The organism is Pseudomonas sp. LBUM1655, from assembly GCF_059716085.1.
In genome coordinates, this window is record NZ_CP166801.1 from 2,910,938 (window position 1) to 3,833,683 (window position 922,746).

Here is a 922,746-nt window from a genome sequence, read left to right on the forward strand (position 1 = left end):
ACCCGCAAGGACATGAGCTTCCTCGGTGGTTTCATCACCGCCGGTTTCTTCGTCCTGCTGGGTGCAACGCTGGCGAGCTTCTTCTTCCAGGTCAGCGGTCTGCAACTGGCGATCAGCGCAGGTTTCGTGCTGTTCTCGTCCGTCTGCATCCTGTTCCAGACCAGCGCCATCATCCACGGCGGTGAGCGTAACTACATCATGGCGACCATCAGCCTGTATGTATCGATCTACAACCTGTTCATCAGCTTGTTGCAGATCTTCGGCATCATGAGCCGCGACGACTGATTACAGTCGATGAAATAACAAAAAACCCGCCTAGGCGGGTTTTTTGTTGTCTGCAGAAAAGGCTATCAATTGATGACGATACTGCCATCGGCCTGTTGCTTGTAGATTGTATAAGGCAACAGCAACGTGTCGAGCACCCCTGAAAATGCAGCATCTACCAGTACGCCGGGTGTCGCGTTGTTGTAATTGAACGCATCGACATCATCCGGACGCTCTGCGTGGAGCAAACAGAAGTCATAGGTCACGCCGCTGTAGATTCGCGGAACAGCGCCGCAGTGGGATTTTTTCTCTTTCAGATAGGCCGCGGCGTCCCGATCGCTGCGAACGACTGTCTGCACAGTCCCGCAACCAACGAGCATCAACGCCGCCAGAATTACTGCCTGAATCTTCATACCGCGAATCCTTCGCTGGAAAAACGTCAATCTAAGCCGAATTTGCAGAAAAAGCACCTAAGCCATCGGCGGCAAGCGGCGTTTGACCGGGGTCTTCTTGACTATTGCTGTATTGGTTTCGGCCAAGGTATTGAGGCGGTCGAGCAGGGTGTCCAGTTGTTCCATCGAGCGCACGTGCAGACGGGCGATAAAGCAGTCCTCGCCAGTGACCTTGTCGCACTCGGTGAACTCGGGAATCGACTGAATCTGACGCTCGACTTCCTGCAGTTGCCCCGGTAGCGGCCGTACCCGGACGATCGCCTGCAATTGATAGCCGAAGCACTTGGGATCGATCTCGACGGTGTAGCCCTTGAGCACGCCGCGCTCCTCCAGCCTGCGCAAACGCTCGGCCACGCTGGGCGATGACAGCCCGCTGATCTGCGCCAGCGCCTTGAGCGAACGCCGCGAATCCTCCATCAATGCGCTGATGAGGATCTGGTCGATATCGTCGGTCATGAACAAACTCCCGCATTAGGCGATTGGTGAGAACTACCCCCGATAAAAAAGGCAGAAAGTGAGTTTAGCCTGCTTTATGCACTGGAGTGGCCCTGTGGCGGCTTGGCATACTTTTGCCACTAACACGGGAGAATAATGATGGACAACACACTGCGTCGCGGCTCGTTTGAAATGACCGCTGCCATGCTCATATCCGGGACGATCGGCTGGTTCGTGCTGGTGTCCGGGCAACCGGTGCTGGATGTGGTGTTCTGGCGCTGCGTGTTCGGTGCCGGCACCTTGTTATTGATCTGCGCAGCATTCGGCTTTCTGCGCCCGGGCATTCTGACCCGCACGACATTTTTGCTGGCCGTGCTTAGCGGCGTGGCGATTGTCGGTAACTGGGTGCTGTTGTTCGCCTCGTACTCTCGGGCCTCGATTGCCATTGGTACAGCCGTATACAACGTTCAGCCATTCATGCTGGTCGGATTGGCGGCGCTGTTTCTCGGCGAGAAGATCACTGTGCAGAAGCTATTCTGGCTGGCGATTTCTTTCATGGGGATGCTGGCGATCGTCAGCGCTCATGGCCAGCAAGGTGAGGGCGGAAACGACTATCTGGTGGGAATTGCGCTGGCATTGGGCGCGGCGTTTCTCTATGCGATTGCGGCGTTGATCATCAAGCGTCTGACCGGCACGCCACCGCACTTGATCGCGCTGATTCAGGTCTGCACCGGTGTGCTGTTGCTCGCACCGTTCGCACACTTTTCTGCAATGCCGCAGGCACCGAGTGCGTGGGCCAGTCTGATTACGTTGGGCATTGTTCATACCGGCCTGATGTACGTGCTGCTTTACGGCGCGATCCAGAAGCTGCCGACGGCATTGACTGGCGCACTGTCCTTCATCTACCCGATTGCCGCGATTTTCGTCGACTGGTTTGCCTTCGGTCATCGCCTGGAAATCCTGCAATGGGTCGGCGTGGCAGCGATTCTGCTGGCGGCGGCCGGCATGCAACAGGGCTGGGGCTTCAAGGCGCGGCGGCTGGCCGCGCAGTGATTCTCAGATGTTCCAGCGCGGTGCGGTTTTCGCCAGGCGCCGGCGCATCTCGCCGATGTTCGCGGCGAGTTGCCGGGTCAACAAACGATAGCCATCCAGCGCGCTGTAGACCGGTGCGTCAAGGCTGGTCTCCTGCAACTCCACTGGCCGATCCAATCGCTGTGCCGCGCCGGATTTCAGGGCGCGGGCCATGCCGATCAACTGCACGCGAATGACCCGATGTTCAGCTTTTAGCGCCGATTGCAGATGAGCCATGGCCTCTGGGTCGTTGGCGTCGGGGCGGGTGTTGCCGAGGATCTCCAGGGTGCTGATGCACATGCGCAGGTTGCGCTGGATGGCATCGAGTTCGGTCATGGAGATTTTCACTTCCTTGGACACCGATGGCATCAGCGAACGCAATTGCACCATCACTGCGCCCAAACGGCTCATCAATTTAAGGTGCTCGTCAGCGCTGACCGGTTGGCCGCTGATGATCCGTCCGTACACCGTGGCGCAGTCGCGCAAGGCATCGGCCAGGTTGTAGCGCCACGAGTACACCGCGTACAACGGCAGGGCGAAGGAAAAAGCCAATGCCAGCGCGATACCGATCAGGATGTCGACCCCACGCCACAAGCCATCGGTGATCGGGTTGTCGCCGTGCCCGGCAACAATGAATACGGTGATCGCCGAGAGCAGCGCGGTATAGCCGCCCTTGCCGATCGCGTGATACGAGAAAAAGCCGCAGACCACGGCCATGGCGAAGTAGGTCAGCCACGGCATGCCGAGCCAGGCCTGCTGCGCCACCAGCAATAATCCGACGCCGGCACCGATCAAGGTGCCGGTAGCGCGTTCGGCGGCTTTTTTGCCGATGTTGCCGTGGTGCTGCAAACCGCCGATTACCACCAGCATGGTCACCGACGCCCATTCACCGTGGGGTAGATTGATGCCGGTGGTCAGCAAAATCGTCGCCAGCAACCCCAATGCCACCCGCACCGCATGGATCAGTCGGGCGTGGCGGTAGCGCCGGTATGGGTCCAGCAGCGGACGCAGGATTCGGCGCAACAACGGAGGCAATCTGTGGGTGCTGAACGTACTCAGTGCAAGGCCCTCGTCAGAAGATGTAGTCGGTGGTCAGGAAGCTCGAATCGCGTCCGCGAATGATCTCGCTGATCAGATCCTTGTTGCTGTCCTGGAACTTGGTCGCCACCAGCGTGCGGATCGAAAACACCCGCAACGCATCGTGTACCGACAGCGTGCCTTCGGCGGAGTTCTTGCGACCGTTGAACGGGTACGTGTCCGGGCCGCGCTGGCACTGGGCGTTGAGATTGATCCGGCCGACCTGGTTGGCGAAGGTGTCGACCAGTCGGCCGACCGCCACCGGGTTGGTACCGAAGATGCTCAACTGTTGGCCGAAGTCCGATTCCAGCACGTAATCGATCACGGTATCGAGGTGACGGTACGGCACGATCGGCACCACCGGGCCAAACTGCTCTTCCTGATAGACGCGCATCTGCGGATTCACCGGGTACAGCACCGCCGGATAGAAGAACGACTCGCGGGATTCACCGCCATTCGGGTTGACCACCTCGGCGCCCTTGCTGCGCGCGTCCGCCACCAGACCGTGCAGATAATCGACCTTGCCCGATTCCGGCAGTGGCGTCAGCGATACACCGCTGTCCCACGGCATGCCCGGTTTGAGCGTGGCCAGTTTGGCGTTGAATTTTTCGATGAAGCTGTCAACGATATCTTCATGGACGAAGAGGATCTTCAGCGCGGTGCAGCGCTGACCGTTGAACGACAGCGAACCGGTGACGGCTTCGCTGACGGCGTTGTCCAGATCGACTTCCGGCAGGACGATGCCGGGGTTCTTCGCGTCCAGACCCAGCGCGGCACGCAAGCGGTGCGGTTTTGGGTGCAGCTTCTTCAAGTCGCTGGCGGCCTTGTTGGTGCCGATGAACGCGAAAATGTCGATCTTGCCGCTGGCCATCAGCGCGCTGACGGTTTCACGTCCGCTGCCGTAGATGACGTTGATGACGCCGGTCGGGAAGCTGTCACGGAACGCTTCGAGCAACGGGCGGATCAGCAGCACGCCGAGCTTGGCCGGTTTGAACACCACGGTGTTGCCCATGATCAGCGCCGGGATCAGCGTGGTGAAGGTTTCGTTCAGCGGATAGTTGTAAGGCCCCATGCACAGCGCAACGCCGAGCGGTACGCGGCGGATTTGGCCGAGCGTGTCCTGCTCCAACTCGAAACGGCTGGAGCGGCGGTCGAGTTCCTTGAGGGCGTTGATGGTGTCGACGATGTAATCGCAGGTGCGGTCGAATTCTTTTTCCGAGTCTTTTAAGTTTTTGCCGATTTCCCACATCAGCAGCTTCACCACAGCGTCGCGTTGCTGACGCATGCGGCCAAGGAAGGCTTCGACGTGCTGGATGCGCTCGGCCACGCGCATGGTCGGCCACAGACCCTGGCCACGGTCATAGGCGCGGACGGCGGCGTCGAGGGCGGTGAGGGCGGTGTCGGCATCGAGCAGCGGCGTGCTGCCGAGAATCACTTGTTCGTCGCCATTTTCACCGTGCAGATAAACCGGGCTGCGTACAGTGGCGAGCGGGCCGTCCCAGCGGCGCAACTGGCCGTCGACGAGGTATTCGCGTTGCTCGACCTGAGCGCCTGGGCGGTATTTTTCCGGGATGTCGCTGACAGAAGGGAACAGGTTGCCAAGGATGTTTGCTGTGGTCATGTCGCTACCCCGTGTTGGATGTCCGCGTGCAATCAAAAAAGTCTTTACAGGTTATACGCCTGAATGCGCCGAAATTTAAACCCGCGAATGTCACCCGAATGTCACGCAAAGGCGCAGAGCAGAGCTTCAAGGGACGCTCCGCGTTCCAAGCGGACGCAGAGCGTCCGGGGCCGCATTCCCACGCAGAGCGTGGGAACGATCATTGGAGAGAAGGCTGGCCCCGTTTGCCCCCCTCACTGTCCCGCAATGCCCTCAACCCGCTGCGTTCGCTGCCTTAAGGTGTGATCACAACAATAAGCCGCACCCCACGCGAGGATCGTTATGCGGGCACTCCGATTCACTTTACTGCTGGCTCTGGTCGCTGCGATGGCGGGCTGTGGCGACGAAGCAAAACCGTCAGTGACATCCAGCAGCGCCACACCCTCCGACTCGGCACTGGCACAGATCTACACCAACAGTTGCCAGCTCTGTCACGCCAATCCGGCGGCCAACGCACCGCTCACTGGCGATCGCAAAGCCTGGGCGCCGCGCATCCAGCAGGGTGTCGACACGCTGCTCGACCACACCATCAACGGCTACAACGGCATGCCGCCGATGGGCCAGTGCGTCGAGTGCTCGCAAGAGCAGTTCCTGCAATTGATCGGCTTCATGGCCGACCAGCCTCTCCCTCAATAAGGTGCGCGCATGACGATGGATCTGACACGGCGTCAGTTATTGCAACGGGCAAGTATCGTCGGCGCGTTCAGCGCGCTGGCGAGCAACCCGGCCTTGGGTCAATTGATGCGCGCGCCACGGCTGATTCCCTGGCGCAACTGGTCGGGCGCGCAGAGTTGCCTGCCGGCAGCACGGTTGGCGCCGAAAAATCTGGATGAGCTGACGACGGTGATTCGTCAGGCCCAAGGCAAAATTCGTCCGGTCGGTTCGGCACATTCCTTCAGCGCCTTGGTGCCCACCGACGGCACATTGTTGTCGCTGAGCTACTTCAACGGTTTGCTCGACCACGACCCGAAAACCCTGCAAGCCGAATTCGCCGCCGGCACGCCGATGTCGCGCATGGGCGTGCCGCTCAAAGACGTCGGCCAGGCCCTGCAAAACATGGCGGATATCGACTACCAGACCCTCGCCGGAGCAATCGCGACGTCGACCCACGGCACCGGCAAAAACTTCCAGTCCTACTCGGCCCATGTCTGCGGCCTGCAAATGGTCACTGCCAATGGTGAGGTGCTCGACTGCGACAGTCAGCGCCACCCTGAGGTGTTCAACGCCGCTCGCGTCTCACTTGGTGCACTCGGCGTGGCAACGAAAATCCGCCTGCAAAACCGCCCGGCCTATCGCCTGCGTGAAACCCAATGGATCGCCAAGACCGAAGAATTGCTCGAAGACCTCGATAAGAACACTCGGGAAAACCAGCACTGGGAAATGCTCGTCGTCACCCATTCCGACTACGCCTTGTCCATCGCCCTCAACGAAACCACTGACCCGGCGACGCCGCCGATCAGCCCTGAAGAGGAGGGCGGCAACGAGTTCGTTAACCTGATCGAGAAGATCGACAAGTACGGCAGCGACTTTCCCGACCTGCGCCGGACGATGCTCAACAGCCTGCGGCATCTGGCGAGTTTCGATGACCGGGTGGGCGACTCGTTCGACATCTACGCCAACGTGCGCACGGTGCGGTTCAACGAGATGGAATACTCCGTGCCCACCGAACACGGCCCGGCCTGCCTGCGCGAAATCCTCAAGTTGATTCAGGACAAGGACCTGCGCACCTGGTTTCCCATCGAGTACCGCTACGTCAGGGCTGACGACATTCCGTTGAGCATGTTCGAGGGGCGCGACAGTTGTTCGATCTCGGTGCATCAGCACTATCAGATGGACCATCACAACCTATTCGCTGCCATCGAGCCGATCTTCTGGAAGTACAACGGCCGGCCACACTGGGGCAAATTGCACACGCTCAATGCGCGAACGTTGCAGCCGCTGTATCCACGCTGGCGCGAGTTTGTCGAGGTGCGCCAGGCGCTTGATCCGAGCGGCAAGTTTTTGAATGCGCATCTTTCGTCGATTCTGGGGGTGAGCTGATGGCGGTCAATCGACGTAATTTTCTGCTTGGCACGCTGGGTGTCGGCGCTTTACTGGTGGGCGTTGGTGCCTGGCTGAGACCGGGGGATCGCGGCGGGCCTTACAGCGAATACTTCCAGGCACTGAACCGTGAACTGAAGGAAAAAGGCCCGATGCGCCCGGTGCTGCTGATCGATCTGGATCGCCTCGATCACAACATTGATGAGGTGATGCAGTCGGTGAGACGCGGTGGCAAGCAACTGAGATTGGTGGAAAAGTCGCTGCCGTCGCCGGGGTTGCTCAGTTACATCGCCCAAAAAGCAGGAACGCAGAACTTGATGTCATTTCATCAGCCGTTTCTCAACCACGATGCTGTGAAGTTTCCGCAATCCGACATCTTGCTCGGCAAGCCGCTGCCGGTGCGCTCGGCTGAACTGTTCTACCAAACCCACAAAGGCCCGTTTGATCCGGCGAAGCAACTGCAATGGCTGCTCGACAGCCCTGAACGTTTGCAGCAATACCTCGCACTGGCGAAGGGGTTGGGCTCTCGGATGCGCATCAACATCGAACTCGATGTGGGCCTGCATCGTGGCGGCGTGAGTGACGTTGAAGCGCTAGGGCAGATGCTCACACTGATCAGCGCCAACCCGCAGCATCTGGAGTTTGCCGGGTTCATGGGCTACGACCCTTTCGTGGGCATGGGCGTGCCGGGGATGCTCGGTTCGCCTGAAGAGTTGTTCGCCAAGGTCATGGTGATCTATCAGCGCTGCGTCGATTTCACCCGCCAGCAATTTGCGCAGTTGTGGCACGACGGCTTGTGCCTGAACACCGCCGGCAGCCCGAGCTATCGCATCCATGAAAACGAAAAGCTGAGCACGGAAGTGTCGGTGGGCACAGCGATGCTCAAGCCGACGCATTACGACTTGCCATCGCTGGTCGATCATGTACCCGCCACCTTCATCGCCACGCCCGTTTTGAAAAGCACGGGCGCGGTGAACATCCCGGCGCTGGATGACAAGTCGAAGCTGTTTTCGTGGTGGGATACGAACCAGCGCCAGACCTTTTTCGTGTATGGCGGTAACTGGATGGCCGAGTTCGAATCGCCGCCGGGACTGCAAAGCAACAGTGTCTACGGGCGCAGTTCCAATCAGGAGATGGTCAATGGCTCGAATGCCGTGGGTCTGACCGTGGAAGATCAAGTCTTCCTGCGCCCGACCCAGACCGAAGCGGTGCTGCTGCAATTCGGTGATTTGTTGGCTGTGCGCGGCGGCAGGGTCGTTGATATCTGGCCTGTGTATTCCTGAGCTAAATGGCTAAGCACTTTTTCCTGCTTATGAACAATTTTTTGTGTTGTCTACTGTCAGTTTTGACAGTAGACAACTTGTTAAATCAGGATTATCAATAGCGGCGTTAGCTGACCTTTTAAGTTTTTAGTGAGCTATTTTATTCAACTTTCATTCTTTCGAGTGAGAGATACATTCTTTCAGAAGGGGCAAAAAAATGGTTGAGGAAATCGCAACAAAGACAGAGGGTACTTTCGATGTGGAATTGGAAGAATTTGGAAAAATTCATCCTCTCACCCTTGGTTTCAAGGAGGTCGGCGAAGGCTTTCAAGTCTCAGTTTATGACAATCCTAATGGGAACATGCCGACAAAAAAATTCTTTGATTTAGTGTTTCCCGATAAATTGTCCGCAGAATATGACGTCGGTGATCTAGAAGTTGCGACGTACAAGCAGTTCGCAGAAGATCACAGCTATGAATATGTTGCCTATAAGGGGACGGTCTCGGTCTCGTATCAGGACTCACCTCGGCAAACCAAAGGTACTATTAAAATTTGGATGGAGTTGGTTGGCAGTCCCGTTCCTTCCGGCCCTGCAAAGGTAGAAGTTAATGGATCTTTTGATCTGAAGAACCCTTAACTGGGGGCGAAGGAAACCAATTTAACAATTGTATATTCGGACGAGGTTTCTTTTTGTCTGTTGGCGCCATGCGGGTCGGCGATCGGAGTTTCCCCATGGCACCAACTCAGAAAGTCTTTAGCCCCTACACACAACATCCTTAGTCCTCTATCAAAACGCTCCCCTAATGAAGCTTTTATGACAAAAGTTCGGTAGCACATCGCCAGTCCGGTCATGCCTATGTAACGCGCTTGAGGGGCCCAACAGGGCGCTTTTCACAAGCCGAGGCGGGACGCCGGGAGTGAGGCAGTGGGGACTATGGAACGCTACTCGAAAGTGGGCATGCAGGAACTCGATCAACGTCTGTCGAAGATCGTCGAAGCCGCGCGCAAGAAGCCGGTTTCGGTGTATCGCTACGGCGCGCCGTGGGTCTGGATCGTCTCGCAGGATGACTGGCAGGGCGCCTTGAAAGAGGTCTCCAGCTACATTCCGCCAGGTCATTCGCTGGTCTTGCTACGCCCGCAGATCGACGATTTGCTCGACGCCCATCGCGACCTTCTGCACGACCTCAATGCCGAGCCCGGCCGGCTGATCCCCGCGCAAACGGTCATGCACATTCTGCTCCTGCAACTGCTGTATTCGGTGCCCAGCGAGCAGCAGCTCTATGAACAGCTCAGCTACAACCTGCTGTTCCGCTGGTTCGTCGGCCTCGGCCTGCAACAGAAAGTCTGGAGCTTCAACGCCCTCAGTCGCGACATCGCCACGCTGCTCAACAACCCGCGTGCGGTGCAACTCATTCAGAAAATCATCGGCGAAGTGTTCTGCGGTGCCTTGCTGCAAATGCCCGAGTTCTCGTTGAACTTCGCGCTATTGCACACATGGCTCGGTAAACACGCCTGCGCTTCGACAGCCAGCAACTGAAGCAACACACAAGGCGCGCAACAGCGCCAACAGGTCATCGCGAATTCAGGGGGTAGTGTGGAACAGATTTTTACGTCACGGCTGGCGCTGTGGGGCTGGCTGCTGGTGACGGCGGGCGTGCAGCCGGCGCTGGCCGAAGAGGCCGCCGAAACCACCGCCGCGCAGCGTCTGGTCGACGTCAACGAATACTTCGTGCGTGGTAACACCGTGCTCGATGCTCGGGCGATCGAAGAGGCGGTATACCCGTTTCTCGGCCCGCAAAAAGCCCTGAGCGATATCGAAGGCGCGCGCGACGCGTTGCAGAAGACCTATCAGGAGCGCGGCTATCAATCGGTGTTCGTCGAGTTGCCGGAGCAAGCGGTGGCGGACGGTATCGTCTATCTGCAAGTCAGCGAAACCAAGGTCGGCCGCGTGCGCGTGGTGGGCGCCAAGCACTATTCGCCACTGGACATCCGCGACGAAGTCCCGGCGCTCAAGGAGGGCGAGGTCCCGGACTTCGCCAAGGTTCAGGGTGAACTGGCGCAACTCAACAAAACCCCGGGCCGCCAGGTCATGCCACTGGTTCGCGAAGGTCAGCGCCCCGGCACCATGGACGTCGATTTGCAGGTCGAAGACCAGAACCCCTGGACGGCCAGCGTCGGCCTCAACAACGACTACAGCGCCGACACCGAAAAACTGCGGGCCGTCACCAGCCTCGGCTACAACAACCTCTGGCAACTCGGCCACAGCATCTCGCTGACCTACTTCACTGCGCCGCAGGACACCGACAACGCCAAGGTCTGGTCCGGCTCGTATACCGCGCCGCTGACTGATCGCTGGAGCGTGCAGTTCTCCGGTTATCAGTCCGACAGCAACGTCGCCACCATCGGCGGCAGCAACGTGCTGGGCAAGGGCCATTCCTATGGGGTCTCGGCGATCTACACATTGCCGTCCAGCGGCAGTTGGTCGAATTCGCTGTCAGCGGGCATCGACTTCAAGGACTTCGACGAACGCCTGACCCTGTCCGGCGAAAGCGACAAGGTGCCGCTGCAATACGCGCCGTTCACCTTCGCCTACAACGGCTATCGCTACACCGAAAAGAGCCAGCTCGGCCTCGGCCTGAGCCTGGTCGCGGCCACCCGCAGCCTCTTCGGTTATGGCAGCTCCGACGAAGACTTCGACTACAAACGCTACCGCGCCAACCCGAGTTTCGCCGTGCTCAAGGGCGACACCAGTTTCACCTGGACCTTCGCCAACGACTGGCAGAGCGCGAGCAAAGCGGCGTTCCAGTTGGCTTCGGGGCCGCTGGTTTCCAACGAGCAATTCTCCGCCGGCGGCGCGACCTCGGTGCGCGGCTATCTGGCCGCCGAACGCACGGCTGATGACGGTTACCTGCTGAGCCAGGAACTGCGCACGCCGTCGCTCGCCAAGTACACCGGCACCTGGATGCAGGATTGGCGCTTCTACGCCTTCGCCGAAGGCGCGCAACTGTACCTGCGCGACGAACTGCCGGATCAGGACGCCAATTTCGCCCTGGCCAGCGTCGGCCTCGGCACCCGCGCCAGCCTGAGCAAATGGCTGTCCGGCAGCCTCGACTGGGGCTATCCGCTACTCGAAGGGCCGAACACCTCGAAACAGGAATCGCGCCTGCACTTCAACCTTCAAGCCACTTTCTAAAGGAGCACGTACATGCAGCGCCTCTTCCTTTCGTTGTTGATCTGCCTGGGCTTCGTGCTCCCGGCCACGGCTCAGGCCTGGTGGCAGGACGACTGGCACTACCGCAAACAGATCACCGTCGACACCACGCCGCAGGGCGCGGCGATCAATCAGGCATTGGGCCGCACTGCGCTGCTGGTGCGCCTGCACACCGGCAATTTCACCTTCGATGGCGTTAAAGAAGACGGTTCGGATCTGCGCTTTGTCGGCGCCGATGACAAGACCGTGCTCAATCACCAGATCGAAAGCTTCGATGCGCTGATGGGCATGGCGCTGATCTGGGTTGATGTGCCGAATGTCGAGGGCGGTCAGCGTCAGGACATCTGGATGTATTACGGCAACCAAAAAGCCCCGGCCACCGGCAACGGTCAACTGACCTTCGACCCGAATTACACCGCGCTGTATCACTTCGACGGCGCCACCGGCACGCCGGCCAAAGACACCACCGCGTATGGCAACACCGCGCAAAGCGCGACCGGCGCGGCGATTGACGGCGTAGTGGGGCGTGCCTTGCAGTTCAGCGGTCAGCCATTGCTACTGCCGGCCAGCCCCTCGTTGCAACACAACGCCGGCAGCGCATTCACCTTCAGTGCCTGGCTGCGTCTGGATCAGGCCAGTGGCGAACAACTGATTCTGGCCCGCCGTGAAGGTGCCAACAGTCTGTTGGTCGGTGTGAATCAGGGCGTGCCGTTCGTGGAAATCGATGGTCAACGCGCCATCGCCACGCAGCCGCTGAATCCGGGTCAATGGCAACACGTCGCGCTGACCGCCGAAGGCTCGAAAGTCACGCTGTACATCAATGGTCGCGAAGGTACGACACTGGCGGTAGCGATGCCGGCGTTCAACTCGGTCATGGCCATCGGCGCGGACCTTTCCGCGAGCGCCTTGCAGCCATTCGTGGGCGCTGTCGACGAACTGCGCCTGTCGAAAGTCGCGCGTGCTGCGCCGCTGATTCTGGCCGACGCCACCTCGCAAGGCGCCGAGTCGAAACTGGTGGCCTACGGCGTTGATGAAGAACAGTCCGGTTACGGTTTCGGCAGCCTCGGTTTCCTGCTCAACGCGGTGCCAGTCGACGCTTGGGTGATCATCGCGGTGCTGGTGCTGATGATGTTCCAGTCGTGGATCATCATGCTGCGCAAGAACCGCACCCTCGGCCGCGTCAGCAAGGCCAACGAAGCCTTCCGCGAGCAGTTCGCCAAGGTCGGTACACGCCTGGAAATGTTTGCCGATGACGCGCAACTCGCTCAGCGTTTGCAGCATTCATCGCTGTGGCGCCTGTATCTGGTGGCGGTGAAAGAAATCCGCACCCGCCGCGAGCAGGGTGCCGACACCTCCTCGGTTTCAGCGGCGACCATCGAAGCGATCCGTTGCTCGATGGACGGCGTGCGCACCCGGGAAAACCAGGCCCTCAGCTCGAAGCTTTCGACCCTGTCCAACGCCATCGCCGGCGGTCCTTACATCGGTCTGCTCGGCACCGTGCTGGGGATCATGGTGGTGTTCCTCGGCACGGCGATGGCCGGCGACGTCAACATCAATGCGATCGCTCCCGGCATGGCCGCCGCGCTGCTCGCCACTGCCATGGGCCTGTTCGTCGCGATCCCGGCGCTGTTTGGCTACAACCGCCTGATCACGCGTAATAAGGAAGTCAGCGCCGACATGCGCGTGTTCGTCGACGAGTTCATCACCCGTCTGGCGGAGATGCACGGCGAGAGCCAGTTCAGTGAGGCATCGCACTCGCGCGGCCATCACGCCAACCATTCCGTACCGGCCTGAGGAGCACTGACATGGCGTCCGTAAATGCCTCCCACGACGATGACGAAGATGCAGCGGTGGACAGCATCAACATCACCCCGCTGGTCGACGTGCTGATGGTGGTGCTGGTGATGTTCATCCTCACCGCCACCGCGCAGGTTTCCGGCATCCAGATCAATCTGCCCAAAGCCAGTGCATCGGTGTCGCTGTCGGAAGCCAAGACCAAGGCGATTTCGGTCAACGACGGCGGCCAGGTGTTCCTCGATGCCTACCCGGTGACGCTGGCCGAGTTGGAAGAGCGCCTGCGCATCGAGAAAGCACAGAGCCCGGACTTCCCGGTGATCGTGCGCGGTGACGCGACGGTGCAGTACCAGAAAGTCATCGAAGTGCTGGATCTGCTGCGCCGGCTCGAACTGTCCCAGGTCGGTCTTGTGACCGGCAAACCGAGTCAGGGCTGAGTCATGACCGCACAACTCCCGATCGAGCCGCTGCCGGTGAAAAAGTCGCCGATGCGCTTTGTGAAGTGGGGCGCCGGGCTATTGGTTGGCGCGCTCGCCGCATGGTTCCTGTGGCAGTGGGCCAACGACATGAGTGGCATCCGCCGCGAAGCGCCGAAGGTGCCGACGATCATTCCGTTGCCGCCACCGCCACCGCCGCCACCCGAGAAACCGCCGGAGCCGGAAACCCCGGTGGAAGAAAAAATCGTCGAACCGGAACCAACGCCCGAGCCGCAGGAGGTCAAGCCTGAAGAAGAGGCGCCGCCATCGCCAGCGGACGATCTGGCCAACCCGATGCAAATGGACGGCGATGCACAGTCGGGCAACGACGCCTTCAACATCGGTGCGGGCAAGGGCGGCGGCATGGCCGGCGCTGGAGGCGGGCGCGTGGGTAACGGCACTTACAGCCAGTTCCTCGCGTTCACCTTCCAGAAGCTGCTGCGCGAGAACCCGGAGCTGCGCAACCTCGCCTTCACCTTGCAGGCCGATGTGTGGCTGAGCAGCGTTGGCGAGATCACCCGGGTCGAGCTGATCAAGTCCAGCGGCAATCCCGAGATTGATACCCAGGTTTTGGCGGCGCTGCGCAATGCGCCGCACTTAAGCGAACGGCCACCGGCCTCCATGACTTTGCCTGTGCGCTTGTCCCTGCAAGGGCGGCGTCCGGGTTAACCGAATTCTTAAAGTTTTGCCAAAAGGAGTTGTGTGCAGATGATTTCCAACGTGAATCGATTGTCCCTGGCGGTCGGCATGGTCATCGCGACCCTGGTCGGTCAGGCCGTGGCAGCGCCTGCGCCCTCGGAGAACGCCACGATCAATCTGATCCGCTTGCTGGTCGAGCAGGGCATTTTGAAACAGGACAAGGCCGACGCGCTGATTGCTCAAGCGCAGAACGAAGCGGCGCAGGCCAAACAGGCTGCGGCAACCACGGCAGTGGCGGCAGGCCCTGTTGCCGCTCCGGGCGATGTGCGCGTGCAATACGTACCGGCAGCGGTGCGCGACCAGATCCGCGATCAGGTCAAAGCCGAGGTCATGGCCACCGCCAAGCAGGAAAACTGGGCAGCGCCCAACACCTTCCCGGACTGGGCGTCGCGCATCAGCTTTGACGGCGACATTCGCCTGCGTAACGAGTCGCGCTATTACTCGGACAGCAACAGCAACGAAATCGTCGACTTTGCCAAACTCAACAACAACGGCCCGTACGACGTAAACCCCAACAGCAGCACCAGCCTGCCGCCGCTGCTCAACACCCGTGAAGACCGCACCAACCAGTTCCGCATTCGTGCTCGGCTGGGCATGAAAGCGGTGATCTCGCCGGAATGGACCGCCGGCATTCGCATCGGCACCGGCTCCGACAACAACCCGGTATCGACCACGCAGAGCCTGGGCGGCGGTTTCGCCAAGAAAGACATCTGGCTCGATCAGGGTTACCTGAACTGGAAGCCGACGGACGAGTTGACCCTGACCGGTGGCCGCTTTGCCAACCCGTTCATGTCCACCGACATGCTCTATTCCCATGACCTCAACTTCGACGGTGTGGCGGCGATTTTCGATCACAAGCTCAACCGTGATTGGGGCGTGTTCGGCACCGTCGGCGCGTTTCCGGTGGATTACACCAACGACACCACCAGCAGCAATGGCTTCGACAAGGAAGAGAGCGACAACAAATGGCTATACGGCGCGCAGATCGGCGCCAAATGGGCGATCAACAGCAACAACCGCTTGAAGGGCGCACTGGCTTATTACCGGTTCGACGACATCGAAGGCCAGCGCTCAGGCCCCTGCGAGCCGTGGGCCGGCGCGCCGGGCTGCGACAGCGATGGCAGCCGCGCGGCGTTCATGCAGAAGGGCAACAGCGTGTTCCTGCTACGGGACATCACGCCGAACCCGCTTAACCCGACCACCACGCCGCAACCGCAATTCGTCGGTCTGGCGTCGGAGTTCAACCTGCTCGACTTGAACATGGTCTGGGATGCCGATCTGCCGCAAGACTTCAAACTGCGCAGCCAAGGCAACTACATCCACAACCTCAGCTACGACGAAGGCGACATGCGCAAGCGGTCCGCCGGGCAGATCGTCAACAACCTCGACAGCAATGGCGACATCGAAAGCGGCGCCAATGCATGGATGGTGCAGTTCACCCTCGGCAACGCGTTGGACCTGAAGAAGCAGGGCGACTGGAATATGTTCGCCGGCTACAAGTACATCCAGCCGGATGCCTTGCCGGACGGCTTTAACGACTCGTCGTTCCACCTCGGCGGCACCAATGCCAAGGGCTATTTCATCGGTGGCAATTACGGCTTGGCGAAGAACGTCTACGCCACCGGTCGCTGGATGAGCACCGAGGCGGTGTACGGCGCGCCTTTCGACATCGACGTCTTGCAGCTTGAGATCAACACGCGCTTCTAAGGCGCCGGGAGAACGATCATGCACGCACGAGTTTTACTGTTGGGGCTGAGTTTTTTCATCGCGCACGGGGCGAGCGCCGAAGGCATGGAAGAGCGCTTGCGCACCCAGTTGCGCAGCACTACCCAGCAGTTACAGGCCCTGCAAAGTCAGCAGGCCCAGGCCAGCGCCGCGCAACTGGCGGCGCAGAACGAGGCCAAAGCCGCCCAGGCGCAAATCAAGCAATTGAGCGCCGAACTGGCCAAGGCCAAAGGCGTCGCCGAGCAACTCGCCGGGCAGCAGCAGAGCCTGCACAGCCAGGCTCAGGCGCAAGTGGCGGCCAGTAACGAGCAAACCGGCAAGTTCAAAAAGGCCTATGACGAGCTGTTGGTCATGGCCCGTGCCAAAGAGGCAGAACGGTCTAAGCTTCAAGCGCAATTGGCTGAACGTGACACACAAGTGCAGCAATGTTCAGTCAAGAATCAGCAGATGTACGGCGTCGCCAAACAGATCCTCACTGCCTACGAAAACATCGACGTGGCCGAGGTGATGAAGATCCGCCAGCCCTTCGCGGGCAGCGCCCGGGTCAAGTTCGATGAACTGGCCCAGGGGTTGGGTGACGACCTCTACAAGACTCAATTCGACGCGCCGCAAGCCGCGCTCTTGCACTGATTAAAAAGCCTGATTTAAAAGACTGATAAACAAGGAAGAAGTAATGACTCAATTGATCAGCCATGTTTCTCCACAATCCCTGACCGACGTTCTGCAAGCCGCCGGTTATCGCGTCAACCAGACCGAACAGAACGGCATCTTCCAGTTGCTCAGCGCCAGCCAGGGCATCGGCTACGCCGTGCGCTTCGGCAACCCGGCGGCGGAGCAGGGTAGCTATGTCGATTTCACTTTCAGCTGTGCGCTGCGAGTGCAGGGTGAGTTGCCAGTCGGTGTGGCCGAGCAGTGGAACGCGACTCGACGTTTTGCCCGGTTGTCGTTGCAGGGCGAGTTTCTGGTGATGGAAATGGACGTGGTGCTGGCCGCCGGCGTCAGCAACGATCACCTGCGCGGCAATCTGGAATTGTGGGATCGCCTGTTGCAGGAGTTCATCGTTTACCTGCGTGACTTCAGTCAGACCGCTCAAGCCTCGGCTGCAAAAGTGGCCGTCGCCGAGCAAGAGGAAGTCGCCCTGTGAAAAAGCCTGCCATGGTGATCGGCGCTGGAGCAGTGGCGCTGTTGGTGGTGGCCGTGGCGCTGGTGGTGCGACCGGGCAGTGACCCGGTCGCCGCCCAGCAATCGTCGCCGGTGGCGGCGGTTGCTACGGGGCCGGCGGTGGCGCGGTTGGGCAATCAGCAGGTGTCACCGCAGGAATTGCAGACATTGCTGGCCACTGTCCCGCCAGAAACCCGTGAACAACTGCGCGGTAATCGTGAAACGCTGGAGCGCTGGATTCGTGCGCGTCTGGCCGAGAAAGCGGTGCTGGAACAGGCCGATGCGCAGGGGTGGGCACAGCGTCCGGACGTCGCGCGACAGACCCGTGCGGCGACTGAGCAGATTGTTTTTCGCGATTATTTGCGTTCGGTCAGCGAAGTGCCGGCGGATTACCCGAGTACGGCCGATTTGCAGAAAGCCTATGACGCGGGCAAGGCGAACTGGCAGACCCCGGCTTTGTATCGGGTCAGCCAGATTTTCCTTGGGGTGAATGAACCGCAGAATTTTGAAGCAGTACGCAAACTGGCGGCGGAACTGAGCAAAAAGGCTCAGGCGACACCGGGGGATTTTGCGGCGCTGGCGACCCAGTATTCGCAGGATCGCGTGACGGCTGAACGTGGCGGCGATACCGGTCTGCAACCCTTGCAGCAACTGGTACCGGAAGTGCGCGGCACGGTGGCGCGACTGAAGGTTGGTGCGATTTCCGATCCGGTGCAAAGCGCGGCCGGGTTTCATGTGATCAAACTCACCGAGCAGCAACCGGCGCGTACCGCGACCCTCGATGAACTGCGTGATCAACTGACCCAGGCTTTACGAGCCCAGCGTCAGGAGCAGATTGCCCAGGCGTATCTGGACGGGATGCTCAATACCGCGACGTTGAGTATTGATGGGGCTGAACTGAACAAAATTCTCGAGGAAAAACAATAGTCCTGATTCACCGCAGATGCCCTGTGGGAGCGAGCCTGCTCGCGAAAGCGTCGGTCAATCCAATATCGTTGGTACCTGACGCACCGTATTCGCGAGCAGGCTCGCTCCCACATTTAAACCGAGGCGTTTCCAGTACAAAGATCGACAGGGAGTCATCGATGTCATTCACCGAACCCGCAGGACGACAGGGCAGCGCCGAATTTCGCTGGGCGCAGGACGAAAGTGAACCCTGGCTCGGGCAAGCCGCGATGATCGACACCGAAATCGCGCAATACTTTCTGGTCAGCGCCCGCTGCGGCTGCTTTATGCAAGCGGCGCGCAGCCTTAACGTGCGATCGACCCTGCTGCGCAAACAACTGGCGCAGCTGGAGCAAGAACTTCAACATTCCCTGTTCAGCTTTCATGGCAGCGCCTTGAGCCTGACCCGCGAAGGCCTGCAACTTCAGGCAAAACTGGTTGCTCTGGCCAATGAGCGCAAACTGCCAGTGGTCGAGCAACCGCTGATTCGCCTGGCGGTCGCCGAATCGATCCTGCACGACATCCTCGGCCGCGACCTGATTGCGCTGCTGCGGCGTAACGCCAGCGTGCGTCTGGAAATCATCGCCCTCGACAGCGAACTGTCGCTGCGCGCCGTCAGCGCCGATGTCGTCCTGTGGCTGGCCCACGGCGAAACCCCGCATCCCGGCCCGACCTTCGCCACCAGCGAACCACAGCGACTCGCGAGCCTGGACTACCTGCCACACATCGCCAAACGCTACTCTCGCGTTACCGCGCGCCCCGACAGCCCCGACGACCTCGCCGATTTCATGCTGGTGCAATGGCAGCACGATCAGCAGATCGACAGTTTTCGACCATGGAATAACCTTGTCGAACAACGTCTGGCCGGCGTGGTGCAAATGCAGTCTTATGAGCTGATGCTGGAGATGATCCGGTGCAGTGCCTGCATTGGTTTGCTGCCGATGTACATGAGCCGCTATGACCGTGGACTGGTGGCGCTGCCAGGGTTGTTCGAGGAGCCGATGCGATTGCAGGCGTGGCTGGCGGTGAATGCCGATTCGCAACACATCGCCGAAGTACAAACCCTGCTCGACCTCATTCACCACACCTTCGACGAACGCCAGGAATGGTTCCACCCAGGTTGATCGTTACCACTCAGAGCGCGGGAACGATCAAAGATCAAAAGATCGCAGCCTTTGGCAGCTCCAGTTTGAATGTGTCGGGTCGTGCGGTTTAGAGTGGTCGGCCACACATCGATCCAGGACGGATCTGCCATGCCCGACCACAACCCCGCCATTCATATCGAACGCTTCAACGAATCCCACGTCGAGGCCGTTACTGCGCTGTACAACGATCAAGCCGTGGCCCGCCAGGTGTTGCAGATGCCGTTTCAGTCCGTCGAGGTCTGGCGGCAACGGGTGATGGCGGATAACGAGCGGGCGGTGAAACTGGTGGCGCTGCATCAGGGCGAGGTGATCGGCCATTTGGGCCTGGAACATTATTCGCGGATTCGCCGCAGCCACGCCGGCAGCATCGGCATGGGCGTGGCGGTGGCCTGGCAGGGCAAAGGCGTGGGTTCAAAATTGCTGGCGGCGGCGCTGGACGTTGCCGACAACTGGATGAACCTGCACCGCGTCGAACTCACGGTATACGCCGACAACGAAGCGGCCATCGGCCTCTATCGCAAGTTCGGCTTCGAAAACGAAGGCCTGTTCCGTGACTACGCGGTGCGCGACGGGCAATGGGTGGACACTCTGAGCATGGCCCGCCTGCGCCGCTCGCCTAAAGCCTGACTCAGTCGCCCAGCGCAAACGCCACCGCCGACTGCGCATGCAGTTCGGTGGTGTCGAGCAGGGGCAGGGCGCTGTGTTCGGGTTTCACCAGCATGCCGATTTCCGTGCAGCCGAGAATGATCGCCTGGGCGCCACGCGCGGTCAGTGATTCGATCACCTGCTGATAAATCTTGCGCGAAGCCTCACTGATCACCCCGACGCACAGTTCTTCGTAGATGATCCGATGCACGTCTTTGCGCTCGGCCTCGTTCGGCACCAACACCGTCAGGCCTTGGGCAATCAGGCGTTGCTTGAGGAAGTCCTGCTCCATGGTGAAGGCCGTGCCGAGTAGCCCGACGGTACCGGCGTCAATCGCCAAAGCCGCGTGCGCTGCCGGTTCGGCAATGTGCAGGAACGGAATGCTGATCGCCGCCTGAATCTGCTCCGCTACCTTATGCATCGTGTTGGTACACAGCACCACGCACTCCGCGCCGCCGGCCTCAAGCCTGCGCGCCGCATCCACCAGAATCGCCGCCGCATCGTCCCAGCGCCCGGCGTGCTGGGCTTGTTCGACGGGGCCGAAATCTACGCTGTACATCAACACTTGTGCCGAGCGCAGTGGACCGAGACGGTCACGCACCTGTTGATTGATGAGTCGATAGTATTCGGCGCTGGACTCCCAGCTCATGCCGCCGATCAGGCCGATGGTGCGCATTGAAATTCCTCAGGCAATGGCCTGGATCGACCCAGGCCTGCTCCGAGTTTCCGTTGGTTCAATGACGGATACCAGCGTCAAATGAACTGTATCGCTCATCTATCACACAGGTGTCATGGTGCCTTTTCCGGCAATGGGATGACGTGATTGCATCCGGCTTCCAGCGTTTTGGCATACCCCACATCCGGGCGCCACGGCTCCAGATTCCATTGTGGCTTGTCACGAGCTATAGCCAAATGGCAAATCAACTGGTGACGCATGCCATGCGTGTTTTGCCAGTAGCGACTATTGGAGTAGTCGCGTGTGAGTTCATCCCATATGTAAGCTGTGCTCGGCTCCAGTGTCCTCCTCGCACATGGCGTGGGAGTGATAGAAAGCGACCACTCGTAGTCCCGGTAGAACCAGTGCGCGCCTTCGATGTATTTATTACAGCGCTCTGTGACGACGATGAAGCTGTCTCCGGGCTCCGTAACTTGCGCAGGGGCGGCAGAAATGCTGAGTGTTGTCAGACTGGCGCCTGCCAGTAAACACGAGATGAGCTTCGAGGGCGCGTTGAGCACGTTCATTGGTTGATTCCCTGATCTGCTGCAAAGCAGGTGAATGCGGCCTTACCGGTTAAGACGGTGGGAAGCGCCACACGAATGACCGGTACGACAAATTTTCGGGTTGGTGGAGTTGTAAAAATCCCTTTGGTTGTATTGCGCATCTGCGAGCGCTTTAGGGTCGTTTATTGCTGGCAGTTAAAAGAACGCAAGTATTGGTAAAACGTTTGGTTTGCCGGCGGCTCAGGTTTTAACGAGTAAGTCGTTCCATTGGCTGAGTCCTGTTGTGCCTAGCAGTGATTTGGCGCGTAACGACTGATAAAAGGCCGGGCGGGCCCGCATATTGCGCTCGTCCCTCACGTCAAATTCGCACTGGCGCCTGTTTTGGTCGTCAGGTGCCGAACTCCAGGCGCTCTTGTATTGCTTGCCCGTGGTGATACCAGCGTCTTGGCAATGTCCGCTATTCGGGTAAGACGGGTGGGCCACACACACAGCGGTTGCGCTGCGATACCACCCGTAGGAGTCCATGGGGCAGGAACACAGCACCTTCAGTTGATCGGTATTGGCAGACCTTTCCAGTACGGGATAAAGAATGTAGACATTGGCATTGGTTTTATTTAAGGCGAACTTGTCAAAGTTGGTATCAGCTCGCAAGTAGGAGAAGTTGACCCCGCCATTTTTTATTGAGGTAGGGCTGGAGGCCCAAACTTTATAAGTGTTGTTCGAATCTTTGTTCGTGACCCTTGTCATTACACCTGAGCACAGAAACGCAGATGACGAATTCACTGTGTTGCAATTTGGAAGCTGGCGACCGTACAGCGTAGTGAGATAAGCAACTGTGGCCGCGCCATCCAATCTCTGGCTCTGAACACTGTTCCCGCTGATGACATCAGGCGTTTGCGATACAGGCTGTGCGCAACCAACCAAAAGAGCGAAAAACAGTAGTCCGATTATTCTGTTCATCATTTCTCTTCGTCCGGTTTTAACGCACTTGAAAGAAGGAATCCACTTTGTTTGTCAAACTTTACTCGTTAGCAATTACGCAAAGGTGCCGCGCACTTCGGCGTTACGCTGAATGCGCTTATGGCGTAATCGTCTGATCTGCACGGAGATATTCGAACTTCGCTGTGCCTGGAGTGCTGGCCGAGGGGACAAGACGAATGATCGGCACGATGATTTTCGGGGTGGTCGAGTTGTAGAAATCCCGCTGATTGTATTGAGCATCGGCCAGGGCCTGCCCACCTTGCGTGTAGAAGAAGGCGATGATTGGAAACTTGTTCGCCGGGAACGATTGCGCACAAGACTTCCCTGGATCGGTGCTGAGGGGGTCGCACCAGGTCTTGATTGTGACCTCGTTGTGCTCATTGACTCCACTCATGTTCACCAGGCTTCTGGCGCGGATGGACTGATAAAAGGCCGGGCCGGCCAGCGCATTGCGACCGTCACTCACGTCGAACCCGCACTGCCGCTGGTTGGGGTTGCCGCCCGGTATCTTCCACACGGCGAGCCACTGTTCTGCGGTCGTTACCCCTGCGTCCTGGCACAGTTTGCTTTGAGCCGGATAGCTTGGGTGCGGACCGCACGGCTTGTCTGCCTGACGTGTGTGGGACCACGCGTCGTAAGGGTAAGCGCACAGATAGTGCATTTTGAATTTGTCGACGGGCGCTTCTAGGACGGGGTAGAGGATGTAACCGTTTGCACGCTCATAGGCGAAGCGACCGAAGTCCGCATCCGCCCGCAAGTATGAAAATGCCACACCTCCCTGTCTCACCGAAAACGGGCTGGGTTCCCAGACTTTATAACTGGTGCTCTTCACAGTGACCCGTATCGTCACGCCGGAACAGAGAAACGCAGGTTGCGAATTTACTTTGTTGCAGTTGGGGAATTTGCGCCCGTATAGCGTTTGCAGATAAGCGGCGATGGCGAAGCCATCCACTGCTTGCGTACTGCTGACGTTAATCACATCCGGTGGTTGTAGGCTGGTTTGTGAACAGCCGACCAACAGGATGATTAACATTGCAGCTATTAGGTGGCGCATAACGCTGTCCTTATTGTCATCAGTAAACTGAATCCGTTAATGGGGGACTGTTGTGCTGTGTTCCGACCTGCTCAGAGGGGCACGCGTAAGTACCAGGAAAAGATGATCGGCTCGTCTGTACCGGTTTTTCTGAGGGTGAAGTTGAACAGCCCCAGCTTCCCTTTGTTCGGTATGATCCAGCTCGTCGGGACAGGAACGTTGGTATAAGACGCCTGGGTGATGTCGAACTCTTCACTGTCGTAGCGATCCGTTCCAACGGTCAAAGAGATCCGGGCTTTGTAAGCCGCTTCGAGGGCAGGGTAGTAAATTCTCAGGTTGTCCTTGGCAGTGTTCAGCGTCGGCTCGGGTAGATGGTGTTTTTGTCCAGTAACGGTCAGGTCCAGATCTCGTGATGGGATGTTGTTATCGGTACCAGGTAACCGCACGGTATAAGACACCTCTGCGCCGCTGCCGAGGGTGTCCACCACTTCCTGGCGCGGCACTCGAAACTGTAAGGTCTGGCCGGCACTTGCCACGGTCTGAATCTCGCTGCCATAAGTGTTGTTACGGCCCAACCAGTACACCTTAACGCTCTGCCCTTTATCGGAACCTGTGTAGTTCACCTCGACAGTGGCGTGCTGCGCGGAATAAAAGTCGCGAACAAAATTCAATACCGTGCCGTTGGCGTCCTTGGCTTCCAGGACTTTGGGCTGGAGCAGATCCAGCTCGATTTTGCGGATGTGTACGTCAACAAGCGTGGTCCTCGACCAGATTGCCTGCGGACCCGAGCTATTACCGAGCTGGTCGACCACCCTGAAACGCAGGGCGAATTTCGGGTTGTCTTGCCAGAAGTTGGCGGTGGTGAGCGTCAATACCACACGGCGGGCGGTCACTTGGGCCGCGGTCACCTTATGCGATATGTTTCGACCGTCACAATCGAGCGTGATGACGTCGTGTTCTCGCATGTAAACATAACTCAGAGTGACCTCCACTCCGCGTGCTGCCCGGTCGGCATTGATGCCATCGGTAATCACGTCGGCCGGAAGGGCCATGAGCAGATTCGGGTTGTCGCCGGCGCCGGTGATCTCGCCGGCCGGTCGCGGCGTGTGGTAAAGCACAACCAGTGGATCAGAGGTTTCCTCGTTCCCGCTGATCCGCTCTACCCGTAAGCGAAGCTGATTGATGCCTTCATTCAAAAGATCCGCCGGCAAATTCATATCGAATCGCTTGTTCTCTTCACCCGGCTGAATTGTTTTATGGGCTACCGAGGTATCGGACTGGTTGAGCAACACATCGCCGAAGTCAAAAGCGGACTGATTGGTCCAGGGGTCGACGACCAGTTGGATGTTTCCATTCGAGATCAAAGAAAGTGGCAAGCCACAGTGCGGTTTCTCCGGGTGCTCCACTGACGTAACGCAGCCGGGAATAATGACCGGGTAGATTTTCAGCGGTTTTTCATCGTCGATCTGCTGTGACATCGCGAATGCTCCAATTTGCATCATTAATGGATAGAGGGATTTAAAACCTATGGGGGGCGGGTGCCTACTGTCAGATCTGACAGGTAAATGCGGCTAGTACATACCGTCCGTCGCATTAATACGTGGTAGATGACTACGAAACCGGCGATTGGCGTACGCGCAGACTTCGATCTGCCACTATCGAACTTCGCAGGCTCCCCCGAGGAACGCAGCAATGAACGACGTACAACAATTGGGCGAAATGCTTCGTCATTACGCCGAAAGCGAAGCGCACAAGAAGCAACTGTTCGAGACGCAATCTGCTGCATGGGCTACGCGAATTACCGAGCTGTTCGGCAATATCGAGCAATGGCTCGAGCCAGTGCAGACACCGCATCTGCTGGAGGTCAGCCGTGAGGCGTACGTGGCGTTCGGGCCGAGCACGCCGGTCGAAACCTCTACCTTCAAGACAGAGAAGCTAACGATCGTGATTGCTGGCAAACCGGTGGAGTTCGTGCCTGATGTGATGGGCAGCGCGGGGCAGATTTCCCTGGCGGTGATGGGATTGACGGCGGCGCGTTACGGCAGCATTTCGCTGGCAGGGTTGCCGGGGGGAGAGTGGCAGTGGCGCAAAACCAACGGTTTGAAGGACCCGGACACGTTTGTGTTCGATGCAGACTTTCTGGCACTTCAGTTGCAAGGTCTGATCCCCCGCGATCGCTCCTGAGCGCATCTCCCCTATATGGCTGCCGCAGGCTGCGACCTTTGATTATGTTGTTGAAGACACGATCAAAAAATGGCACCTGCGGCCTGAGTTATTTGACTTGGTCCGCCGCGCTGTAAATGAACTGTGCGTCGGTAGACAGGCTGGTTGGCAGGACGATCTTTATGATCGGAACCACCTTTCCACCCGTTGAGTCGAAGAAATCCTTTTGGTCGAATTGAGCGCCCGCCAGGCCATCTTGAAGATAAAAGAATGCCTCGATGGGCAGTTCTTTCGGGATGTTCTGGGGCCATGTAGCCAAAACCAGCTCGGTGTAATCATGCTGGCCGGCAAAGAAGCCGCCCAATTGGTGCGCACGGATGGTCTGGTAAAAAGAATCCGCGCCTAGATTATTCATGGAGTCGCGAACATCGAAGCTGCAAATATTCCAAATGTTTGCCCGGCGATTTTCTATCCAGCCCTCGGCAGTGGTGATTCCGATGGTCTGGCAGCGGCGGCTGCGGTCAGGTGAATAGGGATGTGCGCCACATCCGGGTGCATCTCTCAACTGTGTAGCGCCGTCGAGCGGGTAGGAACAGAGTATTTCAATCTGGCGTGTACCGACGGGCCGCGACAGCACAGGGAAAAAAATGTAGCCATTCTTCTGGGCAAACACGAGGCCGGTGAATTTGGCGTCCTTGCTCAAATACGAAAAAGACACGCCGCCGCTTTTCTGGGAATGAGGGCTGGGGTTCCAGGCCTTGTAATCAGGCGACGGAACGGTTGAGCGTAAAACGATGCCGCGGCAAAGGAACGCCGGCATCGAAGCTGAACCACAATGGATTCTGACATCGTTATAGCGTGCGGTCAGGTTGGCTGCGACTTGCGCACCGGTTTGCGTAGCACTTGAAGTCGTACTGGTGACGCCATACTCGTGATCAGGGGGTGATGACGTTATGTATTCGCCACTTCTGCAACCCGCGAAAGAAAGCATCAGTACCAGCAGCCATACGTAGGTCTTGTTCAATGCCTGTCTCCTAATCTGCCATGGAGGCACATCGCGTCTTGCACCCGATACATCGCACCCTTCGGAAGGGATTCAACCCATAAAAATGAGTGTTGACTAGCTGTCAGAGTTGACAGGTTACGGAGAGTTGGGGAAGGGGCTATTTTAATGGGTTGGTCACAATACAAGACTGGCGCAGATCACGATCTTTTCACTTTGGTTTGAGCAAGATCAAAGATCGCAACTGCGCTTCATTCGGCAGCACCTCGTATCTACAGGGAAAAGGGCTCACATATCCAGGTTGACCCAACCCGGCTTCGGCACCTCCGGCGCGACCGCTTTCACCGCCTTGCCCGTAGCCAACTCAACCCGCCGCGCCACCTCCGGATCATCGGCAAACGGCACCATACTTGCGTCGTCGAGGCTTTCTGCGGTTTGATGCCGCAAGCAGTACTCCACCGCCAGCCACAAAAAAACCACCCCCAACACATTCAAGAAAACATCGAACATGACCGGCTCCCTGCCTCAGGCGATCTGCGCTTCGCTGTGCGCCAGTGCAACATCCGCCACCCGCACCGTACGCCAAACGTTGTAAGCCATCAGTAACATGCCGCTGAGGAAGAACACCCCACCGGCAAAGCGCACGATGAATCCCGGATGACTGGCTTGCAGCGCCTCGACAAACGAATACGTCAGCGTGCCGTCCTCGTTGATCGCCCGCCACATCAGGCCTTGGGTAATGCCGTTGACCCACATCGAAGCGATGTACAGGACGGTGCCAATGGTCGCCAGCCAGAAGTGCAGGTTGATCAGCGGCGTGCTGTACATCTGCTCGCGGCCGAAGACTTTCGGCACCATGTGATAAGTCGCGCCGAACGTGATCATCGCCACCCAGCCCAATGCGCCTGCGTGAACGTGGCCGATGGTCCAGTCGGTGTAGTGGGACAGGGCGTTGACCGTTTTGATCGCCATCATCGGCCCTTCGAACGTCGACATGCCGTAGAAGGCCAGCGACAGCACCAGGAAGCGCAAAATCGGATCGGTGCGCAATTTATGCCAGGCACCCGACAGCGTCATCATGCCGTTGATCATCCCGCCCCAGCTCGGCGCCAGCAGGATCAGTGACATCGCCATGCCCAGCGACTGCGCCCAGTCGGGCAGTGCGGTGTAGTGCAAATGGTGCGGGCCGGCCCAGATGTACAGGGTGATCAGCGCCCAGAAATGCACGATCGACAACCGATACGAATACACCGGCCGGTTGACCTGCTTTGGTACGAAGTAATACATCATTCCGAGGAAACCGGTGGTCAGGAAGAAGCCCACCGCGTTGTGCCCGTACCACCACTGCACCATGGCGTCGGTGGCGCCGGAATACACCGGATACGACTTGAACCAGTCCACCGGAATCGACAGGTGATTGACCACATGCAGCATGGCGATCACCAGAATGAACGCGCCGAAGAACCAGTTGCCGACGTAGATGTGTTTGGTCTTGCGCTGCACCACCGTGGTGAAAAACACCACGGCGTAAGCGACCCAGACCACGGCCATCCACACCGCGCCGGAGAATTCGATCTCGGCATATTCCTTGGTGGTGGTGTAGCCCATCGGCAGGGTGATCAGCATGATCACAATCACCGATTGCCAACCCCAGAAAGTGAACGCGGCGAGCTTGTCCGAATACAGCCGCACCTGGCAGGTGCGCTGCACCGCGTAGTAGCTGGCGGCAAATTGCGCGCTGCCGGCGAAACCGAAAATCACCAGGCTGGTGTGCAGCGGCCGCAAACGGCCGAAGGTGGTCCACGGCAGGTCCAGATTCATCTCTGGCCAAACCAGTTGCGAGGCGATCCATACCCCCATCGCCATCCCCACGACACCCCAGAAAACCGTCGCGATAACGAATTGACGGACGACCTTGTAGTTATAAGCCTGTCCGATTGTTGCTGTGCTCATGGTCAGTTCATCCACGGTTGCAAAGTCTTGCCAGGCCACCCGGTCTGGCACGAGCTGCACTGTAGGAATACCGCTGGAAACAAAACAGGCTCAGGAATCTTTCATTTGTGCGGATCAGATTGAAGTACTGCCTGCGGCGTTCTGCCGCGTCCTGATATGGTTTTTATACATTCAGGTGAATCTGTAACGTCCTGCGCCGTACCTTCATAGTGCCTCTACGAAAACTGTAGGAGTGAGCCTGCTCGCGATCGCGGTGTGCAAGACACACCGCGATCGCGAGCAGGCTCACTCCTACAGGAATTGCGCACAATCCTGATGAGGTAGCCGCTGCATGTATCAATACGACGATTACGACCGCGCACTGGTGTTCGAGCGCGTCGCGCAATTCCGCGATCAGGTCGAGCGCTTCATGGCGGGAGAGTTGAGTGAAGAGGAGTTCCTGCCGCTGCGTCTGCAAAACGGTCTGTACATGCAAAAGCACGCCTATATGCTGCGGGTGGCCATTCCCTACGGCACGCTGAGCGCCGAACAGATGCGCACGCTGGCGAGCATCGCCAGCGACTACGACCGCGGCTACGGCCACTTCACCACGCGGCAAAACATGCAGTTCAACTGGATTGAGCTGAGCGAGGTGCCGGACATCCTCGAACGCCTGGCCCAGGTCAACATGCATGCGATCCAGACCTCCGGCAACTGCGTACGCAACATCACCACTGAAGCGTTTGCCGGGGTCGCGGCGGACGAAATGATCGACCCGCGCCCGCTGGCAGAGATCCTGCGGCAATGGTCGACGATCAACCCTGAATTCCTGTTTCTGCCACGCAAATTCAAGATCGCCATCTGCTCGGCCAAGCAGGATCGGGCGGCGATCATGATGCACGACATCGGCCTCTATCTTTACCCCGGCCGCGATGGGCAAATGCTCCTGCGGGTGATCGTAGGGGGTGGCTTGGGGCGCACGCCGATCCTCGGTTTACAGATTCGCGAAGGTTTGCCGTGGCAGCACTTGTTGTCCTACGTCGAGTCGGTGTTGCGGGTCTACAACCGCCATGGCCGACGCGACAACAAGTACAAGGCGCGGATCAAGATTCTGGTCAAGGCGTTGGGCATCGAGGCGTTCGCCAAGGAAGTCGAAGAGGAATGGCAACACCTGAAGGACGGCCCGGCGCAGTTGACCGACGCAGAGTATCAACGCGTTGCCAGCGCTTTTGTGCCGCCGACCTATCGCACGCTGGCGGATACCGATCTGGACTTCGGCACGCACCTGGCCGAGAGCCCGGCGTTCGCCCGTTGGGTGGCGCGTAACGTGCAGCCGCATAAGGTGCAGGGTTACACCAGCGTCGTGCTGTCGACCAAACCGGGCCTGGCCGCGCCGCCGGGAGACGTCACCGGCTTGCAGATGCTTGCGGTCGCTGACTGGTCGGAGCGTTTCGGTTTCGGCGAGATTCGCATCGCCCATGAGCAGAACATCGTCCTGCCCGATGTGCCGAAAGCCGATCTGTATGCGCTGTGGCAGTTGGCGTGTGAGCTGAATCTGGGGACGGCCAACGTCGGCTTGTTGACCGACATCATTGCCTGCCCTGGTGGGGATTTCTGCGCATTGGCCAATGCCAAGTCGATCCCGATCGCCCAGGCGATTCAGGCGCGCTTCGACAATCTCGATTACCTGCATGATCTGGGTGACATCAGCCTGAACATCTCCGGCTGCATGAACGCTTGCGGTCATCACCACATCGGCAATATCGGCATCCTCGGCGTCGACAAGAACGGCAGCGAGTGGTACCAGATCACCCTCGGTGGCGCGCAGGGCAAGCACAGTGCGCTGGGTAAAGTCATCGGCCCGTCCTTCAGCGCCGCCGAAGTGCCGCAGGTGATCGAGCGGATCATCGGTACCTTCGTGCGCTATCGCGAGAGCGAGGAATTGTTTGTCGATACGTTGACACGTATCGGCCTGGAGCCGTTCAAGGAGCGGGTCTATCCGAAGGTGCTGGAGGTATCGGCATGAACAATCTGTTGCGACTTGAGCAGGGCGTGGCGCGGATTGAAAGGGATGATCCGTGGATGCTGGTGCGTGAGCCGTCGACGCCAAGGCCCGCAGGGTTGTTGATTCTGCCGCTCGCTCATTGGCTGGAATCGCCGTCCACCCACGCGGTGTGGCTGGGGCCGGACGATGAGGTGGAAAGCCTGATTCCGTGGCTGGCATCGCTGCCGCTGATCGCGCTGGACTTCCCGAGTTTTCGCGACGGCCGTGCCTACAGTCAGGCGTACCTGCTGCGTAGCCGTTTCGGTTGGGCAGGGGAGTTGCGCGCGATTGGCGATGTGTTGCGTGATCAACTCAGCCATATGCGCCAATGCGGCTTCGACAGTTTTGCCGTGCGCGAAGACAAGTCGGCCGAAGATGCGCTCAAAGGACTGGCGGGGATGAGCGTGCTGTATGGGCGCTCGGTGATCGAGCCAAGGCCGTTATTCCGCCGCCGCTAACCCTTTGCAGGTGCAGGGGAAACCCTTAGAGCGCCGACGAATCGGGGATTTTTCCTTGGGTCGATGCTGGCCTTTTGGTAGAGTCGCCGTCGCCAGCGGGTTTTCGGCTGGCCGATGGAACCGAAGAAGGGAGTCTGATCAGTGAGTCCGGGCAAGAAAATCCTGGGCCTCACCGCGTTGCTTTTGATGCTGACGCTGTGGGCCAGTTACTTTTATGTATTCAAGGAAAACCGCGACGGCCAACTTGGCGGGGCCGGCCAAAGCACTGCGTGGTGCGGCACTCCGCCGACCAACGAAGCGGCGTTGCTGGGCAAGGATCAACTGACCTTGCGCGTCACCAACAACCTGCGCGGAGAGTTCATGCTCAGCGGTTCTCTGGTGGTGTCCGAGCGCACCTTCAACCGTTATGACCTGAGCCGCAACGAATTGCGCCTGCGTCTGGAACCGTTGCAGTGGTCCTACGGCGTCACGCCAATCTTCCTCGAGCAGGTCAAGGTTCAGCCACTGAGCCGCAATCTCTCGGCCACCAACAAAAGTGCCTACGCCGAACTTGAGCCTCGCCCGATCGGCGTTCAGGGCCAAGTCGCCGAGTTTCCGTTCGACACTTACCGCTATGGCTACAAACCGGTGCTCTACTACCTCAAGGGCAGCGAGCGCATCGACCTGCGCTTCAAGAACATCACCACGCTGATGGAGATGTCCAACACCTTCACACCGATCCAGAAGTACAACCGCGTCGATTACATCAACGAGAAAACCTCGATGATCCGCGACGAAGACTACAAGGCCTACGGCCCGCACGAATGCGCGTTCAGCGTCGAGCGCAAGGGGTCGTTCAAGGTCGTCGTGTTGTTGACGCTGCTGGTGCTGTGCCTGCCGTTGATGCTGGTGTTCTATCGCGAAGAGCCGGGGATCGACTTCCTTGCCACTTTGATGGGCGTTGCGCTGGTCCGGGTGCTGTTGATCGGGCCGGTGGAGGACTTCCGGCTGTACAACATCGACTTCCTGTTTGGTGCGGCGATTTTGTTGGTTGGGACGGTGTCGTTGTACAAGGCAATGCGCGCCAATACCCGGCGCGAGATAAAGCTTCGTAGTGGCGAGACGTCTTCCTGGTAAACCACTTACCCTACAAGAGCTGCCGTCGGCTGCGATCTTTTGATCTTGGTCTTTGCAATCAAAAGATCGCAGCCTGCGGCAGCTCCTGCACGGGGCACCGCAGGTAGCGCAGCAGGGATTATTTCAACGCCGGATCGCCCATGTTCATCTTCTTCCAGCCCTGCAAAAGCACCTGCGCCTTCGGCCGTTGTGATGCGCCGCCCAGCCTTGGGTGAAGATTATGTTTTGCCATCGCAAATGCTCAGGTTTTAGCTATACCTGTAACTCCCCCCTACGCAATAAATCCAGGCCTTCTGACAGGAGTTACAGCATGAAGCCAGCAGTAATGATGGGCACACTGTGCATTGCCACTCTCGCACTGGTGGGTTGTTCCAGCAAAACCGTTGCTCCCGATGAGTATTCCGGGTTTCTCAAGGACTACAGCCAACTCAAGGAGGCCAAGTCACCCTCCGGTGCTGAGGTAATGCGTTGGATCGACCCCAAAGCCGACATTAATAAATTCACCAGCGTCTATATCGAACCGACCCAGCTCTATCCACAGCCGCAACCGACCACAAAGATTCCACAGCAGACTCTCAACGGCATCACCAGCTACTACGATCAGGCACTCAAACGTGAAATCGGCAGGTCTTTGCCATTGGCCAACGGGCCAGGCCCTGGTGTGATGGTGGTGCGTGCGGCGATCACCGCCGTCAGCAGCAAGACCGAAGGCCTCAAACCCTATGAAGTGATCCCTGTTGCGCTGCTGGCTGCGGCTGTCAGCACAGCCAGCGGCATTCGTGATCAGGAAACCACCTTGGCCACCGAGGCGGTGTTTCTTGATGGCGGCAACAACAAAGTGGTTGCTCAGGTAGTACGCAAAGGCACCGGCAAGCCGCTGGCAAACGAATCGCAGGTGATGAAGGCTGATGACGTGAAAAACGTGATCGATGGCTGGGCGTCGGATCTGAACCAGTCTTATCTCAAGCTCAAGTCCAAATAAGCCAATGCTGCAGGCGTTGCCTCAGGCGTGATCTGAGGCAATGCCTAAGGGCTTGGGATCCGAGACTCAAGCACCGACGCCACAACTGACAAACGTCATCGCCGGCAAAAGTGCCGCCGCCAATAGCCATGCATGCATTCTCATTTTCTTCGCCATGACGTCACGATTCTCTGGTGTGCATTGTCGATGCCGGCACGCCTGTGCCGCTGATAAGAAATCCTGTTTTTACCAAAGCCTTCAGGACACCTTCGATTGAAGCTAGCAGCTAATCGGGGCTTGGCCAGCGCAGGGCGGGTGGGGCTGTAGATATTTACACCCTGTCAGGTTTGACAGTTGTCGGGGTGAGGGGATGGGGGTTTGATGGTTGGGTGCTGCGCAAAATTATCGGCTTGCGCGTAAATGGGAGAAGGGAGGCAATCATGGCAACTGGAACAGTGAAGTGGTTTAACGAAACGAAGGGGTTTGGCTTTATTCAGCCCGACGATGGCAGTTCAGATGTGTTCGTTCATTTTTCCGCACTTGAGCGGTCAGAGTTGAAAACTCTTAATGAAGGTCAAAAAATTTCATATGACATGACAAAAGATAAACGTTCGGGCGCATTATCCGCCGATAACATCAAGGCAGTTTAAACATTCAAATGCAGGAGCTGCCGCAGGCTGCGATTCTTTGTCTTCGAAAGCAAAATAAAAAGATCGCAGCCTCGTTCCACTCGACAGCGCCTACAGTTAAGCGCGTTTCAGCTGCGCTCAGGGCTTCTTGGCCTGCTCGCGAACGCGTTCCTCCTGCTCCCGCAGTTCAGGGGTGAGTTCGGCGCCGAAATCCTCGGCGGTGAATATCTGGCGAATCTCGATATCAGAGTCGGTGCCCGGCATGGGATTGGGGCAACGCTTGACCCATTCGATGGCTTCTTCTTTCGACTTCACGTCCCAGATCCAGTAACCGGCCACCAGCTCTTTGGTTTCGATGAAGGGGCCGTCGATTACCGTGCGTTTATCACCCGAGAATTGCACGCGGGCGCCTTTGCTGCTCGGGTGCAGGCCGTCTGCCGCGACCAGGATGCCGGCCCTGGCCAGTTCTTCGTTGAAATTGCCCATGGCGGTAAGCAGTTCTTCGCTGGGCATGATGCCGGCCTCGGAATCGGCGCTGGCTTTTACGAGGATCATGAATCGCATAGTGGTAACTCCGTGGAGTGTGGGGGATTCACTGCTTAGTCGAATGGGCACATCACGAATCGACAGGGACTCTAAATAAATGATGCAGACCCGAAGTCCGCGAAGATCCCGCAGGACTTGCAGTTGTATGCAGTTTTGCGTTTCGGCACATGACAATTTCGGTCAAAGCATAGGTTGTCGAACAATTTCGTGGTTAACTTCGGCCCTTGCGTGATTTTCTAAAACAACGTTCAGAAGGACTCAAGTCATGGCTCAAGTCACCCTTAAAGGCAATCCGGTTCAAGTCAACGGCCAGTTGCCACAAGCCGGTTCCAAGGCGCCAGCCTTTTCTCTGGTTGCCGGCAATCTGTCCGACGTCACCCTGAAAGACTTTGCCGGCAAGCGCAAAGTGCTGAACATCTTCCCAAGCGTCGACACCCCGACCTGCGCGACCTCCGTGCGTAAGTTCAACGCTCAGGCCAACGACATCAGCAACACCGTGGTGCTGTGCATTTCGGCTGACCTGCCGTTCGCTCAGGCGCGTTTCTGCGGCGCCGAAGGTCTGGACAACGTACAGAACCTGTCGACCCTGCGCGGTGCCGAGTTCATCGAGAACTACGGCGTGGCCATTGCTGACGGCCCGCTGAAAGGCCTGACCGCCCGTGCCGTGGTGGTGCTGGACGAAAACGACAATGTCCTGCACAGCGAATTGGTCAAGGAAATCGCTGAAGAGCCTGATTACGAAGCGGCACTTGCCGTCTTGAAGTAAGTGTTCTGAAACAAGCGCTTTACAGTTGTTAACGGCCTGGCCCTGTCCAGGCCGTTTTCATTTGTGTATCAGTGTTTTGCCTCACACACCTTGAAACGTAAGTTGAAGGTAAATAGCCGGTAAAGCTGCTTTGCTTAATCCCCATCAGTGCTTATCGTTCAGCCTCCCGTAAAAGAAGCCCACGCGCCCAATGGTTAATCACTCCATGCAATCGTCCCCACGCAACTCCCGTCGCTGGCTGATCAGCCTGCTTGTCTTGTTGGTTATCGCCGTTCTGTGCTGGAAGTTCTGGCCTGCCGGTTCAGCCCAGAAAGAGGGCGCCGACAAGGCAGCGGCCGGGCATGCCGGGCGTTCGGGGATGATGCGACCGGGCTTCGGTGGCGGCACCGGGCCGATTCCGGTGCGGGTGGCGCCGGCCGTCACGGGGGACTTCCCGCTGTATTACAAGGCGCTGGGCACCGTGACCGCACTCAACACCATCAACGTGCGCAGCCGGGTGGGTGGTGAGCTGGTCAAGATCAATTTCGAAGAGGGGCAGATGGTCAAGGCTGGCGACTTGCTGGCAGAGATCGATCCGCGCCCGTACCAGAACGCCTTGCTTCAAGCTGAAGGCACCTTGTTGCAGAATCAGGCGCAACTGAAAAACGCACAGGTCGATGTCGAGCGTTATCGCGGGTTGTACAAGGAAGACAGCATCGCCAAACAGACTCTGGACACCGCCGAAGCGCTGGTCGGCCAGTATCTGGGCACGGTCAAGACCAATCAGGCGGCGGTCAACGACGCCAAGCTCAATCTCGAATTCACCAGGATCCGCGCGCCGATTGCCGGTCGCGTCGGTCTGCGTCAGGTCGACGTGGGCAACCTTGTAACGGCCAATGACACCACGTTCATCGCGGTGATCACCCAGACCCAGCCGATCAGCGTTGCATTTACCCTGCCGGAAAACAGCCTCGAAACCGTGCTCGCCCGCTATCGCAGCGGCGCCAAACTGCCGGCCGAAGCCTGGGATCGTGGCGACAGCAAACTGCAAGCGACCGGTGTGCTGCAAAGTCTCGACAACCAGATCGATGTGGCCACCGGCACATTGAAATTCAAGGCGCGTTACGAAAACCGCGATCAGTCGCTGTTCCCCAATCAGTTCGTCAACGTACACCTGCTGGCCGACACCCTCAAAGGCGTGGTGCTGGCACCGTCCGCCGCCATTCAGTTCGGCACCAACGGCACTTTTGTCTACGCGCTTGAAGGCGACAAGAAAGTCACCATCCGCCCGTTGAAGATCGGCGCCAGTGACGGCGAGAACACTGTAATCACCGAGGGCTTGGCCGCCGGCGATCGCGTGGTGCTGGAAGGCACCGACCGCCTCAAGGAAGGCAGCGAAGTGGAAGTGGTCAACGACAGCAACCAGGTGCCAACCACGCCGACCGAACACCTGCAAGGCAAGTCCGCCGCCACCCCGACTGACGCCGCTGTCACCGACAAGGCCAAGAAGGGCGCATGAACATTTCGCGGCTGTTCATCCTCCGTCCGGTAGCCACCACCCTGAGCATGCTGGCCATTATCCTGGCCGGCCTGATCGCTTATCGCTTATTGCCAGTGTCGGCGTTGCCTCAGGTTGATTACCCGACCATCCGCGTCATGACCCTGTATCCCGGTGCCAGCCCGGACGTGATGACCAGCGCCGTGACCGCGCCGCTTGAGCGCCAGTTCGGGCAGATGCCGGGCCTGACGCAAATGGCCTCGACCAGTTCCGGCGGTGCTTCGGTACTGACCCTGCGGTTCAGCCTCGACATCAACATGGACGTCGCCGAGCAACAGGTGCAAGCCGCGATCAACGCCGCGACCAATCTGTTGCCGACCGATTTGCCGGCGCCGCCGGTGTACAACAAGGTCAACCCGGCGGACACCCCGGTGCTGACCTTGGCCATCACTTCGAAAACCATGCTCCTGCCCAAGCTCAATGATCTGGTCGATACGCGCATGGCGCAGAAAATCGCCCAGATCAGTGGCGTCGGCATGGTCAGCATTGCCGGCGGCCAGCGTCAGGCGGTGCGGATCAAGGTCAACCCGGAGGCCCTGGCCGCCAACAGCCTGAACCTGTCGGATGTGCGCACGCTGATCAGCGCCTCCAACGTCAACCAGCCGAAGGGTAACTTCGACGGCCCGACGCGGGTGTCGATGCTCGACGCCAACGATCAGCTGACGTCGCCCAAGGACTACGCCAACCTGATCCTCGCCTACAAGAATGGCGCACCGCTGCGGCTCAAGGATGTCGCGGAGATCGTCGACGGTGCCGAGAACGAACGCCTCGCCGCGTGGGCCAACCAGAATCAGGCGGTTTTGCTCAACATTCAGCGTCAACCTGGCGCCAACGTGATTGAAGTGGTCGACCGGATCAAGGCCTTGCTGCCGAGCATCACCGACAACCTGCCGGCCGGTCTTGATGTCACCGTGCTGACCGACCGCACCCAGACCATTCGTGCCTCGGTCACCGACGTGCAGCACGAGTTGCTGATCGCCATCGCGCTAGTAGTGATGGTGACGTTCCTGTTCCTGCGCCGTTTCAGCGCGACGATCATTCCTTCCGTGGCGGTGCCGCTGTCGCTGATCGGCACCTTCGGCGTGATGTACCTCGCCGGGTTCTCGGTCAACAACCTGACCCTGATGGCGTTGACCATCGCCACCGGTTTTGTGGTCGACGATGCCATCGTGATGCTGGAAAACATCTCGCGCTTCATCGAGGAGGGCGACAGTCCGATGCAAGCGGCGCTCAAGGGCGCCAGACAGATCGGCTTCACCCTGATTTCCCTGACCCTGTCGCTGATTGCGGTGCTGATCCCGCTGCTGTTCATGGCCGATGTGGTCGGGCGCCTGTTCCGCGAATTCGCCATTACGCTGGCAGTGGCGATCCTGATTTCCCTCGTGGTGTCGCTGACCCTGACGCCAATGATGTGCGCGCGTCTGCTCAAGCGCGAACCCGAAGAGCACGAACAGGGCCGTTTCTACCGGGCCAGCGGCGCGTGCATCGACTGGATGATTGCCAAATATGGTCGCGGTTTGCAGTGGGTGCTCAAGCATCAGCCGCTGACCCTGCTGGTGGCCATTGGCACACTGGCGCTGACCGTGTTCCTTTATATGGTTGTGCCAAAAGGCTTCTTCCCGGTGCAGGACACTGGGGTGATTCAGGGCATTTCCGAAGCGCCGCAGTCGATTTCCTTCGCCGCCATGGGCGAGCGTCAGCAGGCGTTGGCCAAGGTCATTCTTGAAGACCCGGCAGTGCAAAGCCTGTCGTCCTACATCGGTGTCGATGGTGACAACGCCACGCTTAACAGCGGCCGTCTGCTGATCAATCTCAAGCCCCATGGCGAGCGTGATCTCAGCGCCACCGAGGTGATCGCGAGACTGCAACCGCAACTGGACAAACTGGTCGGCATTCGTCTGTACATGCAACCGGTGCAGGACCTGACCATCGAAGACCGCGTCAGCCGTACTCAATACCAGTTCAGCATGTCGTCGCCGGATTCAGAACTGCTCAGCCAGTGGAGCGGGCGGTTGGTCGAAGCGCTGGCACAGCGCCCGGAACTGACCGACGTCGCCAGTGATTTGCAGGACAAGGGCTTGCAGGTGTATCTGGTGATCGACCGCGATGCGGCCTCGCGCCTCGGCGTTTCGGTGGCGAACATCACCGATGCGTTGTACGACGCCTTCGGTCAGCGGCAGATTTCAACCATCTACACCCAGGCCAGCCAGTACCGCGTGGTGCTGCAGGCGCAGGCGGGGGAAAGAATCGGCCCGCAGGCGCTGGATCAGATTCACGTCAAGACCACTGACGGCGCGCAGGTGCGCCTGTCGAGTCTGGCCCGTGTCGAGGAGCGTCAGGCGCAACTGGCGATCACTCATATCGGTCAGTTCCCGGCGGTGATGATGTCGTTCAACCTCGCACCGGGCGTGGCGCTGGGGCATGCGGTGGACGTCATCGAACAAGTGCAGAAAGACATCGGCATGCCGGTCGGCGTGCAGACCCAGTTCCAGGGCGCGGCCGAAGCTTTTCAAGCGTCGCTGTCGAGCACCTTGCTGCTGATTCTGGCGGCGGTGGTGACCATGTACATCGTGCTCGGCGTGCTTTACGAGAGCTACATCCACCCGATCACCATTCTCTCGACTCTGCCATCGGCGGCGGTTGGCGCGTTGCTGGCATTGCTGCTCAGCGGCAATGACCTGGGCATGATCGCGATCATCGGCATCATTCTCTTGATCGGTATCGTCAAGAAAAACGCGATCATGATGATCGACTTCGCCCTCGACGCTGAACGCAACCAGGGCATGGAGCCGGAGGAGGCGATCTATCAAGCGGCCCTGCTGCGTTTCCGGCCGATCCTGATGACCACGTTGGCCGCGCTGTTCGGCGCGGTGCCATTGATGCTGGCCACCGGTTCCGGGGCTGAGTTGCGTCAGCCGCTGGGCCTGGTGATGGTTGGCGGGTTGTTGATGAGTCAGGTGTTGACACTGTTCACCACGCCGGTGATTTACCTGTACTTCGACCGTTTGGGCCGTCGCTTTGGCAAAACCAATGCCGACACCGAAGAGGTGGTGGTATGACGCAGCGCAAAACCTGTAGGCGTGAGCCTGCTCGCGATGAGGCCGGCACCTGCAACATCCATGCGAACACATACACCGCTATCGCGAGCAGGCTCACTCCTCCAGGGGAGTGGTGTGAATTCGGAGATTGCGGTCAATGAACCTCTCCGGTCCTTTCATCAAGCGCCCGGTTGCCACCATGCTCCTGAGCCTGGCGATCATGCTGCTGGGCGGTGTCAGCTTCGGTCTGCTGCCGGTTTCGCCGTTGCCGCAGATGGACTTCCCGGTGATCGTCGTGCAGGCGAGCCTGCCCGGCGCCAGCCCGGAGGTCATGGCCTCCACGGTGGCCACGCCGCTGGAGCGTTCGTTCGGTGCCATTGCCGGCGTCAACACCATGAGCAGCCGCTCCAGTCAGGGTTCAACCCGGGTCATTCTGCAATTCGACCTCGACCGTGACATCAACGGCGCGGCGCGGGAAGTGCAGGCGGCGATCAACGCTTCGCGCAACCTGCTGCCGAGCGGGATGCGCAGCATGCCGACCTACAAGAAGGTCAACCCGTCGCAGGCGCCAATCATGGTGCTGTCGTTGACTTCGGATGTGCTGGAAAAAGGTCAGCTCTACGACTTGGCGTCGACCATCCTGTCGCAGAGTCTGTCGCAGGTGCAGGGTGTCGGTGAGGTGCAGATCGGCGGCAGTTCGTTGCCGGCCGTGCGTATCGAACTCGAACCGCAGGCTCTGAACCAGTACGGCGTGGCGCTCGATGATGTGCGCAAGACCATCGCCGATGCCAACGTGCGCCGGCCCAAGGGCTCGGTCGAGGACGGCCAGCGCTTGTGGCAGATCCAGGCCAACGACCAGTTGGAGAAAGCCAAGGATTATGAATCGCTGATCATCCATTACGCCGACGGTGCCGCGTTGCGCCTGAAGGACGTGGCCAAGGTCAGCGACGGCGTCGAAGACCGCTACAACAGCGGTTTCTTCAACGACGACGCGGCGGTGCTGCTGGTGATCAACCGCCAGGCCGGGGCCAACATTATCGAGACGGTCAACGAGATCAAGGCGCAACTGCCCGCGCTGCAAGCGGTGCTGCCGGCCAGCGTGAAGCTGAATCTGGCGATGGACCGTTCGCCGGTGATCAAGGCAACGTTGCACGAAGCCGAGATGACCCTGTTGATCGCCGTGGCACTGGTAATTCTGGTGGTGTTCCTGTTTCTCGGTAACTTCCGCGCCTCGCTGATTCCGACATTGGCGGTGCCGGTGTCGCTGGTCGGTACCTTCGCGGTGATGTACCTCTATGGCTTCTCACTGAACAACCTGTCACTGATGGCGCTGATTCTCGCCACCGGTCTGGTGGTGGACGACGCCATCGTGGTACTGGAGAACATTTCGCGGCACATCGACGAAGGCGTCAAACCGATGCAGGCCGCGTATCTGGGGGCCAAGGAAGTCGGGTTTACCTTGTTATCGATGAACGTCTCGCTGGTCGCGGTGTTCCTGTCGATTCTGTTTATGGGCGGGATTGTCGAGAGTTTGTTCCGCGAATTCTCCATCACGCTGGCTGCGGCCATTGTGGTCTCGCTGGTGGTTTCGCTGACGCTGACGCCGATGCTCTGCGCCCGCTGGCTCAAGCCGCATACGCCGGGGCAGGAAAACCGTCTGCAACGCTGGAGTCGCAAGACCAACGACTGGATGGTGGCCAAGTACGCCACCAGCCTCGACTGGGTGCTGCGTCACCGCCGCCTGACGTTGCTCAGCCTGTTCATCACCGTTGGCGTCAACGTCGCGCTCTATGTGGTGGTGCCGAAGACTTTCATGCCGCAGCAGGATACCGGCCAGTTGATCGGTTTCGTGCGCGGTGACGACGGCCTGTCGTTCAGCGTGATGCAGCCGAAAATGGAAACCTTCCGCCGCGCCGTGCTCAAGGACGAGGCGGTGGAAAGCGTCGCCGGGTTCATCGGCGGTACCAACGGCACCAACAACGCCTTCATGCTGGTACGGCTGAAGCCGATCAAGGACCGCCAGTTGTCGGCACAGAAAGTCATCGAGCGCCTGCGCAAGGAAATGCCTAAGGTGGCCGGCGCACAATTGATGCTGATGGCCGACCAGGATCTGCAGTTTGGCGGTGGTCGCGAGCAGACCACTTCGCAGTACAGCTACATTCTGCAAAGCGGTGATCTTGGCGAGTTGCGTGAGTGGTACCCGAAAGTGGTCGCCGCGTTGCGGGCGTTGCCAGAGTTGACGGCCATTGATGCCCGTGAAGGCAAAGGCGCGCAGCAGGTGACTTTGATTGTCGACCGCGATCAGGCCAAGCGCCTGGGGGTGGACATGAGCATGGTGACTGCGGTGCTGAACAACGCTTACAGCCAGCGGCAGATTTCGACGATCTACGACAGTCTGAACCAGTACCAAGTGGTGATGGAGGTCAATCCGAAATACGCCCAGGATCCGATTACCCTCAAGCAAGTCCAAGTGATCACCGCCGACGGCGCACGGATTCCGCTATCGACCATCGCTCACTATGAGAGCAGCCTGGAGGACGATCGCGTCAGCCACGAAGGCCAGTTCGCCTCGGAAGATATTTCTTTCGACATGGCTGAAGGCGTGACGGTAGAGCAGGGCAGTGCCGCCATCGAGCGGGCGATTGCCAAGCTCGGCTTGCCGGAAGACGTGATCGCGAAAATGGCCGGTACTGCCGATGCGTTCGCCGCGACCCAGAAGAGCCAGCCGTTCATGATCCTCGGCGCGCTGTTGGCGGTGTATCTGGTGTTGGGCGTGCTGTATGAAAGTTACATTCACCCCCTGACGATTCTGTCGACGCTGCCGTCGGCCGGTGTCGGCGCATTGCTGTCGATCTATGCATTGGGCGGCGAATTCAGCCTGATCTCGTTGCTCGGGCTGTTCCTGCTGATCGGCGTGGTGAAGAAAAACGCGATCCTGATGATCGACCTCGCACTGCAACTGGAACGGCATCAGGGCATGTCGCCGCTGGAATCGATCCGCAGTGCCTGCCTGCAACGTCTGCGCCCCATTCTGATGACCACATTGGCGGCCATCCTCGGTGCCTTGCCGTTGCTGCTCAGCCGGGCGGAAGGCGCGGAAATGCGCCAGCCATTGGGCCTGACCATCATCGGCGGACTGGTTTTCAGCCAGGTGCTGACGCTTTACACCACCCCGGTGGTCTACCTCTATCTCGACAAGCTTCGCCATCGTTTCAACAAATGGCGTGGCGTGCGTACTGACGCTGCTCTGGAAACTCCGCTATGACTGACCGTTCGCTTTTCAATCTGGCCACTGTTCGCGGCTTGCGTCTGTTGAGCCTGTCGCTGTGCGTGGCAATGCTCAGTGCCTGCGCCGTCGGCCCGGACTACCAGCGCCCGCAGACGGCTGAAATTCCTCAATACAAGGAAGCTGAAGGCTGGCGTCAAGCCAACCCGAGCGATTCGCTGGCGCGTGGCGCGTGGTGGGAGTTGTATGGCGATCAGCAACTCAACGGGCTGATCGAAAAACTCAACAGCTCCAACCAGACCGTCGCCCAGTCGGAAGCCCAGTTTCGACAGGCGCAGGCCCTCGTCCGCAGTGCGCGCGGGGCGTTCTACCCAAGCGTCGACCTGAGCGTGGGCAAAACCCGCTCCAGCCAAGGTACCGGCAGCAGCAGTTCGAGTTTGAGCAGTTCTTCCAGCGGCATTCGCGACACCTACAGCGCGGAGTTGGGCGTGAGTTGGGAAGCCGATGTCTGGGGCAAGTTGCGTCGCGGTCTTGAGGCCGATCAGGCCAGCGCGCAGGCGAGTTTCGCCGATCTGGCCGCGATGCGTTTGAGTCAGCAATCGGAGCTGGTGCAGAACTACCTGCAACTGCGGGTGATCGATCAGCAGAAGCGTCTGCTCGAAGCGACGGTTGCGGCGTATGAGCGCTCGCTGAAAATGACCCAGAACCAATACCGCGCGGGTGTTTCCGGGCGTGACGCGGTGGCGCAGGCGCAGACGCAACTGAAAAGCACCCAGGCTGATCTGGTCGATCTGATCTGGCAGCGCGCGCAATTCGAGAATGCCATTGCCGTGCTGACCGGTCAGGCGCCAGCGGACTTCAATCTCGCCGAAACCCAGACCATCCCGAACCTGCCGCAGGTGCCGTTGAGCCTGCCGTCGCAGTTGCTGGAGCGCCGTCCGGACATCGCCTCGGCCGAGCGCTCGGTGATCGCCGCCAACGCCAATATCGGCGTGGCCAAAGCGGCGTACTACCCTGATCTGTCCCTGAGCCTGAGCGGCGGTTACAGCAGCAGTACCTCACAAAACCTGATCAGTTTGCCTAACCGCTTCTGGTCCGTCGGACCAAAACTGGCCTTGCCGCTGTTCGACGGCGGTATCCGTTCGGCGGAAGTTGACCGCACTGAAGCGGTGTACGACCAGACGGTCGCCAAGTACCGGCAGACCGTGCTCGACGGTTTCCGCGAAGTGGAAAACTATCTGGTGCAACTCAAGGTGTATGAGGACGAAGCGGCGGTACGCCAGGAAGCCCTCGATGCTGCCCGCGACTCACTGCGCCTGACGGAAAACCAGTACAAGGCCGGGCTGATTGCCTACATCGACGTGGTCGTGGTGCAAGCCACTGCGTTGAGTAATGAGCGCAGTGTGTTGACTATTCTGCAGAACCGTTTGATTGCCAGTGTGCAATTGATTGCCGCGCTGGGCGGCGGTTGGGATGGCCAGCTCGACGTGAGTGACAACCGCTAAGGCAACGCGAGCGCAAAAACTGTGGGAGCGAGTTGTCGTCAGCTCTGTCGCTGGATCGTTCCGGTTCAGAGCATTGTCGGGCCATCAAACAAGCGTTTCATCGGACTGATGGCAATTTGATTACTTAGTCAGTGCGTTCTGCTGTGCAATCAGTACAATCGCCGCATTTGCCCGACCGAGAATGGACGCGATCCGGTTTGGGTAGTCGTGAGAATCCGCATGCTCATCGGTAGTTATTCCTCCACCCTGGTTTTCATTTCGTTGTGTGTAGCGATCCTCGCGTCCTACACCGCCCTCGACCTTACCGGACGCATTGCAACAGCCAAGGGCCGTGCCGTGCATTTCTGGACAGCCGGGGGCGCGTTCGCCATGGGTGTGGGTGTCTGGTCGATGCACTTCATCGGCATGCTCGCCTTCAAGTTGCCGATCTCTCTGGGCTACGACATCACGCTCACCGCGCTGTCGCTGTTGATCGCGGTACTGTCCTGCGGTTTTGCCTTGTGGCTGGTCAGTCAGCCGAAATTGCCGATTTTGCAGTTGGCTTTTGGCTCGCTGATCATGGGCGCCGGTATCAGTGCCATGCATTACACCGGCATGGCGGCGATGCGCATGACGCCCGGGATCGATTACGACCCGACGCTGTTTGGCGCCTCGTTACTGATTGCCATCGGTGCCTCGGCTGCGGCGTTGTGGATTGCTTTTCGCCTGCGCCAGCATTCGCCCTATGTACGCCTGATTCGCGCCGGGGCTGCGGTGATCATGGGCATCGCCATTGTCGGCATGCATTACACCGGCATGGCCGCTGCGCAATTTCCTGACGGCAGTTTCTGCGGCGCTGCGCTCAATGGTCTGAAGGGCAATGGTCTGGACAGCCTGGTGCTGATCACCACGCTAGCGGTGCTGACGATTGCCTTGTTGACCTCAATCCTCGATGCACGGCTTGAAGCGCGCACCGCCGATCTGGCGCACTCGTTGACGGTGGCCAACCGCGAACTCACGCAACTGGCGCTGCACGACACCCTGACCGGTTTGCCAAACCGCATGCTGCTCGACGACCGGATCAATCAGGCAATCAAGAAAGTCCAAGAGCAGGGCGGCTGTTTTGCCTTGATGTTCATTGATCTGGATGGCTTCAAACCAGTCAATGATGCTTTTGGCCATCACATGGGCGATCAACTGCTGCGCGAAGTCGGTGTGCGCTTGCGCGAAGATTTGCGCAGCCTCGACACGCTGGCACGCATCGGCGGCGATGAGTTTGTGTTGCTGGTGCGCCTGGCCGAGCCCGATGATGCATTGGGATTGGCTGCACGCCAGGTCAGCCTGATCGCGCAGCCGTTCCGCGTGGCCGAACATGACTTGCAGATATCCGCCAGCGTCGGCATTGCCCTGTATCCGGGCAATGGCCAGAACGCCCCGGAACTACTGATGAACGCCGACGCGGCGATGTATCACGCCAAGGGTGGCGGCAAGAACGGTTACAGCTTCTTCGATGCGTCGATGAACACCAACGCACGCAAACAGCTGCAACTGTTGCAGGACTTGCGTGCGGCACTGGAGCACAGCCAGTTCAGCCTGCATTACCAACCCAAGTTCGACGCCGCCAGCGGTCATCCGGTGGGCGCCGAAGCGTTGTTGCGCTGGCAACATCCGGTCCACGGCATGCTGATGCCGGACAAGTTTATCGATATGGCGGAGAAAACCGGCCTGATCATTCCAATCGGCGAGTGGGTGCTCAACGAAGCCTGCCGGCAGATGCGCGAGTGGTACGTGCTCGGCTACACCGACTGGCGTATCGCGGTGAACCTCTCGGCGTTGCAGTTCTGCCATGCCGGATTGGTCCGAAGTGTTGCCAAAGCCTTGGCTACGCACCATTTACCTGCGAATAGCCTGACCCTGGAAATCACCGAAACCACGGCAATGAGCGATGCCGATGCAAGCATGACGGTGTTGCAGGAGTTATCGGACATGGGTGTCGACCTGTCCATTGATGACTTCGGTACCGGTTATTCGAGCCTCATGTACCTCAAGCGTTTGCCGGCCAATGAGCTGAAGATCGACCGTGGGTTTGTGCGGGATCTGGAGCATGACAGTGACGATGCGGCCATCGTGTCGGCGATTGTTGCGTTGGGGCAGGCGCTGGGGCTGCGGATTGTGGCTGAAGGCGTGGAAACGGGTTCGCAGCAGGATTTCCTGACGCAATTGGGCTGTGATTCGCTGCAAGGGTATCTGCTGGGGTATCCGAAGCCGGCAGACAAGTTCATGCAGGACATTGTCAGTGCACAGCGCCTGCCGACAGTCTGATAAACCGCGCCATCAAGCTCGCTCCCACATTTGAAATGCAATCCCCTGTGGGAGCGAGCTTGCTCGCGAAAGCGTCGGCCCAGCCAAAAACAGACCTCATGCAAAACCCGCCAATGGCGGTTATTCTTCCCCCCGACTGTTACGTGTGCATTCAGGGGAAAGGCCAGCATGGATAAAGTCATTGTGATCACCGGTGGCGGGCGCGGGATTGGCGCCGCTACGGCGCTGTTGGCCGCCGAGCAGGGCTATCGCATCTGCATCAACTACCAGTCAGACGAACAGGCCGCGCAAAGTGTGCTGGAGCAAGTCCGCGCGTTGGGCGCACAGGCCATCGCAGTACGCGCCGACGTCAGCATCGAAGACGAAGTGATCGCACTGTTTCAGCGGGTCGACACCGAGTTAGGGCGAGTCACCGCATTGGTGAACAACGCCGGCACTGTCGGGCAAAAGTCGCGAGTCGATGAGATGTCCGAATTCCGCATCTTGAAAATCATGAAAACCAATGTCCTGGCGCCTATCCTGTGCGCCAAGCACGCGATCCTGCGCATGTCGCCCAAGCATGGCGGGCAGGGCGGCAGTATCGTCAACGTGTCGTCGGTGGCATCGCGCCTGGGTTCGCCGAACGAGTATGTCGATTACGCCGCCTCCAAAGGCGCGCTCGACACGTTCACCATCGGTTTGTCCAAGGAAGTGGCGGGCGAGGGGATTCGCGTGAATGCGGTGCGTCCGGGTTACATCTACACCGATTTCCACGCCCTGAGTGGCGATCCTGATCGGGTCAGCAAGCTTGAGTCGGCGATTCCGATGGCACGTGGCGGCCGGCCGGATGAAGTGGCGGAGGCGATTATATGGTTGTTGTCGGACAAGGCTTCCTATGCCACCGGGACGTTTGTTGATCTGGGTGGTGGGCGGTAAAAGAAGCAAGATCAAAAGATCGCAGCCTGCGGCAGCTCCTACACAGGATTAGGCGTTTCCCTGTAGGAGCTGCCGAAGGCTGCGATCTTTCTGCTGTCAGAACGACCGCACAATCCGCCCCAACGTCTCCATCGCCTTTTCCGAATCCTCGGTCCACGGGCTGCCGTAGTTCAAGCGAATACAGTTGCGGAACCGCTGAGTCGGCGAAAAGATCGGCCCTGGCGCAATGCTGATGCCCTGCGCCAGCGCCATCTGAAACAGCTTCAACGAATCCATCTGCGGTGGCAGTTCCAGCCACAAGAAGTAGCCGCCCGCCGGTTGGCTGACCCGCGTCTGCGCCGGGAAATAACGGGCAATCGCCGCGAGCATCGCACTTTGCTGTTCTTCCAGCGCATAACGCAATTTGCGCAGATGCCGATCGTAGCCGCCGTGTTGCAGGTAGTCGGCAATCGCCGCTTGCGCCGGCATCGAGGCGCACAGCGAGGTCATCAGTTTCAGTCGTTCGATTTTCTGCGCGTAACGCCCGGCGGCGACCCAGCCGATGCGATAGCCGGGGGCCAGACTTTTGGCGAATGAGCCGCAATGCATCACCAACCCCTCGGTGTCGAAGGCCTTGGCCGGTTTCGGCGCTTGCTGGCCGTAATAGAGTTCGGCGTAGACATCGTCTTCAATCAGCGGCACCTGATGGCGGCGCAGCAGTTCGACCAGTTCCTGCTTCTTGGCCTCGGGCATGGTCGCGCCCATCGGGTTCTGAAAACTGGTCATGCACCAGCAGGCCTTGATCGGGTGGCGCTCGAGTGTCTGGGCGAGTACGCCGAGGTCGATGCCATCGCGCGGATGCACGGGGATTTCCACCGCTTTGAGTTTCAGCCGTTCCAGCACTTGCAGGCTGGCGTAGAACGCCGGGGCTTCGATGGCGACCAGATCGCCCGGTTCGGTTACGGCTTGCAGGCACAGGTTCAGCGCTTCGAGGGCGCCATTGGTGATCAGCAGTTCTTCCATCGGCAGCATCAGCCCGCCGACCATATAGCGCAGGGCGATCTGCCGGCGCAGTTGCGGGTTGCCCGGCGACATGTCGGTGACCACCATGCGCGGGTCCATCTCCCGAGCGGCGCTGGCCAGCGAGCGAGACAGGCGTTGCAGCGGGAACAGGGTCGGGCTGGGGAACGCCGAACCGAACGGTACGGTGCTGGGATCCTTGATCGATTCCAGGACCGAGAACACCAGTTCGCTGACGTCAACCTCAGTCGAATCGTTTACGTGGCTACTGATCACCGGCTCCGAGAACGGGCTCGGCGCGTGGGTGTTGACGAAGTAGCCAGAGCGCGGGCGCGCTCGGATCAGGCCGCGGCGTTCCAGCAAGTAATAAGCCTGGAACACCGTGGACGGGCTGACGCCGTAAGTCTGGCTGGCGTAGCGCACCGAGGGCACGCGCTGGCCGGGGCCAAGGACGCCGGAGCGGATCAGTTCAGCGATGTCGTCGGCGAATTTTTCGTAGCGTTTCATCGAGGAGCCTTGGTGCTTGTTGATTGTGTGGGGTGTCAGGGAACTGCCCCTCACCCTAGCCCTCTCCCAAAGGGAGAGGGGACTGACCGTGGTGTTCTTTCGCTATACATCGACCTGAGATATCGAGTCGAACTCGGTTTTGAAAGCAACCGAGATCTGCTCCCTTTCCCCCTCTCCCTCGGGAGAGGGCTGGGGTGAGGGGAAACGATTCTAACGGCTCAGCGATTCATCGGCGCCACAAACCTGCTCTTCGCCACGCTGTAAACCTCAGGCTCATCGCTGTCGGCAATCTTGAAGCTCAAGGTCTGCGAGCTGCTGCTCGGCCGATCTGTGGTCATCGCCACCGACACCGGCACATCGACAATCTCACCCGGTGCCAGGCTCAGTTCGGTCTTGCCTTGCAACTGGAAGCCGTCGCCGTCCACCAGAGTCAGGTTGTAGTTCTGGCGCTGCTGGGTCTTGTTGATGACTTTCAGCGAATAGATGTTTTCGATCTGGCCCTGACCGTTTTCACGGAACAGCCCGCGATCCTTGGTCACGTCCAGCGACACCATGGGACGTTCGATCAGGGCCAGGGCCAGCGCGCCGATCATTACCAGCAACACCGCAACGTAACCAATCAGCCGTGGCCGCAGCAGATGAGTCTTGCCACCCTGCAATTCGCGCTCGGAACTGTAGCGGATCAAACCGCGTGGGTAGTTCATCTTGTCCATGATCGAATCACAGGCGTCGATGCACGCCGCGCAACCAATGCACTCCATCTGCAAACCGTCGCGGATGTCGATGCCGGTCGGGCACACCTGCACGCACAACTGGCAGTCGATGCAATCGCCCAGCCCGGCCTCAACCGGTTTCAGATCACGCTTGCGCGGGCCACGGTTTTCGCCGCGGGCCACGTCGTAGGCAATCGTCAGGGTGTCCTTGTCGAACATCACGCTCTGGAACCGCGCATATGGACACATGTGCATGCACACCGCTTCACGCAGCCAACCGGCATTGATGTAGGTGGCGGCGGTGAAGAAAAGCACCCAGAACAGGCTGACCCCGCCGATTTGCAGAGTCAGCAGTTCTTCGGCCAGTGGCCGGATCGGGGTGAAGTAGCCGACGAAGGTCAAACCGGTGAGCACGCTGATCGCCAGCCATAGCGTGTGTTTGGCGGCGCGGCGCGCGAGTTTGTTCAGGCTCCAGGGCGCCGCTTGCAGTTTGATTCGCTGGTTGCGCTCGCCTTCGGTGATCTTCTCGCACCACATAAAAATCCACGTCCACGAACTCTGCGGGCAGGTGTACCCGCACCAGACGCGCCCGGCGAACACGGTGATGGCGAACAGGCCGAACGCGGCAATGATCAACAAGGCCGAGAGCAGGATGAAATCCTGTGGCCAAAAGGTCGCACCGAAGATGTGGAATTTGCTTTCCGACAGATCCCACAACACGGCCTGACGACCGCCCCAGTTCAACCACACCGTGCCGAAGAACAGCAAAAACAGAAACCCCGCGCCGCTGATGCGCAGGCTACGAAACAGGCCGGTGAAGCTGCGGGTGTGGATCTGATTGTCGCTGGATTTGGCCGTCGCCTTCATTGGGCGTGCGGGCACCTTCTTTATATGAGGAGCTATCGTTGGCGTTGCTTCTACGGTTCGGACGGGGATTTGTTCGCTCATGGTCGTTCGCTCATCAGCCTCCATCAGGCCGATGCACTATGAGCGCCGATCTGTTTGCATAACAGGCTCAGCTATTTGAATAAAAAGCGGATCAGATGGTATCGGGCTCAGACCCTGCGACAACTTGAAGCAGCCCGCAGACACGGGCGCAAACGCCTATCCCAGACGTTTGCGTGGGGTGCTGATCAGGGTCAATCAAATCATCGAACCACTCTTGTCGGCCTTCAAGTGTTTACGTCCATCCTTGGCGCCTGCGAGGGTCAAGGCGTCGGCTTCTTCTTCGGTGATGTAAATGCGCTTGCCTTCGATTTCCACGGCCGACATTGATTGTTTACTGTCGGTGATCACTGTCACGTCCTCACACAAGCGGATCTGCTCGCCGTTTTCAACGGTGAAAAAGCAGGTCTGGTTTTCAATTCGAACGGTCATGGTGGCTGTCCTTTTTTCAGGGGTGTCTGAAACGTTAGGGCGCACGCTTCGCCGATCGTTCTGCGCAACTGATTAATGGTCGCCGCTGTCCATCTTCTATAAGCCTCTTGGAAGGACTGCAGGATGAACGCGTGGTGGCATGAAGTGTGGGTAACCCTGCAAGCGGAATTTGCCGACATCGGCGATGCCTCGCAACTGACGCGGATTACCGTGCGCCTGTTGATGGCGGCGGTGCTGGGCGGGATTCTCGGGTTTGAGCGCGAACACAAGGGCAAGGCAGCCGGAGTGCGCACCCATATGCTGGTGGCACTGGGGGCGGCGCTGTTTGTGCTGGTGCCGCAGACTTCGGGAGCCGAGTCGGACGCGATGAGTCGGGTGTTGCAGGGGGTGATTGCCGGGGTTGGTTTCCTTTGCGCCGGCACCATTCTGAAAAACCAGGAAGGCGATCAAGGCCACGTCAAAGGCCTGACCACTGCCGCCGGGCTGTGGATGACCGCCGCAATCGGGGTGGCTGCCGGGTTGGGCAGGGAGGCGACGGCGTTGCTCAGTACGATACTGGCGTTGGGGATTTTCAACTTGATGCCTCGGGTGGTGAGCTTGTTCGAAAAGGACGAACAGAAAAACGATCACCTCTAGCTGGCCAAAGTCCCCTGTAGGAGCTGCCGAAGGCTGCGATCCTTTGACTTTGATTGTTAAAAACAAGATCAAAAGATCGCAGCCTTCGGCAGCTCCTACAGGAGTATTGCGTGGTTAGACGATGACTGGTGGCATGGTCGTCGGTGGCTCTTCCTTCGGTGGCGGCGTGGTGCCGGGCGGTTCCTGCTCGGGAATCGGTTGAGGTTCGGTCTCGGGAATCGTCGGGTTGTCGATGTTCGGATCAGGGGTTTCAGCCGGGATCGGGATGTTCATCAAATAGACCTCCGTGTGGCACATGGCGTGAGAAGTGCTTAAGTGAGTTGACCACCTCTCGGCGAATTCGATCCGCTTTTTCACCCAGGCAAATTTCGCTGAACTTTTCCCGGCGCCGGCTGCTCGGAACCTAAGTGAGTTCATTGCGGGGCAGGCGCTTCGTTGCGAAAACTGATCCGCTACAAGAGCGTCCTTTGGGCGTTAAGGAGAGATGCTCAATGACTGCTGAAAAACCCTCAGAGCTGAGCTACAACCCCCACATGCCGCTGTCTCAGGCATTGTTGTTACCACGCATTGTCATCGAAAACACCATGCCGACCCTCGATGGCGGCCAGTTCGCCGTGAAGTCGATTGCCGGACGCGACGTGGTCGTCACCAGCAAGGTATTTGCCGACGGCCACGACAAACTGGCGGTACGCATTCGCTGGCGTGAGGAGGGTGAAGACACCTGGCAAAGCGAGGTCATGGCCGATCAGGGCAATAACGGCTGGAAAGGTCAGTTCCGCCCTGAGCATCAGGGGCGTTTTCTTTACTGCATCGAAGCGTGGATCGATCATTTCGCCAGTTTCCAGTACGAACTGGAGAAGAAACACACCGCCGCCGTGCCCGTCTCGCTGGAACTGCAAGAAGGCCGAACCATGGTGCAACAGGCCGCCGAGCGCAGCGAAGGTCAGCTCAGCGAACAACTCGCCGCCCTGCATCACGAACTGTCCGGCCTGCTCGAAACCGAGCAGGTGGCGCTGTTTCTGCACTCGCGCAGTGCGCAATTGATGGCCCAGGCCGATCACCGCGCTTATCTGAGCGTGAGCCCCGAGTTCCCCATGGACGTCGAACGTGAGCTGGCTGAATTCGCCAGCTGGTACGAACTGTTTCCGCGCTCGATCACCGACGATCCCAACCGTCACGGCACCTTTAACGACGTGCATTCGCGGTTGCCAATGATTCAGGACATGGGTTTCGACGTGTTGTACTTCACGCCGATCCACCCGATCGGCCGCGCCCACCGCAAGGGTCGCAATAATTCCCTCACCGCAGGTCCCGATGATCCGGGCAGTCCTTATGCCATCGGTAGCGAGGAGGGCGGCCACGAGGCGATTCACTCGCAACTCGGTACTCGCGAAGACTTCCGCCGTTTGGTGGCTGCCGCCGCCGACCATGGTTTGGAAATCGCCCTCGATTTCGCCATCCAGTGTTCTCAGGATCATCCGTGGCTCAAGCAGCATCCCGGCTGGTTCAACTGGCGCCCCGACGGCACGATCAAATACGCCGAGAACCCGCCGAAGAAATATCAGGACATCGTCAATGTCGATTTCTATGCGCCGGACGCGATCCCGAGCCTGTGGGTCGAGCTGCGTGACATTGTTGTCGGCTGGGTCGAAGAGGGCGTGAAGATTTTTCGCGTCGATAATCCGCACACCAAGCCGCTGCCGTTCTGGCAATGGCTGATTGCCGATGTGCGGGCGCTGCATCCGGAAGTGATCTTCCTCGCCGAAGCGTTCACCACGCCGGCGATGATGGCGCGTCTCGGCAAGGTCGGTTACACGCAGAGCTACACCTATTTCACCTGGCGCAATACCAAATCGGAACTGGCCGCGTATTTCACCGAACTCAACGAGTCGCCGTGGCGTGAATGCTACCGACCGAATTTCTTCGTCAATACGCCGGACATCAACCCGGCGTTCCTGCATGAGTCCGGGCGCGCGGGTTTTCTCATTCGCGCGGCGCTGGCGACCATGGGGTCGGGCCTGTGGGGCATGTATTCCGGTTATGAACTGTGCGAAGCGGCGCCGGTGCCGGGCAAGGAGGAATACCTCGATTCGGAGAAATACGAGATTCGCGTCCGCGATTTCACCGCGCCCGGCAACATCATTGCCGAGATCGCCCAACTCAACCGCATCCGTCGACAGAACCCTGCGTTGCACACGCATCTGGGCCTGACGATCTACAACGCCTGGAACGACAATATTCTGTATTTCGGCAAGCGCAGCGCGGATGGCAGCAACTTCATTCTGGTGGCGGTGAACCTTGATCCGCATAACGTGCAGGAAGCGAATTTCGAACTGCCGTTGTGGGAAATGGGCCTGCCCGATGACGCGACTACTCACGGTGAGGATTTGATGAGCGGGCATCGCTGGGACTGGCACGGCAAGTATCAGTTCATGCGTATTGATCCGGGTCATCAACCGTTCGGGATCTGGCGGATCACCGCCGCCTGAAGCTGACTATCAAAATCTGTGGTTAGAAATGAATTCACTGTGGCGAGGGGATTTATCGAAACGTCGCACCGCCCCGCTGGGCTGCGAAGCGGCCCCGCTGTTTCCCATTTAAACCGAGTTGCGCGATTTTACGACTGCTGCGCAGCCGATCGGGGATAAATCCCCTCACTACAAGAACCCTCTCATCACAGGGTATTCATGTGGTCTTAGCGAATTGAACAGGAGTTTCACATGGCGAAGAAACCCAAGGCAGCCACCTTTATCAAAGACCCGCTCTGGTACAAGGACGCGGTGATCTATCAGGTTCACGTCAAATCGTTTTTCGATTCAAACAACGATGGGATCGGCGACTTTCCCGGCCTGATCGCCAAACTGGACTACATTGCCGAACTCGGCGTCAACACCATCTGGCTTCTGCCGTTCTACCCGTCGCCACGTCGCGATGACGGCTACGACATCGCCGAATACCGTGGCGTCCACAGCGATTACGGGACCATGGCCGACGCCAAGCGCTTTATCGCCGAGGCGCATAAACGTGGGTTGAGGGTCATCACCGAGCTGGTCATCAATCACACCTCCGATCAGCACCCGTGGTTCCAGCGTGCGCGCAAAGCCAAGCCCGGCTCAGCGGCGCGGGACTTTTATGTGTGGTCGGATGACGATCAGAAATACGATGGCACGCGGATCATTTTCCTCGACACGGAAAAGTCCAACTGGACCTGGGACCCGGTCGCCGGCCAGTACTTCTGGCACCGTTTCTATTCGCACCAGCCAGACCTGAACTTCGACAATCCGCAAGTGATGAAAGCCGTGCTGTCGGTGATGCGTTACTGGCTGGACATGGGCATCGACGGCCTGCGCCTCGATGCGATTCCGTACCTGATCGAACGCGACGGCACCAATAACGAAAACCTCCCGGAAACCCACGACGTCCTCAAGCAGATTCGCGCCGAAATCGACGCCAATTACCCCGATCGCATGCTGCTGGCCGAGGCCAACCAATGGCCGGAAGACACTCAGTTGTACTTCGGCGACACCGATGCCGCAGGCCTGAATGGCGACGAATGCCACATGGCGTTTCACTTCCCGCTGATGCCGCGCATGTACATGGCGCTGGCCCAGGAAGATCGTTTCCCGATCACTGATATTCTGCGGCAGACCCCGGAAATCCCCGCCAACTGCCAATGGGCGATTTTCCTGCGCAACCACGATGAACTGACGCTGGAGATGGTCACCGACAAGGAGCGCGACTACCTGTGGAATTACTACGCCGCTGACCGCCGCGCGCGCATCAACCTCGGCATTCGTCGGCGTCTGGCGCCATTGATGGAGCGCGATCGCCGTCGCGTCGAGCTGCTCAACAGCCTGCTGCTGTCGATGCCGGGTACGCCGACCCTGTATTACGGCGATGAAATCGGCATGGGCGACAACATCTACCTCGGCGACCGCGATGGCGTGCGTACACCGATGCAATGGTCGATCGACCGCAACGGTGGTTTCTCCCGCGCCGATCCGGCGAGTCTGGTGCTGCCGCCGATCATGGACCCGCAATACGGTTATCTGTCGGTCAATGTCGAAACCCAGGCCGGCGACCCGCATTCGTTGCTCAACTGGACGCGGCGCATGCTCGCCGTGCGCAAGCAATCCAAAGCCTTTGGCCGAGGCACGCTGAAAATGCTCTCGCCAAGCAACCGACGGATTTTGGCTTATACCCGTGAATTCACCGACGCCGACGGCAAGCACGAAATCATTCTCTGCGTGGCCAACGTGTCGCGCAGCGCGCAAGCAGCGGAGCTGGACCTGTCGGCGTATGTCGGCATGGTGCCGGTGGAGATGCTCGGCGGTAATGCGTTCCCGCCGATTGGCCAGTTGAATTTCCTTCTGACGCTGGCGCCTTACGGCTTCTATTGGTTCGCACTGGCGACGGAAAACCAGATGCCGAGTTGGCACGTCGAGCCGGCGCAGAGCCTGCCGGACTTCACCACGCTGGTGCTGAAAAAACGCATGGAAGAACTGCTCGAAACGCCGTCCCGCGCGACGCTGGAGCAGGGCATTCTGCCGAGCTGGCTGCAAAACCGGCGCTGGTTCGCCGGCAAGGACGCGGCTATCGACAAGGTCAATCTGGCCTATGGCGTGCGTTTCGGCGATGCGGAGCATCCGGTGCTGCTCAGCGAAATCGAAGTCACCAGCGGTGGCCAGACCAGCCGTTATCAACTGCCGTTTGGCTTTATTGCCGAAGATCAGGTCGGCGCGGCGCTGCCGCAACAATTGGCGCTGGCCCGTGTCCGCCGCGTGCGTCAGGTCGGGTTGATCACTGATGCATTCAGCCTTGAGGCGTTTATCCGCGCTGTCCTGCAGGGCATGCAAAACAACACCGTACTGGAATCGTCCGAAGGCGAAATCCGTTTCGAACCGACGCCGCATCTGGACAAACTCAACCTGGGTGGCGAGTCCGAAGTGCGATATCTGTCGGCTGAGCAATCGAACAGTTCGGTGGTGATCGGCAACAGCCTGGTACTTAAGCTGATCCGCAAAGTCGCTTCTGGCGTACACCCGGAACTGGAGATGAGCGCTTACCTGACCGCTGCCGGATTTGCCAATATCTCACCGCTGCTCGGTTCGGTGATTCGCCGCGACGGCAAGGGCGAGGACAACCTGCTGATGATCGCCCAAGGCTATCTGAGCAATCAGGGCGACGCGTGGGAATGGACGCAGAACAACCTCGAACGGGCGTTGCGCGACGAACTGGCCGATGCCATGTCCGAGCAGGACCAGCACTACAACGCGCTGGGCGAATTGAAGGACTTTGCCGGGATGCTCGGCCAGCGTCTGGGGGAAATGCACCAGGTATTAGCGGCGCCGACCGATGACCCCGACTTTGCCCCGCAAACCAGTACGGCCAAAGATATGCAGGCCACTGGCAAGGATGTCGCCGGGCAGGTCGAGCATGCGTTGACGCTGCTCAAGCAGCATCAGGGCGAGCTTAGTGCGGCGGATCAGAAACTGGTCAAGCGACTGGTCGACGAGAAAAAAACCATCCTGGCCCATGTGCAGGATCTGGCGAAAAAAGCCGTCGGCGGTTTGCGTATTCGCGTGCATGGTGACCTGCACCTGGGGCAGGTGTTGGTGATCAAGGGTGATGCCTATCTGATCGATTTCGAGGGTGAACCGGCGCGGCCATTGAGCGAACGGCGTGGCAAGCACAGCCCGTACAAGGATGTCAGCGGCGTGCTGCGATCCTTCGATTACGCGGCGGCAATGACCATCAACGTACACAACGTCGATCACAGTCCTGAGTCCGAAGCGTCCCGTCATCGTGTGGCCGAGCGATATTTGCGTGAGGCCCGAGAGGCATTTGTTCAGGCATATCGCCGGGCGGCAGCTAGTCTTGATCATGCCTGGCAAGATCCTGACGGTGCCGACGCCGCGCTGGCGTTGTTCGGTCTGGAGAAGGCGGCCTATGAAGTGGCCTATGAAGCCGAAAATCGCCCGACGTGGCTGCCCGTGCCGTTGCACGGTTTGTATGGGTTATTGACGGGGCTTAAACCCTTTTCCGATCTTGGTGGAGAGTAGTCATGAGTTTCTCGAACAAGGAACAGGGTCAGGTCAAAGAAGCATTGCTACCGTCAGCCAGCGATATTGACGCGCTGGTACGTGCGGAACATCCAGACCCGTTTTCCATTCTTGGCCCGCACGGCGATGGCGCCGGCGGGCAGTTTATCCGCGCCTATTTACCGGGTGCGCTAAGCGTTGTGGTGCTGGACAAGGCGTCCGGCGAAGAGCGCGGCCCGTTGGAGCAAAGTGAAACGCCGGGATTGTTTGTCGGTCACTTCGATCAGGCGCGGCCGTATCTGCTGCGCACCCGTTGGGCCGGCGGCGAGCAGGTGGCGGAAGATCCCTACAGCTTTGGCCAGTTGCTCGGTGAAATGGATTTGTATCTGTTCGCCGAAGGCAATCACCGCGACCTCAGCGCCTGCCTCGGCGCACAACTGACAACTGTCGATGGCGTTGATGGCGTGCGCTTCGCCGTGTGGGCGCCGAATGCGCGGCGAGTGTCGGTGGTCGGTGATTTCAACGTCTGGGACGGGCGCCGGCATCCGATGCGTCTGCGCCACCCATCCGGGGTCTGGGAGCTGTTCATCCCGCGACTGCAAGCGGGGGAGTTTTACAAATACGAAATCCTGAGTGCCCAAGGGATTCTGCCGCTCAAGGCCGACCCGATGGCGCTGGCCACCAGCCTGCCGCCGGACACGGCGTCGAAAGTCGCCGCGCCGCTGCAAGTCGACTGGCAGGATCAGGACTGGATGAACGGCCGCCGCGAACGGCAGAAACATTCCGCGCCGCTGTCGATCTACGAACTGCATGCCGGTTCATGGCAGTGCGAACTGGATGATCTGGGCGAAGTCGCGCGTCAGTACACCTGGCCGGAACTGGCCGAACGCTTGATTCCATATGTGAAAGAACTGGGCTTCACCCACATCGAATTGATGCCGATCATGGAGCACCCGTTCGGTGGCTCATGGGGCTATCAATTGCTCTCGCAATTCGCCCCGAGCGCGCGTTATGGCACGCCGGAGCAGTTCGGGGATTTCGTCAACGCCTGCCACCGGGCCGATATCGGCGTGATTCTCGACTGGGTGCCGGCGCATTTCCCGACCGATACCCATGGACTGGCGCAATTCGACGGCACGGCGCTGTACGAGTACGGCAATCCGCTGGAAGGCTTTCACCAGGATTGGGACACGCTGATCTACAACCTTGGCCGCACCGAAGTGCATGGCTACATGCTGGCGTCGGCGTTGCACTGGTTGAAGCATTTCCACATCGACGGCCTGCGGGTCGACGCGGTGGCCTCTATGCTCTATCGCGACTATTCGCGCAAGGCTGGCGAATGGGTACCTAATCGCCACGGCGGGCGGGAGAATCTGGAGGCCATCGACTTTTTGCGTCATTTGAATGACGTGGTTGAGCTGGAAGCGCCGGGCGCGCTGGTCATCGCCGAGGAATCCACGGCGTGGCCGGGCGTCAGTCAGAGCACGCAGCAGGGCGGACTGGGCTTTGCCTACAAATGGAACATGGGCTGGATGCACGATTCGCTGCACTACATTCAGCAGGATCCGGTGTACCGCGCCCATCACCACAACGAATTGAGTTTTGGTCTGGTCTACGCCTGGTCCGAGCGTTTCATTCTGCCGATTTCCCACGATGAAGTGGTGCATGGCAAACACTCGCTGATCGACAAGATGCCCGGTGATCGCTGGCAGAAGTTCGCCAACCTGAGGGCCTATCTGAGTTTCATGTGGACCCATCCGGGCAAGAAACTGCTGTTCATGGGTTGCGAGTTCGGCCAGTGGCGCGAGTGGAATCACGATCAGCAACTCGATTGGTATCTGCTGCAGTATTCCGAGCACAAAGGTGTGCAGAAACTGGTAGGCGACCTCAATCGCCTGTACCGCGAATTGCCCGCGCTGCACGATCAGGACGACGCACCGCAGGGTTTCCAGTGGTTGATCGGTGACGACGCGATCAATAGCGTTTATGCCTGGCTGCGCTGGAGCAAGGACGGCGAACCGGTGCTGGTGGTGGCCAACTTCACGCCGGTGCCGCGCCAGTCGTATCGGGTTGGTGTGCCGTTTGGCGGGCGCTGGACTGAATTGCTCAACAGCGATGCTGATACCTACGCCGGCTCCAACTATGGCAATGGTGGCGGGGCGTTTACCGAAGAGGTGCCGAGCCATGGTCAGGAGTTGTCGCTGGAGTTGAATCTGCCGCCGTTGGCTGTGTTGATCCTCAGGCCTGGGGGGTGACTTGAAAAAGATCGCAGCCTGCGGCAGCTCCTACATTGGAATGCATTTCCCTGTAGGAGCTGCCGCAGGCTGCGATCTTTTGATCTTTTGATCTTTTCCTACCACCTCATCCGCACGCCCATACTGCCAATCAAGCCATTCAAATCATTGTCATCGACATCACTGCTGTAATCGGCGCTGACATACAGACTCACGGCCGGCGTCACCCGCGCCACCAGACCCAAGCCCAACTCGACGGTCGAGGACTTGCGGCTGCTGCTGATCTTGTCGACCTGATCCAGTGTCACCGTGTTGCCGGTATACACCGTGTGCCAGAGGTTAGTGCGCACGTAGGGTTCGACCGGCAAGCCATTCAAGTCATAACTGCCTTTCAAACGCGCACCGACGCGCCCGCTCCAGGAGGTCACATCCGTGGAAGAGGCATTGCCAGAGCCCGCGTAAGGGGTGTCGAGGGTGATGCGCTGATTGATCAGTTGCGCTTGAGGTTCCACCACCCAGTTTTCGCTCAAACCGATCGGGTAGCCGCCTTCGACCGAGAAAGTCATGGCGCTGCCTTCGGTGGCTTGCCGTGCTCCTTGTTCGTTGCGGCTAAAACCGCTGACCCGGCCACCACTGGCTGACAAGTCGACGTGCCAGCCCTGCGCGCCCGTCAGGCTGTAATACGCACCCAGGCTTTGGCCCTGGAGGTTAAGCGTATCGGTGGTCGGGTCGCTGAGGGCGCGGCTGGTGATCAGCCCGTTGCCATTGGCTTGAATCTGGTTCTGACCGCCGATGAGTCCTATGGTCTGGGTAGGCCCATTGCCGCTTCGCAGGGTAAGGACGGCGGGACCTTTGAAATGACCGCTGCCAGGCGTTGCGAAGCTTGAGGACAGCACGTCGGTTTGCGCCTGTCGGGCACTGCGCCCGTAAAGCTGCTCCCAGGCGCCCGGGGCGAGATCTTCTGTGATGAGGGTGGCCCCTCGCAGGTCCGGGCGCGGGTTGATGCGTTGCGGACCGGGCGTGATCACTGTCGCGGGCAGGGTCATGACCGGTACGTTCTCTCGATACCACGGGGTAGTTTCATCCGCCGCAGGGCCGGCCTGCGCCTCCATGGATGAACACAGCAAGAGAGAACTCGACACTGTGCAGAAGCTTATTTTGATCTCGTGTGTGTGGAATGAAGTTTTCATGGAGGTCTACCTTGCAAGCGCATGTGGCATCTCGATATGGCGTCTCTCCTACCCCGAACGAGGGGCGACCGAATGGAGCGGGGCGAACCGTGGCCGCTCGATTTCGCGAGTGTCCTGAGGGTCGCCCCGGAAGTAAATCTCGGGGTAGTAAGGTAGAGATAAGAAGAGCTGTGCCCGTGCGTCAAGAAATTGAACGATGAGCGGTAGTGGTAAATCGGGATTCGCAAGCGTTTGTTTTTCTGTACATAACTAAGTGTTTGTTTGTATGGAAAAACGCCATGAAAGCCCCGCGCCAGAGGTGTTTTATTACCGACGGAAGGTCTACCAGCTAATCCGGATTCCCAGGTTCCCCGTCACACCGCGCAGGTCATTGCTGTCAATATTGCGGCTGTAATCGGTGCTGGCGTAAACGCTGACGGCGCGGTCAAGGGTGACTACCACACCCAGTCCGAGATCCGCCGTTGAGGACTTCTGTTCAGTGCTGGTCACATCGCTGTCGCCAAAGGTTACCGAGTCGGTGCCGGAAAACGTGTGCCACAGATTAGCCCGCAGGTAGGGTTCTACCGGTAAGCCGCTGACTTCATATCGACCCTTGATCCGCGCGCCGAGCCGGCCGGTCCACGCACCGTCGGAGTCGAACGACACACGCGAAATGCCGTCGTCCTGACTGTCGAGGGATATTTTCTGGTGAATGACCTGTGCTTGCGGTTCGACCACCCAGGTATCGTTGATTGGCAACGGGTAGCCAGTCTCTGCCGACACGGTCAGCGCATGCCCGCGATTGTCCAGTTTTACGCCTCGATCAGAATGGTTGTCGCCATCGAAGCGTGTGCCCATGACCACGGTATCGATGTACCAGCCATAGGGATCGGTCAACGTCCAGTACAGGCCGTAGCTGTCGCCTTCAAATTTGATTTTGCCGGCGCTGTTGCCCTCGAAACCTTCATTGAAACCATCGACGTCTCCTTGCAAACGGCTATGGCCGACGAAGAAACCGATGCGTTGGGTCTGGCCGCCGGAGGTCTGCGAGCCGTACAGGTCGGTGCCGACTTGAAAGCCATTGAGCGACCCATCCAGACGCGGGGTGACGGTGCCGGCCCAGGTCTGTTCGAGGTTCTTGCCATAGACCCGGCCCCAACCTGCACCGAACGCGCCGGTTTCGTTGAGCAAGCGCTGGTCTCCCTGACGATCATGGAAAGTACCCAGCGCGTTGAGGGTCAGTTGCGCGGCGGCGGGTGGCAGCACCGACCAGGTCGGAACTTCCGGGCGGTACAGAGGAATCGGCGCGGCACCCGCCACGGCGGCGGGCAAAACCGGCAACGGCGGACTGCCAGCCGGAGCCACGGCCGCGATCGGCGTGGCAACCACAGGCACCAGAATCGGCGGCAAGCTCGGATCAGGGTTAGGCACACTCACCACTTGTGGCGCGACAATGGCCGAGCGCAAGTACCAGCTGTTTTCCGTACCGGCAGTCACGCCGCCCTTGAACAGGTAGTAGTCGTAGGCCCCGGCGGAAACCGGGCCGTTCAGGGTAAAGGCGTTATCGGCGCTGACCGTGCTGCCTTGCGCCTGCACCAGTTGAATACCGTTGACCTGAGTCAGCGCGCCCAACCCGCCAAGATTGGTGACGCTGATCACTGTCCCGCCACTCAGGCTGCCGTTATTGACCACCAGTTTGTCGCTGGGCGAGTCGTCGCCTGCGACCACACTTTGCAATAACAACTGACCACTGTTGCCGACGTAGTTGCCTTGTACGGTGAGCGTGTCGTCGGTGCGGCTGTTGCCGCGAGTCAGGTCAATGACACCTGCGTTGTTGAACGTCACCGCTTGCCCGGCCACGGCGGGAGACACAGAGCCTTGCGTGGACAGCACGACGCTGCTGGCATCGACATTCAGCACGCCGCTGCCCGTTCCGGCATCACCCAGCACAAGGTTGCTTGAGCCAAGATCCAGTTGCGAGCCGTTGCTCAGGTTGACGGTTTCCCAATTGCTGAAGCGCGCGGGCAGGGCGGTGCGGGTGTTGTCGAAGGTCAGCACATCGTTGCCGACGCCGCCATCAACGTTGGGCGTGAGCGCGAGAATGCTGTCATCGAGATTACGCAGGGTGGCGCTGTCATTGCCGACGTCCATCAGGATCGCCGAGCGGATGATGCCGCTTCCGTCCCATAGCAAGCGGTCATCACCGGCGCTGGCGCGGATCTCGCCGACGATTTCCCCACCGGTCACGGTAATGCTGTCGTTGCCACCGCTGACACTGACGTTGCCGCCAATCCGGCCACCCGAAACGATGATGGTATCGGTGCCGAATCCGGTGACCAGATTGCCGATGATCTGCCCGCCGGACAGGTCGAAAATATTGTTGTCGAGCTTCATGTCGACCCGGCCGATGGTGCCGCCGGTCATGCGCGCGACATCGCCGTCCTCGAAGGCTGCAACGATGGTGCCGCCGGTCATCAGGAACGTGTCGCGACCGTCACCCTGAGCAAGAAATCCCAGTGAGCCGCCCGTCATGACGAAGTCATCGATGCCCTCGCCTTGGTTGACGGCGCCAGTGATGACGCCAGAGTTGATTTCGACCCGGTCAGTGCCCGCACCAAAGGTCACGCTGCCGTTGATCTGGCCGCTGCCATTGGCGGGGAGGGTCAGGCTGTTGTTACCGGAGAGGTCGGTCAACGGGCCGCTACTGCCACTGTCACAAGTGTAGGCATCGTTCCCTGCGCCGGGCGTCAACACACACGCCGACCAGGCCGGTGGACTGGCGAGCAGCACCAGGGAGCCGGATAAAATAAAGGTGTGCGGCAAAACTCTCAGAGATCTGATAGATCGCATCACGGCAATTCCCTGATTTAGCCATTGGGGAATTCATCCTTGAATGGGTGCTTGATCTATAAGCCTCTGAAGCTAATGAACTACGTGAGATCTGTACCCTAACGTTTTGAAAGTGCCAATCCTTCAGCTTTTTAAGGTGTAGTTGTTTTTTCGCGATGATCAAAGACTTCTGACAGACGGTCTTAGTGCAAGCAGTGTCAAAGATGCACCTCAACCGCCAGCGGCAGGTGATCCGACAGGTGCGTCCACGGCTTGTTGCCGAGAATCTGCGGGTCATGACTGCTGGCGTTGCGCAGGTAGATTCGGTCCAGACGCAACAATGGAAACCGTGCCGGATACGTTTTGGCCGGACGCCCGTGATGACGTTCGAAGGCTTCGTGCAAATAGTCGCGACGGGCGAGGGCAGCGTTGCCCTGAAGCTGCCAGTCATTGAAATCGCCGGCAATAATCACTGGGGCATCGTCGGGCAGTGACTCAAGCAACTGACAAAGCAGTTGCAACTGCAATTGGCGATGGCTTTCCAGCAGACTCAAATGCACGCAGATCGCATGGACTTCGGCATGTCCCGGCACGTCCAGCACGCAGTGCAACAAGCCACGGCGCTCGGGGCCGGTGATCGACACGTCGAGATTGCGGTATTCGCGAATCGGGTATTTCGACAGTAATGCATTGCCGTGGTGGCCATCGGGATACACCGCGTTGCGCCCGTAGGCGAAATCGCTCCACATGCTGTCGGCGAGAAATTCATATTGTGAAGTTTGCGGCCATTCGTTGTAGCGGTTCGAATGCCGCTCGTGCTCACCCACCACTTCCTGCAAAAACACCAGATCGGCCGAGGTACTGCGCACCGCCTCGCGCAGCTCCGGGAGAATGAAGCGCCGGTTGAGCGCGGTGAAGCCCTTGTGGGTATTAACCGTCAGCACGCGCAGGCGATGGATGACGGGTGCGTCGACGGCGTGACGCTTGGGATCGCTGGACACGGTTACTCCTCTGAATCCTGAGTGCGTATTCATGCGACTGACGGGTGGGGGTGGCGGTTCCTTCTGAATCAACACAGCCAACGAGTGTAGGAGCTGTCGAGTGAAACGAGGCTGCGATCATTTGATCTTGTTGTTCAGGATCAAAAGATCGCGCCCTTCGGCAGCTCCTACATCAGACGCGCAATCGAATCTGCCGCCCCAGCACATCCATCACATCACAGCCATCGCGCAGCAACATCGCCGCCGCGTGGGCCAATTGCTGCACATCGGCACCCTTGGCTGACGAGATATCCAGGCTGGCCAGGCTTTCCATCATCTGCGTCACCGCCAGAAAACGACTGGCCGCACTGGTGTGCAACACATCCAGCGGCGCTTGGGTGGAAACGAGCAGGACGGGAATGCTGTCTTCGTTGTGGGTCATCGAGATGTGCGAATTCATGCTTCACCTCCGGCGCGTGCAGCGTGCAAACCATCAATCGACGCCTGCACTAACGCACGTGCGCTGCCGAGCATCTGCTGACAGGCCCAGTTCAACGAACCGCTGTGTTCCGGGCGGGTGGCGGTAGGGGCTTGATGGGCGAGGGCTTCGGCGCAGCTGAGGTAGACGGCGGCGTGTTCGAGGGCGTCGAGTAAAGGGATGCCGGGTTGTACGGCGAAGAGGTGGTGGGCGACGTGGTCGCAGCGGGCGAAGGGGGTGGAGATTGTGGTTGGATCGGTCATGGGCGCAGCCTCTTGGAAGTCAGAGAACTGCCACTTCATCGCCGTCAAACGAATAGGTGGCAACTGTGTGCAGGTTGACGGACCGGTCCAAGACACCCGGCGCACCCGAAGATGCCCCGCACACAGTCACCATTGAACAGTGCGTCGGGCACACAAGTGCACGCGCACATTGGAGAGCAATGTGCGTCTTGGACATTCCGAGCCGTCAAACCCGATCACGAATGAGTCGTGACGGAGGCGAGGATAGGGAGTGAGGGCAAACCCGTCAACCGTCACAAATCGTCCGAAATTGCCTCAGTCCCTTGTGGGAGCGAGCTTGCTCGCGAAGGCGTCGTGTCAGTCACCATCATCAGTGGCTGACACACCGCTTTCGCGAGCAGGTGCACATCCAGGGGCTGGAGGCTGTTTCTACCGCTCACGTACCCAGATGTTATCAATCCAGAAGTCGTTACCACCGCCATTGCTCACAAAGTTGAAGACGCCGAAACTCACAACCTTGGTGGAGGGTGCCGTATAGAGACCTGTACCGGTTATCCAGACGCCAACCCGATTTCCTACATTGATCTGTCCTCCAATAAATACGGAGTCAATGGTCAAACAAAGAATTGCCGGATTGTTGGTATCTGTAATAGTCGCAGCTGAATAACCGAAGTCGTAAACCTTTCCCGCTACGACCGAGAGGGGGATTGCTATGACAATGCCTCTATGATCGCCTCCGTAATTGGTGTTTGCGCGAACCAAACCGTTCTCATTGTAAAGGTTGTCTAGATATGCATATCTACCTTGGGGAATCCAACCCTGAAGAGTGCGATCATTGAAATCCCAAGTGATCGATAGCTTTGCTCTCACATTGACGATTCGCTGGTTAGATATCATCTCCGAGCCATACAACGCCTTGGCGATAAAGCTGTGGGCGCCCACATTCAACCCCGTGATCAGTTTAGTCCAGACGCCAGTGACGCGGTCGGCCGTGGCTTCGGCCTTGGGTGTGTCGCCGTCGAGGATTTTCACATCCTGGTCCTTGGCGGCAGTGCCCGTCAGGATCACTGCCGTTTCGACAGTGATGCCGTCCGGTTGAATCTCGTCTCCACTCGGCGAGCCGGTGATCATTGTGATCTCAGGCTTCACATCCTCAACGGCCTTGACGGTATAAATGCGTTTCTTGAAGATTAGCGCCAGACCAACGTCCTGACTTCCGCCAAGTCCGGCTTTGAACTCCAGTGTCAGTTCGCTACCGTCTTTCAGATTCTGCAAGGTGGCGAGGGGGATCAAGCGCTCCCAATAGCCTTGGCTGATCCAGGTAGTGTTGGTTTGCGAGCCCGGTGGTTGCCAAAACGTTTCGTCGTAGTTGTTGCCATCCTTTTTGGTGCCTGTCAGGCGCAGCCAGACGTACTGGGCCAGCGCAATCAGTGGCCAACGGTTCACTCGCACGGTTGCGGCAGTGGTCAGCTTGCTTACGTCGAACTCGGGGCCGGCACCATTGTTGGCCGCCTGGGTGATTAACGGTATGCCCATGGCGGGGTTTTCATCGGCAATCGGCAGCACACTCAGATCCAGCGGATCCGATGGTGTGCTATTGCCGGTCACGATGTAGGTCACCGTCACCGTTTTACCAAGGTTGAACGCCACGACTGCGTTGTCCAGAGGGATGTTCAGATCCCCTTGCGTGCTCACATTGATGGGGCCGACGGTCTGGCTGCCCGAACCGGCGGTGCCGCTCCAGGTCACGGTGACCTGCGTGCCGATCATGTTGGGGTAGGCTGGAATCACGGCCGTCAGGGCGTCCTTGGCAGCGAGCGGCTCGAGGCTTGTATCGTTGGGGGCTTGCTTGATTTTTGGCTTCAACAATTTAATCGGGGCCGCACCCGTCACCGTGGCCTTCGCAGGTTTTGAGTTACCCACCAGATCACCGTTGGGGCGGCGCAGTTCGTAGGTCACCGTCACGCTACTGCCAGCGAAGACCTTGTCGTTGGCCATTTCAAGGAACAAGGTTTTCTTGGAACCGAAAGGATCCGCTTCAACTTTGCCGGGGACAGTCACTACCACGTCGGCGGGTTGGCCTGTATTTTTCGCGGTGTAGGTGGCAAGGACATCGTCACCGGCCACAAAACGGCTGTCCGCCGTTATCACAACCATCAGCAACGGATTACCGGCGAGCTTTTCCAGATCGATGATGCTCGCATCATCACCCGGAAAATCTTCCAGCCGTTCCAGCAGAATCGGCATGGGCAGCAGGACACCGTCCAGATCCTCATCCACGGTCTGCGCCGGCGACCACGGTGCATCGGTGTCCGGGCCGTTACCGAGCTGGTCGATGACGGTGTAGGAAAAATTCAGTTTGTGATCCAGCCGTTTCGCCTTGTCCAGGTAAGCGCGATCCACGGTGAAGCAGATGGTGATCGGCACTTCGGAGCCATGATCCGGTGGTTGCGGCGCCTGATTCGGATTGACATCGGCCGTCATCAGTTCGCCGTTGCATTTGAGGCTGATGCGGTCGTAAGCCCGGCAGTAGGGGTACGCCACACACACCTCTGCGCTGACGAAGTCCGGGGCGACGCCGTTCTTGATGGCGTCGGGCAGCAGCAATTTGAGTTCGGAGTGACCACCGGGATCGGTCAAGCGATCTTTGAGGCCAGGACGGATGCGGTTGTACAGCAATGTCAGCGCCGGCGTCGAAGTCCCCTGGTTATGACTGCCGCGGGTGATGGTGTAAACGAGTTCGTTGACACGATCTGTCAGCAGCAGGCCTATGGGCAGATACAACGTTTGAATGTTGTTCTCTCCGCCATCCGGGATGGTTTTTGTGGCCTCGGTGCTGGCGCCGTTCAGCACGAGTCGGATGACATCGCCGGCATCAACCGTACCCGACGCCGGCGGATCGACTGCGATTGTCAGGCCCATGGGTTTGAGGTCATAGACATGTTTGGGCACACCATAAATGGCGCCGACTACCGGGGTAGTGGCTTCAGGTACTCGGGGTGGGCGGAGCACAAGAATGGTGTTGTCTGGTGGGGTTGAGGTGGTCATGGGCGAAGCTCCTGCGCAGAGGGAACGGGCAGGAGCTATCAGAGCGCTAAACGATGAATTAGACACCTGTCAGATCTGACAGGTGGCGACGAGTGGTCGTCAGTGCGAAGTAAATGTGGGTTGTTCCTGATAGGTCTGTAACTGCGTAAATCCTGCGGGTTTTACGTGATGGCGGCGTGGAGCCGAGTGGGCAGAGGTAGTGATCGAGGGCGCGGCTGGCGACTTCGTGCAGTTTTTTCGAATCGAAGGATTCGTAAGGGGAGGTGATCTGCTCAAGCGATTGCTGCGAACTGAGCTAAACGAAAAGCCGCGCTCCCATTTTAATAGGCGTGCGGCTTTCATGGTTGGGACTGGTAAATAAATGCGTCCCCTTTTCTTCCTTCTTTACATGTCATTTTATATTGCGGTTCTAAAGCGTAAATTCGAAGTGATCGATCCAGAAAGCGTCGTCTGTCCCTAGATTGTCAATTTCAATTCTTTGTATTCCTTCAGCTGTAAATGTGTATTTTTTTGCGTCTCGTGGTGGTGAAATAGTTAGTGTGTCAAGGAGATTTCCATTGTTATCATAACTTCTGGCTGCACAATTACGATCAACGCCTGCGCACCAGAAAGAAACCTGTGGATAGGGCCTTTTTAGATCAAATCTAATAGTTGAATTTTCGTTCCCTATACTAATCGTCCTGCGATCAAATAAACCAGGAAGCGGGAGCGCTTGACTTGCATCTAGGATATGACAGTTTCCATAAATTTTTGTAATTGTCATTGTTTGCGTAGTTATTGAAGTGACTGCCTGTAGTTCCAGTTCTTCAAAGTCTTCTACTAGCGGGATATTTCCTCTGATTTGGTAGGTATTTGTCGGGAACGCGGTAGGCGCTTCTGGATCGGAAAAATTTGCTTTGAATGTAATAAGTATCTGTGTCCCGTTCATCAGCGTTTCAAGCCATTTTTTTGGGGCTGTTATCTCGAGTCCTGAGTCCGAAGGATTTAAATCCCCATTAAAAATTATCGTTTCCTTTGGTTGCCCTTGATAATTGATTCCGCTGCACGTCAACCAGATCAGTTGTTTTGGTGTTTGCCCGATCCACTGTGGCACGGTCAGCTTATCGGTATCTTTGAGTTTCGATACATCAAGCTCTTGCCCCGTTTCTCCTGCAATCACCGGTTTGGGGAAACGCGAATCGCCATCCGCAATCTTCAGCACGCTCACCATGACCGAGTCCGATTGCCCCGCCGGAGTGCCATTGCTATTCAAGTTCCAGCGCAGTTCTATCACCTTGCCATGCCGCGCCGCCAGAAACGCCGTGCTCAACACCGTGTTCACTCGCTTGTTGCTGTTGAACGCCACCAACGGAAACGGCTCCGAACCCGCCGACGGATCGACTTCGACCAGCTGCGCCTTGTCCCCTGGCAATGCGCTCAGGTACTCGATGCGCATCGTTACCCCGTTCGGATACGTCAGCACGTCAATCGGACTGACTGCCGGTGCCACCAGAAACGGCGGCTGCAGATCGATCGGTGTTGTGCCTGTCACCGTGGCCTTCGCGGGTTTTGAGTTACCCACCAGATCACCGTTGGGGCGGCGCAGTTCGTAGGTCACCGTCACGCTACTGCCAGCGAAGACCTTGTCGTTGGCCATTTCAAGGAACAAGGTTTTCTTGGAACCGAAAGGATCCGCTTCAACTTTGCCGGGGACAGTCACTACCACGTCGGCGGGTTGGCCTGTATTTTTCGCGGTGTAGGTGGCAAGGACATCGTCTCCGGCCACAAAACGGTTGTCCGTCGTTATCACAACCATCAGTAACGGATTACCGGCGAGTTTTTCCAGATCGATGATGCTCGCATCATCCCCGGGATAGTCCTCTTTGCGTTCCAGCAGAATCGGCATCGGCAGCAGGACACCATCCAGATCCTCATCCACGGTCTGCGCCGGCGACCACGGTGCATCGGTGTCCGGGCCGTTACCGAGCTGGTCGATGACGGTGTAGGAAAAATTCAGTTTGTGATCCAGCCGTTTCGCCTTGTCCAGGTAAGCGCGATCCACGGTGAAGCAGATGGTGATCGGCACTTCGGAGCCATGATCCGGTGGTTGCGGCGCCTGATTCGGATTGACATCGGCCGTCATCAGTTCGCCGTTGCATTTGAGGCTGATGCGGTCGTAAGCCCGGCAGTAGGGGTACGCCACACACACCTCTGCGCTGACGAAGTCCGGGGCGACGCCGTTCTTGATGGCGTCGGGCAGCAGCAATTTGAGTTCGGAGTGACCACCGGGATCGGTCAAGCGATCTTTGAGGCCGGGACGGATGCGGTTGTACAGCAATGTCAGCGCCGGCGTCGAAGTCCCCTTGTTCAGACTGCCGCGGGTGATGGTGTAAACGAGTTCATTGACAAGGTCTGTCAGCAGCAGGCCTATGGGCAGATACAACGTTTGAATGTTGTTCTCTCCGCCATCCGGGATGGTTTTTGTGGCCTCGGTGCTGGCGCCGTTTAGCACGAGTCGGATGACATCGCCGGCATCAACCGTACCCGACGCCGGCGGATCGACTGCGATTGTCAGGCCCATGGGTTTGAGGTCATAGACATGTTTGGGCACACCATAAATGGCGCCGACTACCGGGGTAGTGGCTTCAATTACTCGGGGTGGGCGGAGCACAAGAATGGTGTTGTCTGGTGGGGTTGAGGTGGTCATGGGCGAAGCTCCTGCGCAGAGGGAACGGGCAGGAGCTATCAGAGCGCTAAACGATGAATTAGACACCTGTCAGATCTGACAGGTGGCGACGAGTGGTCATCAGTGCGAAGTAAATGTGGGTTGTCTCTGATAGATCTCAAACAGCTGAAACCAAATAAACCGCCGTCCCGATTCTCCGTTTTTAGTTTGATCGTTCCCACGCTCCGCGTGGGAATGCAGCCCGGGACGCTCAGCGTCCCCTCCAAAGCCGAACGCGGAGCGTCCGTTCAGGCATTCCCACGCAGAGCGTGGGAACGATCTTCAGGCCTGGGGGCAGCGGGCTAGTTCGGCAACTCCAGATTATCCAGCACCCGATTCACTGCCAGCTCCCCGAGCATGATCAGTTGCGCAATGCCCAGCAGCGTCCTGCGTTGCGAGGCGGGTATGAGATGGGCAAGATCGCGCGACTGCAAGGGTGCAACCGTGGTCCGTCCCCGTCCAGCCTTATCTACTAGCGCATAAATTCGAAGTGATCGATCACGAAGCCGTCGCCTGTTTCCAGGTTGTCAATTTCGACTCTTCGTATTTCCTTGTTTGTGAATGTGTATTTTTTTGCGTTCCTGGGAGGCGAAATTATTAATGTTTGAAGGGGCTTTCCATTTTTATCATAACTTCTGGCTTCACTGGTTTTGTCCATGAGAGCGCACCAAAAAGAAACCTGGGAGTACGTTCTTCCCAGATCGAATCTAATAATTGATTTGTTGTTCCCGGTAGATATCATCCTGCCGGCAAATACGTTAGGGAGTGCTGGCTCGGAACTTATTATCTCTACGATGCTGCAATTTCCAGCGATGTTTGTAATTGTCATTGTTTGGGTGGTCACTGAAGTCAGCGACTGTTTCTCAAGCGCATCAAAATTTTCAAAAAGTGGAATGTCATCTTTGACTTGGTAGGTGCGTTTCGGAAAGGTTGTTGGCGCTTCAGAGTCAGAAAGATTTGATTTGAACTCAATCAGCAACGCTGTTCCATGATTAAGGGTGTCAAGCCACTCTTTGGGGACTGTTGCTTCGAACCCTGAATCATAGGGGTTTGGCTCTCCAGTAAAAATGTCCGTTTCCGTTGGTTGACCCTGATAATTAATACCGCTGCATTTCAACCAGACCCGTTGTTTTGGCTGTTGCCCAATCCAGGGCGCTACGGTCAGCTTGTCGGTTTCCTTGAGTTCGGACACATCAAGTTCTACTCCTGTTTTTCCGGCAATCAGAGGTTGGGGCAAACGCTTATCTCCATCCTCAATCTTCTTCACCTCAAACTCTGACACCGGCGATTTTTCAGCCTGCCCGCCATTGCGATTCAAATTCCACCGCAGCGCAATCTCCTTCCCATGCCGAGCTGCTAAAAAAGCCGGAGGCAGGACAACGTTGATGCGCTTGTTTTCGTTGAAGTTCACCAGCGGAAACTGCGGCGAACCCTCCCGTGGATTGACTTCAACCAACCGGCCCCGGTCGCCGCCCAGTGCGCTGAGGTATTCAATCCGTACTGTCACCCCGTTTGGGTAAGCCAGTGGATCAATCGGGTTCACCGCCGGACTTACCAGCGTCGGCGGCAACAAGACAATAGTTCCTCCGCCAGTGACATCAGCGGTGGCGGTTTTGGAGGTAGCGAACACACCTCCATTTCTGGTCTGCTCATATTTCGCCCGCACCACACTGCCCGCGATGACCTTGGCATTGGGCACCAGCAGTTTGTAGGTGAACGGAATCCGCCCGACGTCCGCCTCCACCGTGTGCAACACCTCCCCATCGCCGGGGCCTTTCGCTGTGTAGCTCACGCGGATTTTGTCGTTGACTTGCCACTGTGGCGCGAAGGTGTACACCAGCACGGTCAAGTCTTTGCTACCGAGTTTTGCAAGGTCGATGGTCGTCGGGTCATCGTTGGGATCGTCCGGATCTTCGGCCAGATCGGGCGCGGCCAGGCGGGTTTCCTTGAGATGCACATCGACCTCCACCGCGCCCGAGTAGGGCGAGTCGGTGTCCGGCCCGTTGCCGAGCTGATCGGTGACGGTGTAGGAAAACACGAATCGTGGGCTGTCACCGGCGCTTACGAACACGGCCTCGTCGACCATGACGCAAATCGTAGTTGGCTCGGCCGAAGGAATGGTCGGCGCTTCGGCAGCGGTGACGGTGCGAGAAACATCCTTGCCGTTGCAGTTCAGCCGGATCACGTCATGAGCGCGGCAGTAGGGATAGGAAAAACACACCTGCACACCCAGTTTCGCCCGGTCGGCATCGATGCCGTCTTCAAGCACATCCTGCGGCAGGATCAGTTCCAGTTCGGAGTGGGCACCATCACCGGGGGTGCGATCCTCGATGCCGGGACGGATGCTGTTGTACAGCAATGTCAGCGCCGGCGTCGAAGTCCCCTTGTTTTGACTGCCGCGGGTGATGGTGTAAACGAGTTCATTGACACGGTCTGTCAGCAGCAGGCCTATGGGCAGATACAACGTTTGAATGTTGTTCTCTCCGCCATCCGGGATGGTTTTTGTGGCCTCGGTGCTGGCGCCGTTCAGTACGAGTCGGATGACATCGCCGGCATCAACCGTACCCGACGCCGGCGGATCGACTTCGATTGTCAGGCCCATGGGTCTGAGGTCATAGACATGTTTGGGCACACCATAGTCGGCGCCGATCACCTCGGCTGTGGCTTCAGGAGCCTTAGGTGGGTAGAGGGCGAGGACGGTATTATCCGGTGGAGGGGAGGTGGTCATGGATACAGCTCCTGCGCAGAGAGAAAGGGCAGGAGCTATCAGAGCGCTATTTGGGGATTTGCGCACCTGTCAGATCTGACAGGTGGCGACGAGTGGTCATTGATGTGAACGCACAGGCTTTGCTCAGACGAAAACAATTTCGTAAGGCAAACGCATCCGCTCCAGAATCACCGGTGGCAGCATCGGGGCGATGCCGATTGCCGGTTCGCCCTTGAGCTGGCTGGCGTAGGCGTGGGTGGCGTGGCTCTTGCGCGCGACGGTCCAGGTGTCGAGGCGCAGTTTGCGTGCACGCTCCCAGGGGATCAGTTTTTGATCGCGCTCAGGCCAGTGCCACGCCCAGACCGGCACATCGTGGAAGGTCGCCCCGGCCAGTTCGGCGGCTTCGGCGGCAGCGCAACCAACGGCCTCATGATCGTCATTGCCATCGCCGCGCCAAGTGCTGAACACCACGTCACCTGGCCGCAAGTAGCGGCCGATGAACTCGGTCAGTTGAACATGCTGGTCGCTCAAGGCGTTGTCGGTGAAACCGCCGCGCACCCATTTCAGGCTGTGCATCGGCAAGCCGAGGCGCCGCAGGGCTTCGACGCTTTCCTGCGGGCGAAATACGCTCAGGCGTTTTTCCGACCATTGCCGCGAGCCGGGGTGGCTGGCACTGCCGTCGGTGATCGAGAGCAATTGCAGCGGATGACCGAGACTTGAGAGTAATTGCAGCAGGCCGCCGCAGGTCACCACTTCATCCCCGGGATGCGGGGCGATCACCACGGCGCGGGCGCCGGGCGGCACCAGACTGCGGGTGTTGATCACGGGAATATTGTCGAGTTGCGCGGCGCTGTTCCAGATTTGCGCCGACGGGCTGTTTTCGATGAGCGATAACGGTTTCATGGGTACGACGTCCTTGTGTTGTCTCGCCCTCAATCGTGCCCACAGCCAGAAACATCTGCGGTGGCCGACCCGTGAAGGCTGGTTGATTGCCGTGCGGTGCTCCGAACCCTGGATTGCCGCGCAGCAGAGTATTGCTCATGAAGCGTGGTTCGTCGCGTCACAGATCAATCTGATCCGCTTTTTTTTGTGTCATCTGTGCCAGATTTCGCAAGTAGTCGCCAAATCCGCCACGCGCGCGGCTGTCGAAACGGGCGCTGGTGTGAACTTGCGGGCGATGGCTCCAGGCGATGTTCGCGCCGGCCAGTTCCAGCGCCCGCACCAGTTGCACATCTTCGTCGCGAGCCAGCGGTTTAAAGCCTCCAGCCCAACGATAGGCATCGGCGCTGACGCCCAGATTGGCGCCGTGGATATGCCGGTGGCCCTCGCAGGCTCGATAGTGCCGGTGATAGCGAATTTGTGCCGCTTGATCGAACGATTCATGCCAGCGCTCGACAGTGACCGTACCGCATACCGCGTCCGCCCCCAACCCGAGCTGCGCCACCAGCCAGTCATCGGCGACGCGACTGTCGGCGTCGGAGCAGGAGATCCAGCGCGCCCCGCGCTCAAGCAACAGCTGTGCGCCAGCGGCTCGGGCTTGGCCGACATTGCGTGCATCAATATGCAGGCTCTGCACCGGATAGCCGCTGACGATCTGCGCCGAGCGATCAGTGCAACTGTCGAGCACCACCAGCACTTCAACCCGTTCGCCAGCGAGCAAACCGTGCCGGCTGGCCCTTAGCGCGGCGTTCAGGCATTCGTCGAGCAGATCTTCCTCGTTGTGCGCCGGGATCAAAATGCCAATCATCGCAAGCCCTCCAACGATGCCACCGAGCGCGGTTCGCGACTCCATACTTCAAGAATAAAGTCGGCCTCCTGATGCAGCACCAGGCGCGGCAAGTGCAATTGTTCGTGGATCAAGTCGTGAACCTGCCGTGCATTTAGCGGGCAGCCGTCGATGGGTGGTCGCCAGTGGCAGGCCAGCAGTTGGCCGTCGGCGGTCAGGGAATCACTGATCCGGCGGATCACTTCTGTCAGATCTTTACTGTCGAGGTAGTAGCCGATCTCGCTAAATACAATCAGGTCGAATTTTTCCTCCGGCCAGTCGCCGGGCAAACGACTTTGGCGTACTTCGGTGTGATCAAACAGGCTCAATCGCGTGGTCGCCAGACTCACCGCAGCGCTCGCGGTGTCACAGCACAGGAGCCGATCACAGCGACCGGCCAGTTCGGCACTCAACTCGCCATTGGCGCAGCCCGGCTCGAAAATCGACCGGTAATGCGGACGCGGCAAAGCGGCGAGGGTAATTGCGCGTTTGCGTTGCTCATACCAGCGCTGGCGGAACGCCCACGGATCATCGTTGCCGGCGAACAGGCCTTCGAAGTAACGATCCTCGACGCTCATAGAAACACCACTTCAAACGGTTGCAGCAGGCGATCGAGCACGTACGGCGCCAGCACCGGGGCGAGTCCGGCGGCCGCGTCGCCTTCCAGCTGGCTGGCGAAGGCGTTTACTGCGTGGCGTTTGCGCGCCACTTGCTCAGGCGACAGCAGAATTTTGCGTGCTCGTTGCCACGGTACCAACGCGTCTTCAGGCGTTGCCCAGTGCCATGTCCACACGGGTAGCTCATGGCAGGTTGCGCCGACTCTGCGCGCCGCTTCGGCACTGGCGCGACCGACGGCTTCATGGTCGCAATGGCCGTCCTCGCGCCAAGTGGTAAAAATGACATCATCGGGGCGAAGATGCCGCTCGATGAAGTCGCTCAGCTCAGCTTCTTGCGCCGCTACTTGCGTGTCAGTGAAACCGCCACGCAGCCATTTCACTCGATGCATGGGCAGGCCGAGGCGCCGTAGCGCTTCGGCGGATTCCTGCGGACGGATCACGCTCAGGCGCTCCACTGACCAGCGTTCGGAGCCGGGGTGGCTGGCACAGCCGTCGGTGACCGAGATCAATTGCAGCGGGCGGCCGGCAGCGGCGAGCAATTGCAGCAATCCGCCGCAACCGAGCACTTCATCGTCCGGGTGTGGCGCGATGATTACTGCTCTTGCGCCCGGCGGAACCAGACTTTGAATATCAAGGCTGTCCAATTGCGCCAGTTGCCGCGAACCCTGCCATTGGTGCAGGGACGTGCCTTGGCCGACGATCGGATTATCTTTCTTGACCGCATTCATAGCGTCCATGTCTCTTCGGGTTGAGCGGCAACCAGTTGGCCGAGGCCGGCGAGGTCGCGTTCGGCGTGGCTTTGACGCAGAAACACCGGCAGATCGGCGATCAGTCGGGCGAAATGCCGATCCTTGCAATAGGGCCCGGCCCCCAAGGCACGTCCGACCTCACGGATGACTTGCTCGGCGGATTGTTCCACCACGGCGCGGGCGCGTCGGGCCAGCAGTTCGGCGCTGTCCTCGGGATTTGCGTCGATGTGCAAGGCGCTGAAGCGCAGCACATCGGCGGCCGCCTGCAACGCGCTGTCGACCGCGCCAAGATGGGCGAGGGCATGCGGCTCGTATCGATGAGAACATTGCTTGCGCAGGTATTCACCGATTTGCCGCGCAGCGCCATACCAGCACGCTGCGATGCCGATCCCGCCTTGCCAGAAGCCTGGACGTTGCAGGTAATCACCGGGGTTGCCGATGGCCTGCGCTTCGGCGCCGTCGAACAGCACTTCGACGCTGCCGGTGGCGCCCATGCCCACCGCTTGCCAGCCTTGATCGGTAACGGTCACGCCCGGTTGATCCAGTGCGACGGCGACCAATTGTTGCTGATCATCGGCATCCCACGCGGTGAGCAGCGCATGGCTCAGCACGGCAGCGCCGGAACACCAGGCTTTTCGTCCATTGAGCGTGACCATATGCCCGGCGGGACGCACTTGCACCCGCGCTTGCGGCGGTTCGGCCGCCCACATGCCCCACGTGCTGCCGGGCGTTGGCGAACCACCCAATTGCTCGATGATTGCCAGCGCGTCGGTATGGCCTTCATAGAGTTTGCATAACCCCAGATCATGCCCGCCGACATTCGCCAGATGCCGAAAACGCTCCAGCGTGTGACCGCTGCCCGGCAGCGGTAAACGATCCAGTCCGGCTTCAACCATGGCCCGCAAGCATCCACCGAGGGCTAACGTGTCGGCATAGTCCGGTGGGCGGCGGGCCAGATAGTTCTGCAAGTCCATATCAGTCTTCTTCTTCACGTTGCAGTTCAAACAGCAGCAGCGAACGCCCGGTGACCGAGTACTCGTGACCGAAGTCGAAGCGCTCCTGGCCTCGGATCGCCGGCTGATTGGTGTCGACCATGCAGGTCCAGAAACTGCCTTCCGGGACTTCCGGCAAGGTGAAGTTGACGATGTCGTGGTGGGCGTTGACCACCAGCAGCAGGGTCGCGTCGGCACCCTTGCGCAGAATCCCGGTTTCCTGCGCGCGGCCGTCGAGCAACATGCCCAGGCAACGGTTGTGCGCGTCATGCCAATGCTCGGTGGTCATCTCGGTGCCGTCCGGGGCGAGCCAGGTCACGTCCTTGACGCCGATATCCTCGTTGTACTCGCCGACCAGAAAGCGCCCACGACGCAGGATCGGATAAGCCAGACGCAGCTTGATCAGGCGTTTGACGAATTTGAGCAGGGCCTTGCCGTCCTCGCTCAGATCCCAGTTGACCCAGCCGATCTCGCTGTCCTGGCAGTAGGCATTGTTGTTGCCATCCTGCGTGCGGGCGAATTCGTCGCCGGCGACAATCATCGGCGTGCCTTGGGCCAACAGCAGCGTGGCGAAGAAGTTGCGCATCTGCCGATGGCGCAGGGCGTTGATTTCGGGATCGTCGGTCGGACCTTCAACGCCATGGTTCCAGGACAGGTTGTTATTGCTGCCGTCCTGATTGTTCTCGTCGTTGGCTTCGTTGTGCTTGTCGTTGTACGACACCAGATCGTTGAGGGTGAAGCCGTCGTGGGCAGTGATGAAGTTCACCGATGAATACGGCCGCCGGCCGCGCTGGTTGAACATCTCGCCGGACGCGGTCATGCGGCTGGCAAAGTCGGCGACCTGGGCGTCGTCACCCTTCCAGAACGCGCGCACGGTGTCGCGGAATTTGTCGTTCCACTCGACCCAGCCCGGCGGGAAGTTGCCGACCTGATAGCCTCCGGGGCCGCAATCCCACGGTTCGGCGATCATTTTCACCTGACGCAAAACCGGGTCCTGACGGCAGGCAACGAGGAAGCTGTGCCGCTCATCGAAACCGTCGTGATAGCGGCCGAGGATAGTCGCCAGGTCGAAGCGGAAGCCGTCGACATGCATTTCGCTGGCCCAGTAACGCAACGAGTCAGTGACCATTTGCAGTACGCACGGGTGACTCAGATCCAACGTGTTGCCGGTGCCGGAATCGTTGATGTAGAAGCGCTTGTCGTCCGGCATCAGCCGGTAGTACGAGGCGTTGTCGATGCCGCGCATCGACAGGGTCGGGCCTTGCTCGTTGCCCTCGGCAGTGTGGTTGTAGACCACGTCGAGGATCACTTCGAGATTGGCTTCGTGCAGGTGCGCGACCATCTCCTTGAACTCGGCGATCTTGCCGCTGGCCAGGTAGCGCGGGTCCGGGGCGAAAAACGCAATGCTGTTGTAGCCCCAGTAGTTGGTCATGCCCTTGTGCAGCAGGTGCTGGTCGTTGACGAAAGCGTGGATCGGCAGCAACTCGACCGATGAAACCCCGACGCTGCGAATGTGCTTGAGCACATCGTCATTCATCAAACCGGCGAAGGTGCCGCGCACGTTTTCCGGCACAGAGGGGTGGCGCATGCTGATGCCGCGCACATGAGTCTCATAGATGATGGTTTTGTCCCACGGCACGCTGACGCGCTGGTCGTTGCCCCAGGTATGCGCCGGGTCGATGACTTTGCATTTGGGCACGAAGGGAGCGCTGTCGCGTTCATCGAAACTGAGGTCGGCGTCGGGGTGGCCGATGGTGTAGCCGAACAAGGCTTCGGACCACTTGAGTTGGCCGACCAGTTGTTTGGCGTAGGGGTCGATAAGCAATTTGTTGTGGTTGAAGCGGTGGCCGTTGGCCGGGTCATACGGGCCGTAGACGCGGTAGCCATAGATCAGCCCCGGATGGGCGTCGGGCAAGTAGCCGTGGTAGATCTCATCGGTGTATTCGGGCAGTTCGATTCGTTCGAGCTCGACTTCACCGGCATCGTCGAAGATGCACAGTTCGACCTTGGTGGCGTTGGCGGAAAACAGGGCAAAGTTCACCCCCAAGCCATCCCAGGTCGCACCGAGCGGGAAGGGCAGCCCCTCACGAATTCTCGAGGGCTCGGCGTGCTGTGCGGGCTCGGCTTTTTTTGGACGGGTCATGATTGCTCCTGCAAAAATCGGGGTAGTTCGGTTGATACCTGACCAGTGGGGGGAAGCTTTTGTGGTGAGGGGATTTATCCCAGATCGGCTGCGCAGCAGTCGCAAAATCATTGAATGCGGGGTGTCAGATGTTCCGCATTGGTTGTTCTGGGGCCGCTTCGCGACCCATCGGGGATAAATCCCCTCACCACATAAGTTTTCACCAGCATGGCGGTAGTGTGTTTTTTCAGGGCGAGTTGGCCCTCTGTGGCGAGCAAGCCCGCCACACAGTCATTCAGTTCAATAATCGGGGGGGGCGTCAGTTCGCCGGGGGCTTGCGTGGCACCTTGGGCTTTTTCTCGACGGCTTTTTCGCCCGGTGGCACGACTTTGGCGGCGCTCGCAGGCTTGGCTTTGGCCGGGGCTTTGGGCTTGGCGGCTGGCGCCTTCACCTCGGCGGTTTTGCCTGCTGTTTTGCTGCCGGCAGCCTTCGGTGATTTCTTCGGTGCCAGTGCTTCGGCCTCGGCCAGTTTGCGCGCCATCTCCCAATGGCGTTCTTCGTGGCCCTCGGGCTTACCTTCGGATTCCCAGATCTGATAGGCGAATTCGCGGATGCGTTTATCGTCGGTGCTCATCGCAATGCTCCTGAACTGAACTCATGCTTACGTTAAGTGTTGGATAAAGAGATTGACCGGGACATCCCCCAGCGCGTCGCTGACATTCAGCTCCCTGCTTTTTGTGACTGCTGTGGTTGCAAAAAGTCCCTTCAGATTTTTGTCAGAGGCGGCGAACGGTAAAACCACCCGCGTATCGCCCCAGCGCAGCGCATCGATTTGCGGGACGGCACTGTTTTCCAGCAATGTCGCGCAGCGAATCGGCACGATCACGATGGCTTGCTGACCTTCATGCTCGCGAGCAAACGCGAGCACGTTATGCGCCTGGCTGCCCAGCACCTCCAGCGGCTGGTACGTGCCACGCCGGAACAGCTCGGCGTGTTCAGCGCGCAGGTTCAGCACTTGGGCGATCAAGGCTTGCTTGATGTGACCGTCACGCCAGTTCGACAGCAGCTCCGTGGTCGGCGCCTGCGCCGCCAAAGCCTGCTCGCGAGCGGGGTAGTCCACCGGCCGGCGGTTGTCCGGATCGACCAGGCTGAAGTCCCAGAACTCGTTGCCTTGATACAAATCCGGCACCCCCGGCACCGTCATGCGCAGCAAGGTTTGCGCCAAGCCGTTGAGCGCGCCGGCTGCGGCAATGCTGTTGACCGTTTTGCTCAACGCCGCGCGCAGCAGTCCACCTTCTTCACCGGTGAGGAGTTTTTCGGTGAATGCCTGCGCGGCGTTTTCATAGGCTTCGTTCGGCGCGCTCCAACTGCTTTGCAGCTTGGCTTCACGCAGGGCTTTCTGTTGCCATTGCCAGATGCGTTTGGCGTAGTCGGCAAAACCTGCCTGATCGCCGTCATGCAAATCCAGCGGCCAACTGCCGAGCAGCGCCTGATAGAGAATCAGCTCATCACCGGTCGACGGCATTTGCTCGTCAACGCGCACAGGGCGGGCGAGGGCGCGCCACAGTTCGATCTGTTCGGCGTACCAGTGGCTGCGCTCGCTGAGTACCGCGAGGCGCGCGCGGGTGTCTTCGCCGCGTTTGTGGTCGTGGGTGGCAGTGGCCAGCAGGTTGTCGGGGAATTGAGCCAGGCGCTGCAGATTGATCTCGTGGAAATCGCTGACCGGCGCGCTGAACTGCTCGGTGTTGTAGCCGACGTCATTGCGCGACAGCAGCACGGCCGAACGATACAGCGCGGTGTCTTCCACGGCTTTGGCGGCCGCCGGCGAAGTCAATTGCTGGAAGCGTACGCAGGCATGTTTGAGGATTTTGCGCGAGCGTCCGCGTGGCTTTTGTCGCCATGGGGTGCCGCCGAGCCACGCTGCAACGCAATCGAGCACTGGCCAGTCGCCTTCGCCGAGAGTCTGCCGCGCACCGTCCATGGCCTGCTGGAAAAACACGTCATCCTGCGCCGAGCGACCCATCGCGCTGATGTAGGTGCGATACACCGGGAAATGCACGATCAACGCCTGTAGTACGCGGCGAATTGCGCCGAGGGTCAGGTCGCGGGTCATCAGGTCATCGCGGGCCACTTGCAGCAGCGCTTGGGCAACGCTTTCGCAATCGCTGGCCAGCGAGCCATTGAGGATCTGCTGACGCGCCAGCTGAGCTTCTTCGATAAACGCTGCGGGGCGTTCGGTGCGGCGCTGCCACAAGTCACCGAGTACGAATTCGCCGTCCGGATCGTGTTGCAGCAACGACAGCTGATTCATGAACTCGTAACCGGTGGTGCCGTCCACCGCCCAGTCGCGGCGCGGGGTTTCGCCAGCGCCGAGGATTTTCTCAATGTAGATCGGTAGATGCCGTCCCGGCGCCAACAGGTCAACACGCCGACGCAGTTTGCGGCAGTAACCGCGCGGATCGGCGAGGCCGTCGATATGGTCGATGCGCAAACCGTCGACCAACCCTTCGGCGATCAACTGAAAGATTTTGCCGTGGGTCGCTTCGAACACCGCCGGACGTTCGACGCGCAAACCACCCAACTCATTGATGTCGAAGAAACGCCGCCAGTTGATGTCGTCAGCCGCCGTGCGCCAACTGGCGAGGCGATAGCTCTGGCGCTCCAGCAACTGATGGAGCTTGTGGAAGCCTTCCTCAGTAGTTGAGTCGTAATGCTCCAGATTGCGCTGGATGGCTTCAAGGATCTGCGGATCTCTGGCCAGTTGCCGCAGTTCTTCCTTGAGCGGGCCGGCCAGTGAATGGGCGTTGGTCTGATAGCTGAGGGCACTGAAATGATCGGCGAGCGATTTCAGCGCATCTTCGGGTTTGAGCAATTCGCCGTAATCGTTCGGGCAGATCGGGAAGCGGTGATCGTAATGCTCGACGTGGAAGCTGCCGTTCTGCGCATTGAAATGCAGTCTAAGCGTGCCTTCCTGCAACGCGACACCGTAATCGCTGCCGAGAAACGGCAGCAGCAACTGGCCTTCCATCAACGGGTCCGGCGAGTGCCACTGAATGTCGAAGAACTCACCGTAGGGGCTCAGGCGTCCCCATTCCAGCAGATCCAACCACCATGGATTGTCACTGCCGCCAACCGCCATGTGGTTGGAGACGATGTCGAGGATCAGGCCCATGTTGTGTTCGCGCAGGGCGCTGACCAGGTTCCGTAGCGCGGGTTCGCCGCCGAGTTCCGGGTTGACCTGAGTCGGATCAACCACGTCGTAGCCGTGCATCGAACCTGCCCGCGCCGCGAGCAGTGGTGAGGCGTAGATGTGGCTGATGCCCAGACGGGCGAAATACGGAACCAGTGGCACCGCTTGTTCAAGGGTGAAGCCTTTGTGAAATTGCAGGCGCAGGGTGGCGCGCAATGGCTGGATGAGCGCCTGATTCATTGGTCACGCTCGGCTGCCTGAAGGCGTGCGCACGCCAATAGTTCAAGACGCCGCGCTGCATCCGCACCGTCGAGCAAAGCTTCGCTGGCGCCGGGCAGGCGCCGCGACCAGTTCGGATGCGTATCGATCGTGCCTGGCAGATTGGCTTGTTCGTCGATGCCCAGCGCGTCTTCCAGCGGTAGCAACACCAGCGGCGCGCGAGTATGTCCGAGGAAACGCACGCTGGCGTCCACCACCTGATCGGCCTCGTGGGATTCTTCGCGAAAGTTCTGCGGGTCTTGGCTCAACGCTCCGCGCAGGCCTTCACGCTCCCGTTGACGATGCCGGCGCCATTCGATTTCGCCGTTGGCATCGACAAAACCCAGTCGCGAATTCCAGTCGATGTCGCGGCCATGCCACCAGCCGTTTAGCGTCGGCAGATCGTGAGTGCTGGTGGTCGCCAATGCGTTATCCGGCCAGTCGAGAATCGGTTTGAAACGGGTGTTGTCCTGTTCGAACAACAGCACGCGCATGCCGAGCATGGAGCGGGCGATGAGTTTTTCCTGGAGACCGTCGGGCACGGTGCCGAGGTCTTCGCCGAGCACAATCGCTTGATGACGATGGGATTCAAGCGTCAGCAAGCGCAACAGATCGTCCACCGGGTAATAGAGGTAGGCACCGTCGGCCGGTGCCGCGCCGTTGGGAATCACCCACAGGCGTTGCAGGCCCATGACATGGTCGATGCGCAAACCGCCCGCGTGGGCGAAGTTCGCGCGCAGCATTTCGATGAAGGCACGAAAGCCGTTGCGGATCAGGCCTTCGGGGGAAAACGCGGAAATCCCCCAGCCCTGACCGGAGCGATTAAGGATGTCCGGCGGCGCACCAACGGTGAGCGAGGCGAGCAGTTCGTCCTGAAAGCTCCACGCCTGGCTGCCAGCGCCATCGGCACCCACGGCAAGGTCGGCGATCAGGCCGATGCCCATGCCGGCGCTGCGCGCGGCGGTTTGCGCACGCTCCAGGCATCGGTGGATCAGCCATTGGCAGAACGCAAAGTAACCGATGCGCTCGGCATATTCTTCGGCAAACGCTTCGAGGGCGGCGCCGCGCGGGTCGTGCCAATGTTCTGGCCATTCGCGCCAGTCGAGGCTTTCGCCCCGTGCGGCGCGCATTTCCTGGATGGCTTCGAAGCGGCAGTGGTTTTCCAGTGCCTCGCCACCGGCATGACGAAAACTGGCGAAGTCCGGGTGCAACGGGTGATCGCCCGCAGTGAATCCGTCGTACAGGGCTTGCAGCAGTTTGAGCTTGGCCTCGGCAGCGGCGGGCCAGTCGATCAGTTTCAGGTCTTCCAGTTTCGCAAACTGCTCGGCCAGACCAGCGCTGTCGATCGCATCGCGCAAAGCCCGTTCACCGAGAATTGCGCCGGGTGCGGCATACAGGGAATTGAGAAACAAACGGCTGGATGGCGAATATGGACTGTAGCGCCCGGTGTCGGCGCTGAACATCGCGTGCAGCGGGCTGATCGCCAGTGCGTCGGCACCGCGTTCACCGGCCACCCGCGCCAGTTCTTCCAGTGCCTGGGTGTCGCCGAAGCCACCATCGCCGGGGCGACGCAGGCCATATAGCTGCACGCTGAGACCCCAGGCGCGCGGGATCGGATTGTCGACCGCGTCGCCGACGCTGAAGCAGCGCTCAGGCGCCACGGCAAGTGTGAAGTATTGATCGTCAATGTGAACCTGTTGATAGCCGACCGGGATCAGGCCGGGCAGTACCGACTCGGAATCGAGTTTCAGGTTCATACGCGAACCGTCTTCAAGGTGGATCTCACACGGGGTTTCAGGTTTGAAATAACGCGCCAGATCAACCCCGACGCCGACATCACTGGTCAGCAGCGGCGGCAGGTGACGGTCTTGCTGGACCTGTTGCAGTTCAAGCAGGCTGGCGTCGATTTCCTGGGAGGTGCTGGCAGGGTGGCCAAGGCCGATCAAGACATTGCGCAACACCGCCGGGGCGACTTTTTGCGGGCGGCCGTTGGCGTCGATCCAGTCGACGGCAAGGCCGGCTCTGCTTGCAAGTATTTCCAGTTGCGCATCGCTCATAGGCGCTCTCCATCCAAAGGTTGCAAAGGGGTTGCGGCCGTGAGGCTGACAAGCGCGCAATACGGGGGCAGCAGGCCCTCATCCGACAGTTCGACGGCAGGTGGCTTTTGAAAAAGCCACACTGCGCCGGTCCGTGGAGGGTTGACCACCGCCGTATCACTGAGGTTCAGGTCGATTCGCAGCTCACTGCCATCGCCAAGGCGCCAACGTGCGCTGACGGCGCCATGGCCGAGCATTTGCGCTCCCAGCGCCTGAGTACCAGACAGGTGGGGGATGATGTGTTTATGGCGCAATTGCAGGAGTTGCCGGTACAGCGCGAGGGTTTGCTGTTGCAGTGGCGTGCCGTTACCAATCAGCCGTGGCTGTGAGGCATGGAAAGTTTGTTCGGCGTTAGGATCGGGAATCTGCTCGCGTTTGTGCGGATCGTTGAAGGCACCGAACGCAGCGAATTCATTGCGCCGGCCTTCGCGTACCAACTCCGCCAGTTCGCCGTGATGGCTGGTGAAGAACTGGAACGGCTGCTCGGCGGCAAACTCGTCGCCCATGAACATCATCGGGATCATCGGTGACAGCAGCAACAGCACGGTTGCTGCCTGCACCGCGCGGGGATCGGCCAGTTGATGCAGGCGCTCGCCAAAGGCGCGGTTGCCAATCTGATCGTGGTTCTGCAGGAACAGGACAAACGCGGTCGAAGGCAGGTGTTCACTCGGTTCGCCCCGGGGTTCGCCATGGCGGGTGATGTGGCCCTGAAACACGAAGCCCTGACTCAGGCAACGCACCAATTGTTCGGTGGGTTGCAGGGCATAGTCGGCGTAATAGGCATCGGTTTCGCCGGTCAGCAACACATGTAAAGCGTTATGGCCGTCGTCGTTCCACTGCGCGTCGTAATCATTCTCCAGCAGGCTCGATTGATTGAGCTCGTTTTCCACGGTCAGCCAGACATGACGGGTCGGGTCGATCTGCTGGCGGATGCGCTGGGCCATGTCACTGAGAAAGTCCGGATCTTCGATGGCGTGCACCGCGTCCAGGCGCAGGCCGTCGAAGCGGTATTCGAGCAGCCACATCAATGCGTTTTCGATGAAAAACTCGCGCACCTCGGTACGTCGAAAATCGATCGCCACGCCCCACGGGGTATGTTTGTCCTCGCGAAAGAAGCCTTTGGCGTAACGGTGCAGGTAATTGCCATCGGGGCCGAAGTGGTTGTAGACCACATCGAGAATCACCGCCAGACCGTGGCCGTGAGCGCTGTCGATCAGGTGCTTGAGTTGTTCCGGTGTGCCGTAGGACGCTTGCGGCGCGTACGGGAGGACGCCGTCGTAACCCCAGTTTCGATCACCCGGGAACTGCGCCAGCGGCATCAGTTCGATGGCGGTGACACCCAGCTCAACCAAGCGTTGCAAGTGCTGTTCGACCTCGGCAAATCCGCCAAGCGCACCGACGTGCAGCTCGTAGATCACCGCTTCGCTCCACGGCCGACCGCGCCATTCGGTGTGTCGCCACTGATAGGCCAGCGGATCGACTACCACGCTGCGGCGGTCGAGGTCGCCGTCCTGTGCTCTGGAGGCTGGGTCGGGCACCTCAAGTTCGCCATCGATGTTGTAGCGGTAACGCGTGCCCGCCGGGCAACGGGTCTTGATCACAAACCAACCATCGGCCTGCGGTAGCATCGGCAGTGACTGTCCGTCCTCCAACTCCACGCTGACGTAAAACGCATCCGGCGCCCACAGCGCAAATTGTGTGTGTTCGGCGTCCTGCATGATCGCGCCGTGGGGCCAGTTCTCTTGGGTCCGTAACGGCATCGTGGAAAACTCCCTGATTATTTGTGGTGTGCTTTACCCAGCGCCTTGGCGACCAGTTGTTCATAGAGTTCAGCGTAGGGTTCGACCGCTTTACACCAGTTGAATGGCGCGGCCATGGCCCGGCAACGCATGGCGTTGAGCAGTTCGGGAAAGGCAAAGACCTTGAAGGCGCGGCTCAGGGCTTCGCGGTAGCTGTCGGCGGTGGACTCGTCGAACAGGAACCCGGTGACGCCGTTTTCGATGGTGTCGGCCAACCCCCCGGTGTTGCGTGCTACCGGCAACGAACCGAAGCGCTGGGCGTACATCTGGCTCAAGCCGCATGGCTCGTAACGCGAAGGCATCAGCAAGAAATCGCTGCCGGCAAACATCCGGCGGGCGTCGGTTTCGTTGAAACCGATGCGTACGCCGACCTGGCCGGGAAAACGCAGCGCCAATTCGCGCATGGCTTGCTCTTCTTCCGGCTCGCCACGACCGATAATCGCGATCTGGCCGCCGTTCTGTACGATGTACTCGGAGACTGCCTCGGTCAGGTCCAGGCCTTTCTGATAGACCAGGCGCGAGACCACGGCGAACAACGGGCCTTCGGAGTCTTTCAGCCCGAACAGGTCACGAACGTGAGCGGCGTTGACTGCTTTGCCTACCCAATCGCCAATGGCGAAGGGCGCGAATAGATGTGGGTCAGTGGCCGCGTCCCAGCTCTCATCAATCCCGTTGGGGATACCGCTGAGCAAACCCTGCTGGGTCTTGGCGGCGAGAAAGCCGTCGAGGCCGCAGCCGAAATCCGGGGTAGTGATTTCCTGTGCGTAGGTGGCGCTGACTGTGGTGATGTGGCTCGAATAGGCCATCCCCGCCTTAAGGAACGACATCTTGCCGTAGAACTCCATGCCTTCCTGTTGCAGGGCATGGTTCGGAATGCCGAGCTCGGGGCAGGAGCCGAGGCTGGTGACGCCTTGATAGGCCAGGTTGTGAATGGTGAACAGTGTTGGCGTGCGCTGCCCGCGCCAGTGCATATAGGCAGGGGCCAGACCGGCCGGCCAGTCATGGGCGTGCACCAGATCCGGGCACCAGTGAATCTGGGCCAGATTGGCGGCGATATCGGCAGCAGCCAGACCCAGGCGAGCAAAGCGAATGTGGTTGTCTGGCCAGTCGCGACCGTTGTTGGCGCCGTAGGGCGAACCTTCGCGCTCGTAGAGCTCAGGGCAGATCAGCACGTAGATCACCAGCCCGTCCGGCATGTCCATGCGTCCGATCTTGCACGGTGGCAGCGCGGCGTGGCCGCCGAGTTCGCCGATGATATGGATCGGGTTTTCGCTGTGCATCACCTGCGGATAACCGGGGATCAACACCCGCACGTCGTGCAGATGGGCCATGGCGCGGGGCAGGGCGGCGGAAACGTCACCCAGGCCGCCGGTCTTCACCAGATCTGCGATTTCCGAGGTCACGAACAATACTTTTTTCTTGTTGGGATTCTGACTCGCGACCGGAGTCAGCGTCTTGGTGCCGGGGACGCTGATCGATCGGCTGCCGGGAACGCTGACGGTACTCGATTCGCCTACTGACTGCTGAGCACGCTCTCCCTGAATATCCAATGCCGCACTGATCATATGAATCTCCCGTCTCGTTGATCTGATTCTTGTCTTGAACAAGCGATGTCCATGGCCAAGTCCTGTGGCCGGGCGCAAACGCGCCTCGCATCGGTGAGCAAACGCTACCCAACACGCGCTAGCAGAATGGGTGGTGAGGCCATTGCAAGGAATGAACCAGTCGCGTTCCCCCTGCCTTTCAGATGACCCGCCGTCTTCAGCAAAAGTTTCGATTATTTTGCTGTGGTGTGACCGGCCGGTTTCGCCCCGCGAAAATGAGTCTAGGCCAGATCCTAGAGCGGGCGAGGGGGAATGGGTAAATTGTTCGACAATCGGTTGGCGAGGCACGGAAACCGTGGTGTGAGGGGGGAAACGCACCGACGAAGTGCAGGTTTTTTTGGGGAGATGGGTCAAAACGGTGACTGGACGGTCACGATTTTGTGCTGGTGGGGAGAGAGGGCGCACTGTTGTGGTGCGGGCAGTTATTGATTTGGATGACTGCATGGCTCCTGTAGGAGCTGTCGGGTGAAACGAGGCTGCGATCTTTTGATCCTGCTTTGCAAAGATCAAGATTAAAAGATTGCAGCCTTCGGCAGTTCCTACAGGGTTTCAGTTCAATAAACGAACCGGGTTGCCCGCCGACCAGCCTTGTATATCCTCGATCATCTGCGAAAAGAACTGCGCATAGTTCTGCCGACTGACATACCCCACGTGCGGTGTCGCCAGCACATTGTCCAGCGTGCGGAAAGGGTGCAGCGCGGGCAGTGGCTCCTGATCGAATACATCCAGCGTTGCCCCGGCAATACGCTGTTTCTGCAAAACCTTGATCAGCGCCGCTTCATCGACGATAGGCCCGCGAGCCGTGTTCACCAACAGTGCAGTCGGTTTCATCCAGCCCAGCGCCTGCGCATCGACCAGCCCGCGACTGCGTTCGCTGAGTACCAGATGCACCGACAGCACATCGGCCTGTTCGAACAGTTCCTGCTTGCTGACATGGGTCACGCCGGCCTGTGCCGCACGTTCTGCCGTGAGGTTTTCGCTCCAGGCAATCACCCGCATGCCGAACACCTGCCCAAACTGCGCCACTCGCTGACCGATACTGCCCAGGCCGAGAATACCCAGCGTCTTGCCGTGCAGATCGCCGCCCAGGCTTTGCTGCCATTGACCGGCGCGCAGCGAATTGGCTTCGTTCACCAGATTGCGCGTGGCCGCCATGATCAGCGCCCAGGTCAGTTCGGGCGCGGCGTGTTTGTAGCTGTCGGTGCCGCAGACCTTGATACCCAATTTTGCCGCTGCCTGCATGTCCAGCGCGGCGTTGCGCATACCACCGGTCACCAGCAACTTGAGATTGGGCAAGCGCTTGAGCAGGTCTTCATCGAACCGCGTGCGTTCGCGCATCACGCAGATCACCTGGTACTTGCCCAGCCGTTCGGCGAGCGTGGCGTTGTCCGCCGGGTAATCATGTTCGAATGTCACTTCACCGATGCTGTCGAGGACCGACCAGTCGACCACGTCGCGGGCCACGTCCTGCCAGTCATCGATTACCGCAATCTGCACCGCCATCAGCGCTACCTCATCAACGAACGGGATTGGTCTTATCCAGCCAGCCGAGCAGTGCCTTGTGGAACTGCTCGGGTTCTTCCATCTGCGGAGCGTGGCCCATGCCGGGGAACTCCACCAGTGTCGACTGCGGGATCAATTTGGCCACTTGTTTGCCGAGCACGTCGTAGTGACCGATTTGCGCTTTCACCTCTGGCGGTGCCAGATCCTTGCCGATGGCGGTGGTGTCGGAGGTGCCGATGAGCAGCAGGGTCGGCATCTTCAAGTCCTTGAACTCGTAGTACACCGGCTGGGTGAAAATCATGTCGTAGATCAGAGCCGAGTTCCAGGCCACCTGGGTTTTGCCCGGGCCTTTGCTCAGGCCTGCGAGCATGTCGACCCAACGGTCGAATTCCGGTTTCCAGCGACCATCGTAGTAAGTGGTGCGCTCGTAGTCGCGGATGCCTTGGGCAGTGACTTTGAGTTCGCGCTGATACCACTGATCCACCGTGCGATACGGCACGCCGAGGGCTTTCCAGTCTTCCAGACCGATCGGGTTGACCAGTGCCAGTTGATCGACCTGATCAGGGAACAACAGCGCATAACGGGTGGCGAGCATACCGCCGGTGGAATGGCCGAGCAGGGTGGCTTTCTGGATGCCCAGCGCTTTGAGCAACTGCTGAGTGTTGGTCGCCAGTTGCTGGAAGCTGTACTGATAATTGTCCGGTTTGCTGGAGGTACAGAAACCGATCTGATCCGGTGCGACCACACGGTAACCCGCTTCGCTCAGGGCCTTGATCGAACTGTCCCAGGTCGCCGCGCAAAAGTTCTTGCCGTGCATCAGCACGACGGTGCGGCCGTTGGCCTTGCCGTGGGCGGCGACGTCCATGTATCCCATCTGCAGGGATTTACCCTGTGACTGAAAGGCGAAATGTTTAAGCGTGTAAGGGTATTCAAAGCCCTGCAACTCCGGGCCGTATGCCGGGCCTTCGGCCGGGGTGGCTGCAGCATGGGCAAACAGGGGCAGGGCAGCGGTAAGGAACAAGCCCGGCAGCCAACGGGAAATCGCGACAGACATAAGTTCAAACTCCGTATGAAATCGGCGGATGCTGGAATGGCCGGATTAGGGCGACGTTAAACACAGGCAATCTCCGGGCCTGAATGTTCAACCGAGCCAGCCCAGCGTCAGCATGGCCAGTACGGCATAACGTGCGCCTTTGGCGAGGGTGACGATCAGCAGGAAACGCCCGAGCGGCTCGCGCATCACGCCCGCAATCAGGGTCAGTGGATCGCCAATGATCGGCAGCCAACTGAGCAACAGCGACCAATGCCCGTAACGCTCATAGTGCTTGCGAGCCGTGGCCATGTGCGTGGCGCTGACCGGAAACCAGCGTCGATCCTGAAAACGCTCCAGCTCCCGGCCCAGCCACCAGTTGACCAGCGAGCCGAGCACATTGCCAAGCGTCGCCACCGCCAGTAGACCCCAGAGCCAGTAACGGTCGCTGACGATCAACCCGACCAGCAAGGCCTCCGACTGCAGCGGCAACAGCGTCGCCGCGCCGAATGCCGCAAAGAACAAGCCGATGTAAGCAGCGCCCATCAATGGGCCGGGTAGTCCGCCACCACCACGTCAGCGCCGTCCTTTTTCAGGCCGATCACTTGATAGGCATCGCTCATGCCGTCCATTTCCATGCCGGGTGAGCCCATCGGCATGCCGGGTGCGGCAACGCCGAGCAAATCGTCACGCTTGCTCAACGCCAATACCTGTTCGGCCGGCACATGCCCTTCAACGAATTTGCCGTTGATGATGCCGGTGTGGCAGGAGGCAAGGCGCGGCGGCACGCCATGTTTTTGCTTGAAGCTGCTCATGTCGCTTTCGACGTGGTCTTCGACTTTGAAACCGTTGGCTTCCAGGTGGCTGATCCATTTTTTGCAGCAGCCGCAGTTCGCGTCGCGATGCACTTCAATGGGGATCAGGTCGGCGGCTTGCGCCAGGGAGGAGATGAACAGGGCGCTCAGGGCGACCAGACGCAGGTGGGTTCGCATGATGGGCTCTCGACTTGGATGGCAGCCAAAAAGAACGCAGTTTGACCGAATTATCCTGTCCCGCATCAACGCAATGTTACAAGTTGATACAGCGCAGGCTGGCAGGATGATCGTAGATCAACCCTGACAGCCTGCTGAGCGAGAGATTACAAATTTGTCAGAGGCTCAACTTACCTTGAACCGCCCCATGATCGCACTCACGCGACTATTGGCTTCCAGCAGCTGACGGGTGTTGAGTTCGCTGGCCTGGCCGCTTTGCACCAGTTCATCGACCATGTGCCGGATCTGCACCATGCTGCGGTTGATCTCTTCGGTCACTGCACTCTGTTGCTCGGCGGCGGTGGCGATTTGTGTGCTCAGGCTGTTGATGTGGCTGACGGAGCCGGCCATTTCATCCAGCCCGGAGTTGACTCGTGCCGTGGCGTCGGCGGCCGATTGGCAACTGGCTTGGGTGTTTTCCATGGCGCTGACCGACGAACTCACCCCTTGGGTCAGGCGAGTCAACATCTCGTTGATTTCCGATGTGCTGGCCTGGGTGCGGGCGGCAAGGGCACGCACTTCGTCAGCCACTACGGCAAAGCCACGACCCTGCTCGCCGGCACGGGCCGCTTCGATGGCGGCGTTGAGGGCCAGCAGGTTGGTCTGCCCGGCAATTGCGCCGATCACCCCGAGGATCTCGGTGATGCGCTGGGCGTCCTGTTGCATGTTTTCAACTTTGTGGGTGGCGCTGGCCACTTCGTCGATCAACGCCACCACGCTGTTGGTTGCTTCGCCCACCACCACCCGCGAACGGTCGGCGTTTTCGTTGGCGCGCTGGGTGAACGCGGCGGTTTCAGCGGCGTTCTGCGCCACGCTCTCGGCGGTCGAACTCATTTCGGTGATAGCGGTAACGGTCTGATCGGTTTCCGAGGCATGCCGTAACAGGATCTGGCTGGTGTGCGCCGAAGTGCGCTGCAGGTTGTCCAGACTCGACGCCATGGCGCCGGTGGCCTGGGTGACCTCGCCGATCATGTTTTGCAGGTAAGTGATAAAGGTGTTGACCGAATGGCCGATGGCGCCGAGTTCGTCTTCGGCGCGGATGGTGATGCGTCGGGTCAGGTCGGCATCGCCGCTGGAGAGCAGGTCGATGTTGGCTTTCAAGGCTTTCATGCGCTGCACCAACTGGCGAATCGCATAGAGTTGCAACAGCACCAGCAGGATCACCATCGGGATCTGCAACAGGCTCAGCGTGCTGAGCACGTCGTCGCGCTGGGCGGTGAGCATTTTCGTCGGCAGGGCAGTGGCGAGGAACCACGGCGTGCCTTCGATCGGGCGCATGAAGAAGGTGCTGGCTTCACCGTTGTTGTCGAACTCGACACGTTGCGCCTGATCGCGGTTTTGCAGGCCGGTTTTGACTTGACTGGCGAAGGTGGAGCTGGCGGCCAGTTCGCTGATGTTCTTCAGCACGATCGGGCCACTGATGCGCGAACTGTTGCTGATGATCTTGCCGTCGGCCTCGACGATCAGCATTTCGGCGTTGAGGTCTTTTTCCTTGCGAGCCACCAGGTCATTGAAGAAGCCCAGTGTCACGTCGATGGTCGACACGCCCCAGGCGTTGCCGTTCTTCTGAATGGCCATGGCGCAGTTGGTGCGCGGCTCGGCGCTGGCGTCGTCCTTGTAGGCCGCGGCCCAGGCGCACTGACCGCGTGGCGTAGCCATGCCGCCCTTGTACCAGCTCTGGTCGTAATAGTTGGGGGCCGCGTCACTGTTCCAGAACGTGTTGACCGCCAGTTTGCCCGAGGCATCGCGGTGCCAGAAGGTGCTGAACTTGTTGCGCCCGGTTTCACGTTGGCCCGGTAGAGGCCAGATGCCGCCGCCGAACACCTTCAGCTCGCCGTACTGATCCACCAGACCTGGCAACACCGAGTCGATGGCCGCGCTGTCGAGCAGTGGGATGGTCTGGGTGATGCTGCGCTGTTGCGCCTGAACCTTGTTCAGTTCGCCCTGAATCTGTTCGGCGACTTCGGCGATGCGGTTGAGCACTACCTGTTCTTCGGTATGACGCAGCTTGGGAGCGACCAGTTGGCTGATGCCAACCACGGTCAGTACGGACAACAACAGAATGAACAGAACCAGAAACAGCGTGTAGCGAGCCTGAATGGTGCGGAATGCGGGCATGGAGACCGGTCCTTGAGCTGCGTTTCTTATTAGGGGGCGTGGGGTAAACAGTGGGGGTATGCCTAACGTATCGTCGCTATGTCGAGAAGCTTTAGGTACAGGCGTACTAAAAAGACGCGACCCGATGGCCGGGAGGTATCCGGTTTGATACATACAAACTAACCAGGCGGTTCGTTAGTGCAAAAAGCCTAATGAAAATTGTCTGGAAGAGAACTTGCGGGCCAGCATTTACGGGCGTTTGTCGATTTGTATCGAGAATGTACAAGAATTGTAAACGGATGCATGAAAAGAGTTGGTGCCATTAGTTGGCCGGTAGATACTTCTGCGCATTCAAGTCGATCAAAAGGACATTTTCATGCTCGTCTTCCAAGGAGCTTACCCATGACTATCGGCTACACCGGGGCCTGGCAAAGCAAGGCAGGTCTGTTGGTACAGGACACCGGTACTCGCGGAAAACCGGTAACGCAAAGCGCCAAGGTCAAGCAAATGCTGAACCTGGTGGGCAATGATCCCAACGCGCTCAACATCGCTGAAATGGACAGACAAAAGCTGCACAAGAACGTCAAGGGCTTCGATCCGGAAAACGTCTCGGCCAAAAGTCTGGGCAATCTGAGTGCTTTTCTGCGCGGACGTGGATTGATATCCGAGATCACCGCCATGACGCTGCTTAATGCTGGCGACAAGTTTGATCGGTTCGGCGTGCCGAAAGACCCCGACGCCAAGTTCAACGCGCTGGAATATTTCGCCACGCAGTTGGATACCATCCAGACCAACAACATCAAGGGCGACAAGTACGCCAATGGCCTGATCCCTGAATACAAAAAGGCCATCTATGTGTTGCAGAACCTCAAGACCTACGGCATGGGTAATGGCCGCAGCGTAGCAACACCGAACGATAAGGGTATCAGCGCCAAGGCCTGAGTTTTGAAAACGGCCCGGTCGCCAGGAGCGGGCCGTTTTTTCAATGCCAGATGTCTGCGGTTTGCAGTTGCATCTGATCGTGCAGACGTTGCATGTTCGGGCAGTGCAGCGCCAGCGCACGCGGGTGCATACCCCGATGGAAAAGCGCAAGCCATCCCCCTTCATTTCCGTCAACGGGTGCCAGCCCGGTAAACACAAATCCAATGGCCGCCAGTCTGTCCAGGTCGCGGGCAAAGTGCTGCGACAGCCCGAGCCGGATAGAAATCAACCAGTGCTGCGGCAGTCGCCGTATCTGTTTTAGCAGGACAGGGTCCAATTCCTTGATTCGCATGTCATGCCGATTGGCGTGTTGTTCAAGTTGAATCGCCGGGCCACGCCATTGAATCATTTGCTCCTGTGTACCGAATACCCGACACAGATGCTGCATGAAGGCCCGGCAACTGGCCGGCCAGGCCTGCCTGGGCAAAGGGCGTTGATAGCCGTCGATGACGCGACAGCCCAGGACAATCGATTCAGGCGCCGGGCTACCGAACGGTGAGGGCACGTAATCCGGCAACAGTCCGGTGTTGTGGAAGCCGAGGGTGGTTGCCATGCGTTGCGTGTACGGATGATGGGTCACCTGTTTGATTGACACGTCGTGACAGCCAAGCGCTTGTGCGTGCGCCAACAGTTGCTGACCCAGGCGCGTGGCGATGTTTTGCCCGCGGGTATCAGGATGTACGGCGCTCAATGCCAGTTCGGCGGTGTACGAGTTCGTGTCGCGAAACAACGTGGCGTGGCCGCGAATCTGTTGCCCGACCACGGCGACAAGCGAGTGCCAGCGCTTGTCGGCGTGGTTCTGGCTGATCAGATGCGGCAGGTACACATGGGGCTGCACGTAATGGTCGCCATAGACCTGCCGGAAAAGTTGGCTGACGGCCGTCGCATCGGTTTCGCGATAGTTACGCAGGATCAACTGTTCCATCGGCCAACTCCTTGTCGTTGTGTTCGTAGCGGCGCAGATCCAGCACGCGCAGGCATTTGCCCGAGCGAGGATGGCGTGGCAGATCTTCAAGCGTGCAACAGCGCACTTGCAGATCCATAAGTTGGTCTGCCTGCAGTTGCGTGAACAACGGGTACAACTCGATAAGCCCGGCCTCCAGCCCCAGGTTGACCTCGGCCATGGTGGTGGATTGGGCGGTTGCCACCCATTTCAGGCTCAATACGTCCTTGTGCGCGACCTGTTCTATGACCAGTTGCCAGTCGTCACTGGCGGCGGTGCGTCGGACCAGTTCGGCGAGTTCATCAGGGATCAGCGACAAAATACCCACCCGTACCCGTTGGCTGTTCGCGCTGCGGCCCTTGAGTGCGAATTTGCGCTGCGCAGTGCCTGCGGGCTCGCGCCAGCAGGCACGGTCGCCAACCGGGTAACGAATCAACGGCATCAGGCGCCGGTTGAAGTTGGTGATCACCAACAAGCCAGCGCGATCGCACGCCTCGATCACCTCACCGGACTGTTCGTCGATGATCTCCAGTAGGGCGTGACCGTCATGCATGCGATGCTCGCCGTCGGCACAGTCGCGATGGTTAGCGCCGATGAAGCCGGCATCGACGCTGGCGTAACCGATAGAGCTGATGCGCGCATTGGGAAACGCCCGGTTGAGGAGGTGGCGCTGTGAAGCAAACAGACTTTCTCCACCATAGAGCAGGGTATCAACGCCGGACAGTGTCTGCCCCCGATGCTTGAGCCAGCTCGCAAAAGTCAGCAAGTGGGCGGGCAAGCCTGCCAGCACATTGATCCGATTCTGCATGATCGCTTCGGCCAGAACGGCCGAATCGACGTCGCCAGTGAATGGAAACTCGGTGATATTTTCAGCGACATTTGCAAGGGAGTCGTGGATGAACAGGAAACTGGCGTAGAGATCACCTGCAAAGAACAGGTTGGCCACTCGGTCACCGGATTTGAATTGCCATTTCAGGCTGCTACCGAACTCACGCACCAACCGGCGCCATTCATCACGGGTATACACCGAAAGTTTGCCGGCACTGTTTGAACCGCCGGTTTTAAATACCAGTGCCTGTTCTACCGATCCTGTCAGAACCGGCCAATGACTGAGGATCTGACTGTCGCTCCAATATTCAACCGGATCAATCAGGGGTAGTTGTGTGAGCGATGTAATTGTGTCGGAAATATCAGCGAAGTGTTTCCCATAGTAGTGCGAGTGATGACGAGCAAACGTTATCAACTCGTTTACGGAATCAGTTGTTTTCACAGCGTTCTCTTTTTCAATAAAGGGCTAATCGAATTCGTGGTTTTTATTGACGTCGCGAATCAATCAATAACGGTGTTTTGCCGCTGTGTTTGTTTCGCGTGAAGTTTTGCGTGGCGCAGACCTCAACTTCCAGAACCAACAGAGCGGTTTCAATAACGGTCGCCAGCGTCGGGTAATTTGCTAACCGGGCCCGGACTTCCTGTGCGTTGAGCTCGCTACGCAGTTGCATGCGCTCGAGGCCGTCGGGCGCATGATCGAGCAGCAGTTGAAACGGCACTTGCAGGTGCGACGCCAATTCGCTCAATGAAATGAAGTCGGTGCCGATGCGGATCAGCTTGCCGTGGCGTTGCAGCAGTTCGAAGCGCGGTGAGGTCAGTCCACAGGCGCAGGGGCCGGACAACCAGCGTCCGCTGTCACCGACGTCGTACCGCTGAACGTGCTGCCCTTCCCGTGCGATGGAGGTGAACAGCAGTCGGCCGATTTCATCGTCAGCCACGGGGCGATCATCGTCGAACGCGACGATTTCCAGATGCTGGGTGTCGGTCATCAGATGGAACACGCCATCGCCTGTCGCTTGGCAGGCGTGACCGAGGGGGCCGGCGTCGACGCTGCCGTAGATCGCCGAGCGGATGCTGGACACGCCGCAACTGCGCAGCAGTGTCCGGCTCTGTTCGCTCAGGTGCTCGCCGCCGAGATACACCTTGTCGATCCCGCCATAGGCTTGCAGTCGTTGCCGTTCGTTGAGGAACAGGCGGTGCAGAGTACTTGGCATACCCATCAGTACGGTCACGCGCTGATCGACGATCAGTTGGGCGATTTCACGGTAATCATCGTCGGTCGGGGCACCCATGGGCAGGTGCGTGATGTCGAGCAGTTCGAGCACTTTGGCAAAGCTCAGAAAGCCACCGTACAGCCCGCCACAGAAGAACAGATTCATTACCCGGTCCCGCGATGGGTCGAGGCCTGCGGCGAACAAACCGTCGGCGGTTGCGCGCATCTGTCGCTGGAAATCGCGATGGCTGTAACCCGACAACGCCGGTGTACCGCTGCTGCCTCCCGAACGGAAATACAACTGGGCTTGTGCGTTGATCGGCTGGGCGATGAACGCTTCTTTGTTCATGATCGGCCGGCCGGGAAGCAACGCGGGCGTTGGCGTGCGGTCGAGGGTGACATGGTTTGCCAGCACTGCGGCAGGCAAGCTGACAGACACGCGCCGGCTGAGCCGTTGCAACGCATAGACGCCATCGTGCGGTTCACCGTCATAGCCATCGTGGATGCCGTCGATTGGCGCGATACGTGTCACACCGGCAGAAATCAACGTCCGGGCCAGTTCGCCGATGTGCGAGTCGGCGCACAGCAGGGCACAGCTTTGCAGGACATTGCGCCATGGCAGCAGAGAGGCAGTGATCAGCGCTCGGGGCACGGGATGCAGCAGCACACTGCGAAACAATGGCGAAGGACCGAGTTGGCGCTCATGTGCCCAGATCACCCGCCAGCCTGGTGCGCTCCAGACATGGCCGGTTTGATCGGCAAAACTTTGCGCCAGCCGGGACATTTGCATGTGCGTGGTGATTTGCGACGCCTCTTGAGGCGTGGGCAGCAGTGCCGGCCATTGCCCGCTGCGCCGTTCGAAAGCCGCGGCCAGGCGTTCACCGATGTCGCGCAGCACTGCCGGGTCGTCGCTGTCCACCAACAACCATTGCGGGCTTGAGCAGGCCTGCTGATCCAGCCGACAGACTTCATCCGCCACAGCGTCCAGGGCCTGCGGCGTGGCGGCATCGGCTGTCAGGTAGACGAAGCTGATGCGGTGTCCCCAATCGATCCAGCGGCAGCCCGCTGGAATCTGTTGACGAATCGCTTGCAGGGCCGATTCACCGCCCCAGGCCGCGACACCGTTGGCGCGTTGGCACAATCGGCCAATCTGCGCAGTGCCGACCGGCAATACGGCAACGTAACCGGCGAGTTGTCCGCTCGGGTCGCATTGCTTCAAAGCGTCGAGCAGTCGGGCGGTCAGATGCTGATCGCTGCTGCTGGGGCGCAACCAATTGACGTTGCCCGCCAGCAAGCTTTCCAGTACCGCGCAGAATGCCAGCAGCGGCGCGTTACCCGGGGTGATGTGCACCACCAACCCGAGCGGACTCCAGCATTCGAAGCGCGCTTGCCGATAATCGATCCGGCGCAAAGAGTCGGGCTGCGTGCCGAGTTCGCGTTGCAGTTTGACCTGCAATTTTTCCGCGGCGCAGAAGTCGATCAGGCCTTGCCGTTGTTCGGTATCGAGTGCGAACGCGTCGGGGGTGTCGCGCAATTGCTCGGCAAAGCGTGTGGCGGCCGTCACCACGGTGCTGCTTTCAAGCGGCGTACTCAGGTGCTGCGCAAGATCCTGTTGCAGGCATTCAAGTGCGTCTTCGAAGTTGTATGTGTCGTGCAGATGCCCATTTATCAAATACATCTCAGTGTCCCCCCAGCAATTCGGCTGCCGCCATCGCGCAGCTTCTGCCCGCCGTTGTACCGGCGCGGCCATGCAGTTCGAACCAGTCGTTGGCCAGTCCACAGCCGCAACTCGCGCCGGGGTGTAACGTGGCCAGGTCACTCATCACGACGGCATGCGCAGGGCTGGACGAGATGTAGGGTGAGACAAAACTCAGCAAACCTTTTTGACCGTAGGGCAGTAGGGATAAATCTGCCGGATTGCGAACAAATACCTTCGAATAGACCGGGACATGGAAATGGTGCCGAGTACATTCGATGTAAGGCACGGCGTGCTCGACGGCGCCGTAGCCATCGCGACAACGGGACGTTTCAATGCCCAATTGCCGGTGGATGCGGGCATAGAGCTGCTGTCTGGGGATCTCGTCGGCGGCCTGGGTTTTCCAGCCACCACCGAAGAAGGCCAGCGAGTCTGCGGGCAATTGAATATTGCCCACGCCGGTGTCCTGCATGCGTTGCAGGGTTTGCCAGAGAAAGGCCGGAAAGCCGAGGATGCGCACCGGCAGACCTTCTTCGGCGAACGACTGCAAGGCCTGGATGACGCCGAACACGTCGAATTGATGGCCGTTACCATTGTTGCGCAGGGCGTAGACCACGCGATGGGGAGGGGCGAAACGACACAGAAACTGATCGGTGAACGAGGTCCCCAAGGTGATGCGACCTTGCGGCTCATAACTGAGCAGCAGGTAGTTGCACGGCGTGTCCGGGGTGTCCCAGCCGTAGTGACGGAAAATCTGCGCGACCATGAATTGGGCGGCGGCCAGGCTGCGCTCGTCATAGCGCATGCGACTTTTCTGGCCGCTGGTGCCGGAGGACGTCAATTCCAGAGCGTCTTCACCAACGCTGCTGAGCAGCAGTTTTTGTTTGAAGTAGTTGGCAAATATCGGCGGCAGGCGTGACCAGTCATCGAGACTCTCCAGATCGTGCGCGTCGAGTCCATTCGCATTCAACCAATGTTCGTAGCCGGGTGTGTGCTGGCAGTGAAACCGGCTGATTTCGGTCATGGCCTGGTTGAACAGGTCAGGCGGCACCGAATCCGCGCAATAGGGGTGTGTCAACGCGCAGAGCGCGTTACTTGAGGGTAAGTGGATCATCAATATTCCTTTATCGAATTGGACCGGAGGCGGTTTTTGCGCCATGCAAGAAGCCGTGCAGCAAGGGCAGGCACAACAGGCCGCTGAGCGCGGCACACAGGGCGAATAATTCAAGGCGAGTGCCACCGCCGATGGCGGCAATGATTGAGCCGCCGATGCCCATCACGGCAATCGAGATCATGCCGATCATGGCCGAGACCAGACCTTTGCTGTCGTCCGTGCTGAACAACGCCAGGCGATACAGCGCGGCATTGCTGATGCCCAGTCCCACGGCGTATAGCGCCAGACCGGCCACCACTGGCGCCAGGCCAGCGCCGAGCAACGCGCAGCCCATCAGCGCCAGCAGGCCCAGGCAGAGCGGCCAAAGCGCCAGTCGAATCAAGCGGGGTAGCGTGTGAGTGACCAGCAAGCGGTCGAGGATCAGATTCCCGGCAATCACGGCTGAGAAGATCGGGATTTGCCACAGGCCGTATTGTAAGGATGTCAGGCCCGACACCTGGATCAGCAGCAACGGCGACAGCCCGATCCACGCGATCAGCGGCAAGCTCATCAGGCCCAGCGCGAGGCTTGCGCCAAGGAACCTGCGGTTGCCGAGCAGGGCAAGGTAGCGCTGTCGCGTCTGAGCAACGGAGAAAGCGCGCGACGCTGGTTGGCACCCATCCCGGCGCACAACGCCTACGGTCTCCGGCATCCAGGCGTACAGCCCCACCCAGACGGCACCCGCTATCAAGCCCAGACCCAGAAACAATTCGCGCCAGGTCAACCATTCCAGCAGCAGGCTGCCGAGTAACGGGCCAAGTAACGGTGACAGCAGCGCGACATTGCCGAGCAGAGCCATCAGGCGCACGGCATCCGCCTCGCAGAATACTTCTTGGAGCGCCGGATAACTGACCGCCACGACAAAACCCAGGCCCATGCCTTGTACAAGACGCAGCAGATTGAACGTTTGAATGCTGTTGGTGATGAATGCCGCTGTACAGGAGGCGGCGAACAGCGCGCAGCCGCAAAGCAATACCGGCCGTCGACCCCATTGGTCCGACAGCGGTCCGATCAGCCATTGCAGGCAGACTCCTCCCAACAGATAAAGATTGAACGCGTAGGGAACATGATGGGCATCCGCTTGTAATTCTGCGGTGACGTTCAACATGGCCGGCATAATCAAGTCGCTGGCCATATAGGTCAGTAGTTCAAAAACGGTAAGCGCCAGACAAAAGCCGATCAATTGTCTGGGGCCGATTTTTATTAATGTTCTGTGCATGGACATCCCTGTTTAAAGTCTCGAAAGAGTTGCCAGAGACTAGGTGCAGATGTTCGCGTCGCCTAACGCTTTGCTGAGACATTAAATGTCCAATGCTTTCAGGTTGTTTAATGGATCCAATATTTCCGTAGTGCCGGAAGTTGCCGGCGGTTGGCAAGTTCCGAGGCAAAAAAATGCCCGCGAAATGGCGGGCATTGTTTTCAAGTTGATCGGGGTTGTGGCGTTCCTGCCCGGTACATTTTTGACCGGGCGGGCGGGGTGAGTTGTGCTGTTCTAGCGGTGTTGATAATAGCCAGGGCCTCCCTGGTAAAAACGATGATGATCGCCATGCCCACCGCCGTGGGGGAAGATGATGCAACCACTCAGGGTCAGCAGGGCGAGAACGGGAATCAGCCAGGTGATTCGACGCAGCATTTGAAAGTTCCTCATGGTAATGCCGTCATGAAGCCAAAACTCTTCATCGGCTGTAACATGAGACCCCGATTGCTGCGGCGCATCCCCGTAAAACGGTAAGTGCATGGCATGCAAGCGGATACAAACCGGATACATTCCAAAGTTTCAGGAAACCGCAATGACCCAGAAGCAACGCTTGATTTATTCGATTCTGATCGCCGTGTCTGTGCTGGCGATCATGCTCGGCCTGTCCTGGCTGCAAAACGCCGGGAAGATCGATGAAAAGACGTTCCAGTACATCGCCATTGGTGTGGCAGTGGTCGTGGTGATTATCAACGGCGTGATGCGCCGCAAGGTCAAACCCTGACGGCGATCGCCAAGCGCTTCAATCGTTGTTGAGGACGGCAGCAGCCTGTGGATGCAGGCTGTAGCTCTTGTCCGCATTGAAGGTGACCACCCCCTCGGCGCACAAACGTTTGAGCACTTCGCGCACACTGAGGAAGGACAGCGGAATATCCAGGTCCAGCAACTGGCTGTGGACGCCGCGCACGCCCAGACGACGGTCGCTTTGCGCCGCAACCAGCAGGGCATCGATGACTTTCAGACGAATCAGGCTGGTGCGCAGCCCGAAACTTTTCAGCAGCAGGCGGATGCGTTCGTTGCCGTGACGCTCGACGCGTTGCCCGAAATCGCTCGCGTGGGGGCTCATGGAAGCTCCTTTTGGGGCCTGGCTACCGTCCGTTGGTAGTTGCGAGTTGTACATGCGATTACTCCTTTTCAGAGCCTGATCGGGAAAGGTTTTTGTGAACTCTCTAAACAAGACGTATCAGCTCGACAAATCATGAAAGAAAAAATGTAGAAAATTTGTCGGAAATTCGTCTTTTGCTTGTAATCACTGCCTTAACGCCCTGCGGCGGGCTAAATTTTTTTTCTTCGGCTTCGTTTCTCAGGACAGGCTCATTGCGCGTGGACGCGTGGGTGTTTCCAGAGTGGGTCCGCTGCCCGGCATGTTTTTCGCGCGGCAACGCCAGATCCGCTCTTCGGTATTTCGATCAGGAGCGAGCGTGATTATTTCCAGGCAATTAACCGGAGTGACCCTAGCCGGTATGTTTTTCGGGCTGAGCCTGTCCGCTCAGGCGTTCAGCCCGGCCGTCGATACCAGTGCACAGATCCGCCGTACCGGTTTTGGTGTGCCGCATATCCGCGCTCAAGATGAACGCGGTCTTGGTTTCGGCATCGGTTATGCCTATGCGCAGGACAACCTGTGTCTGTTGGCCAACGAGATCGTCACGGTCAACGGCCAGCGTTCACGCTATTTCGGCCCGGATCAATTCACCGTCGAGCAGCGCGAAAACCGCGTCAGCGATGTGTTCTTCACCTGGCTAAACACCCCTGAGGCGGTCAAAACGTTCTGGCAGGCACAGCCTGCCCAGGTGCGTGATCTGGTCGAGGGTTATGCCGCCGGCTACAACCACTACCTTGCCGAACGCCGACCGCAAGGCTTGCCGCAACAATGTCAGGGCGAGTGGGTGCGCGACATCGCGCCTGAAGATCTGGTGAAGCTGACCCGTCGCCTGTTGGTCGAAGGCGGTGTCGGCCAGTTTGCCGAAGCGCTGGCGGGTGCCACACCGCCACAGGCGACGGCGCAGGTTGAACACGATGCACACGCCTACCAGATGGCGGACGCCCGCCAGCAGCGCTTTGCCCTCGATCGTGGCAGCAACGCCGTGGCGGTGGGCAGTGAGCGTTCGTTCAACGGTCGCGGGATGCTGTTGGCCAACCCGCATTTTCCGTGGGTCGGCGGTATGCGCTTCTATCAAATGCACCTGACCATTCCCGGCAAACTGGATGTCATGGGGGCTGCCTTGCCGGGCCTGCCGATGATCAACATCGGATTCAACCAGCACCTGGCCTGGACCCACACGGTCGATTCCTCCAAGCACTTCACGTTGTATCGCCTGCAACTCGACCCAAAAGACCCGACGCGATATCTGCTCGATGGCCAATCACTGCCGATGAGCAAGCAGACGGTGACTGTGCAGGTCAAACAGGCCGACGGGCAGGTGGTACCGGTCACGCGCGACATCTACAGCTCGAAATTCGGGCCGATTGTGCAATGGCCGGGCAAACTCGACTGGGACAATCAGTTCGCCTATAGCCTGCGTGATGCCAACCTCGATAACGATCGCGTGCTGAAGCAGTGGTATGCAATGAATCAGGCCGCCACGCTCCAGGATTTGCAGGATTCGGTGCACAAGATTCAAGGCATTCCATGGGTCAATACGCTCGCCGTGGATGACAAGGGTCAGACGCTGTACATGAACCTGTCGGTGGTGCCGAACGTCAGTAATGAAAAACTGGCCAAGTGCAGTGACCCGCGCGCCGGTACGCGGATGATCGTGCTGGACGGCTCCCACAGTGGCTGTGCCTGGGACATCGACCCGCAAGCCGCGCAGAAGGGTATTTATGCTTCCAGCCAATTGCCGCAATTGCTGCGCAAGGACTTCGTCCAGCACTCCAACGATTCCGCGTGGCTGGCCAACCCGGCGCAACCGCTCACCGGCTTCTCGCCACTGATCAGTCAGGAAGGGCAGCCTTTGGGTCTGCGTTCCCGGTTTGCCCTGGATCGCCTGGCTGGCCTGAGCAAGAAAGGTTCGGTGGCGGTGAAGGATCTGCAGCAGATGGTGATGGACGATCAGGTTTATCTGGCGAGCCAGGTCGTGCCGGATCTGCTGAAGTTCTGCGCAGCGGATCTCGGCGCCGACGCGCAAGCACTGAAGCCGGTCTGTGCCAGCCTGAAGGCGTGGGACGGGCGGGCCAATCTGGATTCGGGTCTGGGTCTAGTGCATTTCCGGAATATCATGCAAACGTTGCAAGAGTCAGCGGATATCTGGCGCATTGCCTTCGATCCACAAGATGCGCAACACACACCGCGCGGTCTGGCTGTCGAGCAGCCAGCGGTGGCCAGGCAATTGCGCGCAGCAATGCTGGCGTCGGCCGAACTGGCAGGCAAGATGGGCCTCACGCCGCAAACCCGTTGGGGGCATATCCAGGTGGTCAGCAGCGGCGGGCAGCAGACGCCGATTCATGGCGGGCCGGGCACTTTGGGGATCTACAACGCGATCCAGAGCGTGCCACGCGAGGACGGCAAACTTGAGGTGGTCAGCGGCACCAGTTACCTGCAAGTGGTGACGTTCGATGACAAAGGGCCGCACGCACAAGGGTTGCTGGCGTTCTCATTGTCCAGCGATCCGGCATCGAAGTATTCGCGCGATCAGACCGAGGCATTTTCGAAGAAACAGTGGAGTGTGCTGCCGTTTACCGAACAGCAGATCAAGGCAGATCCGCAGTATCAAGTACAGACCATTCGTGAGGCGGCGGACAAGGCGGGGAAAGTCGCCGCGCAGTAAACACGGCATGACCTGAGACACAATTGAAGGCCGTATCCCGAAAGGGGCGCGGCCTTCAGTTTTTTGGCGGTTGTTGCGGCATCGGATTGATCACCGGGTTGCCTTCCTTGTTGCGTGTCAGGTAGACGGGCAAGACTTTTGGCAGGGAGTTGGCCAGGTTGTTCAGCTCTTTGATGTTGTAGATGCCGCCCACCCGAATCAAACCGGTACTGTTGTCAGCCAGCATCAACGGCTTGTCCAGATAACGGTTGATCAGCGGCAGGGCATCATTGAGCGCCAGATTGTCCAGCACCAGTTTGCCATTGCGCCAGGCCAGCGCAGTGTCGTTGGCGTAGGTCTGGCTGATCTGCGGTATGTAGTCGCCGTGTCTGTAACGCGCCTGCATGGCTGGCCCCAGACTCAACCCATCGCCCGGCAAAGCGGTATTACTCTTCACCAGCACCGAACCTTCGATCAGGTTCACCCGCACTTGATCCTCATACATCCAGACGTTGAACCGCGTGCCGGTGACGCGGATCTTGCCTTCACCCGCACGGACGACAAACGGGTGCGCCATGTCGTGACTGACGTTAAAGAACGCTTCACCCTTTTTCAGCGTGACCCGGCGTTCGTCCTTGTAGTTGCTGAAGGTCAGATCAGTGTTCAGGTTGAGTTCGAGTTGGCTGCCGTCGTTCAAGGTGACCTGGCGCACATTGTCGGTGGCCGAGAAGTGCTGATAGCTGTTGGGCAGCCAGCCGAGGTTCCAGCCTGTATAAGCGGCCAGCGGCAATGCCAGCGCGCAGACACCTGCGGCGATCGCGTATTGGCGCCACGCGCGCGAAGGCTGGCGAATCGGCACAGCGAGCGTTGGTTCCGGCCGAGGCAAGTGCTCGGCAACGTCCCAGATTTCCAGCATGGCTTCATACTCGAACGCATGCAGGGGATGCGCATCGTGCCATTGTTCGAATGCGCGACGCTCTTCGTCCGTGCAGTCGACGGCATGCAGACGCATGCACCAGTGCGCGGCGGCATCGGTGATCGCATCGTATTCGGCTTCCGAGAGAGTGTCTTGGGTCATTGACTCGTCCTGATTTCGCGCATTCTAACCTTGCCGGGAAGTCACCGAGAACAACCGTCATGGCATTTGCCCATCAAAGTGGAACTTATTTTTCGCTCAGGCGCCCAAAAAACAGGACGCCAATGACCACTATCCACAAATGGAGTGAAAAAATGATCAAGAAGACTTTCGCCGCCCTGATTGCTACAGCCACTTTGCTGACTGCGGGTGCAGCGCTGGCGGACAAGCCGGGGGCTGGCTGGATTACCATCGAAAAAGCCATCGAAACAGCCAAGACCAAGGCCGGTTACGTGGAGATTTACAAGATCGAGGCGGATAACGATGGCTACTGGGAGGGCGAAGGACGTAAAGCGGACGGCGTCGTCTATGAGTTCCGTATCGACGGTGCGTCGGGCAATGTGTTGCGTGACCAGAAAGACTGAGTTGCGTACTTGACTGAATGCGCAGGCTTAACCGCCTGCGCATTTTTTTGCGTGTTTCAGGGCTGTGGCACCGGATCCAGTTGCCGGCCCATCTCACAGATCAGCCGGGCGATGGAATCTGCGTTGCGCAGAATCACATCGATGCGCACATCCGCTGAGTTCTGATCAAGAAACGCATTGCGTGCTTCGTTCATGGTTGGGCTGGATGTCAGGGTAAGTATCGATTTGCTGAGGTCCTCAGCCCCCGGGATCTTGTCCAGACTGACGTACGAGCCTTTCTTTTTACTCCAGCGCGCAAACAGTTCGTCGCGGGGCGTCGCAAGTGACAGTGCCTGGGCCTGGAACGTTTCCAGTTCGTGTTTCATGGCCAATCCGTACAACGTGAAGGTCGTTATCAGGTCGTGAAAAGGGCGACGCGACTCCAACGTGGCGAAATCTTCGGCCTTGGAATATTGATGAGCGAACTCGTGGATCAATATCGCAGCTTGAGCATGGCCATCAATGTCGAAAGGTTGCCCCAGTATCGATTTATACGAATCCAGTTGTTGGTTGAAAAAGTTTTCGGTGAAATGAACCATTTTGCGGTCGTCGTTGCTCAGCACGAACGCAATGATCGATGAAAAGAATGTATTGGAGCCGACAACGAAGCGATCGGTGTTCATCAGGTCATCGTCGGGATCCACTAACGCCTGGCAAATGGGCACAATCGCTTGGTTGAGTTTGCGCAACAACCCGGTATCAACTTGCGTGACGCCAAAAAACACCCTGAGGAATCCGTCCAGGCGGGTACCGGGAACATTAGCTTTCAACTGGGCCAGGTTATGAAGGCAATTGAATGCATAAAAGCGCGCAAGATCGACAGCGTGCTGAATGACTTGCGCCTTCTGTGGATGATCGCGCCGTATCTGCGCCATGCCAATCGCTTCGATGTTCAACATTGTCCTGCGATCCATCTCCACGGCATAACGCTTGTGCAGTTTGGAGATCGCTTTGCCGTAGTGCACTGCATGACGATCGGGCGCCAGCAAGAGACGCGACCCCGTCAGCCTTAATGACGGACCGGGCTGTTGATCGTTGACGATCTGCCAGACTGCGCCCGGTTGTTCGACACGATGGACCTTGCCGGCAATGGCGGTGTAGGTGTGTTTGCTGGTCGGATCCTCGTAAGTGCCGTTCTTCGTGTCCCGTTTGAGATCCTCGAGTGCTACAGCCGATGTTTCAAATGGCTGTAACTCGGTGCGCAGGGGTGAGGTTGTCTGGATCTGCGACCATGTGGGAGCGACCACTTCGGGCGGGTTCGTCGTCGTGTCTGCGACGTCGCTGCTAACTTCGGGTCTGATTGGGGGGGTACTCGGTATTTCGGCTGTCGTTTGCGCAGGCGTTTCGCTGCTGGCCTGCGTTGCCGCAGAGTCTTCGATCGCCAGGCGCCCCAGAGTGATCATTTGCAGGCCACCGGCGATAAACGATTTCAGGGCTTGCGTCCAGTGATGATCCTGCAGATTTTCCGCCGAGTCCTTGAAGTCTTTGTAAGACTGCCAAAGAAACGTTACGTACGAGAGTTTGCCCGGCAGCAGGCCCGAAATCAGGCTGGCGCCATGGCTGAACAGTTTTTTCGCCGCGTCCCAATCGGCTTGGGCGGTGCTTTTGGACTGGCAACTCAACAGTTGCGGCAGTAGCTTGAGATTGTCGCTAAAGAACCTGTGTAAAAGATTGCCGGTGATGGTGTTGCCCGACAGCGTCATCTCGCTGACTTGGCCGGCGCTTGATTGCAACAGCCCCCGAAACACCGATTGCTGTGTCTGCGGCAGGCGGCGAATCACCAGATCCTGAAAAGTGCCCGGTGTGTTCACTGCCGCGATCAGGCTTGCCTCGTCGGCGAATTCACGCAGCAGTTGTTCCGCATAAGGCACATAGACGACCCGCGGCCCGGTATGGCCGCTGCCCGGTCCAATGACGTACACGCCCAACGCATCCACGGCTGCTGCGCCTGCGGTTTTGACCAATGACAACGGATACACAAGCGCATGGGCACCTTCAACGGTGGTGCGCGCTATGCCATCCGGTATGTCCAACACCTGGCAGAGGTAGTGGAAGGCGCTGCCGGAGAGTTGTTGTTGCAGTTTCAATCCATGGGCATGTTGCAGCAGTTGCCAGGGGATCTGGCGAATGAAACGCTGTTTGCGCTCTTTGGCCTCAGGGTGGCCATCGGTGAGTGCGTCCGTTATCGATTTGGCGAAGGTTGTGGGGATGTCCAGCGACAGCAACAATTGCCTGACCGTCGCTTGGTCCAGACCGTCCGGGAGCTGTTTGAGGGTTTTCGAGGCGACTGTGAAACCGGTGCCTTGGGCAATGTTGATATGATTCAGCGCAAACTCGGTGAGGGGGCGGGCAGGCCCGGCCAAAGCCAGATTGGGCGTGATTTCGATGTCTTGCGGTTCCAGTTTGCTGTCTTTGAATCGAGTGTCGAGCAGTGACTTCAACGTTCGATTGACGTAGTCGTCCAGCGAAGGCATGCCGCTGAGGTAGTCCTTGTGGTCGACCACGCTGTGACGCCATTGCTCAAGCAGTTCGAGGTGTATTTGCTGCTCGCCAATGGGTGCCATGCCTAACCAGGCAGGAAGCGCCTGCTGTTGATTGATGGCCTTCGCCAGGTGAATGGTGCGCAGCAGATTGGTATCGATGGCCGTATTGGTCAGAGTGGCCAGCGCTGAAGTCAGTCCGCTTCGGCCTTTGAAGCGCTGACGAAGCTCGTCACACCGTGCAATGAAGTGCTCGATGCCTGATTGCACGAGGTTGTGCAGCACATTGTCTTCGATCAACCGCAAGGCACCCAAGGTGTATTGCTGATGGAATCGGCGTTCTTGTGGAAGCAGATTTTCCAACAGTGACAGGCGCCCCGCGCTGTCCTTGAGCCTTTGATTCAGCGCCAGTCGCGCTACTGCGATGCTGTTAAAAGCTTCCAGTCCAAGCGCGGGCGTCCACACAATCACTCTTCCTGAGTGCAAGTCGTCGAGGCCACCACGTTCGGTCAGCAACACACAGTGGGCTAGCGTCGATGAATCCTGACCGCCGGGAGTGTCCAGTGTGATCGACCAGGCATCGGGCCGAAAACCGTTGAGTGAACGCCGATTGTCGCGGCTGGGCTGATCGGAGTGGAACACGGTATCGACGATCATCTGTTCGGCGGCTTTCAGTGAACCACTGAGCACGCGCAAGGCCGCTTCACCCGTCACCCCGACAAAGAGTGAATGAGCCAGTCGTGATTTCATGTTTTCCAGGTAGCTGCGTTGTGCTTCGACGCGGGTCACGGGCTGGACTTTGAATGAACTGGTGAGCAAGGGCTCGATTTCTTCGCAGGTTCTCGCGACCGCTGCGGCTTTCTGCACCCGCACTTCGGACGGTTGTTGAACACCCGCCAGCACTGGCCGTGTGGTCCAGCGCTCACCGGCATCGAGCTCCAGCAGGCGTTCATGAATCATGGCGCGAATATCCAGAGCCTTGTCGAACATGGCATGGATATCTACGGCTCCGTCGCTGTGACGGAACACTTGCAAGGCATATTCGATGCTCTGTCTCTGTTTGGTGATGATCGCCTCAAACAGCACTTTGAAAATCTCGCCGCCAACGCTTTCTCCGGTCACCTGCGGCCGGTCGAAGCCGATAAAGCGTTTGCGCTCTTCAAGGTCCAGCAACCCATACAGTTCGTCCTCGTGGCCGGGTGCGCGGAACTTACTCAACACGGTTCTTTTCAGGTCGTTGTAATCGGCTAGCACCTGCAGCCCCATGGTCGGGGTGTAAAGACAAACGTCGGTATGGCTGATCATCAACGAGCCTGCCAGTTCGACAAAGTTGGGTTCGTACTCCCACAGGCGCACGGTTTCGATGGTCGGGCGACGGGTTGGCAAGGCCGCGGGGCGAATCATCTGATGCAGGATGGCGAACTGGCTGGCATCGATGACGCCGGCTTCGCGTTTGAGCATCAGCTCGGCGCGTGCCTGATCTTCAAGGGCCTCACCGAAGAATTCACGTCGCGAGGCGCCCGCCCTGGCGGGGTCCTCCCAAAAGCGCTCCATTTCGCCAAACAGCAATATCTTGAGTTTGCCCGATGCCTGTTGCAGAGCGTTTTCCCATATCGCCTGATCGCCTGCGAACGGTGAATGCCTGGGGTTGGAAAACTCATGCAGCTGGTCAGTCGGCCAACGTTGATGCCGATAAAGCGTCAGCACCGCATCGCTCAGACTCGTTGAGTCGTGCCAGTGTCTGGCCGCCGCCGGGACACTGTCTTTGATGGGCGCGTCGGTGTAGAAATTGACCCGGGTTTGGGCCTGTTTGATGTGGGGGAAATCGGCCTTCAACAGATCCTCAAGGATCGCCTCCACCAGTGACGTCAGCGAAGGCAATTGCTTCAACTCGGCCAGCATGGCCTCGGCGTTCAATTGCTGGCACGCGAGAATGGCGGCCTGCTGATGCTCGAACACATCGCCGTCGATGGTTTCGTACGTCAGCGTGAGGCTCCCTTGCTCGACAACCTGTCTGCGCTCGGCCAGCGAGAGAAAGGCCAATGTCTGATCCTGCTCATCAGCGTCCTGCAAGCGCTTCTCAAGTAACGTTTCAAGCGTCGCAAGGCTGTCGTATTTCTTGATGCCGTCGTAAGGGGTGTACAGGATCGCGCCCTTGTCGTCGGGGGTCTCGGTGAGTATGAAACTGCCGGCCAGGGTGATGGCGGTCGCCGGGCCTGCTGCGATACGAATTTTTTGCGCGACCATGGACGGCGATTGCTTGTTGCGCAGCGCCTGTGTGGCCAGTTTTACATGGGCCAGCCAATCGAAATCCTTGCCGTTGAGGTTGTGGGTTTGACCCAACGCTTTCCACTGGCCGGGAAAATTCAGGGTTTCGGGGAAAAGCAACGGGGCGGCGGGATCGGACATCTTCGACTCTCGGTAATGGCGCGCTCGGCGCGAGTAAGGAGGGCCAAGACTAGGAGGAGAGGTCGACGCCGAGGTGGTAGATAGTTATCGCTTGGCAAGTGTTGCAGGCATTGCTGCCGTCGAAGGGTTGACAGGGGGCGGGGGCGGCGTGGTTAATCGCTGGGCAAGTTGTTCGTACGCTGTTGTTCCCTCCAATAATCATTCTGGAGCTTCAGATGTCTGCGCCACACAATTCTGTGTCTTCTGCTGTCTCGTCCTCGTTAACCCTCGAAGCGCTGACGCAAATGCTTGAAACGATTTTTCTGCGCCATGGCACGTCCACCGAAGTCGCCCAGGTGCTGGCCGCCAACTGCGCCGGAGCCGAACGCGATGGCGCCCACAGCCATGGCGTATTCCGGATTCCTGGCTACGTCTCGACCCTTAACAGCGGCTGGGTCAACGGGCACGCCGTGCCTCAGGTTGAAGATGTTGCCAGCGGGTTTGTGCGTGTCGATGCCGGCAATGGTTTTGCCCAGCCTGCGTTGGCAGCTGCGCGGCCTTTGCTGGTGGAAAAGGCGCGTAGCGCCGGGATCGCCGTGTTGGCGATTCGCAACTCGCATCACTTTGCCGCGCTGTGGCCGGATGTCGAGCCTTTCGCCGATGAAGGACTGGTGGCGCTCAGTGTCGTCAACAGCATGAGCTGCGTAGTGCCACACGGCGCCGATCGCCCCTTGTTCGGGACCAATCCGATTGCCTTTGCCGCGCCACGGGCCGGTGCCGCGCCGATTGTCTTTGATCTGGCGACCAGTGCCATCGCCCATGGCGACGTGCAGATTGCTGCGCGCAAAGGCGAAAGACTGGCGCCCGGGATGGGCGTTGACAGCCTTGGTCAGCCGACCCAGGACCCCAAGGCAATTCTTGAAGGCGGGGCGTTGTTGCCGTTTGGCGGCCACAAGGGCTCGGCGCTGTCGATGATGGTTGAGCTGTTGGCGGCGGCGTTGACCGGCGGCAATTTTTCTTTTGAATTCGATTGGTCAAACCATCCCGGTGCGAAAACACCGTGGACCGGGCAGTTGCTGATCGTGATCGACCCGAGCAAGGCGGCCGGGCAGGGTTTTGCCGAGCGCAGTGAGGAACTGGTGCGGCAGATGCACGGGGTTGGGCTTAAACGATTGCCGGGTGATCGTCGGCATTTGCAGCGGGCGAAGTCGCAGGTCGAGGGTGTCGTGCTGGATGAACAGACACTGGTGCAGTTGCGGGAACTGGCCGGTTATTGAGTTTTCGGCAGGCATGAAAAAGGCGAGCCAACAGGCTCGCCTTTTTTATTACGCTGAGGCTCAGCGACGGCCAAGCAACAAGCCGACCACCAGACCGAAACCGGCGGAGATCGCCACGGTCTGCCAAGGATGACCGCCGATGTAGCTTTCGGTGGCCTCGACAGCGGGTTTGGTACGGTCGCGCACGCTGGAGACCGAATCCAGCGCCTGTTGCAGCTTCAGGGCGATTTGCCCGCGCAGGCTCTCCGCTTCTTCGCCGACCAGTGATGCGCTGCTCTTGAGCAGTTTGTCCGACTCTTCGATCAGAGCCTGAAGTTCGCTGAAGGCTTGATCCTTGATTTGCTCTTCGGCGGCTTGCACGGCGGATTTCCGGGCCATTGGGTGACTCCTTGCAGTTGAATGGACAGTGATCAATGGAGTGTGGCGCTTTGTAAAAAGTTGCACTGAATTTAGGTCAGGAATAAAAACCTGCACGGGAGATTTCCGTCGAGCGTGTAAGATGTCGCCATTTTACGCAGCAGGATAATTCCCCATGAGTTTCAATCTGGCCGACAAATCCCTCGCAGAGCGCGCCGCGCTGGAAGACGAGAAATCCCGTCTGTTCGAACTCTGGCAGAACAATCTGGGCAAAGCCAAAGGTGAAGCCGCGCGCTTGTTCGGCGAACGCGCCAAGCGCAAGGGCAAATGGGCCGAGTGGGTGCGCGCGGAACTGGACGGCATGTCGCCGCCGGAGTTTGCCAACATGGTGCGCAGTGAAATCAATCGTTTGATGGCGGCGAGCAAGTAACGTCGTTTTAGCCCTGAGTGAAGCACGCGACAATCGCCTCGCGAACCTTCACCACCACCGGATCGATCTGCGTGCTGGTGCGCCAGCCCAGTTCGATCGGGTAGCGCGGCAAGGCCAGCGGGCAGGGCAGCAGCGTCAGCCCGTTGAGCGCGGCGATGCTCTCGGCGGCATGCGTCGGAATCGTCGCCACGGCCTGGCTGCCCTTTAGCAAATAGGGCAACGCAGCAAAATGCGTGGTCGAGGCGCACACCCGGCGACTCAAGCCCAACGCCGCCAGCCCTTCATCGGTGATCCCGATAAAACCACCCGACGACACCAGCAGGTGATCGCGGGCGACGAACTCCTCCAGATCGATCTGCTGCTGACCGGGCGCAAGGCTCGCCGGGTCCACCAGGCACGCATAGCCCCCTTCACCCAACACCTGACGGCTGAGCAAGCGTTCGGCAAACCCGCCGGCGGTGATTGCCAGGTCGATGCTGCGCTCCATCAGTGCGCGAGCGACGATCTGGCTGTGGGTCTGGCGGAAGATCAGCCGCAGTTTCGGTGCGCTGCGGGCGAGTTCCTCGATCAACCGTCGGCCGTAGGCAATTTCGAAGTCGTCCGATAGCCCTACGGTGACCGAACGACCGTCGTAGTGATTGGCCGCCGGATCAATCATCGCCAGGCTCTGCCGGCATTTGTTCAGTGCATCGCTGACCACCGGTTTCAACTGATTGGCCTTGAGCGTCGGCGCCAGTCCGCGTCCGGTGCGCACGAACAATTGATCGCCATAGACATCCCGCAAACGCCGCAGCGCCGCACTGACCGCCGATTGCGTCACGCCAAGGCGCAGTGCGGCGCGGCTGGCGCTGGATTCTTCATGTAACGCTTCGAAGACTTTCAGCAGGTTGAGGTCGACTTCGGCGATATTCATATGGCTCATATCATTCAGCAGTGATCGGGTCTTTATTCATGATCGCTGTGCGCTGGAGAATCAGCAACACTTGATACTGACGGAGTCATTGTGATGCCAAAATCAATTGTTGCAGCGCTGCAGATCGGTGCCTTGCCCGGTGGCAAGGGCGAAACCCTGGAGCAGATTCTGGGCTGGGAAGCGGCGATCATCGAGTCCGGCGCGGCATTGGTGGTGATGCCGGAAGCGTTGCTCGGCGGTTATCCGAAAGGTGAGGGATTCGGCACGCAACTGGGTTATCGACTGCCGGAAGGGCGCGAAGCATTTGCGCGTTATTTTGCCAATGCCATTGATGTGCCGGGTGCGGAAACCGAAGCGCTGGCCGGTTTGTCGGCCCGCACCGGGGCCAATCTGGTGATCGGCGTGATCGAGCGTGCTGGCAGCACCCTGTATTGCACGGCGTTGTACTTCGATCCGCAGGGCGGTCTGGTCGCCAAACACCGCAAACTGATGCCCACCGGCACGGAGCGGTTGATCTGGGGCAAGGGCGACGGTTCGACGTTGCCGGTGCTCGACACGCAGGTCGGTAAGCTTGGCGCGGTGGTGTGCTGGGAAAACATGATGCCGTTGCTGCGCACGGCGATGTACGCCAAGGGCGTTGAAGTCTGGTGCGCGCCGACCGTGGATGAGCGCGAGATGTGGCAGGTCAGCATGCGCCATATCGCCCATGAGGGACGCTGTTTTGTGGTCAGTGCTTGTCAGGTGCAGGCATCGCCGGATGAACTGGGGGTGGCGATTGCCAATTGGCCAGCGGATCGACCGCTGATTGCCGGGGGCAGCGTGATTGTCGGGCCAATGGGCGATGTGCTGGCGGGGCCGTTGCGCGGGGAGGCGGGGTTGCTCACGGCTGCAATCGATACCGACGAACTGATCCGCGCTCGCTACGATTACGACGTGGTCGGCCACTATGCGCGGCCGGATGTCTTCGAATTGTCTGTGGACGAACGCGCCAAGCCGGGTGTGCGTTTCAACACATAATTCCTGTCACTTGAAACCCTGTAGGAGCTGCCGAAGGCTGCGATCTTTTGATCTTTTTTTTTACAATCAAGGTCAAAAGATCGCAGCCTTCGGCAGCTCCTTGTATCTCGACTATCGCTCCGTCAGGAGCGATAGTTCTCGACTGATCATCGAGGGAGGGACTTGGAAGCCGTGCAGCTCCTTAGGCTTTTTGCCTGTGATGTAGATCGTGCTCCAGCCCTCCACACTCACTCGTATAGTTCGAACGGTATCTTGGGCCCGTCTCTGGCGAGAGCCCGCATTCGCAAGGTTGGACAGAGTGCAGTGATGATCGAAAACGGATTAATGGAGAAACGGTCATGTCCAATTTCGTCGGCGTCGATGTCGCTAAAAATACCTTTGATATTGCCACTCACCTGCCAAACGGCAAGCACAAAACCAAGGCCAAACTGGCTAACGACTCAAAAGGTTTCAAAGAGTTTGACGCCTGGCTGAACAAGCAGGTCGAGCCTACAGCTCTGATCGTGATGGAAGCCACCAGCGTTTATCACCTGGAACTTGCCGAGTTCGTCTACAACAAGGGTTACCGGGTCTGCGTCGTCAATCCGGCTACGACCCACGCTTACGCTGACAGCGAGCTGCGCCGGATCAAAACCGACAAAAGCGACGCCAAATTGATCGCTGACTTTGCTCGGGAAAAGGCTGAAAAGCTTCAGCTTTGGGCTCCAGAGCCGCTGAAATATCGTCAGCTAAAGGCGATGGTACGTCGCTTGGATGACCTTCAGGAAATGGAGCAAATGGAGCTCAATCGCCTGGATGTGTCCGACGAAAAGGTCAAAGACTCGATCAACTCTGTGCTGCGTCACATCGAGAAAGAGATCGTTGAAACTCACAAAGCAATCAAAAAACACATCGACGATGATCCAGACATGCGCCAAATGCGCGACTTGATCGTGACCATCGACGGTATCGGCCAGAAAACCCTTGAGCGGCTGCTGGCCGAGTTGGGCGACCTGCGTAAATATGACGACCCTCGCAAGCTGGTCGCTGCCGCCGGGTTGAACCCAAAGCTGCAGGACTCGGGAAAGTTCAAAGGCAGAACAGTGATTTCGAGAATCGGATCGGCTCGCGTTCGGGCGGGTCTATACATGCCTGGGTTGGTTGCACTGAAGCACAACAAGGCAATCATCGCCATGAAGGACCGCTTGAAGGCCAACGGCAAGGCCCCCAAGCAAATCATCTGTGCAGCGATGCGCAAACTCCTACATTTTGTCTACGCCGTTCTTAAATCGGGCCAGCCATTTGACCCGAAAATTGCCCTTGCCCGATGAGGGGCAAGACGGTATCTACAGGGGCGGGGTTCAGTGTTGAGTGCTCAGCCATTCCTCACGAGTGATTTCCCAGATTTCCCGAGGAAGTCGGCCGCTGACAAAGTTGTCTTCATCGGTACGTATCAAGCGCATCCCCGCACGCTCGGAGAGTCTGCGCGAGCCAATATTCGGTGCCGCTTTCGGCACACGCATCAGCGGGCGGTCGAGGGTTTTGAACCAGTAGTCAGTCACCGCCACACAGGCTTCGGTCATCAGGCCCTGGCCTTGCCACGCCGGCGCGAGCCAGAATCCACGGTTGTTGTCCTGTTGATCCATCAGGCTGATATTGCCGATCAACTGCTGCGGCGAGGCCTTCAGGCGAATCGACCAATGCCACTCCTTGCCAGCCACCATCGCTGGCAGCGCCATGTCACGCAAATAGGTGAGGGCGCCATCGTCCGGGTAGGGCCAAGGGACAGCGGCGTTGAGGTATCTCACCACTTCCCAGTGCGCAAACTGTTGCTGTACGGCCTCGGCATCTGCCAATTGCAAAGGGCGCAGGATCAGCCGTTCGGTATACAGCGTGGGTGTGTCTTCCATAAACCTGCGGCCTCCATGAGTGTCTTTGATAGACGTGCGAAGCTAACGCATTTTTACCAGGTCGCGGCGCTGGCCTTGGGCAGGCTGAGCTTGCCGCTGTCGGTAAAGCGCATGGTGCCGAACAGCCCGCCGGCGAGTTTGCCGCGCAGCACGTAGGGCAGGTTGTCGAGGGTCTGCGTCTGGCTCAGGCCGAGGGTCTGGCGTAGCACGGAGAATGCGGAAACGCTGACCGGAACGCTGACGATGGCTTCAGAGAAACGCCCGATGGTGCCGCTCTGATCACTCACGCCCGAGGCCAGCGAGTGGCCGTTGACTTCCAGATCCAGGGCGATGCCGTTGTAGTCGATGGCGGTTTCGTTGGGGTTCTGCACGCGCAGCTTGATGGCGAAACGCACTTCAAGATCCTGGCTGGTCAATGGCTCAATGCCGACCACATTGATATTCACCGGATCGCGATTGGGGAACAGCGTACAGGCACTGAGGGACAACAGCAGTAGCGACAGGATGACGGCGTGCAGACGGCGCATAAACAGTCTCTCAACAAAAAAGGGCTGAACCGTTACCGGCGCAGCCCTTTTTCGCAGGCGTCGCTTTTAACGGTTCAACTGTGCGACAGCCGCTGGCGAGGCAGGTTCACCTTTGGCCGGGACATCCGGGTTTTCCATGACCTGAAGAATAGAGGCTTCCGGGTCGAAGTCGTCTTCTTCCAGTTCGATGAATTCTTCCGGCAGGAAGATGTTCAGCACGATAGCGCACAACGCCCCGACGGTGATTGGCGATTCGAAGATGTTACGCAGCGCTTGTGGCAGCTCGCGCAGGACTTCCGGCACGGCGGCAATGCCCAGGCCCATACCCAGGGAAATCGCCACGATCAGCATGTTGCGTCGATGCAGGCCAGCCTCGGCGAGGATCTTGATCCCGGCCACGGCGACGGTGCCGAACATCACCAGTTCCGCGCCGCCGAGTACCGGTTTCGGCATCAGTTGCAGCACCGCACCGATCATCGGGAACAGCCCCAACACCACCAGCAGACCAGCGATAAAGAAAGCGACGTAGCGGCTGGCCACGCCGGTCAACTGAATCACGCCGTTGTTCTGCGCAAAAGTCACCATCGGCATGCTGTTGAATACGGCGGCCATCGCCGAGTTGAGACCGTCGGCGAGCAGCCCGGACTTGATCCGGCGGATGTACAACGGACCTTTGACCGGTTGCCGGGAAATCATCGAGTTGGCGGTCAGATCACCGGCAGCTTCCAGCGGCGACACAAGGAAGATCACCGCCACCGGCACGAACGCCACCCAATCGAAATTGAAGCCGTACTTGAACGGCAACGGCACGCTGATCAGAGGCACTTCAGGCAGGCTGGCAAAATCCACGGTGCCCATCAGCCACGCGACCACGTAGCCGAGGGTCAGGCCGATCACAATCGCGCCCAACCGCAGGAACGGCACGTCGACGCGGTTCAACACCACGATGGTGCCGAGCACCAGCGCTGCCAGAAAAACATGGCTGGCCGCGCCCAGATCGGCCGCACCGAAACCGCCGGCAATGTCGGTCATCGCCACTTTGATCAGCGACAGGCCCATCAACGTAATGATCGTGCCCGTGACCACCGGGGTGATCAGCATGCGCAGCTTGCCGATGAACTGGCTCAGCACCACTTCAATGAATGCAGCGAAAAAGCACACGCCAAAAATTGTCGAGAGGATTTCATCGGTGCCGCCACCGCGAGCCTTGACCATGAAACCGGCGCTGAGAATCACGCTGATAAAGGAGAAACTCGTGCCTTGCAGGCACAACAACCCCGAGCCGACCGGGCCGAACCGCTTGGCCTGCACGAAGGTGCCGAGTCCGGAAACGAACAGCGCCATGCTGATCAGGTAAGGGATTTCACTTTGCAGGCCGAGGGCGCCGCCCATGATCAGGGTCGGGGTGATGATGCCGACGAAGCTCGCCAACACGTGTTGCAGCGCGGCAAACACGGTAGCAGTGAGGTGCGGACGGTCGTTGAGGCCGTAGATCAGATCGTTATTGCGTGGGGCTTTTTCAGAGGCGGTCATGGTGATTTGCGTGCCGTGAGGCGGGGCCGGGTCAGAAAATGGAGGCGCAGAATGCCGGAAGAGGGCGGCGAGGGCAACGCAATAAAACTGCCTGAAAGGTCAGGTTTTATTGGTCGAGGAAGGTTTATCCCTCTGTAGGCGCTGCCGAAGGCTCGGGCCGCGTTCGGACGATCTTTTAATCTTCAAGCAAACGCAGCAAGCAAATCCTCTTCAAAGGCAATCTGCGCATCCCCGGGTAACTGCGCACGGTGCCGAGCCAGATGAAACGCCACGTCAAAACTCAACTCGCCTTCGCGCACGGGTCGCAACAAGCCCTTTTCCTGCCAGCCACGCGCATAGTGATCGGGCAGATAACCGACATGCTTGCCCGACAAAATAAACGCCAGCGTGCCCTCGACCTGCTCCGAACGCGCCGAGCAGTGTTTTCCCTGAAACGGCTCATCAAACCGCAAAAACCGATACGGATGATCGACCCGGTCACAGGCCTCGATCGCGGCATCACTGGGCGCAATGTCCGTGAACAACGGATGACCCGGCGCGCAATACAAGTGCTGTGTCTCGCTGAACAACTGGCGGTAGTCGAACGCGCTTTGCACCTGCGAGAAATAGCCGATCGCCAGATCCAGCCGCTGTTGCAATAGCAAACGCTCCATTTCGCCGGGCATGGCGCTGATCAACTCGATGCGCACCGATTCATCCCGTTCCCGGAAGCGGCGGATGGCTTCGGCCACCCGTTGCAATACCGATTGGTCGACCGCTTCGGAAATACCCAGGCGCACTTCACCGATCAAACGCCCGGCGACGCCGTTGGATTGATGGCGGAAGGTTTCAATCGATTCGAACAGGGTGCGAACAGCGATCAGCAATTGCTCGCCCTTGGGCGTAACACTGAAACCGCCCTTGCCACGGCTGCACAGGCGATAGCCGAGGCGAGTTTCCAGTTTGGCCATTTGTTGGCTGATGCTCGACTGGCTCAAGCCCAGTTCGCCTTGCGCTGCACTGAACCCGCCGCACTCGACCACCCGGACGAACAGGCGCAACAGCTGCAGGTCGACATCGTGAAGCTGCCCGAGCATCACATTACTCCGCAATAAAGTCAGGTTAATAAACTTGGAATTTCGCCAATGTATCCGAGCGCGCATCCTGTCACCACTTCCTCCGGTCAGGTGTTCGTCATGGCTCCCGTGTTCAAGCTGTGTTTCCCCGCGCTGTTGCTGTCCGTGGTCATCAATGCTCAGGCCGAGGACAAAACCCTCAATCTCTATAGTTGGGCCGACTACGTGCCGCCGCAGACCTTGCAGCGCTTCGAGCAGGAAACCGGCATCCACGTGCGCTACGACACGTTCGATAGCTCTGAGGTGCTGGAAACCAAGTTGCTCACCGGCGGTAGCGGTTACGACGTGGTCGTGCCGTCCTCCAGCGTATTGGCCCGTGGGCTGGCGGCCGGAGCACTAAAAGAGATTCCTCACGATGGACTCAAGGGCTACGCCAACCTTGACCCGGATCTGCTAAAGAAACTCGCCGCCGTCGATCCTGGCAATCGCTACGGCGTGCCTTATACCTGGGGCACGCTCGGTCTGGGCATCAACGTCGAGGCGGTGAAACAACGTCTGCCAGAGGTGCCGTTGAACAGCCTCGACTTACTGTTCAAGCCTGAATATGCGAGCAAGCTCAAGGACTGCGGCATCGCGATGCTCGATTCGCCGCAGGAAGTCATCGGGCTGGCGCTGCACTATCTCGGTAAAGATCCCTACAGCACCGACAAGCAGGATCTTGCCGCCGCCGAGGCGTTGTTACAGAAACTTCAACCATCGGTGCTCTATGTTGCGACCGGGCGCCAGATCAACGATTTGGCCAGCGGCAACGTGTGTCTGGCGCTGACGTACAACGGTGACGCGAGTATGGCGGCCGATCAGGCGCGCAAGGCCAACAAACCGTACGAAGTCGCCTACCGCATTCCAAGGGAAGGCACGCTGATCTGGCAGGACAACCTGGCGATCCCCAAAGACGCACCGCATCCCGAGGCGGCGCGGGCGTTCATCGAGTTCATGCTGCGCCCCGATTCGGTGGCCGAACTGACCAACACAATGTTTTTTGCCAACGCCAATCAGGCCGCGACACCGCTGGTGGATGCGGCGGTGCGCAACGATCCGGATATCTACCCACCGACCGAAGTGCGCGAACGGCTCTACGCCGACCGCAGCATGAACCTCAAGGACATGCGTCAGCGCACGCGTCTGTGGACCACTTTCCGTAACCATCAATAACTCATCAATAACAACAGGAGCACACCGATGGATCAGCCCATGCTCAATGACCAGGCCCTGACCCGTGACAGCCTGTTCGGCACTGCCGCCGAAAGCACCTACGCCGGGATCACCAGTTTCATGCGCCGCCGCTATAGCCGCGACTTGCGCGGTGTCGACGTGGCGGTCAGCGGCGTGCCGTTCGACACCGCCACCAGCAACCGTCCGGGCGCGCGCTTCGGGCCACGGGGGATTCGCGCGGCGTCTACTGGCATTGCCTGGGAACGCCACTGGCCGTGGGCATTTGATCCGTTCGATCATCTGGCAGTGATCGATTACGGCGATTGCGATTTCGATTACGGCTCGCCGCACACCATCCCGGAAAGCATTGAGGCCCACGCTGAACATATTCTCAGTGCCGGCAGCGCCATGCTCACGTTCGGTGGCGACCACTTCATCAGCTATCCACTGCTCAAGGCCCACGCACGCAAGCACGGCACGCTGTCGCTGATCCACTTCGATGCGCACAGCGATACCTGGCCGGACGAGGAGGGTAAACGGGTCGATCACGGCACCATGTTCTGGCATGCCGCACGGGAAGGTTTGGTAGACCCGGCGCGTTCGGTGCAGATCGGTTTGCGCACCACCAACGATGATCATCAGGGCTTTCAGGTACTCGACGCCCGACAGGTGCATCGGCAAGGCTGCGAGGCGATTGTCGAGGCGATCCGGGCGCGGGTGGGCGACAACCCGGTGTACCTGACATTCGATATCGACTGCCTTGACCCGGCTTTTGCCCCGGGTACCGGAACGCCGGTGTGCGGCGGATTGAGCACCGTGCAAGCGCTGGAAATTCTCGGCGGCCTGCGCGGCATTAATCTGGTGGGCATGGACGTAGTGGAAGTTGCGCCGGCCTACGATCACGCGGAAGTCACCTCGCTTGCGGCGGCGACATTGGCCATGGAAATGCTCTGCCTCTACGCCGCCAGGCACAAAGTCGATCTCTGAAGCCCACAAAAACCTGTGTAGGAGCTGCCGAACGCTCGGGCAGTTCCTACAGGGGATGTTTGGGCCGCAGGGCATCGTGGCATACTGCCGCGCATGACTTTCGACTCCCCGCTAAGCGCCTGGCAGCACGCCATCGAACACAAGGGTTTCATCCAGGATGAGGCTCAGGAGCATGCCGTCTGGGCGCTGCAAAAATGCCACGAAGCCTTGCACACCGGCGCTCGTTCGATCACCGGGGTGTATTTGTGGGGGCCGGTCGGACGCGGCAAGACCTGGCTGATGGATCAGTTCTATCAGAGCCTGCGGGTGCCGGCGCGGCGTCAGCATTTCCATCACTTCATGGGCTGGGTGCACCAACGTTCATTCCAGTTGACCGGGATTGCCGATCCCTTGCGCGCATTGGCCAAAGAGCTGGCGGCAGAGGTGCGGGTACTCTGCTTCGACGAACTGTTCGTCAACGACATCGGCGATGCGATCATTCTCGGGCGATTGTTTCAGGTGATGTTCGACGAAGGCGTGGTGGTGGTCTGTACGTCCAACCTGCCACCGGATGATTTGTACGCCGACGGCTTCAATCGCGACCGTTTCGTCCCGGCGATCGCCGCGATCAAGGCGCATATGCATGTGGTTGCGGTAAATGGCGCCGAGGATCATCGTTTGCATCCGGGGGCGATCCAGCAGCGCTACTTTGTTGCCGCTCCCGAGGGCGTCAGTGCATTAGATGAAGTCTTTAAAGCGCTGACGTCCGGGCAATCGTCCAGCGCCGAGCCGGTGCCGGTTGGCCATCGCGTGTTGAACGTGGTGCAGGCCAGTGAAACCGTGCTGTGGTGCCGTTACGCTGATCTGTGCGAGCAACCGTTCGCCGCGATGGATTTCATCGCACTGTGCGACACCTATCGGGCTATTCTTTTGAGCGACGTGCCGAACCTCAGCGCACAGAAGCGCGAAGGGCGCATCGCTCGCGGCACCGAAGACGGCGCCCGGCGGGTGATGGCGGGTGATCGTGAATTGCCGCAGTTGTCGGTTCACGACGATGGCGTCCGGCGGTTCATCGCGCTGGTCGACGAGTGCTACGACCGCAAGGTACCGCTGTACATCGAGGCACACGTGGCCATGGACGCGCTGTACACCGAGGGCTATCTGGAATTCCCGTTCCGGCGGACCCTCAGCCGTTTGCAAGAGATGCAGTTGCAGCGCTTTGCCGAAGCTTGAGTGAAGAGGGCGCATACATGACTCAGCCGTTATCCCATCATCTGCTGACCATGGCTTACCAGAATGCCTGGGCCAATCACCGCTTGACCAAGGCATGGACGCAACTCGACGACGCAGCACTGACAGCGCCACGGGTGAGTTTCTTTCCCGGCATCCGCCTGACCCTCAATCACATCCTGACGTGCGACTGGTTCTACGTGGATGCGCTGGAGCGCGAGTTGCGCGGTGATGAGCCACACCCGGACTGTTATGTGTTTTTCAACGCTGACGAGCCGTTTACCGACGCTGCTCGATTGCGCGAAGAACAGGCCCATGTAGACCGGCGGTTGATCGCTTATTGCGAGCAACTGCGCGATGCCGATCTTGGACGTATCGTGACCATCGCCCGCGATACCCCGCAGCACGACAGTCGTCTGCGCATGCTTTCGCATCTGTTCGAGCACCAGATCCATCACCGGGGCCAGGTCCACGCGATGCTCAGTGATACATCGGTGGAGCCTCCGCAACTGGACGAGTTTTTCTGCGTAGGCGAGGCCGGATTACGAGCCGTGGATTTCGCTGAACTGGGCTGGACCGAGGAGCTGGTCTGGGGGCATTGATCTTTTGATTTTGCTTTTCGCATCATGCTCGCGCTAAGGTCGGAGAGCCTTTCAGCAAGCACTTTGCGCGTTGGGGCTTTTGTGTGTTTGGGGATGGAAATGGATTCCGCAGAAATTCTTGTGCTTCAAGCCAGTTACACCAATCCACTGCACGCCGAGGCCATCGGCGTGGTGCTCAATCACTATGCAGAAGACCCCATGGGCGGCGGTCACCCGATCGACCCTGAATTGCTGCGCCGGTTGCCTGAAGAACTGGCGCGGCGAGCACATGCATTCAGCGTGCTGGCGTTTGTCGGCGGCGAGCCGGCCGGGCTGGTGAACTGCTTCGAGGGCTTTTCCACCTTCGCCTGCAAGCCGTTGGTCAACGTCCACGATGTGGCGGTGATGAGCAAGTTTCGCGGTTTGGGGCTGAGTCAGAAAATGCTGCGCAAGGTCGAGGAAATCGCCCGGCAGCGCGGCTGCTGCAAGATCACTCTTGAAGTCTTGGAAGGCAATGCAATTGCGCAAAACGCCTACAGCAAGTTCGGCTTTGCGCCTGGCATGTTCGACCCGAATCACGGGCGCATGCTGTTCTGGATCAAGGATCTGCAGGCATAAAAAAGGCGCCCGAAAAGGGCGCCCAACTGTCATCTCCCCATCCTGCGCACAGTCGTGGGAGGTCCATCGGTTGCTCGATAAAAACTCAGTCGCGATAGGACTCGGTCACTTGCGCCGTCTGATCGGCTGGAACCCGGATTTCTTTCGCTTTGGCGTCGCTCGATTGCTCGCTTTGCGCGTGGTGTACCGGGAAGTTGTCGTAGTAATAGCGCATGCGTTCTGCGCCACCTTCGGCGAAGGCGCTGGCGGAACCAAGGGCGAGTAGCCCGGCAAGGATTGCAGTGGTGATTTTCATGGTGCCTCCTACTGAACAAGTGGGAGCCGTTCGTCCATGAAGCAGACTTCGGGAGGAAGTTTGTGCGGCGGGAATTAACTCGGGGTTAACACCTGTTGGAGGAGGGTTATCCCCCAACAGGTTCAGTCTTGCAGCGCTGTCAGAGCTTCCAGTCCAGACTCAACGTCACGGTTCGCGGATCGCCCCAGTACACGCCGTTGTAGAAACCGACGTTCTCGTAATACTTCTTGTCGAACAGGTTGTCGACGTTCAGCGAGGCCGAGAGGTTTTTGTCGATGGCATAGCGCGACATCAACTTGACCACGGTGTACGCGCCCTGGTTGATCCGGGTGCTTTCAGTGATGAACTTACCGGCTGCATCGCGACCGACGGGGCGTTTCGCATCGCCATAGATGCTGCTTTGCCAGTTCACCGCACCGCCCACGGTCAATGCCTGCCAGTTGCCCGGCAAACGATAAGCCGTGGAAATGCGCAACAGGTTCAGCGGCGCTTTTTCATTGGTGCGCTGTTTATCGCCGTTTACCGAATGGGTGTAGGTGTAACCGGCAGTCATGTTCCAGCCGTCGAGGATTTCGCCGGAGACCTCGGCTTCGAAGCCGTTGACCTTGTTGCCCTTGCCGCCGGATTTGTAGAACTCTTCGCCAGTGGCCGGATCCGGCGGGACGGAATTGTCGCGCTCGGCAACGTTCTCCTGCTTGCTCCAGAACAGCGCCGTTGCAACGTTCAGCCGCTCTTGCAGCAAGCTGCCCTTGAGCCCCACTTCGTAATTGCTGCCAACCACCGGTTCCAGGTATTTGCGGCTGCTGTCGCGGTTGTTCTGCGGTTTGAAAATATCGGTGTAGCTGACGTAAGCGGTGTATTGCGGGGTCAAGTCGTAGAGCAGGCCGGCATAGGGGGTCCAGATGTCGTTCTGCTGCTGATGAGTCGTGTCAACGCGGGTCAGTTGCCGATTATCGTCATAGTAGTAATCGGCATTTTTGCCTTCCCAACTGCCGTAACGACTGCCGATCACGGCATGCAAATCGTCAGTCAGGCTCAGGCGCGTGGCAACGTAGCCGTCCTTTTGCCGGGTGCTGCCTCTTGAACCGGTCAAATCGCTGACGGTGTCGGGAAATTTTCCGATGTTGCCCATGTACTTCCAGTCGCGGATCTTGCCGTAATCGGCGGGAAGATTGCCGGTGAAGGTTTTCGGGGCATAGGAGCGGTGTTCGGCTTCGCCATAACCGAGCATCAATTCGTGCTCGCGGCCGAGCAGCGAATAAGGACCAGAGACGTTGAAGTCATAGACGCTCATTTTCTGCGTGCCGATCATGTGCGAGGTGTAGGCGACCATGCCGCTGCGGTCAGCCTCGGGATAACCGGCGCCGCCGTAGTAGATCTTGCCGTCGACATCGCTGGTGCGGTGGGTGTAGGCCGCTTTCACACGCCAGCCTCCCGCCAGTTCCTGATCCAGTGTGGCGAACGCGGTTTTGTCCTTGAGTGGCCAAGAGCTCCAGGACGTCGCCATGTTGGTCGACCGGCCCAGTTTTGCCTTGCTGCCGTCGGCATTCCAATAGGGCACGGTACCCCATGACGACCCTTGCACCTGTTTATCCTGATAGTCATAACCCACCGCCAGCACGGTGGAATCAGTCAAGTCTGCTTCAAGAATCCCGTAGCCGACCTCGCGTTGCAGCGCGTACTTGTCGCGGATCGACTGGCTGTCGCGATAAGCCATTACCGTGCGCCCACGCAGGCGGCCATCGAAGGCCAGCGGGCCGCCAACATCCACGTAGCTGTAGTAATTGTCGTAACTGCCGCCGCTGACCCCGGCCAGCGCCTGCCATTGCGCCGTCGGACGCTTGCGCACCATGTTGATGGTCGCCGAAGGATCGCCTGCGCCGGTGGTCAGGCCGGTTGCACCGCGAACCACTTCGATGCGGTCGTAAATGATGGTGTCGGCATCGGTCTTCATGCGATCGAAGGTGTTGAGCATTCCGTCGATCTGGAAGTTGGTGATCGAATAGCCGCGCGACGAATAGTTGACCCGATCCGAGTCAAGGTGCTGCACCACCACGCCAGTGGTCTGACCCATGGCCTCGGACAATGTACCGAGCTTGAAATCATCCATTTGCTGGCGGGTGACCACGGACACCGATTGCGGGGTTTCCTTGATCGACAGGTTCATCCGCGTCGCGGTGCTCATGGCACCGGTGGTGTAGGCGTCGGTGTTTTCGGTGTTGCTGCCAAGGCCTTGGGCGGTGACGCTGGTCGATGCCAGTTCCAACGCCGTGGCGGCAGGCTCCGACTGTTTTTCCGCTTCGGATTCCGCCAGCAGATCGGGGCTCAGTGCGGCGCCGCAGAGGCCGAGAGTGAGGGTCATGGAACGGGTAATGGGCGCGAACATCGCAGCCGACTCCTTGTCTTCGAGGGAAAAATTCCGTTTGTTCAAAGACGAAGCGCAGTTGTGCGATTTAGTATCAAACGAGAAATATTGTTATTTGAAAATGTTGCAGGCATGAAAAAGGGGCCGGTTTCGGCCCCTTCGCGGTATTACTTTTGCGCGACATCCGCGGGTGCGGGTGAGGCGGGTTTCGGCTTCATCAGGCTGAAATCAATCAGCGCTCGCTGGTCAGCTTGATACGGGTCGCCGATCAGCAGTGGACGAACCTTGAAGCTGTCGCTCACCAGGCTCTTGCTGCGGTCCAGTTCATCGAAACTCAAACCGGCCATGTCGGCCCAAGTGTGGATCAGGTGCGAGCTGCTGTACGGTCGCTGCAGGTCGGAAGCGAAGTTCCAGTCATGGTTTTCCTTCCATTTCGGCGAGGCCCAGGCCATGAACGGAATGGTATACATCGGCGCCGTCGGTTTGTTTTCGTTACGGCCAAGGGTTTTGTGGCCGACCGAGTCGAACACGTCTTCGCCGTGGTCAGAAAGATACAGCAGGAAACCGTTCGGATCGGATTTGGCGTAATCCTTGATCAGGCTCGACACGACAAAGTCGTTGTACAGCACGGCGTTGTCGTAGCTGTTGTAGGTCGGCACCTGGTCGTCACGCACGCCGGCCGGTACCCCGTTGCGGTCCTTGAACTTGTCGAAGGTCGGCGGATAACGGTACTGATAGCTCATGTGGGTGCCGAGCAGATGCACGACGATCAGCTTGCGCGGCGCCGCATCCGTCAGGGCCTTGTTGAACGGCTCGATCACGTCGCCATCGTACTGGGCGGCGTTCTGATTACGGTTGTTGTTCAGGTATACCTGCTCGTCAGCCTGCTCGGAGAAGGTCGTGAGCATGGTGTTGCGCTTGGTCATGGTCTGCTGGTTGGTGATCCAGAAGGTCTTGTACCCCGCCTGTTTCATCATGCTGACCAGCGAAGGCGTGGACAGGTACAGATCCGGATTTTCTTCGTCGGCGAACGTCAGTACTTGCTGCAACGCCTCGATGGTGTAAGGACGCGGGGTGACGACGTTGTCGAATACCGCCAGTTGATCCTTGAGTTTGTCCAGTTCCGGTGTGGTGTCGCGCTGGTAGCCGTACAGGCTCATGCGCTGACGATTGGTCGACTCACCAATCACCAGCACCAGGGTCGATGGCTGATCGGCCGAGACAGTCTTGAGGTTTTTCAGTGGCGGGATCTTGCTCGCACTGTGCAGCATGCCCTGCATGTCAGCCAGTGTGTCGAGATAGCGGTGATACGCCACGGCCATTTGCCATGGCACGGCGGGCTCGATGCGGGTTTCGAACTTCTCGAAACCCTGAGCGAAGTTGCCCATGCGCAGGGTTTGCTTGACCAGCGGATAGCCGACCACCGCGATCACGATGGCGGCGGCAGCGACCATGGCGCGGCCACGGGGCATGTACACCGGGCGCAGGCGAGTCCACAGGAAATAGGCAAACGCGGTATGAGCGAGGAACGCCGGAACCATCCACCAGGCGAAGTACTGGGTCATGTACTCGCCGGCTTCGGACACGTTCGATTCGAACATGATGAAGATGACGCTCTGGGAAAACTCCTGCTGATAGATAAAGAAGTAGCCCAGGCTGGCCATCGAACAGGCCCACAGCACCAGACCGATTATGCCGGCAAGCAGTTTTGTGCGCTTGGGGAAGAGCAGCATCGGAGCCAGCCAGATCGCGCTCATCACGAACGCCTGACGGAACCCGGTGAAACCGGAGGTGCCGGTGATCTGAATCAGCAGTTGGGTAATACCCGAGAAGTACCAGAAGAACACAAACAGCCAGATAAAACCGGCCCAGTCGAAACCTGTCGCAGTCGTTTTGCTGCGTTTGAACAATGCCATTCGGCGCTCCAGCTCAATCGTAACTACCACCGCCGGGACATCCGTGAAGCCGACGAACGGAGGCCGTACGCGAGGGTACGGCCAGAATAGGGGCGGAGTATCACGAAGGGAATGTGAAAGTTTTGTTAATTACTGCCGAAGCGGCCAGAGGTGCAACATGACGGGAACAGCGTTTGCCGTTCCCGGATCAGGCGGGGAGATCAGGCGTGCGGGTGGCGCTGAACAACCGGAAGCGGTTTGGGCTGAACGCCCTGGGTCAACGCGCGCAACTGCGCCAGTTCCTGCTTCAATTGGTCGCGTTCGTCCTTCAACTGGCGCAATTCATCACGACGAATAGTGACGTACAGGGTTTGTGGCGGCATTGCTGTGTGTACTGTGCCCATTGCTCACCTCGCAAATGGCGTGTCTCAACTGTAAATAGCCCCCGTTCTGGGGTGCTGACTTACTATCGGCACCAATTTTGGTTTCTTTTGCCTCTCAAGGGAACTTTTTTATTTTTCATGGTCGGTGTGTCTTCGGCACGATTCAGCGCGTTATCAGTCTGAATCGGGCACAATGCCCGGAAACTTCATCCCGACGCTCTGGACTAACCTCCATTAGTCGCGTTGGGCTATAACCTTTGACACACATTTATTTGTAGTAAGGAGCATCAGCACATGCAACTCGGGATTATTGGACTGGGCCGCATGGGCGGTAACATTGCGCGGCGCCTGATGCTCAACGGTCACACCACCGTTGTTTACGACCGCAATACCGCTTTCATCGATAACCTGGTCGCCGAGGGCTCTACTGGCGTTGCCGATTTGCCAGCACTGGTTGCCGGCCTGGACAAGCCGCGCGCGGTTTGGGTCATGCTGCCGGCCGGCGCACCGACCGAAGACACCATCGAAACCCTGAGCAACCTGCTTGAAGCCGGCGACACCATCATCGACGGCGGCAACACCAACTATAAGGATGACATTCGCCGAGCCAAGACCCTGGCCGAGAAGGGCTTGCACTACATCGACGTCGGCACCTCCGGTGGCGTCTGGGGCCTGGAACGCGGCTACTGCATGATGATCGGTGGTGACGCCGAAACCGTGCAGCGTCTCGACCCGCTGTTCGCCGCTCTGGCCCCGGGTATGGGCGACATTCCGCGCACCAAGGATCGCAAGTCCGATGACCACCGTGCCGAGCACGGCTACATCCACGCCGGTCCCGCCGGTGCCGGGCACTTCGTGAAGATGATCCACAACGGCATCGAGTACGGCATGATGGCGGCCTTCGCCGAGGGCTTCGATATTCTCAAGACCAAATCGAGCGAGCGCCTGCCGGAAGATCAGCGTTTCGACCTCAACGTGGCGGACATTGCCGAAGTCTGGCGTCGTGGCAGCGTAGTTTCCTCGTGGTTGCTCGACCTGACTGCAGACGCGCTGGCCAGCGACCCGAAACTCGACGGTTTCTCGGGTTCGGTGGCTGACAGCGGCGAAGGTCAATGGACCATCGAAGCGGCCATGGAGCAAGCGGTGCCGGTGCCGGTGTTGTCGAACTCGCTGTTCTCGCGTTATCGCTCGCGTGGCCAGGGCACCTTTGGCGACAAGATTCTTTCGGCCCAGCGCTTCGGCTTCGGCGGCCATGTGGAGACACCGAAGAAATGACCCATACGATCCGCAGAAAATCCAAGGCAGAACCCGCACCACCGACCACGCTGTTTCTGTTCGGTGCCCACGGCGACCTGGTCAAGCGCCTGCTGATGCCGGCGCTGTACAACCTCAGTCGCGACGGCTTGCTTGACGATGGTCTGCGGATCGTCGGCGTTGACCACAACGCCATTACCGATGAAGCCTTCGCGCAAAAGCTTGAAGACTTTATCCGTACCGAAGTGGCGGCGAAGGTCGGCAAGGGCGATCAGATGCTTGATCCGGCCTTGTGGGCCAAGCTCGCCAAAGGTATCAGCTACGTCCAGGGCGACTTCCTCGACGACAGCACTTATTCAGCCCTGGCGGCGAAAATCGCCGACAGCGGCACCGGCAATGCGGTCTTTTACCTGGCTACTGCTCCGCGTTTTTTCAGCGAAGTGGTGCGTCGTCTCGGCGCCGCCAAACTGCTGGAAGAGACCCCTGATGCGTTCAGAAGGGTGGTGATCGAGAAGCCGTTCGGCTCCGATCTGCAAACCGCCGAAGCGCTGAACGCCTGCCTGCTCAAGGTGATGTCCGAGAAGCAGATCTATCGGATCGACCATTACCTGGGCAAGGAAACCGTGCAGAACATTCTGGTCAGCCGGTTCTCCAACAGCCTGTTCGAAGCCTTCTGGAACAACCATTACATCGACCACGTACAAATCACCGCCGCCGAAACCGTCGGCGTAGAAACCCGTGGCAGTTTTTACGAGCACACGGGCGCACTGCGTGACATGGTGCCTAATCACCTGTTCCAGTTGCTGGCCATGGTCGCCATGGAACCGCCGGCGGCGTTCGGCGCCGATGCCGTGCGTGGCGAGAAGGCCAAAGTAGTCGGCGCGATTCGCCCATGGACTGTTGAAGAGGCGCGCGCCAACTCAGTACGCGGCCAGTACAGCGCTGGTGAAGTCGGCGGTAAAGCGCTGCCCGGTTACCGCGAAGAGGCCAACGTCTCGCCCGACAGCAGCACTGAAACCTACGTCGCATTAAAAGTGATGATCGATAACTGGCGCTGGGTCGGCGTGCCGTTCTACCTGCGTACCGGCAAACGCATGAGCGTGCGTGATACCGAGATTGTCATCTGCTTCAAACCAGCGCCCTATGCGCAGTTCCGCGATACCGAAGTCGACGAGTTGCAGCCCACCTACCTGCGCATCCAGATTCAGCCCAACGAAGGCATGTGGTTCGACCTGCTGGCCAAGCGGCCAGGGCCGGCGCTGAACATGGCCAACATCGAGCTGGGATTTGCCTACAAGGATTTCTTCGAGATGCAACCGTCGACCGGCTATGAAACGCTGATCTACGACTGCCTGACCGGCGATCAGACGTTGTTTCAGCGCGCCGACAACATCGAGAACGGCTGGCGTGCGGTGCAACCGTTCCTCGATGCGTGGCAGCAGGATGCCAGCATTCAAACGTATGCTGCCGGTGAAGACGGCCCGCAGGCTGCCGAAGATCTACTGACTCGCGATGGTCGCGTCTGGCACGGCCTCGGATGAGTAATCCGATCCGTTTTCTCCTGAGCGACATGGACGGCACGTTGTTGCTGCCCGATCACACACTGAGCCAGCGCACTATCGACGCTGTTCGTTCGTTGCGCGAGGCCGGCGTGCTGTTCAGCCTCGCCACCGGGCGCCCGCCGAAAGCGATGTTGCAGCAGATTGAAGCCTTGGGCGTGGACCTGCCAACTGCGGCATTCAATGGCGGCACCATCGTCAATCCGGACGGCAGTTTGCTGGTTGCGCATTACCTGCCGGCGACGACCGCACTGATTGCTCTGGCGACGTTCGCTGACCAGCCAGACGTCGAAGTGTGGGTGTTCAGTGGCGGCGACTGGTTGGTCAAAGACCCGCATGGGCCGATGGTGTCGCGTGAGCAGCACGGTCTCGGCTATCCGCCAGTCGTGGTTGAGAGCTTTGAACCGTACCTGGAGCGCATCGACAAGATTGTCGCGACCAGCAACAACACTGAGTTTCTGATCGAACTGGAAGCGCGCCTGTTACCGAAGGTCAACGGCATGGCGCAGGTCTCGCGTTCACAGCCGGTGTATCTCGACGTCACGGCGCTGGAGGCCAACAAGGGCACGGCGCTGGCAACCATTGCCGCGCATCTCGGCATCCCGTTGGAACAGACGGCGGCGATTGGCGATGGTGGCAACGACCCGGCGATGTTCCATTGTGCGGGACTGTCGATTGCCATGGGGCAGGCGGAAGAGGCGGTGCGGCGTCAGGCGGATATTGTCACCGGCTCAAACACCGAAGACGGCGTGGCTCAGGCGATCGAGAAATACATCCTGCCGCGCTGACCCAACCGGAAAACCCAATGTGGGAGCGAGCCTGCTCGGGAAAGCGGTGTGTCATTCAACGAATCCGTTGTCTGTCACTCCCTCTTCGCGAGCAGGCTCGCTCCCACTGGTTTATTTGGTGTTGATCAGAGCCAGTAGCTAACGGCGTACCAGCCGAGCAGGCCCATCACGATCGTGTACGGCAACGCCATCCACACCATCCGCCCATAAGACAACCGCACCAAAGGCGCAATGGCCGAGGTCAGCAGGAACAGGAACGCCGCCTGACCCTTCGGTGTGGCCACGCTCGGCAGGTTGGTACCGGTGTTGATCGCAATTGCCAGCGTCTCGAAGTGCTCGCGGCTCATGTGCCCGGCCAGGAACGCCTGTTTCACTTCGGTGATGTAGATGGTCGCGACAAACACGTTGTCGCTGATCGCCGACAGCAGACCATTGGCGATAAACAGCATACCCGGTTGTTGATCGACCGGCAGTGCCAGCACCCACTCGATCAGCGGTGCAAACAGCTGTTGATCATGAATCACCGCCACCACGGCAAAGAACACTACCAGCAACGCGGTGAACGGCATGGCGTCCTTGAATGCGCTACCTAGACGGTGCTCGTCAGTGATACCGGTAAACGCGGTGATCAACACGATTACCATCAAACCGATCAAGCCAACTTCAGCAACGTGAAAGGCCAGACAACCGATCAGAATCAACGCCGCGGCGCCTTGCACCAGCAGCGCCGCGCGCTGACGCGAGGTGCGCTCGGCATTATCTTCGGCCGCGTAATTGGCCAACACGGCGCGAACGTTGTCCGGCAGCAGCGTGCCGTAACCGAACCAGCGCAGTTTCTCCAGCAATACGCAAGTCACCAGACCGGCTGCCAATACCGGCAAGGATACCGGCGCGACTTTCAGGAAAAACTCTGCGAAGTGCCAACTCATTTCATGGCCGATCAGCAGGTTCTGCGGCTCACCAACCAAGGTGCATACACCACCGAGCGCGGTACCGACCGCGCCATGCATCAGCAGGCTGCGCAGGAAGGCGCGAAACTGTTCCAGATCCTCGTGGTGCAAGGTCGGCAGATGTTGGTCATCGCTGAACCCGCTGTCCTGGCGCGGATCGTTGCCAGACGCCACGCGGTGGTAGACCGAATAAAAACCCACGGCGGCGCTGATGATCACGGCGGTGACCGTCAATGCATCGAGAAATGCCGACAGAAATGCCGAGAGAAAGCAGAACATCAGCGCCAGCGCCGCTTTCGAACGCACGCCCAACAACAGCCGCGAGAACAAAAACAGCAGCAGATCCTTCATAAAATAGATCCCAGCGACCATGAACATCAGCAGCAGGATCACGGGGAAGTTGTGTACCAGCTCATCGTAAAGCGCCTGCGGCGTGGTCATCTTCAACAGCAGGGCTTCGATCAGCAGCAGTCCGCCGGGCATCAGCGGATAGCACTTGAGGGCCATGGCCAGAGTGAAGATGAACTCGATCACCAACAGCCAACCCGCCGCGACCGGACCTGCGGTGAACAGCACGAGCGCATTGAGGATCAGGAAGCCAACGATGGTCGCCTTGTACCAGCGTGGCGAATGCCCGAGAAAGTTTTGCGCGAACGCCTGGGCCATTGAACCGGACATCGGTTGCTCCTTGTTTTAAGAAGCGCGCAAGTTGCCGGATGTGTCGAGGAAGATCAAGCTCTCAGGGATTCAGATACCGCACAACCATTGCCCGGTAGTTGCCATCCAGCGAATAGCCGCCAACCACAATTGCGCCGTCCGTTTGCACGGCTAGCGAGTTTGCGGTGTCGAGACTGCGTCCCAGCCGTGTGCGCAGCCATCCGCAGTCTTGGCCGAAGTTCGGGTCCAGGCTGCCATTTGCGCAGTAGCGGGCAACGATGAAATCAGCTTCCACCCCACCAATCGTTGCACCTACGGCGATCATGCGACCGTCGGCCATGCGTTGGGCGGCGCTCCACTGGCAGCCGCTGGGACCGATTTCCAGGAGTTGCGGCTGGCCGTTGTTGCGATGCAAGTCCGGGCGGCCATTGGGATGCAGACTGAACGCCAGGCAGCGGATCGGATCGCGGCTGCTGCCGAAGCAGTGCAGCGTGTTCGTGGACTCAAGAACCTGACTGACCTGGGCACTTTGACCGTTGGCAGTGAACGCCATGAAGCCGTCCACCGCAAAACGTTCGTCAAGACGCCCATCGGGCAGGTAACGGGCCAACAAGCCTTGCTGAGGAAAATCGATTGATCCTGCTACCACGATTCGCCCATCTTCCTGAAGCAGCAGGCTATTGAGCCAGGTATTGAGCAGCAAATGACGGATCATCACGAAGCCACGGCCGTTGAAGGTTTCATCCAGGCTACCGTCGGGTTTGAGGCGAATCAACATCCCGGCATGGTCGGCCAGTTCGAAGTGATGGTTGGCAATCAACAGAATGTGGCCATCGTCCTGTACCGCAAAGTCGCAGGCTTCGGCACCGGGCACGCCGGGCGGTAGCCAGGTGTCGCGGGTGCCCATCGACAAATCGCCCGGCAGGCGAACCACCTGCCGACCATTGTCACCAAAGATTTGCTCCGGATTACCTTGCGCATCGAACAGGGCGAGGGCGGGCAGGGTGCGATGGCTGTTTTCATAATGCAGGCCGGCCAACAGGATTCGCCCATCGGGCAATGCTTGCACTTTGCTGGCCGTGGCGTCGAACCCATGCGCAAAGGTGTCGATCACGCTGCCTTGCTCGCCGAAGGACAAATCTGCGGAGCCATCCGCGAGCAGCCGCGCAAGGCCGAAACGGCTGCCTGCGGCCACCCCGACTTTGGCCGCCACCAGAATCCTGCCCTGCGCATCGAGCGCAACATCCTGAGTCAGGCTGGACAAACTACCCGCGAAATACACTTGAGCGACGCCGTTGACGGCAAACGTTTTGTCGAGTTGACCGGCATCGTTCGATAACGATGGCAGCGCAAAAGCGTTCAGAGTGGACATGCACGCGTCTCCTTGCGAGTTGACCAATACCGGGAACCGGCGGTAACTGCATGAGCGGAACATTCAACCTCTGAACAAGAGGAAGTACAACTGTTAGAACTAACAGGTGGAGGGTCACACTGTGCCAGAACAGTGTCTTTTTGAACCAATAGCGAGCCTGCCAAGCAATTATGCTGGGACCCGTTACGGAAAGTTGTACAGAAGTGCGGATGAAAAAAATAGAAAGAGCAACTAACAAGAGGAGGGCGGATGACTTGAACGTCATCCGCATCACCCGGCTATTAGTGTGGCATCGACCAGGATTGCAGCGTGTAACCTTCATCGCTCAGTTCGGCGCGGGCTTGCTGCAGAAGTTGCTCAAGCTGTGCAGGATCGGAGTAGGCGCTGCTTGGAATCTGTTTACGACCGATATGGGAATTGGTGCGATCAATCACGGTCAGGCTCAGTTCGCCATTGCCGTCTTGAGGCGCCCAGGCCACGCACTGGAAAGGTTTGAACGCGTGGTTGGCAATCAAAAGAGCTTCGTTGATACGGAGCGGGGCGGTCATGGGGTCTTCTCTCTGTCGTGCCCAATCAAATGATGTGCCGTCGGTTGGGCTTACCGTGCGGCTGGTTACTTGTACTGATGCACGCAACCGGGGAGCAGGTCACACCTGAAACAAAGAAATTTCAACTTTCTTTCATTTACCGGCTTGTCCGGGAGTTTTTGAAAGCCTGGTGAAAGCTCTGTAAGAGGAAGTAAGTCGATAGCTAACTAACAACCGAGCCACTTATAACGAGTTTGCCTGCACACCTATAAGCAATTGATACAAGGCGCTGTCAAAATCTTGCTAATGTTACAGCCAGGTCTGCCAAATGACTGTTTTTACAATCATTTCCTATAATTTGGCGCCAAGGAACAGTCATGAGTGAAGCGCCTGCGTTACGACGTTTATTGGTGGTCGATCCGTGTGACGACTGTCATCGACTATTGCCCGGTTTGCGCGCGGTGGGATGGGATGTCGACAGTTGTACGCTGGAAAACGCTGCCGACCGCACCTGTGACGTCGGCCTTCTGCGTTTGCAGCCGTTTCACCTGGAACGTCCCGAAGCCGTCAAGGAACTGATCAGCCGCAGCGGCACTGAATGGATCGCTGTGCTCAATCAGGAAGTCCTGCGTTTGCAGAATGTTGGTGACTTCGTCTGCGAATGGTTTTTCGATTTTCACACCTTGCCGTTCGACGTCTCGCGGGTGCAAGTTACCCTCGGTCGCGCCTTCGGCATGGCGCGCCTGCGTGGCCAGGGCACGATCCATGTGGATCAGCCCGAGCATGAACTGTTGGGCGACAGCAAACCGATCCGCGAGCTGCGTAAATTGCTGAGCAAACTGGCGCCCACCGAGTCGCCGGTGTTGATCCGCGGCGAAAGCGGCACCGGTAAAGAACTGGTCGCGCGCACGCTGCATCGGCAGTCTCAGCGCCACAGCAAGCCGTTTGTGGCGATCAACTGCGGCGCTATTCCCGAGCATCTGATTCAGTCCGAGCTGTTCGGCCACGAAAAAGGTGCATTTACCGGCGCTCATCAGCGCAAGGTCGGGCGCATAGAAGCGGCCAACGGAGGCACCCTCTTTCTCGATGAAATCGGTGATCTGCCGCTGGAGCTGCAAGCCAACCTGCTGCGTTTTCTTCAGGAAAAACACATCGAGCGGGTCGGTGGCAGTCAACCGATCCCTGTCGATGTCCGCGTTCTGGCGGCGACCCACGTCGACCTCGAAGCGGCGATCGAGAAGAAGCGTTTTCGCGAAGACCTTTATTACCGGCTCAACGTTCTGCAAGTGGTCACGGCGCCGTTGCGAGAGCGCCATGGTGATCTGTCGATGCTGGCCAACCACTTTTCCCACTTTTATAGCCACGAAACCGGGCGTCGACCGCGCAGTTTCAGTGAAGATGCGCTGATTGCGATGGGCAAACATGACTGGCCGGGCAATGTGCGTGAACTGGCCAACCGCGTGCGTCGCGGCTTGGTCCTGGCTGAAGGGCGGCAGATCGAAGCACGTGATCTGGGGCTGATCAGCCAGCACTCGATCGCCACGCCCATGGGCACGCTTGAGGACTACAAGACCCGCGCCGAACGCCAGGCGCTTTGCGATGTGTTGAACCGGCACAGTGACAACCTCAGCGTTGCGGCAAAAGTGCTCGGCGTTTCCCGGCCGACGTTTTACCGTTTGCTGCACAAGCATCAGATTCGTTAAAACCGAAGATCAAAAGATCGCAGCCTGCGGCAGCTCCTACATAGGTAAACCCTGTAGGAGCTGCCGCAGGCTGCGATCTTTGCTTTTGCTTTAGAAGTAGTACGGGAATTTCAGGCTGAAGGAAAAGTCCGGGGCATCGTCCGTCAAGCCGATGGACAGGTTGGGCACGATGGTCAGGTTGTCGGTGGCCGCAATGGTCATGCCGACGTTGAAGTAACCGGCGTTGGCGTCACTGGACACCACCGATTGCCAATCGCCGCCATCCTGTTTCAGCTTGCTCTTGCGCTGTATCAGGTCAGACATCGAGAACGACATACTCATCTTTTCATTCAGCGCAAAAGCAATACCTGCGCCGATCTGGAAGCTGTCGCCGATCTTCACCTTGCCCGGGTTTTTCTGGTTGACGGTGGAACTGATGTCGTCGAACGACTCCTCCAGGTTATGGGTGTAGGACAGGCTGCCGAACAGCACGGCCGGGTCGAACGTCTTGACCAGCGAGATGCCGGGGGTGACCGACCAGACACCATTGCCGGTGGGCAGGGTGTCAGGCACAAACAGGTTCGAGTTGGCATCGGTCTGGCGCAGCTTGATGCCGAACGGGTCCTTGCCGGTGGGGGCCTTGACGCGCAAGGTCACCACGGCGTCCGGGGTATTGACCGACTCGTCGAGGAACTTGTAGGCGATGCCGAAGTTCACGTCACCGATGGTTGGATCGCGGTCGACGTCCTGTTCGGTGGTGACGTTGGAAGCGCCGCCATTGCCGCCGCCGGATTGATAAGTCGAACTGCGGTAGACCACCGGCACGTTCAAGTCGAATTGCCAGCGGTTATCGAAGTTGTAGCGGCCGGTGAGATCGAGCGTCCAGGTGTCCGCCTTGATTCGGTCCAGGTTGATATTGCCGAGGAAGATCGAATCCAGCGCCAGGAACCCGTTGAGGATCAACTGGCGGGTGTCGTAGCGCGAATAAGTGATGCCGGTTTCAACGCTGAATTTGCCGCCACCAAAGAAGCCACTGGCCTCGTCATACAGGTTGGAGACACTTTGCGCCGGTTGCGAATCATCGGCCAGCGACTGCCCGTAGGAAGCGCCACTGCCCCCGGCAGCGCCCCCCGAAGCGGCTGCAGCCCCGGTACCGGTGGCCACTTTCGGATTGCCTTTCATGTCGGACGGTGACTTGGCCAGACGTTTGGGTGGTGGAGCGGCGGGTTGATCTTCGACCTGGCGGACTCGCTGCTCGAGTACCGCCAAGGCTTTTTGTTGTACTTCGTATCGTTGCTTAAGCTCCAGAAGTTCCTGTTTCAGAGCTTCTAAATCGGCGTCAGGTGCAGCTTGCAGCATCGTCGCCGGTAGAAGAGCGCTCAAACATACAGCAGCGCGCAGTGATACTGATCGATACATGAATAAGCCGTCCCTTTAAGCCCAATGATCGAGACTCAGCGTAGTTCAATATCCGATATTGCGTAGTGCCCTGAGCTGAGTCAGGTTGCAGTCCAGTGCTCCGGCGCTCATACCGTTATTGTTCAGTACAACGTTGAGTTGGGTCATGTTATTCACCACGTTGGCACTGCCGAGCAAGCGAGTGTTCTGCAGCAAGCCACCCTGTGCGACTTGTTGCAGTGAGGTGCCCTGATTGCCGGAGGCCTGAATGGCCATTTGAACGCCACTGCCGGTGGCCGAAACCGCCACGCTGCCGGCGGCGTTGCTGCCTCCGATGGTTTGTCCGGCCATCAAGGCTTGACCCTGAGCGGGCATTAGCGCCGGTGCCTGTTTGGCTTCGGAGACATTGATCGCGACGTTGTTATAAGCCGTGTTGCTGTCGCCGGCGGCGCGCACGCTTTGTGTCACGCCCTGGCTACTGTTGAGGCCGGCGCCACCGGTAATCGTGCCGGTACCCGCTGCGAGGGCATTGCCGTTGCCATGTTCCTTGATCGTCTGGACATAGAATTCTGGTTTTACGGTTGCTGCCTGAAGTTGCATCGACGTCGATGCGCCGATCAAATCACCACTGGCGTTGCGCCAAGTACTGCTCATGACAATGCCGAAGCTGATGATCCGCCCCGGCATGACATAACGACCGCGTAGCTCGGCGAGCTCCTGGTCCTTTATTTCTATAGGTTTGAATCCTGCATTGGCATAGCCTGACGCACTCGCTGCCAGGCAGGCGGCGGCCAGCCAGTATGAGGTTTTCATTTGCTGCTCCCGGGACATCCAGTCCCAATCTTTATAATCGGCGATTAAAAGAAGTCGCTCTGTATGAACCCGAAATCCATCAATTCAGCATCTTTGACCGGGTTGAAGCCATCCAGCTTGTTCTTGGCCGTCAGCGGTGTCGGCGGGCTGCGCAAGGCATTGGCCTTGTCGTATCCGGGACCGACGATGGCAAAGACAATGCCGTTCCAACCTTTGACAAAGTCACCATGGCTGTAGCGTTTGTGCCCTAGAACCGGGTCTCCGATGTAAACCCAATCCTTGTCCGCACGCTGCAACACCACGAAATGCTTGTAGCCGCGAATGTCCATCAGTACCACCACCGGAATCGTGATTGCGTCTAGCTTCTCCGATGGAATCTTGTAGCCCCTGGCGCGCATGCCGATGCTTTCTATGTAGCGCTTCATGTCGAGCATGGAGAAACCCTGAGTACGAACAAGGTCCTGGTCAGCGTGGACCAGCATGCCTTTGATGATGTGCTCCTCATCGACGTCGAGCCAATAAGCCTGGCGTAACACCGTGGCCAGTGCGGCGGCACCGCAGCTGAAATCGGTTTTCTGTTCGACAATGTCGGCAAACTTGCGCTCACGAATGCTTTGCACGTCCTTGTAGACCAACACGCCACCCGGCAGGGCGGCCACTGGCATCTGGGCGGCCTGAGTCAGGCCGGACAGGCAAAGTAAAGCGAGAAGGGCAGTCTTACGCATGATCGATACGCCTTTGCGGACTGAGGAAAAGCCCCGTTTCCGGGGCTTTCGTTTCGATCGCGATTACATGCAGGCTTTGCAACCTGCGGCGATGGACAGCGAGTTGCTTTGTTGGTTGCCCACACCCGCCGAGACGTTGGCTCCACCGTTGCCGGAGAAGTTGTTCATCGAGTTGGTCATGTTGGCGTTGTTGGTTACAGGGGTTTTCCAGCCATCTTTGGTCAGCACTTGTTGGGTGGTTACGCCAGCGAGGCCAAAAGTACCCACGGCTTCGAACTTGGCTTTCTGATCATCGTTGCCGCCGTGGCCGCCGCCACGATTGCCATAACCGCCGTGATCATCGTCTTCGATGGTTGCAGTACCTTTGGCTTTAAACACGCCAGCGGCCGCGTAGGTGCCGGTGAGGGTGTCTGTTTTGTAGGTCCGCACGCCTTTGTTGTCTACGACCAGACCAGTGGAAGACTGGTTGGCCGCAGCAGCGGCGCTGGCTACACGGCCGCCAGATACGGCGATTGCCAGGTTGTTTTTCTGCTGGTTGAAGTTGCCGGCAGTCACGTTGATCCCGATGTTGCCGGAACCGTTATTGCCAGCGTTGTTGAGTGTTGCGGTATTGGTGGTCGACGAGTTTTTAACATAGTTGTTGTTGTTGACTTGAGTTGCACTCGAGACAGCAACAGCAGTACCAAAGATGAAACTTTCGTCGGCGGTAGCCAATGCTGCGGCGTTGTCTTGCTGGTTGCCGTCGCCGGCTGCCACGTTAGCGCCCATGTTGCCGTTGGAACCGTTGAGCGAGTCACTGGCGTTAGCGTTGTTTTTGGTGCCTTGGTTTTTCACCACGTTGCCGTCGCTGTTTTGCTCGTCGAGCACAGCGGCGCCAGCACCGGCGGTGATTTGCAGAAGTTGTTCCAGGGTAGGGCCTTTTGGACCATGCCCATTACCATGATCGTCATCACGACCGCCTGCCTGTGCTGCGATTGCCATCACTGCTGCAAGTGCGAAAACCAGTGGTTTGAGAGCCATTGTAGGTTTCATGGTGTTTCTCCGTGCTTATTAGTTGGTTAAGTGTTGGTACTTTCTAATTGGCACTGCTTTTTATTTGGGTCAGTCTGCGACCCGGATGCTCAGGGTGTTAGCCATACGGTTCCCCACCCCGGCACTCTGGTTCACCTGGATTACCCCTCGGCTGCCGGTGAAGGCCTGATCACTTGTCGTGACCTGGCGACTGCCGATTGAGGTACCAGTTGCTCCTGAGCTCGGTAAAAACGCCACGTTCTGTTGCGAAAGGGCGCTGTCATCAACGCTCTGCGGGGCAGCACTGATGCTGACGCGCGTCACGTTGGCCATCTGGTTGTTGGCCCCGGCGCCCTGGTTCACGCCCAGAATCCCGTTGCCGTTACTGAAAGAGTTGCCGCCAATGGTTGCGCTGGCATTCATCGAGGGATTGGCCGGAGTATCGATCCGCTGCCTGACGTTGGTGGTGGCACTGGCCGAGGTGCCGATGGCGATGGCCTTGGTGTTGGTCTGTTGCATTTGGTCGCCGGCGGCCTGGTTGACGTTGTAATTGCCGCGGTACTGGATGCCGGTGTCCTGAATGTTCGCGTTGTTCACTGAGCCGGGGTCGGCCATTGCGTGGGAGCAGCCGAGAAGGGCGAGCAGCACAAGGGTGCGATTCATCTTATTGGCCTCCAGCCATGCGGGTCAGCGGAGCAAGGCCGGAGCTCATTGCGCGATTGACGGTGTTGGAGATCGAACCGCCAGCGCCGCCGCCGTGACCGCCGTTCATGCCGGGCATGCCGTTGGGGTTGGTGAGTGTGTTCATGCCCGGCATGTTTGCCGTAGGCGTGGTGATGTTGCCGCGAATCGAAGAGCCGCTGGCGACACTGGCAAAGTCACCGTCATTGAGCTCGGTGCTGCTCGTCGCTTGATTGATGCGGGCCGAAGGGTTGGCGTTGACGGTCGTTGGGTAGGGGTCTTTGCCGCCGCTGCGACCAATAGGGATAGGCTGTACATCGCGGTTGAGGACGATAACGCCGTTGCCTTCGGCCTGAACGTTGAAACTGAGGATTGTGCTGGCTGCTGATCCGATCAGCAGGAGGCAGGTCAAGCTTTTATTGAAGTTCCCCACGGCGGCAATTCCTTCTTCAGTGGGCTGGCCCTAGTCAGCGTTGGGAAGGAAAGAGCGAAAGCTGTGCCGCTTTTTGATTGTTGCGCAATATCAATGAGTTAAGGCGAAGACGGGCATGCCTGATGCGCAAGCTGTTTCATCGTTGAAACACGTACAGGATTGCCGACCGGTCTATTGGCTGAGCAATGCTCTGGAACACGGGTTTGCGGCGGGGTGTTTCAACGGCGTAACAACCGGTGTGACAAAGCGATGAATGCCGTTGAAACGGGCACTTTGCACTCGCGCGAGTGTTTCAGGAATGGACACTTTTGCCCCAAAGCAGGGGTAAACAGTGGGGAAGTTGGCCCGAATGCCCTTACTCGTCCAGCAAAGTCGCCACAGCGGCAAAGGCTTGCGTCTGGCGCTCGGACCAGTCGCCCTGAATGATCTGGAACGGCTGTCGATGTTGCTCAAGCCAGTCGCGAGTGGCTCGATAGAACCCAAGGCGCTCATCCAGATCCGGCTGGCAGCGCTGGCCGTCATCGGTCCAGTCGATCTGTTCCGGAGACAGCAAAAGATGCAGATCGTAATGTCGCGCCAGCAATTGCGGTTCAAGCCACGTCGGGCAGTCGCCAAACAGGGTCTGGCTCCAGAGGATGTTGCTCAGCAGGTGGGTGTCGAGAATCAGCAGCGACGGCTTTTGCGCTCGCGCCTGATCTTCCCATTGCAGTTGGCCGCTGGCGATCTCGGGAATGTCCGCCAGACAGGTGTCACGGGGATTCTGCTCGATGAACCAGCGTACATACTCGTCCACCCGCAGTCCGCCGAACCGTTGCTGAAGGCCTGCCGCCAGCCAGCTCTTGCCAGTGGATTCGGGGCCGGTCAAAACCACGACCTTCAAGTACGCAACGCCGGATCGGCGCGCCATTCGCGCCAGCCCTGAATCGCAATCAGCGTAAACAGTGCATACAGGGCGGCGGTCAGGTAAAGCCCCTTGTAGAGGAACAAGCCGACAAAAATCACATCAAGCACAAACCACAGTGCCCAGCATTGCAGGCGTTTTTGTGCCATCCATAACTGCGCGACCAGGCTGAAACCGGTGAGCGCGGCGTCCAGCCACGGTTGCGCGGCGTCAGTCCAGTGGGCCATGGCCGCCCCGAGCAGGACACTGCCGACAGCGCCAACACTCAGGCCAAGCAACACCGAACGAGTATCCAGACGCGTGACCTCCCGCCCGTCATGCATCGTCCCCGCACGCGTCCACTGCCACCAGCCGTAGAGTTGCAACGCGGCGTAGATTACTTGCAGCAACATGTCCGAATACAGCTTCACTTCAAAGAAGATCCAGCTATAGAGCAACACCATGACCAGGCCGATCGGCCAGCACCACGGATTCTGTTTGACCGTCAGCCACACGGCGATCACACCGAGAGCGGCGGCAAACAGTTCAAGCCCGGACATGGGGGTTCCTTGGGGGAGTTGAAGACGGGGGCGGATTGTACCGAGAAAACCTGTGGGAGTGAGCCTGCTGAAAATTTAGCTCGCTCCCACAGGTTATGTGTTACACGCGGAACTGGCGCAGGAGGTTGTTTAACTGTTCGCTCAATTGTCCGAGTCGCACGCTGGCGACACTCGACTGCTCCGCCGCCAGCGCCGTGCTGTGAGACAAACCGGCCGCTTGCGTGACGTTCTGATTGATGTCCTCGACCACATGCGCCTGTTGCAGTGTGGCACTGGCAATTGATGCATTCAGGCCATTGAGGTTGCGCAGTGCCTGGCCGATGGCATTCAGGCTTGCACCCGCCAGCCCGGCCTGTTCAATGGTTAATTGCGAAGCTTTGCTGCTCTCGCCGATCACCTTGACTGCCGCCTCGGAGTGGTTTTGCAGGCGCTCGATCATCGATTGGATTTCCGCCGTCGACTTCTGCGTACGCTGTGCCAGCAAGCGCACTTCATCCGCGACCACGGCAAACCCTCGGCCCTGTTCGCCAGCCCGTGCCGCTTCAATGGCCGCGTTGAGCGCCAGCAGATTGGTCTGCTCGGCAATCGAGCGAATCACTTCCAGCACACTGCCGATCTGGGTGCTTTCGGCGGCGAGGGTACGAATCACTTCCACCGCCTGATCAATGGTGCCGGATAGCTTGTCGATCTGTTGCAGGCTGCCGTCGATGTTGATCTGGCCCTGTTGCGCCTGCGCTTCGGCGTCACGCATTTCAGCGGCCGCATGTTCGGCGTTTTTCGCCACATCCTGCACGCCGTAGGTCACTTCGTTGATTGCGGTGGCCACCAGTTCCATCTGTTGCGATTGCTGCTGGCTGCGTTGCTGAGCCTGGGAAGCATCATTGCCCAGTTCGCTGGACGACTGGCCCAGCGCACTGGCCGACACCTGCAACTCACCAATCACTCCGCGCAATTTGGCGGTGAAGGCGTTGAAGTGATGTGCGAGTTCCGTGACTTCATCCTTGCCGTGGGTATCGAGGCTGCGGGTGAGGTCGCTTTCGCCGCTGGCGATGTTGGCCATGGCGTTCACGGTTTCCTGCAACGGGCGCACGATGCTGCGCGCGATCATGATGACCAGCAATGCCATGATCAGGGCAATCACCAGGCCGATCACCGTCGCCTTGATCATTTGGCCCTGAAATTCGGCCTGCACATCATCGACATAAACGCCGGAACCGAGCACCCAGCCCCAAGGCTCGAACAGTTTCACGTAGGAGGTTTTAGCCACCGGCTCACTGGCGCCCGGTTTCGGCCACCGGTAATCGACCATGCCGGCGCCTTTGCTCTTGGCGATGGCGACCATTTCGTTAAACACGGCAAAGCCATCCGGATCGCGGATCGCCGAGAGATTCTGGCCTTCAAGCTTGGGATTGGTCGGGTGCATGACCATGACGGGCGTGAGGTCGTTGATCCAGAAATAGTCGCTCTGGTCGTAACGCAGGCCCCGAATGGCGGTGAGTGCCTGTTTCTGCGCGGCTTCCTTGGTCAGGGTGCCAGCTGTTTCCAGATCGTGGTAGTACGTCAATAAACCACTGGCGGTCTGCACCACGTGCTGGGTTTTCTGGGCCTTGGCTTGATACAGGTCGTCGTGAATCTGCTTGAGCATCAACACGCCCAAGGTCAGCAACATGACCACCGCCACAATCAAGATGAGCCACAAGCGTCGGCTGATCGACACACTGCGCAAGCTGTTCATAACGCTGTCACTCCGGATTCTTTTTCTTGTAATAAACGACCGCCAGCATCCAACCACGATTCCGTGGGCGGGCATACGCGACCCAAGTCGTATAACGCGGCAGCGCTATTAAGGCTTGTCTGTTAGGATTTCGGCCCCGCGCGTGAAAACCTGAATCCAAGTTGCTATTTCACGGAATTTTGACTGTTTCGTGTGGATCCTGTGTGCGCGGAATCGGTACAGCAACAACCAGCTACGCTGATCGCAGTGAACGAAAGAAAAATACTATCGGGGCATGCCGGCGTGCATCGCTCTTTGGGGGATTGATGGATCTTTGGATGGCCTTGCAGGCACTGATACTAGGCGTTGTAGAAGGGCTGACGGAGTTTTTGCCCATTTCCAGTACCGGACACCAGATCATCGTTGCCGACTTGCTCGACTTCGGCGGCGAACGAGCCATGGCGTTCAACATCATCATCCAGCTCGGCGCGATCCTCGCGGTGGTCTGGGAGTTTCGTCGCAAGATTCTCGATGTGGTGGTTGGCTTGCCGACGCAACCCAGCGCGCGGCGTTTCACCGCCAACCTGCTGATCGCTTTTCTGCCCGCCGTGGTGCTGGGCGTGATCTTTGCCGATCTGATCCACGAGTACCTGTTCAACCCGATCACCGTCGCTGCTGCGCTGGTGGTGGGCGGCATCATCATGTTGTGGGCTGAGCAGCGTCAGCATGAGGTGCACGCGGAAACGGTCGATGAGATTCGCTGGATGGACGCGCTGAAAATCGGTTTCGCCCAGTGCCTGGCGATGATTCCCGGCACGTCGCGTTCCGGCTCGACGATCATTGGCGGCCTGTTGTTCGGCCTGTCGCGCAAAACAGCCACCGAGTTTTCGTTCTTCCTCGCGATGCCGACCATGGTCGGTGCTGCGGTTTACTCGGGCTACAAGTACCGCGATCTGTTTGTGCCGGCGGACTTCCCGGTGTTTGCCATCGGGTTCGTCACCGCGTTCATCTTCGCCATGATCGCCGTGCGTGGGTTGCTCAAGTTCATCGGCAGCCACAGCTATGCGGCATTTGCCTGGTACCGGATCGTGTTCGGCCTGGTCATTCTGGCGACGTGGCAGTTTGGCTGGGTGGACTGGTCGGCGGCCAAGCCATGAATGATTCCCGCGCACGCCGCCCTGAAGGTCGCCCGTCCGGTGGCAGTATTCAAAACCTCAAGCTGAAGCTGCTGGTGCTGCTGATTGTCTGCGCGCTGCCGGTGTTCGGATCGCTGTCGATGTGGTTGCGCGGGATCTCGCTGGTCCCGCTGGCGGCGTATGGCGTCGTCAGCGTGCTGGCGTTCTTTATGTATTGGGCCGACAAACGCAAGGCTCGCACCGATGCGTGGCGCACGCCGGAAAACATCCTCCACGCAGTGGAACTGGCCGGAGGGTGGCCGGGCGCACTGGTCGCCCAGCAAGTGTTCCGGCACAAGACGCGCAAGGTGTCGTTTCAGGTGCTGTTCTGGGTGATCGTCTTGTTGCACCAGGTGTTCTGGATTGATCAGCTGTTTCTCGGTTCGAACCTGTTATCGCTGTACTAATAAAGATGCCCCCGTGTAGGAGCTGCCGAAGGCTGCGATCTTTTGACCTGATTGTAAAAAACCAGATCAAAAGATCGCAGCCTTCGGCAGCTCCTACAGGGATCGGGTTTACAGCAATAATCCGATCTGTGTCTTTTTGGGCAACTTGCCTACTACCAACTGATGCGAGCGTTGCAGCAACCCCTGCAACTCCTCGGCGCCCAGCGGGTAGGGCGGGTGCATGATGATCCACTGCGCCCGCGCCAGGTACGGCGCCGGGTGAATGCCCGGGCGATCGCAATGGCCGAGAAACAGATCCTTGTCGACCTTGAACGCCAGCGAATCTCCGCGCAGCCCCTGCAAGGCAAACATCTTGTTGCCGGCAATCGAAAACACGCGCACGCCACCCCACTTGTAGTCTTCGCGCGCACCGGGTAATCCCAGGCAAAACGCGGCAACGTCCGCCTCGCTCATTTTTGCCTTTTTCATAACAACCGCTCCCCACAGGCATTGAACGATTCGACCAGATGATCGATCCACGCGCGCACCGCCGGCATCACCCCGCGACGATGCGGATAGACCGCTTGCAACCAGCCACCGGGCAGCGACCACTCGGGTAGCAATTGCACGAGTGTGCCGTTTTGCAGTTCCTCCTCGCAGTACATCATCGGCAGCAATGTGAAGCCCTGGCCGGCCAGCACACAGGCCTTGCGCACAATAAAGTCATCGATGCCCAGCCGAGCTTCCATGTTCAACTCGAAACTCTTGCCCTGTTGATCGAACAACCGCACGTGAACCATGCGATCGGCCTCCAGAGCGCCAAGCACCGGCAGACTCCTCAGATCCTGCGGATGGCTGATCGACGCCCCCTGAGTAAACGCCGGGCTGGCCACCACCACCATTTGTGCCTGACGCAGACGCCGGGTCACCAGCAACGGATCTTCATCGCCGTGTTCACGCACGCGCAGGGCGACATCAAAGCCTTCAGCGACCAGATCGACCCGGCGGTTGACCAACACCACTTCCAGTTGCACCTGGGGGAACTTGCCGAGGAATTCGCTGATGACCCACGGCAACATTTCCCGGGCCAGACCCGTTGGGCAGGACACACGCAAGCGTCCTCGTGGCTCACTCGACATGCTTGCCACTGCCTCGTCAGCCATTTCCGCTTCCAGCAACATCGCCTGACAGTGGCGCAAATAGCGCTCACCGACAGCGGTGAGATTCAACTGCCGGGTGGTACGTTGCAGCAAGCGGGCGCCGAGGCGTTCTTCTAGTTCAGCGATGCGGCGCGACAATCGCGACTTGGGAATGCCCAGCAATCGCCCGGCGGCCGCAAAGCCGCCGGCCTCGACGACTTTGGCGAAATAGTAGAGATCGTTGAGGTCTTGCATCGTAGAGAATCCGACTGTTCTATCAGTGGGACAAACTATCGCATTGTCGGCGGCTAATCATCCATTGGTTTCTTCCGTAGGATTGTCTCCATTCCGTCGCCACCGGCGATTCATTCCAGGGGATTCCACATGAAACTGCTGCATATCGATTCGAGCATTCTGGGCGACAACTCGGCTTCCCGTCAGTTGAGCAGCCAAGTCGTCAAAGCCTGGCAAGTCGCTGAGCCAAGCGTCGTGGTGACCTACCGTGACCTCGCCGCTGACGCCATCAGCCACTTCTCGTCGACCACCCTGGTGGCCGCCGGCACCACCGCTGAACTGCGCGACGCCGCCCAACAGCACGAGGCCGAACTGAGCGCTTCGACGTTGGCCGAATTCATCGCTGCCGACGCGGTAGTCATCGCTGCACCGATGTACAACTTCACCGTGCCGACCCAACTCAAAGCGTGGATCGACCGTGTTGCCGTTGCCGGTCAAACTTTCCGTTACACCGAAGCCGGCCCTGAAGGCCTGTGCGGCGGCAAGAAAGTGGTGATCGTGTCCACCTCCGGCGGCATTCATGCCGGCCAGGCCAGCGGTATCGCTCACGAAGAATATCTGAAGCTGGTACTGGGCTTCCTCGGCATCACTGACATCGAAATTGTCCGTGCCGAAGGCTTGGCGTATGGCGACGAAGTGCGCAACAACGCCATGACCGCCGCTCAAGCGAAGATCAGCGAGCAGTTGTTCGCCGCCGCGTAAGGCTTGCGTAAAGAACAGCTCTCGTTCAGGCAATCCCCCGAAAACTCTGTATTCTGGTTCCGCAAGGGCCAGATACGGAGTTTTTTGTTTCTGACTGTTACATAATCTGGCCCGGGTTGTGCAGTCAAGCGATCAGCGTCTGAGTGCAGTGGTGAGCCGGAGTACCGAATCCCCGGCGTTTCCGGCCTTCACAACGCAATGGATCTTTCGATTGAGTAACAACAGGGTAGGGCAGCCCATGATGCGTCTTTGTGCAACGTTACTGATTTGCCTGCTCGGCAGCCTGAATTCAGTGCAAGCTGCGCCGGGGCGCCATCCTGTCTGGAGCGTCGGTTACCACGAGATGACGTTCCTCGATCCGTTGGATCTGCAACCGATGCGCGCCATTGCGTTCTATCCTTCCAGCGACCGCGAACATATGAGCCTGCTCGAAGGTTATTCAGTCGAGGCCGGCGAAGATACCAAAGTCGCCATGGGCCGTTTTCCGATGTTGATGTTGTCCCATGGCAACACCGGCACGCCACTGGCGCTGCACGACCTTGCCACCTCGCTTGCGCGCAAAGGTTTTGTGGTGGTGGCGGTGATTCATCCCGGTGACAACTCCAAGGATCACAGCCGACTCGGCACACTGAGCAATCTCTACGGGCGGCCAATCCAGATTTCCGAAGCGATTACGGCAACCCTTGGCGACTCCATGCTGGCGCCGTTCGTCAATGCCGATCAGGTTGGTGTGATCGGTTATTCGGCTGGAGGCGAGACGGCGTTGATTCTGTCAGGGGCGCAACCGGATCTGGATCGCCTGCGCCGTTATTGCCAGGAACGCCCGGACGATCGTGACGCCTGCAACACTCAGGGCGAACTCATCGTTGATCGTGATGACCTGCAGCCGGTGGCCGATCCACGCGTGCATGCGTTGCTGTTGATGGCGCCACTGAGCCTGAAGTTCGGCCGCCATACCCTGGCTGATGTGCATGTGCCAGTGCTGCTTTACAGCGGCGATGGCGACAAACTCGTTGCGTTCGATAAAAACGCTGCGGCACTGGCGCGTAAACTGCCGACTGCGCCCGACTTCAAGTTACTGGCCGGGGCAGGGCACTTTGTGTTTATGGCGCCGTGTAATGAAGAGCAGATCATCGCCATGCCGGCGCTGTGTACCGATGCTGATGGGGTTGATCGGGAAGATATCCATCGCAATCTGATCTCGGAGGCCGGACGGTTCTTTGCGCATACGCTGGGCAGGCCGACGCGGGCGGGGATGCAGACGGCAGATCAATAAACGATCTTTTGCTTTTAAGCCATCGCCCGGCGCTTGAGCAGCAGGGTCAACCCCAAGCCCGTCACCGACAACAGCGCTGCACTAAAGAAAATCCACGAATATCCCAGATTCAACGCTACCGCTCCCATCAACGGCCCGGCAATCGCCAGCGCCAGATCGAAGAACACCGCATAAGCACTCAACCCGGCGCCACGGCTGGAGTTGGGCACCTGCTTGATCGCTTCGACCCCCAGCGCCGGATACACCAGTGAAAGCCCGAACCCGGCCAATCCCGCGCCGATCAGTGCAAACGCGGTTGACGGCGCGAGCCACAACATCACCAGGCCCATGGTTTCCACGGTCATGCAGATGATCGCCGAATTGAAACCGCCGAAACGGCCAATGGCCGAAATAAACATCAACCGCGAGAGGATGAAGCACACCCCGAACACCGTCAGGCAATACGCCGCGCCACTCCAGCCACGGTTGAGGTAATACAGGGTGATAAACGTGGTCAGCGTGCCGTAGCCGATCGAGGCCAGGCTCAAGCTGGCACCAAACGGGGCAATGCGGCCAAACACGGCCCAAAACGGCAGGCGCTCGCCACGCACCACCGGCACCGAAGGTTTGTTGCGGATCAATACCAGCGCACCCGCCGCCAGCACCGACAGTGCAATGCCCAGACTGGCGAAACCATATTCGGCAACCATGACCACACCCAGTGGCGCGCCAATGGCAATCGCGCCGTATGACGCGATGCCGTTCCAGCCGATCGACCTTGCTGTGTGCTCGACACCGACCTGACCCATGCACCAACTGATGGTGCCGACACCGATCAGTCCCTGCGCAACGCCCAGCAGCAAGCGCCCGACAATCAGAATCAACAGGCTCGGCAGCGGATAGCTTTGCAGCAAGGTCGAAATCAGCGTCAACCCGCCACTGAGCACAATCCCGATCAAGCCATAAACGATCGCCCGTTTGGTGCCGACGGTATCCGACATGCGCCCGGCCATCGGTCGACTGAGCAGGGTGGCCAGGTACTGCGAGCCTATGACCAGCCCGGCGATGATCGCGCTGAAACCCAACTGTTCGTGCACGTAACCGGGCAACACCGCAATTGGCAGACCGATGCAGAGGAAGGCAATAAAGGTATAGAAAACGATAGAGACGATCTGCAGGGTGATCGCCATGGAGCTTTGCGGTGGCAGTTGCTGCGCAGACATGAGGACTCGTTCGCGGGCGGCGGTGGGAGAGTCGGCATCATGGCTTGGGCCTGAAATAAAAGAAAGCAGGCTAACGATCAAAGAACGATCATGCCGTATCCGGAAATGCAAAAAGCCCCGTCACATGGACAGGGCTTTCAGTTAGCGCAAATTGCTACTTAGAACACCACACCCTGACTACGCAGGTAGTCATCATAGGTGCCGCTGAAGTCGGTCACGCCGTCCGGGCTCAGCTCGATGATGCGCGTGGCCAGGGACGATACGAACTCACGGTCGTGGCTGACAAAGATCAACGTACCCGGATAGTTTTCCAGCGCCAGGTTCAGCGCCTCGATCGATTCCATGTCCAAGTGGTTGGTCGGTTCGTCCATGATCAGCACGTTCGGCTTTTGCAGGATCAGCTTGCCGAATAGCATGCGACCTTGTTCACCACCGGAAATCACTTTGACCGACTTGAGGATCTCGTCGTTGGAGAACAGCATGCGACCCAAAGTACCGCGAATCATCTGCTCGCCCTGAGTCCACTGACCCATCCAGTCGAACAGGGTGACGTCGTCTTCGAAGTCGTGCGCGTGATCCTGAGCGTAGTAGCCCAGTTCCGCGGCGTCGGTCCACTTGATGCTACCGGCATCCGGCGTGAGCTCGTTGACCAGAGTACGCAGCAGGGTGGTTTTGCCGATACCGTTCGGGCCAATGATCGCCACGCGCTCGCCCGCTTCAACCTGGAAGCTGAAGTCTTTGAACAACGGCTTGCCGTCGAAACCTTTGGCCATTTTTTCGACCATGACCGCCTGGCGGTGCAGCTTCTTGTTCTGATCGAAGCGGATGAACGGGCTGACACGGCTCGAAGGCTTGACTTCAGCCAGCTGGATCTTGTCGATCGCCTTGGCGCGGGAAGTAGCCTGCTTGGCTTTCGAGGCGTTGGCCGAGAAGCGGCTGACGAACGATTGCAGCTCGGAAATCTGTGCTTTCTTCTTGGCGTTGTCCGACAGCAGTTGCTCGCGGGACTGGGTCGCCACGGTCATGTACTCGTCGTAGTTGCCCGGGAACAGGCGCAGCTCGCCGTAGTCCAGGTCAGCCATGTGGGTGCACACGCTGTTCAGGAAGTGACGGTCGTGAGAGATGATGATCATCAGGCTGTTACGCTGGGTCAGGATGTTTTCCAGCCAGCGAATGGTGTTGATGTCCAGGTGGTTGGTCGGTTCGTCGAGCAACAGTACTTCCGGATCGGAAAACAGCGCCTGAGCCAGCAAGACACGCAGTTTCCAGCCTGGCGACACTTCGCTCATCGGGCCGAAATGCTGTTCGATGCCGATACCCAGGCCCAACAGCAGCTCACCGGCACGGGATTCGGCGGTGTAGCCGTCCATTTCAGCGAATTCGGTTTCCAGCTCGGCTACCGCCATGCCGTCTTCTTCGCTCATTTCCGGCAGCGAGTAGATGCGGTCGCGCTCGGCCTTGACCTTCCACAGCTCTTCGTGACCCATGATCACGGTGTCGATCACGGTGAATTCTTCGTAAGCGAACTGGTCCTGGCGCAACTTACCCAGGCGTACGTTCGGCTCAAGCATGACCTGGCCGCCGGACGGGTCGAGGTCGCCGCCGAGGATTTTCATGAAGGTCGACTTGCCGCAACCGTTGGCGCCGATCAGGCCGTAACGGTTGCCCGCGCCAAATTTGACCGAAACGTTTTCGAAGAGCGGCTTGGCGCCGAACTGCATCGTGATGTTAGCTGTAGAGATCAAGAGTTATTCCTGCGAAGCATTCTGAGTAGCGAGGGTGCGGCTGGAGCGCTTGGCCCGAGTCAAAGTGCGCTGAAGCGGGGAAGTCCCGTCATCAACCAAGGGGGGCGCGTAAAGTTTGGCGGCGATTGTACTGGTCTGGCTCTTTAAACGATAGGGCGAAGACGCCACGAGTGTCGATTGGCGCAATCACGGGACAGTTTTTCACAGATGAAGGTTCACTATCGGTTACAAAGTGTGGCTAAAATGCCAGCCATTCACCCAGCGCCCTAGAGCGGCGCGGGCTCAAGGACGTGCCATTTTGTAATCAGACCACTGCATCAGACGCTGGGCCTCAGGCCGCCAGGCGCGCAGTTTTTTTACTTCTGACGTGTGACGATTTCCGTGAAACTCATCATTGCTGCTATTTATGTCATTTCCATTGCATACGTCCACTTGCGTGGCCGCGTGCGGCACAAGCTGGGCCGGCAGTTGAGTGACCACTCGACGTTTCTCGCGCCGATCAACTGCTTTCTGTACCTGTTCTCGAAAAAGCCGAACCAACCGTATCTCGATCCGTCCGAGTTTCCCGATCTGAGCCCGTTGCAGGCGCACTGGGAAGAAATTCGCGAAGAAGGACAGAACCTGCTCCGTGCCGGCGAGATCAAGCGTTCGAACCAGTACGACGATGTCGGCTTCAACTCGTTCTTCAAAAGCGGCTGGAAGCGTTTCTACCTCAAGTGGTACGGCGAAAGTCATCCGTCGGCGATGAAGTTGTGTCCGCGCACCACCGAGCTGGTGCAAAGCATCGGTTCGATCAAGGCTGCGATGTTCGCCGAACTGCCGCCGGGTTCCAAACTGGTACGCCATCGTGATCCGTACGCCGGCTCCTACCGCTATCACCTGGGTCTGGAAACGCCCAATGATGCCGGTTGCTACATCAATGTCGACGGGGAGAACTACCACTGGCGCGATGGCGAGGCGGTAATGTTCGATGAAACCTTCATTCATTACGCAGAAAACACCACCGACAAGAACCGGATCATCCTGTTCTGTGACATCGAACGTCCGATGAAGTATCGCTGGGCCGCAGCGTTCAATAGCTGGTTCAGCCGCACGGTGATGTCGGCAGCGGGTGCGCCGAACGATTCGGGTGACCGGACCGGTGGGATCAACCGGTTGTTTACCAAAATCTACAAGATCCGTTTGCGTGGTAAAGAGCTGAAAAAGCGTAATCGTGCACGGTATTACATGGAGAAGTGGGCGATCTTCGGCGGTTTGCTGGCGGTCTTCATCCTGATCTGATTGACGCGCCGCCCCCCGTTCACTGTAGGAGCTGCGGCACGCTGCGATCTTTTGATCTTGGCCCTTAAAAACAGGATCAAAAGATCGCAGCGTGCCGCAGCTCCTACATGAAAAGTGACTGTCTCAAAAGCAACCTGTCAGTTGCCTGACAATCCGCCAGTTGTCATTCCCCGGAGGCTTTCTTGGTTCGCTTGGCCGGCGCAGCTTTGCTGGCTGCCTTGGTCTTCGGTTTAGCCGGCGCCTTGCCACCCAGGCTGCGTTTAAGCAACTCGGTCAGGTCGATCACATCGGCAGTCTTGCGCTCTTCCTCGCCGCCCACCGTTTCAACATCCTCGATCTTGCCTTCGTGGGCCTTTTTCTCCACCAACGCCATGATCTTGTCTTCAAATTCGTCGTTGTAGTCTTCGGGCTTCCAGTCCCCGCTCATGTCCTCAACCAACCGTTTGGCCATGTCCAACTCACCTTTGGCCAGTTGTGGCTTGGTGACCTCGCTGCCAAGTTCCAGTTGATCAAGGCCGCGTACCTCTTGCGGCCAACGCAATTTGACCAGCACCAACGCCGACTCCAGAGGCATCAACGCCGCCAGATACTGGCGTGCATGCAAAACCACGCGGGCGAGGGCAACTTTGTTGGTCTTGCTCAGGGTTTCTCGCAGCAACGCGTAGACCTTACCGCCGCGCTTGTCCGGCGCCAGGTAGTAGGGCGTGTCGATGTTCTGTAGCGGAATCTGCTCGGCGTCGACAAAGGAAAAGATGTCGATGGTCTGGGTCGAGACCGGGTGCGCCGAGCGGATTTCCTCTTCGCTGAGCACCACATAACGGCCTTTTTCGTAGGCCACGCCTTTGACGATATTTTCCTTGGTGACTTCCTTGCCGGTCACCTTGTTCACGCGTTTGTACCCCACCGGGTCCATGCTGCGGCTGTCGAGCCAGTCGAAGTCCACGCCTTGGGACGACGTCGCTGAAACCAGCGCAACGGGGATATGCACGAGTCCGAAACTGATTGCGCCTTTCCAGATTGCCCGAGCCATGGTGAGTTCTCCGAGTGATGTTCAGGTGACCTGTGGCTCGCGGCGAAAGTTTCCAATGAATGCGGCGGTTTCGGATGACTTGGTCAAGCCGTGTTACATGTTGTTTAAGGCTGACGGGTTAACAAATCCGAACCCACGGCGTAGCGTGCACTCGAAGGCTCTATTCCACGCACACCGAGAGGCCATCCCATGAACCGATTTCTAATTGGCGTCGCCGTCCTGACACTCAGTGGTGGTCTGGTTCATGCGGACGTCGTGCTGGCGCAGAGTCCGGCCGGCAACAGCAACAATCCCTACAACAGCCCGATCCGCCGGGCCAACCCCAACAGCATGCAGGGCACCCAGCCCAGTGCCCCGCCAATCCGCGCGCCGAACACCGTTCCTGCACCACGTCAGCCCACAGTCGAAAACCGAGGTATTGGCAACGGCCAGCCGATTCGTTCGGTGCCAAGTACGCCACCTACATTCATTCCCAATCCACCTTCGCGAAGCACCAACACTAATCGTTGAACGGCAGGGCCGAGTTTCTGCCAGCCTTTGAAACAGACAAAAGGAATCGTGCATGTTGCGTAAAACCCTTCTAGCCACCCTTTGCGCCGGCGCACTGATCAGTGCTCCGGCGTTCGCCGCGGCCCCCAAGGAGCTGCAAAGCGAGCAGGGCACCCTTGAAGTCACCACGATTGCCCAGGGACTCGAGAATCCATGGGCGCTGGCCTTCCTGCCGGATCGTCAAGGCATGCTGGTGACTGAACGACCGGGTAACCTGCGAGTGGTTGGCGCGGACGGCAATCTGTCGGCACCGATAAGCGGTGTGCCCAAGGTCTGGGCCAAGGGACAGGGCGGATTGCTGGATGTCGTCTTGTCACCGGACTTCAAACAGGATCGCCTGGTTTACCTGTCATACGCCGAGGGTGGCGGAGCGGGGGACAAGGCCGGGACGGCGGTGGGGCGCGGCTATTTGTCGGATGACCTGAAAACGCTGAAGGACTTCAAAGTCATTTTCCGCCAGGAGCCTAAGCTCTCCACCGGCAACCACTTCGGTTCGCGTCTGGTGTTTGATCGCGACGGCTATCTGTTCATCACCCTGGGCGAAAACAACGACCGGCCGACTGCTCAGGATCTCGACAAGCTGCAGGGCAAAATCGTACGGATTTATCCGGACGGCAAGGTCCCGGACGACAATCCGTTCGTGGGGCAGTCCGGCGTGCGGCCGGAAATCTGGTCTTACGGCATTCGCAACCCGCAGGGTGCGGCGCTCAACCCGTGGACCGGCACAGTTTGGGAAAACGAACACGGGCCGCGTGGTGGCGATGAGGTAAATATCATCGAACGCGGGAAAAACTACGGGTGGCCGCAGGCGACTCACGGCATCAACTATTCGCTGCAGCCAATCCCGGAAGCCAAAGGCAAAAGTGTCGAAGGTGCGGTTGATCCGCACCATGTGTGGGAAAAGTCACCGGGCGTTTCGGGAATGGCGTTCTACGATGGCGATCGGTTCAAGCCGTGGCAACACAACGCGTTTATCGGCGCTTTGGTTTCTCAAGAGTTGATTCGATTGCAGTTCGATGGCGACAAGGTTGTGCATGAGGAACGCTTGCTCGGTGAGCTCAAGCAACGGATCAGGGATGTACGGCAAGGCCCTGACGGTTATCTCTATGTGCTGACTGACGAGTCCGATGGTTCGCTGTACAGGATCGGTCTGAAATAGCGCCGTGCCGGACAGGTGAGGGGAGGTGCCCCTCACCTTGGGTTCAGCGCGCATTGCGGCTGTACAAAATTACGGCAGCCCGTAACTTTCCCCGTCCAAACCGGCACATCTTCTCGAATTCCCCGTGACTGACCGGCACATGCTGGCAGTCCATGGGTTGTCGATGCTGGCTGTGATCGACATCCGGGTCGTGCAGGTAAACGAAATCCTCATCACAGTCAGTCACCACCACCCAGTGCGGTGACTTGGATCGGGTCAGGCGATAGCTGCTGATCAGCACTAGCGGCTGCCCACCTGCATCAAGCAAGCGCGGCAAATCGAGTGGTGCACCGATCACGCGCTCCACATCGGTGTCCTGCAACTGCGCAGTGAACTCCTCGTGAACCAGGCGCATGACGTCTTTTTTATGCTCATCGCGCACTCCGTCAAGAAACAACGGTCCGGCCAGGCTCAGCTCAAGACGTACCCGAAAACCGCGCTTCCATGCCGCGAGTGCCAACCCTTGCGGACTGCACCCGCCATGACCCGAAGTCATGAACACGGTCGTTGCCTCGCGCCAGATCTGCAACTCCTCGCGTCGCTCCAACAAACGCTCCGCGTGCAGTGCGCCCATGGCCATCAACAGACACGCCGGGCCACAGGTGAAGTCTGTGGTTTGCCCGTACCAGGGCACCTTGATGTTCCGCGAGTCCCGGTGCTGAAGAATGCGTTTTTCCAGGCGCAGCGCATCCGCATGGTCCTCGTAGTAATCGTGAATCAAGGCGAAACGCCGGTAGCCGTTGCGTTCGTACAGAGCAATGGCGGCGGGGTTGTCAGTACGCACCTCCAGGCGCAGGTACGCGCAATCATGGTCCAGCGCGCAGGCCTCGATCCGTTGCAGCAGTTGCTTGCCCAGACCGGTGCCGCGAGCCTCGGTAGCAATTGCGATGGAGTAAAGCCGTGCCAGTGACGTCCCCCGATGAAACAGCACCAGCGCGTAACCCAGCAATTGCCCATCACGCTCGGCTACCAACAATTGCGCGTGGGCCCGGGTGATCATCCACTGAAAGCTGCGACTGGTGAGCCGATCTGTGGTGAAACATTGCATTTCCAATGCCAGCAGCGCCGGCAGATCTTCAACTACCGCCAAACGAAAAACAGCACTCATATGACCACCGTAAAAGTTGCGTAACGAAACGGGACTTTCGAAAAACTTCGTGCTTAATAGAAAAGGTCTTGTTCTCCAACGGATCAATCTCTATGTCAGCGGTACAGGGTCATTGGCGCGAAGTATCGGAGCAAAGTTTGCCGGCGGCAACTTATTTAAATTCAGCGGTTAGAGCATCCAGTCAAGTGTTGATCATTGTCGAGCGCAAGGAAGATTGGGCTTCATATTTCCCCAGCGACGACATCATCACAGCGCAGGAATACCTGGAGCAAACCCGTGAAAGCGAGTCGGGAAAACGTGTGCAGGTGATCAACCTGTGCCGCAGCTACAAGTACCTGGGCCACGGATATTACTGCTCACTGCTGGCGGAGGCACGGGGGCACAAGGTGATTCCGTCGGTGCGCACAATCAGCGAACTGACCAAGAAGTCACTCTACGGCCTGGCGCTGGATGATCTCGATAAAACCCTGGAAAAAGCCCTTAGCCATCACCTTTACAGTGATACCGAAGGTTTTACCCTGACCCTTTATTTCGGCAAAACGCATATCGAGCCATTACAGGATCTGGCCCGTCAGTTGTTTGAAGTATTTCCCTGTCCGATATTGTTAGTTGAGTTCAAACGAACCAACGGCTGGCACATCGAAGGTATAAAGTCCGGCGCCTTGCACAAGTTGCGTGATGATCAGGAAGATCAGTTCGCCAATGCACTGGACGGCTTCAGCCGTAAAGTCTGGCGGGTGCCGCGTTCGCCACAAGTGGCCCGTTATGACCTAGCGATCCTGCACGACCCACAAGAGGCGTTGCCGCCGTCCAACCCCCGGGCGCTGGAGAATTTCATTCGGGTCGGCAAGACCATGGGCATCGACGTCGAACTGATCGAGCGCAAAGATTACGCGCGACTGGCCGAGTACGACGGCCTGTTGATCCGCGAAACCACCAGCGTCGACAACCACACCTACCGGTTCGCCAAGAAAGCCGAAAGCGAAGGACTGGTGGTGATGGATGACCCGACGTCGATCCTGCGCTGCACCAACAAGGTTTACCTCACCGATCTGCTCAACAGCCATCAACTGGGTATGCCCGCCACCGAGATTCTCTACAAGGAGCGACCCGAAGACTTCGAACGGGTGGGCGAGCGCCTGGGCTTTCCGTTGGTGCTGAAGATCCCCGACGGCTGTTTTTCCCGTGGTGTGATCAAGGTGGAAAGTCAGCAGGCGCTGCTCGAAGCCACGGCCGAACTGTTTGAACACTCGGTGCTGTTGCTGGCCCAGGAGTTTTTCTACACCGAGTACGACTGGCGCATTGGTGTCCTCAACCGCAAACCGATCTTTGCCTGCCAATATTTCATGTCCAAGGGACACTGGCAGATCTACAACCACAAGGCCAAGGGCCAGGACGTCAACGGCGAATGCCGGACACTGGCCGTCCACGAGGCACCCCGCGCGGTGGTGGAGCTGGCGGTGAAGACGGCCAACTTGATTGGCGACGGCCTCTACGGCGTCGATCTCAAGCAGGCGGGCGACAAGGTCGTGGTGATCGAAGTCAACGACAACCCGAACCTCGACGCGGGCATCGAAGACGCGTATTTGCAGGACGATTTGTATTCGCTGGTGCTGGAAGAGTTCGTGCGACGGCTGGAGCTCAAACGCCGCGGCCAGGCCTGGTGAAGCGCCGATGATCAGCAGTTTTGCTCTGAGCCATGGCGCTTTGCAGCGCGTCGAGCGGTTGGACGCCGAGGTGATGCTGTTCAGCAACCCTGACGCCGCCGAGCGCGACTTGCTGCATAGTCATTTCAAAGTCGATGAACACGCACTGGCCTCGGCACTGGACCCGGACGAGGTGTCGCGGATCGAGTTTCACCCGGATCACTTGTTCCTGATCTGGAAACGCCCGGAAAACTATTCCGGCGGTGGCAGCCTGGCATTCGAGGTGTCGTCCTGCGGCCTGCTGTTCGCGCCGGGGCAACTGCTGGTGATCGCCACCGACGACACGCCGTTGCACGGTCTCGGCACTCGCCAGCCGTTAAACACGCCGCTGGATGTTTTGCTCGACTTGTTGTTCAACAACATCCATCACTACCTCGGGCACTTGAAGGTGATCAAACTGGTCGCCCGCGAGTTGCAGCAGAAATTCAACGCCTCGATGCAGAACCAGCATCTGGTGCAGATGTTCAACCTCAGCGAAAGCCTGATCTATTACATCAACGCCCTGCACAGCAACGGCGCGGTACTGACGCGCCTGCGTAATCACGCCGAGAAACAGCACTTCAGCAGCGAAGCGCTGGGCCTGATCGACGACCTGATCATTGAAAACAACCAGTGCTACAAACAGGCCGAGATTTACTCCACGGTGTTCTCCGGTCTGATCGACGCGCGCGGCAACCTGATGAACAACAGCATGAATAATTTGCTGCGCAAACTGACGTTGATCAACGTGGTGTTTTTGCCCTTGAACCTGATTGCGAGCATTGGCGGTATGTCGGAGTTCAGCATGATGACGGCAGGGACGCCGTGGTGGATTTCCTACCCGGTGTTTCTGGCGGTGATGTTGCTGGGGGCGGGTGGGATGTTGTTTGGGCTGCGGCGCTTGGCGAGTTAACCACGCAACCTCTGTAGGAGCTGCCGCAGGCTGCGATCTTTTGATTTTGGTTTTGAAGATCAAGATCAAAAGATCGCAGCCTTCGGCAGCTCCTACATGGGAGGTGCGTTTCAGAAAGTCCCGCATTTGGCCGAACCGCCACCGTGATGCCTTGTTATAGTTCGGGCCTCATTTTCAGCCCGGTAAAGGATCACTGCCATGACTCAATACACCGCCTTCAGCGTCGAACTGGTCGATAACATCGCCCATGTGCAGATCAATCGCCCGGAAAAGATCAACTCGATGAACGCCGCGTTCTGGAGCGAGATCGTCGAGATCTTCCAGTGGATCGACGACACCGACGAAGTGCGCGTGGTGGTGCTCAGCGGCAACGGTAAACACTTTTCCTCCGGCATCGACCTGATGATGCTTGCTGGCGTCGCCAATGAACTGGGCAAGGACGTCGGCCGCAACGCGCGCCTGTTGCGCAAAAAAATCCTCACCCTGCAAGCTTCGTTCAATGCCGTCGACAACTGCCGCAAACCGGTAATCGCCGCCATTCAGGGTTACTGCCTGGGCGGCGCGATCGATCTGATTGCAGCCTGTGACATGCGCTACGCCGCCGAAGATGCACAATTCTCGATCAAGGAAATCGATATTGGCATGGCCGCCGATGTTGGCACTTTGCAACGGTTGCCACGGATCATCGGTGACGGCATGCTGCGTGAACTGGCTTACACCGGTCGCACCTTCGGCGCTGAAGAGGCGCGTAGCATCGGCCTGGTCAATCGCGTCTACAGCGACAAGGACGCACTGCTCGAAGGCGTGCTGGATATCGCTCGCGACATCGCCTCCAAGTCGCCGATTGCGGTCACCGGCACCAAGGAAATGATCAGCTACATGCGCGACCATCGCATCGACGACGGTCTCGAATACGTTGCCACCTGGAACGCCGCCATGTTGCAATCCACCGACTTGCGCGTGGCCATGGCCGCCCATATGAGCAAACAGAAACCCGAATTTCTGGATTGAGAACCATGACATCTCGCTGGACCACTGCAGTACTGGACACCGATCAACCCGGCGGCTGGGCCGTGGCGCGCAGCCCCGAAGGCTTTCTGTTCGATGACAACGGCGCGCTGTTCCCGCGTGAATGGCTCAAGCGTCAGGACTTGTCGATTCTTGCCGAGCACGGCATCGGCCATCTCGATGGCGAACCCGTGTACCTGCTGGAGTTGCGCAGTGCCAGCGAAGTACCGGGTTGCAACTGGAAGGGGCTGCGAGCGTTCATGCTCGACGGCGATCACACGATCTACAAAGTGCTCGGTTACGCCGCGCAGATCGGCACCTGGGCCCGTGAACACCGCTTCTGTGGCAATTGCGGTCAAGCCATGACGCAGGTGCCGCAAGAGCGGGCGATGTACTGTCAGCCGTGCGATCTGCGCAGTTATCCGCGTATTTCGCCGAGCATGATCGTGCTGATCACCCGTGGCGACGAGATCCTGCTGGCGCGCTCACCGCGCTTCGTCGCTGGGGTCTACAGCACGCTGGCAGGGTTCGCCGAGCCGGGCGAGTCGGCGGAGGATTGCCTGATTCGTGAGGTGCGTGAAGAAGTGCAGATCGAGGTGAAGAACATTCAGTACATGGGCAGCCAGTGCTGGCCGTTTCCGCATTCGATGATGCTGGGCTTTCATGCCGAATACGCCGGCGGCGAGATTGTCTGTCAGGAAGACGAGATCGAAGACGCCCAGTGGTTCAACGTGCACGATCTGCCGCCGTTGCCGGCGTCAAAATCGATTGCACGTTACTTGATCGACGTCTACGTGGCGCGGCGTTTAGGCCACGCTGAACCAGTGCTGCCAGGCTAGGCGCACGGTCAAACCCAGTACCACGGTGATGAACACCGGGCGAATGAACTTGGCGCCGCCGCTGAGCGCGGTGCGCGCGCCGAAGAACGCGCCAACCATCACCGACAGGCCCATGCTCAGGCCGATGATCCAGTCCACTTGCCCGGAAAACACAAACACTGACAGTGCGGCAATATTGCTGACGAAGTTCATGCTGCGCGCCACACCGCTGGCCTTGACCAGGTCGATCGGGTACAGCAGCAGGCTGCTGACAGTCCAGAATGCGCCAGTGCCGGGACCGGCCACGCCGTCATAGAAACCGAGGCTGAAGCCTTGGGTCGATTGCCATTTCTTTTTGATCGGTGCGTCGCTGTCCAGCGGCGCCTTTGGCGTGCCGCCAAACAACAGATACAAACCGCAGGCGAAGACGATCACCGGGAGCATTTTGTTCAGCCATTCCGCCGGCAAGTAATGCGCGACGATGGCACCGGACAACGCGCCGACCAGCGTGCCGACAATTGCGTGCACCCACTGCCGTGGATGGAACAGTTTGCGCCGGTAGAAGGTGAAACTGGCAGTGGCCGAGCCGAAGGTCGAGCTGAGTTTGTTGGTGCCGAGTACCAGATGCGGCGGCAGACCCGCCGTCAGCAGCGCTGGGGTGGTCAACAGACCGCCACCGCCAGCAATGGCGTCGATGAAACCGGCAACGAAAGCTACAAGGGCCAGAATGGCCAGGGTGGTGAGGTCAACGCTGAGTTCGAAAGGCATGGAATCGGCTTATTCGGCAAGGCGCAGATCGGGGCTGCGGGGAGGGCAGCCATGTTACTCATTTCCGGGTGTTGCGGCGACCCGTCTGGCCTCATCGCGAGCAGGCTCCGACAGGGGAATGCATTTCAACTGTGGGAGTGAGCCTGCTCGCGATGGCGGCTGCACATTCAACACCTCCGCTGACTGGCACACCGCAATCGCGAGCAGGCTCACGCCTACATTTGGAACTGTGTCAATTACAGACCGAGATCAGACAACCCCGGATGATCATCCGGGCGCCGCCCCAGTGGCCAGTGGAACTTGCGTTCGCTTTCCTTGATCGGCATGTCATTGATACAGGCGTAACGCTGGAACATCAGGCCGTTGTCATCGAACTCCCAGTTTTCATTGCCGTAGGAACGGAACCAGTTGCCCGAATCGTCGTGCCATTCATACGCGTAGCGCACGGCAATGCGCGTGTCGGAATAAGCCCAGAGCTCCTTGATCAAACGGTAATCCAGCTCCTTGGCCCATTTGCGGGTCAGGAAAGCTTTGGCTTCTTCGCGGTTATTGGCGAACTCGGCGCGGTTACGCCACTTGGTGTCGAGGGTGTAGGCCAGCGATACCCGTTCCGGATCGCGGGAGTTCCAGCCGTCCTCGGCCAGACGAACTTTCTCGATCGCCGATTCACGGTTGAAGGGGGGTAATGGCGGACGTACCTGGGCTGCAGTAGACATGTTCAGTCTCCCGATAAAGTTAATGTTTATACAACTTGTCAGGCTTATTAAGGCGTTACAGATCCAATAACTTACGCGCCATGCATTGCGCATTATCAGCGGCACTGTGATCACCCATCACAAGCGCTACGGTAATGGCGCCGTCAATCAGGATCAGCAACTGGTTGGCCAGCAGTTGCGGGTCCTCGGCGCCATGTTCGGTACACAGCTCGCACACGTAGTCGAGCAGCTTCTGTTTGTGGTCTTTGGCGACCTGGCGCACCGGGTCCTGTGGATCGCCGGTCTCGCCGCTGGTGTTGATGAAGGCACAGCCACGGAAACCTTCCGAAGCGAACCAGCCCTTGAGTACGGTAAACAGGTTGAGCAGGCGATCGGCCGGGGTTTCAGCCTGATCGACGGCGCTTCGGTACCAGTGCATCCAGCGCACGTCGCGACGTTGCAGGGCGGCGACGGTCAGTTCTTCCTTGTTGGCGAAATAACGATAGATGCTTTTTCTGGAGACGCCGGCGGTTTTCACCAGAAGATCCATGCCGGTGGCCGCGATGCCACTTTTATAGATCAGCTTTTCGGTGACATCCAGAATGATGTCGCGTGTCGAGGTGTCGGTGATTTCGTTCATGTGGCGAACAGTAGAACGATCGTTCTCCTTGGTCAAGCATTGATTTTTAGATTTGATCGTTCCCATGCTTTGCGTGGGAATGCAGCCAGGGAAGCTCTGCGTCCCAAAGGGCTGAACGCGGTGCTTCCGTTGAGGCCATCCCACGCGGAGCGTGGGAACGAGCGTGTAGCGGGAAGACCCGAAGGGATCGATGGTGTAAGCTCTCGGGTTCTTCGGATTCGATCATTGCGAGCCCTATGCCGTTGCTTTTCAAACGTTCTCTGCTGCCCAAACTGCGCAGCTTTCCGCTGACCGCCGAGGCCGTGACCATTCTGTCCGGTGCCGCCGAGTTCCGTCGTTGCCTGCTGGAGAAAATCGCCACGGCGACCCAGCGCATCTACATCGTCGCTCTCTACTTGCAGCAAGACGAAGCCGGTCAGGAAATCCTCGATGCCTTGCACGCCGCCAAACTCAAGCGTCCCGAGCTTGAAATCGCCGTGGTGGTTGACTGGCTGCGCGCCCAGCGCGGTCTGATCGGCGCCGGTAAGCAGCCAGGCAATTCGGCGTGGTATCAGGAAATGACCCGCACTCACGAAAGCGAAGTGCCGGTGTACGGCGTGCCGGTGCAGACCCGCGAATTGTTTGGCGTCCTGCATTTGAAGGGCTTCGTGATCGACGACAGCGTGGTCTACAGCGGCGCGAGCCTGAACAACGTCTACCTGCACAAGTTCGACAAATACCGCTTCGACCGCTATCACGTTCTGCGCAGCCATGAGCTGGCGGACTCCATGCATCACCTGGTCAAGCACGGTCTGATCGAATCGAAAGCCGTGCATCGTCTTGACCTGCCCAACCTGCCGACCACGCGCAGCCTGCGCAACGACATCGGCGATCTGCGCAGCCGCCTCAAATACGCGACCTACGACACCAGCGCCGGCAGCACGGGCCGAGAAGGCCTGTCCGTCAGCCCATTGCTGGGCGTGGGCAAGAACAACCCGTTGAATCGGGCGATTCTTGAACTGATCGCCAGTGCACAAACACAGCTGACCATCTGCACCCCGTACTTCAATTTGCCGCTGGGTGTGATCCGCGAAATCAATCGCGCGCTGGCCCGTGGGGTGAAGATCGACATTGTGGTCGGCGACAAGACTGCCAACGACTTCTACATCCCGCCGAGCGAGCCGTTCAAGGTAATCGCGGCGCTGCCGTACCTGTACGAGATCAGCCTGCGTCGCTTCGCTAAACGGCATCAACGCAACATCGACAGCGGGCAGTTGAACCTGCACCTGTGGCGTGACGGCGACAACACCTATCACCTCAAGGGCATGTGGATCGATCAGCGCTATACCTTGCTGACCGGCAACAATCTCAATCCACGGGCGTTCAGGCTGGATCTGGAAAACGCGCTGTTGATTGATGATCCGAGGGGCGAGTGGCTGGAGCCGCGTGCGCAGGAGTTGGAGGAGATTTTCCGCCATACCACGCGGATCGAAAGCTTTAACAACCTGGAGACACTGCCGGAATACCCGACCGGCGTGGCCAAGTTTCTCAAGCGCGTGAGTCGGGTGCGGATCGAGCGGTTGCTCTACCGGATTTTGTAAGGTTTTAAATTTGTAGCGGTCATGCAACCGCTATCGCGAGCAGGCTCACTCCTACAGGGGAACGCATTCCAACTGTAGGAGTGAGCCTGCTCGCGATGGGGCCTTAACAGACGCTACAAAACTCAGTTCAGACCCAATTTCCCACGCAACGTGGACAGGTCTTCCGCCAGCGTATTCACCGGCCCAACCAGTGCTTTGCGGTCGTTGTCCTTCACCTTGTCATACGTCTCGAACCCACCGTCCTGGGTCTTGTACTTGGCCAGAACCTTGTTCACGGTGGCGAAGTTCTTGTCGACCTTCGCGACGAACGCCTTGTCCTGCTGCTCGATCTGCGGCCGGAATAAATCAACGATTTTCTTCGCGCCGTCGATGTTGCCCTGGAAGTCGTACAGGTCAGTGTGACTGTAGCGGTCTTCTTCACCGGAGATCTTGGTCGCGGCGACTTCTTCCAGCAGCGCAGCCGCACCGCCCACCACTTTCTCAGGCGGGAAGGTCAGGCCGGCCACGCGGGTTTGCAGGTCTTTGACGTCTTTGTTCAAGCCATCCGCCAGTGAGTCCAGGCCTTGGGTACTTTTTTCCGAGAACAGCGAGTATTCGATGCGATGGAAACCGGTGAAGTCTTCCGACATCACGCCTTTCTCGTGGTCATCGACGCGGGAGTCGATGGAGGCATCGAGGTCACTGAACAGCTCGGCAATCGGCTCGATCGACTCGTAGTAGACGCGGGTCGGCGCGTAGAGCTTTTGCGCGGTGGCCAAGTCGCCTTTCTTCACAGCGTCGGTGAACTGCTGGGTATGGCTGGCCAACTCATCCAGTTGCTCGGTGACGTAAATCTTGTAGTCTGAAACCGGCCCGACCAGATCCAGCGGCGCGGTGGCGGCGAAGGCTGACAGCGGGGTGTTGAGCAAACCAAGGGTCAGCAATAACGCGAGTGGCGTCTTTTTCATGGGGGTGGCTCCAGAGTCGGGATTGTTTTATGCCGCTGTTTTCGGTTGTGTGGCGTTGAGCAGCGAGCGACCGATGAAGTCCTTGTCGCCGGTGACACCCGGAAGGGTGAAGAAGTAACCACCGCCGACCGGTTTGAGGTATTCCTCAAGCGGTTCGCCGTTGAGGCGGGTCTGCACGGTGATAAAGCCTTTCTCCAAATCGGCCTGGTAACAGATGAAAAGCAGACCCATGTCGAGTTGGCCGTTCTTGTTCACACCGTTGGAGTAGTTGAACGGCCGACGCAGGATCAGGTTGGCCTGGCTCGCGGCAGTGCGCGGATTGGCCAGTCGGATGTGTGCGTCGAGTTTGGTCAGTTTGCCGGCCGGATCCTTGCTGTAATCCGGGACTTCGCTCTCGTGAGTCCCACCCATCGGCGCGCCGGTAGTCTTGACCCGGCCGAGAATGCTTTCCTGTTCCTGCAAAGGCGTACGGTCCCAGCGCTCGACGAAGTTGCGGATGATCCGCACGGCTTGATAGCTGCCGTGGGCCGCCCACGCCGGTTCGTCGCTGCCCGGTTGCACCCAGACGATGTTATCCATGGCTTTGGTATTGTTGGAGTCGGGGTTGGCCGAGCCATCACGGAAACCGAGGAAATTGCGCGCCGATTGCGCCGGCACCCCGGGTTTGGCCGGGGCCTGCGGCGGTACGCTGCCTTCCTGTTTCCAGCGCACCAGCAGCAGGTCCGGCAGGTTTTTCACGATGTCGCGCAGGGCATGGATGTTGGTGTCAGCGGTGTTCGAGCAGAACTGCACACTCAAATCGCCGTGGCAGCAATCGGCCTCCAGCGCGTCGTTGGGGAAACCGACCATGCGTTGCAGGCGCTTGGGCTTGGCGTCGGCCAGACCAAAGCGCTCATCAAACAACGACTCGCCCACCGACACGGTGATGGTCAGGTTGTCCGGACTCACCACCGGGCCGAGGATGCCGGAGTCTGGCGGCGGCAGCTTCGGATCGATCTGCGCGACCGGGCCGCCCTTCATCAGGAAGGCGATACGCTCGTTGAGCGTGCGGAACAGCCGCTCCAGGTCTTCGCGATCACTGGCCAGGACGTCGAACGACACCAGCATGCCCGACGCCGGGCGCGGGGTGACGATGCCGGTTTGATGCACACCTTGGAAATCGTGGCGGTCTTCGGTTTTATCGCTGCTCGGGGCTTCGGTGACTTGTGCCGGCGCTGCGGCCATGGCCGGGCAGCTCAGGGCCGATCCGGCCAGTGCGACACCGGCCGCGCCCATGCCCATCAGGACACGGCGACGTTGCAGGTTGAGTTGTTCTGAATCTTTCATCGGTACTCGTCTTCTGCTTACAGGCCGGAGAGGCCGAGGGCGGGATCAATGCCATCAAGTGCGTCGGCCAGAGCCTGGGCCTTGTCGGCGATCTGTTTGCGTTGTTCGCCGCTGACGCTGTCGTAGCTGGCGAAGCCGTCCTTGACCTTGAAACTGTTCAGTTGGGTGTCGAAGTCCGCCAGTGCCTGATCGATTTTCGGCAACAACTCGGCGGCGGATTTGCTCAGCATCGGCCGCAGCAGGTCGACGACTTTGTGCGCGGTTTGCAGATTGGCAGCGAAACCGTTGAGGTCGCCGTGGCTGTAGCGTTCTTCTTCACCGCTGGCGGCGCGGACGTCGGCCAGGGTGTTGAGGTTGCGAACGACGATGTTGACCAGTTGCTCCGGTGGTAACGATTGGGCAAGCAGTTGCTCTTTGAGCGTGGTGACATCGGTCAGCAAGCGCTGAGATACGGGCGCGAGGTCATCGAGTTTGCGTTGCTGGAACAGCGCGTATTCGATCCGGTGGAAGCCGACAAAGGCTGAATCCTGTTCGCGTTTTTCGAAGTAATCGGCGCGGGCATTGATGCTGTTGTCCAGTTCCGCCAGGCGTTGCGCCGCCGGGGCCAGATGTTGATAGGCCGTACGCGCCGGCAGGTACAGCGCCTGAGCCTGGCTCAAGTCGCCGCTCGCAATCGCCTGATCGAGTGCGGTCACGGCTTTGATCAAAGCGCTGCCCTGACTGGCCAGATACACACGGAACTCCGACAACGGCCCGATGAAGGCGACCATCGACGGTTTGGCCTTGGCGGCGGCGTCGGAAGCGGCGGTTGGTGTTACATGCAAAGTGCCGCGCGGATTGCTCAGCAGGCCGCAGGTGATCGCGTAGTCGCCGGGTTGCAGGTTGGCGTTGATCACCTGGCTCAGGCCCGGCGCAATGTTCTCGCGTTCTTCGACCACCAGCACGCCATCGAGGATTTCCCATTCCACTGCCCGCTCGGAGCGGTTGACGATGCGGAAACTGGCGCGGCCGGCCGGTACGGTCAGCGCATTCGGCTCGCAACTGCCCGGGTGAATGTTGACGACCACTTCGTCGTGGTTGTGTTGACGTTTGGCTGCCGCCAGTTGCGAGGCATAGTAGAACAGGCCGCCGGCGGCGATCATCACGACCACCGAACCGGCCACTGCCCAGCGCAAGGCGCGGGGAGGCGAGGCCTGTGGGGTATTAGGCTTTGACATGGGTGCCCTTATTGGCTGGAAACGGAATTCGATTGCGCGGCGTTTTTGGCGGGCGCCGCCGGGAGGAAAAACATCACCAGCGCCACTACCAGATAAATCAGATAAGCGCCGAGGGTGCTGACGGTTGGCGCATCCTGGTAACCGAACATGCCGGCCAGCACCGAGCCCAGCGGGCCGTCCATCGGCAGCGTTGCACTGACGTCGAAGAGCACGGTTTGCAGGTGATTCCACACCCCGGCTTCATGCAGGGCTTGCACCGAATTGGCGAGAATCCCCGCGGCCACCACCAGGATGAACAGCCCGGTCCATTTGAAAAACATCGAGAGATTGAGACGCATGCTGCCGGTGTAGATCAGGAAACCGACGACAATCGCCAGAAGCAGGCCGAGCAGGGCACCGATCGGCGCACCCGGGCCTTCACTTTGCTGGAACACGGCGAGCAGGAAAAACACCGTTTCCAGGCCTTCACGCGCCACGGCAAAGAACACCATAGCGATCAACGCGATGACCTGATGTCTGGAAGAAGTCAGGGCTTCATCCAGCGAGGCGTGCAGCGAATGTTTGATCGACCGTGCGACCTTGCGCATCCAGAACACCATCGAGCTGAGGATCCCCACGGCCACCAGCCCGACGATGCCTTCAAACAGTTCTTGCTGCTTTTGCGGGAATTCGGCGCTGACCAGTTCCAGTCCTCCACCGACCAGCAGGGCGAGGGCGGCGGCGAGAAATACGCCGATCCACACGGCGGGCATCCATTGGCCACGGCCGGTCTGTTGCAGGTAGCTGGCGATGATGCCAACGATCAGCGCGGCTTCAATGCCTTCGCGCAGCATGATCAGAAAAGGAACGAGCATTCGGCATCCAGATAGTCATTCGAAGAGTTACAAGTTGTAACATAATGAAAGTCATTCTCACATGACAATCATTGACATAAACCTGAACGTCAGCTGAACAACCCGGTTTTTGCCCTGCACAGATCTCCTGCACAGGGTTCTGTGGTGAACTCCTGTCGTGCGGTAAGATGCCCGCCAGTCAAAAACAACAAGGGCTGCCTCGCTCCATGTCGGAAAAAGACACCATCGCCGTTCAACTGGTGCGTGAAGCGCTGCTGCAAAGTTGTGCCCCCGGCGTGGCCACGGAAGAAGTCCTGAACAAGGTCGGCATTGCTCCAGCCTTGTTGCAATCCGAAGATGGCCGGGTGCCGGCCTCGCAGTACGCAAGGCTCTGGCGTTTGTTGGCCCGGCGCGGTGATGACGAGTTTTTTGGCATGGACCCGCGCAAGCTCAAGTCCGGCAGTCTGGAGTTCCTTTGTCGCAGCGCGATGGCGCAACCGACACTCGCTGCTGGTTTGAGCAGCGGCCTGGGATTTCTGTCGCTGATGCTTGAACGTCTGCCCGCGCAACTGGTGCATCAGCAGAGTCTGGCGGAAATCGTTCTGCTCGAAGACGATCCCGAACCGCGCCGTGCCTTCACCTATTTCACTTACTGGATGATCGTCCACGGCGTGGCCTGCTGGCTGGCCGGGCGGCGGATTCCGATTCTTGCCATTGAGCTGCGTTGCCCGGAACCGGACTTCACCGATGACTACCGGGTGATGTTCTCGGAGAACCTGCGTTTCGACCGGCCGCGCACGCGGATGATTTTCTCGGCGGACTGCCTGGAGCTGCCGATCAAGCGCAGTATTGAAGAGTTGAAACGCTTCCTGGCCCATGCGCCGGCCAACATCCTGGTCAAGTACCGCGATCCGCAAAGCCTCGCCAGCCGGATCAAACAGGATTTGCGCCAGCTCCCTGCTGAGCAGTGGCCGGAAACTGAAGCATTGGCGCAGCAGTTGTGTATGTCCGCTTCGACTTTGCGCCGACGTTTGGCAGAGGAAGGGCAGACGTATCAGGGGCTCAAGGACAGCGTGCGCAAGGAGTTGGCGATTGTCTGGCTCGCGGAGCCTTCGATCAGTTTTGTTGAAATTGCGTCGCGGCTAGGGTTTGCCGATGCGAGCTCGTTCTACAAGGCGTTTCGCAAATGGTCGGGGTCCAATCCCGGGCACTATCGCACGCTGATCCTGAATGAGGTTGTCTGACCCGACGCCTTCGCGAGCAAGCAACACACACCTAAAGGCATGGCCAAACCAGTCAGCCACTTTGATGGCTTTGACCATTGCCCCAAGCCACGCACAGCGCGACTATCCCTCTGTTGTTTACGGTTCCCCAACCTAATAAAAAACACAGAGGGATTCTGGCAATGCGCGACTACTTGTCTGCCACCGAACAGTTCAACTATCAGCACACCGTTGATACCGCGCTCAGCGGTACGCTTGAGGCGCTCAACGCCTGCGTCGAATGCTGCGACCGCCATGCATTGCCGGGGCGCATCGCGCTGTTCTGGGAGGGTCGCGACGGCGCCAGTGCGACGTACACCTTCAGCGACTTGCAGGACAAAGCCGCGCGTTTCGCCAATTTCCTCCTCGCCCAAGGCGTGCAGAAGGGTGACAAGGTCGCCGGCCTGCTGCCGCGCAACATCGAATTGCTCATCACCGTGTTCGCCACCTGGCGTATCGGCGCGGTCTATCAGCCGCTGTTCACCGCATTCGGCCCCAAGGCCCTTGAACATCGCCTGAACAGCTCCGGCGCCAAAGTGGTGGTGACCGACGCCGTCAACCGTCCGAAACTCGCTGAAGTCGCCGATTGCCCGACACTGGTCACCGTCGGCGGCGCCAAGGGCCAGGGCATCGTCCGAGGCGACTTCAGTTTCTGGGCTGAACTGGCCAATTACTCCAACGTCTGTGAACCGCTGATGCTCACCGGCGAAGACCCGTTCCTGCTGATGTTCACCTCGGGCACCACTGGCCCGTCGAAAGCGCTGTCGGTGCCGCTCAAAGCCATCGTCGCGTTCCAGAGCTACACCCGCGATGCCGTTGATCTGCGCCCCGAAGACGCGTTCTGGAACGTCGCTGATCCAGGCTGGGCCTACGGCATCTATTTCGGCGTGACGGGCCCGATGTCGATGGGCCACCCGATCACCTTCTACGATGGCCCGTTCACCCTCGAAAGCACCTGCCGGGTGATCAACAAATACGGCATCACCAACCTGACCGGTTCGCCCACGGCGTATCGCTTGCTGATTGCCGGCGGTGACGACTTTGCCAAGTCGATCAAGGGCAGGCTGCGCGTCGTCAGCAGCGCCGGCGAGCCGTTGAATCCGGAAGTGATCCGCTGGTTTGCCGACAACCTCGACGTGGTCATTCACGACCATTACGGCCAGACCGAACTGGGTATGGTCCTCTGTAACCACCACGGTATCGAGCACCCGGTTCACGTCGGCGCCGCCGGTTTCGCTTCGCCGGGCCATCGCATCGTGGTGCTCGACGAGCAATACAACGAACTCGGCGTCGGCCAGCCCGGCATTCTCGCCATCGACCGGCCTGAATCGCCAATGTGCTGGTTCGGTGGCTACGAAGGCGCACCAACCAAAGCCTTCGTCGGCGACTATTACCTGAGCGGCGACACCGTGGAGTGGAACCCGGATGGCAGCATCAGCTTCGTCGGGCGCAGCGACGACGTGATCACCACCTCCGGCTACCGCGTCGGCCCGTTCGACGTCGAAAGCGCGCTGATTGAACACCCGGCCGTGGTCGAGGCGGCGGTGGTCGGCAAACCGGACCCGGAACGCACCGAACTGGTCAAAGCCTTTGTCGTGCTCAGCGCGCAATACCGCGCGGAACCTGCGCTCGCCGAAGAACTGCGCCAGCACGTGCGCAAGCGTCTGGCAGCGCATTCATACCCGCGTGAAATCGAATTTGTCAGCGAATTGCCCAAGACCCCGAGCGGCAAATTGCAGCGCTTTATCTTGCGCAACCAGGAAATCGCCAAGGCTCAAGAGGCCGCAGCGAAAAACGTTTCAGCTTGAATCCAAGGAAACAGTCATGCAGATCGAGAACAAGGTTTTTATCGTCACTGGCGGCGCGTCCGGCCTGGGTGCGGCCACCGCTGAATTGCTGGTGAATGCCGGCGCCAAGGTGATGCTGGTGGACATGAATGCCGAAGCGGTTGCCGCGCAGGCTCAGCGTCTGGGCGTACACAGCGTCGTCGCCGACATCAGCAATGAAGCCGCTGCCGAAGCCGCTGTGCAGGCGACCGTCAAAGCCTTTGGCAGCCTCAACGGTCTGGTCAACTGCGCCGGCATCGTCCGTGGCGAGAAGATCCTCGGCAAGAACGGCCCGCACGCACTGGCCAGTTTTGCTCAGGTGATCAACGTCAATCTGATCGGCAGCTTCAACATGCTGCGTCTGGCCGCTGCGGCGATTGCCGAATCCGAAGCCAATGCCGACGGCGAGCGCGGCGTGATCATCAACACCGCCTCGGTGGCGGCGTTCGACGGTCAGATCGGCCAGGCTGCTTATGCCGCCTCCAAAGGCGCCATCGCCAGCCTGACCCTGCCCGCTGCGCGCGAACTGGCGCGTTTCGGCATCCGCGTGATGACCATCGCCCCGGGCATTTTCGAAACCCCGATGATGGCCGGCATGACCCCGGAAGTGCGCGATTCGCTGGCGGCTGGCGTACCGTTTCCGCCACGTCTGGGCAAGCCTGCCGAGTACGCCGCGCTGGTACGGCATATCATCGAAAACAGCATGCTCAACGGCGAGGTGATCCGTCTCGACGGTGCCTTGCGCATGGCCGCCAAGTAAGGAGGATTTGTCATGACTATTTCCAACGATCCGATTGTCATCGTCAGCGCCGTCCGCACCCCGATGGGTGGTTTTCAGGGCGAACTGAAAAGCCTCACCGCGCCGCAGCTTGGCGCTGCTGCCATCAAAGCGGCGGTTGAACGCGCCGGTGTTGCCAGCGATGCGGTCGACGAAGTGCTGTTCGGTTGCGTCCTGCCCGCGGGCCTCGGCCAGGCGCCTGCGCGGCAAGCGGCACTGGGTGCCGGGCTGGATAAATCGACGCGCTGCACCACGGTCAACAAGATGTGCGGCTCGGGCATGGAAACCACCATTCTGGCCCACGACATGCTGGTCGCCGGCAGCGCCGACGTGGTGATCGCAGGCGGCATGGAAAGCATGTCCAACTCGCCGTATCTGCTGGATCGCGCCCGCGCCGGTTACCGCATGGGCCACGGCCGCGTGCTCGATTCAATGTTCCTCGACGGCCTCGAAGACGCCTACGACAAGGGTCGCCTGATGGGCACCTTCGCCGAGGATTGCGCCGAGACCAATCACTTCAGCCGCGAAGCGCAGGACGCTTTTGCTATCGCCTCGACCACCCGCGCACAACAGGCGATCAAGGACGGTAGCTTCAAGGACGAAATCGTCCCGCTGACCGTGACCGTCGGCAAAGAACAGGTGCTGATCAGCCACGATGAGCAACCGCCGAAAGCCAAACTGGACAAGATCGCCTCGTTGAAACCGGCGTTCCGCGAAGGCGGCACGGTGACCGCGGCGAACTCCAGCTCGATCTCCGATGGCGCAGCGGCACTGGTGCTGATGCGTCAATCGCAGGCGCAGAAACTCGGCCTGAAACCGCTGGCGGTGATTCATGGCCATGCGGCATTTGCCGACACTCCGGGCCTGTTCCCGGTGGCGCCGATTGGTGCGATCAAGAAACTGATCAAGAAAACCGGTTGGTCGCTGGGCGACGTTGACCTGTTCGAGGTCAACGAAGCGTTTGCCGTGGTCGGCATGGCGGCGATGACTCACCTGGAAATCCCCCACGAGAAACTCAACGTGCACGGCGGTGCTTGTGCCTTGGGCCATCCGATCGGTGCCTCGGGTGCGCGGATTCTGGTGACCTTGCTCTCGGCATTGCGCCAGAAAAACCTCAAGCGCGGCGTGGCGGCCATCTGCATCGGCGGCGGCGAAGCGACGGCCATGGCCGTGGAATGCGTCTACTGACACGCACAATCCCCCTGTAGGAGCTGCGGCAGCTCCTACATAGGGAAACAATCAAGGATTCACCATGATTCCCAACGAAGACCAAAACCAGATCCGCGACATGGCCCGGCAGTTTGCCGAGGAACGGCTCAAGCCGTTCGCCGCCGAGTGGGATCGCGAACACCGTTTCCCCAAGGAAGCCATCGGCGAAATGGCCGGACTGGGTTTTTTCGGCATGCTCGTGCCGGAACAGTGGGGCGGTTGCGACACCGGTTATCTCGCCTACGCCATGGCCCTGGAAGAAATCGCCGCCGGTGACGGCGCCTGCTCGACGATCATGAGCGTGCACAACTCGGTCGGTTGCGTGCCGATCCTCAAGTTCGGCAACGATGATCAGCGCGAACGTTTCCTCAAACCGCTGGCCAGCGGCGCGATGCTCGGTGCATTTGCCCTGACCGAACCACAGGCCGGTTCCGATGCCAGCAGCCTGAAAACCCGCGCGCGCCTTGAAGGCGATCACTACGTGCTCAATGGCTGCAAACAGTTCATCACCTCCGGGCAAAACGCCGGGATCGTGATCGTGTTTGCCGCGACCGACCCGAGTGCCGGCAAACGCGGGATCACGGCGTTTATCGTGCCGACCGATTCACCAGGCTACAAAGTCGCCCGCGTCGAAGACAAACTCGGCCAGCACGCTTCGGACACCTGCCAGATTCTCTTCGAAGACGTCAAAGTGCCGGTGGCCAACCGATTGGGCGAGGAGGGCGAAGGTTACAAGATTGCCCTGGCCAACCTTGAAGGCGGCCGCGTCGGCATCGCTTCGCAATCGGTGGGCATGGCCCGCGCCGCGTTCGAAGCGGCCCGTGACTACGCCCGCGAGCGCGACACCTTCGGCAAGCCGATCATCGAACACCAGGCCGTGGCGTTTCGCTTGGCCGACATGGCCACGCAAATCGCCGTCGCCCGGCAAATGGTGCATTACGCTGCCGCCCTGCGTGACAGCGGCCAGCCAGCGCTGGTCGAAGCCTCGATGGCCAAGCTGTTCGCCTCGGAGATGGCCGAAAAGGTCTGCTCCATGGCGTTGCAAACCCTCGGCGGTTACGGTTACCTCAACGATTTCCCGCTGGAGCGCATCTACCGCGACGTGCGTGTCTGCCAGATCTACGAAGGCACCAGCGACATCCAGCGCATGGTTATTTCGCGCAATCTCTGACAAGGAATCTTGCCCATGACTTACGAAACGATTCTGCTGGAAACCCATGGCCGCGTTGGCCTGATCACCCTTAACCGCCCGCAGGCGCTGAACGCCCTGAACGCGCAACTGGTCAGTGAAGTGAACAACGCGCTCGATAGCCTGGAGGCGGATTCAAACATCGGCTGTATCGTCATCACCGGCTCAAAAAAGGCTTTCGCTGCCGGTGCCGACATCAAGGAAATGGCCGAGCTGACGTATCCGCAGATCTACATGGACGACCTGTTCAGCGACAGCGATCGCGTGGCCAATCGCCGCAAACCGATCATCGCTGCAGTCAACGGTTTCGCTCTCGGTGGCGGCTGTGAACTGGCGTTGATGTGCGACTTCATTCTGGCGGGCGACAACGCCAAGTTCGGCCAGCCGGAGATCAATCTCGGCGTCTTGCCGGGCATGGGCGGCACCCAGCGCCTGACTCGCGCTGTGGGCAAGGCCAAGGCCATGGAAATGTGCCTGAGCGGACGCTTGATCGATGCGGTGGAAGCCGAGCGCTGTGGCATCGTCGCTCGGATCGTGCCGAGCGATGAATTGCTGGATGAAGCGCTGAAAGTGGCTGCCGTCATCGCCAGTAAGTCGCTGCCGATTGCGATGATGGTCAAGGAAAGTGTGAACCGTGCGTTCGAGGTCAACTTGACCGAAGGCGTTCGTTTTGAGCGCCGGGTGTTCCATGCGGCGTTCGCCACTCAGGATCAGAAGGAAGGCATGGCGGCGTTTGTGGCCAAGCGGCCACCGGAGTTCCAAGGCAAGTAATACGGCGTTTGCCAGGGCGCCATCGCCAGCAGGCTGGCTCCTACAGGGGATTTGTGTACGACGCAGATCCAATGTGGGAGCCAGCCTGCTGGCGATGCTTTTGGTGTCAGAGCTGGTAGTTCTTCAGTTCTCGAGCAATCACCATCCGCTGAATCTCGCTCGACCCTTCATAGATCTGGGTAATCCGCGCATCGCGGTAGTACTTCTCGACCGGATAGTCCTCCAGATAGCCATACCCGCCATGAATCTGAATTGCTGACGAACAGACCTTCTCGGCCATTTCCGAGGCAAACAGCTTGGCCTGTGACGCTTCCGACAGACACGGTTTGCCCGCCGTGCGCAGCCGCGCCGCGTGCAGGATCATCAGCCGCGCCGCATTCAATTGCATGTGCATGTCGGCCAGCAGGTTGGCGATGCTCTGGTGCTCGTTGATCGGTTTGCCGAATTGCACCCGGTCTCGCGAATAAGCCAGCGCCGCTTCAAACGCAGCACGGGCGATGCCCAAGGCTTGCGCGGCAATCCCGATGCGTCCGCCCTCAAGGTTGGACAGGGCAATCGCCAAGCCTTTGCCACGTTCGCCGAGCAGGTTGGCCTCGGGAATGCTGCAGTTGTTCAGCGTCACCGCGCAGGTGTCGGAGGCGCGGATGCCCATTTTGTGTTCGGTGCGGTCAACGATGAAACCTGGGGTGTCGGTCGGCACCAGAAACGCGGAAATACCTTTCTTGCCCAGATCCGGATCGGTCACGGCAAACACGATTGCCAGTTTCGCCCGTTTGCCGTTGCTGACAAATTGCTTGGCGCCGTTGATTACCCACTGACCGTCGCGCAGTTCGGCGCGGGTGCGCAGATTGTGCGCTTCGGAGCCGGCCTGCGGTTCGGTCAGGCAAAAGCAGCCGATGGTTTGCCCGCTGGCCAGATCGGCCAGCCAGGTTTGTTTCTGTGCTTCGCTGCCATAGTTGAGCACTGGGCCGCAGCCGACCGAGTTGTGAATGCTCATGAACGCGCCGGTCGCGCCGTCACCGGCGGAAATCTCTTCTACTGCCAGTGCGTAAGCCACGTAGTCGACATAGGTGCCGCCCCATTCTTCGGGGACGACCATACCCAGCAGACCCAGTTCGCCCATTTTCGCCACGAGGGCGTCATCGATCCAGCCAGCCTTTTCCCAGGCTTGCGCGTGGGGTGCGATTTCGCCACGGGCAAAGTCCCGGGCCATGTCGCGGATCATTACTTGTTCTTCAGTCAGTTCGAGATCGTGCATGGCTCAGCTCCCGCTCTCATCAAAACCGTGGAAGAAACTCGCGATATGCGCAGCGTCCAGTGCGGCGAGAGTCGGCGGGTTCCAGCGTGGTGACTTGTCTTTGTCGATCAGCAGGGCGCGGACACCTTCGATCAGATCGCCACGGGCGAACCACTGGCGATCCAGGTGCAGCTCCAGAGCAAAGCAATGTTCCAGGCTCAGATGCCGGCCACGACGGAGCATTTCCAGGGTGACGGCCATGGCCAGCGGTGAGCGGGTTTCCAGCAGATCCGCCGTAGTGGTCGCCCATTCATGGCTGTCGGCGACGGTTACCGCGCGCAATTGTTCAACCATGCTCGGCACATCCGGCAGGGCGAAGAAGTGGTCGATGGCCGGGCGCAAGGCCTGGAGCGGCGCACCGGGCAGGGTTTGCACGGCGTTTTTGGCCAGCAGACTCTGTAAATCCTTGAGCGGCGTGTCGTGCCATTCCAGGCCATCGAGTTGTTTATCGAGCGTGACGAGTTTGTTGCTGTCGATGTACCAATCGGCGAGGCCGCAATACAGCGCATCGGCCGCTCGAATCTGCACGCCACTGACGCCCAGATAAATCCCCAGCTCACCGGGAATGCGCGGCAGGAAGTAGCTGCCACCGACGTCCGGGAAATAACCGATGGCCACTTCCGGCATCGCCAGACGGCTCTTCTCGGTGACCACCCGCAGATCGGCGCCTTGCACCAGGCCCATGCCGCCGCCGAGGACGAACCCATCCATCAGTGCCAGCACCGGTTTGCGGTAGTGGTGGATTGTCAGGTCGAGGGCGTATTCCTCGACGAAGAATTCTTCGTGCAGCGTGTCGCCGCTTTTATAGCTGTCGTACAGGGAACGAATGTCGCCGCCGGCGCAGAAGGCTTTTTCACCGGCACCGCGCAGCACCACTGCGTGGACATTAGCGTCCGTGGCCCAGGCGTCGAGTTGCTGTTGCAGCAATCGAACCATGTCGAGGGTGATGGCGTTGAGGCCGGCGGGGCGGTTGAGGGTCAGGTGACCAATGTGGTTGCGAACCTCGGCCAGCACTTCGTTTTGCGTGGCATCCATGGACAACGTCCTCGGGGATGAAGCCTGAGCAGTCATCACTAACTCCCTGCTTTTATTGTCTTTATTCGAGAAGCTCGCGCGCGAGCGTTAACGGATCGTAACAGTGCAAATTTGCCGTGTACAACGGGGATATGTGCAGGGGCAGTCTGCGTTTTTGCCCTAGGTCATGGAATACCACAACAGTGTAGGAGCTGCAGCAGGCTGCGATCTTTTGATCTTCTAAATCAGGATCAAAAGATCGCAGCCTCGTTTCACTCGACAGCTTCTACAGGGGGAGGGTGGTGTCAGGAGAAGACTTCTCCGATGCCACGCCGCTTGGCGTGCAGTTCGCTGGCGTGGATCAGTTGTTCGAGGTCTTCAGGCGTGATGTCGATGAAGGCCCCCATGTCGGCCAATGCGAGTTTCAGGTCTTCAGCAGTGATCGCCTGGCTGTCGACCGGGGCAACCACGGGCGCGGGTTCAGTGGGACGTTTTGGATAACGAATGCGCGTGAGGTTGTTGTAGGCCAAGGCACTGAGCAGCATGCACGCCGCGCCGAGCATCACCGGCTCCATGGCTTTCCAGTCCATGGCAATGGTCGCCGGATCGGCCAGCACGAGAGTGAGTGCCAAAGCACCAGCCGGTGGGTGCAGGCAGCGCAACCAGCACATCAGAATCAACGCCATGCCCGCTGCCAGACAGGCGCTGCCCAAAGTTCGGCCTAGCACATGGGCGACCAGCAACGCGACGACGCCGGCACACAAATACCCACCGAGAATCGACCACGGCTGGGCGAGGGCACCGGATGACACGGCAAACAGCAACACTGCCGAGGCGCCCAAAGGCCCGATCAGGTGATAGGCGACGTCATGGCCAAATACCTGAGCGCACAGCCACACACTGAACAACGTGCCCAACGCCATGCCGATAGCGGCGCGGCTCCATTCGGTGGGGCGGGTGTTGATGGCGGCGGGCAACCAGCGAGCGAGCATGTGAATCGGTCCTTGCAGCAAATTCGGGGCAAAAAAAAGGACTGTCCGACAATCCGGAAAGCCCTCGAAGTGTTCCAACATTGGGGGAGGAACGCGCACAGTGTGCCGATCTATCTCGATGCTGACAAATTCATATTAATGCAGCTTTAGTGCATTATTTCTGAATTGAAGCGACGCGCCGACCACTGACAACACACAAGTAACCGCCCACGGCGGCCAGGGCGCTCAGAGCGTAGAACATGCTCGGCGCCGGTGTGTGCATCAGCAGGAACCCGCACATCACCGGGCTCGCCGCACCTCCAAGCGCCGCCAGATTCTGCGCACCGTAGTAGCTGCCGCGCAGTTCTTCCGGGGCCAGGGTGTCGACGAAGAGGAAATCGGCCGGGTAGATGATCATTTCGCCCAGAGTGAAGATGAACATTGCCACGCACCAGCCAATAAGGCTGTCGGCCAGACTGAACCCGATCAGCCCAACAATGAACAACGCAGTGCCGCCGGCAATCCAGTGACGCAAGTGCTCGCGGCTGAGCAGGCGGCCGACCTGGTATTGCAGCAAAATCACCGTGATTGCATTGCAAGCGAGCAGGACGGCCATGGTATCGAGGGTCTGTTGCTGGGTGTGGGTCACCAGCAGGTATTGCGACAGGTACAAGGTAAAGCGCCCGTGCACCAAGGTGCTGAGCAGACAGCCGAGGGTGAACAGGATCATCGTGCGGTCGTTTTTCAGGATGATCAGCGTCTTCAGAAAGCTTTGCGGCTGACCGACCGGCGCTATCGGCCTGACGTCTCTGGCGGCACCGAGCAGCAGAAAAATGCTGCCAATGGCAATCGCACCCGCCACGATAAACGGCGCCGACGACTGGATTCCGGCAATTACCACGCCGATCATCGGGCCGACGGCGTAGCCGATGTTGGTCAGCGTGTAGTTCAGGGAGAACGCCTTGACCCGTTGGCCAACCGGCAGGTTTTCACTGAGGATCGCCTTGGAGCAGATCAGGAACAGCGCCGACGCCGTCTCGCTGATAATCAGCACCAACGTGACCAGATACAGATTCTGCGCGAAGCTCAGCAGGATCAGGCCGATGCCGCTCGAGAGCATGGTCAGGATCAGCAACTGGCGCTTGTCCAACTTATCGATGATGTAGCCGCCATACAGCGACAGCAGCGTGGCACTGAACACTGCGATACCCAACAACAGGCCGACGTCTTGCGGGTTGAGGCCGAGTTTGTTGCTGAGGAACAAGGTCAATAACGGGCTGATCAGGGCGCGGCTGATGACGACGGTGAGCGAGCTGATCATCAACCGGCGAATGAGGGGCGAATAGGTGGCCACGAAGAGGTCAATGTCCTTATTTCGGATTCGAGGGCAGGCTCGACATCCTCACCGGGTCTCGCTCAACGGTCAACCTGACAGCGCCTACAAGGGTTTCAGATACAGCAGGATGTAGTCGTTTTTGTCGAAAGGGCCGCTGAGTACCGGTTGCAGGTTTTCCAGCGGAGTACCTTTGAGGGCCAGGAAATCACTGCGTTCCATCATCAGCCACGCCGGCCCCTTGAGTGCTTCCAGCTGCTGCGCGGTTTCGCTGAACTGCGGTTGCAGATCCTGTTCGAGATTGACCATGAACTTGATCGCCTTCGCGTCCTTGCCCATGCCGTGCAGCACCAGTGGGGCGGGGTTTTGCTGCACCTGGGCAAACGCAGCACGGCTGAAGGTGCGAGTGTCATACAGACGCTGCTCAACGGGTTCAAATACCGCGACATATACCGTCCACAACGCCAACACCGAACACAGCGCCAGCACTTCAGCGCGCCATCGCGGGATCAATATCCGCGACAGCGCCGCCAACTGCAGCACCCCTAACGCAATCAGCACCACGCCGACTTCGGTCAGTTGCTCGGGAAACCGTCGTTGGGCGAACAACAGACCGGCTATCAATAATCCCGGGGTCAGCAGCCACACACCCAGCAGCAAACCGCGCAAGCACCTGAACACTTGTCCGTGTATCACCTGAAACGGATACGCCGCGATGATCGCCGCCATGGGCAGCATCGGCAGCAGGTACCGAGCCTTCTTCGCCTGCGGAATCGACAGGCCGACCATCACGATCAGTCCTGCCGCCGCGCAATACTGCACCAGGCGCAAGGCCGGCCCGCGCTGGTGCGGCTTGCTCAACCATGCGGCCGCGAGTGCCAGCAATGCCATGGGATACGCCAGCGCATAGTTACCCAGTGAACTGGTGAAGTAATACAACGAGCCACTGACACCCTCGCTGCCGTCCATGCGTCCCATGAACTGCATGCGGATCACGTCCTGCATGAACGCTGGCCCGCCACTGAGCCGGGCGAACCACAGCAGCAGCCCGACACACGCCACCAGCAGCAGCGACGCCAGGATGCCGAACACTAGCAACCGCGACCACTGCCGATTGAGCAGGTAATAGCTGCACAACATGCCGGTCGGTACCACCAGCCCGATCGGCCCGCGAATGCCGAAGCCGAGTAACAACAAGACGAAGATCAGCGGCCAGCGCCGTCCACCACCAAAGTGATCATGGGCATAACCCAGATAGAACACTGCAAACGCCACAGCGGCGAGCATCAAGTCCTGCGACACCGCGCGCACTTCGGTGACGAAGGTGCCGGTGAGCATCAACAGCGCAATGCTGATCAACGCCCAGCGCCGCGAATACGGCGTCAGCAGCCGGTACATCAACGTCACGATCAACGCACCGGCAACGGCGCTCGGTGCCCACGCGGTCAAAGCGTTGACCGCGCCGAATGGCAACGACAGCAGCCAGACAAACAGTGTCGATAAGGCCGAATAGTCGGCATAGGGTTGACCATACGTGGTCGGAAACACCGTCGGCCCGTGCCGCAGCATCTCCTGAGCGAACAGTACAAAGCGTGAATCGAACCCGATCGGGGCCTGCCAGTAGACCCCGGCGACGAACAACAAGAACGCCAGCAGCCCCGCGATCAGGGACTGCCGGCGGATGGCAGGCGACAACGTGATCATGCGACGTCTGACCTGTGAGGCCATTGTTGCAACGGTATCGGCAATTTGCGCGACTCGCCGCGACCCATCGGGAAATACTGGAAGCCGTTGCGCGCCAAACGCTCGGCGTCATACAGGTTGCGACCGTCGAAGATCACCGGGGTGTTGAGGCGTTGCTTGATCAGGTCGAAATCCGGCGCCTTGAATTGCTGCCATTCGGTGCAAATGATCAGCGCGTCGGCGCCGGGCAGTACCGATTCCGGGGTACCCATCAGCATCAGTTTCGACTCGTCCGGGTAGAGGTTCTGGGTTTCCTGCATGGCTTCGGGATCGAATGCGCGCACGCTGGCACCGGCGGCCCATAATTCCTCCAGCAGGACCCGGCTCGGCGCATCGCGCATGTCGTCGGTGTTGGGCTTGAACGCCAGGCCCCACAGGGCAAAGGTCTTGCCGCGCAGGTCACCCTTGTAGAACGCGTTGATGCGTTCGAAGAGCTTGTGTTTCTGCCGTTGGTTGATCGCTTCGACCGCTTGCAGCAAGTCGCTGGAGCAATGCGCTTCTTCGGCACTGTGGATCAAGGCGCGCATGTCTTTGGGGAAGCACGAACCGCCATAACCGCAGCCCGGGTAGATGAAGTGGTAGCCGATGCGCGAGTCGGCACCGATGCCTTGACGCACCGACTCAATGTCAGCGCCCAGATGTTCGGCCAGTTCAGCGATCTGATTGATGAAGCTGATCTTGGTCGCCAGCATGCAGTTGGCGGCGTATTTGGTCAGCTCGGCACTGCGCAGGTCCATGAACATGATGCGGTCATGGTTGCGGTTGAACGGCGAGTAGAGGTCGCGCATCACGTCACGTACGTCATCACCCTCGCAGCCTATAACGATGCGATCGGGACGGCGGCAGTCAGCGACGGCCGAACCTTCCTTGAGAAACTCCGGGTTGGAGACGATATCGAACTGCAGCAGCCGGCCGACCTTGATCAAAGCCTTTTCGATGTGCGTGCGCAAGGTGTCTCCGGTGCCCACTGGCACGGTGGATTTCTCCACCAGAATCAACGGCTGCTCACGGTGGCGGGCGATGGCGTCACCGACCGAGAGCACATAACGCAGATCGGCCGAGCCGTCTTCACGGGATGGCGTGCCAACCGCGATGAACGCTACTCGACCATGCTGCACGGCGAGTTGTTCATCGGTGGTGAATTGCAGGCGTTTCGAATCCAGCCCCTCGCGCACCAGACTGGCCAGCCCCGGTTCGAAGATGCTGACATGGCCCTGGCGCAGCAGATCGACCTTCTTCTGGTCGACGTCCATGCACACCACGTCATGCCCGACCTCGGCCAACACAGCAGCCTGCACCAGACCGACATAACCGCTACCAAAGACTGTGATTTTCATGGAGCACTCCTGAATTCGGGCGCACGAGCCGGACGCGTGTTAATGGTGATGACCCCGAGCATGACCAGCGCCACGCCCAGTGATTTGGTGAAACTGAAGGATTCGTTGAACAGCGGCAGGCTGGCCGCCAACAGGTACACCAGCGCATAGCTGATGCTCAGCAGCGAATAGGCACGGCCCAGCGGCAGATCGCGCAGGGCGCCGAGCCAGCAGAGCATCGACAGGGCATAGGCGAAAATCGCGGTGATGACGACGGCCAGTGCGCGCCAGTCGAAGCTGTTCAGCGTCAACCATTGTTCGGGTGTTGGCAGGCGCGTCATGCTCCAGCGCATGCCCAGTTGCGCGGCGCTGACCAACAGCACGCTGCCCATGGCGAAAGTGATTCCCCGGCGCTGGTTCATGACTGTTGCCCCAGCAAAATCACACCGCCAATCACCAGCGCCACGCCCAGCCAGTGCTGGCGGTCGATGGGTTCACGGAAGACGAAGCGGGCGATCAAGGTGATCAGCACAAAGTTGAGGCTGAGCATCGGATAGGCGATGCCGACTTCCAGACGCTGCAACACCAGCAGCCAGACCAACAGGCCCGAGCCGAGGGCGAGCAGCGCCAGCCATAGCCACGGCGTACGCAATTTTTCGGGCCAGGACGACTCGACGCCGCGCCAACTCTCCACGGCGTATTTCTGCGCTATCTGGCCCAGGCAGGTCAGCACGCACGCGGCCAACAGCAGCAACAGGCTCATGACGCCTCCCGAGGGAGAATCATGATCACCAGATTGCCCTGTTCGTATCGGATGCCGTCCTTTGGCAGTCTGTCGATTTCGTCCAGTTCGTCTTGCCCCTTGACGCGCATCACCACGCCGACCGAACCGCTGCGGCGGGCTTCGCGCATCCACTGTTGCACTTGATCGGGATCGACCCGCTGTTGAATGCCGTCAGGATAGGCAAGGCCATATTTCAATTCGCCTATCGTGTTGTACAGCGCGACCTGTGGGCGTTTCAGGCGCCAGGACAGGGCCGAGGCCGCGCCCAGATCGTTACTCAGCAAGTGCGTGGTCTGCGCCAGTTCCGTGACGTGATGGCGAATGAACTGGTCGGGCATCTTGTTGGCGACCACCGATTTGGGTAGTGCTGCCGGGAGTACGCCGACCAGTAGAAGGCTGCCCAGCGCTGGCGCCGCCCAGCATTGCAACGGCAGGAAGGCTTGCATCAGGTTGGCGATGATCCAGCCGATCAGGCCGATGAACAGCAGCACCAGGCTGTGCAGTTCGTGGTCGTACAGCGGCTTTTTCAGTTGCAGATAAACCAGTGCAATCAGCGTCACGAGGCCCAGCAACAGATTGAGCAGGCCATTGATGCTCAGCGCCCGGCCTCGCTCCAGACGCAAGCGGTCAGCCAGGGCATTACCCAGCAACAACGCCAGCGGCAGCAGGCACGGCAGGATGTAAGTCGGCAGCTTGCCGTTACTCAGGCTGAAAAACAGCAGCGGCATCAGCAGCCACAGCAGCAGGAAAACCACTGGCGGCTGAGTACGGGTCTGCCATGCTTGCTTGAACGCAGGCGGCAACAGGCCGACCCACGGCAAACTGAACGCCACCAGCAGCGGCAGATAAAACCACCACGGCGCATCGTGCTGGGCATCGTCACCGGCAAACCGACGGATGTGTTCGTGCCAGAAGAAGAACCGCCAGTAATCCGGTTCCTGGGCATGCACGGCTAACACCCACGGCAGGCTGACGATGATCGCGATGGCAATCGCCACCGGGCCGTACAGCAGCAGTTCACGCCAGCGTTTCTGCCAGAGCATCCACGGCAACGCGATCAGCACCGGCAGCAGCCAGGCGAGAAACCCTTTGGTCATGAACCCCATGCCGCAGGCCAGACCCAGCACCGCCCAGGCGGCCATGCGCTTGCCGCTGGTGCGGCTGTCGACGGCAAACCACAGCGCCACCAGACTGAGGTTGACCCAAAAGGTGAATTGCGGGTCGAGATTGGCGTAACCGGCCTGACCGGCAACAATCGTGAAGCTCATGTAGAGCAGGGCGCAGACGAAGCTTTTGCGCGGCTCGTTCCACAAGCGCCGGGCGATCAGGAAGCACAGCAACACACTCAAACCGCTGCTCAACGCTGACGCAAAACGTACGCCGAACAGGTTCTGCCCGAACAACTCCTGGCCGAGGGCGATCATCCAGTAACCGGCAATCGGCTTCTCGAAGTAGCGCAGGCTCATGAAATGCGGTGACACCCAGTTGCCGCTCAGCAGCATGTCCTGGCTGATCTGCGCGTAGCGGGTCTCGTCGGGAATCCACAAGCCATGCGTGCCCAGCGGCAGCAAATAAGCCAGCAAGCAGATGCCCAGCAATAGCAGCGGCAATGTCCAGCGTTTAATCATGCGCCTTGCACTCCCAGCCAGCCTTCACGGCCGTTGAGGGCGCCGCGTTGTACGCGACCCACGGGCAAGGTGTTGAAGAACTCGGGTAGCAAGTCACCCAACGGTTGGAACTGGATGTTGCGCAGGCGAGCCTCAGCCAGCAGTTGACGAAAACCCTCAGCCATCAGAATCCCTTCCACTTCGGCGTGAATGGTGTAGACGTTGAGCTGTCGCGGGAGGAAGTGGTCGAGAATGAATGGGTTGAAGTCCCGCGCCGCGACGATGGGGCCGACAACTTCGTCGAAGGTCGGCAGGTCCACCGGAATCTGCGGGGTGCCCGGCGTGCCGTCCGCCAGCAACGGCCGAAACAGGCGTGTCCCACGGCAATCGCTGTTGTAGCGAAAGCCAAAGGCCTGCTTGGCTTCAATCACACGCTCGTCCGCCCGCCAACCGGCGGCGGCCGAACACTCGACTTTTGCGCCGAGGATGTCGCTCAAGGTGTCGACGCCCTGACGAATCTGCTCGATCAGTTGCTTGTCGCTCCAGCGGCCGGCATTGACCTGCCAGCCATGGTGATCCCAGGCATGCAGGCCGACTTCATGACCGGCGTCCCGGGCCTGACGCATCAGGTGCCCGAGTTCGCGGCCAATCGGCTTACCGGGCCACGCGGTGCCGGCCAGCAGAATGTCCCAGCCATACAGGCCAGCCGCATTGGAGCGGAGCATCTTCCAGAGGAACTGCGGGCGAATCAGGCGCCACAGATGCCGACCCATGTTGTCGGGGCCGACACTGAAGAAGAACGTCGCCTTGACCTGCGCTTCATCGAGCATTTCCAGCAGGCGCGGCACACCTTCACGGGTGCCGCGAAAGGTGTCGACGTCGATGCGTAGACCGGCCTGCATTACTTCTTGTCCGCGATTTCGAGCATGGCTTCACGCAGGAAGAAATCCAGCGTATTGCCGATGGTCTCGCGCATTTCCACAGTCGGCGTCCAGTCCAGCAGGCGCTTGGCGTTGGCGATGCTGGGTTTGCGGTGCTCGACGTCCTGGTAACCGGCACCGTAGAACGCCTTGCTTTCGACGTCGCGGAAACCGGCGAATGGCGGGAAGTTGTCGCGCAGCGGGTGCGCCTCGAACTGGCGCAGCAGCTCTTCGCCCAACTGCCGGATGCTTGCTTCGTTGTCCGGGTTGCCGATGTTGATGATCTGACCGTTGCAGACGTCGTTGTCGTTATCGATGATCCGCGCCAGTGCTTCGACGCCGTCGGCGATATCAGTGAAGCAGCGTTTCTGCTCGCCACCGTCGAACAGACGGATCGGTGTGCCTTCCACCAGATTGAGGATCAGTTGCGTAATGGCGCGAGAGCTGCCGATGCGTGCCGAATCCAGACGATCGAGACGCGGGCCCATCCAGTTGAAGGGGCGGAACAGGGTGAAATTCAGGCCCTTGGCGCCGTAGGCCCAGATCACCCGGTCGAGCAACTGCTTGGACACCGAATAGATCCAGCGTTGCTTGTTGATCGGGCCAACGATCAGGTTGGACGTGTCTTCGTCGAAGTTCTTGTCCTGGCACATGCCATAGACTTCCGAGGTCGACGGGAAGATCACGCGCTTGTTGTACTTGACGCAGTAGCGCACCAGTTTCAGGTTTTCTTCGAAGTCGAGTTCGAACACCCGCAGCGGATTGCGGGTGTATTCGATCGGCGTGGCGATGGCCACCAGCGGCAGCACCACGTCGCACTTCTTGATGTGGTACTCGATCCACTCGGAGTGAATGCTGATATCGCCCTCAACGTAGTGGAAGTGCGGGTGACTGCGCAGACGGTCGATGGCGTCGGAGCCGATGTCCAGGCCATAGACTTCGTAGCGGTCATCGCGCAGCAGACGCTCGGACAGGTGATTGCCGATAAAGCCGTTGACGCCAAGGATCAGCACGCGAGTGCGGCGGGGCGCACGGCCGGATTCGGCACCGCGCAGTAACGAGCCGTCGACCAGCCCCAGTTCGCTGGCCAATTGCGGGCCACTGAGAAACAGACCGTTGTCGTTACGCTGACCCGAGAGGATCACCAGCGAATCTTCGCCGCAGGCAATGCGCAGCGGATCGACGCTGATCACCCGGCCCGGCGCCTGACCGTCGTTACCTTTGACGACTTCGGCACTCCAGACGATCAGCTTGTGTTCGCCGACGGCGCAGAACGCACCCGGATACGGTTGGGTGACGGCGCGAATCAGATTGAACAGTTGCTCGGCCGGTTTCGCCCAGAGCAGTTTGCCGTCCGCCGCGGTGCGACGGCCGAACACTGTGGCTTGGGATTCATCCTGCGGGGTTTCGCTGATCCGGCCTTGCAGCATGGCGGGCAGTTCGTCACGCAACAGGTCGCTGGCGGCGATGCGGAGCTTGCCGTGCAGGCTCAGCGCGGTATCGCTGCGCTCGATGGCCACGCGCTGCTGAGCGACGATGGCGCCGGCATCGGCACGTTTGACCATGCGGTGCAGGGTCACGCCGGTTTCGGTTTCGCCATTGACCAGCACCCAGTTCGCCGGGGCGCGGCCACGGTAGCGCGGCAGCAACGAACCGTGCAGGTTGAATGCACCTTTGCTCGCCGTGGCCAGCAACGGCTCACTCAGCAGATTGCGGTAGTAGAAAGAGAACAGGTAGTCAGGGTCGAGTTTGGCGATGCGCTCGATCCACAACGGGTGGTTGACGTCTTCCGGGGCGTGCACGGGAATGCCTTTTTTGGCGCACAGTTGCGCAACCGAGGCGTAGAAAGCGTTTTCTTTTGGGTCATCCGCGTGAGTGAACACGGCTGCAATGTCATAGCCGCTGTCGAGCAGGGCTTGAATGCCGGCGCAGCCGATGTCGTGGTAAGCGAAGACAACAGTTTTTGCACTCATGAGAGAACCTGACCGGTAGTAGAAGAAGAGGAGAGACCATCAACGGTGACCGCAGGCGCCGGGGTAACGGCGTGGCTGCGCAAGACTTTTTCAATGAAGAAACGCGGGCGGGCGCGCACGTCGCTGTACATGCGCCCCAGGTATTCGCCGAGCAGGCCCATGCCGATGAACTGGCCGCCGGTGAACACGAACAGCACGGCGAACAGTACGAACATGCCGTCACCAGCCCATCCAGAACCGAAGATCAGCCGCATCAGGATCAGCGCGAGGGCAAACAGCAGACCGAGCCCGGCCATGGTGAAACCGACGATGCTCAGTAACCGCAGCGGCGTGGTGGTCATGCAGGTGATCAAGTCGAACATCAGGTTGATCAGGCGCATCGGGCTGTACTTCGAATCGCCGTGTTCACGCTCGGCGTGGGCGACGACGATTTCGGTGGTGTGGCGGGCGAAGCTGTTGGCCAGGATCGGGATGAATGTGCTGCGTTCGCGGCAAGCGAGCATCGCGTCGATGATCGTGCGGCGGTAAGCGCGGAGCATGCAGCCGTAGTCGCTCATGGCCACGCCAGTGGAGCGTTGCACGGCGAGGTTGATCAGCTTCGACGGGTAGCGGCGCAGGGCCGAATCCTGACGGTTACCGCGCACAGTGCCGACGACGTCATAACCCTTTTCAGCTTCGGCGATCAGTCGCGGGATTTCTTCCGGCGGGTTCTGCAGGTCGGCGTCGAGAGTGATGACCACATCACCTTTGCACTGCTCGAAACCGGCCATGATCGCCGCGTGCTGGCCGTAGTTGCGATTGAGGATCACCGCCACGAACGGGCTGTCTTCACGGGTGGCGGCTTCTTCCAGCAGATGGCCGGACTCATCGCGACTGCCGTCGTCCACCAAAACGATTTCATAGTCGTGACGCAGTAACCGGCAGGCCGCTTCGGTACGGCGCAGCAGCTCCGGCAGACTTTCCTGTTCGTTGTAGACCGGGATGACGATCGACACACAGCGGATCGGGTAAGGTTTCACGGGCGTTTATCCATAAGGGTGGCGATGGCGCCGACGACGCGGTCGAGGTCTTGATCGGTCATGTTGGGGAACAACGGAATTGAGCACAGCCGTGCCGAGTTCCATTCGGTGTTGGGCAGATACAGGTCGGGATCACGCTGGCGATACCAGGTGTGCAAATGGGTGGCGATGAAATGGATGCCGGTGCCGATGCCCTGGTCTTGCAACCCTTTCATGAAGGCGTCGCGGTCCATGCCGCAGCGTTCGCTGTCGATGCGCAGGATGAACAGATGCCAGGCGTGTTGTTGCGCGTAGTCGGGCAGGGCAAGTGGCTGTACCGGCAGGCCTTCGAGCTTTTGTAGATAGGCTGTGGCCAGCTCGGTGCGGCGGGCGTTGATCGCGTCGAGGCGTTCCAGTTGCACCAGCGCTATCGCGGCGTTGATGTCGGCCAAGTTGTATTTGAAACCCGGCTCCATGACTTGCGCCTGCGGCTTACGGCCACCGGTCAAACGGTCGTAGGCGTCAACGCCCAGTCCATGGAACTTGAGCATGCGCACACGGCTGGCCAGGGCTTCGTCGTCAGTGACGAACATCGCGCCTTCGGCACAGGTCATGTTCTTGATTGCATGGAACGAGAAGATCGCCGTGCCTTGCGAACCGACGTGGCGCCCCTTGTAACGTGTGCCAGCGGCGTGGGCGGCGTCTTCGATTACCGCGATGCCGTGCTTGTCGGCGAGGGCATACAGCGGATCGAGATCGAACGCGGCCCCGGCGTAATGCACCGGGATGATCGCTTTGGTGCGTGGGGTGATGGCCGCTTCGATATGCGCCACGTCCGTCATCAGCGTGTCGCGGTCGACGTCGACAAACATCGGTCTGGCGCCGAGCAGCGAGATCATGTTGGCGGTCGACACCCAGGTTTGCGACGGCGTTATGACTTCGTCACCCGGGCCGATGCCCAATGCCAGCAATGCGATATGCATTGCGCCCGTAGCTGAAGATAGTGCGACGGCGTGGCGGCAGCCGACATAGTGGGCGAACTGTTCTTCAAGTGCCTGGCATTTAGCGCCGGTAGTAATCCAGCCGGAACGTAATACTTGTTCGACGGCGGTTATTTCTTCGTCGCCGATACTCGGCCGGGAAAAGGGCAGAAACGCTTGACTCATAAGAACCTCGAGGCGACAGCCATCCTTCAGCCAGTTGTCTGAAAAACACGTGATTTCAATGGTTTGGAATACCGGCCGGGGAATGCCTGATTGACTTTTGTGCCCACGGACGGCAGGGTTGCAGGCCTTTCGGGGCAACCTGTTGTAATTAAGGTTATGCCCGTTTTTGTGAAAGGAACATGAAAAAACGGTCGGCTATTCGTCTATCTGTAAGTCATACAGCCGTCGTTCAGACTTCTTCCGCTTATCGGCATCTTTAGTGAAAAAGTCATAGAGAAGAGTCTCTCTTTATATAAGTTTGTTTGCACTTTTAAGTTGTTTTGTTGAACTGTTTTCTATTCAAGGCCGTTTCGTTTGATTGACTTGTCGAGTTCCCAATCCACCCCGACCAACACTAATCCGCTGACGCTTTATCTGGCCCGACTGGCGCCCTCCAGCCAATTGACCATGCGCTACGTCTTGCAGGACGCCGCCGACCGTCTCGGTTTCGAAGAAGTGAATGTCGAGGAAATCCCCTGGCACGCGCTGCAACCGGAGGACGTGGTGGCACTGGTCGCCGCGTTGCGCGCCGACGGTTATGCGCCGAATACCTCGTCGCTGTATGTCAACGCCGTGCGCGGCGTGATGAACGAAGCCTGGCGGATGAGCCTGATCAGTCAGGATCATCTGCTGAAGATGCGCTCGGTAAAAGGCATCGCCGGCACGCGGTTGTCGCAGGGGCGTAATCTCAAACGCACACTGATTCATGAATTGATGGAAGTCTGCGCCGCCGATCCACGACCGCAGGGCCTTCGCGACGCCGCGGTGATTGCGTTGCTGTATGGCACCGGCATGCGCAAATCCGAGTCGGTGGATCTAGACCTCAATCAGGTCGACTTCACGGAGCGCAGCCTTACCGTCACCGGCAAGGGCAACAAGCAACTGATCAAGTACGCACCGGCCTGGGCGTTCGCCAAGCTTGATGCGTGGCTGGAGCTGCGCCGTTCACAGCTCAAGGAAGGCGAGAGCGATGATGCGTTTCTGTTCAACCGCATCCGCCGTGGCAGTCATATCACCCGCGAGCGCATCACCAAACACGCGATCTACTACATCGCCCGTCAGCGTGGCACGCAGGTCGGGGTGAAGATCATGCCCCACGATTTCCGTCGTTCGTTCATCACTCGGGTGATCGAGGAGCATGACCTGTCGATCGCGCAGAAGCTCGCTCACCACAGCAATATCCAGACGACGGCGAATTATGACGTGCGCGACGACAACGAGCGGCGGCGTGCGGTGGATCGCTTCGACCTGTAAGCCGAATCAGGACGGGGAAGGGCAGGTGCGCGCGTTGCCTGCTGCCGCCCGACTGATCTGTTCAGCCAGACGTCTGACGTTATTTTGCTGAGCGCTCACCAGGTCATCGATGCTCGGACCCGAAGGGGTCTGCAAGGTCGAGCGGCAGGTCAGCAGGCCACTGTCCGTCGCACCTGCTGGGCGCAGGCGCCATTTGGCGTCGATCAAGCCGTATTGGCCGGGGATTGAATCGAAGCGTTGCACCTCGATGCGCACCGAGACGTTGCCTTGGCTGCCGGTATTGCTCAATTGATCGCTCAGCGCCCCGCGTAACTCATCGGCCAGCGTCGCGCCCCACCAATCGGTGTCCAGAATGGCGAGGCCGCTGTTGCCCTGGCGGATGACGATTTGCGCCCGATCGACCTGCGGCGGCACGCTGATGCCTTCAATCGGAATTTGTCCGCCAGCACGGGTATTGGCCAATTGCACCGGTGTCAGCGTATGAAAGCTGATCGGGTCGCTGCGGCAAGCGCCGAGCAGCATGAACGCAGCGAGCGCGGTGATCTTCAGCGGTACAGCCATGGTTCAGCTCCTGTGCTCAATTGCGTGGCGGGCCTTTCAGATCGATGGGGGCGGCGTTGTCGGGGCGGCCACGGATCAGCGATTCCGGATGGCGGCCCAGATAATCCGACAGCTCACGCAGGGAGCGCGACATGCGCCCGAGTTCGTCGAGGGTCTCGGTAAGTTTTTCGCGCTGCGGCGAATCTTCGGCCAGGGTCGAACTGGCGGACTGCAAGGTCTTGCTGACATCGGCGAGGGTGCTCTGCACGCCCGGCAAGGTCTTGGCGTTGAACTGGGCCAGGCCTTTGCGCAGTTCGACCAGATTGCTGTCGAGGTTGTTGGCGATGCGATCCACCGGTAATTTGTTGAGCTTGTCGACCACAGCTTCGAGTTTTTCCTGCAGCTGTTCGAGGCTGCCGGGCACGGTCGGAATCACCACCGGGCGGGCCGTTGGGTCGAACGCGACTTTTTCGGCTTTCGGGAAGAAATCCAGCGCCACGTACAGCTGGCCCGTCAGCAGGTTGCCACTGCGGGCCTGAGCGCGCAGGCCATTGTCGATAAAGGTGCCCATCAGGCGGATGCCGGCGGCTTCGTCGTTGGGGTCGTGTTTGAACGCGGTGAGCATTTTCCCGTAGGCCATACCGAGGCGCTGCGGATAAATGACGATGCCGACGTTAAGCGGAAAGCTGCGTTTTTTCGCGTCGAAATCCAGATTGATCGCCACCACCCGGCCGATCTCCATGCCGAGGAACTCAACCGGTGCGCCAACCTTGAGCCCGCGCAGGGACTGGTCGAAGCGCAAGCTCAGGTACTGCGCCTTGCCGTTCGGCGGGGCGAGGGCGGTCAGCTGGTCTTCGAACAGTTCGAATTTCTTGTCATCGGCCGCCGCCACGTCGTTGGGGCTGTAGTCCGGCGCACGGAAGGCGATGCCGCCAACCAGCATCGACGACAACGATTCGGTTTTGACCTGGAATCCGTTGGCTCCGACGCTGACGTCAATGCCGCTGGCGTTCCAGAAACGGGTGTTTTCGGTGACGAAGGCGTCGTTGGGCGCATGAATGAACACTTCGATGTTCACGCCTTTACCGTCAGGGGCCAGCTCGTAGGTGACGACTTGGCCGACCGGAATTTTGCGGTAATAAACCGGTGAGCCGATGTCCAGCGAGCCGAGATCCTGGGTGTGCAGCATGAAGCGCTTGCCCGGTTCGCCGTAGGTGATCGGTGGCGGGTTTTCCAGGCCCTTGAATTGTTTGGCGCGATTGTTGGCCTGGCCGATATCGGCACCGATGTAGTCGCCGGACAGCAGGGTATCGATGCCTGACACACCGCCAGCGCCGATGCGCGGACGGACAACCCAGAACTGCGAGTCTTCGCGGGTAAAACTTTCGGCCTGCTTGGCCAGTTTGATGGTGGCGTTGACGCTCTTCTGGTCATTGCTCAACTCGACTTCGGTCACCTGACCGATCACCACATTGCGGTACTTGACCTCGGTCTTGTTGGCCACCAGACCGCTGCCAGTCTTGAAGTTGACGACGATGGCCGGCCCTTCCTGCATCACGTTGTGCACCACCAGCGAAATGCCTACCAACACGGCAACGATCGGTACGATCCACACCAGCGATACGCTGAAACGGCGGGTTTTGATTGGGGCCTGGCCTGGTGCTCGCGGCTCGTCGGTGGCTGACGACTTCATCCGTGTCCTCCTCGAATAATTAGGCACTGAGCGTCAGGAACGCCAAAGCACTTCATCAATATAGAAGTGCTTGGCGATAGAGCAAATGCAGAGGAGCAAAGACCTCAGCCGAGCATCTCGCGCAACCGATACCAGAACATCCCCAGTGCCAGCAGCGGCGAGCGCAGTGCCGGGCCGCCGGGGAAGGTCATGTGCGGCACGCCGCTGAATACGTCCATGCCTTGGCTATGGCCGGCATGAATCGCCTCGCCGAGCAGCTTGGCGCACCAATGGGTGACGTTCAGGCCATGGCCGGAATAGCCTTGGGCGTAGAACACGTTCGGATGCTGTTTGAGCCGTCCGACCTGCGGGAAGCGATTGGCGGTGATGCCAATCTTGCCGCCCCACTGGTAGTCGATGCGCACGTCCGCCAGTTGCGGGAAGACCTTGAGCATCTTTGGGCGCATGTAGGCGGCGATATCTGCCGGATCTCGCCCGGAATAATGGCAGGCGCCGCCGAACAGCAAACGCCGGTCTGCTGAGAGCCGGTAGTAGTCGAGGCCGACTTTCTGGTCGCACAGCGCGAGGTTGTGCGGGATCAGTTGTGCGGCGCGCTCTTCGGACAAGGGCTCAGTGGCGATGATGTAACTGCCGGCCGGCAGCACTTTGCCGCTGAGCTGTTTCTCCAGTTCATCCAGATGCGCGTTGCAACCGAGCACCAGACTGCCGGCGCGTACGGTGCCGCTGGCGCAGCGGACTTGCACGGTTGCGCCATGGATGATTTCCAGTACCGGACTTTGCTCGAAGATCCGTACGCCAAGAGACGCGGCCAGACGCGCCTCGCCTTGCACCAGATCCAGTGGATGCAGGTGGCCGGAGCCCATGTCGATCAATCCGCCGGCATAGCCATCGGCGTTGACCACTTGCTGGCGGATCTGCTCGGGGCCGACCAAGCGTGTTTCGTGGGCATAACCGAGTTCGGCGAGGCCAACCTGTTCTTCCTTGAACGCGGCGAATTGCGCGGGCGTGTTGGCCAGTTCGCAGAAGCCCCAACGCAGATCGCAGTCGATGGCGTTGTCGCCGATGCGCTGGCGCACCAGCTCCACCGAATCGATCCCGGCGCGCTGCAAATAGCGCACGCCTTCCTGGCCGACATGTTTCGCGAAACCTTCGACCTCATGGCCGATGCCGCGAATCAACTGGCCGCCATTGCGCCCGCTGGCGCCCCAGCCAATTCGCCGGGCTTCGATCAATATCACCGAGAGCCCGCGTTGAGCCAGTTCAATGGCGGTATTGACCCCGGTAAACCCGCCGCCGATGACGCACACGTCAGCCGTCAGATCACCATTGAGCATGGGGTAGGGGGTGCTCGCCCGAGCCGATGCGGCGTAATAGGAGCGAGCGTGTTCCTGGGTGTACTGATTCATTTGTTCGACTTCACTTTGCTCCAGGAACGGGTCATCAAACGCATGATCGCCTGGGGCGGGGTAGAGGAGATGTAGAGCTTGGCGAGGACTTCCTGTGGCGGATAAACCTCAGGATTGTTCACCAGATCCGGATCCATGTACTGCTTGGCGGCGGGGTTCGGGTTGGCGTAACCGACCGAAGCGCTGACCTTGGCGATCACTTGTGGATCGAGCAGGTAGTTGATGAAGGCGTGGGCCTCCTTGGGATTGCTGGCGTCGGCCGGGATTGCCAACAGGTCGAACCACAAGTTGGCGCCTTCTTTCGGGATGGCGTAGGCGATATTCACGCCGTTCTTGGCTTCTTTGGCACGGTTGGCGGCCTGGAACACGTCGCCGGAATAACCAAAGGCGACGCAGATATCACCGTTGGCCAGGTCCGATACGTACTTCGATGAGTGGAAGTAGGTGATGTAGGGGCGAATGCTCAGCAGTTTCGCTTCGGCTTTCTTATAGTCTTCCGGGTTTTCGCTGCGCGGATCCATGCCCATGTAGTTGAGCACGGCCGGGAATATTTCGTCGGCGGAGTCCATCATCGACACGCCGCATTGGCTGAGTTTTTTCAGGTTTTCCGGCTCGAACAGCACGGCCCAGGAATCGATGTGATCGATGCCCAACACTTGCTTGACCTTGTCGACGTTGTAGCCGATGCCGTTGGTGCCCCACAGGTACGGCACAGCGTGCGCGTTACCCGGGTCGTTTTTCTCCAGCAGTTCAAGCAGCTTCGGGTCGAGGTTTTTCCAGTTCGGCAGTTGCGAGCGATCCAGCTTGAGGAATGCGCCGGCCTTCACCTGGCGGGCGAGAAAGTGGTTGGACGGCACCACAACGTCATAGCCGGTGCGGCCCGCCAAGAGCTTGCCTTCGAGGGTTTCGTTGGAGTCGAAAACGTCGTAGATCACCTTGATCCCGCTGCTGCTCTGGAAGTCGGCGAGGGTGGTCTCACCGATGTAGTCGGTCCAGTTGTAGACGCTGACTTGTGGCTGGGCTAGAGCAGCAGTGCTGCACAACATCGCCAGCGCAGCGGGAACCATGGATTTCAATAGACGCATATCGACACCTCTTCTATTTTTTGGAATTTTCAGGTGATTCACTATTCCCCTTGTGGGAGCGAGCCTGCTCGCGAAAGCGGTGGGCCAGGCAACATCAATGGTGACTGTGCCGACGGCTTTCGCGAGCAGGCTCGCTCCCACATGGGATTTGTGAAGTGGTTTAGACGCTCATCATCAGGAATTCACGTTCCCACGAGCTGATCACGCGCTTGAAGTTTTCATGCTCGGCGCGTTTCACCGCGACATAGCCGCGCACGAATTTTTCACCCAGGTATTGCGCAACGGTTTCGCACTCTTCCATCTGCGTCAGGGCCTCTTCGATGGTGATCGGCAGGCGCAGGTTGCGACGTTCGTAGGCGCGGCCTTGTACCGCAGCGCTCGGCTCGATGCCCTCGACCATGCCGATGTAACCGCAGAGCAGACTCGCGGCAATCGCCAGGTACGGGTTGGCATCGGCGCCCGGCAGGCGGTTTTCCACGCGCATCGACTCGGGGCCGGAGGTCGGCACACGCAAACCAACGGTGCGGTTTTCTTCGCCCCATTCGACGTTGACCGGCGCTGAGGTGTCCGGCAGGAAGCGGCGGAATGAGTTCACGTTCGGCGCGAACATCGGCAGCACTTTCGGGATGTACTTCTGCAAACCACCGATGTAGTGCAGGAACAACTCGCTCATCTGCCCGTCGGCGTTGGCGAAGATCGGCTTACCCGTGGCGATGTCCACCACACTCTGGTGGATGTGCATGGCGCTGCCCGGCTCGTCGCCAATCGGCTTGGCCATGAACGTCGCCGCGACGTTGTGCTTGAGCGCAGCCTCACGCATGGTCCGTTTGAACACGGTGATCTGGTCGGCCAGATCCAGCGCGTCGCCATGACGGAAGTTGATTTCCATCTGCGCCGGGCCGTCTTCGTGGATCAGCGTGTCGAGGTCCAGACCTTGCAGTTCGCACCAGTCGTAAACGTCTTCAAACAGCGGATCGAATTCGTTGGCGGCATCAATGGAGAACGACTGCCGACCACTTTCGGCGCGACCGGAACGGCCCAGCGGTGCCTTCAGCGGCAAGTCCGGGTCTTCGCAGCGTTGGGTCAGGTAGAACTCCATTTCTGGCGCGACAATCGGCTTCCAGCCTTTGTCGGTGTAGAGCTGCAAAACCTTCTTCAGCACGTTGCGCGGCGACAGCTCGATCGGGTTGCCGAACTTGTCGAAGGTGTCGTGGATGACGATGGCGGTTGGCTCGATCGCCCATGGAATCACGTAGACCGCGTCGGCCACTGGCTTGCAGACCATGTCGATATCGGCCGGGTCGAGCAGGTCGTAGTAGATGTCGTCGTCGACAAAATCCCCGGTTACCGTTTGCAGCAGCACACTTTCCGGCAGGCGCATGCCTCGCTCATGCAGGAACTTGTTGGTCGGTGCGATCTTGCCGCGGGCGATGCCGGTCAGGTCGCTGACCACACATTCAACTTCGGTAATCTTGTGATCTTTCAGCCACGTGAACAGCTGATCGAAAGGGGCATTCATAAAGACCTCGTTATTGGTTTTGTAGACGCCGGGGAGGGCGGGTTTCATCTTCCGCCCCTTCCCCTGTGGCGCGTTGACGACTATCTTGGGCGAGCCTTGCAGTTCCATCTATCCACTTTAAGCAGCACCAAAGCGCACCAAAAGAGTGCGCAAGGTCTCCCATGACAACGTGTAATCCGCTACAGGTTCAGGCTTTCAACACCGCTGATGTCTCCGAGCAAATCCGCGCCACGCCGGGTTGGGTCCAGCATTACCAGCAGATGTCGCCGGGGCATTTCGCCGGGCAGATCCGCTATCTGGATTTGCAGGGGGTCGAGGTTTACGAAGAGCAGATGAACACCCGGGTCGAGCAGAATTTCAGCGCGCCATCGGGTGCTCTGGCGTTCTGTTTTGATCGCAGCGACAACGCGCTGTATCTGCTCAATGAAGACAGCCGCAACATCTGGATCACCCCGGAGAACTATCAGGAAATCGCCGTGGTGTTCGGTCCGGATTTTGTCCGCCAGCACGGTCTGGATGTGGCGAAACTGGAAGGCTTGTTTATGGCGCCGCTCAATGGCGGGCAAAACGCGCTGTTCAGTCGCTGGTTAAGCTCAACTCTCACGAAGTTGACGCAAGCTGTTGATTTACCGAGTAAAGAATCGCTAACCCAGCAATTACTTGAAGATTGTTTGTTCATCCTCGATAACGCGCGTGTTGATCTTGACCGTGGCGGTTTGCAGCGGCGTACCGAAGAACGAATGATCATGAAACGAGTAGGCGAGTGGGCTGCCGACTTGCCAGAAGAAACGTTGAATTTGCTGGAGCTTTCGCACGTCGCCGGCGTGCCACTGCGGCAATTGCAACAGGCCTTCAAGGCCTATACCGGGATGACGCCAAGTCACTGGTTGCGCTTGCGCCGATTAAACAGCGCTCACCGCGAATTGCTTAAACGCAGACCGGCGGACACCACAGTCGCTGAGGTGGCCATGCACTGGTCGTTCTGGCATCTGGGGCGGTTTTCCAGCAGTTACCAGGCACTGTTCAAAGAACTGCCGAGCGAAACCCTCAAGCGCTCGCGAACGGCGTAACGACGAAAATCCCTTTGTGTCCCACGCGAAGTTAAATAGAATCAGTCTCATTTGAATCTAACTTCGCGCAGGGTCTCCTGGATGATGGAAGCAGCGCCGGCCTCGGAGCAGAACCTGCACGACTTGTACCGCGATCATCGCGGCTGGCTGGAAACCTGGCTGCGTCGACGCATGGGTAACGCCTGGGATGCGGCAGATCTGAGTCAGGACACCTTCTTGCGCGTGCTTGGCAGCGCTCAGCCACTTAGAGATATTCAGGAACCACGCGCGTATCTGCTGACCGTGGGCAAACGCTTGCTGAGCAATTTCTACACCCGCCGCAGCCTCGAAAAAGCCTATCTGGAAGCCTTGGCGCAGTTGCCCGAGGAGAGCGTGCCGTCACCGGAGCAGCGCTGGTTGTTGCTGGAAACCCTGCAAGCGCTGGATGAACTGCTTGATGGCTTGCCCAGGCCAGTGCGCCGGGCATTTTTGTGGAGTCAGCTCGAGGGCCTCGGTTACCGCGAGATCGCCGCGCGTTTGCAGGTGTCTGAACGCACAATAAAACGTTATATGGCGCAGGCTTACGAGCATTGTTTGATGTTAGATCTATGATACGCGTTGCGCCCGAAACAGACGCGCGCGAAGTGGCACGCGCCGCCGCACAATGGCTGGCGTTGCTCGAATCTGGCGAAGCGACGGATGAAGATCACGCGCGCCTGCAAAATTGGCGCAGCAGCGATAGCCGCCATGAAAACGCCTGGCAGAAGATTCAGCTATTGCGCCAACGGTTCAACGATCTGCCGTCGGCATTAGCCATGGCCACGCTGGATCGTCCTGATCCGGCACGCCGGGCAGCGCTGAAACGCGCGCTGGGCCTGGCGGCGCTTGTGCCAGCGGCGTGGCTGATCAGTCGGCAATTGCCGCTGGATGTCTGGCGTGCCGATTTGCACACCAGTACCGGGGAACATAAACGTTTGCCATTGGCGGATGGCAGTTCAGTGCAACTGAACACCAACAGTGCGGTAAACGTAGACCTTGCTGCCCGTCAGTTGACGCTGGTGCGCGGCGAAATGGCGCTCAACGTTCCCGGCAACTCAGCGCTGATGATCGACGCTCATTACGGACGGATCAGCGTCAGTCGCAGTGATGTCTGCGTGCGACTCAAAGAGCGTGATTGCACTGTTTCCGTGTTCAGTGGTTCGGTTCAGTTACAACCGCTGCACGGGCCGGCGCTGATGTTGAATCAGGGCCAACAAGTTAGTCTGCAAGCTTCTGGCGCGGGGCCTGTTACAGCATTCGACGCCTTGATGCCGGGCTGGCGCGAGGGTGTATTGATGGCGCAGAACCAACCGCTGGGGGATTTCCTGCGCGAGTTGAGCCGTTATCGTTCAGGTCTGCTGCGCTGGGATCCTGCGCTTGAGGCGCTGCGCGTCACGGGTAGTTTCCGTCTCGACAATACCGACCAAGTCCTTTCGCTGTTGGCGGCGAGCCTGCCAATCGAAGTGCATACACGCACCCGTTTCTGGGTTTCTCTCATCCCTCAGAAAAAAACTGGCTGAAGCCTGTCCCTTTTTTTCGCCTCGCTGGTCATTCCAGGCAAGTGAACAAAATCGAGAGCTTCTTCCAATGCCCGCAGTATTCCCAAGCCGTTTGCGTCCGTTATTGCAGTTGAGCCTCCTGCTGAGCCTGAGTGCCAGCCCCTTGATGATCCAGTCCAGTTGGGCTGACGACTCTTCGCGACGCAGTTATCAGGTGCCCGCTGGCAGCTTGAGTTCAGCACTGACACGATTTGCCGGTTTGGCCGGGGTCAATCTGTCGGTGGATCCTGCACTCGTCAGCGGCCAGAGCAGCAAGGGTTTGAGCGGTGAATATGGGGTAGAGGAGGGCTTCACCCGATTGTTGCTGGGCTCTGGTTTGCAGCTGCAACCGGTGGGTGGCAATGCCTACACGCTGATTCCGGCGGCGGAGGGCGGCAGCCTGCAACTGGCGCCGACTTCGATACTCGGTGCCACTGATTCTTCGGGTGCCGACGTGTTTGCCGGCGGCCAGGTCGCACGTCGAGGTTCGCAAGGGCTGTTGGGGTCTAAAGACTTCATGGAAACCCCGTTCAGCATGACCACCTACACCAGTGAGACGGTCAAGAATCAACAGGCCCGAACCCTCGGTGACCTGATTGCCACAGATCCTTCAGTGCGCGCGACCAATCCAGCGGGCGGGCGCTATGAACAATTCACCATCCGTGGCTTCAGCCTGTTCAACAGCGATGTTGCCTATAACGGCCTCTATGGTGTTCTGCCGACGTACACCATCGACATGGAAATGGCCGATCGCGTCGACATCCTCAAAGGCCCGAGCCAACTCATCAACGGTATTTCACCGCGGGGCAGTGTAGGAGGGGGGATTAACGTGGTGCCCAAACGCGCGACGGACCAACCCATCACCTCGCTGACAGCCAATTACGCCTCAAACAATCAAGTCGGTGGTTCTGTGGATGTCGGGCGGCGTTTTGGCGAGGACAACCAGTTCGGCTTGCGTTTCAACGGTGTAAAACAGTCCGGCGATACCGAGTGGGATCATCAGAGTGTCGACCGCGACATGGCGGTGCTGGGCCTGGATTTTCGCGGTGAGCGCCTGCGCCTGTCGACGGATGTCGGCCATACCGAGCGCGATACCGACGCACCGCAAGAGCGCGTGCAAGTCGGCGCCAATGCCAAGGTGCCGAATGCCAACGATGTGCGCGATAACTATGCGCAACCGTGGAGCCAGGCGCGGACCAAAGACACCTTCGGCACGGTCAACGCTGAGTTCGACGTAAATGACTCGGTCATGTTGTACGGCGGCGTCGGTGCGCGCAAAAGCAATCACGACTTCCTGCGCCATGCCGTTTCAGTCACCAACGATGCTGGCGATTTCAGCGTGCAACCCCGCGATTTCACCCGCGACGAAAATGTCCGTACCGCCACGGCAGGCGTGCGTAACTGGTTCCACACAGGCCCGGTCAGCCATGAAGTCAATCTGGCAGCCAGCTACTTCTATATAGACTTTGAAAACGGTGGCGCTCGTTATGCGGCGGGTCGCAGCAACCTGTATGCCCCGGTGGAAATCACCAAACCCGGCACCCCGACGCGGCAAGACGCCAAGGTCTACACCGAAAATCGCTTCAGTGGCGTGGCGCTGTCGGACACCTTGGGTTTCTTCGATGATCGCCTGTTGCTGACCCTCGGCGCCCGGTGGCAGCGCGTGAAGGTCGATGACTGGAGCGATGATGTGAAGGGTGATACGGCCTACGACGAAGAAAAGGTTTCGCCGTCGGGCGGCATTCTGTTCAAGGCGACGGACAAGTTGTCGCTGTACGCCAACTACATGGAAGGCCTGAGCCAGGGCAAGATCGCGCCGTCGACGTCGGTAAACGAGGACGAAATTTTTCCGCCATTCATTAGCCGTCAGGTCGAAGTCGGCGCCAAGTACGATGCCGGGGTGTATGCCCTGACGGCGGCGGTATTTCGCATCAAACAGCCGGCGTACGAGACCAACGCCACGACGCGCGTGTTTGGCCCGAACGGAAAGCGGCAGAACGACGGTGTGGAGTTGAGTGTATTCGGTGAGCCACTGAAAGGCGTTCGACTGCTTGGCGGCGTGATGTACATCGACAGCGAGTTGACCCACACCACCAACGGCACGTTCGACGGCAATCGTGCGCCGGCGACACCCAAGTACAACGTCAACCTCGGCGCGGAATGGGATGTGCCGAACGTGCAGGGACTGACACTGACAGGGCGCGGTATCTATTCGAGTTCGCAGTATCTGGATCAGTCGAACGAGAAGGAAATCGATTCCTGGGAGCGGTTTGATGTAGGCACGCGTTATGCGTTCAAAGTCGAAGACAAGACCATCACTTTGCGCGCCAATGTCGAGAACGTGCTGGATAAACGCTACTGGAGTTCGGCCGGGGCTTCGGATGACAGTGAGCCGGGTTTGACGCTGTCGACGCCAAGAACTTATCTGCTTTCGGCGACGGTAGACTTCTAGAAAGGCAGGGAATTGCTTCGATCATCGGCTATATTCCGTTAACTACACTAAATAGCCGTTTAGTTGAGCTAACAAAAAACTTCAATCAGATCAATGGGACAGGTCATGACACAGCGCAAAATAACCATTAAGGACGTAATCGCCGCGCTGGATCTGGCACCACACGTTGAAGGCGGCTATTTCCGCAGAACCTACCAAGCCGACCGTCTCGATATGCTCCAAAGCGCTAAAGGCCCGCGTTACTTGATGACGTCGATCTACTATCTGTTGACCGAGCAATCGCCGGTGGGCCAGTTTCATTTCAATCAGTCCGACATCCTGCATTATTTTCACTTGGGCGACGCCATCGAATACAGCCTGATTCGGGCGGACGGCTCACTGCAGACGCTGGTGATGGGCAGCGATATTTTGGCGGGACAACATCTGCAATTACACGTACCAGGTGGAATCTGGAAGGCTTCCCGATTACTGGATGGCTCAAGCGGATTCGGCCTGATCAGTGAAGCAGTTTCGCCAGGATTTGACTTCGCCGATATGGAGATGGGCAATCGCCAGAAACTCACGGCGCAATTTCCACAGCATCGAACGCTGATTGAAAAGCTGACGCGTGAGGATGATTGAGTATGCTGCATTTCAAGAGCTCATCAGGATCAGGAGAAAGTAGCTTAGGGGTTGTGCAGTGCTGGAGATTGAAATGCTGCGTGCAACTGGGCTAATCCCGAAACATCTTGTTACGTGTAATGTATATTATGTTAAATCGTGTATTGCGCTACACACCCCTGCAGCAACACCTGCCTCTATTTCGACAATCAGCCCAACACCTCATAGATCTCAGAAACCACCTGCATCGTTGCGACTTCAATCGTTCCTTCATTACGGCATAGAACCCAGCCGTGATCGGCAATCGCTTGTTCGAACAACTCGGTACACGCGACGTGCTCTGCGTACTTCTGAATCACAGTGCCGCCCAGTCCCCGCGATCGTGTCGCGGCCCTTGCCCATGAAATATCCGGCGCGGTGACGACGCCGACATGCAGGTCTGGCACTCGCACGTCTCGATCCATGTTCATCTGGAGAATCTCGTCAAACGGGATTGTTTGTCGAAACGCGGCATCAGACGGATACCAGCGATCGATCAAGATGATGCTGTCCAGCGGCTGTTTAGTCAGTACGTGTCGGGAAATCCAGCAGCGGCTTTCAGCAAAGCTCTGGCACACAGCCCACTCCAGATCCCTGGAAGGATGTCTGGCAAGCTTGTTAACCAGGGCCATGGTTTTACCCCTGTAGGGATCGCTTTTCCTCTCGCAAAGTCGGACAACTTTCCTATTGTCAGCCCTCAGTACTTTCGTAACGGCCTCCAACAGTGTGGTTTTACCGGTGCCCTTGGGCCCATCCAGAGAAATAAACAGCGGACGATTCATTGGTCACATAGCGATAGATGTACAGTTTCTGGCTCTGGACGTTCGCTGGCACCGCTTGATGCAACTGCGCGAAAACAGAAATGGACGACCACTCTAACCTCAATTCCGCAATTCCATCAGCGCATCCCTTCCGCGATGGTGCACTTCCCTCCCCTCAATCAAGTTCGTTTCGAAACCCCTTGCTCAGAGCCTGACATCCGCCAACATTCGCGCCCTGCGTGTTGATTAGCTCAATGAGTCGTACGCTCAGCTCTTTCGATATGGAGTCAGTCCGGGCACAATGCGCATCCTTTTTTGGCTGGCCTTGCCGGAGGCCTCGAAATGATCAAAACACCGTACTACCTCATCGACAAACAAAAACTGCTGACCAACATGCAGAAGATTGCCTATGTGCGCGAACAGTCCGGGGCAAAGGCCCTGCTGGCGCTCAAGTGCTTCGCGACCTGGTCGGTGTTTGATTTGATGCAGCAATACATGGACGGCACCACCTCGTCGTCGCTGTACGAGCTCAAGCTCGGCCGGCAGAAGTTCGAAGGCGAAACCCACGCCTACAGCGTGGCCTGGGCCGACGATGAGATCGAGGAGATGCTCGACAATTGCGACAAGATCATCTTCAACTCCATCAGCCAGCTGCAACGTTTTGCCAAGCGCGCTGAAGGCAAAGTCCGCGGCCTGCGAGTCAACCCGCAAGTCAGCAGTTCCGATTATCTGCTCGCCGACCCGGCGCGTCCGTTCAGCCGTCTCGGCGAATGGGACCCGGTGAAGATCGAAGGCGTTATCGATCAGATATCCGGCTTCATGTTCCACAATAACTGTGAGAACGGCGACTTCGGTCTGTTCGACCAAATGCTCTGCACCATCGAAGAACGCTTCGGTGAGCTGCTGCACAAGGTCAGCTGGGTCAGCCTGGGCGGCGGTATTCACTTCACCGGTGAAGGCTATGCGCTGGATGCTTTCTGTGCGCGGTTGAAGGCGTTTTCGCAAAAGTACGGCGTGCAGGTCTACCTGGAGCCCGGCGAAGCGGCGATCACCAACAGTGCCTCGCTGGAAGTGACGGTGCTCGACACCCTCTACAACGGCAAGCACCTGGCAGTGGTGGACAGCTCCATTGAAGCCCATTTGCTTGACCTGCTGATTTATCGCCTCAACGCCAAACTGGCACCGAGCGACGGTGAACACACCTACATGGTGTGCGGCAAGTCGTGCCTGGCCGGGGACATCTTCGGCGAGTACCAATTTGAACGTCCGCTGGCCATCGGCGATCGACTGTCATTCATCGATACCGCGGGTTACACCATGGTCAAGAAAAACTGGTTCAACGGCCTGAAAATGCCATCCATCGTGGTGAAGCAACTCGACGGAACGGTCGAAGTGGTGCGCCAATTTGGTTATGAAGACTACCTGTCCAGCCTTTCGTAAACGGACAGATAAAGGAGAGTAAAAGCAATTGAAAAAGAACGTTCTTATCATTGGTGCAGGAGGTGTCGCTAAGGTGGTGGCCCACAAGTGCGCACAGCATAACGATGAACTCGGTCGTATCGCTATCGCGTCGCGCAACATCTCCAAATGCCAGGCCATCATCGATAGCGTCAAGGCCAAGGGTAGCCTCAAACAACCCGCCGACATCAAAGCCTTCTCACTGAATGCGCTGGATGTCGAGGCGACCAAGTCGCTGATCCGCGAAACCGGATCACAGATCGTCATCAACGTCGGTTCCGCGTTCCTCAACATGTCGGTACTGCGTGCCTGTATCGATACCGGCGTAGCCTATCTGGACACTGCCATTCACGAGGAGCCGGGCAAAATCTGCGAGACGCCGCCCTGGTACGGCAACTACGAGTGGAATCACCTCGAAGAATGTAAAGAGAAGAACATCACTGCCATTCTCGGTGTGGGTTTCGACCCAGGCGTGGTCAACGCCTATGCTGCACTTGCGCAGCAACAGTATTTCGATCGAATTGAATCGATCGATATTCTCGACGTCAATGCCGGTTCCCATGGCAAGTATTTCGCCACCAATTTCGATCCGGAAATCAATTTCCGTGAGTTCACCGGACAGGTGTGGAGCTGGCAGAACAGCCAGTGGACCAGTAACACCATGTTCGAAGTCAAGCGCACCGACGACCTGCCAGTCGTAGGGTCGCAGAATCTGTACCTGACCGGTCACGATGAAGTGCACTCGCTGTCGAAGAATCTGGACGTGCCCAACGTGCGCTTCTGGATGAGCTTCGGCGAGCACTACATCAACGTGTTCACCGTACTCAAGAACCTCGGCCTGCTGTCCGAGAAACCGGTCAAGACCGCCGAAGGCCTGGAGGTTGTTCCGCTGAAAGTGGTCAAGGCCGTGCTGCCTGATCCGAGTTCGCTGGCGCCCGGCTACACCGGCAAGACCTGCATCGGTGATCTGGTCAAAGGCACCAAGGATGGCCAGCCGCGTGAAGTGTTCATCTACAACGTGGCCGACCACGAGGAAGCCTTTGCCGAAACCGACAGCCAGGGCATTTCCTATACCGCTGGCGTACCACCAGTCGCTGCTGCCCTGCTGGTCGCCCGCGGCGAGTGGGATGTCCAGCGTATGGCCAACGTCGAGGAGCTGCCGGCTGAGCCATTCCTCAAGGCACTGGATGTAATGGGTCTGCCGACCCGCATCAAGGACGAGAATGGAGACCGCCCCTGGAACGGCGACGCCTAAGGCTCGCAACATTCAGGGGTGCTTCACTGCCTGCTCCGAAAACGCCGCTCATTGAGCGGCGTTTTTGTATGTATTTCTGAACATTGTTGCGCTGGCTTCTTGTTCCTGACCGGTGACCCGACCTGTCGCCTCAACACTGCGTGAACTCAAGCCTTGGCGATTTCCGGCGTCAGAAGCCATTCGGCGCTGTCGTTCCAGACATCCATGTGGGTGATCTTGCCGTTGCGCACTTCGAAGCGATCCAGATAGCGATTACCGGAAAAACTGCGGCCATCGGACCACTCGCCATACAAGGTTCCGTTGGAATACACCACGGTGTGATCACCGCGATCCATCCAGTCGAAGTTGCCCAAGGCTTTTTTTACCCAGGCATAACGGGAACCGTTGAACGCCGTGATGGCCTGTGGGTCAGGCATGACCCGGCCGCCGGTGAAAGTGATCTTCACATCGGCACTCATGAAGGTTGCGGCCCTGACGGGATCGGGCGTCATGGAGGCCTCGAGAAAGCTGCTAACAATCTGCACGTCTGTATTTGCCTGCGACATCGTCGAATCTCCTGACTGACTATTGATAAGCACTGGATCGACGCCTCTGCTTAGTGCAGGGCGCGTTAATTTGGCGCGTTTAGTTCAAGTTGTTTGTGCCCCATCACCCGGTTTTACTGGGGCGGCTGACTGGCATCCTACTTGCTAGCAATAATTATGCAAATGCTAGCAATCAGGAGAACGATCAATGGCCTTCCCCCTTTTAAACCTGCAGCGTCTTGTGTTTCCCGTGGCTGCCGCAGTCACGCTCAATGTGGCTTTGTTTGGTGGTGCCCAGGCGGCCGAGCCTCCGATCAAGGTTGGTCTGGTCGCAGCCCTTTCGGGTCAGTCGGCGAAATCCGGCGAAGCGCTGACTCGCGGCCTGACCATCGCCATCGATGAGGTCAATGCCAAGGGTGGCGTGCTCGGCCGACCACTCGAGCTGGTGCGCCGCGACGACGAAAGCAATCCGTCCAAAGGCATGCTGGCGGCGCGCGAGTTGGTTCAGCGCGAGAAAGTCACCGTGCTCTTCGGTGGGCTGGACACCCCGGTTTCACTGGCCATCGTGCCTTTGGCCAACCAGCTGAAAGTGCCCTTCATGGGCATCTGGGCCGCCGGCACGAAAATCACCGAAAACGGTGCTGCGGATAACTATGTGTTCCGCGTCTCTGCCGTCGACGAACTGGTGGACGAAGCGCTGGTGAAATACGGCGTCGAGAAAGGGATGAAGAAGCCGGGGATGATCCTCATCAATAACCCGTGGGGCGAATCCAATGAAGCGGGCTTCAAGCGCGCCTTGGAGAAACGCGGTTTGGCCAATGCCGGCGTCGAGCGTATCCAGGACAGCGATCTCGATGTGGTGCCTCAGCTCACTCGCCTTAAAAACGCCGGCGCCGACACCCTGCTGATGGTCGGCAACGTTGGCCCATCGGCGCAAGTGGTCAAGTCTCTGGATCGCATGGGGTGGGACGTGCCGGTGGTTTCACACTGGGGCCCGGCCGGTGGCCGCTTCGGTGAATTGGCCGGCCCGAACGCTTCGCGGGTCCACTTCGTCCAGACCTACGTGTTCACAGAACACAACAGCGCCAAGGGCGATGCAGTACTCGCCGCATTGAAAAAAACTTATCCGCAGATCAAAGGCCTGGCCGACGTCACGCCCGCCGTGGGCATTGCCAATGCTTACGACGCTCTGCACTTGAGTGCTCTGGCCATTGAAAAGGCAGGCAATACCGATGGCCCTGCCGTGCGCAACGGCTTCTATGCGATCGAGAGCTATGACGGCCTGATCAAACAGTACCAGCAGCCGTTTACGGCACAAAAACATGACGCGCTGGGGCCGGACGACTATCTGTTCACTCATTTCGTCGACGGTCAGATCGTTCCACTCAAGCCCTGAGGAGTTCGCCATGTTCACCGCCGCCATCGTCACCGGCCTTGGGCTAGGTAGTATGTACGCCCTGCTGGCGCTGGGTTTTCACCTGACCTACGTGGTTTCACGCACCGTCAACTTCGCTCAAGGCAGCGCCATGATGGTCGGCGCTGTGCTGGGTTACACCTTTTGCATCACCTGGGGATGGTCGATGTGGCTGGCACTGCCGGCAACGCTGATCCTCAGTGCGCTGTATGGCCTGGTGATCGAGCGCTGGCTGGTGCGGCCGTTTCACAGCCGTGGTTCTCAGGCTTGGCTGATGGCAACGGTGGCCGGCGGCATTCTGGTCGATAACCTGGCGTTGTTCACCTTCGGCAAGGAGCCTCGGCAATTCACCAGCAGTCTGCTCAACGTCAATGTCGAGTTGGCAGGCGCCAGTGTTGGCGCGCTGCAACTGCTGATCCCCTTGGCCGGCGCAACCATCGCGCTCGCGCTATTTCTGGTGCGGCGCTATACCCGGTTGGGCAAGGTGCTGGAGGCCTGCGTGCAAAATCCACGTGCGGCCATGCTGATGGGCATCAACGTCAATCGGGTGGTTGCCATCGCTTTCGCCATCTCAACCGTGTTCGCGGCCCTGGCGGGTCTGCTGATTGCGCCCCTGTTCAGCGTCAATGCCGAGATGGGTTTGCTGTTCGGCCTCAAGGCGTTCGCCGTAGCGATCCTTGGCGGGATTACCAGCGCCGGAGGGGTCTTTGCCGCCGGCTTGATATTCGGTCTCTCGGAGGCGCTGATCACCCTGTATTTCGGCTCGGCCTTCACGCAGATATTGACCTTCGCCCTAGTGATTCTGGCGTTGGCGATCCGTCCAAACGGCCTGTTCGGCAGTCAGGCACTGGTGAAAGTATGAATGACTTCAAAACTCTGCTCGGCCCGGTGTTCATCGCGTTGTTGGCGCTGCTCTGCGTTGTCATGGCGTTCACGCTAGACAGCTATTCCCTGTTGGTCTTCACCCTCTGCGCGCTGGCGGCAGTGGTCGGTGTAGGGCTGAATATATTGATTGGCCTGAGTGGCCAGATCTCCTTCGGCCATATCGCGTTTTATGCCATTGGCGCCTATGTTTCGGCGCTGCTGACCATCGCGGGCTGGCCGCTGTGGCTGGCGATGCCGGTGACGGCTGTCGTCACTGGGCTGATCGGCGCCTTGCTGGCGATTCCTGCGTTGCGTGTCAGCGGTCCTTATCTGGCGATGATCACCATCGCGTTTGCCTTCATCGTCCATCACAGCCTGATCGAATGGCGTGACGTTACCGGTGGTTCCAACGGTTTGATGGGCATTCCGTTACCGCAGTTCGCCGGACTCGATCCGGCCATCCTCCTGGCATTGCTGGCCACAGCCTTGATGATCGGCGCCCTTGCGTTTTATCAGCGTCTGCGCCACAGCGGTTGTGGCAAAGCCATGCTCGCCGTCAAGGCATCGGAGATTGCCGCCCGCTCGCTGGGGTTCAATCCGGTTCTGAGCAAGACCCTGGCCTTCGCCCTGTCGGCCGCGCTGACCGGTCTGGCGGGTGCTGTGCTGGCGCCACTGTTGATGTTTATCAACCCCGAATCCTTTCCGTTCTCGCAATCGATCCTGTTCGTGCTGGCCGTCATTGTCGGTGGCAGCGGGACATTGTTCGGCCCTTTACTGGGGGCGTTGCTGATTGTGCTGGTGCCGGAATTACTTTCGGATTTCGCCGAATACCGCCTGTTGATTTTTTCGACCTTGCTCCTGGTGGTGTTGTGGATCGCCCCCAACGGCTTATTGGGTGCGCTCGCTCGTCGCTGGATCAAACCCACGCACTTGGTGCCACCAAACACGATCAATCAAGCGAGGCTGGCCGCGCATCTGCAAAGTCGAGGGGCTTCGAGCGGTTTACGCGTCACCGACATCGGCATTCGCTTCGGCGGGGTCCAGGCCGCGCAGCACGTCAATTTGCATGCCCCCGCCGCCAGCATCACCAGCATTATCGGGCCCAACGGTGCAGGCAAAACCACGGTGCTGAACATGATCAGTGGCTTCTACACGCCTGACAGTGGCCAGATCGAACTGCAAACCGCCCTCGCTGGTTTACCCGCCTGGAAAACGGCTCGCGCCGGGATTGCCCGCACTTACCAAACCACTCAGTTATTCGGCGATATGTCGGTGCTCGACAATCTGCTGGTGGCCATGCAGAAAGGCCGCCTCGGATCACCGTTCAGGCTTTGCAGTGCCGAGCAGCGCGACCTTGCGCTGGATCTGCTGGCATTGGTCGGCTATCGCGGCGCGGTCAACATCGCCGCCGAGGACTTGCCCCACGTGGATCGTCGTCTGGTGGAAATTGCCCGGGCATTGGCGACCGCGCCGGCGGTGCTGCTCCTCGACGAACCCGCCGCTGGCCTGAGCCGACGTGACACCGATGACCTGGCGCTGCTGCTGCGCAAACTGGCGGATTTCGGCTTGACGGTCATTCTGGTCGAGCACGACATGGCGCTGGTCATGTCGGTGTCGGAACGCCTGCTGGTGCTGGACGCAGGCAAGCCCATCGCCTTCGGTACACCGGCCGAAATCCGCCAGAACAAACAGGTCATCGCTGCTTATCTGGGCGGGACCGACTATCAGGCGACGCCTCGTGAACAGACTTGGGATGGCAGTCGCGACGCACGCTTGTACGTCAAAGATCTGGTGATCGATTACGGCGCAGCGCCGGTGGTCAACAAGGTCAACCTCGTGGTCAATCCCGGTGAGATGGTGGCGATCCTTGGCGCCAACGGCGCGGGTAAATCGAGTATCTTGCAGTGCCTGGCCGGGCTGCATCGGGCCACCAGCGGCAGCATCCTGCTGGACAACGAAAACATTGAGATGGCCAGCGCCAGTGGCATCGCCGGTAAAGGTCTGGCACTGGTTCCGGAAGGTCGCCAGGTATTCCCGTACCTGACAGTGCGCGACAACCTGTTGCTGGGTGGTTATTCGCGGCGCGAAGCGTTCGACGCCGATGCCGAAATCGAGGCGATCCTGCGGCGCTTTCCGCGTTTGCGCGACCGCATCGACAGCCCGGCGGGCCTGTTGTCCGGTGGCGAACAACAGATGGTTGCCGTGGGACGCGGCTTGATGGCCAAACCCAAAATACTGCTGCTCGACGAACCGTCGCTGGGCCTCTCCCCTGCCATGATCGGCGAGCTGTACGACGCCTTGGCAGCCCTGCGCGACGATGGTGTGACCTTGTTGCTGGTGGACCAAATGGCCAACCTTGCTTTGCAAGTCGCCGATCGGGCGTACGTGCTGGAAACCGGCTGCATCGTCAAATCCGGGAGCGCCGCACAGTTGCGCGGCGACGACGAACTGGCCGCCGCGTATCTGGGCGAAGGAGTCAGCGCATGAGTGCCCTGAAAATCATCAATGCACGCGTCGGCGAAAAGACCTCTGCGGACGCGGTGTTGTACATCGAGAATGGCTGTTTCGTCCCGGCCTTTCACCCGGCCACTACCGCATGGGAAACCCTCGACCTGCAGGGCCGCCTGTTGCTACCGGGGCTGGTCGAAACCCATATCCATCTGGATAAGGCGTGCATCATGCAGCGCTGCCATTTGCAGCAAGGCACGCTGGCCGAAGCAATTGCCCAGACTCGGGCGGCGAAAGCCGAGTTCACTGAGCAAGACATCTATCTGCGCGGTGCACAGGTGCTGGACAAGGCGATTCTGCAGGGCACCACGTTCATGCGCACCCACGTCGAACTTGACCCGCAAATAGGGCTGATCGGCTTCAATGCGATTCGACGCCTGCAGACCGATTACGCCTGGGCGATCACGCTCCAGATCTGCGTATTTCCTCAAGAGGGACTGCTCAACAACCCGGGCACCGAAGCCCTGCTCTGCCAGGCGCTGGAGTGTGGCGCCACGGTGCTTGGTGGCTGCCCCTACATGGACAGTGATCCTCTCGGGCAGATTCAGCGCCTGTTCGAACTGGCTGTAACTTACGATTGCGATCTGGATTTGCACCTGGATTTCGATCTGAATCCTGAAGGCATGACCGTCATGGAAGTTGCCCGCTGTACGCAACTGCATGGCTGGGGCGGTCGAGTGACCATCGGCCATGTCACCAAACTGTCGACGTTGCCTCGTGAACAGTTGATGGAGTTGGGCCGGCAGTTGGCGGACGTTGGCGTGCAGGTCACTTGCCTGCCCAGCACCGATCTGTTCCTGATGGGGCGCGATGCCTTTCATAACAAACCACGCGGTCTTGCACCCTTGGCTCAACTGCATGCCTGCGGGGTGACCTGCTCGGTCTCGACCAACAACATCGGCAACCCGTTCACGCCCTATGGTGACGCTTCGCTGATTCGCCAGGCCAATCTGTTCGCTAACGTCAGTCAGATGGGCACCGTGCCGGAGTTGCTGCAATGCCTGTCATGGGTGTCCAGTGAATCAGCGCGCCTGCTCCGCCTGACGGATTACGGCCTTCTACCTGGTTGCCGTGCAGATTTCATCGTCTTCGACGCGCCTTCACCGGCAGCGGTGATTGCCGAGATCAGCGCGCCGCTAATGGGCTACAAGGCTGGGCGCCAAACGTTCAGCAGGCCAGCAGGGGTATTACTCAAGCCATAGCGTGGCTTGCGGCAATATTTCAGTCGCTCAACGCCTGCTTGAGGTTGAACTCTTCAGGCGCTGATTCTTCCAGAGCCAATTGCCATTCCAGCTCGTCCAGGTGTTCGATCATGACCTTGACTGCCTTGGCGTTATCGCCCGCTTCCAGCGCCGTGATGATTTCCTGGTGCTCATCGGACGCGCAGGACGGTACGTCGTTACGCTGATACAGCGCGACGATCAACGAACTGCGCACCATCAGGTTGGCGAGGATATCGCTGAGCACGGTATTGCCGCAGAGCTCGCCCAGCATCAAGTGAAACTCACTCAGTTCCCTGACGATGGCGCGACGGTCGGTGTCGTTGGTGGCTTTGCGTTCGTTGTTCATGTGGCTGGCCACGCGCTGGCGCTGTTTGCGCATGACCGCCGGAGTGATCGCTTCGACAATGGCCCGCTCGATGGCCCGCCGAGCGCTGAATATATCCTTCGCCTCGCGCGCGGTTGGCTGTGCAACCATTGCGCCTCGGTTGGCTTCGATGGTCACGACTTTTTGCATGGCCAGACGCTGCAATGCGACCTGCACATGATTGCGGTTGGCTTGCAGCGTTTCGACGATCTGCGCTTCGATCAATCGCGTGCCAGGCGGCAGACGATGCTGTGCGATGGCCTTATACAGCGCATCGACGATGCGCTGGACCTCAAGCTGTTTGGCGGTGACTGTGGTCAAGCCCATCCTTTCCTCTTTTTCAAAAAAGGCCTCATGCCGTCGCGCAAAACTGCTGACGGTAAGCAATGGGCGGCATTATCCGCCAGCCGCCCGGGCGGCGGCAAACCTTGTGACCGGCAGCTCAGCTCGATTGACCGAGGCTGACGCCCTCCCCTCGGGGATCGTGCATTGCACTGCGGTGATCATCGGCGCCAATCGCGATGATCCCGGCGTGGCCGGTCATGGCGCTAAGTGCCGGAATCACTTCCACCTCGTGGCCCAGTGCGGCGAGTCCTGTGATCGTCGACTCGTGGATATCGCCTTCCAGCTTGAGGTTGTCGGTGCTGTCGAAAAAGCTGCGGCCGAGCAGAAAGCGTGGGGTCTGCAGGGCAAGGTCAATGGGTTGCTGATAGTCGATCAACTGCGTCGCCAGGACCATTTGCGTCTGTGGCTGGCCATCGCCTCCTTGCGTCCCGAAAAACCAGCGACGCCCGTCGTCGGCCAGGTAGCAGGAAGGGTTCAGGGTATGCGCCGGACGCTTGCCCGGCGCCCAGCCGTTGACATGACTGGCGTCGGCATTGAACCCGGCGGCGCGGTTCTGCCACAACACGCCGGTATCGCCCAGGACGCAGCCGGAGCCGAAATCATGAAACAGGCTCTGGATCAGGCATGCAGTACGCCCTTGCTCATCGGTTGCGGCCATCCAGACGGTGTCGGCGGGACGACCGGGTTCGTTCCAGGGCGCCGCACGCTGATCATCAATGGCATCCGCATAGGCTTGAATCTGCGCCGCGTGCAGGCTTGAGGTGAAATCCCGCTCAGACGTCAGCGGATCGCACAATTGCGCATTGCGGCGCAGCAGACTTTGTTTGATCGCTTCAACCAGGTAGTGATAGTAGAGCGCGCTGCCATTGCCGACGTCGGCCAGTGGCTTGTGTTGCAGCGCGGCCATGGCTTGCAAGGTGTAGAGCCCCTGACAAGGCGGCGCGACGTTGTACAGCGTGCCCTGACGATAACGCACGGAAATCGGTGCGGCTTCAAGGGCTCGGGTCTGAGCCAGGTCGGCGGCCGTCAAGCCGCAACCCAAGCGGTCAAATGCAGCGCCGAAGGCTTGCGCGAGTTCGCCGTGATAAAAGTCTTCAACACCGTGCTGTCCGAGATGGCGAAGGGTATTGGCCAGTTCTGGCTGGCGCAGAATGTTGCCCTCGCGCAACCAGCGACCCTCGGTCTTGCACAGGTGATGGAGACCCGGTAGTTGCTCGATCAGCGGCTGGCGCAGGGTCTGCCAGAACAATTGCGATTGTGAGACGGGCGTGCCCTGCCCGGCCATGAATGCCGCGTCCTCCAGCAAATCGGCCCAGCCCAGTTTTGAGCCCCACTCATGCCGACTGATAGTCGCCGCCGTCTGCCAACTGGCCAGGGCACCCGCCGTCGTGGCGACCGAAGCCGGTCCACGCAGGCTGATCTCGCCGGCCTCTGGCAAGCGCTGCCCGGCCTGCCCGATCCCTACAATGGTGCGTACCTGACGATCATGGATCATCCACAGCGCATCGCCGCCCAGCCCGGTCATGTGCGGAAAAACCGCTGCAAGCATGGCGCTGGCCGACAACATCGCGTCGATCGCGGTGCCTCCCGCGTCGAGAACGCGCATGCCGGCAGCACTCGCTTCAGCATGAGGTGTACAGATAACCGCGCGGCGCGACGTGGCAATCATAATCAAAGGCCTCTCATATTTTGCTAGCTATAAGTCAATTTATTGCTAGAAAAGCAATAAATGTGCCGGCTCTTGAGAGGCAGACAACATCGAATTTTGCGGTAAGCGTCCGAAGCACCTTTCGACGATTTCAAGCGCCCAAGCGATGACGTCGAATGATTGGAGGCGTGGAGCACAAATGTTTTAAGGTTCTTTCCTGGAGATGACTTCACCCAATCATTCGAGTGGCGATCTCCCACAAGCGCTGCGCGTTATCAGGGTCAACAGCGTAAGGTGCAACGCCCGTGTAATCGGCGGGCCGTTTGGTGACTACCAGCGCCTCGTTACAGTCCTCGAAATAACGACCACCAATGCCTTCCAACAGCGCAGACGCCGCCAGTAATACAGATGTCGCTGCCCCCTGTTGCACGTTCTTCTGACGTTCAATTGGCGTCTTAAGCCCACCGGTGTGCTTCTGAAGTTTGGTTGCGATTGCCCCAGGGTTCAAAGCGTTAGCGAAAATGCCTCGCTCTGCCCAGCGGCGCGTTATCTCTACTGCGATGAGCGCGCATGCCGACTTGGCCTGGGCATATGACGCGAAAGCATCGTATGGGCGGAAGTCGAAATTGATGTCATCGAAAACCACTGGCCCCAAAAGATTAGCGTTTGAACTCAGCGAAACAATTCGGGCTCCCTCGGCTTTGGTCAAGGCGTCCTGCAACCCAAGCACGAGCGCAAAATGGCCGAGAAAGTTGGTTGCAAACTGCATTTCCCAACCCTGCGCTGTCAACTCGCGCTCAGGAACTGCCATGATCCCTGCGTTATTGACCAGGATATCAAGTGGCTCGGACCAAGCCTCAGCAAACGATTTCACAGAGGACAGATCCGCCAGATCGATTGAACGGATATCAACATTACCCCTGCCATCCGAGCGCAGTTCGGCGGCTACCGATTCCGCCGCCTCCGGACGCCGCACTGCAAGCGTCACGTTTGCGCCGGCGTTGACCAATGCGCGCGCTGTCTCAATGCCGATACCGGAGGCCCCTCCCGTTATGATCGCCCGTTTACCAGTGAGGTCGACTCCTTCAATGACCTCTTGTGCGGTTGAGTGAAACCCGAACGGTGTAGTGATACGCGTCATGAATTATTCCTCGCATGTGTAATGGCTGCTGGGCGCCTGGGATGTCACCATTCCCGCTATAGGGGCCCGATCCAGTTAAGTTGCTGTGATCAAGATAGGCCTCAGCACTGTCGCAAACAATCAGGCTAATATCGTATGAACTGATGCAGGAACTAGCACAATGCAGAAATCCGGGCTCCTCGAACTTAACGCTGTGGTCGCCGTTTCCACTCATCGCAGCTTTCGTCGTGCGGCAGTGGAATTGGGAATGTCGCCATCCGCACTCAGTCATGCGATCGCTGCACTGGAGAAACGCCTCGGCGTGAGGTTGTTCCACAGGACCACACGCAGTGTTTCGCTGTCTGAAGCAGGCGAGCAATTTCTGGTTCGAGTGCAGCCCGCTCTGCGTGATATATCCGCGGCTATGGAGGCGGTTAGCGAGTTCCGCGATACACCGGCGGGAACCCTGCGGCTGAACACCTCCGAAGGTGCCGCGCAAATGGTGCTAACCCCGGTGGTACTGGAGTATTTGAGGCGTTATCCAGACATGCGGGTGGACATCGTCACCGATAGAAGCCTGGTAGACATCGTCGCGGGTGGATTCGACGCCGGCATACGGTTGGCGGAAAGCGTTCCGCAGGACATGATCGCCATTGCGATCACTCCCCCGCTCCGTTTTGCGGTGGTTGCTTCTCCTCAGTACTTCGCGAAATGCAAAAAACCAAAGGTTCCGGCAGACCTGCTCGCACACAACTGCATACGCGTGCGCTTCCCCAGCGGCACGATCTACAAATGGGAATTCGAGAAGCGCGGTGAAGAGCAATCGGTCGATGTCAGAGGATCGCTGACCCTCGATAGCCACCACTTGATGTTAGAGGCTGCTTTGCAAGGCGCCGGCATAGCCTGGACCAATGATTTCGCCGCTTCAGCCCATATTGCGTCCGGAAGACTCATCCGCGTACTGGAGGACTGGACACCTCCGTATCCGGGACTGCGCCTCTACTATCCCGCGAATCGTCATATGCCTGCGGGGCTTCGGGCTTTCGTCAACGTTGTCCGTGAGATTGTGTCGGAGAATCTGATCAGTAAAAAGAAAGGCTGAGCTTCTGTGCCTAGTTCAGCCAACACTGCGATTTCTCGGGAACCGCGTTCAACTGCACCAAACCAAACCAAGTAACCGCCAGTAATCAGCAATATCGCTTCCGAGTTTTAAACGTTCATGAACTCTCCCGACTCGAATCTATAGGTAGAGCTTATGCGAAGCATTGTCTATCGGTCTTGGACGCTATCAAGCAAACGGCAGAACATAGCTTCACACCAAGCAGCACTAACCCAAGCATTCCGATAGGAGAAACACCATGCAACAGTCCCACGTTTACAACGACACCAGTCTTGAACTGACCGCTAAAATTCTGGACGCCAAAGCCCGCAAAAACCTGTCTTTCGAAGACATGGCAGAAGGCACTGGCCTCGGTCTGGCCTACGTGACCGCCGCCCTCCTCGGCCAGCACCCACTTCCAGAAACTGCCGCGAAAGTGATCGGTAAAAAACTGGACCTGGACGCCGACTCGATAGCGCGCCTGCAAATCATCCCACTGCGTGGAAGCCTTTCGGGGGTCCCTACAGACCCGACCATCTACCGCTTCTACGAAATGATCCAAATCTACGGCACTACTTTGAAAGCCTTGGTTCACGAACAGTTCGGCGACGGCATCATCAGCGCGATTAACTTCAAGCTCGATATGAAAAAAGTTGAGGATCCTGAAGGCGGCCACCGCGCGTTGATCACCCTCGACGGCAAGTTCCTGCCACTGCGTCCTTTCTAAGAAAGCGACTGGAAATGTAATTCGGCTCGCACTCGAAGCGGGCCAGCCCCAACACATTTACCCATTTCACCGACTCACCAAATCTAAATGGAGGATTCGTCATGAAAAAATTTCTGTTTCTCGCCCTGTCCCTGTCAGCTTCGTTGTCGGCCTATGCACAGGAAGTTTCAGTTGCGACAAAAGCCACTCCGTATGTCTACGGCATGCACTTGGATATTGCCAAGGTCATCAACATCACTGAAGCAGCAGACATCTGCGGTCCAGTGCCAGTGCAAATGACCTACAAAGATTCGCACGGTGACACTCGTGCTCTTGAATACAGCGTGATAGGTCGCGGCTGTACTAACTGAATGTCACCCAACTTAACTACCTGCTAAAGGCCAATCCCATGAAAGCGCTCATTGAAGGTTTTTTGAAGTTTCAGAAAGAAGCATTTCCGCAACGGACAGACCTGTTCAAACACCTGGCCACCACACAGCATCCAGGCACGTTGTTCATCACGTGTTCAGATAGCCGCGTAGTACCGGAACTGTTAACGCAACAAGAACCTGGCGAGCTGTTCGTAATCCGGAACGCGGGCAATATCGTGCCGTCGTACAGCCCCCATCCAGGCGGTGTGTCGGCAACGGTCGAATATGCCGTGGCGGTGCTCGGGGTGACCGACATCGTGATCTGCGGCCATTCGGATTGCGGTGCAATGACGGCTGTCGCCAAGTGCAAATGCATGGATCACCTTCCTGCCGTCGCCGGTTGGCTGCAGCATGCAGAGTCCGCAAAAGTAATCAACGAGTCTCGCTCTCACGTCAATGACGCGGCAAAAGTAAGCTCGATGGTTCGAGAAAACGTGATTGCCCAACTCGCCAACATCCAGACTCACCCGAGCGTGCGCATCGCTCAGGAAAAAGGCTTGTTGAATTTGCATGGATGGGTTTACGACATCGAAACCGGATCGGTTGACGCTCTTGACTCTGATAACCGCAGCTTCAAATCGTTGGCACAGTACCCTGATACCTGCGCTGTACACGCTCGCGTAGAAAAAGCCGCAGCCTGACATTGTCTAAACGAGGAGGACTTTTCATGCCTGAAATCATTATGTATACCACTAGCACCTGCCCTTACTGCCGTGGTGCTAGGCAGCTGCTTGACTCTAAAGGTATTTCTTTCACCGAAATCGACGTTCAGTCAGCTGATCAGAAGATCGAAATGATAAATCGCAGCGGCCGTCGCACGGTTCCGCAAATTTTCATCGGCGACTGGCATGTGGGTGGATTTGACGACCTCGCTCAACTCGACCGTGAAGGCGGTTTGGCTCAAGCGCTCAACCCGCGTCTCGCGGGATGAGCGATAGAGAAGGCGTTCATGTCACAGATCCAAAATCAGGGGGGCGTCGCCCTCCTTGCTTTGCGCTGGTACTGCGCAGCAAATCAAGACCTCTCCCTGCGCCGGCATTTCAGCGGGCAAGTTCAAATAGTGCACTTCGCCACTGATCAATTTTGTACGACAAGTCCCACATGACCCGCCGCGGCAACTGAAGTCCGGATTCAGACCACGACTTTCAGCCAGCTCCAACAGGCTGCCGTTTCCTGGTTCCCAACGGGCCTCTTTCGCAGAAGTCGCGAACAGCACTTTAACCGGTCCACTGGCTGGCGGAACTTGCTCTACCGCCGGGGTCAACTGATCGCGTAATCGAACCAGAGTCGAAGGCCCGAATGTTTCGGCGTGAATGCGATCATCGCCAATGCGTAGTTCTCGTAGCCCATCGTATAGAGCCTGGGTGAAGGCGCCCGGACCGCACAAGTAAAAGTCATAATCATCCAAGGGCAACAGCGCTTTGAGTAAAGCTACGTCCACACGTCCAGCTAATTCGAAGTCTTCGCCCTCGCGAGCGTGTTGCTCCGGCTGACTTAGAAGTCGCAATGCGCGAATCTTGTCTTTTGCACGGGTCGCCAGTTCAAACAGTTCATCGCGAAATGCCAGCTCCGCCAGACTACGCGCGCTTTGAATGAACCAGGTCGGCCGAGTGCGACGGATTCGTTCTCCTTCATAGATGACTTCGCGCAGCATCGACAGCAACGGCGTGACCCCAACGCCAGCGGCCAATAGAACCAATGGCCGATGCTCATCGGCGTGCACTGTGAAACGACCTTGGGGGGCACGAGCTTCAATGAGATCCCCCACCCGAATCTGGTTGTGCAGGTGCGACGAAACCAACCCGTCACGCTTGACACTGATCCGGAAGAAAGTGTCAGAAGGTGCGCTCGACACGCTGTAAGTTCGGACCAGGGGTGGCTGTCCTTCAGCCAGGTGAAACCGTACGGGTAAATGTTGGCCAGCCTCAAAGCGCGGCAATCCTGCCCCATCGTCAGGTTCCAGATAAAAAGAACTGATGGTGCTGCTCTCTTCAACGATACGGGTCACGCGCAGATGCCGCCATTGGTCGCGTAGTGCATCGGCCTTTAAGCGGCCTTCTGCTTTTTCCCAACTGCCAGTCATCAGACTATTAGGCGAGAAACCTTCAAGCGCCCAGCGCAGGGCCAGTACGCCTCGCCTTCTAACGACATGCTCTACCGTTAAAGTCCAGAGTCTTTCCGCCCCTTGGAATGCTGCGACTTCCGGCCCCTCAAGAATAATCTCAGTGCGCCCTGCCACCTGAAGCACATCACCTGACGAGAAATCGACAAAGACCAATCCAGCCTTAGGATTGAGCAACAAGTTGCCCAATGTATTGAAATGCAGATTGCCAGCGAAATCGGGAATCGTCAGAACATTGCCTTGGACCCTGACAAAGCCGGGGTTACCTCCGCGGTGCGAGACGTCCACCGAGCGTCTGGATGAATCTCCTTCGAGGTCGATGTAGCTGGCGAGGAAGAAGGTATCGGCCTTGCGAATCATCTCGCTTGCGGCCTCGTCCAATTCGCTTAAGCATTCCGCTGCAACATTGGATGAGGGCCGACCAACGCTGACCGGTTCTACGCTCCGCAACTGGATGTATTGCGGACAGTTGCCGAAAGCGTGCACGACAGAAACGGCAATACCGCCAGATAAGGCGGTACTGATGTTGCCATTCATTCGATTGCGCCTTCGGGTCTTCAAATCGATGCCGAGCAGCCCGACTGCGGCACCCGTTACCAAAGCTGCTTTGACTGGGTCACCCTCTGCGGGAAGGCGGTCGAGTTGCAAAATGCGTGGATCGGGTGAGTGAACGAAACCTGGAGGGCCTTCTATCAACGTCGCCCAAGGAATGCCTTTTTCGTCAACCGCACCCAACACTAGATAAGGAAGCTGGCTGTAGAACGAGCGATGCTGATCCGGCATGTAGTCGCGAACAACCTTTCGCCCAAATTGCTCCATCTGCTGCGCCACGCCGACACTTTCTTGCAACTGCCGCTCACCAGCATGCCAGGGTGAGGCCCTTTGCTCATCAGTATTATTCATGATCACCTCTACGTATTCTTAAACAGGTGAATCGACCGGGTGGGCTGTATAGGGTCGACCAGATTCTTCAAGAAAAATCGCCACCTTTTGCCCGTTCGGTGTTGGCCAGTAGTAGTAGTCCAATACTTCGGATGGTTTTGACATCGGTATAACCTCTGAACACATCGACGGGAAAACCAGGACAGATATTCGAATTGAGTTCCCATTTTCCACCGGAAAAAAAGTCGTTCTGAATACCAACGAGGATGAGTGCGGTGTCAGCCATACAATTGCCTCCAGAAAGTCGATACAGAATACTCAGTGGGGCTAGGCTACTTGCGGCGCGTCGTACCAATCACGATCGGGTGTAGCGAAACGCATTTTTTGACGGATATAAGTCGCGTTTTCTGAACTGGTTAGTTTTTCCAGCAGCAAAAAAGCGACTTCTGTGGCGGTACCAGGACCGCTGGAAGTAATGATGTTGTCGTGAACAACGACTGGTCGATCTACGAAGAGAGCGCCGCTTTCCACTAACTGGTTTTTCCTTTTTCCTCCCTCTTGGTGATAGGTGGTTGCATGCTTGCCACGTAACACGCCTGCCACTCCCAAACACACCGATGACACGCAGACGCTGGCGACGGGTTTGCCGGCTTCAACGAATTGTCGAATGGTTTCAAGAAAAGGCTCACTAAGAGCTTCCTCATAGAATCCTGCAGGTTCAAAACCACCCGGCAAAGCCAGTGCATCAAAGCTACTCACGTCTAGATCACGGAGCAGAAAGCTCGGATTAAGCGCGAGACCAAATGTGGTGATGATTTTTTTGCGAAGGCCTGCATTCACTAACTCAAGAGGACAATCACCGAGCAAATCGGCCCAACCGAGCACGTCAGTGAAGGCCGCCATTTCCATTGGTTCTACACCGTTGGCTAACAGCATGAGTACTCGTTTCATTGTTGTCTCCGCGGTCAGGCGTTTAATAAAGTGCTTGAAACGCATGCTCCGCTTTAATCGCTTTGGTGAGAACGAACACAAAACACAATCCAATGTTTCGCCTGCTGAAATGCTGGGGGACGTTTGTATCGGTTTGTAGCAAAGGCCGTATCAGACACGTTTCCATGCATAGCACTGGAAAACCGGACACATACGGGACACAGCTAGCGTTCTAAATATTCCTGTCGCTCCACCACCCATCTCCCGTTTGCACAGGAACATCAGATGAAAAAGATATTCGCAGGTCTGGCCTTGGCAGCCGCGATGGTTACAGCCACCGCAGCGATGGCCGCGCCGGTCAAACCGACTGTAGTGCTCGTACACGGAGCTTTCGCCGATTCGAGCAGTTGGAATGGCGTCGTCAAAATCCTGGAAAAAGATGGCTATCCAGTGATCGCAGCCTCGAACCCGCTGCGCTCACTCAAAGGTGACGCGCAGTCGGTCGCCGACATGCTCGCCAGCATTAAAACGCCGGTCGTGCTGGTTGGGCACTCCTATGGTGGCCCGGTCATCAGCGAAGCGGCTTACGGCAATGCCAATGTCAAAGCACTGGTATACGTCGCCGCTATTGCACCCGAAGCAGGTGAATCCACCGCAGAGTTATCTGGACGTTTCCCGGGTGGCACGCTGGGCCCTACCCTCGCCCCCCCAGTAGCCTTGGCTGACGGCGGTAAGGATCTGTATATCCAACAAGACAAATTCCACGACCAGTTCGCAGCCGACGTTTCCAACGCAGACGCCAAATTGATGGCTGCGACTCAACGTCCCGTAACGGTTGCAGCACTCAATGAAGCATCCACAGAGCCGGCCTGGAAAACTATTCCTTCCTGGTTTGTCTACGGTGACGCTGATAAGAACATCCCAGCACAAGCCCAAGCCTTTATGGCTGAACGAGCACATTCCAAGCAGACCGTCGTAGTTAAAGGCGCGTCGCACGTTGTGATGGTGTCCAATCCGAAAGTCGTCGCCAGCCTGATCGAAAAGGCAGCGAACGCCAAATGAAGCTCGTCGGCGACCTCAGTCCGCGATCGCCGAACGCTCAATGAACATCCGGCAACATTGCCGGATGTTCGCGCAGGCCCTCGACAATGTGGTCGACAAAACTGCGCACTCTCATTGAAGCTCTACGCCCTTCTCGGTAAACGACATGAACTGGAAGCGCTGGCAGCTCGAAAGGTTGCAACACCCTGCGTAACCGACCGCCATTTAAATAATCGTAGGCGGGATAACTGAGGCAGCGCGTAAGCCCCGCGCCATGAGCCGCCGCATCGATGGCAGATTGAACAGTGGTGCAGCTGACGCGTGATCGGGCCTTAATGGTGGATTGAAAGCCTTGGTTGGAAAAATCCCAGTTGATCTTCTCCCGATAAGCTTGAATGCCAATCAGCCGGTGACTTTTAAGATCCTCAGGCTCGGCGGGCACACCATGGGCTTCGAGATAGGCAGGACTGCCACAAACGATCGTACGAACGAAGCCAACAGGCCTGGCGATCAACGATGAACTGGGCAAATTCCCCACCAGCACGGCCACGTCAAGCCCCTCCTCGTTCATGTTCGGAAAACGATCATGATAATGGGCGAATACTCTGACTTCGGGATAAAACTCCATGTAATTCGCAAGCAAAGGCGTCATTACATAGCGGCTGAAAAGGAGTGGAAGCAATACAGTCAGATTACCCTGAGCCTGAACATGAAGGCCTTTAGCTGATGCTTCTGCGTCTTCGATTTCTTTGAGGATGCGGGAGCAATCAGCCATAAAGGCAGCACCCGACTCAGTCAACGAAACTCCACGAGTGCTTCGTTGCAATAGCGGCACCCCTAGGCGCGCCTCCAATCGGGCAATCGCGCGAACGACTGTCGGGCCAGAAACGTTCAAACGGCGCGCAGCTGCCGCCAGGCTTGGCCGCTCTGAGAGCGCTTCAAACATAAGCATTTCATGAAAGCGGTCCATTAGAGCGCGCTTTTCATAGTAGGTCGAAGCGCGGTATCACGTCCCAGACGTTCCGTGAGGAAATCCACGAACGTACGTATCTTCGCTGGTACGCGGTTACTCTTGAGGTAAACGACCTGGATGGGTAAAGCGGGCGGTTCAAAATCTTGGAGTACTACCTCCAGTTCACCGGCGGCTACTTGACTAGCCACCTGGTAGGACAACACGCGTGTCACACCCCAGCCCAGACAAGCAATATTGATGGCCGCTTGATTTGCGGTAACGACTAGCCGCGGATCGAAACGAAAGCTGAGTGCATTTCCTTCATTCTCAAATTGCCAATCGCTCAACAAATGGCTCGCGGAAGACATAACGATTTTGGCAGAACCTAATTCTCCAGGATGGCGGGGTCTGCCGAATTCCTCGAAATACTTGGGGGCTCCACAAATTACCTGGCGCACCTCGCCAACTTTGATACCGTGCTGATTACTCTCGTGCAGATGGCCAATACGGATCGCCACATCGATACCTTCATCAACCATGCTTGTCACGCGGTCAACCAGTAACGCGTTGAGATGTACAGAAGGAAATTGATCCAAGTACTCAGCCAGCAAAGGCGCAATGTACAACTCACCGAAAAGCACGGGAGCTGTCACCGTCAGGTGCCCACACGGAATTGAGTAGCTGCCGGCAGCAGCTTCCTCCGCTTCATTGACCTCACCGAGTATTCGCCGACAATCATCAAGATACCGTTGCCCTGCCTCAGTCAAGTGCAAGCTACGAGTTGTGCGTGAGAGCAACTGAGTGCCGATGCGTTCCTCCATAGCAGCAATGGCACGGGTAACGCTGGGGGGAGAAATATTCAAACGACGGGCGGCGGCCGCAAAACCTTCTTCTTCGGCCACCGTCATGAATATCTGCATTTCCTGAAAGCGATCCATAGGCGACTCAGCCGTGGTGTAGGGACAGCAAGATCTGATCGCGAGAGCGAGCAGACGTAGATGCAAAAAAGTGTCGCCAAGAGCGACTAGTGCAAACCCTATCCAGATGACTAGTACGACAGGCGAAAATTCGAAGAGATCGTAGTTGAATGAGCGAAGACTACCCGGAATTTTTCCCGGGTAGCTCCGGCCGCTGGATCAAGCTTGTTGCAAACCCTTGGCAGTACGCTGCATACCTACGAAATTTGGCAATGCCTCGATACTGCTCAACCAGGCCCGAACGTTAGGATAGTCAGTCAGTGCAACATTGCCTTCTGGAGCATGGGAGACGTAGGTGTAGGCTGCGACATCTGCAACGGTCGGTTTGTCGCCAGCCAGGAATTTGCTTTTACCCAACTCTTGCTCCATCACCGTCAGCAGGGTGTGGGACTTGCTGATCGCATCCTCCGCATTGTAACCGGCACCGAACACCGTGATCAGTCGAGCGGTAGCGGGGCCTGAGTTGATCTGCCCGGCGGCAACGGACAGCCAGCGTTGTACTTTTGCTTGCGCTACAGGATCAGTGGGCAGCCACTCACCGTTGCCGTATTTAGCAGCGAGATAGACCAGAATGGCGTTCGAGTCAGCTAGAACGGTGCCGTTATCATCGATCACCGGTACTTGGCCGAAGCTGTTGAGCGCTAGGAATTCGGGCATTTTGTGCGCGCCCTTCATCAGATCCACAAATATCAATTCTGTTGGCTGGCCGAGGAGTGAGAGCATCAATTCGACACGATGCGCGTGGCCAGACAATGGATGACGATAAAGCTTGATTGGTTGTTGGGACATGACGTACTCCGGTTGTTCTGGATTCGACCCGGTGATCGTGTCGATGGAGTCATCTTGCTCTCCCCTACCAAACAGAGGAATTACCATTATTTACAATCCAGCATTTCACTGGGCGTAATGGTCAGCACCCTATTCTCAGTCCACTGCCGCGGATCCAAGCATCAAATTCATGAATGCGACCGACGCGGCACTGTGGTAGTTATTTTTTCGCCTTAGAATCGACACTCCCCGTTGAGGCGCCTTGTCGAGCAAGGCTAGCTTGTGCAGAGCGCGATCCTGCGTGGCGATGGGTTCAGGAAGAATGGTGGCGACCGCGGTGTTTCGAATGACTTCAAGCAACGTGTTTACGGAGTTGACCTGGATCGTCACCTTGGGCGTGATTTTCGCTTTGGTGAAGTACTCATCGATACAAATGCGCGTAGCGAAGTCAGGGGTCAGCAAAGCAAAATCCAGTTGAGCTAACTGGCCCGTCGTGAGTGCTTCCTGGCAGTCATAGAGTGGGTGAGCGCGCCCAACCATCAGACCGAGCGTCTCGACGAAGGCCGGGATTGATTCGATATCGGCGTTTCTCACTTGGTCAAATGCAACAGCTATATCCAGCGAGTCATCGACCAATCCCGTTTCGATGTCGCCCATCGACAACTCGAAAATCTCTAAGCGAATGTTCGGGAATTGGGAGATGTAATCACGCACTAGTGGACCTAAGACGTACGCCATGAAGGTTGGGGCCATGGCAAGCCGTAACGTGCCACGGGACAAGTCTTTCACGTCGTGCAATGCCCGTTTACCCGCCGCCAGCTCCACCAGTACGCGCCGGGCGCATTCGATGTAGGCGAGCCCAGCATCTGTGGGTCTGACAGTCCGGGATGTTCGGTCAAAAAGGCTGACGCCAAGCGTTTCTTCCAGCTGCCGTATCTGCTGCGACAGTGTCGGCTGAGACACATGAAGGACTTCTGCGGCTCGGGTGAAACCACCGTGGTCAGCTACTGCCAACAGATACCGCAAATGTCTTAGAAGCATTGGATCACCGCAAGATTGGGTTCGTAATGCATTGTATCTCTGACCGTTGCGCAGCGATTGGCAGAGCAGGTATCAGCTTATTTTTCTCAACCGAGTCTCCCAAAATGGAATGGATCTTCCGTGAGCACCGCTGCCGCGCAGATGCCCAGCTCTGTGTCGGGATTAGAGTACTCCCGTCCTCATGATTCTTTCACCAGGTGAAATACCGCATTGTCATTATTAGTCATTCCTCAGATTCAGTGGTTTATCGAGTATTGGATACAGCGCAAAACAACATCAACGCGCAGACCAAACTTCTCCGCAGATTAGCTCTGCAACCACTGGAGTACCGGTGATGCCCTTACTTAAATACCTCTCCTTTCTCGTTTTGACGATGCTTTTGGGCTTCGGACATGCCCAAGCAGAAACGCCAAAAATGAAGTATCGCCAAGTGACAGTCGATGGCGTAAATATTGCCTATCGAGAAATTGGCGATCCCAGCGCCCCCTCCGTATTACTCCTTCATGGAGTGCCCAGCTCGTCTCGCATGTACGATGATCTCATGAAGCAATTGGGTAACCGTTTCCACCTCATTGCTCCGGACTACCCAGGCTTCGGTAACAGCGATGCGCCCCCACCAGACAAGTTCGTCTACACATTTGATCACCTTGCGAAGGTGATTGAGCACTTCACAGATGCAGTCGGGCTCAAACGGTACAGCTTGTTTATGCAAGACTACGGCGCTCCCGTCGGTATGCGATTAGCGATGGCAAGGCCCGAAGCCATAACCTCAATGGTGTTCCAAAATGGCAATGTCTATGCAGAAGGCCTGGGTAAGATGTGGGACAGCCGCAAAGCCTACTGGGCTGATCGCAACGCCTATGAGGCCAAATTTCAGGCTGCTCATTTATCCCTGGACGTAACCCGACAGCGGCATGTCGGCAGCGATCCAGACGTCACAGCGTACAACCCCGATTTATGGCAGGACGAAGTGGCATTCCTCAACCGCCCCGGTGAAGGCGCGATTCAAATGGCACTGATCTACGACTATCGCACCAATATCGATGCCTACCCGGCGTGGCAGAAATGGCTGCGTGAACATCAGCTACCCACACTGGTTATCTGGGGCAAGCATGATTTGGCCTTTACCGTTGCAGGCGCTGAAGCTTTTCGCCGGGACTTGCCCAATGCAGAGATTGCGATTCTCGACGGGGGACATTTCGTTATGGACACCCGGCTGGAAGACGTCGCGAACCTCACTCGAAAATTCCTGATCAAGCAAAAATGAAAAAAGCGCACCCTGACCTGATCAGTCACCTGCTGCTCACCGCCGTACGGAGGGTAACGAACTCTTCTGCGGAAGTCGGATGAACGCCGATAGTGTCATCAAAAAGTCGTTTGGTGGCACCCGCTTTAAGAGCAATCGCTAAGCCTTGAATGATATCCCCCGCGTCCGGACCGACCATGTGGCATCCCAGCACTCGATCAGATTCTGCGTCCACTACCAGCTTCATCAGCGTCTGTTCTGACGACTCGGTGAGAGTCAATTTCATAGGGCGGAACCTGCTCTCGAACACAACTACTTTGTGGCCCAGATCAACGGCTTGCTGTTCGGTAAGCCCCACCGTGCCTATGTTCGGCTGACTGAACACAGCGGTCGGAATGTGCCGATAATCGACCGGACGATATTGCTCAGGTTTGAACAACCGACGGGCGACTGCCATGCCCTCTGCTGTCGCAACGGGTGTCAACTGGACACCGCCAATAACATCACCCAGAGCCAATATGGAAGGCTCGCGAGTTTCAAAGTGCTCATTCACGTCAATATAGCCAGCCTCGGTGAGTTCGACGCGTGTGTTTTCCAGCCCAAGACTATCGAGCATAGGCCTTCGACCAGTGGCGTAGAAGATGCTATCAGTTTCGAGCTGCGTTCCATCCTGAAGCGTCGCTAGCAAACTTCCGTCTGGCTGCTTATCAATTCGGACAATGTCAGTGTTGAAATCTAATCGCAACCCGCGCTTAGTCAACTCCTCTGCCAGATGAGTACGAACCGACTGATCGAATCCTCGCAAAAACATATCGCCTCGGTACAGCAGCCGAGTATCAGCTCCTAGCCCGTTGAAAATGCCGGCGAATTCGACGGCAATGTAACCACCGCCGACCACCAGGATTCGCTTAGGCAACTCTTCCAGGAAGAATGCTTCATTCGAAGTGATCGCATACTCGTGTCCCGGAATCTCCGGGATCCGCGGCCAACCGCCAGTCGCAATCAAAATCCGCTCAGCGCTGAAACGCTGGCCGTTTACATCAACATGGTTCGCATCTGCTAATCGCGCATGGCCTTCGAGCAACGTGACGCCGCTATTAATCAAAAGCTTACGGTAGATGCCATTGAGACGATCGATCTCACGGTTCTTGTTCGCAATAAGCGATGACCAGTCGAAATTCGCCTTGCCCGCTGTCCAGCCGAAGCTTTCGGCCTGTTCGAAGTCGTCAGAAAAATGGGCACTGTAAACCAACAGCTTTTTTGGAACGCAGCCGACATTCACACACGTGCCGCCTAAGTATCGACTTTCGGCAACCGCTACTTTTGCACCAAAATCTGCTGCAAACCTTGCAGCACGCACTCCACCCGAGCCGGCACCAATGACAAATAGATCGAAGTCGTAGCTCATTTCAGTTCTCTGCAGGGAATGCACAGCGCCCGGCTGTCCAATTTCATTTGAGGAATAACGACCGGAGCTTCAGCGAATGCATCAGTGAGGTACAAAGCCTCGAAAAAAAACCTCCGCCTGATTGCGGTTGGCACAAATCAGTCATGCCTAATCCGCTGGTCTCACTTGCCAAGCCCCCCATGAATTGGGGAAGCAAGAAGCCGGCTTCGTGCTCACGATGAAGCACCATTGAGGTATCCGGATGGGAGACGCCAGGACAGGATTGATGAGTGCCAAACATTGGAATCTCCCATTAATGGAGAACGCTGCGACAACTCCAATAGTTGATCGCTTCTGGGAACAGTTTCACCAATAAATGGGGTTTAGAGAATGAGCAGAGATGTCATGGCTTAATTGTGCAGGATGAAACAATGTTGGTAGAGGCTTCTGAACAGGCAATCAATCTATTCGGGAAGGATTTAGAGCAATACGCAGATGGAGGTCTCTTCCGAATCGAGTGCCGACAAGCCTGAGGCGGGCCGACCTGCTTGGCTGGTCAGAACTCGCGGAGGAGCGTTACCGGGTCAACGTGGTCGAAGGCTGTGAGTGATACGCCATTCTTAATGACGATGGTCTCTTGAAAGAAGGTTGCACCCCCACCGCTTTCCGGTGACGTTCGTGGAGGCTCCATGTGCGGCGGTGTATGTCAATCTCTAGGAGCTGAAAGGGAGTTCGAAAGCTTTTTCATCGAAGACGAGAGCTTCATCTCGTTTTCTGTGCGGTGCAGATCATTCGTGGTAGTAGTGAGCTGGCTAGTGAGAATACCTAACTCCCCGAGAATGCCCTGTACCTTCCCCTCACGCTCTTTTTCGCTCAGAGAGTGATTGTTCTTGATGGCATCCAATTCTTCCATTTTCTTTTGAATTTTCTCTTGGATGTCTCTTATCGCTTTGAGAATTTTTTTAACGCCATCCGGTAGATTGCTAGCGTCGATATCCGCATTTTTGTCGGTCTCACTTGACGCTTTCGCAGTCCCCTCGGGGGACAAAGTCACTTTTACACCTTCGGTAACTGCTGGTACGTCGGAGTCGCCTGACGTCTCACTCGGCACTGATTTCGCAGCATTTGAGGGTTCTATGATTTTAATCGAAGCGTGGGCAGCGGCATTGATTTGCATGAGATTCTCCCTTTTTGTCTTTGCTGTATCGACGTTCGCGAAAAGTACTTGAAGGCAGTAGTGAGAAAAAGCCTTTGGGAGTGAGCGGGCTAACGAGTATCGGCATCTGGCCTACAGGGCATCGAGGACTCTAAATTGATTTTGCGCGAACTGATCTAAATCAAAGGATCTTCTCTAGAGGTTGTGCAGGGACGCATTCCGTCGAATTTCATCAGTTTTGAATTCAATAACCCCTCAAGCGCAACGCCTCTCCCGACCGAAATAATCGCGGCCATTTCAAAAACCGGAACAGTAGATTGTCTTTTTTGGTCGTTCTCCCGGGTTTGTTTAGGGCAGACCATGGGCCACGCAGTGCATTGATTTGCAACCGGCCGCAGAGGCATCAACTTAATGAAATTCGTTTTTCTTGATGATGCAAAGAAGGTTCTGAATCGCTGCACAGACTTACTACGTGCCCACCCGAAAGGGAGGGCAGATTCTGTACCCGGCACAAATTGATGGAATTGCGTCAACCTTCGTCACACACAGGAACTCTAGATGAACAAGTTATTCTCAGGCCTGGCCTTAGCGGCCGCAATGGTTACAGCCACCGCAGCGATGGCTGCGCCGGTCAAACCGACTGTCGTATTGGTTCATGGCGCTTTCGCCGATTCCAGCAGTTGGAATGGCGTCGTCAAAATTCTGGAAAAAGATGGCTACCCAGTGATCGCAGCGTCGACCCCGTTGCGCTCACTCAAAGGTGATGCGCAGTCGGTCGCCGACGTGCTCGCCAGCATCAAAACGCCCGTTGTGCTGGTCGGGCATTCGTATGGTGGTCCGGTCATCAGCGAAGCGGCTTATGGCAACACCAATGTTAAAGCGCTGGTATTCGTCGCAGCCATTGCACCCGAAGCAGGTGAATCCACCGCAGAATTATCTGGACGTTTCCCAGGCGGTACGCTGGGCCCTACCCTCGCCCCTCCAGTAGCCTTGGCTGACGGCGGTAAGGATCTGTATATCCAACAAGACAAATTTCACGACCAGTTTGCGGCGGACGTCTCAAACGCTGACGCACGCGTCATGGCGGCGACTCAACGTCCCGTCACTGTCGCCGCCCTAAACGAAGCATCGACCGAGCCGGCCTGGAAAACCATTCCTTCTTGGTTCGTCTATGGGACCGCCGACAAGAACATCCCGGCACAAGCCCAGGTGTTCATGGCCGAGCGGGCACATGCCAAGCAAACCGTCGCAGTCAAGGGCGCCTCTCATGTGGTGATGGTATCCAACCCGAAAATCGTTGCCAGCTTGATCGAAAAAGCAGCTAACGCCAAATGACGACAAGTCGCGGCTTAGAGTTGAGCCGCTTCATCATTAAACGAGCATCCGGTCGTACTACGGATGCTTACTTGAAGCCCTAGACGATGCAATCGACAGATTCGCGGAGCCGGAGTAGGAGTGTTGTCAATCATACATAGCCGGAGAGCCGACGAACGTGCAGTCCGCACTCGATCCGCCTATTGGCAGAATAAGAGCGCTCAAGCCGGTCGACGCTGATGGCAAACCTCGTTCACTGTGCCTACTGTCAGCCGATGCCTACATTCTCTCTAGAATCTTTGAACGGCTCACCTATCAGGGTGCCGACCAGACCGGTCATCGCCCAAGGGAAAATATGGTCGCCCTGATGCATCCGTTCAGGGACTTGCTCCGTACATTTATCACCTTCATCCGAAGGACCGAAGAATCTAGGAGAAGTACCATGCTTACCCTTGCTCAACGCATCGCCGCGGTCTGCTTCGCTACCCTCTTTTTTGCTGCGTCACCAAGCTTTGCCGCCGAACCCGTCATGGTAGGTGGTGCCCCCATGTATCCGAACAAGACCATTGTCGAGAATGCCGTCAACTCGAAAGACCACACGACTCTAGTGGCGGCGGTCAAGGCCGCTGGCCTCGTGGACACGCTTAATAGTAAAGGTCCATTTACCGTCTTCGCACCAACCAACGAAGCCTTTGCCAAATTACCCGCCGGAACCGTAGACACACTGGTCAAACCGGAAAACAAGGCAGACTTGACGAAGATACTGACGTATCACGTGGTTGCTGGTACTCACACCGCCAAGCAGTTGATGGCGGACGCCAAAATGAATGGCGGCAAGGTTGTGTTGAAAACCGTGCAGGGGGAGTCATTCACCGTCATGGCGCACGATGGAAAACTATCGGTGATGGACGCCAAAGGTGGCAAAAGCGCGATCAGCATTGCTGACGTCATGCAGTCCAACGGCGTCATCCATGTGGTTGACACAGTGCTGATGCCTAAGTAAGAGCTGAAAACCCGGCGGACATTATCTAATGTCCGCCGGGGATTAACTGCTGACCTGAGCGACCGACATAAAACTGCGAGTGGCTGACACTCATACTCGCTCGATTGCCCAACCGCCCTCCTAGGGTAGATGTTTGACGAAAACCGCACACACGAAGGGCTCGAGGCAATCGAATCATGGCAGCGCGAAGCCCGGCAGGCGTTTACATACCAGGTCGAGCCAATTGAGGTGGCCGAGTACGCTGGCACATTGACCGTCACGGCTCGCGTTACTGGCAACTTCCCTGGCAGTCCAATCAATTTGAACCACGCGTTTACGCTGCAAGATGGTCGGATTCACTCTCTAGAGATTACGCCATGAATCTTGATTTGGGCGGCAAGCGGATCCTGGTAACCGGCGGCACGAAAGGTGTCGGCAAGCGTTGGTCAACCTGCTTCTCGCTGAAGGCGCGAAAGTACTGACTTCAGCGCGTCAGGCGAACATCGATATGCCGCAAGACCTCTGCGTAGAGGCTGATCTTTCCACTCGAGAGGGTTGTTAAACGCTGGTGCCACTGACCAGAACGAATCAGCCATAGGCGTTAAACCTGATAATACTGGCGATACCACTTCACAAATTGCGCCACCCCTGCTTCAACCTCCACCTGCGGAGAAAAACCGATCCATTCTGCCAGCGCCGAAACATCGGCCCAGGTATTGATGACATCGCCCGCTTGCATCGGCATAAAGTTGCGCTGAGCCTTTGTGCCCAATGCCGTCTCCAGGCAATCGACAAAATCCAGCAGCGCTACCGGGCTGCCGCGCCCTATGTTGAAAATGCGGTTGACGCCTTCGCCCTCCTTGTCGGCTACCGGCGGTTTCGGACACAGCCGCACGATGCTTTCAACAATGTCATCGACGTAGGTAAAGTCCCGCGCCATTTGACCATGGTTGTAAATATCGATCGGACGGCCCTGCAGGATCGCTTCGGTGAACTTGAATAGCGCCATGTCCGGTCGACCCCATGGCCCGTAAACGGTAAAAAACCGCAGCCCGCTGGCCTTCAGCCCGTAGAGATGGCAGTAACTGTGGGCAAGTAATTCATTAGCGCGTTTGGTGGCGGCGTACAGGGAAACCGGTTGCTCGACCGCGTCGTCGACACTGTAAGGCTGCTTGCTGTTGGCACCGTACACCGAACTGCTCGACGCGTAGATCAGATGCGCGGGCTGATAATGTCGACAGGCTTCCAGCACATTCAAAAATCCCACCAGATTCGACTGCGCGTAGGCATCCGGGTTATCCAGTGAATAGCGAACACCCGCCTGAGCGGCCAGGTGGACGACTTCGGTGAAATCGTGCTCATCGAACAGCGCCATCAAGGCCGGCTTATCGACAATATCCATCGTGTGGAAACGGAAACCTTGCAGCTCGCTCAACTGCTTGAGGCGCGCTTGTTTGAGCGCCACGCTGTAATAATCGTTGAGGTTGTCGATGCCTATTACTGTGTGACCGTCCAGAGTCAATCGTTTGACCGTGTGATATCCAATAAAGCCCGCAGCACCTGTCACAAGAACGGTCATAGTCCCTGCTCCAATCAACTCAATAGGTGATTACTTATAGCGTTGATCGGGAAACGCAGTCCAGACTTTATAATAATCCCCAACTATGGGGATTCACCTGTTGATCTTTCCTATTAGCCTTCACCTTGAAAGACGAAAAAATTCCGAGCCATCCGTCAGAAATAAATACTCAATAAAAACAACATGATGTAATCGACCGAATTCACTATTGGATCAATGGCGTGTTTTTTGACAAGGAACGTTTGACAGACCGTGAAGACTGGCCGATAACTACCAAGGTCTCGTCGAACAAGGCGCGAGCGCTAATTTACTCGACAGCTGACATTTTAGAGACAACTACTTAGCTACCTATCATAAACGCTGCGATATGCAGACCGTGCGGTAGCTTTGTCTCTGTAAAAGTTAGACGGTTAATCGCTCCTAGTGCGCTGCACAATATAGCGTCACGCCCTGGCGTCACGCACCTTAATGAAACCTTATGTGATTCATTATTGAAACACCCTTGCGTTACATCATAATAAAAACACTCTTCTGCCAACGGTCTCTTCTTAGCCCACCATTGAGCTACTGCCTGCATAAACTTTCGATCATTACAGAGTTTACCAGCATGCCAGCAACCAGCTCAGATCGACCTAATTGGTACTTATTGCAATGCAAACCACGTCAGGATGAACGTGCCCACCTCAACCTCCTCCAACAGAATTATGTGGTCTACCACCCCCAGCTAGTCAGTGAACGCGTCATTCGCGGGAAACGACAGCGGGTGTTGGAATCCCTCTTCCCCGGATATTTGTTTATCCAACTCAGCCGCAACGACAATTGGGCGTCCTTGCGTTCCACTCGCGGTGTCAGTCGCATTGTCGAATTCAACCATGGTCCTGCGACGGTGGCAGAGCACGTCATCGAGCACTTGCGTGGGCGCTGTCTTGAATCAGAGTCGGACGCGGACGAAGCGCTCAAACCCGGCGAGCATTTACAGATCATCAGCGGCCCACTGTCGCCACTCGAGGGCGTATTCGTTGCTGCGCACGGTACCGACCGGGTGATGATCCTTCTGCAGTTTCTCAACCGGGAACAATCTGTCTGCTTGCCACTCAGCGTTCTTGAACGTCAACAACCCAGCTATCAAACCTATAACTAGCTGCCTGCCTTTATATGCCTTTTCCTCAGGAGCTATAACATGGCCTTGATGTCACGTTGCCCTGTTGTACTGATGACGGCCTCTCTTTATTCTGGAATGGCCTGGAGTATTGAACCGCAAGCGATAAATGTTTACGGATTCGACTTTACTCCGTCTTTTTTGTTTTCAGAAAGTTATGACGACAACTTTCGCGAAGTGGAAAACAATACGCAGTCTTCCATGATTACCAAGTTGGCGCCCTCCTTCGAACTCAAAGCCGAAGATCGCAACAGCGCCACTCGGCTGATCTGGCAGCCCACTCGCTACATCTATCACGACGAGTCGGATGCCTCGAACACGGCGCAACGTGTGCGTGCGGACAGCGTCATGGAGTTCACCGACCGGCATCGGCTGAAACTCGAAGCCGAATATCGGAAATGGGAGCGTACGGAATCGACGGCGGTCGAAGGCGTCAACGACAAGCTCAACAACAAAAAGGTCGGTGGCCTCTACACCTTCGGCGCGAAGAGCGCTGACAATCAACTCGAGTTCGGGGCCAATTACGCCGAACTGCGTTACGACAATGCCGATGGCATCAACGACGACAAAGAACGCAATACCACAGCACTTACCAGCACGTGGTACCACCGCATCGGCAGTAATACCCGAGGCCTGCTGGAATATGACCACACCAACTTTGATTACCAGCAAGCCAACAGTCCGCGCAGCAGTAAATCAGATGCCGTGCTGGCCGGTGCCGTATGGGATTTCACGGCTCGCACCACGGGCAAAGTCCGCCTCGGTTATGAGCGAAAGAATTTCGACAGCGACGAATCCAATGACCTCAACAACCCCACCTGGCAAGTGGATTTGCAATGGAAGCCGCGAACTTACTCGACGTTTACTTTTGTTGCTCGCCAGGCCCTCGCTGAAGGTGACGATGGCGCTGAAGCCGTGAAGTCGACGTTCACCCAGGTGGGTTGGCGTCATGGCTGGACGGAACGCATCACCACGGTGGCACAAGCCGGGGTCGGGCGTTATGTCTACGAAGGTCAAAACCGAACCGACAACCTTCAGGACTACAACCTGGCGGTGGTGTACGCGATGCGCCGATGGCTGGATATCGAACTCGGTTATCGCTTCCGCGACAACGATTCTGATGCCGACAATGAAAGCTTCAGCCGCAACGTGTTTCAGATCAGCTTCAACGTCAGCCTTTAAGAGGGTCTCGACATGAACACACACACCTTTGTCTTGTTGTTCGCGCTGGTTTTTGTCCCTTCTGCGTATGCAGCAGACCCCGGCACTCAATACAAACTGGCTGCTGGTGATGTCTTGCGCATCATCGTGTTCGGTGAGCCGGAGTTGAGCCTGAAAAAGATCCGTCTCAGCGACGCTGGCACCTTTTCCTACCCTTTTCTGGGCGAGATTTCCGCCAAAGGACTCACCCCCGGCCAAGTCGAAAAAATCATTGTGGACGGGCTTAAACAGGGTTACCTGATCGACCCGAAAGTCAGCCTGAGCCAGATCGAATACCGCTCGTTCTACATCAATGGCGAAGTGAAAAAACCCGGCAGCTATCCATTCGTGCCCGGCCTGACGCTAGAGAAAGCCATCGCATTGGGCGGTGGCTTGACCGAGCGGGCCTCAATCAAGCGCGTGACCATCTTGCGCGGTGACGGTGGTTCGACCCTCACCGATGACGTTACGCGAAACACCACGATTGCCCCCGGCGACACCATTTCCATTGCACAAGGCTTTTTCTAATCATGGACAACAGCCCTAGCACCTACGTCGAACGTCCTCTTCAAGCGCATCTGCATCAGCAGTACAGCGAAGACAAGGACACCATTGATCTTTTAAAGCTCTGGAGGGTGATCTGGCGTGCCAAATGGAGCATCGGATGGCTGGTTCTGGTGAGCGGTCTGCTGGCGGTCGTGGTGGTCTCGACCATCACCCCGCAATACATCGGCAGCACCACGTTGCTGTTCAACGATAAAACGCCTCCGCTGATGTCCTTCCAGCAAGTCAAGGATTCAGGCGGCAACGCCACGGATTACTTGCAGACCCAGCAAGCGCTCCTGCAATCGCGGGATCTTGCCGAACGCGCGGTGAAAAAACTCGGCCTGACGACTCACCCGGTCACCGACCCGCGGCAGCAACCGAAGCCTTGGTTCACACCGCGCCAATGGCTGACCAATCTTGACCTCGAGCAGTGGGTTCCGGGGCTGGGCATGTTGATGCCGCTCAAAGATGTGCTCACCGAAGAAGACGTCTTCAATCAGGTCACGCAGAACCTCATGCTGCACACCAGCGTCAAGTTCGTCGGCAAGAGCCAATTGCTCGAAATCGAGGTCGAGCTGCCCGACCCTGATCTGGCGGCAGCAGCAGCCAATGCGCTGGCCCAGGGTTTTACCGACAGCCAGCTCGACACCAGCGAGAAGTCGTCGCAAACCACCACGGCGTGGATGAACACAAGGCTGGTCAAGCTGCGTGACAACTTGCGTGCGGCCGAGAAAAAGCTTCAGGGCTACCGCGAAGAGCAAGGTCTGGTCGACGTTGGTGGGGTTGCCACTATCAGCGCCAACGAACTGGAAATGACCGGTAATCGCATGGTTGACGCCCGTCGTAATCGCGCTGAAGCCGAGAGCGAGTACCGCCAGGCGAAGTCTCTGAGCAATGGCGATCTGAGTCGGCTCTCCAGCGTGCCTGCCGTCTTGAGCAACCCTTTGGTGCAGAAATTTCAGGCGGACCGCGCCTTGGCCCAGGCCAAGGTTGATGAACTGGCGGGACGCTATGGTCCAAAACACCCGAGCCTGGTGTCAGCGCAGTCCGAATTGCGCACCGCCACCACCAGCCTGCAATTGCAAGTCCAGCAAGTGGTGGCCGGTATTGAACGGCAATACCAGCTCGCGACGGCCAGTGAAGCCTCGCTGCGCCAATCCTTCAACAGCAACAAGGCGCAAATCCAGGACATCGCTCGTAAAGAGTTCCAGTTACGCGAGTTCCAGCGTGAGGTCGACAGCTCCCGCGCGCTCTATGAAACGTTCGTCACCCGTTTGAAAGAGACCACGGCCACCGCCGACATGGACTCGACCAAAGTGCGCATTGTTGACCCGGCCATTGTTCCAGTTGAGGCGAGCAAGCCCCGTAAAACTTTGATTGTCGGGATCGTCGGGTTGATCGCTGCGGTGATCGGCGTTGCTTTGGCGCTGCTCTTCGAGAGCCTGAGCAATACCTTCAAAACCGACGAGTCGATCGAAAGCGCACTCAACATTCCACTGCTCAGCGTCGTGCCGTTGGTAACGAAGAAAACTCGCCGGCAACTGGCGCGCTTGTTCGAAGACAACGACAACCCGCGTTTTTCCGAGACCATTCGCAATCTGCGCACCTGGCTGATGTTGCAAAGCAGCGAAATGCCCTCACAGGTGGTCCTGGTGACGTCGACCGTTGCCGGTGAGGGTAAAAGCACCATTGCCAACAACCTGGCCAGTTCACTGAGTTCGCTGGAGCGGGTGCTGTTGATCGATGCTGACATGCGTCAGCCAACCCTGGCGCTGAACTTCGACTTCCCACCGGACAGTCCGGGACTGGCGAACGTCATTGCAGGCACCGCCAGGCTCGAAGACTGCATCGTTTCGGTGGGCAACCTGGACATGCTGCCGGCCGGGAAGGTTCTGCCGCCTTCGCTGGATATGTTCGCCGCGCCGCGCCTGCCTTCCCCTGCCACTTCGCCGAACGCGTTGCAGCCGCCGCCACAGGATTTGCTCAGCTCGCCGCGCATGGCGCGCATGCTTGAGGTACTCAGATCACGTTACCGCCACATCATCATCGACTCACCCCCTGCGGAGATGATCAGCGACGCGTTGTTGCTGGCCAAGCACTCGGATGCGGTGATCTATGTAGTCAAGGCCGACAGCACGCCCATCAGCCAAGTGCAAAGGGGCCTTGCCATGTTGCAACAGAGCCATGTGCCGGTATTTGGCACCGTGCTCAATCAGGTGGACCTGCGCAAGGCGCGCAAGTACGGCCACCACCACTCCCGGGCGTTCTATAACTACGACTTCGCGCCCAGGTAACGTCGGGCGAACAAGCCTGCCGTTGCCCCCGTTCTGCCATCACACAACCGCTTCACCTCTGCCGAACTACGGAACAGCCTTCAGGAGACACCTCGTGTCTGCCTGATTAGCGCTGATGGATGACTGTTGCCTGAGGTTAAGCCGATGACACCGCTCTATACCGCTCATATGACGCAACGCCGTGGCCTGACATTCTGGGGCCAGTGGCTGTGTGCGCTGTCGCTGGTGACTTCGCTGCTGATGCTGCTCGTGTATTGGCGCGTCGGCAGTCTGACCAGCGAATACCGCATCCTGATCATTCTGACGGTGCTCGGTTCAGTGCCGATTTACAGTCTGATGAGGGTCTACCACAAACGCCATGGCCTGCTGGTCGGGCTCGGCAGATTACTCGCCGGCTGGTTGATCCTGCTGGCCGTGCTCGCAGCGATTGCCTTCATCACCCAGACCAGTGCGACGTTTTCGCGCCAGGTGATCATTGTCTGGGCGGTGCTGGGTTTCGTGGTGCAGGCGGCGAGTTTTCTGCCCCTTCATTATTTGGCCCGACTGCACTCGCGCAAGGTCTGTAACGAGCGTCGTTCAGTGATCATCGGCACCTGCCCGACGGCCCATGAGTTGGCGAAAAAACTCTCCAGGCCGAATCGCGCGCTGGTACTGGGTTTCATCGCCGCCGCCGATAACAGCGGCCCGGCCCCGAGCATTCTGCCGCTGCTCGGTCACGTTGACGCGATCCGCGAAATCATCACGCGCCTGGAAGTGCGTCGCGTCTACGTCGTGCTGACCATGGCGCATGCCGCCACCATCGAAGCGCTCTACATCGACCTGCTGGACATGAATGTCGACGTGGTGTGGATCCCGGATTTCGGCAGCATGGTGTTGCTCAACCATTCGATCTCGGAAATCGAGCGGATGCCGGCCATCTACCTCAATGAAAGCCTGATCAGCTCGCATCCGGCCAGCCTGTTTTGCAAAGACTTGTTCGAGCGCAGCCTGGCCACCGTGGCGATTATTCTGCTCAGCCCATTGCTGTTGGTGGTGGCGGCAGCGGTCAAGCTGACCTCCGCAGGCCCGGTGCTGTTCAAGCAGAACCGCCACGGTTGCAACGGTGAAGTGATCAAGGTCTGGAAGTTTCGCTCGATGCGCGTCCACGACGACCACGAGGTGCGCCAAGCCACCCGTGACGATGACCGCATCACCCCGATCGGACGCTTGCTGCGCCGCAGTTCCATCGACGAATTGCCCCAGTTGTTCAATGTCCTGTCCGGGCAGATGGCCCTGGTCGGCCCGCGCCCGCATGCCGTCACTCACAACATTTATTACACCGGCAAAGTCCGCGCCTACATGGCCCGCCATCGTCTCAAGCCGGGCATCACCGGGTTGGCCCAGATCACCGGGCATCGCGGCGAAACCGAGACGGTGGAAAAGATGCAGCTGCGCGTCGCCCAAGACCTCAACTACATCAACCAATGGTCGCTGTGGCTCGACATAAAAATCCTCATCAAGACGCCCTTCACGCTGTTTTCGAAAAACATCTACTGACCCCTGCCCCAGCTCTACAGCCCCCCCTGCCCTGCGTTGACAACCGTCACGACGACCTGAGGTTTGACCATGAATGTGAGCGTATTCGGTATTGGTTACGTGGGCCTTGTTCAAGGCGCCGCACTGGCCGAGGTTGGGCATAACGTGCTCTGCGTCGATGTCGACGCTGCCAGGGTCGAGGCGCTGAAGGAAGGCGCGCTGCCCATCTACGAGCCGGGTCTGAAAAACCTTGTGCGGGACAACTATCAAAGTGGCCGGCTGCGCTTCGGCATTGATCTGGCCGAGGCCGTTCACCATGGCGATGTGCTGTTGATTGCCGTCGGCACACCGCCAGACGAAGACGGTTCGGCAGACCTCAAATACGTGTTGAGCGTGGCGCAAACCATCGCGTTGAACATGGATCGGCACCACATCATCGTCAACAAATCCACGGTGCCGGTCGGCACTGGGGACCTTGTGCGTGAGCGTGTCGAGCAGGTACTGGCCGACAACAATCGCAGCGACCTGACGTTCGACGTGGTCTCCAATCCGGAATTTCTCAAGGAAGGCTGCGCGGTCGAAGACTGCATGCGGCCCGACCGGATCATCATCGGCACCGACAGCCCGCGTGCTGAAGAGGTCATGCGCGAGCTGTATGAACCGTTCAATCGCAGCCGCGAAAAAATCATTGTCATGGACGTTCGCAGCGCTGAACTGACCAAGTACGCCGCCAACTGCATGCTGGCGACCAAGATCAGCTTCATGAACGAAATGGCCTGCCTCGCCGAAAAACTCGGTGCCGACATCGAGAATGTCCGCCACGGCATCGGCTCCGACCCACGCATCGGTTATCAATTTATCTACCCCGGCCTCGGCTACGGCGGCTCGTGCTTTCCCAAAGACGTGAAAGCGCTGATACATGCCGCCACCAGCGTCGACATTGATGCCCGGGTCCTCAAGGCCGTCGAGGCGCGCAACCAGGAACAGAAAACCAGCCTGTACAGCAAAGTGTTCAATCACTTCGACGGCCACCTTCGCGGCAAGACCTTTGCCCTCTGGGGGCTGAGTTTCAAACCCAACACCGACGACATGCGCGAAGCCCCCAGCCGCGTATTGATGGAGGCCTTGTGGCAGGCCGGCGCCAACGTTCAGGCGTTTGATCCAAAAGCCATGGAAGAAGCCCAACGCATTTATGGCTCGCGCGATGACCTGACGTTGGCAGGCACCAAGGAAGCGGCACTGAAAAATGCCGACGCGCTGATCATCGTCACCGAGTGGCAATCGTTTCGGGCACCGGACTTCGACCTGCTCAGTCAGCGGCTCAAACAGCCGTTGATCTTCGACGGACGCAATCTGTTCGATCCACAGCGTTTGAGCAAACGCGGCTTCACCTACGTTTCCGTGGGGCGGCAGACCCCCTCAGTCATCTGAAAGGAGCCGCGCCATGTTCAAGCTGGAATTAGTCGGGCAGTACTCACCGAAATTACTGGAGGCCAACCAGGCCTACTCCTTCATCAACTTCGCCTCCATCGGCAGCGTGTTCGGGCAGACCCCAAGCACCATCAACTATTTTTGCGACGGCATGCTGATGTCGACCTTCATGTCTCGCGTAACCGGCAAGACGATCGGCCGGGTCAGCTTTGACTTCACCTCGATTGCCGATCTTGTACTCGGCAGCGCTGAGCAGCTGGGCAAGCGCGTGTATTTCGTCGGCGCTCGGCAAGTTGAACTGGATCTGTTCATCAGCAAGATCAAGAGCCTCTACCCGCAACTGGCCATCGCCGGTTACCACAACGGCTACTTTGATACCTCGCAGGCCGAGGCCATTCAGGCCGACATTTGCCACAGCGAAGCGGACATCCTGATCGTTGGCCTGGGCGCGGGACTGCAAGAGCAGTTCGAACAGGATGCGTTGCGCGCAGGCTTTCGCGGTGTCGCCTTCACCTGTGGCGGGTTCATTCGCCAGGAAGCCCTGGCCACGCGGCAGTACTACCCGGCGATGATCAATCGCCTGCACCTGCGCGCGTTTTATCGAATGTATCGCGAGCCTCATACGATCAAACGCTACCTCATCGATTACCCCAGCAACTTTGTGCACCTGTTGACGATGCTCGCTCGGCACAAAGTCGCCATCAGCGTTGGGGAATGACTATGCACATCCTGTTCATTCTCAAAGATTTCAAGACCGGCGGCGGCGTCGAGCGGGTACAGCAACGGTTATCCGAGCAATTTCACAAGGATGGAAAGCGGGTGAGCTTTTTCGTCATGAACGGTGAAACGCCGGACACTGACGGCGATCAACGCCACAACAGCGGCGGTGGCAACGGCATCGTCGGGCTGCTCAAATCAATCGTCCTGTTGCGTCGGCTCATTCGTCGCGAGGGCGTCACTCACCTGATTTCCGCCAAGGAACAGGCCAACGTCTGCACCTGGTTCGCCACCTTGGGCAGTGCCTGCAAAGTCATCTATAGCCGGCACGTCACGCTCGATTGCACTGAGCAGAAAACCAGCCCTTCAAGCCTGCGCCTGCTCTATGCCTTGTACTTGTGTGGCAGCGGAAAAGTGGTGACGGTCTCCACGGCATTGCGCCAGTCTCTGGCCGACTTACTGCCATGGGGTCAGCAGCGTGTTTGCTATTGCCCCAACGCGGTCATCACCGAGCAACTGTTTCAAGCCTCACGCGCGCCGCTGCCCGCCGGGTTACCCGACGACTACTGGTTGGGTCTGGGCCGGTTGACGGAACAGAAAGGTTTTCACCTGCTGCTCGATGCCTACGCCATGGCGCTGCACCGCCAGGCACTGCCCGATCTGGTGATCGCTGGCGACGGGCCGTTGCGCGGCGCGCTGATCGCTCAGGCGCAGCGGCTGGGCATCGCCCACCGGGTGCACTTTACCGGTTTCCTGAGCAACCCCTATTCACTGCTCAGACAAGCACGCCTGTTCATTCTGAGTTCCCTTCACGAAGGCATGCCGACCGTATTGATCGAGGCGTTGGCGCTGGGGACTCCCGTGCTGGCATGCGACTGCGAGACGGGGCCCAGAGAACTGCTGGACAACGGCCAGCTCGGCCAACTGGTCAAGGTCAACGACATCCCGGCATTGGCCAATGGAATGCTGCGAAGCCTGACATCAACGGATCACGTGGCTCCCAGCGAAAAAATGGTCACTGACGCCCTCCGCCAGTACACCAGCCAGCACGCGGCGCAGGCGTATTACCAGGTGTGGAACCAATGAAAAAATTGCTGATTATCCTGCATGACCTCAGCGCGGGCGGGGCTGAAAAAATGATGACGCGCCTGGCCGGAGCATTGGTCGACGCCGGCAATGACGTGACGCTGTTGATGCTCACCGGCGGCGGCATCAATGCAGCGCACCTCGACCCACGCGTCAAAAAGGTTGAACTGCGCAGTCCGCGCAGCTCTCGTGCGGTGCCGGCGCTTGCGCGATTTCTGCGTGCCAATCGCTTTGACGCGCAACTGGCGGCGCTCACGCACGTCAACGTCGTGGCGATCGCCGCTGCCATGCTGTCCGGCACGCTGGCGCGGCTGCACGTCAGCGAGCGCAATGCCTTTTCCCATGACAAACACGTTAACCCCGACTTCATGGTGCGGGCCGCCTATATGGTGGCTCCCCTGCTCTATCGGCTTATTCCCAACCCGGTGATTTGCGTGTCGCGCGGTGTCGCCCAGGATCTGGTCGATACCACCATCGCGCGCCGCCAGGACGTGACCATTGCCGACAACCCGGTGCTCGACAACAACTTTCGCGAGAAGCCACCGGGCCTGCCAAGTCACCGCTGGCTGCGGGAAAAGTCTGGCGCGGTGATTGTCGCCGTGGGTCGCCTGGCGTCGCAAAAAGGTTTCGACACCTTGATTAAAGCGTTCGCCGCGTTGCCGGATACCGACGTACGCCTGATCATTTTTGGTGAAGGCGCACTCAGACTTCGACTGCTTGAACTCGCACGCACATTGGGCGTCGCCGATCGCGTCGACCTGCCGGGTTACACCAGTGATCCCTTGGCAGAAGTGGCGGCGGCCGATTGCTTTGTGCTGTCGTCGCGCTTCGAGGGCAGTCCCAATGCGCTGGTAGAAGCCTTGTCCACGGGCACGCCGGTGGTGGCGACCCGCTGCCCCCATGGCCCCCAGGATATTTTGATCGGCGGCCTGGTGGCACCGCTCGTCGCTGTCGACGACCCGCTCGAGCTGGCGCAGGCGATTGCCTTGCAACTCGCCACACCGCGGGATCTACAGCGCCATTCGCGCCTTGAAGCAGCCGCCCGTTTCATGAATGCCAGCGCAGTGCAGACTTACCTCGACGCGTTGCTCGGGAGCCCAACATCATGAGCACACTGGCGATCAGATACTCGACGTTACGCGACGGCTTCACCCTGTTCGGCGTGCTGTTTTACATCCAGGTGATCACGTTTGTCCTTGGGCTGGGCGGCGCGTTCAGTTTCGGTGACGTCGATAAAGACCTCGAAGGCAGCGTCGCCAACCAGGTCTGCGGCCTCATCACGCTGCTGGTGCCGTTGTTCTTCTTCATCCGCAACAAGGTCTTCCTCAGCAAAACCTTTTACCGCAGTAACTTCTTTCTGCTGGTGTTCATGGCTTGTGTGATCGCCTCGATTGGCTGGTCCTACGACCCGATGCTGACGTTCAAGCGGGTTATCGCGATGCTCAGCGTGGTCTTTTTTGCCGGTTTCATTGCCTATAACTACCCCCTCGAAAAAATCACCTACATGCTCGGTTGTGCCATCGGCGTGGCGGCGTTGGTTGGCTTGATACTCGCCGTGGTCAGGCCTGACCTCGCATTCTTGTCCGGGGGTATTCGCGACGGCGCCTTCAAGGGGATTTTTGCCGAAAAAAATGCCGGTGCACGGCTCAACGCGATCGCCATCCTGCTGTTGCTGCCGATGATCCGCCAGGGCAACCGCTGGGCCCTCTTCTGCTCGTTTTCTTCGCTGATCGCCATCCTGCTCGCCCAATCGGCGACCGGCGTAGCACTGATAGTGTCTGGCACGGTGAGCTACTGGTACTTCCTCACTCTGATTCGCTTGCGTATCAATCGCTCGCAGTGGCTGTTCTTCGGTTGCACGCTGGTGTTTCTGCTGGTTTGTCTGTTGCTGTACAACCACCTTGCGTGGCTGCTGGAAATCGCCGGTCGCGATCCTTCTCTCACTGATCGCACGTTGATCTGGGAGCTGCTGGCGCCATTTATCGACCAGCAGTGGCTCAAGGGTTACGGCTTCGGCGCCTTCTGGGCCAGCCCCGACGCGGATGCGTTCATCACTCGCTGGGGCTACATCGGCAACGCCCACAGCGGCTACATGGAGACGCTGCTCAACGGTGGTTTTATCCAGTTGACTGCGCTGGTGCTGCTGCTGGGCGAAGCGTTGTTCAAACAATACCGCGCTGTGACGGCGAACCAGTCCGCGCAGTTTCGTGCCAGCGCTTTGGTGATCATCGGCTTGTTCGCCGTCACCAATTATGTGGCGTACGTGATCCCCAACTACCGCTCCGCCGAGTTTTTGGTGTTCTGCACCCTGGCGCTGTCCTTCCGACATCACTGCGCGATATTTCCCGAGTTATCACCGGCCACCCTGCGTCAGCGTCCGTCTGGCAGGGCATTACCGCGTGATTCAGCCAAGGCGTAACAGAAGGAGAAACACCCGTGATAAACCAAGCCTCCCCTTCACCGCATACCGTGTGCGTCGTGATCCCGATGTACAACGGCGCCGACAGCATTGAGCAAACGCTGGTATCCCTGGCCGAGCAAACCCGACTGCCCGATCACGTCATCGTTATTGACGATGGTTCCACCGATGACGGACCACAACGGGTCAAAGACTTCGCGGCGCCGTTTCGCCTGACGCTGTTGCAGCAAGCCAACGAAGGTCAGGCCAGCGCCCGCAACCATGGGATTCGGCACTCTCAAGAGACGTTTGTGGCGATGCTCGATGCCGATGACCAATGGCGCCCGCAAAAGCTGGAGTTGCAACTGGCGCTGTATGACGAGCTCAGTCTTCAGGGACGGCCGGTGGGGCTGATCGACTGCTATTGCCAGGTCAACTACAGCGATGGCAGGCGACAACTGGACAGCATCCGCAAGAGCGGCATGCATTTCTACGATTTCATCCACGCCAACGTCCTCAATGGCGTATCCGCCGCGCTGGTCAAGCGCGACGTGATGATGCAACTCGGCTGCTTCGATGCCGGCCTGCGTTATTGCGAGGATCGCTTCATGTGGACCCGAATCGCTGAACACTGGGAGATCCACACGGTGCCGCAGGTGTTGCTGGAGCGCACGATCAACAGCGGCAACATGACCGCGCAACCGAAAAAGCACTACCAGAACAAGATCAAGTTCGTCGAAGTCTATCTCGCCCGCTATGGCGCGCAGCTCAGCAAGCAGCAACAGATCGATTTCGTGCTGGCCAACCACACCGACTTTCTCAATACCTTTTCCCGAGGCGGCTGGCATGGCGAGGTGATCGATGTGTACCAGCGAATGCTCAAGCATTCCTGGCAAACGCTGTTCTTCGACCACGGCAAACCAACCCTGCGTTACCTCTATGCCCGCGCCAGATCCTTGCGCAAGCCAACGGTGTCAACCACCGCTCATTGAACCGGTATCCGCCATGGCCAATCGACGCCTCATTTCCCTGGGCTGGATCTTCACCGAAAAATTCGGCCTGATTTTCCTGTCGATGATTACCTTTGTCGTGTATGCAAGGCTGCTGTCGCCCGCCGAACTGGGGGTGGGCACGATCATCATTGCCATCGTCGAGTTGGTCGGTCTCATCTACTCCTCGGTACTGGAAGATCCCCTGGTACGGCTTGAACGACTGGAAGATAAACACATCTCTACCGCGTTCTGGGCCTCGGTACTGGTCAGCCTGGTGTCCATCGTCGTCATCTCGGGCGCGGTGATGCTGTATACGCCCGACCCGATGCTGCAAGCGATGACGGCGGTGGCCTCGGTGAAAATCCTCTTCACCATGATGGCGCGTGTCTATGTGGCGCAAATGCGCCGCAGCGGCAACTTCAAGACGCTGGCGTCGCGCACGTTACTGGGCAAAGTGTTTGGTGGCGTCGGCGGCATCGCTGTCGCGCTTTGGGGATGGGGGGCCTGGGCGGTCATTGCCCAGGTGCTGATCATGGAGTTCGTGTCGATCATCGTATTGATGCGCTCGGACTCGCGGCGCATTGCCTTTTACATCGACGGTCCGTTCTTGCGGGAGCTGTTGAAGGCCGGCACACCGGTTGCCATCAACGCGCTGAGTACACAAACACTTCAGCGCGGGGTCAACGTGGTGCTGGGGATGACGGCCGGCGCGAACGCGGTCGGCATGTTCAACATGGCAATGCGCATCATCGATCTGCCTCGCACGGCGATTTATAACGGCCTGCTGAGCTATGCGCTGCCGGTGTTCGCCCGGCGCAGCGCAGAGCCATCGCGACTGCTCGGGATCATTGGCGACTCCACTGCCGTCAGCGGCTTTCTGTTGACGCCCCTGTTCATCGGAATCGCGCTCACGGCCAACGACCTCATCCTGTTGATATTCGGCGCCAAGTGGGCCGATGCCATTCCCTTGCTGCAAGTACTGGCCTGCACGGCGGCAATTGGTAACACCGCCATGTACGCCACCACCGCACTGGTTGCGGTCAATCGCAGCCACCTGACGATCAAGGCTGAAGTGGTCACCACCGTGCTGGCGCTGGCGCTGGTCTACGGGTTCGGCAGCGTGTACGGCGGCATGGCCGCGGCCCTCGCGTTGCTGGCCAGGATGCTGTTGATCACACCGTTGCAAATCCGTGGACTCAACGAGGCCATTGGTTACGGCTGGGGCCGGTTCTTCGACTCCAATTACCGCAGCGTGATCGCCTCACTCGTCATGGCCACGACCGTCGTGTACGTGTCACCGCTGCAAGGTTTTCAAGGTTACCTGCACCTGATCTGCAACATCGTGGTTGGCGCGCTGAGCTATGCCGTGGCGTATAGCGTCATGCACCCGCGCTGGCCGCAAGAATTCAAATCGGTTTTCACCTCCCGCTGAATTCAGTCCCTTAGACAGGAAGAGCTCACCATGCGCAAAACTACGTTGATTACTGGCGGGGCCGGTTACATCGGCTCGCATACCGCTTTGGCGCTCATCAATGCCGGACACCATGTGTTGGTGCTCGACAACCTGAGTAACAGCTGTCGAGAGTGCATCGCGCGCCTGGAGCAACTGACCCTGAGCCGGGTCGATTTCATCCATGGCGACATCCGTGATTCGGCCGTGCTGGACGACATTTTCAGCCGCTATGACATCGATGCCGTGGTGCATTTTGCCAGCCTCAAATCCGTTGCGGAAAGCGTGCGCAAACCGCTGGATTACTACGCCAACAATGTCGCCGGCACGCTTGACCTGTGCCGGGCAATGGCTCGCCATAACGTCTTCCGACTGGTGTTCAGCTCATCGGCCACAGTCTACGGCGAGCCCACGCGCACACCGATCGCCGAAGATTTCGGCACCGGCAAACCGGTCAATCCCTATGGCCGCACCAAGCTCATGATCGAAGAGTTGCTGACCGATCTGTGCCATTCCGATCCACGCTGGAGCATCGCGTTGTTGCGCTACTTCAACCCGATTGGCGCTCACGAAAGCGGGATGATCGGCGAAGACCCCCGAGGCCGCCCCAACAATCTGTTGCCGTGCCTGACGCAGGTCGCGATTGGCCGGATTCCCGAACTCACGGTGTACGGCAACGACTATCCCACCGTGGACGGCACCTGCGTGCGCGACTACATCCACGTGGTCGACCTTGCCATCGGCCACCTCAAAGCGCTTCAAGTGTTGCAGTACAACAACGGCATCAATGTCTGGAACCTCGGCACAGGCATCGGCTACAGCGTGCTGCAAATCATCCAGAGTTTCGAAGACATCACCGGCATTACCATTCCCTACCGGTTTGTACCGCGACGCGAAGGTGACATCGCCAAATGCTGGGCCGACCCCGGCAAGGCCGGACGGGAGTTGGGCTGGACCGCGCAACGCGATCTGCAACAGATGATTGTCGATACCTGGCGCTGGCAGTCGTGTAATCCGCAGGGATATCAGTCGTCATTCGAAATTCCAGCGCTGGTTGCCGTTAAATGACGTTCAAAGGATTGCTGCCGTTGCTGCTGCTGTCGGTTTCGATGGTTTGCAACGCAGCACCAGCGCCTCCCGGTGCCCCCACCACCGGGCTGGTGCTGTGGCTGGACGCGGACGATCCGTCAACAATGACCTTGGATGCGCAGAACCGGGTCCAGCGCTGGAATGACAAATCCGGCAAGTCCAATCACGCGACAGTCGACAATGCCGCCTCGCCGCCACAGCGGATGGCAAACGCCCTGAATGGCCATTCCGTCGTGCATTTCAGTGGCGCGTCGGCGTTTCTGGGCAAAGCCCTGCGCAGCGCCAAAGGCCCGGTGACGGTATTGATCGTGTCTCGCCGATTGCCCGAACAAGCCGAGGTTGATCCCTGGCAACGCTTGTTCAGCTCAGGCCCGCAAACCGCCCAAAACGATAACGTCTTGCCGAATTTCGCCATCAGCCTGCAACAGACAACGGCGTATGCGCCGACCGTTTCCGTCCTGGAGCTTTACGATGTGCCGATCGGTCCGTATGCAATAGGGCGCAGTGCCGTGGGTGAGTCCGATAACTTTCGCGGCGACATCGCCGAAGTGATGGTGTACGACCGTGCGTTTGCCTCACTCGCAGAACGCCAGCGTGCCTTTCAGTACCTGGCGGAAAAATGGTCCATTGCCATCCCCAAACAAGCCGATACCTGGACCCGAGTCGGGCCACTCGGCGCACTACCGACCCGGACCCGCGCCAATCTGCCGTTGTCCGACCAGGCCAATGCCGGTCAGTGGACGCTCAACAGGAAGCTGTCCGACGACTTCAACGGCAGCACCCTCGACCGCACACGCTGGCACGTCAACAACGCCATCGGGAACGAGTCGCTCGGACGCAAACCGGCGCTTTACACGCCGAACAATGCCTCCGTCAGCAATGGCAATCTGAACATTGTTTTCCGCAAGGAAACCTTGCCGCAGAAGTACGTCAAACTCGGCTTCAAGGACTACACCTCAGCCATGGTGCGGACAATTGAACGCGGGTTTTACGGATACTACGAAGCCCGTGCCAAACCCATGAACTCCGCAGGTTCCAGCGCATTCTGGCTCGCCTGGACAGGCATGCTCGACAACGCCACCGAGATCGACATCTTTGAAATCGCCGGCAAGACCAAAGACGCGGCCCTGGACCGCTCGTATCACATGAATGCCCACCTCTGGGCCACGCCAAAAAGCACTGAACATATCGACAATGGCAGCATCTGGGTCAGTCCTTGGCGCCTGGCGGATGCGTTCCATATCTACGGCTTCGACTGGCAGCCCGACACCCTGCGTTGGTACGTCGATGGCGTGCTGGTCAGGGAGTCGAAGAACAACTACTTCTTCTTCCCGATGGAGGTGAACTTTGACAGTGAGGCCATGTGGAAATGGTTCGGGGTGGTCGACGATGCTGACCTGCCCTCCACCTTCGAAGTCGACTACTTCTACATGTGGCAACGCAGTCCATAACCGTCTCACGGAGCCTGGATAGTCCATAAGCAGCCCTTGCTGTAACAGCTTTCGCCTTGGGTCGAATTTCACTCGCCAGAGTCGTCAGTTTTCAATCAGCGCTAACAAGTCTGGAGCGCCTATACATGAACGACCGACGATTGAAGGAATTGGATTTACTGCGATTCCTTGCTGCGATCGCCGTAGTGTTTTTTCACTATGCTTTTCGCGGCTATGCAAAGGGCGACATGTCTGTAATGCCTTACCCGTTATTGGCTGAGCCCGCCAAGTACGGTTATTTGGGCGTCGAACTTTTTTTCATGATCAGCGGATTCGTCATTCTGATGACCGCGTCGAGCAATAACCTCAAAGTTTTTTTCATCTCCCGCGTCGTTCGGCTCTGCCCGGCGTTCTGGGTGTGCTGCACCCTGACTTTTCTTTTCATCCTGGCCATCGGCCAGCCACGATTTACGGCCACTCTTTATCAATATCTGATTAACATGACATTGCTTGGCGACTTGATGGGTGTCGAGCAAATAGACGGCGTTTACTGGTCACTGTTTGTGGAAATCAAGTTCTACCTGATGATCTCCATACTGTTGGGATTCAAGAAAATAGAGAAAATCGAACCCTGCCTCGTGCTTTGGCTACTGGTCTCTGCTACAGCAGAAATACTCGTATTTGAAAAATTGCGTTCGATCTTGATCACCGACTACGCGGCGTATTTCATCGCAGGTGCCACGTTCTACCTCATATGGGCGAAAGGATTCACAGCTGCCCGGATTCTCCTCTTGCTGGGGGCATTGGCATTGGCCTGTTTCACCGCCATAGCATGGGCCGAATCGATCGAAAGCAAGTATTCGACCGAATACGACCCTCTGATTATCTGCGGCGTGATTTTCCTGTTTTTCATGACGTTTCTTTTGATTGTGACCAACAAAACAGCGGCCATAGGCAGGTTGAACTGGACCGCATTAGGGGCACTGACTTACCCGCTTTACCTATTACATCAAATGATCGGGTTCATGATTTTCAACATTGCTTATCCGGCTGTGAATCCGCATCTGCTGCTGTGGGGAACCCTCATCCTGATGATTGGTGCGTCGTGGCTCATCCACAAAAAAGTAGAAACGCCGATTGCCAGATTCATGAAAAGATTCCTTTCCTTCTCCCTCAATCGTGTCAGAGCTGATAAGCCAGCCAGTGAAGAACCTGCGCGACTGACCGAACCTTTACCCCGAAAACACCGTCCGAGCTAAGGCATCAATGCTTACCGCTCGCCACGAGGTTTCCGTTTGAAAGCTGCCATCGTCAAAAAATACCGTCTGATCATCAAGACCATGGGCTATGTCGGTTGGGCCTTGTTCTGGCTGTTGCTCTGGGACATCGCCGTCACCGTGGACTTCATGCTGTTTCTGAACGCCAAGATGAACCTGCCGCTGATGCCCCTGACGTTGCTGGGTTCGGCGCTGGTGGTGCTGATCAGTTTTCGTAACAGCAGCGCCTACAACCGTTGGTGGGAAGCGCGGACGCTGTGGGGCACGATGATCAATAACTCGCGCAGTTTTGCCCGCCAGGTCCTGACGTTGCTGGATGACCCCGACAGCGAAGTCAATCCGGTCAAGTCGACTCTGTTGCGCCGCCATGTGGCGTATGTGAACTGCCTCGCGGCGCATCTGCAGGGGCAGCCTTGTCCGGAGGAAGTCCGGGCGTTCATTCCCGCTGATGAATTCGCCCGCAGTGGCACCACCAACAACTTTGCCAACGACATCCTCACCGGTTCCGCCGCCCTGCTCGCCCGGGAATACAAGGCCGGACGCCTGGACAGCATTCGCCTGGCAAGGCTGGAGTCGACGCTGGTGGAACTCTCCAACAGCCAAGGCGGCATGGAGCGCATCGCCAATACCCCGCTGCCCTACCCCTATGTATATTTCCCGCGGCTGTTTATTTCGCTGTTCTGCCTGATCGTGCCCGTAGGTCTGGTGGAATCCCTGGGCTGGTTCACCCCACTGGCTTCCACGGTGGTGGGCTTTATGCTACTGGCCATCGAGCGCATCGGCACTGACCTGCAAAGCCCGTTTCGCCACAGCGAACACCAGATCCAGATGGAAGCCCTGTGCGAAACCATCGAGAAAAACCTGCAATCGATGCAGCGTGACTCTTTGGGTGATGTGCGCAGGTTTGAAGAGCACGCTTGAAGTGGGGAGTGATCAGCAGACTTATTTGTATCGTCCAGACTTGGAATTGCCGGACACGCCCGCATAACAATGGCTACACCCAAAATTTCCGAGAGGAAGCACAGACCATGACCAGCCAAACCGAAACTGCCATCCTCGCTGGCGGCTGCTTCTGGGGCATGCAGGACCTGCTGCGGCGCTATCCCGGCGTGCTGCAAACGCGCGTCGGCTACACCGGCGGCGAGGTGCCGAACGCCACTTATCGCAACCATGGCAACCACGCCGAAGCCATCGAGATCGTCTTCGACCCGGCGGTGATCAGCTATCGGCAGATCCTTGAGTTCTTCTTCCAGATCCATGACCCGAGCACGCCAAATCGTCAGGGCAACGACCTCGGCCCCAGCTACCGCTCGGCGATCTATTACCTGAACGAACTGCAACGCGACATCGCCGAAGACACCGCCGCCGACGTCGACGCTTCAAAGCTGTGGCCAGGCCGAGTCGTCACCGAAATCGAACCGGCGGGCCCGTTCTGGGAAGCGGAACCTGAGCACCAGGATTACCTGGAACGTATTCCGAATGGCTACACCTGCCACTTCATTCGACCGAACTGGAAGCTGCCAAAGCGCGGCTGAGAGCAGGGTTGCCCACCTCGACGAGTGAGACGTTGAGGTGGGGCAGATTTTTCAAGGAAGATCATGACAGGCATGTCGGGTTGGCGATGATTAAGAGGCCGAAAAGCGCGCCTAAAAACCTACACACTGATTCCTTCCTCGCTCTTTCGCTAGATAAAGTGCTTTATCAGCTTGCGTAAGCAGTAAGTTGGACGTGTTTGTCGGGGTGAATTGATGAACAGAAAATCCGATGCTTATCGTTAAATAGCCCGTGCGCGAAGAGGAGTGCGCAATTCTCAAGTCGCGCACACGCTGACACAGAGAGTTCACGTAAGCAGATGACTGATCCATCGTCATGCCGCTGGATAAAATCACAAACTCTTCGCCCCCGTACCTGGCAACAAAATCAGAGCCCCTCTGGAATGATTTACTCAAACCATTCGCCACACCTATCAATGCTTCATCACCTGCTTGATGCCCATATATGTCATTGAATGACTTGAAGTCATCAACATCAATCATGATCAGCGTGAGCGCCTCACTGTTCCGACAGGCGATTTTGTATTGAATCTCAAACTGACTATCAAAGAAGCGCCGATTATAAACCCCGGTAAGCCCGTCTTTTATTGATAGCTGCTCGAGATGCGATTTTGTTTTTTCGAGGGAGTGAATTTCGTCACTGAGTTGCTGCTGCAAAATAACTCGCGATGTGACATCTTTTTGTATCCCTATAAAATTGCTGACCGCTCCCGCCTCGTCATGAATTGGCGATATGCTCAATTCATTCCAGAACATTGTTCCGTCCTTCCGATAGTTTCGCAACACAACCAGACAATACTCCCCGTTTGCAATGGCGTGGTGAACGACCTCTAATTCAGGTTGTTCACGATCATCTCCCTGTAAGTATCTACAGTTAAAATTTATGGATTCTTCGAGAGAATAGCCGGTCATGCGTTCAAAGGCGGGATTGACAAAAATCAACGGATTGTCATCCCTGCAGTTGTCGGAGATGGTGATTCCATCGCGCGAATCCATGACAGCCTGTTTAAGGATTTCAATGTCCATATAGGCCTCACCGCCAGCATGAATAAACAACCCGCAGCCAAGATTATTAAAATAGTTTTTGCTTCTTCAGTGTAGTTGAAAACCATCTTGGCGCTTTATTGCTTTGGAAATAGCGCATTTTGACTCAAGTAAATACCCTGCTGAACTGACATCCCATCGTGATGTTTCACCTGACGATCCATCGGCTCATCTTGAAGCCACAGTAGCGGTCTCAGCAGCCTTCAAAGCGTTTCAGGGAGAAAGACGAGAGGTCCAGGTCGGTCGAACCGCGCATGCACCACTGCGCAAACGCCTCGCCCAGTGCGGCGGAATGTTTGAAGCCGTGGCCGGAGCAGGCGGACACGAACAAGGTGTGTTGCAGTGACGGATGCTGGTCGATGATGAAGTGGCGATCCGGCGTCACCGTGTAGGCGCAGACCGCAGACTTGATCACTTTGGAAGTCACGCCGGCGATGCGGCCGTGTACCTGGTGTGCATACATGTCCTGCTCTTCGGCCGTAGAGACGGTGCGGTCGATCGTTTGCGGCAACGAGGCGGTGTGGTACTGGGCGGTGGCGATCTTCATGCAGCCTTCGCCGGACAATGCGGGGAAGCCGTAGTTGATTTTGTCGTCGCCACGGCCGTGAGTGAGGATGAATGTCGGCGAGTGACCGACCAGCCCGGCGTGCCCCTCCAGTTCGAACCAGAACAGCTTTTGCCGGTAGACACTCAGCAGATTTTCAAACGGTTTACCGAGCAATTCGCCACTCCAGTTGCCTGCATTGATCACCAGTTTTTTGGCCTGCAGCGTGCGCTGGTCGGTGTTGACAGTGACGCCCTGCTCGTCCGATGTGATCCCGGTGACCGTCTCGCCTTTGTACTGGGTCGCGCCGTGTCGTTCTGCCAGTTTGAGTTGCACGTCGATGCAGCGCTCGGGTCGCACAAACCCTCCACCGGGCTCGAAATAGCCGATGGCCGAGTCATGCACGTGGGCGAATTGCGGGAAACGCTGGCGAATCTGTGCGGCGGACAAGACTTCGTGCTCGATACCGTAGGCCTGCGCCAAACCGATGGTGCGCAGGGTGAAGTCGGTTTTGTCGTTGGGGTCGAATTCGGGGCTTGAGGTCAGTACCAGCAGACCTGATTGCTCGAACAGAGACTCCCCCGTCAGCACTTCAAGTTCGCGCCAGATCCGGTGGGAATTGCGCACGATCGGTACGTATTGCGCACCTTCTCCGACCGAAAGCCGAGTGATGCGCGTATCGCCATGGCTGGAGCCAAGGTTGTGCGGCGGGTGATGGCGGTCAATGCCGACGACATTCACACCGGCCTTCGCCAACTGATACACGGTGGCGGCGCCCATGGCGCCCAGGCCCAAAACCACTACGTCACACCGCTCCGACATCATTAGCCACCTATCAAAAAAGCGCCAGTTGAGCGGTAAACCGATCGCGAATCAAAGATTAAATGAGCATATGCATATGCCTGATCGTGTCACCGAGCCTCTCCGTCAGTTGCCGTACGTCGGCTAATCGAAGGTTTCTGATCGCAATTTTAACACTGTCAAAACTGGCGATCCTTCTGACATAAACAACGCTTTCACCGACCTATGGATAATTGCATCGACCCTATGCGGAACGCCCGGCTGCCCTTCTTGGTGCGTGCTCGAGCAGAGAACTACGCTTCACTCAGAAATAGTGATTTAACTAGGTAGTTACCTATCTATATACTGCGCGCCTCATTTCAACGGGACATTCAACGTGAAGCAGAGTCAACGCCTCTCGGGCATATCAAAATTCATTCTGGTCGGACTGGGCGTGATCATCGCCCTACTCGGCTTGGCGCTTGCTGCTGGCGGCGTGAAATTGGTCAGCCTGGGAGGCTCCTGGTACTTCCTGGTGGGTGGTCTGGTGATGACAGTCTCCGGCCTGCTGATTGCTCGCTTCAAACCGGCCGGTGCGTGGTTGTTCGCGGCGTTCCTGGTGGGGACCGCGATCTGGGCAGTGAGCGACGCAGGGCTGGTGTTCTGGCCGGTGTTCTCGCGCCTGTTCATGTTCAGCGCAGTGGGTCTGGCCGTCACGCTGGTTTACCCGTTGTTGAAACGTGCCAGCGGTGGCGTTCCGGGGCGTGGTGCTTATGCCCTTGCTGCGGTACTGGCGGTCGCTCTGGCCGTAGCCGCTGGCAACATGTTCGTCGCTCACCCGACTGTTGCTGCTACGGGCACTGGCCCGGGCCTTACGCCGGTCGAGCCGGAAAAAGCCCAGAAAGACTGGGCTCACTACGGCAATACTGAAGGCGGCAGCCGTTTCGCCGCGCTGGACCAGATCAACCGCAACAACGTCGACAAGTTGAAAGTGGCGTGGACCTATCACACCGGTGATGTCGCCGTGAGCGACGGCAACGGTGCCGAAGACCAACTCACCCCGCTGCAGGTCGGCAACAAAGTGTTCATCTGCACCCCGCACAACAACCTGATCGCGCTGGATGCCGACACAGGCAAGGAACTGTGGAAAAACGCCATCAACGCTCAGTCGAAAGTCTGGCAGCGTTGCCGTGGCATGGCCTATTTCGACGTCACTGCCGCAGTCGCCAAGCCGAGCAGCTCGCCAGTCGCAGAGGCCCAGCCAGCGCCGGCCGCCAACTGCCAGCGCCGCTTGCTGACCAACACGATTGATGCGCGCCTGATCGCCGTCGATGCCGACACCGGTGATTTCTGCCAGGGCTTTGGCAATAACGGTCAAGTCGACCTGAAGGCCGGTCTGGGTGATGTCCCGGACAGCTACTATCAATTGTCGTCCGCACCGTTGATGGCAGGCACCACCGTTGTGGTTGGCGGCCGAGTTGCCGACAACGTGCAAGCCGATATGCCGGGCGGCGTGATTCGTGGTTTTGACGTGATGACCGGCGCCATGCGTTGGGCGTTCGACCCGGGTAATCCGCAGGATAAAAAAGCACCGGCAGACGGCAGCACCTATGTACGCAGCACGCCGAACAGCTGGGCGCCCATGTCTTACGACGCGGCGACCAACACCGTGTTCCTGCCGATGGGCAGCTCCTCCACCGACATTTATGGTGTCGAGCGCAGCAAACTGGATCACACCTACGGCGCTTCTATCCTGGCGCTGGACGCCAATAGCGGCGAAGAAAAGTGGGTGTTCCAGACCGTTCACAACGATCTCTGGGACTTCGACCTGCCGATGCAGCCGAGCCTGATTGACTTCACCAAGGACGGTAAATCGGTACCGGCGCTGGTGATCGGTACCAAGGCCGGGCAGATCTACGTACTGGATCGCGCCACCGGCAAACCGTTGACTGACGTGAAAGAAGTGCCGGTCAAAGCGGCGAACATTCCTAACGAGCCTTACTCGCCAACCCAGCCAAAATCGGTGGGCATGCCGCAGATCGGTGCCCAGCACCTGACCGAATCGGACATGTGGGGCGCGACTCCATATGACCAATTGCTGTGCCGTATCGACTTCAAGTCGATGCGTTATGACGGCTTGTACACCGCGCCGGGCACCGACAAATCCCTGAGCTTCCCGGGCTCGCTGGGCGGCATGAACTGGGGCAGCATCTCGACTGATCCGGTGCATGGCTTCATCTTCGTCAACGACATGCGTCTGGGTCTTTGGATTCAGATGATCCCGTCGCAGAACAAGGGCCAGGCCACTTCCGGCGGCGAAGCATTGAACACCGGTATGGGCGCCGTCCCCCTCAAAGGCACACCTTACGCGGTGAACAAAAACCGCTTCCTGTCGGTCGCCGGCATTCCTTGCCAGGCGCCGCCGTTCGGCACGCTGACCGCCATCGACATGAAGACACAAAAAGTCGCCTGGCAGGTTCCGGTCGGCACCGTTGAAGACACCGGTCCGCTGGGTATCCGCATGCACCTGCCGATCAAGATTGGTCTGCCAACTCTGGGCGGCACCCTGTCGACTCAAGGTGGCTTGATCTTTATCGCCGGCACCCAGGACTTCTACCTGCGCGCGTTCAACAGCGGCAACGGTGAGGAAGTCTGGAAGTCCCGTCTGCCGGTCGGCAGCCAGGGCGGCCCGATGACTTATGTTTCGCCAAAAACCGGCAAGCAATACATCGTCATCACCGCCGGTGGCGCTCGTCAGTCGACCGATCGTGGCGACTACGTGATGGCTTACGCCTTGCCGTAAGCCGCCATGCCCATGGTGAACATGGGCATTTCATTTATAGCGCGGCACCTTAGGGTGCCGCGCTGCTTTGCGCTATCGCTAAAATTTCAGCTGGAAGATTCACATGCTTTTGCCTGTTCGCTTTTCTCATGCCGGCTTGCTGTTGGGCCTGACCTGCAGTGCTGCCCTGCCCGCTTTCGCCGATGCCGATTCGAACCTGATGACCCGCAACACCCTGACCGGTGATTGGGGTGGGCTGCGCCACCAGATGGACGAAGACGGCATTAAGTTCACCGGCGACTACACCGGCGAAACGGCTTACAACGCCGACGGTGGCCTGCATCGTTCGGCCCGTTACTCGCAAAACATCAAGCTCGGTGTGCAATTCGATCTGAGCAAACTGTATGGCGTCGACAACGCCGGCAAGGTGCAACTGAGCATCAACGACCGGCGCGGCAACAGCGCTTCCGAGGATCTGGTCGGCAACCGTCTGCCGATTCAGGAAAACTACGGCGGTCTCTACACCCGCCTGACCGAACTCAGCTACGAGCGCACGCTGTTCACTCCGGCGCTGAACGTCAAGCTCGGTTACATGGCCATGGGCAACGACCTCGGCGGCCTCGACAGCGGCATCCTCTGTAACTTCATGAACGCCGGCTTCTGCGGGCATCCGCTGAACATGTCCGGCGGCAGCGGCTGGACCAACTATCCCAACGCCCATCTCGGCGTGCGGGTTAAGTACGACCTGTCGCCTGAGTGGCAACTGCGTGTTGCCGCGTTCAATGTCGACCCGGACAGTAACGGCAACTCCAGCCGCGCCTGGCACTTGGGCCCAAAACACACCACTGGCACCGTGGTGCCGATCGAGCTGGTGTACAAGCACGCGGGTGAGCTGCCCGGCGAATACAAGGTCGGCTACTACTACGACAGCTCCGACGTAAAACGCATCGGCAGCGACAAGGAAGTATCCGGTCGTGGTGGTCATTACCTGCTGGTCGATCAGGCCGTATGGAGCTCGAAATCGTCCGAAGGACGCAGCTTGCACGCCTTCGGTCAATACTCGGCTGCCAGCGAAGCGGCTTCGCCATTCAGCAAGTGGTACGGCACTGGCGTGGTTCTGTACAAACCGTTCGAAGGTCGCCCGCGTGACACCGTTGCCCTGGGCTATGGCCGCGCCGTGCCCAACCCGCGCAGTCGCGACGTGCTGCAAGACGCTGCGCTGAACAATGGCACGGCGTTCCCGAACCTGGACAGCGCCGAACAGTTGATCGAGCTCGGTTACGGTTATCAGGCCACGCCTTGGCTGACGCTGCGACCAAACGTGCAGTACATCATCGAACCGGGCGCGTTCTCCGGGCAGGACATCGACAATGCGCTGTTGTTTGGCGTGCAGGTGAAGGCTGCGCTCTGAGCATTCCCCCTATCAGTCGCCTCTCTCTCTGGGCGAGGGTCAGGCTGAGGGCCAATAAAAAACCCGGCCTGAACGCCGGGTTTCTTTTGCCTTCCTTTTAACTTGGCTAAGGGTGCTCACTCGACACCGAGTTGTTCGCATCCACATCGCTCATGTCTTCATCGACCGCCGCTTCATCGTCCGCCGGCAACGGGTTCGAAGACTCATCGCGGCGCGGATCATGGCCGGTTTCATTGTCCGTAGTGCGCGTCACTTCCTGCTGAGACGTGTTGCCTGGGGCTTTTTCATCGATTTCCATGCTGGCTCTCCTACCAAGGCGCGGGAAGTCCGTGCTTAAGGTTGAGAGACAATCAGGCGTGGCGAGTGCCGGGTATTGGACGAATGGTGACCTGCTTTCTGGCATCCCTCCGTGCACTCACCCCTGGCTTGCGGCAAATATGGCCACCTCAAAAAAATATGAACCGCTTTTAGACGCGCTCGCCTAAACGCTGAATGCTCGTGCGAAATTAACGGGCGCCAGGATTGAACTCTCCGTGCGCCCTTCCCGCTCACACCTGATCCATCGCCTCGACCACGCCCTTGTCCTCTCCCAGAAACCCGCCGCTCTGATGCTGCCAAAGCCGCGCATAGACGCCGTTTCTCTCAAGCAATTCGCTGTGAGTGCCCTGTTCAATAATGCGGCCTTCGTCCATGACGATCAGCCGGTCCATGGCCGCAATGGTCGACAGCCGGTGGGCAATGGCGATCACGGTTTTGCCCTGCATCATGTCATCGAGGCTTTCCTGAATCGCCACTTCGACTTCCGAATCCAGCGCGCTGGTGGCCTCGTCCAGCAGCAGGATCGGCGCATTCTTGAGCATTACCCGGGCAATCGCAACGCGTTGGCGCTGGCCACCCGATAGCTTGATCCCGCGCTCGCCCACCAGCGTGTCGTAGCCGCTGTGGCCCTGCCGGTCGCTGAGTTGGCTGATGAATTCATCAGCCTGGGCGCTGGCGGCGGCGCTGCGGATTTGCGCGTCGGTTGCATCGGGGCGGCCGTAGGCGATGTTGTCGCGAATGGAACGGTGCAGTAGCGAAGTATCCTGCGTGACCATACCGATGGCGCTGCGCAGACTGTCTTGCGTTACGTGCGCGATGTTTTGCCCGTCGATGCGAATCTCGCCGCTGTCGACGTCATAGAAGCGCAGCAGCAAGTTGATCAGCGTGGATTTGCCGGCACCGGAACGACCGACCAGACCGATTTTTTCGCCCGGACGGATGCTCAGGTTCAGACCATCGAGCACCTGACGTTCGCCGTTGTAGTTGAAATGCACCTTGTCGAAAGTGACGGCGCCGCCATTGGTCACCAGCACGCCGGCATCCGGTGCATCCTGCACCTTGGCGCCCTGAGTCAGGGTCGCCATGCCATCCTGAACGGTGCCGATGCTTTCGAAGAGCGAGGTCATTTGCCACATGATCCAGTTCGACATGCCATTGATCCGCAACGCCATGGCGGTGATTGCCGCCACGGCACCGGCGCCGACATCCCCCTGATGCCATAGCCACAGGGCATAACCCCCGGCTGACATGATCAGCCCCACCACCAGTGCCTGATTGACGATCTCGAACATGCTGACCAGACGCATCTGGCGAAAACCGGTCAGCTTGAAATCCTCCATCGCAGCGCGGGCGAAGTGCGCTTCACGATTGGAGTGGGAGAACAGTTTTACCGTCGTGATGTTGGTGTAAGCGTCCGATATACGCCCGGTCATCATCGAGCGCGCATTGGCCTGCTCCTGCCCGACTTTCCCCAGGCGCGGCACGAAGTACCACATGGCCAGCGCGAACAACACCGCCCAGCCAATGAACGGCAGCATCAGCTTCAAAGCGAAGCCGCCGGCCAGCGCGATGATCGCGATGAAATACACGCCGATCCCCGGGATGATCTCGATCATGGTGAACAGCACGTCGCGCACTGCCAGTGCCGTCTGCATCACCTTAGTCGTGACCCGGCCGGAAAACTCATCGGAGAAAAACGAAAGGCTTTGCCGCAGCATTAGCCGATGGAAGTCCCAGCGCAGCCGCAACGGCAGGTTAATCGCCAATATCTGGTGCTGCACCATCGTGCGCAGCGCCACCAGCCCGACACTGGTGCCCATGACGATGCCCATGCCCCACAGCACGCGGCTCTCCTGCGCAGCGGCTTCACCGCCGGCCTGCCAGGTCGAGAGCAGATCCACGACTTGGCCGAGGAAGGAAAACAGCCAGGCTTCATAAATCGAAACACCGGCACTCAGCAGCGCCAGCACAAGGATGTAACCGCGGGCGCCCCGTGTGCAGGCCCACAGAAAACGCGCCAGACCGTTGGGTGGCGGTGGAACCTCGTCAGGAGGAAAAGGGTCGAGTCTTCGTTCAAACGCACGAAGCATGGTGATCTCCAAAACTTTCAAGTTGAGGGGATTCTGCCATTGAATGGTTGCGGAGAGGTCTTTGTGAAAAAGTGTGCGTTTAAATGGGGCATGCCACGCTTCTGAGTGTGGTCCGTTCCTTAAATTGCAAATGAAGATGACGCCCGCTGTTGCGAACGCCACCTTCATCAATTGCGGGCTAATCAGGCTTTCTTGGCCGCCTCCTCCAGAGCTTTTTCAGCGTTGAACCCGTCAAAGTGCGTATCGAAGTCGATTGTCAGCCGCCGGCTGGCTCGGCTTGAAGCGGAATTGGGCGTGCAACTGATGGCGCGCTCCACACGCGGGGCTTCACTTACCGAGGCCGGCTCGACGTTCCGGGATTACGCCGCCAGAGTCTGCACCGAGATCGACATTGCCAGAGAGACGATCCTGCCCGCCGGCGCCCTTCGCGGACGTTTGCGCGTGGCGGTTCCGCTGTCGTTCGGCCCGACGCACTTCGCACCGGTGCTGGCAGAAATGGCGCGCCGCCATCCTCAGTTGCACATGCAAACCTGCTACAGCGATCGCTTCGTTGATCTCATTACCGAGGGCTACGATTGCGCCATCCGCGTGGGTTATCTGCAGGACTCCAACCTCATCGCAAGGCGTATTGGCCCGGTCTACACCAAGCTCGTCGCGAGCCCGGACTACATCAAGGCGCACGGTGTCCCCGAGACGCCTGACCAACTGCACACCCATCAGGCGCTCATGCAGGGCACCGAAGCCTGGCAATTCATGGACGGCGACAAGATCATCACGGTTCGCCCGCAAGGACGCTTCAAGGCCGACAACGGCACCGCCCTCGCCGCCGCCGCAATCGCAGGCCTTGGCCTCGCCTACCTGCCCGATTGCCTCACCCATGAACACATAGCTTGCGGCGCACTCGTACCGATCATGACAAACCATCCAGCGCCTACATTCTCCGCCCGCCAGGCCCGCATCCCGCGCGCAAAATACGCGTACTCACCGAACTGTTGATCGAGTACTTCGGCGACTCTCCGCACCTGGCGGTGCTGCCAGTGTCACATCAGGAAGAAGCGTTTGCGTATAGCTGAACAAGGCAGGAGCGACCGACATGGCTGTCAAACGAATGGACAACGTGTTGATCGTTGTCGACGACCTCTTGCTGACCCGATAATCCCGACCAAATATCCACCGGCGTGACCGTCAGTGTCTAACGCAAACGCAGCACCGGGCGCATTGACGAATCGCCAAGCAGATGCAGCGTTTCGTGAAGAACGTCAACGTCGGCGATGAGGCTGGCGAAGTCCCAATACCGGTTAAAAGTATCGGACGTGCGGTGATAGGTGTTCGTGTCGTAGAAATCATGCCGCCTCATGCCTTCCTCGACACCGCCCTTCAACAGATCGCTGCCGGTACTCACCTGGACAGAAGGGATGTTGATCTTGGCGAAGCTCGCCTGATCGGAGCGGTAGAAATAACCTGCCGAAGGTTCATCGTCGAGGCTGATGCGCCGATCGAGAGTTTTCGCTGCGCGAACGAATGCATCGGGCAGGTCGGACTGATCACCGTCCACCAGAAACAAATCACGGGTCCGGCCTATCGGTACGAAACCATCGACATTGAGCACCGCCACCACATCCAGTCCCGTCTCGCGAATCAACTGCGCGACCCGGGCCGAGCCATGCATGCCCACCTCTTCTGCCGAGGTCCAGGCAAAGAGCACTGTGCGCCGTAACGCCGTTCTGCCGGCCAGACGCCTGGCCAGTTCCAGCAACACCGATACGCCGACAGCGTTATCCACGGCGCCGGGATAGTAGCCTCGCGGTTGCGTGCCATCGGGTGTCTTGCCGAGATGATCCAGGTGCGCGCAGAACAGCACACACTGCCTGGGAAAAAGCCTGCCCTTCTTCATGGCCAACACATTCCGGCAATGCCTGACGACGACGTCAAATTCCAGCCGCAGTTGCAGGTGGGCGTCGAGCCCGCACGGGCGCCCCGTCATCGGCATTGGTGCTGCGATAAACGCGTCGAGATCGACACCCGCCGGGGTCAGCAATTGCCGTGCGAAGCGTTCGCTGCAGAATCCTTCGAACGCCAGACGGCTGCGCAACGCTCCCGGAAGAAAACGAAAAGGACGGCGCATTTCGTCCTGTACCAGGTGAAATGCGCTGCCGAACAACGCGTCGGTGTGGACGATGATCACACCCGCCGCGCCCTGACGGGCCGCCTCCTCGTATTTGTATTCCCACCGGCCGTAGTAACTCATGCGCTCGCCCTGGAAACGCTTGCCTCCCGGACTGTTGCGCCCCGGGTCGTTGGGTAACACCACGACCACTTTGCCCGCGACATCAAGGCCGGCGTAATCGTCCCAGTCGTACTGCGCCGCGACAATGCCGTAACCCGCAAAGACCAACGGCGCGTGCTCGAGCGAAACGCTGGTTTGCTGTGAGCGAATCAGCAATTCATCGTCGCTGTGCAGAGCCTGACGGGCGTCGCCCTGAACGATTCTCCGGTAGCGCTCGGTCCCGGATCGCGCCGTGGCGCAACCGAGCGGTACGGACTGAAAAAGGCCGCGACGGCCCTGCCAGGGTGTCAGTCCCAAAGCCCGCGCTTTTCGCGCGATCCACAGCGATGCCCGCCATCCACCGGGCTCCCCGGCCCCGCGCCCGGCAAAACGGGCTCCGGACAAGACCTGACAACTCTCGGCGAGGGCTGCGGCATAGGCCTTGTTTTTGAGGTAACCGCGAAAGGCTGGAGTGCGCCCGTTTTTTTGCTTGGGCTTTTTCAGGGGCGAACGTCGCATGCTGGCGCCCCTTCCCTCGGCAACCGTTTGAACAACTGCGCGGCATTGTCAAAGAACACTTGCCGGTGAAACTGCTCGTCTACTGCACTGGCGCACGCGGCCAGGTAACCCGGGTAATCGACGGAGGGCCAGCCCGATCCGAAGATCAACCGCTCCGGTTTGCCGGTGTAATCCAGCATCCAACGGATCGGGTCGATCATCAGCCTGGCCTGCGTGGCCTGCGATACCTCACTCAGCGGGCCCTCGATGATCGAACTGAGATCGAGCCAGACATTAGGGTTTTTCGCGGACAGCACGGCGGCATCGGTGAACCAGGGATTGCCGCTGTGAACCAAGAGAAAGTTCACCTGCGCGTGGTCCACGATGACCTCGTCCAGACTCAGGGGGTGGGCGTACTTGAGTTTGGATCGATGCCAACCCGTGTCGCCACTGTGGAAAAGCACAGGGACATCGAATTCCTGCGCCAAGGCATACAACGGCATGAGCTTGGGGTCATCGGCGTACACATGCATAAACCCCAGATTGATTTTGATTGCCCCATAGATACCGCTCGCCAATCCCTGAGCCAAGGACTCGGAAGACCATTCTGGCCGGGCGATGACCGCACATCTGCCGATGCCCAGCGCCTGCAACTGCCCGGCATCGCAACCGGGTTTATGCGAATCCGTGACGGCTGCGCGAATGTTGAAGCGTGCCTGCAGCGCCTTGAAGGCTTGCAGGCTTGCAGGCTGCCCGAACTCGGTGTGCACATGAGCGTCGAAAATTGGCCCGGAATAAATACTCATCGAAACCTTCCCTGTGTAGACGAAAGTCATTGCCGCGCATCCTGCTGAACGGCATTTGCAGCACTAGCTGCTGGCACTGCTGTAGGAGCGCAGGGCAAATAGCCAGAACACCCGCGACAAGCACACAAAGGCGAATGCAAAAAGCAGCGCGCCGATGACCTCTTGCCACCCGACCATGCCCATCGCCGCCGCCACCGGGACATTGGACACGAAGTACACCGGGACCAGGAACGTCAGGACCATGCGGATTGTTTGCGGAAACGCCGTGACCGGAAACCGCGCAATTTCCATGAGCGTGTAGCTGATGATCCAGACATCACCGATCTTCACAAACCAGATCGACAAGGTGCAGGTAATCAGAAACAACGAGTAAAAGATCGCCACCCCTGCCGCCATCAGCCCGAGGAACGCCGCGAGATTGCCCACCCCCAGCGCGCCTTCGGCGTGCATGGCGTACACGACCACGGCAATCCCGATCAAAACCCGAGGCAGTTCCCAGAGGCTGATCTTCGAGCATGACACCAGGAACTGACTATCCACCGGACGCACCAGCAGGTAGTCCAGATCACCGGTGCGCACCTGCTCCGACAGAGCGTGCAGGCTTGGAAACAGCCAGACCTCAAGCAAGCCTTCAAGCACCAGGGCCACGCCGAACAGCGCGAGGACCTGGTGCAGATTCCAGCCACCCAGGCTGCCCACTTCACTGAACATGGCATCCAGGAAGTACAGCGCCAGGAGCATCCCGACCACGGTGTTCAGCGCATTGGTGACGGCATTGATCCGAAACTCCAACTCCGCGAGCATCGAATGGCGGATCAGGGCCAGCAGCACTTTCAACGGTCTTGAATTCATATGCCGGCTCCGGAAAAACGCTTCAATCCCTGACGCCACAGCCCACGGCGCAGTCCGACCAGCACCAGTACCCAGAAAAGCTGCACCGCGAAACCTTGCAGCAGATCGCTGCCGGCGGCCTTGCCGATCAGCAACTTGACCGGAAAATCCAGCGATGCGGAGAACGGCAGCAGCGCCACCAGATGACGGGTGGCTTCAGGGAACAGGTCAACAGGAATCAGCATGCCGCCGAGCACCGTGTACATCGACCAGACCATTGCATCCAGCGCCAGGGAATTGGCCATCCAGAACGCAAGCAGACCGACGCAGTAATAGATATGAAAAATAATGATCCAGGCCAGCACCAGCGAAACCAGGAAGAACGGCAATCGCCAGGCGATGGTCGCCAGGTCGATGGCAAACAGAGAGGCGCCAATACAGAACAAAGTAATGACGATCGGTGCGCGCACCACCATCTGGCCCAAATGTTCCGCCACATGAAACCAGAAAGGTGCGACCGGCTTGAGGAGGCGACCGGACAAGGTGCCCTGACGAATTTCGTCGTTAAGGACGAAGATGACCCACACCGCCGTCAACTGCCTGACCAGATAAATGCCCAGGAAATAGGCGACAAAATCGCCAGGGGTGTAGCCACCGATGACCTTGTCCCGTGACAGCTCCCACCAGATCATCATCATGAACAATGGCGCGACACCGCTGATCAACCAGACAAACAACTGCGCCCGGTAGACCACTGTCACCAGCACGCTTGTGCGAATCAGGCGCCCGGCGATGCCGGGCCAGGAAGCCAGGGCGACCATCACGCGTGCTCCCTTGGCAGCAACAGGCGCGGAAAAGCCTGCTCCAGGGACGGCGTCTGGATGGAGATGTCCGTCACCGGGAAGTTTGCCAACAGTTGTGCCACGGTATCGGCGAACTGTTCTTCGGGCACCAGCAGCTCGGCACTTTCGCTGTCCAGGCTGACCAGGCTGCCATAGACGCTCAGGTCGTCGCCGCCGACCTCAGAGGAAAAGCGCAGGCTGACTCGCCGCTCGTTGACATGGGCCTTCACCAGCGCCTGGCGTCCCCCATCGAACACCACCCGCCCTTGATCCAACACAATGACGCGATTGCACAGTGCTTCGATGTCCGCCATGTAATGGGAGGTCAGAATGATCGTTGCACCGAATTCTCTGTTGTACTCAAGGAGGAACCTGCGAATGGCGACCTGCATTTCCAGGTCGAGGCCGATGGTCGGCTCGTCGAGAAAGAGGATGCTCGGACGATGCAGCAGAGACAGGATCAGCTCGCATTTCATCCGCTCGCCCAGCGAGAGTTTCCTGACTGGACGGCGGATGATGTCACCGGCCGACAGCAACTGGCACAACTCATCGATACGGCGCCGGCATTCGACGGGCGCGATATCGTACAGGGCACCATGCAGATGGAAGGATTCCAGCGCCGGGAGATCCCACGTCAGTTGCTGTTTTTGTCCCATGACCAGGGCAATCGACTTGAGGAACTCCGGACGGCGCCTGAACGGGTCATGCCCCAATACCGAGAGGTGTCCGCCGCTGGGCCGCACGATACCCGAGAGCATCTTCAGGGTGGTGGTCTTGCCCGCACCATTGCCACCGAGAAACCCGACCACCTCGCCCGGGTCTATCGAAAAGGAAACATCCGTAACCGCCGGCACGTACGTCTTCTCGCGACGAAAGTAACGAAGCAGACTACGCGACTGGCCGTCACGGGCCCGGTAAACCTCGTACACCTTGCTGATACCAGACAGCTCGATTGCTTTTGACATACCTATCCTTGAAATCCCGCATCCTTCACTTCAGTCAACACGCCAGAATGTTGCTATGGCGATCCCTGTATGTTGGCGTATTCAACCACGGCGAGCCAGCAGCCGGGCCTGATGTTCTTGCGCGGACACACCGTCATCAATCACCAGACAAACCGAAGGCAGGTGGCTGGATTGAGCCAGCAGACCCAGGCCGAGCACTTCCTTCAGTATGAAACCGGCCGCCAGAAGCATCGACTTCGTCCGATAGACGTCAACCGTGATCATGTGGACCAGGCACGGCGTTGCCGTCAGGTTCAGCGGTTCCCGGCAGGGCAACCTCTGGCGATCAAGAAACGCCAGCCGCTGGTGGCCGATCATCAAACGCCCCTGCTCCGCCGCGATGCTGGCCCTGTCATCCAGGTTTGTGAAGTAGTGGTGTTGAGCCTGCTCGGGGCGGGCGCAGAGCACTGAGACCCCGCTGAGCGCAAACAAGCCGTTGTCCGAGACCTGCGTGGCGAGATCGACACCTACGCCACGCAGGTACTGAATGAGCGACACGCTGACAACGCCCGAGCCGAAAACGGGCAAGTTGGCAATCAACCAGGCCGGCGCTGTCTCACCCGCCGGGGCTTTGGCCGACAGTGCCAGCGCTGCACGCTGCGACGGCTGGAGACTGTCGACATGCGCCGTCAGATCCGTTGAACACAGCCAGATCGAACAGCCCTGATCGCCGGCCGCAGCGTTGCCAGTGCAGAACTCCAGATACCCCCCACTCAGTCGGAAAAACGCACTGACCCGGCCATCGTCGTGGCGCACCTGTCGCGTGTGCGCCATGAAGCCTGCACGGGTGAACTGGCCGATGACATCATCGAACAGGGCCTGCGGCAACGGGTAGACGATGTGGTCCAGATGGGATATCACCGCTGCCCTCCCCGGCAACCGCCACCCTCGACCATCGCACCTGTTGCCCGCCATGGCGGGCGCTTGCAGGCAGTCACGAACGAGCGCGTGTCGAGGCCTTTGTGCCTCGGGTGCAGAGCGTCAAGCCATGCTCGTGCACGCCACCACTCTTGACCGCCTGGCTGACGGCTTGCAGGCCAGCAGCCTTGAAGGCTTCGAGAAAACGGCCCTGCGACCAGCGTGTCAGATTCACCCCCAGCTCTTGAGCCCAGCCTTGCGATTCTTCGCTTTCCTCGTAGTAATCCACCATGACAATCAGCTCGCCACCGGGCGCCAGCAGGCCGGCGGCTTTTTCGATGGCTGCCGTGATGTCCTCGAAGTAATAGAACACCTCCATGGAAAAAATCAGATCAAAGCGCATGTCTGCTGGCGAATGCCAGTTCATGAAACTTTCGACATCGATGTCGACGTTGTTGCAGTCCTGGACCCGCGCAGCGCACATGCGTGCCATTTCCTGACTGAGTTCCACGGCGCGGCAGTATCCTGCGGCAAACTTCGATCGGGCCATGTATTCCAGGGCGTATCCGTTGCCGGGTCCGATTTCCAGGTATCGACCTGTAGAGGGTTCAAGGGCGGACAATACAGGCTCGACGCGTGCCCAGTGCTCTCGGGCCATGTCCACCGCGCCATCCTCGATGGCCCATTCGTCGAAGAGCGTTTCGACTTCCAATTCGTGACTCATCCAACACTCCTGTTTACTGCCGGGGTTCGATCCACGCTAGCGGACCCATTGATAAAAATGTACCGCGTTGCGGTGTGAGCCAATCACCAGGTGTCCGTCGTCCGTGAGCAACGGCGAGGAATGGAATCCGGTGCTGTGCTCCAGTTGCCACAAGGTTTGTCCTGTATGTTGCGCCAGGCAGTGCAGACGCTCGTCTGTGCCGACGAACAAAGCGTCACCGCTTGGAAGCACGGTGAAAGGTGTGTATCGGAATTCGCACGCCAGATTGACCCGCCACACCATTTTCAGTTTGTGCAGATCAATGCCGTACACGTAGCCGTCATTGCTGCCGACATACGCCACGCCTGCGGGCGACAGGCTCGGACATGACACCACGAAACCATCGGTATGGAACTGTTCCAGCACGGTGCCGCTGGCAGCATCAAACACAATGATCTTGCCATCGACTTCTGTGCCGATGATCCCGCGCCCCGAAACATGATCGATGGCCGCTGTACCTTCGAACCGGCTCGTTTCGGTGATTCGCCAGCGCTCTTCACCTGTCGGACTGAAGCACATCAGCACATTGTCCGTGCCGACGATGACATTACCGTCGCCATCCAGTGCCGGCGAACTGTAGAGGTCATCCTCGACCTGATCGTCGAACGATTGTTTCCACAGCAGCGTGCCCGAAGCATGGTCGACGGCGTACAGGGTATGGTCGTAGCTGCCGGCGTAAACAATGTTTCTGCCAGCATCGATGGTCGGGCTGGCGTGAAACGGCCCCTGGGCTTGAAACGCCCAAAGGCATTCGCCATCACGGGTTATCCGACGCAGTAAATGGTCCTCGCATCCGACCACGAAACTGCCGTCGTCCGACACCGCAGGAGAGCTGTACACCGGTCCCTGGGTTGCAAACTGCCACAGGCGTTCGCCGTCAGTCAGGCGCACGCACTGCAAGCTGTTGTCCCAACAGCCGAATAGAATCCGGTCATCACCGATCCTGCCTGGAATGCTCCATACCCGCTCATCGCAGGAGACCGTGCGCTGGTAAGTCGGGCGCGCTTGCCAGTCTTTCGACGACGTTTCGCGCCACGGTCTGAAATTGCGCAAGGCCTGGTTGTTTTTGTACCAGGTATTTTGCAAATGCTGCGCGTAAGCCGCGCCGGGTACGTTGCTCTCCACAGTGTCGTTCAACATTGCGCCTGCCTGGCGTGCTCTATACCGCCACCGTACTTCTCGGATATTTCGACCTTGTAACCGTTCGGATCGATAAAATAAACGGAGCGTGAAGAATGGTATTGAACTTCATAGTCGGGCAACAACTTCACACCGTGGTCGCGGAGTTGTGTCAACACTCGATCAAAGTCTTCCACCAAAATACCAAAGTGAGTAATTTCCAGTCCATCATTCTTTACACCGCGACCTTCCGGGTATTCGTGCATGCATAAATACAGCGTCTGATGGGTGCCGATCGTCATCCAGCGGGTAAAGGCGCGAATACCAACTTCCTTGACTTCGAAACCGAACACTCGCGCATAAAATTCGCGACTTTCTTCAAGGTCAGCGACATCAAGTTGAATATGATCGACGGCTGTTATCTTGATCGTGTCGAGTGCTGTATTCATTGCGCTAATCCTCGATATTCGTCGGGCAACAGACCCTCGGCATTCCATCGTTCGATACAGGATTTGAAGAATGGCAACTGTTCCGGAACATGTTGACTGGCCACCCCAAAACCGGCGACGCCTGCGGATATATTCGTAGTGTCCAGCGACAAGGTATTCTTGAATGCGTCCAGTGCCAGATCGAAGTTGCCGATTTGTTGATGACAGGCACCGATCATGTATTGCGAATAAGTCAGCCGCGGGAAGCCGATATCGTAGGCTTGCTGATAACGTTGCAACGCACGTTGCCACTGCCGATCCTTGACTTCGATCTCGGCGGCTTCGTGGTAGGAGATGCTCCAGTGAGGATCGTAGGCAATCAGTTCGTCAGCCACGCCTCGGGCGCTCTCGATGTCGCGGGCAACATAGAGCATTTCCTTGAGTTTCGATTCGTAGACGGTCTTGCGTGCTTCCCTTGCCGGGATACTTGCGCCTCTTTCCCCGCCGATGACCGCATCGGCATACTCTTCGGCCAGCAGCATGTATTGCCGCGTTGACGCTACGTCGCCGTGGGCGGCCGGGACCATGGCCAGGCCGCGGTAGAACGATGAAAGGGACACCAGATCAACGGGCGCGTCACTCGAGGCTAGCTGCCGGGCGGCCGTCTCGCCGGCGCCGATGAACCATTTGTTCAATTCATCGTCGATGGAATCACCTTTGAGTTTCCAGACGATCGCCTGGGAGCACACATCCAGAACCCTGGACGGCGGCATCCGATGGGCTTGCAGCAATGCCTTGAGCGCAGTGAAGTCCTCCTGATGGGAGTTCGTCATCTCCAGGCGGTTCTGAATCGCAAACCGGGTCAGATGAAACGTTACCCGCTGATCGGGAAACAGTGCGTCATAGGGTATCTGCGTCAGCACCTGATTGGCGTAACGGTACCTGCAACTGGCGGCGAGGCATTGGGCAAGGCTCAGTTTCTGTACCGGAGGCGCCCACTCCAGGCGGTCCGCCAACCACTTCACTTTGGCCACCGGGCCGTCCATCGGGTACGAGAAAAATTCGAGTTCGTCGACGCCGATGGCATGACGCTGGGCTACTTCAAACAGCGTCGAGGGTTCAAGCAGTTGAGGGACCCGATAAGGCACCTCATCGAAATTCTGTTCCGCCAGCCCCGCACACACGGAGCGTGACCAGTTCGTCTGATGGGCGCCCGAATCATCGTAAAAAAACATGGCGCGCGAGAACGCATCGTCCAATTTGCTGTGCATATCACTTTCCCTAATGACATGTAGAAACGGCGCTGTCGAGATTAAATACGGCCGAAGCAGTGCTTCGGCCGTACCTCACAAGACACCGGTATCTTGTGTACAGCGGACAATCAGAGGATGAACAGTGCCGAAAGGATTCGGTTCTGTACGCTATTGAACTTAATCATGTTGAAGCTCCTTTTTAAGAGTGAGCATGGAGTATCCATGCGATTCCGTTACTTTATTTACAGCCGGATTTTTCAATACGGTCGAAATAAAGGTTTTTGCTTCTCAGAGGATGAACAGCGCCGACAGCATCCGATTTTGCACGCTTTGATATTTGATCATTTCACTGTCTCCATGTGATTTAAAGTTCGCTGCAAATTGCAGCGCCGTAAGATTTAGCTGTCGTCCGCAGGTACGTCAAGAAAGTTTGTTTGAAACAGTTTTCACGGCAAAACGAACTTTCTAGTTAGTTCCGTCAGGGTTTTCGACGTGTATCAATGATTTAAATGAAAAAACTACAGCGCCATGCCTGTACTGACTTTTCGCTGTATTCAAACAGTGACATGCCGTCTCGCTTCGTAGTTTCAGTACCTTCGTCGCCGCAAAGCACCACAGAAACAAATTGAAACACTCCGCGGTCGATTGACGCACTTACAAACCTCAACTAGTTTAAACATCCTTGCACCGTGGTACCTGGATGTGTCCGCAGTGGCAGCGTGTATTGGAATGGAATTCGACCGGCCGACACCCACCTCGTCAGCCGTGTGATCAGGAGCGATCAACCATGAAATCCCTGAATCTGGGCATCCTTGCGCACGTCGATGCCGGCAAGACCAGCCTTACCGAACGGATACTGTTCGATGCCGGTGCCAGACTCCGTCTGGGCAGCGTCGATTCCGGCAATACTTACACCGACAACCTGCTGCTGGAACGTGAACGAGGCATCACGATCAGATCCGCAGTGGCTTCGTTCGAGGTCAACCACCTGTTGGTCAATTTGCTGGACACTCCTGGTCACCCGGATTTTATTGCCGAGGTGGAGCGAACACTCGCGCTGTTGGATATCGCCGTCATCGTGGTGTCGGCGGTCGAGGGAGTCCAGGCGCAGACCCGGGTACTGGTAAATGCGCTGCAGCGAATGGCAATACCTCATGTGTTCTTCGTGAACAAAATCGATCGCAAGGGTGCTGACTTCCAGCGGACCCTGGATGCGCTCGGCGGGCAACTCAAGAGTCGACCGTTGGCCTTGTGCACCGTGCGAGAGGCCGGCACTGCCCAAGTGACGGTCGACAGCTTTGATCCAGCATCAGCTCAAGCGACGTCGAAGTGGCTGGACGTGCTGTGCGAACACGATGAGGCGTTGCTCCACGACTATGTCACCGCTGCGCAAACGATCGACAGGACACGTCTAGAGCAAGTGTTGCGAGAGCAATTGGGCAAGGGGTTGGTCAATCCGGTGTTTGCCGGATCCGCCATTACCGGGGTCGGTGTCGCACAGATGATCGAGATGATCACGCGGTTGGCGCCGGTCAAGCTTCACGACGCCAATGCCCCAGTGCTGGCATCGGTATTCAAGATCGACAGGGGCTGGGGTGGGCACCGGCGCTTTCATGTCTGCGTGCAGGCAGGCACGTTACACCTGCGCCAATCCATTGATACGCCACAAGGCACTTCAAGAATCACCGCAATTGAGGTGTCTGCAAGCGGTGGGCTGCAACCTGCGACCCTCGCTCGCGCCGGTCAGATCGCGTGCATCACCGGGCTTGACGGCGTGCGTATCGGCGACCGGATCGGCGTTGGCAGAGCGCGCAACGAGGTGGTCCACACCTTCACGCCGCCGGCGATCGAAACCCATGTTTCACCCGCACTGCCCACGCAGACCAACGCACTCTGGGAAGCCCTGAGCATGCTCGCCGAACAGGACCCGTTGATCGATTTACGCAGAAACGCAACAGGGCAGATGTTCGTCTCCCTTTACGGCGAGGTGCAAAAGGAAATCATCCAGGCCACTTTGCAAGAGGAGTACGCCATCGAAGCGGTTTTCGAGGAGAGCTCGGCGATCTGCGTTGAAACGCTGCTATCGTCAGGCCAGGCATTGGAGTCGCTCGACGAACCCGGCAATCCGTTTCTGGCCACCGTCGGCATTCGTGTCAGCCCGGGGGTACCAGGATCGGGGGCCACGTTCATCCGTCAGGCACACGCCGGCCTGATGCCGACGAGTTTCTACAAAGCGATCGAGGAATCAGTTTTCGAGAGTCTCAAGGAAGGCAGGCATGGCTGGATGGTATACGACTGTGAAGTGACATTGACCACGGTCGACTATTCCTCGCCGTCCAGTACCTCCGCTGACTTTCGCCATCTCACCCCCTTGGTGCTGGCGGCGGCGATCGCGCAAGCCGGCACCGAAGTCTGCGAACCGCGCAGCCAATTCAGCATTGAAGTGCCGGCCGCGATGAGCAGCGCTGTCCATGGTTTGCTGGCCAAGGCCGGTGCCACGATCAATGGCACCACCCTGCACGCGGAAACGGCGCGCATCGAAGGCTCGATCGTCACCACACGCATCTACAAGTTGCAGCACCAGATACCCGATGTCACCAGCGGCCTGGGGTTCATGGAAAGCGAACTGGCCGCGTATACCCCGGTCGCGGGTACCGCCCCGCGGCGGGAGCGAACCTTGGCCAATCCCTACAACCGGCAGGATTACCTGAGGCAAGTCAGGCTTGGCTTGCGCACAGGGCGGCCGGCCAGCAGTGGCTGATCATGGCTGTTCAACCGGTGGTTCGCTGATCTCGTTGAGATGATTCACATCCGCCGGCGACAGGCACAGCTGCGGCGCTGCCATGATCTCGCGCAATTGTTCCTCGCTACTGGCGCCTACCACCGGCGCGACCACGGCAGGTCGCGCCAGTAGCCAGGCGAGCGCGACTTGCGTGCAGCTACTGTCGCAATCCCGGGCAATGCGGCGCAGTGACTCTAGGATCTGCCAGTTGCGTTCATTGAAATAGTCTCTCTGCACCCCGGGCGCGCGCGCCGTATCGGGCAATGTAGCCTGCCGGTGATAGCGGCCACAGAGAAAGCCCTTGGCCAGCGGGTTGTAGGGCAAAAGACCAATGCCCTCCTCCACGCACAATGGCTGCAGTTCTGATTCGATCCGACGCCGTTCGACAAGGTTGTAGCGCTCCTGGACACTCACATAACTGACAAGGCCGCTGCACTCGCTGATGGCCAGCGACTTCATCAGGCGCCAGGCCTTGAAGTTGGAGCATCCCGCATACCGCACCATGCCCCGTTGCACCAGATGCTCGAATGCACGCAGGGTCTCTTCGATCGGAACGTCATCGTAGTCATCATGGGCCTGATACAGATCAATGCAGTCGACTTGCAGGCGCGCCAGCGAACCTTCGACCGCTTTGACGATGTGCCGCCAGGACAGCCCTTCGTCATTCGGTCCGGGCCCCATCCGCCCGGAAACCTTTGTCGCCAGCAGCACCTCGTTGCGCTTGGACGTGTTTTTCAACCAGCGTCCGACGAATTCTTCCGAAGCCTTGCCGCCCACGCCGTCACCGAGTGCCGGATAGACATCAGCCGTGTCGATCAGGTTACCGCCCGACTCGATATAAACATCGAACAACCGGCGAGATGTCGGTTCATCCACCCACCAGTTGCACTGTGCGGTTCCCATCGCAATGGCGGAAACCTTGAGTCCCGAGCGACCCAGTCGTCTGTAGCTCATCATCTATATCGCCTTCCCTGTTGCGAAGCTTCCTTGATTTCGCGAGCAGTATAGTGGAGTCCGGCGGGGCTTGTTTTACAGGTACCACCGATACTCCCGCGCACTGATCTCCTGCATGAACGCCAGATGATCCTGGCGTTTATTCTCGCAATACACGTCGACAAACTCTGCGCCCAACCCCTCGCGCAACTGCGCCTGATGCTGCATCGCCCTCACCGCTTCAAACATCTCCGTTGGAAAACCAATCCCGCTGTTGCGATCATCATTGAGCGGCGGGATCGGTACTTTGCCGGATTCAAGTCCATGCTCAAGTCCCACTAGAATCGCCGCCAACACCAGATACGGATTGGCATCCGCGCCGGCCAGTCGGTACTCAATGCGCAGGTTCTTCTCGTCCGACTCGGGAATGCGCAAACACGCATCACGATCCTCAAAGCCCCAGCTTGCTTTGGTGGCGGTGTTCACCGTACCGCCCAATCGCCGCATCGCATTCTGATTCGGGGCGAAGATCGGCATGCTGTGCGGCAACAGTTCCAGACACCCCGCAACTGCATGGCGCAGTGGTTGCTGTTGATTCGCCGCCAAAAGATTATTGCCGGCCGCGTCATAAAGGCTGACATGCACATGCATGCCGCTGCCCGGATGCTGCAAGTACGGCTTGGCCATGAAACTGGCGCGATAGCCGTGTTTAAGCGCAACGCCTCGGGTGCTGCGGCAGAACAGAGCCGCCCAGTCCGCAGCGCGTAAGCCATCGTCGAGGTGGCCGAAATTGATTTCGAACTGGCCGGGGCCGAGTTCAGCGGTGATGACGGTGGCGTCGATGCCTTGGGCACGAGTGGCTTCAACCATGTCATCAAGCACCGGCGCGAAGCGTGACAGGCGCTCGATGTGCATGTTCGGTTGGTCATCGGCGTCTTCGGTCAGGTGGTCGCGGGGGAATTGCGGCAGGCCGTCGCGCAGTTTTTTGTCGAACAGGTAGAACTCCAGTTCAAACGCTACGACCGGGTGAATGCCTTTGCGTGCCAGTCGGTTCAGCACTTGTGCGAGAACTTCGCGGGGTTCGAATTCGATTGGTTTTTCCGTGCCGTCAGAGGTGATCAGCATCTGCCCCAGCGGCTGTGCTTCCCAGGTCACTGGTTTCAGCGTGCCCGGCACCAGTCGGCGCACCGCGTCCGGGTCGCCGTCGTTGAAGCAGTAATCGCCAATCTTGAACAAGCCGCCCTGCACGCCGAGCAATACACAGTTTTGCGGCAGTTTCAGCGCGCTGCCGGCGGCGACTTTTTCGAGCATGTCCACGGGATAGCGCTTGCCGTAGAAATGCCCGGGAATGTCCAGGGAAATCAGGTCGACATAACGCACCTCGGGGTAGCGTTGGCGAAACGCACGCACTTCAGCCAGCAAGTCTGCGCAGACAGCGTCCATCGTGTTCATCCTTTTATTGTTATCAGGTGTAGACCCACAGCACGCGGGTGAGCTGGTCGGTGAGGTTGCCGTAGCGGCAACGGGTGTGGCTGTCGAACTGGAAGCTGTCGCCGGCCTTTAACGTCGCCGGTTCTTGGTCATCGCCCAGCCACAGGGTCAATTCGCCTTCGAGCACGTAACCGCCCTGCTCCGAGCTGTCGCTCAGGTGCCGATCGCCGCTGCTGGCGCCGGGTTCAAGGTGACTTTCGAGCATGGAGAATGAGGCGCGGATCTGCGGCGACACCAGAATGTCGGTAATGCCGTTGGCGTAATACAGCGTGCGGCGCTCGTCCGGCCTGGTGACCCACGGCAACTCTTTGGCTTTAGGCAGGCTGTAGAAATAGGTGGTCGGCACGCCAAAGGTTTCGCTGATTGCCGTCAGGTCCGCCACCGTCGGCCGCGACAAGCCGCGCTCAACTTGCGAAAGGAAACCCACGGAGCGGCCGATCTTGTCTGCCAGTTCCTTCAGGGTCCACTTCTTGTGCTTGCGCAGGTCGTGGATCAGGATCGCCAGCGCGGCGATTTCTTCTTGCTTGTTCATGACAGGGATTCCAAATCAGATGCTGTCGCGCAATCGATACCAGGCCTTGCCAATGGCTTCCAGCGGCGCCGCGAGGTATTTGCCGCCGGGGAAACTGCCATTACTCAAGCCCTGATACAACGCCAATTCATCTGCGTTGCCGAGGATTGCGTCTGACACCGCGCGGGCGGCGGCCAGTGTCGGCAGCACGCCATGCCCCGAATAACCCTGCAGCCAATAACGATTGCCCTCGCCGCCAACATCCGGCGTGCGGTTCAGGGTCAGATCGATGTGCCCGCCCCAGGCGAACTGCACCTCGACACCTTTTAGCTGCGGGAACACTCGCTCGAGAAACGGCCTCGTGGCCGCCGCGATGTCCTTGGGCATGCCGCCCAAGTAAGTGCAGCCGCCGCCGAACAGCAAGCGGTTGTCCGGCGTACGACGGAAGTAATCGAGGACGAATTGGTTGTCAGTGACACAGACGTTGCTCGGCAACAGTGCGGTGGCTTGCTCCAGAGTGAGCGGCGCGGTGGCGACTTGATAGGTGCCGACCGGCAAGATGCAACTGGCGAGTTTGGGGTCGAGTTCATCGAGATAGGCATTGCAGGCGAGTACCAGTACATCGGCTTTAATCGAGCCGCGTTCAGTGTGCACCCGAAAACCTGCGCCCTCCTCCTGATAACTCAGCGCTTTGCTTTGTTCATGGATACACCCGCCGGCCCGCTCGATGGCAGCCGCGAGACCCAAGGCAAGTTTCAACGGGTTAAGGTGCGCGCCTTCCGGGTCATAGAGACCGGCCTGATAACGCTCGCTGGCCACCCATTGCGGCAGTTCTTCGCGTGGGATGAATTGCAATGCATCGTGGCCCCACTTATGGCTGGCCTCGTGTTGCCAATCGGTCAGCAGACTCACGCGACGCGGCATCACCGAGGTCCATAAATGCCCCGGCCGATGATCGCAGTCGAAGCCATGGCGCCCCGGTAATTCACGCAATTCCCGAGCCGCCCAACGCATGCCGTCCCACAGCCGCTTTGCCCGCTCATGCCCCAGCGCGGCCTCCAGCGGCGGCATGTCACACGACCAACCCAGAATCGCCTGCCCACCATTACGCCCCGAGGCTGCCCACGCCACTCGACTGGCCTCCAGCAGCGTCACGCGTTTGCCGGCTAGCGCCACGCGCAACGCGGTGTGCAGGCCACTGAAGCCGGCGCCGATGATCACCACGTCGGTGTCGTGCTGCCCTTCCAGCGCGGGTCGATGGCTAAGAATATCGGCGCAACTGTGGGCGTAGTAACTGTCGACATGGCGCTGGGATTGCTGAAACATTCACGGCCTCATGAAATTATTTATTTATAATTTCATGAAAATCTACATCGTTAATTTCATGCCGACAACCCCCGCCTAACGGATAAAGGGTAGTTCCACCCTTGCCACCAGCCCTGTCCCCTCGCGATTACTCAGCGTCAACTCGCCACCCTGCTCACGCACGATGGCCCGCGCCGCCGACAGTCCGAGGCCGACCCCGCCGGTGTCGCGGTTGCGTGAGGCTTCGAGGCGGAAAAACGGGTCGAACACTTGCTCCAGCGCCTCTTCAGGAATACCCGGCCCCTCATCGTTGACTTCGATGCGTATCGAGTAATCAGTGCGGCTCAAGGCGACGCGCGGGTTGTGTGCATACTTCACCGCGTTTTCCAGCAAGTTGACGATCACCCGCTTGATACCCAGCGGGCGGCCTTTGTACACCAGATGCGCGGGGCCGTTGAAGTCGACGCCGATGTGTTGGTCGCGGTAGTCGTCAACGATAGTTTGCAGCAGCTCGGACAGGTCGAACGCGGTAGTTTGCTCGCGGTGAGTGTCTTCGCGAAAAAACGCCAACGCGGCGTTGATCATCGATTGCATCTCTTCGATGTCGCGAATCAGTTTGCCCTGATGATCGAGGTCTTCCATGAACTCACTGCGCAGGCGCATGCGGGTCAGCGGCGCGCGCAGGTCGTGGGAAATGGATGCGAGCATGTGCGTGCGTTCGCCGATGTAGTGCTGGATCTGCGCCTGCATGGTGTTGAAGGCGATGATCGCCTGACGAATCTCGTCCGGGCCTTCAATCTTGATCGGCGGTGCGCGCAGGTCGCCGCCAAAGCGTCGGGCGGCGCTGGCGAAACGCTGCAGAGGTTTGGCCAGTTGGCGTGTGGCAAGCCAGGCCACCAGCACCGTGGCGATCAGGCCCAGGGCGATGATGATCGCGATGCGTGTGCCGATGTCCAGTCCCCAGGAGCGCTCTCGCGAAGAGAATAACAACCAGCTGGCATCCGGCAGTTGAATCAGCGCCGCATATCGGCCCTGCTGACTGCCGCTCGGCCAGTCAGCGGGGTTGAACACCCGAATCTGTCGATCATCGCCCAACAACTGATGCAACACCGATGTCTTGTCTGCCATGAGCGGCTTACCTCCCGGGGGCAAGCCGAGTTCGTCGCGTTGCGAACTCCACATCACCTCCTGTGTCAGGCCGTTTGCCGCTTGCGCCAGCTGCGTGCGCAACGGTGCCGGTGCGGCCTCGATCACCTTGACGGTAGCGGCAATCTGCTCCAGCAACCCGGTGCGTTCAATTGGCGGTCGAGCCCAGGTTCCCGCAACCTCCACGAACAGGAAATTGAGCGCCAGCGACGCAAGCATGGCCGCGACAATGGTCAGCGCGATCCGCCGACTCAGCGGGTCGCGGCGCAGGAATCGATGGATCATGACCGCGTGACCTTGGCGCTGAACATATAGCCGCCGTTGCGCACGGTTCTGATCAAGTCCGGCCGCTTGCAGTCCGGCTCAATCTTGCGCCGCAACCGGCTGACCTGCACGTCGATGCTGCGGTCGAAAGCGTCGTGACCCTGGCCGTGGGTCAAGTCGATCAGTTGCTCACGGGTAAGGATGCGCTGCGGATGATCAAGAAACACCACCAGCAAATCGAACTCGCCGCCGGACAACGGGATCATCACGTTTTCCGGGGAGCGCAATTCGCGGCAGGTGATATCCAGATGCCAACCGGCGAAGGCGATCACCGGCCTTGACGGTTCGAGCGGCGTCTTCTGTTCACCGGCACGCCGCTGCAAGGCGCGCACGCGGGCCAGTAATTCCTGAGGCGCGAACGGTTTGGTCAGGTAGTCGTCCGCGCCGAGTTCCAGACCGACAATGCGATCACTCAGCTCGGCCATCGCCGTCAGCATGATGATCGGAATGCCCATCTGCGCACGCACTTTCTGGCACAGGCTCAGCCCACCTTCACCGGGCATCATCACGTCAAGAATGATCGTGTCCGGGCGCTGCCGCGCGATTGCCGCCCACATCGCCTCGCCATCGGCGGCGACGTCGACTTCGTAGGCGTGCTGGACGAAGAACTTCTTCAGCAAGGAGAGAATTTCCACATCGTCGTCAACGAACAGCAGTCTGCTCACGGTCACAGGCTCCTCAGACCAGAAAAGAGCGCATCTAAAACCATTCCGACGCTCAGGTCATTTATTTCAATCGAGCAACATTCCTTCACCACGGACATCAACCGGACATCGTCCGGCAAAATCCCTGGGGCACCCTGCACGCATTCCAACTCAGGGGGCTTTTCATGAAGGTTTTACATAGCCGCTACACCGCCGACGGCCATAACGCCAAGTATCCGTTGATCCTCAGCCAACGCACCACGGCGCCCACGGAGGATACGCCGATCCTCTTTCAAGAGTTCTGCCTCGGGCTGGCCAGCGATCAGAGCCGCATCGTCCTGCGCCGCTATTTCGAACAGTACAGCCCGGCCAACGCGCAATGGGTCGAGTACGCCCATTCGATTCCGACCGCCGAGCTCATCCACTGGATCATGAGCCACGGCCAGTTGCACATCGAGTGTTCGCAAGACACCCCGCCAAAGCACAAGGAATCCCATTGATGAGAAGCCATTGCCTGATGACGGTGTTGTGTACGGCGTCCCTGAGTCTGTCGGCTTGCAGCAGCCAAAAGGTCGAACATACCGGGTTTCTGCACGACTACAGCGTATTGAAGGAGCACAAGTCGCCGTCGGGACAGGATGTAATGGTCTGGGTCAGCCCGGCATTGGCCAGGGCGCGTTACACCCAGGCCTATCTTGCACCAAGCCAGTTTTACCCCAGCGTAGAGCCGACCGCCCGGATTCCAATGAGCACGCTCTCCGGTGTGACTGACTATTACGATGCGGCCCTCAGGCACGAATTGGGCAAGGTGCTGCAACTGGTGTCAACACCCGGTCCGAATACGCTGATCGTCAGGCCGGCTATCACCCGGGTCAGTGCCAGCACCCAAGGCTTGCGGTTTTATGAATGGCTGCCGGTCACGCTGGTCGCGGCCGGGGTAAGCACCGCCGTCGGCATCCGCGATCAGGACAGTGAAATTTTCACGGAAGTGTCGTTCGAGGACGGCTCGACCGGGGAAGTCGTCGCAGAGGTCGTGCGCAAGGGCACCGGCATGCCGCTGGAGAACGACAAACAGGTGCTGACGGCCGATGACGTGAAGGTGGTGCTGGAGGGTTGGGCCAGCGATTTGGGGCAATCGTATTTGGCAATTGGGCGTTAGTGCGCCCGTTTTCTCGTCTACCGTGATGTGCAGCTATCTGCATAACACGGGCCACGACTGATGATGAGCAACTTCCCTATCGTTGCAACGGTTCTCTCGATGATTCTGGGGCTGTCCGTCACTCGGCTGCTGCTTGGCGCGTTGACGGTGTTTCGTATCCGCCGGGCGGCGGCGCCGGATTGGGTGGCGTTGGTCTGGGCCATTACGTTGTTCGCCACCCAACTGGACTTTTGGTGGGCGGTCAATTCACTGCCGCAGATCAAGTCGACGTTTTCGTTCGCGGAGTTTTTGTTACTGGTGGTATTGGCGCTGTCGTTGTTTGTCTCGTCGGCGCTGTTGCTGCCGAGCCGCAGTGAGGATGAGCAGAACGGCCTGCGGGTCTATTTCGAGCAGGATGGTCGCTACGCCCTGCTCTCGTTGTCGACTTATCTGTTGCTCGGGCTGATCGTCAATGTCTTCCTGTTTCAAGCCTCACCGATTGCGCTGTGGGGGGTGTTGGATGTGTTGATGATCATTCTTCCGCTCTGCGCCTTCGCGGCGAAATCACGCAAGACTTATACGACCATTACCCTGATTTACCTGCCGATCTGTGCGCTGGACATCGTCGTTTCTCTGACGAATTAGGCGTTGTTTCAGAAGACAGATCAAAAGATCGCAGCCTTCGGCAGCTCCTACACCGGCCTATGTAGGAGCTGCCGAAGGCTGCGATCTTTTGATCTAAACTGCCACGTTTAAAAGACACCTCCAGACACGTGTCCGAGGCTACAAAACCTTGCGTAATTGCCTACAGCTCCGCCAGAATCCGCCGGCTTGTGCGCCTTGGGGGTGGGGCCTATTGTTGAGCCGTCGCTGATTTCTCAGTGATCGGGTTTAGCAGCCCGGCAATTCTCAAGGCACGCAGGTTCCGCTATTACGTTATGGCGGCTTTGCGTGGGGCACTTCGGTGCGCCGGGATCCTTGAGCCTGGTCTGCTAACCCGCGTACAGCCGCCACCTCTTCGTTTAGCAGCGATAGCTGACGGCTCCATTTTTCTCAAGGAGCTTCACCATGATCAAACCAACACCTAACCCGCCCGAAACCGACCCCACTTCCCCCTACGAATCCCTCGATTCGAAAAAGCTCAACGAAGCCGCCGACCGCGCGCTCGATCACTACCTCTGCCCACCCGGTTCCACGCCGCCGCCACGTAAAACCCGCAGGATGTACGCCGTGACCGCGGACTTCAAAAACGAGGAGTTGCTAGCCGATGCCTGCGGAACTCTGGCTTCGGCAAGAACCATCGCCAATGACTTTGCCCATCTCGTACCCGCGTCGCAGCGCAGGACGCTGCAGGGCATTGCGCAACTGATCATGTTGGGAGAACTGGCGGTGAATCGGGTGCTGGATAATCTGGAGTTGCCGGGCTGACCTCGATGTGGTGAACAGGGGCTGAGCCTTTCGGTGTCAACTCCGGCCCCTTCACGAGCAGGCTCGCTCCCACCGTTGACCGCGCTCCAATGTGGGAGCGAGCCTGCTCGCGAAAGCGGTCTCACCGGCAACACATGTCTTCAGGCATAAAAAACCACCGCCCCGTTCAATCGGGACGGCGGGTTTTGTCGTTTTCGGCAGTTCCGGTAGGGAAAAAAGCAGTTAGCGGTGAATTATTTCGTGTCCGCATGTATCTGAGCCAAAGAGCACGCGCCATCAAAGAGCTGGCATCGAAGCGGCAAATGGATCAGCAACAGAGAAAACCCGGATGAAATCACGTAAAAACAGCGTTAAACCGATCGGCCTGAAAGACATCACCATCGTCGACGACGCGAAGATGCGCAAAGCCATCACGGCGGCGGCGCTCGGCAATGCCATGGAATGGTTCGACTTTGGGGTCTACGGCTTTGTTGCCTATGTCCTCGGCAAGGTGTTTTTCCCCGGTGCAGATCCCGGCACGCAAATGATCGCCGCATTGGCGACGTTCTCCGTGCCCTTCCTGATCCGGCCTTTGGGCGGACTGTTCTTCGGTGCATTGGGTGACAAATACGGGCGGCAGAAAGTCCTCGCCGCGACCATCGTCATCATGTCGCTGAGCACCTTCGCCATCGGCTTGATTCCGTCCTATGCCTCGATTGGCATCTGGGCGCCGATCCTGTTGTTGCTGGCGAAAATGGCCCAAGGCTTCTCGGTCGGCGGCGAATACACCGGCGCCTCGATCTTCGTCGCCGAATATGCACCGGATCGCAAACGCGGATTCCTTGGCAGTTGGCTGGATTTCGGCTCGATTGCCGGTTTCGTGCTGGGTGCCGGTGTCGTGGTGCTGATTTCCACGACGCTGGGCGAAGCCAAATTCGAGGAATGGGGCTGGCGTCTGCCGTTCTTCCTCGCCCTGCCGCTGGGCATGATCGGCCTGTATTTGCGTCACGCCCTCGAAGAAACCCCGGCTTTCCAGCAGCACGTGGAACAACTCGAACAAGGCGATCGCGAAGGTCTGGCCGGCGGCCCGAAAGTGTCGTTCAAGGAAGTCGCCACCAAACACTGGCGCAGCCTGATGACCTGCATTTGCGTGGTGGCCGTGACCAACGTCACCTACTACATGCTGCTCACCTACATGCCGAGTTATCTGTCGCACAACCTCCACTACAGCGAAAACCGTGGCGTGCTGATCATCATCGCGATCATGGTCGGTATGTTGTTTGTGCAGCCGCTGATTGGCTTTGTCAGCGACAAGATCGGCCGCAAGCCTTTCATCGTCGTCGGCAGTATCGGCCTGTTCATCCTGGCCATTCCGGCGTTCATGCTGATCAACAGCGGCAAGATCGGCCTGATTTTCGCCGGCCTGCTGATGCTGGCGGTGCTGCTGAACTTCTTCATCGGCGTGATGGCCTCGACCCTGCCGGCGATGTTCCCCACCCACATTCGCTACAGCGCGCTGGCGGCAGCTTTCAACGTTTCGGTACTGATCGCGGGTCTGACCCCGACCGTCGTGGCCTGGCTGGTGGAAAGCACCAACGACCTGTACATGCCGGCGTATTACCTGATGGTGATTGCCGTGGTCGGCCTGGTCACTGGCGTGACCATGAAAGAAACCGCGAACAAACCACTGCGCGGCGCGGCTCCGGCGGCTTCCGATCTTGAGGAAGCGAAGGAGCTGCTGCAGGAACATCACGACAACATCGAGCAGAAGATCGAAGACATCGACGCCGAGATCGCCGAGTTGGAGGCCAAGCGCAAGAATCTGGTGCAGCAGCATCCGCGGATTAACGAGTAAGACAATCGTTAATCCACGGGTGATCCGGGTGCAGTAGCGCCAGGTGTCGAGACAGCCATTGCCGGTCTTCGAAGGACAAGTTCGGCAATGCCTGGCTGAAGTCGATCTGATCTTTGGGTCGGGTGTATTTGGCCTTGAACAGCAAGATTGCCGCAGGTTTTAAATAAGGAATCCCTGCGGCACTCAGGCCAACCATTTCGGTACGTGGGTAGACAATCGAGGCATCTCTTTTATAGACCCAAGTGTCCGAAGTACCGGATTCAAGCATCACGTCCACTCGCCAGGCATTGGCCACGGTATCAAATCCCCAAACCTGAAAAACCTCCTCGCCGGGCATACGATCTGCCGGCAGAAATTCCAGAGTTCCGTCCCTGACGGTGTAGAACTGAAGAGCCTCCAACGCTTGCCTGAAGCGGGAAAAATCATCACGCAGGACGGTGAATTCCAGATCACCGTGAGCCCGGGTCTGGCGCCCCAACCACAAGTCAATCGCCCAGCCACCCACCACCGACCAAGGACGTGAGACCTGTTTCAGTCGCTGCGATAACTCATCGGGTGTCCACGCATTCCATGCTTCCTGATCCGGTATGGTCATGTGACCTGCTCCTTGGATGGTTTCAAATCTCAACGTTCGATTACTCGGCGCTACTCAAAATGCCGTGGCAGATTAAGGCCAAAACACTGCGCATGTGCCGGGCATGCGCCTCTCTGTCCCACGTCGCCTCAGGCGCCAAGCGAATAAACGCATATTGATTGAACAACGTCGCCGCCACGTCAATATCGACTGGTATGGTGTTTTGTAGCTTGAATGATGTGGTGCTCGCGAAGGGGCCGACCCACGAGAAAATCGGTGGCCGATCAATCCCACCGATTACTCCGCGCCCGGCTTGGTGTTAAATAGACGCCAGTCTTAACCTTGTCGCTTAAAGCCGTGCCACGAGAACCGCTATGACCATCTTTTCCAACGCTCAACTGCAAACGGCGGTGACCGCATGATCGAAGTCACCGAAGTTTCCATCGCCGACCTGCGCGCTGCGCTTGAATCCGGCCAGACCACCTCGGTTGAATTGGTGCAGGCCTACCTGGCCCGTATTGATGCCTACGATGGCGCCGACACCCCGACTGCGCTGAACGCTGTTGTGGTGCGCAATCCCGAAGCGCTGAACGAAGCGCAAGCCTCCGACGCCCGCCGCGCCAAAGGCGAAACGCTCAGCCCTCTCGATGGCATTCCTTATACCGCCAAGGACAGTTATCTGGTCAAGGGCCTGACCGCAGCGTCTGGCAGCCCGGCCTTCGTCGATCTGGTCGCCTATCGCGACGCCTTCACCATCGAGCGCCTGCGTGGTGCCGGGGCGATTTGCCTGGGCAAGACCAACATGCCGCCGATGGCCAATGGCGGGATGCAGCGCGGGGTTTATGGCCGCGCCGAGAGCCCGTATAACGCCGATTACCTCACGGCTCCATTCGCTTCCGGTTCGTCCAATGGCGCCGGCACTGCCACAGCCGCCAGTTTTGCTGCGTTTGGTCTGGCGGAAGAAACCTGGTCCAGCGGTCGCGGCCCTGCGTCGAACAATGGTTTGTGCGCCTACACGCCTTCGCGCGGAGTGATCTCGGTGCGCGGTAACTGGCCGTTGACCCCGACCATGGACGTCGTGGTGCCCTACGCCCGCACCATGGCCGACCTGCTGGAAGTGCTCGACATCGTTGTCGCCGAAGACCCGGACACCCGTGGTGATCTGTGGCGTCTGCAACCCTGGGTGCCGGTCCCCAGCGTCAGCTCCGTGCGCCCCGCCGCTTACGCCGAACTGGCTGCCGACGCCAAAGCGCTGGCCGGCAAGCGCTTCGCCGTGCCGCGCATGTTCATCAACGCCGACCCTGAGGCTGGCACCAGCGAAGCACCGGGTATCGGCGGCCCGACCGGCCAGCGCATCAACACCCGCGCTTCGGTAATCGACCTTTGGAAACAGGCGCGTCAGGCCCTCGAAGCCGCCGGCGCCGAAGTCATCGAAACCGACTTCCCGCTGGTCTCCAACTGTGAAGGCGACCGTCCCGGTGCGCCGACCGTGTTCACCCGTGGACTGGTCTCGAAAGAGTTCCTCCACCACGAACTTTGGGATCTGACCGCATGGGCGTTCGACGACTTCCTGCAAGCCAACGGTGATCCGAAACTCAATCGTCTGGTGGACGTCGACGGGCCGAAAATCTTCCCGCACGAACCGGGCACCCTGCCCAACCGTGAGGGCGATCTCGTTGCCGGCATGGACGAATACGTGCGCATGGCCGAGCGCGGCATCACGCCTTGGAATGAAATCTCCACCGTGCCCGATGGCCTGCGCGGTCTGGAGCAAACCCGTCGCATCGACCTCGAAGACTGGATGGACAAACTCGGCCTAGACGCCGTGCTGTTCCCGACCGTCGCCGACGTCGGCCCGGCAGATGCGGACGTCAACCCGGCATCGGCAGACATTGCCTGGAGCAATGGCATCTGGGTGGCCAACGGCAACCTCGCCATTCGCCACCTCGGCGTACCGACCGTCACCGTGCCGATGGGCGTGATGGCCGATATCGGCATGCCGGTCGGCCTGACTTTCGCCGGCCGGGCCTACGACGATTCGAGCCTGCTGCGCCTGGCAGCGGCGTTTGAATCGACGGGCAGCAAACGCATGATCCCGCCACGCACGCCACCGTTGTCATAACGCCGATATCTCTGTAGGAGCTGCGGCACGCTGCGATCTTTTGATTTTGATTTTAGAGATCAGGATCAAAAGATCGCAGCGTGCCGCAGCTCCTACAGGTTTTTGTGTGCTGTCATCATTGTGAGCACGCCCTGGATGCCTGCGTGCTTGTTCTCATAACAACTGAGCACACTCGCTCAATCTCCACCCCCACAATCCCTTGATCATCAGTGCCACATTCTTTATTGCTGGCCACAGACCATGATCGATTTCTCGCCATCGCGAATCACCGTCTTATTGCTGCTGTGCGGGCTGACCGAATCGGCTACCGCGAGCGGTTTTTTCGACGATGCCAAGTCTGAAGTGCTCCTTCGCAACTTCTATCTGAGCAACGACTACCGCTCACCCTCACCCGCCGGCAAGAACTACAAACAGGAATGGGCACAAGGGTTTATCGGTACTTTCTCATCTGGATTCACACCCGGGACGGTCGGGTTTGGCATCGACGCACATGCTTTTACCGGCCTGAAACTGGACGGCGGCAGAGGCCACTCCGGTACTGGATTACTGCCGGTCGACAGTGATGGTCGCAGCGAAAACAACTATTCCAGCGCCGGTGGCGCCCTCAAATTGAAGGCATCACGCACCACCCTGGCGTTCGGCGAAATGACCGTGGAAACGCCGGTCTTCGACACCTCCGACAAACGTCTGCAACCGGAGTACGCCACGGGTTTTCTGCTCAACAGCCGGGAAATCGACAACGTCAATCTGCAGGCCGGGCATTTCACCGCGTTCAAGAATCAGGACAGTTCTTCCGGCAAAGGCGATTTTTACGGCTACGGTGCCAACACCGAACACGGCTCCATCAGCTTTCTCGGCGCAGACCTGTTCGGCGACAACCCGTTGGGCGGTGCGCTGTACGCGTCTGAATTGACGGACACTTGGCATCAGTACTACGGCAATCTGCACTTCAAGCAGTCGGGCGTGTTCCTCGACGCCAACCTCTATCACACCCGCGACACAGGCAAGGCGCTGGCCGGTGAAATCGACAACACGGCATTCAGCCTGTCCGGCAAATACACCTTCGGCCCACACGCCGTGATGTTCGGCTGGCAGCGGATCAATGGCGACACACCGTTCGATTTCGTCGGCGGCGATTCGATCTACCTCGCCAACTCGATCAAATACGCTGACTTCAACGGTGCCGGTGAACGTTCCTGGCAGGCACGCTACGACCTTGACCTGGGCGCGTTCGGCATCCCCGGCCTCAACTTCATGACCCGCTACGTTTCCGGCAGCCACATCGACGGCACACACGCTCCCAGAGGCGGCGCGTACAACCCGTTCGATGCTGAAAGCGATGAATATCAGCCGCAGCAAGGTGATGGTGGCAAGCATTGGGAGCGCGACATTGATTTGAAGTACATCGTCCAGTCGGGTGCCGCGAAGGACTTGTCGGTGCAAGTTTCACATGTTTCGCACCGGGCCAATGAAGCGCAGGCGGGGGATGACATTGACCGGATTTATGTAGTGATTCAGTACCCGTTGGGATTCTAGAAACAGCCTGCCTCCGTTTGATTGCTAGCCAAGTGCCATTGCTTCTTTTAATCTTCGGCCCCGCAAATAAGCACTGAGTCAGGACGCGCGTTAACCCGATGAAAATCAAAAATATCTGGCTGTCGGCCATCCGCACGCTGAACACGCCCGATGAGGCGGTGGAAGCGGATGATCTCTTGGATCACCTGTTCGCGTTGTGGCGCAATGAACCGATCACGCTGGGCGACATCAACATTTTCATTGGGGAAAACGGTTCGGGAAAATCCACTGTCATCGATATGGTCAGGGCCCTCAAACACCCTGAAGTACTGGCCTCCCTGCCCCGCGAAAACCCTCCCCGACAAATTTTGCCCGGCGCCAGTGTTGAGTTTGATAACGGGGACTGCTGGTCCTACCTCTTTTCCGGATCTACGATCGACGACACCCTTGACGGTGTCGAGAACGTCGCCTGCTCGCAGGTACTGTTTTCGCCCACTGAACAACCTCGGGGGCGGTCCGGCGACCTGCACAAACATGCACTGTTTTCTCCGTTACCGCGATTTTTCACGTATGAAAACATTCATTACCGCAGTGGAATGACCCTTGAAGAGTCGTTTACCGAAGCAGCCGTCGCCGAACTGAACAGGAGCAAGCCGTTCCTTTGCGGCCTCGATACTGAACGCAATGGGGGGTTTGGCCATAAGCCGTTGGATGATGGCACCTTCCAGTTGGGCGAGGACGGGCGCTTGATGGTCTGGATCAAGGATGATCCTCTGATGCCTAATCAGTTGCCAGCCAGTTGGCTGCCCTCCGGCTGGAAGGCCTACGCCTTGATGGCCGCGTGGCTGCGCAATTGCCCGGAGCATTCAATTTGCCTGCTGGAGGAACCGGAGACCCATCTGCATCCGAAGATGCTCAGGTTTGTCATCGACTCGTTGATTGCAATTGCCGACAAGCGTAAACAGCAACTGCTGATCAGCACCCATTCGGCAACGGTGATCAACGTTGCGGCAAAGGACAGGCTGACGCTATTCCAGACGTGTGGCAGCCACATAAAAAGCAAGCCTGACCTGCGCGACATCCTCAATCGCCTGGGATATCTCGCGTCCGACATTCTGCAGGCCAATTGCATCTTGTGGGTGGAAGGTCCATCCGATCGGATTTATCTCAACCACTGGCTCAAGGGCCGCGAGCCTGCACTGATTGAAGGCCTGCATTACTCGATCATGTTCTACGGTGGCAGATTACTAAGTCATCTTACGGCGGTAGATGAGCACGAGGATGCAACGGACGATTTCATTGACCTGCAATCCCTGAATAGAAACTCGGCGATTCTGATCGACAGCGACAGATCAAGTGCGCAAGGAACCCTGCGCCTGACGAAAGTGCGTGTCATGAAGGAAATCCTGTCCAACGGCGGGGTTGCCTGGATCACCAAGGGCAGGGAAATCGAAAACTACATCTCGCCGGCTCATATAGAGGCTGTGATCAGAGACAGTCACCGTGACGTGGACTGCATCGTGTCTCAATCCATCTGGGCCAATCTCCTGGAATACAAAACCGTCAGGAAACCCGCACAAAAGTCAGTAAACAAAGCCAGAAAAAGCAAGAAACCGAAAAAGCTGGTGGCCGGTAAAGTCAAGGTAGCGGCGAAAGTAACTGACCGGTACGACCCCGATTACAGCATTCTTGACCTTGCCGAGCGCATTGACGAGTTGTGCTGTTTCATTCGCAGGTGCAACTGAGCTGAGCTGGCGCAGCCTTTCGCAATAAATGGCGGAAGGCAGCCGGAGTCGAACCTGCCCGGGAACGGATGCCGTCCCCAACCGGGTTTGAAGCCCGGCCGCGCCACCGGGCGCGATTGCCTTCCTTTGAACTCAAGTTGCGCCGGGGTTGGCCAGCGCGTTGTCGGAGCGGATCTGTCTGGCTTCGCCGATGCGCCGGGTCAGGCCGAGGCGGTCGAAGTATTCGAGGTACTGGATAGATCGCTTGCGTCCCAAGCCTAGCGCATCGCGGAAGGTTGTCACCTGGATCTGGGGATTTTCGTTGGCCAGTTGCAGCAGGATGGTGGCCATCCGTTGCAACTCTCCGTCAGTTATAAACAGATCACGCACCACTTGGTGCATCAAGCCCAACCGCGCCAGTTTGCGCAGCAGCAGACGTACGACGGCGTCGTCCTCGCCAACACCTTTGGCTAGGTCGCGCACCCACGGCGGATCGAATCCGGCCTGTTCGAACAGCGGTTGCAGTTGCTGCCACAGGGTTTCGTCTTCGGCATTCAAGCGCACCTGATGCTCCGGCAGATGCAGCCACGGCCCGCTGGCATTGATCGAGCCGGCTTCGCGCAGTTCATCCAGCAGGCTGGCGAACGTCGAACGCTCCAGCGCCAATCCACTGAAGCGCCGTAAACGATCGCGATCCGGCCCCATCTGGTCGGGTTCCAGTTCATGAAACCTCGCCAGTTGCTCAAGCAGCGTGAACTTCAACTGCCCCCAGCGCTGGAGATTGAACAGCACCGGGCCTTGGCGGGTGTCGATCAGACGGACGTTTTTCGGCAACGTCCAATCCGCGCGGAGTCTATTGAACTGGCGCTCGAGTCGCTGTGGATCGAGGCCGCCAGCGCTGTGATCAAGCAACACCGGCAGTGCCTGTTCCAGACTTTCGCTGCGCGCCAACGCCTCAAGTTGCGCCAGTCGTTCGGGGCTGCGTCGCTGGCGGGCGGGCGCGAACGGATCGAGTACCTGACCGCCGCCAAGGGTACGCTGGGCGCTGGAGTCCCGCAGGATCAACCGATCGCCCTTCACCGCCTGCACCGGCGCATTGATCAGGAGTTGCGCGAACATGCGCTCGCCGGGGTTCAGGCGCGAACCTTCAAGCAACGCGACGCGGGCGATCACGTCTTGCGTGCCGAGGTGCAGATGCACCGGGTGGAAGTGTTCAAAGGCGCGCTCGCCCGGCAACAGGTGAAATTCGATGTCGATCCGTTGCGTCGGCGCGTGCAGCCACTCGCTCAGCAGCCATTGGCCGCGATGGATCTGTTCCAGCGCCAAACGCTCGCCACTGATGTTCAAGGCTACCCGTTGCCCGGCGAACGCCTGCTCGGCCGGCTGATTCTGCGCGTGCAGGCCGCGAACCCGAACGGTTTTACCCAGAGGCCCCAAAACCAGCCTGTCCTCTACCGAAACAACCCCCGACAGCGCCGTGCCAGTGACCACGATGCCGGCCCCGGCCACGCTGAAGGCGCGGTCGATGGCCAGCCGAAATCCGCCTTCACGACTGCGCGCCTGCACTGCGCTTTGTGTTTCCAATAAAACCTGACGCAACTCATCGACACCCTGCCCGCTCACGCTTGACACGGGTACTATCGGCGCCTCGGCAAACCGCCCGGCCTCCAGCAGATCCAGAACCTGCCGCTGCACCTCTTCCACCCTGCCCGCCTCGACCCGGTCGCACTTGGTGATCGCCACCAACGCCCGGGGAATGCCGAGCAATTCGACGATCGCCAGATGCTCGCGGGTTTGCGGCATCACACCGTCATCCGCCGCGACCACCAACAAGACCAGATCAATGCCCTGCGCCCCGGCAAGCATGTTGTGGGTGAATTTTTCATGACCCGGCACGTCGATAAAACCCGTTAGTCCGGCGCCGGGTTGCAGTTCGGCATACAGATAGCCAAGGTCGATGGTCATGCCGCGTTCGCGTTCCTGCGGGCGGCGGTCGCCGGTCTGCCCGGTCAGCGCTTGCAGCAGCGACGTCTTGCCGTGGTCGATGTGCCCGGCTGTGCCGACGATCACTGGTCGACCTGCAACTGCGTCAGCTGCGCCAGCCACGCTGGCTCATCGTCGAGTTGGCGCAGATCCAGCCACAGCGCGTCGTCATCGATGCGCCCGAGCACCGGAATTGGCAACGCACGCAACGCGGCTTCCAGATTAAGCAGGAAGCGTCCGCGCAAACGCTTGGAGACTTGCGGGCGTAAACACAGCGCCGCACTCGGCAACCGCGCCACTGGTTGGCTGCCACTGCCGATCATGCCCAAGGCCTCAACTGCACTGACCTGCCAAGGTTCACCCAAGACCTCAGCCATCGCCGGTTGCAAACGAGAGGCCTGGGCGAAGATGTCTGCTTGCGGGCGAGTCAGCAGGCGCAAACTGGGCAAGCGCTCGGCGAGACGATCCGGGTCGCGATACAAACCGAGCACCGCTTCCAGCGCCGCCAAGGTCAGTTTGTCGACCCTTAACGCGCGTTTCAGCGGATTCTTTTTGATCTTCGCGATCAGCTCTTTACGACCAACAATCAATCCAGCCTGCGGCCCGCCGAGCAATTTGTCGCCGCTGAACGTGACGATATCCGCGCCATCCAGCAGCGCCTGCCGCACCGTCGGCTCCGCCGGCAAGCCCCACCGCGTCAGATCGAGCAAACTGCCGCTGCCCAGATCCTCCAGCAACGGCAAGCCATGCCGATGGGCCAACTCAGCCAGCTCTGCTGTCGGCACGCTGGCGGTAAACCCTTCGATGCTGTAGTTGCTCGCATGCACGCGCATGATCAAACCGCTGCGCGGGCTGATCGCCGCTTCGTAGTCGCGGGCATGGGTGCGATTGGTGGTGCCGACTTCGTGCAGACGCACGCCGGCGCGGGCCATGATATCGGGAATGCGGAAGGCGCCGCCGATCTCGATCAGCTCGCCACGGGAAATAATGCCTTCCTTGCGCGCCCCCAGGCTGTTAAGTGTCAGCAGCACAGCGGCGGCATTGTTGTTGACCACAGTGACGGCTTCGGCGCCGGTCAATTCGCGGATCAAGCCTTCGATCAAATCGTCACGATCGCCGCGCTTGCCGCTGGCCAGATCGAATTCCAGATTGAGCGGATAACGCGCAGCCATCTGCACGGCTTCGATGGCTTCGCCCGGCAACAAGGCGCGACCGAGATTGGTGTGCAGCACCGTGCCGGTCAGGTTGAACACTCGGCGCACGTTGCTGCGTTGCTGCTGGGCCAAGCGTTCGCCGACTCGACCCGCAAGTACTTCAGGACTGATTTCAACGGCCGACAATTGCCCGTTCAACACGTCTGAACGCAGTTCATCCAGCAACTGCCGCAAACACGCCAGCAGCGCCTCACGCCCATGACGCTCGGCCAGCGGCAGACACGCCGGGTGACGCAACAAACCATCAATGGAAGGCAACCGCAGGGCAACACTCGAAGACATCAGCCACTCCCGAAAACAGATCACAGTCGGGGCAGAGTGTAGACGCTTCGGTCATTCGTCTCCCGGCGCCAGCAACAGATTCGGGGCCAGTCGCTGAAAACCGTCTTGGGCCAGGCGCATGTCGAGCAGCAGGCTGGTGAGATCCGCCGACAGCGCTTCGCCATCGGCATCGTTCTCCAGATATAGCAATTTCAGATACGTGTTGCAGCTCGGGCAGACTTCGGCGCGCAGCGGCGCCTGATTGGCGGCGTGGCGATCGTCCTCAAGGCTCAGGTAGTCGAGGCCTTTGCTCGATTCGCAATACACGCATTTGACCCGCACCACATGCCATTCACAGGCGCACAACGAGCACACCAGATAGCGCAAGCCGTTGTGTTTGCCGCGATGACGGATAACCCCGGCCATGGCGGGCGATCCACAGGCTGGGCATTGGCTGAGGCTGTTGCCTGGCGTCAGTTGCAGGTTGGGGACGCTGAGCAGCCAATGGCTCCATGCCGCTTGCAACGCCGCGCCGAGAAACGGCACCAGGGCCGCCGGCACCAACGAATACTGACCGCTGACCAGCGCCACGGCCCAGGCACGCAGTTGCCCGGGACTGGCGCTGCGCAACGTGGTGAGCGCATCGATCACGGCGGGTTGCTCGGGCGGCGTATAGCGTTGCAGCAAAGCGTCGAGCCAGACTTGCCAGTCATCTTCGCGGATCAAGGTATCGGCAGCGAACGGCGGCAAGCCGTGCTGCTGGCACAGCTCAAGCCGTTGCTGATCGACGACTTCTGTCGCAGGTGGATCATCCAGCACTTGCTGCTGCGCCCGGCACAAACCGGCGATCAGCCGCAGGTACTCGGCCAGCGGATGCCCTTCGGCCAATTGCTCCAGACGCTCTGCGCGCAAGGTAAACAGGTTGTGCGGTGGCAGATACAGAAACGGCGGCGAACTGGCCGCCGCTTCGATTTGTCCGGGTTCGAGAATGGTTGCCAAAGGTCAGCCCTTTTTGGTGATCGGTCGCTCCGGCACGTCCGGATGACGTTCATCGCGGGTGATGTCGCGATACCAGAGTGCGTGGTGTTTTTTCGCCCAGGCGCGGCTGACCCAACCGTGCATCATCGCGTCGACCGAACCCTTGATCCACAGCCCGGCGTAGATGTGAACGATGATGCTCAGAATCAGCACAAACCCGGCCAGCGCATGCAGGAGCATGGCCCAGCGGATCGCGGTGATACCGAAAAACGCACTGAAATACGCGCGCCAGATCACCAGCCCGGTGAACAACAAAGCGAGCATGCACAGCAGTAAAGTCCAGAACAGCAGCTTTTGCCCGGCGTTGTACTTGCCCACCGCCGGCACGCTTTCTTCGTCGTTGACCAGCACCCGGTCGATGCGCCGCAGCCACTGCCGGTCGTTGGCGATGAAGAAGTTGGCACGCCAGAAATTGAACACCAGACCGAGGAACAACACGAACATCGCCACACCCATGAACGGGTGCAGAATCCGCGTCCACGGCCCGCCGCCAAACAGGTGAGTCAGCCAGAACATCGACGGATGAAACAACGCCAGCCCCGATAGCCCGGCCATGAAGAACAGAATCGCCACCAGCCAGTGATTGGTGCGCTGGTTGGCGGTATATCGCAGGATCGTCTTGTTGCTCATGGCCGGTCCTCCCCGCGTGGATCGAAGGTGTGCACCGCTGGATCGACGACATGCACCGAGGTGTCGGGGGGCGTCGGCAGGTCATCCTCTTCGACCCGGTTCGGCCCGATACGCACGTAGTGGAAGAATCCGGCCAACACCGCGGCGCCCATGGCCAGCAGACCCAGCGGTTTGCTGATGCCTTTCCATAGGCCCACCAATGGACTGATCGCCGGATCCTGCGGCAGATTGGCGTAGATTTTCGGTGTGTCGGCGTGGTGCAACACATACATCACGTGGGTGCCGCCGACGCCTGCGGGGTCGTACAAACCGGCGTTTTCAAAACCACGGCTTTTCAGATCGACGATGCGTTCGGCAGCGTGTTCCTTCATGTCTTCCTTGGTGCCGAAAACGATGGCGCCGGTCGGACAGGTTTTCACGCAGGCCGGCTCCAGCCCGACCGCGACCCGATCCGAACACAAGGTGCATTTGTAGGCCTTGTGATCCTTCTGCGAAATACGCGGAATGTTGAACGGGCAACCGGTGATGCAATAACCGCAGCCGATGCAGTGATCCTGATCGAAATCGACGATGCCGTTGGCGTGCTTGATAATCGCGCCTGGGCTCGGGCATGCCGCCAGACAACCGGGCTCGGCGCAGTGCATGCAGCCGTCCTTGCGGATCAGCCACTCAAGGTTGCCGGCGTCGGTTTCATGCTCGGTGAAGCGCATCAGCGTCCAGGTTTCTGCGCTCAAATCCTGCGGATTGTCGTAGGTGCCGTGATTGTGGCCAACCTCGTCGCGCAGCTCGTTCCATTCCGAGCACGCGACCTGGCAGGCCTTGCAGCCGATGCATTTGGTGGTGTCGATGAGTTTCGCCACCGCCTCCTGATTCCTCACCGAAGGCGGCACTGTGGTGGTGGCCGAGCGGGCAATAATGTCTTGGCTGGCCATTTAGACTTTCTCCACGTTGACCAGGAATGACTTGGATTCCGGGGTCTGTGTATTGCCATCGCCGAGGAACGGCACCAGGGTGTTGGTCAGGTAACCGTGGCGCGTCAGGCCGGTGAACCCCCAGTGCAGCGGGATGCCGATCTGATGCACGACCTGGCCGTTGACCTGCAACGGCCGGATCCTTTTCGTCACCACTGCCACCGCCTCAATGAACCCGCGTTTACAGCTGACCCGCACCTTGTCGCCGGCGGCAATGCCCTTCTCTTTCGCCAGCACTTCGCCGATCTCGACAAACTGCTCAGGCTGAGCAATCGCGTTCAACTTGCAGTGCTTGCTCCAGAAGTGGAAATGCTCGGTCAGCCGGTAACTGGTGCCGGCGTACGGGAAGTCCTTGGCTTCGCCGAGGCTTTCCCAGACCGAATCGAAGATCCGCGCCGCCGGGTTGCTGGTGGCTTTCTTGTTCTGCGGGTGCAGCGGGTTGATGCCGATCGGCGTTTCGAACGGCTCGTAGTGCTCGGGGAATGGCCCCTCGTTCATCTTGTCGACGGCGAAGAACCGCGCCACGCCTTCGGGGTTCATGATGAACGGGTTCATCCCGGCTTCAGGCGGCACGTCGGCCTTGTAGTCCGGCACGTCCGTGCCGCCCCAGGCCTTGCCGTTCCACCACACGAGACGCTTTTTCGGATCCCACGGTTTGCCTGAGACGTCCGCCGAAGCGCGGTTGTAGAGAATCCGCCGGTTGGCCGGCCACGCCCACGCCCAGCCCAGATGCTGGTGCATGCCATACGGATCGGAGTTGTCGCGCCGCGCCATCTGGTTACCGGCCTCGGTCCAACTGCCGGCGAAGATCCAGCAACCGGACGCGGTGCTGCCGTCATCCTTGAGCTGACCAAACCCGGCCAGTTGCGTGCCGCCCTTGATTGTCGCGCCGGTGGCATCGGTGATGTCAGTGGTGGCGCTGCCGTTGAGTTCCTTGGCCAGTTCTTCCGGCGAAGGTTCGTCGGGGATCTTGTACGGCCACGACAGTTTCAACAGCGGATCGGGGAACTTGCCGCCCTCGGCCTGATAACGCTTGCGCAGGCGCAGGAACAGTTCACTCATGATGCGAATGTCGGTCTGCGCTTCGCCCGGGCCATCGGCGCCTTTCCAGTGCCATTGCAACCAGCGACTGCTGTTGACCAGCGAGCCGTCCTCCTCGGCAAAACAGGTGGTCGGCAGGCGGATGACTTCGGTCTGGATCTCCTCGCTTTTAACGTCGTTGTATGGCCCGACGTTTTGCCAGAACTCCGAGGTTTCGGTGGCCAGCGGGTCCATCACCACCAGCCACTTGAGCTTGGCCAGCGCGCCCATCACCCGGTTCTTGTCCGGCAACGCGGCAATCGGGTTAAACCCCTGACACACGTAACCGTTGACCTTGCCCTGGCTCATCAGGTCGAACATTTTCAGGATGTCGTAGTTGGGGATGTCCAGTTTCGGCAGGTAGTCGTAATTCCAATTGTTCTCGACGGTGGCGTTGGCGCCGTACCAGGATTTCATCAGGCTGACGTGGAACTTGCTGTAGTTCTGCCAGTACGACAATTGCCCCGGACGCAGCGGTACTTGCGTGCGTTTATTGATGAAGGCGTTGTAGTCCTGCTCGGTGTCGGAGCCCAACGTCAGATAACCCGGCAGCGCATTGGACAGCAGGCCAAGGTCGGTCAGCCCCTGGATATTGGAGTGACCGCGCAAGGCATTGACGCCCCCGCCCGGCATGCCGACGTTGCCCAACAGCAGTTGCACCATCGCCGCACTGCGGATGATCTGCGCGCCGATGGAATGCTGCGTCCAACCGAGGGCGTAGAGAATCGTCATGGTCTTGCCCGGTGTCGAGCAGGTGGCGATTTCGTCCCAGATTTTCTGCATGGCGTCGACCGGCATGCCGCAGATCTGGCTCGCCAGTTCGATGTTGTAGCGACTGTAATGCTGCTTCATCAGTTGATAGACGCAGCGCGGATCCTGCAGGGTCGGATCGACTCTGACGAAGCCGTCCTCGCCCAACTCGTATCCCCAGCCGGACTTGTCGGTGTAGCTGCGTTTGGCTGCGTCGTAGCCACTGAAAATCCCGTCTTCGAAGCCGTAGCCGGCTTTGACGATGAACGAGACGTCGGTGTAGTTACGCACGTATTCGTGCTGGATCTTGTCCTCGGTCAGCAGGTAATTGATCAAGCCGCCCATAAAGGCGATGTCGGTGCCGGTGCGAATCGGCGCGTAATAGTCGGCCACCGAAGCAGTCCGGGTAAAACGCGGATCGACCACGATCAGCCGCGCGGCGTTGTGCGCTTTGGCCTCGGTCACCCATTTGAAGCCGCACGGATGCGCTTCTGCTGCGTTGCCACCCATTACCAGGATCAGATTCGCGTTGGCGATATCGGTCCAGGTATTGGTCATGGCACCACGGCCGTACGTCGGGGCAAGACTTGCCACCGTCGGGCCGTGTCAGACACGCGCCTGGTTATCGAACCCCAGCATGCCGAGGCTGCGAATCACCTTCTGAGTGATGTAGCCCGCTTCGTTGGACGCCGCCGAGGCCGCGAGGAATCCGCTGGAGACCCAGCGGTTCACCGTTTGCCCGTTGGCATTTTTCTCGATGAAGTTGGCGTCGCGGTCAGCCTTCATCAGGTCGGCGACGCGATCCAGCGCTTCATCCCAACTGATCCGCGTCCATTCGCTGCTGCCGGGTTTGCGCGTTTGCGGATACAGCAAGCGGCCCGGGCTGTGAATGAAATCCAGCAGGCCCGCGCCTTTTGGACACAGGGTGCCGCGATTGACTGGATGGTCGGCGTCGCCCTCGATGTGGATGATGTTTTGCGCGACGTTCTTCGAGGTATCGCCCTGGCTGTACATGATCAACCCGCAACCGACCGAGCAATACGGGCAGGTGTTGCGGGTTTCATGGGTGTGGGCAAGCTTGAAGTGACGCACCTGCTCGGCGAAGGCCTGCGTCGGGGCCATGCCCAACGCGCCCAGGCTAGAGCCTGCAAGGCCGATACCGGCGACCTTGAAGAATTGACGACGGCTGAGATCCATCGTGCACTCCTGATCAGGTGGAACCCGGTACTTGAGCCGGGTTTTTTCTGGACAATTACGGGTGCGGCAGAAAGCCTGCCGACTTTTTCACTGTAGACAAAGACCATACGATCTGTGTGAAAACCGACCGTCGGCGACAATCGGTCAAGCGCTGAGAAACCGTGGGAGCGAGCCTGCTCGCGAAGAGGCCCTGTCAGTTAAAACAAATATTGACTGACACACCGCCTTCGCGAGCAGGCTCGCTCCCACAGGTTTTGTGTGCTCCCACCTGGCCATGGGCTTAGAATGGCCGGCAGGACCAATCCCGCCTTCACGAGACCGCGCATGACTTTCGATTTTGATCAGGTATTCGACCGCCACGACACCGGCAGCACCAAGTGGAGCCGCTACCCGGCCGACGTGCTGCCCATGTGGGTCGCTGACATGGATTTCGCCGCGCCACCGGTGGTGATCGAAGCTTTGCAACAACGTTTGCTGCATCCACTGGTGGGTTACAGCGTCGCCCAGGACAACCTGCGCGAGGCCATCGTCGCCGACCTTTGGAACAAATTCGCCTGGAAGGTCAAACCGCAAGAGCTGATCTTCCTGCCGGGCGTCGAGTCGGGCTTCAACATGGCTTTGAAAGCACTGGTGCAGCCACAGCAGAACGTCGTGGTGCAGGTGCCGAATTACCCGCCGCTGCGCCACGCGCCGGGCCATTGGGGCATGAACAAGGTTGAACTGGAATTCGTCGCCCAGGCCGACGGCACTTACGCCACGCCGCTGGACGTGCTGCGTGAATCGCTGACCTGCGGTGGCGCGTTGTTGTTGAGCAACCCGCACAACCCGATCGGCAAAGTGTTCGGCCGCGAAGAGCTGCAAGCCGTGGCCGACATCTGTGTGGCGCAGGACGCCTGGATCATCTCCGACGAAATCCACGCCGAGCTGTGCTTCGACGGTCGCGTACATATTCCGACCGCGTCCCTGAGCCCGGAAATCGCCCAGCGCACCATCACCTTGATGTCGGCGAGTAAGGCGTACAACATCGCCGGTCTGAAAACCTCGTTCATGATCATCCAGGACGCCGCCCTGCGCGAACGCGTCAATCACGCCCGTTGCGGCATGGTCGACAGCGTCAACCCGCTGGGCATGGAGGCCACCCGCGTCGCTTATAGCGAAGCCGGGCCTTGGCTGGCCGAGCTGAAAACCTATCTGCAGGCCAACCGCGATTATCTGGTGGACGCGGTGCGCAGCCGTTTGCCGGGCGTGACCATCAATGTACCGCAGGGCACCTATCTGGCCTGGCTCGATTGCTCGGCCCTGGATCTGCCCAACCCGCAGCAGTTTTTCCTTGAACAGGGCAAGGTAGGCCTCAGTGCCGGTCTGGATTTTGGCGATCAAAACCAGCAGTTCGTGCGCCTGAATTTCGGCTGCCCGCGTGCGCTGCTCGAAGAAGGCATTGCGCGGATGGAGCGGGCTCTGGCCAACCGCTAACCCGCCCCCCCATGTAGGAGCTGCCGAAGGCTGCGATCTTTTGATCTTGTCTGTTAAAAACAAAATCAAAAGATCGCAGCCTTCGGCAGCTCCTACGTTGAGTCAGCGTTCACAAAAAAACCATCGCAAATCCGATCGAACTCACGGCAAACACCCCGGGTCAACCGCCCATACCTGCCATGTGACTCGGAGACTGACGATGACCGATTACCCAAAACCACCCTTCCCCGCGCAGGCGCAAACCGTTCCCGGTTCGCAACGCAAGATGGAGCCCTATCCAGACTGTGGCGAGCAGAGCTACGTCGGTTCCGGGCGGCTGGCCGGCAAGATCGCCTTGATCACCGGCGGTGACAGCGGCATCGGCCGTGCCGTGGCGATCGCTTTTGCCCGTGAAGGCGCTGACGTTGCGGTCGCTTATCTCAACGAACACGAAGACGCCAAAGAAACCGCACGCTGGGTCGAACAGGCCGGGCGCCAATGCCTGTTGCTGCCAGGCGATATCGCGCAGAAGGCCCAGTGTCAGGCGCTGGTCGATCAAACCGTTGAACGCTTTGGTCGCATCGATGTGCTGGTCAACAACGCCGCGTTCCAGATGACCCACGAAAACTTCGAAGACATCCCCGATGACGAATGGGTGATGACCTTCGATGTCAACATCACCGCCATTTTCCGGCTGTGTCAGGCAGCGATCAAACACATGCGCCCCGGCGCGTCGATCATCAACACCAGTTCGGTCAACTCGGACATGCCCAAACCGAGCCTGCTCGCCTACGCGACCACCAAGGGCGCGATTGCCAACTTCACCGGCGGCCTGGCGCAAATGCTCGGGCCGAAAGCGATCCGCGTGAACTGTGTCGCGCCAGGGCCAATCTGGACGCCGCTGATCGTCTCGACCATGCCCGATGAAGAGGTACAGAACTTCGGCGGCAACACCCCGCTCGGTCGGCCCGGCCAACCGGTGGAGGTGGCACCGATCTATGTGCTGCTGGCCTCGGACGAAGCCAGTTACATCACCGGCCAGCGCTATGGCGTGACCGGCGGTAAGCCGATGCTGTGACAGCACGCGAGAAAAACTGAACCCGCCGGCATGACGCCTCTCAATACTTTAAGAGTAACGATCAGGAGGCTGTCATGTCCGCGCCTATCACCAAACGTCTCAACCTCCTCGCCCTCGCTTGGACAGGTATCCGTCGCGACAACGCATCGTGACATTCATTGTATGGGTCGCCGTGCTCGGCGCAGTGCTGCTGACTCTGGCCCTCACCTCGTCGTACCTGCGCTGGATGCCGGTCACTACCTCGGCCGTGTGCCTTCTGCTGGGGATCGGCATTGGCCCCAGTGGCCTTGATCTGCTGAAACTGTCGGTCGATAACGCCTCGCAGTGGATGGAGCACCTGACAGAAGTCGCGGTGCTCTTTTCGCTGTTTGTCTGCGGGCTGAAACTACGTTTGCCCCTGCGCGACAAGCGCTGGCGAATCGCATTCGGCCTGGCCGGGCCGGTGATGGTGCTGACCATCGCCGGCGTATGCGCGTTGTTGCACTGGGGGTTGCAATTGCCGTGGGGGCCGTCGTTGTTGATTGGCGCAATTCTGGCGCCGACCGATCCGGTACTCGCGGCTCTGGTGCAGGTCAACGATGCGCGGGATGTCGACAGTGTGCGCTTCGGCCTGTCCGGCGAGGCAGGACTCAATGACGGCATTGCCTTCCCCTTTGTATTGCTTGGCATGTTGCTGCTGGACGGCTCCGGGCATCCCGACGAGTGGCCGAACTGGATTTTGCACAGCCTCTTGTGGGCGGTGCCGGCCGGGCTGCTGACCGGGTACTGGATGGGTCGCGGCATCGGACGCCTGACGCTGTCCATGCGCTTGCACAACGACGACAGCACCCTGAGCCCCAATGATTATCTGGCCTTGGCGCTGATCGCTCTGGCCTATGTGGTAGCTGAATCCATCGGTGGCTACGGGTTCCTGTCGGTATTCGCCGCAGGGCTTGGCTTGCGTCAGGTGGAAGTGAAGTCGACCGGCGCCAGCCAGCCGCCCGCCGAACATCTGGTGCAGCCGGTGGTCGGCCACCAGAACGTCGAGCCGCAACACGCGGTACATGGCGACACTGAGCAACTACAGAACAGCCAGGTCGCCGCCGGCATCATGATGGGCGACATGTTGTCGTTCGGCAGTCTGGTCGAACGGGCAATGGAGGTGTTTCTGGTAACGCTGCTCGGCGTGGTGCTGGTGACACATTGGGACTGGCGGGCCTTGCTGGTCGGCGGCGTGTTGTTCTGCGTGATTCGCCCGGTTTGCGTAGCGCTGATGCCATGGGGTTCGTTGCTGGAGGGACGACAGCGGTTGTTGATCGGCTGGTTCGGTATCCGCGGAATCGGCAGTCTTTTCTATTTGTTTTATGCCTTGAATCATGGCCTGAGCGACTCGGTTGCGGCGCTGTGTACCGACATCACGCTGTCTGTCGTGGCGCTTAGCATTTTGCTGCACGGGATCAGCACCCAACCGATCCTTGCTCGTTATGAACAACGCAAGCATCAAAAGCCCTAGAAAATCTTCTGCAAAAAAATGGATCTCTGCGTAAAGGTCGATGGTCACAACCATAACCCCCCGCTGGCCCGGTCCGACGGGGTCCGGCAGGTTCGGTTCCCCTGCGGCGACAAGCCTATGAAAAGGAATCCTTGAAAACTTAAGGTCACGGTCATGAAAGAATGCTCGACTCCTGCGCAAATCAAGGCTTGCAGAGCGTTGGCTCTGGAGCGCAATCGTCAATTGTTCGAAGAAGCGCAGGCGCTGAATCGGGCGGCTCATGAGTTACTCGAAACCGGGCAACTGGATGTCGAACAGTTTGAGCAATACAGGGCGTTACGCCGAAAAGCCGATGTGAAGTTTGCCGATGCAATTGAGCATCTGTGCGTGCTGAATGAAGATTTCCCACCGATTCCGATGTCGGTGCAGAACTCGCAGGGGCTGCGGCGGCAGCTTGAGACCACCGAGTGACCGAAGCGAAGAAAAAGCCCGGCTGTTGAAAACCGGGCTTTTTCTGTCCGGCACTCATCCCCCCGGATTGGTCACCTGAATAAACACCGCATAACTCCCCAACACCACCCAAAACGTCGCAAAGATCCATGGCGTGCGCACCGAGAACAGCAGCGACTTGCGATAACCCTTGTGGCTCGATTCCGTCTCGCTGAACAGCGGCGACTCGTCATAGGCCAGCCCCATTAACGGCTCGCTGAGCAGCAAATGACTCTGTTTGAAGTGCCAGTGATCGATGATGTCATACGCTGCGCGAATCCCCGGCCAGGCGTTGAGCGAGCTGAGCAGACCGAGCAGCGCCAGGAACGGTGGCACCACCAGCGTAAACAACTTGCCCCACTCCGGGTTGAGGTTGGACATGCACGATGCAAAGGCAATCACCAGAAACGACTGCGCCGCCAGATAGGCATCGGTGCGATTGGCGAGGATGCTGGTTTCGTACTGAATCTCACGGCGATAGAAATCCAGTCGTTCCTTGGGTGAGCCGAACATCTTGGCGTCATGTTCGGTCAGGGTTTCTTCAGCGGTGGGCTGAGTCAAAATGCGAGGCACGGGACGCACGCTCCGAAGCAGGAAAACGTTTAGAAGCGCTCTGCCACGGACAAGTTCAGCCGGATTCATTTCATCGACTGAGCAATGATCTCCACCAGATTCAATTGCGTGAACGGCTTGGACAGACGCGGTAATTGCGCCGAAAAACCCTCCAGACGTTCGGCGTAACCCGTGGCGAGGATGATCGGCAGATCCGGTTTGAGCAGACGCACCGCATGCGCCAGTTGCGCCCCGCTCATGTGCGGCATTGCCATGTCTGTGATCATCAGGTCAATGACCTCGCCTTGATCGAACAACGCCAGGGCCTGGGTGCCGGACGTGGCGCTGACCACGCGGTGGCCGAGGTCTTCGAGCAGCAGACTGGTGCTGGTCATTACCAGCGAGTCATCGTCCACCACCAATACGCTGAGGCGTGGCACCGCGATGGATTCGGTCGGCGGATACACAGGCTTGGCCCTTTCGCCCTCGACGGCCACGGGTATCCACAGTTCAGCCGTGGTGCCTTGCGTTTTCTCGCTCTTGAGGATAAAGCGGCCACCGAGTTGCTCGATAAAACCATAGACCATCGACAACCCCAATCCGGTGCCCTTGCCCACGCCCTTGGTGGTGAAAAATGGATCCTTGGCCATGGCCAGCGTGTGCTCATCCATCCCTTCACCAGTGTCGGTCAGGCTCAGGCAGACATATCGACCCGCCGCCAAGTCAGAATGACCGAGTTCAAACACGACTTCCGGCTGCGCCTTGATGATGACACTGCCACCCTCAGGCATGGCATCGCGGGCGTTGGTCGCCAGGTTGAGCAAGGCGAGCTCCAATTGATTGGTGTCCGCCAGTACCGGTTCAAGGTTTGCGGGAAACTGCGTCTCGATGCGAATACCCGGCCCCAGTGAGCTGCGCAACAGCCCGGTGATGCCTTGCACCAACAGTGGAATGTCGACCGATTCGGTCTTGAGTTCCTGACGGCGGGCGAACGCCAGCATGCGCTGGGTCAGCGACACACCGCGCAAAGCGCCTTGCGTGGCGTTTTCCAGCAAGCGTCTGATCTTCGCGTCGTCACCGACGCGCTTCTGAACGATCTCAAGGTTGCCGAGAATGACCGTCAGCAGATTATTGAAGTCGTGGGCAATACCGCCGCTGAGCTGACCGATGGCTTGCATCTTCTGCGCCTGGGCCAGCGCCTCGCGAGTCTTTTCCAGGGCGACTTGCGCCTCATGGGCCTCGGTGACGTCACGGGTAATCTTGGCAAACCCGAGCAACGTACCGGTTTCCCCGCGAATCGCATCGACCACCACATGCGCCAGAAACCGCGTGCCGTCCTTGCGCACGCGCCAGCTCTTGTTCTCGAAGCGACCTTCTCGTGTAGCGATCTCCAGCGCCCGCAGCGGCTCGCCGCGCTCACGATCTTCGGGGGTATAGAAAATCGAAAAATGCTGACCGATGATTTCCTCCGGCGGGTAACCCTTGATCCGCTGCGCGCCCTGATTCCAGTTACTGACTCGCCCTTCAGGGCTGAGCATGTAGATCGCATAGTCGGTGACGCCCTGCACCAGCAGGCGGAACTGTTGCTCGCTCTGCTTGAGGGTTTCTTCCGCCATCTTGCGGTCGGTCAGGTCGCGAGTGATCTTGGCGAAACCCAGGAGTTTGCCGCTCGGATCAATGATCGGATCAATGACCACGTGTGACCAGAAGTTCGTGCCGTCCTTGCGCACCCGCCAGCCCTTGCCTTCGAAGCGTCCTTCACGGATCGCCGTGTCGAGCGCCCGTTGCGGCAGGCCGGCCGCGCGATCATCAGCGGTATAGAACCGCGAAAAATGCTCGCCGAGGATTTCCGCCTCCTCGTAACCCTTGAAGCGCTTGGCGCCGGAGTTCCAACTGGTGATGATGCCGTCCGGGTCGATCATGTAGATCGCGTAGTCGACCACCGCGTCGATCAACAGCCGAAAGCGCATCTCTTCGATCGCCACGGACTTGTTCTTTTCGCTCATTACATTCACCGCACAAAGTCATGGGCAGGAGTATGCGGCAATCCGGACATTTGGGAAGCGACCGGTTCATGCTGGATGGCCCACCAACGCGGCAACAGTTGTTTGATCCGGCTCTCGGCGAAGCGATCGTCGATCAGCATCACCACGCCGCGATCCTCGCGGGTGCGGATAACGCGCCCTGCGGCCTGCACCACTTTCTGCACGCCGGGGAACAGATAGGTGTAGTCGTAACCGGCACCGAAGATCGCCGCCATCCGCCGTTTCAACTGTTCATTGACCGGGTTGAGCTGCGCCAGCCCCAGCGTGGCGATGAAGGCGCCGATCAACCGCGCGCCGGGTAAATCGATGCCCTCACCGAAGGCGCCGCCCAATACGGCAAAGCCGACGCCCTGGCTATCGGCGGTGAACTGATCGAGAAAGGCCTGCCGCGCGCCCTCGACCATGCCGCGCGATTGCTGCCACAGGGTGATGTGCGGATGCCGCTCGGCCAACAAGGTCGCCACCTGTTGCAGGTAATCGAAACTGCTGAAGAACGCCAGATAATTGCCCGGCCGTTCACTGAACTGACGGGCGATCAGTTCAACGATGGGAGCCAGAGACGCCTGCCGATGATTGAATCGCGTGGAGATGCGGCTGACGATCTGCACCTGTAATTGCTCGGCGCTGAACGGCGACTCGACGTCGATCCACACGGTGTCGGCCGGCGTGCCGAGCAAGTCGGCGTAATAGTTGCGCGGGCTGAGCGTGGCGGAAAACAGTACGCTGCTACGCGCAGATTTCAGGCGCGGACCAATAAATGCCGCGGGCACCACGTTGCGCAGGCACAGCTGAGACAGCGGACGTTTGCGGTCGAGGTCGCGTTTACTGATGTCGAACAGGTAATGCTCGTCGTACAGCTCCGCCACCCGGCCAAATTGCAGCAGGTCGAAGTAGAAGTTCTGCAAGCCACTGTCCAGCCCTTGCGGATGATCATTGAGGTAATCGCCGATGGCTGAGCAACACAGGGAAATCGCCTGAAGCAGTTTTTCCGGGGCTTTATCGTAGGCCTGATACGCCGCCCGTTGCGGCGCATGCAGCGCATTCCATTCGCGGTTGACCCGTTGCAGGGACTTTTTCAGCGCTTCGGGGGCGGTTTTGCGCACACCGCCCAGCGTCGCCTGATCAAGGCTGGCGCTGTACATCTGCCGGCCGCGCTCGACCAGGTTGTGCGCCTCGTCCGCCAACACCCCGACCTTCCACTGATTGAGCTGCGCCAGACCGTACAGCAGCGCGCTGAAATCAAAGTAATAGTTGTAATCGGCGATCACCACATCAGCCCAACGTGCCATTTCCTGGCTCAGGTAATACGGACACACCGTATGCTGCGCGGCGACTTCGCGCATCGCGGCCTGATCGAGCAGCTTGATGCGACTGGCCGCTTCCCGGGCGGCGGGCAGACGATCATAGAAGCCTTGGGCCAAGGGGCAGGATTCACCGTGGCAGGCCTTGTCCGGGTGTTCACAGGCCTTGTCCCGGGCGACCATTTCCAATACTCGCAGCGGCAAGGTCTCGGATTGATCGAACAACACCTGACTGGCATCCAGCGCCAGTTTGCGCCCGGGCGTCTTGGCGGTCAGAAAGAACACCTTGTCCAGTTGCTGCGGCGCCAGCGCCTTGAGCATCGGGAACAGCGTGCCGAGGGTTTTGCCGATGCCGGTTGGCGCCTGCGCCATCAGACAACGGCCGGTACTCACCGCTTTGAACACCGATTCGGCCAGATGCCGTTGGCCGGGACGAAAGTCCGGATGAGGAAAGGCCAGATGCTGCGCGGCCAGATTGCGGGCGTCGCGGTGGGCCATTTCCTGCTCGGCCCAATAAAGGAACAAGCTGCATTGCTGCTCGAAAAAGACCTGCAAGGCCTCGGCGCTGAAGGCTTCGACCAGGCAGGTTTCCTTCTCGCTGACGATGTCGAAATACACCAGCGCCACGTTGATCTGCGCAAGATCGAGTTTGCGACACATCAGCCAGCCGTAGACCTTCGCTTGCGCCCAGTGCAACTGGCGGTGATTGGGCGGTTGCTTGCTCAGGTCGCCGCGATAGGTTTTGACTTCTTCCAGGCAGTTCTGCGCCGGATCGTAGCCGTCCGCCCTGCCCTTGACCTTCAACTGGCGAAACTCACCTTCGAGCGCCACTTCGCTCTGGTACTGGTCATTGCGCCGCGAGGCCACTGTGCGATGGCCGGCAATGCCCTCCAGCGCCGTGGGTGATGGGGTGAAACGCAGGTCGAGGTCGCCGGTCTTGGCAGTGAACTCGCACAGCGCCCGCACCGCAATGCTGTAGCTCAAGCGCTATGCTCCGCCCATTGCACGTAACACACGGCCACTGGCATCTGGTGCTCGTGACAGAACTCCAGCCAGCGCAGTTGATTGTCCTGCAAACGGTCGCCCGGGCCTTTGACTTCGATCATCCGGTAGGTTTTGTGCTGTGGCCAGAACTGGATCAGGTCCGGCATCCCGGCGCGGTTGGCCTTGATGTCGAGCAGCAAACGGTTGAACCAGTGTTTGAGGTGTTCGGCGGGCAGGCAGGCCAGCGCTTGCTCAAGCAGCGCTTCATTCAAGGCGCCCCAGAACACGAACGGCGACTGCACGCCCCACTTGGCGACAAACCGCGCGCGGATGGTGTCGGCATAACGGCCGTCATCGAGTTCGGCGAGGCAAGCGTCGAACAGATCGGCACGGCGCTGCTGGAAATCTTCATTGAGCAGATCCACCGGGCCACGCTGGAACGGGTGAAAAAACGCCCCCGGCAGCGGCGCAAAAATTGCCGGCCAGCACAACAGACCGAACAATGAGTTGATCAGGCTGTTTTCCACGTAATGCACCGGGCCGTCGTCGTCATGCAGATGCGCCTGCACGTAAAACTCCACCGACAGCGCCGGATCAGTGCGCGGCAAGTGCAGATCGAGACGTTCTACCGGTCGAGGCGCCAGCCGTTTGAGTGGCGGGCCACCGAGCTTGCGGCGCAGTCGCGGCACCATGCGCTGCAAGCCTTGCTGCTCGGTGGCGCTTTGCGGTGCCTGCTCGGCGAGCGTGGCGATTTCCAGCGCCAAAGCGTATTCACTGCAACGCTCAAGGACGCGGATCATCCGCAATCGGGCGCCGGGATAGGCGCAATTGCGGTAAATGTTCAGGGCCAGGGCGAACTCGGTGATGCGCTCACAGTACTGACCGATCTGGAAAAGTACCTTGTTGCGCCGACGCTGCAGCCACGGGTTGTCGAAGTGCAAGGCACTGACTTGCTCGACAATGGTTTCCAGCGGTTCGCCAGCTTCGAAACGTAATTGGCAGTTGTGCAGAAACAGGCAGGCGTCGACGTCCTCACGGCTGCGCAAGCCTCGGGAATCGCCGCTGAACTCGACTTTCTCGTAGGTGAAGATGCCGAGGTCAGCCAGCACGAACTCGGACCAATCCTGATACAGGTTGCCGAAGAACATCAGGCGCAAGCGATCGCAAAGGTCCATGATGGCCAGGCTGAACAATCGATCTGCAAGCGCCGGTGCCCATTCGCGCAAACTGCGCGGTTCGGCGAATTGCTCGGCAAGCATCGGCAGCCAGTCGTCCTTGCGCCCCTTGGGTTGTTCGATAACGTCGGCGAAGGCTTGCAGAATTTCGGCCTTGAGCAATACGTCGAAGAGTTCGGCAATCGCCAGTGGGGCGTGTTCGTCGATCCAGCCCTGATCCAGCAATGGCTGCGCCGCGTGGGCGATATCGCCGATTTCCACATAGTTGAGCTTGCTCGCGCGAAAATGCACACCCTTGCGCATCACCATTCGCACCAGCAAGCCCTGCGAGGCTTTGGGCAACGCTTTGAAATCGTGAATAAATGCCAGCTCGTGTTCGCTCATCAAATCGGCGTAGCGAAGCTCAAGCCAATCAAGCACTTGCCGGAAGTTGTTGAGGTAATAGAACGGATCATCGAGGGGATTGGCAGTCACGGGGATTCAGGGCCATGGCGAGCGAGTACTGGTTATGCGTACAGATAACAGCTCTGCCCGCCCCGGCGCAAACGGAAAAAGATCAATGGCATTTTTTCACCGGCCTATCGAACTTTTTCCGGCGCTATGGCACCAACCGCGTTAGAACACCGACAATGCTCGGTATCACAGCGAATGAGGAATTAGACGTGGGTATCAAAATCAAGACTCTGGGCATCCCGTTGGCGGTAGCTGCCCTGCTGGCATTGGGCGGTTGCTCGACCCAGACCGTGGTCACCTTGCAGAACGGCACCCAGTATTTGACCAAGGACATGCCGAAGACCAAAACCGACGACGGCTTCTATGAGTTCGAGGATATTTCCGGCGCCAAGGTGAAAGTGCGGGCCGATGAAGTGGCCACGGTGCGCAAGGAAGACTGACGAAGCAATACCCCTGTAGGAGCTGCCGAAGGCTGCGATCTTTTGATTTGCAAGTTCAAGATCAAAAGATCGCAGCCTTCGGCAGCTCCTACAAAAACATCATTGATCGACAGTCATGCCCGGGATGCTGTTGTCGCAGTTCAAGTACGTTCCGCCACGCTTGGCCAGTTCGCCCTGCAAACGCTGGCAACGTTCCAGATCCTGCTGCGCCATGCGATCGATGCTCAGGTTGCCGGTGGTTTGTGGCTGCTTGCCATCGCCCAGACGAATCGTCACGAACGGTTGTTCGGGCTGGATCTGAAAGCGGCTTTTCTCTTCAACCGGTTCAACCACCTCGGTTTTCGCCGGGCTCGGCAACTGATCGGTGGTGACGCCATAACGGCTCAGAATCGAGCTTTGAGGCAGATCGGCCCAGGCATTGGCCGCTAACAGCGCCAGTCCCGCTACACCAACATACCCCTTGAAACCTTTCACGATTGAATCTCCTGTGCTCAATGGCGGCTAGCTATAGAACGTGTGTGCACGTGCTGGCTTTAGGCCGCATTTTCTGTTTGCACAGGGTTTGAGTCGGAGAATGGCTGACAAGTCACGTCAAATACACTTTGTGGCGAGGGGATTTATCCCCGATCGTCTGCGCAGCAGTCGTAAAATCCGGGCAGGCGGTGTTTCAGGCCTGCCACGGTCGGCGCAATTGGGGTTGCTACGCAACCCATCGGGGATGAATCCCCTCGCCACAGGTTATCGATGTGTCAGGCGATCACGATGCCATCGCCACTCAGGCTATTCAGCGCAACCCCAACCAATGTCACAGAATCGCCGCCAAACTTCAGCACCGTATCCTGCCCGACCGCCGTGGCGTGGGCGCGGAAGTCGTCGTTCGGCAACACACCCTGCACGCCAAGGAACACCAGTTTGTCGTTGGCGGTAAAGCCGACCACCCGATCCTGCCCGAACGCGCCATTGAACAGGAACGTATCCGCCCCGCCACCCGACTCCATCAGATCATTGCCGGCGCCACCGACAAACACATCGTTGCCCGCGCCACCAATCAAGTGATCGTTGCCATCGAGTCCAAACAACCAGTCGCCGCTGGCATTAGCCTTGAGTGTGTCAGCGCCGTTGCTGCCCTTCACGCTCGACTCATAGGCCGTGACATTGTTGCCAACCTTCAAGCCGCTGGCCGTGACGCTGTGGGTCACATCATCCTTGAACAACCCCCAGAGAAAACCCGGTTCCTTGGTGACAATGGCGCCGATGTCGCGGGTGATGCTGATCCCGCCACTGGCATCGCGAATGTACAGATTGCCCGCGCCGTCATTGGCAAAGTCGAAGGTGTTCACCGACTTCTGCAAGTCCAGCGTATTGCTGCCCTGCCCGCCAAGGATCATGTTGTAGCCGCCGCCATCACGGAAGGTGTCGTTGCCGGCGCGGCCTTCCAGATAGTCGTTGCCGCTGCCGCCCTGGATCAGGTCATTGCCGTCGCTGCCGATGACGAAAGTGCTGCCCTTGTGGGTCTCGGCGTTGCGGTTCAGATCCTGCACCCAGGTGTTGGCCCGCGCCGGGTCTGACAGGTTGGCGACGATGATCGTCGAGTCCTTGCTGGTCAGGTCATAGAACTTTGACTCGACGATCCGGTTCATGCCGTCGCCATAAGCCGTCGGCAAGTGCGAGATCCACGTCGGAATATTCAGGATCGAAAACGGCAGCACATTCCATGCGTTCGAAGCGTAGTGATCGTTGAAGCTGACGATGTTGTCGGTGGCCGATTCCTTCGGTGCATCGTGAACGCCGACCGAGGCGCCGGTGAAGGTCGAGCCGTCGAGGGCGCGGAATACCGGGTCGTTTTCGTAGCCGACGTTGAGCACCTTGTCGGTGCTGCTCTGGGTTGGCGAGGCGTAGGCGATGTAGTTGGAGTCGGCAAAGAACCCGCCCCACTTGCCGCCGCTCAAGTCCGCCATGCTGTTGACCGCCAACCCGCCGAGGCTGTGGCCGCTGACCAGCACATCTTTACCGGTGAGGCCGTTGGCCTTGGCGAACGCCATCACGTCATTGAGCAGATTGCCGAACGCTTCACCGACGTAATTCTTGGCGTAGTCCTTGGGGCCGAATGCCGCAAGCAGGTCGTTGATCACGTCGCCAATCGAATCGCCGATGAGGATTTCTCGCGGGCCGCTGGTGCCGCGAAAGGCAATGCCCAGTTCGGTGAGATGGCCCTGGGCGTCGTATTTGCCGAGGATTTCCACCTGAGCGCTGGTGTATCCGGCCTTCTCGCCGAAGAAGGTTCCGCGCGCGTCGGTCTTACCGTCGTAACCCAATTGCGAGGCAGTGATCGGCGTCCAGCCAGCCTTTTTCACGGCCTCAAGGGCGAGTTTTTCGGAATCGGGGTTCCAGGGAATGCCGGGGATAACGCCTTGTGAATCGGTGCCGCCAATCAGCGCGGTGACCAGCGTGGCCGGCAGGCCCAGGCCGAAGCCGTTGTGCTGATAACCGGCGGCAAAGCCGTTATCGAGGTTGTGGTAGGAATACAGCGTGATGGCCATGGCGTCGCTGAACAACGCCTTGGAATCGGCTGTACCGAAGTTTTTGTAGTCATACACACCCATTGCCATTGCCTCTCTTTTGTTGGAATTGTCAGAGATAGCTCACAGCCAGGGCGCCCCTCGCGGGACGCCCCGGAGCATTTCGATACAACACTACTTAACGCGGACACTGTAGGAGCTGCCGAAGGCTGCGATTTTTTGACTTTGCTCTTTAAAGCAAGATCAAAAGATCGCAGCCTCGTTTCACTCGACAGCTCCTACAGGATTACTGTTCAGGCGAACACGAAACTTGCGTCCGACAGGTTAGCCACTCCAACCCCCACAAGGGTCACGGCAAACTCGCCAATCTTCAGCACGGTATCGCCGCCCGACTGCGAAGCATGCTGCTTGTAGTCGTAGCCCTGCCCCGCGCCTTCGACGCCCATGAACACCAGTTTGTCGCTGCCCTGATAGCCGTTGATGGCATCAAAGCCGAACGCACCGCTGAACAGGAAGGTGTTGTTGCCACCCACCGCCGTCATCACATCATTGCCGGCGCCGCCGACGAAGGTCACATGGCCCTTGTCGCTGATCAGCTTGTCGTCGCCGCCCAGCCCGAACAACCAGTCGCCGTCATTGGTGGCGTGCAGCGCATTGCCGTAGCCATCGCCGCTAAGCGAATGGTTGTACTGGGTCAGCTCGCTGCCATTGGTCAAACCCTTGGCCGTGACGCCCCAAGTGATCTCCTTGCTGCCCCACCACGACCCCGACTCCTTGCTCACCAGCGCACCGATATCGCGGGTCATGCTGATGCCGCCATAGGCATCTCGCACGTACAGCGTGCCGTCACCGTCGTTGGCGAAGCTGAAGTTCTGCAACGGTTTCTGTAGTTCGAAGGTGTTGTGGCCCTGGCCGCCAAGCAGGATGTTGAAGCCGCCGTCATCACGGAAACGATCATCACCGCCCAAGCCTTCAAGGAAGTCGTTACCCACCCCGCCCTTGAGCCAGTCGTTGCTTTGCGTACCGATGATGAACGTGCTGCCGGTGTGTGCCTCGCCGCTGCGACCCAAGTCCTCGACCCAGGTTTTACCCCGGGACGCTTCCTCCAGATTGGAGACGACGATGGTCGAGTCCTTGTGGGTCAGGTTGTAGAACTTCGAATCGATCACCCGGTTCAAGCCATCGGCATAGCCCAGCGAACTGTGGGCCGACCAGTTCAGCGGGTTGACGATGCTGAACGGCACCAGGTTTTGCGCGGTAGACGCGTAGTTGTCGTTGAAGTTGACGATGTTGTCGGTGGTCGAATCGTGCGGCTTGTCGTGCTTGCCCATCGACGCAGTGCTGAACGTGGTGCCGTCGAGCACGCGGAACACCGGATCGTTCTCGTAACCGATGTTCAGCACGTTGTTGCCGGTGCTGCTCTGAGTCGGCGAGGCAAAAGACACATAGTTGGCGTCTTTGAAGAAACCACCCCAATTGCTCGCGCTCAACTCCGCAACGCTGTTAACCCCGAGCCCGCCGAGGCTGTGGCCGCTGATCAGCACGTCTTTGGCGGCGATGCCATTGACGATGGCGAACGCCGCAACAGCCTTGAGCAAATTGTCGAAGGCGTTTTTTGCGTATTGCGTGGCGTAATCCGACGGCCCGACGGCGGCCAGCAGATTGTTTTTCAAGTCGCCGAAGGTGTCGCTGTAACCCAGCCCGCCCGTGCCACGAAAGGCAATGCCAATACCGATCAACTTCCCGGCAGCGTCGTACTTGCCGAGCACTTCGGCCTCGGCGCTGGTGAAACCGTCCTTCTCGCCGAAGAACGTGCCCTGCGCACCGACCTTGCCTTGGTATCCCAGGGCTGTCGCGCTGACCGGCTTCCAGGCAGTCCCCGGCAAGGCTTGCCCGGTCGGCGTGTAGGCATACAGCGTCAGGGCGATGGCATCGCTGTACAACGCTTTGCCATCGGCATTTTTGTAATCAAACAGTCCCATGTTGTGCTCTCTCTTCCTTCAAACAAGTGCTGGCAGTTCCCTCTGGAACGGCCAGCCCTCCTTTAGAACTGCCAGTCGAGGGTCAGACCCACACCGTGGTCTTTCTCGTTGCTACCGATCAACCCGTTGTAATCAAGGTTCACCCGCACATCGCGATTGAGCGCCAGCCCGGCGCGCACGCCGACCACCGCCGCATCACGATCCAGCGACACGCTCTGCACATTGAACGCGCTGTTGCCGTTGGCGAATGCCAGATGATTTTCAGAGTCGACGCTGCTCAGGTTGTGCTGCCAGCCCAGCGTCGCGCCCAGTTCCAGTTGATGCTTGTCCGACAGGGCAAACGTGCGCTTGGCGCGGACACCGAGGGTCGACAACACCGCATCGCGATTGTCTTCACCGCCCTTCAGTGCGGCGGCATCACCCTTCTCGGTGAAGCTGTCGCTGTTCAGGTGCACGTAAGCCAGATTGGCGAACGGCTCCAGGTTCATCGGTTGCAGACCCAGGTCATAGGCCGCTTCGGTGAACAGTTGCGCCGTGGTCGCATCGCGTTTGACCTTCTGCTTGCCGCTGACGTCGCCGAATTGCAGATCACGCTTCACGTCGATGCGATGCCAGCTATAGGCGCCACCAACGGTCAAACGCAGTGCATCGATTTCATGGCCCAGATACGCACCCAAGTGGTAGCTGTCGACGGATGCCGACGAATGCGTGCCACTGCCCATGCTCAACGAGCTGTCGCTATAACCGGTAACGAAACCGAGGCGAGTATCTTCAGCGATCAAGCCGTCGACACCGGCCAGCAAGCCACCGATGGAACTGTTGGAATCGGCATAGTCATGCCCGCCATCGCTTTTGCCCCAGGCACCGAGCACCTTGACCCAGGCGTTGCTGCGATCGTCAGTCGGCGCATTGGCGTCGAACAGATCACGCTCGCGCAGACGTTCGCCCACGGCATCGCGCAGGTAACGGCTGTCGTTGATCAACATCGTGCCGATGGCCGGATGAATCTCGCCGGACAACTGCTGGAAGGCTTGCTGCGCCGAAGCGGCATTTGGCGACAACAGCAGGGTTTCGAACAGCGCATTGCCCGCGCCCAAGCGCTCGGCAGCGGCACCGACAGCACGCTGGTTAGGCGTCAGGCCGACGCTGGCGAACGACGCGTCTTTCCGCCCCACCGCCAGTTGGATGCCGCTCGCCGAGTAAGCGAGCGTGCCGCCGAGGAACGCATAATCCGGCAGCACCTGACCGAAGCGACCTTCAATGCCGCCAGCCGCTTGCAGGATGTTGTATTGCGTACCGAGCAAGCTTTTGACTTCGCCGGTGGTCAGCAAGGTCGGGCTGTTTTCCAGCGACATGGTCACGGTGGCGCCTTCAATGACTGCTTTGCCAGTGGCGACGATCTGGTCGCTGCTGGTCGGCGACAGCTCTACCGCGTAGGTCGAACCCGGCGCGAAAGTCACGTCACCCGCCACGTTCAGGGTGCCGATCGAATTGCCCGGCGCCACAGTGCCGCCGCTGTTGACCGACAACGTGCCGATGCGGCCATTACCGCCAAGGATGCCGCCGTCATTGACGGTGACCGCCGATTGCAGCGAACCGTTGATGGCCAGTCGGCCCTGATTGACCAGGGTCGGGCCGCTGTAGGTGTTGTTGCCAGTCAGCACCAGAGTGCCGATACCTTGCTTGGTCAAACCGCCGTGGCCGGAAATGTCGTTGCGCCAGGTGTCGAGGCCGCAAGTGATGTCGGTGCACACACGCTCGGTGGGTTTGCCCTGATCGATGATCGCGCCGATGCCCGGCAGATCCGCAACGAACTGGCCGGAACCGTACGCCCCCTGAATACGAAACTCTTCAGGAATGTCCTGCTCGGTGACGAACATCGACGGGCCATCAATGCCCTTGCGCAGGTTGATCATACCCCAGCCGTACAAGGCGTCGATGCCCGGTGCGCCGAGGTCGGTGGCGGTGGTACGCAATACCGTGGCGACCTGATCGCCGGTCATGTACGGGAAGCGCTCCATCAGCACCGCCATGGAGCCGGCCACGTGTGGCGCAGCCATCGAGGTGCCGTTGTAATTTTTGTAGCCGGTGGTCAGGTTGTCGGCGTTGGTGCCTTCGATGATCGCGCTGTAGATTTTCGTACCCGGCGCCGAGACGCAGAAGCTCGCGGTATAACCGCAGCGCGAAGAGAACGTACTCATGATGTACGGATTGGCGCTGGCCAGATCCGGATTCTGTTGTAACGCGGCGACGGTGATCCAGTTCGGTGCGATATCCGGGACGAAATAGCCGAGGCCGGCGATGGCGTCCGGGTTATTGAGGTTGTAGTCGTTGCCGGCGGCGAAAATCGTCACGATCCCGCTGCGCGCGGCGGCGATGGCGCCGTCATAGGCGCCGCCGGGTTTGGTGCCGAGCAACGTGCGGATCTCGTTGAACTGCACCTGCGCGTCGTTGACGGTGAAGTGCGGGTACGCCGGGTCGCGGCCACCGAGGTCGAAACGGTCGGTGATGCCGATGCCCCAACTGTTGTTGATGATCCGCGCGCCGCTGGCGATCAGCGCGTCCCAACCGGCCTTGTACACCGCGCCATCGTTACCGCGAACGATGCCATCTTCCGGGCCCGGGTCGCCGTTGTCAGCGCTGATGATCTGCGCGCCGAACGCCACGCCGTGCATCGGCCCGCCGTCACGGCTGCCCGCCGCAATGCCGCCGACGTGAGTGCCGTGGGCGCCGAGCTTGCCGTCAGAGCCAACCGAGGGCGAACCGTCATAGCGGAACGCATCCCCGGCTTTCACCGGAATGTACGGGTCGGTGTATTCGCGAATGCCGCTGGTGACCAGGGTGATGACTTTGTTACTGCCGGAAAACTCCGGGTGCGCGGCGTAAACCGGCTGGTCGAAAATGCCCAGTTTTACGCCTTTGCCGGTGTAGCCAGCAGCGTAGGCATGATCGGCACCGATGGCACCCAAACCCCAGTCAGCCTGGAATTCGGCGCTACGCCAACTCGTCGGATCGCCCGTGCGACCACTTTCCACATAGGACGCAGCGTGCGCGGAGCCCATGGTGGTGAGTGCGTACAACACGGCGCAAGTCAGCGTTTTCAGGGCAAAGCGGCCACCCGTTTGCGCGGGGGTATTGTTGTTGTTCATCCAGCGACCTTCCTTAGTGATGTTGCGAAAAATCCGTCTATCTCAAATGATGAGAATATCTTCCTGTGGCGAGGGGATTTATCCCCGATCGGCTGCGCAGCAGCCGCAAAACCTGCATCCGCGATTCCACTGGAAAATGCAGGGGCCGCTTCGCGCCCCAGCGGGAGCAAGCTCCCTCGCCACAGGTATGTGATCAACGGTGGTTCAGAACTGCCAGTTCAAGCTCAAACCAACACCGTGGCTCTTCTCGCGACTGGCCAGTTGTCCGTTGTAATCCAGGTTCACCCGCACGTCCTTGCTCAACGCCAGACTGGCCTGCACACCGACCAGCGCGGCGTCACGTACCAGTGCCGAACTCTCCACCGAGTACGGCGTGCCAGCGCTGGCAAAGCGCAGATGCTGCTCGGAATCGATATCGCTCAGGCTGTGCTGCCAGCCGAGATGGCCGCTGACATCCAGTGTCTGCTGCGCCGACAGGTTGAAGGTCTTGATCGCCCGCACACCGAGGGTGCTGAGCACCGCATCACGCTGATCGCCGGAGCTTTTCAGTGCGGCTGCGTCGCCCTTCTCAGTGAAGCCTTCGGTGTCCAGATGCACGTAAGCGAGATTGGCGAACGGTTCCAGCGCCAACGGTTGCAGGTGCAGTCGATAAGCCGCCTCGCCGAACACTTGAGTGGTCGCCGCATCAACCTTGGCTTTCTGTTTGGCGCTGACGTTGCCGTATTGCAGATCGCGCTTCACATCGGCGCGATGCCAGCTGTAGGCCGCGCCGGTGTTCAGACGCCAGGCGCCGATCTCGCGTCCGGCGTAAGCGCCGAGGTGATAGCTGTCGACTTTGGCTGACGAGTGCGTGCCCGAGCCCATGCTCAACGAACTGTCGCTGTAACCGGTGACCAGACCGATGCGGGTCTGGTCATCCAGTGCGCCGTCGACACCGGCCAACAACCCACCCAATGAGGTGCTGTAACCCGCCGTGTCATGGTTTGAATCAGTCGAGCCCCACGCCCCAAGTGCCTTGATCCAGCCGTTGTTTTGTTTGGCCGAGGCATCGTGCAGGCGTTCGCTCACGGTATCGCGCAACTGGCGGCTGTCGTTGATCAGCATCGTGCCCATCGCTGGGTAGATTTCGCCGCTCAGTTGCTGGAAGGCTTGTTGTGCGGAAGCTGCGTTCGCCGACAGCAGCAGGCTTTCGTAGACTGAGTTGCCCGCGCCCAAACCTTCGACGGCAGCGGCCACCGAACGCTGGTTCGGGGTTTGGCCGCCGCTGGCGAAGGACGTCGCGTTGCGTTCGATATCGAGTTGAATGCCGTTGGCCGCGTAATCGAGACTGCCGCCGATGAACAGGTAATCCGGCAGCACCGCACCGAACTGCCCCTGTATGCCACCGGCTGCTTGCAAGATGTCGTACTGACGGCCGAGCAGGCTTTGCGCCTCGGCGGTGCTGAGCAAGCTCGGGCTGTTTTCCAGCGACAGGCTGACCGTGGCGCCGCTGATATTTGCTGTGCCACCGGCGACGATGCGATCGCTGCTGGTCGGCGACAATTCAACGGCGTAGGTAGAGCCCGGCGCGAAGGTGACGTCACCGGCGACGTTCAAGGTACCGATGGAGTTGCCGGGCGCAACACGGCCGCCGCTGTTGGCGGTCAGCGAGCCGATCTGTCCGGAGCCACCCAGGGTGCCGCCGTTATTGACGGTAACCGCCGAAACCAGCGAGCCATTGACGCTTAACAGGCCGCCGTTGATCGTGGTCGGGCCGCGATAGGTGTTTTCCCCGGTAAGCAGCAAACGCCCTGCTCCGGACTTGATCAGGCTGCCCTGATAAACCCGGGTTGCCGCAGCAGCATCGCGGGCCATACCGACGGCATAATCCGTCTGATCCTGCTGACTGGCACCGGCGGCAACACCATTCTGCCAACCTTTGTCTTGCAAGGTCTGCTGCCAGGCGCTGTGTTCGGCGAGGTCTTCGCTCTGACGCTGGATCAGCGCCTTGTCGGAGATGTCATTGCTCCAGACATCGCTTTGCCCGGCCGCGAGATTGGCGTCAAACGCCCCGAGCAATTGCCCCGGCCCGCGCATCGCCCGGTTCAGGTTGGCCACGCCCCAGCCGACCCGCTCGCTGGGTGCATCGGTCACTGAGCCATCGAGTTGCGTGGCGGTGGTCAGCAGCACTTCGAGTGCCTGCTGATTGCTCATGTACGGGTAACGTTCCATCACCAACGCCAGTGCGCCAGTGGCGTGCGGCGCCGACATCGACGTGCCGGACTTGATCGCATAACCGCCGCCAGGAATCGTGCTGTCGATCTTCGCCCCGGGCGTGGTGATGCACCAGTACTTGGCGATGCCGCACTGGTTATACTTCTGCTGATTGCTCTGATCCAACCCGGACACCGCCAGCCAGTGGCCTTCAAGATCCGGCTGAAAGTACGGCAGCGCCGAGCGTACGCTGGCGTTCGGATAACCACTGTTGCCGGCGCTGAACACGTTGATCACGCCACGACGGGAAACATCGGCAGCCGCGTCGAGCCAGGTGCCTTTGTTGAAGTGCTGGGCGTAAGCGGCGTGCAGGTCGGCCAGTGTGCGGTAGCTGACATCCGGCGGCTGGCTGCCCCAACTGTTGTTGATCGCGCGCACGCCGGCATCGGCCAGTGCGTCGTACACCGCTTTGAAATAACGCGGATCGGGGTTGGGGCCGAACAGGAAACTGTCGTTCTTGTTGGTGTTGCCGACGTAGATCTGCGCGTTGTAAGCCACGCCGTGCATACCCGTGCCGTCACGGGACGCGCCCATGGTGCCGACCACGTGAGTGCCGTGGGAATCGTTGTTGGGGTTGAGGGTGCCGTCGACGTTGAACAGCGAGCCGTCAATGTAACTGCCGCTGGCCAGTACCGGGTGATATCGGTCAGTGGCGAACTCGGGATGGGCGGCATCGAAGCCGGAGTCGAGAGCGCCGATTTTCACGCCTTTGCCGGTGATGCCCGCCGCGTAAGCCTGATCGGCCTGCATGCGCTGAAGGCCCCAGTCACGCAGGAACTCGGCGCTGCGCCAACTGGCGGGATCGCCGGGTTTACCGGATTCCAGGTATTGAGCCTGGGCCTGGGAAACGGAAACTGCGAGCAACAGGGTGCCGACCGATATCGGCTTGATGCGTACTTCCATGTTCACCACTCACTTTCTTATTGTTGTGTAAGCGCTGGCGCAGGCTGGGATCTGTTGATCTTGATCTTCAAAACATAAAGTCAAAAGATCGCAGCCTTCGGCAGCGCCTACAGGGATTTGCGGTGTTATCGGGTTTTCGGGCCTTGTCCGAAGGCCTCATCCACCCGCGCCAGATCCTGTTCGTTCAAGGTCCCGGCGTAGTAATGCAACTTGGTCCAGGCCATCAAATAGTCGTACCGCGCCTGTGCCAGATCGCGGCGGGTGGTGAACAACTGCTGCTCGGCGTTCAACGCATCGAGATTGGTCCGTTCACCGCCGAGAATGCTTTGCTTGGTCGAAATCACCAGCGCTTCCGCCGAGGTGAGGGCTTTCTGGTAAGCGCGTAATTTATTCACTCCGGACAGGCAGGCGCTGAACTGACGACGCAGTTCAATCAGCGTCTCGCGGGTCTTGCCATCCAGTTCGTACTCGGCCTGTTCCATGCTGCGGCTGGCCTGACGCGTCGAGGCCGACACCCCGCCGCCGGCATACAACGGCACGCTGACTTCCAGGCCGATGGTGTTGGTTTCGTAGCGCTGGTTGTAGGTGTTGCCGCTTTCCGATTCGTTCTGCCGCATCGAGGCATAGGCGTTGATTTTCGGCAGATGCCCGGCACGATTGCGCTCTACCTCGTACCGCGCCACTTCCACGGCCTGACGTTGGGAGGCCAGGTTCGGGTTATTGCTGATCGCCATTTCGTGCCAGGTGTCGAAATTGGCCGGCATCAGCGCGAAGGTCTGGAAATTCTGATCCAGCGGCGCCAGATCGCTGATGTCCACGAAAGGTGCGCCAACCAGTGCGCCCAGTTCACGCAGCGCGGCATCCTGTTCGTTGCGCGCTTCGATCTCCTCAGCGGTCGCCAGCTCATAACGCGACTCGGCTTCGAGAATGTCGGTGCGCGTGCCTTCGCCCTGCTTGAACATGTGCTCGTTCTGCTGGAACTGCTGTTCGTAGGCCTTCTTCTTCGCTTGGGCGATATCGATCTGATCCTGGGCAAACAAGGCTTTGGTGTAGTTATCCAGCACCCGTACCAACAGTTCCTGGCTCTTGCCGCGAAAGTTCTCGTCAGCGAACAACGACTGCGCCACGCCCTTGCGATATGCCGCATAGGCTTCGTAATCGAGCAACGGTTGTTGCAGCGTCAGGGCCGAGCCGTAACTGCTGTAATTGCGCTCGTCCGTACGATTGCGCGCTCGTTCATCGAGGGACGTGGCCTTCGACGTATTGCGGCCCTTGTTATAGGTGTAACCGATTCGCGGCAGCAGCCCGGCGCGGCCAATGGCGCGGTTCTCCAGGCCGGCGTCACGCTCCTTGATCGCACCGAGGAACACCGGATCATTGCGCAACGCCTGTTCGTAGATCTCGAACGGCCCCATCGCCGCCACTGCCGAGTGACTCGCGAGCAGCATCAATGCCGCCCCGAGCATGGAAAGCTTATTCATACAGCCGGACATCCTTATTCTTCGGTCAACGCAGAGCCGGCCCGGTCGAGCAGCGGTTTGAACAGATAGTTGAGGAGTGAACGTTCACCGGTGCGCACAAACATTTCTGCCGGCATGCCGGGCTTGATCACCAGGCCATTGAGCTTTTCCATGGCCTGATCGCTGACGCTGCTGCGCAACACGTAGTACGGCACGCCGGTTTTCTCATCGACCATCTGGTCGGCGGAAATCAGGCTGACTTCACCGGGTACACGCGGGGTTTTACTCTGGTTGAACGCGGTAAACAGGATGTCCACCGGCAGGTGCGTGCCAACCTTGTCGATCAGGTTGATCGGCAAATGTCCTTCCACTTCCAGGGTGGTGCCTTGCGGAACGATCTCCAGCAGGGTCTCGCCCTGACGCACCACCGCGCCTTCGGTATGCACGCCCAGATTGACCGCCACGCCATCCGCCGTGGCGACGATTTCGCTGTGTTGCAGATCGAAACCGGCGGAGGTCAATTGTTCGGACAGAGTGACGCTTTTCAACTGCGCGTCGGCCAGTTGCGTGCGGACTTCCTTCTGATATTCCTCGCTGTGCTGTTGCAGTTTCAGGCGCGATTCGAGGATGCCCTGCTCCACGCGACCGCTTTCACCGGTGTTTTCCGCCAGTTGCTGCTGCACTTGCGACAGTTGGCGCTGATATTCCATCAAGCGGTTGCGCGGGATGTAGCCGTTGTCGGCCAGTGGTTGCAGGTTGCTCAACTGTTGTTGCAGCGAGTCCGCCTGTGCATTGAGGTCAGTGCGCGCGCGGCGCATACCGGCCAGTTGCGCAGTGGCGCCTTCGATGCTGGCGCGCAATCCGGCCTGCTCGCGATAGAACGCTTCGCGGCGGCTGCTGAACAACTGACGCTGACCTTCAAGGACCAACGCCAGACGCGGGTCCGGGTCGTTGCTCAACTCGGCCGGAAAGGTCACTTGCTTGAGGTTGTCACGCTCGGCCTGCCAGCGCGCCAGACTGGCCCAGGCCATGCGGTATTGCGCTTGAAGCGATTGCACATCGGCGGCGACTTGCGTCTGGTCGAGGCGAAACAGCGGTTGCCCCTGTTTCACGATTTCGCCTTCGCGCACCAGAATCCGGCTGACAACGCCGCTGCTCATCGACTGCACCGCTTTACGTTTGCCCGAGACCACCACAGTACCCTGCACCGGAATGCCCTGATCCAGCGGCGCCAGAGCCGCCCAAGTGAAGAAACTGCCGGCGCCGACAATCGCCAGAATCCAGCCCATACGCGCGAAGAACTTCGCATCGCGTTCCGGGCGTTCGGTGATGTACGCGTGTTCCATGCTCGCTTCGTTTTCAGTGTTCATGCTGACGCTGCTCATACACCCGAATTCCTTGTCGTGGGCTGGTACTGCCGACTCATGCTGAGCCCGCCCGGTGCTTGCGCAGTTTTCTCGCGAGGTTGTTCATTGGCGGCGCCAGACAGCGCCTTGAGCACGTCCTGACTGGCGCCAAAGGCTTGCAAACGCCCGTCGTTGAGCACCAGCAGCTTGTCGGCCTGGGCCAGCACCGAAGAACGATGCGTCACCAAAACAACGGTGGTGCCTTGGGCCTTGAGCTGGGCGATGGCGCTGGCCAATGCCGCTTCACCGACGGTGTCGAGGTTGGAGTTGGGTTCATCCAGCACCACCAGACTTGGCGTGCCGTACATCGCGCGAGCCAGTGCCACGCGCTGCTTCTGACCGCCGGACAAGCCGCTGCCGTCCTCACCCAGTTGCGTGTCGTAGCCTTGCGGCAGGCGCAGGATCATTTCGTGGACACCCGCCTGTTGCGCAGCGGCCACGACTTTCTGCGCATCGGCCTCGCTGAAACGCGCAATGTTCTCAGCAATGCTGCCGCTGAACAGTTCGATGTCTTGCGGCAAGTAGCCAATGTACGGACCGAGTTGGTCGCGATTCCAGCGATGGATATCCGCGCCGTCCAGTCGCACCGTGCCACCCAGTGTCGGCCACACGCCGACCAGTACACGGGCCAGCGTCGACTTGCCGGAGCCGGACGCACCCAGTACACCCAGCACTTCACCAGCGCCAAGGTTGAAGTTGACCATATGCAACGTCGCGGCACGCTGCCCCGGCGGGCCGGCGCTGACTTGCTCGAAGGTGATCTGGCCTTTCGGCGCCGGCAGCGACATGGCGTCATCACTTGGCGGGAAGGCTTGCAACAATGCGTCGAGACGCCGGTAAGCCAGCTTAGCCCCGCTCCACTGTTTCCACACCGCAATCAATTGGTCGATCGGACTCAGCACGCGACCCATCAGGATCGAACCTGCGATCATCATCCCGGCAGTCATGTCGCCCTTGATGACCAACAACGCGCCCAATCCAAGCACCAGCGATTGCAGGCATAAACGCAAGGTTTTACTCAGAGAACTGATCACGGCGCCGGTGTCGCTGGCCTGATTCTGCAGACCGAGAAAGCGCGAATGCACCTGGAACCAGCGTTTGCGCAGCGAACCGAGCATGCCCATCGCCTGAATGGTCTCGGCGTTGTGAAGGTGACTGGTGGCCAACTGGCTGGACTTCTGCGAGAAACCGGCGGCTTCGCCCAGCGGCTTTTTGGTCATGTATTCGTTGAGGCAGGCCAATGCGATCAGCAACAGCGCACCCGCAGTGGCAAGCACACCGAGCCAGACGTTGAACAGGTAAATCACGAACAGATACACCGGGAACCACGGCGCATCGAAAAACGCGAACAACGCAGGCCCGGTGACGAATTGGCGAATGTGAGTCAGGTCGCCCAGCGACTGGCCGGCGTTGCCTTCGCCCTTGAACAGGTTGCGTTCGAACGCCGCCTGATAGACCCGCAGGTTGAAACGGCGCTCCAGTTGGCTGCCGATACGGATCACGATAAAGCTGCGCACCACTTCCAGCAGGCCGATGAAAGCGAAGAAACCGACGACCATCAGCGACAGCATCACCAGAGTGGTTTCGTTCTGCGACGACAGCACCCGGTCATAGACCTGGAGCATATAGATGGAGGGCACCAGCATCAGCACGTTAATCAGTGCGGTAAAGCAGCCGACGCTGATCAGAATGCTTTTATAGTCACCCAATGCCTTGAATAAGGGAGCGGTGGCTGGGGCCTTCGCCATCTTCATTGATTCTTCCTGGTCAATATCTCTCGCCAACTCTGGGCGAGACTTGAATTAGTTATCCGCGCGATGCCGGAACTTGCTTTTCAGGTGGCCGCTTACACTTTCATAACAACTTCCGTTATTTCTTACGGTGCAGTTGCCATTAAAGAGCCTGCTTATAACCACGCAGCAGGGCCTTATATTAAAACTCTGTCAGCTACTTGATCATCACGACGATTGCGCAGTGCGTTGAAGTGTAATGACCAGGCCTGATTTCAAAGTCGTCAGGTAAAGCCCATCACGTTGTCGGCTGAAGAACTGAATTCTTGAGCCCTCCTTGCCGGTAATCGACAAACCGTCAGGATCCGGAAACCAACCGATCGGCACTTCCTCAAGCCATGCGCCCAGGCAGTCGGCGCCCTTGCCCAGCGTCTTGTTTGAAGCCAGTTCCACAAGGCAGGTATTCGAAGGCTTGTCTTGCATTTTTTGTGCTTCGGGCGAGTCGCCCCGAGCCGACAAGGTCGCCTGCCACTGACCGGCGAATACCGAGGGTTCTTCGAGTCTCAGGCTGCTTGCCATGCTTGTTTCTCCAGAAATCATAATCAGCGTTGCCATCAGCCACGCCAGCGTCTTGTAGGTAAAAGCGTTTCGACTCATAGGACATTTCACTCCGATGCCTAGCCTTGCCTACCGGGCAGGACGATGCAAGCGAGAAAGCGGCGCATCACGCGCCGCTCTCCTGTTTCACATCAAGCCGCGATGTCGCTGGTTATTGCCTGGCCAACGGTGCTGACCTGGAAGTCGGCCACGCCGTGCCCGGAGAAGTCCACCGAGAGCAGGCTGTTGCCGCCCGACGAAGTCAGAACCGCATCGCCGGCTGCACCGGTGAAGCTGCTGACAAAGTGCAGGCCGGCGCCTTTGGTGATACCGGTCAGGTCGATTTTGTCGAGACCGCTGACAAAATCGAGGATCTGATCGATCGCACCCGGCTTGGAGTCCGAGCTGGCCGCGAACACAAACGTGTCCGAACCGGCGCCGCCCAACAGCTTGTCGGCACCGCCAGCGCCCCAGAGGATGTCGTTGCCGGCACCGCCCTTGAGCTCGTTGGCCACGCTGTTGCCGATCAGCAGATCGTTGCCCGAACCGCCGATGGCGTTCTCGATGATCGCGCCCTTGGCGATGGACACGTTGCCCACCAGGCCGCCCACGTCGGAGAACGAAGCGTCATTGAGGTTGATCTTCTGGTTCTGGGTGAAACCCGAGAAGTCCAGAGTGTCCTTGCCGCCCGCATCCCACACCGAGAACACCACTTTGTCACTCGACGACGAAGCGCTGAGGAAATCGCGACCGGTGTTGGAGTTGAAGCCGTAGGTGGTGTCACCGGTACGGGTGGTGGTGTTGGCACCGTAAAGCTTCTGGATCGCAGCGATATCGTCCATCAGCGGGCCGGAGGAATAGGCTTCTACGCCGCCCTTGCTGAAGTTCTGATTGGTGTTGCTCTCGCTCCAGTAACTCATGACGCTGTAGCCGCGGGTGTCTTGCCCGTAGGAAGCGTCGTTGTAAGTCGGGTTGCCATTGCCGGCGTTGTAGTCGCCAGGGTGGGCCAGACCGAGGCTGTGACCGATTTCGTGAGTCAGAGTCTGACGACCGTAGTTGTTCAACTCCGGATTTTTGTTTTGCGTGTAGCCACTGTTGATCAGGTACCACGAGGTGCCGTCGTAGCCGGCGCCGGTGCCTGGCAGATAAGCGAACGCTGCAGCGCCATCCTGACCACCGCTGTAGTTACCGAAGGTCATGTGGCCGTCGCCGCCCGAGGCTTTTTCGGTGAAGGTGACATTGGCCACATCGGCCCAGGATTGCATGGCGAGCTTGGCCTGGGCTTGTTGCTGAACACTGAACTGACTGAACCCGCTGATCCCGTGCTTGTTCATCGTGCTGGACGATGCCGACGTCAGGAACGTGTAGGTAAGTTCAATCTTGCCGCTGCCGTCCTTGTCTTGGTAGGCAGCGCCGTCGCGCAGCAACTGGGTTGCGGCCTGGTCAACGGAGAAGGAGGGTTTGCCATTGACCGTGAGGTTGCCGCCACGATCATATTGATGGCTGAAGCTATTGATCTGGTTGTACGCCGAGCTGGCTGCGGCCAGAGGTTGCGGCGCCGCGGACAGCAGAAAAGCCTGTTCGGCAGTATCAATAGCATTCGATTTAACTTTCGACATAAACACACTTCCTTGTTTAGCAATGGAACAGTTTTTGTCAGATAGCGACAATCTCTGGCGAGATCGTCCTATCACTCGCCCAATGAAGGCGTAAGAAACCTGACACAATTCGAAATCTGTCGTAAAGGATTTTTTTGAGATCGAATCTGGCTGTTCCGGGAAACTCCCGTAAACAATGCGCGCGGGGGACGAAAGAATGTTTTAAAGGGCGAGGCATTGCCTAATTGTCTGACGTTTTTCTATTTAAATATTAAATATGGGTAAGTTGCTTTTTGTAAGATACGTCTCACTTTTCTGCACATTATTAGTGCGTGCCAGCGGATTGATATCAATCAATAACAGCCACTTAAAACTCATTGTGGGAGCGAGCAAGCTCGCTCCCACAGGATTTTTGTTGTGTTAGCTACCGGTGCGAATCTTGTTCCATACCCGCGTGCGAATCCGGTCGATATTCAGCGGCATCGCCTCCAGCGCAAACAGTTTGCCCATCATCTCCGGGCTCGGGTAAACCTTGGTGTCGTTCTTGATGGCCGGGTCGATAAGGCTGTCGGATTGTTCGTTGCCATTGGCGTAGTGCACGGAGTTACTGATGTCCGCCATCACGTCCGGGCGCAGCAGGTAGTTCATGAACGCATAACCGGCCTTCTCGTCCGGTGCGTCGTTGGGCATGGCGACCATGTCGAACCAGATCGCCGCGCCTTCCTTGGGAATTGCGTAGCCGATTTCGATACCGTTCTTCGCTTCTTTGGCGCGGCTCTCGGCTTGCAGGATGTCGCCGGAGAAACCGACGGCCACGCAGATATCGCCGTTGGCCAGGTCACTGGTGTATTTCGAGGAATGGAAGTAGCTCACGTACGGCCGCACCTTCATCAGGAGCGCCTCGGCCTTTTTGTAGTCCTCGGGATTCTTGCTGTGGTGCGGCAGGCCCAGGTAGTTGAGCGCGGCCGGGAGCAGTTCCGGGCCATTGTCGAGGATGGCTACGCCGCACTTCTGCAGTTTTTCCATGTACTCGGGCTTGAAGATCAGATCCCAGGAATCCACCGGTGCGTCGTCGCCCAGCACCGCTTTGATCTTGGCGACGTTGTAACCGATGCCGGTGCTGCCCCACAGATAAGGAAAACCGTGCTCGTTGCCCGGATCGTTGGTCTGCAAAGCCTTGAGCAGTACCGGATTGAGATTCTTCCAGTTCGGCAACTGGCTCTTGTCGAGCTTCTTCAGCGCCCCACCCTGAATCTGCCGGGCCATGAAGTGGTTGGACGGGAACACCACGTCATAACCTGAGTTGCCGGTCATCAACTTGCCGTCGAGGGTTTCGTTGCTGTCGTACACGTCATAGGTGACGCCGATGCCGGTTTCTTTCTGAAAATTCTTGGTGGTGTCCGGCGCAATGTAGCTGGACCAGTTGTAGACCTTTACCGTGTCTGCGGCGTGACTGATGGAGGCGACCAGCAGCAGCGGCGCCAGGGCGAGGGTTTTCTGGATCATGGGTCGATTCCTGTAGAGGCTATTGTTGTTGGCAGGCAATCAAAGGATCAAACAATCAGAAAATCAGTACGTAGGTCTTGCGCACGGTCTCGTGGATATCCCAGATACCGAGCGTGTTGGCCGGCAACATCAGTGCATCGCCACCTTGTATATGCAGGGTTTCGCCGCCCTCATCCGGGGTGAACGTGCAGCGCCCGGAGATGAAGTGGCAGAACTCCTGAGCGGTAATCTGCCGGCGCCAACGCCCGGGCGTGCACTCCCAGACGCCGGTTTCGACGCCGTCTTCACGCTCGACGCTGGTGGTCGAGGCAATGGCGATCGGTTCGCCGAGCGGTACGGCCACCGGATTGGATTCTTCCAGTTGGAGCGTGGCGGTGTTTTTGAACTGGGTGATGCTCATGGCGTTACCTGTCTTGGGGCTTTCTTGGTGGCTTTTTTTGGATTGCGTTGACGCTCAGTGCATGAAACCTTCCATGAAACCGGCCACCTGACTGGCGAGCTTGCGCCGCCATGGCGCGGTCGCCGGGTTGGCCAGGGTCTGGTCTTCGTGGACGAAGCTTTTGATGATCGCGTTGTAGCCGAGCCAGCGGCACGGCTCCGGCTCCCACGCACGTAGCGCGTGAATTCCGCCATCCGGCAGCACCCACGGCTGTTTAACCAATTCGCTGTCGCGTTCCAGAATCAGATCCGCCAGAGTGCGGCCACCGAGATTGCTGGCACCGACGCCCTCCCCGCCATAGCCGCCGGACAGCGCAATGCCGTTGGCCCGATCGCAGAGCATGTGCGGTTTGAAATGCCGGGACATGCCAAGATTGCCGCCCCAGGCGTGGGTGATCTGTACGTTTTTCAGTTGCGGGAACAGTTCACCGAACAAGTAGCGACGCAGTTCGACCTCATCGCGGGTCAGGTCAAAGTTGTGGCGCAGCTTGCCGGCAAACTGATAGCCGCCACGGGCGCCGAAGATCAAACGGTTGTCGGCACTGCGCTGGCCATACGTCACCTGGCGACTGAACTCGCTGAAGGCCTGGCCGCGACTGAGGCCGATCTCGTCCCAGGTCGCGGCGGACAACGGCTCGGTGGCGACGATCAGGCTTTGCACCGGCAACTGATAGCGCCCCAGCGGCGGCAATGTCACCGCATACCCTTCAACCGCCGGCACGATCCAGCGACTGCGCACACTGGCCTTGGCCGTGCGCACGCTACCCGACTGCCAGTGCGTGACAGGGCTGTTTTCGTAAATTCTCACGCCCATGTTCTGCACGGTGCGCGCAAGGCCTCGAACCAGTTTGGCCGGGTGGATGGTCGCCACGTGTGGCGCATAAATGCCGCCGTACGGTTTGGCGATGCGGATCTGCTGCGCCAGTTGCTCGGGGCTGAGCCAGCGGTAGTCGTTGTCGGTCAGGCCTTGGGCGTGCAGGCTGGCGAGGTATTCACGCAGACTGGCTTCCTGCTCCGGGTAACGCGCGGCGCAGTACAAAACGCCACCCTTGCGGTAATCGCAGTCAATGCCTTCGCGTTCGAGGACAACTTCCACTTCATCGGGGATGCTGTGCAGCAGATCGAACGAGGCGCGACGCTGCTCTGGCGACAACCCGGCCAGCAGACGATCTTCACCGAGCAGATTGCCCATCAGCCAACCGCCGTTGCGGCCGGACGCGCCGAACCCGGCGGTTTGCGCCTCAATGATCGCGATGTCCAGGTCCGGGGCCTGTTTCTTCAGGTAGTACGCCGTCCACAGCCCGGTGTAACCGGCGCCGATGATCGCCACGTCGACGTCCAGATCCCGTTCAAGCTCCGGCCGCGCGATCAGCGGCTCGTCGAGTTGATCCATCCACAAACTGATAGTGCGCCACGCCGGCATGCAAGACTCCGCCACTGAAAACCTTCGATGGCGTCGATCCTAGTGCGCAAGCTCAGAGGATGTCTTGCGCGCGTGTCCGCAAAGAAATTTGTTTGGCGTAAGCCTTGGGCGACTGACCGGTGTGCTGCCGGAAACAGCTGTAGAACGCCGATAGCGAGTTGAATCCGGCCGCAAAGGCCAGCTCATCGATACGCACTGGCGCCGTGGCGGCGTCCAGGGATTTGAGCAAATGCTGTAACCGTGCCTGATTGACGTAGCGATAAAAGCTTTGCCCAAGCACTTGATTGAGCAGGTAGGAAATCTGGTTACGGCTGTATCCGCACTCCTTCGCCACCCGTTGCAGATCAAGCGCAGGATCAAGATACGGCTGTTGCCGCTCGAAATATTGCTGCAGATCGTCAGCCATGAAGCTCAGTTGGCGCGGAGAAAGTCCCAATCGACTGACGGCCGGACGCTGGCTCGGCGTTGTCTTGTCACTGGTTTGCCCACGCACCAGTGAGGCGTACTCGTTGACACGCCAGATCAAACCGTCCCTGACCGTGATCGCCTCACTGGAACGGAACGACACCAGACCGTCGCCACCGCGCAAGGTCACTTCGTATTGAATGAACGCTGTGTTGCCGTCGACACGGATCCGGTCGCAATGCTCCAGCGCTTCGTCGAATTCCCGCGGCATGCTGACGCGCACATACTCGCGCAACTCGTCGAGGCCCAGTACGCGGTTCTGGAAAAAATCGTTGTACTGGATATCCGGGTGATACAGCGCCATGACGCTGTCCAGCTCGCGGTGTTTCCAGCTCAGGTGGTAGCGCATGACCGTGGCAGCCGTGGCCTTGGTCTGTTCTGGGCCGTCGTCGTCGGCGTGCATAAGGAGCTCGGCGAAAAAGAACCGAGCTTGCCCAAGTTCGGCACGTGCATCAATGGCTAATCTGCAGTGGCACTGCGGCGATGATCGCGTAGGCCATGACTTACATCAAAAGATGCGAAGCAATCGCAAAATGAACTGAAAACTCTCACAGAAATTTCACATCGAGATGCTACTTTTAATGGCAAGTCACCGGTTGAGCCAATGAAGGCTCTTCCCACCTAACATGAGCAAACGGAAGCGCTCGATGAAGAAGGCGGGCAACATATGAATAAAGGTTCAAGCAAAGTCACATTCCCCAATGCCTGCCAGCTGATGCGCTGGCATTTTCATCCCATGGGTTTCGAGGCGACGATGGATGCGCCGGGCAGCATGATTGCCCGTCTGTTTGATCGCGCCAGCGGCGAAACCATGATCGCCATCGCTGGCATCCCGTGTGCCACGGTGATGAATGCGGCCGATGTCGAGCGAATTATCGAGGCTGTGGAGGATGAGCTTGAAGCTTTCATTCCTCCAGAATCTCTCAGGAGTTATGCATAACCTTTTGATTTACAAATAAAGCCCGCACAGCCTGCGGGCTTTTTTGTGGCTCATGCGGTGGACTTTTCCGTTCGATGATCGAGGAAGAACGGCTTGTCCTTCACCACCCGATCAGACGCCCGGGGCATGTTCACCGCTTGCACTTCTTGCGGCTCGACATACCAGTAGCAATGGCTGACTGCCCTCGTAATCCCGACGTAGGCCAGGCGCAGGATTTCATCCTTTTGTGCAGTATCGTATGGCTCGCTGTCGCCATTTTTGCCCAGACCGGCCATGCGATACACCTGATTCTTGTACGGCGAACTGGTCAGGTGCTGGCAGTCTCCGAGCAGAAACACCGCGTCTGCCTGCAAGCCTTTTGCGCTGTGATAAGTCAGCTGTCTGAGCCTTCTGGCTTCGTACGGCAAGCTCGAATCAACATTAACTACCGGCTGAATATGCTCTTCTATCAACAACTTATCGCTGCTTTTTCGATAAAGCATCAGGATTGAATGGCCCTGTCGATAGTGTTCGGCAAGGCGTTGCCCCAAGGCTTGATCGTCACGCTCCAGCACGTTGACTGGCTGCAAAACCTTCGGTTCGCCACTGGCCTTGGCTTTCTTGCCGGGGATCGCCGGCGCAGCGCGAACGATGTGTTCAGCCGCATCGATGATGTGCTGATGACTTCGATAGTTGTCGCTGAGCATTACCCGTGTGGTGCTCGGAGAGGGGAATTCCTTGTTGAACTCCATGAAATAGCTTGGTGAACTGCCGCGCCAGCCATAAATCGACTGCCAATCATCGCCGACACAGAGCAGCGATGAACGCTGCGCGCCCCGCCCGACATGCATCGCGGGGCCACGACTGCGGATTTCGTTGAGGCTTGCGCGGATCCAGGAAACGATCTGCGGCGAAACGTCCTGAAATTCATCGATCATCAGGTGCGCCATCGGCCGGAGCAATTCATCGCTGAGCAGCTTGAGGTTCTCTGGCGAGTGCTCACTGAACAGCGCGAACATGCGGTTGTAGGTCATGATCGGCGGCTTCTGGTCGAGCAGATGATCTTCCAGAGCACGCCAGAACAGGCTCAGCGCCTCGAAGAAAAACCGGTCCGGATCGTCCTTGGCGAAACTCATACGTCCGACAGCGTCAGGCACATCCAGTCCCAGGTTCTCGATGAAGCCTGCTGCGGCAACGAAACAGTCGAGCAAAGGCGCGGAGGCCAGTTCGCCTTTGACTTTGTAATCGAAGCCCGGACCGGCGCTGGCATCCGCCGCCAATGTCGCGAGCACGCGCTTGGCCGACTCGTAACTATCTATCCAAATCAATGGCTTACGACAGAAAGCTTGAAACAGGGTGCGCTTGACCGCCCACTCTGCGCGAACGGAGAGCTTGGCATTGGGCCGGCTGAGCTGTGGGTTTTCCCGTGGATCGAAACCGAGCACCACCCAGGCGTCGAGGCTTGGGATATAGCCATGGCAATGGAATTTCGCCCCGTTGATTTCGAAAGTCTGCCGGTTTGGTTCGATGCCGTTGATGGGCCAGGCACCCGCACGAAACCACAAATCTTCAATGACATCGCAGAGTTCTTCGTCGCGTTTGGCCGCCAGCTCGGTGACAGCCATACGCTTTTGCACATCCGGGTGATCGCGCTCCAGCTCTCTAAGCTGCAAGCCCGCCTTGGCCATAGGCTGAATCAACTGGCGGAAACGCTCGTCCTGGCTGAATAAGCGGTGGTAGCAAGCATTGAGCTGCTGGCGCTGAGCATCGTTGATGCGCAGGTCGAATGGATTGCTGTCGACTTCCTCGTCAGCGCCCTGCGCGCGATGGCTGAGGTTCTCGAATGCCTGCAAACGTTCGAATCCCGGCAGGCTGCGCACCATCGGCAGAATGCGCGAGTGAAAGGTTCGCACCAGTTCCCGCGCCTGTTTCAAGCTCAATACTTGACCCCAAAGCGCAAAAATCTCGATCAGTTTGTTGATGAAGTCCTTGCGCGACTCGCGGGTGAAGGTCACTACGGTCATCGAATCGATTTCAAAGCCGAGATACTGGGTCAGCAGCAGAATGCGCAGCACCAGCGTGGTCGACTTGCCTGCTCCGGCACCAGCGACCACGGAAGTTGACGGAGTCTCGCTGAAAATCATCTTCCATTGCGCGGCACTCGGCTGAGCGTGTTCCGGCAACAATCTAGCGACATCAGCCTTGATGCGTTTCTTCAGCTCGGCGGTGAGTGGCAGGCGCCAATCGTCGAACAAGTGATTGTCGACGCTCGGCGGACGATGCTTGGTGCTGCGACTGTCGCGGATCAGCAACACTTGCCGGCCTTCCTCCAGCCCCTCGAGCTTGCCCTCTTTAAAGCCGTACTCGACGCCCGCAGTGTGACCGCTGCGAAAGCCGTCAGCCTGGCCGTGCAGCCATGACGCACGGTGCTGAGCCCGCAACCGAGTCAAACCATGACCAAAGAAACGTGCGGCCAGGCGCTTGAACCAAGGCATCTCAGCCAGCGGACGGAGTTCAGGAGGAAGATCGGGGGTGTGTTGCGCCACGCTAATGGGCTCCAGTGGGTAAGGCTGTTGCGGCTATGGTGTCTTTATTTACCGCTGAGTTCTAGCGAAATGCTTACGCGTCATTGGTTTAGGCGATGAATTGAAGGTGAGATGAAACGGTTTCGACGCCCTCTTCTATCAATTTATCCGATGATAATGCCGCATTTTTTACGCTTTTTATCGATGATTGACTGATAGATGATCGCCGTCATAAACCACCGGTCTTGCGCCGGGTGCGGCTCTCTCGCCCCGCGACAAACCTTTTGAGGAGACGATCATGCTTGAACTCAGACCTTTCAGCTCGCTGGGCGGCGCCCATCATGGCTGGCTGGATGCCCATCACCATTTTTCGTTCGCCGAATACTACGATCCGCAACGCATGAGCTGGGGCAATCTGCGGGTGTGGAATGACGACGTGATTGCCGCAGGCACCGGTTTCCCGCAGCACCCGCATCGCGACATGGAAATCATCACCTATGTACGTGAAGGTGCGATCACCCACCAGGATAATCTGGGCAACAAGGGCCGCACCGAGGCTGGCGACGTGCAAGTGATGAGTGCCGGCACCGGCATCGCGCACAGTGAATACAATCTGGAAGCCGCAGACACGAAAATCTTCCAGATCTGGATTTTGCCCACTGAAACCGGCGCACCGCCGTCATGGGGCGCGAAACCCTTCCCGAAAGGTCAGCGTGAAGGCTTTGTAACGCTTGCCAGCGGTAAGGATGGCGATGATCAAAGCCTGCGAATTCGCGCCGATGCACGCTTGGTCGCGGCGAACATCAAGGCTGGGGAAACTGCTGAATATCGCCTCGACGAAGGGCGCCGGGCTTATCTGGTGCCGGCCACTGGCGTAATTGAAGTCAACGGCCTGCGTGCGCAAGCACGGGACGGTGTGGCGGTGGCGCATGAACAGGTGCTGACGGTTACGGCAATTGAAGACAGTGAGATCGTGTTGGTGGATCTGGCTTGAGTGCTTGAATTGCAGGCGTAAAAAAGGGCAACCGCGAGGGTTGCCCTTTTTTATGCTGCGATTTCAAGGAGCATCACTTGCTGGAAATAGCACCATCCACCAGGGTCTGCGCCTCGGCCACCAATTGCTTGAGGTGGTCGTCGCCGATGAAGCTTTCGGCGTAGATTTTGTAAATGTCTTCGGTGCCAGACGGACGTGCGGCGAACCAGCCGTTTTCGGTCATTACCTTCAAGCCGCCAATGGCCTGATCGTTGCCCGGCGCGTGGCTGAGAATGCTCTGAATCTTCTCGCCTGCCAGTTCTGTCGAGGTCACCTGCGTTGGCGACAGCTTGCTCAGCAGTGCTTTCTGCTCCGGATTGGCCTTGGCGTCGACGCGCACCGAGAACGGTTCGCCCAGTTCTTCGGTCAAGGCGCGATAAGCCTGGCTTGGATCGCGGCCGGTACGAGCAGTCATTTCTGCAGCAAGCAATGCCGGAATCAGACCGTCCTTGTCGGTACTCCATACGCCGCCGTCCTTGCGCAGGAACGAGGCGCCGGCACTTTCTTCACCACCAAAACCCAGCGAACCGTCGAAGAGGCCGTCAGCGAACCATTTGAAACCGACCGGTACTTCATACAGACGACGACCCAGACGCTTGGCGACGCGGTCGATCAAACCGCTGCTGACCACGGTTTTACCCACGCCAGCATCGGCACGCCATTGCGGACGGTTCTGGAACAAGTAATCGATGGACACCGCCAGATAGTTGTTTGGCGCAAGCAGGCCACCCGACGGCGTGACGATGCCGTGGCGGTCGTGATCCGGGTCGCAGGCAAACGCCACGTCAAAACGCTCTTTCAGACCGATCAGGCCTTGCATCGCGTGGCTGGACGACGGGTCCATTCGAATCTGGCCGTCCCAGTCAACGGTCATGAAACGGAAGGTCGAATCGACTTGCTTGTTCACTACGTCCAGATCGAGACGGTAGTGCTCGGCGATGGCCGACCAGTAGCGCACCCCTGCTCCGCCCAAAGGATCGACACCCAGATGCAGTTTGGCATCACGAATGGCGTCGAAATCGATCACGTTGATCAGATCGGCAACGTAGGTATTCACGTAGTCGTGGCGATGAGTAGTGCTGGCCTTCAGTGCCTGCTCGTAGCTGATGCGTTTCACGCCAGCCAGTTTGTTGACCAGCAATTCATTGGCCTTGGCTTCGATCCACTTGGTGATGTGGGTGTCGGCCGGGCCGCCGTTGGTTGGATTGTATTTGTAGCCGCCGCTTTGTGGCGGGTTGTGCGACGGCGTGATGACGATGCCGTCGGCAAGACCCGAGGTACGGCCGCGGTTGTAGCAGAGAATGGCGTGGGATATGGCAGGCGTCGGCGTATATTCGTCGCCTTCGGCGATCATCACGGTCACACCGTTGGCTGCCAAAACCTCCAGCGCACTGGCACCGGCCGGGGTCGACAGTGCATGAGTGTCGATGCCGACAAACAATGGGCCGGTAATCCCTTGGGCTTCCCGGTACAGGCAGATTGCCTGGCTAATGGCCAGAACGTGCCATTCGTTGAAACTCAAGTCGAAGGAACTGCCGCGGTGACCGGAGGTACCGAACGCCACACGCTGTGTGGAAATGGAAGCGTCAGGTTGGCCGGTGTAATAAGCCGTTACCAGTCGCGGGATGTCGACCAACAATTCTGCCGGTGCCGGTTTGCCCGCAAAAGGACTGATAGTCATGCATGACCTCTGAAATAGAGTGGTTCAGGAATAGAGCGCAGTTTACTGGCAGTTTGACCGCTATGCGAAGGGATCTATCCGGAACTCTTCCGATGTTTTTTAACGTTACTCATCCGGTGCCAACCGCAATGCGTCGCCCAGCAGCCCGACGACGCTGACCAGATCGTGATCGCCATGAGTCAATGGGCTCAAGCGCAGATGGTGCGCATGCAAACCCTGCAGGCTGAACAACTCCCCGGGCGCAATGATGATCTGCTGCTTGAGCAGGCGATGGAACACGTTGCCCATGTCCACCGGGCGTAGCGAGCGCGCCCACACCGTCGCCCCGCCCTGCGGCTCGATAATCTGCAACGCATCGCCCAGGCGCTCACGCAACAGCTGAATCAATTGCGTACGGCGCTCCTTGAGCATCCGCCGCAGTATGCACAAATGCTGATCAAGCCGGCCGCCGGCCAACAGCCTGGCGATCGCTTTCTGGCGGATCGGTGATAAACGGAATGCGCGCAACAGGAAATGGCGCTGCAGCTCACTGCGCCAATGGTGCGACAGGACAAATCCGAAAGGCGCTTCTGCACCGATGAATTTCTCGAACGTGGAAAACACCAGCAAACGATCAGGGTCGAGCCAGTCGCGCAGATGCCGAGAGTCGCCCCCTTCATCATCGAGTTCGCTGTAGCAGTCGTTTTCCAGAACCCAGGTGCCATGACACCCGAGCAAATGGGCGATGGCCTGACGATTGGCATGGGGCAACAGGCTCCCCTGAGGCATGCTCAACGCTGAAGACAACAGGATCAACCGCACAGGTTCGCTCTTGAGCAACGACTCCAGCCGTTGGGGATCGATCACTCCACCGGCCAGTAGCGGCAATTCGATAACCCGTACTTCGGCGGCATCCAGCAGGCGCAAGATTACCCAGTCACACGGCGATTCAACCACCACGGTGGCGCGCCGCAATTGGAGTACAGAAATCAGTATTTCCAACACACCGCGCAGGTCTGCGCCGATATAAACGTCATCCGCATGCCAGAAATTCACCGTTGACGAGGTATAGCGCGCAGCCAGTACGGTGCGCAACTCCAGTTCGCCGCAGGGCTGCACCGCCAATTTTGGCTGGCGCGGATATTGGCGAAGCAGCTCCCGTTCGAGCATCAACAATGGGCTGTCGAGCGGTTGCAGTGAAGCCGGCTCGTCGTCACTCAACACACACATGCCCGGTCGCCTGGCGTTGACGTAGACGGTTTCGAGCAGATCTGTGCCATCACCGGGCAGTTGCATGCTCGGTAGCGCTTGCGCGAAATATCCGGACTTGGCTATCGAATAGACGCGTCCTTCCTTTTCCAGCAGCGAATAAGCGTACTGGACGGTCGAGATGGACACATTCAACCGCTCTGCCAGTTGCCGCAGTGAGGGCAAACGCGCCGCCGAGCTGCTTCCCGCTTCGTCGATCAGTAATGTCAGATAACGGTAAACCGCCTGATAAATGAAGTCGTTTTCGCGCAACGCTTTCACGAACCCACATCCCGGGATACCGATTCATTTTCCGGTAAATAACTCACAATCAGCCTTCCGCCGACCGATCAGCTGCCGATCCGGAAACCGCCTTGTCCAGACTTCCGTCCTGCGAGACCAAGTCGCTGGATGCGATGATTCGAATCGGCCCCATTGCGTAGAGACGGACGATCAAACTGACGGGCAATCCGCTGACGTCCGTCATCCACTTGAGTACCTGTTCCGGAGCATGCAAGCCCTGCATCGCCCGATGCAAATCTGGCAGTGCCACCAACATGCCGGGATGGCAACTGCGTAAAAACCGTTCAAGACCGGCGCCGCTGTCAATGAACGGCGCAAACAACAGGCAGGTCAGCTGAATTTCGTTCAGATCGAAGTTGGCCATCAGGCAGCTCTCTGCCTGGTGTCGCAACTGTTCAGGTTCTTGCGGATTACCGAAACTGCATAGCAGTTGTTCACACACCGGCTCAGGCACTTGCTTGCGGCGCATCGCACTCAAGCTGCTTTGAAGGTAGTCACTGATTCCAGACTCGTAAGTGCGATCCTCGATGAATTGCGCCTGCATACCTTGCAGATGCGCAGCCACCAAGGGGTCCGCGTATTCGTCGTCACCCTGATAAAGCATCAGCTCATCCGTCTGAAATCCCAGGAAGTCGCTGAGCAAGGGCCACCGCTCTTCGAGCTTGCCGACAATCATGTCATTGATGTTAATGAAACCGGTGCGCCGGCAGGTTTCAAATTGACCTTCGGGCCGCCACGCTACACGCTCCTCCTCCGTATAAAATTCGCGGTAATAATCCCCGCCCAGACCGTCAAGCAATGGGAACAAAATCTCAAAGCCTGAACCACCGACAATCGGTCCGGCAATTGCCGCCTTCTGCACTGCGCGACTCAATCCGTCGAGAAAGTGCTTTTGACGACGCGCAGACTCACTGCCGATCATTGCATCGACGCCATTGTTCCATCGGGCGATCTGACCGTAGAACTCGGCCGTGGCCAGATAAGCGTCATCCCACAATTCGAGCACTTCACTGAAGGTTCTACGATGGCCGATCAGCAGCAGGTTGACGCGGTTGGCTTCACGCCCCTCTTCGCAGATGGGTGCCTGATGATCGAAGGGCAAAACCTGGCGATGATCCACCATCAACAGTTCGACCCGAGGATCGTCATAAAGGAAGAGCGCGCTGTAGCTGCGGTGCATATTCTGCAGTGCCGTATGACTGTTGCCACTCCAGCGCAGGGTCGCCACCCGCAGTTGAAAAGTCGCGGGCGCACGCCCCGCAATACTCAGTTGCGCCGCCCGTAACAAGGCCAGCGTGTAACAGCTGTCGCGTGATCCGGACTGGTTTACCAGCACCTTGAAATGACCGATGTTCTCCATGCCGCCAGCCGCCACGACGAGTCGCTGGATCAACAACTGCAATGCCGTGCGTTCGGCGCGAGAGAAGAAACTCAGCAAACGTTGCAATACTTGCTGGTAGACATAATTCATTGCCTGATCATGGATCGTGCTCATCGGTATTTACCCGGTATCAAAAGTTTCATGCCGCGCAAACCGAAACATCAGTCGCACGACAATTCATCAATAAGTAATAGACATTCAGATGCTAACACTTACAAATCTGTAGTCACTTGAAACACTTAAGCTATAAAAAAACCGCCAAATGCAGACTTGGCGCCTCAAGCGACTGTAATCATTGATGTTTTTCTTTTATTTTGGATTCCTAGGAAACTTCCCACAACGTCCCACGACAAATGAGTACAAGAAAAAGAGAAGCAGTTTCCGAATAAACCTACAACAATTAAACAGTAGTGGGCGCGACCAACAGAGTGGGTCGATTTATTGCGCGCAGGGCAAATTGAATGCACAGCCATGACTCATTCCTTGAGATGAAAGTAATCATTCAATTATCAGGGCTTATATTGCGATTAGAAGATACAGATCGAGAGTAAAAACCAGTTCAGTTACTGAACTGATACCCGGCACAGCACCGGGCGTTTTGTTCTTCAGGGGGGGGATTAACACGCAAGAGTCCGTGGGGCCACGGACTCTGATTGCTGGCTTTACGCTGGTTCGACTTGAAGAGCGACCCGTTCGCGGCAAGGGCATTCGTCCATGTAACGATGTGCCTCGACGAACTCATTGAACGGGAACACACGGGTCTTGAGTGGCAGCAAAACACGATCAGCGGTCAACTGGTTGATGTCACGCAAGGCACGTTGCAAGGCGACGTGGTCCTGGGTGATGCCTAACTCCGGCTTACCGGTGAAGTTGCCGATGCAGTGCACGAAGAACTGGATGTTCTTCTGGAACGCTGCACACGCCGGAAACGGCGTCTGGTTGCCACCCTGCAGGCCGTAAAGAACCAGGCTGCCACGCGGCGCCAGAACATCGCCAAGCAGCGACATCTGCGGACCGCCGAGACCATCGAAAACCACGTCCACGCCACGGTTTTCGGTGATTTTGTTGATTCGCATCAACAGATCTTCCTCTTCGGTGACAATCACCTTTTCTGCACCGAGTGAGAGCAGGTATTCACGCTCTTCCGCCTCTTTGGTGGCAGCAATCACCCGCACACCCATCGCCTTGCCCAGTTGAACAAACGAAGGGCCGGCGCAATGGCTGGCGTCAGTAACCAGGGCAAATTGCCCGGGTTTGACCCGAGCCAGATCGGCATAAGCGAAATAGGCGATCAACAGCGGTGTGTAATGCACACTGGCTTCGATCGGGCTGAGCACATCCGGATAACGGGTCAGCGCGGTACGCGGGAGTACAATCGACTCACCGTAGACCGGATAGTCGTTCGGACTCTCGGCCGGAAAACTGGCGACCTTGTCACCGACGGACAGATCTTCGACATCAGCACCAACCGCCGTAACCACGCCAGCCATTTCATGGCCAAGCCCGGAGGGCAGGCGTGCCTGGGAAGACGCCAGATTCTGACGCCACAGCGTGTCATACCAGCTGATGCCGATAGCCTCGACACGCACCTGCACTTCGCCAGGACCTGGCTGAGCGGCCGCATGCTCTTCGCATTTGAGCACCTCGGCCGGACCAAACTTGTGAAAACGGATCGTGCGGGACATCGCAAACCTCGTCAAAGTAACCTCTAATGCCCTGAACTCTATCTGGGCTTTTGACCCAAGACTATCAGTGGCTATTAATAGTCGACATGCCTGTCATTGATTCCGCAGTATGGGCGGCATTCGCAAAATCCTTGAAAAAACTGCTCACACCGTCGCAGTAAAGCTGAATTTTCCGGTGCAGAGTACCAGCCTTTCCCCGTAAGATTCATGCCGGCCATTGTTCTCATATGGTCGCCCTCGTCAAGCTTGATGACTCTGCCAGGACTCCAGATGAATCGTAATGACCTGCGTCGTGTCGACCTGAACCTGTTGATCGTATTCGAAACATTGATGCACGAACGCAGTGTGACCCGTGCCGCCGAGAAATTGTTCCTCGGCCAGCCGGCGATCAGTGCGGCGCTTTCGCGCCTGCGCGGCCTGTTCGATGATCCTTTGTTCGTCCGCACCGGCCGGAGCATGGAACCGTCCGCCCGTGCCGTGGAAATCTTCGCCCTGCTCTCGCCTGCCCTCGATTCGATTTCGACAGCGGTCAGCCGTGCCGCGGAATTCGACCCGGCGACCAGCACTTCGGTATTTCGGATCGGTTTGTCCGATGACGTTGAATTCGCGCTGCTGCCAATGCTGCTCAAACGTCTGCGGGCCGAATCGCCGGGGATTGTGCTGGTAGTGCGTCGGGTCAATTACATTCTGATGCCGGGTTTGCTGGCATCCGGCGAAATCTCCATCGGCGTCAGCTACACCACCGATTTGCCGGCCAACGCCAAGCGCAAAGTCTTGCGACGCAGTGCGCCAAAGCTGCTGCGCGCCGACACCGTACCCGGCCCGCTCAGCCTCGACGATTACTGCGCACGGCCGCATGCGCTGGTGTCGTTCGCTGGCGACCTCAGCGGCTTTGTTGATGAGGAACTGGAGAAACTTGGCCGCAAACGCCACGTAGTGCTAGCCGTGCCGCAGTTCAATGGTTTGAGTACATTGCTCGCGGGCACTGACATTGTCGCCACCGTGCCGGACTACACCGCTGATGCACTGACGGCTGCTGGCGGTGTTCGCGCGGAAGATCCGCCGCTGCCGACGCGTACGTTTGAACTGCACATGGCCTGGCGCGGGTCGCAGGATAACGATCCGGGTGAGCGCTGGTTGAGGTCGCGGATTCAGATGTTTTTTGGGGATCCGGACAGTCTTTGAAAAGTCTTAGCGGAGCAGAGTGGCGTTACCCGTTAACGCCACTCTGCTCAAGCGTTCATCTTATTCAAACAACCCCAGCTCAAGCAGACCGAGTAAAGCGGTAGATCGACAGGCAGTAGAACAACAGCGCCGACGCCGCCAGCATGCCGCCGACTATCCCTATGTAAGCAAACCCTAACTGGCCGCCTACCCAGCTTCCCAGCAGTGCGCCGCCGCCGATGCCGATGTTGTAGATCCCTGAAAACATCGCCATCGCCACATCGGTGGCGTCCGAAGCCAGCACCAGAACCTTCGACTGCAACGCCAGCCCAAATCCCATGATCGCCATTCCCCAGAACAGACTCAGCAGGCCCAGGTACGACACCTCACCGCTCAAAGGCAGCAACAACATCAGGCACAACGCGAGCACCACCACGGTGACGATCAAGAAGCGCTGCGGGTTATAGCTGTGCAGCCAACTGAACAGCAGCGATCCGAAAATACCTGCACCGCCGAATAACAGCAGAATGAGCGTTACTGCATCGCCACTCAAACCCGCCACTCCTTCAACGAACGGCTCGATATAGCTGTAAGCGGTGAACTGGGCAGTCACTACCATTGCCGTCAGGATGTACACCGCCACCAGCGCAGGTCGTTTGAACAACAAAGGCAGGCTTCTCAGGGAGCCTGAGTTTTGACTCGGCAGCAACGGTAGAACCTTGGCGAGGCACAACACCAGCGTGGCCGCCAAACCAGCGATCACCATGAAGGTCGTGCGCCAGCCCATGGCTTCGCCCAACAACCGACCGAGGGGTATGCCCAGCACCATCGCCAGCGAAGTACCGGTTGCCAGCAAACCCAAGGCTTGAACTTGCTTGCCCGGTGGCGCCAGACGCACGGCCAGCGAAGCGGTGATCGACCAGAACAGCGCATGTGCCAAAGCCACACCGATACGGCTGACCAACAGGACAGCGAAGCTTGTCGCGAAACTCGACAACACGTGACTGACGATGAACATCCCAAACAGCACGATCAACAGTTTGCGCCTCTCGATGTTACGCGTGAGCAGCATGATCGGCAGCGATGTCAGCGACACTACCCACGCATAGATCGTCAGCATCAAACCGACCTGCGCCGACGACATATCGAAGCTGCTGCCGATCGAACTCAACAGGCCAACAGGCACAAACTCAGTGGTGTTGAACACAAACGCTGCCAGTGCCAACGCAATCACCGCGTACCAATTACCATTAGTTGTAGCCGTTGAATTGCTCATTGAAGGGCGTATTACTCACTCGAAAATCGCGAACGTTTATGCTTACCCGTCGGCCAAAACCTCAGGCGACCGGTAGTTCGCTGGGGACCGCACTATAAAGAAAAAGTGAATCGATCGTCGACGACCAGCGTCCGCTGCTGGCCCGAAAAGAGTTCGATGGCTGAGCCAGAACCACTTTCGTTTCTGCGTCGCTTTTGCATTTCTGTGCGACAAATCCCGTTTCAGGGCTCCCGCGATGTTCTAAAGCAGTGTTAGTTTGTAAGTGTATGTGTATGTGTATGTGTCTCATCGTTGAGACACTCCCAACTCACTGCCCTGCAAAGGAATGCCCTTCGTAATGAATTACCCTTTCAAAAAACTCGCCGCAGCGACCTTGATGCTGGCGGGGCTGTCAGCTTTCACCGCACCGGCTCAGGCCAATATCACTCCACAGCAAAGCGCTGAAATCCTCAAAACCTTCAAGGCCGAATCGACCACCGATTTCCGCCAGTTCCTCGGCAGCCTGGCCAAAAGCGATCTGGCCAAGACTGCTGATATCGGTCCGGCCATTGGCGCTTTCCTCGGCAACAAAACGCTGACGGCTGAACAGCAGAACGAGATCTATCGCCTGCTCGGCATCTACGCACGCGTGAAATACAGCGCGGCTGCAACCGAGACTCTGCGCGAACTGGTCGAGATCCCGACTTATCGCAAGGACGGCGTTGCTCAGCACGAAAACCCGGAGTTCATCAAGATCGGCGAGAAGATCAAAAGCCTGGCTAAGTCTTTCAATCTGAATTTCCGCAACATCGACAACCGCGTCTATGAGATCTCTCTCGAAGGCACGGGCGATGAAGTGGTCGGCATTCATGCACACGCCGACGTGGTTCCGGTAACGCCGGAAAACTGGGTCCTGAAGGACGGCACCCGCCTCGACCCGTTCAAGATCACCCTGATCGGTGATCGCATGTATGGCCGCGGCACCGAAGATGACAAAAACGGCATCGTGGTGACGATGTATGCCATGAAGGTAATCAAGGACGAAAAACTGCCACTGGCGCGCAATTTCAAGCTATTGGTGGACACCACTGAAGAAACCACCGGCGACGCGATCCCCTACTACTTCGAGCGCAATCCGACGCCAAACTACAACCTGGCGCTGGACGGTGGTTACCCGGTGGTGATTGCCGAGAAAGGTTACGGCACGGTCATGGCCAACTTCGCCAAACGCAAGGGCGAAGGCAAAGGTGCAAAAATCATTTCGATGACCGGTGGCCTGGCGACCAACCAGATTCCTTCCGTATCGGTCGCCACACTGCTGACCGACAAGCCTGCCGAACTGGCTGCCAGCCTGCAAAAGGCCGGCGCTGATTACGCCAAGCGCAACGGTGGCAATTTTGAAGTAGCGGCGAAGGTCGACGGCAAAGATGTCAAGTTGACGGTGACCGGTGTGTCCGCGCACTCCTCCGAGCCCGAGTCCGGGGTCAATCCGGTGGCGCGAATGCTCGACTTCATCAATAGCCTTGATGGCGTAGTCGCGCTCAAGCACAACCACATTACCGATGCTGCGCGCTACGCCGCTGACAATTGGGGCCTGGATTACCTTGGCAATAAACTGGAGGTCGGTTTCTCCGATGCCTTCATGGGGCCGCTGACCACGTCGCTGACCTACGTCGGGATGGATGAAAAGACCTTCAAACTTGCAGTCAATCTGCGCGTTCCGAAGGGCAAATCGCCTGAGAAGCTCAAGACAGAAATCGCCGAAAAACTGGCGGTCTGGAGCCAGAAGAGCCATGTGGCCGTAGCTTTCGACTATTCGATTGCCGAGCCGATGTACCGCAATCCTGAGGGTGAGTGGGTCAAGGCGCTGCTGGCGGTTGCCACGGAAAACCTGGGCATGAAACATGAGTTCGGCACTTCCGCCGGCGCTACCTCGGTGCATGAACTGCCCAACGGTGTGCAATTCGGGCTGGCCCGGCCAGAGGCCAAGTACACCGGCCACACTGATGGTGAATTCAAGACCGTGGACCAGTTCCAGCTCGATCTGCAGATCGTGACGGAGATGATTGCGCGGATCGGTCAGTTGCCGAAACTCTGATCATGAAATTCGAACCCGCCGCATTGGCGGGTTCTTCTTTTTAATCGCCACATAATCCCCTTCTCTCAGCCTCAGCCCTGATCGTTGCAAAGCAGACAACACAGCATTGCCATCGACGAGATTGATAGCCACCTAACGAAAGGTGCATGCTAGAGGGCTCGCTCGAGTCTTATATCATTCCGAATGATAGTTACCTTTGCTTCATTCGATTCGTGCCATACCACCCCGCCGAGCATCATCCGCCCATCTTCAATACATTGGCGGATGCATCCATGGAACAGTCACTCAAACATTTGCGCTTCCCGTTGGCCATGTTGGCCGTACTGGTGATGAGCGCCTGCGGCAAGACTCCGGAGACTGCCGCCACCCTGCCCGCTGCCAAAGTCAGCGTGGCCAAAGTGCTGGAACAACCGGTCAACGAGTGGGACGAATTCACCGGGCGCCTTGAAGCGCCGGAAACCGTTGAAATCCGTCCACGGGTCTCCGGCCAGATCGACGATGTCGCTTTCACTGAAGGCGCACTGGTCAAGAAAGGCGACCTGCTGTTCCAGATCGACCCCCGTCCGTTCCAGGCTGAAGTTCGCCGCCTCGAAGCCCTGGTTGCCCAGTCCCGTGCCAACGCCACCCGCAGTGAAAACGAAGCCGGACGCGGTGAACGTCTGCGCGCCAGCAACGCCATCTCCGCTGAACTGGCCGACTCGCGCACCAGCGCTGCACAAGAAGCCCGCGCCGCCGTTGGTGCACTGCAAGCGCAACTGGATCTGGCCAAACTGAACCTGAGCTTTACCCGCGTCACTTCGCCGATCAGCGGCCGCGTCAGCCGTGCCGAAATCACCGCCGGCAACCTGGTGACCGCCGACACTACTCCGCTGACCAGCGTTGTTTCCACCGACAAGGTCTACGCCTACTTCGACGCCGACGAGCGTGTGTTCCTCAAATACACCCAACTCGCCCGTAAGGGTCAGCGCGGTGCCACTACACCGGTGTACATGGGTCTGTCGAATGAAGACGGCAACCCGCACCTGGGCCAGATGAACTTCGTCGACAACCAGGTCAATCCGAAAACCGGCACCATCCGTGGCCGCGCGGTGTTCGACAACAGCGACGGCAACTACACCCCTGGCCTGTATGCACGCCTGAAACTGGTCGGCAGCGGCACCTACAACGCCATGTTGATCAACGACGAAGCCGTCGGTACCGATCTGGGCAAGAAGTTCGTGCTGGTAATGGATGCGGACAACAAAACCGCCTACCGCCCAGTTGAACTCGGTCCGAAGATCGAAGGCCTGCGCATCGTCCGTACCGGCCTGAACAAGGACGACACGATCATCGTCAAGGGTCTGCAACGGGTTCGTCCTGGCTCACCGGTTACCCCTGAAGTGGTGCCGATGGCCAGCGAGCAAACCCTCGCGGCACTCGCTCAACAACGTCAAGCGCTGGAAGCCAGCAACCTGCCAAAAGTCGCCCCTGCCAAAGGCGCGTCCGGTTCGGTTGTGAAGCTGGCTGCTACGAACCCACGCGGTTAAGGGACGATAACTCCGATGAATTTTTCCCAATTCTTCATTTCACGGCCGATCTTCGCAGCGGTGTTGTCGCTGTTGATCCTGATCGCCGGTGCGATCTCGCTGTTCCAGTTGCCGATCAGCGAATACCCGGAAGTCGTGCCGCCAACCGTGGTAGTACGTGCCAACTTCCCGGGCGCCAACCCCAAAGTCATCGGTGAGACCGTGGCCGCTCCGCTGGAGCAAGCCATCACCGGTGTCGAAAACATGCTGTACATGTCCTCGCAGTCCACTGCTGACGGCAAGATCACGCTGACCATCACCTTCGCCCTGGGCACTGACCTGGACAATGCGCAGGTGCAGGTGCAAAACCGCGTGACCCGTACCGAACCGAAGCTTCCCGAAGAAGTGACGCGCATCGGTATCACCGTCGACAAGGCATCACCCGACCTGACCATGGTTGTGCACTTGACCTCGCCGGACAAGCGCTACGACATGCTCTACCTGTCCAACTACGCAATCCTGAACATCAAGGATGAGCTCGCGCGTCTGGGCGGTGTCGGTGATGTGCAGTTGTTCGGCATGGGCGATTACTCGCTACGTGTGTGGCTGGATCCGAACAAGACCGCTTCGCGTAACCTGACTGCGACCGATGTAGTCACCGCAATTCGCGAACAGAACCGTCAGGTGGCTGCCGGCCAACTGGGCGCGCCCCCTGCCCCGACTGCGCAAAGCTTCCAGCTGTCGGTCAACACTCAGGGCCGTCTGGTAACTGAGGAAGAGTTCGAGAACATCATCATTCGCGCAGGCGACAACGGTGAAATCACTCGGCTCAAAGACATTGCTCGCGTCGAACTGGGCTCCAGCCAATACGCCCTGCGTTCGTTGCTGAACAACCAACCAGCCGTGGCCATCCCGATCTTCCAGCGTCCAGGCTCCAACGCCATCGATATCTCGAACGACGTTCGGGCGAAGATGGACGAGTTGAAGAAAGGTTTCCCGCAGGGCATGGATTACAGCATCGTTTATGACCCGACGATCTTCGTGCGCGGCTCGATCGAAGCGGTGGTTCATACGCTCTTCGAAGCGCTGATCCTCGTGGTGCTGGTGGTGATTCTGTTCCTGCAAACATGGCGCGCCTCGATCATTCCGCTGGTGGCGGTGCCGGTATCGTTGATCGGTACGTTTGCGGTGATGCACCTGTTTGGTTTCTCGCTCAACGCGCTGTCACTGTTCGGCCTGGTACTGGCCATCGGTATCGTGGTGGACGATGCCATCGTGGTGGTAGAGAACGTCGAACGGAACATCGAACTTGGCTTGACCCCGGTAGAAGCCACAAAACGCGCCATGCGTGAGGTGACCGGCCCGATCATTGCGACGGCACTGGTGCTATGTGCGGTGTTTGTTCCGGCGGCTTTCATCTCCGGCCTCACGGGTCAGTTCTATAAGCAGTTCGCTTTGACCATTGCCATTTCGACAGTGATCTCGGCATTCAACTCGCTGACCCTGTCGCCAGCGCTGGCCGCTGTGTTGCTGAAAAGTCACGATGCGCCGAAAGACCGCTTCTCCAAGATTCTCGACAAGATCTTCGGTGGCTGGTTGTTCCGTCCGTTCAACCGTTTCTTCGACCGTGCCAGCCATGGCTACGTCGGCACCGTGCGCCGGGTTATCCGCGGCAGCGGCATCGCCCTGTTGCTGTACGCAGGCCTGATGGTGCTGACCTTCTTCGGTTTCTCCAGCACCCCGACCGGATTCGTACCTGGCCAGGACAAACAATACCTGGTGGCCTTCGCGCAGTTGCCGGACGCCTCGAGCCTGGATCGCACCGAAGACGTGATCAAGCGCATGTCCGACCTGGCGCTGAAACAGCCAGGCGTGGAAAGCGCCGTAGCGTTCCCGGGTCTGTCGATCAACGGTTTCACCAACAGCCCGAACGCCGGCATCGTGTTCGTCACCCTGAAACCGTTCGACGAGCGTAAAGATCCGAGCATGTCCGCCGGTGCGATTGCCGGTGCCTTGAACGGCCAGTACGCGAACATTCAAGAGGCGTACATGGCGATCTTCCCGCCACCGCCGGTACAAGGTCTGGGCACCATTGGTGGTTTCCGCCTGCAAATCGAAGACCGGGGCAACCTTGGCTACGACGAGCTGTACAAAGAAACCATGAACATCATCAACAAGAGTCACAGCGTGCCGGAACTGGCGGGCCTGTTCACCAGTTACACCGTAAACGTGCCGCAGGTCGATGCAGCCATCGACCGTGAAAAAGCCAAGACCCATGGCGTTGCGGTCAGCGACATCTTCGACACCCTGCAGATCTATCTGGGTTCGCTGTATGCCAACGACTTCAACCGTTTCGGCCGCACTTATCAGGTCAACGTCCAGGCCGAGCAACAGTTCCGCCTCGAATCCGATCAGATCGGTCAGCTGAAAGTGCGCAACAACAAAGGCGAAATGATCCCGCTGGCGACCTTCATCAAGGTCAGCGACACCTCGGGGCCGGATCGCGTGATGCACTACAACGGCTTCATCACCGCGGAAATCAACGGTGCGGCAGCCCCCGGCTACAGCTCCGGCCAGGCGGAAAAAGCCATCGAGAAACTGCTCAAGGATGAACTTCCGAACGGCATGACCTACGAATGGACCGACCTGACCTACCAGCAGATTCTGTCCGGCAACACCGCGCTGTTCGTGTTCCCGCTCTGCGTACTGCTGGCGTTCCTGGTACTTGCTGCTCAGTACGAAAGCTGGAGCCTGCCACTGGCGGTGATCCTGATCGTACCGATGACCCTGCTGTCGGCCATCACCGGTGTGATCATCTCTGGCGGTGACAACAACATCTTCACCCAGATCGGTTTGATCGTACTGGTGGGACTTGCGTGTAAGAACGCGATTCTGATCGTCGAATTTGCCAAGGATAAACAGGAAGAAGGCCTCGACCCGCTCGCTGCGGTACTGGAAGCCTGCCGTCTGCGTCTGCGGCCGATCCTGATGACTTCCTTCGCGTTCATCATGGGTGTGGTGCCGCTCGTGCTCTCCAGTGGTGCCGGTGCCGAGATGCGTCACGCCATGGGTGTGGCGGTGTTCTCCGGGATGCTCGGGGTGACCTTCTTCGGTCTGTTGCTGACACCCGTGTTCTACGTATTGATCCGTAACTTTGTCGAACGCAGCGAGCAGCGCAAAGCGGCCAAGGCGAACAATCTTCAAAAGCAACCGGAGGCGCAACAATGAGTCTGAAAGTCTTCCTGCCGAGTCTGCTGGTGCTTGCCCTCAGCGCCTGCGCCGTCGGCCCCGACTACAAGACCCCGGCGACGGAGGCGGCCAACATCACGACCGCCACCGACGGCGCCAACGGTCAGAAGAACTTTGACCGTTCGAAGTTCGAAGGCATCTGGTGGCAGCAGTTCGACGATCCGACCCTCAACCAGTTGGTGACGCAATCGCTGCAAGGCAACCGTGAACTGCGCGTGGCCTTCGCTCGCTGGAAAGCTGCCCGGGCGATCCGCGACGACGCCAGCAACGACGCCATGCCGACCATCACCAGCCGCGCCTCCAGCGATCTGGCCAAGGGACAAATCCCCGGCCAGACCACCAATCGGGTCAACAGCGAACGCTATGACCTGGGTCTGGACATGGCCTGGGAGCTGGACTTGTTCGGTCGTATCCAGCGCAATCTGGAAGCCAGCGATGCCGACCAGCAGGCCGCCGAAGCCGACTTGTATCAACTGCAAGTCACCATGATTGCCGAACTGGTGGACGCTTACGGTCAACTGCGTGGCGCGCAACTGCGGGAAAAGATCGCCGTGGCCAACCTGAACAACCAGCAGGAGTCGCGCAAGATCACCATCAGCCTGCGTGACGCTGGTGTTGGCGATCAGCTCGACGTGGAACGTGCCGATGCGCGCCTGGCGTCGGTCGAAGCCAGTGTGCCGCAACTCCAGGCGGAACAGGTTCGCCAGAAAAACCGCATCGCCACTCTGCTGGGTGAACGCCCGGACAAGCTCACAGTGGACTTGAGCCCTAAAGACTTGCCGGCGATTGCCAAGGCATTGCCGATTGGCAACCCGGGCGAGCTGCTGCAACGTCGTCCGGACATCCTCAGCGCTGAACGCCAACTGGCCTCGGCCACGGCGCGCATTGGCGTGGCAAAAGCTGACCTGTTCCCACGGGTGAGCCTCAGCGGTTTCCTGGGCTGGACGGCCGGGCGCGGTTCGCAGATCGGTTCCTCGGCGGCCAACGCCTGGGCGCTGGGCCCGAGCATCACCTGGGCAGCATTCGACCTTGGCAGTGTGCGGGCCCGTTTGCGCGGTGCCGACGCGGATGCTGAAGGCGCGCTGGCGACCTACGAGCAACAAGTGTTGTTGGCACTGGAAGAGTCGGAAAACGCCTTCAGCGACTACGGCAAACGTCAGCAGCGCCTGATCTCGCTGATTCGCCAGAGTGAATCGAGCCGAAAGGCTGCCGATCTCGCGGAGATCCGCTATCGCGAAGGCACCACTGACTTCCTTGTGCTGCTCGATGCGCAGCGTGAACGTCTGAATGCCGAAGACAGCCAGGCCCAGGCCGAAGTCGATCTGTACCGCGGCATCGTCGCGATCTACAAAGCCCTTGGCGGTGGCTGGCAACCAGAGACGGTCGCCAGTAAGTAAAAGTTGTTAATGAGCTCCTTTGGTTGGCCGCAACCAACCAATTTTTTTGCCCCGCGTATCATTCGGTCGCGGGGCTTTTTTTTGCCTGATCCTTTTTGCTTTCAAGCACATTGACAGTGGATGTTGTGCCCGCCTGCAAGCGACACCTGCAAGCGTAGACACTGCATCGAAAATTTGACGGCCAACGGAGTCGACAGAACTTGTAGGCCGATTCGCTCGCGCGGGGTTTGACTCACGGCCCGAGCTGACCGAAGCTTGCCCCTCTGCTCAAGTACGCCAGTTTTCGGAAACCTGCATGCCTCAGTCCCGCCGCTACCTGCTTATCAGCCTTGGCCTTGTGCTTGTTGTCGTCGTCGCATGGCTGTTCCTGCGCAGCACCGCCCCAGTCATTCCGGACGCGATCAAGCATGGCTATAGCGAAGCGCTGGGTGCCGCCCGCACCGGTGAGCCCGGTGCGGCACGCCAGTTGTATCAGCAATTGGGGCGGCCGGATTTGTCGGTCAAGCGGCGCGTCTGGCTGCATGGCGAATTGGCTAACTACCCCAGTCCACAGGCGCTGAAACTCGCCGACGCGGACTTGCAGAACGAAGCACCCCAAGTGCGGCTGGCAGCGATCAAAAGTGTGGTTGGACTGGTGCCGGGCGGGCAACGCAGCCTGTTGCTGGGGCCGATGCTCGATGATGAAGATCAGACAGTTCGCTTTGCCGCGATCAACGCTTTGCTGGGCCTGACACCGGATGAGCTGGGCCTGTATTTCGCCCCGCTGCAGCAGGCCATCGATGACTGGGAAGAAGCGCTCAAAGGAGAACCGGAAAGCGCCGCGGCTTACGCGCAACTGGCGCGACTTTATATCCATAACTCCGAACTGAAACAGGCGCAGCTTGCACTCGACAATACGCTACGTCTGGAGCCCGGCAACCTTGCGGCCCTGGTGATGCAGATCGATGTGCTCGACCGCCAGGGCCAGAGCGACGCCGCCCGGCAGTTGCTCGCCCAACAGCTTAAAGCCCAACCTGACTCCGCTTATCTGCAACATGCCCTCGGCCTGTGGCTGCTGCACCACGGTCAACGTGAGTACGCCCTTCTCGGCTTGTCCAAGGCGGTCGAGCTGGAACCTGACAACAAGGATTACCGCTACGACCTCGCCACCACTCTGCACAGTGCGGAGGAGCTGGAAGCGGCACAGAACCAGCTACAGGAAATCGTCCAGCGCCACCCGGCCGACCGCAAGGCGCGGGTTCTGCTGATCAACTACTGGAAAGAAAGTGGCCAGTTGCAAAACGTGCAGATCCTGTTGGCCCAACTCGAGCAGCTCAATCCGGATGACCCTGCTTTGCAGCAAGGGCTTTAAGCGCTGTCGGCAGCCTTCCTGACACATTGTGGGAGAAAAAGCGGAACCGCCATCAACGCGTGGGGTCAAGTAATTCAGGTCGCCGAACTCAGTCGGCGGCCTCGACCCCCGTAGTCATGAGAGGGCATTTTTTGTCTACATCTAACGAGTTGATCAGTGCGAAAGCCGCCACCGGCATTGTGGGCCTGGATGACATCCTCGCCGGTGGTTTGTCTCGCGGTCATGTGTTTTTGCTGGAGGGCGAGCCCGGTACCGGCAAAACCACAGTCGCCTTGCATTTTCTTATGGCCGGCGCAAAAGCCGGCGAACGCTCGTTATACATCACGCTCTCGGAAACCGAGCGTGAATTGCGCCAAGGGGCGCTGTCCCACGGCTGGGATCTGAATGAAAACATCGAAATCTTCGAGCTGACGCCGCCGGAAAGCCTGCTCAATGCCGAACACCAGCAGAGCCTGCTGTACTCCTCCGATCTGGAATTGGGTGAGGCGACGAAACAGATTTTCGAAGTGGTCGAGCGCTTCAAGCCGACCCGCGTAGTGCTCGACAGCCTGTCGGAGATTCGTTTGCTGGCGCAAAGCTCTTTGCGATATCGCCGGCAGATTCTGGCGATAAAGCACTACTTCGTGCGTTACGACGCCACGGTTCTACTACTAGATGACCTGACCACCGAGTCTCTCGATAAAACCGTGCACAGTGTGGCCCACGGCGTGATTCGCCTTGAGGAGCTGACGCCTAATTATGGCGCCGAGCGACGGCGGATCCGCGTCATCAAGTATCGCGGGCAAAAGTACCGCGGCGGTTTTCACGACTTCACCATCATGGGGGACGGCGTGCATGTGTTCCCGCGTCTGGTGGCGGCCGAACACCGTGGTAATTACCCGCGTTTGCAGTTGACCAGTGGCATTCCAGAAATGGACGCCTTGCTCGGCGGCGGCGTAGAAACCGGTTCCAGCACACTGATTCTTGGTCCGGCAGGTACCGGCAAGTCGCTGATCACGATGATCTTTGCGGCGGCAGCGGTCGCTCGCGGTGAAAAAGCGGCACTGTTTATCTTCGATGAAGAACTCGGCCTGCTGTTCGAGCGCATGAACAATATCGGCATTGATCTCGAAGCCCTGCAAGCCACCGGCAATCTGCTGATCGAGCAGGTGGATGCCGCTGAGCTGTCACCGGGCGAGTTCTCTCACCGGGTGCGCCGATGCGTCGATGAAGGCCAGATCAAGACGGTGGTCATCGACAGTATCAACGGCTACCAGGCGGCAATGCCTGAAGAGAACGCCCTCGTGCTGCATATGCACGAACTGCTGCTGTACCTCAATCGCAAAGGCGCCGCGACCTTTATGACCGTTGCCCAGCATGGTCTGGTCGGCGACATGCAGGCACCGGTCGACATCACTTATCTGGCCGACACGGTGATTCTGTTGCGATACTTCGAAGCGCTCGGCAAAGTCCGCCGCGCGATTTCCATCATCAAAAAACGCACCGGCAGCCACGAATCGACGATTCGCGAATACCGCATTTCTACGCAGGGCATGACCATCGGTGAGCCGCTGGAAGCCTTCCAGGGCGTGCTGCGCGGCGTACCGACCTACCTCGGCGCGAGCAATCCACTGCTTCGGGAAGAGGCTTCGTGACGGTTTCGGTAACACTGGCCGAACGGGCGCTGATTCTGGCGCCTGTGGGTCGCGACAGCCAAATTGCGCTGATGATCCTCAACGAGGCCGGTTACGAAGGGCTGGTGACGCCAAATCTCGGTTCGCTGTGCACTGAGCTGGAACCCGGCGCCGGTCTTCTGTTGATCGCCGCAGAAGCGTTGCGCGGGCCGGAAATGGAAGCCTTGTTCCTTTACCTGGAACAGCAACCGGCATGGTCGGATCTCCCCATTGTTCTGCTCACCCATCACGGTGGACAAGAGCAAGGCCCCTCCTCGCACCTGAGCAGCCTGTTAGGCAACGTGACGTTCCTCGAGCGCCCGTTTCATCCCGCGACGCTGATCAGCCTGGTGTCTGCCGCGCTGCGCGGCCGACGACGACAGTACGAAGCCCGCGACCGTCTGATCGATCTGAGTGAAAGCGAACGACGTCTGCAATCGACATTGGAAACCCTTGAGCAACAGGTCGAGGAACGCACCGCGCAACTGCGCCACAACGAAGAAGCGTTGCGTCAGTCGCAGAAAATGGAAGCGGTCGGCCAGCTCACCGGCGGTATTGCCCACGACTTCAACAACATGCTGACCGGCATTATAGGCAGCCTCGAATTGCTGCGCCGGCGCCTGGCCCGTGGGCGCACCGAAGACCTCGACAGTCTCATCGATCTGGGTGTGACGTCTGCCAATCGCGCGGCCGGCCTGACCCATCGTCTGTTGGCGTTTTCCCGTCGCCAGTCGCTCGATTCCAAGGCGGTGCAGATGAACACCCTCGTCCTGTCCATGGGCGAGCTGTTGCAGCGCAGCCTCAACGAAAGCATTCAGTTGGACATGCGTCTGAACGAAAAACTGTGGGTGGCCGAGGCGGACCCCAATCAACTGGAAAGCGCCCTGCTCAATCTGGTCATCAATGCCCGCGACGCCATGCCCGAAGGCGGCAAACTAGTGGTCGAGACCAGCAACCAGGTGTTGCACAGTGAATTCACCGAGGCTTACAGCAATCTCGAACCCGGCGACTACGTCATGTTGAGTGTCACCGACAACGGTAGCGGCATGCCGCAGAGCGTGATCAACCGCGCGTTCGACCCGTTTTTCACCACCAAGCCGATTGGTCAGGGCACCGGTCTGGGCCTGTCGATGATCTACGGTTTCAGCAAGCAATCACGCGGTCATGTCTCAATCGACAGCGAAATCGATCAGGGCACAACGGTCAACCTTTACCTGCCGCGTTTTCGTGGTGAAGAACTGGAGCAGCCTGCTCGCGACATCCTGCAAACCCCGCACGCGATGGATGGCGAGACCGTGCTGATCGTCGAAGACGATCCGGCCGTACGTGTGCTGGTCAGTGCGGTACTCAGTGAGTTGGGGTATGCGTTCGTGGAGGCCGGGGATGCCGACGGCGCCGTGCCTATTCTCAACTCCGCGCAGCGCATCGATCTGCTGATCAGTGACGTCGGGCTGCCGGGCATGAACGGCCGCCAACTGGCGGAAATCGGTCGGCAATATCGACCGGGGCTCAAGGTCTTGTTCATCACCGGATACGCCGAGCATGCGGCGGTACGTGGCGGATTCCTCGACTCGGGCATGCAGATGATCACCAAGCCGTTCACTTTCGATCTGCTCACCGCCAAGGTGCGGGAGATGATCCGGGGGTGATCGGTTGTATTTTTTTGGTGAACATCAAGTGGAGATGGCGTTCATTTCATCAAACGGCGCCATAACTTTGAATCGCTTTATCAGCAAGCGCCGGGCGATTCGTCGTCATCATTTTCTGAAGACCGGACTTTATGTCTCGTTTGTAGGCATTTCGTACCGTCTGAAACCCGGAATTCACAACGAAATTTACGACTTGCTGCCCCCCATCGCCAATCACTGCGGCCACGGCATCGGACTGCAGCCCCTGCGCCACCAGTCGAGGCACTGCGCTAAAAGCATCGCGGCCGGCCACATTGCTGAGCTGTTTTACAACCGAGAACTGCGATACGTCTCGAGACTCCTGGTATGGCGCCTCCTCCGGAAAAAAACTGCGGGCAAAACTCATATTCATGGCAACCACTCCTTTGGTCGCTGCGGGGTACAGCACCTCTTGGGCAAGGCTTAACGCCAAGGATGGAGCAGGATCAAACAGATTGTACTTGAGGATTTGCGAGGCCCCTTTTGTCAACACCGTGGTGCCAATTTCAGCATTAATGCCTGCTCTTGGGGGCGCCCCTGCCCATTCATTGTTCGGCCAGCTTGATTCAAATTGAGAAAAGAACTCAAAGCCGACGTTATCGCCCAATGAGCTGATCTGATCGATTGCCGCCAGATTCAAACCCGGGCTGAAAAAGTGTTCAACCGCAACAGGAGCAGCGGTTAACAGAGCGCCAGCGAAGGCTCCCGCCGAACGTTCAGCATAACGCCGCACGTTACCGATATCCTCAGCCTGATTCTGAGCGACCCATGCCGCTCCCGTGATAGCACCGTTGATCGCTGCCGATGCCCCTCCTGCTGCCGTCAGACCCCAACTCGCCGGACTCGAGACTTTCATGACATAGCCCACGGCGGCTGCGGGCAGTTTTGCCGCAAAGTCAAACACTCCGGCCCACATCATTGCCTTGGCCGTCTCCCATCGAGACAAGCCCTGCAAATCGACATACCCCACCGGGTTACCACCGACCATACCGTACAGATTCAACCCGTCGTGGGTGCCTCCCGGATCGGCGCTCAACCATCGTTGACGCCACGGCATGTAGTAACGAAAACCGTAATGGTACAAACCTGTCGCATCGCGCTCCTGCCCTGAATAACGCAACGTCCGGTAACCCGCCTCGACCTTGTCGCGCCCCGCCCACCACGCCGTTCCACCATAGGCGTAGTAGCTTTCCTGGCTGATCAACCGGGCATCGGCGTCAAGCTCCAGGCTGCTGGAGCCCAGGTGATCGGTCAGGATGTACCGGTATTGCTCCTCGGCGATGTGCGCGGGCCGACCCTTTTCCCACTGCAGGATCTGCACGGTGCAGCGGCCCGCCTGAACACTGATGACGTGCAGGACCTCTTCAGGCGTGGTGCGGATTTCAAGCCCGGGCAGGTAGCGGGTTTCGTGGGTGCGGGTCAGTCCGGAGCTTTGGGCCGTGCGGACTTTTCGCAGGCGTTGACCGGCACTGTCGTAGACGTAGCGCTCACTGTCGTTGGGCCCATCTTCACGAATCACCTGATCAACCTGGCGTAATTGATTGCGAGGGTCCCAAAACAGATTCTGGCCTTCTTGCAGCAGGTTGAGATTGCCGGTGACGTCGTATCGCCTGGCGATTTCACCCTCGTCCGGCCGTTCACCTGCGGCGCTGTACGGCAAACTGCGATTACTAGTCGCTGCCATAGCCGTGCGTTCGCAGCGCGAACCAAGGCCGGCGACGTGGTTCAAGGTATGCAAGTTGCCACCGCAGTCGTATTCAAACGTCTGCCGGTAATTTTCCAGTTGAGCCGAATCCGGCGGCGACATGAACTCCGGCAACGGTGGCCCGCCCGGCGCGCAGATCCGCTGACGGCCAAAGGCTTCGATCAATCGGCCAAGCGTGTCGTAACGATAGGTGTTTAGAGGTGCGACCCGTTGGTTGCGGAAGTAGCGAATCGGCTGGGCACTGTCAGTGATGCTGATCAGATTGCCCACCGGATCGTAGGCATACGCCAGACCCTGCAACGGCGGCCCCCCTTCAACTTGCGCGAGTAAGGTGCTCAGTCGCCCGTTCGCGGGATCGAAGGCGCTGCGCGTGACGACACCGTTACCGGCGGTTTGCTGTTCTATCTGGCCAGAAGCGTTGCAGTGAATATCGCTGACCAGTGGGGTGTAAGTGTCAGTGCTGACTGACTTGAGGAAGATCCCGGACAATTCGCCGGCCAGCGTCTGGCGCAGCAATTGTTCATTGCGCAGTGCATCAACGTGATGTATCAGATCGCCTGAGGCGTTATATCCCATGCGGGTCACGGCACTTTCACTCTCCAGCAAAGCGTCACGTTCGGTCTGATCCTGTGGCCAGTCTGATTCGTTCAGCGCCTTGAGAAATCGCCGGGCTTGTTCGATGGAAGCACCGCTCAGACTGAATTCACTGAGGTACGCCGACCCCGCCGTGTCGTCGTGACGAATCAATTGTCCGCAGCGGTTATGCCGGGCTGATTCGGCGCTGGCATCGCCGTAGCAAAGGCATTCACTGCGCCGCTCCAGTTCACCGGCCTCAAGGTCGAAAACAAACACCGGCCGCAGGCAGGCATCGTATTGCACACGGCGCCGATTGAGTTTTTGATCCCAGCTTTCAAGCGGCTGGCCGGACGCCCCCGTCAAACTCAAACGCCAACCGGCATCCACGTTGACCGACAGCAACGATGTCCCGGGCAGGCTGGTAATGGTGGTCTGATTGGCGGGGGTTGAGTCGTCTGTCTGAAAGAGCGCAAACAGGCGCGGGTCACGCGTGTGGCTGGCGCGACACTGAAAGTCATGCACCGTTTGCGAGACGTGTACTTGAAGATCGTCTATGCCCGACGACCGACAATACGCGACTGCGCGTACCGCAGCACCGCGAGGGTCGATTACGGCAAGCGTTGGCGTATGACGATGCATGAGCGGCGACCTCGACGTGGTTCACGAGGTCTTTATCAGCCGTGGAGGCGATCACGTCAACTGTCAGAAATTACAGGTCGGGCTTAGAAATAACGCGTTTTCAGGCCAGCAGCTCCTGAATCTTTTCCTGCAGCACATCCAGATCGAACGGCTTTTCCAGAATAGGTGCCTTGAGCGTGATCGGGCTGCCGGTCTCGCGGATTTCCTGCGGGTAACCGCTGATGAAAATCACCTTCAAGTCGGGTCGCAGCTTCACGGCGGGCTCGGCGATCTGTACGCCGGAGATGCCGCCAGGCAAGCGGAAGTCGGTGATCAACAGATCCAAATGTGGCTTGCTCGCGAGGATTTCGAACGCCTGCTCGCCGTTTTCGGCTTCGAGCACGCGATACCCTTGATCCTTCAGATAAATCGACAGAATCATCAAGATATTCGGTTCGTCTTCGACGATAAGTACTACATCTTGTGCATCTACGCTCATGGGAAGCCTTTGTTCGGTCAATAGCTGCTGATACGACCGTGTGGTCACTCAGAGGTTGCGTCGGATTTGCCGTTTTCCTCTATCGGCAGACAAACGCGAAACAGGGCGCCCTCGTTGATTTCACTCTCGACGACGATTGAGCCGCCATGGGCGGCGACGATCTGCTCGGAAATGAACAGACCCAACCCGAGCCCGGCGACTACCGTCTTGGCGGAAACCCGTTCGAATTGTTGGAAAATACGCTTTTGGTTCTCTTCGCTGATGCCGATCCCGTGATCCTGAACCTCGACCCGAGCTTCGTTGCCTTGGCGGTAGACGCGCACCTGAATCAAGCTTCTGCCGCCATAACGCAGCGCATTGGTCAGCAGATTGGAAATGACCTGCTCGATGCGGAACTCATCCCAGCAACCTTCCAACGGCATGTCCGCTTCGAAGCTGACCGTCGTTTCCGCTGCTTCGATCTGCTGCGCAAAGTTTTGCAGCAGATTGCCCACCAACTGCACCAGATCGAAACGGTTAGGCCGGATCGACAACTTGCCGGTACGTATCCGGGAGACGTCGAGCATGTCTTCGATCAGCCGGATGAGGCTTTTGATCTGGCGCTCGTCGCGATCGACCATCGCGTGCATCTTGTCGAGGGTGAACGCCGCCGCGTTATCCCGCGCCAAGTGCATCTTGCGCAATTGGGTTTCGAGTATCAGGCCATTGAGGGGGGTGCGCACTTCGTGGGCGACGATTGACATGAAGTCATCGCGCATCCGCACGGCTTGCTCAAGCTCCGACTGCGTACTCTGCAACTGTTGCAACAGCGCTTCCTGCTCGCGACGCGCCTGTTCCAGCGCTTCGACCTGTTGCTTCATGGCCTTGCTCTGTCGGTACAGATCGACGAAAACGTTGACCTTGCTCTTGACCGCGTGGATATCCAGCGGCTTGTGCAGAAAGTCCACTGCCCCGCTCTCATAGCCTTTGAACGCGTAGTTCAATTCGCGACCGGCAGCGCTGACAAAAATGATCGGGATGTTCTTGGTCTTCTCGGTGCCGCGCATCAACTCGGCCAGTTCGAAGCCGTTCATGCCCGGCATCTGCACGTCGAGAATGGCCATGGCGAACTCGTGTTGCAGCAGCAGCGACAGAGCTTCGTCCGCCGACAGCGCCTTGTAGACGGTGCGGTCTTCGCGTTTGATCAGCGCTTCAAGAGCCAGCAGGTTCTCGGGCAGATCGTCGACGATCAGCAGTTTTGCCTGGATATTACTCAGCATGCGATTCGTTCCAGCTCGACAAGCAGACGGCCGATGCCGTGGATGGGTAAAACATGATCCGGCTGCCGGATTTTCAGGGCAGCCAGAGGCATGGTGGCGACTTGGGCGTCGGCGGGATCCTGGACGATGGTCAGTCCGCCGTGGCGTTTGACTTGTGCCAGTCCGCGCGCGCCATCTTGGTTGGCACCGGTCAACAGCACAGCGGCCAGTTTCGGGCCATAGGCGTCGGCGGCGGACTCGAACAAGTAGTCAATCGACGGCCGGGAATGATGGTTGCGATCCTCCTGGCTCAACGACAGGCTGCGATCCTGCTCCACCGACAGGTGATAACCGGGCGTGGCGAAATACACCGTGCCCGCCTCGATAACCTGCTTGTCCGTGGCCTCCTCGACTGGCAACGCCAGACGCCGGGCGAATACCTCGGCCAACTGGCTGCGGCGCTCTTCCGGCAGGTGCAGCACGATGATGATCGGCAGTGCAAAACCTTTGCGCAGCGGCCCAAGCAGGTTTAACAAGGCTTCAACGCCACCGGCGGAAGCCCCGACCACAATAGCCTCGATTCGAGGCAGATCCGCAATGTCGTTCATGATTTGCGGTAGATCCGTTCTTGTTTCACCAGCGGTTCGAACTGGTTTGCATAGCTGGAAAAATCCAGCGTCTCTTTGCTGCCGAGCACCAGAAAACCGCGATGACACAAGGATTCATGGAACAGCCCGAACGCTCGATCCTGCAGCTTCTTGTTGAAATAGATCAACACGTTACGGCAGGAAATCAATTGGGTTTCGGAGAACACGCTGTCGGTGGCCAGACTGTGGTCGGCAAACGTCACGCTCTCGCACAGACTCTTGTCGAAAATCGCATAGCCATAGGCCGCGGTGTAATAGTCGGCAAATGATCGCTGCCCACCGGCCTGTTGATAGTTGGCGGTGTAGGCACGGACGTTTTCCATTGAAAATATCCCCTGCTTGGCCTTGTCCAGCGAGCGCGGATTGATGTCGGTAGCGTAAATGATCGTGCGATCGAGCAGGCCCTCTTCGCGCAGCAGAATCGCCATCGAATAGACCTCCTCACCCGTGCTGCACCCGGCGATCCAGATCTTGATCGAAGGATAGGTTCTGAGCAGCGGCACCACTTCCTTGCGAATGGCCAGGAAGTGCGACGGATCGCGAAACATCTCGCTGACCGGAATCGTCAACAACTGCAACAACTGCATAAACGCCGTCGGGTCGTGCAGGACTTTTTCCTGCAACGCCGAAATCGTCGCGCATTCGAATTGACCCAACGCGTGTTGGACCCGGCGCTTGATCGAAGCGCCGGAGTAATCGCGAAAATCGTAGCTGTACTTGAGGTAGATCGCCTCGATCAACAGCCGTAATTCGATTTCACTGTTTCGTTCCGCTGGATGATTGCGTTCCACTAAATGCGTTCCATCTTCGGTAACCACACGCGAATCAGCGAGAACAGGCGATCCAGATCAATGGGCTTGGCCAGATAATCGTTGGCGCCCGCCTGCAGGCAGCGCTCCTGATCGTCCTTCATGGCCTTGGCCGTGACCGCAATAATGGGCAGTTTGCGCCAGCGCGGGTCCTTGCGGATTTCGATGGTGGCTTCGAAACCATCCATCTCCGGCATCATCACGTCCATCAACACCAGATCGATGTCCTCGACTTCATTCAGTTTTTCAATCGCTTCACGGCCATTACGCCCGATCACCACGACTGCGCCTTTGGTCTCCAGGGCACTGGTCAGGGCGAAGATGTTGCGCACATCGTCGTCCACCAGCAGCACTTTGCGACCCTCGAAAACCTTGTCGCGGCTGCGCGCGGTCTTCAGCATCTTCTGCCGCTCATGGGACAACTGCGATTCAACTTTGTGCAGAAAGAGTGTGACCTCATCGAGCAGACGCTCCGGTGAGCGTGCGCCCTTGATGATGATCGAGCGCGAGTACTTGCGCAGGTCGGCCTCTTCATCGCGCGTCAGGTTACGACCGGTATAAACGATGACCGGCGGGAACGAGCAGATATCTTCGGTGGACATGCGCTTGAGCAAGTCATTACCGAGCATGTCCGGCAGCTTCAGGTCGATGACCATGCAGTCATAGATCGTCGTACGCAGTTTCTCCAGCGCGTCCTGCGCCAGACCGACAGCCGTGATCTCGATGTCGTCATCGCCGATCAGCCGCGCAATGCTCTCGCGCTGCAGATCGTCGTCTTCAACCAGCAACACGCGTTTGACCTTCTGGGTCAGCTTGGCTTCCAGACGGGCGAACACGTCCTTGAGCTCTTCGCGGGTGGTCGGTTTGACTGCATAGCCAATGGCGCCCATGTGCATCGCCGCTTCGACCCGATCCTCGACCGAAATCACGTGCACGGGGATGTGGCGGGTTTCGGCGTGTTCTTTCAAACGCTGCAACACAGTCAATCCGGAGTGATCCGGCAGACGCATGTCGAGCAGAATGGCATCCGGCACGAACTCGCGGGCCAGGTCATAACCTTCGTCCGCGCCATGGGCAACCAGGCACTGATAACCCAGTTCGTGCGCCAGATCGTAGAGGATATGCGCAAAGTTCGGCTCATCTTCCACTACCAGAATGCAACGGGTGGCGAACGGTGCCTTGTCGCGGTCGTCGGCAAAGCGCGGGATGTGAACCGGCGCCAGAGGCGAAACCACCACCGCAGGCGCTACGGTCGCCGTCACGGTTTGGACTGGCGGAGTGAAGGTCAACGGCGCTTTCGATACATCAGTGGACTCGTTGTACTGCTGCGGCAATACCAGCGTGAACACACTGCCCTGCCCCGGTGCGCTGCTGACGCTGATCGAGCCGCCCAGCAAGGTCGCCAGATCCCGCGAGATCGAAAGGCCCAGCCCGGTACCGCCGTATTTGCGGTTGGTGGTGCCATCGGCCTGACGGAACGCTTCAAAGATGCTTTCCTGCTGATCCGCGGCAATGCCGATGCCCGAATCGCGCACGATGAACGCAATGCGATCATTCGGCTGGCCGCTGATGGTCAGGCTCACCGTGCCCTGCTCGGTAAATTTCACGGCGTTGGACAGCAGGTTTTTGATCACCTGTTCCAGCCGCTGACGGTCGGTAAACAGTGTCACCGGCGCATCCGGGAGCAGATCCACGCTGAAGGTCAGTCGTTTGTCGGCCGCCAGCGGTTCGAACACGCTGCGCAGGCCATCGGCCAGACGCGCGACGCTGGTGATTTCCGGGATCACTTCAAGCTTGCCGGCCTCGACCTTGGAAATATCGAGAATGTCGTTGATCAGGTTGAGCAGATCGTTGCCGGCGGAGTAGATCGACTCGGCAAACTTGACTTGTTCGGCACTGAGATTGTCCTGCGGGTTTTCCGCCAGCAACTTGGCCAGGATCAGCGAACTGTTCAGCGGCGTGCGCAGTTCGTGGGACATATTGGCGAGGAACTCGGACTTGTACTTGCTTGAGCGCTGCAACTCTTCGGCGCGCTCTTCGAGTTGCACCTGCGCCTTATTCAGTTCGGTGTTCTTCAGATCCATGGCATCGCGCTGCTCGGCCAAGGTCTGCGCCTGTTCGGCGAGTTGTTCGTTGGTCTGTTCCAGCTCGACTTGCTGGGTTTCCAAGTGCGCTTGGGATTCCTTGAGGATCCGCGACTGCTCCTCCAACTCTTCGTTGGCAGTCTTCAACTCTTCCTGCTGCACCTGCAACTCTTCGTTGAGCTGCTGGGTTTCGGCCAGCACTTCCTGCAAACGCTGACGATAACGCGCCGCTTCGATGGAAGTGCCGACGTTGCCGGCAATCAATTCAAGCAGCTCGATATCGCGGTCGTTGAGCGGTCGCAGGAAACCCAGTTCGATCACGCCGTTGACCCGTTCGTCATCGCTGGTCGGCACGACCACAACGCTGCGCGGCAGGCCTTCGCCGAGTCCGGAGCTGACCTTGAAGTAATCCGACGGTACCGAATCGAGACGGATAAGCCGCGCCTGCTGCGCGACCTGACCGACAATACCTTCGCCGCTGTAGATCGACTGGTCCTGATCTTCCTGTTCGCGAGAAAACCCATAAGTCGCCACACGTTTGAGGCCACCGTGCTCTTCGCGCACGTACAACGCCGCTACGGCCGTGCCAAGGTATTGCGCGCAGAACTGCAGAATGTTGCGACCGAGCAGATTGAGCGTCAGTTGCCCCAGCACCTGTTCGGCCAACTCGGTCTGCCCGTTGCGCAGCCAGGCTTGCTGTTCCAGACGCTCGGCACTGGCCTGCTGCGCCGCCAATGTGGCGCCGTAGCTTTCGGACAGATTGACCAGGTCTCGCCGACCGATGTACGCCAGCAATGCGCTGATGCCTGCAACAAACAGCAGATAAAGGGTGATGCTCCAGATCGTGGTGCGGCGCACTTCTTCGTTACGCGTGGTGCGCAACTGCTGCTCCATATCGATGACGTCTTCGAACTGCTTGCGAATCTCGTCGGTCAGGCGCTTGCCACGTCCAGCCTTCACGGCACCGCGATAATCCCCGCTGCTGCGCTGCAAATCGATCATCGATTGTGCATAGGTCGCCCACTCGGTCTGCAACGCCTGGAGACGGCGCAAACGGTCGGTCTGCACAGGATTGTCGGCGGTCAGTTCGAGCAAGGTATTGAGCGCCACGGCAATACGCGGCTTGGCCGTCTCGTAGGGATCGAGGAAGTGCTCGTCACCGCTCAGCAGAAAACCGCGCATGCCGGTTTCCAGGTCCACGGTGAGTTTCACCGCTTCGTTGGCGTTATTGATCACCCGGTCGGTGTGTTCAACCCACTGAATGACCGACAGCAGATACGTGATCAGCGAAACGAAGAACACGGCACTGAGCACACCAACACCCAGCGGCAGGCTGATGTTGCGACTCAGGAGTTTGCGAAACCGTTGCTCATCAACCGAAGACGGAGAGGACATGGGGCAGCCTTGTCGAACTGTTGAAAACCCGAGAGTTTGCCCCAACAAGCGGCGTGGATCCATTTTTCTCACAGCTTTGGCAGCAAATTCCTACATTTGCTCGCGTCTAGAGCCACGCCAACAGTTATCCTTGCCTGTCCCTTTGCAGTGAATGTTTTTTGTATCAAACCGGGAACTTGTGGCCATGCGCCACTTACTCATGCATGAGACCGGCAGATTCGACCGGCCGATACCCCTGAATTTCTATCTTTGAGAGCCTCTATTATGTCCACCCCAGCGTCCATCATCCTTGTAGTAGAAGACGATGCCATTGTGCGCATGCTGATCGTCGATGTGCTGGAGGAGCTGGAGTACAAGGTGCTGGAGGCTGACGGCAGCGAACAGGCGCTGGAGTTTCTCAATGATAAGGACCAGAACATTGATTTGATGATGACCGATGTAGGTTTGCCGGGTATGGATGGTCGTGAGTTGGCGAATCAGGCACGCATCGTGCGCCCCGCGCTGCCAATCCTGTTTGCCAGTGGTTACGCTGAAAGTATCGAAGTGCCCGAAGGCATGCATGTCATCGGCAAACCCTTTTCGATCGATCAATTGCGCGACAAAGTAAAAAACATCATTCAATAAATAACTCAACGGACCGCCCCTTTCAAACAACTTCAAGGGGCAGTCCGGTCTCATATTCTTGCGAATAAAACTTAAGCTGGCGAGCTGTTGAAAAACACACTCACATAATGCTTCTTGATAAACACGCCCCAACAAAAGAGGATCACTCAAACATACAAACCAACATAAACGAATTTATTATGACCCTAAAACATTCAAACTCCCTGAATCAACGTTACTTATCCCGACCTGCCCCTTCTTCTAACCTCCACCGTGAATACGTTGCATGCGATAACCGCGAACGAGAGGAAGTGATATATAAACTCAAGCAGCGCTCAGAACATCTTGCTCCTTCGCAAAGAATTTCACTGGAAGGCGCAAAACTTTCTGTGGAGTCGGGATCGTCACTTGAAGACGCCCTGCTTCCCGGCAGGCAGCTGTTGCAACGGATGTCCGAACAAGATTCCTTCAAAAGACTGGTGGGCAAGCTAAGACTTTCCGAGTACTCAGACTTTGAAGTGACCGCTGAAGGCGAAATAAATGCAAAGCACTCCGGTGATATCGTGAGTTTTGCTAACGCCTTCAAACTTTCCCCCGATCTGAAAGACGATCTGCAGATACTGGTTGAAATGGCCCATTTGACCGGTGGCAAAATTTCCACCGCAGACGAAGTTGATTTAGCACAATGGCTGGCTTTCCACGGTTACTTGATCCCTCACCATGCCGCCGACGTTTCCCGGTTACTGGCATTCATGCAAGCCGCCCCTCCTGCAAGCCCAGAGTTGAGCAACTATTGGGAAATGATAAAGACTGGAGAAGGCAACTCGGCGACGCTTTCTGCAACTGAGCGCAGTGAGTTCCGCAAACTCATCGCCAGTTACATCAAGGATAAATCGTTACTGGAGCATTTGTCGGAGAGCATTTTTGGCGGACGAACTACGCCCTTCACACGTGCCGAGGCTGAGGACATTATTAAGGCACTTGTTTCCAGCCCCATCGCTGCTGACTGGGCCGACGCTTACGTACGGGATCTTGGCTGGTACGGCGCGCGCGACAACCAACCGCAATCGGAAACGTCGCGCAAGCAGGTTGTCCTGACATCGCTGCTGCTCAATCTTCATCCTCAAGTCGGCGAAGATGTACCGCGAAATCATGTTGCTGGTTTCGATTTGTATGCTGCCAAGCATATGGAAAAATCCTTCGCCGAGATTCAAACCGATTTCGAGAATCACCTGATCGAGCACCACAGGGTGAGTAAAAAGAATGCAGCATTGGCCGCTCACTTACTGCTGGCGGAGCCTGCGCCGGAATTTCTGGTCAAAGGTCTACCTGCCACCCTGCTAGTGGGAACGCCGCAATGCGTGGAATTTTGCCGAATCGTGGCGGTGCAAGAAATCATAGCGCCAGGCTCGACTCGATCCATGACTTACGCGCAATTGCAGCAACTTTCGACACTGGAACCAGTGACCGAATCACGCAAGTTGCTCGACGCTTTGGCCGCCGTGGATCCTGTGATTGATTGGGCAGTGCTCAACAAAATCGTCACGCCTGAAGACGTTGAAAAATCAGTCACTGACTCACTGACAGTCGCCACGGACGCCTACGCCCGACATGCGAGGACGCTTGCCGAAAACGCTGAAACACTGACGCGTCAACTGCCAACCCGCAAAAGCGTTGCACTGGATATCCTCAAGCAGGTCGCCAAGGGCTGCACTTATCTTGAAAGCGACGTCCTTCAGCAAACGCGCAATCGACCGCTGGAAGACGCTTACATTTCGCTAAAAATGTCACCTGTCGAGTTGCATATGTCCAACGATCTGGCGACCGGCAATTGGGATTTGAAAAAAGGGGAAAGCATCTATACAGCGTTCCCCAACATGCGCCGTAATCTGGTTTCTCCCGACGATGAGTTCTACCGTCAGTTCAATCGGGCCTATCTGGCGCATGCGCAAGCGATGAATACGCATTTGAAGCAAGCATTTACTTCAATGCCATTGCTCGACCGGATTCGATTGCTCAAGGGCAAGGTGACGATGTTCACCGTCAGGCCCTCGGTCGCCAGACTCCAATCGATTACCGGTATATCCGCCAATCCTATCGCGGCGACCCTTGACGCCATTCTGAAAACGACTGAGCGCAAACCGACGGAAAGTCATAAAGAAATAGATGAAGCAAAGGGTCGCTACGGCGTAGTGGTCTGCAGCGAGTTCGAAGGCCGGGTGACCTGTTACGAATTATTCACGCTGCACGGCGTCTGTCGCGAAAACACCGAGTTGGCCAAGCTTGTGCAAAGGGAAAACCTGTTAAGCGCTCCCCCTCGCAGCAATGAGACGAATTACTCTGCGCCTGCGAAAATTCATCAACTGCCGATGAACATCGAGTGTTATACCCATGGTGTAACGCCCGGTCTCGTGGACGTCAGTTCGGGGGTGATCGACAAAGTTGCCGAGTTGTCAGCCGTCGCGCCGCTGGAGCCAATAAATGGGTACTACCAGAGCTTCTACTCGACAGAGTTCGACCGTCTGGTGAACTTCGTACTCAAGCACAGACCCGTCGCGACTTACGATGAGTTGGTTAAAGAGTGTTGGGGCCAGACCCGGCTTGAAGCATTGCGTGCAAAACGGGAAAAGGATCTGGACACGCTTCTCAACTTTGTCGTGCCCTTCAAGTCATGCATCGAAGATCTCGGTTCAGGCGACATCGAGCGACAATTGGACGGAGCCAAGGCGTGCACCCTGGAAGCCGCGATGACCGTTCTGTTAGTGGTCGGAGCCATCGCAAAGATTGCCAGCCTGGCCGCCACGAGCATGAGTATCGCCACCAAGGCCAGCAAGATAGCTTCCACAGGCGCTGGATTGGTCAGCAACTTGCTCAATCCGCTGGATGGCGCAACCGATTTGCTTGTGAATGGTGCCAAACTTTTGCGCAAAGGTTGGCACAGCGGTGTAGCTGCACTCGAAAGCGCTATTTACGATGCACGCAAATGGTCGGGAAAGACGCCCTATCACGCACTTTCGAAGGCTGTCGATCCAGACACTATCCGTCTGGGCATCCGACAAACTGCGCAAGAATCCGCAGACGTGTTCCAGGTTTGGGGAATACGCCACAGTGATGAATGGTACGCGTTGAACCGTTTGGGCGAACCATGGGGAGCCAAAATGGACAGTCTGAATTACAAGTTCAAACTGCCTTCCCTACCTTGGCGCAAGCTCATGCCAAAAAGTTACACCCAACGGTATTTGAAAAAAGCAATCCCCGCCGCCAAAACCAAACTCAACAATGCCATCGCCTTGTTGGGCGACTCGGAATGGGAATTCGAAGTTCGCAAGATTCTTACTTATTTGTTTGGCACTGGGTCTGACGAAGCCGTAAAGCACATCGGGTCGAGACTGCAGGCAATGCGCAAGGATCTGGATGCTTTCACGCTCGCCAACGTATCATTCAAAAGGACCGATGTGCCTGCGGTGGCAGCCTTGCATGTGCCCGATTACAAACGATGGAAAAAGGCAGTCGTCAAGGGCACCGTACATCAGGAATCAATCAAAAGGTTCATCAAGATTTTTCCGGAACATCTGGATGATCTATATCGCACATCCAAATACGACGAAACCCGGATAGCGGATGTTCTGATCCATGAGATGTCCCATGGCGCACCCGGCACACTCGATCTGTATTACGGAAAGACTCTGGAACACGCGCAAACCGATGTGGCTTCCCTGATTGATCTCGCACGAAACCCGCGCATGGTCGATCCGACGTTCTCCAATCCTTACAGAACAGTGAGCACGGACAGCTTCACCCATCTGCATCAGTTTGATTCCATTCGTCCGAGTCTTCCGACTTTGATTCAGAAGCACCCGGCTCTGTACAACGCAGAATCTTACGAAGTAGCGGTTTCTTTGATTAATCAAATCAAATCCGATCCAGCTGGATTTGGCATAAACATGTCGACCCTCGAATCAGCGCTGAAAAATTCCGCAGCCGAACCATTCCTCGGCACTCTGGGCCTCAACCTGGGCAAAGCGTAGGTCGTACCTGTATTTCCGCCACCGGGCCTGATTGATAACCGGGTGCAAGCAACCACCACTGTGGTTTAATTGCGCCCGTTTTTCGCCCCCGCTTTGCTGCACAGGATCACCGCTAATGACTCAGCCCGTCACCAAAGTCCTGGTCATCGGATATGTCTGGCCCGAACCGCGCTCTTCCGCCGCCAGTGGCCACGTCATGCAGATCCTCGAAACGTTTTTGCAACAGGGTTGGGACATCACCTTCAGCAGCCCCGCCGGCCCCGGCGAGCATAAGGCGGATCTGGCAGTGCTGGGTATTCGCGAAGTATCCATTGAACTCAACAACAGCAGTTTCGACGTGTTCATCAGTGAACTGGCGCCGGATATTGTGCTGTTCGACCAGTTCATGATGGAGGAGCAGTTCGGCTGGCGGGTTGAGAAGCACTGCCCCGAAGCCCTGCGTGTGCTCGAAACCTCCGACCTGCAGAGCCTGCGGCATGCCCGCCATCAGCGGCTCAAGGATCGCCTGAAAGCCAACAGCGATCAGGACGACTTCAGCGAGCTGTTTGCGCCTGCACTGCGCGAAGAGTTTGAATTGATGGCCGATACAGATCTGGCCAAACGTGAAATCGCGGCGTTGTACCGTTGCGATCTGAACCTGATGATCTCCGAAGTTGAAATCGAGTTGCTGGTCGAGCAATTCGGCTTGCCGCGTCAGTTGTTGCATTGGTGTCCACTGATGGTTGAACTCCCTTCGGCACCTGCGCGGGCATTTGCCGATCGCGAGCATTTCCTGAGCATCGGCAACTTCCGCCACGCGCCCAACTGGGATGCCGTGCTGTGGATGAAAACCACGGTCTGGCCACTCATTCGTCAGCAATTGCCGGATGCGCAGTTGCACATCTATGGCGCCTACACGCCGCCCAAGGCCACGGCCTTGCACAACGCCGCGCAGGGTTTTCACATCATGAACTGGGCCGAAGATGCGTTGCAGGTCATGTCGGCTGCACGGGTGTGCCTGGCGCCGTTGCGTTTCGGGGCCGGGATCAAGGGCAAACTGGTTGATGCGATGCTGTGCGGCACCCCAAGTGTCACGACGCCGATCGGCGCCGAAGGCATGTATGGCGACCACCCTTGGCCTGGCGCTGTCGCACACAACGCATGTGATATCGCCGACAGTGCCGTTCGGTTGTATAAGGATCAAACACTTTGGCAAGCGGCTCAGCAGGCAGGAACTACGTTGCTCAGCGAGCGCTATCAATACGCTGTACACGGTCAGGCACTTATTGAAAAACTGCGCTATTGCCAGCAGCATTTACAAATACTTAGAACCAGCAATTTTACCGGAAGTATGTTGCGCCACCACTTTCATAAAAGCACTCAATACATGTCGCAGTGGATTGAAGCAAAAAACCGCCATTCACCTACTGACTGAACAGATAACTTCACCCCGTACACGACTTGCATTAAAACAAGCATTGGCCAAACAAGTATTAAGCACTATAAACATCCTGCGCGCACAACTTAAATACTATTTAACGCAGGATAACCAAATGAATAACACCCAGTATGAAACCTCGCCTCTTCATCGGTGGATGACCGTAACTCCACAAATCAACAACTTGTCACTGTTCGAACTGACCATACCAGGGACTCATAATGCCGGCTGTGACTGGAAAGCCTCTTACGCATTGTTCCCAGGCAAAAACCTGACTGCATGCCAGGATGATTCTTTCTATTCACAACTCAATCTTGGCGCCAGAGCTCTGGATGTTCGACTGGTTTACAATGCCAAAGCACAAGGCTTTAATCAGTTTCGCTTTCAGCACAACGGGTTCCTTTCTTCTCGAAACCTTGAAGACCTTGTACGAGACGTCAACAAGTTTCTTGAGGACAATCCGGAAGAATTCATCATTCTGGACTTTCATAAACTGGAGAAAGGTGACGCCGAATTCAATCACGCCAAATTCAGGGATCTGATGCTCGAACATCTCGGCAAACGGATGATTCCTTCCCACAATATACATATGACGCTGGGGCAACTGAAACAAGCAAGCCCCCTGCAACGCGTCCTGGTAGCGGCGTCCATGACGTGGGACACAAACGACAACAGGTTCAATTCGCCGATCGGCCACAAATGGATCGGTGAAAAAATCGTTACCACCAGTGATCTGCACGGCTACATTACAAAAGTGATGAGCGAACCTATGAGCAGGCTACGCCTCTGGTCTTTATCAGCGACGACTTTTAGTATTGGTCCCCAGCGAATTCTCAATGATCTGGACAACTGGTTCTCCCCTGCCAGATCGGACTGGGCCCAAAAGTGCAACATCATCAATTTCGACTTCATTAAAGACTCGAACATCGTGTTCTATTGCCAATCGGCCAGTATTATTAAAGCCAATAAGAAATCGCTGATAGCTCCTCGTGTGCAAGCAGATTAAATTCTCTGTGTGAACGCTCCTTTACGAATTGATGGACGACCAAACGGGTCGTCCATCCTCTAATGCCATTACGATTTCCAGTATGTCCACACAGGATTCAGCAAATGCATGATCTTGACCTTCAACACTTCCAGCCCAATCGATGGATGGCTGCCACACCGCAACTCGATAACTTGACCTTATTCGAGATGACTTTACCGGGCACGCATAATGCCGGTTGTGATTGGGAGGCCTATTACAGCCCCTCGATCGCCGCAAACTGGGCGGTCTGCCAGGATGTGCCTTTCTATTCCCAGCTCAATCGCGGTGCCAGGGCACTTGATCTGCGATTGGTGTATGACAGTCACGCCACAGGGCTGGCGAAATTCCGATTCTTTCATGACAAGGTCTGGTCATCGCGCACATTGGAAGATCTCATTCGTGATCTCAAAGGTTTTCTCGAGCGCAGTTACGATGAATTTATCGTCCTTGACTTTCACGAGTTAAGGGACGGTGACACGCCCTTCGACTTCAAGTACTTCAACGACGTGATGTTGCAACATCTCGGCGAGTACATAATTCCTGAAAAAAACAAACATCTGAGCCTCGGCGAATTGAAGAACATCAGCCGAATGCAACGTTTGCTGGTGGCAACCCCCTCTCATTCCAACATCGACGGGCAGTGGTTTTGCCACCAGGTGATTCATAAGTGGGCGGGTAACGCCTATGTTCTGGAAACCCTGTTGCCGACGTTTACGCTACAAAACTACCTGACCGAGGTGATGAAGAGGCCGCCTTCGAGAACCTTGCTATGGTCGCTTTCGGCAGCCATCTGGAATGCAACCGGCCCTCAACGGATTTATGAAAAGCTCGACGCCTGGTTTGATCCGGCGAACAGTGATTGGGCGCAAAACTGCAACATCATCAATTTCGACTTCATTAAAAATTCGAACATCGTGTTGTTTTGCCAGCAAGCCAATCTGCAGAAAGCGATTGCGAAGTCCACGGTAACGCTTCACCTGCAGCACGTTGGCTGAACCTGCGCAACGGATGTCCATCGCGGCAAACTGGCGCACGGCAGGACAAACGAGGCATGATCGCAAGGCTCCTACGAAAAGAAGCTACCCGCCATGACCCGAACTGCCCGCGTGACCGACCCTTCATACGAGTTGATGGATGACCACAACGGGTTGTCCATCATCTACCGCCAGCATGGTTTCCCCTGCCCACTGGTGCGCTGGCATTTCCACAAGGAATACGAACTGCATCTGATCGTCGCCAGCTCTGGCAAAGTGTTCATAGGCGACTACATCGGCAACTTCTATCCCGAGACGCTGTTTCTGACGGGTCCCAATCTGCCGCACAACTGGATCAGCCAGGTGGCCGAAGACGAAGTGGTCGAGAAACGCGACATGCTCGTCAATTTTACCGATGAGTTGTTCGAGAGCGGCCATCAGGTATTCGCTGAACTCCGAACGCTTGCACCGCTCTTGGAGCGTGCTCAGTACGGCATCGAATTCCGCTGCAAGCGTACGATCCGTCAAGCCATGACGCTGATGCAGCGTATCGCCGATACTCAAGGCATCACCCGGCTCGGGCACTTCTTCATCCTGATGGAGTTGCTCGCCGCCAGCGATGATTTCCAGTTGTTGTCCGGCGCCACCACGCCGCAACTGGCCGATGAACACAACATCGATCGCACCAACCGCGCCGTTGATTACATCTTCAGCCACTACGCCCGGGATATTTCGCTGGAAGAAGTCGCCGAGCATCTGGGCATGACGCCGACGTATTTCAGTCGCGTGTTCAAACAGGCGACCGGGCGCAACTTCATCGAATTCGTCAATCGTTTGCGCATCAGTAAGTCCTGCGAGCTGCTGGCGGACGGCGATAAACCGGTGACCGATGTGTGCTTTGAGTCGGGTTTCAACAATATTTCCAACTTCAATCGGCGCTTCCAACAGCTCAAGGGCATGACGCCTTCACACTATCGGCGCCTCGCTGTGCAACGCCTCACCGAACAAAATCATATTTAAAAGCCAAGATCAAAAGATCGCAGCCTTCGACAGCTCCTACACCGATCCCTGTAGGAGCTGCCGAAGGCTGCGATCTTTTGATTTGTGCTTTGAACACCCTGAAAACCTGTACACATTCGATAGCTCAGTTTCGCTGTAAACCCCTTCCCTGTGTTTCTTCACGCAAAGCTCAGTGCAAAAAAGTATTGATAAAAGTGCGATGGATGATTTGTCAGTCTGTCGATTGAAGGCTGTAATCAGTGCACATTCTTCCTGCACAGGAAGACACAAAAACAATAACTGTCCTTCTGCCCCCTCTGGGTTCAGAAAAGGAGTGCACGATGCAACCCACTGCAAACGCTCTGCTTGCCCTCACCTGCTTGACCCTCAGCAGCGTCAGCCTTGGCGCCCAGACCCTGACCATCGCCACCGTCAACAACAGCGACATGATCCGCATGCAAAAACTCTCGAAAACCTTCGAGACCGAGCATCCGGACATCAAGCTCAATTGGGTGGTGCTGGAAGAGAACGTCCTGCGCCAGCGCCTGACCACCGACATCGCCACCCAGGGTGGCCAGTTCGATGTGTTGACCATCGGCATGTACGAAGCGGCACTGTGGGGCGGCAAGGGTTGGCTGGAACCGATGAAGGATCTGCCGGCCAGTTACGCCCTCGACGATGTATTCCCGTCAGTGCGTGAAGGCCTGTCGGTCAAGGGTTCGCTCTACGCCCTGCCGTTCTACGCCGAAAGCTCGATCACCTATTACCGCACCGACCTGTTCAAGGATGCCGGCCTGACCATGCCCGAGCGTCCGACCTGGGAACAGATCGCAGGCTTCGCCGAAAAACTCACCAACAAGGATAAAGAGCAGTACGGCATCTGCCTGCGTGGCAAGGCTGGCTGGGGCGAGAACATGGCGTTGGTCACCACGGTCGCCAACGCCTATGGCGCACGCTGGTTCGATGAGCAGTGGAAGCCGGAATTCAGCGGCCCCGAGTGGAAGAACGCGCTGAATTTCTACGTCAACACCATGAAGAAATCCGGCCCGCCGGGTGCTTCCAGCAACGGTTTCAACGAGAACCTCGCCCTGTTCAACAGCGGCAAGTGCGCGATCTGGGTTGACGCTTCCGTCGCCGGCTCATTCGTGACCGACAAGACCCAGAGCAAGGTCGCCGATCACGTCGGCTTCACCTTCGCACCGCATCAGGTCACCGATAAAGGTTCGGCGTGGCTGTATTCCTGGGCGCTGGCGATTCCTGCCAGCTCCAAGGCCAAGGATGCGGCAAAAGAGTTCAGCGCCTGGGCGACTTCCAAGGAATACGGTGAACTGGTGGCCAAAACCGACGGCATCGCCAACGTACCGCCAGGCACTCGCGCCTCGACTTACAGCGACGCCTACATGAGCGCTGCGCCGTTCGCCAAGGTGACCCTCGAGTCGTTGAAAGCTGCAGACCCGAGCAAACCGACGCTGAAACCGGTGCCTTACATCGGCATTCAACTGGTGACCATTCCTGAATTCCAGGGGATCGGCACCCAGGTCGGCAAGTCCTTCTCGGCAGCGCTGATCGGCCAGACCACGGTCGACCAGGCGCTCACCGCCGCGCAGCAAACCACCGAACGCGAGATGAAGCGCGCCGGTTATCCCAAGTAACCCGTAAAGCTCGCTCCTGCCTCCTGTGGGAGCGAGCCTGCTCGCGAAGGCGTCTTTCCAGCCAATACACATGGCACTGACCCACCGCTTTCGCGAGCAGGCTCGCTCCCACATGGGATCTCCATAGGTCTGTATGACTCGGTTGTGATCACCATGAATACTTCAACTGCCAAAGCCCACATCGACCTCGCCAAGCCACAGCGCAAAAACCGCGTAGCCAATCCCGGCTGGTTTCTGGTCAGCCCTTCGGTGGCCCTGCTGCTGCTGTGGATGATCGTGCCACTGGGCATGACCCTTTACTTTTCGATGATCCGCTACAACCTGCTCAACCCCGGCGAAAACGAGTTCGTCGGGTTTGAGAACTTCTCTTACTTCCTGACCGACTCGGGCTTCATGCCCGGCGCCACCAATACGCTGTTGCTGGTCGGCAGTGTGCTGCTGATCAGCGTGGTGTTGGGCGTGTTGATCAGCGCACTGCTGGAGGCCAGTGAATTCCTTGGTCGCGGCATCGTGCGGGTCATGCTGATCTCGCCGTTTTTCATCATGCCCACGGTCGGCGCGCTGATCTGGAAAAACCTGATCTTCCATCCGGTGTCGGGGATCCTCGCCTACATCTGGAAACTGTTCGGCGCGCAACCGGTGGACTGGCTGGCGCACTACCCGCTGCTGTCGATCATCATCATTGTCTCGTGGCAATGGCTGCCCTTCGCGATCCTGATCCTGATGACCGCCATGCAGTCCCTCGACCAGGAACAGAAGGAAGCAGCACGCCTGGATGGCGCAGGCCCGATCGCGATCTTCTGGCACCTGACCCTGCCGCACCTGGCCCGGCCGATTGCCGTGGTGGTGATGATCGAAACAATCTTCCTGCTGTCGGTATTCGCCGAGATTTTCACCACCACCAACGGCGGCCCCGGCTACGCCTCGACCAACCTCGCCTACCTGATCTACAACCAGGCGCTGGTGCAGTTCGACGTCGGCATGGCGTCGGCGGGCGGCTTGATTGCCGTGGTCATCGCCAACATCGCCGCGATCATTCTGGTGCGGATGATCGGCAAAAACCTGACTGACAAAGCCTGAGGCCCGCCATGACTCTTCAACAATCCCGCCGGCTGCAAAGCCTGCTGCTCGGCACCCTGGCCTGGGCCATCGCGATCGTGATTTTCTTCCCGATCTTCTGGATGGTGATGACCAGTTTCAAAACCGAAATCGACGCCTTCGCCACGCCGCCGCAGTTCATCTTCACGCCGACGCTGGAGAACTACCTGCACATCAACGAGCGCAGCGACTACTTCAGCTTTGCCTGGAACTCGGTGGTGATTTCCTTCAGCGCCACAGCCCTGTGCCTGCTGATCGCAGTGCCGGCGGCCTATTCGATGGCGTTCTACGAAACCCAGCGCACCAAAGGCACGCTGCTGTGGATGCTCTCGACCAAGATGCTGCCGCCGGTGGGCGTGCTGATGCCGATCTACCTGCTGGCCAAGAGTTTCGGCCTGCTCGACACGCGCATTTCACTGATCGTGATCTACACGCTGATCAACCTGCCGATCGTGGTCTGGATGATTTACACCTACTTCAAGGACATCCCCAAAGACATCCTCGAAGCCGCCCGCCTCGACGGCGCCACGCTGTGGCAGGAAATGGTCCGAGTGCTGCTGCCGATCGCCAAGGGTGGTCTTGCCTCGACCGTGCTGCTGTCGCTGATCCTGTGCTGGAACGAGGCCTTCTGGTCGCTGAACCTGACCTCGTCGAAAGCCGCGCCACTGACCGCGCTGATCGCCTCGTATTCAAGTCCCGAAGGATTGTTCTGGGCCAAGTTGTCGGCGGTGTCGACCCTGGCCTGTGCGCCGATCCTGATCTTCGGCTGGATCAGCCAGAAACAACTGGTGCGCGGCCTGTCGTTCGGCGCCGTGAAATAGCCCTCAAAGAATAAGCACAAAAGGAGCGCCACCATGGCCAACCTGAAAATCAAGAATCTGCAAAAAGGCTTCGAAGGTTTTTCCATCATCAAGGGCATCGACCTTGAGGTGAACGATAAGGAATTCGTGGTCTTCGTCGGCCCGTCCGGCTGCGGTAAATCCACCCTGCTGCGCCTGATCGCCGGCCTGGAAGAAGTCAGCGGCGGCACCATCGAACTCGATGGCCGCGACATCACTGAAGTCAGCCCGGCCAAGCGTGATCTGGCGATGGTGTTCCAGACTTACGCGTTGTATCCGCACATGACCGTGAAAAAGAACATGTCGTTCGCCCTCGATCTGGCCGGCGTGCCGAAAGCCGAAGTCGAGAAGAAAGTCGGCGAAGCCGCACGCATTCTTGAGCTGGGGCCGATGCTTGAGCGCAAGCCGAAGCAGCTCTCTGGCGGTCAGCGCCAGCGTGTCGCCATCGGTCGCGCGATTGTGCGCAACCCGAAAATCTTCCTGTTCGACGAACCGCTGTCCAACCTCGATGCCGCACTGCGGGTGCAGATGCGTCTGGAACTGCTGCGCCTGCACAAAGACCTGCAAGCCACGATGATCTACGTCACCCACGACCAAGTCGAAGCGATGACCATGGCCGACAAAGTCGTGGTGCTCAATGGCGGCAAAATCGAACAAGTCGGCTCGCCGCTGGACCTGTATCACAACCCGGCCAACCTGTTCGTCGCCGGGTTCCTCGGCACGCCGAAGATGGGCTTCCTCAAGGGCAAGATCGCCCGGGTCGATGGCCAAACCTGCGAAGTCGCACTGGACGCCGGCACCCGCATCACCCTGCCCTTCAACGCCGCCAACCTGGCCGTCGGCAGCGCCGTGACTCTGGGCATTCGCCCGGAGCATCTGGAACTGGCGCAACCGGGGGACTGCACCCTGCAAGTCACCGCCGATGTCAGCGAACGGCTGGGCAGCGACACCTTCTGCCACGTCAAGACCAACGCCGGCGAAGCGCTGACCATGCGCGTGCGCGGTGACCTGGCCAGCCGTTATGGCGAGCAACTGAACCTGTATCTGGACGCCGCCCACTGCCACTTGTTCGATGCCGAAGGTGTGGCACTGACCCGTCCGCTGCGTGCTGCGGCCTGATTTTTCGAGACTTGCCCAATGAAACTGAATAAACAGAACCTCAACCGCCTCGCCGCCGAAGTGAAACTGCCGGCCTACAGCCTCAGCGACGCCCGTCAGGGCATCGCACACATTGGCGTCGGCGGTTTCCATCGCGCGCATCAGGCGTATTACACCGATGCCTTGATGAATACCGGCGAAGCGCTGGACTGGGCGATTTGCGGGGTTGGCCTGCGCGCTGAAGATCGCCGCGCCCGCGACGATCTAAAGGAACAGGATTACCTGTTCACCCTGTTTGAACTGGGTGACAGCGACGACACCGAAGTGCGCGTGATCGGCGCGATTCGCGACATGCTGCTGGCCGAAGACAGCGCTCAGGCGTTGATCGACAAACTCGCCGATCCGCAGATCCGCATCGTCTCGCTGACCATCACTGAGGGCGGTTACTGCATCGATGACAGCAACGGCGAATTCATGGCGCATCTGCCGCAGATTCAGCACGATCTGGCCAATCCCGATGCACCAAAAACCGTGTTCGGCTTTTTGTGCGCGGCCCTGGAAAAACGTCGGGCGGCGGGCATTCCGGCCTTCACCGTAATGTCCTGCGATAACCTGCCGCACAACGGCGCCGTGACGCGCAAGGCATTGCTGGCGTTTGCCACGCTGCGCCATAGCGATCTGTGCAGCTGGATCGACGCCAACGTCAGTTTCCCCAACGCCATGGTCGACCGCATCACCCCGATGACCAGCACCGCGCATCGTCTGCAACTGGCCGACAAACACGGCGTAGACGACGCCTGGCCGGTGGTTTGCGAACCGTTTGTGCAGTGGGTGCTGGAGGACAAATTCGTCAACGGTCGCCCGGCCTGGGAAAAGGTCGGCGTGCAGTTCACCGACGACGTTTCGCCGTATGAAGAGATGAAGATCAAACTGCTCAACGGCAGCCATCTGGCGCTGACGTATCTGGGCTTTTTGAAGGGCTATCGCTTTGTCCACGAGACCATGAATGACCCGTTGTTCGTGCGTTACATGCGCGCTTACATGGATCTGGATGTCACGCCGCAACTGGCACCGGTACCGGGCATCGATTTGACCGAGTACAAGAACACGCTGGTGGCGCGGTTCTCCAATCAGGCGATTGCCGATCAGCTTGAGCGAGTGTGTTCGGATGGTTCGTCAAAGTTTCCCAAGTTCACCATTCCGACCATCAATCGGTTGATTGCCGATGGCCAGGAAACCAAACGCGCGGCGTTGGTGGTCGCGGCTTGGGCGCTTTACTTGAAAGGCGTGGATGAGAATGGCGATACGTATTCGATTCCGGATCCTCGGGCAGCGTTCTGTCAGGCGTTGGTGGCGGATGATGCGTTGATGACTCAGCGTTTGCTGGGAGTTGAGGAGATTTTCGGTACGGCAATTCCGCAGTCGGCAGAGTTTGTGGCGGCGTTCGAGTGGTGCTGTGACAGCTTGCGCGAGGTGGGGGTTTCGCAGACTCTGGAGCGGGTTCTGGTTTGAGTGATGCGGTGACTTTAATGACCCATTCGCGAGCAGGCTCGCTCCCACATTTTGAAATGCGTCCCCCTATGGGAGCGAGCCTGCTCGCGAATCGCTTCACCGCGAAAGACCTGATCCCCTGAGGATATCCCAGTGACAACCCGACAACTCTTCCTCGGCATCGACTGCGGCACCCAAGGCACCAAAGCGATCATCCTCGATGCCGCCAGCGGTCAGGTGCTCGGCCAAGGCGCCGCCGCGCACACCATGATCAGCGGCGCCAACGGCCGCCGCGAACAAGACACGCAACAATGGCTGGAAGCCTTCGCACTCGCCACCCGTCAGGCACTGTTGGCGGCGAATGTCGACGGCCAGTCAATCCTGGGCATCGGCGTATCCGGCCAGCAACACGGTCTGGTTTTGCTCGACGACCAAGGCGAAGTCCTGCGCCCGGCCAAGCTCTGGTGCGACACCGAAACCAGCGCCGAAAACGATCGACTGCTCAGCCATCTGGGCGGTGAAGCAGGTTCGCTCGAACGCCTCGGCGTGGTCATTGCACCGGGTTACACGGTGTCGAAATTGCTGTGGACCAAAGAGCAGCATCCGGAGGTGTTTTCACGCATCGTCCGCATCCTGCTGCCCCACGATTACCTCAATTTCTGGCTCACCGGCCGTTCGTGCAGTGAATACGGCGACGCCTCCGGCACCGGCTATTTCAACGTGCGCACCCGCCAGTGGGACTTGCAGCTACTGCGCGACATCGACGCCAGCGGTCGCCTGCAAGCCGCGTTGCCTGAGTTGATCGATGCGCATGAAGCCGTGGGCACGATCCTGCCGGCCATCGCCGAACACCTCGGCATCAACCGCAACGCACTGGTCGCAAGCGGCGGCGGCGACAACATGATGGGCGCCATCGGCACCGGCAATATTCAACCCGGTGCGATCACCATGAGCCTCGGCTCTTCCGGCACCGTCTACGCCTACGCCGACGCGCCGAAAGTCAGCCCGGACGCCTCGGTCGCGACGTTCTGCTCCTCCAGCGGCGGCTGGCTCCCGCTGATCTGCACGATGAACTTGACCAACGCCACGGGCGCGATTCGCGACCTGTTCGACCTCGATCTCGAGCAATTCAACGACCTCGTCGCTCAGACACCGATTGGCGCCGAAGGCGTGAGCATGCTGCCGTTCCTCAACGGTGAGCGCGTCCCCGCCCTGCCCCATGCCACCGGCAGCCTGCACGGTTTGACGCTGGATAACCTGACCCAGGCCAATCTGTGCCGCGCCGCCGTCGAAGGCACGACCTTCGGCCTGCGTTATGGACTGGATTTGCTCCGTCAGAATGGTTTACAAAGCCGCAGCATTTGCCTGATCGGCGGCGGTTCGAAAAGCGCGGTGTGGCGACAGATCGTCGCCGACATCATGAACACGCCGGTGATCTGCACTGAACAAAGCGAAGCTGCGGCCTTGGGTGCAGCGATTCAAGCGGCGTGGTGCAAATCCTGGTCGAACGGTCACGAGGACACACTGGCCGACCTGTGCCAGCGCTGCGTGAAGCTCGACCTGAACAGTGAAACCCTGCCGATCACCGCCAATGTCGCGGCGTTTCAGCAGGCTTATGAACGCTATCAACAGCATGTCGCAACCCTATAAAGAGCAAACAATTATGTATTTGGTGTGTGGCGAAGCCCTGTTTGATTTTTTCAGCGAAGACGACGCCAGCGGTCTGGCATCGAAAGTGAATTTCAAGGCGATTGCCGGCGGCTCGCCGTTCAACGTCGCCGTGGGTTTGCGCCGTTTGGGCGTGGATTCAGCCTTGTTCGCCGGCCTGTCCACCGACTACCTCGGCCGCCGCTTGCAGCAAGTGCTTAAGGAAGAAGGCGTACGCCCGGACTTTCTGGTGGATTTCGCCGCGCCGACCACTCTGGCGATGGTCGCCGTCGGTGCCAACGGCTCGCCGCATTACAGCTTTCGCGGTGAAGGCTGTGCGGATCGGCAGCTGAATCCAAGCCATCTGCCGTCGCTGGGCGACGAGGTGCGCGGCTTGCACATCGGTTCGTATTCATTGGTGGTGCAGCCGATTGCCGACACCCTGCTCGCCTTGGCCCAGCGTGAAAGCGGCAAACGCCTGATCACCCTCGATCCCAACGTACGCCTCAATCCCGAGCCGAACATCGATCTGTGGCGCGAGCGAATCGCCACGCTGGTGCAACTGGCGGATCTGATCAAAGTCAGCGACGAAGACTTGAGCCTGCTCTATCCCGAACAGGATCCGCAGCGCGTCATCGACGGCTGGCTGGAACATCGCTGCCAAGTCGTTTTCCTCACTCGCGGTGGCGAAGGCGCGACCGTGTTCAGTCGCGCCCATGGCTCATGGTCGGTGCCAGCCTGCTCGGTGAAGATCGCCGATACCGTCGGTGCCGGCGACACCTTCCAGGCCGCGCTGATCACTTGGCTGACCGAGCACGGTCTGGACTCGGTTGATGGCGTGCAGCAACTCGTTCGCGAGCAAATCGACGGCATGCTCAAGTTCGCCGTGCAAGCCGCAGCGCTGACGTGCAGCAAGACCGGTCCGGATTTGCCCTATCGTCACCAATTGACCTGAGCGCGTAGACTGTCGCCCTTTTTCGCGCATGACGGATGACGGCTTTTGAATTCAGGGCAAACAGTTGGACTACTGGTACTCGCGGCGCTGTTGACGGGTTGCGGCACCTCGCCGCCCCGTTCGCCGGAAAACATCTGCGAGATCTTCCGGGAGAAAAGTGACTGGTACGACGCTGCGCAAGTCACGCAAAAGCGCTGGGGGGTGCCGATTCAGGTGCCCTTCGCGATCATGTATCAGGAATCCGGCTACCGTTACGACGCCAAGACCCCGCGTAAATACCTGCTCTGGGTAATTCCGTGGGGCCGGGTGTCGACCGCTTCGGGTTATGCCCAGGCCAAGGATGAAGTCTGGTCTGACTATCAGAAAAGCACCGGCAGAAACTGGGCAGACCGCGAAGACTTCGACGACGCGATCGACTTCGTCGGCTGGTACATGGACAAGACCACGTCGATCAACGGCGTCTACAAATACGACGCCTATGGCCAGTACCTCAACTACCACGAAGGCTGGGGCGGCTATCGCAACAAGACTTACGCCGCCAAAGCCTGGCTGATGCCGACGGCGCGCAAGGTGCAGAATCGCTCCGACATGTATGCCCAGCAATATGCCGGGTGCAAGGAAGATTTGAATCGCGGGTTCTGGAGCCGGTTCTGGCATTGGCTATAACACGGTCCCCCTGTAGGAGCTGCCGCAGGCTGCGATCTTTTGACTTTGATTTTCACAAACAAGATCAAAAGATCGCAGCCTGCGGCAGCTCCTACATAGGGTTGGTGTGTTACGCCGTCCTCCTTGTGGGAGCTAGCCTGCTAGCGATAGCGTCCGTTCAGACCCAAAACGCCCAACGGCTTACAACACCGAAAAGTTGTAACTCACAATCAACCGGGTCTCATCCACATCCCGGGCAAACTTTTCATAGTTGGTGCGGTAAGTCGCATTACGCAAACGCACACTCACATCCTTGAACGTTCCCGCCTGAATCACGTACTTCAACTCACTGTCGCGTTCCCACTCTTTACCTTCCTGATCGCTGCCCAACACCTTGATGTGATCACCATTCACGTAGCGGGTCAGGAAGCTCAGGCCATTGATGCCGATCGCCTTGAAGTCGTAGTCATAACGCAACTGCCAGGAGCGCTCCTGCGCGGCAGCGAAGTCGTTGACCTGCACATAGTTGACCAGATACGGATTGCTGCCATCGAGGTACGGCATCGAGTTGTCGCCGTTCATGCGCTGCCAACCGCCACTGAACGTGTGGCCGCTGATGGCGTAAGACAGCATGCCGCTCAACGCGCGGTTATCGATGGAACCGGCCCGTTCTGCACCGCTGTCGGCACTCTTGATCAGGCGTACATCGGCCTTTAATACGCCGCCGCCCAAAGGCTGATTCCCCAACAGCCCGACGAAGTGCTGACGATAGATGTCCTCAAGTTCCGCGTAGTGATACTGCGCGGTCAGACGATCATTGATCTTGTAGTCAAAGCCGTACATGTCGAAATGGTCCGCAGTGGTGTTGCACGCGTAGCGCTTGTTCTTGCAGTGCACGCGGATGTCTTGGGAGTCGGTGGAATCACGCGCGGTGTACTTGTCCAGACGCGCCGCCATAAACGTCAGATCCTTCACTTCTTTTGAAGTCAACATCGCACCGTTGAACATCGTTGGAAGCAAACGCCCGTCGTTGTACTTGAGCAACGGCAGATCCGGCAGCAGTGCGCCGTATTTCAGCACCGTATCGGACACCCGCACTTTGGCGGTCAACCCCAGCTTCGCGTACTGATCCTTCGAACCGCGCGGGTCCTGCCCGCTGGACGGCAGCAACCCGCTGTTGCTGCTGTCGGCGCTGGAATCGAGCTTGAAGCCGAGCATGCCAAGCGCATCGATACCGAAACCCACGGTGCCTTCGGTGTAACCCGATTGCAGATTGAGAATGAAACCCTGAGCCGACTCTTCGCGCTTGGACGCGCCTTGATCGTTGGACGTGTGCCCATCACGGAAATCGCGGTTGAAATACACCGTGCGCGATTCGATTTTCGCCGTGCTGTCTTCAAGAAATCCGCTGGCCTGAACGGGCGCGGTAAATCCTGCGCACAGCACAACGGCGCCGAAGCCCAATGACAGGCGCGGGGTGATGAGGGGAAATGGGGGACGCATCAAAAACTCCAACAATGCAGCGTTTGCGCACAGGCGCAATAAGCCAGAAAAATAGCTCCCGTCCCGGGTCAGTATTGAGCCGAGAGGAAGTGAACACGCAGGGGTGAGTTGCAATGATGGCAGATGGCTTTGACGTGCCACAGGCGACTTTAGTCTGAAACTGACCGGCAATTCTTTAGCGCATGGCCAGTTGATTGCACCTGAACTTTTGTCGTAAAAATCCAGCAAACGCCCGGATTCATTAGAAAAAAAGGCCGGCCTAAGGGTTTTCCCTAGGGGTCACGGGGCGCCTTCCTACGGCATTTGCGCCTTGAATGAGGCGGTTTAATCCTCCATCATCCGTCTCCTGCTTATTCAACGGACGGAATTCAAGGCATGCTGGACGCCAACGCAACCCACATCACCCTCACGCTCGAAGGTGCCAACGCCGACCTGCAAGTCCTTAGCTTCACCGGTCGCGAAGCCCTCAACGAACCGTTCCGTTTCGACCTCGAACTGGTCAGCGCCCGTCCCGACCTGAAACTTGAAGAGCTGTTGCACAAGCCCGGCGTCCTGACCTTCGGCGCCACTGGCGAAGGCAAGATTCATGGCCTAGTCTATCGCATCGAGCAAGGCGATTCCGGCAAGACCCTGACCCGCTACAGCATCAGCCTGGTGCCGCAACTGGCGTACCTGCGGCACAACCATGATCAGCAGATCTTCCAGCAACTCACCGTGCCGAAGATCATCGCCCGGGTGCTGGAGGATCGCGGCATTCTCGCCGACGCCTACAGCTTCCAGCTCAGCGCCGAATACCCGGAACGCGATTACTGCGTGCAGTACGACGAGTCCGACCTGCACTTCATCCAGCGCCTGTGCGAAGAGGAAGGCATCCACTTCCACTTCCAGCACAGCAGCAGCGGCCACAAACTGGTATTCGGCGACGACCAGACCGTGTTCCGCAAACTCAAAGCCGTGAGCTACCAGCAAGACTCCGGCATGAGCGCCGACAAACCGGTGATCAAACGCTTCAACCTGCGCCTGGAAACCCGTACCACCCGCGTCAGCCGCCGCGACTACGACTTCGAAAAACCGAAGATCCTGCCCGAAGGCGCGGTCAAATCCGAGTTCGCCCCGGACCTTGAGGACTACGACTACCCCGGCCGCTTCACCACCCGCGAGCGCGGCAAGTTCCTCTCGACCCGCGCACTGGAACGCCATCGCAGCGACTACAAACTCGCCGAAGGCAAAGGTGACGAGCCGACCCTCACCAGCGGCCACTTCCTGACCCTCGCCGAACACCCGCGCGCCGAGTGGAACGATATGTGGTTGCTGCTGGAAGTCTTCCACGAAGGCAAACAACCGCAAGTGCTCGGCGAAAACGTCACCAGCGACGTCACCGACAACAAAAGCGATTTCCACCAGGGCTACCGCAACAGCTTCCTCGCCACCCCATGGGACGCCCACTACCGCCCTGCCCTCGAACACCCGAAACCAAAAGTCCTCGGCAGCCAGACCGCCATCGTCACCGGGCCCGCCGGCGAAGAAATCCACTGCGATCAATACGGCCGCATCAAAGTCCAGTTCCACTGGGACCGCGACGGCCAGGGCGACGACAAAACCACCTGCTGGATGCGCGTCGCCAGCGGCTGGGCCGGCGCCGCCTACGGCGGTATCGCCATCCCGCGCATCGGCATGGAAGTCCTCGTCACCTTCCTCGAAGGCGACCCCGACCAGCCACTCGTCACCGGTTGCCTGTACCACAAGGAAAACGTCGTCCCCTACGACCTGCCGGCAAACAAGACCCGCAGCACCTTCAAAACCCTCAGCTCACCGGGCGGCAAGGGCTACAACGAATTTCGCATCGAAGACAAAAAGGGTGTGGAACAGATCTACATCCACGCACAGCGCGACTGGGACGAAAACATCGAGCACGACCAGAAGATTCGTGTCGGCAATGAGCGGCATGACACGGTTGAAGCCAATACGCTGAGCGAGTTCAAGGTTGAGGAACACCGGATTACGCATCTGGATCGCAAAAGCGAAATGCGCGCGGATGATCACCTGACGGTTGCGGTGACACAGCATGTGAAGGTGGGTACGGCGCAGTTTGTTGAGGCTGGGACGGAGATTCACTATCACGCTGGCGAAAAGGTTGTGATTGAGGGTGGCATGGAGCTGACCGCCAAGGCTGGTGGGAGTTTTGTGAAGGTTGATGCCGGTGGTGTGACCATCAGTGGGGCTGAGGTGAAGGTGAATTCGGGTGGCGGGCCGGGAGCCGGCACCGGCATTCAGATCCTCGCCCCATTCATTCCGGGGCTTGCAGCCATTGATAACGCCGGACGCCTGATGCAAACCCGCGCCAACCAGATGATGCAGGCGGAGTACCTCGCCGTGACGCCGAAACTCAAAGCACCTACCGGCATCTGCGTCGAATGCCTGAAGAAAGCAATGCGCGAAAAACTCGCCCTGCAATCGGGGGCCAATTGATGACAAAGAGTGACGCGGCGAAAGCCTGGAGCGAAGCGCAAAAGAACGCTCAGTCGATATTCGCTTTCGTGGAAACGGGACTGCTCCCGGAACTGGTTCGCCAAGAGTTCCTCAAGTCCGATCCCTCGCGACGACCGTTGATGCTTCAACGGGAGTTTGCTGAATTGCGCAACTACGGCCCTTGGTTGGTCGACGTTAGCCATATGGAGTTCGAAGCTTTCCTCACTCACGAATACTTCAAAGGCTGCACCGCAATGGCCAGCTGGATTCGCACAGACTGCCCTGCTGACAATCTCGCCGCGCACCTAAGCGACGCGTTACTGGCAAAAAATGAAGCCGAAGAAGTTCTGATGATCCGCAGCTATGCGCCTGAAGTGCTGCCGATGCTCTACGCGCGCGATGATTTGTCATGGCATGCGTGGTTGTTTGGCCCACTGCAGGAATGGTGGGTGCCAGCAGAAGATCAATGGCACTGTCTGAAGGGACTCAACCTTGAAAAGCCCGGAAGATACGAGCCTATTTTTCTCGACACAAAACTGTGGACGGACATGGAGATCGATCCCCTGCCCTACAACCTCACCACTGAACTGGAAAAAGAAGCGCCTGAAGTGTTTACAAGCACCTGCCACGGCGCACGGTTGAAGCAGGTGAAAGAAGCGCTGGACGCTGGTCGCAGTGAAGGTTTAACGGACGCGGAAGACGTCACTCTATTTGCCAGCATGCAATTGATGGACCGCGGTTTTCCGGCGAACTGGCCGATGTGGGAAAAGGCGAAAGAACGGGCAATTGGAGAAAAGTTGCCGCTTGGTGTGGTGATGCGAGAGTTGTCGGAATGAGTTTCGTGATGAACATACTGATCAGCACTTTCTGTCTGTCTCACAATTTTCTGGATATTCAAGATGCATTGCTGGATAAGGAATTTACGTAAATGACCGTGAACATGGATACTAAGCGGCAAAAAACCTGGCGTCGCCGCAACCTTGTCATCGGGGTATTCGTTTTACTGCTGCCTTTCGTTGGATCGTATCTCTATAACCAATTTCGTACGCCGGGTGCGATGTTGACGTCTGAAAACTATATGGAGAGACCCATCTTTAGTTTTTGGGTGAATGATTTTTGGGGTGGAAATTTAGCAGCGATGGGTAGCGGTGGCATTACGTGCTGCCAAGCTATCAAAGGCCCCACCGTGAAGGTGTCTTGGATCCTAAGCATTACAGAGGAACAATCAGAGCGAGGTCTAAAGGAAGAAACGCATGAGACAACGTTGACGCTACCAGAACAGCGTCGAATTGATCGTTATCTCCATGTGCGTTTTCTTCCTGGGAACGTAGTGGAAATAAAATGGAGCCCAAATCTCGACAGCCCTTTTAATGCTGATCCAATATCTGGACCGATTACCGAACAAGGACGTTTACAATGACCGGCACAACCAATCTGGATCGAGCTCAATCGATTAGCTCGAAGACATGCGCTAACACAGTCGGCAGCGAAAAGAATCCGGTTTTGCCCTGTGAATCCACACTTCATGTTGGATTTTTTTTTGACGGGTTTAGTCGAAACTTGATGGATGACCTTAAGGAAAACCGTTTAACTAATGTGGCACGATTATTTCTTGCGTACGCCATCACCCACGTTAGATCAACTGAGCAGCCTAGCGCGCACTATCGGAAATTTTACATATCTGGCTTAGGTTCAAAATTCGACGAAACCTTAGGCGGCGGTGCTGAACTGAGCAATACGGGGTTAGACGGTGCGCTAAACAGAGCCAAAGACAGCGCCATAAAATCACCTGAAGACACAATAAAAAACAGCCCACTGGACGCTGTAAAGGATGTTATTACGGGTAAAAAGTGGTGGGAAAGCGCGATCAGCAATTTGAAAGCTGGAAGTTTTGTATCGAGTATTGCCAAAGCCGTGGCTCCAGCAACACTGGATATTTTTGGAGTTACTCGCGATAACGAAGCTGCAGCAACCTTCTTCAAAACCGGCGTTGATACAAGACTCGAAGCCGCATTCAAAGTTTTGGAAGAAGCATTAACCAATATCAAAGGTAAATCCGGCGCACCGGTAAAACGCATTTCGATTTCTGTTTATGGCTTTGATTTTGGCGCAACACTAGCTCGGGCTTTTGCTCACAAGCTATTTGAAGAATGTGATCCCGCGACAACAAACTTTAAAGGCGCAAAGCTTGAAGTTAATTTCGCCGGTCTCTTCGACTCAGTGGATCGCAGTGGTGAAAACTCCATCATCCTCGAATACTTGATTCCTTTTGTAAACGTTGTCGATGACGGAGAGTGTCTGCCGGGCCCAGTAAGATCTGCTCTTCATCTCGTCGCGGCTCATGAATGTCAAGACTCTAGGCGTTCGAGATTGATTGGGACTGGTCCATCAACTCCAAAATGGGAAGAGCGTTTAGTTCCGGGCACATCTTATGATGTTGGTGGAGGTTTGAGAAAGGACGACGTACCACGTAGCACTGAACTCCACTTAGCAAGCCTTCACGAAATGTACCAAGCGTCGCTTCGTGCCGGAGTGCCATTTCCCACTCTCGATGAATTAAGAAAAATCGACCTTCGCGTCGCAAAACTATTTACTTTGAATGATCATATAAATGGCATTAGCGCCATCGGGGCCAGTAATAATTACATGAATAAAGCTGGCAATAAAAAACTATCTGCGGAAGCCTTTCTTGCTCACCGACGTTTATATATCCAACGTTTGCGTGGTCTATGGGAGCTTTATCGTGGGCAACACAAAGCCTACGACGATGAGGAAGAGCGACTTCAACGCCCCATCCTCGGCAAACAAGGCTCTATCGCACGCGCGCTTGGAATGAGCAGCGAAAGCGATGCTCAAGCTGCTAAACGCGATCAAGCGCTCAAGCAAACACAACAAGGTAAGGCTGCCCTTCGTGCCGAACTTAGCTGGCTGGAGGACGTAGACAGAGAAGCTTGGAGGTTGAAAACCAGTTTCCCTTCCGCCCCAATCAAAGCGCTGCTGGACGAGTGGTTCGCTCCTGTAGCCAAAAGTCTCAGCTTCGACGTAGAAGATCTCCTTGAGTATTACGTAAACGACCAGTACATGATCCAGCAAATACCTCAAAGCGCAGGCGCTCCTCTACCTAAGTACTTCCTCGTTCGAGAGTTCGACATGCCGAGCCTGAACAAAACCAAAGGCATGGCACCCGACTATCTAGAACAGATGATGAGAAAACCTTCAGCAGCGCCTTCAAGTACGTCAACTTAAATGCATGCAGATTCAGTGCGTGCTCAAGGCCTGGAACTTGATCTTCTAGTTTGGATTTCATTCGTTTGATAGATATTGCTGCGGACGCACGCCGAAAACGAACATGGCGAAGGAGACGAATAGCCCTAGCTGTGTTGGCCTTACTGCTTTGCTACGCCGCCCCGAAAATACTCGGCCTGCTTCGCACTCCAGGTGCAATGATGACCTCGGAAAATTATATGGATCGCCCGATATTTAGCTTCTGGGTCAACGATTTTTGGGGTGGGAATTTATACTCCATGAGTGGCGGAGGAATCATGTGCTGCACTCGCTTCGGAGGTGAGACTGCCAAAGTCACCTGGATCTTGGACATGACTCGGCAACAGCAATTACAAGGTGCAGTAGAAGAGCGTCATGAGATTGAGCTTCCGTTACCAAAGCGTCAATCAGGAGACCAGTATCTGCACGTTCGGTTCGATCCCGGCAATAACGTACGTCTGGGCTGGAGTCCGGATCTTTTTAGCCCTTTTGAAACGCGACCATCCAAGAAAAATGCTGGAAGCATAGGGGCGCAATGAGAGTTCGTGATTTAGCGAAACCCCAACAGTGGCTTCGTACAAAAATATTGGTCAGCGTGGCTGATGCTGCTGGCGGCCTTTTCGATCCCCTTTATTCATGATCAAGTCCGTACGCCAGGTGCAGCACTCACCTCTCACAACTACACGGACCGACCTATCGGGAGTTATTGGGTTAACGACCATTGGGGTGGTAACGGAGGTGTAACTTGCTGTTGGAGCATAAGCGGTGAATCTGCAAAAGTTGTCTGGATTCTGAGCATGTCTCAAGCTCAAGAAAATCAGGGAATGAAAATTGAAAGGCACGAAACTCAAGTGGCTTTGCCTGAACGAAGCCCGGGAGACGACACGTTGCATGTCTACTTCTTCCCGAACAATCGGATTGAGTTGGTGTGGGCAGCCACGACGCTGGATACGCTACCTCGCCCAACGGAAGCTTTGATGCGTTAACACACGGGCCGAGTCTCACTCCCTACCCGTGTCTATATCACTGCAATTACCCCATCAAACCGGCGCCTTCCAATTCAACATCTGCTGCTGCGCCACCTGCAGCAAGTCATTGCCATCCTGCGTCAGCAGGTACAGCGCATGGGTAATGTGTGGAATGTCCTGCACGTCGGCGTGCTTGAAGCAGAGGCAGTGCAGGGTTTCGAGGAGATCGGCTGATGCGCGGACGCGCTGGACGGCGGCTTCGAGGATGTCTTTGGGGTTGGCTTCTGTGTCGATGACCAGGGGTGCGCTTTCGGTGACGCCGCTGTTGAGGGGGATGTAGCGATTGGGGAGCGGATTAATGATAGACATGGGTGATTACTCATAATGGGGCAAAAGTAACCGCCGGCACTGTGACCAAACAATGGGAGGCGGACTGTATACAGGCTTGGTCAACCGAGATAACCCCAACTCAGCTCGCTCGAAAGCGATCCTGCACACAGCCGCCACAACAGAGCACTGCGAGGACATAGATGTCCGCAGCGCAAATGATGGCACATTTGCAATGGGGTGAACGCTCAGGTGACCAAACCCGAATCGCTGATTTTGCAGCGACGCGAAACCATAACCGCCCCACTCCAGCCGTCGAAAGCAGACAAGGCATCTGTCCTTGTAGGAATCCGGCCTGCGTCCGCAGGAAATCGACCCACTCCCTGACAGCCGGTGTTCAGCCCGGTTAACCATCACTTAACGCTGCGGTCAAAAACTCTACTGAACCGCACGCCCTCAGCGCTATTGGCTGACGCCCAGTGCGGCAGGTTTGGCTGAATCACGCCGAACTCTAGAACCGTCACACGGGAGTCCTTTCATGAATATTCGTCCTTTCCTGCTCACCACTGCCCTCGCCTGCACCGCGTTCGCTGGGCTCGCCCAGGCCAATGACTCGTCTGCCACGTCCAACGCTGTGCCTTATGAGTACGGCATGCCGCTGCATGTGGCGAAGGTCGTTTCGTTGACTGAGCCGCCCACTCTGGATTGCAAGGTGATCACTGCCGACATGAAGTACATCGATAACAACGGCAAGCCTGCGGAAATCAGTTATCGGAAGTTGTCTGACGCTTGCAGTTATCAGAACTGACGGAAAGCTCTGATTTGCGGCTTTGCGGTAGGCGGGGAGTGTTTCGCGGGGTTATGCTCGGGGGCCTTCCTCACTGCCGCAAGGATTCGCCATGCAGTTGTCGTTTCGCACGTTGTCGACTCTAACTTCTTCGTTGTGTTTTCTCTTGGCGTTGGTCTGGGGCTTTTTCCCCGACGTGTTGCTGGCGATCTGGAGCATCGAATATTCCGACTCAGCCGGTTTTGTCGCACGGCGCAGTGCGGTGCTGTTTGCGGCGCTGGGGCTGATGTTTTATCTGGTGCGCAGCGCGCCGCCATCGCTTGGGCGCAACGCGCTAAGCAATGGGTTTATCGTTGGCTGTTTTGGTTTGGCGGTGCTGGGTTTTGCAGAATGGCTCAACGGTCACGCCGGCCCCGGGATTCTGCTCGCGGTGCTGGTCGAGTTCGCGCTGGGCCTTGGCTTCGTGCAGGCCCGGCGCGTGACGGTCGAACTGGGTGAAACGGTGCGTTAAACGGCTCTGGATCGTGGACTGTAGTGATGTGGCGTCGCCTGTCGCTCCAGGTCCGAGCGTAGCCCGGCGATCAGTTCGTTGATTTCGCGACAGCCGTTCAAATGACTGGCATCAATGCCGCTAACCAATAAATCGACCTGGTCGGTCTGGTGATCGCCGAAAACCTTGACGGTCATCGACAAGTCTGGCGACAGCGTGCATTGGCAGCGTTTTGGCAGAAAGCTGCTTTCAATGATATTGCGTAGTTCCAAGGCAGACAGAAACATGGTGAACCTCTCCTACTAAATGAAACTGCCAATCAACGCTTCACGTTGACCGCTTTTGCTGCCCCTGCACGGGTGTGTCCCCGCTGTTTCCCTGGTGCGGCAAGCGGTTGTACTGCGAAATGCCTTTTGGAGTGTAGGCGCCCGAACCCGGTGCGCTGCACCAAACAGACGCATAAAGCGTGCCTTCCATCGGATCGTTTTGACCCTCGTAAAATCAAGCACTTGGCGATGAGGCCAGCATTTGGCCAGTTGCAAAATGCAAGAAAAAGACTTCCAGGCCCTGCAAATTGCAACTCGGCGTCGGTTTGCATTCGACGCGCGTGGGGGTAAGAATGCCCCTCAATCCACACTACACCCGCAAGGAGGCTTCCATGGGTTCTTTCCGTACTTACGCGACCACCGGCCTGATCGTTGCCAGCCTGTCCTCCCTCGCCCACGCGGCCAAACTGGAAGATGTTGCGCCGTATCCAAAGGCTGAAGCCGGTTTCACTCGTCAGGTCATTCATCTGCCCAAGCAGGATCAGGAAGAGAACTTTCAAGTCGAGATCCTCGCTGGCAAAACCCTCGAAGTCGATTGCAACCGCCAACGTCTGGGCGGCATGCTGGATGAGAAGAACCTCGAAGGCTGGGGTTACTCGTTCTACCGACTGGAAACAGTCATCGGCCCGATGAGCACGAAGATGGCCTGCCCGCCCGGCTCCCAGAAGAAGCGCGCGTTCGTGCCCGTGGTCGGGGATGGCTTCATGCTGCGGTACAACAGCAAGTTGCCAGTGGTGGTTTATGCTCCGTCGGACGTCGAAGTGCGTTATCGCATCTGGTCCGCCTCGGACAAAGTCGGCACTGCCCTTCAGGAATGATCTGAGCAAGGAGCGTCATCCGTGATTACCTGCCACGTCAGATACGTGATCGATCCTTACCAGTTGACCGAGTTCGAGGCCTACGCCAAGGCCTGGCTCGGCATTGTCGAACGCTTGGGCGGTACCCATCACGGCTACTTTCTGCCGTCCGAGGGCGCGAGCAATATCGCTTATTGTCTGTTCAGTTTTCCGTCGCTGGCCGATTACGAAAGCTATCGGCACATCGCGATGACCGATCCGGAGAGCACCGCGTTGGTGAAATCACTGGTCGAGAAGAAGTTCATCATCAGCTACGAGCGCAGTTTCCTGCGCCCATTGCTGCCCTGATCGCCATCACGCAGCAAGCAGCAGCGCGACGAATACAGCTTGATCAAATAGCGATTGCCAACCTGGTTATACCTGTCAACTCTGACAGTTATGCAACTCATCCTGATGCCGTAGTTTGAGCATTCACCGGGAATTCACTCCCACCGTGTTCATGCATCAGGAGCATTGCGATGAGCCTTTCAAAATCAAACACTGCCAATGTATTTACTGCCGACGTAAATGGGGGCGAACGTCCTTTGTTCAGTGCAGACAATACGAAAATAATCGACAGGCTTTCTTCAATACCGACTCCACATTGGCAAGGTTTCGGTACTCAGGACATCTCCTCAGACCCATTTGATCCGGTGCAGGTACACCTGAGTGTCTTCGTCGCCGAGGGCGTGGCGCCAGGAATCTATAAGATTGGTGAGGGAGAAGTTTGGGCAAGTTATGGCATTCAGAGGTCCGGTAATATTGAGGCGTATCTATCCATAAGCGGCGAGGTCACGCTGAAAACTGTGCCGTCGCCTGACAATAAGCGGCTGGAGGGCACTGTTTCATTCACCGGCAAATACCAAGACAAGCAAGTCAGGATCACCAATGGCCAATTCAATCTGACTGAACAGGCCTGAAATTACATCGGCACCGCTGCAAATGAAAACCCGCCTCTAGGGCGGGTTGGGTGCTGCAGTCGTGAGCTAGCCCGCCAAATGAGGAATGGCGGTAATAATGCTTGGCTGGCAGCGCAATACGGTGGAAGTCATGGGCTGGAAATTAGCCCGAGCGGTGCTCGCGCTTCAATGGCCAATTCCGCGCGACAAAGGTAGGCTGGCGATTCTGCTCATCACTTCAAGGAACGAATGCATGATGCCTATTGCCCTGCCCCTCACGGCTTTGCTCGCTTTTGCTGGTTATACCGTTTCGGTGATGCTTCAGGCCGAGCAGTCGCTGATCGACTTCGGGATCAGTCTGATGTCGCGCCCGGATACTGCGCAGGTGGTGATTGATCTTTATTTGCTGGCGACACTGGCCGGGGTGTGGATGGTCAAGTATGCCAAGGCGCGCGGGAAGACTGTGTGGTCGGTAGTGCCTTATTTGTTGCTGACGGCGGTTTTTGTGTCGGTTGGGCTGTTGTTGTATCTGGTGGTTCGTGGGGTTCGGGAGCGGAAGAAAGTTGTCGATGCGCCTCGGTTGAGCTGATCCGGATGTTGTGTAGATGCTGAATCCGCCTTCGCGAGCAAGCTCGCTCCCACAGGGAGACTCAGCCAAGTTTTACGGCGAAGAAGGCTGCGGTTTCGTAAGGTACTGTCACCACATCTTTACCGCGTAGCTCTGGCTCGGAGTTGATCAGCGCGCGAATCTGCTCATCGACCTGCGTCCGCTGCGCGTCCGGCAACGCGGCGATAAAACTGGTGGAGCGCACTCGATTGAAAATCACATCTTCCGGCGATCCGGTGTGGCCATGGTGAAACTGCTGGAGTTGCAACGCGCCGAACGCCGGATGCGGAAACGCCGCCCGCCAGGCACCGGTGTAATAGCGCGGCGTGTCGCCCTCCAGTGCATTGACGATTGCATCGAGTTTCGGCACCCAATTGACTTGGGTATCGCGCAGGTTCCAGATCAGCGCCAACTTGCCCCCGGATTTGAGCACTCGGGCGATTTCGGTCAGCGCCTCAGTGCTGGCGAACCAGTGAAACGCCTGGGCGCAGACCACCACGTCCACTGAAGCATCGGGCAACGGCAAGTCCGTTGCCGTCCCGCTCACCGCCAGTACCTGCGGCCAGGCATCAGAGAGTTTTTCCAGCATCTGGGCCACCGGTTCCACGGCAATCACTTGCGCGCCGGTCGCCACCAGCCGCCCGGTAAACTTGCCAGTGCCAGCGCCCAGATCAATCACGGTTTTATGACCATCCAGACCCAATGTGGCGGTCAGCCATTCGCTGACCTGCGGCGGGTAATCCGGCCGTCCTTTGACGTAGGTATCGGCAGCGGTTTTATAGCCGGCGGCGGCTGAGTGATGGACCTGATCTTTCATGGCAACTCCCCTTGCGGCAAAGCTTCGGATCAACGGCGGATGCCCACGAGCATAGCGCTTGAATTTACGCCTACCTTGAACAGTCACTGACAAAGCAATGAATAAAATTTCACCCTGTGGTGTTCAAAGTCAGACATAACCCTCTGTGGAGCCTTGCCCATGACTATCCGTTCCGTTATGTTCGCCGCCCCGTTGCTGCTGGCCGCTGCCCTGTCCAGCCATTTGGCGTTTGCCAATGGTGATGAAGACGAGCCGGTCAAGAAGCCCGAATGCCCCAAAGGCCAGGTCTGGGACAGCAAAACGCAGAAGTGCGTATTGCAAACCAGCAGCCTGTTGCCCGACGCTGATCGTGCTGACTACGCCTATCGCCTCGCCAAGGACGGTCGCTACGACGAAGCGCTGGCGCTGCTCGATACCCTGCAACAACCGAACACCGCCAAGGCCCTGAACTATCGCGGATATGCCACGCGCAAACTGGGCCGTACCGACGAAGGCATCAGCTATTACGTGCAATCGGTGAAACTCGATCCGCAGTATGCGCAAGTGCGCGAATACCTCGGCGAGGCCTATGTGATCAAAGGCCGCGTCGACCTGGCGCAGGAACAGTTACAGCAGATCAAATCGATTTGCGGCACGTCCTGCGAGGAGTACCAGGATTTGGCTGAAGCCATCAACGATTCATCGAAAACCTGAGCATCAATCAACGGAGGCGATCATCGTCAGCGATCAGGCATTCAGAGCAGAACTCGGCCAGCATCTGGCGCGATTGTGGCGCTACGGTTTGCTGCTGTCGCGCAATCGACACGTGGCCGAGGATCTCGTGCAGGCCACGTGCGTGCGGGCGCTGGAGCGTTCTGCGCAGTACGCGACCGGCACGCGCATGGATCGTTGGCTGCTGAGCATTCTGCATTCGATCTGGCTCAATGAAGTGCGCGCTCGCCGCGTGCGCCACGGTACCGGTCAGGTCGATGCCGATGGGCAACTGGCGTTCGACGGTGAGCACGCGGCGCAGACGCACGTCATGGCGGCGCAAGTAATTCGTCGGGTCGATGCGCTGCCTGAAATTCAGCGTGAAACCGTGTACCTGGCGTATGTCGAGGGCCTGTCCTATCGCGAAGTCGCGGAGATTCTGCAGGTGCCGATCGGCACCTTGATGAGTCGTCTGGCCACCGCCCGCCTCAAACTCGCCGAATATCCGCCGCTGCAATCCGTGCCGAAACCTACCGAAGGAGACCGCTCATGAATACACCTTCGGACGAGCAACTGGTGGCCTATCTGGACGATGAGCTCGACCCGGATTATCGCCGCCGACTCGACAACGCAATCGCTGACGACCCGCTGCTCAACCTGCGCGCGCAGTGGTTGAGCCGCAGCAGCCTGCCGTTCAAGAACGCCTACGATGAACTGGCGCAACAAGCGCCGCTGGATCGTCTGCAAGCACGCCTGGATGCCATTCCTTCGCCACAAAAGCCGGGGCTGAGTCGCCGCTGGTTTATCGGTGCCACAGCAGCCACGTTGGTGGCTGGCGGGGTGCTGGCGGACCGATTGTTGCTCGGCTGGCAGGCGCAGCAATCACACAACTGGCGTGGGTTGGTTGGCGACTATATGGCGCTGTATGTGCCGCAGACACTGGAGCATTTGCCCACTGACGACGTTACACAGCGCGCACAGTTACGCAGCGTCGACGCACGCCTTGGCCTGAATCTTTCCGCTGCCGCGCTGAAACTGCCGGGCGCCGAATTCAAGCGCGCGCAAATGCTTGAGTACGACGGCGTACCGATTGCGCAGATCGTGTATCTGGACGCGAAAAATGGGCCATTGGCGCTGTGCGTCAGGCGTTCGAACAGCGGCAGTCAACCTTTGGCGCACGAACGCCGGCAAGGGATGAATGTGGTGTATTGGACCGAGCGAGAGCATGCATGGATGTTGATCGGCCATGACACCGCCGCAGGGCTCGAAGAAAAGGCAAATTTGTTGAGAAGTCGTTTAGCCGTATGAGAAAAACCACTTCTATGCTGGAAAAGTAATCTTCCAAGGAGTATTCCACCGATGCCGATTTCGTCTCGCACTGCATTACTGGTGATCGACGTTCAGAACGACTTCATTCCCGGCGGTCAATTGCCGGTGCCTGAAGGCGACCAGATTGTGCCGCTGATCAATCGCATTGCCGGCCACTTCAAACAGGTATTAATTGCCCAGGACTGGCACCCGAAGGGACATGTCTCTTTCGCTTCCAGCCACCCCGGCCGTCAACCCTTCGATGTCATTCAACTGCCTTACGGTGCACAGACACTTTGGCCCGACCATTGTGTGCAAGCCACTCCCGGTGCCCAGTTTCACCCGGAGCTGGATCTGCCCCACGCCCAGTTGATCATCCGCAAGGGCTGCAATCCCGACATCGACAGCTATTCTGCGTTTCTGGAGGCCGATCGGCGCACCACCACCGGACTGGCCGGTTACTTGAAAGAGCGCGGCATAGATACGGTCTACATGGTCGGTCTGGCATTGGATTTCTGCGTGATGTTTTCCGCTCTGGATGCGCGGGCGGCGGGGTTCAATACGTTTGTCGTACTAGATGCCTGCCGGGCGATTGATCTGGATGGATCACTGGCGGCGGCGATGGACCGGATGCAGGGCGCAGGGGTCGGGTTGATTCAATCCACTGAAATCAGCTGATCGGCGACCATTCCCCTGTGGCGAGCGGCCGTCAGACTGACGTTGGCAGCCACAGTCGGAATCGCGCGCCCCCCAGCGGAGAAGACTCGACCGTCAAAGTCCCGCCCTGCGCTTCCAGTGCCCGACGACTGATGGCCAGTCCAAGGCCGAACCCACCTGTCGCCCGATCACGGCTGCGATCAAGTCGATAGAACGGCTCGAAAATCCGCTCGCGTTCATCGTCGGGAATGCCGATGCCGTCGTCATCCACCCAGATCTCGCAACCTTTTGCGCAAACCTGTACGCCGATCTGAATGCGCTTTTCGCAGTACCGCATGGCATTACGCACCAGATTCTGGATCGCCCGGGCAGTCAGTCGCGGATCAAGCGAGAAGCGCTCGAGCTGTCCGTGCAGCAGCACATCAATGACGATATCCGGCGACTCCAGTTCCTCGTCGACGCTGCCCAGAATACTGTCGATGAATTCGTCCAGCGACACTTCGACCTGCTCCGGACACTGCGCAGGGTTCTGCAAGCGGCTGTAAGACAGCAATTCCAGTACCAATTCATCCAGCTCACGAATATGTGCGACCAACCCTTGCAAACGCTCACGGCTCGCTGCCGGCAAGTCATCGGACAGCGCCAGCGCCAGGCCGAAATCCAGGCGCGTCAACGGCGTGCGCAATTCGTGGGAGACCGCATTGAGCAGGTCGCGCTGTTGGTTGAGCAGGTTCTCGATGTCACCGGCCATGGTGTCGAACACATTGGCCAGGCTGCCGATGTTCGAACTCGAGGCGATATTCGTGCGTTCGCTCAGATGACCTTTACCAAAACGCTCGGCAGTGCCCTTGAGGCGCTCCAGATCGCGCCAGTGTGGACGCAGCCACATCAACAGACAGGCGAGCAGCGTTGCGCCGATCAAGACGTTGATGCTCCAGTACAACAGATCGACGTCCATCGGGTCGGGCGGCACCACCATTTGCACCGCCATGGTGTCGTCCAGCGGCGTGACCGCGAGTGTGCGCCAGCCCCAATCGCCGATGCGCACCACGTTCTCGCCACGCCGCAGTCGCTCACGTTCAATGGCGGTGAAGTCGGCATCGTCGATGCGCGCCAGCACGATCTGCAGCGGCTGGAAGTCCTTGTCCATCGACGCTGCAACGGCGGGCCATTGTTCCTGCGGCACGGCGTGAAACTGTTTGGTGATCAGCGATTGCAGGCCACGGGAGTAGTCGAGGTTGTAGGTGACAAAGCGCTCCCGGAAAGCCATGACCACCAGATCCGGCACCAGATAGATGGCCGCGCTGTACGAGACAATCGTCACCAGATACAGACGAAACAGGATGCGAAACATCAGATCAGCATTCCCATTCGGAACGGCTGAACAGATAACCCTTGCCCCACACCGTCTTGATCTTGCGCGCCTCGCCAGCATGGTCATCGAACTTGCGCCGCAGCTTGGAAATCGCCACATCCACCGAACGGTCAGTGCCGTTGAATTCGATGCCACGCAGGCGTTGCAGAATCTGGTCGCGGCTGAGCACTTCGCCGGCGTGTCGCGCCAATACCACCAGCAAGTTGTACTCGCCGCTGGACAACTCGACCGGCTGATCGCGCCAGCTCACGGTGCGTTCGGACAAATCGATGCAAAGGTTGCCCATGACGATGCGGTCGTTGACCGTCAACGGTTCGCCCAGGCTGCTGCGGCGCAGCAAAGTACGCACCCGTGCAAGCAACACGCGCGGTTCGCAGGGTTTGGTGACGTAATCGTCAGCGCCCATTTCCAGGCCCAGCACCTGATCGTGGCTGTCATCGCGAGCGGTGAGCATCAGGATCGGCAGCGTCGCCGAGTCGGCACGCAGCAAACGGCAGACTTGCAGGCCATCAAGCCCCGGCAACATCAGGTCGAGGATCACCAGATCCGGCGGATTGACCCGCGCCCGTTCACGCACATGGTCGCCACGGCCGATCACGCTGACGGAATAGCCGTTGCGCTCCAGGTAGCTGGAAATCAGTTCGGCGAGGGCGGTGTCGTCTTCGACCAGCAGGATGTTGGGCATGGGTGTTCCAGAAAAAGTGCTGTGGCGACTGGTCGGGCCTCATCGCGAGCAGGCTCACTCCTACATTGGTTCTATGTCAGCCACAAATTTTGTGACCGCCACAAACACTGTAGGAGTGAGCCTGCTCGCGATAGCTATTGAACTGTCGCAATAAATTTCAAGGGCTAAAGGATATACGCCCTCACCCACTCCTGAGTAAAACCCTTACACAATTTCACACAGCGCCTACAAAGCTTCACCGCTACTCTCGGCAACTGCCCGTAGGATGCGGGCATCAATATTGGGGGTGGTAAATGTCGAACAAACTGCTGGCCGGGCTCGGCCTGATCGCCATGGCGCTGACGCTGAGCGCCTGTGACTCGTCTTCGAACGCCGAAGAGCAGGCGCCGCCAGCCACCGTGCGCACCGAGACCATCGAAGCCCGCCCCCTGTCGATCAGCAGCGAACTCAGCGGCCGCATCGCCGCGCCGCGCATTGCCGAAGTGCGTGCCCGGGTGCCCGGCGTGGTGCTGCAACGCACCTACCGCGAAGGCAGCGACGTGAAAAAGGGCGACGTGCTGTTCCGCATCGATCCGGCACCGTTCAAGGCTGATCTGGACAGCGCCGATGCCGCCTTGCGCAAGGCCGAGGCCAATGCCTTTCAGGCGAAGTTGCAAGAGCAGCGCTACGCCCAGTTGATCGACGACAAGGCCATCAGCGCCCAGGACTACGACAACGCCCGCGCCAATGCACGGCAAACGGCCGCCGATGTCGCCGCCAGCAAAGCCGCGGTGGAACGGGCGAAGCTGAACCTGGGTTATGCCACCGTCACCGCACCGATTTCAGGGCGTATTGGCCGTGCGCTAGTCACCGAAGGCGCACTGGTCGGCCAGAACGAAACCACGCCGTTAGCGCTGATTCAGCAACTCAACCCGATTTATGCCGACCTCACCCAGTCGACCCGCGAACTCAACGAATTGCGCCGCGCATTCCGTTCCGGGCAATTGCAGGAAGTCGGGCAGGATCAGGTCAAGGCCACGCTGATTCAGGACGACGGCAGTCTGTATCCGCTGCCGGGCAAACTTTTGTTCAGCGACATCACCGTCGACCCGGGCACCGGCCAGATCATTCTGCGCAGCGAATTCCCAAACCCGGATCTCGACCTGTTGCCCGGCAGCTTCATCCGCGTGCGCCTGGAACAGGGCACCATCCAGAATGGCATCACCGTCCCGCAACGCGCCGTGCAGCGAGACAGTGCCGGAGTGGCGAACGTGTTGACTGTCGACGAACAGATGCGCGTGGCCGAGCAACCGGTGCAACTGGGCGCGGTACAGAACAATCGCTGGATCGTCACTGGCGGCCTCAAACCCGGCGACCGTATTGTCATCGAAGGCCTGCAGCACGCTCGCCCCGGCGAGAAAGTACAGATCGACGAGACCCCTCTTCCACTTGCCCAGACCTCTGGTCAGTAAGCAGGACGCTTTTATATGCCGCAGTTCTTTATCGACCGCCCGGTGTTTGCCTGGGTAGTCGCACTGTTCATCCTGTTGGCCGGTGCGCTGGCCATCCCGCAATTGCCAGTGGCGCAATACCCCGACGTCGCGCCGCCACAGATCGAAATCTACGCCGTGTACCCCGGCGCGTCGGCGCAGACCGTCGATGAAAGCGTGGTCAGCCTGATCGAGGAAGAGCTCAACGGCGCCGATCACCTGTTGTACTTCGAATCGCAAAGCAGCCTGGGCAGCGCCACGATTAAGGCGACTTTCCAACCGGGAACCAACCCGGAACTGGCGCAGGTCGATGTGCAAAACCGCCTCAAGGTGGTCGAATCGCGCTTGCCGCAAGCGGTGAACCAGCAAGGTTTGCAGGTGGAGAAAGTCTCATCTGGTTTCCTGTTGCTGATCACCCTGACGTCCAGCGACGGCAAGCTCGATGACGTAGCGCTCAGCGATTATCTGGCGCGCAACGTGATGAACGAAATCAAGCGCCTGGAGGGTGTTGGCAAAGCGCAGTTGTATGGTGCCGAACGGGCCATGCGCATCTGGATCGATCCGCAGAAGCTCATCGGTTTCAACCTGACCCCGGCAGACGTCAACGCCGCCATCGTCGCGCAGAACGCCCAGGTGTCGGCGGGCAGCATCGGCGATCTGCCTGCGCCGTCGACGCAGGAAATCACCGCGACGATTCTGGTCAAAGGCCAATTGTCGACGCCGCAGGAATTCGCCGACATCGTGCTCAAGGCCAACCCGGACGGTTCCACCGTTCGTATTGGAGATGTGGCGCGGGTCGAGATCGGCAGTCAGGAATATCAATTCGGCACTCGCCTCAATGGCAAGCCGTCCACCGCCGTTGGCGTGCAGTTGTCGCCGGGCGCCAACGCACTGAACACCGCGACGCTGGTGCGGGCGAAGATGGATGAGCTGGCGCGTTACTTTCCGCCTGGCGTGGAATACAAGATTCCATACGACACCTCGCCATTCGTGAAGGTCTCGATCACCAAGGTGGTCTATACCCTCGGCGAAGCGATGTTGCTGGTGTTTGCGGTGATGTTCCTGTTCCTGCAAAACGTGCGTTACACACTGATCCCGACACTGGTGGTGCCGGTGGCGCTGATGGGCACGTTCGCGACCATGCTGGCGCTGGGTTTCTCGATCAACGTGCTGACCATGTTCGGCATGGTGCTGGCCATCGGTATTCTGGTGGACGATGCCATTGTCGTGGTGGAGAACGTCGAACGGATCATGGCCACCGAGGGCTTGTCGCCCAAGGAAGCGACACGCAAGGCGATGACGCAGATTACCGGCGCCATCATCGGCATCACCCTGGTGCTGGTGGCGGTGTTCATACCGATGGCGTTCATGCAGGGTTCGGTCGGGGTCATTTACCAGCAGTTCTCGTTGTCGATGGCAACGTCGATTCTGTTTTCGGCGTTCCTCGCACTGACCTTGACCCCGGCGCTGTGCGCAACGCTGCTCAAGCCAATTGCCAAAGGCGAGCATCATGAGAAAAGCGGCTTCTTCGGCTGGTTCAACCGCCGCTTCGAGCAATTGACCAACCGCTATCAGGGTTGGGTCGGTTATGCGCTGAAACGTACCGGACGGTATCTGCTGATCTACGTCGTGTTGCTGGTTGGCCTGGGTATTTGCTTCATGCGTCTGCCCTCCTCGTTTTTGCCGGTGGAAGATCAGGGCTACACGATCACTGACATTCAACTGCCACCCGGCGCCACCAAGAACCGTACGGTGCAAGTGGCCGAACAGCTTGAAGCACATAACGCTGGCGAGCCAGGCATCAGTGACAGTGTGGTGATTCTGGGTTTCAGCTTCTCCGGTAGTGGGCAAAACGCGGCATTGGCGTTCTCCACGCTGAAGGATTGGTCGCAACGCGGTAGCGACGACTCGGCCAGCTCGATTGCCGACCGCGCCAACATCGCCTTGAGCCAGATCAAGGACGCCATGGCGTTTTCCGTGCTGCCGCCCCCCGTGGATGGCCTCGGTACGTCCAGCGGTTTCGAGTTCCGTTTGCAGGATCGCGGCGGACTCGGCCACGCAACACTGATGCAGGCGCGTACCGAGTTGCTGGCAGCCGCCGAGAAAAGCCCGGTGCTGATGAACGTTCGTGAAAGCGCGCTGGCCGAAGCACCGCAGGTGCAACTGGAAGTGGACCGCAAGCAGGCCAATGCCTTGGGCGTGTCGTTCGCCGACATCGGCAATGTGCTGTCCACCGCTGTGGGTTCGGCGTACATCAACGACTTCCCCAATCAGGGGCGCATGCAGCGGGTTGTGGTGCAGGCTGAAGGCGATCAACGCAGTCAGGTCGATGACTTGCTGAAAATGCACGTGCGCAACAACGCCGGAAAAATGGTGCCGCTGTCGGCATTCGTGCAGGCCAACTGGATTCAGGGCCCGGCGCAACTGACCCGGTACAACGGCTACCCGGCGATTGCGATTTCCGGCGAACCTTCGCCCGGTCACAGCACGGGCGAAGCCATGGCCGAAGTTGAACGCCTTGTTGCGCAAGGGCCGAAAGGTCTGGGGCAAGAATGGACGGGCCTGTCGTTGCAGGAGCGCTTGTCCGGTAGTCAGGCACCGATTCTGCTCGGGCTGTCGCTGCTGATCGTGTTCCTGTGTCTGGCAGCGCTGTATGAGAGCTGGTCGATTCCGACTTCGGTGTTGCTAGTGGTGCCTTTGGGGGTGCTCGGCGCGGTACTGGCGGTGACGCTGCGCGGGATGCCCAACGACGTGTTCTTCAAGGTCGGCCTTATCACCATCATCGGTCTCTCGGCGAAGAACGCGATCCTGATCATCGAGTTCGCCAAGAGCCTGTACGACGAAGGCCACGACTTGATCGACGCGACATTGCAGGCCGCACGCCTGCGTCTGCGCCCGATCGTGATGACGTCGCTGGCGTTCATCCTCGGCGTAGTACCGCTGGCGATTGCCACTGGCGCCAGCTCGGCGAGCCAGCAAGCCATCGGCACCGGAGTGATCGGCGGGATGATCACGGCAACCTTGGCGGTGATCTTCGTCCCGGTGTTCTTCGTCGTCGTGATGAAACTCGTAAAAAGATTCACCAAACCCCACTGACCCTGTACGAGCTGCCGCAGGTTGCAATCTGATCGTTCCCACGCTCTGCGTGGGAACGCCGCTGGGGATGCTCTGCGCCCCAGGGCCAAAAGGTCGCAGCCTGCGCCAGCTCCTACAAAAGCCCGGTGGCGTGCGCTATGGTGCAGGCATCGATCACTGATGTGAGCCTCCATGCGCTTTCTCGCCCGCACCCACCCTCGCCTCTCTGCCGCCGCCCTGCTTGGTCTCGCCACAGGTCTTCTGGCCCCCGCCGACTCCATCGTCAGCAAAATCCTGATCGGCTGGAACGCGGGCGTCTGGACGTACCTGATCCTGATGTTCTGGCTCACCGCCCGCGCCAAGGCACCGGACGTCAAACGCATTGCCGAAGTCGAAGATGAAAACGCCGGGCTGGTTTTGTTCGTGGTGTGCATTGCGGCACTGGCGAGCCTCGCCACCATCACCTTCGAACTGGCCGGCAGCAAGGATCTGGAAACCACCCGCAAGCTCATGCACTACGGTTTCACCGCATTGACCGTCATCGGCTCATGGTTGCTGATCGGGGTAATTTTCTGCGTGCATTACGCAAGGTTGTATTACACCTGGGACGGCAAGGAACCGGCATTGCGCTTTGCGGAGGGTCTGACAACGCCTAACTACTGGGACTTTCTGTACTTTTCGTTCACCATCGGCGTGGCCGTGCAGACGGCTGATGTCGGCGTTGCGATACGGGACATGCGCAAGATCGTGCTGGCGCAATCGTTGATCGGTTTTGTGTTCAATACGGCGATTCTGGGGTTTTCAATCAACATCGCGGCGGGTTTGTTTGGCTGACAGTCACCACGACCAACCAGCCAGCCGCGCAAGTCCGGCGCCGTTTGGATGCCCCTGACATACAGCTGCGGTATCAGCGCTCCTGAAATGCACGAATGCACATCCTCATACCCTGAAGATTTAAATCCAATATTAGCCTTTATATGAATGACGATGGGACCGTCAGTACATCTGGTTATAAAGTTACGTGTAAATGCTTTGCTCGCCATACAAGACAGCCATCGACGCTAAAACCTCCAACACATATTCCACACCTTGTATAGCTGCTATATCTGACAGTGTACAAAAGCAGGGCATTGGTCTTATATGAAACATCCAAGCAACTCACATCGAAAGATGCGGCCTGGACTTCCCTGTCACAAATATGGAGAGTTTAATCATGAGCAATACCGCCTTGAATGCTTGCGCCTCGACTCTGGAGGAAACCTTCAGCGCTAACTTGGAGGATGGAAAAAACTTTGTCGCAACGCTTACTGAGCTCAGGAGTTCGTCAACCCCGGGTCGGGGCGACATCTGGGTTGTCATCGCCACTGACCGAAGAGACGACAGTGCAAAAACATTCACCATCTCCTTCTCGAAAGACATTGAAAGTAATATCGGCAAAATCACCGACGGTGATGATGAGGTTTCGCTTTTCTACAATAACTATGAAGATATTGACAATCCAACCCTTCAACAAGCTAGAACAGGTACGATCCAATATGCACTGGATCTTAAAGAAATGACGTTGAAGGGCTCATTCAACGCCGACATAGACAAATCTGATGGCTCCGGACAGTACCAGTGTAGAGCTCACTTCAATACGATACTCAGTCGTTCCAGCCCAGCGCTTGTTCGATAAAGTAAAAAAGGGCCTCGGTATTTGACCCAGGCCCTTTTACATCTAATTACACGACAGAGTTGACTACCATTTGAGTTGCACACCTAAAGTGGCACCCATTGGCATTTCAATATTTTTACCACTCATATACTCAATTTCCGCGTGCGCCTGCCAGCGTTCCGAAAGATTAATCGCGATGCCCGCCCCGACCTCAGCCCTTGAGCCAGAGAGGTTATTATTGAACACATTATTGTTGACTTCGACTTTGTTGTTCGATGAAAACTCATGGGCGAATGCTCCGCGAACATAAGGTTGTAACTTCGTCCCACCCTTCAACTGCACATCACGCCCAGCGGTCACCCCGACCTTGCCAAGCAAAGAGCGGGTGAGATCACCTTCAGCCTGCAATCCATTGTCCAGCTTGTAATCTTTACCTTGAATACCTACGGCGGACCATTGAGTAAAAGGTTCAATGAAATAACCTTCTTCCAGTTTGATATGTCGACCCACTTCCACAGAACCACCGATCCCCGTGTTGTCGTAATCGCCTTTGGATCGATTGCCGTCAGTCATACCGACCTTGGCATCGTTCTGGAACCGATTGAGTTTAAGCACGCTGTCAACATAGTAGCCACTTACGTCATCCATCCACGTCAGATATGTGCCCACGTAGTAACTTTTAATCGTGCCGGACGTGCCACGATGCAGATTCAGATCTGATGAACTATGGCCAGCCATCACACCCAATAGCCATTGCCCGTCACCCAGATGCAGAGGAGCATCGGCACCGAGCGTAAAACCTTGCTGGGTTTGTCGATATCCATCACCAAAAGCATCGTTGACGTTGTACTTGTTGCCATAAGCTCTGAGCCACACGCCTGATTTGTCCGGATTGAATCGAAGTTCGCCCATACGACTGCGCAACGACGTCAATTCGCCGTACCAAACAGTGGGAGCCGTATTGAACAGTGCCGTCACTGCACGTGTGGAAGGACTTATCGTGCGAGTCTCAGGGTCAAGAAACCAGTCGTTGCCGGTTCCGCCCTGTTTCAGTCCATAGGAATATGCCCCAAGATCGACTTGGCCCTCAGCATTGGCCAACGAAAATCGGGCATCTCCGCTTTCGGTGTGGACAACCTGAATTGGCTCGCCGCTGGCTGGTTCGGTGCCGGTGCTGGCAATCAGCAATTGATGGTCACCGGTGGCCGTACCGGTGACATTCAGAAAATCTGTCTGGTTTGTCGTGAAGTTGGTTCCCATCTCAAACAAACCGCTGCCGGACAGATTTTGAACGTTCAACTGGAAGTATTCGTTATCAGCCCCCAGTTTCACCGTGCCACCGCTCAACACCAAGTCACCAACCTGGCTGGTACCTGTCAGGTTCCATCTGGAGGTGGCATCAATGCCAACTGTGGCAACATTACTCATTACACCACTCAATTGCGAACCTTGCTGAAGCGAGATAGTTGCTGTGCTGCCGGTACCTGCGCTCACATCTCCAATGAGCGAAGCCTGGGTAAAGCTCAATGTTGCGCGACTGTTGTCCGACACTTGGAGATTGCCTGTCAGATCACTGCGTTCGACGTTAAACACAGCGTCGCCCGAGCCCCTCACGTCCAAAATTGTTCCATTGCTACTGGTCAGTGTTGATCCATTGAGTATATCAATTCGAGAAACCGGCACCGCATTACCAGCATTGTCAACAACGATGGCAGAGCCGTTTTTGCCTTCGACACTCGATTGATCCAGTCGCAATTGACTGGCCGTTAATTCCGTCCCCTCCAGGCCCAATGTCACGCCGCTTTGCGCGCCGACAATGTGTGAGCCGTTTACCGCGGACGCAGTCCCGCTGAGCAAAGTGAGGCCATTGCTGCCCGCCCCCGTGCCCTCCAGCGTCGAATTGTCTAACTCAAGCGTGCTGAAAGCCGTTACGCGCGCACCGCCGGTTACACCAGTGACATTGCTATCCGATAGCGCTGCACTCGACCCCGTAGTTGAGCCAACCAAATGCGCCACCTGCAAACCTAACCGATTACCACTGATGGTACTGCCACTGATAGACGCAGTGCTGTTGGTCAGTTCAAGACCCGCGCGTGCGTTGCCTCCCACGACGGTAGTGTTGACGAGATTGACTGTCGACCCCTGGTTAACAGAGATCTGTTGGGTCTGCGCACCATCAGCGTTCAACGTTGATTGAAACGCGGTGATAGCGAGTGTTTGAGCTCCATCGACATTCAAAGTGGCGTTTTGAGAAAGCGTCCAGCCCTCCACGTTGGAGCCATTCGTAATCGTTTGGGTGCCGCCCACCAATGTTCCGGCGTTAGCGGTCTGAGACATCAACAATGAAAAAAGACATACCGAGGACCCATCCGCCCACCTTCTCGCCATCATCGTTCGGGAGAGATTTTTTTTGTCCACATAATAGAGTTTTCCGCTTTTTTCGCTCTTGGAGAAACGAGGAAGTGAAATGGGTGAGCGACCATATGTCGCTCATTAACGCCGGCACACTACAACTAAGCGTAACCCTGGTATGTAGGAATAATCCGAGACTCAACAGGGAAGTCTTACCTACTGCAATGGGAAAAATACCGGGAGAGCGTGCTCCCCCGGTAAATGCTCAGTCAGATTTAATTGGTTGCCGTTCCTTCACAGTAGTTTCCGCTATCGTTCAGCAAGGAAACCTCATTAAAGAAGTCCAACGACGGTGTCGGCACACCAGAAATGGTGACCTCATACCAGATCTTGATATATCCATTCGGAAGACCGGAGCTGTTTGGCGGTTGAATGGGCTTCAACTTCGTCAAATATGGCTGGATAGTTTCTATAAACACACCACCTGTTTCAGCGCCGGTAATAGTGTAAGACTTGCTGAACTCTGTACCTGGAATTACTCTGAGGCCTTGTGAGTCCACAGTGCCTACCGATTTTAATGTTACGGACGTGCCTGTCGGCATATGAGTCGGATCAATCGGAACTGTCACTGGCAACTCATAAGCGGGGCGAGTCAAGTACCGGCATGATACCAACAAGTTATACAATCGAACTGATGGCGGGGGCAGCGTAACCCGAACATTGTCAATAATCACCTCAGTATCAGGTGACTTCATTACATTGCGTCCACCCGTTTCTTCAATCGTCCAGTAAGCGATTTTTGTACCTGGGCCCGCTGCGTCAATAACATCAGGAAGCATCGAAAAGGTTATTGGTGTTGTTGAACCGGCAGTCAGCAACTGGGTATCTACAGCATTGCCATTGAACCAGAGTTTTGCAGTTTCGTCCCCTAGTGGCACCCATACTACGGGAGCAGTAATCATTGGTGTGCTGATGTCCGCATTTTTACCTCGGTCATCCGCAGTAATATGATTAGGTGTTTTAGAATCCCCTAGAACGGTGACCTTCGTCATATTTGGGTTTTCCCTACTAGGGAAGACCGGATTGACAGGGCCTCGGTAGGTAAAGTCCAGAGCGGAATCCGTATCGACTGAGTCAATCAACGGTTCAAGGCCACGTGAAAACTTGTAATTGGCGGTAATCGGAACTTCCGCTGTAGCGTTGCCCCAAAGCGCCAACAATCTACTGGTAGTAATCTGGAACTGAAGTGTTCTTGGCGCTGTGCCCAAGGGTTGAGTGCCCAGTGAGATCGGCAATGTACCATTGGTGACCGATGTGGTAATGCGGTCATTCTCATTACCATTGGTGGTATACGGCACATTCACAAAAAACAGGACCTTCAATATCTTCAAGGTCGATGACGTCCGGCGAAATGCCCTTGGGAATTACACAAGGAATCAAAGAAGGGGGCGGAAGGCGCCGAACATTAAACGATCCGGAAAGAGCGGGAGCACTTTCATTACCCACTACATCGCGCAATACGTACCAGATAAAGTAAAGTGAATCGAGTTTTGGAAGTTGGGCTTGTGGAATATTCACAGTGGCCGAGGTCAGCGGCTGACTATGGACAGCTGTACCCGCCCCATAATTTGTGTCGATATAGACAAAAATATGATCATCAGAGCGATAATTCTCATAGCTAATATTGACACTCAAAGAAAGTTGCGAGTTATTCTTTAGCCACTCATCATCAATCAATCTGGGCGCTGGCAAGTTCAAGAAGGTAAATGCCTCCGGCTTGTACTTAGTACCGGAAGCTTTATCCTCTTCAGGCGCAGTGCGATCAATCTCCGCCGTCACCCACCCGGTATCGTCCGGATTGCCATCTATACCTCTGAAATGCGTAAACTGAAATTGATAAGTTGTCGAAATCTTCGTCACATCATCATCAACAAGCCCTGCTGTAGGTACCGGGATGTCTAAAAATTCAGGGCGAGTGGCTATAGGCCCAAAAGCATCAGAGTCAACTATCGTTTCAGTCCCGGACGGTCCTTTGCGCTGCCAAAGTTCCCATTCATCGTTATCATGAGGAAGCGTAATTGTTTTAGTGTCGAATCTGACAATCATCGGTCCTGGGTCTAGAATCGATTTTGGAATCAGATTGTCTACAATCTGCCCCACAATGACGGGTGGATCAGCGAGAATACCTACGTTAACGGTGGACGTACGCAACGCCAAACGAGAATTCGCTGACACTTCTTGGGCTGTTAGTTTCTTTCCTTTACCGATTTTCTCTTGGATAGTCATCTTTTTTCTCCGAATAAAACATCCAAGCCAAATCAATCCCGGCATGTTACGAAGTTTGACGAAACGGCATAAAAAGTACGTCAACACTCTCACCGGGCGACTGGCTACCTGTTTATGAAACACAACGGCACCGCAAAACGCAGGAAAACTTCAAACTTCTTCATATCCCAACGGGAATCCACCGCAGGGAATGGGTTCACCATTGGTAGTTCGATCTATCTTCACATATTCTTTAAAAGACCTTGCAAACGGCACACCATTTCTAACTATCGTGTATTGCGCCGCCCCCGAGTGCTTGTTAAACATCGGCCTTACATAGGGCTCAAAAGGTATCTCAAAGAAAAACCCATCTCTCGCGTCCGTTAAACTCAATGTTTTGGTTAACCGAAACAACTGGGTTAGCGGGGGCGGTTCGATGTTGAGATTCGGGAAGCCCTGCCACTCAAGGACAAACTCGTCAAACTCTCGAAAAACGAGTTCCGCCGAAATTTTTAATCTGATGCACTCCCAAACAGGCGGACTGTCTGGATATTCAGGAGTACATCCAATATATCCCGATATATTTGCGTCCGGAAAGCCGGGCGCCTTAAGAGTTGGTGCCAAAGCGTGATCAATTGTCAGCTTCTTTATAGGAGAAGGATCATCGTTCCCATCATAGCCTTCAAGGATATAATAGATAAAAGCGACCCCATCCTCCCTCATTTGTTGGGGCGTCAATGGAAAAGTAAACTCTGGCTGGTCATCTACTTCGGTGTATGTCTCGGTATATATTTCCTTCTCAACATTGTTCTGTTTCCAGAAGATATGAAGGATCGAAAACCGTCCGGGTCGATCAGGGAAACGATCCCACCTGGGAACTCTGATGATCGTCCCATTAATCAGTTGCTCCAAAGGTACACGGCCTTCCGAATCGCTCTCGCTTACACCGTCAATTTTCAAACCTGCAGCGGTGACGTGTTCATTAGGCTCTGGCATCGCGGATTCTCGCTCTGTGAGGTGGTCTCAGCGCATATTCTTGTTGAATGACGCTTTCAGATATTGAGCGCCGATTCACTCCAACTGCCTACTGTCATATCTGACAGGTAATGCGACCGTCTGTCGGGAGTTAGAGGGAATTCTGCGCGAGAGTGGGTTGACGGGAGTGAGGTTTATCGTGTCTTCTGAAACCCGTTTCAGGCGTTTCCTACAAAAATAAGGTCAATCCCTTGAACGATTTCTCTGCCGCCCAACGCAGCCGCGTCACCATGCTAGATGTCGCCGAACGCGCCGGTGTTTCCAAGGCCAGCGTGTCGCGCTTCATCGGCGATGACCGCGCCCTGCTCTCCGACGCCATTGCCTTGCGCATCGAGCAAGCGATCAGCGCACTCGGCTATCGCCCGAACCAGATGGCCCGTGGCCTTAAACGCGGTCGCACTCGCCTGATCGGCATGCTGGTGGCCGATATCCGTAACCCTTATTCGATTGCCGTGATGCACGGGGTGGAAACCGCCTGCCGTGCGCACGGCTACAGCCTGGTGGTGTGCAACACCGACCGCGATGACGAACAGGAACGCCAGCACCTGGCGCTGCTGCGTTCGTACAACATCGAAGGGCTGATCGTTAACACCCTCGGCCATCACCGTGACGAACTGCATGAACTGCATCGCGAAATGCCGCTGGTGTTGGTGGACCGCAAAGTCGACGGACTCGACAGCGACATGGTCGGGCTGAACAACCCGCAGGCAGTGGAGATGGCCCTCGCCCATCTTGAACAGCGCGGTTATCGCGATGTGTTGCTGGTGACCGAGCCCTATGACGGGACCAGTTCGCGGATCGAGCGGGTCAGCAGTTTTCAGGCACAGATTGCGCAGCGCTCCGGGTTGACTGGCGCGGTACTGGAGACCGGCGATGAGCTGGCGACTGGTCTGCAGAATTTTCTAAACAAACCTGCAAATGGGCCAAAGGCACTGTTCTGCGCCAATGGCGTGGCAGCGCTGACCAGCACTCGCGCATTGCGTGAGATCGGCTGTCGGCTGTTCGAGGATGTCGGGCTGATTGCCTTGGATGATCTGGATTGGTATCCGTTGGTGGGCAGCGGGATTACCGCGCTTGCCCAGCCGACGGAGGCGATTGGTGCGCGGGCGTTTGAGTGTTTGCTCAAGCGCTTGCGTGGGGATGCTGGCGAGGCGCGGGTGCTGGATTTTGCGCCTGTGTTGGTTGAACGCGGTTCGACCCTCGGGAATTTGCGGTGAATTGGCCGGCCCTCTTCGCGAGCAAGCTCGCGAGGGCCGAAAGAAAAGCACATCACTCACTGAAATTTTTTTGAACAAAAATGAAACCGGTTTCAGAGGTAAAAAAACAATGAATAAACCTGCCGTTTCCATCAGCCTGTCCAGCTACGGCGCCGAGCTTGTGCGTCAACGCGGGCAAGACTTTTTTATTGACGTGCTAGCCGCCGCCGGTGCCGATCGCATCGAGTGGCGCGAGGAATTGCTGACCCGTGAAGTGCCCGCGCAATTGAGTGCCGCCACCGCCGCGCTTGGATTGCAAAGCATCTATTCCTCACCGACCGAACTGTGGCTCGCCGGCCAGGCACAACCCAATCCCGAGTTGATCACCGCCCTGCAGCACGCCGAGGCGTTCGGTTCGAAGTGGCTCAAAGTCTCCCTCGGCTACTTCACCGACAACTGTGATCTGTCAGTCCTCAAGCAACGGCTCAATAACAGCCCGGTGCAATTGCTGGTGGAGAACGACCAGACCCTGCACGGCGGGCGGATCGAACCTTTTCAGCGTTTCTTCACCGCCGTCGAACAGCACAACCTGCCAATCAAGATGACGTTCGATATCGGGAACTGGCAGTGGCAAGACCAGTCCGCCACCAGCGCTGCACGCCTGCTCGGTCGCCACGTCGGCTACGTGCACTGCAAAGCCGTGGCCCGGCGTGCCGACGGCAAACTGGTTGCGGTGCCACCTGCTGTCAGCGATTTGCATCTGTGGGAACAACTCTTGCGGCACATGGCCCAAGGCGTTATGCGCGCGGCCGAGTATCCGTTGCAGGGTGATGATCTGGTCGAGTTGACCACAGCACACGTCGCCGCCCTCGCCCGTCTCGGCCAATCGCGTCTGGAGCCTGCCCATGTCTGAGATCGATATTCTGTCGTTTGGCGAAACCATGGCGATGCTGGTGGCCGAGCAATGCGGTGATCTGGCGACGGTCGAGCACTTTCATAAACGCATTGCCGGCGCCGACAGCAACGTTGCGATCGGCCTTTCGCGGCTCGGCTTCAATGTGGCCTGGCTGAGCCGGGTGGGTGCCGATTCGCTGGGTCGCTTCGTGGTCGAGACACTGGCCAAAGAAGGTCTCGATTGCAGCCATGTCGATGTCGACACCGCGCACCCCACCGGTTTCCAGTTCAAGTCGCGCACCGACGATGGCAGTGATCCACAAGTCGAATATTTCCGTCGCGGCTCGGCGGCCAGTCATCTGTCACCACGCTCAATCACCGAAAGCCTGCTGAGCGCCCGGCATCTTCATGCCACGGGCATTCCGCCAGCGCTGTCGGCGTCAGCGCGGGAAATGTCGTTCGAGCTGATGAGCCGCATGCGCAATGCCGGGCGCAGCGTGTCGTTCGACCCCAATCTGCGCCCGAGCCTGTGGGCCAGCGAACGCGAAATGATTACTGAGATCAACCGCCTCGCCGCCCTCGCCCATTGGGTGTTGCCGGGGTTGAGCGAAGGTCGCTTGCTCACCGGTTTTGAAGATCCGGCGGACATTGCCGCGTTTTATCTCGATCAAGGCGCCGAAGCGGTGGCGATCAAACTTGGCCCACAGGGTGCCTATTACCGCACGCATCTGGATCAGGGCTTTGTCGCCGGGGTGCCAGTGGCCCATGTCGTCGACACGGTGGGTGCCGGTGACGGCTTTGCGGTGGGGATGATCAGTGCCCTGCTCGAACACCAGAGTTTTGCCGAGGCGGTGCAGCGTGCGAACTGGATTGGCAGTCGGGCGGTGCAGAGTCGCGGGGATATGGAGGGGTTGCCCACCCGCCTGGAGTTATCGGTTGAATTTGAGTCTGCCTTCGCGAGCAGGCTCGCTCCCACGTTTGAAATGCATTCCCTTGTGGGAGCGAGCCTGCTCGCGAAGAGGCCAGCCTAGTCAGCGAAAAATTTGAACCTGCTGCGACAAAAACAACAAGCTCAGGAGCAACACCATGAAAACCGCAACCCTCGCCGCCCGCCGCTGGTGGTACATCATGCCGATCGTGTTTATCACCTACAGCCTGGCGTATCTCGATCGCGCCAATTACGGCTTCGCCGCCGCCTCCGGCATGGCCGAAGATTTGATGATCACCCCGGGCCTGTCTTCATTGCTCGGTGCGCTGTTCTTCCTCGGCTACTTTTTCTTCCAGGTGCCGGGGGCGATCTACGCGCAAAAGCACAGCGTGAAGAAACTGATTTTTGTCAGCCTGATCCTCTGGGGCGGGCTCGCCACGTTGACCGGCGTGGTCTCCAACGCCTATTGGCTGATCGTTATCCGCTTCATGCTCGGCGTGGTCGAAGCCGCCGTGATGCCGGCGATGCTGGTCTATCTGTGCCACTGGTTCACCCGTGCCGAACGCTCGCGGGCCAACACCTTCCTGATCCTCGGTAATCCGGTGACGATGCTGTGGATGTCGGTGGTCTCGGGCTATCTGGTGCAGCATTTCAGCTGGCGCTGGATGTTCATCATCGAAGGTCTGCCGGCGGTGCTCTGGGCGTTTATCTGGTGGCGTCTGGCCGATGATCGTCCAGCCCAGGCCAAGTGGCTAAACGACCAGGAAAAGCAGGATCTCGAAAGCGCTCTGGCCGCCGAACAGGTCGGGATCAAAGCGGTGAAGAACTACGCCGAAGCGTTTCGCTCGCCGAAGGTGATCATTCTGGCGTTGCAGTTCTTTTGCTGGAGCATTGGCGTTTACGGCTTTGTGCTGTGGCTGCCGTCGATCCTCAAGGCCGGCGCGCAGATGGACATGATCGAGGCCGGCTGGCTGTCGGCGCTGCCGTATCTGGCGGCGGTGATTGGCATGCTCGTCGTGTCGTGGGGCTCGGACAAACTGCAAAAACGCAAACGCTTCGTCTGGCCACCGCTGCTGATTGCCTCGATTGCTTTCTACGGCTCCTACGCACTGGGCGCGGAGCATTTCTGGTGGTCGTACACGTTGCTGGTGATTGCCGGTGCCTGCATGTACGCGCCCTACGGGCCGTTCTTCGCGATCGTTCCGGAGATTCTCCCGGCCAACGTCGCCGGTGGTGCGATGGCGCTGATCAACAGCATGGGCGCACTCGGTTCGTTCGGCGGTTCATATCTGGTGGGTTACCTGAACAGCTCCACCGGTTCGCCCGGTTCCTCCTACCTGCTGATGAGCGGCGCGTTGCTGCTGTCGGTGGTGCTGACGATTTTCCTCAAGCCCGGCGCCAGTGATCGCGTCGTCGCCAAAGCCGTTGCCACGCGCCCCGTGCCGGCTCATTCCTGAAGAGATTTTTACGATGAAAAAACAGGTCGTGCTGTACAAGAAACTCTCGCCCGCGCTGATGGCGCGCCTGCAAGCGCAGTTTGACGTGACGCTGATTGAAAGCCTCGACGCCCAAGGCCTGATGCAACTGCGCGATGCCCTGCCCCGCGCCCACGGTTTGCTCGGTGCCAGTTTGAAACTCGACGCCGCGTTGCTGGATCTGGCGCCGCAACTGGAGGCCATTGCCAGCGTGTCAGTGGGCGTCGACAACTACGACATCGACTACCTGACCCACCGCAAGATCCTGCTGACCAACACCCCCGACGTACTCACCGAAACCACGGCCGACACCGGTTTCGCGCTGATCCTCGCCGCCGCCCGGCGTGTGGTGGAACTGGCCAACATGGTGCGCAGCGGCCAGTGGCACCGCAACATCGGCCCGGCGCATTTCGGCACCGATGTGCATGGCAAGACGCTAGGGATTATCGGCATGGGCCGGATTGGCGAGGCGTTGGCGCAGCGCGGGCATTTCGGCTTCGGCATGCCGGTGATTTACCACAGCCAGTCGCGCAAACCGGCGGTCGAAGATCGATTTGATGCGCAATATCGAAGCCTTGAAGAGCTGTTGCAGCAGGCCGATTTCATTTGCCTGACCTTGCCACTGACGGCACAGACTGAAGGCCTGATCGGCGCCGAGCAGTTTGCGTTGATGCGCCCGGAAAGCATCTTCATCAACATCTCGCGGGGCAAGGTGGTGGACGAGGCGGCGATGATCGATGCGCTGCGTCACAACCGGATTCGCGCGGCAGGGCTGGATGTGTTCGAGCGTGAGCCGTTGAATCATGACTCGCCGTTGTTGCAGCTCAACAATGTGGTGGCGACGCCGCATATGGGGTCGGCGACGCATGAAACGCGCGAGGCGATGGCGCGGTGTGCGGTGGAGAATCTGCTGGCGGCTTTGGCTGGGGAGAAGCCTTTGAATCTGGTGAACCGGGATGCCTGGCTGGGTTGAGATCTCCTGTGCCTAATGGGCCTCATCGCTGGCAAGCCAGCGATGGGGCCTGTGCGGGCCGTTCAAGATTGTCAGGCACTGCGCGCCTGCAACAGCTGCGCCGCACACAACGCAATCCGCGCACAGGCATCTGCCAGTTTCACCCGATCCACCACCAACCCGATGCGAATATGCCCCGCTGCACTCGGCCCGAACGCTTCACCGGCCAGCACCGAAACGCCATAACCTTCCAGCAATCGTTCGGCAAACGCCTGGGCACCGAGCCCGGTCTGGCGCACATCGACCATCACGAACATCCCGCCATCCGGGCGGATCGGCTGCAACCCCGGGCAACCGCGCAAGCGCTCGCACACCAGATCCCGCCGTAGGCGATATTCCTCGCGCATCTGCGTCACTTCCGGCAAATCGCTTTCCAGCGCCACCTGCGCCGCTTTCTGCACAAAGTCCGGCAGCCCGAACAACATGCTCAATGACAGATTGACCAGATGCTCGGCCAAGGATTTTGGCCCGATCATCCAGCCGATACGCCAGCCGGTCATCGCATGGGATTTCGACAGGCTGTTGATCGTTGCCGTCCGCTCGGCCATGCCCGGCAGACTCGCCGGGCTGATGTGCTCGCCTTCATAAAGCAGCTCGCTATAGACCTCGTCGCTGATCAGCCACAAGTCGTGGTGAATGCACAACGCCGCCAGTTCCTGCCAGATCAGCAGCGACAGGCTCGCGCCGCAGGGATTGTTCGGACTGTTGAGCAGCATGGCGCGGGTTTTCGGGGTGATGCGTGCGGCGACATCCGTGGGATCGACACGAAAGCCGTTTTCCGGACGCACCGGCACTGGCACCACGGTCGCACCGCAAGCGCCGAACACGCCTTCGTAGGTGACGTACATCGGCTCGGCGACGATCACTTCATCGCCCGGATCCAGCAGGCATTGCGCCACTGAATACACCGCGCATTGTGCGCCGGGCATGACAATCACATGGTCGGCGTCGACCACCTGGCCACTGCGTCGGCGATGTCGAGCGGCAATCAACTGGCGCAGGGCCAAGCGACCGCGCACGTCGGAATAATGTGTATCGCCCGCCAGCAGGCTGTCGATGGCGCCGTGGACAATCGGCAGCGGTGTGTCGAAATCAGGATCACCGACGCTCAGCAGCAGAATATCGACACCCTCGGCGCGTAACTCCAGCGCTCGGTCATGAATCTGCCAGGCCGCTGCTCCCTCGCCGGCGATTCGTTGGGTCAAGGCTGAATAGCGCATGTACGTCTCCTGATTGCGCAGTCTCCAGCCTTCACCCTATCTCAAATCACGAAACGCGCCACCATGGCATTCAAGTCGACCGCCAGACGCGACAGTTCGTGGGTTGCTGCGCTGGTCTGGTTGGCGCCTGCTGCCGATTGCGTGGCCAGATCGCGAATGTTCACCAGGTTGCGGTCAACCTCGCGCGACACCTGCGCCTGCTCTTCGGAAGCGCTGGCGATGACCAGGTTGCGTTCGTTGATCTGGTGGATCGACTGGGTGATCTGCTCCAGTGCCACGCCAGCGGCGCGGGCCATTTCCAGGGTGGACTGGGTGCGTTGATTGCTTTGCTGCATTGAGGAAACCGCTTCACCGGTGCCGTTCTGGATGCCGGCGACCATCTTCTCAATCTCTTGAGTCGACTGCGCGGTGCGATGGGCCAGTGCCCGCACCTCATCAGCCACCACGGCAAAACCACGTCCGGCCTCACCGGCACGGGCCGCTTCAATGGCGGCGTTGAGCGCCAGCAGGTTGGTCTGTTCGGCGATGGCGCGGATAACGTCGAGCACCTTACCGATGTCACGACCTTGCGTGGCAAGACCTTCGATCATTTGCGCGGTGTTCTGCACGTCGTGGGTCATGGTCTGGATCGCGTCGACGGTTTTCACCACTTGATCGCGGCCTTCACGGGCGGCGTGGGTCGACTGATTGGAGGCTTCGGAGGTCGACACGGCGTTACGCGCCACTTCTTCCACGGCAGCGGTCATCTCGTTGACGGCAGTGGCGGCTTGTTCGATTTCATTGTTCTGCTGTTGCAGGCCACGGGACGCTTCTTCTGTCACCGCGCTGAGCTCTTCGGCGGCGGCGCCCAGTTGCGTGGCGGAACCGGCGATCTGCTCAATGGTTTTGCGCAGGTTGGTTTGCATCGCCGCGAGGGCTTCGAGCAGGCGCGCCGGCTCGTCCTTGCCGTCGACTTCGATGAGTTTGGTCAGGTTGCCGTCGGCAATGGTCCGCGCAGCCTCGACGGCGCGGTTCAGCGGCGTGACGATGCTGCGAGTCAGCAAGAGCGCCAGCAACACGGTGGCCAGCGCAGCAACCACGGCGACGATGACGATACCGGTGATGGCGCTGTCGTAATGTTCGCCAGCCTTATTGGAAGCAGTTTTTGCATCGGCAGCGTTGATCGCGATGAGCTTGTTGAGTTGCTCACCCATCTGGTCGGTGCCGTCCTTGATCCGCGTGTTGATCAGGGTACGCATCTCGTCAACTTTGTCCTGACGCGACAGCTCCAGCATCTGGTTTTGCGCTTGCAGGTAGTTGTCCAGCGTCGTCGCGAACGTCTGGTAAATCGCGCGTTCTTCCGGGCCGGCCGGCAGCGCGGCGTACTTGGCCTGGCCGCTGCGAACCTTGTCCACCAGAACGCCGATGCGGGTTTGTGCTTCTTGCAGGGCGGCCGGGTCGCGGTTCACCAGAACCCGGAACGACAGGATGCGCAGACGCAGGACGTTTTCCGTGACGATGGCAAGCTGGGTCACGCTGGGTAACTGCGTCGAGTCCATCTCGACTGACGCCTGACGGATGATCGTCATGCGGTTCACGGCGAACACGCCAAGCACGACTACCAGCAGGGCAATAAAGGCAAAACCGAGGAAGGCACGGGGCGCGATATTCAGGTTACGCAAGGACATAGTTGGACTCTCGGAAGATAGAAACTACGAGCGTCCATGCCGTGATCACTGACCCGTGGGGGGCGGGCTTCAGTCCGGCGTCACTGTTTTTGGGATTCTTGTGCGCGCCTATTGGCTGTATCGGCCAGGCTTTAGGAAGGTTGCGTGTAAAGAGCAAATATTTTTCTGTGTGTTACACCATTGAAACACCGCGCGCACGCCCCGTGCAGGAGGTTGGTCAGGGTTTGGTGGAGAGTCGCCAGACTCGAGCGATGTCACACGCTCGCTCGCGCAGCAGAAGCGGCGCTTGCGCGCAAGCCTGCTCCAGCGTCATCGGCCCGCTGGTCACGGCGAACGCGGCATCAATGCCATGAGCGTACAGCTCCTGATAACCCTCGCCCAATGTCCCCGCGATGACAATCACCGGGACGTTGTGTTGTTTGGCAATCCGCGCCACGCCGAACGGGGTTTTGCCGCGCAACGTCTGCGCGTCGAACCGTCCTTCGCCGGTAATCACCAGATCCGCGCCTTTGATCGCCTCGGCCAACCCGACCAACTCGGCGACCACCTCGACCCCGGCCTGAAACTGCGCACCGAGAAATGCCTTGGCGGCAAAACCCAAGCCACCCGCCGCACCGCTGCCGGGCTCGTCGCGAACATCTTTACCCAAGGCTTGCGCGCTCAGCTCGGCGAAATGCCCCAACGCTTGATCAAGTTGCTGCACTTGTGTCGGCGATGCACCTTTCTGCGGACCAAAAATCGCCGAGGCACCGTGTGGGCCGCACAACGGGTTGTTAACGTCGGCGGCGATATCGAAACGCACCTGAGCCAGACGCAGGTCCAGTTCGCTCAAGTCCAGATGTGCCAATTGCGCCAGCGCCAGACCGCCGGGCACCAACGCCTGACCTTGTGCGTCCAGCAACTTCACCCCCAACGCCTGCATGGCTCCGGCGCCCCCATCATTGGTGGCACTGCCGCCGATCGCCAGAATTACCCGTTGTGCCCCGGCATCCAGCGCTGCGCGAATCAGTTCGCCGGTGCCGAAGGTGCTGCTGATGCACGCATCGCGCTGCCCCGGCGGCACCAATTGCAAGCCGCTGGCCTCAGCCATTTCAATGATCGCGGTGTGGTTATGCGGCAACCAGCCCCAAGCGGCGTCAACCGCTGAACCCAACGGGCCACGCACGCGGGTGCGGCGCAACTCGCCTTCGCACGCGGCGAGAATCGATTCGACCGTGCCTTCGCCGCCGTCAGCCATCGGGCATTTGATGAGTGTGGACTGCGGCCAGACTTGCGCCAGGCCCAGAGCAATGGCCTCGGCGACGCCTTGGGCACTCAGGCTGTCCTTGAACGAATCGGGGGCGATGACGATCTTCATGCGAATTCTCCAGTTCCAATGCTCATCATGCTGCCAGTCGGTCTGCGCATTGACGCCGGTCCGCTGCACAATGGGCGCAGGCGTTTATTGTTCATTTCTACAAAAGCCCTGGAGTGGATGCTGAATGTCCCGGCGCCATCGCTGGCAAGCCAGCGATGGCGTCTTCAAAAACACCTCATGCAGAGGGATCAGTCTGCGGCAGCAATTGCACCCCAAGATACAGCGCCAACATCCCTTCCAGCCTCAACGGATCCACCCCACTGATCTCGGCAATCCTTTCCATCCGATAGCGCAGGCTATTGCGATGAATCCCCAGTGCATCGGCACACGCCTGACTTTGCCCATCGTGATCGCACCAACTGCGCAACGTCGCCAGCAACTGGCCGTTGCTGTCCTTGGCGATCACCTTGCGCAGAGGCTTGAGCAGTTCATCGAGCGCATCGTCGTTGCGATGCCGCCAGAGCATCACCGGCAAGCGATAGCGATTGAGGGTCAACAGACGTGAATGCGGCAATACCTCGCGGCCATAGGCAAGCAGATCGCCCACCCGGCGATAACAACGACGCAACCCGCTCAACCCGTCCGCCTGCCCACCCACGGCAATGCGCAGGACGTTCCAGCCCAGGCCGTCGAGCTTCTCCAGCAAGCGATCATGCTCGACGTTGTGGCTCGCCGGCCGACACCACAGCAGCGACGACTTTGCCGAGCTCACGCACCAACTGTCCGGATAGCGTGACATCAGCCAGGCACTCAGCGCCTCGACGGTTTGCCCCGGGCCATGTTCCGGCCCCAATTCGAGCAAATACGGGATCCGCGTCAATTGCGGTTTGAGACCGAGTTGCTGCGCTTCATCGACCAGCCGTGGTGAATCTCCCGCCTCGCTTAACAGCAGCGCCAGCAGATCATCACAACGTTGACGCCGCCATTGCTGCTCGGCCTGCTGATTGCGTTGACCTACCAACATTTCCGCCGTCATGCGCACCAGTTCGGCATAGGTGCGCAGTTGTTCCGGTTCACCGGTGATACCGAGCACGCCGATCAGACGCTGATCGAGCAGCAACGGCAGGTTGATCCCCGGCTGCACGCCTTTCAAATGCTGGGCTGTCGGCGCGTCGATTTCGACCACCCGACCGTTGGCCAATACCAGTTGCGCGCCTTCATGTCGGGTGTTGATCCGCTCCGGTTCGCCGCTGCCGAGGATCAGCCCCTGGCTGTCCATGACGTTGACGTTGTACGGCAAAATAGCCATGGCCCGGTCGACGATGTCCTGCGCGAGGTCGTGATCGAGTTCGAACATGGTGGGCAAGATCCTTAAAAACGGGGCGGACGGTTGTTCACGCGCACAGGGCTTGGCGGCAAACCCTGTGCTCAGGCACAAAGACAATCCGGCCAAAGGTGGCCGAGACTCTCAGGGCGATCAACGTTACCCTTTGCATCGCAAAAAATCATAATAAAGAGAGAGCCGCTATGTCGCAGAGCGCCGCAGCTACCCAGACCATCGATGACGGTAAAAACGCCGTTTATAAACGCATCACCCTGCGTTTAATCCCCTTCATCTTCATCTGCTATCTGTTCAACTACCTCGACCGGGTAAACGTTGGATTTGCCAAACTGCAGATGCTCGACGCGCTGAAATTCAGCGAAACCGTCTACGGCCTCGGTGCCGGTATTTTTTTCATCGGCTACGTGCTGTGCGGCGTACCGAGCAATCTGGCGCTGACCAAATTCGGTCCGCGGCGCTGGATCGCGCTGATGATGATCACTTGGGGCACGCTGTCGACCTGCCTGTTGTTCGTCACCACCCCCACCGAGTTCTACACCCTGCGCCTGTTCACCGGTGCTGCCGAAGCCGGGTTCTTCCCGGGCGTTGTGCTGTATCTCTCGCAGTGGTTCCCGACGTTCCGCCGTGGCCGGATCATGGCGTTGTTCATGTCGGCGATCCCGGTGTCCGGTTTGCTCGGCAGCCCGTTTTCCGGCTGGATTCTCAACCATTTCGCGGCGGGCCAGGGCGGTTTGGCCGGTTGGCAGTGGATGTTCCTGCTGCAAGGCATTCCGACCGTGATACTGGGTGCGCTGGCGTATTTCCTGCTGAGCGACAGCTTCGCCAACGCCAAATGGCTGACCCCACACGAGCGCGCCGTGCTCGAAGCGGATCAGGCCGAAGACTTGGCGAACAAGCCAAAAACCACATCTGATTCACTGCTGGCGGTATTCAAGAATCCGGCGATCTGGGCGTTTGGCCTGATCTACTTTTGCATCCAGAGCGGCGTGTACGCGATCAACTTCTGGCTGCCGTCGATCATCAAGAACCTCGGTTTCAGCGATAACCTGGTCATCGGCTGGTTGAGTGCGATTCCTTACCTGCTGGCGGCAGTGTTCATGCTGGTGGTCGGGCGTTCGGCAGACCTGCGCCAAGAACGTCGCTGGCATCTGGTGGTGCCGATGCTGATGGGTGCGATTGGTCTGGTGATTGCGGTGAACTTTGCGGCCAACCCGGCGATTGCGATTCTCGGTTTGACCATTGCGACCATGGGCGCCCTCACCGGCCTGCCGATGTTCTGGCCGGTGCCGACGGCGATGCTCAGTGCAGGCGCAGCAGCGGGTGGTCTGGCGTTGATCAACTCGATGGGGCAGATGGCCGGGTTCCTCAGCCCGTATCTGGTGGGTTGGGTCAAGGACAGCACCGGGTCGACCGATGCGGCGTTGTATCTGCTGGCGGGAGTGATTGTCGGCGGGAGTCTGCTGGCGTTACGGATGACGCGGACGTTGCGGGTTTGATTTAGAAGATCAAACGATCGCAGCCTGCGGCAGTTCCTACAGTCGGTGTAGGAGCTACCGAAGGCTGCGATCTTTTGCTGTCAGGAAAACGCATCCAACTCAATTACTAATCCACCCGGCATCTGCACAAAGATCTGCCAGATCCCCTCGCCCGGCACTTGCGCCAACTGGTACGGCAATCCACTCTCACGCACCCGCCGCAACACAGTTTCCGCCGGCTCATCGGTGCGAAACGCAATGTGGCTGAGTTCAGTATCATCGAAAGTTGGCTGCTCGATCACATGCACCACGGCGTGCGCGTCCTGATACAGCCAGCGGCCGGGAAACGGAAACGGCGGCCGACGCCCCGGCGCCAGCCCCAGCAATGCCGCGAAATTGTCCTGCAACGTCTGGCCGTCAGCGGTGTTGAAAGCCAGATGATCGAATGTCCACGTCATGCTCATCTCCTGCGGTTATTCACTGATTGCAGTATCCACACTTGCCAATCACGGAAAAATCCCGCTAAAACGCAAAGATCTTTAAAGGATTTTTACCAATGAGCTCGATTCTCGATCTGGAGATCTTCGTCCGCGTCGCCGACTCCGGGAGCATTTCCGCCGCCGCCCGCGCATTGGAGCTGACACCGGCCGCCGCCAGCATCGCCTTGAAGCGTCTTGAAACCCGCCTCGGCATCCGCCTGCTGGCGCGCTCCACCCGGAGCATGCGCCTGACTGAAGAAGGCCGGCGCTATCTGGAAAGTGTGCGCCTTGCCCTCGCGACACTGGCCGAGGGTGAGCAGGCGCTCAAGCAGCAGAGCGAAGGCCTGAGCGGCGTACTGCAACTGGCGGCACCGTCGGACTTCGGGCGCAATGTGTTGTTGCCGTGGCTGGATGATTTCAAACGCGAACATCCGCACGTTCAGTTGCAACTGCTGCTGAACGACCGCCATGCCGATCTGTTTCGTGAAACCGTAGACGTGGCGCTGCGCTTCGGCGTACCGAGCGATTCGACGCTGGTGGCGTTGCCGATCCTGCCTGAGCATCGTCGCGTGGCTTGCGCCAGTCCAGCCTATTTAGCCCTTCATGGCACACCGCAAAACCCGAGCGAATTAACGAAGCACAGTGCCCTGCTCTACTTACGCAATGGTCGGCCTTACAACACCTGGCGTTTCAGTCGCGACGATGAAACGCTTGAAGTCGAAGTCCATGGCGACTATCTCAGCGACGACGGCGAAGTCGCCCGCCGTTGGGCACTGGCCGGGCATGGCATCGCTTACAAAGCCTGGCTCGATGTCGCCGAAGACGTGCGTGCCGGGCGACTGATGACCTTGTTCGATGACTGGCAAGGTGAAAGTGTGCCGTTCAATTTACTCTGCCCACATCGGGTGCAGGTATCGGAACGGGTCCGTGTGTTGCAGGCGTTTTTGCAGGCACGCTGCCGAGGCTTGAGCCGATAATTCACTTTGCCGCGTCGCACGCTTCTGGTATTTGATTAAGGCATTCCCACCGACAAAGGGATTTTGGCATGAGCTATCGCACACTGGGCCACTCGGGGTTGCAGGTGTCCACCCTCACCCTCGGCACGATGATGTTTGGCGAACAGACCAGCACCGAGGAGTCGCTGCGCATCATCGACAAGGCCTGGGATCAGGGCATCAACTTCATTGATACCGCTGACGTGTACACCAATGGTCGCTCGGAGGAGATCGTCGGCGAAGCGATTGCCGGCAATCGCCATGAATGGGTCTTGGCGACCAAGGTGGGATTCGGCCCGGTGGACGGCGTACCAAACCGCAGCGGTTTAAGCCGCAAACATATCTTCAACGGACTCGATGCCAGCCTGACTCGGCTCGGCACTGATTACCTCGACATCTATTACCTGCACCGCGAAGACCACAACACGCCACTGGAAGTGACGATCTCGGCGATCGGCGACCTGATTCGTCAAGGCAAGATTCGTTATTGGGGCCTGTCGAACTATCGTGGCTGGCGGATCGCCGAGGTGATTCGCATCGCCGACAAACTTGGCATTGATCGCCCGGTGATCAGCCAGCCTCTGTACAACATCGTCAACCGTCAGGCCGAGACCGAACAGATTACCGCTGCGCAGACGTATGGTCTGGGTGTGGTGCCTTACAGCCCACTCGCCCGAGGCGTACTCAGCGGCAAATACGCGCCAGACGTAACGCCAGACGCCAACAGCCGTGCCGGCCGGCAGGACAAACGCATTCTGGAAACCGAATGGCGGGTGGAGTCGCTGCGCATTGCCCAGCAAATTCAGCAATACACCGAGGGCCGTGGCGTCGGCATCGTCGAGTTTGCGATTGCCTGGGTGTTGAACAACAGCGCAGTCACATCGGCAATTGTCGGGCCTCGTACTGAAGCGCAGTGGGACGCGTACACCAAGGCGCAATCGGTGAAGATCACGGCGGAGGATGAAGCGTTTATCGATTCGCTGGTGACACCAGGCCATGCCTCGACACCGGGGTTCAACGATGTAAGCCATTTTGTGTCGGGTCGCAAACCGCACCGGGCTTAAGATTTTTCCCTATCCCTGCAACAGCCGATACAATCGGCTGTTTTTTCATTGAATCGAGCACGATCAAACGGAATCAGTGATCGTTCGGACATCGCCAGGGATTAATCATGTTCAATCGCCCCGTTGAGGTATCAAAAAAGTCTTTGCGTGGGCTGCTGTTTAATCTACTCGGCGAGAAAAAGCAGTGGCGTCAGCCCGTTGCGGCCGTAACTGCCGGGGATCGCACGCCCTCCATTAATTACCGCGCTGATGTTGATGGACTTCGCGCAATCGCTGTTCTGCTCGTACTGATTTTTCACGGCGGACTGGCGCTTTTCCCCTCCGGTTTTATTGGCGTCGATATCTTCTTCGTGATTTCGGGGTATTTGACGACCTCGATCATCCTGAAGTCGCTGAACAACGGCACATTCACTTTTTCCGGGTTTTACACGCGTCGGATCTGGCGATTGCAACCTGCCGTCATCGCGTTGCTGGTAGCGACACTGATCGTCACAACGCTGCTGTACCTGCCCGATGACTATGTCGACTTTCTGAAAAGCGAAAAGTACACATCGTTAATCATCTCCAACCAGTACTTTTCCAAAGTGACAACGGGTTATGCCACGCCCGATGCGGCAAGCCTGCCGCTGTTGCACACCTGGTCGCTGGCTATCGAATGGCAGTGGTATTTGGTTCTGCCACTGGGGATGTGGTTGATCAACCGTTATGTGGCGAAAAAAGCCTTCAAAGCGGTGGTCTTCGCTTTGACCGTGGCGGCAATGGCACTCGCGTTGTATCTGTCTTACGCGCACCCCGAAAAGAACTATTACTTCTTCACCGCGCGAATCTTTGAATTGATGATCGGCTCCTGTGCCGTGATCTTCAGCACGGACAGGTTCAGACTCAATCGCCTCAGCGCGTCCCTGCTCTGTGCGCTCTCACTTGCCACTATTATCTACTGCGCTACCCGGGTAGATATCGTGTCGGGTTTTCCGGACTACTACGCCATTGCCGTGTGTCTCGCCACCGCAGTGCTGCTCTTTCAGGGCATAGGCGACGCCAGCATCACGTCAAAATTGCTGGCGTTCAAACCGCTCGTGTTTATTGGCACGCTCTCTTACTCCCTGTACCTGTGGCACTGGCCGATTCTGGCGGTGATGACTTACTTGGGCATCGCCCTCACGCCGATGATGACGGTCGTCTACTTCGTCTCCACCTTCGTGGTTGCCTGGCTGTCCTTTGTGCTGATTGAAAACAGATATCGAAAAGCCCGGGCTGGTTTTACCAAAACCCTGGTAGTGCTGATGATTTTGCCCGCCATCTGCCTGTCGATCCTCCACTCAGCCAGCGATATACACGAGGGTTGGCCGAACCGCTTCAACGAAGGCTACACCAACCTGTTCAACGGTTTGAAAGCGGCTGTTCCGGTGAGCCGTGAGGGTTGCCTGGGTGTCAGCGATGGTGCCGATCCCGGCTGCCTGATGGGCAGCGCGCAGGCAGCGCCGCAAGTACTACTGATGGGTGATTCGTTTTCAAATCACTACTGGGGCTTTGTTGAAACATTGGCGACGGATGCCAATCTTTCAGTTCTTGTTCAGGGTTACCCGGCATGTCTGGCGCTGCCCGGAATCTATTTGTACAACTGGAATAAATACAAGAACGCGCTTTATCAAAAGTGCCACGATGCCGCCCAGCGCTACTACGCCATGATCGCGAAGAAGCATTTTCAGTATGTGATTGTTGGCCAGTTCTGGGAGGCCTATCTCACCGATGCCATCGTCACCAAACTGGATGACCCGCGCAGTTATGAACTGTCGCAACAGCGCCTGGGCGTGGCGATCCGCGAAGCCCTGGATATCATCGTCAAATCGGGAGCTACCCCAGTCTTTTTGGAGAACACCCTGCCAATGCCGCCGGGTATCAACGAGTGCCTGTTAAAACAGGTCAAGTTGCGGGGTTTGATGGGGAGTACCGAGCAAAGCCGTCTCTGCGCTACGGTGCCATGGGCAGGCGATAAAGACCCCGTGCTGGAAAAACTCTTCAATGACCTGACTGCCGAATATCCGACGTTGATTGTGATCGATCCGAAAAGCACGCAGTGCAAAGACGGCACTTGCGTGACGATGGTCGACGGTTTGCCGGTCTACCGTGACATCGGCCACGTGACCGACTACGCCTCTTACCGGTTCGGGGAGATGTACCTCAAGCGCTATGGCAATCCGCTGAAGGCCAAGCCGTAAAAACTGACTACGCTTGTGTGTGTGTGGCAAATAATGAGCATCTGGCCAATATTCAGCACAAAAACCACGTATCCTTCGCGCCCCGTTTGATCACCCACTCGCGAGGACAGTTTGTCTAAAGGTATCGCTCTATCGGTTTCAGCCTCGGTGCTGTTTGCCGTCATGTATTACTACACCTCGCTGCTCACCCCGTTGAGCGGCGTGGAAATCTTTGGCTGGCGGATGCTGCTGACCGTGCCGTGCATGACCGTGTTCATGCTGGTGTCCGGGGAATGGCGGCGGGTGCTGGAGTTGGTTCGCCTGATGGCGGCAAAGCCGAAATTGATCGGCGGGCTGATTGTTTCGGCCGGCCTGCTCGGCGTGCAGTTATGGCTGTTCATGTGGGCGCCGCTCAACGGTTACAGCCTCGATGTGTCGCTGGGTTACTTCCTGCTGCCGCTGGCCATGGTGCTGACCGGGCGGATTGCCTATGGCGAGAGCCTGTCGTACCTGCAAAAGGTCGCGGTGTTCTTCGCGAGTCTGGGTGTGCTGAACGAGTTGTATCAGGTCGGCGGATTTTCCTGGGCGACGCTGGTGGTCGTGGTCGGCTATCCGTTGTACTTCGTGCTGCGCAAATACCTGAAAACCGACAACCTCGGCGGCTTGTGGGTTGATATGACCCTGATGCTGCCGGTGGCCTATTGGTTTGTTCAGGGCGGCGAGCAAGGCCTGGCCGTGTTCGACCAGTATCCGGCGTTGATGTGGCTGATTCCGCTGCTCGGCCTGATCAGTGCTTCGGCGCTGGTGGTTTACATTATTGCCAGCCGGTTACTGCCGTTCAGTCTGTTTGGTTTGTTGAGTTACGTTGAGCCGGTGCTGTTGCTCGGTGTGGCGTTGTTGCTGGGTGAAAGTATCAAGTCCGGTGAATGGTTGACGTACATTCCGATCTGGTTGGCGGTCGTTGTGCTGGTTTTTGAAGGTTTCAAGCACTTGATGCGGCAACGCCGACCTTAAATCCAACACAAAAAAAATCCCGGCCCTGCATCACTGCAGACCGGGATTTTTCATTTCAGTAGCCGGTTACTCGGTCGCGAGTACACCACGACGCACCTGGTCACGCTCGATCGATTCGAACAGCGCCTTGAAGTTGCCCTCGCCGAAACCATCGTCGCCTTTACGCTGAATGAATTCGAAGAACACTGGCCCCATCAGGGTTTCCGAGAAGATCTGCAGCAGCAGACGCTTGTCGCCCTGCTCCGACGAGCCATCGAGCAGAATGCCGCGCACTTGCAGTTGATCAACCGGTTCGCCGTGGTTCGGCAGGCGGCCTTCGAGCATTTCGTAATAGGTTTCCGGCGGCGCGGTCATGAAGCGCATGCCGATTTTTTTCAGGTGATCCCAGGTCTTTATCAGGTCGTCGGAGAGGAATGCGACGTGCTGGATGCCCTCGCCATTGAACTGCATCAGGAACTCTTCGATCTGCCCGGCGCCCTTCGAGGACTCTTCGTTCAGCGGGATGCGGATCATGCCGTCCGGCGCAGTCATCGCTTTCGACGTCAGGCCGGTGTATTCGCCCTTGATGTCGAAGTAACGAATTTCGCGGAAATTGAACAGCTTCTCGTAGAAGTTCGCCCAGTAAGCCATGCGACCGCGGTACACGTTGTGGGTCAGGTGATCGATGATCTTCAGGCCGGCACCGACCGGGTTGCGGTCAACGCCTTCGATGAAGACGAAGTCGATGTCATAGATAGAACTGCCTTCGCCGAAACGGTCGATCAGGTACAGCGGCGCACCGCCAATGCCTTTGATCGCTGGCAGGTTCAGTTCCATGGGACCGGTTTCGATGTGGATCGGCTGGGCACCGAGTTCCAGTGCGCGGTTGTAGGCTTTTTGCGAATCCTTGACCCGGAACGCCATGCCACATACCGACGGGCCGTGCTCGGCTGCGAAGTACGAAGCAACGCTGTTCGGTTCGTTGTTGAGGATCAGATTGATCGCGCCCTGACGATACAGGTGCACGTTCTTGGACCGGTGGGTCGCGACTTTGGTGAAGCCCATGATCTCGAAGATCGGCTCAAGGGTGCCAGGAACAGGCGATGCGAGCTCGATGAATTCAAAGCCCATCAGGCCCATTGGGTTTTCGTATAAATCTGCCATGGTGGCGCCTCATCATTTCTTATCAATTAACCAGGGTTATTTGTCAGTAATGCTGAGACCGGTGGGTGGCGCGCAGGAGATGCCACGCACACTGCGGGCGAGGAAGTCACCGTAGATCAGTTGAAACCCGAATATCTTCATTGTCGACCCAAGGCTCTTGCGGGCGAGGCTTCTGCTGCCAGAAGACGATTATTATTGTATGCGTAACCCGATTCTACACAGCGTAAATAGGGTTGTCTGCCCTCTCTATAAAATCCGCTTTTTTGGCGCTGGTGCAAGGAGATTGTTGCTAACGTATATTGCCCTGCATTCCGCACACCCCGGGCAGATGGCCAGCGCGGCTATTTATAGAGTTGGCCGCACGCATAGCTGACGATGAGCGGCACAAGCGTGAACGGCCATCTATCATCCCCTCTAACTGAGCAGTTTCTCAGTGATGCGCCGTTGCCCGGCCTGCATTCAAGATCCCACTTTCATGCGACAGGATGCGCTCATGCCTTTAACTATCAGAACCCGCCGCAAGCGCATGACCCGCATCGTCGTCACACTGTTCAGTGGCTTGCTCCCGGTTTTACTGGGCAGCTTAATTCTTTATATGCAGGCGGAACGAACGCTGCAGCAAAGTTCACAACAGACCGCCGAGGAGGCGTTGCGTCAGTTTGAGTTGATGCTCGACAACACCGCCCAAGCCGCTCAGGAACTGCTCCCACTGGCCGGCCAACGCTGCGAAGACGTCAAATTGGCCCTGCGCGAGCAAGTCACCCGCCGCCCTTTCGTCCGCTCCACCAATCTGGTGTGGGAAGACAACCTCTATTGCAGCTCGTTGTTCGGAGACTATAAGGAAGCCGTCAATGCCGGCGACTACAACGATGGCAAGTTGTGGTTGATGAACGGCAACCCGGTGACGCCCAATACGGCATTGCTGGTGTATCGACTCAGTGAAGGTCGCGGCGGTGCATTGACGACACTGGATGGCTATCACTTGAGCAACATGCTGCGCCTGATCGGCCGGCAGACGCTGCTGTTGCTGCAAGTGGGCGACAACTGGTTGTCCGCCGATGGCAAAGTCCATCAAGGTGCCCTGCCCGCTTTCCCGGTAGCGCAAAGCATGCTGGATTCTTCCCGCTATGCATTCAACGTGTCTGCCGGGTTTCCCAGCGGTGAAACCTGGCGTTATATGGCCCACGAATACCCGCCGCTGTTCAGCCTGCTGATTTTTTTTGGTGTGGTCTCGGGCGCAATCGGGCACGTCTTGCAAAAGCGCTCCACTTCGCCGAGCCATGAAATGCTCCGTGCCCTGGAAGCCGGCGAGTTCATTCCGTACTTCCAGCCCGTGGTTCATGGCGATAGCAAGAAATGGTCGGGCGCCGAAGTCCTGATGCGCTGGAATCACCCCAAGGAAGGCCTGGTGCGTCCGGATCTGTTTATCCCGTTCGCCGAGCATTCGGGCCTGATCGTGCCGATGACCCGCGCCTTGATGCAGCAGACCGCAGCATTGCTCGGGCCACAGTCATCGACCTTCGCCACACCGTTTCACATCGGCATAAACATCACGGCAAGCCATTGTCAGGATCTGGTACTGGTGAAGGATTGCCACGAGTTTCTCGCCGCCTTCGTTCCCGACAGCATCCACTTGGTGCTGGAGCTCACCGAGCGCGAGCTGATCGAGCCCACCGACACGACACGACAACTGTTCGAACAGTTGCGCGCGCTGGGTGTGATGATCGCCATCGACGACTTCGGCACCGGTCATTCGAGTCTTGGTTACTTGCGCAAATTCAATGTGGACTTCCTCAAGATCGACCAGAGCTTCGTTGCCATGATCGGCATCGATGCTCTCTCACGGCACATACTGGACTCCATCATCGAACTCTCGGCCAAGCTTGATCTGGGCATTGTTGCCGAAGGTGTCGAAACTCAGGCGCAAGCCGACTATCTGACCGCGCACAAGGTCAACTTTCTACAGGGTTATCTGTACGGCAAACCCATGCCGGGGGCAGACTTCATTAGTGCATTAAGTCATCATTAACTAAATTGACTTAAGCGTCGCGCACCGACAAGACGCACCAAATTGATACAAAAAGTCCACTGCTGTTACATGAAGACAACATCAGGATTTACTCCTGAGGCATTAACAACTACAATTTTTCTTGCCTGCGCAAAGATTGGCAGGTGAGCCAATTATCACCGAGTCGCTACAGGGCTCTTGGCTTATAGCTTTGTTTGCGGTTGGTATCAGCCAAATACACTATTGGAGTAAAGATATTGTCCAGACTCGCTGAATTTCGTGCAGCTGAAAAGGCCCTTCAGGAACAGCTCAAGCAGTTGGAATCGCTGAAGAACGATGCCGGGCTCAAGAAAGAAATCGAATTCGAAGAAAAGCTCCAGGGGCTGATGAAAACCTACGGCAAAGGCCTGAAAGACATCATCGCCATTCTCGACCCGAATCCGGCTAAATCCGGCCTGCAAACCGCTGCAGCACCTAAAACCCGCCGCGCTCGCGTGGTCAAGGTCTATCACAATCCGCATACCGGTGAACTGATTGAGACCAAGGGCGGCAACCACCGTGGCCTGAAAGCCTGGAAGGAACAATACGGTGCAGGCACCGTTGACTCCTGGTTGCGCGGTTAATCTGACGCCAACAAAAAGCCCTGCATACGCAGGGCTTTTTTTATTGACAATATCTAACAAATGAAATGAATTTCATCGTTAAAGTTGCGACTTTTCTGTAACGTTTCCGAGCCAGCGAGCTAAACATTTTGCTGCTCGATGTTGCGACCCGGAGCAACGTTAAACTTTATGCTTAATCCCTTCGGGTATCTAATCCTGTCTTGAATAGAGCAGGCGTCTAAAGTTTTAGGCTGTTTTTCACTGCTGCTATTTCGTCTGAACTCGCCTTATAGACGTCAGCCTGACCGGCATACGAAAGGACATAAGCCTTATCCGCTTCGATGGCTGCGACGAGCGTTTGCGATAACACATGCCGACCGTTTTCAGTCACCGTACAAGTCGTCTCCAGAGCAGACAAAGAACCGAGCGTCGCAGGATGCACCTTGTTGCAGACACTTTGATAACCCCCCTGAAAAAAGTCCTTTTGTATCGACTTGCGCATTTCCAGCAACACGCCCTGCAAATTGACCTGGTGACCCGGCTCCACCTGAGTCATGGTCAATTCCATCACCATCACTTGATTGCCATCGGCATCATTCTTCACGGCCCGCTGCCGGAAAACCTGTGGCGCGGTATCAGCCAGCGCTTCGACCTCCCAACCTGCGGGCCAAGTGATGCCTGGCGGGTCGGCAAACACGGCCGGCGCGACAAACGCCAGGCCAAAGAAAACAAACAGGGTTTTGAACAGTCGGATCATTGCCGGCAACACTCGCAGATTGAGCCACAAAGTCTGAGGCCCACCCGCACACAGAGCAAGCCCGCGCTTTGGGTTTGGCGATGCCGGCAGGCATGCGTATCATTGCGCCCATTCACTCGCCCCATTGTTACGGAGGGCCTATGAGCCTGCACGAACTGAACACTTTCCCTGGCGTCACTGCCACCCCGGACAGCGCAACCCACAACTTCGTTTTCAACCACACCATGCTGCGTGTGAAGAACATCACCCAGTCGCTGGACTTCTACACACGCGTGCTGGGTTTCTCGCTGGTCGAGAAACGCGACTTCCCGGAAGCGGAGTTCAGCCTGTACTTCCTGGCCCTGGTCGACAAAGCGCAGATCCCGGCCGACGCCGCTGCCCGCACCGAGTGGATGAAGTCGATCCCGGGCATTCTGGAATTGACCCACAACCACGGCACCGAAAACGATGCTGAGTTTGCCTATCACAACGGCAACACCGACCCGCGTGGCTTCGGCCACATCTGCATCTCGGTGCCGGATATCGTCGCCGCTTGCGCGCGTTTTGAAGAACTGGGCTGTGATTTCCAGAAACGCCTCACCGATGGCCGCATGAAGAGTCTGGCGTTTATCAAGGACCCGGATGGCTATTGGGTTGAGATCATCCAGCCAGCACCGATGTAAAAAGATCGCAGCCTGCGGCAGGCTGCGATCTTTTGTTACACCCACACAAAACCCCATGATCACTCATGGGGTTTTGTGCTTTAAGGCTTGGCGTTTACGCCGGAGCCGAAGTACGGATCAAGTGATCGAACGCGCTCAGCGAAGCCTTGGCGCCCTCGCCCACCGCGATGACGATCTGCTTGTACGGCACAGTGGTCACGTCACCGGCAGCGAAGATGCCCGGGATCGACGTTTCACCACGGTTATCGACAATGATCTCGCCGCGTGGCGACAGCTCGATAGTGCCTTTGAGCCAATCAGTGTTCGGCAGCAGACCGATCTGCACAAAAATCCCTTCTAATTCGACGTTGCGCAGTTCGTCAGTATTGCGATCCTTGTAACGCAGGCCGTTGACCTTCTCACCATTGCCGGTGACCTCGGTGGTTTGCGCACTGGTGATCACAGTCACGTTCGGCAGGCTGTGCAACTTGCGCTGCAACACGGCGTCAGCACGCAGCTGTACATCAAACTCAAGCAAGGTTACGTGAGACACGATACCGGCCAGGTCAATCGCCGCTTCAACGCCGGAGTTACCACCGCCAATCACCGCGACACGCTTGCCTTTGAATAGCGGACCGTCGCAGTGCGGGCAGTACGCCACACCTTTGTTGCGGTACTCCTGCTCGCCCGGGACGTTCATTTCACGCCATCGCGCACCGGTCGCCAGAATCATGCTCTTGGCTTTGAGGGTCGCGCCGCTGGCGAAGCGGACTTCGTGCAGCTCGCCGTTTTTGCCCGGGATCAGTTTGTCGGCGCGCTGCAGGTTCATGATGTCGACGTCGTACTGTTTGACGTGTTCTTCCAGTGCAGTGGCCAGTTTCGGGCCTTCGGTTTCCTGCACGGAAATGAAATTCTCGATGGCCATGGTGTCCAGCACTTGACCGCCGAAACGCTCAGCCGCAACGCCGGTACGAATGCCTTTGCGTGCAGCGTAAATAGCTGCCGAAGCACCAGCCGGGCCACCGCCGACGACCAGCACGTCGAAGGCTTCTTTGGCGCTGATTTTCTCGGCTTGACGCTCGATGGCGCCAGTGTCGAGTTTGGCGAGAATTTCTTCCAGGCCCATACGGCCCTGGCCGAAGTTCTCACCATTCAAGTAGATGCTTGGCACGGCCATGATCTTGCGATCGTTGACTTCGTCCTGGAACAGCGCGCCGTCAATGGCGACGTGGCGGATGTTCGGGTTGAGTACGGCCATCAGATTCAGTGCCTGGACGACGTCCGGGCAGTTCTGGCAGGACAGCGAGAAGTAAGTCTCGAAGCTGAACCCACCTTTGAGCGAGCGGATCTGCTCGATCACTTCAACACTGGCTTTCGATGGGTGGCCGCCGACTTGCAGCAGGGCCAGCACCAGCGAAGTGAATTCGTGGCCCATCGGGATGCCGGCGAAGCGCAGACTGATGTCGGCGCCCGGGCGATTGATCGAGAACGATGGCTTGCGCGCATCATCACCGCTGTCGATCAGGGTAATTTGGCTCGAAAGACTGGCAACGTCTTTCAGCAGTTCCAGCATTTCACGGGATTTCGCACCGTCGTCGAGAGAAGCAACGATCTCGATCGGCTGGGTGACCCGTTCCAGGTACGATTTCAACTGGGCTTTAAGATTGGCGTCCAACATACGGGCGATTTCCTTTATTTGAGGCGAAAAAAAGCCCGAGCGAATCTCGCCCGGGCTTTTCTATTGGGCGGTGCAGCTTACTTAAGTAGGTGCGGAGTTCCGCCCTGAGTTGCGTGTCACAGACTTAGATCTTGCCGACCAGGTCCAGGGACGGAGCCAGAGTGGCCTCGCCTTCTTTCCACTTGGCTGGGCAAACTTCGCCCGGGTGAGCGGCAACATACTGAGCAGCCTTGATTTTGCGCAGCAGCTCGGAAGCGTCACGGCCAACGCCGCCATCGTTCAGTTCAACGATTTTGATCTGGCCTTCAGGGTTGATCACGAAGGTGCCACGGTCAGCCAAGCCAGCTTCTTCGATCAGTACGTCGAAATTGCGGGAGATGGCGTGGGTCGGGTCGCCGATCATGGTGTATTCGATTTTGCCGATGGCTGGCGAAGTGTTGTGCCAGGCAGCGTGAGCGAAGTGGGTGTCGGTGGAAACGCTGTAGATCTCTACGCCCAGCTTCTGGAAGGCAGCGTAGTTGTCAGCCAGGTCTTCCAGTTCGGTTGGGCAAACGAAGGTGAAGTCAGCTGGGTAGAAGAACACCACCGACCACTTGCCTTTCAGGTCAGCGTCCGAGACTTGAACGAAGTCGCCGTTTTTGAACGCGGTAGCTTTGAACGGTTTTACTTGGCTGTTGATGATAGGCATTGATGACTCTCCGTCAGGGGTTATGAAGTTGATGGGGTGAATCCTACCCACTCACTCGACGGATGGCTCATTGGCAAACCTGATGCTGCTGATTTGTTTTCGCTATTAGCAGACTGTATTAATAGAAGAAAACGATATCTACGACGAAGCCGGTTTATCCGTAATCCGAGCCATCTCTTGAAAGGGGCTGGCTTCAACATAGCGCATGGCTGACTGCATATCCTTCCAGCCTACGTAACTCATCAGTGATTTGAGATCCCAGCCGCTTTGATGCGCCCACGTTGCGAAGCCGCGGCGCAACGAGTGACTGGTGTAACGTTCGGCGGCAATCCCGGCACGATCCAGAGCCTGGCGCAATAACGGAATGATGCTGTTGGCATGCAAGCCCTCCTCGCTCAAATTGCCCCAGCGATCGATACCGCGGAACACCGGACCGCGCACGAGCGCCACTTCGGTGATCCAGTCGATGTAAGCCTGCACCGGGCACAGCTTCAACAGTGCCGGGGTCTGGTAGGTCTGGCCAAGGTTTTCCCGGTCGCCTTTGCTGCGCGGCAGATACAACGTAATGCCACGCCCTGCGTGCGCTTGCACATGCTCAATCTGCAAGCGGCACAACTCATCACTGCGGAAGCCGCGCCAGAAGCCCAGAAGAATCAGCGCCCGGTCGCGATAAGCCTTGAGCAATAACGGACGATCCTGTTGTTCTCTGGCGGTTTGAATCTCTTGTTCCAGCCTATCGACAACCCGCTCCAGATCCTGCAATTGCAAAGGCTCGGCCTGTTTTTCCTGCGCCGGATGCAGCGCCCGAATGCCTTTGAACACCTTGCGCACCATCGGCGCCTTTGTCGGATCGGCAAACCCCTGACTGTTGTGCCATTGCGCCAGCGCAGATAAACGCAACTTCAACGTGTTGATCGACAGCACGCCCGCATGCGCCACCAGATAACGCGCAACACTTTCTGCTGTGGCCGGCAAGAAACCACCCCAGGTGATTTCGAAATGCTCGATGGCCGCGCGATAACTGCGGCGGGTGTTGTCACGGGTAGCGGCTTGCAGATAGCGATCAAGATCGCTCATGGGCTGTTTTCTCTCTAGCGTACTGATTCAAGGATGCAGAAACGCATTTTGCCGTCTGACACTGGGTAATACCAGTATATCCCGCCTCTTTAATTTCAAAGATTTACCTTTATTCCTCAGATGGTACACTGCGTACTTTAGTGGCATGTACCACAGTACGTAACCGTAGGAGTTCACATGGCCCGTGGCGGCATTACCAAAGCACTGGTTCAGATCGCGCGCACAGCGATCCTGGCCCGCGGCGAACACCCGAGCATCGATGCAGTACGCATTGAAATGGGCAATACCGGCTCGAAAACCACGATCCATCGTTATTTGAAAGAGCTGGATGACGGCGCCCCGCTCGTCGAAGCGTCGGCCGAGCCGATCGATGATGAGCTGACCGCACTGGTTTCACGCCTTGCACAGAGACTGAAAGAACAGGCACAAGAGCCTATCGAGCAGGCTCGCGAGCAGTTTGAAGAACAGCGAGAGACACTCGAATCCGAACTGAAACAGCTGCGCCAGACACTGGAACAACTGGAGCAACAGCACGAGATCCAAGGCGCCGCACTGGAACGTGAATCCGAAGCGCTGAGCAACACCCGCTCAATGCTGCAGACCGAACAAACCCGCAACGCCGGCCTGAATCAGGCATTGGCCGATTTTGAGTTGCGCTTGCAGGACAAAGACGAGCAGATTCGCTCACTGGAAGAAAAGCATCTGCATGCACGCGACGCGCTGGAGCATTACCGCAACGCCACCAAAGAACAGCGCGAACAGGAACAGAGTCGCCACGAAGGGCAAGTGCAGCAGTTGCAGGCAGAACTGCGCCAGGCGCAACAGAGTGCGCTGGTACGTCAGGACGAGATCACTCAACTGCACCGTGACAACGAACGCCTGCTTACCGAAAACCGCGGCACCCAGCGCGAACTGAGCCTGATGCAGGATCAGCTCAAGCACAGCAACCAGCGCCAGGATCAACTGCTGGAGCAAGCGACCCGCGTCGACAGCGAGCGCACCCTCCTCCAGGAACGCTTGCGCGTGGCATCACTGGAAACCCAGACGCTCAAGCAGAACGTCGAAGAGCAAACGCAGCTTAATCAGTCACTCGAGAAGGCATTGAGCAAAGCTCGGGCGAGCCTGGAAGAGAGCCAGCGTCTGGCGGCTACCGTTGCGGCAGCGCCAGACTCGGCCAAACCGAAGGACGCTTAAGCGCCGACCGGCGTACGCATGGTGACAAACTCCTCGGCGGCGGTCGGGTGCACCCCGATCGTGTCGTCGAAGTCGCGCTTGGTCGCGCCAGCTTTCAACGCGATCGCCAGGCCTTGGACGATTTCGCCCGCGTCCGGGCCGACCATGTGGCAACCGAGCACTTTGTCGGTCTTGCCGTCGACCACCAGCTTCATCAGCGTTTTCTCCTGACATTCGGTCAGGGTCAGCTTCATAGGCCGGAAGCGGCTCTCGAAGATCACCACATCGTGACCTGCATCGCGCGCCTCTTCCTCGGTCAAGCCGACAGTGCCAATGTTCGGCAGACTGAACACCGCCGTCGGGATCATCTTGTAATCAACCGGACGGTATTGCTCCGGCTTGAACAGACGCCGCGCTACCGCCATACCTTCAGCCAACGCCACCGGCGTCAACTGCACACGACCGATCACATCGCCCAACGCCAGAATCGATGGCTCGCTGGTCTGATACTGCTCGTCGACCTTGATGAAGCCTTTGTCATCGAGCTGCACGTCAGTGTTTTCCAGCCCCAGATTGTCCAGCATCGGACGGCGACCGGTCGCGTAGAACACGCAATCCGCTTCCAGCACGCGACCATCCTTGAGGGTGGCTTTCAGGCTGCCGTCGGCTTGCTTGTCGATGCGTGCAATGTCGGCGTTGAATTGCAGATCCATGCCACGCTTGGTCAGCTCTTCCTGCAAATGCTTGCGTACCGAACCGTCGAAACCGCGCAGGAACAGATCGCCGCGGTACAGCAATGTGGTGTTCGCGCCGAGACCATGGAAAATCCCCGCGAATTCGACCGCGATGTAACCACCGCCCACAACCAATACACGCTTGGGCAACTCTTTAAGGAAGAACGCCTGATTGGAGCTGATCGCGTGCTCATGCCCCGGAATCTCCGGAATCTGCGGCCAGCCACCGGTAGCAATCAGAATATTTTTGGCGGTGAAGCGCTCACCATTCACCTCAACCTCATGCGGGCCGACGATTTTGGCGTGCGCCTCGTGCAGGGTCACGCCACTGTTAACCAGCAGATTACGATAGATGCCGTTAAGGCGATTGATCTCGCGATCCTTGTTGGCGATCAACGTCGACCAATCAAAATCCGCCTCACCCAGGCTCCAGCCGAAGCCTGCTGCTTGCTCAAAGTCCTCGGCGAAATGCGCGCCGTACACCAACAGTTTTTTCGGCACGCAGCCAACGTTGACGCAAGTACCGCCCAGATAACGGCTCTCGGCAACCGCCACTTTCGCACCGAACCCGGCAGCAAAACGCGCAGCCCGCACACCGCCGGAACCGGCACCAATCACATAAAGGTCAAAATCGTAGGCCATTTTTATCTCCTCGGCAGGGGATCAGCATACCTGTAGACATCCATTGGGCAAGCACTGCTATCCATATAAGGACGGAAAATGAAAAAGCCACCCGAAGGTGGCTTTTTCGTACAGACGGATCAAGCGCTATCAGTAAGCCTTGCCAGTCTTGTAGAAGTTTTCGAAGCAGAAGTTGGTCGCGTCGATGTAGCCTTCAGCGCCACCGCAGTCGAAACGTTTGCCCTTGAACTTGTAGGCCATTACGCAGCCGTTCTGGGCTTGTTTCATCAGAGCGTCGGTGATCTGGATTTCGCCGCCCTTGCCTGGCTCGGTCTGTTCGATCAGGTCGAAGATGTCCGGGGTCAGGATGTAACGACCGATGATTGCCAGGTTCGACGGAGCATCTTCCGGCTTTGGCTTCTCGACCATGCTGTGAACGCGGTAGATGTCGTCGCGGATCATCTCGCCGGAGATAACGCCGTACTTGTTGGTTTCCTGCGGATCGACTTCCTGGATGGCCACAATCGAGCAGCGGAACTGCTTGTACAGCTTGACCATCTGGGTCAGTACGCCGTCGCCTTCGAGGTTGACGCACAGGTCGTCCGCCAGCACCACGGCGAACGGTTCGTCACCGATCAGCGGGCGACCGGTCAGGATCGCGTGGCCCAGACCTTTCATTTCGGTCTGACGGGTGTAGGAGAACGAGCACTCGTCCAGCAGTTTGCGGATGCCAACCAGGTATTTCTCCTTGTCGGTGCCTTTGATCTGGTTTTCCAGCTCGTAGCTGATGTCGAAGTGGTCTTCCAGAGCGCGCTTGCCACGACCGGTAACGATCGAGATTTCAGTCAGGCCAGCGTCCAGAGCTTCTTCAACGCCGTACTGGATCAGTGGCTTGTTTACCACCGGCAGCATTTCTTTGGGCATGGCTTTAGTCGCTGGCAGGAAGCGAGTACCGTAACCGGCTGCTGGGAACAAGCATTTCTTGATCATATAAGTCCTTGAAAGGGCTGTGTGTACGAGTTTCGGCGCAGTCTAATCAGGCGGCGTGCACCTTACAATGCCCCGCACTGGCTAACCGATGCCAACATAGAGAAATATTCTCGCTGATAGTTCCATCGGCATTTTTGCGCAACCAGATCAGCGTAGCTCAAAGATGCCGGCAAGCAGAACCACCATACGCTCATCGCCCCCCAATGCGAGCATTTGCCGGTATCATGGCGACTTTGAACCAGCGAACGAGACAGATAGATGGCCGCGGTAAAAATCATCAACGGGTATGTGATCGACAAGAAAGACGGCAAGTGGACTCTGACTACTACCAATGGCGAACACGTCGCCGGGCCTTTCGACAGCGAACAGTTGGCGACTGATGTAGCGTCGGTGTTCACCGATACCCCAGCGTCGGCGAAGCGTCGGGGCAAAGATAAAGATCAGGATTGATCTCCAGCGGCGCAAGCAGAGCCCTGCCATCGTGCAGGGCTTTTTTGTGTCTGGCCAAACAACAGTCGCAAACAAGTGGCCAATCGCTATAACCTTTTCACACCGGCGCTGTCAGAGCGTCTAGTCCCCCCCTCGCTGAAGACGACAACTATGAACATGAAAGTATTTTTGCCACTGATTGCGGTACTGGTAATGAGCGGCTGTGCCACTTCCGAACCTACCACCCTGAACAACGGCGAACAGGGCCTGACCATCGACTGCTCCGGTGAAGCCAACTCCTGGGCCACCTGCTATGAGAAGGCAGACGCCTCTTGCGCAGGCACCGGCTATCGCATCATCGGCACCGACGGTACGCCAGCGCCTAAGGAAAGCGACAAGACACTGGGCGTCGATGTCGGCAACTACAAGAACCGCAGCGTGGTGGTGGTCTGCAAATAGACGCTACATGTGAATTTCAGCGAATTTGATTCCGAGCCCGCGCACGACTTCGATCAGATCGTCGAGTCGATTGAATGACTCGACTTCGTCGTTCTCGTCCACCAGGAAGTAGCTGCGGCCGGCGCTTTTCTTGAAAAATACGATCCATTCGCCCGAGTTCGCCGGGTTCTGGATTACATGGGTGGCAGAGATAAGGCCCTCTACATGGCGCTCCCGCACTTGCTCTCGCTTCATCGCGACTCCATAAATGAAAATGCCGTCACAGCATGACTGTGACGGCATCGATGCTGATGACCCACAGTCTATCAGCCGGAAATACACGCATTGGCAGCGTTACGCACATCGTGCGGGCGAACAGGCACATTGGACATGCGCTCATGCAGCTTGATGCTGCTGCCGCCGGAGCGATCTTCGATATCGAATACGGCGGCCGGGCCTGAGGACAGTTTGCCCGGAACAATAACGCGAACCCCATCCTTGTGCGGTTGCACCTGCAGCGCGCCGCGGCTGTCAGCCAGTTTTTCGGTCAGGCACTGCGCGTACTCCTGGGGTTTCTTTCCGGAGATCACGCTCACAGTCGGCAGCGTTTCATTGATTTCGGAAACGCTCGCACAACCACCCACAGCCAAAACCAACGGCAGACACACCACACCCCACTTCATACAAAACCTCCGTTAAAGACCGTCCGACAGCAAAAATGCCGTTTTTCTCCGGGGCCTTCTGTATTTAACCCGCATCCAATCGCGAATATCTGTTCAAAATTGTCAAAGCAACGCCCGACGGCCCGATAATAACCCGTGCGGGCTGATAAACTGCGCGCAATTACAAGCTATCGTTTTGATTTAGTAGAAAAAGCCCTTCTGGAGGCGCCCATGAAATTCATTCACCAGCGCGAGCACCTCAACGAAGACGACATCGTCGTCATCCAGTGCTCGCAAACCTGCAACATCCGTTTGATGAGCGACGCCAACTTCCGCAGCTTCAAAAATGGCGGTCGTCACTCTTACCACGGCGGCGCTTTCGACACGTTCCCGGCGCGTATCACCGCGCCGAGCACCGGTTTCTGGAACATCACCATCGACACCGTCACCACCCGGGCAATCAGCGTTACACGCAAACCGACGCTGACGCATTCGATCAAGATCATCCGCCGCTCCAGCTCCAAACTCAGCTGAGCCGCCCCGCCCACACAGACAGGTATTCATGACCGTGGCCCAAACGACCAAATACGTCATCAAGTACAAACTCAACGGTGAACGCCGCTTCGAGTTCGCGCAGCTGGAAAACGGCACCGCCGAAGAAGCCAAAGCTGCGCTGGACGCGATCCACGACCAGAGCGAAGACGTGATCAGCGAGATCGCCGTCAGCAAAGCGCTGTAAGACTGCGGCAGGAATTCAACCGCAAGCGGCGGAGTGATCTGCCGCTGGGGCCTGCCTAGACTGACCGCCTCGACCTTGAGTCAAGGAGTCAGCATGTCGATGTCACCCTCCCGGCTGGATGCGCTCGACTGGGTCAGCCTGGAACAGCAACTGGATCAGGACGGCTGCGCGATCATCCGTTCGCTGCTGCATGCCGAGAGCTGTGATCGCTTGAGCGGCCTGTATCCGCAGACCGAACCCTTTCGTTCGCAGGTCATCATGGCCCGCCACGGTTTCGGTCGCGGCGAATACAAGTACTTCCGCTATCCACTTCCTACGACCGTAGAACGTCTGCGCACTGCGCTCTATCCGCGCCTGGTGCCAATCGCCAACCGCTGGCACGAACGGATGGGCCTGCCCACTCGCTTCCCGCCGACCCACGCAGCATTTCTGCAGAGCTGTCATAACGCCGGGCAGTTGCGCCCTACTCCACTGTTATTGCAGTACGGCCCACAGGACTACAACTGCCTGCATCAAGACCTGTATGGCGAACGGGTTTATCCGCTGCAAGTGGCAATTCTTCTGTCAGAGCCCGGGCACGACTTCACCGGCGGCGAGTTTGTGCTCACCGAGCAACGCCCGCGTATGCAGTCCAGGCCGCAAGTGCTGGACTTGAAGAAAGGCGACGCGGTGATTTTTGCCGTCAACCAACGTCCGGTCAAAGGCGTGCGCGGTGACTATCGGGTGACCCTGCGTCATGGTGTCAGTCGCCTGCACAGTGGAAAAAGGCATACCCTAGGCATCATCTTTCACGACGCCACATAACCGCCATGCAGCCTCACTCGTTCGATTTGTTCGCTGACAACGAACCCGCACAACAGCCACGCGCCGAACAGATCGGCGAACAATCGTGGGTGCTTCGCGGGTTGGCCCTGCCGCTTATCGAGCAATTGCTGCCGGCGCTGGATGCCATTCTTGTCGCCGCCCCGCTTCGCCACATGGTTACTCCGGGCGGCTTCAGCATGTCAGTGGGCACCAGCAGTTGTGGGGAGCTGGGCTGGATCACCGATCGCAGCGGCTATCGTTACTCGCGTGTCGATCCGCTCAGCGGATTGCCCTGGCCGCAGATGCCAGCAGTGTTTGTTGACCTGTCGCATGCGGCGGCGCTGGAATCGGGTTTTTCCGACTTCAAGGCAGACTCCTGTCTCATCAACCAATATGTCCCCGGCGCGAAGATGTCACTGCATCAGGACAAAGACGAAAACGCCTACGCGGCGCCGATCGTTTCGCTGTCGCTAGGGTTGCCGGCGATGTTTCTGTTCGGCGGATTCGCTCGAAGCGACAAGAGCCAGCGAATTCCTTTGCTGCATGGCGATATGGTGATCTGGGGCGGCGTCGATCGTTTGCGCTTTCATGGGGTTTTGCCGATCAAGCAGGGTCGGCACCCACGACTGGGTGAACAAAGGATCAATCTGACTTTTCGCGTTGCTGGATAAGCAGCAAAAGTTTGACCGCAAGGCCCGGAGTGTTGCGTCTACCCACGCTGGTTAACCTGAATCAAACAGGTCAATGGATTACCCACCATGAAAACGCTTTTAACCCGCGTCAACGCTGAAGACGATCCACGTTGGGCCGCCGTGGTAGCGCGGGATCCAAGGGCAGACGGGCAATTTGTCTATGCCGTGAAAACCACTGGCATTTACTGCCGCCCGAGCAGTCTTGCGCGGTTGCCGAAACCACAGAATGTCGAGTTCTTCGACACCGCCCAACAGGCTGAAGCCGCCGGTTATCGCCCCAGCAAACGAGCCAGCAAGGATCAGAGTGACGTGAGCGCTCAGCATGCCGCCACGGTGGCGACAGCCTGCCGCCAGATCGAGTCCGCCGAAACCTTGCCGGCACTCAACGAACTCGCCGAGAAAGCCGGGTTAAGCCCCTTTCATTTCCACCGTGTATTCAAAGCCGCGACAGGACTGACGCCCAAGGGTTACGCCAGTGCGCACCGCTCGCGCAAAGTCCGTGAACGTCTGGCGGACGGAGGTTCTGTGACCGATGCGCTGTATGACGCGGGTTTCAATTCCAACAGCCGTTTTTATGAAGCCGCCGATCAGTTGTTGGGAATGAAGCCCGGCGACTACCGCGCCGCCGGGCGGAACAACGACATTCGTTTCGCCGTCGGGCAATGTTCACTCGGGGCGATTCTGGTGGCGCAGAGCGAACGCGGCGTTTGCGCGATCCTGCTAGGCGACGATCCTCACCAACTGGTGTGTGACCTCCAGGACCAGTTCCGCAAGGCGAACCTGATTGGCGCCGACTCTGGATTTGAACAGTTGATCGCCAAAGTGGTGGGTTTTATCGAGACACCGGCCATTGGCCTGGATTTGCCGCTGGATGTGCGCGGCACGGCTTTTCAGGAACGCGTCTGGCAGGCGCTTCGGGAAATTCCGCTCGGCAGCACCGCCAGTTACACCGAGATTGCCCAGCGCATCGGCGCGCCGACCTCCATGCGCGCCGTGGCTCAAGCGTGCGGGGCCAACCGCCTGGCGGTGGCGATCCCTTGCCACCGCGTGGTGCGCAGCGATGGCAATCTCTCGGGCTACCGCTGGGGGGTGGAGCGCAAACGGCAATTGCTTGAGCGCGAGACGCAGCCTTAGCGACTTAATCAGCGATTGACGTCAACCACAACCCGTCCGCGAAGCTGTCCGGCCAGTAGTTTTGGCGCGGCTTCAATGACTTCGCTCAAGGCAATTTCATGACTGATCAATGGCAGCAAAGTGAAGTCCAGATCCCTGGCCAGGCGATCCCACGCGTCAAGGCGACGCGCCTTGGGTTGGGTCACGCTGTTGATACCCGCCAAGGTGACACCACGCAAAATGAACGGCGCTACCGACGCTGGAAAATCCATGCCCTGCGCCAGACCGCACGCGGCGACGGTACCTTCTGCACGCGTACTGGCGCAGGCATTGGCCAACGTATGGCTGCCGACCGAGTCGATTACCGCTGCCCAGCGTTCCTTGGCCAGCGGCTTGCCCGGTTCGGAGAGGGTCGCGCGGTCGATGATTTCGCTGGCGCCCAACTGCTTCAGGTATTCATGCTCGGACACCCGGCCGGTGGACGCCACAACCCGATAACCGAGCTTGCTCAGTAGCGCGATAGCGAAACTGCCGACGCCGCCGTTAGCGCCAGTGACGAGTACCTCGCCCTGCTCCGGGGTCACACCATTACGTTCAAGCGCCAGAATGCACAGCATTGCAGTGTATCCGGCGGTACCGACGGCCATCGCCTGTGCTGCCGTAAAAGCCTTGGGCAGTGGAATCAGCCAGTCACCATTGAGCCGTGCCTTCTGCGCCAGGCCACCCCAGTGGCTTTCGCCGACGCCCCAGCCATTGAGCAGCACCTGGTCGCCCACTTTATAGTCAGGATGGGAACTGACTTCGACCGTGCCCGCCAGATCAATCCCCGGCACCAGCGGAAATTTGCGCACCACCGGGCTGCTGCCGGTAATCGCCAGACCGTCCTTGAAATTCAACGTGCTGTAGGCGACGTTGACCGTGACATCGCCTTCGGGCAACTGCTCTTCGTTGATCTGTTGCAGGTTGGCGCGGTAACCGTTGTCGTCTTTATTGATCAAAATACCGTTGAACATGATGGCCTCTCATGGAAGGGTTTGCGGTAGTCATGCCATTCAAATAGCACATCGCAACAGGTTGCCACACTCGACTTTCCGCCAATCGGCGAATCCCCGCCAACAACTTTGGCAATCAGCGTACCCGAGGTTTTCACAGCTGCTCGCAATTCCTGAACCATTCATTTGGCGGAGGCAGATTCCGTCAACGCTGAAAATCTGAATGTGACGTTCTGTATTTCAGAGTGGCCCTTTATCCGGTTTTACTGTTAAAAAACCGGCTCTACCGTCCCTGCCCCGTTTTATCGTTCGGAGAACCGCTCCCATGAGCCCATGGCCAGATACCCGCATCGTCGACTTGCTCGGCATTGAACTGCCAGTCATTCAGGGCCCGATGGCCGGTGCCACGAACTCATCCATGGTGATTGCCGTTTGCAACGCCGGCGGCCTCGGGTCGATGCCGGCGGCATTGCTGAGCATCGAGCAGTTGCGCGAAGAACTGAAGACGATTCGTCAGCACACCGACAAGCCTTTCAACGTGAATTTTTTCTGTCACCACCCGCCCGCAGCCGATGAGCAGCGGGCGCGCGACTGGAAGAATCTGCTGGAGCCGTACTATCGCGAACTGGGCGTCGACTTCGATGCGCCAACACCCGTGTCCAACCGGGCGCCGTTCGATGCGGCGGCGTGCGAAGTGCTGGAGGAATTCCGGCCTGAGGTGGTGAGTTTTCACTTCGGCCTGCCGGAAAAATCCTTGCTCGATCGAGTGAAGGCCACCGGCGCAAAAATCCTCTCTTCTGCAACCACCATCGATGAAGCGGTCTGGCTGGAGCAGAACGGCTGCGACGCAATCATCGCCATGGGCTACGAAGCTGGTGGCCATCGCGGGATGTTTCTCAGTGATGACTTGAGCAGCCAGGTCGGCACGTTTGCCCTGGTGCCGCAGGTAGTCGATGCAGTGAAAGTGCCGGTGATTGCCGCCGGGGCGATTGCCGATGCCCGCGGTGTTGCGGCGGCGTTCATGCTGGGCGCTTCGGCGGTACAGGTCGGCACCGCGTATCTGTTCACCCCCGAAGCGAAAGTCAGCGCCTCGCATCACAAGGCCCTGCGCACGGCCAAAGAAAGCGAAACAGCGATCACCAACCTTTTCACCGGGCGTCCCGCTCGCGGCATTCTCAACCGCGTCATGCGTGAACTGGGGCCGATGTCGCCGAAAGCACCGGCATTTCCGTTGGCCGGTGGAGCATTGATGCCATTGCGTGCGAAAGATGACGCGCAGTTCGCCAACCTGTGGGCCGGTCAGGCCTTCACACTGGGCGAGGACATCAGTAGCGCCGAGCTGACGCGGCAATTGGCCGAAGGTGCGTTGGCTAAGCTGACTCGTCGTTGACGGGTGAACAGGGTGAGGAAGCAAAGGTCTTTACCCTGATTTCCAGCAGAGCTTCCCGTTTGGCGGCATTTCGCTATATATTTCGCTATATAGCGATTTCACCTCTGCATCGGCGCAGTCCATTCCAATAAGAACTGCCCTCTGCACCGCCAATAACGGAGCTGTTTCATGACCATTCTTGCCTCACGTTTTGCCCCTGCCTGCCTTGCATCCTTGCTGGCGGTCTTCGCCATTGGCGCAGTTCAGGCTGACGAAGTACAGGTAGCGGTTGCAGCCAACTTCACCGCTCCGATCCAGGCCATCGCAGCCGACTTCGAAAAAGACACCGGGCACAAACTGGTCGCAGCCTATGGCGCCACCGGCCAGTTCTATACCCAGATCAAGAATGGCGCACCGTTCGAGGTGTTCCTCTCGGCTGACGACACCACCCCGGAAAAGCTCGAAAAAGAAGGCGACACGGTTAAAGGCTCGCGCTTCACCTACGCCATCGGCACTCTGGCGCTGTGGTCGGCGAAGGACGGTTACGTCGATGCCCAGGGTGAAGTGCTGAAGAAGAACGCATACCAGCACCTGTCCATCGCCAACCCTAAAGCCGCGCCATACGGCCTGGCCGCCACACAGGTATTGGAAAAGCTCAAGCTGACCGAAGCCACCAAAGCCAAAATCGTTGAAGGCCAGAACATCACTCAGGCCTATCAGTTTGTCTCCACCGGCAACGCCGAACTGGGCTTTGTGGCGCTGTCGCAGATCTACAAGAACGGCAAAGTCAGCAGCGGTTCGGCGTGGATCGTCCCGGCCAGCATGCATGACCCGATCAAACAGGACGCGGTGATCCTCAACAAAGGCAAGGACAGCGCGGCAGCCAAGGCACTGGTTGAATACCTCAAAGGCCCGAAAGCCGCTGCGGTGATCAAGTCTTACGGTTATCAGCTCTAAATGTCGCTGACGAGTGCTGATTTCGCGGCGATCTGGCTGACCCTGAAACTGGCGTCCCTGACCACCGTGATCCTGTTGATTGTCGGCACTCCGATTGCCCTGTGGCTGTCGCGCACCCGCTCGTGGCTGCGCGGCCCGATCGGGGCGATTGTCGCCCTGCCCCTTGTGCTGCCGCCGACCGTCATCGGCTTCTATCTGTTGCTGATGATGGGGCCACACGGCTTTCTCGGCCAGTTCACCCAATGGCTGGGGCTCGGCACCCTGACGTTCAGCTTCACCGGACTGGTGATCGGTTCGGTGATCTATTCCATGCCTTTCGTGGTGCAACCGTTGCAAAACGCGTTCTCGGCGATCGGCACCCGCCCGCTGGAAGTGGCCGCGACGTTGCGCGCCAACCCGTGGGACACGTTTTTCAGCGTGATCCTGCCGCTGGCCCGTCCCGGCTTTGTCACTGCGGCGATCCTGGGCTTCGCGCATACCGTCGGTGAATTCGGCGTCGTGCTGATGATCGGCGGCAATATTCCCGACAAGACCCGCGTGGTCTCCGTGCAAATCTACGACCACGTCGAAGCGATGGAATACGCCCAGGCTCACTGGCTGGCGGGCGCGATGCTGGTGTTTTCGTTTCTGGTGTTGCTGGTGCTGTACTCCAGCCGTAAAACCCGCGCGGGCTGGAGCTGATCAATGATTGATGCACGTCTTCAACTGGCTTACTCAGGCTTTAGCCTGGATGTCGATCTGCACTTGCCGGGCCGCGGCGTCACCGCACTGTTCGGCCATTCCGGTTCGGGCAAAACCACCTGCCTGCGTTGTATTGCGGGGCTTGAGCGCGCCGACCACGGTTTTATCCAGATCAACGAAGAAGTCTGGCAGGACAGCGAAAACGGGATTCTCGTCCCGCCGCACAAACGCGCACTGGGTTATGTATTTCAGGAAGCCAGCCTGTTCCCGCATTTGTCGGTGCTGGCCAATCTGCAATTCGGCCTCAAGCGCATCGCCAAGTCGCAGCGTCGCGTAGACATGGCGCACGCCACCGAACTGCTGGGGATCGGTCATTTGCTCGAGCGGCATCCGCAGCATTTGTCCGGTGGCGAGCGTCAGCGTGTCGGCATCGCCCGCGCGCTGCTGACCAGTCCGAAATTGCTGCTGATGGACGAGCCACTGGCCGCGCTCGACAGCCAGCGCAAAAACGAAATCCTGCCGTATCTGCAACGCCTGCATGACGAACTGGATATTCCGGTGCTGTACGTCAGTCATGCGCAGGATGAAGTCGCTCGTCTGGCCGACCATCTGGTGTTGCTCAACGATGGCAAGGCCCTGGCCAGCGGCCCGATCGGCGAAACCCTCGCCCGTCTGGACTTGCCGATGGCAATGGGCGATGACGCCGGCGTGATCATTGAAGGCCAGGTCAGTGCCTACGATGCGGAATATCAGTTGCTGAGCCTGCAACTGCCGGCCACCGAAATGAACATCCGCGTCACTCATGCACCGATGGCCGTGGGCCAGGCCTTGCGCTGCAAGGTACACGCGCGCGACATCAGCCTGGCCCTGCACAACGACGCTTTCAGTAGCATCCTCAATCGCCTGCCGGTGACCGTGATCAGCGAGCAAGCGGCAGACAACGCCGCCCATGTGCTGATCCGTCTCGACGCTGGCGGCACTCCGCTGCTGGCACGCATCACACGGTACTCGCGCGACCAACTGGGTGTGCGTCCGGGTCAGCAACTCTGGGCGCAAATCAAGGCAGTCGCAGTGCTCGCCTAAATCCGTTGGCACGACGGCATCAGTGCGCGGTCAATCGTTTTACAGACCGCCGCGCCAACGAAGGAAGCCGCCATGCCCGATACCGCGCTGACCGATGCACTGCCATCCGACCTGCATTACGTCGATGACACACAGCCCGGCATCACCCGCAAAAAACTGCGCGGCAAGTTCAGCTACTTCGAACCGTCGGGCCAGCGCATCACTGATCCGGACGAAATCAAACGCATCAACGCCCTCGCCGTGCCGCCGGCTTACACTGACGTGTGGATCTGTCTCGACCCACGCGGCCATCTGCAAGCCACCGGCCGCGATGCCCGTGGCCGCAAGCAATACCGCTATCACGCGCGGTGGCGCGAAGTGCGCGACGCCGACAAGTACTCGCGGCTGCGCGAGTTCGGTCTGGCGCTGCCGAAGTTGCGCAAACAGCTGGAAACCCTGTTGGCGGCCCCCGGATTCAGCCGCGATAAAGTCATGGCGACGGTGATCACCCTGCTCGACGCCACGCTGATCAGGGTCGGCAATACGCAGTACGCGCGGGACAATCGCTCCTACGGCCTGACCACCCTGCGCAGTCGGCATGTCGAGGTTAACGGCAGTGCGATCCTGTTCCAGTTCCGGGGCAAGAGCGGCATCGAACACCAAATCACCGTGAAAGATCGACGCCTGGCGCGGATCATCAAGCGCTGCCTGGAGCTTCCTGGCCAGAACCTGTTCCAGTATCTGGACGAAAACGGCGAGCGGCACACCGTCAGCTCCTCCGACGTCAACACGTACCTGCAAACCCTTACCGGTGCCGATTTCACTGCCAAGGACTATCGCACCTGGGCCGGCAGTGCCTTGGCATTGGCGGTTTTGCGCGAGCTTAAACACGAGTCCGAAACGGAAGCCAAACGGCACGTGGTGGAAATGGTGAAGGGTGTCGCCAAACAGTTGGGCAACACGCCAGCGGTGTGCCGCAAGTGCTACATCCACCCGGCGGTGGTGGAAAAATTCATGCTCGGTGCCCTCGCCGAATTACCGCGCCCGCGCGTGCGCAAGGGCCTGCGCGCCGAGGAAGTGGCATTGGCGATGTTTCTCGAACGCATGAGCGAGATAACGGCTACACCTTGATCGATTGCGCGTCGTCCTCTAGGCTAGCCACCTTTCCCCTCCCCAGGACGACCGCAGAAGTGAACAACTCAGCCCTCTGAAAATGTAATCGCGACACGCCGCAAACGGCGCTTGTCAGTTTTCACGACATTTTTCTGGAGGTGCCGATGACTCACGTCTCGCGTACGCCCGCACTCGTCTCGCTGAATCAACTGGGTTTTCAATTCGCCAATGGCGAGACGATTTTCAACGACCTGAATCTGAAATTCGATCATCTGCCGACCGCTATCGTCGGACGCAACGGTGTCGGCAAAAGCGTACTCGCACGGCTAATTGCCGGGCAGCTGCGGCCCACAACCGGCAGCGTGGTGAGTTCTTTTACTGTGCATTACGTCTCACAAAACTTCGTCGCACCACCGGGGCAAACCGTGGCCGACGCAACGGGCGCGGCCTCCGTTCTGGCGGCCGTGGGGCGACTCAACCTGGGGCAAGCCAGTGCCGGGGATTTCGACATCATTGGCGAACGCTGGGATTTGCCGGAACGCTTGCGCCAGTTACTCGATGAGTGCGGACTGACCGACATCGCTGCGAACGATCTGACGGCCAACCTCAGCGGCGGCCAACAAGCCAGGATCGCCCTGATTGGCGCGCTGCTGAGCCCGGCACAATTACTGGTGCTGGATGAACCGACCAATCATCTCGACAGCGCGGGCCGGCAGTGGCTGACGAAAAAACTCGAAGAATGGCGCGGTGGTTTGATCGTCGTCAGCCATGACCGGCAGTTGCTGGAGCAAATGCGCAAAATCATTGAACTCACGCCTTTGGGCGCCAGCGTCTTCAGCGGTTGTTATTCGGAATTTGCCGAACAACGCCGAATCCATCAAGCCGCTGCGCAAGCTCAATTTGATCAAGCCCGGATCGAACGCCAGCGCGAGCGTTCGAGACTGCAACGCGAGCACGATGCGATCCAGCGCCATGCTGCCGGCAGCCGGCGTAAAGCTGAGACTGCCAACGTGGCCAGCTTCGAACGAGTGGCCGCTAAAGCGGCTGCGCGAGAAATCATGGGCAAGGTGCGCCACGGGCATCAGGCACGTAAATCCGATCTGGATACTCGTGTGCGCGACGCTTATGCGAACGTCGTGCCCGCCGACGGGGTGCTGATCAACCTGCCGGGCAGCGTCGTGCCGAGCAAGCGTCAGGTCTGCACACTGGTCGATGCGTGCCTGCCATGGCTGCCGACTGGTGCGCCTTCTACGCGGGTGAGCCTCGCCATCCACGGGCCGATGCGCATTGCCGTCAGCGGCCCCAACGGGTGTGGCAAATCGACTCTGCTGAACATCCTCGCCAATGACCTGAGACCTGTGTGCGGTGAATGCATGACCCACGTGCCTTTTGCGTTCATCGATCAACAATTGACGCTGCTGGATGAGCGGACATCCATCCTTGAGCAACTGAAGGCACAACAAACGCCATTGGACCAAGGCACCTTGCGCAGCTATCTGGCGCATCTGCAACTTAATGCGCGGCGCGTCACCTTGCCCTGTGCCTCGCTCAGTGGCGGTGAACGCCTGAAAGCCGCGCTGGCCCTGGCATTGTGGCGCCAGACGCCGGCGCAATTGTTGCTGCTTGATGAGCCGACCAATCATCTTGATCTGGCATCCGTGGAAGCTTTCGAGCGGGCATTGCAGACATTTCCCGGGGCGATCGTCGCCGTTTCCCACGATCAAACGTTTCTACGCGCCTTAAACCCGACCCATGATTTGATTTGGCATCCGCAAGGTTGGCACCTGCAACCGACGAGTTGACCTGTCTATTTTTTGCACGATCGCCGGGGGCTTCTATAGTTGATGTGACACGAATCAGCTGCGGTGACGCCATGGAAGACATTTTCGTCGTGAAGCGTTGCAACAAGATCATTATTCACGGTCGACGCGCCGAGGACAGCCAGCATGATCCCGCCGAAGCCATTGGCTGGTTCCGCATTTGCGATACCCGAACAGGCGGCTTCATCGGCGATGGCTACGACGCGGAAGCAGACGCTCGGCGCGAATGCACCCGTCTCAATGCAGTCAGTTCGCCCATTACGGCCCGCGAGTCTTCCGGCTGATGCCGAGCAGAAGCGGGTCTATACTGAAACCAGCTGAAGGAGCGGCGCCCCAACGGCAGAAGGCTCGCAAATAGCGGGCTTTTTGCTGCCGCTCAGCGGTTTCACGAACGGAGGTGTTCCATGTCCGAAAAAGAGTCCATCACCACCCTCCTCACCCTGCTCGACGCCCGGCAGGCGCGCCTCGCGGCAGCTTGCAAAGAGATCGCCGACTGGGTCGATAACCAAGGCGGACACCCGACCGCCCTGCGCATCCGCGATCGCCTGAACGATATCGAGAAAGACGCGCCGCTGATCCGCAACACGCTGACAGCGCTCAAGCCAATCGATCGGCCGCTACCTCGGTTCAGATAGCACCGGTTGGCAATAAGGCTTCATACGCGGTGACGCTTGTGCCACCGCTGCGTCGCCTGTGCGGCATTTATATTCTTCGCTCAGGGATTTGGTTCTTTTCACATAACCATCACATCTAAGCGCTTACAGTGAAATTACTCCTTTAGAAAGTCCCCCTCTCACCCGCCCGCATGCGGGTGTTTTTTTGCGTGCAGTTCCACTCACCGAACCGCGCTATCTACGAGTTGTCATAACCTGTACACGTCACGAAGGAGACGGTCCATGGTTATCCATTTCAACGTCGGCGGGCATCTGGCCTGCGGCCACAAAGGCAAGCAACTCTCTGCGAGCAAGGAACTCAATCGCGTGAAGTGCCGCAGTTGCCGTAATACCGATGCCTACAAACAGGCGAGAAAAGATCAACGCAATGCAGCCCGACGCAGCGCACGGCACGCAAAAACCACTCATGGCGCAACAAACTGGCGCGCAGAATGGATCGAGCGGCTCACGGCGATGGCCGGGCTTCAACGCTTGCCTCGTGGATTTGCCGGGCAGGCATTTGTTTAGAGCGGGATAAAAAATGGGCCGAGCAAGTCGGCCCATTTTTGCGTTAGTTGTTACTCAGAAGACAGTTTCGCCAGGGATCTATCTCGCAGCGAGAATCTCCTCAAGAAAATCAATAAACACATTGATCCGGCTAGACCCCCGGTGATTGGGCAAATACAGCGCATTGATGCAACTGCTCGCACTGCCGGGATTGACCTCATAGTGTTCCAGCAATCGGGTGAGTCGCCCTGCCGCGACGTCGTCGCGCACCAGCCAATCGGCCAGCAATGTCACCCCGCCGCCCGCTATTGCTGCTTCGCGCAGAATATCGGCGTTGTTGCTTTGCAGGCGACCGTGGACGTTGAGCTGGATGGTTTCTTCGTCGCCCTGAAAGGTCCAGTGCAGGTGGAAGCCAGCGTAATCAAAGCGCAGACATTGGTGTTCGAGCAGGTCGCGGGGATGGCATGGCGTCGGGTGCCGACTCAAATAATCCGGGCTGGCCACCACCCAGCGCTGGAACGCCCCTACCCGCTTGCTGACGATATCGTCGCTGACCACCGAGGAGCCGAGGCGCACGGAAACATCGATCTGCTCACTCAAAAGATCACTGACCTGGTCGCTCAGCGACAGGCTGATTTCCAGCCCCGGATGACGATCCAGCAGGCGACTCAAATGCGGCGCAATGATGCGTCGGCCAAACTCGACGGGGACGCTGATTCGCAGTCGGCCTTACGCCTCGCTGCCACGATCGGCGACGACCGCGTCGGCCTCATCGATGGCGTCGAGAATGGCCACGGCTTTCTCGAAATAGGTTTGCCCGGCGACAGTGACGCTGGTATTGCGAGTCGTGCGGTTGAGCAGGCTGGCGCCAAGCTCGTTTTCCAGTCCCGCCACCTGGCGCGTCAGCCGAGCACTTTCTTTGGTGGCGATCACCATGGCTACGTGGATTACCCGGTTGCGCCGGCGACGTCCCAAGAGTGACTTTCTTTGGGCCTACAAGGCAGGAGCCAATGGTGACGTTACAAAAAATCACGTGGGCTATGGCTCGTCGAAGGATATGACTATTTGCGAGTGAATCGCGGTGCACAGTCCATATTATGGCGGGCAAAAAATAAGGGCTCGCATGAGAAATCTCATGCGAGCCCTTGATATTCATGGTGCCCGAAGCCGGAATCGAACCGGCACGCCCTTACGAGCGGGGGATTTTAAGTCCCATGCGTCTACCAGTTTCGCCATTCGGGCGGTAGCGCGGTGTAGCTCATTTCAACTGCCGAGTCGCAATCCTGACAGGATGCACGCTAAGCAGCAGAGCGGGAAATATATACATCACTTCCCGGTGAAGCAAGTTCGCAATGGCCGTATTCAAGACAAAATCTTGCAGCGCACTGGAAATAAAAAAGCTCCGTAAATCATGGATCTACGGAGCTTGTTTATAGTGGAGGCCGAGGTCGGAATCGAACCGGCGTAGGTGGATTTGCAATCCACTGCATAACCATTTTGCTACTCGGCCTCAAAGCATCTGCTGTCAGTAGCACAACAACAAACACGTACAAATTGGAGCGGGAAACGAGACTCGAACTCGCGACCCCGACCTTGGCAAGGTCGTGCTCTACCAACTGAGCTATTCCCGCTTGGTGTGGCGCATTCTATAGATTTCAGAAGCCCCGTCAACCCCTTGATTCAAAAAAGTTTTATTTCTTTTCAACATCGGTTTTCAGATGTGGCCAGGCAGCGCGAAGGTATTGAACCATCGACCACAAAGTCAGACCTGCCGACACCATCAGCAAGGCATAACCGAGGATCACCCAGAAACTGAAGTCTTTCGGATTGGCCAGCAGAATGACCAGCGCCAGCATCTGCGCAGCGGTTTTCCATTTGCCTAGATTCGATACAGCTACATGAGCACGGGCGCCGAGTTCGGCCATCCATTCACGCAATGCCGATACGACAATCTCACGACCGATGATCACGGCAGCCGGCAGCGTGAGCCAGAGATTGCCGTGTTCTTGCACCAGCAGTACCAGCGCCACCGCGACCATGAGTTTGTCGGCGACCGGATCAAGAAAAGCGCCGAACGGAGTGCTTTGTTCCAGACGGCGGGCCAGATAACCATCCAGCCAGTCGGTGGCTGCCGCAAAGGCAAACACCGAGGCGGAGGCCATGTAACTCCACTGGTAAGGCAGATAGAACAGCAAAATGAAGATCGGAATGAGCAGGACGCGTAGAACGGTAATCAGATTAGGGATATTCATCGGCACAACTGGCTACGAGGTGAAGGGGCATTCTACTCGCTATGCAGGTTTGCATAAATCGACTCTGCGAGCTTTTTACTGATCCCCGGGGCTTTGGCGATCTCTTCGATGCTTGCACGAGACAGCTCCTGCAATCCACCAAAATGTTTCAACAAGTCGCGACGTCGGGTCGGCCCGACGCCGGCAACGCCTTCCAGTGTGGACGTGCGGCGTGTTTTACCGCGGCGTGCGCGGTGTCCGGTAATTGCGAATCGGTGGGCCTCATCGCGGATCTGCTGGATCAAGTGCAATGCGGGTGAGTCGCCGCGCAAGGTGAACTCGTGCGCGGCATCATTCAGATACAAAGTTTCAAAGCCGGCCTTGCGGGTTGCGCCTTTGGCCACACCGAGCAAGATCAGATCCGGGACTGCAAGCTCATTGAGAACGTCACGGGCCATCGATAGCTGCCCCTTGCCACCGTCGACCAGCAGAATATCCGGTAACTTGCCCTCGCCGTCCTTGAGCTTACTGAATCGTCGCGTCAGCGCCTGGTGCATGGCGGCATAGTCGTCACCTGCCGTGACACCTTCGATGTTATAGCGACGGTAATCCGACTTGATTGCGCCCTCCGGGCCAAAGACCACGCAGGACGCGACCGTAGCCTCGCCGCTGGAGTGACTGATGTCGTAGCATTCCAGACGCTGTGGCGGCTCATCCAGGTTCAACACCTCAGCCAGTGCATCAAAACGCGCTGCCGTGTGCTGCCGATTGGCAAGGCGTGCGCCCAACGCCTGTTCTGCGTTGGTGACGGCCAGTTGCTGCCAGCGCGCGCGGGTGCCGCGCACCCGATGACTGATGGCCAATTCGCGACCACGCAGTTCATTAATCGCCTCAATCAGTGTCGGGAAGTCCTCATGCACGACGTTAACAATCAGTTCGCTCGGCAGGTCGCGCTCCGGGCTGCTGATGAAATACTGCCCAAGAAACGCCGCCATGACTTCAGAAACGTCTTCTTCGATCCCGACTTGCGGGAAGAAATTCTTGCTGCCCAGCACGCGTCCGCCACGGACACTGATCAGATGCACGCAGGCACCGCCCGGGTTGACGAAGGCAGCGATGACGTCAATATCACCCGTGCCCCCTTCCATGCTCTGCTGGTCCTGCACGCGGCGTAGCAATGCGATCTGATCACGCAGCTCGGCGGCACGCTCGAACTCAAGGTTGATCGCCGCCTCTTCCATTGCCGTGGACAGCTCATTGGTCAGCGCATGACTGCGCCCTTCAAGAAACATCACCGAGTGGCGCACGTCTTCGGCATAAACATCAGGCTCGACCAGCCCGACGCAAGGTGCCTTGCATCGCTTGATCTGATATTGCAGACATGGGCGTGTGCGGTTCTTGTAGTAACTGTCTTCACACTGACGAACGAAAAACGTCTTTTGCAGCAAACTCAGGCTTTCGCGAATGGCGCCGGCACTTGGATAAGGCCCGAAGTATTTGCCCTTGGCCTTTTTTGCCCCGCGATGGATGCTTAAACGCGGGAACTGCCCATCTGACAGAAAAACATAGGGATAGGATTTGTCGTCGCGTAGCAGGATGTTGTACGGCGGCCGCCATTCCTTGATCAGTGTCTGTTCAAGCAGCAGCGCTTCCGTTTCGTTGGCGGTGATGGTCGTTTCGACCTGAGCAATGCGACCAACCAATGCAGCCGTTTTCGGCGCCAGCCCGGTCTTGCGAAAGTAACTCGCCAAGCGCTTCTTCAGGTTTTTGGCCTTGCCGACATACAACAGGCGCGCATCGCTGTCGAACATGCGATAGACGCCGGGGCGCCCGCTGACGGTAGACAGGAAGGCGCTGGAATCGAATGTTTCAATCATGGTCAGAGGCTGGCATCAACCATGCCGTGACGAACCGCCAACAGTGTCAACTCGACGTCGCTGCTGATCGAAAGCTTTTCGAAAATACGGTAGCGATAGGTGTTAACGGTTTTCGGCGACAGGCACAACTTGTCGGAAATGATTTGCACCTTCTGACAGCCGACAATCATCAAAGCGATCTGGATTTCACGCTCGGATAAAGCGTCGAAGGGCGAATCGTTGGACGGCTGAAAGGACTTGATCGCCAATTGTTGAGCAATCTGCGGGCTGATATAGCGCTGACCGGCAAAGACCAGGCGAATGGCCTGAACCATCTCCGGCAAACCCGCGCCTTTGGTCAAATAGCCAGCAGCACCTGCCTGCAGCAACCGAGTAGGAAAAGGATCCTCCTCACACACCGTAACCGCGACCACTTTGATGTCCGGATGACTGCGCAACAGTTTTCGCGTGGCTTCCAGGCCGCCGATGCCGGGCATCTTGACGTCCATCAACACCACATCGGGTTTCAACTCTCGGGCCTTGATCAGGGATTCTTCCCCGGATTCGGCCTGGCCCACCACCTGCAAGCCATCAATATCGGCCAGCATCCGTGTAATGCCTGTACGAACGAGATCGTGGTCATCGACCACTAGCACCCTAATCAAGCAGACACCTCGCGATATGGTCTTATTGGGATGCCGGACACCTTAGCAAAAAGTACCGGACAGACCTAGCGGCAAGCATCATTTAAAAAGTTTCAATTCATCATTGAGGGCTTGCCCGCCGTGGGTTTCAGAGCACAGGTGTACCGATATCCAGCTGCATCCGCAGGAAACACTCGTCCTCGCCTTGCACGCGTAGTCCTTTTCTTTCATACAAATATTTCGCCGGGTTATTTTCAAACACGGTGAGTCGCAAAGCCGGGCGCCTTTCCTGATGAGCCATGCCAATAACCTGATCAATCGCCCAGGAACCTGCACCCTGCCGCTGAAAGGCTTCAGCAATCTGCAGTTCACGAATATACAGTGCGCGCGAATCTCGGCTGAGACTGAAAAAACCTGCCGGCACATCATCACGCAATATCAGCCAGTTCTCGCGCCCAAGCCATGCAACATCGAATGCCTCGTCCTGCCACAACAGGTCATGGTGAATGTAGTAACGCAGCATGTTCTGACAAGTAAGGTAGCGCGAAAACGCCAGGTCCTCTGTTGTCGCAGGGCGTGCCTGGAATGTCATTGAGCCTGTTCCACGTAAATGACTCGCCCCTGCCATGCACCGGCGTCACGCCGGGCGACCACGAGAAGATCACCCGACCCCGGCGCCGCAGCAATCAGTGAACCGTCCTCGGACCAAATCGCGCTACGCCCCGCCGACTGCCAACCGCCGGTAAGGCCACTATGGTTGGCCATCAGCACCGCCATCGCATGTTGTCGGGCATAACCCTGCAGCACCGCGGCGTCTGCGTCGTAGCCCTGCTCACTGATTAACACACCCGCAGCGTAAAGGTCGGCGCCTAGATCAGCGGCCGCAGCCGCATGGCTGGCATGAGAGAAATCGGCGCAGACCGCCAGCGCTACCTTATCGTTACCGATGCTCAGGGGTGACCCGCCGAACCCAGCGGCGAAGACCCGCTCCTCGCCCGAGTGCAGATGTTGTTTGCTGTACACCCCAAGCGATCCGTCGGCGCCCAGAACCAGTGCGCCAATCAATACCGCCGAACTGTGTTTCAGTCGAATCGGCATGCCGACGACAGCCGTCACACCCAGTGCGTGCGCCAGATCCCGTAGTGGCTGAAGCACAGCATCCTGTGGATCGATGGCCAATGCCGCAGCCACCTCGCCTTCGTAGCCGGTCAGTGACAGCTCAGGAAACACCAGCAACTCCACACCCTGCTCCCCCGCGACCTCGATGAAGCGCATATGGCTGGCGATGTTTGCGGCAAGATCGCCAGCAATGGAAGTAGTCTGGGCGGCTGCAATGTTCAATGTCGACATGATTCAACCTTGGTCATCAGGCAAAACGCTGAGTGTGTCACAACTCATGCAGCGCTCAAGCAATAGGCATTTGGCTAGCCGCGCTATAGCATTTTCTGATTGCTGAGGCGTGTCGGCCTCTAGTAAGCTCAGCGCATTCATCGGAGACAGACCATGTTCAACGCCCTCTCACAGCTTCGTACCGCCAGCGCACTGCGCTCGGTTGCGGCTGCCCGGGCGAATGACGTTTGCGCTCCGGTCAGCTTTTATTTTGGGTATTGGTTTAGCCACTGGCGCGCCTGATACCCAAACGGCGCCCATAAAAACGGGTCGCCTACCAGAGATTTCTCAACCCCCGGTCGGCTTCCCGACCGGGGGTTTTGTTTTTTCAGGCCCAAAATTTTTCAGCAACACATCAGACACCTTGAGGATTTACGCAATGAACTACGCCACTTATTACCGTTACGACAGCTTTAGCGCCTGGCGATTTAGCAGCCTCCGCTCGGGACAGCCTGCCGCCTCCGATCGGTCACCTACAGGTGGCAAACATGCACACGTAGCCAATACGGCCAATTGTCGAACACCCCAGTAGGGCCGAGCGCGCGGGAAAAGCCCGCCGCCAGCCCAGGAAGACCGAATATGAACTCGTCAGTTTCTGCTCTGCCACTGCCCACCCTCGATTCTGCCAACGAAGCACTGACCCTGCGTCTGCCCAGCTCGTTGCAACTCAAACAGCAATTGCCATTGAGCAATGCCTTGAGCCAACAAGTCGCCGCCCACCGCCAAGCGGTTCGCGCGATCCTCAACGGTGAGGATCAGCGCCTGCTGGTAATCGTTGGCCCCTGCTCTATCCACGACCCTCAATCCGCTCTTGAATACGCCGGAAAACTCGCCCGCCTGGCAGAAGAAGTCAGCGACGAAATGCTGCTGGTGATGCGCGCCTACGTCGAAAAACCGCGCACTACAGTCGGCTGGAAAGGCCTGGCTTATGACCCGCACCTGGACGGTAGTGATGACATGGCCGCAGGCCTGTCCCTGTCCCGTGGGCTGATGCTGGAAATGATCCGTCTCGGCTTGCCCGTGGCGACCGAATTGTTGCAACCCATGGCAGCTGGCTACTTCGACGACTTGCTCAGTTGGGTTGCCATTGGCGCACGCACAACCGAATCACAAATCCATCGCGAGATGGCCAGCGGCTTGAACATGCCGGTAGGATTCAAAAATGGCACCGACGGCGGCGCGGCCGTGGCTGTCGATGCCATGCGCTCGGCCTCACACCCGCATCGCCATTTCGGGGTCGACAGCCAGGGACACCCAGCCATCATCCAGACGCCTGGCAACCCTGACACCCATCTGGTACTGCGCGGCGGACATAAAGGCCCCAACCATGATCGCGAAAGCATTGCCAGCATTCACGCCGATCTGGACCGACTGAAGATCCCGAGCCGAATCATGGTCGATTGCAGCCACGCCAACAGCGGCAAAGACCCATTGCGTCAACCTGGCGTTTTCAATGAAGTGCTTGAACAACGCTTACACGGTGATCGTTCACTCATCGGCATGATGCTGGAGTCTCATTTGTTCGAAGGCTGTCAGCCGCTGAGTGCATCGCTGCGCTACGGCGTTTCGATCACTGATGGCTGCCTCGGTTTCAGCGCAACAGAGCGATTGCTGGTCGATGCTGCTCAGCGTCTTGGCGCACAAGCCAGACGCTGATTGCGAGACAGGCCCTCCGGCTTATTCAAACTGGAGGGCCGTCAGCGTTACAGCTTCGCCTCTACCTGCACCCGCGTCACTGCGGACTCCTGACTGACATCGTCCAAACGCTCAACCGTGTACGCAACGCGTACGGCAGATCCGTGGTGCTCGCGCCAGAAGCGATGTGGAACGATAAAAATCAGCGGCTTTCCTGCGGTTTCCCGGGTGATTTCGCGATCATCCCGATGATTGAAAAAGTCTCCGTCACATTTGAGATAAACCAGCTCACCCTCTTGCGCCTGAGCGTTGCCGATCACGACGGTTACGCCATCAATCGAGTCTTCCGCAAGCAGTACGCCGTCCTCAGCTTCAAGTACGTCGGGTGCGTCCAGTTCGCCACGAAGAAACGGGTTGATGAGAATCCTCGTCGGCTCGGACTCACGTGCCACGCCATTGGACTGCTCGACTCGGTAGCGTACCGACACCTCACCACCGAGATTTGCTGCGATGTACTCAGGTGGAACCCAGAAAGACAGCAAATCTGAAACAGCAAAGGTTTCGACCTTCAATCTGTCGTGGAACGATGCGGATGGCGCGTCTGCGCACCAGCTCAGTGACACCTGATCGCCTGCCGCCATTCGTGCGTAGGGCTGGAGAGTGACGAGTGCCCCTTCCACGACCCGCGCCGGATCCAGGGCCCCACCGATTGCACCTTCGACGTGCGGGGCAAGCAACTGAGGCCTTGAATCCCCCACTGTCAGTTGCAAGCGCGCAGACGATGCAGGTTCGGGCAGGGCCGCGCTGACAAGTGTCCAGTAGACCTCCAGTGAACCGCCATCCAGGGCCGCGACGTGCATGCCTTTGATAACGAAGACGACGTCTTTGCCTACCTGAGCTTCGCTGACAAAGCGGACCATTTCGTGCTGATAAACAAAACCCTCGACATCCAGCCCCTCCCAACTCATCAGCAACTGATCGCCACACGCCATGTTTGCATAAGGCGCGATACGAACGACGGCCTTGCTCAGAGCGGGATCGAGCACGCTCCCCTGTAGAGAATCAAGCGTTGCTGCTGGCAACTGTTCATGTGTCGTCTTGGGGCTGGCGGGGTGACGCATTCGATAGCAAAACTCGATTTCATGCATGTTCATTCGCAACTCCATTCCCTGGATAAAACGCTGTCTTCATGACGGCGTCGACAGCCAACATTGAACGCGATTGCTGGTGTTCTCGATATCAGCCCGATACACCGCAGCCATGGCGCAAAAGCTACAAGCCCGGTAGGCAACCAACACTAAATCGACCTTCCCCAGGCGGAGGACGGCTAGAACTTCCGATTTGGATTTCGTAAGTATCTGAAAATTCGTACAGCCTCTAGTCCGAATTCAACGGCCAAGTGAAGCCTCTTCGTACTTCTTCAACGAGGTGTGTGTTTTAGAGTGGCCAACAGATTTCCCCGATGAACTTCTGCGAAAAAGGTAAGAACATGCAACGGAGTGCTACAACTCGTTATCCCATACTGTTGGTACACGGCCTGTTTGGATTTGAGCGTATCGGCCATTTCGAGCTGTTTCATGACGTCAAGGACGCTTTGAAAACCGCTGACTGCCGAGTGTTCGTTCCACACCTCTCCGCCACCCACGACAATGAAGTCAGGGGTAAGCAACTGCTGACGCAGATTGACAGTGTCCTGCGGGGCACAGGTGCCAAAAAAGTCAATCTCATCGGGCACAGCCAGGGAGCTTTGGCGGCTCGATACGCAGCAGCGCTTGCCCCACACGCCGTGGCCTCAGTGACTTCAGTCAGCGGCCCCAATCATGGCTCGGAATTGGCTGACTTTTTGCGCAAGGCGCTGGTTCCAGGTCGGCTGCCGGAAGTCGTCGCGCAGAACGTGGCGACGGTATTTGCCGATTTTCTTTCGTTGCTTAGCGGCAGTACCACGCTGCCGCAGAATGCATTGGCGGCGCTCAATGCACTGACGACCGAGGGAGTGGGTGACTTCAACGACAGGTTTCCACAGGGATTACCCGGCACTTGGGGCGGACACGGCCCCGAACAGGTCAATGGTGTACGTTATTACTCCTGGAGCGGCGTTCTTCCGGCCATTGGGCTAGCAACACTCGACCCGGTGCAGGGAGCCTGCCGGGCGCTGTCGCAGTATTTCATGACCGAGGGGGAGCAGAATGACGGCTTCGTCGGGCGTTTCAGCTCTCACTTGGGTCAAGTCATCCGTTCCGACTATCCGCTGGATCACCTGAGCAGCCTGCGCTATTGCGCCGGCAAGGTAACCGGTCAGTTCGACCCGATAGACCTTTACGTTGAGCATGCCGCGCGCCTGCAAGCAGCGAATCTCTGATCAGGCCATGACAACCGAACGGAACTTTGCCGAGAATTCGACCACTGAATCCGGTAGGCTCCGCACTTTATTGAAATAGATTGGAGAGTTTTCTCATGGCTAAAGCCACTGCCCGTCACATCCTGGTTTCCGATGAAGCCAAATGCAACGAACTCAAGGCCCAGATCGAAGGCGGCGCTGATTTCGCTGAAATCGCTAAGGCCAACTCCACTTGCCCATCCAGCCGTCAGGGTGGCGACCTGGGTTCGTTCGGTCCAGGCCAAATGGTCAAGGAATTTGACACCGTGGTATTCAGCGCGCCAATCAACGTCGTGCAAGGCCCGGTAAAAACCCAGTTCGGTTATCACCTGCTGGAAGTCACCAGCCGTCAGGACTGATCCGTCGCCTGAGCGCTGTCCAACGGCCCGCCTTCTGGTGGGCCGTTGTGTTTCAGTTACACATACGGCTGGCGACTGACGCGCCTCTCGCGTACAACTTGCGCTTATCGATTACCCGGTTCCAAGGCTGACAATGCGACTGGTTTTCCCCACATTGATGCTCACCGCCCTCGCCCTGCTGTCGGGCGCCGCCGGTGTGAACGCGGCACCGCAACATGCGTTGACCGTGTATGGCGAACCTGCCAAATACCCTGCCGGTTTCAGTCACTTCGATTACACCAGCCTGCAGGCCCCCAAAGGGGGAACGATGCGCCGCTCGGCGATCGAAATCGGTCACTTCGACCATCTCCTTCCTTATATAGACAAAGGCATCGGCGTCACTCAGATCGATGGCCTGCTTTATTCGCCGCTGGCCCAGCGTTCGATGGATGAGCCCTACACCGTTTACGGCCTGGTCGCACAGAAGATGGAGCGCTCGGACGACGGCCTGTCGCTGCGTTTCTTCATCAATCCCAAAGCACGCTTCGCCGACGGCAAACCGATTACCGCCGAAGACGTGCGCTATACCTACGATTTGTTGATGACCCAGGGCAGCCTGCGCTACCGCACCCAATTCGCCGACGTCAAAGGCGTCGAAGTGGAAGCGCCGCTGACTGTGCGTTTCGACTTCAAAAGTAATGAAAACCGCACCCTCCCGCTGGATATCGCGACCCTGCCGGTGTTCCCCGAACATTGGTGGAAGAACCGCGATTTCGCCGGCGGCGGCGGATACGAGCCACCGCTGGGCAGCGGCCCGTATCGTGTCGGCAAAGTCGATTCGGGACGCAGCATTACGTTTGAGCGTAATCCCGACTGGTGGGGCAAGGATTTGCCGGTCAGCCGCGGCCTGTACAACTTCGATCACTTCAGCATCGAGTATTTCGGCGACACCGACGTTGCGCGTCAGGTGCTGCGCGGCGGCGCCTACGACTACAACCGAGAGTTCTCCGCCACCGGCTACTCGATCGGTTATGACAGCCCCGCCCTCAGCGACGGGCGCCTGCAAAAAGCCCACTTGGCCACCGAGGCGCCGCAATCGGCCCAGGGTTTTGTGTTCAACCTGCAAAAACCGATTTTCCAGGATCGGCGCGTGCGTCAGGCGTTGGCCATGCTCTGGGATTTCGAGTGGAGCAACCGGCAGATGATGCGCAACCTGTACATCCGCCAGCAAAGCTACTTTTCCAATACCGAACTCGCGGCTCGCGAACTGCCCGATGCGCAAGAGTTGAAAATCCTTGAGCCGCTGCGTGGGCAGGTTCCCGACGAAGTCTTCTCAAAAGTCTTCGAAGCGCCAAAAACCGATGGCAGCGGCCTGATCCGCGACAAGCAGTTGCAAGCCCTCGAGTTGCTGGAACAGGCCGGCTGGAAACCCGATGGCGATCAACTGGTCAACGCCGAAGGCGAGCCACTGAGTTTTACCTTCCTTGTCAGCCAGAACGGCATGGATCGTCTGTTGCTGCCGTACAAGCGCACGCTGAATCAGATCGGCATCGATCTCAATATTCGCCGTATCGACTCCTCGCAATACGTCAACCGCCTGATGAGCCGCGACTACGACATGATCGTCACCGGCTACCCCGTCACCACATCTCCGGGTGGCGAGTTGCTCAACTACTTCGGATCAGCGTCGGCCAATGATCCGGGCGCCAACAACTACATGGTGTTGAAAAACCCGGCGGTAGATACCTTGATCAACGGCCTGATGCGCGCCTCGACTCAATCCGACATGCTGCACTACGCCCACGCGCTGGACCGGGTGCTGCAATGGAACTACTACTGGATTCCCAACTACTATCCGCCGGGTACCTCGACTGTCTGGTGGAACCGTTTCGGCATGCCGTCGGTTCAGGCGAGCAATGACGAAGCCATCGAGAGCTGGTGGGAAATCAGCAGCACACCGCTGACCAATCACCAGATGACCGCTGAAAAAATCTCTCGCGGCAGACCCGGAGGACCGCACTGATGTGGGGTTACATACTGCGGCGCCTGCTGCTGATCATTCCGACACTGGTGATCATCCTGCTGGTGAATTTTGTGATCATTCAAGCCGCGCCGGGTGGCCCGGTCGAGCAGGCGATCGCGCACTTGCAGGGTATCGGCGGTGCCAGTGTCGGCGGCGGCGCGAGCGAAACCATGAGTGGCACATCCCGTGCCAGTCGTGGTCTCGACCCGCAGCTGATCAAAGACATCGAAAAACAGTACGGCTTCGACAAGCCCGCTCATGAACGTCTGTGGCTGATGCTCAAGAACTATGCGCAACTGGACTTCGGCAAAAGCTTCTTTCGCGGCGCGACGGTCACCGACCTGATCCTGGAAAAAATGCCGGTGACCATTTCCCTCGGTCTGTGGGCGACGCTGATTACCTATCTGGTGTCGATACCGCTGGGCATCCGCAAAGCCGTGCACCATGGCAGCCATTTCGATATCTGGAGCAGCACGGCGATCATCATCGGTTACGCAATGCCGGCGTTCCTGTTTGCGATGTTCCTGATCGTGCTGTTCGCCGGCGGCACCTCACTGAACTGGTTTCCAGTACGGGGGCTGGTGTCGGACAACTTCGAATCGCTGTCGACCCTGGGCAAGATCGCCGACTACTTCTGGCACCTGGTGCTGCCGGTGACGGCACTGGTGATCGGCGGTTTCGCGACATTGACGATCCTGACCAAAAACTCGTTCCTCAATGAAATCACCCGCCAATACGTGGTTACCGCACGGGCCAAGGGTCTGAGTGAGCGTCGGGTGCTCTATGGCCATGTGTTTCGCAATGCAATGCTGTTGGTGGTGTCGGGCATTCCTCAAGCCTTCATCAGCGTGTTCTTCGCCGGCTCGCTGCTGATCGAAGTAATCTTCTCCCTCGACGGCCTCGGCCGCATGAGCTACGAAGCAGCGGTTTCCCGGGATTATCCGGTGGTATTCGGCTCGTTGTTCATCTTCACCCTCTTCGGCCTCCTGATAAAACTGATCGGCGACCTGTGCTACACCTTCGTTGATCCGCGCATCGACTTCGCCGCGAGGAACGCCTGATGTTCAAGCTCTCGCCTTTGGGCCGTCGTCGCTTCGAGCGATTCAAGAAGAACCGTCGTGGCTGGTGGTCGTTGTGGCTATTTATCGGGCTGTTTATTGTCACCTTGGGTGGCGAACTGATCGCCAACGACAAGCCGCTGGTGGTCAGCTATCAGGGCCAGTGGTACTTCCCGGTGTTCAAGCGCCACACCGAGCAGGAGTTCGGCGGACAACTGCCGTTCCAGGCCGATTACCGCAGCGATTATGTGCAGAACCTCATCCGCAAGGACGGTGGCTGGCTGCTGTTTCCGCCGATTCCCTTCAGCGACGACACACCGAACTACGACCTCACCAAACCGGCACCGAGCCCGCCCACGGCAGTCAACTGGCTGGGCACCGACGATCAGTCGCGGGATGTCTTGGCGCGGGTGATCTTCGGCGCGCGGGTATCGATTCTGTTTGCCCTGATGCTGACGTTTGTCAGTGCGCTGATCGGCATCGCCGCCGGCGCGTTGCAGGGCTACTACGGCGGCTGGGTCGACTTGATCGGGCAACGTCTGCTTGAGGTGTGGTCGGGACTGCCGGTGCTGTACCTGCTGATCATCCTTTCCGGTTTCGTCGAGCCGAATTTCTGGTGGCTGCTGGGAATCATGGCGCTGTTTTCCTGGCTGGCGCTGGTGGACGTGGTTCGTGCCGAGTTCCTTCGCGGGCGTAATCTGGAATACGTCAAAGCCGCGCGAGCCCTTGGTCTGACTGACCGCAAAGTGATTGTCCGGCACATCTTGCCCAACGCCATGAATGCGACATTGAGCTACTTGCCGTTCATTCTGACCGGGGCGATTTCCACCCTTACCGCGTTGGACTTCCTCGGTTTCGGCATGCCGGCCGGCAGCGCTTCGCTGGGCGAACTGATCGGCCAGGGCAAGCAGAATCTGCAGGCGCCTTGGCTGGGGCTGACGGCGTTTTTCACCCTGGCGCTGATCCTTTCTTTACTGGTGTTCATCGGCGAGGCGTTACGTGACGCCTTCGACCCTCGATCCTGAAGCGTGGCCATGACTGACAACCTGATTGAAATCCGTAACCTCAACGTTGCCTTCCATGGCCAGCCCGTGGTGCGCGACCTGTGCCTGGACATCCGCCCTGGCGAGTGCCTGGCGCTGGTCGGCGAGTCGGGCTCGGGCAAATCGGTGACTGCTCATTCAATCCTGCAATTACTGCCTGACAGTGAAGCGCAAACCACCGGCAGCATTCGCTATCGCGGGCAGGAACTGGTAGGGGCAGACCCCAAGGTCCTGCGCGAACTGCGTGGCAACCGTATCGCCATGATCTTTCAGGAGCCGATGACCTCGCTCAATCCGCTGCACACCATCGAAAAACAGATCGGCGAAACCCTGCTGCTGCATCGCGGCCTCGGTGGCAAAGCGGCGCAAGCACGCATTCTCGAACTGCTCGGACTAGTGGGCATCCAGAAACCCAAGGAGCGGCTCAAGGCTTACCCTCATCAACTGTCCGGCGGACAACGCCAGCGGGTAATGATCGCCATGGCCCTGGCCTGCGAGCCGGAATTGTTGATTGCCGACGAGCCAACTACAGCGCTCGACGTCACCGTGCAACGCAAGATCCTGTTGCTGCTCAAATCCCTGCAACAGCGTTTGGGCATGTCGCTACTGCTAATCAGCCACGACCTCAACCTGGTGCGTAGCATCGCTCAACGTGTGTGCGTGATGAAGGCCGGAGAAATCGTCGAACAGGCACCGTGCGAAACCCTGTTTACCGAGCCGAAACATCCTTACAGCTGCGTCCTGCTCAATGCCGAACCGGAAGGCGAAGCACTGCCGAGGGACGAGCGTGAGAACGTGCTGGAAGTCGATAACCTGCGGGTCGAATTTGCCGTCGGTGGCGGCCTGTTTCAGCGCAAACAATACCTGCGCGCGGTCGACGGCATTAGCCTGAACATTCAGCGCGGCAAGACGTTGGGCATCGTCGGGGAGTCCGGTTCGGGCAAGTCGACACTCGGTCAGGCGATTCTTCGTTTGCTCGACTCCGAAGGCAGTATCCGCTTCCAGGGCGAAGCGCTCGACGGCCTCAATCAGAAGCAGTTGCGACCCTGGCGCCGGCAGATGCAAGTGGTGTTTCAGGATCCGTTCGGCAGCCTCAGCCCGCGTATGTCGGTAGCACAGATCATCAGCGAAGGCCTGGAAGTGCATTGCGAATCCACCGCTGGCGAATGCGACGAGCAAGTGATCCGTGTACTCAAGGAAGTCGGTCTCGATCCTGAAAGTCGTCATCGATACCCTCACGAGTTTTCCGGCGGTCAACGTCAGCGCATCGCCATCGCCCGGGCATTGGTACTGAAACCGGCGCTGATCCTGCTGGATGAACCGACGTCGGCACTGGATCGTACAGTGCAGAAACAAGTGGTCGCCCTGCTCCGTCAGCTTCAGGAGAAACACGGTCTGACCTATCTGTTTATCAGCCACGACCTGGCGGTGGTCCGCGCTTTGGCCCACGACATGATCGTGATCAAGGACGGTAAAGTGGTCGAGCGTGGCGCCAGTCACGAGGTGTTTGATTCGCCGCAGCATCCTTACACCAAAGAGCTGTTGGCGGCGGCGCATCCGGGGTAGGCATAATCGGCGCTCGATTTGAAACCCGGTCGTGGCCATCGCTGGCGAGCCCGCGATGGCGTCGGCACTGACAACACAAACCTCGGATCAGCCTTCATGAACACCACCGAAAGCCTCAAGGACTACCAAAGGGTTCGCACTCTGGCGATCCGTTCGCTGTTCGAGATCATCGAGCAGTCGAGCGAAGGCACGGTGATTGTCGATCGTGACGCCAACATCGTCTGGATGAATGAGCGTTACGCCCGGCGTTTCGGTCTGGAATCCGCCGCAGGCGCCATCGGCAAGCCCTGTGAAAGGGTGATCCCCGGAAGTCTCCTGCGTGAGGTGGTGCGCACCGGTCGCCCCATTCTGCTGGACATGCAGGACACCCCAAAAGAACCGCTGGTGGTGATGCGCCTGCCGATCCACGACGACGCGGGCACGGTCATTGGCGCCATCGGCTTCGCCCTGTTCGATGAGTTACGCACCCTGTCGCCGATGCTCAAACGCTACCTGAGCATGCAGGAAGAGCTGGCCTCGACCCGCTCCTTGCTGCGCGCGCGGCAGACCAAATACAACTTCGCCCATTTCATCGGCACCAGTGCCGCCAGCCTCGACGTCAAACGCCGTGCGCGGCGCAGTGCGAGTGCCGAGTCTCCTGTGTTGCTGCTGGGTGAAACCGGTACCGGCAAGGAATTGCTGGCACAGGCCATCCACAGTGCCTCGCCCCGAGCGCACAAAGCCTTCGTCAGCATCAACAGCGCGGCGATTCCCGAGGCGCTGCTGGAAGCGGAGTTTTTCGGCACCGCCCCAGGCGCGTTCACCGGAGCCGACCGCAAGGGCCGTACCGGCAAACTGCAAATCGCTCAGGGCGGCACGCTGTTCCTTGACGAAATCGGCGACATGCCTCTGCCGCTGCAAAGCAAATTGCTGCGCGTGCTGCAGGAGAAGGAGTTCGAGCCGGTAGGTTCGAACGACGTGATCCAGAGTGATGTGCGGGTGATCGCCGCCACGTCGACGGATCTGCAAGCGGCGATCAAACGCGGCGAATTCCGCGCGGACCTTTATTACCGGCTCAACGTGTTGCCGATCAATGTACCGCCGCTGCGTGAAAGGCTCGACGATCTGCCGGCACTCAGCGAAGCCATTCTGGAAGAGCTTCGCAGTCAACATGAGCTGAACCGTGAAGCGTTGACGTTGCTTGGGCAGCATGCCTGGCCGGGCAATATTCGAGAGCTGCGCAATGTGCTGGAACGAGCAGCGCTGCTGAGTGATGACCTGATGCTCACCGAGAACGACATTCGCGCAGCCATCGGTACGTTTACGCCGGTGGAGCGTGCTTCGGCACCGATGATTGAGTCGTTGGCCGAGGAGACATTCGCTGAGGCGCGGGAGCGGTTTGATCGGCAGTTGATTCAGTCTGCCCTTGCGCAATGCGGGGGTAAGGTGCCGGAGGCGGCGGCTAGATTGGGGCTTGGACGGTCGACGCTGTACAAGAAAATGGTGGCGCTGGGGATCGTCTAGTCTCAATAAAGAGATACTTATCTCTATTTCTGGATAAGACCTTAAAGATCAAAATATCGCAGTCTTCGGCAGCTCCTACGGGGTGGATAGGCTTCAAATTGTAGGAGTTGCCGGAGGCTGCGATCTTTTCTGGCCGACGCAATCTCCCGATTGAGACAAAACTCTATCCACATATTCAAAATAGAGAATAATTTCCTTAATTTTCAACACGTTAACAACTTGGCACACATCTCGCTTTGCCCCTTCCTACACCCGTTTCAACCACAAAAATAACAATTCTGGAGAGACACACCATGAGTGTGATCATTGCCTTGGCAGCCCTGGCGCTGTTGATGGTCGCTGCGTATCGTGGCTACAGCGTTATCCTCTTCGCACCCATCGCCGCGCTCGGCGCTGTCCTGCTGACCGACCCGTCCGCCGTTGCCCCAGCCTTCACAGGGGTGTTCATGGAGAAAATGGTCGGTTTCATCAAGCTGTATTTCCCCGTGTTCCTGCTCGGTGCCGTGTTCGGCAAGTTGATCGAACTGTCGGGTTTCTCGCGCTCGATCGTTGCGGCGGCCATCCGTCTGTTAGGCACAAAGCAGGCCATGCTGGTGATCGTGTTGGTCTGCGCCCTCCTCACCTACGGTGGCGTTTCGCTGTTCGTGGTGGTGTTCGCGGTTTACCCGTTTGCGGCGGAGATGTTTCGCCAGAGCAACATCCCCAAACGTCTGATCCCGGCCACCATCGCCCTCGGCGCGTTTTCGTTCACCATGGACGCCTTGCCCGGGACGCCACAAATCCAGAACATCATTCCCAGCACGTTCTTCAACACCACCGCGTGGGCAGCGCCGTGGCTGGGTGTGATCGGCACGATTTTCGTGTTCTGCACCGGCATGCTGTTTCTGCAACGTCAACGCAACAAGGCTCAACGCGCCGGTGAAGGCTATGGCACCGAACTGCGCAACGAGCCGGAAACCGCCGAAGACCTGACGCTGCCGAACCCTTGGCTTGCGCTGTCGCCGTTGTTGGCGGTGGGCATCATGAACCTGCTGTTCACCCACTGGATTCCGCAGTGGTACGGCAAGACCCACAGCTTGGCGCTGCCAGGCATGGCCACACCGGTGACCACTGAAATCGCCAAACTGACGGCGATCTGGGCCGTTCAAGCCGCATTGCTGGTCGGGATTCTGATGGTATTGGCGTTCGGCTTTCAGGCGATTCGCAGCAAACTGGCCGAGGGCAGCAAAAGTGCGGTCAGTGGCGCGTTACTCGCAGCGATGAACACCGCTTCCGAATATGGTTTCGGCGCAGTGATCGCCTCGCTGCCGGGCTTTCTGGTGCTGGCCGACTGGCTCAAGCAAATCCCCAATCCACTGGTCAACGAAGCGATCACCGTGACCTTGCTCGCGGGTATTACCGGCTCGGCTTCGGGGGGCATGAGCATTGCGCTGGCGGCAATGTCCGAGCAGTTCATCAGCGCCGCCAATGCGGCGAACATTCCGCTGGAGGTGTTGCACCGCGTGGCTGCGATGGCCAGCGGCGGCATGGACACCCTGCCGCACAACGGCGCGGTCATCACGCTGCTGGCGGTCACTGGCCTGACCCATCGTGAAGCCTATAAAGACATTTTCTGTATTACGCTGATCAAAACCCTGGCGGTTTTCGTGGTGATCGGCACTTTCTACGCCACTGGCATTGTGTGAGGCATTCATGACGACTCTTACTGGCAAGACCGCACTGGTTACCGGCTCCACCAGCGGCATTGGCCTGGGCATTGCGCTCGTGCTGGCCAAGGCTGGAGCCAATGTTGTTCTCAATGGCTTTGGCGATGCGTCCAAAGTGATTAGCGAGGTGGCGCAGTTCGGCGGCAAGGTCGGCCATCATCCGGCGGACGTCAGCGACCCGGCGCAGATTGCCGAGATGATCGCCTACGCCGAGCGCGAGTTCGGTGGCGTGGACATTCTTATCAACAACGCTGGCATCCAGCATGTCGCCGCCGTGGAAGAGTTTCCGATTGAACGCTGGGACTCGATCATCGCCATCAACCTCTCTTCGGTGTTTCACAGCACCCGCCTGAGCTTGCCGGGCATGCGCGCCAAAGGCTGGGGGCGGATCATCAATATCGCCTCCGTACACGGCCAGGTCGGTTCCACAGGCAAGGCGGCTTACGTTGCTGCCAAACACGGGGTGATCGGCCTGACCAAGGTGGTCGGTCTGGAAACCGCGACCAGCAACGTCACCTGCAATGCGATTTGCCCGGGCTGGGTACTGACGCCGCTGGTGCAGAAGCAGATCGATGATCGCGCCGCCAAGGGCGTCGATCCGCAGCAGGCGCAGCATGATTTGCTGGCCGAGAAACAGCCATCGCTGGAGTTCGTTACGCCGCAGCATCTGGGGGAACTGGTGTTGTTTCTGTGCAGCGAAGCAGGCAGCCAGGTGCGTGGTGCGGCGTGGAATATTGACGGTGGGTGGTTGGCGCAATAAGCCGCGACACCTTCAGGAAAACAAGAGGCAAACAAATGTCCGACATCCTCTGGCAGCCCGACGCCAACCGCATCGCCGAGTCGCGCATGGATACCTTCCGACGCTTCGTCAATCAGCGCCATTCGCTCAATCTGGAAGGCTACCCTGCCCTGCACCAATGGAGCATCGAAGAGCGTGAAGCGTTCTGGCAAGCCATCGTCGACTTCTTCGACATTTGCTTCCATACCCAGCCAGACGCCGTGTTACGCGAAGGTGAATACATGCCCAGCGCCGAATGGTTTCCCGGCGCCTCCCTGAACTTTGCCGAACATTTATTGCGGCGCCGTGATGACGCCGTGGCGGTGGTAAGCCTGGCCGAGAACGGTCAGCGCGAGCAATTGAGCTGGGCCGAACTGGCTCACCAGGTCGCCGGTTTCCAGGCCAGTCTGCAAGCCGTGGGCGTGGGTCTCGGCGACCGGGTGGCGGCGTGTATGCCCAACACCTGGCAGACGCTGGTGGCGATGCTCGCAACCACCAGCCTCGGGGCAATCTGGTCGTGCTCTTCGCCGGACTTCGGCACCCACGGCGTGATTGATCGTTTTGGCCAGATCGAACCGAAAGTCCTGATCACCTGCGCCGGTTACCGCTATGCCGGCAAAGAGATAGACCAGACGACGAAGCTCAATGAAATCCTTGCGCAACTGCCATCGCTGCAACAGTTGATCATCGTTCCCTATGCGCGTGCGCAAGCTCGTATCGAAGACTATCGCACGCAAGCCAATGTCACCCTGTGGGACGACTTTTATCAGCCCGGCGATGAACCGCGCTTCGTCCCGGTACCTTTCGCTCATCCGCTGTACGTGCTGTATTCCAGTGGCACCACGGGCGTGCCGAAATGCATCGTGCACAGCACCGGCGGCGTGCTGCTGCAACACATCAAGGAACATGGCCTGCACGTCGATCTCGGCCCAGGCGATCGCTTGTTTTACTACACCACCTGCGGCTGGATGATGTGGAACTGGCTGGTGTCGGCACTCGCGGTCGGCAGCGCCGTGGTGCTGTACGACGGTTCGCCGTTTCACCCGGGCCCGGAGCGTTTGCTGGATCTGCTCGACGACGAACGTGTCAGCGTCTTCGGCACCAGCCCCAAATACCTCTCGACGCTGGAAAGCCAAGGGCTCAGACCGCGCGAGAGCCATGACCTCAGCAGCCTGAGAACCCTGCTTTGCACCGGTTCGGCGTTGTCGCCGCAGAGTTATGACTTTGTTTACCGCGACTTCAAACCCGACGTGTGCCTGGCTTCGATGTCCGGCGGTACCGATATCGTTTCCTGCTTCGTCAATGGCAACCCGATGTCCCCAGTGCGTCGCGGTGAAATCATGGGCAAGAGCCTGGGCATGGCAGTTGAAGTGTGGAATGACGACGGGCAGCCCGTGATCGGCGAAAAGGGTGAACTGGTCTGCACGCGGCATTCTCCGGCGATGCCAATCGGGTTGTGGAACGATGCCGATGGGGAAAAGTTGCGCAAATCCTATTTCAGCCTGTTCCCCGGTGTCTGGGCGCAGGGCGATTACGCCGAACAGTTGCCCCATGGCGCGATGATGATCCACGGTCGCTCCGACGCCGTGCTCAATCCCGGCGGCGTGCGCATCGGTACGGCGGAGATCTATCGCCAGGTCGAGAAGATTTCGCAGGTGCTGGACAGCGTGGCTATCGGTCAGCAATGGCAGGATGATGTGCGGGTGGTGCTGTTTGTGAAACTGCGCGAGGGCGTCGAGCTGGATGAAGCACTGGAGCAACGAATCCGCCAAGTGATCCGCACCAATACCACCCCACGGCATGTGCCGGCAAAGATTGTCGAGGTCACCGACATTCCACGCACCCTCAGCGGCAAGGTCGTGGAGCTGGCGGTGCGCAACGTGGTGCACGGAGAGCCGGTGAAAAACACCGATGCGCTGGCCAACCCGGAGGCACTGGAGCAATTTCGCAATAGAAACGAGTTGCGCAGCTGATCGTAAAGATCACAGCCTGCGGCCGGGGAGACTCGCCCGGCGCAGGCTGTGATCTTTTGAGGCTGTCTAATCCACCAACCCCCACTCCCCCGAAGCGGCTGGCGGCGGCCCGGGCACCCTATCATCATGCAGTTTCAGGCGCAGACGCAGGTTGTTCACTGAGTCCGCATGGTTGAGCGCCTCCTCCTCGCTGATGACACCTTCCACGACCAACGCAAACAGCGCCGCATCAAAGGTCTGCATCCCAAGCTCGGCAGACTTCTCCATGATCGCCTTCAGTTCCCCCAACTCGTTGCGGCGAATCAGATCCTCGACCGTCGGCGTACCCAGCATCACCTCGACCGCCGCTCTGCGCTGCCCGTCCAGGGTGCGTACCAGTCGTTGCGATACAAACGCTTTAAGGTGGTTACCCAACGCATGCAACAGCTGCGGGCGTCGCTCTTCGGCAAACATGTTGATAATCCGATCCAGCGCCTGGTTGGCGTTGTTGGCGTGCAACGTGGAAAGCACCAGATGCCCGGTTTCGGCAAATGCCAAGGCGTGTTCCATGGTTTCGCGGTCACGGATTTCTCCGATCAGCACGACGTCCGGCGCCTGGCGCAGGGTGTTTTTCAGAGCTGCATGAAAGCTGCGCGTGTCGACACCGACTTCACGCTGATTGATGATCGACAGCCTGTGCCGATGGATGTACTCGATCGGGTCTTCGATGGTGATGATGTGCCCGGTGCTGTGGCGGTTGCGGTGATCAATCAAGGCTGCCAGCGAGGTCGACTTGCCCGAGTCGGTGGCGCCGACAAACAGGATCAAGCCTTGTTTGAGCATCACCGTTTCGAGGAGTACCGGCGGCAGTTTCAAGTCTTCGAAACGCGGAATGTCGAGTTTTACATTGCGAATGACGATCGACACATCGTTGCGTTGCTTGAAGATATTGACCCGAAAGCGGCCAATCCCGGCTCGGGAGATCGCCAGATTCATTTCCAGATCCCGGTCGAACTCTCGGCGCTGCTCGGCGTCCATCAGTGAGGTCGCCATGGCGGCAATTTCACCGGATTTGAAGGGTTCGTCGCTTAATGCCGTCAGTACACCGTCTACCCTTACACTGGGCGGCGCGGCGGTAGACAGGAACAGGTCAGAACCCTGTAAGTTGGACAAACGAGATAACAGTGCATCGATTTCCATGGCAAAAAGCACCCGCGAAGCATTCAATGAGCAGAATTGGCCGCCGTCGTGACGCGACGAGCCATACAGCGTCTATAGCCTGCAACAATGATAGACGCCGTCTCACCGACCGACGCTCAGGATTGATGTGATGAACGCTGCACCGACCAACGACGACGCGCAGGCACTGATCGCCCGCACCGACTGGAGCCGCAGTCCACTGGGCGCGGCAGGAACCTGGCCGCAGAGCCTGCGTACCGCGGTGGATATCGTGATTCACTCGCCGATGCCGATGCTGTTGTTGTGGGGGCCGCAACTCACGCAAATTTATAACAACGGCTTCGCCCTGCTCGCCGGCAACAAACATCCCCACGCTTTCGGACAGCCTGCGCACCTTATATGGCCGGAACTTCGAGACTTCACTGACCCGATTTACAGCGCCGTCCTGCTAGGCCAGGTACGCACCTACAGTGAACGACGCTTCACCCTGCAGCGCGACGGTAAAGACACCGACTTCTGGCTGGATCTGACCTACAGCCCGATCCGCGATGAAAACGCGCAGGTCGCCGGAATTCTGGTTACGGCGATCGAAACCAATGAGCGCCGACGTATCGCCCTGGAGTTGCAGCAGCGCTCCGACGACAGCCTCAAGGCTCAGCGCGAAACAGAAGAGCGCTTGCAACTGGCCCTCGCCGCGACAGATGCGGTCGGTACCTGGGACTGGGATATCGGCGAAGACCGCTTCATTGCCGACGCCCACTTCGCCCAATTGCACGGCATTGATCCGTCTCGCGCCGCGCAATTGCCCATCAGTGATTACCTGCACGGTGTCCATCCTGAAGACCGTGCGCTGGTGGCTCGCAGCATCAAACATTGCATCACCCACGGCACCGAATATGCCGAGGAATACCGCTTGTTGCTGCCCGGCGGTGAGCAACGCTGGGTGTTTGCCCGCGGCCGCTGCTACAAGGATCACCATGGCCGGCCGGTGCGTTTTCTCGGTGCGGCGCTGGACTTGACCGAGCGCAAACACACCGAACAAGCGTTGCGCCAGAGTCAGACAGAACTGCAGCTGATCATCAACGCCATGCCGATCCTGATCAGTTATGTCGACCACGAAGAACGCTTTCGCCTCAATAATGCGGCTTATCTGGACTGGTACGGCCTCACACCCCAAGAGCTGTGCGGCCGAACCATTCGAGAAGTGATCGGAGAGGAAGCGTATTTCCTGCGCGCGCCGTATATCGCCGAAGCACTCGCCGGTCGATCCTGTTCGTTCAGCCTGTACACGCCCCACCGCGACGGCAGCAGCCGCCATGCCCTGATGAATTACCTGCCGCGCCACGGTGCGGACGGTTCGGTCAACGGCTTCTACATCTTTGTGATCGACGAATCCGAGCGCAAGAAAACCGAAGAAGCCCTGCGTAACCTCAATGAAACCCTTGAAGAGCGTGTCAGCGCCCGCACCGAGCAATTGGCCCAGGCCAATCAGCGTTTGCAGAACGAGATGTTCGAACGCGAGCGCGCTGAAGATGCGTTGCGCCATGCGCAGAAGATGGAGGCGGTCGGACAGCTTACCGGCGGCATTGCCCACGACTTCAACAACATGCTCACCGGGATCATCGGCAGCCTCGACCTGATGCAGCGCTACATCGCCAACGGTCGCGCCAGCGAGATCGGCCGCTTTACCGAAGCCGCCGTCGCCTCGGCGAACCGTGCGGCCGCCTTGACTCACCGGTTGCTGGCGTTCTCGCGGCGGCAATCGCTGGATCGCAAGCAACTGAACGTCAACGAACTCATTCACTCGCTGGAAGACCTGATCCGCCGCACCAAGGGCGATCCAATCGACCTCAAGTTACAGTTGGCCGATGACTTGTGGCCGGTGAGCACTGACATCAGTCAATTGGAAAACGCCCTGTTGAATCTGGTGATCAACGCCCGCGATGCCATGCCTGAGGGCGGTGACTTGCTGATCGAAACGGCAAACGTCTTCCTCGACGGCAGCGACATCACCACCCTCGAACCGGTCAAGGCCGGCGATTACCTGATGCTGGCGGTCAGCGATAACGGCACGGGAATGACGCCATCGGTCAGGGCCAAGGCGTTCGATCCCTTCTTCACCACCAAACCGATCGGCCAGGGCACCGGGCTCGGCCTGTCGATGATTTACGGTTTTGCCCAGCAATCGGGTGGGCATGTCAGCCTCGACAGCTTGCCCGGCCAAGGCACCTGCGTGCGTCTGTACTTGCCGCGAATGGTTGGCCTGGAAGCGGAACGTCTGCCAGTCGAGCCCACCGAGCCGCAACCCGCCACGGCCACCGGTGAATCCGTGGTGGTGGTCGAAGACGACCCGGCGGTGCGCATGCTGGTGCTCGATCTGCTCAAGGAGTTGGGCTATCAGGCGCACGAAGCCGAGGACGCCCGGGTGGCCCTGCCGTTGCTCGAATCCGATCTACGGGTGGACCTGCTGGTTACCGACGTCGGCCTGCCGGGCATGAATGGTCGCCAACTCGCGGAAATCGCCCGTCAGCATCGCCCGGGCCTCAAAGTATTGTTCATGACCGGTTATGCGCAGAAAGCCGCCGAACGCCAGGGCTTTCTCGAGGACGGCATGGACATGGTGGCGAAACCGTTTTCCATCGAGCTATTGGCCAGCAAGATCCGCGCGATGATCAGCCAAACCTCTTGAGTTGAGGCATAATCCGCGCCCCGCCTTCACCCCGTTATCAGGTATCGCAAGATGAAAGCCCAAGCCCGCCACATTCTGGTGAAAACCGCCGAAGAGGCCGAACAGCTCAAACAACGTATCGCCAAGGGCGAAGCGTTTGATGTGTTGGCCAAGAAATTTTCCACCTGCCCGTCCGGCAAACGCGGCGGTGATCTGGGTGAAGTGCGACCGGGGCAGATGGTGGGGGCGATTGATGCGGTGATTTTCAAGAAGCCGCTGCGTACGGTGCATGGACCGATCAAGAGCAAGTTTGGTTATCACTTGGTGCAGGTTTTCTATCGCGATTGACCACTGCTCCCCCCACCGGTAGGAGCTGCCGAAGGCTGCGATCTTTTGATCCTGTTTTTTACAATCGAGATCAAGAGATCGCAGCCTTCGGCAGCTCCTACAGGGGTTGTATTTCAATCGTTGGGGATAAGTGCTCCCGGCACTTGAATCACCCGGCTTGCCAACCTATGCCCCGCGTCGGCCGCGTCGGCGGGACTGCCACCCATCAAACGACTGGCCAGATACGCCGCACTGAAAGAATCCCCCGCCGCCGTGGTGTCCACGACCTTCTCGACCTTCTGCGCCGGCACTTCAAACGCTTCACCGTCACAGCGAATCAGGCATGCCTCGGCGCCGCGCTTGAGCACCACTTCCGGCGTGCCGATCTGCGCGTAAGCGTCGAACACCGCATCGCAATCGGCAAAACCAAACAGCGCCTGCTCGTCATCCACCGTCAGCAACGCCAGATCGATGTGCGGCAACACGCTGCGATAGGCCGCCCGCGCGTCTGCCAGTGACGCCCACAAACGTGGTCGGTAGTTATTGTCGAAGACAATCCGTGCATCCCGCTGACGCGCTTCGATCAACACCTGAATCAATCTTTCGCGGCCCTGCGCACCGAGCACGGCCAGGGTGATGCCGCTGAAGTACAGCACGTCGTAATCCGGCAACGCGGCCAGAATCGGCTCGGCGGCCGGGGTGGTGAAGCAATCGCGCACAGCCGCTTCGTTGCGCCAGTAGAGAAAGCGCCGTTCGCCGTTGGCGTCAGTCTGGATGCAATACAAGCCCGGCAAGCGACCGGGCAGGCGCTGCACCAGGTCAAGGCCAATACCTTCGCTGGTCCAGATCTGGCACATGGTGTCGCTGAAACTGTCATCGCCCAGCGCCGTGACGTAATCGACCTGAGCCTTGTCGCCCAAGGCGCGAGACAGGTAGACGGCAGTGTTGAGCGTGTCGCCGCCAAAGCTCTGCTGCAGGCTGCCATCGGCGCGTTGCTGGAGTTCGATCATGCATTCGCCTATCAGGGCGATGCGCGGGGCGTTGGGGCCCAAGGGGCTGAGGGTGGTCATTGTGTGGTGTCTCTGCTGATTCACGGGTGTCTGGTCTGGCCTCATCGCTGGCAAGCCAGCGATGATCACTACTCGGTTTCGAGTCTTAGAAACAGGTTTCCATGCTCTCGATCACCGACAACTGCTCATCCACCAGCAACCCCACGCGCCACTTATCAAAGGTCAGGCACGGGTGCGAAGTACCAAAGGAAACGATGTCGCCGACGCGCAGTTCAACGCCCGGCGCCACGGTCATGAACGCGTGCTGATCCATCACCGCTGTCACCTTGCATGCACTGACATCATCGCCCTCCGCCGGCAACACGCCTGCCTTGTAACGCAGCAGCGGCACCGGCAGCCCGGCATCGAACGCCACATCACGCTTGCCCAGGGCAATCACCGCAAACCCCGGTTCCGGCATCGACTGTACGTGCGCCCAGACTTCCAGCGCCGGCCGCAGGCCTTCATGCAAATCGCTACGACGATCGAGCACGCAGCACTGCGCTTCTTTGTAGATGCCATGGTCGTGTGCCACGTAGCTGCCCGGACGCAACACACTGAGGAAGCGGCCGCCAGCGTTCTGCGCTTCGAACGATTCGGCGATCAGGTCATACCACGCCGAGCCCGAAGCGGTGATGATCGGCTTGGGAATGGCAAACGCCCCGCTGTTCTGCAATTGCACCGCCAGACGCACCAGCGACGCGGCGAACGCGCGAATGCCGCTGACCGCGTGATCACCGTGAATCACGCCTTCGTAACCTTCGATACCGGTAAGCGCCAACGAAGGTTGCGCGTTAATCGCTTTGGCCAGCTCAATGACTTCCTGCTCGCTGCGGCACCCGCAACGACCACCGACCACGCCGTATTCGATCATCACGTTGAGCTTCACGCCGCGCGAAGCAAAGTAGGCGCCGAGGTCGGCAACGTTGTCCGGATGATCGACCATGCAATGGAAATCGAACGACGGATCGGCCAGCAGATCGGCAATCAGCGCCATGTTCGGCGTGCCGACCAATTGGTTGGCCATCAGCACGCGACGCACGCCGTGGGCATATGCCGCGCGGGTCTGGGTAGCGCTGGCGAGGGTGATGCCCCAGGCGCCGGCGTCGAGCTGACGCTTGAACAGTGCCGGAGTCATGCTGGTCTTGCCGTGCGGTGCGAGTTCCGCGCCGCTGTCGCTGACGAACTTCTGCATCCAGCGAATGTTGTGCTCCAGCGCCTCGCGGTGCAGCACCAGCGCCGGCAGGCTGACGTCTCGTACCAGGTGCGCGCCGATGGCGGCATCGCCCTTTTCCACAGCAGTATTGATGGCAGTCGTCATGGTCAAACTCCTCGCATTCATTCGCGGCGCAGACAGCCGCGGTTATTCGTTGATTCGCCGGGCGAGGCTGTTGGCACTCTCGATCAGAACCCGGCGATAGTCGTTGTAATTGTTCTTCGCATCGGCCCGTGGGGCGACGATGCACAGGGTGCAGATTGCAACGCCGGAAGGGTCTTTGACCGGTGCCGCGAAGCAATGGGTGAAGGTGTCGGCAACACTGTCGAAAGAGAAAAACCCATCGATGCCGGCCTGACGGATTTCTGCCAAAAACCGCTCCAGCGGCAGGCGTTCACCGTCGGGCAGGATGTAGTCGTCTTCGTCGATGAGGTCGATGATTTGCTGATCGCTCAGGTGCGCGAGCAGCAAGCGCCCGGACGCGGTCCATGGGATCGGCGCGTTCTCGCCGATATCAGAGGAAATGCGGAAGTGCCGCTCGCCCTCCTTCATCAGCGCCACGGTGTATTTGCGCCCGTTGAGCAGGCACATCTGCGCGGTTTCGCGAGTCTGGCTGACGATCTCCTGCAAGGCGTGATCGGCTTCGCGGCTGAGGTCGAAATGGCGCAAATGCGCCTGACCGAGGAAGTACAGCTGCCGGCCGAGATAGACGTGACCGTCCTTGCCCACCGGTTCCAGGATTCGCCGCTCCAGCAACGAGGCGACCAGTTCATAGACCGTGGATTTCGGGCTGCCGATGCCGTTGGCGATGTCATTCGGACGCAGCGGCTGGCCGACTTCCTTGAGGAAATCGAGGATATCGAACGCCCGGTCCAGACCTCGGGCCCTGCGTTTGATGGTGTCTTCGGTCATTTCAGTGGTTCCCATTCAAAGTCGCCGGGAGTTTACCGAGAGTATTGCATCGCTTGGTAGGCCACTTTCGCGAGCAGGCTCGCTCCCACAGGGGATTGCATTTCAAATGTGGGAGCGAGCCTGCTCGCGAAGAAGTCAGCACAGATTTCAGGCCTTCTTCTTGTAAGCAATGCAATCAATCTCAACCTTGCAATCCACCATCATGCTCGCTTGCACACACGCCCGCGCCGGAGCGTGTTCCGGTTTGAAGTACTCGCCGAAGACTTTGTTGAAACTGCTGAAATCACGCGGATCGTCCAGCCACACGCCGGCACGCACCACATCTTCCAGGCCATAACCGGCCTCTTCGAGAATCGCGATCAGGTTCTTCATGGTCTGGTGCGTCTGCTCGACGATGCCGCCAACAATAATCTCTCCATCCACTGCCGGCACCTGGCCGGACACGTGCAGCCAGCCATCCGCTTCAACGGCGCGGGCGAATGGACGAGGCTGACCACCAGCGGCGGTGCTGCCGGTACCGTAACGCGTAATGCTCATGGGTGTTTCTCCTGATTACAAAAGTGAAAATTCAGAACCGCGTGCTTTTCAGAAACTCAGCCAGACGCGGTGATTGCGGGCGTTCGAACAGCTCCTTGGGAGGCCCCTGCTCTTCGATCCGCCCTTGGTTCATGAAAACGATTTTGTCCGAGACCTCGAAGGCGAAACGCATCTCGTGGGTCACCAGCAACATGGTCATGCCGTCTTCGGCCAGGCCCTTGATCACGTTGAGCACTTCGCCGACCAACTCCGGGTCGAGGGCTGAAGTGACTTCGTCGAACAGCATCAGGCTCGGGTTCATCGCAATCGCCCGGGCGATGGCCACGCGCTGTTGCTGACCGCCGGACAACTGACCGGGAAAGTGATTGCGCCGTTCCAGCAGGCCGACCCGCTCCAGCCATTTCTCGGCCAGCACCACGGCTTCATCCTTGTGCATCTTTTTCACCTTGAGCAGTCCCAGGGTGACGTTCTGCAATGCGCTCAGATGCGGGAACAGATTGAACTGCTGGAACGCCATGCCGGTCATGGCGCGATGGCGAGCGATGACTTTTTCACCATGGCGCACGCGTTTGCCGTTGACCTCCTCATAGCCGATCGATTCGCCCTCAAGCAGGATCTGCCCGCCCTGGAACTCTTCGAGCATGTTCACGCAGCGCAGCAGGGTGGTCTTGCCGGAACCGCTGGAGCCGATCAGCGTGACGACGTTGCCGCGTTGCATGCTCAGGTCGACGCCTTTAAGCACCTCCACCGTGCCGTACTGTTTGTGCAGGCCACGGATGTCCAGCAGTGGCTGGCCGTTTTGAACGTTGGAAACTTGAGCTTCAGTCATGGCAAGGCCACCCGCTTTTCAATGTGCCGGCCGAGTAATTCGATGCCGAAGTTGATGACGAAGAACAGAAAACCGGCGAACAGATAGAACTCCAGGGTCATGAAGTTCCGGGCGATGATCTGTTGAGTGCTGAGCAGCAATTCGGCGACGCCGATCACCGAAAGCAAGGTCGATGCCTTGACGATTTCGGTTGACGAGTTGACCCAGGTCGGCAGGATCTGCCGCAGTGCCTGGGGCAACAGCACATAGCCGAGGGATTGGTAAAACGTCAGGCCGATGGCCTTGCTGGCTTCCATCTGCCCACGGGGCAACGCCTGCAACGCACCACGCACGATCTCGGCGACGTGAGAGCCACAGAACAGCGTCAGCCCCAACGCGCCGGCCTGAAACGCGCTGATCTGCCAGCCGATCGCCGGCGCCATGTAGAAGCAGGCCAGGACCAGCACAAACACCGGGGTACCGCGAATAATGTCGACGTAAAAGCGGAACGGTGCGCGCATCCAGAACTTGCCGTAGGTCAGCACCAGACCGGCAAACACACCGAGAATCGTGCCGAACAGAATCGCCAGCGCCGAGGCCTGCACACTGGTCAGAAAGCCTTGCCAGAGTGGCTCGCGCGCCACCCACAATTCATGCAACCAACTGGGGGATTCGTACATCGCAGCCTCCTATCGGCGGATCGCCAGACGCTGCTCGAGATACCGCAGCAGCATGGCAATGAGGTAACAGGCCGCGACATACAGCGCCGTGGTCACCAGCCAGGTTTCGATCACCCGGTAGCTTTCGACGTTGATCTTGCGCGCGTAATAGGTCAGCTCCGGCACCGCAATTGCAGCGGCCAGCGAGGTGTCCTTGAACAGCGAAATGAAGTTGTTCGACAGCGCCGGCAACACGTTGCGCAGCATCACCGGCACGGTGACGTAGGCCTTGACCTGCCATTCGCCGAGGCCGATCGCCAGCCCGGCTTCGCGCTGACCTTTCGGAATGCTGAGCAAACCACCTCGGAACACTTCGGTCAGGTACGCCCCGGCATACAGCGACAGGGTGATGATGAACGACGGAATCTTGTCCAGGCGGATGCCCAGGCTCGGCAAGGCAAAATAGATCAACAGAATCAACACCAGAATCGGCGTGTTACGGACCACCGTGACGTACACCGAAGCCAACACCCGCAAGGCGCGATGCTTTGACAGCAAGGCAAACGCCATCAGCAGGCCGATCACGCAGCCGATGGCGATCGACACCAGCGCCAGTTCGAGGCCCAGACCGAGCCCCGCCAGCAAGGAGTCGAAATCGCGCCACACGGCGGCAAAGTTCAACTGATAGTTCATGGTCAGCAGTACCTTGAGCGGGGCGCGTTATCGGCGCCCCACTCTCACGGGATCATTTGAATTCGACAGGGAAACCGATGGCTGGGGACGGCAGATCCACACCAAACCACTGCTTGAACGACGCCGCGTAAGTCGGGAATTCAACGCCGGTCATGGCTTCATGCAGCGCGGTGTTGACGAAGTTCAGCCAGTCCTGATCGCCGCGTTTAACCGCGCAAGCGTAGGTCTGTGGGCTCCAGGCGTAGGCCGGGCTGCGGTAGCGGCCAGGGTTCTTCACCATCAGGTATTTGACCGAGGACTGATCGGTGGCTGCGGCATCGGCGCGGCCGGAGTTCACCGCCTGATACATCAGATCGACGCTGTCGTACTGATCGACCTTGGCCTTGGGCAGTGCCTGGTGCACCAGTTCCTCGGCATAGACGTTTTGCAGCACGGCCACGATGACGCTGTCGCCGGCAGCCTGCAGGTCTTCGATTTCCTTGTACTTGCTGTTGTTCGGCAGCAACAGGCCGACGCCTTCGCGGTAATACGGCAGGGTGAAGGCGACTTGCTGGGCGCGGCTGGCGGTTACAGTGATGAACTGGCAGCTCATGTCGACCTTGTCGGTGAGCAGATTGGGAATCCGTGCATCGGACGACTGAACGACGAACTCGACTTTGCTCGGATCGTTGAACAGACCTTTGGCCACCATCCTGGCGATGTCGATATCAAACCCCTGCAACTTGCCGTCCGCGCCCTGAAAGTGCCACGGCGCATTGGTGCTGCCAGTACCCACAATCAGTTTCCCACGGGCCAGAACACTGTCGAGTTTGCTGTCGGCTGCCTGGGCCATACCCATGACAGCGGACGAAGCCGCAAGAACAAAAACACACGCTTTAAACAAGGAAGGTCGGCGATGCATGGCAAGCACTCCAGGATGATGTTTATTCCGCTATACCGGAACACGGTTTGTTACTACGGAATAGACAGCAGAAAGTGTGCCACAGGATTCGCGAGGAATCTGCAACGGATTGAAATGTTCGGGGAATCAAAGGGATACAAGAGTCGCACAAGAAGGTGTCTAGCGAGGTGCCTCCACCGTGCGCTACCGCAGGCCACACATTGCGGGTAGCGGGGCCACATCTCGGTGCAACATTATTGAAACTGCACACCGGGTTTGCGCTGTCACCTGTCAACTCTGACAGTAGATCAACGCCTTGCGGAGTATTACCGTCAACCCAGTCGACATCACCAGTGCAACGAGGTTGATATGCGCCCTGCAACAAAGCTTCCAGACCTGCCCGACACCTACCGCAAAGCCCTGAAGACCTGGCGGCCGGTAATCCTGTATTTCGCCAACGAACACTGCCCTGCCTGCGAATGGGCCGGGCCGATTTTTCGTCAGATTGCCGAGCCGTACCGGCATCGCGCCAATATCTACATGCTTAACACCAGCGAATCGCCGCGCCATCCACAGGTGACTGGCACGCCGACGGTGCTGTTCTACCAGGACGGCAGGCTGGTGAAAAAACTCAAGGGGATTGGCACTGAAGAAACGTTGGCGGCTGACTTCGCCCGGCACATTGGCAAAACCAAGGCACCAATGGTGCTGCGTAAGCAGCGGCATGATTTGAGTTGGCTTCGACGCACCTTGAGAAGCTATTGCAGCATCCCGCGTGCGCAGTCACTTCGACACCACGCGATATCCCTGTAGGAGCTGCGGCACGCTGCGATCTTTTGATTTTGTTTTTTAAGATCAAAAGATCGCAGCGTGCCGCAGCTCCTACAAGGGAGATTCGTGTTTACGCGGCCTCACGCACCAACAACACCCGCGTCACCCGCCGCTCTTCCACAGCCTTGACGGTCATCTGCCAGCCCGCATATTCCAGACGATCACCCATCATCGGCAGCCGATCCAGCAAGCTCATCACCAATCCGGCCATGGTCTGGTAATCCTCGGTTGGCTCGGCGCCAAAACCGGTACGCTGGCGAACACGCGCCAGGTTCAATGCGCCACTGACCATGAAGCCGCCCTGCTCCTCGACTACGTCCGGGCCTTCGATTTCGCTGGCATCGGGCAACTCGCCGGCAATCGATTCGAGAATGTCGGTCATGGTCAACACGCCGACAAAGTCGCCGAATTCATTGACTACAAAGGCAATGTGGGTCGACGCCGCGCGCATCTGTTCCAGCGCGTTGAGGATCGAGTAGCTGTCGAGCAGATTGATGGTCTTGCGCGCCAAGTGCTCCAGATTCGGCTCAGCGCCGGCCAGGTACTCCTTGAGCAATTCCTTCTTGTGCACGAAGCCTAAGGGTTCATCCACAACACCATCGCGAATCAGCGGCAGACGCGAGTAGGACGAGTGCATCAACTTCGTCCGGATCGCCTCGGCATCGTCAGCCAGATCGATAGTGTCGACGTCGGCGCGCACGGTCATCAGGCTGCGGATCGGCCGCTCGGCCAATTGCAGCACGCCACTGATCATCACCCGCTCACGACGGTCGAACAGCTCCGTGCTTGGCGCATCACCGTCGTCCAACAGGTCGGAAAGCTCTTCACCGACCTCCTCCACCGCCAGTTTGCGCCCGCCAAGCAAGCGCAGCACCGCGTGCGCCGTGCGTTCGCGCATCGGGCGCAGGCCCTGCATCGAGCGTTTGCGTCGGGCACGGGCGATCTGGTTGAACACCTCGATCAAGATCGAGAAACCGATGGCCGCGTACAGATAGCCTTTCGGGATGTGGAAGCCCAGGCCTTCGGCGGTCAGGGCAAAACCGATCATCATCAGGAAGCCCAGACACAGCATGATCACGGTCGGGTGCGCGTTGACGAAGCGGGTCAGCGGCTTGCTCGCGACAATCATCAGGCCAATGGAGATGATCACCGCGATCATCATCACCGCCAATTCATCGACCATGCCCACAGCGGTAATCACTGCGTCCAGCGAGAACACGGCGTCGAGCACGACGATCTGCGCGACGATCGGCCAGAACAGCGCATAAGCGGTGTTGCTTGAGCGCTCGCCGACATGGCCTTCCAGCCGTTCGTGCAACTCCATGGTGGCCTTGAACAACAGGAACACACCACCGAACAGCATGATCAGGTCACGGCCGGAGAAGCTCTTGTCAAACACCTCGAACAGCGGCTGCGTGAGGGTGACCAGCCAGGAAATACTCGCCAGCAGGCCCAGGCGCATGATCAGTGCCAGCGACAGGCCGATGATGCGCGCGCGATCACGCTGATGCGGCGGCAGTTTGTCCGCGAGGATTGCGATGAACACCAGGTTGTCGATACCCAGCACCAGTTCCAGCACGATCAATGTCAACAAGCCCAACCAGGCCGTGGGATCCGCTAACCATTCCATAAAACGTCTCGATCTCTCTTAAGTGAATTCAGGCTGCCGGACACGGCAAAGCGCAACGCGAAGGCTCTGGGGCCGCGTTATCAACAATAGACGGGTGTCGGAAAACCGGATGCTGCGAGTGCGTCAAGACCGCGCCATAGCGCGAGGGGAATGGATAACTGGGAGGCTCCGAGAGGGTGTTCATGTAGATCCTGAATAAAAAAAGGCCTTGAAGCGTACAGCCTGAAGTGACTTTTCCTACAGCCTCAAATCATTTCAAAATCTGTATTACCTGCCAGGGCGACACTTCAACGTCCGGCAAAACGCAATCGCGACAACTGCCGCAAATCCCCATCGACGTAATAATCCTGGGTCCAGCGATCATCCACCGCCAACGGATTCACTTGCTTCAACGCCAGTTTCTTCGCGAAGTAACGAAACCGGTAATGTTCGTAAAACCGCAGCAGCTCGAGGCCATAACGATCCGCCAGATCGGTGTCGCCGCGAATGATCAGGTAGTTTTCGTCATTGCCGTTGCTGGCCGAGGCACTGAAGTTGTGGCTGCCGCTGATAATAGTCGGCGTGTCCGTCGTGAAGTCGATGACCACCGCTTTGGTATGCACCAGCAGATTGCCCTTCTGGCCCTTCATGTTCTCGCGCAGCCAGCCTTCCAGCCCCGTGTTGAGCAATGCGGTGGCGGCGAATTCGGCGCTGCGGTCGGCGTGAAAACCGGTGATTCGGCTGGTGGTGTTTTGCAGGCCGTAACGCAGGATGTCGTCGTGTGGCTGGCCGAGCAAAGCATTGAGAATCGCGTCAGGCAAGACGAACGCAGTGACGAACAGGACATCCTTCTTCGCCGCTTCGATGATCTCGACGAACTCGCGTAGATCGCCGCCGCCGGTGCGTGGCGAGAACCCGGCAAACAGCGACTGCGAAGCGTCCATCGGGTTGTGTTCGGTGATCCAGTCACGGGTGGCACCGAGATCATCGGGATCGTCCCAGATCCTTTCGAAAATCCGCAGATAGCTCGAACTCACGGGAGCGTCATCAAGCACATGCACCACATTCGCCTGTCGATAAACGCCATTGGCGGTGAAATTGGTGCTGCCGCACAACACGGCTTGCGGTTGGCGCTGTCCCGCTGCGTCGAGTCGGCTGAGGACGATGAATTTGTTGTGGAAGATGTTGTGCGTCACCCGCCCACGTTTGCTCGTCGCCGGCAGTTTCGCCAGACTCGCCTCGTTGATTGTGGTGTCTTCGTCGTCGACTCGGGCGTGATACAGCACTCGAATCTGCACACCCCGCGCAAATGCCCCGTTAACCGCCTCGACGATGGCTTTCAACTGATACTCATAAATGGCGATGTCCAGCGCCCACTGACCATCAACCGCCCGTTGGATAAAACCCCGCAAACGCCCGAGCAAGCCGTTCTCCAGCCATTGCCGTGGCGCATCCGGCCAGGCTTCGATGGGCATGTTTTTGTTGGCGCTGATCTGAGCATCAAGATCGGGAAATTTGCGCTGGAACGCCTGGCTGGCAGCGACCGCACGGTTGAAGATCACGCTTTGGTTGGCCGGGTGACCGTCGTCTGAACTGATCGTCAGCTCAAGCGACTCCCCCAGTTGCAGCGCATCGGGCGTGCCATAAGCCAGGTGAACGCGATAGTGAATCGTCATCCCCGGATTGACCGCGTAATCGGCCCAACGGAATTTTTGCAGCGGGGCTTTATCGCTCGGCGTGGCGTGAAACTGCGGGAAAGTGTGGGCTTTGCCGGGGAACGTCAGGCTGTTGAAGAGGAACAGCCACGGCTTGGCGCCTTGCTGCTTTTCGATGGCGAACCCTAGCAAGCCTTTGCGACGCGGCTCCGCGAGGTCCATCGCCAACAGCACGCCATTGGTGCCGGCGTAGGCTTTGACGCGGAAATCGTCTTGAGGATTGCTGACCAGTACTCGCATCGCTCACTCTTTGTGATTGGGCTGGGGTGGAGCATAGAGCAGTGATGCAAATTGTGGTGTTCGGCCCTGAAACCAAGGCGATACATTCGCGAGCAAGCTCGCGAGGAGGCCTGTCCAGGCATTGAAGATCTCAGACCGAAACCAGCTCATCGATATGCCGATACTCCGCCTCCAGCGCCGCCGCCAGATCCTTCGCCCGTCCCAACCGGATCGGCCCACGCTCGATATCGATCAACAGCCCCGGACACCCCAGCGCCGGTAATCCCGACCACGCCTTCAAACGTCCATCCGTCACTACCAGCAACCGCTGTTGCTCGGCGGGAAAGCGCTTGCGCCGCACCGTCAGCCATTGCTGCGCCTGATTCAGCGCTGCCAGCAACGGCGTACCGCCGCCCGCGCCCAATTCATCAAGCCAGATGCGTAAACCGCTGGACGCCTTCAAACCCTGCACCTGCCATTTCGGCGCCGCACCACTGGCGGTCAACAACGCCAAACGCGCGCGCTGGCGATAGGCGTCATCGAATAGTTGCGCAAGCAGACCTTTGGCATCGCTCAGTGCGTTATGACGGCGCGTTGAGGCCGAGGCATCGACGATCACCAGCCACAACTCATGGGGCGAACGCGTGCGCAGTTGAAACAGCAGATCTTCACGGCTTTGCGGACGGCCATTGAGCAGCGTTCCCGGCCAGTTCACCGAGCCACTGCGGGCTGCATGACGTTTGCCCTGGCGTCCGTTGTCGAGTTGTCCGGCACGGGGTCTGGCATTCGCCCCCGCGTCGGACCGGGGGCGAATGCCTACATCTTTTTTGGCCAGCTCGGCACTTCACGACGGCTGCCGGTGGCAAGCGCTGAAGCCGGCATGTCGCCCCACTGGCCCTGCCCTTCGTTCGGGTTGGCCTGCGCGTTGGCTGGGGATTGCGCGGGTTGTTGCTGAGGACTCGACGGGGTTTGTTCACGACGACGATGGCGCAAGGCAAATTCGGCCACGGCGTCGATATCTTCTTCGCCGATCACTTCAGCTCCTCGCCATGCCGCGTGAGCGCGGGCAGCGCGCAACCACACCAGATCCGCGCGCAAACCATCGACGCCAGCGGCAAAACAACGCTCGGTGATTTGCGCCAGCGCCGCATCATCCAGAGGAATATCGGCCAAGGTGACTCGGGCATGTTCACAACGTTCGCGAAGGGTTTGTTGCTCGGTTTCCCAAAGCGCGCAGAACGCTTGCGGGTCGCTATCGAAGTCGAGACGACGACGGATGATCTGCCCACGCTCGGTCGGTGCGGTGTGGCCACTGAGGGCGACATTCAGACCAAAGCGGTCGAGCAGTTGCGGGCGCAACTCACCCTCTTCCGGGTTCATGGTGCCGATCAGGACGAACTTCGCCGAATGCCGATGGGAGATGCCGTCGCGCTCGATCAGGTTGGTGCCGCTGGCAGCGACATCGAGCAGCAGATCCACCAAGTGATCAGGCAACAAGTTGACTTCATCGACGTAGAGCACGCCGCCATCGGCCTTGGCCAGCACACCGGGGGAAAACTGCGCGCGACCGTCGCTCAGGGCCGCGTCGAGATCGAGCGTACCGACCAGCCGCTCTTCGGTGGCGCCCAGCGGTAGCGTGACGAACTGGCCGCTGGCGAGCAGATCCGCCAAGCCTCGCGCCAGAGTGGTTTTAGCCATCCCGCGTGGGCCTTCGATGAGTACGCCGCCGATTTTCGGGTCGATGGCGGTGAGGCACAGGGCGAGTTTCAGATCGTCGGCGCCGACCACGGCGGAGAGTGGGAAATGTGGGGTGTCGGTCATTTGGATTGATCTCTGTCGTGGTCGTCGGTGTTCTTGAGAGTTTTGGTGTGTCAGGTGGAGTTGCCCTCACCCTAGCCCTCTCCCAGTGGGAGAGGGAACTGACCGAGGTGCTCTTTCAAGGTCCACCGACCTGAACTGTCGAGTCGAACTCAAGTTTTGAACGCCCTGCAAATCGGCTCCCTTTCCCCCTCTCCCCCTTGGGGGAGAGGGCTGGGGTGAGGGGGTGGCTTTATTGAAGCGCTACATGTCTTCTTCTATATCCAGCAACAAATTCTCAAGCGCCTCTTTATAGGCCCCCGGCTCCTGCCACATCCCGCGCTGCTGCGCTTCCAGCATGCGCTCGGTCATGTCACGAAGCGCGTGCGGGTTATGCTCACGAACAAAATCCCGCGTTGCCGGATCGAGCAGATAGGCATCGGCCAGCAGCGCGTACTGGTGATCGTCGATCAACTGCGTGGTGGCATCGAAGGCAAACAGGTTATCCACCGTCGCCGCCATTTCGAACGCGCCTTTATAGCCGTGACGCTTGACCCCGTCGATCCATTTTGGATTCGCCGCCCGCGAGCGGATTACCCGGTTCAGCTCTTCTTTCAGAGTGCGGATCTTCGGCAGATCCGGCTGGCTGTGATCGCCGTGATAACTGGCCGCCGCTTCGCCCCGCAAAGTCTCGACGGCAGCGAGCATGCCGCCCTGGAACTGGTAATAGTCGTTGGAATCGAGCAAGTCGTGCTCGCGGTTGTCCTGGTTTTGCAGAACCGCTTGTACCTGACTCAGGCGCTGGACGAATTGTTCGCGAGCAGCGGTGCCCTCATCAGAACCGCCATAAGCGTAGGCGCCCCAGTTCAAGTAAACCTCAGCCAGATCCTCGCGACTCTGCCACAAACGACCGTCGATGGCGCCCTGCACGCCCGCGCCGTAGGCACCCGGTTTGGCGCCGAAGATTCGCCACCCGGCCTGACGCCGCGCAGCCTCTTCATCCAGACCCGATTGCAGCAGAGCCTCACGCTCAGCGCGCACCTTGGCGGCCAACGGGTTGAGATCATCCGGCTCGTCCAGCGCAGCCACCGCTTGCACGGCCGCATCGAACAAACGAATCAGGTTGGCAAACGCATCGCGGAAGAATCCTGAAACTCGCAACGTCACGTCGACCCGTGGTCGGTCCAGCAAACTCAGCGGCAGAATCTCGAAATCATCGACGCGCTGACTGCCGGTGGCCCACACCGGCCGCACGCCCATCAGCGCCATGGCCTGGGCGATATCATCGCCGCCGGTGCGCATGGTCGCGGTGCCCCACACCGACAGGCCTAGCTGACGCAAGTGATCGCCGTGATCCTGCAAGTGCCGTTCGAGAATCAGCGTGGCCGACTGGAAACCGATGCGCCACGCGGTGGTGGTCGGCAGGTTGCGCACGTCGACCGAGTAGAAGTTGCGGCCGGTGGGCAATACGTCGAGACGACCGCGACTTGGCGCGCCGCTCGGGCCGGCGGGGACGAAACGGCCGCTGAGGGCGTCGAGCAATCCGCGCATTTCCGCCGGGCCACAGGCGTCCAGGCGTGGGGCGACGACTTCACGCAGGTTGTCGATGATGGCGCTGACTTGCCCCCAACCCGCTTCCTGCAGGAGTGAGCCTGCTCGCGATAGCGGTGTTTCTGTGGAAGAGATGTCAGCTGACATAACGCCTTCGCGAGCAGCCTCACTCCTACAGGGGTTGTGCAGTGTCTTTGCGATCAACTCAGTGGCGAACAACTCCAGGCGCTCGCGGGTATCGCCGGCAGTACGCCAGACTTCATCGCTGACCGCTTGCAGTTCGACAGGACGCGGGCCCGTCCACGGATCAGCCAGTGCGCAATCGAGCGGATCAAACTCCAACTCAAACGCCTTGGCCAACGCCCGCAGCAGACTCGACTGCGCACCTTTGCCGTCGCCCCGAGGAATGCGCAGCAGCGCCAGCAAGGTATCGATGCGCAACCGCCCGCTCGGCGATTCGCCAAAGATGTGCAAGCCATCGCGGATCTGCGATTCCTTCAGATCACACAAATAGGTGTCGAGACGCGGCAGCCAGATCGCCGCATCGGCGTCGCTGTCCAGCGCCGCGTCGAGTTGCAGTTCACGGTCGATCTGCGTGTCACGCACCAGTTGCAGAATGTCCCGTTGCAACTCGCGGGCACGACGCGGATCAAGCAGTTGCGCCTCGTAATATTCGTCCGCCAGCAGTTCCAGATTACGCAGCGGCCCATAGGTTTCGGCGCGAGTCAGTGGCGGCATCAGGTGGTCGATGATCACCGCTTGCGTGCGCCGTTTGGCCTGGGCGCCCTCGCCCGGATCGTTGACGATAAATGGGTAGATGTTTGGCAGCGGCCCGAGCAACGCATCCGGCCAGCAGTTTTCCGACAGCCCCACGCCTTTGCCCGGCAGCCATTCGAGGTTGCCGTGCTTGCCGACGTGGATCACGCCGTGGGCGCCGTAGGTGTTGCGCAGCCAGAAATAGAACGCCAGATAACCGTGGGGCGGCACCAGATCCGGGTCGTGATAGACCGCGCTCGGATCGACCTGATAACCCCGCGCCGGCTGGATGCCAACGAAGGTCAGGCCAAAGCGCAGGCCGGCGATCATCATTCGCCCGTCGCGATACATCGGATCGTTTTGCGGCGAGCCCCAACGCGCGACTACCGCAGCGCGATTGGCCTCGGGGAGCGCGTTGAACATCAACAGATAGTCGTCCATCGCCAGACTTTGCTGGCATGGACGCAGATCAATCGTGTCGAGATCGTTGCTGACGCCGCCGAGCAATTGCTGAATCAACTCGGTGCCGGTATCCGGCAACTCTGCCGTGACCGGATAACCCTCAGCCTGCAATGCGCGAAGGATATTCAGCGCCGCCGCCGGCGTGTCGAGGCCGACGCCGTTACCGATGCGTCCGTCGCGGGTCGGGTAGTTGGCGAGAATCAGTGCAATCCGTTTCTCGGCATTCGGCACCCGCGCCAGATCGATCCAGCGGCGCGCCAGTTCGGCGACGAAATCCATGCGCTCGGGTTGCGCCCGATAGCAGACCACATCGGACTGGCTGCGCTCGCTGCGCCAGGCCAGATCCTTGAAGCTGATCGGCCGACTGATGATGCGCCCGTCAAGTTCCGGCAAGGCAATGTGCATTGCCAGATCGCGAGGGCCGAGGCCCTGCTCGCTGTCACGCCAGCCGGGTTCGTTGTCCTGGGCGCAGATCGCCTGAATCACCGGAATATTGCGACGAAACGGCCGCAGATCCGGTGCTTCAGGACTGGATTGGGCAAAACCGGTGGTGTTGAGAATCACCCCCGCCTCGACTTCATCCAGCCAATCCTCGACCACCGAGAGGCAGCCGGGCTCTTTCAAACTGGCTACCGCGATCGGCAACGGATTCAATCCCGCTGCTTGCAAACGCTGGCAGAAAACATCGATGAACGCCGTGTTCGCCGCTTGCAGGTGCGAGCGGTAAAACAGCACCGCCGCCACCGGTTGCTCGGGCAGCCATTCGGCTTGCCAGTCACTCAGTGCGGCGGAGGTTTTGTGAGGATGGTAAATCGCCGTGCGCGGCAGTGCTTGCGGCTCGCCCCAGGTGTAATCACGGGCCAGCCAACGGTTGGCCAGACAGCTGAAGAAATCCAGCGCGTTGCCCATGCCGCCCTGACGCAAAAACTGCCAGAGCCGGTCGCGATCCTCGGCTGCGACGGTGCTCAGATCGCTGAGTTCCGGATCGGGGCGATCGCAGCCCGGGACCATGATCACCTGCACGCCACGCTCGGCTAGCTCGACCAAACGCTCGACACCGTAGCGCCAATACGCAATGCCGCCGTGCAGCGAGATCACAATCACCTTGGCATGGCGCAACACTTCGTCGACGTACAAATCGACCGAGGCGTGATTCTGCACCTGCATCGGGTTGGCCAGACGCAGGCTCGGATAATCCTCGGGCAACTGCTGCGCGGCTTCGGCGAGCAGCGCCAGGCTGGAGTCGCCGCTGCACAGGATCACCAGCTCGGCGGGGGTTTGGCCAAGGTCGGCAATGTTGTCATCCGACACGAAACCGCCGGGCTGGGTCCTGAGCAGGTGCATGGCTTAAACGCTAAGCGCAGCGCGCAGTTGCGCTTCGAGTTGAGCGGCGTCGAGTTCCTGACCGATCAGCACCAGACGCGTGACGCGCGCTTCTTCGGCGCCCCACTGACGGTCGAAATGCTTGTCGAAACGCGTGCCCACGCCTTGAATCAGCAGGCGCATAGGCTTGTTCGGGATCGCTGCAAAACCCTTCACACGCAGGATGCCGTGCTGGACCACCAGTTGCGTCAGGGCGTCGAGCAGCAGGCTTTCGTCGGCTTGCGGCAGCTCGATGGAGATCGAATCGAAAGCGTCGTGATCGTGGTCATCATGGTCGTCGTCACCGTCGTGGTGGTGATCGTGATGGCTGTGGCGGCTGTCGATGTGTTCTTCGGAACCGGCGCCGAGGCCGATCAGCACGTCCAGCGGCAGGCGACCGTTGCTGGCTTCGACGATTTTGACTGCTGGCGGCAGTTCTTCGGCGACTTCAAGGCGTACGCGCGCAAGGTCTTCCGGGCTGGTCTGATCGGCCTTGTTGAGGATGACCAGATCGGCGCTGGCCAGTTGGTCGGCGAACAGCTCGTGCAGCGGCGATTCGTGGTCCAGGTTCGGGTCGAGTTTGCGCTGGGCGTCGACCTGATCCGGGAACGCGGCGAAGGTGCCAGCAGCCACGGCCGGGCTGTCGACCACGGTGATCACCGCGTCAACGGTGCAGGCGCTGCGGATTTCCGGCCATTGGAAGGCTTGTACCAGTGGTTTTGGCAGGGCCAGACCGGAGGTTTCGATGAGGATGTGGTCGAGGTCGCCGCGACGGGCAACCAGTTCGCGCATTACCGGGAAGAACTCTTCCTGAACGGTGCAGCACAGGCAGCCGTTGGCCAGTTCGTAAACGCGGCCGGTGGCTTCTTCTTCGGTGCAACCGATGGTGCATTGCTTGAGGATCTCACCATCGATGCCCAGCTCGCCGAACTCGTTGACGATCACCGCGATGCGGCGGCCCTGAGCGTTGTCGAGCATGTGCCGCAGCAAGGTGGTTTTGCCCGAGCCGAGGAAGCCGGTGACGATGGTGACGGGGAGTTTGGCCAGTGTTTTCATCGGATGCCCTTTGGCAAGGTGGCGGGCATACGGGACGAGAACCGGCAACGCGAGCACGCGCCGGAAGCATTCGCCACCGGATCACCCCGCCCGGTTGTAGTGAGAATCTGTGACGAGGCAGGTCTCCTGGCTGACGGTGTTCAGGCGTTGGGGCCTGGCGTTTGCTGCGCCTTCCCGCTGGCGCCCTTTTGCAGGGGCTGGCAGTGGCGTGGCAGCGAACATCACCGTTCACAGTTGCGGGGGCAGCCGCGGCTTTGACCGCGTTCCCTTCTTAGCTTCGGCACGCGCCGAAGAACCTCGAAAGCGCAAGGCTACGCATGGCTTGCTTATGGGTCAATGTTTGGTTTGGGGGCATATCCGTTGCTGCGGGTGTTGCTGATTAGGGTTCCGCCCTTACGGCGGGTCACTTTTTCCAGACGCCGAAAAAGTAACCAAAAAGGCTGCCCCCTGACGTACGGCACTTCGCCTAGGCTCAGTGTTCCCTCGCTACGGTGTCCATCCGGGGGCATCGCCTCCGGTTTGCTTCGCTGCACCTCCTCTCGATGGATGCGGCTTCGCCGCACGGCGCTGCGCGCCAACCCCCCGGATGAACACCTTCGCTCGGCCTGCCGATGGGCCTGGAGATCAAAAGCAACGTCAAAAGCCAAAGCCAAAGCCAAAGCAGATCAAAAGATCGCAGCCTTCGGCAGCTCCTACAGGGGAATAAATCGCGCCCTGCCCTTGGTCGGCTGTCAGGCCGCCATCGCTGGCAGCCCCCACAAGGATATGAATACCCCCCACACGCGGCGCATGCCGCCCCACTCAACACAATGAGCGTTAGCTCGAGTAACGCTTTTGATCTAAGCGCCCGTCGGCAGGCTGAGTGGAGGGATTGATCCGGGGGTGGGAGCGCAGCGACCGTTCGACGCAGTCGAACACATCGAGAGGAGGTGCAGCGCAGCAAACCGGAGGCGATGCGCCCGGATCAATCCCGGAGCGAAGGAACCCGAGCCACAGCGAGGGCCGAACGTCAGGGCACAGACCTTTGGTTACTTTGGGGCGTTTGCCAAAGTGACCCGCCGTAAGGGCGGAACCGTAATAAGCCATCACCGCAGCAACGGATATGCCCCCATTCAATTGACTCAAATCCCCCCAACATGCTCTCCTACGCAACTTGTTACGGGTGCCCTTCACAGGGTGAAACGGGAAACCGGTGAATCATGTGCTTTACTCTAAAGCCATGTCAGTCCGGTGCTGCCCCCGCAACGGTAAGCGAGAGAAGCGTCGAATCCACTGTGCCATGACGGCATGGGAAGGTGACGCTTGCAGGTCGGCCTGACGCCAACCCCTCGTGAGCCCGGAGACCGGCCCGCAACACACAGTGCGCACTTGCGTCGCTGAACATAACAAACCCGCGGTGGGCGGGCGCTGTTCGAACCCCTGCGTGCCCGATTCGCAGGGGTTTTCATGCGCTCTATTACCCCGCTGACATTCCAGAGGGAAGCGCCATGTCGATCATCAGCAGCACCGGCAGCAACACGGATAAAATCGCCAGCACCAGCACCCTGAGCCAACGCCTGACCGCCGCCATCTTCGCGTCGATCCTCGGCGCCAGCCTGGTTTACTTCGCCGGTTTCTCGCACATCGAAGCAGTGCACAACGCCGCCCACGATACCCGCCACAGCGCCGCGTTCCCGTGCCACTGAGACCTGCCGACATGATCAAGCGAATTGCGCAAACCGCAGGTTTCACCGGTCTTCTGGCCGCCCTGCTCCTTACGCTGCTGCAAAGTTTCTGGGTTTCGCCGCTGATTCTGCAGGCCGAGACCTACGAAAAATCCGAACCGGCGGCTGAGGTTCACGAACACGCTGCCGGTGCCACTGCCCATACTCACGATGCTGAAGCGTGGGAGCCGGAAGACGGCTGGCAGCGCGTGGTATCGACCACCGGCGGCAATCTGGTAGTGGCCGTGGGTTTTGCCCTGATGCTTGCCGGCCTGTACACCCTGCGTGCACCGACCAAAACTTCGCAAGGTCTGCTCTGGGGTCTGGCCGGTTACGCTACGTTCGTTCTGGCACCGACCCTGGGCTTGCCGCCTGAATTGCCAGGCACTGCTGCGGCGGATCTGGCTTCCCGGCAGCTCTGGTGGATCAGCACTGCCGCCTCCACCGCCGCAGGTCTGGCGTTGATCGCGTTCAGCCGTCACTGGCTGATGAAGATCCTCGGTGTGGCGATCCTTGCCGTGCCGCATGTGATTGGCGCCCCGCAACCGGAAGTGCATTCGATGCTGGCGCCAGAAGCCCTCGAAGCACAGTTCAAAATCGCTTCGCAGTTGACCAACGTAGCGTTCTGGCTGGCCCTGGGCCTGATCAGTGCCTGGTTGTTCCGCCGCAAAAGCGATGGCCACTACCACGCATGACGAATAACCGCGCAGCGCCGACTTTCGTGGTCGGTCTGGGCTGCCAGCGCGGCTGCCCCGCCAGCACGCTGCGCGCGTTACTCGATCAAGCCTTGCAGGCCCATCGCATCGAACTGGAAGCAGTCAAAGCCCTGGCCAGTATCGACTTGAAGCGTGATGAGCCGGGCTTACAAGAACTCGCCGCACAATTGGCCTTGCCGTTGCTGTACTTCAGCAGTGAACAATTGGCCAGTTACCAGCAACAGCTCAGTCACCACTCGCAGATCGCCTATGAACGCACCGGTTGCTATGGAGTAGCGGAAAGTGCGGCGTTGGCACTGGCTGAACAACTGATTCAGGCGCCGGCCAAACTGCTGATCTCCCGGCAAAAGTACGCGCAGGCAACGCTGGCATTGGCCGGCGCCGCGTAAAATCCCGATAATCCCCGCCATCGATCATGAGCGATCTTCATCTGAAGCATTGCTGCGCCTCTTTTCCAAAGGATTCAACGATGACTGTTTACTTCATCGGCGCCGGCCCCGGCGACCCGGAACTGATCACCGTCAAAGGTCAGCGGCTGATCCGCAGTTGCCCGGTGATCATCTATGCAGGTTCGCTGGTACCGGCGGCTGTGCTCGACGGTCATCAAGCAGAAACCGTGATAAACAGCGCGGAGCTGCATCTGGAACAGATCATCGACCTGATCAAAGCCGCCCATGCCAAGGGCCAGGATGTGGCGCGAGTGCATTCCGGCGATCCGAGCCTGTATGGCGCGATTGGCGAGCAGATTCGCTATTTGCGTGAGCTGGATATTCCGTTCGAAATCATTCCAGGGGTGACGGCTACCGCCGCGTGCGCAGCATTGCTGGGTGCCGAACTGACCCTGCCCGATGTCTCACAGAGCGTAATTCTGACCCGCTATGCCGACAAAACCGCAATGCCGGCGGGCGAGGAGCTGGGCAGTTTGGCGCAGCATGGCGCGACCATGGCGATTCATCTGGGGGTCAATCATTTGGAGAAGATCCTCGCTGAACTACGCCCCCATTACGGCGCGGATTGCCCGATTGCAGTGATTCACCGGGCAACATGGCCGGATCAGGATTGGGTGGTGGGAACAATCGAGGATATTGCCGAGAAGGTAGTGGCCAAGGGGTTTCGGCGCACGGCATTGATTCTGGTTGGGCGGGTGTTGGGGAGTGAGGTGTTTAGCGAGTCATCGCTGTATCGCGCGGGGCATGCGCATCTTTATCGACCCTGATTTGAAGAACTTTTGTGGCCAGACACAAAACCTGTGGCGAGGGGATTTATCCCCGATGAACTGCGCAGCAGTTCCAGTTTTGCGGCTGCTTCGCACCCGATCGGGGATAAATCCCCTCGCCACAAAGTCATTAGTCACTCATTAATCGCAGGCACAAAAAACGGCGCTCACGGGGCGCCGTTTTTTATGTTCGCGGTGAACACCTTACTTAGTAGTAGGCGTTTTCTTTCTGCGTGTGGTCGGTCACATCGCGAACGCCCTTGAGCTCAGGAATACGCTCGAGCAATGTGCGCTCGATGCCTTCCTTCAACGTCACGTCGGCCTGACCGCAGCCTTGGCAACCGCCGCCGAACTGCAGCACGGCAATGCCGTCTTCAACCACATCGATCAGGCTGACCTGACCGCCGTGGCTGGCCAGCCCCGGGTTGATTTCGGTTTGCAGGTAGTAATTGATGCGCTCGTTGACCGGGCTGTCGGCGTTGACCATCGGTACTTTGGCGTTTGGCGCCTTGATGGTCAGCTGGCCGCCCATGCGATCAGTGGCATAGTCGACTACCGCGTCATCCAGGAATGCTTCGCTGAACGAATCGATATAAGCGGTGAAGCTTTTCAGCCCCAGCGCGGTGTCTTCAGGTTTTTCTTCGCCCGGCTTGCAGTAGGCAATGCAGGTTTCGGCGTACTGGGTGCCAGGCTGGGTGATGAAGACGCGGATACCGATACCCGGGGTGTTCTGCTTGGAGAGCAGATCGGCCAGGTAATCGTGGGCGGCGTCGGTAATGGTAATAGCGGTCATGGAAACTCCTCGCAGGCTTGTGGCGGAGTTTACGCCAATCGGCGCGCCGGACAAAGTCCCAGTATTTTTGTCAGGAAAGCGAACCAGACGCATCAGGCTGGCGACGGTCGCTCACGCCAATGCTGCAAGTGCCGATATCCGGCCCTTTCGATCCAGCGGTAACTGGCCCAGCTGCCGCCGGTGATCAACACCAGACAAACCGCGATCACCCCGTGCGGGTTGAGCGAGTGACGCTGTGCCAGATAATGCCCAAGCATCAACACCAGCGTATGCAGTAGATAGACGGAATAGGAGCAGTCGCCCAACGCTTTGAGCAGCCGACTGTTTTTGGCAAAGCGCTCAAGGGACAGCGCCGCCGTCACCAGCACTGCACCCGGAACGCCCCAGGCCAATACCTGCGATTCGCCGAACCAGTAATAGATCGCCAGCAGTGCCATGGCGATTGCCAGAATCGGCAGCCAAAGACCCGGCCTGATCCAGCCGCGGTGATAAAGCATGCCAACGCCCATTCCCAGCAAAAACTCGAAGACCAGTTCCGAATGGTAAAACTCACTGATCCAGCCCAAGGCGGTCAGCCCATAGCAAACGCATAACAACAGAAACGCGACCACTGCTATCCGCGCATTGAGCGGGAACAGCAATGCGCCGGCAAACAGCAGGTAAAAAAGCATTTCGAAGTTCAGCGTCCATCCGACGTTCAACGTCGGGTAAACACCGAAGCCGCCGGGGTTTTCGCTGGCGACGAACAACAGCGACAACAGAAAATTCGTCCAGCCCAGCCGTTCATCGGGGAACGCCTCCGGAATTACCATCAGCAACAGTGCCGCCAGGAGCGTGTAAAACCAGTAAGCCGGCGCGATACGCATCAACCGCATTGTCATGAATTGCCTGGGTGTCAGGTCTTTGTCCGCCGTCGACAAATACATCACCAGGCCACTGATGACGAAAAATATATCGACGCCCGCCGCCCCTTGGTCGACAAACACTCGACCTACTGGCCCATCAGGCTCGAAGTTATAGAAAATCTGCATGACGTGATGCCCCACCACCATCCAGGCGGCCAGTGCGCGCAGCGCTTGCACTGAAATCAACATCGACGGCCCTCCATTGCAAAACTTTATAATTGACCACTTTGTAGGGGCTACGGGCGCCTCAAGAAGTTGGGACTGCCCGCGCACCTTAATCGATCAAAGATTCTCATAGCGGTTCATGTCCAGCACACCCTCTTCCACCGGTTCGGTCTCGTGCATGGATTGGCTCAGATCGTGGAAATAGAACCAGAATTGCGGATGACTGCGCCGAATTCCCCAGCGCTCGACGATTTTCTCGAAACGATTGGCGTCCTTGGCGTTTTCCATCGCATCGACAAACTCAGAGACCTGGTCTGCGGGAATGTTGAACATGAAGTTCGGATAGCTGCTCAGCACGCCGGGATAAATGGTCAAGGTGTCCAAACCTGGCTGATACCGCAGCGATTCACCAAGCAAAAACGCCACGTTGCTGTGCGCGCGGTTGCGCAACAGGCTGTAAACCTCGCGTTTGCCGCTGGCAGTCTCGATGCGCAACATCGTCGCTTCCGGTAACTGTTCGATAACCTTCAGGCCGGCGGCCGGACGCGATGCCAGGCGACTCAGCGCCTGTTCGGCATTTTGCAATGCAGGATCAATATTCGGCCGCGAGCAATAGGCGCCGTCGCAGCGGTTGATCGGATCAGGCCGAGCATTGAGATCGCCATAGCGCGCCAACAATTGCATGGCGAAATCGTATTTCGGGTTTTTCTCGTCCAGCTTCAACCCGGTCGGCTTGTCGTCGTCAATGGCTTCGTAATCGAGCCACATCTTGAACTGGCCGCTGCTCTGATACCAATCGTCGAGATAGTCCTCGCGGGAATCGGCCGGCATCAGGCGCAGGAAGTTCTGCTCGGCACCGTTGCGGATCAAGTCGAAATACAGGCGGGTTTGCGCCTGATGGGAGACGTTGCCGAACACATCGAAGTTGACCGCCAACTGGTAATAAGTGCGTTCCAGCAGCGGATAGTCGAATAGCCACATGGTTTGCGGCACTTCGCCGACCAGGCCTTTGCTCACCGAGGCGCTGTCGAAGTGACGGAAAATGCTCAGCAGCGCGTTGTCGTTGCCGGCCCACAGGGTCGACCAGCTCGGCGCCGGCAAATCGGCATAGCTGTCGCGGCGCAGGGCTTCATATTCGTTACGTTTGTCACGGTAATTGCGCCACAAGCCCAGGACGCTGCCGACATCGTCGTTCTGCCCGGGCATCGCCAGCAACGGTGTGGCCTGGCCGCGATAGTTCGGGTCGGTGATATAGAGGTCATGCTCCGGCGCCTGGAACAGCGCCCAGAAGTTATCGCGGATCACGTCGGTGGCGATCTGACCACGGCACACCGGACCGCGAATAAACGTGCGGACGAAATATTCGGCGTTATCGAGCATGAACTGATAGCGCGCCTGCGCCGGAATCGCCTCAAACGTGGCAAACGGATTGGCCCGGCTCTGTGGCCCGTAGCCCGGCAAGGCGCTGACTTGCCAGTTGCCGCTGTAGAACAGGCTTTTGACCCGCGCCATCTTCGCCGCGCTCAGCGGATAAGTGATGTGGGTTTTGTGCACGATCACCCCTTGTACCGGCCACAAGCGGTAATACACCTGCGTCCCTGGATCATCGTTGGGGCGACGGGTAGCGATCAGGTCGATCGGCTGACCGGTCGGCGTGCGCGATCGCACCCACTGAAAGTAATGCCCCGGCTCGCCATCCTTGAAATAGATGTGCGCGAGATACCAGTGTTCGAACAACCAGCGCCCGACCAGACTTTGCCGGGCGCCGGGAGTGTTGAGCAGGTTTTCCCATTGGACGATTTGCATCGCCTCTTTGGCGCTCGGCGCCAGGCCTTGTTCGTCAATCGGCGCGCCGGACGCCAGCCAGCGTTGCAGGGTCTGGTATTGCTGATTGGTCAGCCCGGTCACGGCCAGCGGCATGCCCTCTTTCGGGTGAGCACCGGCATAGCCGTCAAACTCGGCGGGCATTGCACACATGTTTTCACGATTGAGGCCGAGCACAATGTCTTCCGGCAATTTGGCGTTGGGCGTCAAAGGAGTTTTGTGCCCCAGCTCCAACATGCGCGCCATCAGCGCGGCCTGACTGCCCTGGGCATCGAGCACCGAATAGAAGCCTTTCTGCTGCCAGGCACGTTTGCCGAAGGCGTCGTAAAACAATCGGGTAGTCGGCGCCGCTTCAGTGCGCTCGCCGTCGTAGACGGGCATCTTGCTTGCTCCACGGCCCGCCCCTTCGCCGCTGCCCAGATTGAGCTGACAAGCGGAGTCGTAGCACGCATGGCAAGCAACGCACTTCTCGGTGAATATCGGTTGGATATCGCGGCTATAAGAGATCTTGGGCTCTTGCGCAACGGCGCCCCAGCTTAAAAACAGCAACACAATGCTGATGACGCGGTACGACATGCCCTTGATCCCGATCCTGAAGAAAAACGCCGCGATTCTACAGTATGACGTTCGTACCAACATGAGCGATATTCATGAAAAACCCCTGCATGCTCTAAAAGCGCACAGGTTTGTTATGATCCCGCTCCTTCGTAATGGTCTTTCCGAGTAGTCCACATGTCCGATCGCAGTGTCCGCCTTCAAGCTCTCAAGCAAGCCCTCAAAGAGCGCATCCTGATACTCGACGGCGGTATGGGCACGATGATCCAGAGCTACAAGCTCGAAGAGCAGGATTATCGCGGCAAACGCTTTGCGGACTGGCCGAGTGACGTCAAAGGCAACAACGACCTCTTGGTGATCACCCGTCCGGACGTGATCGGTGGCATCGAAAAAGCTTACCTGGATGCCGGCGCCGACATTCTGGAAACCAACACCTTCAACGCCACGCGCATTTCCATGGCCGACTACGGCATGGAAGAACTGGCTTACGAACTCAACGTAGAAGGCGCGCGCCTGGCACGCAGGATCGCCGATGCCAAGACCGCCGAGAACCCGGACAAGCCGCGTTTCGTCGCCGGCGTGCTCGGCCCGACCAGCCGAACCTGCTCGCTGTCGCCTGACGTCAACAACCCCGGCTACCGCAACGTCACCTTTGATGAGTTGGTTGAAAACTACACCGAAGCCACCAAAGGTCTGATCGAGGGCGGCGCCGACCTGATCCTGATCGAAACCATTTTCGACACCCTCAACGCCAAAGCAGCCATCTTCGCGGTGCAAGGCGTGTTCGAAGAGCTGCACATCGAACTGCCGATCATGATTTCCGGCACCATTACTGACGCCTCCGGCCGGACGCTGTCGGGCCAGACCACCGAAGCGTTCTGGAACTCCGTGGCCCACGCCAAGCCGATCTCAGTCGGCTTGAACTGCGCACTCGGCGCCAGTGAATTGCGTCCGTACCTCGAAGAGCTGTCGAACAAGGCCAGCACCCACGTTTCTGCGCACCCGAACGCCGGCCTGCCGAACGAATTCGGCGAGTACGACGAACTGCCGTCGCAAACCGCCATGGTCATCGAAGAGTTCGCTCAAAGCGGCTTCCTCAATATTGTCGGCGGTTGCTGCGGCACCACGCCGGGGCACATTGAAGCCATCGCCAAAGCCGTGGCCGGTTATGCGCCGCGACAGATTCCGGACATTCCCAAGGCATGCCGCCTGTCGGGTCTGGAGCCGTTTACCATCGATCGCAGCTCGTTGTTCGTCAACGTCGGCGAGCGCACCAACATCACCGGTTCCGCCAAATTCGCCCGTCTGATCCGTGAAGACAACTACACCGAAGCGCTGGAAGTCGCCCTGCAACAGGTCGAGGCCGGCGCGCAGGTGATCGACATCAACATGGACGAAGGGATGCTCGATTCGAAGAAGGCCATGGTGACCTTCCTCAATCTGATTGCCGGTGAGCCGGACATCTCCCGCGTACCGATCATGATCGACTCCTCGAAATGGGAAGTGATCGAAGCCGGCCTCAAGTGCATTCAGGGCAAGGGCATCGTCAACTCGATCAGCATGAAAGAAGGCGTCGAGCAGTTCATCCATCACGCCAAGCTGTGCAAGCGCTACGGCGCCGCCGTGGTGGTGATGGCGTTCGACGAAGCGGGTCAGGCCGACACCGAAGCGCGCAAGAAAGAGATCTGCAAACGCTCCTACGACATTCTGGTCAATGAAGTCGGCTTCCCGCCGGAAGACATCATCTTCGACCCGAACATCTTCGCCGTGGCCACCGGCATCGAAGAACACAACAACTACGCTGTGGACTTCATCAATGCCTGCGCCTACATCCGCGACGAACTGCCGTATGCGCTGACCTCCGGCGGCGTGTCCAACGTGTCGTTCTCGTTCCGGGGCAACAACCCGGTGCGTGAAGCGATTCACTCGGTGTTTCTGCTGTATGCGATCCGCGCCGGCCTGACCATGGGTATCGTCAACGCCGGGCAGCTGGAAATCTATGACCAGATCCCTGTGGAGCTGCGCGACGCCGTCGAAGACGTGGTGCTCAACCGCACCCCGAACGGCACCGACGCCCTGCTCGCCATCGCCGACAAGTACAAGGGCGACGGCAGCGTCAAGGAAGCCGAGACCGAGGAGTGGCGCAACTGGGACGTCAACAAGCGCCTGGAGCATGCGCTGGTCAAGGGCATCACCACCCACATCGTCGAAGACACCGAAGAATCGCGCCAGTCGTTCACCCGTCCGATCGAGGTGATCGAAGGTCCGCTGATGTCGGGTATGAACATCGTCGGCGACCTGTTCGGCGCCGGCAAAATGTTCCTGCCACAAGTGGTGAAATCCGCCCGAGTGATGAAACAGGCCGTAGCGCATCTGATCCCGTTCATCGAACTGGAAAAAGGCGACAAGCCGGAGGCCAAGGGCAAGATCCTCATGGCCACCGTAAAGGGTGACGTGCACGACATCGGCAAGAACATTGTCGGCGTGGTGCTCGGTTGCAACGGCTACGACATCGTCGACCTCGGCGTGATGGTGCCGGCGGAGAAGATCCTGCAAGTGGCCAAAGAGCAGAAATGCGACATCATCGGCCTGTCCGGCCTGATCACGCCGTCGCTGGATGAAATGGTTCACGTGGCCCGCGAGATGCAGCGTCAGGATTTCCATTTGCCGCTGATGATCGGTGGTGCGACCACTTCCAAGGCGCACACCGCCGTGAAGATCGAGCCGAAGTACAGCAACGACGCGGTGGTCTACGTGACCGACGCCTCCCGCGCCGTGGGCGTGGCGACGCAGTTGCTGTCGAAAGAATTGAAAGCCGGGTTTGTCGAAAGAACCCGTGCCGAATACGTCGAAGTGCGCGAGCGCACCGCCAACCGCAGCGCCCGTACCGAGCGCCTGAGCTACGCCGCCGCCATCGCCAAGAAGCCGCAGTTCGACTGGGCGACTTACGAGCCGGTCAAACCGACGTTCACCGGCAGCAAGGTGCTGGATAACATTGATCTCAAGGTGTTGGCCGAATACATCGACTGGACGCCGTTCTTCATTTCCTGGGATCTGGCCGGCAAGTTCCCGCGCATCCTCGAAGACGAAGTGGTCGGTGAAGCCGCCACCTCGCTGTACAAGGACGCGCAAGAGATGCTCGCCAAGCTGATCGACGAGAAACTGATCAGTGCCCGCGCCGTGTTCGGTTTCTGGCCGGCCAATCAGGTGCATGACGACGATATCGAGCTGTACGGTGACGACGGCAAGCCATTGGCCAAGCTGCATCACCTGCGCCAGCAGATTATCAAGACCGACGGCAAGCCGAACTTCTCGCTGGCCGACTTTGTTGCGCCAAAAGACAGCGAAGTGACCGACTATGTCGGCGGCTTCATCACCACCGCCGGCATTGGCGCCGAAGAAGTGGCCAAGGCCTATCAGGACGCCGGCGACGATTACAACTCGATCATGGTCAAGGCTCTGGCCGACCGTTTGGCCGAAGCTTGCGCCGAGTGGCTGCACCAGCAGGTGCGTAAAGAGCACTGGGGTTATGCCAAGGACGAAACCCTCGACAACGAAGCGCTGATCAAAGAGCACTACAGCGGCATCCGCCCTGCTCCAGGCTACCCGGCCTGCCCGGATCACACCGAAAAAGCCGCGTTGTTTGCCCTGCTCGATCCCGAGGCACAGGAAATGCGCGCCGGACGCAGCGGTGTGTTCCTCACCGAACACTACGCGATGTTCCCGGCCGCAGCGGTCAGCGGCTGGTATTTCGCTCATCCGCAGGCGCAGTACTTTGCCGTGGGCAAGGTCGACAAGGATCAGGTGGCGAGTTACACCTCGCGCAAAGGTCAGGAGTTGAGTGTGACCGAGCGGTGGTTGGCGCCGAACCTGGGTTACGACAACTAAAAAGATCGCAGCCTTCGGCAGCTCCTGCAGGGTGAACTCATTCCAGTGCAGGAGCTGCCGGAGGCTGCGATCTTTTTTTCAGGGGTTGGCTATGCTTGTCTGACACACACGGCAGACGAGGGATTTATGGACGATCCAGTCGACAACAAACCGCCGAGCTTCTGGCAGATGCTGCACAGCGTGATGGCGGCGGCGTTCGGGGTGCAGAGCGGAAAGAATCGGGCAAGGGACTTCACCCATGGCAAGCCCAGCCATTTTGTGATGTTGGGCATTCTGTTCACTGCGGTGTTTGCCTTGACGCTATTTGCCATCGTCAAACTGGTGGTGCATTTCGCCGGTGTCTGACGCGCTTCAGTGCATCAGGGTCTGCAAGCTGAACGGGTAGCGGTACGAGGCCGGGCGCCCCTTGGCCGAGAGCTTGCGGAAATTCACGCCGTAATCCGGCGAGGCGCCCATGGCCAGCATTCGCCGGGCGTGGGCCTTGTCGATCAGTTGCATCAATGGCAACTGACGATCGCGACCGCCGTACTGCTCCAGATCGACGCCCTGCTCATGATCATGCAGCTCTACCAGCGCCCAGCCACCCAAGGTGAAGTGTCCGCCCAGCAACGCGCTCAAGCGGCCGTCGATCAGCGCCTGCAATGCTGCGGGTGAGGAATTGACCGCGCTGAATAACGCATCTTTGCCTGGGTTCTTGCCAGTCTCGGAAAACGCCCGCATCGCACCAAACGCCATTTCATCGTTGGCCGACCACACCAGTGACACGTTCGGGTAGCGGGCGAACAACTGTTTCGCCTGTTCATAGGCACGTTGCTGCGTCCAGCCGCTGTAGACCAATTGGCGCAAGCGCACCTGCGGATGCTCGGCCAACGCGCGCTGCATACCGCGCTCCCGCAACTGCGCAGACGGGGTGATCTTCAACCCGGAAAACGCGAGCAGTTCGATAGGCTCATTCCGAGCCACGGGCGGGTGCAGACGAATCAATTCCTTCATCATCAAATACCCGCCCTCCTCGTCGTTCGGCACCAGACTGCCGACCCGGTCGCTGCGTTCGCCCACCAAAGCCTGCTGATCAGACGTCAGGGCGGCATTGACCATGAACAGCTTCACCCCGCTGTTGTCGGCCAGACGCAGAATCTGCGGCGCGACATACTGTTCGTTGACGAATATCAGGTAATCGGGACGATTCGGCCCCTGCAACGCAACGCGGGCCTGAGCCAGCGTCAGTTCGGGTTGGCGCTGTGAATAGAGGATTTGTAGATCAATGCCCAGGTCCCGAGCGGCCGCCTGCATGAATTGCGAATAGCTGACCCAGAAGGCTTCCTGGGTCGAGCCCGGATTGAGGAACAGCAACGACTCCGCCCGAGCGCAGGTTGTGAAAAACGCGCCGAACAGCAGCAGACTGAGGTGAAGAAACTTGCACATGAAGCATCCGGGCCCGAGGAAAAATGGCCGCGCATTATAGCCATTCAATCACTGGCTATTGACGCCTGATCCCGTTTTTTGTCCGACAATCGTCGGGGCCGGGCCCGGACGGGTCGTTTACTGATGACTGACCCAGAATACCGCCGTCCCTACTACCAGAATGATCAGGAACAGAATTGCCCAGGCATCAACGCTGCTATCGCTTTTCCTTGCTTTGGTCGGATTGCTCATTGCATCGCCTCTTATCGGTTTTATCGGTGATTGCAGAAAGACTCGTCCACAGTTAAGACGATGATTGTCCGCACGACAAATGTGGATTAGCTAATAACCGTTCTCGTTAGGCGATTTGGTTCTTTACATATACTCAAACATCACTTTTGCGCATAACTGCAAACGGGTATATTGCCCCGGCTCCGTTAGTGAGTGCGCGGCCGTGCGCGCAGAATTGCAGAGGCAAAATCGGACTCCAGCAAGCGAAAACGCAGCGTTTTCCGAGTAGCCCAAGCCTGAGAACAGGACTTATATGTACGTATACGACGAGTACGATCAGCGGATCATCGAGGACCGCGTCAAGCAGTTCCGTGATCAGACCCGACGCTATCTGGCAGGTGAGCTGAGCGAAGAAGAGTTCCGCCCCCTGCGCCTGCAAAATGGCCTGTACATCCAGCGTTTTGCGCCGATGTTGCGTGTGGCAGTGCCTTACGGCCAGCTGACTTCGCGTCAGACCCGCATGATGGCCAAGATTGCCCGTGACTACGACAAGGGCTACGCCCACATCAGTACGCGGCAGAACGTGCAGTTCAACTGGCCGGCGGTGGAAGATATCCCGGACATCCTCGCTGAACTGGCCACCGTGCAGATGCACGCGATCCAGACCAGTGGCAACTGCCTGCGCAACGTCACTACTGACCAGTTCGCCGGTGTCGCCGCCGACGAGGTGATCGACCCACGCCCATGGTGCGAAATCGTCCGTCAGTGGACTACTTTCCACCCGGAATTCGCTTACCTGCCGCGTAAATTCAAGATCGCCGTCAACGGTTCGACCGCTGACCGTGCAGCCATCGAAGTTCACGACATCGGCCTTGAGCCGGTGCACAACGAAACCGGCGAGCTGGGTTTCCGCGTGCTGGTGGGCGGCGGCCTCGGTCGTACCCCGGTAGTCGGCGCGTTCATCAATGAGTTCCTGCCGTGGCAGGACCTGTTGAGCTACCTCGACGCGATCCTGCGGGTCTACAACCGCTACGGCCGTCGCGACAACAAATACAAGGCGCGGATCAAGATCCTCGTCAAGGCACTGACGCCTGAAGTGTTCGCACAGAAAGTCGATGCGGAAATGGAACACCTGCGCGGTGGCCAGACCACATTGACCGAAGCCGAACTGGATCGCGTCGCCAAGCACTTCGTCGACCCGGACTACAAGGCGCTGGAAAACCAGACTACCCAGTTGGCCGATCTCGATAAAGAACATCCAGGCTTCGCTCGCTGGCGCACCCGCAATACCCTGGCGCACAAGAAGCCGGGTTATGTGGCCGTGACCCTGTCGCTGAAACCGACTGGCGTCGCGCCGGGCGACATCACCGACAAGCAGCTTGACGCCGTCGCCGATCTGGCCGACCGCTACAGCTTCGGTCAACTGCGCACCTCCCATGAGCAGAACATCATTCTGGCCGACGTCGAGCAGAGCCAGTTGTTCACCCTGTGGGGCGAGCTGCGTGAAGGCGGTTTTGCCACGCCGAACATCGGCCTGCTGACCGACATCATCTGCTGCCCGGGCGGTGATTTCTGCTCGCTGGCCAATGCCAAGTCGATCCCGATTGCCGAATCGATCCAGCGTCGTTTCGACGATCTGGACTATCTGTTCGACATCGGCGAACTGGACCTGAATATCTCCGGTTGCATGAACGCCTGCGGTCACCACCACGTCGGCCACATCGGCATCCTCGGGGTGGACAAGAAAGGTGAAGAGTTCTACCAGGTGTCCCTCGGCGGCAGTGCCAGCCGTGACGCGAGTCTGGGCAAGATCCTCGGCCCGTCCTTCGCTCAGGAAGCCATGCCTGACGTCATCTCGAAGCTGATCGACGTGTACGTGGAACAACGTACCGAAGACGAGCGCTTCATCGACACCTATCAGCGTATTGGCATCGACCTCTTCAAGGAACGCGTCTATGCAGCGAATCATTAAGAACAACGAAGTCGTCGACGAAACCTGGCATCTGCTGCCGAAGGATTTCAACATCGACGAGATCAGCAACTGTGACGATCTGATCGTGCCATTGCAGCTGTGGCGCGAACATAGCCGTATGCTCAAGGCCCGCGACGGCGGCCTGGGCGTATGGCTGGACGCCGATGAAGAAGCCGAGGAGATTGGTGACGACGTCGCCGATTTCCAGGTGATCGCGCTGAACTTCCCGGCGTTTACCGACGGCCGCAACTACTCCAACGCGCGTCTGCTGCGTGACCGTTACGGTTTCAAAGGTGAACTGCGGGCGATTGGCGATGTGCTGCGCGACCAACTGTTCTACATGCATCGCTGCGGTTTCGATGCCTTCGCCGTACGTCCGGACAAAGATCCCTATGAAGCCCTCGAAGGTCTCAAGGACTTCTCGGTGACCTATCAGGCCGCCACTGACGAACCGCTGCCGCTGTTCCGTCGCCGCTAAGCCTTCGGTTTACTGGACACAAAAAAACGCCGGTCATTGACCGGCGTTTTTTATGCCTGACTGTTTACCAGAAGCGTTGCTGGGTCAAACGACTCCACCAACTCAACAGCACGCGATCGACCGAACCGCTGGCCGCCATGCCAATGCGTTCCTGCAGGCTTTTGCGTTCGGCGTAATGCAGGTGATAAACCTCGGCCTGCTTGGCTTTTTGCGCGAGATATTCATCGCTGGTCTTGAGTTCATCGACCAATTGCTTGTCCAGCGCCGCGACGCCGAGCCAGACTTCGCCGGTCGCCACGTCATCGATAGCCAGTTGCGGGCGGTAGCGGGCAACGAAGTTCTTGAACAGTTGATGGGTAATGTCGAGGTCTTCCTGGAATTTCTCGCGGCCTTTCTCGGTATTTTCGCCAAACACGGTCAGGGTGCGTTTGTATTCACCGGCAGTCAGCACTTCGAAATCGATGTCGTGTTTTTTCAGCAAGCGGTTGACGTTGGGCAATTGCGCGACCACGCCAATCGAGCCGAGAATCGCGAACGGCGCGCTGATAATCTTTTCGCCGATGCACGCCATCATGTAGCCGCCGCTCGCCGCGACCTTGTCGATGCACACGGTCAGCGGCACGCCGGCTTCGCGGATTCGCGCCAGTTGCGACGAAGCCAGTCCATAGCTGTGCACCATGCCACCGCCGCTTTCCAGACGCAGGACGACTTCGTCCTTTGGTGTGGCGAGGGTCAGCAGCGCAGTGATCTCATGACGCAGACTCTCGGTGGCCGAGGCTTTGATGTCGCCGTCGAAATCCAGCACAAACACCCGTGGTTTAACCTCAGGCTTTTTCTTCTGTTTCTTCTCGCTTTTTTCGGTCTTGGCCTCGCTCTTGCGCAAGGCTTTGAGCTGATCCTTGTCGAGCAGGGTTTGCTCCAGGCGCTCACGCAGGCCTTTATAGAAATCATTGAGCTTGCTGACCTGCAACTGGCCAGCCGACTTGCGCCGACCCTTGCTGCGCAATGCGGCAAAACTGGCGAGCACCACCAGAATGGCGATCACCAGAGTGACGGTCTTGGCCAGGAAGCTGGCGTATTCGGACAAAAACTCCACAGAGACTCCTTAAAACGATGCGTGGATGTAACACACACGCGGGATGGCTCCAGCATACCCATGCGCTGGCTCGTCGGCCAGCCGTGAAACCTCTGGCAACACGCCTGTAACGGGCATTTCAAACAAGCGTATGTTTTTTCATTGACAGCTCTCCATCATCCTCATAACCTCGCCAAACCTTCAACGTACCGGGATGACGCGGACGTGGGCAGCATCTACTTGATTCGACATGGCCAGGCCTCCTTTGGTGCAGACGACTATGACGTCCTGTCGCCGACCGGTGTGCGCCAGGCAGAAATCCTCGGCCAGCACCTCGCCGAACTGGGGATCAGCTTCGATCGCTGCCTCTGCGGTGACCTGCGCCGCCAGCAGCACACGGCTACCAGCGCGCTGGAGCAATTCACCGCAAAAGGCCTGTCGGTGCCAACCCTGGAAACCGATTCCGCGTTCAACGAATTCGATGCCGACGCGGTGATCCGCGCCCTGCTCCCGGCGATGCTCCCGGACGAGCCGGAAGCCCTCGACATCCTGCGCAACGCCGCGCAAAACCGCAGTGAATTCCAGCGCATTTTCGCCCTGATCATCGAGCGCTGGCTGGCTGGCACTTACGACACCCCGGGGCTGGAAAGCTGGCTGGGTTTTGTCGAGAGGGTCCAGGCCGGATTGCACCGGATTCTCGAACAAGCAGAGAAAAACCAGAAAATCGCCGTGTTCACGTCCGGTGGCACCATCACTGCCCTGCTCCACCTCATTACGCAAATGCCTGCGAAACAGGCCTTTGAACTGAACTGGCAAATCGTCAACACCTCGCTCAACCAGTTGAAATTCCGCGGTCGCGAGGTGGCGTTGGCCTCCTTCAACAGTCATGCGCACCTGCAACTGTTGAAGGCTCCGGAACTCATCACTTTTCGCTGAGTCCGGATTACTGTGACCCTTGCTGTAATCAACCAGCTCTTATTACCCAAGAAAGGATCGAACCATGACCTCCGTAGCTGATGCCGTACAAGCAATGAAAGCCAAGTTCAACCCAGCCGCTGCTGCCGGTCTGGATCTGGTCTTCGGTTTCCGCATCGACGAGACCAAAAACTTCTCGCTGATCGTCAAAGACAGCACCTGCGAGCTGAAAGAAGGCGAGAACCCGGACGCCCAGGTCACTCTGGTCATGGACGGCGAAACCCTGGAAGGCATCGTCGACGGTTCGACCGACGGCATGCAAGCGTTCATGGGCGGCAAACTGCGCGCTGAAGGCGACATGATGCTGGCCATGAAACTGTCCGAGCTGTTCCCTTCGTAAGACTGCAGTTCAGCTTCAAACAAATCCCGCCCTTATGGCGGGATTTTGCGTTTGAGCGCCAAAGAAATTGGCTGACACAACGTTGATCTCGATCACTGGTGTGCGAGCGGTCACTGATTAATCTTCCGGCTCCATCGAAGGCCAGGGAAGGCTCACCGGGAGCCTGCGGCTGATCCCATTCAAGGAAGAACTTTCATGCGACCACTCAACATCATTCTGCTGTCGTCGGCGTTTAACGGCCTGACCCAACGTGCCTGGCTGGACCTGCGTGAAGCTGGGCATTCGCCCAGTGTCGTGGTGTTTACCGACGAGGCCTCAGTGTGCGAGCAGATTGAACACAGCGGCGCCGATCTGGTGGTCTGCCCGTTCCTCAAGGACCGCGTCCCGCAAGCGCTGTGGAGCAATACTGAACGCCCGGTGGTGATCATCCATCCCGGCATCGTTGGCGATCGTGGCGCCAGTGCGCTGGACTGGGCGATTACCAACGAGCTGACACGCTGGGGCGTGACGGCGCTGCAAGCGGTCGAGGAAATGGACGCCGGGCCGGTCTGGGCTACCTGCGAATTCAATCTGCCGCCCGGATTGCGCAAATCCGAGTTGTACAACGGTCGAGTCAGTGATGCGGCCATTCGCTGCATTCGCGAAGTGGTGGAAAAATTCGTTGAAGGCTTCGTGCCAGTGGTGCTGGACGACACCGACCCGACAGTACGCGGGCGTTTGCAGCCGAACATGAAGCAGGTTGATCGCAGCTTCAGTTGGCACGACTGCGCACACTTCATCAAGCGCTGCATAGACGCGGCGGACGGCCAGCCCGGCGTGCTGGCAAGCCTCGCCGGCGGGCAGTATTACGTTTACGACGCGCACCTGGACTCGCGCACCGGCATGCCCGGCGAAATTCTCGCGGTGCATGACGATGCGGTGCTGGTCGCGACCGGTGATCAGAGTGTGTGGATCGGCTCGCTGCGGCGCAAACCGCAGCCCGGCGAAGAGACCTTCAAGCAACCGGCGCGGCACGTGCTGGCCGGGCAATTGGTCGATGTACCGACGCTGGACTGGTCGATTGCCAGTCAGCCGTTCAGCGACGAAGCGTATCAGCCGATTCGTTACCGCGAGTCCGGGCATGTCGGCGAGCTGACCTTCGAGTTCTACAACGGCGCCATGAGCACTGAGCAATGCCGGCGCATGGTTGAAGCGTTGCGCTGGGCCAAGTCCCGCGACACTCAGGTGTTGCTGATCAAGGGTGGGCGCGGGAGCTTTTCCAACGGTGTGCATTTCAATGTGATTCAGGCCGCGCAGGATCCGGGCGCTGAAGCCTGGGCGAATATTCAGGCGATCGATGACGTCTGTGAAGAGTTACTGAGTGCGCGGCAACTGGTGGTCAGCGGGGTGGCGGGCAGTGCCGGCGCCGGTGGTGTGATGCTCGCTCTGGCTGCCGATATCGTGTTTGCCCGGGCCGATATCGTGCTCAATCCGCATTACAAAAGCATGGGCCTGTATGGCTCGGAATACTGGACGTACAGCCTGCCCCGCGCCGTCGGCCCGGCAATGGCCGAGCAATTGGCTCAAGCGTGTCTGCCGGTGAGTGCCAGCCAGGCGCTGCAACTGGGCATGGTTCAGGAAATCGGCCCGCGTTGCCCTGATGAGTTTTCATTGTGGTTGTTGCAACGGGCCAACAGCGTTTTGAGCGATCCGACTTACGCCGCTGTGCGTGAACGCAAGTCACGGATTGATCAAGTGCTGATCCAGCAATGCCGCGAAAGCGAGTTGCAGGAAATGCAGGAAGACATGCTTTACAACCGCAACGGGTTTGCCGAGAAATGCCGCAATTTTGTTTATAAGCGCAAGGCGTGTGGCACCCCGGCGCGGCTGGTGGAGGATTGGGCGCGGGTGCGTTCGGTCGAGTTGGCCAGTTGAGTCGGTGGTGACCGCTTTCCCCTCACCCTGGCCCTCTCCCGAGGGAGAGGGAACCGAGCCGGTGATATTGGCGATCTAAACCGACCTGAGGGTCTTGCTTTGAATCCATAATCGATTCGATCTTTCAGGTCGATGTGTGACGCAAGACACCTCGGTCAATCCCCTCTCCCTCAGGGAGAGGGTTAGGGTGAGGGGCTTTTGCCTTTACAATGCTCGCCACCTCAAACACCGGCCCGCCCATGGACATCGACCTCGCCCGCACCTTCCTCGAAATCGTCCGCCACGGCAGTCTCGCCGCCGCTGCGCAGAAGTTGTTCGTCACGCAAACGGCGATCACCGCCCGGGTACAAAAGCTCGAAAGTCAGTTGGGCAGTACCTTGTTTGTGCGCAATCGCGCCGGGGCGAAATTGACGCCCAATGGTGAAGCGTTCGTGGTCTACGCCAATCAACTGGTGCAGACCTGGGAAGCCGCCCGCCGCGATTTGCCGCTGCCCGAGGGTTATCACAACGTGCTGCACATCGGCGGTGAAGTCAGCCTGTGCAACCCGTTGATGCTCAGTTGGGCGGCCCAATTGCGCGAGAAAATCCCCGGCCATGCCCTGCGCATGGAAATCCGCGATGGCGAAAACCTGCTGCGCCAACTCGAACTCGGTGTGCTCGACGCCGCATTGGTCTATCAACCGGAATACTGGCCGGGATTGCAGGTCGAGCAGGTGCTGGAAGAAAAACTGATTCTGGTGCGTGCGCCGGATCGGCCCGATCCGTACGTTTACATCGACTGGGGGCCGGACTTCCGCCGTCAGCATGATGCCGCTCTGCCGGAAAAAGCCAAAGCCGCGCTGAGTTTCAATCTCGGCCCGCTGGCCCTGCAATACATCCTCGAAAATGGCGGCAGCGGCTACTTCCGTACGCGCGTAGTGCGCACCTATCTGGAAAGCGGCGCACTGGAACCAGTGACCAAAGCCCCTGAATTCGGCTATCCGACCTATCTGGTGTACTCGCGCGATCGCGACTCGGCGACGCTGCAGCAAGCCTTCAATCTGCTGCGCGAAGTGATCCGCACCGATGACGACTGGTCACAACGCTGGAACCCGTTGAGCTGACGCTACCGATTTGCCGCGCAGCATGGCGCATGTGGCCTCAAGGTCTGGGCTGCACAAACGGCGGGATCGGCTAATCTGCCGGGTATAACAACAATACCCACAGGTGAACGCAGTGAGGCAGACCACCGAGGCATTTCGCAGCCGCTATCGCGCGGCGATCCATCCGTTTTACAACCCGTGGCTGCACGGCGTCTTCGTGCTGCTGTTCGGTGTACTGGCCATCGGTGCGTTCTGGAGCACCGTGCAGCAGGTCGGTTGGCTGGAATGGCTGACCGTGCCGCTGACGCTGTTGTTGTTCAACTTTGGCGTGTACATGGTCCATCGCCATCTCGGCCACCATAAAAAAGCTTTCGCAAAAATGTTCTACGCCCGGCATGCGGGCGACCATCACAGCTTCTTCACCCCCGGCCACATGACCTACGACAGCGCCCGGGATTGGCGAGTGATTCTGTTCCCGGCGTGGTTGATCGTGATTCACACGCTGGTCATCACTCTGCCGTTGTGGTGGCTTGTCGCGCAGGTCAACGCCAATGTTGCCGGATTATTTGGCGGCTGCATGGTCCTGGGTTATCTGGCCTACGAGGTGTTTCACGCTGCTGAACACCTGCCGCCAGACAACCCGCTGACGCGCCTGCCGTGGATTCGCCAGATGCGGCGTTTGCACGAACTGCATCACCGTCGCGAGCGCATGCAGGAGCGCAATTTCAATATCGTCCTGCCACTGATGGACTACTTGTTCGGCACCCTGTACTGGGAGCCGGAAACCTCCCCTTCGAGCTATTCGAGAATGCCCATGACCCGCATGCAGCACACGATCGATATCGCCGGCGACCCGATTGCCGTGCTCGCCTATGCCGCCAGTGTCAGCCACTGGCCCGAGTGGCACCCTTCTTCATTAAAGATCGACGGCGCGCAAGGCCCGTTGCACGCCGGGTCACGGTTTGAAGAAGATATTCATGCCGGCGGACGTGCCGGTCACCTCAGTTGGGAAGTCACCGAGTACCTGCCCGGCCGACGCTGGTGCGCGCGAGCGCAAGGCGATCACGGTTTGTCGTTGCTGTTGACCTACGAGTGCTCGGCTGAAGGCAACGGCACACGGTTTGTGCGCACGCTTGATTATCGCTTCGACGGTTTGGGCATGCGCATTGCCAATCAGTTATTGCTCAAACGCCGCATCGAGCGGGAGTCGGCGGCATCGATGCTCGCGTTGCGCGATAGAGCGGCACAGCATCTGGCGTCCGTGAGGGCCAGCGCATGAGGTGGCGGCGGTTTTTATTGCTGCTGATTGTTGTCGTCATCGCGTATCTGCTGCTGATGCCCACCCGGGTGGAACCGGTCGCGTGGAAACCGGCGTCGGCGCCCTCCCTCAGCGAAGGCGTCTATGCCGACAACCAGCGTCTCAAAGCGACCGAACAGGTTGGGCCGAGTGATATCGAAGGCCCGGAAGCGCTACTACTGGAGAGCGATTTCCTGATCACCGGGCTGCATGACGGGCGGCTGATCCGCACCAGTCTCGACGGCAAGACGCGCAAAGTTCTGGCTGATACCGGCGGAAGACCGTTGGGGCTGGCGCGGCATCCCAACGGGTTGCTGGTGATCGCCGACGGGGTCAAAGGCTTGCTCTCGCTGGATGCTCAAGGCCAGTTGATTCCCTTGACCACCGCTGCCAACGGCCTTGAATTTGGTTTCACCGACGACGTGGCGATCGACAAATCCGGGCATTACGCCTATTTCAGCGATGCCTCCAGTCGTTGGGGTTACGGCCATGACGGCGAGGCAATCATCGAGCACGGCGGCGACGGCCGTCTGCTGCGCTATGACTTCCAGACTGGCAAAACCAGCGTACTGCTGGACAAACTGGAGTTCGCCAACGGTGTAACCCTCGGCCCGGATGACGCCTACGTGCTGGTCAACGAGACCGGCGCCTACCGCATCAGTCGCTTCTGGCTGACCGGGCCGAAGGCTGGCACCCACGACGTGTTCATCGATAATTTGCCGGGGCTGCCGGACAACCTGGCGTTCAATGGCAGCAACCGCTTTTGGGTGGCCCTCTACGCACCGCGCAATGCGTTACTGGATGGCACCGCCGGATATCCGTTCGTACGCAAGATGATCGTGCGGGCGCTGACCGTACTCCCCAAACCGGTGGAAAAGCGCGGATTTGTGTTGGGGCTGGATCTTGAGGGCAAGGTGATTGCCAATTTGCAGGATGCCAGCAGCGGCAATTATTCGCCGATCACCACGGTGCGCGAGTATGGGGACTGGTTGTATTTCGGATCGCTCAAGGCCACGCATATGGCGCGCTTGCCACTGACTGAAGCCCTGAAGTAAGCCTGCTGAATTTGCGCTGGATTGACTGACGCCATCGCTGGCTTGCCAGCGATGGCGGTCTGTCAATTAGAGGATTTATCGAACTTGTCGGGGTCTTCATCCTCCGGCAGTTCTTCAACCGGCTCTTCAGGGAATGCGGTGGTATGCGCCGGGCTATTGGGCTCGGGATGGGTCGGAACCGGGTCGAATGCGCCCTGCTCTTCACTGGGGAATTTGGGATCGTTCATAAGGCACCTCGCAAAGAGTCGATGATGGAAGACTCTGAACATTCGAGGTGCCGGGCGAGGCCGTCGTTCCAGTCAATCTGCAACCGTAGGTCGGCAGGTTAATCAGGGGTCAGGCTTTCGCCTGTAACTGCTGGACGATCTTGTCTTTGACTTGCAAGCGCTTCTCTTTGAGTTTCTTCAGTGCGTCGTCACTGGGGGCATCCGACTGGGCGGTTTCGGCCTTGACCACTTCGGCATCAGCTTCGGCATACTTGTTGATCAATGAATCCAGTAACGGATCGTTGGAGCGTTTGTGCTGGATCTCTTCCTTTGCAATCTTCAAGTCCTGTAACAGGTCATGGGGAACCGGCATGGAACACCTCCATCAGTTGATCGGGTGGCCAACGCGACCGATTGCGCTGGCCAGTTACCAGAATGGCCTCGGTTGAGCCGTTCTGTCGACCACCTGTCAGACCAGCGGTGGCCGTTCGTCGCCCTGTCGCAAATGCGATAAAACCTTTGTCCGTCGCCCTGCCTCCACTGCATAACGCTCACAACAAATTGCGTGGAGATACACAAATGGACGGATTCAAGCTGCGTCATCTGGTACTGGCTGTCGCTTTGAGCACTGGCATGAGCAGCGCCTTCGCTGCCACCGACAACAACTTCGTCGATAACGCCGCTGCCGGTGGCATTGCTGAAATCGAAACCAGCCGCCTCGCTCTGGAAAAAAGCCAATCAGCGGACATCAAGGCGTTCGCCACCATGATGATTACCGACCATGGCAACGCCAATGATGAACTGGCGACGATTGCCAAGGCCCATGACATCGAGGTGCCGGACACCACCACGCTGGTCAAGCAGGCCAAAGAGAAAATCCTCGACATGCGCGACGAGTCCTTCGACGCGGCCTACGCCAACAATCAGGTGAAGGCTCACGAAGACACCATCGAGTTGTTCAAGAAGCAGGCCAACACCGTGACGGATGACAAGGTCAAAGGCGCGACTGAGCTGAAAGCGTTCGCCCAGAAAATGCTGCCGGCGCTGGAAAAACATCTGGCAGCGGCGAAGGAACTGCAAGCCAAGCATCCGAGTAAATAAATGATCGGCTGCAAATAACGAGGCCGCATCCAATGGATGCGGCCTCGTTATTTGCGACCCTGATTAACCCCCATCCGTGTCTATATCTGCATCCGTCTCCTCACCCGGTTTCGCACGATCCGGCTCAGGCTCGAAACCCGGGCTGAACTCGTTGTCGTTGTCGGTGTGCTGGTTCTTCTGATCCACCGCCGGATCAGCACTTTGCGCCTGCTCCGTATCACCTTGGCGTTGTGCAGGTTGCGTCGGCGCCGGTTGCCCCGGCACTTGCGGGTCGATGGCCGGATCATTGCGATTGATCGGCTGCCCCGACTGATTTTGCTGTTGCTCGTTCATAAGCACCTCGTTGTTCAAAGCCAGCGCGACTGAAAACAGTCGGGCCTTGAAAGTTCGAAGCCGGCGCCGCGCCAACGTTCAAAACATCGCACTCGCCAGCCGTGCCCATCGGCGCGGGCGACTATCGGCTCAAGGCCCGGGCCAGAAACGGCGCTGTCCGGCTCTTTTTACTCGCTGCGACTTTCTGCGGTGTACCCGCCACAACAATCTTGCCACCCTGATCCCCCGCCCCCGGGCCGATGTCGATCACCCAGTCACTCTGGGCGACCACGCGCATTTCATGCTCGACCACGATCACCGTGTGCCCCGCTGTCACCAGCGTATCGAGCTGTTCCAGTAATCGATCGACATCCCGTGGATGCAGGCCGGTGGTCGGTTCATCCAGCACATACAAGGTCGCGCCGCGCTGGTTGCGCTGCAGTTCGGTGGCCAGTTTGATCCGCTGCGCCTCGCCGCCGGACAGTTCCGTGGCCGGTTGCCCCAGCCGCAGATAACCGAGGCCGATATCACGCAGCACCTCCAGCGAACGACGAATACCCGGCTGTCCGGCAAACACCGTCACCGCTTCATCGACCGTCAATTGCAGCACTTGGGCAATGCTCAAGCCTTCCCAGAGAATCGCCAGGGTCTGCGGGTTGTAACGCGCACCATGACAGGTCGGGCACGGCGCATACACGCTGGGCATAAACAACAACTCGACGCTGACAAAACCCTCTCCTTCGCAGGTCGGGCAACGGCCCTTGGCGACGTTGAAGGAAAACTGCCCGGCGTCATAACCGGCCGCCTGCGCCTCGGGCGTCGCGGCGAACAGCTTGCGCACGTTGTCGAACAGACCGGTGTAGGTCGCCAGATTGGAGCGTGGCGTGCGGCCGATGGGCTTTTGATCGACCTGCACCAGGCGCTTGATCAACTCCAGCCCGGCGACGACCTGACCGCTGCTGACCTGCGGCGCGTCGTCCTCAAGGCTGAGTTCTTCAGGTTCGGCATCAACGCTCGGCCGCCCCAGTTGCGCGCCGACCAATTCCAGTAAGGCCTGACTGACCAGACTCGACTTGCCGGAACCGGACACGCCGGTCACCGAGGTGAAGCAACCCAAAGGAAATTCGGCGCTGAGATGACTGAGGTTATTGCGGCTGATGCCATCGAGTTTCAGCCAGCCCGATGGCTTGCGCGCCGCTCGTGTCGGACGCTGCTGCTCAGCGAACAGATAAGCGCGGGTCTGCGATTGCTCGATGTCGGCCAGACCCGCTGGCGGGCCGCTGTACAGGATCTGCCCACCCTTCTCACCCGCCGCCGGGCCAACGTCGATCAACCAGTCGGCGCGGCGCATGGTTTCCAGATCATGTTCGACCACAAACAGGGTGTTGCCGTCGGCCTTCAAACGCTGCAAGGCTTCGAACAGCGCCTCGCCATCAGCGGGATGCAGCCCGGCGGACGGTTCGTCGAGCACGTAGATCACGCCAAACAACTGCGAACCCAATTGTGTGGCCAGGCGCAAACGCTGCAATTCACCGGACGACAAGGTCGGCGTGCTGCGCTCCAGCGCCAGATAACCCAGCCCCAGATCGGTCAGCGTACTGACCCGCTCCAGCAGGTCCTCGGCAATGCGCTGCGCCGCCAGACGCTTTTCCAGCGACAGGTTCGGCGTGTGGCGCACATCCGGCGCGCCGGCATGGCCGCTCGCACCGTGGACGACGCGTTGCTGGCGCGCTTCGCGGGTCTGCGCATGGCTCAAGGTTTCGCCGCTTTCTTCGGCGTGTTCCAGGTAACTGGCCGCCGCCACCGGTTTCAATACTTCGGCGACTTGCAGCAACGGCATCTGCGACAGTTCACCGATGTCGTAGCCGGCAAACGTCACTGACAACGCTTCGCGCTTCAGGCGTTTGCCATCGCACAGCGGACAAGGACTGCCAAGCATGAACCGCGAAACGCGCTTCTTCATCAGCGCACTTTGCGAGTGGGTGAACGTGTGCAGGATGTAGCGACGGGCGCCAGTGAACGTGCCCTGATAACTCGGCTCCATTTTGCGCTTGAGGGCGACGCGGGTTTCTTCTGGCGTCAGCCCGGCATACACCGGCACGGTCGGGGTTTCTTCGGTAAAGAGAATCCAGTCGCGTTGCTTTTTCGGCAGTTTGCGCCACGGGATATCGACATCAATGCCCATGGTCACGAGGATGTCGCGCAGGTTCTGCCCCTGCCAGGCCAACGGCCAGGAAGCGACGGCCCGTTGGCGGATGGTCAGGTCTGGATCAGGCACCATCAGTGCTTCGGTGACTTCATACACCCGGCCCAGCCCATGACACTCCGGACAGGCGCCCTGCGGGGTGTTCGGTGAAAAGTCCTCGGCGTACAACATCGCCTGACCCGGCGGATAACTGCCGGCGCGGGAATAAAGCATGCGGATCAGACTCGACAACGTGGTCACGCTGCCCACCGACGAGCGTGTGCTCGGCGTACCGCGCTGCTGTTGCAGGGCCACGGCGGGCGGCAAGCCTTCAATAGAATCGACATCCGGCACACCCACCTGATCGATCAGCCGTCGCGCGTACGGCGCGACTGACTCGAAATAGCGGCGCTGCGCTTCGGCATACAAGGTGGAAAACGCCAGCGACGACTTGCCCGAACCGGACACGCCGGTAAACACCACCAGCGCATCGCGGGGGATGTCGACGTCGACGTTCTTCAGATTGTGCTCACGGGCGCCACGCACCCGAACCATACCGGCGGGTGCTTTGGAGGTGCGTTTGGAAGTCATCAGCCTGCCTTGGTGAGGGAGTTTTCAGCTCAGTCGTTAAGCACCGCACGAATCATCTGCAATAGCGCTTCGGGGCCATAGGGTTTGCCCAGCAAATGGGTGTCGGGGCTGAGTTGGTGATTGCGCGAAATGATGTCGCGGGTATGGCCGGAGGTGAACAGCACCGCCACCGGGGGTGTCTGCACCTTGGCCCACGCGGCCAGATCGGAACTCTTGATCAGCCCCGGCATGACCACGTCGGTGAAAATCAGATCGACATCGACGCCTTCCAGCAGCATCTGCATGGCCGCGTCGCCGTTGCCTGCGGTCAACACCCGGTAACCTTCTTCACGCAACAACTCGACGGCCGAGGTGCGCACCGCGTCGTTGTCCTCGACCACCAGAATCGTCTCGTGACCACCTCTCTGGTGATTGTCGATGCTCGGTGATTCTTCGCGGATCGGCCGCAGGCTGCGCGGGAAATACAGCTGCACCCGCGTGCCCTCGCCGAGCGTACTGTCGATCTCGACGTGTCCGCCACTTTGTTTGACGAAACCAAACACCATGCTCAGGCCCAGCCCGGTGCCCTGGCCGTCGGCCTTGGTGGTGAAGAACGGTTCAAACACCTGCTCCAGCATCTGCGGCGGAATGCCTGGACCGGTATCGCTGACCGCCACCCGCACAAAATCGCCTGCGCAGATGCCTTTACCGGCGCAAAACGTGCTGTCGAGTCGGGTATTGAGGGCGCTGAGGACAATGGTGCCCTCACCCTGCATCGCGTCCCGGGCGTTGATCGCCAGGTTGAGAATCGCGTTTTCCAGTTGATTGCGGTCGACGTTGATGTGCCACGGTTCTTGCGGCAACTGCATATCGATCTGAATGGTTTCGCCCAACGCCCGTTGCAATAACTCGCCCACGCCGTCGAAGATCTGCTGCGGTTTGCACACTGCCGGTGATAGCGGCTGACGCCGGGCAAACGCAAGCAATTGCGAGGACAGCTTGGCACCGCGCTCGACTGCCGCCAGCGAGGCACTGACGCGCCGTTGCACGTTGGCATTGTCCGGTTCATGGCGTGCCAGCAAGTGCAGGTTGCCGGCGATCACTTGCAACAGGTTATTGAAGTCATGGGCCACGCCGCCAGTCAGTCCGCCGATCGCTTCGAGCTTCTGCGACTGACGCAATTGCTCCTCGGCGGCCAGCCGCGCGCCGACTTCACTGGCCACCCGTTGTTCAAGGTTGCGGGTGAATTTGAGCAGGGACTCTTCGGCGATCTTGCGCTCGTGGATGTCGATCAACACACCGGGGAAACGAAACGGTTCGCCCTGTTCATTGAACTCGCAGGCACCGCTGGCCAGGACCCACAGATAACTGCCATCGCTGCGCTGTACACGGTATTCGGCGTTGTAGGGCTCACCGGTCTGCATTGAATGGACGACCCGCTCCTGCACCCAGGGCAAGTCATCGGGATGGATGCGCGAGCGAGCGACGTCTCGCGCCAGGTTGCTCAGATCCTGGTTCGGTGGATAAGAGAACGTCCGGGCGAAACGTTCGTCTGCCGACATCGTGTCGCTTTTCACATCCCAGACAAACGAGCCGAGCAAGGCGCCGGCATTCAATGCCAGACGCACCCGTTCGTTATCGGCGCGGTAGGCATCTTCGGCGGCCTGACGCAGCTGTTCGGCAACCACCCGTTCAGTGGTTTCCACCACCGTCGCCATCACACCGGCAGGCGCGCCCGTGTCGTCGGGTACGGGGTTGTAATACAGATCCATCCAGACGTCTTCGGGCACGCCATCGCGCAGTAATACCAGTTCCTTGTTGCGGTAAGACAAGGTGCCACCGGCCAGACACGTATCCACCACATGCCGGTTGAACTCGGCGACTTCCGGCCAGCCCAGTTCCACCGGTGAACCCAGCAGGTAGGGATGCCGGCCACCCGCGAACTCCGAATAACCGTCGTTGTAAATCATGTAGCCAGCACGCCCCCACAGCATGACCATCGGCAACGGCGAAGCGAGCAGCATCTGCACGGCGCTGCGCAAGCTGGTGGGCCAGGTATCCAGCGGCCCCAGGTCAGTCTGGCTCCAGTCGAACGCACAAATGCGCCCGGCCATTTCGCCTTTCCAGCCGTCACAACCGTGGCTATCGGATAAAAACTGCATCGGTTGACTCGGTGTCCTGTGCTGATTGCCCGATAAACCGCGACGCCGAAAGGACGCGATGCCCGTCTGTTTCGAGCATCGCCGAGCGTATTGGTTTCATTAGATGTATAGCCGATTTCAGACGCCGTTCAGGTTTAAACACCGATCAGATGTTTGAGCGGATGGTAGCCAGTTTTCATTTTGGCGGCGACGTCGAGAATGGCCTTCTCGATACCGTTCAGGTGCACGCAGGTCAGTTCGATGGCGGCGCTCTGATTGCCGGCCTCGATGTACTCGATCAAGCGCAGGTGTTCATTGTCGCGGCAGGCTTCGTGGCTGTCGTCATCCAGTGCGGCAATGTACAGCGAGGCGCGGGAAATCAGCTTATGGAACCAGTCGAGCAGCACCGGATTATTCAGGCTGCGGGCAAGCTTGAGGTGGAACTCGCCGAGCAGGTAGATCAGTCGCTCGTGATCGCCGGCCTCATGGGCTTGATCTTCCAGCAGCAAGTGTTCGCGCAGGACCTGCATGGCGGCGATGTCTTTGCGTCGGCATAGCTCGGTGACAATGCCGATCTCGATCAGGCGCCGGGTTTCAAACAGCGAACGAATCTCTTCGTTACTGGGCAACGAAACCGATGCGCCTTTATTGGGTTCGGTAGTCACCAGTCCATCGGCCTCCAAATGCTTGAGCGCGGCGCGCACCGACGTGCGGCTGACATTAAACAACTCCGCCAGCGAAGCCTCGCCCAGTTTCATCCCCGGGCGCAGCGAACGCTTGCTGATCGCCTCGTAAACCCCTTGGTAGACGCGGTCGACGGTGGTTTCCGGTTTCTTCTCGGTCACTCGAAAGCTCCTTCCGTGCTGGCAACGTTGCCGTGGCGCATGAACTGTCGCGCAGGATATCGCCTTCGGCCGCAAGATGCAGGGTCTTGATTGCAAGTCGATATCGAAGAAAGTCGAGAAGTGTTCAGGCAAAAAAAATCGCAGCCTGTTGCCGCTTCTCGCAAATGTATTTACAAGAAGCGACCCCAGGCTGCGATCTTTTTATCTTCGCTGTCAGTCCGTGCCGTATTTCGGCGAACGTGGCCCGTACAGCAGGCCCGCCGGATGTCCGGCCGACAACAGACGATTGCTGGCGACACCGGCAATCGGATAACCGGCGTCGGTAGAACTGTTGATGATCTGCTTCACCGCTGCGGTAATCAGCATGCCAACCAGGCCACCCGCGTTACCGTTGTTACCCTCTTCGCTCGAGGCTCGCGCCGAACCGGTCCACAGCGTGGTGCCGGATTTCAGATCGACCAGTCTGGCGGTAGCGGTCACTGCGGTTTCGCTGCTGATCACCATGTAACGCGTACCGTACTCGGTCACGGTGATGTACAGCGCCGCATCCGCGCCGAAGATTTCCTTCAGTTTGTCGGGCGGTGCCTGATGGATATCATCCGGCGTGGTCAGGCCGTTCTGGCGGAACGTCTCGTCAACCAGCGCGATCGGCAGCACGTAATAACCGGCCTCGGCCAGCGGAAACGTCACTTGCGACAACAGGCTGTAGGAGGCCTTGACGTCCGGCGAGGTGTTCAGCGGCGGCAGCACCAGAATGGTCTTCGGACGCGCTTGTTTATACGCCGAGTAATCCACGGTCTTGGGTTTTACGCAGCCACCCAGAAGGGTCAGTGCCAGCACGCCCACCAGCAGTTTCACTGCACGCGGGATCATTTGGCGTCTCCGGTCTTGGCGTTTTTAAGCAGGAAATCCATGTACGTGCCGGACTCTGGAAACAGGGTCTTTTCGGTACGGAACTGCTGCACCATCTGATCGTCCTTACCCATGCTCAGGTACAGCAGACCGAGGTGCGCGTGGTAACCCGGTGGTACGGCCTTACCCGTGGAGCGGATCTTCTGCAGGTCGGCTTCCAGTGCTTCAGCCTGGGCTTCTTTCGGTGTTTCGCTTTTGAAATACTCGTAGACCTGGGGTTCGTAGCCTTCCCACTGGTACAGGGTTTGCGGGCCGGCGCAACCCGCCAGCAAGGCGCTGGCGGCCAGCGTCAGGGTCATCAGCGACCGCGACAGATTCAAATTCATGGGTTGTTGCTCCTTGCAATGGGCGTCGATCAGTTGCCCGGTTTCCAGGCACCGGCGTTCATGCCATCAACCAGACGATTGATCGCCTCGCGCATGGCCAGATCCAGGACTTTGCCGTTGAGGGTGGAGTCGTAGGCAGCGGTGCCGCCGAAGCCGATGATTTCGCGATTGGACAAGGCGTATTCGCCGGCGCCCTGGGTCGAATACACCACTTCCGAAGTGCTGATGTTGACGATGTTCAGGTTGACCTTGGCGTAGGCCACTTGAGTTTTGCCGCGACCAAGAATGCCGAACAACTGGTGGTCGCCGGTCTCTTTACGGCCAAACTCGGTGACATCACCGGTGACCACATAATCAGCGCCCTTGAGGCGTTGGGCCTGGCCCTTGATCGCCGCTTCCTGCTGGATTTCGCCCATGTTGTCGCGATCCAGCACGGAGAAACGGTTGGTCTGCTGCAAGTGCGTGATCAGGATGGTCTTGGCCTGACCACCGAGACGGTCGACGCCGTCGGAGAAGATCCCGCGCATATAGCTGGAGCGGTTATCGAACTTGCCCACGGCCATCGGCACGCGAACGCCAGTCCAGACTTGCGTGGCGCTTTCAACCTTGGCCACCGGCAGCGCGCGGGAGCTTTCGGTCGCGCAACCGGCGAGCGTGCCGGCGATTGTGCCCAGCACGGCAATCGCAACGCCTGAGACCAGCATCCGGGAGATCATTCTCACTGAGTATTTCCTTCTTGAAAAACGGGGGGTGTCCCGGCACAGCAACGCGGTGGGGAGCGGAAAAGGGGCGGCATTATGACAAAGTGCCATCATTGATGACAGATTTTTTTTGACGCCAATGGATTGGCTGCTCTGGGAACGATCAGACAGAGAATTTTGTGGTGTCAGTGGAAATCGCGGCTCTGCACGCGGATGCCGTTGAGCAGCGGACTCAGGTCGCTCAGGCGGCCGGCGATCAAGTGGCGCACGTCGCCCTCGCGCTCCCAGCGGCCATCGACCTTGAGCAGTTGCGAGCCGACCAGTACCTGGCGCTGACGCTCGGCCAGGTCGCGCCAGACCACCACATTGACGTTGCCGAACTCGTCTTCCAGGGTGACAAACGTCACGCCGCTGGCAGTGCCCGGTCGTTGCCGGCCCGTCACCAGTCCGGCAATGCTGACCGGGCGACCATGCTCAACGTCGAGCAACTCTTTTGAACTGCGGCAACGCCGCGCCTTCAGTTCGTCGCGCAACAACGCCAACGGATGCGGCCCCAGGGTGGTGCCGACCGTCGTGTAATCGGCGTACAGATCTTCGCCGACACTGGGCTTGGGTAGCACCACGTCAGGCTCTTCCTGACTCGGCAAACCGGCAAACAACCCCAGCTGTTTCTGCACCCCAGCGACTTCCCAGCGCGCCCGATGCCGATGACCGGCCAGGCCGCGCAACGCTCCGGAATCTGCCAGCAGCGCCTGCGCCCGACTGTCGAGTGCGGCCCGCTCGCCCAAATCGGCAACATCGGCAAATGCCCCGCGCATCCGCGCCGCTTCAATGCGTCGGGCATCGTCCTCGCGAAAACCCTTGATCATGCGCAGCCCCATGCGAATCGCCGGTTGTGCGCCGCTGATCGGTTCCAGGCTGCAATCCCAGTCACTGGCGCGCACGTCCACCGGGCGGATCTGCAGCTGATGCCGACGGGCGTCCTGAAGAATCTGGTCGGGGCTGTAGAAGCCCATCGGCCAACTGTTGATCAGCGCACAGGCGAACGCCGCCGGTTCGTGGCACTTGAGCCAGCAACTGGCGTAGGTCAGCAAGGCGAAACTGGCCGCGTGGGATTCGGGAAAACCGTAGCTGCCGAAGCCTTTGATCTGCTCGAAAATCTGCGCGGCGAACTCCGGCGTGTAGCCGTTTTTCTTCATGCCGGCGGCGAGTCGCTCCTTGTGCGGCTCAAGCCCGCCGTGGCGTTTCCACGCGGCCATGGAGCGGCGCAACTGATCGGCCTCGCCGGGGCTGTAGTCCGCGGCGACGATGGCGATCTGCATCACTTGTTCCTGAAACAGCGGCACGCCGAGGGTGCGTTTGAGCACCACTTCCAGTTCCGGTGACGGATAGGTTTCCGGCTCTTCCTTGTTCCGCCGGCGCAGGTACGGATGGACCATGCCGCCCTGAATCGGGCCCGGCCGGACGATGGCCACCTCAATCACCAGATCGTAGAACTTCGCCGGTCGCAGGCGCGGCAGCATCGACATCTGTGCGCGGGACTCGATCTGGAACACGCCGATGGTGTCGGCGCGGCTGATCATGTCGTAGGTCGGTTTGTCTTCGGCCGGAATCGTCGCCAGTGTCAGATCCAGATGACGATGACGGCGCAGCAGATCGAAACAGCGGCGAATCGCGCTGAGCATGCCCAGCGCGAGGATGTCGACCTTAAGCAACCCGACCGCGTCGAGGTCGTCCTTGTCCCACTGAATGATCGTGCGGTCGGCCATGGCGGCGTTTTCCACCGGCACCAGACTGTCCAGCGGTTGCTCGGAAATCACAAAACCACCGGGGTGCTGCGACAGGTGCCGGGGGAAACCGATCAGTTGCCCGGTCAGGCTCAACACCCGGCGCAGCACCGGGCTGTCGGGATCGAATCCGCCCTCAATCAGGCGTGCCACTGGCGGTGTTTCATCGCTCCAATGGCCGCAGCAATCGGCTAGCGCATTGATCTGATCCGGCGGCAGGCCCAACGCCTTGGCCACATCGCGCACCGCACCGGCGGCGTGATAAGTGCTGACCACCGCTGTCAGCGCCGCGCGATGGCGGCCGTAACGGCGAAACACGTATTGCAGGACTTCCTCGCGGCGTTCGTGCTCGAAGTCGACGTCGATATCCGGCGGCTCGTTGCGCTCTTTCGACATGAAGCGTTCGAACAGCAACGTGGTGCGATCCGGGTCGATTTCGGTGATGCCCAAGGCAAAGCACACCGCCGAGTTGGCCGCCGAACCACGGCCCTGACAGAGAATGTGCTGCTCGCGGGCGAAGCGCACCACGTCGTGTACGGTGAGGAAATAGCTTTCGTAGCCGAGTTCGGCGATCAGCTTCAGCTCATCGTCGATCTGCTTGAGCACTTTGGCCTGCGGCCCTTTCGGCCAGCGCCAGGCGATGCCTTCTTCGGTCAGGTGGCGCAACCAGGAACTGGCGCTGTGCCCGTCCGGCACCAGCTCTTTGGGATATTGATAACGCAACTGGCCCAGATCAAAGGTGCAGCGCCGGGCCAGACTCACCGACGCCTCCAGCAAGGCCGGCGGATACAGTTCGCGCAACACCTCGACACTGCGCAAATGCCGCTCGCCATTGGGGTGCAGGCGCAATCCGGCTTCCGCCACCGGGACGTGATGACGAATCGCAGTCATGGTGTCCTGCAAGGCGCGTCGGCCTCGGGCATGCATGTGTACATCACCACTGGCCACGGCAGGAATTCCCAACTCACCCGCCAGACTCGACAACGCCGCCAGCCGCCGCTGATCGTCCTGCCCGCGATGCAACTGCACCGCCAGCCACAGCCGTTCGCCGAAGGTTTGTTTCAGCCAACGGCCCTCTTGCACGTCATCTACCGAGTCCGGCACCCACAACACCAACAACCCGGGCAGCGCTTCGTTGAAGTCCTCGCGCAGCACCTGATACTGGCCCTTTTGCGTGCGCCGCCGGGCGCGGGTGATCAAGCCGCACAGCGCCTGATACCCCTCAAGGTTCTCCACCAGCAGCACCAGTTTCGGGCCGTTGTCGATGCGAATCTCGCTGCCGATAATCAGCGGCAATTCAACGGATTTCGCCGCTTGCCAAGCCCGGACAATCCCCGCCAGCGTGCATTCGTCGGTGATCGCCAGCGCCTGATAGCCGTGCTTTTTCGCCCGCTGGAACAACTCCAGCGCACTGGACGCACCGCGCTGGAAACTGAAGTTCGACAGGCAATGCAGTTCGGCGTAGCCATCGTTCATCCGAACCAGCCCTGCAGCCACAGCGGACCGCCCTCGCCCACCGCCCGATAGGCCCAGCCTTGCTGACCGGCGCGGTTCTGGATCAGGTAGTAATCGCGGCGTACATCGTCACCGTCCCACCAGCCTGATTCGATGCGCTCCGGGCCCATGAGGATGCGTGCCGAACCTTGCGCCACGCTCTGCGGTTCACCGAGCAACCAGCCCGGGCGGTAGACACTCGGCAAACCGGCGCAACGTTGTTTGTCGACGCCGTTCTGCCACGCGCATTCGGGCCGATGATCGGCCTGAAAGCGCAGGCCTTGCACGGCGTCATCGCCCAGCCGTGCGCGCAGGCGTTCGCGCAACTGCTCCCAAGGCAAGGTCTGCTGCGGACGGTCATCGAACAGTTCCTGAAACTGCGGCACAAAACTCGGCAAATCTTCGGCACGCAGACGGAAACCGCGCACTGGCGCGTCAACCTGCACCTGTTCCAGCCGTCCACGGGCCAGTTCGAAGAGCATCGCCGGGTCGCGTTCGGCGCTGAGCAGGCCGACCTTGATCAAGGTGTCCGGCAACCCGGCGTGTTCCAGATGCAGGTCGAAACGCTGCACGCCGCTGTCGCGCCCACACAGAAACGCCGACAGATCGCCGGTCAAGCGTCGTAAAGGGAACAGCAGCGCCTGATGGGATTGCACATCGAAATTGAGTTCGATGCGCACATCGAAACGATCCGGCGGCAGATAGAACGCCAGCGCCAGCGGCCGCGCACCGAACAAGGTGTCGAGATGTTTGAGCATCGGCGCTTCGAAGCGTCGGGCCAGTGCCTGACGCGGCAGGCTCTGCACCTGACTCAGGTTGCGCAGGCCCATGCGCGACAATGCTGTGGCCACGCCCGGCTCCAGACCGACCCGGTCGATGGGCAATTGCCCTAGATGATGCTGCAAGGCTTCGCCGTCCGGCACCACCAGTCCGTCATAGGCGTTGGCCAGAATGCGTGCCGCCACCGGGTTGGGTGCAGCGACGATGCGATGACGGAAACCCAGATCGGTCAGTTCCTTGCGCAACCGCGCCTCGAACTGCGCCCAGGAACCGAACAGGCCCAGGCTCGATTCGATCTCGAACACCACGGTGCGCGGGTAATGCACGCTGACCTGCGCGCTGAAGCGGTAGGCCCATGCGGCCAGAAACTGCTGCCAGTGTTCGACCTCGGCCACTTCATAATCGGCGGTGGCAAAACCTTTGCTCAGGGCTTGCGCAGCGGTCATCGACTGGCCGGGACGCAAGCCGAGTTTGCGCGCTGCCGGGTTGACCGCTTGCAGCACCCGGCGCTGGGCCGGGCCGCTGAGCAACACCAACGGCTCATCGGGATCGGGCCGCTGACGCAAGACGGCGTCGAGGGCCAATTGCGGGAACAGAATACACACCCAGCGCATGACGACCTCAATGCCCCACGGCAAAGGCAATCGGCGCCGTGCGCGCCAGTCCGCCACGGCACTTGAGTACGCGCAGTTGGGCCGGTTTTGCATCGATGGCGATGCGCAACGCTGCCGGTGACGGGTTGATCGCTTCGCTTAAGGGGCGCCACGCAAAGGCCAGGGTATGGCCGGTTTCCGCCGCCACCTGCAAACGCCGCAACGCTCGGTCATCAGCCTTGTGCGGCCAGCACAGCACCGCGCCGCAACTGCCCGAACGCAGGCATTGTTCCGCCGCCCACAAGGCATCGCGTTCACTGGCCTGAATCACCGACAACTGACGTAGGTCGACCCCGGCGTTCTCCCACGCCTGCGGGTACGGCACGAAAGGTGGCGCTATCAGCACGATGCGCTCACCCGCCGCCGACAACCGCGCCAGCGTCGGCCACACCAGTTGCAGCTCACCCACACCGGGGCCTGCCAGGAGGATTTCGCTCAATGCCGCTTCCGGCCAGCCACCGCTGGGCAATGCTGCGTCCAGCGCGGCATGCCCGGTCGGTTGTGGGCTGGCGGCCGGTGGCGCAGGACGGCCCTTCCAGACCTGGCCGCCATTGAACAGGGTATCCAACGCAACGACGGCGCCCATCAGCCTTGCCTCACCAGACCGCAGAACACCCCTTCGATGGCCAGATCCTGATCGTCACGCACGACAATAGGCTGATACGCCGGGTTGCGCGGTAACAGCCGCACCACATCGCCGACGCGCTCGAAACGCTTGATGGTGACTTCACCGTCGAGCCGCGCCACGACGATCTGGCCGTTGAGCGCCTCGGGATTGCGCCGCACACCGACCAGATCACCATCGAGAATGCCGTCCTCGATCATCGAGTCGCCTTGCACTCGCAGCATGTAATCGGGTGTGCGGGAGAACAGCGCCGGGTCGAGCATCAGGCGGTTATGAATGTCGGCATCAGCACCAATCGGCGCACCGGCGGCAACCCGGCCGAGTACAGGAATCTCCAGCAACTCCGCACGTGCCGGTTGCCCGAGCAAGCGAATGCCCCGGGCCTGATGCGGGTTGACCTCGATAAACCCGGCTTCGGTGAGCGCCAGCACATGCTTGCGCGCCACGCTGCGCGAGGCAAAACCAAAAGCCTCGCTGATTTCAGCGAGGCTTGGAGGCTGACCGTGTTCGGCGATGCGTTCGCGGATAAAGGTCAGGATGGCGGTACGGCGGGGAGTCAGGTTCGTCATGGAGTACATTTGTACTCCTGTAGGATTTTCCTGACAAGCACCGCCAGTCAGCTCAAACCACGCTCGGCCAGAAACCCTGCGATGTAATCGATAAACGCCACGACTTTCGCCGTGGCGCGCCGATGGCTCGGGTACACCGCAAGAATGTGCGGGCCGAAGCTGTCCGGATCGATGGCGTATTCGGCCATGACCCGCACCAGTCGCCCGTCCGCAATATAAGGCGCGGCACTCCACAACGGCGTATGCAGCAAACCGCGCCCGGCCAAAGCGCTGGCCAGCAGCAAGTCGTAATTGTCACTGCGCAAGCGTGGCGTTGCCGGTTGCGGCAGGCTCAGGCGCTGACCGTCACGCTCGGCCCACCAGAACTCACGGCTGAGCAACGGGTGCCGGTACAGCAGCCATTCATGCTGATCTAGGGTTTGCGGATTCACCGGCAAGCCCTTGCGCGCCAGATACTCAGGGCTGCCGCACAGGGCCAGGCGATTGCTGCCGACCACCCGCGCGATCAGCCCCGGCAAGTCATCGTGACCTTCGCGCAAGGCCAGGTCGTAGCCGCTTTCCAGCAGATTGACGAACTCGTCGCACAGATCCACTTGCAGGCTGATCTGCGGGTATTGCTGCAAAAAGCCGTCGCACACTTGATCGAGAAACGCACGCCCGTACGCCAGCGGCGCGGTGATTTTCAGGCTGCCGCGCAAACCGTGCTGCAGTTGCTCGATTTCCTCGCTGGCCTCTTCCAGGCGCTGCAGCACCAAGCGTGCGGTTTCCAGATACACCCGGCCGATTTCGGTGAGCAAAATCCGCCGGGTACTGCGCTCAAACAGCCGCGCCCCGAGTTCGGCTTCCAGGTGGTTGACCGCTTTGGTCAGCGCCGACGGCGTCTTGCCCAGTTGCTCGGCAGCGCGGCTGAAACTGCCGAGTTGCGCGGTGACCACGAACATTTTCAATGCACCCAACTTGTCCATGCTTTTTCCATTCAGGCAAAAACGTTTTTCGTGAGGGAGGCGTTCTGTCGGTCGTTGCCAGCCACTAATCTGGCCATCAGACGCAATAACAAGGAAATCTTCAATGAAAAGATTCATCCCGAATCTGCTTGTCGCTGCAGTAAGTTTTGCCTCGATGGAAGCCATGGCCGCGGCTGATCTGGTGCTGCTAAACGGCAAGATTTTCACCGCCGACCGCGCTCAACCCAAGGTGCAGGCGCTGGCCGTGGAGAACGGCAAAGTGTTGAAAGTCGGCACGGATGCACAGATCAAAGCGCTGATCGAACCCGGCACAAAAGTTATCGATCTAGGCGGCAAAGCGCTGATGCCCGGCCTGATCGATAGCCATTCCCACGCGATTTTCGGTGGTCTGGAAATGGTCTCGGCGAACATGGAAGACGAAGTCGTTGCCCTCGACGAACTGGAAAAAAACCTGCGCAACTGGCGGGACGACGGCACGGCCAGGCATGGCGATGTGCTGAGCATTGCCGGCATGAATTCGAAGTATTGGGCGCAGGCTGAAGCCTTGGGCAAAACCTTCAACAACGGTGAATGGGCCAACGTGCCGGTGGTGTTCACCGGCAGCGACCACCACACCGCGTGGGCCAACAACGTGATGCTCAAACGCGCAGGCATCGACGCCGCACTGCTGAAAAGCCTGCCAGACGCGGAAAAAGATACGATCGGCAAACTGGCCAACGGCGAACCCAACGGTTTTCTGGTCGATGCAGGTTGGGATCGGGTCGCCTCGAAAATGCCGGTGCCAAGCGCCGCCGCCATGCTCAACGCGGCGAAGTCCGCCGTGCGCTACAACAACAGCCTCGGCATTACGGCGTGGATGGATCCCGCCGCCAACGCCGCACCGGGCGAGCCGGTTTTCGCTCTCAAACCCACCGAGAAAACCGTCGGCGTGCTGCCGGCCTATAAGGCGCTGGCAGAAAGCGGCGACATGAGCGTGCACGTCGCCGCGCTGCTGGTGGCCAATTCGAAAAGCGTACCTGCCGATCTCGATACCCTCGACAAGGTTCGCCAGCAGTTTCAGGGCATCCCCAACCTCACCCTGCCCGGCATCAAAATCTTCGCTGACGGGGTGATCGAATACCCGGCGCAAAGTGCGGCGATGATCGACCCGTACAGCAACTCGCACAAACAGGGCGAATTGCTGATCGACCCGCAGCATTTCGGCGCATTGGTCAGCGCCATTGATCAACGCGGTTGGCTAGTGCACATCCACGCTATCGGCGACCGTGCGGTGCGCGAAGCGTTGAACGGCATCGCCCAGGCGCGCCAGGATCGGCAAAGCGGCGTGACGCACTCGATCACTCACTTGCAAATGGTCAACCCGAAAGAATTCGCCCGTTTCAAACCACTGAACGTGATCGCCTCGATGCAGCTGCTGTGGGCCAGTGCCGACGATTACACCACCGACATGATCAAGCCCTACGTCAGCGCACTCGCCTTCCGTTATCAATACCCGGCGCACTCGCTGCTCAAACAGGGCGCGACGATTGCCGGCGCCAGTGACTGGCCGGTGTCGTCAGCGAACCCGTTCAACGCCATGGCCCAGGCCATCACCCGCGTCGGCCCGCTGGGCGTGCTCAATGCCGAGGAGCGTCTGGACCGCGAAACCATGTTCTACGCCTACACCGCCAACGCCGCGCGAACCATTGGCCTGGACAAGCAGATCGGTTCGCTGACACCGGGCAAACAGGCGGATTTCATCGTCCTTGATCGCGACGTGTTCAGCGTCGACGACAAAGCCCTGCATGACACCCAGGTCCTGCAAACCTGGTTCGGCGGCCGTCAGGTCTATACCGCCGCTCAATAACAACACCGCCCCTCCCTGTAGGAGCAGCCTTCGGCAGCTCCTACAGGTTTCTCTTTCTGCCCCATAACAATCACAACATCGGGACTTCACATGAAAGCCTTGCCCCTGTTCGCCCTGAGTTCCTTGAGCCTGCTGCCTTTAAGCAGCCACGCGGTCCCCTTGAACGACGACTTCGCCGTGCTGGTGGATTTGACTGTGGCCAGCGATTACCGCACTCGCGGCATCTCGCAGACCCAGAACGACCCCGCCGTGCAGGCCGGTTTGACCCTCGCCCACAGCAGCGGTTTGTACCTCGGCGCCTGGAGTTCCAACGTCGATTTCGGCGGCGGCCTGAAAACCCGGCAGGAAGTCGACTACTACGCCGGTTGGCTGTGGCAGGCGACCGAAGACGTCAGCCTGGATCTGGGCTATCTCAAATACGCCTATCCCGGGGAAAGTCAATTCAACCAGAGTGAGGTGTACGGGATTCTCGGTGTGTACGGGGTGAAATTCGCGGCGTATTACTCAAGCGATGCGCCCGGCATCGATAGCCAGCAGAGTTCGCTTTACAGCTACGTCAGCTATGAAACCGAACTGCCGTTCGATTCGGGCCTGAAGTTGCGTTATGGCCATATGGATTTCAAGGATCCGCATGTGTATTCGGCCTCCGGGCATGGCGAAGCGTCGTACCGCGAATGGGAAGTGAAAGTCACCCACAATCTGGCCGGAGTGCTGCTGGGTTTGAGCTACATCGACACCGATCTGTCGCAAACCCAGTGCTTGAGCAACTGGGGATTCAAGGACGTGTGCACCGCGACTGTGGTTGCCAGCGTCAGTAAATCTTTCTGACACACCACACTCCTACATTGGGCTTTTGGTGGGTTCAGGAAGTGAGCTGTGCGAGATATTGCCACGGGTAGATCCCGCGTTGGTGGCCATCGCTGAACACCAGCTGCACGCCATAGCCTTGGGGATTGATTTCGATGAGGCGCACGCGTTCATCCACCAGCGGCGTCAAGCCGCGCAGACGAAAAGCGCGGCATTGCGAGCAGGGGCATTGGCGGCGCAGTTCGGCGTGATCGAGCACCGATTCGCTGCCATCAGGCCAGCTTAGTCGAAGGGTCTGCTCACTCTGCGAGTTGCCGACTGACAGCGGGTTCATTGCAGCTGACTCAGGGCTATCCGCACCGCTTTGCGCACTTCCGGATCACCATCGTCCTGCGCGGCCTGCAACGCCGCCACTGCACCGCGATCATTCAACTCGCCCAAGGCCAACGCGGCTTCCTTGCGCAGGTTGCTGATGCGGTGCCCAAGGGTTTCGATCAAGGCGTCGAGCGCAGGAGCGAAACGCAAGCGACCGAGGCTGCGGGTGGCGCGCAGGCGGACTTGCCAGTAATCGTCGCCCAGCGCTTCGATCAATGCCGGGCCGGCGTCGGTGTGACCGACTTTGCCCAACGTAGTCGCCGCTTCCTCGCGCACTTGCCAGGCGTCGTCCTGCAAGGCTTGGCGCAGGGCCGGCAGCACATCGGCGCCAGAGGCCAGACCGAGAGCGCCGGTGGCGGCGCGGCGCACCTCGGTGTCAGGGTCAGCGCTGGCCAGTCGCGCCAATGCCGCCAGTGCGTCGAGTTGTTTGAGCCAGCCGAGCACGCCCACGGCTTCGCGGCGTACATGGGCGTCGGCATCCTGCAGTGCGGCGACTGCAGCGGGCGCGGCAGCGGCAAAACGCAACTCACGTAAAGCACGGAACGCGGCGATCCGCACGCTGACGTCGACATGATCGGTCCACGGCAGAATCACCCGCCCGGCGGCTTCGGTCTTGAGCAGGCTGAGGCTCTGCGCGGCGGCAGATTGTACGGCTGGCGACGGATCGGTCAGCGCGTCACACAAGGCGGCGACCACAGGCTCGTCTTCCCAGGCCTCCAGCAGCCGCGCGGCTTCGGCGCGGACTTCTTCGGCGGGATCATGCGCGAGGCGCTCCACCAGCCAGAGCAAGCCATCCGGTTCTTCGAGATCCGCCAGATCAATCAGGGCGATGCGCCGCACGCCAGCGTCTTCAGCGGTCAGTCGTGGTTGCAGGTCGAGAATGTCTTGGTTATCGGTCACAGCAAAAATAGAGGTCATAGGGCAAATCGCGGCAAAGGGTTTTCGGGAGGCAGGCCGAGCGGATTGAGGCGCGGCAGCGGTCGGTCGTTGTCGTGGCGTAACAGTTCGAGACAGTGGCGCTTCAGACGCGAGAATTCATGGCTGGTGACCAGCTCAGTAGTGCGCGGACGCGGAAAATCCAGGCGCAGATCTTCGATGATTCGCCCCGGCCGCGCGCTCATCACCAGCAAGCGGTCGGCAAGAAACAGCGCCTCGTCGATGTCGTGGGTGACGAACACCACGGTGGTGCGGATGCGCGTCCAGATGTCCAGCAACAGTTCCTGCATGTTCAGCCGGGTCAAGGCGTCCAGCGCGCCGAACGGCTCGTCCATCAGCAACAGCCGTGGACGATTGACCAGCACCCGGGCGATCTCCACCCGTTGCTGCATGCCGCCGGAGAGTTGGTCGGGCCAGCGTTCGGCGAAACCGTCGAGGCCCACCAGTTTGAGAATTTCGTCGGCGGCGCGATGACGTTCAGCCTTGCCGATGCCCTGCATCTTCAGGCCGAAGGCGACGTTTTCGCGCACCGTGCGCCACGGGAACAGCGTGTGATGCTGGAACACCATGCCGCGCTGCGGCGACGGGCCGGACACCTCGGCGCCATCGACTTTGAGGCTACCGGCATGCGCGTTCAAGTGCCCGGCCAAGGCGCCGAGCAAGGTCGATTTGCCGCAACCGGACGGGCCGAGAATGCACACGAACTGGCCGGGTTCGATCTGGCAATCGAGGCCCTGCACCGCTTCAAACGCGTGCCGACCTTCGCCGAGGACGATGGACAACTTGCGGATATCAATCCGCCCTTCCGGGGTTTGCATCATGCTCATCAGGCTTTACCTCGTGGACGATGCCAAGGCGTGAACAACCCACCCAGACGCTTGATCAACAAACTGCTGCCCATACCCAGTACGCCGATCAGCAACATGCCGACGACAATGTCGGCGTAGTTCTGAATGGTGTAGGACTCCCAGGTGTAGTAACCGATGCCGAACTGGCCAGAGATCATTTCCGCGGTCACCAGACAGAACCACGACGTGCCCATGCCGATGGCGAGGCCGGTGATGACACTTGGCGCAGCACCGGGCAGGATCACTTCCAGCAGGATCGCCCGACGCCCTGCTCCGAGGCTTTTCGCCGAAGCGATCAGGCGCGGATCGACACCTTCGACGCCGTGCACAGTGTTGAGCAGGATCGGGAACAACGCGCCGGTGAAGGTGATGAAGACCATCGACAACTCCGAGGACGGGAACATCAGGATCGCCAATGGAATCCATGCCACGGCCGGGATCGGGCGCAGGACTTCCAGCGGTGGAAGCAACAGGTCTTCAGCCCATTTAGAACGGCCGATGGCCAGGCCCAATGCGATGCCGACGACCAGTGCAGCGAGGTAGCCGGCGAAGACGCGGCTGAGGCTGGCGGTCAGGTGTTGCAGGAGCTTGCCGGAGTCGCCCAGACCGAGTGCGGCTTCGATGACCGCCAATGGCGTAGGCACATTGGCGAAGGTGACGAGGCCGAGGTTCCAGTGGTGGCTGGCGGCGAGTTGCCAGAATAGAAGGCAGAGCAGCAGTGAGGCGGATCTTGATGTCCAGCGCAAGGCGGAAGGTGTTTTCATGGAGCGGGTTTCCAGTTCCGGATCTGTGTGACGGCTAAGATTTACCCCCTCACCCCAGCCCTCTCCCCCAAGGGGGCGAGGGGGAAAGGGAGCCGATTTTGTGTGTTTCAAAACCTGAGTTCGGCTCGGTATTCCAGGTCGGCGTATCTCGCCCAAACATCCCGGTCAGTCCCCTCTCCCTCCGGGAGAGGGTTAGGGTGAGGGGCTCTTGATCTGCCCTTAACGAGCGACCACAGCCTGTGCCGTGGCATCGGTAAAGTCGAAAACCTTCCCCCCCTGCGCCGCCGCAAATTGCTGGGCCTGGCCCTTGAGCAGGAATGCACTCAAACGCCCCTTGGCATCACTGGCAAACCACGCCTGATCCGCCAGCAACTTGATCCCGCTGTCGCTGGCCTGGGCATACACCGCACGGATGCTTTTACCGTCCTGCTTCAAACCGGCCAATGCGCTGAACGCCGCTTGCGCCGAGGCGTACTGGCGCACTTTGTCTTCACCGCGCACCCAGATTTCGGCGACGTGGCGCAAGTCCGTGATGGCTTTACCGCTGGCGGAATCAACAGTCTTGAGCGGCGTCTGCGCGTAGTTGGCGAGTTGCGCGGTGTAATCCAGGTTCGAAGCCTTGAATGCGGCGCGGATGTACTGGTCGTCGATGAAGTTGTTCAGATCGAGTCCACGATCAGCCTTTTTCAGCAGTTTCAATGTGTCGATGGCCGTTCCGACTGCCTGGCGATATTCCGGCTTCCAGCTCAGATCTCGGGTCTGCACACCGAGCGGACCGTGGAACAGGTAATTGACCTCGGCATCGACGCCAGTGACTTTGGCGATCAGCTCGCTGTACCTCTCAGGCTCGGCGGCCAGCAACTGATTGGCCTCGATGCTTGCGCGCAGATAAGCGACGACGATTTCCGGGTACTTTTTCGCGTACGCCTGATCGACCAGAGCACCGTGAAAGGTCGGCGAATTCGCTTGGGCGCCGTCATAGATCTTGCGAGCGAAACCACGGCTGGGGAACAGTTCGGCGAACGGCACAAAATCAGCATGGGCGTCGATCTTGCCGGCCTGCAACGCGGAGCCGGCAACTTCTGGCGGCTGAGCGATGATGTTCACGTCTTTAAGTGGGTCCCAGCCCTGCTCCGCCACCGCACGCAGCAACATACCGTGCGCCGTGGAAGCGAACGGCACGGAGATGGTCTTGCCCTTGAGTTCGCTCAGCGACTGCACGCCCGACGCGCTCGGCACGACGATGCCGTTGCCGCTACCCTTGGTGCTGCCCGACAACACGCTGATGAACAGGCTGTGCTTGCCGGCGGTTTCGAATGCCACGCCATTGAACGCACCGGGGAAATCGGCCATGGCGCCAAAGTCGAGTTTGCCGGCGACCATTTCGTTGGTCAGCGGTGCGCCGCTGGTGAAGTTCTTCCACTGCACATCGTATTTCGCGTCTTTGTAGGCGCCGTCGTGGGGCAGGTACTTGTCGAGCAGGCCGAGCTCTCGAATCAACAGACCGCCGGCGGCGCAGTTGATGGTGGTGTCTTGGGTGCCGATAGCAATACGGATGGTTTCGGCCGAGGCCGAGAAGGTGAACGAGGCCAGTACGAGACCGGCGATTGCTGCACGCAACATGAGTGTTTCCCCTCGAATCATTTATAGGATGTTCGTCTCCGCCGCGATCAGGGCGCGGTGGGAAACGAGGGGTGTTTTTGAATCCAGCGTCCGGGGTTTCCGGATGGCTTTGTGTTCTCACAGTTCCAATGTGGGAGCGGGTTTCAACGCAGGAGATAAGGGATATCGACTTTCACCGCACCGGTCGGACAATCCTTCTCACACGGCATGCAGTACCAGCATTCATCGAACGCCATGTAGGCCTTTTGCGTGGCAGGGTTGATCGCCAGCAGATCCATCGGGCAGACGTCGACGCACACGGTGCAGCCCTTTTCGGCGATGCATTTGTCCTCGTCCACGGTGACGGGGGCGTTGGAGCGGAAGAAGATTTCCTGGGCTTGATAGGCCATGGTTCGGGTTCTCTATGGGTGATGCATCACGCGGCAAAAGCGCCGACCCGCAAGCGGTCGTAAGCCTGCATTTCTTCGGCATCGAGCGGGATGATGTAAGGCTCGACGGCTTTTTTGAAACTGGTCATCTGGCCGTCGTCGCCCTTCTTCAGGTGGCAATGGCAGAACCATTCAGCGTCGTTGCGCTGCGGGTGATCGACCCGGTAGTGGTAAAGCCCCCAGCGGCTTTCGGCGCGGAACAGCGAAGCGCGGGCAGCCATTTCGGCGCAGTCGCGGATCACGCTGGTTTCCATGGCGCGCATCAGTTCGTGGGCGTTGCTGGCCTTCATCTGGTCGAGATCACGTTCGATGTCGCTGAAGCGTTGCAGGCCGATCTGCATCTTCTTTGTCACTTTTGGCGGTTGCAGGTAGTCGTTGACGAAGCGCCGCAGCTTGTACTCGACCTGCGCCGGCGGCAGGCCGTGTTCGCGATCCAGCGGTGCGTAGACCCGCGCTTTCTCTTTCTCGATCTGCCCGGCATCCAACGCGGAAAACTCACGTCCGGCAACAAACTCCGCCGCGTTGTGCCCGGCGAACCAGCCGTAGGTAAACGCGCCGAGCATGTAGTTGTGCGGCACGGCAGCCATGTCCCCGGCCGAATACAAGCCTTTCACCGAAGTCTCGGCGCGCTCGTTGACCCACACACCGGACGCCGAGTGGCCGCTGCAAAAACCGATCTCGGAAATGTGCATCTCGACCATTTGCGTGCGGTAATCGGTGCCGCGATTGGCGTGAAACTGGCCACGGCTCGGGCGTTCGTTGCTGTGCAGGATTTCCTCGATGTTCTGGATGGTTTCCTCGGCCAGATGATCGAGTTTGAGGAATACCGGGCCGTTGCCGCTTTCCAGTTCCTGGTGGAACTCCCACATCATTTGCCCGCTCCAGTAGTCGCACTCGATGAAGCGTTCGCCCTTGTTGTTGGCGGTGTAGCCGCCCAGCGGGCCGGTGACGTAGGCGCACGCCGGGCCGTTGTAATCCTTGATCAGCGGGTTGATCTGGAAACATTCGAGGTTCGCCAGTTCGGCCCCGGCGTGATAGGCCATCGCGTAGCCGTCGCCGGCATTGGTCGGGTTTTCGTAGGTGCCCATCAAATAGCCCGACGATGGCAAACCGAGGCGCCCGGCCGCGCCACAGGCAAGGATCACCGCTTTGGCCTTGATCACATGGAAGTCGGCGGTGCGGCAATCGAAGCCCATCACACCGTTGACCGCGCCCTCTTCGTCGGTCAGCAAACGGGTGCAGACCAGTCGATTGGTGATGCTGACCCGCGCGCGCTTCAACTGGCGATAAAGGACTTTCTTGATGTCGTGACCTTCCGGCATCGGCAGCACGTAGGCGCCCATGTGGTGGACTTTTTTCACCGCGTAATCGCCGGTTTCGTCCTTCTCGAACTTCACACCCCAGCGGTCGAGTTGCTCGATGGTTTCGAAGCTGTGGGTGGCGTAGGCGTACACCGCCGCCTGATTGACGATGCCGTCGTTGGCGATGGTGATTTCCTTGGTGTACTGCTCGGGCGTCGAGTGGCCGGGGATGATCGCGTTGTTCAGACCGTCCATGCCCATGCTGATCGCGCCGCTGCGTTTGACGTTGGCCTTGTCGACCAGCAGCACGCGCAGATCACGGTTCTTCTCTTTGGCCTTGATCGCGGCCATCGGGCCGGCAGTGCCGCCGCCGATCACGACGATGTCGTATTCCTGCTCAAGCGTGCTGCGTGTCATGCCTGCTCCCCTTTTTGCCGGTCGATCCGCAGGCGGTACTGGAACGCATCGCCACGGTAGTAAAGGTGTTCGAAGTCCAGCGGCTGCCCCTGCGCGTCGTGGGTCAGACGTTCGATACGCATGATCGGCGAGCCGGCCTCGACGTTCAGCGCCTGAGTCAGGTCGCTGTCAGCGAGCACCGCGTCGATGGCCAGATCGGCGTGGCCTAGGGCGATGCCGCAGTCGTTTGCGAGGATCAGGAAGATGTCGCGAGTAACCAGATCAGCCTTCTCCAGCCGCTCGCCGACGGCTTTGGGCAGGTAGGTGATTTCCAGCGAGATCGGCTCACGGTTGATCAACCGCACGCGTTTGATCTGCGCGACGATCTCGCCCTCGGCGACCTGCAAACGCTCGGCGACGCGCTTGTCCGCCGGGATGAATTTGAAGCTGCGCAGGCGGTTGATCACCTCGTAGCCGCGCCCGGTCATGGACTCGGCGAGACCTTGCAGGCTGCTGACGTTCTGGAAGGTTTTCGGCTTGGCAACGAAGGTGCCTTTGCCGTGGATCTTGAAGATCAGCCCTTCCTTTTGCAGATCACCCAGCGCCTGGCGCACGGTGATGCGGCTGACTTTGAACAGCGCGCCGAGTTCGCTTTCGGATGGCATCTGGCTGTCTTGCGGGTATTCGCCATCGAGAATGCGCGCGCGGAGGACGTCGCGCAGTTGGGTGTGCAGAGGAACGCTGCTTAGGGAGAGAACGTTATCGGTCATCTTCGGATCACTTGTTATAACGAGTTATGACGTGATCTTAGAGTTGTTATGACAAGGTTGAGAAATATTGTTTGGGCATATCCTTAGATGCGACAACACAGGAGCAAATGTGGGAGCGAGCCTGCTCGCGAAGACGGTGTGTCAGTATTCGAATGGGAACCTGACACGACGCCTTCGCGAGCAGGCTCGCTCCCACAGGGGATGTTGTATGTCAGGGGGATCAGTGCCGTTTGAGAATCTGATCCATGACCCAGTCGGTTTTCACGGCCTGCTCGGCCACCGCCGGATGCTGCGCGTCACCACGGATATGCGCATTCATGCCCAATACGTGATGCCACTGAATGTGCTCGTGATGCGGGATTTGCAGGCTGATCTGTTCGTCGGCAAATAACTGCACCGGGTGCTCATCAAACACTGAAAAACTGATTCGCCCTTCACTGCCGATGATCTCGACCCGATCTTCACGCCGATCCGCAACAAAGCTCCAGCAACCCATGCCCAGCGCTCCGGATGAAAACCGCCAACTGGCGCTGACCGCATCTTCAGCCGCATACAAGCCAGCCTGTCGTGCGGTGAATCCGGCGACTTCAACGATGTCGCCGAGCAGGTACTGGAACAGGTCGAAACCGTGGCTGGCCAGGTCGACAAAGTAGCCGCCACCGGCCACAGCGGGGTCGGTTCGCCAGTTGTTGCTGCCCTCCAGGTCTGCCGCCGACGGCGCCTTGGTCAATGTCCAGCTCAGGTGCCGCACCGCGCCGATGCGCCCTTCCTCCAGCCATTGGCGCACTTGTTGAAAGCGCGGCAACGAACGGCGGTAGTAGGAAACGAACAGGTGCGAACCGGCGTCGGCAAACGCCTGCTGCATCTCGCGGCTTTGCCCCGAGCTGAGTGCCATGGGTTTTTCCACGCAGCAATGCTTGCCGGCGGCGGCGACTTTGAGGCTGTAGGCGTGGTGGCTGTCGGGTGGCGTGGCGATGTACACCGCGTCCACCTCGGGATCGTTGATCAGTGCATCGACGTCGGTGTAGACCCGGGCGATGCCGTGGCGCGTGGCGTAATCGCTCACCGCTTCAAGACGCCGACCCATCACCGCCACCAACGCCGAACCGGGAGCCTTGTAGAAGGCCGGCCCGCTCTTGCGCTCGGTGACGTCACCGCAACCGATCATGCCCCAACGCACCACGTCCATTTGTTTTGCTCCTTAGCCGATGCGCAAAGCGCGCAGATCCAGATGCCCGTCCTTGAGTGGTGGACACCAGTAGTAACCGCCGGTAATCGGACGGCAGATGCGATAGAGACCATCGGTGATGCCATCTTCCAGACCGCTCATGCGCCGCAGTTGCGCTTCGAACGCATCCAGCGAGAAGCCGAAGGCAAGGAACATCAAGCCCGCGCGATCGCCTTCGATCCACGGCATCGAGCGGCGCACGACGAACGCCTCAGGCGCGAAACTTTCTTGCGCGGTGCGTTTGACGTGGGCGGAAACCGGCGCGTCGTCAATCTCTTCGTTGTCGCTGAGGCGACGGCCCATGATGTTGTCCTTGTCTTCGGCGGACAACTGATGGAAACCCTTGAGGTCGTGCTGCCACTGCTGGATCGCGGCGAAGCTGCCACCGACCAGACCGTCGGCACCCGCGCTTTGCAGGGCGGCGGCAACAGCGGCGTCATCGTGGGGGTTTTCGGTGCCATCTTCGTAGCCGGTCAGGTCGTGGCCGTCCTTGTGGCGGAAGGCTTCCTGAGCCTCAACCAGACGCAGGGCCGGGGCCAGTGCGGCTTCGAAAGCATTGCAGCGGTTGAGCAGTTCACCACGGTCGACGCCGTGCAGCCAGACCCACAGGGCGTGCTGGGTCGACGGGTTTTCCACACCGACGCCGGTCATGGCCGGGAAGCTGCGCAGGCCGTCGATTTGCACGTTGAGCGCCTTGGCCAGGGATTCACCGAAACCGACCACCGCCGACTTGCCGTCCACCAGATTCATCAGGTTGTCGATCGCCTGCGGCAGTGCTTCAACCGACGCGAGGGCGAAAAACAGATGACGTGCTTGCGCAGGAACAGGGGTGGCGAGAATGCCCGGCTGGTAGTAACTCATGTGAACTCCTTGGGAAAGTGCGCGGGAGTGTACCTGTGGCCGGAGGGTTTGTGGGGTTGAAACGCCGATGTACTGAGCACGAAGGTCCCTTGTGGCGAGGGGATTTATCCCCGATCGGCGGCGCAGCCGTCGCAAAACAGGTATATGCCGCCTTCCAGAAAAACCGCGTTTGCAGGTTTTTGGGGCCGCTTCGCTGCCCATCGGGGATGAATCCGCTCGCCACAGGGTTCATCTAAACCGTTGCGGTGCTCTCTTGCCGCCACGCACTCGGGCTCATCCCCGTCCAGCGCTTGAACGCTCGGCGAAAACTGCGCACATCGCTGTAGCCCACCTCTTCGGTGATGCGCTCGATCGGCATGTCGGGATTGGCCAGCAGACTCATCGTCCGCGCCTGGCGCACTTGTTCCAGCAACGCCTCAAAGGTCAACGAATGCTCGGTCAGGCGCCGGCGCAAGGTGCGGCTGCTCATGTTCAGGTCGCCGGCAATCTTCTCGATATGACTGCCGCGACTCAGATCCCGGGCAATCGCCCGCTCCACCGCTTGAATCAGGTCAAGCTTCTGGTGCACCTGCGCCGCTTCCAGCTCCAGCAAGGCCACCGCCTGACGCAACGCCAGCGAATGATGATTGGGCAGGCTCACGTCCAGCCATCGCACATCAATCAGCATGCGATTGTGCAGGCAACCGAAGCGCACCTGCGGGCCGAGCAAACGGTGATATTCGCTGAGGTAATCCGGTGTGGCATGCACGAACTCCACGGCAATCGGCTTGAAGTCGGCACTGGCCAACGCCCGCCCGTACACCAGCAGACTGGCAAAAAACTCCTCGACCGCGAACACCTGCACATCGGCGAACGGCAAGCGGCATTCGGCATCCAGATGCACGTGCTCGCCGACCACATCGACGCTGGAAACCACAATCCCGCCGGTGGTGTGCTGATGGCGAATGCCCAGAGCAAAGGCATCGCGCAGGGTCTTGCACAGCGACAGCACATGGCCGAGCAAACCGAGCGTGCCGAGAACATTCTGTGCCCCGACCCACAAACCCAGGCCCTGATTGGGCAGCACTTTGAGCGCACGCTGAATCATCGCCACTGCCTGCCGATAGGAAATCCGCTGCGTCGGGTCCTGCAAATCTTCGAGGGTAAATCCCAGGCCACGACACAGGCTCTCGGCCTCGACGCCCTTGCTCTGCGCGACTTCGGCGAGGGTTTGCAGAAGAAACGGCGAGACCAGCGCCAGTTCAAAGGTCGGGTCTTGGACTTTTACGTTCATGGGGGCTAGACATTCCGGAGCACGCTTGATTGTTATTTTTGTTACCGGTTATGTCGAAGGAAGTTAGCACAGGGTTTGCCGACTGTCCGCAGAAGCCCCCCTCAGTGTCCGCCAATACCCTGCCCCGTCGGGCGCCAAGCGCTTATTTCTAGAGTGCCGGGCGTTCTGCGTGCCGGCGTTGCGCCCCACCACAATAATAATGAGGACGGATATGCACCCGAATCGCGCGACATTGCCCTTGCGCCTGGCCCTGACTTTGCTTGGCTGCGCCGCAACCCTGCCGGCCCTGGCCACCGAAGCCGGCGTCGACAACATCGGCACCGGCACCGACGGCTTTTTCATGCTGCCGATGGAGGTCGACAGCCTTCCTGAGAACATGGTCGCGTTCAACCTCTACTACAACCATTACAAGGCGCGAAAGCTCAACATCAGCTCGCTCGGCGGCAAGGTGCCCAATGTCGAGATCGAGTCTACGGCGGTGATCCCGCGCATCGACTATCTGAGTCCGGTGCGCGTATTCGGTGGTCGTCTGGCCGGCTATATCGCCCAGCCGTGGCTGAAGCAGGAAGTCTCGGTATTCGGCTTGAGCGACACCCGCGAAGGCATGGGCGACACCACCATCGCACCGATCATTCTGTGGGACATGGGCAAGAATCTGACCCTCGGCGCGGCCGTGGAAATCACCGTGCCCACCGGTGAATACAGCGTCGATCGGCTGGCCAATACCAGCAACAACTTCTACACCTACAAACCGCTGTTCTCCTTCACCTGGCTGCCGACGGACAGGACCGAGGTCTCGATGAAGACCACCTACAGCTTCAACGAGAAGAACAAGGACACCGATTACAAATCCGGGCAGATCTTCCACTTCGATTATTCGGCCAGTTACAAGCTCACCGACGACCTGATGCTCGGCATCAACGGCTACTACCTCAAGCAAACCAGCGACGACAAACAGTTCGGCCACACCGTGCAGTTTGCCGGCGAAGACGTGAACGACGGTGTGCGCGGCAAAGTCTTCGCGATTGGCCCGGCGCTGCACTTCACCTTCCTCAAATACGCAAGCGCGGAGATTCGCTGGGCCAAGGAGTTTGACGTGGAGAACCGGCCTGAAGGTGAAATGCTTTGGGCGAAAGTCAGCATCCCTTACGCCTTCTGACCCCACCGCAATCCCCTGTAGGAGTGAGCCTGCTCGCGATAGCGGTGTATCAGTTAATGATGTGTTGCCTGACACACTGCTATCGCGAGCAGGCTCACTCCTACAAGGTATTGCGGCCAATCAAAAGTTTTCAGCAGACAAAAAAAGGGCGACCAACAGGCCGCCCAAACGTACTACACGAGAGTCTTTTACAAGGTCAGTTGCCCGCGTTCCTCCTCGGTCAACTGCTGTTTCGCCTGTTCATCCAGCGCCCCTGCCCCCAGCACTTGCACCGGACTGTTCGGGTTGTAACCCGGCGCCTGTGTGCGGCTGGCGCCATCGCGGGACGGGGCCAGTTGCTCATTGCCGAAACTCAACACCTGCACGGTGAATACCGACGCCTGGTTCTGCCGCGCTGCCGCTTGTTGCTGACGCGCGACATCTTCGGCGGCCTGGGTGGCAGACGATGCGGCGGAACTGGCCGAGGTGATCGCGCCAGTGTTGACCGCCGAAACCACCGGCACGCCGGTCGCCTTGCCCTGCACCGAGATGTTGGCGGCGTTGACCACCGTCAGCGCGGCGATGTTGACGTTGCCCGACACCCTAATGCCCGCCTCGCCCGCATCGATGGTGCCCAACGGCGCGATCAGATCGATGTCGCCCGGCTTCACTTCCGCAATCGGATTAAGCGTGGCGATACCGGCACCGGTGCTCGGCACCGATGGCGACAGCGACACGTTGCCCCAGGTGTCGTAAACGCGTTTTGGCGGTGTGTAGACCACAGTGGTTTTTGAGCCGCGACCGGCGTTGATATCACCCTCGGCCGACCAACCGAGAATCGAGCCGCCGAAGGTGGTCATGATCCGGCTCTGCCCCAGCAAAATGCTGCCCTGCGAATAGAGCTGAATATTGCCCGAGCCCTGGGTGATGATCCCCGCCGTCGAGGGCGGCGCCGCGCCTTCGATGCCGAACACCTGACCACCGCCCGGGGTGAGCATCTGGATATCGCCGCCGAACAGGGTCTTGACCCCGGCGCCGCCGTACAGGGTGATATCGCCGTCGTAGCGGATCGGATTGCCCGCCACATCAACCGTCGGGAACAACGACGCAATGGCGTTGCGACCACGCAGATAACTGCCCTGACGCGGCCCATCGACATCGTTGTATTCCAGGCCACCGGCACGCAGTTCGGCGAAGTACACCTGGCGGGCGAAGATCGCCTGCTCGGCGCTCGGCAGTGCGGCGAAGAAGGCTTGCGCCTGTTCTGCGTCACCACTGAAGTCGTAGCCGAGGGTCAGCCAGCTCTGCAATTCGTCCACGTAGGTCTTGACCACTTTGCCCGGTTGAGCGCTCAACGAGGTATCCGGATTGGCGAGATTCTGCGTGTTCAGATACCGGGCGATGAAGCGCGAATAGTCCGGACCTTGTGCGCCCGCGCCAGCCTGCAACACCACGCTCGCACCCGGCCGGTTATCCCCCGCCACCACCGGCCCTATGCTGTTGATGCTGGCGCGATTATCCATAAGGATGTTGCGCCCGGCATTCACGTCCAGAACCCCTGGCCCCGCGATGTCGAAATTGCTGTAAAGGATGTCGCGCCCGGCCGAAACCCGAGAGACATCGCTTGGCCGACTGTGCACGAACAGATTGCCCGTAGACTGGATCTGTTCGTTGTTGCGCCCCATGCCTCCGGTGGGCGCAAACGTGGGTTGCCCCAGGTTGGTACCGGACGCCACGATGTCGCGCCCCGCCACCATCCAGACCGGGCCTGCCGATTCATACCAGGTGCGTTTCGTGGTCGCGAACGCCAGCGTTTCACCCGTGCGAATACCCACCAGATCACCGGTCAAGGCATAGAAGCGCGCCGGCCCCTGAACACTGCTCAAACCCGAGTAGCTATCGGGACCAAAAGCAAAGAGTGGATAGCGCGAATTGGTCTCCGCCAGCACACCGTCACTGCCGGCGTTGGTCATGATCGGGCGACTGAATGTGTTGTTGCCGTAGCCATTGAACGCAGGCGTAAACGGTGTGGCGAGCGCCGATGGGCTGGCACCCGACTGGTTGATGGCGTAGCCCCCGGCATAGATCGAATCACCGGCGATCAGTTCGAGCTGCCCCGCGTTCGAAGGCGCCAGCAGCAGCGAATAGGTCAAGGCCGGTGCTGCGTTGCCTACACCGTAAGCCGCTGACGGCCCGAGATAAATCGAACCCTGGCCAGCGACGGCGCGCAGTATCGACGGGATCACGTAGCGATCATCGGTGGGCGAAGTGTTAAGCCCGGCGACAGGACCCTGCCCAGTGGTTTCCAGCAACTGGGTGTTCGGCGTCAGGTTGCCGCCCGCCGAGAACAAATCGATGGCGGTGTGATCAGTCCACAGCGAAAAACCAGTCAAGCCGCCACCGGCGTGGTAAACGCCATCGGCCGTGGTAAACGGTGTGGAGTTCTGCAAACGCACACGGCCTGGGTCAGTCGCACCACCCAGTACCAGATCACCTCGGGTATTGAGGCGCATGCCCGAGTCGCCGGGAATCAGCACCACCCCGCCACTGGCATTACTGGCCGTCGAATTGAACGGATCGAAGGCACGCGTTTCCCGTGGATCGTGAAACAGCGCGGACGCGCCGTACTGCAGATTGATCCCGCCCAATGCGGCGCCCGTCAGTTGTGCTGCACCGCGCAGGTTGATGATCGCGCCCTGCAAGTCATGCGTCGGCGTGCCGCTGCCCGACAGGCCGGCACGTGCTTGCAGAGAGGGATTGAGGGTGCCACCCAGACGAATATCCAGGTCGCCGCCGCCGGTCAGTTGCAGGTTGCCGTCGCTGTCCACGCGCCCCGTGCTGCCGACAGCCACGATCAAACCCTGACTGCGAGGGTACGACGCATACTTGTCGTCCCCCATGGCCTTGAGCATGCCGGCATCCCCGGCGGCACTCAGGCTGAGGTTACCGCCGCCCAACGTGCCGAATCCGGTAAAGCCCACCAGATACGGTTTGCTTTCCACGCCCTGTTCTGGCAATGGCTGCGCTGCGTAGCTGCCGAAATTGATCCACCAGGCCGTCGGCACATCGTTGTTGCCGGTGCCCTGGCGCCACAGCCAATTGCCCACCGCGACGCTTGGAACCTGCTCACGGGTACCGTCGCCCGTGCCGACCGCACGACGACCGAGCACATCACCGGACACCGACCCGCCGGCATTGATCGTCAGATTACCGCCCATCTGCGGATACCAGGCCTGGTAAAGGCTGGCAGTGCCGCCATCGACCCATTTTTCGGCATCGCTACCGGCGCTGCCCAACACCGAACCATCAGCCGACAAGCGCCCTCGCGCCTGGTTGTAACGCGCATCAACGTTGCTCGATTGAGTGCCGGCGGTGTACACGCCAAAAGGTGAAGCCATGCTCACGTTACCGGCAGCCATCAGATCCAGGTCGCCGGTGCCGGTGCGCAAAACGCTGAACATCTGCGTATGGGCTTCGGCGCTCTTGCGGGGATTGTTTTCAATGCACAGCGCCGGATCGATGGTGCACCAGAACAATTCGTCATCGTTCATCGGCGTGTAATCCGGCATGCCCATCCAGTTACCCGGCGCCCACACCGTGCGCGCCATCGGCGCACAGGCGGCTGGCGCGATGTCACAGAGCACGAGGTATTCCTCGGGAACCGGCTCGAACGGTGTAAAGCCATACTCGTTACCCACGGCCCAGACCAGTTTGCCGGCCACCTCGACCATGGTCAGACCGTAATGGGTGTCCGCCAACTGCAAATGACCGGCGCTGGCCTGAGGCCTCACGGAACGGCTGTCGGCCGCCGAGAGATCAGCCCCTGCCACCATGCGCATCGACCACGACGCACTGCCCGCCGGCAGCATGCTGGCGATGGCCCAGTTGCGACCTTGTTGTGTGCCGTTGGAGGGACGCAGATCCAGGAACACAGTGCCATCCGCCAGCTTCACATCGGTCATGGAGGGAATCAGCGAACCACGCAACAGCTCCAGCGTGGTGCTCAGCATGACACCGACCGTTTTATTGTCGGCATCGACAGCGCCCGGCAGCGGCACGCCTTTGGGCCAGAGCAGGGCCTGCAATGCGGTGGCGTTGTTCAGGCGGATACCCGCGCCCAAACGACTGCCGGCCGGCAGGGTCACACCGCTGTCGAGCAACGTGCCAGCGGCATACAGCAGATTGCCCGCCGCGTCGTGTACATCGCCGGCCAGCACGGTTCCGGCCAGAAGCGTATAGGCTGCGGCCAGCGTGCCCTGTGCGGGTAACACCGTGCCCGCTGCCAGCGTGGCGGCCTGAATCGGCAAGTCGTAGTTCAAGGTGGCGCCGACCGGGAAAAGCGTACCAGGGGCAAGGCTGACCCCGGCGCCCGGCACGATGAGGTCACCACCGAACGGCTGTATCCCCGGCACCAGTTTCCAGCCGGCGTCGTCCACGGTTTCCGGCGGCGGCGCAAAACCATCGTTGATGCTGCCGTAGATATCGAGGTTGCCGCCGGCACGAATCAACAGGCTGCCCGCTTCGCCGCTGCCATACACCGAGGTGCGGCGAGTGTGCGGGTTGAGGCTGGCATACCGGTAGCCGGACAAGTCGAGGTCGCCCTGCACCACCAGATCACCCTCGGCGGTTTTGCTGACGATTTCGACACCCGGTCGCAAGTGAAACACATCCGTATAGGCCGCATTGTTAAGGCCGGCCAGTTTGCGTTGCAGCAGATCACTGTTGTTCAGCGCCGCATTGATAAAGCCGTCGCTGTCCGTGTGAATGCGGTCCAGGTAGGCCTGATCGATCACTTGATACGGACGACCGCTGGCCGCCGGGTCGGTGCCGTCGGCGGCATCGCTGTAGCGACGCACGGCGTTCAGCCCAATAGAGCGGGCACCTTGAATATTGACGGCACCGCTGGCATCGATGGCAATGTCATTGCCACCCAGGCGTGGTGCATTCAGTTCCAGCGTTCCCCGCGGCAAGCCATCGCGTTGTCCCGCCAGGTTTCCAGCCAGCGCATCGGTGCCGTGGCGCAGGTCGATTCGTGCGCCGGCCGCCAATGTCAGCACGCCATCACCGGAATTGAGTTCGACCATGGCCCGGTTCGGGGCGTCGATGATCTTGCCGTAGCTGTCGACACGCAGTACGCGGCCATGGGCATCCAGCACCGCGTTGCCCGTCAGGCTCAAACCGTTTTTGCCGGCCAGGCGAATGCTGCCGACCCGCTCGCCACTGGCATCGATCAGCCCGGCCACGGTCAGGCTACCGCTGTCCACCGAGACATTGACCTCGCCTGCTTTGAGCTCGTTACCGATGACCAGATCACCCTGCTTGAACTGAAAGCTGCGACTGCCGGTCACCCCTCCCGAATTAAGGCGCTGGTTGAGGCTGGCAAAGGCCTGGCTCAACTCGCCGTCCAGGCGCTGGGCACGAATGTCCACCCCCCCGGCCTTGTACGGTACCCACGTGCCGCCGGCGTCGTAGTAGCCGCTGCTGGTGCCGACAATCTGCCCTTGCAGATCAACCTGTCCGGCGCCGCTGGCCAGCGCCACAACGCTCAATTGACCGGCCTGATTATTGACGGCCGACAGATCGATTCGCGAACCGGCCGACTGACGAATAGTGCCGTTGTTGCTGTGCAACGACACATCGCCGCCCCAACTGTATTTCTTCACATCGTTGAACGGCAGAACCCGACCCGCCATGTCCACCTGCGCGCCGCCGCCAAGGATCAGATCATCCTCGGCATTGACCAGCAGTTTGCCGCTGGCCAGCACGATGCGGCTGTCGAGCACAACGCTGCGTGCCATCAGACTCAGTTGCGCACCGAGGGCATCCGCCACGGCCGTTGTCGCGGTGCCGCTGAGGGTCAGGTGGTTGCCGGCCTTGAGTTCACTGACCGAGGCGGCTTCCCCGGTCAACAGTGGCGTGCGCAGATTGAGATTGCCGCCGCTGTAGCTCAAACCCGTGACCGCGTCGTAAGCCCCTTGGGACTCGTACACCGCCAGGCTGCCCTTGTGGTTGGCGGTGATGCGCTCGCTGGCATTGAGGTTGACGTTGGCAAAACCCAGGGTCAGGCGGTTGTTGAGATCCAGCCCGTTGGGTTGCGGATTCGGGCCATAACCCAGTTCGATCCGCTGCGCTTGAATGTCCAGCGTGCCGTGCCCGTTACCGGCGCCATCCGTGACCACCGTTCCCGGAGCCTGAGTCGCCCCGTTCCAGATCAGATTCCGGGTGCGGATCGTCGCCACGTCACTGGCCGCGCCCGAACCGTAAATGGCCGGGGTGCCCAGCACCAGATTCTGCAAGCGGCTCTCGCCGGTCTGTGGGTCGAGTGTGTCGAGGGTAACGCTGCCGAAAAAGTTGAACGCATCGCGGGCCACCAGATTCAGGGTTTCCAGGGCGGGTGCGCCAAATTGCGTGTCGCCCTGCAACAGCCGATCCAGCACGTTCTGGTTAAGCGTCAGGCCCGCCGGCATACGGCCGCTGGCCGCTGCCAGTGCTTGCGTACTGCCGGCATTGACCACGCCAACCGACAGTCCGAGTTGGCGGGTGCCGAAGCGCACGCTCTCGCCCAGTTCGAAGTCTTTGTCGGTGGCGGCGATGATGCTGCCGTTGGAGTACAGCAACGCCGGGGCGGTGCACTCAGCCGTCGGACAGTTGCCGATACGAATGCTGCCACCTCCGCCCCCGGCAGGCGCAAGCACCGGCGTCCAGCCGTTGGAGACCACCAGCAGGCTGGAACGCTCCGGTACATAGACGAAACCGGCCGCCGCATCGTACGGGACGGCACCTCGTCCCAAGGTATTGATGCCCGCTCCCGCATCAATGGTGATGCCGCCACTCTCGCTGTTGGTGCTCAAAACAACTTCCGGCGCTGACAGGATCGCGCCCTCCCGCAGGCGGATGGCGGAGGTATTGCTGAGCACCTTGATCGAGCTGCCCTCCGAGCCGTAATACACGGTCGGGGTGCCGCCGATGGTCAGACGTCCGGCATTCAACCCGTTGAGGGTGTCGGCGTACAGCGATACACCGGCGAACCCCGCCGTTCGCGTATGCCCGGCACCGAGAATCTCGAACTCACCGCCGGTATAACCGCCCTGGACGACCGCAGTGCCGATGACCCCGCCGTCGGCAGGCTTGAACAGCACTTGCCCGTTGAAGTCCAGTGCCGAGTCATGGTCGCCACCGCTGACCATGCGCAGGTGCAGCGTGTTGCCGTCCAGCGGGGTGCGGGCGCGTGGCAGACCGCGTCGCGCAGCATCGTTGAGCACAAATTGGGTGAACCCGGTTTCGTTGTACTGCGAATAGCGCCGCAGGACATCGGCCGACGTCACAGTCACCTGGTTGGGCAGGCTGTCGCGAATACCGGTGTTGGCAATCGACATCTGCCCGGCCGTGGTCCACGAACCATTGCGCAACTTCAACGCACTGCCCATGGGACCGGCAATCGCCTGACCATTGATTTCGACCCGGAAGGCACCGGGTAACAAGGCAAAGGTCGATGGCAACAAGGTGTAGGTGCCTGGCGCCAGCCCTGCGATACCCGCCCCGAGAGTGATTTGCTGGCCGATACGCGGATCGACTGCACCGGCCTCGGCCAGCATCGGCGCGTAGCGGCTCTGATCACCGGCAACGATCGCATACACCGGGTTGCTCGCCAGCCCCGGCAGACTGAAGGTGCCATCGGTGGCATTGCGTACCAGCGGATTGAAACGCGCGTCGGTAGAGCCGCCTCGCCCGGAAACGAAACCGGCCCCGCGCAAATCGCCGCCACCCGAAAGATCGATCAGCGCTCCGGCCTGCACATCGGTGTATTGCGCATCGAGTATGACCCCGGAGGCCGCACCGGCGATGCCATTCAGAATCACCGACTTGCCGTTGTATTGATAGTCGATGCCGTCGGTGGTGCCACCATAAGGCATGACCAGTCCGGCGGCGCTGACAGACGTCACGCTCCCCGGCAGCAGATGAAGCTCACGGGTTTTGACAAGGATGTCGTCACCCAAGGAGATCAACCCCAAAGGCGCACGAATGACGCCACCCTGCTCGATCTGACCTGCACTGAGTGTCAGGCTGCCGAACACCGAATAAGGCAGTGTGGTCGGCGCTGGCCCGTGGCTGCCGATACGCAACGTATGCTCCGGCACCGATCCGGCCTGACTCTGATAGCCCACTCGCACTTCAGCCGAGACGCCGCTGGCCGGGTAGATTTGCGCAGCCCGCAACTGCATGTCACCCGGAGTCCACAGACGGCTTCGCTGCTGTTCATCGGTCGGCGCGAGGAATCGCATATCACCCTGGCTGTCGAGCGTCACCAGACCGAAGCCACGTCGGCTGACCGCAAGCGCGGGTGCGCCCGATTGCACGAGGGTCCCCTCGGTACCGAATGAAAGCGAGTTGCCCAGGTCCAGCAGGTTCGCGCTGGCATTGAATTGCGCGCTGGACAAGTGCGCGGTCGGGTTGCTCAGGACCCGTGGACGAATCTTGGCGTCCGAACTCAGGTAAGTGCCCGGCCCTGACAGGCGCAGATAAGGTGCGCTGAGATTGATCCGGGCGCTGTCTTTCGCCGACTCGGCCAGGGACAGGGAACCGGCGAACAGACTCAGGCTCTGCCCCATGTGCAGGTCGACATCGCCATCGAATGTCATCAGTCCATTGCTCAGCAGACTCACGCTATCGAAGCCGCCGCTCATCAACTGATCAGCACTCAAGCGCGTACGTCCGTAGCGCAAAAGTGGCGAGGCTTGCCCCGCTTGCAGCGCCTGCGGCAGTGCCTGTGCCGGCCCTTGGCCGATGATCAGTTCCCGTGGCACCCGTACCGCATTGCTCAAGTTCGCAGCACCGTACGCCGGTGTATCCAGAGCAATCTCCAGACGCCCGCCCGCCGCCCCTGCACCACCGGCATTGGCCTGCAGGCTGCCCTCGATGAACAGGCCATTGTAGGAACTCAGGGTGATCCGGCCGCCATCGGTGGCTACGCGAGCGGGACCTTGTCCGCCGTTGTCGAGGACGGCTTGCGTACCGGACGCGTCCAGGCGCGCACCCTGACGGACGATGACATAAGCGTCGGCGGCGGTCGCAGTGATCTTCTTCGCATCAATCTCGCCACCGAGGATGATCGAGCCACCCTTGCCGACCTGGCCGTAGACGCGGCCCAGCGCATCAACAGCAGTCGCTGCCCGGCCGGCCACGTCGAGCACGGCATGTTCACCGATCCAGATAGAACGGTTGTGTGCCGTCGGATCGGCCTCCTGCAAGGACGTCGCCACATCAATCGAACCGAATTGCTGTTGACGGATATCGATGGCGCCGCCCCAGGCGTTGAGTTCCCCGTCAACCGTGATCTGACCGGCCCCGCGCACGCTGATGCGCTGGCCGGGATCGACGCTGATACGTGCGCCCTCGCCAATCGACAACGGGCTGTTGGCGGGATCAATCAAGCCCACTAGCGTCCCGCCTGCCTGTAAGGCGACAGAAGCGCCGGCCCTTTGCGTCAATACGCCCTTGAGCGGGTTTTCCTGGAACAGCGAAGGCGTCCACAGCTCAAGCGCCGTGCGCGGCGACGTACCGGAGGCAAGGGTCGAGACGGATTCGCCGAATCGATAGACCGGCATCAGCACATCGACGGCGGTTTGATCGGCCACTTCCAGGCCCTTCAGACCGATGATGTTGTAAGCGCTGAACCCCGTGCGGAACAGCTCCGGAGTCAGACGCAAGGTCTGTTCATCGGTAACTTTGCCGGAGGACCCGATCAGGACCTTGTTGGCCTGCACGGTCAGCGTACCGCCGCCACTCACGCCATAACCCTGCACATCGCCATCGAGCACCATGCGTGACTGGCCGGGCGCACTGTTGGCGCTGGCTTCCAGGGTCACGTCGCCGCCCTTGCCGCCCCGTGTCTTGCCGTTGGCCAAGACAGCGCCGCCCGAGGTGACATCGACCAGACTGCCGCCGGCCAACTGAATGTCGCCGCTGCTGCGGATCGACACCGTCCCGCCATTGAGGTAGGCCAGGCTGGCAGCGTCGTCCGGGCTACTCAACAGGTTGCTCCACAGGCCGCGAGTCTGTAGCTGCACACCTTGCGCAACCGTGACGCGAGCCTGCTGGCCTGCTGGCACCTGGAGAGCGGTGTCATCACGCCGATCCGTGGCGAGCTGGTTCAAAACGTTGCCCAGATGCAGGCTGCCGCCCTGCGCAACCAGATCGGCATTGATCTGCACGTCAGGGCTGAACAGGGTGATGTCTGCCCCGTGATCCACCGTCACGCCGTCATTGACTTCAATCGTGTTTTTGGCCGAGATCTTCAGCGCCCCCAGCTGGAAACCATTGAGCAGCCCGGCATCGAGAAACAGTTTGCCCTGACGCTCTTCAGCAACCGCGTCTGTCAGCCCTGCGCTCACAGCGCTGGCACGCTCGCCACCCACCTGCACCTGATCGAGCAACGGGTTGAGCTGATAGAGCACGCCCGCACTGGCGGCAACATAAGCGGCGTCGTAACTGCCAATGACCAACTGCCCGCGCCGCGCCCGGGCGGTCTGGGCCTGGGCATAACCGTCCAGGCCTGCGCGCGGTGCCTGGTTCTGCCGTTCGCCCTGAAACACCTCACCCAACAACTGGCCGTCCAGCACGGCGTTGCTCGTGGCGATCACCAACTGTCCGGCGTCACGGCCCACGGTGTACCCGGCTTCCTGACGACGTGTCGGCGCGATCAGCGGACTATAGAAATATTCAGTCTGGCCCCAGCGCTCGCTGTGACTTTCGTAACCTTTGTAAAGACCGCTGTAGAGAATATCGCCCGGCGCACGCGACACTTCGTATAACCGCCCGTCCGTACCGCGCAGCCAACTCTGGCGAATCTCGCCGCCTTGCACATCGAGCGTGCCGCCGGACACATTGATCAGCGAACCTTTTTCGCTGATCACGTCATTCCCGGAAAAACGCACCTCGCCGCCCTGAGCCATCCATTCACCGATACCATGGCCCTGAGTGCCAAGGTATCCGCCGACCTCCAACAAGCCACCGGCGGTGTACCAGCGGTCGGTAGCGTAACCGTTGGTGCCGGCCGGCACGAACACCAGTTCGCGGACATCGACCCAGATATCGTTACTGTTGAGCGCACCCTTCTCGCGATTGACCGGCGCATCACGCTGCTCGTTGCCCTGCACATTGATCTTGATGTTATTGGCGTCCATGGCCACTTTCACGCCCAGCGCGCCGGACACGTCGACCACCGCCCCCTCGCGCAACAGACTGCGTCGTCCGGCGGCGACCGCCACCTGCCCGCCGGTGGCGAGCGTGATCGAGCCGCTTTTGAATTCGACGGTACCGCCACTGCCGATATCAATCCGCGACTGGTCGCTGCGAATCCGGTTATTGGCATTCACACCGATCAACGCCGCCTCGCGCTGACTGTCCAGGGCAGTCAGATCGCTGCTGTCGAGCAAGATCGCACTGACGCTGCCTTCACCCAGCGTCACACTGCCTTGAGCATCGCTGGCTGGATTGAGCAAATGCACGGTGCCGCGCGTCGCGACCGAGGTGCTCGCCAACAGCACGCCGTTCTGCCGAACGTCGCGGCCGGTCAGGGTGATATCGCCGGTAGACGCCTGAATCAGACCGGTGTTGCTGACCTTGCCAGTGCTGTCAGCCTTGAAACCGGGAATGACTTCGCTGCCCAAAGTGGTGGAATAACCATTGCCTTCGGTGCCCGAGCCCTTGCGGATGTAGAAACGGTCGCCCGCGCCCAGCACTGTCTGACCTTTGGCCGTGCTGATAGAACCGTCGTTGTGCACTTCCTGGCCAAGCAACAAGGTGTAGCCACCGGAGTCGGTCGAGAGCGCAGGTTGATGCGTTTGTATCGACGCGCCACGCTCCACCAGGACTTTGCCAGCGGCGTCGGTAAACGTCGGCTGACTGCCGGTGCTGTCGAAATACAGACCCCGATCGCGAAACTGTGCATCGCTCATGTTCGCGGCTGCCGCCACCAGATTGCGCACATTGACCTGACTGCTGCCGCTAAACACGATGCCGTTGCGGTTGATCAGCATCACCGTGCCGTCCGCTTTGATCTGCCCCTGAATCTGGCTGGGCCGTGCGCTCGGATCGTTGACGCGGTTGAGCACCGCCCAGTTGGACTGCTGGGCAAACTCCACCGTGGTATTGCGCCCGACGTTGAAGGTTTCCCAGTTGAGAATCGCCTTGTCGGCGGTCTGCTCGATCTTGACCGTGGTCTTGCCGTCCGCCTGGGTTTGTTGCGGGCCTTTGGCGTTCATCCAACCCTGAGACAGGCTGTTATCGACCTTCAGGCCGCCCTCGCCCAATCCATCGGGAACGACCTGCACGCTGCCCAACGCGGCGGCACGTCCAGCGGCTTGTGCCGCCTGCTGAGCGGCGATCGCCGCCACGGTGTTATTGAGTGTCTGCAAAGAACGCTGCAGCTGCTGGCTGGCCCGTTGCTGCTGCGCCAGCGGCGGGGTCATCCCCGGCAGACCGCCCACACCCGGACGCGATGCCGCCGCCTGCTGCGCCGCCCCCTTGGCGGCAAACCAACCGGAACTGAACGCCGTCGCCGCTTCGGCACTGCCCGCCACCAGACACAAGGCGACGGCTTGCGCCAATGGCTTGAGCAGCCACTGTGCGGGATCGCCCACGCCACGTTTGATCGGCTGGATACGGGTACTGCGACGGGAGGTGCGAGCAAGCATCACTACAGGTCCTTTTGGGTGGCAGGTCGGATCAGCCCTGCTGTTACCACATAGGCGGTTGGCGAGCCTCACGACCGAACGGATGTCACACAAACTTCATGATCAAGGTGTAAATCGGCAAAAAAAAGCAGCAGCCCGAAGGCTGCTGCCGTTTTATTGCGCTTGAAACGAGGCTTACTGAGGACGACCAATGCCGTTGCAGGCGTTGGCGTTGTTGATGTCCAGGTTGTTGCCCGAGGTGTTGGTGATGAAGTTGGCGGTCACAGCGGTTTTCCAGTTGTTTGGAACCGGCGTGAAGCTGTGAGCGACGGTGGCAACGTTGTTGCCCGGGTTGCTGTAGTGAGTGGTCAGGAAGGCTTTGACATCAGCAGCCACGGCTGCGTCCTTGTAGCACTGGCCGAAGATGAAGTTGGTGTAAGCCACGATTGGATAACCGCTGGCCGGGTTAGGCACGACTGGCGCCCACTGTGCAGGGTTGGAAGGCGTGGTTGGCAGGGCTGCGGTGCTCAGCGCCAGCGTCACGTTGGCGTTGGTTGGCTGAACGCCATTGATGCGGGCAACCACGGCATTGCTGGTGGCATTCACGCCGTCCGGACCGACATAACCGATGGAACCGTCTACAGCGTTCACGGCAGTCGCTACTTCAGCGGTGTTGGCTACGCCAACCCAAGTCGATGGCAGTGCAGAACCGGCTGGCAGACGAGCGTTGGTGAAGGTGGAGTTGACGGCGAATTTGCCTGGGCAGACGGCATTCAGGTGGCGGCTGAGGATTTCAGTGGTGCCACTGGAAACGCTGCGGTAAACCACACGGATCGGCGTGGTGTCGGCGGTGCCCAGCAAAGTGCCCCAAGTGGTCGCGGTGCCCGAGAGCGCATCGCACAGTTGAGCGCTGGTCAGGTTAAGTGCGGTCTGACCGGTTTTTTTGTAAGGAATGGCAACCGACGTGGCCACCGATGGCAACTGGATCAGCGGACCGTACGAAGTACCGAAGTTGGTGGTGTAGGTGCTCAGTTCCGAAGCGCTGAGGATCGAGTCGCTACCGGCGAAATGCACAGTGCCGGTGGTGCTGAACTGTGCAGCGTTGTTGGTCAGGAAAGCACTTTTGCCGACGCCGCTACCGGTCACGGCGTAGCTGAAGTTGGCAGGCAGGATGCTGTTGGCAGAGCCTTTGTACAGAGCGGCAGGCAGTGAAGCGCCACCACCGGTAACGGCCATGGCTTGAGCGGAGGCCAGAGCGGCGACGGTCAGGGAAGCTGCGATCAGAGTGCGCTTGAACATGAAGAATCTCCTTTTCAACGTTGGTGTTTGAACACAGGTTTTCAGGGAACTTGCATGAAACCGGGAGGACTCACCGGGCCCTCGCTAGCGCTGGCCTTGGTTAAGTCGCACTGAGAAATTCGCAGTTTCCGGTGACAGATAAAGGAAAAAACCTCGGGAGGTGCGCGGTGATTTTCGGGGGGATTTCTCGGGTGTTCAGGGGGATATGCGCAGCGTCTGGATCAAGGCTTTGGCTGAATCGGGCTGGAGCCGCTGAAAGGCCGTTGCAGATGACAGAAAGGAGAACCCGAGGATGGTTGAGACAACGGTCGGGTGATGCTGAAGTCCTGGGAAAAAATCTGGATTATTTATTGCCCTGACTGGCCCCATCGCGAGCAGGCTCGCTCCCACAGGGTTCTGTGTTGTGAAGTAAATTGCATTAACAACTTCAGCCCAGACACCACCAAGGCATCAGGCATATCACTACTGCACCAACTGATTGATCTCAATGATCGGCAACAACACCGCCATCACAATCACCAACACCACCCCGCCCATCACCACAATCATCAGCGGCTCAAGCAGCGCCGTCATGCCCATCGCCCGGCGCTCGATATCCCGGGACAAGGTTTGCGCCGCGCGTTCAAGCATCGGCGGCAGCGAGCCGGTTTTCTCGCCGCTGGCAATCAAGTGAATCAACACCGGCGGAAACACATTCTCCACCCGCAACGCTGCCGCAAGGTTCACGCCTTCGCGCACCTTGGCCGTGGCATCGCTGACGCTCAGGCTCAAGCGGTCGTTGGATAAGGTCTGTCGCGCCGCTTCCAGCGCCCGCAGCAACGGCACGCCAGCACCACCGAGAATCGCCAGGGTCGAGGCGAAACGCGCGGTGTTCAGGCCCAATATGAAACGCCCGAACAGCGGCAACTTCAGCACCCGATGATGCCAACTCAGGCGCGCCGCCGGATTACGCAAATACAAACGCCAACTCCAGAACGCCCCGGCCATGACCGCCGCACACAACCAGCCCCACGCCCGAATGAAATCACTGGCGGTGAGCATTGCCAGCGTCAGCCCCGGCAGATCCTGCCGCGCCTGGGAAAACGCACTGACCACCTGCGGCACCACATAACTGAGCAGGAAAATCACAATGCCGATCGACACCAGCCCGACCACGCCCGGATAGATAAACGCGGTGAGAATCTTGCCGCGCAGGTTATTACGCTCCTCGATGTAATCGGCCAACCGCTCCATCACCTGCGCCAGATCGCCGGACTCTTCCCCCGCCGCGATCAACGCCCGGTAGATCTCGGGAAAATCCCGTGGTCGCGCCGCCAGCGATTCGGCCAGTCGCATGCCGCTGCGCACGTCGGCACGCACGGCGCTGAGGGTGTGGGCGATGTGCTTTTTCTCGGCCTGCTCGACCGTGGCACTCAACGCCGCTTCCAGTGGCAGACTGGCGCCGAGCAGGCTCGCCAGTTGCCGCGTGGCCCACGCCAGATCGTTGTCCGAGAGTTTCGCGCTGAACAATCCACCGCCGCCATGCTGGGCGACATTGCTTTCCTTTTGCACCGACAACGCGGTCAAACCTCGCCCGCGCAAGGCACTGAAAGCGGCCGTCTGACTCTCGGCCTCCAGATGCCCGAACTCGATCTTGCCGGTCGCGTCGGCGGCTTCAAAACGATAGCGATTCATCAGGCGTCCCGTGTCACACGCAGAATTTCTTCAGGCGCAGTGGCGCCGCTGCGAATCCAGCGCTCACCGTCCTCGCGCAGGCTGAACATCCCGGCCTTGGCGGCAGCCGCGCGCAAGGCCTGCTCCCCTGCCCCTTGGTGAATCAGCGTGCGGATGTCGTCGTCGATGCAGAACAATTCGTGAATGCCGGTGCGGCCGCTGTAACCGGTGTGATTGCACGCTGCGCAACCGACCGGGCGCCAGGTGCCGGGGCTGGCCGGATCTTCCTGTTTGCACTGGTTGCATAGCCGTCGCACCAACCGTTGCGCGAGCACGCCGAGCATCGACGACGCCAAAAGAAACGGCTCCACGCCCATGTCGATCAAACGGTTCACCGCCGACACCGCGTCGTTGGTGTGCAGCGTCGCCAGCACCAAGTGGCCAGTCAACGAGGCCTGCACGGCGATTTGGGCGGTTTCCAAATCGCGGATCTCGCCGATCATGATGATGTCCGGGTCTTGCCGCAGAATCGCCCGCAGCGCCAGGGCAAAGGTCATGTCGATCTTGGCGTTGACCTGAATCTGGCTGATGCCCGGCAAGTCGTATTCCACCGGGTCTTCCACGGTGAGGATGTTGCTGGTGCTCGCATCCAGCCGCGCCAGCGCCGCGTAGAGGCTGGTGGTCTTGCCGCTACCGGTCGGCCCGGTGACCAGCACGATGCCGTGGGGCTGGCGGATCAGGTGATCGAGCTTGGCCAACACCTGCGCGTCCATGCCCAACGTTTCCAGATGCAAACGCCCGGCCTGTTTGTCGAGCAGCCGCATGACCACCCGTTCGCCGTGGCCCGTGGGCACGGTGGAGACGCGAATATCGATCGGCCGACCCGCCACACGCAAAGCAATCCGACCATCCTGCGGCAGGCGTTTTTCGGCGATATCGAGCTGCGCCATGATCTTGATCCGCGACACCAACGCACCGTGCAAGGCCTTGCGTGGCGAGACCACGTCACGCAGGGTGCCGTCGACCCGATAGCGCACCACCGAATGGGTTTCGAACGGTTCGATGTGAATGTCACTGGCCTCGTCGCGGGCGGCCTGGGTGAGCAAGGCGTTGATCATGCGAATCACCGGCGCGCCGTCCTGGGTGTCGAGCAGGTCGGTGATCTCCGGCATGTCCTGCATGAGGCGATCGAGGTCGACTTCGTTTTCGGCGGCACCGACCACAGCGGCGGCGCTGCCAGTGTCGGCGTAAGCACTGGTGAGCAACCCATCGAGTTCATCGTCGCGCACCCGCTCGACCTTGGCCGCACCGAACTGCCGGCGCACCTCACTGATCGACCAACCCGGCGTCGACGGGCACACCGTCAACACCCCGTCGCGCAGCAGAATGCGTTGGGCCTTGGCCCAGGCGTAAGGCAACGAACTCATGAAGTCGCCCTCCCCGATTGAATGCAATTCCCAATGGCACTGAGATTTCCTGTGGCAATGAGATTCCCTGTGGCACTGAGATTTCCTGTGGCACTGAGATTCCCTGTGGCAATGAGATTCCCTGTGGCACTGAGATTTCCTGTGGCAATGAGATTCCCTGTGGCACTGAGATTTCCTGTGGCAATGAGATTCCCTGTGGCACTGAGATTTCCTGTGGCACTGAGATTCCCTGTGGCGAGGGGATTTATCCCCGATGGGCTGCGCAGCAGCCCCAAAACCTGCAATTCCGCTTTGCCAGATGCACCGCGTCTACCGGACTTACGACTGCTGCGCAGCCGGTCGGGGATAAATCCCCTCACCACAGGATTCACTGCAACTTTGGGATCGGCGCTCATAACCGTGGGCCTACTTTGATCGGCACGGCTTTGATGGTCGCACGGGGTCCCGAAGCCGGAACCGAATCAGGAACCCCTTGCGCCGCCGCAGGCAATTGCGGCGCCTGCATATCGGGCATGGCCCAGCTGCGCTCCGGTTGCAAACCACCCTGTGCGCGGCGCATGAAGTCGTAGCGATTGAGCGTAATGCTGCGCCCCGCTTCGCTGTCGCGAATGATGTACGGGCGCAGGAACACCATCAGGTTGGTCTTGCTGATCGCTCGCCGTTCGTTGCGAAACAGCGCGCCGATGCCCGGAATGGTCGACAACCACGGCACCGCGTCATTGCTCTGGCTGTAGCCATCCTGCAGCAAACCGCCGAGCACCATGATCTGTCCGTCATCGAGCAGGATGCTGGTGTCGATCGCACGTTTGTTGGTGACGATACCCGCCGAGGTCGAACTGGCGGAGGCACGTTCGTCAATGCTGCTGACTTCCTGATAGATGTCGAGCTTGACCGTGCCGCCCTCGGAAATCTGCGGACGCACGTTGAGCTTCAAACCCACCTCCTCGCGGGTCACGGTCTGGAACGGGTTGTTGCTGGTGCCACCGCCGCCTGTAACGTAGCTGCCGCTGACAAACGGAATGGTCTGGCCGACGAAAATACTCGCCGCTTCGTTGTCCAGCGTCAGCAGATTCGGCGTCGACAGCACGTTGGTGCCGCCCTTGCTCTTCAAGGCCCGGGCCAGCACCTTGAGGTCGAGAATCTTGCCGATGCCGGGAATATCGACCGTACCGTTGACGTAGCCGAGGTTCAAACCCTGCGGCAGCGCATCAATGCTGGTCTTACCGCTGAGATTGAATCCGGAACCACCAAGATTCGCGCCACCAATCACGCCGTTGCCTCCCAGGTTGCCGGTCTGCCATTGCACACCGAACTCACTGGCATCGTCCTCGCCGACTTCGACGATCAGACTTTCGATCACCACTTGCGCACGGCGCTGGTCGAGCAAGTCGATGACTTCACGCAAGTTGCGATACAACGGCTCCGGCGCCGAAATCAGCAAGGTGTTGGTGGTCGCGTCAGCCTGAATCGTCACGCCACCAGCGCTGAAGGCGACGTTTTGTTCGCTGGCCTGAGTGCCGCTGCTGCCGGTTGGGCTGCTACCCTGCGCATAACTGCCGCCAGTGCTGCCATTGCTGGAGGTGGTCGAGGTCGTGCCGCTGGTTTGCGTGCCGCTCTGAGCGCTCGAACCGCCATTGCTACCGTTGCTGCCCATCGCACTGAGCACCGAACGTGCACTGTCACTGGTGCCGCTGTCGCTCTCGCCAGTGAGCAAACCGCGCAACGCCTGCGCCAGTTTCGCCGCTTGCGCGTTACGCAGATACACCACATGCAAGTTGCTCGGATTGCTTTGCGCGTTGTCGAGTTTGTAGATCAGGTTGCGCGCCAGCTCGGTACGTTCGGGACTGCCGGCGCGGATGATGATGGTGTTCGAACGCGGATCGCCAATCACGGCGATTTTCTGCGTCGGGTCGTTGCCCGGCGCGTCGAGCAAATCGGCCACCATCGGTGCGATGTCAGCGGCAATGCCGTTCTGGATCTGCACCACATCAGTGTCGATGGCGCTCTGTGTGTCGATGCCCGCGATCAACTGCGCAACCCGATTGAGGTTCTCGGCGTAATCGGTGACGACAATGGTGTTGTTGCCGGGGTAAGCGTTTATCGGGTTGTTCGGCGAGACGATCGGCCGCAGCACCGGAATCAGGTTCACCGCGTTCTCGTATTGCAGGCGAAACGTGCGCGTGAGCATGCCGTTGCCGGCAGGTTTGTCCGCGCTATAGATCGGCCCGCCAAGCAGTTTCGCGTCGGCCTCCGGCACCACCTGGGCGACGCCACCGACATCGACCACGGCGAAGCCTTGCATGCGCAGCGCCGACAGCAGCATGTCGTAAGCCTGACGCGCCGGCACCTGCCCCTCTGAAACCAGCGTCATGGTGCCCTTGACCCGTGGATCGACGAGAAACTGCTGGCCGGTCGAGCGCGATAACGCGCGCACCACCGCTTGAATATCAGCATCGACGAAATTCAGCGTCACCGGTTGCTCGCCCAGTGGATTGCTCGGCAATGTGGTTCCGCGAGCAGCGCCACCGCCACGGCTGCGCTCGGTGATGTTGTGCAATTGCTTCGGCGCCGGCCTGGCTTGGGCCTGCGCGCGCTCCCGATCCAGTACCGCGTCACCGCTGCGCTGAGTGTTGGCCAATGGCCGACCGAGTTCGCTGTCGACCAGCAACGGCGGCTGATTCGGCGGTGTGCTGGTGTTGCTGCACGCGCTCAACGCCATCAGCAGCATCGGCAGTGCCATGCGTGCCGGTTTGGACCTTGACTCCTTCATGAAGCTTCCTTAGCGCCCAGCGCCTGATCCATGCGAACGGTGCCTGACAAAGTGCCGGCAGTGACTTCGGTCGAAGCGTTTTCCGCGCGTTGCAGACGGGCCTCGACCACTTGCAGAGAAAGTTGCGACGGCTGGCTCAGCAGCCAGTCGAGTACCGCATCGGCCGGCGCGGCGTCTAAGGTCAACTGCCATGAACCGGCATCCGCCGCCTGTAATTGATAGTGCCCGGCCAGACCACTGGCCTGCAGGGTTTGCTCCAGTGTCTGACCGACGCTTTGCCCGTTCGGGCGCACGCTGACGTCACGCAACAGCACTTCCAGCGCTTCGGTCTGGGCGCGCAGCTTCGGGGTTTCGGTTTGCCAATAGCTGATTTTTTTCAGCGGTGGCTGGATCAGTGCCACCCAGACCAGCAGACCGAACAGCGCGATGGCCATGCCCGCGACCATGCGTTTCTCGCGCAACGCCAACGGCTGCCAACGCGCCTGTAACTGGCTGTTGAAGCGCTGCCAGCGGGCGCGGTACATCGCAAGCGCGGCCTTATTCATCGTCTGCCTCGCTGCTGTTGTCTTGGTTTTCACTGGTGCTGGCTTCGGCCGGGCGTAAGGTCCAGCCATCGTCATCGGCCGTCACGCTGATCCCGGCCTGAGTCAGGGTGCTTTGCCAATCCTTGTCATTGCCGGAGCGACGGGCATCGCTCGACAGGCTCAGTTGCAACGTCCCGTCGACATAGGCCAGACGCTCGACGCTACCGGCCATGAACGGCATGCCGGTGCCCGCCTGCAACACCAGGCGACTGAAGTTCTGCGCCGGATCATCGACCGCGCCTTGCTGCCGCGCCGCCAGTTGCTGGCGGGCCTGCTGCAGCGGGTTGAGGATCACCGGCAACTCTGGGAACGCCTGCTTCACCCGTAGACTCATTTGCGTCTTGAGTTGCTGCCCCTGACTGGCCTCGCGCGCGGCATACAGGTTCAAACCGATCACCCACACCGCCACGGCCAGCGCCGCCAACCCAAGCGCCCGCCCCCAACCACGATGTTCGGTAACTTGCTGTTGCAGCACACCGTGCAAGCCCCAACCCGGTACCGGCCCGGTCCAGCGCTGGGCTTCGCTCATCGGCAGTTCGGCACCGGGTGGCGGCGCGGCGCCGATCCAGTGCAGCGTTACGCCCGGCTCCCACAGCGTGTTGTCGACGCCTTCATCAAACAACGGTTGCACCCGCGCCGATTGCAGACTTTCGCGCAGCAACAGATGGCCGTCCTGCACGCACGCGACCATGCCCGGCAGCACCGGCAAACTGTACGCCGCCGGGTACAAACCGCGCAGGTTCAGGCCGGATTGCTTGAGTAGCTGCGCAAGGTGCAGCAAGTGTTGACGCGGCGCCCACGCAATCTGCACCCGCCCCGCTTCATCACGCGGACTGTGGGCGATGTGCATTTCGCTGCTGTCGCCGAGCATCAGCGCCTGCGCCGCGCATTGCACCGCCGCTGCGGTCTTGTTGGCGGGCAGCGGCGGCAGATCGATACTCGCCAGCAGGCTGTCCGCCGGGTGCAGAAAACACAGCAGCGGCGGCAGTTTCGGCAACTGAATCAACTGCGCCAACGTCAGCCAGTCTTCACGGCTGACCTGGCCCTGACGATCCAGCCATGCGCAATTCACCGTGCTGTCCAAGTCCAGTTCCGCCAATGGCGGCAGCGCAACCCTTAACTGAGTCATACGCCCACCCGCGACCAGATCACCTGCGGCAAACGATCCTGGCTGCGATGCAACAACGCCTCGAGGCTGACCCGGCGCTGCTCGCGTCGCGCTTCACCGCGCAGGCGAAACCAGTCGCTGGTGATGCCGATCTTGACGCTGCTGACTTCCAGATTCGGCATGCGCAAGCGGTTGACGAAGTCGCCACGGTTGATAAACCAGCGCCCGGCGTCACGCTCATTGATCAACGCCTGCGCACGCTCCAGCGACAGCCCCGGCACATACGCCGCCAGCACCGGCGCGGTGGCCGTGTTGCCGTTGACCCAGGTGGTCGCGGGAATCACCGTCAGGTAAGGCGCCAGTTTGCCAATCACCGCGTCATTCACGCCGTCGACGCTGCGCAAATCATCAAGACTGCGCAGCATCGGCAACGTCGGATTTTGGGGTTTGCGCGAGGCGTTGGGCAATGTGGCCCGACCGCTGTCGACGCCGTTATTGTTCTCGGCCATCTGCGGATTCAACAGTCGCGGGTACGACTCGATCACCCGCTGACGGATGCGCTGACTCAAACCGGCGCTGATCCCGATCAACTCGCACAAGCGCTGAAACGCCTGCACCTGCGCCTCATCAATACGCTCGTTGGCCACCAGATTGCGTAGGTTGAACTTGCCCTGCTCGTCTTCCAGCCGCCCCTCGAAACCCTGCGCCACCAAGCGCTGCGCCCACGGCTGATCGAGCCGGGTCAGCGGATCGCGCTGGCGAGCGTCCCACAATAATTGGCGACTGATCTCCACGCCGCCCTGCACAATCCAGCGCCCCTGCACGCGCTGCTGATCGGCCTCCAGCGCACGGGTCGACACGCTCTGGCGGGTCAACATGCCCGCCGCAATCACCGCCACCACGGCGGCAATCAGCAACGCGCTGATAATCGCCATGCCTTGTTGCTTCGCCAGATCAGGCGAACGTCTGTTCATGGCCGGCCTTACAGCTGCCAGGAACCGATATCGGCATTCACGCCGTCGCCGTCCGGCTGACCGTCGGCACCGAGCGAGAAAATGTCGATCTCGCCGTTGGCGCCCGGGTTGAGGTACTGATAAGGACGGCCCCACGGATCATTCGGCAAGCGCTCCAGGTACGAACGCCAGTTGCTGTTCTTCGCATCCGCCGGCCGCTCCACCAGCACTTTCAAACCCTGATTCATGCTCGGGTAAGTGCCATGGTCGAGGCGATACAGCTTCAAGGCCTGCATCAAACCGCCAATGTCCTGCTTCGCCGCCGTCGCCCGCGCCTGATCCGGACGGTCGAGCACCTTGGGCACCACCATCGCCGCCAGAATCCCCAAAATCACCACCACCACCATGATCTCGATCAGGGTAAAACCCTGCTGCCCACGGGGCTTGCGCGGAGACTGCTCAGGCGGTTTGCACGGTGCGATATCCATCTCGACATTCCTTTGGCTTGATTCGATTCGACGCGCAGTGTTGCAAGAAGATATGTCAGGGATGTTGAAAATCCTCGGGAGTTTTCGTCGTCAAGCCGTCAAGGACGGGGGTTAGCGTCGAGGGCTGTGCTTTGGTTTTGGGCCATTTATGCGTGCGCGTTCGCAAGAAGCGGGTCTCACCCTGATTGAAGTGCTGGTGGCACTGGCGATTATTGCCGTGGCGATGTCAGCGGCTGTGCGCGTGGCGGGGTTGATGACGCAGAGCAATGGGGTGTTGCGGGATCGGTCGATTGCCCTGATTGCGGGGCAAAGCCGTATGGCGGAGTTGCGGCTGGAGGGACGATTGCCGATGGGGATGAAAGCGGTGGAGTGTGATCAGGGGAGACTATTGCTGCGCTGCGAGCAAGTGATCGCAACGGTGGAGAATGGGCGGTTGCTCAAGGTTGGCGTGCAGGTGTTTGACCGTAGTCAGGATGCGCCGCCGTTGGCCAGGCTTGAGACGTTGCTGTCCCGAACGGAAAGCCCCTCACCCTAGCCCTCCCGAAACGTCGGACCGCCCATAGTTAGAGGGAACCGATTCGGGGATATTCGAGAGCTGCACCGACCTGAACGTCTCTCTTTGAATCGACAATTGCCAAGTTCACAAAGCCAAATCGAAGGCCCTTCACCAAAGCCATAATCACCAAGGTCTTCCAGGTCGATGTACCCCGCAAGACACCTCGGTCGGCCCCCTCTCCCTCCGGGAGAGGGTTGGGGTGAGGGTAGCTTCTGCCCCCCATCCCGAAAGAATCATTTCCAGAATCGGAGACAGGCCAGAAGCCATCATTGCCATGACAATGCTATCGTCCCCTCCTTTTTCAAATTTCTGACAGATTATGAACAGAGCCAAACCCTCAATCCGGGCCGTTGCTCCCGCACCAGGCATCCCTGAATCAATGGATACCTGACATGACCAACACATCGCAGAACGCGAGATTCAATGAGTTGCTGGCTGTGAACGAAGCCAGTATTGACAGCGCTGAATCCAAAGCCGACCTATTGAACGTGATCCATGAGTTCGCTTCATACAATGGCCCGCTCAAATTCAATAACAAATGCGCATGGTGGTTTTTCGGCACGGGCCTGTTACTGATTGCGAGCACAGTGGCCTTTTATGGGTACATGAACACCTATACCGTCTTATCTTTTTTTTACCGTCTGCAAATTGATCCCGTCTTGTTCGGCATGGTCCCTGGTTTGCTTGGCATCGCGTTTACCGGTGGGAGTCTGGCATGGATGAGCTCCAAAGCTGATCGCTTGCCTTCACTCAGCCGCAGAATTGCTGAACTGTCATCCTACTTCCACAACGGATTGACTTTCCTCGAAGAAGACTCGGACCGGACCCTCGACAAGCTGAATGCGCAATTTAGTGATTACAGCCGGGGCAACTACAGCCGCGAGTTGGTCGAGTCGATACAGGGTGAATTTACCGGCACGCTGCGCAACCTCCCTTACCACTATCGCCAGTTGCACTACGTTAACAGGCGAACAGTGCAAACCACTGTTACCGACGAAAAGGGAAAAACCCGAACGGAGACTCGAGTGGTTTATGACCACTACGACCGATACAGTCTGGTCATCGACTTTCCATGGGTCACCGGGATATCGGTTAGATCCGATGACCAATCAGAGAACGACTATCCGTGGCCCATGGACACGGCTTCTCCGGATTTCAATAAAGCGTTCTGTTTGACAGGTCGCAGCGAGATACTCTGTGCGAAATTCATCAAACCATCGACGGTGCTGCACTTGCTGAAGCTGTTCGACATCCTCGATCGTCCGAACCTGGAGTTCTCCGAAAATGGAAAGCTCTGCCTCAGCTTCGCGAGCAGCGACCTGTTCGCGTTCGGTAATGAGTATTCGCTGGCATCACCCAACGAGTTTTACGCAGAGATTGATGCAGGTGTCGATCTGCCGCGCCTGATGTCTGCGCTCCAATGGAGCCATGCACTCACTGAACTGCACGATGACAACTTTACTTTTACCGCCACTCCCCCAAAAAAACGCAAAGAGAAGTAAGCCATGGACATTGCACTCATCCTCTCCGCTGTTATCGCCGTCGTCATCATCTTGGTGGGCGTGGGCATCTACAACGACATTATCGGGGGACACAACGCAGTACAACGTGCCTGGTCGGACGTCCTCGTTTACGAACGCCAAAAGACCAAGGTGATCGATCAGCTTCAAAAGGTACTCGCCGACTTCATGGTCTTTGAGGCTAGCCTCCTCGAAAAAATCACCGGCCTGCGCAGCGCGGTCCACGCCCTGCCCGCTGCAGCGGACGGCAATGCCCTCACCAAAGTTGAAACCGCCTCGAGAGAGCTGATGGGTGGCCTGCGCATCGCTTTCGAGGCATACCCTGACCTGAAAGCATCAGAAGCGGCGAACAACATGATGCGTGAAATTGCCGAACAACAAGAGAACGTCGGCGCAGCCATCACCATCTACAACCGCAACGTCGAACTGTTCAACAACACTATCGAGATGTTCCCCGGCTCGGTCGTCAATGGCCTGATCAACAAGAAAACTCGTGTAACGCCGTTCTCCGATACCGAAGCTTCGCAAGGTTTCTCTTACACCCCGAATATCTAATCCGCACGATGCATCGAACCCATCACCCGTGAGGGTGATGGTCGATCACCTCCCTCCTCAAATAGATCCGCCGCCAATTTTTCCAAGCGCGATGCCGAAAGCAGCAACAAGGTAGACAGCCCCGGCTGGAGGAACTGTCAAATGAAGGCTTCTACCCTCGTACTTGTCGCACTTTATTGCATGGGTATCAGCGCCGCGTTTGCCAAGGGCTCACAGGCGCCAAACGACAAGCGCGGCCCAGCAGGCATCGTCATCGGTGAGCGTTTGGTGGCGGCCAAGTCCAAGCTAGTCAAACAAGGATGGAAGCCGACGCGGATGCATACCACCGACGGCTATGAATACAGTGGCGTGGAGCGGGAGCTGGCTGCACACAAGTTCTTCGAAGTGGATACCTGCTCGTTTGATAGCTTGCGCTGCATCTTGTACTACACGAAGAAAGGAACTTGCCTACGCGTCGATACCATCGGTGAGCAATTCAATGACATGACGGTGACGCGATGGATCCGTGAATGTCCTGAGCCGTCTCAATAACCACACGAAGACGGCACGGTAATAATCAACTGCTCCCAAAGGTTTCAGCGTCGTACACAGCATCTGCAATCAGCACAAAACCCTGTGGGAGCGAGCCTGCTCGCGAAGGCGCGCCAGAATGAACACCCGATCAATCAGCAGGTGATCCCGGCACCCGCATCACCCCGGCAATTGCAGATTATCCAACGCCCGATTCACCGCCAACTCCCCCAGCATGATCAACTGCGCAATCCCCAACAACGCCCGACGCTGCGACGCCGGTAACAGACTGGCCACGTTCTGGGCGATGGTTTGGGCCGAAGCGAGTGTTTCACTGGCATCGATCAGCAGTTCTTCATTCTTGTGGTCCGCCGTCACCGCGTACATCCCACGGCTTTTACGTGGCGGCGGCGTGGAACCGGGCGGACAGAGGTAATGGTCGAGCGCGCGGTCGGCGGCTTCGTGGAGTTTTCTGGAATCGAGGGATTCGTAAGGGGAAACCGAGTCGGCTTCGGGCGGGTTGGGTGTTGGTTTGATCATGGTGAAGCTCCTTGATTATTGGAGCCGCCACATTTCGCTGCGAAACGAAGAGAGGTGGCAGCTGTACGCAGGTTCGCAGACCGGGAATCAAGGCACCCGGCATACCCGAAGGTATCCCGCGCACAGCCGCCATAAAGCACCATTGCCGAAAATGGCAACGAGATTGGGAGCGCTGTGCGCCTTGATTGATCCGGGCTGCGAAACCCGATCGCTGATTCGTCAGCGACCGAACCACAATAGAACCCGCCCCCAAGGCGCACAAGCCGGCGGATTCTGGCGTAGCTGTAGGCAAAGGCGCAAGGATATGTAGCCTAGGAGAGTGTCTGGAGATGTTTTTTTAAACGTTGGTGTTTATCGGAATCCTCATTACGTCCGTCCCCTTGCCCCAACAGACGTAAGCGTCCGGCGAACACATCCCCCTGAAGCTGATATGGAGCCATCGCCTCCATTGAACCGAGGCAGTAGTGGTTATGCGGATTCTGTTCTCTGCATAATGACTGACCGGCCACGTTTAGGGTGCTTGTTATGCCAGCCTCCGTTGATCAAAACTCCGCTGTCGTTTTATGCGCAGCTTCCAATAACGACCTGGAAGATCTGGTAGCTATCAGGATTGAGGCCATGCGCGAGAGCCTTGAACGGCTTGGACGATTTAATCCAGATCGTGCGCGCGAACGATTTCTTGGTGGGTTCGACGCTAACTGCACACGCCGCATAGAAGTATCAGGTGATCTGGTCGGTTTTGTCGTAATCAAAGACCATCAGAGCGAGCTTCTGCTTGACCACTTGTATGTGATACCCAGTGCTCAAGGAGCAGGAATCGGCTCTGAAGTGCTTACTCGGATTTTCAGAGAGGCTGATGAGATCGGGCGTCCCATCAAGGTGGGTGCTCTCAAGGAAAGCGCTTCCAATCGTTTTTACACTCGCCATGGCTTCGTATTCGTCGAAAGCGGTGAATTCGATAATTATTATGTCCGGACTAACAGTAATGCCGTTAATTTGGGCGACTAGGCAGATCTTGTTGCGGTGCCCCGTCAGAGATTGCACCGCTAGATGGGCATCCACCTGTGCGGCAGTAGTTCGGTAATCTCATTCGCCCGCTGCGTCGGCAGGCGCGTGAGAACTTCCTTCAGATACGCGTACGGAATGACCCTTCAGCCGCGCAGACTGGATCAAGCTCATGATCGCCACCGCTCGTCGGCCGCATCCGCATCAACCAGCCCCACCACCGGAACCTGCCACGAAGGCTTTTTCCCACTCTGACTATCAAACGCACGACGCGCCTCGCGAAAATCATCGACGTGCTCCACAACCCACGTCCAAATCGGCGACATACGGACCAACAACCCCATACCCAACGGCGTCAGCTCGTACTCAACATGGGGCGGCACTTGATCCAACTCTCGCCGTATCAGCAAACCATCGCGTTCCAGCGCACGCAGCGTCTTGGTCAACATGCGCTGAGTCACGCCGGTCATTTGCCGTTTGATCTCGGCATGGCGCATCGTCCCGTACACACCCAGGGCATGCAGGATACCCAGTGACCAGCGGCTACCGGCGTGAGCCAGGACTTCGCGCCGCACGCCATCATCGTCTCGTCTTAGCGTCTGGCAGATCGCTTCTGCCTGGCTAAGGGTTTCCTCATCGGTCATGTGTCCCCCTGGTATCACGCGTGTGCCTTCTTCTGAGCGCTGCCCAATCGTGCCAGCATCGACAAATCATACAGACGACGGATCTCAGGAGACATCATGACCGCAGCGACCCACCCTTCCCCACAATCCATTCTCGTACTCGGCGCCGGAGAACTCGGCCTGCCGGTGCTGCGCAATCTTGCGCGGGTAGCCAAGCGCTCGCCCGGCAGCACCATCAGCGTCCTGCTCAGGGATTCGACCATCAACACGCAAGCCCCTGAGAAAAAGCGGGAAATCGATGAACTGCGCGGTCTGGGCATCCAGATGGTCGCTGCAGACCTGGTCAACGACTCCATCGATCAACTGGCCGAAGTGTTCGCGGCATTCGATACCGTCATAGGCTGCGCAGGCATGGTCGCGGGCCGTGAAACGCCGATGAAACTGGCGACAGCAGCGCTCAGGTCCGGCGTGAAGCGCTATTTCCCTTGGCAGTTTGGCGTCGATTTCGAAGTGATTGGCCGGGGCAGCCCGCAGGATTTGTTCGATGCGCAACTCGACGTGCGCGAGTTGCTCCGCGCCCAGGATAAAACCGAGTGGGTGATCATCTCGACCGGCATGTTCACCAGTTTTCTGTTCGAGCCGGTATTTGAAGTCGTCGATTTTGAGAACGACACCGTCAACGCCTTGGGTAGCCTCGAAACCAGCGTGACGCTCACGACGCCGGAGGACATCGGTAAGCTGACAGCGGACATCGTTTTCTACGAACCGCGCTTTCGAAACGAGATCGTGTACCTGTCTGGCGACACGGTGACGTATGGGCAGGTGGCGAGCCTGCTTGAACGCGTGCTGGGGCGGCCGTTCAAGCGTAACGTCTGGACGGTCCCGTACCTGATGCAGGAACTGGAAAAAGACCCCACTCACCACATCAAAAAATACCGCGCCGTATTTGCACAAGGCAGAGGTGTGGCGTGGCCTAAAGCGGGGACTTTCAACGAACAGCAATCGATTCAGGTCACCACGGCTGAACAGTGGGCTCGGGACAACCTGGCAGTCGACTGACGCAAAGAAAGCAGCCCGCCATTCGCGGGCACAGATAGGCGTACATCGTCGCGAAACTTATCGCGGCTGAAGAGCCAGCGCACTCCCACCTTGGAACACGCTCAAAGGTGGGAGCGAGCCTGCTCGCGAAGGCGCCAGAATGAACACCCGATCAATCACCAGGTGATCCCCGCACCCGCATCACCCCGGCAATTGCAGATTATCCAATGCCCGATTCACCGCAAGTTCCCCCAGCATGATCAACTGCGCAATGCCCAACAACGCCCGACGCTGCGATGCCGGCAACAGGCTGGCCACGTTCTGGGCGATGGTTTGCGCCGAAGCGAGTGTTTCACTGGCATCGATCAGCAGTTCTTCATTCTTGTGGTCCGCCGTCACCGCATACATCCCACGGGTTTTACGTGGAGGCGGCGTGGAACCGGGCGGACAGAGGTAATGGTCGAGCGCGCGATCGGCGGCTTCGTGGAGTTTTTTGGAATCGAGGGATTCGTAGGGAGAAACCGCGTCGGTTTCGGGTGGGTTGGGTGTTGGTTTGATCATGAGTGAATCTCCAAATCATAGAAAAGGAGCCATCATCTTTCGCTACCAAACGAAGGGGTGGTGGCCATACGAAGGTTGGTAGACCGGTGACTTGGAAAACCGGCGCGCCCGAAGACGCCCTGCGCATGGCCACCATAAATACACAGCCCCAAAAAGGCCTGTATCGGGTGACGCTCTGCGCCAAGTCAAAACCGGGCTACCAAACCCGATCGCTGATTCGTCAGCGACCGAACCACAATAGAACCCGCCCCCAAGGCGCACAAGCCGGCGGATTCTGGCGTAGCTGTAGGCAAAGGCGCAAGGATATGTAGCCTGAGAGAGTGTTTGGAGATGTCTTTTTAAACGTTGGTGTTTATCGATGCCTCATTGCGCCACGACTTCGCAAGTAGATCCGCATCGACTCCCAACCGGTCCTTGCAGTATTTCCTTAAGGGCTTCGTAGCAAACCGACTTAAAGTTTGCTCACAGCAGAAGGACGCCCATTTCCGTATCTACCGTCTATAGTCATCCGTGATCACTTTGTCTGGAGATATTTTTGTGCGTCCCAAGACTCCTCCCAAGACTCAATCTGGCGATTCCGATGATGACAACTTTGCATCTTTCTCGCTCTTCGGATTCGATTCACAAAATAGCGCGCATGAAGAGAAAGAGGCCCGAGAAGGTCGTAACTTCTGGGATCTTCTCAAGAGCAGCGACACACGGGGCGCGATCAAAGTCATAGCGTGTGACGATACTTTGAAAAGGGGCAATGTGGCTTACGGAATGGGCACCACCTTGCATATTGGTGCCACGGGACAGACTACAGGCCAATGGCAACTGGATGTCCTGGCCACCGGCCCCTCTGGTGTTACCGGCCCAACAGCGCAGCGGGTGTTTCTGCTCAACTATAAAGCCTTGTCAACTAAATGGGTCGAGCGTTCAGTGTACGAAAACGATCATGATTTTTTCATGACGGTCGAACTGAGTGGGTGTCGTTTCACGCTCACAGAGGACCACGTGATGCATGTTGCATGGGACGCCAGAGCCTCGTCTGACACTGGCAGCACCCCTCCCTCTACGTCCACACGGAACGCTGCTGCAAGGGAGGCTATCTCCCTCCCGTCGGGAACACGCGCCAGAAGCGTGTCCATAACAGAAAGCCCGAGTTCCATTTTCTATGCGCAGACGCACACCGATGCCTACGGTGTCCTCTTGAAGGGGCATGCATTACGTACAGTTCCTACGCTGTTAATTGGAAAGTTGAAAGCCGGGACAGATGCGTTAGCCATTGCTCGAGAGGTCGAGGACGTTTTATCGAATATTGCAACTCCGTATGCACCCACGAGAGTTCAACGCGCGACAGTTAAACTAGGGGAACTGATTAAAGGAAAGGTAGACACAGCGTTAGTGGAAGACCTTACGATTGAGGCGATCAAAGATAAATTCGAGGAAACTTGTTATGTCCATGCGCGCGAAGCGCTTAACAAAAAGCCCTTTGGGGCATTTGTCGTTGGTGTCAGGGAAATCGGGGGGTGGCGTTATTACGTGCTGAGCGACAAGGCTTGGACACAAATACTACCCGGATAGCAGTGGGTTCTTGGCCAACACAACCTACGACAGCGACTCCCTGCTGGGCAACGCAAGCGAATCGCTTAGCCCAGTGACAGAAATGCTCCACAACTTCGCCGCCATTCTACTACTCGAAGAAAAAGGCTTGCCCGCGCGTCGATGCCATTGGAGAGCAGTTGAATGACATGACGGTTACGCAATGTACCCGTGAATGTCCCGAGGCGTCTCAATAACCACACGAAAAAGGCGCAGGACAGTAGCTCACCAGCCCCCACAGGTTTCAGCGCCGAACACGATGCCCGTGACCAACACAAAACCCTGTGGGAGCCAGCCTGCTGGCGATAGCGGAGTATCAGGCAGCAGAAACAGCGCATGTGCCATCGCTGCCAGCCCTACTCCGCATCACGCCGGCAATTGCAGATTATCCAACGCCCGATTCACCGCCAGCTCCCCCAGCATGATCAACTGCGCAATCCCCAACAACGCCCGACGCTGCGACGCCGGCAACAAACTGGCGACGTTCTGGGCAATGGTTTGCGCCGAAGAGAGTGTTTCACTGGCATCGATCAGCAGTTCTTCATTCTTGTGGTCCGCCGTCACCGCATACATCCCACGGTTTTTACGTGGAGGCGGCGTGGAACCAGGCGGACAGAGGTAATGGTCGAGCGCGCGGTCGGCGGCTTCGTGGAGTTTTTTTGAGTCGAGGGATTCGTAAGGGGAAACCGAGTCGGTTTCGGGCGGGTTGGGTGTTGGTTTGATCATGAGTGAATCTCCAAATCATAGAAAAGGAGCCATCATCTTTCGCTACCAAACGAAGGGGTGGTGGCCATACGAAGGTTGGTAGTGTAGTGGTCTAATGAAACCGGACACCCATTTAGGCGAGAATGCTCGCCAGATCGAGGTGTCAGATGACTAAACAACGCCGCTCCTTTACTCCTGAATTCAAGCGCGAGGCTGCTGACCTTGTGCTCAAACAAAACTACAGCTACATCGAAGCCAGCCGTTCGCTCGGCATTGGTGAGTCGGCATTGCGCCGCTGGGTTGACCAGATTCAGAAAGAACATAAAGGCGTCACTCCGCAGAGCAAGGCACTGACTCCGGAACAGCAAAAAATTCAGGAGCTGGAAGCCCGGATTGCTCGGCTTGAGCGAGAGAAATCAATACTAAAAAAGGCTACCGCGCTCTTGATGTCGGAAGATCACGAGCGTTCGCGCTGATTGACCAGTTGAGGGCACATGAGCCGGTTGATTGGCTGTGCAAGGTGTTTGACGTCACTCGCTCGTGTTACTACGCCCAGCGCCTGCGGCGCCGCACGCCGGATGTCGAACGGCTTCGATTGCGTAGTCGCGTAAGTGAGCTGTTCTCGCAAAGTCGCAGCTCTGCGGGCAGTCGCAGCATCCTGTCACTGATGCGTGAAGACGGTGAGCAACTCGGTCGATTCAAAGTGCGTAGCTTGATGCGCGAGCTTGATTTAGTCAGCAAACAACCCGGCTCCCATGCCTACAAACGAGCAACAGTAGAAAGACTGGATATCCCGAACACATTGAATCGCGAGTTCGACGTGCCTGCGCCCAATCAAGTCTGGTGCGGCGATATCACCTACATTTGGGCACAAGGAAAGTGGCATTACCTGGCTGTCGTCCTGGATCTTTGTACGCGTCGGATCGTGGGCTGGGCGCTGTCGGAAAAGCCAGACGCTGAGTTGGTGATCAAAGCGCTGGATATGGCTTACGAGCAGCGTGGCAGGCCTTCGGATCTGCTATTCCACTCGGACCAGGGATCGCAATATGCAAGCCGACTCTTTCGCCAGCGGTTGTGGCGATACCGCATGCGTCAGAGCATGAGTCGACGAGGAAACTGCTGGGATAACGCACCGATGGAGCGCGTATTTCGTAGCTTGAAAACAGAATGGATACCGACCGTGGGCTATCGAACTGCGCAGGAAGCACAGCGCGATATCAGCCACTTTTTGATGCATCGCTACAACTGGATTCGGCCTCACCAGTTCAACGAGGGGTTGGCACCAGCGCGGGCCGAGGAAGAACTTAACGTCGTGTCCGGGATTGGTTGACCACTACAACTGTACTCTGCCGAAATTCGGATTTAAGCGTTTGGAATATCACTGCCGGCTTTTTAAGCCCATTCATGCTTAAAATTCAGGCACTCTGCAATGCGAATTAAGATACCCATTTAACACCTCCTCCTTGTCAATGCTGGCACTATAGCACCGCACAACGTATACGAGTAGTCGTCAAAAGGCTGATTGTAAGCTCCTAGAAAATATGGAGGAAAAATTTTCAGAATCTTGAAAAACACAAAACCCCTTTATTATCAAAGATTTATTTATGTAAAACATTCGCGCATCCCCTTCACTTTTTTACCAGAACACTTAAGCATATAGGCAACATTCCAACTTAATCTCAAAAATGCCTACCTTCATTAACCTGTAATTCACGGCCTCACCAACCTAGGCAACACCACCCCCTCCCCCAATCTCTCCACCCCCAACCTCACCTTCTCCCCACCCTGCTCAATCACCACCCCATCCCCCTCCACCGCCACCAGCTTCACCCCAGGCCCAACCTTCTCCCCCTGCAAAAAACTACGCGGCGGCCCATCGTTCAGGCTCAGTATCGCCACCGCCCCCCGACTCCCCGCCATCACCCCACTTACCTTGATATCCACCGGCGCCGTTTGATTGGAAAACCACTGCAACGCCGGGCTGTCACTGCGTGCCGCGAGCAATTGCGGGGCTGCCGGCGGGGTGTGGGATTCGGCGGTGGTCAGCAGCAGCGACGACCATGTCGCCACGCCAACCAGCGCGGCGAGCAGTGCCACGGCCTGGACCATTTGCGGTGGGGAAAAGCGTGCGGTGAACATCATGGGCTGAATCTCCTTTTAGTCCCTGCCCACAGACTACGCGGCAATTCTCACGGTTTTATTTCACACGCCTTACATGTTGGCCGTGCAGGATGATCGTCAACGCAAAGGAGCGCGCAATCGATGAACAGGCAACGGGGCTTTACCCTGATCGAGTTGATGGTGGTGCTGGTGATCATCGGTATCGCCAGTGCGGCGATCAGCCTGAGCATCAAGCCCGACCCGCTGCAGTTGCTGCGCAAGGATGCCGAGCGTGTGGCGCAGTTGCTGCAAGTGGCGCAGGCCGAAGCGCGGGCGGATGGCCGACCGATTGTCTGGGTCAGTGATGCCAAGGGTTTTCGCTTCAGTCGGCGTAGTGACAGCGGCAAAGGTTTCGAGCATTTCAGCCAGGACCCGCAATTGCGCCCACGGCCATGGCAGAGCCCGAAGATGGAGGTTCGCGTGGAGCCGAAACAGAAAGTCGTGCTCAACGCCGAATGGATCAACCCGCCGCTGCAACTGACGTTGTCTGATGGTTTCAATCGGCTGAGCGTGTTGCGCGATGGCGCCGGCCGGATCAGCGTGCAATGAAAGACCAGCAAGGTTTTACCCTGATTGAGGTGATGGTCGCGATTCTGCTGATGGCGGTGGTGAGTTTGATTGCCTGGCGTGGGCTCGACAGCGTGACTCGGGCTGACAGCCATTTGCAGGCCAGCAGTGAGCAGAGTGACAGTCTGTTGCGGGCGTTGAATCAGTTGCAGCGGGATGTGGACATGCGCGCGGGCATTGAATTGACTGAGCCGAAGAAAGTCGGTGTGGACGATGAGCCGCCTAGCGCCCCGCCCGCGATTACTGTGCGCAGCAGTGACAGCAAGGGCTTTCGCTTGGACATCATTCGCACAGCGGCGGATCAGCCGGGGGCGTTGCAGCGGGTGCGGTGGTGGGTCAAGGGCGACACGCTGTATCGGGCGGTGGCGGCGGCGCGGAGTCGGTATCCGTTGCCGGCGCCGACCAATGGAGTCGCTGTGCTGAAGGAAGTGAGCGATGCACAGATTCGGGTTTGGGAAACGGATAAGGGCTGGCGGCAGTTGAGTGGTAATCGGCGGGAGGATCCGCAAGGGCTGGAGATTCGGTTGACTCGGCAGACGCCGCAGGGGGTGGAGAAATATCGGCAGGTGATTGGGCCGTTGCAATAATTGGCCGGCCGCTAATCAAATGTGGGAGGGAGCTTGCTCGCGAAAGTGGTGGGTCAGTCAACATTGTTGTTACTGATAGACCGCTTTCGCGAGCAGGCTCGCTCCCACAATTGGAATGGGGGCAGTCAGTTGGGGATTGGTTGGCTGGCTGGCCGTCATCGCTGGCAAGCCAGCTCCCACAGGGATTGGGTGAAATCAGTTGAGGATTGGTTGGCTGTTAGGCCGACATCGCGAGCAGGCTGGCTCCTACAGTTGGATTGGATGCAGTCAGTTAGAGGTTGGGTGGCTGGCAGGCCGTCATCGCTGGCAAGCCAGCTCCCACAGGGATTGGGTGAAATCAGTTGAGGATTGGTTGGCTGTGAGGTCGTCATCGCGAGCAGGCTCACTCCTACAGTTGGATCGGGTACATCAGCAAAAGGTTGAGTGGCTGGCAGGCCGCCATCGCTGGCAAGCCAGCCCCCCAAGGTATCAAGTACGCCCCCGCACGCGGCGCATGCCGCCCCACTCAAAACAATGAGCGTTAGCTCGAGTACCGCTTTTGATCTAAACGCCCGTCGGAAGGCTGAGTGGAGGGATTGATCCGGGGGTGGGAGCGTAGCGACCGTTCGACGAAGTCGAACACATCGAGAGGAGGTGCAGCGCAGCAAACCGGAGGCGATGCGCCCGGATCGATCCCGGAGCGAAGGAACCCGAGCCACGGCGAGGGCCGTACGTCAGGGTAAAGCCTTTTGGGTTACCTTTTCGGCGTTTGGAAAAGGTGACCCGCCGTCAGGGCGGAACCCTAAGCAGCCGTTACCGCAGCAACGGATATGTACACCATCCGCCCCACTAGCTAAGGACGACGACACCACCCGGCAACTCGGTGCACTTAACCCCATAAGCATCCCGAATCAACAACGCGACACCCGCGAGTTGATCAAGACTGAAACGCGCCTGCACCCGCCGCTGCCCAAGCTCGCGATTGAGCAGCAGCAACATGCCGGGGCGGTAGCGGTTGATCTCGTCGATCATCTGGCTGAGGGTCGCCCCGTTAAACACCAACACCTGCTGCCGCCAATTCATCACCGCCGCCGTGTCGACACTCTGCACACTGCCAACCTGCCGCGCGTCATAAGTCACCTGCTGCCCCGGCTCCAGACGCAAACGGCGCCCTTCAACGTCCACTTCCACCGCACCATCAAGGCAAGTCACACAGACCTGCTGATCGGTATTACGCAAATTGAACCGCGCCTGACTCGCCCGCAACCACCCGCCCCCGGCCTGCATCGCTAGCGGCAACCGCGCCGTCTGCACCTCAACTTCACCACTGACCAACTCAAAACCCTGCACACCGTCATCGACCGCGCGCTGATTGATCCGAGTCTGCGTATTCAGCTCAAGGCTCACACCCTCCACCGGTTCAAAACGCCGCTGCTGCCCGACCTCGGTGATGAAATCGGCACCCAACCCGCCAAAGCCCCCGGGGATCGTCCCACGCACCAAAAAGAACGCCGCCGACGCGGCAATCGCGCCACCCAGAAACGCCCTCCGCCCAAACCCACGCGGCGCCTGCAAACCCTCTGCCGCCGGTTGCAGCAAATGCCACAGGGCTTTGGTCTCTTCGAATGCGCTCGCGTGTTCAGGACTCTGCGCGCACCACTGGCGTAACGCCCGGGCGTCGGCGACGGTGGCGCGGCCCGAGGTCAGCAGGATCAGCCAGTCGCGGGCTTCGCTTTGCAAGCGCTCGGCGGCCGAAGGCTCGGCAGGTGTCAGTCGAAAGATGTTCAAGACGCGCAGATTCTCAACGGATTAATCGGGCACTACTCTGAAGACGGTTTTCCGGCCCCGCGACCGAACCGCTGAAACACTTTTCTTTCAAGTTTGGCGGCGCAATGGCCCAAGGCAGCCTTGATTTCCTTCTCGACCATGCGCGTGGAAATGCCAAAGCGCTGGGAGATTTCCAGGTGCGGCGCCTCTTCCAGACGTGCCGCGATGAAGATCCGCCGTCGCCGCGCCGGCAGTTCGTATAGCGCCTTGAGCAACGACTGAATTTCCTTTTGCCCACCGACCACCCGAGCCGGGTCGAGCGCCTCGTCACCGATTTGCAGCAGCTCTTCGACCTCGGTGCCGGTGAGCAGGCGCGCATCGGCCTGGCGCCGGTCGGCGGCGATGTTCAGGGCCATGCGATAGAGGTAGGCGTTGGGCCGGGCGATATTGGCCGGCGTCTCCATGCGATCAACGCGCAGGTAGGTTTCGTGCAGCACGTCGTTGGCCAGATCCTCCGAGCCCAGACGCCGACGCAGGCGCACCCGAAAGTCCTCGTAGGACGTCAGGAACAGTTGGACCAGCGAACCTTGTCCGGTGTCTTTCATCCCCCGGAAACTCCTTCCCATGTGGTGCATTCCATGCGTTTTCCTGACGACTCCGGTAACAACAGCAACGTGACGGGCTGACGCAAGGCGCTGGGCGTCGGCCGGTCGATCCTGAGATTGCGAAAGCTTTCCACCAGCGCGGTATCGCGCCGTACATCACCGGTCGAAGTGACCAACCGGTTGTGTTGCACCAGGCCATCGCGCCCGACCCAGACCTGCAACACCGCGCGATAACTGCCCGGACGGGTCAGCGGCGACCGGCACAGGTTGCGCTCAATCGCCGCTTGCACTGCCGTGGCGTAACTGCGACTGACGGCCACGCTTTCGGGCGACTGTTTTTGCGTCGGCGCTGGCACGTCTTCGACCTGCGCCACTTGCAAAGTGAACGCATCGTCACGGGCATAGCGCGCCATCAAACCACTGCCACCGAGCAGGCGGCGCAGCGCGTCGGCAGCGGTGTATTCGCCATCCACCGCCAGGGAGCGTCTACCGCGACTCAACTGGCTGTCGACCAGCACCGCCACACCGGTGGCGTGGCTGTACTGATCGAGCGCCCGGGCCAGATCCTGCGCAGGAATGTGCAGCGTCATGCGCATATCTGCCGGCACCGGGTCCGCTGTCGCAGTGCCCGTCAGCCAGGCAAGCAGCACCCCCAGACCCAGCCGGCGCACAAGAGTCGTTGAACGCTGAAGACCGTCCCTGGAACTGCCTCGCTGCACGGCTGACGTATCCCTGAAAATCGTCATCCTGAGGGCTGTTTATGAATCTGGTGTGACGGCCACTGCAAAAAAACCATCACGGGATTTGCGCACGGCGTGCACTAGACTTCTTCCATAGCGCGGCCCCTTCGGGCCGGCCAGGAGGCCTGCATGAAATCACTGTGGAAAATCGCCCTTGGCGGGCTGTTGCTGAGCGCATTCACCAACGCCCACGCCGAGCAACCGCTGGGCTGCGTGGAAGTGACGGTCGGCGGCTACAAGGCGCCGAATTACGACTGCCTGAGCCAGCAGATGGGCAACAACCCCGAAGGCGCGGCGGCGGCGGAAAAGAATCAGGAGGCGCTGAACGTGCCGGTGAACAAGCGACCGCCGAATACGCTCGGGCTGGCAACACCGGCCGCGACCAGTACGCGGATGGGCAACACCTTTGGCGCATCGGTGAAACCGCAGCGCCCACCAGCCAACACTGCAACCTCACCAATAATCAATAAATGAATCAAACACCTGTGGCGAGGGGATTTATCCCCGATCGGCTGCGCAGCAGTCGCGAACCCGTTACACCGGATGTGCCTGATGTACCGAGTCGCAACGTTTTGGGGCTGCTGCGCAGCCCATCGGGGATAAATCCCCTCACCACAAGGAATACCTCAATCACTGGAAATACCTCAGTCACAGGGTTATACGTCAGTCACAGAGTTATGCGTCAGTCAGTCGCTCGGGGTTTGGCGAAAGCTCACCGCCAGCCGATTCCAGCTGTTGATGGTGGTGACGGCCATCGTCAGGTCGACCAGTTCCCCTTCGTTGAATTGCTCGCGTGCCTGCTGATAAACATCATCCGGCACATGACTTTCGGCGAGCAGCGTTACCGCCTCGGCCCACCCCAGCGCCGCACGTTCGCGGGGATTGAAGAAGTTGCTGTCGCGCCACACCGCAATCGCATACAAACGCCGGTCACTCTCCCCGGCCCGTCGCGCGTCCACCGAATGCATGTCGGTGCAGAACGCGCAGCCGTTGAGTTGCGAGGCGCGGATCCTGATCAGTTGCAGCAGCGGCTGCTCGATGCTCAGGTTGCTGGTCAGCGCCTCCATGGCAATCATGGCTTTCATCGCCTTGGGCGAAGCGTTGTAGTAATCCAGACGCGGGGGCATGGCTGTTCTCGGTAGACGGAATAATGACTTCACCGTAAACGCCGACAGCGACGCATTACAGCCCCAATTGCACGGAAAACCGGCACACCACTGCATCCCGGCCAAACACAAATCCCGTGTAGGAGCTGCCGAAGGCTGCGATCTTTTGATCTTGCTTTTGTTTATAAAAAACCAAAGTCAAAAGATCGCAGCCTTCGGCAGCTCCTACAGGGATTGGGGCCAATTTGGGGATTTTCGGGTGCGCAACTATTGCCGATCCCGCAACAGCGGTAATCTGGCGGGCACGCCAAACAGCCCCCGGAGCCGCGTCGGTATGGAACTTCACGTTGTGATCAACGGCCGCAAGGATCTGGCTGGTCAGTTGTATCAACAACTGCGTGGTGCCATCGAATCCGGGCGTCTGGCCGCTGGCACACAGTTGCCGCCCAGCCGCTTGCTGGCCGAGCAACTGGGGATTTCGCGCAAGACCATTTCCGACACCTACGCGCAGTTGACCTACGAAAATTTCCTGACCGGCGTGATCGGCAAAGGCACCTACGTCAACGCACGCCCGGCGCAAGTCCAGCGCAAGCAAAGCCACACCGAGCTGGCCAGCGCCGAGGTGATCGAGCGCTGGAGAAACCTGCCGGTGTTCCTGCGCCACCCGACGCTGGAAGGCTCGTTGCGCTACGACTTCATTGGCGGTGCCACCAGCAAAGGCCAGTTTCCCCATGACGACTGGCGCCGCTGTGTCTCCCACGCCATGCGCCAGATGGCCGGTTCAAAAGGCTTCTACAGCGCGCCCGAAGGTTTGCCGGCGCTGCGCAATGCGATTGCCCGGCACATCGCGTTTTCCCGTGGGGTGAACTGCCAGGACGAAGACATTGTGGTGTGCAACGGCGCGCAACAGGCGCTGGACCTGATCACTCGCGTACTGATCAGCCCCGGCAGCCGGGTGGCGATGGAAGATCCGGGCTACCCGCCGGCCCGTCTGCTGTTTGGCACCCACGGCGCGGAAGTGGTCGGCGTGCCCGTGGATGCCGAAGGCATTGTGGTTGAGCACATTCCCGAGGGCACGCGGCTGATTTACGTCACCCCGTCGCACCAGTTTCCCCTGAGCATGCCGATGAGTCCAGCGCGTCGCGAAGCCTTGCTGGCCCGCGCCCATGAACTGGGCGCAATCATCATCGAGGACGACTATGACAGCGAGTTTCGCTACGAGGGCCGGCCCACCGACTCACTGTTCAGTCTCGACCAGCGCGGCATCGTCGCCTACGTCGGGACCTTCTCTAAAACACTGCTGCCGGAGCTGCGGCTGGGTTATGCGATCCTGCCGCCGGCGATTCTTGAAGCGGTGATCCGCGCCAAGCAACTCACCGACCTGCACGCCTCTACCCTGCCGCAATGGGCGCTGGCGAAGTTCATCGCCGAGGGCTGCCTGCTCAAACATATCCGCCGTTGCCATGCGATTTACGCCCAGCGCCGCGAGCGGATTCTGGCGCGCATGGCCAGCGATCTGTCGCCGTGGCTTGAGGCCGTGCCACCCAGCGCCGGATTCCACATGGCCGCGCTGTGCAAGAAGCCGATCGACCTGCCATTGGTGATTGAGCTGGCGAAAAAGGTCGAAGTCGGGCTGTACGCCATCGACGGTTTCTATTATCAGCAACCGGTGAAAAGCGGTCTGTACTTCGGCTTTGGCGCCATCGAGACGCTGGACATCGATATCGCACTGGATCGCCTGCGCGACATCCTTCAGCAAGTCGCTTGAGTGATTGGCCTAACGGATTAACCGCCGATTGGTTATTGGTGATACGGGGTGGCAGGCCTATCCTGCACAGGCGTTATCCCTCAATGAGCAGGATTCGTCCGGCCTGATTCAGGAGTGTGAGCAATGTCCAACGAAGTGATCAACACCGTCCAGGTGCAGGCCGCCGCCGGCCGCTCGGATGAACTGGGCAGGCAACTGCAGAAGATCGTCGAAACTCTGCGCGAAACGCCGGGCTGCGACTCCTATATGGTCGACCGCTGCCCCGATGACAGCCACCGCTGGACGGTCAGCGCCCATTGGCAGTCGGAAGCGGCGATGCAGGCGCATTTCAACCGGCCCGAGGCGCAGGGGTTTATCGATTTGATCGATAGCCGGTTGGCCAATAGCGTGGATTTCAACAGTTTTCCTATCGTTTAGAAGCAAGAGCAAAAGATCGCAGCCTTCGGCAGCTCCTACACCGATTTCTGTAGGAGCTGCCGAAGGCTGCGATCTTTTGCTTTTGATCACCCCGCAGATCAGATTGGTCACCCGATCTTCCCGAATATTGGCCGTTTGAATGCGCCACCCCGCGCACTACTGTGATCACCTAAATCCCCACTTCACAGGTGATCCGCCATGAAAGCCCTGCACGTCCTCGCCGCCGCCCTCGCCTTGACGATTTCCGCCTCGGCGCTCGCCCATGACTCGTCCGAGAAAGTCACGGTGCTGCAAGACCAGATGCTGAAAAACGCCCCCGGCAAAAAGGCCATGATGATCGAAGTCGACTACAAGCCCGGCCAATCGTCCATCGCCCACAAACACGAGGGCACCGCCATGGCTTACGTGCTGGAGGGCGAAGTGATTTCCCAGGTCAAGGGTGAACAGCCGACCACTTACAAGAAGGGTCAATTCTGGTACGAACCGGCCGGCTCCGAACATCTGGTGTCGAAAAATGCCAGTAAGAGCAAACCGGCGAAGTTGCTGGTGTTTATGGTGTTGGCCCCGGGCGAGCAGGTGTTGATCCCCCTGAAAGACTGATGGCTGTCTGGCCAGCCATAAATAAAAAGGCTCAAATCACTGATTTGAGCCTTTTTATTGCTCGGCGCAATTAACCGATGCCGTTTAAAGCAAATGAAACTATCCACGCGTTAATAAACCGACAAATTGTCAGCTGCCTTACAGGTTCTCCGGTTTAGTCTGAATTAACGCCGAGCGCCCTTTTAAAACTCGGCAATTGCAACTTTCCGACTGAGGTTGTTTTACGGGAGATCCACCATGAAACTTGCGTTGGCCAGTACGTTGGTAATTTCCGTTTTAGCCCTCTCCGCCTGTTCCGTACCCACCGCTCCCCAAGCGGTCTCATCCCTTGACACGCTACTGCCCCATCCGACCGGCCGCAGCAGCGCCACTCAGGTGAAAAGCGGTCCCGGCGTCGCGCTCGGTGTCGTTTACAGCCCAAGCACCCAAACCAATCGTGAATACCTGCGCGACTATCAGGCCAATGCCGGCACCGGTTTCGGCCAGAGCCTGCTGGTGCAACCGATCCATGACGCCTATGTCGCGACGTCAAAACCGGACATGGCGGTGGAATGGGTCAACGCCTCGTTACAGCGCCAGTTCGGATCGGTAACGGTCTACCCGGACATGCAAAGCCTGCGCGCGGCCAGGCCGGATGTGGTGGCAATCATTGGCACCCACAGCCAATTGATTACCTCGCGCAGTTCCGATATCAAGGCGGACGTGAGTGCCGATTTTTATGATGCACAACTCAACTACATCGGCACGGCTAAAGGCTCGGAAGCTAAAGAACTGACGCCGATCTGGGCAGACTTCAAACGTTCGGAAGAGATTGTTGCTGACATCAATCAACAACAAGACGTTCAAGTAAGGGCATTGCAGAAGTTTGACCAGTCGCTCAACAATTTAGTGACCAGACCGGCGGACAAAGTGTCGATGCTGGATAGTAAACAAGGTCAGAAGTTGTATTGAATGTAAGGGCCCTTTCGCGAGCAGGCTCGCTCCCACAGGGGACTTGTGTCGATCACAAAACCAATGTGGGAGCGAGCCTGCTCGCGAAGGGGCCAGACCAGACACCACAAAACCTTCAGACATAAAAAAGCCCCGGCATCTCACGATACCGGGGCTTTTTCATTCAACGCTTACTTAAGCCAGCTCAGGCTCGGCATTGGCAGTGACAGGTGCCACCACCGCTTGCCCGCTCAATGCCAGATCCAGCAGCTCGCGGTTGGCGACCGCATACATGGCGTAGTCCGTGCCGCTCGCAGCACGGATTTCCACCAGCATGGCGCGCCAGCGCGAGATCATGCCTTCGTGCTGTTCCATCCACAGCGCCAGACGTGCTTCCACGTCCTGAGTGCCGTCGCCCTGTTGCAGGACGGAGATGGTGATCGCACGTTGCTGCCAGTCGACGTCATCACGGAACGCTTCACGGGCCAGGGCCTGCCAGTTGTTTTCAACCGGCAGAGCACTGATCTGTTGCAGGTACCAGGTGATATCCAGCGCACTGCCCACGGCGAAGTAGGCCTTGGCCACTTCGGCAGGGTTCTGGCCGGTCACGTCGGAGGCTTCGATGATCGGCAGCAGGGTGTACAGGTGCGAGGTACCCGCGACCATACGCGCCAGCAACTCCGGCACACCGGCTTCGACGTACGCCTGATAACGCGCCTGCCAGTTTTCACGGATTTCGCCGCTCAGCAGTTCGTCGAGCTTCAGACCCAGCTCTTTCAGGTGCGGACCGAAGTGCGCGGTGTCACGGGCAGCGTTCTGCTCGTTACGACGGGCACGCAGGAACCAGCGCGTAGCACGGCGACCCAGACGCATCAGCTCGTCCATCAGCTCCAGTTGCACGTCAGCGCTGACTTGGTAGTCCAGCGCTTCGATCTGACGGAACCAGTGCGGGAGGTGGAAGATGTCACGCACGATCACGTAGGCGCCAGCCACGTTCGCCGGGCTCATGCCGGTCGACTCTTTGAGTCGTTGAACGAAGGTGATGCCCATGTGGTTGACCAGATCGTTGGCGATCTGGGTGCTGACGATCTCGCGCTTCAGGCGGTGACGACGCATGGCTTCGGAGAACTTGCTGACCAGGGTCGGCGGGAACGCCGTTTCCATGTCGCGGGTCAGGTAATCGTCGTCCGGCACCAAGGAACCCAGCAGCTGTTCCTTGAGGTCGATCTTGCTGTACGAAATCAACACCGACAGCTCAGGACGGGTCAGGCCATGGCCTGCCGCAACGCGCTCGTTGATCTGCTCTTCGGTCGGCAGGAACTCGATGGCACGGTCCAGCTTGCCACGGCCTTCCAGATCGCCCATCAGACGCTTGTACTCGGCGATGCGCTCGTAGGCACGACGCGCCGCCAGGGACAGGGCCTGAGTCTGCTTGTAGTTGTTGCCCAGCACCAGACCACCGACTTCGTCGGTCATGCTCGCCAGCAACTGGTTGCGTTGCTTGTCGGTCATGTCGCCGGCCTGAACCACTTCGTTCAGCAGGATCTTGATGTTTACTTCGTGGTCGGAGCAGTCCACGCCACCGGCGTTGTCGATGAAGTCGGTGTTGGAACCGCCGCCATTGAGACCGAATTCCACACGACCCAGTTGGGTCATGCCGAGGTTACCGCCCTCGCCCACAACCTTGCAGCGCAGTTCGTTGCCGTTCACGCGCAGCGCATCGTTGGCCTTGTCGCCGACATCGGCGTGGCTTTCGGTGCTGGCCTTGACGTAAGTACCGATACCGCCGTTCCACAGCAGATCTACCGGCGCCTTGAGCAAGGCGTTCAGCAGTTCGGTCGGGGTCAGCTTGTCGGCCTTGATGTCGAAGCGTTCTTTCATCTGCGGCGAGATCGCGATGCTCTTCGCGCTGCGCGAGAAGATACCGCCACCTTCGGACATGATGCTGGTGTCGTAGTCGGTCCAGGCCGAACGCGGCAGGTCGAACATGCGCTGACGCTCGACGAAGCTGGTCGCCGGGTTCGGGTTTGGATCGATGAAGATGTGCAGGTGGTTGAACGCGGCAACCAGTTGCAGCTTGTCAGACATCAGCAAGCCGTTACCGAACACGTCACCGGCCATGTCGCCGACACCGACCACAGTGATGCTGTCTTCCTGAACATTGATGCCGCGCTCGCGGAAGTGGCGCTGTACGCCAACCCACGCGCCTTTGGCGGTGATGCCCATTTTCTTGTGGTCGTAACCGGCCGAACCACCGGACGCAAATGCGTCACCCAGCCAGAAGCCGTAGTCGATGGCGATGCCGTTGGCGATGTCGGAGAAGGTTGCAGTGCCCTTGTCCGCTGCCACCACCAGGTACGGGTCATCGTCGTCATGACGCACGACGTTGGCCGGCGGTACCAGCGCGCCGTCTTTCAGGTTGTCGGTGATGTCCAACAGACCGGAAATGAAGATGCGGTAGCAGGCGATGCCCTCGGCCGCGATCTCGTCACGGCTGCCGCCCAGTGGCAAGCGACGCGGCAGGAAGCCGCCCTTCGCACCCACTGGCACGATGACCGAGTTCTTCACTTGTTGAGCTTTAACCAGACCGAGGACTTCGGTACGGAAGTCTTCTTCACGGTCGGACCAGCGCAGACCACCGCGAGCCACGTTACCGAAGCGCAGGTGCACGCCTTCAACGCGTGGCGAGTAAACGAAGATTTCGAACTTCGGTACTGGCTTCGGCAGCTCAGGAATGGCGTGCGGGTTGAACTTGAAGCTGAAGTACGACTTGTTCTGGCCGTTGGCATCAGTCTGATAGAAGTTGGTGCGCAGGGTGGCTTTGATCAGGTCGAGGTAACGACGCAGGATGCGGTCTTCGTTGAGCACCTGAACGTCGTCCAGTGCGGTCAGAATCGCTTGTTCCAGACGCTGTTGCTTGTCTTCCAGGTCATCGCTGCCCAGTTTGCGCGCCAGGTAGAAACGGGTCTTGAACAACCGGGTCAACTCGCGAGCGATGTCGGTGTGGTTGTTCAGGGTGCTGGCGATGTAACCCAGATCGAAGCCCAGACGGATCTGCTTCAGGTAACGGGCGTAAGCGCGCAGCAGCGCCACGTCGCGCCATGGCAGGCCGGCAGTCAGTACCAGACGGTTGAACGCATCGTTCTCGGCATCGCCGCTGACGATGTGGATGAACGCGTCCTGCAGGGTGTCGTTGAGTTGCTGGATGTCGAGGTCCAGGCCTTCAGCGGCAGTGAACGCGAAGTCGTGAATCCAGAACTCGCGGCCATTGGTGTGACGCAGGCGGTACGGGAACTCGCCCAGCACGCGCAGGCCAAGGTTTTCCAGAATCGGCAAAACGTCGGACAGCGCCAGCGGGGTGTCAGCGTGATACAGCTTGCAATGCAGCTCGCGTTGACCAGATACCTGGCCCAGCGGCTGATAGAAGCTCATTACCAGCGGATTTTTTTCGTTCAGGCTCAGCAGGTGCTGCATGTCGACCACGGCCGAATGCGCGGCGAAACGCTCGCGGTAGCCGGCCGGGAAGCCTTTCGGGAAGTCAGCCAGCACGTTGGTGCCGTGGGCTTCGCCGAAGCTTTCGACGGTCAGTGCGGCGTAGTCGTCCTGCCAGCTGCGGCAAGCCTGTACGACTTCTTTTTCCAGCAGCAGCGGGTCCATGTCGATGCGGTTTTTCGGGTCGACACGCAGGATCAACTGCACGCGGGCCAGCACGGACTCGGAGAAGAACGTCCAGAACTCGCAGTCGGTGGCCTTCAGGCGCTCCATCAGAACCTGCTGGATTTTCTGGCGCACTTCGGTGGAATAGATGTCGCGCGGCACGTAGGCCAGGCAGTAGCAGAAGCGACCATACGGGTCTTTGCGCAGGAACACGCGGATCTTGTTGCGTTCCTGGATTTGCACGATCGACATCACGGTGGTGAACAGTTCGTCAACCGGAGTCTGGAACAGGTCATCACGCGGCAGTACTTCGAGAACCTGCGCCAGTTCCTTGCCCAGGTGAGCCTTGGACTGGAAGCCGGAGCGGCGCTCGATCTCTTCGACCTTGCGGCGGATGAACGGGATGACCCGCACGCTCTCGCCATACACCGAGGAGGTGTACAGGCCCATGAAGCGGTGTTCCTTGATGACTTTGCCGTCAGCGTCGATTTCACGGATCGACACGTAGTCCGGGTAGGCCGGACGGTGTACGCGGCTCGGGTGCGCAGCTTTGGCGAACGACAGCAGGGTCGGCTCGCGCAGGTAGTTCACCGCGTAGTCTTCGATGTGGCGGTCTTCGTTGGTCAGACCGGTGCGCAGCAGTTTGGTCAGGCCGAGGAAGGAGTTCTGGTCGTACTCGATGTGGCCACCATCGGCCTGATCGGTGACCACGAACTCTTCGTAGCCGAGGAAGGTGAAGTGGTTGCCCACCAGCCATTCCAGGAAGCTTTTGATTTCGGTCTTTTCGTCGGCATCGACGGCGAAAGCGCTGTTGTCGAGCTTGGTGAGGATTTCCTGCACCTTGGCTTTCATCGGCTCGAAATCGGCGACCGCGACGCGGACCTCACCGAGAACCTGTTCCAGCTCTTTGCTCAGCACATTCAATTCGGCCGCGTTGGCGCAGCGGTCGATTTCCAGGTACATCAGCGACTCATGCAGGACGCCTTCGCCGGTGCTGCCTTTTGGCAGGACTTCCAGCAACTCGCCCTTGCTGCCACGACGCACGCTGAGCACGGTGGTTTGCAGGGTGTGGATGCTGTAGCCGCGGCGGTTCAGTTCAGTGCGGACCGAGTCGACCAGAAATGGCAGGTCATGGTGCAGCACTTCGACCGCGGTGTGGGTCGACTGCCAGCCATGACGCTCGTAATCGGGGTTGTAGACGCGCACTTGCGGTTGCGCGTGATCGAAGCGCTCAAGCAGGCGCCACGCAGAAAGAGTACAGCCAGCGAGGTCGGAGAGGCGACGTTGAGTCAGCTCGTCCAGGGAAATGATGCCGAAGAATTGTTCAGCGAACAGCGCCACTTGTGGCAGTGCCTGTTCACTGATGTGCTGCGCCAGTGCCGCTTGCAGTTGGTGCTGGAAGTCGGCTTTGCTGGCTGCGGTGAAGAACGCCATCTGTGGTACTCCGCTTAAGCTTGTTATTGATGGAAAGCGTCGCGTGCAACACCCCTTCCGGGGCTTGAGTCACCCTGCTCCTGATTCTCGGGCAGAGGAAACAGGGGGACAGGTGGGTGAAGCTGGACGAGACACTCAGGTCACATTCACCTTCCATTGAATGGGCATCTGCAAAAACGACTGTCAGGACCGCCGACAATGCCTTTACGGGTGCTCATCCGATGCGCAGCTTAATGGGTGCGACAATGTGTCTGCTTGCGGTGCTGCGACATATTCGGTCATTGGCACGTAAACCGAGGCTTTGGCACCGGTAAACACTAGCATTCGTGGCGCAGAACGTCGGGTTGAATGCCCGTATTTACGGGACATTCGTGCCAGGTGCAGACCTTTTGCCGCTACATATCCAGAAACGAAAACGCCCAAGGCCGTTCTATCGACCTTGAGCGTGACATCGGGTTCAGCGCCAGCGGTTGACGCGGGTCAGTCCGGCAACTCTTCGTAAGCCTTGAATTTGCTCACGGTAGCGCAGTCGTAACACATCATCTGCAAGGTCATCTTGTCCATGCTGGCGTCGATATTGCTCGAGTCGCATTCGCGGCAGAACAGTTGCAGATGGCCGACCAGATCAGCATCGAAAGCTGTGCCAGAAAAGAACTGTGGCACCAGCTCATCACGCCAATACATCCCCGGGGATTTGGAAAACCCCGCTCCGCTGTCTTTGAGCACGACGTCATACAACAATCGATGCAGGGCTGATTGCGGCACTCGCGAGTCGCGGTGAGCGTTTTTGCGCCAGTTTCGCGCCAGGGCATCCTGTGCCGTCCCGAGCATGTTACGCGGGATGGTATTGGACGCGTGGTTGCGCCCCTTGGAGTTACCGGTTGCGTAGAAATGCGCGGCATTTTTTACCGCCAGGCGCGCGAAGTAATAGAGCTGGCTCACCGAAAAGTCTTGCAACAGCTGCCCCACGACCGTTTCGGCACGGGCTTCGGCGGTGAATGCAAAACTCACTTCATTGGCCAACACATGGATGTATTGAATCGACTCCTCCCGGGCCAGATTGAAGATCAACGAATAGAGCTCGGTTTTCCACGCTGGCTGAACGTTCCCGGACAATTCCTGATACAGCGCCAGGTACAAACTGTCGCGCGTACTGCGTACATCCCCCTCCACCGCAACGTTAGGTCGCCAGCGCACGGCTGAATAATCGCTGATAGAGCAGCCATCCGTTCGATCAAAGGCTTTGATATCGGAATCCGTCGCAACAGCCAATACGCCGGTCTCGTGAAGATCTTTCAGCAGTTCCTCACTGGCTTCGTCGGTCGGCGCAAGGGATTCGCCTCTGGATGGCGCGCTCAGCGGCGCAATCCATTGAACATTGGCGCCATTGCCGTCGTCGAGCAAGGCCAGCAATGCCAGCTTTTGTACAAAACCCAGTTTTGTGTAAGGCACTGTGGGGTTTGACGCTCCGTAGCGAACCTCAAGCTCGAGACGATCGCGCTCTGCCTGAGCCGCCAATTGCTGCTGGCGAACCTTGAAGCATTCCTTGCACGTACAAGGTGTGCGTCGAACATTCACGCCTGTCGCAAAATAACGATGCTCGCAACGTACGCACTTGAACGGGTTGCGCAGCGTTACAGGGGTGCCCCTGGCATGCCGACGAACCCACATCGGCAGATCGCAATAGGGGCACGTGAGGTCTTGGCTGACGATTGGCGGCAGCACTTTCAACAAGCTGCGCACAGTCGAGGGGATTCGGAATTCGGCCAAGAGTGCGGCACTTTTTCCCCCTCCAGATAACGCTGATAAACCTGCTCGATCTGTTCTTCGGTCAAGTGTCTGACTTCTTCGGCGAGCTCAAAATATTGGTGCATGAAAAGAGGTCCTTTTCTTTCAGTTTTCGTTAAGCACTCCTTTGCGTTCGAACGGCGAAAATAATCGCTAAAGTGCCGCGAAAACAAGCGAAAACCCATAAAAACACCGAAAAACCCCGCCAAAACAAATGCCTTACAATGCCGTCGGATATTTCTCTACCGGTGGGCGGAAGTGGATGAAGGAACACCCCTACATTTTTCATCCACTGAGCGTCAAACGAGCTCTTCAATCAGCTTTTCAATTGGGTGGTGCAGGTTTTTTCCAAAAGGAATTGAACATGGCAGCAGCGTAAATGCGCCGTGACTGGCAAAATCGCGTTTTCCCTTGCACTCATTACGCCGCCCACCAGGAATCCCCCCATGCAAATGACCACCGCCCTACTGATCGTCAACCCGTGCGACGACGAAGAAGACAACATGGCCATGCTCTGCTGCCACAGCGACAAGGGCGACATGTTCCTGATGAGCCGCTACCCGGACGAGGATGAGCTGGAGATCACACTGGATGGCGAGCCTTCGACCCTGGATGGTGTGAAAGTCACGCTGACCTCGACCCTGCTGAAGATCGAGATTGGGGCGGCGGATGCCGATGCGTTGAATGGGGATGATGTGCTGGAGATCAGCTTTAACCCGGATATGGTGGACATGGATGAGGTTGTCGAGACCTTGAAGAATATCCTCGACGGGACGGGTACCTTCATTAACGAAGTTTGATGGTGTCTGGGCTGGCCCCTTCGCGAGCAGGCTCGCTCCCACATTCGAACAGCGTGTACACCGTCAATGTGGGAGCGAGCCTGCTCGCGAAGGGGCCCTGAAGAACACTGCACCTCTCCCGCACGACAAAAATCCAACAATTGCGACGATCATTTCCCGTATTTTGCGCAAAATGCCGTTAGTCGCCACCCCCCGCGATGGATTAAAGTAACGCCCCCAGCCCCGGCGTTATCCGAACGCCCGTGGCCACCCTTTCCAGGAACAGTCACCGATGGAACATCGTGAAGCGCTGCTGGCGCTGCGAACCTTTCTTTCAACGCAGATTCTCGGCCAGGAAAAACTCATCGAGCGTTTGCTCATCGCCCTGCTCGCCGACGGCCACATGCTGGTCGAAGGCGCACCGGGTCTGGCCAAGACCAAAGCGATCAAAGAGCTCGCCGAGGGCATCGAAGCCCAGTTCCATCGCATTCAGTTCACCCCTGATCTGTTGCCCGCCGATATCACCGGCACCGAGATCTATCGCCCGGAAACCGGCAGTTTCGTGTTCCAGCAAGGCCCGATCTTCCACAATCTGGTGCTGGCGGACGAAATCAACCGTGCCCCGGCCAAGGTGCAATCGGCCTTGCTCGAGGCCATGGCCGAGCGTCAGGTCAGCGTCGGACGCAGCACTTACGAGCTATCGCCGCTGTTCCTGGTAATGGCCACGCAGAACCCGATCGAGCAGGAAGGCACCTATCCGCTGCCGGAAGCGCAGCTCGACCGCTTCCTGATGCACGTCAAGATTGGTTTCCCCGATGCCGCCGTTGAACGCCGGATCCTCCAGCAGGCCCGTGGCGAAGCACTGAACGGCGAGACCAAGCCCGAGCGCCGGGTCAGCCAGCAGGCGATCTTCGCCGCGCGCAAGGAAATCCTCGGTCTGTACATGGCCGACGCCGTGGAGGAATACCTGGTGCAACTGGTCATGGCCACGCGCACGCCGGCCAAGTTCGATCCGGAAATGGCCGAGTGGATCGCCTATGGCGCCAGCCCACGCGGCTCGATCGCCCTCGACCGTTGCGCCCGGGCCCACGCCTGGTTGGCCGGGCGTGATTTCGTCAGTCCGGAAGACATTCAAGCCGTGCTGTTCGACGTGTTGCGTCATCGCATCATTCTGTCGTTTGAAGCCGAAGCCGCCGGCATCGATCAGGATCGGGTGGTGCAGCGGATTCTCGACGTCGTAGCCGTCGCTTGACCCCCATGAACGCCCCCCTGCCGTCCGAACCGGGCATCCGCATCAGCCTCGCCGAGCTGATCGAGATGCGCCACCGTGTGCGCGAAGTGCAGCTGTTTTCCACGCCGAGTCAGCGCAGCCCGCTGATCGGCCTGCATCACTCGAAATTCCGCGGGCGTGGCGTCGACTTCGATCAGGTGCGGGTCTATCAGGCCGGCGACGACGTGCGCACTATCGACTGGCGCGTGACGGCGCGCACGCAAGAGCCGCACACCAAGCTCTTCCATGAAGAACGCGAACGGCCGATCTTCATCATGGTCGAGCAAAGCACGCGGCTGTTTTTCGGCTCCGGGCTGATGTTCAAATCGGTGCTGGCGGCGCAAGTGGCGGCGCTGATTGGCTGGGCCGCGCTCGGCCATAACGACCGGGTCGGCGGGCTGGTGTTCGGCGATAACGAGCATTACGAAATCAAGCCACGGCGCAGCAAGCAAAGCCTGCTGCAATTGCTTAACCGTTTGGTGAAGGTCAACCAATCGCTGCACAGCGAGCGTGTGCCGGATCGCGATTCCTTTGGCGTCGCCCTGCGCCGTGCCCGCGAAGTGCTGCGCCCGGGCAGTCTGGTGATTGTGATTTGCGATGAGCGTGCGCTATCCGACAGCGCCGAGCAGCAACTGAGCCTGTTGTCGCGCCATTGCGATCTGCTGATGCTGCCGCTGTCCGATCCGCTCGATCACGCCCTGCCCGCCGCCGGGCTTTTAAGATTCGCCGAACGCGGCGCACAACTCGAAATCGACACCCTCAACTTCGACCTGCGCCAGACCTATCGCGCTCAGGCTGAAGCACGCATCGCCCGCTGGGAATTGCTCGCGCAAAAGCTGCGGGTGCTGCTGATGCCATTGAGCACGCAGAGTGAAATGGTCGAGCAGATGCGCGAGTTCCTCAATCCGCAGCGTCCGGGGAAAGGTCGATGAACGGCCTCGAACAACTGCAACCACTGATGTCCCCCCCCCCGATAGCCTTCTGGCCGCCGGCACCGGGCTGGTGGCTGCTGCTTCTATTGCTACCGCTGCTCGGTTTCGCGGCATGGCGTCTGCGCCGTTTCATCCCGATCAAGAAACGCCCGATTGTGCGAGCCGAACAGCCGCTCGATCCGGTGCGCATCGCCGCCCTCGCCGAACTGGCACAAATGCCCAAACCTTACGACGGCGCGCCGGCCGGGGCCTGGCTGCAACAACTCAACGGTTTGCTCAAACGCCTGTGCCGCAACCACTACCCCTATAGCCAGAGCCACACGCTCAATGGCCGCAAGTGGCTGGCGTTTCTCGACAACCGCTGCCCGGCGGCGGGCCTGACGCGCTGGATGGTGTTGGTCGAAGGCGCCTACAAACCGGAATGCAAACTCGACGACAAGGCCATCGCCGGCCTGACCCAAGCGGTCGACACGTGGATTCGCAAGCATGTTTGAATTCGCCTGGCCGTGGATCTTTGTCCTGTTCCCGCTCCCTTGGGTGATGCGCCTCGTGCTGCCGGTGGCCGACAGCGGCGAGCCGGCGCTTAAAGTCAGTTTCCTGTCTGATCTGGAAGGTCTCGCCCGCCGCCGTGCTCGGGCCAACCTGCCGGCGTGGCGTCAGCAGGCCCCGTTCATGCTGCTATGGCTGTTGCTGTTGACCGCCGCCGCGCGTCCGCAATGGCTCGGCGAACCGTTGCCGATTGCCGCCAGCGGTCGTGATCTGTTGGTGGCGGTGGACGTGTCCGGCTCGATGGATTTCCCCGACATGCAATGGCAGAACGAAGACGTCAGCCGACTGACTCTGGTGCAACACCTGCTCGGCGACTTCCTCGAAAGCCGCGACGGTGACCGCGTAGGCTTGATCCTGTTTGGCAGTCAGGCCTACCTGCAAGCACCGCTGACCTTTGACCGCCACACCGTGCGCGTCTGGCTCGACGAAGCGCGGATTGGCATCGCCGGCAAGAACACCGCCATCGGCGACGCCATCGGTCTGGCGCTGAAACGCCTGCGCATGCGCCCGGCGCAGAGCCGCGTGCTGATTCTGGTCACCGACGGCGCCAACAATGGTGGTGAAATCGATCCGCTGACCGCCGCAAGACTGGCCGCCAGCGAAGGCGTGAAGATCTATCCGATCGGCATCGGTGCAAACCCTGAAGAAAGCGGTTCCACCGCTTTGCTCGGGGTCAATCCGAGCCTGGATCTTGACGAGCCTTCACTCAAAGCCATCGCCGAAGTCACCGGCGGCCAGTATTTCCGCGCACACGACGGTAAAGAGCTGCAAGCGATCAAGGAAACCCTCGACCAGCTCGAGCCGGTGACCCAGCAACCGACCCAGGCGCGGCCGGCGCAAGCCTTGTATCAGTGGCCGCTGGCGCTGGCCCTGTGGCTGAGCCTGTTGTTGGTCGCCCGTGAATTGTGGCCCGACAACCCGTTGCAACGCCTGTTCACCAAGCAGCTATATCTGCAAAGTCCGCTGCCTGACTGGCGCGAGCGTCTTAAGCGCTTGCGTCTGCGGAGGCGCCGATGATCGCCCTTTGGCCGCACTGGTTCCGTCCGTGGTGGTTGTTGCTACTGCCGCTGCTCGGCTGGTTGATCTGGCAGCTCTGGCACCGCCAGAAGCGCGCCGGACGCTGGCAGATGATTCTGCCGCCAGCGTTTCACGCCACTCTGCTCAGTGGCGGTAACGGTCGTGAAAGTAAATTGCCGTGGGTCGCTCTTGGCGTTGCGTGGTTGCTGACGATTCTGGCGCTGCTCGGCCCGAGTTGGGAGCGCGTCGAACAGACCAGCCAGAAACCCGCCGACCCGTTGGTGGTGGTGCTGGAGCTGACCCCGGAAATGCTCGCCACCGATTCACCGCCGACGCGACTGGAACAGGCGCGGCGCAAGCTGTTCGACCTGTTGCAGGCGCGCAGCGATGCGCAAACCGCTATCGTCGTTTACGCCGGCAGCGCCCACACGCTGGTGCCGCTGTCAGATGACCTGGCGACCAGTCGCAACCTGCTCGATGCGCTCAAGCCATCGTTGATGCCGGAAAGCGGGCATCGCGCTGATTTGGCGGTGAGTAAAGCGCTGGCCTTATTGAAGCAAGGCGCGCTCGGTCAGGGCCGGATCCTGTTGATCGGCTCGTCGCTGAGCGAGGAAGAACGCCAAGGCATTCACCGCGCACTTAGTGGGCAATCGGCGCAATTTTTGATGCTCGGCATCGGCACCGCCGAAGGGGCACCGATCGCTCAGGAGGACGGCAGTTTCCTCAAGGACGAACAAGGCGCGATTCGCGTGCCGCAACTCGACAGCCCGGGCCTTTCGGCGTTCCTCAACAGCGTGGGTGGTGAATACCAGCCAGCCCGCCTGGACGAAGGTGATCTGGGTGCGCTCGGCCTGCTCAACGGCCCGCGCAGCTTGCGCGATGACGGCCAGACCGTGCGTCTGGATACCTGGGCCGATCAGGGTTACTGGCTGCTGTTGCCACTCTTGTTGCTGGCTGCGTGTGCGGGGCGACGCGGCTGGTTGTTCTGCCTGCCGTTGCTGTTCTGCCTGCCGCAACCCAGCTACGCTTTTGACTTCGAAGACCTGTGGCTACGCCCCGATCAACAAGGCCTGCACTTGCTCAAACAAAAGCGCCCGGCCGAAGCGGCGCAACATTTTGCCGATCACCAGTGGCAAGGGGTGGCGTTGTACGAGGCCGGCGACTACAGTGGCGCCGCCCAGCGTTTCGCCGAAGGCAGCGATGCTCGCGCCCACTACAATCGTGGCAATGCCCTGGCAAAAAGCGGTGAGCTGGAAGCGGCAATTGATGCTTATGAGCAGGCACTGGAACTGCAACCGGACTTGCGCCCGGCGCAGACCAACAAGGCGCTGGTGGAAAAACTGCTGAAGCAGCAGACCACGCTGCCGCCCAGCGAGCCGGAGACCCAACCGTCGGAGCAAAATCTGCCTGGTGATGAACCGCCGCCAGCGACTACGCCACCACCGGCAGTAAAAAGTGAAACCCAGAGCGAGGCCCAGCCCGCCGAGTCAGCCAACGAACCGCCGCCGACTTCCCCGCCGCAACCGGGCCCCAATGAAGTGCCGGGCAGCGAACCGGACGAAGAACAGAACGAGGTGCCGCTGCTGCATCCCGGCGAGGGCAACCTCGAAGGCGAACAACGCCAAGCCCTGGAGCAATGGCTGGGCAAGATCCCGGACGACCCGGGCGAACTGCTGCGACGCAAATTCTGGTACGAACAGCAACAACATCAGGATCAGGAAAACACTCGATGACCCGCTTCACCGCTCTCTTGCTGCCACTGCTGATCTGCACAGCCACCGCCCAGGCGGCCGAGCTGACGGCCAGTGTGGATCGCAGTCGCCTGAACTCCGGCGAGACGGTCGAGCTCACCCTCGAAACCAGCGATGTCACCCAGTTCGGCAAACCCGACCTGACGCCGCTGGAGACACAGTTCGAAGTGCGCGGCACGCGGCAAGTCAACCAGCTCAACACGCTCAATGGCGCCGACCGCGCGACCACACGCTGGATTATCACCCTGCTGCCGAAAGAGAACGGCAGCGTGGTGATCCCGCCATTGCAAATGGGTGACGCACAGAGCCAGCCCATCACAGTGCAAGTGGTCGAGAGCGATACCCGCGAAGACAAGAACAGCCTTGATCCGGTGTTCATCGAGGCCAGCCTCGACCAGTCCAGTGTCTACGTGCAGGCCCAGGCGATCCTGACCCTGCGCATCTACCATTCGGTGTCGCTCTACGACGACAGCAGCCTGACGCCGCTGCAACTCGCCGATGCGCGGGTCGAGCAACTGGGCGACACCCGCACTTATGAGAAAGACATCAACGGTGTGCGCCACGGCGTGATCGAGATGCGCTACGCGATCTATCCGCAGCACAGCGGTTTGCTGACCATCGCCCCACAGACGTTCAGCGCGACGCTGGTCGACACTCAGCCCTCCCAGGACGCGACCGCGCAAGGGCCGAAACCGGGCAAGCTGCTGCGGGTCAGCTCCACGCAGATTCCACTTACGGTCAAACCCAAGCCACTGACCTACCCCGCCGATGCGCCATGGCTACCAGCGCGCAGCCTGAGCCTGAGCGAAAGCTGGAATCCCGAGCCCGAGCACACACAGGTCGGCGACTCCCTTACACGCAGCCTGACGCTGAAAGTCGAAGGCCTGGCCAGTTCACAACTGCCGGCGCTGCCCGCCACCGAAGTCAACGGCCTGCGCCGCTACCCGGACCAACCGGTGCTGAACAACCAGAGCAGCGACCGTGGCCTGATCGGCAGCCGCGAAGAACGAGAAGCACTGGTGGCCAGCCGCAGCGGCTCGATTGAATTACCGACAGTCGATGTGGTGTGGTGGAACACCTTCGAAGATCATCTGGAACACACCAGCCTGCCGGCGCGCACCCTGCAAGTGGCGAACAACCCGAGCCTGCAAGTCGATACCCCGACCGGTAGCCTGCAACCGAGCACGGTCGATAACGATGTGTTGTGGTGGTGGAAACTCAGCACCCTGATCCTCGCCTGCACCACCCTCCTTGGCTTCGGCCTGTGGTGGCGCGCGCGCTGGCAACCGGCAGTCCATCGCGCCGCACAAACCGGCCCGAGCCCACGCACCTTGATGGACGATATCAAGCGTGCCAGCCAGGCCAACGATCCGCAGGCGACTCGTCAGGCGCTGGACGCATGGGCGCGTCAGCAGCCGGAAACGCTGGCGGATATGGCGGCGCGGTTTGTACCGTTGTCGGATGCGCTGGATGGGCTTAATGGTGCGCTGTACAGCGAGACGGGCCAGCATTGGCAGGGTGAGGATTTGTGGCGGGCAATCCGCACGATTCCGGCGGCGGAACGGGCGCAGGACCCGGTGGGTGACAGCGGGTTGCCGCCGCTTTATCCGAAGTAAAAAGCAAAAGATCGCAGCCTTTGGCAGCTCCTACACTTAATCCCTGCAGAAGCTGCCGAAGGCTGCGATCTTTTGATTCTGCTATCGATTAAAAGTCACAGCTAAAACCTCACCAGTCTCCAGACCCACCAAATAATTGATACCTATCCAATTCCCCGCAATGAGCCGCCCTTCTTTGTCACACGTGATATTCATATACGGCTTATCTAACTGCGCTCCGTGCGGGCTCTCGGCAATTTGCCAACGGGTCACGCCATGCGTAGCAACGGCAAATACGTTTCTATTGAAAACGACACTAGCAGGGGGCTCAACTCTGACCACACATAGGTCTGCCAGCCGTAAAATCTCTACCACCGCATAGGGAAGATCAACGGGAGTTCCTCCAGCAAACAACCTCCCACTCTCGGTGTAAAAATCAATTTCGCTCACTGAACTTGCCTCAGTCTCTACAAATCAGCCAGTGTAATGGCGGCCAGGCCTACATGTTATCCAATAGGTCACCAAGCTCCGATCCTTCAGAGGTAGCCAGCAATACCGGACCATCATATTGGTCCAAATCATCAACCAGCCAACACTCACCATCGCGCACGATATGAGCTTTTACCACCGCATCAAACTCATCACTTGACACAATGACTTCTAGTATTTCGGCATCCGAAGTTACTGACCAAGCCTCAAGCAGCTGGCTGGCAAATTGAAGCGCGCTACTCAACCATTCCGATTCAACGTAGTCATCGACATGCAGCGAATTGACAAAGCATTCATAACCCGTGCGATCTGGAAAATGTCCCAAACCAACATTGGTACTTGTTGCTTCGAAGTGCTTTAAAAACTTACAACCATCCTTATGGAAAAATCCTTTCCCGGCTACTAAAGTCAGTTCGGCAGCAAGTGTATTCAATGGCTGCAATGTAGATAGCGCTTGGGCCATTGCTTTGTTGTATTTCAGCATTCCTATCACTCATCGTTTCAATTGAAAGAACGTAACAACGGGGCCGTAAGCCTGTTCTGAATTCGAAACGTCTACGAAAAATGACTTTTCCGGAAATTTTTCCTTCAGCACCATGCGCCACGAAAATCCGATGACGGCGCGCAGTTGAAGAAATACGCTTGGCGACACACCATTTCCGTATTGACCAAAAACGTCATATACCTTCACATAATTTAAAAGCCGCTCAGTTCCTGAGATGTCGTGAGAAGCCAGTTCAAACCGAATCGATATCAATATAATGGCTCAATACTAGATAGCGGCTATTTGGGCGTCAATTAATGGATTCACCGAAATAGCCAGCCCCTCCCTCCACCGACAAGCCCTCCCACCGTAATAATCTGTAAACTCTCCCCTCTTTCGCCGCCCCATCATTTTCCTGCGGCCACCACCTCTTTATCTGTAGCGGAGTCTGCCTTGCGTCTGTTTCACACCTCCGACTGGCACCTTGGGCAAAACCTGCACGGCCAGGAGCGCGATTTCGAGCATGCGTGCTTTCTCGAATGGCTGCTGCGCCAACTGCAACTGGCGCAGCCGGATGTGCTGCTGATTGCCGGGGACATCTTCGACACGGTCAATCCGCCGGTCAAAGCCCAGGAACGCCTGTACGATTTCATCGTCAGCGCCCACGAGCAGCAGCCATTGCTGACCATCGTGATGATTGCCGGCAACCACGATTCCGGTTCGCGCATCGAACTGCCCGCGCCATTGATGCGCCGTTTGCGCACTCATGCGCTGGGTCGGGTGTTGTGGCTGGATGATGGTCAACTCGACGCCGATCGTCTGCTGTTGCCGTTGCCGGACGCGACCGGCGAAATCGCCGCGTGGTGCCTGGCGCTTCCATTTCTGCGCCCGGCGGAGGTCACCGGGGCGCATTTGGGCGACAACTATTTGCGCGGTATCGGTCAGGTTCATGAATGGCTGATCGAGGCGGCGAATGCCAAGCGCAAACCGGGTCAGGCGCTGATCGCCATCAGCCACGCGCACATGGCGGGTGGTTCGGTGTCGGAAGACTCCGAGCGCAGCCTGATCATCGGCAACGCCGAAGCGCTGCCGGCCAGCCTGTTCGGGCCGAGCATCAGCTACGTTGCCCTCGGTCATTTGCACAAGCCGCAGAAGGTCAATGGCGAAGAACGTACCCGCTACAGCGGCTCGCCGATTCCGCTGTCGTTTTCGGAAATCAGCTATCAGCACCAGATTCTCGACGTCACCCTTGATGGCGAAACCCTGGTCAGCGTCGAGCCGAAACTGATCCCGCGATCGGTCAACCTACAACGCATCGGCCCGGCGCCGCTGGCGGAGATCCTGCTGCAACTGGCGGACTTGCCGAACATTGATCTACTCGCTGAAACCCAGCGCCAGCCGTGGCTGGAGGTGCGTGTGCGTCTCGATGAGCCGCAACCGGATTTGCGCCATCAAGTGGAAAGCGCCCTGCAAGGCAAAGCCGTGCGGCTGGTGCGTATCGCCGCTGAATACGCCGGCAACCGTGGCGCTGATGGCGCGGAAGAAGGCACTGCGCTGATCGAGCTGGATCAACTCACGCCGCAGGAATTGTTCAGCCGCGCCTGGCTCGACAACTATGGCAACGAGGTCGATGAGCAGACGCTCAAGGACTTCGCCGAACTGCTGCAAGACGTGCAAATGGAGGGCGAGCAGCCATGAAGATTCTCGCCATTCGTTTGAAAAACCTCGCCTCGCTGGCCGGCCCGTTCGAGATCGACTTCACCGCCGAACCGCTGGCCAGCGCCGGTCTGTTCGCCATTACCGGCCCCACCGGCGCCGGCAAAAGTACCCTGCTCGACGCCTTGTGCCTGGCGCTGTTCGGCGCCGTACCGCGCCTGAACAACACGGGGCGTGACGCCAAAGTCCCGGACGCCGACGGCGAGATCGCCACCGGCGACCCGCGCACCTTGCTACGTCGTGGCACCGGCGAAGGTTATGCCGAGGTGGATTTTGTCGGTGTCGATGGCCGTCGCTATCGCGCGCGCTGGGAAGCCAACCGCGCCCGGGAAAAGGCTGGCGGCAAGTTGCAGGCCAGTCGGCAGAGCCTGCGCGATATCGATCAGGATCAACTGCTCGCCAGCCAGAAAGGCGAATACAAAACGCAATTGGAAGCCGCGCTGGGTTTGAACTTCGAACAGTTCACCCGCGCCGTGCTGCTGGCTCAAAGCGAGTTCAGTGCGTTCCTCAAGGCTGACGACAACGACCGCAGCGAACTGCTGGAAAAACTCACCGACACCGCGCTGTACACCCGCCTCGGCCGTCGCGCGTTCGACAAGACCAAAGAGGCCCGCGAAGCGCACAAGCTGTTGCAGGATCAGGCCACCGGCGTCACGCCGCTGGCTCCCGAAGCACGCGCCGAGCTGGATGAGCGCTACAACGCCGCGCAGCAACAGATGAAGTTGCAACAGGCGCAACTCAAGCAGCTGGAGCAGCAGCACAGCTGGCTCAAGGATTTACGTCAGTTGCAGGACGCGCAACAAGCCGCCGCCGAGCAACTGCACAGTGCCCAACAACAAAGGGAAGGTCTGGCCGGTGAACGGGTAAAACTGACGCGACTGGAACAGCTCGGCCCACAGCGGCACCAGTTCGCCCGCAAGACTGAACTCGACGCGCTCTTGTCCCCGCTGGCCGCGCAGATTGCCGCGCACACCCGGCAACACGCTGAACTGACTGAGCGCCAGACGCACCTGGAGCAAAACCTCGAGGCCGCGAAAGTCGCTTTGAGCGAGGCACAACAACGGCAGACTGAAAGTTCGCCGCTTTTGCGTCAGGCCTTTGAAGAGCAAAGCACCCTCGCCCGTCTGGTCAAGGACGTTGCACTCAGTGCCGAAGCGAAACAGAACGCAGAGCAGGCTTGTACTCAAGGCCAGAGCGCCATTGCGGCGCTGCTGGAAAAGCAGACTCAAGTCGCCGAACGCCTGCAAAAGATTGCCACCGAACTGGAACAGAGCGCCCATCTCGCACCGCTGAGCGATGCGTGGAATGCCTACCGCGATCGCCTGCAACAGCTGATGTTGATCGGCAATCGCTTGAACAAGGGCCAGACCGAACTGGCCTCACTGGAGGAGAACGCCAGCCGCAGCGCCGAAACCTTCGCCACGCAGAAACAGCAACTGGAAGTGCTGTTCAAAGAGGCTGGCGCCGAGCCGGATGCCGTCGCCGAGCAGATCGGCATCCTCGGCAATTTGTTACAGGACAACCGCAAACAGCTGCGCGCCATCGAAGACCTGTCACGCCTGTGGGCCACCCGACAGGATCTGGATAAACGCAGCACCGACCTGCAACAACGCCAGCTCAGCGCTCAGCAAGAACGCGAGCGCCTGACTCAGGACGGGGTGAAAACCAAGGCCGAACTGACCGTCGCCGAGCAAACCCTTAACGTCACCCGCGAGCTGCTTGAGCGTCAGCGTCTGGCGCGCAGTGCCAGTGTCGAAGAGCTGCGCGCGCAGTTGCAGGATGATCAGCCGTGCCCGGTCTGCGGCAGCAATGAGCATCCGTATCACCAGCCCGAAGCGCTGCTGCAAAGCCTCGGCAAACACGATGAAAGCGAGCAGGCCAACGCGCAACAAGTGGTCGATCAGCTCAAGGAAAAGCTCATCGAACTGCGCGCTGAAGTGGGCGGCGTCATCGCTCAGCAGAAGGAACTGCTGCAACAACAGGAGCAACTGGCCGCCCAGCAACAAGCGTTGGCGCCGAGTCTCGATGCTCACCCGCAAGCGGAGCAGTTGATGAACCAGGACGCCGACAAACGCGACGCCTGGCTGACCCGGCAAAACGAGCAGTTGAACCAGAGCATCACGCAGGACGAACAACGGCAAAACGCCCTGCTCACCCTGCAACAAGACGCCGCGCGTCTGACCCAGCAGTTGCGTCAGGCCGAAACAGCTCATCAGCAAGCGGCGCAGCATCTGAGCAATCAGCAGCGCGAGTTGAGCAGCGACCGCCAGCGCCTCGATGAAGAACTCAGCGCGTTCGGTAACCTGCTGCCGGCCGACACGGTTGAGGCTCTACGCCATGAGCCGGCGGCGACGTTCATGCAGCTCGACCGGCAGATCGCCGAGCGTCTGACGCAAGTCGATCAGCAGAAAGAAGAACTGGCCGAACAGCTGCAACGCCAGCAGACGCTGGAGAAAGAACAGGATCGCCAGCAGACCCGCGTCCAGCAATTGCAAAACGCCGAACAGCAGTTCAATGCCCTTGCCGAACAGCAGCAAACCTGCCAGCAACAACTCATGCAGTTGCTTGGCGAGCACAGCAGCGCCGAACACTGGCAGCAGCAACTGGAACAGGCCGTGGAGCAGGCGCGCAACGCTGAAACCACAACCGCTCAGGAACTGCAAAACGTGCGCACGCAACGCGTGCAAACCGCCGCCGAACTCAAGGCGCAGCAGGAGCGTTTGCAGGCGCTGGAAATTGAAGATAAGGAGCTGGCCAGCAAGATTGCCGACTGGCGCGCCCGTCATCCGGAGCTGGATGACGGCGGCCTCGAAGATCTGCTGCGCGTCGACGACGGGCAAGTCGCTGAGCTGCGCCAACGTTTGCAGCTCAATGAAAAAGCCATCGAACAGGCCATGGTGCTGGTGCAGGAGCGCGACCAGCGCTTGCTCGATCATCAGGCCCAGCACAACGGCAATCTCGATGCCGAGCAACTGGCCGCCGCCCTCGCCGATGTGCAAAACCAATTCAACGTCAGCGAGCAGCAATGCGCCGAACTGCGTGCTGAACAGGCCGAAGACCAGCGCCGACAGAACGCCAATCAGGCACTGGCGCAGCAGATCGCCGACGCCTATGCCGAGTACCAGCGCTGGGCACGCCTGAGCGCGTTGATCGGTTCAGCCACTGGCGACACCTTCCGCAAGATCGCCCAGGCCTACAACCTCGACTTGCTGGTGCATCACGCCAACGTGCAACTGCGCCAACTGGTCAAACGCTATCGTTTGAAGCGCGGCGGCAGCATGCTCGGCCTGTTGGTGATGGACACGGAAATGGGCGATGAGCTGCGCTCGGTGCATTCGTTGTCCGGCGGCGAGACGTTCCTCGTATCGCTGGCGCTCGCGTTGGGGCTGGCGTCGATGGCGTCGAGTACGCTGAAAATCGAATCGCTGTTTATCGACGAAGGCTTTGGCAGCCTCGATCCGGAATCTCTGCAACTGGCGATGGACGCCCTCGACGGCTTGCAGGCCCAGGGCCGCAAGGTCGCGGTGATTTCCCACGTGCAGGAAATGCACGAGCGGATCCCGGTGCAGATTCAGGTGCAGCGTCAGGGCAACGGTTTGAGCACCCTGGAGGTGAAATGAATACGCTGTATTCTTTCCGCCGCTGCCCTTACGCGATGCGGGCACGGATGGCGCTGCGCTATTCGGGCGTGCCGGTGAATATCGTCGAGGTTAGCCTCAAGGCCAAACCGGCCGAGATGCTGGCGATCTCGCCCAAGGGTACGGTGCCGGTGCTGGATGCGGATGGACGGGTGATTGATGAGAGTCTGGAGATCATGCGCTGGGCGTTGGCACAGAATGATCCGCAGGATTGGTTGCTGGAGGGAGATGCGAGGATTGCCGACTTGATCGAAGCCAATGATCAAGTGTTCAAGGTTCATCTCAATCGCTACAAGTACGCTGAGCGTTATCCCGAGCAGCCGATGGAGGTTTATCGCACGCAGGGTTCGTTGTTTCTGCAGAAGCTGGATGAGTTGCTGACGGATCGCGATTACTTGCTGGCTGATCGCCCATGTCTGGCGGATATCGCACTGCTGCCGTTCGTTCGCCAGTTCGCCCACGTTGATCGCGATTGGTTTGCGCAGACGCCTTACGTACGCTTGCAAGCGTGGCTACAACACTTTCTGCAATCCGAGCTCTTCACCGCAGTCATGAAGAAGTAAGGCCAGTTCTCCTGCAAGAGGGGTAACCCTGTGGCGTGGGGATTTATCCCCGATGGGCTGCGAAGCGGCCCTGAAATCATTCACCTCGGTGTATCAGAACAATCCGGTGTATCGGGTTTGGGGCTGCTTCGCAGCCCATCGGGGATAAATCCCCTCACCACAATAAATCGCGTTGTCTACGCCAGCGCGCCGCACATGCCAAGTGCCATGCAATCCACTTCAAACGGCCCGAGAAAATCACCCGCAACTTTCACCGGTGGATTACCGGCCATCAGCCCCAGGGTATTGGCCCGCTCAATGTTGTGCGCGATGTTGTGGTTGGCCTCTATGGCTCGGGCCAGGCCGCCGACCGAGCCCTGCCCTATCCCCAGCAATGAAGCGCCGTTGGTCATGAACGCCAGACCTGCGATGACCCAAAGCCTGTAGCCTTTCATGCTCCGCCGACTCCTGCGAGTTCAGCCCGATCGACCATCACGCTTTGCGAACGGTGTTCAAACTGGATGCCGGGGTTGGCGACTTGAATCGGTGCGTCGAAGTTGTGTTCCATCTGCGATGAGACGCTGACGATCAGCACCAGAGCCAGGTAAAGACCGATGGCCAGGTAGGCGCCGCGTTTGGCAGAAGAGATGATTGCGCTGGCCATGGTGTTCTCCCGTGGGCATGTTTCAGAGCCCACAGAATCGATCAAAAAAGCCGCGGTAACCACTCAGGGTTTCCCATAGTAACCATCAGCTTCGTTGATTATTTAGCCAATCTATCCGGGTGCTTGAAGAAACCTATCGTGGTGCTTTGTGCACACGTGTAGGAGCTGCCGAAGGCTGCGATCTTTTGATCTTGAAAGTCAAAAGATCGCAGCCTTCGGCAGCTCCTACAGGGAGTCGCGCGAGTCGGGCATTTCAGTGTTGAACTTTGTGATCCAGCGCGGCGTAGAAGTTAGCGCTCTGTTGCAGGTATTTCTGGGTGTAGCTCTGGGTGTGGGATTTTTTGCTGTTGATTTCGACGTTGGCACTGGCTGGCAGAACCACGGTAGCGGAGATGGCGGAAGCGGCAATCACGGAGAAGAGATTGAAGTTCATGGCGGTAACCCTCGTGTTCGGTTGGCTTGCTTGCCCGGTTGGGCTGTGGAGCAAACTTAACGCTCGAGGGTTGATCGCTTGAAATGCTTTGTAGCATTAGCAGTTATCAGCGCGATTAATACAAAGAGGCAGGCCCCGTAAACCGGGGCCTGTGGCTTATTGTCGCACTAGAAACTTCAGGTCGCTCGGGGCGTCCATCGGCAGTTTCTGCACGGTTTTGCCGAGCAGACCAGTCTTGCCATCGCGCTCGACGACGACAATCTCGTTGCTCTTCTGGTTGGCGATCAGCAGGAATTTGCCACTCGGATCGAGGCTGAATTCCCGTGGGTGATCACCTTCCACTGAACGTCGCTGCAGCTCTTTGAGCTGGCCGGTCGCCGGATCGATAGCGAACACCAGCACCTGATTGGCAGTGCCACGGTTGCTGACATAGAGGAATTTGCCGTCGGCGGACGCGTGCAGCGCAGCCGCAGCTTTGTCTGAAGTCGGCTGGCCGGCCGCCAGATCGATCATTTGCGTCTGGGTCAGCACGCCGTCGTTGTAATCGAACACCGCAACCTGGGCGCTCATTTCCATGGTCAGCCAGGCGTGTTTACCGTCAGCGCTGAACAGCAGGTGACGCGGGCCGCTGCCTGCCGGCAAGGCCACTGCGGCCGTCATCGCCGGGGTCAGTGGCAGGTCCGGGTTGGCCTTCGGATCGAAGAGATAGACGAAGACTTTGTCCGCGCCCAAATCATTGGAGAACACGTAACGGCCGTCCGGCGAAGAGACCGTCGAGTGCACATGGTTCGACGCCTGACGCTCGGGATTGATCCGGCTCGCCGGGTGGGCGCTCATCTGCACCACCGGTTTGAGTTTGCCGTCGGCGCCGACCGGCAACACCGCGAGGGTGCCGCCCGGATCTTCCATCACCGAATAGTTGCTGACGAACAGATGGCTGGCGTCACCGCTCAGGCTCGAATGAGTCGGCTCGTTGCCCAGGCTTTGCACCTGATTGATCAGGCTCAGGGCATGGGTTTTCGGATCGATCGCGTAACTGCTGACGCGACCGACCGGGTCGGTCTGGCCCGGGCCGTTTTCGTTGACCACGAACAGACGTTTCTGATCTTTGGACAGGGTCAGCCACGACGGGTTTTCGCTTTTGACCACTTGCAGCGGCTTGGCGGCAATCTGGCCGGTGGCACTGTCGAAGTTCATTCGATAGATGCCTTGGCTGGTGTCGGCGGTGTAGGAGCCGACCAGCAATTGATAGCTTTCGGCAGATGCCGTGGAAAGGCCCATCGCGCCGACACTGCCGGCCATCAACAGTGGCCAGAATTTACGCATTGTCATCAGTTTCTTCCTCGTCGTTGCTGCCGCCAAAGGCTTCGCTGCAGACCAGGCGGTGTTCGCCGGAATCGCCAACGATCAACCAGCTCTGCAGCGTCACATCAAACATCGCTGCGTCAACCTGAGCCGGCGTGAATACCCAATGCTTGGCCGCTCGGCCATCAATGCATTCGATGTGCAGATTGTCGTCTTCGTCGAGGGAGAATTCGAAGGCGTGCAGGCCATCGATTTCGACCATATCGCAGTGTTCGAGGACGTCGAGAAGGGTTTGGGCAGTCATGGCAAACAGTCTTTCTAGGGGGGAAAGCGCCAATGATAGCTCATTGTCGTACCCGGCCCCTGTAGGAGTGAGCCTGCTCGCGATGGCGGAGTGTCAGTTAACAGAGAGGTCGACTGAATGACCGCGATCGCGAGCAGGCTCACTCCTACAGGTAATGACGGCGTGAGTTACAGAGCATCGCGCGACGGTTTGCCGTCGACCAGTCGCTGGATACGCAGCGGATTGGCGTTTTTCAGCGGCTCGGGCAGCAAGCTGTCGGGGTAATTCTGGAAGCACACCGGGCGCAGGAAGCGATCGATTGCCAAGGTTCCAACCGAAGTGCCGCGCGCATCGGACGTCGCTGGATATGGCCCGCCATGCACCATCGAATCACACACTTCTACACCAGTCGGATAACCGTTGAGCAGAATCCGCCCGACCTTTTGTTCCAGCAGTGGCGTCAGTTCCGCGAACTGCTCAAAGTCCGCCGGCTCGCCGATGATGGTCGCAGTGAGCTGGCCATGCAGCCCATTGAGCGCGGCGCTGAGCTGCGCCTGATCAGCAACCTCGACAATCACCGTGGTCGGGCCGAACACTTCTTCCTGCAGCACTTCATCGCCACCGATCAACAGGCTGACATCAGCCCTGAACAACTGCGGCTGGGCCTGATTGCCCTGCTGTGGATGACCGGCCAGATGCTCGATGCCGGAATGCGCCAGGAGTTTCTGCAAGCCTTTGCCGTAACTGCCGAGGGTGCCGGCGTTGAGCATGGTTTGCGCCGGCTGATCGCCGATCAGCCCAGCGACCTGTTGCACGAACGCAGTGAATTGCGGCGAGCGGATACCGATGACCAGGCCCGGATTGGTACAGAACTGACCGCAGCCCTGCACCACCGATGCGGTGAGGTCACGAGCCACGGTTTCCGAACGCGCAGCCAACGCATGGGGCAGGACGATCACCGGGTTGATGCTCGACATCTCGGCAAACACCGGAATCGGTTGCGGGCGAGCAGCGGCCATGTCGCACAACGCCCGACCGCCCTTGAGCGAGCCGGTGAAACCCACCGCCTGAATCGCCGGATGCTTGACCAGCCACTCGCCGACGCCACCGCCGTAGACCATGTTGAACACGCCGGCCGGCATCGCGGTTTTTTCCGCCGCGCGAATCAGCGCATCGGCGACCAGTTCAGCCGTGGCCATGTGGCCACTGTGGGCCTTGAACACCACCGGGCAACCGGCCGCCAGTGCCGAAGCGGTGTCGCCGCCTGCGGTGGAGAACGCCAACGGAAAGTTGCTCGCACCAAACACGGCAACCGGGCCGAGGCCGATGCGGTACTGACGCAGATCCGGACGCGGCAATGGCTGACGATCCGGCAGCGGCAGGTCGATGCGCGCGCCATAGAAATCGCCACGGCGCAGCACTTTGGCAAACAGGCGCATCTGGCCGCTGGTGCGACCGCGCTCGCCCTGGATACGCCCGGCCGGCAACGCGGTTTCGCAGCAGACTACGGCGACGAAATCATCACCAAGCGCGTCCAGTTCATCGGCAATCGCATCAAGGAACTGCGCGCGACGTTCAGCGCTGAGGCTGCGATAAGCCGGGTACGCGGCAGCGGCGGCCTTGGCGGCGGCGTCGACTTCCTGCTCGGTGGCCTGAATGAAATCGTGGGGCAGTTGCTCCCCCGTCGAGGCGTCAACGCTGTGCAGTTTGACGTTGCCGGCAGCGCTGCGCTGACCGCCGATGTAGTTGTGACCGAGAATCTGAGTCATGGGATCTCCTTAAAGGGTGCCGATGCTGCCCGGTTCGAAAGCCGCTTCGACCGGGGCAATGCCGTTGACCAGTGCCGCGCCGAATTCGGCCTGACTGATTTCAAACACATCACCCGGCTGAGTGCGGATGCCATCGGCGAACGACAGCGTCGCAGTGCCGAAGAAATGAATGTGCACGTCGCCGGGACGCAAAAACTGGCTGTACTTGAAGTGGTGGTATTCGAGGTTGGCCAGGCTGTGGCACATGTTGGCCTCGCCGCTGAGGAACTCGTTCTGCCACAACACTTCACCGTTACGCAGGATGCGACTGGTGCCTGCAAGGTGTTGGGGTAGCTCACCGACGCGAAGTTCCGGGCCATAACTGCAACTGCGCAATTTGGAGTGGGCCAGGTACAGGTAATTCTTGCGTTCCATGACGTGGTCGGAGAACTCGTTGCCGACCGCGAAGCCCAGGCGATAAGGCTTGCCGTCGTGACCGATGATGTACAGGCCGGCCATCTCCGGCTCTTCGCCAGCGTCTTCGGCAAATGGCGGCAGCGGGAACGGTTGGCCCGGGCGCACGACGATACTGCCGTCGCCCTTGTAGAACCACTCGGGCTGAACACCGGCCTGCCCTGTTGCTGGTTTACCGCCCTCCACGCCCCATTTGAAGATGCGCATGGTGTCGGTCATCGCCGCTTCGTCGCCGGCCTGCTGGTGCATTTTGTCCCGCGCCGAGGCGCTGCCCAGATGGGTCAGGCCAGTGCCGCTGACCAGCAGGTGCGCGGGGTCCGGGTGATCGAGCGGCGGCAGGATGCGCAGGTCTTTGAGCAATTGCGCATAGTCATGACTGTTGCCCAGGCCGAGGGTTTGTACTTGCTGCTCCAGAGTGCCGCCAGCTTCGATGGCGGCCAGCGCCAGATCGCGTGTGGTGCGAGCGTCTTGTACTTCGCGCACCAGACCGTCCTCGACCACGCCGACGCGGCGTTCGCCGTTGCTTAATTCGAATTGCACCAGATGCATATTTTTCTCCTTTTCCCAAAAAACACCGCAGATCCCCTGTGGGAGCGAGCCTGCTCGCGAAAGCGGTGTGTCAGTCACCCACAATGTTGAATGTAATGGCCTCTTCGCGAGCAGGCTCACTCCTACAGGGGCCGGTGTCAGCCATTCAGGTACGGGTCGCGCCGCGTGCACTGGAGGCAAATTGGTCGACCGGCAGCACGTGTTTGCGCTCAAGCACGCGGTAGACGATCCCTGTGAGAATCAAGCCGAACACCATCACGCCCGACAGGAAGTACAACCCCGAAGCCAGATTCCCGGTGTACTCCTTCAACGCGCCGATCACGAACGGCCCGATATACCCGCCGAGATTGCCCACCGAATTGATCAACGCGATCCCCGCCGCGGCACTCGCGCCGGCAAAGAACCGCCCCGGCAAGGTCCAGAACACCGCCGTGCAGGAAAACAGCGCGAACGCCACCAGACACAGCGCTGCCAGTTGCGCCACCGGCAGCGACAGCCAGGCACTCAGGAACAGACCAATGGCGCCCAGCACATACAGCACCGCCAGATGGCCATAGCGATCGTTCAAGCGGTCGGAACTGCGTGGCACGATCAGCAAGCCGATGATCCCGAAGATGTACGGCACCGACGACACGAAACCGGTCACCAGATCAGTGCCGCCAAACTGTTTGATCAAGGTCGGCAGCCACAGGCCCAGGCCATAAATGCTCAGGGTCACCGGCAGATAAAACAGCGCCAGCAGCAACACACGCTTGTCTTTGAGCGCATGCAGCGGATTGCCATGGCGGGTCTGGCCGTATTCCTGCAGATCCTTTTTCAGTTCGCCGGTCAGCCAGTCCTTCTCGGCCTGATCCATCCATTTCACTTGTTGCGGGCCATCCGGCAGCCAGCGCAGCACCGGCCAGGTCAGCAGGATCGCCGGGGTGCCGATGACGATGAACAGCCACTGCCAGCCGTGCAGACCGAGGATGCCGTCCATGCCCAGCAAACCGCCGGACACCGGGCCAGTAATCATCATCGCGATGGGTTGGGAGAGGATAAACAGCCCGAGGATCTTGCCGCGATGGCGCACCGGGAACCATTGGGTGATGTAGTAGAGAACGCCGGGGAAGAAGCCCGCCTCCGCCGCGCCGAGCAGAAAGCGCATCACGTAGAAACTGTGCGGGCCCTGGACGAACGCCATGCCGATGGTAATGGCGCCCCAGGTGATCATGATCCGCGCGAACCAGCGCCGCGCGCCGAAGCGTTCGAGCATCAGGTTGCTGGGAATCTCGAGAAGAAAATAGCCGATGAAAAACAGCCCGGCGCCCAAGCCATAAGCCGCATCACCAATGCCGATGTCGGCGCCCATGTGCAGCTTGGCGAAGCCGACGGCGGAGCGATCCACATAGGCGATCAGGTACAACAGGATCAGGAAGGGAATCAGTTTCAGTGTGATGCGACGAATAAGCCGCAGTTCCTGGCTCATGGGATCGGTCTCCGATTGTTGTTTTTATAGAACCTCGGGGGACGCCTCTCGCGGAAAATCGCCAGGGCCATCCCTCCGTCGAAAACGACTATATAGTAATACTATTTACCCAACAACCACTTCCAAAGCGGCAAATTTGCGCTTATGTTAGGCCTTAGCCCGAACACTATAGTCATACAATAAGAGAATCGATCATGTCTGAGAAGAAACCCACCCTGCGCTCGGCCCAATGGTTTGGCACTGCCGACAAGAACGGCTTCATGTACCGCAGCTGGATGAAGAATCAGGGCATCGCCGACCACCAGTTTCATGGCAAGCCGATCATCGGCATCTGCAATACCTGGTCGGAACTGACCCCGTGCAACGCGCATTTCCGCCAGATCGCGGAGCACGTCAAACGCGGGGTGATCGAGGCCGGTGGCTTCCCGGTGGAATTCCCGGTGTTCTCCAACGGCGAGTCGAACCTGCGCCCGACCGCCATGCTCACCCGCAACCTGGCGAGCATGGACGTTGAGGAGGCGATTCGCGGCAACCCGATTGACGGTGTGGTGCTGCTGACCGGTTGCGATAAAACCACCCCGGCGCTGCTGATGGGCGCAGCCAGCTGCGACGTACCGGCCATCGTCGTCACTGGCGGCCCGATGCTCAATGGCAAGCACAAGGGCAAGGACATCGGTTCAGGCACCGTGGTCTGGCAGCTCAGCGAGCAGGTCAAGGCCGGCACGATCACCATCGATGATTTCCTTGCGGCCGAGGGCGGCATGTCGCGCTCAGCAGGCACCTGCAACACCATGGGCACCGCGTCGACCATGGCCTGCATGGCGGAAGCACTGGGCACTTCCCTGCCCCATAACGCAGCTATTCCGGCGGTGGATGCGCGGCGATACGTGCTGGCGCACATGTCCGGCATGCGTGCGGTGGAGATGGTTCGTGAGGATTTGAAACTGTCGAAGATCCTGACCAAGGAAGCCTTCGAAAACGCCATTCGCGTCAACGCGGCCATCGGCGGTTCGACCAACGCGGTGATTCACTTGAAGGCCATTGCCGGACGCATCGGCGTCGAGCTCGATCTGGATGACTGGACGCGCATCGGTCGCGGCATGCCGACCATCGTCGACCTGCAACCTTCCGGACGTTTCCTGATGGAAGAGTTCTACTACGCCGGTGGATTGCCTGCCGTGCTGCGCCGCCTCGGTGAGGCCAATCTGATCCCCAATCCGAATGCACTGACGGTCAACGGCAAGTCCATCGGCGAGAACACCAAAGACGCACCGATCTACGGCGAAGACGAAGTGATCCGCACCCTCGACAATCCGATTCGCGCTGACGGCGGCATCTGTGTGTTACGCGGCAATCTGGCGCCGCTCGGTGCGGTGCTCAAACCGTCTGCTGCCACGCCCGAGCTGATGCAGCATCGCGGTCGTGCAGTGGTGTTCGAGAACTTCGACATGTACAAGGCGCGGATCAATGACCCGGAACTGGATGTCGATGCCAACTCGATTCTGGTGATGAAAAACTGCGGGCCGAAGGGTTATCCGGGCATGGCCGAAGTCGGCAACATGGGTTTGCCGGCCAAGCTGTTGGCCCAAGGTGTGACGGATATGGTGCGCATTTCCGATGCACGGATGAGCGGCACCGCTTACGGCACCGTGGTGTTGCACGTCGCGCCGGAAGCCGCTGCGGGTGGGCCTTTGGCGACGGTGAAGGAAGGCGACTGGATCGAACTCGATTGCGCCACTGGCCGGTTGCACCTGGATATTCCGGATGCCGAGCTGGCGGCGCGCATGGCTGACCTGCAACCGCCGCAACAACTGTTGGTGGGGGGTTATCGTCAGTTGTACATCGATCATGTGTTGCAGGCGGATCAGGGCTGTGATTTCGACTTCCTGGTCGGCTGCCGTGGGGCTGAAGTACCGCGCCACTCTCACTGACAACACAATTCCCTTGTGGGAGCGAGCCTGCTCGCGAAGAGGGAGTGTCAGTCGACACCTATTTGACTGATATACCGCCTTCGCGAGCAGGCTCGCTCCCACATTTGATTTCTGTGTCTGCCTCAAGATTATCTGGTGCCTGCTATGATGCGCGGCATCTCCATCGCTCAGGATCGCGCCGCTCCCCATGGATTACCGCAAACCTTCCGACCGCAAAAGCATGCACTCGCGCATCGTCCAGGAACTGGGCATGCAGATCGTCTCCGGACGCTTCAAGCCCGACGACAAACTGCCCGCCGAAGCCTTGTTGTGCGAGGAATACGCGGTCAGCCGGCCGGTATTGCGCGAAGCCACACGGGTGTTGGTGGCCAAAGGGCTGGTGTACTCCAAGCCGCGGGTGGGCACGGTGGTCAAGGCGCGCCGCGAATGGCATATGCTCGACCCGGACGTGCTGCACTGGCTGATGCAAAGCAGCCCGCAGAATGAATTCTTCAATGTGCTGACCAGCGTGCGCAGCATCATCGAACCGGCCGCCGCCGCCCTCGCCGCTCAGCATGCGACTGATGCCGACATTGCCGCCATCGGTGAGGCTTACCAACGCATGGAAGCTGCGCCGACGCCGGAAGCCCTGCTGCAACCGGATCTGGATTTTCACAGTCGGATTGCCGATGCGACCCACAACGACTTGCTGGCGAATCTGTGCAACATGCTCTCGGTGGCGATTGCCGAGGCGTTGAAGCATTCGAATCAGCGACCGAATCTGCATGAGCTGGCGTTGCCACGGCACAAGGCGATTCTCACGGCTATCGAGAATCGTGATGCGCTGGGGGCGCGGCATGCGACGCTCGTGCAACTGGATGATGCGCGTAGTGCGCTCAGTGTTGTGCTTGGCACTGAACTTTCTTAGGGCAAAGTCAAAAGATCTTGATCCCCATAAAAAAGCCGCAACCCTAAGGTTGCGGCTTTGTTGTTTCAGCCCTGCAGATCAATGCGCAAACAACGAATTCCCCTTCTGCCCCGCCAGTTTCTCCGGCTTGATCAGGAACTTCGCCAGTGCCGGCAGTAGCCACAGCGCACCGAACATGTTCCATAGCAGCATGAAGGTCAGCATCAGGCCCATGTCAGCCTGGAACTTGATCGCCGAGAAGATCCAGGTGCACACGCCGATGGCCAGGCACAGACCGGTGAACAGCACCGCTTTACCGGTGGATTTCAGGGTCTGGTAATAGGCTTCCTGCAACGGCAGGCCGGCCCGCAGGAAACTTTCCAGACGGCTGTAGATGTAGATGCCGTAGTCCACGCCGATGCCTACGCCCAGCGCCACCACTGGCAAGGTCGCGACTTTGACGCCGATGCCCATGAACGCCATCAGCGCGTTGCCCAGTACCGAGGTCAGCACCAGCGGCAGGACGATGCACAAAGTCGCCGCCCACGAACGGAAGGTGATCATGCACATCACCGCCACGCAGATGTACACCAGAATCAGGATGGTCAGCTCAGCCTGTTTGATGACTTCGTTGGTGGCCGCTTCGATCCCGGCATTACCGGCAGCAAGGATGAATTCCAGACCGTCCTTGTTGTTGTCCTTGGCGAATTCCTGCACCGCCTGCACCGCACGATCGAGGGTTTCCGCCTTGTGATCGTTGAGGAACACCAGCACCGGGGCCAGCGAGCAGCTGTTGTTGTACAGACCGTCAGCGCGGGCAATCGAGTTGTTCAGCACGTCGGGGTTGCGTGACAGGGTTTCCCATTTCAGGTTGCCCTCGTTCATGCCCTTGATCATTTGCTTGGACACGGTCACCAGCGAGATCGCCGACTGCACGCCCTCGGTGTTCTGCATCTTCCACATCAGCTCATCAATGGGCGCCATGGCTTCAATGCGTGAGCAGCCTTCAGCCTTGGTCTTGACCATCACCACCAGCACGTCGGAACTGGTCGAGTAGTTGCTGATGATGAAGTTGTTGTCCTTGTTGTAGCGCGAGTCCGGACGTAACTCCGGCGCGCCCTGGTCGAGGTCGCCGATTTTCAGGTTCTGGCTGTACCAGAGGCCGCCGCCGAAGGCGATCAGCGCCAGAGCCACAGAGATGGGGGCAACTTTCGGGCTGGCAAAGTTCGACAGCAGGCGCCAGAACGGATGTTCGCGGTTTGCGTCCTTCTTGCTCTTGTCAATCGCACGCTTGCTGATGCCGACATAGGAAATCGCTACCGGCAGCAGGATCAGGTTGGTGAACACAATCACCGCCACGCCAATGGACGCGCCGATGGCCAGTTCGCGGATCACGCCGATGTCGATGATCAGCAGCGTGATGAAACCCACCGCATCCGCCAGAATCGCGATCATCCCCGGCAGGAACAGTTGCCGGAACGTGCGCCGCGCGGCAGTCAGGGCGTTGTCCGCCTCACTGGATTGCAGGGCGATACCGTTGATCTTCTGCACGCCGTGGGAAATGCCGATGGCGAAGATCAGGAACGGCACCAGCATCGAATACGGATCGAGGCCAAAGCCGAAAAAGTGCATCAACCCCAGTTGCCAGACCACCGCCACCAGCGTCGTGCTCAACACCGCGATGGTGCTGCGCACGCAGTTGGTGAACCACAGCAGCAAAATCAGAGTGATGACGAAGGCGATGCCGAAGAACAACACCACCATCACCAGGCCGTCGATCAGGTCGCCGACTTTCTTGGCGAAACCGACGATGTGAATTTTGACGTTGGGGTTCTGCGCTTCGAACTTGTTGCGGATCTTGTCTTCGAGTTCATGGGAGAACTTGCGATAGTCCAGCGCCAGCAACTTGCCCTGGTCCTGCGGGTCGGGGTAGGACTCCAGCAGCGGGATGTCGACGATGCTCGACTTGAAGTCGTTGGCCACCAGACGCCCGACCTGACCGGACTTGAGCACATTGTTGCGCAGCAGATCGAGGCTGTCCTGCGAGCCGTTGTAGCTCTGCGGGATCACTTCGCCGCCGGCGAAACCCTCTTCGGTCACTTCGGTCCAGCGCACGCTCGGACTCCACAGTGACTTCAGACCGGAGCGGTCAACACCGGAGATGTAGAACACCTCGTCGTTGATCTGACGAAGGGTCTCCATGTACTCCTTGGAGAAGATGTCGCCGTCGGTGGCTTCCACCGAAATACGCACGGTGTTGCCCAGGTTCGCCAGATCGTTGCGGTGCTCCATCATCTTCTCGATGAACGGATGCTGCAGCGGGATCATTTTTTCGAAACTGGTGGACGGCCGGATCAGCGTGGCCTGCCAGAACAGGAAAATGCTGACCACCAGACAGATCAGGATCACGGCCGGGCGGTTGTTGAAAATCAGACGTTCGAGGAGCGTCGCTTTTTCCTGCTGAGGAGTAATCAAGGAAGTCATAGCCCCGCCTTCTTATTGTTGATCTCGGCGCCGTTTGGCTGTGTGGTGTGGACGCCACCCTGCCCGGTCAGAATCAGGTTGCCGTCGCCGGCAGCAGTGACCGACGACAGGGAAATGCGATCCGGGCGGTTGAACACGCTGAAAGTTTCGCCGTTGTCGCTGCTGCTGATCACCGAGCCGCCGTTGCCGACGATGACGATGGAGCCGTCCTCAAGCAGCGTGGCACCGGACAAGCCGAACTCCAGCGAACCGCGTGCAGCCTTCAATTCAACCTGTTCCCAGGTGCTGCCGAAATCAGTGGAGCGGTAGAGGTTGCCGCGCAAGCCGTAGGCCAGCAGCGTCTGCGGTTGCGCAGTGCCGATCACGCCGAACAGCGAGCCTTCGTAAGGGCCTTCGAGTTTTTCCCAGGTCTGGCCCCAGTCGGCGGAGCGAAACATGCTGCCCGACTCGCCGACGATAAAAAGCCCAGCGTCTTTTACCGCCGCGATGGCGTTGAGGTGGAACTGGTCTTCGTTGTCGAGGCGGTCGCTGACGTCTTCCCAGTTCTTGCCGCCATCGGTCGTTTCCAGCAGTGCGCCGTAAGCACCCACGGCGAGGCCGCTGTTGACGTCCTTGAACCAGACGTCGAGCAGCGGCGATTCGCGTTTGAGGTCTTCGAATTGCTTGGTCCAGGTCAGACCGCCGTCCTCGCTGGCGAGAATCTGCGCGTCATGGCCGACCGCCCAGCCGTGTTTGTCATCGACGAAATAAACCGCCGTCAGCAACTGCCGGCTCGGTACCTTGGCCTGGGTCCAGGTCTTGCCCTGGTCATCGGAATAGAGAATGTGCCCGCGATCCCCGACCGCCACCAACCGTGCTCCGGCGTGGACGACATCGAGAATCAGGCTTTTCGCCGCTTTGGCGGATGCGCTGGCATAGACCACGTCGGCCGGAGCCTCGGCGGCAATCACAGGTGCCGACAACGTGGCAAAGCCCAGCAGCGCGAGTGCTGTGGTCAGCAACGCGGTGTTGCGTAACGCCGGCGGGCGGCAACGACTCATAGACCTTCCCCTATTTATTATTGTTAGGCCATTGGCCTTCAAGGGCGCCGCAAGGGTGCTCCGCCAATCGCTGGTAAGAAGCATAGTCCTCAAACCCGCAATCCAGAGCCCCTTCGGAAGCTGGCTCATCCTATCGGGCTTTAGAAACGTCTGACAATCGGCGCCACGTTATCTTTTGTTAACCAAAAGCGGCCCCTTGTAACCAAGCATTCCCCTGTGGGAGCGAGCCTGCTCGCGAAGGCGGCGTAACAGTCACCCTCTTTGTTGGCTGACCCACCGCTTTCGCGAGCAGGCTCGCTCCCACAGGGGCCGGAGGTGATCTTTGGATTTGCGGTGGCGGGTGAATGCATGGCCATTCGCCGGATGGATAAGGCAAAACTTGCGAGGGGGACTTGCGCGATCGGTATTATGGTATACCATCAGACGCACAGACACTCTCAATCCCCCAACGGAGCAGCTCATGAGTTTCGAAATTCGCAAGATCGTCAGCTATGTCGAAGAGACCTTTATCGAAGGCGGCAAAGCCACCGACAAGCCAGTGACCATGGTCGGCCTCGCTGTCGTGATGAAAAACCCTTGGGTGGGTAACGGCTTTGTCGAAGACCTGAAACCGCAGATCCGCGCCAACTGCTCCGACCTGGGCGCCATGATGGTCGAGCGTCTGGTCGGCATCATTGGCGGTGCCGAGAAGATCGAGGCTTACGGTAAAGCGGCAGTGGTCGGTGCTGACGGCGAAATCGAACACGCCTCCGCCGTGATCCACACCCTGCGCTTTGGCAACCACTACCGCGAAGCGGTCAAGGCCAAGAGCTACCTGAGCTTCACCAACAAGCGCGGCGGCCCGGGCACTTCGATTCAGATCCCGATGATGCACAAGGACGACGAAGGTCTGCGTTCGCACTACATCACTCTGGAAATGCAGATCGAAGACGCACCGCGTGCCGACGAAATCGTCGTGGTGCTGGGTTGCGCCGACGGTGGCCGGCTGCACCCGCGCATCGGTAACCGCTACATCGATCTGGAAGAACTGGCCGCCGAAAAAGCCCAGTAATCACAATAAAAAGGCATTGCAGGAGCGCTCCATGATTCGGCTCACCGCTGAACTCACCCCGGCGGGCACCAGTTACCTGGCGACCGGCCAAGGCCAGCCCGTGGTTTTGATCCACGGCGTGGGCCTGAATAAAGAAATGTGGGGCGGCCAGATCGTTGGCCTGTCGACCCAGTACCGGGTGATCGCCTACGACATGCTCGGCCACGGCGCCAGCCCGCGACCGGCCAGTGGCACCAACCTGCTCGGTTACGCCGATCAGTTGCTGGAGTTGCTCGATCACCTGAACCTGCCCGAGGCAGCGGTGATCGGTTTCTCCATGGGCGGGCTGGTGGCGCGGGCGTTTGCCCTGCATTACCCGCAGCGCCTGCAAAGCCTGGTGGTACTCAACAGCGTGTTCAACCGCAGTGAAGAACAGCGTGCCGGGGTCATCGCGCGCACCGCTCAGGCTGCCGAACACGGCCCGGATGCCAATGCCGAAGCGGCGCTGTCACGCTGGTTCAGCCGCGAATATCAGGCGGCCAACCCGGCGCAGATCGCCGCGATCCGCCAGACACTCGCCGGCAATGATCCGCAGGGCTACTTGACCACTTACGAATTGTTCGCCACTCAAGACATGTACCGCGTCGATGATCTGGGCAGTATTCAGGCGCCGACGCTGATCGCCACGGGTGAACTCGACCCCGGTTCGACCCCCGAAATGGCCGAGCAACTGGCCCGACGCATCCCCGGCGCGAAGGTTGCCGTGCTGCCCGAGCAACGGCATATGATGCCCGTAGAGTCCCCGCGACTGGTCAACCAGACGTTGCTGGAATTTCTCGAATTCGCACACTCCCGACAAAACCATATAAAGGGGATCGTTGCATGACACTCGCACGCTTCCAGATGTGCATCGGCGGAGAATGGGTCGATGCCCTCTCCGGCAAGACTTTCGAAAGCCTCAACCCGGCCACCGCCCAAGCCTGGGCCGAACTGCCCGATGCCGATGAGGCCGATGTCGAACGCGCCGTTCAAGTCGCCCAACAGGCCTTCGACAGCCCCGCGTGGCGTGGCCTGACCGCCACCGCGCGCGGCAAACTGCTACGCCGCCTCGGAGACTTGATTGCTGAAAACAAAGAGCATCTGGCGCAGCTGGAAAGCCGCGACAACGGCAAGCTGATCCGCGAAACCCGCGGTCAGGTCAGCTATCTGCCGGAGTTCTTCCACTACACCGCCGGTTTGGCCGACAAGCTCGAAGGCGGCACCCTGCCGCTGGATAAGCCCGACCTGTTCGCCTACACCGTGCACGAAGCCATGGGTGTGGTTGCCGCGATCATTCCGTGGAACAGCCCGCTTTACCTGACCGCCATTAAACTGGCCCCGGCCCTCGCCGCCGGCAACACGATTGTGATCAAGCCGTCCGAGCACGCTTCAGCGACCATTCTGGAGCTGGCGCGTCTAGCCCTTGAAGCCGGGATTCCGCCGGGCGTGGTCAACGTTGTCACCGGGTACGGCCCGAGCACCGGCGCCGCCCTCACCCGCCATCCGCTGATCCGCAAGATCGCCTTCACTGGCGGCGCGGCCACCGCGCGGCATGTGGTGCGCAGCAGCGCCGAGAACTTCGCCAAGTTGTCGCTGGAACTGGGCGGCAAGTCGCCGAACATCATCTTCGCCGACGCCGATCTGGACAGCGCGATCAACGGTGCAATAGCCGGGATCTACGCCGCCTCCGGACAGAGCTGCGTGTCGGGTTCGCGGCTGTTGGTGCAGGACGAAATCTACGACGAATTCGTCAGCCGACTGGTGGAACGCGCCCAGCGCATCCGCATCGGCAACCCGCTGGAAGACAACAGCGAAATGGGCCCGATGGCCACCGCGCAGCAATTGGCCGTGGTTGAAGGCCTGGTCGCCGATGCCATCGCCGAAGGTGCGCGTTTGCGCACGGGAGGCAAGCGTCCTGCAAATCTCGGCGAGGGCTGGTTTTACGAGCCGACGCTGTTCGAGTGCGACCGCAACTCGATGAAGATCATGCAGGAAGAAGTCTTTGGCCCGGTGGCATCCGTCATCCGTTTCAAGGACGAAGCCGAAGCGCTGGCCATCGCCAACGACTCGCAGTTCGGCCTCGCCGCTGGCATCTGGACGCGGGATCTGGGCCGTGCCCATCGCCTGGCCAGGGATGTGCGTTCGGGGATTATCTGGGTCAACACTTACCGCGCGGTGTCGGCGATGGCACCGATCGGCGGCTTCAAGAACAGTGGCTATGGACGCGAAAGCGGCATCGATTCGGTGCTGGCCTACACCGAACTGAAAACGGTGTGGATCAATCTTTCTCAGGCGCCAATGCCTGATCCGTTTGTGATGCGCTAGGAGTCCTGCGAAATGATCGAACCCGGCATTTACAAAGACGTCATGAGCTCGTTCCCGTCCGGCGTCACGGTGGTCACCACCCTTGACCCTGCGGGCGGCATCGTCGGCATCACCGCCAGCGCCTTCAGCGCGCTGTCGATTGATCCGGCGCTGGTGCTGTTCTGCCCCAACTACGCCTCCGACACCTACCCGGTGCTGCGCGACAGCAAGCGTTTCGCGATCCATTTGCTGTCCGCCGAGCAGACCGCCGAGGCCTACGCCTTCGCCGGTAAAGGCAAGGACAAAGCCAAAGGCATCGAATGGCACTTGAGCGAACTCGGCAACCCGATCCTGGCCAAGGCCACGGCGATCATCGAGTGCGAATTGTGGCGCGAATACGATGGTGGCGATCACGCGATCATCGTCGGCGCGGTGAAGAATCTGATCCTGCCGGCGCAACCGGTGACGCCGATGATTTATCACAAGGGCAAGTTGGGCGCCCTGCCCACCCTGACCTGATTAACGCGCTCCCTGTGTAGGAGCTGCCGCAGGCTGCGATCCTTTGACTTTGATTTTTAAAGACAAGATCAAAAGATCGCAGCCTTCGGCAGCTCCTACAGGGGAATGTGTGTGAGGAGGAATGATGAGTAACGAGAAGTACGAAAAAGGCCTGAAGATTCGCACCCAGGTGCTCGGCGAAGCCTACGTGCAACGTTCAATCGACAACGCCGATGACTTCACCCGCCCCCTGCAGGAAATGGTCACCGAATACTGTTGGGGCCACGTCTGGGGTCGCGAGGGCTTGTCGCTCAAGGAGCGGAGCATGATCAACCTGGCGATGATCTCGGCGCTCAACCGCCCACACGAACTCAAGCTGCATGTGCGTGGCGCCTTGCGTAACGGCCTGAGTCGTGAGCAAATACGCGAAATTCTGCTTCAGGTCGGCATTTATTGCGGCGTCCCGGCAGCCGTGGACAGTTTCCGGCTCGCCCGTGAAGCCTTCGCCGAAGCCGACGCCGAGGCCTCCAGTTAACCCCTCGGCTGTTTTGATGCCCGTCTGGCATGGACAGCCACAGTAAAGAGCGGACCCCATGAAACGCCAGCCACTCGACGACAGCTTCAAGGTCAATCGCAACCCCGTTACCCTGCGCGAAATCGTGCTGGATAAACTGCGTAGCGCGATCATGAATTTCCAGCTCATGCCAGGGGATCGTCTGGTCGAACGCGATCTGTGTGATCGCCTGGGCGTCAGCCGCACCTCGGTGCGTGAAGCCTTGCGTCACCTGGAATCCGAAGGTCTGGTCGAGTTCGCTGATGCCAAAGGTCCACGGGTGGCGATCATCACTCTCGCCGATGCCATCGATATCTACGAATTGCGTTGCGTGCTCGAAGGCCTGATCGTCCAACTGTTCACCCTGCGCGCCAAAGCCAAGGACATCAAAGCCCTGGAAAAAGCCCTCGATGAGAACCGCAAGGCCCTCAAGGACGGCGAGTTGCAACAGGTGATCGACTCGGTACAAGGCTTCTACGACGTCCTGCTCGAAGGTTCGGGCAACCATGTCGCGGCCACTCAGTTGCGTCAGTTGCAAGCACGCATCAGTTATCTGCGTGCGACCTCGGTGTCCCAGCAAAACCGTCGCGGCGCAAGCAATCAGGAAATGGAAAAAATGGTCGCGGCGATCAAGAGCGGCGATGCGCTGGCGGCGCATCAGGCGTGCGTCGATCACGTGCGTGCTGCCGCTGCTGTCGCCCTCGACTACCTCAAGCGCAAACAGGAAGAAACAGGCGACGTGCCTGCGATCACCCTGCCCATCGCGCTGAAAGAACCCCGTATAGGTCACTGACATGTCCAGCCCGAGCTATTGCCCGAAATGCGGTGGCCCTGACCTCGGTCAGCAGGTGCCGCCGGGCGATACGCACGAGCGCCTGATGTGCCGCGGCTGCGGCTACATTCACTACGTCAATCCGAAGATCATCGCCGGCTGCATCATCGAGCAGGACGGCAAATACCTCTTGTGCCAACGGGCGATCCCTCCGCGTCCGGGCACCTGGACGCTGCCGGCCGGCTTCATGGAAAGCGGCGAGACCACCGAAGAGGCGGCCTTGCGTGAAGTCTGGGAAGAAAGCGGCGTGCGTGCGGAAATCGTCTCGCCCTATTCGATCTTCAGCGTGCCGAAGATCAGCGAGGTGTACATCATCTTCCGCGCCATCGCCCTGGAGATTACCGGCCAATACGGCCCGGAAACCCTCGACTACAAATTCTTCGCCCCCGAAGACATCCCGTGGGAGCAGATCTACTACCCGGCGATCCGGCAGATCCTCGAACGCTATATCGAGGAACGCCAGGCCGGGGTGTATGGGATCTACATGGGCAATGATGACAGCGGCAAGATCCACTTCATCCGCTGATTACGGCGCCATGCCTTCGACAATGATGATTTCCGCCCTCGCCCATTCCTCGCGATAACGCTTCGCCTCTTGATACGCCGCCGAGCGGTAGCAGGCGACCGCTTGCTCGTAGCTATCGAACTCGATCACCACGCTGCGCTGTGGCGTCTTGCGCCCTTCCATCGCTTCGCTGCGCCCGCCTCTGGCCAGAAACCGCCCGCCAAACTCAGCGAACGCCTTGGGCGCGCGCTGGGTGTATTGGCTGTATTGGTCGGGATCGGTGATGTCTACGTGAGCAATCCAGTACGCCTTCATAGTGACCTCTTTGTTGATTTTGTATTATGGTATACCAATATATTTCCAACGAACCCTGAGAGTCCAGCATGGCCTTCAACAGCATCGAAGAAATCATCGAAGATTATCGCCTCGGCAAAATGGTTCTGCTGGTCGATGACGAAGACCGGGAAAACGAAGGCGACCTGTTACTCGCCGCTGATTGTTGCACGCCCGAGGCGATCAGCTTCATGGCGCGTGAGGCACGCGGGCTGATTTGCCTTACGTTGACAGACGAACACTGCCAGCGTTTGGGTCTTGAGCAAATGGTGCCGAGCAATGGCAGCGTTTTCAGCACCGCGTTCACTGTGTCGATTGAAGCGGCAGTTGGCGTCACCACCGGGATTTCCGCCGCCGATCGTGCCTGCACGGTCGCCGCCGCCGTGGCCAAAGACGCCCGCGCCGAAGATCTGGTGCAACCCGGGCATATCTTTCCGCTTCGCGCCAAGGAAGGTGGCGTGTTGACCCGCGCCGGTCACACCGAGGCCGGTTGCGATCTGGCCAGGCTGGCCGGTTTCACCCCGGCGTCGGTCATCGTCGAAGTGATGAACGACGACGGCACCATGGCCCGTCGCCCTGATCTGGAAGTCTTCGCGCGCAAGCACGGGATCAAGATCGGCACCATCGCCGACCTGATCCACTATCGCCTGAGTACCGAACACACCATCGAACGTATTGGCGAACGGGAGCTGCCGACGGTGCATGGCACTTTCCGTTTGATCACTTTCGAAGACCGTATCGAAGGTGGGGTTCACATGGCGATGGTCATGGGCGATCTACGCCGTGAGCATCCAACGCTGGTGCGCGTGCATGTGATCGATCCGCTGCGAGATCTGGTCGGCGCCGAGTACAGCGGGCCGACAAACTGGACGCTGTGGGCGGCGTTGCAACGAGTCGCGGCCGAGGGCCATGGAGTTGTCGTGGTGCTGGCCAATCATGAATCGTCGCAGGCGTTGCTGGAGCGGGTGCCGCAACTGACGCAGCCGCCACGGCAGTTCAGTCGGTCGCAGTCACGGATTTATTCGGAGGTGGGGACCGGAGCGCAGATTCTGCAGAACCTTGGGGTTGGCAAACTGCGGCACCTTGGGCCGCCCCTCAAGTACGCCGGCCTGACCGGGTATGACCTGGAAGTGGTCGAGAGTATCCCCTACACCGAATAACCCACAGTTATCGATGAGCCCCTGTGGTGAGGGGATTTATCCCCGTTGGGCTGCGAAGCGGCCCCAAATCCTGCCAACGCGATCCTTCAGGAAAAGCGCGTTTTCCGCTTTCAGGGCTGCTCCGCAGCCCAACGGGGATAAATCCCCTCGCCACAATTTCATCCACTGCACATTTTCGGTGCCCCCCAAAAAACTACTTCGCCAGATAACCGGTAAGGCAAAGTGCTTGCACAAAGTTTGGAATACCATAATATGATATTCCATAGACCGGACACTCCCACGATCGTCCATCTACTGCTCCCGACAGGCGGGCAACAACGCAAGGCCCGCTCAAAAACACAACAATGAGGGCGTGAAAATGGTGTTGAACAAAGCTGCAACCGCAATCTTTTTTGCGGGACTGCTCAGCGTGACCGGCCAGGCTGCAATGGCCGCCGAAAGCGTAAATTTCGTCAGCTGGGGCGGAAGCACCCAGGATGCGCAGAAACAGGCCTGGGCTGATCCGTTCAGCAAGGCCAGCGGCATTACCGTCGTGCAGGATGGCCCGACCGACTACGGCAAACTCAAGGCCATGGTCGAAAGCGGTAACGTGCAATGGGACGTGGTCGACGTCGAAGCCGATTTCGCCCTGCGCGCTGCGGCTGAAGGCCTGCTCGAACCCCTCGATTTCAAAGTCATCCAACGCGACAGAATCGACCCGCGCTTTGTCAGCGATCACGGCGTCGGCTCGTTCTTCTTCTCCTTCGTCCTCGGCTACAACGAGGGCAAACTCGGCGCCAACAAGCCGCAGGACTGGAGCGCCCTGTTCGACACCAAGACCTACCCCGGCAAACGCGCCCTCTATAAATGGCCAAGCCCCGGCGTGCTCGAACTGGCCCTGCTGGCCGATGGCGTAGCGGCCGACAAGCTCTACCCGCTGGATCTGGATCGCGCCTTCAAAAAACTCGACACCATCAAGAAAGACATCGTCTGGTGGGGCGGCGGCGCGCAGTCGCAGCAACTGCTGGCATCCGGTGAAGCGAGCATGGGCCAGTTCTGGAACGGCCGCATTCACGCCCTGCAAGACGATGGCGCGCCGGTGGGCGTGAGCTGGAAACAGAACCTGGTCATGGCCGACATTCTGGTGATTCCAAAGGGCTCGAAAAACAAGGACGCGGCGATGAAGTTCCTGGCCAACGCCAGCAGTGCCAAAGGCCAGGCCGACTTCTCCAACCTGACCGCTTACGCCCCGGTCAACCTCGACAGCGTGGAGCGTCTGGATTCGACGCTGGCTCCCAACCTGCCGACTGCTTACGCCAAGGATCAGATCACTCTTGATTTCGCGTACTGGGCCAAAAACGGCCCTACCATCGCGACACGGTGGAACGAATGGCTGGTCAAATGAAAATGGCGGCCACCGCGCCCCGTCCATCCACTGCCACCGGGAGCGCCGCAAGCGCTGCCGGTTCGGCCGAAGGAAAACAGGCGATCGCGATGTCGCAAACCCCGTCCCTGAGACAACGCTGGCGCGGCGCCGGCAACCTCGCTCCGGCGCTGCTGTTCCTCGGCCTGTTCTTTCTCGCGCCGTTGATTGGCCTGCTGTTGCGCGGCGTGCTGGAGCCGACACCAGGCCTTGGCAACTATGAACAACTGTTCGCCAACTCGGCCTATGCCCGGGTGCTGCTCAACACCTTTTCGGTGGCCGGGCTGGTGACGATTTTCAGCCTGTTGCTGGGCTTTCCGCTGGCCTGGGCGATCACGCTGGTGCCGCGCGGCTGGGGTCGCTGGATTCTCAACATCGTGCTGTTGTCGATGTGGACCAGCCTGCTCGCCCGCACCTATTCGTGGCTTGTGTTGCTGCAAGCCTCGGGCGTGATCAACAAAGCTTTGATGGCGATGGGCATCATCGATCAGCCGCTGGAAATGGTGCATAACCTGACCGGCGTGGTGATCGGCATGAGCTACATCATGATCCCGTTCATCGTCCTGCCGTTGCAGGCGACCATGCAGGCCATCGACCCGATGATCCTGCAGGCCGGCTCGATCTGCGGCGCCAGCCCATGGACCAACTTCTTCCGGGTGTTCCTGCCGCTGTGCCGGCCGGGTCTGGCGTCCGGCGGGTTGATGGTGTTCGTGATGTCGCTCGGTTACTACGTCACCCCGGCGCTGCTCGGCGGGGCGCAGAACATGATGCTGCCGGAGTTCATCATTCAGCAGGTGCAATCGTTCCTCAATTGGGGTCTGGCCAGTGCTGGCGCCGCGTTGCTGATCGCGATCACTTTGGTGCTGTTCTACTTCTACCTGAAGCTTCAGCCGGAATCCCCGGTTGGCGCCAGTAACGCGAGGTAAGCCGACATGCTCCTGACTCCCAATGCCATGAGCCGGCGGATGCGCTTCGGCTTGTATGCAACCACCGGGTTGATCGGTTTGTTCCTGCTGTTGCCGATCGTGTTTATCGTCTTGCTGTCGTTCGGTTCATCCCAGTGGCTGGTGTTCCCGCCGCCTGGCTGGACGCTGAAATGGTACGGCCAGTTCTTCTCCAACCCCGACTGGATGAACGCCGCAGCGGCCAGCCTTAAAGTCGCCGTGTTGACCACGATTTGCGCTGTGGCCCTCGGTTTGCCGACCGCATTTGCGCTGGTTCGCGGGCGTTTTCCCGGCCGGGAAATGCTCTACGGCCTGTTCACCCTGCCGATGATCGTGCCGCTGGTGATCATCGCCGTGGCGGTGTACGCGCTGTTCCTCAAGCTCGGTTACACCGGGACGATGTTCGCCTTCGTCGTCAGCCATGTGATCGTCGCGCTGCCGTTCACCATCATCTCGATCATCAACTCGCTGAAGCTGTTCGATCAGTCGATTGAAGACGCGGCGGTGATCTGCGGTGCGTCACGCCTGCAAGCAGTGTTCAAGGTGACGTTCCCGGCGATTCGTCCGGGCATGGTTGCGGGCGCCCTCTTCGCCTTTCTCGTTTCGTGGGACGAAGTGGTGCTCAGCGTGATGATGGCCAGCCCGACCCTGCAAACCCTTCCCGTGAAAATGTGGACCACCCTGCGCCAGGATCTGACTCCGGTGATCGCCGTCGCTTCGACGCTGCTGATCGGCCTGTCGGTCTTGGTCATGGTGATCGCCGCCGCCCTGCGTCGGCGCAACGAAATCAGCGCCTGAGCGCCCAGGAGTACGACATGAGTGCCGTGATCAAAGACGCATCCCAGCAGAACGACAAACCCCTGGTCAGCCTGCACAACCTGAACAAGCACTACGGCGACTTCGCCGCCGTGGACAACATCTCGCTGGACATCAAGGACGGCGAGTTCCTGACCTTCCTCGGCTCCAGCGGCTCCGGTAAAAGCACCACGCTGTCGATGCTCGCCGGTTTCGAAACGCCGAGCAGCGGCGAGATCCTCGTCAACGGCCAGTCGCTGGTCAACGTACCGCCGCACAAGCGCGACATCGGCATGGTGTTCCAGCGTTATTCGCTGTTCCCGCATCTGTCTGTACGCGACAACATCGCCTTCCCGTTGGCGATCCGTAAACTGGCGGCGGCCGAGCGTAACAAGCGCGTCGATGCGATGTTGAAACTGGTGCAACTCGAACAATTCGCCCATCGCCGCCCTTCGCAACTGTCCGGTGGCCAACAGCAACGGGTCGCCATCGCCCGGGCGCTGGTCTACGAACCACGCATTTTGCTGATGGACGAACCGCTGGGTGCGCTGGATAAAAAACTGCGTGAGGATTTGCAAGATGAATTGCGCCAACTGCATCGGCGCCTGGGCATCACCATCGTTTATGTGACCCACGATCAGGAAGAAGCCATGCGTTTGTCGCAACGCATTGCGATTTTCAGTCACGGCAAGATTGTCGGTCTGGGCAGCGGTTATGACCTTTATCAGAATCCGCCGAATGCCTTTGTCGCCTCGTTTCTCGGCAATTCGAACTTCCTCAAGCTCAAGGCGCAGGGTAACGCGGCGGCGAGTTTTGAAGGGCAGTCGCTGTCGATTCGACTGACCTCGGGTTTGCACACCGATCAGGATGTGTTGCTGATGGTGCGTCCGGAAAAAGCGCTGGCATTGAGTGTGCAGCAGGCGACTGATGAGCCATTGGCGGCAGGTTGGAATCAGGTGTCGGCGAAGGTGGTGGAGGTGCTGTTTCTGGGTGAGAGCCAGACGTGCAGCGTGGTCACTTCGGGCGGGACGTCGATGACGGTGAAGGCGCTGTCGGCGGCGGGCATGCCGCTCAAGGCTGGCGATGAGGTGCGGGTGCGTTGGGCTACGGCGGATGCCTGTGTTTATACCGAATGGACTGAAAGTGACCTCAACAAAGCCGCCGGGGCCCACTAACCTGCGGATCCCCCTGTGGGAGCGAGCCTGCTCGCTTCCACAGTGATTTTGTGGTGTTCAGGCTATCGGGGTAAAGCCTTCGATCTGATCCGGCCACGCCGTCAACACTTCAAACCCGGTCTCCGTCACCGCCACCATATGCTCCCACTGCGCCGACAGCGACCCGTCCCTGGTCAGCACGGTCCAGCCGTCCGGCATGTTCTTCACATGACGCTTGCCGGCATTGAGCATTGGCTCGATGGTGAAGATCATCCCGGCCTTGAGCTTCATCCCCTGATTCGGGAAACCGTAATGCAGGATCTGCGGTTCATCGTGGTAGATCTTGCCGATGCCGTGCCCGCAATACTCGCGCACCACGCTGAAGCCTTCCTTCTCCGCCAGGCTCTGAATCGCATGGCCGATATCCCCCAGCGTCGCACCCGGGCGCACAGCGCGGATACCGGCGCACATGGCGTCGTAGGTGGTCTTGATCAGATGCTGCGCCTCAGGCGTAGCCTCACCGACCACATACATGCGGCTGGTGTCGCCAAACCAGCCATCCTTGATCACGGCGATGTCGAGGTTGACGATGTCACCGTCCTTCAACGGTGTGCCTGACGGAATGCCGTGGCACACCACGTCGTTGACCGAGGCACAGACGGTTTTCGGGAAGCCGTGGTAGCCGACGTTGGCCGGGATGGCTTTTTGCACATTGACGATGTAGTCGTTGCACAGCCGATCCAGCTCATCGGTGGTCACGCCAGCCTTGACGTGGGGCACCAGCATCGCCAGTACCTCGGCGGCGAGTTGGCCAGCGGCGCGCGATTGCGCGATCTCGGCCGGGGTGTTGATCTTGATCTGGTTTCTCATGCGGTGACTGCTTCCTGAGTCAGTTGTTGCAGATCCAGCCCGCCGTTCTGCTCGGCGCGGATCAGCAAGCGGCAAATGGCACTGTGGTCGAGGTTGGGGTGCAGCTCGGCGAGCATGCCGATGCGCATCCAGTGCTCGGCCTGCGCGTTGATCGAGCGGCTGAGTGCGTTGCTGGAGATGCGCAGATTTTCGTGCATGTCCTCTGAAATCTTGACGATGCCCATTGTGGCTTCCCATACGATTCATATATGTTTTATATATTAATCGTATATTGCAGAAAAAGGCAAACCGCTCGCCACACCACCCTTGGGTTACGTCAATACCAGCGCTCGTCAGCCGCTCGCCACCATCGGCAAAACCTTCTGCAACCCATTGCGGGGAAGGTCCTCAAGCCCATCGATGCCAAAAGCCAGATAACGGCTGCGCCACTTGAATACCACCGGGGCCGAGATATTCAATCGGAAGCTGACTTCCTTGGGGGACAGTCCGCTGTCCAATAACAGCAGGATCGTCGCGCGGGTGACGCTTCTATACGGCAGAAGTCCGGAGCGAGCGATTTTCTTGAGTCGTTCGCGATCTTCGTCCACCAGTAAAAAGTGGATCGCCTTCTTGGCCATGTTGCCTCCGGATCAAATAATTCAGTCGTTTTACTTACTGGTCGAAGCCATAAGCACGCCAAAGCAGAAAAAGGTGATACCCGACAGTTTGCCGACAATTCTGGCGCCCTTGTTCGTCGACAGCCAGCCCCGCGCGCCGTTGGCCATCAGCGCGTAGCCACTGTGCACAAGCACGACGAGCAGGCTGTAGGAGGACACCAGCAAGAAAAACTGGCTGTAGTAATTACCTTCCGGCTTGATGAACTGAGGGAATACGGCCAGGAAGAAGAAACCGGCCTTGGGGTTCAGCAACTGAATCGACAGCGCCTCGACATAACGACGCCACGGACGTGGCGACGTGAGTTTGAGTTCGGGGATGAAGCTCTGAGTACGCCACATCTTTATCCCCAGGTACAACAAATACAGGGCACCGATGTATTTGAGAATCGTGAATGCAACGGCCGAGGTCGCCAGGATCAATCCGACGCTGCTGGCGGAAATACCCGCCACCATAAAGGCACCTGTCGCAATGCCGAGGATGCCGGGCAGCGAACCGGTCCAGCCATGCCGCAACGCATTGGAAAGCGTCAGCACCACCCCGGGACCGGGGCTGAGAACAGTCAGGGTTGCCAGAATCAGAAACAGTCCATAACTAGCCATAAATCACTCCACCAAGCAGGACATTCAGGAGGCCGTGAGTGGCCCATACCATGTATTGGTTCAATAAACCCGTCAGTAACAAACCGGCACCGATGACATAGAGGCAAGGCTGAATTTGCTGAAATTCATTCCACAGCCGATCGCTGCTCAGGGCCCGAATACAGGTCGCGCCGTCCAGCGGCATGACGGGCAGCAAGTTGACCACGCACAGGAAAAGATTGAACGACACACAGGTCTGCAGAAACGTACTCATCCCGGCAGAGCCCTGTACGTGACCGAGCAAACCGAGGCACAGCGTGGCCAACACCAGATTGGCCAAAGGCCCCGCCAGTGCAGTGCACAGCAGGCCGACTTTGCGTACCGTCAAATCCTCACTGATCGGCACGGCCTTGCCCCACCCCACCAGCGTCAAGGGCAGCGCCATTAGGGACGTCAGGACAAGTAGCGAAATCGGTACCACCGCCGTCCCCACCAGCGAACAGTGCCTGAGCGGGTTGAGGGACACCCTGCCGCCCTCTCGTGCCGCTGGGTCGCCAAACAGCGCAGCAACCAGCGCGTGACCCGCTTCATGCACGGTCACCGCCGCCACCAGCGCCGGGAATACCACCCATAATTCCACCAGCCCGTCAGCCATGCCGTGCGCCCCTACTCTGCCTGCTGCTCAAGCGCAGCCAGCCCGGGCGCAACGGTTTCGCGTGCCTCGATGAGTGGCTTGATCGCCTCCATGATCGGCTGCACCGCGCAGCCGAAATTCAACACGTACTCGGCGCGAAGGGCGCGAATGTTGTGTTTGTATCGCTCGTCCTGAGTGAGGCTCGGCAAGTAGTCCGCCAGCCGCTCGACATCCTGCTCGGTCAGGCGCAAACCGATGTCGTTCAACACGGTCAGCTCCCAGGGATCGTAAGGCAGGTCACTGGCTTCGGTGCCTTCGCGCACTGGTTCGATACCTACTGTGATGACCGGCTTCTCGAACAGGAACGCGTAGTCGAAAATCACCCCCGAGATGTCCGAGATCATCACGTCGCTGCTGGCCATCGCGTCGAAAGGAATCGGCGAAAAGTCCCACTGCAGGCGCGGGCTGTTCGGGAACTGTGCCTGCAACCCTTCGATCAATGCCGGCTCCGAGACCAGGCTTTGCGGGTGAGGACGAATGATCAGGTTGATGTCTTGCTGCGCCAGGCTTTGCAGCAGTTGGCTGCCGTGCAGTTTCAACAAACTGTTGCGCCCCCAGGTGGGTGCGAGCAGAACGGTTTTGGTCGTGCGGGCCTGCTCCGGTGTCAGGTTGCGCAACTGCTCGACCAAATCATCGTAATAGAGGCACCCGCCCATGATCAGTTGCTTGGGTGCCGAACCCCGCAGGTTCTCGAGGAAACGCAAGGTGCGTTGCTGATGCGGACCGTTGATCACCACGGAATCGAAGTAATCAAAGGAATACGGTCGATTGAACGCCTTGTCAGTCGGCGCGTGCACCAAGTGCATGTAGTGTTTCACCTGTTTGGAACGCTTGAACTGCATGACATCCAGACCGGGCGTGGTCGAGATGCACACATCGGCCTTGAGCCTGCCGAGCAGAGCCCAGGCCTTGTGACCGTCGCCGATGAAGCAGGCATTCACACCAGCATGCCCCGTCAGGCCCGGATCGTTGCTGTTGGAAGTCAGGTACAGCGTTTTTATGCGGGCGTTGGCCAGTTGCGCCAACAGCGGCTTGAAGGTGCCGTAATAACGCGTCCCCTCGGAATAAATCACCACCGACCAGTTATCGAGCACGCTGCGCTCGGCGCTGCCGACTGTGCCCTTGGCCGAGCCACTGAACTTGTAGTAGAGGCCTTTGGCGGAGTAAAAAACCGTGGTGACCACCCCGGCAATCAACGAGAAAAGCAGACTGCCAGTACCCGGATCAAGATACAGACCGACATACGGAATCGTCACGGCGTGCTCCAGCAGGATCGTCATTGCAACTTGCTCCAGTTGGCCGGAATCGATACGTCTTCCTTCACTTCATAAATGCTGAGAATCTTGTAGGAATCGGCGTTCTGGCCTTGGGGTTGCCACGGGGTTTCATACAGTTTCACCGGCTCGGTCAGTGGCTTGTAAGTGATGCGGTTGCCGGTGTGACGGTCCACACAACCGCCGATCTCCTGACAGACAATGCCCGGAACGCTGGCATTGGCAATGAACTCACGGCTCTCTTTCGGCGCCCCCCGCGCCCCGAACGGTTTGATTAACAGCAAGTTCTGAAACTGCGAATACACTTCCTGTTTTTCCGCGTCGTGGAAGCCGTCCAGAAGTGGATTGCGCGAAGGCCAGCCGTGGTCCGAGACCAGCACAAACATTGTGTTGTCGTAGATCCCCTGCTGCTTGAACCAGTCCAGGTATTGGGTCACGCCCTTCATCGCGCAATAAAACGTATCGTAGATTTCGGCGGTGTCTTCGCTCTTGAAGGTCTCAAGTTCCTGGGGCGTGGTTTTCAGGCTTTTATTCGGCACGCAGCTCTCATCGAGCTTGAGCACCGCGCGGGTGATGTTGTTGGCCATGAACGTGAAGGTCGGCCCTGGCGCCTGGGTATCGGAAATGCCCGGAAGTGCCAACAGCGAGAAGTAGTTCTCGAGAAACTTGTCTTCACGCTTCCACCAGGACAGTGAGGCGCCCTGCCAGTTTCCGCCGTCGTACACCTGCTCCTTGAGGGTATTGGGCACGGCCTTGTAAATCGAAATGGCCAGGTACTGTTTGAACACCCCCCACAAGTACTCGGTGTGTTTGCTGTACATGTGCTTGTTGGTTTCAAGGCGACCGAGGGTGTCAATCACATGAATGCAATCGCCGATGCGACCTTCGATGAATTTCTTGCAGTCACCACGGCGGGCGAAGCCATACCAGAACGGGTCGACGTATTTAACGCCGTAGCCTTTGGCCGCGAAGTTTTCCGGGTATAGCATGTAGGCCTGGTTGACCTTTTCTTCCAGACTGCCCGGCCGATCATTGATGTTGGCGGCGTTGTAATCGAAGCCGCCAAACACCGCCGGTAGCGCGTTGAACGTCCGGTTGCCGGTGGACACCACGTTGGAATACCAGGTGAAGCCACTCAGGCGTTCAGCCATACCTGCATCACTTTTCAGCAGCTTGGGGATGTAGCCGGCCATGGAGCCGTCAATCATCAACAGCACAATGTTTTTCTCGGTTTTCGAGAAAGAAATCGTTTCTTTGCCGTCGTTACCCGGCGGGGGAATCGCCGCGATTTTCGAGGCCAGCGTGTACCCCGAGAACACTGCGTAGGCTGCGCAGATCAAGACAAAAAGCGTGAGAAACTTGCCCACCTGCTCAGCGAACACTTTCAACACGATCAGCGCCGCCAGCAATGCACCGGCACACACTGCAAAGTCGACGATCACGTGCTCCCGGGAAAACACCAGGGCCTTGGGATCGGAGAACTTGAAGTTGTCGATCATCCCCGCATCCAGGGGCAGGAAGAAGCTGTAGACGATACCCACGATCAACGCCCACACCCCCAGTACCGTCAGGCAGGCCAGGAACCTGCGATGGGCGACCACGCCGATGACAAAGATCAGCGCCAGCCAGGCCAGAAATACGACCGCATGGGTCGCGGCATAGATCGTCAAATAGCCATTGAGGCCGGTGACGTCATCTTCGAAACTGATCAGTGCCAGAGGACTGGACAGAAACACCAGCAGATAAAGCGCCGAGTACGCCAGAAGGAAAAGCTTCAGCGGTTTTTCCCCGGATTGCGCCACGGCGCTCGCCCTTGCGGCATAGGCAGGGCTCGTCGAATTAAGCATTGGTCATCCTTGGAAGTGTCGAGCCGGACCGGGCGACCCGATAGACAATATTTTTCATCAGGGAAAACAGGTTGTTGCAGATCCAGTACAGCACCAGCCCCGCCGGCGAGGTATACAGCAGCACAAAAAACAACATCGCCACCAGCCACGTCTGCATTCGTTCCTGAGCCGAAAGATCACGGCTATACACATAAGCGGAGATCAGGTTGATTACCGTCATGATGATCGGCAGCACATTGATGCCGTTCACCAAACCATCCGGCGCACCGAGATTGGCGATGCCCATGTAGCTCTGTTCCCAGATCGGCGGGTAGTCGCTCAGCAACCCGTAAGCGGCAATGAACACCGGCACCTGGATCAGCAATGGCACAAATCCGCGTAACGCAAAGACCGGGTGGTAATGATGTTGGCGGTACAGCGCCGAGATCATCATGTGCCGCTCGTAACCGCTGAAGCAGCGCTTGAATTCCTTAACTTTCGGCTCCATTTTCGCCCGGGCTTCACGCTCCTTGTTCTGCACTTTTTCTGCAAAGTGATAGATCGGCAATAACGCGAAGTTAAACACCAGACTGAGGATGACGATGGACGCGCCGAAGCTCTGGGTGTGTGTGTAGCTGGTGTCCAGCACCCATTGAAAACAATGGGCGATGGGCAGGATCAAGACCTCATAGAGAACAGCAAACATGGTTCACCTCAGGCCGGAGCCAGCGCCGGGGTGCTGAAAATGTCATTGGCGATTTCCAGGTCCTCGGCGGTATCGACTTCGAACCACTTCTCGTGGGTGACCACGACGGGCTGAATCACAAAGTCGTTCTGGATCAGACTGTCCATCGCGTACTCCAGGGGCGCCTTGACGCCGTGACGCTCGATGGTGGCCTGGATATGTTCGGACAGTGTGCCCACCGCCTGCGCAGTCATCGCAGTGATGTTCACCGTCTTGAACGACGTCAGCAGTGGGAAGTCGGCATCGCGTACCGACTCATGCCGCCACGCGGTGACTTTCTGGCTGTCGATCAGGGCAAAGGTGCCCGTCAGCTCGGGCGAGTAAGGCGCCAGTACTGTCGAGAACTCTTGTTCGCCCAACGTCTGCAATGACGCCAGCGACCGCGTAACCAGCGAATCCTCGACCACCACATCACCCTCGAACACCACCACGTCATGAGCTTGTGGCACGGCATTCAGGCACAGCTTCAGGGAGTAGACCGAACCAGTGCGCGCATAAATCGGGTTTTGCACGAATACCGTCGAGATTTCGGGATGGTTGCTGCGGATATAGCTTTCCAGCACATCGGCCAGGTATCCGACGCCCATGATCACGTTCGCCACGTTGTGCGACTGCAGTTGCGTCAGCAACCGGGTAATGATGGTTTTACCGGCGACTTCGATCAGGCATTTGTTTTTGGACAGGGTCTGATCTTCCAGGCGAGAACCCAGGCCCGCTGCCAGAACAATCACTGAAACAGGGTTTTCCTTTTTCATCTCGACGCTCTCCTTAATTAAATTTGCCGAAAAACCCGGCCAGCCGCTGCATACCCGTTTCCACATCGGCATCGCTCACCGCATAGGAAATCCGAATGCCGCTGGCGTCGCCAAAGCCCGCACCGGACACCACGGCCACCTTGGCTTCAGCCAGGATCAGTTCGACCAGCGCATCGGTGTTCTCAACCGTCTTGCCGTTGTATTGCCGGCCGATAAACCACTGGATGTTGGCGAATACGTAAAACGCACCTTCTGCCTTGACCGCTCCGAGATGTTCGATAAGTGGCAGCGCGTTTTGAATAATCTGCAGACGACGATCAAGGATCGCATTGGCGGTGCTGATGAAGTCCGCAGACTGGTCAAGCGCCTTGGATACCGCCACCTGGGCAACCACGTTCGGATTGGAAGTGGTGTGCCCCTGCAGGTTTTCCATTGCCTTGATCACGTCCGCCGGACCACTCGCGTAACCCAATCGCCACCCGGTCAATGCCATGCTCTTGGAGAACGAGTTGATAATCACCGTGCGCTCTTTCAACGCCGGAATGAGCGACACAATGTTGTGATGCTCCCCGCCATTGCGGATCAGTCGGGAATAGCACTCGTCATAGATAATCCACAGGTCGTGACGGATCGCCAGTTCACCGATCCTGCGTAGCTGGTCCTCGTCATACACGGCGCCGGTCGGGTTGTTCGGCGTGTTGATCAGGATGGCCTTGGTGCGCGGGGTAATCGCTGCGCCGATCAGCTCGGCCGTCAACTTGTAAGCATCCGGTTTGGTGTCGACCAGGACCGGCTTGCCACCCGCCAACTCGATCTGGGTCGGAAACGTGACCCAGTAAGGGATCGGAATGATGACTTCATCACCCGGATTGATCAGCACCATGGCGGTGTTGTACAGCGCCTGCTTGGCACCCGCCGTCATCCCCACTTCATTCCAGGCGTAATCGACATCCAATTGTGCCGAAATATGCGCGGCCAGTTGTTCGCGGATTTTCTTCTCGCCCAGCGCCGGGGTGTAGGCGTTGCACTTGCCCTGAATCGCCGTTATCGCAGCTTGCTTCAGGCTGTCGAGGGTGTCGAAATCAAGTTCGCCAGCGGCGAAGTTGATAATCGACTCACCCTTTTCTTTCAGCTCATTGGCGATGCTGCGCATGCGTGAGGTACTGGGTGCAACAACCTGAGCGTTGCGATCGGCCAAAGACAATTTCTTCATTATTTAGTACCCGGAATGAGTTCAAGGATTTCTTTGATCGACAGACAGTTCGGCTCAACTTCAAGCGTACGCCCCGAAAACAAAATACTGTCGGCCACCGTTCTCATTGCCATGTAAGCCGAACGCAACATATGGTTCGCATAAATAACCACGTTAAAACCTTCGGCTTCCAGCGCCTCGAACGAAATACTCGAATAACTGGTGGGTACGCACACCAGTGGCACCGTTGGATGCTGCTGTCTAAAACGCTTGGCGAATTCGAATATTTCATCGGGTGATTCTTTGCGACTGTGAATCATCACCCCATCGGCGCCCGCTGCAACATACGCATCGGCGCGAGTCAGCGCATCTTCGATACCGGCATCGAGAATCAAACTTTCGATGCGCGCAATAATCATGAAGTCTTCGGATATTTGTGCTTGCTTGCCGATTTTGATCTTGTTGCAGAAGTCCTCGATACTTTCCTGCTGCTGGAATACATCGTTGCCGAACAGCGAGTTCTTCTTCAGCCCGGTCTTGTCTTCGATGATCACCGCCGAGACGCCCAGTCGCTCAAGCGAGCGCACGTCGTAGGCAAAGTGTTCAGGCTTGCCACCGGTATCACCATCCATGATCAACGGTTTGCGGGTCACTTCGAAAATATCGTTGACGTTGCTCAAACGGTCCTTGATCGCAAGCACTTCGATATCCGGCTTGCCGCGAGCGGTGGAGTCCGTCAGCGAGCTGGACCAGAAACCGTCATATTCGCGCGTCTGGCCGGCAACCGTTTGCGATGCATTCTCCGCCAGTATCGCGGAGATCGGATTGTGGGCTTCGAGAAAGCGCAAGCAGCGCTTGTCAGCCAACAAGTTTCTTAGTGTTGCCCTTCTATGATCAGCAGAAACAAACTTCGACACGGATTCACGGCTCATTACTTTTCCCCAGGCAATAGTTGGCAGCAGCATCGAAAAGAAAGTTCGACACTTGAAGCGTACGTTGTTACTTAATTCAAGCCTGGCTAATAACTAGGATACTTATTCATATGATTCCCTTCATCACTGGCCAATCTCATTGAAAGTGCACTAGACACCACCACAAAAAACCACAATCCCCGGGCGAGCGCAATATTTTATTACAGTTTTATTAAAACTTCCCCAGCAGCGTTAATCATGTTCTTTCTCCGCCAAGAAGGTTCGTTTACTTATTATTTCCTGGAACCTCGCTAGAGGCCGCTGCTGCATCCCGCGACCTACGCGGCGCTGTCGGTTTTTTTCACAACACAACATGGCTTAACTTGAGTAGTCGCACCGCGTTGAATAGCTAAACTTGCAAGTCACGCCCTGACTGCTGCGTAATAGCTATCTCTCCCTTGTTACGTTGGGCGCAAGCCAGTGCGCTGAGCGCCAGGCACAGTGCTGCCAACGAATACACCCACACCGGCGGCAGCCATGGCAGCACCAGGCCTGCCAGCAGAGGACCCACACCCGCGCCGATGTCCCGCCAGACGGCATTCGCAGCCAATGCCCGTACCCGTCCAGCTCCGGGATGGCGTTGCGCAACGACCGTCACCACCAGCGGCAACTGCAGCGCGCGCAGCAACAGCACCAGGGTTCCGCCTACCACCAACCAGTGACTGCCAAATCCGACGAGGGCAATCGAGGTCAGCAGCGAAAAGACAATCAACATCCGCGTCGCCCCCCACCGCTGCGCAGCGACCCCGCCCAATGGACTGAACAGCATCTCCGAGACGTAACGCAAAGCCAGAAGTACGCCCGCCACCATCACCGCGTCGCCGCCCGCCATCACCTGTTGCGCCAGTAACGAAAGGCCGATGATAAAAAGCCCGTCCAGGGTCAACCCCTCGATAAACGACCACACCGCCACGCTGTCGGGACGCTGGAATCGACGTGTCGGGCCCGACATGGCATGCGCCGCCGACGGCAACCCGCGCGCCAGCCACAACCCGATCAATGACGTCACGACCATCAGGTAAAAAATCACCCGTGGCCCATAGGCCAGGCAGAGCAGCGCGCCCAACGGCAGGGCCAGCATCGGGCCGGCGGCAATCAGCGCCCGCGAACGCCCGGTGCGGCGCGCGGCGCCTGTGGGTTCGGCGGTTGCCATGACTTGCGTGGACAAGTTCAGTGCGGCGTAGGACAACCCCCAGCCCAGGCGCAACAGCAACAATGCCCAGAACCCGGAAAGCGTCGCATAACCCAATGCACATATCGCCGCTACGCCGGCGGCCAGCATCGACGCCGGGCGATCACCGCGACTCGCATAAAACGCCATGACATAGCGGTAACCGAAAATTCTGACCAGACGGTTGGCTGCCAGCAACACGCCCGCCTGCGCCAGGTTGACGCCAAAGGCCTCAGGCTGCATCGGCAACAGCAGATACAGCAAGGTGTCGGCGGGCAGGCACAGCCCCAATATGGAGGCGGCACGCATCGACGCTCGATCAGTTGCAGGGGTATTTGGGACTGACATTTCATCAACGGCCGGCAAGACAAAGAGCGGCCTTCAGATTGGCGTGAAGCCGTAACGCTGACAAACACTTTAATTGCACCGCAGATGTGACTAAATTAGACACATGATTTCAGACCTCCCCCCCTTGAACGCCGTTCGTGCCTTCGCCGCTGCCGCTCGTTACCAGAGTTTCAGCCGTGCAGCCGAAGAACTGCATGTCAGCCACAGCGCCGTCAGCCGTCATATCAAGCTGCTGGAGGAGCATTTGGGGGTATTGCTGTTCGAGCGCCGAACCCGCCAATCCTTGCTCACGCCCGCCGGCCAGACGTTTTATGAGCACATCAGCGTAGCCCTGACGCAGATCGCTAACGCCGCCACCGCGCTGACCCGTGGCGCTTCATTGCGCAAAGTCATCATCAACGTACGTCCGTCCTTTGCGGTGCGATGGCTGATCCCGCGCTTACCCAATTTCATGGCGCTGTATCCGGACATCCAGCCCGAAGTGGTCACCAGCACCCTGCCGCCTGATCAATCGCGGGAAAAATTCGACGTCGTCATCCGTCGGGGAGATGCCGGATGGTCATCCAATGTTCAACCGCAAATATTGCTGGAAGATGACATGATGCTGGTGGCGGCGCCGTCACTCCTGCAAACGGTGCCGTTGAACAGTGCGCAGGACGTTGCTCGCCACACCCTTCTGGCTGGCAAGACGCGCGCGATGGACTGGAAGAACTGGGCCGAGCACGCCGATATCGCGATGTTGCGCCAGCAACCCATCCTGCAATTCGATCACATGCACCTGGTGTTGCAAGCCGCCGTCGATGGCCTCGGCCTAGCGCTGTGCCCGGCGTCCCTGCTCGGCAAGGACCTGGCGACTGGACGGTTGATCTGCCCGCTGCCTTCCCTGCGCTTGCCACTGACCCGTTATTACTACGGTGTCGCCCGGGAATCTGCGGCCGAAACCCGGATTTTTATTGACTGGATGCTTTCCCTCGCTCATGAAGACACGGCGGGCGTTTCGTCATGAACCTGCGCCCGCCCCTTGCCTCGGTCACCCGGTAACGCCAAATCGCAGGCAAAAAAAAGCTGCCAAAAACGGCAGCAGAAACTTTAAGAACACGCGATGTGTTGACCCAAGCTTAGGCGGCGGATAATGACAGTGTCATGACAGTCGCACGCTCATTGAACCGCCCCTGCCCCGTCATCAGGATGTCATCAACCCCACGGCAGAATCCTCGCAAACCGTCTCCAGCCTAGACGGATGCTTTGCAAGGATTCCCATGAAAGAAGATGCCTCGCTGTTTGCCGCCATCGACCTGGGTTCGAATGCCTTTCGCCTGATGATCGGCCAGTCGGTGCGCAGCCGAAAGGGCTTGATGATTCAGGAAGTCAAAACCTTGCGGGAACCGGTGCGGCTCGCCGAGGGTTTTGAGGGCGGTGCGCTGGACACTTCGGCTCTGGATCGCGGCTGGCAGGCACTGGCCCGCTTCGGCAAAAAATTACGCGGTTTCGAGCCGGGACGAGTGCGAGCGGTGGCCACCAGCGCGGTGCGTGAGGCGGACAATGCGCAGTTGTTTCTGGCCAGCGCAGAGCGGCATCTGGGTTTTCGCATCGATGTCATTTCCGGGGATGAAGAAGCGCGACTGGTGTATGCCGGTGTGGCTCACACCTTGCCCGGGGTCGAGGACATGCGCCTGGTGGTCGATATCGGCGGCGGTTCCACCGAACTGATTCTCGGCCAAGGTTCGCAACCGTTGCTGACCGAAAGCATTGCCATTGGCAGCGGCACCTTGAGTACACGGTTTTTTAGAAACGGTGCTGTTTCCCCCGGCGCCCTGCAAGAAGCCGAACGCTTCGCCATCCTGCAATTTGAAAAAGTCGCTCGGCGCTATCGTGCTCAGGGCTGGCAACAGACCATTGGCTCTTCCGGCACCGCGCGCATGCTGGCGAAGGTGCTCAAGGCCAATCGCCTGAACGACTTCGGCCAGGACGGCATTACCTACGCCGGACTCTTGCGTCTGTCGCTGCTTCTGCTGAAAGTGACCAATGTCCAGCAACTCAAACTCGCCGGTCTGCAACCCCACCGCCAAAGCATCCTGCCCGGCGGGCTGGTGCTGATGCTTGCAGCGTTCAAGGTGTTCGGCATTGCGCAGATGGTGCCGTCCGAGCCAGGCCTGCGCCTCGGTGTTTTGCACGGTTTGATGAGCAAACACTGATCCTGTCCCACACGCACCGCCCGCCCCACGGCTTTTGTTCGGCAACACCGCCGATCCCCGTCCTGATCCCCTCGCCAATTCAGTTCTATAGTTAGATCAAAATCGCTGGCCTTTTCCGCCCGTCGGGTGGTTGCGGCAGCCCCCTTCACAGCCTATGTTGCTTGCGAGCTTTTCCCGCGAACGGAACGCGATCCATCACCAACAAGAGGTGAAGAATGTCAAAGGAATCCCGCCCTGCTGTCCTGGGGCTGATAGGAAATACCCCGCTGGTACAAGTCACTCGCTTCGATACCGGCCCCTGCACACTGTTCCTCAAACTCGAATCACAAAACCCTGGCGGTTCGATCAAGGATCGTATCGGTCTGGCGATGATCGACGCCGCCGAACGTGATGGTCGCCTTAAACCGGGCGGCACCATCGTCGAGGCCACTGCCGGCAATACCGGCCTGGGTCTGGCGCTCGTTGGCCGTGCCAAAGGCTATCGCGTGGTGCTGGTTGTCCCGGACAAAATGTCCACCGAGAAAGTCCTGCACTTGAAAGCCATGGGCGCTGAAGTGCACATCACCCGCTCGGATGTCGGCAAGGGCCATCCCGAGTACTACCAGGACGTCGCCGCACGACTGGCGAAAGACATTCCCGGCGCGTTCTTTGCCGATCAGTTCAACAACCCGGCCAACCCACTGGCCCATGAATGCAGCACCGCGCCGGAGATCTGGGCGCAGACCGAACATGACCTGGATGCGATCGTGGTCGGCGTTGGCTCGGCAGGCACCCTGACCGGACTGACGCGGTTCTTCAAGCGCGTGCAGCCGGATCTGGAAATGGTCCTGGCCGATCCGGTTGGCTCGGTGATGGCGCAATACAGCCGTGACGGCTCGCTGCCGACCCCCGGTTCGTGGGCGGTCGAAGGCATTGGCGAAGACTTCATTCCGTCGATCACCGATCTCTCCAGCGTTCGCCACGCTTACTCGATCAGTGACGAAGAAAGCTTCGATCACGCTCGCCAATTGCTCAAAGCCGAGGGCATTCTGGGCGGCTCATCCACCGGCACCCTGCTCGCCGCAGCATTGCGTTATTGCCGCGAACAGACCGAGCCGAAACGCGTGGTGAGTTTTGTCTGCGACACCGGCACCCGCTACTTGTCGAAGGTTTACAACGACCAGTGGATGACCGACCAAGGCCTGTTGCAGCGCAAGGGCTATGGCGACCTGCGCGATCTGATCGCCCGGCGTTTCGAGGACGGCCGCGTCATCAGCGTCGGTCCAGACGACACGTTGCTGACCGCGTTCCAGCGCATGCGCCTGGCGGACGTTTCGCAACTGCCAGTGCTGGTTGAAGGCAAGGAACTGGTCGGCGTGATCGACGAATCAGACATTCTGCTGGCCGTTCACGAAGATGCCGCCCGCTTCAGTCAATCGGTCTCCAGCGTGATGACCGACAAACTGCAAACCCTCGCCCCCGGCGCGCCTCTCGCTGAACTGGAATCGGTGCTCAGCCGCGGCCTCGTCGCCATCATCGCCGACGCTTCAGGCTTCCATGGCCTGATCACCCGCACCGACATGCTCAACCAATTACGGAGATCCCTCGCATGAGTCAGCACGACAAAAACACCCAAGGCTTCGCGACCCGGGTGATCCATGCCGGGCAAGAGCCTGACCCGACCACTGGCGCTCTGATGCCGCCGATCTACGCCAACTCCACCTACCTGCAAGACAGCCCCGGTGTGCACAAGGGGTTCGATTACGGGCGCTCGCATAACCCGACGCGTTTTGCCCTTGAGCGCTGCGTGGCGGATCTGGAAGGTGGCACCCGGGCGTTTGCCTTCGCTTCCGGGCTGGCGACGATTTCCACGGTGCTGGAACTGCTCGATGCCGGTTCACACATCATTTCCGGCAATGACCTGTACGGCGGCACCTTCCGGTTGTTCGACAAAGTGCGCCAACGCAGCGCCGGGCATCGTTTCAGCTACGTCGATCTGACTGACCTGTCAGCGTTCGAAGCATCGCTGCAGGACGACACGCGCATGGTCATGGTCGAGACGCCGACCAACCCCTTGTTGAGCCTGTCGGATCTTGCCGCCATTGCGCGCATCTGCCGGGCGCGCGGCATCATCACTGTCGCCGACAACACCTTTGCCAGCCCGTATATCCAGCGGCCGCTGGAGTTGGGTTTCGACATCGTGCTGCACTCGACCACCAAGTATCTGAACGGCCACTCCGATGTCATCGGCGGTATTGCCGTGGTCGGGCAGAATGCCGAGCTGGCGGAACGTCTGGGCTTTTTGCAAAACGCGGTCGGCGCGATTTCCGGGCCGTTCGATGCATTTCTGACGTTGCGCGGTGTGAAAACCCTGGCGCTGCGCATGGAGCGCCATTGCAGCAACGCACTGGATCTGGCGCAGTGGCTCGAGCAGCAGCCGCAGGTCAAACATGTCTACTACCCGGGTCTGGCATCACACCCTCAGCATGAATTGGCCAAGCGGCAGATGCGCGGTTTCGGCGGGATGATTTCCGTGGACTTGAACACTGATCTGGCCGGCGCGCGACGCTTTCTTGAGAACGTGAAGATCTTCGCTCTGGCCGAGAGCCTGGGCGGCGTCGAGAGTCTGATCGAGCACCCGGCGATCATGACCCACGCCACGATCCCCCCTGAAACCCGCGCAAAACTGGGGATCGGCGATGGGCTGGTGCGTTTGTCCGTGGGTGTCGAAGACATCGAAGACCTGCGCGCCGATCTGGCCCACGCACTCAAGCAGATCTAGTCCTGCAAGAACGACAAAGCCCGCACGATGCGGGCTTTGGTGTTCGAGTAGGCGGCCAGCGCTGGTCTCTGGCTTACAAGGTTTATCAGGCTTCTCACAGTACCGGGCTAATTTGAAAAAGTAGTGCCTCGGCTGCTTCACACGGCGTAAGGGCTGGATCTCAGCGCGGAGATCTTTCTAACCGTGTACCCTTCGGAACGCGCCCCGCGCCCCCTTGCTATCCGATTGCGCATCAGTCTGCGTCTTCACCTACATCTTTGAGCCTAGCAAACGCACGGAAAACCGGGTTGGCGTTTTTAGACTGATTTCCTTCTTGCCCCTGCCTGCAAGGAAGTGAAACGACTATCGCCCATATCCTTGTCATCCCGCAGGATGGGCAGCGAATGCCGATCTATACTTCTCCAGTTGCGTTTCCAAGCGATCGAAATCATCGACACCCGTGCGCCAGTCGGTGCACCCGTGCCAATTGCCAAACAGCTTGACCCGAGTCAGTGAGTCGAACGCCAAAAATCTAACGGCGGGCATTGCCCAATTGCGGTGTGGCTGATGGGTCGTGGAGAAGATCATGAAACACAAGCTTTTGTCAGGCGTTGTATTAGCGGTAGCGACTACGATTGCGGCGCCCGGGATCTGGGCAGCACAGCCGCAAGCAGTGGCTGCGGATGGGTCGGATCGTGTCGGCGCCGGAGCTGTTGCGGCGGACGGCGCTGACCGTGTCGGCGCCGGGGCTGTTGCGGCGGACGGCGCTGACCGTGTCGGTGCCGGGGCTGTTGCGGCGGACGGCGCTGACCGGGTCGGTGCCGGGGCTGTTGCGGCGGACGGCGCTGACCGTGTCGGCGCCGGGGCTGTTGCGGCGGACGGCGCTGATCGGGTCGGTGCCGGGGCTGTCGCGGCGGATGGCGCTGACCGTGTCGGTGCCGGGGCTGTTGCGGCGGACGGCGCTGACCGGGTCGGTGCCGGGGCTGTTGCGGCGGACGGCGCTGACCGTGTCGGCGCCGGGGCTGTTGCGGCGGATGGCGCTGACCGTGTCGGCGCCGGGGCTGTTGCGGCGGACGGCGCTGATCGCGTGAACGCTAACCGCCTCGCCTATTCCCGCGCCGGCGTCGGTTCCGACCAAGTTGCCTCGGCACTGATGACGGGCAATTATTCCGACCAGTTCAACAGCCCGCAATAACCCCTCCCTGGACCCAGCGGGCAGCTCCGATGAGCCGTCCGTTCGGCGCCGCACTAGCACATTTGTGCTAATCGACCGCTCTGCCGCCCGGCGCTATATTCCCCCGCAACCCCCAATGTTCCTAAACACTGCCGCTTGGCGGTGCTCAGGATCGTTGTGCTCGGAAATCAGAACAACACCAAGGAAGAAACACCATGAAACTGCATGCACACCTCAGCAAAATCGTCGCCGTCGGTGCCCTGCTCCTGGGCACCACCGGTTGCCAGACCATGAAACCCACCGAAGCCAGCATGAAAGAGCGCGCCCAGACCGTCATCGGTAAACCGGTCTCGAAAATCGACAACATCCGTAACGACAGCACCCTCACCTACTACACCGCCCACACCCCGGCCGGTGAATACAACTGCCAGTTGCCCAGCGGCGCAATCATCGCCGTGGCGAGCATGGGCATCATGAAGCCACCGCTGTCATGCCTGCCGAAAGGTGCCTCGCCGCTTCCATTTCAATAATGCCTCTTCCTCGGTAAAGGACTACGTTCCGTCATGAAAACCCTGATCGCAACTCTCACCCTCGCCTCCCTTTTTTTGACCGGCTGCGCCACACCAAAACAATGGGAAGCCACTGGCGGCAGCAAGAACGATGGTGTCGTCCAGGTCTCCTACGAGCTGGGCCAGTTCGAAAGCGGCCAGACCAGCGCCGAACAAGGCCTGACCGTCGCTGTACAGCGCTGCAAGACCTGGGGCTACAAAAACGCCGAGGTCACCGGTTCGGAGAAAAACATCTGCCGCACCATGGGTCAGTACAACTGCCTGCAAACCACCATCACTCAGGATTACCTCTGCAAGCGTTGACTCAAACCTGCTCGACCGGCTCGGTTTGCCGGTCGCGCAGGGCACGCAAGGTCGCGCGCAACTCGACCGGGCGTACCGGTTTGGACAGGATGGCAATTTGGCGGTCGTGCAAGGCCGCCTGTATTTTTTCAATGTCATGCCCGCTGATGATCACTGCCGGCACCACCCAGCCGCGTTGGCGGCGCACCTCGTCAATACACTCGATACCAGTGGCATGGGCGCCAAGATCATAATCGGCAACAATGATGTCGCAATCGGTGGTCAAGTCCTGCCCCGTCAACTCGGCCTGCACCACGCAGCCCCAGCGCTCCAGCAACGCCGATGTCGCCATCAATACGTTGCGATCGTCCTCCACCAGACACACCTTCAGCCCGGTCAACAGGCCGACCTGGCGCGCTTCATCGCGATTGACCGATAGCTGCGGCGGCGCAGTCGTGGGCAGCCCCGACATGATGACAGCCGTACCCCGACCGATTCGCGAGCGCAACGCGACATCAAGATCAATCAACTGCCCCAGGCGCTTGACGATCGACAGGCCCAGCCCTACACCTTCGACATCTTTGTCACGCACTTGGCGAACCCGGTAGAACTCCTCGAATACCTTTGGCAAATGCTCTTCGGCAATGCCGCTGCCCTGATCGTAAATCACGATAGCCAGCCCTGCTCCGCGCGTGCGCACACCGATCAGCACCGGCCGCTGCGCACCATATTTGAAACAGTTGGAAAGCACGTTCTGCACCATGGTCGCGAGCAGCGACGGATCGGTTCGAACCCAGTAACGACAGGGTCGCAAGCGCAGTTCCACGCCAGCCCAACGCGCGGCTTCGGCATTCTCGCGGATCAGATCGGCAAGCCATTCGCCCAGATTCAGGGTTTGCAGTTTTGGCAGAATCCGCCCGTTATCGAGGGTGTACAGGTCGAGAATCGAGCGGAACAACTGCGATACGTTCAGCAGCGAACGGTCGATGTTGTCGACCAGCCGCCGCTCCTCATCCCCCAGCCTCGACTCACGCAGGCACGCGGTAAACAGGCCGATGGAGTGAATCGGCTGACGCAAATCATGGCTGGCCTGGGCGAGAAACCGCGACTTCTCCAGATTGGCCGCGACCGCTTCCTCGGAGGCCTTGCGCGTGCGTTCCAGCAGCAGGTGCGCGTAGAACGGGATCACCGTGCTGGTGATCATCAGCATCAACACCATGAACGGTTGCGCCTGCCACACCGGCGTCAGGCGATAAACGCAGAGCAGCGCCAGCAACGCCAACACCGTGGCAATCGCCAGATAGCGCGAGCCGTATCGCATGCCGTTGCCGAGGTTGACCCAGATGATCACCGCATAAAGCGGCAACGCCGCTTCGCCGCCAACCACCAGCCCGAAACAGGTGCCGGTGTAATCGTGAACCATGGCGAAAATCCGTCGTGCCGGGTAATGCCCCGGCCAGCGCACAATCGTCTGACGCAGCACAATCGAGGCCAGCAAAAACAGACAGATATACGTGACCACAGGCAGGTAGGTATCGAAGCGTTGGCCCGGCAAAAAACCCAGTACACCGATATAAACCACGGCAATGCCAGCGATGATAATGCGCAGGTTGGCCTGGTCGAGTTCGGTGTTTTTCTCGAACTTCATCGTTAACGTCCTTGTGCCGCAATCGTCATATTCGGAATGAGCCTACAGGCAATCCAAGCGCCCAATGCTAAGGTGTTTGCCAAGAACAAGCCTGACTCAGGGAGGGTCACGCCATGACATGCCGAATTATCATAGCCGACGATCACCCGATGTTTCGCGAGGCCATGCTGCGCACTGTCCAGCGCCTGCTGCCCGACGCGAGTATCGAAGAGGCTGGCGACCTGGCCAGCGTAATGGCGCTGCTGCCCTGCGGTGACGAGCCGGACACGCTGATTCTGGATCTGCGCTTTCCCGGACTCACCTGCGTCAGCCAGCTCGCTGAACTGCGCCGACGCCTGCCGCGTACCACCCTGATCGTGGTGTCGATGGTCGATGATGAAACGTTGATCAGTGAAGTCATGGCCGCCGGCATCGACGGTTTCATCGGCAAGAACATTGCCCCGGGCGAGATTGGCCAGGCGATCCTGGCGATTCGTGAAGGCGAAGTGTTGGTGAAATTCGCCCCGTCAGGCCTGCTGCCGCTGGAGACCGGCACTGCCCTCACGCCCCGTCAGCAGGACGTGTTGCGATTGATCGCCCAAGGCAAGACCAACAAGGAAATCGCCCGTGAACTGGATATTTCACCGTTCACGGTGCGGATTCATGTCTCTTCGTTGCTGCGCACGCTGAACGTGCCATCGCGGGCGGCTGCAGCGGTGCGTTATTCCGGGGTGGGTGAATGACCTTTTATCGATTACTGGCGTTTGGCATGGAGTTCGCCATCACGACCTGACAGGAAGTTTCGGCCATAACCGTAGTTTCAAGCGCGCGCAACGGCTGCACCGGACTACCGCTGGAGCAGATGCGCCAGCGCTCCTTCAGAATTTTTCCGGCACACGTTTGAAGGGGTGATCCAGCTCCTGATAGTCACCGGGTTTTTGGCGTTTGGGCAGAATCACGGGCTCACGCTCGACTTCCTTGTACGGGATGCGGCTGAGCAGATCGGTGATGATGTTCAAGCGTGCCCGGCGCTTGTCGTTCGAATCAGCCACTCTCCACGGGGCGTGTTCGGAATCCGTTGCCGCAAACATGGCATCACGAGCCCGTGAATAGTCGTACCAGCGGCTGTAGGACTGGAGGTCCATGGGCGTCAGTTTCCAGATCTTGCGCCCGTCCTGGATACGCGCTTGAAGGCGTCGGGTCTGCTCCTGCTCACTTACCTCCAGCCAGTACTTGAGCAGGATCACGCCGGAATCGACGATGGCACGCTCCACCGCCGGGACAGCATTGAGGAAACCGTCCACCTGCTCTTCACTGCAAAATCCCATTACACGTTCGACGCCGGCACGGTTGTACCAACTGCGATCAAAAATCACCACCTCGCCGGCGGCCGGCAAGTGTGGAAGGTACCGTTGAATATACATCTGACTTTTTTCGCGATCAGTCGGTGCCGGCAGCGCTACGACACGGAAGACCCGCGGACTGACACGTTCGGTCAGCGCCTTGATCGTACCGCCCTTGCCTGCACCATCGCGACCCTCGAAAACGATGCAGATCTTGATGCCCTTGGCCTTGACCCATTCCTGAAGCTTGACCACCTCGATATGCAGGCGGCGCAACTGCTCGAGATAATCCTTGTTTTTCAGCTTTGCCGGTGCAATGGCGCGGTGTTTGGCGGTTTTTTTCTTGTCCTTGTCTTTTACCTTTGCCATAACCCAACACCTCATTTAATCGTCGGTAGCTGAACAGCGTAGGTGCAGAGGCGGTTTTAGGCCAATGACGCCGCTCTTCTCGCCCTCTACGACCTATGGGTCTACCTGCGCCATCAGTTCCGGCACCGATTCCTTCCGTTTGGCATAACGCTGCGCCAGCACCGCACAGACCATCAGTTGAATCTGGTGGAACAGCATCAGCGGCAAAATCAGCACGCCGATGGTACTGCCGGCAAACAACACCTGAGCCATCGGCACGCCGGTAGCCAGGCTCTTTTTCGAGCCGCAGAACAGAATGGTGATGCGGTCTTCCTGACTGAAACCGAACGCCTTGCCCAGCAGCGTCGATGCCACCAGCACCAGTGCCAGCAAGATGCAGCAGACCAGCACCAGGCCCAACAGATCAACGACTGGAATCTGACGCCAGATACCCTCGTTGACCGCCTCGCTGAACGCACCGTAGACCACCAGCAGAATCGAGCCCTGATCGACAAACTTCAGCCAGTTCTTGTTACGCCCCACCCACGCGCCAATCCAGCGACGGGCGATTTGACCGGCAATGAATGGCAGCAGCAGTTGCATGCTGATTTTCAGGATCGCATCGAGGGTCGAACCGCCGTCGCCATGCACATTGAGCAGCAGTGTCACCAGTAACGGCGTCAGGAAAATCCCGAACAGGCTGGACGCCGCCGCGCTGCAAATTGCAGCCGGAATATTGCCCCGCGCCAGCGAAGTGAAGGCAATCGCCGACTGCACGGTGGCGGGCAACGCGCAAAGGTAAAGCATGCCCATGTACAACTGGTCGCCGATCAATGGCGACAGCAGCGGTTTCAGCGCCAGCCCCAATAGCGGGAAAAGGACAAAAGTCAGGCCGAACACCAACAGGTGCAGGCGCCAATGGCCCGCACCGGCGATGATCGATTCCCGCGACAGTTTGGCGCCGTGCAGGAAAAACAGCAGCGCGATGGCAATGTTGGTCAGCCAGCCGAAGCCGACCGCGACCTGACCGCTGGCGGGCAGAAAGCTGGCTAGCAGCACGACGCCTATCAGCGTCAGGGTGAAATTGTCGGGGAGGAATCTTGGGCGCGTCATGATGTGTTTATCCGGGGGTTGCCAGTGCGTGACGACGACTCTAACGTGACAGCCAATTACCGACTAACGCCGAAGAGCCTTCAGATGCCGCCTAAAGGACATGACAAAAGTATCCGGCGCAGTATTCCCGGGCTGCCAAGCCTGCCACGCCCGCTGTACGGACGCACCGAATCGTTGCCCAATCGCGCTCTGACCCGGCGCCACAGTCATCCTTGGGTGCAACTCTCCTACGCAATTCAGGGAGTGCTTGAGGTGCAGACCAGCGCTGGGCGGTTCGTTGCGCCGCCGGAGCGCGCGGTGTGGATTCCGGCCGGCGTACCGCATCGGGTATTCAGCTCGCCACATACCGAGATGCGCAGCCTGTACATCGATTGCAGCGTCGTCGGTTGGGCGGTTGAGCATTGCCATGTGCTCGGCGTCAGCGATTTGCTCAGGGAACTGATCCGTGCGTTCAGTCAGGTGCCGGTGGAATACGACCAGAACGGCGCGCATGGGCGCCTTGCGCAGGTGATCCTCGATCAACTGGTCGATGCCCCGCACATCGACCTGATGCTGCCGTTGCCGCAGGACCCGCGCTTGCGGCAGATCTACCAAAGCCTGGAGCAACGCCCGGAACAGCAAACCACGCTGAGCCACTGGAGCGAGAAACTCGGCGTCACCGAAAAAACCCTCACGCGTCTGTTTTTGCGCGACACCGGCCTGACCTTCCGCGCCTGGCGCCAGCGCCTGCGCCTGCTCGGCGCCCTGACACCGCTGGAGAAAGGCGAGCGCGTCACGGACGTCGCGCTGGCCTGTGGTTATGACTCGACGTCGGCGTTTATCGCGGCATTTCGTCAACAGTTTGGGGAAACGCCGGGGGAGTTTTTTCGTTGAGGCGCCAAACATGTTTTCCAGAAAACGAGCAAGCATCGGGTTGCCACTTTACCCTCCGACACTTCGGTTTTATCGAACTCTGACCAAGAAATAAACGATTTTTCTTTGCCACAAACTCGTCGTTAGCATGGCCTCGTCTGACCCTCTTACAACCAAAGACAGGGAGCGTGACATGCCAGCCACGAACATCAATATCGGCGAACCCTGGATGTGGGGTGCCTTCATCGTCTTCGTTCTTGCCATGCTGGCATTGGATTTGTTTGTGTTCGGGGGGCGCAAGGCGCATCGAGTATCCGTTCGCGAAGCCTTGGCCTGGGTCATTGCCTGGTGCTTGTTGGCCCTGTCGTTCGCAGCCCTGCTGTGGTGGTATCTGCACGGCACGTTCGGCGGCGAAATCGCCCGACAGAAAACCCTGGAATTCCTCACCGGTTATCTGATCGAGCAATCGCTGTCGATCGACAACATGTTCATCTTCGTAATGATCTTCAGCTACTTCGCAGTGCCGCCGGAGTTGCAGCGCCGAGTGTTGCTGTACGGTGTGCTTGGGGCAATCGTGATGCGCGCGGTGATGATTTTCGCCGGTGTGTGGCTGGTCTCGCAGTTTGAATGGCTTCTGTATGCCTTCGGCGTGTTCCTGATCATCACCGGGATCAAGATGCTGGTGTTCGCCGATCAGCAGCCGGATCTGGAAAAAAATCCTTTATTACGCTGGGTGCGCGGGCATCTGCGCGTCACCAGCGGTTTTCATGGCGAACGGTTTTTCGTGTTGCAGAACGGCGTACGCTGGGCGACGCCAATGTTCCTGGTGCTGGTGCTGATTGAGGCCAGCGATCTGATGTTTGCGGTCGACAGCATCCCGGCGATCTTCGCCGTCACCACTGACCCGTTTATCGTCTTCACCTCGAACATCTTCGCGATCATGGGCCTGCGCGCGCTGTACTTCCTGCTGGCGGACATGGCCGACCGCTTTCATCTGCTCAAGTACGGTTTGGCGATTGTGCTGGTATTCATTGGCGGCAAGATGACCCTGATGCCGTGGTTTCACATGCCGGTGGAGTGGTCGCTGGCGGTGGTGGGTGGTGTGATCCTGGGGTCGGTGTTGTTGAGTCTGCTGCTGACCAGAGACAAAAAGCCGGAGAACCAGTCACCATAAGCCCCTGTACGAGTAAGCCTGCTCATTTCCCGGTAATCAGCTCTGCTTGTACCCGCGCACTTCATCAACGCCACGGTTAGCCAACTGGTCAGCCCGCTCGTTGCCGTGATGGCCAATGTGTCCGCGCACCCACTTCCACGTGACCTTGTGGCGGTTGACCTGCTCATCCAGCTCTTTCCACAGATCAGCGTTCTTCACCGGTTCCTTGGCAGCGGTTTTCCAGCCGCGCTTCTTCCAGTTGGACATCCACTCGTTGATGCCCTTCATGACGTACTGCGAGTCGGTCACCAGCAGCACTTCACATGGTCGCTTCAAAGCTTCAAGGCCGCGAATGGCGCCGAGCAGTTCCATGCGGTTGTTGGTTGTGTTGGCTTCGCCGCCCCACAACTCCTTCTCAACGCCCTTGCACACCAGCAAAGCACCCCAGCCACCCGGGCCAGGGTTGCCCTTGCAGGCGCCATCGGTGAACAGTTCTACGCTATCGACGCTTTCGCTCATGCCAATCTATCCAGAAAAAATACATGCCTCGCCAATCGCGGATTGACGATGACCGCGGCCGGAGCAGGTCCGGCCACTGTAAAAAAGAAGGTTTACGGTTCGATGCGGCGGCGGTTGACCTTGGCCATCGGCAGCGGAATCAGTTTGCCCATCGGCTCGCGACGCTCCTGACGCAGGGGCCGCAGCCCGACCACAATCTTGCGCGCCACCAATAAATAGAAGCCGCCGCCCGACAGTTGCCAGTCACCGGCCTTGCGTTCCCAGCCGGCCAGTCGGGCCTGCCACTTGGGCGAAGCAAGCGGCGGACGATAGCACCCGAAGCGGCGTTTCTCCAGCGCAAAACCCAGCAGATTGAGCCAGTCGGCGACCCGCGACGGCGAGATGCAACGGGCCTGGCGCAACGCATCATGGGCGAATACATGACGCAGGCCCCAGGTGCTCCATGGGTTGATTCCGATGATCAGCAGGTGCCCGCCGGGGCGCACGCTGCTCGCGGCTTCGCGCAACAGGCCATGGGGCGACAGGCAGAAATCCAGACCATGCTGCATGACCACCACATCGGCGGCGTGTTCGCTCAATGGCCACGCCTGCTCTTCGCAGACGATTTCGACACCCGGCAGCGGCGCACCGAGCCGCACATTGCGCTGCACTTGCGGTGCCGACGGCGGGGTGTCGGCCGATGGGCCGTAATGCACGAGATAGCCGCCAAAGAAGCGGCCCAACTCGTCTTCGAGCATGCGCCGCTCTTCATCCAACAGAAATTGCCCGAGCGGGCCCGACAGCCATTCACGGGCGGCGCTGATCAACGCCAGCCAGTCCGGATCAGCCTGAGCGAACGCTTTATCGGTCATGTCATTCTCCAACGCGCCAGGAACTACTAAGATGCGCCAATGTTTTCCGCTTGGCGAATTCCGACGATGATACAGATCAGTGCCCTGCCCGCGTTCACCGACAACTACATCTGGTTGTTACAGGATCACCGTACCCAGCGCTGCGCCGTGGTCGACCCGGGCGATGCCGCGCCCGTACAGGCTTGGCTAGCGGCGCATCCAGGCTGGGTGCTGAGTGACATCATGATCACCCACCATCATCATGACCACGTTGGCGGCGTCGAGCGCCTGAAGCAGGCCAGCGGCGCGACCGTTTATGGTCCGGCCAGCGAAAACATCCCGGCGCGCGATATTGCCCTCAAGGACAACGACAAGGTCAGCGTGCTCGGCTGGGACTTCGATGTCTATGCCGTGCCCGGTCACACCTTGGGACACATTGCCTATTACCACCACGGCCTGCTGTTCTGCGGCGACACGCTGTTTGCCGCCGGGTGCGGCCGGTTGTTCGAAGGCACCCCGGAGCAGATGCATCATTCGCTCGGCCGTCTCGCCGCCTTGCCAGAAGATACGCTGGTCTACTGCACCCATGAATACACCCTGAGCAATCTGAAGTTTGCCGCAGCGGTCGAGCCGGGCAACCCGGACATTGCCGCCCGTCTGGAAAAAGTCACCCAGCAACGGCAAAACGGTGTCATGACCCTGCCCTCGACCCTGGCCCTGGAAAAGCTTACAAATCCGTTTTTGCGCACCACTGAAACATTAGTTACACAAAAAGTGGACGAACGGGCAGGCGCTCAAAACCGGGCGCCGAGTGAGGTTTTTGCGGCTCTGCGGGCATGGAAAGATACGTTCTAAGTGCCTCGACGCCGGGTCCAAAAATTCTGAATGGTTGACCGCAGGGGGTGCGCTTTCTAGAATCGCCCGACATTTTTGCCCGGAACTTACTTCCAGCCAATGTCGTCATCCATACGTAAGTCCGTCAATTCAGACGCATTGACCCGCTTGGCGCAAGCCATCGCGGTGGCTGTGTCCGCCACGCTGGCGGGCTGTTCCAGCCATGCTCCGCAGACTGAAGCGACGCATACGCCAAACATTGCTGCGCGAGCCAAGCAGAAGCCGATCTGGCTGACCGAGAAGCCCAGCCCACAGGTTCCCCAGGACATCTGGGAACGCATGCGCCAGGGTTTCCAGCTGCAGGAAGGTCTGGGCGTGAACCCGCGAATCGAGCAGCAGCGCCTGTGGTTCGCCAGTAACCCCTCTTTTCTCGAGAATGCCGGTGAACGCGGCAGCCTCTACATTCATTACATCGTCGAACGCCTCGAAGAACGCAACATGCCGCTGGAACTGGCCCTGCTGCCGGTGATTGAAAGCGCCTACAACCCGATGGCCTATTCCCGGGCCAACGCGGTGGGTCTCTGGCAATTCATCCCTTCCACGGGACGTTACTTCAACTTGCGTCAGACCCGCTTCTACGACGGTCGTCGCGACATCACCGCCTCGACCACCGCGGCGATGGATTACCTGACCCGTCTGCACGACATGTTCAACGGCGACTGGCTGCTGGCGCTGGCGGCTTACAACGCCGGTGAAGGCACGGTCAGCCGCGCCATCGAGCGCAACGAGAAGCTCGGTTTGCCGACCGACTACTGGAACCTGCCGCTGCCGGCGGAAACCCAGGCGTACGTGCCGAAGCTGCTGGCGCTGTCGCAAGTGGTATTGGCGCCGGAAGCCTACGGCGTGAACCTCAACCCGATCGCCAACGAGCCGTACTTCCAGGTCGTCGAAATCAACCAGCGCATGGACCTGTCCAAAGTCGCTGCCGTTGCCAACATCGATGAAGACGAACTGTTCCAGCTCAATCCGGCCTTCAAGCAGCGCACCACCATCGACGGCCCTCAGCATTTGCTGGTGCCGACGTCCAAGGCGCAACTGCTGACCGCCAGCCTGCAAACCATGCGTCCTGAAGAGTTGATCAGCCCACGCTCGCTGAAACCGGTGTTCGACGGTGCCGATCCAAGCGAAGTGGCACAGCTCAAGCGCGCCTATCGTGTGAAGCGTGGCGACAACCTCGGCTCCATCGCCAAGGCCAACAAGGTCGAAGTGAAGGATCTGCAACGCTGGAACAAACTGAGTGGCAAAAACCTCAAGGTCGGCCAGACGCTGGTGATGCAGGACACCACCAAGCGCACCCCATCGCGCAACAGTGGCCGGGTCAACACCGTGATCGCGGCCAACAGCAAGACCAAAGGCAAAGCCGACAGCGCGCAGCAGACCCAGTACAAGGTCAAGCGCGGCGACACGTTGTATGTGGTCGCCAAGCGCTTCAACGTTGAGATGCAACATCTCAAACGCTGGAATCCGGGTGCCGGAAAAGCGTTGAAGCCTGGGCAGATGCTCACGGTTTATCAGCCGCACTGAGTAGAAACCGAAAGATCGTCCGATCGCGGCCCGAGCCTTCGGCAGCACCTGCATTGATCCCTGTAGGAGCTGCCGAAGGCTAGGGCCGCGATCGGACGATTTTTTTTTGCATTAACACTGCATTAACCGCCTATCTTTTTCCTGTCCATACAAGCTGTTACTGTACGGCCCACAAAGCCCAAGCCGCCTGGATCGGATCTGACTTGAAGCGTCCCCTCCTCCTGTTCCTGATCAGCCTGGCCTTGAGCTCACCCGCAAGCGCGACGATTACCGAAAGTCACGGTTATGCGCAGTTCGGCACGCTCAAGTACCCGGCCAGATTTACCCATTTCGACTGGGTCAACCCGCAAGCGCCCAAGGGCGGTACGTTGCGGGTGATGGCGTTTGGCACCTTCGATACGGTCAATCCGTACACGTTCAAGGGCAGCAGCCCTGTATCCACCGGGAATTTTCTTCAGTACGGCATCAACGAACTGAACGAGCCGCTAATGGTCGGCACCGGCCAGTACTCGCCGTCCGGCGATGAACCGGCCTCCAGTTACGGCTTGATCGCGCAATCGGTGGAGTACAGCGAGGATCGCAGTTGGGTGGTGTTCAATCTGCGCCCTGAAGCACACTTTCACGATGGCACGCCGATCACCGCCTACGACGTGGCGTTCTCCTATCGCCTGCTGCTCAAGGAAGGCCACCCGCTATACCGCACGGCGCTACAGGAAGTGCTGCGGGTCGACATTCTCAACAAACAGCGCATCCGCTTCGTGCTCAAGCGCTCCGGCAATCCCCTGTTGATCCTGCGCCTCGGTGAGTTGCCGGTGCTGGCGCAGCACTATTGGAAGGATCGCGACTTCAAGGCCACGACCTTCGAGCCGCCGCTGGGCAGTGGGCCGTATCGCATTACCTCGGTGACGCCGGGTCGCCAATTGATCTTCGAACGGGTCAAGGACTACTGGGGCAAGGACTTGCCGGTCAATCGCGGCAAGTACAACTTCGATCGCATGGAGGTCGAGTTCTACCGCGACAGCGACGTGGCATTCGAAGCGTTCAAGGCCGGTGAGTTCGACATCTACATTGAGCATCAGGCCAAGAATTGGGCCAACGGCTACAACTTCCCGGCCGTGCGCCGTGGCGAGGTGATCAAAGCGCAGATCCCGCATCAGATTCCGACCCAGAGTCAGGGCCTGTTCATGAACACCCGGCGCGCAACCTTCGCCGACGTCAAAACCCGCGAAGCCCTGGGCCTGATGTTCGATTTCGAGTGGACCAATCGCGCGCTGTTCAGCGACGCCTACAAACGCACCACCAGTTACTACCCCAACAGCGAATTCAGCGCCAGCGGCGTACCGGTCGGACATGAATGGCTGATGCTCAAGCCGTACAAGGACCAATTGCCGGCCAAACTGTTTACCAAACCGTTCACGTTGGCGCAGACCGACGGGCGCGGCATCCCGCGGGAAACCATGCGCAATGCCCTGGCGCTGCTGGCAGAGGCTGGCTGGAAGCTCAACGGTCAGCGCCTGCGCAACGCCGCCGGCCAGCCACTGAGTTTCGAACTGCTGCTGGTCAACCCGAACCTGGAGCGTATCCTTCAGCCGTATATCGAGAACCTCAAGAGTATCGGCATCGACGCCCGCCTGCGCACGGTAGACCGAGCACAGTACAAACAACGTCTGGACCAGTTCGATTTCGACATGATCCTGATGACGCTCAACCAGACACTCAGCCCGGGCCTTGAGCAATGGCAGTACTTCCATTCCAGTCAGGTCGGGGTCAAGGGCAGCAAGAATTACGCTGGCATCGCCAACCCGGTGGTCGATCACCTGCTTGAACAATTGCTCGCCGCGCAAACCCGCGATGAGCAGGTCGCCGCCGGCAAGGCCCTCGACCGCGTGCTGCTCTGGCAGCACTACATCATTCCCAACTGGTACATCAATTATCACCGTCTGGCCTACCGCAACCGGTTGGCCTTCGTCACCACGCCGCCCTACACCCTGGGCCTGAGTGCGTGGTGGCTGAAGTCTTCGGAGAAAGATCAATGAAGCCTATCCGCGCCCTGCTCCTGCAGGCCAGCGGCATGCTGTTCGCCGGGCTGGCCTTGGCCGCCCCGCAACACGCCGTGACCCTGTACAACGAGCCGCCGAAATACCCGGCCGATTTCAAGCATTTCGATTACGTGAACCCCGACGCGCCCAAGGGCGGGATCTTTCGCCAGGCCGGGTTCGGCGGGTTCGACAGCCTCAACCCGTTCATCAGCAAAGGCGTGCCGGCCGATGACATCGGACAGATCTACGACACCCTGACCAAGCACAGTCTCGACGAGCCCTTTACCGAATACGGCTTGATCGCCGGCAAGATCGAAAAGGCCCCGGACAACAGCTGGGTACGGTTTTACCTGCGACCCGAAGCACGCTTCAACGATGGTCACCCGGTGCGCGCCGACGATGTGGTGTTCAGCTTCCAGACCCTGACCAAGGAAGGCTCACCGCTGTTTCGCGGCTACTACAACGATGTCGCCGAAGTTGTCGCTGAAGACCCGCTCAAGGTACTGTTCAAGTTCAAGCACACCAACAATCGCGAACTGCCGCTGATCCTGGGTCAACTGCCAGTGTTGCCAAAACACTGGTGGGCCGATCGTGACTTCAGCAAGGGCAATCTGGAAATTCCGCTGGGCAGCGGCCCGTACAAAGTCACCGAAGTGAAGGCTGGCCGCTCGGTGCGCTACGAGCGGGTCAAGGACTACTGGGGCAAGGATCTGCCGGTCAATCGCGGGTTCTACAACTTCGATACGATGACCACCGATTACTACCGTGACAACACTGTCGCGCTGGAAGCGCTGAAAGCCGGACAGTTCGACTACTGGCTGGAAATGACCGCCAAGAATTGGGCCAACGCCTACAACGTCCCGGCGGTGACTGAAGGTCGCCTGATCAAGGAATTGATCCCCAACAGCAACCCGACTGGCATGCAGGGTTTTGTCTTCAACCTGCGCCGCCCGGTGTTCCAGGATGTCCGAGTACGTCAGGCGCTGGGCCTGCTGTTCGATTTCGAATGGACCAACAAGCAGTTGTTCAACGGTGCGTATACACGCACGCGCAGCTACTTCGAGAACTCGGAAATGGCCGCCACCGGATTGCCCGACGCTGACCAGGTGGCGATCCTCGACCCGTTCCGCAGCAAACTGCCAGCGCAGGTATTCAGCGAAGCCTTCGAGAACCCGAAGACCGACGCCAGCGGCATGATCCGTACCCAACAACGTGAGGCCTACCAACTGCTGCAAGAGGCTGGCTGGAAGATCGTCGACGACAAAATGGTCGACGCCACCGGCAAACCGGTGGTCATTGAGTTCCTGCTGGCGCAGACCGATTTTGAACGCGTGCTGTTGCCGCTCAAGCGCAACCTCAGCGACCTTGGCATCGAACTGGTGATCCGCCGTGTCGACGTCTCGCAGTACATCAACCGCGTGCGTTCGCGGGATTTCGACATGATGGTCGGCAGCTTTGCGCAGTCCAATTCGCCGGGTAACGAACAGCGCGAATACTGGATGAGCGCCGCCGCCGACAAACCGAGCAGTCGCAACACCATGGGTTTGAAGGATCCGATCGTCGATCAACTGGTCGAGAACCTGATCAACGCCGATTCACGCAAAAGCCTGGTGGCCCACGCCCGAGCGCTGGATCGCGTGTTGCAGTGGGGCTATTACGTGATCCCCAACTGGCACATCAAGACCTGGCGCGTGGCGTACTGGAACCACATCGGCCATCCGAAAGTTTCGCCCAAGTACGACATCGGCACGAGCACCTGGTGGGTCAAGCCCGATGCCAAACCGGCAATAGAAGTCGAAACCAAACTGCAAGCCGACCCTGCGGGCACGGAGTAATCAGATGCTGGCGTATATATTTCGGCGACTGCTGCTGATCATCCCGACCCTGTTCGGCATTCTGCTGATCAACTTCGTGATCATCCAGGCTGCGCCCGGTGGCCCGGTAGAGCAGATGATTGCCAAGCTGGAAGGCTTCGAAGGCGCCACCAGTCGCATCGCAGGCGGCGGTGCCGAGGTGTCGGTGGCCGGTTCCTCTTATCGCGGCGCGCAGGGGCTGGACCCGGCGCTGATCAAGGAAATCGAGCACATGTACGGGTTCGATAAATCGGCCCCGGAACGTCTGTGGATCATGGTCAAGAACTACGCCTCGCTGGACTTCGGCGACAGTTTTTTCCGCGACGCCAAGGTCATCGACCTGATCAAGGAAAAGATGCCGGTGTCGATCTCGCTGGGCTTGTGGAGCACGCTGATCATGTACCTGGTGTCGATCCCGCTGGGGATCGCCAAGGCCACGCGACACGGCAGCCATTTCGACGTCTGGACCAGTTCGGCAATCATTGTCGGCTATGCGATCCCGGCGTTTCTCTTTGCGATTCTGCTGATCGTGGTGTTTGCCGGCGGCAGTTATCTGGACTGGTTCCCGCTAAGGGGCCTGACCTCGAACAACTTTGATGAGTTAAGCCTCGGCGGCAAGATCCTCGATTACTTCTGGCACTTGGCACTGCCAGTGACCGCACTGGTGATCGGCAACTTCGCGACCATGACCCTGCTGACCAAAAACAGCTTCCTCGACGAGATCAACAAACAGTACGTGGTCACCGCCAAGGCCAAGGGCCTGACCCGCCATCGCGTGCTCTACGGTCACGTGTTTCGCAACGCCATGTTGCTGGTGATTGCCGGATTCCCCTCGGCGTTCATTGGCATCTTCTTCACCGGCTCGTTGCTGGTGGAGGTGATCTTCTCCCTCGACGGCCTGGGCCTGATGAGCTTCGAAGCGGCGATCAACCGCGATTATCCGGTGGTGTTCGGCACCCTGTTCATCTTCACCCTGCTCGGGCTGGTGGTGAAACTGATCGGCGACCTCACCTACACCTTGGTCGATCCGCGCATCGACTTCGAAAGCCGGGAGCATTGAGATGAACCTGTCCCCTCTCAACCGCCGCCGCTTTGAACTGTTCAAGGCCAACAAGCGTGGCTGGTGGTCGCTGTGGCTGTTTCTGATTCTGTTCGGCCTGAGCCTGGGCGCCGAGCTGATCGCCAACGACAAGCCGCTGGTGGTGCACTACGACAACAGCTGGTACTTCCCGGCGGTCAAGCGCTACCCGGAAACCACCTTCGGCGGCGAATTCCCGCTGGAAGCCAACTACAAGAGCCCGTACATCCGTGAACTGCTCAAGGCCAAGGATGCGTGGGTGTTGTGGGCGCCGATTCCGTACAACTATCAAAGCATCAACTACGACCTGAAAGTCCCCGCCCCTGCCCCGCCCTCGGCGGACAACTTGCTGGGCACTGACGATCAGGGCCGCGATGTGTTGGCGCGGGTGATTTACGGCTTCCGCATTTCGGTGCTGTTTGCCCTGACGCTGACCGTGCTGAGTTCGATCATCGGCGTGATTGCCGGGGCCTTGCAGGGTTTCTATGGCGGCTGGGTCGATCTGGCCGGTCAGCGGTTTCTGGAGATCTGGTCGGGTTTGCCGGTGCTGTACCTGCTGATCATTCTCGCCAGTTTCGTCCAGCCGAATTTCTGGTGGCTGCTGGGGATCATGCTGCTGTTCTCGTGGATGAGCCTGGTCGACGTGGTGCGCGCCGAGTTCCTGCGTGGCCGCAACCTTGAATATGTGCGAGCTGCACGGGCGCTGGGCATGCAGAATGGCGCAATCATGTTCCGCCACATCCTGCCCAACGCCATGGTCTCGACCATGACCTTCATGCCGTTCATCCTCACCGGCGCCATCGGCACCCTCACCGCTTTGGACTTCCTCGGTTTCGGCTTGCCGGCCGGCAGTCCGTCGCTGGGTGAACTGGTCGCGCAGGGCAAATCCAACCTGCAAGCGCCGTGGCTGGGCATGAGCGCGTTCGCTGTGCTCGCGCTGATGTTGAGCTTGCTGGTGTTTATCGGCGAGTCCGCTCGCGATGCCTTCGACCCGAGGAAGTGAAATGAATCAGGACAATCTGATCGAAGTACGCGACCTCGCCGTCGAATTCGGCTTTGGCGAGCGCATACACCGGGTGGTCGAGGGCGTCAGCTTCGATATCAAGCGCGGCGAGACCCTGGCCTTGGTCGGTGAATCCGGCTCGGGCAAATCGGTGACGGCGCACTCGATCCTGCGCCTGCTGCCCTACCCTTTGGCGCGGCATCCGGCCGGAAGCATCAACTATTCCGGGCAAAACCTGCTGGGCCTGAGCGAAAAGACCATCCGCCACATCCGTGGCAACCGTATCGCGATGATCTTTCAGGAGCCGATGACCTCGCTCAACCCGCTGCACTCGATCGAGAAGCAGATCAACGAGGTGTTGGGCATCCACAAGGGCCTGACCGGCAAAGTCGCGACCAAACGCACGCTGGAATTGCTGGAGATGGTCGGCATCCCGGAGCCGCACAAGCGCCTCAAGGCCCTGCCCCATGAACTGTCCGGCGGCCAGCGCCAGCGCGTGATGATCGCCATGGCTCTGGCCAACGAGCCGGAACTGCTGATTGCCGACGAACCGACCACTGCACTGGACGTGACCGTTCAGTTGAAAATCCTCGATTTACTCAAGGAACTTCAGGCTCGATTGGGCATGTCGCTGCTACTGATCAGTCACGATTTGAACCTGGTGCGAAGAATTGCGCATCGCGTATGTGTCATGCAGCGCGGTTGCATCGTCGAACAGGCATCGTGCGAAGAGCTGTTCCGTTCGCCGCAGCATCCGTACACTCGGGAATTGCTCGGCGCGGAGCCCAGCGGAGGCCCGGCGACCAATAAAATCGGGGCGCCGCTGCTTGAGGTCGAGGACCTGAAAGTCTGGTTCCCGATCAAGAAAGGCCTGCTCAAGCGCACGGTGGATCACGTCAAGGCAGTGGACGGCATCAATTTCAGCCTGCCTCAGGGTCAGACCCTGGGAATCGTGGGGGAAAGTGGTTCCGGCAAATCCACGCTGGGTCTGGCGATTTTGCGGCTGATCGGCAGCAAAGGCGCCATCCGCTTTGAAGGCAAGCAGCTAGACTGCCTGACGCAGAACGAGGTGCGCCCGTTGCGTCGGGAGATGCAGGTGGTGTTTCAGGACCCGTTTGGCAGCCTGAGCCCGCGGATGTGCGTGAGCGACATCGTTGGCGAAGGCCTGCGGATTCACAAGATGGGCACCGCCGCCGAGCAGGAAGCGGCGATTATTGCGGCATTGAAGGAGGTAGGTCTGGATCCGGAAACCCGGCACCGCTACCCCCACGAATTTTCCGGTGGGCAACGGCAACGAATCGCCATTGCCCGGGCTTTGGTGCTCAAACCGGCGCTGATCCTGCTGGACGAGCCGACTTCGGCGCTCGACCGGACGGTACAGCGGCAAGTGGTGGAGCTGTTGCGTTCACTGCAAGCCAAGTACAACCTGACGTATTTGTTTATCAGCCATGACCTGGCTGTTGTTAAAGCGCTGAGCCACCAGTTGATGGTGGTCAAGCATGGCCAAGTGGTCGAACAGGGAGACGCGCAAAGTATCTTTGCCGCCCCCCAACATCCGTATACACAGCAGTTGCTGGAAGCCGCTTTTTTGGCACCAGCCACTGCGCAATAACCTGAAAGAGGAGCAACACATGGGTTTTCTCGCCGGTAAGCGCGTACTGATCGTCGGTGTCGCCAGCAAGCTGTCCATCGCATCCGGCATCGCTGCCGCCATGCATCGCGAGGGCGCTGAGCTTGCCTTCACTTATCAGAACGACAAACTCAAAGGTCGTGTCGAAGAGTTCGCACAAGGCTGGGGTTCGAGCCCTGAGCTGTGCTTCCCGTGCGACGTGGCCAGCGATGAAGAAATCGCCAAGGTCTTCGAAGAGTTGAGCAAGAAGTGGGACGGCCTGGACTGCATCGTCCACTCCGTTGGCTTCGCCCCGGGCGACCAACTGGACGGCGACTTCACCGAAGCCACCACCCGTGACGGTTTCCGCATCGCTCACGACATCAGCGCCTACAGCTTCGTGGCCCTGGCCAAAGCTGGCCGCGAAATGATGAAAGGCCGCAACGGCAGCCTGCTGACCCTGTCGTACCTGGGCGCCGAGCGCACCATGCCGAACTACAACGTCATGGGCATGGCCAAGGCTTCGCTGGAAGCCGGCGTGCGTTACCTGGCCGGCTCCCTGGGCCCGGACGGCACCCGCGTCAACTGCGTATCGGCTGGCCCGATCCGTACTCTGGCAGCCTCGGGCATCAAGAACTTCCGCAAGATGCTGGCCGCCAACGAAGCGCAAACCCCACTGCGCCGCAACGTCACCATCGACGAAGTCGGCAACGCCGGCGCCTTCCTGTGCTCCGACCTGGCGTCGGGCATCAGCGGTGAAATCATGTACGTGGACGGCGGCTTCAATACCACCGCCATGGGCAACATCGAAGAGTGATCTTCGGTTAGCCGATAAAAAACCCGCCGATTCAGGCGGGTTTTTTTTGCTCGCAAAAAACTCATTACTCAACGCATACATATGTACCGCCAGCCGCTTTCCTTGCCGCTCGACAATCCACTCCAGCAAGTCTTTTTGCTGCTTACTGGAGAACACCCATGCCCCCTCAGCCAGCCCTTGCACCTGACGAAAAGCACGAACCTGCCATGGTTCAAATCGTGATCAAAGAGCTCTCGGCGCTCCCGACCGCAACGCCGGAGGTCGCACTCGCGCGAACCCTCGATATCCCTCGCAACAGCCTGCTGCGTGAATGGATGGAGCTCTACTGGGTCAGCCTTGATCGCTCGAGCTTTCTCGATTGGGCCAGCACGTTCGACATCGACCTGGACACCCTCAGCCTCAAAGGTGACACGCTGCACGCCTCGACCCTCAAGGACGGCGTCCTCACCACGCGCACGTTCACCCAGCAAGATGACTCCCTGTGGTGGAAAGTCGCGTTTCCGCCCTTGTCCATCGCCCGCAAAATCGACCCCGCAGGACTGGGTCTACCCTCCGTCGGCGGCAAATCCGCCAACCCGCTTTGCCTGATTCCCCGGGCGCTCGTGCTGGCGTTTTACGGTTATCCCGAGCCGGAAAACCGTATGCAGGCTCAGGTGATCATCGATGAGCTAAAAGCCAGCGGATTCGCGCCGATCGCAAGCGACGCGCACACGACGTCGGCAGTGGTTGCCGAGCGCAACGCGCAAACGGCCGACTACCAGGTTCTGGCTACCGCGCTCGAGCAGTCGATCAATACCCTAAGACAGAACCAGCCCTTGCAGTTGGACCTTACCCGCGTACGTCTGCGTCACGGATCCTGGCTGACCACCCTCATGCACCGTGGGACGACGGCCATGATGGCACTGGTTCACAATGAGGCGTTTCTGACCTTGGCCGCAGATGCCACGCCCTTCGTGACCTGCCGTTACTCATTGAAGGAGCAGATATTTTCGTTCACTTGCAACGATGGTTCGATCATTGAACACCCACAAAGTCTGTTCGATGACGGTCTGCCAGACGACTCATTGGCTGAGCTGATAAGCGCAGCAGGAAAACTGAGTTGCGTCATCGCCAGCGATGAGTTTTTCAACCTCGATCAGCTTCTTGAGTGTTACGGGTTTGAGATACCCGCCACCCTCGACGCCGCCCGCGACTTGCTCACTCGACTGCGACAGCACAAATGGCCGCCCCTGCCCTACGTCAGTGAACACATCCAGACGCGCAAGCTCATCCAACGTTACAAGCGTGCTTTTGCGAATGTTGAGGACTTTCGCAATATCCATTTGCTCCTTGAAGTACTGGCCTGGAACAAGGAGGCAGGTGCCGAAATCGACCTCTACTACCTCAGTGCGCCAGACCCGGAATCCGCATTGGGCGAAAAGACAGTGACGGGCAAACAACGATTGCTGAGTTTCAGAGATAGCAGCGAATTTCAGCGGCTCTTGAAGGCTAACCAACTGCCCGCCGACAGCCCGCTGCTTCTGACCCGTTCAGGTCATGTCGGCACACCAGGGAAGAAAAAGAACTGGGAGGACCTGACGACGCAGGTAGAACAAAACAGCACGCTCAAAACCAAACGCGATGAACTTCGGCTGTTGGCCGACAAGGCCGGCGGCGCCTTGCGTACCAACGGACTGGTGACACTCAAGCAAATGATGGGTTTCTACGAAATCCCGCTGCCTGCAAACGCGCAAGTCGCCGGGATCATCGCGCAGTGGATGAAACCCTACCAGTTGCTCCCCCCAGGCTTTACGAATCACTGGTACATGCTCGGCTCCCCCGGTAGCGGCTCGCCGGGCCTCACCGCCGAGCGACGCAAGTTGATCATCGACGCCAGCGCAGCATTCCTGGCGCACACTTGCGTTGCATTGATCGATTATCTGAGCGAAGGCGTGGTACCTGATCTGAGCGCCACAGTGCTGCAAGCCAAAGCCGATTCGCTGCTCAGCCAGATACTGATTTCGCCACGTGCGCATCAATTGGGCAATCGTCTGCTGGAAAAGCTTGATCCTGAAAAATGGAAGAAAAAGGAAGACATAGCCACCAATCGTGAGTATCTGTTACTGACTGCCTTGATCCTCAGTCTCGATCCTCTGGCAGGCCAGCAGCCAGGCAAGGTGATCGATCAGCCGCTCAATGACAGCTTTTTTTGGGGTGAGTCGTACAAGGATGTCCGACGCTTTATCGATGGGCAATTCGCGCTGCATCGCATCAAGCAGAAAACCCTGGCGACACATCTACTGCTCTCAGGTATCGCTCCGGAATTTCTGGTCCGCGGCATCCCCGCTTCACTCGCCTACATGACCGCGCACTCATGGGTGAAGCTCAAACAAGTGGTGCTCTTCATCGAAAACCACGCCCCCGGCATGACCCGTTTGATGAGTTACAACGAAATCATGACACTGTCCGCCCTGCCCATGATTCCCCACCTGCAGGAGTTCCGCTCGAAGAAAGCACCCGTCTCTCTGGTAGCCGATTGGGCCATTGCCAGAGGCGTGATTCAACGCGACTCGGTCCAGACGGATGCGCTCTATGATGCCGCCACACTCAATGCAGCCGACAATGCGTTTGTCCTGCATGGACAGAGGATGTTCACCCATACCGAGCTGGCCTTTCGCGCACCCTTCGCAACACCGTACACCGTTGCCCTGCAAGATCTGCGCAAGGTGTTTCCTGACGCGTTGTACCTGGAAGAAAGGTGCCTGATATGGCTGCCCAAATGCAGGAAAGAGTCAGCCACACCGACCGCGCCTGACGCGGCGCCGACCGAAAAGTATTCGCTGGTCGAGTTGCACATGGCGCAGAAGCTGACCACTGAATGGAGCAATTGGAGCTCGACACTCCCGCAAGTGCAGCTATCGCTGCTGGCACCGTCGTTTGACCAGCTCACGTCGGTTGCCGGCGCGTTCCTGGTGCAGCTCAAAAGCCGACTGGAACGAATGAAGGACGCCTACGTGGCCCTGATCAAGGAATCGTTCTGTGAATTACCGCTTCAGCAACGACTCGATCTGGAGACCGGCCCACTGGGATTCTTCGCCCTGCATCCGGTAACAGCACAACCCCCGGGCCAGGCTGTCGCAGATAAGCAGAATCCGGCGGCTGGATTGTTTGCCATGATCGTCTCCTGCCAAAGTGAGCTGCCACGAATTTACGAGATATTCATTCGAGAGCGAGCCGTTCATCTACGTCAGGACATCAACTATTCCACGCTGGTGTCGGCATCCGCGAAAACGACCAGCACAAGCCTGCCATTCGACGCAGAGACGTACCTGCAAGGCGCAACGGCAAGAAGCCCAGGCACCTGTCGTGGCCAGATCAAAAGAATCGAAATCGAGCAAGGACAGTTGGCAGTTGGCGCCTATCAACAAATCCCCGCAACATTCACGTCATCAAGAATCCAGACGATTGCCAGCACAGCAGTAGAACGCCTGTTCGCCGTTCAACAGGCCTCGGCCCTGGAACGGGCCAACCGTGCGATCGAGCTCCAAGAAGCTGAAGGTATTCATCAGGCCTGGATGGCGTTTTTTCAATCCATCCAGGCATCGACCGTTTGACTTTGAACCACAAAGCCCCGATCAGATGCGCTTCAAGGCCTGTTTATGGGCATACATCGCTCCATCTGCATCTGCCAGCAGTCGATCCACCGTGTCATGCCGCTGCGGGTCATATTCGATCTGGCCGACGCTGAAACGAATGGCATAACCACGGTGCAACGTAGCGTTGCGCTCTTCGAGGATTTCCTTGAGCCGCGCCATGATCGCCGTGGTTTCGATATGACTGGAGCCGGTCAGCAACGCCACAAACTCATCGCCGCCCAGACGCCCGACCACATCACTTTCGCGAAAGGCAATGCGCAGCACATCAGCGAAGGTCTTCAATGCACCATCGCCCTCGGCATGGCCATAGAGATCGTTGATCTGCTTGAAGTCATTGAGGTCGAAAAACAGCAAAGTGGCCGGCCGGTTCAGCCGCGCGCAGGCGTCCAGTGCATGCTGGGCCAATTGCTTGAAACCGCGACGATTGGAGAGCAGCGTCAGCTCGTCCATGCTCGCCATTTGCACGGCCGTCAGCTCTTGCTCGGCCATCTCTGCCAGATCACGCAGCAGCGCGCGCTCTTCGTCGTCGAGTTCGCGGGGTTTGGTGTCGATCAGGCACAGCGTGCCCATTTTGTTGCCAGTAGGCACGGTCAGTGGATAGCCGGCATAGAAGCGAATGTGCGGCTCGCCGGTCACTAGCGGATTGTCGTGAAAGCGCTCGTCCTGGCGGGCATCAGGCACCAGCAACAAGTCATTCTTGAGAATGGCGTGGCCGCAGAAAGACACGTCCCGCGAGGTTTCAGTGACATTCAGCCCGACACAGGACTTGAACCACTGACGATCCTTGTCCACCAGCGTCACCAAGGCGATCGGCACATTGAACAGACGCTTGGCCAGTCGCGTGAGTCGGTCGAAACGCTCTTCGGGAGCCGAATCGAGAAGGTCGAGGCCGTGCAGCACTTGAATTCGCGCGGCTTCATTGGCGGGTTTTCCGGGAACCAGCATCACACACTCCATCGAGGTCAGTGGCCCTTAGAGTAGCCTGATTCGCCGCCCGGTCACACCGTCAACTCCCGGCCACCGGACATGGCCCGCCAGCATCAGCCCAGAGCTTGAACTGGTTCACGAATAGGTCGTGCGGCACCGGCACCGGCGCACGCCCTGTTCCGGGATTCCAACCCCAGAGCACCAGTTTGTCCTCGCTGACGTGTTTGATCAGCGCGGCAAAATCGCGGTCACCGTTGCTGGAACGGTCCTTGATCATTGCGCACAACTTGTCCGGCGGCAGGCCGATCCAGGCCATTTTGTGCGCGGCCGGTGGCAGGCTCCAGTGCGGCGCGCCCGGTGGTGCGTGGGGGCCGTAACTGGCCGGCGGATTGCTTTCGGCATGACAGGTCGCGCAGGGCAAACCGGCGGCGCCTTTGCCGTCCATGCCGCGCACCACGTTCATCGCGTGTGGCGTGCCGGCATCGAACTGCAGCGGTGAGTCCCCGGGGATGTGGCAGTTCTGGCAGCGCGGGCTCTGGAAAACTTTCTGAATCGTGCCGAACGCCTTCAAGGCTTCCTGATCCTCGGCGAACAAGTCTGAGGCGTAGCCGCCCAACCCAAGCAAAACCACCGTTCCCAACAGCAGATGTCGTTTCATCTCACACCCCCGACAGTTGCAGCGGCAGCTCGCGCAGGCGTTGCCCGGTCAAGGCAAACAGCGCGTTGGCCACCGCCGGCGCGGTCGGCGGCACACCGGCCTCGCCGATGCCGCCGGGTTTCTCGCTGCTGGGCACGATATGCACCTCGACCACCGGCATCTCGTTGAGCCGCAGCACCTGATAATCGTGATAGTTGGACTGCACCACCCCGCCGTTCTTCAGCGTGAGCTTATTGTGCAGCGCCATGCCCAGGCCGAAGGTGATGCACGACTCCATCTGCGCGGCGATGCTCTGCGGGTTGACCGCGATCCCACAATCCACCGCACACACCACCCGATGCACACGAATGGCCAGATTGTCCTGCGAGACCTCGGCCACCTGCGCCACATAACTGCCGAACGACTCGTGTACCGCCACGCCCAAGGCATGGCCGTCAGGCAACGGCGCTTTCCAGTTGGCCTTCTCCACCGCCAGATTGAGCACGCCGAGATGCCGCGGATGCGCCTTGAGCAGCGTGCGTCGATATTCCAGCGGGTCCTTGCCCGCCGCTGTGGCCAGTTCATCGATCAGCGATTCCATGACAAACGCGGTATGGGTATGCCCCACCGAACGCATCCACAACACATTGATGCCGGTCTGCGGCGAGTGCAGCTCGACCTGATGATGGGCCAGGTCTTTGACGTAAGGGCTGTCGGCGACGCCCTCGACCGAGGTCGGATCAATGCCGTTCTTGACCATGGTCGCTTCCATCAACGTGCCGGTCATGATCGACTGGCCGACCAGCACATGCTGCCAGGCCAGCGGCAGCCCATCGGCGCCAAGGCCGACACGCGCCTGATGCAAAAACATCGAACGGTAGTAACCGCCGCGAATGTCGTCCTCCCGCGACCACACGGTTTTCACCGGCATGCCTGCCGCTTTCGCCACCTCCACCGCTTCGGCGACAAAGTCCGAGGTTGGATTGGCCCGCCGGCCAAAACCGCCGCCGAGGAATTCTGTGTGGATTTCCACTTGCTCGGGTTTCAGCCCGGTGATTTTCCCGGCGACCATCTGATCCAGCGTCTGAAACTGCGTACCCGTCCAGATCTCACACTTCTCGGCGCTGATTTTTACCGTGCAATTCAAGGGCTCCATCGGCGCATGGGCGAGATAAGGCACGCTGTATTCGACGTCGACTTTCTTCGCCGCTTTGCTGAAATTACCCTTGGCATCCCCGGCCTGACTGGCCGAAGTGCCCGGTGTCGCGGCCAGTTTGCGAAAGCTCTCGAGCAGTTTTTCACTGCTCAGATCCGCGTGCGGCCCCAGATCCCAATCAACCTTCAGCGCGTCGCGACCGAGCTTCGCCGCCCAGTAATGGTCAGCGATCACCGCCACACCGGTCGGCACTTGCAGCACTTTATGCACGCCCGGCACCGCCAGCGCCTCGGCGCCTTCGAAGGATTTGACCGTGGCCCCGAACGCTGGTGCGCGGGAGACCATGGCGGTCATCAAGCCTTCAAATTGCACGTCCATGCCGAACTTGGCGCGACCGGTGATTTTCTCCGGGGTGTCGAGGCGTTTGGTGGGTTTGCCAATGACTTTCCAGTCCTTGGCTTCCTTGAAAGTGATCGACTTTGGATCCGGCACCGGCAGTTGCCCGGCGGCGTCGGCCAATTCGCCATAAGTCGCGCGTTTATCACCCGCGATCACCACGCCCGATTCGGTGCGAATCGTCGAAGGCGCCACCTCAAAACGCTTGGCCGCCGCTTCCACCAGCATCTGCCGCGCCGTAGCACCCGCCAACCGATAGCGGTCGAACTCCATCCAGGTTGACGTCGAGCCACCGGTAATCTGCATGCCGCCAAAACCGGGCATGCCGTAATCCGCTGCCGAGGCCGGCGAATGTTCGACACGTATTTTCGACCAGTCGGCATCCAGCTCTTCGGCGATCAGCATGGTCAGGCCAGTCCAGATGCCCTGCCCCATTTCCGAATGGCCAAGCAGCACGGTGACGCTGTTATCAGCGGCGATACGCAGAAAGGCGTTCGGCGCGAAGACCTTGCCTTCATTCTCTGCCGCCAAAGCAAAACGATGGGCACCGGGCACGACAAACGCCACCACCAGACCGCCGCCCAACATGGCGCTGCCCTTGAGAAAACCCCGACGCGATACGGGACTGTTCATGGTCTATCTCCCCGTCAGGTTCAACCGATCTCGGACGCACGTTTTACCGCGGCACGAATTCTTGGGTAGGTGCCGCAGCGGCAGATATTGCCGGAGAGCGCCTGATCGATATCGCTGTCGGTGGGTTTGGGAATCTTCGCCAATAAAGCAGCGGCGGACATGATCTGCCCGGACTGGCAGTAACCGCACTGCACCACATCAAGTTCGGCCCAGGCTTGCTGCACCGGGTGCGAACCGTCCGTGGACAAGCCTTCGATGGTGAGAATTTTCTGCCCATGGGCGACGGCGGTGGCCGGGGTGATACAGGATCGCAACGGCGCACCATCGACATGCACGGTACAGGCGCCGCACTGGGCCATGCCGCAGCCGAATTTGGTACCGGTCAGGTGCGCGACATCGCGCAGGACCCAGAGCAACGGCATGTCCGCGGGGACATCGAGCTCCTGATCCTTGCCATTGATATTCAAGGTCAGCATCGGGAAATTTCCTCAGACTCACGGTGTTCTGAAGGGGCGTTGCTGCGGCCATCAATACCTGCGCGCGCCTCGGCTTATCCCTTTCAGCTAAGCGTAATTTGCGTTTTAGGCCAGATGCGGCGACCACCGGTCATGCAGATGTCGGCTTTAATCCTACAGTTGATAACGGCTCTCACCCGAGTGAGCGCGAGGGCACACTGTCATGCAAACCGAACCTCTACTTTGATCAGGAGTAGCGAACATGGGATTTGTCACCACCAAAGACGGCGTCGAGATTTTCTACAAGGACTGGGGGCCCAAAGACGCGCCGGTCATCCACTTCCACCACGGCTGGCCACTGAGTTCGGATGACTGGGACGCGCAGATGCTGTTCTTTCTGGGGCAAGGCTTTCGGGTGATTGCCCATGATCGCCGGGGCCATGGGCGCTCCAGTCAGGTCTGGGATGGCCACGATATGGATCACTACGCCGATGATGCCCTGGCCGTGGTCAACCACCTGGGCGTGAAAAACGTCGTGCATGTCGGCCACTCCACTGGTGGCGGCGAAGTCATCCACTACATCGCCCGCCATGGTCAGGACAACGTCGCCAAAGGGGTGCTCATCAGCGCCGTGCCGCCATTGATGGTGCAGACCGAGAGCAATCCGGGTGGTTTGCCGAAATCAGTGTTCGATGATTTGCAGGCGCAACTGGCGGCGAATCGGGCGCAGTTTTATCGCGATATTCCGAGTGGGCCTTTTTATGGCTACAACCGGCCGGGGGCCACGCCGTCGGAAGGCATCATCGCCAACTGGTGGCGTCAGGGCATGATCGGCGGCGCCAAGGCGCATTACGACGGCATCGTGGCGTTCTCGCAGACGGATTTCACCGAAGACTTGAAGAAGGTCACCGTGCCGGTGCTGGTCATGCATGGCGAGGATGATCAGATTGTGCCGTACGAAAACTCGGGGCCAATGTCGGCGAAACTGCTGCCAAATGGCACGTTGAAGTCGTATCCGGGGTTTCCGCACGGGATGCCGACGACTGAGGCGGAGACGATTAACGCGGATCTTTTAGCCTTTATTCGCGGCTGAGTTGAACAGCAGCCATCCACTTCCCCTGTGGGAGCGAGCCTGCTCGCGAAAGCAATCTGTCAGTTGCACTTGAGCTGAATGACCCACCGCTTTCGCGAGCAGGCTCGCTCCCACAATGGGTCCACTATTGCTCTGTGCGCTCTGTGCCTTCACGGTCACGTTCGTAATGGTGAGCCAGTGGCAGCGCCGGTAGCCACGCCTCACGGCGAATGGTCCAGAGCTCATAGGTGGGCTTGCACTGGTTCGGTTCATCGAGCGACCCGACGTTGACTTCCACTTCATCTGCCGACCGCGTGAACACCGGTGAACCGCAGCGCGGGCAGAAAAAGCGCCCGTTATAGTCACGGGTTTCGCCGATGACCTTCAACGCATCCTCGGGAAATATGGCCGAGGTACCGAACAGCGCGCCGTGGCGCTTGCGGCAGTCGAGGCAGTGGCAGATGCCGACGCGGTAGGGCTGGCCTGATACTTCGAAACGGACATCGCCGCAGAGGCAACCGCCGGTGAATGGGTTCATGTTGCACCTCCTCCTTCCGCCATCCGACATTTTTCATGCATAAACATCATTCTCTGAGCGCGTTTAAATGACACGCCGCGTTACGCCATACAGGCTACAACACCTTGCGCCGTTACCTACGCGTACGCCAGAATCCGCCGGCTTGTGCGCTTAGCCCTCGACCTCTATCGTTTCCCTGCCACTGCCGATCAGTGGTCGGGTTTAGTAGCCCGATTGGTATTAGTAAGTGCATGAGCACCATTCAGTCAGGTAGGTCGTTTTCCTGCACTTGATGGTGGTTGTGCGCAGGGCGCTCTCGGGCGCGCCGGTCTTGCTAATTCCACCGGTCTACTAACCTGCGCACAGCCGCCACCCTTCTTTTAGTAGAGAACGGTTGCGGCCCTACTTTAGGAATTAGATATATGTTCAAAGTTACGCCAAACCCACCACACACCGATCCAATCCCCCACGACCCCGCGCTCGACCCGCAAAAGGTAAAAGAGGCAACCGATCGCGCCCTCGACTACTACCTCAAGCCCGAAGACCTGGCAGCTCCGCCAGCATCGCCCAAGTTTCGCCCCGTCTTTCTCGTCGACCCCACGCTGGATGACGAAACCCTGCTGGTCGAAGCCTGTGAATCGCTGTCATACGCCCATGCCATGGCCGGTAACATCGCTGACTCGGTGGGTGGCCCGGAGCGTAAACCGCTGCTGGCGCTGCAACAGGTGATCATGTTGAACGAGCTGTTGGTCAACCGATTGCTGGATAAGCTGCGCCTGCCGCGTTAGGTACCCGACGGATCGCCATGCAGGGCCAGTGCATCCTGCATGGCGATCTTGAGTCCGGCGTCCATACTGATTTTTTGCAAACGGCATCCTCCACTCAACTGTCCGGACACCGACATGCCCTCACCCGAATCCACCCTGTTGCAGAGCTGGCACAACAACGCCCACGCCTGGATCGAAGTGATCCGCAGCGGCGCCATCGAAAGCCGTCAACAGGTCACCGATCAGGCGATTCTGTTGGCGATCATGGGCCGTCAACCGCAGCGGGTGCTCGACCTCGGTTGCGGCGAAGGCTGGCTGTTGCGGGCACTGGTGGATCGGGGCATTGAGGCGACGGGCGTGGATGGCGATGCGACGCTGGTGGAAGCGGCACGTCTGGCCGGTGCATCGCAGGCGCATGTTGCCCGTTATGAAGCGTTGGTTGAGGCGACGGTGGACATCGGTCGCGACTATGACCTCATCTGCGCGAATTTCTCTTTGCTGCAACAGGACATCATCCCGTTGCTCGCCGCGATGAACGCGTTGCTGGTGCCCGGCGGCGCACTGGTGATTCAGACATTGCACCCTTGGGTCGTCGCGGCGGGTGATTATCAGGACGGCTGGCGGGAAGAGACTTTCGCCGGGTTCAAGGGTCAGTGGCAGCCCATGCCCTGGTACTTTCGTACGTTGTCGAGCTGGGTCAACGCGCTGGAAATGGCCGGATTTCAACTGGCCGCACTGCAAGAGCCACAGCATCCGCAAAGCCCTGTGCCGCAGTCTTTGCTGCTAGTGGCTGAGCGGTGCTAGTTTCAGAGCCTTTGCCGGCCAGAGCTAATACAATCGGCCACTGGCCTGCCGGGATGACTTCGATGAAACACGCTGCCGCGAAAAACCCTGAAAAAGCCCCACGCTTCTGGCGCGACGACGCCCTGCCCTTTATCGAGGCGCGGGCCATCGCCGATGGCCGCGAAGTCTGCTATGCGCGGCATTCTCACGCGCATTTTTCTATCGGTGCGATCACCGCCGGGCGCAGCACGTATGTGCACGAACAGACGCAGTTCGAAGTGGCGGCGGGCACCGTGGTGTTGATGAATCCCGGTGATGTGCATGCGTGCAATCCGATCGATGATCAGCCGTGGTCATACGTGATGCTGTACGTGGAAACGCCATGGCTGACGGATTTGCAGCATCAACTGGGGTTTGCCGCCGACGTGGAATTTCGTCGCTTCGCGACCACGCATCTCGACGACGCCAGGCTGTTCAATGATCTCAACGGGTTGTATGAGGTGCTGGTCAATGACCAACAGGATGTCTTGCGCAAACACAGCGCCGCGGTGGAGTTTTTCACCGATCTGCAACTGCGCTTGAACCCGGCGCAAGCGCCCGTGCGAGAACCGAATTTCAAGCTTGAACGCGCCGCCGATTTCATCCGCGAACACTGCACCGAGCTGCTGAGCCTCGACGACATTTGCAGCGCGGCGCAGCTGTCACCGTCCTACCTGATCCGCGCTTTCAAACAGCATTACGGCATGACGCCGCACGCGTTTGTGGTCAACCAGCGCATCCAGTTCGCCCGCGAGCGGTTGCGCAGAGGACAGTTGATTGCGGATGTAGCGCTCGAAGCCGGGTTTGCCGATCAAGCGCACTTTCAACGGGCGTTCAAACAGCATCTGGCGGCGACCCCCGGCCAATATCGCGGCTGACTCGAGAGCATGATCAGAGGATCGCAACTCCCCGGCAGGCGCAGACGGCTACCATGGCAACGGGATGATGTCTTCTCCGCCCGGTTCATTAAAGCTCTGTGCGCCCAAACCGGCGCCCTCCGCCAACGAGATGACTGATACCGTGTTGCCCGAGGGGCACAACACGAATGCTCGCGCATTGTCATTGCTGATCGCAACCGCCACCGGCCCCGTGCCAACCATGGGTGTATCGATGACGATGCCAGTTGCCGTGTCAACCGTGCTGATTCGGTTTCCCCATCCGCAAACATAGGCTCTGGTGCCGGCGTGGTTAACGGCAAGACCAGAGACGTACTGAGGGAAGGAAATGGATCTGATCCTCGACCAGTCGCGGGTGTCCAATTGCACCACGGTTCCTTGATTAGGCAGACCTCCACCGACGTAAAGACTGTTGCCATCCGGACTGATCGCGACATCGTGAATGCCCATATTCACTTGCACCGTTCGGACACCCTCGAGTGTCTGCGCGTCAATGACGGAAACGGTCTGGCTTTCGTAATTAGCCACGTATACCAGACGACCGTCCGGCGATATGTCCATCCCTCGGGGGCTTCGGCCAACAGTAATGGTCTTGATTGCCTCTAAATTCAGAGTATCGATCACCACAACGGTATTACCGGTCCAGGTGCTGACAAACGCCTTTGAACCGTCCTTGCTCAATACAATTCCGGCCGGATAACCCGCCGCTGGAATCCTGGCGATTACTGCGGAACCGGCCGTATCAATGACCGCCACGTTACCGTCGTAGCAGCAGGCAAAAGCACGTGAACCGGAGAGGTCGAGGACGATTTCTCCCGACCCGGTCGGCAGAGTCGTTGGCGTCAGCAACCTGGAACTTGCGGTATCGATCACATGCAACGCTCCGGTTCCATTGACGTAAGCGAAGTTACCGTCCGAACTGAGTGTGATACCGCGGATTGTGGGGGGCATTGCGATCGGCCCAAGCGGACCGTATTGATTGATGGTCAGCTCCGCCGTGGCGATGGCATTACCAAAGGCTGCAGTCAGTGAATAGGCGCCCGGGGTAATCGCCGCTTTTACGCCGCTTACCGTCAGCGTACCGTCCGTTTGTGTCGTAAGTTCGCGCGTCCCCCCTGCGCCATCGGCAAACGTCGTGCCGTCCGGGAGAGTCACGGCAATGACTCCAACGACGGGATTGCCCGATCGCGTCAAGCTCAGCCTGATGTCTTTCAACCGTCCTGCCACAGCCGCCACGAAAGGTTCGTTGAGGAACTTCAATTGCACATCGGGAACCCCTTGCCCGATGACCCATGCCTCGGCCGCGCGGGAAACGCCAAACACCTTGCCCCCCCTGACTTGCTCATACGTCACCGACACGTTGCCACCCGCGAGCACCTTGGCCGCAGGCACCTGCAACTTATACGTAAACGGCAAACGGACCACCGTTGCCTCGGCGCTGTGCGTCACCGCTAATCCGGAAGGCGGCGTGCAGGTATAGCTCACGCGAATTTCATCATCCTTTGCCCACAATGGTTCAAAAACATGAACCTGCACATAGAGAAAATCCTTCAGTTTTCCCAGGTCAATGGTGTCAGGATCATCTGCCGGATCGTCAGGATCCTCACTTAAATCCGGCGCCACCAGCGTCGCGCGCTCGGTGTCGACATTCGCCTCGATGGTTCTTGACCAACGGCGCTTGTCCGTCGGGTTGTTGACCTGATCGACCACGGTATAGGCGATCGGAAACCGCACATTGCTACCCGCCTGCTCGAACATCGCCCGGGTCACGGTAATCACGTAAGGCCGGCCTTCCTGGCCGGGTTGTACGGTGTAAGTGAAGCGCTCCCGGCTCAACTCAAGCGTGATCAGGTCATACGCTTTCATGAATGGATAGGACAACGTCATGGGGACCCCCTTGTCGACCTCGTCCTTGCCGATCTGCGGGGGATCGCCCAACTCCGCCGGCAGGCTGAGCGTCAGGTCGGGGTGAGCGCCGCTGCCGGGCACATCGTTGCCACCGGGAAGGTCTCGGTAGTAAAGCGCCCATGATTCCGTCGAAGTGGAGGCATTCCCGCTCACGCGCTCGACGTCATACGTGAACACGTGCACACCGTCATTGAGCGATGACTGGAAGACGTTGAACGACGTCTGCTTATCCTGATCAGCCGTTGGCACCGGTTTGCGTTCCAGCAACTGCCGTTGTGTATCCCGAGGCCCCTTCACATACAGCGCAATATTGAGATAACTGCCGCCCGTCGGCGGGTCCACGATAGCCTGCACCGCCCCTTCCCGACTGCCATCACGCCTGATGACTTCCTTGAAACTCGATTGCGGCAGCCCTTCAACCGGCGTCCCGGCCGGCGGTGCGGGATCGACAATCACGCCAGAGGTCGCCCCGGCGAATTTCAGCGGATAGAGCACGAGCACGCCAGGGATTGCTTGACCAGATGTCATGAGGAACCGTCCTTGATAATGGGGCCGCAAGGCGGCCGCTACACAAGGGATTAAACACCCGGAGCAAATGTGTCGCCCACTGTCAGAAATTACAGGTAGGCAGCGTTTTCTGACGGACGGTCAGCACCAAAAAAGTCTGCGATCGGGTGACCTTGCCTGGCTGCTACGGCAACAACAGATAAATCGCACTCACCACCAACAACCCCGCCATCAGCCTGTTGAACAGGCGCATCCCCGCCGGGTTGCTCAGATAGCCGCGCAAGAACGTCCCGGCATACACCCAGCAGCCCACCGACACATAGCAGATCACCAGATACACCGCCGCAAACTGCCAGACCAACCGGGCCTCGCCATCGGCGACAAACGCGCCCATGCCGGCCACGCAGGCCAGCCAGGCTTTCGGGTTGAGCCACTGCATGACCGCGCCATAGAGCATCGATGGCGCGCGGCCCGAGTCGCCGGCGTTCAACTGCCCGTTGTCGGTCGCCAGCTTCCAGGCCATGAACAGCAGAAACGCCACCCCGGCCAGTTGCACCACGCGGGTCATGAACGGCCAGAGCTTGAGGACTTCATGCAAGCCCAGGCCCATCAGCACCAGTAGCAGCACAAACCCCAGCGTCGCGCCGAGGACATGCCGCTGGCTGGCGCGAAAGCCGAACTGCGCGCCGGAACTCAGCGCGACGATGTTGACCGGGCCGGGGGTAATGGACGCGGCCAGGGCAAACGCCGCCATCGAGATAATCAGACTCATCGCACACCTGCTTCAAATCGGGGAACAAGGCGCTCACGGTAACCAGCGCCCCGCCCCCGGTATTGAAGAAAATCACCCTGCCAACAACACACTCTGTACAGGAGCTGCCGCAGGTTGCTCCTACACGAGGTTCAGGTGTTTCGGCGATCAGTCCAGGCGCGGCACGGTGAAGCGGAACTCGCTGCCCTGCCCCACCTCGCTTTCGGCGAAAATCCGCCCGCCATGGGCTTCGACAATGCCTTGGCTGATGTACAAACCCAGGCCGGTGCCGGTCGGGTTGCCCTCTTTCACAGTCCAGTAACGGTCGAAGACGCGGGCCAGGTTTTCCTTGGGAATGCCTTCACCACTGTCGCGCACGGTGAAAACAATATCGCTGCCCACGGATTTGGCCAGCACATCGACTGCGCCCAGGCGCGGGGTGAACTTGATCGCGTTGCCGACCAGATTCGACAGCACCTGAAACAAGCGCTCGGGGTCGGCATGGATACGCAGGCCGGGATCGGCCTCGAAGGAAATGCGGATGTCCTTGTCCTGCGCCAGCGGCCCGAGCAAGGCTTGAGCTTCGTCGAACATCTGCCCCACGTCGAGCCGCTGCGGCGTAATGGTGTAGCGTCCGGCATCGATTTTCGAAGTATCGAGCAAGTCTTCCAGCAGCGTATTCATGCGTGCGGCGGCCTGTTGCATGGTGTCGATGGCCGTGGAGATGCGCCGCGAGGGATGGTGACCTTCGGAGCTGAAGTCCTTTTGCAGCAGACCGCAGAGCATCGAAATGACCGTCATCGGGTTACGCAGGTCGTGCGAGACCACCGCCACCAACTCATCACGGGCGTGCACCGCATCCTGCTCGCGGCGCACCTGGCGGGCCAGATCGTTTTCCAGCGCCGAACGGCGCAGGTCGTTGGCGGCGAACAGGTCGCCGTGGCTCCACTTGGTGGAGATCCCGGCCATCTCGACTTTCCAGATTTCGAACGACGTGCGCGGACGCAGATGCAACCCGGCGTCGGAATTTTCCAGCGCCAGCGGTTTGCGCGGATCACCGCTCCAGTTGATGTTTTCTTTCACCTCGGGACGGAACCACAGCACGCCGTTTTCCACTGGTTTGGGCAGACTCATGGCAAGCACGCCGCTGGTTACCTGCTGATATTGCGCGGCCGGCGGATAAACGCTGGCCAGATGATGACTGGCGAACACCGACTGGCCGCTCTCTTGCAGCCATTTGTGCAGGGCGCGGATCTCATCGGGTTCCGGGCAGATACCGTAATGGTGCATCTGCTTGTCTTCAATGATCGCGACACCGCCCGCATTGGTCAGCGCCATGAGGGTTTGCGGCAGGTTAGCCAGGCCATCGAAAACGTTTTGCGGCGAATCGATCATCGCTTGGTTGAGCAGCGCCAGCGCATCGAGCTTCTCTTCTCGCTGACGGCTTATTTCCAGAGATTCCATCGCGCTGATCTGCAACGACAGCACCTGGCCGATGGTCTGGCATGCGCTGCGCAATTCATGCGGCACATGCAACGGCTGACGATTGCCGCAACTGATCAGGCCCCACAGCTTGTCGCCCTTGAGCAGGGAAATGCTCATCGACGACAGCACGCCCATGTTCTTCATGTATTGGCAGTGAATCGGCGACACGCTACGCAGCGTGGCGAAACTCAAATCCAGCGGCGTCTGCGTGTCAGGACGCAGCTTCGGCACCAGCGGCACCGGTTGATAGTCGGCATTGGGGATGATCCGCAGCCAGTTGGTGCGGTACAACTCGCGGGCCTGCTCGGGAATGTCCGAGGCCGGGAAGAACAGGCCATTGAACACTTCCATCGATGGGGAGGAGGCTTCGGCGATGACCTGACCGTGGCCCTCCTCCTCGAAACGGTAGATCAGCACTCGGTCGTAACCGGTCAGGGCCTGGATTTCCTGGACGCTGATGTCGTACAGCGCCTGCAACGTGGTCGCCGCGTGCAGGCGCTGGAGCATCCGCCCCAAGAGGGTTTGATTACCGGCAACGTTGCGTGGCTGGAAGTTCTCCGCGTGGATTTCCAGCTCCAGAATCAACACGTCTTGATGGCGATGCAGCAAGCCTTCGAACGCCGTGCCATTGAGCTGAAAACGCAGCGGTGGCACATCGAAGAGTGCCGGTTGCTGCAACGCCACGCGCACGGCCTGGGCATCCACGTCGCCGATCAGGCGCTCCAGCGGCTGACCAATGAGCTCTTCTGGCGCGCGGGCCAGCAGGGTTTCGACGTTGGCGCTGACTTGAATGATGTCCAGCGCAGGCTCGCTCAGGGTCAGCAGCAAGCCGTGGGGCTGGATCGCGCCGGGGAAACGAATCGGCTCGTCGGCACAATTGCTCAGCAGTTGTTCAAACGTCTCTTTTTCTTGCTCGGTCACGCCAGCACCTCCTGGCTTTCGAGCCAGCGCTCGAAACAGCTGAATGTAGATTGGGCGGCACACACGACGGCCTCACGCTCGGCGGCGTCCATCGGGCGACTGCCCAGGTATTCGATGAAATCACGCCAGCGCCGACCGGTCGAGGCACCGTAAATATCCAGAAATGCCGCGCCGTTGTCGGCATCCACAGCCAGACGCGCGGCGATTTCCCGGCGCAGGATCTGCCCGCCCAGGGTTGCGCCTTCAAGCACGTACAACACGCCAAGGCAGGCAGCGCTGGAGTCGATCAGCGGCAACTGCTGGCAGATCGGCAGGCTTGCCAGCGCGGCGTCTGCCATACCCAGTGCACGCAGATCGCCGCGCAGCGTGTGGGTCTTGAGACGTGGCATCAAATCAAAATCGTCGGGGACTGAACCGCTGCGCTGCAATGCGTTTTCCAGAGGCGCGTAGAAACCGTAATAGGCCTGCATCAGGCGCCCAAAAGCTTGCGCATCGAGGGTATCGGAGAAAAAAGGAAGGCGTTTTTCCAGTGCGATGTGCAGTTCGGCAGTGCCGGCTCGCAGATCTTGCAGCACGAGTGGCACATAAATTTCACGGGCCTTTGCTGGCATGTATATCGCTCTTGGTGGGGCCGCCTGGGGCCATTCGGGTTCGCAACACAAGGGCGGAACTTACATGGCTTACGCCTATGCTCGCCGGATAGATAGCGTTATCTGGCGCAACCATCACCCTCAGATCCGTTCAGACTCGGCTCGTGTCCGGAAAGTTCGACTTGTCTGGGGACGGGCCTTTGAGTTCGACCTGATTGCCATCCGGATCAAAACAGTACAGCGACAGGCCATTGCCCTCGGCGCCGAAACGGGTGGCGGCTTTTTCGACGCTCAGGCCGTGTGCCTGCAAGTGGGCGATCAGCGCCGCTTCATCGAACGGCTCGATGCGCAGGCAGAAGTGATCGACGTTGCGCCGCTCGGCACCCGCCGCCCCGCCGCCCTTGCGCCCGAGTTCGCCGGCGAGATCAATCAGGTCGATCAACGAAGTGCCGGCGCGCAGGTGCACCAGCCCCAGCGGCTCGTTGTATTTGACCACTTCGGCGCCGAACACACGGCCGTAGAAGTCGATGCTGCGTTGCAGGTCCGCGACGCGCAATACGATGTGATCGATGTGTTGAATGACGAACGGTTGCATGAGTTGGATTCCTTACATTCAGCGACCCGGTGATTGTGGTGCAAATACAAAAAAATTCACTGTCGATTTTTCGGTGGAGCCATCGACAAACTGGTTTTACTCTCACGCCATGAACATACAAACCGCTGCCCTGCCGCCCCACGCCGAAATGGTTCGCGCCATGCTCGAAAGTGACACCGCCTATGAAGGCGTGTTCTTCACGGCCGTGAAAACCACCGGGATCTTCTGCCGCCCCAGCTGCACGGCGCGCAAGCCGAAACCGGAAAACGTCGAATTCTTCGCCCATGCCGATGAATGCATGTCTGCAGGCTATCGCGCGTGTTTGCGCTGCAAGCCGCTGGACGCGGCGGCCATTGCGCCGGACTGGGTGCAGCGCCTGCTCAACGCGGTAGAGGCCGATCCCGAGATGCGCTGGAGCGATGCGCAACTGCTCGCCGAAGGCATTGAGCCGCTGAAACTGCGGCGCTGGTTCAAGCAGCATTTCGGTATGACTTTCCATGCGTGGTTGCGCACCCGTCGGCTCGGCATGGCACTGGGCGGGATCAGGCAAGGCACCTCGATTGATCACGCGGCGTTCGACTCCGGCTACGAATCCCTCAGCGGCTTTCGCGACGCGTTCCAGAAGTCGTTCCACATCACCCCGGGCCGTGCGGCGGCCAGCGAGCCGCTGTTGTTCACGCGTCTGACCACGCCGCTGGGGCCGATGATTGCCATGGCCGAGCGTCGTGGACTTGTATTGCTGGAGTTTCTTGATCGGCCGGCGCTGACCCGCGAAGTAGAAGAGCTGCAGAACCGTTACGGCTACGCAGTCGCCCCGGGACACAATGCGCATTTGAAGCAGATCGAAGGCGAACTGGCGGAGTATTTCGCCGGCCGACTGACCGCGTTTACTGTCGCCCTGCACTTGCCCGGCAGCCCGTTCGACCGTCAGGTCTGGGCGCATCTGCTGCAAATCCCCTATGGCCACACTGCCACCTACGGCGCGATTGCCGCCGGTTTGGGCAAACCCGGCGCCAGTCGCGCAGTCGGCCTGGCCAACGGGCACAACCGCTTGGCGATTGTGGTGCCGTGTCATCGGGTGATCGGCGCGGATGGCTCGCTCACCGGCTATGGTGGAGGACAGCCGCGCAAGGCGTTTCTGCTGAGGCTGGAAAACGCCGCGATGCAAATCACGCAACAACTGGCTTTCTGACGATTCGACACAACCGACAAGAAGGGATTTTGATGAACGCGCTCGACACGCAGTTTCACCAATTGCACCAGCAAGGCCTGCTGATCCTGACCAACGTAGGCGACGCCACCGGTGCGCGACTGGTCGAACATCTGGGCGGTAAAGCCGTGGCCACCAGCAGCAGCGCCGTGGCCTGGGCGCACGGTTATCCGGACGGCAACACCCTGCCCCTCGAACGCCTGGTTTCCACCGTGGAGTCGATTGCCCGGGTGATCAGCGTGCCGTTGACCGTCGACGTCGAGGCCGGTTACTCCGATGACCTCGGGCGCGTGGCCGAAGTGCTCGACGCGGTCATCGCAGCGGGCGCCGTAGGGATCAATATCGAGGACGGATCGGCTGATCCCGAATTGCTGGCGCGCAAGATCGAACTGGCGCGGCAAGTCGCCAATAAACGCGATGTGAAGCTGTTCATCAATGCCCGTACCGATGTTTACCTCAAAGGTCTGGTGCCAGCCGAAGACCGCGTCGCCGAAACCCTGCGTCGTGCCGCGTTGTATCAGGCCGCCGGCGCCGATGGTCTGTTTGCTGCAGGCGTCACCGCTGCCTACGAGATTGAAGCCATCTGCAAGGGCACTGCGTTGCCGGTCAACGTGCTGGGCTTAGCCGGCCTGCCCTCGCCTGCCGAGCTGCAAGCACTGGGCGTACACCGCTTGAGCGCCGGCTCCGGCATTGCCGAGTTCATGTATGGCGCGATGGGCGGGCTGGTGAAAAGCTTCCTCGACACCGGCAAACTCGATACCCACGATCTGAAGGCGTTCTCCTACGGCGAAGTCAACGGATTGCTGAAATAGCATGGTCGAGGTCTATCAGGCTGCCACTGAATTTCTGGCCGCGCTCGATGCTGATTGGCAGCGGCACGTCGCGGTTGTCGGGCCTTGCCTGCATCAACCGCATCCGGCGCGCGATCCCTACGAATCATTGGTGCGGGCGATTGCCTATCAGCAACTGCATGCCAAGGCCGGGGATGCGATTATCGGGCGGCTGGTCGGGTTGTTTCCCGGTCAGTCGTTTCCTCGGCCTGAGCAGATTCTTGCGACCGACTTTGATCGAATGCGCGGCTGCGGGTTTTCGGCGGGCAAGATCGCGACGATTCAAGGCATTGCCCAAGCCACGCTGGACGGCGTGGTGCCGGATTACGCCACGGCGCTGGCCATGGACGACGAAGTGCTGATCGAGCGGCTGGTCAGCTTGCGCGGCGTCGGGCGCTGGACTGTCGAGATGCTGCTGATTTACAGCCTGGAGCGGATGGATGTGTTGCCGGCAGATGATTTCGGTGTGCGTGAGGGCTATCGGCGGCTGAAGGGGCTGGAGGTGCTGCCGACGCGCAGGCAAATGGTTGAGGTGGGATTGGGCTGGAGTCCGTTTCGGACGGTGGCGGCTTGGTATTTGTGGCGGGTGGCCAAGCCGTAGACCGCGTTATCGTTCTTCGCGAGCAGGCTCCCACATTTGAAATGCAGTTCCCTGTGGGAGCGAGCCTGCTCGCGAAGGCGTCAGTCGATTTAACACCCATTTACAGGCCAGACTTCAAGCGACTGAACGCCCGAATCAACGCCCGATTGAACGCTTTGCCGTTGTCGTTCTTGCTGTACAACGAAGCCCTCACCTCGGCCGACGGATACGTCCCCGGATCATTGCGAATCGCCGCCTCCACCAACCCGTCCGCCGCCGTGATCGCATTGGCGTAGTGAATGGTGTCGGTGATTGGCGCAATCACCTCCGGGGTCATCAAATAGTCCATCAATGCCAACCCGGCCTGCGGATGCGGTGCGTCCTTGGGAATGACCATGGCGTCGAACCAGATCAGCGTGCCCTCCTTCGGTATCCGATAACTGAGTTTGAACGGTTTGCCGGCCGCCTGCGCCTGCCCGCCGGCGATGGCGACGTTGCCATTCCACGACATCGCCACGCAGGTGTTGCCGTTGGCCAGGTCGCTGATGTTCAGGTCGTTGTCGAAGTAGCGAATATACGGACGGATTTTCGCCAGTTGCTGCTCGGCAAGTTTCAGGTCATCGAGGTTCTGCCGGTTGATGTCCAGGCCCATGTACTTCATGACCGCAGCAAACACTTCATTGGGATCGTTGAGCAGGCTCACCCCACAATCGGCGAATTTCGAGACCACCGCCGGATCAAACAACATCGCCCAACTGTCCGTCGGCGCATCAGGCAAACGCTGCTTGATAGCCTGCTCCTGATACCCCACACCGGTGGTGCCCCAGGCGTAAATCCCGGCATAACGGTTGCCGGGATCGAACACCGCCATGTGCTGGCGAAACTCCTCACCGACCCCGGCGAAGTGCGGCACTTTCGCCTTGTCCAGCGGCTGGATCGCACCGCTCTCGATGGCTCGCGACAGGTGCTGGCCGGCGGTCAGCACCAAGTCGTAACCGCTGCGCCCGGTGAGCAGTTTGGTCTCCACCGTTTCCAGCGAATCAAAGTGATCGGCGACCACATGAATACCGGTTTTCGCCTCGAAATTCTTCAGGGTATCCGGGGCCAGGTACTCGCCCCAGATATACAGATTAACCACCGGTTTGGCGGTGTCGGCGGCCTGCACACACAAGGGTGCAAGCACCAGCATTAACGCTTGAGTCAGTTTGTGCAGGCCCATGCTCAGGCTCCTTTCTTCAGGCCGGCGTATTGCGGCATGGTGATGCACGCGACGTTGCCGCCGCCGAGGAGGATTTCCCGGGAGTTTTCGATGCCGACGATTTTGTGCTGCGGGAACAGTTCGGCCAGGGTCGCCAAAGCGATGTTGTCCTGGCGATCACCAAACAGGGGAACGACGATCGAACTATTGCCGGCGTAGTAGTTGATGTACGACGCGCAGATTTTCGTGCCGGCCTGCCGTGTGTGGGTGCTGTCTTGCTGATCGATACCTTCGGCTTCCTCGGCGGTCCACTCCAACACGTCCGGTTGCGGCAATTTGTGCACGATCAACTCGCGGCCACGGCTGTCGCGGGTGCTACGCAGGATGTCGTAGGCCTCCTGATAGATTTCCCACTGCGGATCATCGCGGTTGTCGGTCCATTGCAGGACCACTTCACCGGGACGAACAAAGCAAGCAAGGTCATCGACATGGCCGTCGGTTTCATCGAACTTGCAGCCCCGTGGCAGCCAGATCACCTGTTCGGCACCGAGGTAATCGTTCAACCGCCGAGTGACTTCGTCCTTGCCCAGATGCTGGTTGCGATTGCGGTTGAGCAGGCATTGTTCGGTGGTGAGGATGCTGCCCTGGCCGTCGCTCTGGATGCCGCCGAGTTCGGCAATCAACGGCGCGCGATAACGGTCGAGGCGTTCGATCTCAAGGATCTTGCAGGCGATCTGATCGTCCTTGTCCCACGGGTAATACAGGCCGCCGTCGAGACCGCCGTAGGCATTGAATTCGAAGTCGACACCGCGCACTTCACCGCTCTGATCGTTGACCACAAAGCATGGGCCGCTGTCGCGAAACCAGGTGTCGTTGCAGGTCATTTCCACCACGCGCACTTGCGGCGGCAACTGCCGGCGGGCGGTAGCGAATTGCGCGGCAGAAGCGCACACGGTGACCGGTTCGCTTCGCGAAATGGCCGTGACGATCTGCACCCAGACTTTCTGCGCTGGCTTGGCGCCGTTGCGCCAGACATCGGTGCGCTCTGGCCAGCCGAGCCAGCAGCCAGACTTGGCTTCGAATTCGCCGGGCAGACGAAAGCCGTCGTGTTTGGGGGTGGAGTCGAGCAAACGTGCCATGGTCAAACCTCGTCTTCGGGATGGGAATGACCACAGGCTAAGGTCGTCGGCAGCGCGCCCGCCAACGATGATTATTGCGGAACAGTTGAATTCAACTCATCAATCAGCCAGTTGATCGTTGAACCATTCAAGCATCTGCGCCACTGCCGGACGCTCCAGTCGCACCCGTTCGCAAACCAGCGCGTATTGGCCCAGCGCCGTCATGCTGGAAGTAAATGGCCGCACCAGCCGACCGTTCTGCAAGTCTTCCTGGGCAGTAAGATTGTCGCCCATCGCCACGCCCTGCCCTTGCGCCGCCGCCTCCAGCGCCAACCCGGCGTGGGCGAAATACAACTGGCGTTGCGGGCGCTGATCGCCGGCATGGCTGGTCAGCCACGCGGTCCAGGTCTTGCCGTCCTGATCATCGTGCAGCAGGCAGTGGCGAGCCAGATCCTTCGGGTTTTTCAGGGTGCCTTGGTTGAACAGTCCGGGGCTGCACACCGGGAAGAATTGCAACGCAGGCAAAGGGCGAACGAAATAGGCGCTGCTGTCCACCGGGCCGGTGCCGTAGGTGATCGCCAGATCGATATCCTCGCCCGGCGCGCTGGCGTCGATGGGTTGTTCGTAGAGGTGCAAAGTGATGTGCGGATAGCGCGCGTAAAAATCGCTGAGGCGACTCATCAACCACTTCTGCGAAAGCTCAGCGGTCACGGCCAGGCGCAGTACCGCCAGCGAAGACGGGTCGCGCAGTTCATCGCAGGCATCGCCGATCAGTTCAAAGGCCTGTTGCAAGCTTTGCATCAGACGCCCGGCGGCGATGGTCGGGCGAATCTGCCGGCCTTCGCGGATGAACAGTGAGACGCCGAGCTGTTCTTCCAGTTGCCGGATCTGATGGCTGACGGCGCTGTCGGTGACACATAACTCTGCGGCGGCGCGACCGAAATGCGCGTGGCGGGCGGCGCATTCGAAGGTACGCAGGGCGGCCAGTGAGGGGAGTCGTCGCATGGGGTTTGATCCGTTTTTTTCGGCCATGCTGACCGGACAGGTGATGCGCGTCCAGCGTGCAGACTGTATCGCACTGTATATCGCCCCACCGCAGACACACCCACCGCACAATTCCCCACCCCGACGACACATCACCGATACACCCCAAGGCTCAAATGCACCGGTCGATTCAACTTCTAAAATCCACCGGAGAACTGCCATGACCTCGACCCTTCCCTCCGCCCTCAAAGGCCTGCACCTGAACCTCGACCGCGCCGGCACCTGGCTCGCGCCGCTGACTTTGCGCCTGTTTATCGCCTGGGAATTTTTCGAGTCGGGGCTGGAGAAGTTCAACGGCCAGAACTGGTTCGAAGACATTCAGGAGCGCTTCCCGTTTCCCTTCGACCACCTGCCGGCGACGCTGAATTGGGAGCTGTCGATGTGGGCCGAGCTGATTTGTGCCTTGGCGATTCTGATTGGCTTCGGCACACGAATTTCGGCCATTGCGCTGATCGTGGTGACTGTCGTTGCCACCGCCGCCGTGCATTGGCCCGCAGACTGGTCGTCGTTGAGCGAGCTGGCGCAGGGTTATGCGATCACCAACAAGGGCTTCGGCAACTTCAAGCTGCCGGCGATTTACCTGGCCGCTTTGGTGCCGCTGGTCTTCGCCGGGGCCGGCAAGTTGAGTGTCGATGCCTGGCTGGCGCGGGTGTTCTGGAAGCGAAGCACCCGCTAAGGCTCAATGCGCGCGATCCAGCCCAACCAGCAACGCGTTGTCACGGCTGTAGATGTCCGGCGCGTAGCGCACGTGGCCGGCGTTGTCGACTTGCGCGGTCCAGTAGGTCATCAGGATCGGCACCGGCGCCGACAAGCGGAACTCGTGGGTGGTGCCGGTGGCGAGCAAGGTCTCGGTGCGGGCCTTTTCCGCCGGTGTGAGTAGCAGATCGCGCAGTTGCATCGGGTGCTCGACCCGCACACAACCGGAGCTGAATGCCCGCGGCCCCTTGTCGAACAGCGCCTTGCTCGGCGTGTCATGCAGGTACACCGAGAACGGATTGGGGAAGCGAATGACCATCTGCCCCAACGGATTGCGCGGCCCGGCGTCCTGACGCAGGAGAATATTGCCGGGATTGTCCCAGTCGATGTCCGCAGCGGCCAGCGGCTGGCCGTTGGCATCGAGCACTTGCAGGTTCTGGCGGCTGAGGAAGGTCTGGTCCTTGCGAATCTCCGGCAGTTTGTCTTCCTTCCAGATGGTCGGCGGCACCGTCCAGGTCGGGTTCAGGGTCAGACGCGTGACGCGGGATTTGAGCAACGGTGTCTGGCGCTCGGCACGGCCAACCTGGGTGCGTGTCTGCCACACTGGCTGGCCGCCCTGATACAGCATCAGCTCGGCCGCAGCGACGTTGACCAGCAAACCATCAGGCTCCATGTCCTGGGCCATCCAACGGAAACGTTCGAGGTTGACCCGCAGTTGGTCGCGGCGGGTCAGCGGGCTTATGTTCAGTTCGGCAATCGTGCCCGGCCCGACCACGCCGTCAGCCTGCAACGAATGGTTGGCCTGGAAGCTTTTCACCGCCTCCACCAGCACGCCTTCGTAGGCATTGCCGGGCGTGGCGATGTAATCGGTCAGATAGCCTTCGCTGTGCAGACGCAACGCCAGTTCCGGCACGCGTTTGTCTTCCATGGACGGGCGCAGCAGCGGGCCGTTGCCGACCGACTGCCATTGCGGCAAGGCTTTGATCCTTTGCGCGGCGTAGAGCTGACGCAGATTCTGGTATTGCGTCAAACGCGGCCGGGCGAGATCGAACGCCGCCGGAATGTCATGCATGCCCGGTACGGCAATCGACAACAATTCCGCCTGACGGTCACGCGGCGCTTCGTCGGCGTGCCACAGCGGTTCGAAGTGCGATTGCAGCAGACGGCCGTAATGCAGATCCTGCAGCGCTTGCAGGTAATAGCGGCTGATGTCGATGTCGGCGCACAGCTCGCCGTCCTGCGGTGCAGTGGTGGCGACCGGATAGCGTTTCGGGCTGAGGCCATCGTCGGCCAACAACTGCAATTGGCCCTGCAACGCCTGCAATCGTCCGGACTCACTGGCCCACACCGGCATCCAGTCCTGCTGTTGGTAGAAGCCTTTTAACTGTTCCAGCGCCGGGCCATTGAGCTGCGTTGCAATCGCCGGGCATGACTGTCGCAGACCGATCATCACAGCCTGCAAAGGGCTTTGCGGCTCGACCGGCATTTCGGCCGGTGGCGTCGGCAGCGTCTGCAAGGGTGGCAGCGGCTCATCGGCACAAGCGACAAACGGCGCAGCGAGCAAACAAATGCTCAAGTAGCATGCGTACTTTTTGAACAACTGCTTTACTCCAATCCATGGCCATCCAGATGATGGCCAACCTTACATCAGGTGCGCTGAACAGTCAGGCTCGAATCTTCCGGCCTGCAGGTTACGACTGGACGTCAGGAGCCAAAGTGCCAAATAAGTAGCAAGCTGAGGACACTTTATAAATGTTGACGTTTTTGCGCCGACTTCTGCTGAGCACCGTGACCCTTGTCGCCGTGACCAGCCCAGCTTTCGCCGCCGGCAAACCATCGCCGGTTTTGTTCACCAGCCTCGCGCACGCCGCGCCAGAACTCAATGCCCAAGCGCTGAAAGGTGCCTTGAGCGCCATGCAATGTGCGGTCAACAACGGCGCCAAACCGTCCCGCCACCTGGCAATCATCGATTATTCGCAACCGTCCACTGAGCGCCGACTGTGGATTTTCGACCTCAACCGAAAAAAACTGGTGCTGCGCGATCTGGTCGCCCACGGCTCCAATTCCGGTGAAAACTTCGCCACGCAGTTTTCCAATGTCGAAGGCAGTTATCAGTCCAGCCTCGGCCTGTTCCGCACTCAGGAAAGCTACAGTGGCACTCACGGTTATTCGCTGCGCATGGACGGCCTGGAACCGGGCTTCAACGACATGGCCCGCGACCGCGCCATCGTCATCCACGCCGCCGACTATGTGAATCCGTTGTGGAGCAAACGTCAGGGTCGCATCGGCCGCAGTCAGGGTTGCCCGGCGGTTCGGCCGCAGATTGCCAAGCAGGTGATCGACAAACTCAAGGACGGCCAGTTCATGTTTTCGTGGTACCCGGATCAGCGCTGGCTGAAAAAGTCGCCGTACCTCAATTGCCAGCCGCAGCAGGTGGCGAGCATTTTGAGTACTCACGCCAGCTAAACACCGCAAAACCCTGTAGGAGCTGCCGAAGGCTGCGATCTATTGATCTGTTTTTTTTGAAAAAATCAAAAGATCGCAGCCTTCGGCAGCTCCTACAGGGGTGACGTTGTGCAATTCGTTTCATTACAACTTTGTCATTCAGTTGTCGGTTTGCCGTGCGGATCGCTCGGTAGCCTGAAGTTGTCCCGGCGCCAATGCCGATCAACTTCAGCCACTGAGTGACTCATCATGAAAACCCTGATCCTCGCCTTCTCCGCCCTCCTCGCCACCGGTTCAGTATTCGCCGCCGATACGCCTGCCACCGCCGTGATTCATGACAAAACCGGCTTCTTCGTGCACCTGGATGTCGACAAAGTCCTGTCCAGCACCGATATTTCACAGGCCTGCGGCGTGATTCCGGCGCAACTGAACTACCTCGATCATCAGGGCCGTGAACATGTGCTGGACTATCAAGTACAAGGCACCGGCTGCACCAACGACCATTGAGACTGATCGCCCATGAATATTCTGGTTGTCGAAGACGAACCCAAGGCCGGCAATTATCTGCTCAACGGTTTGCAGGAACTGGGCTACAGCGTAAGCCTGGCCCGGGATGGCGCCGACGGGCTGCATCTGGCGCTGGAGCACAGCTTCGACGTGATCGTGCTGGATGTGATGATGCCGAAAATGGATGGCTGGGAAGTCCTGCGCCGGCTGCGCAAGGAAGCCGACACGCCGGTGCTCTTCCTCACCGCCCGCGATGACATTGCCGACCGGGTCAAGGGCCTGGAGCTGGGCGCCGACGATTACCTGATCAAGCCGTTTTCCTTCGCCGAACTGGTGGCGCGCCTGCGCACCCTGACCCGACGCGGGCCGATTCATGAAGACGAACAACTGCAAGTGGCCGATCTGCAGATAGACGTGCTCAAGCGCCGCGTGACCCGCGCCGGGGTGCGGATCACCTTGACCAACAAGGAGTTCGCCCTGCTGCAACTGTTCGCCAGCCACACCGGGCAAGTGCTCGCGCGCTCACTGATCGCTTCACGGGTGTGGGACATGAATTTCGACAGTGATACCAACGTGGTCGACGTCGCCGTGCGCCGCTTGCGGGCTAAGATCGACGACCCGTTCCAGCTCAAGCTGATCCACAGCGTGCGCGGGATCGGCTACCGCTTCGATACTCAGCCATGAGCACGAATCGCCCGTATTCCCTGACCCTGCGCCTGGCACTGGTGTTCGCCCTGCTCGCCTTTGCCTCACTGGCCGGGCTCGGCGCGGCGCTGTACAGCGAGCTTGAAGAACAACTCATCCGGCGCGACGACACGGCGCTGGTCAGTCGCGTCGATCAGTTGCGCAGTTTCCTCAACGACAGCAACACCCTTGAGCTGATCAAGAACAAACCGGCGCTGTTCCAGAACATGCTCGGCAACCACGAAGCGCTGCTGACCATCGGCGCGCCGGGCCAGCCGCCGCTGTTGGTGGTCAATCCCGGCAACCTGGCCACGCCAAATTTGCCGGCGGTGCCGATTGACCGGCCGCTGTCGCTGAACGACGTGCAGCATCTGCCCGACGTCAACGGCGTGCCGTTTTCGGCCGTGGCGGCAAGCATCGATTCCGGCGATCTGGGCAATCTGCAAGTACAGTCCGGGCGCCTGATGAGCGAGCGCACGGCGATGCTCGCCAATTATCGTTTGAGTGTTTATGGCTTCGCGTCGCTGGCGGCGCTGATGTTGGCGGTGATTGGCTGTCTGCTGGTGTATCGCGGACTGTTACCGTTGCGGCGCTTGGCCAACCACGCCCACGGTATCGGCGTCGGCAACCTCGGTGAACGTCTCGGCAGCCATGGCGCACCGCGAGAGTTGCAGCCGATGATCGAGGCGTTCAACGCCATGCTCGACCGCCTCGCCAAGGGCTTTGCGCAGTTGAGCCAGGTGTCCACCGACATGGCCCATGAACTGCGCACACCGATCAATAACCTGCTCGGTGAGACTCAGGTCGCGCTGCATCAGAACCGCAGCGTCGAGGCGTATCAGCAGTTGCTCGCCTCCAATGTCGAGGAGCTTGAGCGGCTGACGCGCATGCTCGACAACATGCTGTTTCTGGCGCGCACCGATCCGGCCAGTGCCTTGAATCAACGTCAGGAGCTGGACGCCAGCGATGAGATGCAACGCATCGCCGATTACTTTGAAGGCTTGGCGGCGGATGTCGGCGTGTGCATCGAGGCGCGAGGCAGCGGCGTGATCTGGGCCGAGCCGATGTTGCTGCGCCGGGCGCTGGCCAATCTGTGCGCCAATGCGATCAAGTACGGCGCGGCGGATTCGACGGTACAGGTAGAGGCGTTTGCCGAGGCTGACGGCAGTTATCTGCGGGTGCGCAACCGGGGCGTGACGATTGCGCCGGAACATCTGGCGCGACTGTTCGAACGTTTCTACCGCGTTGACCCGTCTCGCGAGCGCTCTGCGCAATCGAACGGGCTGGGCCTGTCGATCGTTGCGACGATCATGCAGTTGCATCACGGTCGTTATGCTGTGAGCAGCGTCGATGGCGAGACGTGCTTCGAACTGTTTTTCCCCGCCCGCGAATCCCGGGGCTGACATCCACCACAAGTCCCTGTAGGAGCTGTCGAGTGAAACGAGGCTGCGATCTTTTGATCCTGATCTTTGCAATCAAAAGATCGCAGCGTGCCGCAGCTCCTACAGAAAGTGGTGGTGGGTCAGTCACCTGAGATTTTGACTGTGCCGCCGCTATCGCGAGCAGGCTCGCTCCTACAGTTGATCTGCGCTCGGCTGATGATCAGGGCCATGACCATCAGGGCCGTGGCGACGCCGAAGGTGATGTGCAACCCAGTGGCAATAACGGCAGCCGGGGCTTGGGTCGGATCGCCGGTGGCCACGGCAAACACCGCGCCCATCGCCGCCGCCCCGGTGATCAAGCCCAGATTGCGCGCCAACCCGAGCAGTGCCGACACCACGCCGCGCTGATCCTGGCTGACCCCAGCCATCAAACCGGTATTGTTGGCCGCCTGGAACAACGCATAACCAGCGGCGATCACCGTCATCGGCAGCAGGTACGCAGGCAGGCCGAAACTCATCGGCAACAGCGCTAACAGGCTGCAACCGCAGGCCATTGCGAGCAACGCGCCGGGCACCACTCTCCGCGCGCCGAAGCGATCCACCAAGCGCCCGGCCGGTACGCCGCCGAACGCCGCCAACAAAGGCCCGACCGACAACACCAATCCGACCACCGTGCTGGTCAGGCCCAACCCTCGGCTCAGGTAAAACGGGCCAACCACCAGTGTGGTCATCATGACCGTGGTCACCAGCAGCGTCAGCGCCAGACTGCCACTCAGCCGCAGGTCGGCGAACAGTGACAAGCGAATCAGCGGTGCCTTGGTCTTCATCTCGACCGCAATGAACAATCCCGCGCCGCACAGGCTGATCAGCAGCAACGCCGGGGTGAATCCGTCAAGGGTCATCGCCAGCGCATAGGCCGCCAGCGTCAGCATCAATAACCCGGTGCCGAAATAATCAAACGCAATACGCACCCGGACTGGCCGATCCGCCGGCAGATAGCGATACACCAGCCACGCATTGAGCAAGCCCAACGGCACGTTGAGTAGAAAAATCGAATGCCAGCCGGCATGCGTCATCAACAACCCGCCCAGCGACGGGCCGAGGCTGGTGCCGGTGGCCGACATGGTCGCCAACAATCCCATCGCACTGCCCGCCCGGGACTTGGGCACCGCATCGGCCACCAGCGCCACCGTCAAGGCGAACATGATCGCCGCGCCAAGGCCTTGCACCGCCCGTGCGCCGATCAGCCAGCCCAGCCCCGGGGCCAGCGCGCAGGCCAACGACGCGGCAGTAAAAATGCCGATGCCGATCAACAGCAATCGCCGCCGCCCGAGGCCATCCCCTAAACGCCCGACACTGACAATCAACGTGGTGATCGCCAGCAAGTAGGCCAGAACGATCCACTGCACCTGTGGAAACGTCGCCTCAAACGCCGCCGCCAGAATCGGCAACCCGGCGTTGGCAATGCTGGTGTCCAGCGACGGCATCAACATCGACAGCGCCAGACTGGTCAGGGCCCAGCGGGCTGTGGTGTTCAGGGGTGGTCGAGGCATGGCGCATTCACTGTGCAAAGTTAATGTGTCGTAGCCTGAGCCTCGACAATACAAGGCGCAAGACGCATGCTTTGCACTTAATACCTGCACAGAACGCCATGTCATGACTGCACCGGATCTGAACCTGCTGATCACCCTCGACGTGCTGCTGCGTGAGGGCAGTGTCGCCCGCGCCGCCAAATGTCTGCGCCTGAGCCCGTCAGCCATGAGCCGTGCTCTGGCCCGTCTGCGCGAAACCACCGGCGATCCGTTGCTGGTGCGCGCCGGGCGTGGCCTGGTGCCGACCCCGCGCGCGCTGGAGTTGCGCGAACGGGTCAGTCATCTGGTGCAGGACGCCGAGGCGGTTTTGCGTCCCGCCGAAGTGCTTGATCCCGGCCAGTTGCAGCGCACGTTCACCCTGCGCAACACCGACGGTTTTGTCGAAACCTTCGCCGCTGCCCTGCTCGCCCGCATCGCGCAAGAAGCGCCCGGCGTGCGCCTGCGCTTTGTGCAGAAAGCCGACAAGGACAGCACGCCGCTGCGCGAAGGCCGGGTGGATCTGGAGACTGGTGTGGTCGACGACAGCACCGACCCGACGCTGCACAGCCGCATCCTCTTTGAAGATCACTGGATCGGGGTGGTCCGTGAGGGGCATCCATTGGGTTCGGGCAAGATCAGCGCCAAGCGCTTTGCCGGTGGAGAGCACATTCTCATTTCACGACGCGGACGCAGCAGCGGCCCGGTCGATGAAGCGTTACTCGCCTTGGGCCTGACGCGGGACATTGTCACTTCATTCGGCGGATTTTCAGCGGCACTCACACTGGTTCGTGAATCAGACCTGATTGCCACCGTGCCGGAACGTCACACCAGCAAACTGCGCACCGGCCTGCACAGTTTCGCCCTGCCCTTCGAGATGCCGCCCATCAGTGTGTCCATGCTCTGGCATCCGCGCATGGACGCCGACCCGGCGCATCGCTGGTTGCGCAACTGCGTGCGGGAAGTCTGTGCCTAACGCGCGTCACCGCCAGCGGGTTTGTAGAACAGGAATTTTTTCGTCTCGGCGGTTTTCCGGTATTCCTTGGCCCAACTCGGATGCACGTTGCGGTCATGGAAATACAGCGCGCCATTGGTGCGATCCTTGAGCTGACGGTTCAACGCCTTGCCGGCGATTTCCTTGGCCAGCGCGTATTCGGCATCTTCCTTGACCTGATCCGGACGCCCGTCACACCACCAGGAAAACTGGCAGCTTTTGGTTTCCGAGCCTTGCTTGACCACGGCGCAAACGGTGTCGGGAAAACCTTCATGGCCGAGGCGATTCATTACCACGCTGGCCACGGCTTCCATCTCCGGGGTGTCCCTGCCTTTGGCTTCCCAGTAGATACTGCGCGCCAGGCACGTGATCGGATCATCCAGCGGTGCGGCGCCGGCCGGGTCCACCGCTTGCACTTCGGTCGGGGTGATGGCTTCGGATTTGGGCGCCGGTGCCGCGCTGACTTTGTCCGCTGCTTTCTCTTCCAGCACCTGGGCTTTCTCTTCGGCTTTTGCCTTGATCGGCGTTTGATCGGTGGCCATGGCAGTGCCGGCCAACAGGGTTAACGCAACGCATCCAATCAACCATTTCAATGCCATGTCAGCTCTTCCGGCAGGGCCCGAGTCGGGCAAGGTGTTACGCAGGGGAGACGCCCGCATCCCGGGGTCTTGGCTGAGTGTAGACGGCAAAATCGCGGGCAACGTTCCGCTGAAAAATCCGCCAAATCAAGAAAAAGACATTGCACCCACCGGGGGCGTTTCGCGCATCATGGGCGCATTCAGCTCAAGGGAGATCTCCATGCGCTTCATGCCATCCGTTTTGCGCTTTGCCGCGTTGTCCGCCGGCCTGGCCTTTGCCGCCTCGACCATGGCCAGCGACGAGTCGCAACTGATCGAGTCGATCAACAAGTACCGCAGCGAACCGCAACGTTGCGGTGCTCAGGCATCCAGCGAACTGCCACCGCTGTCGGCCGATCCGCGACTGCGGCTACCGGCCAGTGGGGCTGTCAATTTGCAGCAAGCCATGGCCAGCGCCAGTTACCCGATGGTCAACGTACAGGCGATCACCCTCAACGGCCCGCGCGATGCGGCGTCGGCGATGCAGGCGATTCAAGAAAGTTTCTGTCAGGTGGTGCTCGATCCGCAGTTCGTCGATGTCGGTGTCAGCCGCGCTGATCGTGATTGGCGCGTTGTGCTGGCGCGGCCATTGTTGTCGGCAAAACTTGGCGATGCGCAGGGTGAAGGGCAAAAACTGCTTGAGCAGCTCAACGCCGCACGCAGCCAGCCACGCCAGTGCGGCGGCCAGGCCTTCGCCGCTGCCGCACCGCTGGCCTGGAACGCGACGCTGGGCACGGTCTCCCAGGATCACAGCCGCGACATGGCCAACAAAAACTACCTCGACCACAAGGACCGCGACGGCCGCACCCCCGGTGACCGCGCCGAACTGGCCGGCTACAGCGGTCAACTGGTCGGCGAAAACATCGCCGCCGGCCAGGACACTGTGGGCAAAGTCGTCGACGGCTGGCTCGCCAGCCCCGGCCACTGCGCCAACCTGATGAACCCGCAGTACAAGGAACTCGGCGCCGCTTATGCGACCGACCCGAGGAGCGATGCAGGGATTTACTGGACGGCGATGTTTGGGGCGCAGTAAATCTCAAGCCCACAGTCTTTTTGTGGTGTTCTGCTGATCATCGACGGCATCAATCACCCGGTCATTAAGAGTGATTGGACGCTGTTCGACATTGCCCATACCCTGCGCCGTCCAGATCCGCGGTTAGCGGTTTTCCCCACAGCGAGGCTGTCATGTCAGAGCGCGTCTTGATCGATGGCTTCAATCGCCGCGTCGACTACCTGCGCATGTCGGTGACCGACCGTTGCGACTTTCGCTGTGTGTATTGCATGGCTGAAGACATGCAGTTTCTGCCGCGCCAGCAAGTGCTGACGCTGGAGGAAATCTACCAATTGGCACAAAGCTTCGTCGCACTGGGCACGCGCAAGATCCGTCTCACTGGCGGCGAGCCGCTGATCCGTCCCGGCGTGGTGCAACTGTGCGAGCAGATCGCCGCCCTGCCCGGCCTGCGCGAATTGTGCCTGACCACCAACGGCTCACAACTGGGCAAACTCGCCGCACCGCTGTTCGACGCCGGCGTTAAACGCCTCAACGTCAGCCTCGACAGCCTCTGCCCTGAGCGCTTCAAACAGATGACCCGCACCGGCGATCTGGCACAGGTCATCGAGGGTATCGATGCCGCGCGCAAGGCCGGTTTCACTCGCACCAAACTCAACTGCGTGGTGATGCAGGGCCGAAATGATCAAGAGATCAATGATCTGGTGAGCTTCGCCATCGACCGTGAGCTGGACATTTCTTTCATTGAAGAAATGCCGCTGGGCGTGATTGACGAACACAGCCGCGCCGAATCGTTTTTCTCTAGCGCACAAGTGCGCGAACGGATCGCCGAACGCTACGCCCTGATCGACTCCGCCGAATCGACCCAAGGCCCGTCGCGCTACTGGCGGCTGGCCGAAGCCCCGCAGATTCGCCTGGGTTTTATTTCTCCGCACAGCCACAACTTCTGCGCTACCTGTAACCGGGTGAGGCTGACGGTGGAGGGGCGTTTGCTACTGTGTCTAGGTAACGAGCATTCGCTGGACTTGAAAGCCGTGCTGCGCGCCCATCCCGGGCAACCGGAACGTCTGGAGAAAGCGATCATCGAAGCGATGAAGCTCAAGCCCTACAGGCACAACTTTGAAGTGAACGATGACGTACAAATCGTGCGATTCATGAACATGACCGGCGGCTGATGCGTCACGTCCACGCGTAATCGGGATCACCCAGCATGATCATCAGACCCAAGGTCAGTCAGTTCGCCATACTTTTTACCCTCAAGGGTTCGATTGCCAAGCGAATCGCCTTGCGCACCCTGATGGTCACCCTGCTGGCGTCGGCGATTGTGCTGGTGGAAATCCTCTATCCCAGCAGCTTCACCAAGGTCAACGCCACGCCCTTCACGCTGCTGGGCTTGTCGCTGTCGATCTTCATGAGTTTTCGTAACAACGCCTGCTATGACCGCTGGTACGAAGCGCGCAAGGCCTGGGGCGAAGTGATCGTCCATGTGCGCTCGATCATTCGCGAAACCCACATCATCCGCGAATCGGAGCAACGCCGGCCGCTGCTGCTCAATCTGTGCGGCTTCGCCCACGCCCTCAACGCGCGACTGCGGCGTGAAGACGAGGCGGCGGCCAGCGGCGCGTGGGTCGACCCGAAACCCGACGCTCAGGTGCCCGACTACAGCGCACAGATCCTGCACCGGATCGGCGAACAATGCTCCGATCTGCAACAGGCCGGCGCATTAAGCGAATGGCGCTACATGCTGCTGGCCAATCACCTGACCAGCCTCACGCAAGCTCAAGCCGTGTGCGAGCGGATCAAGAATACGCCGCTGCCCTTCCCCTATACCTTGCTGCTACATCGCACGATTTACCTGTTCTGCATCCTGTTACCGTTCGCCATGGCCGAGCCACTGGGCTGGCTGACGCCGCTGTTCACCGCGATTGTCAGTTACACCTTTTTCGGTCTGGATGCGATTGCCGATGAGTTGGAAGACCCATTCGGCCGCGATGAAAACGACCTGCCAACCGATGCCCTGGTCCGCACGATCGAGCGCGACATTCTGGCTGAACTGGGTGTTGCGCAACTGCCACCGGCGTTGACGCCCGTCGATTACGTCCTGAGTTGATCGGCCAGTCACAGCCTTGTCTGAGCACTATTGGATTTAACAAAAGCCTGATTAGATAGCCGCTCCGCCAGAATTCGACTCAGGAGCCGCACTTGAGTACACCGCCGCAGGATCTTCCCCGCCCCGATCCCGTCACCCTGCGTCAGGCCTGGCGCTTCTGGCTCAAGCTCGGCTGTATCGGTTTCGGCGGCCCCGCCGGGCAAATCGCGATCATGCATCAGGAGTTGGTCGAACGCCGCCGCTGGATCTCCGAACGACGTTTTCTCCACGCCCTCAACTACTGCATGTTGCTGCCCGGCCCCGAGGCTCAACAACTGGCGACCTACATCGGCTGGTTGTTGCATCGCACCTGGGGCGGCGTGATTGCGGGCGTGCTGTTTGTGCTGCCGTCGCTGTTTATCCTGATTGCGCTGTCATGGCTGTACATCGCCTACGGTGACGTGCCGGCGGTGGCCGGGGTGTTTTACGGGATCAAACCGGCGGTGACGGCGATTGTGCTGCACGCGGCGCATCGCATCGGCTCGCGGGCCTTGAAGAATGGCTGGCTCTGGGCGATTGCCGGGGCCTCGTTCGTGGCGATTTTTGCGTTCAATGTGCCGTTCCCGCTGATCGTGCTCGGCGCCGCGTTGATCGGTTATCTCGGTGGGCGTCTGGCGCCGCAGCGGTTCGATAACGGCGGCCAGCGCAGCAGTGAAAAATCCTTTGGCCCGGCGTTGATTGATGACGACACCCCGACGCCCGAACACGCTCGATTCAGTCTGTCGCGGCTCTCGCGGCTGGCATTGGTCGGCGCGGCGCTGTGGTGTTTGCCCATGGCCTTGCTGACGGCGTTGTTCGGCTGGGACGGCACTTTCACGCAGATGGGCTGGTTCTTCACCAAAGCCGCATTACTGACTTTTGGAGGGGCCTATGCGGTGTTGCCCTATGTCTATCAGGGCGCGGTGGGGCATTACGGCTGGTTGACGCCGACGCAGATGATCGACGGCCTGGCGCTTGGCGAAACCACCCCGGGGCCGTTGATCATGGTGGTGGCGTTTGTCGGTTTCATCGGCGGTTATGTGCAACCGGTATTCGGCGCGGAACATGCGTTCGCCGCCGGCGCAATGGCAGCGACGCTGGTGACGTGGTTCACCTTTCTGCCTTCGTTTCTGTTCATTCTCGCCGGCGGGCCGTTGGTGGAATCGACTCACAATGAACTGAAGTTCACTGCGCCGCTGACCGCGATCACGGCAGCAGTGGTCGGGGTGATTCTCAACCTCGCGTGTTTTTTCGCGTATCACGTGTTCTGGCCGAGCGGTTTCGTCGGGCAACCGGATGTTTTTTCGATAGCGCTGGCAGTCCTGGCGGCACTGGCGCTGTTCGTTTTCAAACGTGGTGTGATTGAAGTGTTGATCGTTTGCGCCCTTGTCGGGCTGGGCTTTCACCTGTTGCGCTAAACAACCGTCGCATCGCCGATGCGCAATCAATCGTTTACACGCCCGAGGAATGCCCCTTACTATCCGGGCACACCGGTCGGCGGGTCAGTCCCGCCACCGAAGTTTTCCGCCAACGGAAACACGCGTCATGAGTACGTCACTACAACAACCAAAATCGTTGAACGTCTCCGCTGTGTGCGCCCTCTGTCAAAGAGGCCGCGCATGAATCGCATCGTCAATCTCCCCATGGCCCTGCGCCGTTCCAAGCTGCGTCACTCCGCACGCCCGCCGGATATCGCCTGCTGATTTCCTGATTACCGTCAGTCAACAACACAAACTGGATGATGGCCTGTGGCGAGGGGATTTATCCCCGATGGACTGCGTAGCAGTCACGCCTTTTGGGGGCCGCTTCGCGCCCCATCGGGGATAAATCCCCTCGCCACAGGTTCATCGTCGCGTCTGACTGACTGAAGACCTTTTTGAAATCCCTGCCAGGACGCCATCCATCGCGTCCGGCCCGAATCTGCGCGCCTGTGCGGCGCCACCGTGAGTGATTGATTATGAAATTCGCAGCCATTGAAGACGCACGCCTGTTCCTTGAACAGAACCCCGATATCGACATGATCGAACTGTTCATCCTCGATGCCAACGGCGTACCGCGCGGCAAGCTGTTGCACCGTGAAGAACTGCTCGCCGTGTATGAAAGCGGCCGCCCGCTGCCCAGCACTATTCTCGGTCTGACCGTACAGGGTGAGGACGTCGAGAACTCCGGTCTGGTCTGGGATGTCGGCGATATCGACTGCCGCGCCTATCCATTGGAAGGCAGTCTGGTACGCCTGCCATGGCGGCAGATTCCGACCGCTGCGGTGCAGGTCAGCATGCACCCCACCGAGGGCATGCCGGCGAGCATCGCCGACCCGCGCCACCTGTTGATCAAGGTGGTCGACGCGCTCAAAGCCGAGGGTTATTACCCGGTGATGGCTTGCGAGCTGGAGTTCTATTTGCTCGACGCCAAACGCGATCACAACGGCCGCCCGCAACCGGCGCTGGATGCTGACGGCGGGCGACCGCGACACACCCAGGTCTACGGTTTGCGTGAACTGGAGCAGATCGAACCGTTCCTTGCCGACCTTTACGGCGCCTGCAAACTGCACGGCATTCCGGCGCGCACGGCGATCTCGGAATACGCGCCGGGTCAGGTAGAAATCACCCTCGAACATGGCGATGCGCTGGAGGCGATGGATCAAGCGGTGCGCTACAAGCGCCTGGTCAAAGCCGTGGCGCACAAGCACGGCATGCAAGCGACATTCATGGCCAAGCCGTTCGATGATTTGGCCGGCACCGGCATGCACATGCACGTCAGCCTCGCCGATGCCGAAGGCCGTAACTTGTTCGCCTCCGAAGACCCGGCCGGTACCCCGCTGCTGCGCACGGCGATTGGCGGGATGCTCGCGTCCTTGCTCGATTCGCTGCTGCTGTTCTGCCCGAATGCCAACTCTTATCGCCGTTTTCAGGCCAACAGCTATGCGCCACTGGCGCCGACCTGGGGCGTCGACAACCGCACCGTCAGCCTGCGCGTGCCCGGCGGCCCGGCCAACACCCGACACATCGAACACCGTATCTGCGGCGCCGACGCCAACCCGTATCTGGCGGCAGCGGCGATCCTTGCCGGCATTCATCGCGGCATTCGCGAAAACCTTGATCCGGGCGCACCGGTCGAGGGCAACGGCTATGCGCAAGCGAAGGAATTACTGCCGACCGATTGGCTGACTTCGCTGCAGGCGCTGGAAAATTCAAGTTGGGCACGGGATGCGTTGGGGCAGGAGTTTCTTGGGGTTTATCTGGCGGTGAAGCGCGCTGAGTACCGGCAGTTCATGGCTGAAGTGGGTGAGCAGGATTGGCGCTGGTATCTGACTGAAGCCTGAATACTCACATCTCCCCTGTGGGAGCGAGCCTGCTCGCGAAGGCGTCGTCACATTCAACATTTGGGTGACTGACGAACCGCTTTCGCGAGCAGGCTCGCTCCCACAAGGGACCGCGTACCGAACTCGAATTTTGTGTGGACACTGACATGACCAATCGCTGCAATTCCTACTACACCGCCACCCTCAACCAGGACACCGACTACCCGACCCTGCAAGGCCGGCACAAAGTCGATGTGGTGATCATCGGCGGCGGTTTCACCGGCGTCGCCACCGCTGTCGAACTCGCCGAAAAAGGCCTGAAAGTCGCCATCGTCGAGAGCAACAAAATCGGCTGGGGCGCCACCGGGCGCAATGGCGGCCAGGTCACCGGCAGCCTCTCTGGCGATGGCGCGATGCGCAAACAGATGCGCCCGAAACTGGGTGATGAGGTCGACGATTTCATCTGGCATCTGCGCTGGCGCGGGCACGAGATCATCAAACAGCGCGTCGAGAAATACGGCATCGCCTGTGACCTCAAACACGGTCACCTGCACGCCGCCTACAAACCCAGCCACATGACCGATCTGCGCAGCGATTACGAAGAAGCCGTGCGACGCGGACTGGGTGATGAAGTCAGCCTGCTCGACCGCAGCCAGGTGCGTGACCTGCTGCAAAGCGACCTCTACCATGGCGCGATCAAGAACACCCGCAACATGCACCTGCACCCGCTCAATCTGTGCATCGGCGAAGCGCGAGCGGCGGAAAGTCTGGGTGCGCTGATCTTCGAAAACAGCGAAGTGCTGGAGATCATTCACGGCGATACGCCTGGGGTCAGAACCGCCCACGGCCAGATCGACGCCAATCAGGTGATGCTCGCCGGCGACGTCTATCACAAACTCGAACCGGGCCAGCTCAAGGGCAAGATTTTTCCGGCCATGGGCGGCATCGTCACCACTGCCCCGCTCGGCGATCTGGCGCGGCAGATCAACCCTGAAGATCTGGCGGTGTACGACTGCCGTTTCGTCCTCGATTACTACCGCCTCACCGCCGACGGCCGCTTGTTGTTCGGCGGCGGCGCCAACTACAGCGGCAAGGACTCGCGCGACATCGCCGCCGAACTGCGCCCGTGCATCGAGCAGACTTTCCCGGCGCTCAAAGGCGTGCAGATCGACTACCAGTGGAGCTGCGCGATGGGCATCGTGATCAACCGCATCCCGCAACTGGGCAAGCTTTCGGACAATGTCTGGTACTGCCAGGGTTACTCCGGGCACGGCATCGCCTCTACCCACATCATGGGCGAAATCATGAGTCGGGCGATCACCGGGCAGATGGAGCAGTTCGATACGTTTGCGGCGTGCCAGCACATTCGCGTGCCAATGGGGGATTTGCTGGGCAATCCGTTACTGGCGGCGGGGATGTGGTACTACCAGATGCTTGAAAAGTTGCGTTGACTGGACTGCACCCATCGCGAGCAGGCTCACTCCTACAGTTGGAATGCATTCCCCTTGTAGGAGTGAGCCTGCTCGCGATGAGGCCCTAAGCCGCTATACAAATCTCAGTCAGGCAACTGCTCCACCTCAATCCCCAACCGTTGATAATCCTCGACACTCCCCGACGCCAGGTGCCGCTCGGTAATCAACGTATGCACCCGCGTGCACGGCGCCACCACAAACGGCTCCACCGCGCCCAACTTGTCCGCCGTGGTCACCGCGATCACCTGCGCGGCGCTCTCGAACAATGCCTGCTTCACCGGCACCTCATCGAAATACAGCGAACTCAACCCCACCTCCGGATGAATCGCACACACCCCGGTAAACAGCAGATCAGCCTTGATGCTTTGCAGCAGGCGCACGGTCTCGTGGCCGCTGACCGACATCGTCGCCAGGTTCAACTGCCCACCCGCCAGGATTACCTTGATGCCCTTGTATTCGGCGAGGGTGATGGCGGTCATCGGCGACGTGGTCACCGCTGTGATCTTGATATCCGCTGGCAAAGAACGCGCGATCTGCAACGTGGTAGTGCCGGAATCGAACAGCACGATCTGGCCATCCTTCACCCGCCCGGCGGCGAGTTGCGCCAGGCGGGTTTTCACCTCGTCGGTCTCACTGATGCGGGTGAAGTAATCCTTGCCAGTGTCTTTCGGCCTCGGCAACGCGCCGCCGTGTACCCGCTGCACCAGGCCGGCGCTATCCAGCTCGGCGAGGTCGCGGCGGATGGTGTCCTCGGACACGGCGAAATGCTGGCTCAACTCGGAGGCCATGACCTTGCCGTCACGTTCAAGAATCAGGAGGATTTTCTGCCGGCGCAGGGAGGGAAGTTCGGTGACCGAATGATCGTGCATGGTTCTGCCTGTTTATGCTTGTAGTTGCAGGTTTTCGCCGAGACTAGCGAAAGCCTCGGGTAAACACAAATCGGCGGATATCAATTGTTTCGATCATTGGAATCACAAAGCCGAATTTTTCCTTTGCATTCAGCCTGTTCAGAATGGCCCCACTCTCAACAGGCTCAGGATGACCACCTTATGAATCTCAATTTCGCGTTTGCTTGCATGATCGTCGTGTCTTTCGCGATCGCTTTGGGCCACGCCTGAGGCATTAAACCGACGCCGCCAGATGCTCGCGAAACCACTTGTGCGCGGGATCACGGTGAAGTCGCTCGTCCCAGAACATCGCCATTTCGTAGCCCGGCACCTGCAGCGGTGCCTCGACCACTTGCAATGCCGAGTTGCCCCGCACCAGCCGTGACGGCAGCATCGCCACCAGATCGGTGCTCGCCAGCACCGACATCACCATCAGAAAGTGCGGCACCGACAGCACCACTTTGCGCGACAGCCCCACGTCGGCCAGCACCTTGTCAGTCACCCCGAAAAAGCTCCCGCCCTCTCGCGACACCAGCACATGTTCCAGTGCGCAGAACTCATCGCAGCTCGGTTTACCCGTCAAACCGGGATGCCCGAGACGCCCGGCCAACACGTAACGCTCGCTAAACAGCACGCGTTGATGCAGGTCCAGCGGCGCGTCTTCGGTGATGTGCAGCGCCAGATCGAACACGCCCTGCTCCGCTTGCTTGACCAATTGCGCTGGCATCAGGTCGATAACCGCCAGCCGAGTGCCCGGTGCCTGCGCACGTAAACTGCTCAGCGCCGGCAGAAGAATGGTCGATTCACCGTAGTCGGTTGCCGCGACTCTCCAGGTCTGGGTCGCCAGTGCGGGGTCGAACACAGTGGCCGGGGCCACCGCCCGTTCCAGTGCTTCCAGCGCCTCGCGCAAAGGCTCACGCAACTCATCGGCTCGCGCCGTCGGGCGCATACCCCGCGGGCCAGGGAGCAACAGCGGATCGCCGAAGATGTCGCGAAGCTTGGCCAAATGGACGCTCACCGAGGGCTGCGACAGGTTCAGCCGTTGCGCCGCGCGGGTGACGTTGTGCTCGGACAGCAGCACATCGAGGGTCAACAGCAGATTGATATCCAGCCGTCTCAAATTATTCATGGCTATACCAGACATATCAGACATTCATTTCCAATATACCTGTGGAGCGCTGATCCTGCTCCCACTCAGCCACGGAGCTTTAAAAATGAATGTACTACTGGTCTACGCCCACCCCGAACCCACCTCCCTCAACGGCGCGCTCAAGGACTTCACCGTTCAGCGCCTCGAAGCCGCCGGCCACAACGTGCAAGTCTCCGACCTTTACGCGATGAACTGGAAAGCCATCCTCGATGCCGACGACGCCCCACAGCGTGATAACAGCAAACCGTTCCACGCCTCCCTTGACTCGAAACTCGCCTACGCCCAAGGCACGCAAGCCGCCGACATCGCCCGCGAGCAGGAAAAACTGCTGTGGGCCGATGCGCTGATTCTGCAATTCCCGCTGTGGTGGTTCACGATGCCGGCGATCCTCAAGGGCTGGGTCGAACGCGTCTACGCCTACGGGTTTGCCTATGGCGTTGGCGAACACTCCGACAGCCGTTGGGGCGAGCGTTATGGCGAAGGGAAAATGAAAGGCAAACGGGCGATGTTGATGGTCACCACTGGTGGCTGGGAATCGCATTACAGCCCGCGCGGGATCAATGGGCCGATGGATGACCTGTTGTTCCCGATTCAGCACGGAGTTCTGCATTACCCCGGTTTTGACGTGCTGCCCCCCTTCCTTGTCTATCGCACCAGCCGCATGGACGACGCCCGGTTTACCGAGACAACGGATGAACTGGGGCGCCGACTGGATGAGTTGTGGAGTGCCCGGCCGATTGCGTTCAGGCAGCAGAATGCGGGGGATTACGAGATTCCGGGGTTGACGTTGAAGGATGATGTTGCGCCCGGTAAGCAGGGCTTTGCCGCACACCTCATTTAGCGGAGAAAGGTGAAGGAGCAAGCTCCTTCACCGTATCTCAAGGCGATACCACCCGAGCCTTACGCACAAACAACGCATGGGCCTTCTCCCAGAAGTTACCGCCCAGTACAAAGAAACTGCCAACAAACATCAGATCCCCAAGCAATTGCATCTGCCACAAATTGGGCCGCAACCCCGGCCAGAAGTTATCGAAATACGGTTCCAGAAACGAGACAAGCAACGGCAGACAAAACATCACCACGCCGATCCTGTGCCGCAGCGGCCCGACCTCGTCGACCGGTGTCGGAATCATTCCCGAGACATAACCGCCGATCTTGCGCTTGAGCTCGGCGAATCCGGCCTTGCCCATTACCGCGATCACCAGCAGCAACAGCACTTTGTTACTGATAAACAGCACACCGGTCAGCGCCGCCACTTTCGAGCCGGGCACATCAAGGGCGGCGGCCAGTGGCACCATCAGCCACGAACCGAGCATCAGGCAGATGATCGCCACACCGACCTTGAAGCGCCAGTTGGCGGTGGTGGTCGGCGTTACCGGATCTTGGGCAGTGTCCATGGTTTCGTACCTGTTTTGGCGGGATGCCGTGCCTGAAAAGCGTAGCAGCAGATTCGCCCGAACAACCTGCAATTCGCGGTCTATGCTCCAGTGATATTGGCGATTGGGGACACACGCAATGCCTGCACCGACAGCCCTGCTGACGCGGCCCGGTCACCTGTTGTTGCTCGGCGCGCTGAGCTTCAGCGGCTGTGTGCGTCTGGGGCCGGATTTCCAGCCGCCGGCCGAAGCATGGAGCAAGCAGTGGAACAGCGCAGCGCTGGAGCAGGCCAGCGAACGTGCGGCCCAGCCAGACCTGCGCCAGTGGTGGCAGGTATTCGCCGACCCGGTGCTGGATCGCCTGATTGCCGAAGCGGATGCACATAACAGCAGCCTGAAAATCGCCGGCCTGCGGGTGCTCGAAGCCCGCGCCCAACTGGGCATCGCCGAAAGCGGCCGCTACCCGCAACTGCAACAGGTCGGGGTCGACAGCCTCTACATCGACCGCCACCAGTCCGGTGGCAGCAACCCGCAGGATCTGCACTTCTGGCAACACAGCGCCGCGTTCGATATCGGTTGGGAGCTGGATTTCTGGGGGCGCTTCAGTCGCGCCATCGAATCGTCCGATGCCAGCTACTTCGCCGCTCAGGCCAACTACGAAGACGCCCTTGTACTGCTGCGCGCGCAAGTCGCCGACACCTATTTTTCCCTGCGCACCACCGAAGCACGACTGCGCGTCGCCCGGGAAAACGCCGTCCAGCAAAAACGCAATTTCGAGATCACCGAAAAGCTTTTCACCAGCGGCCAGAGCGCCGAACTCGACCTGCAACAGGCGAAAACCCAATACCTAGGCACGCTGAGCAGCATTCCGGCATTCGAAGACCAATTGCTGCGCACGCGCAATGCCCTGGCGGTGCTCGTCGGCCAGCCGCCCGGTGGCGCGGCGATGCTGGCCGAACAAACCGGGCTGATTCCTTTGCTGGATCGCGCCGTGCTGCAAGACGTCCCGGCCAACCTGCTGCTGCGCCGCCCGGACGTGCGCGCGGCGGAGCTGAATGTCGCCGCGCAATCGGCGCTGGTCGGTGTTGCCGAGACTGATCTGTACCCGTCGCTGACCTTGCTCGGCAGCATCGTCTGGTCGACTGATTCCCTCGGTGCCACCCCACGCAGCCTCGACCTGATTGGCGGCCCGAGCCTGCGCTGGAACATCTTCGATTACGGCCGCATCCGCAATAACGTACGGGTGCAGGACGCACGCTTGCAGCAACTGATCGAAGCCTATCGCGACAAGGTTCGGCAAGCCGCGCGCGAGGCTGACGACGCCGCCAGTGGCTTGAGCAAGGCGCTGGGACGCGAACGCATTTTGCGTGAGGCCGAAGGCGCAGCGCGGCGTTCGCTGGTGCTGGCCAACACGCAATACCGCGAAGGTTATTCGGACTTTCAGCGAGTGCTCGACGCCCAACGTGCGCTGCTGGAGTTACAGGACAACTATCTGGTCAGCCGCAGCAACGCCGTGAGCAATCTGATCGCTCTGTACAAATCCGTCGGAGGCGGCTGGCAGAGCAACGCGCCGCAGATCGACGAGCCGACCCGACAACAGATGCAACAACGCACCGATTGGGGCGATTTGCTCACCGCGCCACCCGCCCAACCGGCGTATCCCCTTCCATCGCAGGAAAGCCGCCATGACTGAAAACACGACGCCCGCTCCTGCCCCTGCCCGGCCCGACGCAGCGAAAAAAGGCATCCGCTGGGTGCTACTGCTGATCGTACTGAGCCTGGCCTGGTATCTGCTCGCCGACCGCTACACGCCCTACACCCAGCAGGCGCGGGTCGGTGCGTTCGTGATTCCGGTGGCGGCGGAAGTTGCGGGTCGGGTAATCCGGGTCAACGTGCGCAACAACCAGGATGTGAAAGCGGGCGACACCCTCTTCGAACTTGATCCACAGCCGCTGCAAATCGCCGTCGATCGAGCAAAAGCCGATCTGGAATCGACCCGACGTCAGGTGGGCGCGAGCACCGCCGGAATCGCCTCGGCACAGGCTTCCTTAAGGGCCGCGCAAGCCAACGAACTCAAGGCACGACAGGACAATCAGCGCCTCGAGGGTTTGTACAAACAAGATCCCGGCACGGTCTCCGTTCGCCTTCTTGAGGTGTCGCGAGCCAACCGTGAACAAGCGGTCGCCCAAGTTGCCGCCGCCCGCGCCGAAGTGCAACGGGCGCAGGAACAGGAAGGTGGCAATACCGACACCAACGCGCAGTTACGCAGCGCCGCCTCGGCACTGGCCAAAGCCGAGCTGGATCTGGCCAACACCCGCATCGGCGCACGCTCGGCCGGGTTGATCACTGATCTGCGCACCGACGTCGGCCAGTTCACCGCCGCCGGTAGTCCGCTGATGACCTTGATCGCGATTCATGACGTGTGGATCAGCGCCGACCTCACGGAAAACAACCTCGGCCGCGTGCAACCCGGAACGCCGGTTTCGATCGTTTTGGATGCGCTGCCCGGCGAAGTCCTCGACGGCCGGGTGCGCAGCGTCGGCTATGGTGTCAGCGTCGGCCAGACCCCGGCGCCGGGTACGCTGCCAAGCATCCAAAACAGCCGCGACTGGTTGCGTCCGGCGCAGCGTTTTCCGGTGATCATCGAGTTCACGGAAGAGGCGAAGAAACGCCTCGTCGACAGTCGCGCGATCCGTGCCGGCGGCCAGGCTGAAGTCATGGCTTTCCCCAGCGAAGGTAATCCGCTCAACCCGTTGGGGCGGCTGTTTGTCGGCCTGATGAGCTGGCTGTCGTATGCCTACTGAACGCAGCGTCCCGGCGCAGCGGGCCTTGCGCCTGGCGTTCGGCACCGCGCTGTGCACCGCCGCCAGTTATGCGCTGGCGCTTCCGCTGGCGTTTATTTCGCCCGTGCTGGCGGTGTTGTTGCTGGCCAGTCTGCCAAGGCCATTACCGCTCAAAGGCGCGATAGTGTTGGCACTGGTTGCCGCGCTGACAACGAGCATCGGCCTGCTGCTGGTGCCGTTGCTGCGCTATTACCCGGTGAGTGGTGTGTTGTTGATTGGGCTCGGTTTGTTTGTGGTGTTTCGCTTTGGCCTGCGCGGCGGTAACCCGTTGATCGTGACCTTTCTGGTGATCGGCATGACCATGATTTCTGCCGCCGGATTTGCCGAATTCGATCTCGCGATGGCGGTGATCGGCGCGCTGGTCAAAGGCCTGTTGCTGGCGGTCGCGGTGGTGGGCATCAGCCATACACTGTTTCCAGAACGGCCCGACAGCCCCGTCCCGCCGAAGCCGCCCGCCTTACCCGCCGATGAAGTCCCGCGTGTGGCTCTGCGCGCCACCCTGATCGTCATGCCGACGTTTCTACTGGCCCTGAGCGACCCGGCCAGTTACCTGCCGATCATCCTCAAAGCCGTCAGCCTCGGCCAGCAAAGCTCCACGCCCCACACCCATCACGCCGGCCGCGAACTGCTCGGCTCGACCCTGCTCGGAGGCTTGCTGGCCGTGCTGCTCTGGTGTGGCTTGAGCCTGTTCGTGCATGTGTGGATGTTCTTTCTGTGGACGCTGCTGTTCGGGCTGTGGCTGGCGCGCAAACTCTATCGCCTCAGCCCGACAACCTTCAGCCCCGGCTTCTGGCTCAACACCTTGGTGACGATGATCATCCTGCTCGGCCAATCGGTGCAGGACAGCGCCGCCGGCAAAGACGTCTACAGCGCCTTCGCCGTGCGCATGGGTCTGTTCATTCTGGTGACGCTCTACAGCGCGTTGATGATGCGCCTGCTCGAAGCGCACAAACCCAGCCGTCAAGGCGTGACCTGATAGCCGCGCCCTTGCAGACACCCGGTGTAAGCACTGGAACTGGCTGCTGCATCAGTCTTGCTCTGCGCACGTCGATCCTGACGCTGTCGCGCACCACCTACCACCGCGCCGGCGGCAGCCGATTGCCCGGCGCGGTTCTGCCGGTAATCCTGCTTGCGATCATCGTCGACCGCATCATAAAACTCGTCGTGCTGGCGACCGCGCACCTCAGCCGCTGTTGCACCGGCCGCAGCACCGACGGCAGCGCCCCTCAGGCGACCACCGGTTTGCGGGGTTGAAGTGGTGGAACTGGCGGCGACCGAATGGCAGTCGTTCATGTCGATCTGGGTTTGTTGCGAAGTCTGGCCCTTGAGCGGGACGATGGTTTGCGCATCGGCTTGCGTGGCGCAAAGAGCAGCGATCAAGAGAACGGTGGACGACAAACGGTTCATGATTACCTCCGGCGGGGCCTGGCGTTGGCTGTGATGCGGGGTAATCAAATAGTGTAGTTCACCAGTGACAAACTCATTTAAGCGGTGAAGGAGCAAACTCCCTCACCGCGACGGATGATGTGTAATCAGGACTCTTCCCGCACCCGCCGCACCTGCACCAACAACGCCGGCGCAAAATGCAGCAGCACCATCCGCGCCAAGTGGTGAGTGAGGATAAACACCACATTCAGCCCGCCGGCAAACGCGACAATCGCAATCGTCTCGATCGCCCCCGGCATGTACGCCAGCCACAGAGACAGCGGATCGCTGCCCAACCATCGCGCCGCCCCTTCGGCAAATGCCGCCGCCACCACAATCATCAACCCGACCGACACCAGCGCCGTACGACCATGCAGCCCCAATTCCTTGAGGCCCAAACCCTTAAACCGCGATCCAATCCGTACGCCGAGAACCAGGGCTGCCAGATTCAAACTCCAGTCCGGCATGTGAAAGCCCTGCAGCCAGCCTGCTTTTACAAAGACTGCGGTGATGATGATCGCCGTGAGCATAAATGGCGCCGGCACGCCGATTAGCAGCAGCAATCGACCGAGGACGACGCTCAAGCCGATTACCGAGAAAACCGTCAACGCCATGCCGGTGGTCAACGGATCGCTATCAACAGCAGCAACCGACACCTGCCCCGGAATCAAAAAGCTCACCAACACCGTGATCAACAGCAACCGCATCAGGTGCACGATGATTACCTTGCTCGACGCCTTCTCCGACTCAAGCAAATCAAACACCGCCGCCAGCGCCCCCGGATACACCGCGAGTAGCGCGTCCGTGCGGTTCCACCCTGCCCCGCGCGTCAGCCACCATCCGGCCAAGGCAATCTGCACCGTCAAGCACAGCAGCAACACGCCGAGACTCGGCAACATCGTCGACGCCGTCGCACTGTCCCACGCTTCGAACATCAGCCCGGTGGCGATGCCCAGCGTGACCTGGATGTAGCCCAAACCATAAGGTGTCGCGGGTGCAAAACCGGATTTAGTGACGACGAACGCCGTGACAAGGATCGACCCCAGCAGCAACCCATGAGGTACACCGAGAGACTGCAACACAGCTCCAAAACCGGCGGCGATCAACAAACATAGAATGGATTTCATATTCGCCTTCCTGGCTATTCAACTGACCCGACACGATCCCGTGTAGGAGCTGCCGCAGGCTGCGATCTTTTGACTTTGAATCTAAAAAACAAGATCAAAAGATCGCAGCCTTCGGCAGCTCCTACAGGGGCGTGTCCATTTTTATGAGCGCAACCGACCGATTGCGCGACGGTATTTTTCGACTCGTTCCAGATCCTCCCAACTCGGCGAGGCGATCCGCGACAGGTCGCTGTTCTCTTCCAGATCCGCCAGTTTCACGACCCGGCCGATCGGGTTTTGCGCCGCGCGCTCGACGAAATCCTCATAGGACTCGCCCGGCACTTTGGTCACCGAGGCAATGGCCGTCAGCACCTCTTCGCTGAAGCCCTCTTTGCGCAAGTCATCCAGGCTGATATCGCAATCCTCGACCACATCGTGCAGCACCGCGACGATGCGTTCCTCCAGCGTGGTCATGCGCAACATCACTTTCAGCGGATGCAAAATGTACGGCGCCCCGCCCTTGTCCACCTGCCCCGCGTGCGCAGTGGCGGCGATGGCGATTGCGCGTTCCAGTGTTTGCGTCATGGAAGTCTCCGAATGCGCGAAACGGATGTGCCATTGCGGCTACAGATTTCAATCATGGGCAATATTCCAATCCTTGGGGCGCTAGATGTGTCCGATTGTTTCTCAGTCTACGCGAACAGCGCAAATCAAAAACCTGATTGAACCTCCTTCCCCTGCGCTATCTCGAAACCATAAGCGCCCACTCATTGATCAGAACCGGCGCCATTGAAGAGGAAAGCCCGATGAACATTCGATTCCTGCTTCTGATCGCCACTTTCAGCGTCATCCCCACCTGCGTCATGGCCGAAGGCTGCGACGTCGAAACCCGCTCCTCCAGCGCCTCCGTGCCCACCGTCTCCAGCCACAGTTGCTACGAATATGAGGGTGTGCCCGTCAATTCCATCGACTGGTCGTGCAGCAACGAAAGCAAAGACATGGTCAACGCCGTCAAGAAAAAGGTCCAACAGTGCGACGACCATTACCAGGCCACTTGCATCGCCACCCTCACCCAGGAATCCCTGGCCAACCCGCACTCCACCAGCAAGGATAAAAACGCCAAGGCGTTGAACATCCCGGACGGCGCGCAGGTGACCACGTATTACTACGGCGCGGAGAATCTGGGGCAGGCGAAGATTGATTGTGAAAGTGGGGGTGGGCATTGGAAGGCGAAGTAACGGCTGTTTAGCGCACATAAAAAGGGACACCGCTGGGTGTCCCTTTTTAAATATCGATGCAATCACCGTGGCGAGGGAGCTTGCTCCCGCTGGGCTGCGAAGCGGCCCTTGTACCAAACATACAAAGCCATGACTTGAGATCGACCGAATTTGAAGTCTGAAAAACTCGTAGGAAAACACCCCTTGTGGCGAGGGGATTCATCCCCGATGGGCTGCGAAGCGGCCCCAACCCGGCGAGTTCATTTCTCCAGACACCCCGCACGCCCCGGATTACGACGACTGCGTCGCCGATCGGGGATAAATCCCCTCGCCACAGTGTATTTCCGCCACCACACTTGTTTATTGCCTAAACTCGACAACCCCGGCAGTAACCAGTCGCCAATATCGGCCACGGGGCATTATCAAAAATTCGCCGGCGTATTCGCACTAATAATCTCAGCCTCATCCGCCCCGATATTCCGGAACTTATGCGGCAGCGTGGAAGGAAAGTAATACCCATCCCCCGCATTCAAAACACTCACCGAGCCATCCACGGTCAACTCGACAGTGCCACGGGTAACAAGCCCACACTCCTCACCTTCCGCATGCACAATCGGCTCTTCCCCGGAGCTCGCGCCCGGTGCGTATTGCTCGCGCAGCAAGCGCATCTGCCGGCTCGGCACGGAGGCGCCGATCAGCAGCAGGCGCAGGCCATGGCGGCCAAGATCCGGTTGTTCGTTGGCGCGGAAGACGTATTGGTGTTCGCGTGGCGGCTGGTCGAAGGTGAAGAAGTCGGCCAGGGACATCGGGATGCCTTCGAGCAGCTTTTTCAGGGAGCTGACGGAGGGGCTGACGCGATTCTGTTCGATCAGGGAGATGGTGGCATTGGTCACACCGCTACGCCGGGCCAGCTCGCGCTGGGAGAGTTTGTAGCTTTCGCGTACTAGTTTGAGTCGAGAACCCGTATCCATGACTGCCTTATGTTGAGGTACTTAAGGGTAATGGGGGTGGGTGGCGGGTGACGCGCCGGGGCGCGGATCACGTTGCTCCCGTGTCCCGGAACCGTGAAAGGCGGCTATTAAATCACGTTTGATGGTGTAGCTCAGCAGGTTCGATGGATGGTGGGGGAAAAGTCTTTCCTGCCTTGGTAGTAGAGTCACTGTGGGAGCGAGCCTGCTCGCGAAAGCGGTGTGTCAGACGACGGCGATGTTGGCTGAATGACCTCTTCGCGAGCAGGCTCGCTCCCACAGTTGGATCTCTTTTGTGTCAGTTGGCTTTGTGGAGGTTGTCAGGCCGTCATCGCTGGCAAGCCAGCTCCCACATTTTGAACATTGCTAACTTAGAGGCCGAAGCGGTCGCGCAGGGAGTAGTAGACCGCGCCGAGGGCTGTCAGCGGTGCGGAGAAGGTGCGGCCGCCGAGCATTGGCATGTGTGGCAGGGAGGCGAAGGCGTTGAAGCGTTCGGCGTCGCCGCGGATCATTTCCGAGATCAGTTTGCCAGCCAGGTGCGAGCAGGTGACGCCGTGGCCGCTGTAGCCTTGCATGTAGTAGGCGTTTTTCTCGATGCGGCCGAATTGCGGCATGCGTGACATGGTCAGCAGGAAGTTGCCGGTCCAGCGGTAGTCGATTTTCACGTCTTTGAGCTGCGGGAAGGTCTTGAGGATCTTCGGGCGGATCAGCTGTTCGATGTCGTCCGGTTCACGGGCGCCGTAGACCACGCCGCCGCCGTAGAGCAGTCGGTTGTCGGCAGTGAGGCGGTAGTAATCGAGCAGATAGTTACAGTCTTCGACGCAGTAGTTGTTGGTGATCAGGCTGCGCGCCTGTTTTTCGGTCAACGGTTCGGTGACGACGATCTGTGAGCCGCACGGCATGCTTTTCGCGGTCACGCGGTTGTCGAGGCCTTGCGGCAGGTAGGCGTTGCCGGCGATCAGCAGGTACTTGGCGCGCACCAGGCCTTTGGCGGTACGCACAACGTTTGGCTCGCCGTAGGTGATTTCCACGGCGGCGGATTGTTCATAGATCTTGCCGCCCAGACGCACGATGGCGGCGGCTTCACCGAGGGCCAGGTTCAGTGGGTGAACGTGGCCGCCCTGCAGGTCGAGGAGGCCGCCGACGTAGGCGTCGGAGCCGACTTCGCGACGAATGTCCGCCGCATCGAGCATCTTCAGGTTGTGGTTGCCGTAGCGTTCCCAGTTGCGCTTCTGTTCGGCCAGGCCGTTGAGCTGCTTTTTGTTCATCGCTGCGAAGATGCCGCCCGGGCGGTAGTCGCATTTGATGTCGTAGTCCTTGATGCGCGAACGAATGATGTCGGCGCCTTCGAAGATCATGCTGCCGAGGATTTCTGCGGTCTTGTCGCCGTAGCGCTCTTCGATCACATCGACGTCGCGGCTGTAGGAGTTGACCAGTTGACCGCCATTGCGACCGCTGGCGCCGTAGCCGACTTTCGCCGCTTCCAGCACGGTCACTTTATAGCCGGCCTCGCTGAGAAACAGTGCCGAGGACAGGCCGGTGTAGCCGGCGCCGATGATGCAGACATCGCAATCCACCGCTTCTTCCAGAACCGGGAAGTCGATGACTTCGTTGCGGGTGGCGGCGTAGTAGCTGTTGACGTGTTGTTGTTTCATTTTATTGTTCTCCGAGGGTCGCCCATTGAAGGCGACCACCGCTTTAGAAAAATCAGAGCTTGATCCAGGTCGCTTTCAGCTCGGTGTACTTGTCGAACGCGTGCAGCGACTTGTCGCGACCGTTGCCCGACTGTTTGAAGCCACCAAACGGCGCCGTCATGTCGCCGCCGTCGTATTGGTTGACCCACACGCTGCCGGCGCGCAGGCCTCGGGCGAAGGTGTGCGCCTTGCTCAGGTTGCTGGTCCAGACCCCGGCGGCGAGACCGAAGATGCTGTCGTTGGCGATTTGCAGTGCTTCTTCAGCGGTGTCGAAGGTGATCAGCGACAGGACCGGGCCGAAGATTTCTTCCTGGGCGATGGTCATGGCGTTGGTCACGCCGTCGAACAGCGCCGGCTCGACGTACAAGCCACCGGTTTCTTCGAGGGTGCGTTTGCCGCCGGCGATCAGCTCGGCGCCCTGCTCGCGACCGATGCTGATGTAGCGCAGCACGTTGTCGAGTTGACGCTGATCGACCACGGCGCCGACAGTGGTGGCCGGGTCGAGGGCGTGACCGGGTTTCCACGCTTGCAGCGCTTCCACCAGCATCGGGATGAATTGCTCGCGGATCGAACGCTCGACCAGCAGGCGCGAACCGGCAGTGCAGACTTCGCCCTGATTGAAGGCAATGGCGCCGGCCGCCGCTTGTGCTGCCGCGCGCAAGTCCGGTGCGTCGGCGAATACGACGTTAGGGCTCTTGCCCCCTGCTTCGAGCCAGACGCGCTTCATGTTGCTTTGGCCGGCATAAATCATCAGTTGCTTGGCAATCGCCGTGGAGCCGGTGAAGGCCAGCACGTCGACGTCCATATGCAACGCCAGCGCTTTGCCGACGGTGTGGCCGAAGCCTGGCAAAACGTTGAACACGCCTTTCGGAATGCCTGCATCCAACGCCAACTGAGCGATGCGGATGGCAGTCAGCGGCGACTTTTCCGAAGGCTTGAGGATGAACGAGTTGCCCGCCGCCAGCGCCGGAGCGAACTTCCAGCTGGCCATGATCAGCGGGAAGTTCCACGGCACGATCGCGGCGACAACACCGGACGGTTCGCGAGTAACCAGACCCAGTTGGTCGTGCGGCGTGGCGGCGACTTCGTCGTAGATCTTGTCGATGGCTTCGGCGCTCCAGCGGATCGCGTTGGCGGTCGCCGGGATGTCGATGCTCATGGAATCGCTGATCGGTTTACCCATGTCCAGGGTTTCGAGCAGCGCCAGCTCTTCCTGGTTTTGCAGGATCAGATCGGCGAAGCGGATCAGGATGCGCTTGCGCTCGGCCGGGGCTTTTTTCGCCCACACGCCGGATTCGAAAGACTGGCGCGCGACCTCAACGGCGAGGTTGGCGTCGGCTTCATCGGTGCTGGCCACGGAGGCGAGGAAACGGCCGTCAACGGGGCTCAGGCATTCGAAGGTGTCGCCGCTGATCGCAGGGCGGTATTCGCCGTTGATGAAGGCGCGGGATTCGATGCTCAGGGACTGGAAGCGTTGTTCCCAGTCGTTGCGGGTTGTAGTCATTGTTGTGGCTCGACAAGGGGGAATTGGGGGTGTTGTCTGGCTGTGATGTCTGGCTTGAGATGGCTGCCCTCACCCTAGCCCTCTCCCGGTGGGAGAGGGGACCGATTGGGGGATGCTCAGAATCTCCGCCGACCTGAAAAATCTTTGCCGAATCCATAATCGACTGGATCGTTCAGGTCGCTGAATATCTCAAGACAACTCCGTCAGTCCCCTCTCCCTTTGGGAGAGGGTTAGGGTGAGGGGCTTTTGGGGCCCTCAAACAATCACACCGTATGCAGATACCAGTTGTACTCAAGGTCAGAGATCGAGTTTTCGAACTCGGCCAGCTCGCTTTCCTTGCACGCGACGAAGACGTCGATGTACAGCGGGTCGATGTAGCGGGCCATGACTTCGCTGTCGTCCAGCTCGCGCAGGGCGTCGCGCAGGTTGTTCGGCAGGCTCTGCTCGTTCTGCTCGTAGCTGTTGCCTTCGACAGGCGCGCCCGGTTCGATCTGGTTGGTCAGGCCATGGTGAATACCAGCCAGCACCGAGGCCATCAGCAGGTACGGGTTGGCGTCAGCACCGGCTACGCGATGCTCGATACGCACGGCGTCGGCGGAACCGGTTGGCACACGTACCGCAACCGTGCGGTTGTCGATGCCCCAGCTCGGCGAGTTAGGCACGTAGAACTGTGCGCCGAAGCGACGGTACGAGTTGACGTTCGGGCAGAGGAACGCCATTTGCGCAGGCAGGGTCTCCAGCACACCGCCGATCGCGTGTCGCAGCGCGGCGTTCTGCTCGGGATCCTCGCTGGCGAAGATGTTGTTGCCTTCTTTGTCCAGAATCGAAATATGCACGTGCAGACCGTTGCCCGCCTGGCCCGGATACGGCTTGGCCATAAAGGTGGTGTCCATCTCGTGGTCGTAGGCGATGTTTTTCACCAGACGCTTGAGCAGGACGGCGTAGTCGCACGCCTTGATCGGATCGGAGACGTGATGCAGGTTGACTTCGAACTGCGCCGGGGCGCTTTCCTTGACGATGGCGTCAGCCGGAATGCCCTGCTCTTTCGCGCCTTCGAGGATGTCTTGCAGGCAGTCGACGTACTCGTCGAGGTCATCGATCAGGTAGACCTGAGTCGACACCGGGCGCTTGCCCGAAACCGGCGAACGCGGCGACTGCGGACGGCCGTTCACGTTGTCCTGGTCGATCAGGTAGAACTCCAGTTCGAACGCGGCGCAGATGGTCAGGCCCATCTCATCGAACTTGCGCACGACGTTGGCCAACACTTCACGCGGGTCAGCAAAGAACGGCTGGCCTTCAAGTTCGTGCATGGTCATCAGCAATTGCGCGGTTGGGCGCTTCTGCCACGGCTCGATGCTCAGGGTGCCGGGGATCGGGTAGCAGATGCGGTCGGCGTCGCCGATGTCCAGACCCAGGCCAGTGCTTTCCACCGTGGAGCCATTGATGTCGAGGGCGAAGAGGGAGGCCGGCAGGTTGATGCCTTTCTCGTAAACCTTATGAAGACTGGTGCGTTCGATGCGCTTGCCGCGCACCACACCGTTCATATCCGCAATCAGAAGGTCGACGTACAAAACCTCAGGATATTTCTTAAGGAATGCGTTTGCTTCGTTGAGTTGAACGGTACGCAGAGGGACCGACATGATGCACCTATTTAGCTGTTAATTATTATGTTCACTGCTGTTTCGCCGAGCCAGTCAACCCGAACGGCAAAGTGAAGTCAATAGCGAACAGCTTGCCGCTCAGCCTTTATTTTTAGGGCTTTTTTTAACACTTGCGTGCCAATACGAGCGCCAGACGCCCAGAAACCCTGACGATTTGACGAGCGGCGTTTAGAATTTTTTACATGGCGGTTGTTAATTAAAATCAACGAGGCTAAGCTCCGGAAAAGCTCGTTCAAGTGTCAAACTTCGAGGTGAATAAAAATGGCATTCAAGCCATTGATCGGCGTTACAGCGTGCATCAAACAGATTGGCCTGCACCCCTATCACATCAGCGGCGACAAGTACGTTCGCGCTGTCAGCGTTGCGGCGCTGGGGTTGCCGGTGGTCATTCCTTCCCTTGGCAACCTGACTGAAATCGAAGACCTGCTCGGTCAACTCGACGGTCTGATGCTGACCGGCTCTCCTTCGAATGTGGAACCTTTCCACTATCAAGGCCCGGCCAGCGCTCCCGGTACGGATCACGATCCGGCGCGGGATGCCACCACCCTTCCTTTATTGCGTGCAGCCATTGCGGCGGGCGTTCCGGTGCTGGGCATTTGCCGTGGCTTCCAGGAAATGAACGTGGCCTTCGGCGGCAGCCTGCATCAGAAGGTGCATGAGCTGCCGGGCATGCTCGATCACCGCGAAGCCGACAGCCCGGACGTGGCTGTGCAATACGCACCGGCTCACGCCGTCACGGTGCTTGGCGGCGGCGTGTTCGAAGCGCTGGAGTTGCCGGGCGAGTTCCAGGTGAACTCGATTCACAGTCAGGGCATCGACCGCCTCGCTCCCGGCCTGCGCGCCGAAGCGGTGGCGCCGGATGGTCTGATCGAGGCGATCTCGGTGGAGCACAGCCCGACCTTCGCCCTCGGTGTGCAATGGCACCCGGAATGGCAGGTGCTGGACAACCCGAACTACCTGAAGATTTTCCAGGCATTCGGTGAGGCTTGCCGGCAACGGGCCGCGCGACGCAACAAGCGCTGACACAACCCAGGATTCAATAACTGTTGACTGCCCCCACGGGGTCGGCGGCTGTGCGTGTGCGCATCCGTCATCCGTGAAAACAACAAACCGTAATAACAACAAGTACGACCCAGGCAGCCAGGATGGCGGCGCCGAACAAGTAATGGGCAATCCGCTGCCGTGTGGTGACGGGGATTGTTGCCCTGGGCTTGCAATCCACTTAAGCCAGGCCACATTGGCCCGGCGACTGAAATCTGTTGGGAGTTTCACATGGCAAACGCCTCCAGCACTTACAGGAAGGCTCTTGAAGGTCATCAGCAACCGAAAAAGGTTCTGGTGAAAGTCGATCGCGTGACCAAGAAGTTCGACGAAACCACGGCCGTGGACGATGTGTCCCTGGAGATCCATCAGGGTGAAATCTTTGCCCTGCTCGGCGGCTCCGGTTCGGGCAAATCGACCCTGCTGCGCATGCTCGCCGGTTTCGAGCGCCCGACTGAAGGGCGAATTCTGCTCGACGGCGTGGACATCACCGACATGCCGCCCTATGAGCGGCCGATCAACATGATGTTCCAGTCCTACGCGTTGTTCCCACACATGACCGTCGCGCAGAACATCGCCTTTGGCCTCAAGCAGGACCGTTTGCCGGCCAGCGAAATCGACGCCCGCGTCGAAGAAATGCTGCGTCTGGTGCACATGACCCAATACGCCAAACGCAAACCGCATCAGTTGTCCGGCGGTCAGCGCCAGCGCGTCGCCCTCGCCCGCTCTTTGGCCAAGCGTCCGAAGCTGCTGCTGCTCGATGAGCCGATGGGGGCGCTGGATAAAAAGCTGCGTTCGCAGATGCAGTTGGAACTGGTCGAGATCATCGAACGCGTCGGCGTGACCTGCGTGATGGTGACCCATGACCAGGAAGAAGCCATGACCATGGCCGAGCGCATCGCGATCATGCACCTGGGCTGGATCGCCCAGATCGGCAGCCCGGTCGACATCTATGAAGCGCCGGTCAGCCGCATGGTCTGCGAGTTCATCGGTAACGTGAACGCTTTCGACGGCACCGTGGTGGAAGACCTTGAAGGTCACGCGATCATCCACAGCCCGGACTTGCAGCAGAAGATTTACGTCGGCCACGGCGTCAGCACCTCGGTGCAGGACAAGTCGATCACCTACGCGATTCGTCCGGAAAAAATGCTCGTCAGCACGATCAAGCCAGAGACCCGCTACAACTGGTCCGAAGGCAAAGTGCATGACATCGCCTACCTTGGCGGCCACTCGGTGTTTTACGTCCAATTGCCTGGTGGCAAGATCGTCCAGTCGTTCATGGCCAACGCCGAACGCCGTGGCGCGCGACCGACCTGGGACGACACGGTCTACGTCTGGTGGGAAGACGACAGCGGCGTGGTACTGCGCTCATGAGAACCTTCAATCAGCAATTCCTGCGCCTGGTGCCCAGCGGACGAAAACTGGTAATCGGCATTCCGTTCATCTGGCTGTTCCTGTTCTTTATGCTGCCGTTCTTTCTGGTGATGAAGATCAGTTTCTCGGAAGCCGCGCTGTCGATCCCGCCGTACTCGGAGATCTACACCTATGCCGAACAGAAATTCCAGCTGCTGCTGAACATCGGCAACTACACCATGCTCGGCGAAGACGAGCTGTATCTGTCCGCCTACCTCGGCTCACTGAAGGTCGCAGCACTCAGCACGTTGATGTGCCTGGTGATCGGTTTCCCGATGGCCTACGCGATCACCAAAACCGGCAAGGAAACGCAAAACGTCCTGCTGCTATTGATCATGATGCCGACCTGGACGGCGATCCTGATCCGCGTTTACGCGTGGATGGGCATCCTCAGCAACAACGGTTTGCTCAACGGGTTTCTGATGTGGACGGGGCTCACCGATCACCCGATCGAGATCCTCAACACCAACACGGCGGTGTATATCGGCGTGGTTTACGCCTACCTGCCGTTCATGGTGTTGCCGCTATACGCCAACCTTGTGAAGCACGACGGCAGCCTGCTGGAAGCCGCGTCGGATCTGGGTTCGAGCAACTTCAACAACTTCTGGAAAATCACCGTGCCGCTGGCCAAGAACGGCATTATTGCCGGTTGCATGCTGGTGTTCATTCCGGTGGTCGGTGAGTTTGTGATTCCGGAACTGCTGGGTGGCCCGGAGACGCTGATGATCGGTCGCGTGCTGTGGCAAGAGTTCTTCAATAACCGCGACTGGCCGGTGGCATCTGCCCTGGCGGTGGTGATGCTGTTGATCCTGATTGTGCCGATTCTGCTGTTCAACCGCAGCCAGGCCAAAGAGATGGAGGCACGGGGATGAAACGCTTCGGTTTTGCAAAATTCATGCTGATCTTCGGCCTGGCGTTTATCTACCTGCCGATGCTGATCCTGGTGATCTACTCGTTCAACGCCTCGAAACTGGTGACGGTATGGGGCGGCTGGTCGGTGAAGTGGTACGTCGGGCTGCTCGACAACACGCAACTGATGGGCTCGGTGCTGCGCTCGCTGGAAATCGCCTGCTACACCGCGATTGCCGCTGTCGCGCTGGGTACGCTGGCGGCATTCGTGCTGACTCGCGTAACGCGCTTCAAGGGCCGCACGCTGTTTGGTGGGCTGGTCACCGCGCCGTTGGTAATGCCTGAGGTGATCACCGGTCTGTCGCTGTTGCTGCTGTTCGTGGCGATGGCGCAGTTGATCGGCTGGCCGCAGGAGCGTGGCATCGTCACGATCTGGATCGCCCACACCACGTTTTGTGCAGCCTATGTGGCGGTGGTAGTCTCCGCCCGCCTGCGTGAACTGGACCTGTCGATCGAAGAAGCGGCGATGGATCTCGGGGCGAAGCCGTTCAAGGTGTTTTTCCTGATCACCATTCCGATGATCGCGCCGTCGCTGGCGGCGGGCGGGATGATGTCGTTCGCCTTGTCGCTGGATGACCTGGTGTTGGCGAGCTTCGTGTCCGGCCCGGGTTCGACGACGCTGCCGATGGAAGTGTTCTCGGCGGTGCGTCTGGGCGTGAAGCCTGAGATCAACGCCGTGGCCAGCCTGATTTTGCTGGCGGTGTCGCTGGTGACCTTCCTCGTCTGGTACTTCGGCCGCAAGGCAGAAGCCAACCGCAAACGTGCGATTCAGGACGCGATGGATCAGACGGCGAACGAGTCGTGGCAGCAACCGCCACGCGCCGCCACCGCATAACCCTGCAGGAACTGGAATCAGCCCCTCGGTCAGTCCCCTCTCCCTCTGGGAGAGGGTTAGGGTGAGGGGCTTTGCGTAATGTGAATAAAAAGAATGGAGTTGTACCGATGAAAATGCTTGGCAGGACTCTGCTGACACTGTCCTTAATGGGCGCAATGGTCATGGGCGCCCAAGCCAACGACAAGGTGCTGCGTGTTTACAACTGGTCAGATTACATCGCGCCGGACACCGTCAAGAAGTTCGAAGACGAGACCGGCATCCGTGTGACCTACGACGTCTTCGACAGCAACGAAACCCTTGAGGCGCGCTTGCTGGCGGGCAAATCCGGCTACGACATCGTCGTGCCATCCAACAGTTTCCTGGCCAAGCAGATCAAGGCTGGCGTCTATCAGCCGCTGGACAAATCGAAGCTGCCGAACTGGAAGAATCTCAACCCGGTGCTGCTGAAGAACGCCGCCGCCAGTGATCCGGACAACGCTCACGCGTTCCCGTACATGTGGGGCTCGATCGGTATCGGTTTCAACCCGGACAAGGTCAAGGAAGTGCTCGGCGCCAATGCCCCGACCAATTCCTGGGACTTGCTGTTCAAGCCCGAGAACGCTGAAAAGCTGAAAGCCTGCGGTATCAGCTTCCTCGATTCGCCGACCGAAATGCTCCCGGCCGCCCTGCACTACCTGGGTTATCCGGTGAACGACAAGGACAAGGCGCACATCCTCGAAGCCGAAGCGCTGTTCATGAAAATCCGCCCATCCGTGGCGTACTTCCATTCCTCGAAGTACATCTCGGACCTGGCCAACGGCAACATTTGCGTGGCGGTCGGTTACTCCGGTGACGTGCTGCAGGCCAAGGCCCGCGCGGTGGAATCGGGCAACAAGGTGAAGATCAACTACAGCATTCCGAAGGAAGGCGCCGGCAGCTTCTACGACATGGTCGCGATCCCGCGCGATGCGGCGAACGTCGACAACGCGTACTTGTTCATGGACTTCCTGATGCGTCCGGACATCATCGCCGAGATCACCAACAGCAACGGCTACAGCAACGCCAACTCGGCGGCCACGCCGCTGGTGGACGAAGCGATCCGCAACGACCCGGGCTCGTACCCGTCGCAAGCGGTGATGGCGACGCTGTACGCGGTGCCGGATCAGCCGATAGCGACCCAGCGCATCATGACCCGCGGCTGGACCCGGGTGAAGCTCGGCAAGTGATTCAAGCGCAAATCAACTGTGGGAGCGAGCCTGCTCGCGAAGGCGTCGGCACACTTAACCCATTCATTGCCTGACCCACAGCTTTCGCGAGCAGGCTCGCTCCCACACTGGTTGTGTGCAGTGCTTTCCCGTTCAAGCAGCGCCTTACCACCGCTGCACCCTGCAAATGAACGGCCTCACCTGGCTCCCTCGGCTCAGGTGAATTTCAGGCGCCCTCGGGCGCCTTTTTTTGTCACTCAGGTCAGCGGCCATTCCTGCACAATCCGGTAACGGCCCTTGTGCGATTCGAACAAGGCAAAGCGCTCGGCACGCAGCAAGAACTCAGGCGGCGTGGCGGACTCCGGCTCTGGCGCGCGATAGTCCCGGGCAAGCGTCAGGTGCGGGCGAAACTCGTGCGACGGCTCTTCAAAACCAAATGGCAGCATGGCCTGTTCCAGCGCATAGACCAGGCGCAGCAACGCCTGCGGTGCCTGCTCGGGCGCCAATGACAACACCCCGGCACGGTGCCAGACCTGCACGCGATCCAGCGAAATTTTCAACGCCTCCCCCGGCGTGCGTACCTTGCTGGCGGCCTCGCAGACCTCGCCAATCTGCGCCAACGGCACTGCGCCGAGAAACAGTAACGTCAGATGAAAGTTATCCGCAGGCACTGACTTGCCGGCTCGCAGGCTCAACTCGCTGCGCCACTGAGCAATCGCCTTGCGCTGCGCCGGTGGGCAGTCGAGGGCAAAGAACAGCCGCTTTTCATCCGTCATGGCCTGACTCCTTTAAGGTTCGTGATCGCCGATTCTACCCGTCCCTTTCTGACGACTCGCCACACAAGTCTATAGTTCAAGGATTGCCATCAACCGGAGGACGCCATGCGCGAGATCCTCAGCAAAGAACCGTGGTGGGCCAGACCACCGAGCCCCGGGCAGGATGAAGCCGAACTGGAATGGGGCTGGCTGGTGCATTACAGCGAAGGCGAACCGCGTTTTGAGTTCGTCCGCGAACGGCCAACGGACGAGCAGATACGCAACCGCAAGGGCTGCCGGATAACCCCCTCCTCCGAGTGACCCCGGTTACCCGTAGGAGCTGCGGCACGCTGCGATCTTTTGATCTTGATCTTTCATAACAAAATCAAAAGATCGCAGCCTCGTTTCACTCGACAGCTCCTACAAGGGAATCAAGGTTCAATGAGGTATTTGAACCCGGCGAAGATCATCCGCTGCCCATCGAACGGCATCGGGTTGACGTCCGGTTGCATGCGGGGGTCTTCCATCATTTTCGCCATGCCCGCATCGCGGGTGGCCTTGTCCGGCCAGATCAGCCAGCCCGACGCCACGGTTTCACCGTCCTTGAGTTTGACCGCCATCGGGAACGACGTAACTTTGCCGTCGGGGACATCATCACCCCAGCATTCCGCCACACTCAGGACGCCGTACTCCTTGAAGATTTTTGCCGCGATTTCGGCGTGTTTTTTGTACTGTTCACGATTGGCAGTCGGGACCGGCGCTACAAAAATATCGATGTAAGCCATGTTCATTCTCCTTGTACGGTGGGTTCGATCTGCTGGGTAGTCGATTGCGGCGGCTGCCATTCGACACGATTCACCCCCTGCCCGACCGACGGCTCTTCTCCCCCGCCCAGATTGCGCTCGACCTGCCCGGCCATGTGCAGCGTGCCGGCCATCACGCCGGTGGTCGGGTTTTGCACCAGTTTCAGCCAGGCCTTGTCGAAGGTGTTGCCCAGGCTGCTGCGGATCAGCGCTTCGCTGTCGGGGCGGTCGTTGGCCTGGATAATGGCGCGGATGCCCATCACCCCCACGGAAATCATCGCCCCGGCCAGTTTGCCCGCCGCTGCGGCCACCGCACTGGCCGCGCCGCGCGGGGCCATTTCCGCTTCGATGCGTTGGCTCGCGCGTTTGGCCACGGGCGCCATGCCGGCATCGGTCGAGGCGATGCCTTTGGCGCCGCCGTCGGTGTGAATCTTGTCGATCAACGCGGCGTAGGCCGGCAGCGTGTTCAACGGCTCTGTGCTGATGACTTTATACAACGAGGCATCCCGCGCCGCTGGTGGGCCGAGGGCGATGGCCGGGACTCTCTGCAAGCGACCGTTGAGCTGGGCAACCGGCACGCCGTGACGCTGGGCGATGAGCGGCATTTGCTGGGCCATCAGTTGCGCATAGAACGCCGTGGCCTGACTGAGGATCGCGTCCGGATCGATTTCCACGGCGACCGGCGCGAGCACCTTTTCCTGATATTGATCAAGCAGATACGCCGCCAGCTTTTTGGCCGAAGCGTCCTGCTCACCGCCGGCACTGATCGTGTACCAACTGACCTTCATCGACAGCCATTCCTGGGTCCAGTAGCTGCTGAACCACGGGATGAAATTTTCTTCAGTTTGCTGATAGACGCGAGTGCGCCAATGTTCCATCGAACCACGGGCGAACAGCTTGACCTGCTCGGTGGATTGTTGCGAAGCGCTGACGATCTCGCGGTCGATCCGCTGCCAGGTCGCGGGCGACACCACCACGGCAGGCGCCGTTACCGGGGCCCGCGCCGTAGAGGCACAGCCGGCCAACAGACACAGTGCGGCGACGACCAGCGCGCGCATGTTCACGGTGGGATGTCCTTGAAACGGGAGAGACAGATTTGAGTATAGGTGGGTCAGTCAGAGGTGATGTTGGATGTACCGGCCTCATCGCTGGCAAGCCAGCGATGGGGCCAGCCAAACCACCACAAATCCCGACCATCAATACCGTCGATATTCACCATCGCGACGATTGCCTTCCGCCCACCGGCCGGCGAAGGCACGATTGCACCATCCGAACCACAACGAGGAGTACACATCATGATTCACACCATCGCACTCTCCGTGAGTTTTCCGGTGTTCGGCAGCAACTACTACGAACAACACGTCGTAAACCGCAAGGCGCAGACGTTGGTGTTCAACGAAGATTTCGAAGATCTGCTGATGCCCGCCGCCACTAACCATTTCAGCAATGAAGTGGTCGGCATCAACGATCAGTTCCGTTTTCTGAGCGACATTCTCGCCACCCATTTGCTGGACATCGAGGCCTCAGTGCCTGCGCGATCCCGCGTCCAGGCGAGCGCTCATTTTTCTTGAGAACCGAGGGCGTTCCTTTGCGGGAACGCCCTCTCTTGTTCGATCAGTCGTCATCCCGATCGCGGTGATAGCGACGGCCATCGCGGCGGTCATCGCGGTCATCCCAACGGTTATCCCGACGATCATGGTCGTAATTGCGCCCATGGTCGCGGTCGTAATGCCGGCCGTGGCGGTGATCATCATCAAAGTCCGCAATACAGCCACCCAGCAATACGGCGGCAGTCACGGTCAACAGCATCGTTGTAGCGCGCTTCATTCAATACTTCCCTAAAACCAAGGTTTTGACGACGGAATCGGCCAGCGCTGCCTTCGCCTCCGGGACTCGGTGCGCGCTGCCGCAAATACGACCGGGCAAATCGGCTTTGATTCAGTGCCCGCCCACGACCGTTTATCGCCTCGTCCTGATCGGCCAGACGGCGGCGTAATGCCACCTATACTGCTCCCAACCCATCACCACGCAATGGAACTGCGCCCTCAATAACAAAAAGCAGAGGTGCACCATGGTTTGGCAGCAGATTTACGACCCGTTCGGCAACCCGATGATCTCCACGCTCATGGCCGCGGTGCCGGTGGTCGTGATGCTGGCGGCGCTGGCGTTCTTCCACGTCAAGGCGCATCTGGCCGCCCTGTTGGCGCTGGCTTCGGCCTTGTTGATCTCGATCTTCGCCTTCGGCATGCCGGCGAGCATGGCCGGTTCGGCGGCGTTGTTCGGCGCGGCCAACGGTCTGCTGCCGATTGGCTGGATCGTCCTCAACATCATCTTTCTGCATCGCCTGACCACCGAGAACGGCTCCTTCAAAGTGCTGCAGGATTCACTGGCGCGGATCACCGATGACCGACGCTTGCAGTTGCTGCTGATCGCCTTCTGCTTCGGTGCGTTTTTCGAAGGGGCGGCCGGTTTCGGTACACCGGTGGCAGTGACCGGGGCAATTCTGATTGGTTTGGGCTTCTCACCGCTGGCGGCCTCCGGTCTGGCACTGATTGCCAACACCGCGCCGGTGGCTTTCGGCGCCCTCGGCACGCCGATCATCACCCTGGCCAAAGTCACCGGGCTGGATGAGATGGAGCTGTCGATGATGGTCGGTCGGCAGTTGCCGTTCTTCTCGGTGCTGGTGCCGTTCTGGCTGATCTGGGCCTTTGCCGGCTGGCGCAAGATGCTCGAGATCTGGCCGGCGATTCTGGTGGCCGGTGTCAGTTTCGCCGTGCCGCAATTCCTGGTATCGAACTATCACGGGCCGATGCTGGTGGATGTGATTGCTGCGCTGATTTCCATGGCCAGCCTGACGCTGTTTTTGAAGGTCTGGAAACCGGCGACGATCCATACCTCGGCGGCGCTGTCCGGGCGGGTCGACAATTCCAAAGTCGACGAAGAGAACGTCACCGCCAGCGCAGCGTTCAGCGATCAGGCGCGCCCGGCGGTGATGCGCGCGTGGATGCCGTGGATCATCCTCACCGTATTCGTGTTCGCCTGGGGCACTCAGGGCTTCAAGAATATGTTCGACACCCGCCCTGCCATCGATCCGGTCACGCAATCGGCCAAGCTTGATCCGCAGGGCAAACCGCTGCGCGAGGCCAACCCGATTTTCGCTCCGGCCATCACCTTCACCAATCTGCACCTGCAAATCGAAAAAGTCCCGCCGGTAGTGGCGGCGCCGAAAGCTGAAGAAGCGGTCTACAAGTTCACCTGGCTCACCTCCACCGGCAGCGGCATCCTGCTGGCGGCGATTGTCGGCGGCTTGCTGATGGGCTATTCAATCCCGCAACTGATCAAGCAGTACCTGCGCACGCTGTGGGTGGTGCGGTTTTCGCTGATCACCATCGCGGCGATGCTGGCGCTGGGGTTCCTCACGCGCTACTCGGGGCTGGACGCAACCATGGGCCTGGCGTTTGCGGCGACGGGAATTTTCTACCCGATGTTCGGCACCTTGCTCGGCTGGCTTGGCGTGGCGCTGACGGGCTCGGATACCGCGTCGAACGTGCTGTTTGGCGGCTTGCAACGGGTGACGGCGGAACAGCTCGGGATCAGCCCGGTGCTGATGGCCGCCGCCAATAGCTCCGGTGGGGTTATGGGCAAAATGGTCGATGCGCAGTCGATTGTGGTCGCCTCCACCGCCACCCGATGGTACGGGCATGAGGGTGAGATTCTGCGCTATGTGTTCTTCCATTCGATTGTGCTGGCGATTCTGGTCGGCGGGTTGGTGACGCTGCAGGCGTATGTGGCGCCGTTCACCTACATGGTCGTCGGCGGGCATTAGTTGCACATAACAAAATTTCCAATGTGGGAGCGAGCCTGCTCGCGAAGATGTTCGATGTTCCGACCTCTTCGCGAGCAGGCTCGCTCCCACAAGGGATACTCAGGCTCTGTTGATTCATGAGCCATGTGCATAACTCTATAGCGCAAATCCGCAAAAACCTTTTCCTCCCTCCAGCGGTCACTCCTAGAACGAGACTGGCAAGCATGCCGGCGCGCCCTTATGGGCCATTCGCAACCCTGCCGCCTGATTGAGAGAAAAAGGAATCGAACCATGCCGATTTCCCGACGTAAATTTCTGATCCTCGGCGCCGTGACCGCGACGGCGTTCGCGATGCCCCCCTTTATCAGCCTCAAGGCCTACGCGGCCAATCTGGAGCAACCGGCCATGAGCAAAGTGACCATTCAAGTCAATGGCAAGCCTCAGGCCCTTGAAGTCGACAACCGCACCACACTGCTCGACGCCCTGCGCGAACACCTGCACCTGACCGGCAGCAAAAAAGGCTGCGACCACGGCCAGTGCGGCGCCTGCACCGTGATCGCCGATGGCCGGCGGATCAATTCCTGCCTGACCCTGGCGGTGATGCACGAAGGCAGCGAGATCACCACCATCGAAGGCCTCGGCATGCCGGACAACCTGCACCCGATGCAAGCCGCGTTCATCAAGCACGACGGTTATCAGTGCGGTTACTGCACGCCGGGACAGATCTGTTCGGCGGTGGCGGTCATCCAGGAAATCCGCGATGGCATTCCCAGCCACGCCAGCGCCAGTCTGACCGAGCCGCCGCAACTGATCGCCAGCGAATTCCAGGAACGCATGAGCGGCAATATCTGCCGTTGCGGCGCCTACTCGAACATCATCGAAGCCATCACCGAAGTCGCGGAGGTGCCGGCATGAGAGCGTTCAATTACAGCCGCGCCGACTCCCCCGCCGCAGCCGCAGCACAAGCTGCGCAAGTGGAAGGCGCAAAGTTCATCGCCGGCGGCACCAACTTGCTGGACTTGATGAAACTCGACATCGAAACCCCGCTGCACCTGATCGATATCAATCACCTGGGGCTGGACCAGATCGAAGCCACGCCCGAGGGCGGTTTGCGTATCGGCGCCATGGTGCGCAATACCGATCTGGCCGCCGATGCGCGCGTGCGAAAAGACTACGCCCTGCTCTCCCGCGCCTTGCTTGCCGGTGCTTCCGGGCAGTTGCGCAACATGGCGACCACGGCCGGCAACCTGCTGCAACGCACGCGCTGTCCGTACTTCTACGACACGAATCAAGCCTGCAACAAACGCAATCCCGGCAGTGGCTGCTCGGCGATTGGCGGGGTCAGTCGACAACTGGGGATCATCGGCGTCAGCGATGCCTGCATCGCCACCCACCCAAGCGACATGGCGATTGCGATGCGCGCTCTCGATGCGCAGATTGAAACGGTCAGACCCGATGGCAGCACTCGCAGCATCGCCATGGTCGATTTCCATCAGTTGCCGGGCAACACGCCCAATATTGAAACCAGCCTTACGCCCGGCGAGTTCATCACTGCCGTGACGCTGCCGGCGCCCGTGGGCGGCATCCACGTTTATCACAAGGTGCGTGATCGTTCGTCTTACGCGTTTGCCCTGGTTTCCGTCGGTTTGATCCTGCAAAAGGACGGCAGCGGCCGCATCTCCGTCGGTGGCGTCGCGCCGAAACCATGGCGGGTGGAAGCCGCCGAGGCGTTGCTGCCCAAAGGTGCCAAAGCCGTGAGCGAACGCCTGCTCGACGGCGCCACGCCGACCCACGACAACCAATTCAAACTGACCCTGGTCGAGCGCACACTCGGCTCGGTGCTGGCCCAAGCGAGGGACGAAGCATGAAATTCGACACGCCCGCCACCACCAACCCGATCGACCAATTGAAGGTCATTGGCAAACCCACCGACCGCATCGAAGGCAAACTGAAAACCTGCGGCCAGGCGCCGTACGCTTACGAGCAGCATGAGGCGGTGGCCAATCAGGCTTACGGTTTCATGGTCGGTTCGGCCATCGCCAAGGGCCGCATCAACAACATTGATCTCGACGAGGCGAAAGCCGCCCCCGGGGTTCTGGCCATCGTCACCGCCGCCAATGCCGGCAAACTCGGCAAGGGCCAATACAACTCGGCGCGTCTGCTGGCCGGGCCGGAAATTCAGCACTATCACCAAGCCGTTGCGCTGGTCGTTGCCGAGACTTTTGAACAGGCCCGCGCCGCAGCGCAACTGGTCAAAGTCGATTACGTCACGGCCAAGGGCGAGTTCGATCTGGCCAGCGTTCGCGATCAGGGTGTCGAACAGAAAGAAGAACTGCCAGACGTCAAACACGGGGATTTTGCCACGGCGTTCGCTGCCGCCCCGGTGCAGTTCGACCAGACCTACACCACCCCCGATCAGTCCCACGCGATGATGGAACCGCACGCGACACTGGCCGCGTGGAAAGGCGATCAACTGACCCTGTGGACGTCCAACCAGATGATCGCCTGGAGCGTCGGCGACATCGCCGAAACCCTCGGCCTGCCCAAGGAAAAAGTCCGCTTGATTTCGCCGTACATTGGCGGCGGCTTCGGCGGCAAACTGTTCATCCGCGCCGACGCGATCCTCGCTGCCCTCGGTGCGCGGATGGCCAACCGACCAGTGAAAGTCGCCCTCGCGCGGCCGCAGATCGCCAACAACACCACCCATCGCCCGGCGACCATCCAGCGCATCCGCATGGGCGCCACGGCGGAAGGCAAACTCACGGCCATCGCCCACGAAGGCTGGTCGGGCAATCTGCAAGACGGTAAGGTCGAAGTCGCGGCGCAACCGAGCCAATTGCTCTACGCCGGCGAAAACCGCTTGGTCACCATGCGCCTGGCACCGCTGGATCTGCCCGAAGGCAACGCCATGCGCGCACCGGGCGAAACCCCGGGCCTGATGGCGCTGGAAATCGCCATGGACGAAATGGCCGAACAACTCAAACTCGACCCGGTGCAGTTCCGCATTCTCAACGACACTCAGGTCGACCCGGTGAAAACCGAGCGGCCGTTCTCCCAGCGACAACTGATCGAATGCCTGCAAACCGGTGCCGAGAAGTTCGGCTGGGATAAACGCAACGCAAAACCCGGTTCACGTCGCGAAGGTCGCTGGCTGATCGGCATGGGTGTCGGCGCGGCGATCCGCAACAACCTGCTACTGAAATCCGGCGCGCGGGTGCGGCTGGAGCGTGACGGGAAGATCACCGTGGAAACCGACATGACCGACATCGGCACCGGGAGCTACACGATCATTGCGCAAACGGCGGCCGAGATGATGGGCGTTGGTATCGACGACGTCGTGGTGCGGCTGGGCGATTCGAATTTCCCGGTGTCGGCCGGCTCTGGTGGGCAATTCGGCGCCAACTGCTCGACGGCCGGGGTGTATGCCGCGTGTGTGAAACTGCGTGAGGCGGTGGCCGGCAAATTAGGCATGGCGGCCGGTGAGGCCGAGTTTGTCGACGGTCAGGTACGGCTCGGCAGCAAAAGTGTGCCGTTGCGTCACGCCGCAGAAAATGGCGTGGTGCAAGCGGAGGACAGCATCGAATTCGCTGACCTTGCCAAGCAGTATCAGCAGTCGACGTTTGGCGCGCATTTCGTCGAGGTCGCAGTGGATGCGGCGACGGGCGAAGTGCGTGTGCGGCGGATGCTGGCAGTGTGTGCGGCCGGGCGGATTCTCAACCCCAAATCGGCGCGCAGCCAGGTGATTGGTGCGATGACCATGGGTGTTGGTGCGGCTCTGATGGAAGAGCTGGCAGTGGACAAGAAGCTTGGATTTTTTGTCAATCACGACCTGGCTGGGTATGAGGTGCCGGTGCATGCCGATATTCCGCATCAGGAGGTAATTTTCCTCGATGAGACGGATCCGATTTCTTCGCCGATGAAGGCCAAGGGTGTCGGTGAGTTGGGGATTTGCGGTGTGAGTGCGGCGGTGGCGAATGCGATCTACAACGCCACCGGGGCCAGGGTGCGGGAATATCCGATTACGCTGGACAAGATTCTTTCGTCGTTGCCGGAGATGATCTGACATCTCACCCTGTAGGAGCTGCCGAAGGCTGCGATCTTTTGATCTTTAAAAAGCAAAAGATCGCGGCCTTCGGCAGCTCCTACAAAGGGGTTATTCAGCGCGGGGATACTGCGCCTCGCTGACCTGCTCCATCCACTCCACCACCTTGCCATCCAGCACTTCAGCAATCGCGATATGCGTCATTGCCGTGCTCGGTGCCGCGCCATGCCAATGCTTCACACCCGGCGCAACCCACACCGTATCCCCTGGACGAATTTCGCGAACCGGCTGCCCCCACTCCTGCACATAACCGGCACCTGCGGTGACGATCAACGTCTGCCCCAACGGATGGGTGTGCCACGCTGTGCGGGCACCCGGTTCGAACGTCACCGTGGCGCCACTGACCCGCGCCTGATCCGAGCCTTTGAACGGCGCGTCGACCCGCACAATTCCGGTGAACCAATCCGCCGGGCCGCGGGCCGAAGGTTGTGATCCATTGGGCGTGACGGTCACTCGCGGCGCTTCATTGGCCTGAACATCGCCAGCCAGCAAGGAAAGGGTCAGCGCAGAAGCAGCAATCGGGTTCATGGCGATATCTCCAAAAGTGATGCCTGAACTTTACCGACCATGACTCTTCAGATAATCGACTAGAATTCGAAAAAACTTATGCAGGAAACTCATTAATGCTTCGGGAAAACGCCAGTGACCTGCTCGCCTTCCTCGCCGTGGCGCGTGAGCGCAGCTTCACCAAAGCCGCCGCCAAACTCGGCGTCTCGCAATCGGCGCTCAGCCATACCATCCGCGCCCTCGAAGCACGCCTCGGCCTGCGCCTGCTGACCCGCACCACCCGTAGCGTTTCCCCCACCGAGGCCGGTGAGCACCTGCTGCAAACCGTCGGCCCACGCTTCGAAGAGATCGAGCAGGAGCTGGCGGCCCTGAGCAATTTGCGCGAAACCCCGGCGGGCAAAATCCGCATCAGCGCGACTGACCATTCGCTGGACTGGCTGCTGCGCCCGGTGCTCAAGGAGTTTTTACCGAAGTACCCGGACATCGCCGTCGAAGTCTGTTGCGATTACGGTTTCGTCGACATCGCAGGCCAAGGCTTCGATGCCGGTATACGTCTGGGCGAAGACGTTGCCCAAGGCATGATCGCCACCCGCATCGGCCCGGACATGCGCATGGCCGTGGTCGGTTCGCCCGCCTACTTCGCCAGGCATCCGGCCCCACAAACTCCCCGCGATCTGACCGAACACGCCTGCAACAATCTGCGCCTGCCCACCAACGGCGGGCTGTACACCTGGGAATTTGAAAAGGATAGTGAAAGCCTCAAGGTGCGGGTTTCCGGCCAGATCACCCTGAACGGTGTCTACCCGTTGCTCGACGCCGCACTGGACGGCTTCGGCCTGAGCTATATCCCGGAAAATATCGTCGCGCCGTATCTGGCGGAGGGTCGGCTGGTGCAGGTGATGGAAGACTGGTGCCCGACCTTTGCCGGTTATCACCTCTACTACCCGAGCCGACGCCAGGCGGCGCCGGCATTTGCGTTGTTGCTGGAGGCGTTGCGTTATCGCGGTTGAAATCGGCCTAGCCCACTAAGGCAATCAACTGATGACGCTGCGCATCCGTCAACATCGGCCCGAACCCTGCCTTGACGTTATCGGCCATATACCGTGGATTACCGGTACCCGGAATCACACAAGTAACGGCCGGGTGCGCCAGCAGAAACTTCAGCGCCAGTTGCGGCCAACTGTTGACCTGCACGTCCGACACCCACGCCGGCAGCGGTTTGCCTTTGAGCCGGGCGAGCAAGCCACCGCCGCCGAATGGCCGGTTACAGATCACCGCGACACCGCGCTCACGGCATAGCGGCAGAATGCGTTTTTCCACGCCACGGTCATCAAGGGCGTAGTTGATCTGCAGGAAATCCAGTTGTTCAGTCTTCAGCACCGCTTCAACCTCTTCGTACGCCGAGGGCGTGTAATGGGTGATGCCGATGTAGCGAATGCGCCCTTGCTCCTTCCATTCCCGCAGCGTCGGCAAGTGGGTTTGCCAGTCGAGCAGGTTGTGGATCTGCATCAGGTCGATGCGCTCGGCGCGCAGCAGGCTGAATGACTGCTCCATCTGCGCGATGCCCTCCTTACGTCCGCGCGTCCATACCTTGGTAGCCAGAAACGCCGGTGAGCGCGGTTCGTGGATCGACAGCAGTTCACCGGTGGTTTCTTCGGCGCGGCCATACATCGGCGAGCTGTCGACCACAGTGCCACCCTTGGCGAACAGTTCGTCGAGCACCGCTGGCAGTTGCTTGTAAGCCGGATCGCCAGGGGCGACGTCAAAGCCGCGATACGTGCCCAGCCCCACCATGGGCAGTGGCTCGGCGCTTGATGGGATGACACGAGTCTGCATGGCTTGGCCTCCGGTAGCGGCGGACGATGTGGCAGTGGCCAGCGCCCGATCAAAGGTGAAGACCGCCGACACCCCGGCAGCCAGCGTGAGCAATCGGCGACGGGAGTAACCCTCAGTGTGGCTCATGCTGGTTCCCCTGCTCCGTGGATCTGTTGCACGTTGTGTTCGAACGCTGGCCGCGTGAAGCGCTGGACTACACTGCGACAACGAACCCGCACACCCCGTTAAAAGTAGCCGAATGTCCCGAACCCTGATGTCACTCGTCGCATTGATCGTTGCCGTTTACCTGGCGCTGTGCGCGGCACTGTTCTTTTTTCAGCGCTCGTTGATCTGGTTTCCGCAGCCCAGTGCGGTCAGTGCCACCGATTCGCGGCTGAAACTGTCGATGCCGGATGCCGATATCTGGGTCAACACCCGCGAGCGCGACGGGCCGCGGGCGCTGATCTATTTCGGCGGCAACGCCGAGGACGTGTCGCGCAACCTGCCGGAGTTTGCCCAAGCGTTTCCTGATTACGCGCTGTACCTGCTGAACTACCGGGGGTTTGCCGGCAGCGGCGGTTCACCCTCCGAGGAAGCCATTGCCGAGGATGCGCTGGCGCTGTTCGATCAGGTATCTGCCAGCCATCCGCAGATTGCCGTGGTCGGGCGCAGTCTGGGATCGGGCGTCGCGGTGCGCCTGGCCAGTCAACGACCGGTGCAGCAGTTGATTCTGGTAACGCCCTACAACAGCCTCGAAGAAATCGCCGCGCGGCAATATCCATGGGTGCCGGTGAAGTGGTTGCTCAAGGATCGCTTCGAGTCGGGCAAGTACGCCGCGCATATCCGCGTGCCGACGTTGCTGCTGGCGGCGAGTGATGACGAGGTGATTCCCCGGGTCAGCACCGAGCAGTTGCTGGGCAATTTTCCCAAGGGGGTGGCCGTGCTCAAGGTGGTGCCGGATTCGGGTCATAACTCGATCTCCGAGCGCAGGCAGTATCTGCAGTGGATGGCGGACAGGTTGAATCGTTGAGACCACTGCACGGCAACCCTGTAGGAGCTGCGGCACGCTGCGATCTTTTGATCTTGATCTTAAAAAACAGGATCAAAAGATCGCAGCCTCGTTTCACTCGACAGCTCCTACAGGATTTTGTGTGAGCCGTTGTTCGCGAAGACGCTACCTACTGAACCAAGTCAAAAAACCCCAGTCCTATTCGCGCCGCGTTCTGCGACCAACCCACTCAAGCACCGTCCCTCTCCAGAGCTGCCCGTCCCATGCGCCACGCCGTCCGTTCGTCTCGCTTCGTTTCGTTGTGCCTGCTGATCCTTTCGCCCCTGCTCGCCGAAACTGCCCATGCCGGCGCCGAGCGCCAATTGGTGGCGGCCATCAACGACTACCGTGCCCACCCGCAACGCTGCGATCGGCGTCCCGCGCAACGGCTGGCACCGTTGGCGTTGAAGTCGAACCTGGCCTTGCCGGTCGGCTACCGATATGGCGGCGGCTTGCGTGAAGCGTTGAAGTCTTCCGGGTACTCGGCTGTGGCGGTGCGCAGCATTCGCATTGTCGGGGCGCAGGATGCCGAAGAGGCGTTCGACAGGCTGCAAAGCGACTACTGCGGCGCGTTGCTGGACACTCAATACGCCGACATCGGCATCAGCCGTGCGCGCAGCGAATGGCAAGTAGTGTTGGCGCGACCGGTGCTCGACAGCCGTGTCGGTGATAACCGCAGCGTCGGCAAAGCCCTGCTGGCCGAAGTCAATGCCGCCCGCGCCCGCCCAAGAATGTGTGGACGCCAGCGCTTCGCCGCTGCCCGGCCCTTGAGCTGGAATGCCGCCCTCGGCGCCGCTGCCCAAGGGCACAGCAAGGCCATGGCCTACGGCAACTATTTCGCCCATCGCGATCCGGACGGTGACCTGCCTGCCGATCGCGCCCGCGCCGCCGGCTATCGAGGTCGACAAATTGGCGAAAACATCGCAGCCGGACAGAGTTCACCGGGCAAAGCCATGGCCGGATGGCTGGCCAGCCCTGGCCATTGCGCCAACCTGATGAGCCCGATTTTTACCCAAGTCGGCGCCGGCTTCGCCAGTGAAGCGCGCAGTGATGACGGGGTCTACTGGACGATGCTGTTTGGCGCGCCTTGACGGCCAGCGCCAAGGCCCAGTTTCAACAGTTCCTTGCGCAGAATTGACGGCTGCAGAACAGCCACTCCAGCCTGCCAGTCAAGCGCCAATAGGCTATTAAGCTTTTGCTGACTGACCTCAGGTTGAGCCAGCAAACAGCTTTTGCCGTCACGGATGCCAATGATGTTCAGTAGCCAGTCATCGCCCTGCCCGGCCATCCAGCGATTGATCGCCGGGCGGTGCTGTTGCACAAACGCGTCGGCATCCCACAGCGTCATTTGCGCGAAGATCTTTGGCAGATTGCTCTCGTGCTGCATGCGCTTCAAGTCGGCCGCCAAAGCACCGGCAAGATCTGCTTCGATGCTGGCCTGGCATTCAAGGAAATACTGTTCGGGCCAGTCGGCGCTCAGTTTTGCTCGGGAGGTGAGTTCGACATAGGCGTCGAAGTCTTGCGATGTAGTCATCTGCCCGGTGAAATTCAGCGTGTTATCCAGAATCGCGGTGGCCAATAACGCGGCGCTTGGTTCGCTGATCTGCGTTAACAAACCAGCTGCCAGCCAACGCTGGAAAACCTGAGTAGCAGCGGCGCCTATCGGACGGATATCAGCGGCAGTACCCAGTTTCTGCGCCCAGTAACTTTCGTACCCCGGATGATGGTCGATCACCTCAACCACCTGATCGAGCACCACCAATGGGTCGAAATGGTGATAGTCGGACACGTCGACCAGAACAAATTCGTCGTGCGATTTCGGGGCATAGTCATGCAGACCGGAACCCCAACCGAGTACGGTTTTCGACACGCTGGCGTTGGGTTGCGCGCTACTGACCGCGCGGGCGGGAATGCCTTGCAGGTTGAGCAATTCAGTGTAGGCAATGCAGCAGGCGTAGGCGTCGATATCCAGATAGGCCGCGCCTGAGGTGATGATTTTCATGGGCGGCAACATCGCACGGTTTCATTGCATTTTGGTGACGTAAAAGATCGCAGCCTTCGGCAGCTCCTACACGGGATGTGCATTTCCCGAAGGCTGCGATCTTTTGATCTTCAGGCGGCGACCTTACCTCCCGCCACAGCCGCCGAAGCCGCCAGCATCGCGCGCAACAACACCGCACACCCCGCTGCCAGATCATCCGGCGCGGCGTTTTCGATTTCGTTGTGGCTGATCCCTCCTTCGCACGGCACGAAGATCATTCCGGCCGGGCCGAGTTCGGCGAGGAAGATTGCGTCGTGGCCGGCGCCGCTGACGATGTCCATGTGCGACAGGCCCAGGCCTTTGGCGGCGCCACGCACAGCGTCTACGCAGCCCTTTTCGAAGTACAGCGGTGGGAAGTCGGCCGTCGGCGTCAGTTCATAGGTCAGGCCATGCTCTTCGCAAGTCGCGTCGATGACCTGTTTCACTTCGGCGATCATCGAGTCCAGGCGTGCCGGTTCCAGATGCCGGAAGTCGAGGGTCATGCGCACCTCGCCGGGGATGACGTTGCGCGAGCCGGGATAGGCTTGCAGGCAACCGACGGTGCCGCAGGCATGGGGCTGATGGCCAAGGGCGGCGCGGTTGACCGCACCGACGATGACTGAGGCGCCGACCAGGGCATCTTTGCGCAAGTGCATCGGGGTCGGGCCGGCATGCGCTTCGACGCCGCGCAGCTTGAGGTCGAACCACTTCTGCCCCAATGCGCCGAGCACCACGCCGATGGTTTTCTGTTCGTCTTCGAGGATCGGGCCTTGCTCGATGTGCGCCTCGAAATAAGCGCCGACCTTGTGCCCGCTAACCTTGCGCGGGCCGGCATAGCCGATGGCATTGAGCGCTTCGCCAACGGTGACGCCATCGGCATCGACTTTGGCCAGCGTTTCTTCGAGGGTGAATTTTTCCGCGAACACGCCGGAGCCCATCATGCACGGGGCGAAGCGCGAGCCTTCTTCGTTGGTCCACACCACCACTTCCAGCGGTGCTTCGGTTTCCACGCCGAGGTCATTGAGGGTACGCAGCACTTCGACGCCGGCCAGTACGCCGAAGCAGCCGTCGAATTTGCCGCCGGTGGGTTGGGTGTCGATGTGGCTGCCGGTCATCACCGGCGGCAGGTTCGGATTACGCCCAGGCCGGCGGGCGAAGATGTTGCCGACTTCGTCGATCGTGACGCTGCATCCGGCGTCCTTGCACCATTGCACGAACAGGTCGCGGGCCTGGCGGTCGAGGTCGGTCAGGGCCAGGCGACAGACCCCGCCCTTGACCGTAGCGCCAAGTTTGGCCAGTTCCATCAGCGACGCCCAGAGGCGGTCGCGGTTGATGTGCTGATGGGTCGATTGCAGAACGTCTACGGCTGCGTTCATGGGGATCTCCTCAGTGTTGATGCCGATAGTTCCCACGCTCTGCGTGGGAACTCATCCATGGACGCTCTGCGTCCGCTGTTGGGACGCAGAGCGTCCCGGGCTGCATTCCCACGCAGAGCGTGGGAACGATCATTACGAAGGCGCTTTAGCCATCGCCGGGTTACCGCGCATCACGCATAACCCGTAATAAATAATTCCGCCCAGCGCCGAGCCGGTAAACCAGCCGTAGCTGTAGAACCAGCTGAACGCATCGCTTCCAAGCGACAGCAAGGTCAACACCACCGGCACGCCGAACGCGAGAAAACCGGCCCAGTTCCACGCCGGATACACGTCGTCGCGGTACAACCCGGCCAGATCCAGTTGCTGTTTCTTGATCAGGAAATAGTCGACCACCATGATCCCGGCAATCGGCCCGAGCAGACTCGAATAACCCAGCAGCCAATTCGAATACACGGTTTCCAGACTCACATCTGAGACGATCAGCCCGAGCTTTTTCAGTAGCTCATGCCCCATCAACACCAACCCGACAACGCCGGTCAGCAGCACGGCTTTGGTGCGGTTGATGACCTTGGGCGCGATGTTCTGGAAGTCGTTGGTCGGCGAGACAATGTTGGCGGCGGTGTTGGTCGACAGCGTGGCGATGATGATCAGCGCCATGGCCACCGCGACCCACACCGGGCTCTGGATATGGCCGATCAGGCTGACCGGATCAGAAACGGTCACGCCCACCAGTTTCACCGAAGCCGCGGTCATGATCACGCCGAGGGACGCGAACAGGAACATGGTCAGCGGCAGGCCGAAGATCTGCCCGAGGATTTGATCCTTCTGGCTTTTGGCGTAGCGACTGAAGTCAGGAATGTTCAGCGACAGCGTGGCCCAGAAGCCGACCATCGCCGTCAGCCCGGCAGCGAAGTAACTGACCACGCTTGCGCCTTCAGGACGTTTCGGCGGGATCGCCAGCAACTCGGTCATCGACACATTGGGCATCGCCCACACCAGCAACCCGATGCCGACTGCCACCAGCAACGGCGCGGACAGGGTTTCGAGCCACTTGATCGACTCGGCGCCGCGAATCACCACCCACAGGTTCAACGCCCAGAAGATCATGAAGCCAATCACCTCCCCCGTGCCGCCAAGGGATTTCCAGCCATCGAAAATAGAGCCCAGAAACAGGTGAATCGCCAGCCCGCCAAACATCGTCTGAATGCCGAACCAGCCACACGCCACCAGCGCGCGAATCAGGCACGGCACGTTGGAACCGAGAATGCCGAACGATGAGCGCAGCAGAACCGGGAACGGAATGCCGTATTTGGTGCCGGGAAAGGCGTTGAGCGTCAGGGGGATGAGCACAATGAGGTTGGCAAACAGAATCGCCAGCAGCGCCTCGCCGACGGTCAGGCCGAAGTACGCCGTCAGCACGCCGCCGAGGGTGTAGGTCGGCACGCAGATCGACATGCCGACCCACAGCGCGGTGATGTGCCATTTGTTCCAGGTTCGTTCGCGCACCTTGGTCGGTGCCATGTCGTGGTTGTAACGGGGACTGTCGAGGACGTCGCTGCCGGCTTCAAGCTCAAACAAGCCGTCGCGCTCGGTCACTTGCGATCTGATCTGTTGCATGGCCGCTCCACTGTTCTTCTGATTATTTTTTGCTCATCAGGCGGCTGCACATGACGGTGCGAGCCGGACGATGGCCGGAGGAACTGACAACTTTCATGCACCGGCCATGGTGTCAGCGGCGGCATCAATAAACGTGCCGGGTGCCGCTCTGAACGCTTGGGCCGTGCATTAAACGCTTTGCAACTTTCTGATATTTATCAGTTTTAATTATTGACCGGATGAGTCTTCGAAAACTTGTCTGAACGCTCAGGCTTAACGCCGGGCAAGTTGTCCGAACTGTCAGGACTCAAACTGGTGCACTGCACTTTTTTTCTTCCTTGGCGATCGACCGCAGCTCAACTTCAAGCGGCTGATTTCACATAGGAAATCTTGCTCATATTTCCATCCTGTCAAGTGCGTCAAAATGGTGAGCAGCCTCACCATTTTGGTGATTTTCTATTTTTATCGTTGTTTTTCAACAACTTAAAACAGTCATAAGCTTATAAAAAATAATCTTGATCTATTGCAAAACTGCGACTAGTTTCTATTCCTGACAGCGCTGACAGGAATACGCCCTTCACCGCCGTACATCAATAAAACATTTAGAACCGACACCAGTCGGTCATGCCTGCGAGGAACTCGGAATGTCTCTGTTGATCCGTGGCGCCACCGTTATTACCCATGATGAAAGTTATCGCGCCGACGTCTATTGCGCCGACGGCGTGATCAAAGCCATTGGTGAAAACCTCGATATTCCCGCCGGTGCCGAAGTGCTCGACGGCAGCGGTCAATACCTGATGCCTGGCGGCATCGATCCACACACTCACATGCAACTCCCGTTCATGGGCACCGTGGCCAGCGAAGACTTCTTCAGCGGCACCGCTGCGGGTCTGGCCGGGGGCACCACATCGATCATCGACTTTGTGATTCCCAATCCGCAGCAGTCGTTGATGGAAGCGTTTCATCAGTGGCGCGGCTGGGCGGAGAAATCCGCATCGGACTATGGCTTTCACGTCGCAATCACCTGGTGGAGCGAACAGGTGCGCGAGGAAATGGCCGAACTGGTCAGCCATCACGGCATCAACAGCTTCAAGCATTTCATGGCCTACAAGAATGCGATCATGGCCGCCGATGACACGCTGGTAGCGAGCTTCGAGCGTTGTCTGGAACTCGGCGCCGTACCGACGGTGCATGCGGAAAACGGCGAGCTGGTTTATCACCTGCAACGCAAATTGATGGCCCAGGGCATCACCGGGCCGGAAGCGCATCCGCTGTCGCGTCCTTCGCAGGTTGAAGGTGAAGCGGCGAGCCGGGCCATTCGTATCGCCGAAACCATTGGCACGCCGCTGTATCTGGTACACGTTTCGACCAAGGAAGCTCTCGACGAGATCACCTACGCGCGCAGCAAGGGTCAACCGGTTTACGGCGAAGTCCTGGCCGGGCATCTGCTGCTCGATGACAGCGTCTACCAACACCCGGACTGGCAGACCGCCGCCGGTTACGTGATGAGCCCGCCGTTCCGCCCGCGCGGGCATCAGGAAGCGCTGTGGCACGGTTTGCAAAACGGCAATCTGCACACCACCGCGACCGATCACTGCTGCTTCTGCGCCGAACAAAAAGCCGCCGGGCGCGACGACTTCAGCAAGATTCCCAACGGCACCGCCGGCATCGAAGACCGCATGGCGGTGCTGTGGGATGAAGGCGTCAACAGCGGCCGCTTTTCGATGCAGGACTTCGTCGCCCTCACCTCCACCAACACCGCGAAGATCTTCAACCTCTATCCGCGCAAAGGTGCGATCCGGGTCGGCGCCGATGCCGATCTGGTGCTGTGGGACCCGCAAGGCACCCGCACGATTTCCGCCAAGACCCACCATCAGCAGGTGGACTTCAACATCTTCGAAGGCAAGACCGTGCGCGGCGTGCCGAGCCACACCGTCAGCCAGGGCCGAGTGGTCTGGGCCGATGGCGACCTGCGTGCCGAGCGCGGGGCCGGACGCTACATCGAACGGCCGGCGTATCCGGCGGTGTTTGATTTGCTGAGCAAGCGGGCTGAATTGCACAAGCCTACTGCTGTGAAACGCTGAAATCCCGGCCTTCGGCCTTCGCGAGCAGGCTCGCTCCCACATTTGAAATGCATTCCCCTGTGGGAGCGAGCCTGCTCGCGAAGAGGCCCTCCCTAACGACACAAAAACCACTGCCCATCAGAGGCAGAGCACCTCAATAACCGTGAGGCAAAAAACCGTGATCGAGACCCTGAACCATCTCCCGCATCCGCACGAAAGCGCGGCCGCCCTCGCCGGCCATTTCACCGATCTGGCACCGCCGCTCAACGCTCGGCAGGCGCATCTGGAAGCCTCGCGCTGCCTGTATTGCTACGACGCGCCGTGCGTCAATGCGTGCCCGAGCGAGATCGACATCCCTTCGTTCATCCGCAATATCCATCAGGACAACGTGCCCGGTGCTGCGCAGAAAATCCTTTCGGCGAACATCCTTGGCGGCAGTTGCGCGCGAGTCTGTCCCACTGAAATCCTTTGCCAGCAAGCCTGCGTGCGCAACAACGCCCAGGAATGCGCGCCAGTGCTGATCGGCCTGTTGCAGCGCTACGCCGTGGACAACGCGAATTTCACTGAACACCCATTCCAGCGCGCCGCTAACACTGGCAAACGCATCGCCGTGGTCGGCGCCGGGCCGGCGGGTCTGTCCTGCGCGCACCGCAGCGCCATGCACGGGCATGACGTGGTGATTTTCGAAGCGCGGGAGAAGGCTGGCGGCCTGAATGAATACGGGATCGCCAAGTACAAACTGGTCGACGACTACGCGCAGAAGGAACTGGATTTTCTCCTGCAAATCGGCGGTATCGAAATCCGTCACGGACACAAACTCGGCGACAACCTGACCCTCAGCGAATTGCATCAGCAGTTCGACGCCGTGTTCCTCGGCCTCGGTCTCAACGCCAGCAAGCAACTTGGTCTGGCTCACGAAGACGCTCCCGGCCTGCTCGCCGCCACTGACTACATCCGCGAACTGCGCCAGGCCGATGACTTGACGCAACTGCCACTGGCCGAGCGTTGCATCGTCCTCGGCGCCGGTAACACCGCGATCGACATGGCCGTGCAAATGGCGCGTCTGGGTGCCCGCGATGTCAATCTGGTGTATCGCCGTGGTGCGGCGGACATGGGCGCCACCGCTCACGAGCAAGACATCGCCAAGGCCAATCAGGTACGTCTGTTGACCTGGGCACAACCGGAGGAGGTTTTGCTCGACGAACAGGGCAAGGTGCGCGGCATGCGTTTCGCCCGTACCGATCTGGTCGACGGTCGCCTGCAAACCTCCGGGGAAACCTTCGAACTGGCCGCTGATGCGATCTTCAAAGCCATCGGTCAGGCCTTCGATGGCAGCGCCCTCGCCGACCCGTTGGCGCGTGAACTCAAGCGTCAGGGCGAGCGGATTCAGGTCGACGAAAATCTGCGCACGAGCATCCCCGGTGTGTACGCCGGCGGTGATTGCACCAGCCTCGATCAGGACCTCACCGTGCAAGCGGTGCAGCACGGCAAACTGGCCGCCGAGGCCATCAACGCTCAACTGATGCTCAACGTGGAGGCTGCGTAAATGGCCGATCTCTCGATAGTCTTCGCCGGCATCAAAGCGCCCAATCCGTTCTGGCTGGCCTCCGCGCCGCCGACCGACAAAGCCTACAACGTGGTTCGTGCCTTCGAGGCCGGCTGGGGTGGCGTGGTCTGGAAAACCCTGGGTGAAGACCCGGCGGCGGTCAACGTCTCTTCGCGCTACTCGGCGCACTACGGTAACAACCGAGAAGTGCTGGGCATCAACAACATCGAGCTGATCACCGACCGCTCGCTGGAGATCAACCTGCGTGAAATCACCCAGGTGAAAAAGGACTGGCCGGATCGCGCCCTCATCGTTTCACTGATGGTGCCGTGCGTCGAAGAGTCGTGGAAACACATCCTGCCGCTGGTGGAAGCCACCGGTGCCGATGGCATCGAACTGAATTTCGGCTGCCCCCACGGCATGCCTGAACGCGGCATGGGCGCGGCGGTCGGTCAGGTGCCGGAGTACGTCGAGCAAGTGACGCGCTGGTGCAAGACCTACTGCTCGCTGCCAGTGATCGTCAAACTGACGCCGAACATCACCGACATCCGCGTCGCCGCTCGCGCCGCGCATCGGGGTGGCGCCGATGCGGTGTCGCTGATCAACACCATCAACTCGATCACCAGCGTCGACCTGGAACACATGGTCGCCCTGCCCACCGTCGGCAGCAAAAGCACCCACGGCGGTTACTGCGGTTCAGCGGTCAAACCGATTGCGCTGAACATGGTCGCGGAAATCGCTCGTGATCCGCAGACCCAAGGTTTACCGATCTGCGGGATCGGCGGCATCGGCAGTTGGCGCGATGCGGCGGAATTCATGGCACTGGGCAGCGGCGCGGTGCAGGTGTGCACGGCGGCGATGCTGCATGGCTTCCGTATTGTCGAGGAGATGAAGGATGGCCTGTCACGCTGGATGGACAGTCAGGGCTACGCCAACATTGCCGAGTTTTCCGGACGCGCCGTGGGCAACACCACGGACTGGAAGTATCTGGATATCAACTATCAGGTGATCGCGAAGATTGATCAGGAGGCGTGCATCGGTTGCGGGCGTTGCCACATTGCCTGCGAAGACACTTCACATCAGGCGATCAGTAGCCTGAAGCAAGCAGACGGGACGCATAAATACGAAGTGATCGATGACGAGTGTGTGGGCTGCAATTTGTGTCAGATCACCTGTCCGGTGGCTGATTGCATCGAGATGGTGCCGATGGAGACGGGCAAGCCGTTTCTGGATTGGAATCATGATCCGAGGAATCCCTACCATGTAGCTCTCTGACTGATCGTTCCCACGCTCTGCGTGGGAATGCCTCAAGGGAAAGGCTCAGGGTTCCAAGCCGATCCCGCGCAAAATCACACTGGTCACCGTCTGCACCGCCCGCTCGAACTGCATGTCCGACAGCGGCTGGTGATCATTCAAGATATTCACCTGATGATCGAAGTCGGCGTAGTGCTGGGTCGAGGCCCAGATCATGTACAGCAGGCTCGACGGTTCCACCGGCAGGATGCGCTTGTCCTCGACCCACTGGCGGATCTTCGCTTCTTTCATCTTCGCCCAGTCATACAGGCTGGCATCCAGCGCCTCGCCCAGGGTAGGCGCGCCATGAATGATTTCATTGGCCCAGACTTTCGAGCCGTAAGGTCGGCTGCGCGAATGGTTCATCTTGGCGCGGATGTAGCTGCTCAGCACCACACGCGGATCGTCGAACATCTCGAAGCACAGCGCGTCCTGTTTCCAAACTTCCAGCAGATCGAACAGCACCGCGCTGTACAGCTCGCTCTTGGTTGAGAAGTAGTAATGCAGGTTGGAGCGCGGCAGTTGCACTTCGGCGGCGATGTCGGCCATGGCGGTGCTGCCGAAGCCTTTTTCGGCGAAAACCTTTTCCGCGGCGAGGAGGATTTTTTCGACGTTACTGCGACGAATCTCGATCTTGTGATTGCCCATGTGGGCTCCCTGACAACAACGTTGCGCAAGACTAGCATCCGCTCTGCCACCGGGGCGACCGCTGAAAACAAAACTTCGTACCGGCAAGGACGGATGGCTAAACTGGCGGCTTCTTCGATTCTGCCTCAGAGGTACCCGCGATGCTGTTCAAGAATGTCCTGACCACCACTGCCCTGCTCGCCTCGCTGTTGGCCGCATCCTCGGCATTTGCCCACGCCCACCTGAAAAGCCAGACCCCGGCGGCCGACAGTACCGTCACGGCACCGGCGGATCTGCGCCTGACCTTCTCCGAAGGCGTTGAAGCAACCTTCACCAAAGTCACCCTGACCAAGGCTGGCGCGCCAGTCACAGTCAAACCGCTGACCACCGAAGGCAAAGACAAGAAAACCCTGATCGTCACCCCCGCCGCACCGCTGACTGCCGGCGAATACAAAGTCGAATGGCACGCCGTGTCGGTCGACACACATAAAAGCGAAGGCGCCTACCAATTCAAGGTTGGCCAGTAATTCATGAGCGAAGCGCTGGTGCTGTGCCGGTTCCTGCATTTCACCGTGGTGTTGATGCTGTTCGGGGTGTGGTTGTTCAGGCCATTGCTGCTCAAGGGTGGAGCGCCAGCGCTGGACGTTGGTATTTCGCGGCTGGCACCTTGGCTTGCTGCCGTTGCGCTGGCCAGTGGCATGGCCTGGGCGTTGCTTATCACCGCGAGCATGGCCGGTTCGGCGGCGGCAGCTTTTGATCCGGACACGGTTGCACTGGTGTTGGGCAATACCTTTTTTGGTCAGGTCTGGCGCTGGCACCTGTTGATCAACGCAGTGTTGCTGGCGTTGCTGTTTACGCCATGGCGTTCGAACCTGCCGTTGCGCCTGGGCATGAGCGCGCTGCTGTTGGCGACACTGGCGCCGGTCGGACATGGCGCGATGCTTGATGGTCTCAGCGGCCAACTGTTGATTCTCAACCAGATCATCCACCTGACCTGCGTGGCGGCGTGGCTTGGCGGGTTGTTGCTGCTGATGATGATTTTGCGCCGGCCCAGTGAACCGATGCGCGAGATTCTGCGACGCTTCAGCGGGATCGGATATGCGCTGGTTGCGGGCCTGCTGATCACCGGGTTGCTCAACGTTCGCGTGCTGACCGGCCAGTGGTGGCCGACACCGCTATTCACGGGGTTTGCGCTGATTCTGCTGATCAAGGCGATGATCGTGCTGGGGATGCTCGGGCTGGCGCTGTTCAATCGTATGCGGATCGATGACTGCGAACAGCGGATGGCCGCGCTCAGGCGCAGTGTGGTGCTGGAGTGGTTGCTGGGGATTGGTGCTGTCGCTGCCGTCTCGCTGCTCGGCACTCTGCCACCGATGATCACAGCCTGAAAAGCAAAAGATCGCAGCCTTCGGCAGCTCCTACAGGGGATTGCATTTCAATGTAGATACCGTCTTGCCCCTCATCGGGCAAGGGCAATTTTCGGGTCAAATGGCTGGCCCGATTTAAGAACGGCGTAGACAAAATGTAGGAGTTTGCGCATCGCTGCACAGATGATTTGCTTGGGGGCCTTGCCGTTGGCCTTCAAGCGGTCCTTCATGGCGATGATTGCCTTGTTGTGCTTCAGTGCAACCAACCCAGGCATGTATAGACCCGCCCGAACGCGAGCCGATCCGATCCTCGAAATCACTGTTCTGCCTTTGAATTTTCCCGAGTCCTGCAGCTTTGGGTTCAACCCGGCGGCAGCGACCAGCTTGCGAGGGTCGTCATATTTACGCAGGTCGCCCAACTCGGCCAGCAGCCGCTCAAGGGTTTTCTGGCCGATACCGTCGATGGTCACGATCAAGTCGCGCATTTGGCGCATGTCTGGATCATCGTCGATGTGTTTTTTGATTGATTTGTGAGTTTCAACGATCTCTTTCTCGATGTGACGCAGCACAGAGTTGATCGAGTCTTTGACCTTTTCGTCGGATACATCCAGGCGATTGAGCTCCATTTGCTCCATTTCCTGAAGGTCATCCAAGCGACGTACCATCGCCTTTAGCTGACGATATTTCAGCGGCTCTGGAGCCCAAAGCTGAAGCTTTTCAGCCTTTTCCCGAGCAAAGTCAGCGATCAATTTGGCGTCGCTTTTGTCGGTTTTGATCCGGCGCAGCTCGCTGTCGGCGTAAGCGTGGGTCGTAGCCGGATTGACGACGCAGACCCGGTAACCCTTGTTGTAGACGAACTCGGCAAGTTCCAGGTGATAAACGCTGGTGGCTTCCATCACGATCAGAGCTGTAGGCTCGACCTGCTTGTTCAGCCAGGCGTCAAACTCTTTGAAACCTTTTGAGTCGTTAGCCAGTTTGGCCTTGGTTTTGTGCTTGCCGTTTGGCAGGTGAGTGGCAATATCAAAGGTATTTTTAGCGACATCGACGCCGACGAAATTGGACATGACCGTTTCTCCATTAATCCGTTTTCGATCATCACTGCACTCTGTCCAACCTTGCGAATGCGGGCTCTCGCCAGAGACGGGCCCAAGATACCGTTCGAACTATACGAGTGAGTGTGGAGGGCTGGAGCACGATCTACATCACAGGCAAAAAGCCTAAGGAGCTGCACGGCTTCCAAGTCCCTCCCTCGATGATCAGTCGAGAACTATCGCTCCTGACGGAGCGATAGTCGAGATACAAGGAGCTGCCGAAGGCTGCGATCTTTTGATCTTAATGTGGCTGCGTATCGCCTGCCGCCGTATCGATACTCACCACCACCGACATCCCCGGCCGCAACCGTTCCTCTTCCTGCTGGCCCTCATCAATGGTGATCCGCACCGGCACTCGCTGGGCGATTTTGACGAAGTTGCCGGTGGCGTTGTCCGCCTGCAACAGGGCAAATTCAGAACCGGTGCCCGGCGAAATATGCTGCACATGCCCGGTGAATTTACGGTGGTTCAACGCATCAACGGTGAAGCGCACCGGTTGCCCTACCCGCACGTTGTCCATTTGGGTTTCCTTCATGTTGGCGATCACCCATTTCTGGTTCGGCACCAACGCCATCAGCTGCGCCCCGGAATTGACGTAGGCCCCGAGGCGCACGCCGATCTGCCCGAGCTGGCCGTCGCGCGGGGCGACGATGCGTGTGTTCGACAGGTCGATCCGCGCCAGTTGCACTGCCGCTTCGGCGCTGGCCACCGCCGCTTCCAGCGAACCGCGATTGACGATCACTGTTTGCAGATCCTGCCGAGCGATTTCCAGATTGGCCTTGGCTTGCGCTACCGCAGCAACGCCTTGCGCATTGGCCGCCAGCGCCACGTCCATCTCACGTTTGGACACCGAGCCGTCACGCACCAGCTCCTTGTTACGCCGCAAGTCCGCCTCGCTTTTACGCAACTGCGCTTCGCTGTCGGCCACCACTGCCTGACGCAATTTGATCGTCGCCTCAGCGCTGTTACGTTGTTGCACCACGTTGGCCAGGGAGGCTTTCTGCACCGCGAGTTGCGCCAGTGATTGATCGAGGCGCTGCTGATAGATGCGGTCGTCCAGACGCACCAGCAAATCGCCGGCCTTCACAAACTGGAAATCCTGCACCGGCACTTCATAGACATAACCTGCAAGCTGCGGGCCGATGATCGTCACCTGCCCGCGCACCAAGGCGTTTTCGGTGGTCTCGACCGCGCTGCTGAACGGCGGCAGTTGCCAGGCGTAGAGCACGATCAGCACACCGACGATGGCAATCGCGGCAAAACCCAGCGACGAGATAATCCGCACCCGCAGCGAGCGCGGCTCGGTGTTCGGTGATGACGGCGGCGCGACACCCTCGGGGGTGGCGGCGATGGCGTTAGTGGTGGTCGTGGTCGGCTCGGTCATGAAGAAATGGCACCGCTATTAGTTACGGAAGGCTGAACGGGGGGAGCGGCGACGGCTTTGGTGGTGCTCATCAGCCACAGCGCACGAATGGAAATCCAGATCATGGTCAGCACCGCGATCACCGCGATGAGCATGAACACATCGTTATAGGCCAGCACATTGGCTTCGCGAGTCGCCGCGTTCGACAGACTGCGAATGCCCGCCAGATTGCGCAAGCTCGGGTCAGCCAGCAGCGAACCGTAAGCCGATCCACCACTCTGCACGCGCGCCGCCACCAGCGGATCGGACAACGTCAGGTGCTCGACGATATGGCTGGAATGAAACTTCTCACGCACGATCTGGAAGGTGCCGAGCAACGCCGAGCCGAGCAGTCCGCCGAGGTTATTGCAGATCCCGAACAGCACGGAAAAACTCACCAGATTGCGCGGATTGGTCAGCACGTTGCGGGTGCCCAGCACCATGGTCGGGCCGAGGAAAAACGTACTGCCGAACGCCAACAGGAACTGGCTGAAATACAGGTTTTCCGGGCGAGTCAGGTTGTTCGAATAACTGTCCATTACCGAGCCGGTCGCCATCAGCGCCAGCGAGATGATCAACGGCAGGAGCAAGTGTTTCGGGTCGATGGTCAGCGCACTGGTGAGCAGGCCGGCGACGCTGCCGATCATCATCACCACGTACAGGCTGTGCAACTGCTGATTGCTCATGTTGAGGTACTGCATGAAACCCACGGCGCCGGTGGATTGTTCGGACGTGACCATGCGAATCAGCACCACCGCCAACGCCAGACGAATCATCACACCACTGCCGAGCCAGCGGGTCATCAGCAGCGGGTTGCTGCGATTATGTTCGATGGCGAGTCCGGCAAGAATCAACACAATCGAGGCGGCCAGCGCGACACCGATCCAGTCTTGCTCAAACCACCAGTCGATGCGCCCCAACGACAACACCGCACAGAGCAAAGCCACGCCGCTGGCGAGAATGGCAAAGGTCAGGAAATCGAGTTTTTCGAAGGTTTTGAAACGGTCGCCCGGCGGCAACTTGAGCAGCAACACGCAACCCAGCGACAGCAGCGCCATGCCCAATTCGAACAGATACAAACCGCGCCATTCGGCGATCTGCAACAAGTCTTCGGAGAACAAACGCGCCAGTGGCAAAGCCAGTTGCGAAGCACCCAGACCCAGCACCAGCGCCTTCATCCGCCACTTGGCCGGGAACGCCTGCACCATGTAATACAGGCCCAGCGAACTGAGTGCGGCGCCGACCATGCCGTGCGCCGCCCGCACGGCAATCGCCGAGTTCAGGTCGTTGACGAACAAATGGCCGAAGGTCACCAGCGCATACAGCACCAGAAACACCTCGGTGAATGCGCGTAAACCGAATTGTTGGCGGAACTTCACCAGCAGCAGGTTCATCGACACATTGGTCATCACATACGCCGCCGGCAGCCAGGCCATCTCCGCGGTGGTCGCGCCGATCGCGCCTTGCAGATAAATCAGGTTGGCGACCACCAGCGAATTACCCAATCCACCGGTCAACGCCACCAGCAACCCGACCAGCGCATAGGCCAGGCGCTTGGGGTTGGAGTGCAGCGGCGTCGAGGGGGAACCGGGCAGACTGGGCTTCTCGTGAGGCTGCCAGTCGCGCGGGGCGTATCGATCCATTAAAAGGCCTTGAGCTGGAAGTTGCTGAAGTTTGCCGCAAAACTGCCGGTAAACCCATATCCCTGTGGGAGCTGGCTTGCCAGCGATGAGGGCATTGAGGGCTGCCAGGCCCGCGAAGTCATCGTATAACTTCCAGTTGACATTCCCCGTAAGCTCCGTAAATATCGCCTCCGATGTTGTACGACAACGCACAACACTAATAAAAACAAGAACAATAAGGGAGCGTTACAGTGAGCACATTCGTCTGCAATTCCGTCCGCCATTCCCGCTTCTCAATCACCCGCCCATGCTCCACGCTAAGCCTGATCGGTTGCAGCAGCCTTGCCCTCGCCTTGCCGATGAGCGCCGATGCCGAAGGCTTTCTCGAGGACAGCAAAGCCACGCTGAATTTGCGCAACGCCTACTTCAATCGCAACTTCGTCAACCCAGCCTACCCGCAGGGCAAAGCCGAAGAGTGGACGCAGAGCTTCATCCTCGATGCCAAATCCGGCTTCACCCAAGGCACCGTCGGTTTCGGTCTGGACATCCTGGGGCTGTATTCGCAAAAGCTCGATGGCGGCAAAGGCACCGGTGGCACCCAGTTGCTGCCGATCCACGATGACGGGCGGCCGGCCGACAATTTCGGACGCATGGGTGTGGCGCTGAAGGCCAAGGTTTCCAAGACAGAACTGAAGGTCGGCGAATGGATGCCAGTGCTGCCGATTTTGCGCTCGGACGATGGCCGCTCCCTGCCCCAGACCTTTCGTGGTGGGCAGATCACTTCCACCGAGATCAACGGCCTGAGCCTCTACGGTGGTCAGTTCCGCGGTAACAGCCCGCGCAACGACGCGAGCATGGAGGACATGTCGATGAACGGCCGCGGTGCGTTCACCTCGGATCGTTTTAATTTCGGTGGCGGCGAATACACCTTCAACGACAAGCGCACGATGGTCGGCGTGTGGTACGCCGAACTCACCGACATCTACCAGCAGCAGTACTTCAATCTGAGCCACAGCCAACCGCTGGGCGACTGGACCCTGGGCGCCAACCTCGGCTTCTTCACCGGCAAGGAAGACGGCAGTGCCCAGGCCGGCGACCTCGACAACAAGACCGCGTTTGCCATGCTCTCGGCCAAGTACGGCGGCAACACCTTCTACGTCGGCCTGCAAAAACTCACCGGCGACAGCGCGTGGATGCGGGTCAACGGCACCAGCGGTGGCACCCTCGCCAACGACAGCTACAACGCCAGTTACGACAACGCCAAGGAGCGCTCCTGGCAGTTGCGCCACGATTACAACTTCGTCGCGCTTGGCATTCCCGGGCTGACCCTGATGAACCGCTACATCAGCGGCGACAACGTGCACACTGGAACAATCACAGACGGCAAGGAATGGGGTCGCGAATCTGAACTGGCCTACACCGTGCAAAGCGGCGCGTTGAAAAACCTCAATGTGAAATGGCGTAACGCGACGATTCGCCGGGACTTCAGCACCAACGAGTTTGATGAGAACCGGATCTTTATCAGCTATCCGATTTCGTTGTTGTAACAGTGAGTACAAGCGCAAACCTCTGGCAAAACGATGACCTGTGGCGAGGGGATTTATCCCCGACGGGTTGCGCAGCAGCCCCCTTGGTTTTTCAGAAAAAACGCTGACGACTGCTGCGCAGCCGATCGGGGATGAATCCCCTCGCCACAGAAGCGCGCAGCATGAGAATGGATCAGCCCTTCCGTCATTTACACCAAAAGTCGCGTTGACAAGATCCAGAAACCCTACCGATACTTCAGCGCAGTCATACGACAACCTACAACAAACCTAAAAACAAAACGTGTAAGGGATTGCCATGACGTCTACCTCTACTCCCCGCGCCCCGTTTAATCGGCTGCTGCTTACCGGCGCCGCCGGTGGTTTGGGCAAAGTTCTGCGCGAACGCCTGCGCCCCTACGCCAACGTGCTGCGACTTTCAGACATCGCCGCCCTCACCCCGGCCATCGATGATCGCGAAGAAATCGTCGTCTGCGACCTCGCCGACAAACAGGCCGTGCATCAACTGGTCGAAGGTGTCGATGCGATCCTGCATTTCGGCGGCGTATCCGTGGAGCGGCCGTTTGAAGAGATCCTCGGCGCCAACATCTGCGGCGTCTTCCACATCTATGAAGCCGCACGCCGCCATGGTGTGAAACGGGTGATCTTCGCCAGTTCCAACCATGTCATCGGCTTCTACAAACAGGACGAACAGCTCGACGCCAGCTCCGCCCGCCGCCCCGACGGTTACTACGGGTTGTCCAAGTCCTACGGCGAAGACATGGCCAGTTTCTATTTCGATCGCTACGGCATCGAGACCGTCAGCATCCGCATCGGCTCCTCGTTTCCCGAACCACAGAACCGCCGAATGATGCACACCTGGCTGAGCTTCGACGACCTCACCCAACTGCTCGAACGCTCCCTCTATACCCCAAACGTTGGCCACACCGTGGTCTACGGCATGTCCGACAACAAGGACGTGTGGTGGGACAACCGCTTCGCCAGCCACCTCGGGTTCGAAGCAAAGGACAGCTCAGAAGTGTTCCGCGAAAAAGTCGAAGCGCAGCCGATGCCGGCGGCCGATGACCCGGTGCGGATCTATCAGGGTGGTGCTTTCGTTGCGGCTGGTCCGTTCGGCGACTGACGCTCTGCTGTCCACTTGATCCCCCTCCAATAAAAACCAAGGGAATGAGTATGCAAGCCGAATTGATCGTCGACGCCCGCAACGCGGTCGGTGAGAGCCCGGTCTGGGTCGCGCAGGAAAACGCCCTGTATTGGGTGGATATTCCCAATGGCGGCCTGCAACGCTGGAGCGCCGACACCGGCCATGTCCACGCCTGGAAAGCCCCTGAAATGCTCGCCTGCATTGCTCGCCACAGCCGTGGCGGCTGGATCGCCGGCATGGAAAGCGGTTTCTTCCATCTGCACCCGCACAACGATGGCAGCCTCGATACCGAACGGCTTGCACGGGTTGAACACCGCCGAGACGACATGCGCCTCAACGATGGCCGCTGCGATCGTCAGGGACGGTTCTGGGCCGGCAGCATGGTGCTGAACATGGGCCTGAATGCGCCCGAAGGCCGGCTCTATCGGTATAGCGCAGGTCAGTCGGGGCCGGTTGAAGCGCAACTCGACGGTTTCGTTGTGCCCAACGGCCTCGGCTTCAGTCCCGACGGCAAGACGATGTACCTGTCCGACTCGCACCCCAACGTGCAACTGATCTGGGCTTTCGACTACGACACCGCCAGCGGCACACCGTCCAACCGCCGCGTCTTCGTCGACATGAATCACTACTGTGGTCGCCCCGACGGTGCGGCCGTGGACGCCGACGGTTGCTACTGGATCTGCGCCAACGACGCCGGTCTCATCCACCGTTTCACTCCCGACGGACGACTCGACTACTCGCTGGCGGTGCCAGTGAAAAAACCGACCATGTGCGCCTTCGGCGGCAGTGGAATGGACACCCTGTTCGTCGCCTCGATTCGCCCCGGTGACGATCATGATCCGCAGTCTCTGGCCGGCGGCGTATTCGCGCTGACACCCGGCGTCAAAGGCCTGCCGGAACCCTTGTTTGACGATTTGCTTTAACCCGCCTCTGCTGCACCGCTGTGCCTTGAACACAAAAATAACAAGACTGGAGACACCCCCCATGGACTTCAAACGCACGTTGCTCGCCGCTGCACTCCCGCTGATGTTTACCTTCACCAGCGCCGCCCAGGCGCTGGAAATCAAGTTCGCCGATATCCACCCCGCCGGTTATCCGACCGTGGTTGCCGAGGAAAGCATGGGCAAAGCCCTGACCAAGGAAACCAATGGCGATCTCACCTTCAAGTATTTCCCCGGAGGCGTGCTCGGCTCGGAAAAAGAGGTGATTGAACAGGCACAGGTCGGCGCAATCCAGATGACCCGTGTCAGCCTGGGTATCGTCGGCCCGGTGGTGCCTGACGTGAACGTATTCAACATGCCATTCATCTTCCGCGACCAGGCGCACATGCGCGCGGTGATCGATGGCGAAGTCGGCGATGCGATTCTCGACCGGATCACCAACTCTGAATTCGGCCTGGTGGCCTTGGCGTGGATGGACGGTGGTACGCGCAACATCTACACCAAAAAACCAGTGCGCAAACTCGAAGACCTCAAGGGCATGAAGATCCGCGTGCAAGGCAACCCGATGTTCATCGAGACCATCAATGCCATGGGCGGCAACGGCATCGCCATGGACACCGGCGAAATCTTCAGCGCCCTGCAGACCGGCGTCATCGACGGCGCGGAGAACAACCCGCCGACCCTGCTTGAACACAACCACTACCAGAACGCCAAGTTCTACAGCCTGACCGGGCACCTGATCCTGCCCGAGCCGATCGTGATGTCGAAGATCACCTGGGAAAAACTCACCCCCGACCAACAGACGCTGGTGAAGAAAGCCGCCAAGGCTGCCCAGCTTGAAGAGCGCGCACTGTGGGATGCGAAATCCGCCAGCAGTGAAGAAAAACTCAAGGCCGCTGGCGTCGAGTTCATCACCGTCGACAAGAAACCCTTCTACGAGGCCACAGCCTCGGTTCGCGAGAAGTACGGCGCGCCTTACGCCGATCTGATCAAGCGCATCGAAGCCGTTCAGTAACCCTCCCTGCCCTCAACGAAAGGCCCGGCAGCACAGACCTCGCTGGATGTCTGTGCCTGCCCGGTTACGGTGGAACCCGATGAAGAATTTGCTGCTGAGCATCAATGACCGGATCTACATGGCCTGCATCTGGGTCGCCGGTCTGTCGGTGCTGACCATTTCCCTGATCATCCCCTGGGGTGTTTTCGCCCGTTACGTCCTCGGCACCGGTTCGAGCTGGCCGGAGCCCACCGCCATCCTGCTGATGATGGTCTTCACCTTCATCGGCGCCGCCGCCAGTTACCGCGCCGGTGCGCACATGGCCGTGGCGATGGTCACCGACCGTTTGCCACCCAACCTGCGCAAGACCATGAGCATCGTTTCGCAACTGCTGATGGCAACCATCTGCCTGTTCATGACCATCTGGGGCACCAAGCTGTGCCTGTCGACCTGGAACCAGTTCATGAGCGCCCTGCCCACTTTGCGCGTCGGCATCACCTACATGCCGATCCCGATTGGCGGCGCGTTGACGCTGATTTTCGTGCTGGAAAAACTCTTGCTCGGTGATCAGAGCAATCGCCGCGTGGTGCGGTTCGATCTGGTTGAAGAAAACGAAGGGGCTGCCTGATGGACGCTTTTATTCTGCTGGGCAGTTTTATCGCATTGATCCTGATCGGCATGCCGGTCGCCTATGCCCTCGGCCTCTCGGCGCTGATTGGCGCGTGGTGGATCGACATCCCGTTCCAGGCCTTGATGATTCAGGTGGCCGGTGGGGTGAACAAGTTTTCGCTGCTGGCGATTCCGTTCTTCGTATTGGCCGGGGCGATCATGGCCGAAGGCGGCATGTCGCGCAGGCTGGTGGCGTTCGCCGGGGTGCTGGTGGGGTTTGTGCGCGGTGGCCTGTCGCTGGTCAACATCATGGCCTCGACGTTTTTCGGCGCGATTTCCGGCTCCTCGGTGGCGGACACCGCCTCGGTCGGTTCGGTACTGATCCCGGAAATGGAACGCAAAGGCTATCCACGGGACTTCTCCACGGCGGTAACCGTCAGCGGTTCGGTACAAGCACTACTGACGCCGCCGAGCCACAACTCGGTGCTCTACTCGCTGGCGGCCGGCGGCACGGTATCGATTGCTTCGCTCTTCATGGCTGGCGTCGTGCCGGGCCTGCTGATGAGCGCGTGTCTGATGGTGTTGTGCCTGATCTTTGCGCGCAAACGCGACTACCCCAAAGGTGAAGTTATCCCGCTGCGTGAAGCCCTGAAAATCTGCGGCGAAGCGATGTGGGGCTTGATGGCGATGGTGATCATCCTCGGCGGCATCCTTTCAGGGATTTTCACCGCGACCGAGTCGGCAGCCATTGCCGTACTGTGGTCATTCTTCGTCACCATGTTCATCTACCGCGACTACAAGTGGAGTGAACTGCCAAAACTGATGCACCGCACAGTGCGCACGATTTCGATCGTGATGATCCTGATCGGCTTCGCCGCCAGCTTCGGCTACATCATGACCCTGATGCAGATCCCGGCGAAGATCACCACACTGTTCCTGACCCTGTCGGACAACCGCTACGTGATCCTGATGTGCATCAACGTCATGCTGTTGTTGCTCGGCACGGTGATGGACATGGCGCCGCTGATCCTGATCCTGACACCGATCCTGATGCCGGTGATTCTCGGCATCGGCGTCGACCCGGTGCAGTTCGGCATGATCATGCTGGTCAACCTGGGGATCGGGCTGATAACGCCGCCGGTAGGTGCGGTGTTGTTTGTCGGTTCGGCGGTGGGCAAGGTCAGCATCGAAAGCACCGTGAAGGCGCTCCTGCCGTTCTATGCCGTGCTGTTTCTGGTGTTGATGCTGGTGACTTACGTTCCGGCGATTTCGCTGTGGTTGCCGCATTTGGTGTTGTAACACTGTAACTGTGGTGAGGGAGCAAGCTCCCTCACCACAAGGTTTACCTCAAGCCCGCAACAACATATACCCCGCCACCACCAGACACACGCTGGCAAACCCAACCTGTAATGCCCGAGCCGGCACCCGCGCACAAAGCTTGCGACCGATGATCATGCCGACGACGCTGGCAACAATGAACGCCGCGCCCTGGCTGTCGATCCGCACCCCGGCATGAAACGCGCCGATCACCCCGATTGCCGAGATCAAACTGATTACCATCAGCGACGTTGCAACGATGCCGCGCATTTGCACGTCGGTCAGTTGCTTGAATGCCGGCACGATCAGGAAACCGCCACCAACACCAAGCAATCCGGACACCACCCCGGTGACCGCACCTAACGCCGCAAGGGTCGCGGTGCATTTGGCGGTCCAGTCGAAACGCCCGGTCTCTTCATCGAGCATGCAGTTCTTCTGCCCCCAACTGGCGTGACCGTGGTCACTCGGACCTTGCGCCTGACGCTCACGCCGCAACATGCGCCAGGCGACCATGACCATCAGCAGGCTGAACAGAATCATCAGGATCTTCTCGGGCAACTGATGCGCGAAGTAGATCCCCAGCGGTGAAAACACTGCACCGAGCGCTGCAATCAACAGTGCCGCGCGATAACGCACCAGACCATGGCGCAACCCATCGATGGCGCCGACGGCCGCCGCACTGCCCACAGCGAACAGCGCTACGGGAGCGGCCTGCGTCATCGTCCAGCCGAGCCCGAGCACCAGCGCCGGCACCGCGAGAATTCCGCCACCGGCCCCGGTCAGCCCAAGAACCAGCCCCATCACCACGCCAAACAGACTTGCCAGCAACATAGGGAGTTCTCAGTCAACCTTCGACAAACCGGTCAGCCATTCGCGGCCCTTGAGCATGCCGTTCCAGTAGAACCACGGTAGCAACGTCGCCTTCAGCCACCAGGCCGAACGGCGCGGTACGGTCGGGTCCAGAGGAAAGGTCGGCAACAACTTCCCGGCATAACCGAACTCGGCAAGGATCACCTTGCCCTTCTCCACCGTGAGGGGGCAGGAACCGTAACCGTCGTACTTCAGCGGCAGCGGCTGGTGATTGCGCAGGGCCAGCAGGTTTTCCGCCACTACGACGATTTGCTTGCGCACTGCCGCAGCGGTTTTCGCATTACTGGTGCCGCAGATATCGCCGAGCGCAAACACCTCTGGATAACGCGGATGCTGCAGGTTATTCGGATTGACTTCGCACCAGCCGGCAGCGTCGGCCAAAGGGCTTTGCGCGATGAAATCCGGCGAAACCTGGGGCGGCACGACGTGCAGCAGATCGAAGGTTTTCGCCTGGCGAGTGACGTTGCCATCAGCGTCCTTGACCTCGAACCACGCAGTTTTCGCCGGGCCGTCGACCTTGACCAGATTCGAGTTGAAGGCCAATTGCGCGTTGTATTTTTCGATGTATTTCATCAGCGGCGGTACGAACGTCGCCACGCCGAACAGCGCAGCACCGGCCAGGTTGAACTCCACCTCGACCTTGTTCAGCACGCCGTTTTTTCGCCAAAAATCGCACGACAGGTACAACGCCTTTTGCGGCGCCCCCGCGCATTTGATCGGCATCGCCGGTTGGGTGAACAGCGCCTTGCCGCCGCGCAGTTTCTGCACCTGATCCCAGGTGTATTGCGCGTGCTGATAGCTGTAGTTGGAGGTCACGCCGTGCTGGCCGAGGCTTTCCTGCAGGCCTTCGATTTTTTCCCAGGCCAGACGCAGGCCGGGACAGACGATCAGGTTTTGGTAGCTGACGGTGCGCTGATCGTTGAGGGTGAGTTGGCGATTGTCGGGATCAATACTCGTAACCGCTGCTTGAACCCAAGTTGCCTGACGCGGCATCACTTTGCCCATCGGTCTTACGGTGTCTTTGACGTCGTAAGCGCCACCGCCGACCAGCGTCCATGCCGGTTGGTAGTAATGCTGGGCACTTGGTTCGATCACAGTGATCTTCAAGTGCGGATCGCGCTTGAGCAGACTGGCGACGAAGCCAATGCCGGCAGTGCCGCCGCCGATGACCACGATATCTGCACTGATGGATGGGCCCCAGTGTTGATCGTTCATTGCTTGTTCCTTATGGCTACGCGCACGGATTGTTCTTGCCAGCACTCCTGCAATTGAATGGTGTGCTGACTGACATTTATTGGTGACCCAGGCTTTTCAGTACGGCACCGCAATACAGCCCGGAGAGGGTTTTCATCACCTGGATGACTTCAGGACTGGCGAGGCCGTAAAAAATGTACTTGCCTTCACGACGGGTCGCGACAAGCCCTTCATCGCGCAAAATACCCAATTGCTGAGACAGCGTCGGCTGGCGTACACCGGTCATTTTTTCCAGCTCGCCGACATTACGCTCGCCCTGTGTCAGCTGGCACAGAATCAACAGGCGATCCTCGTTGGCCATGGCCTTGAGCAACGCGCAGGCCTTGGAGGCCGAGGCGCGCAATTGGGCGACTTCACATTCGGTCAGACTGGATTGCATTTGCAGGATGCCTTCAACGTCACTTAAGCTGCGAACATTATGTTTTTACATAAAGTGTTGCAACCGACTTTTCTACCCCTGCACAGGTTCATGTCCATGCCCGCGTTGATTGAAGCCTTTCTTGACCCCGCCTCCTCGACCTACAGCTACGTGGTCTACGAGGCCGACGGCGGACAATGCGCAATCGTCGATCCGGTGCTCGATTACGACGGCGCCGCCGGCCGCACCGGCACGGCTCAAGCTGACAGGATCATCGCGTTCGTTCGCGAGCATCACCTGCAAGTGCAGTGGCTGCTGGAAACCCACGCTCATGCCGATCACCTGTCCGCTGCGCCGTATCTGCGCCGGGAACTGGGCGGCAAGATCGCGATTGGCGAGTCGATCAGCAAGGTGCAGAACGTCTTCAAGGCACTGTTTAATCTGGAGCCGGAGTTTTGCGTCGATGGTTCGCAGTTCGATCATCTGTTCACACCCAACGAATCTTTCAGGATCGGTAATCTCAAGGCCACCGCCCTGCACGTCCCCGGCCACACTCCGGCAGACATGGCGTACCTGATCGACGGCGAACAGATTCTGGTCGGCGACACGCTGTTCATGCCCGACGTCGGTACTGCGCGCTGCGACTTCCCCGGTGGCAACGCTCATCAACTGTTCAACTCGATTCAGAAACTGCTGGCCTTCCCTGCCAGCGTCAAACTCTACGTCTGCCACGACTACCCGCCTGAAGGTCGGCAGGCGCAATGCCAGACCACAGTCGGCGAGCAGCGCAAAAGCAATATCCATGTGCATGACGGGATCGATGAGGCGACGTTCGTCGAGATGCGCACACGCCGCGATGCTGGGCTAGGCATGCCGACACTGCTGCTGCCGGCGGTTCAGGTGAATGTGCGGGCGGGGAACTTTCCCGCGCCGGAGGACAACGGTGTCGTCTATCTGAAAGTGCCGGTGAACAAGCTTTAAAAGCAAAAAATCTTCAGACTCCCAACGTCAACCCATTCGCCGGCAACGGCAGTGCGGTTTTGTAGCGCACCTGCTTGAGTGCAAAGCTCGAGCGGATGTTCGCCACCCCTGGAACCTTGGTCAAAAAGTCCATCATGAAGCGCTCCAGGGACTGAATGGTCGGCACCAGTACCCGGATCAGATAGTCCGGGTCACCGGCCATCAGATAGCACTCCATCACCTCGGGGCGATCGGAAATCGCTTCCTCGAAATGCTGCAACGCCTCCTCGACCTGTTTCTCCAGGCTGACGTGAATGAACACATTCACATGCAGCCCCAGCAGATCTGCGTCCAGCAGGGTCACCTGTTCGCGAATCAGGCCTAATTCTTCCATCGCCTTGACCCGGTTGAAGCACGGCGTTGGCGACAGGTTCACCGAGCGCGCAAGGTCAGCGTTGGTGATGCGTGCGTTCTCCTGAAGGCTGTTGAGAATGCCGATGTCGGTACGGTCCAGTTTGCGCATGAGACAAAACCACCTGTTTTTTATGTTTATGCAGAATTTCTATCTGCAAATGACCGCCAGCGCAACGAAACAGAGATAAATATTCTTCTTGCCCGGGCCTATGATTGTTGTAGGACAAGATTTCTTTCATCGAAGAATGACTGCCAGCTCACTACAAGAAATTCACAAGATCGAGCGTAGAAGCCATGACCCAAGCGTATGAACCGCTGCGTCTGCACGTCCCTGAACCTTCGGGCCGCCCAGGCTGCAAAACCGACTTCTCCTACCTGCATCTGACCGATGCCGGCACGGTGCGCAAACCTTCCATCGACGTAGAACCTGCCGACACCGCCGACCTGGCCCGTGGCCTGATCCGCGTGCTCGACGATCAGGGCAACGCTCTCGGCCCTTGGGCCGAGAACGTTCCGGTCGAGATCCTCCGCAAGGGCATGCGCGCCATGCTCAAGACGCGCATCTACGACAACCGCATGGTGGTCGCCCAGCGCCAGAAAAAAATGTCGTTCTACATGCAAAGCCTTGGCGAAGAAGCCATCGGCAGCGCCCAGGCCCTGGCCTTGAACATCGACGACATGTGCTTCCCGACCTATCGCCAGCAAAGCATCCTGATGGCTCGCGACGTTCCACTGGTCGACTTGATCTGCCAACTGCTGTCCAACGAGCGCGACCCGCTCAAAGGCCGTCAGTTACCGATCATGTACTCGGTCAAGGAATCCGGTTTCTTCACCATTTCCGGCAACCTCGCCACCCAGTTCATTCAGGCGGTGGGCTGGGGCATGGCGTCGGCGATCAAGGGCGATACCAAAATCGCCTCGGCATGGATCGGTGACGGCGCTACCGCCGAATCGGACTTCCACACCGCTCTCACCTTCGCTCACGTCTACCGTGCGCCAGTGATCCTCAACGTAGTCAACAATCAATGGGCGATTTCGACCTTCCAGGCCATTGCCGGGGGTGAAGCCACCACCTTCGCCGGACGCGGTGTTGGTTGCGGTATCGCCTCGCTGCGAGTCGACGGCAACGACTTCTACGCGGTCTACGCCGCGTCTGCCTGGGCCGCCGAACGCGCCCGCCGCAACCTCGGCCCGACCATGATCGAGTGGGTCACCTACCGCGCCGGCCCGCACTCGACCTCCGACGATCCCTCCAAATACCGTCCAGCCGATGACTGGAGCCACTTCCCGCTGGGCGATCCGATTGCTCGCCTGAAACAGCACCTGATCAAGGTCGGCCACTGGTCGGACGAAGAACACGCCGCCGTCAGCGCCGAGCTCGAAGCCGAAGTGATTGCCGCGCAGAAACAGGCCGAACAGTACGGCACCCTCGCCGGCGGTCAGATTCCAAGCGCCGCGACCATGTTCGAAGACGTCTACAAAGAGATGCCGGAGCACTTGAAGCGCCAGCGTCAGCAGTTGGGGATCTGACATGAACGATCACAACAACAATATTCAGTTGGAAACCGCCATGACCACGACCACCATGACCATGATCCAGGCCCTGCGCTCGGCCATGGATGTGATGCTTGAGCGTGATGACAATGTGGTGGTGTTCGGTCAGGACGTCGGTTATTTCGGCGGCGTGTTCCGTTGCACCGAGGGCTTGCAGACCAAGTACGGCGCCTCGCGAGTGTTCGATGCTCCGATCTCCGAGAGTGGCATCGTCGGCGTTGCCGTCGGCATGGGCGCTTACGGTCTGCGTCCGGTGGCTGAAATCCAGTTCGCCGACTACGTCTACCCGGCCTCCGACCAGATCATTTCCGAAGCGGCGCGTCTGCGTTATCGCTCGGCCGGCGAGTTCACCGCACCGATGACCCTGCGCATGCCTTGCGGCGGCGGTATCTACGGTGGCCAGACCCACAGCCAGAGCATCGAGGCGATGTTCACCCAGGTCTGCGGTCTGCGCACCGTCATGCCGTCCAACCCGTATGACGCCAAAGGCCTGCTGATCGCCTCCATCGAAAACGATGATCCGGTGATCTTCCTCGAGCCAAAACGCCTGTACAACGGCCCGTTCGACGGCCATCACGACCGTCCTGTTACCCCGTGGTCGAAGCACCCCGCCGCACAGGTTCCGGACGGCTACTACACCGTGCCGCTGGACGTCGCCGCGATCACCCGTCCGGGCAAGGACGTGACCGTGCTGACCTACGGCACCACCGTTTATGTTTCGCAAGTCGCAGCTGAAGAAAGCGGCGTCGACGCCGAAGTCATCGACCTGCGCAGCCTGTGGCCGCTGGATCTGGAAACCATCGTCAACTCCGTGAAGAAAACCGGTCGTTGCGTGGTGGTGCACGAAGCCACCCGCACCTGCGGTTTCGGCGCCGAACTGGTGTCGCTGGTGCAAGAGCATTGCTTCCATCACCTGGAAGCGCCGATCGAACGCGTCACCGGCTGGGACACCCCCTACCCGCACGCGCAAGAGTGGGCGTATTTCCCTGGGCCGTCCCGAGTGGGCGCGGCGTTGAAACGGGTCATGGAGGTCTGAATGGGCACGCACGTTATCAAGATGCCGGACATTGGCGAAGGCATCGCAGAAGTAGAACTGTCGCAGTGGCACGTCAAGGTTGGTGATCTGGTCGTTGAAGATCAGGTGCTGGCGGACGTGATGACCGACAAGGCGATGGTCGATATTCCGTCGCCGGTCCATGGCAAGGTCATTGCGCTGGGAGGCCAGCCGGGTGAAGTCATGGCAGTGGGCAGTGTGCTGATCAGCATTGAAGTTGAAGGCGCCGGCAACCTGAAAGAGTCTGCCGCGCCAGCGCCGGTTAAAGAGGCGCCTGCTGCACCGAAAGTTGAAGCCGTTGTAGAGAGCAAACCTGTCGCCGCCGCGCCGCGTCCGGCGACTGTTTGCCAAGGCCCGATGGTTGCTCGCGAAGCGGATGAACGTCCACTGGCCTCCCCGGCCGTGCGCAAGCATGCGCTAGATCTGGGCATTCAGTTGCGCCTGGTACGCGGCACCGGCCCGGCCGGTCGCGTGTTGCACGAAGATCTCGACACCTATCTGGCGCAAGGTCAGTCGAACGCCTCTGCGCCTGCATCCGCCGCATACGCCCAGCGTAATGACGAAGAGCAGATTCAGGTGATCGGCATGCGCCGCAAGATCGCCCAGCGCATGCAGGACGCCACCCAGCGTGCTGCGCATTTCAGCTATGTCGAAGAAATCGACGTCACCGCGATTGAAGAGCTGCGCGCCCACCTGAATGAAAAACACGGTGCGAGCCGTGGCAAGTTGACCCTGCTGCCGTTCCTCGTGCGCGCTCTGGTCGTTGCCCTGCGTGACTTCCCGCAAATGAACGCCCGCTATGACGACGAAGCCCAGGTCATCACCCGTCTCGGCGCGGTACACGTCGGCGTCGCCACGCAAAGCGATGTCGGTTTGATGGTGCCAGTGGTTCGTCACGCCGAGGCACGCAGCCTGTGGGACAGCGCCGCCGAGATCTCACGTTTGGCCAATGCCGCGCGCAATGGGAAGGCCAGCCGCGATGAGCTGTCAGGCTCGACTATTACCCTGACCAGCCTCGGTGCGCTGGGCGGCATTGTCAGCACGCCTGTTTTGAACCTGCCGGAAGTGGCGATCGTCGGCGTGAATAAAATCGTCGAACGCCCGATGGTCGTCAAAGGCCAGGTGGTGATCCGCAAGATGATGAACCTCTCCAGCTCCTTCGATCACCGCGTGGTCGACGGCATGGACGCGGCGCTCTTCATCCAGGCCATTCGTGGCCTGCTCGAACAACCCGCGACCCTGTTTGTGGAGTGATGGCATGCAAACTCTGAACACCACGCTGCTGATCATCGGCGGCGGCCCCGGCGGTTATGTCACGGCGATTCGCGCCGGGCAGTTGGGCATTGCGACCATTCTGGTCGAAGGCCAATCGCTCGGGGGTACCTGCCTCAACATCGGCTGCATTCCGTCCAAAGCGCTGATTCATGTGGCCGAACAGTTTCACCAGACTCAGCATCACAGTCAGCATTCGGCGCTGGGGATCAGCGTCTCGGCGCCGACGCTGGACATCAGCAAAAGCGTTGAGTGGAAGGACGGCATCGTTGATCGCCTGACCACTGGCGTCGCCGCGCTGCTCAAGAAGAACAAGGTTCAGGTCATCAACGGCTGGGCCAAGGTCATCGACGGCAAAACCGTGGAAGTCGGCGACACCCGCATCCAGTGCGAGCACCTGGTGCTTGCCACCGGTTCCACCAGCGTCAATTTGCCGATCCTGCCGATTGGCGGGCCGATCATCTCCTCCACTGAAGCGTTGGCGCCGAAAAGCGTACCAAAACGCCTGATCGTGGTTGGCGGTGGTTACATCGGCCTGGAATTGGGCATTGCTTACCGCAAGCTCGGTGCCGAGGTCAGTGTGGTCGAGGCGCAGGATCGCATCCTGCCCGCCTATGACGCGGAACTGACCCAACCGGTGCATGACGCATTGAAGCAACTGGGCGTGAAGCTGTATCTCAAGCACAGTGTTTTGGGCTTCGACGGTACGTTGCAGGTGCGTGATCCGAACGGCGACACCCTCAATCTGGAAACCGATCAGGTGCTGGTGGCCGTTGGTCGCAAACCCAACACCCAAGGCTGGAACCTCGAAGCATTGAGTCTGGAAATGAACGGCTCGGCGATCAAGATCGACAGCCGTTGCCAGACCAGCATGCGCAATGTCTATGCCATCGGCGATCTCAGCGGCGAGCCGATGCTGGCTCACCGCGCCATGGCTCAAGGCGAAATGGTTGCCGAGTTGATCAGCGGCAAAACCCGCGAATTCAGCCCGACCGCCATCGCCGCCGTGTGCTTCACCGACCCGGAACTGGTGGTGGTGGGCAAGACGCCAGACGAAGCCAAGGCTGCCGGGCTCGACTGCATCGTTTCCAGTTTCCCGTTTGCCGCCAATGGACGGGCGATGACGCTGGAGTCAAAAAACGGCTTCGTGCGGGTGGTCGCTCGTCGGGACAATCATCTGATTGTCGGCTGGCAAGCGGTGGGTGTCGGGGTTTCGGAATTGTCCACGGCGTTTGCGCAGAGCCTCGAAATGGGCGCGCGCCTGGAAGACATCGGCGGCACCATTCATGCGCATCCGACTTTGGGTGAAGCGGTGCAAGAAGCGGCGTTGCGTGCGCTCGGGCATGCGTTGCATCTGTAATTCAGGACTTTTGCGGATGGCCATGAAGGCCCCTTCGCGAGCAGGCTCGCTCCCACATTTGAAATGGGTTCTACCTGTGGGAGCGAGCCTGCTCGCGAATTCCTGAGGGCAACACGAATTATCTGTCTGTCATCCGATAGTCCGGGCTGCGAAACCGCTCAAGAATGAAGTATTGTTGTGCCCATCCAAAAAACGTCAGAAGCCTTGAACCGTTTCGACGGTTGTTCAGTGATAGAGGGTGTCATGGGTAACGAAAGCATCAATTGGGACAAGCTGGGTTTTGACTACATCAAAACCGACAAACGCTATCTGTCGTACTTTCGCGATGGCGAATGGGACAAAGGCACCCTGACCGAAGATAACGTGCTGCACATCAGCGAAGGCTCCACTGCCCTTCACTATGGCCAGCAATGCTTCGAAGGCATGAAGGCCTATCGTTGCAAGGACGGCTCGATCAACTTGTTCCGCCCGGACCAGAACGCCCTGCGCATGCAACGCAGCTGCGCGCGTCTGCTGATGCCGCTGGTCGACACCGAGCAGTTCATCGAAGCCTGTAAAGAAGTGGTTCGTGCCAACGAGCGCTTCATCCCGCCATACGGCACCGGCGGCGCGCTGTACCTGCGTCCGTTCGTGATCGGCGTGGGTGACAACATCGGCGTGCGCACCGCCCCCGAGTTCATCTTCTCGATTTTCTGCATTCCGGTTGGCGCCTACTTCAAGGGCGGCCTGACCCCGCACAATTTCCAGATTTCCAGCTACGACCGCGCCGCCCCACAAGGCACCGGCGCCGCCAAGGTCGGCGGCAACTACGCTGCCAGTCTGATGCCGGGCTCGAAAGCGAAGAAAGCCAACTTCGCCGATGCGATCTATCTGGACCCGATGACCCACACAAAAATCGAGGAAGTCGGTTCGGCCAACTTCTTCGGGATCACCCACGACAACAAGTTCATCACACCGAACTCGCCATCGGTATTGCCGGGTATCACCCGTCTGTCGCTGATCGAACTGGCGAAATCGCGTCTGGGCCTGGAAGTGGTTGAAGGCGACGTGCTCATCGACAAACTGTCGGACTTCAAGGAAGCCGGCGCCTGCGGTACTGCTGCGGTGATCACCCCGATCGGCGGCATCAGCTACAACGACCATCTGCATGTGTTCCACAGCGAAACCGAAGTCGGCCCGGTCACCCAGAAGCTCTACAAAGAGCTGACTGGTGTGCAGACCGGCGACATCGAAGCGCCAGCGGGCTGGATCGTCAAGGTTTGATCTGACGGCCAGACGCACAAAAGCCCCCATCGAGTAATCGATGGGGGCTTTTTATTGTCCGCTCCGTTCGCTGTCCTTCAGGGCAATACGTTTACCGGTGCGCCCGGCGATCCCGCTCGCCTGCCCGTTCTGCTGTTTGCCCATACGCGCCTGAGTAATTAACCCGGGGATCAACTCTCCCTCCGGCAAGTTCTTCCAGAATCGCACCGGCAAATGCCCTTGCATCACTTTCGGATTCAACCGCGCCGGATTGAAGATGTGGCTGTAATAGGTCAGCCACAGATCACCATGGGGATCGTCGACGTTCTGCGCCATTTGCTGCCATTCAACGGGGCATTGGCGCTCATGGATCAGTTGTTCGCCGTCGTAGTAAACCCCATCGCGCGGTGTGGCGATCAGCCAGCGGTGACGGCCCATGCGGGCGACGAAATGCTCGCTGGCGCTGTGCAGGATGTCGTGGGCGGGTTCATGCCATGCCACATATTGTGGGCCTGGCGAATCTTTAGGGCGTTCGATGAAACGCACGAATGCATGCAGATGATGGGCTTCGCGGCTGACTTGTTTGATTCGCCGCTGCAATTCGCTACCCAGTTTGTCGCCGGCCATCATTGCCGTGCGGTCGCCGTGACTGACTCGCCACAGCACTTCATACAGCAGACTCCAGCGTTGCTCGCCTCGATAGCGCGCGGCTTGCTCCAGGGTGTCGAGTAACGCACGCGGAATGCGGGCCTGAAACGGGCCGTGCCCCTCGGGCACTTCATGATCGCTGGCAAACAAGTCGCTGACGCCCTCCGAAGCCCAACTCACCAGACTCGGATCGACCTCATGACTGAGTAGCCAGCGTGCCTGTTGGCGCCAGGTATCGAACAGGTCGTCGCAATCAAGATTGATCATCCCCACAACCCCATCTGCTGCGGCTGCGGCCGGTCGCGCAATTGCTGATAAAGCATATGACTGGTGACCTCAGCCTGCTGCGGGTGATAGTCGCAGGTGATGATGAACGGCTTGGCCTTGGCCAGCACACAGCGCATACGCGCCACGTCTTCGTAGCGGATCCGCCGCTGGCGGCGCAGCTCCACCAGACGTTCGGTGGTACGCAGGCCAATGCCGGGGATGCGTGCGATCAGTGCGGGCTCGGCGCGGTTCAGATCCAGCGGGAACACCTCGCGATTCTGCAGTGCCCATGCCAGTTTCGGATCGATATCCAGCGCCAGATTGCCCGGCCCCTTGAGCAGCTCATCGGCGCTGTAGCCGTAACTGCGCAAGAGAAAATCGGCCTGATACAAGCGGTGCTCGCGCATCAGCGGCGGTGCGGCCAGCGGCACGCTTTTCGGGCTGTCGGGGATCGGGCTGAACGCCGAATAGTAAACCCGGCGCAGGCGGAAGTTGCCGTACAAGGCCTGGGCGCCATGGAGGATTGTGCTGTCGTCAGTATCATCGGCGCCGACGATCATCTGCGTGCTCTGCCCGGCCGGCGCGAACTTTGGCGCGCGGGGCTCGTTGAGCACGGTCTGCTCGCCGGTGAAGATGGTCTGCATGGCCTGCTTGATCGAGCCGATGTCTTTCTCAGGCGCCAGGGTTTGCAGGCTGGCATCGGTGGGCAGTTCGATATTGACGCTCAGGCGATCAGCGTAACGCCCGGCCTGTTCTATCAGTGCAGGGTCGGCATCGGGAATGGTCTTGAGGTGGATGTAACCGCGAAACTCGTGCTCTTCGCGCAACAGCTTCGCCACGCGCACCAGTTGCTCCATGGTGTAGTCCGCCGAGCGAATGATGCCGGAGCTGAGAAACAGGCCGCTGACACAGTTGCGCCGGTAGAAGTCCATGGTCAGCGCCACGACTTCTTCGGGGGTGAAGCGTGCCCGTGGCACATCGCTGGAGCGGCGATTGACGCAGTATTGGCAGTCGTAGAGGCAGAAATTGGTCAGCAGAATCTTCAGCAGCGAAACGCAGCGCCCGTCCGGTGTGTAGCTGTGACAAATGCCCATGCCATCGGTCGAGCCCAGGCCGCTCTTGCCTTCGGAACTGCGCTTGGGCGCACCGCTGCTTGCACAAGACGCGTCGTACTTGGCGGCGTCGGCGAGAATGCTGAGCTTGTCGATGATTTGCATGGCGCGGACTCTGTACTGGTTGCATATACAGTAGCGAGTCTATCGAATCGACACAAGGTGCAAAGCCAGATCAAAAGATCGCAGCCTGCGGCAGCTTCTACACGGTTCGGTTATACCCCACTCCTGTAGGAGTGGCCGCAGGCTGCGATCCTTTGATCTTCACCTCACCGGGCAACTCGACACCAAACCGAACGCCGATTTCTTTGCGCCCCACCGCCGTCAGCGCCAACGCCCGACTGTCCAGGTCCTGCGTCACCCACTTACGCTTCAACGCCGTTTGCAGCAATGCCGCGCCCAGCGCCCCCCCCAGATGTGGCCGACGCATGCTCCAGTCCACACACGGGCAGGCGAACTTGCGGCGCAAAGTGCTCAAGTCCTGCACCTCGATACCCAGCCCGGCAAACAAGGCCTCACCACTGTCACTCAGGCGATACGCCTGCTCGTCGGTCTCCAACAACCAGCCCGCGTCGATCAAGCGGTCATGCAGCAACACCGCCAGTGTCCCGGCCATATGGTCGTAGCAGGTGCGGGCGAATTGCAGGCGATCCGGTGTCTTCGGCTTGAACGTCGGCGCGGCGCTCTGGCCGATCACCATCAAGGCTTCCAGCGCTTGAGCCACACGCTTGTCGGCCAGGCTGTAATAACGATGGCGGCCCTGAACGTGCAAACGCACCAGCGCCAGGTCCTTGAGTTTGGCCAGATGCGCGCTGGCGGTGGAAGCGCTGACTTCGGCAACGGCTGCCAACTCGGTGCTGGTGCGTGCGTGGCCATCCATCAGCGAGCAAAGGATTTTGGTCCGCGCCGGCTCGGCGATGGCTGCCGCCACTTGCGAGACGCCGATATCTTGATGTTCTGCGTGCATATTTCGCTCCCCGACGAATCATCGCCGTTACGGACTGGAGATAGTAGCAACACTTTCCCCATCGACAAGGCTGCCAACCATGGACCCGATCACCGCTGCGACTCACGCCAATCCCTACCCCTATTACGAAAAACTTCGCTCTGAAGGTGGGCTGACGTTTCACCCCAAACTGAAAATGTGGGTAGCCAGCAGCGCCCGCGCGGTTTGTGCGGTACTGGCGCATGCCGACTGCCGAGTGCGTCCAGTCCAGGAGCCGGTGCCCAAGGCGATTGCCGAAGGCATGGCCGGCAATGTCTTCGGCCAGTTGATGCGGATGAACGACGGCGAACGCCAGCGCTGCCCGCGCTCCGCCATTGAGCCGTCACTGACGTTGATCGATCAGAACGAAGTCCGCGAGCACGTGAATGCACGACTGATCACTACGGATGCGGACGGCTTATACAAAGCCATGTTCCGCGGCCCGGTATGCGTGGTCGCCGCGTTGCTCGGATTCAGTCCGGCACAGAGTCGGGCCATCAGCGAGCTGACCGCTGATTTCGCGGCGTGCCTGTCGCCGTTGAGCAACGACCTGCAATTGGCCGCAGCCCACGTCGCAGCGCAACATTTGCGCGGTCAGTTCATCGAGTTGTTGGCCGATGCTGATGTGAACAGCGCTTTGCTCGCGGGTATCAGGCAGCGTTTTGATGGAGATGACGAGACCCTGATCGCCAATCTGATCGGCCTCTGCTCGCAGACCTTTGAAGCCACCGCAGGCTTGATCGGCAACGCGTTGGTGATGCTGCAGCACCGCCCCGAGCTAAGTGGCGCGTCGATGGAAGCCCTGCTGAACGAAGTCCAGCGCTTCGACCCGTCGGTGCAGAACACCCGACGCTTTGTCGCCGCATCCTGCGAAATAGACGGTGTGCGCGTCGAGGCCGGCGCTGTGATTGTGCTGTTGCTGGCCTCGGCCAACCGCGATCCGGCGCTGAATGACAATCCCGAGCACTTTCTGCTGGATCGTCCGAACCGCCGCAGTTTCAGTTTTGGCAGCGGTCGGCATCAGTGTCCGGGGCAAGCGCTGGCAATGAGTATTGCCAGCGCGACGGTGAGGAAAATGCTCGATCATGGCATTGAGCTTGATCGCCTGAACTGGCGTTACCGGCCTTCGCTCAATGGACGTATTCCATTATTCAGTTTTGTGGGGGCCTGACCGACCCCAAAAATTATCGGTTAAACCGCCAACTGCAAAATCAACCAGCTATTGGCGCCGCTGATCAGCACAAACAACCCCCAGGCCAGCACCCGGGTCGGCCAGCGGTTCACGAACGGCCCCATCAGTTGCTTGTCGTTGGTCATGCGAATCAGCGGATACAGGGCAAACGGCAGTTGCAAACTCAACACCACCTGACTCATCACCAGCAGCTTGCCCACAGCGTTATCGCCCATCAGCCACACGCCGATAAACGCCGGAATCAACGCCAGCCCACGAGTGATCAGGCGCCGTTGCCAGCAGGGAATGCGCAGATTCAGATAGCCCTCCATGATCACCTGACCGGCGATGGTGCCGGTGAAGGTCGAACTCTGCCCTGACGCGAGCAACGCCACGCCGAACAGCACGCTGGCCAGCGCGCCACCGACCAGCGGATCAAGCAAGTGGTAAGCGTCCTGAATCTCCACCACGTCGGTATGCCCGGACTGGTGAAACGCAGCCGCCGCGAGGATCAGGATCGCCGCGTTGACCAGCAGCGCCAGCGCCAGCGAGCCGATGGTGTCGATGCGCGCCAGCTTCACCGCGTCCTGTTTGCTCGCCAGATCCTTGCCGATCATCCGCGTTTGCACGATGGACGTGTGCAGGTAGAGGTTATGCGGCATCACCGTGGCCCCGAGAATGCCGATTGCCAGGTACAACGGCGCGGCATCGCTGATAGCTGACAGGGAGGGTTTGAAGCCTTGGACGACGTCCGGCCAGTACGGTTTGATCAACACCAGTTCAACAAAAAAGCACACGCCGATGGTGGCGACCAGCACCAGCATGATTGCTTCCAGTCGACGGAACCCACGGTTCTGCAGCGCCAGCACCAGCAATGTATCGAACGCCGTGAGGGCAATGCCGAAGGTCAGCGAACAGCCAAGCAACAAGTGAAACGCCAGCGCGCAACCGAGGACTTCGGCAAGGTCGGTGGCGATGATCGAGATCTCCGCCAACACCCATTGCAGCCGCGCGGTTGGAGTGCTGTAGCGTTCGCGGGACAATTGCGCCAGATCGCGCCCGGTGGCGATGCCCAACCGCGAACAGAGGCACTGCACAACCATGCCCGCCAGACTCGCCAGCAACACCACAAACAGCAGGCTGTACCCAAAACGCGAGCCGGCCTCGATGGCCGTCGCCCAGTTGCCCGGATCCATATAGCCGATCGACACCAGCAAACCGGGGCCGGCAAAACGCAGCACGCGCTTGAAAAACGCGGCATTGGGATCTACCGCAACACTGCCTGCCACTTCCGGCGGGCAAAACGGCGCGGTGGCGATTTTGGGCAAACTGAATTTCACGCACACATCCAGAAACAAGTCGAAAGACGCAGCTTAGACGTTTCAGCCCCTTTGATGAAAGTTCAAGACCCTGTCACACCCAGCAACTGCTGGCGCAACTCGGGATTGCGCGTACGTGGATTCAACCAGATATCAAAAAACGCCCGGGCGAACTGCGGGTCGGCGATCTCATGCTGCAACTGCTGGCCGACAAAAAAACGTGCGCCCTGCCCCGGCAAATACACCCCGGTGATGCGGGTGCCCGCCTGGACATCGACGAACGCCTGCTGCATCTGCGTCTGCCAGCCGGCCAGTTGTGCCGGGGTGACGGAGGCTCCATTCAGACGTTTGATTTCATCAACGCTGGCTTCGACCAGATCGTCGCGAGAAATCTGTCGGCGATAAATCAACTCCAGCGCGAAAGGCTGCCCGTCCGCCAGAGGCTGCGCCGTACTCCACAACCTGGCGTTATAAACATCGAAACCAAACACACTGAAATCGCCGCTGCCGATGATCCTGGCGCCGGGCACTTCGGCCTGCCAGTTGGCCCACGCTGGCGCAACCAGCAAGGCCCACAAACCGATGGCGCAGCACCCACGCAAGACACTCTTTGTTCTGTTCATCACACCATCGACTCCGGTAAACCCTGACAAGCAAAGCATAGCCTGTATGGCTTCGATACTTTGTATACAAAAATCACTCATATACGCAGCAAAACGTTCATAGCAATGCTACCGTTGCCGCCTATCACCCGACGGAGACACTTGCGTGCTGATCCTCAAACTGCTGCTGATTCCCGGTTTTCTGTTGCTGATCTCACTGGCTGGCAAGCGTTGGGGGCCGAGCGTGGCCGGGTGGTTGTCGGGGTTGCCTGTGGTCGTCGGGCCGATTCTGTTTTTCCTCGCCATCGAACAAGGGCCACAATTTGCTGCGCAATCGGCGGTGGCCGCATTGTCGGCAATGTTCGCGATGATTGCGTTCTGCATCACTTACGCGCAGGTCGCGCAACGGGCGAACTGGCCATGGGCGCTGAGCCTTTCCCTGGCAGTCTGGGCCGCGCTGGCGCTGGTGCTGTCGTTGATTCCGGCATCGCTGCCGTTCTCGGTGGCGGCGGCAGCCGTTGCTTTGCTGGCGGCACCCTACTTGTTTCCCAAGGTGCAACCAGTGCTGAACGGCCCGGCGCCGAAGTCGGACAAACTGATCTGGCGGATGATCGCCGGCGCTGCGTTGACGCTGGTGGTGACCATGTTGGCCAGCACTGTCGGCGAACGCTGGAGCGGCCTGCTGGCGGTGTTCCCGGTGCTCGGCAGTGTGATGGCGGTGTTTTCCCAGCAGACCCGCGGCCCTGAGTTCACTGCCGCGTTGTTGCGGGCGACGGCGACCGGAATGTATTCGTTTTCGGCGTTTTGCCTGGTGTCGGCGCTGACCTTGCCGAGTCTGGGCCTCAGCGGATTTGCCATGGGCGTCGCCGTGTCGGTGGCCATGCTCGGCGTGACCCGACAGTTGCTGGCGCGCCCCGCAGTAAAACAGCAACAAGCGCAGTAACCCGGACGAGCCGCGCTGGAGTGCCACGGCTCTGCATGGGATGATCGCCCGCCTGCCCCGACCATTCCCCGGAGATTCGAATGACATTGTTGAGCAAGAAAGCCGTCGTCCTGTTACTGGCGGCCGTGGCCGGCCTCGGCGCCATCAACGCTCAGGCGGCCAAGGCCAAGGAAAAAGCGGCCACCGAGAAGGTCTCGATGCTGGGCGGCAAGTTCACCTTTGTGCTGCCCAAAGGCTTCGTCGCCGATCCGCTGCCGGCCAGCCCGACCGGTGCCACCGGCACGATGTACACCAACCAGACCACTAAAACCGTGGTCATCGCCGCCGAAAACCAGATTCCCGAAGGCAACAACGTCAAGGACAACGACAGCGAGTTTCTCGACGGCAGCGTCTCTGACTTCATCGAGGCGCAGCGCAAAGCATTGCCGGACTTCAACAAGCTCAGCGAAAAAAGCCTGACCCAAAAAGGCACCGGCCTTGGCCTGCGTCAGGTCGACAGCACTGCCACCCAGGGCGGCGGCCAGACCCTCAACACGACGTTGATGGCCGGTTCGGGAACGCGCATGGCGCTGGTCCAGGTGATCTCCCGGGTCAGCGACAAGGCCGGTCACGATGCGCTGGTGAAAACCATCCTCAAGGAAAAATGATCTTCAAGGGTTGAGTTGCTGCAGCCAGGCGTTCAAGTCGCGCAATTCGGCTGCAGTGATGCTGTGGCCGATGCCGGGATACGCGTGAAATTGCGGTTTGTAAGCCAGTTTCTGTAGCAACGCATTGGCCTCGGTGCCGTCGCGATACGGCACGCGATCATCGGCGGTGCCGTGACCGATAAAGATGTTCAGTGGCAACGGTTGTTGCTCGGTCTTGAGCTCGCTTTTCAACACCGGCAATAAACGCCCGCTCAACGCCGCAATGCCGCCCACCGCCACCGGTGGTCGCAGGCCTACCTCGTAGGTCATCATCGCGCCCTGGCTGAAACCGATCAGGTACACCTTGTCCGGGGCCGCGTGATATTTCTTCGCCGCTTGCGCGACAAAATCCCGGAGCTTCTGGCCGCTGGCCTTCAGATCATCGGTCTCACCGTTGTAGGCGCCTTCGCCTTTCTTGCGAAACCACTGGAAACGCCCTTCGCCCAACGCCAGCGGCGCCTGCACCGACAGGTAGTTGTACTGCGCCGGGAGCTGAAATTTCATGCCGATCAGATCGGCCTCGTTACTGCCGTAGCCGTGCAGGAAAATCACCAGCGGACGCGGATCGGCATCCGGGTGAACCTGTTCGATGTACTTGAGTGGCAGATCGGATTGCAGAGTGGTTTGAGCATGCACGGCGGTGGACGCCAGGAGGGTCAACAGAGCAAACACCTTCAACATAAGTCTTCCTTCACAGGGTGTCGGGTTCGGGGGGAGCCTAACACTCTGAAGCAGGGATCCAAATATTGAGGTGCTGCCAGCGATGAGGCCTTCAGATCCGCCGCAGAGCTGTCAGTCGTTAGTCAGCTTGCCCGTGCGAAACGGCACCCGCCCCGCCACTTTCGCCTGCCAGATCCCCGGCTCGGTATAACGCCCGCGATCCAGCGCAAACAACACCCCGCTGGTTCCGGCACGCACGGTGGTCAACTGATCCTTCAACGGATCCACCACCTCAAAAATCGCATCGCCCTTCTCGACCCACTCGCCCGCATTGCGCAGGAAACTCACCACGCCATGGTGCGGGGCAAACAGGTATTCGGTGCCGGCGAACGGCATGCCTTCACAGCACTCACTCGGCGCCGCCGGCCATTCACCGCTGATGAAACCCTGCTCCGCCAGAAACCCGAGAATCGCCTCGCAATTGGCTTGGGCCTGATCAACCCGAGTGTCGCCCATGCTGCCCAGCTCCAAAGTGGTCGCAAGGTTGGCCGCCGGGATCGCCGCGTCCGGGAAGGCGCGCGCCAGACGCAGCCACGGTGTCGAGCAAGACTCGTCAAACGAACTGCCGCCGGAATCTTCACACAGCAACGCCACGCCCGCCTTGATCCGCGCCGCCAGCGATTGCCACTGCGGCCAGTGTTGCGGCAGCGCGTAAAGATGAATCGACGCCTCGAAATCGCAATGCAGGTCGAGGGTAATGTCGGCGTCGCAAGCATGGCGCAGGAGCAAGCGATGCAGCGCTTCCAGTTGCGAGGCCGGTGCTGGCAGATCATCGAAGACCCGGCCCATGGTCTGACGGATCAGCGCGATGTTGGCGTAGGCATCGGCGCCCAATTGATCACCGATCAACGCCGCCACCGGCGCGCTGAGTTCGACAAACCCACGGTTGAAATTCTTGCCGCTGCCCAGTTCGAAGCGGCCCATGTGAGCGCTTTGCAGATGCTGGTCCAGGCCAATCGGGTTGGCCACTGGCACCAGTTCGATCACGCCTTGCAAACGACCTTGTGCTTCGAGTGCGTTCAGGCGTTGTTTGAGTTCCCAGGCGGTGCGCATGCCCGGCAGTTCATCGGCGTGCAGGCTGGCCTGGATGTACACCTTGCGGGTGCCGGCGCCGTAACGGAACACGCTGAGGGAGCGCTCGCTGCCCAAGTGGCTCCAGGGCAGAACATGGTCGATGCGTTGCATAAGAAAACTCCGCGAACTCTGTAGGAGCTGCCGCAGGCTGCGATCTTTTGATCTTGTTTTTCAGGATCAAGATCAAAAGATCGCAGCCTGCGGCAGCTCCTGCATTGGAAAGGTGTGATGCAGGATAAATCATGGGCACAAAAAAAGTGGCCACCGCGTAAACGGGGCCACTTTTTTCTACAGCCTATTAATGGCCGTACACGTCAAAGTCGAAGTACTTGTCCTGCACTTGCTTGTACTTGCCGTTGGCGCGGATTTCGGTGATGGCCTTGTTGAATTGCTCAGCCAGAGCGGTATCGCCCTTGCGCACTGCAATCCCGGCGCCGCCGCCGAAGTATTTGGCGTCTTCGTAGGTCGGGCCGACGAATTCGAAGCCTTTGCCCGCGTCGGTTTTCAGGAAACCGTCGCTCAAGTTGACCGAGTCGGCCAGCATCGCGTCAATACGACCCGAGACCATGTCCAGGTTGGCTTCCTGCTGCGAGCCGTAACGCACCAACTGGATCCCGGCCGGCACCAGCACTTCGGTGGCGTAGCGGTCGTGGGTACTGGCACGCAGTACGCCGACTTTCTTGCCTTTGAGTTCGGTCAGCGGGTCTTTGACGCCGGAACCTTCCTTCATCACGAAGCGAGCCGGGGTGTGGTAGTACTTGATGGTGAAGTCGACGTTTTTCTTACGGTCGTCAGTGATGGTCATCGAAGACAGGATCGCGTCGATCTTCTTCACTTTCAACGCCGGGATCAGGCCATCGAATTCCTGCTCGACCCAGATACATTTGACTTTCATCTGCTCACAGAGCGCATCGCCGATATCCACGTCGAAACCGGTGAGTTTGCCTTCAGGGGTTTTCATCGAGAACGGCGGGTAGCCGGCTTCGATACCGATGCGGATCGGCTTGGCGTCTTCGGCCACAGCGGTCAGGGACAACATCGACAGTGCCAGGGCACCAAACATCACTAGCTTCTTCATTTATAACTCCTGTGTGCGGAGGCTTTTATTGGCAGCTTTCGAGTCAGCGTCCGTTCATGGCCATTTACAGGCAAAAAACCGAAGTGGCCGGCAGTCTATGGCGGCGCGCACAGGGCAGATTGTTTTTAAGCGACAAATACTTACAGAAGATCGGCGCACCAGCTGAGCGGTGTCAAACGGTGCGCCGTCGTGGTGCAAAGGCTGTAGGACAAGCCCTCAAACTGTACAAAAAAACCCGTGTAGGAGCTGCCGGAGGCTGCGATCTTTTGATTTTGATTTTAAGTGCAAGATCAAAAGATCGCAGCCTCCGGCAGCTCCTACACAGGGTTTGGGTTTTAGCAGTTGCAGCCGATGGGTGCCTTGGCAGCTTGCTCCACGCTTAATTCAAACCCTTCGTCCAGCCATCCGGTCACGCCGCCGATCATCTCCTTGACCGGGTAACCCAGTGCTGCCAGTTTCACCGCGGCCTTGTTGGCGCCATTGCAATGCGGGCCGGCGCAATAGACCACGAACAACGTGGTTTTCGGATAACTCGCCAGTGCTTCAGTCGTCAGCAAACGCCCCGGCATATTGATCGCGCCCGGCACATGGCCACGTTCGAAAGCCAACGGTCCGCGCACATCGACCAGCACAAAGTCGACCTCACCGGCCTCTTGGCTGCTGAATACGTCGGAACAATCGGTTTCGAAAGTCAGACGGTTGCTGAAATGCATCAGGGCAATCGCTGACGGTGCGGCAGGAATTTCGCGAACCAGACTGGTCATGGGGTGTTGCTCCTAAATCTGAACGGGTGTGGACAGACTTTATCGAGCCGCCGCTTGCCGCTACAGTGGCGCACAAGACACTCACCGGGAATTTTCCGCCAAATGCCCTTATCACCCAATCTGGTCGCGATTCTGGCCTACGACGGCCTCTGTACTTTCGAGTTCGGCATTGCCGTGGAGATCTTCGGCCTGGCCCGGCCGGAGTTCGATTTCCCGTGGTACGAGCATGCAATTGCAGCGGTCGATCAAGGCCCGATGCGCGCCATGGGCGGGATTCAGGTATTGGCGGACGGTGGTCTGGAACTGCTGGCCGAGGCACGCACCATCATCATTCCCGGCTGGCGCGACCGTAATGCTGCGGTGCCTCCCGAATTGATCGACGCACTGCGCCAGGCCCATGCCCGGGGAGCGCGACTGTTGTCGATCTGCTCGGGGGTATTTGTGCTGGCAGCCACCGGCCTGCTCGACGGCCACGGCGCCACCACTCATTGGCGTTACACCACTGAACTGGCGCAACGCTTTCCGGCGATTGCGGTTGATCCCGATGTGCTTTATGTCGATTCGGGCCAGTTGATCACCTCGGCCGGCAGCGCGGCCGGCATTGACGCCTGCCTGCATCTGGTGGCGCGGGACTTCGGCACGCAAGTGGCCAATTCGGTGGCGCGACGACTGGTGATGTCGCCGCAGCGTACCGGCGGTCAGGCGCAATTCATTCCGACACCGGTGAGCGCGACGCCGCGCAATGACCTGTCGCGGGTGATGCAGTGGGCGCGCGAGCGCTTGCATGAACCACTGGAGGTGCGCCATCTGGCCAGTGAAGCGGCGATGAGTGAGCGCACTTTTTTGCGGCGGTTCAGCGAGGCCAGCGGTCAGTCGCCCAAGGCGTGGTTGCAGCATGAACGCCTGGCCCGGGCGCGAGAATTGCTGGAAAGCACGGATCAGCACACCGAACAGATTGCCGAACGCTGTGGTTATCGGTCGGTGGAGAGTTTTCGGGTGGCGTTTCGTGGCGTGGTCGGGGTACCGCCGTCGGTGTATCGGGAGCGGTTTGGGCGTGGGGTGAAGGTCAGTTCTTGAGTGAATTTTGAAGGCCCCATCGCGAGCAGGCTCACTCCTACATCTTGGAATGCGTTCCCCCTGTAGGAGCGAGCCTGCTCGCGAAGAGGCCCGGTAAAACGCAGCATCATTTTGGCATCAGCCATGAGGCTACAGCGCCTTGCGCCTTTGCCTACAACTACGCCAGAATCCGCCGGCTTGTGCGGCTTGGGGGTCGCCGGTAACTTGGTTCGCGTCACTGAAGGGTCAGTGATCGGGTTTAGTCGCTCGGTGGTTTGTAAGCAGCATACAGTCCGTTCTGTCAGGCACTCTAACGCCTGTGCTTAATGGTAGTTATGCGTAGGGCATCTTCGGGTGCGCCGGGACTGCTTAGAACCACCGGTCGACTAACCTGCGCATAGCTGCCACCCATTTGTTTAGTCGCAATGGACGTGTCGGCCTCATTAAAAGGTTCTAAGAAATGTTCAAAGTTACGCCAAATCCGCCTGAAACAGGCGCGGAAATCGATCCGAATCCAACGTCCCCCTATTCCACCCCGGGCTCCAGAAAACTTCACGAAGCCGCCGAACGCGCCCTCGATCATTATCTGAAACCCACACCGCCTTCACCACCACGCAAACCCAGCACCATGTTCCTCGTTGACCCGAACACAGGCACCGAAGACCTCATGGCCCACGCCTGCGAATCCATGGCTTCGGCCAGCGTCATGCTCAGCGACTTCGCCGCCCTGCTCGACTCGCCCTACCGCAACACCGTTCTCGGTATCCAGCAAATCGTCATGCTCGGCGAACTCGCGGTCAACCGCGCCCTCGACAAACTCGACCCGAGGCAATGACCATGACCCATAAAACAGATGCACAGGTCGTCGCGGCATTGATTGCCATGGGCTTCAACGAACGGGACAGACGCTGGGCGCAGAACGCCTGCCTGGTGCTCTTCGAAAGCGAACGAGAAACCATCGTCGCCTCCGCCGTCACCGCCCTCGCCCGACTCGATGAGCTGGAAGTCGACGCCGTGCTGCCCGCACTGCACCGCGTGACACGCCGCTTCCCCTCACTGCAAAGGACCGTGACCGACACACTGGCCGAGATGGCGCACGCGGCCTGATTGACCGCGTGATCGTTCTTCGCGAGCAAGCTCGCTCCCACATTGATCTGCGGTGTACTCAACCGCAATCAACTGTAGGAGCGAGCCTGCTCGCGAAGGCTTCCTTTCTGCTGACGAATATCTGAAAGCCAGACTCCAGGAAGGCTTAAGTCATGAAGGAACATCATCCGCGCTTCCAGCGCTATTCAAATGTCTGGGATGCACTGGAAGACACGCCGCAAGATGCCGCCAATATGCGCCTGCGGGCCAAGCTTATGCGCACGCTTTGCGAGACCATTCGAGCGTGGGAGCTGCCTCAAAAAGAAGCTGCTCAACGCTTGGGCATTACTCAGCCGCGACTCAACGACGTACTCAATGGCAAAATCGACAAGTTCTCTTTGGATGCGCTGGTCAATCTGTCAGCCGCAGCAAAGCTGGAGGTAGACATCTGCTTCCCGATGGGCCAACCGCTGCAATGGGCCTGAAAGAACGCTGACCCGCCGCCAGCACGCTCAACCAAATGATGAGGGGCTTCGCCCCTCTCACGGCCAAAACGGTCCCCGCCCACCTCAATCCTCCCGTGTCAGCACTTCCAACAACTCAATCTCAAACACAAGATTCGAATTCGGCGGAATTTTGCCCATCGTCCGCTCGCCATATCCCAAATGCGCCGGCACCAACAATTTGCGTTTGCCACCGACCTGCATGCCCATCAGTCCCTGATCCCAGCCCTTGATCACCCGCCCGGTACCGATCACGCACTGAAACGGTTTGCAACGGCTGTGGGAAGAATCGAACTCGGTGGCGTCTTCCAGCCAGCCGGTGTAGTGGGTGGTGATCAGTGCGCCTTTGACGACGGCTTTGCCCTCGCCCACCTCAAGATCGATTACCTGCAGTTCATCATTCATGACATTCACTCTATATGTTCGGCCGGCCGCCGTTTTCCCAGAATTGCCGGTAGTTCGCAACCCATTTACGAAGATAGGCGCTGTATCCGAACCCGTATCAGAACCATTAAGATAGCCAACCGCCACTACTTCACGGATCGCTTCGCCATGCCGGCAGCTCCCGAATGACCCAACTCTGGATAAGTCTTGCAATCGGCACGGTGATGCTTGCCGTCATCGTCCTGCTAATCTGGCGCGAGCGCGGTTTGTGCAAGCAGCTCGACGAGTACCGTGAGCTGCTGACCCGCGCCGCCGATGGCCAGAACATTCATCAGGACGGCGACGTCGAGCGCTTCAAGCGCAGCCAGTATTTTGCGCGCATCGGCACCTGGGACTGGGAGGTCGACACCGATCGGTTGTATTGGTCGGACGCGATCTACGGCATGTTTGGCTTCAAGATCGGCGAAATCACTCCGTCCTATGCATTGTTCTGTTCCTGCGTACACCCGGACGACCGCGTCAGGGTTCGCGCCGGTGAATTGCGCTGCCTGGAAACCGGGGAAAATCACGACGAGGAGTACCGCGTGGTCTGGCGCGACGGCACGATTCGCTGGCTGAGGGAAACCGGCAATGTGGTGAAAAACGACCACGACGCAGTGATCAAAATGATGGGCGTAGTGCGCGACATCACTGAAGAAAAAGCCTCCGCCAGTTACCTCCAGCATCTCGCCCATTTCGATCCGTTGACCGGCCTGCCCAATCGTCTGGTGCTGGAGGAGCGGCTGTCGGAAGCGCTGGATCAGGCGCGCCAGAGCAGCACTCGGGTGGCGCTGGTGTTTGTCGATCTCAACGGGTTCAAAAACATCAACGACCGCTACGGTCACGCCGCTGGCGACCGCGTATTGATCACCACCGCCACACGCCTGCAACGCATCCTGCGCGCGACCGACACCGTCGCGCGTATCGGCGGCGACGAATTCGTGGTGGTACTGCAAGGACTGACGCCGGGCCTTGACCTGCAGGATGAAGCCCGCAGTATCTGTCAGAAAATCTTCATCGAACTGTCCCCACCGATCAGCATCGGCAACGACCAGCGCCACATCGGAACCAGTCTGGGCGTCGCGGTGTTTCCCGATCATGCGTCGACCATGGACAGGCTTTTGCACATCGCCGATCTGGCAATGTATGAGGCCAAGCGCAGTGGGAATAATCAGTATCGGTTGGGGGGTGGGCAGACGCTAACCCCAAGCCGGGTGGAGTAATGGTTCAGTAAGGATGCATGCAAAAAATGTGTCAGGAGGATCGAAATCTCCTTCGCATTGAATCAACGCGTGTTTATGGAACTCTGCATTGAATTTTCGTATAACGGTGCAGCCAATACACTCGTGACGAGGATTCACACAATGCTTTTCAAGCAAGTCGATCCAAGCCTAATACACTTTCTTCAGAACCCCCTGAGAAACATCGAGTACCTGGATAAAACCTGCCCAGCACCCAAATGGCATACCCGATTTTTGCATCGTTCCCGTTTGTTGCGAATATTCCTGACGAGCAAGCAACTGAAGTCGTTGATAGGCTCCGAACTTTCTAAAAATCTGCGCGCGATAAAGGACTCATGTAAATCTCAACTTCAACCCAACCCGGAATTAATCGGCAGTAACAACTTCGAACTCTACATGACCACACTCAAGCAATACTTCAACGTAGAAATACCTGCAGGTTACTTCTTCAACACGACCCCGGCAGCCCAGGAATCACTGTCTTTCTACCTGACAAACACTCTGTTCACCAAGCTCGAGTACACATGCAATCGTGTGACCGAGAATCTCGATCTTGATGAATCTTTCTTTTACGCAACTTTACGCCACCAGAAACTCTGGACGACTTATTATCTGAGTGAAACAAATTTTTTGCTTGACCAGGGCCTTATGCGAGCAAAATACAAGCGCGGCGAACTGCTAATTGAGCCCACCCCGGCTTTGCTGCCTGGTCTTCGACAACGATGGCTCGCCGAGACTTCGGAATTTCACTCCAACATGAGCGATCGATTCTATTTGCAAAACATTGGCAGTTCAGTTATCCAAGGCAGATCGCTTTCTTTCGAAGAAAAGGAAAACCTGACTAACTATATTCTTGATAAATGTCTTTCCATCCACGTTGGCTTCATATCTCCAGTGCTTGAGAAAAACAGCAGGTACCTGTATCTCAGGGACATCGTGTTCATTGCTGCATTTCTGGAGATGCGCGTACTTCAAGGCCATCGAACTACTCATTGCGCGGCGTTCTCGGCTTATGTCAACCCCGCATCGCTGAGCTATATGACCAGTGCATTGTCCACCGAGACATTGCCGAAGGTTGACTCGGCACAGAGCTTTATTGCGGTTCGAGGTAGCGAATATATTCGTGGCGTACTGAATTTCAAGTATGGCTTGAAAAAACTGGTCGGGTTTCTACTGGGTGACACGAAAGACCCTAAAAATACGCACGACGTGAAAAGCCTGTTCGGCAAGAATTTCGAACAAGAGCACATGATCGAATACATTCGAGATATCGACGAACAAAGATACAAGGTATACAAAGGCTTCAAGTCCGGAAACAAAGCAAAAATCAAAGGTTATGACATTGACCTGGTTCTGGAGGACACGACTCATAAGATCTTCTATTTCATCCAGGCCAAATACCGCCTGAGTGCGCAACCTACATTTTTGAGCGAACAATATGAAATATTGCAGAAGTCCGATTTCAAAGCAGGGTACGTTTTACAATTACTCACCCTCAAGAACAACCTAGGAGAACCCGGTATAAAAGACAAGCTAAAGGGACTGGGACTCGCAGCCGCCACCGAAGACAACAGCCACTTCTTATTGCTGCACAACTTACCATTCCTGAATTTCCACGTTCATGAAGGCGTGTGTTTTTACGAATGGAATCTGTTCCGAAATCTTCTGAAGAACGGAAAAATCTCACTCAGCCACAATCTAAACATCAAAGAAGAGTACACATTAAAGGACGAGCAACTCAAAGATCCTGAACGCATTGTTGATGCGTATTTTGGCGAAACAACTAGCGGGCGACAGAACTCAATCAATTATGAGCTGTATCGAAACACTCAAGCCACCTACCAACTAGGAGGCTTAAAAATTCGCTGTGACGTTATATAAGCAATAAGATATGAGTAATCGAATGAGGGTCAGCCTGACCACACAGGCTGACCACACAGGCTGACCGCTTGAGTTTTGAACAAACCGGTATTGATAAAACTGATAGTTAACGCTCGACCGGTTGCATCTCGACAATCGTCCCGTTGGTGATCATCACCATCACGTACTTGTCGTTGATTTGCACCCACTGCGCCTGTTCGACCGGTGCTTTCAAGCCTTTCTGCTTCCAGTTTTTCAACGCTTTCTCGCTGCGCTGATAAACGTCGGGGGCACGGTCATTGACCTTCAATTCACGGTCGCTGACCGGGGATTGCACGGCGGGTTCGCTTGAGGTTTGCGCCGCTTGAACAAGTGGGCTGATCCCGGCAATGCCGGCGACGAGGGCCAGGCTGGCGATTAGGGTTTTGCTGTTCATCGGTGAACTTCTTGAGATGGCTGATACCTGAACTCCGACTACTGATATCTGGAAACATTCCTTGTTTTTGCGCGTGTGGATCAGAAGATTGCCGTCGTCAGCCACGCCGCCATCGCCAGCAGGCTGGCTCCCACAGGTTTATCAATTGCCTGAAGGGATTGATCCGCTTTGCACATCAATCCATGCCAACAATGCAATTAACATATTGTTACACCTGCGCCACCATCCGCCTCAATAAAAACCGTGCGCCGCCCTCCCGTAGCGCACGTCATAAAAGCGGTGGAGTACTTTTCTATGACAGCCTCAATCCCACACGGCGGCTCGCGGGCCGGCGCCATTTTCCGGGTGACCTCGGGCAACTTCCTCGAACAGTTCGACTTCTTTCTGTTCGGTTTCTACGCCACGCAGATCGCGGCGGTGTTCTTTCCGGCGAGCAGTGAATTCGCCTCCCTGATGATGACTTTTGCAGTGTTCGGCGCAGGCTTTTTGATGCGTCCGCTGGGGGCCATCGTGCTGGGTGCGTACATCGATGACGTCGGTCGTCGCAAGGGTTTGATCGTCACCCTGTCGATCATGGCCAGCGGCACGATATTGATTGTGCTGGTGCCCGGATACGAAACCATCGGTTTGTTCGCCCCGGCGTTGGTGTTGATCGGGCGCTTGCTGCAAGGCTTCTCGGCCGGTGCAGAACTGGGCGGCGTTTCGGTTTACCTCTCCGAGATCGCCACGCCCGGTCGCAAAGGCTTTTTCACTGCTTGGCAGTCGGCCAGCCAACAAGTGGCGATCATCGTTGCCGCCGCGTTGGGCTACGCGCTGAATGCGTGGATGGCGCCAGAGGTGGTTGCCGATTGGGGCTGGCGCATTCCGTTTTTCGTCGGTTGCATGATTGTGCCGTTCATTTTTTTCCTGCGCCGGAATCTGGCGGAAACCGAAGAGTTCGCCGCACGCAAACATCGTCCGAGCATGAAAGAAGTGTTCCGCACGTTGGGTCAAAACTGGGGCGTGGTGCTCGGCGGGATGTTGATGGTCGCGCTGACCACCACGGCGTTCTACCTGATCACCGTGTATGCGCCGACCTTCGGCAAAACCGTGCTGCACCTGAGCACGTCCGATGCGTTGCTGGTGACCCTGTTGGTCGGTGTATCGAACTTCTTCTGGTTGCCGATTGGCGGCATGTTGTCCGACCGCATCGGCCGTCGTCCGGTGCTGATCGCCATGTCGCTGCTGGCGCTGGCCACGACTTACCCGGCGCTGTCGTACCTGGTGCAGGCGCCGAGCTTCAGCCACATGTTGCTGTCGTTGCTGTGGCTGTCGTTTATCTACGGCCTGTACAACGGCGCGATGATTCCGGCGCTCACCGAGATCATGCCGGTGGAAGTCCGGGTCGCGGGTTTCTCGCTGGCCTACAGCCTGGCCACGGCGATTTTCGGCGGGTTCACGCCAGCAATGTCGACTTTCCTGATCCAGTACACCGGCGACAAAGCCGCGCCGGGTTACTGGATGAGCATCGGTGCGCTGTGTGCGTTGCTCGCCACGCTGTACCTCTATCGCCGCGCGGGCGGCCGTCTGCAACCCGTTGCAGCATAAGGAGCCTTCAACATGAAAAAACTATTCAACCTCACCGCCCTCGCCCTTTTGGCTTTCAGCGCTTTGGCGCACGCCGAAGAGGTGCGGGTGATGACCTCGGGCGGCTTCACTGCTGCCTATAAAATCCTTGGGCCGAAATTCGCCGCCGCGACGGGCAATACGCTCGACACCCAGCTCGGCCCATCGATGGGCAAGGCACCGGAGGCGATCCCCAATCGTCTCGCACGCGGTGAACACGCAGACGTGGTGATCATGGTCGGCTACGCCCTCGACGATCTGATCAAGCAAGGCAAAGTCGATCCGGCTTCGCGGGTTGAGCTAGCCGATTCGCGGATCGGCCTGGTGGTGCGCGAAGGCACGCCGAAGCCAGACATCAGCAACGTCGAAGCCTTGAAGAAAACCCTGCTCGACGCGCAGTCGGTGGCCTACTCCGACAGCGCCAGCGGCGTGTACATCGAGGAGCAGTTGTTCAAGAAACTCGGGATCGAAGATCAACTCAAGCCGAAGGCCAAGATGATCGCGAAAATCCCGGTGGGTTCGGTGGTCGCCACCGGTGATTATCAATTGGGCTTCCAACAGGTCAGCGAATTGTTGCCGGTGCCGGGGGTGAGTTTTGTCTCGAAGATTCCTGAATCGGTGCAGTCAGTGACGCGCTTCGCTGCCGGGATTCCGGTCGGCGCGCAGCATCCAGCCGAAGCCAAAGCGTTGCTCGCCTACCTCGCCGCACCCGCCGCCCAGGCTGACGTGCAGGCTACCGGGCTGGATTCGGTCAAGCGCTGATCGTTGGCGGCTGGACTTTCATTTCCACCACCAGCCGCTCCAGCTCCAATGCCGCCGGGGTCAATGTGCGACCCCGGCGCTTGATGATGCCGACACTGCGCATCACTTGCGGATCGGTCAGCGGCACGCGCGTCAGGATCGGATGATCCGGCCCCGGCAGCGCCATCAGCGGCACGGCTGCCACACCCAACCCCGCCTCCACCAGACCAATCATCGTCGTCACATGCCGGGTTTCGCAGATGCTCTGGCGCTGCGGCACCACGCTGCTCAGCGCCTGATCGAGCAAAAAACGATTGCCCGAGGTTTTGTCCAGCGAGATGTAATCCTGCTGATAAAACTCGTCCCACGTCACGCTGCTACGCCCGGCCAACGGATGATCGCGGCGGCACGCGACGACGTAGCACTCCTGCACAAGCGGCTCGAAGTCGACTTTGGCATCCTGTGTGCCCAAAAAACTCAAACCGAAATCCGCCTCGCCATTGACCACGGCGCTCAGTACATCGTGAGCGCTGGAGTCGAGCACTTTGACTTTGATCCGCGGGAATTGCCGGTGGTAATGGGCGACCACGCGCGGCATGAAGTAATACGCCGCCGAGGGTACGCAGGCGACAGTGACGTGACCCAAGCGGGTCGAAGCCACTTCGCTGATACCGAGCAACGCCACGTCGAGATCATCCAGCAAGCGCTCGACACTCGGCATGAAACCGCGCCCGGCCTGAGTCAGGCTGACCTTGCGGGTGGTGCGTTCGAACAGCTTCACGCCGAGGGCGTCTTCGAGTTTCTCGATGCGCCGGCTCAGTGCTGGCTGCGATAGGCGCACGGTGTCGGCGGCCTTGCGGAAACTGCCCTGCTCGACCACCGCGCGAAAGGCTTGCAGGTCGTTGAGGTCGAAGTTGATGGCCATGGCGGAGACTCGAAAGATTGATTCGCTGAGGCTATAAATGTAACCAATTGATGCAATTTATTACAGGCTCGATGAAGATCGCCCTTATCCTTGTCACCCCCGCCGTACCGCTGTCAGGAGTCAATCAATGCCCCATGAAGGCAATCTGTTACAAGCCGCTGTCGTGTTTCTGTTCGCCGCCGTGCTCACCGTGCCCTTGGCCAAACGTCTGCAGCTGGGCGCTGTGCTCGGTTATCTGTTTGCCGGGGTCATCATCGGGCCGTCGGTGCTGGGCCTGATCGGCAATCCGCAGAGCGTGGCGCATATCTCTGAGTTGGGCGTGGTGTTGCTGCTGTTCATCATCGGCCTTGAGCTGTCGCCGCGACGGTTGTGGGTGATGCGCAAATCGGTGTTTGGCGTGGGTCTGGCACAGGTGCTGCTGACCGCCTCGGTGATCGGCGTGCTGGCGTTGTCGGTCTTCGGGCAGCCGCTGAACAGTGCGATTGTGCTGGGCCTCGGTCTGGCGCTGTCGTCCACCGCGTTCGGCCTGCAAAGCCTGGCCGAACGCAAGGAGCTGACCAGCCCCCACGGACGTCTGGCCTTCGCGATTCTGCTGTTCCAGGACATCGCCGCGATCCCGTTGATCGCGCTGGTGCCGATGCTCGCGGGTGTCGATCACCACACCAGCACCGCTGACGATGTGCGTCATAGTTTGCAGGTGCTCGGCGGCATTGCCGTGGTGGTGGTCGGCGGGCGCTATCTGTTGCGTCCGGTGTTCCGCGTGGTGGCGAAAACCGGCTTGCCGGAAGTGTCGACCGCCACGGCGTTGCTGGTGGTGATCGGCACGGCGTGGTTGATGGATCTGGTCGGTGTGTCGATGGCGCTGGGGGCGTTTCTGGCCGGTTTGCTGCTGGCGGATTCAGAGTATCGCCATGAACTGGAAGCGCAGATCGAACCGTTCAAAGGCCTGCTGCTCGGGCTGTTTTTCATCAGCGTCGGCATGGGCGCCAATCTCGGTCTGTTGCTCAGTGCGCCGATCACTGTGCTCGGGCTGACGCTGCTGTTGATTGGCTTGAAGCTGCCGCTGTTGTTTTTGGTGGGGCGTCTGGCCGGCGGGCTGAACAAGATCAGTGCCATACGCCTCGGCATCGTGTTGGCAGCGGGCGGTGAGTTTGCCTTTGTGGTGTTCAAGATCGGTCGCGATCAGGGTCTGTTCGAACCGCGTTTGTACGACTTGCTGGTGCTGACCATCACTCTCTCGATGGCGGTGACGCCATTGTTGCTGTTGATCTGCGCGCGACTGGTCAGCCCCAAGGTGCAACCGGTGGAAGTGCCGGAGAAGTTCCGCGAGATCGACACCGACGCCCCGCGCGTGGTGATCGCCGGCATGGGGCGGATGGGCCAGATCGTTGCGCGTATTCTGCGCGCGCAGAACATCAAGTTCGTGGCACTGGACACCTCGGTGGAAACCATCGAACTGTCGCGCAGCTTCGGTGGCGTGCCGGTGTTCTACGGCGACCCGATGCGCCCGGAAATCCTCAATGCGGCCAAGGTCGGCGAGGCGGAATATTTTGTGATTGCCACGGATGATCCGGAGACCAACATCAAGACCGCCGAGATTGTCCGCAAGCTTTACCCGCACATGAAAATCATCGCCCGGGCACGTAACCGTCAGCACGTTCACCGCTTGGTGGATGTCGGCGCTGAAGCGATTCGTGAGACTTATTACTCCAGTCTGGAAATGAGCCGGCGCACGCTGGTCGGCCTCGGCCTGACCCAGGCGCAGGCCGATGCGCGGATCAAGCGCTTCAAACACCATGACGAACAGGTGCTGGAGGCACAACACGCGGTCTACGATGACGCCGCCAAAGTCCTGCAAACCGCCCAGGAAGCCCGGGCGGAACTGGCGCGGTTGTTTGAGTCGGATCAGCTGGAAGAGGAATCGCGCAAGGCGTGAGTCTTACTCAAATCCCAATGTGGGAGCGAGCCTGTTCGCGAAAGTGCTGTGTCAGCCAACACTTCGACAACTGACAGATTGCCTTCGCGAGCAGGCTCGCTCCCACAGGGGATGGTGGTGGACTCAGGTCAGGCCATTTCCAGCTCGAGTTCCTGCTTGACCGGGGCAGTCTCAAACCGATCCGCCAGAAACGGCGTGATGTCCAGCGGCAACGGCTCGTCGTTGACCAGTTTGTCCAGCAACACGCCGGTAATCGCCGAGGTCAGAATCCCGGTGCGGAAGTGCCCGCAGGCATTCAGATAACCCTCCACCCCACGCATCGGCCCGAGGATCGGCAACTCATCCGGCGAGCCCGGACGCAACCCGGCCCAGGTGCGTTTCAGGTTGACGTCTTTGAGCTCCGGCAGACAACGCACCGCGCCCTGCACCAGCCCGGCGATTTCCGGGTAGGTGGTGGTGACGTCGAAACCTTTGTCTTCGGTGGTGCTGCCAATCAGGATCTCACCGTTGTCCTTTTGCGCCACGTAGCAATCGCTGGTGGTCAGGCAGCCGTTGAGGATTTTCGGCATGCGCTCGGTCAGCAGAATCTGGCCTTTCACCGGCTTCACCGGAATGCGAATGCCGGTGGCCCACTCGCTCAAATCCGCCGCCCAGGCACCACCGGCGTTGATCAGCGTCTTGCAGTGGAACACGCCCTCCTCGGTGGTCTGTACGCCGGTCACACGAGTGCCGTGATGCAACACGCCGGTGACGTTGGTGTTGACGAAGATGTCGACGCCATTCTGCCGCGCCCCTTCCATGTAGGCATCGGCGAGGCGGAACGGGCTGACCTGGTGATCGCAGAGAAACTCCAGCGCCCCGCGTGCTTCATGGCTGACGCTCGGTTCGGCTTCGCGCAGCGCGGCTTGATCGAGCCAGCGCACCTGATCGGCCAGATGCGGAATGCAGCCGACGATGTGCTCGGCGTAGAGCCGATCCTCGTCGTCATAAATCACGAATTTCAGCCCGGTCTTTTCGAACTTGAAATCCATGCCGTGGTTGTCTTTCAACTCACGGTGCAGCGCCGGGTACAGCGCGTTGGATTGCAAGGCGAAATCGAAAAACGACTCCGGCAGAATGTGCGGTGTGCTCGCGTCCACCGCCACTGCCGCGCCTTGGGTTTCGCGCTTGCGGTTAGCCGACATCATGCGAAAGAAAATCACCCCACAGCCAAGCCCTACCGACTCGCCAATCGCCCATAACCCACCGGCCGACGCACGGGTCGCGTTGCCCGGACGCTTGGCGTCGATCAGTGCAACCTTGAGCTCTTTGCGTTTGGACAATTGATAAGCGCAGGACGCCCCGATCACACCGCCGCCGGCGATGATCACGTCGTAGAACTTACTCATGGGAAGCGGCCTCCGTGCCGACATTCTGGAACGCGGAAAAAGGGATCGGATCAATCGGGAAGCGCGGGCGCAGCCAACCGACATCTTTGCGCCCGGTGGCCTGGCGCAAACGGTCGCTGCAATAGCCGACGCACATGCGACCCTGGCAATCGCCCATGCTCACGCGGGTACGCATTTTCAGGCTGGCGATGTCTTGCACGCCTTGCTCCAGCGCCCGGTCGATATCGGCGCGGGTCGCGTGTTCGCAACGGCAGATCACCGTGTCGGCGGCCGGCAATGCAGTCTGGCCGACGCCGCGTTCGGTGTAGCGATCGACTGCCGCGCGGAAACGCACGATGGCTTTCAGTTTGCCCAGATAGCGATCGCGGCGTACCCGCGCCAGCTCCTCTTCAAGCACACCACGTTGCAGCAGGATCGACGTCGCCGCGATCTTGCCCGCGAGCATCGCCGCTTCACCACCGCGAATCCCGCCCATGTCACCGGCAAGATGCACATGCGGCTCGTTGCTTTGCTGCCAGATGTTCGAATTGGCGCGCAGATAGCCGTCATCGCTGAAGCCGTGATCCAGGCCCATCTGCTGACTGAGTTGCGTGCGCGGAATGAAGCCGTAACCGACCGCCAGCGTCTTCGCTTCAAAGCGCTCGACACGGGACATGTCCGGCTCCCAGGTGGCCGAGTACGGCGCGACGCTGACGCTTTTGAGCTCGCCCTCGCCGTGGGCTTCGACCACCCCCCAGCCGTAGTTCATCGCGATGCCATGCAGTTTCAGGTAGGCGAGCATGCTCAAGCCATCGAGGAACAGTTGCGGCTTATTCAGCAGCGCCAGGCTTTCGCGGGCGATCTTGCCGAACGCGCAGGCCTCATACACGCCCGCGACTTTGACGCCTGAAGCATGCAGTTGTGTCGCCACCAGCGGCAGTAACGGCCCGGTGCCGGCAATGATCACCGGCCCTTGCGGCTTGACCACGCCACTCTTGATTTGCAGTTGCAGGCCGCCAAGCAGAATCACCCCCGGCAAGGTCCAGCCGGGAAACGGCACGCTGCGTTCGTGGCAACCGGCAGCCAGCAGCAATTGCGGATACTCGATTTCGTGCAGTTGCTCGTCGCCGTCCAGCACCACCAGCGCACGGGTGCCTTCGGCGCCGACCACGCGATGATTGAGGTGCACGTCGATCAGCCCGGATTGTTCCTGGAATTCGCCGTGCAGTTTGCCCAATGCTTCGGAGTAACGCGGCCCCAGATAATCCAGCTGCACGCCGTCGCGCAACGGCCCGCGATAGACCACGCCGCCGAGTCGCGAGGCTTCTTCCAGCAGCGTACAACGCACGCCGTGGCGCGCCAGTTCGATGGCCGCCGCCATCCCCGCCGGGCCACCGCCGACGATGACCGGTTGCAGGCTCATACAACCTCCTGCGCGGCGACGCGGTTGACCTGGGTTTCAATCTGCATGCCGTCACGCACGACGGTCTGGCAGGCGCGGCGTTTGTGGCGACCGTTGATTTTCACCAGGCAGCACTGGCACACGCCCATGCCGCAGTAGGCGCCGCTGATCTGGTCATGATCGTTGCGTGCAATCTGGCGCACACCGAGGGATTGAATAACGCTGAGGACGGTTTCGCCGATGGCGGCAGTGACCGGTTGGCCGTTGATGTGGACGGTCATATCCGCCTGCGCCAAGGGCTGGATATCGAAGGTTCGTTCTAGGCAGTGCATTGCGGTGTTCATCCGTGAAGATTCAGTTGAGGTTGTGTCAGCTCCTTGCTGCACTACGCCTCGTCGACGCATTTTTTACTGTGATTAGCGCGTCGGCGCGGGTACTTCGTCAGCGCAACAAGGTGCGCGAGAAGCACTGTAGTTCATACCTCAGCAAAGGCCTGGAACATTTACGTTAGGTGATAGCGCCAACGGAAATATTGATCCAGGCCAGTGAAACAGTCGCATTGTTTAACGATCAGTTGGAGAAGACGAACTGGCCTTTGATCTTTTTCGCGCCAATCAAGGCGAGATCCGGGAACAGCAGCGATTTGACCCAGGCGGCGTAGAACATCATAGCCAGCGTGAAAACCACGCCGAGCACAGTCGACACCGGCTCTTCGCTGTAGCCTACAAACATGCGCGGAACCTGGCTGATCGTGAAAGTGACATAGATCGTGTAAACCACCGCGATCCCCTTGTAGAAGCCCCACGCAAACAACAGCGGAATGACGCCGATAATCAGCATCATGGCCAAAGCCATAGCGATGCCACCATCGTTGATTTGAACAAATCCAGCCAGCATACCGATCAGCCCCAGAATGCCCGTCAGCACCACCAGGAAGGTCACTTTGCCTGAATGTCGTTTTCTAAGGGTCGGGTCCGGGCGCCCCCCGATCCACGCCGCCAACACTCGATCCTTGACCTTGCCACCGGACAGCGCGTTGAAGGTTTCAGTCTTGGACCGGCCGGCGTCGAGCATCTCGATCAGTTGCCGCTTGATTTCCCGCTTGTTCAACTCATTCATCCTTAAACGTGCGAGCAACGGCCGACCCGTTGCCGCTGGCCCCGCAGAAAGCAAAAAGCCGCTACCACCCGAGGGTGGTAGCGGCCGAGGCAAAAGCCCCAATAGAGCAATCAGTGCACGAACAGGGCGATCAGGATAATGATCGGGATCGGTACGCCGAGGAAAAACAGCAGTAATGAGCGCATGGTGATTCTCCCTTTTTAACGGACTGGAGGCACAGTGGTGGTAGTGGTGTAGGTATCGACTTCAACGTACTCGACCGCATCCCGACGACGACCGCCGTAGGTTGCCGCGAGACTGGCGAAGAAGGCACCGGCCAACAGCGCGATGAACATCCACAGCGAGGTCAAGGCTGCGACTTTGGCGGCGGTGTCGGCAGCTTGCTGGGCTTTCAACTTGGCGTCGGCGATGGCTTTCTGGGTGCGGGCATACACCTCGTCGACACGACGCTCAGCGTCGGCCTGACTCAGGTTGGTACGTTGCGCTACCAGTTGCGCGAGGTAAGTGCGGTCTTCGGCGCTGAGCTGACCGTTGGCCAGGCTTTGGGTAAAGATTCGCGCTACTGCACCATGGGCGGCGTCATCACTGACAGACGCCGGACGGTCATCGCGGAACAGGTTGTCGATGTAATAACCGTACTGGTTGCTGTCAGTGTTCGCCGCTGCGGAACCGGCTGCCTGGGTCACAGCGCTTGCTGCACCACCGACCACACTGGCACCGGCCTGAACGCCACCGCTGATTACGCTGCTGACCGAGCCGACCACCAGAATCGCAGTCACCAGTGTGGCCACGCACCACGCCAGGAACCCATGAGCGGTGTCGCGGAAGTACACTTCGTCACCGTGCATGTTCGCCCATTTCACTCGCAGGCGACCGGCAATATAGCCACCCAGACCGGAAGCAATGATTTGCGTCGCCGCCAGCCAGACAATCGTCGTAATACCCAAGCCCTTGGCGCTGATGCCCTCACCGGCCCATGGTGAAACCGCAGAGAATCCCAAACCGAAGCCGAGCAGCACCAAAATCATCGACAGTGCTGCGGCCGCCGCCGCACCGGCGAAAATCGCCCCCCAGGACACGCCTGAGACGTTGCTCGACTCTCCTTCGTAGGCAGGATAAAACCCATCAGAGGATCTATTCATTGTTGTAGTGCTCCAGGCATGAAAAATGGTGTTACAACTCGTCGAAACATGAATTGCAGTGACCGTGCCAGTCGCCAAGAATTAATAAGTCATTAAATTTCAACAAGTTAAAAAAGATGAACTTCTTAGGACGTTGCAATTTGCAAAGTGCAGCCGATTTCAGCGGGTTTTATGCATTGGCATCGATTGCAGCAGGCGTCGACATTTGCGTACGCCATAGCCCGAAGATGAAAGTTAATTTAAAGCGCCGCGGAAAATTCTTGGCAAAATGCTGCCATTCCGTTTGAACCGATCAAGGCCTGCCCTATGACTCGCATATTGACCATCGAAGACGACGCCGTGACCGCCCGGGAAATCGTCGCCGAACTCAGCAGCCACGGCCTCGACGTTGACTGGGTCGACAATGGCCGCGAAGGCCTCGACCGTGCCGTGAGCGGCAACTACGACCTGATCACTCTCGACCGCATGCTGCCGGAGCTCGATGGCCTGGCCATCGTCACCACCCTGCGCACCATGGGCGTGGCGACGCCGATCCTGATGATCAGCGCCCTCTCCGATGTCGACGAGCGCGTGCGCGGCTTGCGTGCCGGTGGCGACGATTACCTGACCAAACCCTTCGCCACCGACGAGATGGCCGCGCGGGTCGAAGTGTTGCTGCGCCGGCAGAACAGCGGCGCCACTCAAGCGACGACGTTGCGGGTGGCGGATCTTGAGCTGGATCTGATCAGCCACGAAGCACGCCGCGCCGAGCAGGTGCTGACGCTGCTGCCGACCGAATACAAATTGCTGGAATTCCTGATGCGCAACAGCGGACAGATTCTGTCGCGGATGATGATTTTCGAAGAAGTCTGGGGTTATCACTTCGACCCCGGCACCAACCTGATCGACGTGCACATCGGCCGTTTGCGCAAGAAGATCGACGCGGCGGGCAACGTTCCGCTGATCCGCACGGTACGGGGCTCGGGTTATGTCATTGCCGAACCCGTCTGACGGCTGGCGCTCCTCCAGCAGCCGCTTGCTGGCGCTGTACAGTTCGCTGTTCGTGGCGTGGAGCGCGATCCTCATGGGGGTCATGTACTACGAGGTTTCCGGCTACCTCGACAACCTCGCCAAACATTCGCTGATGCAACGTCAGCACCTGTTTTCGCACTTTCGCGGCCAGCAACTCGATGAAGCGCTCGCCGCGAGCATGACCTTCGATATTCGCGGCATTGACGCTTACGGTCTGTTCGACGCCGAGGGCCGCTACCTCGGCGGCGCCTTGCAACAACTGCCGGAAGGCCTGCCGCTGGACGGCAAGATCCACATGCTTTCCGAATGCGCCGACTCCGATGATCCGACCCTGCCCGCCGACAGCTGCGATGCCGTCGCGACGCAAACCCGCGATGGTCGCTGGCTGGTGCTGCTGCGCGATAACGGCTCGCTGTTCGCCGTGACGCGGATCATTTTGCATGCGTTGTTCTGGGGCGTGTCGCTGACCATTCTTCCGGGGATCGCCGGTTGGCACCTGCTGCGGCGCCGCCCGTTGCGGCGCATTCGTGCGATTCAGGATCGCGCGCAAGCCATTGTGGCCGGCGACCTGACCCAGCGTTTGCCGCTATCCAACCGCCGCGATGAACTGGACATGCTCGCCGCCATCGTCAACGCGATGCTGGAGCGCATCGAGCGCCTGATGAATGAGGTCAAAGGCGTCTGCGACAACATCGCCCATGATCTGCGTACCCCGCTGACCCGCTTGCGCGCGCAGTTGTATCGCATGCAGCAACAGGCCGGTGAAGGTTCCCAGGAAGCCGCGCAACTGGATCTGGTGCTGGCCGAGGCGGATACGCTGATGGCGCGGTTTCGGGGTTTGTTGCGGATTTCCGAGCTGGAGGATCGTCAGCGCCGTTCAGGGTTTGTCGAACTGGACCCCGTGTTGCTGCTCGAAGAACTTCACGAGTTTTACCTGCCGCTGGCCGAGGAAGGCGAGTTGCGCTTCGAACTGAACATGCCGGAGACCTTGCCGCCGCTCAATGGTGATCGGGCGTTGTTGTTCGAGGCCTTGGCGAATCTGCTGAGCAACTCGATCAAATTCACGCCCGTCGGCGGCACGGTGATTTTGCGTGGGGTGAATGATGCCGGGCACACGCGGATTGAAGTACACGACTCAGGCCCGGGGATTCCCGAAGCCGAACGCGAGGCAGTGTTCCAGCGTTTCTATCGTGCCGAAGTTGGGCAGCCGCAAGGTGGTTTTGGCCTGGGATTGTCGATTGTCGCGGCGATTGTCAGCTTGCACGGCTTCAGCCTGGAAGTGCGCAGCAGTGACTTGGGTGGGGCGAAACTGGTGCTCGATTGTCGGCAGAGCCTGATCGCCAACACCTGACCGCTACCTTGGAATGCAATCCCTGTAGGAGTGAGCCTGCTCGCGATAACGGTGTATCAGTCAAAGAAGATATCGACTGACCATGCGCCATCGCGAGCAGGCTCGCTCCTACATTGGATTGTGGCGTTCTTCAGGCCGGGTAATTGGCCCGCAGTGCCTCTAGGCCGCCCTGGTAGATGCCGCTGAACAACGCCACCACTTCCTCATCGCTCACGCCTTTGGCGGTGAAACGCCCCGACCACGTGACCCGTGCCCCCTGCCCTTGGGCTTCAACCTTGATCGTCGCCAGATAATCGGTGGCCGGGAACGGTGCCTGTTCAATCGAATAGCTGTAGGTCCTGGCGGCATTGTCGAACGTTTGCAGACGTTCAATCACCACGGCGCCATCGGCGGTTTGCAGGGTGCGTACACGCCCGCCGTCGCTGAGTTCGCTGTTGGGAATGAACGGCAGCCAGTCCGGCAGCGTGTTGAAGCCGCCGATCAATTGCCAGACCTGATCGGCCGAAGCCGGGATGTCGATGGTTGCGGATGCAGTTGCCATAAAAACGTCTCTCGTAAGGAATTCAGATTGTCAGGCTGTCGACCACACCACCGTCGACCCGCAAGGCGGCGCCGGTCGTGGCCGAGGACAGCGGTGAAGCGATGTAGGTCACCAGATGTGCGACCTCTTCGACATCGGCCACGCGCTGGATGATCGAGGTCGGACGCGCCTTGCGCACAAAGGCATCGGCCTCATCGCGCAGGTTGCGGCCGGACTCGGCAGCGGCGTCCTTGAGCATCTCCTCCAGGCCATCGGTGAAAGTCGGCCCCGGCAGGATCGCATTGACCGTCACGCCTGTGCCAGCCAGACGTTTGGCCAAGCCATGGGACACCGCCAGATTGGCGCTTTTGGTCACGCCATAATTGATCATGTCGGCCGGCGTCGCCACCCCGGATTCCGAAGACAGGAAAATCACCCGGCCCCAGCCCTGCTCGACCATCGCCGGCACATAATGCCGCGACAGACGCACACCGGAAATCACGTTGACCTCATAGAAGCGCGCCCACTCGCTGTCCGGCGCGTCGAAGAAGTCGACGTCATTAAAGATGCCGAGGTTATTCACCAGAATGTCGGCTTTCGGTTCTGCGGCGAAGAGTTTCTCCGCGCCTTCGGCGGTGCCCAGATCCGCCGTCAAACCGCGCAACTGGGCGCCAGGCACCTTCTTGCGAATGCTCGCCAGTGCCTGCTCGACCTTGGCCGTGTCGCGGCCGATCACCACCACCGTAGCGCCGGATTCAGCCAGCGACTGGCTGATGCCCAAACCGATACCAGCGGTGCTGCCGCTGACAATGGCGAGTTTTCCACTCAGATCAATCTTCATGCTTTCACCTCATCGATTGGCAATGGTGCACGTTCGGACACCAGTTTTGCGTCACGCATGGCCTGCCAGAAACCAGCAGGAATGGTCGCCGACAGTGCGGCCACGTCTTCGGCGATGCGACCCGGCTTGCTCGCACCGGGAATCACCGCTGCAACCGCTGGATGAGCCAGCGAAAATTGCAGGGCAGCGGCTTTCACATCGACGTTGTAAGCCGCAGCGATGCGTTTGATCTGCTCAACCCGGGCGACGATTTCAGGGTTGGCCTTCTGGTATTCGAAGTGCGCACCGCCAGCCAGAATTCCTGAGCTGTAAGGGCCGCCAACGACGATTTCAACGTTTTGCGCCAGCGCCGCCTCCATCAGGCGTTGTAACGGACGCTCGTGATCGAGCAGCGTGTAGCGCCCCGCGAGCAGGAAACCGTCCGGCTGCGCCTCGGTCAGATCCAGCGTCAACTCGCACGGCTCGACCTTGTTCACGCCCAGGCCCCAGCCCTTGATCACGCCTTCTTCACGCAAACGGGTCAGCACTTTGAACGCGCCGGTGCGGGCCTGATTGAAATATTCCAGCCATTGATCGCCGTAGAAGTCCTGAGCAATGTCGTGCACCCAGACGATGTCGAGACGGTCGGTTTGCAGGCGATTGAGGCTGTCCTCGATTGAACGCAGGGTTGCGTCGGCGCTGTAGTCGTTAACGATCTTGTTCGGGCGACCGTGTTCGAACACCCCGCTCTTCTCGCCCAGATCGCGGGCAGCGGCGTCTTCGACTTCATCGAGAATCACCCGGCCGACTTTGCTGCTCAGCACATAGTCGTCGCGCTTGTATTGTTTCAGTGCTTCACCGAGGCGGATCTCCGACAAACCCGAGCCGTAGAACGGCGCGGTGTCGAAGTAGCGCACACCGGCATCCCACGCGGCATGCACGGTGGCCTGCGCTTCTGCTTCGGGGATGGCGCGGAACATGTTGCCCAGTGGGGCGGTGCCGAAGCCCAGTTGGCCGGGCAGTTTGTCTTTCAAGCTCATTGGATTGTCCTCATTCGTTGCGTGGTCTGCGTGACCGTTGAGCAGATCCTAGATTGCGACACCGAGACCTTCCAAGACATAATTCGTAGTACTTGAGTCCCTAGAGGTCTGACATGATCGACATTCGCCAATTGCGCTACTTCGTCGCCGTCGCCGAGGAAGAGCACGTCGGCCGTGCTGCCGAGCGGCTGCATATTTCCCAGTCACCGCTGAGCCGGCAGATCGCCCAGCTCGAAGAGCGCCTGGGCCTGACGCTGTTCGAGCGCAGCCAGCAACGCATTCGTCTGACCCGCGATGGCCAGACCTTCCTCGCTGAAACCCGCGCCCTGCTGACCCACGCCAATCGCCTGGAATCCCTCGGCAAGCGACTGGGCCGGGGCGAAGAAGGCGGGTTGTGCATCGGCTACATCGAAAACGCCATGCACGCCGGCGTCCTGCCCAATGCCCTTCGCGTGCTGCGGGTGGACCGGCCGAACGTACATGTCGCGCTGTACAACCTCAGTTCCACCGAGCAACTGGAAGGCTTGCGACAGCGTAGTCTCGATATTGCCTTGGTGAGTGAGCCGCCGACCGATGACGATCCGGATCTGCTCGGATTTCAGGTACTCGATGATCCGATGCTGTTGGCGTTGCCGGAACAGCATCCGTTAGCTGGCAAAGCCTCACTGAGTCCAGAGGATCTGGCCGATCAGGAATGGATCGGCGTGCAGCCACGGCAGGATGCGAGCGATGAGTTCGTCAGCGCGTGCATCCGTGCAGGCTTTACCCCGGATGTGCGGATGCAGGCGACCGAGCCGTTTACCGCGCTGGGGCTGGTGGCGTCGGGGTTGGGGATTGCCATGATCCAGAAGGGTTTGAGCCATAACGCCCCACCGGGGGTGGTGCTGCGCGAGGTGCCGTGGCTGGCGTTTACTACTCCGCTGTGGGCGGCGTGGCACCGGATCAATTTGCGGCCGTTGGTGGAGACGTTTCGCAAAGTGCTGACAGGCACCGCCCCCTGACTTCAGGAATGACTGGTTTCACTACACTGAAGAATCCGCACATCGGAGGCTTTGGGCATGAACCGTAACGACCTGCGCCGCGTCGACATGAACCTGTTGGTGATTTTCGAAACGCTGATGTTCGAAAAGAACCTGACCCGCGCCGGGGAAAAACTGTTCCTCGGCCAACCGGCGGTCAGCGCTTCCCTCGCCCGTCTGCGCGATCTGTTCGACGATCCGCTGCTGGTGCGCAACGGCCGCACCCTCGAACCCACGCAACGGGCGCTGGCGATCCTCAAGGAGCTGCAACCGGCGATGGACACCATCTCGGGTGCCGTCAGCCGCGCCAAGGATTTCGACCCGCTGGCCAGCCGTGACGTGTTTCGCATCGGTCTGTCCGACGACGCGGAATTCGGCCTGCTGCCGCCGCTGCTCAAACAGCTGCGCGAAGAAGCACCGAACGTGGTGGTGGTGATCCGCCGGGTGAATTTTCTGTTGATGTCGTCAATGCTCGCCACCGGGGAAATCTCCGTGGGCGTCAGTTACACCACCGAACTGCCGGCCAACGCCAAGCGGAAAAAGCTGCGCGATTTACGCTGCAAGATCCTCCGTGCCGACGACCGTCCCGGTGCGCTGACCCTCGACGATTACTGCGAGCGCCCGCATGCGCTGGTGTCGTTTTCCGGGGACCTGGGCGGGGCCATCGACAACGATCTGGCGCGGGTCAATCGCAGCCGTCGCGTGGTGCTGGCGGTGCCGCAATTCGCCGGGTTACGGGCGATTCTCGCCGGCACCGACATGCTCGCCACCGTGCCGGACTTTGCGGCGTGTGCACTGGTTGAAGGCAGCAACGGTTTGCGTGCCGACGACCCGCCGTTCGACATCGTCCCCTCGGAGCTGTCGATGGTCTGGAACGGTGTTAACGACAACGACCCTGCGGAACGTTGGTTGCGCTCGCTGATTGCCCATCACATGTCGGCTCCGCTGCCGCTGGAGGCGCACTGAACGCTTTGAAATTCGGGTCGACCTCGCGCAGATACACCGGCAGATCGGTCATCGGCGGCATCTGCGGAATCTCGAAATACATCTGGATCACCCAGCCACGGTGATAGCTGTTGTGGTTGATCACATGCAGGAAAATCGCCCCGGCGTTCATGCTGCCGCCGTCGCCGGAGACGAACTTGAAATCGATCTCGCGATTGAGTGAAGCCTCGGTCTGTTGCTGGCTCCAGGTGCTATACCAGCGATCGACGTCCTGCTGGGCCTGGCGCAATTCGCCGAGATCGGCGTGCACCAGATCATGGGAAGACTGAAAGCCATGGTCTCGCCCCTCAAGGTGCGCCTGCCAGATGCGGTCAACCACGTAGATGTGGTTCAAGGTGCCGATCAGGTTCTTGAAGATCGTTTTGCGCTCCTTGGTGATTTCCTCAGGAGGCAGTGCTTGGAGGCTGTCGAACAGGCGTTGATTGGCCCAGGATTTGTAATCAGCGAACAGGTGGGCAGTGGCCAGGTTGATCATCATGAGGCTCCGCAGGCACAAAAAGGCTGAGCCTAGGATAGCCCGAGTTGGCGCAGGCGCCGTGGGGCCTGATCGTCGGTCACGATCTACCCCACAGGAATCGTGGTGTGTCAGGCCTTGTGCAGGTGAAGCTGACCGGCGCTGTCGACTTTGACGCTGATCGCCTCGTAACTGGCCAATGTCGCATGCGACGTTTCGAGTGGATGCTGGTGCGTCGTGGTGATGATCATCAGCGGCGCGCCGGCGGCTTCGGCGGCCTGAATTCCGACGGTAGCGTCTTCGAAAATCAGGCAGTCGCGGGGCTCAAGTCCCAGGCGTTTGGCGGCCAGAATATAACCGGACGGATCGGGTTTGCCGGCCTTCACATCCTCGGCAGTGATCATCACCGCAGACACCGGAATGCCCGCCGCTGCCATCCGCCGCAAGGCCAGATCCCGCGGCGCCGAAGTGACCATGGCCCAGCGCTCGGCGGGCAGGCGCTTGAGAAACGCTGCCGCACCGGGAATCTCGACAATGCCTTCAACGTCGCCGATTTCCGCCTCGGTGATGAACGCCGCTTGTTCTTCGGCATTCACTCCCGGCAAGTTCAGGCGATTGATGGTGTCGATGGCCCGCGCGCCATGAATGGTCGGCAAAAACGATTCGACGTCCACGCCATGCCGCACGGCCCAGGCTGACCAGATCCGCTCGGCGGCGGCGATGGAGTTGAGGACGGTGCCGTCCATGTCGAACAGGAACGCGCCGAACGCGCGGTCAAAAACACAATCGTGAGCAGACAAAGGGTCGCATCCTCTGGCAATGGCAGTCAGGTTGGCCGGGCAATGTAGCATCTGCCTGACCGACGAACCCAGTGCTTCAGTGCAGAAGCGGCGCCTTGGACTTCAGCGCACCTACCACGCAGTCGAGCAATTGACCGATGGCCCAGGGCTTTTTGATAAACGCCACGGGGTACTTGACCCCGGACGTCTCCGGCGTTTCATAGCCGGACATGACCATCACCGGTTTGTCCGGCCAGCGGTCGCCAACCAGATTGGCCAGATCCGCACCATTGAGGGTGCCGGGCATGGTGATATCAGTCAGCAGCAACGCCACTTCCGGCGCATGCTCCTCCAAATATTGTGATGCGTCGTCAGCACTGGTCTGCGGCGCAACCCTGAAACCTTCCTCCTGAAGAATTTCGCAGAGAAACTCCAGAATCAACGGATCATCCTCAACCACCAGAATCAATCCGTCAGGAAGGTGCGTGTCCGCCGTCGGTGTTGGGCACATGGAACTGCACTCCCTGAATTGCATTAACGATTTAGCGGCTTGAATCCGCTGCTTATCTGGTATGAGCGGCGGGTTCTGCAGAAATTCATTTTTGATACAGGTGTTTTCCGAATAGTCGTTTTTGTCCATTGGCGCCAGGCGTTCGCGAGGGCGTAATTGTGGTTAAAATGCCGGCCCTTTTGCTTGCCGACCGTGACCGATGAACCCTGAAGCCCTCGCCACCCTCCACGCCCACTTGCTGCCCGCGCTCGCGGCGGCACCGAGCGAGACCCGCCGCCTGTTCCACGGCCGCGGACGTTGCTGGCCGGGGCTGGAGCAGCTGACCGTGGACTGGCTGCAAGGCGTGGTGCTGGTGTCGTTGTTCAAGGAGCCGGCGCCTGAACAGCTTGAAGACCTCAAGCGCTTGCTGCTGGACATCAGTGGTTCGAATGAGTGGCAACAGGCCGGCGCGCATACCTTGTTGATCCAGCACCGTTACCTGCCGCAGAGCACCGCACAATGGCTGGTCGGTGAAGAGATCGACGAAATGACCGTCGTCGAAGGCGGCTTGCAATACCGCGTCGATCTCGGTCGCAAGCAGAACGCCGGGCTGTTTCTTGACATGCGTTACGGGCGCAATTGGGTGCGCGAACAGGCAGACGGCAAGCGCGTGCTGAACCTGTTTGCCTACACCTGCGGTTTTTCCGTCGCGGCTATCGAGGGGGGCGCCAGCCATGTGGTCAACCTGGACATGTCGCGCGCAGCGTTGAGCCGTGGACGCGACAATCATCGGTTGAACGGGCATGACCTGAGCAAAGTCAGCTTCCTTGGCCACGACCTGTTCAAGTCCTGGGGCAAGGTGATCAACAGCGGCCCGTATGACCTGGTGATCATCGACCCGCCGTCGTTCCAGAAAGGCAGTTTTCTGCTGACCAAGGATTACCAGCGCGTACTGCGCCGTTTGCCGGAACTGCTGACTGCTGACGGTGTGGTGCTGGCGTGCATGAATGACCCGGCGTTCGGTTCAGACTTCTTGATTGATGGCGTGACGCAGGAAGCGCCGAGTCTGCGCTTCGAGCAGCGGTTGGAGAACCCGCCGGAATTTCCTGACATAGATCCCGAAAGCGGCCTGAAGGCCCTGGTCTTCCAACGCACTCACTGACACAACAATATCCCCTGTGGAGCTGCCGCAGGCTCGGGCCGCGATCGGACGATCTTTTGATCTTGCCCCTTTAAAAACCAGATCAAAAGATCGCAACCCACCGCAGCTTCCTGCGTATTTCAATTCGGGATGTTTAAAAGTTGTTTCGAATTTGCAGAACCTTCCCACAATGTTTTCAGGTTGTCCGCCGGACGTCAGGTCTCTAGCCTGTGCTCGTCGCTGCCAATTCAGCGACCGGGACTGGAAACCCCGTGGGACTGCAGAACGCAAAAGCGCCATTCATGACGTATGATTGCGCACCTTTTTGGTGTGCACTTTGTTATGGCGGCTGTGCGTGGGGGACCTTCGGGTCGTCCGGGTTTCTCTGCTCCCCGGGTTTCCAGCCTTGCGTACAGCTGCCACCCATTCGACCGGAAGCCGAATGGACCAGCTCCACAGCTTAGAGAGAGAAGAACACCATGAAAAAACCAACACCCAACCCGCCAGAATCAAAAGCCACCACCGACACCACATCCCCCTACGCCTCAGTCGACAGCAAAAAACTCCACGAAGCCGCCGACCGCGCCCTTGATTACTACCTCAATCCCGGTGCCGGCATCATGTCCAGCGCCAACGAGCCGGAGTCCATGTACTTCGCCAACCCCAAGTACAACACCGAATCCCTGCTGGCCAACGCCAGCGAAACCCTCGGCTCGGCCAGCGAAATGCTCAACAACTTCGCCGCTTCACTACCGCCCTCACATCGCAAAACCGCTCTGGGCATCGCCCAAATCGTGATGCTGGGTGAACTGGCCGTCAACCAGGCCCTCGATCACGTAGAACTGCAACCTTAGGCAACTCCCTCACCACAGTTTTTCCAAGCCAATCCAGGAAAACGCGACCCAAAATCAGGGGTCGCGTTTTTTATATCAATCCGCAAACTGCATGGATAATCTGTTTTCGATCATTCCTACGCAGAGCGTCGGCATGATCAATACACCGCAAGCGTTTTCATGCCCGCTGATTTACCAGCCATGCTCGAAGGGAATACCGAGGCGCAAAGTGATAAGGAAATTTTTTACGAACAGGCAACTTAGTCTGTGGGTGGTGGCAGTTCTATCGGTCAGTGCGATCTTTATGGCTTTTCTGATGCTTGGCGATGTTTCGAGCCGTCACGATATGAAAATGATCAAAACGAAAGAACCGTTGCTGATCGAAGGTCCGAATGGCGACGAGAATTACTATGTCCTGCCTCTAGGTACCACGCTATATCACGATAAAAGTTTTCCTGAAGGGCATGATCGTTATGTGGTGTATCTCAACCACAAAGGAGCTATTGCCCACGAAGAAGTACCGATGAAACCTGAGTATGGCGGTTCCTTTATTGATCCGCTCTGGTTGGCCAATGTTGATGCGGACAATTTGAAAGACATTTTCAAGCGTTTCCCGCTTTCCAAAAAAGACATCGCCGCCGCTATCAAAGCCAATGAAATAACCAAGGATGATTTGGCCGACATCATTCGCTCGATGCCAGATTGATCGACTCTGTAGGAGCTGCCGAGGGCTGCGATCTTTTGATTTTGATTCTAAAAAACAAGATCAAAAGATCGTCCGATCGCGGCCCGAGCCTTCGGCAGCTCCTACAGGTGTTACTTGGCCATTTGGGTGCCGAGCTCTCGGGCGACATTCAGTTGCTGCCCGGGATCACGCAACTCCGACTCCGGCAGCAACGTCGAACTCAGCACCGTCGCCCCGCTATAATTGAAAATCCCGTGTTCGATCTGCGCCTTCATCGCCGCGCCATAGCCATGGCGCTCATAGGTGCGCGCGTCCGCCCCGGCGAGTTGGACCAGATGCACTCGCATGCGCTGAAGCAGCTTCACATGGCTGAGGTCACCGCCGAAATCAAACGCCCAGCCATTGCTGAAAACCCGGTCGATCCAGCCCTTGAGCAGCGCCGGCATCGACCACCAATACACCGGGTACACCAGCACCAATGTGTCGGCGCGATCAATGCGTGTCTGTTCGGCCAGCACATCTGCAGGCGGCTGAGCCTCGCGGTGATGCACGGCAAAATCCGCAGCGCCGAAGCGGGGTTCGAAGCCTTCAGCGTACAGGTCGGCGAATTCGACGGTGTTGGCTGGATCAGCCAGTGTCAGGCCTTCGGCGATCTGCGCCGCCACGCCATGAGTCAATGAGCGCGGATCGTGATGCGCGATAACAATCAATGCGTGCATGGGAAATCTCCTGTTGGTGAAGACAGATCAAGGCTTATATACTCTTGGTAAGTTACGGAAAGTAAGTTACGTTTGGTATATAGCGATGTCAACCCACGAAATGTCCGAAGAGAATTCCCCCGTCCAACCGCGCCGGCGTCTGTCCCGTGAAGACCGCCTGCGCCAGTTGCTCGACGTTGCCTGGCAGATCATCCGAGTCGAAGGCACCGATGCCCTGACCCTCGGTTACTTGGCCGAGAAGGCTGGCGTGACCAAGCCGGTGGTCTACGACCACTTCGTCACGCGTGCAGGATTGCTGGCGGCGCTGTACCGGGATTTCGATGCCCGTCAGACCGTGGTGATGGATGCCGCTATTGCTAACTGCCAGCCGTCGTTGGTCGGCACCGCGTCAGTGATCGCAAGTGCGTATGTCGATTGCGTATTGCTGCAAGGCAACGAAATTCCCGGGGTGATTGCCGCGCTGGCCAGCACGCCGGAACTTGAGAAGGTCAAGCGTGAGTACGAGGCGATCTTCCTTGAAAAATGTCGGAGCGTCCTTGCGCCTTTTGCCAGTGGCGGGCAGATCACCCAAGCGGGACTGCGGGCAATGCTCGGCGCCGCCGAAGCGCTTTCCCAAGCGGCAGCCAACCGCGAAATCAGCGCCGAAGAAGCCAGCAACGAGCTTTTCGCAACGATCATTGCGCTGGTCGAAAGAGCGGCCGCCCGCGCGACTATTGGAACTTGAGCCCCCCGGCGCTTGAGCCTCACGGGCTCCACTTCCTCCCCATCAAAGAGCTTTGCGGCTCTTTTTTTGTCTGCGTAAATCAGCGCGAAGGTTCGTTGTCACTGCGAATAGACTGCCACACCGCTTGCGCCAGCAACTCGCGATACGCCGTTGGACTGCCCTTCACCCTTCCTGCCAACCAGGCTCGGCAATAACTGTCGGCCTGGCCGATGATCAGCGACGGCAACAGTTCGGCAGGCAGCGCCTTGAGTTCAGCGGCGCGCCCGGACTCGGCCAGCCACTCACGCAGACGCACATTGCGCGTCTTGTTGCGCTCGGCCAATTCTTCCTTGAACGGGCCCTTGGTCACGGCAAACCGCGCGTGGTACTGAAACCGCGCCCATTCCGGTTGGCGCTCGACCCAATCGACATAGCTGAACACCAGCGCCTGCACGCCTTCTTCCGTGGTGTTTGCCGCGTCCAGATAGGCGTCACGCAGGCGCGCCTGATCCTCAAGGGCAGTAAAGAACAGCGCCGCCACCAGGCCTTCCTTGTTGCCGAAATGGTGGTAGATCGCACCGACGCTGGTATCGCATTCGGCGCGGATCATGTCGATGGTGGTGGCTTCGATGCCCTGCTCGTTGAACAGGCTCAGGGCCTTGCGAAAAATATCGCGCTTGAGTTCGGCCCGGCGGCCCGGGTAGCTGCGTTCAAGTAAATCTGCGGTGTCCATGCGGCTCAAGCCTGAAATATGGAGTTGAAAAGGCACGCCGTGCCTATGGCAAAAACGCGCCTAGGTTGACAGATTTCCCACAGACAGAATACCGTTCCGTTACAGAACAATATTCTGTAACGGAACATAATTCCGTAAAACGCTTCCATTGAGGTTTCTCCATGAGCCAGTTTCTCAGCATGTTCAATAGCGCAGGCCCTCAGGCCTTCAGCCAGATGGCCTGCCAGGTTGCGCCGTACTTCAGCAGCATCAACCCGCTGGTGACCGAGTTGCGCGCGAATGCCGCGACAGTGCAAGTGCCGTTTCGCCGCGAGATCACCAATCATTTGGGCACCGTGCATGCGATCGCCATGTGCAATGCGGCGGAACTCGCGGCCGGGATGATGACTGACGTCTCGATCCCAGCCGGCGCCCGCTGGATTCCCAAGGGCATGACCGTGGAATACCTGGCCAAGGCGAAAACCGATGTGACGGCCGTGGCCACTGGCGACGGCGTCGATTGGCAGAGCGAAGGCGACAAGATCGTCACCGTGGACATTCACGATACCGAGGGCAAACACGTGTTCACGGCGCGGATCACCATGAACGTGAAACTTGCCTGAACACTGCGGCCACAAAAAAGCCCCTGCTGCCGGACTCGCAACAAGGGCTTTCGGGATGCCTATGGCTGATCAGTGAACGGTCAGCCGTTGGCGGACAAATTCCTCGGTGTGACGGGTGGTTTGATCGAGATGCCTGTCGCGCTGCTTCTCGGCATCGAGCATGGCGCGCTTGCCGTTTTTCTGTAGCAGATAGGTGTGGATCTGCTGCACCTCCAGCGAACGGTAGATCGGCATGGTGTCGATGAACCCATGCAAGCCGTTGCTGCGGTAATGCCGCGTACTCATCAGCACTTGCGTCTCGCGCTGGCCGATCACCTCAAAGCCCAGTGCCTCGAAATACGGGACTTTGCCGACAGTGCAGGCCAGTTCGGCGTGGGGATAACGCCCGACCATTTCACTGATCATTGCCCGCGCCACGCCCTGACGCCGATGCCCTTCGCGCACGGCCATGTAAGCGACGCTGCACGCCTCCCAATCGCCCTGCACCGGCAGGTACAACAGGAAACCGATGACTTGCTCCGGGTCGTCGTCATCGGTGGCAACCAGCAATTCCACATCCGTGCCCTTCTCGCCATTCAACGCTTCCAGATACAGATGCACCTCATAGCCGACCGCGTACTGATAGACGTTGTACAACAGGTTGCTCGGGCCGAGCCCCACGGCGCTGATGTCGGTCAGGTAGTCGACGACCATCTGCAGAATCTGGCTGTTGACGCCTTCGGGGCATGGGGTTTTGTAGTGGGTGATGCGTGGCATGACGAGCGACCTCCGGCGGAAAACCGCGACATCATACCTTGTGGGCTGACTTCGCCTGTATCGGCAACGACAAATCGAATGTGGCCGAGCCCTTACGTTCCCGCAGGGTTGTGCCTGAAAAAAATTTCATCTACGGCAAACAGGATTTTTTGCGGATTTGGCATCCAATTCTTCAGCTGCGTTCACTTTCCGACGCAGGCCTTGAGGAGTTGTCATGAGCGTTTTGCGTTCCCTGTCCAAATGGCGAAAAACCTGGCTGCTGGTGCCGTTGACCCTGGCAGCGCTGGCCAGCGGCCCGGTGTTTGCCCAACAAGTGGTGATCGTCCAGCAAGCCCCACCGCCAATGCGCATGGAAGTGATGCCCGGCCCGCGTCACGGCTATGTCTGGGACCAGGGCCATTGGCGCTGGCAAGGACGTGGTTATGTGTGGATGCCCGGTCACTGGCAACCGGTGCGGTACAACGCGCACTGGAAACCGGGGCACTGGCAGGCACGAGGGCCGAACTGGTTCTGGGTTGAAGGGCACTGGGTGCGTTGATTGCAACGCGCCTGCACTGATCACTTTGCGGGAACACCATCATGTCGAAAGCCGTTAAATCCCTGCTCGCCGCCACGCTGGTCGCCATCACCCTGTCCGGCTGCGTCGTCGCGCCGGCCCGGCCGCATCGGCCACCGCCGCTGGTGGAAGTCGTGCCGGTCATGCCTGCACCGGGTTATCACTGGGTCGCCGGTCACCACCGCTGGGCCGGTAATCAATGGCGCTGGGTACCGGGGCACTGGCGGGCGTATTGATCGTTGAGGACTGGCGTCACCGCGGTGGCGCCGCCGTATTCACTTGATCCGATAGTGAAAGGTATTGCGCACCGCCGGCACTGACACGGCGACGCCGTCGATGATCCGCGGCTGATAACGGAAGGTTTGCGCCGCGGCCATCGATGGGCGAATAAACAATGGATGGCAGCCGTCCAGCACCTTGGGGTTTTCGACCCGGCCTTGCGGGTTGACCGTGTATTCCACGGAGCAATCACCTTCGATGTTTTTATCCAGCGCCCGCTCCGGATATTCCGGCGCTTCTTTGCTCAGCGGCAGGTATTGGCGGCTGTCGGCCAGCGCCTGCTGGCGCGCACGTTCGGCCTGCTGCGCCTGCTGTTGGGCCTGGGCGGCCTGTTGCTGCGCAGCCTGTTGCTGCGCCAGACGTTGCCGGGCGGCGTCATCTTCACGCTTGCGCGCTTGCTCGCGTTGTTGCTCGGCCAGTTGCTCGCGTTTGCGCTCTTCCACTCGCTTGCGCGCCAAGGCAGCCTGCTCGATCTTTTGCGTTTGCGGTGCTGGCTCGGCCTTTGGCTTGACGGGTTCGACCGGCGCCGCCGCCACCGGCTCGATGACCGGTGCAGGCGTCGGTTCAGGCGCGGGAGGTTGCGCGACGGGCGGTGCCACCATCACTAATTGCGTGGTCAGCACCCGAGGTGGCGGAACCTGCGGGATCGGCGGCGACCAGGCGTTGATCAGCAGCACTAGCACCACGACGTGCAAGGCCACCGCCAGCGTCGCCGCGAGGCTGTGTTGCCAGAAAGGGTTGCGCGGCATCGGCGCGCAAATCGTTGCAGGACTGTGCATGATCATCGCCGTCATTGCGGGGCCTCGGTCACCAGCCCGAGGTTAGTGACACCACCCTGTTGCAACGCCGCCATGGCCGCCACAACACTGCCGTAACCGGCGTCCTTATCGGCGCGGATGTACACCTGCGTGTCAGCACGCTGCGCGACGATCTGCTCGACCTTGGCGCGCATTTCATCAAGGGCCACGGCGCTGTCGGTCTGATGTTGGGTGTCGAGTTCGCCGCCCAGATTCCAGTAATAACCACCCTCGACTTTCACCGACAACGTCAGGATTTGCTGGCGCGTGTCGGTAGCCAGGGCTTCGCTGGCGATCTTCGGCAGCTCGACCTTCACGCCGTGGGTGAGCATCGGCGCGGTGACCATGAAAATCACCAGCAGTACCAGCATCACGTCGATATACGGCACCACGTTCATTTCGGCCTTTGGCCCGTGCTTGCGTTGCGGCCTGACTAGCATCGTGTTTCTCCTTTCAGGCCGCAGCGGCGAGGTTCAACGGCGAGCCGTGCAATTGCCGATGCAGGCGCACTTGCAGCTCGTTGCCAAAGGCGTAGTAACGGGTGAGCAAAGTCTGGCTGCGTGCCGAAAAGCGGTTGTAGGCGATGACCGCAGGGATCGCCGCGAACAGGCCGATGGCCGTGGCGATCAACGCTTCGGCAATGCCCGGCGCCACCGTCGACAGCGTCGCTTGCTGCACCTGAGACAAACCAAGAAACGAATTCATGATCCCCCACACGGTGCCGAACAGGCCGATGTAAGGGCTGACCGAACCGACCGTGGCGAGAAACTGCAGGCCCTTTTCCAGTTGCACTTCCTGCTCGCTGATGGCGACGTGCAGCGCGCGTTCGACGCCTTCCTGCACCGCATCGGCGTTGCCGTCAGCGTGCCGGTTCAGGTGATTGAACTCGGCAAATCCGGCATTGAAGATCGGCTCGATCCCGGCCTCGGCCACCGCCACCTGCGCCGACTCGCGATACAGCGGCAACAACTCCGGGGTGTGGCGGAAACGCTGGACGAAATCATTCAGGCGTCGCTCACGTTGTCGCAGTACGCGACTGCGCAGCACGATCAGATACCAACTGAGCATCGACGCCAGCAGCAGAATGAGCATCACGGCCTTGACCAACAGGCTCGCATCGCTGATCAGCCCCCAGATTGTCATGTGTTCGAGTGTGGCCTGCATGGTGAAACTCCTTGTGGGCAATGGCGGTCGCCGCCAGAGACGTCGACCGCGTCGCTATTCGATGAAAAACAAATGACCGATTGATGACAGCTCAGGGCAACTTCAGCGCCTGGGTGACTTCATCCCACGGCACGAACTTGAAGTTCTGACTTTGCTCGGGCATACGCTTGCGGCCGTCCTGCACCACCAGCAAGCCTTTGCCCCACGGCCCGCCGAGGTTGGCTGAAGTGACTTCCAGACCATCGGTTTCCGAGGCACCGTCTATCCCTGCATCCGCGTTGAGGCCAACCCGGAACGCACCGCGCACGGCGAATGGCGGTTCGGCATCCAGCAGCAGATAGCTGTCGTTGCCCTGGCTGGACACCACCAGATAGTCGCGCGCCGCGCTCTGATACAACGCCAGACCTTCGACATCGGCATGCAACGGGCCACCGACCTTGATCACACTGGCGAGGGTCGCAGGCTGATCGGCGCGGGCATCCACGGCCCAGACGCCGACATCCTCTTCACCAAGAAACAGGCGCTGACGCTGGTCGTCGGCGACACACCCTTCAGGCTGACTGTCGACTTTGAACTGGCGCACCAACTCGCCCTGCACCTTGCCGTTCGGCGCAGCGAGGCGGTATTGCAGGAAGGTGCCGTCCTTGTCGTTGGCGATCGCGTAGATCTCGCCGCTGGCCGGCTGGTACAGGCAAATGCCGTAGATGTCTTTGAGCGGCGTCGGCACTTCGCCGATGTCGCGCAACTCGCCACTGCGGCGGTCGATGGCGAACAGGCTGAGGCTGTTGTGATCGCGATGGCTGGCCACCGCCAGATCGACGGTCTGCTCGCCGAGTTTGAAGTTCGGTCGCACGTCGACGTTGTTCAAACGCCCAACCGGCAACTCCTGCACCAATTTGCCTTGCAGGTCATACACCAGCAGACCTTGCTTCTTGTTGGTGCCGAGCACGCGGCTGAGGGATGGCTGCTGCGGATGCACCCAGATCGCCGGATCGTCCGCCGCATCGCCCTGGCGTGCCACCGGGTCGCTCTGCACTTGCGCCGCGACGCTCGGCAGCACTGGCGGCAATGCCAACGGTGTCGCGCGCCAGTCGAGGTCGCCTTGATAGACACGGCCATCATCATCGTCGCGGATCAACACTTGCAGGCCTTTGGCGGTTTCGCGCAGGGCGAGGTTTTCCGGTTCTTTAAGGCCAGGCACAGGCAACGTTGCCTGCACCGTCCAGCGCTCACCCTGTTGCTGAAACAGATGCAATTGCGCAGCTTTCGGATCGAGGCCGACAATGCCGCCAGGCACCAGCGCGACGGCGCCCGCCTCGGCTTTGATCTGGCCGAACGGTTCACGCATGGCCACTGGCGAACGCGTTACATCGCCTTCAGCCCGCGCCGGGTAAGCCCACCAGCCGACATTCTCTTCATTGACCACCAACTGATGCGCGGCGTCATCGACCCGGCAGAACTTCGCCGACGGTGGCAGCGGCAAACCGCGCACCCGTTGCGCCTGCGCGTTCAGCTTCGCACCCTTGCCCACCAGCCATTGCTCGCCCTTGCCCTCCTCGCCCACCAGAAACACGAACAGGTTGTCGGCGTCATCGCGATACAGACACACGCCGTTGACCGCAAAATCCCGCGCGGGCAAATGCAGCGGCGTGCCCCAGGTGCGCTTGGCCGGGTCAAGCCCGACCACCAGTGCCTGCTGGTTGGCGTTGTCGAGGCTGGCCACCCACACCCGGCGATCATCGGCGCGACTGTCCAGACTGCTGAAAGAGCCCTTCAGGCGCGCCAGCTCCGCGCCTTGGTCATCGAGTAACAACAGGCCGTTGACGGGACTGACGCCCAAGCGCAGGTCACCCGGTAAAAAACTCAGTTCTTCAAGCGTCAGTTTCGGCGCCCAAGGGGTGAGCGTCAGGCTCGGTGTGGCGGCCAGCGTCTGGCCGGCAGCCAGCGCGATCAGTGCGCCCAACAGCCAATGTTTATGTCGCAGAGAAATACTCATGAACCGGCAGAATCCTTGTCGTGCATGGATCGACGGCGGCACCCGGCCGCCCTCCGAGGCTTAGAAGTGGGTGAAGGTCAGGCCGAGCTTGTAGGTCGGGCCGTACTCTTCGTACTGGCCGTTGTAGGAGCGGTGGCCGGTGGATACGAAGTACGGCTCGTCAGTGAGGTTTTGCGCCTCGAAGCTCAGTTGCAGGTTTTTGCTCAGCGAATAGCGCGCGCTGAAATCGACAAAGGTTTGCGCATCGACATGCAGGTCGTGGGCCTTGTCGTTGATCGAGGCCAACTCGTAGAGGTAGTCGGATTTGTAGTTGGCCGACAGGCGCAGGCTGACCTTGTCGTTCTCCCAGCCGAGCATCAGGTTGCCCACGGTGTCGGACTGGCTCGGCAGATCAATGCTGCGTTTGCGGTTGCGCCCGCTGGCCGCGTCGAAGCCTTCGATCTCGGCGTCAGAGCGGCTGAAGGTGGTGTTGGCACCCAGCAGCAAGCCGTTCCACGGCGCCGGCAGCCAGTCGAATTTCTGTGAGTAGGCCAACTCCAGGCCATAGAGTTTGGCGCTGTCGCCGTTGGCAAAGGTGTTCGCTTCGGAGAAATCGGTCCAGGCGCCCGTGCCGGCCAGGTCGGTGTTGTAGACGAAGTTCTTGATGTCTTTGTAGAACACGAACGCCGACACCGTACCGGCATGGCCCATGTAGTGTTCGATACCGAGGTCGAGGTTGCTCGACTCCAGCGGTTTGAGGTCCGGGTTGCCGAACGTTGCCTCGTCGTCATCAATGACAAAACCCGGCGCCAGTTGGCCAAAGGTCGGGCGCACCACGGATTTGGTCCACGCCGCGCGAACCTGGGTGTTTTTGTCCAGTTGATAGCGTGCGTGCAGGCCCGGCAGCCAGTGGTGGTAACGACGCTTGGTTTCGGTGGCCTCGAAGTCGCCGTCAGTGGCGCCAGTGCCTTTGGCTTCGAACTCGGTGCCCTCGTAACGCAGACCTGCGATGAAGCGCCAGTCGTCGATGTCGATCGTGTTCATCAGGTAGCCGGCGTTGATGTCCTCGCGCATCTTGAAGTCGTTGACGGTCGATTCGGTCTCGTCATAGAAGTCGTCGCGGTTGAGCCCGCCGATCAGGTTCTTGATCGCGCTGCCGCTGATGCCCGGCCCGAACTGGCCGAGACGATAATCCACCGAGCCCTTGGCGAAGCGGCTGAGGTTGAGTTGATCGTCGCTAAAGCCGAGGTCATCGAAGTCCTCGTAGACCCGGGCGTCGAGGTCGTTGTCCTTGTTGCGGCGGCTGACTTTGCCGCCGAACTTGACCTGAGACGCATAGCCGCTCAAGTCATAGTCACGGGCCAGATCCAGGCGCAGATTTTTCTCGGTGTCCTTGGTGTTCTGCTTTTCCCAGTCGACCTTGTCGAGGCTGAAGTTGTTGGCGTCGTAGAAGCCTTGGCCAATGATCGGCCGTGGCTTGTCGTTGCTGTAGAAACCGCTGTCGCTGAAATCGTCATTGCCCGCGAACGCCGCATTGGCGATGTGGCCGGGGCTGTCTTCGCTGGAGCGGCTGTAACCGGCCTGGCCGCTGAGGGTCCACAGCCCGAACATGCGTTCGCCGCCGAACACGTAGGACTGAATTTCCTGGGTTTCTTCGCGCTGCTTCAGTTTGCGTGAGCCTTCGGCATCGCCCAGTACGCCGGCGGCTTGCGGCTCGGCGAATTCGATGCTGGTGGAGTTGCGGGTTTCGCTGTCCTTGTAGCGGCTGTAGAGGGTGCGCAGGTAATAGCTGCTCAGGTCGTCGGGCTTGTAATCGAAGTTCAGACCGCCGCCGGTGCGTTCGCGGCTGATGTCGTAGTCACGCTGTTCGAACTCTTCCAATTGCGCACCGCGCTGGAAATCCCAGGCGCCGCCGGTTTCGACGTTGTCGGAACCGAAATCGCGCTTCTGCCAGCTCAGCGCGGCAGCCACACCGAAGTTGTCGATGCCGTCACCGAGGCTGAAACGGTCACTGATTGCGCCGGAAAATTTCGGGCTGGTCTGGTGGCTGTTCTTGTCGTAGCTGGCTTCGGTGCCGCCGGTATAGAACAGGCCTTTGTGATCGAAGGCCGAGAGGCTTCTGACGTCGACCGTGCCACCCAGCGAGTTGGCGTCCATGTCCGGGGTCAGGGTTTTGATAACCGACAGCGACTGCACCAGCTCCGAGGGCAACACATCGAGGGCTACGGCGCGGCGCTCGCTTTCCGGCGACGGCACCAGCGTGCCGTTGATGGTCACGCTGTTCAGGTCCGGCCCCAGGCCGCGCACGCTGACAAAACGCCCTTCGCCCTGATCACGTTCAACGCTGATGCCCGGCAAACGCTGCGCCGCTTCAGCGACGTTTTCGTCCGGCAACTGCGCCACGCCGTCGGCATGCACCACGCTTTCGATGCTGTCGGAGCGGCGCTGCTGCTTGAGCGCCGAGTCGATGCTGGCGGCCTGGCCGACGACTTCGACGTGCTCGACATTGGCGGTGGCGTCGGCGGCGTGCAGGCGCTCACTGGCCATCGCCATGGCCAATGCGGTCAGGGCGAAACTGAAGAGCCCGACGGTGCCGCTGCGCGGATGACTGCTGCGCTGGTACATGATTGTTCTCCCCCAAAGAGTCCGGTCAGGCCAGGCAAATGGCCCAGCAACTGAGAGGGCAAGCTAGGGGCGACGGATGACGCTTCTGTGACAGGACGTGGCGGCAGAGCCCGTAAACCCGGGGTTTCGCGGGTACTGCGGGGACAAATGAGCTGAAATGACCTCTTCAAACCACCATCGTCTCCTGTGGGAGCGAGCCTGCTCGCGAAGGCGGTGTGTCATTCACAATGCGTTTGCTGACCCACCGCCTTCGCGAGCAGGCTCGCTCCCACAGGGTCGGTGGTGTTTTGCGAAAAAAATCACCCGCCTCGATGAGCTGATTCGACCTCCCCACGCCGTCACCCGGCTGTCACAAACATCTGCTGTGCTGACGCGCATTGCTTCTTCGCCAAAGGATCGCGGCCATGTTCTCAGTGCTCAAACCTCACCGTTGGAAACTCGCTGCACTGCTGCTGGCGGCCAACCTCGGTCTGCTTCTGCATCTGGCCTGCGGCGACCTGAAGTCATTCAGTGAATGGGTCTGGCTGGACATCATCGGCGAAGGCGGCTCGGCGCTGTTGGCACTGGTCTGGCTGGGGCTGGTACTGAAAAGCCGTCCGGCCGGGCGCGTGACCAATTACCTGGCGCTGGGCCTGAGCTGCATCTTCTTTTCCTGGTGGATCGACAGCCTCGACGAATTCATCCGCCTGCCCGACAGCATCACCTGGGATCACTGGCTGGAGTCGGGGCCGATGCCGGTGGGCATGATTCTGCTGACCATCGGCATCTATCACTGGCACCGCGAACAACTGGCGATCAGCGCGCAAATGGAAAAACGCGAGCGGCTGTTCCGCGAGCATCGGCTGTTCGACAAGCTCACCCCGCTGGGCGGTGCCGACTATCTCAAGCGGCAACTGGCCGACAGCCTTGGCGAGAGCATCGCGCACCAGCAACCGCTGTCATTGCTGGTGCTGGATCTGGACAACTTTGCCGCGATCAATCAGGCCTACGGACATGCCGAGGGGGACGCGGTGTTGCAGGCCCTCAGCCATTTGCTGCTGCTCAATCTGCGCCGTCAGGATTTGCTCTGCCGATTGGCCGGTGATCGCTTTGTGGTGTTGCTGCCAAACACCGGCGAGCGTCAGGCGCAACTGCTCGCGCAAGAGCTGCAAGCCGCCGTACACGCCCTGGCGCACAAGACCCGACAGCATGGCGAACGCCTGCAACTGGCGGCCAGCACGGCGGCGGTCATGGCCCTGGACGAGACGCCCGAAGTGCTGCTCAAACGCCTAAACCTGGCACTGGCCCGCGCCAAATCGCCCTTAGCCAAAAGCGCCTGAGGCCGACCATGACCGTTAAATCCACTTGGTACGAAGCCGACAGTCGCTTCATCCCCGGGCATTACCAACCCGCGACATTGATCGATCTGGCCCTGTCTCGCGATATCGACAGCCATCGTCTTTTGCGCGGTACAGGCCTGTTCCATGAAGACATTCTGGCCGGCCAGACGCGCCTCAGCCCGCAGCAGTTTCTCGGCCTGATCGACAATAGTCGCCGCTTGCTCGACGCCGATGACAGCAGCTTCCTCTTCGGCCAGCGCTTGCTGCCCGGTCACTACGGCGCCGCCAGCCACGCCTTGCGTCACGCGCAAAACCTGCATCAGGCGCTCGATACGCTGGTCCAGCAACAAGCCCTGCTCAGCCCCTTGATGACGCCGCGCCTGCTGCTGGATGAGCGCTTTGCGTACGTCTATTGGCTGGACAGTTGCGGTGCCGGCGAACAATGGCGGTTTTTGCTGGAAGCGGGCATGACGTCTCTGGTGGCCATGAGTCAGTGGCTCAGCGGCGAACGTCTGCCATGGGAATGCAGTTTCAGCCATGCCGAGCCGCGTTACGTCGAACAATATTGGGTGCATCTGGGCGAGCAGACTCAGTTCAAACGCCCGCTGGACTTGATGCGCATTCCCCGCGAGTTTCTCGCCCGGCCCTGGCCCGACGCCTCGGCGACTGCCGGCCAGGTCGCCCGTCAGGAAGCCGTGCGGCAGATCGAGCAACTGGGGTTTGCCGAAAGCTTCACCGATTGCCTGTACCGCCACTTGCAAGATCAAGTCCGCCAGCCGCCGAGTCTGGAACAAGCCGCGCAGGCATTCGCCATGAGCCCGGCCACCCTCAAACGCAAACTGCAAAAACACGACACCGGGTTCCAACAACTAGTGGATCTGGTGCGCAAACACGTCGCGCTGTACCTGTATCAGGTCAAAGGACTGAGCAACGAGGAAGTGGCCGATTACCTGAGCTTCAGTGATCCGGCGAACTTCCGGCGCTCCTTCAAGCGCTGGACCGGCAGCACACCGAATCTCATCCGCCAGTTGTTCGGCAGCCATTGATCCTGCGCATGACCTGAAGTCACTGCTGGGGCGCCACGACCCGAAACTTGATGGCGATGTCCTTGGACACCACCGTGTCCGCCCACTCCCCCACGCCGAGGCCAAACTCGTCGCGTTTGAGCAGCAACTCACCGTCGAAAATGCCGATGACGCTGTCCGGCTTCAACTCCACCGGCACTTGCACCTCACGGGTGATGCCTTTGAGAGTGAGCTGGCCGGCGACCAGGTAGCGGTTTTCGGCCACTTGCGTGAAATGACTGGATTCGAATAGCGCCACGGGGAATTGCTGCGTGTCGAACCACGCCGGTTTCACCAATTCAGTGTTGGCGTCTTCACTGCCGGCGTCGATGCTGCTGAGGTCGATGCGCAACGTGGTGCGGGCGCTGGCGAGGTTATCGGTGTCGAAGTCCAGGGTCGCATCGAACTTGCCAAAGGTGCCATACATCCGCGAGCCCATCTGGTTGTAGGTGAAACTGATCTGGCTGGCGGTGGTGTTGACGCGGTTGTACTCGACAGCCTGCACGGCAGGGGTGGCGCACAGGTAAAACGCGACAGCCAGCAGCAATCGGATCGACATGGAATTTCTCCGGGCAGCGCTGCCGTCGAGGGACTTGGTTGACTTAAGCAAACAACCGGCGGTTACGCCACCTCGCCGCCGTGCGAGGACGTCGCGCCATACCTGACACCGCGTCGCAGCCGGTGACGAAGCGCCAGCACCGGGCGCTCGACGTAGTAATACGAAACGCAGCTCAACAGCAACGACAGCATCAATACCGTAATAACCCTTTGAGCGTCGTAATCAGCCGGCCAGAGAGCATACAGGGCGTACATCACCACAAAGTGGTTGAGAAACACGCCGTAGCTGATGTTGCCTAGAAACTCGTCCATCCAGCGGGACTTGAGCCTGCTCAACAGGTAAACGGCCGGGACACCCAACGCTATCCCCAGAGTCACCTCTGCGTTGTTGGGTCGGCGCTCGATCACTCCCGCCATGATGGCCACGAATATCAGGGCGGCCACCCCAGCGGTGCTGGCAGCGATGACCATGCCCCTGGCCCGCGCGCCATACAAATAACTACCGCAGAGAAACATGAACAGTGCGCCCGGCAACAATCGATAGCCGTAGATATCGGTGTCGATGTAGCCGAGGCACGCCACTAGAAAAACGCTGACAGATAAGACGAACGCAACGCCTCGCAGCCTGAAGATGAGCAGAAACGGAATCAGCAGGTAGAAACAAACCTCCAATCCCAACGACCACGCTGGAGGCAGAATCCATGTGCTGGCAACTCCGAACATATAGAAACCCAGTGGCACGATGGCAAGACTGCTGGCGATCCGCGAGAACGTCAGTTCAGCCGCCTGCCCGGTTCCGGGCAAGAGCCAGTAAATGACCGCGCAGGACATGCCGAAATACAACAGGAACTGGGGATACAGTCTGAGCGCTCTATCCAGATAAAACAGGCTGATTTTCTCTGGCGTGTGGTAATTGCGCTCAATCAGCGAAGTCATCACAAAACCGCTGATGATCAGGAAAGAAATGACGGCGACCACCCCGGGATTAAGCCCAGCGATGGTCTTGCCCATATGAGACACGGCGACCAGAACGGCCAACAGCAGTCGAAAAGCCCCCACCTACAACCTCGAACGTTCTTATATTTGTGCTGCGTAACCTACGACGCTTTGCTCCGCGAAAACAGAGTTTTCTGCTCCCGCATGGATCAAACCAGCCGCTCGATCTTCTGATGCTGCCAGACCAGTTTGTAATACAGAGTCTGCAACACCAGCATCCCGAGATACGCCACCGGAAACGCCATCCACACACCCTGCAAACCATACTGGCCATCCAGCCAATACGCAGCCGGCAACTGCACCCCGACTACACAAATGATCGCAATCACCACCGGCACCAACACCGTGCCGCTGGCGCGCATGATGCCGCCGATGATCGCCTGGAAGCCGAACACCAACAGACTCCACAACATGATGTGCAGCAGATGCTCGGCCATCGCCCGGGTCGACTCTTCGGTCAGGAACAGGCCGAGCAACCAGTGCGACAACAGATAGCCCAGCACGATCAGGCCGCCGGTCAGGCACACATTGATCAACAGACCGGTGCGCAGAATCGGCCCCATCCGTTCCAGCCTCCCTGCCCCGATGGCCTGCGCCCCGAGGATAGAAGCGGTGATCGCAATCGACAGCGCCGGGAACTGCACATAGTTGACGATCTGCGTCACCGCGCCATACGCCGCTGTCGCTTGCGAGCCGTGCTGGTTGACCAGGGCCAGAATCACCAGCTCTGAAAGTGACAAGACAATCATCTGCACGCCGGTCGGCAGGCCGATGCGCAGCACTTTGCCAAGAATCGCGCCGTCGAAGCGCAGCGCCGCAAAAAACTCCCGGTCCGGCGCCAGCGGATGGCCCTTGCGAATCAGCCGCCACGAAAGCCACGCCATCGCCGCCAGGTTACCCGCGAGCCCCGCATACGCCGCACTCTGAATCCCCAGTTGCGGCAGGCCGAACCAGCCGCGAATCAGCGCCGACGTGAGTGCCAGCCCGACACAGGTCGACACCACCAGCGCCAGCAACGGCGACAGCGTGTCACTCACTCCGCGCAGTAGTTGCGTGAACAATACAAACACCAGCAGCGACGGCAGAATCCACATCATCACATGGGCATAGGCCACCGCATCGTCCAGAACATCCGCCGGCGTCCCCAACCCCGTCAACGCCTGTCGCGCGAACACACTGCCCAACACCGCCGCCACCAAGCCGATCAATACCCCCAGCAACAGCGTCGCCCCGGCAATCGCCTTGACCAAGTGCGGCTCGCGCGCACCCCACGCCTGACCGATCAACACCCCTGCACCCGCGCCGAGGCCAATCACCAGGGCGATGAAAAAGAACACCACGGGAAACATCCCCGATACCGCCGCCAGCGCCTGGATGCCAAGCATCTGGCCGATGTAGATGCTGTTGACCGTGCCCGACATCGATTGCAGAAAGTTGGACAGCACCATAGGCGCCAGGAACAGCAGGTAGGTGTGCCAGAGGGGTTTGCTGACGCTGGGGGTTTGCATTGAATAGAGGTCCATCTCGACGGCGGGAGGGCTTATGAAGGATAGCTTCGGTGAGTTGGGGACAGGGTGCAATTAACATTTCAGGTGGGTGTTGATTGTTGCGTTCATCGTCTGAGTGACGGCCATGGATGTGTAGGTGACCGCTCGTAGCTGTGGTAAACAACAGCCCATTACAATCTCAGCCATTGAGGCTCTGTTCATGCCCCAATCTCGAAAACTACTGACCAGCACCCTTCTTGCTTTGTTCGCCTGCACCGCTCAAGCCGCCTCGCCCCCTCCAGCACCTGAGGCGCTGAAACCGTTGCTGGAAACACTGAACGAACGCCTGAACATCGGCGATCTCGTCGCGTTGACCAAATGGGACAGCGGCAAGCCGATCCAGGACAGCCCCCGCGAGGCGCAAGTCATCGCCAGTGCCCGCACGCTGGCCGCCGAGCGCAAGCTCGACCCGGAAGATGTAGCGCAATTGATCGCCGCGCAAATGGAGGCCAACAAACTGGTGCAATACGGTTTGCTCGCGCAGTGGCAAGCGGCGGGCGCCGCACCCGACACGCAGCGTCCTGACCTGGGCAAGCAGATCCGCCCGCGCCTGGATGAGCTGCAAACCCGGTTGCTTGCGCAATACGCCGACTTCTTGCCTTATCGCCATGACCCGAATTGCCCGGTCTGGCTGGCGAAGGCGCGCACGGGTCTGACCCACGATGTGTTGCATGAGCTGGCATTGGTGCGCGCCACTGGTGAGTTGTGTGTTCGGGCGGTGAAGGGGCTTTGAGCGCAGTGAAGATCAAAAGATCGCAGCCTGCGGCAGCTCCTACCTTGGATACACGTGGGTTTGCTATACATCATCGGCGTCGATGTTCACCATCACGTCAATGAAGTTCTCATAAAAAATCCGCGGCGTAAGATCGGCTCCATACCAACCAACAACACCCCGGAGCACACGATCATGAAACGCCAAACCCTTCTCAGCGTCGCTTTCTCGGTTTTCGCAGTTAACGCTTTTGCCGCAACCCCGACTCACACCATGGTCGCTGAAGGCGGCTCGGATCGGTTGATTGAAAGTCGTGTGGCTGAGGGCGGTTCGGATCGTCTGATCGAACGCCGTGTTGCCGAAGGTGGCTCCGATCGTCTGATCGAACGCCGTGTTGCCGAAGGTGGCTCCGATCGTCTGATCGAACGCCGCGTTGCCGAAGGTGGCTCCGATCGTCTGATCGAACGCCGCGTTGCCGAAGGTGGCTCCGATCGTCTGATCGAACGCCGCGTTGCTGAAGGTGGCTCTGATCGTCTGCAAGAACGCCGTGTTGCCGAAGGTGGCTCTGATCGTCTGATCGAACGCCGTGTTGCCGAAGGTGGCTCCGATCGTCTGATCGAACGCCGCGTCGCATGAATCAATAGCTCTACCGCAGTCCCCCAGAAAAGCCCGGCCTGATCAGCCGGGCTTTTTTGCGCCCGCAGTTTCGACGCGTTTCATGAACTACGTCGCTGGCAGCCCATCGACAATGTCGCATACCATGGCGCCACTCAAATAAAGACAGACATCGCCCATGCTCAAAGCCAGTCTGCGCAGCCACCTGACCCTGTGGTTCGCCGGTTTGTCCCTGCTGACGCTACTGAGCGTGGGCTTCTATGTCGGGCATATCGCCACCGAACAGATGAAACAGGCCAGCGGCAATGCGCTGTTGAATACCGCACGGTCGGCGGCGACGCTACTGGGCGAGCAGTTACGTGAACGGCAGCTTGAGGTTTATATGCTCAGCCGGGCGCCACATCTGGAGCGTGGCGATCTGGATAACCCGGCGATACTGAAGTCGATGCAACTGCGCACCCAGGCCCGCAACGAGTATGCGTGGATGGGGGTGACCGATGCCAAAGGCCAGGTGCATCAAGCGGTGAATGGTTTGCTGGTTGGTCAATCTGTACAAGCGCGCCCCTGGTTTCAGTCCGGATTGCGCGGCGAATACACCGGCGATCCCCATGAAGCCGTGCTGCTGGCCAAGTTGTTGCCGGGTACGCCCAATGGCGAGCCGTTGCGTTTCATCGATTTTGCCGCACCGATTCATGACGCCGAAGGTCAGGCGATCGGTGTGCTGGGCGCACACGCGCACTGGAGTTGGGTGACACGCATTGTCGAATCGGCAGCGTTTTCACATAAAAACTCCTCGCCGGATATCGAGGCACTGATCATCGATCACGACGGCAAGGTGCTGTACCCGGAAGCAATGATGGGCCAGCAACTGGCGGCTGGTGATTCGGCGTTGCCGGGCTGGTCGGTGGGTAACGGCTATCTGACCAGCATGGTGACCGTACCAACGCCATCGGGCACCGCGCTATCGTGGTCGATTGCCGTCCGTCAGCCACTGGAAACCGCGCTGCAACCGGCGCGCCTGCTGCTCTACAAATTGCTGTTCCTGGGCGTGTTCGCAGCGGTGGTATTCGCCTTGGTGGGGTATTACCTGGCGCTGTACCTGAGCCGTCCGATCGAACAACTCGTCCGCTCGGCCAGGCAGGTTCAGAACAATCAGCCCGGCGCGCACTTCCCGCTTCAGCATCCGGTGCGGGAGATTGCTCAGCTCGGCCAGTCGATTGATGCGATGACGCAATCGCTGCTCGGCAAGGAACGCGAACTGCAAGAAGCCAATGCTTCGCTTGAGGCCACCGTGGCGCAACGCACCGCCGCGCTCATGCAGGCGAACGCAGAACTGTTGAGTCTGGCGACTCACGATGCCTTGACCGGCGTCTACAACCGCCGTCGCTTCGACGAAAAACTCACAGAATACAGCCTGCTGTCCCGGCGCACGGGGCGCCCTTTTGCCCTGCTGCTGATCGACGCCGACCACTTCAAACGCATCAATGACACTCACGGTCACGCGGTGGGTGATGATGTACTGCAACAGTTGGCGCAGTTGATTCAAACCAACCTGCGCACCACCGACTTCGTGGCGCGCTACGGCGGTGAAGAGTTCGCCGTACTGCTGCCGGAAATCGCCCAACCGGATACCCCGGAAGTGGTCGCCGAGAAGATTCGCTCAGCGGTTGCCGATGCGAACTTCCCTGGCATCGGTCAGGTGACGGTGAGCATCGGCGTCGGCCTGGCGGATCCGGCGGACAACAACCAGACAGCGCTGATCAAACGTGCCGATCAGCAGCTGTATCAGGCGAAAGCTGCGGGTCGTAATCAGGTGGCTAGCAGCGTTTAACGTGCAGCGCCGCCCCCCCCTGTAGGAGCTGCCGAAGGCTCGGGCCGCGATCGGACGATGTTTTGATCTTGATTTAAAAAAACAAAGTCAAAAGATCGTCCGATCGCGGCCCGAGCCTTCGGCAGCTACAGGGATCGTCAGGTGTTGGTTTTGAGTTTGGTCCACAACCGCGTCGTCAGCCGCGCAATCTTCGCCGGCAGTTCTTCCACGGTGAACAACTTCTCCATCACCGCTTTCGGCGGATAAATCGCCGAATCGCCCTTTACGTCCGGGTTCAGGAACTCACTGGCCGCCGCGTTAGGGTTGGCGTAGTGGATGCTGTTGCTGATGTTGGCGATTACCTTGGGTTCGAGCAGGTAGTTCATGTAGGCGTAGCCGTTCTTCTCATGGGGCGCGCTTTTTGGCATGACCATCATGTCGAACCACAACGTCGTGCCTTCGTCCGGGATCGAGTAAGCGATGTCGATGCCGTTCTTCGCTTCTTTGGCACTCGCCGCAGCCTGGACAATGTCGCCGTTGAAGCCGATCACCGCGCAGACGTTGCCGTTGGCCAGATCGCTGATGTATTTCGAAGCGTGAAAGTACTGAATGTGCGGACGGATTTTCAGTAAGGCCTGCTCAGCCTTTTTGTAATCGTCCGGTTCGTGACTATGCGGTGGCAGGCCCAGATAGTTGAGGGTGATCGGCAGCACTTGGGTCGGGTTATCAATGAATGCCACACCACACTGACTGAGTTTTTTGATGTTCTCTTCATCGAACAACATCTTCCACGAGCGAGTGATATCAGTGTTGCCGAAAATCGCCTTGATCTTCTCGACGTTGTAACCAATGCCGGCGGTGCCCCACATGTAGGGATAGCCGTATTGATTACCGGGGTCGTTGACTTCAAGTTTCTGCATCAACAGCGGATCGAGGTTTTTCCAGTTCGGCAGCTGCGCCTTGTCCAGTTTCTGGATCGCTCCGGCCTTGATCAGGCGCGAGAGAAAGTGGTTCGACGGACTGACCACGTCATAACCGGTATTGCCGGTCATCAACTTCGACTCCAGCACTTCGTTACTGTCATGGATGTCGTAAGTGGTCTTGATGCCGGTGGCCTGGGTGAAGTTGGCCAACGTGTCCGGGGCGATGTAGCTATTCCAGTTGGAGATGTTGATGGTTTCTTCGGCATAAACGGATACCGATGTAGCCGCGAGTACGACCGTCAGAGAAAGTGGATGGATGCGCATGTTCTATCACCTGTGTTGAGTGGCTTTTGTTCTTGTGCGATATGCGGAAAATTCAGATTTCAGTTCTGGCCCTGACCGCCTCCACGCGCATGCGAAGCATGGCACCGATATCGAAGAAGGGGCGCGGCGGTAGCCAACCGGGCTCGGCCCGCTGCATCACCGATTGCAGCAATGGCGAATCGACGCCCGAGGCCAGCTCCGCCAACAACCGGCCCCACAACGTCCCGCGCGCCACGCCGGAACCATTGCAGCCCGCCACGGCAAACACGCCCTCTTCGACCCGGTCGAAATACGCCTGGCCGCTGCGGCTCGCGCTCAAATGGCCGGTCCAGGTGTACTGAATGTCTTGCTCGCCGAGGAACGGAAAACGCCGTTGCAGTCCGCGAACATGGTGCTGACGGCGTAGCGCGAGTTCGCTGTTGGAAAGATCGCGAGTGCGGTATTCGGCGGTGTTGCGGATCATCACCCGGCGATCCGGAGTCAGCCGCACCGTGGCGCCGAGGGGCCGGGTCGACAACACCCCCCAAGGCTCCACCGCGCCGATGGCCTGAAATTCCTGATCGCTGAGCGGCCGCGTGAGACTGGCGCTGAGTTCCATCGGGAACGTCGCACTGTCGGCAATGCCGACCCGGGGAATGAACGCGTTCAGGCAGACCAGAATCTGTTTGGCTTCGATGCTGCCATCCATCGTATGGGCGCGCAGCCGTCCCTGGCTCAGGCGCTCGATACCGGTGATGTCCGTGTTTTCGTAAACCGTGATGGTGTCCGGCAATGCGTTGAGCAAACCTTTCACATATTTGGCCGGTTGCAGCAATGCGTTGCCGTGGCCGCACCAGATCGCCGCTTCGTAGTGGCGAGTGCCAAGTTTCTGCGCAAGGGCCGCGCCTTGCACAAACTCTGCGCGGGCGCCGAGGGCGCGCAGCGTCGCCAATTTGGCATCGACATGGTCGAGCTTGGCCCGGTCGTTAACGGCGAAGTAGTAGCCGCTGTCGCGAAAATCGCAGTCGATCGCATGGCGAGTGATCCGCTGGCGCACTTCTTCGCTGGCCGCACGGGAAATCATTGTGTCGACTTCAAACCCGGCGAAACCCTGAGCGCCGATCAACTCGCTTTGTGCAGGATGTTCATGGGCCACGACAAAACCCGAATTGCGCGCCGAAGCACCTTGAGCTGCCCGCTGCCGATCAACCACCACAATGCGCGCCTGAGGATGCATTTCGGCGAGGGTATGCGCGGCACTGAGGCCGGTGATCCCGGCGCCGATGATCAGCCAGTCGGCTTTTTGCGCACCACTCAGGCGACCGCGATCCGGCGAGCTGCCAGCCTGCGCGATCCAGCCACATACGTTTTCCATGCACCACCTCATTCGACTGTCGTTCTGCGCCTTGCTTCTGCCTGGCGTTCATGCGTGAATCGCATGCGCCGATGGAGAAATCTGCCGCTAGAGCTAGAATCTATAAGGTCTTTGCCGGACCGACCAACGCTATAAAATCATCGAGCCATTCTGAAAACGCATGGATAAAATTCGCCACGTTCCCTCACTGCAAGCCATGCAGGCGCTCGTGGAAGTCGCCGGTTGCGGCAGCTTCACCACCGCCGCGCAAAAGCTATGCCTGACCCAAAGCGCGGTGAGCCGACAGATCCAACAACTGGAAAGCCACTTCAATGTCGCTCTGTTCATCCGCACCAGCCGCAACCTGCACCTGACCCCGGAAGGCGAACAAGTGCTGGCCAGCGCCCGCAGCATCCTTGATCAATTGAAAACCCTTGAAGAACGCCTCGCCCCCCAAAAGCGCCCATTCCGCATCCGCATGCATGTGTCACTGGCGGTGCGTTGGCTGCTGCCGAAACTCAGCGACTTTTATCTGAGCCATCCCGAGGTGTCGCTGGCGATTGAAACCGTCGCCACCGAAGTCGTCGAACCGGGCAATGACAGTGACGCCTACATTCTTTATCTGCCGCAGCCGTCGACCGACCCGGATTGCCTGACGCTGTTCGAAGAAACGCTGGTGCCGGTGTGTTCACCCAATCTGGCAAACGCGCCGCGCTCGGTAGAGGAGTTGCTGCGTTTTGCCTTGCTGCATCGTTCGGCGGATCGCCAGGCATGGATCGAATGGCTGGCCGCGAATGACGGCAAACCGCTGGAGGATTACCGGCACATTCCGTTCAACCTGGATGAGTTGGCACTGGATGCGGCGGCGCGGGGATTGGGCGTGGCAGTGACGGACATGACGCTGGCGGCGGAGTCGCTCGAGCGCGGGATATTGGTGGTGCCGTTTGGTGAGCCGTTAAGAACTGGGGGGATTTATTCGCTTTGTCCGCAGCCTTCGGCGGCATCGCACCCGCAATGCACACTGGTGATGCGCTGGTTTGCCGAGCAGGCCATGAACCCAATTGCCCTGTAGGCGCTGCCGCAGGGGATCGAGCGGGTTGTTATTGCGGAAACGTCTGCAGATACGCCAGCAGATTTTCGAGTTTTTCCTCATCACTCAGCCCCCAGAAAATCATCCGCGTGCCCGGCACCACGCCTTTTGGATCTTTCAGGTAAGCCTTCAGCGTTTCGTGATCCCACGTCACTCCTGAATTCTTCATCGCATCGGAATACACGTAGTTCGCCGAGATCCCGGCTGGCCGACCGATGATGCCGTTGAGTTGCGGGCCGAACCCCGGACGCGCGGACTCGCCGACTTGATGGCAGCCGCCACACAGACGCGGAAAGATTTTTGCGCCGGCCTCAGGGTCACCTGCGGCGTTCACGGCGGTGCTGACCAGGCCAGTAGTGAGGATCAGGGCGAGGGACAGTGAAGCGGTGTTTTTCATCTAGGGTTCCGGAACGGCAGGAATCGGGCGGCGCAAGAGTAGCACTTTGGTTTACAGGTAAGCGCCGACGACTTTTCTGACGGTGATCAACGCCTGACGCAATACCTCCATGTCCACCGACCCCAGCGCCAGCCGAATCGCATGCGGCACGTGCGTCGCCACCGAAAACGGTTCGGCGGTGGTGACTGAAATCTGTTGCTGCATCAACTCCACGACAATCTGATCGGCGCGTACGTCTTCCGGCAGCGGTAGCCACAAAAAGTACGAGGACGGGTGAGTGATGCAGGGCAATCCGTGGAGCAATTCGGCGGCCATTGTCTGGCGGGCTCGCGCATCATTACGTTTTTGCTCCTCAAGCTGAGTGACGGTGCCATCATCGAGCCAACCGCAAGCAATCGCCGTCATTATTCCGGGGGTGTTCCAGGTGGTGGCGCGGATGATGCGCTCCAGCGCCGGCACCATGAGCGCAGGCGCCGCGATGAAACCGACGCGCAGACCAGTGGCGATATTCTTGGAAAGTCCCGACACGTAAACCGTGCGCTCCGGCGCCAGGTCGACCAACGTTCGCGGTGGGTTTTCCACCAGAAAGGCGTAGGCCGCGTCCTCAATGATCGTCAGATCATGCCGACGGGCAATCGAGACCAGTTGCTCGCGCTGCTCAAGAGGCATGACCCAGCCCAGCGGATTGTGCAGAGTCGGCATGCTGTACACGGCGCGCACCGAGCGGCTGCAGCAGAGTTTGTCCAACGCCGCCAGATCAGGCCCTTGCTCGTTGATCGGGATCGCCACCACTTCCAGATGCAGCGCTTCGGCCAGCACTTTGAACCCGGAATAGGTCAGCGCATCCGCCGCAATCACATCACCCGGTTTGAGCAGCGCCATCAACGCAACCGCCAGCCCTTGCTGGGCGCCGTTGACGATGAGCACTTGCTCGGCCTCGACGCTAACGCCGCGGCTCAGCAAATGACGCGCGACCGAAGCGCGCTCATGCTGGCGGCCGGCGTGGGGTTGATAGCGCAGCAGCGATTCCAGGTCCCCGGACAACGCCAATTGCCGCAACGCCGTACGCAATAGATCAGCCTGACCGGGCAATGACGGGTAGTTGAAATTGAGATCGATCATGCCGACCGCCACGTCCTTCTGATCAATGCCCTGCCCTGGCGACAACAAGGTTTCCCGCACAAACGTGCCGCGCCCGGTTTCGCCGCTGACCAGGCCCATCGCCTCCAGCTCGGCGTACACCCGCGAGGCGGTGACCAGCGCCAGCCCTTCCCTTGCTGCCAGTTCTCGATGAGTCGGCAGTCGCGTGCCGGGGGCCAGGCGTCCAGAGCGAATGTCCGTCGCATAGGCATCGACAAGGGTCTTATAGCGGGAGCGCGGCATGTAGGGATGTATCCATGACAATTTTTTGATTGTGCTGATTCTCGGCCGCAGGATGGCAGCAACGCAACCCCACCTTTGAGCGTGACCTCGTATGGAACGGACATCAAACCTGACAAACCCGGCTCTCGAAAAAACCAGCGGCTGGATCAACGGCTTTATCGGTGTGGTGATCTTCAGCGGCTCGCTGCCGGCCACCCGTCTGGCGGTGCTGGAGTTCGACCCGGTGTTTCTCACCGTTGCGCGCGCGGCCATCGCCGGGGTGTTGGCAGTGATTCTGTTAGGGCTGTTTCGTGAACGGCGTCCGGCGCGCAACCAGTGGCTGTCGTTGTTCATCGTCGCGATGGGTGTGGTGCTGGGCTTTCCATTGCTGACGGCGTTGGCGCTGCAACACGTGACGTCGGCACATTCGATTGTGTTTGTAGGATTGCTGCCACTGGCGACGGCGATTTTTGGCGTGTTGCGTGGCGGTGAACGTCCGCGAGCGGTGTTCTGGTTTTTTTCGGTGCTGGGTAGCGCATTGGTGGTTGGGTTCGCCTTGTCGCAGGGGCTGACCGCTTCGCCCACCGGTGACTTGCTGATGCTCGCGGCGATTCTGGCCTGCGGCCTCGGTTATGCCGAAGGCGCAAAACTGTCGCGCACTCTTGGTGGCTGGCAGGTGATCTGCTGGGCGCTGCTGTTGTCGCTGCCGCTGATGGCGCTGCTCAGCCTGTGGCTGGCGCCCGCCTCGTTCAACCACATCAGCCTGTCGGCATGGCTGTGCCTGGCTTATGTGTCGCTGTTCAGCATGCTGATCGGGTTTGTGTTCTGGTATCGCGGACTGGCGCAGGGCGGGATCGCGGCGGTTGGGCAACTGCAGTTGCTGCAACCGTTTTTCGGCCTGGCACTGGCGGCGACGTTGCTGCATGAACAGGTCAGCGTCGGCATGCTCGCGGTAACGCTGGGGGTGATTCTGTGTGTGGCGGGAGCGAAGAAATTTGCGAAATAAGACTCAGGCTCCAGCCTTCCATTCGCGGGGGCTTAATCCGGTCTTGCGCCGAAATGCCCGGGCCAGCGCCGAAGGGCTTTCGTAACCGACTTCTTCGGCGATCAGCGCAATCGGCTTGCCCTCGCGCAGGCGTTTTTGCGCGAGGCTGACCCGCCAGCTCAGCAGATAATCCGCCGGGGGCTGGCCGACGACGCGACGAAACTGTTCGGCAAATCCGGCACGTGAAAGGTTGGCCACTGTCGCCAGATCGGCCACGCTCCACGCTTTCGCTGGTTGTTCATGCATCAGATTCAAGGCGCGAGACAGGCGTGGATCGGCCAGCCCGGCCATCATTCCCGGTTGTTGATCACGACGGCTGATGAGGTGACGCAACAGCAGAATCACCAGCAATTCGAACAGCCGATCCATTACTGCCACGCGCCCGCAATGACCTTCGAAAGCTTCCTTGAACAGCCATTCCAGGGTGCTGTTCAATTCCGGGATTTCGCTGAGTTTGAGCACCAGATAATCCGGCAGCGCCGCCGCCAGAGCATTGCCCGAACCGCCATCAAACGTCAGCGATGCGCAGACCAGTTTCGTCTTCATGGCCTCATCGGCCACCATGCGATGGGCAAAGGGTCTGGGGAAGAAAATCAGTGCGGGCTCATCAAGTCGGATCTCGCGCTGATTGCCCGGCTTGAGCAGCAACTCGCCAGCTTGCAACAGATGCACATGACCATTCTGCTCGCCCTCATGAACGCTGACGCCGCAAAAGTCGCCGCTGTGAAAAGTGCCTGCATGTACAGCGAAATGGCTGAGCAAGGTGGAAAGGCGATCCATGGGCGACTCCCGAGCGAATATCTGGACGATCTGTCGCATATCCTCGACGATCCGCAGCCAAAGCACCAGACGCGCTGATTAACATTAACTCCATCGCCGGCGCACTTCGCGCCCGTCTTTCGGAGAATCACCATGAGCCGCATCAACGCTATCAGCCTCGAATCCGCCACCGACGCCACCCGCCCAGCGCTGGAAGGCGTGAAGAAGAAAATCGGCTTCCTGCCCAACGTGTTCAGCACACTGGCCAAGGCACCGGTCGCCCTTGAAACCTACCTGCAAGCCTCGACGATACTCGGTAAAACGTCGCTGAGCGCCAAGGAGAAAGAAGCGGTTTACCTCGCCACGTCCCAGGTCAACGGTTGCGATTACTGCCTGTCGGCCCACACGTTCTTCGCAAGCAAGGCCGGGCTGTCAGCGCAGGACATCCTCGCGGCACGTCAGGGCGAACTCAACGCCTACGCCGCCCTTGCCCAGCAAATCACCCAAAGCCGCGGCCACTTGAACGACGAGCAGATCGCCGCCGCCCGCGCTGCCGGGATCGATGACACGAAGATCATTGAGGTGATAGCGCTGGTGGCGGTGCAGTCGCTGACCAACTACCTGAACAACGCGGCGCTGACCGATATCGACTTTCCGGCGATTTGAAACCTGGCCACACACAAAACCAATGTGGGAGCTGGCTTGCCAGCGATAGCGGAGGGTCGATCGACATCGATGTCGACTGATCCAACCTCATCGCTGGCAAGCAAGCTCCCACAGGGATTAGGTTGCTACTGCAAGGGCGTTTAATCGTGATCAACGCCCGCGCGTTTTAACAACTTCTTGCAACGTTCCGACAGATGAAACACCTGCAAATGCTTGCCAGCCTTCTCATAGCGTTCACGCAAGGTTTTCAGCGCGGCGATGGCCGAGTAATCGACAAAGCTCAGATGCCGGCAATCCAACGTCACCCGCGCCGGGTCATTGGCCGGGTCGAACCGGTTGAGAAACGGCGTGGTCGAGGCGAAGAACAACGTGCCGTGCAGCCGATAGAGCTTGCTGCCATCGGCTTCCAGATGCTCATCGGCATACAGTTCACGCGCCTGTTGCCAGGCAAAATTCAACGCAGCGATGATGATGCCGCACAGCACAGCGGTGGCCAGATCGGTGAACACGGTGATGGTGGTCACAGCGATGATCACCAGCACATCGTTGAGCGGCACTTTGTTCACCACGCGCAACGAGGCCCAGGCGAAGGTCTGCTGCGACACTACAAACATCACACCCACCAGCGCCGCCAACGGAATACGCTCGATCAGCGGTGACAGAAACAGGATGAACAGCAGAATCAGCACGCCAGCCACCACGCCGGACAGACGCCCGCGCCCGCCGGAACTCAGGTTGATCACGGTCTGGCCGATCATTGCGCAACCGCCCATGCCGCCGAATGCGCCGCAGACCATGTTTGCCGCGCCGAGCGCCACGCACTCGCGATCAGGGTAGCCACGGGTTTCGGTGATTTCGTCGGTGAGGTTGAGGGTCAGCAGGGTTTCCAGCAGACCGACCAGCGCCATCAGAATCGCGTAAGGCGCGATGATGCCGAGGGTTTCCAACGTCCACGGAATGTCCGGCAAGGCGAAAGTCGGCAAGCCGCCGGCAATGTGCGCCATGTCGCCAAGGGTGCGGGTCGGCAGGCCGAACAGGTAGACCAGCAGACCCACGCCAAGAATCGCCACCAGTGCCGGCGGCACCGCGCGGGTCAGGCGCGGCAGGATGTAGACGATGGCCATGGTCAGCAGCACCAGCCCGGTCATCAGGTACAGCGGCGTGCCGCTGAGCCAGTCTTCACCGTTCTTGAAATGCTCCAGTTGCGCCAGCGCAATAATAATCGCCAGACCGTTGACGAACCCGAGCATCACCGGGTGCGGCACCATGCGCACCAGTTTGCCCAGACGCAACAACCCGAACGCCATCATGATCAAACCGCCCAGCAACACGGTCGCCAGCAGGTATTGCACACCGTGTTGCACCACCAGCGCGACGATCACCACCGCCATCGAACCCGCCGCACCGGAGACCATCCCCGGCCGACCGCCGAACAAGGCCGTCAGCGTACAAATGATGAAGGCGCCGTACAGGCCCATCAGCGGATTGAGGTGGGCCACCAGCGCAAACGCAATGCATTCGGGCAACAGGGCAAACGAGGTGGTGAGTCCGGCCAGGACATCGGCGCGCAGACGAATCGGTTTCATGGTGTACCTGACTGAGCGGCCGAAGAGCGTGGCCGCAATGTTTTGCGGAAAAAGAGGGCTGCGGATGTTACGGAATTGTCCGGGATCGGGCCAGTGATCGCTGACACCGATCGACTCGCGCATTATGCTGGCGCGCTCCTGCACTCATCGAGTTCGAACATGTCTTCATTGCTGACCGCCCGTGAGGTTTGCCAGCGTTTGCGCGAGGCTGCGCTGGGCGTGCTTGCGTTCAGACTTTGCGAGACACCCTCCGAGGCCGGACTGGTCGCAGTGGATATCGAAGGCTGGCATCTACTGCTGGATTTTGAGGGTGAACGGTTGCATCACTGTGAATACGCCCGCAGCCCCGATGGCCATGAGGGTGCGCTTGAGACGTGGCAGCGTTATGGCACCGATCCGGTGAGTTTGCTGAGCACTTGGGAATTGACGCAGATCGAGAGGTTATTGGCGGGGATAATAAACACGGTTGATCAATGATGGCACTCTGCCCATAATTCGCCCCCCCTCTATTCCCACGCAAGGAACTGCCGTGAAGAAGTCGCTGTTGTTGATCCCGATGTTGGCGCTGTTGCTGCAAGGCTGTGGCATGACCATGACCCGCTACGAGCCGAGCTTTGAGAACGTCCAGAAGCTAAAGCAAACTCCGCCACTGCATGCGATCAGCAATCCTCAGGTCACCGCCGAATCCGGTGAAGGTTCGCTGGTGGTACGTGCCAACCCTGTCCGTTCGCCGTCCGGCAGCATCCCGGCGCACATTCAGGACGCGATAACCGAAGAATTGCGCAAGGCCGGCCTGCTCGATCCGCAAGCCCAGCGTCAGCTGAAAGTACTGGTGGTGAAGAATGAACTCACCGCTGGAATGGGCACGGGTACCGGCAAGCTTGCGGCGCGCTTCACCTTGCTCAACGGCAACGATGTCGTGTACGACGCGACCAAGGATGTCAGCAGCCAATGGAGCAGTAGCTTCTTCGGTTTTATTGCGATCCCCAACGCGGTCAACGCTTACAACCCGATGTTGCGCGATCTGCTGAAGGATCTGTACAGCGACCCGCAGTTCATCCAGGCATTGAAGTAACAGACAAAAAAAGAGCCGCAATCGCGGCTCTTTTTTTGGCTTCAGGCCCGTGGAGTAAGGCTTTCGAGTGCCGAGTACTTCAGGTTTTTGTTATCAACCATTTGTTTGAGCAGCGCATTGACCTGACGGGTGAACGTGTCATTCACCGCCTCTTTTGGTGTGTTGGCCATCAGCGGGATAAACCAGATGCCGATCCAGGTACCGACCGCGTCGTGATTGCTTGCGGTGGGCAGGGCCTGCCCTTGTCCATCCACGCTTTCCAGGCTCAGGGTGTACTGATCGGTGCCATAGGCCGGGATCACCCCCATGCTGAAACCACTGATGAACGCCAACACCATGGAGCCGGCGTTCGGCGGATGGTTGTACATCTTCAGGCGCAGGCTGTAATCGCCCGGCTGCTTCTGGAATTCATCCAGGGTGACACGGCCGAACAGGCCGGAATCAGCGAGTATTTTTTGTAGCTGTGGCTTCAGTTGATCGCGCGCTTGCGGTACTTCCACAGCGGAAGCACTTTTCGGCTCGCCCTGATAGAAGTCGAAATCGACATAGACGTTTGGCTTGTTGGCGTAGTTGGCCATCGAAGGCAATGTCACCGGCGCCACTTCGTCTTTGGTGAAACTGGCACAACCGCCCAGCGCGAGCACCAGGCCCAGCGCCAGAATTTTCCCGAATTGCATGATGTCCGTCCCTATATGAACAATGCCAAGTGATGGCAATGAGCCTTCATGTCGAAAGCCGGGCGGATTCTAGAGACAGTGATCGTCTGGGGAAAGACCGAATTCGGGAAAATGACAAAAATATTTGCTCAGCCCTGCCGTAAATCGAGGAGATAGGTGAAATAACCCGTATCTCGCACATACCCCAGTGACTCGTACAAACCTTGCGCGGTGAAGTTATCCGTTGCTGTTTCCAGCACCAGACCTTTCGCGCCGGTCTCCACGGCGAAATCGCGTGCAGTGTTCATCAGCAATCTGCCAACACCATGTCCACGGGCGGCCGGCACAGTGAACAGATCGCTGAGCAGCCAGGTGCGGTGAGCGTCGATGGACGAAAAGGTCGGGTACAACTGGACGAAACCCAACGCCTCGCTGCTCTCATCCTGAGCAAGAAAAATCGCTGATTCGTTGCCGGCCATGCGCTCGGCGATGAACGCTCGCGATTGCTCAAGGTTCGACGGTTGTTCATAGAAACCGCGATAGGCGTCGAACAGTTTTGCCACCGCGTCCAGATGCGTGGCATTGGCTCTTAATACATGAATAGTCATTTCAACACCCTGCTTTCACATCGATGCTCGAACCAGCATAGCGCTGCCCGTCGAATATGCCCCGGTGGCCCCTCAGCACTTGATGCAGTTCATTTGGTCGGCGACCCGCACCTAGACCTCCACCGGCGGGTAGATGGGAGAGATTAGTGGGGGTTTGTTTGTGATTTGAGGAAATCCTCGGTCTAGCACCCTGTAGGAGTGAGCCTGCGCGCGATGGCGCCCGGTCAATCGATGATGTCTTGGTTTACAGAACGCTATCGCGAGCAGGCTCATTCCTACAGGGATTTGTGATCAGAACACGATATCGGCGGCAGGTTTTACATCGATCCGCGCCACGGAACCGGTCAGGTGTGCCAGATCCTTGTTGTGTTCGGCAATGATGTCTTCGGCGCTCATGTTGCCGTTGTCGACGGTGGAATGTGCATCTGACACGAGCACCACGTCGTAGCCCAGTTGATGGGCCTGGCGCACGGTAGCGTTGACGCAATAGTCGGTTTGCAGGCCGCAGATCACCAGTTTTTCAAAGTCTTCGCTCGGCAGCAGTTTGCGCAGGTCGGTCTGGTAGAACGAGTCCGGGGTGGTTTTGCGTACGCGCAGATCTTTGGCGGACGTCTCAAGCCCTTCGGCCAGTTGCCAGCCTTCAGCGCCGTGGGCCAGCGGGCTGTCCTTTTCCTCATGCTGAATCAGCACCACCGGAACCCCGGCCTTTCGGGCGCGGGTGCTGAGGTCGTTGATGGTGCCGATCACGCGCTGGATGTCGTGGCACTGGTATTCGCCCGAGCAAAGTGCGCGTTGGACGTCGATGATCAGTAATGCGGTGGTCATGGTGGGCCTTCCTTGATCGATCCTTGAGACAGGGGCGGACGTGCGCCCGCCCCCTTTTTACGCCTCTCAGTAACCCAATGACAACCCGGTGTTGCGCCGTGGATCGTTGGCACCGTAGAAGCGGTTTTTGCCTACCGGCTTACCCTCCAGTGATGGCGCACCGACCAGAATCGCGGCGATATGGTTGGCGTCCTGCGGGCCGGCAAACTTGTGGCCCCAGCTCTCGAGGAGCTTCTTCGTGTCCGGGCTGGCGGCGAAGTCTTCGAGATTGGTTTCTTCCGGCATCCACTGCTGGTGAAAACGCGGCGCATCCACCGCTTCCTGCAAGCCCATGCCGTAGTCGATGACGTTGAGCATGGTCAGCAAGGTGGCGGTGATGATGCGACTGCCACCCGGCGTGCCGACCACCATCACCACTTTGCCGTCCTTGGTGACGATGGTCGGACTCATCGACGACAGCGGCGCCTTGCCCGGCGCGATGGCGTTGGCTTCGCCCTGCACCAGACCGTACATGTTCGGCACGCCAACTTTCGAAGTGAAGTCATCCATTTCGTCGTTGAGGATCACCCCGGTCTTGCTCGCCATCACACCCGCACCGAACCAGTCGTTGAGCGTGTAGGTAACCGAGACCGCGTTGCCCCACTTGTCGACAATCGAATAATGAGTGGTGTTGCTGCCTTCATGGGGCGCAACGCCGGGTTTCAGTTCAGCGGAGACCCCAGCCTTTTGCGGCTGGATGGCGTTACGCAGTTTGGTCGCGTAATTCTTGTCGAGCAGATGCTCGATCGGGTTCTTCACGAAGTCCGGGTCGCCGAGGTAACTGTTGCGATCAACATAGGCGTGGCGCATCGCTTCGATCTGGTAGTGCATGCCCTGGGCCGAATGGAAGCCCAGATCCTTCATCGGATAGCCTTCAAGAATGTTCATGATCTGGCAGATCACCACCCCGCCGGAGCTTGGTGGTGGCGCCGAAACGACATGGTAGCCACGGTAATCGCACTCCACCGGAGCCAGTTCGCGGGTCTTGTATTTGTCGAGGTCGGCCTGGGTGATGATGCCCTTGTTGGCCTGACTGGAGGTGACGATGGCATCGGCCACCCAGCCTTTATAGAAACCGTCGGCGCCCTTTTCGGAAATGGTCCGCAGGGTTTTGCCGAGATCTTTCTGCACCAGTTTTTGCCCGACCTGCATCGGCTCGCCGTTGCTGAGGAAGATCGAACCGGAATCGCGCATGTCCTTCTTGAACACGTCCGTGGCGTACTCCAGCAACTCCACGTCACCCTGCTGCAACTCGAATCCGTCTTCAGCCAGTTTGATCGCCGGGGCGATCATCTCCTTGCGCTGCTTGGTGCCGTACTTGCTAAGCGCCAGCTCCATGCCGGACACAGTGCCCGGCACGCCGACCGCCAAGTGGCCACGGGTACTCAGATCCGGAATGACGTTGCCATCCTTGTCGAGGTACATATTGGCGGTTGCGGCCAACGGCGCTTTTTCGCGGAAATCCAGGAAAGTCTTGCGCCCGTCCGCCAGTTGAATGGTCATGAAGCCGCCGCCACCCAGGTTGCCCGCTGCGGGATAGACCACCGCCAGCGCATAACCCACCGCGACCGCCGCGTCGACGGCGTTACCACCGCTTTTCAACACATCGACACCGACATGAGTGGCCAGATGTTGCGCGGTGACCACCATGCCGTTTTCTGCGGCAACCGGTGCCACCGAGGCGGCGTGAGCCATAAGGCAGCTGAGTGCCAGTGAGGTCGCTATCAGCGATTTGGCCAAAGGTTCGTACTTCATGAGTCGATCTCTTTTTTGTTTTCAGGGTCTGTGCAAAACAGAGGCGAACGCTTCAAAAGCAACAAGCAGTATGGTCGGGTTTGCGGTTTGCGCCTCCCCGGTCAGGCAGTATGCTGGGCGCTGTTGCCGTGCTGATCCGGAGTTCTTCCCCATGCCCTACACGTTCATCACCCTGCCCTCGCCGGTCGGCGAGTTGAAGCTGGTCGCGAACGGTTCACGACTGGCGGCCATCCTCTGGGAAAACGATAAACCCAACCGGGTGCGCCTTGGGCCGATGAGTGAAGCGCCGGACAATCCGATCCTGCTGAAAACCGCGCGGCAACTTGAAGAATATTTTGCCGGGACGCGAGATCGCTTCGACCTGGAGCTGGATTTTGCCGGCACGGATTTTCAGAAAAAAGTCTGGGCGGCGCTGCTGACGATACCGTTCGGCGAGACTCGCACGTATAGCCAGATCGCTCTGCAGATCGGCAATCCAAGTGCCGTGCGGGCGGTGGGCGCGGCAAATGGGCGGAACCCGATCTCAATCGTTGCGCCGTGTCATCGGGTAATTGGCGCATCGGGGAAATTGACCGGGTTTGCCGGGGGGCTTGAGGCTAAAGAGCGATTGTTGACGTTGGAAGGTGGTGACTGGTCAGAGGTTGGCAAAACTGGTGAGCTATTTTAAAGATCAGAAGATCGCAGCCTTATCGATCGAACAGGTTATTCATCGCCGCATACTGCAACAGCATGATGGTCTTGGCGTCGCAGATCTCGCCGCGCAGGAAGGCCGCCAAGGCTTCATCGAATGACCACTCCAACACTTCCAGCTCTTCGGTCTCTTCTTCCAGACCGCCGCCTTCGCTGACCTTCGACGCCGAGTCGTACTCGGCAATAAAGAAGTGCAGCTTCTCGGTGACCGAACCGGGGCTCATATAGGCCTCGAAGACTTTCTTCACGTCATGCACGCGATAGCCGGTTTCCTCTTCGGCTTCGTCGCGAATGCGCTGCTCTGGCGCCGCCCCCTCCAACAACCCCGCCGCCACTTCGATCAGCAGACCGTCATGACCATTGACGAACACCGGCAAGCGGAACTGACGGGTCAGCACCACCGAGCGCTTCTCGCGATTGAAAAGCAGAATCGCCGCGCCATTGCCGCGGTCATACACTTCGCGCGTCTGGCGCTGCCACTCGCCGTTATTGCGGTGGTAGTCAAAAGTGATTTTCTTCAAGAGATACCAGTCGTGGGACAACACCTGAGTCTCGATGATATTGACCCGTTCGGCTGTGTTAGCCATGACGCCTCATCCTTTTGTCATCAGAAAGCGTTCATAGTCGATTAATCGAACCGACAAAAAAAGCCCGGCAGCGCTACCGGGCTTTTTTTATTCACAACTAACGGGCGACGTGCAGCACCGTTTCATCCACCTCTTGTGCGCTTGCCTGCACTCCGGTGATCAGCGGCCCATAACGCCGACTGAACTCCCAGTTGTATGGCACACGATCCTTGCTGACGCCGTTGTCCCAGTTCACCGACCACGTCATCAGGCCCTTGATCGGGTGTCCTTTGATCGCCAACCGTTTGAGCACATTGCCTACAACGGTCTTGTCGATCACATAACCGGTAGCAGCCGCGTCGACGTTGGCGGGCAGACCAATGACGAACTTGTCCGCCGCGATCTTCGTGAAACCACGCGTGCCGGTCACCAGACTTTCCGTCAGGTAATAGAGGAAATCCTCTTTCAGCTCATCGTTGTTCTGCGCGATCCACGCGCCGGCACCGTTGTTGGCCTCCGGCACCCAGACCCCGTCGCCACCCTGGTTGTAGAACTGCGGGGCGATGAAGTCGTAGTAGCCTTCCAGTGCCTGCAAGTAACCGACGTACTTGCCGCTGCTGGTGAGGTACGGAAACTCCGGGGCCATGCTGATGATGAAGTGCTTGCCCTGGCCCGCGTAGTGATCCTTGACCAGTTTCAGCGCAGCCGGCAGGACGGTCTTGTTGGCAGCGAAATCAATCGCGCTCTGTTCAAGATCGATGTCCAGGCCGTCGAAGCCGTAGGTTTCCACCAGACGGATGATTTCATTGGCCAGTGGTTGTTCCTGGCCGCTGTGCAACTCGATGTGCGCATCCGCGCCACCCAGGGAAATCAACACCGCCCGCCCCTGACTGTTGAGCACGCCGACCTGACGGCGGAACTCGGCATCGGTCACGTTGAACGGCTTAAAGGTCGGAATCCCGCTGCCCTTCATGAAGGCCACGGCGACCACGTTGTACTCCTTGGGGACCTCCTCCAGCGCGATGTTGGCAAAGCGGCCTTGGCGATATCCGTCGCTCGGTCCCGCCGGCCAGTTGTGCCAGAAGCCCATGAGGATCTTTTTGTCGGCAATGCTCGGCATCAATGACGCCGCATCGCTCGCCGCGTTTTGCATTAAAGAGAAGTCGATATTTGACATGTTCTAATCCTTCAGAACGTGTGGGTTTTGACGACGCTGCGTCGTTATTTGAAGTCGACGTCGAAGGCCTGATAGAACGCGTTGCCGGTGTTGGCGACGATCCACATCAAGACGATAACGTGATGACCTTGCTTGTTCGCCGGAAGTTTCACCGAGTGATTGACCTTGGCCTTCAGCTCCGCTGAATGGCTGTAGTAAGGCACCTGAGTGTAGAAGTCCTCGAAGAACGGCTGCGCTTCCAGTTGCGCACGGGTGATGCGTTGTTTCGGGTCCCAGCCATCCTTGGTGATCAGCCAGCGATAGCCGCGGGTGGTGTGCGGCGCGGTGTATTCCCATTTGACTTCGAGGGTCTGACCCGGGGTGACATTGAGCAGCGGCCAGGTGAACGGACGACCGAGCTTTTGGCTCATCTCCTCATTCGTGAAGTTCACGCAATCACGCGGATCGGTTTTGCCGCCACTGAGAATGTAGCCGTCGGCCGGCGGCGCGACACTGGCAGAGTCGGATTCGTAGGGCGCTGGAAACGGCCCGGCCACCAGCGCCGGGAAATTCTTGCCGCCTTCCATTTCGTTGACCTGCCAGGCACCGAGCAATCCTTGCTCAATAGCGACCGCACCACGACTCGCCGGGGAGGTGACGCGACCGTGTCGCAGTTGGGTTTGTGCTTGTGGTTGATTCATGTTTTTCACTCCGTTGATTTAAGAACTCTCCTTTCCGAGGAGAGGCCTTCAAGCTAACGGAGGTGATTTTTTTGTCCATCGGCGGTTTTGTCGCAGATCTGTCCGACACAATCAGTAAAACAGCGAAAACACTGGATATAAACACAGTATATTGTGGCGAATCGCACTCGACGCATAGCCAAAGGCGTACACGTCGAAGTTACGAAATCCCGCATGGGTGACTCACGGTAACTGCGCCTGAAACTCCTTTTCGTACTGTCCGGCGAGCTGTTCTTTCTGGTTTTCGTCGAGTAACTTGCCGGCCATCTGGAAGAATTTGTGCTCCTCTTCCTTGAGGTGGTGATGAACCTTGTCCGAGAGCTTTTTCGCAGTTGCCAGCCATGCCGGGCTGGACATCTCGGTCTCGTCGAGCTCTTCCATCATTTCGTCCATTTCGTGATGTTCGGAAATGGCATGTCGGCTGAGGTCGACACCGTCGTCGAACTTCATCAGCGGGATATAGAAGTGGCGCTCTTCGGCGGTTTCGTGGGCTTTCAGCTCGGCTTTGAGCTGCTTATAGGCCTCGACGCGCTCCGGCGTATCTCCGCTGGTTTCGATCAGGGCTTTGGCGTAGGTGCGCTGGCGGTCGTGGCTTTCGCGAAGGGCTTCAAAAATGTTCATGGGGTGTCCTCATCAACCGCGTGCTGGAATGACGCTGTTAAGGCTAGACCGCAGCGCGTGAACGGCGGTTCCACCAGCGTTGCTTCAGGGCTTGGAACACGACCACCGGGCAGGATAATCTGGCGCCTCAGACCACAAGGAAGTCATCCATGAACTTGCGTATCGAGTTATCGCAGAACCCCAACGAAGAACAACGCAACGCCATTCTGGCGCCACTGCGTGCCCACAACGCAGCCAAAGCAGGCCCCTCGACATTGGAGCCGATTGCCCTTTTGGTTCGCGACGAGCACGACGCGATCCTCGGCGGCCTGTACGGCCACACGTTCTATCGGTGGTTGTTCATTGAGTTGTTGGCGGTACCAGAGCAGGGGCGCGGTCAGGGCATCGGCTCGAAATTGATGCAGATGGCCGAAGAGTTTGCGCGGAAGAAAGATTGCGTCGGGATTTGGCTCGACACCTTCTCTTTTCAGGCGCCTGAGTTTTACCGGAAAGTCGGCTATAGCGAGTGTGGCGAGATTTTGGATTATCCGCTGGGGCACAAGCGGCATTTTTTCCAGAAGCGCTTGATTGATTGAATTTGATAGCCCCTTCCCGAGCAGCCTCGCTCCCACATTTGAAATGCATTCCAATGTGGGAGCGAGCTTGCACGCGAAGGGGGCAGTCGCCTCAACACATGATCAGAGGCAGGTCGCCAACGCCGCCAACCGGCGCTTGGCCACGAAATCGTCCTTCTGCGCGTAGTAACTCAACGCCGTGCCCGACGCCTCCGTGCTCACATCGACAAACGACTCCGCCGAACGCGTGTAGACCGTCGAACCGGACTTTTTGCCCGGTTGCAGATAAGCCCCGGCGTCCACTCCGAACACCGCTTCGTCCTGCCAGGCAAATTGCACACACTGGGCGACGACTTTCTCGGGCTTGTTCGAGGTCAGGGTTTTGTAGGGCGTTTTAGTGCGAGCATCGTCCATCATCGAACCCGCGCAACCGGCCAGCAACGTTGCGGCCAGCGCCACCATCAGAATTCGCATTGCATTCGCTCATTCAGAAAAAAGCGGACTGTATCACCGCAGCAGCCCGAATCGTTCTGCTTTACTGCATTTATAGCGCGACACGCGCGAGCCGCTGCGGCAACCTAAGGTCATCAGCCTCACAAGGAAAACACATGGCGCCTACCGAGCAGCGACATGAACACGCCCTGAAACTGTTTCTCGACGCACGCCCCGAACTGCGCGAAACCCTCGACCATCTCAATCCGCTGTTGGCTCAGGCCAAGGGTGAAACCCAGGCACAGTATCGCGAAGAACGCCTGCATGAAGCGTTCGAGGCCGAGGCGGAAAGCCTAGGGTTGTTTGCCTGGGAACTGACCTTGCAACTGACGGCAGCAACGCCTGAGGAATATCAGGCTCACCGTCTGAACGTTCATCGCGAGGTGGCGGAAATGGCCGGCATGGACTGGCTGGAGTATTGCGACTTGTATGGAATAAAACCGTAACCGCCGCTCAAGGAAACAATCGACGATGCTGCCTTCCGCCTCGACTCACCGTGCCAGTCCCGGCCATCTGCATTCGAAAAAATGGCGTGGGCGCGTGGGACTGGCGCTGGTGGCCAGCCTTTCGGTGCTGGCGGGGATGACCGACGCCATCGGTTTCATGGCCAGCGGCGACTTCGTCTCGTTCATGAGCGGCAACACCACGAGGCTGGCGGTGGCGATCAGTGACGGCGATCTTGGGCTGACCGTACGCCTGGTGATTCTCGTCGCAACCTTTATTGTCGGGAATGCCTTGGGCGTTCTTGTCGCGCATCTCGGCGGACGACGGGCGCTGCCGCTTCTCCTGTGTATCGCCACCCTGCTCTGCGCGGCGGCAGCCTGGCCGTATGACTCGCAACTGCCGGCACTGCTGGCGGCGATCATTGCGATGGGCATGCTCAACGCGTCGGTCGAGGAAGTGAATGGTCTGCCGGTCGGGCTGACGTATGTCACTGGCGCACTGTCGCGGTTCGGCCGAGGACTGGGCCGCTGGATGCTCGGCGAGCGGCGCAGTGGCTGGCGCGTGCAACTGGTGCCGTGGAGCGGGATGTTCGTCGGCGCCATTCTGGGCGCAGTGCTGGAGCATCATCTGGGACTGAAGGCGATGTTTGTCAGCGGTTTGCTGGCGGCATTGATCGGGCTGCTCTCGCTTAAAATCCCCCGACGCTGGCAGTTGGGTTACATGCCGCGCTGACCGATGTCTGCCTCCCCGTGGGCGGGTACGCAACTTGGGTTTCGCGACCGCCTCGATAAAGCTTTATCATGGCCGCAGTTTTGCTGACCGAGTCCGTCATGAAGTTCGCCATCGCACTGTTTTCCGCCGCCCATGCGCCCTCCTCGCGCCGTGCCCTGCTGTTTGCGCAGGCTGCACTGGCCGGTGGGCATGAGATTGTCCGGCTGTTTTTCTATCAGGATGGCGTCTACAACGCCTCTGACGCGGTGGTTACTCCGCAGGACGAACTGGATCTGCCCAAGCAATGGCGCACCTTCATCAACGAGCAGCAACTGGATGGCGTGGTGTGCATCGCCGCCGCTCTGCGCAGGGGCGTGCTGAATGACGAAGAAGCCAAGCGCTATCAGCGTGACGCCGTGTCCGTCAGCGCGCCGTGGGAGTTATCCGGCCTCGGCCAGTTACATGACGCGGTGCAAGACGCTGACCGCCTGATCTGTTTCGGAGGCGCGTGACATGGCCAAATCCCTGTTGATCATCAGTCGCCAATCGCCATGGTCCGGCCCCGGTGCCCGCGAAGCGCTGGACATCGTGCTGGCCGGCGGTGCCTTCGATCTGCCGATCGGTCTGCTGTTTCTCGATGACGGCGTGCTGCAACTGGCCGCCGGGCAAAAGGCCAAGGCCCTGCAACAGAAAGACCTGAGCGCCAACCTGCAAGCGCTGCCAATGTTCGGCGTTGAAGAGCTGTTTTATTGCATCGACAGCGCCACCAGCCGTGGCCTGAACACGCTGTCGCTGGACGAAGCGCAACCGCTCGCAGCCGAGCAAATCACCGCCCTTATTGACCGTTACGACCAGGTGATCACCCTCTGATGTCGACTTTGCATGTGTTGTCTCATTCCCCGTTCGGCGACGATCGCCTGACCAGTTGCCTGCGAGTGATCGGCCATGCCGACGCTTTGCTGCTATCCGGCGACGCGGTATATGCCCTGCAACCGGGCACCGCTCCTTTCACCGCACTGCAAACTCGGCGGGTGAAACTGTACGTGCTGGCCGAAGATGCAGAGGCCCGCGCTGTACAGGTTCCAGAATGGGCAGAAACCATCGACTACCCGGCCTTCGTCGAACTGTCGATCCAACACGACAAGGTCAACAGCTGGCTATGAATTGCATGACCGTCGGCGCCCGCGCCATCGAACTGGACAAGGACGGCTTCCTCGTCGACCTCAGCGACTGGTCACACGACGTCGCCAGTGCCCTGGCCGCCGCCGAAGATATCGAGTTGACCCCCGAACACTGGGAGGTGCTCGAACTGCTGCGCAGTTTCTACGATGAGTTCCAACTGTCCCCGGCCACTCGACCGCTGATCAAATACACCGCGCTGAAACTCGGCCCGGACAAAGGCAACAGCCTGCACCTGAACCGACTGTTCAAAGGCACCCCTGCCAAACTCGCCGCGAAACTGGCGGGCCTGCCCAAACCGACGAATTGCTTATGACCGATTTCCCAGCGCTGACCCTTGAAACACCTGCCGAGCACCCGTTCGCTCAATTCGTCAGGATCCTCGGCAAAGGCAAGCGCGGCGCCCGCGATCTGACTCGCGAAGAAGCCCGGCAAGCCATGGGCATGGTGCTGGACGACAAGGTCGAGGACACCCAACTCGGCGCCTTTCTGATGTTGCTGCGGCATAAAGAAGAAAGCGCCGAAGAGATGGCCGGTTTCACCGAAGCCCTGCGCGAACGTTTGCAGGCGCCAGCCTTGAACGTCGATCTGGACTGGCCGACCTATGCCGGCAAGAAGCGCCATCTGCCGTGGTATCTGCTGGCGGCCAAGTGTCTGTCGCAAAACGGTGTGCGCATCTTCATGCACGGCGGCGGCGCACACACCGCCGGGCGCTTGTATACCGAACAGCTGTTGGCCGAGCTGAATATCCCGCTGTGCCGCAACTGGCAGCAGGTCGGCACGGCGCTGGACAACGGTGGCCTGGCATTCATGCCGCTGATCGACTGGGCGCCACAACTGCAAAAGATGATCGACCTGCGCAATACCATGGGCCTGCGCTCGCCGATCCACTCGCTGGCGCGAATTCTCAATCCGCTGGGCGCGCGTTGCGGGTTGCAAAGCATCTTCCACCCCGGCTATCAGGCCGTACACCGCGATGCCAGCGGTTTGCTCGGCGACACGGCGATTGTGGTCAAGGGTGACGGCGGTGAAATCGAGATCAACCCCGATGCCGACAGCCATCTTTACGGCACCAGCGGCGGCGAGAGTTGGGACGAGGAATGGCCGCAGTTGTCGGCACAGCGCCACGTCAAACCGGCCTCGCTGGACGTCGAGCACTTGAAAGCCGTGTGGCGCGGCGACGTGGTCGACAGCTACCCGCAAATGGCACTGATTTCGACCATGGCCCTGGCGCTGCGCGGTCTCGGCCAGAGCCGCGAGCAGGCTTTCGAAACCGCCGAACAATACTGGGCCGCGCGGAATAAATCGATTTAACCGATCATTCGCGCCCGATCTTTGCGCTTTTTGTTCGAACTCATCGGAATAGACTCGACTCCAACGATTATTGGTTTCAGGAGTCTTGAACATGGGTTTGTTAGTCGATGGCCACTGGCAGGACAAGTGGTACGAAAGCAGCAAGGACGGCGCGTTCCAGCGCGAACAGGCGCAACGCCGCAACTGGGTCACCGCTGACGGCCAACCTGGCTCTAGCGGTGAAGGCGGTTTTGCCGCCGAAGCCGGGCGCTATCACCTCTACGTTTCGCTCGCCTGTCCGTGGGCGCATCGCACGCTGATCCTGCGCAAACTCAAAGGCCTGGAAAGTCTGATCGACGTTTCCGTGGTCAGTTGGTTGATGCTGGAAAACGGCTGGACCTTCGACAAGGCTCTCGGCTCGACCGGCGACAAGCTCGATCACTTCGACTTCATGCACCAGCGCTACACCGCCGACACGCCCGACTACACCGGCCGCGTCACCGTACCGGTGCTGTGGGACAAAAAGCTCAAGCGCATTGTCAGCAACGAATCGGCTGAGATCATCCGCATGTTCAACAGCGCGTTTGATGATCTGACTGGCAATGATCTGGACTTCTATCCTGCTCCGCTGCGTGGTGAGATTGATGCGCTGAACGAGCGAATCTATCCAGCCGTAAACAACGGCGTCTATCGCGCCGGGTTCGCCACGTCACAACAAGCGTATGAGGAAGCGTTCGATGAGGTGTTTGCCGAACTCGATCACTTGGAGCGGATGCTGGGTGCCAACCGTTATCTGAGTGGTGAATACCTGACTGAAGCGGATATTCGCCTTTTCACCACGATTATTCGCTTCGACGCGGTGTATCACGGGCACTTCAAGTGCAACATGCGGCGCATTGCCGATTATCCGAACTTATCGAACTGGCTGCGTGAGTTGTATCAGTGGCCGGGGATTGCCGAGACGGTGGATTTCCAGCACATCAAAAATCACTACTACGGCAGCCACAAGACCATCAATCCGACGGGGGTTGTGCCGAAGGGGCCGGAGCAGGATTTCACTGTGGCTCATGATCGGGCGCGGTTGGGTGGGAAAGGAGTTTGGCAGAGGGGTTAACAGCTAAAAGCAAAAGATCGTCCGAAGGCTCGGGCCGCGATCGGACGATCTTTTGATTTAGCTCAGACCTGCGCCTGAGCCCCTTCAAACCACGCCAGTTTCTCGCGTAGTTTCACCACTTCGCCGACGATCACCAGCGTCGGGGCATGCACTTCATGCTCCGCCACCATTCGCGGCAAATCGGCCAGCGTGCCAGTGAAGACCCGCTGATTGACCGTGGTGCCCTGCTGAATCAGTGCCGCCGGGGTATCCGCCGAACGGCCATGCTTGATCAACTGCTCACAGATCACCGGCAAACCCACCAGTCCCATGTAGAACACCAGCGTCTGCGCCGGAGCGACAAGGTCGGCCCATGGCAGATCGGTGGAACCGTCCTTCAAGTGCCCGGTGACAAAGCGCACTGACTGCGCGTAATCACGGTGGGTCAGCGGAATCCCGGCATACGCCGCACAACCGCTGGCTGCCGTAATACCCGGCACCACCTGGAATGGAATTCCGTGGGCTGCCAGCTCTTCGATCTCTTCGCCGCCCCGGCCGAAGATGAACGGATCACCGCCCTTCAACCGCACCACACGCTTGCCGGCCTTGGCCAGATCGACCAGTTGCTGGTTGATCTGATCCTGAGGCACCGCGTGATCGGCGCGACGCTTGCCGACGTAAACCCGCTCGGCGTCGCGACGGCACAGGTCAAGAATAGCCGGCGCGACCAAACGGTCGTACAGCACCACATCGGCCTGTTGCATCAGACGCAGCGCACGGAAGGTCAGCAGATCCGGGTCACCCGGCCCTGCTCCCACCAGATACACCTCACCCGTGGTGATGTCGGCCTCGCCATCGATCTTCGCTTGCAGCAGACGCTCGGCTTCGGCGCCCTGCCCGGCCAGTTGCCGGTCGGCAATCGGGCCTTGGAATACGTCTTCCCAGAACCCGCGACGCTGCTGCACATCCGGAAACAGGTTTTTCACCTGATTACGGAAACGCGCGGCCAGCCCAGCCAGTTGGCCATAGGTGGAAGGAATCCAGGTTTCAATCTTGGCGCGAATCAAGCGCGCCAGCACCGGCGCATCGCCGCCGCTGGAAATTGCGACGATCAGCGGCGAGCGATCGACGATCGCCGGGAAGATCACGCTGCACAGGGCAGGTGCGTCGACCACGTTGACCGGCACGCAACGCCGATGAGCATCGGTGGAAACCTGGGCGTTCAGCGTTTCGTCATCGGTGGCGGCAATGATCAGCACGCAACCATCCATATCCGCCTCAACGTAACCGCGCAACAGACACTCGCCACCACTGGCGACAACCAATTCACGCAGTTGCGTTTCGATTTCAGGTGCGACCACCCGCAGCAGCGCACCGGCTTCGGCCAGCAGGCGGGATTTGCGCAAGGCAATTTCCCCCCCACCGACGACCAACACACGACTGCCGCGCAGGTTGTGAAACAGCGGCAGATATTTCATTTAGCCGATGACCTCAAGGCCACCCATGTACGGCTTGAGCACGTCCGGCACACGGATCGAACCGTCCGCCTGCTGGTAGTTTTCCAGCACCGCAACCAGGGTACGACCGACGGCCAGGCCGGAACCGTTCAAGGTGTGTACCAACTCAGGCTTGCCGGTTTCCGGGTTGCGGAAACGCGCCTGCATGCGGCGGGCCTGGAAGTCGCCACAGTTGGAGCACGACGAGATTTCGCGGTATTTGTCCTGGCTCGGAATCCACACTTCGAGGTCGTAAGTCTTGACCGCACTGAAGCCCATGTCGCCGGTGCACAGTGCCAGGGTGCGGTAAGGCAGGCCAAGCAGTTGCAGAACTTTCTCGGCGTTGGCGGTCAGACCTTCCAGCGCTTCCATCGAGGTCGATGGCTCAACGATCTGGACCATTTCAACCTTGTCGAACTGGTGCTGGCGGATCATGCCGCGAGTATCGCGACCCGACGCGCCGGCTTCACTGCGGAAGCACGGGGTGTGCGCAACGAACTTGATCGGCAGCAGTTTCGAATCGACGATTTCGCCAGCGACGATGTTGGTCAGCGACACTTCGGCGGTCGGGATCAGGTACAGATCGGCTTCGCCTTCGCGAGCGATCTTGAACAGGTCTTCTTCGAACTTCGGCAGTTGACCGGTGCCTTGCAGTGCTGGCGCCTGAACCAGATAAGGCGTGTAAGCCTCTTCGTAACCGTGCTCGTTGACGTGCAGGTTGATCATGAACTGCGCCAGTGCGCGATGCAGACGGGCGATCGGGCCACGCAGCAGGGCGAAACGTGCGCCGGACAGCTTGGCGGCGGTTTCGAAATCCAGCCAGCCGAACTTCTCGCCCAGAGCGACGTGATCCTGTACCGGGAAATCGAAAGCAGTCGGCGTGCCCCAGCGGCGTACTTCGACGTTGTCATCTTCGTCCTTGCCGACCGGAACGGACTCGTGCGGCAGGTTCGGGATGCCGAGCAGGATCGAGTCCAGTTCGGTCTGGATCGCGTCCAGCTCGACTTTGCCGGCGCTCAATTCGCCCGCCATGCGCTCGACGTCCGCCATCAGCGGCGCGATGTCTTCGCCGCGCTGCTTGGCCTGACCGATGGATTTGGAACGCGCGTTACGCTCAGCCTGCAGTGCTTCGGTGCGGGTCTGGACGGTCTTGCGCTGTTCTTCCAGCGCTTCGATGCGCGCGGTATCCAGGGCAAAGCCACGGGAAGCCAGGCGGTCCGCTACGTCCTGAAGGTTGCTACGTAACAGTTTGGAATCGAGCATGTCGGTTTCTCGTTATCAAAGTTTGGTCAAGGACAGGCCGGCCCACGTCGCGAGCAGCCCGCCGAATACGCTGAGTGCCGCATAGCCCAGGGCCAGCAACACTTGCCCGCTTTCCAGCAGACGCACCGTATCCAGTGAAAAGGATGAAAAAGTCGTCAGCCCCCCGAGGAAGCCGACCATCAACCCGGCACGCACCTCGATCGGTACTTCCGGGCGTATCAAAAACAGGCCGTACAACACGCCAATCAACAGACAGCCCACGATATTAACGGCCAGCGTCGCCGTATAGAAGTGCCGAGGCCAATTGGCGTTGACCCAATTGCCGGTGGCGAAGCGCAACAAGGTGCCGGCGATCCCGCCGACGGAGACCGCAACGATCAATGGAATCACTATTTTCTCCGCTGCCGAGGGCTTAAACGGTCAAGTTGGGCGAGGTGGTTGAGTTTCTCGCCGATCTTCAATTCCAGGCCGCGTGGCACTGGTTGATAGAACGGAATCGGCTCGAGCTCTTCCGGGAAATAGTCTTCGCCGGCAGCATAAGCATCCGGCTCATCGTGGGCATAACGGTATTCGTCGCCGTAACCCAGTTGTTTCATCAGTTTGGTCGGCGCGTTGCGCAGGTGCAGCGGGACTTCCAGCGAGCCATTTTCTGCGGCGGCGCGCAATGCAGTCTTGAACCCCATGTACACCGCGTTGCTTTTTGGCGCGCAGGCCAGATACGTGATGGCCTGCGCCACGGCCAACTCGCCTTCCGGGCTACCGAGGCGCTCCTGCACTTCCCACGCTGCCAGACACAGGCTCAGCGCACGCGGGTCGGCGTTGCCGATGTCTTCGCTGGCCATGCGCACTACGCGCCGGGCCAGGTACAGCGGATCGCAACCACCATCGATCATCCGTGCGAACCAGTACAGCGCGCCGTCAGGATTGGAGCCGCGCACCGATTTGTGCAAAGCGGAAATCTGGTCATAGAACGCTTCGCCACCCTTGTCGAAACGTCGACGGGTGTCGCCGAGCAGACTTTGCAGAAGCTCGGTACCGATCTCGCTATCGTCTTCGGCCAGGTCCGAGGCGTTCTCCAGCAGATTGAGCAGGCGCCGACCATCGCCATCGGCGGCGGACAGCAGCATCTGAAAGCCTTCGTCGCTCAACGTCAGGTTGCGCTTGCCCAGGCCGCGCTCTTCGGTCAGCGCGCGATGCACCAGTTTGCGTAGCGCCGCTTCGTCGAGGCTTTTCAGCACATAGACACGGGCTCGCGACAGCAAAGCGTTGTTCAGTTCGAACGAAGGGTTTTCGGTGGTCGCGCCGATGAAGATCAGCGTGCCGTCTTCAACGTAGGGCAGGAACGCGTCCTGCTGGGATTTGTTGAAACGGTGCACTTCATCGACGAACAAAATGGTGCGTTTGCCGTACTGGCCGGCCTGCTGCTTGGCGATTTCAACGGCCTGACGGATCTCCTTGACCCCGGCGAGGACCGCCGAGACCGTTTCGAAGTGTGCATCCGAGACTTCTGCCAGCAACCGCGCCAACGTGGTCTTGCCCACGCCCGGCGGGCCCCAGAAGATCATCGAATGCAGGGCACCCTGCTCCAGCGCCTCACGCAGAGGCTTGCCGCGAGCGAGCACGTGCTCCTGACCGACGTACTCATCCAGATTGGTCGCACGCAAACGCGCGGCCAGCGGCTGGGCAATCGGTGCACTGCGAAACAGATCCATCACGTACCGTTAAAACCTCGGTTATTACGATTTTTCAGACATGTAGGAAAACCTGTGGTGAGGGGATTTATCTCCTCACCACAAAAGCCCCATCACAGAGCCTATGCGTTATTCCTGGATAACGTCAGCGCCCTTCGGGATATCGAACTTGAACTTCGACGCTGGAACCGGCTCGTTGGCCTTCACCCCGGTGAACAGGATGTTGGTGCGCTGACCGACGCTGTCGATCAGTTGCATGTCATTGAGCAGACCGTTGCGGAACGACAGGCGCAGGTTGTCGAAAAGGGTGTCCTTGGTTTTCGGCTTGAGGGTGAAATCGATCACGCCGCCCGCCTCTTTCGCGCTGATGTCGAAGCTCTGGCTGATCTTCGACACATCACCGGACAGCAGCAGCGCCGGGGTCTGGGTCAGACGCTCGTCGAGCTTCTTGATGGTTGCCTGTTCCAGATCCGGGTCCCACAGGGTGACTTTCTTGCCATCGGAGACCATGGTCTGCTCGGCCGGCGCATTGGTGTGCCAGTAGAACAGGCCCGGACGCTGCAAGGTCATGTCGCCAGTGGTTTCCTGCAACTGAGTACCGCTGCCGTCGAGGGTCAGCTGCGAGAAGTTCGCGCTCAGGGTCTTGGATGTTTCAAGCAATTGGGTCAGACGAGCCACGTCCTTGTCATCGGCGTGGGCCGTGAGTGTGGTCAAAGCCAGTACTGGCAGCAGCATGCGGATAAGACGCATGGGAGTCCTCTTGAATACTCGTGGGAAAGCGGCGGCACATCATTGTCCCGCCTGTTGCTTTTGGGGTCAGTCGCGTACCGGGCCGGGAGCCAGGACTTCACGCGAGCCGTTGGTGTTCATTGATGTGACGACGCCAGCCATTTCCATGGCTTCGATCATCCGTGCGGCACGGTTGTAGCCGATCTTCAGCTTGCGCTGCACCGCAGAGATCGAAGCCCTACGGCTTTCCAGTACAAACTGCACGGCTTCGTCATACAGCGCATCGGCTTCAGGATCATCGCCGTCGCCGCCACCGCTGCTGCCTTCAAAGCCGCTGCCTGCCTCTTCGACACCGTTAAGAATGTCATCGTTGTATTCCGGTGCGCCGCGCAGTTTCCAAGCCTCGACTACACGGTGAACTTCTTCGTCGGAAACGAACGCGCCGTGAACCCGGATCGGCAGGCTGGTGCCCGGTGGCATGTAGAGCATGTCACCGTGGCCGAGCAATTGTTCGGCGCCGCCCTGGTCGATAATGGTCCGCGAGTCGATCTTGCTCGACACCTGGAACGCCATTCGGGTCGGAATGTTGGCCTTGATCAGACCGGTGATCACGTCCACCGACGGCCGCTGGGTCGCAAGGATCAAGTGAATACCCGCCGCCCGCGCTTTCTGTGCGATACGGGCGATCAGTTCTTCAACCTTCTTGCCGACGATCATCATCATGTCGGCGAATTCGTCGACGACCACGACGATGGTCGGCAGCTTCTGCAACAGCGGCGCTTCGTCGTGAATGCTTTCGCGTTTGTACAGCGGATCGCTCAATGGCTCGCCGGCGTCCTGGGCTTCCTTGACCTTGGCGTTGAAGCCGGACAGGTTACGCACGCCCATCTTCGCCATCAGCTTGTAGCGACGCTCCATCTCGGCGACGCTCCAGCGCAGGGCGTTGGCGGCGTCCTTCATGTCGGTCACCACCGGGCACAGCAAGTGCGGAATGCCTTCGTAGATCGACAGTTCCAACATTTTCGGGTCGATCATGATCAGCTTGGCGTCTTCCGGGCCGGACTTGAACAGGATCGACAGGATCATCGCGTTCACGCCCACCGACTTACCGGAACCGGTCGTACCCGCCACCAGCAAGTGCGGCATCTTCGCCAGATCGGTAATAACCGGTTTGCCGCCGATGTCGTGGCCCAAAGCCAAAGTGACCGGCGACTTGAAGTTGTCGTACTCGGGGGTCGACAGCACTTCGGAGAAACGCACGATCTGCCGGTCTTCGTTCGGGATCTCGATACCGACCGTGGTCTTGCCCGGAATCACCTCGACCACACGCACACTGGTCACGGCCAGGGAGCGCGCGAGGTCCTTCGCGAGGTTGGAAATGCGGCTGACTTTTACGCCGGCGGCAGGCTGGATTTCGTAACGGGTAATCACCGGGCCCGGGTGAATCGAATCCACCGTGACCTCGACACCGAACTCCTTGAGCTTGATCTCCAGCAAGTGGCCGACCGCAGCCAGAGACTCCGGCGAGTAATTGAGTTGTTTCTTTTCCGCAGGATCGAGGATCGAGATCGGTGGCAAGGTACCTTCCACAGCGCTGTCGACGAACAGCGGTGCCTGCTTCTCTTTCTGTACGCGCTTGCTTGGCTCGGGCGCCTTGACGGGAGCCGGTGCAATAACCGGCGGCACCTGCTTCTCGCGGTCGGACATGTGCTTGCTCAGGGCCTGCTCACGTTCGATCAGGCGCTCCTTGACCTTGGCCTGCTCGCGCTTGTCGGTGACAGTCGGTGCGACCACATCGTGCACGCGGTCATCGACTTCACGCAGTTGCGCCACCAGTTGCTTGCGTTCGGTACGCGCTGACCACCAGCGGTTGAGCGCGCCCTGGAACAGTTCGAACAGATCGAGGGTGATCTTGCCGGTGATGTCCATCACCTTGAACCACGACAGATCGGTGAATACGGTCAGGCCGAACAGGAACAGCGCAATGAACAGCAATGTGCTGCCCTGAATATTCAGCGCGTTTTTGGCCAGATCGCCAAGACTTTCGCCCAACGCACCACCCGCGCCGGCCGGCAGACCGGTGGCGGCGTGAAAGTGAATATGCGCCAGCGCAGCGCCAGACAGCACCAAAAACACCAGACCGATCAGGCGCCAGGAAAACAGCCAGCCGCTCCACTGCCACGGTTCGTGGCGTTGGCGGAAGATCTGGTACGCCTTGATCGCCAGCAGCAACGGGAAGATATAGGCGAAATAGCCGAGCACCATGAACAAAATGTCGGCGCTGTAGGAGCCCGCCGGGCCGCCGAAATTCTGCACGTCGTCGATCTTGCTGTTGTGGCTCCAGCCCGGGTCGTCCTTGCCGTAGGTCAGCAAGGCCATCATCAGGAACAGGCACAAGGCGCCGATGGCGATCAATGCACCTTCCTTGAGTCGGTAGTGCAACTGCTGCCGCCAGAGCGGAACGACTGTTTTTGGTGCTTCGGTGGATTTCTTCAAAACGCTACTTTTCCTGCGCCCGAGGCGCGTCCATCTATTGAATGACGATAAAAACTGCCCAATCCAGGCAGGTAAAAAAGTTGAAGGGCACAACAGAGACTACTTTTAACACTGTGCTGCCGATTTTATAAATACAGCTACAAACACGGCGCGCAGCGAATATTCTGTAACAGCCCGGCATTGTACGGGTTTGTGCGTCTGATGCCATGCTTCAAAGCCCAGTGTTGAGCATAGCCAAGCGTACAAAACCTGTGCGGCAATTTGAGCATGCATTACCTTTTGTGACAAAGGCTTATGAGGTGTATTTGATGAACGTAGCGAAGCATTGCCAGGCCAGTTGCGAGCCAGCCCGCAGCGCTCGCTTACGACCGCAGCAAGCTCGCCAAGTTGCAGCCCTGCCTGCGTCAAGCAGGATCGGCACGACATTCGTGTCATTTAACGGCACACTTTAGCGCGGGCCGAACAGCCCGCACCGCCCTCCCCTTCCGCAAGCCTGGATGCCATGCTGACTTGGTTACAACGCAACTCCCTGACTTTTCCGCCGCTGGAAAAGGCCATGCGCGACCCCAATGGATTGCTCGCCGCCGGCGGCGACTTGTCCGCCGATCGCCTGATTCAGGCATATCGCCATGGCTGCTTCCCCTGGTTTTCCGAAGGCCAGCCGATTCTGTGGTGGTCGCCTGACCCACGCACCGTACTGTTTCCCGACGAACTGCATGTTTCGCGCAGCCTGGGCAAATTGCTGCGCCAGCAACGCTACCAAGTAACCTTCGATCAGGACTTCGACGCAGTGATCCGCGCCTGCGCGGCGCCACGGGATTACGCCGACGGCACCTGGATCACTGAAGCCATGCAGGATGCTTACGTAGAGTTGCACCGGCGCGGCTTCGCCCATTCTGTGGAAGTCTGGGATGAGGGCGAACTCGTCGGCGGCCTGTACGGGCTGGCGATGGGGCAGTTATTTTTCGGTGAGTCGATGTTCAGCCGTGCCGACAATGCCTCCAAATACGGCTTTGCCACGCTGGTGCGACACCTGCAAGACTCGGGCTTCGTGCTGATTGATTGCCAGATGCCGACCGATCATCTGCACAGTCTCGGCGCACGGGCGATTCCCCGCTTCGAGTTCGCCGACTATCTGGCCCGACACCTGGATCAACCCAGTCGTGCCACTTGGGTTTGCTGAGCGACTTTTGCGCGCGTGGCTTACACTTAATTCACCAGCTTATCCCGAGGGTTGATCATGACCGAGTTGGCGCGTTTGAAGTTCTATGCCACTCAACCTCACTCTTGCAGTTATCTGCCCGAGGAGCAGGCCACGACCCTGTTTCTCGACCCGAGCCAGCCCATGGATGTGCATGTCTACGCAGACCTGTCGGAAATGGGCTTTCGTCGCAGCGGCGACCATCTGTATCGGCCCCATTGCCAGAACTGCAATGCGTGCGTGCCTGCGCGCATTCCGGTGTCGCAGTTCATTCCCAATCGCCAGCAGAAGCGCATTTTCAGGCGCAACACCGATTTGCAGGTGCGCCCGGCGAAACCCCAGTTCAGTGAAGAATATTTCGATCTGTACCAACGCTATATCGAACAGCGCCACGCCGACGGCGACATGTACCCGCCGAGCCGTGATCAATTTTCGACCTTTCTGGTACGCGACCTGCCCTTCTCCCGTTTCTACGAGTTCCGTCTCGACGGACGGTTGCTGGCCGTAGCGGTGACCGATTTACTGCCTAACGGCTTGTCGGCGGTCTACACGTTTTACGAACCGGCCGAAGAACGCCGCAGCCTGGGACGCTTTGCCATTCTTTGGCAAATTGCCGAGAGCCAGCGCCTCGGGCTTGAGGCGGTTTACCTGGGTTACTGGATCAAGAACTGCAAAAAGATGAACTACAAGACGCAATATCGCCCCATCGAACTGCTGATTAATCAGCGCTGGGTGATCCTGAACTAAACCCAAACCCTAAACCCCTTGGCGTAAACCCCATTTTTCGGGCACAATGCACGCCGCTTTTGCCTGGCGCAGTTGCACCGGGCCATTCATTGGATACCGAGGGCTTTACTGCATGTCGAAAGAAGACAGCTTCGAAATGGAAGGCACTGTCGTCGACACCCTGCCCAACACCATGTTTCGTGTGGAGTTGGAAAATGGGCACGTCGTAACCGCGCATATTTCCGGCAAGATGCGCAAGAACTACATTCGTATTCTTACCGGTGACAAAGTGCGCGTCGAGCTGACGCCCTATGACTTGAGCAAAGGGCGCATTACTTACCGCGCTCGTTAATCAAGTCAATACAAGACGCCCGGCTTTGCCGGGCGTTTTTGTTTGTCTGCGGTTTAGGGGTTTGGTTTTTTTGGGGGGGGGGCATATCCGTTGCTGCGGGTGCTGCCGCTGGCGGTTTCGCTCTTACAGCGAGTCCCTTTTTCAAACGCCAAAAAGGAACCAAAAGGCTTTTGCCCCGGCGTACGGCACTTCGCTGAGGCTCAGTGTTCCCTCGCTACGGTGTCCATCCGGGGGCATCGCCTACGGTTTGCTTCGCTGCACCTCCTCTCGATGTGTGCGGCTTCGCCGCACGGCGCTACGCGCCTAACCCCCGGATGAACACCTACGCTCGGCCTGCCGAAGGGGCAAAAGAGCAAAAACAACATCAAAAGCAAGAGCCAGAGCCAGAGCCAGAGCCAGAGCCAAATCAAAAGATCGTCCGATCGCGGCACGAGCCTTCGGCAGCTCCTACAGGGAATGAGTAGACACGTCAGAGCTTGGTCGGCTATCAGGCCGCCATCGCTGGCAAGCCAGCTCCCACAAGGAATTGAGTACACCCCGCACGCGGCGCATGCCGCCCCACTCAACACAATGAGCGTTAGCTCGAGTAAAGCTCTTGATCTGAAGGCCCGTCGGAAGGCTGAGTGGAGGGATTGATCCGGGGGGTGGGAGCGCAGCGACCGTTTGGCGCAGCCAAACACATCGAGAGGAGGTGCAGCGAAGCAAACCGGAGGCGATGCGCCCGGATCAATCCCGCAGCGAAGGAACCCGAGCCTAAGCGAGGGCCGTACGCCAGGGCACAGACCTTTGGTTACTTTGGGGCGTTTGCCAAAGTGACCCGCCGTAAGGGCGGAACCCTAAGAAGCCATCACCGCAGCAACGGATATACACCCAAAAACACCAGACAACAAAAAGGCGCCCGAAGGCGCCTTTTACTTACAACCAGCCGTCAGGCCATTTCAGCAGTAGTCTCGAAGTCGAACGTCAACTCCCCGTCCTTGATGTCGATGTGAACCACACCGCCATGCTCGGCCAGCTCGCCAAACAGAATCTCCTCCGCCAGCGGACGCTTGATCTTGTCCTGAATCAGACGCGCCATCGGACGAGCGCCCATTGCCGCATCATAACCACCCGCCGCCAGCCAGCTACGCGCCGCATCGGTGACTTCCAGGAGTACCCGCTTGTCTTCCAGCTGCGCCTGAAGCTCGGTAAGGAACTTGTCCACCACACTTTTGATGACCTCATGACTGAGGCGACCAAACTGGATAATGGTGTCCAGACGGTTGCGGAATTCCGGCGTAAAGCTCTTCTTGATCACTTCCATCGCATCAGACGAGTGGTCCTGATGGGTGAAACCGATCGAAGCGCGTGCTGCCGTTTCGGCACCGGCGTTGGTGGTCATGATCACGATCACATTGCGGAAGTCCGCCTTGCGCCCGTTGTTGTCGGTGAGCGTGCCATGGTCCATCACCTGCAGAAGCAAGTTGAAGACTTCCGGGTGCGCCTTCTCGATTTCATCGAGCAGCAATACGCAGTGCGGCTGCTTGGTGATCGCTTCGGTCAACAGACCGCCCTGATCAAACCCGACATACCCCGGAGGCGCACCGATCAGACGCGATACAGTGTGGCGCTCCATGTACTCGGACATGTCGAAGCGAACCAGCTCGATCCCCAACGCCTTGGCCAATTGGCGCGCGGCTTCGGTTTTACCGACACCGGTCGGTCCGGCGAACAGGAACGAACCAACTGGCTTGTCAGGCGACTTGAGGCCGGCACGGGACAGCTTGATCGCGGTAGACAGCGAATCGATCGCCGCGTCCTGACCAAACACCGTCAGTTTCAGGTCACGCTCCAGGTTACGCAGCAGTTCCTTGTCGGAACTGGTCACGTGCTTCGGAGGAATCCGCGCGATCTTCGCCACAATATCTTCAACCTGTGGCACTTCAATGCGCTTCACGCGTTTTTCGACCGGCTGCAGACGCTGATAGGCACCCGCCTCGTCGATCACATCGATGGCCTTGTCCGGCATGTGCCGGTCATTGATGTAGCGCGATGCCAGTTCAGCGGCAGCGCGCAACGACTCATCACTGTATTCGATGTTGTGGTGCGCTTCGAAACGCCCTTTCAGACCGCGCAGGATACCGATGGTGTCTTCCACCGACGGCTCGACGACATCGACCTTCTGGAAGCGACGCGCCAGGGCTCGATCCTTCTCGAAGATGCCACGGAATTCCTGGAACGTGGTCGAGCCGATGCAACGAATGTCGCCAGACGACAGCAGCGGCTTGAGCAGGTTCGAAGCATCCATCACGCCGCCGGACGCAGCACCCGCACCAATGATGGTGTGGATCTCGTCAATGAACAGGATGGCCTGCGGACGTTTTTTCAGCTCATTGAGCAGCGCCTTGAAGCGCTTCTCGAAATCACCACGATATTTGGTGCCTGCGAGCAGAGCACCGAGATCGAGCGAGTAGACAACGCTGTTGGCCAGCAAATCAGGCACCTGGTTGTCGACAATGCGCTTGGCCAAGCCTTCGGCAATCGCGGTTTTGCCCACTCCTGCCTCGCCGACCAGCAGCGGATTGTTTTTGCGCCGACGCGCGAGAATCTGCGCGACACGCTCGACTTCCGATTCGCGGCCGACCAGCGGATCAATACGACCCTGGCGCGCGAGTTCGTTGAGGTTGCTGGCATAAGCATCCAGAGGATTGCCTGAAGAAGAAGACTCACCGCCCTCATCGTCCTGCATATCTTGTTCACCTTCAGAGTGATCGCCATGCCCCGGCACTTTGGAAATGCCATGAGCGATGTAGTTGACGACATCAATGCGCGCAACGCTCTGCTGTTTCAGCAGAAACACTGCCTGACTCTCTTGCTCACTGAAGATTGCAACCAGCACATTGGCGCCAGTCACTTCACGCTTGCCCGAGCTCTGTACGTGGAAAACAGCACGTTGCAGTACACGCTGGAAGCCCAGGGTTGGCTGGGTTTCGCGATCTTCGTCATGAACGGGGATCAAAGGCGTGGTGGAGTCGATGAACTCCTGCAGGTCGTGCTTGAGTTTGTCGAGGTTTGCGCCGCAGGCACGCAAAACGGTGGCGGCAGCCTCATTGTCCAATAGGGCCAGCAGCAGGTGTTCGACGGTCATGAATTCATGACGTTTCGAACGAGCCTCCTTGAAGGCTAGATTGAGGGTGACTTCGAGCTCGCGGTTTAACATAGCTTCACCTCATACCCAAGTGGTCGGCGATTAACCGTCCTTCTCGATTTCACAGAGTAGCGGATGCTGGCTTTCCCTGGCGTACTGGTTGACCTGCATGGCCTTTGTCTCGGCGATGTCGCGGGTAAACACTCCACATACGGCCCGCCCTTCTGTGTGGACGGCCAGCATGACCTTGGTCGCCAGCTCGCGATTCAGGTTAAAAAACACCTCGAGCACTTCGACGACGAAATCCATCGGTGTGTAGTCATCGTTGAACAAAACCACCTTGTACATCGGCGGCGCCTGTAACGCAGGCTTTGCTTCCTGAACAGCAACGCCTGCCGAATCGTCGTCGTGCTCCTCTGGAAGATCCTTTTGGAGAAGCGGGCGATCCTGATTGAATGTTAGTCGAATCTGGCTGATTGCATGCATGGAAAGAAAGGTTCGTCAGTTGTGCAAATACAGTGGTGGGGGCGGCAGCACACGTTTTCAACTCCGACTGCCCGGTCACCTTGACTATCGGGAAAACGGTGTTACAACCAATAGAGCCCACAGTGGGTAAAAAAGATCCGCGGAGTCAATCCTTTTAACGGATTAGATTGCGGATGACTTGGATGATACTCCAGCGATGGAGTCTGTTGCAGAGGGATTTGAGCATGGCTGTCGGCAAGGTGAAATGGTTCAACAATGCCAAGGGGTTCGGTTTCATTAATACCGACACCCACGAAGGTCGAGACGAGGACGGCAAAGAGATTGATTTCTTTGCGCATTACTCCGCTATCCAGATGGACGGATATAGAACCCTCAAGGCCGGGCAAACCGTGAGTTTTGATATTGTGCAAGGCCCCATAGGCCTGCATGCGCACAATATTGTACCTACCGAGACCGTGAAAGAAGCCGCTCCGGCCACCGCTCAGCAGCAATCAGTCACCAGCTGACGCAACAAAACCGCCCGCCATAAAAAAGCCGCCCGACTCGATCACTCGAGCCGGGCGGCTTCGTTACAACTGTTTTTATTACATGTGCGAAATCAGCGCATCACCGAAGCCAGAAGACGAAACCAGCTTGGCACCGTCCATCAGACGTTCGAAGTCATAGGTCACGGTTTTGGCACTGATGGCGCCGTTGGTGCCCTTGATGATCAGATCCGCCGCTTCGACCCAGCCCATGTGACGCAGCATCATTTCCGCTGACAAAATCAATGAGCCCGGGTTGACCTGATCCTTGCCGGCATACTTCGGCGCAGTGCCGTGGGTCGCTTCGAACATCGCCACGGTGTCGGACAGGTTGGCGCCCGGCGCAATACCGATACCACCCACTTCTGCCGCCAGGGCGTCGGAGAGGTAGTCGCCGTTGAGGTTGAGGGTCGCGATCACATCGTATTCGGCCGGGCGCAGCAGGATCTGCTGGAGCATGGCGTCGGCGATGGCATCCTTGACGACAACGTTCTTGCCGGTTTTCGGATTCTTGAACTGCATCCAAGGGCCACCGTCGAGCAGGGTCGCGCCGAACTCTTCGGCCGCCACTTCGTAGGCCCATTCCTTGAAGGCACCTTCGGTGAACTTCATGATGTTGCCTTTGTGCACGATGGTCAGCGAGTCGCGATCGTTATCGACCACATATTGCAGAGCCTTGCGCGCCAGACGCTTGGTGCCCTCTAAAGAAACCGGCTTGACGCCGATGCCGCAATTTTCGTCGAAACGGATCTTGGTGACACCCATTTCTTCTTTAAGGAATTTGATGACCTTGGTGGCTTCCGGCGAACCGGCCTTCCACTCGATACCGGCGTAAATGTCCTCGGAGTTTTCGCGGAAGATGGTCATGTCGACGTCGCCAGGCTTTTTCACCGGGCTAGGCACACCTTCGAACCAGCGCACCGGGCGCAGGCAGACGTATAGGTCGAGTTGCTGACGCAGGGCCACGTTCAGCGAGCGAATGCCCCCACCCACCGGAGTGGTCAGAGGGCCTTTGATGGAAACCACGTAATCCTTGACTGCGTCCAGCGTTTCCTGAGGCAGCCAGGTGTCCTGATCGTAAACCTGAGTGGCTTTTTCCCCGGCATAGACTTCCATCCAGGAAATCTTGCGCTTACCGCCGTATGCCTTTTGAACTGCAGCATCGACAACCTTGATCATCACCGGACTGATGTCGACACCAATGCCGTCACCTTCGATGAAGGGGATGATCGGGTTATCAGGAACATTGAGAGAATGGTCTGCATTGACGGAGATTTTGTCGCCGACGGCTGGAACCTGAATCTTCTTGTAACCCATGCTGAACTCCATTGTTTGGATTGAACATCTGGCTTGGTTCGAGCGTAACCCAGTTAAATCAACACGCAAACCCTCTGTTCACGGCGCGAGCACATCTGGTTTCGTACAAGCCTGAAAGCAAAGGGAAAAGCGCCAAACTCAAGCATTCGCGGCGACTCTACGCCTCACCCTGCCCTGCGACCTTTAGACCAATGGACGAGAATCGTTGCATATGAACCATCGGCAGATTGCCAGCTACCTATGTATAATGCCGCCCGCTGACCAAAGGGTCACGACGGCTGGCCTCTCTAGAACGAGACTTTCCGCCTGATTGGTTGAGCTGTTACCGCAGCCCGACCGCTTGACGCTCTACTGATGCACCCAACATCACCGCGAAGAATCTCGACATTCGGTTCATGGATGACTTTGAACGAACGCGCTTACCCGGCGCCCCTCGAGTTTCTGCGCACGCTTTAGCAAAGAAGAGAGAGTTAATCCGAATATGCCCACCCGCTCGAAGATCATCTATACCTTCACCGACGAAGCCCCAGCCCTCGCCACCTATTCCCTGCTGCCGATCATCGAGGCTTACACCGCCTCGGCCGATATCGCCGTGGAAACCCGCGATATCTCTCTTGCAGCGCGCATTCTGGCCAGCTTCCCCGAGCAACTGGGCGAAAAAGCCGTAGCCGACCACCTCGCCGAACTGGGCGACCTGGCCGTTACGCCTGAAGCCAACATCATCAAGCTGCCGAACATCAGCGCTTCGGTGCCACAGCTGCAAGCCGCGATCAAAGAGCTGCAAGCTCAGGGTTACAACCTGCCGGATTACCCGGAAACCGTGACCAGCGACGCCGACAAAGACGCCAAGGCGCGTTACGACAAGGTCAAGGGCAGCGCCGTGAACCCGGTTCTGCGCGAAGGCAACTCCGATCGTCGCGCCCCGCTGTCGGTCAAGAACTACGCACGCAAGCACCCGCACAAAATGGGCGCCTGGGCCAAAGACTCCAAGTCCCACGTCGCGCACATGAGCACCGGCGATTTCTACGGCAGCGAAAAAGCTGCCCTGATCGACGCCGCTGACGCTGTGAAGATCGAACTGATCGCCAAAGACGGCACCGCTACCGTCCTGAAAGAAAAAACCACCGTTCAGGCTGGCGAGATCCTCGATTGCGCCGTGATGAGCAAAAACGCCCTGCGCGCATTCATCGCTGCTGAAATCGAAAGCGCCAAGGCTCAAGGCGTGCTGCTGTCGGTTCACCTGAAAGCGACCATGATGAAGGTCTCCGACCCGATCATGTTCGGCCAGATCGTTGCCGAGTTCTATAAAGACGCGCTGACCAAGCACGCTGACGTGCTGGCCCAGATCGGCTTCAACCTGAACAACGGCATCGGCGATCTGTACGCTCGCATCAAGGCCCTGCCGGCCGAGCAACAGGCACAGATCGAAGCTGACATGGCAGCGGTCTACGCCGCACGTCCGTCGTTGGCGATGGTCAACTCCGACAAAGGCATCACCAACCTGCACGTGCCGAGCGACGTTATCGTCGACGCCTCGATGCCAGCGATGATCCGTGACTCCGGCAAGATGTGGGGCACCGACGGTCAGTTGCACGACACCAAGGCTGTGATCCCGGATCGTTGCTACGCAACCATCTACCAGGCCGTGATCGAAGATTGCAAAGCCAATGGCGCATTCGATCCGACCACCATGGGCAGCGTGCCAAACGTTGGTCTGATGGCGAAGAAAGCCGAAGAGTACGGCTCGCACGACAAGACCTTCCAGATCAAGGCTGACGGCGTGGTTCGCGTGACCGACAGCAAAGGCACCCTGCTGATGGAACAGGCTGTTGAAGCCGGCGACATCTTCCGCATGTGCCAGACCAAAGACGCGCCGATCCAGGACTGGGTCAAACTGGCCGTCAACCGTGCTCGCGCCAGCAGCACTCCAGCTATTTTTTGGCTGGACCCAATGCGCGCTCACGACGGCGTAGTGATCGAGAAAGTTCAGGCTTACCTGAAGGATCACGACACTGCCGGTCTGGACATCCAGATCATGGCGCCGGTCGACGCAATGAAGTACACCCTGCAGCGCACTCGCGAAGGCAAGGACACCATCTCGGTGACCGGTAACGTACTGCGCGACTACCTGACCGACCTGTTCCCGATCATGGAACTGGGCACCAGCGCCAAGATGCTGTCGATCGTGCCGTTGATGAACGGTGGCGGCCTGTTCGAAACCGGCGCCGGCGGTTCGGCTCCGAAGCACGTGCAGCAACTGGTCGAAGAGAACTTCCTGCGCTGGGATTCGCTGGGTGAATTCCTGGCTCTGGCGGCGTCCCTCGAGCATTTGGGTGTGAACTACAACAATCCGAAAGCGCTGGTTCTGTCCAAGACTCTGGATCAGGCTACTGGCCAGTTCCTCGACAACAACAAGTCGCCATCGCGCAAAGTCGGCAACATCGACAACCGCGGCAGCCACTTCTACCTGGCGATGTACTGGGCTCAGGCCCTGGCAGCCCAGACTGAAGACGCTGCACTGCAAGCGCAGTTCGCGACTCTGGCCAAGACTCTGACCGAGAACGAAGCAACCATCGTTGCCGAACTCAACGCCGTTCAGGGCAAGCCAGTGGACATCGGCGGTTACTACCACGCCAATGCCGAACTGATCAGCAAAGCCATGCGCCCAAGCGCAACCCTCAACGCGGCAATTGCTGCGCTGGTTTAATGTTGTAAAGGGAACATCACAAACCCCGGCCTGGTGCCGGGGTTTGTGTTTTCAGACAAAGATACACAGAAGACAGAGGAATCCCTATGGACTGGCTCCCCCACATCACCGTCGCCACCATCGTCGAAGACAACGGCCGCTTCCTGATGGTCGAAGAGCACAAGGCCGGCCGTAACGTGCTCAACCAGCCCGCCGGCCACCTGGACCCGGATGAAACCCTGATCGAAGCCGCCGTGCGCGAGACCCTCGAAGAAACCGGCTGGGACGTCGAACCGACCGGCGTGATCGGCATTTACCTGTATACCGCGCCAAGCAACGGCGTGACTTATCAACGTGTTTGCTTCTCCGCCAAGGCCATAAAACACCATCCGGACTACCCACTCGACGACGGCATCCTCGGCGCCAAGTGGCTGACTCGCGACGAATTAATCGAGCAGCGCGACAACTGGCGCAGTGAGCTGATCATCCGCTGCATCGATGATTACCTGGCCGGCCATCACTTCGGCCTCGAACTGATCCGCCCTTCTCTTTAGCCTTGAGGCCGTGAGCCTGATAGAATCGCGTCCTTTTTCAAGACACTCATTGAATCCCTATGCGTGATCCAGCCCCTTCTGACACATCCAAGAAGCGCGTCATTGTCGGCATGTCCGGCGGCGTGGACTCTTCCGTTTCCGCTCTCCTGCTGATCGAGCAGGGCTATGAAGTGGAAGGCCTGTTCATGAAGAACTGGGAAGAAGACGACGGAACGGAATACTGCACCGCCATGGACGATCTGGCGGATGCCCAGGCCGTGTGCGACAAGATCGGCATCAAGCTGCACACCGCCAACTTTGCCGCCGAGTACTGGGACAACGTGTTCGAGCACTTCCTGGCCGAATACAAGGCCGGGCGCACGCCGAACCCGGACATCCTGTGTAACCGCGAAATCAAGTTCAAGGCGTTCCTCGACTACGCCATGATGCTCGGCGCCGACCTGATCGCCACCGGCCACTACGTGCGCCGCCGCGACATCGATGGCCGCACCGAACTGCTCAAAGGCCTCGATCCGAACAAGGATCAAAGCTACTTCCTGCACGCCGTCGGCGGCGAACAGATCGCCAAGACGCTGTTCCCGGTCGGCGAACTGGAAAAACCGGAAGTGCGCGCAATTGCCGAGAAATACGAGCTGGCCACCGCCAAGAAGAAGGATTCCACCGGAATCTGCTTCATCGGCGAGCGTCGCTTCAGCGACTTCCTCAAGCAATACCTGCCGGCACAACCGGGCGAGATCAAGACCACCGAAGGCGAAGTCATCGGCCGTCACCACGGCTTGATGTATCACACCATCGGTCAGCGTCAGGGCCTGGGCATCGGCGGCTTGAAGGATGCCGGCGACGAGCCGTGGTACGTGCTGCGCAAGGATCTGGACAACAATGAACTGATCGTCGGCCAGGGCAACAACCATCCATGGCTGTTCTCCAGCGCCCTGCTCGCTTCGGAAATCTATTGGGTCAACCCGATCGACCTGAGCCAGCCGCTGCGCTTGACCGCCAAAGTGCGCTATCGCCAAAGCGATCAGGCCTGCACTCTGGAAAAAACCGCAAGCGGTTACCGCGCCGTATTCGACGAGCCGCAGCGCGCGGTCACGCCGGGCCAGTCGGTGGTGTTCTATGACGGTGAAATATGCCTCGGTGGCGGCGTGATCGAAGTCGCCGAGCCGTGGAGCGGTCAGGCATGAGCCCGACTCAGGAGCAACTGACGGCGCTGGGCGGCGTGTTTCTCGCGGCCGTACTGGTTGACCGGATCGCCAAGACTGGCCAGACCAACGAGGCCGGCCTGAGCTGCATGCTCGGCAGCCTGCTGGTGCGCGACCCGAAAGACACGCTGGACGTGTACGGCGGCGACGATATCAACCTGCGTGAAGGTTACCGGGCGCTGATCGGCGCACTTGAACGCGACCCAAGCACTTTGCAGCGCGAGCCACTGCGTTATGCCCTGTCGATGCTCGGTCTTGAGCGCCAACTGGCCAAACGTGGCGACCTGCTCGACACGATCGGCAAGCGCTTGCCGCAGATCCAGTCGCAGGTCGAGCACTTCGGCCCGGCCCACGAAAACGTGGTTGCCGCGTGCGGCGCACTTTATCAGGACACTTTGAGCACTCTGCGCCAGCGGATTCAGGTGCATGGCGACATGCGCAACCTGCAGCAGCCGAGCAACGCATCGAAAATCCGCGCCTTGCTGCTCGCCGGCATCCGTTCGGCGCGCCTGTGGCGTCAACTTGGCGGCCATCGCTGGCAGTTGGTGGTCAGCCGCCGCAAGCTGCTCAAAGAGCTGTACCCGTTGATGCGCAGCGAGTAAATCGCCGCGCAATAAAAGCTTTGTAGTCTGTAACGCGTAATACGCCGGTCAGTTGGCAACGGACCGGCGGATTTTTTCATGTATGATACGCGCCCCATTTCGTTGCCCGACTGTCCGAGAACACCCCATGCAGCTCTCTTCGCTCACTGCGGTTTCCCCTGTTGACGGCCGCTACGCCGGCAAAACCCAGGCCTTGCGCCCGATTTTCAGCGAGTACGGCCTGATCCGTGCCCGCGTTCTGGTTGAAGTGCGCTGGCTCCAGCGCCTGGCCGCCCATACCGGTATCCCGGAAGTGCCAGCCTTCTCCGCCGAGGCCAACGCCGTTCTCAATGAACTGGCTGAAAACTTCGCGCTGGAGCACGCCGAGCGCGTCAAAGAGATCGAGCGCACCACCAACCACGACGTGAAAGCGATCGAATACCTGCTCAAAGAGCAGGCGGCCAAACTGCCGGAGCTGGCCAAGGTCAGCGAGTTCATCCACTTTGCCTGCACCAGCGAAGACATCAACAACCTGTCCCACGCCCTGATGCTGCGCGAAGGCCGTGACGACGTGATGCTGCCGCTGATGCGCCAGACTGCCAACGCCATCCGCGAACTGGCCATCCGTTTCGCTGACGTGCCGATGCTGTCGCGTACCCACGGTCAACCAGCTTCGCCGACCACTCTGGGTAAAGAACTGGCGAACGTGGTTTACCGTCTCGAGCGTCAGATCGCTCAAGTCGCTGCTGTACCACTGCTGGGCAAGATCAACGGCGCTGTCGGCAACTACAACGCTCACCTGTCGGCCTACCCGCAGATCGACTGGGAAGCCAACGCCCGCGCCTTCATCGAAGACGAGCTGGGTCTGGGCTTCAACCCGTACACCACGCAGATCGAACCGCACGACTACATCGCCGAGCTGTTTGACGCCATTGCGCGCTTCAACACCATCCTGATCGACTTCGACCGTGACATCTGGGGCTACATCTCCCTGGGTTATTTCAAGCAGCGCACCATCGCTGGCGAAATCGGTTCGTCGACCATGCCGCACAAGGTCAACCCGATCGACTTCGAAAACTCCGAAGGCAACCTGGGCATCGCCAACGCGCTGTTCCAGCACCTGGCGAGCAAACTGCCGATCTCCCGCTGGCAGCGCGACCTGACCGACTCCACCGTACTGCGCAACCTCGGTGTCGGCTTCGCCCACAGCGTGATCGCTTACGAAGCCAGCCTCAAAGGCATCAGCAAACTGGAGCTCAACGAGCAGAAGATTGCCGCTGACCTCGACGCTTGCTGGGAAGTCCTGGCTGAGCCGATCCAGACCGTGATGCGTCGCTACAACATCGAAAACCCGTACGAAAAGCTGAAAGAACTGACCCGCGGCAAGGGCATCAGCCCTGAAGCATTGCAGACTTTCATCGACGGCCTGGACATGCCAGCCGCAGCGAAAGCCGAGCTGAAACAGCTGACCCCGGCCAACTACATCGGCAACGCTGTAGCGCAAGCCAAACGCATCTGATCGACCGCTTGAACCGTTTGAGACGCCCGGCCGCGCCGGGCGTTTTTATTCCCGTCTGAAAAATGCTTTTTTTCAATAGGTTACATATGAATTCCGATATTCCTCTTCAACTTCTGGGCGGCATCACGGCGCGCGAATTCCTGCGCGACTACTGGCAGAAAAAGCCACTGCTGATCCGCCAGGCGATTCCTGACTTCGAAAGCCCGATCGACGCCGACGAACTGGCCGGCCTGGCCCTGGAAGAAGAAGTCGAATCGCGCCTGGTCATCGAGCATGGCGAGCGCCCATGGGAACTGCGTCGCGGCCCGTTCGCTGAAGACGAATTCATCAAGCTGCCGGAAAAAGAGTGGACTCTGCTGGTTCAGGCAGTCGATCAATTCGTACCGGAAGTCAGCGAACTGCTGGAAAACTTCCGCTTCCTGCCGAGCTGGCGCGTCGACGACGTGATGATCAGCTTCGCAGCCCCAGGTGGCAGCGTCGGCCCGCACTTCGACAACTACGACGTGTTCCTGCTGCAAGGTCACGGCAAGCGCAACTGGAAAATCGGCCAGATGTGCGACTCCGAGAGCCCGCTGCTGCAACACGCGGACCTGCGCATCCTCGCCGAATTCCACGAAACCGAAGAGTGGGTTCTGGAACCGGGTGACATGCTTTACCTGCCACCGCGTCTGGCCCACTGCGGCGTCGCCGTGGATAACTGCATGACCTACTCGGTAGGCTTCCGCGCCCCGAGCGCGTCTGAAGTGCTGACCCACTTCACCGACTTCCTCAGCCAGTTCCTGACCGACGAAGAGCGCTACACCGACGCCGACGCGCAGCCAGCGGCCGATCCGCATCAGATTCAGCACGATGCGCTGGATCGCCTGAAAAGCCTGCTCGCCGAACACATGAGCGACGAGCGTCTGCTGCTGACCTGGTTCGGCCAGTACATGACCGAGCCACGCTACCCGGAACTGGTAGCCGGCCCGGAAGAAGTCGAAGAAGAAGACTTCCTCAGTGCTCTGCAAGATGGCGCCGTGCTGATCCGCAACCCGAGCGCGCGCCTGGCCTGGTCGGAAGTCGATGACGATCTGCTGCTGTTCGCCAGCGGCCAGAGCCGTTATCTGCCGGGCAAACTGCGCGAACTGCTGAAGCTGATCTGCGCCGCCGACGCCTTGCACACCGACAACCTCGGCGAGTGGCTGAACGACGAAGACGGTCGCGGCCTGCTGTGCGAACTGGTCAAGCAAGGCAGCCTGGGGTTCGCTGATGAATAAAATTCGCGTACGTGTCGCAGACTGGCAGAAGGACATCGCCGAGATCCGGCGCATTCGTGAAACGGTGTTCATCGCCGAACAATCGGTGCCACCCGAGCTGGAATGGGACGCCGATGACGCGACCGCTGTGCATTTCCTGGCATTTGAGGGCGACTTTCCGATCGGCACTGCGCGTCTGTTGCCCGATGGGCACATTGGCCGGGTTTCGGTGCTGAAAGACTGGCGCGGCATGAAGGTCGGTGACGCGCTGATGCAAGCGGTCATTGCTGAAGCAGAAGAGCGCGGACTGAAGCAGCAAATGCTCAGCGCTCAGGTGCAAGCCACGGCGTTCTACGAGCGCCTGGGTTTCAGCCTGGTCAGTGAGGAGTTCCTGGAAGCAGGGATTCCGCATGTCGATATGGTTCGCCATTCGGCCCAACCGCTAGCTGAATGAAACCTTGTGGCGAGGGGATTTATCCCCGATGGGGCGCGAAGCGGCCCTAAAATTTTGGGTCTGCTGCGCAGCCCATCGGGGATAAATCCCCTCGCCACAAGAGCAATATGCAAACTTCAGCAAACGCCCCGACATCGAACGATGCCGGGGCGTTTTGCTGTCTTGGATTCAACTTGCCCCACCCGGGGCCGACAAACTGGCAATATCAAGCCTTTCGAAAGCGGAGATAACGGACATGTCCCTACGCACCCTGCTCACCACCCTGCTGCTCGGCTGCAGTTTTTCGGTGATGGCAGCCACAGAAATCGTCCCCCTCAAGTACCGCACCAGCACCGACATGCTGCCGATGGCGCAGGATTTCCTCGGTAAGGACGGCCAGGTCAGCGCCTATGGCAACCAACTGATCGTCAAGGCAGAGCCGGACAAGATTCAGGAACTCAAGGCGTTGCTGACCCAACTCGACACCGCGCCGAAACGCCTGCTGATTACCGTCGACACCAACGAAAACAATGGCCGTGGCGACGAAGGTTATTCAGTCAACGGTGCGCAGACCCGCATCATCAGCCGCAGCACCGCCAGCCGTGACGGCGGCATTCAGCAAGTACAGGCCAGCGAGGGCGCTCCGGCGCTGATCCAGGTCGGCCAGAGCGTGCCGATCACCAACAGTCAGACAAACTCCTACGGCGATTACAGCAGCCAGACCCAATACCGCAACGTCACTCAGGGTTTTTACGTCACCGCGAGCGTCACCGGCGACATCGTTCATCTGGCAATCAGTACCAACCGTGACCGCATGAGCCAGGAACGTCCCGATGTAGTGAACGTGCAAAGCACCGACACAACCGTCAGCGGGCGCCTCGGCGAGTGGATCACTCTGGCCGGCGTCAATCGCCAGACTCAGGCTGACAAACAGGGCCTGGCCCGCAGCTACTCGACTCAAGGCCGGGATGACATGACCTTGCGGGTGAAAGTCGACAGCCTGGACTAAAGCACCGAAAACTGACTGATTAGTCGTATTAGACGAAAGATGTAGTGCTTTAAAAAAAGCACTACAAAACGTTTGACGAGCCAAAAAAGCGAAGGCATGATGGCCTCGCTCCCGCTAATCAGAGGCCCTGGCAAGGGCCTTCGAAGCGCTGTTCGCATCTACCCCGCGAACCGTTTCGTGTCTGTACCGCCCACAAGGTGTGTTTGACGAGGTTGCCGACTGGAACGAAGTTGTCCCGAGGGACGGAAGCGTAATTAGGTAACCCGGCATCACACTGTAGTTCGTATAAAGGCCCACGACGCCCGAATGCGCCCGCCAGTTTCGCCTTTACCTGCTCACTTCCCCTCGAGCTCATCGTTCATCCCGTCGCCTACCCCGCCGAATCCGACTTGACCACCTAAGCTTCTGGTCAGCGAGCGCAGGAATTTTCCACCGCAGAACAACTTTTCATAAAAGACGCGACGAGGTTTATCTCCATGGCACTGACACGCGAACAGCAAATTGCAGCCCTTGAAAAAGACTGGGCTGAAAACCCGCGCTGGAAAGGCGTGACTCGCACTTATTCCGCTGCTGACGTCGTCCGTCTGCGTGGCTCGGTTCAACCTGAGCACACCTTTGCGAAAATGGGCGCCGAGAAGCTGTGGAACCTGGTAACCCAGGGTGCCAAGCCGTCCTTCCGTCCAGAGAAAGATTTCGTCAACTGCATGGGCGCCCTGACCGGCGGCCAGGCTGTTCAGCAAGTCAAAGCCGGTATCCAGGCAATCTACCTGTCGGGCTGGCAGGTAGCTGCGGACAACAACTCCGCCGAATCGATGTACCCGGACCAGTCGCTGTACCCGGTGGACTCGGTGCCAACCGTCGTCAAGCGCATCAACAACTCGTTCCGTCGCGCTGACCAGATCCAGTGGAAAGCCGGCAAGAACCCGGGCGACGATGGCTACATCGACTACTTCGCGCCGATCGTGGCTGACGCTGAAGCCGGTTTCGGCGGCGTACTGAACGCTTACGAGCTGATGAAGAGCATGATCGAAGCAGGCGCCGCCGGCGTTCACTTCGAAGACCAACTGGCTTCCGTGAAGAAATGCGGCCACATGGGCGGCAAGGTTCTGGTGCCAACCCAGGAAGCCGTACAGAAGCTGACCGCAGCGCGTCTGGCAGCTGACGTTGCCGGTACTCCGACCATCATTCTGGCCCGTACCGACGCTAACGCTGCTGACCTGCTGACTTCCGACTGCGACCCGTACGACCAGCCGTTCGTGACTGGCGAGCGCACCCAGGAAGGTTTCTACAAGGTACGTGCCGGTCTGGATCAAGCGATCGCCCGTGGTCTGGCTTACGCCCCTTACGCCGACCTGATCTGGTGCGAAACCGCCAAGCCGGATCTGGACGAGGCTCGTCGCTTCGCTGAAGCGATCAAGAAGGAATACCCGGACCAACTGCTGTCGTACAACTGCTCGCCTTCCTTCAACTGGAAGAAAAACCTGGACGACGCGACCATCGCCAAGTTCCAGCGCGAACTGTCCGCCATGGGCTACAAGCACCAGTTCATCACCCTGGCCGGCATTCACAACATGTGGCACAGCATGTTCAACCTGGCGCACGACTACGCCCGTAACGACATGACTGCCTACGTGAAGCTGCAAGAGCAGGAATTCGCTGACGCCTCCAAGGGTTACACCTTCGTGGCTCACCAGCAGGAAGTGGGCACCGGCTACTTCGATGACATGACCACCGTGATTCAGGGTGGCTCGTCCTCGGTAACCGCACTGACCGGTTCGACCGAAGAAGAACAGTTCCACTGATCTGCTTCACCTGAGCAAACGGCCTCTGCGGATCGAATAGAAAGCTAACCGCAGAGCCGCAAGACTGACGCCCCGACTGGTTCGGGGCGTTTTTTTGCCTGTGATGTTCCTCACCACACAAATCCCAAAGGTTCTGTGTCAGACCTTTCTGAAAAAACATTGATCCATAGCGGTATAGGCGTCAGAAAAATCAGTTAAAACAGGCGCCACCGCTACTTGCAGTAACGGGCATATAAGACAACTTCCCAACTACTGCACCGCTAAACAGTTACAAAACCACCTCAAACGATATTAATTATCATTTAGCCGCAACTATGCTCGTTACATTTCCCACAAAACATAATTCGCAGAAAACCGGCTAATGCCCGCTATGCTTGGGCTACGGGGCATCGGAGGCGCGCTATGTCCTTATTCCAATAAATAATTTCGCTATAGGAATTTTACTTGCAGGGTGTTTAGCCATAAAATCAGCGCGATTGATTGCTGCGACATATCGTCACTGCCTATTTCTTTATCAAGCTCAGAGACCTTTGCTCTCTGTTAAGGATTACCAGCATGCCCGAAGCGACAGGACTCATGGCCCACAACTGGGGCTTTGCCATTTTCCTTCTGGGTGTCGTCGGCCTGTGTGCCTTCATGCTTGGCGTCTCCAGCCTCCTCGGGTCAAAAGCCTGGGGCCGCAGCAAAAACGAACCGTTCGAGTCGGGCATGCTACCTACCGGTGGCGCCCGCTTGCGGCTCTCAGCCAAATTCTATCTGGTCGCGATGCTGTTCGTGATCTTCGATATCGAAGCCCTCTTTCTCTTTGCATGGTCTGTGTCTGTCCGCGAAAGCGGCTGGACCGGATTCGTCGAAGCTCTCGTTTTCATAGCAATTCTGTTGGCAGGTCTTGTCTACCTGTTCCGAGTGGGCGCCCTTGACTGGGCTCCGGAAGCTCGTCGCAAGCGGCAGGCGAAGCTGAAACAATGAGGCTTTGGCAATGCAATACAATCTCACCAGGATCGACCCCGATGCTCCTAACGAGCAGTATCCGATTGGCGAACGGGAAACCGTTTCCGATCCGTTAGAAGATCAAGTTCACAAAAACATTTTCATGGGCAAGCTGGAAGACGTGCTGAGTGGCGCGGTCAACTGGGGACGTAAGAACTCCCTGTGGCCGTACAACTTCGGCTTGTCGTGCTGCTACGTGGAAATGACCACTGCCTTCACGGCGCCCCACGACATCGCGCGCTTTGGCGCCGAAGTTATCCGGGCATCACCGCGTCAGGCCGACTTCATGGTTATCGCCGGTACCTGCTTCATCAAGATGGCGCCGATCATTCAGCGTCTCTACGAGCAAATGCTCGAACCGAAGTGGGTTATCTCCATGGGTTCGTGCGCCAACTCCGGTGGCATGTACGACATCTACTCCGTGGTTCAAGGGGTGGACAAGTTCCTGCCGGTGGACGTCTACGTACCTGGCTGCCCGCCCCGTCCGGAAGCATTTCTGCAAGGCTTGATGCTGTTGCAGGAATCGATTGGACAGGAGCGTCGTCCGCTTTCCTGGGTCGTTGGTGATCAAGGCGTTTATCGCGCCGACATGCCTTCGCAAAAGGAACAGCGCCGCGAACAGCGAATCGCAGTCACCAACCTGCGCAGCCCTGACGAAGTCTGATCCAGATCTGTTCTTACAAAGAAACGAGAAGCTGGCTTCATTCTTTACGTTGACCGAAAGCGAAAAAATAACCATGACTACAGGCAGTGCTCTGTACATCCCGCCTTATAAGGCCGACGACCAGGATGTGGTCGTCGAACTCAACAACCGTTTTGGCGCCGAAGCGTTCACCGCTCAGTCGACCCGCACCGGCATGCCGGTGCTGTGGGTGGCTCGCGCCAGACTCGTCGAAGTCCTGACTTTCCTGCGCAACCTGCCCAAGCCGTACGTCATGCTCTATGACCTGCACGGCGTGGACGAGCGTCTGCGCACCAAGCGTCAAGGGCTGCCATCGGACGCCGAATTCACCGTGTTCTATCACCTCATGTCGCTTGAGCGTAATAGTGACGTGATGATCAAGGTCGCCTTGTCCGAAAGCGACCTGAGCTTGCCGACCGTCACCAGCATCTGGCCGAACGCCAACTGGTACGAGCGTGAAGTCTGGGACATGTACGGCATCGACTTCAAAGGCCACCCGCACCTGTCGCGCATCATGATGCCGCCGACCTGGGAAGGTCACCCGCTGCGCAAGGACTTCCCGGCGCGCGCCACCGAATTCGATCCGTACAGTCTCAACCTCGCCAAGCAACAGCTTGAGGAAGAAGCCGCGCGCTTCCGTCCTGAAGACTGGGGCATGAAGCGTTCCGGCACCCATGAGGACTACATGTTCCTCAACCTGGGCCCGAACCACCCTTCGGCGCACGGTGCGTTCCGCATCATTCTGCAACTGGACGGTGAAGAGATCGTCGACTGCGTGCCAGACATCGGTTACCACCACCGTGGTGCCGAGAAGATGGCCGAGCGTCAGTCCTGGCACAGCTTCATTCCGTACACCGACCGTATCGACTACCTCGGCGGCGTGATGAACAACCTGCCGTACGTGCTCTCGGTCGAGAAGCTCGCCGGCATCAAGGTGCCCGAGAAGGTCGACGTCATCCGGATCATGATGGCCGAGTTCTTCCGGATCACCAGCCACCTGCTGTTCCTGGGTACCTACATCCAGGACGTCGGCGCCATGACCCCGGTGTTCTTCACCTTTACCGACCGCCAGAAAGCGTACACGGTGATTGAAGCCATTACTGGTTTCCGTCTGCACCCGGCCTGGTACCGCATCGGCGGCGTCGCGCACGACCTGCCACGCGGCTGGGAAAAACTGGTGAAAGATTTCGTTGAGTGGCTGCCAAAACGCCTCGACGAATACACCAAGGCTGCCCTGCAAAACAGCATCCTCAAGGGTCGTACCATCGGCGTCGCTGCCTACAACACCAAAGAGGCCCTGGAATGGGGCGTCACCGGTGCCGGCCTGCGTTCGACCGGTTGCGACTTCGACCTGCGTAAAGCGCGTCCGTACTCCGGCTACGAGAACTTCGAGTTCGAAGTGCCGCTGGCCGCCAACGGCGATGCCTACGACCGCTGCATGGTTCGCGTCGAAGAGATGCGCCAGAGCATCAAGATCATCGACCAGTGCATGCGCAACATGCCGGAAGGCCCGTACAAGGCGGATCACCCGCTGACCACGCCGCCGCCGAAAGAGCGCACGCTGCAGCACATCGAAACCTTGATCACGCACTTCCTGCAAGTTTCGTGGGGTCCGGTCATGCCGGCCAACGAATCCTTCCAGATGATCGAAGCGACCAAGGGCATCAACAGTTATTACCTGACGAGCGACGGCGGCACCATGAGCTACCGTACCCGGATCCGTACTCCAAGCTTCCCGCATCTGCAACAGATCCCTTCGGTGATCAAAGGCAGCATGGTCGCGGACTTGATTGCGTACCTGGGTAGTATCGACTTCGTTATGGCCGACGTGGACCGCTAAGCATGAACAGCACGCTTATCCAGACAGACCGTTTCACCCTGAGTGAAACCGAGCGCTCGGCCATCGAGCACGAGCTGCATCACTACGAAGACCCGCGCGCGGCGTCGATCGAAGCCCTGAAGATCGTTCAGAAAGAACGCGGCTGGGTGCCGGATGGCGCCTTGTACGCAATCGGCGAGATCCTCGGCATCCCGGCCAGCGACGTTGAAGGTGTGGCGACGTTCTATAGCCAGATCTTCCGTCAACCGGTCGGCCGTCACATCATTCGCGTCTGCGACAGCATGGTCTGCTACATCGGCGGCCACGAGTCGGTGGTCAGCGAAATCCAGAACAATCTGGGCATCGGCCTGGGTCAAACCACCACCGACGGTCGTTTCACCCTGCTGCCTGTCTGCTGCCTCGGCAACTGCGACAAGGCTCCGGCGCTGATGATCGACGACGACACCTTTGGTGATGTGCAGCCTGCTGGCGTTGCCAAACTGCTCGAGGGCTACGTATGACCCTGACATCTTTCGGCCCGGCCAACCGCATCAAGCGTTCGGCCGAGACACACCCGCTGACCTGGCGTCTGCGTGACGACGGTGAAGCCGTGTGGCTCGACGAATACCAGGCCAAGAACGGTTACGCCGCAGCGCGCAAAGCCTTCGCCGACATGGCCCAGGACGACATCGTCCAGACCGTGAAAGACGCAGGCCTCAAAGGTCGCGGCGGTGCAGGTTTCCCCACGGGTGTGAAGTGGGGCCTGATGCCCAAAGACGAATCCATCAACATCCGCTACCTGCTGTGCAACGCGGATGAAATGGAGCCGAACACCTGGAAAGACCGCATGCTGATGGAGCAACTGCCCCATCTGCTGATCGAAGGCATGCTGATCAGTGCTCGCGCGCTGAAAACCTACCGTGGCTACATCTTCCTGCGTGGCGAATACACCACCGCCGCCAAGCACCTCAACCGTGCCGTGGAAGAAGCCAAGGCTGCTGGCCTTTTGGGCAAGAACATCCTGGGCAGCGGCTTCGATTTCGAGCTGTTCGTCCACACCGGCGCCGGGCGTTATATCTGCGGTGAAGAAACCGCACTGATCAACTCCCTCGAAGGCCGCCGCGCCAACCCGCGCTCCAAGCCGCCCTTCCCTGCCGCCGTTGGCGTGTGGGGCAAGCCGACCTGCGTGAACAACGTTGAAACCCTGTGCAACGTGCCGGCGATCATTGCCGACGGCGTTGACTGGTACAAATCGTTGGCCCGCGAAGGCAGCGAAGACATGGGCACCAAGCTCATGGGCTTCTCCGGCAAGGTCAAGAATCCGGGCCTGTGGGAACTGCCATTCGGCGTCACCGGTCGCGAGTTGTTCGAAGACTACGCCGGCGGCATGCGCGATGGTTACAAGCTCAAGGCCTGGCAGCCAGGTGGCGCCGGTACCGGTTTCCTTCTGCCAGAACACCTCGACGCACAAATGTACGCCGGCGGCATTGCCAAAGTGGGCACCCGTATGGGTACCGGCCTGGCCATGGCGGTGGACGACAGCGTCAACATGGTCTCGCTGCTGCGCAACATGGAACAGTTCTTCGCCCGTGAGTCGTGCGGTTTCTGCACACCGTGCCGTGATGGTTTGCCATGGAGCGTCAAGCTGCTGATGGCCATCGAGAATGGCGAAGGCCAACCGGGCGACATCGAGACCCTGCTGGGTCTGGTCGGCTTCCTCGGCCCAGGCAAAACCTTCTGTGCTCACGCACCGGGTGCCGTGGAGCCGTTGGGCAGTGCCATCAAATACTTCCGTCCAGAGTTCGAAGCCGGTATCGCGCCTGTCAGCGCTGCCGTCCCGCCTCTGGCAAGGCCGATCGTAATCGGCGCGTAAACGCTTAATAAGGTGAAGGGCCCGTGCCCTTCGCCTCCTGCGATGACGCCTTTCGAGGCTGGTTTGATTCGCACGGATAACAAGATTCCATTAGCCACGCCCGCTGACACCGGGCCAACGAAGACCTTTGAACCATGGCCACTATCCACGTAGACGGCAAAGCGCTCGAAGTCGACGGGGCAGACAACCTGTTACAGGCATGTCTGTCGCTGGGCCTCGACATTCCATATTTCTGCTGGCACCCCGCGCTTGGTAGCGTCGGGGCTTGCCGCCAGTGCGCGGTCAAGCAGTACACCGACGAGAACGACACCCGTGGTCGCATCGTCATGTCCTGCATGACCCCAGCCACCGACAACACCTGGATCTCCATCGAAGATGAAGAATCCAAGGCGTTCCGCGCCAGTGTTGTCGAATGGCTGATGACCAACCACCCGCACGACTGCCCTGTGTGCGAAGAAGGCGGTCATTGCCACCTGCAAGACATGACAGTGATGACCGGCCACAACGAGCGCCGTTATCGCTTCACCAAACGTACCCACCAGAACCAGCAACTGGGCCCGTTCATTTCCCACGAAATGAACCGCTGCATCGCTTGCTACCGCTGCGTGCGTTTCTACAAGGACTACGCTGGCGGCACCGACCTCGGTGTATTCGGCGCCCACGACAACGTGTACTTCGGTCGCGTTGAAGACGGCACCCTCGAAAGCGAGTTCTCCGGCAACCTCACCGAGGTCTGCCCGACCGGTGTGTTCACCGACAAGACTCACTCCGAGCGCTACAACCGTAAGTGGGACATGCAGTTCTCGCCGAGCATCTGCCATGGCTGCTCCAGCGGTTGCAACATTTCCCCGGGTGAGCGTTACGGTGAACTGCGTCGCATCGAAAACCGTTTCAACGGTTCGGTGAACCAGTACTTCCTGTGCGACCGTGGCCGTTTCGGTTATGGCTACGTCAACCGCACCGACCGTCCGCGTCAGCCACTGCTGGCCGACGGCACCAAGCTTGGACTGGATGCTGCGCTGGACAAGGCTGCCGATCTGCTGCGCGGTCGCAACATCGTCGGTATCGGTTCGCCGCGTGCCAGCCTGGAAAGCAACTACGCGTTGCGTGAACTGGTTGGCGCCGAGCACTTCTACTCCGGCATCGAAGCGTCCGAACTGGAACGCATCCGTCTGGTCCTGCAAGTGCTCAAAGACAGCCCGCTGCCAGTGCCAAACATGCGCGACATCGAAGACCACGACGCCGTGTTCGTCCTCGGTGAAGACCTGACCCAGACCGCCGCCCGTATGGCGCTGTCCCTGCGTCAGTCGGTCAAAGGCAAAGCCGAAGAAATGGCCGACGCCATGCGCGTTCAGCCATGGCTCGACGCTGCGGTGAAAAACATCGGTCAGCACGCGCTGAACCCGCTGTTCATCGCCAGCCTCGCTGAAACCAAGCTCGACGATATCGCCGAAGAATGCGTTCACGCAGCTCCCGATGATCTGGCGCGCATCGGTTTCGCCGTGGCTCACGCTCTGGACGCCAGCGCACCGGCCGTTGAAGGTCTGGACGCTGAAGCACTGGAACTGGCCAAGCGCATCGCCGACGCCCTGCTCGCGGCCAAACGTCCGCTGATCATCGCCGGCACTTCGCTGGGTTCGAAAGCGCTGATCGAAGCGGCAGCGAACATCGCCAAGGCTCTGAAGCTGCGCGAGAAGAACGGTTCGATCAGCCTGATCGTGCCGGAAGCCAACAGCCTCGGTCTGGCCATGCTCGGTGGCGAATCGGTGGATGCTGCGCTGCAAGCCGTCATCGATGGCAAAGCCGACGCCATCGTCGTGCTGGAAAACGATCTGTACACCCGCACCGCCAAAGAGAAAGTCGATGCTGCGCTGAACGCCGCGAAAGTGGTGATCGTTGCTGACCATCAGAAGACTGCTACCAGCGACCGCGCGCATCTGGTACTGCCAGCCGCCAGCTTCGCTGAAGGCGACGGTACGCTGGTCAGCCAGGAAGGTCGCGCCCAGCGCTTCTTCCAGGTTTTCGATCCGCAATACCTGGACGCGAGCATTCTGGTTCACGAAGGCTGGCGCTGGCTGCACGCCCTGCGCGCCACCCTGTTGAACCAGCCGATCGACTGGACGCAACTCGACCACGTCACCGCTGCCGTTGCTTCGAGCACCGAGCAACTGGCGCGTATCGTCGACGCTGCACCGTCCGCTGCGTTCCGTATCAAGGGTCTGAAACTGGCGCGTGAGCCGCTGCGTTACTCCGGTCGCACCGCGATGCGCGCCGACATCAGCGTTCACGAACCACGCACCCCGCAAGACAAAGACACCGCGTTCGCCTTCTCCATGGAAGGTTACTCGGGCTCGGTTGAGCCACGTCAGCAAGTGCCATTCGCCTGGTCGCCGGGCTGGAACTCGCCGCAGGCCTGGAACAAGTTCCAGGACGAAGTCGGTGGTCACATCCGCGCTGGCGACCCGGGCACCCGCCTGATCGAAAGCACCGGTGATTCGCTGAACTGGTTCGCTGCCGCTCCGCGCGCATTCAACCCGGCGCCGGGCACTTGGCAAGCTGTGCCGTTCTACCACCTGTTCGGTAGCGACGAGAACTCTTCGAAAGCCGCTCCTGTGCAGGAACGCATTCCGGCGGCCTACGTTGCTCTGGCCAAGTCTGAAGCGGATCGCCTTGGGGTCAACGACGGTGCACTGCTGAGCCTGAACGTGGCCGGCCAGACCCTGCGTCTGCCATTGCGTATCAATGAAGAACTGGGCGCAGGTCTGGTGGCATTGCCTGCGGGCATCGCCGGCATTCCACCGGCATTCGCCGGCGTATCCGTCGACGGTCTGCAGGAGGCAGCGCAATGACCTGGTTCACCCCTGAAGTGATCGATGTGATCCTGACGGTCATCAAAGCGATCGTGATTCTGTTGGCCGTCGTGGTCGCAGGCGCGTTGCTCAGCTTTGTCGAACGTCGCCTGCTGGGTTGGTGGCAGGACCGTTACGGTCCGAACCGCGTTGGCCCGTTTGGTATGTTCCAGATCGCCGCCGACATGCTGAAGATGTTCTTCAAGGAAGACTGGACCCCGCCGTTTGCCGACAAGGTGATCTTCACCCT

The 922,746-nt window shown here is 59.1% G+C and carries 806 protein-coding genes, 4 tRNA genes, 10 pseudogenes and 2 riboswitches (2 of these 822 only partly in view); of the genes and pseudogenes, 407 read left to right on the forward strand and 413 right to left on the reverse strand.

Features of this window, described 5'->3' with window-relative positions; translation table 11 throughout:
• Positions 1 to 285: the end of a Bax inhibitor-1/YccA family protein gene (locus tag ACA074_RS13045; RefSeq protein WP_123531850.1), read on the forward strand. It extends 387 nt beyond the left edge of the window; the window shows 285 of its 672 coding nt (coding positions 388-672); the start codon falls outside the window, past its left edge; the stop codon is at positions 283 to 285.
• Between the two features lie 65 nt (positions 286 to 350).
• Here the strand turns inward: ACA074_RS13045 and ACA074_RS13050 are convergent, their stop codons facing one another.
• Positions 351 to 677 carry a YceK/YidQ family lipoprotein gene (locus tag ACA074_RS13050; RefSeq protein WP_497679204.1) on the reverse strand — a complete coding sequence of 109 codons (327 nt, stop codon included), beginning with the start codon at positions 675 to 677 and terminating at the stop codon, positions 351 to 353.
• A gap of 57 nt (positions 678 to 734) precedes the next feature.
• A complete protein-coding gene (locus ACA074_RS13055) occupies positions 735 to 1,172 on the reverse strand; it encodes an Lrp/AsnC family transcriptional regulator (protein ID WP_187680420.1) in 438 nt (145 codons plus the stop codon).
• Positions 1,173 to 1,310: 138 nt separating this feature from the next.
• Here ACA074_RS13055 and ACA074_RS13060 point away from each other — a divergent pair, with 138 nt between their 5' ends.
• Positions 1,311 to 2,204, forward strand: a complete 894-nt coding sequence (locus tag ACA074_RS13060; RefSeq protein ID WP_497679205.1) for a DMT family transporter — start codon at positions 1,311 to 1,313, stop codon at positions 2,202 to 2,204.
• A gap of 3 nt (positions 2,205 to 2,207) precedes the next feature.
• On the opposite strand, the gene ACA074_RS13065 is transcribed toward ACA074_RS13060, so the two are convergent.
• Together ACA074_RS13065 and ACA074_RS13070 are read right to left on the reverse strand one after the other, a co-directional pair.
• On the reverse strand, positions 2,208 to 3,248 hold the full coding sequence (locus ACA074_RS13065; protein WP_497679206.1) for an FUSC family protein: 1,041 nt from the start codon (positions 3,246 to 3,248) through the stop codon (positions 2,208 to 2,210).
• A gap of 46 nt (positions 3,249 to 3,294) precedes the next feature.
• The gene (locus ACA074_RS13070) at positions 3,295 to 4,920 is read right to left on the reverse strand and encodes an NADP-dependent glyceraldehyde-3-phosphate dehydrogenase (protein ID WP_497618023.1); all 1,626 of its coding nucleotides are present in this window, start codon (positions 4,918 to 4,920) and stop codon (positions 3,295 to 3,297) included.
• A gap of 321 nt (positions 4,921 to 5,241) precedes the next feature.
• Between ACA074_RS13070 and ACA074_RS13075 the strand changes: the two genes are divergently transcribed.
• From ACA074_RS13075 to ACA074_RS13145, 15 genes are all read left to right on the forward strand, one after another.
• On the forward strand, positions 5,242 to 5,595 hold the full coding sequence (locus ACA074_RS13075; protein WP_497679207.1) for a c-type cytochrome: 354 nt from the start codon (positions 5,242 to 5,244) through the stop codon (positions 5,593 to 5,595).
• 75 nt (positions 5,596 to 5,670) lie between these two features.
• Positions 5,671 to 6,999 carry a D-arabinono-1,4-lactone oxidase gene (locus ACA074_RS13080; RefSeq protein WP_497679324.1) on the forward strand — a complete coding sequence of 443 codons (1,329 nt, stop codon included), beginning with the start codon at positions 5,671 to 5,673 and terminating at the stop codon, positions 6,997 to 6,999.
• Positions 7,000 to 7,073: 74 nt separating this feature from the next.
• Positions 7,074 to 8,282 (forward strand): DSD1 family PLP-dependent enzyme, encoded by a 1,209-nt coding sequence (locus ACA074_RS13085; RefSeq protein WP_497679325.1) that lies wholly within the window; start codon positions 7,074 to 7,076, stop codon positions 8,280 to 8,282.
• A gap of 196 nt (positions 8,283 to 8,478) precedes the next feature.
• Complete coding sequence (locus ACA074_RS13090; RefSeq protein ID WP_489879788.1) at positions 8,479 to 8,898, forward strand: hypothetical protein; 420 nt, start codon at positions 8,479 to 8,481, stop codon at positions 8,896 to 8,898.
• 288 nt (positions 8,899 to 9,186) lie between these two features.
• Entirely contained in the window at positions 9,187 to 9,798 is a 612-nt protein-coding gene (locus ACA074_RS13095) for a transposase (RefSeq protein WP_187680425.1), read from the forward strand.
• A gap of 57 nt (positions 9,799 to 9,855) precedes the next feature.
• Positions 9,856 to 11,454, forward strand: coding sequence for a ShlB/FhaC/HecB family hemolysin secretion/activation protein (locus ACA074_RS13100; RefSeq protein ID WP_401264984.1), 1,599 nt, complete (start codon positions 9,856 to 9,858; stop codon positions 11,452 to 11,454).
• Positions 11,455 to 11,466: 12 nt separating this feature from the next.
• Positions 11,467 to 13,266: a DUF2341 domain-containing protein gene (locus ACA074_RS13105; protein ID WP_497679208.1), complete on the forward strand. Its 1,800-nt coding sequence runs from the start codon at positions 11,467 to 11,469 to the stop codon at positions 13,264 to 13,266.
• A gap of 11 nt (positions 13,267 to 13,277) precedes the next feature.
• On the forward strand, positions 13,278 to 13,703 hold the full coding sequence (locus ACA074_RS13110; protein ID WP_007915482.1) for an ExbD/TolR family protein: 426 nt from the start codon (positions 13,278 to 13,280) through the stop codon (positions 13,701 to 13,703).
• 3 nt (positions 13,704 to 13,706) lie between these two features.
• Positions 13,707 to 14,411 carry an energy transducer TonB family protein gene (locus ACA074_RS13115; RefSeq protein WP_401264989.1) on the forward strand — a complete coding sequence of 235 codons (705 nt, stop codon included), beginning with the start codon at positions 13,707 to 13,709 and terminating at the stop codon, positions 14,409 to 14,411.
• A 39-nt stretch (positions 14,412 to 14,450) separates the two neighbouring features.
• Positions 14,451 to 16,148 carry a putative porin gene (locus ACA074_RS13120; RefSeq protein WP_401264991.1) on the forward strand — a complete coding sequence of 566 codons (1,698 nt, stop codon included), beginning with the start codon at positions 14,451 to 14,453 and terminating at the stop codon, positions 16,146 to 16,148.
• 18 nt (positions 16,149 to 16,166) lie between these two features.
• Positions 16,167 to 16,796, forward strand: a complete 630-nt coding sequence (locus ACA074_RS13125) for a DNA repair protein (protein WP_187680430.1) — start codon at positions 16,167 to 16,169, stop codon at positions 16,794 to 16,796.
• A gap of 43 nt (positions 16,797 to 16,839) precedes the next feature.
• On the forward strand, positions 16,840 to 17,310 hold the full coding sequence (locus ACA074_RS13130) for a YbjN domain-containing protein (protein WP_497679209.1): 471 nt from the start codon (positions 16,840 to 16,842) through the stop codon (positions 17,308 to 17,310).
• Positions 17,307 to 18,254, forward strand: a complete 948-nt coding sequence (locus tag ACA074_RS13135) for a peptidylprolyl isomerase (protein WP_497679210.1) — start codon at positions 17,307 to 17,309, stop codon at positions 18,252 to 18,254. The genes ACA074_RS13130 and ACA074_RS13135 overlap by 4 nt, the downstream gene beginning before the upstream one ends.
• 158 nt (positions 18,255 to 18,412) lie before the next feature.
• Entirely contained in the window at positions 18,413 to 19,396 is a 984-nt protein-coding gene (locus tag ACA074_RS13140; RefSeq protein ID WP_497679211.1) for a LysR substrate-binding domain-containing protein, read from the forward strand.
• Positions 19,397 to 19,525: 129 nt separating this feature from the next.
• Entirely contained in the window at positions 19,526 to 20,044 is a 519-nt protein-coding gene (locus tag ACA074_RS13145; RefSeq protein WP_497679212.1) for a GNAT family N-acetyltransferase, read from the forward strand.
• Between the two features lies 1 nt (position 20,045).
• Here ACA074_RS13145 and ACA074_RS13150 read toward each other — a convergent pair whose 3' ends face one another.
• The 5 genes from ACA074_RS13150 to ACA074_RS13170 form a co-directional block, all read right to left on the reverse strand.
• Positions 20,046 to 20,738 (reverse strand): aspartate/glutamate racemase family protein, encoded by a 693-nt coding sequence (locus tag ACA074_RS13150; protein ID WP_497679213.1) that lies wholly within the window; start codon positions 20,736 to 20,738, stop codon positions 20,046 to 20,048.
• A gap of 113 nt (positions 20,739 to 20,851) precedes the next feature.
• Positions 20,852 to 21,304 carry a DUF2599 domain-containing protein gene (locus tag ACA074_RS13155; RefSeq protein ID WP_489879798.1) on the reverse strand — a complete coding sequence of 151 codons (453 nt, stop codon included), beginning with the start codon at positions 21,302 to 21,304 and terminating at the stop codon, positions 20,852 to 20,854.
• 219 nt (positions 21,305 to 21,523) lie between these two features.
• Entirely contained in the window at positions 21,524 to 22,243 is a 720-nt protein-coding gene (locus tag ACA074_RS13160) for a halovibrin HvnC (RefSeq protein WP_497679214.1), read from the reverse strand.
• A gap of 118 nt (positions 22,244 to 22,361) precedes the next feature.
• Complete coding sequence (locus ACA074_RS13165) at positions 22,362 to 23,318, reverse strand: halovibrin HvnC (protein ID WP_497679215.1); 957 nt, start codon at positions 23,316 to 23,318, stop codon at positions 22,362 to 22,364.
• Between the two features lie 71 nt (positions 23,319 to 23,389).
• A complete protein-coding gene (locus ACA074_RS13170; protein WP_489879801.1) occupies positions 23,390 to 24,775 on the reverse strand; it encodes a hypothetical protein in 1,386 nt (461 codons plus the stop codon).
• 214 nt (positions 24,776 to 24,989) lie between these two features.
• Here ACA074_RS13170 and ACA074_RS13175 point away from each other — a divergent pair, with 214 nt between their 5' ends.
• On the forward strand, positions 24,990 to 25,481 hold the full coding sequence (locus ACA074_RS13175) for a hypothetical protein (RefSeq protein WP_489879802.1): 492 nt from the start codon (positions 24,990 to 24,992) through the stop codon (positions 25,479 to 25,481).
• Between the two features lie 88 nt (positions 25,482 to 25,569).
• On the opposite strand, the gene ACA074_RS13180 is transcribed toward ACA074_RS13175, so the two are convergent.
• The 3 genes from ACA074_RS13180 to ccoN form a co-directional block, all read right to left on the reverse strand.
• Positions 25,570 to 26,484 carry a halovibrin HvnA gene (locus ACA074_RS13180; protein ID WP_489879803.1) on the reverse strand — a complete coding sequence of 305 codons (915 nt, stop codon included), beginning with the start codon at positions 26,482 to 26,484 and terminating at the stop codon, positions 25,570 to 25,572.
• 267 nt (positions 26,485 to 26,751) lie between these two features.
• Complete coding sequence (locus ACA074_RS13185; protein ID WP_489879804.1) at positions 26,752 to 26,973, reverse strand: cbb3-type cytochrome c oxidase subunit 3; 222 nt, start codon at positions 26,971 to 26,973, stop codon at positions 26,752 to 26,754.
• A 15-nt stretch (positions 26,974 to 26,988) separates the two neighbouring features.
• Positions 26,989 to 28,416 carry a cytochrome-c oxidase, cbb3-type subunit I gene (gene ccoN, locus ACA074_RS13190; protein WP_401265016.1) on the reverse strand — a complete coding sequence of 476 codons (1,428 nt, stop codon included), beginning with the start codon at positions 28,414 to 28,416 and terminating at the stop codon, positions 26,989 to 26,991.
• Positions 28,417 to 28,747: 331 nt separating this feature from the next.
• On the opposite strand from ccoN, the gene nirA reads away from it, so the two are divergent.
• The 5 genes from nirA to ACA074_RS13215 all read left to right on the forward strand — a co-directional run bounded on the left by nirA (position 28,748) and on the right by ACA074_RS13215 (position 33,624).
• Positions 28,748 to 30,421: a nitrite reductase NirA gene (nirA, locus tag ACA074_RS13195; protein WP_497679216.1), complete on the forward strand. Its 1,674-nt coding sequence runs from the start codon at positions 28,748 to 28,750 to the stop codon at positions 30,419 to 30,421.
• A complete protein-coding gene (locus ACA074_RS13200; protein WP_187678292.1) occupies positions 30,418 to 30,897 on the forward strand; it encodes a DUF934 domain-containing protein in 480 nt (159 codons plus the stop codon). Before nirA ends, ACA074_RS13200 begins: the two co-directional genes overlap by 4 nt.
• A gap of 141 nt (positions 30,898 to 31,038) precedes the next feature.
• Positions 31,039 to 32,013 (forward strand): hypothetical protein, encoded by a 975-nt coding sequence (locus tag ACA074_RS13205; RefSeq protein WP_489879807.1) that lies wholly within the window; start codon positions 31,039 to 31,041, stop codon positions 32,011 to 32,013.
• A 310-nt stretch (positions 32,014 to 32,323) separates the two neighbouring features.
• Positions 32,324 to 32,995 carry a DUF3313 domain-containing protein gene (locus ACA074_RS13210; protein ID WP_497679217.1) on the forward strand — a complete coding sequence of 224 codons (672 nt, stop codon included), beginning with the start codon at positions 32,324 to 32,326 and terminating at the stop codon, positions 32,993 to 32,995.
• A 419-nt stretch (positions 32,996 to 33,414) separates the two neighbouring features.
• A complete protein-coding gene (locus tag ACA074_RS13215; RefSeq protein WP_489879808.1) occupies positions 33,415 to 33,624 on the forward strand; it encodes a cold-shock protein in 210 nt (69 codons plus the stop codon).
• A 117-nt stretch (positions 33,625 to 33,741) separates the two neighbouring features.
• Here the strand turns inward: ACA074_RS13215 and ACA074_RS13220 are convergent, their stop codons facing one another.
• Positions 33,742 to 34,167, reverse strand: a complete 426-nt coding sequence (locus ACA074_RS13220; protein WP_497679218.1) for a YciI family protein — start codon at positions 34,165 to 34,167, stop codon at positions 33,742 to 33,744.
• A 247-nt stretch (positions 34,168 to 34,414) separates the two neighbouring features.
• On the opposite strand from ACA074_RS13220, the gene tpx reads away from it, so the two are divergent.
• The 7 genes from tpx to ACA074_RS13255 all read left to right on the forward strand — a co-directional run bounded on the left by tpx (position 34,415) and on the right by ACA074_RS13255 (position 47,437).
• The gene (gene tpx / locus ACA074_RS13225) at positions 34,415 to 34,915 is read left to right on the forward strand and encodes a thiol peroxidase (protein WP_187678297.1); all 501 of its coding nucleotides are present in this window, start codon (positions 34,415 to 34,417) and stop codon (positions 34,913 to 34,915) included.
• A gap of 190 nt (positions 34,916 to 35,105) precedes the next feature.
• A complete protein-coding gene (locus ACA074_RS13230) occupies positions 35,106 to 36,413 on the forward strand; it encodes an MdtA/MuxA family multidrug efflux RND transporter periplasmic adaptor subunit (protein WP_401265030.1) in 1,308 nt (435 codons plus the stop codon).
• The gene (locus tag ACA074_RS13235; RefSeq protein WP_497679219.1) at positions 36,410 to 39,511 is read left to right on the forward strand and encodes an MdtB/MuxB family multidrug efflux RND transporter permease subunit; all 3,102 of its coding nucleotides are present in this window, start codon (positions 36,410 to 36,412) and stop codon (positions 39,509 to 39,511) included. The genes ACA074_RS13230 and ACA074_RS13235 overlap by 4 nt, the downstream gene beginning before the upstream one ends.
• Positions 39,512 to 39,647: 136 nt before the next feature.
• Positions 39,648 to 42,755 (forward strand): efflux RND transporter permease subunit, encoded by a 3,108-nt coding sequence (locus ACA074_RS13240; protein ID WP_401265036.1) that lies wholly within the window; start codon positions 39,648 to 39,650, stop codon positions 42,753 to 42,755.
• Positions 42,752 to 44,221: an efflux transporter outer membrane subunit gene (locus tag ACA074_RS13245; RefSeq protein WP_497679220.1), complete on the forward strand. Its 1,470-nt coding sequence runs from the start codon at positions 42,752 to 42,754 to the stop codon at positions 44,219 to 44,221. The genes ACA074_RS13240 and ACA074_RS13245 overlap by 4 nt, the downstream gene beginning before the upstream one ends.
• A gap of 219 nt (positions 44,222 to 44,440) precedes the next feature.
• The gene (locus ACA074_RS13250) at positions 44,441 to 46,522 is read left to right on the forward strand and encodes a putative bifunctional diguanylate cyclase/phosphodiesterase (RefSeq protein WP_489879812.1); all 2,082 of its coding nucleotides are present in this window, start codon (positions 44,441 to 44,443) and stop codon (positions 46,520 to 46,522) included.
• 168 nt (positions 46,523 to 46,690) lie between these two features.
• Positions 46,691 to 47,437: an SDR family oxidoreductase gene (locus tag ACA074_RS13255; protein ID WP_401265044.1), complete on the forward strand. Its 747-nt coding sequence runs from the start codon at positions 46,691 to 46,693 to the stop codon at positions 47,435 to 47,437.
• Positions 47,438 to 47,533: 96 nt separating this feature from the next.
• Here ACA074_RS13255 and mapR read toward each other — a convergent pair whose 3' ends face one another.
• The 3 genes from mapR to ACA074_RS13270 all read right to left on the reverse strand — a co-directional run bounded on the left by mapR (position 47,534) and on the right by ACA074_RS13270 (position 51,033).
• Positions 47,534 to 48,943 (reverse strand): GntR family transcriptional regulator MpaR, encoded by a 1,410-nt coding sequence (gene mapR / locus ACA074_RS13260; protein WP_008087199.1) that lies wholly within the window; start codon positions 48,941 to 48,943, stop codon positions 47,534 to 47,536.
• Between the two features lie 218 nt (positions 48,944 to 49,161).
• Complete coding sequence (gene ccoG / locus ACA074_RS13265) at positions 49,162 to 50,604, reverse strand: cytochrome c oxidase accessory protein CcoG (RefSeq protein WP_497659458.1); 1,443 nt, start codon at positions 50,602 to 50,604, stop codon at positions 49,162 to 49,164.
• A 195-nt stretch (positions 50,605 to 50,799) separates the two neighbouring features.
• Complete coding sequence (locus tag ACA074_RS13270) at positions 50,800 to 51,033, reverse strand: DUF3203 family protein (RefSeq protein WP_497679221.1); 234 nt, start codon at positions 51,031 to 51,033, stop codon at positions 50,800 to 50,802.
• Between the two features lie 123 nt (positions 51,034 to 51,156).
• On the opposite strand from ACA074_RS13270, the gene ACA074_RS13275 reads away from it, so the two are divergent.
• Positions 51,157 to 51,669: an MgtC/SapB family protein gene (locus tag ACA074_RS13275; protein ID WP_497659459.1), complete on the forward strand. Its 513-nt coding sequence runs from the start codon at positions 51,157 to 51,159 to the stop codon at positions 51,667 to 51,669.
• Between the two features lie 114 nt (positions 51,670 to 51,783).
• Here the strand turns inward: ACA074_RS13275 and ACA074_RS13280 are convergent, their stop codons facing one another.
• Positions 51,784 to 51,942: a hypothetical protein gene (locus ACA074_RS13280; protein ID WP_497679222.1), complete on the reverse strand. Its 159-nt coding sequence runs from the start codon at positions 51,940 to 51,942 to the stop codon at positions 51,784 to 51,786.
• Positions 51,943 to 52,160: 218 nt separating this feature from the next.
• On the opposite strand from ACA074_RS13280, the gene ACA074_RS13285 reads away from it, so the two are divergent.
• The 3 genes from ACA074_RS13285 to glgB all read left to right on the forward strand — a co-directional run bounded on the left by ACA074_RS13285 (position 52,161) and on the right by glgB (position 59,965).
• Positions 52,161 to 54,158 (forward strand): alpha-1,4-glucan--maltose-1-phosphate maltosyltransferase, encoded by a 1,998-nt coding sequence (locus ACA074_RS13285; RefSeq protein ID WP_187678308.1) that lies wholly within the window; start codon positions 52,161 to 52,163, stop codon positions 54,156 to 54,158.
• A gap of 231 nt (positions 54,159 to 54,389) precedes the next feature.
• Positions 54,390 to 57,731: a maltose alpha-D-glucosyltransferase gene (treS, locus tag ACA074_RS13290; protein ID WP_497679223.1), complete on the forward strand. Its 3,342-nt coding sequence runs from the start codon at positions 54,390 to 54,392 to the stop codon at positions 57,729 to 57,731.
• A gap of 2 nt (positions 57,732 to 57,733) precedes the next feature.
• On the forward strand, positions 57,734 to 59,965 hold the full coding sequence (gene glgB, locus ACA074_RS13295) for a 1,4-alpha-glucan branching protein GlgB (RefSeq protein WP_497679224.1): 2,232 nt from the start codon (positions 57,734 to 57,736) through the stop codon (positions 59,963 to 59,965).
• 98 nt (positions 59,966 to 60,063) lie between these two features.
• Here the strand turns inward: glgB and ACA074_RS13300 are convergent, their stop codons facing one another.
• The 27 genes and pseudogenes from ACA074_RS13300 to ACA074_RS13430 form a co-directional block, all read right to left on the reverse strand.
• Positions 60,064 to 61,134 (reverse strand): autotransporter domain-containing protein, encoded by a 1,071-nt coding sequence (locus ACA074_RS13300; RefSeq protein ID WP_497679225.1) that lies wholly within the window; start codon positions 61,132 to 61,134, stop codon positions 60,064 to 60,066.
• 321 nt (positions 61,135 to 61,455) lie between these two features.
• The gene (locus tag ACA074_RS13305) at positions 61,456 to 63,963 is read right to left on the reverse strand and encodes an autotransporter family protein (protein WP_497679226.1); all 2,508 of its coding nucleotides are present in this window, start codon (positions 63,961 to 63,963) and stop codon (positions 61,456 to 61,458) included.
• Between the two features lie 197 nt (positions 63,964 to 64,160).
• A complete protein-coding gene (locus ACA074_RS13310; RefSeq protein WP_258674479.1) occupies positions 64,161 to 64,943 on the reverse strand; it encodes an endonuclease/exonuclease/phosphatase family protein in 783 nt (260 codons plus the stop codon).
• Positions 64,944 to 65,115: 172 nt separating this feature from the next.
• Positions 65,116 to 65,382 carry a short-chain dehydrogenase gene (locus ACA074_RS13315; protein WP_401265068.1) on the reverse strand — a complete coding sequence of 89 codons (267 nt, stop codon included), beginning with the start codon at positions 65,380 to 65,382 and terminating at the stop codon, positions 65,116 to 65,118.
• Positions 65,379 to 65,663: a DUF3077 domain-containing protein gene (locus ACA074_RS13320; RefSeq protein ID WP_489879821.1), complete on the reverse strand. Its 285-nt coding sequence runs from the start codon at positions 65,661 to 65,663 to the stop codon at positions 65,379 to 65,381. The genes ACA074_RS13315 and ACA074_RS13320 overlap by 4 nt, the downstream gene beginning before the upstream one ends.
• A 408-nt stretch (positions 65,664 to 66,071) precedes the next feature.
• Positions 66,072 to 68,690, reverse strand: coding sequence for a hypothetical protein (locus ACA074_RS13325; RefSeq protein WP_497679227.1), 2,619 nt, complete (start codon positions 68,688 to 68,690; stop codon positions 66,072 to 66,074).
• 136 nt (positions 68,691 to 68,826) lie between these two features.
• Positions 68,827 to 68,958 (reverse strand): annotated as a pseudogene (locus ACA074_RS13330) (DUF6124 family protein); the annotation flags it as partial.
• Between the two features lie 141 nt (positions 68,959 to 69,099).
• Positions 69,100 to 71,376, reverse strand: a complete 2,277-nt coding sequence (locus ACA074_RS13335) for a hypothetical protein (protein WP_497679228.1) — start codon at positions 71,374 to 71,376, stop codon at positions 69,100 to 69,102.
• 320 nt (positions 71,377 to 71,696) lie between these two features.
• Positions 71,697 to 71,822 (reverse strand): annotated as a pseudogene (locus tag ACA074_RS13340) (DUF6124 family protein); the annotation flags it as partial.
• Between the two features lie 44 nt (positions 71,823 to 71,866).
• Positions 71,867 to 74,122: a hypothetical protein gene (locus ACA074_RS13345; RefSeq protein WP_497679229.1), complete on the reverse strand. Its 2,256-nt coding sequence runs from the start codon at positions 74,120 to 74,122 to the stop codon at positions 71,867 to 71,869.
• A 123-nt stretch (positions 74,123 to 74,245) separates the two neighbouring features.
• Entirely contained in the window at positions 74,246 to 75,004 is a 759-nt protein-coding gene (locus ACA074_RS13350; protein ID WP_401267357.1) for a PIG-L deacetylase family protein, read from the reverse strand.
• 157 nt (positions 75,005 to 75,161) lie between these two features.
• Positions 75,162 to 75,848: a glycosyltransferase family 2 protein gene (locus ACA074_RS13355; RefSeq protein ID WP_497679230.1), complete on the reverse strand. Its 687-nt coding sequence runs from the start codon at positions 75,846 to 75,848 to the stop codon at positions 75,162 to 75,164.
• On the reverse strand, positions 75,845 to 76,444 hold the full coding sequence (locus ACA074_RS13360; protein WP_489879826.1) for an SAM-dependent methyltransferase: 600 nt from the start codon (positions 76,442 to 76,444) through the stop codon (positions 75,845 to 75,847). The genes ACA074_RS13355 and ACA074_RS13360 overlap by 4 nt, the downstream gene beginning before the upstream one ends.
• Positions 76,441 to 77,211: a PIG-L deacetylase family protein gene (locus tag ACA074_RS13365; protein ID WP_497679326.1), complete on the reverse strand. Its 771-nt coding sequence runs from the start codon at positions 77,209 to 77,211 to the stop codon at positions 76,441 to 76,443. The genes ACA074_RS13360 and ACA074_RS13365 overlap by 4 nt, the downstream gene beginning before the upstream one ends.
• Entirely contained in the window at positions 77,208 to 78,206 is a 999-nt protein-coding gene (locus tag ACA074_RS13370) for an acyl-CoA dehydrogenase family protein (RefSeq protein WP_497679327.1), read from the reverse strand. Before ACA074_RS13370 ends, ACA074_RS13365 begins: the two co-directional genes overlap by 4 nt.
• 1 nt (position 78,207) lies before the next feature.
• Entirely contained in the window at positions 78,208 to 80,367 is a 2,160-nt protein-coding gene (glgX, locus tag ACA074_RS13375; RefSeq protein WP_187678318.1) for a glycogen debranching protein GlgX, read from the reverse strand.
• Positions 80,368 to 80,665: 298 nt separating this feature from the next.
• Positions 80,666 to 80,980, reverse strand: a complete 315-nt coding sequence (locus tag ACA074_RS13380) for a DUF2934 domain-containing protein (RefSeq protein WP_187678319.1) — start codon at positions 80,978 to 80,980, stop codon at positions 80,666 to 80,668.
• 27 nt (positions 80,981 to 81,007) lie between these two features.
• Positions 81,008 to 83,776: a malto-oligosyltrehalose synthase gene (locus tag ACA074_RS13385; RefSeq protein ID WP_497679231.1), complete on the reverse strand. Its 2,769-nt coding sequence runs from the start codon at positions 83,774 to 83,776 to the stop codon at positions 81,008 to 81,010.
• A complete protein-coding gene (gene malQ, locus ACA074_RS13390) occupies positions 83,773 to 85,851 on the reverse strand; it encodes a 4-alpha-glucanotransferase (protein ID WP_497679232.1) in 2,079 nt (692 codons plus the stop codon). Before malQ ends, ACA074_RS13385 begins: the two co-directional genes overlap by 4 nt.
• Complete coding sequence (gene treZ / locus ACA074_RS13395; RefSeq protein WP_489879829.1) at positions 85,848 to 87,650, reverse strand: malto-oligosyltrehalose trehalohydrolase; 1,803 nt, start codon at positions 87,648 to 87,650, stop codon at positions 85,848 to 85,850. Before treZ ends, malQ begins: the two co-directional genes overlap by 4 nt.
• Before the next feature lie 17 nt (positions 87,651 to 87,667).
• Positions 87,668 to 89,254, reverse strand: coding sequence for a glycogen synthase GlgA (gene glgA / locus ACA074_RS13400; RefSeq protein WP_497679233.1), 1,587 nt, complete (start codon positions 89,252 to 89,254; stop codon positions 87,668 to 87,670).
• A gap of 588 nt (positions 89,255 to 89,842) precedes the next feature.
• On the reverse strand, positions 89,843 to 90,796 hold the full coding sequence (locus tag ACA074_RS13405) for a D-2-hydroxyacid dehydrogenase family protein (protein WP_497679234.1): 954 nt from the start codon (positions 90,794 to 90,796) through the stop codon (positions 89,843 to 89,845).
• Between the two features lie 13 nt (positions 90,797 to 90,809).
• A complete protein-coding gene (locus ACA074_RS13410; protein WP_497679235.1) occupies positions 90,810 to 91,850 on the reverse strand; it encodes an alpha/beta fold hydrolase in 1,041 nt (346 codons plus the stop codon).
• A gap of 87 nt (positions 91,851 to 91,937) precedes the next feature.
• Positions 91,938 to 92,372: a YqaA family protein gene (locus tag ACA074_RS13415; RefSeq protein WP_497618094.1), complete on the reverse strand. Its 435-nt coding sequence runs from the start codon at positions 92,370 to 92,372 to the stop codon at positions 91,938 to 91,940.
• The gene (locus ACA074_RS13420; protein ID WP_187678327.1) at positions 92,372 to 92,818 is read right to left on the reverse strand and encodes a DUF411 domain-containing protein; all 447 of its coding nucleotides are present in this window, start codon (positions 92,816 to 92,818) and stop codon (positions 92,372 to 92,374) included. Before ACA074_RS13420 ends, ACA074_RS13415 begins: the two co-directional genes overlap by 1 nt.
• A 165-nt stretch (positions 92,819 to 92,983) precedes the next feature.
• Positions 92,984 to 93,505, reverse strand: a pseudogene (locus ACA074_RS13425) (methyl-accepting chemotaxis protein); the annotation flags it as partial.
• A 339-nt stretch (positions 93,506 to 93,844) separates the two neighbouring features.
• Positions 93,845 to 95,128 (reverse strand): annotated as a pseudogene (locus ACA074_RS13430) (HAMP domain-containing protein); the annotation flags it as partial.
• A 228-nt stretch (positions 95,129 to 95,356) separates the two neighbouring features.
• Here ACA074_RS13430 and ACA074_RS13435 point away from each other — a divergent pair.
• Complete coding sequence (locus ACA074_RS13435; protein WP_187678329.1) at positions 95,357 to 95,896, forward strand: hypothetical protein; 540 nt, start codon at positions 95,357 to 95,359, stop codon at positions 95,894 to 95,896.
• Between the two features lie 40 nt (positions 95,897 to 95,936).
• On the opposite strand, the gene ACA074_RS13440 is transcribed toward ACA074_RS13435, so the two are convergent.
• Genes ACA074_RS13440 through ACA074_RS13460 form a run of 5 tightly spaced genes read right to left on the reverse strand, consistent with a single transcriptional unit; the run spans position 95,937 to position 102,987 of the window.
• Positions 95,937 to 96,860 (reverse strand): GNAT family N-acetyltransferase, encoded by a 924-nt coding sequence (locus ACA074_RS13440; protein ID WP_497679236.1) that lies wholly within the window; start codon positions 96,858 to 96,860, stop codon positions 95,937 to 95,939.
• The gene (locus ACA074_RS13445; protein WP_497679237.1) at positions 96,838 to 98,148 is read right to left on the reverse strand and encodes a phenylacetate--CoA ligase family protein; all 1,311 of its coding nucleotides are present in this window, start codon (positions 98,146 to 98,148) and stop codon (positions 96,838 to 96,840) included. The genes ACA074_RS13440 and ACA074_RS13445 overlap by 23 nt, the downstream gene beginning before the upstream one ends.
• A gap of 43 nt (positions 98,149 to 98,191) precedes the next feature.
• Positions 98,192 to 100,597, reverse strand: a complete 2,406-nt coding sequence (locus ACA074_RS13450) for an aldehyde dehydrogenase family protein (RefSeq protein WP_497679238.1) — start codon at positions 100,595 to 100,597, stop codon at positions 98,192 to 98,194.
• 1 nt (position 100,598) lies between these two features.
• Positions 100,599 to 101,729 carry a LuxE/PaaK family acyltransferase gene (locus ACA074_RS13455; protein WP_497679239.1) on the reverse strand — a complete coding sequence of 377 codons (1,131 nt, stop codon included), beginning with the start codon at positions 101,727 to 101,729 and terminating at the stop codon, positions 100,599 to 100,601.
• Between the two features lie 10 nt (positions 101,730 to 101,739).
• Positions 101,740 to 102,987 carry an MFS transporter gene (locus tag ACA074_RS13460; protein ID WP_497679240.1) on the reverse strand — a complete coding sequence of 416 codons (1,248 nt, stop codon included), beginning with the start codon at positions 102,985 to 102,987 and terminating at the stop codon, positions 101,740 to 101,742.
• Between the two features lie 85 nt (positions 102,988 to 103,072).
• On the opposite strand from ACA074_RS13460, the gene ACA074_RS13465 reads away from it, so the two are divergent.
• Positions 103,073 to 103,249 carry a hypothetical protein gene (locus ACA074_RS13465; RefSeq protein ID WP_497679241.1) on the forward strand — a complete coding sequence of 59 codons (177 nt, stop codon included), beginning with the start codon at positions 103,073 to 103,075 and terminating at the stop codon, positions 103,247 to 103,249.
• Between the two features lie 11 nt (positions 103,250 to 103,260).
• On the opposite strand, the gene ACA074_RS13470 is transcribed toward ACA074_RS13465, so the two are convergent.
• The gene (locus tag ACA074_RS13470) at positions 103,261 to 103,401 is read right to left on the reverse strand and encodes a hypothetical protein (protein WP_187678336.1); all 141 of its coding nucleotides are present in this window, start codon (positions 103,399 to 103,401) and stop codon (positions 103,261 to 103,263) included.
• Positions 103,402 to 103,558: 157 nt separating this feature from the next.
• Here ACA074_RS13470 and ACA074_RS13475 point away from each other — a divergent pair, with 157 nt between their 5' ends.
• On the forward strand, positions 103,559 to 103,747 hold the full coding sequence (locus ACA074_RS13475) for a hypothetical protein (RefSeq protein WP_187678337.1): 189 nt from the start codon (positions 103,559 to 103,561) through the stop codon (positions 103,745 to 103,747).
• Between the two features lie 18 nt (positions 103,748 to 103,765).
• Here the strand turns inward: ACA074_RS13475 and ACA074_RS13480 are convergent, their stop codons facing one another.
• Positions 103,766 to 104,143, reverse strand: coding sequence for a fe2+ zn2+ uptake regulation protein (locus ACA074_RS13480; protein ID WP_497659476.1), 378 nt, complete (start codon positions 104,141 to 104,143; stop codon positions 103,766 to 103,768).
• A 301-nt stretch (positions 104,144 to 104,444) separates the two neighbouring features.
• On the opposite strand from ACA074_RS13480, the gene pvdQ reads away from it, so the two are divergent.
• Positions 104,445 to 106,790 (forward strand): bifunctional acylase PvdQ, encoded by a 2,346-nt coding sequence (pvdQ, locus tag ACA074_RS13485; RefSeq protein WP_497679242.1) that lies wholly within the window; start codon positions 104,445 to 104,447, stop codon positions 106,788 to 106,790.
• A 55-nt stretch (positions 106,791 to 106,845) separates the two neighbouring features.
• Here pvdQ and ACA074_RS13490 read toward each other — a convergent pair whose 3' ends face one another.
• Positions 106,846 to 107,847: a FecR family protein gene (locus ACA074_RS13490; RefSeq protein ID WP_497679243.1), complete on the reverse strand. Its 1,002-nt coding sequence runs from the start codon at positions 107,845 to 107,847 to the stop codon at positions 106,846 to 106,848.
• Positions 107,848 to 107,999: 152 nt separating this feature from the next.
• Between ACA074_RS13490 and ACA074_RS13495 the strand changes: the two genes are divergently transcribed.
• A complete protein-coding gene (locus tag ACA074_RS13495) occupies positions 108,000 to 108,269 on the forward strand; it encodes a PepSY domain-containing protein (protein WP_305443496.1) in 270 nt (89 codons plus the stop codon).
• Between the two features lie 56 nt (positions 108,270 to 108,325).
• On the opposite strand, the gene ACA074_RS13500 is transcribed toward ACA074_RS13495, so the two are convergent.
• Positions 108,326 to 113,197: a dermonecrotic toxin domain-containing protein gene (locus ACA074_RS13500; protein ID WP_497679244.1), complete on the reverse strand. Its 4,872-nt coding sequence runs from the start codon at positions 113,195 to 113,197 to the stop codon at positions 108,326 to 108,328.
• 215 nt (positions 113,198 to 113,412) lie between these two features.
• Here ACA074_RS13500 and ACA074_RS13505 point away from each other — a divergent pair, with 215 nt between their 5' ends.
• Positions 113,413 to 114,453 carry an Ldh family oxidoreductase gene (locus ACA074_RS13505; protein ID WP_497679245.1) on the forward strand — a complete coding sequence of 347 codons (1,041 nt, stop codon included), beginning with the start codon at positions 113,413 to 113,415 and terminating at the stop codon, positions 114,451 to 114,453.
• A gap of 60 nt (positions 114,454 to 114,513) precedes the next feature.
• Here ACA074_RS13505 and ACA074_RS13510 read toward each other — a convergent pair whose 3' ends face one another.
• Positions 114,514 to 114,831: an ElaB/YgaM/YqjD family protein gene (locus ACA074_RS13510; RefSeq protein WP_187678344.1), complete on the reverse strand. Its 318-nt coding sequence runs from the start codon at positions 114,829 to 114,831 to the stop codon at positions 114,514 to 114,516.
• 154 nt (positions 114,832 to 114,985) lie between these two features.
• On the opposite strand from ACA074_RS13510, the gene ACA074_RS13515 reads away from it, so the two are divergent.
• On the forward strand, positions 114,986 to 115,240 hold the full coding sequence (locus ACA074_RS13515) for a hypothetical protein (protein ID WP_187678345.1): 255 nt from the start codon (positions 114,986 to 114,988) through the stop codon (positions 115,238 to 115,240).
• A gap of 7 nt (positions 115,241 to 115,247) precedes the next feature.
• Here the strand turns inward: ACA074_RS13515 and ACA074_RS13520 are convergent, their stop codons facing one another.
• The gene (locus ACA074_RS13520; protein WP_497618113.1) at positions 115,248 to 116,162 is read right to left on the reverse strand and encodes a LysR family transcriptional regulator; all 915 of its coding nucleotides are present in this window, start codon (positions 116,160 to 116,162) and stop codon (positions 115,248 to 115,250) included.
• Positions 116,163 to 116,246: 84 nt separating this feature from the next.
• Between ACA074_RS13520 and ACA074_RS13525 the strand changes: the two genes are divergently transcribed.
• Positions 116,247 to 117,170 carry a carbon-nitrogen hydrolase family protein gene (locus ACA074_RS13525; protein ID WP_497679246.1) on the forward strand — a complete coding sequence of 308 codons (924 nt, stop codon included), beginning with the start codon at positions 116,247 to 116,249 and terminating at the stop codon, positions 117,168 to 117,170.
• Between the two features lie 338 nt (positions 117,171 to 117,508).
• Complete coding sequence (locus ACA074_RS13530; protein ID WP_497657519.1) at positions 117,509 to 118,480, forward strand: IS110 family RNA-guided transposase; 972 nt, start codon at positions 117,509 to 117,511, stop codon at positions 118,478 to 118,480.
• Between the two features lie 30 nt (positions 118,481 to 118,510).
• Here ACA074_RS13530 and ACA074_RS13535 read toward each other — a convergent pair whose 3' ends face one another.
• The 4 genes from ACA074_RS13535 to ACA074_RS13550 all read right to left on the reverse strand — a co-directional run bounded on the left by ACA074_RS13535 (position 118,511) and on the right by ACA074_RS13550 (position 122,195).
• A complete protein-coding gene (locus ACA074_RS13535) occupies positions 118,511 to 119,059 on the reverse strand; it encodes a GNAT family N-acetyltransferase (RefSeq protein WP_489879847.1) in 549 nt (182 codons plus the stop codon).
• Between the two features lie 53 nt (positions 119,060 to 119,112).
• Positions 119,113 to 119,586 (reverse strand): LEA/WHy family protein, encoded by a 474-nt coding sequence (locus tag ACA074_RS13540; protein ID WP_497679247.1) that lies wholly within the window; start codon positions 119,584 to 119,586, stop codon positions 119,113 to 119,115.
• Between the two features lie 66 nt (positions 119,587 to 119,652).
• A complete protein-coding gene (locus ACA074_RS13545) occupies positions 119,653 to 121,119 on the reverse strand; it encodes a nucleobase:cation symporter-2 family protein (protein WP_497679248.1) in 1,467 nt (488 codons plus the stop codon).
• 182 nt (positions 121,120 to 121,301) lie between these two features.
• Entirely contained in the window at positions 121,302 to 122,195 is an 894-nt protein-coding gene (locus ACA074_RS13550) for a LysR family transcriptional regulator (protein WP_497679249.1), read from the reverse strand.
• Positions 122,196 to 122,294: 99 nt separating this feature from the next.
• On the opposite strand from ACA074_RS13550, the gene ACA074_RS13555 reads away from it, so the two are divergent.
• From ACA074_RS13555 to ACA074_RS13575, 5 genes are all read left to right on the forward strand, one after another.
• Positions 122,295 to 123,386 carry a polyamine ABC transporter substrate-binding protein gene (locus ACA074_RS13555; RefSeq protein WP_497679250.1) on the forward strand — a complete coding sequence of 364 codons (1,092 nt, stop codon included), beginning with the start codon at positions 122,295 to 122,297 and terminating at the stop codon, positions 123,384 to 123,386.
• 27 nt (positions 123,387 to 123,413) lie between these two features.
• On the forward strand, positions 123,414 to 124,373 hold the full coding sequence (gene speB, locus ACA074_RS13560) for an agmatinase (RefSeq protein WP_497679251.1): 960 nt from the start codon (positions 123,414 to 123,416) through the stop codon (positions 124,371 to 124,373).
• Between the two features lie 93 nt (positions 124,374 to 124,466).
• Positions 124,467 to 125,585, forward strand: coding sequence for a cell division protein ZapE (gene zapE / locus ACA074_RS13565; protein ID WP_497679252.1), 1,119 nt, complete (start codon positions 124,467 to 124,469; stop codon positions 125,583 to 125,585).
• 17 nt (positions 125,586 to 125,602) lie between these two features.
• On the forward strand, positions 125,603 to 126,184 hold the full coding sequence (locus ACA074_RS13570; protein ID WP_497679253.1) for a DinB family protein: 582 nt from the start codon (positions 125,603 to 125,605) through the stop codon (positions 126,182 to 126,184).
• Positions 126,185 to 126,283: 99 nt separating this feature from the next.
• Complete coding sequence (locus ACA074_RS13575) at positions 126,284 to 126,781, forward strand: GNAT family N-acetyltransferase (protein WP_187678356.1); 498 nt, start codon at positions 126,284 to 126,286, stop codon at positions 126,779 to 126,781.
• Between the two features lie 85 nt (positions 126,782 to 126,866).
• Here the strand turns inward: ACA074_RS13575 and ACA074_RS13580 are convergent, their stop codons facing one another.
• From ACA074_RS13580 to ACA074_RS13595, 4 genes are all read right to left on the reverse strand, one after another.
• Complete coding sequence (locus ACA074_RS13580) at positions 126,867 to 127,076, reverse strand: hypothetical protein (protein WP_401267424.1); 210 nt, start codon at positions 127,074 to 127,076, stop codon at positions 126,867 to 126,869.
• A 139-nt stretch (positions 127,077 to 127,215) separates the two neighbouring features.
• Positions 127,216 to 129,462 carry a TonB-dependent siderophore receptor gene (locus ACA074_RS13585; RefSeq protein ID WP_497679254.1) on the reverse strand — a complete coding sequence of 749 codons (2,247 nt, stop codon included), beginning with the start codon at positions 129,460 to 129,462 and terminating at the stop codon, positions 127,216 to 127,218.
• A 146-nt stretch (positions 129,463 to 129,608) separates the two neighbouring features.
• The gene (locus ACA074_RS13590; RefSeq protein WP_497679255.1) at positions 129,609 to 131,357 is read right to left on the reverse strand and encodes a phosphoethanolamine transferase CptA; all 1,749 of its coding nucleotides are present in this window, start codon (positions 131,355 to 131,357) and stop codon (positions 129,609 to 129,611) included.
• A 200-nt stretch (positions 131,358 to 131,557) separates the two neighbouring features.
• On the reverse strand, positions 131,558 to 131,740 hold the full coding sequence (locus tag ACA074_RS13595) for a DUF6026 family protein (protein ID WP_283436578.1): 183 nt from the start codon (positions 131,738 to 131,740) through the stop codon (positions 131,558 to 131,560).
• Positions 131,741 to 132,013: 273 nt separating this feature from the next.
• Between ACA074_RS13595 and gnd the strand changes: the two genes are divergently transcribed.
• The 3 genes from gnd to ACA074_RS13610 are packed head-to-tail and all read left to right on the forward strand — an operon-like array spanning position 132,014 to position 135,320.
• Positions 132,014 to 132,994, forward strand: a complete 981-nt coding sequence (gene gnd, locus ACA074_RS13600) for a phosphogluconate dehydrogenase (NAD(+)-dependent, decarboxylating) (protein ID WP_187678362.1) — start codon at positions 132,014 to 132,016, stop codon at positions 132,992 to 132,994.
• Complete coding sequence (zwf, locus tag ACA074_RS13605; RefSeq protein ID WP_401267431.1) at positions 132,991 to 134,514, forward strand: glucose-6-phosphate dehydrogenase; 1,524 nt, start codon at positions 132,991 to 132,993, stop codon at positions 134,512 to 134,514. The genes gnd and zwf overlap by 4 nt, the downstream gene beginning before the upstream one ends.
• Positions 134,511 to 135,320: an HAD family hydrolase gene (locus tag ACA074_RS13610; RefSeq protein ID WP_497679256.1), complete on the forward strand. Its 810-nt coding sequence runs from the start codon at positions 134,511 to 134,513 to the stop codon at positions 135,318 to 135,320. The genes zwf and ACA074_RS13610 overlap by 4 nt, the downstream gene beginning before the upstream one ends.
• A 125-nt stretch (positions 135,321 to 135,445) precedes the next feature.
• On the opposite strand, the gene nhaB is transcribed toward ACA074_RS13610, so the two are convergent.
• The 3 genes from nhaB to ACA074_RS13625 all read right to left on the reverse strand — a co-directional run bounded on the left by nhaB (position 135,446) and on the right by ACA074_RS13625 (position 138,847).
• Positions 135,446 to 136,948: a sodium/proton antiporter NhaB gene (gene nhaB / locus ACA074_RS13615; RefSeq protein ID WP_497679257.1), complete on the reverse strand. Its 1,503-nt coding sequence runs from the start codon at positions 136,946 to 136,948 to the stop codon at positions 135,446 to 135,448.
• A 61-nt stretch (positions 136,949 to 137,009) separates the two neighbouring features.
• Entirely contained in the window at positions 137,010 to 138,299 is a 1,290-nt protein-coding gene (locus ACA074_RS13620) for a delta-60 repeat domain-containing protein (RefSeq protein ID WP_497679258.1), read from the reverse strand.
• 281 nt (positions 138,300 to 138,580) lie between these two features.
• Positions 138,581 to 138,847, reverse strand: coding sequence for a hypothetical protein (locus ACA074_RS13625; RefSeq protein WP_095188991.1), 267 nt, complete (start codon positions 138,845 to 138,847; stop codon positions 138,581 to 138,583).
• A 356-nt stretch (positions 138,848 to 139,203) separates the two neighbouring features.
• On the opposite strand from ACA074_RS13625, the gene ACA074_RS13630 reads away from it, so the two are divergent.
• Positions 139,204 to 140,529 (forward strand): sigma-54 dependent transcriptional regulator, encoded by a 1,326-nt coding sequence (locus ACA074_RS13630; protein ID WP_187678367.1) that lies wholly within the window; start codon positions 139,204 to 139,206, stop codon positions 140,527 to 140,529.
• A 90-nt stretch (positions 140,530 to 140,619) separates the two neighbouring features.
• On the opposite strand, the gene fapF is transcribed toward ACA074_RS13630, so the two are convergent.
• From fapF to ACA074_RS13675, 9 genes are all read right to left on the reverse strand, one after another.
• Positions 140,620 to 141,927 (reverse strand): fibril amyloid transporter FapF, encoded by a 1,308-nt coding sequence (gene fapF / locus ACA074_RS13635; RefSeq protein ID WP_497679259.1) that lies wholly within the window; start codon positions 141,925 to 141,927, stop codon positions 140,620 to 140,622.
• Between the two features lie 45 nt (positions 141,928 to 141,972).
• Entirely contained in the window at positions 141,973 to 142,719 is a 747-nt protein-coding gene (gene fapE / locus ACA074_RS13640; protein ID WP_497679260.1) for a fibril amyloid subunit FapE, read from the reverse strand.
• Between the two features lie 44 nt (positions 142,720 to 142,763).
• The gene (gene fapD / locus ACA074_RS13645; RefSeq protein ID WP_187678370.1) at positions 142,764 to 143,444 is read right to left on the reverse strand and encodes a fibril amyloid maturation endopeptidase FapD; all 681 of its coding nucleotides are present in this window, start codon (positions 143,442 to 143,444) and stop codon (positions 142,764 to 142,766) included.
• Positions 143,445 to 143,507: 63 nt separating this feature from the next.
• Positions 143,508 to 144,476 (reverse strand): amyloid-like fimbrin subunit FapC, encoded by a 969-nt coding sequence (gene fapC / locus ACA074_RS13650; protein ID WP_497679261.1) that lies wholly within the window; start codon positions 144,474 to 144,476, stop codon positions 143,508 to 143,510.
• A 69-nt stretch (positions 144,477 to 144,545) separates the two neighbouring features.
• Positions 144,546 to 145,118, reverse strand: a complete 573-nt coding sequence (gene fapB / locus ACA074_RS13655) for a fibril amyloid subunit FapB (protein WP_497679262.1) — start codon at positions 145,116 to 145,118, stop codon at positions 144,546 to 144,548.
• A 1-nt stretch (position 145,119) separates the two neighbouring features.
• Entirely contained in the window at positions 145,120 to 145,569 is a 450-nt protein-coding gene (fapA, locus tag ACA074_RS13660; RefSeq protein WP_497679263.1) for a functional amyloid chaperone FapA, read from the reverse strand.
• Positions 145,570 to 145,924: 355 nt separating this feature from the next.
• Positions 145,925 to 146,449, reverse strand: coding sequence for an AAA family ATPase (locus tag ACA074_RS13665; RefSeq protein ID WP_497679328.1), 525 nt, complete (start codon positions 146,447 to 146,449; stop codon positions 145,925 to 145,927).
• The gene (gene pnuC / locus ACA074_RS13670) at positions 146,446 to 147,009 is read right to left on the reverse strand and encodes a nicotinamide riboside transporter PnuC (RefSeq protein WP_187678374.1); all 564 of its coding nucleotides are present in this window, start codon (positions 147,007 to 147,009) and stop codon (positions 146,446 to 146,448) included. Before pnuC ends, ACA074_RS13665 begins: the two co-directional genes overlap by 4 nt.
• A gap of 100 nt (positions 147,010 to 147,109) precedes the next feature.
• The gene (locus ACA074_RS13675; protein WP_497679264.1) at positions 147,110 to 148,744 is read right to left on the reverse strand and encodes a methyl-accepting chemotaxis protein; all 1,635 of its coding nucleotides are present in this window, start codon (positions 148,742 to 148,744) and stop codon (positions 147,110 to 147,112) included.
• A gap of 305 nt (positions 148,745 to 149,049) precedes the next feature.
• On the opposite strand from ACA074_RS13675, the gene ACA074_RS13680 reads away from it, so the two are divergent.
• Together ACA074_RS13680 and ACA074_RS13685 are read left to right on the forward strand one after the other, a co-directional pair.
• A complete protein-coding gene (locus ACA074_RS13680; RefSeq protein ID WP_497679265.1) occupies positions 149,050 to 149,880 on the forward strand; it encodes an undecaprenyl-diphosphate phosphatase in 831 nt (276 codons plus the stop codon).
• Entirely contained in the window at positions 149,877 to 150,305 is a 429-nt protein-coding gene (locus ACA074_RS13685; protein WP_497679266.1) for a DUF1294 domain-containing protein, read from the forward strand. The genes ACA074_RS13680 and ACA074_RS13685 overlap by 4 nt, the downstream gene beginning before the upstream one ends.
• Positions 150,306 to 150,413: 108 nt before the next feature.
• Here ACA074_RS13685 and ACA074_RS13690 read toward each other — a convergent pair whose 3' ends face one another.
• Both ACA074_RS13690 and ACA074_RS13695 read right to left on the reverse strand, forming a co-directional pair.
• Entirely contained in the window at positions 150,414 to 150,773 is a 360-nt protein-coding gene (locus ACA074_RS13690; RefSeq protein ID WP_187681355.1) for an MmcQ/YjbR family DNA-binding protein, read from the reverse strand.
• Positions 150,770 to 151,678: a LysR substrate-binding domain-containing protein gene (locus tag ACA074_RS13695; protein WP_401267458.1), complete on the reverse strand. Its 909-nt coding sequence runs from the start codon at positions 151,676 to 151,678 to the stop codon at positions 150,770 to 150,772. The genes ACA074_RS13690 and ACA074_RS13695 overlap by 4 nt, the downstream gene beginning before the upstream one ends.
• Before the next feature lie 129 nt (positions 151,679 to 151,807).
• On the opposite strand from ACA074_RS13695, the gene ACA074_RS13700 reads away from it, so the two are divergent.
• Together ACA074_RS13700 and ACA074_RS13705 are read left to right on the forward strand one after the other, a co-directional pair.
• On the forward strand, positions 151,808 to 152,419 hold the full coding sequence (locus ACA074_RS13700; RefSeq protein ID WP_401267461.1) for an FMN-dependent NADH-azoreductase: 612 nt from the start codon (positions 151,808 to 151,810) through the stop codon (positions 152,417 to 152,419).
• A gap of 238 nt (positions 152,420 to 152,657) precedes the next feature.
• Positions 152,658 to 153,695 carry an alpha/beta hydrolase family protein gene (locus ACA074_RS13705; protein WP_401267462.1) on the forward strand — a complete coding sequence of 346 codons (1,038 nt, stop codon included), beginning with the start codon at positions 152,658 to 152,660 and terminating at the stop codon, positions 153,693 to 153,695.
• A gap of 14 nt (positions 153,696 to 153,709) precedes the next feature.
• Here the strand turns inward: ACA074_RS13705 and ACA074_RS13710 are convergent, their stop codons facing one another.
• Positions 153,710 to 154,897 (reverse strand): MFS transporter, encoded by a 1,188-nt coding sequence (locus tag ACA074_RS13710; protein ID WP_497679267.1) that lies wholly within the window; start codon positions 154,895 to 154,897, stop codon positions 153,710 to 153,712.
• Positions 154,898 to 155,055: 158 nt separating this feature from the next.
• Positions 155,056 to 156,642, reverse strand: a complete 1,587-nt coding sequence (locus ACA074_RS13715) for an ABC-F family ATPase (protein ID WP_187681360.1) — start codon at positions 156,640 to 156,642, stop codon at positions 155,056 to 155,058.
• 381 nt (positions 156,643 to 157,023) lie between these two features.
• Here ACA074_RS13715 and lpxO point away from each other — a divergent pair, with 381 nt between their 5' ends.
• Positions 157,024 to 157,923 (forward strand): lipid A hydroxylase LpxO, encoded by a 900-nt coding sequence (gene lpxO, locus ACA074_RS13720; protein WP_489879869.1) that lies wholly within the window; start codon positions 157,024 to 157,026, stop codon positions 157,921 to 157,923.
• Between the two features lie 163 nt (positions 157,924 to 158,086).
• Here the strand turns inward: lpxO and ku are convergent, their stop codons facing one another.
• A complete protein-coding gene (gene ku / locus ACA074_RS13725; protein ID WP_497679268.1) occupies positions 158,087 to 158,953 on the reverse strand; it encodes a non-homologous end joining protein Ku in 867 nt (288 codons plus the stop codon).
• Positions 158,954 to 159,142: 189 nt separating this feature from the next.
• On the opposite strand from ku, the gene ACA074_RS13730 reads away from it, so the two are divergent.
• Both ACA074_RS13730 and ACA074_RS13735 read left to right on the forward strand, forming a co-directional pair.
• Positions 159,143 to 159,463: a hypothetical protein gene (locus tag ACA074_RS13730; RefSeq protein ID WP_489879871.1), complete on the forward strand. Its 321-nt coding sequence runs from the start codon at positions 159,143 to 159,145 to the stop codon at positions 159,461 to 159,463.
• A 52-nt stretch (positions 159,464 to 159,515) separates the two neighbouring features.
• Positions 159,516 to 160,661, forward strand: a complete 1,146-nt coding sequence (locus ACA074_RS13735; protein WP_497618154.1) for a PQQ-dependent sugar dehydrogenase — start codon at positions 159,516 to 159,518, stop codon at positions 160,659 to 160,661.
• Between the two features lie 43 nt (positions 160,662 to 160,704).
• On the opposite strand, the gene rimI is transcribed toward ACA074_RS13735, so the two are convergent.
• The gene (gene rimI, locus ACA074_RS13740) at positions 160,705 to 161,808 is read right to left on the reverse strand and encodes a ribosomal protein S18-alanine N-acetyltransferase (RefSeq protein ID WP_401272070.1); all 1,104 of its coding nucleotides are present in this window, start codon (positions 161,806 to 161,808) and stop codon (positions 160,705 to 160,707) included.
• Between the two features lie 92 nt (positions 161,809 to 161,900).
• On the opposite strand from rimI, the gene ACA074_RS13745 reads away from it, so the two are divergent.
• The 4 genes from ACA074_RS13745 to nudC all read left to right on the forward strand — a co-directional run bounded on the left by ACA074_RS13745 (position 161,901) and on the right by nudC (position 166,253).
• Positions 161,901 to 163,475 carry a RimK family ATP-grasp domain-containing protein gene (locus tag ACA074_RS13745; protein WP_401272071.1) on the forward strand — a complete coding sequence of 525 codons (1,575 nt, stop codon included), beginning with the start codon at positions 161,901 to 161,903 and terminating at the stop codon, positions 163,473 to 163,475.
• A 7-nt stretch (positions 163,476 to 163,482) separates the two neighbouring features.
• On the forward strand, positions 163,483 to 164,406 hold the full coding sequence (locus ACA074_RS13750; RefSeq protein WP_187681218.1) for a magnesium transporter CorA family protein: 924 nt from the start codon (positions 163,483 to 163,485) through the stop codon (positions 164,404 to 164,406).
• A 198-nt stretch (positions 164,407 to 164,604) separates the two neighbouring features.
• Complete coding sequence (locus ACA074_RS13755; RefSeq protein ID WP_187681219.1) at positions 164,605 to 165,417, forward strand: crotonase/enoyl-CoA hydratase family protein; 813 nt, start codon at positions 164,605 to 164,607, stop codon at positions 165,415 to 165,417.
• Positions 165,418 to 165,422: 5 nt separating this feature from the next.
• Positions 165,423 to 166,253, forward strand: coding sequence for an NAD(+) diphosphatase (gene nudC / locus ACA074_RS13760; RefSeq protein ID WP_497659533.1), 831 nt, complete (start codon positions 165,423 to 165,425; stop codon positions 166,251 to 166,253).
• Here the strand turns inward: nudC and ACA074_RS13765 are convergent.
• From ACA074_RS13765 to ACA074_RS13775, 3 genes are all read right to left on the reverse strand, one after another.
• Positions 166,221 to 167,000 (reverse strand): TSUP family transporter, encoded by a 780-nt coding sequence (locus ACA074_RS13765; RefSeq protein ID WP_497679269.1) that lies wholly within the window; start codon positions 166,998 to 167,000, stop codon positions 166,221 to 166,223. The two genes, nudC and ACA074_RS13765, sit on opposite strands and share 33 nt — an antisense overlap.
• 236 nt (positions 167,001 to 167,236) lie before the next feature.
• Positions 167,237 to 167,716: a nuclear transport factor 2 family protein gene (locus ACA074_RS13770; RefSeq protein WP_103302046.1), complete on the reverse strand. Its 480-nt coding sequence runs from the start codon at positions 167,714 to 167,716 to the stop codon at positions 167,237 to 167,239.
• A 55-nt stretch (positions 167,717 to 167,771) separates the two neighbouring features.
• Positions 167,772 to 168,335, reverse strand: coding sequence for a TetR/AcrR family transcriptional regulator (locus ACA074_RS13775; protein ID WP_401264371.1), 564 nt, complete (start codon positions 168,333 to 168,335; stop codon positions 167,772 to 167,774).
• Between the two features lie 236 nt (positions 168,336 to 168,571).
• Between ACA074_RS13775 and pssA the strand changes: the two genes are divergently transcribed.
• Entirely contained in the window at positions 168,572 to 169,915 is a 1,344-nt protein-coding gene (gene pssA / locus ACA074_RS13780; protein ID WP_497679270.1) for a CDP-diacylglycerol--serine O-phosphatidyltransferase, read from the forward strand.
• Between the two features lie 122 nt (positions 169,916 to 170,037).
• On the opposite strand, the gene efeO (ACA074_RS13785) is transcribed toward pssA, so the two are convergent.
• From efeO (ACA074_RS13785) to efeU, 4 genes are read right to left on the reverse strand one after another with little or no spacing between them, the layout of a single operon-like run.
• On the reverse strand, positions 170,038 to 170,862 hold the full coding sequence (efeO, locus tag ACA074_RS13785) for an iron uptake system protein EfeO (RefSeq protein ID WP_497679271.1): 825 nt from the start codon (positions 170,860 to 170,862) through the stop codon (positions 170,038 to 170,040).
• Positions 170,863 to 170,889: 27 nt separating this feature from the next.
• On the reverse strand, positions 170,890 to 172,188 hold the full coding sequence (gene efeB / locus ACA074_RS13790; RefSeq protein WP_497679272.1) for an iron uptake transporter deferrochelatase/peroxidase subunit: 1,299 nt from the start codon (positions 172,186 to 172,188) through the stop codon (positions 170,890 to 170,892).
• A gap of 17 nt (positions 172,189 to 172,205) precedes the next feature.
• Positions 172,206 to 173,405, reverse strand: a complete 1,200-nt coding sequence (efeO, locus tag ACA074_RS13795; protein WP_489881390.1) for an iron uptake system protein EfeO — start codon at positions 173,403 to 173,405, stop codon at positions 172,206 to 172,208.
• Between the two features lie 8 nt (positions 173,406 to 173,413).
• Positions 173,414 to 174,259, reverse strand: a complete 846-nt coding sequence (gene efeU / locus ACA074_RS13800) for an iron uptake transporter permease EfeU (RefSeq protein ID WP_497679273.1) — start codon at positions 174,257 to 174,259, stop codon at positions 173,414 to 173,416.
• 206 nt (positions 174,260 to 174,465) lie between these two features.
• Here efeU and ACA074_RS13805 point away from each other — a divergent pair, with 206 nt between their 5' ends.
• From ACA074_RS13805 to ACA074_RS13830, 6 genes are all read left to right on the forward strand, one after another.
• Positions 174,466 to 175,482 (forward strand): AraC family transcriptional regulator, encoded by a 1,017-nt coding sequence (locus tag ACA074_RS13805; RefSeq protein WP_497679274.1) that lies wholly within the window; start codon positions 174,466 to 174,468, stop codon positions 175,480 to 175,482.
• Between the two features lie 161 nt (positions 175,483 to 175,643).
• The gene (locus tag ACA074_RS13810; protein ID WP_497679275.1) at positions 175,644 to 177,308 is read left to right on the forward strand and encodes an AMP-binding protein; all 1,665 of its coding nucleotides are present in this window, start codon (positions 175,644 to 175,646) and stop codon (positions 177,306 to 177,308) included.
• A 16-nt stretch (positions 177,309 to 177,324) separates the two neighbouring features.
• Positions 177,325 to 178,086, forward strand: a complete 762-nt coding sequence (locus ACA074_RS13815; RefSeq protein ID WP_497679276.1) for an SDR family NAD(P)-dependent oxidoreductase — start codon at positions 177,325 to 177,327, stop codon at positions 178,084 to 178,086.
• Between the two features lie 12 nt (positions 178,087 to 178,098).
• Positions 178,099 to 179,292: an acetyl-CoA C-acyltransferase gene (locus ACA074_RS13820; RefSeq protein WP_401264349.1), complete on the forward strand. Its 1,194-nt coding sequence runs from the start codon at positions 178,099 to 178,101 to the stop codon at positions 179,290 to 179,292.
• A 64-nt stretch (positions 179,293 to 179,356) separates the two neighbouring features.
• Positions 179,357 to 180,484 (forward strand): acyl-CoA dehydrogenase, encoded by a 1,128-nt coding sequence (locus tag ACA074_RS13825; protein ID WP_497679277.1) that lies wholly within the window; start codon positions 179,357 to 179,359, stop codon positions 180,482 to 180,484.
• Positions 180,485 to 180,499: 15 nt separating this feature from the next.
• Positions 180,500 to 181,273 (forward strand): enoyl-CoA hydratase, encoded by a 774-nt coding sequence (locus ACA074_RS13830; RefSeq protein ID WP_497679278.1) that lies wholly within the window; start codon positions 180,500 to 180,502, stop codon positions 181,271 to 181,273.
• 106 nt (positions 181,274 to 181,379) lie between these two features.
• Here ACA074_RS13830 and ACA074_RS13835 read toward each other — a convergent pair whose 3' ends face one another.
• The 13 genes from ACA074_RS13835 to arnB all read right to left on the reverse strand — a co-directional run bounded on the left by ACA074_RS13835 (position 181,380) and on the right by arnB (position 196,395).
• The gene (locus ACA074_RS13835; RefSeq protein ID WP_497679279.1) at positions 181,380 to 182,531 is read right to left on the reverse strand and encodes an acyl-CoA dehydrogenase family protein; all 1,152 of its coding nucleotides are present in this window, start codon (positions 182,529 to 182,531) and stop codon (positions 181,380 to 181,382) included.
• A 3-nt stretch (positions 182,532 to 182,534) separates the two neighbouring features.
• A complete protein-coding gene (locus ACA074_RS13840; protein WP_497679280.1) occupies positions 182,535 to 183,641 on the reverse strand; it encodes an enoyl-CoA hydratase/isomerase family protein in 1,107 nt (368 codons plus the stop codon).
• Positions 183,642 to 183,889: 248 nt separating this feature from the next.
• Positions 183,890 to 184,576, reverse strand: coding sequence for an HPP family protein (locus tag ACA074_RS13845; RefSeq protein WP_497679281.1), 687 nt, complete (start codon positions 184,574 to 184,576; stop codon positions 183,890 to 183,892).
• Positions 184,577 to 184,730: 154 nt separating this feature from the next.
• Positions 184,731 to 185,909 (reverse strand): MFS transporter, encoded by a 1,179-nt coding sequence (locus ACA074_RS13850; RefSeq protein ID WP_497679282.1) that lies wholly within the window; start codon positions 185,907 to 185,909, stop codon positions 184,731 to 184,733.
• A gap of 84 nt (positions 185,910 to 185,993) precedes the next feature.
• The gene (locus tag ACA074_RS13855; protein ID WP_497679283.1) at positions 185,994 to 187,592 is read right to left on the reverse strand and encodes an ArnT family glycosyltransferase; all 1,599 of its coding nucleotides are present in this window, start codon (positions 187,590 to 187,592) and stop codon (positions 185,994 to 185,996) included.
• Positions 187,589 to 188,968, reverse strand: coding sequence for a UDP-glucose dehydrogenase family protein (locus ACA074_RS13860; RefSeq protein ID WP_497613912.1), 1,380 nt, complete (start codon positions 188,966 to 188,968; stop codon positions 187,589 to 187,591). Before ACA074_RS13860 ends, ACA074_RS13855 begins: the two co-directional genes overlap by 4 nt.
• Positions 188,965 to 189,369, reverse strand: a complete 405-nt coding sequence (gene arnF / locus ACA074_RS13865) for a 4-amino-4-deoxy-L-arabinose-phosphoundecaprenol flippase subunit ArnF (RefSeq protein WP_497679284.1) — start codon at positions 189,367 to 189,369, stop codon at positions 188,965 to 188,967. The genes ACA074_RS13860 and arnF overlap by 4 nt, the downstream gene beginning before the upstream one ends.
• Positions 189,366 to 189,710 carry a 4-amino-4-deoxy-L-arabinose-phosphoundecaprenol flippase subunit ArnE gene (gene arnE, locus ACA074_RS13870; protein ID WP_497613914.1) on the reverse strand — a complete coding sequence of 115 codons (345 nt, stop codon included), beginning with the start codon at positions 189,708 to 189,710 and terminating at the stop codon, positions 189,366 to 189,368. Before arnE ends, arnF begins: the two co-directional genes overlap by 4 nt.
• Positions 189,707 to 191,359, reverse strand: a complete 1,653-nt coding sequence (gene arnT / locus ACA074_RS13875; protein ID WP_497679285.1) for a lipid IV(A) 4-amino-4-deoxy-L-arabinosyltransferase — start codon at positions 191,357 to 191,359, stop codon at positions 189,707 to 189,709. Before arnT ends, arnE begins: the two co-directional genes overlap by 4 nt.
• Positions 191,356 to 192,240, reverse strand: coding sequence for a 4-deoxy-4-formamido-L-arabinose-phosphoundecaprenol deformylase (gene arnD, locus ACA074_RS13880; RefSeq protein WP_497679286.1), 885 nt, complete (start codon positions 192,238 to 192,240; stop codon positions 191,356 to 191,358). The genes arnT and arnD overlap by 4 nt, the downstream gene beginning before the upstream one ends.
• Positions 192,240 to 194,231, reverse strand: coding sequence for a bifunctional UDP-4-amino-4-deoxy-L-arabinose formyltransferase/UDP-glucuronic acid oxidase ArnA (gene arnA, locus ACA074_RS13885; protein WP_497679287.1), 1,992 nt, complete (start codon positions 194,229 to 194,231; stop codon positions 192,240 to 192,242). Before arnA ends, arnD begins: the two co-directional genes overlap by 1 nt.
• Positions 194,228 to 195,250 (reverse strand): undecaprenyl-phosphate 4-deoxy-4-formamido-L-arabinose transferase, encoded by a 1,023-nt coding sequence (gene arnC, locus ACA074_RS13890; RefSeq protein WP_497679288.1) that lies wholly within the window; start codon positions 195,248 to 195,250, stop codon positions 194,228 to 194,230. The genes arnA and arnC overlap by 4 nt, the downstream gene beginning before the upstream one ends.
• Complete coding sequence (gene arnB / locus ACA074_RS13895; RefSeq protein ID WP_497679289.1) at positions 195,247 to 196,395, reverse strand: UDP-4-amino-4-deoxy-L-arabinose aminotransferase; 1,149 nt, start codon at positions 196,393 to 196,395, stop codon at positions 195,247 to 195,249. The genes arnC and arnB overlap by 4 nt, the downstream gene beginning before the upstream one ends.
• 447 nt (positions 196,396 to 196,842) lie before the next feature.
• Between arnB and ACA074_RS13900 the strand changes: the two genes are divergently transcribed.
• Positions 196,843 to 197,688, forward strand: a complete 846-nt coding sequence (locus ACA074_RS13900; RefSeq protein WP_262410378.1) for a site-specific integrase — start codon at positions 196,843 to 196,845, stop codon at positions 197,686 to 197,688.
• Between the two features lie 6 nt (positions 197,689 to 197,694).
• Here ACA074_RS13900 and ACA074_RS13905 read toward each other — a convergent pair whose 3' ends face one another.
• The 5 genes and pseudogenes from ACA074_RS13905 to ACA074_RS13925 form a co-directional block, all read right to left on the reverse strand.
• Entirely contained in the window at positions 197,695 to 198,249 is a 555-nt protein-coding gene (locus ACA074_RS13905; RefSeq protein ID WP_497679290.1) for a PqiC family protein, read from the reverse strand.
• A 16-nt stretch (positions 198,250 to 198,265) separates the two neighbouring features.
• The gene (locus ACA074_RS13910) at positions 198,266 to 199,921 is read right to left on the reverse strand and encodes a PqiB family protein (protein WP_187680582.1); all 1,656 of its coding nucleotides are present in this window, start codon (positions 199,919 to 199,921) and stop codon (positions 198,266 to 198,268) included.
• A 104-nt stretch (positions 199,922 to 200,025) separates the two neighbouring features.
• Positions 200,026 to 201,366: pseudogene (locus ACA074_RS13915) on the reverse strand (NAD(P)/FAD-dependent oxidoreductase); the annotation flags it as partial.
• Complete coding sequence (locus tag ACA074_RS13920; RefSeq protein WP_187680580.1) at positions 201,324 to 202,412, reverse strand: polyamine ABC transporter substrate-binding protein; 1,089 nt, start codon at positions 202,410 to 202,412, stop codon at positions 201,324 to 201,326. The gene ACA074_RS13920 and the pseudogene ACA074_RS13915, both read right to left, overlap by 43 nt.
• 160 nt (positions 202,413 to 202,572) lie before the next feature.
• Positions 202,573 to 203,931: a glutamine synthetase family protein gene (locus ACA074_RS13925; RefSeq protein ID WP_497679291.1), complete on the reverse strand. Its 1,359-nt coding sequence runs from the start codon at positions 203,929 to 203,931 to the stop codon at positions 202,573 to 202,575.
• 161 nt (positions 203,932 to 204,092) lie between these two features.
• Between ACA074_RS13925 and ACA074_RS13930 the strand changes: the two genes are divergently transcribed.
• The 5 genes from ACA074_RS13930 (at position 204,093) to ACA074_RS13950 (ending at position 209,630) form a co-directional block, all read left to right on the forward strand.
• Entirely contained in the window at positions 204,093 to 205,001 is a 909-nt protein-coding gene (locus tag ACA074_RS13930; RefSeq protein ID WP_497679292.1) for a helix-turn-helix domain-containing protein, read from the forward strand.
• A gap of 81 nt (positions 205,002 to 205,082) precedes the next feature.
• Entirely contained in the window at positions 205,083 to 205,592 is a 510-nt protein-coding gene (locus ACA074_RS13935; protein WP_497679293.1) for a sigma-70 family RNA polymerase sigma factor, read from the forward strand.
• Entirely contained in the window at positions 205,589 to 206,539 is a 951-nt protein-coding gene (locus tag ACA074_RS13940) for a FecR domain-containing protein (RefSeq protein ID WP_497679294.1), read from the forward strand. Before ACA074_RS13935 ends, ACA074_RS13940 begins: the two co-directional genes overlap by 4 nt.
• 67 nt (positions 206,540 to 206,606) lie before the next feature.
• Positions 206,607 to 209,009 (forward strand): TonB-dependent siderophore receptor, encoded by a 2,403-nt coding sequence (locus tag ACA074_RS13945; RefSeq protein ID WP_497679295.1) that lies wholly within the window; start codon positions 206,607 to 206,609, stop codon positions 209,007 to 209,009.
• A 105-nt stretch (positions 209,010 to 209,114) separates the two neighbouring features.
• Positions 209,115 to 209,630, forward strand: a complete 516-nt coding sequence (locus tag ACA074_RS13950; RefSeq protein WP_497679296.1) for a cupin domain-containing protein — start codon at positions 209,115 to 209,117, stop codon at positions 209,628 to 209,630.
• Between the two features lie 188 nt (positions 209,631 to 209,818).
• On the opposite strand, the gene ACA074_RS13955 is transcribed toward ACA074_RS13950, so the two are convergent.
• Positions 209,819 to 210,430 (reverse strand): dTMP kinase, encoded by a 612-nt coding sequence (locus ACA074_RS13955; protein ID WP_497679297.1) that lies wholly within the window; start codon positions 210,428 to 210,430, stop codon positions 209,819 to 209,821.
• A gap of 321 nt (positions 210,431 to 210,751) precedes the next feature.
• Here ACA074_RS13955 and ACA074_RS13960 point away from each other — a divergent pair, with 321 nt between their 5' ends.
• Both ACA074_RS13960 and ACA074_RS13965 read left to right on the forward strand, forming a co-directional pair.
• Entirely contained in the window at positions 210,752 to 211,849 is a 1,098-nt protein-coding gene (locus ACA074_RS13960; protein ID WP_187679875.1) for a carboxynorspermidine decarboxylase, read from the forward strand.
• 28 nt (positions 211,850 to 211,877) lie between these two features.
• Positions 211,878 to 213,122: a saccharopine dehydrogenase family protein gene (locus tag ACA074_RS13965; protein WP_150603534.1), complete on the forward strand. Its 1,245-nt coding sequence runs from the start codon at positions 211,878 to 211,880 to the stop codon at positions 213,120 to 213,122.
• A 146-nt stretch (positions 213,123 to 213,268) separates the two neighbouring features.
• Here the strand turns inward: ACA074_RS13965 and ACA074_RS13970 are convergent, their stop codons facing one another.
• The gene (locus tag ACA074_RS13970) at positions 213,269 to 213,667 is read right to left on the reverse strand and encodes a nuclear transport factor 2 family protein (RefSeq protein ID WP_497679298.1); all 399 of its coding nucleotides are present in this window, start codon (positions 213,665 to 213,667) and stop codon (positions 213,269 to 213,271) included.
• A gap of 187 nt (positions 213,668 to 213,854) precedes the next feature.
• Here ACA074_RS13970 and ACA074_RS13975 point away from each other — a divergent pair, with 187 nt between their 5' ends.
• Genes ACA074_RS13975 through ACA074_RS13990 form a run of 4 tightly spaced genes read left to right on the forward strand, consistent with a single transcriptional unit; the run spans position 213,855 to position 219,634 of the window.
• A complete protein-coding gene (locus ACA074_RS13975; RefSeq protein ID WP_497679299.1) occupies positions 213,855 to 215,042 on the forward strand; it encodes an ABC transporter substrate-binding protein in 1,188 nt (395 codons plus the stop codon).
• 10 nt (positions 215,043 to 215,052) lie between these two features.
• Positions 215,053 to 215,922 carry a branched-chain amino acid ABC transporter permease gene (locus ACA074_RS13980; protein ID WP_187679871.1) on the forward strand — a complete coding sequence of 290 codons (870 nt, stop codon included), beginning with the start codon at positions 215,053 to 215,055 and terminating at the stop codon, positions 215,920 to 215,922.
• On the forward strand, positions 215,919 to 218,411 hold the full coding sequence (locus ACA074_RS13985) for a branched-chain amino acid ABC transporter ATP-binding protein/permease (RefSeq protein WP_497679300.1): 2,493 nt from the start codon (positions 215,919 to 215,921) through the stop codon (positions 218,409 to 218,411). The genes ACA074_RS13980 and ACA074_RS13985 overlap by 4 nt, the downstream gene beginning before the upstream one ends.
• Positions 218,408 to 219,634, forward strand: a complete 1,227-nt coding sequence (locus ACA074_RS13990; protein WP_401264125.1) for an amidohydrolase family protein — start codon at positions 218,408 to 218,410, stop codon at positions 219,632 to 219,634. The genes ACA074_RS13985 and ACA074_RS13990 overlap by 4 nt, the downstream gene beginning before the upstream one ends.
• 19 nt (positions 219,635 to 219,653) lie before the next feature.
• Here the strand turns inward: ACA074_RS13990 and ACA074_RS13995 are convergent, their stop codons facing one another.
• The 3 genes from ACA074_RS13995 to ACA074_RS14005 form a co-directional block, all read right to left on the reverse strand.
• Positions 219,654 to 220,346: a GntR family transcriptional regulator gene (locus tag ACA074_RS13995; protein ID WP_497679301.1), complete on the reverse strand. Its 693-nt coding sequence runs from the start codon at positions 220,344 to 220,346 to the stop codon at positions 219,654 to 219,656.
• Positions 220,347 to 220,461: 115 nt separating this feature from the next.
• Complete coding sequence (locus ACA074_RS14000) at positions 220,462 to 222,033, reverse strand: gamma-glutamyltransferase family protein (RefSeq protein ID WP_497679302.1); 1,572 nt, start codon at positions 222,031 to 222,033, stop codon at positions 220,462 to 220,464.
• Between the two features lie 208 nt (positions 222,034 to 222,241).
• On the reverse strand, positions 222,242 to 223,153 hold the full coding sequence (locus ACA074_RS14005) for an SDR family NAD(P)-dependent oxidoreductase (RefSeq protein ID WP_497679303.1): 912 nt from the start codon (positions 223,151 to 223,153) through the stop codon (positions 222,242 to 222,244).
• Between the two features lie 160 nt (positions 223,154 to 223,313).
• Here ACA074_RS14005 and ACA074_RS14010 point away from each other — a divergent pair, with 160 nt between their 5' ends.
• The 5 genes from ACA074_RS14010 to grxC all read left to right on the forward strand — a co-directional run bounded on the left by ACA074_RS14010 (position 223,314) and on the right by grxC (position 226,299).
• Positions 223,314 to 224,234 (forward strand): LysR family transcriptional regulator, encoded by a 921-nt coding sequence (locus tag ACA074_RS14010; RefSeq protein WP_489880485.1) that lies wholly within the window; start codon positions 223,314 to 223,316, stop codon positions 224,232 to 224,234.
• Between the two features lie 256 nt (positions 224,235 to 224,490).
• On the forward strand, positions 224,491 to 224,958 hold the full coding sequence (gene cynS, locus ACA074_RS14015) for a cyanase (RefSeq protein WP_497679304.1): 468 nt from the start codon (positions 224,491 to 224,493) through the stop codon (positions 224,956 to 224,958).
• 101 nt (positions 224,959 to 225,059) lie between these two features.
• Complete coding sequence (locus tag ACA074_RS14020; protein WP_497657309.1) at positions 225,060 to 225,308, forward strand: DUF2790 domain-containing protein; 249 nt, start codon at positions 225,060 to 225,062, stop codon at positions 225,306 to 225,308.
• Between the two features lie 38 nt (positions 225,309 to 225,346).
• Complete coding sequence (locus tag ACA074_RS14025) at positions 225,347 to 226,009, forward strand: carbonic anhydrase (RefSeq protein ID WP_187680566.1); 663 nt, start codon at positions 225,347 to 225,349, stop codon at positions 226,007 to 226,009.
• Positions 226,010 to 226,035: 26 nt separating this feature from the next.
• On the forward strand, positions 226,036 to 226,299 hold the full coding sequence (grxC, locus tag ACA074_RS14030) for a glutaredoxin 3 (RefSeq protein WP_187680565.1): 264 nt from the start codon (positions 226,036 to 226,038) through the stop codon (positions 226,297 to 226,299).
• A gap of 21 nt (positions 226,300 to 226,320) precedes the next feature.
• Here grxC and ACA074_RS14035 read toward each other — a convergent pair whose 3' ends face one another.
• From ACA074_RS14035 to ACA074_RS14045, 3 genes are all read right to left on the reverse strand, one after another.
• A complete protein-coding gene (locus ACA074_RS14035) occupies positions 226,321 to 228,393 on the reverse strand; it encodes a 2Fe-2S iron-sulfur cluster-binding protein (RefSeq protein WP_497657310.1) in 2,073 nt (690 codons plus the stop codon).
• A 67-nt stretch (positions 228,394 to 228,460) separates the two neighbouring features.
• The gene (locus tag ACA074_RS14040; RefSeq protein ID WP_401264154.1) at positions 228,461 to 228,658 is read right to left on the reverse strand and encodes a hypothetical protein; all 198 of its coding nucleotides are present in this window, start codon (positions 228,656 to 228,658) and stop codon (positions 228,461 to 228,463) included.
• A gap of 41 nt (positions 228,659 to 228,699) precedes the next feature.
• On the reverse strand, positions 228,700 to 229,368 hold the full coding sequence (locus ACA074_RS14045; protein ID WP_497613953.1) for a DJ-1/PfpI family protein: 669 nt from the start codon (positions 229,366 to 229,368) through the stop codon (positions 228,700 to 228,702).
• Positions 229,369 to 229,587: 219 nt separating this feature from the next.
• Between ACA074_RS14045 and ACA074_RS14050 the strand changes: the two genes are divergently transcribed.
• Positions 229,588 to 230,364 carry an alpha/beta fold hydrolase gene (locus tag ACA074_RS14050; protein WP_401264152.1) on the forward strand — a complete coding sequence of 259 codons (777 nt, stop codon included), beginning with the start codon at positions 229,588 to 229,590 and terminating at the stop codon, positions 230,362 to 230,364.
• A 37-nt stretch (positions 230,365 to 230,401) separates the two neighbouring features.
• Here ACA074_RS14050 and ACA074_RS14055 read toward each other — a convergent pair whose 3' ends face one another.
• From ACA074_RS14055 to cynR, 4 genes are all read right to left on the reverse strand, one after another.
• Positions 230,402 to 231,313, reverse strand: coding sequence for a LysR family transcriptional regulator (locus ACA074_RS14055; RefSeq protein ID WP_401264150.1), 912 nt, complete (start codon positions 231,311 to 231,313; stop codon positions 230,402 to 230,404).
• Positions 231,313 to 232,233: a LysR family transcriptional regulator gene (locus ACA074_RS14060; RefSeq protein WP_497677161.1), complete on the reverse strand. Its 921-nt coding sequence runs from the start codon at positions 232,231 to 232,233 to the stop codon at positions 231,313 to 231,315. The genes ACA074_RS14055 and ACA074_RS14060 overlap by 1 nt, the downstream gene beginning before the upstream one ends.
• Positions 232,234 to 232,431: 198 nt before the next feature.
• The gene (locus ACA074_RS14065; RefSeq protein ID WP_187680557.1) at positions 232,432 to 233,061 is read right to left on the reverse strand and encodes a glutathione S-transferase family protein; all 630 of its coding nucleotides are present in this window, start codon (positions 233,059 to 233,061) and stop codon (positions 232,432 to 232,434) included.
• Between the two features lie 135 nt (positions 233,062 to 233,196).
• On the reverse strand, positions 233,197 to 234,081 hold the full coding sequence (gene cynR / locus ACA074_RS14070) for a transcriptional regulator CynR (RefSeq protein WP_497657311.1): 885 nt from the start codon (positions 234,079 to 234,081) through the stop codon (positions 233,197 to 233,199).
• 334 nt (positions 234,082 to 234,415) lie between these two features.
• Between cynR and ACA074_RS14075 the strand changes: the two genes are divergently transcribed.
• The gene (locus ACA074_RS14075) at positions 234,416 to 235,348 is read left to right on the forward strand and encodes an alpha/beta fold hydrolase (RefSeq protein WP_489880477.1); all 933 of its coding nucleotides are present in this window, start codon (positions 234,416 to 234,418) and stop codon (positions 235,346 to 235,348) included.
• A gap of 25 nt (positions 235,349 to 235,373) precedes the next feature.
• Here the strand turns inward: ACA074_RS14075 and gorA (ACA074_RS14080) are convergent, their stop codons facing one another.
• Positions 235,374 to 236,735, reverse strand: coding sequence for a glutathione-disulfide reductase (gene gorA, locus ACA074_RS14080; protein WP_497677162.1), 1,362 nt, complete (start codon positions 236,733 to 236,735; stop codon positions 235,374 to 235,376).
• Positions 236,736 to 237,420: 685 nt separating this feature from the next.
• Complete coding sequence (locus ACA074_RS14085) at positions 237,421 to 237,891, reverse strand: chemotaxis protein (RefSeq protein ID WP_489880475.1); 471 nt, start codon at positions 237,889 to 237,891, stop codon at positions 237,421 to 237,423.
• 537 nt (positions 237,892 to 238,428) lie between these two features.
• On the opposite strand from ACA074_RS14085, the gene ACA074_RS14090 reads away from it, so the two are divergent.
• Positions 238,429 to 239,205 carry an alpha/beta fold hydrolase gene (locus ACA074_RS14090; protein WP_489880474.1) on the forward strand — a complete coding sequence of 259 codons (777 nt, stop codon included), beginning with the start codon at positions 238,429 to 238,431 and terminating at the stop codon, positions 239,203 to 239,205.
• Between the two features lie 421 nt (positions 239,206 to 239,626).
• The gene (locus ACA074_RS14095; protein ID WP_489880564.1) at positions 239,627 to 240,187 is read left to right on the forward strand and encodes a fasciclin domain-containing protein; all 561 of its coding nucleotides are present in this window, start codon (positions 239,627 to 239,629) and stop codon (positions 240,185 to 240,187) included.
• A 580-nt stretch (positions 240,188 to 240,767) separates the two neighbouring features.
• On the opposite strand, the gene ACA074_RS14100 is transcribed toward ACA074_RS14095, so the two are convergent.
• Positions 240,768 to 241,745, reverse strand: coding sequence for an NAD-dependent epimerase (locus tag ACA074_RS14100; protein WP_497677163.1), 978 nt, complete (start codon positions 241,743 to 241,745; stop codon positions 240,768 to 240,770).
• Between the two features lie 607 nt (positions 241,746 to 242,352).
• On the opposite strand from ACA074_RS14100, the gene rfaH reads away from it, so the two are divergent.
• The 17 genes from rfaH to msrA all read left to right on the forward strand — a co-directional run bounded on the left by rfaH (position 242,353) and on the right by msrA (position 261,864).
• The gene (gene rfaH, locus ACA074_RS14105; protein ID WP_497677164.1) at positions 242,353 to 242,886 is read left to right on the forward strand and encodes a transcription/translation regulatory transformer protein RfaH; all 534 of its coding nucleotides are present in this window, start codon (positions 242,353 to 242,355) and stop codon (positions 242,884 to 242,886) included.
• Positions 242,887 to 242,982: 96 nt separating this feature from the next.
• A complete protein-coding gene (locus tag ACA074_RS14110) occupies positions 242,983 to 244,086 on the forward strand; it encodes an outer membrane beta-barrel protein (RefSeq protein WP_497659651.1) in 1,104 nt (367 codons plus the stop codon).
• A gap of 12 nt (positions 244,087 to 244,098) precedes the next feature.
• A complete protein-coding gene (locus tag ACA074_RS14115; protein WP_489880471.1) occupies positions 244,099 to 244,632 on the forward strand; it encodes a polysaccharide biosynthesis/export family protein in 534 nt (177 codons plus the stop codon).
• 2 nt (positions 244,633 to 244,634) lie between these two features.
• Positions 244,635 to 246,944, forward strand: a complete 2,310-nt coding sequence (locus ACA074_RS14120; protein WP_497677165.1) for a GumC family protein — start codon at positions 244,635 to 244,637, stop codon at positions 246,942 to 246,944.
• A 144-nt stretch (positions 246,945 to 247,088) separates the two neighbouring features.
• Complete coding sequence (locus ACA074_RS14125; protein WP_262410365.1) at positions 247,089 to 248,480, forward strand: undecaprenyl-phosphate glucose phosphotransferase; 1,392 nt, start codon at positions 247,089 to 247,091, stop codon at positions 248,478 to 248,480.
• A gap of 69 nt (positions 248,481 to 248,549) precedes the next feature.
• Entirely contained in the window at positions 248,550 to 249,890 is a 1,341-nt protein-coding gene (locus tag ACA074_RS14130) for a UDP-glucose dehydrogenase family protein (RefSeq protein ID WP_305443810.1), read from the forward strand.
• 13 nt (positions 249,891 to 249,903) lie between these two features.
• On the forward strand, positions 249,904 to 250,608 hold the full coding sequence (locus ACA074_RS14135) for a WecB/TagA/CpsF family glycosyltransferase (protein WP_187679860.1): 705 nt from the start codon (positions 249,904 to 249,906) through the stop codon (positions 250,606 to 250,608).
• 2 nt (positions 250,609 to 250,610) lie between these two features.
• Complete coding sequence (locus tag ACA074_RS14140) at positions 250,611 to 251,693, forward strand: glycosyltransferase (RefSeq protein WP_489880467.1); 1,083 nt, start codon at positions 250,611 to 250,613, stop codon at positions 251,691 to 251,693.
• Positions 251,690 to 252,802, forward strand: a complete 1,113-nt coding sequence (locus ACA074_RS14145) for a glycosyltransferase (RefSeq protein ID WP_497613975.1) — start codon at positions 251,690 to 251,692, stop codon at positions 252,800 to 252,802. Before ACA074_RS14140 ends, ACA074_RS14145 begins: the two co-directional genes overlap by 4 nt.
• Positions 252,799 to 254,112: an O-antigen ligase family protein gene (locus ACA074_RS14150; protein ID WP_187679857.1), complete on the forward strand. Its 1,314-nt coding sequence runs from the start codon at positions 252,799 to 252,801 to the stop codon at positions 254,110 to 254,112. Before ACA074_RS14145 ends, ACA074_RS14150 begins: the two co-directional genes overlap by 4 nt.
• A gap of 17 nt (positions 254,113 to 254,129) precedes the next feature.
• A complete protein-coding gene (locus tag ACA074_RS14155) occupies positions 254,130 to 255,083 on the forward strand; it encodes a glycosyltransferase family 2 protein (protein WP_497677166.1) in 954 nt (317 codons plus the stop codon).
• 13 nt (positions 255,084 to 255,096) lie between these two features.
• Positions 255,097 to 256,515, forward strand: a complete 1,419-nt coding sequence (locus ACA074_RS14160) for an oligosaccharide flippase family protein (RefSeq protein WP_497677167.1) — start codon at positions 255,097 to 255,099, stop codon at positions 256,513 to 256,515.
• A gap of 30 nt (positions 256,516 to 256,545) precedes the next feature.
• Positions 256,546 to 257,601, forward strand: a complete 1,056-nt coding sequence (gene galE, locus ACA074_RS14165) for a UDP-glucose 4-epimerase GalE (RefSeq protein WP_305443825.1) — start codon at positions 256,546 to 256,548, stop codon at positions 257,599 to 257,601.
• Positions 257,598 to 259,073 carry a family 16 glycosylhydrolase gene (locus ACA074_RS14170; protein ID WP_497677168.1) on the forward strand — a complete coding sequence of 492 codons (1,476 nt, stop codon included), beginning with the start codon at positions 257,598 to 257,600 and terminating at the stop codon, positions 259,071 to 259,073. Before galE ends, ACA074_RS14170 begins: the two co-directional genes overlap by 4 nt.
• A gap of 125 nt (positions 259,074 to 259,198) precedes the next feature.
• On the forward strand, positions 259,199 to 260,311 hold the full coding sequence (locus tag ACA074_RS14175; protein WP_497677169.1) for an acyltransferase family protein: 1,113 nt from the start codon (positions 259,199 to 259,201) through the stop codon (positions 260,309 to 260,311).
• A gap of 36 nt (positions 260,312 to 260,347) precedes the next feature.
• Complete coding sequence (locus ACA074_RS14180) at positions 260,348 to 261,250, forward strand: bestrophin family protein (protein WP_187679851.1); 903 nt, start codon at positions 260,348 to 260,350, stop codon at positions 261,248 to 261,250.
• Positions 261,251 to 261,357: 107 nt separating this feature from the next.
• Entirely contained in the window at positions 261,358 to 261,864 is a 507-nt protein-coding gene (gene msrA / locus ACA074_RS14185) for a peptide-methionine (S)-S-oxide reductase MsrA (protein WP_497677170.1), read from the forward strand.
• A gap of 111 nt (positions 261,865 to 261,975) precedes the next feature.
• On the opposite strand, the gene ACA074_RS14190 is transcribed toward msrA, so the two are convergent.
• Together ACA074_RS14190 and solA are read right to left on the reverse strand one after the other, a co-directional pair.
• Entirely contained in the window at positions 261,976 to 262,908 is a 933-nt protein-coding gene (locus tag ACA074_RS14190) for a GGDEF domain-containing protein (RefSeq protein ID WP_497677171.1), read from the reverse strand.
• Between the two features lie 211 nt (positions 262,909 to 263,119).
• Positions 263,120 to 264,292, reverse strand: coding sequence for an N-methyl-L-tryptophan oxidase (gene solA, locus ACA074_RS14195; RefSeq protein ID WP_497677172.1), 1,173 nt, complete (start codon positions 264,290 to 264,292; stop codon positions 263,120 to 263,122).
• Between the two features lie 355 nt (positions 264,293 to 264,647).
• Between solA and ACA074_RS14200 the strand changes: the two genes are divergently transcribed.
• Together ACA074_RS14200 and ACA074_RS14205 are read left to right on the forward strand one after the other, a co-directional pair.
• On the forward strand, positions 264,648 to 267,053 hold the full coding sequence (locus ACA074_RS14200) for a glucose/quinate/shikimate family membrane-bound PQQ-dependent dehydrogenase (RefSeq protein ID WP_497677173.1): 2,406 nt from the start codon (positions 264,648 to 264,650) through the stop codon (positions 267,051 to 267,053).
• Between the two features lie 103 nt (positions 267,054 to 267,156).
• Positions 267,157 to 268,443, forward strand: coding sequence for a carbohydrate porin (locus tag ACA074_RS14205; RefSeq protein WP_497677174.1), 1,287 nt, complete (start codon positions 267,157 to 267,159; stop codon positions 268,441 to 268,443).
• Between the two features lie 106 nt (positions 268,444 to 268,549).
• Here the strand turns inward: ACA074_RS14205 and ACA074_RS14210 are convergent, their stop codons facing one another.
• Together ACA074_RS14210 and ACA074_RS14215 are read right to left on the reverse strand one after the other, a co-directional pair.
• Positions 268,550 to 268,741, reverse strand: a complete 192-nt coding sequence (locus ACA074_RS14210; protein ID WP_187679845.1) for a hypothetical protein — start codon at positions 268,739 to 268,741, stop codon at positions 268,550 to 268,552.
• Between the two features lie 250 nt (positions 268,742 to 268,991).
• Positions 268,992 to 270,851, reverse strand: a complete 1,860-nt coding sequence (locus tag ACA074_RS14215; RefSeq protein ID WP_497613989.1) for an ABC transporter ATP-binding protein — start codon at positions 270,849 to 270,851, stop codon at positions 268,992 to 268,994.
• A gap of 240 nt (positions 270,852 to 271,091) precedes the next feature.
• Here ACA074_RS14215 and ACA074_RS14220 point away from each other — a divergent pair.
• Positions 271,092 to 271,924 (forward strand): annotated as a pseudogene (locus ACA074_RS14220) (substrate binding domain-containing protein); the annotation flags it as partial.
• Between the two features lie 119 nt (positions 271,925 to 272,043).
• On the opposite strand, the gene ACA074_RS14225 reads toward ACA074_RS14220, so the two are convergent.
• The 10 genes from ACA074_RS14225 to ACA074_RS14270 all read right to left on the reverse strand — a co-directional run bounded on the left by ACA074_RS14225 (position 272,044) and on the right by ACA074_RS14270 (position 281,537).
• A complete protein-coding gene (locus ACA074_RS14225) occupies positions 272,044 to 273,636 on the reverse strand; it encodes a M28 family peptidase (protein WP_497677175.1) in 1,593 nt (530 codons plus the stop codon).
• Positions 273,618 to 274,451 carry an amidohydrolase family protein gene (locus tag ACA074_RS14230; RefSeq protein WP_497677176.1) on the reverse strand — a complete coding sequence of 278 codons (834 nt, stop codon included), beginning with the start codon at positions 274,449 to 274,451 and terminating at the stop codon, positions 273,618 to 273,620. Before ACA074_RS14230 ends, ACA074_RS14225 begins: the two co-directional genes overlap by 19 nt.
• 33 nt (positions 274,452 to 274,484) lie before the next feature.
• Complete coding sequence (locus ACA074_RS14235; RefSeq protein WP_497613995.1) at positions 274,485 to 275,273, reverse strand: ABC transporter permease; 789 nt, start codon at positions 275,271 to 275,273, stop codon at positions 274,485 to 274,487.
• Positions 275,270 to 276,073 carry an ABC transporter permease gene (locus tag ACA074_RS14240; protein WP_497677177.1) on the reverse strand — a complete coding sequence of 268 codons (804 nt, stop codon included), beginning with the start codon at positions 276,071 to 276,073 and terminating at the stop codon, positions 275,270 to 275,272. The genes ACA074_RS14235 and ACA074_RS14240 overlap by 4 nt, the downstream gene beginning before the upstream one ends.
• Positions 276,073 to 277,059 carry an ABC transporter ATP-binding protein gene (locus ACA074_RS14245; protein ID WP_497613999.1) on the reverse strand — a complete coding sequence of 329 codons (987 nt, stop codon included), beginning with the start codon at positions 277,057 to 277,059 and terminating at the stop codon, positions 276,073 to 276,075. The genes ACA074_RS14240 and ACA074_RS14245 overlap by 1 nt, the downstream gene beginning before the upstream one ends.
• 81 nt (positions 277,060 to 277,140) lie before the next feature.
• The gene (locus tag ACA074_RS14250) at positions 277,141 to 277,959 is read right to left on the reverse strand and encodes a hypothetical protein (RefSeq protein WP_497677178.1); all 819 of its coding nucleotides are present in this window, start codon (positions 277,957 to 277,959) and stop codon (positions 277,141 to 277,143) included.
• 73 nt (positions 277,960 to 278,032) lie between these two features.
• On the reverse strand, positions 278,033 to 278,680 hold the full coding sequence (locus tag ACA074_RS14255) for a class I SAM-dependent methyltransferase (protein WP_497614003.1): 648 nt from the start codon (positions 278,678 to 278,680) through the stop codon (positions 278,033 to 278,035).
• 36 nt (positions 278,681 to 278,716) lie between these two features.
• A complete protein-coding gene (locus ACA074_RS14260; protein WP_497614004.1) occupies positions 278,717 to 279,859 on the reverse strand; it encodes a PQQ-binding-like beta-propeller repeat protein in 1,143 nt (380 codons plus the stop codon).
• Positions 279,853 to 280,287 (reverse strand): VOC family protein, encoded by a 435-nt coding sequence (locus ACA074_RS14265; RefSeq protein ID WP_497614006.1) that lies wholly within the window; start codon positions 280,285 to 280,287, stop codon positions 279,853 to 279,855. Before ACA074_RS14265 ends, ACA074_RS14260 begins: the two co-directional genes overlap by 7 nt.
• Positions 280,284 to 281,537, reverse strand: a complete 1,254-nt coding sequence (locus ACA074_RS14270) for a tetratricopeptide repeat protein (RefSeq protein WP_497677179.1) — start codon at positions 281,535 to 281,537, stop codon at positions 280,284 to 280,286. Before ACA074_RS14270 ends, ACA074_RS14265 begins: the two co-directional genes overlap by 4 nt.
• 769 nt (positions 281,538 to 282,306) lie before the next feature.
• On the opposite strand from ACA074_RS14270, the gene ACA074_RS14275 reads away from it, so the two are divergent.
• Positions 282,307 to 284,280, forward strand: a complete 1,974-nt coding sequence (locus tag ACA074_RS14275) for a GTP-binding protein (protein ID WP_497677180.1) — start codon at positions 282,307 to 282,309, stop codon at positions 284,278 to 284,280.
• On the opposite strand, the gene ACA074_RS14280 is transcribed toward ACA074_RS14275, so the two are convergent.
• The 6 genes from ACA074_RS14280 to ACA074_RS14305 all read right to left on the reverse strand — a co-directional run bounded on the left by ACA074_RS14280 (position 284,281) and on the right by ACA074_RS14305 (position 290,676).
• Positions 284,281 to 285,258 (reverse strand): aldo/keto reductase, encoded by a 978-nt coding sequence (locus ACA074_RS14280; RefSeq protein WP_497614012.1) that lies wholly within the window; start codon positions 285,256 to 285,258, stop codon positions 284,281 to 284,283.
• A gap of 72 nt (positions 285,259 to 285,330) precedes the next feature.
• Entirely contained in the window at positions 285,331 to 286,677 is a 1,347-nt protein-coding gene (locus ACA074_RS14285) for a glutamine synthetase family protein (RefSeq protein ID WP_497677181.1), read from the reverse strand.
• Positions 286,678 to 286,699: 22 nt separating this feature from the next.
• On the reverse strand, positions 286,700 to 287,257 hold the full coding sequence (locus ACA074_RS14290; RefSeq protein ID WP_401264083.1) for a helix-turn-helix domain-containing protein: 558 nt from the start codon (positions 287,255 to 287,257) through the stop codon (positions 286,700 to 286,702).
• A 15-nt stretch (positions 287,258 to 287,272) separates the two neighbouring features.
• Complete coding sequence (locus ACA074_RS14295) at positions 287,273 to 288,562, reverse strand: NAD(P)/FAD-dependent oxidoreductase (protein WP_497677182.1); 1,290 nt, start codon at positions 288,560 to 288,562, stop codon at positions 287,273 to 287,275.
• A 75-nt stretch (positions 288,563 to 288,637) separates the two neighbouring features.
• Positions 288,638 to 289,972, reverse strand: a complete 1,335-nt coding sequence (locus tag ACA074_RS14300) for an ATP-binding protein (RefSeq protein WP_497677183.1) — start codon at positions 289,970 to 289,972, stop codon at positions 288,638 to 288,640.
• On the reverse strand, positions 289,969 to 290,676 hold the full coding sequence (locus ACA074_RS14305; RefSeq protein ID WP_497677184.1) for a response regulator: 708 nt from the start codon (positions 290,674 to 290,676) through the stop codon (positions 289,969 to 289,971). The genes ACA074_RS14300 and ACA074_RS14305 overlap by 4 nt, the downstream gene beginning before the upstream one ends.
• Before the next feature lie 164 nt (positions 290,677 to 290,840).
• On the opposite strand from ACA074_RS14305, the gene ACA074_RS14310 reads away from it, so the two are divergent.
• The 5 genes from ACA074_RS14310 to proP all read left to right on the forward strand — a co-directional run bounded on the left by ACA074_RS14310 (position 290,841) and on the right by proP (position 295,055).
• Entirely contained in the window at positions 290,841 to 291,155 is a 315-nt protein-coding gene (locus tag ACA074_RS14310; protein ID WP_187679835.1) for a hypothetical protein, read from the forward strand.
• Positions 291,155 to 291,814, forward strand: coding sequence for a DUF3313 domain-containing protein (locus tag ACA074_RS14315; protein WP_497614024.1), 660 nt, complete (start codon positions 291,155 to 291,157; stop codon positions 291,812 to 291,814). Before ACA074_RS14310 ends, ACA074_RS14315 begins: the two co-directional genes overlap by 1 nt.
• Before the next feature lie 63 nt (positions 291,815 to 291,877).
• Complete coding sequence (locus tag ACA074_RS14320) at positions 291,878 to 292,438, forward strand: hypothetical protein (protein ID WP_489880446.1); 561 nt, start codon at positions 291,878 to 291,880, stop codon at positions 292,436 to 292,438.
• 423 nt (positions 292,439 to 292,861) lie between these two features.
• On the forward strand, positions 292,862 to 293,221 hold the full coding sequence (locus ACA074_RS14325; protein WP_187679832.1) for a DUF6124 family protein: 360 nt from the start codon (positions 292,862 to 292,864) through the stop codon (positions 293,219 to 293,221).
• Positions 293,222 to 293,549: 328 nt separating this feature from the next.
• Entirely contained in the window at positions 293,550 to 295,055 is a 1,506-nt protein-coding gene (proP, locus tag ACA074_RS14330) for a glycine betaine/L-proline transporter ProP (RefSeq protein ID WP_497677185.1), read from the forward strand.
• Here proP and ACA074_RS14335 read toward each other — a convergent pair.
• Positions 295,045 to 295,650: a nucleotidyltransferase domain-containing protein gene (locus ACA074_RS14335; protein WP_489880445.1), complete on the reverse strand. Its 606-nt coding sequence runs from the start codon at positions 295,648 to 295,650 to the stop codon at positions 295,045 to 295,047. The two genes, proP and ACA074_RS14335, sit on opposite strands and share 11 nt — an antisense overlap.
• 397 nt (positions 295,651 to 296,047) lie before the next feature.
• Between ACA074_RS14335 and ACA074_RS14340 the strand changes: the two genes are divergently transcribed.
• The 3 genes from ACA074_RS14340 to ACA074_RS14350 all read left to right on the forward strand — a co-directional run bounded on the left by ACA074_RS14340 (position 296,048) and on the right by ACA074_RS14350 (position 301,011).
• On the forward strand, positions 296,048 to 297,751 hold the full coding sequence (locus ACA074_RS14340; RefSeq protein WP_497677186.1) for an amidase: 1,704 nt from the start codon (positions 296,048 to 296,050) through the stop codon (positions 297,749 to 297,751).
• Positions 297,752 to 297,991: 240 nt separating this feature from the next.
• Entirely contained in the window at positions 297,992 to 299,287 is a 1,296-nt protein-coding gene (locus tag ACA074_RS14345; RefSeq protein WP_497677187.1) for an OprD family porin, read from the forward strand.
• A gap of 98 nt (positions 299,288 to 299,385) precedes the next feature.
• Positions 299,386 to 301,011 carry an ATP-dependent nuclease gene (locus tag ACA074_RS14350; RefSeq protein ID WP_497677188.1) on the forward strand — a complete coding sequence of 542 codons (1,626 nt, stop codon included), beginning with the start codon at positions 299,386 to 299,388 and terminating at the stop codon, positions 301,009 to 301,011.
• Between the two features lie 29 nt (positions 301,012 to 301,040).
• Here ACA074_RS14350 and ACA074_RS14355 read toward each other — a convergent pair.
• The 7 genes from ACA074_RS14355 to fdnG form a co-directional block, all read right to left on the reverse strand.
• Positions 301,041 to 301,136: transfer RNA gene (locus ACA074_RS14355), tRNA-Sec, on the reverse strand.
• A gap of 7 nt (positions 301,137 to 301,143) precedes the next feature.
• Positions 301,144 to 303,060 carry a selenocysteine-specific translation elongation factor gene (selB, locus tag ACA074_RS14360; protein WP_497679329.1) on the reverse strand — a complete coding sequence of 639 codons (1,917 nt, stop codon included), beginning with the start codon at positions 303,058 to 303,060 and terminating at the stop codon, positions 301,144 to 301,146.
• Positions 303,057 to 304,469 carry an L-seryl-tRNA(Sec) selenium transferase gene (gene selA / locus ACA074_RS14365; protein WP_497677189.1) on the reverse strand — a complete coding sequence of 471 codons (1,413 nt, stop codon included), beginning with the start codon at positions 304,467 to 304,469 and terminating at the stop codon, positions 303,057 to 303,059. The genes selB and selA overlap by 4 nt, the downstream gene beginning before the upstream one ends.
• Before the next feature lie 51 nt (positions 304,470 to 304,520).
• Positions 304,521 to 305,447 (reverse strand): formate dehydrogenase accessory protein FdhE, encoded by a 927-nt coding sequence (gene fdhE, locus ACA074_RS14370; protein ID WP_497677190.1) that lies wholly within the window; start codon positions 305,445 to 305,447, stop codon positions 304,521 to 304,523.
• A gap of 3 nt (positions 305,448 to 305,450) precedes the next feature.
• Positions 305,451 to 306,116, reverse strand: a complete 666-nt coding sequence (locus ACA074_RS14375) for a formate dehydrogenase subunit gamma (RefSeq protein ID WP_497677191.1) — start codon at positions 306,114 to 306,116, stop codon at positions 305,451 to 305,453.
• The gene (gene fdxH, locus ACA074_RS14380; protein WP_187681316.1) at positions 306,113 to 307,048 is read right to left on the reverse strand and encodes a formate dehydrogenase subunit beta; all 936 of its coding nucleotides are present in this window, start codon (positions 307,046 to 307,048) and stop codon (positions 306,113 to 306,115) included. The genes ACA074_RS14375 and fdxH overlap by 4 nt, the downstream gene beginning before the upstream one ends.
• Positions 307,049 to 310,114, reverse strand: coding sequence for a formate dehydrogenase-N subunit alpha (gene fdnG / locus ACA074_RS14385; RefSeq protein ID WP_497677192.1), 3,066 nt, complete (start codon positions 310,112 to 310,114; stop codon positions 307,049 to 307,051). It lies immediately after the preceding gene.
• A gap of 324 nt (positions 310,115 to 310,438) precedes the next feature.
• Between fdnG and ACA074_RS14390 the strand changes: the two genes are divergently transcribed.
• From ACA074_RS14390 to ACA074_RS14405, 4 genes are all read left to right on the forward strand, one after another.
• Complete coding sequence (locus ACA074_RS14390; RefSeq protein ID WP_497677193.1) at positions 310,439 to 311,587, forward strand: MalY/PatB family protein; 1,149 nt, start codon at positions 310,439 to 310,441, stop codon at positions 311,585 to 311,587.
• A gap of 199 nt (positions 311,588 to 311,786) precedes the next feature.
• Entirely contained in the window at positions 311,787 to 312,644 is an 858-nt protein-coding gene (locus ACA074_RS14395; RefSeq protein ID WP_187681347.1) for a glucose 1-dehydrogenase, read from the forward strand.
• Positions 312,645 to 312,792: 148 nt separating this feature from the next.
• Positions 312,793 to 314,136: a cation:proton antiporter gene (locus ACA074_RS14400; RefSeq protein WP_497614041.1), complete on the forward strand. Its 1,344-nt coding sequence runs from the start codon at positions 312,793 to 312,795 to the stop codon at positions 314,134 to 314,136.
• Between the two features lie 153 nt (positions 314,137 to 314,289).
• A complete protein-coding gene (locus ACA074_RS14405) occupies positions 314,290 to 314,586 on the forward strand; it encodes a hypothetical protein (RefSeq protein ID WP_497614043.1) in 297 nt (98 codons plus the stop codon).
• Between the two features lie 54 nt (positions 314,587 to 314,640).
• On the opposite strand, the gene ACA074_RS14410 is transcribed toward ACA074_RS14405, so the two are convergent.
• From ACA074_RS14410 to ACA074_RS14425, 4 genes are all read right to left on the reverse strand, one after another.
• Positions 314,641 to 315,177, reverse strand: coding sequence for a hypothetical protein (locus ACA074_RS14410; protein WP_187681350.1), 537 nt, complete (start codon positions 315,175 to 315,177; stop codon positions 314,641 to 314,643).
• A gap of 65 nt (positions 315,178 to 315,242) precedes the next feature.
• Positions 315,243 to 317,162: a hybrid sensor histidine kinase/response regulator gene (locus ACA074_RS14415; RefSeq protein WP_497677194.1), complete on the reverse strand. Its 1,920-nt coding sequence runs from the start codon at positions 317,160 to 317,162 to the stop codon at positions 315,243 to 315,245.
• A gap of 5 nt (positions 317,163 to 317,167) precedes the next feature.
• Positions 317,168 to 319,486: an ATP-dependent DNA helicase gene (locus ACA074_RS14420; RefSeq protein WP_497677195.1), complete on the reverse strand. Its 2,319-nt coding sequence runs from the start codon at positions 319,484 to 319,486 to the stop codon at positions 317,168 to 317,170.
• Entirely contained in the window at positions 319,483 to 321,135 is a 1,653-nt protein-coding gene (locus ACA074_RS14425) for a VRR-NUC domain-containing protein (protein WP_497677196.1), read from the reverse strand. The genes ACA074_RS14420 and ACA074_RS14425 overlap by 4 nt, the downstream gene beginning before the upstream one ends.
• A 194-nt stretch (positions 321,136 to 321,329) precedes the next feature.
• Here ACA074_RS14425 and ACA074_RS14430 point away from each other — a divergent pair, with 194 nt between their 5' ends.
• Positions 321,330 to 321,554: a YgdI/YgdR family lipoprotein gene (locus ACA074_RS14430; protein ID WP_187681354.1), complete on the forward strand. Its 225-nt coding sequence runs from the start codon at positions 321,330 to 321,332 to the stop codon at positions 321,552 to 321,554.
• 99 nt (positions 321,555 to 321,653) lie between these two features.
• On the opposite strand, the gene ACA074_RS14435 is transcribed toward ACA074_RS14430, so the two are convergent.
• From ACA074_RS14435 to ACA074_RS14500, 14 genes are all read right to left on the reverse strand, one after another.
• Complete coding sequence (locus tag ACA074_RS14435) at positions 321,654 to 322,028, reverse strand: hypothetical protein (RefSeq protein WP_401264033.1); 375 nt, start codon at positions 322,026 to 322,028, stop codon at positions 321,654 to 321,656.
• Positions 322,029 to 322,303: 275 nt separating this feature from the next.
• On the reverse strand, positions 322,304 to 324,157 hold the full coding sequence (locus tag ACA074_RS14440; RefSeq protein ID WP_497679330.1) for a polyurethane esterase: 1,854 nt from the start codon (positions 324,155 to 324,157) through the stop codon (positions 322,304 to 322,306).
• 209 nt (positions 324,158 to 324,366) lie between these two features.
• Complete coding sequence (locus ACA074_RS14445) at positions 324,367 to 326,055, reverse strand: polyurethane esterase (protein WP_497677197.1); 1,689 nt, start codon at positions 326,053 to 326,055, stop codon at positions 324,367 to 324,369.
• Positions 326,056 to 326,117: 62 nt separating this feature from the next.
• Entirely contained in the window at positions 326,118 to 329,204 is a 3,087-nt protein-coding gene (locus ACA074_RS14450) for an autotransporter domain-containing protein (protein WP_497677198.1), read from the reverse strand.
• A gap of 204 nt (positions 329,205 to 329,408) precedes the next feature.
• Complete coding sequence (gene eprS / locus ACA074_RS14455) at positions 329,409 to 332,360, reverse strand: autotransporter serine peptidase EprS (RefSeq protein ID WP_497677199.1); 2,952 nt, start codon at positions 332,358 to 332,360, stop codon at positions 329,409 to 329,411.
• A 125-nt stretch (positions 332,361 to 332,485) separates the two neighbouring features.
• Complete coding sequence (locus ACA074_RS14460) at positions 332,486 to 333,853, reverse strand: TolC family outer membrane protein (RefSeq protein WP_497677200.1); 1,368 nt, start codon at positions 333,851 to 333,853, stop codon at positions 332,486 to 332,488.
• A gap of 2 nt (positions 333,854 to 333,855) precedes the next feature.
• Positions 333,856 to 335,205, reverse strand: coding sequence for an HlyD family type I secretion periplasmic adaptor subunit (locus tag ACA074_RS14465; RefSeq protein ID WP_187678996.1), 1,350 nt, complete (start codon positions 335,203 to 335,205; stop codon positions 333,856 to 333,858).
• On the reverse strand, positions 335,202 to 336,980 hold the full coding sequence (locus ACA074_RS14470; protein ID WP_497677201.1) for a type I secretion system permease/ATPase: 1,779 nt from the start codon (positions 336,978 to 336,980) through the stop codon (positions 335,202 to 335,204). Before ACA074_RS14470 ends, ACA074_RS14465 begins: the two co-directional genes overlap by 4 nt.
• Before the next feature lie 204 nt (positions 336,981 to 337,184).
• A complete protein-coding gene (locus tag ACA074_RS14475) occupies positions 337,185 to 337,613 on the reverse strand; it encodes an AprI/Inh family metalloprotease inhibitor (protein WP_489879582.1) in 429 nt (142 codons plus the stop codon).
• 92 nt (positions 337,614 to 337,705) lie between these two features.
• Entirely contained in the window at positions 337,706 to 339,172 is a 1,467-nt protein-coding gene (locus ACA074_RS14480; RefSeq protein ID WP_489879581.1) for a serralysin family metalloprotease, read from the reverse strand.
• 399 nt (positions 339,173 to 339,571) lie between these two features.
• A complete protein-coding gene (locus ACA074_RS14485; protein WP_187678992.1) occupies positions 339,572 to 340,657 on the reverse strand; it encodes a polyamine ABC transporter substrate-binding protein in 1,086 nt (361 codons plus the stop codon).
• 55 nt (positions 340,658 to 340,712) lie between these two features.
• Complete coding sequence (locus ACA074_RS14490; protein WP_497677202.1) at positions 340,713 to 341,057, reverse strand: cupin domain-containing protein; 345 nt, start codon at positions 341,055 to 341,057, stop codon at positions 340,713 to 340,715.
• 54 nt (positions 341,058 to 341,111) lie between these two features.
• Positions 341,112 to 342,518 carry an NAD(P)/FAD-dependent oxidoreductase gene (locus ACA074_RS14495; protein WP_401264017.1) on the reverse strand — a complete coding sequence of 469 codons (1,407 nt, stop codon included), beginning with the start codon at positions 342,516 to 342,518 and terminating at the stop codon, positions 341,112 to 341,114.
• A gap of 52 nt (positions 342,519 to 342,570) precedes the next feature.
• Positions 342,571 to 343,386 (reverse strand): helix-turn-helix domain-containing protein, encoded by an 816-nt coding sequence (locus ACA074_RS14500; RefSeq protein ID WP_497677203.1) that lies wholly within the window; start codon positions 343,384 to 343,386, stop codon positions 342,571 to 342,573.
• A 264-nt stretch (positions 343,387 to 343,650) separates the two neighbouring features.
• Between ACA074_RS14500 and ACA074_RS14505 the strand changes: the two genes are divergently transcribed.
• A complete protein-coding gene (locus ACA074_RS14505; RefSeq protein WP_034154176.1) occupies positions 343,651 to 343,923 on the forward strand; it encodes a DUF1652 domain-containing protein in 273 nt (90 codons plus the stop codon).
• 50 nt (positions 343,924 to 343,973) lie between these two features.
• Here the strand turns inward: ACA074_RS14505 and ACA074_RS14510 are convergent, their stop codons facing one another.
• Positions 343,974 to 346,448 carry a UvrD-helicase domain-containing protein gene (locus tag ACA074_RS14510; RefSeq protein WP_497677204.1) on the reverse strand — a complete coding sequence of 825 codons (2,475 nt, stop codon included), beginning with the start codon at positions 346,446 to 346,448 and terminating at the stop codon, positions 343,974 to 343,976.
• Positions 346,449 to 346,725: 277 nt separating this feature from the next.
• Here ACA074_RS14510 and ACA074_RS14515 point away from each other — a divergent pair, with 277 nt between their 5' ends.
• The gene (locus ACA074_RS14515) at positions 346,726 to 347,421 is read left to right on the forward strand and encodes a pirin family protein (RefSeq protein WP_187678986.1); all 696 of its coding nucleotides are present in this window, start codon (positions 346,726 to 346,728) and stop codon (positions 347,419 to 347,421) included.
• Between the two features lie 73 nt (positions 347,422 to 347,494).
• Here ACA074_RS14515 and pgm read toward each other — a convergent pair whose 3' ends face one another.
• The 4 genes from pgm to ACA074_RS14535 all read right to left on the reverse strand — a co-directional run bounded on the left by pgm (position 347,495) and on the right by ACA074_RS14535 (position 353,737).
• Entirely contained in the window at positions 347,495 to 349,141 is a 1,647-nt protein-coding gene (gene pgm, locus ACA074_RS14520; protein ID WP_187678985.1) for a phosphoglucomutase (alpha-D-glucose-1,6-bisphosphate-dependent), read from the reverse strand.
• Positions 349,142 to 349,246: 105 nt separating this feature from the next.
• Positions 349,247 to 350,650, reverse strand: coding sequence for an aminotransferase-like domain-containing protein (locus tag ACA074_RS14525; RefSeq protein WP_497677205.1), 1,404 nt, complete (start codon positions 350,648 to 350,650; stop codon positions 349,247 to 349,249).
• Positions 350,651 to 350,699: 49 nt separating this feature from the next.
• Positions 350,700 to 352,166 (reverse strand): hypothetical protein, encoded by a 1,467-nt coding sequence (locus ACA074_RS14530; protein ID WP_497677206.1) that lies wholly within the window; start codon positions 352,164 to 352,166, stop codon positions 350,700 to 350,702.
• Positions 352,167 to 352,714: 548 nt separating this feature from the next.
• Positions 352,715 to 353,737, reverse strand: coding sequence for a zinc-dependent alcohol dehydrogenase family protein (locus ACA074_RS14535; protein WP_187678982.1), 1,023 nt, complete (start codon positions 353,735 to 353,737; stop codon positions 352,715 to 352,717).
• A 270-nt stretch (positions 353,738 to 354,007) separates the two neighbouring features.
• Here ACA074_RS14535 and ACA074_RS14540 point away from each other — a divergent pair, with 270 nt between their 5' ends.
• Complete coding sequence (locus ACA074_RS14540; RefSeq protein WP_262410342.1) at positions 354,008 to 354,922, forward strand: LysR family transcriptional regulator; 915 nt, start codon at positions 354,008 to 354,010, stop codon at positions 354,920 to 354,922.
• A gap of 79 nt (positions 354,923 to 355,001) precedes the next feature.
• On the opposite strand, the gene ACA074_RS14545 is transcribed toward ACA074_RS14540, so the two are convergent.
• Complete coding sequence (locus ACA074_RS14545) at positions 355,002 to 356,177, reverse strand: sugar transporter (RefSeq protein WP_497614073.1); 1,176 nt, start codon at positions 356,175 to 356,177, stop codon at positions 355,002 to 355,004.
• Positions 356,178 to 356,514: 337 nt separating this feature from the next.
• Here ACA074_RS14545 and ACA074_RS14550 point away from each other — a divergent pair, with 337 nt between their 5' ends.
• From ACA074_RS14550 to ACA074_RS14580, 7 genes are all read left to right on the forward strand, one after another.
• On the forward strand, positions 356,515 to 358,254 hold the full coding sequence (locus tag ACA074_RS14550) for a dipeptidase (protein WP_497677207.1): 1,740 nt from the start codon (positions 356,515 to 356,517) through the stop codon (positions 358,252 to 358,254).
• Between the two features lie 272 nt (positions 358,255 to 358,526).
• Positions 358,527 to 359,780: a multidrug efflux RND transporter periplasmic adaptor subunit MexE gene (gene mexE / locus ACA074_RS14555; RefSeq protein ID WP_401264004.1), complete on the forward strand. Its 1,254-nt coding sequence runs from the start codon at positions 358,527 to 358,529 to the stop codon at positions 359,778 to 359,780.
• Positions 359,781 to 359,795: 15 nt separating this feature from the next.
• Positions 359,796 to 362,987, forward strand: a complete 3,192-nt coding sequence (locus ACA074_RS14560) for an efflux RND transporter permease subunit (RefSeq protein WP_497677208.1) — start codon at positions 359,796 to 359,798, stop codon at positions 362,985 to 362,987.
• Positions 362,984 to 364,405, forward strand: coding sequence for an efflux transporter outer membrane subunit (locus ACA074_RS14565; RefSeq protein WP_401264001.1), 1,422 nt, complete (start codon positions 362,984 to 362,986; stop codon positions 364,403 to 364,405). Before ACA074_RS14560 ends, ACA074_RS14565 begins: the two co-directional genes overlap by 4 nt.
• Before the next feature lie 295 nt (positions 364,406 to 364,700).
• Positions 364,701 to 365,756 (forward strand): tetratricopeptide repeat protein, encoded by a 1,056-nt coding sequence (locus ACA074_RS14570; protein ID WP_497677209.1) that lies wholly within the window; start codon positions 364,701 to 364,703, stop codon positions 365,754 to 365,756.
• A 131-nt stretch (positions 365,757 to 365,887) separates the two neighbouring features.
• Positions 365,888 to 367,390 (forward strand): ATPase domain-containing protein, encoded by a 1,503-nt coding sequence (locus tag ACA074_RS14575; RefSeq protein WP_401263999.1) that lies wholly within the window; start codon positions 365,888 to 365,890, stop codon positions 367,388 to 367,390.
• Positions 367,387 to 369,057, forward strand: coding sequence for an ATP-binding protein (locus ACA074_RS14580; protein ID WP_497614079.1), 1,671 nt, complete (start codon positions 367,387 to 367,389; stop codon positions 369,055 to 369,057). The genes ACA074_RS14575 and ACA074_RS14580 overlap by 4 nt, the downstream gene beginning before the upstream one ends.
• Positions 369,058 to 369,106: 49 nt before the next feature.
• Here the strand turns inward: ACA074_RS14580 and ACA074_RS14585 are convergent, their stop codons facing one another.
• The 6 genes from ACA074_RS14585 to ACA074_RS14610 all read right to left on the reverse strand — a co-directional run bounded on the left by ACA074_RS14585 (position 369,107) and on the right by ACA074_RS14610 (position 378,646).
• A complete protein-coding gene (locus ACA074_RS14585; RefSeq protein ID WP_497677210.1) occupies positions 369,107 to 371,995 on the reverse strand; it encodes an RHS repeat domain-containing protein in 2,889 nt (962 codons plus the stop codon).
• A gap of 100 nt (positions 371,996 to 372,095) precedes the next feature.
• Entirely contained in the window at positions 372,096 to 372,473 is a 378-nt protein-coding gene (locus ACA074_RS14590) for a response regulator (protein WP_401263995.1), read from the reverse strand.
• A gap of 44 nt (positions 372,474 to 372,517) precedes the next feature.
• Complete coding sequence (locus ACA074_RS14595; protein WP_401263993.1) at positions 372,518 to 373,732, reverse strand: hybrid sensor histidine kinase/response regulator; 1,215 nt, start codon at positions 373,730 to 373,732, stop codon at positions 372,518 to 372,520.
• A complete protein-coding gene (locus ACA074_RS14600) occupies positions 373,726 to 374,319 on the reverse strand; it encodes a chemotaxis protein CheB (RefSeq protein ID WP_401263991.1) in 594 nt (197 codons plus the stop codon). Before ACA074_RS14600 ends, ACA074_RS14595 begins: the two co-directional genes overlap by 7 nt.
• Positions 374,316 to 375,149: a CheR family methyltransferase gene (locus tag ACA074_RS14605; RefSeq protein ID WP_497677211.1), complete on the reverse strand. Its 834-nt coding sequence runs from the start codon at positions 375,147 to 375,149 to the stop codon at positions 374,316 to 374,318. The genes ACA074_RS14600 and ACA074_RS14605 overlap by 4 nt, the downstream gene beginning before the upstream one ends.
• On the reverse strand, positions 375,149 to 378,646 hold the full coding sequence (locus ACA074_RS14610; protein ID WP_497677212.1) for a response regulator: 3,498 nt from the start codon (positions 378,644 to 378,646) through the stop codon (positions 375,149 to 375,151). Before ACA074_RS14610 ends, ACA074_RS14605 begins: the two co-directional genes overlap by 1 nt.
• Before the next feature lie 264 nt (positions 378,647 to 378,910).
• On the opposite strand from ACA074_RS14610, the gene ACA074_RS14615 reads away from it, so the two are divergent.
• The 14 genes from ACA074_RS14615 to ACA074_RS14680 all read left to right on the forward strand — a co-directional run bounded on the left by ACA074_RS14615 (position 378,911) and on the right by ACA074_RS14680 (position 397,140).
• A complete protein-coding gene (locus ACA074_RS14615) occupies positions 378,911 to 379,270 on the forward strand; it encodes a response regulator (RefSeq protein ID WP_497614089.1) in 360 nt (119 codons plus the stop codon).
• Positions 379,271 to 379,560: 290 nt separating this feature from the next.
• On the forward strand, positions 379,561 to 383,277 hold the full coding sequence (locus ACA074_RS14620) for a M35 family metalloendopeptidase (protein WP_497677213.1): 3,717 nt from the start codon (positions 379,561 to 379,563) through the stop codon (positions 383,275 to 383,277).
• Between the two features lie 115 nt (positions 383,278 to 383,392).
• On the forward strand, positions 383,393 to 384,691 hold the full coding sequence (locus ACA074_RS14625; protein WP_497677214.1) for a glycosyltransferase: 1,299 nt from the start codon (positions 383,393 to 383,395) through the stop codon (positions 384,689 to 384,691).
• 118 nt (positions 384,692 to 384,809) lie between these two features.
• Positions 384,810 to 385,700, forward strand: a complete 891-nt coding sequence (locus ACA074_RS14630; RefSeq protein WP_489879564.1) for a phosphatidylinositol-specific phospholipase C domain-containing protein — start codon at positions 384,810 to 384,812, stop codon at positions 385,698 to 385,700.
• 104 nt (positions 385,701 to 385,804) lie between these two features.
• Positions 385,805 to 386,716 carry a phosphatidylinositol-specific phospholipase C domain-containing protein gene (locus ACA074_RS14635; protein ID WP_497677215.1) on the forward strand — a complete coding sequence of 304 codons (912 nt, stop codon included), beginning with the start codon at positions 385,805 to 385,807 and terminating at the stop codon, positions 386,714 to 386,716.
• 93 nt (positions 386,717 to 386,809) lie between these two features.
• On the forward strand, positions 386,810 to 387,715 hold the full coding sequence (locus ACA074_RS14640; RefSeq protein WP_489879562.1) for an AraC family transcriptional regulator: 906 nt from the start codon (positions 386,810 to 386,812) through the stop codon (positions 387,713 to 387,715).
• 320 nt (positions 387,716 to 388,035) lie between these two features.
• On the forward strand, positions 388,036 to 389,346 hold the full coding sequence (locus ACA074_RS14645; RefSeq protein WP_497677216.1) for an ABC transporter substrate-binding protein: 1,311 nt from the start codon (positions 388,036 to 388,038) through the stop codon (positions 389,344 to 389,346).
• Positions 389,347 to 389,499: 153 nt separating this feature from the next.
• The gene (locus ACA074_RS14650; protein WP_489879560.1) at positions 389,500 to 390,426 is read left to right on the forward strand and encodes a carbohydrate ABC transporter permease; all 927 of its coding nucleotides are present in this window, start codon (positions 389,500 to 389,502) and stop codon (positions 390,424 to 390,426) included.
• Positions 390,427 to 390,434: 8 nt separating this feature from the next.
• Complete coding sequence (locus tag ACA074_RS14655) at positions 390,435 to 391,265, forward strand: carbohydrate ABC transporter permease (RefSeq protein ID WP_489879559.1); 831 nt, start codon at positions 390,435 to 390,437, stop codon at positions 391,263 to 391,265.
• A 33-nt stretch (positions 391,266 to 391,298) separates the two neighbouring features.
• On the forward strand, positions 391,299 to 392,402 hold the full coding sequence (locus tag ACA074_RS14660) for an ABC transporter ATP-binding protein (RefSeq protein WP_401263972.1): 1,104 nt from the start codon (positions 391,299 to 391,301) through the stop codon (positions 392,400 to 392,402).
• An 18-nt stretch (positions 392,403 to 392,420) separates the two neighbouring features.
• Positions 392,421 to 393,893 (forward strand): mannitol dehydrogenase family protein, encoded by a 1,473-nt coding sequence (locus ACA074_RS14665; RefSeq protein WP_497677217.1) that lies wholly within the window; start codon positions 392,421 to 392,423, stop codon positions 393,891 to 393,893.
• Between the two features lie 132 nt (positions 393,894 to 394,025).
• Positions 394,026 to 395,522, forward strand: coding sequence for a xylulokinase (gene xylB / locus ACA074_RS14670; RefSeq protein ID WP_497677218.1), 1,497 nt, complete (start codon positions 394,026 to 394,028; stop codon positions 395,520 to 395,522).
• Positions 395,523 to 395,535: 13 nt separating this feature from the next.
• Complete coding sequence (locus ACA074_RS14675) at positions 395,536 to 396,474, forward strand: carbohydrate kinase family protein (protein WP_497677219.1); 939 nt, start codon at positions 395,536 to 395,538, stop codon at positions 396,472 to 396,474.
• Between the two features lie 45 nt (positions 396,475 to 396,519).
• On the forward strand, positions 396,520 to 397,140 hold the full coding sequence (locus tag ACA074_RS14680; RefSeq protein WP_187678956.1) for a transglycosylase SLT domain-containing protein: 621 nt from the start codon (positions 396,520 to 396,522) through the stop codon (positions 397,138 to 397,140).
• Between the two features lie 180 nt (positions 397,141 to 397,320).
• On the opposite strand, the gene ACA074_RS14685 is transcribed toward ACA074_RS14680, so the two are convergent.
• A complete protein-coding gene (locus ACA074_RS14685) occupies positions 397,321 to 398,622 on the reverse strand; it encodes an OprD family porin (RefSeq protein ID WP_497677220.1) in 1,302 nt (433 codons plus the stop codon).
• A 375-nt stretch (positions 398,623 to 398,997) separates the two neighbouring features.
• On the opposite strand from ACA074_RS14685, the gene ACA074_RS14690 reads away from it, so the two are divergent.
• The 6 genes from ACA074_RS14690 to ACA074_RS14715 all read left to right on the forward strand — a co-directional run bounded on the left by ACA074_RS14690 (position 398,998) and on the right by ACA074_RS14715 (position 405,341).
• Positions 398,998 to 401,091: a type VI secretion system Vgr family protein gene (locus ACA074_RS14690; RefSeq protein ID WP_497677221.1), complete on the forward strand. Its 2,094-nt coding sequence runs from the start codon at positions 398,998 to 399,000 to the stop codon at positions 401,089 to 401,091.
• Positions 401,091 to 401,927, forward strand: coding sequence for a DUF4123 domain-containing protein (locus ACA074_RS14695; RefSeq protein ID WP_497677222.1), 837 nt, complete (start codon positions 401,091 to 401,093; stop codon positions 401,925 to 401,927). Before ACA074_RS14690 ends, ACA074_RS14695 begins: the two co-directional genes overlap by 1 nt.
• Positions 401,928 to 402,019: 92 nt before the next feature.
• Positions 402,020 to 402,511 carry a DUF3304 domain-containing protein gene (locus tag ACA074_RS14700; protein WP_497677223.1) on the forward strand — a complete coding sequence of 164 codons (492 nt, stop codon included), beginning with the start codon at positions 402,020 to 402,022 and terminating at the stop codon, positions 402,509 to 402,511.
• Positions 402,508 to 404,337, forward strand: a complete 1,830-nt coding sequence (locus ACA074_RS14705) for a hypothetical protein (protein ID WP_497677224.1) — start codon at positions 402,508 to 402,510, stop codon at positions 404,335 to 404,337. The genes ACA074_RS14700 and ACA074_RS14705 overlap by 4 nt, the downstream gene beginning before the upstream one ends.
• A gap of 218 nt (positions 404,338 to 404,555) precedes the next feature.
• Positions 404,556 to 404,894: a DUF3304 domain-containing protein gene (locus tag ACA074_RS14710; RefSeq protein ID WP_497677225.1), complete on the forward strand. Its 339-nt coding sequence runs from the start codon at positions 404,556 to 404,558 to the stop codon at positions 404,892 to 404,894.
• A gap of 63 nt (positions 404,895 to 404,957) precedes the next feature.
• Entirely contained in the window at positions 404,958 to 405,341 is a 384-nt protein-coding gene (locus ACA074_RS14715; protein WP_497677226.1) for a DUF3304 domain-containing protein, read from the forward strand.
• A 54-nt stretch (positions 405,342 to 405,395) separates the two neighbouring features.
• On the opposite strand, the gene ACA074_RS14720 is transcribed toward ACA074_RS14715, so the two are convergent.
• Complete coding sequence (locus tag ACA074_RS14720; protein WP_497677227.1) at positions 405,396 to 405,692, reverse strand: hypothetical protein; 297 nt, start codon at positions 405,690 to 405,692, stop codon at positions 405,396 to 405,398.
• Between the two features lie 496 nt (positions 405,693 to 406,188).
• On the opposite strand from ACA074_RS14720, the gene ACA074_RS14725 reads away from it, so the two are divergent.
• Complete coding sequence (locus ACA074_RS14725) at positions 406,189 to 406,458, forward strand: DUF2790 domain-containing protein (protein ID WP_497614111.1); 270 nt, start codon at positions 406,189 to 406,191, stop codon at positions 406,456 to 406,458.
• 91 nt (positions 406,459 to 406,549) lie between these two features.
• The gene (locus ACA074_RS14730) at positions 406,550 to 406,948 is read left to right on the forward strand and encodes a hypothetical protein (protein ID WP_497677228.1); all 399 of its coding nucleotides are present in this window, start codon (positions 406,550 to 406,552) and stop codon (positions 406,946 to 406,948) included.
• Here the strand turns inward: ACA074_RS14730 and ACA074_RS14735 are convergent.
• Entirely contained in the window at positions 406,945 to 407,214 is a 270-nt protein-coding gene (locus ACA074_RS14735) for a DUF1652 domain-containing protein (protein ID WP_401263948.1), read from the reverse strand. The genes ACA074_RS14730 and ACA074_RS14735 overlap by 4 nt on opposite strands.
• A 371-nt stretch (positions 407,215 to 407,585) precedes the next feature.
• On the opposite strand from ACA074_RS14735, the gene eco reads away from it, so the two are divergent.
• The 4 genes from eco to ACA074_RS14755 all read left to right on the forward strand — a co-directional run bounded on the left by eco (position 407,586) and on the right by ACA074_RS14755 (position 409,577).
• Entirely contained in the window at positions 407,586 to 408,071 is a 486-nt protein-coding gene (eco, locus tag ACA074_RS14740; protein ID WP_497657367.1) for a serine protease inhibitor ecotin, read from the forward strand.
• 21 nt (positions 408,072 to 408,092) lie between these two features.
• Entirely contained in the window at positions 408,093 to 408,398 is a 306-nt protein-coding gene (locus ACA074_RS14745) for an NIPSNAP family protein (protein WP_497677229.1), read from the forward strand.
• A 170-nt stretch (positions 408,399 to 408,568) separates the two neighbouring features.
• Positions 408,569 to 409,009 (forward strand): hypothetical protein, encoded by a 441-nt coding sequence (locus ACA074_RS14750; protein ID WP_497614114.1) that lies wholly within the window; start codon positions 408,569 to 408,571, stop codon positions 409,007 to 409,009.
• Positions 409,010 to 409,241: 232 nt separating this feature from the next.
• A complete protein-coding gene (locus ACA074_RS14755; RefSeq protein ID WP_497679331.1) occupies positions 409,242 to 409,577 on the forward strand; it encodes a DUF2834 domain-containing protein in 336 nt (111 codons plus the stop codon).
• Between the two features lie 61 nt (positions 409,578 to 409,638).
• Here ACA074_RS14755 and ACA074_RS14760 read toward each other — a convergent pair whose 3' ends face one another.
• Entirely contained in the window at positions 409,639 to 410,412 is a 774-nt protein-coding gene (locus tag ACA074_RS14760) for a class I SAM-dependent methyltransferase (RefSeq protein ID WP_497677230.1), read from the reverse strand.
• A gap of 159 nt (positions 410,413 to 410,571) precedes the next feature.
• On the opposite strand from ACA074_RS14760, the gene ACA074_RS14765 reads away from it, so the two are divergent.
• Genes ACA074_RS14765 through pncA form a run of 4 tightly spaced genes read left to right on the forward strand, consistent with a single transcriptional unit; the run spans position 410,572 to position 413,088 of the window.
• Positions 410,572 to 411,105, forward strand: coding sequence for a tetratricopeptide repeat protein (locus ACA074_RS14765; protein WP_497677231.1), 534 nt, complete (start codon positions 410,572 to 410,574; stop codon positions 411,103 to 411,105).
• A gap of 19 nt (positions 411,106 to 411,124) precedes the next feature.
• Positions 411,125 to 411,655, forward strand: a complete 531-nt coding sequence (locus tag ACA074_RS14770; protein ID WP_497659656.1) for an RNA polymerase sigma factor — start codon at positions 411,125 to 411,127, stop codon at positions 411,653 to 411,655.
• On the forward strand, positions 411,652 to 412,410 hold the full coding sequence (locus ACA074_RS14775; RefSeq protein ID WP_497677232.1) for an anti-sigma factor family protein: 759 nt from the start codon (positions 411,652 to 411,654) through the stop codon (positions 412,408 to 412,410). Before ACA074_RS14770 ends, ACA074_RS14775 begins: the two co-directional genes overlap by 4 nt.
• Positions 412,411 to 412,461: 51 nt before the next feature.
• Positions 412,462 to 413,088 carry a bifunctional nicotinamidase/pyrazinamidase gene (pncA, locus tag ACA074_RS14780; protein ID WP_497614117.1) on the forward strand — a complete coding sequence of 209 codons (627 nt, stop codon included), beginning with the start codon at positions 412,462 to 412,464 and terminating at the stop codon, positions 413,086 to 413,088.
• 31 nt (positions 413,089 to 413,119) lie between these two features.
• Here the strand turns inward: pncA and ACA074_RS14785 are convergent, their stop codons facing one another.
• Positions 413,120 to 414,421, reverse strand: a complete 1,302-nt coding sequence (locus ACA074_RS14785; protein WP_497657372.1) for an ATP-binding protein — start codon at positions 414,419 to 414,421, stop codon at positions 413,120 to 413,122.
• Positions 414,422 to 414,425: 4 nt separating this feature from the next.
• Positions 414,426 to 415,127, reverse strand: coding sequence for a response regulator (locus ACA074_RS14790; RefSeq protein WP_187678934.1), 702 nt, complete (start codon positions 415,125 to 415,127; stop codon positions 414,426 to 414,428).
• A 293-nt stretch (positions 415,128 to 415,420) separates the two neighbouring features.
• Here ACA074_RS14790 and ACA074_RS14795 point away from each other — a divergent pair, with 293 nt between their 5' ends.
• From ACA074_RS14795 to ACA074_RS14810, 4 genes are all read left to right on the forward strand, one after another.
• On the forward strand, positions 415,421 to 416,578 hold the full coding sequence (locus ACA074_RS14795) for an efflux RND transporter periplasmic adaptor subunit (RefSeq protein WP_489879540.1): 1,158 nt from the start codon (positions 415,421 to 415,423) through the stop codon (positions 416,576 to 416,578).
• A 15-nt stretch (positions 416,579 to 416,593) separates the two neighbouring features.
• A complete protein-coding gene (locus ACA074_RS14800; protein WP_497677233.1) occupies positions 416,594 to 419,692 on the forward strand; it encodes a multidrug efflux RND transporter permease subunit in 3,099 nt (1,032 codons plus the stop codon).
• A 171-nt stretch (positions 419,693 to 419,863) separates the two neighbouring features.
• Positions 419,864 to 420,505, forward strand: a complete 642-nt coding sequence (locus ACA074_RS14805; RefSeq protein ID WP_497677234.1) for a DUF1345 domain-containing protein — start codon at positions 419,864 to 419,866, stop codon at positions 420,503 to 420,505.
• Between the two features lie 379 nt (positions 420,506 to 420,884).
• Positions 420,885 to 421,346, forward strand: a complete 462-nt coding sequence (locus ACA074_RS14810) for a hypothetical protein (RefSeq protein ID WP_497677235.1) — start codon at positions 420,885 to 420,887, stop codon at positions 421,344 to 421,346.
• A gap of 63 nt (positions 421,347 to 421,409) precedes the next feature.
• Here ACA074_RS14810 and ACA074_RS14815 read toward each other — a convergent pair whose 3' ends face one another.
• From ACA074_RS14815 to ACA074_RS14830, 4 genes are all read right to left on the reverse strand, one after another.
• Positions 421,410 to 423,743: an autotransporter outer membrane beta-barrel domain-containing protein gene (locus tag ACA074_RS14815; RefSeq protein WP_497677236.1), complete on the reverse strand. Its 2,334-nt coding sequence runs from the start codon at positions 423,741 to 423,743 to the stop codon at positions 421,410 to 421,412.
• Positions 423,744 to 423,952: 209 nt separating this feature from the next.
• Complete coding sequence (locus tag ACA074_RS14820; protein ID WP_497677237.1) at positions 423,953 to 425,068, reverse strand: hypothetical protein; 1,116 nt, start codon at positions 425,066 to 425,068, stop codon at positions 423,953 to 423,955.
• Positions 425,013 to 425,963 carry a hypothetical protein gene (locus ACA074_RS14825; protein ID WP_497677238.1) on the reverse strand — a complete coding sequence of 317 codons (951 nt, stop codon included), beginning with the start codon at positions 425,961 to 425,963 and terminating at the stop codon, positions 425,013 to 425,015. Before ACA074_RS14825 ends, ACA074_RS14820 begins: the two co-directional genes overlap by 56 nt.
• Positions 425,964 to 426,113: 150 nt before the next feature.
• Positions 426,114 to 426,938 carry a hypothetical protein gene (locus ACA074_RS14830; RefSeq protein WP_489879534.1) on the reverse strand — a complete coding sequence of 275 codons (825 nt, stop codon included), beginning with the start codon at positions 426,936 to 426,938 and terminating at the stop codon, positions 426,114 to 426,116.
• Positions 426,939 to 427,168: 230 nt separating this feature from the next.
• On the opposite strand from ACA074_RS14830, the gene ACA074_RS14835 reads away from it, so the two are divergent.
• The 5 genes from ACA074_RS14835 (at position 427,169) to ACA074_RS14855 (ending at position 432,443) form a co-directional block, all read left to right on the forward strand.
• Positions 427,169 to 428,194, forward strand: a complete 1,026-nt coding sequence (locus ACA074_RS14835; RefSeq protein WP_401263928.1) for a LacI family DNA-binding transcriptional regulator — start codon at positions 427,169 to 427,171, stop codon at positions 428,192 to 428,194.
• Positions 428,195 to 428,303: 109 nt separating this feature from the next.
• Positions 428,304 to 429,086: a sugar phosphate isomerase/epimerase family protein gene (locus tag ACA074_RS14840; protein WP_497677239.1), complete on the forward strand. Its 783-nt coding sequence runs from the start codon at positions 428,304 to 428,306 to the stop codon at positions 429,084 to 429,086.
• On the forward strand, positions 429,079 to 430,098 hold the full coding sequence (locus tag ACA074_RS14845) for a sugar kinase (protein WP_497677240.1): 1,020 nt from the start codon (positions 429,079 to 429,081) through the stop codon (positions 430,096 to 430,098). Before ACA074_RS14840 ends, ACA074_RS14845 begins: the two co-directional genes overlap by 8 nt.
• Before the next feature lie 55 nt (positions 430,099 to 430,153).
• Entirely contained in the window at positions 430,154 to 431,452 is a 1,299-nt protein-coding gene (locus ACA074_RS14850) for an MFS transporter (protein ID WP_497677241.1), read from the forward strand.
• Positions 431,453 to 431,465: 13 nt separating this feature from the next.
• Positions 431,466 to 432,443: a 2-hydroxyacid dehydrogenase gene (locus tag ACA074_RS14855; RefSeq protein ID WP_497677242.1), complete on the forward strand. Its 978-nt coding sequence runs from the start codon at positions 431,466 to 431,468 to the stop codon at positions 432,441 to 432,443.
• Between the two features lie 71 nt (positions 432,444 to 432,514).
• Here ACA074_RS14855 and ACA074_RS14860 read toward each other — a convergent pair whose 3' ends face one another.
• The 4 genes from ACA074_RS14860 to ACA074_RS14875 all read right to left on the reverse strand — a co-directional run bounded on the left by ACA074_RS14860 (position 432,515) and on the right by ACA074_RS14875 (position 438,023).
• Positions 432,515 to 433,702, reverse strand: coding sequence for a pyridoxal phosphate-dependent aminotransferase (locus ACA074_RS14860; RefSeq protein ID WP_401263919.1), 1,188 nt, complete (start codon positions 433,700 to 433,702; stop codon positions 432,515 to 432,517).
• Between the two features lie 41 nt (positions 433,703 to 433,743).
• Positions 433,744 to 435,369: a methyl-accepting chemotaxis protein gene (locus ACA074_RS14865; RefSeq protein ID WP_187679895.1), complete on the reverse strand. Its 1,626-nt coding sequence runs from the start codon at positions 435,367 to 435,369 to the stop codon at positions 433,744 to 433,746.
• Positions 435,370 to 435,586: 217 nt separating this feature from the next.
• On the reverse strand, positions 435,587 to 436,726 hold the full coding sequence (locus tag ACA074_RS14870) for a glycerate kinase (RefSeq protein ID WP_401263917.1): 1,140 nt from the start codon (positions 436,724 to 436,726) through the stop codon (positions 435,587 to 435,589).
• 175 nt (positions 436,727 to 436,901) lie between these two features.
• Positions 436,902 to 438,023 carry a sugar diacid recognition domain-containing protein gene (locus ACA074_RS14875; RefSeq protein ID WP_497614138.1) on the reverse strand — a complete coding sequence of 374 codons (1,122 nt, stop codon included), beginning with the start codon at positions 438,021 to 438,023 and terminating at the stop codon, positions 436,902 to 436,904.
• A 170-nt stretch (positions 438,024 to 438,193) separates the two neighbouring features.
• Here ACA074_RS14875 and ACA074_RS14880 point away from each other — a divergent pair, with 170 nt between their 5' ends.
• On the forward strand, positions 438,194 to 439,504 hold the full coding sequence (locus tag ACA074_RS14880) for an MFS transporter (RefSeq protein WP_401263913.1): 1,311 nt from the start codon (positions 438,194 to 438,196) through the stop codon (positions 439,502 to 439,504).
• An 80-nt stretch (positions 439,505 to 439,584) separates the two neighbouring features.
• On the opposite strand, the gene ACA074_RS14885 is transcribed toward ACA074_RS14880, so the two are convergent.
• A complete protein-coding gene (locus ACA074_RS14885) occupies positions 439,585 to 439,941 on the reverse strand; it encodes a VOC family protein (RefSeq protein WP_187679899.1) in 357 nt (118 codons plus the stop codon).
• A 98-nt stretch (positions 439,942 to 440,039) separates the two neighbouring features.
• Between ACA074_RS14885 and ACA074_RS14890 the strand changes: the two genes are divergently transcribed.
• The 4 genes from ACA074_RS14890 to rarD all read left to right on the forward strand — a co-directional run bounded on the left by ACA074_RS14890 (position 440,040) and on the right by rarD (position 445,233).
• On the forward strand, positions 440,040 to 440,939 hold the full coding sequence (locus ACA074_RS14890) for a LysR family transcriptional regulator (protein ID WP_497677243.1): 900 nt from the start codon (positions 440,040 to 440,042) through the stop codon (positions 440,937 to 440,939).
• A gap of 68 nt (positions 440,940 to 441,007) precedes the next feature.
• Positions 441,008 to 442,021 carry an aldo/keto reductase gene (locus ACA074_RS14895; protein ID WP_489879524.1) on the forward strand — a complete coding sequence of 338 codons (1,014 nt, stop codon included), beginning with the start codon at positions 441,008 to 441,010 and terminating at the stop codon, positions 442,019 to 442,021.
• 107 nt (positions 442,022 to 442,128) lie between these two features.
• Positions 442,129 to 444,240 (forward strand): acyltransferase family protein, encoded by a 2,112-nt coding sequence (locus ACA074_RS14900; protein WP_497677244.1) that lies wholly within the window; start codon positions 442,129 to 442,131, stop codon positions 444,238 to 444,240.
• Positions 444,241 to 444,351: 111 nt separating this feature from the next.
• On the forward strand, positions 444,352 to 445,233 hold the full coding sequence (rarD, locus tag ACA074_RS14905; RefSeq protein ID WP_401263908.1) for an EamA family transporter RarD: 882 nt from the start codon (positions 444,352 to 444,354) through the stop codon (positions 445,231 to 445,233).
• 66 nt (positions 445,234 to 445,299) lie between these two features.
• Here rarD and hppD read toward each other — a convergent pair whose 3' ends face one another.
• On the reverse strand, positions 445,300 to 446,376 hold the full coding sequence (gene hppD / locus ACA074_RS14910) for a 4-hydroxyphenylpyruvate dioxygenase (protein WP_497677245.1): 1,077 nt from the start codon (positions 446,374 to 446,376) through the stop codon (positions 445,300 to 445,302).
• A gap of 493 nt (positions 446,377 to 446,869) precedes the next feature.
• Between hppD and ACA074_RS14915 the strand changes: the two genes are divergently transcribed.
• Positions 446,870 to 448,405: an EAL domain-containing protein gene (locus ACA074_RS14915; protein ID WP_497677246.1), complete on the forward strand. Its 1,536-nt coding sequence runs from the start codon at positions 446,870 to 446,872 to the stop codon at positions 448,403 to 448,405.
• A 236-nt stretch (positions 448,406 to 448,641) separates the two neighbouring features.
• Complete coding sequence (locus ACA074_RS14920; RefSeq protein ID WP_187679905.1) at positions 448,642 to 449,007, forward strand: histone-like nucleoid-structuring protein, MvaT/MvaU family; 366 nt, start codon at positions 448,642 to 448,644, stop codon at positions 449,005 to 449,007.
• A gap of 217 nt (positions 449,008 to 449,224) precedes the next feature.
• Here ACA074_RS14920 and ACA074_RS14925 read toward each other — a convergent pair whose 3' ends face one another.
• Positions 449,225 to 449,743, reverse strand: a complete 519-nt coding sequence (locus ACA074_RS14925) for a DUF4946 domain-containing protein (RefSeq protein WP_497677247.1) — start codon at positions 449,741 to 449,743, stop codon at positions 449,225 to 449,227.
• 140 nt (positions 449,744 to 449,883) lie between these two features.
• Here ACA074_RS14925 and gloA point away from each other — a divergent pair, with 140 nt between their 5' ends.
• On the forward strand, positions 449,884 to 450,405 hold the full coding sequence (gene gloA, locus ACA074_RS14930; protein ID WP_497614148.1) for a lactoylglutathione lyase: 522 nt from the start codon (positions 449,884 to 449,886) through the stop codon (positions 450,403 to 450,405).
• A gap of 94 nt (positions 450,406 to 450,499) precedes the next feature.
• Here the strand turns inward: gloA and ahpF are convergent, their stop codons facing one another.
• The 3 genes from ahpF to ACA074_RS14945 form a co-directional block, all read right to left on the reverse strand.
• Positions 450,500 to 452,062: an alkyl hydroperoxide reductase subunit F gene (ahpF, locus tag ACA074_RS14935; protein ID WP_497677248.1), complete on the reverse strand. Its 1,563-nt coding sequence runs from the start codon at positions 452,060 to 452,062 to the stop codon at positions 450,500 to 450,502.
• Positions 452,063 to 452,186: 124 nt separating this feature from the next.
• Entirely contained in the window at positions 452,187 to 452,750 is a 564-nt protein-coding gene (ahpC, locus tag ACA074_RS14940) for an alkyl hydroperoxide reductase subunit C (RefSeq protein WP_034154256.1), read from the reverse strand.
• Positions 452,751 to 452,888: 138 nt separating this feature from the next.
• Complete coding sequence (locus ACA074_RS14945; RefSeq protein WP_497677249.1) at positions 452,889 to 453,827, reverse strand: site-specific integrase; 939 nt, start codon at positions 453,825 to 453,827, stop codon at positions 452,889 to 452,891.
• A 177-nt stretch (positions 453,828 to 454,004) separates the two neighbouring features.
• Here ACA074_RS14945 and ACA074_RS14950 point away from each other — a divergent pair, with 177 nt between their 5' ends.
• Positions 454,005 to 455,021 carry a DNA-binding protein gene (locus ACA074_RS14950; protein ID WP_489879518.1) on the forward strand — a complete coding sequence of 339 codons (1,017 nt, stop codon included), beginning with the start codon at positions 454,005 to 454,007 and terminating at the stop codon, positions 455,019 to 455,021.
• Here the strand turns inward: ACA074_RS14950 and gorA (ACA074_RS14955) are convergent.
• A complete protein-coding gene (gorA, locus tag ACA074_RS14955; RefSeq protein ID WP_497677250.1) occupies positions 455,018 to 456,376 on the reverse strand; it encodes a glutathione-disulfide reductase in 1,359 nt (452 codons plus the stop codon). The genes ACA074_RS14950 and gorA (ACA074_RS14955) overlap by 4 nt on opposite strands.
• Before the next feature lie 129 nt (positions 456,377 to 456,505).
• Positions 456,506 to 457,345 carry a UTP--glucose-1-phosphate uridylyltransferase GalU gene (gene galU, locus ACA074_RS14960; RefSeq protein WP_105345983.1) on the reverse strand — a complete coding sequence of 280 codons (840 nt, stop codon included), beginning with the start codon at positions 457,343 to 457,345 and terminating at the stop codon, positions 456,506 to 456,508.
• 258 nt (positions 457,346 to 457,603) lie between these two features.
• On the opposite strand from galU, the gene ACA074_RS14965 reads away from it, so the two are divergent.
• Both ACA074_RS14965 and ACA074_RS14970 read left to right on the forward strand, forming a co-directional pair.
• The gene (locus ACA074_RS14965; protein ID WP_401263892.1) at positions 457,604 to 457,795 is read left to right on the forward strand and encodes a hypothetical protein; all 192 of its coding nucleotides are present in this window, start codon (positions 457,604 to 457,606) and stop codon (positions 457,793 to 457,795) included.
• 156 nt (positions 457,796 to 457,951) lie between these two features.
• The gene (locus ACA074_RS14970) at positions 457,952 to 458,233 is read left to right on the forward strand and encodes a hypothetical protein (RefSeq protein ID WP_187679952.1); all 282 of its coding nucleotides are present in this window, start codon (positions 457,952 to 457,954) and stop codon (positions 458,231 to 458,233) included.
• 3 nt (positions 458,234 to 458,236) lie between these two features.
• Here the strand turns inward: ACA074_RS14970 and ACA074_RS14975 are convergent, their stop codons facing one another.
• Positions 458,237 to 458,467 (reverse strand): hypothetical protein, encoded by a 231-nt coding sequence (locus ACA074_RS14975; protein WP_187679913.1) that lies wholly within the window; start codon positions 458,465 to 458,467, stop codon positions 458,237 to 458,239.
• 71 nt (positions 458,468 to 458,538) lie between these two features.
• Positions 458,539 to 458,895 carry a hypothetical protein gene (locus ACA074_RS14980; protein ID WP_187679914.1) on the reverse strand — a complete coding sequence of 119 codons (357 nt, stop codon included), beginning with the start codon at positions 458,893 to 458,895 and terminating at the stop codon, positions 458,539 to 458,541.
• 210 nt (positions 458,896 to 459,105) lie between these two features.
• Between ACA074_RS14980 and ACA074_RS14985 the strand changes: the two genes are divergently transcribed.
• The 5 genes from ACA074_RS14985 to ada all read left to right on the forward strand — a co-directional run bounded on the left by ACA074_RS14985 (position 459,106) and on the right by ada (position 462,243).
• Positions 459,106 to 459,408, forward strand: coding sequence for a DUF1883 domain-containing protein (locus tag ACA074_RS14985; protein ID WP_042559354.1), 303 nt, complete (start codon positions 459,106 to 459,108; stop codon positions 459,406 to 459,408).
• A 28-nt stretch (positions 459,409 to 459,436) separates the two neighbouring features.
• Positions 459,437 to 459,613, forward strand: coding sequence for a hypothetical protein (locus tag ACA074_RS14990; protein ID WP_497657391.1), 177 nt, complete (start codon positions 459,437 to 459,439; stop codon positions 459,611 to 459,613).
• A 93-nt stretch (positions 459,614 to 459,706) separates the two neighbouring features.
• Positions 459,707 to 460,417: a 2OG-Fe(II) oxygenase gene (locus tag ACA074_RS14995; RefSeq protein WP_497677251.1), complete on the forward strand. Its 711-nt coding sequence runs from the start codon at positions 459,707 to 459,709 to the stop codon at positions 460,415 to 460,417.
• A gap of 5 nt (positions 460,418 to 460,422) precedes the next feature.
• Positions 460,423 to 461,088: a DNA oxidative demethylase AlkB gene (gene alkB, locus ACA074_RS15000; RefSeq protein ID WP_497677252.1), complete on the forward strand. Its 666-nt coding sequence runs from the start codon at positions 460,423 to 460,425 to the stop codon at positions 461,086 to 461,088.
• Between the two features lie 87 nt (positions 461,089 to 461,175).
• Entirely contained in the window at positions 461,176 to 462,243 is a 1,068-nt protein-coding gene (gene ada, locus ACA074_RS15005; RefSeq protein WP_497677253.1) for a bifunctional DNA-binding transcriptional regulator/O6-methylguanine-DNA methyltransferase Ada, read from the forward strand.
• A gap of 8 nt (positions 462,244 to 462,251) precedes the next feature.
• On the opposite strand, the gene acuI is transcribed toward ada, so the two are convergent.
• On the reverse strand, positions 462,252 to 463,235 hold the full coding sequence (acuI, locus tag ACA074_RS15010; protein WP_497677254.1) for an acrylyl-CoA reductase (NADPH): 984 nt from the start codon (positions 463,233 to 463,235) through the stop codon (positions 462,252 to 462,254).
• A 304-nt stretch (positions 463,236 to 463,539) separates the two neighbouring features.
• Between acuI and ACA074_RS15015 the strand changes: the two genes are divergently transcribed.
• The 9 genes from ACA074_RS15015 to ACA074_RS15055 all read left to right on the forward strand — a co-directional run bounded on the left by ACA074_RS15015 (position 463,540) and on the right by ACA074_RS15055 (position 471,397).
• Entirely contained in the window at positions 463,540 to 464,604 is a 1,065-nt protein-coding gene (locus tag ACA074_RS15015; RefSeq protein ID WP_497677255.1) for an NAD(P)H-dependent flavin oxidoreductase, read from the forward strand.
• Positions 464,605 to 464,772: 168 nt separating this feature from the next.
• Positions 464,773 to 465,540, forward strand: coding sequence for a molybdate ABC transporter substrate-binding protein (modA, locus tag ACA074_RS15020; protein WP_497657395.1), 768 nt, complete (start codon positions 464,773 to 464,775; stop codon positions 465,538 to 465,540).
• A complete protein-coding gene (gene modB / locus ACA074_RS15025; protein WP_187679922.1) occupies positions 465,541 to 466,221 on the forward strand; it encodes a molybdate ABC transporter permease subunit in 681 nt (226 codons plus the stop codon).
• 3 nt (positions 466,222 to 466,224) lie between these two features.
• Positions 466,225 to 467,304 (forward strand): molybdenum ABC transporter ATP-binding protein, encoded by a 1,080-nt coding sequence (modC, locus tag ACA074_RS15030; protein WP_497677256.1) that lies wholly within the window; start codon positions 466,225 to 466,227, stop codon positions 467,302 to 467,304.
• A 72-nt stretch (positions 467,305 to 467,376) separates the two neighbouring features.
• Positions 467,377 to 468,414, forward strand: coding sequence for a DNA topoisomerase IB (locus ACA074_RS15035; protein ID WP_401263877.1), 1,038 nt, complete (start codon positions 467,377 to 467,379; stop codon positions 468,412 to 468,414).
• Between the two features lie 146 nt (positions 468,415 to 468,560).
• Entirely contained in the window at positions 468,561 to 470,198 is a 1,638-nt protein-coding gene (locus ACA074_RS15040) for an ATP-binding cassette domain-containing protein (protein WP_497677257.1), read from the forward strand.
• A 71-nt stretch (positions 470,199 to 470,269) separates the two neighbouring features.
• Entirely contained in the window at positions 470,270 to 470,500 is a 231-nt protein-coding gene (locus ACA074_RS15045) for a hypothetical protein (protein WP_401263873.1), read from the forward strand.
• Between the two features lie 120 nt (positions 470,501 to 470,620).
• Positions 470,621 to 470,851: a hypothetical protein gene (locus ACA074_RS15050; RefSeq protein ID WP_497677258.1), complete on the forward strand. Its 231-nt coding sequence runs from the start codon at positions 470,621 to 470,623 to the stop codon at positions 470,849 to 470,851.
• Between the two features lie 261 nt (positions 470,852 to 471,112).
• Complete coding sequence (locus ACA074_RS15055) at positions 471,113 to 471,397, forward strand: hypothetical protein (RefSeq protein WP_497677259.1); 285 nt, start codon at positions 471,113 to 471,115, stop codon at positions 471,395 to 471,397.
• A gap of 78 nt (positions 471,398 to 471,475) precedes the next feature.
• On the opposite strand, the pseudogene ACA074_RS15060 reads toward ACA074_RS15055, so the two are convergent.
• From ACA074_RS15060 to ACA074_RS15100, 9 genes and pseudogenes are all read right to left on the reverse strand, one after another.
• A pseudogene (locus ACA074_RS15060) lies at positions 471,476 to 472,291 on the reverse strand (LysR family transcriptional regulator); the annotation flags it as partial.
• Between the two features lie 240 nt (positions 472,292 to 472,531).
• Positions 472,532 to 472,618 (reverse strand) — tRNA-Leu (locus ACA074_RS15065).
• 194 nt (positions 472,619 to 472,812) lie between these two features.
• Positions 472,813 to 472,886, reverse strand: a tRNA-Cys gene (locus ACA074_RS15070).
• A 45-nt stretch (positions 472,887 to 472,931) separates the two neighbouring features.
• Positions 472,932 to 473,007: transfer RNA gene (locus ACA074_RS15075), tRNA-Gly, on the reverse strand.
• A gap of 60 nt (positions 473,008 to 473,067) precedes the next feature.
• Positions 473,068 to 473,628: a CDP-diacylglycerol--glycerol-3-phosphate 3-phosphatidyltransferase gene (pgsA, locus tag ACA074_RS15080; RefSeq protein WP_007950102.1), complete on the reverse strand. Its 561-nt coding sequence runs from the start codon at positions 473,626 to 473,628 to the stop codon at positions 473,068 to 473,070.
• Positions 473,629 to 473,660: 32 nt separating this feature from the next.
• Positions 473,661 to 475,484: an excinuclease ABC subunit UvrC gene (gene uvrC, locus ACA074_RS15085; protein ID WP_187679928.1), complete on the reverse strand. Its 1,824-nt coding sequence runs from the start codon at positions 475,482 to 475,484 to the stop codon at positions 473,661 to 473,663.
• 2 nt (positions 475,485 to 475,486) lie between these two features.
• Positions 475,487 to 476,128 (reverse strand): response regulator transcription factor GacA, encoded by a 642-nt coding sequence (gacA, locus tag ACA074_RS15090; RefSeq protein WP_016984198.1) that lies wholly within the window; start codon positions 476,126 to 476,128, stop codon positions 475,487 to 475,489.
• A 127-nt stretch (positions 476,129 to 476,255) separates the two neighbouring features.
• A complete protein-coding gene (locus tag ACA074_RS15095) occupies positions 476,256 to 476,699 on the reverse strand; it encodes a GNAT family N-acetyltransferase (protein ID WP_497657398.1) in 444 nt (147 codons plus the stop codon).
• Entirely contained in the window at positions 476,696 to 477,457 is a 762-nt protein-coding gene (locus ACA074_RS15100; RefSeq protein WP_497614178.1) for a carbon-nitrogen hydrolase family protein, read from the reverse strand. Before ACA074_RS15100 ends, ACA074_RS15095 begins: the two co-directional genes overlap by 4 nt.
• A gap of 618 nt (positions 477,458 to 478,075) precedes the next feature.
• Here ACA074_RS15100 and ACA074_RS15105 point away from each other — a divergent pair.
• The gene (locus ACA074_RS15105) at positions 478,076 to 479,152 is read left to right on the forward strand and encodes a 3-deoxy-7-phosphoheptulonate synthase (RefSeq protein ID WP_497677260.1); all 1,077 of its coding nucleotides are present in this window, start codon (positions 478,076 to 478,078) and stop codon (positions 479,150 to 479,152) included.
• 47 nt (positions 479,153 to 479,199) lie between these two features.
• On the opposite strand, the gene ACA074_RS15110 is transcribed toward ACA074_RS15105, so the two are convergent.
• Positions 479,200 to 480,285: a hypothetical protein gene (locus ACA074_RS15110; protein ID WP_497677261.1), complete on the reverse strand. Its 1,086-nt coding sequence runs from the start codon at positions 480,283 to 480,285 to the stop codon at positions 479,200 to 479,202.
• A gap of 335 nt (positions 480,286 to 480,620) precedes the next feature.
• On the opposite strand from ACA074_RS15110, the gene ACA074_RS15115 reads away from it, so the two are divergent.
• The 10 genes from ACA074_RS15115 to ACA074_RS15160 all read left to right on the forward strand — a co-directional run bounded on the left by ACA074_RS15115 (position 480,621) and on the right by ACA074_RS15160 (position 493,496).
• Positions 480,621 to 481,490, forward strand: coding sequence for a lipase family alpha/beta hydrolase (locus tag ACA074_RS15115; RefSeq protein ID WP_497679332.1), 870 nt, complete (start codon positions 480,621 to 480,623; stop codon positions 481,488 to 481,490).
• A gap of 95 nt (positions 481,491 to 481,585) precedes the next feature.
• Entirely contained in the window at positions 481,586 to 481,867 is a 282-nt protein-coding gene (locus ACA074_RS15120; protein WP_401263861.1) for a peptidylprolyl isomerase, read from the forward strand.
• A 133-nt stretch (positions 481,868 to 482,000) separates the two neighbouring features.
• A complete protein-coding gene (locus tag ACA074_RS15125; protein ID WP_497677262.1) occupies positions 482,001 to 483,869 on the forward strand; it encodes an extracellular solute-binding protein in 1,869 nt (622 codons plus the stop codon).
• Entirely contained in the window at positions 483,869 to 484,930 is a 1,062-nt protein-coding gene (locus ACA074_RS15130) for a microcin C ABC transporter permease YejB (RefSeq protein ID WP_497677263.1), read from the forward strand. Before ACA074_RS15125 ends, ACA074_RS15130 begins: the two co-directional genes overlap by 1 nt.
• Complete coding sequence (locus ACA074_RS15135) at positions 484,930 to 485,952, forward strand: ABC transporter permease (protein ID WP_305438116.1); 1,023 nt, start codon at positions 484,930 to 484,932, stop codon at positions 485,950 to 485,952. Before ACA074_RS15130 ends, ACA074_RS15135 begins: the two co-directional genes overlap by 1 nt.
• A gap of 9 nt (positions 485,953 to 485,961) precedes the next feature.
• Positions 485,962 to 487,536 carry an ABC transporter ATP-binding protein gene (locus ACA074_RS15140; protein ID WP_187679937.1) on the forward strand — a complete coding sequence of 525 codons (1,575 nt, stop codon included), beginning with the start codon at positions 485,962 to 485,964 and terminating at the stop codon, positions 487,534 to 487,536.
• Positions 487,537 to 487,632: 96 nt separating this feature from the next.
• Positions 487,633 to 489,039, forward strand: a complete 1,407-nt coding sequence (locus ACA074_RS15145; RefSeq protein WP_489879499.1) for a sigma-54 interaction domain-containing protein — start codon at positions 487,633 to 487,635, stop codon at positions 489,037 to 489,039.
• A 293-nt stretch (positions 489,040 to 489,332) separates the two neighbouring features.
• Entirely contained in the window at positions 489,333 to 490,724 is a 1,392-nt protein-coding gene (locus ACA074_RS15150) for a GntP family permease (RefSeq protein WP_497677264.1), read from the forward strand.
• A gap of 7 nt (positions 490,725 to 490,731) precedes the next feature.
• Positions 490,732 to 491,505 carry a 3-hydroxybutyrate dehydrogenase gene (gene hbdH / locus ACA074_RS15155; RefSeq protein WP_497677265.1) on the forward strand — a complete coding sequence of 258 codons (774 nt, stop codon included), beginning with the start codon at positions 490,732 to 490,734 and terminating at the stop codon, positions 491,503 to 491,505.
• A 35-nt stretch (positions 491,506 to 491,540) separates the two neighbouring features.
• Complete coding sequence (locus ACA074_RS15160) at positions 491,541 to 493,496, forward strand: acetoacetate--CoA ligase (RefSeq protein ID WP_497677266.1); 1,956 nt, start codon at positions 491,541 to 491,543, stop codon at positions 493,494 to 493,496.
• Between the two features lie 66 nt (positions 493,497 to 493,562).
• Here the strand turns inward: ACA074_RS15160 and ACA074_RS15165 are convergent, their stop codons facing one another.
• The gene (locus ACA074_RS15165; protein ID WP_497677267.1) at positions 493,563 to 494,675 is read right to left on the reverse strand and encodes a PilT/PilU family type 4a pilus ATPase; all 1,113 of its coding nucleotides are present in this window, start codon (positions 494,673 to 494,675) and stop codon (positions 493,563 to 493,565) included.
• 130 nt (positions 494,676 to 494,805) lie between these two features.
• Here ACA074_RS15165 and ACA074_RS15170 point away from each other — a divergent pair, with 130 nt between their 5' ends.
• Positions 494,806 to 497,343: a hybrid sensor histidine kinase/response regulator gene (locus tag ACA074_RS15170; RefSeq protein ID WP_497677268.1), complete on the forward strand. Its 2,538-nt coding sequence runs from the start codon at positions 494,806 to 494,808 to the stop codon at positions 497,341 to 497,343.
• A gap of 51 nt (positions 497,344 to 497,394) precedes the next feature.
• Positions 497,395 to 497,670 (forward strand): peptidylprolyl isomerase, encoded by a 276-nt coding sequence (locus tag ACA074_RS15175; protein WP_007912322.1) that lies wholly within the window; start codon positions 497,395 to 497,397, stop codon positions 497,668 to 497,670.
• A gap of 113 nt (positions 497,671 to 497,783) precedes the next feature.
• Here the strand turns inward: ACA074_RS15175 and ACA074_RS15180 are convergent, their stop codons facing one another.
• From ACA074_RS15180 to ACA074_RS15215, 8 genes are all read right to left on the reverse strand, one after another.
• A complete protein-coding gene (locus tag ACA074_RS15180; RefSeq protein ID WP_497677269.1) occupies positions 497,784 to 498,719 on the reverse strand; it encodes a sugar kinase in 936 nt (311 codons plus the stop codon).
• An 85-nt stretch (positions 498,720 to 498,804) separates the two neighbouring features.
• Complete coding sequence (locus tag ACA074_RS15185) at positions 498,805 to 500,019, reverse strand: amino acid deaminase (RefSeq protein ID WP_497677270.1); 1,215 nt, start codon at positions 500,017 to 500,019, stop codon at positions 498,805 to 498,807.
• A 42-nt stretch (positions 500,020 to 500,061) separates the two neighbouring features.
• A complete protein-coding gene (locus ACA074_RS15190; protein ID WP_187679954.1) occupies positions 500,062 to 500,826 on the reverse strand; it encodes an IclR family transcriptional regulator in 765 nt (254 codons plus the stop codon).
• Between the two features lie 147 nt (positions 500,827 to 500,973).
• A complete protein-coding gene (locus tag ACA074_RS15195) occupies positions 500,974 to 501,363 on the reverse strand; it encodes a RidA family protein (RefSeq protein WP_007912330.1) in 390 nt (129 codons plus the stop codon).
• Between the two features lie 31 nt (positions 501,364 to 501,394).
• Complete coding sequence (locus tag ACA074_RS15200) at positions 501,395 to 502,192, reverse strand: amino acid ABC transporter ATP-binding protein (RefSeq protein ID WP_489879490.1); 798 nt, start codon at positions 502,190 to 502,192, stop codon at positions 501,395 to 501,397.
• Positions 502,189 to 502,851 (reverse strand): amino acid ABC transporter permease, encoded by a 663-nt coding sequence (locus tag ACA074_RS15205; RefSeq protein ID WP_497677271.1) that lies wholly within the window; start codon positions 502,849 to 502,851, stop codon positions 502,189 to 502,191. The genes ACA074_RS15200 and ACA074_RS15205 overlap by 4 nt, the downstream gene beginning before the upstream one ends.
• Positions 502,852 to 502,860: 9 nt before the next feature.
• Positions 502,861 to 503,523 (reverse strand): amino acid ABC transporter permease, encoded by a 663-nt coding sequence (locus tag ACA074_RS15210; protein ID WP_497677272.1) that lies wholly within the window; start codon positions 503,521 to 503,523, stop codon positions 502,861 to 502,863.
• 52 nt (positions 503,524 to 503,575) lie between these two features.
• On the reverse strand, positions 503,576 to 504,424 hold the full coding sequence (locus tag ACA074_RS15215) for a transporter substrate-binding protein (protein WP_497677273.1): 849 nt from the start codon (positions 504,422 to 504,424) through the stop codon (positions 503,576 to 503,578).
• Positions 504,425 to 504,772: 348 nt separating this feature from the next.
• Between ACA074_RS15215 and ACA074_RS15220 the strand changes: the two genes are divergently transcribed.
• On the forward strand, positions 504,773 to 505,216 hold the full coding sequence (locus ACA074_RS15220) for a thioredoxin family protein (RefSeq protein WP_497677274.1): 444 nt from the start codon (positions 504,773 to 504,775) through the stop codon (positions 505,214 to 505,216).
• Between the two features lie 88 nt (positions 505,217 to 505,304).
• Here ACA074_RS15220 and ACA074_RS15225 read toward each other — a convergent pair whose 3' ends face one another.
• From ACA074_RS15225 to cobW, 6 genes are all read right to left on the reverse strand, one after another.
• The gene (locus ACA074_RS15225; protein ID WP_497657413.1) at positions 505,305 to 506,864 is read right to left on the reverse strand and encodes a TerC family protein; all 1,560 of its coding nucleotides are present in this window, start codon (positions 506,862 to 506,864) and stop codon (positions 505,305 to 505,307) included.
• A 287-nt stretch (positions 506,865 to 507,151) separates the two neighbouring features.
• The gene (locus ACA074_RS15230; RefSeq protein WP_497677275.1) at positions 507,152 to 508,798 is read right to left on the reverse strand and encodes a phospholipase D-like domain-containing protein; all 1,647 of its coding nucleotides are present in this window, start codon (positions 508,796 to 508,798) and stop codon (positions 507,152 to 507,154) included.
• Positions 508,799 to 508,928: 130 nt separating this feature from the next.
• Positions 508,929 to 509,591, reverse strand: coding sequence for a vWA domain-containing protein (locus ACA074_RS15235; protein ID WP_497679333.1), 663 nt, complete (start codon positions 509,589 to 509,591; stop codon positions 508,929 to 508,931).
• A 2-nt stretch (positions 509,592 to 509,593) separates the two neighbouring features.
• A complete protein-coding gene (locus ACA074_RS15240; RefSeq protein ID WP_497677276.1) occupies positions 509,594 to 510,598 on the reverse strand; it encodes a magnesium chelatase ATPase subunit I in 1,005 nt (334 codons plus the stop codon).
• Positions 510,599 to 510,838: 240 nt separating this feature from the next.
• Positions 510,839 to 514,687 (reverse strand): cobaltochelatase subunit CobN, encoded by a 3,849-nt coding sequence (gene cobN / locus ACA074_RS15245; protein WP_497677277.1) that lies wholly within the window; start codon positions 514,685 to 514,687, stop codon positions 510,839 to 510,841.
• Positions 514,688 to 514,690: 3 nt separating this feature from the next.
• Positions 514,691 to 515,761: a cobalamin biosynthesis protein CobW gene (gene cobW, locus ACA074_RS15250; protein WP_489879482.1), complete on the reverse strand. Its 1,071-nt coding sequence runs from the start codon at positions 515,759 to 515,761 to the stop codon at positions 514,691 to 514,693.
• Positions 515,762 to 515,860: 99 nt separating this feature from the next.
• Positions 515,861 to 516,076: riboswitch (cobalamin riboswitch) on the reverse strand.
• Positions 516,077 to 516,904: 828 nt separating this feature from the next.
• A riboswitch (cobalamin riboswitch) is annotated at positions 516,905 to 517,127 on the forward strand.
• Positions 517,128 to 517,248: 121 nt separating this feature from the next.
• Here cobW and ACA074_RS15255 point away from each other — a divergent pair.
• The 4 genes from ACA074_RS15255 to cobM all read left to right on the forward strand — a co-directional run bounded on the left by ACA074_RS15255 (position 517,249) and on the right by cobM (position 519,396).
• Entirely contained in the window at positions 517,249 to 517,446 is a 198-nt protein-coding gene (locus ACA074_RS15255) for a CbtB domain-containing protein (protein ID WP_187679823.1), read from the forward strand.
• Positions 517,447 to 517,457: 11 nt separating this feature from the next.
• A complete protein-coding gene (locus ACA074_RS15260) occupies positions 517,458 to 518,159 on the forward strand; it encodes a CbtA family protein (protein ID WP_489879481.1) in 702 nt (233 codons plus the stop codon).
• Positions 518,156 to 518,569 carry a cobalamin biosynthesis protein gene (locus ACA074_RS15265; protein WP_401263825.1) on the forward strand — a complete coding sequence of 138 codons (414 nt, stop codon included), beginning with the start codon at positions 518,156 to 518,158 and terminating at the stop codon, positions 518,567 to 518,569. The genes ACA074_RS15260 and ACA074_RS15265 overlap by 4 nt, the downstream gene beginning before the upstream one ends.
• An 80-nt stretch (positions 518,570 to 518,649) precedes the next feature.
• Positions 518,650 to 519,396 (forward strand): precorrin-4 C(11)-methyltransferase, encoded by a 747-nt coding sequence (cobM, locus tag ACA074_RS15270; protein ID WP_497677278.1) that lies wholly within the window; start codon positions 518,650 to 518,652, stop codon positions 519,394 to 519,396.
• Positions 519,397 to 519,604: 208 nt separating this feature from the next.
• On the opposite strand, the gene nfuA is transcribed toward cobM, so the two are convergent.
• The 3 genes from nfuA to ACA074_RS15285 all read right to left on the reverse strand — a co-directional run bounded on the left by nfuA (position 519,605) and on the right by ACA074_RS15285 (position 523,659).
• Positions 519,605 to 520,189 (reverse strand): Fe-S biogenesis protein NfuA, encoded by a 585-nt coding sequence (gene nfuA, locus ACA074_RS15275; protein WP_003225494.1) that lies wholly within the window; start codon positions 520,187 to 520,189, stop codon positions 519,605 to 519,607.
• Between the two features lie 92 nt (positions 520,190 to 520,281).
• Complete coding sequence (locus ACA074_RS15280; RefSeq protein WP_497677279.1) at positions 520,282 to 521,283, reverse strand: acyltransferase family protein; 1,002 nt, start codon at positions 521,281 to 521,283, stop codon at positions 520,282 to 520,284.
• Positions 521,284 to 521,376: 93 nt separating this feature from the next.
• Positions 521,377 to 523,659 (reverse strand): fatty acid cis/trans isomerase, encoded by a 2,283-nt coding sequence (locus ACA074_RS15285; protein ID WP_497677280.1) that lies wholly within the window; start codon positions 523,657 to 523,659, stop codon positions 521,377 to 521,379.
• Between the two features lie 156 nt (positions 523,660 to 523,815).
• On the opposite strand from ACA074_RS15285, the gene metH reads away from it, so the two are divergent.
• Positions 523,816 to 527,526 (forward strand): methionine synthase, encoded by a 3,711-nt coding sequence (gene metH, locus ACA074_RS15290; RefSeq protein WP_497677281.1) that lies wholly within the window; start codon positions 523,816 to 523,818, stop codon positions 527,524 to 527,526.
• Between the two features lie 126 nt (positions 527,527 to 527,652).
• Entirely contained in the window at positions 527,653 to 527,871 is a 219-nt protein-coding gene (locus tag ACA074_RS15295; RefSeq protein ID WP_401266795.1) for a DUF2970 domain-containing protein, read from the forward strand.
• A gap of 6 nt (positions 527,872 to 527,877) precedes the next feature.
• On the opposite strand, the gene ACA074_RS15300 is transcribed toward ACA074_RS15295, so the two are convergent.
• Positions 527,878 to 528,951 carry an ABC transporter substrate-binding protein gene (locus ACA074_RS15300; protein WP_497677282.1) on the reverse strand — a complete coding sequence of 358 codons (1,074 nt, stop codon included), beginning with the start codon at positions 528,949 to 528,951 and terminating at the stop codon, positions 527,878 to 527,880.
• 523 nt (positions 528,952 to 529,474) lie between these two features.
• Here ACA074_RS15300 and ACA074_RS15305 point away from each other — a divergent pair.
• A complete protein-coding gene (locus tag ACA074_RS15305; protein WP_497677283.1) occupies positions 529,475 to 531,133 on the forward strand; it encodes a nitrite/sulfite reductase in 1,659 nt (552 codons plus the stop codon).
• Positions 531,117 to 531,611: a DUF934 domain-containing protein gene (locus ACA074_RS15310; RefSeq protein WP_187679813.1), complete on the forward strand. Its 495-nt coding sequence runs from the start codon at positions 531,117 to 531,119 to the stop codon at positions 531,609 to 531,611. The genes ACA074_RS15305 and ACA074_RS15310 overlap by 17 nt, the downstream gene beginning before the upstream one ends.
• Positions 531,612 to 531,675: 64 nt before the next feature.
• Here the strand turns inward: ACA074_RS15310 and sohB are convergent, their stop codons facing one another.
• A complete protein-coding gene (sohB, locus tag ACA074_RS15315) occupies positions 531,676 to 532,707 on the reverse strand; it encodes a protease SohB (RefSeq protein ID WP_187679811.1) in 1,032 nt (343 codons plus the stop codon).
• A 204-nt stretch (positions 532,708 to 532,911) separates the two neighbouring features.
• On the opposite strand from sohB, the gene ACA074_RS15320 reads away from it, so the two are divergent.
• From ACA074_RS15320 to ACA074_RS15345, 6 genes are all read left to right on the forward strand, one after another.
• A complete protein-coding gene (locus ACA074_RS15320) occupies positions 532,912 to 533,622 on the forward strand; it encodes a histidine phosphatase family protein (RefSeq protein WP_305438180.1) in 711 nt (236 codons plus the stop codon).
• Between the two features lie 64 nt (positions 533,623 to 533,686).
• Positions 533,687 to 534,001 carry an SCP2 sterol-binding domain-containing protein gene (locus ACA074_RS15325; RefSeq protein WP_047598615.1) on the forward strand — a complete coding sequence of 105 codons (315 nt, stop codon included), beginning with the start codon at positions 533,687 to 533,689 and terminating at the stop codon, positions 533,999 to 534,001.
• Between the two features lie 195 nt (positions 534,002 to 534,196).
• Complete coding sequence (locus ACA074_RS15330; protein ID WP_497677284.1) at positions 534,197 to 535,915, forward strand: hydrogenase maturation protein; 1,719 nt, start codon at positions 534,197 to 534,199, stop codon at positions 535,913 to 535,915.
• Positions 535,916 to 536,154: 239 nt separating this feature from the next.
• Positions 536,155 to 537,018: a LysR family transcriptional regulator gene (locus ACA074_RS15335; RefSeq protein ID WP_187679828.1), complete on the forward strand. Its 864-nt coding sequence runs from the start codon at positions 536,155 to 536,157 to the stop codon at positions 537,016 to 537,018.
• A 112-nt stretch (positions 537,019 to 537,130) separates the two neighbouring features.
• Positions 537,131 to 538,276 (forward strand): sterol desaturase/SRPBCC family protein, encoded by a 1,146-nt coding sequence (locus ACA074_RS15340; RefSeq protein ID WP_401266809.1) that lies wholly within the window; start codon positions 537,131 to 537,133, stop codon positions 538,274 to 538,276.
• Positions 538,273 to 539,349, forward strand: a complete 1,077-nt coding sequence (locus ACA074_RS15345) for an SMP-30/gluconolactonase/LRE family protein (protein ID WP_497677285.1) — start codon at positions 538,273 to 538,275, stop codon at positions 539,347 to 539,349. The genes ACA074_RS15340 and ACA074_RS15345 overlap by 4 nt, the downstream gene beginning before the upstream one ends.
• Positions 539,350 to 539,411: 62 nt before the next feature.
• Here ACA074_RS15345 and ACA074_RS15350 read toward each other — a convergent pair whose 3' ends face one another.
• Together ACA074_RS15350 and ACA074_RS15355 are read right to left on the reverse strand one after the other, a co-directional pair.
• Complete coding sequence (locus ACA074_RS15350) at positions 539,412 to 539,576, reverse strand: hypothetical protein (protein WP_187679806.1); 165 nt, start codon at positions 539,574 to 539,576, stop codon at positions 539,412 to 539,414.
• 109 nt (positions 539,577 to 539,685) lie between these two features.
• Positions 539,686 to 539,928, reverse strand: coding sequence for a DUF465 domain-containing protein (locus ACA074_RS15355; protein WP_187679805.1), 243 nt, complete (start codon positions 539,926 to 539,928; stop codon positions 539,686 to 539,688).
• Positions 539,929 to 540,134: 206 nt separating this feature from the next.
• On the opposite strand from ACA074_RS15355, the gene ACA074_RS15360 reads away from it, so the two are divergent.
• A complete protein-coding gene (locus ACA074_RS15360) occupies positions 540,135 to 540,656 on the forward strand; it encodes a DUF4142 domain-containing protein (protein ID WP_187679804.1) in 522 nt (173 codons plus the stop codon).
• A gap of 63 nt (positions 540,657 to 540,719) precedes the next feature.
• On the opposite strand, the gene ACA074_RS15365 is transcribed toward ACA074_RS15360, so the two are convergent.
• The 12 genes from ACA074_RS15365 to ACA074_RS15420 form a co-directional block, all read right to left on the reverse strand.
• The gene (locus ACA074_RS15365) at positions 540,720 to 540,989 is read right to left on the reverse strand and encodes a hypothetical protein (protein ID WP_497657425.1); all 270 of its coding nucleotides are present in this window, start codon (positions 540,987 to 540,989) and stop codon (positions 540,720 to 540,722) included.
• Positions 540,990 to 541,110: 121 nt separating this feature from the next.
• A complete protein-coding gene (locus tag ACA074_RS15370; RefSeq protein WP_497677286.1) occupies positions 541,111 to 543,744 on the reverse strand; it encodes an excinuclease ABC subunit UvrA in 2,634 nt (877 codons plus the stop codon).
• A 29-nt stretch (positions 543,745 to 543,773) separates the two neighbouring features.
• A complete protein-coding gene (locus tag ACA074_RS15375) occupies positions 543,774 to 545,885 on the reverse strand; it encodes a hybrid sensor histidine kinase/response regulator (protein ID WP_497677287.1) in 2,112 nt (703 codons plus the stop codon).
• Between the two features lie 134 nt (positions 545,886 to 546,019).
• The gene (locus ACA074_RS15380; protein WP_497677288.1) at positions 546,020 to 546,709 is read right to left on the reverse strand and encodes a GntR family transcriptional regulator; all 690 of its coding nucleotides are present in this window, start codon (positions 546,707 to 546,709) and stop codon (positions 546,020 to 546,022) included.
• A gap of 213 nt (positions 546,710 to 546,922) precedes the next feature.
• Positions 546,923 to 547,582: a DUF799 domain-containing protein gene (locus ACA074_RS15385; protein ID WP_489879465.1), complete on the reverse strand. Its 660-nt coding sequence runs from the start codon at positions 547,580 to 547,582 to the stop codon at positions 546,923 to 546,925.
• A complete protein-coding gene (locus ACA074_RS15390; protein ID WP_489879464.1) occupies positions 547,579 to 547,947 on the reverse strand; it encodes a DUF4810 domain-containing protein in 369 nt (122 codons plus the stop codon). The genes ACA074_RS15385 and ACA074_RS15390 overlap by 4 nt, the downstream gene beginning before the upstream one ends.
• 29 nt (positions 547,948 to 547,976) lie before the next feature.
• Entirely contained in the window at positions 547,977 to 548,663 is a 687-nt protein-coding gene (locus ACA074_RS15395) for a CsgG/HfaB family protein (RefSeq protein WP_161986630.1), read from the reverse strand.
• 170 nt (positions 548,664 to 548,833) lie between these two features.
• Entirely contained in the window at positions 548,834 to 551,932 is a 3,099-nt protein-coding gene (locus ACA074_RS15400) for an error-prone DNA polymerase (RefSeq protein ID WP_497677289.1), read from the reverse strand.
• Complete coding sequence (locus ACA074_RS15405; protein ID WP_497677290.1) at positions 551,908 to 553,323, reverse strand: Y-family DNA polymerase; 1,416 nt, start codon at positions 553,321 to 553,323, stop codon at positions 551,908 to 551,910. The genes ACA074_RS15400 and ACA074_RS15405 overlap by 25 nt, the downstream gene beginning before the upstream one ends.
• Before the next feature lie 7 nt (positions 553,324 to 553,330).
• Complete coding sequence (gene imuA / locus ACA074_RS15410) at positions 553,331 to 553,948, reverse strand: translesion DNA synthesis-associated protein ImuA (protein WP_497677291.1); 618 nt, start codon at positions 553,946 to 553,948, stop codon at positions 553,331 to 553,333.
• Positions 553,948 to 554,565 carry a transcriptional repressor LexA gene (gene lexA / locus ACA074_RS15415; protein ID WP_187679794.1) on the reverse strand — a complete coding sequence of 206 codons (618 nt, stop codon included), beginning with the start codon at positions 554,563 to 554,565 and terminating at the stop codon, positions 553,948 to 553,950. Before lexA ends, imuA begins: the two co-directional genes overlap by 1 nt.
• Positions 554,566 to 554,603: 38 nt before the next feature.
• The gene (locus tag ACA074_RS15420) at positions 554,604 to 555,521 is read right to left on the reverse strand and encodes a LysR family transcriptional regulator (RefSeq protein WP_401266838.1); all 918 of its coding nucleotides are present in this window, start codon (positions 555,519 to 555,521) and stop codon (positions 554,604 to 554,606) included.
• A 103-nt stretch (positions 555,522 to 555,624) separates the two neighbouring features.
• On the opposite strand from ACA074_RS15420, the gene ACA074_RS15425 reads away from it, so the two are divergent.
• Together ACA074_RS15425 and ACA074_RS15430 are read left to right on the forward strand one after the other, a co-directional pair.
• On the forward strand, positions 555,625 to 557,367 hold the full coding sequence (locus tag ACA074_RS15425; RefSeq protein ID WP_497677292.1) for an amidohydrolase: 1,743 nt from the start codon (positions 555,625 to 555,627) through the stop codon (positions 557,365 to 557,367).
• A 90-nt stretch (positions 557,368 to 557,457) separates the two neighbouring features.
• Positions 557,458 to 558,195: a TorF family putative porin gene (locus tag ACA074_RS15430; protein WP_497677293.1), complete on the forward strand. Its 738-nt coding sequence runs from the start codon at positions 557,458 to 557,460 to the stop codon at positions 558,193 to 558,195.
• Between the two features lie 34 nt (positions 558,196 to 558,229).
• On the opposite strand, the gene ACA074_RS15435 is transcribed toward ACA074_RS15430, so the two are convergent.
• From ACA074_RS15435 to ACA074_RS15485, 11 genes are all read right to left on the reverse strand, one after another.
• Positions 558,230 to 558,508: a DUF971 domain-containing protein gene (locus ACA074_RS15435; RefSeq protein WP_489879459.1), complete on the reverse strand. Its 279-nt coding sequence runs from the start codon at positions 558,506 to 558,508 to the stop codon at positions 558,230 to 558,232.
• Positions 558,505 to 559,467, reverse strand: coding sequence for a HEAT repeat domain-containing protein (locus ACA074_RS15440; RefSeq protein ID WP_497677294.1), 963 nt, complete (start codon positions 559,465 to 559,467; stop codon positions 558,505 to 558,507). The genes ACA074_RS15435 and ACA074_RS15440 overlap by 4 nt, the downstream gene beginning before the upstream one ends.
• Complete coding sequence (locus ACA074_RS15445; protein ID WP_497677295.1) at positions 559,464 to 560,312, reverse strand: ABC transporter ATP-binding protein; 849 nt, start codon at positions 560,310 to 560,312, stop codon at positions 559,464 to 559,466. The genes ACA074_RS15440 and ACA074_RS15445 overlap by 4 nt, the downstream gene beginning before the upstream one ends.
• Positions 560,312 to 561,097: an ABC transporter permease gene (locus ACA074_RS15450; RefSeq protein WP_489879456.1), complete on the reverse strand. Its 786-nt coding sequence runs from the start codon at positions 561,095 to 561,097 to the stop codon at positions 560,312 to 560,314. The genes ACA074_RS15445 and ACA074_RS15450 overlap by 1 nt, the downstream gene beginning before the upstream one ends.
• A 219-nt stretch (positions 561,098 to 561,316) precedes the next feature.
• Entirely contained in the window at positions 561,317 to 562,720 is a 1,404-nt protein-coding gene (locus ACA074_RS15455; protein WP_497614260.1) for an ABC transporter substrate-binding protein, read from the reverse strand.
• 143 nt (positions 562,721 to 562,863) lie between these two features.
• On the reverse strand, positions 562,864 to 563,109 hold the full coding sequence (locus ACA074_RS15460) for a 4Fe-4S dicluster domain-containing protein (RefSeq protein ID WP_003225615.1): 246 nt from the start codon (positions 563,107 to 563,109) through the stop codon (positions 562,864 to 562,866).
• Positions 563,110 to 563,135: 26 nt separating this feature from the next.
• Complete coding sequence (locus ACA074_RS15465; RefSeq protein ID WP_497657435.1) at positions 563,136 to 564,866, reverse strand: fumarate reductase/succinate dehydrogenase flavoprotein subunit; 1,731 nt, start codon at positions 564,864 to 564,866, stop codon at positions 563,136 to 563,138.
• Positions 564,863 to 565,615 carry a GntR family transcriptional regulator gene (locus ACA074_RS15470; protein WP_497677296.1) on the reverse strand — a complete coding sequence of 251 codons (753 nt, stop codon included), beginning with the start codon at positions 565,613 to 565,615 and terminating at the stop codon, positions 564,863 to 564,865. The genes ACA074_RS15465 and ACA074_RS15470 overlap by 4 nt, the downstream gene beginning before the upstream one ends.
• 220 nt (positions 565,616 to 565,835) lie before the next feature.
• Positions 565,836 to 566,804 carry a Gfo/Idh/MocA family protein gene (locus tag ACA074_RS15475; RefSeq protein WP_497677297.1) on the reverse strand — a complete coding sequence of 323 codons (969 nt, stop codon included), beginning with the start codon at positions 566,802 to 566,804 and terminating at the stop codon, positions 565,836 to 565,838.
• Between the two features lie 12 nt (positions 566,805 to 566,816).
• Positions 566,817 to 567,704: a Dyp-type peroxidase gene (locus ACA074_RS15480; protein ID WP_497677298.1), complete on the reverse strand. Its 888-nt coding sequence runs from the start codon at positions 567,702 to 567,704 to the stop codon at positions 566,817 to 566,819.
• Between the two features lie 232 nt (positions 567,705 to 567,936).
• Positions 567,937 to 568,977, reverse strand: a complete 1,041-nt coding sequence (locus tag ACA074_RS15485) for an AraC family transcriptional regulator (RefSeq protein ID WP_497677299.1) — start codon at positions 568,975 to 568,977, stop codon at positions 567,937 to 567,939.
• 211 nt (positions 568,978 to 569,188) lie between these two features.
• Between ACA074_RS15485 and ACA074_RS15490 the strand changes: the two genes are divergently transcribed.
• Positions 569,189 to 570,136 carry a SphA family protein gene (locus tag ACA074_RS15490; RefSeq protein ID WP_497677300.1) on the forward strand — a complete coding sequence of 316 codons (948 nt, stop codon included), beginning with the start codon at positions 569,189 to 569,191 and terminating at the stop codon, positions 570,134 to 570,136.
• A gap of 188 nt (positions 570,137 to 570,324) precedes the next feature.
• On the opposite strand, the gene ACA074_RS15495 is transcribed toward ACA074_RS15490, so the two are convergent.
• The 9 genes from ACA074_RS15495 to gspG all read right to left on the reverse strand — a co-directional run bounded on the left by ACA074_RS15495 (position 570,325) and on the right by gspG (position 593,071).
• Positions 570,325 to 582,810 (reverse strand): filamentous hemagglutinin family protein, encoded by a 12,486-nt coding sequence (locus tag ACA074_RS15495; protein WP_497677301.1) that lies wholly within the window; start codon positions 582,808 to 582,810, stop codon positions 570,325 to 570,327.
• 174 nt (positions 582,811 to 582,984) lie between these two features.
• Positions 582,985 to 584,088, reverse strand: a complete 1,104-nt coding sequence (locus tag ACA074_RS15500) for a substrate-binding domain-containing protein (protein ID WP_401266878.1) — start codon at positions 584,086 to 584,088, stop codon at positions 582,985 to 582,987.
• 462 nt (positions 584,089 to 584,550) lie between these two features.
• Complete coding sequence (gspF, locus tag ACA074_RS15505) at positions 584,551 to 585,762, reverse strand: type II secretion system inner membrane protein GspF (RefSeq protein ID WP_497677302.1); 1,212 nt, start codon at positions 585,760 to 585,762, stop codon at positions 584,551 to 584,553.
• Complete coding sequence (gene gspE, locus ACA074_RS15510; protein WP_497614272.1) at positions 585,762 to 587,168, reverse strand: type II secretion system ATPase GspE; 1,407 nt, start codon at positions 587,166 to 587,168, stop codon at positions 585,762 to 585,764. Before gspE ends, gspF begins: the two co-directional genes overlap by 1 nt.
• A gap of 391 nt (positions 587,169 to 587,559) precedes the next feature.
• Positions 587,560 to 589,938: a type II secretion system secretin GspD gene (gene gspD / locus ACA074_RS15515; protein ID WP_497677303.1), complete on the reverse strand. Its 2,379-nt coding sequence runs from the start codon at positions 589,936 to 589,938 to the stop codon at positions 587,560 to 587,562.
• Positions 589,935 to 590,483, reverse strand: a complete 549-nt coding sequence (gspM, locus tag ACA074_RS15520; protein ID WP_497677304.1) for a type II secretion system protein GspM — start codon at positions 590,481 to 590,483, stop codon at positions 589,935 to 589,937. The genes gspD and gspM overlap by 4 nt, the downstream gene beginning before the upstream one ends.
• A complete protein-coding gene (gene gspL / locus ACA074_RS15525; protein ID WP_497677305.1) occupies positions 590,476 to 591,651 on the reverse strand; it encodes a type II secretion system protein GspL in 1,176 nt (391 codons plus the stop codon). The genes gspM and gspL overlap by 8 nt, the downstream gene beginning before the upstream one ends.
• A complete protein-coding gene (gene gspK / locus ACA074_RS15530; protein WP_497677306.1) occupies positions 591,648 to 592,604 on the reverse strand; it encodes a type II secretion system minor pseudopilin GspK in 957 nt (318 codons plus the stop codon). Before gspK ends, gspL begins: the two co-directional genes overlap by 4 nt.
• A gap of 8 nt (positions 592,605 to 592,612) precedes the next feature.
• A complete protein-coding gene (gene gspG / locus ACA074_RS15535; protein WP_187678581.1) occupies positions 592,613 to 593,071 on the reverse strand; it encodes a type II secretion system major pseudopilin GspG in 459 nt (152 codons plus the stop codon).
• A gap of 148 nt (positions 593,072 to 593,219) precedes the next feature.
• Between gspG and gspI the strand changes: the two genes are divergently transcribed.
• The 4 genes from gspI to ACA074_RS15555 all read left to right on the forward strand — a co-directional run bounded on the left by gspI (position 593,220) and on the right by ACA074_RS15555 (position 596,233).
• Entirely contained in the window at positions 593,220 to 593,606 is a 387-nt protein-coding gene (gspI, locus tag ACA074_RS15540; RefSeq protein WP_497677307.1) for a type II secretion system minor pseudopilin GspI, read from the forward strand.
• A 413-nt stretch (positions 593,607 to 594,019) separates the two neighbouring features.
• Entirely contained in the window at positions 594,020 to 595,129 is a 1,110-nt protein-coding gene (locus ACA074_RS15545) for a hypothetical protein (protein WP_497614285.1), read from the forward strand.
• A 3-nt stretch (positions 595,130 to 595,132) separates the two neighbouring features.
• Positions 595,133 to 595,702, forward strand: coding sequence for a LemA family protein (locus tag ACA074_RS15550; protein WP_401266897.1), 570 nt, complete (start codon positions 595,133 to 595,135; stop codon positions 595,700 to 595,702).
• Between the two features lie 141 nt (positions 595,703 to 595,843).
• Positions 595,844 to 596,233 carry a hypothetical protein gene (locus ACA074_RS15555; RefSeq protein WP_497677308.1) on the forward strand — a complete coding sequence of 130 codons (390 nt, stop codon included), beginning with the start codon at positions 595,844 to 595,846 and terminating at the stop codon, positions 596,231 to 596,233.
• A 159-nt stretch (positions 596,234 to 596,392) separates the two neighbouring features.
• On the opposite strand, the gene ACA074_RS15560 is transcribed toward ACA074_RS15555, so the two are convergent.
• The gene (locus tag ACA074_RS15560) at positions 596,393 to 596,752 is read right to left on the reverse strand and encodes a DUF6124 family protein (RefSeq protein WP_497677309.1); all 360 of its coding nucleotides are present in this window, start codon (positions 596,750 to 596,752) and stop codon (positions 596,393 to 596,395) included.
• Positions 596,753 to 597,277: 525 nt separating this feature from the next.
• Between ACA074_RS15560 and ACA074_RS15565 the strand changes: the two genes are divergently transcribed.
• Entirely contained in the window at positions 597,278 to 597,760 is a 483-nt protein-coding gene (locus ACA074_RS15565; RefSeq protein WP_497677310.1) for a GNAT family N-acetyltransferase, read from the forward strand.
• 38 nt (positions 597,761 to 597,798) lie between these two features.
• On the opposite strand, the pseudogene ACA074_RS15570 reads toward ACA074_RS15565, so the two are convergent.
• Positions 597,799 to 597,952, reverse strand: a pseudogene (locus tag ACA074_RS15570) (transposase domain-containing protein); the annotation flags it as partial.
• Positions 597,928 to 598,401 carry a winged helix-turn-helix transcriptional regulator gene (locus tag ACA074_RS15575; protein ID WP_497677311.1) on the reverse strand — a complete coding sequence of 158 codons (474 nt, stop codon included), beginning with the start codon at positions 598,399 to 598,401 and terminating at the stop codon, positions 597,928 to 597,930. The pseudogene ACA074_RS15570 and the gene ACA074_RS15575, both read right to left, overlap by 25 nt.
• Positions 598,402 to 598,497: 96 nt before the next feature.
• Here ACA074_RS15575 and ACA074_RS15580 point away from each other — a divergent pair, with 96 nt between their 5' ends.
• The gene (locus ACA074_RS15580) at positions 598,498 to 599,439 is read left to right on the forward strand and encodes an aromatic alcohol reductase (protein ID WP_497677312.1); all 942 of its coding nucleotides are present in this window, start codon (positions 598,498 to 598,500) and stop codon (positions 599,437 to 599,439) included.
• 180 nt (positions 599,440 to 599,619) lie between these two features.
• Here ACA074_RS15580 and ACA074_RS15585 read toward each other — a convergent pair whose 3' ends face one another.
• Positions 599,620 to 599,979, reverse strand: coding sequence for a DUF6124 family protein (locus ACA074_RS15585; protein WP_497677313.1), 360 nt, complete (start codon positions 599,977 to 599,979; stop codon positions 599,620 to 599,622).
• 537 nt (positions 599,980 to 600,516) lie between these two features.
• On the opposite strand from ACA074_RS15585, the gene ACA074_RS15590 reads away from it, so the two are divergent.
• On the forward strand, positions 600,517 to 601,545 hold the full coding sequence (locus tag ACA074_RS15590; protein ID WP_497677314.1) for a hypothetical protein: 1,029 nt from the start codon (positions 600,517 to 600,519) through the stop codon (positions 601,543 to 601,545).
• Positions 601,546 to 601,929: 384 nt separating this feature from the next.
• Here the strand turns inward: ACA074_RS15590 and ACA074_RS15595 are convergent, their stop codons facing one another.
• Positions 601,930 to 602,289, reverse strand: coding sequence for a DUF6124 family protein (locus tag ACA074_RS15595; RefSeq protein ID WP_497677315.1), 360 nt, complete (start codon positions 602,287 to 602,289; stop codon positions 601,930 to 601,932).
• Positions 602,290 to 602,435: 146 nt separating this feature from the next.
• Between ACA074_RS15595 and ACA074_RS15600 the strand changes: the two genes are divergently transcribed.
• Positions 602,436 to 603,598, forward strand: a protein-coding gene (locus ACA074_RS15600; RefSeq protein ID WP_497677316.1) for an IS3 family transposase whose coding sequence is annotated in 2 segments (ribosomal slippage) — positions 602,436 to 602,691 and positions 602,691 to 603,598 — 1,164 coding nt in all. Because the reading frame shifts where the segments join, the coding sequence is not laid out codon by codon here.
• 380 nt (positions 603,599 to 603,978) lie between these two features.
• Here ACA074_RS15600 and ACA074_RS15605 read toward each other — a convergent pair.
• On the reverse strand, positions 603,979 to 604,410 hold the full coding sequence (locus ACA074_RS15605; RefSeq protein WP_497677317.1) for a type II secretion system protein N: 432 nt from the start codon (positions 604,408 to 604,410) through the stop codon (positions 603,979 to 603,981).
• A gap of 120 nt (positions 604,411 to 604,530) precedes the next feature.
• On the opposite strand from ACA074_RS15605, the gene gspH reads away from it, so the two are divergent.
• Together gspH and ACA074_RS15615 are read left to right on the forward strand one after the other, a co-directional pair.
• Entirely contained in the window at positions 604,531 to 604,977 is a 447-nt protein-coding gene (gspH, locus tag ACA074_RS15610; RefSeq protein WP_187678592.1) for a type II secretion system minor pseudopilin GspH, read from the forward strand.
• Positions 604,974 to 605,582, forward strand: coding sequence for a type II secretion system protein GspJ (locus tag ACA074_RS15615; protein WP_497677318.1), 609 nt, complete (start codon positions 604,974 to 604,976; stop codon positions 605,580 to 605,582). The genes gspH and ACA074_RS15615 overlap by 4 nt, the downstream gene beginning before the upstream one ends.
• 828 nt (positions 605,583 to 606,410) lie before the next feature.
• On the opposite strand, the gene ACA074_RS15620 is transcribed toward ACA074_RS15615, so the two are convergent.
• The 3 genes from ACA074_RS15620 to ACA074_RS15630 are packed head-to-tail and all read right to left on the reverse strand — an operon-like array spanning position 606,411 to position 608,595.
• Positions 606,411 to 607,349 carry a FecR family protein gene (locus tag ACA074_RS15620; RefSeq protein ID WP_489879424.1) on the reverse strand — a complete coding sequence of 313 codons (939 nt, stop codon included), beginning with the start codon at positions 607,347 to 607,349 and terminating at the stop codon, positions 606,411 to 606,413.
• Between the two features lie 32 nt (positions 607,350 to 607,381).
• The gene (locus tag ACA074_RS15625; protein ID WP_187678595.1) at positions 607,382 to 607,933 is read right to left on the reverse strand and encodes an RNA polymerase sigma factor; all 552 of its coding nucleotides are present in this window, start codon (positions 607,931 to 607,933) and stop codon (positions 607,382 to 607,384) included.
• On the reverse strand, positions 607,930 to 608,595 hold the full coding sequence (locus ACA074_RS15630) for a secretin and TonB N-terminal domain-containing protein (protein ID WP_497679334.1): 666 nt from the start codon (positions 608,593 to 608,595) through the stop codon (positions 607,930 to 607,932). Before ACA074_RS15630 ends, ACA074_RS15625 begins: the two co-directional genes overlap by 4 nt.
• Positions 608,596 to 608,802: 207 nt before the next feature.
• Here ACA074_RS15630 and ACA074_RS15635 point away from each other — a divergent pair, with 207 nt between their 5' ends.
• Entirely contained in the window at positions 608,803 to 609,147 is a 345-nt protein-coding gene (locus ACA074_RS15635; RefSeq protein ID WP_497677319.1) for a hypothetical protein, read from the forward strand.
• A gap of 212 nt (positions 609,148 to 609,359) precedes the next feature.
• Here ACA074_RS15635 and ACA074_RS15640 read toward each other — a convergent pair whose 3' ends face one another.
• Together ACA074_RS15640 and ACA074_RS15645 are read right to left on the reverse strand one after the other, a co-directional pair.
• Positions 609,360 to 609,800, reverse strand: a complete 441-nt coding sequence (locus tag ACA074_RS15640) for a carboxymuconolactone decarboxylase family protein (protein WP_497677320.1) — start codon at positions 609,798 to 609,800, stop codon at positions 609,360 to 609,362.
• Between the two features lie 55 nt (positions 609,801 to 609,855).
• Positions 609,856 to 610,125 (reverse strand): hypothetical protein, encoded by a 270-nt coding sequence (locus ACA074_RS15645; protein WP_497677321.1) that lies wholly within the window; start codon positions 610,123 to 610,125, stop codon positions 609,856 to 609,858.
• On the opposite strand from ACA074_RS15645, the gene pdxR reads away from it, so the two are divergent.
• The 4 genes from pdxR (at position 610,114) to ACA074_RS15665 (ending at position 613,515) form a co-directional block, all read left to right on the forward strand.
• Positions 610,114 to 611,547, forward strand: a complete 1,434-nt coding sequence (pdxR, locus tag ACA074_RS15650) for a MocR-like pyridoxine biosynthesis transcription factor PdxR (protein ID WP_497657466.1) — start codon at positions 610,114 to 610,116, stop codon at positions 611,545 to 611,547. The two genes, ACA074_RS15645 and pdxR, sit on opposite strands and share 12 nt — an antisense overlap.
• Positions 611,548 to 611,670: 123 nt before the next feature.
• Positions 611,671 to 611,964 carry a putative quinol monooxygenase gene (locus ACA074_RS15655; protein WP_401266946.1) on the forward strand — a complete coding sequence of 98 codons (294 nt, stop codon included), beginning with the start codon at positions 611,671 to 611,673 and terminating at the stop codon, positions 611,962 to 611,964.
• Between the two features lie 198 nt (positions 611,965 to 612,162).
• A complete protein-coding gene (locus ACA074_RS15660) occupies positions 612,163 to 612,564 on the forward strand; it encodes a cupin domain-containing protein (RefSeq protein WP_489879420.1) in 402 nt (133 codons plus the stop codon).
• Between the two features lie 237 nt (positions 612,565 to 612,801).
• On the forward strand, positions 612,802 to 613,515 hold the full coding sequence (locus tag ACA074_RS15665) for an ATPase (protein ID WP_497677322.1): 714 nt from the start codon (positions 612,802 to 612,804) through the stop codon (positions 613,513 to 613,515).
• A gap of 174 nt (positions 613,516 to 613,689) precedes the next feature.
• On the opposite strand, the gene ACA074_RS15670 is transcribed toward ACA074_RS15665, so the two are convergent.
• The 3 genes from ACA074_RS15670 to ACA074_RS15680 all read right to left on the reverse strand — a co-directional run bounded on the left by ACA074_RS15670 (position 613,690) and on the right by ACA074_RS15680 (position 620,459).
• Positions 613,690 to 618,585 carry an NAD-glutamate dehydrogenase gene (locus ACA074_RS15670; protein ID WP_497677323.1) on the reverse strand — a complete coding sequence of 1,632 codons (4,896 nt, stop codon included), beginning with the start codon at positions 618,583 to 618,585 and terminating at the stop codon, positions 613,690 to 613,692.
• Positions 618,586 to 619,065: 480 nt separating this feature from the next.
• Complete coding sequence (locus ACA074_RS15675) at positions 619,066 to 620,037, reverse strand: hypothetical protein (RefSeq protein WP_497677324.1); 972 nt, start codon at positions 620,035 to 620,037, stop codon at positions 619,066 to 619,068.
• Positions 620,038 to 620,312: 275 nt separating this feature from the next.
• Positions 620,313 to 620,459, reverse strand: a complete 147-nt coding sequence (locus ACA074_RS15680) for a hypothetical protein (protein ID WP_497677325.1) — start codon at positions 620,457 to 620,459, stop codon at positions 620,313 to 620,315.
• Between the two features lie 360 nt (positions 620,460 to 620,819).
• Between ACA074_RS15680 and ACA074_RS15685 the strand changes: the two genes are divergently transcribed.
• The 7 genes from ACA074_RS15685 to ACA074_RS15715 all read left to right on the forward strand — a co-directional run bounded on the left by ACA074_RS15685 (position 620,820) and on the right by ACA074_RS15715 (position 628,287).
• Complete coding sequence (locus ACA074_RS15685) at positions 620,820 to 621,173, forward strand: hypothetical protein (protein WP_497677326.1); 354 nt, start codon at positions 620,820 to 620,822, stop codon at positions 621,171 to 621,173.
• Between the two features lie 271 nt (positions 621,174 to 621,444).
• The gene (locus ACA074_RS15690) at positions 621,445 to 622,404 is read left to right on the forward strand and encodes an AAA family ATPase (RefSeq protein WP_003218556.1); all 960 of its coding nucleotides are present in this window, start codon (positions 621,445 to 621,447) and stop codon (positions 622,402 to 622,404) included.
• Between the two features lie 5 nt (positions 622,405 to 622,409).
• Positions 622,410 to 623,354 (forward strand): DUF58 domain-containing protein, encoded by a 945-nt coding sequence (locus ACA074_RS15695; RefSeq protein ID WP_187678607.1) that lies wholly within the window; start codon positions 622,410 to 622,412, stop codon positions 623,352 to 623,354.
• Positions 623,351 to 623,848 (forward strand): DUF4381 domain-containing protein, encoded by a 498-nt coding sequence (locus ACA074_RS15700; protein WP_497677327.1) that lies wholly within the window; start codon positions 623,351 to 623,353, stop codon positions 623,846 to 623,848. Before ACA074_RS15695 ends, ACA074_RS15700 begins: the two co-directional genes overlap by 4 nt.
• Positions 623,841 to 624,920, forward strand: coding sequence for a vWA domain-containing protein (locus ACA074_RS15705; protein ID WP_187678609.1), 1,080 nt, complete (start codon positions 623,841 to 623,843; stop codon positions 624,918 to 624,920). The genes ACA074_RS15700 and ACA074_RS15705 overlap by 8 nt, the downstream gene beginning before the upstream one ends.
• Complete coding sequence (locus ACA074_RS15710; protein WP_497677328.1) at positions 624,917 to 626,653, forward strand: vWA domain-containing protein; 1,737 nt, start codon at positions 624,917 to 624,919, stop codon at positions 626,651 to 626,653. Before ACA074_RS15705 ends, ACA074_RS15710 begins: the two co-directional genes overlap by 4 nt.
• The gene (locus tag ACA074_RS15715; RefSeq protein ID WP_497677329.1) at positions 626,650 to 628,287 is read left to right on the forward strand and encodes a BatD family protein; all 1,638 of its coding nucleotides are present in this window, start codon (positions 626,650 to 626,652) and stop codon (positions 628,285 to 628,287) included. Before ACA074_RS15710 ends, ACA074_RS15715 begins: the two co-directional genes overlap by 4 nt.
• A gap of 81 nt (positions 628,288 to 628,368) precedes the next feature.
• Here the strand turns inward: ACA074_RS15715 and ACA074_RS15720 are convergent, their stop codons facing one another.
• Both ACA074_RS15720 and ACA074_RS15725 read right to left on the reverse strand, forming a co-directional pair.
• The gene (locus ACA074_RS15720) at positions 628,369 to 628,716 is read right to left on the reverse strand and encodes a DUF7957 family protein (RefSeq protein WP_497677330.1); all 348 of its coding nucleotides are present in this window, start codon (positions 628,714 to 628,716) and stop codon (positions 628,369 to 628,371) included.
• Positions 628,717 to 628,765: 49 nt separating this feature from the next.
• On the reverse strand, positions 628,766 to 629,239 hold the full coding sequence (locus tag ACA074_RS15725) for a PM0498 family protein (RefSeq protein ID WP_497614337.1): 474 nt from the start codon (positions 629,237 to 629,239) through the stop codon (positions 628,766 to 628,768).
• Positions 629,240 to 629,692: 453 nt separating this feature from the next.
• Between ACA074_RS15725 and ACA074_RS15730 the strand changes: the two genes are divergently transcribed.
• From ACA074_RS15730 to ACA074_RS15740, 3 genes are read left to right on the forward strand one after another with little or no spacing between them, the layout of a single operon-like run.
• Positions 629,693 to 630,937: an exonuclease SbcCD subunit D C-terminal domain-containing protein gene (locus tag ACA074_RS15730; RefSeq protein ID WP_497677331.1), complete on the forward strand. Its 1,245-nt coding sequence runs from the start codon at positions 629,693 to 629,695 to the stop codon at positions 630,935 to 630,937.
• Positions 630,934 to 634,575, forward strand: a complete 3,642-nt coding sequence (locus ACA074_RS15735) for an SbcC/MukB-like Walker B domain-containing protein (protein ID WP_497677332.1) — start codon at positions 630,934 to 630,936, stop codon at positions 634,573 to 634,575. The genes ACA074_RS15730 and ACA074_RS15735 overlap by 4 nt, the downstream gene beginning before the upstream one ends.
• Positions 634,572 to 635,156 (forward strand): glutathione S-transferase, encoded by a 585-nt coding sequence (locus ACA074_RS15740; protein WP_489881312.1) that lies wholly within the window; start codon positions 634,572 to 634,574, stop codon positions 635,154 to 635,156. The genes ACA074_RS15735 and ACA074_RS15740 overlap by 4 nt, the downstream gene beginning before the upstream one ends.
• Before the next feature lie 176 nt (positions 635,157 to 635,332).
• On the opposite strand, the gene ACA074_RS15745 is transcribed toward ACA074_RS15740, so the two are convergent.
• From ACA074_RS15745 to ACA074_RS15780, 8 genes are all read right to left on the reverse strand, one after another.
• Positions 635,333 to 635,590, reverse strand: a complete 258-nt coding sequence (locus ACA074_RS15745; protein WP_401267068.1) for a hypothetical protein — start codon at positions 635,588 to 635,590, stop codon at positions 635,333 to 635,335.
• Entirely contained in the window at positions 635,587 to 635,799 is a 213-nt protein-coding gene (locus ACA074_RS15750) for a hypothetical protein (protein WP_187678616.1), read from the reverse strand. Before ACA074_RS15750 ends, ACA074_RS15745 begins: the two co-directional genes overlap by 4 nt.
• Positions 635,800 to 636,052: 253 nt before the next feature.
• A complete protein-coding gene (locus ACA074_RS15755) occupies positions 636,053 to 636,232 on the reverse strand; it encodes a hypothetical protein (protein WP_435036303.1) in 180 nt (59 codons plus the stop codon).
• Positions 636,233 to 636,388: 156 nt separating this feature from the next.
• Positions 636,389 to 637,564 carry a lactonase family protein gene (locus ACA074_RS15760; protein ID WP_401267062.1) on the reverse strand — a complete coding sequence of 392 codons (1,176 nt, stop codon included), beginning with the start codon at positions 637,562 to 637,564 and terminating at the stop codon, positions 636,389 to 636,391.
• A complete protein-coding gene (locus ACA074_RS15765) occupies positions 637,551 to 637,841 on the reverse strand; it encodes a DUF5629 family protein (protein WP_187678618.1) in 291 nt (96 codons plus the stop codon). The genes ACA074_RS15760 and ACA074_RS15765 overlap by 14 nt, the downstream gene beginning before the upstream one ends.
• A gap of 167 nt (positions 637,842 to 638,008) precedes the next feature.
• Entirely contained in the window at positions 638,009 to 639,589 is a 1,581-nt protein-coding gene (locus ACA074_RS15770; RefSeq protein ID WP_497677333.1) for an aldehyde dehydrogenase (NADP(+)), read from the reverse strand.
• 9 nt (positions 639,590 to 639,598) lie between these two features.
• Positions 639,599 to 640,591: an AraD1 family protein gene (gene araD1 / locus ACA074_RS15775; RefSeq protein ID WP_497677334.1), complete on the reverse strand. Its 993-nt coding sequence runs from the start codon at positions 640,589 to 640,591 to the stop codon at positions 639,599 to 639,601.
• Positions 640,592 to 640,736: 145 nt separating this feature from the next.
• Complete coding sequence (locus ACA074_RS15780; protein ID WP_497677335.1) at positions 640,737 to 642,059, reverse strand: MFS transporter; 1,323 nt, start codon at positions 642,057 to 642,059, stop codon at positions 640,737 to 640,739.
• A 194-nt stretch (positions 642,060 to 642,253) separates the two neighbouring features.
• Between ACA074_RS15780 and ACA074_RS15785 the strand changes: the two genes are divergently transcribed.
• Together ACA074_RS15785 and ACA074_RS15790 are read left to right on the forward strand one after the other, a co-directional pair.
• Complete coding sequence (locus ACA074_RS15785; protein ID WP_187678622.1) at positions 642,254 to 643,990, forward strand: IlvD/Edd family dehydratase; 1,737 nt, start codon at positions 642,254 to 642,256, stop codon at positions 643,988 to 643,990.
• A 187-nt stretch (positions 643,991 to 644,177) separates the two neighbouring features.
• A complete protein-coding gene (locus ACA074_RS15790; protein ID WP_016984384.1) occupies positions 644,178 to 644,897 on the forward strand; it encodes a FadR/GntR family transcriptional regulator in 720 nt (239 codons plus the stop codon).
• 78 nt (positions 644,898 to 644,975) lie between these two features.
• On the opposite strand, the gene ACA074_RS15795 is transcribed toward ACA074_RS15790, so the two are convergent.
• Positions 644,976 to 647,360: an efflux RND transporter permease subunit gene (locus ACA074_RS15795; protein WP_497677336.1), complete on the reverse strand. Its 2,385-nt coding sequence runs from the start codon at positions 647,358 to 647,360 to the stop codon at positions 644,976 to 644,978.
• Positions 647,357 to 648,400, reverse strand: coding sequence for a WD40/YVTN/BNR-like repeat-containing protein (locus ACA074_RS15800; RefSeq protein ID WP_401267044.1), 1,044 nt, complete (start codon positions 648,398 to 648,400; stop codon positions 647,357 to 647,359). Before ACA074_RS15800 ends, ACA074_RS15795 begins: the two co-directional genes overlap by 4 nt.
• A 460-nt stretch (positions 648,401 to 648,860) precedes the next feature.
• Between ACA074_RS15800 and ACA074_RS15805 the strand changes: the two genes are divergently transcribed.
• From ACA074_RS15805 to ACA074_RS15835, 7 genes are all read left to right on the forward strand, one after another.
• Positions 648,861 to 649,451: an amino acid synthesis family protein gene (locus tag ACA074_RS15805; protein WP_007968626.1), complete on the forward strand. Its 591-nt coding sequence runs from the start codon at positions 648,861 to 648,863 to the stop codon at positions 649,449 to 649,451.
• Between the two features lie 31 nt (positions 649,452 to 649,482).
• Positions 649,483 to 650,316, forward strand: coding sequence for an alpha/beta fold hydrolase (locus tag ACA074_RS15810; RefSeq protein WP_401267039.1), 834 nt, complete (start codon positions 649,483 to 649,485; stop codon positions 650,314 to 650,316).
• On the forward strand, positions 650,313 to 651,794 hold the full coding sequence (locus ACA074_RS15815; protein WP_497677337.1) for an aldehyde dehydrogenase: 1,482 nt from the start codon (positions 650,313 to 650,315) through the stop codon (positions 651,792 to 651,794). The genes ACA074_RS15810 and ACA074_RS15815 overlap by 4 nt, the downstream gene beginning before the upstream one ends.
• Positions 651,795 to 651,806: 12 nt before the next feature.
• The gene (locus ACA074_RS15820) at positions 651,807 to 652,292 is read left to right on the forward strand and encodes a flavin reductase family protein (protein WP_401267036.1); all 486 of its coding nucleotides are present in this window, start codon (positions 651,807 to 651,809) and stop codon (positions 652,290 to 652,292) included.
• Between the two features lie 124 nt (positions 652,293 to 652,416).
• Entirely contained in the window at positions 652,417 to 652,806 is a 390-nt protein-coding gene (locus tag ACA074_RS15825) for a carboxymuconolactone decarboxylase family protein (protein ID WP_027613073.1), read from the forward strand.
• Between the two features lie 58 nt (positions 652,807 to 652,864).
• Positions 652,865 to 653,617, forward strand: a complete 753-nt coding sequence (locus ACA074_RS15830) for a GntR family transcriptional regulator (protein ID WP_497677338.1) — start codon at positions 652,865 to 652,867, stop codon at positions 653,615 to 653,617.
• A gap of 1 nt (position 653,618) precedes the next feature.
• Complete coding sequence (locus tag ACA074_RS15835; protein WP_187678629.1) at positions 653,619 to 654,182, forward strand: NUDIX hydrolase; 564 nt, start codon at positions 653,619 to 653,621, stop codon at positions 654,180 to 654,182.
• Here ACA074_RS15835 and ACA074_RS15840 read toward each other — a convergent pair whose 3' ends face one another.
• Positions 654,183 to 654,476, reverse strand: coding sequence for a DUF1330 domain-containing protein (locus ACA074_RS15840; RefSeq protein ID WP_187678630.1), 294 nt, complete (start codon positions 654,474 to 654,476; stop codon positions 654,183 to 654,185).
• 68 nt (positions 654,477 to 654,544) lie between these two features.
• Between ACA074_RS15840 and ribBA the strand changes: the two genes are divergently transcribed.
• From ribBA to ACA074_RS15865, 5 genes are all read left to right on the forward strand, one after another.
• Positions 654,545 to 655,654 carry a bifunctional 3,4-dihydroxy-2-butanone-4-phosphate synthase/GTP cyclohydrolase II gene (gene ribBA / locus ACA074_RS15845; protein ID WP_401267025.1) on the forward strand — a complete coding sequence of 370 codons (1,110 nt, stop codon included), beginning with the start codon at positions 654,545 to 654,547 and terminating at the stop codon, positions 655,652 to 655,654.
• A gap of 358 nt (positions 655,655 to 656,012) precedes the next feature.
• Complete coding sequence (locus ACA074_RS15850) at positions 656,013 to 657,038, forward strand: ABC transporter substrate-binding protein (RefSeq protein WP_497677339.1); 1,026 nt, start codon at positions 656,013 to 656,015, stop codon at positions 657,036 to 657,038.
• Positions 657,035 to 657,982 carry an ABC transporter permease gene (locus ACA074_RS15855; RefSeq protein ID WP_489881337.1) on the forward strand — a complete coding sequence of 316 codons (948 nt, stop codon included), beginning with the start codon at positions 657,035 to 657,037 and terminating at the stop codon, positions 657,980 to 657,982. The genes ACA074_RS15850 and ACA074_RS15855 overlap by 4 nt, the downstream gene beginning before the upstream one ends.
• Positions 657,983 to 657,988: 6 nt before the next feature.
• Positions 657,989 to 658,798 (forward strand): ABC transporter permease, encoded by an 810-nt coding sequence (locus ACA074_RS15860; RefSeq protein ID WP_007918021.1) that lies wholly within the window; start codon positions 657,989 to 657,991, stop codon positions 658,796 to 658,798.
• 17 nt (positions 658,799 to 658,815) lie between these two features.
• Entirely contained in the window at positions 658,816 to 659,970 is a 1,155-nt protein-coding gene (locus ACA074_RS15865) for an ABC transporter ATP-binding protein (protein ID WP_497677340.1), read from the forward strand.
• 57 nt (positions 659,971 to 660,027) lie between these two features.
• Here the strand turns inward: ACA074_RS15865 and map are convergent, their stop codons facing one another.
• From map to ACA074_RS15925, 12 genes and pseudogenes are all read right to left on the reverse strand, one after another.
• On the reverse strand, positions 660,028 to 660,819 hold the full coding sequence (gene map / locus ACA074_RS15870; RefSeq protein WP_489881319.1) for a type I methionyl aminopeptidase: 792 nt from the start codon (positions 660,817 to 660,819) through the stop codon (positions 660,028 to 660,030).
• Positions 660,816 to 661,043 carry a ParD-like family protein gene (locus tag ACA074_RS15875; protein ID WP_166217502.1) on the reverse strand — a complete coding sequence of 76 codons (228 nt, stop codon included), beginning with the start codon at positions 661,041 to 661,043 and terminating at the stop codon, positions 660,816 to 660,818. The genes map and ACA074_RS15875 overlap by 4 nt, the downstream gene beginning before the upstream one ends.
• Positions 661,044 to 661,187: 144 nt before the next feature.
• Positions 661,188 to 661,337: pseudogene (locus tag ACA074_RS15880) on the reverse strand (helix-turn-helix domain-containing protein); the annotation flags it as partial.
• A gap of 129 nt (positions 661,338 to 661,466) precedes the next feature.
• Entirely contained in the window at positions 661,467 to 662,075 is a 609-nt protein-coding gene (locus ACA074_RS15885) for a LysE family translocator (protein ID WP_305438332.1), read from the reverse strand.
• Positions 662,068 to 662,709 carry a site-2 protease family protein gene (locus ACA074_RS15890; RefSeq protein WP_489881320.1) on the reverse strand — a complete coding sequence of 214 codons (642 nt, stop codon included), beginning with the start codon at positions 662,707 to 662,709 and terminating at the stop codon, positions 662,068 to 662,070. The genes ACA074_RS15885 and ACA074_RS15890 overlap by 8 nt, the downstream gene beginning before the upstream one ends.
• Before the next feature lie 11 nt (positions 662,710 to 662,720).
• Positions 662,721 to 664,028: a CDP-glycerol glycerophosphotransferase family protein gene (locus ACA074_RS15895; RefSeq protein ID WP_497677341.1), complete on the reverse strand. Its 1,308-nt coding sequence runs from the start codon at positions 664,026 to 664,028 to the stop codon at positions 662,721 to 662,723.
• Entirely contained in the window at positions 664,025 to 665,869 is a 1,845-nt protein-coding gene (locus ACA074_RS15900; RefSeq protein ID WP_497677342.1) for a sulfatase-like hydrolase/transferase, read from the reverse strand. Before ACA074_RS15900 ends, ACA074_RS15895 begins: the two co-directional genes overlap by 4 nt.
• Positions 665,862 to 666,554 (reverse strand): YidC/Oxa1 family membrane protein insertase, encoded by a 693-nt coding sequence (locus ACA074_RS15905; protein WP_497677343.1) that lies wholly within the window; start codon positions 666,552 to 666,554, stop codon positions 665,862 to 665,864. Before ACA074_RS15905 ends, ACA074_RS15900 begins: the two co-directional genes overlap by 8 nt.
• A gap of 8 nt (positions 666,555 to 666,562) precedes the next feature.
• Positions 666,563 to 667,348 carry a phosphocholine cytidylyltransferase family protein gene (locus ACA074_RS15910; RefSeq protein WP_489881324.1) on the reverse strand — a complete coding sequence of 262 codons (786 nt, stop codon included), beginning with the start codon at positions 667,346 to 667,348 and terminating at the stop codon, positions 666,563 to 666,565.
• Positions 667,349 to 667,361: 13 nt separating this feature from the next.
• Positions 667,362 to 668,561 carry a pyridoxal phosphate-dependent aminotransferase gene (locus ACA074_RS15915; protein ID WP_497677344.1) on the reverse strand — a complete coding sequence of 400 codons (1,200 nt, stop codon included), beginning with the start codon at positions 668,559 to 668,561 and terminating at the stop codon, positions 667,362 to 667,364.
• On the reverse strand, positions 668,561 to 669,505 hold the full coding sequence (gene aepX, locus ACA074_RS15920) for a phosphoenolpyruvate mutase (RefSeq protein ID WP_497657491.1): 945 nt from the start codon (positions 669,503 to 669,505) through the stop codon (positions 668,561 to 668,563). Before aepX ends, ACA074_RS15915 begins: the two co-directional genes overlap by 1 nt.
• 355 nt (positions 669,506 to 669,860) lie before the next feature.
• Entirely contained in the window at positions 669,861 to 670,991 is a 1,131-nt protein-coding gene (locus tag ACA074_RS15925) for an MFS transporter (protein WP_497677345.1), read from the reverse strand.
• Positions 670,992 to 671,133: 142 nt separating this feature from the next.
• Here ACA074_RS15925 and ACA074_RS15930 point away from each other — a divergent pair, with 142 nt between their 5' ends.
• The 7 genes from ACA074_RS15930 to yecR all read left to right on the forward strand — a co-directional run bounded on the left by ACA074_RS15930 (position 671,134) and on the right by yecR (position 678,011).
• On the forward strand, positions 671,134 to 672,036 hold the full coding sequence (locus tag ACA074_RS15930; RefSeq protein WP_489881328.1) for a LysR substrate-binding domain-containing protein: 903 nt from the start codon (positions 671,134 to 671,136) through the stop codon (positions 672,034 to 672,036).
• Positions 672,037 to 672,289: 253 nt separating this feature from the next.
• Complete coding sequence (locus ACA074_RS15935) at positions 672,290 to 673,225, forward strand: Ppx/GppA family phosphatase (RefSeq protein WP_187678642.1); 936 nt, start codon at positions 672,290 to 672,292, stop codon at positions 673,223 to 673,225.
• A gap of 215 nt (positions 673,226 to 673,440) precedes the next feature.
• Positions 673,441 to 674,817, forward strand: coding sequence for a pyridoxal-phosphate dependent enzyme (locus tag ACA074_RS15940; RefSeq protein WP_401266997.1), 1,377 nt, complete (start codon positions 673,441 to 673,443; stop codon positions 674,815 to 674,817).
• A complete protein-coding gene (locus ACA074_RS15945; RefSeq protein WP_401266994.1) occupies positions 674,814 to 675,986 on the forward strand; it encodes a cystathionine gamma-synthase in 1,173 nt (390 codons plus the stop codon). The genes ACA074_RS15940 and ACA074_RS15945 overlap by 4 nt, the downstream gene beginning before the upstream one ends.
• Before the next feature lie 565 nt (positions 675,987 to 676,551).
• Positions 676,552 to 677,160, forward strand: coding sequence for a hypothetical protein (locus ACA074_RS15950; protein ID WP_401266991.1), 609 nt, complete (start codon positions 676,552 to 676,554; stop codon positions 677,158 to 677,160).
• A 194-nt stretch (positions 677,161 to 677,354) separates the two neighbouring features.
• A complete protein-coding gene (locus ACA074_RS15955) occupies positions 677,355 to 677,669 on the forward strand; it encodes a hypothetical protein (RefSeq protein ID WP_401266988.1) in 315 nt (104 codons plus the stop codon).
• A 33-nt stretch (positions 677,670 to 677,702) separates the two neighbouring features.
• Positions 677,703 to 678,011: a YecR family lipoprotein gene (yecR, locus tag ACA074_RS15960; protein ID WP_489881333.1), complete on the forward strand. Its 309-nt coding sequence runs from the start codon at positions 677,703 to 677,705 to the stop codon at positions 678,009 to 678,011.
• 1 nt (position 678,012) lies between these two features.
• On the opposite strand, the gene ACA074_RS15965 is transcribed toward yecR, so the two are convergent.
• Positions 678,013 to 679,638: an ATP-binding response regulator gene (locus tag ACA074_RS15965; protein WP_497677346.1), complete on the reverse strand. Its 1,626-nt coding sequence runs from the start codon at positions 679,636 to 679,638 to the stop codon at positions 678,013 to 678,015.
• 113 nt (positions 679,639 to 679,751) lie between these two features.
• On the opposite strand from ACA074_RS15965, the gene ACA074_RS15970 reads away from it, so the two are divergent.
• Entirely contained in the window at positions 679,752 to 680,360 is a 609-nt protein-coding gene (locus tag ACA074_RS15970) for a LuxR C-terminal-related transcriptional regulator (protein ID WP_489881335.1), read from the forward strand.
• Positions 680,361 to 680,495: 135 nt separating this feature from the next.
• Here the strand turns inward: ACA074_RS15970 and ppk2 are convergent, their stop codons facing one another.
• Entirely contained in the window at positions 680,496 to 681,329 is an 834-nt protein-coding gene (gene ppk2, locus ACA074_RS15975; RefSeq protein WP_187678649.1) for a polyphosphate kinase 2, read from the reverse strand.
• Between the two features lie 93 nt (positions 681,330 to 681,422).
• A complete protein-coding gene (locus ACA074_RS15980) occupies positions 681,423 to 682,421 on the reverse strand; it encodes a bile acid:sodium symporter family protein (protein ID WP_497657498.1) in 999 nt (332 codons plus the stop codon).
• An 84-nt stretch (positions 682,422 to 682,505) separates the two neighbouring features.
• Between ACA074_RS15980 and ACA074_RS15985 the strand changes: the two genes are divergently transcribed.
• Entirely contained in the window at positions 682,506 to 683,294 is a 789-nt protein-coding gene (locus tag ACA074_RS15985) for an AraC family transcriptional regulator (RefSeq protein WP_187678651.1), read from the forward strand.
• A gap of 172 nt (positions 683,295 to 683,466) precedes the next feature.
• The gene (locus tag ACA074_RS15990; RefSeq protein ID WP_497677347.1) at positions 683,467 to 684,447 is read left to right on the forward strand and encodes a TerC family protein; all 981 of its coding nucleotides are present in this window, start codon (positions 683,467 to 683,469) and stop codon (positions 684,445 to 684,447) included.
• Between the two features lie 36 nt (positions 684,448 to 684,483).
• On the opposite strand, the gene rnhA is transcribed toward ACA074_RS15990, so the two are convergent.
• Positions 684,484 to 684,945 carry a ribonuclease HI gene (gene rnhA, locus ACA074_RS15995; RefSeq protein WP_497677348.1) on the reverse strand — a complete coding sequence of 154 codons (462 nt, stop codon included), beginning with the start codon at positions 684,943 to 684,945 and terminating at the stop codon, positions 684,484 to 684,486.
• Positions 684,946 to 685,037: 92 nt separating this feature from the next.
• Positions 685,038 to 685,796 (reverse strand): class I SAM-dependent methyltransferase, encoded by a 759-nt coding sequence (locus tag ACA074_RS16000; RefSeq protein WP_187678654.1) that lies wholly within the window; start codon positions 685,794 to 685,796, stop codon positions 685,038 to 685,040.
• 66 nt (positions 685,797 to 685,862) lie between these two features.
• On the opposite strand from ACA074_RS16000, the gene gloB reads away from it, so the two are divergent.
• The 9 genes from gloB (at position 685,863) to ACA074_RS16045 (ending at position 700,185) form a co-directional block, all read left to right on the forward strand.
• On the forward strand, positions 685,863 to 686,630 hold the full coding sequence (gloB, locus tag ACA074_RS16005; RefSeq protein ID WP_497677349.1) for a hydroxyacylglutathione hydrolase: 768 nt from the start codon (positions 685,863 to 685,865) through the stop codon (positions 686,628 to 686,630).
• Positions 686,631 to 686,729: 99 nt separating this feature from the next.
• On the forward strand, positions 686,730 to 688,193 hold the full coding sequence (locus ACA074_RS16010; protein ID WP_497677350.1) for a transglycosylase SLT domain-containing protein: 1,464 nt from the start codon (positions 686,730 to 686,732) through the stop codon (positions 688,191 to 688,193).
• 203 nt (positions 688,194 to 688,396) lie between these two features.
• Complete coding sequence (locus ACA074_RS16015; protein WP_497677351.1) at positions 688,397 to 690,229, forward strand: extracellular solute-binding protein; 1,833 nt, start codon at positions 688,397 to 688,399, stop codon at positions 690,227 to 690,229.
• On the forward strand, positions 690,226 to 692,067 hold the full coding sequence (locus ACA074_RS16020; RefSeq protein WP_497614373.1) for an extracellular solute-binding protein: 1,842 nt from the start codon (positions 690,226 to 690,228) through the stop codon (positions 692,065 to 692,067). The genes ACA074_RS16015 and ACA074_RS16020 overlap by 4 nt, the downstream gene beginning before the upstream one ends.
• A gap of 4 nt (positions 692,068 to 692,071) precedes the next feature.
• A complete protein-coding gene (locus ACA074_RS16025) occupies positions 692,072 to 693,145 on the forward strand; it encodes a microcin C ABC transporter permease YejB (RefSeq protein ID WP_095190979.1) in 1,074 nt (357 codons plus the stop codon).
• Position 693,146: 1 nt separating this feature from the next.
• Positions 693,147 to 694,166, forward strand: coding sequence for an ABC transporter permease (locus tag ACA074_RS16030; protein WP_497614374.1), 1,020 nt, complete (start codon positions 693,147 to 693,149; stop codon positions 694,164 to 694,166).
• Between the two features lies 1 nt (position 694,167).
• Positions 694,168 to 695,778: an ABC transporter ATP-binding protein gene (locus tag ACA074_RS16035; protein WP_187678660.1), complete on the forward strand. Its 1,611-nt coding sequence runs from the start codon at positions 694,168 to 694,170 to the stop codon at positions 695,776 to 695,778.
• Between the two features lie 19 nt (positions 695,779 to 695,797).
• Entirely contained in the window at positions 695,798 to 696,592 is a 795-nt protein-coding gene (gene fabI / locus ACA074_RS16040) for an enoyl-ACP reductase FabI (protein ID WP_095059904.1), read from the forward strand.
• 158 nt (positions 696,593 to 696,750) lie between these two features.
• Positions 696,751 to 700,185 carry a hypothetical protein gene (locus tag ACA074_RS16045; protein ID WP_497677352.1) on the forward strand — a complete coding sequence of 1,145 codons (3,435 nt, stop codon included), beginning with the start codon at positions 696,751 to 696,753 and terminating at the stop codon, positions 700,183 to 700,185.
• 21 nt (positions 700,186 to 700,206) lie between these two features.
• Here the strand turns inward: ACA074_RS16045 and ACA074_RS16050 are convergent, their stop codons facing one another.
• From ACA074_RS16050 to ACA074_RS16065, 4 genes are all read right to left on the reverse strand, one after another.
• Entirely contained in the window at positions 700,207 to 701,172 is a 966-nt protein-coding gene (locus ACA074_RS16050; protein ID WP_497657503.1) for a sensor domain-containing diguanylate cyclase, read from the reverse strand.
• A gap of 61 nt (positions 701,173 to 701,233) precedes the next feature.
• The gene (locus tag ACA074_RS16055) at positions 701,234 to 701,812 is read right to left on the reverse strand and encodes a hypothetical protein (RefSeq protein WP_489881237.1); all 579 of its coding nucleotides are present in this window, start codon (positions 701,810 to 701,812) and stop codon (positions 701,234 to 701,236) included.
• A gap of 1 nt (position 701,813) precedes the next feature.
• Positions 701,814 to 703,976 carry a xanthine dehydrogenase family protein molybdopterin-binding subunit gene (locus ACA074_RS16060; RefSeq protein WP_497677353.1) on the reverse strand — a complete coding sequence of 721 codons (2,163 nt, stop codon included), beginning with the start codon at positions 703,974 to 703,976 and terminating at the stop codon, positions 701,814 to 701,816.
• A gap of 20 nt (positions 703,977 to 703,996) precedes the next feature.
• Positions 703,997 to 704,452, reverse strand: a complete 456-nt coding sequence (locus ACA074_RS16065; protein ID WP_497677354.1) for a (2Fe-2S)-binding protein — start codon at positions 704,450 to 704,452, stop codon at positions 703,997 to 703,999.
• Positions 704,453 to 704,693: 241 nt separating this feature from the next.
• Between ACA074_RS16065 and ACA074_RS16070 the strand changes: the two genes are divergently transcribed.
• A complete protein-coding gene (locus ACA074_RS16070; protein ID WP_497677355.1) occupies positions 704,694 to 705,524 on the forward strand; it encodes an alpha/beta fold hydrolase in 831 nt (276 codons plus the stop codon).
• A gap of 124 nt (positions 705,525 to 705,648) precedes the next feature.
• Here ACA074_RS16070 and ACA074_RS16075 read toward each other — a convergent pair whose 3' ends face one another.
• On the reverse strand, positions 705,649 to 706,041 hold the full coding sequence (locus tag ACA074_RS16075) for a GFA family protein (RefSeq protein WP_497677356.1): 393 nt from the start codon (positions 706,039 to 706,041) through the stop codon (positions 705,649 to 705,651).
• A gap of 401 nt (positions 706,042 to 706,442) precedes the next feature.
• Here ACA074_RS16075 and ACA074_RS16080 point away from each other — a divergent pair, with 401 nt between their 5' ends.
• The 3 genes from ACA074_RS16080 to ACA074_RS16090 all read left to right on the forward strand — a co-directional run bounded on the left by ACA074_RS16080 (position 706,443) and on the right by ACA074_RS16090 (position 708,487).
• A complete protein-coding gene (locus tag ACA074_RS16080; protein WP_497677357.1) occupies positions 706,443 to 706,808 on the forward strand; it encodes a DUF6124 family protein in 366 nt (121 codons plus the stop codon).
• Positions 706,809 to 706,922: 114 nt separating this feature from the next.
• Positions 706,923 to 707,591, forward strand: a complete 669-nt coding sequence (locus tag ACA074_RS16085; protein ID WP_497677358.1) for a class I SAM-dependent methyltransferase — start codon at positions 706,923 to 706,925, stop codon at positions 707,589 to 707,591.
• A gap of 62 nt (positions 707,592 to 707,653) precedes the next feature.
• Positions 707,654 to 708,487 carry a helix-turn-helix transcriptional regulator gene (locus tag ACA074_RS16090; protein WP_497677359.1) on the forward strand — a complete coding sequence of 278 codons (834 nt, stop codon included), beginning with the start codon at positions 707,654 to 707,656 and terminating at the stop codon, positions 708,485 to 708,487.
• A 48-nt stretch (positions 708,488 to 708,535) separates the two neighbouring features.
• On the opposite strand, the gene ACA074_RS16095 is transcribed toward ACA074_RS16090, so the two are convergent.
• The 5 genes from ACA074_RS16095 to ACA074_RS16115 all read right to left on the reverse strand — a co-directional run bounded on the left by ACA074_RS16095 (position 708,536) and on the right by ACA074_RS16115 (position 715,262).
• Entirely contained in the window at positions 708,536 to 710,941 is a 2,406-nt protein-coding gene (locus ACA074_RS16095) for a YncE family protein (protein ID WP_497677360.1), read from the reverse strand.
• Between the two features lie 163 nt (positions 710,942 to 711,104).
• Positions 711,105 to 711,692: a LysE family translocator gene (locus tag ACA074_RS16100; protein ID WP_497677361.1), complete on the reverse strand. Its 588-nt coding sequence runs from the start codon at positions 711,690 to 711,692 to the stop codon at positions 711,105 to 711,107.
• 147 nt (positions 711,693 to 711,839) lie between these two features.
• Positions 711,840 to 714,077, reverse strand: a complete 2,238-nt coding sequence (locus tag ACA074_RS16105; protein WP_497677362.1) for an ATP-binding protein — start codon at positions 714,075 to 714,077, stop codon at positions 711,840 to 711,842.
• Entirely contained in the window at positions 714,074 to 714,688 is a 615-nt protein-coding gene (locus tag ACA074_RS16110) for a biliverdin-producing heme oxygenase (RefSeq protein ID WP_497677363.1), read from the reverse strand. The genes ACA074_RS16105 and ACA074_RS16110 overlap by 4 nt, the downstream gene beginning before the upstream one ends.
• A gap of 130 nt (positions 714,689 to 714,818) precedes the next feature.
• Complete coding sequence (locus ACA074_RS16115; protein WP_489881247.1) at positions 714,819 to 715,262, reverse strand: VOC family protein; 444 nt, start codon at positions 715,260 to 715,262, stop codon at positions 714,819 to 714,821.
• A gap of 109 nt (positions 715,263 to 715,371) precedes the next feature.
• On the opposite strand from ACA074_RS16115, the gene ACA074_RS16120 reads away from it, so the two are divergent.
• The 3 genes from ACA074_RS16120 to ACA074_RS16130 are packed head-to-tail and all read left to right on the forward strand — an operon-like array spanning position 715,372 to position 717,903.
• Complete coding sequence (locus tag ACA074_RS16120; RefSeq protein ID WP_497677364.1) at positions 715,372 to 716,454, forward strand: bifunctional transcriptional activator/DNA repair enzyme AdaA; 1,083 nt, start codon at positions 715,372 to 715,374, stop codon at positions 716,452 to 716,454.
• A gap of 32 nt (positions 716,455 to 716,486) precedes the next feature.
• A complete protein-coding gene (locus ACA074_RS16125; protein WP_497677365.1) occupies positions 716,487 to 717,284 on the forward strand; it encodes an isocitrate lyase/PEP mutase family protein in 798 nt (265 codons plus the stop codon).
• 1 nt (position 717,285) lies between these two features.
• Positions 717,286 to 717,903 carry a DNA-3-methyladenine glycosylase family protein gene (locus tag ACA074_RS16130; protein WP_497677366.1) on the forward strand — a complete coding sequence of 206 codons (618 nt, stop codon included), beginning with the start codon at positions 717,286 to 717,288 and terminating at the stop codon, positions 717,901 to 717,903.
• 100 nt (positions 717,904 to 718,003) lie between these two features.
• Here the strand turns inward: ACA074_RS16130 and ACA074_RS16135 are convergent, their stop codons facing one another.
• From ACA074_RS16135 to ACA074_RS16145, 3 genes are all read right to left on the reverse strand, one after another.
• Positions 718,004 to 719,101, reverse strand: a complete 1,098-nt coding sequence (locus tag ACA074_RS16135) for an extracellular solute-binding protein (RefSeq protein WP_497657514.1) — start codon at positions 719,099 to 719,101, stop codon at positions 718,004 to 718,006.
• A gap of 2 nt (positions 719,102 to 719,103) precedes the next feature.
• A complete protein-coding gene (gene aguA / locus ACA074_RS16140; RefSeq protein ID WP_497677367.1) occupies positions 719,104 to 720,219 on the reverse strand; it encodes an agmatine deiminase in 1,116 nt (371 codons plus the stop codon).
• A gap of 99 nt (positions 720,220 to 720,318) precedes the next feature.
• Complete coding sequence (locus ACA074_RS16145; RefSeq protein WP_497614414.1) at positions 720,319 to 721,203, reverse strand: LysR substrate-binding domain-containing protein; 885 nt, start codon at positions 721,201 to 721,203, stop codon at positions 720,319 to 720,321.
• Between the two features lie 199 nt (positions 721,204 to 721,402).
• Here ACA074_RS16145 and ACA074_RS16150 point away from each other — a divergent pair, with 199 nt between their 5' ends.
• Positions 721,403 to 721,918, forward strand: coding sequence for an HvfX family Cu-binding RiPP maturation protein (locus tag ACA074_RS16150; RefSeq protein WP_497677368.1), 516 nt, complete (start codon positions 721,403 to 721,405; stop codon positions 721,916 to 721,918).
• 3 nt (positions 721,919 to 721,921) lie between these two features.
• Here the strand turns inward: ACA074_RS16150 and ACA074_RS16155 are convergent, their stop codons facing one another.
• Positions 721,922 to 723,538: a L,D-transpeptidase family protein gene (locus ACA074_RS16155; RefSeq protein ID WP_497677369.1), complete on the reverse strand. Its 1,617-nt coding sequence runs from the start codon at positions 723,536 to 723,538 to the stop codon at positions 721,922 to 721,924.
• A gap of 152 nt (positions 723,539 to 723,690) precedes the next feature.
• Here ACA074_RS16155 and ACA074_RS16160 point away from each other — a divergent pair, with 152 nt between their 5' ends.
• The 4 genes from ACA074_RS16160 (at position 723,691) to ACA074_RS16175 (ending at position 726,977) form a co-directional block, all read left to right on the forward strand.
• Positions 723,691 to 724,404: a murein L,D-transpeptidase catalytic domain family protein gene (locus ACA074_RS16160; protein ID WP_187680527.1), complete on the forward strand. Its 714-nt coding sequence runs from the start codon at positions 723,691 to 723,693 to the stop codon at positions 724,402 to 724,404.
• A 228-nt stretch (positions 724,405 to 724,632) separates the two neighbouring features.
• Positions 724,633 to 724,890, forward strand: a complete 258-nt coding sequence (locus ACA074_RS16165) for a DUF2790 domain-containing protein (RefSeq protein WP_401269444.1) — start codon at positions 724,633 to 724,635, stop codon at positions 724,888 to 724,890.
• 12 nt (positions 724,891 to 724,902) lie between these two features.
• Entirely contained in the window at positions 724,903 to 725,574 is a 672-nt protein-coding gene (locus ACA074_RS16170) for a heavy metal response regulator transcription factor (RefSeq protein WP_187680525.1), read from the forward strand.
• Positions 725,571 to 726,977, forward strand: a complete 1,407-nt coding sequence (locus tag ACA074_RS16175) for a heavy metal sensor histidine kinase (RefSeq protein ID WP_497677370.1) — start codon at positions 725,571 to 725,573, stop codon at positions 726,975 to 726,977. The genes ACA074_RS16170 and ACA074_RS16175 overlap by 4 nt, the downstream gene beginning before the upstream one ends.
• 119 nt (positions 726,978 to 727,096) lie before the next feature.
• Here ACA074_RS16175 and ACA074_RS16180 read toward each other — a convergent pair whose 3' ends face one another.
• Positions 727,097 to 728,509 carry an MFS transporter gene (locus ACA074_RS16180; protein ID WP_401269440.1) on the reverse strand — a complete coding sequence of 471 codons (1,413 nt, stop codon included), beginning with the start codon at positions 728,507 to 728,509 and terminating at the stop codon, positions 727,097 to 727,099.
• 103 nt (positions 728,510 to 728,612) lie between these two features.
• Between ACA074_RS16180 and ACA074_RS16185 the strand changes: the two genes are divergently transcribed.
• Positions 728,613 to 729,500 (forward strand): LysR family transcriptional regulator, encoded by an 888-nt coding sequence (locus ACA074_RS16185; RefSeq protein WP_497614424.1) that lies wholly within the window; start codon positions 728,613 to 728,615, stop codon positions 729,498 to 729,500.
• Here ACA074_RS16185 and ACA074_RS16190 read toward each other — a convergent pair.
• The gene (locus ACA074_RS16190) at positions 729,497 to 730,117 is read right to left on the reverse strand and encodes a cell wall hydrolase (protein ID WP_497614426.1); all 621 of its coding nucleotides are present in this window, start codon (positions 730,115 to 730,117) and stop codon (positions 729,497 to 729,499) included. The two genes, ACA074_RS16185 and ACA074_RS16190, sit on opposite strands and share 4 nt — an antisense overlap.
• A gap of 199 nt (positions 730,118 to 730,316) precedes the next feature.
• Here ACA074_RS16190 and ACA074_RS16195 point away from each other — a divergent pair, with 199 nt between their 5' ends.
• From ACA074_RS16195 to ACA074_RS16220, 6 genes are all read left to right on the forward strand, one after another.
• Positions 730,317 to 731,168 (forward strand): CAP domain-containing protein, encoded by an 852-nt coding sequence (locus tag ACA074_RS16195; RefSeq protein ID WP_489881259.1) that lies wholly within the window; start codon positions 730,317 to 730,319, stop codon positions 731,166 to 731,168.
• A gap of 152 nt (positions 731,169 to 731,320) precedes the next feature.
• Positions 731,321 to 732,319, forward strand: a complete 999-nt coding sequence (gene moaA, locus ACA074_RS16200) for a GTP 3',8-cyclase MoaA (protein ID WP_497657523.1) — start codon at positions 731,321 to 731,323, stop codon at positions 732,317 to 732,319.
• Between the two features lie 35 nt (positions 732,320 to 732,354).
• Complete coding sequence (locus ACA074_RS16205) at positions 732,355 to 733,254, forward strand: bestrophin family protein (RefSeq protein ID WP_497677371.1); 900 nt, start codon at positions 732,355 to 732,357, stop codon at positions 733,252 to 733,254.
• Between the two features lie 92 nt (positions 733,255 to 733,346).
• Positions 733,347 to 734,690: a chromate efflux transporter gene (gene chrA, locus ACA074_RS16210; protein ID WP_497677372.1), complete on the forward strand. Its 1,344-nt coding sequence runs from the start codon at positions 733,347 to 733,349 to the stop codon at positions 734,688 to 734,690.
• 539 nt (positions 734,691 to 735,229) lie between these two features.
• Positions 735,230 to 736,594 carry a glutamine synthetase family protein gene (locus ACA074_RS16215; protein ID WP_187680516.1) on the forward strand — a complete coding sequence of 455 codons (1,365 nt, stop codon included), beginning with the start codon at positions 735,230 to 735,232 and terminating at the stop codon, positions 736,592 to 736,594.
• Between the two features lie 146 nt (positions 736,595 to 736,740).
• Positions 736,741 to 738,024, forward strand: a complete 1,284-nt coding sequence (locus ACA074_RS16220) for an NAD(P)/FAD-dependent oxidoreductase (RefSeq protein WP_401269423.1) — start codon at positions 736,741 to 736,743, stop codon at positions 738,022 to 738,024.
• 104 nt (positions 738,025 to 738,128) lie between these two features.
• On the opposite strand, the gene ACA074_RS16225 is transcribed toward ACA074_RS16220, so the two are convergent.
• A complete protein-coding gene (locus ACA074_RS16225) occupies positions 738,129 to 738,914 on the reverse strand; it encodes a DeoR/GlpR family DNA-binding transcription regulator (protein WP_497677373.1) in 786 nt (261 codons plus the stop codon).
• 253 nt (positions 738,915 to 739,167) lie between these two features.
• Positions 739,168 to 740,061: a LysR family transcriptional regulator gene (locus ACA074_RS16230; protein WP_401269419.1), complete on the reverse strand. Its 894-nt coding sequence runs from the start codon at positions 740,059 to 740,061 to the stop codon at positions 739,168 to 739,170.
• An 85-nt stretch (positions 740,062 to 740,146) separates the two neighbouring features.
• Here ACA074_RS16230 and ACA074_RS16235 point away from each other — a divergent pair, with 85 nt between their 5' ends.
• Positions 740,147 to 740,923, forward strand: coding sequence for an NAD(P)H-dependent oxidoreductase (locus tag ACA074_RS16235; protein ID WP_401269417.1), 777 nt, complete (start codon positions 740,147 to 740,149; stop codon positions 740,921 to 740,923).
• 37 nt (positions 740,924 to 740,960) lie between these two features.
• Here ACA074_RS16235 and ACA074_RS16240 read toward each other — a convergent pair whose 3' ends face one another.
• Complete coding sequence (locus tag ACA074_RS16240) at positions 740,961 to 741,479, reverse strand: transporter suffix domain-containing protein (RefSeq protein ID WP_497677374.1); 519 nt, start codon at positions 741,477 to 741,479, stop codon at positions 740,961 to 740,963.
• A gap of 118 nt (positions 741,480 to 741,597) precedes the next feature.
• On the opposite strand from ACA074_RS16240, the gene ACA074_RS16245 reads away from it, so the two are divergent.
• Genes ACA074_RS16245 through ACA074_RS16255 form a run of 3 tightly spaced genes read left to right on the forward strand, consistent with a single transcriptional unit; the run spans position 741,598 to position 745,277 of the window.
• Positions 741,598 to 743,151: an efflux transporter outer membrane subunit gene (locus ACA074_RS16245; RefSeq protein WP_497677375.1), complete on the forward strand. Its 1,554-nt coding sequence runs from the start codon at positions 741,598 to 741,600 to the stop codon at positions 743,149 to 743,151.
• Positions 743,144 to 744,262: an HlyD family secretion protein gene (locus ACA074_RS16250; protein ID WP_497677376.1), complete on the forward strand. Its 1,119-nt coding sequence runs from the start codon at positions 743,144 to 743,146 to the stop codon at positions 744,260 to 744,262. Before ACA074_RS16245 ends, ACA074_RS16250 begins: the two co-directional genes overlap by 8 nt.
• Positions 744,252 to 745,277: a DUF2955 domain-containing protein gene (locus ACA074_RS16255; protein ID WP_497677377.1), complete on the forward strand. Its 1,026-nt coding sequence runs from the start codon at positions 744,252 to 744,254 to the stop codon at positions 745,275 to 745,277. The genes ACA074_RS16250 and ACA074_RS16255 overlap by 11 nt, the downstream gene beginning before the upstream one ends.
• Here ACA074_RS16255 and ACA074_RS16260 read toward each other — a convergent pair.
• From ACA074_RS16260 to ACA074_RS16270, 3 genes are all read right to left on the reverse strand, one after another.
• Positions 745,262 to 745,708, reverse strand: a complete 447-nt coding sequence (locus ACA074_RS16260; protein WP_497677378.1) for a hypothetical protein — start codon at positions 745,706 to 745,708, stop codon at positions 745,262 to 745,264. The genes ACA074_RS16255 and ACA074_RS16260 overlap by 16 nt on opposite strands.
• Before the next feature lie 125 nt (positions 745,709 to 745,833).
• The gene (locus ACA074_RS16265; RefSeq protein WP_497677379.1) at positions 745,834 to 746,853 is read right to left on the reverse strand and encodes an AbrB family transcriptional regulator; all 1,020 of its coding nucleotides are present in this window, start codon (positions 746,851 to 746,853) and stop codon (positions 745,834 to 745,836) included.
• 141 nt (positions 746,854 to 746,994) lie between these two features.
• On the reverse strand, positions 746,995 to 747,417 hold the full coding sequence (locus ACA074_RS16270; RefSeq protein WP_497677380.1) for an HD domain-containing protein: 423 nt from the start codon (positions 747,415 to 747,417) through the stop codon (positions 746,995 to 746,997).
• A gap of 221 nt (positions 747,418 to 747,638) precedes the next feature.
• Between ACA074_RS16270 and ACA074_RS16275 the strand changes: the two genes are divergently transcribed.
• Positions 747,639 to 748,070 carry a hypothetical protein gene (locus ACA074_RS16275; RefSeq protein WP_497677381.1) on the forward strand — a complete coding sequence of 144 codons (432 nt, stop codon included), beginning with the start codon at positions 747,639 to 747,641 and terminating at the stop codon, positions 748,068 to 748,070.
• 401 nt (positions 748,071 to 748,471) lie between these two features.
• On the opposite strand, the gene ACA074_RS16280 is transcribed toward ACA074_RS16275, so the two are convergent.
• From ACA074_RS16280 to ACA074_RS16295, 4 genes are all read right to left on the reverse strand, one after another.
• Entirely contained in the window at positions 748,472 to 749,020 is a 549-nt protein-coding gene (locus ACA074_RS16280) for a cupin domain-containing protein (protein ID WP_497677382.1), read from the reverse strand.
• 368 nt (positions 749,021 to 749,388) lie between these two features.
• Positions 749,389 to 750,672 carry an NAD(P)/FAD-dependent oxidoreductase gene (locus ACA074_RS16285; protein ID WP_497677383.1) on the reverse strand — a complete coding sequence of 428 codons (1,284 nt, stop codon included), beginning with the start codon at positions 750,670 to 750,672 and terminating at the stop codon, positions 749,389 to 749,391.
• Positions 750,673 to 750,724: 52 nt separating this feature from the next.
• Positions 750,725 to 752,215: an aldehyde dehydrogenase gene (locus ACA074_RS16290; protein ID WP_497677384.1), complete on the reverse strand. Its 1,491-nt coding sequence runs from the start codon at positions 752,213 to 752,215 to the stop codon at positions 750,725 to 750,727.
• A gap of 263 nt (positions 752,216 to 752,478) precedes the next feature.
• Positions 752,479 to 753,855 (reverse strand): glutamine synthetase family protein, encoded by a 1,377-nt coding sequence (locus ACA074_RS16295; RefSeq protein ID WP_047300717.1) that lies wholly within the window; start codon positions 753,853 to 753,855, stop codon positions 752,479 to 752,481.
• A 282-nt stretch (positions 753,856 to 754,137) separates the two neighbouring features.
• Here ACA074_RS16295 and ACA074_RS16300 point away from each other — a divergent pair, with 282 nt between their 5' ends.
• The 5 genes from ACA074_RS16300 (at position 754,138) to ACA074_RS16320 (ending at position 759,279) form a co-directional block, all read left to right on the forward strand.
• Positions 754,138 to 754,899, forward strand: a complete 762-nt coding sequence (locus tag ACA074_RS16300; protein ID WP_497677385.1) for a gamma-glutamyl-gamma-aminobutyrate hydrolase family protein — start codon at positions 754,138 to 754,140, stop codon at positions 754,897 to 754,899.
• Between the two features lie 249 nt (positions 754,900 to 755,148).
• Positions 755,149 to 756,291, forward strand: coding sequence for a polyamine ABC transporter ATP-binding protein (gene potA / locus ACA074_RS16305; RefSeq protein ID WP_187680499.1), 1,143 nt, complete (start codon positions 755,149 to 755,151; stop codon positions 756,289 to 756,291).
• Between the two features lie 29 nt (positions 756,292 to 756,320).
• The gene (locus tag ACA074_RS16310; RefSeq protein ID WP_187680546.1) at positions 756,321 to 757,202 is read left to right on the forward strand and encodes an ABC transporter permease subunit; all 882 of its coding nucleotides are present in this window, start codon (positions 756,321 to 756,323) and stop codon (positions 757,200 to 757,202) included.
• Positions 757,199 to 758,074: an ABC transporter permease subunit gene (locus ACA074_RS16315; RefSeq protein WP_401264454.1), complete on the forward strand. Its 876-nt coding sequence runs from the start codon at positions 757,199 to 757,201 to the stop codon at positions 758,072 to 758,074. Before ACA074_RS16310 ends, ACA074_RS16315 begins: the two co-directional genes overlap by 4 nt.
• 107 nt (positions 758,075 to 758,181) lie before the next feature.
• Positions 758,182 to 759,279 carry a polyamine ABC transporter substrate-binding protein gene (locus tag ACA074_RS16320; protein WP_401264451.1) on the forward strand — a complete coding sequence of 366 codons (1,098 nt, stop codon included), beginning with the start codon at positions 758,182 to 758,184 and terminating at the stop codon, positions 759,277 to 759,279.
• 236 nt (positions 759,280 to 759,515) lie between these two features.
• Here the strand turns inward: ACA074_RS16320 and thpR are convergent, their stop codons facing one another.
• Positions 759,516 to 760,034: an RNA 2',3'-cyclic phosphodiesterase gene (gene thpR, locus ACA074_RS16325; protein ID WP_187680496.1), complete on the reverse strand. Its 519-nt coding sequence runs from the start codon at positions 760,032 to 760,034 to the stop codon at positions 759,516 to 759,518.
• A gap of 105 nt (positions 760,035 to 760,139) precedes the next feature.
• Here thpR and ACA074_RS16330 point away from each other — a divergent pair, with 105 nt between their 5' ends.
• Complete coding sequence (locus ACA074_RS16330; RefSeq protein ID WP_187680495.1) at positions 760,140 to 760,334, forward strand: hypothetical protein; 195 nt, start codon at positions 760,140 to 760,142, stop codon at positions 760,332 to 760,334.
• Positions 760,335 to 760,444: 110 nt separating this feature from the next.
• On the opposite strand, the gene ACA074_RS16335 is transcribed toward ACA074_RS16330, so the two are convergent.
• Both ACA074_RS16335 and ACA074_RS16340 read right to left on the reverse strand, forming a co-directional pair.
• Positions 760,445 to 760,798, reverse strand: a complete 354-nt coding sequence (locus ACA074_RS16335) for a DUF1428 domain-containing protein (protein WP_187680494.1) — start codon at positions 760,796 to 760,798, stop codon at positions 760,445 to 760,447.
• Positions 760,799 to 760,800: 2 nt separating this feature from the next.
• On the reverse strand, positions 760,801 to 761,880 hold the full coding sequence (locus ACA074_RS16340) for a hypothetical protein (RefSeq protein ID WP_497677386.1): 1,080 nt from the start codon (positions 761,878 to 761,880) through the stop codon (positions 760,801 to 760,803).
• A gap of 231 nt (positions 761,881 to 762,111) precedes the next feature.
• Here ACA074_RS16340 and ACA074_RS16345 point away from each other — a divergent pair, with 231 nt between their 5' ends.
• On the forward strand, positions 762,112 to 762,387 hold the full coding sequence (locus ACA074_RS16345) for a hypothetical protein (RefSeq protein WP_305438430.1): 276 nt from the start codon (positions 762,112 to 762,114) through the stop codon (positions 762,385 to 762,387).
• A 43-nt stretch (positions 762,388 to 762,430) separates the two neighbouring features.
• Here the strand turns inward: ACA074_RS16345 and ACA074_RS16350 are convergent, their stop codons facing one another.
• Positions 762,431 to 762,643 carry a hypothetical protein gene (locus ACA074_RS16350; protein ID WP_497677387.1) on the reverse strand — a complete coding sequence of 71 codons (213 nt, stop codon included), beginning with the start codon at positions 762,641 to 762,643 and terminating at the stop codon, positions 762,431 to 762,433.
• Between the two features lie 244 nt (positions 762,644 to 762,887).
• On the opposite strand from ACA074_RS16350, the gene ACA074_RS16355 reads away from it, so the two are divergent.
• From ACA074_RS16355 to paoC, 4 genes are all read left to right on the forward strand, one after another.
• Positions 762,888 to 764,642, forward strand: a complete 1,755-nt coding sequence (locus ACA074_RS16355) for an L-lactate permease (RefSeq protein WP_497677388.1) — start codon at positions 762,888 to 762,890, stop codon at positions 764,640 to 764,642.
• A 270-nt stretch (positions 764,643 to 764,912) separates the two neighbouring features.
• The gene (gene paoA / locus ACA074_RS16360; RefSeq protein ID WP_401264441.1) at positions 764,913 to 765,536 is read left to right on the forward strand and encodes an aldehyde dehydrogenase iron-sulfur subunit PaoA; all 624 of its coding nucleotides are present in this window, start codon (positions 764,913 to 764,915) and stop codon (positions 765,534 to 765,536) included.
• Entirely contained in the window at positions 765,533 to 766,489 is a 957-nt protein-coding gene (locus ACA074_RS16365) for an FAD binding domain-containing protein (protein WP_497677389.1), read from the forward strand. Before paoA ends, ACA074_RS16365 begins: the two co-directional genes overlap by 4 nt.
• Positions 766,486 to 768,684 carry an aldehyde oxidoreductase molybdenum-binding subunit PaoC gene (paoC, locus tag ACA074_RS16370; RefSeq protein ID WP_497677390.1) on the forward strand — a complete coding sequence of 733 codons (2,199 nt, stop codon included), beginning with the start codon at positions 766,486 to 766,488 and terminating at the stop codon, positions 768,682 to 768,684. Before ACA074_RS16365 ends, paoC begins: the two co-directional genes overlap by 4 nt.
• Positions 768,685 to 768,774: 90 nt before the next feature.
• On the opposite strand, the gene ACA074_RS16375 is transcribed toward paoC, so the two are convergent.
• On the reverse strand, positions 768,775 to 769,251 hold the full coding sequence (locus ACA074_RS16375) for a (R)-mandelonitrile lyase (RefSeq protein WP_497677391.1): 477 nt from the start codon (positions 769,249 to 769,251) through the stop codon (positions 768,775 to 768,777).
• A gap of 95 nt (positions 769,252 to 769,346) precedes the next feature.
• Between ACA074_RS16375 and ACA074_RS16380 the strand changes: the two genes are divergently transcribed.
• Positions 769,347 to 770,240: a LysR family transcriptional regulator gene (locus ACA074_RS16380; RefSeq protein ID WP_187681182.1), complete on the forward strand. Its 894-nt coding sequence runs from the start codon at positions 769,347 to 769,349 to the stop codon at positions 770,238 to 770,240.
• A gap of 7 nt (positions 770,241 to 770,247) precedes the next feature.
• Here ACA074_RS16380 and ACA074_RS16385 read toward each other — a convergent pair whose 3' ends face one another.
• Positions 770,248 to 771,192 carry an aldo/keto reductase gene (locus tag ACA074_RS16385; RefSeq protein WP_489880966.1) on the reverse strand — a complete coding sequence of 315 codons (945 nt, stop codon included), beginning with the start codon at positions 771,190 to 771,192 and terminating at the stop codon, positions 770,248 to 770,250.
• A 112-nt stretch (positions 771,193 to 771,304) separates the two neighbouring features.
• Between ACA074_RS16385 and ACA074_RS16390 the strand changes: the two genes are divergently transcribed.
• Together ACA074_RS16390 and ACA074_RS16395 are read left to right on the forward strand one after the other, a co-directional pair.
• The gene (locus ACA074_RS16390; protein WP_497677392.1) at positions 771,305 to 772,075 is read left to right on the forward strand and encodes an alpha/beta hydrolase; all 771 of its coding nucleotides are present in this window, start codon (positions 771,305 to 771,307) and stop codon (positions 772,073 to 772,075) included.
• Between the two features lie 242 nt (positions 772,076 to 772,317).
• Positions 772,318 to 773,184, forward strand: a complete 867-nt coding sequence (locus tag ACA074_RS16395) for a CAP domain-containing protein (RefSeq protein WP_497677393.1) — start codon at positions 772,318 to 772,320, stop codon at positions 773,182 to 773,184.
• Here ACA074_RS16395 and ACA074_RS16400 read toward each other — a convergent pair.
• The 3 genes from ACA074_RS16400 to ACA074_RS16410 form a co-directional block, all read right to left on the reverse strand.
• On the reverse strand, positions 773,154 to 774,095 hold the full coding sequence (locus tag ACA074_RS16400; protein ID WP_497677394.1) for a DHH family phosphoesterase: 942 nt from the start codon (positions 774,093 to 774,095) through the stop codon (positions 773,154 to 773,156). The genes ACA074_RS16395 and ACA074_RS16400 overlap by 31 nt on opposite strands.
• Before the next feature lie 110 nt (positions 774,096 to 774,205).
• Positions 774,206 to 775,489 carry a Zn-dependent hydrolase gene (locus ACA074_RS16405; protein ID WP_497677395.1) on the reverse strand — a complete coding sequence of 428 codons (1,284 nt, stop codon included), beginning with the start codon at positions 775,487 to 775,489 and terminating at the stop codon, positions 774,206 to 774,208.
• Positions 775,490 to 775,621: 132 nt separating this feature from the next.
• The gene (locus tag ACA074_RS16410) at positions 775,622 to 777,106 is read right to left on the reverse strand and encodes an NCS1 family nucleobase:cation symporter-1 (RefSeq protein ID WP_489880970.1); all 1,485 of its coding nucleotides are present in this window, start codon (positions 777,104 to 777,106) and stop codon (positions 775,622 to 775,624) included.
• A 623-nt stretch (positions 777,107 to 777,729) separates the two neighbouring features.
• On the opposite strand from ACA074_RS16410, the gene hydA reads away from it, so the two are divergent.
• From hydA to preA, 3 genes are all read left to right on the forward strand, one after another.
• Positions 777,730 to 779,169, forward strand: coding sequence for a dihydropyrimidinase (gene hydA / locus ACA074_RS16415; protein WP_401264421.1), 1,440 nt, complete (start codon positions 777,730 to 777,732; stop codon positions 779,167 to 779,169).
• A 157-nt stretch (positions 779,170 to 779,326) separates the two neighbouring features.
• Complete coding sequence (locus tag ACA074_RS16420; protein ID WP_497677396.1) at positions 779,327 to 780,694, forward strand: NAD(P)-dependent oxidoreductase; 1,368 nt, start codon at positions 779,327 to 779,329, stop codon at positions 780,692 to 780,694.
• A complete protein-coding gene (gene preA / locus ACA074_RS16425; protein WP_187681190.1) occupies positions 780,695 to 781,969 on the forward strand; it encodes an NAD-dependent dihydropyrimidine dehydrogenase subunit PreA in 1,275 nt (424 codons plus the stop codon).
• Positions 781,970 to 782,014: 45 nt separating this feature from the next.
• Here the strand turns inward: preA and ACA074_RS16430 are convergent, their stop codons facing one another.
• Positions 782,015 to 782,635: a TetR/AcrR family transcriptional regulator gene (locus ACA074_RS16430; protein ID WP_187681191.1), complete on the reverse strand. Its 621-nt coding sequence runs from the start codon at positions 782,633 to 782,635 to the stop codon at positions 782,015 to 782,017.
• Between the two features lie 140 nt (positions 782,636 to 782,775).
• On the opposite strand from ACA074_RS16430, the gene copC reads away from it, so the two are divergent.
• Both copC and copD read left to right on the forward strand, forming a co-directional pair.
• Positions 782,776 to 783,141 (forward strand): copper homeostasis periplasmic binding protein CopC, encoded by a 366-nt coding sequence (copC, locus tag ACA074_RS16435; protein ID WP_497677397.1) that lies wholly within the window; start codon positions 782,776 to 782,778, stop codon positions 783,139 to 783,141.
• A gap of 3 nt (positions 783,142 to 783,144) precedes the next feature.
• Positions 783,145 to 784,002 carry a copper homeostasis membrane protein CopD gene (gene copD / locus ACA074_RS16440; RefSeq protein WP_497677398.1) on the forward strand — a complete coding sequence of 286 codons (858 nt, stop codon included), beginning with the start codon at positions 783,145 to 783,147 and terminating at the stop codon, positions 784,000 to 784,002.
• Between the two features lie 71 nt (positions 784,003 to 784,073).
• On the opposite strand, the gene ACA074_RS16445 is transcribed toward copD, so the two are convergent.
• The 3 genes from ACA074_RS16445 to ACA074_RS16455 form a co-directional block, all read right to left on the reverse strand.
• On the reverse strand, positions 784,074 to 785,045 hold the full coding sequence (locus ACA074_RS16445) for an IS110 family RNA-guided transposase (protein WP_497657778.1): 972 nt from the start codon (positions 785,043 to 785,045) through the stop codon (positions 784,074 to 784,076).
• 268 nt (positions 785,046 to 785,313) lie between these two features.
• The gene (locus ACA074_RS16450; protein ID WP_187681194.1) at positions 785,314 to 786,456 is read right to left on the reverse strand and encodes an HlyD family secretion protein; all 1,143 of its coding nucleotides are present in this window, start codon (positions 786,454 to 786,456) and stop codon (positions 785,314 to 785,316) included.
• Positions 786,453 to 788,117 carry an MFS transporter gene (locus tag ACA074_RS16455; protein ID WP_497657547.1) on the reverse strand — a complete coding sequence of 555 codons (1,665 nt, stop codon included), beginning with the start codon at positions 788,115 to 788,117 and terminating at the stop codon, positions 786,453 to 786,455. The genes ACA074_RS16450 and ACA074_RS16455 overlap by 4 nt, the downstream gene beginning before the upstream one ends.
• A gap of 230 nt (positions 788,118 to 788,347) precedes the next feature.
• Here ACA074_RS16455 and ACA074_RS16460 point away from each other — a divergent pair, with 230 nt between their 5' ends.
• The 6 genes from ACA074_RS16460 to ACA074_RS16485 all read left to right on the forward strand — a co-directional run bounded on the left by ACA074_RS16460 (position 788,348) and on the right by ACA074_RS16485 (position 794,627).
• Entirely contained in the window at positions 788,348 to 789,643 is a 1,296-nt protein-coding gene (locus ACA074_RS16460; RefSeq protein WP_497677399.1) for an OprD family porin, read from the forward strand.
• Positions 789,644 to 789,938: 295 nt separating this feature from the next.
• Positions 789,939 to 790,763, forward strand: coding sequence for an NAD-dependent epimerase/dehydratase family protein (locus ACA074_RS16465; RefSeq protein ID WP_497677400.1), 825 nt, complete (start codon positions 789,939 to 789,941; stop codon positions 790,761 to 790,763).
• 50 nt (positions 790,764 to 790,813) lie between these two features.
• Positions 790,814 to 791,707, forward strand: a complete 894-nt coding sequence (locus ACA074_RS16470; protein ID WP_489880977.1) for an SMP-30/gluconolactonase/LRE family protein — start codon at positions 790,814 to 790,816, stop codon at positions 791,705 to 791,707.
• Between the two features lie 61 nt (positions 791,708 to 791,768).
• A complete protein-coding gene (locus tag ACA074_RS16475) occupies positions 791,769 to 792,740 on the forward strand; it encodes a TRAP transporter substrate-binding protein (protein WP_497657548.1) in 972 nt (323 codons plus the stop codon).
• Between the two features lie 79 nt (positions 792,741 to 792,819).
• Positions 792,820 to 793,347 (forward strand): TRAP transporter small permease, encoded by a 528-nt coding sequence (locus ACA074_RS16480; protein ID WP_187681093.1) that lies wholly within the window; start codon positions 792,820 to 792,822, stop codon positions 793,345 to 793,347.
• Positions 793,347 to 794,627 (forward strand): TRAP transporter large permease, encoded by a 1,281-nt coding sequence (locus tag ACA074_RS16485; protein ID WP_187681094.1) that lies wholly within the window; start codon positions 793,347 to 793,349, stop codon positions 794,625 to 794,627. Before ACA074_RS16480 ends, ACA074_RS16485 begins: the two co-directional genes overlap by 1 nt.
• Before the next feature lie 48 nt (positions 794,628 to 794,675).
• On the opposite strand, the gene ACA074_RS16490 is transcribed toward ACA074_RS16485, so the two are convergent.
• From ACA074_RS16490 to ACA074_RS16500, 3 genes are all read right to left on the reverse strand, one after another.
• Entirely contained in the window at positions 794,676 to 795,476 is an 801-nt protein-coding gene (locus tag ACA074_RS16490) for a sulfite exporter TauE/SafE family protein (protein WP_187681095.1), read from the reverse strand.
• Between the two features lie 9 nt (positions 795,477 to 795,485).
• Positions 795,486 to 796,730, reverse strand: a complete 1,245-nt coding sequence (locus tag ACA074_RS16495; protein WP_497677401.1) for an NAD(P)/FAD-dependent oxidoreductase — start codon at positions 796,728 to 796,730, stop codon at positions 795,486 to 795,488.
• Between the two features lie 76 nt (positions 796,731 to 796,806).
• Positions 796,807 to 797,148, reverse strand: coding sequence for an ArsR/SmtB family transcription factor (locus ACA074_RS16500; RefSeq protein ID WP_007915092.1), 342 nt, complete (start codon positions 797,146 to 797,148; stop codon positions 796,807 to 796,809).
• Positions 797,149 to 797,244: 96 nt separating this feature from the next.
• Here ACA074_RS16500 and ACA074_RS16505 point away from each other — a divergent pair, with 96 nt between their 5' ends.
• Positions 797,245 to 798,108: an MBL fold metallo-hydrolase gene (locus ACA074_RS16505; RefSeq protein WP_497677402.1), complete on the forward strand. Its 864-nt coding sequence runs from the start codon at positions 797,245 to 797,247 to the stop codon at positions 798,106 to 798,108.
• Positions 798,109 to 798,121: 13 nt separating this feature from the next.
• Here ACA074_RS16505 and bkdR read toward each other — a convergent pair whose 3' ends face one another.
• Positions 798,122 to 798,610, reverse strand: a complete 489-nt coding sequence (gene bkdR / locus ACA074_RS16510; RefSeq protein WP_096822555.1) for a Bkd operon transcriptional regulator BkdR — start codon at positions 798,608 to 798,610, stop codon at positions 798,122 to 798,124.
• A gap of 185 nt (positions 798,611 to 798,795) precedes the next feature.
• On the opposite strand from bkdR, the gene ACA074_RS16515 reads away from it, so the two are divergent.
• From ACA074_RS16515 to ACA074_RS16535, 5 genes are all read left to right on the forward strand, one after another.
• Entirely contained in the window at positions 798,796 to 800,031 is a 1,236-nt protein-coding gene (locus tag ACA074_RS16515; protein ID WP_489880982.1) for a 3-methyl-2-oxobutanoate dehydrogenase (2-methylpropanoyl-transferring) subunit alpha, read from the forward strand.
• 1 nt (position 800,032) lies between these two features.
• The gene (locus ACA074_RS16520) at positions 800,033 to 801,091 is read left to right on the forward strand and encodes an alpha-ketoacid dehydrogenase subunit beta (protein WP_489880983.1); all 1,059 of its coding nucleotides are present in this window, start codon (positions 800,033 to 800,035) and stop codon (positions 801,089 to 801,091) included.
• The gene (locus tag ACA074_RS16525) at positions 801,092 to 802,363 is read left to right on the forward strand and encodes a dihydrolipoamide acetyltransferase family protein (protein ID WP_497677403.1); all 1,272 of its coding nucleotides are present in this window, start codon (positions 801,092 to 801,094) and stop codon (positions 802,361 to 802,363) included. It abuts the gene before it with no gap.
• Between the two features lie 4 nt (positions 802,364 to 802,367).
• Positions 802,368 to 803,741, forward strand: coding sequence for a dihydrolipoyl dehydrogenase (lpdA, locus tag ACA074_RS16530; protein WP_497677404.1), 1,374 nt, complete (start codon positions 802,368 to 802,370; stop codon positions 803,739 to 803,741).
• Positions 803,742 to 803,984: 243 nt separating this feature from the next.
• Complete coding sequence (locus ACA074_RS16535; RefSeq protein ID WP_187681104.1) at positions 803,985 to 805,004, forward strand: branched-chain amino acid aminotransferase; 1,020 nt, start codon at positions 803,985 to 803,987, stop codon at positions 805,002 to 805,004.
• 51 nt (positions 805,005 to 805,055) lie between these two features.
• Here the strand turns inward: ACA074_RS16535 and ACA074_RS16540 are convergent, their stop codons facing one another.
• The 3 genes from ACA074_RS16540 to ACA074_RS16550 all read right to left on the reverse strand — a co-directional run bounded on the left by ACA074_RS16540 (position 805,056) and on the right by ACA074_RS16550 (position 807,977).
• Positions 805,056 to 805,898 (reverse strand): TIGR03915 family putative DNA repair protein, encoded by an 843-nt coding sequence (locus tag ACA074_RS16540; RefSeq protein ID WP_497677405.1) that lies wholly within the window; start codon positions 805,896 to 805,898, stop codon positions 805,056 to 805,058.
• Positions 805,895 to 807,115 carry a putative DNA modification/repair radical SAM protein gene (locus tag ACA074_RS16545; RefSeq protein WP_497677406.1) on the reverse strand — a complete coding sequence of 407 codons (1,221 nt, stop codon included), beginning with the start codon at positions 807,113 to 807,115 and terminating at the stop codon, positions 805,895 to 805,897. The genes ACA074_RS16540 and ACA074_RS16545 overlap by 4 nt, the downstream gene beginning before the upstream one ends.
• 97 nt (positions 807,116 to 807,212) lie before the next feature.
• Positions 807,213 to 807,977, reverse strand: a complete 765-nt coding sequence (locus tag ACA074_RS16550) for an ArsR/SmtB family transcription factor (RefSeq protein ID WP_497677407.1) — start codon at positions 807,975 to 807,977, stop codon at positions 807,213 to 807,215.
• A gap of 79 nt (positions 807,978 to 808,056) precedes the next feature.
• Between ACA074_RS16550 and ACA074_RS16555 the strand changes: the two genes are divergently transcribed.
• On the forward strand, positions 808,057 to 809,166 hold the full coding sequence (locus ACA074_RS16555) for a cytochrome P450 (RefSeq protein ID WP_497677408.1): 1,110 nt from the start codon (positions 808,057 to 808,059) through the stop codon (positions 809,164 to 809,166).
• A 20-nt stretch (positions 809,167 to 809,186) separates the two neighbouring features.
• Here ACA074_RS16555 and ACA074_RS16560 read toward each other — a convergent pair whose 3' ends face one another.
• Both ACA074_RS16560 and ACA074_RS16565 read right to left on the reverse strand, forming a co-directional pair.
• Positions 809,187 to 810,455 carry an Nramp family divalent metal transporter gene (locus ACA074_RS16560; protein ID WP_497679335.1) on the reverse strand — a complete coding sequence of 423 codons (1,269 nt, stop codon included), beginning with the start codon at positions 810,453 to 810,455 and terminating at the stop codon, positions 809,187 to 809,189.
• Between the two features lie 113 nt (positions 810,456 to 810,568).
• Positions 810,569 to 811,108 carry a chalcone isomerase family protein gene (locus tag ACA074_RS16565; RefSeq protein ID WP_489880989.1) on the reverse strand — a complete coding sequence of 180 codons (540 nt, stop codon included), beginning with the start codon at positions 811,106 to 811,108 and terminating at the stop codon, positions 810,569 to 810,571.
• 145 nt (positions 811,109 to 811,253) lie between these two features.
• Here ACA074_RS16565 and ACA074_RS16570 point away from each other — a divergent pair, with 145 nt between their 5' ends.
• Together ACA074_RS16570 and ACA074_RS16575 are read left to right on the forward strand one after the other, a co-directional pair.
• A complete protein-coding gene (locus ACA074_RS16570; RefSeq protein ID WP_401267636.1) occupies positions 811,254 to 812,030 on the forward strand; it encodes a hypothetical protein in 777 nt (258 codons plus the stop codon).
• Between the two features lie 80 nt (positions 812,031 to 812,110).
• Positions 812,111 to 812,677, forward strand: a complete 567-nt coding sequence (locus tag ACA074_RS16575) for a DcrB/PsbP domain-containing protein (protein WP_497657559.1) — start codon at positions 812,111 to 812,113, stop codon at positions 812,675 to 812,677.
• 3 nt (positions 812,678 to 812,680) lie between these two features.
• On the opposite strand, the gene ACA074_RS16580 is transcribed toward ACA074_RS16575, so the two are convergent.
• The 4 genes from ACA074_RS16580 to ACA074_RS16595 form a co-directional block, all read right to left on the reverse strand.
• Positions 812,681 to 813,397, reverse strand: coding sequence for an alpha/beta hydrolase (locus tag ACA074_RS16580; protein WP_401267632.1), 717 nt, complete (start codon positions 813,395 to 813,397; stop codon positions 812,681 to 812,683).
• Positions 813,398 to 813,508: 111 nt separating this feature from the next.
• Entirely contained in the window at positions 813,509 to 814,621 is a 1,113-nt protein-coding gene (locus ACA074_RS16585) for a succinylglutamate desuccinylase/aspartoacylase family protein (RefSeq protein ID WP_497677409.1), read from the reverse strand.
• 187 nt (positions 814,622 to 814,808) lie between these two features.
• On the reverse strand, positions 814,809 to 815,588 hold the full coding sequence (locus ACA074_RS16590; RefSeq protein ID WP_497677410.1) for an ABC transporter substrate-binding protein: 780 nt from the start codon (positions 815,586 to 815,588) through the stop codon (positions 814,809 to 814,811).
• A 335-nt stretch (positions 815,589 to 815,923) separates the two neighbouring features.
• The gene (locus ACA074_RS16595) at positions 815,924 to 816,352 is read right to left on the reverse strand and encodes a rhodanese-like domain-containing protein (protein WP_497677411.1); all 429 of its coding nucleotides are present in this window, start codon (positions 816,350 to 816,352) and stop codon (positions 815,924 to 815,926) included.
• Positions 816,353 to 816,454: 102 nt separating this feature from the next.
• Here ACA074_RS16595 and ftrA point away from each other — a divergent pair, with 102 nt between their 5' ends.
• The 4 genes from ftrA (at position 816,455) to ACA074_RS16615 (ending at position 818,979) form a co-directional block, all read left to right on the forward strand.
• Positions 816,455 to 817,429, forward strand: a complete 975-nt coding sequence (gene ftrA / locus ACA074_RS16600) for a transcriptional regulator FtrA (RefSeq protein WP_497677412.1) — start codon at positions 816,455 to 816,457, stop codon at positions 817,427 to 817,429.
• 439 nt (positions 817,430 to 817,868) lie between these two features.
• Positions 817,869 to 818,243: a DUF6124 family protein gene (locus ACA074_RS16605; RefSeq protein WP_497677413.1), complete on the forward strand. Its 375-nt coding sequence runs from the start codon at positions 817,869 to 817,871 to the stop codon at positions 818,241 to 818,243.
• 2 nt (positions 818,244 to 818,245) lie between these two features.
• Positions 818,246 to 818,515 (forward strand): hypothetical protein, encoded by a 270-nt coding sequence (locus ACA074_RS16610; protein WP_497677414.1) that lies wholly within the window; start codon positions 818,246 to 818,248, stop codon positions 818,513 to 818,515.
• Between the two features lie 152 nt (positions 818,516 to 818,667).
• Entirely contained in the window at positions 818,668 to 818,979 is a 312-nt protein-coding gene (locus tag ACA074_RS16615) for a helix-turn-helix domain-containing protein (protein ID WP_497614523.1), read from the forward strand.
• 84 nt (positions 818,980 to 819,063) lie between these two features.
• On the opposite strand, the gene ACA074_RS16620 is transcribed toward ACA074_RS16615, so the two are convergent.
• Positions 819,064 to 819,402, reverse strand: a complete 339-nt coding sequence (locus tag ACA074_RS16620) for an FKBP-type peptidyl-prolyl cis-trans isomerase (protein ID WP_497677415.1) — start codon at positions 819,400 to 819,402, stop codon at positions 819,064 to 819,066.
• A 164-nt stretch (positions 819,403 to 819,566) separates the two neighbouring features.
• Between ACA074_RS16620 and ACA074_RS16625 the strand changes: the two genes are divergently transcribed.
• On the forward strand, positions 819,567 to 820,643 hold the full coding sequence (locus tag ACA074_RS16625) for a diguanylate cyclase domain-containing protein (protein WP_497677416.1): 1,077 nt from the start codon (positions 819,567 to 819,569) through the stop codon (positions 820,641 to 820,643).
• A gap of 141 nt (positions 820,644 to 820,784) precedes the next feature.
• Positions 820,785 to 822,542: a hypothetical protein gene (locus ACA074_RS16630; protein ID WP_497677417.1), complete on the forward strand. Its 1,758-nt coding sequence runs from the start codon at positions 820,785 to 820,787 to the stop codon at positions 822,540 to 822,542.
• Positions 822,543 to 822,648: 106 nt separating this feature from the next.
• Here ACA074_RS16630 and ACA074_RS16635 read toward each other — a convergent pair whose 3' ends face one another.
• Positions 822,649 to 822,957: an RcnB family protein gene (locus ACA074_RS16635; RefSeq protein ID WP_187678389.1), complete on the reverse strand. Its 309-nt coding sequence runs from the start codon at positions 822,955 to 822,957 to the stop codon at positions 822,649 to 822,651.
• A 294-nt stretch (positions 822,958 to 823,251) separates the two neighbouring features.
• On the opposite strand from ACA074_RS16635, the gene ACA074_RS16640 reads away from it, so the two are divergent.
• Complete coding sequence (locus ACA074_RS16640; protein WP_401267609.1) at positions 823,252 to 824,544, forward strand: MFS transporter; 1,293 nt, start codon at positions 823,252 to 823,254, stop codon at positions 824,542 to 824,544.
• Positions 824,545 to 824,556: 12 nt separating this feature from the next.
• Positions 824,557 to 825,324 carry a substrate-binding domain-containing protein gene (locus ACA074_RS16645; protein ID WP_401267607.1) on the forward strand — a complete coding sequence of 256 codons (768 nt, stop codon included), beginning with the start codon at positions 824,557 to 824,559 and terminating at the stop codon, positions 825,322 to 825,324.
• Here ACA074_RS16645 and ACA074_RS16650 read toward each other — a convergent pair.
• Entirely contained in the window at positions 825,314 to 826,228 is a 915-nt protein-coding gene (locus ACA074_RS16650) for a LysR family transcriptional regulator (protein WP_187678392.1), read from the reverse strand. The two genes, ACA074_RS16645 and ACA074_RS16650, sit on opposite strands and share 11 nt — an antisense overlap.
• Positions 826,229 to 826,355: 127 nt before the next feature.
• Here ACA074_RS16650 and ACA074_RS16655 point away from each other — a divergent pair, with 127 nt between their 5' ends.
• Positions 826,356 to 828,164: a monovalent cation:proton antiporter-2 (CPA2) family protein gene (locus ACA074_RS16655; protein ID WP_187678393.1), complete on the forward strand. Its 1,809-nt coding sequence runs from the start codon at positions 826,356 to 826,358 to the stop codon at positions 828,162 to 828,164.
• Between the two features lie 128 nt (positions 828,165 to 828,292).
• Here ACA074_RS16655 and hcnC read toward each other — a convergent pair whose 3' ends face one another.
• The 5 genes from hcnC to ACA074_RS16680 form a co-directional block, all read right to left on the reverse strand.
• On the reverse strand, positions 828,293 to 829,552 hold the full coding sequence (gene hcnC, locus ACA074_RS16660; RefSeq protein WP_401267603.1) for a cyanide-forming glycine dehydrogenase subunit HcnC: 1,260 nt from the start codon (positions 829,550 to 829,552) through the stop codon (positions 828,293 to 828,295).
• Positions 829,545 to 830,954, reverse strand: coding sequence for a cyanide-forming glycine dehydrogenase subunit HcnB (gene hcnB, locus ACA074_RS16665; RefSeq protein WP_497677418.1), 1,410 nt, complete (start codon positions 830,952 to 830,954; stop codon positions 829,545 to 829,547). Before hcnB ends, hcnC begins: the two co-directional genes overlap by 8 nt.
• Positions 830,951 to 831,265, reverse strand: coding sequence for a (2Fe-2S)-binding protein (locus tag ACA074_RS16670; protein ID WP_095190222.1), 315 nt, complete (start codon positions 831,263 to 831,265; stop codon positions 830,951 to 830,953). Before ACA074_RS16670 ends, hcnB begins: the two co-directional genes overlap by 4 nt.
• 238 nt (positions 831,266 to 831,503) lie before the next feature.
• The gene (locus tag ACA074_RS16675; RefSeq protein ID WP_401267596.1) at positions 831,504 to 832,043 is read right to left on the reverse strand and encodes a hypothetical protein; all 540 of its coding nucleotides are present in this window, start codon (positions 832,041 to 832,043) and stop codon (positions 831,504 to 831,506) included.
• 209 nt (positions 832,044 to 832,252) lie between these two features.
• Positions 832,253 to 833,194, reverse strand: a complete 942-nt coding sequence (locus ACA074_RS16680) for a hypothetical protein (protein ID WP_401267595.1) — start codon at positions 833,192 to 833,194, stop codon at positions 832,253 to 832,255.
• A 306-nt stretch (positions 833,195 to 833,500) separates the two neighbouring features.
• Between ACA074_RS16680 and ACA074_RS16685 the strand changes: the two genes are divergently transcribed.
• Together ACA074_RS16685 and ACA074_RS16690 are read left to right on the forward strand one after the other, a co-directional pair.
• Positions 833,501 to 834,184: a response regulator transcription factor gene (locus tag ACA074_RS16685; RefSeq protein WP_187678398.1), complete on the forward strand. Its 684-nt coding sequence runs from the start codon at positions 833,501 to 833,503 to the stop codon at positions 834,182 to 834,184.
• Positions 834,162 to 835,556, forward strand: a complete 1,395-nt coding sequence (locus ACA074_RS16690; protein ID WP_497677419.1) for a sensor histidine kinase — start codon at positions 834,162 to 834,164, stop codon at positions 835,554 to 835,556. Before ACA074_RS16685 ends, ACA074_RS16690 begins: the two co-directional genes overlap by 23 nt.
• Positions 835,557 to 835,686: 130 nt before the next feature.
• Here the strand turns inward: ACA074_RS16690 and ACA074_RS16695 are convergent, their stop codons facing one another.
• The 3 genes from ACA074_RS16695 to ACA074_RS16705 are packed head-to-tail and all read right to left on the reverse strand — an operon-like array spanning position 835,687 to position 837,936.
• Positions 835,687 to 836,097 (reverse strand): SRPBCC family protein, encoded by a 411-nt coding sequence (locus tag ACA074_RS16695; RefSeq protein ID WP_401267590.1) that lies wholly within the window; start codon positions 836,095 to 836,097, stop codon positions 835,687 to 835,689.
• Between the two features lie 22 nt (positions 836,098 to 836,119).
• Complete coding sequence (locus tag ACA074_RS16700; protein ID WP_497677420.1) at positions 836,120 to 836,917, reverse strand: SDR family NAD(P)-dependent oxidoreductase; 798 nt, start codon at positions 836,915 to 836,917, stop codon at positions 836,120 to 836,122.
• Positions 836,914 to 837,936, reverse strand: coding sequence for an aldo/keto reductase (locus tag ACA074_RS16705; protein ID WP_187678402.1), 1,023 nt, complete (start codon positions 837,934 to 837,936; stop codon positions 836,914 to 836,916). Before ACA074_RS16705 ends, ACA074_RS16700 begins: the two co-directional genes overlap by 4 nt.
• Positions 837,937 to 838,049: 113 nt before the next feature.
• On the opposite strand from ACA074_RS16705, the gene ACA074_RS16710 reads away from it, so the two are divergent.
• On the forward strand, positions 838,050 to 838,937 hold the full coding sequence (locus ACA074_RS16710) for a LysR substrate-binding domain-containing protein (RefSeq protein WP_497614537.1): 888 nt from the start codon (positions 838,050 to 838,052) through the stop codon (positions 838,935 to 838,937).
• Between the two features lie 57 nt (positions 838,938 to 838,994).
• The gene (locus ACA074_RS16715; protein WP_497677421.1) at positions 838,995 to 839,921 is read left to right on the forward strand and encodes a LysR substrate-binding domain-containing protein; all 927 of its coding nucleotides are present in this window, start codon (positions 838,995 to 838,997) and stop codon (positions 839,919 to 839,921) included.
• Here the strand turns inward: ACA074_RS16715 and ACA074_RS16720 are convergent.
• From ACA074_RS16720 to ACA074_RS16730, 3 genes are all read right to left on the reverse strand, one after another.
• Complete coding sequence (locus ACA074_RS16720; RefSeq protein ID WP_187678491.1) at positions 839,836 to 840,435, reverse strand: DinB family protein; 600 nt, start codon at positions 840,433 to 840,435, stop codon at positions 839,836 to 839,838. The two genes, ACA074_RS16715 and ACA074_RS16720, sit on opposite strands and share 86 nt — an antisense overlap.
• A 110-nt stretch (positions 840,436 to 840,545) precedes the next feature.
• Positions 840,546 to 841,214: an HAD family hydrolase gene (locus ACA074_RS16725; RefSeq protein ID WP_497677422.1), complete on the reverse strand. Its 669-nt coding sequence runs from the start codon at positions 841,212 to 841,214 to the stop codon at positions 840,546 to 840,548.
• A 76-nt stretch (positions 841,215 to 841,290) separates the two neighbouring features.
• Positions 841,291 to 841,704, reverse strand: a complete 414-nt coding sequence (locus ACA074_RS16730) for a response regulator (protein WP_497679336.1) — start codon at positions 841,702 to 841,704, stop codon at positions 841,291 to 841,293.
• 199 nt (positions 841,705 to 841,903) lie between these two features.
• Here ACA074_RS16730 and ACA074_RS16735 point away from each other — a divergent pair, with 199 nt between their 5' ends.
• From ACA074_RS16735 to ACA074_RS16745, 3 genes are all read left to right on the forward strand, one after another.
• A complete protein-coding gene (locus ACA074_RS16735; RefSeq protein ID WP_401267574.1) occupies positions 841,904 to 842,845 on the forward strand; it encodes a class I SAM-dependent methyltransferase in 942 nt (313 codons plus the stop codon).
• A 458-nt stretch (positions 842,846 to 843,303) separates the two neighbouring features.
• The gene (locus ACA074_RS16740) at positions 843,304 to 843,678 is read left to right on the forward strand and encodes a DUF6124 family protein (RefSeq protein ID WP_497677423.1); all 375 of its coding nucleotides are present in this window, start codon (positions 843,304 to 843,306) and stop codon (positions 843,676 to 843,678) included.
• A gap of 91 nt (positions 843,679 to 843,769) precedes the next feature.
• Complete coding sequence (locus tag ACA074_RS16745) at positions 843,770 to 844,363, forward strand: hypothetical protein (protein WP_497677424.1); 594 nt, start codon at positions 843,770 to 843,772, stop codon at positions 844,361 to 844,363.
• A 110-nt stretch (positions 844,364 to 844,473) separates the two neighbouring features.
• Here the strand turns inward: ACA074_RS16745 and ACA074_RS16750 are convergent, their stop codons facing one another.
• Positions 844,474 to 845,061: an NAD(P)H-dependent oxidoreductase gene (locus ACA074_RS16750; RefSeq protein ID WP_187678409.1), complete on the reverse strand. Its 588-nt coding sequence runs from the start codon at positions 845,059 to 845,061 to the stop codon at positions 844,474 to 844,476.
• Between the two features lie 85 nt (positions 845,062 to 845,146).
• Here ACA074_RS16750 and ACA074_RS16755 point away from each other — a divergent pair, with 85 nt between their 5' ends.
• Positions 845,147 to 845,785, forward strand: coding sequence for a TetR/AcrR family transcriptional regulator (locus ACA074_RS16755; RefSeq protein ID WP_497677425.1), 639 nt, complete (start codon positions 845,147 to 845,149; stop codon positions 845,783 to 845,785).
• A gap of 79 nt (positions 845,786 to 845,864) precedes the next feature.
• Here ACA074_RS16755 and ACA074_RS16760 read toward each other — a convergent pair whose 3' ends face one another.
• Complete coding sequence (locus ACA074_RS16760) at positions 845,865 to 846,497, reverse strand: TetR/AcrR family transcriptional regulator (protein ID WP_497614553.1); 633 nt, start codon at positions 846,495 to 846,497, stop codon at positions 845,865 to 845,867.
• Positions 846,498 to 846,658: 161 nt separating this feature from the next.
• On the opposite strand from ACA074_RS16760, the gene ACA074_RS16765 reads away from it, so the two are divergent.
• Entirely contained in the window at positions 846,659 to 847,099 is a 441-nt protein-coding gene (locus ACA074_RS16765; protein ID WP_401267565.1) for a hotdog fold domain-containing protein, read from the forward strand.
• Between the two features lie 69 nt (positions 847,100 to 847,168).
• On the opposite strand, the gene ACA074_RS16770 is transcribed toward ACA074_RS16765, so the two are convergent.
• On the reverse strand, positions 847,169 to 847,855 hold the full coding sequence (locus ACA074_RS16770; protein ID WP_489881008.1) for a GNAT family N-acetyltransferase: 687 nt from the start codon (positions 847,853 to 847,855) through the stop codon (positions 847,169 to 847,171).
• Between the two features lie 214 nt (positions 847,856 to 848,069).
• On the opposite strand from ACA074_RS16770, the gene ACA074_RS16775 reads away from it, so the two are divergent.
• Together ACA074_RS16775 and ACA074_RS16780 are read left to right on the forward strand one after the other, a co-directional pair.
• The gene (locus ACA074_RS16775; RefSeq protein ID WP_187678414.1) at positions 848,070 to 848,393 is read left to right on the forward strand and encodes a YXWGXW repeat-containing protein; all 324 of its coding nucleotides are present in this window, start codon (positions 848,070 to 848,072) and stop codon (positions 848,391 to 848,393) included.
• Positions 848,394 to 848,434: 41 nt separating this feature from the next.
• Entirely contained in the window at positions 848,435 to 848,647 is a 213-nt protein-coding gene (locus ACA074_RS16780) for a YXWGXW repeat-containing protein (RefSeq protein WP_187678415.1), read from the forward strand.
• Positions 848,648 to 848,686: 39 nt separating this feature from the next.
• On the opposite strand, the gene ACA074_RS16785 is transcribed toward ACA074_RS16780, so the two are convergent.
• The 5 genes from ACA074_RS16785 to ACA074_RS16805 form a co-directional block, all read right to left on the reverse strand.
• Complete coding sequence (locus ACA074_RS16785) at positions 848,687 to 849,484, reverse strand: energy transducer TonB (protein ID WP_497677426.1); 798 nt, start codon at positions 849,482 to 849,484, stop codon at positions 848,687 to 848,689.
• Complete coding sequence (gene tolR, locus ACA074_RS16790; RefSeq protein ID WP_497677427.1) at positions 849,481 to 849,927, reverse strand: protein TolR; 447 nt, start codon at positions 849,925 to 849,927, stop codon at positions 849,481 to 849,483. Before tolR ends, ACA074_RS16785 begins: the two co-directional genes overlap by 4 nt.
• 13 nt (positions 849,928 to 849,940) lie before the next feature.
• A complete protein-coding gene (gene tolQ / locus ACA074_RS16795) occupies positions 849,941 to 850,651 on the reverse strand; it encodes a protein TolQ (protein WP_187678418.1) in 711 nt (236 codons plus the stop codon).
• A gap of 91 nt (positions 850,652 to 850,742) precedes the next feature.
• On the reverse strand, positions 850,743 to 852,647 hold the full coding sequence (locus tag ACA074_RS16800; RefSeq protein WP_497677428.1) for a phytase: 1,905 nt from the start codon (positions 852,645 to 852,647) through the stop codon (positions 850,743 to 850,745).
• 60 nt (positions 852,648 to 852,707) lie between these two features.
• The gene (locus ACA074_RS16805; RefSeq protein WP_497677429.1) at positions 852,708 to 855,251 is read right to left on the reverse strand and encodes a TonB-dependent receptor; all 2,544 of its coding nucleotides are present in this window, start codon (positions 855,249 to 855,251) and stop codon (positions 852,708 to 852,710) included.
• A 404-nt stretch (positions 855,252 to 855,655) separates the two neighbouring features.
• On the opposite strand from ACA074_RS16805, the gene ACA074_RS16810 reads away from it, so the two are divergent.
• The gene (locus tag ACA074_RS16810; RefSeq protein WP_187678421.1) at positions 855,656 to 856,570 is read left to right on the forward strand and encodes a GGDEF domain-containing protein; all 915 of its coding nucleotides are present in this window, start codon (positions 855,656 to 855,658) and stop codon (positions 856,568 to 856,570) included.
• Positions 856,571 to 856,578: 8 nt separating this feature from the next.
• Positions 856,579 to 857,616, forward strand: coding sequence for an AraC family transcriptional regulator ligand-binding domain-containing protein (locus ACA074_RS16815; protein WP_497677430.1), 1,038 nt, complete (start codon positions 856,579 to 856,581; stop codon positions 857,614 to 857,616).
• A gap of 19 nt (positions 857,617 to 857,635) precedes the next feature.
• On the opposite strand, the gene ACA074_RS16820 is transcribed toward ACA074_RS16815, so the two are convergent.
• From ACA074_RS16820 to ACA074_RS16830, 3 genes are all read right to left on the reverse strand, one after another.
• Complete coding sequence (locus tag ACA074_RS16820; protein ID WP_497677431.1) at positions 857,636 to 858,193, reverse strand: YceI family protein; 558 nt, start codon at positions 858,191 to 858,193, stop codon at positions 857,636 to 857,638.
• Positions 858,194 to 858,255: 62 nt separating this feature from the next.
• Positions 858,256 to 859,251 carry an acyltransferase family protein gene (locus tag ACA074_RS16825; RefSeq protein ID WP_497657582.1) on the reverse strand — a complete coding sequence of 332 codons (996 nt, stop codon included), beginning with the start codon at positions 859,249 to 859,251 and terminating at the stop codon, positions 858,256 to 858,258.
• An 86-nt stretch (positions 859,252 to 859,337) separates the two neighbouring features.
• Positions 859,338 to 860,696: an MATE family efflux transporter gene (locus tag ACA074_RS16830; protein ID WP_497677432.1), complete on the reverse strand. Its 1,359-nt coding sequence runs from the start codon at positions 860,694 to 860,696 to the stop codon at positions 859,338 to 859,340.
• 199 nt (positions 860,697 to 860,895) lie between these two features.
• On the opposite strand from ACA074_RS16830, the gene ACA074_RS16835 reads away from it, so the two are divergent.
• The 3 genes from ACA074_RS16835 to ACA074_RS16845 all read left to right on the forward strand — a co-directional run bounded on the left by ACA074_RS16835 (position 860,896) and on the right by ACA074_RS16845 (position 863,893).
• The gene (locus tag ACA074_RS16835) at positions 860,896 to 861,468 is read left to right on the forward strand and encodes a chorismate mutase (RefSeq protein WP_497677433.1); all 573 of its coding nucleotides are present in this window, start codon (positions 860,896 to 860,898) and stop codon (positions 861,466 to 861,468) included.
• 174 nt (positions 861,469 to 861,642) lie between these two features.
• The gene (locus ACA074_RS16840) at positions 861,643 to 862,083 is read left to right on the forward strand and encodes a phage infection protein (protein WP_497677434.1); all 441 of its coding nucleotides are present in this window, start codon (positions 861,643 to 861,645) and stop codon (positions 862,081 to 862,083) included.
• 157 nt (positions 862,084 to 862,240) lie between these two features.
• On the forward strand, positions 862,241 to 863,893 hold the full coding sequence (locus tag ACA074_RS16845; RefSeq protein ID WP_489880223.1) for a sensor domain-containing diguanylate cyclase: 1,653 nt from the start codon (positions 862,241 to 862,243) through the stop codon (positions 863,891 to 863,893).
• Between the two features lie 137 nt (positions 863,894 to 864,030).
• Here the strand turns inward: ACA074_RS16845 and ACA074_RS16850 are convergent, their stop codons facing one another.
• Both ACA074_RS16850 and ACA074_RS16855 read right to left on the reverse strand, forming a co-directional pair.
• Entirely contained in the window at positions 864,031 to 865,119 is a 1,089-nt protein-coding gene (locus ACA074_RS16850; RefSeq protein ID WP_497677435.1) for a polyamine ABC transporter substrate-binding protein, read from the reverse strand.
• Positions 865,120 to 865,171: 52 nt separating this feature from the next.
• On the reverse strand, positions 865,172 to 866,473 hold the full coding sequence (locus tag ACA074_RS16855; protein ID WP_497677436.1) for an NAD(P)/FAD-dependent oxidoreductase: 1,302 nt from the start codon (positions 866,471 to 866,473) through the stop codon (positions 865,172 to 865,174).
• A 160-nt stretch (positions 866,474 to 866,633) separates the two neighbouring features.
• Here ACA074_RS16855 and ACA074_RS16860 point away from each other — a divergent pair, with 160 nt between their 5' ends.
• Positions 866,634 to 867,524: a LysR substrate-binding domain-containing protein gene (locus ACA074_RS16860; RefSeq protein ID WP_497677437.1), complete on the forward strand. Its 891-nt coding sequence runs from the start codon at positions 866,634 to 866,636 to the stop codon at positions 867,522 to 867,524.
• A 28-nt stretch (positions 867,525 to 867,552) separates the two neighbouring features.
• On the opposite strand, the gene ACA074_RS16865 is transcribed toward ACA074_RS16860, so the two are convergent.
• Both ACA074_RS16865 and ACA074_RS16870 read right to left on the reverse strand, forming a co-directional pair.
• Positions 867,553 to 867,939 carry a c-type cytochrome gene (locus ACA074_RS16865; RefSeq protein ID WP_489880227.1) on the reverse strand — a complete coding sequence of 129 codons (387 nt, stop codon included), beginning with the start codon at positions 867,937 to 867,939 and terminating at the stop codon, positions 867,553 to 867,555.
• A 51-nt stretch (positions 867,940 to 867,990) separates the two neighbouring features.
• The gene (locus tag ACA074_RS16870; RefSeq protein WP_497677438.1) at positions 867,991 to 869,322 is read right to left on the reverse strand and encodes an aminotransferase-like domain-containing protein; all 1,332 of its coding nucleotides are present in this window, start codon (positions 869,320 to 869,322) and stop codon (positions 867,991 to 867,993) included.
• Positions 869,323 to 869,413: 91 nt separating this feature from the next.
• On the opposite strand from ACA074_RS16870, the gene ACA074_RS16875 reads away from it, so the two are divergent.
• Complete coding sequence (locus ACA074_RS16875; protein WP_497677439.1) at positions 869,414 to 870,307, forward strand: DMT family transporter; 894 nt, start codon at positions 869,414 to 869,416, stop codon at positions 870,305 to 870,307.
• A 3-nt stretch (positions 870,308 to 870,310) separates the two neighbouring features.
• Here ACA074_RS16875 and ACA074_RS16880 read toward each other — a convergent pair whose 3' ends face one another.
• Positions 870,311 to 871,126: an AraC family transcriptional regulator gene (locus tag ACA074_RS16880; RefSeq protein WP_497614582.1), complete on the reverse strand. Its 816-nt coding sequence runs from the start codon at positions 871,124 to 871,126 to the stop codon at positions 870,311 to 870,313.
• Positions 871,127 to 871,258: 132 nt separating this feature from the next.
• Here ACA074_RS16880 and ACA074_RS16885 point away from each other — a divergent pair, with 132 nt between their 5' ends.
• Entirely contained in the window at positions 871,259 to 871,771 is a 513-nt protein-coding gene (locus ACA074_RS16885; protein ID WP_497677440.1) for a carboxymuconolactone decarboxylase family protein, read from the forward strand.
• A 140-nt stretch (positions 871,772 to 871,911) separates the two neighbouring features.
• Here ACA074_RS16885 and ACA074_RS16890 read toward each other — a convergent pair whose 3' ends face one another.
• Positions 871,912 to 873,357, reverse strand: coding sequence for a SulP family inorganic anion transporter (locus ACA074_RS16890; protein WP_401267519.1), 1,446 nt, complete (start codon positions 873,355 to 873,357; stop codon positions 871,912 to 871,914).
• Between the two features lie 159 nt (positions 873,358 to 873,516).
• On the opposite strand from ACA074_RS16890, the gene ACA074_RS16895 reads away from it, so the two are divergent.
• Positions 873,517 to 873,834 carry a DUF7693 family protein gene (locus ACA074_RS16895; protein ID WP_497677441.1) on the forward strand — a complete coding sequence of 106 codons (318 nt, stop codon included), beginning with the start codon at positions 873,517 to 873,519 and terminating at the stop codon, positions 873,832 to 873,834.
• 52 nt (positions 873,835 to 873,886) lie between these two features.
• On the forward strand, positions 873,887 to 874,432 hold the full coding sequence (locus tag ACA074_RS16900) for a hypothetical protein (protein ID WP_489880234.1): 546 nt from the start codon (positions 873,887 to 873,889) through the stop codon (positions 874,430 to 874,432).
• Between the two features lie 41 nt (positions 874,433 to 874,473).
• Here ACA074_RS16900 and ACA074_RS16905 read toward each other — a convergent pair whose 3' ends face one another.
• The 4 genes from ACA074_RS16905 to ggt form a co-directional block, all read right to left on the reverse strand.
• Complete coding sequence (locus tag ACA074_RS16905) at positions 874,474 to 875,109, reverse strand: hypothetical protein (protein ID WP_497614588.1); 636 nt, start codon at positions 875,107 to 875,109, stop codon at positions 874,474 to 874,476.
• 128 nt (positions 875,110 to 875,237) lie between these two features.
• Positions 875,238 to 875,696, reverse strand: coding sequence for a GNAT family N-acetyltransferase (locus ACA074_RS16910; protein ID WP_497677442.1), 459 nt, complete (start codon positions 875,694 to 875,696; stop codon positions 875,238 to 875,240).
• A 291-nt stretch (positions 875,697 to 875,987) separates the two neighbouring features.
• Positions 875,988 to 876,521 carry a cysteine hydrolase family protein gene (locus tag ACA074_RS16915; RefSeq protein WP_489880239.1) on the reverse strand — a complete coding sequence of 178 codons (534 nt, stop codon included), beginning with the start codon at positions 876,519 to 876,521 and terminating at the stop codon, positions 875,988 to 875,990.
• A gap of 66 nt (positions 876,522 to 876,587) precedes the next feature.
• Positions 876,588 to 878,315, reverse strand: a complete 1,728-nt coding sequence (ggt, locus tag ACA074_RS16920; protein WP_489880240.1) for a gamma-glutamyltransferase — start codon at positions 878,313 to 878,315, stop codon at positions 876,588 to 876,590.
• Between the two features lie 151 nt (positions 878,316 to 878,466).
• Between ggt and ACA074_RS16925 the strand changes: the two genes are divergently transcribed.
• Entirely contained in the window at positions 878,467 to 878,982 is a 516-nt protein-coding gene (locus ACA074_RS16925; protein WP_187678444.1) for a methylated-DNA--[protein]-cysteine S-methyltransferase, read from the forward strand.
• 19 nt (positions 878,983 to 879,001) lie between these two features.
• Here the strand turns inward: ACA074_RS16925 and ACA074_RS16930 are convergent, their stop codons facing one another.
• The 4 genes and pseudogenes from ACA074_RS16930 to ACA074_RS16945 form a co-directional block, all read right to left on the reverse strand.
• Positions 879,002 to 879,592: an NUDIX domain-containing protein gene (locus ACA074_RS16930; protein WP_401267501.1), complete on the reverse strand. Its 591-nt coding sequence runs from the start codon at positions 879,590 to 879,592 to the stop codon at positions 879,002 to 879,004.
• A gap of 157 nt (positions 879,593 to 879,749) precedes the next feature.
• A pseudogene (locus ACA074_RS16935) lies at positions 879,750 to 880,748 on the reverse strand (chitinase); the annotation flags it as partial.
• A gap of 44 nt (positions 880,749 to 880,792) precedes the next feature.
• Positions 880,793 to 881,428 (reverse strand): lytic polysaccharide monooxygenase auxiliary activity family 9 protein, encoded by a 636-nt coding sequence (locus tag ACA074_RS16940; protein WP_187678447.1) that lies wholly within the window; start codon positions 881,426 to 881,428, stop codon positions 880,793 to 880,795.
• A gap of 222 nt (positions 881,429 to 881,650) precedes the next feature.
• Positions 881,651 to 882,088, reverse strand: coding sequence for a hemerythrin domain-containing protein (locus ACA074_RS16945; RefSeq protein ID WP_187678448.1), 438 nt, complete (start codon positions 882,086 to 882,088; stop codon positions 881,651 to 881,653).
• A gap of 149 nt (positions 882,089 to 882,237) precedes the next feature.
• Between ACA074_RS16945 and ACA074_RS16950 the strand changes: the two genes are divergently transcribed.
• Complete coding sequence (locus tag ACA074_RS16950; RefSeq protein WP_497614599.1) at positions 882,238 to 882,663, forward strand: GNAT family N-acetyltransferase; 426 nt, start codon at positions 882,238 to 882,240, stop codon at positions 882,661 to 882,663.
• A gap of 102 nt (positions 882,664 to 882,765) precedes the next feature.
• On the opposite strand, the gene ACA074_RS16955 is transcribed toward ACA074_RS16950, so the two are convergent.
• On the reverse strand, positions 882,766 to 883,116 hold the full coding sequence (locus ACA074_RS16955; protein ID WP_497677443.1) for a hypothetical protein: 351 nt from the start codon (positions 883,114 to 883,116) through the stop codon (positions 882,766 to 882,768).
• Positions 883,117 to 883,250: 134 nt separating this feature from the next.
• On the opposite strand from ACA074_RS16955, the gene ACA074_RS16960 reads away from it, so the two are divergent.
• The 8 genes from ACA074_RS16960 to ACA074_RS16995 all read left to right on the forward strand — a co-directional run bounded on the left by ACA074_RS16960 (position 883,251) and on the right by ACA074_RS16995 (position 887,875).
• Positions 883,251 to 883,580, forward strand: coding sequence for a DUF6388 family protein (locus tag ACA074_RS16960; RefSeq protein ID WP_489880244.1), 330 nt, complete (start codon positions 883,251 to 883,253; stop codon positions 883,578 to 883,580).
• 25 nt (positions 883,581 to 883,605) lie between these two features.
• Entirely contained in the window at positions 883,606 to 884,310 is a 705-nt protein-coding gene (locus tag ACA074_RS16965) for a YoaK family protein (protein ID WP_489880245.1), read from the forward strand.
• A 98-nt stretch (positions 884,311 to 884,408) separates the two neighbouring features.
• Complete coding sequence (gene tusD, locus ACA074_RS16970; RefSeq protein WP_401267489.1) at positions 884,409 to 884,801, forward strand: sulfurtransferase complex subunit TusD; 393 nt, start codon at positions 884,409 to 884,411, stop codon at positions 884,799 to 884,801.
• Position 884,802: 1 nt separating this feature from the next.
• Positions 884,803 to 885,159 carry a sulfurtransferase complex subunit TusC gene (tusC, locus tag ACA074_RS16975; RefSeq protein ID WP_187678454.1) on the forward strand — a complete coding sequence of 119 codons (357 nt, stop codon included), beginning with the start codon at positions 884,803 to 884,805 and terminating at the stop codon, positions 885,157 to 885,159.
• Positions 885,159 to 885,452, forward strand: coding sequence for a sulfurtransferase complex subunit TusB (gene tusB, locus ACA074_RS16980; RefSeq protein WP_489880247.1), 294 nt, complete (start codon positions 885,159 to 885,161; stop codon positions 885,450 to 885,452). The genes tusC and tusB overlap by 1 nt, the downstream gene beginning before the upstream one ends.
• Entirely contained in the window at positions 885,449 to 885,784 is a 336-nt protein-coding gene (locus ACA074_RS16985) for a TusE/DsrC/DsvC family sulfur relay protein (RefSeq protein ID WP_497614605.1), read from the forward strand. The genes tusB and ACA074_RS16985 overlap by 4 nt, the downstream gene beginning before the upstream one ends.
• A complete protein-coding gene (locus ACA074_RS16990; RefSeq protein ID WP_497677444.1) occupies positions 885,781 to 886,782 on the forward strand; it encodes a glycosyl transferase family protein in 1,002 nt (333 codons plus the stop codon). Before ACA074_RS16985 ends, ACA074_RS16990 begins: the two co-directional genes overlap by 4 nt.
• A 91-nt stretch (positions 886,783 to 886,873) precedes the next feature.
• Positions 886,874 to 887,875, forward strand: coding sequence for a glutathione S-transferase family protein (locus ACA074_RS16995; RefSeq protein ID WP_497677445.1), 1,002 nt, complete (start codon positions 886,874 to 886,876; stop codon positions 887,873 to 887,875).
• A 62-nt stretch (positions 887,876 to 887,937) separates the two neighbouring features.
• Here the strand turns inward: ACA074_RS16995 and cysG are convergent, their stop codons facing one another.
• The 6 genes from cysG to ACA074_RS17025 all read right to left on the reverse strand — a co-directional run bounded on the left by cysG (position 887,938) and on the right by ACA074_RS17025 (position 895,529).
• A complete protein-coding gene (gene cysG / locus ACA074_RS17000; protein ID WP_187678459.1) occupies positions 887,938 to 889,332 on the reverse strand; it encodes a siroheme synthase CysG in 1,395 nt (464 codons plus the stop codon).
• Positions 889,333 to 890,613: a serine--tRNA ligase gene (gene serS, locus ACA074_RS17005; RefSeq protein ID WP_187678460.1), complete on the reverse strand. Its 1,281-nt coding sequence runs from the start codon at positions 890,611 to 890,613 to the stop codon at positions 889,333 to 889,335.
• Between the two features lie 15 nt (positions 890,614 to 890,628).
• Complete coding sequence (gene crcB / locus ACA074_RS17010) at positions 890,629 to 891,003, reverse strand: fluoride efflux transporter CrcB (RefSeq protein ID WP_187678461.1); 375 nt, start codon at positions 891,001 to 891,003, stop codon at positions 890,629 to 890,631.
• Positions 891,003 to 892,325 carry a replication-associated recombination protein A gene (locus tag ACA074_RS17015; RefSeq protein ID WP_497677446.1) on the reverse strand — a complete coding sequence of 441 codons (1,323 nt, stop codon included), beginning with the start codon at positions 892,323 to 892,325 and terminating at the stop codon, positions 891,003 to 891,005. Before ACA074_RS17015 ends, crcB begins: the two co-directional genes overlap by 1 nt.
• A 108-nt stretch (positions 892,326 to 892,433) precedes the next feature.
• Complete coding sequence (gene lolA / locus ACA074_RS17020) at positions 892,434 to 893,054, reverse strand: outer membrane lipoprotein periplasmic chaperone LolA (protein ID WP_008087013.1); 621 nt, start codon at positions 893,052 to 893,054, stop codon at positions 892,434 to 892,436.
• Between the two features lie 66 nt (positions 893,055 to 893,120).
• A complete protein-coding gene (locus ACA074_RS17025; protein ID WP_187678463.1) occupies positions 893,121 to 895,529 on the reverse strand; it encodes a DNA translocase FtsK in 2,409 nt (802 codons plus the stop codon).
• A gap of 502 nt (positions 895,530 to 896,031) precedes the next feature.
• Here ACA074_RS17025 and aat point away from each other — a divergent pair.
• The 3 genes from aat to infA all read left to right on the forward strand — a co-directional run bounded on the left by aat (position 896,032) and on the right by infA (position 897,808).
• Positions 896,032 to 896,712: a leucyl/phenylalanyl-tRNA--protein transferase gene (aat, locus tag ACA074_RS17030; protein ID WP_489880252.1), complete on the forward strand. Its 681-nt coding sequence runs from the start codon at positions 896,032 to 896,034 to the stop codon at positions 896,710 to 896,712.
• Positions 896,713 to 896,769: 57 nt separating this feature from the next.
• Entirely contained in the window at positions 896,770 to 897,477 is a 708-nt protein-coding gene (locus ACA074_RS17035; protein WP_187678465.1) for an arginyltransferase, read from the forward strand.
• Positions 897,478 to 897,589: 112 nt separating this feature from the next.
• Positions 897,590 to 897,808 (forward strand): translation initiation factor IF-1, encoded by a 219-nt coding sequence (gene infA, locus ACA074_RS17040; protein ID WP_002553999.1) that lies wholly within the window; start codon positions 897,590 to 897,592, stop codon positions 897,806 to 897,808.
• 928 nt (positions 897,809 to 898,736) lie between these two features.
• Here infA and clpA read toward each other — a convergent pair.
• Positions 898,737 to 901,007 carry an ATP-dependent Clp protease ATP-binding subunit ClpA gene (gene clpA, locus ACA074_RS17045; RefSeq protein ID WP_187678466.1) on the reverse strand — a complete coding sequence of 757 codons (2,271 nt, stop codon included), beginning with the start codon at positions 901,005 to 901,007 and terminating at the stop codon, positions 898,737 to 898,739.
• Positions 901,008 to 901,037: 30 nt separating this feature from the next.
• Positions 901,038 to 901,421, reverse strand: coding sequence for an ATP-dependent Clp protease adapter ClpS (gene clpS / locus ACA074_RS17050; RefSeq protein WP_016987405.1), 384 nt, complete (start codon positions 901,419 to 901,421; stop codon positions 901,038 to 901,040).
• A gap of 224 nt (positions 901,422 to 901,645) precedes the next feature.
• On the opposite strand from clpS, the gene ACA074_RS17055 reads away from it, so the two are divergent.
• Positions 901,646 to 901,927, forward strand: a complete 282-nt coding sequence (locus ACA074_RS17055) for a cold shock domain-containing protein (RefSeq protein WP_497657606.1) — start codon at positions 901,646 to 901,648, stop codon at positions 901,925 to 901,927.
• A gap of 78 nt (positions 901,928 to 902,005) precedes the next feature.
• Here the strand turns inward: ACA074_RS17055 and icd are convergent, their stop codons facing one another.
• Positions 902,006 to 903,262 carry an NADP-dependent isocitrate dehydrogenase gene (gene icd, locus ACA074_RS17060; RefSeq protein WP_187678468.1) on the reverse strand — a complete coding sequence of 419 codons (1,257 nt, stop codon included), beginning with the start codon at positions 903,260 to 903,262 and terminating at the stop codon, positions 902,006 to 902,008.
• Positions 903,263 to 903,743: 481 nt separating this feature from the next.
• Between icd and ACA074_RS17065 the strand changes: the two genes are divergently transcribed.
• From ACA074_RS17065 to nuoH, 16 genes are all read left to right on the forward strand, one after another.
• Positions 903,744 to 905,969 (forward strand): NADP-dependent isocitrate dehydrogenase, encoded by a 2,226-nt coding sequence (locus ACA074_RS17065; protein ID WP_497677447.1) that lies wholly within the window; start codon positions 903,744 to 903,746, stop codon positions 905,967 to 905,969.
• Between the two features lie 86 nt (positions 905,970 to 906,055).
• Positions 906,056 to 906,502, forward strand: coding sequence for an NUDIX hydrolase (locus tag ACA074_RS17070; protein ID WP_489880255.1), 447 nt, complete (start codon positions 906,056 to 906,058; stop codon positions 906,500 to 906,502).
• A gap of 59 nt (positions 906,503 to 906,561) precedes the next feature.
• On the forward strand, positions 906,562 to 907,686 hold the full coding sequence (mnmA, locus tag ACA074_RS17075; protein ID WP_489880256.1) for a tRNA 2-thiouridine(34) synthase MnmA: 1,125 nt from the start codon (positions 906,562 to 906,564) through the stop codon (positions 907,684 to 907,686).
• Entirely contained in the window at positions 907,683 to 908,306 is a 624-nt protein-coding gene (gene hflD / locus ACA074_RS17080; RefSeq protein ID WP_187678472.1) for a high frequency lysogenization protein HflD, read from the forward strand. The genes mnmA and hflD overlap by 4 nt, the downstream gene beginning before the upstream one ends.
• Before the next feature lie 127 nt (positions 908,307 to 908,433).
• A complete protein-coding gene (gene purB, locus ACA074_RS17085) occupies positions 908,434 to 909,804 on the forward strand; it encodes an adenylosuccinate lyase (RefSeq protein WP_187678473.1) in 1,371 nt (456 codons plus the stop codon).
• Between the two features lie 86 nt (positions 909,805 to 909,890).
• Entirely contained in the window at positions 909,891 to 911,060 is a 1,170-nt protein-coding gene (locus tag ACA074_RS17090) for a ribosomal protein uL16 3-hydroxylase (protein ID WP_497677448.1), read from the forward strand.
• Positions 911,053 to 911,493, forward strand: coding sequence for a GNAT family N-acetyltransferase (locus ACA074_RS17095; protein WP_401272194.1), 441 nt, complete (start codon positions 911,053 to 911,055; stop codon positions 911,491 to 911,493). Before ACA074_RS17090 ends, ACA074_RS17095 begins: the two co-directional genes overlap by 8 nt.
• A 235-nt stretch (positions 911,494 to 911,728) precedes the next feature.
• Positions 911,729 to 912,481, forward strand: coding sequence for a secretin N-terminal domain-containing protein (locus ACA074_RS17100; RefSeq protein WP_489880257.1), 753 nt, complete (start codon positions 911,729 to 911,731; stop codon positions 912,479 to 912,481).
• A 476-nt stretch (positions 912,482 to 912,957) separates the two neighbouring features.
• Complete coding sequence (gene aceA, locus ACA074_RS17105) at positions 912,958 to 914,283, forward strand: isocitrate lyase (RefSeq protein WP_187678476.1); 1,326 nt, start codon at positions 912,958 to 912,960, stop codon at positions 914,281 to 914,283.
• 555 nt (positions 914,284 to 914,838) lie between these two features.
• A complete protein-coding gene (locus ACA074_RS17110; protein WP_003223812.1) occupies positions 914,839 to 915,252 on the forward strand; it encodes an NADH-quinone oxidoreductase subunit A in 414 nt (137 codons plus the stop codon).
• Positions 915,253 to 915,262: 10 nt separating this feature from the next.
• Positions 915,263 to 915,937, forward strand: coding sequence for a NuoB/complex I 20 kDa subunit family protein (locus tag ACA074_RS17115; RefSeq protein WP_003223809.1), 675 nt, complete (start codon positions 915,263 to 915,265; stop codon positions 915,935 to 915,937).
• Positions 915,938 to 916,010: 73 nt separating this feature from the next.
• On the forward strand, positions 916,011 to 917,795 hold the full coding sequence (gene nuoC / locus ACA074_RS17120; RefSeq protein WP_497677449.1) for an NADH-quinone oxidoreductase subunit C/D: 1,785 nt from the start codon (positions 916,011 to 916,013) through the stop codon (positions 917,793 to 917,795).
• A gap of 2 nt (positions 917,796 to 917,797) precedes the next feature.
• Complete coding sequence (gene nuoE / locus ACA074_RS17125; RefSeq protein ID WP_007920186.1) at positions 917,798 to 918,295, forward strand: NADH-quinone oxidoreductase subunit NuoE; 498 nt, start codon at positions 917,798 to 917,800, stop codon at positions 918,293 to 918,295.
• The gene (gene nuoF, locus ACA074_RS17130) at positions 918,292 to 919,647 is read left to right on the forward strand and encodes an NADH-quinone oxidoreductase subunit NuoF (protein WP_100845732.1); all 1,356 of its coding nucleotides are present in this window, start codon (positions 918,292 to 918,294) and stop codon (positions 919,645 to 919,647) included. The genes nuoE and nuoF overlap by 4 nt, the downstream gene beginning before the upstream one ends.
• 134 nt (positions 919,648 to 919,781) lie before the next feature.
• Positions 919,782 to 922,496 carry an NADH-quinone oxidoreductase subunit NuoG gene (gene nuoG / locus ACA074_RS17135; protein WP_497677450.1) on the forward strand — a complete coding sequence of 905 codons (2,715 nt, stop codon included), beginning with the start codon at positions 919,782 to 919,784 and terminating at the stop codon, positions 922,494 to 922,496.
• Positions 922,493 to 922,746 carry the 5' portion of an NADH-quinone oxidoreductase subunit NuoH gene (nuoH, locus tag ACA074_RS17140; protein WP_187678480.1) on the forward strand. It continues 754 nt past the right edge of the window, so 254 of the gene's 1,008 nt are visible here — the first part of the coding sequence; the start codon lies at positions 922,493 to 922,495; its stop codon lies off the right edge, out of view. Before nuoG ends, nuoH begins: the two co-directional genes overlap by 4 nt.

Bases quoted from the DNA above. Each gene is read 5' to 3' on its own strand.
- ACA074_RS16275 (WP_497677381.1), top strand. From the start codon at position 747,639: ATGAACATTCGATTCCTGCTTCTGATCGCCACTTTCAGCGTCATCCCC.
- ACA074_RS13480 (WP_497659476.1), bottom strand. From the start codon at position 104,143: ATGTACAACTCGCAACTACCAACGGACGGTAGCCAGGCCCCAAAAGGA.
- ACA074_RS15605 (WP_497677317.1), bottom strand. From the start codon at position 604,410: ATGATGTTCACCGCACGCTTTTCCCCACCGCAAATGGTCCAGGCCGTG.
- ACA074_RS16100 (WP_497677361.1), bottom strand. From the start codon at position 711,692: ATGAGTCTGATTATCTCGATGGCGGCGTTTGCCCTGGCCGCGTCCATT.
- ACA074_RS15095 (WP_497657398.1), bottom strand. From the start codon at position 476,699: ATGACATTCCAGGCACGCCCTGCGACAACAGAGGACCTGGCGTTTTCG.
- ACA074_RS13675 (WP_497679264.1), bottom strand. From the start codon at position 148,744: ATGAACAGCTTGCGCAGTGTGTCGATCAGCCGACGCTTGTGGCTCATC.
- ACA074_RS14610 (WP_497677212.1), bottom strand. From the start codon at position 378,646: ATGTCCTCTCCGTCTTCGGTTGATGAGCAACGGTTTCGCAAACTCCTG.
- ACA074_RS15805 (WP_007968626.1), top strand. From the start codon at position 648,861: ATGAGTTTCGAAATTCGCAAGATCGTCAGCTATGTCGAAGAGACCTTT.
- ACA074_RS13900 (WP_262410378.1), top strand. From the start codon at position 196,843: ATGCGCTACGTCTTGCAGGACGCCGCCGACCGTCTCGGTTTCGAAGAA.
- ACA074_RS16165 (WP_401269444.1), top strand. From the start codon at position 724,633: ATGAAAACCCTGATCCTCGCCTTCTCCGCCCTCCTCGCCACCGGTTCA.
- ACA074_RS16655 (WP_187678393.1), top strand. From the start codon at position 826,356: ATGCCCCATGAAGGCAATCTGTTACAAGCCGCTGTCGTGTTTCTGTTC.
- cysG (WP_187678459.1), bottom strand. From the start codon at position 889,332: ATGAAATATCTGCCGCTGTTTCACAACCTGCGCGGCAGTCGTGTGTTG.
- ahpF (WP_497677248.1), bottom strand. From the start codon at position 452,062: ATGTTGGACGCCAATCTTAAAGCCCAGTTGAAATCGTACCTGGAACGG.
- ACA074_RS14660 (WP_401263972.1), top strand. From the start codon at position 391,299: ATGGCCAACCTGAAAATCAAGAATCTGCAAAAAGGCTTCGAAGGTTTT.
- ACA074_RS15560 (WP_497677309.1), bottom strand. From the start codon at position 596,752: ATGATCAAACCAACACCCAACCCGCCCGAAGCCGACTCGGTTTCCCCT.
- ACA074_RS15240 (WP_497677276.1), bottom strand. From the start codon at position 510,598: ATGACCGACACCCCACATTTCCCACTCTCCGCCGTGGTCGGCGCCGAC.
- ACA074_RS16045 (WP_497677352.1), top strand. From the start codon at position 696,751: ATGCCCCCTCAGCCAGCCCTTGCACCTGACGAAAAGCACGAACCTGCC.
- ACA074_RS16700 (WP_497677420.1), bottom strand. From the start codon at position 836,917: ATGAAGATTGATCTGAGTGGAAAACTCGCCATTGTCAGCGGCAGCACC.
- ACA074_RS16535 (WP_187681104.1), top strand. From the start codon at position 803,985: ATGGGTAACGAAAGCATCAATTGGGACAAGCTGGGTTTTGACTACATC.
- ACA074_RS14130 (WP_305443810.1), top strand. From the start codon at position 248,550: ATGAATGTGAGCGTATTCGGTATTGGTTACGTGGGCCTTGTTCAAGGC.
- ACA074_RS16670 (WP_095190222.1), bottom strand. From the start codon at position 831,265: ATGCACTGCCTAGAACGAACCTTCGATATCCAGCCCTTGGCGCAGGCG.
- gspI (WP_497677307.1), top strand. From the start codon at position 593,220: ATGCGTGCGCGTTCGCAAGAAGCGGGTCTCACCCTGATTGAAGTGCTG.
- nhaB (WP_497679257.1), bottom strand. From the start codon at position 136,948: ATGTCCGGTTCAATGGCCCAGGCGTTCGCGCAAAACTTTCTCGGGCAT.
- ACA074_RS13905 (WP_497679290.1), bottom strand. From the start codon at position 198,249: ATGGCTGTACCGCTGAAGATCACCGCGCTCGCTGCGTTCATGCTGCTC.
- fapE (WP_497679260.1), bottom strand. From the start codon at position 142,719: ATGAAAACCTCATACTGGCTGGCCGCCGCCTGCCTGGCAGCGAGTGCG.
- ACA074_RS13705 (WP_401267462.1), top strand. From the start codon at position 152,658: ATGATGCGTCTTTGTGCAACGTTACTGATTTGCCTGCTCGGCAGCCTG.
- ACA074_RS16830 (WP_497677432.1), bottom strand. From the start codon at position 860,696: ATGCAAACCCCCAGCGTCAGCAAACCCCTCTGGCACACCTACCTGCTG.
- ACA074_RS16320 (WP_401264451.1), top strand. From the start codon at position 758,182: ATGAAAATGCTTGGCAGGACTCTGCTGACACTGTCCTTAATGGGCGCA.
- ACA074_RS15100 (WP_497614178.1), bottom strand. From the start codon at position 477,457: ATGTCGACATTGAACATTGCAGCCGCCCAGACTACTTCCATTGCTGGC.
- ACA074_RS16785 (WP_497677426.1), bottom strand. From the start codon at position 849,484: ATGACGGCGATGATCATGCACAGTCCTGCAACGATTTGCGCGCCGATG.
- ACA074_RS15280 (WP_497677279.1), bottom strand. From the start codon at position 521,283: ATGTTGATTTCAGTGCAAGCGCTGCGCGCACTGGCCGCCTGGATGGTG.
- ACA074_RS15585 (WP_497677313.1), bottom strand. From the start codon at position 599,979: ATGATCAAACCAACACCCAACCCACCCGAAACCGACGCGGTTTCTCCC.
- modC (WP_497677256.1), top strand. From the start codon at position 466,225: ATGATTGATGCACGTCTTCAACTGGCTTACTCAGGCTTTAGCCTGGAT.
- ACA074_RS13465 (WP_497679241.1), top strand. From the start codon at position 103,073: ATGTCCAATGCTTTCAGGTTGTTTAATGGATCCAATATTTCCGTAGTG.
- ACA074_RS15305 (WP_497677283.1), top strand. From the start codon at position 529,475: ATGTACGTATACGACGAGTACGATCAGCGGATCATCGAGGACCGCGTC.
- ACA074_RS16390 (WP_497677392.1), top strand. From the start codon at position 771,305: ATGTCCCGAACCCTGATGTCACTCGTCGCATTGATCGTTGCCGTTTAC.
- ACA074_RS17055 (WP_497657606.1), top strand. From the start codon at position 901,646: ATGGCTGTCGGCAAGGTGAAATGGTTCAACAATGCCAAGGGGTTCGGT.
- rnhA (WP_497677348.1), bottom strand. From the start codon at position 684,945: ATGAGCGAAAGCGTCGATAGCGTAGAACTGTTCACCGATGGCGCCTGC.
- ACA074_RS13925 (WP_497679291.1), bottom strand. From the start codon at position 203,931: ATGAATGCCCCTTTCGATCAGCTGTTCACGTGGCTGAAAGATCACAAG.
- araD1 (WP_497677334.1), bottom strand. From the start codon at position 640,591: ATGCATCTGGTGCAATTCGAATTAAGCAACGGCGAACGCCGCGTCGGC.
- ACA074_RS15890 (WP_489881320.1), bottom strand. From the start codon at position 662,709: ATGGCTGACGGGCTGGTGGAATTATGGGTGGTATTCCCGGCGCTGGTG.
- ACA074_RS16585 (WP_497677409.1), bottom strand. From the start codon at position 814,621: ATGCAACGCATCGACCATGTTCTGCCCTGGAGCCACTTGGGCAGCGAG.
- arnA (WP_497679287.1), bottom strand. From the start codon at position 194,231: ATGAGTGCAAAAACTGTTGTCTTCGCTTACCACGACATCGGCTGCGCC.
- ACA074_RS13520 (WP_497618113.1), bottom strand. From the start codon at position 116,162: ATGAGCCATATGAATATCGCCGAAGTCGACCTCAACCTGCTGAAAGTC.
- ACA074_RS16890 (WP_401267519.1), bottom strand. From the start codon at position 873,357: ATGAAACCGATTCGTCTGCGCGCCGATGTCCTGGCCGGACTCACCACC.
- ACA074_RS17090 (WP_497677448.1), top strand. From the start codon at position 909,891: ATGAATTCCGATATTCCTCTTCAACTTCTGGGCGGCATCACGGCGCGC.
- ACA074_RS13090 (WP_489879788.1), top strand. From the start codon at position 8,479: ATGGTTGAGGAAATCGCAACAAAGACAGAGGGTACTTTCGATGTGGAA.
- ACA074_RS15440 (WP_497677294.1), bottom strand. From the start codon at position 559,467: ATGACCTCTATTTTTGCTGTGACCGATAACCAAGACATTCTCGACCTG.
- ACA074_RS15795 (WP_497677336.1), bottom strand. From the start codon at position 647,360: ATGACTTCCTTGATTACTCCTCAGCAGGAAAAAGCGACGCTCCTCGAA.
- ACA074_RS15615 (WP_497677318.1), top strand. From the start codon at position 604,974: ATGAAAGACCAGCAAGGTTTTACCCTGATTGAGGTGATGGTCGCGATT.
- ACA074_RS16145 (WP_497614414.1), bottom strand. From the start codon at position 721,203: ATGCGACGACTCCCCTCACTGGCCGCCCTGCGTACCTTCGAATGCGCC.
- ACA074_RS14290 (WP_401264083.1), bottom strand. From the start codon at position 287,257: ATGAACAAGCAAGAAGAAATCGCCGCGCTGGCGATCCTGATCCACGAC.
- ACA074_RS14295 (WP_497677182.1), bottom strand. From the start codon at position 288,562: ATGTTTCAGCAATCCCAGCGCCATGTCGACAGTTACTACGCCCACAGT.
- gspM (WP_497677304.1), bottom strand. From the start codon at position 590,483: ATGAATAAGGCCGCGCTTGCGATGTACCGCGCCCGCTGGCAGCGCTTC.
- gorA (WP_497677162.1), bottom strand. From the start codon at position 236,735: ATGAGCTACGACTTCGATCTATTTGTCATTGGTGCCGGCTCGGGTGGA.
- ACA074_RS13335 (WP_497679228.1), bottom strand. From the start codon at position 71,376: ATGACCACCTCAACCCCACCAGACAACACCATTCTTGTGCTCCGCCCA.
- ACA074_RS17095 (WP_401272194.1), top strand. From the start codon at position 911,053: ATGAATAAAATTCGCGTACGTGTCGCAGACTGGCAGAAGGACATCGCC.
- selA (WP_497677189.1), bottom strand. From the start codon at position 304,469: ATGTCTTCGAGTGTTGCCCTGCGGTTGCCTTCCATTGATGGTTTGTTG.
- ACA074_RS15965 (WP_497677346.1), bottom strand. From the start codon at position 679,638: ATGAAGTTCGAGAAAAACACCGAACTCGACCAGGCCAACCTGCGCATT.
- ACA074_RS16775 (WP_187678414.1), top strand. From the start codon at position 848,070: ATGAGCGTTTTGCGTTCCCTGTCCAAATGGCGAAAAACCTGGCTGCTG.
- ACA074_RS15595 (WP_497677315.1), bottom strand. From the start codon at position 602,289: ATGATCAAACCAACACCCAACCCGCCCGAAACCGACTCGGTTTCCCCT.
- ACA074_RS15145 (WP_489879499.1), top strand. From the start codon at position 487,633: ATGAACACCACCGAAAGCCTCAAGGACTACCAAAGGGTTCGCACTCTG.
- icd (WP_187678468.1), bottom strand. From the start codon at position 903,262: ATGGGTTACAAGAAGATTCAGGTTCCAGCCGTCGGCGACAAAATCTCC.
- ACA074_RS13140 (WP_497679211.1), top strand. From the start codon at position 18,413: ATGTCATTCACCGAACCCGCAGGACGACAGGGCAGCGCCGAATTTCGC.
- fabI (WP_095059904.1), top strand. From the start codon at position 695,798: ATGGGTTTTCTCGCCGGTAAGCGCGTACTGATCGTCGGTGTCGCCAGC.
- modA (WP_497657395.1), top strand. From the start codon at position 464,773: ATGACCATTCTTGCCTCACGTTTTGCCCCTGCCTGCCTTGCATCCTTG.
- ACA074_RS15955 (WP_401266988.1), top strand. From the start codon at position 677,355: ATGAAACTGCATGCACACCTCAGCAAAATCGTCGCCGTCGGTGCCCTG.
- ACA074_RS16760 (WP_497614553.1), bottom strand. From the start codon at position 846,497: ATGGACACCGCAGATTTACTTGAACGCAGCTACCCGGGCCGCCGGGCC.
- ACA074_RS16930 (WP_401267501.1), bottom strand. From the start codon at position 879,592: ATGGCTAACACAGCCGAACGGGTCAATATCATCGAGACTCAGGTGTTG.
- ACA074_RS15150 (WP_497677264.1), top strand. From the start codon at position 489,333: ATGAGTGTGATCATTGCCTTGGCAGCCCTGGCGCTGTTGATGGTCGCT.
- ACA074_RS16475 (WP_497657548.1), top strand. From the start codon at position 791,769: ATGGACTTCAAACGCACGTTGCTCGCCGCTGCACTCCCGCTGATGTTT.
- ccoG (WP_497659458.1), bottom strand. From the start codon at position 50,604: ATGAGCGAACAAATCCCCGTCCGAACCGTAGAAGCAACGCCAACGATA.
- ACA074_RS15710 (WP_497677328.1), top strand. From the start codon at position 624,917: ATGATCGCCCTTTGGCCGCACTGGTTCCGTCCGTGGTGGTTGTTGCTA.
- ACA074_RS14550 (WP_497677207.1), top strand. From the start codon at position 356,515: ATGAATTACCCTTTCAAAAAACTCGCCGCAGCGACCTTGATGCTGGCG.
- ACA074_RS16385 (WP_489880966.1), bottom strand. From the start codon at position 771,192: ATGAGCCACACTGAGGGTTACTCCCGTCGCCGATTGCTCACGCTGGCT.
- ACA074_RS16335 (WP_187680494.1), bottom strand. From the start codon at position 760,798: ATGGCTTACATCGATATTTTTGTAGCGCCGGTCCCGACTGCCAATCGT.
- ACA074_RS13470 (WP_187678336.1), bottom strand. From the start codon at position 103,401: ATGCTGCGTCGAATCACCTGGCTGATTCCCGTTCTCGCCCTGCTGACC.
- ACA074_RS16245 (WP_497677375.1), top strand. From the start codon at position 741,598: ATGCCTGCACCGACAGCCCTGCTGACGCGGCCCGGTCACCTGTTGTTG.
- gorA (WP_497677250.1), bottom strand. From the start codon at position 456,376: ATGGCCTACGATTTTGACCTTTATGTGATTGGTGCCGGTTCCGGCGGT.
- nuoF (WP_100845732.1), top strand. From the start codon at position 918,292: ATGACCCTGACATCTTTCGGCCCGGCCAACCGCATCAAGCGTTCGGCC.
- ACA074_RS16410 (WP_489880970.1), bottom strand. From the start codon at position 777,106: ATGCAACAGATCAGATCGCAAGTGACCGAGCGCGACGGCTTGTTTGAG.
- ACA074_RS16910 (WP_497677442.1), bottom strand. From the start codon at position 875,696: ATGACTATTCATGTATTAAGAGCCAATGCCACGCATCTGGACGCGGTG.
- ACA074_RS13515 (WP_187678345.1), top strand. From the start codon at position 114,986: ATGAGTTTCAATCTGGCCGACAAATCCCTCGCAGAGCGCGCCGCGCTG.
- ACA074_RS15670 (WP_497677323.1), bottom strand. From the start codon at position 618,585: ATGGCGTTCTTCACCGCAGCCAGCAAAGCCGACTTCCAGCACCAACTG.
- ACA074_RS14120 (WP_497677165.1), top strand. From the start codon at position 244,635: ATGGACAACAGCCCTAGCACCTACGTCGAACGTCCTCTTCAAGCGCAT.
- ACA074_RS13825 (WP_497679277.1), top strand. From the start codon at position 179,357: ATGATTCCCAACGAAGACCAAAACCAGATCCGCGACATGGCCCGGCAG.
- ACA074_RS14970 (WP_187679952.1), top strand. From the start codon at position 457,952: ATGAAAGTATTTTTGCCACTGATTGCGGTACTGGTAATGAGCGGCTGT.
- ACA074_RS14515 (WP_187678986.1), top strand. From the start codon at position 346,726: ATGCTTGAACTCAGACCTTTCAGCTCGCTGGGCGGCGCCCATCATGGC.
- ACA074_RS15980 (WP_497657498.1), bottom strand. From the start codon at position 682,421: ATGACGCGCCCAAGATTCCTCCCCGACAATTTCACCCTGACGCTGATA.
- ACA074_RS14445 (WP_497677197.1), bottom strand. From the start codon at position 326,055: ATGGGACTGTTTGATTACAAAAATGCCGATGGCAAAGCGTTGTACAGC.
- ACA074_RS15345 (WP_497677285.1), top strand. From the start codon at position 538,273: ATGAGGTGGCGGCGGTTTTTATTGCTGCTGATTGTTGTCGTCATCGCG.
- ACA074_RS16285 (WP_497677383.1), bottom strand. From the start codon at position 750,672: ATGAAACAACAACACGTCAACAGCTACTACGCCGCCACCCGCAACGAA.
- ACA074_RS15160 (WP_497677266.1), top strand. From the start codon at position 491,541: ATGTCCGACATCCTCTGGCAGCCCGACGCCAACCGCATCGCCGAGTCG.
- ACA074_RS16815 (WP_497677430.1), top strand. From the start codon at position 856,579: ATGACCGTTAAATCCACTTGGTACGAAGCCGACAGTCGCTTCATCCCC.
- paoC (WP_497677390.1), top strand. From the start codon at position 766,486: ATGAAATTCGACACGCCCGCCACCACCAACCCGATCGACCAATTGAAG.
- ACA074_RS13685 (WP_497679266.1), top strand. From the start codon at position 149,877: ATGAATGATTCCCGCGCACGCCGCCCTGAAGGTCGCCCGTCCGGTGGC.
- ACA074_RS14755 (WP_497679331.1), top strand. From the start codon at position 409,242: ATGATGCCTATTGCCCTGCCCCTCACGGCTTTGCTCGCTTTTGCTGGT.
- ACA074_RS14405 (WP_497614043.1), top strand. From the start codon at position 314,290: ATGAAAGAATGCTCGACTCCTGCGCAAATCAAGGCTTGCAGAGCGTTG.
- ACA074_RS16740 (WP_497677423.1), top strand. From the start codon at position 843,304: ATGAAAAAACCAACACCCAACCCGCCAGAATCAAAAGCCACCACCGAC.
- ftrA (WP_497677412.1), top strand. From the start codon at position 816,455: ATGCCCTTATCACCCAATCTGGTCGCGATTCTGGCCTACGACGGCCTC.
- ACA074_RS16300 (WP_497677385.1), top strand. From the start codon at position 754,138: ATGGCATTCAAGCCATTGATCGGCGTTACAGCGTGCATCAAACAGATT.
- ACA074_RS15110 (WP_497677261.1), bottom strand. From the start codon at position 480,285: ATGAACATGCATGAAATCGAGTTTTGCTATCGAATGCGTCACCCCGCC.
- ACA074_RS13050 (WP_497679204.1), bottom strand. From the start codon at position 677: ATGAAGATTCAGGCAGTAATTCTGGCGGCGTTGATGCTCGTTGGTTGC.
- ACA074_RS14870 (WP_401263917.1), bottom strand. From the start codon at position 436,726: ATGAAGATCGTCATCGCCCCCGATTCGTTCAAGGACAGCCTGAGTGCC.
- ACA074_RS14705 (WP_497677224.1), top strand. From the start codon at position 402,508: ATGACCGGCACAACCAATCTGGATCGAGCTCAATCGATTAGCTCGAAG.
- ACA074_RS15860 (WP_007918021.1), top strand. From the start codon at position 657,989: ATGCTCCTGACTCCCAATGCCATGAGCCGGCGGATGCGCTTCGGCTTG.
- ACA074_RS16945 (WP_187678448.1), bottom strand. From the start codon at position 882,088: ATGAACATTTTTGAAGCCCTTCGCGAAAGCCACGACCGCCAGCGCACC.
- ACA074_RS14775 (WP_497677232.1), top strand. From the start codon at position 411,652: ATGAATACACCTTCGGACGAGCAACTGGTGGCCTATCTGGACGATGAG.
- msrA (WP_497677170.1), top strand. From the start codon at position 261,358: ATGACCAGCCAAACCGAAACTGCCATCCTCGCTGGCGGCTGCTTCTGG.
- ACA074_RS13360 (WP_489879826.1), bottom strand. From the start codon at position 76,444: ATGAGCGTCGAGGATCGTTACTTCGAAGGCCTGTTCGCCGGCAACGAT.
- ACA074_RS13495 (WP_305443496.1), top strand. From the start codon at position 108,000: ATGATCAAGAAGACTTTCGCCGCCCTGATTGCTACAGCCACTTTGCTG.
- ACA074_RS13230 (WP_401265030.1), top strand. From the start codon at position 35,106: ATGGTTAATCACTCCATGCAATCGTCCCCACGCAACTCCCGTCGCTGG.
- ACA074_RS14565 (WP_401264001.1), top strand. From the start codon at position 362,984: ATGAGTCTGAAAGTCTTCCTGCCGAGTCTGCTGGTGCTTGCCCTCAGC.
- ACA074_RS15910 (WP_489881324.1), bottom strand. From the start codon at position 667,348: ATGAAAAAGGAAAACCCTGTTTCAGTGATTGTTCTGGCAGCGGGCCTG.
- efeO (WP_497679271.1), bottom strand. From the start codon at position 170,862: ATGAAAAAGACGCCACTCGCGTTATTGCTGACCCTTGGTTTGCTCAAC.
- glgB (WP_497679224.1), top strand. From the start codon at position 57,734: ATGAGTTTCTCGAACAAGGAACAGGGTCAGGTCAAAGAAGCATTGCTA.
- ACA074_RS16480 (WP_187681093.1), top strand. From the start codon at position 792,820: ATGAAGAATTTGCTGCTGAGCATCAATGACCGGATCTACATGGCCTGC.
- ACA074_RS16010 (WP_497677350.1), top strand. From the start codon at position 686,730: ATGTCGTCATCCATACGTAAGTCCGTCAATTCAGACGCATTGACCCGC.
- ACA074_RS16870 (WP_497677438.1), bottom strand. From the start codon at position 869,322: ATGCCGCGCTCCCGCTATAAGACCCTTGTCGATGCCTATGCGACGGAC.
- gspH (WP_187678592.1), top strand. From the start codon at position 604,531: ATGAACAGGCAACGGGGCTTTACCCTGATCGAGTTGATGGTGGTGCTG.
- ACA074_RS16050 (WP_497657503.1), bottom strand. From the start codon at position 701,172: ATGCTGGTTCCCGGAAAACCCGCCAATGAAGCCGCGCGAATTCAAGTG.
- ACA074_RS14150 (WP_187679857.1), top strand. From the start codon at position 252,799: ATGAGCACACTGGCGATCAGATACTCGACGTTACGCGACGGCTTCACC.
- ACA074_RS16755 (WP_497677425.1), top strand. From the start codon at position 845,147: ATGTCAACCCACGAAATGTCCGAAGAGAATTCCCCCGTCCAACCGCGC.
- ACA074_RS15905 (WP_497677343.1), bottom strand. From the start codon at position 666,554: ATGTTTGCTGTTCTCTATGAGGTCTTGATCCTGCCCATCGCCCATTGT.
- ACA074_RS14875 (WP_497614138.1), bottom strand. From the start codon at position 438,023: ATGTTCGAACTCGATCACGACCTCGCGCAGGACATCGTCGACCGGGCC.
- copC (WP_497677397.1), top strand. From the start codon at position 782,776: ATGCTGTTCAAGAATGTCCTGACCACCACTGCCCTGCTCGCCTCGCTG.
- lolA (WP_008087013.1), bottom strand. From the start codon at position 893,054: ATGCGTCTTATCCGCATGCTGCTGCCAGTACTGGCTTTGACCACACTC.
- ACA074_RS14170 (WP_497677168.1), top strand. From the start codon at position 257,598: ATGACGTTCAAAGGATTGCTGCCGTTGCTGCTGCTGTCGGTTTCGATG.
- ACA074_RS15685 (WP_497677326.1), top strand. From the start codon at position 620,820: ATGCAAATGACCACCGCCCTACTGATCGTCAACCCGTGCGACGACGAA.
- ACA074_RS16545 (WP_497677406.1), bottom strand. From the start codon at position 807,115: ATGCAAATCATCGACAAGCTCAGCATTCTCGCCGACGCCGCCAAGTAC.
- ACA074_RS15985 (WP_187678651.1), top strand. From the start codon at position 682,506: ATGCCGCCTAAAGGACATGACAAAAGTATCCGGCGCAGTATTCCCGGG.
- rimI (WP_401272070.1), bottom strand. From the start codon at position 161,808: ATGAGTGCTGTTTTTCGTTTGGCGGTAGTTGAAGATCTGCCGGCGCTG.
- ACA074_RS15690 (WP_003218556.1), top strand. From the start codon at position 621,445: ATGGAACATCGTGAAGCGCTGCTGGCGCTGCGAACCTTTCTTTCAACG.
- ACA074_RS15190 (WP_187679954.1), bottom strand. From the start codon at position 500,826: ATGACCGAAGACACCATCAAACGCAGGGCCCGAGGTCTGGACCGGGCG.
- ACA074_RS14100 (WP_497677163.1), bottom strand. From the start codon at position 241,745: ATGACCGTTCTTGTGACAGGTGCTGCGGGCTTTATTGGATATCACACG.
- ACA074_RS14440 (WP_497679330.1), bottom strand. From the start codon at position 324,157: ATGGGTGTGTATGACTACAAAAACTTCGGTACAGCCGATTCCAAGGCG.
- ACA074_RS15760 (WP_401267062.1), bottom strand. From the start codon at position 637,564: ATGACAATGCGTAAATTCTGGCCACTGTTGATGGCCGGCAGTGTCGGC.
- ACA074_RS15420 (WP_401266838.1), bottom strand. From the start codon at position 555,521: ATGGACAAGTTGGGTGCATTGAAAATGTTCGTGGTCACCGCGCAACTC.
- ACA074_RS14315 (WP_497614024.1), top strand. From the start codon at position 291,155: ATGAGAAGCCATTGCCTGATGACGGTGTTGTGTACGGCGTCCCTGAGT.
- ACA074_RS13150 (WP_497679213.1), bottom strand. From the start codon at position 20,738: ATGCGCACCATCGGCCTGATCGGCGGCATGAGCTGGGAGTCCAGCGCC.
- ACA074_RS15325 (WP_047598615.1), top strand. From the start codon at position 533,687: ATGACCTCCGTAGCTGATGCCGTACAAGCAATGAAAGCCAAGTTCAAC.
- fapC (WP_497679261.1), bottom strand. From the start codon at position 144,476: ATGAAACCTACAATGGCTCTCAAACCACTGGTTTTCGCACTTGCAGCA.
- ACA074_RS16635 (WP_187678389.1), bottom strand. From the start codon at position 822,957: ATGAACAGCAAAACCCTAATCGCCAGCCTGGCCCTCGTCGCCGGCATT.
- ACA074_RS16505 (WP_497677402.1), top strand. From the start codon at position 797,245: ATGCCCGCGTTGATTGAAGCCTTTCTTGACCCCGCCTCCTCGACCTAC.
- ACA074_RS16080 (WP_497677357.1), top strand. From the start codon at position 706,443: ATGTTCAAAGTTACGCCAAACCCACCACACACCGATCCAATCCCCCAC.
- ACA074_RS14725 (WP_497614111.1), top strand. From the start codon at position 406,189: ATGAATATTCGTCCTTTCCTGCTCACCACTGCCCTCGCCTGCACCGCG.
- arnB (WP_497679289.1), bottom strand. From the start codon at position 196,395: ATGAGTCAAGCGTTTCTGCCCTTTTCCCGGCCGAGTATCGGCGACGAA.
- ACA074_RS15500 (WP_401266878.1), bottom strand. From the start codon at position 584,088: ATGTTCAAGCGCACTCTGATCGCAGCTTCCCTGACCGTCGCCGCTCTG.
- ACA074_RS16240 (WP_497677374.1), bottom strand. From the start codon at position 741,479: ATGGACACTGCCCAAGATCCGGTAACGCCGACCACCACCGCCAACTGG.
- ada (WP_497677253.1), top strand. From the start codon at position 461,176: ATGAAAACGCTTTTAACCCGCGTCAACGCTGAAGACGATCCACGTTGG.
- pdxR (WP_497657466.1), top strand. From the start codon at position 610,114: ATGGAACTTCACGTTGTGATCAACGGCCGCAAGGATCTGGCTGGTCAG.
- ACA074_RS13530 (WP_497657519.1), top strand. From the start codon at position 117,509: ATGTCCAATTTCGTCGGCGTCGATGTCGCTAAAAATACCTTTGATATT.
- ACA074_RS14635 (WP_497677215.1), top strand. From the start codon at position 385,805: ATGCATGATCTTGACCTTCAACACTTCCAGCCCAATCGATGGATGGCT.
- ACA074_RS14560 (WP_497677208.1), top strand. From the start codon at position 359,796: ATGAATTTTTCCCAATTCTTCATTTCACGGCCGATCTTCGCAGCGGTG.
- ACA074_RS13855 (WP_497679283.1), bottom strand. From the start codon at position 187,592: ATGATCACGTTGTCGCCTGCCATCCGCCGGCAGTCCCTGATCGCGGGG.
- nuoG (WP_497677450.1), top strand. From the start codon at position 919,782: ATGGCCACTATCCACGTAGACGGCAAAGCGCTCGAAGTCGACGGGGCA.
- ACA074_RS13380 (WP_187678319.1), bottom strand. From the start codon at position 80,980: ATGAGCACCGACGATAAACGCATCCGCGAATTCGCCTATCAGATCTGG.
- ACA074_RS15790 (WP_016984384.1), top strand. From the start codon at position 644,178: ATGGATTACCGCAAACCTTCCGACCGCAAAAGCATGCACTCGCGCATC.
- ACA074_RS14075 (WP_489880477.1), top strand. From the start codon at position 234,416: ATGCCCTTACTTAAATACCTCTCCTTTCTCGTTTTGACGATGCTTTTG.
- ACA074_RS15705 (WP_187678609.1), top strand. From the start codon at position 623,841: ATGTTTGAATTCGCCTGGCCGTGGATCTTTGTCCTGTTCCCGCTCCCT.
- ACA074_RS13300 (WP_497679225.1), bottom strand. From the start codon at position 61,134: ATGAAAACTTCATTCCACACACACGAGATCAAAATAAGCTTCTGCACA.
- ACA074_RS15465 (WP_497657435.1), bottom strand. From the start codon at position 564,866: ATGACACGCAGCACGCTTGAGCAGGAATACGACATCGTCGTGATCGGC.
- ACA074_RS15200 (WP_489879490.1), bottom strand. From the start codon at position 502,192: ATGACTGAAGCTCAAGTTTCCAACGTTCAAAACGGCCAGCCACTGCTG.
- ACA074_RS14825 (WP_497677238.1), bottom strand. From the start codon at position 425,963: ATGACTATCCAAGAGAAAATCGGTAAAGGAAAGAAACTAACAGCCCAA.
- ACA074_RS14925 (WP_497677247.1), bottom strand. From the start codon at position 449,743: ATGATCCGACTGTTCAAAACCCTGTTTGTTTTCTTTGGCCTGGCGTTT.
- ACA074_RS13525 (WP_497679246.1), top strand. From the start codon at position 116,247: ATGCCAAAATCAATTGTTGCAGCGCTGCAGATCGGTGCCTTGCCCGGT.
- eprS (WP_497677199.1), bottom strand. From the start codon at position 332,360: ATGGAAGTACGCATCAAGCCGATATCGGTCGGCACCCTGTTGCTCGCA.
- ACA074_RS15660 (WP_489879420.1), top strand. From the start codon at position 612,163: ATGAAAGCCCTGCACGTCCTCGCCGCCGCCCTCGCCTTGACGATTTCC.
- ACA074_RS14630 (WP_489879564.1), top strand. From the start codon at position 384,810: ATGAATAACACCCAGTATGAAACCTCGCCTCTTCATCGGTGGATGACC.
- galU (WP_105345983.1), bottom strand. From the start codon at position 457,345: ATGATCAAGAAATGCTTGTTCCCAGCAGCCGGTTACGGTACTCGCTTC.
- ACA074_RS16450 (WP_187681194.1), bottom strand. From the start codon at position 786,456: ATGACCGAGCCGACCACGACCACCACTAACGCCATCGCCGCCACCCCC.
- ACA074_RS15255 (WP_187679823.1), top strand. From the start codon at position 517,249: ATGTCGATCATCAGCAGCACCGGCAGCAACACGGATAAAATCGCCAGC.
- ACA074_RS16160 (WP_187680527.1), top strand. From the start codon at position 723,691: ATGTTGACGTTTTTGCGCCGACTTCTGCTGAGCACCGTGACCCTTGTC.
- ACA074_RS13125 (WP_187680430.1), top strand. From the start codon at position 16,167: ATGCACGCACGAGTTTTACTGTTGGGGCTGAGTTTTTTCATCGCGCAC.
- ACA074_RS14415 (WP_497677194.1), bottom strand. From the start codon at position 317,162: ATGAGCGAAAAGAACAAGTCCGTGGCGATCGAAGAGATGCGCTTTCGG.
- ACA074_RS16395 (WP_497677393.1), top strand. From the start codon at position 772,318: ATGCGCCACGCCGTCCGTTCGTCTCGCTTCGTTTCGTTGTGCCTGCTG.
- ACA074_RS16515 (WP_489880982.1), top strand. From the start codon at position 798,796: ATGACCCAAGCGTATGAACCGCTGCGTCTGCACGTCCCTGAACCTTCG.
- ACA074_RS16470 (WP_489880977.1), top strand. From the start codon at position 790,814: ATGCAAGCCGAATTGATCGTCGACGCCCGCAACGCGGTCGGTGAGAGC.
- mapR (WP_008087199.1), bottom strand. From the start codon at position 48,943: ATGAAACGCTACGAAAAATTCGCCGACGACATCGCTGAACTGATCCGC.
- ACA074_RS16615 (WP_497614523.1), top strand. From the start codon at position 818,668: ATGAAGGAACATCATCCGCGCTTCCAGCGCTATTCAAATGTCTGGGAT.
- ACA074_RS16380 (WP_187681182.1), top strand. From the start codon at position 769,347: ATGCTTCGGGAAAACGCCAGTGACCTGCTCGCCTTCCTCGCCGTGGCG.
- gspE (WP_497614272.1), bottom strand. From the start codon at position 587,168: ATGAGTTCGTTGCCTTACGCCTGGGCCAAGGCCCAACGCATTCTGCTG.
- ACA074_RS14895 (WP_489879524.1), top strand. From the start codon at position 441,008: ATGAGCTATCGCACACTGGGCCACTCGGGGTTGCAGGTGTCCACCCTC.
- ACA074_RS14700 (WP_497677223.1), top strand. From the start codon at position 402,020: ATGACCGTGAACATGGATACTAAGCGGCAAAAAACCTGGCGTCGCCGC.
- ACA074_RS14395 (WP_187681347.1), top strand. From the start codon at position 311,787: ATGACCGATTACCCAAAACCACCCTTCCCCGCGCAGGCGCAAACCGTT.
- ACA074_RS13435 (WP_187678329.1), top strand. From the start codon at position 95,357: ATGACTATCGGCTACACCGGGGCCTGGCAAAGCAAGGCAGGTCTGTTG.
- ACA074_RS14320 (WP_489880446.1), top strand. From the start codon at position 291,878: ATGAGCAACTTCCCTATCGTTGCAACGGTTCTCTCGATGATTCTGGGG.
- ACA074_RS16215 (WP_187680516.1), top strand. From the start codon at position 735,230: ATGAAATTCGCAGCCATTGAAGACGCACGCCTGTTCCTTGAACAGAAC.
- ACA074_RS16695 (WP_401267590.1), bottom strand. From the start codon at position 836,097: ATGGCAACTGCATCCGCAACCATCGACATCCCGGCTTCGGCCGATCAG.
- ACA074_RS14275 (WP_497677180.1), top strand. From the start codon at position 282,307: ATGAAATCCCTGAATCTGGGCATCCTTGCGCACGTCGATGCCGGCAAG.
- ACA074_RS16130 (WP_497677366.1), top strand. From the start codon at position 717,286: ATGGTCGAGGTCTATCAGGCTGCCACTGAATTTCTGGCCGCGCTCGAT.
- ACA074_RS13995 (WP_497679301.1), bottom strand. From the start codon at position 220,346: ATGGGCTTGACCACAGTCACCGCCAAACAGCTTGAGGTCCAGCGCATC.
- malQ (WP_497679232.1), bottom strand. From the start codon at position 85,851: ATGAGCGATGCGCAACTGGAAATACTTGCAAGCAGAGCCGGCCTTGCC.
- ACA074_RS15545 (WP_497614285.1), top strand. From the start codon at position 594,020: ATGACCAACACATCGCAGAACGCGAGATTCAATGAGTTGCTGGCTGTG.
- ACA074_RS15555 (WP_497677308.1), top strand. From the start codon at position 595,844: ATGAAGGCTTCTACCCTCGTACTTGTCGCACTTTATTGCATGGGTATC.
- ACA074_RS13105 (WP_497679208.1), top strand. From the start codon at position 11,467: ATGCAGCGCCTCTTCCTTTCGTTGTTGATCTGCCTGGGCTTCGTGCTC.
- ACA074_RS14790 (WP_187678934.1), bottom strand. From the start codon at position 415,127: ATGCCCAACATCCTGCTGGTCGAAGACGACACCGCCCTCGCCGAACTG.
- ACA074_RS15875 (WP_166217502.1), bottom strand. From the start codon at position 661,043: ATGGGCATCGTCAAGATTTCAGAGGACATGCACGAAAATCTGCGCATC.
- gspD (WP_497677303.1), bottom strand. From the start codon at position 589,938: ATGAAGGAGTCAAGGTCCAAACCGGCACGCATGGCACTGCCGATGCTG.
- uvrC (WP_187679928.1), bottom strand. From the start codon at position 475,484: ATGATTGAAACATTCGATTCCAGCGCCTTCCTGTCTACCGTCAGCGGG.
- ACA074_RS14975 (WP_187679913.1), bottom strand. From the start codon at position 458,467: ATGAAGCGAGAGCAAGTGCGGGAGCGCCATGTAGAGGGCCTTATCTCT.
- ACA074_RS15295 (WP_401266795.1), top strand. From the start codon at position 527,653: ATGGACGATCCAGTCGACAACAAACCGCCGAGCTTCTGGCAGATGCTG.
- ACA074_RS13245 (WP_497679220.1), top strand. From the start codon at position 42,752: ATGACTGACCGTTCGCTTTTCAATCTGGCCACTGTTCGCGGCTTGCGT.
- ACA074_RS15435 (WP_489879459.1), bottom strand. From the start codon at position 558,508: ATGAACCCGCTGTCAGTCGGCAACTCGCAGAGTGAGCAGACCCTTCGA.
- ACA074_RS13415 (WP_497618094.1), bottom strand. From the start codon at position 92,372: ATGGGCGCTGCTTACATCGGCTTGTTCTTTGCGGCATTCGGCGCGGCG.
- ACA074_RS16620 (WP_497677415.1), bottom strand. From the start codon at position 819,402: ATGAATGATGAACTGCAGGTAATCGATCTTGAGGTGGGCGAGGGCAAA.
- hcnC (WP_401267603.1), bottom strand. From the start codon at position 829,552: ATGAGTAAGTTCTACGACGTGATCATCGCCGGCGGCGGTGTGATCGGG.
- speB (WP_497679251.1), top strand. From the start codon at position 123,414: ATGGATCAGCCCATGCTCAATGACCAGGCCCTGACCCGTGACAGCCTG.
- ACA074_RS17035 (WP_187678465.1), top strand. From the start codon at position 896,770: ATGACCGAGTTGGCGCGTTTGAAGTTCTATGCCACTCAACCTCACTCT.
- ACA074_RS16280 (WP_497677382.1), bottom strand. From the start codon at position 749,020: ATGGATACGGGTTCTCGACTCAAACTAGTACGCGAAAGCTACAAACTC.
- ACA074_RS16255 (WP_497677377.1), top strand. From the start codon at position 744,252: ATGCCTACTGAACGCAGCGTCCCGGCGCAGCGGGCCTTGCGCCTGGCG.
- ACA074_RS13410 (WP_497679235.1), bottom strand. From the start codon at position 91,850: ATGTCTGTCGCGATTTCCCGTTGGCTGCCGGGCTTGTTCCTTACCGCT.
- ACA074_RS15835 (WP_187678629.1), top strand. From the start codon at position 653,619: ATGTCCAGCCCGAGCTATTGCCCGAAATGCGGTGGCCCTGACCTCGGT.
- ACA074_RS14375 (WP_497677191.1), bottom strand. From the start codon at position 306,116: ATGAGCAACAAGACGATCCTGCGATATACCGCCAACCAGCGCACCAAT.
- ACA074_RS15700 (WP_497677327.1), top strand. From the start codon at position 623,351: ATGAACGGCCTCGAACAACTGCAACCACTGATGTCCCCCCCCCCGATA.
- fdxH (WP_187681316.1), bottom strand. From the start codon at position 307,048: ATGGCCAGCCAAGACATTATTGCCCGCTCGGCCACCACCACAGTGCCG.
- ACA074_RS16780 (WP_187678415.1), top strand. From the start codon at position 848,435: ATGTCGAAAGCCGTTAAATCCCTGCTCGCCGCCACGCTGGTCGCCATC.
- ACA074_RS13575 (WP_187678356.1), top strand. From the start codon at position 126,284: ATGGATTCCGCAGAAATTCTTGTGCTTCAAGCCAGTTACACCAATCCA.
- ACA074_RS13420 (WP_187678327.1), bottom strand. From the start codon at position 92,818: ATGCGAACCCACCTGCGTCTGGTCGCCCTGAGCGCCCTGTTCATCTCC.
- ACA074_RS13610 (WP_497679256.1), top strand. From the start codon at position 134,511: ATGAGTAATCCGATCCGTTTTCTCCTGAGCGACATGGACGGCACGTTG.
- ACA074_RS14000 (WP_497679302.1), bottom strand. From the start codon at position 222,033: ATGATTGCCACGTCGCGCCGCGCGGTTATCTGTACACCTCATGCTGAA.
- ACA074_RS13130 (WP_497679209.1), top strand. From the start codon at position 16,840: ATGACTCAATTGATCAGCCATGTTTCTCCACAATCCCTGACCGACGTT.
- ACA074_RS14095 (WP_489880564.1), top strand. From the start codon at position 239,627: ATGCTTACCCTTGCTCAACGCATCGCCGCGGTCTGCTTCGCTACCCTC.
- copD (WP_497677398.1), top strand. From the start codon at position 783,145: ATGAGCGAAGCGCTGGTGCTGTGCCGGTTCCTGCATTTCACCGTGGTG.
- ACA074_RS14710 (WP_497677225.1), top strand. From the start codon at position 404,556: ATGGATCGCCCGATATTTAGCTTCTGGGTCAACGATTTTTGGGGTGGG.
- arnD (WP_497679286.1), bottom strand. From the start codon at position 192,240: ATGCAGGCCGGTCTACGCATCGACGTCGACACCTTTCGCGGCACCCGT.
- ACA074_RS13695 (WP_401267458.1), bottom strand. From the start codon at position 151,678: ATGCAAGACCTCAACGATCTCTACTATTTCGCCAAAGTCGTCGAGGCC.
- ACA074_RS16730 (WP_497679336.1), bottom strand. From the start codon at position 841,704: ATGTGCCCAACACCGACGGCGGACACGCACCTTCCTGACGGATTGATT.
- lpdA (WP_497677404.1), top strand. From the start codon at position 802,368: ATGCAAACTCTGAACACCACGCTGCTGATCATCGGCGGCGGCCCCGGC.
- ACA074_RS14035 (WP_497657310.1), bottom strand. From the start codon at position 228,393: ATGAATAATACTGATGAGCAAAGGGCCTCACCCTGGCATGCTGGTGAG.
- ACA074_RS13820 (WP_401264349.1), top strand. From the start codon at position 178,099: ATGACTATTTCCAACGATCCGATTGTCATCGTCAGCGCCGTCCGCACC.
- ACA074_RS15990 (WP_497677347.1), top strand. From the start codon at position 683,467: ATGCCAGCCACGAACATCAATATCGGCGAACCCTGGATGTGGGGTGCC.
- ACA074_RS15185 (WP_497677270.1), bottom strand. From the start codon at position 500,019: ATGACGACTGCCATCAATACTGCTGTGGAAAAGGGCGATGCCGCCATC.
- ACA074_RS13805 (WP_497679274.1), top strand. From the start codon at position 174,466: ATGTCGGAAAAAGACACCATCGCCGTTCAACTGGTGCGTGAAGCGCTG.
- ACA074_RS13985 (WP_497679300.1), top strand. From the start codon at position 215,919: ATGAATGACTTCAAAACTCTGCTCGGCCCGGTGTTCATCGCGTTGTTG.
- zwf (WP_401267431.1), top strand. From the start codon at position 132,991: ATGACCCATACGATCCGCAGAAAATCCAAGGCAGAACCCGCACCACCG.
- mnmA (WP_489880256.1), top strand. From the start codon at position 906,562: ATGCGTGATCCAGCCCCTTCTGACACATCCAAGAAGCGCGTCATTGTC.
- ACA074_RS13845 (WP_497679281.1), bottom strand. From the start codon at position 184,576: ATGCTCGCTCGCTGGTTGCCCGCCGCCATCAACACCCGCCCCACCGAA.
- ACA074_RS14995 (WP_497677251.1), top strand. From the start codon at position 459,707: ATGTCGATGTCACCCTCCCGGCTGGATGCGCTCGACTGGGTCAGCCTG.
- ACA074_RS14270 (WP_497677179.1), bottom strand. From the start codon at position 281,537: ATGCACAGCAAATTGGACGATGCGTTCTCGCGCGCCATGTTTTTTTAC.
- ACA074_RS16965 (WP_489880245.1), top strand. From the start codon at position 883,606: ATGCTGCCTTCCGCCTCGACTCACCGTGCCAGTCCCGGCCATCTGCAT.
- ACA074_RS13210 (WP_497679217.1), top strand. From the start codon at position 32,324: ATGAAGCCAGCAGTAATGATGGGCACACTGTGCATTGCCACTCTCGCA.
- ACA074_RS16490 (WP_187681095.1), bottom strand. From the start codon at position 795,476: ATGTTGCTGGCAAGTCTGTTTGGCGTGGTGATGGGGCTGGTTCTTGGG.
- ACA074_RS14110 (WP_497659651.1), top strand. From the start codon at position 242,983: ATGGCCTGGAGTATTGAACCGCAAGCGATAAATGTTTACGGATTCGAC.
- ACA074_RS15750 (WP_187678616.1), bottom strand. From the start codon at position 635,799: ATGGCCAGCGCAATCATCTCTTCTGCCAAACGCGGCGCCTACCTGGCC.
- ACA074_RS16095 (WP_497677360.1), bottom strand. From the start codon at position 710,941: ATGACATCTGGTCAAGCAATCCCTGGCGTGCTCGTGCTCTATCCGCTG.
- aepX (WP_497657491.1), bottom strand. From the start codon at position 669,505: ATGCTGCTGCCAACTATTGCCTGGGGAAAAGTAATGAGCCGTGAATCC.
- aguA (WP_497677367.1), bottom strand. From the start codon at position 720,219: ATGGCACGTTTGCTCGACTCCACCCCCAAACACGACGGCTTTCGTCTG.
- preA (WP_187681190.1), top strand. From the start codon at position 780,695: ATGGCCGATCTCTCGATAGTCTTCGCCGGCATCAAAGCGCCCAATCCG.
- ACA074_RS13945 (WP_497679295.1), top strand. From the start codon at position 206,607: ATGCCCGCAGTATTCCCAAGCCGTTTGCGTCCGTTATTGCAGTTGAGC.
- ACA074_RS13700 (WP_401267461.1), top strand. From the start codon at position 151,808: ATGAAACTGCTGCATATCGATTCGAGCATTCTGGGCGACAACTCGGCT.
- ACA074_RS13185 (WP_489879804.1), bottom strand. From the start codon at position 26,973: ATGTTCGATGTTTTCTTGAATGTGTTGGGGGTGGTTTTTTTGTGGCTG.
- ACA074_RS14020 (WP_497657309.1), top strand. From the start codon at position 225,060: ATGAAAAAATTTCTGTTTCTCGCCCTGTCCCTGTCAGCTTCGTTGTCG.
- ACA074_RS13115 (WP_401264989.1), top strand. From the start codon at position 13,707: ATGACCGCACAACTCCCGATCGAGCCGCTGCCGGTGAAAAAGTCGCCG.
- ACA074_RS14460 (WP_497677200.1), bottom strand. From the start codon at position 333,853: ATGTCCGGCTGTATGAATAAGCTTTCCATGCTCGGGGCGGCATTGATG.
- ACA074_RS15640 (WP_497677320.1), bottom strand. From the start codon at position 609,800: ATGCCCCCGCGTCTGGATTACTACAACGCTTCGCCCAAGGCGATGAAA.
- ACA074_RS15565 (WP_497677310.1), top strand. From the start codon at position 597,278: ATGCCAGCCTCCGTTGATCAAAACTCCGCTGTCGTTTTATGCGCAGCT.
- ACA074_RS16205 (WP_497677371.1), top strand. From the start codon at position 732,355: ATGATCATCAGACCCAAGGTCAGTCAGTTCGCCATACTTTTTACCCTC.
- ACA074_RS15480 (WP_497677298.1), bottom strand. From the start codon at position 567,704: ATGAGTTACTACCAGCCGGGCATTCTCGCCACCCCTGTTCCTGCGCAA.
- ACA074_RS13305 (WP_497679226.1), bottom strand. From the start codon at position 63,963: ATGCGATCTATCAGATCTCTGAGAGTTTTGCCGCACACCTTTATTTTA.
- ACA074_RS15125 (WP_497677262.1), top strand. From the start codon at position 482,001: ATGCGACTGGTTTTCCCCACATTGATGCTCACCGCCCTCGCCCTGCTG.
- ACA074_RS16605 (WP_497677413.1), top strand. From the start codon at position 817,869: ATGTTCAAAGTTACGCCAAATCCGCCTGAAACAGGCGCGGAAATCGAT.
- ACA074_RS16445 (WP_497657778.1), bottom strand. From the start codon at position 785,045: ATGTCCAATTTCGTCGGCGTCGATGTCGCTAAAAATACCTTTGATATT.
- ACA074_RS15780 (WP_497677335.1), bottom strand. From the start codon at position 642,059: ATGAGCCAGGAACTGCGGCTTATTCGTCGCATCACACTGAAACTGATT.
- ACA074_RS16405 (WP_497677395.1), bottom strand. From the start codon at position 775,489: ATGAACGCAGCCGTAGACGTTCTGCAATCGACCCATCAGCACATCAAC.
- ACA074_RS15655 (WP_401266946.1), top strand. From the start codon at position 611,671: ATGTCCAACGAAGTGATCAACACCGTCCAGGTGCAGGCCGCCGCCGGC.
- ACA074_RS16495 (WP_497677401.1), bottom strand. From the start codon at position 796,730: ATGAACGATCAACACTGGGGCCCATCCATCAGTGCAGATATCGTGGTC.
- ACA074_RS14485 (WP_187678992.1), bottom strand. From the start codon at position 340,657: ATGATCCAGAAAACCCTCGCCCTGGCGCCGCTGCTGCTGGTCGCCTCC.
- ACA074_RS14690 (WP_497677221.1), top strand. From the start codon at position 398,998: ATGCTGGACGCCAACGCAACCCACATCACCCTCACGCTCGAAGGTGCC.
- ACA074_RS14830 (WP_489879534.1), bottom strand. From the start codon at position 426,938: ATGCCAGAGCCTAATGAACACGTCACCGCTGCAGGTTTGAAAATTGAC.
- ACA074_RS15445 (WP_497677295.1), bottom strand. From the start codon at position 560,312: ATGAGCATGATGCAAACCCCGGAAGGGCGGATTGATATCCGCAAGTTG.
- eco (WP_497657367.1), top strand. From the start codon at position 407,586: ATGGGTTCTTTCCGTACTTACGCGACCACCGGCCTGATCGTTGCCAGC.
- ACA074_RS15180 (WP_497677269.1), bottom strand. From the start codon at position 498,719: ATGACCACCCTCAGCCCCTTGGGCCCCAACGCCCCGCGCATCGCCCTG.
- ACA074_RS14285 (WP_497677181.1), bottom strand. From the start codon at position 286,677: ATGGACGCTGTCTGCGCAGACTTGCTGGCTGAAGTGCGTGCGTTTCGC.
- tusB (WP_489880247.1), top strand. From the start codon at position 885,159: ATGTCGACTTTGCATGTGTTGTCTCATTCCCCGTTCGGCGACGATCGC.
- ACA074_RS14505 (WP_034154176.1), top strand. From the start codon at position 343,651: ATGAATAAAGGTTCAAGCAAAGTCACATTCCCCAATGCCTGCCAGCTG.
- ACA074_RS15405 (WP_497677290.1), bottom strand. From the start codon at position 553,323: ATGCGCTGGGTGTGTATTCTGTTCCCGCAATTGGCCCTCGACGCCGTC.
- ACA074_RS15260 (WP_489879481.1), top strand. From the start codon at position 517,458: ATGATCAAGCGAATTGCGCAAACCGCAGGTTTCACCGGTCTTCTGGCC.
- ACA074_RS16940 (WP_187678447.1), bottom strand. From the start codon at position 881,428: ATGAATCAACCACAAGCACAAACCCAACTGCGACACGGTCGCGTCACC.
- ACA074_RS15460 (WP_003225615.1), bottom strand. From the start codon at position 563,109: ATGGCCTATCAAGCCCAGGAAATCTTCTTCCGCTCCAACGCCCCCGTC.
- ACA074_RS14760 (WP_497677230.1), bottom strand. From the start codon at position 410,412: ATGAAAGATCAGGTCCATCACTCAGCCGCCGCCGGCTATAAAACCGCT.
- ACA074_RS15170 (WP_497677268.1), top strand. From the start codon at position 494,806: ATGAACGCTGCACCGACCAACGACGACGCGCAGGCACTGATCGCCCGC.
- ACA074_RS14885 (WP_187679899.1), bottom strand. From the start codon at position 439,941: ATGACGTGGACATTCGATCATCTGGCTTTCAACACCGCTGACGGCCAG.
- ACA074_RS13775 (WP_401264371.1), bottom strand. From the start codon at position 168,335: ATGAACGAAATCACCGACACCTCGACACGCGACATCATTCTGGATGTC.
- ACA074_RS16855 (WP_497677436.1), bottom strand. From the start codon at position 866,473: ATGGAAAACGTATGTGGCTGGATCGCGCAGGCTGGCAGCTCGCCGGAT.
- ACA074_RS14045 (WP_497613953.1), bottom strand. From the start codon at position 229,368: ATGCGTTTCAAGCACTTTATTAAACGCCTGACCGCGGAGACAACAATG.
- ACA074_RS13155 (WP_489879798.1), bottom strand. From the start codon at position 21,304: ATGAACGTGCTCAACGCGCCCTCGAAGCTCATCTCGTGTTTACTGGCA.
- ACA074_RS14880 (WP_401263913.1), top strand. From the start codon at position 438,194: ATGTCGCAGAGCGCCGCAGCTACCCAGACCATCGATGACGGTAAAAAC.
- ACA074_RS16540 (WP_497677405.1), bottom strand. From the start codon at position 805,898: ATGATCAATCTTGATTGCGACGACCTGTTCGATACCTGGCGCCAACAG.
- galE (WP_305443825.1), top strand. From the start codon at position 256,546: ATGCGCAAAACTACGTTGATTACTGGCGGGGCCGGTTACATCGGCTCG.
- ACA074_RS13770 (WP_103302046.1), bottom strand. From the start codon at position 167,716: ATGTCTACTGCAGCCCAGGTACGTCCGCCATTACCCCCCTTCAACCGT.
- ACA074_RS13505 (WP_497679245.1), top strand. From the start codon at position 113,413: ATGTCTGCGCCACACAATTCTGTGTCTTCTGCTGTCTCGTCCTCGTTA.
- ACA074_RS16055 (WP_489881237.1), bottom strand. From the start codon at position 701,812: ATGAAACGACATCTGCTGTTGGGAACGGTGGTTTTGCTTGGGTTGGGC.
- ACA074_RS15950 (WP_401266991.1), top strand. From the start codon at position 676,552: ATGAAACACAAGCTTTTGTCAGGCGTTGTATTAGCGGTAGCGACTACG.
- alkB (WP_497677252.1), top strand. From the start codon at position 460,423: ATGCAGCCTCACTCGTTCGATTTGTTCGCTGACAACGAACCCGCACAA.
- nuoC (WP_497677449.1), top strand. From the start codon at position 916,011: ATGACTACAGGCAGTGCTCTGTACATCCCGCCTTATAAGGCCGACGAC.
- ACA074_RS14845 (WP_497677240.1), top strand. From the start codon at position 429,079: ATGTCTGAGATCGATATTCTGTCGTTTGGCGAAACCATGGCGATGCTG.
- ACA074_RS14065 (WP_187680557.1), bottom strand. From the start codon at position 233,061: ATGTCCCAACAACCAATCAAGCTTTATCGTCATCCATTGTCTGGCCAC.
- ACA074_RS14060 (WP_497677161.1), bottom strand. From the start codon at position 232,233: ATGGATCGCTTTCAGGAAATGCAGATATTCATGACGGTGGCCGAAGAA.
- ACA074_RS13270 (WP_497679221.1), bottom strand. From the start codon at position 51,033: ATGACCGTTCGAATTGAAAACCAGACCTGCTTTTTCACCGTTGAAAAC.
- ACA074_RS15425 (WP_497677292.1), top strand. From the start codon at position 555,625: ATGAAAAGATTCATCCCGAATCTGCTTGTCGCTGCAGTAAGTTTTGCC.
- ACA074_RS15470 (WP_497677296.1), bottom strand. From the start codon at position 565,615: ATGACCGATAACGTTCTCTCCCTAAGCAGCGTTCCTCTGCACACCCAA.
- imuA (WP_497677291.1), bottom strand. From the start codon at position 553,948: ATGGGCGCCGTCGTTGCGTTGGATACCCTGTTCAATGGCGGCCAGGTC.
- pnuC (WP_187678374.1), bottom strand. From the start codon at position 147,009: ATGTCCGGGCTTGAACTGTTTGCCGCCGCTCTCGGTGTGATCGCCGTG.
- treZ (WP_489879829.1), bottom strand. From the start codon at position 87,650: ATGCCGTTACGGACCCAAGAGAACTGGCCCCACGGCGCGATCATGCAG.
- ACA074_RS17110 (WP_003223812.1), top strand. From the start codon at position 914,839: ATGCCCGAAGCGACAGGACTCATGGCCCACAACTGGGGCTTTGCCATT.
- ACA074_RS16295 (WP_047300717.1), bottom strand. From the start codon at position 753,855: ATGTCGGTCCCTCTGCGTACCGTTCAACTCAACGAAGCAAACGCATTC.
- ACA074_RS14245 (WP_497613999.1), bottom strand. From the start codon at position 277,059: ATGTCAAAAGCAATCGAGCTGTCTGGTATCAGCAAGGTGTACGAGGTT.
- ACA074_RS15105 (WP_497677260.1), top strand. From the start codon at position 478,076: ATGAACTCGTCAGTTTCTGCTCTGCCACTGCCCACCCTCGATTCTGCC.
- ACA074_RS15815 (WP_497677337.1), top strand. From the start codon at position 650,313: ATGACACTCGCACGCTTCCAGATGTGCATCGGCGGAGAATGGGTCGAT.
- ACA074_RS16190 (WP_497614426.1), bottom strand. From the start codon at position 730,117: ATGGCATTGAAATGGTTGATTGGATGCGTTGCGTTAACCCTGTTGGCC.
- ACA074_RS13060 (WP_497679205.1), top strand. From the start codon at position 1,311: ATGGACAACACACTGCGTCGCGGCTCGTTTGAAATGACCGCTGCCATG.
- ACA074_RS16180 (WP_401269440.1), bottom strand. From the start codon at position 728,509: ATGCCTCGACCACCCCTGAACACCACAGCCCGCTGGGCCCTGACCAGT.
- ACA074_RS16640 (WP_401267609.1), top strand. From the start codon at position 823,252: ATGACAGCCTCAATCCCACACGGCGGCTCGCGGGCCGGCGCCATTTTC.
- ACA074_RS13930 (WP_497679292.1), top strand. From the start codon at position 204,093: ATGACAACGTGTAATCCGCTACAGGTTCAGGCTTTCAACACCGCTGAT.
- ACA074_RS15490 (WP_497677300.1), top strand. From the start codon at position 569,189: ATGCACCCGAATCGCGCGACATTGCCCTTGCGCCTGGCCCTGACTTTG.
- ACA074_RS15050 (WP_497677258.1), top strand. From the start codon at position 470,621: ATGTCCGAAAAAGAGTCCATCACCACCCTCCTCACCCTGCTCGACGCC.
- yecR (WP_489881333.1), top strand. From the start codon at position 677,703: ATGAAAACCCTGATCGCAACTCTCACCCTCGCCTCCCTTTTTTTGACC.
- ACA074_RS16860 (WP_497677437.1), top strand. From the start codon at position 866,634: ATGGATAAAATTCGCCACGTTCCCTCACTGCAAGCCATGCAGGCGCTC.
- ACA074_RS15300 (WP_497677282.1), bottom strand. From the start codon at position 528,951: ATGTGCAAGTTTCTTCACCTCAGTCTGCTGCTGTTCGGCGCGTTTTTC.
- ACA074_RS14900 (WP_497677244.1), top strand. From the start codon at position 442,129: ATGTTCAATCGCCCCGTTGAGGTATCAAAAAAGTCTTTGCGTGGGCTG.
- ACA074_RS13450 (WP_497679238.1), bottom strand. From the start codon at position 100,597: ATGTATTTGATAAATGGGCATCTGCACGACACATACAACTTCGAAGAC.
- ACA074_RS17115 (WP_003223809.1), top strand. From the start codon at position 915,263: ATGCAATACAATCTCACCAGGATCGACCCCGATGCTCCTAACGAGCAG.
- ACA074_RS14540 (WP_262410342.1), top strand. From the start codon at position 354,008: ATGAATCGTAATGACCTGCGTCGTGTCGACCTGAACCTGTTGATCGTA.
- ACA074_RS13240 (WP_401265036.1), top strand. From the start codon at position 39,648: ATGAACCTCTCCGGTCCTTTCATCAAGCGCCCGGTTGCCACCATGCTC.
- ACA074_RS15800 (WP_401267044.1), bottom strand. From the start codon at position 648,400: ATGAGTCGTTGCCGCCCGCCGGCGTTACGCAACACCGCGTTGCTGACC.
- ACA074_RS15935 (WP_187678642.1), top strand. From the start codon at position 672,290: ATGAAAGAAGATGCCTCGCTGTTTGCCGCCATCGACCTGGGTTCGAAT.
- ACA074_RS16250 (WP_497677376.1), top strand. From the start codon at position 743,144: ATGACTGAAAACACGACGCCCGCTCCTGCCCCTGCCCGGCCCGACGCA.
- ahpC (WP_034154256.1), bottom strand. From the start codon at position 452,750: ATGCCTATCATCAACAGCCAAGTAAAACCGTTCAAAGCTACCGCGTTC.
- ACA074_RS14750 (WP_497614114.1), top strand. From the start codon at position 408,569: ATGAGCCTTTCAAAATCAAACACTGCCAATGTATTTACTGCCGACGTA.
- ACA074_RS16085 (WP_497677358.1), top strand. From the start codon at position 706,923: ATGCCCTCACCCGAATCCACCCTGTTGCAGAGCTGGCACAACAACGCC.
- ACA074_RS14335 (WP_489880445.1), bottom strand. From the start codon at position 295,650: ATGACCATACCGGATCAGGAAGCATGGAATGCGTGGACACCCGATGAG.
- ACA074_RS13440 (WP_497679236.1), bottom strand. From the start codon at position 96,860: ATGGAACAGTTGATCCTGCGTAACTATCGCGAAACCGATGCGACGGCC.
- ACA074_RS16650 (WP_187678392.1), bottom strand. From the start codon at position 826,228: ATGGCCATCAACTTCGACCTCAACGACCTGCAAGCCTTTCGCGCGGTG.
- ACA074_RS14085 (WP_489880475.1), bottom strand. From the start codon at position 237,891: ATGCAAATCAATGCCGCTGCCCACGCTTCGATTAAAATCATAGAACCC.
- ACA074_RS15940 (WP_401266997.1), top strand. From the start codon at position 673,441: ATGTCAAAGGAATCCCGCCCTGCTGTCCTGGGGCTGATAGGAAATACC.
- cobN (WP_497677277.1), bottom strand. From the start codon at position 514,687: ATGCACCTGCTCAGGACCCAGCCCGGCGGTTTCGTGTCGGATGACAAC.
- cobW (WP_489879482.1), bottom strand. From the start codon at position 515,761: ATGAAAACACTGGCCAAACTCCCCGTCACCATCGTCACCGGCTTCCTC.
- ACA074_RS13170 (WP_489879801.1), bottom strand. From the start codon at position 24,775: ATGTCACAGCAGATCGACGATGAAAAACCGCTGAAAATCTACCCGGTC.
- ACA074_RS14205 (WP_497677174.1), top strand. From the start codon at position 267,157: ATGCTTTTGCCTGTTCGCTTTTCTCATGCCGGCTTGCTGTTGGGCCTG.
- ACA074_RS16925 (WP_187678444.1), top strand. From the start codon at position 878,467: ATGCCCTACACGTTCATCACCCTGCCCTCGCCGGTCGGCGAGTTGAAG.
- ACA074_RS13620 (WP_497679258.1), bottom strand. From the start codon at position 138,299: ATGTCCACTCTGAACGCTTTTGCGCTGCCATCGTTATCGAACGATGCC.
- ACA074_RS16090 (WP_497677359.1), top strand. From the start codon at position 707,654: ATGAAACACGCTGCCGCGAAAAACCCTGAAAAAGCCCCACGCTTCTGG.
- ACA074_RS13840 (WP_497679280.1), bottom strand. From the start codon at position 183,641: ATGACTGCTCAGGCTTCATCCCCGAGGACGTTGTCCATGGATGCCACG.
- ACA074_RS15735 (WP_497677332.1), top strand. From the start codon at position 630,934: ATGAAGATTCTCGCCATTCGTTTGAAAAACCTCGCCTCGCTGGCCGGC.
- ACA074_RS16895 (WP_497677441.1), top strand. From the start codon at position 873,517: ATGTCTTCATTGCTGACCGCCCGTGAGGTTTGCCAGCGTTTGCGCGAG.
- ACA074_RS16820 (WP_497677431.1), bottom strand. From the start codon at position 858,193: ATGTCGATCCGATTGCTGCTGGCTGTCGCGTTTTACCTGTGCGCCACC.
- ACA074_RS15725 (WP_497614337.1), bottom strand. From the start codon at position 629,239: ATGCTGAAATACAACAAAGCAATGGCCCAAGCGCTATCTACATTGCAG.
- ACA074_RS15120 (WP_401263861.1), top strand. From the start codon at position 481,586: ATGGCTAAAGCCACTGCCCGTCACATCCTGGTTTCCGATGAAGCCAAA.
- rfaH (WP_497677164.1), top strand. From the start codon at position 242,353: ATGCCAGCAACCAGCTCAGATCGACCTAATTGGTACTTATTGCAATGC.
- ACA074_RS16985 (WP_497614605.1), top strand. From the start codon at position 885,449: ATGAATTGCATGACCGTCGGCGCCCGCGCCATCGAACTGGACAAGGAC.
- ACA074_RS15385 (WP_489879465.1), bottom strand. From the start codon at position 547,582: ATGATCCCGCGTGCAGTGAAACTGCTGGTGGGCGTGCTGGCACTGACC.
- ACA074_RS13860 (WP_497613912.1), bottom strand. From the start codon at position 188,968: ATGAAAATCACAGTCTTTGGTAGCGGTTATGTCGGTCTGGTGCAGGCT.
- ACA074_RS14990 (WP_497657391.1), top strand. From the start codon at position 459,437: ATGACCGTGGCCCAAACGACCAAATACGTCATCAAGTACAAACTCAAC.
- ACA074_RS14265 (WP_497614006.1), bottom strand. From the start codon at position 280,287: ATGAATACAGCACTCGACACGATCAAGATAACAGCCGTCGATCATATT.
- ACA074_RS13165 (WP_497679215.1), bottom strand. From the start codon at position 23,318: ATGCGCCACCTAATAGCTGCAATGTTAATCATCCTGTTGGTCGGCTGT.
- ACA074_RS13690 (WP_187681355.1), bottom strand. From the start codon at position 150,773: ATGAAAAAGGCAAAAATGAGCGAGGCGGACGTTGCCGCGTTTTGCCTG.
- purB (WP_187678473.1), top strand. From the start codon at position 908,434: ATGCAGCTCTCTTCGCTCACTGCGGTTTCCCCTGTTGACGGCCGCTAC.
- ACA074_RS14280 (WP_497614012.1), bottom strand. From the start codon at position 285,258: ATGATGAGCTACAGACGACTGGGTCGCTCGGGACTCAAGGTTTCCGCC.
- cynS (WP_497679304.1), top strand. From the start codon at position 224,491: ATGCAACAGTCCCACGTTTACAACGACACCAGTCTTGAACTGACCGCT.
- ACA074_RS17100 (WP_489880257.1), top strand. From the start codon at position 911,729: ATGTCCCTACGCACCCTGCTCACCACCCTGCTGCTCGGCTGCAGTTTT.
- aceA (WP_187678476.1), top strand. From the start codon at position 912,958: ATGGCACTGACACGCGAACAGCAAATTGCAGCCCTTGAAAAAGACTGG.
- ACA074_RS13990 (WP_401264125.1), top strand. From the start codon at position 218,408: ATGAGTGCCCTGAAAATCATCAATGCACGCGTCGGCGAAAAGACCTCT.
- ACA074_RS15715 (WP_497677329.1), top strand. From the start codon at position 626,650: ATGACCCGCTTCACCGCTCTCTTGCTGCCACTGCTGATCTGCACAGCC.
- ACA074_RS15035 (WP_401263877.1), top strand. From the start codon at position 467,377: ATGCCCGATACCGCGCTGACCGATGCACTGCCATCCGACCTGCATTAC.
- ACA074_RS16840 (WP_497677434.1), top strand. From the start codon at position 861,643: ATGAAACGCCAAACCCTTCTCAGCGTCGCTTTCTCGGTTTTCGCAGTT.
- solA (WP_497677172.1), bottom strand. From the start codon at position 264,292: ATGTCGGAGCGGTGTGACGTAGTGGTTTTGGGCCTGGGCGCCATGGGC.
- ACA074_RS13145 (WP_497679212.1), top strand. From the start codon at position 19,526: ATGCCCGACCACAACCCCGCCATTCATATCGAACGCTTCAACGAATCC.
- hydA (WP_401264421.1), top strand. From the start codon at position 777,730: ATGTCTCTGTTGATCCGTGGCGCCACCGTTATTACCCATGATGAAAGT.
- paoA (WP_401264441.1), top strand. From the start codon at position 764,913: ATGCCGATTTCCCGACGTAAATTTCTGATCCTCGGCGCCGTGACCGCG.
- ACA074_RS13500 (WP_497679244.1), bottom strand. From the start codon at position 113,197: ATGTCCGATCCCGCCGCCCCGTTGCTTTTCCCCGAAACCCTGAATTTT.
- tolQ (WP_187678418.1), bottom strand. From the start codon at position 850,651: ATGCAGGCCACACTCGAACACATGACAATCTGGGGGCTGATCAGCGAT.
- ACA074_RS16520 (WP_489880983.1), top strand. From the start codon at position 800,033: ATGAACGATCACAACAACAATATTCAGTTGGAAACCGCCATGACCACG.
- aat (WP_489880252.1), top strand. From the start codon at position 896,032: ATGCTGACTTGGTTACAACGCAACTCCCTGACTTTTCCGCCGCTGGAA.
- ACA074_RS16455 (WP_497657547.1), bottom strand. From the start codon at position 788,117: ATGGATCGATACGCCCCGCGCGACTGGCAGCCTCACGAGAAGCCCAGT.
- ACA074_RS14570 (WP_497677209.1), top strand. From the start codon at position 364,701: ATGCCTCAGTCCCGCCGCTACCTGCTTATCAGCCTTGGCCTTGTGCTT.
- ACA074_RS14175 (WP_497677169.1), top strand. From the start codon at position 259,199: ATGAACGACCGACGATTGAAGGAATTGGATTTACTGCGATTCCTTGCT.
- ACA074_RS13545 (WP_497679248.1), bottom strand. From the start codon at position 121,119: ATGACCGCCTCTGAAAAAGCCCCACGCAATAACGATCTGATCTACGGC.
- cynR (WP_497657311.1), bottom strand. From the start codon at position 234,081: ATGCTTCTAAGACATTTGCGGTATCTGTTGGCAGTAGCTGACCACGGT.
- ACA074_RS14715 (WP_497677226.1), top strand. From the start codon at position 404,958: ATGCTGCTGGCGGCCTTTTCGATCCCCTTTATTCATGATCAAGTCCGT.
- ACA074_RS16185 (WP_497614424.1), top strand. From the start codon at position 728,613: ATGACTGCACCGGATCTGAACCTGCTGATCACCCTCGACGTGCTGCTG.
- nuoE (WP_007920186.1), top strand. From the start codon at position 917,798: ATGAACAGCACGCTTATCCAGACAGACCGTTTCACCCTGAGTGAAACC.
- ACA074_RS15225 (WP_497657413.1), bottom strand. From the start codon at position 506,864: ATGGAATGGTTAGCGGATCCCACGGCCTGGTTGGGCTTGTTGACATTG.
- hflD (WP_187678472.1), top strand. From the start codon at position 907,683: ATGAGCCCGACTCAGGAGCAACTGACGGCGCTGGGCGGCGTGTTTCTC.
- ACA074_RS16580 (WP_401267632.1), bottom strand. From the start codon at position 813,397: ATGTTGAAGGTGTTTGCTCTGTTGACCCTCCTGGCGTCCACCGCCGTG.
- ACA074_RS16850 (WP_497677435.1), bottom strand. From the start codon at position 865,119: ATGCGCATCCATCCACTTTCTCTGACGGTCGTACTCGCGGCTACATCG.
- ACA074_RS14855 (WP_497677242.1), top strand. From the start codon at position 431,466: ATGAAAAAACAGGTCGTGCTGTACAAGAAACTCTCGCCCGCGCTGATG.
- ACA074_RS15550 (WP_401266897.1), top strand. From the start codon at position 595,133: ATGGACATTGCACTCATCCTCTCCGCTGTTATCGCCGTCGTCATCATC.
- ACA074_RS16625 (WP_497677416.1), top strand. From the start codon at position 819,567: ATGACCCAACTCTGGATAAGTCTTGCAATCGGCACGGTGATGCTTGCC.
- ACA074_RS13580 (WP_401267424.1), bottom strand. From the start codon at position 127,076: ATGAAAATCACCACTGCAATCCTTGCCGGGCTACTCGCCCTTGGTTCC.
- ACA074_RS14340 (WP_497677186.1), top strand. From the start codon at position 296,048: ATGATCGAAGTCACCGAAGTTTCCATCGCCGACCTGCGCGCTGCGCTT.
- ACA074_RS15450 (WP_489879456.1), bottom strand. From the start codon at position 561,097: ATGAAAACACCTTCCGCCTTGCGCTGGACATCAAGATCCGCCTCACTG.
- ACA074_RS16035 (WP_187678660.1), top strand. From the start codon at position 694,168: ATGAATCAGGACAATCTGATCGAAGTACGCGACCTCGCCGTCGAATTC.
- ACA074_RS13680 (WP_497679265.1), top strand. From the start codon at position 149,050: ATGGATCTTTGGATGGCCTTGCAGGCACTGATACTAGGCGTTGTAGAA.
- gspL (WP_497677305.1), bottom strand. From the start codon at position 591,651: ATGACTCAGTTAAGGGTTGCGCTGCCGCCATTGGCGGAACTGGACTTG.
- gspF (WP_497677302.1), bottom strand. From the start codon at position 585,762: ATGAATCGCTATCGTTTTGAAGCCGCCGACGCGACCGGCAAGATCGAG.
- ACA074_RS16265 (WP_497677379.1), bottom strand. From the start codon at position 746,853: ATGAAATCCATTCTATGTTTGTTGATCGCCGCCGGTTTTGGAGCTGTG.
- ggt (WP_489880240.1), bottom strand. From the start codon at position 878,315: ATGAAGTACGAACCTTTGGCCAAATCGCTGATAGCGACCTCACTGGCA.
- tusC (WP_187678454.1), top strand. From the start codon at position 884,803: ATGGCCAAATCCCTGTTGATCATCAGTCGCCAATCGCCATGGTCCGGC.
- ACA074_RS13255 (WP_401265044.1), top strand. From the start codon at position 46,691: ATGGATAAAGTCATTGTGATCACCGGTGGCGGGCGCGGGATTGGCGCC.
- ACA074_RS15220 (WP_497677274.1), top strand. From the start codon at position 504,773: ATGCGCCCTGCAACAAAGCTTCCAGACCTGCCCGACACCTACCGCAAA.
- ACA074_RS14915 (WP_497677246.1), top strand. From the start codon at position 446,870: ATGCCTTTAACTATCAGAACCCGCCGCAAGCGCATGACCCGCATCGTC.
- ACA074_RS14985 (WP_042559354.1), top strand. From the start codon at position 459,106: ATGAAATTCATTCACCAGCGCGAGCACCTCAACGAAGACGACATCGTC.
- ACA074_RS13120 (WP_401264991.1), top strand. From the start codon at position 14,451: ATGATTTCCAACGTGAATCGATTGTCCCTGGCGGTCGGCATGGTCATC.
- gspK (WP_497677306.1), bottom strand. From the start codon at position 592,604: ATGAACAGACGTTCGCCTGATCTGGCGAAGCAACAAGGCATGGCGATT.
- ACA074_RS16025 (WP_095190979.1), top strand. From the start codon at position 692,072: ATGCTGGCGTATATATTTCGGCGACTGCTGCTGATCATCCCGACCCTG.
- ACA074_RS15485 (WP_497677299.1), bottom strand. From the start codon at position 568,977: ATGAACGTAAAAGTCCAAGACCCGACCTTTGAACTGGCGCTGGTCTCG.
- ACA074_RS15625 (WP_187678595.1), bottom strand. From the start codon at position 607,933: ATGAAAGACACCGGACAAGGTTCGCTGGTCCAACTGTTCCTGACGTCC.
- ACA074_RS16355 (WP_497677388.1), top strand. From the start codon at position 762,888: ATGGTTTGGCAGCAGATTTACGACCCGTTCGGCAACCCGATGATCTCC.
- ACA074_RS14545 (WP_497614073.1), bottom strand. From the start codon at position 356,177: ATGAGCAATTCAACGGCTACAACTAATGGTAATTGGTACGCGGTGATT.
- ACA074_RS16220 (WP_401269423.1), top strand. From the start codon at position 736,741: ATGACCAATCGCTGCAATTCCTACTACACCGCCACCCTCAACCAGGAC.
- ACA074_RS16225 (WP_497677373.1), bottom strand. From the start codon at position 738,914: ATGCACGATCATTCGGTCACCGAACTTCCCTCCCTGCGCCGGCAGAAA.
- ACA074_RS14240 (WP_497677177.1), bottom strand. From the start codon at position 276,073: ATGGTCGCCCTGGCTTCCTGGCCCGGCATCGCCGGGCGCCTGATTCGC.
- ACA074_RS16000 (WP_187678654.1), bottom strand. From the start codon at position 685,796: ATGACCGATAAAGCGTTCGCTCAGGCTGATCCGGACTGGCTGGCGTTG.
- ACA074_RS16645 (WP_401267607.1), top strand. From the start codon at position 824,557: ATGAAAAAACTATTCAACCTCACCGCCCTCGCCCTTTTGGCTTTCAGC.
- ccoN (WP_401265016.1), bottom strand. From the start codon at position 28,416: ATGAGCACAGCAACAATCGGACAGGCTTATAACTACAAGGTCGTCCGT.
- ACA074_RS16950 (WP_497614599.1), top strand. From the start codon at position 882,238: ATGAACTTGCGTATCGAGTTATCGCAGAACCCCAACGAAGAACAACGC.
- ACA074_RS13970 (WP_497679298.1), bottom strand. From the start codon at position 213,667: ATGTCGCAGGCAAATACAGACGTGCAGATTGTTAGCAGCTTTCTCGAG.
- fapF (WP_497679259.1), bottom strand. From the start codon at position 141,927: ATGTATCGATCAGTATCACTGCGCGCTGCTGTATGTTTGAGCGCTCTT.
- ACA074_RS15390 (WP_489879464.1), bottom strand. From the start codon at position 547,947: ATGAATTTGAATCTGTCGCGGTCGCTGATGACCCTGACGCTGGCCGCC.
- ACA074_RS14980 (WP_187679914.1), bottom strand. From the start codon at position 458,895: ATGAAGTGGGGTGTGGTGTGTCTGCCGTTGGTTTTGGCTGTGGGTGGT.
- ACA074_RS13735 (WP_497618154.1), top strand. From the start codon at position 159,516: ATGTTGCGTAAAACCCTTCTAGCCACCCTTTGCGCCGGCGCACTGATC.
- ACA074_RS14640 (WP_489879562.1), top strand. From the start codon at position 386,810: ATGACCCGAACTGCCCGCGTGACCGACCCTTCATACGAGTTGATGGAT.
- ACA074_RS16610 (WP_497677414.1), top strand. From the start codon at position 818,246: ATGACCCATAAAACAGATGCACAGGTCGTCGCGGCATTGATTGCCATG.
- ACA074_RS13955 (WP_497679297.1), bottom strand. From the start codon at position 210,430: ATGAATCGTCCGCTGTTTATTTCTCTGGATGGGCCCAAGGGCACCGGT.
- ACA074_RS15895 (WP_497677341.1), bottom strand. From the start codon at position 664,028: ATGACGATCCTGCTGGAGCACGCCGTGACGATTCCGTATGTCGGTCTG.
- ACA074_RS15135 (WP_305438116.1), top strand. From the start codon at position 484,930: ATGTTCAAGCTCTCGCCTTTGGGCCGTCGTCGCTTCGAGCGATTCAAG.
- ACA074_RS14800 (WP_497677233.1), top strand. From the start codon at position 416,594: ATGCCGCAGTTCTTTATCGACCGCCCGGTGTTTGCCTGGGTAGTCGCA.
- ACA074_RS14675 (WP_497677219.1), top strand. From the start codon at position 395,536: ATGTATTTGGTGTGTGGCGAAGCCCTGTTTGATTTTTTCAGCGAAGAC.
- gloB (WP_497677349.1), top strand. From the start codon at position 685,863: ATGATACAGATCAGTGCCCTGCCCGCGTTCACCGACAACTACATCTGG.
- ACA074_RS15455 (WP_497614260.1), bottom strand. From the start codon at position 562,720: ATGTTGCGTGCAGCAATCGCCGGTCTCGTACTGGCCTCGTTCACCTTC.
- ACA074_RS17070 (WP_489880255.1), top strand. From the start codon at position 906,056: ATGGACTGGCTCCCCCACATCACCGTCGCCACCATCGTCGAAGACAAC.
- ACA074_RS16070 (WP_497677355.1), top strand. From the start codon at position 704,694: ATGGGATTTGTCACCACCAAAGACGGCGTCGAGATTTTCTACAAGGAC.
- ACA074_RS14145 (WP_497613975.1), top strand. From the start codon at position 251,690: ATGAAAAAATTGCTGATTATCCTGCATGACCTCAGCGCGGGCGGGGCT.
- ACA074_RS13160 (WP_497679214.1), bottom strand. From the start codon at position 22,243: ATGAACAGAATAATCGGACTACTGTTTTTCGCTCTTTTGGTTGGTTGC.
- ACA074_RS15115 (WP_497679332.1), top strand. From the start codon at position 480,621: ATGCAACGGAGTGCTACAACTCGTTATCCCATACTGTTGGTACACGGC.
- ACA074_RS13355 (WP_497679230.1), bottom strand. From the start codon at position 75,848: ATGATTGGCATTTTGATCCCGGCGCACAACGAGGAAGATCTGCTCGAC.
- ACA074_RS16555 (WP_497677408.1), top strand. From the start codon at position 808,057: ATGGACCCGATCACCGCTGCGACTCACGCCAATCCCTACCCCTATTAC.
- ACA074_RS14590 (WP_401263995.1), bottom strand. From the start codon at position 372,473: ATGAGCGTAGATGCACAAGATGTAGTACTTATCGTCGAAGACGAACCG.
- clpA (WP_187678466.1), bottom strand. From the start codon at position 901,007: ATGTTAAACCGCGAGCTCGAAGTCACCCTCAATCTAGCCTTCAAGGAG.
- ACA074_RS13835 (WP_497679279.1), bottom strand. From the start codon at position 182,531: ATGCACGATCTCGAACTGACTGAAGAACAAGTAATGATCCGCGACATG.
- ACA074_RS16290 (WP_497677384.1), bottom strand. From the start codon at position 752,215: ATGACTACAACCCGCAACGACTGGGAACAACGCTTCCAGTCCCTGAGC.
- ACA074_RS14040 (WP_401264154.1), bottom strand. From the start codon at position 228,658: ATGGCTGACACCGCACTCATCCTCGTTGGTATTCAGAACGACTTTTTT.
- ACA074_RS15140 (WP_187679937.1), top strand. From the start codon at position 485,962: ATGACTGACAACCTGATTGAAATCCGTAACCTCAACGTTGCCTTCCAT.
- ACA074_RS15970 (WP_489881335.1), top strand. From the start codon at position 679,752: ATGACATGCCGAATTATCATAGCCGACGATCACCCGATGTTTCGCGAG.
- tpx (WP_187678297.1), top strand. From the start codon at position 34,415: ATGGCTCAAGTCACCCTTAAAGGCAATCCGGTTCAAGTCAACGGCCAG.
- glgA (WP_497679233.1), bottom strand. From the start codon at position 89,254: ATGATCAGTGCGGCATTGGATATTCAGGGAGAGCGTGCTCAGCAGTCA.
- ACA074_RS13750 (WP_187681218.1), top strand. From the start codon at position 163,483: ATGATCAGCAGTTTTGCTCTGAGCCATGGCGCTTTGCAGCGCGTCGAG.
- ACA074_RS14500 (WP_497677203.1), bottom strand. From the start codon at position 343,386: ATGCACGCCGACGACGACGGCCCAGAACAGACCAAGGCCACGGCTGCC.
- ACA074_RS14720 (WP_497677227.1), bottom strand. From the start codon at position 405,692: ATGTCTATCATTAATCCGCTCCCCAATCGCTACATCCCCCTCAACAGC.
- ACA074_RS13590 (WP_497679255.1), bottom strand. From the start codon at position 131,357: ATGGCATTGTTCAAACGCAGCAAAACGACTGCGACAGGTTTCGACTGG.
- ACA074_RS14795 (WP_489879540.1), top strand. From the start codon at position 415,421: ATGTCGAACAAACTGCTGGCCGGGCTCGGCCTGATCGCCATGGCGCTG.
- ACA074_RS16060 (WP_497677353.1), bottom strand. From the start codon at position 703,976: ATGAACAGTCCCGTATCGCGTCGGGGTTTTCTCAAGGGCAGCGCCATG.
- ACA074_RS16685 (WP_187678398.1), top strand. From the start codon at position 833,501: ATGACTCGCATATTGACCATCGAAGACGACGCCGTGACCGCCCGGGAA.
- ACA074_RS15810 (WP_401267039.1), top strand. From the start codon at position 649,483: ATGATTCGGCTCACCGCTGAACTCACCCCGGCGGGCACCAGTTACCTG.
- ku (WP_497679268.1), bottom strand. From the start codon at position 158,953: ATGGCTCGGGCAATCTGGAAAGGCGCAATCAGTTTCGGACTCGTGCAT.
- ACA074_RS13625 (WP_095188991.1), bottom strand. From the start codon at position 138,847: ATGACCGCCCCGCTCCGTATCAACGAAGCTCTTTTGATTGCCAACCAC.
- ppk2 (WP_187678649.1), bottom strand. From the start codon at position 681,329: ATGGCAAAGGTAAAAGACAAGGACAAGAAAAAAACCGCCAAACACCGC.
- ACA074_RS16465 (WP_497677400.1), top strand. From the start codon at position 789,939: ATGACGTCTACCTCTACTCCCCGCGCCCCGTTTAATCGGCTGCTGCTT.
- hbdH (WP_497677265.1), top strand. From the start codon at position 490,732: ATGACGACTCTTACTGGCAAGACCGCACTGGTTACCGGCTCCACCAGC.
- ACA074_RS13815 (WP_497679276.1), top strand. From the start codon at position 177,325: ATGCAGATCGAGAACAAGGTTTTTATCGTCACTGGCGGCGCGTCCGGC.
- ACA074_RS14865 (WP_187679895.1), bottom strand. From the start codon at position 435,369: ATGTCCTTGCGTAACCTGAATATCGCGCCCCGTGCCTTCCTCGGTTTT.
- ACA074_RS15055 (WP_497677259.1), top strand. From the start codon at position 471,113: ATGGTTATCCATTTCAACGTCGGCGGGCATCTGGCCTGCGGCCACAAA.
- ACA074_RS14215 (WP_497613989.1), bottom strand. From the start codon at position 270,851: ATGCTTCGTGCGTTTGAACGAAGACTCGACCCTTTTCCTCCTGACGAG.
- ACA074_RS14495 (WP_401264017.1), bottom strand. From the start codon at position 342,518: ATGCCGGCGTGGCGCACTATCAGTTTGTGGATGGATCAACTCGACGAG.
- ACA074_RS17065 (WP_497677447.1), top strand. From the start codon at position 903,744: ATGCCCACCCGCTCGAAGATCATCTATACCTTCACCGACGAAGCCCCA.
- ACA074_RS13325 (WP_497679227.1), bottom strand. From the start codon at position 68,690: ATGACCACCTCAACCCCACCAGACAACACCATTCTTGTGCTCCGCCCA.
- ACA074_RS15825 (WP_027613073.1), top strand. From the start codon at position 652,417: ATGAGTAACGAGAAGTACGAAAAAGGCCTGAAGATTCGCACCCAGGTG.
- ACA074_RS15850 (WP_497677339.1), top strand. From the start codon at position 656,013: ATGGTGTTGAACAAAGCTGCAACCGCAATCTTTTTTGCGGGACTGCTC.
- ACA074_RS14260 (WP_497614004.1), bottom strand. From the start codon at position 279,859: ATGTTGAACGACACTGTGGAGAGCAACGTACCCGGCGCGGCTTACGCG.
- ACA074_RS16375 (WP_497677391.1), bottom strand. From the start codon at position 769,251: ATGAACCCGATTGCTGCTTCTGCGCTGACCCTTTCCTTGCTGGCTGGC.
- ACA074_RS13765 (WP_497679269.1), bottom strand. From the start codon at position 167,000: ATGCCTTTCGAACTCAGCGTTGACCTCACCACCCTGGCCATTCTGGCC.
- ACA074_RS14125 (WP_262410365.1), top strand. From the start codon at position 247,089: ATGACACCGCTCTATACCGCTCATATGACGCAACGCCGTGGCCTGACA.
- ACA074_RS16705 (WP_187678402.1), bottom strand. From the start codon at position 837,936: ATGAGCTTGAAAGACAAACTGCCCGGCCAACTGGGCTTCGGCACCGCC.
- ACA074_RS14600 (WP_401263991.1), bottom strand. From the start codon at position 374,319: ATGAACGACATTGCGGATCTGCCTCGAATCGAGGCTATTGTGGTCGGG.
- ACA074_RS15360 (WP_187679804.1), top strand. From the start codon at position 540,135: ATGGACGGATTCAAGCTGCGTCATCTGGTACTGGCTGTCGCTTTGAGC.
- ACA074_RS16110 (WP_497677363.1), bottom strand. From the start codon at position 714,688: ATGCCAGCAAAGGCCCGTGAAATTTATGTGCCACTCGTGCTGCAAGAT.
- treS (WP_497679223.1), top strand. From the start codon at position 54,390: ATGGCGAAGAAACCCAAGGCAGCCACCTTTATCAAAGACCCGCTCTGG.
- fapD (WP_187678370.1), bottom strand. From the start codon at position 143,444: ATGCGTAAGACTGCCCTTCTCGCTTTACTTTGCCTGTCCGGCCTGACT.
- ACA074_RS15015 (WP_497677255.1), top strand. From the start codon at position 463,540: ATGAGCCCATGGCCAGATACCCGCATCGTCGACTTGCTCGGCATTGAA.
- hcnB (WP_497677418.1), bottom strand. From the start codon at position 830,954: ATGAGCCTGCAACCGGTCATCGTCGGCGGTGGCCCGGCGGGGATGGCG.
- ACA074_RS14190 (WP_497677171.1), bottom strand. From the start codon at position 262,908: ATGGACATTGAAATCCTTAAACAGGCTGTCATGGATTCGCGCGATGGA.
- ACA074_RS16430 (WP_187681191.1), bottom strand. From the start codon at position 782,635: ATGGGCAATCACAAGATCGAGATTCGTCGCAGTAACGTCGAAAAAATC.
- ACA074_RS16845 (WP_489880223.1), top strand. From the start codon at position 862,241: ATGCTCAAAGCCAGTCTGCGCAGCCACCTGACCCTGTGGTTCGCCGGT.
- ACA074_RS16500 (WP_007915092.1), bottom strand. From the start codon at position 797,148: ATGCAATCCAGTCTGACCGAATGTGAAGTCGCCCAATTGCGCGCCTCG.
- ACA074_RS13510 (WP_187678344.1), bottom strand. From the start codon at position 114,831: ATGGCCCGGAAATCCGCCGTGCAAGCCGCCGAAGAGCAAATCAAGGAT.
- ACA074_RS15740 (WP_489881312.1), top strand. From the start codon at position 634,572: ATGAATACGCTGTATTCTTTCCGCCGCTGCCCTTACGCGATGCGGGCA.
- ACA074_RS13220 (WP_497679218.1), bottom strand. From the start codon at position 34,167: ATGCGATTCATGATCCTCGTAAAAGCCAGCGCCGATTCCGAGGCCGGC.
- hppD (WP_497677245.1), bottom strand. From the start codon at position 446,376: ATGGCAGATTTATACGAAAACCCAATGGGCCTGATGGGCTTTGAATTC.
- ACA074_RS16960 (WP_489880244.1), top strand. From the start codon at position 883,251: ATGGCGCCTACCGAGCAGCGACATGAACACGCCCTGAAACTGTTTCTC.
- thpR (WP_187680496.1), bottom strand. From the start codon at position 760,034: ATGACGGATGAAAAGCGGCTGTTCTTTGCCCTCGACTGCCCACCGGCG.
- ACA074_RS14665 (WP_497677217.1), top strand. From the start codon at position 392,421: ATGAAACTGAATAAACAGAACCTCAACCGCCTCGCCGCCGAAGTGAAA.
- ACA074_RS14645 (WP_497677216.1), top strand. From the start codon at position 388,036: ATGCAACCCACTGCAAACGCTCTGCTTGCCCTCACCTGCTTGACCCTC.
- nudC (WP_497659533.1), top strand. From the start codon at position 165,423: ATGACATCTCGCTGGACCACTGCAGTACTGGACACCGATCAACCCGGC.
- ACA074_RS14450 (WP_497677198.1), bottom strand. From the start codon at position 329,204: ATGAACAACAACAATACCCCCGCGCAAACGGGTGGCCGCTTTGCCCTG.
- ACA074_RS14160 (WP_497677167.1), top strand. From the start codon at position 255,097: ATGGCCAATCGACGCCTCATTTCCCTGGGCTGGATCTTCACCGAAAAA.
- ACA074_RS15695 (WP_187678607.1), top strand. From the start codon at position 622,410: ATGAACGCCCCCCTGCCGTCCGAACCGGGCATCCGCATCAGCCTCGCC.
- ACA074_RS16995 (WP_497677445.1), top strand. From the start codon at position 886,874: ATGGGTTTGTTAGTCGATGGCCACTGGCAGGACAAGTGGTACGAAAGC.
- ACA074_RS14050 (WP_401264152.1), top strand. From the start codon at position 229,588: ATGAAAAAGATATTCGCAGGTCTGGCCTTGGCAGCCGCGATGGTTACA.
- ACA074_RS16715 (WP_497677421.1), top strand. From the start codon at position 838,995: ATGAACCGTAACGACCTGCGCCGCGTCGACATGAACCTGTTGGTGATT.
- ACA074_RS16835 (WP_497677433.1), top strand. From the start codon at position 860,896: ATGCCCCAATCTCGAAAACTACTGACCAGCACCCTTCTTGCTTTGTTC.
- ACA074_RS13555 (WP_497679250.1), top strand. From the start codon at position 122,295: ATGGCTCCCGTGTTCAAGCTGTGTTTCCCCGCGCTGTTGCTGTCCGTG.
- ACA074_RS15165 (WP_497677267.1), bottom strand. From the start codon at position 494,675: ATGGAAATCGATGCACTGTTATCTCGTTTGTCCAACTTACAGGGTTCT.
- fapB (WP_497679262.1), bottom strand. From the start codon at position 145,118: ATGAATCGCACCCTTGTGCTGCTCGCCCTTCTCGGCTGCTCCCACGCA.
- ACA074_RS16235 (WP_401269417.1), top strand. From the start codon at position 740,147: ATGAATGTACTACTGGTCTACGCCCACCCCGAACCCACCTCCCTCAAC.
- ACA074_RS14465 (WP_187678996.1), bottom strand. From the start codon at position 335,205: ATGAGCAGCGTCAGCATGAACACTGAAAACGAAGCGAGCATGGAACAC.
- ACA074_RS14055 (WP_401264150.1), bottom strand. From the start codon at position 231,313: ATGGACCGCTTTCATGAAATGCTTATGTTTGAAGCGCTCTCAGAGCGG.
- ACA074_RS13385 (WP_497679231.1), bottom strand. From the start codon at position 83,776: ATGAATCAGGCGCTCATCCAGCCATTGCGCGCCACCCTGCGCCTGCAA.
- ACA074_RS13250 (WP_489879812.1), top strand. From the start codon at position 44,441: ATGCTCATCGGTAGTTATTCCTCCACCCTGGTTTTCATTTCGTTGTGT.
- ACA074_RS14480 (WP_489879581.1), bottom strand. From the start codon at position 339,172: ATGTCGAAAGTTAAATCGAATGCTATTGATACTGCCGAACAGGCTTTT.
- ACA074_RS14650 (WP_489879560.1), top strand. From the start codon at position 389,500: ATGAATACTTCAACTGCCAAAGCCCACATCGACCTCGCCAAGCCACAG.
- ACA074_RS15580 (WP_497677312.1), top strand. From the start codon at position 598,498: ATGACCGCAGCGACCCACCCTTCCCCACAATCCATTCTCGTACTCGGC.
- ACA074_RS15915 (WP_497677344.1), bottom strand. From the start codon at position 668,561: ATGAAGAAATTGTCTTTGGCCGATCGCAACGCTCAGGTTGTTGCACCC.
- gloA (WP_497614148.1), top strand. From the start codon at position 449,884: ATGAGCCTGCACGAACTGAACACTTTCCCTGGCGTCACTGCCACCCCG.
- ACA074_RS16195 (WP_489881259.1), top strand. From the start codon at position 730,317: ATGCGCTTCATGCCATCCGTTTTGCGCTTTGCCGCGTTGTCCGCCGGC.
- ACA074_RS14225 (WP_497677175.1), bottom strand. From the start codon at position 273,636: ATGCGACGTTCGCCCCTGAAAAAGCCCAAGCAAAAAAACGGGCGCACT.
- ACA074_RS16170 (WP_187680525.1), top strand. From the start codon at position 724,903: ATGAATATTCTGGTTGTCGAAGACGAACCCAAGGCCGGCAATTATCTG.
- ACA074_RS16030 (WP_497614374.1), top strand. From the start codon at position 693,147: ATGAACCTGTCCCCTCTCAACCGCCGCCGCTTTGAACTGTTCAAGGCC.
- ACA074_RS13055 (WP_187680420.1), bottom strand. From the start codon at position 1,172: ATGACCGACGATATCGACCAGATCCTCATCAGCGCATTGATGGAGGAT.
- ACA074_RS14300 (WP_497677183.1), bottom strand. From the start codon at position 289,972: ATGATCCATCGATTCCTGCGCCGCGACCCGCTGAGTCGGCGGATCGCG.
- ACA074_RS15885 (WP_305438332.1), bottom strand. From the start codon at position 662,075: ATGGCTAGTTATGGACTGTTTCTGATTCTGGCAACCCTGACTGTTCTC.
- ACA074_RS16400 (WP_497677394.1), bottom strand. From the start codon at position 774,095: ATGAAAATCATCACCTCAGGCGCGGCCTATCTGGATATCGACGCCTAC.
- ACA074_RS14390 (WP_497677193.1), top strand. From the start codon at position 310,439: ATGACTTTCGATTTTGATCAGGTATTCGACCGCCACGACACCGGCAGC.
- ACA074_RS15755 (WP_435036303.1), bottom strand. From the start codon at position 636,232: ATGAACTTCAATCTCTTCTCCGTGATTGCCGCTTCCGCCATCTCCGCT.
- ACA074_RS14805 (WP_497677234.1), top strand. From the start codon at position 419,864: ATGCGCTTTCTCGCCCGCACCCACCCTCGCCTCTCTGCCGCCGCCCTG.
- ACA074_RS13980 (WP_187679871.1), top strand. From the start codon at position 215,053: ATGTTCACCGCCGCCATCGTCACCGGCCTTGGGCTAGGTAGTATGTAC.
- modB (WP_187679922.1), top strand. From the start codon at position 465,541: ATGTCGCTGACGAGTGCTGATTTCGCGGCGATCTGGCTGACCCTGAAA.
- ACA074_RS14140 (WP_489880467.1), top strand. From the start codon at position 250,611: ATGCACATCCTGTTCATTCTCAAAGATTTCAAGACCGGCGGCGGCGTC.
- ACA074_RS14695 (WP_497677222.1), top strand. From the start codon at position 401,091: ATGACAAAGAGTGACGCGGCGAAAGCCTGGAGCGAAGCGCAAAAGAAC.
- ACA074_RS16875 (WP_497677439.1), top strand. From the start codon at position 869,414: ATGGAACGGACATCAAACCTGACAAACCCGGCTCTCGAAAAAACCAGC.
- ACA074_RS13940 (WP_497679294.1), top strand. From the start codon at position 205,589: ATGATACGCGTTGCGCCCGAAACAGACGCGCGCGAAGTGGCACGCGCC.
- ACA074_RS14585 (WP_497677210.1), bottom strand. From the start codon at position 371,995: ATGCATCGTCATACGCCAACGCTTGCCGTAATCGACCCTCGCGGTGCT.
- ACA074_RS15495 (WP_497677301.1), bottom strand. From the start codon at position 582,810: ATGCTTGCTCGCACCTCCCGTCGCAGTACCCGTATCCAGCCGATCAAA.
- ACA074_RS15230 (WP_497677275.1), bottom strand. From the start codon at position 508,798: ATGCGAGTACTGGTCAGCAATCCTCAAGACGATTTCCGCGTCAAAGCC.
- ACA074_RS15430 (WP_497677293.1), top strand. From the start codon at position 557,458: ATGAAAGCCTTGCCCCTGTTCGCCCTGAGTTCCTTGAGCCTGCTGCCT.
- ACA074_RS14115 (WP_489880471.1), top strand. From the start codon at position 244,099: ATGAACACACACACCTTTGTCTTGTTGTTCGCGCTGGTTTTTGTCCCT.
- ACA074_RS14655 (WP_489879559.1), top strand. From the start codon at position 390,435: ATGACTCTTCAACAATCCCGCCGGCTGCAAAGCCTGCTGCTCGGCACC.
- ACA074_RS14785 (WP_497657372.1), bottom strand. From the start codon at position 414,421: ATGTTTCGCATCCTGTTTCGTCTGTATCTGGTGACGATTGTCTCGTAC.
- ACA074_RS16750 (WP_187678409.1), bottom strand. From the start codon at position 845,061: ATGCACGCATTGATTGTTATCGCGCATCACGATCCGCGCTCATTGACT.
- ACA074_RS16590 (WP_497677410.1), bottom strand. From the start codon at position 815,588: ATGAAGAAGCTAGTGATGTTTGGTGCCCTGGCACTGTCGATGTTGTCC.
- ACA074_RS13110 (WP_007915482.1), top strand. From the start codon at position 13,278: ATGGCGTCCGTAAATGCCTCCCACGACGATGACGAAGATGCAGCGGTG.
- ACA074_RS14350 (WP_497677188.1), top strand. From the start codon at position 299,386: ATGAAAATCAAAAATATCTGGCTGTCGGCCATCCGCACGCTGAACACG.
- ACA074_RS13460 (WP_497679240.1), bottom strand. From the start codon at position 102,987: ATGCACAGAACATTAATAAAAATCGGCCCCAGACAATTGATCGGCTTT.
- ACA074_RS15930 (WP_489881328.1), top strand. From the start codon at position 671,134: ATGATTTCAGACCTCCCCCCCTTGAACGCCGTTCGTGCCTTCGCCGCT.
- efeU (WP_497679273.1), bottom strand. From the start codon at position 174,259: ATGCTCGTTCCTTTTCTGATCATGCTGCGCGAAGGCATTGAAGCCGCG.
- ACA074_RS15395 (WP_161986630.1), bottom strand. From the start codon at position 548,663: ATGATCTCCCGGATGCTGGTCTCAGGCGTTGCGATTGCCGTGCTGGGC.
- cobM (WP_497677278.1), top strand. From the start codon at position 518,650: ATGACTGTTTACTTCATCGGCGCCGGCCCCGGCGACCCGGAACTGATC.
- serS (WP_187678460.1), bottom strand. From the start codon at position 890,613: ATGCTCGATTCCAAACTGTTACGTAGCAACCTTCAGGACGTAGCGGAC.
- ACA074_RS14470 (WP_497677201.1), bottom strand. From the start codon at position 336,980: ATGAAGATGGCGAAGGCCCCAGCCACCGCTCCCTTATTCAAGGCATTG.
- ACA074_RS13175 (WP_489879802.1), top strand. From the start codon at position 24,990: ATGAACGACGTACAACAATTGGGCGAAATGCTTCGTCATTACGCCGAA.
- grxC (WP_187680565.1), top strand. From the start codon at position 226,036: ATGCCTGAAATCATTATGTATACCACTAGCACCTGCCCTTACTGCCGT.
- ACA074_RS13535 (WP_489879847.1), bottom strand. From the start codon at position 119,059: ATGGAAGACACACCCACGCTGTATACCGAACGGCTGATCCTGCGCCCT.
- ACA074_RS16260 (WP_497677378.1), bottom strand. From the start codon at position 745,708: ATGAACCGTTTGTCGTCCACCGTTCTCTTGATCGCTGCTCTTTGCGCC.
- proP (WP_497677185.1), top strand. From the start codon at position 293,550: ATGAAATCACGTAAAAACAGCGTTAAACCGATCGGCCTGAAAGACATC.
- ACA074_RS14890 (WP_497677243.1), top strand. From the start codon at position 440,040: ATGAGCTCGATTCTCGATCTGGAGATCTTCGTCCGCGTCGCCGACTCC.
- ACA074_RS16230 (WP_401269419.1), bottom strand. From the start codon at position 740,061: ATGAATAATTTGAGACGGCTGGATATCAATCTGCTGTTGACCCTCGAT.
- ACA074_RS15335 (WP_187679828.1), top strand. From the start codon at position 536,155: ATGGACATCGACCTCGCCCGCACCTTCCTCGAAATCGTCCGCCACGGC.
- ACA074_RS16800 (WP_497677428.1), bottom strand. From the start codon at position 852,647: ATGAGTATTTCTCTGCGACATAAACATTGGCTGTTGGGCGCACTGATC.
- ACA074_RS16680 (WP_401267595.1), bottom strand. From the start codon at position 833,194: ATGAATAGATCCTCTGATGGGTTTTATCCTGCCTACGAAGGAGAGTCG.
- ACA074_RS13630 (WP_187678367.1), top strand. From the start codon at position 139,204: ATGAGTGAAGCGCCTGCGTTACGACGTTTATTGGTGGTCGATCCGTGT.
- ACA074_RS13235 (WP_497679219.1), top strand. From the start codon at position 36,410: ATGAACATTTCGCGGCTGTTCATCCTCCGTCCGGTAGCCACCACCCTG.
- ACA074_RS16330 (WP_187680495.1), top strand. From the start codon at position 760,140: ATGCGCGAGATCCTCAGCAAAGAACCGTGGTGGGCCAGACCACCGAGC.
- ACA074_RS15205 (WP_497677271.1), bottom strand. From the start codon at position 502,851: ATGTACGAATCCCCCAGTTGGTTGCATGAATTGTGGGTGGCGCGCGAG.
- ACA074_RS13550 (WP_497679249.1), bottom strand. From the start codon at position 122,195: ATGCTCGGGCAGCTTCACGATGTCGACCTGCAGCTGTTGCGCCTGTTC.
- ACA074_RS14535 (WP_187678982.1), bottom strand. From the start codon at position 353,737: ATGTCCCGCACGATCCGTTTTCACAAGTTTGGTCCGGCCGAGGTGCTC.
- ACA074_RS16315 (WP_401264454.1), top strand. From the start codon at position 757,199: ATGAAACGCTTCGGTTTTGCAAAATTCATGCTGATCTTCGGCCTGGCG.
- ACA074_RS16485 (WP_187681094.1), top strand. From the start codon at position 793,347: ATGGACGCTTTTATTCTGCTGGGCAGTTTTATCGCATTGATCCTGATC.
- ACA074_RS15680 (WP_497677325.1), bottom strand. From the start codon at position 620,459: ATGCACCAATATTTTGAGCTCGCCGAAGAAGTCAGACACTTGACCGAA.
- ACA074_RS15765 (WP_187678618.1), bottom strand. From the start codon at position 637,841: ATGACTGCCCAAACCCTTCTCGACGTCCTCGAACACTGCGATATGGTC.
- pgm (WP_187678985.1), bottom strand. From the start codon at position 349,141: ATGACTATCAGTCCTTTTGCGGGCAAACCGGCACCGGCAGAATTGTTG.
- ACA074_RS15865 (WP_497677340.1), top strand. From the start codon at position 658,816: ATGAGTGCCGTGATCAAAGACGCATCCCAGCAGAACGACAAACCCCTG.
- ACA074_RS14860 (WP_401263919.1), bottom strand. From the start codon at position 433,702: ATGCGCTATTCAGCCTTGACCCAACGAATCGCCGGCGAGGGAGCAGCG.
- ACA074_RS16135 (WP_497657514.1), bottom strand. From the start codon at position 719,101: ATGGGCCTGCACAAACTGACTCAAGCGTTAATGCTGGTGCTTGCACCC.
- ACA074_RS13075 (WP_497679207.1), top strand. From the start codon at position 5,242: ATGCGGGCACTCCGATTCACTTTACTGCTGGCTCTGGTCGCTGCGATG.
- ACA074_RS14475 (WP_489879582.1), bottom strand. From the start codon at position 337,613: ATGAGTCGAAACGCTTTTACCTACAAGACGCTGGCGTGGCTGATGGCA.
- ACA074_RS13830 (WP_497679278.1), top strand. From the start codon at position 180,500: ATGACTTACGAAACGATTCTGCTGGAAACCCATGGCCGCGTTGGCCTG.
- ACA074_RS15370 (WP_497677286.1), bottom strand. From the start codon at position 543,744: ATGACTTCCAAACGCACCTCCAAAGCACCCGCCGGTATGGTTCGGGTG.
- ACA074_RS13730 (WP_489879871.1), top strand. From the start codon at position 159,143: ATGAACCGATTTCTAATTGGCGTCGCCGTCCTGACACTCAGTGGTGGT.
- nirA (WP_497679216.1), top strand. From the start codon at position 28,748: ATGTATCAATACGACGATTACGACCGCGCACTGGTGTTCGAGCGCGTC.
- pssA (WP_497679270.1), top strand. From the start codon at position 168,572: ATGCCGTTGCTTTTCAAACGTTCTCTGCTGCCCAAACTGCGCAGCTTT.
- ACA074_RS13475 (WP_187678337.1), top strand. From the start codon at position 103,559: ATGACCCAGAAGCAACGCTTGATTTATTCGATTCTGATCGCCGTGTCT.
- ACA074_RS16735 (WP_401267574.1), top strand. From the start codon at position 841,904: ATGAACCCTGAAGCCCTCGCCACCCTCCACGCCCACTTGCTGCCCGCG.
- ACA074_RS13275 (WP_497659459.1), top strand. From the start codon at position 51,157: ATGAACGCGTGGTGGCATGAAGTGTGGGTAACCCTGCAAGCGGAATTT.
- clpS (WP_016987405.1), bottom strand. From the start codon at position 901,421: ATGCATGCAATCAGCCAGATTCGACTAACATTCAATCAGGATCGCCCG.
- ACA074_RS15350 (WP_187679806.1), bottom strand. From the start codon at position 539,576: ATGAACGATCCCAAATTCCCCAGTGAAGAGCAGGGCGCATTCGACCCG.
- ACA074_RS13490 (WP_497679243.1), bottom strand. From the start codon at position 107,847: ATGACCCAAGACACTCTCTCGGAAGCCGAATACGATGCGATCACCGAT.
- ACA074_RS13960 (WP_187679875.1), top strand. From the start codon at position 210,752: ATGATCAAAACACCGTACTACCTCATCGACAAACAAAAACTGCTGACC.
- ACA074_RS15635 (WP_497677319.1), top strand. From the start codon at position 608,803: ATGAAATCACTGTGGAAAATCGCCCTTGGCGGGCTGTTGCTGAGCGCA.
- ACA074_RS15265 (WP_401263825.1), top strand. From the start codon at position 518,156: ATGACGAATAACCGCGCAGCGCCGACTTTCGTGGTCGGTCTGGGCTGC.
- ACA074_RS16125 (WP_497677365.1), top strand. From the start codon at position 716,487: ATGAACGCGCTCGACACGCAGTTTCACCAATTGCACCAGCAAGGCCTG.
- ACA074_RS16955 (WP_497677443.1), bottom strand. From the start codon at position 883,116: ATGCGAATTCTGATGGTGGCGCTGGCCGCAACGTTGCTGGCCGGTTGC.
- ACA074_RS16595 (WP_497677411.1), bottom strand. From the start codon at position 816,352: ATGACCAGTCTGGTTCGCGAAATTCCTGCCGCACCGTCAGCGATTGCC.
- ACA074_RS14235 (WP_497613995.1), bottom strand. From the start codon at position 275,273: ATGAATTCAAGACCGTTGAAAGTGCTGCTGGCCCTGATCCGCCATTCG.
- ACA074_RS16990 (WP_497677444.1), top strand. From the start codon at position 885,781: ATGACCGATTTCCCAGCGCTGACCCTTGAAACACCTGCCGAGCACCCG.
- tolR (WP_497677427.1), bottom strand. From the start codon at position 849,927: ATGCTAGTCAGGCCGCAACGCAAGCACGGGCCAAAGGCCGAAATGAAC.
- ACA074_RS15310 (WP_187679813.1), top strand. From the start codon at position 531,117: ATGCAGCGAATCATTAAGAACAACGAAGTCGTCGACGAAACCTGGCAT.
- ACA074_RS16175 (WP_497677370.1), top strand. From the start codon at position 725,571: ATGAGCACGAATCGCCCGTATTCCCTGACCCTGCGCCTGGCACTGGTG.
- ACA074_RS16525 (WP_497677403.1), top strand. From the start codon at position 801,092: ATGGGCACGCACGTTATCAAGATGCCGGACATTGGCGAAGGCATCGCA.
- bkdR (WP_096822555.1), bottom strand. From the start codon at position 798,610: ATGCGCAAACTGGACCGTACCGACATCGGCATTCTCAACAGCCTTCAG.
- gnd (WP_187678362.1), top strand. From the start codon at position 132,014: ATGCAACTCGGGATTATTGGACTGGGCCGCATGGGCGGTAACATTGCG.
- ACA074_RS15375 (WP_497677287.1), bottom strand. From the start codon at position 545,885: ATGCAGTTTTTATCCGATAGCCACGGTTGTGACGGCTGGAAAGGCGAA.
- arnT (WP_497679285.1), bottom strand. From the start codon at position 191,359: ATGATTAAACGCTGGACATTGCCGCTGCTATTGCTGGGCATCTGCTTG.
- ACA074_RS16810 (WP_187678421.1), top strand. From the start codon at position 855,656: ATGTTCTCAGTGCTCAAACCTCACCGTTGGAAACTCGCTGCACTGCTG.
- ACA074_RS16880 (WP_497614582.1), bottom strand. From the start codon at position 871,126: ATGGATCGCCTTTCCACCTTGCTCAGCCATTTCGCTGTACATGCAGGC.
- ACA074_RS15285 (WP_497677280.1), bottom strand. From the start codon at position 523,659: ATGTCGTACCGCGTCATCAGCATTGTGTTGCTGTTTTTAAGCTGGGGC.
- ACA074_RS16075 (WP_497677356.1), bottom strand. From the start codon at position 706,041: ATGAACCCATTCACCGGCGGTTGCCTCTGCGGCGATGTCCGTTTCGAA.
- ACA074_RS16065 (WP_497677354.1), bottom strand. From the start codon at position 704,452: ATGCTGACCTTGAATATCAATGGCAAGGATCAGGAGCTCGATGTCCCC.
- ACA074_RS15210 (WP_497677272.1), bottom strand. From the start codon at position 503,523: ATGAACTATCAGTTGAACTTTGCCGCCGTGTGGCGCGATTTCGACTCC.
- ACA074_RS15355 (WP_187679805.1), bottom strand. From the start codon at position 539,928: ATGCCGGTTCCCCATGACCTGTTACAGGACTTGAAGATTGCAAAGGAA.
- ACA074_RS15365 (WP_497657425.1), bottom strand. From the start codon at position 540,989: ATGAACGAGCAACAGCAAAATCAGTCGGGGCAGCCGATCAATCGCAAT.
- ACA074_RS15195 (WP_007912330.1), bottom strand. From the start codon at position 501,363: ATGAGCATTACGCGTTACGGTACCGGCAGCACCGCCGCTGGTGGTCAG.
- ACA074_RS14730 (WP_497677228.1), top strand. From the start codon at position 406,550: ATGCAGTTGTCGTTTCGCACGTTGTCGACTCTAACTTCTTCGTTGTGT.
- pncA (WP_497614117.1), top strand. From the start codon at position 412,462: ATGCCGATTTCGTCTCGCACTGCATTACTGGTGATCGACGTTCAGAAC.
- ACA074_RS13365 (WP_497679326.1), bottom strand. From the start codon at position 77,211: ATGAATGCGGTCAAGAAAGATAATCCGATCGTCGGCCAAGGCACGTCC.
- lexA (WP_187679794.1), bottom strand. From the start codon at position 554,565: ATGTACTCCATGACGAACCTGACTCCCCGCCGTACCGCCATCCTGACC.
- ribBA (WP_401267025.1), top strand. From the start codon at position 654,545: ATGGCCTTCAACAGCATCGAAGAAATCATCGAAGATTATCGCCTCGGC.
- ACA074_RS13320 (WP_489879821.1), bottom strand. From the start codon at position 65,663: ATGACCGATCCAACCACAATCTCCACCCCCTTCGCCCGCTGCGACCAC.
- infA (WP_002553999.1), top strand. From the start codon at position 897,590: ATGTCGAAAGAAGACAGCTTCGAAATGGAAGGCACTGTCGTCGACACC.
- ACA074_RS16550 (WP_497677407.1), bottom strand. From the start codon at position 807,977: ATGCACGCAGAACATCAAGATATCGGCGTCTCGCAAGTGGCGGCAGCC.
- ACA074_RS16350 (WP_497677387.1), bottom strand. From the start codon at position 762,643: ATGAAGCGCGCTACAACGATGCTGTTGACCGTGACTGCCGCCGTATTG.
- ACA074_RS14090 (WP_489880474.1), top strand. From the start codon at position 238,429: ATGAACAAGTTATTCTCAGGCCTGGCCTTAGCGGCCGCAATGGTTACA.
- potA (WP_187680499.1), top strand. From the start codon at position 755,149: ATGGCAAACGCCTCCAGCACTTACAGGAAGGCTCTTGAAGGTCATCAG.
- ACA074_RS16885 (WP_497677440.1), top strand. From the start codon at position 871,259: ATGAGCCGCATCAACGCTATCAGCCTCGAATCCGCCACCGACGCCACC.
- ACA074_RS14840 (WP_497677239.1), top strand. From the start codon at position 428,304: ATGAATAAACCTGCCGTTTCCATCAGCCTGTCCAGCTACGGCGCCGAG.
- ACA074_RS13280 (WP_497679222.1), bottom strand. From the start codon at position 51,942: ATGAACATCCCGATCCCGGCTGAAACCCCTGATCCGAACATCGACAAC.
- ACA074_RS13570 (WP_497679253.1), top strand. From the start codon at position 125,603: ATGACTCAGCCGTTATCCCATCATCTGCTGACCATGGCTTACCAGAAT.
- ACA074_RS16770 (WP_489881008.1), bottom strand. From the start codon at position 847,855: ATGCCACGCATCACCCACTACAAAACCCCATGCCCCGAAGGCGTCAAC.
- ACA074_RS15830 (WP_497677338.1), top strand. From the start codon at position 652,865: ATGAAACGCCAGCCACTCGACGACAGCTTCAAGGTCAATCGCAACCCC.
- ACA074_RS13370 (WP_497679327.1), bottom strand. From the start codon at position 78,206: ATGGACTTGCAGAACTATCTGGCCCGCCGCCCACCGGACTATGCCGAC.
- ACA074_RS14490 (WP_497677202.1), bottom strand. From the start codon at position 341,057: ATGAGCATCACCCAGTTCAAAAACACCGCCACGCTCCAACTGGAAGAA.
- arnE (WP_497613914.1), bottom strand. From the start codon at position 189,710: ATGAGCCTGTTGCTGCTGTTGGCCGCGTGCGTGCTGACCTGCCTGGGC.
- ACA074_RS13920 (WP_187680580.1), bottom strand. From the start codon at position 202,412: ATGCGTCTATTGAAATCCATGGTTCCCGCTGCGCTGGCGATGTTGTGC.
- ACA074_RS16690 (WP_497677419.1), top strand. From the start codon at position 834,162: ATGTCATTGCCGAACCCGTCTGACGGCTGGCGCTCCTCCAGCAGCCGC.
- ACA074_RS16565 (WP_489880989.1), bottom strand. From the start codon at position 811,108: ATGAACAGAACAAAGAGTGTCTTGCGTGGGTGCTGCGCCATCGGTTTG.
- ACA074_RS14230 (WP_497677176.1), bottom strand. From the start codon at position 274,451: ATGACTTTCGTCTACACAGGGAAGGTTTCGATGAGTATTTATTCCGGG.
- ACA074_RS14595 (WP_401263993.1), bottom strand. From the start codon at position 373,732: ATGCTGAGTAATATCCAGGCAAAACTGCTGATCGTCGACGATCTGCCC.
- ACA074_RS14950 (WP_489879518.1), top strand. From the start codon at position 454,005: ATGGCCCGTGGCGGCATTACCAAAGCACTGGTTCAGATCGCGCGCACA.
- ACA074_RS14530 (WP_497677206.1), bottom strand. From the start codon at position 352,166: ATGAGCACGATCCATGATCAGGCAATGAATTATGTCTACCAGCAAGTA.
- ACA074_RS13285 (WP_187678308.1), top strand. From the start codon at position 52,161: ATGACTGCTGAAAAACCCTCAGAGCTGAGCTACAACCCCCACATGCCG.
- ACA074_RS13935 (WP_497679293.1), top strand. From the start codon at position 205,083: ATGATGGAAGCAGCGCCGGCCTCGGAGCAGAACCTGCACGACTTGTAC.
- ACA074_RS15900 (WP_497677342.1), bottom strand. From the start codon at position 665,869: ATGCTTAATTCGACGAGCCCTGCCTATGCCGCAAGGGCGAGCGCCGTG.
- ACA074_RS13315 (WP_401265068.1), bottom strand. From the start codon at position 65,382: ATGAATTCGCACATCTCGATGACCCACAACGAAGACAGCATTCCCGTC.
- ACA074_RS16575 (WP_497657559.1), top strand. From the start codon at position 812,111: ATGACATTGTTGAGCAAGAAAGCCGTCGTCCTGTTACTGGCGGCCGTG.
- ACA074_RS14945 (WP_497677249.1), bottom strand. From the start codon at position 453,827: ATGAGCGATCTTGATCGCTATCTGCAAGCCGCTACCCGTGACAACACC.
- ACA074_RS15215 (WP_497677273.1), bottom strand. From the start codon at position 504,424: ATGCATCGCCGACCTTCCTTGTTTAAAGCGTGTGTTTTTGTTCTTGCG.
- ACA074_RS13405 (WP_497679234.1), bottom strand. From the start codon at position 90,796: ATGGCGGTGCAGATTGCGGTAATCGATGACTGGCAGGACGTGGCCCGC.
- ACA074_RS14135 (WP_187679860.1), top strand. From the start codon at position 249,904: ATGTTCAAGCTGGAATTAGTCGGGCAGTACTCACCGAAATTACTGGAG.
- ACA074_RS15770 (WP_497677333.1), bottom strand. From the start codon at position 639,589: ATGACTCAGATTCTCGGTCACAACTACATCGGCGGTCAGCGCAGCGCT.
- ACA074_RS16345 (WP_305438430.1), top strand. From the start codon at position 762,112: ATGATTCACACCATCGCACTCTCCGTGAGTTTTCCGGTGTTCGGCAGC.
- ACA074_RS15130 (WP_497677263.1), top strand. From the start codon at position 483,869: ATGTGGGGTTACATACTGCGGCGCCTGCTGCTGATCATTCCGACACTG.
- ACA074_RS16150 (WP_497677368.1), top strand. From the start codon at position 721,403: ATGACCTCGACCCTTCCCTCCGCCCTCAAAGGCCTGCACCTGAACCTC.
- ACA074_RS13710 (WP_497679267.1), bottom strand. From the start codon at position 154,897: ATGTCTGCGCAGCAACTGCCACCGCAAAGCTCCATGGCGATCACCCTG.
- gspG (WP_187678581.1), bottom strand. From the start codon at position 593,071: ATGGATATCGCACCGTGCAAACCGCCTGAGCAGTCTCCGCGCAAGCCC.
- ACA074_RS13200 (WP_187678292.1), top strand. From the start codon at position 30,418: ATGAACAATCTGTTGCGACTTGAGCAGGGCGTGGCGCGGATTGAAAGG.
- ACA074_RS16745 (WP_497677424.1), top strand. From the start codon at position 843,770: ATGGATAATCTGTTTTCGATCATTCCTACGCAGAGCGTCGGCATGATC.
- ACA074_RS13595 (WP_283436578.1), bottom strand. From the start codon at position 131,740: ATGGGCACAGTACACACAGCAATGCCGCCACAAACCCTGTACGTCACT.
- ACA074_RS14210 (WP_187679845.1), bottom strand. From the start codon at position 268,741: ATGGAAATCGATGAAAAAGCCCCAGGCAACACGTCTCAGCAGGAAGTG.
- ACA074_RS13540 (WP_497679247.1), bottom strand. From the start codon at position 119,586: ATGCGCCGTCTGCACGCCGTCATCCTGTCGCTACTGCTGTTGTCCCTC.
- ACA074_RS14685 (WP_497677220.1), bottom strand. From the start codon at position 398,622: ATGCGTCCCCCATTTCCCCTCATCACCCCGCGCCTGTCATTGGGCTTC.
- ACA074_RS14255 (WP_497614003.1), bottom strand. From the start codon at position 278,680: ATGAGTCACGAATTGGAAGTCGAAACGCTCTTCGACGAATGGGCCATC.
- ACA074_RS15175 (WP_007912322.1), top strand. From the start codon at position 497,395: ATGAAAGCCCAAGCCCGCCACATTCTGGTGAAAACCGCCGAAGAGGCC.
- ACA074_RS16805 (WP_497677429.1), bottom strand. From the start codon at position 855,251: ATGTACCAGCGCAGCAGTCATCCGCGCAGCGGCACCGTCGGGCTCTTC.
- map (WP_489881319.1), bottom strand. From the start codon at position 660,819: ATGAGAAACCAGATCAAGATCAACACCCCGGCCGAGATCGCGCAATCG.
- ACA074_RS15745 (WP_401267068.1), bottom strand. From the start codon at position 635,590: ATGAAAGGCTACAGGCTTTGGGTCATCGCAGGTCTGGCGTTCATGACC.
- ACA074_RS16720 (WP_187678491.1), bottom strand. From the start codon at position 840,435: ATGATCAACCTGGCCACTGCCCACCTGTTCGCTGATTACAAATCCTGG.
- arnF (WP_497679284.1), bottom strand. From the start codon at position 189,369: ATGAACCAGCGCCGGGGAATCACTTTCGCCATGGGCAGCGTGCTGTTG.
- ACA074_RS14325 (WP_187679832.1), top strand. From the start codon at position 292,862: ATGATCAAACCAACACCTAACCCGCCCGAAACCGACCCCACTTCCCCC.
- pgsA (WP_007950102.1), bottom strand. From the start codon at position 473,628: ATGAATATCCCTAATCTGATTACCGTTCTACGCGTCCTGCTCATTCCG.
- ACA074_RS15925 (WP_497677345.1), bottom strand. From the start codon at position 670,991: ATGCGTGCCGCCTCCATATTGGGGCTGTGCCTGCCCGCCGACACCTTG.
- nfuA (WP_003225494.1), bottom strand. From the start codon at position 520,189: ATGACCGCTATTACCATTACCGACGCCGCCCACGATTACCTGGCCGAT.
- ACA074_RS15045 (WP_401263873.1), top strand. From the start codon at position 470,270: ATGGAAGACATTTTCGTCGTGAAGCGTTGCAACAAGATCATTATTCAC.
- mexE (WP_401264004.1), top strand. From the start codon at position 358,527: ATGGAACAGTCACTCAAACATTTGCGCTTCCCGTTGGCCATGTTGGCC.
- ACA074_RS13350 (WP_401267357.1), bottom strand. From the start codon at position 75,004: ATGAAACCGTTATCGCTCATCGAAAACAGCCCGTCGGCGCAAATCTGG.
- ACA074_RS13810 (WP_497679275.1), top strand. From the start codon at position 175,644: ATGCGCGACTACTTGTCTGCCACCGAACAGTTCAACTATCAGCACACC.
- moaA (WP_497657523.1), top strand. From the start codon at position 731,321: ATGTCAGAGCGCGTCTTGATCGATGGCTTCAATCGCCGCGTCGACTAC.
- ACA074_RS17015 (WP_497677446.1), bottom strand. From the start codon at position 892,325: ATGGATCTGTTTCGCAGTGCACCGATTGCCCAGCCGCTGGCCGCGCGT.
- ACA074_RS15785 (WP_187678622.1), top strand. From the start codon at position 642,254: ATGTCTGAGAAGAAACCCACCCTGCGCTCGGCCCAATGGTTTGGCACT.
- tusD (WP_401267489.1), top strand. From the start codon at position 884,409: ATGAAGTTCGCCATCGCACTGTTTTCCGCCGCCCATGCGCCCTCCTCG.
- ACA074_RS13755 (WP_187681219.1), top strand. From the start codon at position 164,605: ATGACTCAATACACCGCCTTCAGCGTCGAACTGGTCGATAACATCGCC.
- ACA074_RS16765 (WP_401267565.1), top strand. From the start codon at position 846,659: ATGAGCCAGTTTCTCAGCATGTTCAATAGCGCAGGCCCTCAGGCCTTC.
- ACA074_RS14625 (WP_497677214.1), top strand. From the start codon at position 383,393: ATGACTCAGCCCGTCACCAAAGTCCTGGTCATCGGATATGTCTGGCCC.
- ACA074_RS14615 (WP_497614089.1), top strand. From the start codon at position 378,911: ATGTCCACCCCAGCGTCCATCATCCTTGTAGTAGAAGACGATGCCATT.
- ACA074_RS15330 (WP_497677284.1), top strand. From the start codon at position 534,197: ATGCGACCACTCAACATCATTCTGCTGTCGTCGGCGTTTAACGGCCTG.
- ACA074_RS15575 (WP_497677311.1), bottom strand. From the start codon at position 598,401: ATGACCGATGAGGAAACCCTTAGCCAGGCAGAAGCGATCTGCCAGACG.
- efeO (WP_489881390.1), bottom strand. From the start codon at position 173,405: ATGTCAAAGCCTAATACCCCACAGGCCTCGCCTCCCCGCGCCTTGCGC.
- ACA074_RS14310 (WP_187679835.1), top strand. From the start codon at position 290,841: ATGAAGGTTTTACATAGCCGCTACACCGCCGACGGCCATAACGCCAAG.
- ACA074_RS15945 (WP_401266994.1), top strand. From the start codon at position 674,814: ATGAGTCAGCACGACAAAAACACCCAAGGCTTCGCGACCCGGGTGATC.
- ACA074_RS14735 (WP_401263948.1), bottom strand. From the start codon at position 407,214: ATGTTTCTGTCTGCCTTGGAACTACGCAATATCATTGAAAGCAGCTTT.
- ACA074_RS14765 (WP_497677231.1), top strand. From the start codon at position 410,572: ATGACTATCCGTTCCGTTATGTTCGCCGCCCCGTTGCTGCTGGCCGCT.
- ACA074_RS15665 (WP_497677322.1), top strand. From the start codon at position 612,802: ATGAAACTTGCGTTGGCCAGTACGTTGGTAATTTCCGTTTTAGCCCTC.
- ACA074_RS16915 (WP_489880239.1), bottom strand. From the start codon at position 876,521: ATGACCACCGCATTACTGATCATCGACGTCCAACGCGCACTTTGCTCG.
- ACA074_RS16630 (WP_497677417.1), top strand. From the start codon at position 820,785: ATGCTTTTCAAGCAAGTCGATCCAAGCCTAATACACTTTCTTCAGAAC.
- ACA074_RS14010 (WP_489880485.1), top strand. From the start codon at position 223,314: ATGCAGAAATCCGGGCTCCTCGAACTTAACGCTGTGGTCGCCGTTTCC.
- ACA074_RS14345 (WP_497677187.1), top strand. From the start codon at position 297,992: ATGATCGATTTCTCGCCATCGCGAATCACCGTCTTATTGCTGCTGTGC.
- metH (WP_497677281.1), top strand. From the start codon at position 523,816: ATGTCCGATCGCAGTGTCCGCCTTCAAGCTCTCAAGCAAGCCCTCAAA.
- ACA074_RS16365 (WP_497677389.1), top strand. From the start codon at position 765,533: ATGAGAGCGTTCAATTACAGCCGCGCCGACTCCCCCGCCGCAGCCGCA.
- zapE (WP_497679252.1), top strand. From the start codon at position 124,467: ATGACTTTCGACTCCCCGCTAAGCGCCTGGCAGCACGCCATCGAACAC.
- ACA074_RS13215 (WP_489879808.1), top strand. From the start codon at position 33,415: ATGGCAACTGGAACAGTGAAGTGGTTTAACGAAACGAAGGGGTTTGGC.
- ACA074_RS15820 (WP_401267036.1), top strand. From the start codon at position 651,807: ATGATCGAACCCGGCATTTACAAAGACGTCATGAGCTCGTTCCCGTCC.
- ACA074_RS15855 (WP_489881337.1), top strand. From the start codon at position 657,035: ATGAAAATGGCGGCCACCGCGCCCCGTCCATCCACTGCCACCGGGAGC.
- ACA074_RS14850 (WP_497677241.1), top strand. From the start codon at position 430,154: ATGAAAACCGCAACCCTCGCCGCCCGCCGCTGGTGGTACATCATGCCG.
- ACA074_RS13950 (WP_497679296.1), top strand. From the start codon at position 209,115: ATGACACAGCGCAAAATAACCATTAAGGACGTAATCGCCGCGCTGGAT.
- ACA074_RS16270 (WP_497677380.1), bottom strand. From the start codon at position 747,417: ATGACGCAAACACTGGAACGCGCAATCGCCATCGCCGCCACTGCGCAC.
- ACA074_RS14810 (WP_497677235.1), top strand. From the start codon at position 420,885: ATGAGCAATACCGCCTTGAATGCTTGCGCCTCGACTCTGGAGGAAACC.
- ACA074_RS16905 (WP_497614588.1), bottom strand. From the start codon at position 875,109: ATGCAATTCGGGAAAATTCTGGCGCTGGGCCTGGTGCTCGCGCTGGGC.
- acuI (WP_497677254.1), bottom strand. From the start codon at position 463,235: ATGTTCAACGGTATTTTGATCAATAAAGACGACAACGGTTACCGCGCC.
- ACA074_RS13975 (WP_497679299.1), top strand. From the start codon at position 213,855: ATGGCCTTCCCCCTTTTAAACCTGCAGCGTCTTGTGTTTCCCGTGGCT.
- ACA074_RS15040 (WP_497677257.1), top strand. From the start codon at position 468,561: ATGACTCACGTCTCGCGTACGCCCGCACTCGTCTCGCTGAATCAACTG.
- ACA074_RS16710 (WP_497614537.1), top strand. From the start codon at position 838,050: ATGATCGACATTCGCCAATTGCGCTACTTCGTCGCCGTCGCCGAGGAA.
- ACA074_RS15840 (WP_187678630.1), bottom strand. From the start codon at position 654,476: ATGAAGGCGTACTGGATTGCTCACGTAGACATCACCGATCCCGACCAA.
- ACA074_RS14005 (WP_497679303.1), bottom strand. From the start codon at position 223,153: ATGACGCGTATCACTACACCGTTCGGGTTTCACTCAACCGCACAAGAG.
- ACA074_RS16120 (WP_497677364.1), top strand. From the start codon at position 715,372: ATGAACATACAAACCGCTGCCCTGCCGCCCCACGCCGAAATGGTTCGC.
- ACA074_RS13345 (WP_497679229.1), bottom strand. From the start codon at position 74,122: ATGACCACCTCCCCTCCACCGGATAATACCGTCCTCGCCCTCTACCCA.
- ACA074_RS16115 (WP_489881247.1), bottom strand. From the start codon at position 715,262: ATGCAACCGTTCGTCATTCAACACATCGATCACATCGTATTGCGCGTC.
- ACA074_RS13910 (WP_187680582.1), bottom strand. From the start codon at position 199,921: ATGAAGTCGTCAGCCACCGACGAGCCGCGAGCACCAGGCCAGGCCCCA.
- ACA074_RS14025 (WP_187680566.1), top strand. From the start codon at position 225,347: ATGAAAGCGCTCATTGAAGGTTTTTTGAAGTTTCAGAAAGAAGCATTT.
- ACA074_RS16020 (WP_497614373.1), top strand. From the start codon at position 690,226: ATGAAGCCTATCCGCGCCCTGCTCCTGCAGGCCAGCGGCATGCTGTTC.
- ACA074_RS13455 (WP_497679239.1), bottom strand. From the start codon at position 101,729: ATGATCCACTTACCCTCAAGTAACGCGCTCTGCGCGTTGACACACCCC.
- glgX (WP_187678318.1), bottom strand. From the start codon at position 80,367: ATGACCCGTCCAAAAAAAGCCGAGCCCGCACAGCACGCCGAGCCCTCG.
- ACA074_RS13070 (WP_497618023.1), bottom strand. From the start codon at position 4,920: ATGACCACAGCAAACATCCTTGGCAACCTGTTCCCTTCTGTCAGCGAC.
- ACA074_RS14965 (WP_401263892.1), top strand. From the start codon at position 457,604: ATGGCCGCGGTAAAAATCATCAACGGGTATGTGATCGACAAGAAAGAC.
- ACA074_RS13585 (WP_497679254.1), bottom strand. From the start codon at position 129,462: ATGTTCGCGCCCATTACCCGTTCCATGACCCTCACTCTCGGCCTCTGC.
- efeB (WP_497679272.1), bottom strand. From the start codon at position 172,188: ATGAAAGATTCAGAACAACTCAACCTGCAACGTCGCCGTGTCCTGATG.
- ACA074_RS16865 (WP_489880227.1), bottom strand. From the start codon at position 867,939: ATGAAAAACACCGCTTCACTGTCCCTCGCCCTGATCCTCACTACTGGC.
- ACA074_RS15475 (WP_497677297.1), bottom strand. From the start codon at position 566,804: ATGGACGTGGTGCGTTGGGGCATGATCGGTTGCGGTGACGTCACCGAG.
- ACA074_RS13745 (WP_401272071.1), top strand. From the start codon at position 161,901: ATGTCAGCGGTACAGGGTCATTGGCGCGAAGTATCGGAGCAAAGTTTG.